The organism is Escherichia ruysiae (genome assembly GCF_031323975.1).
Taxonomy (GTDB): Bacteria; Pseudomonadota; Gammaproteobacteria; order Enterobacterales; family Enterobacteriaceae; genus Escherichia; species Escherichia ruysiae.
The window spans coordinates 1,723,558-2,646,303 of the sequence record NZ_JAVIWS010000001.1 but is presented as its reverse complement, the minus strand read 5'-3'; the positions used below and the strand labels follow the sequence as shown (position 1 = coordinate 2,646,303).

Genomic DNA, 922,746 nt, shown 5'->3' with positions numbered 1-922,746 from the left:
CGATCAGCAGGTCACATTCCTGCACCGCGAAGTTCGCCGCTTTGGTGCCGTGCATCCCCAGCATCCCCAGATAGTACGGATAATCCGCATCGACTGCGCCCAGCCCTTTCAGCGTGCAGGTGGCAGGCATTTTTGTGGCAGCGAGAAATTCATGCAGAGCAGGAACCGCCTGCGCCATACCCACGCCGCCGCCAACATACAGCATCGGTTTTTGCGCTTTTACCAGCATCTGGCGCGCTTGCTCGACTTCGGCATGTGGGAAAGTCACTTCGTTTTCAACGGTGGTGAACCAGGGTTCCAGATCGCCGCAGGCTAACTGGATATCTTTAGGGATATCGACCAGAACCGGACCGGGACGACCAGAGCTGGCGACATCAAACGCTTCGGCCATGATGCGTGGTAATTCTTCCAGCGACTGCACCAGGAAGCTGTGTTTGGTACAGGCCAACGACAATCCCAGGACATCAACCTCCTGAAATGCATCGGTGCCGATGAACGGTGCAGATACCTGACCGGTGATGGCAACTACAGGGATGGAATCTAACAGCGCGTCCGCAAGTCCGGTGATCAGGTTGGTTGCGCCAGGGCCAGAAGTGGCGATGCACACGCCCGTTTTACCGGTAGCACGGGCATAACCGATAGCCGCCATTACCGCGCCCTGTTCATGCCGGCACAGCAAGTGTTCTACGCCACCGTCATACAATGCATCGTAAACAGGCATAATTGCGCCACCCGGATAACCGAAAACGGTGTTCACACCCTGTGCCCGCAAAGCATGTACCACCCACTGTGCGCCATTCATAGTTAGTTCCCCGTCCTGAATGTTGAGAAACAGAATTTTGTGCTGTTATTCATTGCCTGCTCCTCGATTATGTTTTTAAGGTCAAAAAAAACCCCCGAACCTTTCGGTGCGGGGGTCTTAGTTCGTTAAGGCTTGATCTCTAAGCCTTTCCTCGTCCAAGTGCAGCCCCGCACGGTGGGATAATAATCACCACCACGCTAATCACGACCAGGCTAATCACTCGTAGAAGGGCTGTCATTTTGTCTTTTCTTGCATCTTGTTCGAAGGAATGCCTAAAGAGTTACCATAGATTTTGCGAATAGCACAAGATATTTTTTGGCCGCTTTTTATGACTCTCATAATAATTTCTATAAAAACCATTGTTTTTTATATAAAAATTTGTGAGTGAAAAAAATTCAATTTCCGTATAATTCTCGCGCTCTTCGAGTGGCAGTTTTTTGTGCTTTTTATTTTTGCGAGAGTGATTCCATCACTAATACAACTCAAATTACTTTGCACAAATAAACGGGAATCAGCCGCTAAATAACACAATTTCGCAGACTACAGCAGGGATCTCTTATGTTCATAATGGTGACTTAAGGAGGACTTATGTCACTGTCAATTGTTCATACTCGTGCCGCCCTGGGAGTCAATGCTCCCCGATCACTGTTGAGGTACATATCAGTAAAGGTTTGCCAGGGTTAACAATGGTGGGCTTACCAGAAACAACGGTGAAAGAAGCTCGCGATCGCGTGCGCAGCGCCATTATTAATAGCGGATATGAATATCCGGCGAAAAAAATCACCATCAACCTTGCTCCAGCCGATCTGCCAAAAGAAGGGGGACGATATGATTTACCTATCGCCATTGCGTTGCTGGCGGCCTCAGAACAGCTTACAGCCAATAAGTTAGATGAATATGAATTAGTCGGAGAACTGGCGCTTACAGGCGCTCTGCGTGGCGTTCCAGGCGCAATCTCCAGTGCAACTGAAGCCATTAAGTCGGGCAGAAAAATTATCGTCTCGAAAGACAACGAAGATGAAGTGGGGTTAATTAACGGTGAAGGATGCCTGATAGCCGATCATCTGCAGGCTGTCTGTGCATTTCTGGAAGGTAAACACGCTCTCGAACGCCCGAAACCAACTGATGTAGTATCCCGTGCATTACAACATGATCTCAGTGATGTTGTCGGTCAGGAGCAAGGAAAGCGAGGACTGGAAATTACTGCTGCTGGCGGACACAACCTTTTATTGATTGGACCGCCGGGAACAGGCAAAACGATGCTCGCCAGCCGTATTAATGGCCTGTTGCCAGATTTAAGCAATGAAGAAGCACTGGAGAGTGCCGCAATATTAAGCCTGGTAAATGCCGAATCAGTGCAAAAACAATGGCGGCAGCGCCCGTTCCGCTCACCGCACCACAGTGCGTCGTTAACTGCGATGGTGGGCGGTGGCGCAATTCCCGGGCCTGGTGAAATTTCGCTGGCGCATAACGGCGTACTTTTTCTTGATGAACTACCTGAATTTGAACGGCGTACACTGGATGCCTTGCGGGAACCCATAGAGTCAGGGCAAATCCATCTTTCACGCACACGAGCAAAAATAACCTATCCAGCCCGTTTCCAGCTTGTTGCGGCGATGAATCCCAGCCCAACAGGACATTATCAAGGAACCATAACCGCTGCACGCCGGAACAAACGCTGCGTTATCTCAACCGACTCTCCGGTCCCTTTCTTGACCGCTTTGACCTCTCACTGGAGATCCCGCTACCGCCACCCGGTATTTTGAGCAAAGCGGTCATTCAGGGGGAAAGCAGCGCCACCGTTAAACAACGCGTAATGGCCGCCAGAGAGCGCCAATTTAAGCGGCAGAATAAACTGAATGCCTGGCTGGATAGTCCGGAAATACGACAATTTTGCAAGCTTGAGAACGAGGACGCACAGTGGCTGGAAGAAACGCTGATCCATCTGGGATTATCTATTCGTGCCTGGCAGCGGTTACTGAAAGTATCAAGAACCATAGCTGATATTGATCAGTCTGACGTCATCACACGTCAGCATTTACAAGAGGCCGTAAGTTATCGGGCTATCGACCGTTTGCTCATCCATTTGCAAAAGCTGCTGACGTAAAAAAAGGGCATTTCGCCCTTTTTATTAATCGTCGGAATCGGTGTAGTCTTCAGCACCTTCGACCTGCGGTTTACCGCCGGAAAGAGTGTGAAAACGTTTTGGACGCTTGATACGCGTCATATACTTGGACCACACGCGTTCTGCTTCTGTCACTGGCTCACGTTCGCCACGGCATACTGCTACGAAGAGTTTCTCTTCCTCGGTAACCGGCTCGCGTTTGCCGAGATCCAGCTCATTGAAGGCATAACCATGACGTTCAAGCAGTTGTGCCTCTTTGATGGTGAAATCACCATGACGAGAGAATCCACGTGGATAATGTTTATTGTCGAAATATCGATTAGTCGTCGTAAAGCTTTCCGCCATCCTGCACGCTCCTAATTCTTTGACCGAGCTAGTTATGGCGCGGAGTATTAGTTACGCTTGACAGAGTGTAAAACAAAACATTTAAATCATAACGACAAATAATTTTGCGGAGAGCACTGTGGATACGGAATTGTTAAAAACTTTCCTGGAAGTTAGCCGAACGCGTCACTTTGGCCGAGCGGCTGAATCGCTCTATCTGACCCAGTCAGCAGTGAGCTTTCGGATCAGACAACTGGAAAATCAACTGGGTGTGAATCTTTTCACTCGTCACAGAAACAATATCCGTTTAACCGCTGCCGGTGAAAAGCTGTTGCCTTATGCAGAAACACTCATGAGCACCTGGCAGACCGCTCGTAAGGAGGTGGCGCATACCTCACGACATAATGAGTTTTCTATCGGTGCCAGCGCCTCGTTGTGGGAGTGTATGCTTAATCAGTGGCTGGGGCGCTTGTATCAAAATCAGGATGCCCATACAGGCTTACAGTTCGAAGCGCGAATTGCCCAGCGCCAATCTCTGGTAAAACAACTGCATGAACGCCAGCTTGATCTTCTTATTACTACTGAAGCGCCCAAAATGGATGAATTTAGTAGTCAGTTACTGGGGCATTTTACTTTAGCACTCTATACCAGTGCCTCTTCTAAGCTAAAAGGTGAGCTTAACTATCTCCGCCTGGAATGGGGGCCGGATTTTCAACAACATGAGGCTGGTTTAATCGGTGCTGATGAAGTTCCAATGCTAACAACCAGTTCTGCTGAACTGGCACAGCAACAGATTGCGATGCTTAATGGTTGCACATGGCTGCCGGTGAGTTGGGCACGTAAGAAAGGTGGGCTGCATACCGTTGTCGACAGCACAACTCTTTCTCGTCCTCTCTATGCCATATGGCTGCAAAATAGCGATAAAAATGCGTTGATTCGCGATCTATTGAAAATTAACGTGCTGGATGATGTGTATTAATCAAAATAGCCGGCAAGGATGCCGATGGAAGGATTTACTTCGAAGAGGGTTATTTCAGACAAAAAAAATCCTTAGCTTTCGCTAAGGATGATTTCTGGCAGGGGCGGAGAGACTCGAACTCCCAACACCCGGTTTTGGAGACCGGTGCTCTACCAATTGAACTACGCCCCTAATTAGGGTGGCGGAACGGACGGGACTCGAACCCGCGACCCCCTGCGTGACAGGCAGGTATTCTAACCGACTGAACTACCGCTCCACCGAATTCTTTTACAACCACCAGTTTTATGACCGGCTTACTGCTTAATTTGATGCCTGGCAGTTCCCTACTCTCGCATGGGGAGACCCCACACTACCATCGGCGCTACGGCGTTTCACTTCTGAGTTCGGCATGGGGTCAGGTGGGACCACCGCGCTACGGCCGCCAGGCAAATTCTGTTTATCAACACGTCTTATTCTGACCTGTCGATTTAATCTGTATCAGGCTGAAAATCTTCTCTCATCCGCCAAAACAGCTTCGGCGTTGTAAGGTTAAGCCTCACGGTTCATTAGTACCGGTTAGCTCAACGCATCGCTGCGCTTACACACCCGGCCTATCAACGTCGTCGTCTTCAACGTTCCTTCAGGACTCTCAAGGAGTCAGGGAGAACTCATCTCGGGGCAAGTTTCGTGCTTAGATGCTTTCAGCACTTATCTCTTCCGCATTTAGCTACCGGGCAGTGCCATTGGCATGACAACCCGAACACCAGTGATGCGTCCACTCCGGTCCTCTCGTACTAGGAGCAGCCCCCCTCAGTTCTCCAGCGCCCACGGCAGATAGGGACCGAACTGTCTCACGACGTTCTAAACCCAGCTCGCGTACCACTTTAAATGGCGAACAGCCATACCCTTGGGACCTACTTCAGCCCCAGGATGTGATGAGCCGACATCGAGGTGCCAAACACCGCCGTCGATATGAACTCTTGGGCGGTATCAGCCTGTTATCCCCGGAGTACCTTTTATCCGTTGAGCGATGGCCCTTCCATTCAGAACCACCGGATCACTATGACCTGCTTTCGCACCTGCTCGCGCCGTCACGCTCGCAGTCAAGCTGGCTTATGCCATTGCACTAACCTCCTGATGTCCGACCAGGATTAGCCAACCTTCGTGCTCCTCCGTTACTCTTTAGGAGGAGACCGCCCCAGTCAAACTACCCACCAGACACTGTCCGCAACCCGGATAACGGGTCCACGTTAGAACATCAAACATTAAAGGGTGGTATTTCAAGGTCGGCTCCACGCAGACTGGCGTCCACGCTTCAAAGCCTCCCACCTATCCTACACATCAAGGCTCAATGTTCAGTGTCAAGCTATAGTAAAGGTTCACGGGGTCTTTCCGTCTTGCCGCGGGTACACTGCATCTTCACAGCGAGTTCAATTTCACTGAGTCTCGGGTGGAGACAGCCTGGCCATCATTACGCCATTCGTGCAGGTCGGAACTTACCCGACAAGGAATTTCGCTACCTTAGGACCGTTATAGTTACGGCCGCCGTTTACCGGGGCTTCGATCAAGAGCTTCGCCTTGCGGCTGACCCCATCAATTAACCTTCCGGCACCGGGCAGGCGTCACACCGTATACGTCCACTTTCGTGTTTGCACAGTGCTGTGTTTTTAATAAACAGTTGCAGCCAGCTGGTATCTTCGACTGATTTCAGCTCCACGAGCAAGTCGCTTCACCTACATATCAGCGTGCCTTCTCCCGAAGTTACGGCACCATTTTGCCTAGTTCCTTCACCCGAGTTCTCTCAAGCGCCTTGGTATTCTCTACCTGACCACCTGTGTCGGTTTGGGGTACGATTTGATGTTACCTGATGCTTAGAGGCTTTTCCTGGAAGCAGGGCATTTGTTGCTTCAGCACCGTAGTGCCTCGTCATCACGCCTCAGCCTTGATTTTCCGGATTTGCCTGGAAAACCAGCCTACACGCTTAAACCGGGACAACCGTCGCCCGGCCAACATAGCCTTCTCCGTCCCCCCTTCGCAGTAACACCAAGTACAGGAATATTAACCTGTTTCCCATCGACTACGCCTTTCGGCCTCGCCTTAGGGGTCGACTCACCCTGCCCCGATTAACGTTGGACAGGAACCCTTGGTCTTCCGGCGAGCGGGCTTTTCACCCGCTTTATCGTTACTTATGTCAGCATTCGCACTTCTGATACCTCCAGCATGCCTCACAGCACACCTTCGCAGGCTTACAGAACGCTCCCCTACCCAACAACGCATGAGCGTCGCTGCCGCAGCTTCGGTGCATGGTTTAGCCCCGTTACATCTTCCGCGCAGGCCGACTCGACCAGTGAGCTATTACGCTTTCTTTAAATGATGGCTGCTTCTAAGCCAACATCCTGGCTGTCTGGGCCTTCCCACATCGTTTCCCACTTAACCATGACTTTGGGACCTTAGCTGGCGGTCTGGGTTGTTTCCCTCTTCACGACGGACGTTAGCACCCGCCGTGTGTCTCCCGTGATAACATTCTCCGGTATTCGCAGTTTGCATCGGGTTGGTAAGTCGGGATGACCCCCTTGCCGAAACAGTGCTCTACCCCCGGAGATGAATTCACGAGGCGCTACCTAAATAGCTTTCGGGGAGAACCAGCTATCTCCCGGTTTGATTGGCCTTTCACCCCCAGCCACAAGTCATCCGCTAATTTTTCAACATTAGTCGGTTCGGTCCTCCAGTTAGTGTTACCCAACCTTCAACCTGCCCATGGCTAGATCACCGGGTTTCGGGTCTATACCCTGCAACTTAACGCCCAGTTAAGACTCGGTTTCCCTTCGGCTCCCCTATTCGGTTAACCTTGCTACAGAATATAAGTCGCTGACCCATTATACAAAAGGTACGCAGTCACCCTGATAAATCAAGGCTCCCACTGCTTGTACGTACACGGTTTCAGGTTCTTTTTCACTCCCCTCGCCGGGGTTCTTTTCGCCTTTCCCTCACGGTACTGGTTCACTATCGGTCAGTCAGGAGTATTTAGCCTTGGAGGATGGTCCCCCCATATTCAGACAGGATACCACGTGTCCCGCCCTACTCATCGAGCTCACAGTATGTGCATTTTTGTGTACGGGGCTGTCACCCTGTATCGCGCGCCTTTCCAGACGCTTCCACTAACACACACACTGATTCAGGCTCTGGGCTGCTCCCCGTTCGCTCGCCGCTACTGGGGGAATCTCGGTTGATTTCTTTTCCTCGGGGTACTTAGATGTTTCAGTTCCCCCGGTTCGCCTCATTAACCTATGGATTCAGTTAATGATAGTGTGTCGAAACACACTGGGTTTCCCCATTCGGAAATCGCCGGTTATAACGGTTCATATCACCTTACCGACGCTTATCGCAGATTAGCACGTCCTTCATCGCCTCTGACTGCCAGGGCATCCACCGTGTACGCTTAGTCGCTTAACCTCACAACCCGAAGATGTTTCGTAAAACACCATCGTGTTGCGAAAATTTGAGAGACTCACGAACAACTTGCGTTGTTCAGTGTTTCAATTTTCAGCTTGATCCAGATTTTTAAAGAGCAAATATCTCAAACATCACCCGAAGATGAGTTTTGAGATATTAAGGCAGGTGACTTTCACTCACAAACCAGCAAGTGGCGTCCCCTAGGGGATTCGAACCCCTGTTACCGCCGTGAAAGGGCGGTGTCCTGGGCCTCTAGACGAAGGGGACGTATCAGTCTGCTTCGCAAGACGCCTTGCTTTTCACTTTCTATCAGACAATCTGTGTGAGCACTTCAAAGAACGCTTCTTTAAGGTAAGGAGGTGATCCAACCGCAGGTTCCCCTACGGTTACCTTGTTACGACTTCACCCCAGTCATGAATCACAAAGTGGTAAGCGCCCTCCCGAAGGTTAAGCTACCTACTTCTTTTGCAACCCACTCCCATGGTGTGACGGGCGGTGTGTACAAGGCCCGGGAACGTATTCACCGTGGCATTCTGATCCACGATTACTAGCGATTCCGACTTCATGGAGTCGAGTTGCAGACTCCAATCCGGACTACGACGCACTTTATGAGGTCCGCTTGCTCTCGCGAGGTCGCTTCTCTTTGTATGCGCCATTGTAGCACGTGTGTAGCCCTGGTCGTAAGGGCCATGATGACTTGACGTCATCCCCACCTTCCTCCAGTTTATCACTGGCAGTCTCCTTTGAGTTCCCGGCCGAACCGCTGGCAACAAAGGATAAGGGTTGCGCTCGTTGCGGGACTTAACCCAACATTTCACAACACGAGCTGACGACAGCCATGCAGCACCTGTCTCACAGTTCCCGAAGGCACCAATCCATCTCTGGAAAGTTCTGTGGATGTCAAGACCAGGTAAGGTTCTTCGCGTTGCATCGAATTAAACCACATGCTCCACCGCTTGTGCGGGCCCCCGTCAATTCATTTGAGTTTTAACCTTGCGGCCGTACTCCCCAGGCGGTCGACTTAACGCGTTAGCTCCGGAAGCCACGCCTCAAGGGCACAACCTCCAAGTCGACATCGTTTACGGCGTGGACTACCAGGGTATCTAATCCTGTTTGCTCCCCACGCTTTCGCACCTGAGCGTCAGTCTTCGTCCAGGGGGCCGCCTTCGCCACCGGTATTCCTCCAGATCTCTACGCATTTCACCGCTACACCTGGAATTCTACCCCCCTCTACGAGACTCAAGCCTGCCAGTATCAGATGCAGTTCCCAGGTTGAGCCCGGGGATTTCACATCTGACTTAACAGACCGCCTGCGTGCGCTTTACGCCCAGTAATTCCGATTAACGCTTGCACCCTCCGTATTACCGCGGCTGCTGGCACGGAGTTAGCCGGTGCTTCTTCTGCGGGTAACGTCAATGAGCAAAGGTATTAACTTTACTCCCTTCCTCCCCGCTGAAAGTACTTTACAACCCGAAGGCCTTCTTCATACACGCGGCATGGCTGCATCAGGCTTGCGCCCATTGTGCAATATTCCCCACTGCTGCCTCCCGTAGGAGTCTGGACCGTGTCTCAGTTCCAGTGTGGCTGGTCATCCTCTCAGACCAGCTAGGGATCGTCGCCTAGGTGAGCCGTTACCCCACCTACTAGCTAATCCCATCTGGGCACATCCGATGGCAAGAGGCCCGAAGGTCCCCCTCTTTGGTCTTGCGACGTTATGCGGTATTAGCTACCGTTTCCAGTAGTTATCCCCCTCCATCGGGCAGTTTCCCAGACATTACTCACCCGTCCGCCACTCGTCAGCAAAGAAGCAAGCTTCTTCCTGTTACCGTTCGACTTGCATGTGTTAGGCCTGCCGCCAGCGTTCAATCTGAGCCATGATCAAACTCTTCAATTTAAAAGTTTGATGCTCAAAGAATTAAACTTCGTAATGAATTACGTGTTCACTCTTGAGACTTGGTATTCATTTATCGTCTTGCGACGTTAAGAATCCGTATCTTCGAGTGCCCACACAGATTGTCTGATAAATTGTTAAAGAGCAGTGCCGCTTCGCTTTTTCTCAGCGGCGCGGGGTGTGCATAATACGCTTTCCCGCTACAGAGTCAAGCATTTTTTTGCTTTCTCTGCCAGGATTCTCAGGAGAATCCCACTGACCCGGCGGCGTGTTTGCCGTTGTTCCGTGTCAGTGGTGGCGCATTATAGGGAGTTATTCTGAGCTGACAAGAGGAAATTTAAAATAATCTTCCGAATGCGCGTTTTTTCATCAAAACACTTGCTGGTGTGCCATAAAACAAGCAATTTGCCGTTTTTGCAACCGCAATCACACTTCCTGGTGGCATACTAAGGAGGAAAAAAAGAATAAGGAAGATGAGTATGCCATTAAGCGCACAACAGTTAGCTGCACAGAAAAACCTTTCGTATGTTCTGGCCGAGAAGCTGGCGCAACGGATCTTAAAAGGTGAATACGCACCCGGCACCATTCTGCCTGGTGAAATTGAGCTGGGTGAGCAATTTGGAGTGAGCCGTACTGCGGTACGCGAAGCGGTCAAGACGTTAACGGCAAAAGGAATGGTTTTGCCACGACCACGAATTGGTACGCGTGTCATGCCGCAATCCAACTGGAATTTTCTTGATCAAGAGTTGCTCTCCTGGTGGATGACAGAAGAGAACTTTCATCAAGTTATTGATCATTTTCTGGTTATGCGTATCTGTCTGGAGCCGCAAGCCTGCTTATTGGCAGCAACGGTGGGCACCGCAGAACAGAAGGCGCATCTCAATACACTGATGGCCGAAATGGTGTCGTTAAAAGAGCATTTCCGCCGGGAGCGTTGGATTGAGGTAGATATGGCCTGGCATGAACATATTTATGAAATGAGCGCCAATCCGTTTTTGACATCTTTCGCTTCACTATTTCATTCGGTTTATCACACTTACTTTACGTCAATAACCAGCGATACAGTGATAAAACTGGATCTACACCAGGCGATTGTCGATGCAATAATCCAAAGTGATGGCGACGCTGCATTTAAAGCTTGTCAGGCGCTGCTACGCTCCCCCGGATAAGTAATATAACAAACGGATACAGTATGGCGGGTTTGCCGTGCATTGCGGCAATAGTCATCTTTATACGGACACTAAATCTCACCATCCTGAATACCACCTTATCCGCAATTGCTGCCATCATCAGTTATACGCTGACGGTGGCAATGCTTATTCCGGAGAATTATTACTGTTGCTTCAGTAGCAATATTCATGCTTCTGAAAGCAACTGATAGTAATAATTTGATTAAAAAAAGCGTAAATCTAAGCCGAGCCGCGCTCCATCAGTATCGGCGTAAGTTGTAGTCGTTGTTGCTGTAGATTTGGCTGTGCTATCCGGTGGATGAGTACATCAATCGCCAGCTCTCCCAGTTCATCTTTTGGTTGATGAATTGTAGTGAGCGGTGGCGTCATAAAGCTTGCCAGTTCGATATCGTCATAGCCAATCACCGCGATATCCTGCGGGACATATAACCCAGCCTGATATAGAGCCTGGTATACGCCAACTGCCATAGCGTCATTTCCAGTAAAGACTGCCTGGGGGCGCAGCGGATGCGATAACAATTGCTGCATCGCGTCAAACCCGCCGTTAAATTCAAAATCGCCAGTGACTTCATAACCATCAGGAACGTCAAGGCCAGCACGCTTCATTGCCGCCCGATAACCTTCCAGCCGCAAGCGCGCAGGCGTTTTATCCAACGGACCGGTAATACAGGCAATTCGGGTATAACCTTTGTCGATCAGATATTGCGTCGCTAAATCTCCGCCCAGCAACGAGTTATCCTGAATAAGATCGCTGTCGCCATCGAACGGCGCCCAGTCCATCATCACAGTAGGGATTGTTGGATAACGTTGCATTATTTCACGCGAAGGCTGGTGTGTTTCGGTGCACAGTAACAGCAAGCCATCAACGCGCTTTTGCATCAGCGTTTCCAGATTGCGATTCATTCGCTGCTCATCGCCTTCGGTATTACAAAGAACAAGGCTATAACCGCGTTCGAAGCAACTGCGTTCAACGCCACGCACCAGTTCGGAATAGAAAGGATTGGTACTGGCAGTAATCAACATGCCAATGGTTCGAGTCTGATTGAGCTTGAGGCTACGCGCCAGAGCTGATGGCGCGTAATTGAGTTCCTTAATCGCCGCTTCAACTTTGGCGGTAATCGCTTCGCTGACGAAGCGATCTTTATTGATGACGTGAGAAACGGTTGAGGTAGAAACGCCCGCCAGGCGGGCAACATCTTTCATTGTGGCCAAGCGTCACCTCTGCCTGTCTAAAAATGTTTCGATCTCTTCACGCCACGGTACTGACGGTTGTGCGCCTTTGCGCGTTACGGCAATCGCAGCGGCAGCATGAGCAAAACGAATCGCCTCAGGCAATGGTTTTTCTTCCAGCAACGCCGTGATTAACGCGCCGTTAAAAGTATCTCCGGCAGCAATGGTATCGACAGCCTGAACCCGGAATCCAGGAACGCGCTGACCTTCGCCATTCACGCTAGCCCACACGCCACGACTTCCTAAGGTAATCAGTACGGTACGGATACCTTTCTCATGCAGTACCTGCGCAGCCTTCGCCGCATCTTCATCATTTTCAACACGAATACCGGTGAGCTTTTCTGCTTCAGTTTCGTTTGGCGTAATAATGTCCACCAGCGCCAGCAATTCATCAGGTAATTCGCGAGCCGGAGCGGGGTTAAGCGCGACGATAGTCTTATTTTGATGGGCGATTTTCGCCGCCGCCATCACACTTTCGAGTGGTGATTCCAGCTGCATTAATAATGCCGACGCGTTAGCAATACGCTCACGTTGCGCTTCCACCAGCGCCGGGGAAAGGGCAGCGTTAGCCCCGGCATGAATACCAATGACGTTCTCGCCTTCACCATTAACAAAAATCAGCGCCACGCCTGTCGATTCGCCTTTGATCACGCTGACCGGCGAAATATCAATATTATCAGTGGCGAGCTGCTGGCGAACGCTCTCACCAATACTGTCATCTCCCGTGCAGGCAATAAACGCGATATTCGCGCCGCTACGCCCTGCTGCCACAGCCTGATTCGCGCCTTTACCGCCGAATGCGACTTGATAGTGGTTACCGGTTACTGTTTCGCCTGGAGTTGGAAAAGATTGAAGATTAAGAATGTGGTCAGCATTAATGCTGCCAAGAACAACGAGGCTGCCTGCGTTTTGCATATTCGGGATGTCCATAAAATGCGCCACCGTGTTAGGGTGGCGCGTGCCCTGCTTTTCTTTATATTACACGTTCATCTGTCGATGACGTATTTATGTCACCATCAGGTCATACAACCTGATTAAAACTACTGCTTAACAACCAGTTTCAGATCAACCGGATACTTAGCCTGAACTTTCTCGCCTTTCAGCACTTTATCAGCGGTTTCGACGCCTTTAGCGCCAATCTGATCGGGTAGCTGAGCGATAGTCGCTGCTAGTTTGCCATCATTCACCGCTTTTTCGCCATCCGGTGTACCGTCAAATCCGACGACCATCACATCCGATTTACCGGCAGTTTGCAGCGCGCGCAGTGCGCCCAGCGCCATTTCATCATTCTGCGCGAACACAGCCTGCACATCAGGGTGAGCGGTCAGCAGGTTCTGCATGACGTTCAAACCTTTGGTGCGATCGAAGTCTGCCGGCTGGCTGGCGAGAACGTTAAACTTGTGAGCAGCAACGGCCTGCTGGAAGCCTTCACCACGTTCACGAGCTGCGGATGTACCGGCAATGCCTTGCAGTTCGATAACTTTTGCACCTTCGCCAGCTTTCTTCGCGATGTAATCACCCGCAATTTTGCCTCCCAGTACGTTATCAGAAGCAATGTGGCTAACCACTTCACCTTTCGTTGCCTGGCGGTCAAGAGTGATAACCGGGATGTTCGCCTGGTTAGCCATCTTCACAGCATTACCCACTGCGTCGGAGTCCGTCGGGTTAATCAGCAGAATTTTGGTGCCGCGAACGGTTAAGTCCTGCACGTTTGCCAGCTCTTTCGCCGGGTTGTTCTGGGAGTCCAGCACCACCAGGTTATAGCCAAGTTTATCCGCCTCTTTCTGCGCGCCATCTTTCAGCGATACAAAGAACGGGTTGTTAAGTGTAGAAACCACCAGCGCGATGGTGTCTTTTGCCATCGCATTCGCACTGACGGTGGCGCTTAGCGCAACAGCGGAAACCAGGGTAGCCAGTTTTTTCATGTTCATATTCAAGATGTCCTGTAGTCGTTATTACTGTTTTTTGTTGTCTACCAGCACCGCCAGCAAAATCACCACCGCTTTGACGATCATCTGGTAATAAGAGGAAACACCTAACAAATTCAACCCATTATTAAGGAAGCCAAGAATTAATGCGCCGATCAACGTCCCAACAATGCGACCTTTTCCGCCCGCCAGGCTCGTACCGCCCAGAACCACCGCAGCAATAGCATCCAGCTCATAGCCAGTCCCCGCAGTAGGTTGCGCGGAGGAGAGGCGCGCCACTTCAATGATCCCGGCCAGCGATGCCAGCAGACCACAAAGAGAATAGACGATGATTTTGATTTTATTGACGTTGATACCAGAAAGGCGCGTTGCTGCTTCGTTACCACCCAGCGCGTAGATGTAACGTCCCAGACGCGTGTGATGCAGCATGTACCAGGCCGCGAGGAAAACAATCCCCATGATCCAGACTGGCGTCGGAACACCCAGCGGACGACCAATACCAAACCAGCCGAACAGATCGGCGTTCTCAGTAAATCCGGTATTCACCGGGCTACCGTTGGTGTAAACCATGGTCACGCCGCGCAGTAAAAGCATCATAACCAGCGTAGCGATGAACGCCTGGACGCGACCTTTCGCCACAATCACCCCGGTTACCGCGCCAATTGCCGCACCTAACGCGAGAGCGGCAGCGACAGCCACCAGCGCGTTGACTTCAATGCCGACAATAGATGCAGCAACTGCACCAGTCAGCGCCAACAGAGAACCGACCGACAGGTCGATGCCTGACGTCAGGATAACCAGCGTCATCCCGACCGCCATAATGGCGTTCACCGAGGTTTGCTGGAGAATATTGAACAAGTTATTGATGGTGAAAAAGTTCGGGCTTAACGTCGAGACAATCGCGATCAGCACCAGCAGAGCGATAAGCGATTTCTGTTCCATCAGCCACGCTTTCGTGAAATAACGGCGACCAGAGACAGTCTGGGTTGTCATTTTTTTACTCCTGATTCACGCGATTAAGCTTGCCCACAGCGGCAGCCATTAACACTTCCTGAGTGGCCTGCTCTCGAGTAAATTCCCCGCTGAGATGCCCTTCATGCATGACGATAATGCGATCGCTCATGCCTAATACTTCTGGCATTTCCGATGACACCAGAATGATGCTCAAACCATCGGCTTTGAACTGGTTAATCAGTTGATAGATCTCTTTTTTCGCGCCGACATCTACGCCACGGGTAGGCTCATCAAGGATCAACACTTTAGGACGCGTCATCAGGCCACGGGCAATCGCCACTTTTTGCTGATTTCCCCCGGAAAGCAGGCCTATTGCCTGTTCCATCGACGGCGTCTTGACGTTGAACAGACGGATAAAATCACTGACCGCCTGCTGCTCATCCGCATGTTTCAGGCTACCACCTGTGCGACTGAAGTAGCGTAGCGCGGTCAGTGACATGTTCTCTTTTACTGACATGCCCAACACTAAACCGTCGCGTTTACGGTCTTCAGAGATATACACAATGCCGTTTGCCAGGCCATCCTGCGGCGAACGGGTAACGACCTCATGCCCATCCAGGGTGACGTAACCGCTGGTGCGCGGCAGGGCGCCATAGAGCACTTTCATCAGTTCGGTACGACCTGCGCCCATCAAACCAGAGACGCCAAGAATTTCGCCTTTGCGTAAAGTAAAAGAGACATCGTTAACGCCGGGTCCGCAGAGATTATCGACTTTCAGTAAGACGTCCCCCGGCGCTTTGTCCAGGTGTGGATACTGATCTTCCAGCTTACGTCCCACCATCATCTCAATCAGCGAATCTTCAGTCAGTGACGCTACTTCGCGCTCGGCAATAAATTGCCCGTCACGAAAAACGGTAACGTCATCGCAAATCTCGAAGATTTCTTTCATACGGTGGGAAATATAGACAATGCCGCGCCCCTGCGATTTCAGTTCGCGGATAACGCGGAACAGGGATTCTGTTTCGGTATCGGTCAGCGCATCGGTCGGTTCATCCATAATGATGACTTTCGACTCAAAGCTCAGCACTTTGGCAATTTCCACCATCTGCTGGTCGCCAATAGAAAGATCGCCCACCAGCTTGTCGCTTTTAAACCGCAGGTTAAGTTTGGCTAAGAGTTTATCCGCTTCGGCATACATGGTTTTCCAGTCAATTTTGCCAAAGCGATTTACAAACTCACGACCGAGGAAAATGTTTTCGGCAATGGTCAACTGCGGGATCAGGTTCAGTTCCTGGTGGATAATCCCAATCCCGGCTTCCTGGGAGGATTTCGGCCCGGTAAAAGTAGTCTCTTTACCCAACCATAAAAGCGTACCAGCATCACGGGTATAGATACCGGTCAGCACTTTCATCATGGTGGATTTACCCGCACCATTTTCGCCTACCAGCGCCATCACACGACCTGGATAGACATTTAACGCGGCTCCCGAGAGAGCTTTTACGCCCGGAAACGCTTTATCGATACCTTTAAGCTGTAGTAATGCTTCCATGGCGGCCTCAGAACGTCACGCCAGCACAGAGAATGATATTCGCATACGGAGAACATTCTCCGCTGCGAATTACCGCCTGACTTTCTGCGGTTTGTTGTTTGAATTGTTCATGCGTGGTGTAACGAATTTCAATAGTGTTTCCCTGGTGTTTTTGCAGCTGCTCAAGGTGAGTGAGCAACGTTTCGTGGAGTTGCGGATTATGTTGTTTGATCTCTTCCGCGATAATGGCTGCCTCGACCTGCATTTCACTTGTGACGACGCCCAGCACCTGCATAAAAGAAGGTACACCCTGGGTTAATGCCATATCGATACGCGTTGTACTTTTGGGGATGGGTAAACCAGCATCACACACCACCAGCGTATCGGTATGTCCCAGACGGGAGATCACCGATGAAATATCAGAATTAAGAACGGTGCCTTTTTTCATTTTTTTCTCCATCAGCGAAACGTTTCGCTGACCCGCAGTTTAATCCTGACTGATTAAGGAAAACCATCACGACGTTACTGAAATGTGATCAACATCGAAACGTTTTACATCGTGAGTAACCATGAAAAAAAACGCCCCCTTATGGAGAAAGGAGGCGTCTGGCGTTAGATTTCGACCTGAGTACCCAATTCGATAACCCGGTTTGGTGGGATTTCAAACTGATCCGGCGCGCGCAGCGCATTACGTTGCAACAGCAAGTACAGCTTGCCGCGCAGACGCAAATACCACGGGCGTTTGCCAAGGATCAGTGATTCATGCGACATAAAGAAGGAGGTTTCCATCATCCGGCAACTTAATCCTTCCAGACCGCAGCGGTGGAAAACTTCTTCCACGTTTGGCGTTTCTCGCCAACCATAACTTGCCACCACCCGCCAGAACGTGGGCGACAATTGTTCAATCTGTACCCGACGGACGTTATGGACATATGGCGCGTCTTCAGTACGCAGAGTTAACAGAATAACCCGCTCATGCAACACCTTGTTATGTTTAAGGTTATGCATCAGCGCAAAGGGAATGACATTAATTGCACGCGACATATACACAGCGGTTCCGGGAACGCGAACAGGCGGTGATTTCTCCAGTGAAGCAATCATTGCTTCCAGAGAGTTACCATGTTCGTGCATCCGACGCAGCAGGCGGAAACGCTCGCTCTTCCAGGTCGTCATCACGATAAACATCACCGTGCCGAGGCTCAGAGGCAACCAGCCGCCGGAAAGCAGTTTATCGAGGTTAGCGGTAAACAGAGGGATATCGACACAAAGGAAAGCAATCAAAATCAGCGCAACAAAATACTTATTCCAGTGCCAGTTCTGACGCGCCACGGTGGTTGAAAGAATAGACGTCAGCACCATCGTTCCGGTCACCGCAATTCCATACGCCGCCGCCAGGTTGCTGGAGTGCTCAAAGCTGACAATGACAATCACGACTGCGACATAGAGCATCCAGTTCACAAACGGAATGTAGATTTGCCCTGACTCCATTTCAGAGGTGTGAATAATGCGCATCGGCGACAAGTATCCCAGACGTACCGCCTGACGCGTCAATGAGAAAACACCAGAAATAACCGCCTGCGAGGCAATCACCGTTGCCAGTGCGGCGATGATCAGTAGCGGGATCAGCGCCCAGTCCGGAGCCAACAGGAAGAACGGGTTCTTAATCGCTTCCGGGTGTTTTAACAGCAGCGCCCCCTGCCCAAAGTAGTTAAGGGTCAAAGACGGCAATACGACGGTGAACCACGCCAGGCGAATAGGGAACTTACCAAAGTGCCCCATATCGGCATACAGCGCCTCGACACCGGTAATCGACAGCACCACCGCGCCTAACGCAATAAAGGAAACGGTTTTATATTCAAGGAAGAAATGCACCGCCCACATTGGATTTAAAGCATGTAACACTTCAGGGTTGGCAATAATGCTACGTAACCCCAGCCCCGCCAGAATCAAAAACCAGGTCAGCATAATCGGCGCAAACAACTTACCGACCATGGCAGTGCCATGCTTTTGAATCATAAACAGTAAAGTGAGAACGATGATTGAGAGGGGAACTATCCAGGTATCCAGCTGAGGGGCGACGATTTCCAGACCTTCAATGGCTGACATCACCGAAATAGCGGGTGTTATGACAACTTCACCATAGAAGAAACTGCCGCCGATTAGCCCCATAATCACCAGCATTGATGTCGTTCGCGCCGACGTATTACGCCCGGCAAGCGACATCAATGTCAGTATGCCCCCTTCCCCGGCGTTATCTGCCCGCATCACGAAGGTGAGATATTTAATGGAAACCACAAAGATTAGCAGCCAGAAGATCAGCGATAAAAAGCCAAACACGGCATCGCGTTCAACGCCAAAACCAAACTGGCCGGACAAACATTCACGAAGTGTATATAACGGGCTGGTACCAATATCGCCGTAGACAACTCCAATCGCCGCGAGGGTAATCGCGGGCAACGATTGCTTATTATCAGTGCTCATAGACTAGTCTTTCGTTGAAATATGAAATGTGTGCGTAGTCCCTTGGCCCACAAAAAAGCGCACAGTATGCACGATTAACGGCAAAATCGTACTCCTAAATGCGGCCACATTAACCTGGCTCAAAGAAAAATAGCCCTCCTTTGAGACTATTTTTGCCACCAGCAAGAAACGTCTATACTCGCAGTTTACGCAGAACTTTTGACGAAAGGACGCCACTTCATTATGGCTCACCCTCATTTATTAGCGGAAAGAATTTCCCGTCTAAGCAGTTCGCTTGAAAAAGGGCTTTATGAACGTAGCCACGCCATCCGCCTGTGTTTGTTAGCGGCATTAAGTGGTGAAAGCGTATTCCTGCTTGGCCCACCAGGTATTGCTAAAAGTTTAATCGCCCGGCGCTTAAAATTCGCCTTCCAGAATGCGCGCGCGTTTGAATATCTGATGACCCGCTTCTCCACACCGGAAGAAGTTTTTGGCCCCCTTTCTATTCAGGCGTTAAAAGATGAAGGCCGCTATGAGCGTTTAACCAGCGGCTACCTGCCGGAAGCAGAAATCGTCTTTCTTGATGAGATCTGGAAAGCCGGGCCAGCGATTCTTAATACCCTACTAACCGCTATTAATGAACGCCACTTCCGCAACGGCGCACATGTTGAAAAAATCCCTATGCGCCTGCTGGTGGCGGCCTCCAACGAACTGCCAGAAGCAGACAGCAGCCTGGAAGCGTTATATGACCGTATGCTGATTCGTCTGTGGTTAGATAAAGTGCAGGATAAAACGAATTTTCGCTCCATGCTGACCAGCCAACAGGATGAAAACGACAATCCCGTTCCACCATCCTTGCAGGTCACGGATGAAGAATACGAACGCTGGCAGAAAGAGATTGGTGAAATTACGCTGCCCGATCATGTATTTGAGCTGATTTTTATGCTGCGCCAGCAACTGGATAAATTACCGGATGCGCCTTATGTCTCCGACCGTCGCTGGAAAAAAGCGATCCGCTTATTGCAGGCCAGCGCCTTTTTTAGCGGTCGCAGCGCGGTTGTCCCGATTGATCTCATCTTGCTGAAAGATTGCCTGTGGTACGACGCCCAAAGTCTGAATTTAATTCAACAACAAATTGACGTATTGATGACCAGTCATGCGTGGAAGCAACAGGAAATGCTGACGCAACTGAGTGCAATTGTGCAGCGTCGCCTGCAACTCCAGCAGCAACAAAGCGATAAAACGGCCTTTACGGTGATTCGTCAGGGTGGCATGTTCAGCCGTCGCCCACAGTATCAACTTCCTGCCGACGTTGCTGCTTCCACGCTGACCCTGTTGCTGCAAAAACCATTAAAATTGCATGATATGGAAGTTGTTCATATCGCTTTTGAGCGTAGCGCACTGGAACAGTGGCTGAATAAAGGTGGTGAAATTCGCGGCAAACTGAACGGTATCGGCTTTGCCCAGAAACTGAATCTGGAAGTTGATAGCGCCCAACATCTGGTTGTACGCGATGTGAGTTTACAAGGCAGTACGCTGGCGCTTCCCGGTTCATCGGCTGAAGGTCTGCCTGGTGAAATAAAACAACAACTGGAAGAGCTTGAAAGCGACTGGCGCAAGCAACACGCCTTATTCAGCGAACAGCAAAAATGTCTGTTTATCCATAGCGACTGGTTAGGTCGCATTGAAGCCAGCCTACAGGATGTCGGCACCCAGATTCGCCAGGCGCAACAATGCTAACACTGGATACGCTCAATGTGATGCTGGCCGTCAGCGAAGAGGGATTGATCGAAGAGATGATCATCGCTCTGTTGGCCTCACCGCAGTTGGCTGTCTTCTTTGAAAAATTCCCACGACTGAAGGCGGCAATCACTGATGATATTCCCCGCTGGCGTGAGGCGCTGCGCAGTCGGTTGAAAGATGCCCGAGTCCCGCAGGAGCTCACGGAAGAGGTCATGTGCTATCAGCAAAGCCAGCTTCTTTCCACGCCGCAATTTATTGTGCAACTACCGCAGATACTGGATTTACTGCATCGACTGAATTCCCCGTGGGCCGAACAAGCCCAGCAGTTGGTTGATGCCAATGGCACGATCACTCCGGCATTACACACGCTTTTTCTCCAGCGTTGGCGCTTAAGTCTGATAGTGCAAGCGACGACGTTAAATCAACAGTTATTAGAAGAAGAACGCGAACAACTGTTGAGTGAAGTTCAGGAACGCATGACGCTAAGTGGGCAGCTTGAACCGATTCTGGCAGAAAACAACACCGCAGCCGGTCGTCTGTGGGATATGAGCGCCGGTCAGCTTAAACGTGGCGACTATCAGTTAATTGTAAAATACGGTGAATTTCTTAACGAACAGCCGGAACTGAAGCGCCTGGCGGAACAGCTCGGGCGTTCGCGGGAAGCCAAATCGATACCACGCAACGATGCGCAGATGGAAACCTTCCGCACCATGGTGCGCGAACCGGCGACCGTTCCTGAGCAGGTTGATGGTCTGCAACAAAGCGATGATATTTTACGCCTTCTACCGCCGGAACTGGCGACGCTTGGGATAACTGAACTGGAGTATGAATTTTACCGTCGACTGGTGGAAAAGCAGTTACTCACCTATCGCCTGCACGGTGAGTCGTGGCGTGAAAAAGTTATCGAACGCCCGGTGGTACATAAAGATTACGACGAACAGCCGCGCGGACCGTTTATTGTCTGCGTGGATACTTCCGGCTCAATGGGCGGCTTTAATGAACAGTGTGCGAAAGCGTTCTGCCTGGCATTAATGCGCATTGCCCTCGCTGAAAACCGGCGCTGCTTTATTATGTTATTTTCCACCGAGATCGTCCGTTATGAGCTTTCAGGCTCACAAGGCATCGAACAAGCGATTCGCTTTTTAAGCCAGCAGTTTCGTGGCGGCACCGATCTTGCCAGCTGTTTTCGCGCCATTATGGAACGCTTGCAAAGTCGGGAATGGTTTGACGCCGATGCGGTGGTGATTTCTGATTTTATCGCCCAGCGGTTGCCTGACGACGTGACGAGTAAAGTGAAAGAGTTGCAGCGGGTACATCAGCATCGCTTTCATGCCGTGGCGATGTCGGCACACGGCAAACCCGGCATCATGCGCATTTTCGATCATATCTGGCGCTTTGATACCGGGATGCGAAGCCGCCTGCTGAGACGCTGGCGGCGATAAATTATTACAGCAGAGAAGGGACGCTCTCACGAACTGCCGCAGGCCAAACGCCACACTGAACCTGGCCGATATGCGGTAGTTGCAGCAGTAGCATGGTCAAACGAGACTGACCGATACCGCCGCCGATGGTCTGCGGCATTTCACCGCGCAGCAGCGCCTGATGCCATTCCAGTTGCAGGCGATCTTCGTCACCGGTTAGCGCCAGTTGGTGCTTCAGCGTATCGGCATCCACGCGGATCCCCATAGAAGAAAGTTCAAACGCATCTTCCAGCACCGGGTTCCACACCAGAATATCGCCGTTCAGACCCGCATGGCCCAGTTCTGACGGGGTGCTCCAGTCATCATAATCCGGTGCGCGCACGTCGTGACGATGACCATCACTCAACTTGCCGCCAATCCCGACAAGGAATACCGCGCCAAGATCTTTCGCAATCGCCCGCTCACGCCCTTTGGCATCGAGATCCGGATAACGAGACAGTAATTCCTGGCTGTGTACGAAGTGGATCTGATCCGGCAGGAACGGTGCCAGGCCAAACTCTTCGCTAACCGCAGCTTCGGTTGCTTTAATTCCCGCCCAGATCGCCTCTACGGTACTTTTCAGAGTCGAGAATTGACGCTCGCCGTCGCCCATTACGCGTTCCCAGTCCCACTGGTCTACATAGACCGAGTGCAACGGAGAAAGACGGTCTTCATCGGGGCGAAGGGCTTTCATGTGCGTGTACAGCCCTTCGCCCACGCTGAAGTCGTGTTGCCCTAACGTCTGACGTTTCCACTTCGCCAGTGAATGAACCACTTCGAACTGGGCATCAGGCAGAGCTTTCACTTTTACCTGTACCGCTTTTTCACAGCCCGACAAGTTATCCTGCGTGCCATCCCCCACACGACTAAGGATTGGCGCCTGGACTTCAATCAGCCCTAAGCGTTCTTCCAGTTGACGAGAAAAGTGAGATTTCACGAAGCTAATTTGACGTTGTTTGGCAATGTAAGCGGTTTTCATTTTTTATACTCCTGCGTCCTGTTGCGTATGATTAAGCAACAAAAACCAGTACACATGCAATAATCATTCAATAAAAAGCCTTACTCACTTTTGATTCATTAAAAAAGAAGACTAAAATAGAATGAATCATCAATATGAATAAGAAAATCCTATGGAAAATTATCTGATCGACAATCTGGACCGTGGCATCCTGGAAGCATTAATGGGCAATGCGCGCACCGCTTACGCTGAACTGGCGAAACAATTTGGCGTCAGCCCGGGGACGATTCACGTTCGTGTAGAGAAAATGAAGCAGGCGGGGATCATTACCGGTGCGCGTATCGACGTCAGCCCGAAGCAGCTTGGTTATGACGTAGGCTGCTTTATCGGCATTATATTAAAGAGCGCCAAAGACTACCCTTCCGCGCTGGCAAAGCTGGAAAGCCTTGATGAAGTTACTGAAGCCTATTACACAACCGGCCACTACAGCATCTTTATAAAAGTGATGTGCCGTTCGATCGATGCTCTCCAGCATGTACTTATCAACAAGATCCAAACAATTGATGAAATTCAGTCCACCGAAACACTGATCGTCCTGCAAAACCCGATCATGCGTACCATCAAGCCATGATCAGCTTTTTTAATCCCATACTTTTCCACAGGTAGATCCCAGCGCGTTCACAGCGTACAATACGCCACTCTTAATAAAGGTGGCGGTTTATGGCAGATATCACTCTTATCAGCGGCAGCACCCTGGGCGGTGCCGAATATGTAGCAGAACACCTGGCAGAAAAGCTGGAAGAGGCGGGTTTTACCACCGAAACGCTGCATGGTCCGTTGTTAGAAGATTTATCTGCCTCCGGGATCTGGCTGGTTATCAGTTCTACCCACGGCGCCGGAGACATTCCGGACAACCTTTCTCCTTTCTATGAAGCGTTGCTGGAACAAAAACCCGATCTTTCTGCGGTACGCTTTGGCGCAATCGGTATTGGCAGTCGTGAATACGACACTTTTTGTGGTGCGATCGATAAACTCGAGGCAGAACTCAAAAATTCCGGTGCGAAACAGATGGGCGAAACACTGAAGATCAACATCCTTGATCACGACATTCCGGAAGATCCGGCAGAAGAATGGCTGGGATCGTGGATTAATTTACTCAAATAAGTATACAGATCGTGCGATCTACTGTGGATAACTCTGTCAGGAAGCTTGGATCAACTGGTAGTTATCCAAAGAACAACTGTTGTTCAGTTTTTGAGTTGTGCATAACCCCTCATTCTGATCCCAGCTTATACGGTCCAGGATCACCGATCATTCACAGTTAATGATCCTTTCCAGGTTGTTGATCTTAAAAGTCGGATCCTTGTTATCCACAGGGCAGAGCGATCCTAATAAGAGATCACAATAGAACAGATCTCTAAATAAAAAGATCTTCTTTTTAATACCCAGGATCCCAGGTCTTTCTCAAGCAGGCAAAGTTGAGTAGAATCCACGGCCCGGGCTTCAATCCATTTTCATACCGCGTTATGCGAGGCAATCACCATGTTTTATCCGGATCCTTTTGACGTCATCATCATTGGCGGGGGTCATGCAGGCACCGAGGCCGCGATGGCTGCGGCGCGTATGGGTCAACAGACTCTGCTTTTGACACACAATATCGACACTCTGGGACAGATGAGCTGCAACCCGGCAATCGGCGGTATTGGGAAGGGACATCTGGTAAAAGAAGTGGATGCACTCGGCGGTCTGATGGCAAAAGCGATCGACCAGGCGGGTATCCAGTTTAGGATACTAAACGCCAGCAAAGGACCGGCGGTTCGTGCAACCCGAGCACAGGCGGATCGTGTGCTGTACCGTCAGGCGGTACGCACTGCACTTGAGAATCAACCAAACCTGATGATCTTCCAGCAGGCGGTTGAGGATCTTATTGTCGAAAATGATCGCGTGGTCGGTGCTGTCACCCAAATGGGGTTGAAATTCCGTGCTAAGGCTGTCGTGCTCACTGTAGGCACTTTCCTTGACGGCAAGATTCATATCGGTCTGGATAATTACAGCGGTGGTCGTGCTGGAGATCCGCCTTCCATTCCGCTTTCTCGCCGTTTGCGCGAACTTCCACTGCGCGTTGGTCGTCTGAAAACAGGGACGCCGCCGCGTATTGACGCCCGCACCATCAATTTCAGTGTGCTGGCGCAACAGCATGGCGATAACCCAATGCCGGTGTTCTCGTTTATGGGCAACGCAGCGCAGCATCCACAGCAGGTGCCGTGCTATATCACCCATACCAACGAGAAAACTCATGACGTGATCCGCAGTAACCTCGATCGTAGTCCAATGTATGCCGGAGTGATTGAAGGTGTTGGCCCACGCTACTGTCCGTCGATCGAAGACAAAGTCATGCGCTTCGCCGACAGAAATCAGCATCAGATCTTCCTTGAACCGGAAGGGCTGACGTCTAACGAAATTTATCCGAACGGCATCTCCACCAGCCTGCCGTTCGATGTGCAGATGCAAATCGTCCGCTCCATGCAGGGGATGGAAAATGCGAAGATCGTGCGTCCAGGTTATGCCATTGAGTATGACTTCTTCGATCCTCGCGACCTGAAACCGACGCTGGAGAGCAAGTTTATCCAGGGGTTGTTCTTTGCTGGTCAGATTAACGGCACTACCGGTTACGAAGAAGCTGCAGCGCAAGGTTTGCTGGCCGGTCTTAACGCCGCTCGACTGTCTGCCGACAAAGAAGGCTGGGCGCCTGCACGTTCCCAGGCTTACCTTGGCGTACTGGTCGATGACCTGTGCACTTTAGGAACCAAAGAACCGTACCGTATGTTTACCTCACGCGCAGAATATCGACTGATGCTGCGTGAAGATAACGCAGACCTGCGTCTGACTGAAATTGGTCGTGAGCTGGGGCTGGTTGATGATGAACGTTGGGCGCGCTTTAACGAGAAGCTTGAGAACATCGAGCGTGAGCGCCAGCGTCTGAAATCGACCTGGGTAACGCCGTCAGCGGACGTTGCAGCCGAAGTGAATGCTCACCTGACTGCGCCGCTTTCCCGTGAAGCCAGTGGTGAAGATCTGCTGCGTCGTCCGGAAATGACTTATGAAAAATTAACCACGCTGACGCCGTTTGCCCCTGCGTTGACAGACGAACAGGCGGCGGAACAGGTTGAGATTCAGGTTAAATACGAAGGTTATATTGCGCGCCAGCAAGATGAGATCGAAAAGCAGCTGCGTAACGAGAATACCTTGCTGCCTGCGACGCTGGATTACCGCCAGGTATCCGGTCTTTCTAACGAAGTGATCGCCAAACTCAACGATCACAAACCGGCCTCTATCGGTCAGGCTTCGCGTATTTCTGGCGTCACGCCTGCGGCTATCTCCATTCTGCTGGTATGGCTGAAAAAACAAGGTATGCTGCGTCGTAGCGCATAACGCATTAAAAATGCCTGGTAAGCACCTGCTTACCAGGCAACGCATCAAGAACAGGTAATCACCGTGCTCAACAAACTCTCCTCACTGCTGAAAGACGCAGGAATTTCGCTTACCGATCACCAGAAAAATCAGCTTATTGCCTACGTAAATATGCTGCACAAATGGAACAAGGCGTACAACCTGACTTCGGTGCGCGATCCTAATGAGATGCTGGTACGCCATATTCTGGACAGCATTGTCGTCGCACCTTATCTGCAAGGTGAACGTTTTATTGATGTCGGCACCGGCCCGGGTCTGCCCGGCATTCCTCTATCTATCGTACGCCCTGACGCCCACTTCACACTACTGGATAGCCTCGGTAAACGCGTGCGTTTCCTGCGCCAGGTTCAACATGAATTGAAACTTGAGAACATTGAGCCGGTACAGAGTAGGGTAGAGGAGTTTCCGTCAGAGCCACCGTTTGATGGTGTAATTAGCCGTGCTTTTGCCTCTCTGAACGATATGGTGAGCTGGTGTCATCATCTTCCTGGCGAGCAAGGCCGTTTCTATGCGCTGAAAGGACAAATGCCGGAAGATGAAATAGCCCTATTGCCCGCAGAATATCAGGTTGAATCAGTGGTTAAACTTCAGGTTCCTGCTCTGGATGGCGAACGCCATTTGGTTGTGATTAAAGCAAATAAAATTTAATTTTTATCAAAAAAATCATAAAAAATTTATCGGTTTGACTGTTAACAACGACCAGGTTTTTTACTGATATAACTGGTTACATTTAACGCCACGTTTACCATTTCGCATCAATGAACTAACGTGGCTTTTTTGGGTAAGCAGAAAATAAGTCATCGGTGAAAATATCAGTCTGCTAAAAATCGGCGCTAAGAACCATAATTTGCTGTTAAAATTTTATTAAGAATGTCAATGTCTGGTTTTTGTTATGTAAATGCTATTTATGAAAACAGTATCTGTTTTTAGACTGAAATATCAGAAACTTGCAATGGCATCATTTGCCAAGTAAATAAATATGCTGTGCGCGAACATGCTCGATCTGTGATCTGAAGCACGCTTTACCACCAGTGTTTACGCGTTATTTACAGTTTTTCATGATCTGGCATGGTTAGCAGAAAAGTCGCAATTGTATGCACTGGAAAAATATTTAAACATTTATTCACCTTTTGGCTACTTATTGTTTGAAATCACGGGGGCGCACCGTATAATTTGACCGCTTTTTGATGCTTGACTCTAAGCCTTAAAGAAAGTTTTATACGACACGCGGCATACCTCGAAGGGAGCAGGAGTGAAAAACGTGATGTCTGTGTCGCTCGTGAGTCGAAACGTTGCTCGGAAGCTTCTGCTCGTTCAGTTACTGGTGGTGATAGCAAGTGGATTGCTGTTCAGCCTCAAAGACCCCTTCTGGGGCGTCTCTGCATTAAGCGGAGGCCTGGCAGTCTTTCTGCCTAACGTTTTGTTTATGATATTTGCCTGGCGTCACCAGGCGCATACACCAGCGAAAGGCCGGGTGGCCTGGACATTCGCATTTGGCGAAGCTTTCAAAGTTCTGGCGATGTTGGTGTTACTGGTGGTGGCGTTGGCGGTTTTAAAGGCGGTATTCTTGCCGCTGATCGTTACGTGGGTTTTGGTGCTGGTGGTTCAGATACTGGCACCGGCTGTAATTAACAACAAAGGGTAAAAGGCATCATGGCTTCAGAAAATATGACGCCGCAGGATTACATAGGACACCACCTGAATAACCTTCAGCTGGACCTGCGTACATTCTCGCTGGTGGATCCACAAAACCCCCCAGCCACCTTCTGGACAATCAATATTGACTCCATGTTCTTCTCGGTGGTGCTGGGTCTGTTGTTCCTGCTTATGTTCCGTAGCGTCGCCAAAAAGGCGACCAGCGGCGTACCAGGTAAGTTTCAGACCGCGATTGAGCTGGTAATCGGCTTTGTTAATGGTAGCGTGAAAGACATGTACCATGGCAAAAGCAAGCTGATTGCACCGCTGGCCCTGACGATCTTCGTTTGGGTATTCCTGATGAACCTGATGGACTTACTGCCTATCGATCTGCTGCCGTATATCGCAGAACACTGGATCGGTTTGCCGGCACTGCGTGTAGTTCCGTCTGCTGACGTGAACGTGACGCTGTCGATGGCTCTGGGCGTATTTATCCTGATTCTGTTCTACAGCATCAAAATGAAAGGCATCGGCGGCTTCACGAAAGAGTTGACGCTGCAGCCGTTCAATCACTGGGCGTTCATTCCTGTCAACTTAATCCTTGAAGGGGTAAGCCTGCTGTCCAAACCAGTTTCACTCGGTTTGCGACTGTTCGGTAACATGTACGCCGGTGAGCTGATTTTCATTCTGATTGCTGGTCTGTTGCCGTGGTGGTCACAGTGGATCCTGAATGTGCCGTGGGCCATTTTCCACATCCTGATCATTACGCTGCAAGCCTTCATCTTCATGGTTCTGACGATCGTCTATCTGTCGATGGCGTCTGAAGAACATTAATTTACCAACACTACTACGTTTTAACTGAAACAAACTGGAGACTGTCATGGAAAACCTGAATATGGATCTGCTGTACATGGCTGCCGCTGTGATGATGGGTCTGGCGGCAATCGGTGCTGCGATCGGTATCGGCATCCTCGGGGGTAAATTCCTGGAAGGCGCAGCGCGTCAACCTGATCTGATTCCTCTGCTGCGTACTCAGTTCTTTATCGTTATGGGTCTGGTGGATGCTATCCCGATGATCGCTGTAGGTCTGGGTCTGTACGTGATGTTCGCTGTCGCGTAGTAAGCGTTGCTTTTATTTAAAGAGCAATATCAGAACGTTAACTAAATAGAGGCATTGTGCTGTGAATCTTAACGCAACAATCCTCGGCCAGGCCATCGCGTTTGTCCTGTTCGTTCTGTTCTGCATGAAGTACGTATGGCCGCCATTAATGGCTGCCATCGAAAAACGTCAAAAAGAAATTGCTGACGGTCTTGCTTCCGCAGAACGAGCACACAAGGACCTTGACCTTGCAAAGGCCAGCGCGACCGACCAGCTGAAAAAAGCGAAAGCGGAAGCCCAGGTAATCATCGAGCAGGCGAACAAACGCCGCTCGCAGATTCTGGACGAAGCGAAAGCTGAGGCAGAACAGGAACGTACTAAAATCGTGGCTCAGGCGCAGGCGGAAATTGAAGCCGAGCGTAAACGTGCCCGTGAAGAGCTGCGTAAGCAAGTTGCTATCCTGGCTGTTGCTGGCGCCGAGAAGATCATCGAACGTTCCGTGGATGAAGCTGCTAACAGCGACATCGTGGATAAACTTGTCGCTGAACTGTAAGGAGGGAGGGGCTGATGTCTGAATTTATTACGGTAGCTCGCCCCTACGCCAAAGCAGCTTTTGACTTTGCCGTCGAACACCAAAGTGTAGAACGCTGGCAGGACATGCTGGCGTTTGCCGCAGAGGTAACCAAAAACGAACAGATGGCAGAGCTTCTCTCTGGCGCACTGGCGCCAGAAACGCTCGCCGAGTCGTTTATCGCAGTTTGTGGTGAGCAACTGGACGAAAACGGTCAGAACCTGATTCGGGTTATGGCTGAAAATGGTCGTCTTAACGCGCTCCCGGATGTTCTGGAGCAGTTTATTCACCTGCGTGCCGTGAGTGAGGCTACCGCTGAGGTAGACGTCATTTCCGCTGCCGCACTGAGTGAACAACAGCTCGCGAAAATTTCTGCTGCGATGGAAAAACGTCTGTCACGCAAAGTTAAGCTGAATTGCAAAATCGATAAGTCTGTAATGGCAGGCGTTATCATCCGAGCGGGTGATATGGTCATTGATGGCAGCGTACGCGGTCGTCTTGAGCGCCTTGCAGACGTCTTGCAGTCTTAAGGGGACTGGAGCATGCAACTGAATTCCACCGAAATCAGCGAACTGATCAAGCAGCGCATTGCTCAGTTCAATGTTGTGAGTGAAGCTCACAACGAAGGTACTATTGTTTCTGTAAGTGACGGTGTTATCCGCATCCACGGCTTGGCCGATTGTATGCAGGGTGAAATGATCTCCCTGCCGGGTAACCGTTACGCTATCGCACTGAACCTCGAGCGCGACTCTGTAGGTGCGGTAGTTATGGGTCCGTACGCTGACCTTGCCGAAGGCATGAAAGTTAAGTGTACTGGTCGTATCCTGGAAGTTCCGGTTGGCCGTGGCCTGCTGGGTCGTGTGGTTAACACCCTGGGTGCGCCAATCGACGGTAAAGGTCCGCTGGATCACGACGGCTTCTCTGCTGTAGAAGCAATCGCTCCGGGCGTTATCGAACGTCAGTCCGTAGATCAGCCTGTACAGACTGGTTATAAAGCCGTTGACTCCATGATTCCAATCGGTCGTGGTCAGCGTGAATTGATCATCGGTGACCGTCAGACCGGTAAAACCGCATTGGCTATTGATGCCATCATCAACCAGCGCGATTCCGGTATCAAATGTATCTATGTCGCTATCGGCCAGAAAGCGTCCACCATTTCTAACGTGGTACGTAAACTGGAAGAGCACGGCGCACTGGCTAACACCATTGTTGTGGTAGCAACCGCGTCTGAATCCGCAGCACTGCAATACCTGGCACCGTATGCCGGTTGTGCAATGGGCGAATACTTCCGTGACCGTGGCGAAGATGCGCTGATCATTTACGATGACCTGTCTAAACAGGCTGTTGCTTACCGTCAGATCTCCCTGCTGCTCCGTCGTCCGCCAGGACGTGAAGCATTCCCGGGTGACGTATTCTACCTCCACTCTCGTCTGCTGGAGCGTGCTGCGCGTGTTAACGCCGAATACGTTGAAGCCTTCACCAAAGGTGAAGTGAAAGGGAAAACCGGTTCTCTGACCGCGCTGCCGATTATAGAAACTCAGGCGGGTGACGTTTCTGCGTTCGTTCCGACCAACGTAATCTCCATTACCGATGGTCAGATCTTCCTGGAAACCAACCTGTTCAACGCCGGTATTCGTCCTGCGGTTAACCCGGGTATTTCCGTATCCCGTGTTGGTGGTGCAGCACAGACCAAGATCATGAAAAAACTGTCCGGTGGTATCCGTACCGCTCTGGCACAGTATCGTGAACTGGCAGCGTTCTCTCAGTTTGCATCCGACCTTGACGATGCAACACGTAAGCAGCTTGACCACGGTCAGAAAGTGACCGAACTGCTGAAACAGAAACAGTATGCGCCGATGTCCGTAGCGCAACAGTCTCTGGTTCTGTTCGCAGCAGAACGTGGTTACCTGGCGGATGTTGAACTGTCGAAAATCGGCAGCTTCGAAGCCGCTCTGCTGGCTTACGTCGACCGTGATCACGCTCCGTTGATGCAAGAGATCAACCAGACCGGTGGCTACAACGACGAAATCGAAGGCAAGCTGAAAGGCATCCTCGATTCCTTCAAAGCAACCCAATCCTGGTAACGTCTGGCGGCTTGCCTTAGGGCAGGCCGCAAGGCATTGAGGAGAAGCTCATGGCCGGCGCAAAAGAGATACGTAGTAAGATCGCAAGCGTCCAGAACACGCAAAAGATCACTAAAGCGATGGAGATGGTCGCCGCTTCCAAAATGCGTAAATCGCAGGATCGCATGGCGGCCAGCCGTCCCTATGCAGAAACCATGCGCAAAGTGATTGGTCACCTTGCACACGGTAATCTGGAATATAAGCACCCATACCTGGAAGACCGCGACGTTAAACGCGTGGGCTACCTGGTGGTGTCGACCGACCGTGGTTTGTGCGGTGGTTTGAACATTAACCTGTTCAAAAAACTGCTGGCGGAAATGAAGACCTGGACCGACAAAGGCGTTCAATGCGACCTCGCAATGATCGGCTCGAAAGGCGTGTCGTTCTTCAACTCCGTGGGCGGCAATGTTGTTGCCCAGGTCACCGGCATGGGGGATAACCCTTCCCTGTCCGAACTGATCGGTCCGGTAAAAGTGATGTTGCAGGCCTACGACGAAGGCCGTCTGGACAAGCTTTACATTGTCAGCAACAAATTTATTAACACCATGTCTCAGGTTCCGACCATCAGCCAGCTGCTGCCGTTACCGGCATCAGATGATGATGATCTGAAACATAAATCCTGGGATTACCTGTACGAACCCGATCCGAAGGCGTTGCTGGATACCCTGCTGCGTCGTTATGTCGAATCTCAGGTTTATCAGGGCGTGGTTGAAAACCTGGCCAGCGAGCAGGCCGCCCGTATGGTGGCGATGAAAGCCGCGACCGACAATGGCGGCAGCCTGATTAAAGAGCTGCAGTTGGTATACAACAAAGCTCGTCAGGCCAGCATTACTCAGGAACTCACCGAGATCGTCTCGGGGGCCGCCGCGGTTTAAACAGGTTATTTCGTAGAGGATTTAAGATGGCTACTGGAAAGATTGTCCAGGTAATCGGCGCCGTAGTTGACGTCGAATTCCCTCAGGATGCCGTACCGCGCGTGTACGATGCTCTTGAGGTGCAAAATGGTAATGAGCGTCTGGTGCTGGAAGTTCAGCAGCAGCTCGGCGGCGGTATCGTGCGTACCATCGCAATGGGTTCCTCCGACGGTCTGCGTCGCGGTCTGGATGTAAAAGACCTCGAACACCCGATCGAAGTCCCGGTAGGTAAAGCGACTCTGGGTCGTATCATGAACGTACTGGGCGAACCAGTCGACATGAAAGGCGAGATCGGTGAAGAAGAGCGTTGGGCGATTCACCGCGCAGCACCTTCCTACGAAGAGCTGTCAAACTCTCAGGAACTGCTGGAAACCGGTATCAAAGTTATCGACCTGATGTGTCCGTTCGCTAAGGGCGGTAAAGTTGGTCTGTTCGGTGGTGCGGGTGTAGGTAAAACCGTAAACATGATGGAGCTGATTCGTAACATCGCGATCGAGCACTCCGGTTACTCTGTGTTTGCGGGCGTAGGTGAACGTACTCGTGAGGGTAACGACTTCTACCACGAAATGACCGACTCCAACGTTATCGACAAAGTATCCCTGGTGTATGGCCAGATGAACGAGCCGCCGGGAAACCGTCTGCGCGTTGCTCTGACCGGCCTGACCATGGCTGAGAAATTCCGTGACGAAGGTCGTGACGTTCTGCTGTTTGTTGACAACATCTATCGTTACACCCTGGCCGGTACGGAAGTATCCGCACTGCTGGGTCGTATGCCTTCAGCGGTAGGTTATCAGCCGACCCTGGCGGAAGAGATGGGTGTTCTGCAGGAACGTATCACCTCCACCAAAACCGGTTCTATCACCTCCGTTCAGGCGGTATACGTACCTGCGGATGACTTGACTGACCCATCCCCAGCAACCACCTTTGCTCACCTTGACGCAACCGTGGTACTGAGCCGTCAGATCGCATCTCTGGGTATCTACCCGGCCGTTGACCCGCTGGACTCCACCAGCCGTCAGCTGGATCCGCTGGTAGTTGGTCAGGAACACTACGACACCGCTCGTGGCGTTCAGTCCATCCTGCAACGTTATCAGGAACTGAAAGACATCATCGCCATCCTGGGTATGGATGAACTGTCTGAAGAAGACAAACTGGTGGTAGCGCGCGCTCGTAAGATCCAGCGTTTCCTGTCCCAGCCGTTCTTCGTGGCAGAAGTATTCACCGGTTCTCCGGGTAAATACGTCTCCCTGAAAGACACCATCCGTGGCTTTAAAGGCATCATGGAAGGCGAATACGATCACCTGCCGGAGCAGGCGTTCTACATGGTCGGTTCCATCGAAGAAGCAGTGGAAAAAGCCAAAAAACTTTAACGCCTTAATCGGAGGGTGATATGGCAATGACTTACCACCTGGACGTCGTCAGCGCAGAGCAACAAATGTTCTCTGGTCTGGTCGAGAAAATCCAGGTAACGGGTAGCGAAGGTGAACTGGGGATCTACCCTGGCCACGCACCGCTGCTCACCGCCATTAAGCCTGGTATGATTCGCATCGTGAAACAGCACGGTCACGAAGAGTTTATCTATCTGTCTGGCGGCATTCTTGAAGTGCAGCCTGGCAACGTGACCGTTCTGGCCGACACCGCAATTCGCGGCCAGGATCTCGACGAAGCGCGAGCCATGGAAGCGAAACGTAAGGCTGAAGAGCACATTAGCAGCTCTCACGGCGACGTAGATTACGCTCAGGCGTCTGCGGAACTGGCCAAAGCGATCGCGCAGCTGCGCGTTATCGAGTTGACCAAAAAAGCGATGTAACACCGGCTTGAAAAGCACAAAGCCAGTCTGGAAACAGGCTGGCTTTTTTATTGCGTGCGCTGCGCATATTTTCATCTGGATAGCAGTACAGCAGGATTTGTGCTGTGGTCATTCATGTTCCGCGATTAACTCTTCTTATATAAACCAGCGAAATTCTTTGCTTGTTTTCTCGTTTATTCATTGATCGAAATAAGAGCAAAAACATCATGCTGACGCTTAAATGAAGGTGCTATCTTACTTTTATGCAGACAAAAGGCGCGCCAATGGTCGAAAATGATGTTTTCGTCAGTGGGGATAATCCTTTATTGCGCAATTTATCCTCTGTCCATTTCACGATGAAAAAAATGTAGTTTTTTCAATGTGAAGCGGTTTAAATTCGTTCTCAAATTACAGTCAGGACGCGTATGTTGAATAATGCTATGAGCGTAGTGATCCTTGCAGCAGGCAAAGGCACTCGCATGTATTCTGATATTCCAAAAGTGCTGCATACCCTTGCCGGGAAAGCGATGGTTCAGCATGTCATTGATGCTGCGAATGAATTAGGCGCAGCACACGTTCACCTGGTTTACGGTCACGGTGGCGATCTGCTTAAACAGTCGCTGAAAGATGACAACCTGAACTGGGTGCTTCAGGCCGAGCAACTGGGCACCGGTCATGCAATGCAGCAGGCTGCACCTTTCTTTGCCGATGATGAAGACATTTTAATGCTCTACGGCGATGTGCCGCTGATCTCGGTCGAAACACTCCAGCGTCTGCGTGATGCAAAACCGCAGGGTGGGATTGGTCTGCTGACAGTGAAACTGGATGATCCAACCGGTTATGGTCGCATTACCCGTGAGAATGGCAAAGTTACCGGCATTGTTGAGCATAAAGATGCTACCGATGAGCAGCGTCAAATCCAGGAGATCAACACCGGTATTCTGATCGCCAACGGTGCAGATATGAAACGCTGGCTGGCGAAGCTGACCAATAATAATGCTCAGGGCGAGTACTACATCACCGACATTATTGCCCTGGCGTATCAGGAAGGACGTGAAATCGTCGCTGTACATCCGCAGCGTTTAAGCGAAGTCGAAGGTGTAAATAACCGTCTGCAACTCTCCCGTCTGGAGCGCGTTTATCAGTCCGAACAGGCAGAAAAATTGCTGCTGGCGGGAGTTATGCTGCGCGATCCGGCTCGTTTTGATCTGCGCGGTACGCTTACTCACGGGCGCGATGTTGAAATTGATACTAACGTTATCATCGAGGGTAATGTTACTCTCGGCAATCGCGTGAAAATTGGCACTGGTTGCGTGATTAAAAACAGCGTGATTGGCGATGATTGCGAAATCAGCCCATATACAGTCGTGGAAGATGCGAATCTGGCGGCGGCCTGTACCATTGGCCCGTTTGCCCGTCTGCGTCCTGGTGCAGAGCTGCTGGAAGGTGCGCACGTCGGTAACTTCGTTGAGATGAAAAAAGCGCGTCTGGGTAAAGGCTCGAAAGCCGGTCATCTGACTTACCTGGGCGATGCGGAAATCGGCGATAACGTTAACATCGGCGCGGGAACTATTACCTGCAACTACGACGGTGCGAATAAATTTAAAACCATTATTGGCGACGATGTATTTGTCGGTTCTGACACCCAACTTGTTGCACCGGTAACGGTTGGTAAAGGCGCAACCATTGCTGCGGGTACTACCGTAACGCGCAATGTTGGTGAAAATGCCCTGGCAATCAGCCGTGTGCCGCAGTCACAAAAAGAAGGCTGGCGTCGTCCGGTTAAGAAAAAGTAATTCTGGCTGGGTAATCCGGCCACCAGGGATGAGGAGATAACATAATCTCCCGCCCAATATGTTGTACTTATAAAAATAACCCCACTCTCTACAAGGCTCGGGGCGCCCGAAAAATCGGGTATACAGGTTGACCGACAACGATATCAATCGGAATTAAAAACTATGTGTGGAATTGTTGGCGCGATCGCGCAACGTGATGTAGCTGAAATCCTTCTTGAAGGCTTACGTCGTCTGGAATACCGTGGTTATGACTCTGCCGGTTTGGCAGTCGTCGATGCAAACGGAAATATGACCCGCTTGCGTCGTCTCGGTAAAGTACAGATGCTGGCCCAGGCAGCGGAAGAACATCCTCTGCATGGTGGCACCGGTATTGCTCACACCCGCTGGGCGACTCACGGAGAACCTTCAGAAGCGAATGCGCATCCGCATGTTTCTGAACACATTGTGGTGGTGCATAACGGCATCATCGAAAACCATGAACCGCTGCGCGAAGAGTTAAAAGCGCGTGGCTATACCTTCGTTTCTGAAACCGACACAGAAGTGATTGCTCACCTGGTGAACTGGGAACTGAAACAGGGCGGCACTCTGCGTGAGGCCGTTCTGCGCGCTATCCCTCAACTGCGTGGCGCTTACGGTACGGTTATCATGGACACCCGCAACCCGGATACTTTGCTGGCGGCTCGTTCCGGTAGCCCGCTGGTTATCGGCCTCGGTATGGGCGAAAACTTTATCGCTTCTGACCAGTTGGCACTATTGCCGGTGACCCGCCGTTTTATCTTCCTTGAAGAGGGCGATATTGCGGAAATCACTCGCCGTTCGGTAAACATCTTCGATAAATCTGGCGCGGAAGTAAAACGTCAGGATATCGAATCCAATCTGCAATATGACGCGGGCGATAAAGGTATTTACCGCCACTACATGCAGAAAGAGATCTACGAACAGCCTAACGCGATCAAAAACACTCTCGCCGGACGTATTAACCACGGTCAGGTTGATCTAAGCGAGCTGGGCCCGAATGCCGATGAACTGCTGTCGAAGGTTGAGCATATTCAGATCCTCGCCTGTGGCACTTCTTACAATTCTGGTATGGTTTCCCGCTACTGGTTTGAATCGCTGGCAGGCATTCCGTGCGACGTCGAAATCGCCTCTGAATTCCGCTATCGCAAATCAGCCGTGCGTCGTAACAGTCTGATGATCACTCTGTCGCAGTCCGGTGAAACGGCAGATACCCTGGCTGGCCTGCGTCTGTCGAAAGAGCTGGGTTACCTTGGTTCGCTGGCAATCTGTAACGTTCCTGGTTCTTCTCTGGTGCGTGAATCCGATCTGGCGCTGATGACCAATGCCGGTACTGAAATTGGCGTGGCATCTACCAAAGCCTTTACCACTCAGCTAACTGTGCTGTTGATGCTGGTGGCAAAATTGTCTCGACTGAAAGGTCTGGATGCCTCCATTGAACATGACATCGTGCATGGTCTGCAGGCGCTGCCGAGTCGTATTGAGCAGATGCTGTCTCAGGACAAACGTATTGAAGCTCTGGCAGAAGATTTCTCTGACAAACATCACGCACTGTTCCTGGGCCGTGGCGATCAGTATCCCATCGCGCTGGAAGGCGCATTGAAGCTGAAAGAGATCTCTTATATTCACGCTGAAGCCTACGCTGCGGGTGAACTGAAACACGGTCCGCTGGCGTTGATTGACGCCGATATGCCGGTTATCGTCGTCGCGCCGAATAACGAACTGTTGGAAAAACTGAAATCCAACATTGAAGAAGTTCGCGCGCGTGGCGGTCAGTTGTACGTCTTTGCCGATCAGGACGCAGGTTTTGTAAGTAGCGATAATATGCACATCATCGAGATGCCGCATGTGGAAGAAGTGATTGCCCCAATCTTCTACACCGTTCCGCTGCAACTGCTGGCGTACCATGTCGCGCTGATCAAAGGCACCGATGTTGACCAGCCGCGTAACCTGGCGAAATCGGTTACGGTTGAGTAATTCTAACCGTTAAGTAAGTAAGGGCTGCCAGCGGGTGGCCCTTTTTCATATTTATTTCTAATAAATTTTCCATTTAGATAACTAAATAAATATATTCTGAATTTTTACCAATGTCCGTTTACGAACTTGATTTACTATTATTTGAATAATATTTATATAATAAATTTATATTCTCAGATTGATTTATAGATATTAATTTAGCTAAACCTGTGTCATTGATGTAATATGTTTGCGAATCATAAATACACTTATTAATATAAGTGATGGTTCGGGTTGAAGGATATATTATATCAATGGAGTTTTTATGAAACGTAATATTATTGGTGGTGCATTCACGCTGGCATCTTTAATGCTGGCCGGACATGCACTCGCAGAGGATGGTGTTGTTCACTTTGTTGGTGAAATTGTTGACAGTAGTTGTGAAGTTACCTCCGATACAGCGGATCAAACTGTTCCTCTTGGAAAAGTCAGTAAAAATGCATTTTCAGGCGTAGGTAGCATGGCATCGCCACAGCAGTTTAGTATTAAACTGGAGAAATGCCCGGCAACGTACACTCAGGCTGCGGTTCGTTTTGATGGTACAGAAGCACCTGGCGGCGATGGCGATCTGAAAGTGGGTACTCCGACTACAGCTGCCGATCCGGGGGATTATACCGGCACCGGGGCAGCGATTGTGGCCACTGGTGTTGGTATCCGTATCTTTAACCAGGCTGACAACTCTCAGGTCAAACTTTATAACGACTCAGCTTATACCACTATCGATGGTAACGGCACTGCGGAAATGAAATTTATTGCACGCTATGTTGCAACAAATGCAGTCGTAACGGCGGGTACAGCGAACGCCGATTCACAATTTACTATCGAATATAAGAAATAATTTATCAGAGCCTTTTTATTCAGTTGGCTTTGGCCAGGGAGTTATTATGTCCAGAAAAAGTTGTTTAATCAGGCTCTTTAAAACAACCCTTTGGTACAAATTATTTATCGCGATTATGTTAAGCCTTTTTTTAGGCCAGCCAGCATTAACCTATGCAGGCGTTGTCATTGGCGGTACGCGGGTTGTTTACATAAGTAATAATGCAGATAAATCTATTTCTGTATTCAGCAAGGAAGAGAAGATCCCTTATCTCATCCAGTCATGGGTGGATCCGTTTAATAAAGATGATAAAAGTAAAGCGCCCTTTACTGTTATACCTCCTGTATCCCGACTTGAACCCGGACAAGAAAAAGTATTACGTATTCTTCACACGAAGGGAATGTCATTACCCGACGACCGTGAATCCGTCTTCTGGCTGAATATCAAAAATATTCCGCCTGCAGCAACCAATAAAGCGGCTAACTCTTTGGAAATTGCTGTTAAAACGCGTATCAAGCTGTTCTGGCGACCAGCAACTATTCGACTTATTCCTGAAGATGCAGCGCCTAAGGTTAAGTGGCGCCGTGAAGGCAAAAATCTGATTGCTGAAAATCCAAACCCGATTCATATCAGTGTGATGGATGTCATTGTTGATGGCCATGATGTGCCTCTCAACATGATCCGTCCTTTCGAAACGCTCTCTTTACCGTTGCCTGCCAATTCTGCGGGTAACCAAATGACCTGGCGATTCATAAATGATTATGGCGCGATAAGCGAACCGCTAAAAAACGCACTGTAAGCATGGCATAAGGATAGGCGTATTATGGTTACGACCAGAATAGCGGTTGGCCTGATGGCAGGGACGTGTCTGATATTCTCACATAGTCTGATGGCCCAGGTCAGCGTATTTAACCCGGCGCTACTGGAAATCGACCATCAATCCGGGGTCGACATTCGTCAGTTTAACCGGGCAAATATGATGCCTCCCGGCGTTTATAGCGTTGATATTTTTATCAACGGTAAAATGTTTGAACGTCAGGATGTGACATTTGTTCAGGATAATCCCGATGCTGATTTACACGCCTGCTTTGTCGCTATAAAAAAAACGCTGATCTCCTTTGGCGTAAAAGTTGATGCACTGAAATCGCTCAATGATGTGGATGAAACGGTCTGTATTGATCCTGAGCCACGCATTGAAGGCTCATCCTGGCAACTGGACAGCGATAAACTGCAACTGAATATCTCCATTCCCCAAATCTACATGGACGCGATGGCCTACGATTACATAAGCCCTACGCGTTGGGATGAGGGGATTAATGCGCTCACTATCAACTACGATTTTTCCGGTTCACATACCCTGCGTTCTGATTATGGTTCTCAGGAGACGAATACCAGCTATCTCAACCTGCGCAACGGACTGAATATTGGGCCGTGGCGATTACGCAATTACAGTACTTTAAACACAACCGATGGTCGTGCGGATTACAACTCTATAAGCACCTGGATACAACGTAATATTGCCGCGTTACGAAGCCAGATTATGATCGGCGATACGTGGACGGCGAGCGATATTTTCGACAGCACGCAAATCCGTGGCGCACGTCTTTATACCGATAACGATATGTTGCCTGCCAGCCAGAATGGATTTGCCCCTGTGGTGCGTGGCATTGCCAAGTCCAACGCCACGGTCATCATTCGTCAAAGTGGTTATGTGATTTACCAGTCTGCCGTTCCACTAGGTGCCTTTGAAATTACTGACCTGAACACTGCCAGTTCAGGGGGAGATTTGGACGTAACTATCAAGGAAGAAGATGGTAGCGAACAACGATTCACCCAACCTTACGCCACTTTGGCAATCCTTAAGCGTGAAGGTCAAACAGATGTCGATATCAGCGTGGGTGAATTACGCGATGAAGATGGATTTATGCCAGATGTCATCCAGGCGCAGATCCTTCATGGCCTGCCGCATGGGTTTACGTTGTATGGTGGTTTACAGGCTACCGAGAATTATGGTTCAGCAGCGTTAGGGATGGGTAAAGATCTTGGTTCTCTGGGTGCTATCTCGTTCGATGTGACTCATGCGCGTGCAAAATTTAGTCATGATGATACGGAAACCGGACAGTCCTATCGCTTTCTGTATTCGAAACGTTTTGATGATACGGACACCAGTTTGCGTCTGGTTGGCTATCGTTATTCCACTGAAGGCTACTATACCCTCAACGAATGGGCGTCACGGAGCAACAGTCCTGACGATTTCTGGCAAACCGGTAACCGCCGCAGTCGTGTGGAAGGAACGCTAACGCAGTCGCTGGGAAGAGATTACGGCAACGTATACCTGACATTAAGTCGTCAGCAGTACTGGCATACCGATGATGTCGAGCGATTAATGCAATTTGGCTACAGCAGTAGCTGGAAGCGTCTCTCGTGGAATATCTCCTGGAGTTATTCCAATACCGCTCGTCAGGGGACGAGTAATAATTATGCCAGTGATAACAGCAGTGAGCAGATCTACATGCTCTCTTTATCTGTGCCTTTATCTGGCTGGTGGGGGAATAGTTACGCCACATATTCCGTTTCACAAAATGATAATTCCGGCAGTTCACATCAAGTAGGGATAAGCGGAACAGCCCTGGAAAAAAATAATCTGTCCTGGAATTTAATGCAGTCTTATAACAGCCACGATGATGAAGTTGGCGGGAATATGTCACTGTCTTATGACGGCACCTACGGTTCGCTGAACGGCAGTTATAATTACAGCCAAAATTCCCAGCGACTCAATTACGGTATTAAGGGCGGTATTCTGGCGCACAGCGAAGGGGTAACGTTAAGTCAGGAGTTAGGTGAAACCATCGCTCTGGTTAAAGCACCAGGCGCAGCCGGGCTGGAAATTGATAATATGCGCGGTGCCGCAACGGACTGGCGTGGCTACACGGTCAAGACACAACTAAATCCATATGATGAAAACCGAGTGGCAATCAGTGATAACTATTTCTCGAAAGCAAATGTCGAGCTTGATAATACCGTCGTGACGATGATTCCGACGCGTGGCGCTGTGGTTAAAGCAGAGTTTGTTACGCATGTGGGTTACCGTGTTTTATTCAGAGTCATGAATGTAAAAGGTAAGCCAGCACCATTTGGCGCGATGGCATCAGTACAAAGCGCGTCCTCTGCAAACTCAGGGATTGTGGGGGAGCATGGCGAGCTTTATCTCTCGGGGCTTCCTGAAAAGGGACAAGTAACATTATCCTGGGGCGAAAATGCGACCACAAAATGTACCTTCGATTACACTCTCTCATTACCTGCAAGTGAAAGTGGATTAATTGAGCAAGACGTGACATGTCATTAAAAGGATTTTTATGAACAAGAATATTATACGATGGTGGTTGGCGATTCTTATTGTCTCTTTTAGTGGCACAATACTAGCTGCGCCTAAAGGTATCTGTACTCCAGATAATGGAGTTTTCCATAGTACGCTTAATTTTTCAGGCTATCTTATTACAGCGAACCAGAACAGAGTAGGTACGATATTTAACACCACGGTGAGTAATGGTGGCTCTTATCCAGGTCGCTGTCATTGTGATACGGGGCCTTTAGATCGATTCTCCTTTATTTACTACACAGCCAGAATCAATGATGCCTTAAGCTTTGCTGGTGTTCACTCAGGCTTGAATTATTATAATCTTAATCCGAATCTCGATGTGGGTATTGCAATTGATATTCTCGGAGTAGGAATGGTTAATGCACCGTTTGACTATCAGCCTAATAAGCCTTCTAACAGTTATGATTGTGGCCGTATTTCCCCCTTGAATATTTCCAGCGGTGCAAGAGCACAAATTTATTTTTATATCAAAAAAACCTTTGTGGGAAAGTTAATTATTCCTGAAACAAAGATATCTACGTTGTATGGAACCATAAGTCGTGATACGCCGGTTGATTATTCTCAACCGATGGCTGATGTTTACATTCACGGCGATATCACTGCGGCACAAACTTGCGAAATTAATAATTTACAACCGGTTTATTTTGATTTTAAAGAAATACCCGCCGCAGATTTTTCCTCTGTTACCGGGAGTGCGGTAACAACGCATAAAATCACTAAAACCGTCACTATTGAGTGTGAAAACATGGGGTTACTGAATACAGACGATATCACCACATCATTTTATGCTACTGAATCCAGTACGGATAATTCTATGGTTGTAACGTCAAACCCCAACGTGGGGGTAAAAATATACGATAAAAATAATAAGGAAATCAAAGTAAACGGAGGCGAATTGTCGACAGATATGGGCAAAACAACCGTCTATGGAGAGAAAGCTGGCAACGTCACTTTTTCTGCCGCACCTGCAAGCCTCACTGGAGCTCGCCCTGCGCCAGGAACATTTACCGCGACTGCAACCATAACAATTGAGATTGTTCGCTAACCGAACTGACAGCGGTGCTCCTCACACCGTTGTCATTTTACGCATTTTTGGCTGTATATTTTCATCCGACATGACAAAACGATGACATCGCTTTCCTTTTTTTCTTCAAATAAATTAAACACTTAAATAATAATCCTGATTTGTCATAAAACTGTCATAAACCTTACATATAACTGTCACCTGTTTGTCCTATTTTGCTTCTCGTAGCCAACAAACAATGCTTTATGAATCCTCCCAGGAGACATTATGAAAGTTATGCGTACCACCGTCGCAACTGTTGTCGCCGCGACCTTATCGATGAGTGCTTTCTCTGTATTTGCAGAAGCAAGCCTGACAGGTGCGGGTGCAACCTTCCCTGCGCCGGTGTATGCCAAATGGGCTGACACTTACCAGAAAGAAACCGGTAATAAAGTTAACTACCAGGGTATCGGTTCTTCCGGTGGCGTAAAACAGATTATCGCCAATACCGTTGATTTCGGTGCTTCAGACGCGCCGCTGTCTGACGAAAAACTGGCTCAGGAAGGTCTTTTCCAGTTCCCGACCGTGATTGGCGGCGTGGTGCTGGCGGTTAACCTGCCGGGTCTGAAATCCGGTGAACTGGTGCTGGATGGTAAAACCCTCGGCGACATCTACCTGGGCAAAATTAAAAAGTGGGATGATGAAGCCATCGCCAAACTGAATCCGGGTCTGAAACTGCCTTCACAGAACATTGCCGTAGTACGCCGCGCAGATGGCTCCGGTACTTCCTTCGTCTTCACCAGCTACCTGGCGAAAGTGAACGAAGAGTGGAAAAACAGCGTTGGTACTGGCTCTACCGTAAAATGGCCGATCGGTCTGGGCGGTAAAGGTAACGACGGTATCGCCGCGTTCGTTCAGCGTCTGCCGGGTGCGATTGGTTACGTTGAATATGCTTACGCTAAGCAGAATAACCTGGCGTACACCAAACTGATCTCCGCCGACGGTAAATCGGTCAGTCCGACCGAAGAAAACTTCGCCAATGCGGCAAAAGGCGCAGACTGGAGCAAAACCTTCGCTCAGGATCTGACCAACCAGAAAGGCGAAGATGCATGGCCGATCACCTCTACCACGTTCATACTGATCCACAAAGATCAGAAGAAACCTGAGCAGGGTGTAGAAGTGCTGAAGTTCTTCGACTGGGCATACAAAACCGGGGCTAAACAGGCTAACGACCTTGATTACGCCAGCCTGCCGGAGAGCGTTGTAGAACAGGTTCGCGCTGCGTGGAAGACCAATATTAAAGACAGTAGCGGTAAGCCGCTGTACTAATAAAACACCATGCCGGATAAGGTCTTTACGTCGTATCCGGCATTACAAAATGACTTTGTAAACGCGTTTAACTGAAGAGTAACTTATGGCTGCAACCAAGCCTGCTTTTAACCCACCGGGTAAAAAGGGCGACATAATTTTCAGCGTGCTGGTAAAACTGGCGGCGCTGATTGTGCTATTGATGTTGGGTGGCATTATTGTCTCTCTGATCATCTCCTCCTGGCCGAGCATTCAGAAATTTGGTCTGGCTTTCCTGTGGACCAAAGAGTGGGATGCACCGAACGATATTTACGGGGCGCTGGTGCCGATCTACGGTACGCTGGTGACCTCGTTTATCGCGCTGCTGATCGCCGTTCCGGTGAGTTTCGGTATCGCCCTGTTCCTGACCGAGCTTGCGCCAGGCTGGCTGAAACGCCCGCTGGGGATCGCCATTGAGCTGCTGGCAGCCATTCCAAGTATCGTTTACGGCATGTGGGGGCTGTTTATCTTCGCGCCGCTGTTTGCCGTTTACTTCCAGGAGCCAGTCGGCAATATCCTGTCGAATATCCCGATTGTCGGCGCGCTGTTCTCCGGCCCGGCATTTGGTATCGGTATCCTCGCGGCAGGCGTGATCCTCGCCATCATGATCATTCCGTACATTGCGGCGGTCATGCGCGATGTGTTCGAACAGACACCTGTGATGATGAAAGAGTCGGCCTACGGTATCGGCTGCACCACCTGGGAAGTTATCTGGCGTATCGTTCTTCCGTTCACCAAAAATGGTGTTATCGGCGGCATTATGCTGGGGCTGGGGCGCGCGCTCGGTGAAACCATGGCGGTGACCTTTATCATCGGTAACACCTACCAGCTCGACAGCGCCTCGCTGTACATGCCGGGCAACAGTATCACCTCTGCGCTGGCCAACGAATTTGCGGAAGCGGAATCTGGCCTGCACGTTGCCGCACTGATGGAACTCGGCCTGATCCTGTTTGTAATTACCTTCATCGTCCTGGCCGCATCGAAGTTTATGATTATGCGCCTGGCTAAGAATGAGGGGGCACGCTAATGGCTATGGTTGAAATGCAAACCACTGCGGCGCTGGCGGAATCCCGCCGCAAAATGCAGGCGCGTCGCCGCCTCAAAAACCGTATTGCGCTGACGCTCTCAATGGCGACGATGGCCTTCGGCCTGTTCTGGCTGATCTGGATTTTAATGTCCACCATCACTCGCGGAATCGACGGTATGTCGCTGGCGCTGTTCACCGAAATGACGCCGCCGCCCAATACGGAAGGTGGTGGTCTGGCGAACGCCCTGGCGGGTAGCGGCCTGTTAATTTTGTGGGCCACGGTATTCGGTACGCCGCTGGGTATTATGGCGGGGATTTATCTGGCGGAGTATGGCCGTAAATCCTGGCTGGCAGAAGTGATTCGCTTTATTAACGACATTCTGCTCTCTGCACCGTCGATTGTGGTTGGTCTGTTTGTTTATACCATCGTGGTGGCGCAGATGGAGCACTTCTCCGGCTGGGCGGGCGTAATTGCGCTGGCGCTGTTGCAGGTGCCCATTGTTATCCGTACCACCGAGAACATGCTGAAACTGGTGCCGGACAGCCTGCGTGAAGCGGCTTATGCGCTGGGTACGCCGAAGTGGAAGATGATCTCCGCGATTACGCTGAAAGCGTCGGTGTCCGGGATCATGACCGGTATCCTGCTGGCGATTGCCCGTATTGCCGGTGAAACCGCGCCGCTGCTGTTTACCGCGCTCTCCAACCAGTTCTGGAGCACGGACATGATGCAGCCGATCGCCAACCTGCCGGTGACGATCTTTAAGTTTGCGATGAGCCCATTTGCGGAATGGCAGCAACTGGCCTGGGCCGGGGTATTGATCATCACCCTGTGCGTCCTGCTGCTGAACATTCTGGCGCGCGTTGTTTTTGCGAAGAATAAACACGGTTGATATTGCTGACACGGTTTTCCCCTCACCCTAACCCTCTCCCCAGAGGGGCGAGGGGACCGATCGAGCGCCTTTTTGACTCTGTACACGGTTAACACTTTGTCGGATGCGGCGTGAGCGCCTTATCCGGCCTACGGTAAGCCTGATTAGCGAAGTGCATCAGGCACGATGAGGAAAAGATTGCAATGAGTATGGTTGAAACTGCCCCGAGTAAAATTCAGGTTCGTAATTTGAACTTCTACTACGGCAAATTCCATGCCCTGAAAAACATCAACCTGGATATCGCTAAAAACCAGGTTACGGCGTTTATCGGGCCGTCCGGCTGCGGTAAATCGACGCTGCTGCGTACCTTCAATAAAATGTTTGAACTGTACCCGGATCAGCGTGCGGAAGGTGAAATTCTGCTCGATGGCGACAACATTCTGACGAACACTCAGGATATCGCCCTGCTGCGTGCGAAAGTGGGCATGGTGTTCCAGAAACCGACACCGTTCCCGATGTCCATCTACGACAACATCGCTTTTGGTGTCCGTCTGTTTGAGAAGCTCTCTCGTGCCGACATGGACGAGCGCGTACAGTGGGCATTGACCAAAGCCGCATTGTGGAACGAAACCAAAGATAAATTGCACCAGAGCGGTTACTCTCTCTCTGGTGGTCAGCAACAGCGTCTGTGCATTGCGCGAGGAATCGCCATTCGCCCGGAAGTGCTGCTGCTCGACGAACCGTGTTCGGCGCTCGACCCTATCTCCACCGGGCGTATTGAAGAGCTGATCACCGAACTGAAGCAGGATTACACCGTGGTGATCGTCACCCACAACATGCAGCAGGCTGCGCGTTGTTCCGACCACACGGCATTTATGTATATGGGCGAATTGATTGAGTTCAGCAACACGGACGATCTGTTCACCAAGCCAGCGAAGAAACAAACAGAAGACTACATCACCGGTCGTTACGGTTGATTCAGGAGTGCGTTATGGACAGTCTCAATCTTAATAAACATATTTCTGGCCAGTTCAATGCCGAACTGGAAAGCATCCGCACGCAGGTGATGACCATGGGCGGTATGGTGGAGCAACAGCTTACTGATGCCATCACCGCCATGCACAACCAGGACAGCGATCTGGCGAAGCGTGTGATCGAAGGCGACAAAAACGTCAACATGATGGAAGTGGCAATCGATGAAGCCTGTGTGCGCATTATTGCTAAACGTCAGCCGACGGCGAGCGACCTGCGTCTGGTGATGGTGATAAGCAAGACCATCGCCGAACTGGAGCGTATTGGCGACGTGGCGGACAAAATCTGCCGTACTGCGCTGGAGAAATTCTCCCAGCAGCATCAGCCGTTGCTGGTAAGTCTGGAATCTCTGGGGCGTCACACAATCCAGATGCTGCATGACGTACTGGACGCGTTCGCGCGCATGGATATTGACGAAGCGGTACGAATTTATCGTGAAGATAAAAAAGTCGACCAGGAGTACGAAGGTATTGTTCGTCAGCTGATGACCTACATGATGGAAGATTCGCGCACTATTCCGAGCGTACTTACCGCGCTGTTCTGTGCGCGTTCAATCGAACGTATCGGTGACCGTTGTCAGAATATCTGTGAATATATCTTCTACTACGTGAAAGGGCAGGATTTCCGTCACGTCGGCGGCGATGAGCTGGATAAACTGCTGGCAGAGAAAGATCCGAAAGCCTCACGCTAACCGTATGCCGCATCAGGCAATCTGCGAGTACGTAATCTGACCGGTGAGATATATCACCGGTCTCTTTATTTACCGAGTAATATCCCAGCCGCGAGCCTTCCAGAGTTCCGGTAACTGTGAAAGATGGGTAAAAGTAGTGACTTTCGGATGAACGATCGGCTTATTGTGCGGGTCAGCGCAGAAGTAAAACACTTCCATACCGGCATCGATTCCTGACTGCGCACCGGCGCTGGAGTCATCAACCAGAATGCAGTTTTCAACGTTCACATTCATCGCTTTTGCCGCATGGAACATTAACGCCGGATCGGGCTTCCAGCGTTGGATGTCGTAACCGCTGAACAGTTTTTCCGGGAAATAGTGCAGCATATTGAGTTTGCCAAGCGAATGTTGCATTTTGCTGACTGGGCCGTTAGAGACGACGCACATCGGCACGTTAACGCTCGCCAGCAATTCGTTAGCACCCGCAATCACCTCCAGTTCGCTATCAAACAGACGCGCCACTTCCGCACGATAAACGTGCTCGGCATCGGCACGAACCATTTCTACACCCTGTTCTTTGCTAATGATGTCGATGATTTCGTAGAGTTTTACGCCTTTAAAACGGGTAAAAATTTCTTCCAGGTCAACGTGAATGCCAAATTCCCTGAACATCGTGACATAGGCGCGAGAGCAAATGACCTCGCTATCGACCAGCGTACCGTCACAGTCGAAAAATACCGCTTCTATCTGGGACATGTCTTTCCTTTATCGTTAGTTTAACGTTTTCGTCATGCAGATTGGCGCGACGCAATCGTTGCCGTATAAGCAAATACAATGAAAAAAAGTTATCTTCAGCCGTCCATATTGTCTCATTTTGGTATACGATAGCGACGGATTTTCCCTCCTTGTTCGGAAATAGATAATGAGTCAACAACACACAACCCAGGCTTCTGGCCAGGGGATGCTGGAACGCGTGTTTAAACTGCGCGAACATGGCACGACGGCACGAACCGAAGTGATCGCTGGTTTTACCACCTTCCTGACGATGGTTTACATCGTTTTTGTTAACCCGCAAATTCTTGGCGTCGCTGGCATGGACACAAGCGCCGTCTTCGTCACCACCTGTCTGATTGCTGCGTTCGGCAGTATTCTGATGGGGCTGTTTGCTAACCTGCCAGTCGCGCTGGCTCCCGCTATGGGTCTGAATGCGTTCTTCGCCTTTGTTGTGGTGCAGGCGATGGGCTTGCCATGGCAGGTCGGGATGGGCGCCATTTTCTGGGGCGCGATTGGTCTGCTGTTACTGACGATTTTCCGCGTTCGCTACTGGATGATTGCCAACATTCCAGTGAGTCTGCGTGTGGGGATCACCAGCGGTATCGGCCTGTTCATTGGTATGATGGGGCTGAAAAACGCAGGTGTCATTGTCGCTAACCCGGAAACGCTGGTCAGCATCGGTAACCTGACTTCTCACAGCGTGCTGCTGGGTATCCTCGGCTTCTTCATCATTGCTATTCTGGCCTCGCGCAACATTCACGCGGCGGTACTGGTTTCCATCGTGGTGACGACGCTTTTGGGCTGGATGCTGGGTGATGTGCACTACAACGGCATTGTCTCCGCGCCGCCGAGCGTGATGACGGTAGTGGGTCATGTGGATTTAGCCGGGTCATTAAACCTCGGTCTGGCAGGGGTAATTTTCTCTTTCATGCTGGTCAACCTGTTTGACTCCTCCGGTACGTTGATTGGCGTAACCGATAAAGCGGGTCTGGCGGATGAGAAAGGTAAATTCCCGCGCATGAAGCAGGCGCTGTATGTCGACAGTATCTCTTCTGTTACCGGTTCCTTTATCGGTACATCTTCCGTCACGGCGTATATTGAGTCCTCTTCTGGTGTTTCCGTTGGCGGTCGTACCGGTCTGACGGCAGTGGTTGTCGGCCTGCTATTCCTGCTGGTTATCTTTCTGTCACCGCTGGCGGGAATGGTGCCTGGCTATGCTGCTGCTGGCGCGCTGATCTACGTGGGCGTACTGATGACCTCAAGTCTTGCTCGCGTGAAATGGCAGGATCTTACTGAATCCGTTCCGGCGTTTATTACCGCCGTGATGATGCCGTTCAGCTTTTCGATTACTGAAGGTATTGCGCTGGGCTTCATTTCCTACTGCGTGATGAAAATCGGCACCGGACGTCTGCGTGATCTAAGCCCGTGCGTAATCATCGTTGCGCTGCTGTTTATCCTGAAGATCGTGTTTATCGACGCCCACTAAAATCGATAACTCGTTAAAAAACCCGCCATGAGTTACCGCTGGCGGGTTTTTTATTTAGAGTTTCACCCGCTGAATAAACTCGCCAAATGCGGTCAATTGTCCGGTCAGATGATCCAGTGTTCCTTGATCAATCACTTCTCCGGTTTGTGGATCGACTTTGTTCTGAATCACACCGCCCATAAACTCCGGTTTGTTCATTACCATCGCGTCGAGAAAAACCAGAATCTGGCGCAGGTGATACTGGCAGCGCGCGCCGCCAATCACGCCCATTGAGCTGGTCTGAATCAACACCGGTTTACCGGCCAGCGGTTGATCCGGCAGGCGAGATAGCCAGTCGATGGCATTTTTCAGTCCGCCCGGCACGGAGTAGTTATATTCCGGCGTGACGATCACCACGCCGTCAGCTTGGCGAATTTGTTCCGCCAGAGTTTCAACTGCCGCTGGAAAACCTTCTTCCTGCTGTACGTCAGCGTCATACAGAGGAATGTCGGCAATGGAAGGTAACGCATTGACTTCCATACCCGCAGGGGCAATTTTCGGCAGTGTACGTGCAACCATGCCATTAAATGAGCCTTTGCGCAGGCTCCCCAGTAACGTAACCACCTTCAATTTTTCAGACATGATGACTCCTGTGGTTGTCTATCAATTTGGCGAAAAAGACTTCACGGTAGATAGCTGGGCAAAACGCATCATCCGGCTGGTGGGGTTGTTGGCGCGACTGTGAATATCCGGCAGACTTTTCCAGCCTTGCTTACCATCTAACTCCCAGACACTGAGCTTCTCAATCGCTGGAGTGACCGCCACGGACCACACCAGCACGTCCTCTGCGTCGCATAACGCTTCTACATGATTTACATGGGCACATTTCAGGCGTCCGGCAATGGGCAGCAATTGCAGATCGCGCGGGTCGTCATTCAGTACATCGCCGGTAAGTTTTAGCACGCTTCGGCGCAAAGTAATGAGTTGCGCTCGTGCTTCATTAGGATCGTTCTGCTTACTGATCCATAACGATTCATTGCTGGAAAAAATAGGGTTATCGGGTGCATGGGGACTATGAAACCCGCGTGTTGCGCGCTGTAGCTCCATATCGAGACCACACTCACCTTCGGTTGTTAACGCTACGCCGACCATATTTCCGGCATAGGATATTGAAAATGATGGCAAATTTTTATCGAGGAAAACCGGCTTTCCTTTAGCCTGGGTGACGATCTCTGGTAATTCGCTTATGCCATACAGCATAGACATCAGTTCTGCGAGTAAACCTCTGGACGCCAGAAAACGACTTTGACGATGAGGGGGAAGATTTCGGGCTTCTTGATGACACCGGGAGGGGAGACGAACAGATATCAAATGTCCTTCCGTTAAAATCCCTCGGGCAAAGTGAGTCGCCATTTTTCGCTCCATGCTTAATGGTCCATTATGAATACAAGAGTAATCATTTGCTGGAACTATGGACAGACTAAAGTGGCGAAAAGTTCGATTCGGATAAGTTTATTACATGTTTTTTACATTTTATCGTGAAACGTGGTCGCATTTTATACGATTTTATTATGCTATCGAGGCGTAAATATTTTTAATGGTTTCCCGTAACCAGACGATCTTCGGGTTATGGCTATTCCGTTTGTGCCACAGCAGAGTAAACGGTACTTCCAGCTTTTTTTGCTGGATTTCATCAAACGGGAGAGGGAGAGCAACCAACGGCAGTTGGTGGAGCTGATTGTAGTACTGACAGTAGCGCGGTGCGGTCGCCAGTAGCAGATTGTCGGGCTGCGCCGCCATAAATAGTGCCTGCTCAAATTCTGGCAGACTCATAGCAATCGTGCGTTCTCGGCCTAGCTCCTGTAACACATTGTCCAGCGCCCAGGTGTCGCTCTGTTCCCAGCAAATGCTGATATGCGGATAACGCAGAAAGGTGTCCAGATCCCACGCTTCACGTAGTGCCGGATGATCTTTGCGTAGCCAGACGCAGGGCACATCACTAAACAGCACTTCATAATCAATGGATAACGGCAACGAACTTAGTAGCTCCCGCGAACGGGGATGACTTTCACGACCGGAAAAACCGATATCCACTTCGCCACGGGTAATCGCATCCAGCGAATCGTAATCCCAGTTGCGTAATTTAATAGTCGCCTGCGGGTAACGCTGGTAGATCTGTTTCGATAACGCGTTAAACATGATCATCATCAGCGGTGACTCCGCCGCTAACTCAAACTTAAGGCCGCGCGGCGTTTCGTGATGCGGTTTATCCAGCAGCAGATTGCTCATTTGCATCCATTCCGCCAGATTTTGTTCCATGCTGACCATCAGCGGCGTGGGCGTCAGACCCAGCGGTGAGTTCACAAAGAGCGGATCATCAAACCATGCCCGAAGTTTTGCTAATGACTTGCTCACCGCCGAAGGCGTGACGTTCATCCGTTTCGCCGCTTTGGTTACGCTGCGCTCCTGCATCAGCAATTGCAGACAGAGCAGCAAATTGAGATCAAGCGTGGTGATGGATTTCTTCATGAGCGGCAACCGGGCGTCCAGGCGCGACGAACATAATCAGCAACAGGCTCACTATGCTACAGGCAATCAGAATCCCGATCAGCATATTCCATGCGCCGATACCAACCACCGCCGCCAGCCAAATCCACAGTGACGAACCGCAAACTTGCGCAATACCTAAGGTCGAGCTGGCTACGCCCGCGCGTAATGAAAACGGCCCTAACGCCTGACTCATTGCCACGCCGAAGCCTACCGAAAAACCGGCGCAAATCAGCGTGATGCCAAACAGAGAAATCACGTGGGAAGGTGAAATGGCAAGGGTGATACCCGCCGCCAGGAATAACACCTGCGAGGTGATCATCAGCGTTCGCGGCTTAAAAATTCCCAATGCAAACGGCGTGGAGAACGATACGGTCATACTGACGCCTGCGGTCAGCGCCATAATGGTGGCGTATTCACCGCGCTCAAAACCCATGATTTCCATCATCAATACAGGCGACGTATTCACGAAGGTGAGGATCACCGAAACGCTGAGGGTGGTGATAACAACACGGCTGAGGAAAAAACGGTTAAGCAGCGATTCAGTATCTTCTCGTGGTTTGTCCGAAGCGGCAGGCGCGGCAGGGCGCGTTTCTTTTAAAATAAATAAAGACAACATCAGTACTGCGAACCCCATCATCGCCATTACCCAGAACAGGCTCTGCCACGGGAATTTAAGCATAATCAGATGCCCAAGTACCGGTGCTAACACCGGAATGATGCAGGTAATGCCGTTGAGTAACGACAGCACTTTTGCCCGACGTCGATCGTCCAGCGTGTCGCGCAAAATGGCGAACGCCACCACGTAACAACAGCCCGCGCCAAGTCCCTGTAGCAATCGCCCTGCAAGAAATAACGTGCTGGTATCAGCCAGTGAACAGAACACTGAGGCGATAATAAATAGCGTCGCGCCGGGGATGGCGACCGGCTTTCTCCCTGAACGATCGGCCACTTTACCGGCAAATAACATCGCTACCGCCATTCCCGCCAGATAAACGGAAAACGCAATATGTAACTGCGCTTCGCTGGCATTGAGGTCGGCGGCGATGCGCGGTAAACCAACGAGGTACATATCAATCCCTGCGGGATAAAGTAAAACCAGGGCAAAACTACAAATTAAGAAACGGGACATGAGCTAAAGCGTCCTGACGGAAAGGTGACGCAAAGCATACGTGGTGACGGAGAATCAGGCGAGTTGCCATTTGGACAAAAGAGATTTCCTGACAGGCAAGAAGCCAGCAAAATAGCTGGCTTCTTGAAGGGATCAGCCAAATTTAGGTAACACGTTAAAGACGTTACCGAACCAGCATAAAATCACAGTTATACCAAAGAGGATAACAATCGCCGGAATGAGATTGCCGCCCCAAACCGTGAACATCTGGTTGGGAAACTTCTTGCGGGCTTTGATTGCCAGTACCGCAGGGATAATGACCGCCCAGATGGTGGCGCACAGCCCGGCACCGCCGATCCCGTAAATAAAGCCATTCGGGAAGACCAGATACAACAATGCGGGTGGCAGGAAGGTTAACAGCACGGTTTTGAAGCGCCCGCCGTGGGAGTTATCAATCTTAAACAGATCCGCCAGATAATCGAACAGTCCCAGCGTGACGCCAAAGAACGAACTGGCGACAGCTAAGTTGGAGAACACCAGCAGGCAAAACTCGATAATGCCATGTTGTTTGGTGCCGAGGAACGATTTCACCAGTGAATCGACGTTGCCGCCGGAGGAGATAATCGCTTTAAAACTTTCACGCGGAATATTCCCCATCGTGCAATACAGCCAGAAGAGATAAATCACCAGCGCCAGCAGCGAACCGAAAACCACGCTTTTGATGAGCTTATCTTTACGTTTGCCATAGCAAATAATCAGGCTGGGAATATTGCCGTGGAAACCAAATGACGCAAGGCACACTGGCAGAGCCATAAAAATGTACGGGAAGTAAGACGTCCCCGCAGTCGTGCTGGTGGCATCACGTAGAACGGAATAATCGACCTGGAAGAAGAAAGAGCCAAACACAATGACAAAGGAGATAATCTTCAGCCCGAGGAACAATGACGTGATACGGCTGGCGGCTAACGAACTTATCCATAATACGCTGGCGACGAAAATGGCCGTGCAGATCCCGACAATGCGAGGATTGGCATGGTAGCCCAGATTCATTGATATCGTTTCGCTAATGATCGCGCCGTTAGCGGAGATATAGGCGTAAGTGAGAATATAGAGAACGAAGGCAACGGTAATGCCGCTGATAATGTTCCAGGTGTTACCGATTAAATCTTTAGTGATGGTATTAAAACTGGAGCCGACGGGATAATTTAAATTTGCTTCTAATAAAAGTAACCCAGAATGTAGCATTGAAAACCAGGCAATGATAAGGATAAAGGCACCCCAGAAAAACCAGGCACCGGCAAGATCAACAGGTAAAGCAAACATACCTCCACCGATTACTGTACCTGCTATAACCATAACACCCCAAAATGCAGAGTGTTTTTTTTCTGCTTGTTCAGTCATGATGCCACCTTTAGAGGAAGGCTATTTTTGTTATTGAGGATGTAGGGAGTGGAGTGGCTAACATCCTTATAGCCACTCTGAGTGTATTAATTAAACTTCTTTCAGTTTTGCGGTGAAGTGACGCAATACTTTCGGTTCGTAGGTAAAGGTTAACCCTTTAATATTCGCCGCGTTCTCTTTCACATGTTTGAAGGCTTCAATAATAAAGTCCATATGTGTTTGAGTATAGGTTGCGCGTGGAATGGTTAAACGCAGCAATTCTGCCGGGCACGGCAGTTGTTTACCGGTTTTCGGATCGCGGCCTAACAGGAAAGAACCAATTTCTACCGCACGGATACCGGCGACTTTATACAGCTCGCACGCCAGCGCCTGTGCCGGGAACTGATCTGCCGGAATATGCGGCAACAGTTTACCGGCATCAACGAACGCCGCGTGACCGCCCGCCTGCTGACACACAACACCAATCTCTTCCAGACCATCGACCAGATACTGCACCTGCGCAATACGATAAGCCAGCCAGTCATGATTCATGCCATCATACAGACCCACAGCCAGACGCTCCATCGCGCCACCTTCCAGACCACCATAAGTCGGGAAGCCTTCCTGCACCACGCAAAGGGTTCTGCACTCGGTATAGACATCGAAGAAGCTGTCGTCTTTCACGCACAGCAGGCCGCCCATCGGCACCATCGCATCTTTCTTGGCGGACATTGCCAGCATATCGGCATATTTGTAGGTTTCGCGGGTAATTTGCTCGATAGTCCAGTCTTTGTATTCCGCTTCACGTTGCTTGATGAAATAGGCGTTTTCAGCAAAGCGCGCGGAGTCCATCACTACAGGAATGTCATATTTCTTCGCAATGCTGTACATCGCTTTCATATTTGCCAGTGAAACCGGCTGACCACCTGCGGAGTTACTGGTGATGGTAGCAACGATATATGGCACGTTATTCGGGCCAACTTCCTCAATACCGCGTTCTAATCCTTCGAGGTCAAAGTTACCTTTAAAGTCGTAACGCACGCCCGTATCGAAGGCTTCTTTGATATAGACGTTACGCACGGTACAGCCGTTAATCTGGCTATGCCCCTGCGTGGTATCAAAGAAATAGTTAGAGAATGCCACCATTTTGCTGCGATCCAGGCCTTTTTCCTGCTCGCGTTTTTTAATCAGTACCGGAATGTAGATTTGCTCTGCGCCACGCCCCTGGTGAGTCGGAATGGTGTATTGATAACCAAAGATATTTTTCACTGACTCGGCTAATGCGTAGTAGCTGCGGCTGCCGCTGTAGGCTTCGTCGCCGCGCATCATCGCTGCCTGCATACTCTGCGTCACCGCTCCGGTGCCACTGTCGGTCAGTAAATCGATAAACACATCTTCGCTATCCAACAGGAACGGGTTCATACCGGATTTAATAATTGCTTCTTCACGATAAGCGCGAGTGGTACGTTTTACTGGCTCAATAACACGAATGCGGAACGGTTCAGGGAGGTGTTTAAAGTTTTCCATTGCATAATCCTTCATTTATTTTAATTGCAGTGATCCCTGTGAATATTACATTTGCAATATCTATTAATTCGCCAGATATATATGCAAGAGCCATCATTTACTAAAACAAGTAAATAAATGAGAGATAGCCTTTGCAAAAGGCAAAATTAAGATATAGCAAACAAATAGATCACATTGAATCTAATTCGGTTTGGTTCTGATGATGGCTACAGAAGGGCAAATTAAGGGCGGTGATCGACAATTCTGTTGTCAATATTAAACCACTTTGAGGTCACACATATATGTAAGGTATTCATAATGCACTTATCCTCGAAAGACACGACGTTACAGTATAATACTCAAGATTTTTGTCTATTCTGAAATTGTTTAAATGTGAATCGAATCACAAACGATTACGAAGCAATATTAAATGCTTTTTTAAGAAAATAAGTTACGTGAGAAGGTTAAGGTTTATAAAAAGGGTTGAGTAATAATAAGAGTGCTAACAAGAAAACAAAGCCGCATCAGGCAATCAGGATGCGGCTTTGTAGGTACGGGTTACTTACCGATACAGAAGCTGGAGAAAATCCGCCCCAGCAAATCATCAGAGGTAAATTCCCCGGTGATCTCGCTTAAGTTTTGCTGTGCCAGGCGTAGTTCTTCCGCAAGCAATTCACCCGCCCATGCACCTAACAGCTGCGCTTTGCCCTGTTGCAGATGCTCCGCCGCTTGTTCCAGCGCCTGCAGGTGACGACGACGCGCCAGGAAGCCACCTTCCATATTCGTGTCGAAACCCATGCTCTGTTTGAGATGGTTACGCAACACATCCACGCCTTCGCCAGTCCTTGCAGAGAGACGAATCAACGCGTGACCGTTCACTTCGCTCATTCCCAGCGTTTCGCCGGTAATGTCGGCTTTATTGCGCACCACGGTGATCGGCAGTTTTGCAGGCAGACGGGCGATAAACTCCGGCCAGATCTCTGCTGGATCAACGGCGTCTGTCGTCGTGCCATCAACCATAAACAGCACGCGATCGGCCTGTTCAATTTCCTGCCACGCGCGCTCGATACCAATACGTTCCACTTCGTCGCTGGCTTCTCGTAGCCCGGCGGTATCGATAATATGTAGAGGCATCCCGTCAATATGAATATGCTCACGCAGCACGTCGCGCGTGGTTCCGGCAATATCAGTCACGATTGCCGCTTCACGGCCTGCCAGCGCGTTTAACAGGCTCGATTTACCGGCATTTGGGCGCCCGGCAATCACCACCTTCATCCCTTCGCGCAGCAGACTACCCTGACGTGCTTCGGCGCGTACTGCGTCGAGGTCGGCAATCACGTCATTGAGTTGGGCTTCAATTTTGCCGTCGGAGAGGAAATCGATCTCTTCATCGGGGAAATCAATCGCCGCTTCGACGTAAATGCGCAAGTGGGTGAGGGCTTCCACCAGATGGTTGACCCGGGCGGAGAACGCGCCTTGCAGTGAGTTAAGCGCCGAACGAGCCGCCTGTTCTGAGCTGGCGTCGATAAGATCCGCAATCGCTTCGGCCTGGGCTAAATCGAGTTTATCGTTAAGAAACGCGCGTTCTGAAAACTCACCAGGGCGAGCAATCCGCAGGCCAGGAATGGTCAGAATACGTTTTAACAGCAGGTCGAGGATCACCGGACCGCCATGACCTTGCAGTTCCAGCACATCTTCACCGGTGAACGAGTTCGGGCCAGGGAACCATAGCGCAATCCCCTGATCGAGCACGCTGCCGTCGGCGTCTTTAAACGGAAGATAATCGGCGTAGCGCGGCTTAGGCAATTTACCCAGCACGGTTTCGGCAACTTCACGGGCTTTGAAGCCGGAGATGCGCAGGATGCCAACGCCGCCACGTCCAGGAGGCGTGGCCTGGGCTACGATAGTGTCATTATCGCTCATGATGTTCCTGTTGCTTTGTGTGGCGGATGCGCTGTGCTTATCCGCACTACGAAAAGAAAAAAGGCGGTCAACTGACCGCCCTTATTTTAGCGAAAACTCACCGAATCAGGATTTTTTCTTCTCGCGGCTATGCAGGCCACGTTTTTCCAGACCACGGTAAATCAGCTGCTGCTGAATAATGGTTACCAGGTTGCTGACGATATAGTACAGCACCAGACCTGACGGGAACCACAGGAAGAACACGGTGAAGATGACCGGCATAAAGGTCATGATCTTCTGCTGCATCGGGTCGGTCACGGTGGTCGGCGACATCTTCTGAATGAAGAACATCGTTACGCCCATCAGGATCGGCAGGATGTAGTACGGGTCCTGTGCAGACAGGTCGTGGATCCACAGTGCAAACGGTGCCTGACGCAGTTCAACGGAACCCATCAGCATGTAGTACAACGCCAGGAAGATTGGCATCTGGATCAGCAGCGGGAAGCAGCCGCCCAGCGGGTTAACCTTCTCAGCTTTGTACAGCGCCATCATTTCCTGGCTGATACGCTGTTTGTCATCGCCCAGACGCTCACGCATTGCCTGAATCTTCGGCTGCAGCATACGCATCTTCGCCATGGAGGTGTACTGCGCTTTGGTCAGCGGGTACATGATGCCACGAACGATAAAGGTGATGATGATAATGGAGAAGCCCCAGTTACCCACAAAGCTATGGATCCATTTCAGCAGTTTGAACAGCGGCTGAGAGATGAACCACAACCAACCGTAATCAACGGTCAGATCCAGGTGCGGAGCAACGGCCGCCATTTTGTCCTGGATTTCCGGGCCAACCCACAGGGTGCTGTTCATCGCGCCAGTCTGACCAGGCTGAACCAGTACCGGCTGAGACTTATAGCCGATAGCGGCAATGCCGTTACCCAGATTAGCGGTATAGAAGTTGTTGGTGCCGTCGTTATGCGGGATCCATGCAGTTGCGAAATACTGTTGCAGCATCGCAACCCAACCACCTTTCGAAGAGATGTTCAGGTTTTCGTTGTCAGCAATAGTATCGAACTTGTATTTCTCGTACTTCTCGTCAGGCGTGGAGTACGCCGCGCCACGGAAGGTATGCAGCGCAAAGTTGCTGCTTCCGGTATCGAGATGCGGTGGCAGAGTGATGGATTGCTTCAACTGACCAAAGGTGGAGATCTCCAGCGGTTTTTCGCCAGCGTTCTGCACGTTGTAGTTGACGTTGACAGCGTAATCACCACGTTTCAGGACAAACGTTTTGGTAAACGTGTTGCCTGCCGCGTCGGTATACGTCATCGGCACCTGCAGTTCGTTTTGGCCTTCAGCCAGCACATAAGCGTCTTTTTCGACGTTATACAGCGGACGCGGGCCGTTAGCCGGGTTATCCGGGCCATCACGACCGGTCAGACCGCTCTGTGCCTGATAAATAAACTGCGGTGAGGTTTCCAGCAGCTGGAACGGCTGGGTAGAGTTCAGTTCTTTCGGGTAAGCCGGCAGCAGGGCCTGCTCAACATCACCACCACGGGTGTTGATGGTCAGATCAAGCACGTCGGTTTTAACCGAAATCAGTTTCCCCTGGCCACTGGCCGGTACGCCCTGGTCGGCGGCGCTACCCGCTGCGGTGGTCGTTGTCTGCGTGGTCTGTTGAACCTGAGGTTGCGGGTTTTTATCCTGCTCCCAGGCTTGCCAGATCATGAAAGACACGAACAGCAAAGCGATGACTAAAAGATTGCGTTGCGAATCCATCGTTAGTGTTCTCTGGTATCAAATGGTCCGGGCGGGACGGGATCGTCACCACCAGGGTGTAAAGGGTGGCATTTTAATACGCGTTTCACCGTCAACCAACTGCCTTTTATCACTCCAAACCTGCGCAATGCCTCAATTCCGTAGCTTGAACAGGTTGGAGTGAAACGACAATGCGGCCCGAGTAGCGGACTAATCAGGCGTTGGTAGACCCGAATAAGGGCTATCAGGACCCGCGAGCCAGGCGACAGTGGCGGCGCCATAATTTTTCCAACGCTTCCGAGAGAGCACGGTTATCGAGGTCGGCAACCCCTTTTTTCGCCACCACCACGAAATCCATAGCCGGGAGTTCATGTTGGCGTAGACGGAAGCTTTCACGCGTCAGACGTTTAATCCGATTGCGTTCATGCGCTCGTCGAACGTTTTTCTTGGCGACTGTAAGACCGATACGGGGATGCCCCAGCGAATTCAGGCGGCCGAGGATGGTGATTTGCGGCGTGCCAGCCCGTTGTGGCTGCTGGAAGACGAATGTGAATTGACTGGGAGTTAACAAGCGTAACTCCCTGGGAAATGCGAGCTTAACCACTCAGGGGTTAGCTTTATTACTTAGAAACGGTCAGACGAGCACGGCCTTTAGCACGACGACGTGCCAGTACCTGACGACCATTTTTAGTAGCCATACGAGCACGGAAGCCGTGAGAACGGTTGCGCTTCAGTACAGACGGTTGAAAAGTGCGTTTCATGGCGATTTCTACCTAAACTTGAATAAATTCAATGGCTTTATTGGATATCCGTCCGAAAATCGAACGATGGACACCGAAGCCATGGGTGATTAAAGAGGCCGGATTGTAATAATTGTACACTCCGGAGTCAATTCTCTTTCCTTATTTACCGCGCTTTTCCGCACCTTTTCACAGGGAAAAAGTGCAACTGTATACCGGTGAAAACCAGCATTGCGCGCCGGGTGGAGGATTATACGGGCTACCAGGTAAAGCGCAAGGATCGCTCAGGATCTTTATTAGATCGATTAAGACTAATTTTGTTTATGGTCATTAAATTTTCCAATATGCGGCCTAAATCGTGCCCGCCTTGCGCCTGGATCGTTTACACTTAACGGGTTCTGGAAAGTCCTGTGGATAAATCGGGAAAATCTGTGAGAAACAGAAGATCTCTTGCGCAGTTTAGGCTATGATCCTCGGTCCCGATCGTTTTGCAGGATCTTGATCGGGCATATAACCGCAGACAGCGGTTCGTGCGTCACCCTCATGCAGGGTCTTTTCGACGTGCGTCAACAATCATGAATGTTTCAGCCTTAGTCATAATCGACTTTTGTTCGAGTGGAGTCCGCCGTGTCACTTTCGCTTTGGCAGCAGTGTCTTGCCCGATTGCAGGATGAGTTACCAGCCACAGAATTTAGTATGTGGATACGCCCATTGCAGGCGGAACTGAGCGATAACACGCTGGCCTTGTACGCGCCAAACCGTTTTGTCCTCGACTGGGTACGGGACAAGTACCTCAATAATATCAATGGACTGCTAACCAGTTTCTGCGGAGCGGATGCCCCACAGCTGCGTTTTGAAGTGGGCACAAAGCCCGTGACACAAACGCTGAAAGTCCCTGCCAGTAACACCGTTGCACCAGCTCAGGCCGCTCAGGTGCAACCGCAACGTGCTGCACCTGCGGCGCGCTCGGGTTGGGATAACGTTCCGGCTCCGGCAGAACCGACCTATCGTTCCAACGTTAACGTTAAACATACATTTGATAACTTCGTCGAAGGTAAATCTAACCAACTGGCGCGCGCGGCGGCTCGCCAGGTGGCAGACAACCCTGGCGGCGCCTATAACCCGCTGTTCCTTTATGGCGGCACGGGGCTGGGGAAAACTCACCTGCTCCATGCGGTGGGCAATGGCATTATGGCGCGCAAGCCCAATGCCAAAGTGGTTTATATGCACTCCGAACGTTTTGTGCAGGACATGGTAAAAGCTCTGCAAAACAACGCGATTGAAGAGTTTAAACGCTACTACCGTTCCGTAGATGCGCTGCTGATCGACGATATTCAGTTTTTTGCTAATAAAGAACGATCCCAGGAAGAGTTTTTCCACACCTTCAACGCCCTGCTTGAAGGTAATCAGCAGATCATTCTCACCTCGGATCGCTATCCGAAAGAGATCAACGGCGTTGAAGATCGTTTGAAATCCCGCTTTGGCTGGGGACTGACTGTGGCGATCGAACCGCCAGAGCTGGAAACCCGCGTGGCGATCCTGATGAAAAAGGCCGACGAAAACGACATTCGTTTGCCGGGCGAAGTGGCGTTCTTTATCGCCAAGCGTCTACGATCTAACGTGCGTGAGCTGGAAGGGGCACTGAACCGCGTCATTGCTAACGCTAACTTTACCGGACGGGCGATCACCATCGACTTCGTGCGTGAGGCGCTGCGCGATTTGCTGGCATTGCAGGAAAAACTGGTCACCATCGACAATATTCAAAAGACGGTGGCGGAGTACTACAAGATCAAAGTCGCGGATCTCCTTTCCAAGCGTCGATCTCGCTCGGTGGCGCGTCCGCGCCAGATGGCGATGGCGCTGGCGAAAGAGCTGACTAACCACAGTCTGCCAGAGATCGGCGATGCGTTTGGTGGTCGTGACCACACGACGGTGCTTCATGCTTGCCGTAAGATCGAGCAGTTGCGTGAAGAAAGCCATGATATCAAAGAAGATTTTTCAAATTTAATCAGAACATTGTCATCTTAATCCTATGAAATTTACCGTAGAACGTGAGCATTTATTAAAACCGCTACAACAGGTGAGCGGTCCGTTAGGTGGTCGTCCTACGCTACCGATTCTCGGTAATCTGCTGTTACAGGTTGCTGACGGTACGTTGTCGCTGACCGGTACTGATCTCGAGATGGAAATGGTGGCACGTGTTGCGCTGATTCAGCCGCACGAACCAGGGGCGACGACCGTTCCGGCGCGCAAATTCTTTGATATCTGCCGTGGTCTGCCTGAAGGCGCGGAAATTGCCGTGCAACTGGAAGGTGAGCGGATGCTGGTGCGCTCCGGGCGTAGCCGTTTTTCGCTGTCTACCCTACCAGCGGCGGATTTCCCGAACCTCGATGACTGGCAGAGCGAAGTCGAATTTACCCTGCCGCAGGCGACGATGAAGCGTCTGATTGAAGCGACCCAGTTTTCAATGGCGCATCAGGACGTTCGCTATTATTTAAACGGTATGTTGTTCGAAACCGAAGGCGAAGAACTGCGTACCGTGGCGACCGACGGTCACCGTCTGGCGGTCTGCTCAATGCCGATTGGTCAGTCTTTGCCAAGCCATTCGGTGATTGTGCCGCGTAAAGGCGTGATTGAACTAATGCGTATGCTCGACGGTGGCGACAATCCGCTGCGCGTGCAGATTGGCAGCAACAACATTCGCGCCCACGTTGGCGACTTTATCTTCACCTCCAAACTGGTGGACGGTCGCTTCCCTGATTACCGTCGAGTTCTGCCGAAGAACCCGGATAAACATCTGGAAGCTGGCTGTGATCTGCTCAAACAGGCGTTTGCTCGTGCGGCGATTCTCTCTAACGAGAAATTCCGTGGTGTGCGCCTGTATGTCAGTGAAAACCAGTTGAAAATTACCGCCAACAACCCGGAACAGGAAGAAGCGGAAGAGATCCTCGACGTCACCTATAGCGGTGCAGAAATGGAAATCGGCTTCAACGTTAGCTATGTGCTGGATGTTCTGAACGCGCTGAAATGCGAAAACGTGCGTATGATGCTGACCGATTCGGTTTCCAGCGTGCAGATTGAAGATGCCGCATCACAGTCGGCTGCCTATGTTGTCATGCCAATGAGACTGTAATGTCCCTCACCCGCTTGTTGATCCGCGATTTCCGCAATATCGAAAACGCGGATCTCGCTTTATCTCCTGGCTTTAACTTTCTGGTGGGTGCCAACGGCAGTGGCAAAACCAGCGTGCTGGAAGCCATCTATACGCTCGGTCACGGTCGGGCGTTTCGTAGTTTGCAGATTGGTCGCGTCATTCGCCATGAGCAGGAGGCGTTTATTCTCCACGGGCGATTACAGGGCGAAGAGCGTGAGACGGCAATTGGCTTAACCAAAGATAAACAGGGCGACAGCAAAGTCCGCATTGACGGTACTGACGGGCATAAAGTCGCGGAGCTGGCGCATCTGATGCCGATGCAACTGATAACGCCAGAAGGGTTTACTTTACTCAACGGCGGCCCGAAATACAGAAGAGCATTCCTCGACTGGGGATGCTTTCACAACGAACCTGGATTTTTCACCGCCTGGAGCAATCTCAAGCGTTTGCTCAAGCAGCGCAATGCGGCGCTGCGCCAGGTGACTCGTTACGAGCAGCTACGCCCGTGGGATAAAGAACTGATCCCGCTGGCGGAGCAAATCAGCACCTGGCGCGCCCAGTACAGCGCCGGTATCGCCGCCGATATGGCCGATACCTGTAAGCAATTTCTCCCGGAGTTTTCTCTGACTTTCTCTTTTCAGCGTGGCTGGGAGAAAGAGACAGAATACGCTGAGGTGCTGGAACGTAATTTTGAACGCGATCGCCAGCTAACCTACACCGCGCACGGCCCGCACAAAGCGGACTTACGCATTCGCGCCGACGGTGCGCCGGTGGAAGATACCTTATCGCGTGGGCAGCTAAAGCTGCTGATGTGCGCCTTACGTCTGGCGCAAGGAGAGTTCCTCACCCGTGAAAGCGGGCAGCGGTGTCTCTACCTGATAGATGATTTTGCCTCTGAGCTTGATGATGAGCGTCGCGGACTGCTTGCCAGTCGCTTAAAAGCGACGCAATCACAGGTCTTTGTCAGTGCGATAAGTGCTGAACACGTTATAGACATGTCGGACGAAAATTCGAAGATGTTTACCGTGGAAAAGGGTAAAATAACGGATTAACCCAAGTATAAATGAGCGAGAAACGTTGATGTCGAATTCTTATGACTCCTCCAGTATCAAAGTCCTGAAAGGGCTGGATGCGGTGCGTAAGCGCCCTGGTATGTATATCGGCGACACGGATGACGGCACCGGTCTGCACCACATGGTATTCGAGGTGGTAGATAACGCTATCGACGAAGCGCTCGCGGGTCACTGTAAAGAAATTATCGTCACCATTCACGCCGATAACTCTGTCTCTGTACAGGATGATGGGCGCGGCATTCCGACCGGTATTCACCCGGAAGAGGGCGTATCGGCGGCGGAAGTGATCATGACCGTCCTGCACGCGGGCGGTAAATTTGACGATAACTCCTATAAAGTGTCCGGCGGTCTGCACGGCGTTGGTGTTTCGGTAGTAAACGCCCTGTCGCAAAAACTGGAGCTGGTTATCCAGCGTGAAGGTAAAATTCACCGTCAGATCTACGAGCACGGCGTACCGCAGGCACCGCTGGCGGTTACCGGCGATACTGATAAAACCGGCACTATGGTTCGTTTCTGGCCAAGCCTCGAAACGTTCACCAATGTGACCGAGTTTGAATATGAAATTCTGGCGAAACGTCTGCGTGAGTTGTCGTTCCTCAACTCCGGCGTTTCCATTCGCCTGAAAGACAAACGTGATGGTAAAGAAGACCACTTCCACTATGAAGGCGGTATCAAGGCATTCGTTGAATATCTGAACAAGAACAAAACGCCAATCCACCCGAATATCTTCTACTTCTCCACCGAAAAAGACGGTATCGGTGTCGAAGTGGCATTGCAGTGGAACGATGGCTTCCAGGAAAACATCTACTGCTTTACTAACAACATTCCGCAGCGTGACGGCGGTACTCACCTGGCAGGCTTCCGTGCGGCGATGACCCGTACCCTGAACGCCTACATGGACAAAGAAGGCTACAGCAAAAAAGCCAAAGTCAGCGCCACCGGTGACGATGCGCGTGAAGGCCTGATTGCGGTCGTTTCCGTGAAAGTGCCGGATCCGAAATTTTCCTCCCAGACCAAAGACAAACTGGTTTCTTCTGAGGTGAAATCGGCGGTAGAACAGCAGATGAACGAACTGCTGGCAGAATACCTGCTGGAAAACCCAACCGACGCGAAAATCGTGGTCGGCAAAATCATTGATGCCGCTCGTGCGCGTGAAGCTGCGCGTCGCGCCCGTGAAATGACCCGTCGTAAAGGCGCGCTGGACTTAGCTGGCCTGCCGGGCAAACTGGCGGACTGTCAGGAGCGCGACCCGGCGCTTTCCGAACTGTACCTTGTGGAAGGGGACTCTGCGGGCGGCTCTGCGAAGCAGGGGCGTAACCGCAAGAACCAGGCGATTCTGCCGCTGAAGGGTAAAATCCTCAACGTTGAGAAAGCCCGTTTCGATAAGATGCTTGCTTCCCAGGAAGTGGCGACGCTTATCACCGCACTTGGTTGTGGTATTGGTCGTGACGAATACAATCCGGACAAACTGCGTTATCACAGCATCATTATCATGACCGATGCGGACGTCGACGGCTCGCACATTCGTACATTGCTGTTGACCTTCTTCTATCGTCAGATGCCGGAAATCATCGAACGCGGTCATGTCTACATTGCTCAGCCGCCGCTGTACAAAGTGAAAAAAGGCAAGCAGGAGCAGTACATTAAAGACGATGAAGCGATGGATCAGTACCAAATTTCTATCGCTCTGGATGGTGCATCTTTGCATACCAACGCCAGTGCACCAGCTTTAGCTGGTGAAGCGTTAGAAAAACTGGTGTCGGAGTACAATGCGGCGCAGAAAATGATCGTTCGCATGGAACGTCGCTATCCGAAAGCAATGCTGAAAGAGCTTATCTATCAGCCGACGCTGACGGAAGCCGACCTCTCTGATGAGCAGACTGTTACCCGCTGGGTGAACGCGCTGGTCAGCGAACTGAACGACAAAGAACAGCACGGCAGCCAGTGGAAGTTTGATGTCCACACCAATGCCGAGAAAAACCTGTTCGAGCCGATTGTTCGCGTGCGTACCCACGGCGTGGATACTGACTATCCGCTGGATCACGAGTTTATCACCGGCGGCGAATATCGTCGTATCTGCACGCTGGGCGAGAAACTGCGCGGTCTGCTGGAAGATGATGCGTTTATCGAACGTGGCGAGCGTCGTCAGCCGGTAGCCAGCTTCGAGCAGGCGCTGGACTGGCTGGTGAAAGAGTCCCGTCGCGGCCTCTCCATCCAGCGTTATAAAGGTCTGGGCGAGATGAACCCGGAACAGTTGTGGGAAACTACAATGGATCCGGAAAGCCGCCGTATGCTGCGCGTTACCGTTAAAGATGCGATTGCCGCCGACCAATTGTTCACCACGCTGATGGGCGACGCCGTAGAACCGCGCCGTGCGTTTATCGAAGAAAACGCCCTGAAAGCGGCGAATATCGATATTTAAAATGCGAGCGTGCCTGATGCGCTACGCTTATCAAGCCTACGAAACTTCTGCAATATATTGAATTTGCAATGTTTTGTGGGCCGGGTAAGGCGTTCATGCCGCATCCGGCAAGAAGCTATAAGTAATAAAAGGGCGGAGATGATCTCCGCTCTTTTTATTTCTGCAATCCGCAATTATCATCCCGCAGAACTATACTTTTTGAGTCAACACGTAACGCTTTACAGGTGAATATCATGGGGCTTTTTGATGAAGTTGTCGGTGCCTTTCTGAAAGGCGATGCGGGAAAATATCAGGCGATTTTAAGTTGGGTTGAGGAGCAGGGGGGCATCCAGGTGCTGCTGGAAAAACTGCAAAGTGGCGGTTTAGGTGCCATTCTCTCAACCTGGTTGAGTAATCAACAGGGCAATCAGCCGGTGAGCGGCGAGCAACTGGAGTCGGCGCTCGGCACAAACGCGGTGTCCGATCTCGGGCAAAAACTCGGCGTAGATACCCGTGCTGCTTCCAGCTTACTGGCGGAACAATTGCCGAAGATTATTGATGCTCTTTCACCGCAGGGTGAAGTGTCACCACAAGCCAATAACGATCTGCTTTCCGCAGGCATGGAGTTGCTGAAAGGGAAACTCTTCCGCTAAGCAAAAGGGGAGCACGCAACACGCGTTGCATCCCCCTTTTCCCTCGGGTGTTGTACTGATTTTTGAGCGGAATCGCGTTAGCATGAGTCAGGAACCAATCTACCTGGGGAACTCATGGCTATCAAACTCATTGCTATCGATATGGATGGCACCCTTCTGCTGCCCGATCACACCATTTCACCCGCCGTTAAAAATGCGATTGCCGCAGCTCGCGCCCGTGGCGTGAATGTCGTACTGACGACGGGGCGCCCTTATGCAGGCGTTCACAACTACCTGAAAGAACTGCATATGGAACAGCCGGGCGACTACTGCATTACTTACAATGGCGCGCTGGTGCAGAAAGCCGCTGATGGTAGCACCGTGGCGCAAACAGCCCTGAGCTATGATGACTACCGTTTCCTGGAAAAACTCTCTCGTGAAGTCGGTTCCCATTTCCACGCGCTGGATCGCACCACGCTGTACACCGCCAACCGTGACATCAGCTATTACACGGTGCACGAATCATTTGTTGCCACCATTCCGCTGGTGTTCTGCGAGGCGGAGAAAATGAACCCTGACACCCAGTTCCTGAAAGTGATGATGATTGATGAACCCGCCATCCTCGACCAGGCCATCGCGCGCATTCCGCAGGAAGTAAAAGAGAAATACACCGTGCTGAAAAGTGCGCCGTACTTCCTCGAAATCCTCGATAAACGCGTCAATAAAGGCACTGGCGTGAAATCGCTGGCGGAAGTGCTTGGCATTAAACCGGAAGAAATTATGGCGATTGGCGATCAGGAAAACGACATCGCAATGATTGAATATGCAGGCGTCGGTGTGGCGATGGATAACGCTATACCTTCGGTGAAAGAAGTGGCGAACTTTGTCACCAAATCCAACCTTGAAGATGGCGTGGCGTTTGCAATCGAAAAGTATGTGCTGAATTAATCTGTGGGCGGGCAAACAGCATGAATACGTTTGCCCGCTTACTGATTATTGGTTTACTGCATATACAACCAGAAATTGCAGCGGTGCAGTAATGATGTCCAGCGTAACAGTCACTGGCAGTAATGCTGCGGAAACACCATCCGGAATGCCTCTGGGTGAATAGTATTCATAAAATCGCACTTTAAATGGATGGTAGAACGCCATCACCTTTGAGTAATCCATGTTTTTATTTTTCTCATGGATTGTGCCTTTTAGGTTTTCCAGTGACCTGGTACAGTGTTGAACACCACAGGCAAAATCATAATGCGTTGCCAGTGCCTTTTCTTCTTCGTTATTCCAGTAGTAGTAAAGCGATATTGTGCCGGTAAATTTCTTTTTCCCCGCATTTAAAACAAATCTTGCGTCATCAGCAACCTGAATATTGTGCCGGTTAAGTGCTGGATCATTGAGCATCTTAACGATGTCATCGGTACCATCAGTGATAAGGTAATCCAGCGATTCCCCTACAAAAACATAGCCTTTTGTTCCATTACTATCCTTTGCCTGCGATAGCCCCGTGATGGTGTCTGACTGCGATTGATACTTTCCTGAAGTACCTTTTGCGGTATGGGAAACCAGGGCATACGAGATACAGCCCGAAAGCATCAGCGCCAGTGGGAATAAACCGGCAGCCTTAAAAAATCCCTTAAAATTCAAATTCATGATTAATCCTTTAAACAAGATCGCTAAGCCGTTGAAAGCATACTCTTCTTTCCCTCCTGTTTAGCGCCTGATCTCCCTTTTCAGATTTCTGCCCGATATAAGACCTTTTCTTATGAGGTGTTTTTTTGTGGACTAATATCTGTTGCAAGGCTATGGCTTCGCCCCGGCACTGGTTTATATCTCCGCCGTCGCGTTGATTGGCGCGCTCTCTTACATCCTGCTGGTGGGCGATGTGAAGCGCGTTGGATAATCTTTCAACTGTGGAATATGCGCCACACCACTGCGCATAATCCACTTTCTTAAGGCAGGTGCAGTCAAGCATCGGCTTTTTACTATCTTGCCGTAGAGTTTTAAACGCAATTTGCGGGTGGCGCGCCAGTAAGCGGCATTGAGCTTCTCTGGCTGCTTCAGTAACACAGAACGCAGTATTTCCGCACTGTCCAGCGCATAGCTAATCCCTTCCAGAGAACTGGCGCTGATAAATCCCGCCGCTTCACCAATCAGAAAGGCGTTGTCCTTACCGCAGACAAAATCCTGCCAGCGTGAGGGAAACAGCACCGTGCATTTTTCACTTTTCACCGCTTTGCCAAACTGGAACTGAAAGGCGTTCATTTTCTCTTTCAGCGCCGCGAAACGCGCCTGACCGTCTTTCATCGGATAGGCACCGCCAAAGATAAAATAACCGTCTTTGCTGATACTCCATGAATAACAGTCCGTTATCGCATTATCAAAGATGCAGGAGTAGAACGGCACCGGATGCTTCTCTGCGAACCACTGCTGGATAGCGACATATTTACGAATCTGATGATCCGGATAAAGATGTCGCCGCACCATCGAGTTTGCGCCATCGGCACCCACCAGATAACGGGCGGTAATATGCTGCTCCCAGCCGTCTGCACGAAAAATGACATGCCATTTATCATCCTCACGCCAGATTTTTCGACACAGGCTGTCGTGGTAAACCTCAACGCTGGCGGGGATCAGCGACTTCATCCACAAGTCGAAGGCATGGCGATTAATATTGATATAGCTCCGCTGGTAGTTACGCGTGAGCGATGCGGCGACGTCGACGGTTTTGACGCTGAAAATCTGCGGATTGGCGATTACATCGACAGGAAGCGTCAGTCCATCGCGAATAAAAGAACGCTGCGCGTCCGGTGCCAGCAGACCACCACAAGGCTTGCTGAAACCTTCAGTACCGTACTGGTGCTTTTTATCCAGCGCGATCACCTGCATTTTGCCTGCTAACTGCCGCGCCAACGCCGACCCCGCCGGGCCGAGGCCAATAATCGCCACGTCGAAATGTTCCATCTTTTTACTCACATTCATCACGATGGCAAAAGACTATTGTCTGAAAGTGAAGTCCTTGTGAAGTATGATGGCGGGAAACGTTTTGTATCAGGATCACGCCATGAAACAACTCACCAACGCTTCACGAAATCACCTGCTCACCAATACCAATACCTGGACACCCGACAGCCAGTGGCTGGTGTTTGATGTGCGTCCTTCTGGCGCGTCGTTTACCGGCGAGACCATTGAGCGCGTGAATATCCATACCGGCGAGGTCGAGGTTATCTACCGGGCGTCACAGGGCGCACACGTCGGCGTGGTGACCGTTCATCCGAAGTCAGAGAAATATGTCTTCATCCACGGCCCTGAAAATCCTGATGAAACATGGCATTACGATTTCCATCACCGCCGTGGCGTGATTGTTGAAAGTGGAAAGGTGAGTAATCTCGATGCAATGGATATTACCGTTCCGTACACCCCAGGGGCGCTACGTGGCGGCAGCCATGTGCATGTTTTTAGCCCGAACGGTGAAATGGTGAGTTTTACCTATAACGACCATGTAATGCATGAACTCGATTCGGCGCTGGATTTGCGAAACGTCGGGGTTGCCGTACCGTTTGGCCCGGTCAACGTACAAAAGCAGCATCCGCGTGAATACAGCGGTAGCCACTGGTGCGTGCTGGTGAGTAAAACTACGCCCGCGCCGCAGCCTGGCAGTGATGAAATCAATCGCGCTTATGAAGAGGGATGGGTAGGAAATCACGCGCTGGCATTTATTGGCGACACGCTTTCGCCAAAGGGCGAGAAAGTTCCAGAGCTGTTTATTGTTGAGTTGCCGCAAGACGAAAACGGCTGGAAAGCAGCAGGTGATGCGCCGTTAAGCGGAACTGAATCGACCCTGCCCGCGCCGCCGCGTGGCGTCGTGCAGCGACGTTTAACCTTTACACACCATCGGGCTTATCCGGGGTTAGTCAACGTCCCGCGCCACTGGGTGCGCTGTAATCCACAGGGTACGCAAATCGCGTTTTTAATGCGTGATGATAACGGCATTGTGCAACTGTGGCTTATCTCGCCACAGGGAGGCGAGCCGCGCCAGTTAACCCATAACAAAACGGATATCCAGTCTGCATTTAACTGGCATCCATCAGGAGAGTGGCTGGGAGTTGTGCTGGATAACCGCATTGCCTGCGTACATGCGCAAAGCGGTGAAGTTGAGTATTTAACTGATAATCACGCCAACCCACCTTCGGCAGACGCCGTGGTCTTCTCGCCGGACGGTAAATGGCTGGCGTGGATGGAAGCAGGTCAGCTGTGGATCACCGAAACGGGTCGCTAGTCAGTTCGCTGGCATTCTGGCTGGTGGAATAACGGCATTGATGGCTTGCGCGTCGGCTTCGCTTTTTTCCACGCGCGAGCGCACCGAACTGTCTTTGCGGAACGCATCCCACGGCAGCAAAAGTGTGTCCATGACTGCGGTAAATGGCATATCGAGAATCGCCAGCGATTTGGTTCCCCAGTTTGTTGTGTCATCGCCAATCATGGTGACACTGGCGCGGGTGCCGGGATACGTTCCCTCCTTACCTCCGGTATGGGACATTACGCTGGAGCATCCTCCGAGTAATGTCATTCCGCTGCATATCATGGACGCTAACAACACATTTCTTATCATAATAAATTCATCTGTTAATCGTGGGTGTTGGCATGATGTGTTATAGCGATCCCTTGCCGAAAATAACATCATCATCATGTCGCACTGTGGCGGCTATCGCACTTTAACGTTTCGTGCTGTCCTCCAGTCTATGCAATAGACCACAAACTGCAAAAAAAAGTCCGTTGGAAAGGCTTGAAAAGTGCATATCCAGACCCATTTTTATACCGTAGCTGATGAGAACGCGCCTGATGGGTGTTCTGGCTACCCGACCTGTCCATTGTGGAAGGTCTTATATTCTCGCTGATTTCAGGAGCTATTGATTATGCGTAACTTTGATTTATCCCCGCTTTACCGTTCTGCTATTGGATTTGACCGTTTGTTTAACCACTTAGAAAACAACCAGAGCCAGAGTAATGGTGGCTACCCTCCGTATAACGTTGAGCTGGTAGACGAAAACCATTACCGCATTGCTATCGCTGTCGCGGGGTTTGCTGAGAGTGAACTGGAAATTACCGCCCAGGACAATCTGTTGGTGGTGAAAGGTGCCCATGCTGACGAACAAAAAGAGCGCACCTATCTGTACCAGGGCATCGCAGAACGCAACTTCGAACGCAAATTCCAGTTAGCTGAGAACATTCATGTTCGTGGCGCTAACCTGGTGAATGGTTTGCTGTATATCGATCTTGAACGCGTGATTCCGGAAGCGAAAAAACCGCGCCGTATCGAAATCAACTAATTCTCTAAGGCCGCCAGGCGCGGCCTGACATTTCCATGCTCGCCGTCAGGGAGCATATGCGAATCTTCGGATTTGCAGGTACTTACTCGCTTCTTAGAAGGAGAAATGACTATGCGTAACTTCGATTTATCCCCACTGATGCGTCAATGGATCGGTTTTGACAAACTGGCTAACGCATTGCAAAACGCCGGTGAAAGCCAGAGCTTCCCGCCGTACAACATTGAGAAAAGCGACGATAACCACTACCGCATTACCCTGGCGTTGGCTGGTTTCCGTCAGGAAGATTTAGAGATTCAACTGGAAGGTACGCGCCTGAGCGTAAAAGGCACGCCTGAGCAGCCAAAAGAAGAGAAAAAATGGTTGCATCAAGGGCTTATGAATCAGCCATTTAGTCTGAGCTTTACGCTGGCTGAAAATATGGAAGTCTCTGGCGCAACCTTCGTTAATGGTTTGCTGCATATTGATTTAATTCGTAATGAGCCTGAACCCATCGCTGCGCAGCGTATCGCTATCAGCGAACGTCCCGCGTTAAATAGCTAATTAGCTATTCTTTTTGCCCCGCCAGCCTGGTGGGGCTTTTTTTATCAACCATCTTCAACTCTGTATTAATTTTCGTCAGGTTAAGATGTTCCGGCACTCTCTTTCCCGTGATAATGTGCGCCATAAGGCAAATCTGCTTCACCGATTCAGCCATAATCCCTGGTAATTAAAATGTTATTTCAAGAGAAATGGACGATGAGTGATATAGCATTAACAGTCAGTATTCTGGCTTTGGTGGCGGTCGTCGGTTTGTTTATCGGCAACGTCAAGTTTCGCGGCATAGGATTAGGCATTGGCGGCGTGCTGTTTGGTGGGATCATCGTCGGCCATTTCGTTTCTCAGGCTGGGATGACATTAAGTAGCGATATGCTGCATGTTATCCAGGAATTTGGCCTGATCCTGTTTGTTTATACCATCGGGATTCAGGTGGGGCCGGGCTTCTTTGCCTCATTGCGCGTCTCCGGGTTACGCCTCAACTTGTTTGCTGTTCTGATAGTCATTATCGGCGGTCTGGTTACCGCAATCTTGCATAAACTTTTCGATATTCCACTGCCTGTGGTGCTGGGGATTTTCTCTGGCGCGGTCACCAATACGCCAGCATTGGGGGCAGGTCAGCAAATCTTACGCGACCTCGGCACACCGATGGAGATGGTCGATCAGATGGGGATGAGTTACGCGATGGCGTATCCATTCGGCATTTGTGGGATTTTGTTCACCATGTGGATGCTGCGGGTTATTTTCCGCGTCAATGTTGAGACTGAGGCCCAGCAGCACGAGTCCACGCGAACCAACGGCGGTGCGCTAATCAGGACGATTAACATCCGTGTTGAAAACCCTAATTTGCATAATTTAGCCATTAAAGATGTGCCAATTCTTAATGGCGATAAAGTTATCTGCTCACGATTGAAACGAGAAGAAACCCTAAAAGTACCTTCGCCAGATACCATTATCCAACTTGGCGATTTGCTGCATCTGGTGGGACAGCCTGCGGATTTGCATAATGCACAGTTGGTGATTGGTCAGGAGGTGGATACTTCGCTATCAACGAAAGGCACCGATTTGCGCGTCGAACGCGTGGTGGTCACCAATGAAAATGTGCTCGGTAAACGTATTCGCGACCTGCACTTTAAAGAACGCTATGACGTTGTTATCTCGCGCCTGAACCGTGCCGGGGTTGAACTGGTCGCCAGTGGCGATATTAGCCTGCAATTTGGCGATATCCTCAACCTGGTGGGGCGGCCTTCTGCTATTGATGCCGTTGCCAATGTATTAGGTAATGCGCAGCAAAAACTGCAACAGGTTCAGATGTTACCGGTGTTTATTGGTATCGGTCTTGGCGTGTTGTTAGGCTCCATTCCCGTGTTTGTGCCTGGATTCCCGGCGGCATTGAAGCTGGGGCTGGCGGGGGGGCCGCTGATTATGGCGCTGATCCTTGGGCGTATTGGCAGTATCGGCAAGCTGTACTGGTTTATGCCACCAAGCGCCAACCTCGCGCTGCGGGAGCTGGGGATCGTACTGTTCCTCTCGGTAGTGGGTCTGAAATCCGGTGGGAATTTTGTCGATACCCTGGTCAATGGCGAAGGACTAAGCTGGATTGGTTATGGTGCCCTGATCACCGCTGTTCCGCTGATTACAGTCGGCATTCTGGCGCGGATGTTAGCCAAAATGAATTATCTCTCGATGTGCGGGATGTTGGCTGGCTCTATGACCGATCCTCCGGCGCTGGCGTTTGCCAATAATCTTCATCCTACCAGCGGTGCGGCGGCGCTCTCTTACGCCACGGTCTATCCGTTAGTCATGTTCCTGCGTATTATCACCCCCCAATTACTGGCGGTGCTCTTCTGGAGTATCGGTTAACTCTTTTCCGGGTGGAGTCGCCGTAAATGGCACTCCACCTGGTATTTCTGAACATCATCGAGTCATTTACACTCTCACCATTTTGGTTGTGACTGGTTTGTATTCTTCAGTACGGCTGACGGTGCATAACCAAATTTATGCTTAAAGGCTTTGCTAAAATGAAAGGAGTCGAAGAAGTTGAGTGTATCAGCGACTTCGCCAACCGAGTTCCCTTCTTGCTTTAAGAGTGAGAGCGCCAGATCCAGACGCGCATCAAGGTAATATTCTTTCGGTGTCTTACCGGTGTAACGTAAAAACAGGCGACGCAACCAGGTCTCGCTACAGGGGATGGTGGCGGCCATATCGGCAACACTCCAGCGTTGTTGCAGGCTGGCATGTAAAGTGGCAATTAATTTTTCAATTTGCCGCCGTTGCGGATCTTTTTTGCCGTCCGCGTACATAAGACAAATCCACTGATAAATAATTTTCGTCAGAAAAGCGACCGCCAGATTATTTTTTATTGTTTCTGGTGAAGTAATTAACTCAGCAACTTCGGTGAGTTCCTGATTATAAAATTCGCCATTATAAATAATGCTCTGCTGGCCGACGGGAATATCCATCATGCTGGTGGGGGTAAATTCCATCCAGTACTGTTCCCAGACTAAACCTTCACAGTGATAAGAGTGAATATCCATCGGCTTTAAAAATATAATACAGTTGCCATGCAGTGTTATTTGCTCACCATTCTTTAAAAGAATTTTTCCACATCCTTGCACGGTATACACCGCCACCCAGGAGTTGGCGATAAGCGGTTTCTTCTTGTCTCGCGGCCAGATTACGCGGTAATGCTCATCGGCATAGGTGTGCCAGAGTGAGATTAGAGAAATTCCGCTGGAGATCACATTTTCGTTAATCAATAAGGGAATATTGTATGGAGTATCGTTTTTTACATCCGAACTTTGCAATTTTCCATTCATTTTAATATCCCTCCGGCGAATTATGCTCACAACCTGAACTTAACAGAAAACAATCCGTTCAGGGATATGACGTTTGTATTTTAAGAATCTGACTGCCTGACCCGACGCATTTTACCTCTCCCTATATTCATGCGTCCGGGACATAAACATAAATAAGGGCTATGAGATGAATTCGTTACAAATCTTGAGTTTTGTCGGTTTTACGCTGCTGGTGGCGGTTATCACCTGGTGGAAAGTTCGTAAAACGGATACCGGATCGCAACAAGGCTATTTTCTTGCAGGGCGATCGCTAAAAGCACCGGTTATTGCCGCTTCGTTAATGTTAACCAACCTTTCCACGGAACAACTGGTCGGCCTTTCCGGGCAAGCCTACAAAAGCGGCATGTCGGTGATGGGTTGGGAAGTCACTTCTGCGGTGACGCTGCTCTTCCTCGCGCTGATCTTTTTGCCACGCTACCTGAAGCGCGGCATTGCTACCATCCCCGATTTCCTTGAGGAGCGTTATGATAAAACTACGCGCATTATCATCGACTTCTGTTTCCTCATTGCCACCGGCGTCTGCTTTCTGCCGATTGTTCTCTACTCCGGCGCGTTGGCGCTCAACAGCCTGTTTCACGTGGGTGAATCGCTACAACTTTCCGATGGCGCGGCTATCTGGTTACTGGTGATTTTGCTCGGTCTGGCGGGGATTCTGTATGCGGTGATTGGTGGGCTGCGCGCAATGGCGGTGGCGGACTCCATCAACGGTATTGGGCTGGTTATCGGCGGTTTGATGGTGCCAGTATTCGGCCTGATCGCGATGGGTAAGGGCAGCTTTTTGCAAGGTATTGAACAACTCACCACCGTTCACGCCGAGAAATTAAACTCAGTAGGCGGCCCGACCGATCCTTTGCCGATAGGTGCCGCATTTACCGGTTTGATTCTGGTAAATACCTTTTACTGGTGTACTAATCAGGGCATCGTGCAACGCACGCTGGCGTCAAAAAGCCTGGCGGAAGGGCAAAAGGGGGCGCTGTTAACGGCGGTGCTGAAAATGCTCGACCCGCTGGTACTGGTGCTGCCAGGGTTGATTGCGTTTCATCTGTATCAGGATCTACCGAAAGCCGACATGGCCTACCCGACGCTGGTCAATAACGTTCTGCCAGTGCCACTGGTGGGTTTCTTCGGCGCGGTGTTATTTGGTGCGGTGATCAGTACCTTCAACGGCTTTCTGAATAGCGCCAGTACGTTATTCAGTATGGGTATTTACCGGCGCATCATTAACCAGAATGCCGAGCCGCAGCAGCTGGTCACCGTCGGGCGCAAATTTGGTTTCTTTATCGCCATCGTTTCGGTGCTGGTCGCGCCGTGGATCGCCAACGCGCCGCAGGGGCTGTATAGCTGGATGAAACAGCTCAACGGTATTTACAACGTGCCGCTGGTTACCATCATCATTATGGGCTTTTTCTTCCCGCGCATTCCGGCGCTGGCGGCAAAAGTGGCGATGGGGATTGGCATAATCAGCTACATCACCATCAACTATCTGGTGAAGTTCGACTTCCATTTCCTCTATGTGCTGGCCTGTACGTTCTGTATCAACGTGGTGGTGATGTTGGTGATCGGTTTCATTAAACCTCGCGCTACGCCATTTACTTTCAAAGATGCATTCGCAGTGGACATGAAGCCGTGGAAAAACGTCAAGATCGCCTCATTTGGCATCCTGTTCGCGATGATTGGCGTCTATGCCGGGCTGGCTGAATTCGGCGGCTACGGTACGCGCTGGTTAGCGATGATCAGTTATTTCATTGCCGCCGTAGTGATTGTCTACCTGATTTTTGACAGCTGGCGGCATCGTCACGACCCAGCCGTAACCTTTACTCCCGACGCGAAGGATAGCCTATGAAACGCCCCAATTTTCTGTTCATCATGACCGATACCCAGGCCACCAATATGGTCGGTTGCTATAGTGGTAAGCCGCTGAATACGAAAAATATTGATAGCCTGGCGGCGGAGGGGATTCGCTTTAACTCCGCCTACACCTGTTCGCCGGTTTGTACACCTGCGCGCGCCGGACTGTTTACTGGCATCTACGCTAACCAGTCCGGGCCGTGGACCAACAACGTCGCGCCGGGCAAAAACATCTCCACCATGGGGCGCTACTTTAAGGATGCTGGCTATCACACTTGTTATATCGGCAAATGGCATCTCGACGGTCATGATTATTTCGGCACTGGCGAATGTCCGCCGGAGTGGGACGCTGATTACTGGTTCGATGGGGCGAACTACCTTAGCGAACTGACGGAAAAAGAGATCAGCCTGTGGCGCAATGGCCTAAACAGCGTTGAGGATTTACAGGCGAACCATATCGACGAAACCTTCACCTGGGCGCACCGCATCAGCAATCGGGCGGTAGATTTTCTGCAACAGCCCGCGCGCGCCGAGGAACCTTTCCTGATGGTGGTTTCGTATGACGAGCCGCATCACCCGTTCACCTGTCCGGTGGAGTATTTAGAGAAATACGCTGATTTTTACTACGAACTTGGCGAGAAATCACAGGATGACCTGGCGAACAAACCGGAACATCACCGCTTATGGTCGCAGGCGATGCCCTCGCCAGTCGGTGATGACGGGCTTTATCACCATCCGCTCTATTTTGCCTGCAATGACTTTGTTGATGACCAAATCGGACGAGTCATCAATGCCTTAACGCCAGAACAACGTGAAAATACGTGGGTCATTTATACCTCCGATCACGGTGAAATGATGGGCGCACATAAGCTCATTAGCAAAGGTGCGGCGATGTATGACGACATTACTCGCATCCCGCTGATTATCCGCTCGCCACAAGGAGAGTCGCGACAGGTTGATATGCCAGTCAGCCATATTGATTTACTACCGACAATGATGGCGCTGGCGGATATTGAAAAACCTGACATATTGCCAGGGGAAAATATCCTCACAGCGAAAGAGCCACGCGGCGTGATGGTGGAATTTAACCGCTACGAGATTGAGCATGACAGCTTTGGCGGCTTTATTCCGGTGCGTTGCTGGGTGACGGATGACTTTAAACTGGTGCTCAACCTCTTCACCAGTGATGAACTTTACGATCGCCGTAATGACCCAAATGAAATGCATAACCTGATCGACGATATTCGTTTTGCCGACGTTCGCAGCAAAATGCATGACGCCTTATTGGGTTACATGGACAAAATTCGCGATCCGTTCCGCAGTTACCAATGGAGCCTCCGTCCGTGGCGCAAAGATGCGCAACCGCGCTGGATGGGGGCGTTCCGCCCTCGCCCACAGGATGGTTATTCTCCAGTGGTACGCGACTATGACACCGGTTTACCGACGCAAGGGGTGAAAGTCGAGGATAAAAAACAGAAGTTCTGACGATGATGCCCGCTGGCGGAAACCTGGCGGGCAATATTCAGGCTGCTTAAACCAGTGAACTGCCAGTCAGGAAAGAAAAAATCAGGAATATCAGTAGAAGGCTGCACACGATGCCGATACCAAAAAGCAAGGTATGGAAAGCCAGCGTCCCGCCGCCAAATACCAGAGCGCCGCGAATGCTCCAGCGATTTTCCTTACGCATACCGCCAACAAATGCGCAAAGTAGCGCAGCAATGGCCAGTGCGATACCGCCTTGATCGAGGATTTTATCGACATCAGGCGTTTCTTTTTTTTCCACGGTGGTAATTTTTTCGCCTTTTATTCCGGCGAGAAGACCTCTTTTAATTTCAGCCGTTTTGTCCGCCACGATGCTTTCAAGCGTTGGCGGTGGCGCGGAAAAAGAGCCGAATGAAAAGTGGATAATCCCCATCATTAAGGCGATGGCACCGAACAGCATGCCCAATGAACTGATTTTATTTTGCGCTATGATACCCATCTGACCTCCTTGTAGCGGATGGCAAAGCATATCAAGAAAACATCAACCGAAATTCCTAAAAAGAGACGGATAAAACATCGCTATTGTGAAATTGCAAAGGAGCAACAATGAAAATTTCCCGCCTCGGAGAAGCGCCTGATTACCGCTTTTCGTTGGCTAATGAACGTACTTTTCTGGCGTGGATCCGTACTGCACTAGGATTTCTGGCAGCAGGTGTGGGGCTGGATCAACTTGCGCCAGACTTCGCCACGCCCGTCATTCGCGAGCTGCTGGCGTTATTGCTATGCTTATTCTCTGGCGGACTGGCAATGTATGGCTACCTGCGCTGGTTACGCAATGAAAAAGCGATGCGTCTGAAAGAAGATTTACCCTACACAAACAGCTTATTAATCATCAGCTTAATATTGATGATCGTGGCGGTGGTCGTTATGGGACTGGTGTTGTATGCCGGATAGCCGCAAAGCCAGACGGATTGCCGACCCAGGCCTTCAGCCGGAACGCACATCGCTGGCATGGTTTCGTACCATGCTGGGCTACGGTGCGTTGATGGCGCTGGCAATCAAACATAACTGGCACCAGTCAGGCATATTGTTCTGGATTTCTATTGGCATCCTCGCCCTTGTGGCACTAATCCTCTGGCGCTATACACGAAATCGTAATTTAATGGATGTGGCTAATAGCGATTTTTCCCAAATTTGCGTAATCCGTGACAAATTTATGATCTCCCTCGCGGTGTTATCTCTCGCAATACTGTTTGCTGTTACGCATATACACCAACTTATCGTATTAATTGAGAGAATCACATGACAGGAAGTCAGGTTATAGATGCTAAAGAGGACAGGCATAAACTGGTTGTAGAGTATAAAGATGCATTACAACCAGGTGATTTTTATAAGAATTTAAAACAGAGGGGCATCCGCGCCGTGCAACTCATTCCCCATATAGAATTTAATGACCGAGGCGAGCTGACGGCAGCGTCGGTGACAACCGAGTTATGGGGACAATTTTTAATCGCCCTGTTCGAGTGTTGGGTGCGGACAGATATCAGTCGTATATCAATCGAGCTTTTTGATGTCACGCTGCAAAAATGGTGCGGGAACGAAAGCCAACAACCACAGAGGGGGTGTCAGGAGTGTGACTGGTATCTCCTTTGCCCTCATGCCGGGGATGGTCAGCCGGATAAGGTACTTTGTGCTGGCTATCAGGCTTTTTATTCCCACTCCGCGCCACACATGCGGGTAATGCGCGACTTGATAAAGCAGCATCGTTCTCCTGTGGAGCTGATGACGATGCTGTGGTGACGTAAGTTAAACGGGCTGTCCCTGCTGCGACATCCGCGTCGCCAGCGGCAGCCAGCACAGCACAATTAACATTCCCATTAAGGTCATCAATAGCCCCAGGCTTCCCTGGCCGGTTTGCGGCAGCATCGCGGAGAGCGACGCCAGCACGCCGGAACCAATGTTTTGCAGACCGCCGACCAGTGCGCCAGCCGTGCCCGCCAGGAAGGGGAAAGGCTCCATCGCGCCGCTAGTTGCCAGCGGAAACAGCATCCCGGCACCGAAAAAGAACAATGCTGCGGGAACGAGCAGTGTCCAGACACTCATTACGCCAAACCAGCTGGGGATCCACATCATCAGTCCTGCCAGCAGGCAACAGATAACGGACTGCCACATTAACGAAGAGAACCGTTTATTCGGGCGTCCGGCAAACCATGCACCGAAAAATGCCGCCGGAATTGGCAGAATAAACAAAATACTGACCGTCATACTGCTCAGCCCTAATACTGCGCCCATCAGCACCCCAGAACAGGCTTCGAAAGCGGCAATCCCTGCCAGACCGCCAATCAGCATCAGTAAATAGCAGTTAAAACCACCATTTCCAAAGAGCGTTTTATAGCTGGTGAGCAGACGCGTACGCGGTGCATCGACAGGGCGCGTTTCTGGCATCCAGCGTGCCATACTGAAGGTCACACCAGCACAAAGCACCAGTAAAAACAGGTAACAGGCTCGCCAGTTCCACATGGTATCCAGTAGACCGCCAATGAGTGGTGCGAGCAAAGGGCTGACGAGAATACCCATATTTAACATGCTATTAGCGTGGCGTAGCTGTGTCCGTTCATACAAATCACGCGGCAATGTACGCGCCATCACACCACCGACACCGGTTCCCATCCCTTGCATTGCGCTGGCAGTAATCAATACCGTCAGGCTGGAGGTGGTGACCGCAACCAGCGTTGCTAACATAAAAATGGACATTCCGATGAGGATCACCGGGCGGCGACCTACCCTGTCGGAAATTGGGCCATAAAATAGTTGTGAGACACCGTAGGTCAGCAGATAAGCGCCCATTACGCTCTGCACCGCCCCTTCACGGACGTTGAGATCGCGCGCCATATCGGCAATAGCAGGAATATAAATAGTTTGCGCCATCTGACCGACGGCCACGAGTAATACCAACATCAATAATAAATTGACGTTTCTATGCCTTTTCATTATCACAGACGCTTATAAAAATATATTTAGAATAAGTTACTACGCATTCGAATAAATGCGGGAGAGAAATCTATCACATTGATAAATGTTAGCCAGATATATATGAGGAATAGTAATAAGAAAAACGGCAGAATATATAAACAAAAGCGGCAATAAATGTTGCCGGAATAGGGATAAAACCTTAACGCCACATCCGCCAGCATCGCATCCGACACCCATTTGCAAGCAGAATATAAAAGGGGAGCGGTTTCCCGCTCCCCTTTAGTGCGGCTTGAATCTGAATTACTTAAGATATTTCAGAACAGCATCAAGCAGTTGCAGTGCTGCAACAATGAGTTTGAGGATAAGAATGGCGATATCCACCAGGCTCATACGCGTCTCCTGTGGTTCAGGAGCACTACCAGCCGACGTACCTTTCCGCTGCCTGTTGCCAGCTGTTGTGCACGCGGTCTCTCAAGGAGAAACGTTGTGCTGTTGACATAACACAGTGTGCTCACGCGGGGTTAAGGCGCTGACGGCACCACCCGTTTCAGCCAGGACTTAGTGCGCCGGGTAACGATGCGGCCCCGCATAACACATTGCGTACAGTGATATTATAGAAGAGCACTGTATAAATAAACAGTAATTTTTGGACAAATTGCAAACTGTGATCGATACTCGACTATGCGTTAAAAAAGTCAAAATTCGTGCCGAAATTGCGTGTTCTATGCGGAACACGTATACTTTCAGTGTTGACATAATACAGTGTGCTTTGCGGTTACCAGCCGCGAGCGGCTGACGAAACCTCGCTCCGGCGGGGTTTTTTATTACCTGCGATTCAGTACAAAACGTGATCAATCCCTCAATTTTCCTTTGATGAAAAATTTTCCATTGTCTCCCCTGTAAACCTGTGCTTGTATAAATATTGTTAAACACAAAACCAACAAGGTCCCCAATGACTATTTCCATGCTCAACGCAAAACTACTACCAACTGCGCCATCCGCCGCAGTGGTCGTCGTGCGTGTGGTGGTGGTCGTCGGCAATGCGCCGTAGGGACTGGAACAACACACGATTCCAAAACCCCGCCGGCGCAAACCGGGCGGGGTTTTTCGTTTAAGCGCCCCCGGAAAGTCGGCTCAGAAGAAAAGGACTGGAGTATGGCAAGTTCGGGCATAATATCGACACGCAAGCGTTTTACTGGCGCAGAATTTATCGTTCATTTTCTGGAACAGCAGGGCATTAATATTGTGACGGGGATACCTGGCGGCTCGATTCTCCCTGTCTATGACGCCTTAAGCCAAAGCACGCAAATCCGCCATATTCTGGCTCGTCACGAACAAGGCGCGGGATTTATCGCCCAGGGGATGGCGCGTACCGACGGCAAACCCGCAGTTTGCATGGCCTGTAGTGGGCCGGGGGCGACTAATCTGGTGACTGCCATTGCCGATGCGCGGCTGGACTCTATCCCGCTGATTTGCATCACCGGTCAGGTTCCTGCCTCAATGATTGGCACCGACGCTTTCCAGGAAGTCGATACCTACGGCATCTCTATCCCCATCACCAAACATAACTATCTGGTCAGACATATCGAAGAACTCCCGCAGGTCATGAGCGATGCCTTCCGCATTGCGCAATCAGGCCGTCCTGGCCCGGTGTGGATAGACATTCCTAAGGATGTGCAAACAGCGGTTTTTGAGATTGAAGAACAACCTGTTATGGCAGAAAAAGCCGCCGCCCCCACCTTTAGCGAAGAAAGCGTTCGTGACGCTGCGGCAATGATTAACGCCGCCAAACGCCCGGTGCTTTATCTGGGGGGCGGTGTCATTAACGCGCCTGCACGGGTGCGTGAACTGGCAGAGAAAGCCCAGTTGCCCACCACCATGACCTTAATGGCGCTGGGCATGTTGCCGAAAGCGCATCCACTGTCGCTGGGTATGCTGGGGATGCACGGTGTGCGCAGCACCAACTATATCTTGCAGGAGGCGGATCTGTTGATTGTTCTCGGAGCACGTTTTGATGACCGGGCGATTGGCAAAACGGAGGAGTTCTGTCCGAACGCCAAAATCATCCATGTGGATATTGACCGCGCAGAGCTGGGTAAAGTGAAGCAACCGCATGTGGCGATACAGGCGGATGTCGATGACGTGCTGGCGCAACTGATCCCGCAGGTGGAAGCCCAGCCGCGAGCAGAGTGGCATCAACTGGTGGCTGATTTACAGCGCGAATACCCGTGTCCAATTCCAAAAGCGTGCGATCCGTTAACACATTACGGCCTGATTAATGCCGTTGCCGCCTGCGTGGATGACAACGCGATTATTACCACTGATGTTGGTCAGCATCAGATGTGGACGGCGCAGGCCTATCCGCTCAATCGCCCACGTCAGTGGCTGACCTCCGGTGGGCTGGGTACGATGGGCTTCGGCCTGCCTGCGGCGATTGGCGCGGCGCTGGCGAACCCCGATCGCAAAGTGTTGTGTTTTTCCGGTGACGGCAGTCTGATGATGAATATTCAGGAGATGGCCACCGCCAGCGAAAACCAGCTTGATGTCAAAATCATTCTGATGAACAACGAAGCTCTGGGGCTGGTGCATCAGCAACAAAGTCTGTTCTACAAGCAGGGTGTTTTTGCTGCCACTTATCCGGGCAAAATCAACTTTATGCAGATTGCCGCCGGATTCGGCCTCGAAACGTGTGATTTGAATAACGAAGCCGATCCGCAGGCCGCATTGCAGGAAATGATTAATCGCCCTGGTCCGGCACTGATCCATGTACGGATTGATGCGGAAGAAAAAGTTTACCCGATGGTGCCGCCAGGTGCGGCGAATACTGAAATGGTGGGGGAATAAACCATGCAAAATACAACTCATGACAACGTGATTCTGGAACTCACCGTTCGCAACCATCCTGGTGTAATGACCCACGTTTGTGGGCTTTTTGCCCGCCGCGCCTTTAACGTTGAGGGCATTCTCTGTCTGCCTGTTCAGGACAGCGACAAAAGCCATATCTGGCTACTGGTGAATGATGATCAGCGGCTGGAGCAGATGATAAGCCAGATAGACAAACTGGAAGATGTGGTAAAAGTGCAGCGTAATCAGTCCGACCCGACCATGTTTAACAAGATTGCTGTGTTCTTTCAGTAACCGCTCAAGGCTTGAACAGCGGCGCGCTTATCGTTAAGGTAAGCGCGTTTTTTTTACCCGCCAGGACAAGACCATGATAACCGTTGCCCTTATAGACGATCACCTTATCGTCCGCTCCGGCTTTGCGCAGTTGCTGGGGCTGGAACCTGATTTGCAGGTAGTTGCCGAGTTTGGTTCGGGGCGCGAGGCGCTGGCCGGGTTGCCAGGGCGCGGTGTGCAGGTGTGTATTTGCGACATCTCTATGCCGGATATTTCCGGTCTGGAGCTGCTAAGCCAACTACCGAAAGGCATGGCGACAATTATGCTCTCCGTTCACGACAGTCCGGCGCTGGTTGAACAGGCGCTCAATGCGGGGGCACGCGGCTTTCTCTCCAAACGCTGTAGCCCGGACGAACTGATTGCTGCGGTGCATACCGTTGCCACGGGCGGCTGTTATCTGACGCCAGATATCGCCATTAAACTGGCATCCGGTCGTCAGGATCCGCTGACCAAACGCGAACGTCAGGTAGCGGAAAAGCTGGCGCAAGGGATGGCGGTGAAAGAGATTGCCGCCGAACTGGGCTTGTCGCCGAAAACTGTGCACGTACATCGCGCTAATCTGATGGACAAACTGGGCGTCAGTAACGATGTTGAACTGGCTCGCCGCATGTTTGATGGCTGGTGATGAAGACATTTTTCTCCCGCTTAAATACTGTAATTTCCTGCTTTTTTATCTTCTCTGCCGCATGGTTTTGCCTGTGGAGTATTAGCCTGCATCTGGTTGAACGACCGGATCTGGCGGTATTGCTGTTTCCGTTTGGTCTGCGACTGGGGCTGATGTTGCAATGCCCGCGCGGATACTGGCCCGTGTTGCTGGGCGCGGAATGGCTGCTGATTTACTGGCTGACGCAGGCTGTCGGGTTAACGCATTTTCCGTTATTGATGATTGGTAGTTTATTGACGTTACTGCCCGTGGCGTTGATTTCCCGCTTTCGCCATCAGCGCGACTGGCGCACATTGTTGTTACAGGGGGCTGCGTTAACGGCGGCAGCGTTGTTACAGTCGCTGCCCTGGCTTTGGCACGGGTATGGTAACGAATCGTGGAACGCGCTGTTATTAACCTTAACAGGTGGTCTGACGCTGGCTCCTGTTTGCCTTGTGTTCTGGCACTACCTGGCTAATAACACCTGGCTGCCGCTAGGGCCGTCGCTGGTTTCTCAGCCGATAAACTGGCGCGGGCGGCATCTGATTTGGTACTTGCTGCTGTTTGTTATCAGCCTCTGGCTGCAATTGGGACTGCCGAACGAACTGTCGCGTTTTACGCCATTCTGCCTGGCGCTGCCGATTATCGCTCTGGCCTGGCACTATGGTTGGCAAGGGGCGCTGATTGCGACGTTGATGAATGCCATTGCACTGATTGCCAGCCAGACATGGCGCGATCATCCGGTAGATTTATTGCTCTCGCTTTTGGTGCAAAGTCTGACAGGGCTGTTACTGGGCGCAGGCATCCAGCGGTTGCGTGAACTTAACCAGTCGCTGCAAAAGGAGCTGGCACGCAATCAGCATCTTGCCGAACGTTTGCTGGAAACCGAAGAGAGCGTGCGCCGCGATGTGGCGCGTGAACTGCACGACGATATCGGTCAGACCATCACCGCCATTCGTACTCAGGCGGGCATTGTTCAGCGGCTGGCGGCAGATAACGCCAGCGTGAAGCAGAGCGGGCAGTTAATCGAACAACTGTCGCTGGGCGTTTACGACGCGGTGCGCCGCTTATTAGGACGGTTACGTCCGCGCCAGTTGGATGATCTCACCCTGGAGCAGGCTATCCGTTCATTGATGCGAGAAATGGAGCTGGAAGGTCGCGGCATTGTCAGTCATCTTGAATGGCGGATAGATGAATCAGCATTAAGTGAAAACCAGCGTGTGACGCTGTTTCGTGTCTGCCAGGAAGGGCTGAACAACATTGTGAAACATGCCGATGCCAGTGCGGTCACGCTGCAAGGCTGGCAGCAGGATGAGCGATTAATGCTGGTGATTGACGACGATGGTAGCGGTTTGCCGCCAGATTCAGGGCAACACGGTTTTGGTCTCACCGGAATGCGCGAGCGCGTAACGGCGTTGGGTGGCACCTTGACCATATCCTGTCTGCACGGCACGCGCGTCAGTGTCTCTCTACCCCAACGTTATGTGTAAGGCTTGATGATGTTGCAGTTCCTGAAAGCACCTGCCGACGCGCCGCTAATAAGCGATAAACGTGAAATTGATGCCCGCTATCGTTACTGGCGTCGGCATATTTTGCTGACAATCTGGTTGGGCTATGCGCTGTTTTATTTCACGCGTAAGAGTTTTAACGCCGCTATGCCAGAAATCCTTGCCACCGGTGTGCTAAGTCGTAGCGATATCGGCCTGTTAGCAACCCTGTTTTACATCACCTACGGCTTGTCGAAGTTTGTTTCCGGCATTGTCAGCGACCGCTCAAATGCGCGTTATTTTATGGGGATGGGGCTTATTGCGACTGGCATCATCAACATTCTGTTTGGATTTTCCACTTCGCTATGGGCGTTTGCCGTGCTCTGGGTGTTGAACGCTTTTTTCCAGGGCTGGGGTTCGCCGGTTTGTGCGCGGCTGTTAACCGCCTGGTATTCACGTACCGAGCGCGGCGGTTGGTGGGCGTTATGGAACACGGCGCATAACGTTGGCGGCGCGTTGATCCCTATTGTGATGGCGGCAGTTGCGCTGCATTACAGCTGGCGTATCGGGATGATGGTTGCCGGTTGTATGGCGATAGTCGTGGGGATTTTTCTTTGCTGGCGACTGCGCGATCGCCCGCAGGCATTAGGTTTACCGGCGGTCGGCGAATGGCGACACGACGCGCTGGAGGTCGCCCAGCAGCAGGAAGGCGCAGGGCTGACGCGTAAAGAGATCCTCACCAAATATGTGTTGCTGAATCCGTATATCTGGTTGCTTTCGTTCTGCTACGTGCTGGTCTACGTGGTTCGCGCAGCGATCAACGACTGGGGCAACTTGTACATGTCCGAGACGCTGGGCGTCGATCTGGTCACGGCGAATACAGCGGTGACGATGTTTGAACTGGGCGGATTTATCGGTGCGCTGGTTGCCGGTTGGGGTTCGGACAAACTGTTTAACGGCAACCGTGGGCCGATGAATTTGATTTTCGCCGCCGGGATTTTGCTATCAGTCGGCTCGCTGTGGCTAATGCCGTTTGCCAGCTACGTGATGCAGGCGACTTGCTTCTTCACCATTGGTTTTTTTGTTTTTGGCCCACAGATGTTAATCGGTATGGCAGCAGCAGAGTGTTCCCACAAAGAAGCGGCAGGGGCGGCGACGGGGTTTGTCGGCTTGTTTGCTTACCTGGGGGCGTCGCTTGCTGGTTGGCCGCTGGCGAAAGTGCTCGATACCTGGCACTGGAGCGGTTTTTTTGTGGTTATCTCCATTGCCGCCGGGATCTCGGCCTTGCTATTACTGCCCTTTTTGAATGCTCAGGCACCGCGCGAAGCGTGATACATCTCACCTTTTTACCTCATATCCGGCAAAACTAAGAAATTTTCCAGGTTTTGCCTGGACACTATCTCAGGCCTGATTGGCTGCTGATTTTTACAATGCCATCATTCATTAATTCTTTCCCCAATTAATTCAAGTTGCAGGAATACATGCAGCTAAAGCACCTGCGGCTTGAAGAATGATGGGAAATCAGGAGTAACCCATGCTGGCTTTCCTCAACCAGGTTCGCAAGCCGACTCTGGATCTTCCGCTCGAAGTGCGGCGCAAAATGTGGTTCAAACCGTTCATGCAATCCTACTTGGTGGTCTTTATTGGCTACCTGACGATGTATCTGATTCGCAAGAACTTTAACATTGCGCAGAACGACATGATCTCCACTTACGGGTTGAGCATGACGCAGTTGGGGATGATCGGCCTGGGCTTCTCCATCACTTATGGCGTGGGTAAAACGCTGGTCTCCTACTACGCCGACGGCAAAAACACCAAACAGTTCCTGCCTTTCATGCTGATCCTCTCTGCCATTTGTATGCTGGGCTTCAGCGCCAGTATGGGCAGCGGCTCGGTTAGCCTGTTCCTGATGATTGCGTTTTACGCCTTAAGCGGCTTTTTCCAGAGTACTGGCGGCTCATGCAGTTATTCCACCATCACCAAATGGACGCCGCGTCGTAAGCGCGGGACGTTTCTCGGTTTCTGGAACATTTCCCACAACCTCGGCGGTGCGGGCGCGGCGGGTGTGGCGCTGTTCGGCGCAAATTACCTGTTCGACGGTCATGTGATCGGCATGTTTATTTTCCCGTCGATTATCGCGCTGATTGTCGGTTTTATCGGCCTGCGTTACGGCAGTGACTCCCCTGAAGCGTATGGCCTCGGTAAAGCCGAAGAACTGTTTGGTGAAGAGATCAGCGAAGAGGACAAAGAGACGGAATCCACGGATATGACCAAGTGGCAGATCTTTGTTGAGTATGTGCTGAAAAACAAAGTGATCTGGCTGCTGTGCTTCGCCAACATCTTCCTGTACGTGGTGCGTATTGGTATCGACCAGTGGTCAACCGTATACGCGTTCCAGGAACTGAAACTCTCTAAAGCGGTGGCGATTCAGGGCTTTACGCTGTTTGAAGCAGGCGCACTGGTCGGTACTCTGCTGTGGGGCTGGCTCTCTGACCTGGCGAACGGTCGCCGTGGCCTGGTAGCCTGCATCGCGCTGGCGCTGATTATCGCGACACTCGGTGTGTATCAGCACGCCAGCAATCAATATATCTACCTGGCTTCTCTCTTTGCATTAGGTTTCCTGGTATTTGGTCCGCAACTGTTGATTGGCGTGGCGGCTGTTGGCTTTGTACCGAAAAAAGCGATCGGCGCTGCCGACGGGATTAAAGGCACCTTCGCCTACCTGATTGGTGACAGCTTTGCCAAGTTAGGTCTGGGGATGATTGCCGATGGTACTCCGGTATTCGGCCTCACCGGCTGGGCTGGAACCTTCGCCGCGCTGGATATCGCCGCAATTGGCTGTATCTGTCTGATGGCGATAGTCGCGGTGATGGAAGAACGCAAAATCCGCCGCGAGAAAAAAATTCAGCAGTTGACAGTGGCATAAACGTAACTGGTGACTTTTGCCCGGCATGACGCCGGGCATTTTTTTATTCCGCAATTTCCAGCGTAGTGAAGGCAAACTTCTCGCCATCAAACAACCCCTGGCTGGTCAGTTTCAACGCGGGGATCACTGGCAGGGAAAGAAACGCCATCTGAATAAACGGTTCATCCGGTAACGAACCACATTTGCGGGCGGCAACTTTCAGGGCGTCAATTTGCTCCGCCAGCGACTGCGCCGTGTCGGTGCTCATCAGGCCGGCAATGGGCAACGGTAGATGGCTCTGCACCTGACCGTCACGCACCACACACAGCCCGCCGCCATCCTGAATCACCTGATTTACCGCCAGCGCCATCTCTTCCGTACTACGACCGATCACCACAATGTTATGGCTGTCATGGCTAACCGTCGCAGCCAGTGCACCTTCATTCAGACCAAAGCCCCCAAGCAAACCACAGGCCGGAGCCAGTCGTTGCCCGTAACGCTCAAGCACGGCAATAAAGCACACATCATCGCGATCAAAACCATTTTCACTATAGACGCTGGAGCGGGAGTGCGTAATCAGCTCATTATGGATAACGTCAATGACCCGATAGCGTTTTCCGGGCGTAAATTGTAGGGCAAAGTCGCTGGCGGAAACCGGCTGGCGAGCAATAGTATTGCCATACGGTGGGGCGGATTGCGCCAGTCTCGCCGACTCTTGTGCTTGCAAGGTTTGCGCGTCAATCGGTTCGCCTTTCACCAGTACCTGCTGCACCGTGACCTTACGCGCATCACTTAACAGGACGATATCGGCCTGCTTGCCGGGCGCCAGTAAACCGAGATGATTAAGACCAAAATGGCGCGCTGTTGACCAACTGGCGACGCGATATGCCACATGCAGCGGCACATTGTGCTGTTCGATCAGGCGGCGAATTAAGGCATCGATATGCCCTTCATGGGCGATTTCCCACGGGTTACGGTCATCGGTACAGAGCATACATTGCGGGCTATTAAATTCGTTGATTAACGGAGCCAGCGCGTTGAGGTTGCGGGCAGCGGATCCTTCGCGGATCATCAACGACATGCCGAGTTGTAATTTCCGACGGCCTTCTTCCAGCAAATAGCTCTCATGGCAGTTTTCAATACCGGCAGCAATATAGGCGTTAAGTTCTTTACCGCCTAAACCGGGGCAGTGACCGTCCAGCGTCAGATGGCGAAACGCGTCCAGTTTATCGAGCAGCGCATCCTGCCCGCTAATTACGCCAGGGTAGTCCATCATTTCCGCGAGGCCGGTAACCTGCGGGTGATCTCGCCAGGCGAGCATCTGTTCGAGAGTAAAACTGGCGCCGTTTACATCGCAGCCTTCCAGTGCGGGTACGCAAGAGCTGACTTGCAAATACTGATTCTGCTTTGCCTGTTCTGCGCAGCGAGCAAACCAGGCGAATCCGGATTCGCCCATGACATTGACGATTTCATGGGGATCGCAAATAACAGTTGTCAGGCCGCGTGGTAGGGTGGCGGTTTCAAAGGTGACTGGCGTCATCATGCTGGATTCAATATGCAGGTGAGCATCAATAAATCCTGGTACTGCCGTTGCGCCGTTAGCATCAATTCGGTGCAAAGCCGGAGCGTTGACGTATTCTGCGCCAACACCAGCAATGTAACGCCCTTTAATCACAATCGGGCCGGAAATTTCTCCGCCATTGATCAGATCCAAAATAGAGACATTATCAATAATATAATCGGCAACGGCTTCGCCACGGGATACGGCTAACAATTCCTGGTATTCGCTCCGACTAATGTAATGAAATTTATGGCTAATAGAATTATTCATGTTTTTCTCATTTTGATTTTATCAAATTGATTATTATTTATCATAAAGAAACGTCGCGAGATTATTAAAGAATATCCATTAATGTGCAATTGAAATGTGATAATTATCACTGAACCAGTGTTGTCATTTGTTTTACAAAAGCAAGGATTTAAATTTCCTTCAATGGACAAAAAAATGAATAATGACAATACCGATTACGTGAGTAATGAATCAGGGACGCTTTCGCGATTATTTAAACTTCCTCAACATGGAACCACCGTCCGCACAGAATTGATTGCGGGGATGACTACTTTTTTAACCATGGTGTACATCGTTTTTGTTAACCCGCAAATCCTTGGCGCGGCACAAATGGACCCGAAAGTGGTATTTGTCACCACCTGTTTAATTGCCGGTATTGGCAGTATTGCGATGGGGATATTTGCTAACTTACCCGTGGCGCTGGCACCGGCAATGGGGCTGAACGCCTTCTTCGCGTTCGTGGTCGTGGGGGCGATGGGGATCTCCTGGCAGACCGGGATGGGAGCCATATTCTGGGGCGCAATCGGACTGTTTTTGCTCACGCTCTTTCGTATCCGTTACTGGATGATTTCCAACATTCCATTAAGTTTACGTATTGGTATCACCAGTGGTATCGGGTTATTTATTGCCTTGATGGGATTAAAAAATACCGGTGTTATTGTCGCCAATAAAGATACGCTGGTTATGATTGGCGATTTAAGTTCTCACGGCGTGTTGTTAGGTATTTTAGGTTTTTTTATTATAACCGTGTTGTCATCACGTAATTTTCATGCGGCGGTGTTGGTTTCTATTGTTGTTACTTCCTGCTGTGGATTATTTTTCGGTGATGTTCATTTTAGCGGTATCTATTCCATTCCACCCGATATTAGCGGTGTCATTGGTGAAGTCGATTTGAGCGGCGCGTTGTCGCTTGAACTTGCCGGTATCATTTTCTCCTTTATGCTGATCAACCTATTTGATTCATCAGGAACATTAATTGGGGTAACTGATAAAGCTGGCTTAATAGATAGTAACGGTAAATTCCCCAATATGAATAAGGCGCTGTATGTCGATAGCGTCAGTTCGGTGGCGGGTGCGTTTATCGGCACCTCGTCTGTTACCGCCTATATTGAAAGTACTTCTGGTGTGGCGGTCGGTGGCCGCACGGGGCTGACTGCGGTTGTGGTCGGCGTTATGTTCCTGTTGGTTATGTTCTTCTCACCGCTGGTGGCAATGGTTCCACCCTATGCGACTGCCGGGGCGCTCATCTTCGTGGGCGTGTTAATGACCTCAAGTCTGGCGCGCGTTAACTGGGATGATTTTACCGAATCGGTGCCCGCATTTATTACTACGGTGATGATGCCCTTTACTTTCTCGATCACTGAAGGTATCGCGCTGGGCTTTATGTCGTACTGCATTATGAAAGTTTGTACCGGACGATGGCGCGATCTGAACCTGTGTGTGGTGGTTGTAGCGGCGCTGTTTGCGCTGAAAATCATCCTGGTGGATTAGTATCTGATAAGTGTTTCCAGATATCATGAGGGCCGGTTACGCAGGAGAACTCATGATCTGGATAATGCTCGCTACGATGGCGGTGGTGTTTGTGATTGGTTTTCGGGTGCTGACATCCGGAGCCAGAAAGGCGATTCGCCGTCTCAGCGATCGGCTGAATATTGATGTCGTACCCATCGAATCGATGGTCGATCAGATGGGAAAGTCAGCGGGTGACGAATTTTTACGTTATCTGCATCGCCCGGATGAGTCGCACCTGCAAAATGCTGCGCAGGTGTTGCTCATCTGGCAAATTGTCATTGTCGATGGTAGCGAACAGAACCTGTTGCAATGGCATCGAATTTTACAAAAAGCCCGCCTCGCAGCTCCCATTACCGACGCTCAGGTCAGGCTGGCGCTGGGTTTTCTGCGCGAAACAGAACCTGAAATGCAGGAGATTAACGCTTTCCAGATGCGCTATAACGCGTTCTTTCAGCCTGCCGAGGGCGTTCACTGGCTGCATTAAAACCGCTTCGTCTTATCAGCCTACAGACCGCGCCTGACCTGTAGGGGGGATAAGGCGTTCATGCCGCATTCGGTAATCTTTGCCCTGTTCCGTTTCGATCTTAACTCCAGCTCAAGCAACACCGTAAAAGTTGCAGAAACGTTAAATACGTCACACATTTCAATGCTAGACTGACCGGCTTTTCCCCTGAAACATGCCACGGGTAACACCATGAGTGAACATATCGAAGAAAACTGTGGCGCGGATGCCATCACCCGACCGAACTGGTCAGCCGTTTTCTCGGTGGCGTTTTGCGTCGCCTGCCTGATTATCGTTGAGTTTTTACCTGTCAGTTTGCTGACGCCGATGGCGCAGGATTTAGGCATTTCGGAAGGGCTTGCCGGGCAATCGGTGACCGTGACCGCCTTTGTGGCGATGTTTGCCAGTTTGTTTATTACCCAGACAATTCAGGCCACCGACCGCCGCTACGTTGTTATTTTGTTCGCCGTTTTGCTGACGCTCTCTTGCTTACTGGTTTCCTTTGCCAGCTCGTTCAGAATGTTATTAATCGGTCGAGCCTGTCTGGGGCTGGCGCTGGGCGGATTCTGGGCGATGTCAGCGTCACTGACCATGCGTCTGGTGCCGCCTCGTACGGTGCCGAAGGCGCTGTCGGTGATCTTCGGCGCGGTTTCTATTGCGCTGGTGATTGCCGCGCCGTTAGGCAGCTTTTTAGGCGAGCTTATCGGCTGGCGCAATGTCTTTAATGCGGCAGCGGTGATGGGCGTGCTGTGTATTATCTGGATTATCAAATCATTGCCTTCGCTGCCTGGCGAACCGTCACATCAGAAGCAAAATACCTTCCGTATGTTGCAGCGTCCGGGGGTGATGGCCGGGATGATCGCTATCTTTATGTCCTTTGCGGGGCAATTCGCTTTCTTCACCTATATTCGACCGGTATATATGAATCTGGCGGGATTCGGCGTAGATGGCTTAACGCTGGTGCTGTTGAGTTTTGGTATCGCCAGTTTTGTCGGTACGTCGCTTTCGTCGATCATTCTTAAACGTTCAGTAAAACTGGCCTTAGCGGGAGCACCGTTAGTGCTTGCTCTTAGTGCACTGGTACTGACGTTGTGGGGAAGCGATAAAATTATTGCTACCGGTGTGGCGATTATCTGGGGGCTGACCTTTGCTTTAATTCCCGTGGGCTGGTCAACGTGGATCACCCGCTCATTAGCCGATCAGGCAGAAAAGGCGGGATCTATTCAGGTGGCTGTTATTCAGCTTGCCAATACCTGCGGCGCGGCAATTGGTGGTTATGCACTGGATAACATTGGTCTGACTTCGCCGTTAATATTGTCCGGCACGTTGATGTTGCTTACCGCGCTGTTGGTTACTGCAAAAGTGAAAATGAAGAAATCCTGATATCAGGTTAAAGAAGTGTTGGTCAGTGGCTGTTGCCGCTCTTACATATCCGGGCATTCTACCCTGCCCAACGCTTCCCAGTAGTTACTCTGATTATTACGCTCCATCGCCACGATGGCTTCGCGTATGTGTTGTTTATTGCTTTCATCAGACAACATTAACTTTTCCCACGCTTCATCTGATAACGATGCCTGCGGGGTACAAATTTTTCGCAAATCCTGTAATACCGTATTTTTCTCTTTCGCCGATTGTAACGAGCTAAAAGGCGACTCGGCATACACCATACCCGGCATCGCGAAAACAGCGAAAATAAGAAGCAGCGTCGTTGGTTTCATGAGTTCTACCTTTTTACAAATGGCATCGAATGAAGCATAAGTGTAGTTTGTTTTCATCGCTCTAATCATGCTGTACGAAACGCGTTTTAGTATTCAGTAAGAAGTGCCAGACCTTATATTCCTCTTTTATTCCTTTTTCTTCTTATCGATAGCATTTCGTTTTTTAACCGCAGCGACCTTACCGCTATAGTCAGGTCATCATTAATAAAAGGATAAAAAATGAAACTGACAACACATCATCTACGAACAGGAGCAGCGTTATTACTGGCAGGAATACTACTGGCAGGCTGCGACCAGCAAAGCAGCGATACCAAACACATCAAAGTTGGCGTCATAAACGGTGCCGAACAAGATGTGGCGGAAGTCGCAAAAAAAGTGGCTAAAGAGAAGTATGGCCTTGAGGTTGAACTGATTGGATTTAGCGGTTCATTGCTGCCGAACGATGCAACAAATCATGGTGAACTGGATGCCAATGTATTCCAGCATCGTCCTTTCCTTGAACAGGATAATCAGGCGCACGGTTATAAACTGGTGGCGGTGGGAAATACCTTTGTATTCCCCATGGCGGGATATTCGAAAAAAATTAAAACGGTCGATCAGCTAAAAGATGGGGCGACAGTGGCGATTCCGAATGATCCGACCAACCTTGGGCGGGCGTTGTTACTTTTGCAAAAAGAGAAACTGATTACGTTGAAAGAAGGGAAAGGTTTACTGCCAACGGCATTGGATATTACCGATAACCCGCGTCATTTGCAGATAATGGAACTGGAGGGGGCACAGTTGCCGCGTGTACTGGACGACCCGAAAGTGGATGTGGCGATTATCAGCACGACTTATATTCAGCAAACCGGGCTTTCCCCGGTGCATGACAGCGTATTTATTGAAGATAAAAATTCGCCGTATGTGAACATTCTGGTGGCGCGGGAAGATAACAAGGATGCAGAAAACGTGAAGGAATTTTTGCAATCTTATCAATCACCAGAAGTTGCTAAAGCGGCAGAAACTATCTTTAACGGTGGCGCGGTGCCGGGCTGGTAATTATCAACCGCGCCGCGCCAGACGATCACATTTTTCTGGCGCGGCGGCGGGAATCCATTGAAATCAAAATCACCGATGACAGAATCAGCAGCGTTCCCAGCCAGTCAGGTAATGTGAAAGTGATCCCCAGCAACAGCAAAGAGAGCAGCGCGCTACTTAATGGCTCTGCACAGCTCAAAATGCTGGCTTTTGGCCCGCCAATTAACTGTGCGCCTTTCAGATACAGACTAAAGGTTAGCGAAGTTCCAATTACCACCAGATAGAAAAATGCCAGAATCAGGCTGCCATTAACCACGAAATTTGTTCCTTGTCCGGCATAAAAGGGCAACAGGATCAGACCTCCAATGAGCATACTCCAGCCGACCACTGGCAACGTGCCGTAACGGGAAATGAGCGTTGAGGGGTATGTCGTATAGAATGCGGCAGCAAATGCCGAGGCGATACCCCAGAATAACGCAGCAGGAGAGATCGATAATGACGTCGGATTACCGTGCGTCACCAATAAAAACGTACCAATCAGCGATGTCAGAATGGCGCAAAAAACCAGGATGCCGGGGCGTGATTTACGTACCAGTGAGAACCATGCCACGATAATCGTTGGTGATAAAAATTGCAGCACCGTTGCTGTAGCGGCATTGGATTTTTCAATTGTCAGTAAGAAAGTAAGCTGGACGGTCAGTGCGCCAACAACGGAAAAAATCAGCAGGCTGATGGCATCTTTATGATTTTTAATGATTGAGAAGACTTTATCGCCGTGGACAAAGGAGAGCGTTAGCAGAATAAAACCGGCAAATATCAGTCGCGTCATAGTCAGAAACTGCGATGACATCTGGCTTTGCTCCATGATGTATTGTGCGCAGACACCTGAACTTCCCCACAATACGGCGGCAATTAGAACGTTCAGCATCCCCTTTCTGGTGGAACCCATTTTTCCCCTCTACATACGGTTTTGTCATTTATGTATGCAGGCATGATAGCAAAAATGGCAAGGATGGCTCTGTTCATATAAGGCATATTTATGTTGCCTTTCAGCAATAGTTACGTATCTTGAGCAATAACAGGCAGACCATTGATACGTCTGACATTATTATCGCCAGCCAGAAGCAGTCTGAAAATAAAATCGACCGTGAGGCTTTTATATTATCCTCGTCGGAATCATAAATATTTTTCTCATAAGTATCCTTCATAGTTTGCGTCGGTCGTTATTCAAAAGCATTGAAATCTCTTATCACGTCGCAACGAAATATTTTGGCATTAGCGTACTGATAAATGGTCAGGGGGATTTGATGAGGTCGAGCATTATTTTTATCTTTATGAAACGCGTGAAATGCTTATTAAACCGTCATGTTATGGCGTTATCATTTTTTTCTGACTGCGTGCTACTGTTCGCTTTTTAAACGCGAAGAATGCTATGCAAATCCATAAAGTGATCAAACCCGAGTTTGTGAAGAAGTTTTCCTGTGTCGGACCTGACTGCCTGATTTCCTGTTGTCAGGGATGGCAAATAGATATCGACAAGAAAACTCATCATGATTACCTCAACGCACACCATCCGGAAATTTCCAGGCTGGCGAAAGAGAATTTGATGCTGGTGCGAAAAGGTAAACAAAGATATTCGAGAATTAAGCTGGACGCGCAGGGGCAGTGTCCGTTTCTCGACGAAAATAAACTCTGCCTGGTTCATCGCGAGCTGGGAGGCAACGCGCTTTCAGTTACCTGTTCTACTTATCCACGTTGTAAAAAGCACTACGCGGATACAACTCGTTATTCGATGACGCTTTCATGTCCGGAAGTAGCCCGGCTGGTATTGTTCGATGCCGACAGCATGTTAGTGCATGAACAAGATGAGCTGCTGGCGAAGGCGAAAAACAATATCATCGCCCGGCAGCAGCCGGTTAATCAGATCCAACAGATTGTGCATCTCTTTGCCTGGCACCTTCTACAGGCGCCATCGTTGAACGTTGAAGAGAACCTGATGGCGCTGGCACAGTTTATGGTTTACTTGCAACGCATTGAGTTCGATCTGCATCGCCATTTTGCGCAGGCCGAACAGTATCATCAGGAACTATTAAGCGAGCTGGCGGCAGGTATAAGTTTGATTCATCGCTCAACGTCAACGGAGTCGGTTGGATTGAAGGTGCGCGCGCTGTCGGCATTGGGTTCACTTATCGCGAATGAAGGCGCCAGGGATAACATTATCGCTGGGGTGCATCGGAAGATGGCAGTGTATTTAAACATTACAGCCAGCACGGATAAGCAGGATCTGGTCGATAAGTTTGCAGTTCTGGATAAGCAATGGCAGCAGCTTTGCCAGGATTCTATCCTCAGCGCCCCGCATGTATTGCGCAATTTACTGACCTACAAAATTTACCACTGTCATTTTCCGGATGCTGATTTCTCAACGATCATGCGCCAGGTTTACCGTTTAATCCTCGATTATTTCTATATTAAGCATTTGTTGAGTGTGACATCGCTGGAAGTAACACCAGATGAGGCAACGGTGTTGAAGATTGTGGCGAGCCTTGCCGAGAAAACTTTGCATTCGCCAATTATCAATGAGCGGATGGATAAAGCGATTGACATGATCAATGCCGGGGACGATCTCTCCTGTCTGCTGTTGATTTGTTAAATTCGCCTGCCGGAGACTGGGTTAAGTCTTTGTCTGACATGTCGCCGCCATTGCAATAAATGTTAAGAACGAACTCGGTTAAGCCGAATGAATCATGAACAGAAGAAAATGTCTGGTTTTAATCGTATTACAAGGGATTGGTGAACATCAGTAGAGGCATTTTGGCGGAAGATCACAGGAGTCGAACCTGCCCGGGACCGCTGGCGGCCCCAACTGGATTTGAAGTCCAGCCGCCTCACCGGAGACGACGATCTTCCGCGCCTCGATTGCTACATGGAGGCGGGGCGCATTATAGCTAGTTCCTCGCCTTATCACATCCCCCATCACACTTTTTTCCGTATCGTTTCGTCTTGCCATGATTCCTTTCACAGAAACCTTCAGCAAATCCATAAGTTACATTTTGGCGCTACCGCGATCACAGAAAACAAGAAACGTAAGTTGATAACAAAAAATAGCAATATCCGCACTCTTAAGGATGGTTTACTTTCGGGCTGTCTGGCTGGCGCCTTCTTCACTTGTCATGCATGCGGTAACTAAAATTTCAGAACGAAAGGAACGGATTATGAAAATCAGCGATGGAAACTGGCTTATTCAACCTGGTCTTAATTTGATTCACCCCATCCAGGTTTTTGATGTTGAGCACCGGGGAAAGGAGATGGTGGTTTATGCCGCGCCGCGTGATGTGCGGGAGCGTACCTGGCAGTTGGATACGCCGCTGTTTACGCTGCGCTTTTTTTCACCTCAGGAAGGTGTGGTTGGCGTGCGGATTGAGCATTTTCAAGGGGCGCTGGATAGCGGTCCGCATTACCCGATTAATGTGTTGCATGACGTTCCGGTGGAGATGCAAAACACGAGTGAATATGCCGAGCTGAAGAGCGGTAATTTGAGTGTTCGCGTTACCAAAGGGGAATTCTGGTCGCTTGATTTTCTGCGCAATGGTGTGCGTATTACCGGTAGCCAGTTGAAAAATAACGGCTATATACAGGATACCAACACCAACCGTAGCTACATGTTTGAGCGGTTGGATCTCGGAGTCGGTGAAACGGTATACGGTCTGGGGGAACGCTTCACTGCGCTGGTGCGTAACGGTCAGACGGTGGAAACCTGGAACCGTGATGGCGGAACCAGCACCGAACAGGCGTACAAAAACATCCCGTTCTATATCACCAACCGTGGCTACGGTGTGCTGGTTAATCATCCGCAGTGCGTCTCGTTTGAAGTGGGATCGGAGAAAGTCTCCAAAGTACAGTTCAGCGTTGAGGGTGAATATCTCGAATACTTTGTTATCGATGGCCCGACGCCGAAAGCGGTGCTCGATCGTTATACCCGTTTTACCGGGCGTCCGGCGTTGCCGCCAGCATGGTCCTTTGGTTTGTGGTTAACGACTTCATTTACCACTAATTATGATGAAGCAACGGTAAACAGCTTTATCGACGGCATGGCGGAACGGAATCTGCCGCTACATGTTTTCCACTTCGACTGTTTCTGGATGAAAGCTTTCCAGTGGTGCGATTTTGAGTGGGATCCGGTAACTTTCCCTGACCCGGAAGGGATGATCCGCCGCCTGAAAGCGAAAGGGCTGAAAATCTGCGTCTGGATTAACCCCTATATAGGGCAAAAATCCCCGGTATTTAAAGAGTTGCAAGAGAAAGGATATTTACTCAAACGCCCGGACGGCTCGTTATGGCAATGGGATAAATGGCAGCCAGGTCTGGCGATTTATGACTTTACCAACCCAGATGCCTGCAAATGGTACGCCGATAAACTGAAAGGCCTGGTAGCGATGGGCGTCGATTGCTTTAAGACCGACTTTGGCGAACGTATTCCAACAGACGTTCAGTGGTTTGACGGTTCCGATCCGCAGAAAATGCATAACCATTATGCATACATCTACAACGAACTGGTGTGGAACGTGCTCAAGGAAACCGTCGGCGAGGAAGAAGCCGTCTTGTTTGCCCGCTCGGCCTCCGTCGGTGCGCAGAAATTCCCGGTACACTGGGGTGGCGACTGTTACGCTAACTACGAATCAATGGCGGAAAGCCTGCGCGGTGGTTTGTCTATTGGCCTTTCTGGTTTTGGTTTCTGGAGCCACGATATCGGTGGCTTTGAGAACACCGCTCCGGCGCACGTTTACAAACGCTGGTGCGCATTTGGTTTGCTCTCCAGCCATAGCCGTTTACATGGCAGCAAATCTTATCGTGTGCCGTGGGCTTATGATGATGAATCCTGCGATGTCGTGCGCCATTTCACTCAGCTTAAATGCCGTATGATGCCGTATCTGTACCGCGAAGCCGCTCGTGCTAACGCGCTGGGTACGCCGATGATGCGCGCAATGGTGATGGAGTTCCCGGACGATCCGGCCTGTGATTATCTTGACCGTCAATACATGTTGGGCGACAGCGTGATGGTTGCGCCAGTGTTCTCTGAAGTGGGCGATGTACAGTTTTATCTGCCAGAAGGTCGCTGGACGCATCTGTGGCATAACGATGAAACAGAAGGCAGCCGTTGGCATAAACAGCAGCATGATTTTCTTAGTTTGCCGGTTTACGTGCGTGACAACACCTTACTGGCGCTGGGGAACAATGACCAACGCCCCGACTACGCGTGGCATGAAGGCACGGCTTTCCAGCTTTTTAATCTGCAAGACGGGCATGAAGCTGTCTGTGAAGTGCCCGCCGCCGATGGTTCGGTGATCTTCACCCTGAAAGCGGCGCGTACTGGCAATACGATTACCGTGACAGGCGCGGGCGAGGCGAAGAACTGGACACTGTGCTTGCGTAATATTGCGAAAGTAAATGGTTTGCAAGGCGGTTCACAGGCTGAAAGTGACTTGGGCGTGGTGGTGACGCCTCAAGGGAATGCGCTGACAATTACGTTGTAATTTATTGAAGGAATGCCGGATACGGCTATGTCGTGCCCGGCGAGATTGATTTTTACTGCACTGGCTCCGTTGACGTGACTTCGCCACTGGAAACTACGCCAGCATTCATGGTTTGGGTTACCTGCTGCTTTTCAGCGTTCACAGCATGGAGTTGTCCGTTAACCGTGGGTTTTAGCGGTACATTGGTCTGGATATCGCCGCTGGCGGTGAGCTGAATATTGCCATCGCCCGTAATAGGTAACTCTGGCCATCCCCACTGTTGCAAAATGTTCATCGGCACACCGCGTCCGTTCAGGCTGATATGGGTCTGGCGCTGCGGCGTTTGTGAGACACTGGCAGTGGCTTCAAGAATGCCTTTCTCGGTAAACGCGCTAAGTTCGCTGATATTCACCGTGCTGCTATTGGCGGTTAGCGCCAGCGACGGACGACGAACGTCGACACGATTGAACGTTGCGGCGGCGGCATTCAGGTTCGCCGTGCCACCCCACACCCCCCACTTATGCTCGGCAACCAGCGTCAGATTCGCGCCATAACCATCCAGCGCGGTGAGCTGCCACGGAAAGTCAGGGTCGATATCAATGATCAGGTTGCGGCTGGCGCTAAATCTCTTCAGTTGCAGAGTGTTTAACCAGGCGGGAGTTTGCTGCATCCACAACTGTTGCCAGTTTTTCGGCAAGGTAAATTCCAGCCCGACAATCGCTGCGTCGTCGAGGAGCAGCGTTTTTCCATCGCGTTGCCAGTTCCCTGACGTTCGTACCATTCCGCCTTCCCAACGGCTGGTAAACTGGCGAAGCGCGACGCCCTGTGGGGAAAACTCCGCGTTCATAATGGGGTCAAATAAATGCAGCGAACCATAAATAAACTCGCTGGCGTTCATTGACAGCTTGCCTTCCTGCGTCTGCCAGTCATCTTTAATGAAGGTCATGTTGCGCAAGCTGAGATCGAGGTCGGTCACCGCCCAGTCCGGACCTTGCAGGCGAGCGTCGATCACTTCAAGGCGGCCAATCTGCAACGACGGGACAGAGCGCAAAGGTGCAAAGAAATCGGTCAGAGATTTTTCGCTTTGCAGACGGATATCGGCCAGGCGCAGATTTTCTACCTGCCAGCTACCATCGGCATTACGCTGCGCATTACCAGTTAATGAACCACGGGCGATATCGGCGCCCAGATTCGTAAGCGTGACGCGATCGTTATCAATAGTGCCTTCAATCAGTACATTGGTAGCAGCAACATCGTTGAGCGACAGAGAGCCGGCACTGAACTGAATTTGAGCCTTCGTGCCCAGGACTTTACCGGCTTCCGGCGACCACGGAACGACGCCGCCATTTACTCGCTGTGCGCTGAGATTCCACTCGCTATTGGGACTGTTAAACGCCATATCACGCAGTTGCAGACGATCCGCTTTGAACGGTAACGGCGCGGTCTGGTCGGTGAGATTCAACGTCCCGTTTTCCAGCAGGATAGTATCGACATGGCGTGGTTCGCTCAGTTGCCGACTACTTAGCGCAATATCGACACTTTTCGCCACCAGAGTGGCGGGTTGACCATCGCGACCGAATGTGACGTTCTCCAGCACGATATGAGATGGTGCGGAAAACCGGTGATCCATCGCTCCGAAGGTCAAATGATAGTCGCTATTCCTGGAAATCCATGCGCTGATATGCTCTGCTCCCCAGCGGGTTTGCAGCAGGAAATAGAGGCCAGCGATCGCCACGAATAGCGCGATGAAAATGTAGAGAAGCAGCTTCCCAATAAATTTCATGGTCTTCCATCCCGTGAAATGCACATAAGGGAGTTATGCACGATTTACGCGCATTCCTCAAGGCGGGAATGGAGAAAGCGAGTGGCTACGGCGGTAAAGAATTTTACCGCCGTGAGTGGATTACTGTTTTTCTGGCGGGAAAATCAGGTTCAGCACAATGGCAGTGATACCGCCAGCGGCGATCCCGGAGGAGAGCAGGTTTTTCAGCCAGTCAGGGGCAAACTGCAAAATCAGCGGCTGCTGAGAAACGCCCAGACCGACCGCCAGCGACAGCGCGATAATCAGAATGGCCCGACGATTCAGCGGTTCACGAGAAACGATACGCACACCTGATGCGGCGATAGTACCAAACATCACCAGCGTAGCGCCGCCAAGTACCGGCTCCGGAATATGCTGCACAAAACCGCTCACAGCCGGGAACAGGCCGAGCACAATCAGCATCAGTGCGACGACAAAACCGACATAACGGCTGGCAACACCGGTCAACTGGATCACACCGTTGTTCTGCCCGAAGCAGGAGTTCGGGAAGGTGTTAAACACCGCCGATACAAACGAGTTCAGGCCGTTTGCCAGCACGCCGCCTTTCAGGCGTTTCATGTACAGCGGACCAGAAACCGGTTGTTCGGAAACGTCGGAGGTGGCGGTGATATCGCCAATAGTTTCCAGCGAGGTGATCATAAAGACCAGCATCAGCGGCAACAGCAAACTCCATTCAATACCAAGCCCGTAATAGAGCGGTGTTGGCACCATAATCAGTTCTTGCGTCATCGGCTCGTTGCTTTCTGGCAACATGCCCATAAACCACGCCAGCGCATATCCGGCTGCCATCGCAATCACCAGCGAGGCCACGCGTAAGTAAGGGTTACGTTGACGGTTAAGCAGAATGATTAAAGCTAAGACCACGCCCGCCAGCAGCAAATTTTTCGGCGCGCCAAAGGTGTTATCGTTCATGGCCGCATAACCGCCGCCAATGGACGTTAACCCAACCTGTATTAGCGACAGGCCGATAATCATTACAACGACGCCAGAAACCAGAGGCGTAATAATGCGGCGCGCCAGATGTAAAACGCGGGAGATTACCATTTCGGTGCAACTTGCCAGCATCAGTGTGCCGAAGAGCGCCGCCATCATGGTAGGAACATCGGCGCCACCGGTCTTCAGTGCCGTTCCGCCCATAATTAGCGGAGCAACGAAGTTAAAGCTGGTGCCCTGAATAGACAATAACCCGGAACCAACCGGCCCCCAGGCTTTAATCTGAATAATCGACGCCACACCGGAAGCAAACAGCGACATACTAATAATGTGTTGCGTGTCCTGTGCTGGTAAACCCAGCGCCTGGCAAATTAACAGTGCTGGCGTGATTACCGCGACAAACATCGCCAGCAGATGCTGACAGGCGGCAAACAGAGTTTGAGCAAGCGGCGGACGATCTTCAAGACGATAAATCAGTTCGCTGTTTTGAGTCTGCGCAACCGGTTGCGCATTTTCTGACTCTAGGGTGGAAACAGACATCGAAAACAATCCCGTGGTGGCAAAGCGGGCATTTTAGCTGACCGAAAGGTAAAAGCAAACGTTTGCCATGCATTCTTCTAAATATTTAAATGCGATAAATGCACTTTTTTATATAACTTTTGGTTGTTTTCTGCTTAAAATCCATGCCATTTTTTTATTTTCAGCTGAGAATTCGAACCGGGATAGCATGACTCGATACTCGTCATATTTCGCCCTAATGCACATGCGCGATGAAGTATGACGAGTGTGAAAGAGTGGTGCGGACACAAAGGAGTAACTATGTTTCATCTCGATACTTTAGCAACGCTTGTTGCAGCAACCCTGACGTTGCTGCTCGGGCGCAAGTTGGTCCATTCCGTCTCCTTTCTGAAGAAATACACCATACCTGAACCGGTTGCCGGAGGGTTGCTGGTGGCACTGGCGCTGCTGGTGCTGAAAAAAAGTATGGGCTGGGAAGTCAATTTTGATATGTCCCTGCGCGATCCGTTGATGCTGGCATTCTTCGCAACCATTGGTCTGAATGCCAATATTGCCAGCCTGCGTGCCGGTGGGCGTGTGGTGGGGATTTTCCTCATCGTGGTTGTTGGCTTACTGGTGATGCAAAATGCCATCGGCATTGGGATGGCTAGCCTGTTAGGGCTTGATCCGCTGATGGGGCTGCTGGCCGGTTCTATTACGCTTTCCGGCGGCCACGGTACAGGTGCTGCGTGGAGTAAATTGTTCATTGAACGTTATGGCTTCACCAACGCGACGGAAGTGGCGATGGCCTGTGCAACGTTTGGTCTGGTGCTGGGCGGCTTGATTGGGGGGCCGGTGGCGCGGTATCTGGTGAAGCACTCCACCACGCCAAACGGTATTCCGGATGACCAGGAAGTCCCCACCGCATTTGAAAAGCCGGACGTGGGGCGCATGATCACTTCGCTGGTACTGATTGAAACCATCGCGCTGATTGCTATCTGTCTGACGGTGGGGAAAATTGTTGCGCAACTTTTGGCTGGCACAGCTTTTGAATTGCCGACCTTCGTTTGCGTGCTGTTTGTGGGCGTGATTCTGAGTAACGGTCTGTCAATGATGGGCTTTTACCGCGTCTTTGAGCGTGCGGTATCGGTGTTGGGTAACGTAAGTCTGTCGTTGTTCCTGGCGATGGCGTTGATGGGGCTGAAACTTTGGGAGCTGGCTTCGCTGGCGCTGCCGATGCTGGCGATTCTGGTCGCACAGACCATCTTCATGGCGTTGTACGCCATCTTTGTCACCTGGCGCATGATGGGCAAAAACTACGATGCGGCGGTGCTGGCTGCGGGTCACTGTGGTTTTGGCCTTGGTGCAACGCCCACGGCAATTGCCAACATGCAGGCGATTACCGAACGCTTTGGCCCGTCGCACATGGCCTTCCTGGTGGTGCCGATGGTCGGTGCGTTCTTTATCGATATCGTTAACGCGCTGGTGATTAAGCTGTATTTGATGTTGCCGATTTTTGCGGGGTAACCGATGAAGCGGCGGTATAAGTGCCGCCGCAACAAAGACAAATGCCTGATACGCTTCGCTTATCTGGCCTACGTAATAATTCTCAATTTATTGATTTTGTGAGTTTTTTGTAGGCCGGATAAGGCGTTCACGCCGCATCCGGCAGGAAGGTAGATCAATCTAAACGGCAGTCTTCTCTCCGCCGTCTTTATGCGTTCGAGTAGCGTTCCGTCTCCGGCATCCAGCGTTCTATCAGGGCTTTTGCCTGTTGTGGGTAACGTTCATGAATATGCCGTGCCAGGCGCTGAACTTCCGGGATCATGGCCTGATCGCGCAGTAAATCTGCCACTTTAAATTCGGCATTACCCGTCTGACGCGTACCTAACAGTTCGCCAGGACCGCGAATCTCTAAATCTTTCTGTGCAATCACAAATCCGTCGCTGCTGTCACGCAGCACTTGCAGGCGAATTTGCGCCGTTTTGGAGAGTGGCGTTTTGTAGAGCAGCACGCAGTGAGAAGCCACCGCGCCACGTCCCACGCGCCCGCGAAGCTGGTGTAACTGCGCCAGACCCAGACGCTCCGGGTTTTCGATAATCATCAGACTGGCGTTAGGCACATCAACACCGACTTCAATAACGGTAGTGGCAACCAGCAGGTGTAGCTCACCTTGTTTAAACGACGCCATCACCGCCTGTTTCTCGGCAGGTTTCATCCGCCCGTGTACCAGGCCAACGTTCAGTTCCGGCAACGCCAGTTTCAACTCTTCCCAGGTAGCTTCCGCCGCCTGCGCTTCCAGTAATTCCGACTCTTCAATCAACGTACAAACCCAGTACGCCTGACGACCTTCAGTCATGCAGGCGTGACGCACGCGGTCAATGATGTCGTTACGACGCGTATCCGGGATTGCCACTGTCGTCACCGGGGTACGCCCTGGCGGCAGTTCATCAATGACCGAGGTATCGAGATCGGCATAGGCGGTCATTGCCAGCGTGCGGGGGATTGGCGTGGCGGTCATGATTAACTGATGCGGATGGAACCCTTGCTGCTGGCCTTTCTCCCATAACGCCAGGCGTTGATGCACACCAAAACGATGCTGTTCGTCGATAATCACCAGCGCCAGACCGTTAAATTGCACCTGTTCCTGGAAGATGGCGTGCGTACCAACAATCATCTGCACCTGACCGCTGGCGATGGCTTCTTGCTGAGCCAGTCGTGCTTTACCTTTCTGTTTACCGGCGAGCCAGCCCACTTCGATACCGAGCGGCTCAAACCAGTTGCGAAAGTTATTGGCGTGCTGTTCGGCGAGCAACTCGGTTGGTGCCATCAGCGCCACCTGTTTCCCGTGAGCAATTGCACGCAGCGCGGCAAGGGCAGCAACCAGCGTTTTACCGGAACCTACATCGCCTTGCACCAGACGCATCATCGGAACATCGAGCGCCATATCGCGCTCGATTTCCGCCACCACACGTGCCTGAGCACCCGTTGGTTTGAACGGTAAGGTGGCAAGGAGTTTATTTTTCAGCGAGTCATTGGCGCTAAGCGGTTGGGCATGAAAACGTTGTGCTCCAGCGCGTAACGCCAACATACTGAGGTTGTGCGCCAGCAGTTCTTCCAGAATCAGACGACGTTGTGCCGGATGCTGCCCGCTTTCCAGATCGCTAAGTTGCAGCGTCGGTGGCGGGCGATGCAGAGTTCTCAAGGCTTCCGGCAGCGTCATCATCCCCTGTGACAGTTCCGGCGGCAACAGTTCTTCAATAGCGCAGGTATCCAGCAGATCCAGCGCCTGGTCGGTTAATTTACGTAGCGTTGCCTGTTTAACGCCTTCAGTCGTTGGGTAAACCGGCGTGAGCGTTTCCTGTAGCTCCGGAGTACTGAGATCACCCTGTACGCGATATTCCGGATGGATCATCTCCGCGCCATATTTGCCGCGCTTTGCTTCGCCGTAGGCCAGCACACGTCGTCCCGTCGCCAGGCTATTTTTCATCGCCGCGCTGAAGTTGAAAAAGCGCATGGTGAGAATGCCGGAACCGTCGCTAATCTGGCAGGTCATCATCCGTCGACCGCCGAAGGAGATATTACAGTTCAGCACTTCGCCTTCAACCGTGGCATAAACGCCGGGTAGCAGCTCGCCAATGGGATAAAGATGGGTGCGATCTTCGTAGCGCAGGGGAAGGTGTAAGAGTAAATCCTGCACGGTATGCAGGTTGATTTTCGCCAGCTTGTTACTTTGTGCCGCGCCAACGCCCGTTAGGGAACTGAGCGGGACAGCATCTAACAGGCGACCTTTCATCGCACTTACCCTGCAGCCTGCATGGTGGCCCACCAGTCGGCATCAGCTTCGATCTCGCCTTGCTGATTGACGTGGGGGTAAGGCAGGCCTTTGCGTTTTGCGACTTTCGCCAGCACCGGATAGCCGCCTTCAAACAACAGGCGTTGTTGTTCTGATTCCGGTAACATGCTGTTTTCACGAAGGTACATGCCTGCGTTTTGCCGCTGACGTTGGGCTTCGTAAAGAATGAGTGCCGATGCGACGGAAACGTTCAGCGACTGTACCATGCCGATCATCGGGATAATGATGTCCTGATCCGCCAGTGCTAACGCTTCCTGCGTGATGCCCGTTTTCTCCTGACCCATCAAAATACAGGTCGGGCGGGTGTAATCAATTTCGCGAAAATCGACGGCGTTATCAGAAAGATGGGTTGCCAGAATCTGCATTCCCTGGCCTTTCAGATGGGCGACGGCATCGCCAATGGTGCGGTGCGTTTTCACCTGTACCCAACTGTTGCTGCCAGCCGCAGCCGAAGCCATAGTGCGCATCCGGCTGCCAGGCCAGACGGCATGAACTTCATGTACGCCAACGGCATCTGCGGTACGAATAATCGCAGAAACGTTATGGGGTTTGTGAACCTGTTCCATGCAGACGGTCAGGTCAGGCTGCCGCCTGGCGAGCATTTCACAGATGCGTGCATAACGTGTTGGGTTCATAAAACATTAATTTCTGTTTCGGGTGACTTTAATCACGTCTGGCATCACACGGATTTTGCGCATGATATTTGCCAGATGTACGCGATCCCGGGCGGTCAGGCGAATAAAGGCACTATAGACGCGACCATCTTTCTCTTCCGTATTCAAACTTTGAATATTGGAATTGGTTGTGTTGATCGCCGCAGTCAGGTTTGCCAGCGCACCCTGATGGTTGAACATTTCCACCTTGATTTCAGTAATGAACTCCTGCGCCGTTTCTTTATCCCATTCTACAGCCATAAACTTCTCTGGCTCTTTCTGGTAGCCACGGATGTTACGGCAGGACTCATGGTGGATCACCAGACCTTTACCGGGGCTAACGTGGGCGATGATCGGGTCGCCGGGAATAGGGCGGCAGCATTTCGCAAAAGTGATCAACACGCCATCAGCGCCTTTAATCGGCAGATGCCCGTGGCTTTGGGTTGCTGGTGGAATGGAACCGTCTCCCTGCTGGAGATTCTTCGCTACCACTACGCTCATTGCATTGCCAAGACCGATTTCTGCCAGCAAATCGTCAAGTGTCGCCAGTTTCATGCGATCCAGTTCGCGCTGAATATTTTCCTGCGGGATTTCATTCAGCTTACGGCTGCCACCCAACGCGTGGTTGAGCAGGCGACGCCCCAGGCTAACGGAATCATCACGCTTGAGGTTTTTCAGCAACTGGCGGATTTTGGCGCGTGCTTTCGAGCTGACGACAAAGTTCAGCCAGGCGGCATTCGGGCGAGCGCCCGGCGCGGTAATGATTTCAACGGTTTGTCCGCTGGAGAGTGGCTGCGACAGCGGGTAAGGCTGGCGATCAACTCGCGCACCCACGCAGGCATGACCGATATCGGTATGCACCGCGTACGCGAAATCGACAGGCGTGGCACCGGCAGGCAGTTCGACAATGCGCCCTTCCGGTGTGAAAACGTAAATCTCATCCGGGAAGAGATCGGATTTAACGCTCTCGATAAATTCAAATGAGCTACCGGCGCTCTGTTGAAGCTCCAGCAGGCTCTGCATCCAACGCTGGGCGCGGATTTGCGCAGTGGTGCTGGTCTCGCCGTGCTCTTTATAAGCCCAGTGTGCGGCAACACCCATCTCCGCCATTTGATCCATATCTTCGGTACGGATCTGGACTTCAACCGGCACGCCGTGGGGGCCAATCATCGAGGTGTGCAAAGACTGATAGCCGTTCGCTTTTGGAATGGCGATATAGTCTTTCACGCGACCTGGACGCGGCTTATACAGGCTGTGCATCTGGCCGAGCACGCGATAACAGGTATCGGAATCATTGACGATCACGCGGAAGGCGTAGATATCCATGATTGAGTGAAAACGCTGCTCTTTGAGCACCATTTTGCAGTAAATCGAATAAAGATGTTTCTCGCGACCACTGACGCGGCACGGTATTCCTGCTTCCTGCAAGCGTCCTTCGATTTCTGAGAGGATTTTTTGGATCATCTCTTTACGGTTACCGCGCGCGGCTTTCACCACTTCTTTAATCACGCGGTAACGGTTGGGATACAGCGCCTCAAAACCCAACTCTTCGAGTTCGGTTTTAATGTGGTGGATACCTAAACGGTGTGCCAGCGGGCTGTATATTTCGAGAGTTTCACGGGCGATTCGGCGACGTTTGTCCGGGCGAAGTGAGCCCAGCGTGCGCATGTTGTGGGTACGGTCTGCGAGTTTGATGAGGATGACGCGGATATCCTGCACCATCGCCATAATCATCTTGCGAAAGTTTTCGGCTTGCGCCTCTTTCTTATCGCGGAACTTGAGTTTATCAAGTTTCGACACCCCCTCTACCAGCTCGGCGACGCTTTTGCCAAAAAGCTGTTCCATGTCCTGGTAGGTGGCGGGAGTATCTTCAATCACGTCATGAAGTAGCGCCGCCATTAGCGTTTCATAGTCGAGTTTCATCTCGGCCAGAATGCAGGCAACCGCTACCGGGTGCGTGATATAGGGTTCACCGCTTGAACGTGTTTGCCCCTCGTGAGCATCACGTGCAACGAGATACGCCTGCCGCAGACGCTTAATTTGGTCTTCTGGCAGGTAGTTTTGAATCAGTTGATTCAGGCTTTCAAACAGATACAAGGGCGACCCGCTTTGTGATTAACGACGACCTTCAGCAATAGCGGTAACGGCTTGAATTTCAGCGGCTTCCTGCTCTTGCTGTTCCTGGCGTTCGCGAACGTCGAGGATCTGGTTGTTGATCAGACCTTCTTCGATTTCGCGCAGCGCGATTACTGTGGTTTTATCGTTTTCTTCCGGTACTAGCGGATCCTTTCCGCCTACCTGCATCTGACGAGCGCGACGCGCGGCGACCAGTACCAGGTCAAAACGGTTACCAATTTTCTCTACAGCGTCCTGAACAGTTACGCGTGCCATACTTAAAAAGCTCCACAGGTGAAGAAATGACTGGGCATGATACTGAAAGAAGGTTCAGTCTGCCAACAATTTGCTGATTAAAGCGTCATGACGTTGCTTTTGGCGACTCATGCGCAAGCGTTCGGCGCGAATAATGGTCTTCAGATCACCCAGTGCGGTGTCAAAATCATCATTCACAATCAAATAATCATATTCGGCGTAATGGCTCATTTCTGCAACTGCTTGCGCCATACGCTTTGCAATGACCTCTTCGCTGTCCTGACCGCGACCGCGTAGACGGCGATCCAGCTCGATTTTGGACGGCGGTAAAATAAAGATACTACGCGCATGTGGCATCTTCTGGCGAATTTGTTGCGCGCCCTGCCAGTCGATATCCAGAAAAACATCTACGCCACTTGCCAGTACTTGCTCAATGGCTTCGCGCGAAGTGCCATAGTAATTACCGAACACTTCCGCGTGCTCAAGGAATGCATCTCTGCTAATCATCTCTTTAAATTCATCATGATTAACAAAGAAGTAATGCTCACCGTGTACTTCACCTGGACGCGGTGCGCGCGTGGTGTGTGAAACAGAAACCTGGGTGTCATACAACGGTTGGGTTTTTAATAAAGCCTGAATCAGGCTGGATTTACCCGCGCCACTGGGGGCAGAAACAATATAAAGCGTGCCTTGAGCCATGAGTATCTTTCGTATGTGATTAGCGAAATAAAGCCTACATACGAGCTTATTATACACGGCGCGGTCACGTGACGTAGCCCTCGCTCATACTTTTTGCGCAAAGTTGTTGCGTTTTGCGTAGCTGTTTCCGCAATTCCCTGTCATTTACTGCAATCAGAACGATTCTCTGGAAGCGTTCTCGCACACTTCGTTTTTGCCACTCGGATTTACATTCACCACGTTGTATACCTGCCCGCCTGGCTACAGCGGAGGTGATGATGAAAGTATGGATAGCGGTATTAATGGGGATTTTGTGCTGGCAATCATCGGCGCAGGCGGTCTGCCCAGCCTGGTCGCCCGCCAGAGCGCATGAAGAAATTTCCCGCCTGCAACAACAAATAAAACAGTGGGACGATGATTACTGGAGAGTAGGAAAAAGTGATGTGGAAGACAGTGTTTACGATCAGATAAGTGCCCGTCTTACGCAGTGGCAACGTTGTTTTGGTGAAGAGACGCATCGTGACGCCATGATGCCGCTTTTAAACGGCACGGTTATCCATCCGGTTGCGCATACGGGCGTACGTAAAATGGCGGATAAAAATGCGTTAAGGCTGTGGATGCGTGAACGCAGCGATCTTTGGGTGCAACCAAAAGTTGATGGTGTTGCGGTAACTCTGGTCTACCGTGAGGGAAAACTGATTAAAGCGATCAGTCGTGGTAATGGCCTGAAGGGCGAAGACTGGACGCAGAAAGTTCGCTCGATTCCTTCTGTACCACAATCCGTCAGCGGACCTTTAGCCAACAGTACGCTGCAGGGCGAAATATTTCTCCAGCGTGAGGGGCATATCCAACAACAAATGGGGGGAATGAATGCGCGCTCGAAAGTCGCGGGCATGATGATGCGGCAGAACAATACTGACGCGCTAAATTCACTTGGCGTGTTTATCTGGGCGTGGCCGGATGGACCGCAGTTAATGACCGAGCGATTGCAACAGCTTGCAACCGCAGGGTTTAGTCTGACGCAGATGTACACTCGCGCAGTCAAAAATGCTGATGAGATTGAGCGGATACGTAATGAGTGGTGGAAAACAGCGTTACCCTTTGTTACCGATGGTGTCGTTGTACGAGCGGCGAAAGAACCCGAATCCATCCATTGGCTACCGGGTCAGGCGAATTGGTTGGTGGCGTGGAAATATCAACCCGTGGCACAGGTTGCCGAAGTGAATGCGATTCAGTTTGCGGTGGGTAAGAGCGGCAAAATATCGGTGGTGGCGTCACTCGCGCCTGTCATGCTGGATGATAAAAAAGTTCAGCGGGTGAATATTGGTTCCGTCAGGCGCTGGCAGGAATGGGATATTGCGCCTGGCGATCAAATCCTCGTTAGTCTTGCCGGTCAGGGTATTCCACGCATTGACGATGTGGTCTGGCGCGGAACGGAACGTACTAAACCAATGCCGCCAGAAAACCGCTTTAATTCGTTGACCTGCTACTTTGCTTCTGATGTTTGTCAGGAGCAATTCATTTCACGGCTAGTCTGGCTGGGGTCAAAACAGGTTTTGGGGCTGGACGGCATTGGTGAAGCTGGCTGGCGTGCGCTGCATCAGACTCATCACCTTGAGCATATCTTTTCCTGGCTTCAGTTAACGCCAGAGCAATTGCAGAACACGCCGGGGATAGCGAAAAGCAAAAGCGAGCAGTTATGGCATCAGTTTAATCTGGCACGTAAGCAGCCTTTTACCCGCTGGGTGATGGCAATGGGAATACCCTTAACCCAGGCGGCGCTTAACGCCTGCGATTCCAGCACCTGGGAGCAAGTTTTGCAGAGAAGCGAACAGCATTGGCGGCAACTGCCAGAGACAGGACCTCGTCGTGCCAGCCAGGTTATTGAATGGAAAGATAATGGGCAAATCAAGATGCTGGGCAACTGGCTGGCTGCCCAGCAGGTCACAGGTTTTGTGCCTTAGTGACCTTCGTGGCTGTAGTAAAAGACGGGTAAACCCAGCTTAAGACGCAGCGCCAGCAAGCGAGCGAAAAAGCCAAACACCAGAGTGGAAATAATCACCACATCATGGTTAGAGACGTAGTGTTGCAACGCGATATAGAGTACGGCGGAGGCAAATGAAACCCCAGCATACAGCTCTTTCTGAAAGACCAGCGGGATGCGTTTACAGAACATGTCTCGCAAAACGCCGCCAAACACGCCGGTCGTCACCGCTGCGACAACGGCAATGATCGGACCGTGCCCCATATCCAGCGCGACTTGTGCACCAATAATAGAAAAAACTACCAGCCCGAGCGCATCAAGCACCAGAAAGACTTTGCGCAGATAAGGCATCACCGGGGCAACAATAGTGGTCAGTACGGCGGCTGTGGCAACAATAATCACATATTCCGGATGCTTGACCCAACCGAGCGGATAGTGGCCTAAAAGAATATCCCGCACTGAGCCACCACCGATTGCGGTGGCGGTCGCAATGATAATTACGCCAAATGTATCCATTCGGCGTCGCCCAGCCGCCAGCGCCCCCGTCATGGCTTCGGCGGTAATACCAACCAAATACAAAATGTGTAACAGCATGGTTCTCTCCCTAAAAATCTGTCTGGCAGGGTAGCGATTTGTGTGCATCGTCACGATTGAGATTTTTTAAGGTGAGTTTGGATTGATAATTTATAGTTATGTGAAATTGGTGCTTTCTGCAAATCTAATGCATTTTTCTGATGTTGTGTTAAGAAAAATGCATTAGAAAAAGTATGGGATTTTTGACGTTTTTTAGGTAGATGTATGTAGAGCCGCTGAAATTAACAACGGCCTACAATGCTGTGTCGCTTACTCAATATTCTGGATCTGTTCGCGCATCTGCTCAATCAACACCTTCAACTCAATCGCGGAGTTCGTCACTTCGGCATTGATAGATTTCGAAGCAAGAGTGTTCGACTCGCGGTTGAACTCTTGCATCATAAAGTCCAGACGACGACCAACGGCTTCTTTTTTCTTGAGAATGTTGTAGGTCTCTTTGACATGCGCTTCGAGGCGATCCAGTTCTTCGGCAACATCAATTCGTTGCGCCAGCAGCACCAGCTCTTGCTCCAGACGATTGTTCTCCAGCTGAACCTGAGCATCTTCCAGCTTCGCGACCAGACGTTCACGCTGCCATTGCAGAATTTCCGGCATATGGGCGCGCACTTTAGCTACTTCGGCGGTGACGCCTTCCAGACGCTGCTCGATCAACGCTTTCAGCGCCTGACCTTCGGTTTCGCGCGCGACGATAAAGTCGTCCAGCGTACCATCAAGAGCAGCAAGAATTTCAGCGGCAATAGCGTCGAGATCCTGTTCCTGGGCTGCCATTACGCCCGGCCAGCGCAGAATATCAACCGGGTTTATTTCCCCTTCGTCGCTCTGCATTTTTACCCAGTTCGCAGCAGTTACCAGCTGTTTAGCCAGTTTTTCGTTGAGAATCAGTTCTCCTTGTGCGCTGACATCTGGCTCATAGCGCAGGGTACACTCCACTTTACCGCGCGTCAGGCGAGAACGAATACGCTCACGAACGACAGGTTCCAGGCTACGGAACTGCTCCGGCAGACGAAAGTAAGTTTCCAGATAACGCTGGTTTACCGAGCGCATTTCCCAGGTTGCGCTCCCCCATTCACCCTTGATTTCACGCCGGGCGTAGGCGGTCATACTGCGGATCATAGACGTTCCTGTTTATAAAAGGAGAGGTGGAAGGATTATAGCCATCGATGCCTTGTCAGGATAGGAATAACCGCCGGAAGTCCGTATAATGCGCAGCCACATTTGTTTCAAGCCGGAGATTTCAATATGCGTCCAGCAGGCCGTAGCAATAATCAGGTGCGTCCCGTTACCCTGACTCGTAACTATACAAAACATGCAGAAGGCTCGGTGCTGGTCGAATTTGGCGATACCAAAGTGTTGTGTACCGCCTCTATTGAAGAAGGTGTGCCGCGCTTCCTGAAAGGACAGGGACAAGGCTGGATCACCGCAGAATACGGTATGCTGCCGCGCTCTACCCACACTCGTAACGCTCGTGAAGCGGCGAAAGGTAAGCAGGGCGGACGCACGATGGAAATCCAGCGTCTGATTGCCCGTGCATTGCGTGCGGCGGTTGATTTGAAAGCGTTGGGTGAGTTCACCATTACGCTGGATTGCGACGTACTTCAGGCCGATGGCGGCACGCGCACTGCTTCAATCACTGGTGCCTGCGTGGCGCTGGCAGATGCACTGAATAAGCTGGTTGAGAATGGCAAACTGAAAACCAATCCGATGAAAGGCATGGTGGCAGCGGTTTCGGTGGGTATCGTTAACGGCGAAGCGATTTGCGATCTGGAATACGTCGAAGACTCTGCCGCAGAAACGGATATGAACGTAGTGATGACCGAAGATGGGCGCATCATTGAGGTTCAGGGTACGGCGGAAGGCGAGCCGTTCACTCACGAAGAACTCCTCACCTTGTTGGCGTTGGCCCGAGGGGGAATCGAATCCATTGTAGCGACGCAGAAAGCGGCGCTGGCAAACTGATTTTTAAGGCGACTGATGAGTCGCCTTTTTTTTGTCTGTAGAAAAGTAAGATGAGGAGCGAAGGCATGAAACCATATCAGCGCCAGTTTATTGAATTTGCGCTTGGCAAACAGGTATTAAAGTTTGGCGAGTTTACGCTGAAATCCGGGCGCAAAAGCCCCTATTTCTTCAACGCCGGGCTGTTTAATACCGGGCGCGATCTGGCACTGTTAGGCCGTTTTTACGCTGAAGCGTTGGTGGATTCTGGTATTGAGTTCGATCTGCTGTTTGGCCCGGCTTACAAAGGGATTCCGATTGCCACCACTACCGCTGTGGCGCTGGCGGAGCATCATGACCTTGACCTGCCATACTGCTTTAACCGCAAAGAAGCAAAAGACCACGGTGAGGGCGGCAATCTGGTCGGTAGCGCGTTACAAGGGCGCGTAATGCTGGTGGATGATGTGATCACCGCCGGGACGGCGATTCGCGAATCGATGGAAATTATTCAGGCCAATGGCGCTACGCTTGCTGGCGTGTTGATTTCGCTCGATCGTCAGGAACGTGGTCGCGGTGAAATTTCCGCGATTCAGGAAGTTGAGCGTGATTACAACTGCAAAGTGATTTCTATCATCACTCTGAAAGACCTGATTGCTTACCTCGAAGAGAAGCCGGAAATGGCGGAGCATCTGGCGGCGGTTAAGGCTTATCGCGAAGAGTACGGGGTTTGATAAGAAACGCCGGATGGTAAGTCATCCGGCGTTATATTACTGCAACTGCGCGGCAATCAGCGGCCAGCGGGCGTCAAAGTCATCCGTCGGGCGATATTTAAACTCGCTACGAACAAAACGAGACAGCATACCTTCGCAAAACGCCAGAAGTTGGCTTGCCAGCAACGTTTCATCGGTGGTGTAACCTTCACCCTCACGCATTCTCTTTTCACGCAATACCTGACGCAGCTGCGCTTCGATACGCTCGAACAGTTGGTTGATGCGCCCTTGCAGGCGATCCTGTTCGAACATTAGCGCATGACCAGTGAGGATGCGGGTCAGGCCTGGATTACGTTCGCCGAAACCGAGAAGCAGCAACACAATCAGGCGCAGGCGCGCAGTAGTGTCCTTTTCATCTTTCAGAATCAGGTTAATACGAGTAATCAGGCTATCTTCGATAAACTCAATCAGGCTATCGAACATGCGGGTTTTACTGGGGAAGTGGCGATACAGAGCCGCTTCGGAAACGCCGACAGAGGCGGCCAGTTTCGCCGTCGTGATACGCTGGCTTCCATCGCTGGATTCTAACATCAACGCCAGAGACTGAAGTATTTCTTCGCGACGGTTCCTTTTCGCAGTTTGTTTTTCTGCCATGTTACAAAATACCCCTGAAAATAAGCACTTGCCAGGCGGCACCCACGCTATGACCGCAAACGAAATGTTTGCGGCGATGTTATGACGTTATTTGGATGCGTATGCGTTACTGACGACCAGAGTGACCAAAACCGCCTTCACCCCGGTCGGTGGCGTCAAAATCTTCCACCAGATTAAAATCGGCCTGTACCACCGGAACAAAAATCATCTGCGCGATACGTTCGCCAGGTTGAATGGTGAAACTGTCCTGACCACGGTTCCACACGGAGATCATCAGCTGACCCTGATAGTCGGAATCGATCAATCCTACCAGGTTACCAAGCACAATACCGTGCTTATGTCCCAACCCGGAGCGCGGCAGCATCATCGCCGCCAGTGAAGGGTCGGCAATATGAATCGCCAGTCCGGTCGGCACTAGTGTAGTGTCGCCCGGTGCCAGTTCTACGGCGTCGTCGAGACAGGCGCGCAGGTCAAGTCCGGCAGAACCAGAAGTGGCATAAGTCGGGAGTGGAAATTCCTTCCCAACGCGCGGGTCCAGAATCTTAACGTCGATTTTCTTCATCATAACGGGTCACAATCTCGTCGAGTAATAATTGGCCAAGGAGCTCTTTTCGCTCAAGCGGTAAGATTTTATCGCCATCCTGCCAGAAAAGGTGTAATGCGTTTTTGTCGCTATTAAATCCCTGATTTTTTCTGGAAACATCGTTAGCGCAGATCAGATCAAGGTTTTTGCGGATACGTTTTTGCCGGGCGTATTCTTCCACATTATTTGTTTCGGCGGCAAATCCAACAACATAAGGCCTATGGTCTTTTAATGCGGCAACACCGGCGACGATATCGGGGTTTTTAACCATTTTTATTGTTAATTCATCACCCGGTGTGGCCTGCTTTTTGATTTTTTCGCTGGCAACGGTGGCTGCACGGTAATCCGCGACGGCGGCACAACCGATAAAGATATTTTGCTGTTGCACGGATGCCTTCACGGCGGCTTCCATCTCCAGTGCGGTTACCACATCAACACGTTTAACAAACGGTGGCGTCGGTAGTGAAACCGGGCCAGAAATCAGCGTGACGTTCGCGCCACGACGTGCAGCGGCTGCGGCAATGGCGAATCCCATCTTGCCGGAGCTGTGATTAGAGATATAACGCACCGGATCGAGCGGTTCACGTGTCGGACCTGCGGTAATCATAATGTTCAGATGTTTCAAGTCGTTGACGGGCGAAAAATGGGCGACCGCCATATCAACAATGGTTAACGGATCGAGCATTCGCCCAGGGCCGACATCACCACAGGCCTGGCTGCCGCTATCGGGCCCCCAGATCAGCAAACCGCGCGAGGCAAGCACCTCTAAATTATGCTGGGTGGCAGCAGCACGATACATCTGTTGGTTCATCGCTGGCAGCACGGCAACAGGCGCAGGAGTCGCAAGGCAAATCGTCGATACCAAATCATTCGCCATACCGGCAGCAACGCGGGCAATCAAATCCGCCGTGGCTGGGGCAAGAATCACTAAATCAGCCCATTTACCCAGCTCAATGTGGCCCATTGCCGCTTCGGCTGCCGGATCCAGCAGACTGTCGGAAACGGGATAACCAGAAACCGCCTGCAAACTAAGTGGAGTGATAAAGGCTTTTGCCGCTTCGGTCATTACCACACGGACGTCGGCCCCGCGATCGCGCAAACGACGCACCAGTTCAGGGGTTTTATAGGCAGCAATACCGCCGCTGACGCCGAGAACGATTTTTTTACCGGCCAGACTCATGATGATTTTTCCTGTTGGGTGACACCAGAAGTTGGCGATTTTATCACAATACTTTTGTTGTCGTGCTTTCACCTGAGAATCACTTTGCGAGGCGCTTTCCAGGATTGAAAACTGGCCGTCGATTTAACGGAACGGCTATGACAGGATGCGAGCATCACAAAGGAGGTGAAGGTGAAAAACAATGCACAGCTGTTGATGCCGCGCGAAAAAATGCTGAAGTTTGGCATTGGTGCGTTAACGGATGTCGAGCTGCTGGCGTTATTTCTGCGTACAGGAACGCGCGGTAAAGATGTGTTAACCCTGGCAAAAGAGATGCTGGAGAATTTCGGCTCTCTTTACGGCTTGTTAACCTCTGAATATGAACAATTTAGTGGGGTTCATGGAATTGGCGTGGCGAAATTTGCCCAGTTAAAGGGGATTGCCGAACTGGCGCGGCGTTACTACAACGTGCGGATGCGTGAAGAAAGCCCGTTACTCAGCCCGGAGATGACGAGGGAATTTTTACAAAGCCAGCTCACGGGCGAAGAGCGGGAGATCTTTATGGTGATCTTTCTCGACTCACAACACCGGGTTATAACGCATAGCCGTCTTTTTTCCGGCACGCTAAACCATGTTGAAGTCCATCCTCGGGAAATTATCCGCGAAGCGATAAAAATAAACGCCTCGGCGCTGATCCTTGCGCATAATCACCCTTCGGGTTGTGCTGAACCCAGTAAAGCGGATAAACTCATCACCGAACGGATAATAAAAAGTTGTCAGTTCATGGAATTACGCGTGCTCGACCATATCGTGATTGGGCGTGGAGAATATGTTTCTTTTGCCGAACGCGGCTGGATTTAACCCGCTATGCGCGATCCTTCGGGATCTTTGTCTGTTCGGGACTTGAGCACATCGCCGAGTCAGCGTATACTACGCCACCTTTGAGAATCTCGGGTTTGGCATTTGGGCCTGGCAATCGAGAGTTCACATAGAACTGCGATGACCGGGCTGTAAAGCCTGACGAGGCGCCAATACCCCATACGAAGCTCGAGCTAATTTGATTTTTGGAGAATAGACATGTCCCGAGTCTGCCAAGTTACTGGCAAGCGTCCGGTGACCGGTAACAACCGTTCCCACGCACTGAACGCGACTAAACGCCGTTTCCTGCCGAACCTGCACTCTCACCGTTTCTGGGTTGAGAGCGAGAAGCGTTTTGTCACCCTGCGCGTATCTGCTAAAGGTATGCGTGTAATCGATAAAAAAGGCATCGATACAGTTCTGGCTGAACTGCGTGCCCGTGGCGAAAAGTACTAAGTACTTAGAGGAAATAAATCATGGCTAAAGGTATTCGTGAGAAAATCAAGCTGGTTTCTTCTGCTGGTACTGGTCACTTCTATACCACTACGAAGAACAAACGTACTAAGCCGGAAAAACTGGAACTGAAAAAATTCGATCCAGTTGTTCGCCAGCACGTGATCTACAAAGAAGCGAAAATTAAATAATTCTCGCTTTAATGTAACGAAAAACCTCGCTCCGGCGGGGTTTTTTGTTATCTGTTTGCCCCCATATTGACTGCATCTGTTCATTCCTGGAGATGCTATGCCTGAATTACCCGAAGTTGAAACCAGCCGTCGCGGCATAGAACCGCATCTCGTTGGTGCAACCATTCTTCATGCGGTGGTGCGCAATGGACGCTTGCGCTGGCCGGTTTCGGAAGAAATCTACCGTTTAAGCGACCAACCAGTGCTTAGCGTGCAGCGCCGGGCTAAATATCTGCTGCTGGAGTTGCCAGAGGGCTGGATTATCATTCATCTGGGTATGTCTGGCAGCCTGCGCATCCTTCCAGAAGAACTTCCCCCTGAAAAGCATGACCATGTTGATTTGGTGATGAGCAACGGCAAAGTGCTGCGCTATACCGATCCGCGCCGCTTTGGCGCCTGGCTGTGGGCCAAAGAACTGGAAGGGCACAATGTGCTGGCCCATCTTGGGCCGGAGCCGCTTAGCGACGATTTCAATGGCGAATACCTACATCAGAAGTGCGCGAAGAAAAAAACGGCGATTAAACCCTGGCTGATGGATAACAAGCTGGTGGTGGGTGTGGGAAATATCTACGCCAGCGAATCACTGTTTGCTGCGGGGATCCATCCTGATCGGCTGGCATCGTCTCTGTCGCTGGCTGAGTGTGAATTGTTGGCGCGAGTGATTAAGGCAGTGCTACTCCGTTCTATTGAACAGGGCGGCACGACGCTGAAAGATTTTCTACAAAGTGACGGTAAACCGGGTTATTTCGCTCAGGAATTGCAGGTTTACGGGCGTAAAGGCGAGCCGTGTCGGGTGTGCGGTACGCCGATCGTGGCGACTAAACATGCGCAGCGGGCGACGTTTTATTGCAGGCGGTGCCAGAAGTAATTCATGCGCGCCGGATGGCATACCATCCGGCATAAACGCTACGCTAACTTCGCCATCAGCGCCTGATGGACATTCTCCGGCAGGAAATGGGTGACATCACCCTGATGGCGAGCCACCTCTTTGACCAGCGATGAAGAGATAAACGACCACTCTTTTGAAGGCATCAAAAAGACACTTTCCAGTTCCGGCATTAAGTGGCGATTCATATGCGCCAGCTGCATTTCATATTCAAAATCCGCCACCGCACGCAGACCACGAATCAGCACCGTAGCGTGTTGATTACGCGCGAAGTTTGCCATCAAATCACTAAACCCGACCACTTCCACGTTTCCCAGATGCGCGGTTGCCTGCTGTGCCAGTACCACGCGCTCTTCCAGGGTAAACATCGGTTTTTTACTGGGGCTGGCGGCAATCGCCAGAATAACGTGATCGAACATCTGCGTGGCGCGCGTCACGATATCGATATGACCATTGGTAATGGGATCGAAAGTACCCGGATAAATCGCCCGTTTTTGCATAACAACCTCAATGCGTTTTCGGTGGCAGGTAAGGTTCCAGCAGTTGAAGCAGACGCTGCAGCGCGCCCTGGTTTTGATACAGCACTTCAACGGCATGACGACCATAAAAACTACGGTAATCGGCGTCGGTGAGTAAAGAGGATATCTCTTTTGCCAGCGACGCGGCATCAGTGACGGTAATCAGCCCGCTTGCCTGCTCCAGCCGTGCGCAAATGTCTTTAAAGTTAAAGGTATGCGGCCCCATCAGTACCGGAATAGCGTGTGCAGCAGCCTCCAGTGGGTTATGCCCACCTCGTTCAACCAGTGAACCGCCAACAAACGCGAGATCGGCAATGCCGTATAGCAACATCAGCTCGCCCATCGTATCGCCAACTACCACTTGTGTACTGGCGGAAGGGATTTCTCCGGAAGAGCGTGTGATATAGCTTAGTCCAGCCTGGCGGACCAGGTTAATCGCATCCGGGAAGCGTTCCGGATGACGTGGAACAAGAATGAGCAATAAATTAGGGAACTGCTTTAACAGCGCCTGATGCGCGGCAATTACCACGCTCTCTTCACCATCATGAGTACTGGTGGCAATCCATACCGGGCGATGTGGCGCCCACTGGCGGCGCAGCGTCACTGCTTTAGCAGCCAGTTGTGGTGTTACAGAAATATCGAATTTCAGGCTACCGGTAACGGTCACCTGATTATTTTTTGCGCCCAGCGCCACAAAACGTGCACCATCTTCTTCATTTTGGGCGGCAATCAGCGTAATACGACGCAGTAAGCGACGAACGAATTTGCCCAGTTTGGCGTAACCTGCCGCAGAGCGCGCAGAAAGTCGCGCGTTGGCGATGACCAGCGGAATTTTACGTTTATGTAGCGCCGCAATCAGGTTTGGCCACAACTCGGTTTCCATAATCAACACCAGTTTAGGGTCTACTTTATTAAGGAAACGGTTGAGCGCATCGGGCAGATCGTAAGGCAGATAAACGTGTTGAACATCCTTCCCAAACGCTGATTGTACGCGCTCCGAACCGGTTGGCGTCATGGTTGTAACGGTAATCGGCAAATCAGGGTAGCGATGACGCAGCGCGCGCACCAACGGGATCGCCGCCAGAGTTTCACCGACGGAGACGGAGTGCAGCATAATGCCGCCTGGTTTCAGCGGATGGCGGTAAAAACCGTAACGTTCACCCCAGCGTTTTCGATAGGCCGGAGCCTTACGTCCGCGCACCCAGAGCCGTATCCAGATCAACGGCTGAATAAGGTAGAGAAGGGCGGTGTAAAGCAATTCGAGCATAATAAATAGCTGACTTATGGATGTGCTGGGGATTCTATGTATTTAGCTGGGGCTTTACCATTACTTTTCCCGTTTTTGACTTAAATAGCTTCTGTTTGGTCTGAACTACCACGACATCTCCAGTTTTTTTGTATTTTTATGCGATTCATTGAAGCCCGAACCAATTTGCAACTCTATATAGGCATCGTCCGTACCAGAATTATCTGCATGTGGTTTTTTATCTGCATGATTTTTATGATTAAAAACCATTTTGTGTATAAAAAACATTCGGGTCGGATTGCTGCGAAAGAAATGATACACTAGCACGCCAAAGTAAGTGCGTTATCAGTATTCAGGTAGCTGTTGAGCCTGGGGCGGTAGCGTGCTTTTTTCTGCTTAACTTAACCAGACAATCATACAAAAGAGTCGCTAGTGGAAAAGCCATTTCGAAATATCCTGGTCATAAAGATGCGATATCACGGAGATATGTTATTAACTACTCCTGTCATCAGTACGCTCAAGCAGAATTATCCCGATGCAAAAATCGATATGCTGCTTTATCAGGATACAATTCCTATTTTGTCTGAAAACCCGGAAATTAATACGCTCTATGGCATAAGCAATAAAGGTGCGGGAACATTCGATAAAATTAAAAATGTGCTTTCGTTGATAAAAACTCTGCGTGCGAATAATTATGACCTGGTCATTAATCTTACGGATCAATGGATGGTAGCACTGCTGGTGCGTTGTTTACCGGCACGTATGAAAATATCGCAACTTTATGGTCATCGGCAGCATAGTATTTGGAAAAAAAGCTTTACACACTTAGCGCCAATACACGGTACACATATTGTTGAGCGTAATTTATCGGTCCTTGAGCCATTAGGTATTACCGATTTCTACACCGACACAACAATGAGTTACGCCGATGATTGCTGGAAGAAAATGCGGCAGGAATTAGATGCTCTGGGCGTGAAAGATCATTATGTCGTCATCCAACCGACAGCTCGTCAGATATTTAAGTGCTGGGATAATGATAAGTTTTCTATGGTTATCGATGCTTTGCAACGGCGTGGTTATCAGGTTGTGCTGACCTGTGGGCCTTCGGCAGATGATCTCGCCTGTGTAGATGAAATAGCACAAGGCTGCCAAACAAAACCTATCACTGGCCTTGCAGGTAAAACACGGTTTCCTGAACTGGGTGCGTTAATTGATCATGCCGTACTCTTTATTGGTGTGGATTCTGCGCCAGGGCATATTGCGGCGGCGGTGAAGACGCCAGTTATTAGCCTATTTGGGGCCACTGATCATGTATTCTGGCGTCCATGGACCGATAATATTATTCAGTTCTGGGCGGGTAATTATCAACAAATGCCCACCCGGCACGAACTTGACCGCAACAAAAAATATCTTTCTGTTATTCCAGCGGAAGATGTCATTGCCGCTACGGAAAAGCTGTTGCCAGAAGATGCTCCTTCAGCTAACAGGAATGCATAATTATGATCGTGGCGTTTTGTTTATATAAATATTTTCCATTTGGTGGTCTACAGCGTGACTTTATGCGTATTGCGTTAACAGTTGCCGCACGGGGCCACCATGTTCGGGTATATACACAGTCGTGGGAAGGCGATTGTCCGGAAGCATTTGAGCTTATTCGCGTACCGGTTAAATCCCATACTAACCATGGACGTAATACAGAATATTATGCCTGGGTACAAAATCATCTCAAAGCGCATCCTGCTGATCGTGTCGTTGGGTTTAATAAGATGCCTGGGCTGGATGTCTATTTTGCCGCCGATGTCTGTTATGCCGAGAAAGTGGCGCAAGAAAAGGGATTTTTCTATCGTTTAACATCACGCTATCGCCATTATGCTGCGTTTGAGCGAGCGACTTTCGAACATGGTAAATCGACGAAACTCATGATGCTGACCGATAAGCAAATCGCCGATTTCCAGAAGCATTACCAGACTGAACCAGAACGTTTTCAAATTCTTCCCCCCGGCATCTATCCGGACAGGAAATACAGCGAGCAAATCCCAAACAGTCGTGAAATATATCGTCAGAAAAATGGCATAACCGAACAACAAAACTTATTGCTACAGGTTGGGTCAGATTTCGGTCGTAAAGGTGTGGATCGCTCAATTAAGGCTTTGGCATCGTTACCAGAATCATTACGCCACAATACGCTTTTGTTTGTCGTTGGTCAGGATAAACCACGCAAATTTGAAGTGCTGGCAGAAAAACTTGGGGTACGTAGCAACGTGCATTTCTTTTCCGGGAGGAATGACGTGTCTGAATTAATGGCTGCGGCAGATCTCTTACTGCATCCCGCTTACCAGGAAGCTGCCGGTATTGTTCTCCTTGAGGCGATCACCGCTGGATTACCTGTTTTGACAACCGCAGTATGTGGATACGCGCATTATATTGCAGATGCTAATTGTGGAGCGGTTATCGCGGAACCATTCCGTCAGGAAGAATTAAATGCGATCTTACGCAAAGCATTAACACAGTATTCGCTACGAATGGCCTGGGCGGAGAATGCTCGCCATTATGCAGATACTCAGGATTTATACAGCCTGCCAGAGAAAGCCGCAGATATTATTACAGGTGGTTTAGATGGTTGAATTAAAAGAGCCGCTTGCCACACTTTGGCGTGGTAAAGATGCTTTTACAGAAGTTAAAAAACTGAATGGCGAAGTCTTTCGCGAACTAGAGACACGTCGAACATTACGCTTTGAATTGGCTGGGAAAAGCTATTTCCTTAAATGGCACAAAGGTACGACCTTAAAAGAAATTATAAAAAACCTGCTCTCATTGCGTATGCCCGTTTTAGGCGCAGACAGAGAGTGGCACGCTATTCATCGACTGCATGATGTCGGTGTTGATACGATGCACGGTATAGGGTTTGGTGAAAAAGGGTTAAATCCATTAACCCGTACATCATTTATTATTACCGAAGATCTTACTCCTACGATTAGCCTTGAAGATTATTGTGCAGATTGGACAGTTAATCCGCCTGATATATGTGTTAAGCGTATGCTGATTACACGAGTGGCAACTATGGTGCGTAAAATGCACGCAGCAGGAATAAATCATCGTGATTGTTATATCTGCCACTTTTTGCTTCATTTACCGTTCACTGGCCGGGAAGATGAATTAAAAATTTCGGTAATAGACCTGCATCGCGCGCAGATACGGGAAAAAGTCCCACGTCGTTGGCGGGATAAAGATTTGATTGGTCTATATTTTTCATCGATGAATATTGGCCTGACGCAGAGAGATATATGGCGATTTATGAAGGTTTATTTTGGGATGCCTTTACGCGAAGTTTTATTACAGGAAGTTAACTTAATTAAAAAAACAGAAGTTAAGGCACGAAAAATAAAAGAAAGAACAATAAGGAAAAAGCTTTAAATATTCATTGATTATAATAAGGGTTTAAAAATTGTTAAATCTTAAAAGCTTCGTGGCTAAGAAACAAGATTTATTTCGACACGAAATATCGAATGTTAAACATTTGCATATAGCGTTATGCTTTGACAGTGGTTTCATAATGCCGGCGGGCGTTGCATTATATTCAATTATTTCAAACAATAGTAATATTAATCTTCATTTTCATCTTCTTGTTTCAGGAATAAGCGAAAGCGAATGTTCAGTATTTTCAGAGCTAGAGGGACCAAATACGTCAATATCAATATATCATGTGACAGATAAATTTGATATTAATCCTGATACCCTGGTTCTGGGAATTCCTTTATCAACATGTTTGCGTTTTTTAATTCCAGAAGTTGTTGATGATAAAATAACAAACATACTTTACCTTGATTGTGATATTATATGTAATGGATCTTTATATGATCTCGTTGATTACGATTTAAAAGATTATATGGCATGCGTCATCTCTGACTCTCCAGATATGCAAGATCGTGTGAAAAAGTTAGACTATGGTATTGATTTTATAAATTATTTTAATGCCGGCGTTATGCTTATTAATATCAGTGCGTGGAAAAAAGAAAATATAACACAAAAGGCGCTGGAGATGATCAACAATGGGAAGGTATATAGGTACGCAGATCAGGATGTGTTAAATATTTTGCTTAATGGACGCTTATATTACATCGATAAAAAATATAATAATAAAACAACATTATCAGTAATATGTGATGAAGAACAAAAAAACTTACCCAACACAATCATAATGCATTATGTCACTCAAAATAAGCCATGGTATAAAATATTTAGAGCCAAAAACTTTGATCGTTACTTTTATAATTCACCGTGGAAATATTATAAAAGGATGTTAGCACCATCATCAAGTGACATTAGATTAAAGGCTAAAGTATATTGGGCCGAAGGGAAGTATAGCAAAGCCATTTCTTACTATTACCATTATCTTCGCGCTAAATTATTAGGTGTGAAAATTTAGATGGAAAATTAATATAATTATGAAAATAGCGTTTATCGGCGAAGCTGTTTCAGGGTTTGGTGGTATGGAAACAGTCATTCGAGATGTTATTACCACCTTCAGACAACAACATATCCAAAGTGAAATGTTTTTCTTTTGCCGTAATGACAAAATGGATAAGGGATGGCTGGAAGGTATTAAGTACTCGTGTTCATTTTCCAACATTCGCTTAGGTTTTTTACGTCGCGCGAAGCATATTCATGCTTTAAGCAAATGGCTTCAGAATTATCAGCCAGATGTTGTTATTTGTATTGATGTGATCTCATGTTTGTATGCGGAAAAAGCGCGTAAAAAATCTGGAGTTGATGTACCTGTATTTTCATGGCCGCATTTTTCTTTAGATCATAAAAAACATGCTGAATATATCACCTGTGCCGACTATCATTTAGCAATCAGCTCCGGTATTAAACAACAAATGATTAACCGGGGTGTACCAGAATCGACGATAAACGTTATTTTTAACCCTGTCGAAGCGAAAGATTCAGTCATTCCAGCACCCGAAGAAGGCGAAACGGCAATCTTCATTTATGTCGGACGCATGAAATTCGAAGGTCAGAAACGAGTAAAAGATCTTCTTGATGGCTTATCACAAGTGCAAGGTGACTGGAAACTTCATGTATTGGGTGATGGTTCCGATTTCGAAAAATGCCAGGCTTATGGTAGAGAGTTAAATATTGATGATCGAATTGTCTGGTATGGTTGGCAACAACATCCCTGGGAATTAGTTGAGCAGGATATTAAAAAAGTGAGTGCGTTATTACTCACGTCATCTTTTGAAGGTTTCCCGATGACTCTGCTTGAAGCCTTATCGTGGGGGATTCCTTGTATCAGTGCAGATTGTGTCTCCGGGCCTGCTGACATCATCCAGCCTGATGTTAATGGTCATTTATATCAACCGGGTGATATGACCAGTTTTGTTTCTCTTCTCAATAAATACATAGCCGGTGAAATTCTCATCGAACATGAAAAAATTCCTGCGTCGATCGATAAATTTTACCAGCAGAAATATTATGACAGATTACACAAGATAATTATTTCTGTTATTTCCCGGAGGAAATGATGCAGCAGGTTTTTTTCCAGGAGACTGAGTTTCTCAATTCAGTTATTGATTACAATTATAAAGTAGAAACAGAAAGTCTTTGTCTGGATATTGCTTATGGAACTGACAAGAATTTTCTTTTTGGTTGCGGAATTTCGATTGCTTCAATATTAAAATATAATGAAGGAAATCGCTTATGTTTCCATATTTTCACAGACTATTTTTGTGAAGATGAGCGAAAATATTTTGATTCTCTGGCTCAGCAATACAAAACCAGGATTAAGGTATATTTAATTAATGGCGATCGGCTCCGTTCATTGCCAAGTACCAAGAACTGGACTCATGCAATCTATTTTCGCTTTATTATTGCAGATTACTTTATTAATAAAACACCTAAAGTTCTATATCTGGATGCAGATATCATTTGTCAGGGAACTATAGAACCACTTATTAATTTTACGTTTCCTGATCATACAGTCGCAATGGTTGTTACCGAAGGACAAAATGACTGGTGGGAAAAACGTGCACATTCGTTAGGTGTTGTGGGGATTGCTAAAGGTTATTTTAACTCTGGTTTTTTATTGATCAATACTCACCAATGGGCAGTTGAGCAGGTTTCTGCACGAGCCATTGGAATGTTAAATGATCCGGAGATAGTAAAAAAAATAACACATCCTGATCAGGATGTATTAAATATGCTACTGGCAGATAAACTTATTTTTGCTGATATAAAATACAATACCCAGTTTAGCTTAAATTACCAACTCAAAGAAAGTTTTAAAAATCCAGTAACCAGCGATACTATTTTTATCCATTATATTGGTCCGACCAAGCCCTGGCATGATTGGGCCTGGGATTATCCTGTATCACAAGCCTTTATGGAGGCAAAAAATGCTTCGCCATGGAAGAATACGGCGTTGCTGAAACCAAACAATAGCAATCAATTAAGGTATAGCGCAAAACATATGCTGAGAAAGCATAGATATATAAAAGGATTTAGCAATTATCTTTTGTATTTTATTGAAAAGATAAAGCATTAAACTGGGAATCTATAAAGTAATGATATAAGGGTAGCCTTGTGGACTCATTTCCTGCCATAGAGATAGATAAAGTTAAAGCCTGGGATTTTAGGCTAACTAATAAAAATACTTCTGAATGTTTAAATGTTGCCTATGGTGTCGATGCTAATTATCTTGATGGTGTAGGTATTTCTATCACATCAATTGTCCTAAATAATCGACATATTAATCTTGATTTTTATATTATTGCTGATATTTATAATGATGATTTTTTTCAAAAGGTCGAAAAACTTGCAAGGCAATACCAATTAAGAATCACGCTTTATAGAATTAATACTGATAAGCTTCAGTGCTTGCCTTGTACACAGGTCTGGTCAAGAGCAATGTACTTTCGTTTGTTTGCGTTTCAATTATTGGGTCTGACGCTTGATCGTTTACTTTATCTTGATGCGGATGTTGTTTGTAAGGGTGATATTAGCCAATTACTTCATCTGGATTTAAACGGAGCGGTGGCTGCTGTTGTTAAAGATGTTGAGCCAATGCAGGAAAAGGCGGTATCCAGGTTGTCTGATCCTGAACTAAGGGGGCGCTACTTTAATTCAGGAGTGGTTTATTTAGACTTAAAAAAATGGGCTAATGCAAAACTAACAGAAAAAGCGTTATCTATTCTTATGAGTAAAGATAATGTTTATAAATATCCCGATCAAGATGTTATGAATGTTTTATTGAAAGGGATGACAATATTTTTGCCTCGTGAATTCAATACTATTTATACCATTAAAAGCGAATTAAAAGATAAAACACATCAGAACTATAAAAAGTTGATTACAGAAAACACGCTTCTCATCCATTATACAGGGGCAACTAAACCGTGGCATAAATGGGCAATTTATCCATCTGTAAAATACTTTAAAATAGCGTTAGATAACTCGCCATGGAAAAATGATTCCCCCAGAGATGCAAAATCAGTTATCGAATTTAAGAAAAGATATAAGCATTTGTTAGTTCAGCATCATTACGTAACTGGCATTATAGCAGGGGTTCGTTATCTTTACCGAAAATATTACAGTAAATAACTTTTAATTGGCTTATCATGATTCAGAAAAATAAGGTTAAAGATTTTGTTGTTTTTACTGATGACAACAATTCAAAGTACCTCAATGTATTAAATGACTTTTTGTCTTATAATATTAAGATCATCAAAGTGTTTCGTTCTATTGATGATACAAAAGTCATGCTTATTGACACCGATTACGGTAAGTTGGTGCTTAAGGTCTTTTCTCCCAAAATTAAACGCAACGAGCGTTTTTTTAAATCTCTATTAAAAGGAGATTATTACGAACGCCTTTTTGAACAAACCCAAAAAGTGCGAAATGAAGGATTACATACTCTCAATGATTTTTATTTATTAGCAGAGCGAAAAACTTTACGATTTGTCCATACATATATCATGCTGATCGAGTATATTGATGGTGTAGAGTTATGTGATATACCCAATATTGATAACGAGTTAAAAAATAAAATTCAGCAATCAATTCATTCTTTGCATCAACATGGTATGGTCTCTGGTGATCCTCATCGTGGTAACTTCATTATTAAAAATGGTGAAGTTCGAATTATTGATCTCTCTGGGAAACGTGCTTCAGCGCAACGGAAAGCGAAAGACCGTATAGATTTAGAGCGTCATTACGGTATTAAAAATGAGATTAAGGATCTAGGTTATTATCTTTTAGTTTATCGTAAAAAAATGCGCAATATTATGCGGCGTTTGAAAGGAAAACCAGCACGCTAAAGCAGAAATATCCCACCATTACGCGTCTTCGTTAGGCATTTTTATACGGAGTTATTTATTTCACAGGTTTATCATGAAGAATATTCGATACATTGACAAAATGGATGTTGAAAACCTGATTAAAAGTAAAACATCTGATGATGTTATTATTTTTCTATCTGGTCCCACATCGCAAAAGACGCCTTTGTCGGTATTACGGGCAAAGGATATTATTGCTGTCAATGGTTCTGCGCAATATCTGTTAAGTCATAATATTGTTCCCTTTATTTATGTACTTACAGATGTTCGTTTTTTACATCAGCGTCGTGATGATTTTTATAATTTTAACCAGAGAAGTCGTTATACCATCGTAAACGTTGACGTTTATGAACACGCCTCCGAAGAAGATAAACTTTATATCCGCCAGAACTGTCTTATATTACGGTCTTTTTATCGCCGGGAAAAAGGTGGTTTTATAAAGAAGATTAAATTTAATATTTTGAGCCAAATTCACAAAGAACTGCTGATCTCTGTACCGTTGTCTAAAAAAGGTCGTCTGGTTGGATTTTGCAAGGACATTAGTCTTGGTTATTGCTCATGCCATACTATTGCCTTTGCTGCAATCCAAATAGCATATTCACTGAAGTATGCGCGGGTCATTTGTTCCGGCCTGGATTTAACGGGTAGTTGTTCGCGTTTCTATGACGAAGATAAGAATCCTATGCCTTCGGAGTTGAGTAGAGATTTATTCAAAATCTTACCGTTTTTCCGCTTTATGCGTGACAATGTTGAAGATATTAACATATATAATTTATCTGATGATACAGCGATTCAATATGATATTATTCCATTTATGAAAGCATCAGAAATTGAAGAGTCTTATAGTTTGGAAAAATAAGCTAATATCTTTTATACTTTTACGTTATTTTATAAAAATATTGGGGTTGTTTAATAATGATTAAAAAAATAATATTTACCGTCACGCCAATATTTTCTATACCGCCAAAAGGAGCTGCAGCGGTTGAAACGTGGATTTATCAGGTAGCAAAAAGGCTTTCGATTCCAGCAACTATCGCCTGTATTCGAAATGATGGTTACCCGACCTATACAAAAGTAAATGATAATTGTGATATTCATTACATTAGTTTTAGTCGAGTCTATAAACGACTTTTCCAAAAGTGGACTCGACTTGATCCTATGCCGTATTCTCAGCGTATTTTAAATACCCAACCTAAAAATGCTGATCTGAAAGAGTCTGTTATTGTTATCCACAATAGCATGAAGCTGTATAAACAGATTCGTGACAGAAGTCCTCAAGCGCAGCTAGTTATGCATTTTCATAATGCTTTCGAGCCAGGTCAGTTAGACAAAAATGCTAAGATAATTGTTCCTAGCCAGTTTCTATTCGATTTCTATTCGGAAAAAATGCCTGATGCAAATATTGCTATTGTGCCTAATGGTTTTTGTTCTGAATCGTACAGACAAAATAATACTGAAGATTTGAGGCAGAAGCTGAACATTGATGCGAATGATACTGTGCTATTATTTGCAGGAAGGATATCGCCAGATAAAGGTTGCCTGATGCTTATGGAGGCTTTTAATCGGCTTAATAAGACACAAGATAACCTCAAACTGGTGATCGTCGGTGATCCTTTTGCCAGTAAAAAAGGTGAAAAAGCTGAATATCAGAAAAAAGTTCTGGATGCAGCGAAAACTATTGGTGCAACATGCATTATGGTGGGTGGACAGTCACCAGAGCAGATGCATAACTATTACCGTTTAGCAGATTTAGTTGTTGTGCCTTCTCAGGTAGAAGAGGCTTTTTGTATGGTAGCTGTTGAAGCGATGGCGGCAGGTAAACCTGTACTTGCCAGTCAAAAAGGTGGAATTAGTGAGTTTGTTCTGGAAGGAATTACAGGCTATCACCTTGCAGAGCCTATGACATCTGAAAGCATTCTCGCGGATATTAAGCGAGTTTTAGCTGATGCTGACAGAGGACAAATTGCTGAAAATGCCCAGAATTTTGTTTTCTCAAAATATAGCTGGGAACATGTAACTCAGTGCTTTGAAGCACAAATGCAAGACTGGTTTGGTTAAACAATTATTTGATTTTAAGAGCCTGCCTGAACTTAATGTCAGGCAGGCTTTTTTTTATTTATTCCGCATTGCTAACAGTAAACCAACAATCAAGCCAATTGGTTTAAGATCAACTTCCTCGAAGTTTCCGCGAATAATATAAAAACCAACAAGAGTTAAAAATAGTAGTAATTGACTATTATAAGGCGTAGCCACAACTTTTTTAAATGTTGCATTAGCTGTTTCTTTGATAATAGAGCCATACAGATAAAGTAAAGCGAGTAGTCCAGCTAAACCTGCTGCAAACCAAATTGACAAAATAATGTTATGTGGCCCAATAGATTGCTTGCTTATCCAAGATGGAAAATCTACGACGCGTTTATTATAAATACTATGGTAAATATCATCTCCGTAGCCATATCCCTTGAGCGGATTTTCCATTATTAATGTCCAGGCCGTACCCTGAGTGCCATTGGTGTAGCGATTAGAACTGTCAGTTTGTTGAAGTTTATAAATAAGTCTGTCTTTGTTGGCATTATCAACTTTATAGGTAAATACGCAAGCTGCCGCGACGGTAATAATTATGGAGGCCAGCATCAGTAATTTCCACTGACGATTTAAGATTAACCACAGTAGAGTAACAATGAATACAGCCAGCCACGCACCACGGGAGAGCGTTCCTAAAAGCAGAAACAAGAAAATTGCACTAAAAATTATAAAACCTATTTTATAAGATGTTTTCTTGATAAGCCAAAGGTTTAATAATGCAGGAAACAGAAACACCATTGAGTCGGAAATACTACGGTGTTCATAGGTCGTAAATGGCATTATCCCTTTATTATAATCTTGAATATAAAGAATAATTTCAACAAAGCAGCGCAACCCAAGTCCGGTAACTAATGAGTATAGTATAATTTTACCGATGCTTTCATTATCTTCATCTTTTAATAATGCGGGTATAAGTAAACTATATGCCAAAAATCCTTTAAGTACCGTGTTACTGAATTCTTTAAAACTTATTTTCAGGTCAGGTGATATGAATGTGGCATATAAAAGAATGAGCGACAGTGCTATGACACTATAAAAAAGATTATTTTTATAGAGTGCTTTAAATGTTCCTGGAGCACGAGAAATTTGATAGATTACCGTGATGATCATTAATACTGATATGATATGCTTATAGCGGGTAATACCATCAAGGAAAAAGGTTGCAATAAAGAGAAATACCAACGCTTTATTCCAGTATGGTTTCCAGTTCTCTTTATTACGCAGCACCAGCGAGGCTGTTAACATTGCTTATCCACCATCTTAAATAATATATAATGTGTTAATCAGGAATTGATTTTTTTTAATACTGTCTCTGCAGTCAGATGAGCGAGATCTTTATCTGGCGCCCTACAAACCACCTGATTCTTCCCATACCCGCCAATTAATCCCGGATCGGTCGATCCATATACAGTGATATTAGGTTTATCCAGAGCCGCAGTTAAATGGCTTAATCCCGTATCCACCGAAACCACGAATTTCGCCCCAGCCAGCACGCTGGCAACACCTTCCAGACTCATCTTCGGCAATACGTCGACATAATCAAATCCTTCCGCCAGCCTTTTCGCCCGCGCTTCTTCATGTGGTGCGCCCCAGGGAAGTTTAATGCGAATCCCTGAATCTGCCAGTAAGCCAATTAATTCTCGCCAGTGTTCTTCCGGCCAGTGTTTATCATCACGGGTCGTCGCATGAAGAAATACGGCGTATTCGCCTGCATCCGCCGGCGGGTTAGCCAGGAAATGCTGCGCAATGGCATAGTCGCCCTGAGTCTGTGGTTTGCTGTAACCCAGGCTTTTGGCGAACAGCTCACGGGTGCGCTCTACGGCGTGCTGCTGTTTGGCAATATGATGTTTGCGATTGTAAAACAGGCTTGCCAGTGGTTCGCGAGCGGTTTGCCAGTCCATTCCATGCTTAATGCCATGCGCCAGACGCGTCACCAGTGCTGCGCTTTTTACCAGCCCTTGCGCATCAATAATCGCATCATAGTTTTCTGCCTGTAGCGTTTCACGAAACGCTTTCCGCTCCGCTTTAATAGGGGCAGAAAACCACGCTTTACGCCAGCGGCGTATCGCTACCGGAATAACCCGTTCAACGGCGGCGTGCCAGGAAGGGATCTGCGCAAAACCTTCTTCCACCACCCAATCAAACGTTATTCCAGGGATTGCCTGCTGCGCATCGGTTAGCGCGGGCAGCGTATGGAGGACATCGCCCATCGACGATGTTTTGACGATAAGAACCCGCATCCGTCAGGCTTCCTCTTGTAACAACAGTGCGTTGAGTTCTTCCAGTACGCGCTGGGGAGTAATGTCGATCAGACTCTGGTGATACCCTTCTGCGGCATCGCCTTTACGCACTTTGTGGTAGCCAGTAATCAGACGAATGACTCGCGCTTTATGAGAAAGCGGCGGCGTAAAGTCCGGGCTGCTTGGCCCATACAGTGCGACCAGCGGACGATTCAGTGCCGCTGCGACGTGCATCAGACCAGAATCGTTGGTGACAATGGCTTTACAGGCCGCAATCAGAATAACGGCTTGATCAAGCTGCGTTTCTCCCGCCAGATTACGACACCATGCCTGCTGCTCAGTATTCAGTGCGGCGAGTATCTCATTGCCCGCCTCATGATCTTTCGCCGAACCAAACAGAACCACCTGATAACCTTCATCAATTAGCTGCTTTGCCAGCTCTGCGTAGTGGTAGTGCGGCCAGCGTTTTGCTGGGCCAAACTCCGCTCCTGGGCAAAAGCCAATCATCGGACGTTCTGATGAGAGGGAAAATTGGTTACAGGTATACGATTTTTCACCTTCGCTCACCTGCAATTGCGGCCATAACAACGGTTTTGGTAGATCTTGTGCGGTACGCATTACGCCTTTGTCATAGGCCAGCGCGACATAGCGTTCCACCATTAGCGGCCAGTCTTCTTTATCAAGCACGCGCACATCGTTGAGCAAACCGTAGCGCATTTCACCACGCCAGCCGGTGCGATGAGGAATTCCCGCGAAGAAAGGCACTAATGCGGATTTAAAGGAGTTGGGTAAGACGTAGGCGCGGTCGTAACGTTTATCGCGCAGGCTATGTCCCAGCTTGCGGCGTTCGCCGATTTCCAGCGAACCGTGACCGAGAGGCATAGGGATAGCTTCGTTAACTTCCGGCATCCGCGATAATAACGGACGGCACCATGCCGGTGCCATCACGTCGATTATCGCCTGGGGATAGCGCGCCTGGAGCGTGCGATAGAGACTTTGCGACATCATCATGTCGCCAACCCAAGACGGGCCTATCACCAAAATCTTCATAGTTACGCGTCGCGATTCAGCCAGGCCATATATTCCGTTACACCTTCAGCAACGGTTTTGAACGGTTTGTCGTAACCCGCCGCGCGCAGATTAGTCAGATCCGCCTGAGTAAACGCTTGATAGCGGCCTTTCAGTTTATCCGGGAACGGAATGTATTCGATCTGACCCTTCTTGTGATAAGCCAGTGTTGCATCTGCTACTGCCTGGAAGGATTCAGCACGACCAGTGCCGAGGTTGAAGATGCCGGAAACGCCATTTTCCAGGAACCACAGATTCACATCTGCCACGTCGCCCACGTAGACGAAGTCGCGTTTGAAGTTCTCGCTACCTTCGAACAGCTTCGGTGATTCACCGTTGTTAAGTTGAGTGTTGAGATGGAAAGCGACGCTCGCCATGCTGCCTTTATGACCTTCACGCGGCCCATAAACGTTGAAATAACGGAAGCCAACAATCTGCGAGTTCGCTTCTGGCAGAATCTGACGAACATATTCATCAAACAGGAATTTTGAGTAACCGTAGACGTTAAGTGGTTTTTCGTATTCGCGGGATTCAATAAAGTCGGAGGTGCGTCCGCCATAGGTCGCTGCGGAAGATGCATACAGGAACGGAATTTCGCGCTCCAGGCAGTAGTGCAGCAGCTCTTTGGAGTATTGATAGTTGTTATCCATCATATACTTGCCATCCCACTCGGTGGTGGATGAGCACGCGCCTTCGTGGAAAATCGCTTCGACATCGCCGAACTCTTCGCCAGCCATAATCTGGATCAGGAAGTCTTCCTTATCCATATAGTCCGCGATATTCAGATCCACCAGGTTCACAAACTTGGTGCCGTCTTTCAGGTTGTCCACCACCAGAATATCGGTGATGCCTTTATCATTCAGGGCCTTAACGATGTTGCTGCCGATAAAGCCCGCGCCGCCGGTAACGATGATCATAACTGTAACCTTCGAATTATGGAGTCAGAGACAATCTCAGACACGAATACTTCTATCATATCACTACACGACGTTGGCTTCAGCCATTCGCCGAAAGTGAGAGTAATGGGCGTTATTTATTCTAAATTTTGCAGAAGTGTTAACGCGTCATCTCGTCGCGACCTATAAGTTTGGGTAATATGTGCTGGAATTTGCCCTGTCTGGAGAATCGCAATGCGTGGAGAATTTTATCAGCAGTTAACCAACGACCTGGAAACCGCACGGGCGGAAGGGTTGTTTAAAGAAGAGCGCATTATCACGTCTGCGCAGCAAGCAGACATCACTGTGGCTGATGGAAGCCACGTCATCAACTTTTGTGCCAACAACTATCTTGGGCTGGCGAACCATCCAGAGCTGATTGCGGCGGCAAAAGCGGGAATGGATTCTCATGGTTTCGGCATGGCTTCAGTACGTTTTATCTGCGGCACTCAGGATAGCCATAAAGAGCTTGAGCAGAAACTGGCGGCATTCCTGGGTATGGAAGATGCGATTCTCTACTCTTCCTGTTTTGATGCCAACGGCGGCCTGTTTGAAACGCTGCTGGGCGCGGAAGACGCCATTATCTCCGACGCACTGAACCACGCGTCTATTATTGATGGTGTGCGTCTGTGCAAAGCCAAACGTTATCGCTATGCCAACAACAATATGCAGGAGCTGGAAGCGCGTTTAAAAGAAGCGCGTGAAGCCGGAGCGCGACATGTGCTGATTGCCACCGACGGCGTGTTCTCGATGGACGGCGTGATTGCCAACCTGAAAGGCGTTTGCGATTTGGCAGATATTTACGATGCGCTGGTGATGGTGGATGACTCCCACGCGGTTGGTTTTGTCGGTGAAAACGGTCGTGGTTCCCATGAATACTGCGATGTGATGGGTCGTGTCGATATTATCACCGGCACGCTGGGTAAAGCCTTAGGCGGTGCTTCTGGTGGTTACACTGCTGCGCGCAAAGAAGTGGTTGAGTGGCTGCGCCAGCGTTCTCGTCCGTACCTGTTCTCCAACTCGCTGGCACCAGCGATTGTCGCCGCTTCCATTAAAGTGCTGGAGATGGTCGAAGCGGGCAGCGAACTGCGTGACCGCCTGTGGGCTAACGCGCGTCAGTTCCGTGAGCAAATGTCGGCGGCGGGCTTTACCCTGGCGGGTGCCGATCACGCTATTATTCCGGTCATGCTTGGCGATGCGGTAGTGGCGCAGAAATTTGCCCGCGAGCTGCAAAAAGAGGGTATTTACGTCACCGGGTTCTTCTATCCGGTCGTACCGAAAGGTCAGGCGCGTATTCGTACCCAGATGTCTGCGGCGCATACTCCTGAGCAAATTACGCGTGCGGTAGAAGCGTTCACGCGTATTGGTAAACAACTGGGCGTAATTGCCTGAGTGAGGATGTGAGATGAAAGCGTTATCCAAACTGAAAGCGGAAGAGGGCATCTGGATGACTGACGTTCCTGTACCGGAACTCGGGCATAACGATCTGCTGATTAAAATCCGTAAAACAGCCATCTGCGGGACTGACGTTCACATCTATAACTGGGATGAGTGGTCGCAAAAAACCATCCCGGTGCCGATGGTCGTGGGCCATGAGTATGTTGGTGAAGTGGTGGGCATTGGTCAGGAAGTGAAAGGCTTCCAGATTGGCGATCGCGTGTCTGGCGAAGGTCATATCACCTGCGGTCATTGCCGTAACTGCCGTGGTGGTCGTACCCATCTGTGCCGCAACACGATCGGCGTCGGCGTTAACCGTCCGGGCTGCTTCGCCGAATATCTGGTGATTCCGGCGTTCAACGCCTTCAAAATCCCCGACAATATCTCCGACGACTTAGCCGCAATTTTCGATCCGTTCGGAAATGCTGTACACACGGCACTGTCGTTTGATTTAGTGGGCGAAGATGTTCTGGTTTCTGGTGCAGGCCCGATTGGTATTATGGCGGCGGCAGTGGCGAAACATGTCGGCGCGCGTAATGTGGTTATCACCGACGTTAATGAATATCGTCTCGAACTGGCGCGCAAAATGGGTATTACGCGTGCAGTTAACGTCGCGAAAGAAAATCTCAATGACGTGATGGCGGAGCTAGGCATGACCGAAGGTTTTGATGTCGGTCTGGAAATGTCCGGTGCGCCGCCAGCGTTTCGTACCATGCTCGACACCATGAACCACGGTGGCCGTATTGCGATGCTAGGTATTCCACCTTCTGACATGTCGATCGACTGGACAAAAGTGATCTTTAAAGGCTTGTTCATTAAAGGCATTTACGGTCGTGAGATGTTTGAAACCTGGTACAAGATGGCGGCGCTGATTCAGTCTGGCCTCGATCTCTCGCCAATCATTACCCATCGTTTCTCCATCGATGATTTCCAGAAGGGCTTCGACGCTATGCGTTCAGGCCAGTCCGGGAAAGTTATCCTGAGCTGGGATTAACACGAATAAGGGCTGGTATTCCAGCCCTTTTATCTGAGGATAATCTGTTAAATATGTAAAATCCTGTCAGTGTAATAAAAATATCGTAATTGCGCTGATCTCTTATATAGCTGTTCTCATTATCTCTCTAGCCTGAAGTGACTCTCTCACCTGTAAAAATAATATCTCACAGGCTTAATGGTTTCTTAATACAAAGTCTGTACAACGTTAGGGTAACTTCAGAGGCCGTCGGTAATTTATGATGAACAGCACCAATAAACTTAGTGTTATTATCCCGTTATATAATGCGGGTGATGATTTCCGCACTTGTATGGAATCTTTAATTGCGCAAACCTGGACTGCTCTGGAAATCATTATTATTAACGATGGTTCAACGGATAATTCTGTTGAAATAGCAAAGCATTACGCAGAAAACTTTCCTCACGTTCGTTTGTTGCATCAGGCGAATGCTGGAGCATCGGTGGCGCGTAATCGCGGGATCGAGGCAGCGACGGGCAAATATGTTGCTTTTGTCGATGCTGATGATGAAGTCTATCCCACCATGTACGAAACGCTGATGACAATGGCGTTAGAGGACGATCTCGATGTGGCGCAGTGCAATGCTGACTGGTGTTTTCGTGAAACGGGGGAAACCTGGCAATCCATCCCCACCGATCGCCTTCGCTCAACCGGCGTATTAACCGGCCCGGACTGGCTGCGGATGGGACTTTCTTCTCGCCGCTGGACTCACGTTGTCTGGATGGGGGTTTATCGCAGAGACGTTATTGTAAAAAATAACATTAAATTTATTGCTGGATTACATCATCAGGATATTGTCTGGACAACAGAATTTATGTTTAACGCGCTGCGTGCGCGATATACCGAACAATCGTTATATAAATATTATCTGCATAATACGTCAGTGAGTCGGTTGAATCGACAAGGAAATAAAAATCTTAATTATCAACGGCACTATATTAAAATTACCCGCCTGCTGGAGAAATTAAATAGAAATTATGCCGACAAAATTATGATTTATCCGGAATTTCATCAACAAATAACTTACGAAGCATTGCGCGTTTGCCATGCGGTGCGCAAAGAACCGGATATTATTACCCGCCAGCGGATGATTGCCGAGATATTTACTTCCGGCATGTATAAGCGTCTGATTACTAATGTCCGCAGCGTAAAGGTGGGTTATCAGGCATTACTGTGGTCTTTCCGCTTATGGCAATGGCGCGACAAAACACGGTCGCACCATCGCATTACGCGCAGCGCCTTTAATTTGCGCTAGCGTTAAACTTCGCCGCTTCGGGCTGTTTGCCCCAGCCCTGCCACTGATGCTGGAAGTAAACGATCAGCGTGCTCTGGCTGATGCTTTCGCTTAATACTTCAAAGAAGCGATTAGCATAAACCGGTTCCAGCGGTTTCTTCGGTTTACACAGCTTCACTCCACGGAACGGATTACGCGGTGCGTCGGGCACAGTGTTCTTCGGCGGTGTAGACGTATCGACCTGCGGTTCATTCAGCAAGCTGCTGGCTTTCACCAGCGTAATGTCTGGCGGCAGGTTATAAACCATCTGTTGCAATACGCGAACTGTTGAAGGGTGAGGATGACCAATGGCGATGGTTGAACCGTTGCGACGCGCCAGGTCAATTGCGCGATTGAACTGCATACGGATGTCCGCTTCGTTCTGGGAATCATCGAGAAACACTTTCCGTTTGATGACTTTTACGCCAGTACCTTGTGCGGCGCGCATCGCCTGGGTATTACCGATAGTCACACTGTCGAGGAAATAAAGATTGTAACGCGCCAGCGCCTGCATCACTTTCTGCATACCAAAAAGGTTAGAGGTCATCTTGCTGCCCATGTGGTTGTTGATCCCCACGGCATAGGGCACGTTATTGACCGCACTGCGAATAATGCGCTCAATCTCGTCGCTGCTCATCTCCGGGCGCAGCGTATTTTTCTCCAGCGGCTGCTTACTCAACGGTGCCATCGGTAGATGAATCAATACTTCGTGACCGCTGTTATGCGCTTTGGTTGCCATCTCTCTGGCGTGTGGCGAGTCAGGTAACACGGCGACAGAGATAGCGGAGGGCATCGCCAGCACCTGGTTTTCGTTGTGCGGGCGATAACCAAAATCATCAATGACGATGGCAAGTTTGCCAGCAAATACAGGGGAGGAGAGAGCCAACAGAGCGGCAAATGCAAGAACGTTACGACGAAATGGAAACAAAACTTATCTTCCCAACCACGGTTGTGGATTGACCGCCTGACCCTGGCGGCGAATTTCGAAATAGAGTGAGGGCCGACCCTGACCGCCACTGCTGCCCACCAGTGCAATTGGCTGACCCGCGCGAACCTGCGAACCAACGCTCACCAGTGCGCTCTGATTATAGCCATAAAGGCTCATGTCGCCTTTACCGTGCTCAACCACCACCACCAGACCGTAGCCTTGCAGCCAGTCAGCCAGAATCACCCGACCATCGGCAATCGCTTTAACTTCAGTACCTTCAGAGGCACCAATAACCATCCCTTTCCAGCGCAGTTCGCCCTGTAGCTGTTCGCCATAGCGATGCAGCGTCGGCCCGCGAACCGGCCAGAATGCCTGACCACGCGGCGCACCCAGACCACCGGTTCGGGACATCAGCGATTTTTCGCTTTCGGTAGGTTTGTAGGTGGTGCCTTTGCGCGTCGCTTCTTTTTGCCTGTCGCGAACAGCCTGAGCCTCACGCGCTTCTCGTTCAGCACGCGCTTTTGCTGCCGCTTCTGCACGAGCAATGCTATTGCGCAGACGAGATTCGTTAGCGCGCAGTTCACTTAGCTGCTGCTGACCTTGTTGAATGGAAGATTCCAGCCCTGCCAGCGTCTTCTTACGCTCGTTCAGCGCCTGGGTCAGCTTCGCCTGCTGGGCGCGTTGTTCGTATAACAGCGTTTGTTGCTCGCTCTGTTTCTCTTCCAGTTCGGCGCGCTGCATGGCGACTTCTGCACGTGTTTGCTTCAGTTCGGCGATGGTTTCTTGTCGCGCCTGGTTGAGATAGCCGAAATAAGCCTGTAAACGCTGACCGCGCTGGCTTTCTTCACCGCTGAGAATGAGCTGTATACCCGTATGCTCACCCTGGCGAAATGCGGCGTCCAGTTGCGCGGCGAGACTGCGTTCCTGAGCCGCTTTTTGCTGTTCCAGTTTGGCAATCGAGGCGTTCATCTCATCAATCTGTTTATTCAGTTGATTGAGCGTATTTTGCGTTTCGCGCAGTTTACGAGTGGCTTCGGAGATCGCCTCTTCCTGCTTTTTCAATTGTGCCAGCAGGCTTGAGCGTTGTTGCTGTTGTTGGCGTACCGCACGCTCTTTGGCAGCGATATCAGCCTGAATAGACTTGAGTTGGTCGCGGTCATCCGCGTGGGCAGAAAAAGTGCACAACAATACGCCAGCGCAAAGAACGCTGGCGTAAATGATGGGCCTGACTGCAAACCTGCGCGGTTTCGTGGCCCGTGTCATGGTATTAATCGCCTTTCCCCTCATGGGGAGGGATTATTCCACGATGAACAGCGGCTTACCAGTCATCTCTTGCGGGATTTCCATACCCATTAAAGAGAGCATGGTCGGCGCGATGTCAGAAAGTTTGCCGCCTTCAACCGCTTTCACGTTCTTATCGCCAACATAAATCAGCGGAACTGGCAGGTTGGTATGCGCCGTGTGAGCCTGACCCGTAGCCGGATCGCGCATCTGTTCAGCGTTACCGTGGTCAGCGGTGATCAGCAGTTGTCCACCCACAGACTCAACAGCTTTGGTCACTTCTGCCACGCAGTGATCCAGTGCTTCAACTGCTTTAACTGCTGCTTCCATCACCCCGGTGTGACCTACCATGTCGCCGTTCGGATAGTTACAGATAATGGTGTCGTATTTGCCGCTCTTGATGGCAGCAACCAGTTTTTCGGTCAGCTCTGCGGAGCTCATTTCCGGCTGCAGATCGTAGGTAGCCACTTTCGGCGAGTTGATCAGAATGCGATCTTCGCCTTTGAACGACTCTTCTACGCCACCGTTGAAGAAGAAAGTGACGTGGGCATATTTTTCGGTTTCGGAAATACGCAGCTGAGTTTTATCGTTTTTCGCCATCCACTCGCCGAAGGTGTTAACCAGAGAGGCTGGTGGGTAAGCAACGGCAGTTTTGATGTCAGCGGCGTATTCGGTCAGCATCACGAAATCGATGTTAACCACTTTCTTACGCGCGAAGCCGTCGAAATCAGAGTTCACGAATGCACGAGTGATTTCACGTGCGCGGTCAGCGCGGAAGTTCATGAAAATCAGCGCATCGCCGTCTTCCATCGCTGCATCTGGCTGGCCTTCAGCACGGATAACGGTCGCTTTCACAAACTCGTCGTTTTCGTCGCGAGCATAAGCGGCCTGCAAACCAGCAACGGCGGTATCAGCCTGGAACTCACCTTGCGCCAGAGTCAGCAGGTCATAAGCTTTTTCAACGCGATCCCAACGGTTATCGCGATCCATCGCGTAGTAACGACCAATGATGGACGCTACGCGGCCTTTACCCAGCGCGGCAAATTTCTCTTCAAATTTTTTCAGCGAAGATTCAGCACTGCGCGGCGGGGTGTCGCGACCGTCAAGGAATGCGTGCAGGTAGATTTTCTCTGCGCCACGTTCAGCCGCCAGCTCTACCATCGCCATGATGTGATCTTCGTGGCTGTGTACGCCGCCTGCGGAGAGCAGACCCATAATGTGTACCGCTTTGCCCGCGTTTTTCGCTTTATCTACCGCACCAGTCAGCACCGGGTTAGCGAAGAAAGCGCGATCTTTGATTTCAACGTCCAGACGAGTCAGGTCCTGATACACGATGCGGCCGGCACCCAGGTTAACGTGGCCTACTTCGGAGTTACCCATCTGACGGTCAGGCAGACCGACTTCCAGACCGGAAGCGTCGATCAGGGTATGCGGACGATTGGCCCACAGTGCATCCATTACCGGGGTTTTAGCACTAAAAATGGCGTTATCCTGTTGTTCTTCACGATAGCCATAGCCATCCAGAATCACCAGTACCATAGGTTTTTTAGAAACCGACATTGCGACAACCTCATACTCAAGAGTCAAAATTTGCGTAATTTTACTACAGCTGAATCGATAAAATAGCCTCTGAAGATCAAAATATACGACCGCTCGCGGCAAGCCGATGCCAGATTTGCGATTTTTTTTCGTAGCGTGCCGCAAAATTGCATTCCGGTGCACGCGCTGGCTGTATTTGCCGCAACGCGCAGGTATACTCCTTCCCTGGTTTTTAATCACTACGTCGGGAGTTATTACCCCCCATGCAAGAAATTATGCAATTTGTTGGCCGTCATCCCATACTGAGTATCGCTTGGATCGCGTTACTGGTGGCGGTTCTTGTTACTACGTTTAAGAGCCTGACCTCAAAAGTGAAGGTAATTACTCGTGGTGAAGCTACGCGTCTGATCAACAAAGAAGACGCAGTGGTTGTGGATTTACGCCAGCGTGATGACTTCCGTAAAGGCCATATCGCAGGTTCTATCAATTTGTTGCCGAGCGAAATCAAAGCCAACAATGTTGGTGAACTTGAGAAGCACAAAGACAAACCGGTTATCGTGGTAGACGGTTCTGGTATGCAGTGCCAGGAGCCTGCAAACGCGCTGACGAAAGCGGGTTTTGCGCAAGTATTCGTGCTGAAAGAAGGCGTCGCTGGCTGGGCTGGCGAAAACTTGCCTCTGGTGCGCGGCAAATAATTTACCTGCCATCTTTCATGCCGCAGGCAGTTAGCTGCAATTAGACCCCCAGCGACTTATTGATATAAGCTTCTGGGGACACTCCATTTTGCAGCTGCCCTGCAATATGAAATTTCAGGGTAAAAAAACAGGAGCTAAGTTATGGCCAATGTTGAAATCTATACCAAAGAAACCTGCCCGTATTGCCATCGTGCAAAAGCACTGCTGAGCAGCAAGGGCGTAAGTTTCCAGGAGCTACCGATTGATGGCAACGCCGCTAAGCGTGAAGAGATGATCAAACGCAGTGGTCGCACCACGGTTCCGCAAATTTTTATTGACGCACAGCACATTGGCGGCTGTGACGACTTGTATGCATTGGATGCACGTGGTGGACTGGATCCCCTGCTGAAATAACGTATTAACGTTGGCATTACACTGCGCAGTATTTAAGGACAACACTTAAGGGTTTTCTACACATGTCAGAACAAAACAACACCGAAATGACCTTCCAGATCCAGCGTATTTATACCAAGGATATTTCTTTCGAAGCGCCGAACGCGCCGCACGTTTTCCAGAAAGATTGGCAGCCAGAAGTTAAACTTGATCTGGATACGGCATCTTCTCAACTGGCAGATGACGTTTACGAAGTGGTACTGCGTGTTACCGTAACGGCATCCCTGGGCGAAGAAACCGCGTTCCTGTGCGAAGTTCAGCAGGGCGGTATTTTCTCCATCGCGGGTATCGAAGGCACCCAGATGGCACATTGCCTGGGCGCATACTGCCCGAACATTCTGTTCCCGTATGCTCGTGAATGCATCACCAGCATGGTATCTCGCGGTACGTTCCCGCAACTGAACCTTGCGCCGGTTAACTTCGATGCGCTGTTCATGAACTATTTGCAGCAGCAGGCTGGCGAAGGTACTGAAGAACATCAGGATGCCTGATGAACCAACGTAATGCTTCAATGACTGTGATCGGTGCCGGCTCGTACGGCACCGCTCTTGCCATCACCCTGGCAAGAAATGGCCACGAGGTTGTCCTCTGGGGCCATGACCCTGAACATATCGCGACGCTTGAACGCGACCGCTGTAACGCCGCGTTTCTCCCCGATGTGCCTTTTCCCGATACGCTTCACCTTGAAAGCGATCTCGCCACCGCACTGGCAGCCAGCCGTAATATTCTCGTCGTCGTACCCAGCCATGTCTTTGGTGAAGTGCTGCGCCAGATTAAACCGCTGCTGCGCCCTGATGCGCGTCTGGTGTGGGCGACAAAAGGACTGGAAGCGGAAACAGGGCGTCTGTTACAGGACGTAGCGCGCGAGGCGTTAGGCGATCAAATTCCACTGGCGGTTATCTCTGGCCCGACTTTTGCGAAAGAACTGGCGGCGGGTTTACCAACGGCCATTTCGCTGGCCTCTACCGATCAAACCTTTGCTGATGACCTCCAGCAACTGCTGCACTGCGGCAAAAGTTTCCGCGTTTACAGCAACCCGGATTTCATTGGCGTGCAGCTTGGCGGCGCGGTGAAAAACGTCATTGCGATCGGTGCCGGCATGTCCGACGGTATCGGTTTCGGGGCGAATGCGCGAACGGCGCTGATCACCCGTGGTCTGGCTGAAATGTCGCGTCTGGGCACGGCGCTGGGCGCCGATCCTGCCACCTTTATGGGCATGGCAGGTCTGGGCGATCTGGTACTTACCTGCACCGACAACCAGTCGCGGAACCGCCGTTTTGGCATGATGCTCGGTCAGGGCATGGATGTACAAAGCGCGCAAGAGAAGATTGGTCAGGTGGTGGAAGGCTACCGCAATACGAAAGAAGTCCGCGAACTGGCGCACCGCTTCGGCGTTGAAATGCCAATAACCGAGGAAATTTATCAAGTATTATATTGCGGAAAAAACGCGCGCGAGGCAGCATTGACGTTATTAGGTCGTGCACGCAAGGACGAGCGAAGCAGCCACTAAACCCAGGGAACCTTTGTTACCGCTATGACCCGGCTCGCGCAGAACGAGCCGGTCATTATCTCATCGTGTGGAGTAAGCAATGTCGTGTGAAGAACTGGAAATTGTCTGGAACAATATTAAAGCGGAAGCCAGAACGCTGGCGGACTGTGAGCCAATGCTGGCCAGTTTTTACCACGCAACGCTACTCAAGCACGAGAATCTTGGCAGTGCACTGAGCTATATGCTGGCGAACAAGCTGTCATCGCCGATTATGCCTGCTATTGCTATTCGTGAAGTCGTTGAAGAAGCCTACGCCGCCGACCCTGAAATGATCGCTTCTGCGGCCTGCGATATTCAGGCGGTGCGCACCCGCGACCCGGCAGTTGATAAATACTCAACCCCCTTGTTATACCTGAAAGGTTTTCATGCCTTGCAGGCGTATCGCATCGGTCACTGGCTGTGGAATCAGGGGCGTCGCGCACTGGCTATTTTCCTGCAAAATCAGGTGTCTGTGACTTTTCAGGTGGATATTCACCCGGCGGCAAAAATTGGTCGCGGTATCATGCTCGACCACGCGACAGGCATCGTCGTTGGTGAAACAGCGGTGATTGAAAACGATGTGTCGATTCTGCAATCCGTCACCCTTGGCGGTACGGGCAAAACCAGCGGCGACCGTCACCCAAAAATTCGTGAAGGCGTGATGATTGGCGCGGGCGCGAAAATTCTCGGCAATATTGAAGTTGGGCGCGGCGCGAAGATTGGCGCGGGTTCTGTCGTGCTGCAACCAGTGCCGCCGCATACCACCGCTGCTGGCGTTCCGGCGCGTATCGTCGGTAAACCAGACAGCGATAAACCGTCAATGGATATGGATCAGCATTTCAACGGCATTCACCATACGTTTGAGTATGGGGATGGGATCTGACGTCCTGTGCTCGTGCCGGATGCGATGCTAACCGCATCTTATCCGGCCTGGCGTAACTAATCTCTCAACACCGCTCCCGGATATCCCAACTGCCGCCAGGCTTCATACACCACGACCGACACTGCATTGGACAGGTTCATGCTGCGGCTGTCCGGCACCATCGGAATCCGAATTTTTTGTTCAGCGGGCAGGACATCAAGAATGCTTGCTGGCAGGCCGCGTGTTTCCGGGCCGAACATCAGATAGTCGCCATCCTGATAGCTTACGGCGCTATGGGCGGGTGTGCCTTTAGTGGTGAGGGCAAACAGACGCTGGGGATTTTCTGCTCTAAGGAACGCGCTATAGTCATGATGACGCGTAACGGCAGTAAACTCGTGATAGTCCAGCCCCGCGCGGCGCAGGCGCTTATCGTCCCAGGCAAATCCCATCGGTTCGATGATATGCAGACGAAAGCCGGTATTAGCGCAAAGACGGATGATGTTGCCAGTGTTTGGCGGAATTTCTGGTTCGTAAAGTACGATGTTTAGCATACTGCCCCCTTAGTGCGGGGGCAGGATAGCAGAAAATCGGGGATTAGTGCGGCCTTTTCCCCTCACCCCGGCCCTCTCCCCGGAGGGGCGAGGGAGAAAAAAAGAGTGCGGTGTCGTTTCAGAGTGAGGGGAGACAATGTAGTGTCGAGCAGGTAAGGTCTTTTCTCCTCACCTTAAAGAAGCCTGGAGGAAAATAGGGCGAGGAATTGTTTTTAGCCTGAGGGAGTACAGACAGCGTCGATCGGTTCCCTCTCCCCGGAGGGGCGAGGGAGAAAAGGTGAGGGAGACAATGTAGTGTCGGGCAGGTAAGGTCTTTTCTCCTCACCTTAAAGAAGCCAGGAGGAAAATAGGGCGAGGAATTGTTTTCAGCCTGAGGGAGTACAGACAGCGCCGATCGGTTCCCTCTCCCCGGAGGGGCGAGGGAGAAAAGGTGAGGGAGACAATGTAGTGTCGGGCAGGTAAGGTCTTTTCTCCTCACCTTAAAGAAGCCAGGAGGAAAATAGGGCGAGGAATTGTTTTCAGCCTGAGGGAGTACAGACAGCGCCGATCGGTTCCCTCTCCCTGAGGGAGAGGGTTAGGGTGAGGGGGCGCAAACGACTATGCTGCATTCCCTTTCGCCATCGGAGCCAGTGCCGCAGGCAACTCTTTACCCAGCCCCTGAACCAGCGAATCTTCCGTAATCTCACTGATGGATTTCGCGCCAGTCAGCGTCATCGCCACTTTCATCTCTTTCTCGATCAGATTCAGCAAGTTCGCCACGCCCGCCTGACCCGCTGTTGCCAGCGCATACAGGAACGCACGACCCAGCAGTACGGTATCGGCACCGAGCGCGATCATACGCACGACATCAAGTCCGTTACGAATCCCGCTATCTGCCAGAATGGCGATATCACCTTTCACCGCATCCGCGATAGCAGGCAGCGCACGAGCGGAAGAGAGTACACCGTCCAGCTGGCGGCCACCGTGGTTAGAAACCACAATCCCATCAGCACCAAAACGTACTGCATCACGCGCATCTTCCGGGTCGAGGATCCCTTTGATCACCATCGGGCCATCCCAGAAATCGCGGATCCACTCAAGGTCTTTCCATGAGATGGACGGATCGAAGTTATTCCCCAGCCAGCCGATGTAATCTTCCAGTCCGGTCGGTTTACCGAGATAGGCCGAAATATTACCTAAATCATGCGGACGACCGTTCAGGCCGACATCCCATGCCCATTGCGGATGCGTCACCGCCTGCAAGTAGCGGCGCATTGCAGCGTTCGGGCCGCTCATACCAGAATGTGCATCACGATAACGCGCACCCGGCGTCGGCATATCCACAGTGAAAACCAGTGTCGAACAGCCCGCCGCTTTTGCCCGTTCCAGTGCGTTACGCATAAAGCCGCGATCGCGCAGCACATAAAGCTGGAACCACATCGGACGTTTGATAGCTGGAGCGACTTCTTCAATCGGGCAAACTGAAACCGTTGAGAGAGTAAACGGAATGCCGTGAGCATCAGCCGCTTTGGCTGCCTGAACTTCGCCGCGACGCGCATACATGCCGCACAAACCCACCGGAGCCAGCGCCACTGGCATCGACAGCTTTTCATTAAACAGCGTCGTTTCCAGGCTTAAGTCGGACATGTTTTTCAGAATGCGTTGGCGCAGCGCCACTTCTGACAAATCCTCCACGTTGCGGCGCAGCGTGTATTCAGAATATGCACCACCATCCATATAGTGGAACAGGAACGGCGGCAAAATGCGTTGCGCTGCGGCGCGATAATCGCTGGCTGCGGAAATAATCATGCGTTTTTCTCCCTCGAATGCTCATTATGCTCACCGGGCAGGCGGGTAATGCGTGCACGGCGAGCCTGATCTTCATCGAATCGTTTCATGGTGGTGTGGACAAAGCTGAGGTGCGACATCATTGCTTTACGCGCACCGTCGGCATCACCGGCAAAAATGGCGTTAATGACCGCCTGATGCTGTTCAGTCAGTTGCGAAAAAACGGGCGGCACCAGATACATCCGCTGACGACTTTGCATCACTGAAGATTGCAGGACATCAAAGAAACCGCGCATGGTTTGCAGCAGCACGATGTTATGTGAGGCTTCGGCAATTGCCAGGTGAAAACGAACGTCCGCTTGCGAGGCGAGATCCGGGTCTTCACTCAGCGTCGCTTCAAAGCAGAGCTGTATCTTTTCTTTATCGGCTTGTGTGGCACGCATTGCTGCGTGCCAGGCGGTGCTGGCCTCAATGGCGTAGCGGGCTTCCAGAATATCGAAGCTGTAATCCGGATCATCGGCCATTAGCGTTTTCAGCGGCTGGACGATGTTTTGCTCCGACCACGCGTCATGGCGCCAGCGGATAAACGTCCCGCCACCGCGACGACTAAGCAGCACACCTTCACTGACCAGTTTTGCCAGCGCCTCGCGCAGGGAATTGCGCGACACGCCGAGCTGCATCGCCAGTTGGCGTTCAGCGGGCAACTTCATGCCCGGTTCCAGATTTTGTTCATCAATCAGCGCCCGCACACGGGAAGCTACCTCGTCTGACAGGCGTCTGGGTATAACCATCATTACGGAATCATCCACGTTAAGACGTAGGCCTGAAGCGTGGTAATCACGCCCACCATACAGGTGAAGATCAGGCTGTGTTTGACAGTAAAGCGGAACAGATCTGACTCTTTGCCCACGAGTCCTACCGCCGCACAGGCAATGGCGATGGACTGCGGGGAGATCATCTTGCCGGTGACGCCGCCGGTGGTGTTGGCAGCAACCAGCAACAGATCAGAGACGCCAATTTGTTGTGCTGCGGTGGCTTGCAGCGCGGCAAACAGGGCGTTAGATGACGTATCCGATCCGGTCAGGAATACCCCCAGCCAGCCGAGGAACGGCGAGAAGAAGGTGAATGCATGACCGGTGTGTGCCAGTGCCAGCGCCAGCGTTGACGACAGCCCTGAATAGTTCGAGATAAAGGCGAACGCCAGCACCATGCCGATGGAGTAGATGGGGAGCGCCAGTTCTTTCAGTGTGCTGCCGAAGGTGCTGATGGCGTCAGAGGGTTTCATCTTCAGCCAGACGATAGAGAGCAGCGCAGCAAACAGAATGGCAGTACCGGTGGCAGAGAACCAGTCAAACTTAAATACGGCGGCATAGGCAGTGGCTTCGCTGACAACTGGCGGCATACGGGCAACCAGTTTGTCGAGATACGGCACCGGAATGTTGATCACCCACTCATACAGCACACCACCCGAAGCGAACAAGGCTTTAAACGGCGGAATACTCCACAGCGTTACGGTGGCGGTCAGGAACAGGAACGGTGTCCAGGCACGTAACACCTGACCTGCGGTGTAACCGGTGTGAGCCAGCGTCATATCAACCTGGGATGCACCCAGATCGCCGAAGCGGAAGACGCGCACCGGCTGCCAACGTTTGAGGAACAGTGTCAGGCAGAGCAGCGATACCAGCGAAGAGATAATGTCCGGCAGTTCCGGCCCAATAAAGTTAGAGCTAAGGTACTGTGCGATGGCAAACGAGCCGCCCGCAACCACGACCGCAGGCCAGGTTTCTTTGATACCGCGCCAGCCGTCCATAATCGCCATGATCCAGAACAGCACGATAATGGTCATAAACGGTAGCTGACGTCCCACCATCTGGCCAATCTCAAAGCTGTCGATGCCTGTCACCTGTCCGGCAACCAGAATCGGAATGCCCATCGCGCCAAATGCCACCGGCGCGGTGTTAACAATCAGGCACAACCCGGCGGCGTACAGCGGTTTAAAGCCCAGCCCGACCAGCAATGCGGCGGTAATTGCTACCGGTGCGCCAAAGCCTGCGGCACCTTCGAGAAATGCGCCGAAACAGAAACCGACGATCAGCATTTGCAGGCGCTGGTCAGGGGTTATTGAAAGAATAGATGAGCGGATGATGTCAAACTGTCCGGTTTTCACCGAGATCTTATAGACGAACACCGCTGCAATAATGATCCACGCGATGGGCCACAAACCGTAGAAGAAGCCATAAACCACTGAGGCCAGCGCATTGGCGACCGGCATTTTGTAGAACAATAGCGCGACGGTCAGAGCGATAACGACTGTCCATGTGGCGGCGACATAGCCTTTTAGTTTGAGCTTAATAAGCGCAAAGAAAAAAAACAGGATGGGAAGCGATGCTATCAGGCTGGAAAGCCAGATATTCCCGGCGGGATCGTAGTTTTGTTGCCAGAGATTCATTGCAGGTCTCCTGGAGGCCACGCACATCGTGTAATGAGTCTGTTGCTCATCTGCTTGTCACACGTTGTGTAAAAGTGGCACTGCCAATTTTGTTGTGTAGGGATAATGACAATGAATGGTTAACTAAATGTTATGCATTGGCAACGTTAATGTGAGTTTTAATTGGGGAACTGTGAACCAGAGGTCAGATAAGCGAAGAATTGGTAGGGCCAATTATTGTGGGGGAGAAAAATTTGCTGCGGAGCTGGCTTGTGCCCCTCACCCTAACCCTCTCCCCGGAGGGGCGAGGGGACTGATTGTGCTCGGTGTTAGATGGAGCGCGTCCTTCAGCAATGCAAGAAAACCATTATGCACGGTATCAAATGCAGCACGTTTTTCCCCCTCGCCCCTTTGGTGAGAGGGTCGGGGTGAGAGGGTCAGCGCGCACGAGACCCCACACCAGCCCGGCGATGCAAGAAAACCATTATGCACGGTATCAGATGCAGCACGTTTTCCCCCTCGCCCCTTTGGGGAGAGGGTCGGGGTGAGGGGGGCAGCGCGCACGAGACCCCACACCAGCCCGGAGATGCAAGAAAACCATTATGCACGGTATCAGATGCAGCACGTTTTCCCCCTCGCCCCTTTGGGGAGAGGGTCGGGGTGAGGGGGGCAGCGCGCACGATGCCCCACACCAGCCCGGCAATGCAAGAAAACCATTATGCACGGTATCAGATGCAGCACGTTTTTCCCCCTCGCCCCTTTGGGGAGAGGGTCGGGGTGAGAGGGGCAGCGCGCACGAGACCCCACACCAGCCCGGCGATGCAAGAAAACCATTATGCACGGTATCAGATGCAGCACGTTTTTCCCCTCGCCCCTTTGGGGAGAGGGTCGGGGTGAGAGGGGCAGCGCGCACGAGACCCCACACCAGCGCGGCAATGCAAGAAAACCATTATGCACGGTATCAGATGCAACACGTTTTTCCCCCTCGCCCCTTTGGGGAGAGGGTCGGGGTGAGGGGGGCAGCGCGCACGAGACCCCACACCAGCCCGGCGATGCAAGAAAACCATTATGCACGGTATCAGATGCAGCACGTTTTTCTCCCTCGCCCCTTTGGGGAGAGCTCCGGGGTGAGGGGGCAGCGCGCACGAGACCCCACATCAGCCCGGCAATGCAAGAAAACCATTATGCACGGTATCAGATGCAGCACGTTTTTCCCCCTCGCCCCTTTGGGGAGAGGGTCGGGGTGAGAGGGGCAGCGCGCATGTAGCCTCAAGCTAATGTCAAAAAGCCGAAGTCACAATTTGTGCAATTTTCAAACAAAAAAAGGGCAACCCTCCTCAGAGAATTGCCCTTAGTCACACTAACTTAATGGGTCATTACCACTGAATACCGGCACCAAGTGCGGCGGAGTATTCACCCTGGCTATTGGTACTACCTTGTAATTTGTAGACCCAACGACCGTTGGCGCTCACCATCGACACACCTAAAGCAACAGCCGATTCACCGTTGTATGTACCGCCACCAATGGAGGCCATGCTGGCACCTGGCGTGTAAGCCTGCGGCAGACCGGTCATCGCCATTGCAGAAGCGATACCACCGCTCAACTTGCTTTCGGTTTTGGACAGTTTGTTATCCATCTCAACCATGCGCTGATCGGTGTATTGCTTCGTTTCCTGCACGCTTTGCTTCAACTGCGCGTAGTTCACCGCGTCGTTGTTGTTAACGCCAGCGGAAACGTTGCTGATGCGAGTCGTTCCGCCATTACCACCGCCGAGAGTGATGTTGCTGTAATCAACAGAACCGTCAGCTTTGGTGTCATAGCGCACGCCGCCTGCTTCGGAAGACTTCAACTGCGCAACGTTAACCGCGTCAGTAGCATTTTTACCAGCGGCAACGTTGGTGATACGGCGTTGGTTAGTGGAAGAACCTACGGAGATCGTATTTTCTTCGTTTGCCACAGAGCCAGTACCCAGCGCAACGCTGTTATCAGCGGCAGCAATAGAGCCAGAGCCAATCGCAACACTGTCTTTACCCTGCGCGTTAGCATCTACGCCATCGGTGTTGGTCTTGAAGTACTTGGTGCTACCGGTGCTTACGATATCGCCAATACCGTTTTCGATATTGGTGACGCGGGTATCCAGATTCGTTACCTGAGTATTCAGGTTAGTAATGCTCTGGGTGTTCTGGGAAACCTGTGCGTCCGTCACTTTCAACTGACCAACGTTAACGGCATCGGTATCTGCCGAACCCGCCGCGACATTAGTGATCTGACGTTGACCGTCTTCACTGCCGACAGAGAACTCACCGACAGAGTTCTGCGGCGCGTCCATGTTGTAGGCGGTGTAGCCAGTCTGAGCGCCGCGAGTGGTCTGAGAACCATTACCCATTGCAATACTGTTTGCATGGTTGGCGCGTGCGTTAGAACCGATAGCAATACCGTTGATGGCATCTGGCAGAACCAGAGTGTTCAGGCCGATACCAATACCCGCGTCAGCATTAACGATAGTTTTCGCGCCCATCGCCAGCGAGTCAGTACCTACCGCCAGTGAATCTTCTTCCGTTGAGTTGGCATGGTAGTACTTGGTCGGCGTAGTGGCGACAGCACCAATGGCGTTTTGCAACTGGCGTACAGTCACGGCGTCATGGGATTCAGTACCATCAGCAACGTTGATGATCTGACGGTACTTACCATCATCGCCAATCGACAATGCGCCAAGCAGTTCGCCGTCAGTGGTGTCGTAACCAATCACAACGCCTTCTTCGGTTACGCTGGTGTTACGAGAACCTTTAACAATCACACGGCTGGAGACGGATTCGCTACCCAGCGCGATACCAGTATCAACGCTGCTGCTGCTATTCTGACCAATTGCGACACTGCTTTCGCCGGAAGCGACAGCGTTATAACCCACCGCTGTAGCGCCAGTACCTGATGCGCTCGCATCAATAAAGGTTAAGCCGGTGTCATTAGTACGCGCATAGTTCAGACCCGCACCGTTCTCTTCGATGTAGTCTATGCTGGTATTACCGGCAATCTGGTTGATGATCTCATTTTGCTGATTGATCAACGTGTTGGTGGCGAACAACTGTGAACCATTAATTGCATCAGTACTGGTTTCAGAAATATCACCATTAGCAACATTAGTGATTACGCTGGCTTTGCCATCGCGGCTGGCGCTGAACGCACCATTTTCACCGGCGGTTGCGTCCCAGAGCAGCGCATCATCCAGGGTTGAGTCGATCGCGTCCAGAGCATCACCGACGTTATTGTAATCGGTATCAGCAATGGAGTACGTCGGCGCACTGATGCTACCGTCAGCATTTACTGCGGCGCCACCGCCCAGGGCATCAACAACAGAGTTGCTCACACCGTAGAGTTGCCCACCATTGATAGCATCGGTGCTGGTTTCAGAAATAGTACCGTTTGCGACATTGGTAATTTTGCTGGCATTGCCACCGTGGCCGGCGCTGAATGCACTTGCCGTTTCATCCCACAGCAGAGCGTCGCCCAGTGAAGTGCTAAAGGAGGTGTTAATCGCCGCCAGCGCATCACCTACGTTATCGTAGCTGTTGCTACCGATGGTGTAGGACGGGCCAGTAAATACACCGTTTTCATCAACCGAGGCGTTACCGCCAAAATAGTCTGCCAGTGAATCACTTAAGCTAAAGAGTTGCCCACCGTTAACAGCGTCGGTACTGGTAGACGAGATTGTTCCAGCGGTGACGTTAGTTATTTTGCTGGTGGTTTCGGTGCCGTGTGCAGCGGTGAATGCGCTTGCGGCGTCATCCCATTTCAGCGCATCTTCACCGAGGTTGTTCACCGTATCAGTCAGATTGGTGATGTTGGTGGTGTTAGTAGCGATGTTAGTGGTGTTGGTTGCCACATTGTCGTTAGTGGTTTTTAACTGAGAACCGTTAATGGCATCGGTACTGGTCTCCGTCAGCTCACCCGCCGTAACGTTAGTGATTTTGCTGGTGGCTTCGGTGCCGTGTGCGGCGGTGAATGCACCTGAGGCGTCATCCCATGCCAGCGCGTCGGCACCAAGGTTAGTCACTGTATCAGTCAGGTTGGTGATACTGGTGGTGTTGGCGGCAACATCATTCGTCAGGTTAGTGATGTTGGTGGTGTTGTTAGCAACTTCGCCGGTCAGGTTGCTGATATTGGTGGTGTTGGTTGCCACGTTATCGTTAGTGGTTTTCAACTGAGAACCGTTAACGGCATCGGTACTGGTCTCCGTCAGTTCACCCGCCGTAACGTTAGTGATTTTGCTGGTGGCTTCAGTGCCGTGTGCGGCAGTGAATACGCCAGCGGCGTCATCCCATTTCAGCGCATCTTCACCGAGGCTATTCACCGTATCAGTCAGGTTAGTGATATTGGTGGTGTTGTTAGCAACATCGCCAGTCAGGTTGGTGATATTAGTGGTGTTGGTTGCCACGTTATCGTTAGTGGTTTTCAACTGAGAACCGTTAACCGCATCGGTACTGGTCTCCGTCAGCTCACCCGCCGTAACGTTAGTGATTTTGCTGGTGGCTTCAGTGCCGTGTGCGGCAGTGAATACGCCAGCGGTGTCATCCCATTTCAGCGCATCTTCACCAAGGTTAGTCACCGTATCAGTCAGGTTAGTGATATTGGTGGTGTTGGCGGCAACGTCATTCGTCAGGTTAGTGATGTTAGTGGTGTTGTTAGCAACATCGCCAGTCAGGTTGCTGATATTAGTGGTGTTGGTTGCCACATTGTCGTTAGTGGTTTTTAACTGCGAGCCGTTAACCGCATCGGTACTGGATGCGTTCAGCTCACCCGCCGTAACGTTGGTGATTTTGCTGGTGGCATCGGAACCGTGTTTTGCACTGTAGACTTTTTTAACTGAGTCCCATTGTAATGTATTATCATCAATACCCTTTAACGCGTCGCCAACATTAGTAAAGGAGCCACTTTGCAGTTTGTAGTTAGGAGCATTAACAATCCCGGCAGTGCTCACTGAGGCGCCGCCGCCCAGACGGTCTGCGACTGACTTACTGATATCATAAAGCTGTGAACCATTGATAGCATCAGTACTGGTACTGCTAATATCGCCTTTTGCCATATGGACAATTTTACGCTGCAGCGTATCGTTACCCACTGAAACAGTATTATCTTCCACGGCAGTAGACTCTGTACCCAGAGCAACGGAGTTAACACCAGTTACGTTGGACAGGCTACCAATCGCAAGACTTTTTTCACTACCAGCATAGCTTTCTTGTCCAAGCGCAATACTGTTTTCGCTGCTTGACTGACTGTTATTACCCAACGCAATAGAATTTACACCATCTGCCTTTCCTGCCTGACCGAAAGCCATTGCTCCAGCTTTGGCTGCATTGGCACCATATCCGAGCGCAACGGTATTGTCCGCGTTAGCTATGCTGTTTGAACCCAATGCCAGGCTATATAAACCATTTGCCTGAGCGTCGGCACCCATTGCAATGGAACCTGTGCTATTGCCCAAGGCGTTTCTACCTAATGCCAGGCTATCGTCACCAGTGGCCTTACTGTCTACCCCTAGTGCTACCGATTTTTCTCCTAATGATGACGCTCTGTTACCTAACGCAACACTACCTTTATTTTGGGCTCCGGAACCTTGACCTATTGCCACTGCACTCTCACCGCTAGCACTGGAGCCAACCGCTAATGCAACTGTATAGTCGCCAATGGCACTAGCGCCACTGCCGATAGCAACCCCCCTGCTCCCTGTGGCTTTCGATAGCTGCCCCATTGATACTGAACTTTGTCCAGTAGCATTACTGTTATAACCCACTGCAGTAGCCCCAGCAGCAGAGATTGCATTTACCCCAATAGAAATACTTGCTGTGCTACCGCCTACAGAGGAAGCTTTCGCACCTTTACCAATAGCAATCCATGCATCAGTAAGTTCGGTGCCATCAGAATATGTACCACCATCAAGACTGACAGAAGCACCTGCCCCAAACGACGACATCATCCCACCTGCAACCAGCGCAGAAATTAACAGCTTGCTGCGCCCGCTCTTTTTCCCACGGCTTTTTGCCGTTTCGCTGGCGACGCTGTAACTTCCCGTCGCAGGGTTCCAGATAACTTTAAAAATTTTGTTCATTGTTGTTGCTCTCTATTCCTTGATATAAGTGCAATGACTGCATTTATTTTTTGCTTTTTTTCTGCCGGTTATCAGCAGGTGGAAGGTTGTCGAAGTTGATATTCTGCATATTAATAGCCAACTTCAGGTATTTCAGGTTATTGGGAGACACCCCTTTTAACGTTAAGTTAATGTCTTGCCATTGCCCTGGTAATAATTTCAGCGTGGAGTTCATGGTGGTACTAAATAGTAGCTGTTGCCATTTGGCATATTCTTTTAGATCACCCGGTCTTTCACCGCCCCAGGTGGCATGAAAACCAATATTTGATACGGGAATACTTAATAAATTGGCCAATGACATATGAATAACACTGCCATTTTCTATTGCTTCAACAGATAACACCCTGCCGGCAATACCTACCGAACCGTTATTTAAAATGAAATATTTTGTTTGATCGGGGTTAAATTCAGTAAAGACAAATGTATCTTGCTGATGCTTAATCTCTTTCACTACCTGAGCCAGCAGCTTTGTACTGTTTATTAGACTAATGCTTTGTTTTTCAATGGTGTTTGTCTTTTTGGTTTCTTGTTCTAGTCGTTTTTCGAGTTGATCAATTCTGGCCTTTTGTTCTTCTTGTTGTTTTGTGAGTTCATCAACGACTTTGTTTTTTTCGACATAGTCACAACCTGACAGCATCAGTATTGTCGAAGCCGCCAGGACGCTTATCAATAATTTATTCACTTTCATATAAAGTTATCCTTACATATCATCCCTGATACCAACGCGGTCTAAGGGATGTGTCCATTTGTGGTTGATGCTTTTGCGATTTATACGGCTGGCTTTATGAATGTTGCGAATATATTTGTTATGAAAATTATTTATTAAGTTTTAAAATTGTTTAATTGTGTTAGGGAGGCGGATTTTAATGAGGAGGGTTATCAGATGTCAAACACTGCATTTAAAGCAGAAAAATAGCTTTCATTTAATATTCACACAATAAATGTTTTGGGTGAGTTTTTAGAATGTAGATGGAAAAAATAACGGCAAAAGTTTTATTTTATGAATGATATCTTCCATTTTTAGGCGTCGAACCAAACCTTTTACTGAATGCATTTTCAGATTTAGTGCCATTGGTAAAAAGTAGACTCTACGAGGAAACAGAGGAAAAAGAGGAGGATATTTGTTGCATCCCGCATTTAGAAACGCGGGATGTGAGGGAGATATACAGGTAAGAGGGTTAAAACGCTGTCTTTGAGAACCCGGTCATCTCTTGCAGACCCATTTCACGACCCAGTGCGGTCATCGGATGCACTACGACTAACCCACGGACACTCTTCTTCAGCTTACCCATATCGGCTTGTTCTTTTTTGGTAATCGCACGCTGGAACGGCATCTTCATCAGCTTTTGTGCTTCTTTGCTGAGTTTCTGGCTATGAACTTCACGCAGGCGGGCAATTTCAGCTTCCAGCGTAGCTTTCTCTTTTTCCAGTTCGGCATATTTGTCTGCGGCTTCAACCAGCGACAGATCGGCCTGCTGGTGACGGATGGCGTCCAGACGATCGCTGAGACGTTTGATTTCGTTTTTTTCGACTTCTTTCATGTGATGACTTCTGATAAAGATAAATTTATAGCCCCTAGTATGCGCGACCAGGTGCTTTGTTCACAACTGATGGCATTGTAATAGTTTTGTCGGGTAACAAATCTTGTGTTCAAAAATCATATAATATATTGATTAATAAACAATATAATCAGAAGGTGAGGGCAAGCGTTGTGGATTTCGCACGTTTTCCTTAATGTCATTTTTATCGGGATCTAAACTAAAATCGGCGGTCGCGCTTTCCCGGCGCGGGGTAATACGGAGATATTATTATGGGCAAATTAGGTGAAAACGTTCCGCTTCTTATTGATAAAGCCGTAGATTTCATGGCATCAAGCCAGGCGTTCCGGGAGTATCTGAATAAACTTCCCCCCCGTAACGCGATTCCATCCGGTATACCTGAGGAAAGCGTGCCGTTATATCTACAACGTCTGGAATATTATCGCCGACTTTATCGGCCGAATCCGGTAGAGGAGAAGTAAGCGAAAGTACTTACTTTTGAAAGGCTTTTTTTAAGCTGATTTTGGAAATCAGCTCTGTCAGTGAAAGGACCATTGTTGATCGCACAGCCTGTTGGTAACGCTGAACTTGCATCGCATACAAACTGGAGTCTATTGGTTCAAACTGTGGCGGCGGTGGTAGTGCCGCCACGCAATGCAGTTCGCCAAATGGCCCAAGAATTTCATCATCGGTAAATGCGTACTCGTTGCCGTCGTGGTTCAGCTCTTCCCGCAGTGCCATCAACAGTTCCGCATCTTCGTATTCATGGCGACTAATTACGCCAAGCCCATAAATCAGCTTTAAGCGCACGGACAGGTCGCCCAGCGGACCATCGCCGTCGAGTAACGGTTCTACAGCATACTTCACCGCGTAATCGTCTTTGCGGAATACCTGAAGCACCAAAAGATTCACCGCCTCGGTCAGGAGATCGACGGCGGTAATCAGAAAGCTTCGCACGGTTTTGCCAGCATTCAGACGCTCAAGCACACGGTTTTCAAAGGCCTGGGTTTGTTCCATTGTTGCCTGCATATCTGACAATCTGTTATTCGGGCGCAGGGAGTCCTGCGCCTGGTTCATCATTATTGCATTGCGTTATAAGCGGTTACTGCCTCGGTGACAACCTCGCTGTTGGCATCAAGCCCGGAAATGTGCGCCAGCGCAGCCTGCGGGCCTTTGTCGGCAATCAGCGCCGCCAGTTCTTGTGCCTGAGGATCATCTTCACTGCAAAAGTGCATTGCAGCGGCAATACCTTCAATCAGATTTTTGTGCGGCAAGCTATATTCCAGCGTACCCAGCAGCGGCTTGATCAGACGGTCGCCAGCACTCAGTTTACGCAGTGGCTGACGGCCTACGCGCTCAACATCATCTTTCAGATACGGGTTTTCAAAACGACCGAGGATTTTCTGGATGTACGCCGCGTGCTTGTCCGCGTCAAAGCCGTAACGCTTAATCAGTACCGCGCCGCTTTCTTCCATCGCCCCTTTTACCACCGCACGGATTTTCTCGTCGAGAATCGCGTCACGAATGGTCTGATGACCCGCCAGTTTTCCAAGGTACGCGGTTATAGCATGGCCTGTGTTCAGGGTGAAGAGCTTACGTTCGACAAACGCCATCAGGTTGTCGGTTAACTCCATACCAGGAATGTTTGGCAGCGTGCCTTTGAACTGAGTTTTATCGACAATCCATTCGCTGAAGGTTTCTACAGTGACTTCCAGCGGATCGTTCGTTGCAGACGCTGAAGGCGGTACGATACGGTCAACGGCGGAATCAACAAAGCCAACGTGTTCTTCTACCCACGCTTTGGCGTCTTCCGGCAGGGCGTTCATCACATGGCCTTTCAGTTGCGTTGTGCCGCGTACCATGTTTTCACAGGCGATAATGTTCAGCGGGGAGTCATTACCTTGCTCTTTACGTTTTACCAGCCCTTTGGCGATTGCCGGAGCAATGCGTTCCAGCACGACCGGGCCAACTGCGGTGGTGACTAAATCAACCTGGGCGATTAAATCCACCACATCGTCGCCAATGCTGCTGACGGCATTTACGCCGGAAACGGTATCCACCTGCTCGGTTTCGCCGACAACGTGAACCTGATAGCTATGACGGGCATTCAGGGCATCAAGTACCACCTGATTGACATCGGCAAACGTCAGTTGGATACCCGCGTCTGCCAGCAGTTTACCGATAAAGCCACGACCGATATTACCTGCGCCAAAATGTAATGCTTTCATAGTATTAACCTTCATCAATGTTTTTACCCAAGAGGGCTGGGGTGAGGCTTTTCCCTCACCCAAACCCTCTCCATGTGGAGAGGGGCAGCGCCGGATGCGGCGTAAACGCCTTATCCGGCCTACAAGAACGTGCAAATTTAACAAACTGCGCTTTGTTTTGTAGGCCTGATAAGCAAAGCGCATCAGGCAATCAGCCCCACCGTCTCCATGAGGAGAGGGTGGGCCTGGATTACTTACGACCTGCCAGCAGTTCCAGCACTTCATCCACGCTGGTGGTGTGTGCCAGACGCTCGATGACGGACTCATCATCCAGCGCGTTGGTCAGGCTGGTGATAACCTGAATGTGCTCGTTATTACGGGCAGCAATACCAATCACCAGGCGGGCAATGTCATCTTCTTCTTCACCGAAGCGCACACCTTCCGGATACTGACAGAACACGACACCCGTTTTCAGTACGCGATCTTTCGCTTCAACCGTACCGTGCGGCACTGCGATAGACTCACCCAGATAAGTCGGGGTCAGTTTTTCACGATCCAGCATCGCCTGTACGTATTCCGGCTCAACATAGCCGCCTTTCACCAGTTGTTCGCCGGCAAAGCGAATCGCTTCTTCTTTGGTGGCTGCTTTGCGACCGAGGAAGATGTTCTCCGCACCGAGCTTAAACAGGTTGGCGTTAGAATCGTCAAAGCTGTCTTTCAGGCTGTCTTTCACTTTCACTTCGTTTTCAGTATGACGCTGGGCAGCAACCAGACGTTCGGTCAGGCTGGTGTACAGGCCGCTGTCGAGGAAGTTAGTCAGCGAAATATGCTGTGCCTGCGGCACCTGGCGCATAGCGCGTTCAGTCAGGTCACGGTGAGTGATGACCAGATCTACATCCGGCGGCAGGTTGTTGATCGCGCTGTTAGTGACCGAAATCTGCGACAGACCTGCATCCTGAATTTTCTTACGCAGCACGCCTGCGCCCATCGCACTGGAACCCATACCGGCGTCACAGGCAACGATGATTTTACGCACGTGGCTCAGGTCGTTAGTCACATCGCCCGCAGACAGCGGAGACGCACCTTTAGACTCAGCTTTCATGTCCTGCATACGACGAGTTGCTGCTTCAATATCGTCTTCTTCTTTCACTTTGCTGGTTTTCAGCAAAATAGCAGAGACAACGAAGGAGACCGCCATCGCCGCACACACACCCGCGATGTTAGCGAAGTAAGCACCTTTTGGCGTCATCGCCAGTACCGCGAGGATAGAACCCGGAGATGCCGGAGAAACCAGACCACCGCCCAGGATAGTCAGCGTGAACACGCCAGTCATACCGCCGAGGATAACGGCCAGAATCAGACGCGGATTCATCAGTACATACGGGAAGTAGATTTCGTGGATACCACCCAGGAAGTGGATGATTGCCGCACCGCCCGCAGACTGTTTCGCACTACCACGACCAAAGAACATGTACGCCAGCAGCACGCCCATACCCGGACCCGGGTTCGCTTCAATCAGGAAGAAGATGGATTTACCCAGTTCATGGGACTGCTGAATACCCAGCGGCGAGAAGATACCGTGGTTAATGGCGTTGTTGAGGAACAGGATTTTCGCCGGTTCAACAAAGATAGACGCCAGCGGCAGCATGTCATGGACAACCATGAAGTTAACGCCCGCAGCCAGCATTTTAGACAGGGCTTCAACAATCGGGCCAATGCCGAGGAAGGCCAGAATGGCGAGGATCATCCCGATGATGCCAGCGGAGAAGTTATTCACCAGCATCTCAAAACCGGATTTGATTTTACCGTCTACCCAGCGGTCGAAGTGCTTAATGCACCAGCCGCCCAGCGGACCTGCAATCATAGAACCGAGGAACATCGGCATGTCTGCGCCGACGATAACGCCCATGGTGGTGATGGCACCGACTACGCCGCCACGTTCGCCGCCTACCAGCTTACCACCGGTATAACCGATCAGCAGCGGCAGGAGATAAGTGATCATCGGCCCGACCAGCTTCGCCAGCGTTTCGTTCGGTAACCACCCTGTTGGAATAAATAACGCGGTGATGATACCCCACGCGATAAACGCGCCGATATTTGGCATCACCATGTTGCTGAGGAAACGACCAAAGCTTTGCACTTTGATCTTAATATCGGATGACATAAAAACACCCCTTCTTATGTTTGCTGTCGCGCAGGCTGGAAGCCCGAGGTTTTTTGTTAATGTGGCGGCAGAGGTAGCCGGACCTTGTAGATATTGCGAAATCTGGCACTGAATCGGTTAACTGTCCAGTCGGCGGCCTTTTGTGTGATATCAGTCACATAAATATAGGGGGTAGAGAGGTAATTGACGTGACGTTCATCACAAAATGACTGTGTAAAAAAACAACAAGACGGCGATTTTCGCTAAAAATGGCATTCAAATGTGAGTAATGTCACAATTTTATTTTGATGGTTTGTTGAGTCTTTGTGATCTGAATCACAAGATATTTTCTTCGGTAATTCACCTGATGTGATCTGCAACATGTTCTGACTTTGCCTTAAGACAGTTTTGTAACTGAGCAACTCATCGCCTTTTAAAATTATCCTTCGGTGTGATGGCGAGATTGGCAAACGCAGATTAATGTCAAAGTATCAGCCTGACTCCCTTCCGGCTGCCAGCCAAAAAACAACACTGATAAGCGTGAATCCGAGGCAGATATGTTTCTAAACTACTTCGCGTTGGGAGTGCTGATCTTCGTCTTTCTGGTGATTTTTTATGGAATCATCGCGATACATGACATCCCCTATCTTATTGCCAAAAAGCGCAACCATCCCCACGCCGACGCTATTCATACGGCGGGTTGGGTAAGTCTGTTTACCCTGCATGTAATCTGGCCGTTTCTGTGGATCTGGGCAACGCTTTACCAGCCAGAGCGCGGCTGGGGAATGCAGTCACATGTTGCGTCGCAGGAGAAAGCGACTGACCCGGAAATCGCCGCGCTTTCTGACCGTATTTCCCGGCTGGAGCACCAACTTGCAGCTGAAAAAAAGAGTGACTATTCCACGTTCCCGGAGATCTGATTATGGATCTGTTAATTGTTTTAACTTACGTGGCGCTGGCATGGGCAGTATTTAAAATCTTCCGCATTCCGGTGAATCAGTGGACGCTGGCGACGGCGGCGCTGGGTGGCGTATTTCTGGTGAGTGGTTTGATTTTATTGATGAACTACAACCATCCTTACACTTTTACCGCGCAAAAGGCAGTGATAGCTATCCCCATCACGCCACAGGTGACGGGGATCGTGACTGAAGTCACCGACAAAAATAATCAGCTTATTCAAAAGGGCGAAGTGCTTTTTAAGCTCGACCCGGTACGTTATCAGGCGCGAGTAGACAGACTCCAGGCTGATTTGATGACGGCGACGCATAATATCAAAACGCTGCGCGCGCAGCTCACTGAAGCGCAGGCCAACACCACTCAGGTTTCAGCGGAGCGCGACCGACTGTTTAAAAATTATCAACGTTATCTGAAAGGCAGCCAGGCGACGGTCAATCCGTTCTCAGAACGTGACATCGACGACGCGCGGCAGAATTTCCTCGCGCAGGATGCGCTGGTGAAAGGTTCGGTGGCGGAGCAGGCGCAGATCCAGAGCCAGCTCGACAGCATGGTCAACGGTGAGCAATCACAGATTGTCAGCTTAAGAGCGCAACTTACTGAAGCAAAATATAACCTTGAGCAAACCATTATTCGCGCACCAAGCAACGGCTACGTTACTCAGGTACTGATCCGCCCAGGCACTTACGCGGCAGCTTTACCGCTGCGTCCGGTAATGGTCTTCATCCCTGAGCAAAAACGGCAAATCGTCGCCCAGTTCCGGCAAAATTCACTGTTACGTCTGAAACCAGGCGATGATGCGGAAGTGGTGTTTAACGCGCTGCCTGGGCAGGTATTCCACGGCAAACTGACCAGTATTTTGCCGGTGGTGCCTGGCGGTTCGTATCAGGCGCAGGGGGTGCTGCAATCGTTAACGGTCGTGCCCGGAACGGATGGTGTGCTGGGAACCATTGAACTCGACCCTAACGCTGATATCGATGCCTTACCCGACGGCATCTACGCCCAGGTAGCAGTTTATTCCGACCATTTCAGCCATGTTTCGGTGATGCGGAAGGTGCTGCTGAGAATGACCAGTTGGATGCATTATCTTTATTTGGATCATTGAGACTTATGTCACCTGTGTTTTGCGCGAGCCTGAGCCATACTGATATTTTTCCTCGCACAAAGGACATGGCATGAAACTTATCGGTAGCTACACCAGCCCGTTTGTACGCAAACTTTCTATTCTGTTGTTAGAAAAGGGCATAACTTTCGAATTTATTAATGAACTGCCCTATAACGCGGACAACGGCGTGGCGCAATTTAACCCGTTAGGGAAAGTGCCGGTGCTGGTGACCGAAGAGGGCGAATGTTGGTTTGATTCGCCGATCATTGCCGAATATATTGAATTAATGAATGTCGCTCCGGCGATGTTGCCGCGCGATCCGCTGGAGTCGTTGCGAGTGCGTAAAATTGAGGCGCTGGCAGATGGCATTATGGATGCCGGGCTGGTATCGGTGCGCGAACAGGCGCGTCCGGCGGCGCAGCAGTCTGAAGATGAATTGTTACGCCAGCGGGAGAAAATCAACCGCAGTCTGGATGTGCTGGAAGGATATCTGGTCGATGGCACGCTCAAAACCGATACGGTCAATCTGGCGACTATTGCCATTGCCTGTGCCGTCGGATATCTCAATTTCCGCCGCGTTGCGCCGGGCTGGTGTGTTGACCGCCCACACTTAGTCAAACTGGTCGAAAACTTGTTTAGCCGCGAAAGTTTTGCCCGCACCGAACCACCAAAGGCTTGATGCGCGATATGTCCTCCTGACCCATCTCACGTTACAATCCGTGGTTATGTTAAACGCCCTTCTCCGTGTGAGAGGGCCTTGATCAGCCAGGTTTCCTATGACAACCGAAACGCGTTCCCTCTATAGTCAACTTCCGGCTATTGATCGCTTATTGCGCGATAGCTCCTTCCTTTCTTTGCGTGATACTTATGGTCACACCCGCGTGGTGGAATTGCTGCGTCAGATGCTTGACGAAGCGCGAGAAGTGATTCGTGACAGCCAGACGCTGCCCGCGTGGTGTGAGAACTGGGCGCAAGAAGTCGATGCCCGGTTGACGAAAGAAGCGCAGAGCGCGCTGCGTCCGGTGATCAACCTGACGGGAACCGTACTGCATACCAACCTTGGGCGAGCTTTACAGGCGGAAGCAGCGGTGGAAGCCGTTGCGCAGGCTATGCGTTCGCCGGTGACGCTGGAGTACGATCTGGACGACGCCGGACGCGGGCATCGCGATCGCGCGCTGGCGCAGCTACTGTGCCGCATTACCGGCGCGGAAGATGCCTGTATCGTCAATAACAATGCGGCGGCGGTGCTGCTGATGTTGGCAGCCACTGCCAGCGGTAAAGAGGTGGTGGTGTCTCGTGGCGAACTGGTGGAGATCGGCGGCGCGTTTCGTATCCCTGACGTCATGCGTCAGGCTGGCTGTACCCTGCACGAAGTGGGGACGACCAACCGCACGCATGCCAGTGATTATCGTCAGGCGGTGAATGAAAATACCGCACTGTTGATGAAAGTACATACCAGTAACTACAGCATTCAGGGGTTCACCAAAGCGATAGACGAAGCGGAACTGGTGGCGCTCGGCAAAGAGCTGGATATTCCCGTAGTGACTGATTTAGGCAGTGGTTCGTTGGTCGATCTTAGCCAGTACGGTTTGCCGAAAGAGCCGATGCCGCAGGAGTTGATTGCGGCGGGCGTCAGCCTGGTGAGCTTCTCCGGCGACAAGCTGTTAGGCGGGCCGCAGGCAGGGATCATCGTTGGTAAGAAAGAGATGATTTCCCGCCTGCAAAGCCATCCGCTGAAACGTGCATTACGCGCGGATAAAATGACCCTCGCGGCGCTGGAAGCGACGCTGCGTCTTTATTTGCACCCCGAAGCACTGAGCGAAAAATTACCGACCCTGCGTCTGCTTACTCGCAGTGCAGAGGTTATTCAAATCCAGGCGCAACGTTTACAGGCTCCCCTTGCCGCACATTACGGCGCGGAGTTTGCGGTACAGGTTATGCCGTGTCTTTCGCAGATTGGCAGTGGTTCGCTGCCGGTTGATCGCCTGCCTAGCGCGGCATTAACGTTTACACCCCATGACGGACGTGGCAGCCACCTTGAGGCATTAGCCGCCCGCTGGCGTGAATTGCCGGTGCCGGTGATTGGTCGTATTTATGACGGACGATTGTGGCTGGATTTACGCTGCCTTGAAGATGAGCAACGGTTTATGGAGATGTTGTTGAAATGATTATTGCGACTGCCGGACACGTTGACCACGGCAAAACAACCTTATTGCAGGCGATTACTGGCGTAAATGCCGACCGTCTGCCGGAAGAAAAAAAACGCGGTATGACCATCGATCTCGGCTATGCCTACTGGCCGCAGCCAGATGGGCGCGTGCCTGGTTTTATCGACGTTCCCGGTCATGAAAAGTTTCTTTCCAATATGTTGGCGGGCGTCGGGGGTATCGATCACGCGCTGCTGGTGGTGGCTTGCGATGACGGTGTGATGGCGCAGACCCGTGAGCATCTGGCGATTTTGCAGCTTACCGGTAACCCGATGCTGACAGTGGCGCTGACTAAAGCCGATCGCGTGGACGAAGCGCGTGTTGATGAGGTTGAACGTCAGGTAAAGGAGGTGCTGCGGGAATACGGTTTTGCTGAGGCAAAACTGTTTGTCACCGCAGCAACCGAAGGTCGGGGAATTGATGCCCTGCGCGAACATCTGCTTCAGTTGCCTGAACGTGAACACGCCAGCCAACATAGTTTCCGCCTCGCGATCGACCGCGCATTTACTGTAAAAGGTGCCGGGCTGGTCGTCACCGGTACGGCGTTAAGCGGGGAAGTGAAGGTAGGCGATTCACTATGGCTGACTGGTGTAAATAAATCGATGCGTGTACGTGCGCTGCATGCGCAAAACCAGCCAACAGAAACCGCCCATGCCGGGCAGCGTATCGCACTTAACATCGCGGGTGATGCGGAAAAAGAGCAGATTAACCGTGGCGACTGGCTGCTTGCCGATGTGCCGCCAGAGCCGTTCACACGGGTGATTGTCGAGCTTCAAACTCATACACCGCTGACCCAGTGGCAGCCGCTGCATATTCACCACGCCGCCAGCCATGTTACGGGACGCGTTTCGCTGCTGGAAGATAACCTTGCCGAGCTGGTGTTCGACACGCCGCTGTGGCTGGCGGATAACGATCGCATAGTGCTGCGCGATATCTCGGCTCGCAACACGCTGGCGGGGGCGCGCGTGGTGATGCTCAACCCGCCACGTCGCGGTAAGCGTAAGCCGGAATATCTGCAATGGCTGGCGTCTCTTGCACGCACACAAAGCGATGCCGACGCACTGACGGTTCATCTGGAACGCGGAGCGGTGAATCTTGCCGATTTCGCCTGGGCGAGACAGCTCAACGGCGAAGGGATGCGCGAACTGCTGCAACAGCCTGGCTATATTCAGGCTGGTTATAGCTTGTTGAATGCGCCGGTTGCCGCCCGCTGGCAGCGGAAAATCCTCGACACATTAGCGGCTTATCATGAGCAGCATCGCGACGAACCAGGTCCGGGGCGCGAGCGCCTGCGGCGTATGGCGTTGCCGATGGAAGATGAAGCTCTGGTACTGTTGTTGATTGAAAAGATGCGCGAAAGCGGCGATATCCACAGCCACCACGGCTGGCTGCATCTGCCGGATCACAAAGCGGGCTTCAGCGAAGAGCAGCAGGCCATCTGGCAAAAAGCAGAGCCGCTGTTTGGTGACGAGCCGTGGTGGGTGCGTGACCTGGCAAAAGAGACGGGAACCGACGAGCAGGCAATGCGCTTGACGCTACGCCAGGCGGCACAGCAGGGGATAATTACGGCGATCGTCAAAGATCGTTATTACCGTAATGATCGGATTGTTGAATTTGCCAATATGATCCGCGATCTCGATCAGGAATGTGGCTCAACCTGCGCGGCGGATTTCCGCGATCGCTTAGGTGTAGGCCGAAAGCTGGCAATTCAGATTCTGGAATATTTTGACCGCATTGGCTTTACGCGGCGTCGTGGAAATGATCATTTATTGCGCGATGCATTATTATTTCCCGAAAAATAAGGAAATGATTAATTCATAATAAATATGAATTAATACAAAATTCTTATTAATATTAAGGAAGCACGTTATTTGATGAATGTAACGTGCTTTTTATTAAAAATATTTTAATAAACGGTAATGTCGATCATATTTCCGAATGAAAATACTTTGTAATCTGCCAGCCCTTTTTACTCTTCCAGGAGTGTTTTATGGCAGCTTCAACCTTTTTTATTCCTTCAGTGAATGTCATCGGCGCTGATTCATTGAATGATGCAATGAATATGATGGCAGACTATGGCTTTACCCGTACATTAATTGTTACTGACAATATGTTAACGAAATTAGGTATGGCGGGCGATGTGCAAAAAGCACTGGAAGAACGCAATATTTTTAGCGTTATTTATGATGGCACCCAGCCTAACCCAACTACGGAAAACGTCGCCGCAGGCCTCAAACTGCTGAAAGAAAATAATTGCGATAGCGTGATTTCCTTAGGTGGTGGTTCTCCGCACGATTGTGCGAAAGGCATTGCGTTGGTGGCAGCCAACGGCGGTGATATTCGCGATTACGAAGGCGTTGACCGCTCTGCAAAACCGCAGTTGCCGATGATCGCCATCAACACCACGGCGGGTACTGCGTCTGAAATGACCCGTTTCTGCATTATTACTGACGAAGCACGCCATATCAAAATGGCGATTGTGGATAAACACGTGACTCCGCTGCTTTCTGTCAATGACTCCTCTCTGATGATCGGTATGCCGAAGTCACTGACCGCCGCAACGGGTATGGATGCCTTAACACACGCTATCGAAGCGTATGTGTCTATTGCCGCAACGCCGATCACTGACGCTTGCGCACTGAAAGCCGTGACCATGATTGCCGAAAACCTGCCGTTAGCCGTAGAAGATGGCAGCAATGCGAAAGCGCGTGAAGCGATGGCTTATGCCCAGTTCCTCGCCGGTATGGCGTTCAACAATGCGTCTTTGGGTTATGTTCATGCGATGGCGCACCAGTTAGGCGGTTTCTACAATCTGCCGCACGGTGTATGTAACGCCGTTCTGCTGCCGCACGTTCAGGTATTCAACAGCAAAGTAGCCGCCGCACGTCTGCGTGACTGCGCTGCTGCAATGGGTGTGAACGTGACAGGTAAAAACGACGCGGAAGGTGCAGAAGCCTGCATTAACGCTATCCGCGAACTGGCGAAGAAAGTCGATATTCCGGCAGGTCTGCGCGATCTGAACGTGAAAGAAGAAGATTTCGCGGTACTGGCGACCAATGCTCTGAAAGATGCCTGCGGATTTACTAACCCGATTCAGGCAACTCACGAAGAAATTGTGGCGATTTATCGCGCTGCGATGTAATCATCATTCCCACAACGGCTGGCAAATTGTCAGCCGCTTTTTTAACTATCTCTGTAATCCTTGCCCGTAAATTCGTGATTGCTGTCGTAAAGCTATCACCCGCTGGCGAAGATTTCGCCAGTCACGTCTACCCTTGTTATACCTCACACCGCAAGGAGACTACCATGACCAACAATCCCCCTTCAGCACAGATTAAGCCCGGCGAGTATGGTTTCCCCCTCAAGTTAAAAGCTCGCTATGACAACTTTATCGGCGGCGAATGGGTAGCACCCGCCGACGGCGAGTATTACCAGAACCTGACGCCGGTGACCGGGCAGCTACTGTGCGAAGTGGCGTCTTCGGGCAAACGCGACATCGATCTGGCGCTGGATGCCGCGCATAAAGTGAAAGACAAATGGGCGCATACCTCGGTGCAGGATCGCGCGGCGATTCTGTTTAAGATTGCGGATCGAATGGAACAAAACCTCGAACTGTTAGCGACGGCAGAAACCTGGGATAACGGCAAGCCCATCCGCGAAACCAGTGCTGCCGATGTGCCGCTGGCGATTGACCATTTCCGCTATTTCGCCTCGTGTATTCGGGCGCAGGAAGGTGGGATCAGTGAAGTCGATAGCGAAACTGTGGCTTATCACTTCCACGAACCGTTGGGCGTGGTGGGGCAGATTATCCCGTGGAACTTCCCGTTGCTGATGGCGAGCTGGAAAATGGCTCCCGCGCTGGCGGCGGGCAACTGCGTGGTGCTAAAACCCGCACGACTTACCCCGCTTTCAGTGTTGCTTTTGATGGAGATCGTCGGTGATTTACTGCCGCCAGGCGTGGTGAACGTGGTCAACGGTGCGGGCGGCGAAATCGGTGAATATCTGGCGACCTCAAAACGTATCGCCAAAGTGGCGTTTACCGGCTCAACGGAAGTCGGTCAGCAGATTATGCAGTACGCCACGCAGAACATTATTCCGGTGACGCTGGAGTTGGGCGGTAAGTCGCCAAATATCTTCTTTGCCGATGTGATGGATGAAGAAGATGCTTTCTTCGATAAGGCGCTGGAGGGCTTTGCATTGTTCGCCTTCAACCAGGGCGAAGTTTGCACCTGTCCAAGCCGTGCTTTAGTGCAGGAGTCTATCTACGAACGCTTTATGGAACGCGCCATCCGCCGTGTTGAAAGTATTCGTAGCGGTAACCCGCTCGACAGCGTGACGCAAATGGGCGCACAGGTTTCTCACGGGCAACTGGAAACCATCCTCAATTACATTGATATCGGTAAAAAAGAGGGGGCGGATGTGCTTACCGGCGGGCGGCGCAAGCTGCTGGAAGGCGAACTGAAAGACGGCTACTACCTCGAACCGACGATTCTGTTTGGTCAGAACAATATGCGTGTGTTCCAGGAAGAGATATTTGGCCCGGTGCTGGCGGTGACCACCTTCAAAACGATGGAAGAGGCGCTGGAGCTGGCGAATGACACGCAATATGGCCTGGGCGCGGGCGTCTGGAGCCGCAACGGTAATCTGGCCTATAAGATGGGGCGTGGCATTCAGGCAGGGCGCGTGTGGACTAACTGTTATCACGCTTACCCGGCACATGCGGCGTTTGGTGGTTACAAACAGTCGGGCATCGGACGCGAAACCCATAAGATGATGCTGGAGCATTATCAGCAAACCAAGTGTCTGCTGGTGAGCTACTCGGATAAACCGTTGGGGCTGTTCTGATATAAGAAGCTGGTCGCATTGGGTATTCATTGCCTGATGCGACGCTTACGCGTCTTATCAGGCCTACATGGCTCATGCAATATATTGAATTTGCATGATTTTGTAGACCGGATAAGGTGTTCACGCCGCATCCGGCATAAGCAAAGCGCACGTTATCACTATCTGCGACGCTTACGCGTCTTATCGGTTCAAATGTTTACGTCTCCTGGGGCTGAGCATTCACTGAACTAAATTAAGAGCATCTTTTCTACAAATTACTGCACACCGTGATTCTTCTTACGAATATTCATATTAGCCCCCTTTAAACTTATTTTCGTTGATTGTAATGAGAGTGATAAGCGGCGATATACCGTGAAGCTGTGACAATGTAAGGAAGAGAGAAAGGCACATTTTGCGGAGCAGGACACATATTGGTGGGTAAAATAAATGTCGCAAATAAAAAACCATTTTTTAATGATTTGATGAATGTTTAAATATCTAAAGTGTTTCTGTACAACGCTATTTATTTTTATTGTTTATGAATTAGCAGAAATCATATCTAATATTTTTTATGATATTTAGTTAAAAACGACACTATTGTTATATTCCTCACGTTCCAGGAAATCAGTAGATTTACTCGTCTTTTGTGGCGGGATACTATTCGCTGGCTTGCTGATGTTGCATTAAAATCGAAAGTGCACATCCTATTAAAACAAATTTTTATATTTTTCGATATACGCACGCCTTTTGGAAAGCGTAGGGTATCCTTTATTTCAGGGAACGTAAATAATGAAAAAATCGACGTTATCTTTAGCCATCGGTTTATTATTGGCATGTAGTACCGGTATGGCAAAAACACAGCATTTAACGCTGGAACAACGCATGGCATTGCTGGAGGAGCGGCTGGAAGCGGCGGAAATGCGGGCAACAAAAGCTGAAAGCCAGGTAAAACAGCTTCAGACACAACAGGCAGCCGAAATTCGCGAAATTAAAGCCGCGCAGGGTAATACGCCAGTAAATGGTCAGGCTGCTGCGGAATCTGCAAAGAAAAACGCGTCATCTCCTAATCTTTTGCTTTCAGGTTATGGCGATTTGAAAATCTACGGCGACGTAGAATTTAATATGGACGCGGAAAGCAATCATGGCCTGCTGGCAATGACCAACGCCGATATGAATAGCGATCCTACCAATGAACAGTGGAATCTCAATGGCCGTATTCTGTTAGGCTTTGACGGTATGCGAAAGCTGGATAACGGTTATTTTGCCGGATTCTCCGCACAGCCGCTGGGGGATATGCACGGTTCAGTGAATATCGATGACGCCGTATTCTTCTTTGGCAAAGAAAATGACTGGAGAGTCAAAGTAGGGCGCTTTGAAGCCTACGATATGTTCCCGCTAAATCAGGATACCTTTGTTGAGCATTCAGGTAATACTGCGAACGATCTTTATGACGATGGCAGCGGTTATATCTATATGATGAAAGAGGGGCGCGGGCGTTCTAACGCTGGCGGTAATTTCCTTGTCAGCAAACAACTCGATAACTGGTATTTTGAATTAAACACGTTACTGGAAGACGGAACATCTTTATATAACGATGGCAATTATCATGGCCGCGATATGGAGCAGCAGAAAAATGTCGCTTACCTGCGCCCGGTAATTGCCTGGTCGCCGACGGATGAATTAACCGTTTCCGCAGCGATGGAAGCGAACGTGGTGAATAATGCTTACGGTTATACCGATAGTAAGGGTAATTTTGTCGACCAGTCCGATCGTACCGGCTATGGCATGAGCATGACCTGGAACGGCCTGAAAACCGATCCGGAAAATGGTATCGTGGTTAATCTTAATACCGCCTATTTAGATGCCAATAATGAGAAAGATTTCACTGCCGGGATCAACGCGCTGTGGAAACGTTTCGAGCTGGGTTATATCTACGCGCACAATAAGATTGATGAATTTAGTGGCGTAGTTTGTGATAACGACTGCTGGATTGATGATGAAGGGACGTACACCATTCACACCATTCATGCGTCTTATCAGTTCGCTAACGTGATGGATATGGAGAACTTTAATATTTACCTTGGTACTTATTACTCCATTCTGGATAGCGACGGCGATAAGAAACACGGCGACGATACTGATGACCGTTACGGCGCACGCGTTCGCTTTAAATACTTCTTCTGATGAAGGCGCGGTGCTGGATATTTTCCGGCACCGCAACTCATTAAGGCAGATAAAAGACTTCTTGCAGCTCGCTGCTGACCGGGCTGTTATCCGGATTAGCGGGCATCACCTCGGTCATATGTTTCCACCATCGTTGGCAAACATCCGTATTGGCAACCGCATTCCAGCGTTCTTCAGATTCAATTTCTACCGTGGCAAAAAGTAAATTACGTGCTTCGTCGAGGTAGATGGCGTAATGGTGCGCGCCGTGTGACTTCAACACCGCTTCCAGTTCCGGCCAGATCGGGTTATGCCGACGCTGATACTCTTCGTGAGCGTCCGGGTTGACTTGCATAACAAACGCTTTGCGGATCATAACGCCTCCAGATAAAGCTCACGCACGTCGTCGCGGCTGGCGGTACGCGGATTACATGGTGCGCATGGGTCGGCCAGGGCTTTATCTAACCAGCCTTCGATATCCTCTTTGCTGATGCCAAGCTGACTAAATCCCGCAGGTATGCCCACGCGATGGCTCAAGACTCGAATGGCATTAATTGCTTCCAGACTTGCCGCTTCATCACTCATCCCGCGCGTATCGACACCCATCGCCTGGGCGATACGGGCAAAGCGTGCGATGGCATTCGGGCGGTTAAAGTTTTCGATTACTGGCAACAAGATGGCATTACACACCCCGTGTGGCAGGTTGTGGGTAGCTCCGGGCTGATGCGCCAGTGCGTGAACCAGCCCCAGTCCCGCGCTGTTAAAAGCCATTCCCGCCAGATATTGCCCGAATGCCATTTGTTCACGGGCTTCCAGATTATGACCATCTTCTACCGCTTTCGGCAGCCACAGAGAAATCAGGCGGATAGCTTCCAGCGCGTTGGCGTCGGTTAATGGATGTGCACCAACAGAAACATAGGCTTCAACTGCGTGAGTCAGTGCATCCATACCGGTGGCAGCGGTAACGGAGGCAGGGATCTCCAGCATTACACTGGCATCATCCACCGCAATATCTGGAATAATATTCGGATCGATGATGACTTCTTTCACTTGCCGGGCAGTGTCGATGATCACCGCATTGCTGGTCATCTCAGCGGCGGTTCCGGCAGTCGTATTGATCGCCACCAGCGGTACGCCGGGGTTTGTCACTTTACCAACACCAGAGTACGCCGTAGAAGGTGCGGGATTAGCGGTAAGGATTTTTACGGCTTTTGCGGTATCAATCGGGCTACCGCCACCGAAAGCAATAATGTAGTCACATGCGGCGTCCTGAAATGCAGCGTAGCCTTTTTGCACCAGTTCTTCGGTGGGGTTTGGAAAGACCTCATCGAATAGGTGGTAAGACATTTGGTGTTGATCCAGCGCGGTGAACAGACTGTCCAGCAATCCCAATTTAACCAGTTGCCCATCGGTAACGATCAGTGCTTTTCCCCATTGCTTATTCGCAACCAGGTTTACCATATCGCCAATTGCCCCAGCGCCATGCAGGCTGATTTTCGGTAATGCCAACATAAAACTCATGATTATTCTCCTTAAGATCAAATCCTTCTGTCCGGCGGCATAACCCGCGCCGCCAGATGCGAAACGGGGTGTTAAAGCGCCAGTGCGCTTGCCAGCGGGGTGACGCCGAAACGCTTGCCGAGGGCTATCAACTCTTCACGGCTGATGGTCTTTTTCATGCCGCCCATCGAATACACTTTCACCAACACTTCCGCCGATTTTTCTGCGGTATCGATCAGGCCAAACGCTTCGTCCAGCGTCGGACCGCTGCCGAAGACGCCATGGAAAGGCCAGAGAACCAGTGAGTGTTTTTGCATTTTCTGCGCGGTAGCCTGGCCAATTTCGTCCGTGCCGGGCACCATCCACGGCAAAATGCCAACGCCATCCGGGAATACCACCAGGCACTCGGTGCTGCCTTCCCACAGTTGGCGAGTGAAGACCGCCGTGTCGTTTTCCAGTACATAGGTGAGGGCAATCAGGTTGGTGGCATGGCAGTGCATGATCACCCGATCTTTACCGTTGGTGGCTTTAATGCGTTCGCAATGGGAGAGGAAGTGCGCCGGAAGTTCAGAGGTTGGGACGGCTTCGTTGGTTAGCCCCCAGAGAATATGGTAGCCCGCGCCGTCGCTGTCGATTTTTACGACGCCTAAATTGGCGGCTGGATCGAGCTGGACGTTACGAAAGAATTTGCCGGAGCCGGTGACGATAAACGGTGTATTTGCCAGTAAAGGCATTGGCTGACTGAGCGGAATATATCGCGGTTGTGGGTGAAAATTGTCGTGATATGGCGCGATATCAGCGTCATCCAGGCGCAGCGTCAGGTTGCCGCCGTTGCGTTCGTCCCAGCCTTTCAGCCAGGCGTCGGTGGTGGCTTTGATCATTCCCTGGACAAACCAGGACTGGGTAATGTTTTGCATGTTCTGTGTTCCTGTAAATTCGGTTGCCTTGTTGATACATGGTGCGGCTTGTTCCCCTCACCCTAACCCTCTCCCCAAAGGGGCGAGGGGACTGTCCGGCGCAGTGTTTAGCTCCGTTGCCGGAGGGTGCTGCGGTTTTCTCCCTCGCCCTTTCAGGGAGAGGGGACGGTGCAGTGTTTAACTCCGTTGCCGGAGGGTGCTGCGGTTTTCTCCCTCGCCCTTTCAGGGAGAGGGGACGGTGCAGTGTTTAACTCCGTTGCCGGAGGGTGCTGCGGTTTTCTCCCTCGCCCTTTCAGGGAGAGGGGACGGCGCAGTGTTTAGCTCCGTTGCCGGAGGGTGCTGTGGTTTTCTCCCTCGCCTTTTCAGGGAGAGGGGACGGTGCAGTGTTTAACTCCGTTGCCGGAGGGTGCTGCGGTTTTCTCCCTCGCCCTTTCAGGGAGAGGGGACGGTGCAGTGTTTAACTCCGTTGCCGGAGGGTGCTGCGGTTTTCTCCCTCACCCTTTCAGGGAGAGGGTCGGGGTGAGGGTGACAGCCCGCACGGTCATTCGACCCGTAGGCCGGATAAGGCGCTCGCGCCGCATCCGGCGGTGTTTACCCGCGCTGACGCAAAATTGCGTTCTCATAAGCCCGCACGCTTTCCAGCCATTCGCTACCCGCTGGCGTATCGTGACGCTGGCAATACATTTCCCACACCGCCTGCCACGGCAACGATTTCTGTTCTTCCAGCAGCGCCAGTCGCGCGGTGTAATCGCCCGCTGCTTCCAGCTTGCGTAGTTCGGCTGTCGGTTCTAACAACGCACGCAGCAGGGCTTTTTTCATATTGCGCGTGCCAATAACCCACGCGGCAATGCGGTTGATAGAGGCATCAAAGAAGTCGAGGCCAATGTGTACACGGTCGAACAGATCGTGACGAACAATCTCACTGGCAATCGCCTGGGTTTCATCATCCAGCAGCACTACGTGATCGCTGTCCCAGCGAACCGGACGGCTGACGTGCAGCAGCAACTGCGGCACATACAGCATGGCGGCGGAAATCTTGTCGGAAATCACTTCCGTCGGGTGGAAGTGCCCGGCGTCCAGGCACAGCGCCGTCTGGCGGCTGGTGGCATACCCCATGTAAAACTCATTGGAGCCAACCGTGTAGCTCTCTGCGCCAATACCAAACAATTTGCTCTCAACGGCGTCGATATGGTGCGCAGGGTTCAGCTTTTCGCTGATCACTTCATCCAGTGCTGCCAGCAAACGCTGGCGCGGGGCGAGACGGTCAACGGTGATATCTTTCATGCCATCCGGGATCCAGATGTTCATCACCGATGGCGTGCCAAGTTGCTCGCCAAAATAGGCCGAAACGCGACGGCTTGCTTTGCAGTGGTCAATCCAGAACTGGCGAATGCGGTCGTCGGGATGCGAGAGCGTAAAGCCATCGGCGCTTAGCGGATGCGAAAAACAGGAGGGGTTAAAGTCCAGACCGAGGTGATTGGCTTTCGCCCATTCAACCCAGTTTTTGAAATGCTCTGGTTTGATTTTATCGCGCGAGACTGGCGTGTCTGATTCCAGATAGATAGCATGTAAATTAAGCCGTTTCGGCCCCGGAATCAGCCGCATAGCCTGTTCCAGATCGGCTCGTAGCTCGCTGGCATTACGCGCTTTACCCGGATAATTACCTGTGGCCTGAATCCCACCAGTCAGCGAACCTTCCGGGTTTTCAAAACCAGAAACATCATCGCCCTGCCAGCAGTGCATTGAAACGGGTAAGCGATCAAGTTGGCGCAGCGCCTCCTCGACATCAATCCCTACCGCCGCGAAACGCTGTTTCGCCAGTTCCCAAGCCTGTTCCAGTTGAGTGGTCATGCGCAAAGCTCCTTTGTCTGTCGTGTAGAGTGAATCCGCGCCACATAGTGGGCAATTTCACTGTCAGGATTAGGGGTAAAGGTGGTCAGATTCGCGGTGGCGCTCACGACCTGACGGAAATCATCCACATTGTTGAGTTCATCCAGCGTCATTAACTGGATGCCGATATTGCCGAGCGTCGAGGCTTCAACTGGTCCGGCGATCACCTGAATACCGCAGGCATCGGCACACAACTGGTTGAGCAGTGTGTTCTGGCTGCCGCCGCCGACAATATGCAGTTGAGAGAAGTCTTCACCGCGTAGCTGCGCCAGTTCGTGCAGTACGTCGGCATACAGCAGCGCCAGACTGTCGAAAATACAGCGCGCCAGTTCAGCATCACTTTCCGGGATCGGTTGCGCCGTTTCCCGACACGCTGCCTGAATTTCGCTGCACATCTCGTCAGGATTAATAAAGCGATCGTCATTGGGATTGATGATGAAGCGACAGGCCGGGAGTGCCTGTGTCGCGGCGATAAGCGTTGGGAGATCGTTGATTTTCCGCTCCTGAAGCACCCGCTGAAGCAGCCATAAGCCCATAATATTTTTCAGCACCCGATAGCGACCTTCCGCCCCGCCTTCATTGGTGATGTTGGCTGCGAGCGCCGCATCATCGGTGAATGGCGTCTGGCTTTCGAAGCCCATCAATGACCAGGTGCCAGAAGAGAGATAAGCGGCGCGTGAACCGTTTAATGGCGAGGCGATAACCGCGCTGGCGGTATCATGGCTGGCAACGGCAACCACCGGAATTTCATTACCCTGCGGGCAAATCCAGTGACCAATGACATTGCCCGGATGCGTCGGGCGACCAAACCAGGCTTTGTTGGCTCCGCTCCACGCCAGCAGGGACTCGTCCCAGTCGTCGCTATTGATATTGACCAGTTGCGTGGTTGTGGCGTTGGTGTACTCCCAGTTCATCTTGCCGGTCAGGCGATAACTGAAGTAATCCGGCATCAGCAGAGCGTGAGCGATTTGTGGAATAAGTTCAGGTTGTTGCGCCGTCAGCGCACGCAACTGATAGATCGTATTGAAGGGCAGAAACTGGATGCCGCTACGCTGATAAATATCGCGTTTGCCGAGTTGCTGCTGTGCCAATGTCATCAGCCCGTGAGTGCGGCTATCACGATAGGCAATCGGTAAACCGACGCGCTGACCGTGTTGATCCAGCAGCACATAGTCCACGCCCCAGGTATCAATACCGATGCTATCGATACGAATCCCTTCCTCGCACACCTTGTTTAACCCAAAGCGAATGGCGTTTTCCAGACTATCGACATCCCAGGTGGCATAACCGCTCTGGTAATACAGCCCATTGGTAAAACGATGGATTTCACGCAGCGTCAGGCTGCGACATTCACGGTGGTAACGCGCCAGCATTACGCGCCCACTGGATGCGCCGAGATCAACAGCGACGCAGTAGCGAAAGGTCATAATGAGATCCTTCTAGGTTTCATTACGCCCAGTCTAAGAAGCGCCCGACTTCGCTACCTTCTCGTTACTGACAGGAAAATACACCACTGGCAACCAGGGAAAGATGAACGTGATGGCGTTCACAATTTTCAGAATTGTGGTGGTGTGATGTTTGCCGCATTTTCTGAAAAATCACGCTTTATCTTGAAAAATAGACATTTTTTACGTGTTTTGCTGTCGAAAATTTAAGGTAAGAACCAAATCGCTTGATTACTATTCCGCCATGTTGACGGCATCAGGAGGCTTATATGGACGTATTACATTGCGTGGATTTTTTTCCGTCTGGTAACGTGTCTGTGGCAATAGAACCCCGGCTTCCACAGGTGGATTTTCCTGAACATCACCATGATTTCCATGAGATTGTGATTGTCGAACACGGCACGGGTATCCACATTTTCAATGGGCAGCCTTATACCATCTCCGGTGGAACAATCTGTTTCGTGCGCGATCATGATCGGCATTTATACGAACATACGGACAATCTGTATTTGACCAATGTGCTGTATCGCTCACCGGATAGATTTCAGTTTCTCGCCGGGCTGCATCAGCTTCTGCCGCAAGAACAAGACGGGCAATATCCGTCCCATTGGCGCGTGAGCCACAGCATATTGCAGCAGGTACGGCAACTGGTTTCGCAACTGGAACAGCAGGAAAGAACGAATGATTTACCCTCGAAAGCCAGCGGTGAGATTTTGTTTATGCAATTACTGCTCTTGCTGCGTAAAAACAGTTTGCAGGAGAGCATGGAAAGTCGCGAATCGCGTCTGAACTTGTTGTTGGCCTGGCTGGAAGAGCATTTTGCCGACGAGGTGAATTGGGAAATGATGGCGGATCAATTTTCTTTGTCACTACGTACATTGCATCGTCAGTTAAAACAGCAAACTGGTTTGACGCCCCAGCGTTACCTTAACCGTTTACGGTTGGTGAAAGCGCGTCATCTGTTACGCCACAGCGAGGCCAGCGTTACTGACATCGCCTATCGCTGCGGATTCAGCGACAGTAACCACTTTTCGACGCTTTTTCGCCGAGAGTTTAACTGGTCACCGCGTGATATTCGTCAGGGACGGGATGGCTTTCTGCAATAACGCGAATCTTCTCAACGTATTTCCACGCCAGTTTATGAATAATCAAACACGTCTTCTGGCTGAGGTGGCACGGTGGCTCATCAGTTTGTCCTTCGTAAAAAAGATTTTTTTGCCAGCGAACAGCAGGCGGTCGCTGTGGCTGATCGTTATCCGCAGGATGTCTTTGCCGAGCATACACATGATTTTTGTGAACTGGTGATCGTCTGGCGCGGTAACGGTTTGCACGTGCTCAACGATCGTCCTCATCGTATTACTCGTGGCGATCTCTTTTATATCCACGCAGACGATAAACACTCCTACGCTTCCGTTAACGATCTGGTTTTGCAGAACATTATTTATTGCCCGGAGCGGCTGACGCTTAATCTCGACTGGCAGGGGGCGATTCCAGGGTTTAACGCCAGCGCAGGACAACCACACTGGCGTTTAGGCAGTGCGGGCATGGCGCTGGTGCGGCAGGTTATCGGGCAGCTTGAGCACGAAAGCAATCAGCCCGCGCCGTTTGCCAACGAAATGGCGGAGTTACTGTTCGGGCAGTTGGTGATGCTTTTGAAACGTCATCGCTACACCAGTGATTCGTTACCGCCAACATCCAGCGAAACGTTGCTGGATAAGCTGATTACCCGACTGGCGGCCAGCCTGAAAAGTCCTTTTGTGCTGGATAAATTTTGTGATGAGGCGGCGTGCAGTGAACGCGTCTTGCGCCAGCAATTTCGCCAGCAGACCGGGATGACCATCAATCAATATCTGCGGCAGGTCAGAGTGTGCCATGCGCAATATCTTCTCCAGCATAGCCGCCTGTTAATCAGTGATATTTCGACAGAATGTGGCTTTGAAGACAGTAACTACTTTTCGGTGGTGTTTACCCGGGAAACTGGGATGACGCCCAGCCAGTGGCGTCATCGCAACTCCCAGAAAGATTAACTTGCCATGCCCATGCCGACGATGTTGGCGGCGACAATAATCACCACACAACCGAGGCTCAATACGGTAACCGGACGGCGTCCCGCATTGTTCCACTCTTTCAGCACCAGCCCGACGATACCGCCGCACAATACGTAGAAACTCATATGCAGCATCCAACTGATGTAGTCATACTGCGCCGGAATGCGGGCGTGTCCCCAGGCATAGAAAAAGAATTGCAGATACCACATCAAACCCCCCAGTGCCGAGAGCAATACGTTGTGGATGATCAGCGGTTTTGCCAGCGAGAAGTCGGCTTTTAGCGACAAATCTTTCACTTTTGCCAGACGAATAAAACAGAAACCGAGGTTGATGATCGCGCCGCCACCCATGATGACAACATAGCTTGGCAGAGCGACATACAGTGGATCAACACCCAGCGCGGCAGCCGCTTCATGCATCGGTTTTGCGGCGTTCATCGCAAAAGACATCCCGGCAGAGAAAATGCCGCACATTACCGCCAGCACCAGCCCTTTTTTCAGGTTGAACTCTTCGGCTTTAATGCCCATTTTGCGCTCTTTCAACTGCCCGGCGCGAGTCACAATCCCCACGCCAATCAACGCCACCAGTACGCCGAGCAACGTCATGCGCCCACCGTCGGTGTTAATCAGCACATCGAAATTGCCGTTGATAATTGGCGTCATCAGCGTACCGACGATCAACGTAATGCCAATGGCGATACCTATCCCCATCGACATGCCGAGATAACGCATGGTCAGACCGTAGTTGATATTACCAATCCCCCACATAGCGCCGAACAGAAAAACAGGCAGCAGGGTAGAGAGACTGAACGAGCTGTAATATGCCCAGAAATCAGGTAGTAGCATGGCGCTGATGGCCCACGGCAGAATAATCCACGAAACAATCCCACCGACAGACCACATGGTTTCCCATGACCACTTTTTTACTTTTTTGAACGGAGCGTAAAAACAGGCTGCACTGGCCGCGCCGATCAAATGCCAAAATATCCCCATCGTAATCGCGTTACTCATCTTCTTATCCTCATCATTTTTCGTCGCGTCACATCTCCGACGAGATGAGTGTAAAAATCGTGCTGTCGATTAACCTTTCGCCTGTTGCCGCCGTTGTCGATTTACTGGCAATCACGGCATTAAGTGGGTGATTTGGTTCACATCTCGGACATTTCCCTGCAAAACCATTCCCCTATGAAAAGTACGGCATTGATAATCATTTTCAATATCATTTAATTAACTATAATGAACCAACTGCTTACGCGGCATTAACAATCGGCCGCCCGACAATACTGGAGATGAATATGAGCTATACCCTGCCATCCCTGCCGTATGCTTACGATGCCCTGGAACCGCACTTCGATAAGCAGACCATGGAAATCCACCACACCAAGCACCATCAGACTTACGTCAACAACGCCAATGCGGCGCTGGAAAGCCTGCCAGAATTCGCCAACCTGCCGGTTGAAGAGCTGATCACCAAACTGGATCAGCTGCCAGCAGACAAAAAAACCGTGCTGCGCAACAACGCTGGTGGTCACGCCAACCACAGCCTGTTCTGGAAAGGCCTGAAAAAAGGCACGACTTTGCAGGGCGACCTGAAAGCGGCTATCGAACGTGATTTCGGTTCCGTTGATAACTTCAAAGCAGAATTTGAGAAAGCGGCAGCTTCCCGCTTTGGTTCCGGCTGGGCATGGCTGGTGCTTAAAGGCGATAAACTGGCGGTGGTTTCTACTGCTAATCAGGACTCCCCGCTGATGGGCGAAGCCATTTCTGGCGCTTCCGGCTTCCCTGTTCTGGGTCTGGATGTGTGGGAACACGCTTACTACCTGAAATTCCAGAACCGCCGTCCGGACTACATCAAAGAGTTCTGGAACGTGGTGAACTGGGACGAAGCTGCGGCACGTTTCGCGGCGAAAAAATAATCGCATATTGCCTACTGCAATGAGGCGTTTACGCCGTTTTTCAGCATAAAAAACAAACCATCGCACATAGCGGTGGTTTTTTTGTGATCAATTTCAAAATAAAAACAATGATCCTATAAAAATAAAACAACGTTTCAATTGATGTGGTTTTGATCACTTTTATTGCTCTGTTGAATGTCTATCTTCATTTCCATCAACACTGATGCATCGTGAAGGACTTATGCATCAGCCTATAAAAATATGCCGATAGGTGATGAAAATGCAGATAAAACACACGATAGAGAAAATCCCAGGAGGGATGATGCTCGTCCCGCTGTTCCTTGGCGCACTGTGTCACACTTTCTCGCCAGGGGCGGGAAAATACTTTGGTTCATTCACAAATGGAATGATTACCGGCACGGTGCCGATTCTGGCGGTGTGGTTTTTCTGCATGGGGGCATCGATAAAATTAAGTGCGACGGGAACGGTATTGCGTAAATCCGGTACGCTGGTGGTAACTAAAATTGCCGTGGCGTGGGTGGTTGCGGCAATTGCTTCACGCATTATTCCTGAACATGGTGTTGAAGTTGGATTCTTTGCCGGACTTTCAACGCTGGCGCTGGTGGCGGCGATGGATATGACCAACGGCGGACTTTACGCTTCGATCATGCAGCAGTATGGCACTAAAGAAGAGGCCGGGGCGTTTGTATTAATGTCGCTGGAATCCGGGCCGCTTATGACGATGATTATTCTGGGGACTGCCGGGATTGCATCGTTTGAACCGCATGTTTTCGTCGGTGCGGTATTACCGTTCCTCGTCGGCTTTGCGTTAGGGAACCTTGACCCTGAGCTGCGAGAATTTTTCAGCAAAGCCGTACAGACGCTGATCCCGTTCTTTGCCTTTGCGCTGGGCAATACCATTGATTTAACCGTGATTGCTCAGACCGGTTTGCTGGGGATCTTGCTGGGTGTGGCGGTGATCGTCGTGACCGGTATTCCGTTGATTATTGCCGATAAATTGATTGGCGGTGGCGATGGTACAGCCGGAATCGCGGCTTCCAGTTCTGCCGGTGCTGCGGTGGCGACGCCGGTACTGATTGCTGAAATGATCCCCGCCTTTAAACCAATGGCGCCAGCGGCAACTTCGCTGGTGGCGACGTCAGTGATTGTGACCTCGATTCTGGTGCCGATTCTGACTTCTGTCTGGTCGCGCAAAGTTAAAGCCAGAGCGGCGAAAATCGAAATATTGGGTACGGTGAAGTAATCTCCATCCATATAAATCAAGAGGCCGGATGATTTGTAGTCATCCGGCCTTTTGCGTTATCTGACAAAGACTTCATCAATCGTTCGACATTCACTTTCTCTTAACTCACCACCCGCATTGCGTGATACGCCAGTGCAATAGCCAAACTTACGCGATACCACTGTCTTGATGGTGGTGACAAAATCCTCACCAATGGCGTAGATGGACATATAAGTGCCAATCTGTTGCTGAATCTCTTGTAAAGCCGCCAGGTCGCCGCGTTTGAAGGCTTCACGGGCTTCGACAAACAGCTCCGGCATAACGTTGTTCAGGCCGGATATTATTCCCGCGCCGCCTGCCAGCAGATTAGGAATGTAATACTCGTCATAGCCCGAAAGCACTGCAAAATCAGAACGAACTGCCTGGGTTGCCTGAATCATGCTGCGGGTGTGTGACTGGCAATCGACGGTATCTTTAATTCCGGCAAAGTCAGGAAATTCACTCGCCAGCGTGGCGACCAGGTCAGGGGTTAAATCACAACCGGTTCTTGCCGGGAAGTTATATGCGAACCATTTGCCCTGTAATTCGCGACCCAGATGGCGGAAATAGCTTAATAATTGTTTTGCCGTCTGGCCGTAGTAGTAAGGCGGGAGGATCATCACTGCATCATAGCCTGTGCGATACGCCTCTTGCGCCATCATCAGCACATCGTGTGTGCAGGTGGAAGAAACGTTAGCGACCATTTTTAATGTGCTCATGGAACGCGCTTCGCGGATAAGTATGAGTCTCTCTTCGAGAGTGAAAGAGGCAAATTCACCAATGCTGCCCATCAGCAATATCACATCAATATTGGCTTCTGTTAGCCGCTGCAGATGCTTCTTCAGTCCGTTAAGATCCACATTACCGTCTTTATCCATTGGCGTAATGGAAGGACACCAGACGCCAGAAAACTGTGTTTGCTCGGTCACGTTGTACACTCCTGATAATGAAATGGCGTTTCAAATTCATCTCATTGATAACATTTCTAAGACGTCGTCATGTGAACCGTGCTCTCATTTTGCGCGCCTGACGTAAAATAAATATGGTCTAATGGGGAAATTTCTCGGTGGAGAGGGAACAGATGCGATATCCGGTTGATGTATACACAGGCAAAATACAGGCTTATCCCGAAAGCAAACCCAGCGCGATTGCGAAAATCCAGGTCGATGGCGAGTTGATGTTGACAGAGCTGGGTCTGGAAGGTGACGAGCAGGCAGAGAAAATAGTTCACGGTGGGCCGGACAGGGCGCTGTGTCACTATCCTCGTGAGCATTATCTCTACTGGGCGCGGGAATTTCCTGAACAGGCAGATTTGTTTGTTGCGCCTGCGTTTGGTGAAAACCTCTCAACCGACGGCCTGACGGAAAGCAATGTTTATATTGGCGATATTTTCCGCTGGGGTGAGGCATTAATTCAGGTCACCCAACCGCGCTCCCCGTGTTACAAACTCAATTACCATTTTGACATCAGCGATATGGCGCAGTTGATGCAAAACGCCGGTAAAGTTGGCTGGCTGTATAGCGTGATTGCGCCGGGGTTGGTATCTGCGGATGCTCCGCTGGAGCTGGTTTCTCGCGTCAGCGATGTCACCGTGCAGGAGGCAATAGCTATCGCATGGCATATGCCGTTTGATGACGAGCAGTATCACCGTTTACTCTCCGCTGCCGGGCTGTCGAAAAGCTGGACGCGGACGATGCAGAAGCGCCGACTTAGCGGCAAGATTGAAGATAATTCGCGGCGTTTGTGGGGGAAATAACCCCCGAAGAGTAGACCTGATAAGACGCGATCAGCGTCGCATCAGGCATCCTGCTCAAACGCCGGATGCGGCGTAAACGCCTATCCGGCCTGCGCGGAGTTTAACTCCGCTTATACAGCGGCAGCCAAATTACCAGCCGTAAACCGCCCAGCGGGCTGTCTTCAGCTTTAACCCAACCACGGTGCTGCTGAATGGCGGTTTCGACAATCGCCAGCCCCAGACCTGTACCGCCAGATTCACGATCGCGTGCTTCATCAGTGCGATAGAACGGACGGAAAATCTGTTCGCGATCTTCCGGGCTGACGCCAGGACCATCGTCGTCCACCGTAATGGTGATACCGTCTTTATCTACCGCAAAGCCCACTTCAATCTTCGTATGGGAATAACGCAGGGCATTACGAACAATGTTTTCCAGCGCACTTTCCAGGGCGTTCGGGTTTCCGTACAGCGGCCACGGCCCAGGCGGGAAGTTAACGGTAAACGACTTGCCCATCTGCTCCGCTTCGAACGCTGCGTTATCCAGCACTTCGCTCCATAACTGATTGGCTTTGATTGTCTCGCTCACCAGCGCGTTTTTCTGCTGATTACGTGACATCACCAACAGGTCGTTGATCATGCTGTCCAGACGTTGCGCTTCGGTTTCAATACGCTCCAGTTCCTTACTTTCACCACTACGACGGCGCAGTAACGCCGTACCCAGTTGCAGACGCGTCAGCGGCGTGCGCAGCTCGTGAGAAATATCAGAAAGCAGGCGCTGCTGGGAGGTCATCATGCGCTCCAGCGCGGTGACCATCTGGTTAAAACTGGCACCTGCGGCAAGAAATTCCTGTGGCCCCGCTTCCAGTTCCGGATGCTGGCGTAAGTTTCCCTGGGCGACTTCATCGGCAGCGTTTTTCAGCTTACGCGCTGGTTTTGCCAGACTCCAGGCTAACCACAACAGCAGCGGCGTACTGACCAACATGGTGACAATCAGCAGTAATAGCGGACGGTCAAACAGTAAGTTAATGAAATCGGATTGAGAACTGCTGGCTGGACGAATCAGATACAGTTGGTAATTATCTTCGCCATCACGCACAGAGAACGGGCCGACCAGTTCCACGCGACCATACTTTTTCTTCTGCGGGTGATCGGCGTTATCGGCCTGGCCAATAAAGTTGCGAATGATCTGCATTTCGCTGCGTTCTGCGCCAATCACGCGGCCTTCGGTTGTCACCAGTAACAAACGCTGCCCCGGTGGTGCCCACTTATCAATGGCACGGAACAGACGGCGCCACCACATTAAATCGTTGGGTGGATCGTTCGCCAGTTCCGCTTCGACATGCTGCTCAATCATCAGCCCCTGACGCTGTTCGCTATCCAGAAGCTCGGTCATCTGGCGTGAATCGAGCTTGGGTAACATCAAAACCAACATCAACACCAGCGCCAGCGTCAGCCAGAAGATGGCGAAGATGCGCGCGGTTAAGCTGCCTATCATGAAGCAGAAACCATCAGATAGCCGCGACCACGCAAGGTTTTAAACCACGGGTGACCATCTTTACGATCCGGCAGTTTACGACGCAGGTTGGAAATGTGCATATCGATAGCGCGGTCGAAAGGCGTCAGGCGTTTGCCCAGCACTTCCTGGCTTAAATGTTCACGAGAAACTACCTGACCCAGATGCTGTGCCAGCAAATAGAGTAGGGTAAATTCAGTACCGGTTAACTCCAGCGTTTGCCCATCGAAGCTGGCTTCCTGACGGCCTGGATTCAGCACTAAGGCATCAACTTCAAGCGTCGGTGAACCGTTGTCGTTGTTTTGCTGTTGCTCGCTCCAGTGGGAACGGCGCAGGATCGCGCGAATACGAGCCACCAGCTCACGGTCGTTAAACGGTTTCGGGAGATAGTCATCAGCGCCTAACTCAAGGCCGAGGACGCGATCAAGTTCACTGCCGCGTGCCGTTAACATAATGACAGGCGTCTGGTGTGTCTGGCGAAGTGCCTTCAATGTGTCGATACCATTTTTCTTCGGCATCATGACATCAAGCAAAAGTAAATCAATGCTGTCGTCCAGAAGATCAAGCGCCTGCTCCCCATCGTGGGCAACAATTACGTTGAAGCCTTCCATCTCGAGCAGCTCCTTTAACAGGGAAGTCAGCTCTCGGTCATCATCAACTAACAGGATTTTATTCATTGTTTAAATACCTCCGAGGCAGAAATTACGTCATCAGACGTCGCTAATCCATGACTTTACGTTGTTTTACACCCCCTGACGCATGTTTGCAGCCTGAATCGTAAACTCTCTATCGTTGAATCGCGACAGAAAGATTTTGGGAGCAAATGATGCGCATAGTTACCGCTGCCGTCATGGCCTCAACGCTGGCAGTCAGTTCATTAAGCCACGCTGCTGAAGTCGGTTCAGGCGATAACTGGCATCCGGGCGAAGAACTTGCGCAGCGCAGTACGCAGAGCCATATGTTCGACGGCATAAGTTTAACCGAACATCAGCGTCAGCAGATGCGAGATCTTATGCAACAGGCCCGGCACGAACAGCCTCCTGTTAATGTTAGCGAAGTGGAGACAATGCATCGCCTTGTCACCGCAGAAAATTTTGATGAAAACGCTGTGCGCGCTCAGGCAGAAAAAATGGCGAAAGAACAGATCGCTCGCCAGGTTGAGATGGCTAAAGTCCGCAACCAAATGTATCACCTGTTAACGCCAGAGCAGCAAGCGGTTTTAAACGAGAAACATCAACAACGAATGGAGCAGTTGCGCGACGTGACGCAATGGCAAAAAAGTTCATCGTTGAAGCTATTGAGTAGTAGCAACTCACGTTCCCAGTAGTAAACCCTGTTTTCCTTGCCATAGACACCATCCCTGTCTTCCCCCACATGATGTGGGGGTTTTTTTTATCTTCAATTTGCCTGTTGCTTGATGCATTGCAGATGATTTGCTTCCGTTATACTACCGTCAGTTGATAGCGGGAGTATTTATGAATCAATCTTATGGACGGCTGGTCAGCCGGGCGGCGATTGCTGCGACGGCGATGGCTTCGCTGCTATTGCTGATTAAAATTTTTGCATGGTGGTATACCGGTTCGGTGAGTATTCTTGCCGCGCTGGTGGATTCGTTGGTGGATATTGGCGCGTCGTTGACGAATTTACTGGTGGTGCGTTACTCGCTGCAACCTGCCGACGACAATCACTCGTTTGGTCACGGTAAAGCCGAGTCCCTCGCGGCGCTGGCGCAAAGTATGTTTATCTCCGGTTCGGCGCTGTTCCTGTTTTTGACTGGTATTCAGCATTTGGTTTCTCCGACGCCGATGACAGACCCCGGCGTCGGGGTTCTCGTGACTATTGTGGCGCTGATTTGTACGATTATCCTTGTTTCGTTTCAGCGTTGGGTCGTGCGCAGGACACAGAGCCAGGCAGTGCGGGCAGATATGCTACATTATCAGTCCGATGTTATGATGAACGGTGCGATTCTGCTGGCGCTGGGGTTGTCCTGGTATGGCTGGCATCGTGCTGATGCCCTGTTTGCATTGGGAATCGGCATCTATATTTTATATAGCGCGTTACGCATGGGGTATGAGGCGGTACAGTCATTACTGGATCGCGCGCTGCCCGATGAGGAACGGCAAGAAATTATTGATATCGTGACTTCCTGGCCGGGAGTTAGCGGCGCTCACGATCTTCGCACGCGGCAGTCAGGGCCGACCCGCTTTATTCAGATTCATTTGGAAATGGAAGACTCTCTGCCTTTGGTTCAGGCGCATATGGTGGCGGATCAGGTAGAGCAGGCTATTTTACGGCGTTTTCCGGGATCGGATGTGATTATTCATCAGGACCCTTGTTCCGTCGTACCCAGGGAGGGTAAACGGTCTATGCTTTCATAATCAGTATAAAAGAGAGCCAGACCCGCATTTTGTGTATAAAATACCGCCATTTGGCCTGACCTGAATCAATTCAGCAGGAAGTGATTGTTATACTATTTGCACATTCGTTGGATCACTTCGATGTGCAAGAAGACTTCCGGCAACAGATTTCATTTTGCATTCCAAAGTTCAGAGGTAGTCATGATTAAGAAAATCGGTGTGTTGACAAGCGGCGGTGATGCGCCAGGCATGAACGCCGCAATTCGCGGGGTTGTTCGTTCTGCGCTGACAGAAGGTCTGGAAGTAATGGGCATTTATGACGGCTATCTGGGTCTGTATGAAGACCGTATGGTACAGCTAGACCGTTACAGCGTGTCTGATATGATCAACCGTGGCGGTACGTTCCTCGGTTCTGCGCGCTTCCCGGAATTCCGCGACGAGAACATCCGCGCCGTGGCTATCGAAAACCTGAAAAAACGTGGTATCGATGCGCTGGTGGTTATCGGCGGTGACGGTTCCTACATGGGTGCAATGCGTCTGACCGAAATGGGCTTCCCGTGCATCGGCCTGCCGGGCACCATCGACAACGACATCAAAGGTACTGACTACACTATCGGTTTCTTCACTGCTCTGAGCACCGTTGTGGAAGCCATCGACCGTCTGCGTGACACCTCTTCTTCTCACCAGCGTATTTCTGTGGTGGAAGTGATGGGGCGTTACTGTGGCGATCTGACGCTGGCTGCGGCCATTGCCGGTGGTTGTGAATTTGTGGTGGTTCCGGAAGTTGAATTCAGCCGCGATGACCTGGTTAATGAAATCAAAGCGGGTATCGCGAAAGGTAAAAAACACGCAATTGTGGCGATTACCGAACATATGTGTGATGTTGACGAACTGGCGCATTTCATCGAGAAAGAAACCGGTCGTGAAACCCGCGCAACTGTGCTGGGTCACATCCAGCGTGGTGGTTCTCCGGTGCCTTACGACCGTATTCTGGCTTCCCGTATGGGCGCTTACGCTATTGAACTGCTACTGGCTGGTTACGGCGGTCGCTGCGTAGGTATTCAGAACGAACAACTGGTTCACCATGACATCATCGACGCTATCGAAAACATGAAGCGTCCGTTCAAAGGTGACTGGCTGGACTGCGCGAAAAAACTGTATTAATGATTTCGGGCAGATTTCTTTCGCCTGAAACCGATGACAGAAGCAAAAATGCCTGATGCGCTTCGCTTATCAGGCCTACATGAATTGTGCAATCTATTGAGTTTGCAAGCTTTTGTAGGCCGGATAAGGCGTTCACGCCGCATCCGGCATGAACAAAGCGAACTTTGTCAGCAATATGAGGCGGATTTCTTCCGCCTTTTTAACTCCCCAATATATACCCACAAGTTATAGCCAATCTTTTTTTATTCTTTAATGTTTGGTTCACCTTCTGGCACGCTTTGCTTATCACAACACAACATAAGAGAGCCGGGCGATGAACAAGTGGGGCGTAGGATTAACATTTTTGCTGGCAGCGACCAGCGTGATGGCAAAGGATATTCAGTTACTTAACGTTTCGTATGATCCAACGCGCGAGTTATACGAACAATACAACAAAGCCTTCAGTGCCCACTGGAAACAGCAAACCGGCGATAACGTGGTGATTCGTCAGTCGCACGGTGGTTCAGGGAAACAGGCAACATCGGTAATCAACGGGATAGAAGCTGACGTTGTTACGCTGGCGCTGGCTTACGACGTAGATGCGATTGCTGAACGTGGTCGAATTGATAAAGAGTGGATCAAACGTCTGCCGGATAACTCCGCGCCGTATACCTCCACCATTGTCTTCCTGGTTCGTAAGGGCAATCCGAAGCAAATCCATGACTGGAACGACCTGGTTAAACCGGGTGTTTCGGTGATCACGCCTAACCCGAAAAGCTCTGGCGGTGCACGCTGGAACTACCTGGCGGCGTGGGGATATGCCCTGCACCACAACAATAACGATCAGGCAAAGGCGCAGGATTTTGTGCAGTCATTGTATAAAAACGTGGAAGTGCTGGACTCCGGTGCGCGTGGTTCAACAAATACTTTCGTCGAGCGCGGGATTGGTGACGTGCTGATCGCCTGGGAAAACGAAGCACTGCTGGCAACGAATGAACTGGGGAAAGATAAGTTCGAAATCGTCACGCCGAGTGAGTCTATTCTCGCGGAGCCGACGGTATCGGTTGTCGATAAAGTGGTGGAGAAAAAAGGCACCAAAGAGGTGGCAGAAGCCTATCTGAAATATCTCTACTCGCCAGAAGGTCAGGAGATTGCAGCCAAAAACTATTACCGTCCGCGCGATCCTGACGTGGCGAAAAAGTATGAAAATGCTTTTCCGAAGCTGAAGTTATTCACCATTGATGAAGAGTTCGGCGGCTGGACGAAAGCGCAAAAAGAGCATTTCTCTAACGGCGGTACGTTTGACCAAATCAGCAAACGTTAATTTTGTTGACGATAACCAGACCCGGTGGCATCTCGCGACCGGGTTTTTTATTTGTCGCGATTTTGCGTTACCCTTGCATCTCTTTGAGGTACAGGGAAAAAACGATGAAAAAAACGGTTATTCTCATTTTGGTGATGATAGTTATCGCCGTTGCTGCGGGTATCGGCTACTGGAAATTTACCGGTGATTCGGATGTGTTACGTAAGATTGTCCTTGAGCAATGTTTGCCCAACCAGCAGCAAAACCAAAATCCTTCGCCATGTGTGGAAGTCAAACCCGATGCCGGATATGTGGTTTTAAAAGACATTAACGGACCACTGCAATATCTGTTGATGCCAACGTATCGTATTAACGGCACTGAAAGTCCTTTGCTGACCGATCCTGCAACGCCGAACTTCTTTTGGCTGGCCTGGCAGGCGCGTGATTTTATGAGTAAAAAATATGGTCAGCCGGTTCCCGATCGCGCGGTCTCGTTGGCGATTAACTCCCGAACGGGACGCACGCAAAACCATTTTCATATTCATATCTCTTGCATCCGTCCTGATGTGCGCGAACAACTGGATAATAACCTGGCGAACATCAGCAGCCGCTGGTTGCCGCTGCCGGGCGGATTACAAGGGCATGAATATCTGGCGCGCCGGGTAACGGAAAGCGAACTGGTGCAACGTAGTCCGTTTATGATGCTGGCGGAAGAAGTGCCAGGAGCGCGGGAACATATGGGAAGTTACGGGCTGGCGATGGTACGGCAGAGTGACAACTCGTTTGTATTACTGGCGACACAGCGTAATCTGCTGACGCTGAATCGTGCTTCAGCCGAGGAGATTCAGGATCATCAGTGTGAGATTTTGCGTTAAGGCAAGCAGTTAAGAAAAGTTAAGTGCCGGATGTGAAATCCGGCACCTGTCAGACTTAAGCCTGTTTAGCCGCTTCTGCAGCTTTAACGATCACTGCGAAGGCGTCAGCTTTCAGAGAAGCACCGCCAACCAGCGCGCCGTCGATGTCCGGCTGAGCGAATAGTTCAGCAGCGTTAGACGCGTTTACAGAACCGCCGTACTGGATGATCACTTGTTCAGCGATGTTAGCGTCAACTTTAGCGATGTGATCGCGGATGAATTTGTGAACAGCCTGCGCCTGCGCCGGAGTTGCAGATTTGCCAGTACCGATTGCCCATACTGGTTCGTAAGCGATAACTGCGCCTTCGAATGCTGCCGCACCCTGAGTTTTCAGCACTGCGTCGATCTGACGTGCGCAAACTTCTTCAGTTTTGCCCGCTTCGTTCTCAGCTTCAGTTTCGCCGATGCACAGAACCGGAGTCAGACCCTGCTCTTTCAGCACAGCGAATTTTTTCGCGATCAGTTCGTCAGACTCTTTGTGGTAAGTACGACGTTCAGAGTGACCGATGATGATGTACTGTGCGCCGATGTCTTTCAGCATAGCAGCAGAGGTTTCACCGGTGAATGCGCCGGACAGGTTCAGATCCACGTTCTGCGCACCCAGCATGATGTGGCTGCCTTCAGCTTCACGCTTCGCCATATCGATGTACATTTCCGGTGGTGCGATTGCAACCGCACAGCCAGCAACACCTGCCAGCTCTTTACGCAGGTTAGAAACCAGCTCGTGAACCATGTGGCGGCTGCCGTTCAGTTTCCAGTTACCCATCACTAAAGGATGTCGCATTTTAATTCTCCACGCTTATAAGCGAATAAAGGAAGATGGCCGCCCCGCAGGGCAGCAGGTCTGTGAAACAGTATAGAGATTCATCGGCGCAAAGGCTTTGCTTTTTGTCATTTATTCAACCCTTCCAGCGTTTCAGATAGCGCCAGCTTAATCGGTTCAACAGCGAAGGTCAGCCCCTTTTCGCCGTTGTCCGCGACAACATAGCGCAACGCGCCTTCTGTCTCAGTGTAGTAACGTTTGTTTTTCCCCGCCGTAAGGAGTGACTGCAGCTTTTTCTGACTTTGTGTTTTGGTCATCAGCGGGGTGAGTGTGCGGATCATTGCTGCCATGTATTCCTGGGCTTTCGCTTTAGCGGCTTTTTGCTCTGGCCCCTGGATTGGCAGCCAGGTAATTTGAATGCTTTTGATTTTTAAGGTGCCGCGCTCAAGCGCCGTGGAAGCATACAAGTTCTCGTTAATTTTACTGGCGGCGCGAGTCAGGTTGGCTTTGTCGGGGCTGCTGTCGATGGCACGAAATTCGTTCAGTGGCAGATTGGGGTTCTGGCTGTTAAAGTCTTCTCGAAACTGGCTGATGGAGAGATCGAAAGTGGGGGCGCCAGCCAGCAGGTAGGGCGCTGTCGTTGCCGTGCCAGGCGATTGTGCGTGCACCGTTGCACTAACGGATAACACGGTAGATAAGAGAAAAAACACTGAACACCCTGACTTCATCGGCAGTACCTTTTGTTATGACTGGGTTCGATTAAAACGATATCTGTCGCCCTTGTCAAAAGGGTAGAATCCTGGAAAAGACAACCATCAAGGAACTTACATGACCATACAGCAATGGTTATTCTCATTTAAAGGGCGTATTGGACGCCGCGATTTCTGGATTTGGATTGGCCTCTGGATCGTTGGCATGTTGGTGCTTTTCTCACTGGCGGCTAAAAAATTACTCGATATCCAGACCGCCGCGTTTTGCCTTGTGTGCCTGTTATGGCCGACAGCGGCAGTGACGGTGAAACGACTGCACGATCGTGGGCGTTCTGGCGCATGGGCATTTCTGATGATTGTAGCGTGGATGCTTCTGGCGGGTAACTGGGCGATTTTACCGGGCGTGTGGCAATGGGCGGTGGGGCGGTTTATTCCGACGTTGATTCTGGTGATGATGCTTATCGATCTTGGCGCATTTGTCGGCACCCAGGGCGCAAATAAATTTGGTAAAGATACCCTGGACGTAAAGTATAAGTCTGAGAATAAATCAAGCCATTAATCCGCAATATATCTCTTATTGCTATTTTTATCCGGGATCGTTATTTCCATATTGCAAATGACGATACCCGGAAAATCTCCCTCATTTCCTTACCTTAATCAATATCAAAAAAAATGGTAATCCATAAGATCATTACTTGTTTGTTCTTCCCTTAACGGCGCATTATTCTTAAGTGGCAATCGACAGAGAGGCGAATATACAGAGGTGCCCTATGAAAGATGTCGTAGATAAATGCAGTACTAAAGGATGTGCGATTGATATCGGTACGGTGATTGATAACGACAACTGTACAAGCAAACTTTCGCGCTTTTTTGCTACCCGCGAAGAAGCAGAGTCCTTTATGACCAAACTGAAAGAGCTTGCAGCCACTGCATCCTCTGCGGATGAAGGCGCCAGCGTGGCCTATAAGATTAAAGATCTGGAGGGGCAAGTCGAGCTTGATGCAGCTTTCACCTTCTCATGCCAGGCCGAGATGATTATTTTTGAGTTATCACTGCGTTCACTTGGTTAATGGAGTTAAACATGGCTTATAAACACATTGGCGTGGCAATTTCCGGGAATGAAGAAGATGCCCTACTGGTGAACAAAGCCCTGGATCTCGCCAGACATAATGACGCTCATCTGACGTTAATTCATATTGATGATGGCTTAAGTGAGTTGTATCCGGGTATCTACTTCCCCGCAACAGAAGATATTCTTCAACTATTGAAAGATAAGTCAGATAACAAACTGTATAAGCTGACGAAAAATATTCAGTGGCCGAAAACGAAACTGCGCATTGAGCGCGGAGAAATGCCGGAAACACTGCTGGAAATTATGCAAAAAGAGCAGTGTGACCTCCTTGTTTGTGGTCACCACCACTCGTTTATCAACCGTTTGATGCCGGCATATCGCGGGATGATCAATAAGTTGAGTGCGGATCTCTTGATCGTGCCATTTATCGACAAGTAACCGCTTACCAGTAATGCTCCGCTGTCATGTGACCCGGTCGGCGACGTAAATGTTTCGTCATCTGCCGGGTCTCTTTCAGTAACTGTTGCGTATCGCGCACCATCTGTGGATTGCCGCACAGCATCACATGGCTGGTTTCTTTATTCATCGGCAGGCCAACCGCGCTTTCCAGTTCACCACTTTCAATTAACGCCGGTATCCGCCCGGTGAGCGATCCCGCTGCCGTTTCCCGACTGACCACCGTCTGAATGCGCAGTTTGCCTTCGTAGCGTTTTTCCAGTTCCTGCATCAGTGGCAAATAGCTTAAGTCGGAGGCATAACGCGCGGCGTGAACCAGTACCAAATTTTTGAAGCGATCTAAATCTTTGCCTAATTGCAGAATCGATAAATAAGGGCCAATCGCTGTACCGGTTGCCAGCATCCATAGCGTTTCGCAATCTGGTACTTCATCCAGAACAAAAAAGCCAGCCGCTTCGCTAACCACCTGCACTTCGTCACCCGGTTTTAGCGCCGCCAGTCGCGGGCTTAATTTGCCATCAGGGACGGTGACCAGATAAAACTCCAGGTCGGGATTGTCGGGAGAATTAACGTAAGAGTAGGCGCGCTGGACGCGTTCGCCGTCAATTTCAAGGCCAAGTTTGGTGAATTGTCCGGCGGTAAATGGAAGTACCGGAGCGTGAACGGTGAGACTAAACAGGGCGTCGGTCCAGTTCTGCACTTTAGTGACTTTGCCTGTTACCCAATCAGCCATGTTTCTCTCCTGTTTTGATTGACTTGCCTTATCTTCGTTCTCCGGACAAAAAAATTCCAGTCCCGAAGGACTGGAAGGCTCAATCGATCAAATGACTCAGAGAATATGCACCTGCATTTCCGGGTCTTTGCGATCCAGATAGTGAATCGACTGAATGCGGCGAATGGTGCGTGACTTACCACGAATCAGCAGCGTTTCGGTTGTCGCGATATTGCCTTTGCGGCTAATCCCTTCCAGCAGATCGCCTTTGGTGATACCGGTGGCAGAGAAGATGACGTTATCGCTACGCGCCATATCGCCCAGACGCAGTACTTTACCGGCTTCAATGCCCATTGCTTTGCAGCGCGCCAGCTCCTGCTCGCCAATGCGACGATTCTCTTCGTTGTCGCCTTTGACGTCATGACGTGCCAGCAGACGGCCATTCATGTCGCCATCCAATGCGCGGATCACCGCCGCAGAAACCACACCTTCTGGCGCACCGCCAATGCCGTACAGCACGTCAACTTCGCTGTCTGGCATACAGGTGAGAATCGAGGCTGCGACATCGCCATCAGGAATGGCAAATACGCGCACGCCGAGTTGCTGCATTTCTGCGATAACCGCGTCGTGGCGCGGTTTCGCCAGAATAGTGACCGTCAGTTCGCTTAACGGTTTACCGAGTGCCGCCGCAACATTGCGCAGGTTATCCGCCAGCGGCAGATTCAGGTCGATGACGCCTTTGGCACCAGGTCCGACGATCAACTTCTCCATATACATATCCGGCGCATTGAGGAAGCAGCCCTTATCGCCCACAGCCAGCACCGCCAGCGCGTTAGCCTGACCCATCGCCGTCATGCGCGTGCCTTCAATCGGATCAACAGCAATATCCACCGCATCACCGCGACCAGTACCGACTTTTTCACCAATATAGAGCATCGGTGCTTCGTCGATTTCGCCTTCACCAATGACGATGGTGCCGTCAATGTTGACCTGGTTGAGCATAATACGCATGGCGTTTACCGCCGCGCCGTCAGCGGTGTTTTTATCGCCGCGTCCTAACCATTTGTAGCCAGCCAGCGCCGCAGATTCGGTGACGCGGGAAAATTCGATGGCAAGTTCTCGTCTCATAGCAAACTCTAAGCAGTAAGGAATGGCGCGAAGTGTAGCACAGGGGAAGGGAGGGATTATTGATGTGTGCGGGGTTGCCCCCGCACGGTTTCAGAGTCTGCATGATGCCGGATGCGGCGTGAACGCCTTATCCCGCCTACACAAAATGGCATCGGCTCGTAGGCCTGATAAGACGCGTAAGCGTCGCATCAGGCGATCAGCATCAGGCAATCGTTCAGATGCCTGGCATCACTCCTCGTGTTCTTCCCACGCCATCGCGCGTTTAACCGCTTTTTTCCAGCCTGCGTAACGGTAATTACGCTCGGTGGTTTCGATGCCAGGGCGGAACTCGCGTTCAATCACCGCTTTCTCTTGCAGCTCGTCAAGGTTCTGCCAGAAGCCAACCGCCAGACCAGCAAGATAGGCTGCACCCAATGCGGTCACTTCGCGCACTTCCGGACGCTCAACGCGCGTGCCGAGGATGTCAGACTGGAACTGCATCAGGAAATTGTTCGCCACCGCGCCGCCATCCACGCGCAGTGCGTGCAGACGAATGCCGGAGTCGGCCTGCATTGCTTCCAGTACGTCACGCGTCTGATAAGCAATAGACTCCAGCGTCGCGCGGATGATGTGGTTAGCATTCACCCCTCGAGTCAGACCGAAAATCGCCCCGCGCGCATACGGATCCCAGTACGGCGCGCCCAGGCCGGTAAAGGCCGGAACGACATATACGCCGTTGGTATTTTGCACTTTGGTGGCAAAGTATTCGGAATCGTCGGCGTCGCTAATCAGTTTCATTTCATCGCGCAGCCACTGAATGGACGCGCCCGCCATAAATACCGCGCCTTCCAGCGCATAATTCACTTCGCCAGTCGGGCCACAGGCGATGGTGGTCAGCAGGCCATTTTCTGATGTCACCGCTTTCTCACCGGTATTCATCAGCATAAAGCAGCCTGTACCATAGGTATTCTTCGCCATCCCTTCTTTAACGCACAACTGACCGAATAGCGCCGCCTGCTGATCACCCGCGATCCCGGCGATCGGAATACGCGTGCCGCCTTTACCGCCGATGTTGGTCTGACCGTACACTTCCGAAGAGCGACGCACTTCAGGCAGCATCTCGCGCGGGATATCCAGTGCGTCGAGCATTTTGTCGTCCCAGTCCAGAGTATGGATGTTGAACAACATGGTGCGAGACGCGTTGGTGTAATCGGTCACGTGAACGCGACCTTGAGTCATTTTCCAGATTAGCCAGGTATCAACCGTACCAAACAGCAGTTCACCACGACGCGCACGCTCGCGGGAGCCTTCCACATGGTCGAGGATCCACTTCACTTTGGTGCCAGAGAAGTACGGGTCAATGACCAGACCGGTGTTATTACGAATGTACTCTTCCATGCCATCGCGCTTGAGATGCTCGCAGATCTCAGCGGTACGACGGCACTGCCAGACAATGGCGTTATAGATAGGCTTGCCGGTTTCTTTTTCCCAGACGATAGTGGTTTCTCGCTGGTTAGTAATCCCAATAGCTGCAATTTGATCGGAACTGATATCGGCTTTCGCCAGCACTTCTACCAGCGTAGAGCTTTGGGTGGCCCAGATTTCCATTGGGTCGTGTTCTACCCAGCCTGGTTTTGGGTAGATTTGCTCAAATTCGCGCTGTGACACGCTAATGATGTTGGCATCGTGATCCATCACGACTGCGCGGGAGCTGGTGGTGCCCTGGTCGAGCGCAACGATATATTTTTTTTCAGTCATGTTTAATTGTCCCGTAGTCACATTACAGTGAAGCTTTTTGTTCTGAAGGAGTTGTGATCTCCTTTTCTTCCACAACACAGATATCGCAAGGCAAATGGCGGCCAATCAGTTTGCGGTAGGCAAATGCACCTACAATCGCGCCAACGATAGGGCCAAAAAGCGGCACAAGGAAGTAAGGAATGTCTCTGCCGCCGGTAAAGGCGACCTTGCCCCAGCCCGCCAGCCAGGCAAAGACTTTCGGACCGAAGTCACGTGCTGGGTTCATGGCAAAGCCCGTCAATGGACCCATAGATGCGCCGATGACCGCAATCAGTAGACCAATCAACAACGGTGCCAATGGCCCACGCGGTACACCGTTACCATCGTCCGTGAGCGCCAGGATCAGCCCCATCAGAATAGCGGTAATCACCATTTCAACTGCGAAAGCCTGCACAAAATTGATATGAGGGTTAGGGTAAGTAGAGAATGTGCCCGCCAGATCAACACTTTCGACGCTGCCGCGAACAATATGATGGGTCTGTTCGAAGTCGAGGAATAAATTGTAGTAAAGCCCGTAAACTAATGCCGCAGCGCAGAAAGCACCGGCAACTTGTGAAATGATAAAAGGAATAACTTTTCGCTTGTCGAAACAGGCAAACAGCCACAACGCAATAGTGACAGCGGGATTAAGATGCGCGCCGGAAACCCCTGCGGTCAGGTAGATGGCCATTGCCACCCCTAGTCCCCAAATGACACTGATTTCCCACTGACCAAAAGACGCACCAGCGACTTTAAGTGCTGCAACGCAACCCACACCGAAAAAAATCAACAACCCGGTCCCTAGGAATTCGGCAATGCACTGGCCTTTCAAGGTTGATGTTTGACTCATAATCGGATCCTGAAGAGTTAATGTTTGTTGTAAGCGTGAAAGTCACTGACGTTCACGATGCTTGTAGGCATCCTGTGAATTTATCGTTAACGAGCAAAAACGAGAAATATCGAAATCAAAATGTGTGTGCCGCGTCATAAAATGAGCGTTATCGCGCCATTTGTTTCACATCTTCTTACATGATGCACGTTTGTTAAATCATTCTTGCAACAAATTTTTTAACATTTTCGATTCACGTGGGTTATGTCACCAGGAGAAGGATGAAAAGTGTGGCAAACCGGAATCTGCAAGGCGTGCTGCTGGACAGAGATGGCGCGGCTTCATACAATCGGAGCTAACGAAAACGTGCACGTATTTATTAAGGCGTCACCGATAATCGGGACGAGGATATATATCCATCAACGCCTTGCAATTCAGGAGAGGTATGACAATGTCATTAGAAGTGTTTGAGAAACTGGAAGCAAAAGTACAGCAGGCGATTGATACCATCACTTTGTTGCAGATGGAAATCGAAGAGCTGAAAGAAAAGAACAACTCACTGTCGCAGGAAGTTCAAAATGCCCAGCATCAGCGCGAAGAGCTGGAGCGTGAGAACAACCATCTGAAAGAACAGCAGAACGGCTGGCAGGAACGTCTGCAGGCCCTGCTGGGTCGCATGGAAGAGGTCTGATTACGCTTCATCTTTCGCGTAATTGATTTACTGTGTAGGCAACAGGTAACGCAGAAAAAAGGCACCTTGCGGTGCCTTTTTTATCACTCGATATCCAGCGGATCTTCAGAAAGAATAATCCCGGTATTGTCGGCATAGAGATGGTCGCCGGAGAAGAAGGTGACGCCGCCAAAGTTGACGCGGACATCGCTTTCGCCAATGCCTTCGCCAACAGCACCGACCGGAATTGCGGCCATCGCCTGGATGCCAATATCCAGCTCTTCCAGGTCATCTACCTGACGCACCGCGCCGTAAATGACCAGGCCTTCCCATTCATTTTGTACTGCCAGACGCGCCAGTTCAGCATCGACCAGTGCGCGACGAACAGAACCACCGCCATCGACGACAAGAACACGACCACGACCATTCTGTTCGAGCAGATCATACAGCAACCCGTTGTCCTCGAAACATTTTACCGTGATGATTTGTCCGCCAAACGACGCCCGTCCACCAAAGTTGGAGAACAGCGGTTCCACGACGTTGACATCTTCTTGATAGATGTCACAAAGCTCGGAAGTATCGTATTTCATAGGCTTAACATTCAGTTGCTGCGAGAATTTTCAGTATATCGCGCTATGTGGGTTGTTGGCAAAATCATCAATTGTTAATTGATATTTGTCAGTTATGCTGCCCACTGGCTTAGGAATATCCCTAAAACAAACAGCAAGTTAGTCAGTAATGCGCCCTTGACAGTGCGTTCCAGCATTGGTCGCATCGCTACCGGATCCATTTCACGCATCACATAACGAGCCTGTTTCACCAGTAACGGCGTTGCCAGCAGGAACAACCAGCCCCACAGGCTGTGCAGCGAAAAGAGATTAAACAGCGCCAGGCACACCAGTGAGCCGATCAGCAGGCAGGCATGGTAACGACGCGCGTTTACTGCACCTAAGCGCACCACCAGTGTATTTTTGCCATTCTCGCGGTCGCTATTGATATCACGCAGGTTATTAATATTCAGAACCGCTGTTGCCAGCAGGCCACAGGCGGTCGCCGGAAGGATCAATGCCGGAATCAACGTATGCGCCTGCAAATACCAGCTCCCCATCACGCTCAACCAGCCAAAGAAAACCAGTACGGAAATATCACCCAGACCGATATAACCATAAGGGCGATTGCCCACGGTGTAGGTGATTGCGGCGATGATCGACAACCCGCCCAGAATCAGGAAGCCGACAAAATCGGCCAGCGTATGGCACGCCACTGCGACCAGCGCCAGTCCGGAGAGACAGATGAGCACGACGGTAATGATGAGCGCCCGTTTCATCTCTTGCTGGGTAATAACCCCTTTTTGCATACCACGTAGTGGTCCGATACGGTCAGGTTTGTCGCTGCCTTTGACGGCATCGCCGTAATCATTGGCGAGGTTAGAAAGGATCTGTAATAGCCCGGCGGTAATCAGTGCCAGCAGGGCGACCAGCGGATCGAAGTGACCTTGCCACCATGCCAGCGCCGTCCCGACGATAATTGCAGCAAAGGCGAGGGGGAGGGTTTTAGGTCGTAAACTTTCCAGCCACGCTGAGTTCGGCTAATTTGTTGTTCAGTCATAATACGCGCCAATAAAAATGGGGCCTTTCAGCCCCATCAAACAATGATGAAAATGATTGAACGCGATTATAGGATAAAACGGCTCAGATCTTCATCTGCCACCAACGCATCCAGATGTTTGCTCACATAATCTGCGTCAATGGTGATAGTTTGACCGCTTAAATCGCTGGCGTCGTAGGAAATCTCTTCCATTAAACGCTCCAGAACGGTATGTAAACGGCGTGCACCGATGTTTTCGGTAGATTCGTTCACCTGCCATGCCGCTTCCGCGATACGCTTAATACCGGAATCCGTAAATTCGATATTCACGCCTTCGGTCGCCATCAGTGCTTTGTACTGCACGGTGATAGAGGCATTCGGTTCGGTCAGAATGCGCTCGAAGTCGCTGGTGGTCAGCGCCTGGAGTTCGACGCGGATCGGCAGACGACCTTGCAGTTCCGGGATCAGGTCAGACGGTTTCGCTACCTGGAATGCGCCAGAAGCGATAAACAGAATGTGGTCAGTTTTGACCATCCCGTGTTTGGTAGAAACGGTGCAACCTTCTACCAGCGGCAGCAGGTCACGCTGAACGCCTTCACGAGAAACATCCGGACCGGAAGACTCGCCGCGCTTACAGATTTTGTCGATTTCGTCGATAAACACGATCCCGTGCTGCTCAACGGCGTCGATAGCGTCTTGCTTCAGTTCTTCCGGATTCACCAGTTTCGCCGCTTCTTCTTCAATCAGCAGCTTCATGGCGTCTTTGATTTTCAGCTTACGCGCTTTTTGTTTCTGACCGCCCAGGTTCTGGAACATGGATTGCAGCTGGCTGGTCATCTCTTCCATTCCCGGAGGAGCCATAATTTCAACGCCCATCGGTGCTGCGGCAAGATCGATCTCGATTTCTTTGTCATCGAGCTGGCCTTCACGCAGTTTTTTGCGGAATGCCTGACGGGCAGCGGACGGCTCCTGCTGCTGTTCGGTCTGTCCCCAGTTGTTTTTGGCCGGTGGGATCAGCACGTCGAGAATACGTTCTTCTGCCAGTTCTTCAGCGCGATAACGGTTTTTCTCGATAGCTTGTACGCGCACCATTTTCACGGCGGCATCGGTCAGGTCGCGGATAATAGAATCGACTTCTTTACCCACATAACCGACTTCGGTGAATTTGGTCGCTTCAACTTTGATGAACGGCGCATTCGCCAGCTTAGCCAGACGACGGGCGATTTCAGTTTTACCGACACCGGTCGGGCCGATCATCAGGATATTTTTCGGGGTCACTTCATGGCGCAGCTCTTCGTTGAGCTGCATGCGACGCCAGCGGTTACGCAGAGCAATCGCCACGGAACGCTTGGCGTTGTCCTGGCCGATGATGTGCTTATCCAGTTCGCTGACGATTTCGCGTGGGGTCATTTCAGACATGGGAGATCCTTACGCTTTGTAGCTTAATTCTTCGATGGTGTGGAAATGGTTGGTATAGATGCAAATGTCGCCTGCAATATCCAACGCCTTTTCAGCAATTTCACGGGCGCTAAGTTCAGTGTTTTCTAACAGCGCGCGCGCCGCAGCCTGGGCGTAAGGGCCGCCGGAGCCGATAGCAATAAGATCGTTTTCTGGCTGCACCACGTCACCGTTACCGGTGATGATAAGCGATGCAGTTTCATCCGCGACTGCCAGCAGTGCTTCAAGTTTGCGCAACATGCGATCGGTACGCCAGTCTTTTGCCAGTTCAACGGCCGCTTTAACCAGATGGCCCTGATGCATTTCCAGCTTACGTTCAAACAGTTCGAACAGCGTAAAAGCATCCGCAGTACCGCCCGCAAAGCCCGCGATGACTTTGTCGTTGTACAGACGGCGGACCTTTTTCACGTTGCCTTTCATTACGGTATTGCCCAATGTGGCCTGACCATCACCAGCGATGACCACATGGCCGTTACGGCGTACGCTTACTATAGTTGTCACGAGCTGACCCCTTGGTTACGAATACAGAGTACAAACCCCGTACAAAAGTACGGGGCATAATGCAATTATAGATGGGGGGGATTTTGAGGGTTTCAACCCCCGGCGGCGAGCCGAATGCAGTTTGTATGACCCGCCATCTTCAACCGATTGAGGGTGCTGTCTGCGTTCTCTTTGCCTTTCACCGGGCCAATGACCACACGATTCCAGCCATTGTTGGTGGTAATTTTCGAGTCAAAGCCTTCGAACGCCAGTTGAGCACGTACTGTCTCTGCCTGTTCTGCCCCTCTGAACGAACCGCACTGTACCATCCAGCGGCGTTCATCTTTTTTCTCCGCCGTCGGTTTTGGCGCGTCAGCTGCACGAGCAACTGGCGCAGCTTGCTGCGGCTTCGACTGCGCGCTAGTGTGCGCAGGGGTTTGCAGCAGATCCTGGTACGGCTGCTGAGTAGAAGCCGGTTTTGACTGGCGCGGTTGCGACTGAACCGGCGCGGCTTGCGACGTACGCGTCTGTTGCTGCCAGCTTTGTTCGGTTGTACGTGACTGCTGAGCCAGGCGTTGCTGTTCCGCTAACTGCTGCGCCTGACGCTGGCGTTGTAGCGTTTGCTGGCGCTGTTCTGGCGTTTGCTCATTCCACGGAACTTCAACTAACTGCGTTGGCTGCTGGCGCATATCGGCCTGCATTTGTTCAAGAAGCTGGCGCTGTTCTGGTGTCAGTTGCTCCGGCGTTTTTACTTCACCACCGGCAGAAGGTTCTGTTGGCGCACGCACACCCGGCTGGCGACTTTCCAGCTCTTTAATGTAGCGCCAGCGTTCTTCCGGTTTCGGAGGTAGTCCGTTTCCGGTCACTTTCTGGCTTTGCAGCGTCTCGGACTCTTCTTTCTTGTGATGCGTAATGAAGTACAGACCACCGATAAAGGTCACAAGAACGGCGGCAGCAATAGCGACCATTGCGGGAGAAACCGCAGGCAGATTTCGTTGCTTTTTCCGTGAGGTACTCTTTTTTCGCCGCGAAGGTGCCGGTTGGCTGCGGCGTACATAATCTCGTTGTGCCACTATCGTTTCGCTGTATTTATTCGTTCGTCAGCCCGCCATGTTACTTAAGCGGCGGGCCTTTGACCAGTCACGGAAGCCTTAAAGGTTTACTTTAAGTCAATGTGCGTGTCGATCCCCGGATAATAAGCTCGCAGTCCATTAAACGTGAGCCACTGCCGACCGTTTGCCCCTGCATTTGGTCAAGCAATAGCAACATTGCCTCGCGACCAATTTCATAGCGCGGCTGTGCGATGGTTGTCAGTGGCGGATCACAAAATTGCGTCAGGTCGATGTTATCAAAACCGATTATGGAAAGGTCATCAGGAACTTTCAGCCCCTGACGTTTTGCCTGCGAAAGTGCGCCAAGTGCCATCACATCGCTATGACAGAAAACAGCAGTTGGCGGTTGCGGAAGGTCGAGCAACTGCTGCATGGCTTTGCTTCCGGCGTCGAAGGTGAAGTCGCCACGGGCGATGTATTGTGGATCAACCATAATTCCGCAGCGACGCAGAGCCTGAACGTAGCCTTGCAGGCGATAGTGACACAGCGGCATTTCTTCCGGCCCAGCAATACAGCCGATCAATTTATGCCCCTGTTCATACAGGTAATTTACCGCATCAAATGCAGCGGTCAGGTTGTCGATATGAACTGTAGGCAGTTCCAGCTCCGGTGCAAATTCGTTCGCCATCACCATCGGCGGCAGATTACGCTGTTCCTCAATGCTGGCATCAAACGGCAGCCTTGAACCGAGCAGCAACATGCCATCAATTTGCTTAGTGATTATCAAATCGATAAAGGTTTTTTCCTGCTGGTTTTGATGTGCACAGTCGCCAATCAGTACCAGATACCCATGACTTGCTGCCGTAATTTCGATTCCGCGAATAATTTCGCTAAAGAAGGGATCACAGATATCCGGGACAATCACCAGAATGGTGCGGGACTCATTACGCTTGACGTTACGCCCCATCGGCTGCGGTAAATAACCCACATCCCGGGCGGCTTTTTCAACCCGGTTACGAGTCGCCAGGGAGACCTTATCTGGATTCATTAACGCTCGGGAGACGGTTGCCGTAGAGACTTTTGCTTTCAGGGCGACGTCTTTCATGGTTGCGGCAGTTTCCTGCTTCTTCGCTTTCACTCTCACTCCTCGCCTGGCACGTCAGGCGTACTACATCCGTGTTTACTTCACATCGGCAACATTTTTAGCAGATAGCGCGTGAAAACGGTTACAGAATTTTCATGAAAAGTGTGATGAATATTTAATTTTTCGATCCGCCTCGCATCATTAGCGGTTTAACCCTCAATAGGATCGACATCCAGCACCCATTTCACTTTCCGTGAATCCGGTATTGTATTAATAAGCGCCAGCGTACCGTTAATGATGTGCTGTAAGCGCACGCGGGAAGGATGTTGCAGCAGGATCTGCCAGCGCCAGCGACCGCCACGTTTGGGTGCCAGTGCTGGAACCGGGCCGAGAACCCACAGTTTCTCATCCGCCAGCGGACTGGAGAGGATGAGATTTCGCAACTGTTGCAGGAACAGCGACGCGTGCTGATTGTTATGATCTTCGGCGCGCACAATCACGTGGCTGGTCCACGGTGGTAGCTGCATCATACGCCGCTCGGCCAGCGCCTGTTCTGCAAAGGCGTCATAGCCTTTATAGAGCAATGTTTGCAAGAGAGGATGTTCCGGATGATGCGTTTGCAGCACCACTTCGCCCTGTTTACCGGCACGCCCCGCACGACCAGCGACCTGGGTGTAAAGCTGGGCGAAACGTTCTGCGGATCGAAAATCGGCAGAAAACAGCGCACCGTCCACGTCCAGTAATGCCACAAGTGTGACATCCGGAAAGTGGTGACCTTTCGCCAGCATTTGCGTGCCAATCAAAATCCGCGCGCCGCCGCGATGTACTTCCGCCAGTTGTTGTTCCAGCGCACCTTTGCGGCTGGTAGTGTCACGATCAATACGTGAAATGGGTACACCAGGGAACATCGGGGCAAGCGTCTGCTCAAGCTGCTCGGTGCCCAGGCCCACCGGCACAAGATGCGTGGAGCCGCAGGAAGGGCACTGGCGCGGCACTGGGCGCTGGCTGTCGCAGTGATGACAGCGCAGATGCTGCTGCGCCTGATGCAATGTGTAGTAGTGATCGCAGCGCGGGCATTCGGCTATCCAGCCACAGTCGTGGCACAGCAGCGCAGGCGCAAAACCCCGGCGGTTAAGAAAGAGGATAACCTGGTTGTCGGCCTGTAAATGCTGGCGCATACGGCTGATCAACGCCGGAGCCAGCCCCGCCTGCACCTTCTGACCTTTTAAATCCAGCACGTGTTGAATTGCCGGACGCGCATTACCCGCCCGACGCGTCAGGCGCAGCAGACGGTATTTTTTCTGCTGCACGTTGCATAACGTTTCAAGTGCCGGCGTTGCCGAACCGAGAATAATTGGGATTTGCTCACTGTGCGCGCGATACACCGCCAGGTCGCGGGCATGGTAGCGCCAGCCTTCCTGTTGCTTGTAGGAGCTGTCGTGCTCTTCATCGATAACAATCACACCGAGATTTTTAAACGGTGTAAACAGCGCGGAGCGGGTGCCAATCACAATCGCCGCCTCGCCATTTTTCGCTTTTAGCCACGCCGAAAGGCGTTCGCTGTCGTTCAGGCCAGAATGCAGAACTTCCACGGGGGCATTAAAGCGTTCACGAAAACGGGCGATAGTTTGCGGTGTCAGGCCGATTTCCGGCACCATTACCAGCGCCTGTTTGCCCTGGGCGAGCACGTTTTCCAGCACGCTGAGATAAACTTCCGTTTTACCGGAGCCGGTGACGCCCGCCAGCAGCCAGGCGGAAAAGGTATCTGCCGCGCTATGGATGGCGCCAACGGCGGTGGCTTGTTCAGTATTCAGTCGCAACCGCTCGCCAGAAACGGCGTAGTTCGTTCGCCAGTCACTAAACTCTGGTGTTTCACTTGCTAAATCACACAGACCTTTTTTGCGCAGTGCCTGTAGCGCGGCATCATTAAATTCGAGAGTGGCAACCTGGTCGCGCCAGATTTTCCCTTGTCGCAATGCCGCCAGTGCCTGTTGTTGCTTTGGCGAACGTTTCAGGCTGTTGATATCTACCGCCTGACCGTGCTCGGTGGCAAACCAGTACCACATGGGCGCGTTCGCTGCAGGTCGCCCCTGGCGCAGTAAAATCGGCAAGGCATGAAACAACACATCGCCAATTGGATGATGATAATAATCCGCCGCCCATAGCAGTAATCGCCAGACGGAGTGAGTAAATACCGGCTCAACGTCCAGCACTTCAACTACCGCTTTTAGCTCGTTGAGCGGCAGCTCGCTGACATCGCTAACGGACACCACAATCCCGATGCGCTCCTGCTGTTTACCAAACGGCACGCGCACGCGACACCCGGCTTTAACCGTCATGCCTTCAGGCAGCAGATAGTCAAAGGTTCGGGGAAGCGGAACGGGCAAGGCAACGTGAGCAACGGGCATAGCATCATCCTGACTTGAAATTCGGTGGAACAGTATACACATTGCCGTAGAGGAGTGCGGATCAGTTTGCATACGCTGGTTAATTTCTGTATGATTCGGCGCCTTTGATACGAAATGATCGTATTGAAACTATACTTTAAACATCGCGTGGTGTCTGGCGTTAGGGCTGGAAGAGCGACGCGGCCTTAAACCGAGGTTTTCCCATGAAAAAAGATATTCACCCGAAATACGAAGAAATTACTGCTAGCTGCTCTTGCGGTAACGTAATGAAAATCCGCTCCACCGTTGGTCATGACCTGAACCTCGACGTGTGCAGCAAGTGCCACCCGTTCTTCACTGGCAAACAGCGTGATGTTGCTACCGGTGGCCGTGTTGACCGCTTCAACAAGCGTTTCAGCATCCCGGGCAGCAAATAAGACCGGATTTCCGAAAAAAGCGCCGCACGGCGCTTTTTTTGTGCCTGAAAACCTACATTATCAACATAACTCATTGAGTTTGTGTCTTTTTATCTTTCTTCTCATAGCGAAAATCCATTTTATCAATACCGTATTTTTTCATGCGCAAATACAGCTTTTTCCTGGGTATCTGAAAGTAATCGGCAACGTCGTTGATACGACCCTGATGGAAGTTGAGAGCATCAATAATTATTTGTCTTTCATAAGATTCTACGAGTTCATCCAGCGGGGCTGGATCCGTCTCCATCATCTGCAAACTGACCGAATCGTCCAGCATTAAAACGCCGACTGCCACCAGTTCTGCCGCATTCACCAATTCAATAATATTACCAGGCCAGGTACGCGCCATCAGTCGCTTATAAAAAGCTTTTCCCAGCAGTGGCTGCTGGCGATTTAATCGTTTACAGGTGAGGGTCAGATAATGGTGAAAAATAGGTTCAATATCCCCCGGACGCTGGCAGAGTGGTGGGCATTCAATGTGGGTGAGTGAAAAAAGAAAATACAATGCAGGAATAATTTTTTGTGCGGCAGCCAGTTCAGCCAGAGGGCTTTGATTAACAACAATCAGACGAAATGACCGATCCTGGGGTCTTTCCTGGTACTGGATCAAGGCGCGCTGATTTTCTGGCGTTAAATGCTCAAGTTCTTTTAATAACAGCGTGCCACCTTCTGCTTCTTTCACCCATTCTTCCAACGGCTGCTGGCTATTGGCGCTGAGTGTGCGTTCAATTAAAGGTCTTTCCTTGCGAGAACTAAATTGATGAAGATAGTGGGCGGCTAATGTTCTTCCTGTGCCAGGTTCGCCGTAAAAGCAGACGGGAAGATCGGTTTCTGCCAGCGTTTCAAGCTGTTGACGTGTCTGGCGAATCCAACCACTGTTACCGATTAAGTGCCGATTAAACTGAGCGTGTCGCCATTTTTTTTGTTCCAGATAAGCTTCACGTTCAGCCAGTGCTTTTTCGATAAGTGAGAGAAATTGTTCTGGATTGATCGGCTTTTGCAGGAAATCCCACGCTCCCTTTTTTACTGCTTCAACGGCCATGGGGACATCGCCATGCCCGGTGATCATCAGAATGGGAAGATGAGGGTCGATAAGCATTATTTTTTCCAGCAGCGTGATGCCTGAAATATCCGGCATACAAACGTCGCACACCACGATGCCTTCCCACGTATTTTGCAGTAATTGTAGAGCCTCAGAAGGGTTGCTACAGGTACATACGACATAACCCTCTTGCTGTAAGAGAGTGCTGTAGGCTAGCAGAACATCATTGTCGTCATCAATTAACAGAATTGTTGGGGTAGTGTCTGTCATGCTTAAAGTTTCCTGAAACGTAGAATAACCAGCGCATGGCGGTCGAGAGTTGACGCGATATATAACTCTCCCTGGCACTGGCGCATAATAGAATGGCTAATCGAAAGGCCAATACCCAAACCTACAGCTTTGTCCGTGGTAAAAGGCGTTAATAGTCGATCAGCCAGATGCACTGGCCAGCCTTTTCCATTATCAGCAATATATAGCGTTACAGTGGAGGCTTCTTCTTCAAAGCTGATGGTTATTGTGGGTGATTGCTCCAGACTGGCTTCCAGGGCATTCGTAAACAAATTAACTAAAACTTGTTGAATCAAGACATCATCACCATAAACGGCAGGGAAATTATCAGGGTAGTGAAGAGAGGCCTTCTGTGATCGATGTTTCAACGCCAGAAGTTCCCAGGACGAATAAATTACCTGCTGTAAATTGATTGCACCGCCAGCCAGTTCACTATCTCGACGGCGGGCGAAGTTGCGCAATCTTTTAACGATGTTATCCATACGCTCGACTAACGATCGCATAGTAACAATATAATTTTTCACCAAACCAACGTCTTGTTGTTCCAGCGCGCGGTTGGCGCTGAAAAGATACATAGATAAGGCATTAAGTGGTTGATTAATTTCATGTGCCAGTGTTGTCATTGTCTGCCCAACCACGGCCAGTTTTGCAGTTTGGATCAATTCACTTTGCGTTGTACGAAGGTTTTTTTCTGTCGCGATACGCTCGCATATTTCCTGTCCCAGTTGACGTTGCTGTTGATTAATTTTCTCAATGGTCTGGCGGAGCAGGTTGGCAATTCTCCCAAGTTCATCGTTACCGGAGACAGGGATATCAGCATCGAGTTCACCATTGCTTAACTTGACAACGGCATCATTCAGTAACCGAAATCGGCGGATCATTCTGGGACGAATGTAGAGGTAATTTACCAGAATAACGAACAGTAAGGCGGTAACCATAGCTGCCAAAATCAATAGCCCGCTGATTTGCATTATTTTTTCCAATCGTAGATTGAATGTTTGTAATTGTTGATGGCTATTACCTAATTGCGTTTCTAATTGAGCACGTATTTGCGTAAATACACGCTCTTTATCCCCGATAGTACTCATGAGAGTTTGTTGAGCTTGTTGCCAGGCAGCCAGGGTTCCGGGTAGATAATTTTGCTGAGTACCCAGTTCCCACAAGGAATAAACTGTCTGGTGTAATGTGATGGTACTGGAATAAGAAGATAACGACCGCACATTTTCGTCAATGCTGTGTTTCAAAAAATTCAAATACTGAATATGTTGTTTCAACGCGTCTATATCTCTGCTATGCGTGTTAAGCATCTCCTTTAGCGTACTGACGATTTGGGTTTCTATATGTGAAAGTTCGAAAACGAGCTGCAATTCTTTTTGAATAGTTTGCTGAGCATTTTGCAAACTCTGTTTTTCGGGTAGATCTTTTCGTTGGCTGAGTTGATTTAGCAACGACGATTGTTGCCAACTTAAATCCTGGGTAAGTGAGTTGAGTTCATTATTAAAGTCATCATGCAGCCAGTTAACTCTTGAGGATATAACGTCGAGTTTTCCTTTTTCCTGATTGTTGTTGTTCAATGCGTTATCGAGCTTGTTAAGCAGTCTGTCACTACTGGCGACCTGTTGGTTAAGCGCACGTTGATGTACTGAATCAAGATGAGGATTAATGGCCTTAATTTTTTGTAGCCGTTGTTCAATTTGCTCCCTCACCTGAAGACGACTAGCGGTATTGGTTGTCTGTTGTAGCTCATTAAATTCGTTTACCAATGCGGTGAGGTTTTCTTCAAAAAGAAATGAAGCCTGAATCCTCGGGAAATAATCATCAAGCGCGTAGCGAACCTGAGAATTTTGTTCATACCAGGAATAGAGGCTGACTACGCTAACGAATAGCGTAAGAATGGCGCTAAAAACAAAGGCGAGCCGTAAGCTCGTCCCTATAGTATGTAGTTGTTTCACTTTAACGACTCAAGTTGTGTGTTCACCAATTGCTGCTGATGCAGGAAAAACTGCTGCCATGCCATGAGCTGAGCTTCACGAAAGCCTGATTGCAGTTCGAATTGCTGCAGGTACATGGCATTAACGGACTGCTCCGGGGTAACAGGAACTGCTGTTAATAATGCACGCACATCTGGCAATTTACGCTTAAGCCGATGTTCTGCGGCATATAATGATTTCCAGCTGTTTTGAAGTTCGGTAAGGCGAACAGTAATCGCATTATCAAATAACAATTGCACAAGCTTTTGGCGCTGCATAATCAACGGATAATCAAGGGAAGGAGAGGCAAATAATCGCAATTGTTGATCCGCGAGTGGAGTACCGGAGGGTAGCGGATATACCGGATACTTTCCTGAATCAGAATCGCTCAATGCCTGTTGTCCTTCCTGGCTCAACAAAAAATTAATAAAACGCCCCGCCTCCTGTGGGTGTTTACTGCCGTTTGCGATGGCAATAAACATTGGCGCTGCGCGAGAGTTGGGGAAATAACTGAAACGTAAAGTTGAATTATTAAGCAGTACGTTAGCGTAATTGTCGATGACTGGACCTGCGTCACCCAGCCCTGTACTGATCTTATTTGCTACGCCAAAGCTGCGAGATGAAATGGTAGCGAGATTACCGCCTATTTTCAGTAGCGTACCCCAACCATTACTCCATCCTTGTTGTTGCAGGAGATCTTCAATCATCAGATGTGTGGTATCTGAACGTGAAGGGCTGCTCATTAATAGTGTTCCTTGATAACGTGACCTGCTCAATTCCTTCCATGAAGTAGGCACTGGCTCATTTTTATCTTCCAGATGCGCCACATTGATCAGGATGCCATAGCCCGATACCGCAACCGCAACGGTGGTTGAACGAATAGATTCGGGGACTAACTTTCTGCTTGTTTCGATTTGATTATTAAAAGGCTGGAGCAGATTTTTACTTTGCAACCGCTGTAGCAACATGGGGGATGAACTCAGTACCAGATCAATATTTTCACCCAATGGATTTTCTAGCAGGCGCTCAATGGATGCACTGGTTCGGTTAAGCGTTCGGATTTTGGTTGCCAGTGGTTGTTTTTGCCATTGACTAATAATGTGTTCCGTCGCTTCCGAAGAAAGCGTTGTTGCAATCACCAGCTCTTGCGCTGAGGTGACATTGACGCATAAAACCCAACAGATTAATGCTCGTTGTATAATACGAATCATGTCAAAAATCCTATTAACGAGAGAAAAACTCTTACGCTGTAATTCATATCATTATCCGTTAGCTAATATACATAATGACTGTAAGACGCTGGTGTCAGTATCGGAAATTTCATTAATTCAGATGTAACGAGCGTCACTATATCCGGAAGCGGTTATCAAAAAAAGATCAATATTGCACATCTGAACATGTGTATCTTGCGGAAATAGCGATTGTTACAGCTATTTCCGGTAATTAATTTCGATATTCGTGCTATCGGATTCAGGCCCTGACCGGATTCTATAGTTTCTTTGCACCAGCCTTCAGAAGCCGGAACAATGGCTTTAACTTGAGCGCAAATGTGCTTATCACGAAGGATACCATGAAAATCCTTAATCCCTGCTGGTTGTTGAACGGTGATGAAAATTTTCATGTTGCGTAGCATGATCTTCCAACAGGGTAAAATCGAGTCTCTTCAATGATCACGTATATGGATGCAAAATATGTGACTGACCTCAAAAACTGAAAAAATTAATAAAAGTCATTATTTTTTTATTGGGGCTGTTGTAACCCGTTAATGCTGAAATAATGGCTTTGTTCTATTTTGAGATATAAAAATGGGAAAGAAATGGAACATGATATTTGTATTTTTGAGTCAGTTTTGACTCATATGCCCTGTATTGTAACTTAAACTCACTTGCTTCACTATCTTTAAAACCAATGAAGCAAGGGCTTTTGCAATACTCTTCAGAGAGTAGCAACTGGCATTGCTGTTTTAAATAACTCTATGAACTGGAAGGTGATATATGCTTTCTCTATTGAAACCTAAAGTGGCAACACATAAGGTTCCTGAAAGTGAAATAAAGAATACGTATAATCGTTATCGTATGCAGGCGCTATTTAGCGTATTTATCGGTTATCTTTCGTATTATATTGTCAGGAATAACTTTGTTCTTTCCACACCTTATTTAAAGCAAGATCTTAATCTGTCTGCGACTCAAATAGGTCTACTTAGCAGTTGTATGCTGATCGCCTACGGTATTAGTAAAGGGGTAATGAGTAGTCTGGCAGATAAAGCGAATCCTAAAGTCTATATGGCTGTGGGTTTGGTTCTTTGTGCTCTCGTTAACGTGGCGCTTGGATTTAGTTTTGCTTTCTGGATGTTTGCGGGACTTGTTGTTTTAAACGGTCTCTTTCAAGGGATGGGGGTTGGTCCTTCGTTTATTACAATAGCCAACTGGTTCCCTCGTAAAGAACGAGGCATCGTCGGTGCGGTCTGGAATATTTCACACAATGTCGGGGGCGGTATTGTTGCTCCGATTGTTGGTGGTGCATTTGCTGTGCTGGGGACTGAACACTGGAAAATAGCAACATATGTTGTTCCAGCGATTGTATCTGTTGTCATTGCTATAGTGGTACTGATGTCAGGTAAAGGTTCGCCCGTAAGTGAAGGTTTGCCGCCATTAAGCGAAATCGTCCCGGACGACGTCAGCATTAAAGCAAAAGATGATCGTGCGCCGGAAGATATGACGGCCTGGCAAATTTTTTGTACCTATGTGCTAAAAAACAAGAACGCATGGTTCGTCTCTTTCGTTGATGTTTTTGTCTATATGGTGCGTTTCGGAATTATCAGTTGGTTGCCTATTTACCTGTTAAGTGTGAAACATTTTACGAAGACTGAAATGAGCACGGCATTTTTAATCTTCGAATGGGCGGCGATTCCAACTACATTATTTGCTGGTTGGTTGAGTGATAAATTATTTCGTGGTCGCCGTATGCCACCCGCTATTATCAGTATGGTATTAATTTTCTTCTGCCTGCTGGGCTACTGGAAAAGTGACTCTCTGCTCTCTATTACCATTTTTGCTGCTTGCGTAGGCTGCCTTATCTATGTACCGCAGTTCCTGGCTTCTGTTCAGACAATGGAAATTGTCCCCAGTTTTGCCGTGGGTTCCGCAGTCGGTTTGCGTGGTTTTATGAGCTATATTCTTGGCGCAACGCTTGGAACAAGTCTGTTTGGTGTTATGGTCGATCAGGTTGGTTGGGATGGCGGTTTTTATCTTCTGCTTGCTGGTGTTATCTGCTGCATTATTTTCTGTACGTTAACGCACTTTGGCGCGATCGCCATGGAACGACAGCGTCAAAATGACGTTGCTGAGTTTTCGCAAGAGCTTCAGAGCAGCAAAAGTTAGATTTGGGGGGGGCCAATTATGATGCGATTGGCCCATTACCATGAAAACAGCGGCCATTCTTTAGCAACGGTAGTGAGTTGCGGCGCATCGAAAACGGCTTGCGGTGAGACTACTGTTTCTTCAAGTGGGATATTTTTGCCGTAGCGTTCTTTGAGCTTTGCCTGAACTAGCGGGTTACTCAGATCGAACTCTTTTAGTTTTTGCTGCTCACCCACGCGTATTCCCAGCGCGTTCTGATAAACCTTCCACACCACTTCCGAACAGTACTGGCGATCGTCGCTCCACGAGAAGCTGAAATCGTATGGTTTGCCGAGATAACGTTTTGCCGTTTGCGCCAATTTTTGTTGCTGTTCGGCGCTGAGTCCGCCTTCAACGCGGCGAACAACGTATTTGCCATTTTCACCGTGGGCGATCCACTGTTTGAGCGGGGTGTATTTCACCGGGCCGACCGCTTCAAAGACGTAGGGCTTTTTGTTACGCATCACCAACATACCGGTGTGGCTGTAATCGGAATGGGTTGCCAGTTGGATTGCTTTACTTTGCGATGAGCGAGAAATTTGAAAGATGATGTCGCCGGTTTGCGGTTGCCAGGCAAGGGCAGGCACAGAAACCAGCAGGCCGGGGAGCAGTAGCCTGTATTTCATAGTTAAACGTCCATGTATAAAAAGCGGTGGGTTAGAGCAGAACCGCTGACAACGTGCTCGTTGTTTATGCCGGATGCGGCGTGAACGCCTTATCCGGCCTGCAAGTTCGTGCAAATTCAATAAATTGCAATATGACGTAGGCCTGATAAGCGTAGCGCATCAGGCGATTCCACTCTCCGCGCCGCTCTTTTCCGCTTTAGTATTCCCACGTCTCCGGGTTAATCCCCATCTCACGCATGATCTCTTTTGCCGCTTCCGGGATTTCGTCGCTGCGCTCTTTACGCAGATCGGCATCATCCGGCAGAGGTTGCCCGGTAAAGGCATGCAGAAACGCTTCGCACAGCAGCTCGCTGTTAGTAGCGTGACGCAGGTTGTTCACCTGACGACGCGTGCGTTCATCGGTGAGGATTTTTAACACCTTAAGAGGAATGGAAACCGTAATCTTTTTGACTTGTTCACTCTTCTTACCGTGCTCAGCGTATGGGCTGATATATTCGCCGCTCCATTCAGCCATGAGATACTTAATCCTCTTCGTCAATAAATTGAGACCAGACCGCACAGTTTATAAGGGTACTGGTCATAAACCCGCATAGTTTACCGCACAGGCGCTACCGTGACATCGTGTAATGCGCCTGCCAGCGTGATAATGCATATAATTTTAACGGCAATTTCGGATTTGCTCAATCTATACGCAAAGAAGTTTAGATGTCCAGATGTATTGACGTCCATTAACACAATGTTTACTCTGGTGCCTGACATTTCACCAACAAAGCCCAGGAAACTTCATCACATGACGCGTAAACAGGCCACTATTGCAGTGCGTAGCGGGTTAAATGACGACGAACAGTATGGTTGCGTTGTCCCGCCTATCCATCTTTCCAGCACCTATAACTTTACCGGATTTAACGAACCACGCGCGCATGATTACTCGCGTCGCGGCAACCCAACGCGCGATGTGGTCCAGCGGGCGCTGGCAGAACTGGAAGGCGGTGCAGGTGCGGTGCTAACCAATACCGGCATGTCAGCTATTCACCTGGCCACGACTGTCTTTTTGAAACCCGGCGATCTGCTGGTTGCGCCGCACGACTGCTACGGCGGCAGCTATCGCCTGTTCGACAGCCTGGCGAAACGCGGTTGCTATCGCGTGTTGTTTGTTGATCAGGGCGATGAGCAGGCATTACGGGCGGCACTGGCAGAAAAACCTAAACTGGTGCTGGTAGAAAGCCCAAGTAATCCATTGTTACGCGTCGTGGATATTGCGAAAATCTGCCATCTGGCAAGGGAAGTCGGGGCGGTGAGCGTGGTGGATAACACCTTCTTAAGCCCGGCATTACAAAATCCACTGGCATTAGGTGCCGATCTGGTGTTGCATTCATGTACGAAATATCTGAACGGTCACTCAGACGTGGTGGCGGGCGTGGTGATTGCTAAAGATCCAGATGTTGTCACCGAACTGGCCTGGTGGGCAAACAATATTGGCGTAACGGGCGGCGCGTTTGACAGCTATCTGCTGCTGCGCGGTCTGCGTACTCTGGTGCCGCGTATGGAGCTGGCTCAGCGTAACGCGCAGGCGATTGTGAAATATCTGCAAACCCAGCCGTTGGTGAAAAAACTTTATCACCCATCGCTGCCGGAAAATCAGGGGCATGAAATTGCCGTGCGCCAGCAAAAAGGCTTTGGCGCAATGTTGAGTTTTGAGCTGGATGGCGATGAGCAAACGCTGCGTCGTTTCTTGGGCGGGCTGTCGTTGTTTACGCTGGCGGAATCGTTAGGGGGAGTGGAAAGTTTAATCTCTCACGCCGCAACCATGACACATGCAGGCATGGCGCCAGAAGCGCGTGCTGCCGCCGGGATCTCCGAGACGCTGTTGCGTATCTCCACCGGTATAGAAGATGGCGAAGATTTAATTGCCGACCTGGAAAATGGCTTCCGGGCTGCAAACAAGGGGTAAAAATGAGTGTGATTGCGCAGGCAGGGGCGAAAGGTCGTCAACTGCATAAATTTGGTGGCAGTAGTCTGGCTGATGTGAAGTGTTATTTGCGTGTCGCGGGCATTATGGCGGAGTACTCTCAGCCCGACGATATGATGGTGGTTTCCGCCGCCGGTAGCACCACTAACCAGTTGATTAACTGGTTGAAACTAAGCCAGACCGATCGTCTCTCTGCGCATCAGGTTCAACAAACGCTACGTCGTTATCAATGCGATCTGATTAGCGGCCTGTTACCCGCTGAAGAAGCTGATAGCCTTATTAGCGCCTTTGTCAGCGATCTTGAACGCCTGGCGGCGTTGCTCGACAGCGGTATTAACGACGCGGTGTATGCGGAAGTGGTGGGTCACGGTGAAGTGTGGTCGGCGCGCCTGATGTCTGCGGTGCTTAACCAACAAGGACTGCCTGCGGCCTGGCTTGATGCCCGCGAGTTTTTACGTGCTGAACGCGCCGCACAACCGCAGGTTGATGAAGGCCTTTCGTACCCGTTGCTGCAACAACTGCTGGTGCAGCATCCGGGCAAACGTCTGGTAGTGACCGGGTTTATCAGCCGTAACAACGCCGGTGAAACGGTGCTGCTGGGGCGTAACGGTTCTGACTATTCCGCTACCCAAATCGGTGCGCTGGCGGGTGTTTCTCGCGTAACCATCTGGAGCGACGTCGCCGGGGTATACAGCGCCGACCCGCGTAAAGTGAAAGATGCCTGCCTGCTGCCGTTGCTGCGTCTTGATGAGGCCAGCGAGCTGGCTCGTCTGGCGGCACCTGTCCTCCACGCCCGTACTTTACAGCCAGTTTCTGGCAGCGAAATTGACCTGCAACTGCGCTGTAGCTACACGCCGGATCAAGGCTCTACACGCATTGAACGCGTGCTGGCTTCCGGTACAGGAGCGCGTATTGTCACCAGCCATGATGATGTTTGTTTGATTGAGTTTCAGGTGCCCGCCAGCCAGGACTTCAAACTGGCGCATAAAGAAATCGACCAGATCCTGAAACGCGCGCAGGTGCGCCCACTGGCGGTTGGCGTACATAACGATCGCCAGTTGCTGCAATTTTGCTACACCTCTGAAGTGGCTGACAGCGCCCTGAAAATCCTCGACGAAGCGGGATTACCTGGCGAACTGCGTCTGCGTCAGGGGCTGGCGCTGGTGGCGATGGTCGGGGCGGGCGTCACCCGTAACCCGCTGCATTGCCACCGCTTCTGGCAGCAACTGAAAGGCCAGCCGGTCGAATTTACCTGGCAGTCGGATGACGGTATCAGCCTGGTGGCAGTACTGCGTACCGGCCCGACCGAAAGCCTGATCCAGGGGTTGCATCAGTCCGTATTTCGCGCGGAAAAACGCATTGGCCTGGTTCTGTTCGGCAAGGGCAATATCGGTTCCCGCTGGCTGGAACTGTTTGCCCGTGAGCAGAGCACGCTTTCGGCGCGTACCGGCTTTGAATTTGTGCTGGCAGGCGTAGTGGACAGTCGCCGCAGTCTGTTGAGCTATGACGGGCTGGACGCCAGCCGCGCGTTAGCGTTCTTCAATGATGAAGCCGTCGAGCAGGATGAAGAGTCGCTGTTCCTGTGGATGCGCGCCCATCCGTATGATGATTTAGTGGTGCTGGACGTTACCGCCAGCCAGCAGCTTGCCGATCAATATCTTGATTTCGCCAGCCACGGTTTCCACGTCATCAGTGCCAACAAACTGGCGGGAGCCAGCGACAGCAATAAATATCGCCAGATCCACGACGCCTTCGAAAAAACCGGGCGTCACTGGCTGTACAACGCTACCGTCGGCGCAGGCTTGCCGATCAACCATACCGTGCGCGATCTGATCGACAGCGGCGATACTATTTTGTCGATCAGCGGGATCTTCTCCGGCACGCTCTCCTGGCTGTTCCTGCAATTCGACGGTAGCGTGCCGTTTACCGAGCTGGTGGATCAGGCATGGCAGCAAGGGTTAACTGAACCTGACCCGCGTGATGACCTTTCCGGCAAAGACGTGATGCGCAAGCTGGTGATTCTGGCGCGTGAAGCAGGTTACAACATCGAACCGGATCAGGTGCGTGTGGAGTCGCTGGTGCCTGCTCATTGCGAAGGCGGCAGCATCGACCATTTCTTTGAAAATGGCGATGAGCTGAACGAGCAGATGGTACAACGGCTGGAAGCTGCCCGCGAAATGGGGCTGGTGCTACGCTACGTGGCGCGTTTCGATGCCAACGGCAAAGCGCGTGTTGGTGTGGAAGCGGTGCGGGAAGATCACCCGCTGGCATCACTGCTGCCATGCGATAACGTCTTCGCCATCGAAAGCCGCTGGTATCGCGATAACCCGCTGGTGATCCGTGGACCAGGCGCAGGGCGCGATGTCACCGCTGGGGCGATTCAGTCGGATATTAATCGTCTGGCGCAGTTGTTGTAAGTTCAGGAGCCCAATTAGGCATGATGCACATGCTTGTTGGGCTTATGGCCTTTAACACAATTTACCTAATTATCATTGAGTTGTAAGCCGGATAAGGTGTTCACACTGCATCCGGCAAGAAACAATAAATCCGTCTGCCAGGTTTCTTGTAATTCCCATCCTGAATCTTTTTCATCTTCCCTGATTTTTCCTCACCATCATTGGTCATTTTTCGGTTGACGCCCCTCGGCTTTTCCTTCATCTTTACATCTGGACGTCTAAATGGATAGATGTTCACAACACAACATATAACTACAAGCGATTGATGAGGTAAGGTATGAGCTTTTTTCACGCCAGCCAGCGGGATGCCCTGAATCAGAGCCTGGCAGAAGTCCAGGGGCAGATTAACGTTTCTTTCGAGTTTTTCCCGCCGCGTACCAGTGAAATGGAGCAGACCCTGTGGAACTCCATTGATCGCCTTAGCAGCCTGAAACCGAAGTTTGTGTCGGTGACCTATGGCGCGAACTCCGGCGAGCGCGACCGTACACACAGCATCATTAAAGGCATTAAAGATCGCACCGGTCTGGAAGCTGCGCCGCATCTCACCTGCATTGATGCGACGCCTGACGAGCTGCGGACCATCGCCCGCGACTACTGGAATAACGGCATTCGCCATATTGTGGCGCTGCGTGGCGACCTGCCGCCGGGAAGCGGTAAGCCGGAAATGTATGCCTCTGACCTGGTGACGCTGTTAAAAGAAGTGGCGGATTTCGATATCTCCGTGGCGGCGTATCCGGAAGTTCACCCGGAGGCGAAAAGTGCCCAGGCCGATTTGCTTAACCTGAGACGTAAAGTCGATGCCGGCGCCAACCGTGCGATTACTCAATTCTTCTTCGATGTCGAAAGCTACCTGCGTTTTCGCGATCGCTGCGTCTCGGCGGGTATCGATGTGGAAATTATTCCGGGCATTTTGCCGGTCTCTAACTTTAAGCAGGCGAAGAAATTTGCCGACATGACCAACGTGCGTATTCCGGCGTGGATGGCGCAAATGTTTGACGGTCTGGATGACGATGCCGAAACCCGCAAGCTGGTGGGTGCGAATATCGCCATGGACATGGTGAAGATTTTAAGCCGGGAAGGAGTGAAAGATTTCCACTTCTATACGCTTAACCGCGCTGAAATGAGTTACGCGATTTGCCATACGCTGGGTGTTCGACCTGGTTTATAAGCATTGTGTCTTTTGTGAAAATCACACAGTGATTACAAATTTTAAACAGAGCACAAAATGCTGCCTCTAAATGAGGGTGGGAAAATAAGGTAGTCAGCCTTGTTTTCTCCCTTCTCCCTTGAAGGATGTGAAGCTAAAACACTTTTTTATAAAGTATTTGTCCTAAATCGGACATAATCAAAAAGGCTTAATTACGATCAATTTGATCTACATCTCTTTAACCAACAATATGTAAGATCTCAACTATCGCATCCGTGGATTAATTCAATTATAACTTCTCTCTAACGCTGTGTATCGTAACGGTAACACTGTAGAGGGGAGCACATTGATGAGCACGTCAGACGATATCCATAACACGACAGCCACTGGCAAATGCCCGTTCCATCAGGGCGGTCATGACCAGAGCGCAGGTGGGGGTACAACCACTCGCGACTGGTGGCCAAATCAACTCCGTGTTGACCTGTTAAACCAACATTCTAATCGTTCTAACCCGCTGGGTGAGGACTTTGACTACCGCAAAGAATTCAGCAAATTAGATTACTACGGCCTGAAAAAAGATCTGAAAGCCCTGCTGACAGAATCTCAGCCGTGGTGGCCAGCCGACTGGGGCAGCTATGCGGGCTTATTTATTCGTATGGCCTGGCACGGCGCGGGGACTTACCGTTCCATCGACGGACGCGGCGGCGCAGGTCGTGGTCAGCAACGTTTTGCACCGCTGAACTCCTGGCCGGATAACGTAAGCCTTGATAAAGCGCGTCGCCTGTTGTGGCCAATCAAACAGAAATATGGTCAGAAAATCTCCTGGGCAGATCTGTTTATCCTCGCGGGTAACGTGGCGCTGGAAAACTCCGGCTTCCGTACCTTCGGGTTTGGTGCCGGTCGTGAAGACGTCTGGGAACCGGATCTCGACGTTAACTGGGGTGATGAAAAAGCCTGGCTGACCCACCGTCATCCAGAAGCACTGGCGAAAGCACCACTGGGTGCAACCGAGATGGGGCTGATTTACGTTAACCCGGAAGGCCCGGATCACAGCGGCGAACCGCTTTCTGCGGCAGCAGCTATCCGTGCGACCTTCGGCAACATGGGCATGAACGACGAAGAAACCGTGGCGCTGATTGCGGGTGGTCATACGCTGGGTAAAACCCACGGTGCCGGTCCGACATCTAACGTTGGCCCTGACCCGGAAGCTGCACCGATTGAAGAACAAGGTTTAGGCTGGGCGAGCACTTACGGCAGCGGCGTTGGCGCAGATGCCATCACCTCTGGTCTGGAAGTGGTCTGGACGCAGACACCGACCCAGTGGAGCAACTATTTCTTCGAAAACCTGTTCAAATATGAGTGGGTACAGACCCGCAGCCCGGCTGGCGCAATCCAGTTCGAAGCGGTAGACGCACCGGAAATTATCCCGGATCCGTTTGATCCGTCGAAGAAACGTAAGCCGACGATGCTGGTGACCGACCTGACGCTGCGTTTTGATCCAGAGTTTGAGAAGATCTCTCGTCGCTTCCTCAACGATCCGCAGGCGTTCAACGAAGCCTTTGCCCGTGCCTGGTTCAAACTGACGCACAGGGATATGGGGCCGAAATCTCGCTACATCGGGCCGGAAGTACCGAAAGAAGATCTGATCTGGCAAGATCCGCTGCCGCAGCCGATCTACAACCCGACCGAACAAGACATTATCAGTCTGAAATTTGCGATTGCGGATTCTGGTCTGTCTGTCAGTGAGCTGGTATCGGTGGCCTGGGCGTCTGCTTCTACTTTCCGTGGTGGCGACAAACGCGGTGGCGCCAACGGTGCGCGTCTGGCATTAGCACCGCAGCGCGACTGGGATGTGAACGCCGCAGCCGTTCGTGCTCTGCCAGTTCTGGAGAAAATCCAGAAAGAGTCTGGCAAAGCCTCGCTGGCGGATATCATCGTGCTGGCAGGTGTGGTTGGCGTAGAGAAAGCCGCAAGCGCCGCAGGGTTGAGCATTCATGTACCATTTGCGCCGGGTCGTGTCGATGCGCGTCAGGATCAGACTGACATCGAGATGTTCGAGCTGCTGGAGCCGATTGCTGACGGCTTCCGTAACTATCGCGCCCGTCTGGATGTTTCCACCACCGAGTCGCTGCTGATTGATAAAGCACAGCAACTGACGCTGACCGCGCCGGAAATGACCGCGCTGGTGGGCGGGATGCGTGTACTGGGTGCCAACTTCGATGGCAGTAAAAACGGCGTCTTCACTGACCGCGTGGGCGTATTGAGCAATGACTTCTTCGTGAACTTGCTGGATATGCGTTACGAGTGGAAAGCGACCGACGAATCGAAAGAGCTTTTCGAAGGCCGTGACCGTGAAACCGGCGAAGTGAAATACACGGCCAGCCGTGCGGATCTGGTGTTTGGTTCTAACTCTGTCCTGCGCGCGGTGGCGGAAGTTTACGCCAGCAGCGATGCCCACGAGAAGTTTGTTAAAGACTTCGTGGCAGCATGGGTGAAAGTCATGAACCTCGACCGTTTCGACCTGCTGTAATCTGACCTCCTTCAGCGACTGCCTTTCAGGCAGTCGCTGAAGTTTCTTTACCGGCGTATAGTGTCGCTAACAAAACTACTACACGCTGGATCTCTCATGCCTACTACGGGAAAGAGCAACCCACTGGCAATCAGTGGCCTGGTTGTGCTCACACTTATCTGGAGTTATAGCTGGATTTTCATGAAGCAAGTCACCAGCTACATCGGTGCCTTCGACTTCACCGCCTTACGCTGCATTTTCGGCGCTCTCGTTTTATTCATCGTCCTTTTATTACGTGGTCGCGGAATGCGCCCGACGCCGTTTAAATACACCTTAGCCATTGCCCTGTTACAAACCTGTGGGATGGTTGGCTTGGCGCAGTGGGCGCTGGTCAGCGGCGGAGCGGGGAAAGTGGCGATCCTGAGTTATACCATGCCGTTCTGGGTGGTGATTTTTGCGGCGTTGTTTCTTGGTGAACGACTGCGACGCGGGCAATATTTCGCGATTCTGATTGCTGCCGTTGGTTTATTGCTGGTGTTGCAGCCGTGGCAACTCGATTTCTCCTCGATGAAAAGTGCCATGCTGGCAATCCTCTCCGGTGTTAGTTGGGGGGCGAGCGCGATTGTTGCTAAACGCCTTTATGCCCGCCATCCGCGCGTGGATTTATTGTCGTTAACATCCTGGCAGATGCTTTATGCGGCGCTGGTGATGAGTGCGGTCGCGTTACTGGTGCCACAACGTGAAATTGACTGGCAACCCACCGTGTTCTGGGCGCTGGCCTACAGTGCGATTCTGGCGACGGCGCTGGCCTGGAGCTTATGGTTGTTCGTGCTGAAAAACTTACCCGCCAGTATTGCCAGCTTAAGTACTCTGGCAGTTCCCGTTTGCGGGGTACTGTTTTCGTGGTGGCTGCTCGGTGAGAATCCCGGCGCGGTTGAAGGTAGCGGTATTGTGCTGATTGTGCTGGCACTGGCGCTGGTGAGCCGTAAGAAAAAAGAAGCCGTCAGCGTAAAAAGGATCTGAAGCGTATCTTCATGGGTGCTATCGCTTATTTCGTAAAATAGCGGTAGTGCCCGACAATCCGCCAGCTAAACAGCACATCTTCCTCCTGTGCGCCTGCGCCAATGTTATGTATCACCAGCGGCGTACCGTCGCGGGCGAAGCCATCTGACACCACCCCAATATGCGCCAGCCCGTTATCTAATCGCCAGGAGACAATATCGCCCGCTTGATAGTCACTGGGGTTCTTGCTGGTGGGACGTGTTTTATCGTGGCGGGTAAACCAGGTTTCCAGATTAGGCACCCGACGGTGATCGATGTTGCTGTCCGGGCGCTTTAACTGCCACTTTTGTGGATAATCGGCAAAATACTTCGCCATATCTTCGTGAACCAGTTTCTGCAAATCGACCTTCTGGCTGCGCAATGCACGGATCACCACATCGGAACATACACCGCGTTCTTGCGGGACATCACCGCCAGGATAGGTAAGCTGCATATACGCCGGATCGTAAAATAGCGTGCTGCCGATTTGCTGTCTGGCACCGTCTGCGATGGCAAGGTTGGTGTTGGTCTGGATTTGTACCACGGTTGGTGGAACGGTGGGAGATTTTAAGGAGTGGCTGGTAAATCCCGTCAGAAGACTGACCAACGCGAGTGAAGCTTTCATCTGTTTCGTCCGTGAAAATAATCGTCGCAGATTCGACCTTCCGGGCGTTTGAATGTTCTGTGGGGAAAATGTCCAGAAGCGGATAAAAAAACTCCGAACAATGCGGAATTTCAGATGGGTGACAAAGTAAAAAAGTGTCCGGACGGTTCCCTCACATCTTTGGGGAGAGGGCGAGGGGGAAAACCGTGCCCTCAGTGACGAATGAGCCAGTTTGGCAGCAATTTCCAACACCCGGACAACGCAGGTGTTTCAGACGGGCGACAATGTATAAAACGTGCCCGGACGGTCCCCTCGCCCCTTTGGGGAGAGGGTTAGGGTGAGGGGAACAAACCAGCTCCGGCGCGACCCCGGCAAGGGGGAATACCGTGCCCACTTTGCCTGCAATCTCAAACTCCCGGACAAGCCGGGAGTTTGGCATAGGTTATTCCCACTCTTGCAGGAAACGCTGTCCGTACTGGTCGGCTACCAGCAGTGCGGCGTAAACCTGATCTGGCGTTGCGCCGCCTGGCATGTTGTGAATAGTTTCACCTTCTGCACAAGATGCTTCTGCGACAATCCGCATTTTCGCCGGAATATCTTCTTTAATATCCAGTTGCGCCAGGGTAATTGGCAGACCAACGGCATGACACAGCGCCGCTACGGTTTCGATTTCCTCAACCGGTGCGTTTTCCAGCACCAGTTGTGTCAGCGTACCGAACGCCACTTTTTCACCGTGATAATAGTGATGCGCGTCCGGGATAGCGGTCAGGCCGTTATGCACCGCGTGTGCCGCAGCCAGACCACCGCTTTCAAAGCCTACACCGCTCAAATAGGTATTCGCTTCAATCACGCGCTCCAGCGCCGGAGTTACCACATGCTGTTCGGCAGCAAGCATCGCTTTTTCGCCTTCTTCCAGCAGGGTGTTGTAGCACAGTTCAGCCAGCGCCAGCGCGGCCTGGGTGCACTTGCCGCCCGCCATCGTGGTCGCGCCACTGCGAGAGCAGGCACGTGCTTCAAACCAGGTTGCCAGCGCATCGCCGATACCCGCCGCTAACAGACGTGCAGGTGCGCCAGCAACGATTTTTGTATCCACAATGACGCGTTCCGGGTTGTTCGGCAGCAGCAGATAGCGGTCAAACTCACCATCATCGGTGTAGATAACAGACAGTGCGCTACACGGTGCGTCGGTAGAGGCTATGGTCGGTGCGATTGCTACCGGAACGCCCATAAAGTGCGCCAGTGCTTTGGCGGTATCGAGAGTTTTGCCACCACCGATACCGAGAATTGCGCCACACTGAGCTGTTTCCGCAATGCCGCGCAGACGGTCGATCTCATTTTGCGAACATTCACCGCCAAACGGCGCAATTTCTACTACCAGTCCAGCATCTTTAAAGCTTTTCTCGACAGTGGATTGAGCAAAGCCTAAAACAAATTTGTCACCCACCACTAACCAGCGTTCCGCCAGTGGCTTCAGGTATTCGCCCAGACGATTAATGACATCTGCGCCCTGGATGTATTTACCCGGTGATTGAATAATGCGGTCCATAATTGCTCCTTTAGAGATGAGTAGTGCCAAATGCGGCGTTCCAGTCGTGTTCGAACTTCTCTATTGCTGACTCTACCGCAGGCGTGTTGAGCATTTGTTGCGCTACATCTAAGGGCAGGGTGATGGATTCACATCCTGCCAGCAAACAATCCAGCGCCTGACGCGGTGTTTTAAAGCTGGCAGCCAGCACCATGCTTTCTGGCGCGTGCATTTCCAGCAATGCTTGCAACTCCTGAACCGTGCGAATACCGTCACCGCCCTGGGCGTCTACGCGGTTAACATACGGAGCAACATATTTGGCGCCTGCCAGCGCGGCTAATAACCCTTGTGCGGCGCTATATACAGCGGTGCCAAGCGTAGTAATACCTTCTTTTTTCAGTATTTTAATTGCTGCCAGACCTTCGGCGGTTACCGGGATTTTCACCACGATGCCCGGAATGGCGTCGCGCAGACGCTTCGCTTCTTCCACCATACCCTGCGCGTCACGGCTCATGGTCTGAGCAAACAGAATGCCCTCATCACCAATCGCTTTTTGCAGACGCGGCAGCACTTCCCAGATGGACTCCTTGCTGGCAGCGATAATGCTCGGGTTAGTTGTCACCCCGGCAATCGGGAATATGCGTGCCAGACGTTCGACTTCTGCGACGTTAGCGGTGTCCAGATACAGTTCCATGATGTTTCCTTTTACAGTTCCAGTTCATGTTGCAGCAGGCTGGCGATAGCGTCGGCAGAGGCGGCGTTAACCAGCGCGTTACGGAATTCTTCGTGCATGATGCGACGAGCGAGGCGCGAGAAAATGCGCATATGCTGATCGCCCGCAGCGTGTTTGTTCAGCGTTAACATAATGATGAATTGCGCTTCATCATCGCCCCAGCGCACCGGCGCTTGCAGACGCGCCACGCTGATGGTGGATTGCTCAATATGTTCTGATTTGCTGTGTGGAATGGCAAAACTAAAGCCCAGACCGGTAGAGAAAACGGCCTCGCGCGCCCACAAGTCGGCTTCCAGTTTACGCGGATAGCGGCAGCGCCCTGCCAGCAGCAGGTTATCGGTCATGCTTTTGAGCACTTCTTCTTTGCTGCGCCAGTCGCTTTCCAGCGTGATGCACTCAGCGGTGACCAGCGGTGCGTCCTGTTGTGTCATGCGGAATTGTGCCAGCAGGTGTTCCACTTCCAGCGAAGTACGGCAGGCCATTGCCTGGTTGAGCAACTGGCGGCACTCACGGCTATCAAGTTGCGCCATTCGCGCTTTCGCCGCCGGAATTGACGGTGCGCTCATGCTGAGTTCATCCAGCCCTAAACCGACCAGCAACGGCAGCACTGAACCTTTCGCTCCCAGTTCACCGCACAGACCAATCCATTTCCCCTGGCGATGCACCGCCTGCACGGCGTAATCGAGCGCCCGCAAGAAGGCCGGATTCAGGCTGTTGTAGTGACGAGTAACCTTAGCGTTATCGCGATCCACTGCCAGCAGATATTGCGTCAGGTCATTACTACCAATACTAAAGAAATCAATCTCTTCGCAGCATTGATCGATGATGAACATCACCGACGGCACTTCCAGCATAATGCCGAGCTGGATCTTCTCATCAAACGGAATGTGTTCGTTACGTAGTTGCTGTTTGGCTTCTGCCAGTTTTTCTTTCACCCATAAGATCTCTTCCATTGAGGAGATCATCGGGATCATGATTTTCAGGCTGCCGTGAGCGGAGGCGCGCAGGATCGAGCGTAGTTGTGTGGTAAATAACGACGCGTATTCTTCATAAATACGCACGGCGCGATAACCGAGGAACGGGTTAGCTTCTGCGGGAATGTTCAGATAATCAACGGGTTTGTCACCGCCAATGTCCATGGTACGCACAATAATGCTGCGCCCGTTGGCGGACTCCAGCGCCTGACAAAAAATGTTGTACAGCTCGCTTTCGCCCGGTGCGCTGGTGCGATCCATATAGAGCATTTCAGTGCGGAACAGGCCAACACCTTCCGCACCATTGCCAAATGCGGCCTGCGCTTCCACGGAGTGGGCGATGTTAGCGGCAATTTCAATGCGGATACCGTCAGCGGTGCGGGCTTGCTGGGTCAGCCAGACACGTTGCTGTTCACGCAGTGCGTCCTGTACGCGGGCTTCTTGTTGATAATAACGCGCTACCGCGTCTGTCGGTTCGACCACAATCGCCCCGGCGTTGCCGTCTATATAAATCGTTTGCTGCTGCCACGGAGTAAGCGTGTCGATATCCACGCCAACCAGTGTCGGAATGTTGAACGAACGGGCAAGAATTACCGTATGTGACGTGGTGCCGCCGCTTTTAAGTAACAAACCTTTGAGGTGATTTTTATCCAGTTCGAGGAACTGGCTGGGGGTCAGTTCATCAGCCATACAAATGGCGGGCTGCGTCAGTTTGCCCGGTGCTGGAAAGCGTTGTTCACCGTAAATTTGCTGGAGTAACTGGAAGCAGACATCGCGCACATCCAGCGCACGTTCTTGCAGATAGCTGCTGCTGGAGCGGGAGAACTCTTCGCAAAAGTGATTCGCACTGGCAACAATCGCTTCGGCGCAGCTTAATCCCTCGCTGACGCCTGCCAGTAAGTGGTGACGCAAAGATGTATCGCTCGCTAATGAACGGTGCGCTTCCAGAATCGCGCTGGTGGCGCCGTCGCTATCCAGCAGACGAAACTCAATATTTTTCAGTACCAGTGTCAGGCCGTTTTCCAGTGCGGATTGCTCGGCGTCAACGTCTTTGGCTGCGGGAAGATTACCCAGCGCGTTAAGATCTAAAGAAGAGATCGGCGTCAGAATGCCACCTGCGCTACCGCTGCATACGGTGCGGGCGCGGATAATTCTCGGATTCAGGTTGGTCAGTGAAACCGGCAACGGCTCCAGTTCGTCAGATTTAACTTCCGCCAGCGGCGCGTCGCAGTGGGGAAATTCATCGCGCAGCCATTGGCTTAAACGCTGGTGCGCTTCCTGTTCGTCGGCTCCGGAAATCAGTAACTGGCAGTTATCGCCCACCAGCGTGTCGGTGCCAATCAGCGCCAGTGCGCTTTTGGCGTTGCCTTTGCGATCGGTGCGCAGGTTATGCCACTCAATTTGTGATGAAAAAGTATTACACAGCGTTTCAACGTGGCTTGCCGGACGTGCATGTACGCCGTTAGGTAGCTCACAAATAAATTCTACAATCAGGGCCATTGCCTTTCTCCCGGTACGGTTTTCTGTTTACAGGATAAGAGCGCACGGCAACGGCCTGCCATGTGACAAATCTGCCAAAAGCTGGACAAATGTAATGTAACCGCCAATTTGCGACGCGTCTCACAAGACGCGCTACTCCGGCATGATTCCGAGTTAACGCAAGTTATGAGGCGGATCGCATTTTTGTACTGACATTACAAAAGTCCAGTAAATGGCCTTTTTATCCACTGTTTGACCTGCTTGCGATTGCCTATTGTTTCTCCCATCAAAAAATATGGACATAGGCTTGGGTAAGCCTGGGAGCGACTTATGAATGAGTTGGTACAGATCCTGAAAAACACTCGTCAGCACTTAATGACGGGCGTTTCACACATGATTCCCTTCGTGGTATCGGGCGGTATTTTGCTGGCGGTTTCCGTCATGTTGTATGGCAAAGGCGCAGTGCCGGATGCCGTAGCCGATCCGAATCTGAAAAAACTGTTTGATATCGGCGTTGCGGGTTTGACGCTGATGGTGCCTTTCCTCGCCGCTTACATTGGTTACTCCATTGCAGAGCGTTCTGCGCTGGCTCCGTGCGCTATCGGTGCCTGGGTCGGCGACAGCTTTGGTGCGGGTTTCTTTGGTGCGCTGATCGCCGGGATTATCGGCGGCATCGTGGTGCATTACCTGAAGAAAATTCCGGTGCATAAAGTTCTGCGTTCTGTCATGCCCATCTTCATTATCCCAATCGTCGGCACACTGATTACCGCTGGCGTCATGATGTGGGGGCTGGGCGAGCCGGTGGGTGCGTTGACTAACAGCCTGACCCAGTGGCTTCAGGGAATGCAGCAGGGCAGCATTGTTATGCTGGCGGTGATCATGGGATTGATGCTGGCGTTCGATATGGGCGGCCCGGTTAACAAAGTGGCTTATGCATTCATGCTGATTTGCGTTGCTCAGGGGGTTTATACCGTGGTGGCCATTGCCGCTGTGGGTATTTGTATCCCGCCGCTGGGTATGGGGCTGGCGACGTTGATTGGTCGTAAAAATTTCTCCGCTGAAGAGCGCGAAACGGGTAAAGCGGCGCTGGTGATGGGGTGTGTTGGCGTCACTGAAGGGGCGATTCCTTTCGCCGCCGCCGATCCGTTACGTGTGATCCCTTCCATCATGGTCGGTTCTGTTTGTGGCACGGTGACCGCAGCAATGGTCGGTGCGCAGTGCTATGCAGGCTGGGGTGGTCTGATTGTGCTGCCGGTGGTTGAAGGTAAGTTGGGTTATATCGCAGCAGTGGCTGTCGGGGCGGTTGTGACGGCAGTCTGCGTGAACGTGCTGAAAAGTCTGGCGCGTAAAAATGGGTCTTCGGCTGATGAGAAGGAAGATGACCTGGATCTGGATTTTGAAATTAATTAATTGAGGAACGAGCCATGACGAAAATTATTGCAGTAACCGCATGTCCTTCAGGTGTTGCCCATACCTATATGGCAGCAGAGGCGCTGGAAAGTGCCGCGAAAGCGAAAGGCTGGGAAGTGAAAGTAGAAACCCAGGGGTCAATTGGTCTGGAAAATGAACTGACAGCGGAAGACGTGGCGAGCGCCGATATGGTGATTCTGACCAAAGATATCGGCATCAAATTTGAAGAGCGTTTTGCTGGCAAGACTATCGTGCGCGTCAACATCAGCGACGCGGTAAAACGCGCTGAAGCCATCATGAACAAAATCGAAGCCCATCTGGCACAGACTGCTTAAGTTTTTAGCCCGCCTGAAACGGCGGGCTTGTTTTTTCCCTACAGGAGTTCCTCATGACGAATCGTATCTCTCGCCTTAAAACTGCGCTGTTTGCCAATACCCGTGAAATCTCGCTGGAGCGGGCGCTGCTTTATACCGCCAGCCATAAGCAAACCGAAGGCGAACCTGTGATTATTCGTCGGGCAAAAGCCACGGCGTATATCCTGGAACACGTTGAAATTTCGATTCGTGATGAAGAACTGATTGCCGGTAACCGCACCGTAAAACCTCGCGCCGGGATTATGTCACCGGAAATGGATCCTTACTGGTTGCTGAAAGAGCTGGAGCAATTCCCGACGCGACCGCAGGATCGCTTTGCTATCAGTGAAGAAGATAAACGTATCTACCGCGAAGAGTTGTTCCCGTACTGGGAAAAACGTTCGATGAAAGATTTCATCAACGGGCAGATGACGGATGAAGTAAAAGCCGCAACCAGCACGCAGATTTTCAGCATCAACCAGACGGATAAAGGTCAGGGGCATATCATTATTGATTATCCGCGCCTGCTGAATCACGGGCTGGGTGAGCTGGTGGCGCAGATGCAGCAACATTGTCAGCAACAGCCGGATAATCACTTTTATCAGGCCGCGCTGTTACTGCTGGAAGCTTCACAAAAACACATTTTGCGTTACGCCGAACTGGCGGAAACGATGGCGGCAAACTGCACCGATGCCCAGCGTCGCGAAGAATTGCTGACTATTGCGGAGATCTCCCGCCATAACGCGCAACATAAGCCGCAGACGTTCTGGCAGGCGTGCCAGTTGTTCTGGTACATGAACATCATTCTGCAATACGAATCCAACGCCAGTTCGCTGTCGTTAGGGCGCTTCGACCAGTATATGTTGCCGTTCTATCAGACATCATTAACCCAGGGCGAAGACCCGGCGTTCCTGAAAGAACTGCTCGAATCTTTATGGGTGAAGTGCAACGACATCGTGCTGTTACGCTCCACCAGCAGCGCGCGCTATTTCGCAGGTTTCCCGACCGGCTATACCGCGCTGCTCGGCGGTTTAACGGAAAACGGACGTAGTGCGGTGAACGTGCTTTCGTTCCTCTGCCTCGACGCCTATCAAAGCGTGCAATTACCGCAACCGAACCTGGGCGTGCGCACTAACGCCTTGATCGACACGCCGTTCCTGATGAAAACCGCAGAAACCATTCGCCTCGGCACCGGTATTCCGCAAATCTTTAACGATGAAGTGGTGGTGCCAGCGTTCCTCAACCGTGGCGTTTCGCTGGAAGATGCGCGCGACTATTCAGTGGTCGGTTGCGTGGAGTTGTCTATTCCTGGCAGAACTTACGGCTTGCACGACATCGCGATGTTTAACCTGCTGAAAGTGATGGAAATTTGTCTGCATGAAAATGAAGGCAATGCTGCGCTGACTTATGAAGGTTTACTGGAACAGATCCGCGCCAAGATTAGCCACTACATCACCCTAATGGTTGAAGGCAGCAATATTTGTGATATCGGCCATCGCGACTGGGCGCCAGTGCCGCTGCTTTCGTCGTTTATCAGCGATTGTCTGGAAAAAGGCCGCGATATTACCGATGGCGGCGCGCGTTATAACTTCTCCGGCGTACAGGGGATCGGTATTGCCAACCTGAGCGATTCTCTCCATGCGTTGAAAGGGATGGTTTTTGATCAACAGCGTTTAAGTTTTGACGAATTGTTGTCGGTATTAAAAGCCAACTTCGCAACGCCCGAAGGCGAAAAAGTTCGCGCTCGCTTAATTAACCGCTTTGAGAAATACGGCAACGATATCGACGAGGTGGATAACATTAGCGCCGAACTGCTGCGCCACTACTGCAAAGAAGTGGAAAAATACCAGAACCCGCGCGGTGGCTACTTCACGCCGGGGTCGTATACCGTTTCTGCTCACGTCCCGTTGGGATCGGTGGTTGGCGCGACGCCAGACGGTCGTTTTGCCGGGGAGCAACTGGCAGACGGTGGCTTGTCGCCAATGCTGGGCCAGGACGCACAAGGACCAACGGCGGTACTGAAATCAGTCAGTAAGCTCGATAACACGCTGCTGTCTAACGGTACATTGCTGAACGTGAAATTCACTCCGGCGACCCTCGAAGGTGAAGCGGGATTACGTAAACTGGCCGATTTCTTACGCGCATTTACCCAGCTTAAGTTGCAGCATATTCAGTTTAACGTGGTGAATGCCGACACGTTGCGGGAAGCGCAAAAGCGCCCACAAGATTATGCCGGGCTGGTGGTGCGCGTTGCCGGATATAGCGCCTTCTTTGTCGAATTGTCGAAGGAGATCCAGGATGACATCATCCGCCGGACAGCGCATCAGCTGTAACGTTGTGGAAACGCGCCGCGATGACGTGGCGCGCATTTTCAACATTCAGCGTTATTCGCTGAATGACGGTGAAGGCATCCGCACGGTGGTCTTTTTTAAAGGCTGCCCACATCTTTGCCCGTGGTGTGCTAATCCGGAGTCGATCTCCGGCAAAATCCAGACGGTACGCAGAGAGGCGAAATGTCTGCACTGCGCGAAATGTTTACGTGATGCGGATGAATGCCCCTCCGGGGCGTTTGAACGGATTGGTCGCGATATCAGCCTTGACGCGCTGGAGCGGGAAGTGATGAAAGATGACATTTTCTTTCGCACGTCCGGCGGCGGCGTCACGCTTTCTGGCGGCGAAGTGTTAATGCAGGCGGAATTTGCGACCCGTTTTTTACAGCGACTTCGGCTTTGGGGCGTCTCATGTGCCATCGAAACTGCCGGAGACGCGCCAGCCAGCAAGCTGTTACCATTGGCGAAATTGTGCGATGAAGTGTTGTTCGATTTAAAAATTATGGACGCGACTCAGGCGTGGGATGTGGTGAAGATGAACCTGCCACGCGTGCTGGAGAATCTGCGTTTGCTGGTAAGCGAAGGTGTCAACGTGATCCCGCGTTTACCGCTGATCCCTGGTTTCACACTCAGCCGGGAGAATATGCAGCAGGCGCTGGACGTGCTGATCCCGCTGAATATCAGGCAAATCCACCTGTTGCCGTTTCATCAGTACGGTGAACCGAAATACCGCCTGCTGGGGAAAACATGGTCGATGAAAGAGGTTTCTGCGCCCTCGTCAGCCGATGTGGCAACGATGCGCGAAATGGCAGAACGAGCCGGATTTGAGGTTACCGTGGGGGGGTAAAATGGCATACCTGGTGGCAGTAACCGCCTGCGTCAGCGGCGTGGCGCATACTTATATGGCGGCAGAACGGCTGGAAAAATTATGCCAGTTAGAGAAGTGGGGCGTCAGCATTGAAACCCAGGGGGCGCTGGGAACGGAGAATCGTTTAGCGGACGAGGATATCCGTCGGGCGGATGTTGCGCTGTTGATTACGGATATCGAGCTTGCTGGTGCCGAGCGATTTGAGCATTGCCGCTATGTGCAATGCAGCATCTACGCATTCCTGCGTGAGCCGCAGCGGGTAATGAGCGCGGTGCGCAAAGTGCTTTCTGCGCCGCAGCAAACCCATCTTATTCTGGAGTAGTCGGTTTTTCTGTCAGTTGGCTGTGGTATTGCCGACGATATTCTGACGGCGAGCGTTCGGTGTTTTTACGAAACAGGCGGCAGAAGTAGTTGCTGTCGACAAAGCCGCAGGCGTGCGCCACTTCTTTTACCTTCAGGTCATAGCCTTTCAACAACGTTTTTGCATGTTCCAGCCGTGTATGATTCAGGTATTCGTTAAAGCCCGTCGCACCCGTTTTTTGAAACAGGTGGGAGAGGTAATTGGGCGAAATATAGAATGCTTGCGCGACAGATTCACGGGTTAGCGCGGAGGCATAGCGTTCATCGATATAATCGCGAATCGCTTCAAATAGTGCCTGGCTGCGTGAGGCGGTCTGGATTTGACTGCCGAGCAAGTCGCGGCAGTGGCTAAGCAGGCTGGCGACGATAAGCCTTGCCGTTTGCTGCTCCTGTGGCTGCATTTGCATTTCATTGAGTGTTTGCAGCAAGAATGAACCAATGCGCGGGCCGCGTCGGGCGACGTGCTGCTTTGCCAGATTTTGGTATTGCTTGCCATCCCATTGTACGACGCTGAAGCCGAGTTGCTGTTTGCCAAACAGCACGCTAAAGGTGGTAGCGGGTGTTTGCCATTGCGGGAAGTTCCAGCCGCCAGCAGGGACGTACAGTACATCGCCGGGAACTAACGTTGCGCCAGCGCCGGTATCAACAAACTCGCCTTCCAGCACAATTTCCAGCCGTGGAAAATCGACCTGATATGCAAGATCGGGCGCCGGGCCGTTGCTACTGGCAAAGTAAATCTGGCGCAGGGACAGCGGGCCGTTGATCAGGCGGGAGAGCAGATAGCTGACGTCGTGATACATGTTATTCCCTTAGGTATGTAGATGGGAAAACAGTAACTGGCATTATGAAAAAAGGCCACCTGAAAAGTGTGGCCTGATGAGAGTTCGATGTAAACATTGCGGCAGTATCGCATCCGGCAAATAGCGCCAGACGCGATACAAAGGTCATTTACTGATTACCCACCTGATCGCCATACGGCAGAGTGTCGTAATCGATCAGCGCGTTTTTCTTGTACGGGTTGCCAATCCAGCGGGTGGTTTCTTTGAACTGCGGGTTCACCACCGAACGGGTTGGATCGTAACCGTCGTAAGATAAGCCCGCCAAATCCGACCAGGTGTGGATCAGTTCCGCCAGGCTGTATTTACGATCAACATCCTGTGAGAAATCACGCGGATGAGTCGCTTGCCATTTTTCCGACGTCCACAGCAGGAACGGAATGGTGTACATATGACGCGTCGGGTTGTCTTCGTTACGCCCCTGAGTTTTGTGCGGCGGCGTGTCGTAAACCTCTTCACCGTGGTCAGAGAAGTAAACCAGGAAACCGTTCGGGTCTGCTGCTTTAAAGTCTTTAATCAGGCTGGCAACCACATGATCGTTATACAAGTTAGCGTTGTCATAATCGTTATATGACTCCAGTTCTTCTGCGCTTAATCCCGGCGGAACATGATCGGTATTGCCATCAAACTTGCCCTGATTTTCCGGGTAGCGGTATTTGTATTTGATATGCGTACCCAGCAGATGAACGATGATCAGTTTCTTCGGCGCAGGGTCATTCAGCACTTCCTGGAACGGCTTCAGCACGTTGGTGTCGTATTCACGCGCACTCTGCGTACGTTGCTGGTTCATGTAGTACTGCTTGTCGGTCTGGCGCGAAAATACCGTCAGCATGGTATTGCGGGCGGTCATCGTCTGCTGGTTGGTGATCCAGAAGGTTTTATACCCCGCCTGTTTCATCATGTTCATCAGCGACGGTTGCGTCAGATACAGGTCAGGGTTCTTTTCGTTGGCAAAAGTCAGCGCCTGTTGCAGGATTTCAATGGTGTACGGACGAGACGTAACCACGTTATTAAATACGGTCAGATTCGGATCGGTTTTATGCAGCGCATCCAGTTCTGGCGTGGTTTCACGCGGATAACCATACAGACTCATACGTCCACGCTGGGTTGACTCGCCAATCACCAGTACCAGGGTGCGTGGTTCGTTGCCCGATTCATCTTTGAAATTAGCCAGCGGCGGTAATGCATTATTTTCATTCAGCAGCTTCGTCAGCGAGTTAAGTTGCTGGCGATACTGATAATAACCAGTCAGGAATTGCCACGGGGCGGCAGGCTCCATGCGCGATGCCAGGTTATTCAACGTTTTCTCAAACGGCTTGTTTTTGATAAACGTATTCATGGCGATCGGATGCAGAATCAAACCGTAAAGCAGGGCAAAAGAGACGATATAACGCCACGGCTTCGGAATATAGACCGGGCGCAGGCGTGTCCACAGCAGAACTGCCACCGCCGTATAGGCCAGCGCGATAAGCACAATCTTCAGGCTGAAATACTGGCTTAAATACTCGCTGGCTTCGTTGGTGTTGGTTTCAAACATCACAAACAGAACGCTCTGCGAGAACTCCTGACCGTAGATGACGTAGTAGCACAGCGCCGCCAGAGAGGCCGCCCACAGCACCACGCCGATCACTGCGGCAATAATTTTAATCCGCTTCGGAAAGAGGAATACCGGGATCAACCACAGCGAACTGAACAGCAGTGAGTCGCGAATGCCGTTGGTGCCGCTGTAGCCGCTGATGTAAATAATGGCCTGTAACAGGGTAGAGAAAAACCAAAAGTAGAGCAGTGCCCAACCCAGGGCTTTCCAGCTAAAAAGGGGTTTAGTCTGGACTTCAGTGGAATGCATAGTAAGAACCCGTTTTGGATAATAGCGCCGAATGTAAGGACAAAACCTTAAGGATATCTGAAGGGATATCCAGAATCTGGGTGAAATGCAGACAGAAATATATTGAAAACGAAGGTGTTAGAACAGAAGTATTTCAGAAAACCCTCGCGCTATTGCACGAGGGTTGATAGAGGATGGGGGTTAGCCGGTATTACGCATACCTGCTGCAATTCCGGCAATAGTGACCATCAACGCTTGTTCGACGCGGGGATCCGGCTCCTGGCCTTCTTTTTCTGCCTGGCGGGAGCGGTGCAGCAACTCTGCCTGCAGTACGTTCAGCGGGTCAGTGTATATATTTCGTAGCTGAATAGACTCGGCAATCCACGGTAGATCGGCCATCAGATGGGAATCGTTGGCAATTGCCAGCACCACTTTGATGTCTTCTTCTTGCAGATTGCGTAACTCTTTACCTAACGGCCACAGCTCTTTGTCGACCAGGCGTTGGTCATAGTATTCCGCCAGCCACAGGTCTGCTTTGGCGAAGACCATTTCCAGCATTCCCAGACGCGTTGAGAAGAACGGCCAGTCGCGGCACATGGCTTCCAGTTCGCTCTGTTTGCCATCTTCCACCACTTTTTGCAGCGCAGTACCCGCGCCCAGCCAGGCTGGGAGCATCAGGCGGTTTTGTGTCCAGGCAAAAATCCACGGAATTGCGCGCAGTGATTCGACGCCGCCGGTCGGGCGACGTTTCGCCGGACGTGAACCTAACGGCAGTTTGCCCAGTTCCTGTTCCGGCGTGGCGGAGCGGAAGTATGGAACAAAGTCTTTGTTTTCACGCACATAACCACGGTAGAGATCGCAGGAGATGACCGAAAGTTCATCCATAATGTGACGCCAGCTCTCTTTCGGCTCAGGCGGTGGCAGCAGGTTGGCTTCCAGAATCGCCCCGGTGTACAGCGACAGGCTGCTGACCGTGATTTCTGGCAGACCGTACTTAAAGCGGATCATCTCGCCCTGTTCGGTCACGCGCAGGCCGCCTTTCAGGCTTCCTGGCGGTTGCGATAGCAGCGCCGCATGAGCCGGTGCGCCGCCGCGACCAATAGAACCACCGCGACCGTGGAACAGCGTCAGTTCAATACCCGCTTTTTCGCAGGTTTTGATTAACGCATCCTGTGCCTGATATTGCGCCCAGGAAGCTGCCATCACTCCCGCATCTTTTGCTGAGTCGGAATAGCCAATCATCACCATCTGTTTGCCCTGAATCAGGCCGCGATACCAGTCGATATTCAGCAGCTGGGTCATGACATCGTTGGCGTTGTTCAGGTCATCGAGAGTTTCAAACAGCGGTGCGACTGGCATCGCAAATCCAATACCTGCTTCTTTCAACAGCAGGTGAACGGCCAGTACGTCGGACGGCGTTTTCGCCATCGAGATCACGTAGGCGGCAATCGAACCTTGCGGTGCTTCGGCAATCACCTGACAGGTATCAAGCACTTCGCGCGTTTCGGCGCTTGGTTGCCAGTTGCGTGGCAGAAGCGGACGTTTGGAGTTCAGTTCGCGGATCAGGAACGCCTGTTTGTCGGCCTCTGACCAGCTTTCGTAGTCGCCGATGCCGAGATAGCGGGTCAGTTCACCCAGTGCTTCGGTATGACGGGTGCTCTCCTGACGGATATCAATACGCACCAGCGGTACGCCGAAACATTTCACGCGGCGCAGAGTGTCGAGCAGATCGCCGTTGGCGATAATGCCCATACCACACGCCTGAAGGGACTGGTAGCAAGCGTAGAGCGGCTCCCACAGTTCTTCGTTCTGCGTCAGCAGACCTTCCGGCTTCGGCAGTTCTTCGCCTTTCAGACGCGCTTCCAGCCAGGCCTGTGTTGCCATCAGGCGGGAACGCAGGTTTTTCATCAGATAGCGATACGGTTCTGCGGCACCTTCTTCGCCGACCAGCGCCAGCAGTTCAGGGGTTGCTTCAACCATCGACAGTTCAGAAACCAGAACCTGAATATCTTTCAGGAACAGGTCGGTTGCTTTCCAACGGCTGAGCAGCAGGACGTGGCGGGTGATATCGGCAGTGACGTTCGGGTTGCCGTCGCGGTCGCCGCCCATCCACGAGGTAAAACGCACCGGAACAAATTCGACGGGCAGTTTGTAGCCGAGATTCTCTTCCAGTTGTTCGTTCAGTTCGCGCAGGTAATTCGGTACGCCTTGCCACAGGCTGTTTTCTACTACGGCAAAGCCCCATTTGGCTTCATCTATCGGGCTTGGGCGCAGCTTACGGATTTCATCGGTATGCCATGACTGGGCGATCAACTGGCGCAGGCGGCGCATCAGTTGGTTGTGTTCGTAGTCGGCGATATCTTTGTTGTCGAGCTGTTTTAAGCACGCGTTCACTTCCACCATTTTGTGGATCAGTGTACGACGAGTAATTTCGGTTGGGTGCGCAGTGAGTACCAGTTCCAGCGACAGTGATTCCACCGCTTTTTTGATGGTGTCTTCGCTCAGTTCCGGCTGGTTTTTCAGTTTACGCAGGGTGCGGGCGATCACTTCCGGGTTGCTGGCAGCCTCGCCTTTCGGCGAAATGCTGTGGTATTGCTCGGCGGTGTTTGCCAGGTTCAGGAACTGACTAAACGCACGCGCAACGGGCAGCAGCTCGTCGTTCGACAAATTTTGTAAGGTGGTGAGCAACTCCTGGCGGTTAGCATCATTGCCAGCGCGTGAAGATTTGGACAACTTACGGATAGTTTCTACGCGTTCAAGAATGTGTTCTCCCAACGCATCCTTGATGGTTTCTCCCAGCACTTTGCCGAGCATACTGACATTACTACGCAATGCGGAATATTGTTCGTTCATATAACCCCAGACACCCCATCTTATTGTTTGAAGCCCGGTATCCTTCACGTCGCATTGGCGCGAATATGCTCGGGCTTTGCTTTTCGTCGTCTTTTATAAAGCCACGTAAAAGCGGTGACGTCAAATGCTGCGAAATCGCTTCAGCAAACGAATAACTAGCAGGAATTTACGCCATTAAATTCACGATGATTTAAATAAGCGTAACTTATGGAAATGTTAAAAAATCACCATACATAACACCAAAGGTGTAGGTCGGATAAGATGCGCAAGCATCGCATCCGACATTATTGCGGCACTGGAGTTTGGTAACAGTCTCGGATGCGGCGCAAGCGCCTTATCCGGCCTACGGTTGGGCACCGTTTGAGTCACTGTAGGTCGGATAAGATGCGCAAGCATCGCATCCGACATTATTGCGGCGCTGGAGTTTGGTAACAGTCTCGGATGCGTCGCGAGCGCCTTATCCTGCCTACGTTTTAATGCCAGCAGAAATGGTGAATGACCTGGGTGATCAGTTCGCGGGTGGGTTTAATAAACCGCGTCTCCAGATATTCATCAGGCTGATGAGCCTGATTAATTGAGCCTGGACCCAACACTAGCGTCGGGCATAACGTCTGAATAAACGGCGCTTCGGTACAGTAGTTCACCACTTCGGTCTTTGCTCCGAGCAATTTCTCAACCACTTCAACCAGTTGATGATTTGGCGGGCATTCATAGCCAGGGATCGGCGGATGCAGCTCGTCGACCGTCAGACGACCCGGCCAGCGTTCGCTCACCGGAGCCAATGCATCGTTGAGCAAACCATTAAGTTCATTGAGCGTCATGCCAGGCAACGGACGAATATCCATATGCAACTCGCAGCAAGCGCAAATACGGTTAGAGGCGTCACCACCGTGAATATGCCCAAGGTTGAGCGTGGGATATGGCACGGTAAACGCTTCGTAGTGATAACGCTCTTTCAGGTTATCGCGCAATTGTAAAATATGACCGATGGCGTCGTGCATCAGTTCGATAGCGTTAACTCCGCGCGACGGATCGCTGGAATGCCCCGACTGACCCAGAATGCGAATGGCATTGGAGATGTGGCCTTTATGCGCGCGTACCGGTTGTAGCGACGTCGGTTCGCCAATGATGGCGCAATCCGGGCGCAGGGCGGTAGTTTCGGCAAAATAACGCGCTCCGGCCATACTGGTTTCTTCATCGGCAGTCGCCAGAATGTAGAGCGGTTTTGCCAGCTTCGTGACGTCGACGTCGCGTAGCGCATCGAGGATAAACGCAAAGAAGCCTTTCATGTCGGCGGTGCCTAAGCCGTAAAGCTTGCCGTCATGCTCCGTCAGCGTAAACGGATCGCGCGTCCAGCGACCGTCATCAAACGGCACCGTATCGGTATGACCCGCCAGCAGCAAGCCGCCAGCACCCTGTCCGCAACTGGCCAGCATATTAAATTTGTTGCGAGTTCCTGGCACAGGCTGCACTTCCACATTGAAGCCTAAATCTTTAAACCAGCCCGCCAGCAGAGTGATTAAATCTGCATTGCTTTGATCGAGTGCCTCTTCCGTGGCGCTTATTGAAGGTGTGGCAATCAGAGCACGGTAAATCTCGATAAATGGCGGTAATTTGTTTTTCATTGTTGACACACCTCTGGTCATGATAGTATCAATATTCATGCAGTAATTGTGAATAAAAATACACTAACGTTGAGCGTAATAAAACCCACCAGCCGTAAGGTGAATGTTTTACGTTTAACCTGGCAACCAGACATAAGAAGGTGAATAGCCCCGATGTTGAATACGCTGATTGTGGGTGCCAGCGGCTACGCTGGCGCAGAGCTAGTGACCTATGTAAATCGCCATCCGCATATGAACATAACCGCTTTGACTGTTTCAGCGCAAAGCAATGATGCGGGAAAGTTAATCTCCGATTTGCATCCGCAGCTAAAAGGCATCGTTGATCTGCCGTTGCAGCCGATGTCGGATATCAGCGAGTTTAGCCCAGGGGTGGACGTGGTGTTTCTCGCTACTGCCCATGACGTTAGCCACGATTTAGCACCGCAATTTCTTGAAGCGGGCTGCGTGGTGTTTGACCTTTCCGGCGCGTTTCGTGTTAACGACGCTGCCTTCTATGAAAAATATTACGGCTTTACCCATCAATACCCGGAACTGCTGGAACAGGCCGCTTATGGTCTGGCGGAGTGGTGCGGCAATAAATTAAAAGAAGCGAACTTAATTGCGGTGCCGGGATGTTATCCGACGGCGGCACAACTGGCGCTGAAACCGTTGATTGATGCCGATCTTCTCGACCTCAGTCAGTGGCCGGTGATTAACGCCACCAGCGGTGTGAGCGGAGCGGGACGTAAGGCAGCGATTTCAAACAGCTTTTGTGAAGTTAGCCTGCAACCGTATGGTGTCTTTACCCATCGCCATCAGCCGGAGATCGCCACGCATCTCGGTGCTGACGTTATCTTCACCCCGCATCTGGGCAATTTCCCGCGCGGCATTCTCGAAACCATTACCTGCCGCCTGAAACCGGGTGTGACCCAGGCGCAAGTCGCGCAAGCGTTACAGCGGGCGTATGCGCATAAACCGCTGGTACGGCTATATGACAAAGGCGTTCCGGCACTGAAAAATGTCGTCGGGCTGCCGTTCTGTGATATCGGGTTTGCCGTTCAGGGCGAGCATCTGATTATTGTGGCGACTGAAGACAATTTATTGAAAGGTGCGGCGGCACAAGCGGTACAGTGCGCCAATATTCGTTTCGGTTATGCGGAAACGCAGTCTCTTATTTAAGGGTGCAATGATGAATCCATTAATTATCAAACTGGGTGGCGTACTGCTGGATAGTGAAGAGGCGCTGGAACGTCTGTTTAGCGCACTGGTGAATTATCGTGAGTCACATCAGCGTCCGCTGGTGATTGTCCACGGCGGCGGCTGCGTGGTGGATGAGCTGATGAAAGGGCTGAATCTGCCGGTGAAAAAGAAAAATGGCCTGCGGGTAACGCCTGCGGATCAGATAGACATTATCACCGGAGCACTGGCGGGAACGGCAAATAAAACCCTGCTGGCATGGGCGAAGAAACATCAGATTGCGGCCGTAGGTTTGTTTCTCGGTGACGGCGACAGCGTCAAAGTGACCCAGCTTGATGAAGAGTTAGGCCATGTTGGACTGGCGCAGCCAGGTTCGCCTAAGCTTATCAATACGTTGCTGGAAAACGGTTATCTGCCGGTGGTCAGCTCCATTGGCGTAACGAACGAAGGACAACTGATGAACGTCAATGCCGACCAGGCGGCAACGGCGCTGGCGGCAACGCTGGGCGCGGATCTGATTTTGCTCTCCGACGTCAGTGGCATTCTCGACGGCAAAGGGCAACGCATTGCCGAAATGACCGCCGCGAAAGCAGAACAACTGATTGAGCAGGGCATTATTACTGACGGCATGATAGTGAAAGTGAACGCGGCGCTGGATGCTGCGCGCACGCTGGGCCGTCCGGTAGATATCGCCTCCTGGCGTCATGCGGAACAACTTCCGGCACTGTTTAACGGTATGCCGATGGGTACGCGGATTTTAGCTTAAGTTTTGTTAGCCGGAGGCGCAGCTTTCCGGCATTGAATTTCAAAATAAGGAAACAGAGTTATGGCACTTTGGGGCGGGCGTTTTACCCAGGCAGCAGATCAACGGTTCAAACAATTCAACGACTCACTGCGTTTTGATTACCGTCTGGCGGAGCAGGATATTGTTGGCTCTGTGGCCTGGTCCAAAGCCCTGGTAACGGTCGGTGTGCTGACCGCAGAAGAACAGGCGCAACTGGAAGAGGCGCTGAACGTGCTGCTGGAAGATGTTCGCGCCAGGCCACAACAAATCCTTGAAAGCGACGCCGAAGATATCCATAGCTGGGTGGAAGGCAAACTGATCGACAAAGTGGGTCAGTTAGGCAAAAAACTGCACACCGGGCGTAGCCGTAATGATCAGGTAGCGACTGACCTGAAACTGTGGTGCAAAGATACCGTTAGCGAGTTGCTGACGGCTAACCGGCAGCTGCAATCGGCGCTGGTGGAAACCGCACAAAACAATCAGGACGCGGTAATGCCAGGTTACACTCACCTGCAACGCGCCCAGCCGGTGACGTTCGCTCACTGGTGTCTGGCGTATGTTGAGATGCTGGCGCGCGATGAAAGCCGTTTGCAGGATGCGCTTAAGCGTCTGGATGTCAGCCCGCTAGGCTGTGGCGCGCTGGCGGGAACAGCCTATGAAATCGACCGTGAACAGTTAGCAGGCTGGCTGGGCTTTGCTTCGGCGACCCGTAACAGTCTCGACAGCGTTTCTGACCGCGACCACGTGCTGGAACTGCTTTCTGCTGCCGCTATCGGCATGGTGCATCTGTCGCGTTTTGCCGAAGATCTGATTTTCTTTAACACCGGCGAAGCGGGGTTTGTGGAGCTTTCTGACCGCGTGACTTCCGGTTCATCATTAATGCCGCAGAAGAAAAACCCGGATGCGCTGGAGCTGATTCGCGGTAAATGCGGTCGAGTGCAGGGCGCGTTAACCGGCATGATGATGACGCTGAAAGGTTTGCCGCTGGCTTACAACAAAGATATGCAGGAAGACAAAGAAGGTTTGTTCGACGCGCTCGATACCTGGCTGGACTGCCTGCATATGGCGGCGCTGGTGCTGGACGGCATTCAGGTGAAACGCCCACGTTGCCAGGAAGCAGCGCAGCAGGGTTATGCGAATGCTACTGAACTGGCGGATTATCTGGTGGCGAAGGGCGTACCGTTCCGCGAGGCGCACCATATCGTGGGTGAAGCGGTGGTGGAAGCCATTCGTCAGGGTAAACCGCTGGAAGATCTGCCGCTGACCGAGTTGCAGAAATTCAGCCAGGTGATTGGCGAAGATGTCTATCCGATTCTGTCGCTGCAATCGTGCCTCGACAAGCGTGCGGCAAAAGGCGGTGTCTCACCGCAACAGGTGGCGCAGGCGATTGCTTTTGCAAGGGCGCGTTTGGGGTAACCTTGTTATTTTGCTCCCCTGAGAATGGGGAGTTTGCCTGATGTGCTTTGTTTATCATGTCTACGTAGTGTTGTACTTGTAGGCATGATAAGACGCGACAGCGTCGCATCAGGCAGTATTCTGTTGACCTTAAATTTAACGCCCAACCAGAACCATTATTTGTCACATGCCTTTTTATTCTTGCTTTACTCTCCCTATAAAAATCATTTTTAAATACACCAGGCGATACACAGTTTAATTAATTGAATATAATTAATTTCTATTGTTGTGTTTATTTTTAAGATTGATGGTGTTTATTATGTGATTATTTAACGCGTTGTTTTAACGATGATGATTAATAGTGTAGGTCAAATTTGAGGATATTTTTGTTCTCCGCCGGAAATTTTTGTTTTTAATGTGATCACGGTTGAATAATCACTCTTTCTCTCTTGTATGGTAGTAGGTGCGTAATTAAGTTTGAAGCGTCTATTTACAACACTGGAGATTGCAATAATGAAAATTATTGCTGCGGACGTTTTTGTTACTTGCCCCGGGCGTAATTTCGTTACGCTTAAAATAACCACTGAAAGCGGACTTTGTGGATTAGGAGATGCCACGTTAAATGGCCGCGAATTGTCGGTCGCTTCTTATCTGAAAGATCATCTTTGCCCACAATTAATCGGCCGCGATGCCAGCCGTATCGAAGATATCTGGCAATTCTTTTATAAAGGCGCTTACTGGCGGCGTGGTCCCGTCACGATGTCGGCCATTTCTGCCATTGATATGGCGTTGTGGGATATCAAAGCTAAAGCAGCCAATATGCCGCTGTATCAACTGCTTGGCGGTGCTTCTCGTGAGGGCGTGATGGTTTATTGCCATACCACCGGGCGCACGATTGATGAAGTTCTTGAGGATTATGCAAAGCACCAGCAGATGGGCTTTAAGGCGATTCGTGTGCAGTGCGGTGTGCCTGGGATGCAAACCACCTATGGCCTGGCGAAGGGCAAAGGGCTTGCGTATGAACCGGCAACCAAAGGCCAGTGGCCGGAAGAGCAGTTGTGGTCTTCAGAAAAGTATCTCGACTTTACGCCGAAGTTATTTGAGGCGGTGCGCAATAAGTTCGGTTTTAACGAACATCTGTTGCATGACATGCACCATCGCCTGACCCCCATCGAAGCGGCGCGCTTTGGAAAGAGCATTGAAGATTACCGCCTGTTCTGGATGGAAGATCCAACGCCTGCCGAGAATCAGGAATGTTTCCGTTTGATTCGCCAGCATACCGTGACGCCAATTGCGGTCGGAGAAGTGTTTAACAGTATCTGGGATTGCAAGCAGTTAATCGAAGAGCAGTTAATTGACTATATTCGCACCACGATAACCCATGCAGGCGGCATTACCGGGATGCGGCGGATTGCCGATTTTGCATCACTTTATCAGGTACGTACCGGTTCGCACGGTCCTTCTGATTTATCGCCCATTTGCCATGCGGCGGCGCTGCATTTTGACCTCTGGGTGCCAAACTTCGGAGTTCAGGAGTACATGGGCTATTCCGAACAAATGCTGGAAGTCTTCCCGCATAGCAGGCGCTTCGAGGAGGGGTATATGCATCCGGGCGATGAACCGGGGCTGGGTATTTCTTTCGATGAGAAACTGGCGGCGAAATATCCGTATGACCCGGCGTATCTCCCCGTCGCACGACTGGAAGATGGCACATTGTGGAACTGGTAATAACGGTTCGTTTAATTATTTTCTGAATAGTCATCAAATCGATTAATTCCGCTCAAGGAGCTAAAAATGGACGTTGATGTGTCAACCAGTGTTGCGGGTAATAAATCGCAACGGATTCGTCGTATTCAGACAGTGACGCTGGTTTTATTATTTATGGCGGGGATCGTTAATTTCCTCGACCGTTCGTCACTGAGTGTGGCAGGCGAAGCGATTCGTGGCGAGTTAGGATTATCGGCGACAGAGTTTGGTGTTTTGCTTTCTGCATTTTCTCTGTCTTATGGTTTTTCACAACTTCCTTCCGGTATTTTGTTAGATCGTTTTGGTCCACGAATAGTATTAGGCGCAGGTTTGATATTCTGGTCATTAATGCAGGCATTAACAGGAATGGTTAATTCTTTTAGCCACTTTATTTTAATGCGTATTGGTCTGGGTATTGGCGAAGCGCCATTTATGCCAGCGGGGGTGAAATCTATTACCGACTGGTATGCACAAAAAGAACGCGGCACGGCGCTGGGAATTTTTAACTCATCTACCGTTATCGGTCAGGCCATCGCGCCTCCTGCTCTTGTATTGATGCAGTTGGCATGGGGCTGGCGGGCGATGTTCGTTATCATCGGCGTAGCGGGGATTCTGGTTGGGATTTGCTGGTACGTGTGGTATCGCAACCGGGCGCAGTTTGTCCTGACCGACGAAGAACGGACGTATCTCTCTGCGCCGGTTAAACCGCGTCCACAGCTGCAATTTAGCGAGTGGCTGGCGCTGTTTAAGCACCGGACAACCTGGGGGATGATTTTAGGTTTCTCTGGGGTTAACTATACCGGTTGGCTCTACATCGCGTGGTTACCCGGTTATTTGCAGGCCGAGCAAGGTTTCAGTCTGGCGAAAACGGGCTGGGTGGCGGCGATTCCTTTCCTCGCGGCGGCGGTCGGGATGTGGGTTAACGGTATTGTTGTCGATCGACTGGCGAAAAAAGGCTACGACCTGGCGAAGACGCGTAAAACGGCTATTGTCTGCGGTTTGATGATGTCGGCATTAGGAACGTTGCTGGTCGTGCAATCTTCCTCGCCTGCGCAAGCGGTGGCGTTTATCTCAATGGCGCTGTTCTGCGTGCATTTTGCGGGAACATCTGCATGGGGACTGGTTCAGGTGATGGTGTCAGAAACAAAAGTGGCTTCCATCGCCGGGATTCAAAACTTTGGTAGTTTTGTCTTTGCTTCCTTTGCTCCGATCGTAACCGGCTGGGTGGTGGATACCACGCACTCGTTTAATCTGGCGCTGGTTATCGCGGCCTGTGTGACCTTCACTGGTGCGCTGTGTTACTTCTTTATCGTCAAAGATCGCATTGAGTAAGTATTGCAGCCTGGCCCTCCGCTGGAGGGTCGGAAGAAATAAAAAAAAGCGGATCCTGGAGATCCGCAAAAGTTCACGTTGGCTTTAGTTATTCGAGTTGAGAAACTCTCGAAACGGGCAGTGACTTCAAGGGTTAAAGAGGTGCCGCTCCGTTTCTGTGAGCAATTATCAGTCAGAATGCTTGATAGGGATAATCGTTCGTTGCTATGCTACCTATCGCCATGAACTATCGTGGCGATGGAGGATGGATAATGAATATTCGTGATCTTGAGTACCTGGTGGCACTAGCCGAACACCGCCATTTTCGGCGTGCGGCAGATTCCTGCCACGTTAGCCAGCCGACGCTTAGCGGGCAAATTCGTAAGCTGGAAGATGAGCTGGGCGTGATGCTGCTGGAGCGAACCAGCCGTAAAGTGTTATTCACCCAGGCGGGAATGCTGCTGGTGGATCAGGCGCGTACCGTGCTGCGTGAGGTGAAAGTCCTTAAAGAGATGGCAAGCCAGCAGGGCGAGACCATGTCCGGGCCGCTGCACATTGGTTTGATTCCCACGGTCGGGCCTTACCTGCTACCGCATATTATCCCGATGCTGCACCAGACCTTTCCAAAGCTGGAAATGTATCTGCATGAAGCGCAGACCCACCAGTTACTGGCGCAACTGGACAGTGGCAAGCTCGACTGCGTGATCCTCGCGCTGGTGAAAGAAAGCGAAGCATTCATTGAAGTGCCGTTGTTTGACGAACCAATGTTGCTGGCTATCTACGAAGATCATCCGTGGGCGAACCGCGAATGCGTACCGATGGCCGATCTGGCAGGGGAAAAACTGCTGATGCTGGAAGATGGTCACTGTCTGCGCGATCAGGCGATGGGCTTCTGCTTTGAAGCCGGGGCGGATGAAGATACACATTTCCGCGCCACCAGTCTGGAGACGCTGCGCAACATGGTGGCGGCAGGTAGCGGGATCACTTTACTGCCTGCGCTGGCTGTACCGCCAGAGCGCAAACGCGATGGCGTTGTTTATCTGCCGTGCATTAAGCCGGAACCACGCCGCACTATTGGCCTGGTATATCGTCCTGGCTCACCGCTGCGTAGTCGTTATGAACAACTGGCAGAGGCCATCCGCGCACGAATGGATGGCCATTTCGATAAAGCGTTAAAACAGGCGGTTTAAGCCGTTTAGTGCCGCTACCCGATAGGCTTCCGCCATGGTCGGGTAGTTAAAGGTGGTGTTAACGAAGTACTCAATGGTGTTGCCGCCACCTTTCTGTTCCATAATCGCCTGCCCGATATGAATAATTTCGGCAGCGCGCTCGCCAAAGCAATGAATCCCAAGAATCTCTTTTGTTTCCCGATGGAATAAGATTTTCAGCGTACCCACGTTCATGCCAACGATTTGCGCTCGCGCCAGATGTTTGAACTGGGCGCGACCCACTTCATACGGCACTTTCATCGCGGTCAGTTGCTGTTCGGTTTTACCGACTGAGCTGATTTCCGGGATGGTGTAGATGCCGGTAGGGATATCTTCAATCAGATGCGCGGTGGCTTCACCTTTCACCAGCGCCTGTGCGGCGATGCGCCCCTGGTCATAGGCCGCCGACGCTAGGCTCGGATAACCAATCACGTCGCCCACGGCATAAACATGCGGCTGTGCGGTTTGATACATGCTATTGACCTTAAGCTGGCCACGACTGTCAGTTTCCAGACCAATATTATGCAGCGCCAGCGAATCGGTATTACCGGTGCGGCCGTTGGCATAGAGCAGGCAGTCGGCTTTTAGTTTCTTGCCTGATTTCAGGTGCATGATTACACCGTCGTCACAACCTTCAATCTTCTCGTATTCTTCGTTGTGACGAATTACCACACCGCTGTTCCAGAAGTGGTACGAGAGAGAATCTGACATCTCTTGATCAAGAAACGCCAACAAACGATCGCGGGTGTTGATCAGATCCACTTTCACATCCATTCCACGGAAGATCGATGCGTATTCGCAGCCGATCACTCCGGCACCGTAGATAAGCACGTGGCGTGGTTCGTGATGCATGCTAAGAATTGAGTCGCTGTCGTAAATGCGCGGATGGGTAAAATCAACGTCCGCCGGATGATATGGACGAGAGCCGCAGGCAATAACAAATTTTTCTGCGGTCAGCGTTTCGACCGTGCCGTCCGGGCAATCAAGCGCCAGCGTGTGCTCGTCAACAAAGCGAGCGTTCCCCTGCAATATTTCGCAGTGATTACGTTCGTAAAATCCCTGACGCATACGTGTTTGTTGATTAATCACATTATCGGCATGGTTAAGGATATCGGCAAAAGAAGAGCGGAGCAGTCGCGAATGGTCGCTGTAAAGTGGGTTTTGATTGAATTCTATAATGCGGCTGACGGCGTGACGGAGAGCTTTCGACGGGATGGTGCCCCAGTGGGTGCAACCGCCGCCAACATTTTGATAACGCTCGATAACTGCGACGCGCGCACCTTGCTTAACCAGACCCATTGCAGCGCCTTCGCCGCCGGGGCCGGAACCTATTACTATGGCATCGTAATCGTAGGAATGTGGCATGGTAGGGCTTACCTGTTCTTATACATAAAAGCAACAGAATGGTAACATTTTATCGCGGGTAAGCCAATTGATCCCCGTCATTTATCTGGCTATATCGTGAGCGGCCTTTGCTTTGTCTTCCTCCTTCTTATTTTATTTATTCACTATTAATCGCTTTTTCTTGTGACTGGCAGTTTTATCTTGATGAAGTGTGCTTTTTTGTTATTGTCTTTGTGAAATTTTCTTATAAAACAAATATATAAATATTTTATATTGATGGGGTATTTGTATTTATACCATCAATAAAATCCGTCAATTAGCCTGTTTATCTATAAATAAGGGAATAGCAGATGATCGAACACTATATTCGTGGGTTTGAGGAAGAACTGCGCGAGATTCGCCATCAGATCCATGAAAACCCGGAGCTGGGGTTACAGGAGTTTCAAACCAGTGCGTTGGTAGCAGAAAAGCTGCGCCAGTGGGGCTATGAGGTAGAGCAAGGGCTGGCGACGACCGGCGTGGTTGCCACCTTAAAAGTGGGCGACGGAGAGAAAAGTATTGGTTTGCGGGCGGATATGGATGCGTTACCGATTTATGAAAATAGCGGCAAACCCTGGTCCAGCAAACAACCTGGTTTGATGCACGCCTGTGGGCATGACGGGCATACCACAATATTGCTGGGTGCCGCGCGCTATCTTGCCGAAACCCGCCGCTTTAACGGCACGTTGCGTCTCATCTTCCAGCCAGCTGAAGAGATGATCAACGGCGGTGAGATTATGGTTAAAGAAGGTCTTTTTGACCGTTTCCCCTGCGATGTGATTTTCGGTATGCACAATATGCCGGGTCTGCCGGTTGGCAAGTTTTACTTTCAGCCAGGGGCGCTGATGGCGTCAATGGATCAGTTCCACATTACGGTTCGTGGCTGTGGTGGACATGGTGCGATTCCCCACAAAGCCATCGACCCGGTGCTGGTCGCGGCACATATCACCACCGCATTACAAAGTATTGTGTCGCGCAATGTCGATCCGCTGGAAGCGGCGGTCATTACCGTCGGCAGCATTGTTGCGGGTGAGGCCGCTAACGTCATTCCAGATAGTGCCGAGATGAAAATCAGCGTCCGCTCGCTTAGCCGTGAAACCCGGCAACTTCTTCTGACCCGTATTCCTGCTCTGGCACAAGCCCAGGCCGTCAGCTTTGGCGCTACGGCTGATGTGACGCATGTTAACGGCACTCCGGTATTAGTGAATGATGAGGCGATGGCGAGATTTGCCTGCCAGGTGGCCTGCGAAACGTTTGGTGAAGACAGGGCGGAGTTTGGCATCAAGCCTCTGATGGGCAGTGAAGACTTCTCTTTCATGCTGGAGGCCCAGCCAAAAGGCGCTTTCCTGTTGTTCGGTAATGGTGATGTCGGGGAAGGTTCCTGCATGGTGCATAACCCCGGGTACGACTTCAACGATGCAAGTCTGGTGCCGGCAAGTAGCTACTGGGGCGCGCTGGTAGAAGCCTGGTTGCAATAAATAAAACAACACACAACAACACTTTCTGGCAAGGAATATGGAATGACGGCGATCGTAAATGAATCGGTGGGCGTAAAGAAAAAGCCCAGCGGTAAGCGGGTGATTTTTGCCTCGGCGTTTGGCAATGCGCTCGAATTTTTTGATTTTGGCGTTTACAACTTTTTTGTGGTCTATATCAGTACACTTTTCTTTCCTCCCAGTGCCGATCATAACGTCGCGCTGTTACTGGCATTTGCAACGTTTGGCGTGAGTTTTTTTATGCGCCCGCTCGGTGGGATTATCGTTGGCGCCTGGGCCGATCGTTTCGGACGCAAACCCGCGATGGTGTTCACCATTGCCCTGATGAGCCTTGGTACACTGATGATCGGCATCGCGCCGACCTATGCGACGGCGGGCTATTGGGGAACGGCAACGCTGGTGCTGGCGCGTCTGATCCAGGGCGTTGCGGCAGGTGGTGAAGTCGGCGCCTCAATGTCTTTGCTGGTTGAGTCTGCGCCGGCAAATCGTCGCGGCTTTTACAGCAGTTGGTCGCTGGCGACCCAGGGGCTGGCAACGACCTTTGGTGGCATCGTCGCTTTAGGGTTGAGTGCATGGCTGCCGTTTGCCACAGGTTCAGAGACCGTAATGGCGGAATGGGGCTGGCGAGTGCCGTTTTTTATTGGTGTGCTGTTAGCACCCATCGGTTGCTGGCTGCGCCTGAGTCTGGAAAATGATGCGCCTGAAGTGGCGAATAAGAAGAGTGCTGCTGCCAGCGAAAGTACGTTTTCCCTGCTTTTGCAACATAAAGCGACTCTCGCTAACGGTGTTTTACTCGCGATTGGCAGTACGGTAGCAACCTATATCTCCCTCTTTTACTACGGCACCTGGGCGGCGAAGTATCTGGCGATGCCTCAACATTATTCTCATGCAGCGATGTTACTGGCTGGCGTTATTACTTTTGTGGGGGCGCTGCTGGTGGGGATGCTGTGTGATTCGGTCGGGCGTAAAAAGCTGATTTTAATCTCCCGTGTGATGGTGCTTCTCTGTAGCTGGCCTTCGTTCTGGCTGTTGGTGAATTACCCAAGCCCTGGCATGTTGCTGACGGTGGTTTTCGTGATGGTCAGCTTTACTACGCTTGGCGGTGTGCCGGTAATGTTGTTGATTTCCGAACTATTGCCGAAACGGATCCGGGCATTGGGCTTCGCGCTGGTTTATAGCATTGGTGTGGCAATTTTTGGTGGTTTTGCACAATATTTCGCCACGCAATCTATCGTGTTACTGGAGAGTCTGACGGCTCCGGCGTGGTATCTGGGCGGCGGCACGTTGCTGTCGATGCTGGCGTTGTTGTTTGTGAAAGAACCAGCCAAAGAGCTGCAGTAAATGTGTTTTATTGCGTTACCGTTCATTCACAACACTGGAGCAATCCAGTATGTTCATTCTCTGGTATAGTGCCAGCAGTACTTTTGGCAAGGATTCAGACATTGTGATGGGCGTAAGAGCGCAACAAAAAGAAAAAACCCGCCGTTCGCTGGTGGAAGCCGCATTTAGCCAATTAAGTGCTGAACGCAGCTTCGCCAGCCTGAGTTTGCGTGAAGTGGCGCGAGAAGCGGGCATTGCTCCCACCTCTTTTTACCGGCATTTCCGCGACGTAGACGAACTTGGTCTGACCATGGTTGATGAGAGCGGTTTGATGCTGCGCCAACTCATGCGCCAGGCGCGTCAGCGTATTGCCAAAGGCGGGAGTGTGATCCGTACCTCGGTCTCCACATTTATGGAGTTCATCGGTAATAATCCGAACGCCTTCCGGTTATTATTGCGGGAACGCTCCGGCACTTCCGCTGCGTTTCGTGCCGCCGTTGCGCGTGAAATTCAGCACTTCATTGCGGAACTTGCGGACTATCTGGAACTCGAAAACCACATGCCTCGTGCGTTTACTGAAGCGCAAGCCGAAGCAATGGTGACGATTGTCTTCAGTGCGGGTGCCGAGGCGTTGGATGTTGGCGTTGAACAACGTCGGCAATTAGAAGAGCGACTGGTACTGCAACTGCGAATGATTTCGAAAGGGGCTTATTACTGGTATCGCCGTGAACAAGAGAAAACCGCAACTATTCCGGGAAATGTGAAGGACGAGTAATGAAACAAGCAAATCAAGATAGAGGTACGCTGCTGCTGGCGTTGGTTGCTGGCTTATCGATCAATGGTACTTTTGCGGCGCTGTTTAGTTCCATTGTGCCATTTTCTGTATTCCCGATTATTTCCCTGGTGCTGACGGTTTACTGCCTGCATCAACGTTATCTTAATCGCACCATGCCGGTAGGCTTGCCGGGGCTGGCTGCCGCCTGTTTTATTCTCGGCGTTCTGCTGTACAGCACGGTGGTTCGTGCGGAATATCCGGATATCGGTTCTAACTTCTTCCCGGCAGTGCTGTCCGTCATTATGGTGTTCTGGATTGGCGCGAAGATGCGTAACCGTAAGCAGGAAGTTGCTGAGTAATCAGTAACATGCCGGATGCTGGCGCATCCGGCATGGGTTTTACTTCGCCGTCAGTAACACGCCGCACTCCATATGGTGCGTGTAGGGGAACTGATCAAACAGAGCCAGACGTTCAACTTTGTGCGTCTGGTTTAATGTTTCCAGATTCTTGCATAACGTTTCCGGGTTGCAGGAGATGTACAAAATACGCGGATACGCCTGCACCATTTTCTCGGTTTCACTGTCCAGACCGCTGCGCGGCGGATCGACAAAAATGGTTTCGCACTGATAACTCTTTAAATCGATCCCTTGCAGGCGGTTAAACTCGCGCACACCATTCATCGCTTGGGTAAACTCTTCCGCCGCCATACGAATAATTTGTACGTTATCAATATGGTTAGCAGCAATATTGTATTGCGCGGCAGCGACCGATGGCTTAGCGATTTCGGTAGCTAATACTCGATCAAAATTGCGCGCCAGAGCTAATGAAAAATTACCGTTGCCGCAGTACAGCTCCAGTAAATCACCTTTTGAACCTTTGGTTACATCCAGCGCCCATTCCAGCATCTGAATATTCATCGCCGCGTTCGGCTGAGTGAAGCTGTTCTCCACCTGACGGTAGATCATCTCTTTCCCTGCAACCGGCAGACGTTCGTCGATGTAATCTTGATCCAACTCGATTTTGGTTTTCGTTGCCCGACCAATCAGATGCACATTCAGATTCTGCGCTCGCAGTGCATCGCGCAGGGCTTCTGCCTGCTGGCGCCACTCGTCATCCAGCTTTTTATGGTACAGCAGGGAAACCACCGCCTGATTGCTCAGCGTGGTGAGGTAATCAATCTGGAACAACTTGTGGCGCAGAACGGGATTATTGCGCACACCCGCAATCATCGCGCCCATCAACTGGTTGATAAGTTCACTGGCGGCGGGGAAGCTATCCACGCGGATGCGGCTTTTGGTTTGTTGATCGAAAATGATGTGATACAGGTCATCGCCATCGTGCCAGATGCGGAACTCTGCACGCATCCGGTAATGACTGACCGGCGAGCGAAACACTTCCGGAACCAGGTCAGAAAACGGCGCCATCATACTTTGCAAACGTACCACTTTTTCGGCTAACTGCGCTTCATACTGTTCTGTTGGAAGGTGTTCGGGGGTCATGATGTATCCTGAAAATGAAATGTACGCGGCGATTGTAGGGATTGCTCATCAGATGTCCAGATCTTGATAGATTCCTATTTGTGAGCTACGTCTGGACAGCAACTTGTTACAACCTGTAGCATCCACTCGCCGGTCCTGTGAGTTAATAGGGAATCCAGTGCGAATCTGGAGCTGACGCGCAGCGGTAAGGAAAGGTGCGATGATTGCGTAATGCGGACACTGCCATCCGGTGGGAAGTCATCATCTCTTTGTATCCTCAGATACCCCTCCAAGCCCGAAGACCTGCCGGCTAACGTCGCATCTGGTTCTCATCATCGCGTAATATTGGTGAAACCTGCGGCATCCTTCTTCTATTGTGGATGCTTTACAATGATTAAAAAAGCTTCGCTGCTGACGGCGTGTTCCGTCACAGCCTTTTCCGCTTGGGCACAGGATACCAGCCCGGATACTCTCGTCGTTACTGCTAACCGTTTTGAACAGCCGCGCAGCACTGTGCTTGCACCAACCACCGTTGTGACGCGTCAGGATATCGACCGCTGGCAGTCGACCTCGGTCAATGATGTGCTGCGCCGTCTCCCTGGTGTGGATATCACCCAAAACGGCGGTTCAGGTCAGCTCTCATCTATTTTTATTCGCGGTACAAATGCCAGTCATGTGTTGGTGTTAATTGATGGTGTGCGCCTGAATCTGGCGGGGGTGAGTGGTTCTGCTGACCTTAGTCAGTTCCCTATTGCGCTTGTCCAGCGTGTTGAATATATCCGTGGGCCGCGTTCCGCCGTATATGGTTCCGATGCAATAGGCGGGGTGGTGAATATCATCACGACGCGCGATGAACCCGGAACGGAAATTTCAGCAGGGTGGGGAAGCCATAGTTATCAGAACTATGATGTCTCTACGCAGCAACAACTGGGGGATAAGACACGAGTAACGTTGTTGGGCGATTATGCCCATACTCATGGTTATGATGTTGTCGCTTATGGCAATACCGGAACGCAAGCGCAGCCAGATAACGATGGTTTCTTAAGTAAAACGCTTTATGGCGCGCTGGAGCATAACTTTACTGATGCCTGGAGCGGCTTTGTGCGCGGCTATGGCTATGATAACCGTACCAATTATGACGCGTATTATTCTCCCGGCTCGCCGCTGCTCGATACTCGCAAACTCTATAGCCAAAGTTGGGATGCCGGGCTGCGCTATAACGGCGAACTGATTAAATCACAACTCATTACCAGCTATAGCCATAGCAAAGATTACAACTACGATCCCCATTATGGTCGTTATGATTCGTCCGCAACGCTTGATGAGATGAAGCAATACACCGTTCAGTGGGCAAACAATGTCATCGTTGGTCACGGTAGTATTGGTGCGGGTGTCGACTGGCAGAAACAGACTACGACGCCGGGTACAGGTTATGTTGAGGATGGATATGATCAACGTAATACCGGCATCTATCTGACCGGGCTGCAACAAGTCGGCGATTTTACCTTTGAAGGCGCAGCACGCAGCGACGATAACTCACAGTTTGGTCGTCATGGAACCTGGCAAACCAGCGTCGGTTGGGAATTCATCGAAGGTTATCGGTTTATCGCTTCTTATGGTACGTCGTACAAGGCACCTAATCTTGGGCAACTCTATGGCTTCTACGGTAATCCGGATCTGAACCCTGAGAAAAGCAAACAGTGGGAAGGGGCGTTTGAAGGCTTAACTGCTGGAGTGAACTGGCGTATTTCCGGATACCGTAACGATGTTAGTGACTTGATCGATTACGATGATCACACCCTCAAATACTACAACGAAGGGAAAGCGCGGATTAAGGGCGTCGAGGCGACCGCCAATTTTGATACCGGACCGCTGACGCATACGGTGAGTTATGATTATGTCGATGCGCGTAACGCGATTACCGACACGCCGTTGCTACGTCGCGCTAAACAGCAGGTGAAATATCAGCTCGACTGGCAACTGTATGACTTCGACTGGGGTATTACTTATCAGTATTTAGGCACTCGCTATGATAAGGATTACTCATCTTATCCTTATCAAACCGTTAAAATGGGCGGTGTGAGCTTGTGGGATCTTGCGGTTGCGTATCCGGTCACCTCTCATCTGACTGTTCGTGGTAAAATAGCCAACTTGTTCGACAAAGATTACGAGACAGTCTATGGCTACCAAACTGCAGGACGGGAATACACCTTGTCTGGCAGCTACACCTTCTGAACCACGTCCCACCGTGCTGGTGTTTGACTCCGGCGTCGGTGGGCTGTCGGTCTATGACGAGATCCGGCGTCTCTTACCGGATCTCCATTACATTTATGCTTTCGATAATGTCGCTTTCCCGTATGGCGAAAAAAGCGAAGCGTTTATTGTTGAGCGAGTGGTGGAAATTGTCACTGCGGTGCAAGAGCATTATCCCCTTGCGCTGGCTGTGGTGGCCTGCAACACCGCCAGCACCGTTTCGCTTCCTGCTTTGCGCGAAAAGTTCGCTTTCCCGGTTGTCGGCGTCGTGCCGGCGATTAAACCCGCAGCGCGTCTGACCGCTAATGGCATTGTTGGATTGCTGGCAACTCGCGGAACAGTTAAACGTTCTTATACCCATGAACTGATTGCGCGTTTCGCCAATGAATGTCAGATAGAAATGCTCGGATCGGCAGAGATGGTTGAGCTGGCTGAAGCGAAACTGCATGGCGACGAAGTTTCTCTGGATGCGCTAAAGCGTATCTTGCGTCCGTGGTTAAGAATGAAAGAGCCACCAGATACTGTTGTTCTGGGGTGTACTCATTTCCCTCTATTACGAGAAGAACTGTTACAGGTGCTACCAGAGGGAACACGGCTGGTAGATTCTGGCGCAGCAATTGCCCGCCGAACGGCCTGGTTGTTAGAACATGAAGCCCCGGATGCAAAATCTGCCGATGCGAATGTTGCCTTTTGTATGGCAATGACGCCGGAAGCAGAACAATTATTGCCCGTTTTACAGCGTTACGGTTTCAAAACGCTCGAAAAACTGGCAGTTTCAGGCTGATTTGGTTGAATGTTGCGCATTCGGAAAATTATTTTAAATTTCCTCTTGTCAGCTCAGAATAACTCCCTATAATGCGCCACCACTGACACGGAACAACGGCAAACACGCCGCCGGGTCAGCGGGGTTCTCCTGAGAATCTCAACAGAGAAAAGCAAAAAATGCTTGACTCTGTAGCGGGAAAGTGTATTATGCACACCCCGCGCCGCTGAGAAAAAGCGAAGCGGCACTGCTCTTTAACAATTTATCAGACAATCTGTGTGGGCACTCGAAGATACGGATTCTTAACGTCGCAAGACGATAAATGAATACCAAGTCTCAAGAGTGAACACGTAATTCATTACGAAGTTTAATTCTTTGAGCATCAAACTTTTAAATTGAAGAGTTTGATCATGGCTCAGATTGAACGCTGGCGGCAGGCCTAACACATGCAAGTCGAACGGTAACAGGAAGAAGCTTGCTTCTTTGCTGACGAGTGGCGGACGGGTGAGTAATGTCTGGGAAACTGCCCGATGGAGGGGGATAACTACTGGAAACGGTAGCTAATACCGCATAACGTCGCAAGACCAAAGAGGGGGACCTTCGGGCCTCTTGCCATCGGATGTGCCCAGATGGGATTAGCTAGTAGGTGGGGTAACGGCTCACCTAGGCGACGATCCCTAGCTGGTCTGAGAGGATGACCAGCCACACTGGAACTGAGACACGGTCCAGACTCCTACGGGAGGCAGCAGTGGGGAATATTGCACAATGGGCGCAAGCCTGATGCAGCCATGCCGCGTGTATGAAGAAGGCCTTCGGGTTGTAAAGTACTTTCAGCGGGGAGGAAGGGAGTAAAGTTAATACCTTTGCTCATTGACGTTACCCGCAGAAGAAGCACCGGCTAACTCCGTGCCAGCAGCCGCGGTAATACGGAGGGTGCAAGCGTTAATCGGAATTACTGGGCGTAAAGCGCACGCAGGCGGTCTGTTAAGTCAGATGTGAAATCCCCGGGCTCAACCTGGGAACTGCATCTGATACTGGCAGGCTTGAGTCTCGTAGAGGGGGGTAGAATTCCAGGTGTAGCGGTGAAATGCGTAGAGATCTGGAGGAATACCGGTGGCGAAGGCGGCCCCCTGGACGAAGACTGACGCTCAGGTGCGAAAGCGTGGGGAGCAAACAGGATTAGATACCCTGGTAGTCCACGCCGTAAACGATGTCGACTTGGAGGTTGTGCCCTTGAGGCGTGGCTTCCGGAGCTAACGCGTTAAGTCGACCGCCTGGGGAGTACGGCCGCAAGGTTAAAACTCAAATGAATTGACGGGGGCCCGCACAAGCGGTGGAGCATGTGGTTTAATTCGATGCAACGCGAAGAACCTTACCTGGTCTTGACATCCACAGAACTTTCCAGAGATGGATTGGTGCCTTCGGGAACTGTGAGACAGGTGCTGCATGGCTGTCGTCAGCTCGTGTTGTGAAATGTTGGGTTAAGTCCCGCAACGAGCGCAACCCTTATCCTTTGTTGCCAGCGGTCCGGCCGGGAACTCAAAGGAGACTGCCAGTGATAAACTGGAGGAAGGTGGGGATGACGTCAAGTCATCATGGCCCTTACGACCAGGGCTACACACGTGCTACAATGGCGCATACAAAGAGAAGCGACCTCGCGAGAGCAAGCGGACCTCATAAAGTGCGTCGTAGTCCGGATTGGAGTCTGCAACTCGACTCCATGAAGTCGGAATCGCTAGTAATCGTGGATCAGAATGCCACGGTGAATACGTTCCCGGGCCTTGTACACACCGCCCGTCACACCATGGGAGTGGGTTGCAAAAGAAGTAGGTAGCTTAACCTTCGGGAGGGCGCTTACCACTTTGTGATTCATGACTGGGGTGAAGTCGTAACAAGGTAACCGTAGGGGAACCTGCGGTTGGATCACCTCCTTACCTTAAAGAAGCGTTCTTTGAAGTGCTCACACAGATTGTCTGATAGAAAGTGAAAAGCAAGGCGTCTTGCGAAGCAGACTGATACGTCCCCTTCGTCTAGAGGCCCAGGACACCGCCCTTTCACGGCGGTAACAGGGGTTCGAATCCCCTAGGGGACGCCACTTGCTGGTTTGTGAGTGAAAGTCACCTGCCTTAATATCTCAAAACTCATCTTCGGGTGATGTTTGAGATATTTGCTCTTTAAAAATCTGGATCAAGCTGAAAATTGAAACACTGAATAGTCGAAAGATTATTCGTGAGTCTCTCAAATTTTCGCAACACGATGATGAATCGAAAGAAACATCTTCGGGTTGTGAGGTTAAGCGACTAAGCGTACACGGTGGATGCCCTGGCAGTCAGAGGCGATGAAGGACGTGCTAATCTGCGATAAGCGTCGGTAAGGTGATATGAACCGTTATAACCGGCGATTTCCGAATGGGGAAACCCAGTGTGATTCGTCACACTATCATTAACTGAATCCATAGGTTAATGAGGCGAACCGGGGGAACTGAAACATCTAAGTACCCCGAGGAAAAGAAATCAACCGAGATTCCCCCAGTAGCGGCGAGCGAACGGGGAGCAGCCCAGAGCCTGAATCAGTGTGTGTGTTAGTGGAAGCGTCTGGAAAGGCGCGCGATACAGGGTGACAGCCCCGTACACAAAAATGCACATACTGTGAGCTCGATGAGTAGGGCGGGACACGTGGTATCCTGTCTGAATATGGGGGGACCATCCTCCAAGGCTAAATACTCCTGACTGACCGATAGTGAACCAGTACCGTGAGGGAAAGGCGAAAAGAACCCCGGCGAGGGGAGTGAAAAAGAACCTGAAACCGTGTACGTACAAGCAGTGGGAGCCTTGATTTATCAGGGTGACTGCGTACCTTTTGTATAATGGGTCAGCGACTTATATTCTGTAGCAAGGTTAACCGAATAGGGGAGCCGAAGGGAAACCGAGTCTTAACTGGGCGTTAAGTTGCAGGGTATAGACCCGAAACCCGGTGATCTAGCCATGGGCAGGTTGAAGGTTGGGTAACACTAACTGGAGGACCGAACCGACTAATGTTGAAAAATTAGCGGATGACTTGTGGCTGGGGGTGAAAGGCCAATCAAACCGGGAGATAGCTGGTTCTCCCCGAAAGCTATTTAGGTAGCGCCTCGTGAATTCATCTCCGGGGGTAGAGCACTGTTTCGGCAAGGGGGTCATCCCGACTTACCAACCCGATGCAAACTGCGAATACCGGAGAATGTTATCACGGGAGACACACGGCGGGTGCTAACGTCCGTCGTGAAGAGGGAAACAACCCAGACCGCCAGCTAAGGTCCCAAAGTCATGGTTAAGTGGGAAACGATGTGGGAAGGCCCAGACAGCCAGGATGTTGGCTTAGAAGCAGCCATCATTTAAAGAAAGCGTAATAGCTCACTGGTCGAGTCGGCCTGCGCGGAAGATGTAACGGGGCTAAACCATGCACCGAAGCTGCGGCAGCGACACTATGTGTTGTTGGGTAGGGGAGCGTTCTGTAAGCCTGCGAAGGTGGCCTGTGAGGGTTGCTGGAGGTATCAGAAGTGCGAATGCTGACATAAGTAACGATAAAGCGGGTGAAAAGCCCGCTCGCCGGAAGACCAAGGGTTCCTGTCCAACGTTAATCGGGGCAGGGTGAGTCGACCCCTAAGGCGAGGCCGAAAGGCGTAGTCGATGGGAAACAGGTTAATATTCCTGTACTTGGTGTTACTGCGAAGGGGGGACGGAGAAGGCTATGTTGGCCGGGCGACGGTTGTCCCGGTTTAAGCGTGTAGGCTGGTTTTCCAGGCAAATCCGGAAAATCAAGGCTGAGGCGTGATGACGAGGCACTACGGTGCTGAAGCAACAAATGCCCTGCTTCCAGGAAAAGCCTCTAAGCATCAGGTAACATCAAATCGTACCCCAAACCGACACAGGTGGTCAGGTAGAGAATACCAAGGCGCTTGAGAGAACTCGGGTGAAGGAACTAGGCAAAATGGTGCCGTAACTTCGGGAGAAGGCACGCTGATATGTAGGTGAAGCGACTTGCTCGTGGAGCTGAAATCAGTCGAAGATACCAGCTGGCTGCAACTGTTTATTAAAAACACAGCACTGTGCAAACACGAAAGTGGACGTATACGGTGTGACGCCTGCCCGGTGCCGGAAGGTTAATTGATGGGGTCAGCCGCAAGGCGAAGCTCTTGATCGAAGCCCCGGTAAACGGCGGCCGTAACTATAACGGTCCTAAGGTAGCGAAATTCCTTGTCGGGTAAGTTCCGACCTGCACGAATGGCGTAATGATGGCCAGGCTGTCTCCACCCGAGACTCAGTGAAATTGAACTCGCTGTGAAGATGCAGTGTACCCGCGGCAAGACGGAAAGACCCCGTGAACCTTTACTATAGCTTGACACTGAACATTGAGCCTTGATGTGTAGGATAGGTGGGAGGCTTTGAAGCGTGGACGCCAGTCTGCGTGGAGCCGACCTTGAAATACCACCCTTTAATGTTTGATGTTCTAACGTAGACCCGTTATCCGGGTTGCGGACAGTGTCTGGTGGGTAGTTTGACTGGGGCGGTCTCCTCCTAAAGAGTAACGGAGGAGCACGAAGGTTGGCTAATCCTGGTCGGACATCAGGAGGTTAGTGCAATGGCATAAGCCAGCTTGACTGCGAGCGTGACGGCGCGAGCAGGTGCGAAAGCAGGTCATAGTGATCCGGTGGTTCTGAATGGAAGGGCCATCGCTCAACGGATAAAAGGTACTCCGGGGATAACAGGCTGATACCGCCCAAGAGTTCATATCGACGGCGGTGTTTGGCACCTCGATGTCGGCTCATCACATCCTGGGGCTGAAGTAGGTCCCAAGGGTATGGCTGTTCGCCATTTAAAGTGGTACGCGAGCTGGGTTTAGAACGTCGTGAGACAGTTCGGTCCCTATCTGCCGTGGGCGCTGGAGAACTGAGGGGGGCTGCTCCTAGTACGAGAGGACCGGAGTGGACGCATCACTGGTGTTCGGGTTGTCATGCCAATGGCACTGCCCGGTAGCTAAATGCGGAAGAGATAAGTGCTGAAAGCATCTAAGCACGAAACTTGCCCCGAGATGAGTTCTCCCTGACTCCTTGAGAGTCCTGAAGGAACGTTGAAGACGACGACGTTGATAGGCCGGGTGTGTAAGCGCAGCGATGCGTTGAGCTAACCGGTACTAATGAACCGTGAGGCTTAACCTTACAACGCCGAAGCTGTTTTGGCGGATTGAGAGAAAGATTTTCAGCCTGATACAGATTAAATCGACAGGTCAGAACAGGACGTGTTGATGAAACAGAATTTGCCTGGCGGCCGTAGCGCGGTGGTCCCACCTGACCCCATGCCGAACTCAGAAGTGAAACGCCGTAGCGCCGATGGTAGTGTGGGGTCTCCCCATGCGAGAGTAGGGAACTGCCAGGCATCAAATAAAACGAAAGGCTCAGTCGGAAGACTGGGCCTTTTGTTTTATCTGTTGTTTGTCGGTGAACACTCTCCTGAGCAGGACAAATCCGCCGGGAGCGGATTTGAACGTTGCGAAGCAACGGCCCGGAGGGTGGCGGGCAGGACGCCCGCCATAAACTGCCAGGCATCAGATAAAGCAGAAGGCCATCCGCAAGGATGGCCTTTTTGCGTTTCTACAAACTCTTCCTGTCATCATATCTACAAGCCATCCCCCCGCAGATACGGTAAACTAGCCTCGTTTTTGCATCAGGAAAGCAGCTATGAACCACTCCTTAAAACCCTGGAACACATTTGGCATTGATCATAATGCTCAGCACATTGTATGTGCCGAAGACGAACAACAACTACTCAATGCCTGGCAGCATGCAACCGCAGAAGGACAACCCGTTCTTATTCTGGGTGAAGGAAGTAATGTACTTTTTCTGGAAGACTATCGCGGCACGGTGATCATCAACCGGATCAAAGGTGTCGAAATTCATGATGAACCTGATGCGTGGTATTTACATGTAGGAGCCGGAGAAAACTGGCATCGCCTGGTAAAATACACTTTGCAGGAAGGTATGCCTGGTCTGGAAAATCTGGCATTAATTCCTGGTTGTGTCGGCTCATCACCTATCCAGAATATTGGTGCTTATGGCGTAGAATTACAGCGCGTTTGCGATTATGTTGACTGCGTTGAGCTAACGACAGGCAAGCAAGTGCGCTTAACTGCCAAAGAGTGCCGTTTTGGCTATCGCGACAGTATTTTTAAGCATGAATATCAGGACCGCTTCGCCATTGTTGCTGTAGGTCTGCGTCTGCCAAAAGAGTGGCAACCTGTACTGACTTACGGTGACTTAACTCGTCTGGAGCCTTCAACAGTAACGCCACAGCAAGTATTTGATGCGGTGTGCCATATGAGAACTACAAAGCTGCCCGATCCAAAAGTGAACGGCAATGCTGGTAGTTTCTTCAAAAATCCTGTTGTATCTGTGGAAACGGCTAACGCGTTGTTGGCACAATTTCCAACGGCACCGAATTACCCTCAGGCGGATGGTTCAGTAAAACTGGCTGCTGGCTGGCTCATCGATCAGTGTCAGCTAAAAGGGACGCAAATGGGTGGGGCTGCGGTACACCGTCAACAGGCGTTAGTTCTCGTCAATGAAGGCAATGCAAAAAGCGAAGATGTCGTGCAACTGGCACATCATGTAAGACAGAAAGTTGGTGAAAAATTTAATGTCTGGCTTGAGCCCGAAGTTCGCTTTATTGGTGCATCAGGTGAAGTTAGCGCAGTGGAGACGATTTCATGAAGGATAATACCGTTCCACTGAAATTAATCACGCTGTTAGCGAATGGCGAATTTCACTCTGGCGAGCAGCTGGGTGAAACGTTAGGAATGAGCCGGGCGGCCATTAATAAACACATTCAAACACTGCGTGACTGGGGCGTTGATGTCTTTACCGTTCCGGGTAAAGGATACAGCCTGCCTGAGCCCATTCAGTTACTTAATGCTGAACAGATATTGAGTCAGCTGGATGGCGGTAGTGTAGCCGTGCTGCCAGTAATTGACTCCACTAATCAGTACCTTCTTGATCGTATCGAAGAGCTTAAATCGGGCGATGCCTGCGTCGCAGAATATCAGCAGGCAGGCCGTGGTCGCCGTGGTCGGAAATGGTTTTCGCCTTTTGGCGCAAACTTATATTTGTCGATGTTCTGGCGTCTGGAACAAGGCCCGGCTGCGGCAATTGGTTTAAGTCTGGTTATCGGTATCGTGATGGCGGAAGTATTACGCAAGCTGGGTGCAGATAAAGTTCGCGTTAAATGGCCTAATGACCTCTATCTACAGGATCGCAAGCTGGCAGGCATTCTTGTGGAGCTGACTGGCAAAACCGGCGATGCAGCGCAAATCGTCATTGGCGCCGGGATCAACATGGCAATGCGTCGTGTTGAAGAGAGTGTCGTTAACCAGGGATGGATCACATTGCAGGAAGCAGGGATCAATCTTGATCGTAATACGTTGGCGGCCATGCTAATACGTGAATTACGCGCGGCGCTGGAACTCTTCGAGCAAGAAGGATTGGCACCTTATCTTTCGCGTTGGGAAAAGCTGGATAATTTTATTAATCGTCCAGTGAAACTTATCATTGGTGATAAAGAAATATTTGGTATTTCACGCGGAATAGACAAACAGGGCGCTTTATTGCTTGAGCAGGACGGAATAATAAAACCCTGGATGGGTGGTGAAATATCCCTACGTAGCGCAGAATAATAAATAAGGGGAGCATTAGCTCCCCTTTAAATTATTTGCGTAATCTGACTTCTTCTACCGCATGATTAGCACTTTTCGTCAGGATTAAACTGGCTCGCTCGCGAGTAGGTAGAATATTTTGCTTTAAGTTCAGCCAGTTGATCTCTTTCCACAACGTCATGGCAGTCTTAATAGCTTCTTCTTTAGTTAATTTCGCGTAGTTATGGAAATAGGAATCCGGGTCTGTAAAAGCCCCTTCGCGGAATTTCAGAAAACGGTTGATATACCACGTCTGAAGTAAGTCTTCCGGTGCATCAACATATATCGAAAAATCGACGAAATCAGAAACAAATACATGATGTGGGTCGTGCGGATAATCCATCCCACTCTGTAAGACATTTAACCCTTCAAGGATTAAAATATCAGGCTGAACAACGGTTTTATCACCATTTGGGATTACATCATAAATAAGATGCGAGTAAACCGGTGCCGTAACGTTTGGTACACCCGATTTGAGATCGGAAACAAACTTCACCAGACGATGCATATCATACGATTCCGGGAAGCCTTTCTTTTTCATCAACCCGCGTTCTTTAAGCACTTTGTTGGGATGAAGAAAACCATCGGTAGTGATCAGTTCAACACGACGATGTTCCGGCCAACGGCTTAATAGTGCCTGTAATACACGGGCGGTTGTACTTTTTCCTACAGCTACACTGCCTGCGATGCTGATAATGTAAGGAATGCGTTGTCCGTTAGTGCCAAGAAACTGTTCCAGAACTGCCTGACGGCGCAGATTCGAGCTTATATAGAAGTTCAGCAAACGCGACAAAGGCAAATAGATCTCGGCAACTTCTTCTAACGAGAGATCTTCATTTATACCTTTGAGACGGGCGATCTCATCTTCCGATAACGTCATCGGTACGGAATCACGCAGAGCTGCCCACTGGTTGCGGTCAAACTGTAGGTAAGGCGTCATTAACGTTTGCTCTTTTATACTCATAAGCATGTTTCTGACGGTCATAGCTCTATCGGCAAAGCGATATTTGCCATGGCGCGTCACAGTTCTGTTGAATGGGTTAATGGGCAGGAGGGTAACACCAGATGGGGAGGAATAATAAGAAAAAATCGCTTCCGGGAAGCTATCGGTGAAAAGCAATGTGACAGATATTCCATCTGATAAAAAGAATGGTGTTTTAACTGGCGCATATTGTTAAGCAGAACAATGCTGAAAAAATGTGCTAATCTGCTCATTGTTCGACTGTTTCTTCATCGGGTTGTTTAAAATATGACCAACAAAACAAATTATGCAATTTTTTAGTTGCATGAGCTCGCATGTCTCCATAGAATGCGCGCTACTTGATGCCGACTTAGCTCAGTAGGTAGAGCAACTGACTTGTAATCAGTAGGTCACCAGTTCGATTCCGGTAGTCGGCACCATCAAGTCCGGTGGGGTTCCCGAGCGGCCAAAGGGAGCAGACTGTAAATCTGCCGTCACAGACTTCGAAGGTTCGAATCCTTCCCCCACCACCAATTTCGGCCACGCGATGGCGTAGCCCGAGACGATAAGTTCGCTTACCGGCTCGAATAAAGAGAGCTTCTCTCGATATTCAGTGCAGAATGAAAATCAGGTAGCCGAGTTCCAGGATGCGGGCATCGTATAATGGCTATTACCTCAGCCTTCCAAGCTGATGATGCGGGTTCGATTCCCGCTGCCCGCTCCAAGATGTGCTGATATAGCTCAGTTGGTAGAGCGCACCCTTGGTAAGGGTGAGGTCGGCAGTTCGAATCTGCCTATCAGCACCACTTCTTTTCTCCTCCCTGTTTTTTCCTTCTGTTTATTGCATTCAACAAGTCGGGCATGTTGCCTGGTTGATGTGGTGATATCACCGATTTATCCGTGTCTTAGAGGGACAATCGATGTCTAAAGAAAAGTTTGAACGTACAAAACCGCACGTTAACGTCGGTACTATCGGCCACGTTGACCATGGTAAAACAACGCTGACCGCTGCAATCACTACCGTACTGGCTAAAACCTACGGCGGTGCTGCTCGCGCATTCGACCAGATCGATAACGCGCCAGAAGAAAAAGCTCGTGGTATCACCATCAACACTTCTCACGTTGAATACGACACCCCGACCCGTCACTACGCACACGTAGACTGCCCGGGGCACGCCGACTATGTTAAAAACATGATCACCGGTGCTGCGCAGATGGACGGCGCGATCCTGGTTGTTGCTGCGACTGACGGCCCGATGCCGCAGACTCGTGAGCACATCCTGCTGGGTCGTCAGGTAGGCGTTCCGTACATCATCGTGTTCCTGAACAAATGCGACATGGTTGATGACGAAGAGCTGCTGGAACTGGTTGAAATGGAAGTTCGTGAACTTCTGTCTCAGTACGACTTCCCGGGCGACGACACTCCGATCGTTCGTGGTTCTGCTCTGAAAGCGCTGGAAGGCGACGCAGAGTGGGAAGCGAAAATCCTGGAACTGGCTGGCTTCCTGGATTCTTACATTCCGGAACCAGAGCGTGCGATTGACAAGCCGTTCCTGCTGCCGATCGAAGACGTATTCTCCATCTCCGGTCGTGGTACTGTTGTTACCGGTCGTGTAGAACGCGGTATCATCAAAGTTGGTGAAGAAGTTGAAATCGTTGGTATCAAAGAGACTCAGAAGTCTACCTGTACTGGCGTTGAAATGTTCCGCAAACTGCTGGACGAAGGCCGTGCTGGTGAGAACGTAGGTGTTCTGCTGCGTGGTATCAAACGTGAAGAAATCGAACGTGGTCAGGTACTGGCTAAGCCGGGCACCATCAAGCCGCATACCAAGTTCGAATCTGAAGTGTACATTCTGTCCAAAGATGAAGGCGGCCGTCATACTCCGTTCTTCAAAGGCTACCGTCCGCAGTTCTACTTCCGTACTACTGACGTGACTGGTACTATCGAACTGCCGGAAGGCGTAGAGATGGTAATGCCGGGCGACAACATCAAAATGGTTGTTACCCTGATCCACCCGATCGCGATGGACGATGGTCTGCGTTTCGCAATCCGTGAAGGCGGCCGTACCGTTGGCGCGGGCGTTGTAGCTAAAGTTCTGAGCTAATTGCCGATAACATTTGACGCAATGCGCAATAAAAGGGCATCATTTGATGCCCTTTTTGCACGCTTTCGTACCAGAACCTGGCTCATCAGTGATTTTCTTTGTCATAATCATTGCTGAGACAGGCTCTGTTGAGGGCGTATAATCCGAAAAGCGAATACGCGTTTCGATTTGGTTTGCCTCGCTATCGCGGGGTGAAAATGTTTGTAGAATACTTCTGACAGGTTGGTTTATGAGTGCGAATACCGAAGCTCAAGGAAGCGGGCGCGGCCTGGAAGCGATGAAGTGGGTCGTTGTGGTGGCATTGCTCCTGGTGGCAATCGTCGGCAACTACCTTTATCGCGACATTATGCTGCCGCTGCGTGCGCTGGCCGTAGTAATTCTGATTGCTGCAGCGGGTGGTGTCGCGCTGTTAACGACAAAAGGTAAAGCAACCGTTGCTTTTGCCCGTGAAGCGCGTACCGAAGTCCGTAAGGTCATTTGGCCGACTCGCCAGGAAACATTGCACACCACGCTGATTGTGGCTGCGGTTACCGCAGTAATGTCACTGATCCTGTGGGGACTGGATGGTATTCTGGTTCGCCTGGTATCCTTTATCACTGGCCTGAGGTTCTGAGATGTCTGAAGCTCCTAAAAAGCGCTGGTACGTCGTTCAGGCGTTTTCCGGTTTTGAAGGCCGCGTAGCAACGTCGCTGCGTGAGCATATCAAATTACACAACATGGAAGAGTTGTTTGGCGAAGTCATGGTTCCGACTGAAGAAGTCGTTGAGATCCGTGGCGGTCAGCGTCGCAAAAGCGAACGCAAATTCTTCCCTGGCTACGTCCTCGTTCAGATGGTGATGAACGACGCGAGCTGGCACCTGGTGCGCAGCGTACCGCGTGTGATGGGCTTCATCGGCGGTACTTCCGATCGTCCTGCGCCAATCAGCGATAAAGAAGTTGATGCGATTATGAACCGCCTGCAGCAGGTTGGTGATAAGCCGCGTCCGAAAACGCTGTTTGAACCGGGTGAAATGGTTCGTGTTAATGATGGTCCGTTCGCTGACTTCAACGGCGTCGTTGAAGAGGTGGATTACGAGAAGTCTCGTCTGAAAGTCTCTGTTTCTATCTTCGGTCGTGCGACCCCGGTAGAGCTGGACTTCAGCCAGGTTGAAAAAGCCTAACCCAGCGATCAAAAAAGCGGCGATTTAATCGTTGCACAAGGCGTGAGATTGGAATACAATTTCGCGCCTTTTGTTTTTATGGGCCTTGCCCGTAAAACGATTTTTTATATCACGGGGAGCCTCTCAGAGGCGTTATTACCCAACTTGAGGAATTTATAATGGCTAAGAAAGTACAAGCCTATGTCAAGCTGCAGGTTGCAGCTGGTATGGCTAACCCGAGTCCGCCAGTAGGTCCGGCTCTGGGTCAGCAGGGCGTAAACATCATGGAATTCTGCAAAGCGTTCAACGCAAAAACTGATTCCATCGAAAAAGGTCTGCCGATTCCGGTAGTTATCACCGTTTACGCTGACCGTTCTTTCACTTTCGTTACCAAGACTCCGCCGGCAGCAGTTCTGCTGAAAAAAGCGGCTGGTATCAAGTCTGGTTCCGGTAAGCCGAACAAAGACAAAGTGGGTAAAATTTCCCGCGCTCAGCTGCAGGAAATCGCGCAGACCAAAGCTGCCGACATGACTGGTGCCGACATTGAAGCGATGACTCGCTCCATCGAAGGTACTGCACGTTCCATGGGCCTGGTAGTGGAGGACTAAGAAATGGCTAAACTGACCAAGCGCATGCGTGTTATCCGCGAGAAAGTTGATGCGACCAAACAGTACGACATCAACGAAGCTATCGCTCTGCTGAAAGAGCTGGCGACTGCTAAATTCGTAGAAAGCGTGGACGTTGCTGTTAACCTCGGCATCGACGCTCGTAAATCTGACCAGAACGTACGTGGTGCAACTGTACTGCCGCACGGTACTGGCCGTTCCGTTCGCGTAGCCGTATTTACCCAGGGCGCAAACGCTGAAGCTGCTAAAGCTGCAGGCGCTGAACTGGTAGGTATGGAAGATCTGGCTGACCAGATCAAGAAAGGCGAAATGAACTTTGACGTTGTTATTGCTTCTCCGGATGCAATGCGCGTTGTTGGCCAGCTGGGCCAGGTTCTGGGTCCGCGCGGCCTGATGCCGAACCCGAAAGTGGGTACTGTAACCCCGAACGTTGCTGAAGCGGTTAAAAACGCTAAAGCTGGCCAGGTTCGTTACCGTAACGACAAAAACGGCATCATCCACACCACCATTGGTAAAGTGGACTTTGACGCTGACAAACTGAAAGAAAACCTGGAAGCTCTGCTGGTTGCGCTGAAAAAAGCAAAACCGACTCAGGCGAAAGGTGTGTACATCAAGAAAGTTAGCATCTCCACCACCATGGGTGCAGGTGTTGCAGTTGACCAGGCTGGCCTGAGCGCTTCTGCAAACTAATACCTTTACGTGGGCGGTGATTTTGTCTACAATCTTACCCCCCACGTATAATGCTTAATGCAGACGTATATCCGAGATATTCGGGTTGTGGCAAGGCGGCAACTGAGTGAGTCGCCAGGAGCATAGCTACTATGTGACTGGTGCGAACGAAGGAAGCCAACGCCGCCACAAGCTGAATAGCGACGGATAGAAAAGATTTGTTCGTTGGAGCCTGGCCTATCCAGGCCTCCGTCGAAGACCGCAGGAGTTTCGTAAGAAACTTAATCCCCTGCGTAGACGGTGACAGAACGCTAAGATTATTCTTTTATATTCTGGCTTGTTTCTGCTCACCGTAATTAAGACGCTCTCTCCATTTGGAGGAGTGAAGTGAGTTCCAGAGATTTTCTCTGGCAAACATCCAGGAGCAAAGCTAATGGCTTTAAATCTTCAAGACAAACAAGCGATTGTTGCTGAAGTCAGCGAAGTAGCCAAAGGCGCGCTGTCTGCAGTGGTTGCGGATTCCCGTGGCGTAACTGTAGATAAAATGACTGAACTGCGTAAAGCAGGTCGCGAAGCTGGCGTATACATGCGTGTTGTTCGTAACACCCTGCTGCGCCGTGCTGTTGAAGGTACTCCGTTCGAGTGCCTGAAAGACGCGTTTGTTGGTCCGACCCTGATTGCATACTCTATGGAACACCCGGGCGCTGCAGCTCGTCTGTTCAAAGAGTTCGCGAAAGCGAATGCAAAATTTGAGGTCAAAGCCGCTGCCTTTGAAGGTGAGCTGATCCCGGCGTCTCAGATCGACCGCCTGGCAACTCTGCCGACCTACGAAGAAGCAATTGCACGCCTGATGGCAACCATGAAAGAAGCTTCGGCTGGCAAACTGGTTCGTACTCTGGCTGCTGTACGCGATGCGAAAGAAGCTGCTTAATCGCAGTTATCTTTTTAACGCATTCGCTTACGTATAAACTTATTCTGATATTCAGGAACAATTTAAATGTCTATCACTAAAGATCAAATCATTGAAGCAGTTGCAGCTATGTCTGTAATGGACGTTGTAGAACTGATCTCTGCAATGGAAGAAAAATTCGGTGTTTCCGCTGCTGCTGCTGTAGCTGTAGCTGCTGGCCCGGTTGAAGCTGCTGAAGAAAAAACTGAATTCGACGTAATTCTGAAAGCTGCTGGCGCTAACAAAGTTGCTGTTATCAAAGCAGTACGTGGCGCAACTGGCCTGGGTCTGAAAGAAGCTAAAGACCTGGTAGAATCTGCTCCAGCTGCTCTGAAAGAAGGCGTGAGCAAAGATGACGCTGAAGCACTGAAAAAAGCTCTGGAAGAAGCTGGCGCTGAAGTTGAAGTTAAATAAGCCAACCCTTCCGGTTGCAGCCTGAGAAATCAGGCTGATGGCTGGTGACTTTTTAGTCACCAGCCTTTTTGCGCTGTAAGGCGCCAGTAGCGTTTCACACTGTTTGACTACTGCTGTGCCTTTCAATGCTTGTTTCTATCGACGACTTAATATACTGCGACAGAACTCCCGTTCTGTGTAAATCGCAATGAAATGGTTTAAGCGTGATAGCAACAGGCATTGCGGAAAGTATCCATTTTCCGGTCAACAAAATAGTGTTGCACAAACTGTCCGCTCAGTGGACAGATGGGTCGACTTGTCAGCGAGCTGAGGAACCCTATGGTTTACTCCTATACCGAGAAAAAACGTATTCGTAAGGATTTTGGTAAACGTCCACAAGTTCTGGATGTACCTTATCTCCTTTCTATCCAGCTTGACTCGTTTCAGAAATTTATCGAGCAAGATCCTGAAGGGCAGTATGGTCTGGAAGCTGCTTTCCGTTCCGTATTCCCGATTCAGAGCTACAGCGGTAATTCCGAGCTGCAATACGTCAGCTACCGCCTTGGCGAACCGGTGTTTGACGTCCAGGAATGTCAAATCCGTGGCGTGACCTATTCCGCACCGCTGCGCGTTAAACTGCGTCTGGTGATCTATGAGCGCGAAGCGCCGGAAGGCACCGTAAAAGACATTAAAGAACAAGAAGTCTACATGGGCGAAATTCCGCTCATGACGGACAACGGTACCTTTGTTATCAACGGTACTGAGCGTGTTATCGTTTCTCAGCTGCACCGTAGTCCGGGCGTCTTCTTTGACTCCGACAAAGGTAAAACCCACTCTTCGGGTAAAGTACTGTATAACGCGCGTATCATTCCTTACCGTGGTTCCTGGCTGGACTTCGAATTCGATCCGAAGGACAACCTGTTCGTACGTATCGACCGTCGCCGTAAACTGCCTGCGACCATCATTCTGCGTGCACTGAACTACACCACTGAACAGATCCTCGACCTGTTCTTTGAAAAAGTTATCTTTGAAATCCGTGATAACAAGCTGCAGATGGAACTGGTGCCGGAACGCCTGCGTGGTGAAACTGCATCTTTTGACATCGAAGCTAACGGTAAAGTGTACGTAGAAAAAGGCCGCCGTATTACTGCGCGCCACATTCGCCAACTGGAAAAAGACGACGTCAAACTGATTGAAGTTCCGGTTGAGTACATCGCAGGTAAAGTGGTCGCTAAAGACTATATTGATGAGTCTACCGGCGAGCTGATCTGCGCAGCGAACATGGAACTGAGCCTGGATCTGTTGGCTAAGCTGAGCCAGTCTGGTCACAAGCGTATCGAAACGCTGTTTACTAACGATCTGGATCACGGCCCATATATCTCTGAAACCTTACGTGTCGACCCAACTAACGACCGTCTGAGCGCACTGGTAGAAATCTACCGCATGATGCGTCCTGGCGAGCCGCCGACTCGTGAAGCTGCTGAAAGCCTGTTCGAGAACCTGTTCTTCTCTGAAGACCGCTATGATCTGTCTGCGGTTGGTCGTATGAAGTTCAACCGTTCTCTGCTGCGCGAAGAAATCGAAGGTTCCGGTATCCTGAGCAAAGACGACATCATTGATGTTATGAAAAAGCTCATCGATATCCGTAACGGTAAAGGCGAAGTCGATGATATCGACCACCTCGGCAACCGTCGTATCCGTTCCGTTGGCGAAATGGCGGAAAACCAGTTCCGTGTTGGCCTGGTACGTGTAGAGCGTGCGGTGAAAGAGCGTCTGTCTCTGGGCGATCTGGATACCCTGATGCCTCAGGACATGATCAACGCCAAGCCGATTTCCGCAGCAGTAAAAGAGTTCTTCGGTTCCAGCCAGCTGTCTCAGTTTATGGACCAGAACAACCCGCTGTCTGAGATTACGCACAAACGTCGTATCTCTGCACTCGGTCCAGGCGGTCTGACCCGTGAACGTGCAGGCTTCGAAGTTCGAGACGTACACCCGACTCACTACGGTCGCGTATGTCCAATCGAAACCCCTGAAGGTCCGAACATCGGTCTGATCAACTCCCTGTCCGTGTACGCACAGACTAACGAATACGGCTTCCTTGAGACTCCGTATCGTAAAGTGACCGACGGTGTTGTAACTGACGAAATTCACTACCTGTCTGCTATCGAAGAAGGTAACTACGTTATCGCCCAGGCGAACTCCAACCTGGATGAAGAAGGCCACTTCGTAGAAGACCTGGTAACTTGCCGTAGTAAAGGCGAATCCAGCTTGTTCAGCCGCGACCAGGTTGACTACATGGACGTATCCACCCAGCAGGTGGTATCCGTCGGTGCGTCCCTGATCCCGTTCCTTGAACACGATGACGCCAACCGTGCATTGATGGGTGCGAACATGCAACGTCAGGCCGTTCCGACTCTGCGTGCTGATAAGCCGCTGGTTGGTACGGGTATGGAACGTGCTGTTGCCGTTGACTCCGGTGTAACTGCGGTTGCTAAACGTGGCGGTGTCGTTCAGTACGTGGATGCTTCCCGTATCGTTATCAAAGTTAACGAAGACGAGATGTATCCGGGCGAAGCTGGTATCGATATCTACAACCTGACCAAATACACCCGTTCGAACCAGAACACCTGTATCAACCAGATGCCGTGTGTTTCTCTGGGTGAACCGGTAGAACGTGGCGACGTGCTGGCAGATGGTCCGTCCACCGACCTCGGTGAACTGGCGCTCGGTCAGAACATGCGCGTGGCGTTCATGCCGTGGAATGGTTACAACTTCGAAGACTCCATCCTCGTATCCGAGCGTGTTGTTCAGGAAGACCGTTTCACCACTATTCACATCCAGGAACTGGCGTGTGTGTCCCGTGACACCAAGCTGGGGCCGGAAGAGATCACCGCTGACATCCCGAACGTGGGTGAAGCTGCGCTCTCCAAACTGGATGAATCCGGTATCGTTTACATTGGTGCGGAAGTAACCGGTGGCGACATTCTGGTTGGTAAGGTAACGCCGAAAGGTGAAACTCAGCTGACCCCAGAAGAAAAACTGCTGCGTGCGATCTTCGGTGAGAAAGCGTCTGACGTTAAAGACTCTTCTCTGCGCGTACCAAACGGTGTATCCGGTACGGTTATCGACGTTCAGGTCTTTACTCGCGATGGCGTAGAAAAAGACAAACGTGCGCTGGAAATCGAAGAAATGCAGCTCAAACAGGCGAAGAAAGACCTGTCTGAAGAACTGCAGATCCTCGAAGCGGGTCTGTTCAGCCGTATCCGTGCTGTGCTGGTAGCCGGTGGCGTTGAAGCTGAGAAGCTCGACAAACTGCCGCGCGATCGCTGGCTGGAGCTGGGCCTGACCGACGAAGAGAAACAAAATCAGCTGGAACAGCTGGCTGAGCAGTATGACGAACTGAAACACGAGTTCGAGAAGAAACTCGAAGCGAAACGCCGCAAAATCACCCAGGGCGACGATCTGGCACCGGGCGTGCTGAAGATTGTTAAGGTATATCTGGCGGTTAAACGCCGTATCCAGCCTGGTGACAAGATGGCAGGTCGTCACGGTAACAAGGGTGTAATTTCTAAGATCAACCCGATCGAAGATATGCCTTACGATGAAAACGGTACGCCGGTAGACATCGTACTGAACCCGCTGGGCGTACCGTCTCGTATGAACATCGGTCAGATTCTGGAAACCCACCTGGGTATGGCTGCGAAAGGTATCGGCGACAAGATCAACGCCATGCTGAAACAGCAGCAAGAAGTCGCGAAACTGCGCGAGTTCATCCAGCGTGCGTACGATCTGGGCGCTGACGTTCGTCAGAAAGTTGACCTGAGTACCTTCAGCGATGAAGAAGTTATGCGTCTGGCTGAAAACCTGCGCAAAGGTATGCCGATCGCAACGCCGGTGTTCGACGGTGCGAAAGAAGCAGAAATTAAAGAGCTGCTGAAACTTGGCGACCTGCCGACTTCTGGTCAGATCCGCCTGTACGACGGCCGCACTGGTGAACAGTTCGAACGTCCGGTAACCGTAGGTTACATGTACATGCTGAAACTGAACCACCTGGTCGACGATAAGATGCACGCGCGTTCCACTGGTTCTTACAGTCTGGTTACTCAGCAGCCGCTGGGTGGTAAGGCACAGTTCGGTGGTCAGCGTTTCGGGGAGATGGAAGTGTGGGCGCTGGAAGCATACGGCGCGGCATACACTCTGCAGGAAATGCTCACCGTTAAGTCTGATGACGTGAACGGTCGTACCAAGATGTATAAGAACATCGTGGACGGCAACCATCAGATGGAGCCGGGCATGCCAGAATCCTTCAACGTATTGTTGAAAGAGATTCGTTCGCTGGGTATTAACATCGAACTGGAAGACGAGTAATTCTCGCTCAAACAGGTCACTGCTGTCGGGGTAAAACCCGGCAGCGGATTGTGCTAACTCCGACGGGAGCAAATCCGTGAAAGATTTATTAAAGTTTCTGAAAGCGCAGACTAAAACCGAAGAGTTTGATGCGATCAAAATTGCTCTGGCATCGCCAGACATGATCCGTTCATGGTCTTTCGGTGAAGTTAAAAAGCCGGAAACCATCAACTACCGTACGTTCAAACCTGAGCGTGACGGCCTTTTCTGCGCCCGTATCTTTGGGCCGGTAAAAGACTACGAGTGCCTGTGCGGTAAGTACAAGCGCCTGAAACACCGTGGCGTTATCTGTGAGAAGTGCGGCGTTGAAGTGACCCAGACCAAAGTACGCCGTGAGCGTATGGGCCACATCGAGCTGGCTTCTCCGACTGCGCACATCTGGTTCCTGAAATCTCTGCCGTCCCGTATCGGCCTGCTGCTCGATATGCCGCTGCGCGATATCGAACGCGTGCTGTACTTCGAATCCTATGTGGTAATCGAAGGCGGTATGACCAACCTGGAACGCCAGCAGATCCTGACTGAAGAGCAGTATCTGGACGCGCTGGAAGAGTTCGGTGACGAATTCGACGCGAAAATGGGTGCGGAAGCAATCCAGGCTCTGCTGAAGAGCATGGATCTGGAGCAAGAGTGCGAACAGCTGCGTGAAGAGCTGAACGAAACCAACTCCGAAACCAAGCGCAAGAAGCTGACCAAGCGTATCAAACTGCTGGAAGCGTTCGTTCAGTCTGGTAACAAGCCAGAGTGGATGATCCTGACCGTTCTGCCGGTACTGCCGCCAGATCTGCGTCCGCTGGTTCCGCTGGATGGTGGTCGTTTCGCGACTTCTGACCTGAACGATCTGTATCGTCGCGTCATTAACCGTAACAACCGTCTGAAACGCCTGCTGGATCTGGCTGCGCCGGATATCATCGTACGCAACGAAAAACGTATGCTGCAGGAAGCGGTAGACGCCCTGCTGGATAACGGTCGTCGCGGTCGTGCGATCACCGGTTCTAACAAGCGTCCTCTGAAATCTTTGGCCGACATGATCAAAGGTAAACAGGGTCGTTTCCGTCAGAACCTGCTCGGTAAGCGTGTTGACTACTCCGGTCGTTCTGTAATCACCGTAGGTCCATACCTGCGTCTGCATCAGTGCGGTCTGCCGAAGAAAATGGCGCTGGAGCTGTTCAAACCGTTCATCTACGGCAAGCTGGAACTGCGTGGTCTTGCTACCACCATTAAAGCTGCTAAGAAAATGGTTGAGCGCGAAGAAGCGGTCGTTTGGGATATCCTGGACGAAGTTATCCGCGAACACCCGGTACTGCTGAACCGTGCACCGACTCTGCACCGTCTGGGTATCCAGGCATTTGAACCGGTACTGATCGAAGGTAAAGCTATCCAGCTGCACCCGCTGGTTTGTGCGGCATATAACGCCGACTTCGATGGTGACCAGATGGCTGTTCACGTACCGCTGACGCTGGAAGCCCAGCTGGAAGCGCGTGCGCTGATGATGTCTACCAACAACATCCTGTCCCCGGCGAACGGCGAACCAATCATCGTTCCGTCTCAGGACGTTGTACTGGGTCTGTACTACATGACCCGTGACTGTGTTAACGCCAAAGGCGAAGGCATGGTGCTGACTGGCCCGAAAGAAGCTGAGCGTATTTATCGCGCTGGCTTGGCCTCTCTGCATGCGCGCGTTAAAGTGCGTATCACTGAATACGAAAAAGATGCTAACGGTGAATTAGTAGCGAAAACCAGCCTGAAGGACACGACCGTTGGCCGTGCCATTCTGTGGATGATTGTACCGAAAGGTCTGCCTTACTCCATCGTCAACCAGGCGCTGGGTAAAAAAGCAATCTCCAAAATGCTGAACACCTGCTACCGCATTCTCGGCCTGAAACCGACCGTTATTTTTGCGGACCAGATCATGTACACCGGCTTTGCATATGCAGCGCGTTCCGGTGCATCGGTTGGTATCGATGACATGGTCATCCCGGAGAAGAAACACGAAATCATCTCCGAGGCAGAAGCAGAAGTTGCTGAAATTCAGGAGCAGTTCCAGTCTGGTCTGGTAACTGCGGGCGAACGCTACAACAAAGTTATCGATATCTGGGCTGCGGCGAACGATCGTGTATCCAAAGCGATGATGGATAACCTGCAAACTGAAACCGTTATTAACCGTGACGGTCAGGAAGAGAAGCAGGTATCTTTCAACAGCATCTACATGATGGCCGACTCCGGTGCGCGTGGTTCTGCGGCACAGATTCGTCAGCTTGCTGGTATGCGTGGTCTGATGGCGAAGCCGGATGGCTCCATCATCGAAACGCCAATCACCGCGAACTTCCGTGAAGGCCTGAACGTACTCCAGTACTTCATCTCCACCCACGGTGCTCGTAAAGGTCTGGCGGATACCGCACTGAAAACTGCGAACTCCGGTTACCTGACTCGTCGTCTGGTTGACGTGGCGCAGGACCTGGTGGTTACTGAAGACGATTGTGGTACTCATGAAGGTATCATGATGACTCCGGTTATCGAGGGTGGCGATGTTAAAGAGCCGCTGCGCGATCGCGTACTGGGTCGTGTAACTGCAGAAGACGTTCTGAAGCCGGGTACTGCCGATATCCTCGTTCCGCGCAACACGCTGCTGCATGAACAGTGGTGTGACCTGCTGGAAGAGAACTCTGTCGACGCGGTTAAAGTACGTTCTGTTGTATCCTGTGACACCGACTTTGGTGTATGTGCGCACTGCTACGGTCGTGACCTGGCACGTGGCCACATCATCAACAAAGGTGAAGCAATCGGTGTTATCGCGGCACAGTCCATCGGTGAACCGGGTACACAGCTGACCATGCGTACGTTCCACATCGGTGGTGCGGCATCTCGTGCGGCTGCTGAATCCAGCATCCAGGTGAAAAACAAAGGTAGCATCAAGCTCAGCAACGTGAAGTCGGTTGTGAACTCCAGCGGTAAACTGGTTATCACTTCCCGTAACACCGAACTGAAACTGATCGACGAATTTGGTCGTACCAAAGAAAGCTACAAAGTGCCTTACGGTGCGGTACTGGCGAAAGGTGATGGCGAACAGGTTGCAGGCGGCGAAACCGTTGCAAACTGGGACCCGCACACCATGCCGGTTATCACTGAAGTAAGCGGTTTTGTTCGCTTCACCGATATGATTGACGGTCAGACCATTACTCGTCAGACCGACGAATTGACCGGTCTGTCTTCGCTGGTAGTTCTGGATTCCGCAGAACGTACCGCAGGTGGTAAAGATCTGCGTCCGGCACTGAAAATCGTTGATGCTCAGGGTAACGACGTTCTGATCCCTGGTACTGATATGCCTGCGCAGTACTTCCTGCCGGGTAAAGCGATTGTTCAGCTGGAAGATGGCGTACAGATCAGCTCTGGTGACACCCTGGCGCGTATTCCGCAGGAATCTGGCGGTACTAAGGACATCACCGGTGGTCTGCCGCGCGTTGCGGATCTGTTCGAAGCACGTCGTCCGAAAGAGCCGGCAATCCTGGCTGAAATCAGCGGTGTCGTTTCCTTCGGTAAAGAAACCAAAGGTAAACGTCGTCTGGTTATCACTCCGGTAGACGGCAGCGAACCTTACGAAGAGATGATTCCGAAATGGCGTCAGCTCAACGTGTTCGAAGGTGAACGTGTAGAACGTGGTGACGTCATTTCCGATGGTCCGGAAGCGCCGCACGACATTCTGCGTCTGCGTGGTGTTCATGCTGTGACTCGTTACATCGTTAACGAAGTACAGGACGTATACCGTCTGCAGGGCGTTAAGATTAACGATAAACACATCGAAGTTATCGTTCGTCAGATGCTGCGTAAAGCCACCATCGTTAACGCGGGTAGCTCCGACTTCCTGGAAGGCGAACAGGTTGAATACTCTCGCGTCAAGATCGCAAACCGCGAACTGGAAGCGAACGGCAAAGTGGGTGCAACTTATGCCCGCGATCTGCTGGGTATCACCAAAGCGTCTCTGGCAACCGAGTCGTTCATCTCTGCGGCATCGTTCCAGGAGACCACTCGCGTACTGACCGAAGCAGCTGTTGCGGGCAAACGCGATGAACTGCGCGGTCTGAAAGAGAACGTTATCGTGGGTCGTCTGATCCCGGCAGGTACGGGTTATGCGTATCACCAGGATCGTATGCGCCGCCGTGCTGCGGGTGAAGCTCCGGCTGCACCGCAGGTGACTGCAGAAGACGCGTCTGCCAGCCTGGCAGAACTGCTGAACGCAGGTCTGGGCGGTTCTGATAACGAGTAATCGTTAATCCGCAAATAATGTAAAAACCCGCTTCGGCGGGTTTTTTTATGGGGGTTATTCAGAGGGCAAAGCCTTCACGGGAAATATTAAGAAAGGCAGGGCGAAACGAGGAAGAAGCTTTTCGCCCTGGACAACATTCCTGCTGACGGTACTACCATAAAAAAACGCAACGCTTTCAACAACCTTCCGTTTTTCATCTTCCGTAGCAGCTCGGAATAAATTTACGTTCTTACATTCTGTCTCATGGCCTTTGCGAGGCGCGTCCCAGATAGTTGTCCCAGTCTTTCCATACCGGCTGCAAACCCTGAGCGATTAATGCGGCAGCAACCGTTTCAGGTCGGCGATCGTCGTGCGGTGAGAACTGTTCCAGCTCGGGGTGATTGTCGGCATAGCCACCTGGCTGCGTTTTCGAGAAGGCGCTGACGTTATTAATTGCCAGCGGAATAACGCGATCGCGAAACCACGGTGATTCCCGCGTGGAGAGTGAGAGTTCAATCTCCGGCGCAAGCAGACGGAAGGCGCAGATGGTTTGCACTAACTGGCGTTCATCCATAATCGACGCAGGCTCAATGCCGCCAGTACACGGACGCAGGCGCGGGAAGGAGACTGAATAACGACTTTGCCAGTAATGCTGTTGCAGCCACAGTAAATGCTCGGCAACCATATAGCAGTCAACGCGCCAGCTGTCAGAAAGGCCGATTAGCGCGCCGAGGCCTATCTTATCAATCCCCGCGCGACCCAGCCGATCCGGCGTTTCCAGTCGCCAGAAAAAGTCCTGTTTTTTACCTTTCAGATGATGGCGGGCATATGTCGCCTCGTGATACGTCTCCTGATAAACCATTACCCCATCGAGACCAAGTTGCTTTAACTCGGCGTATTCCGCTTCCGCCAGCGGCTGTACTTCCATCTGTAGTGAAGAGAACTGTTCACGCAGGGCAGGGAGATGACGACGAAAGTAATCCATTCCCACTTTTGCCTGATGTTCACCAGTGACCAGCAACAGATGCTCAAAGCCCATTTCCCGAATAGCGGCGCTTTCTCTGGCGATATCTGCTTCATCCAGCGTTTTGCGCTTGATGCGATTGCTCATGGAAAATCCACAGTACGTGCAGTCGTTAGCGCAAAGATTGGAAAGATAAAGCGGGACGTAGAAGCTGACGACGTTGCCAAATCGCTGACGAGTCAGACGCTGCGCCCGTTGAGCCAGTGGTTCCAGGTATTCACTGGCGGCTGGCGATAACAGCGCCATCATGTCGTCGCGGGTAAGTGGCGCTGTACTCAGCGCCCGCTCTACGTCAGCAGCCGTTTTGCTGTTGATACGCAGGCGGATGTCGTCCCAGTCCAGTTGCCGCCAGCGGTCGCTGAAGGTTTTCATGCCGATGCCTCCAGAAATCCGGTCAGTGGGCTGGTGGCATGAGCAAAATGACTGCGGCTGCCAGGTCCGGCCTGACGTGCCAGCAGGCCCGCTTCTACCGCCAGGCGAAATGCCTTCGCCATGGTGACGGGATCGTCCGCGACGGCAATTGCCGTATTCACTAACACCGCATCGGCGCCCATTTCCAGCGCCTGCGCGGCATGGCTTGGAACGCCGATGCCAGCATCAACGACTACCGGAACCGTGGCCTGCTGGATAATAATCTCCAGCATGGCGCGGGTTTCTAGCCCCTGATTAGAACCAATCGGTGCACCGAGCGGCATCACCGCTGCACAGCCCACTTCTTCCAGACGTTTGCACAACACCGGATCGGCACCGCAGTAAGGCAGCACGACAAATCCCTGTTGTACCAGCGTTTCGGCGGCTTTCAGGGTTTCGATGGGATCGGGCAACAACCAGCGGGCGTCAGGGTGAATCTCCAGCTTCAGCCAGTGTGTTCCTAACGCTTCACGTGCCAGATGGGCAGCGAAAATGGCTTCTTCCGCCGTTTTCGCCCCAGAAGTATTCGGTAGCAGTGTCACACCCGCCGCGATAAGCGGGGCGAGGATAGCGTCATTGTGTTGGCGCAAGTCGACGCGTTTCATTGCCAGCGTCACCACCTGGCTGCCGGAAGCGCGGATCGCCTCCACCATCAGTTGTGAAGAAGCGAATTTCCCGGTGCCGGTAAACAGATGTGAATCAAACGTTTTGTCCGCAATACGTAACATCTCAACCCCCTGCAATAACCTGAAAAAGCAGGATCTGGTCGCCATCCTGCACGATATGTTGTGCCCATTGCTCACGCGGGACGATTTGCTGATTAATCGCCAGAGCCGCGCCCGCTTGTCGTTGGTCGAGTTGCTCCAGCAGCTCGTGAACAGTTTGTCCGGTGGCACACTGCATCGGTTGATCGTTAAACAGAATCTGCATTGCGCCCTCCGCATACCAGACATCCGTTGGCGCGGCGCAACAACAGGCTGCGCCACTGGCTGGATTTACCGTCGAACAGTCGCAGTTCTCCTGTAGGCGTCTCTATACCGCTCAATAACTTAATCGCTTCCAGTGCCTGCAATGTCCCCATGACCCCGACCACCGGGCCAACCACGCCTGCCGTGCGGCAGTTGCGTTCTGGCTCCTGGTTATCTGGCCACAGGCAGCGGTAACACCCCTGCTCCCAGGGCGGCGTCAGTACCATCAACTGACCGCCAAATCCGACCGCGCTGGCGGTGATAAGTGGGGTGTTCAGTGCCACGCAGGCGGCATTAATCTCCTGGCGAGTCGCCATATTGTCGGTACAGTCGAGCACCACATCGGCTTGTGCAACCGTATCTTTTAACGCCTCACCCGTTAACCGTTGTTGTAGTGCTGTCAGTTGAATATCGGGATTCAACTGTGTCAGTCGCTGATGGCTGACCTGCGATTTCGGGCGATCGATATCTTCAGTGGTAAAGAGGATTTGTCGTTGCAGATTGCTTAAATGCACATCGTCGTCATCTGCCAGTACCAGCGTCCCGACGCCAGCGCCCGCCAGGTATAGCGCAGCAGGTGTACCCAGCCCGCCAAGACCGATAATCAGCACCTGGCTGTCGAGCAGTTTTTGCTGCCCGTCAAGAGCGATATCGTCGAGCAGGATTTGGCGGCTATAACGCATAAAATCACGGTCATTCATTGCCAACTCCTGCAATTTCCAGCAACTGTGCCGTTGCCAAATGCCAGTCTGCCGCCTGGGTAATGGCACTGACGATGGCGATACTGCCGACACCCGTCGCCATCACCGCAGGCGCGCGCGCCAGACTGATACCGCCAATCGCCACGGTGGGATAATCCACCAGACGCTCAATGTGCCGTGTCAACTGCTCTAGCCCCTGCGGTGCAGAAGGCATCTGTTTGGTTTGTGTCGGAAACACATGTCCCAGCGCGATATAAGAAGGTCGTGCTGCCAGCGCAACGTCGATTTCCATATCGTCATGGGTCGAAACGCCAAGCCGCAGACCAGCCGCGCGGATGGCGCTGAGATCGGTAGATTGCAAATCTTCCTGCCCCAGATGGACGCCATACGCCTGATGCTTGATCGCCAGCCGCCAGTAATCATTAATAAACAGCCGCGCGTTATAGCGGCGACCCAGCTCAATTGCCGCTACTACATCGGCTTCCACCTCTTCATCGCGCTGATCTTTGATGCGTAGCTGGAGGGTTCGCACGCCAGCGTCCAGCAGACGTTCGATCCACTGTACGCTGTCCACCACCGGGTACAGCCCTAAACGAAAAGGTACAGGAGGAAAATCAGGCTGATACATCACGCTTCCTCCTTACGCAGATAGATTTCTCCGCCTCTGGCGCGGAAATTCTCCGACATATCCGCCATTCCCACTTCAATGGTTTGCGCGGCGGCGTAATCACGTACTTCCTGGCTGATTTTCATCGAGCAGAATTTCGGCCCACACATGGAGCAAAAATGGGCGACTTTACCGGACTCTTGCGGCAGGGTTTCATCGTGGTAAGCGCGAGCGGTAAATGGGTCGAGAGCCAGATTAAACTGGTCTTCCCAACGAAATTCGAAGCGGGCTTTCGACATGGCGTTATCGCGAATTTGCGCGCCCGGATGCCCTTTTGCCAGGTCGGCTGCGTGGGCGGCAATCTTATAGGTGATAAGCCCTTGCTTAACGTCTTCTTTATTGGGCAGACCCAGGTGCTCTTTCGGCGTTACGTAACAGAGCATCGCGCAGCCAAACCAGCCGATCATCGCCGCGCCAATCCCCGATGTGAAGTGGTCATAGCCTGGTGCAATATCGGTGGTCAGCGGCCCGAGGGTATAGAACGGCGCTTCATGGCAGTGCTCTAACTCCTCGGTCATATTACGGCGGATCATCTGCATCGGCACATGCCCGGGGCCTTCAATCATCACCTGTACGTCATATTCCCAGGCGATTTTGGTCAGTTCGCCCAGCGTATGCAGCTCGGCAAACTGCGCTTCATCGTTGGCGTCCTGAATCGAACCGGGGCGCAGGCCGTCGCCCAGCGACAGCGAAACGTCATAAGCAGCGCAGATTTCACAAATTTCGCGGAAATGTTGATAAAGGAAATTTTCCTGATGATGGGAGAGGCACCATTTCGCCATAATCGAACCGCCGCGCGAGACGATACCGGTCAGGCGTTTCGCGGTCATCGGCACATAGCGCAGGAGAACGCCTGCATGAATCGTGAAATAATCCACGCCCTGTTCGGCCTGTTCCAGCAGCGTGTCGCGGAACGCTTCCCAGGTAAGATCTTCAGCGATCCCATTAACCTTCTCCAGTGCCTGGTAGATCGGCACAGTACCGATTGGCACCGGGCTGTTACGCAAAATCCATTCGCGGGTTTCGTGAATATAGCGACCGGTGGAAAGATCCATCACCGTATCCGCTCCCCAGCGCGTAGACCACACCAGCTTTTCCACTTCTTCTTCGATGGAAGAGGTGACCGCCGAGTTGCCGATATTGGCGTTAACTTTTACCAGGAAGTTGCGACCAATAATCATCGGCTCTGATTCAGGATGGTTGATGTTGGCGGGGATAATGGCGCGTCCGGCAGCGACTTCATCACGGACAAATTCCGCAGTGATATTTTCCGGCAGACGTGCGCCAAAGCTCATTCCCGGATGCTGGTGGCGCAAAACTTCGCTGCGGATGCGCTCGCGTCCCATATTCTCGCGAATGGCGATGAATTCCATCTCCGGTGTGATGATGCCTTGACGGGCGTAGTGCAATTGTGTGACGCGGTGGCCTGCTTTGGCGCGTTTTGGCGTTAATACGCCGCTAAAACGCAGCTCTTCGAGGCCATCATCTGCCAGCCGCGCTTTAGTGTAATCGGAACTGCGCACGGTAAGTTCTTCGCTATCGCCGCGTGCGTCGATCCACGGCTGACGCAGTTTTGCCAGCCCTTGCTGAACGTTAATGGCGATTTGCGGATCGCCATATGGGCCGGAGGTGTCATAAACCGGAATCGCTTCGTTTTCTTCGTACTGCGGCTGTTCTTTGCTGCCGCCGATTAGCGTCGGGCTAAGCTGGATCTCACGCATCGGCACGCGCACGCCGGGTTGTGTGCCAGTGATATAAATGCGTTTTGAGTTGGGAAAGGCGGTGCCTTCCAGGGTGTCGATAAAATGTTGCGCCCGGGCGCGTTGTTCGCGGCGGGTCAGTTTTATTGCAGACATAGCTCATTCCAAAAGTTAAGGACGTGGCTTGTCAGACGACGGATGAAGCAAGAGACGATCGCTGCAAAGGCGATACGGTAGCAGATTAACTCTTGTTCCCTTCGCAGGTATTAGCCTGATCAGGTTCCGCGGATCCCGAATGAACGGTCTCAGCCAGTTAAGGCACTCCGACAAGAAATTAGCCCCGAAAACGGGGCGTTGAATGTAAATTACGCGTTAACAGCGCAGAACTCAAGCAAGATGTTTGACGCGGGCGGCGTCAAGCACCAGCAGAATCAGCTTATCTTCCAGCACAAAGCGCGCTTCCAGCGCCTCGCCGATATCAGATAAAACTTGTTGAAATTCAAGGTAATTATCATGATCGATGGCGGTTTCCAGGCTGGAATCGTAGTAATCCATAATCTGTTGGGTATTGGCTTCGAGTTGCGGCCAAATCTTCGCGGCATGAGCGAGCTGCCCGTTGCCTTCCAGCTTATGAAGAATGCGCTCATAAATGCTGAAATGTCCGGCAGACAAGTAATCGACCAGACTCTGGCAAAAATCATCAAGGGCTTTTTCGTTTAGCCTCATGTACGATTCTTTGCCAGGCTTAATGCCAACCAGATTGTAGTAAGCCACGAGCAGATGCTTACGTACATGTAGCCAGCGATCAACCAGTTTGTTACTTCCTCTGACGTGCTCCGTCAGGTTATCGAGCTGGTTAAGCATGATTGACTCCGCAAGTTTGTATTCAAAAACTGCTCAGTGAGAAATGTAAAAACCATGTTAAACATGCCAGTGATGCAAAGGTAGTGCAAGAGCTATGGATCGTATAATTGAAAAATTAGATCACGGCTGGTGGGTCGTCAGTCATGAGCAAAAATTATGGTTGCCGAAGGGAGAATTGCCATATGGCGAAGCGGCAAATTTCGAGCTTGTGGGTCAGCGCGCACTACAAATCGGCGAATGGCAGGGAGAACCTGTTTGGCTAGTTCAACAGCAGCGTCGCCATGATATGGGCTCGGTGCGCCAGGTCATTGATCTGGACGTCGGGCTATTTCAACTAGCCGGACGCGGCGTGCAACTGGCGGAGTTTTACCGCTCGCATAAATACTGCGGGTATTGCGGGCATGAAATGTATCCGAGCAAAACAGAATGGGCGATGCTGTGCAGCCACTGCCGTGAGCGTTACTACCCGCAAATCGCCCCCTGCATTATTGTTGCCATCCGTCGTGATGATTCGATTCTGCTCGCTCAGCATACCCGCCATCGTAACGGTGTCCATACGGTACTTGCCGGATTCGTCGAAGTGGGCGAAACCCTCGAACAGGCGGTCGCGCGGGAAGTAATGGAAGAGAGTGGCATCAAAGTCAAAAACCTGCGTTACGTGACTTCTCAGCCGTGGCCATTTCCTCAGTCATTAATGACTGCGTTTATGGCGGACTATAAGAGCGGCGACATCGTGATTGATCCAAAAGAACTGCTGGAGGCGAACTGGTATCGTTACGACGATTTACCCTTACTGCCACCTCCTGGCACCGTGGCGCGCCGCCTGATAGAAGATACGGTGGCGATGTGTCGGGCAGAGTATGAGTGATGATACACTGACCGCCTGACGCACTAAGGAACAGCCAAAATGACCGAACTTAAAAACGATCGTTATCTGCGGGCGCTGCTGCGCCAGCCCGTTGATGTCACTCCAGTATGGATGATGCGCCAGGCGGGTCGCTATCTACCAGAATATAAAGCCACGCGTGCTCAGGCGGGCGATTTTATGTCGCTTTGCAAAAACGCCGAACTGGCGTGCGAAGTGACTTTGCAGCCGCTGCGTCGCTATCCGTTGGACGCGGCGATCCTCTTTTCCGATATCCTCACCGTTCCGGACGCGATGGGATTAGGGCTCTATTTTGAAGCCGGAGAAGGTCCTCGTTTTACCTCGCCAGTCACCTGCAAAGCTGACGTTGATAAACTGCCAATTCCGGATCCGGAAGATGAACTGGGTTACGTGATGAACGCGGTGCGTACCATTCGCCGCGAACTGAAAGGCGAAGTGCCGCTGATTGGTTTTTCCGGCAGTCCGTGGACGCTGGCGACCTACATGGTGGAAGGCGGCAGCAGCAAAGCCTTCACCGTGATCAAAAAAATGATGTATGCCGATCCGCAGGCGTTACACGCGTTACTCGATAAACTGGCGAAAAGCGTCACCCTGTATCTGAATGCGCAGATTAAAGCCGGTGCCCAGGCGGTGATGATTTTCGACACCTGGGGCGGCGTGCTTACCGGGCGCGATTATCAACAGTTCTCGCTCTATTACATGCATAAAATTGTTGATGGTTTATTGCGTGAAAACGACGGTCGCCGCGTGCCCGTCACGCTGTTTACCAAAGGTGGCGGACAGTGGCTGGAAGCCATGGCAGAAACCGGTTGCGATGCGCTGGGACTGGACTGGACAACCGACATCGCCGATGCGCGCCGCCGCGTGGGCAATAAAGTCGCATTGCAGGGCAATATGGACCCGTCGATGCTGTACGCGCCACCAGCCCGAATTGAAGAAGAAGTAGCGACTATACTTGCAGGTTTCGGTCACGGCGAAGGTCATGTCTTTAACCTTGGTCACGGCATTCACCAGGATGTGCCGCCAGAACATGCTGGCGTGTTTGTGGAGGCAGTGCATCGGTTATCTGAACAATATCACCGCTAAGGAGTAATTATGGATCTCGCGTCATTACGCGCTCAACAAATCGAACTGGCTTCTTCTGTGATCCGCGAGGATCGACTCGATAAAGATCCACCGGATCTGATCGCCGGAGCCGATGTCGGGTTTGAACAGGGTGGAGAAGTGACGCGAGCGGCGATGGTGCTGCTGAAATATCCCACTCTTGAGTTGGTGGAGTATAAAGTGGCACGCATTGCTACCACCATGCCTTACATCCCGGGGTTTCTCTCCTTCCGTGAATATCCTGCCCTGCTGGCAGCGTGGGAGATGCTGTCACAAAAGCCGGATTTAGTGTTTGTTGATGGTCATGGGATCTCGCATCCGCGCCGCCTGGGCGTTGCCAGCCATTTTGGCTTGTTAGTGGACGTACCGACCATTGGCGTGGCGAAAAAACGACTATGCGGTAAATTCGAACCGCTCTCCAGCGAACCGGGCGCGCTGGCGCCGCTGATGGATAAAGGTGAGCAGCTGGCTTGGGTCTGGCGCAGCAAAGCACGCTGCAACCCACTGTTTATCGCTACGGGTCATCGGGTCAGCGTGGATAGCGCGCTGGCGTGGGTACAACGCTGCATGAAAGGCTATCGTCTGCCAGAGCCAACGCGCTGGGCGGATGCCGTGGCCTCGGAACGTCTGGCATTTGTGCGCTATACAGCAAATCAGCCCTAATTCAGGTAAACTGCGGATAATTTCCGTATTTGAGAACTCAACATGTTACAAAACCCGATTCATCTGCGTCTGGAGCGCCTGGAAAGCTGGCAGCACGTCACTTTCATGGCTTGCTTATGCGAACGCATGTACCCCAATTACGCCATGTTTTGCCAGCAAACCGGTTTTGGCGATGGGCAAATTTACCGCCGTATTCTCGATCTCATTTGGGAAACACTGACCGTCAAAGACGCAAAAGTGAATTTCGACAGCCAACTGGAGAAATTTGAGGAAGCGATTCCTTCTGCGGACGATTTCGATCTGTACGGCGTTTATCCGGCAATTGATGCCTGCGTGGCGTTAAGTGAACTGGTTCATTCGCGTTTGAGTGGCGAAACGCTCGAACACGCGGTGGAAGTGAGTAAGACCTCCATCACTACCGTTGCGATGCTGGAAATGACTCAGGCTGGTCGCGAAATGAGCGATGAAGAGCTGAAAGAAAACCCAGCCGTTGAGCAAGAATGGGACATTCAGTGGGAAATATTCCGACTTTTAGCCGAGTGTGAAGAACGCGACATCGAGCTGATAAAAGGCCTTAGGGCAGACCTGCGTGAGGCGGGTGAGAGCAATATTGGTATAATTTTTCAGCAATAAGACCAGAAAACGTGAATTAACGCCTGATTTGTCGTACCTGGAGTCTTCCCTTTCGCCCCCCGTCTGGTCTACATTTGGGGGGCGAAAAAAAGTGGCTATCGGTGCGTGTATGCAGGAGAGTGCTATTCTGGCATTTCCGTCGCACTCGATGCTTAGCAAGCGATAAACACATTGTAAGGATAACTTATGAACAAGACTCAACTGATTGATGTAATTGCAGAGAAAGCAGAACTGTCCAAAACCCAGGCTAAAGCTGCTCTGGAGTCCACTCTGGCTGCAATTACTGAGTCTCTGAAAGAAGGCGATGCTGTACAACTGGTTGGTTTCGGAACCTTCAAAGTGAACCACCGCGCTGAGCGTACTGGCCGCAACCCGCAGACCGGTAAAGAAATCAAAATCGCCGCAGCTAACGTACCGGCATTTGTTTCTGGCAAGGCACTGAAAGACGCAGTTAAGTAAGATTGCGTGGCAGTGAACAGTTTTAACGAAGGGGTGGTTTCACCCCTTTTGTCTTTCTGGCGTCACTCATTGATGCTGGCAGGTGTACTGTTTCTCACTGCCTGTAGCCACAACTCTTCACTTCCTCCCTTTACTGCCAGTGGTTTTGCTGAAGACCAGGGCGCGGTACGTATCTGGCGAAAAGACAGCGGTGACAATGTGCATTTGCTTGCTGTGTTCAGCCCGTGGCGCAATGGCGATACCACGACGCGAGAGTATCGCTGGCAGGGCGATAATCTCACACTTATCAATATCAACGTCTACAGTAAACCGCCGGTGAACATTCGCGCGCGTTTTGACGATCGCGGCGACCTGAGCTTTATGCAACGTGAATCCGACGGGGAAAAGCAGCAGCTTTCTAACGACCAAATCGATTTATACCGTTATCGCGCTGACCAAATCCGCCAGATTAGCGATGCTTTACGCCAGGGGAGAGTGGTGCTGCGTCAGGGACGCTGGCATGAGATGGAACAGACCGTAACCACCTGCGAAGGGCAAACCATTAAACCTGATTTAGATTCGCAGGCGATAGCGCATATCGAGCGCCGCCAGAGCAGCTCTTCTGTTGATGTCAGCGTGGCATGGCTGGAAGCGCCCGAAGGTTCGCAATTACTGTTAGTGGCAAACTCTGATTTCTGTCGCTGGCAACCCAACGAGAAAACGTTCTGATTTACCAGTGACCCATACCCATATGACCGCCACCACCGCAGCCGCCGTAACCCATGCCCATTCCTGCACCGCGCGGAATACCCGCTTCAGCCATCGCGATATCCCGTTTTACCCGTAACTCATCTAACGACTGACGCAAAGTCTCCATCTCTTTGGCGACCGCATTAATTTTGCTGCTATCCGGTGGGTTAGCGGCTAACAGAGCGTTGTATTCATAACGCTTCGTCACCAGTTGCTGTTGCAGCGCGCTGCTTTGAGCATAAAAGTCATTATGGATTTTCTGCCACGCCGTCTGTTGTTCGCTGGTCAAAGGCGCGGAATTTTGCTGCCACATACCGTGTCCGCCGTGGGCAAATGCAGATGTTGATCCCATCGCCATTGCTGAAAGCGCCATCATCACCAGGGCAATTTTCGTGTTCCGTTTCATGGTTAATCCTCCAGTGGTTGTCTTACTTTGGGTATTGCATCTTCCGTGCCAACGACGAAACGCTGACGTGACGGGAAATCTGGCATGATAAGCGAGTAAAAATGACTCGCCTGATGTGGGTAGCGAGTCATTTTTACTCATTGAAACATAAGCGTTTGTGTTACAGCGCAGGGTAAACGCTGATCAAAGATGGCATGATTTCTGCTGTCAAAAAGGGATGAACAGGCAAAAAAGAAGAAGATGCGTTTTATGCAACGTTCTAAAGACTCCTTAGCCAAATGGTTAAGCGCCATCCTGCCCGTGGCCATTGTTGGGCTGGTGGGGCTGTTTGCGGTGACAGTGATTCGCGATTATGGGCGCGAGACTGCCGCCGCCAGACAAACGCTTCTGGAAAAAGGCAGTGTACTTATCCGTGCTCTCGAATCCGGCTCGCGCGTCGGCATGGGGATGCGCATGCATCATGCGCAGCAGCAGGCCTTACTGGAAGAAATGGCCGGACAGCCTGGAGTACGTTGGTTTGCGGTCACGGATGAACAAGGAATAATCGTGATGCATAGCAACTCCGGCATGGTGGGAAAACAGCTTTATTCCCCGCAGGAAATGCAGCAGTTACATCCGGGAGATGAAGAAGCGTGGCGGCGGATCGATAGCGCAGACGGCGAGCCTGTTCTGGAAATTTATCGCCAGTTTCAACCGATGTTTGCTGCTGGAATGCACCGGATGCGCCATATGCAGCAGTATGCCGCGACACCACAAGCAATTTTTATCGCTTTCGATGCCAGTAACATTGTGAGTGCTGAAGATCGTGAGCAGAGAAACACCCTTATTATCCTCTTCGCCCTGGCGACGGTGCTACTGGCAAGCGTGTTGTCATTCTTCTGGTATCGCCGGTATCTGCGCTCGCGCCAGCTGTTGCAGGATGAAATGAAGCGCAAAGAGAAGCTGGTGGCGCTGGGGCATCTGGCGGCAGGTGTTGCCCATGAAATTCGCAATCCGCTTTCCTCAATTAAAGGGCTGGCGAAATATTTTGCCGAACGAGCACCAGAGGGTGGGGAAGCGCATCAACTGGCGCAGGTGATGGCGAAAGAGGCCGACCGTTTAAACCGCGTGGTCAGCGAGTTACTGGAACTGGTTAAGCCAACGCATCTGGCTTTGCAGGCGGTGGATCTCAACACCCTGATTAACCACTCATTACAGTTGGTAAGCCAGGATGCAAACAGCCGGGAAATTCAGTTGCGCTTTACCGCCAACGACACATTGCCGCAAATTCAGGCCGATCCGGATCGGCTGACCCAGGTTCTGTTGAATCTCTATCTCAATGCTATTCAGGCGATTGGTCAGCATGGGGTGATTAGCGTGGCGGCCAGCGAAAGCGGCACGGGCGTGAAAATCAGCGTTACCGACAACGGTAAGGGAATTGCGGCGGATCAGCTTGAAGCCATCTTCACTCCGTACTTCACCACCAAAGCCGAAGGCACCGGACTGGGGTTGGCGGTCGTGCATAATATTGTTGAACAACACGGTGGTACAATTCAGGTCGCAAGCCAGGAGGGGAAAGGCGCAACGTTCACTCTATGGCTTCCGGTCAATATTACGCGTAAGGACCCACAAGGATGACGCACGATAATATCGATATTCTGGTGGTGGATGATGACATTAGCCACTGCACCATCTTGCAGGCATTGCTGCGCGGTTGGGGCTATAACGTCGCGCTGGCGAACAGCGGGCAACAGGCGCTGGCACAGGTGCGGGAACAGGTTTTTGATCTTGTGCTTTGCGATGTGCGAATGGCGGAGATGGACGGCATCGCCACGTTGAAAGAGATCAAAGCGTTAAATCCGGCGATTCCGGTACTGATTATGACCGCTTACTCCAGCGTCGAGACGGCGGTAGAAGCACTGAAGACCGGGGCACTGGATTATCTCATTAAGCCGCTGGATTTCGATAACTTGCAGGCGACGCTGGAAAAGGCGCTCGCGCATACGCAGATTCTCGCTTCTGAAACGCCTGCGGTGTCTGCCAGCCAGTTTGGTATGGTCGGTAAAAGCCCGGCGATGCAACACCTGCTCAGTGAAATCGCCCTCGTCGCGCCATCGGAAGCCACGGTGCTGATCCACGGCGATTCCGGCACCGGTAAAGAGCTGGTCGCCAGGGCGATTCACGCCAGTAGCGCACGTAGCGAAAAACCGCTGGTAACGCTCAACTGCGCGGCACTCAACGAATCCTTACTGGAATCTGAATTGTTCGGTCACGAAAAAGGGGCGTTTACCGGCGCCGACAAACGGCGGGAAGGGCGCTTTGTTGAGGCAGACGGCGGCACGTTGTTTCTCGATGAAATTGGCGATATCTCGCCGATGATGCAGGTTCGTCTGCTGCGTGCGATTCAGGAGCGTGAAGTTCAGCGTGTCGGCAGCAACCAGACTATTTCGGTTGATGTTCGGCTGATTGCCGCGACCCATCGCGATCTTGCCGCTGAGGTAAAGGCCGGGCGTTTTCGCCAGGATCTCTACTATCGCCTGAACGTGGTGGCAATTGAAGTGCCGTCGCTGCGGCGACGGCGGGAAGATATTCCCCTGCTAGCTAACCATTTTCTTCAGCGATTTGCCGAACGCAATCGCAAGGCGGTAAAAGGCTTTACGCCCCAGGCGATGGATCTGCTGATTCACTACGACTGGCCGGGAAATATTCGCGAACTGGAAAACGCGGTAGAACGAGCGGTGGTGCTGCTGACCGGGGAATATATTTCCGAACGCGAGCTGCCGCTGGCGATTGCCAGTACGCCGATTCCGTTGGCGCAAAGTCAGGATATTCAGCCGCTGGTGGAAGTGGAAAAAGAAGTGATTCTGGCGGCACTGGAGAAAACGGGCGGCAACAAAACCGAAGCCGCCCGTCAGTTAGGGATCACGCGCAAAACGCTATTGGCAAAACTGTCGCGTTAGTTCTGCTCGCGTTCGATAGCGCGCCAGCCGATATCTTTCCGGCAGAAGCAGTCATCCCAGTGGATATCAGTCATTAAGTCATAGGCGCGTTTCTGCGCTTCTGCCACGGTATGACCCAGCGCGGTGACGCACAGTACGCGCCCGCCGCTGGTCACCACCTGCTCGTCATCTGCCAGTTTTGTGCCCGCGTGGAACACTTTGCCGCCTTCGACTTCTTCCAGGGGCAGGCCGTGGATCACATCGCCAGTGCGATAATCGCCCGGATATCCACCCGCAGCCATCACCACGCCGAGAGAAGCGCGTTCATCCCACTCGGATGTTTTCTCGTCCAGCTTGCCTTCACAGGCGGCCAGGCAGAGTTCAACCAGATCGGACTTCATGCGCAGCATAATCGGCTGGGTTTCTGGATCGCCAAAGCGGCAGTTAAATTCGATAACCTTTGGATTGCCCTGTTTGTCGATCATCAAACCTGCATAGAGAAAACCGGTGTAGGTGTTTCCTTCCGCCGCCATGCCTTTCACGGTTGGCCAGATGATACGTTCCATCGTGCGCTGATGAACTTCATCGGTTACTACCGGCGCTGGAGAGTAAGCGCCCATTCCGCCGGTGTTCGGCCCGGTATCTTTATCGCCTACGCGTTTGTGATCCTGGCTGGTGGCCATCGGCAGCACATGCTCGCCGTCCACCATCACGATAAAGCTCGCTTCTTCGCCGTCGAGGAACTCTTCGATAACAATGCGATGACCCGCGTCGCCAAAGGCGTTGCCCGCCAGCATATCGTGAACAGCCGCTTCGGCTTCTTCCAGCGTCATCGCGACGATAACGCCTTTCCCGGCAGCCAGACCGTCAGCTTTAATGACGATTGGCGCGCCTTTCTCACGCAGATACGCCAGCGCAGGTTCTACCTCGGTGAAGTTCTGGTATTCCGCCGTAGGGATCTTATGGCGAGCCAGGAAATCCTTGGTAAACGCTTTCGACCCTTCCAGTTGCGCGGCACCTGCCGTCGGGCCGAAGATCTTCAGCCCAGCGGCGCGGAAGGTATCGACCACGCCTTTCACCAGCGGCGCTTCCGGGCCGACGATGGTCAGATCTACCTTTTCGTTTTGCGCGAAATCCAGCAGTGCCGGGATATCGGTCACGCCGATAGCGACGTTTTGCAGCGCAGGTTCCAGTGCCGTTCCCGCATTACCTGGTGCGACAAATACTCTCTCAACCAGCGGTGATTGCGCCGCTTTCCAGGCCAGCGCGTGTTCGCGCCCGCCGTTACCAATCACTAATACTTTCATCTATTGCTCCATTAATGGCGGAAGTGGCGCATGTCGGTGAAGAGCATCGCAATACCGTGTTCATCGGCAGCGGCAATCACTTCGTCATCACGGATAGAACCGCCGGGCTGGATTACGCAGGTCACGCCCGCAGCGGCGGCGGCATCAATACCGTCGCGGAACGGGAAGAATGCATCAGAAGCCATAGAGGAACCTTTCACTTCCAGGCCTTCATCGGCAGCTTTAATGCCGGCGATTTTTGCGGAGTACACGCGGCTCATCTGGCCTGCGCCAATCCCGATGGTCATATTGTTTTTGGCATAAACGATGGCATTGGATTTCACAAACTTCGCCACTTTCCAGCAGAACAGCGCATCACGCAGTTCCTGCTCGGTCGGCTGACGTTTGGTGACGACGCGCAGTTCTTCTGCACCGACCATGCCCAGATCGCGATCCTGAACCAGCAGACCGCCGTTCACGCGTTTGAAATCAAGACCCGGAATACGTTCGCCCCACTGACCACAGGTCAGGACGCGAACGTTCTGTTTGGCGGCGGTGATTTTCAGGGCTTCTTCGCTGGCGGACGGCGCAATAATCACTTCGACAAACTGACGAGAAATGATGGCCTGTGCTGTTTCAGCATCCAGCTCGCGGTTAAAGGCAATGATGCCGCCGAATGCGGAGGTCGGGTCGGTTTTGTACGCGCGATCGTAAGCATCAAGAATGGAATTGCCGATAGCCACGCCGCAAGGGTTGGCGTGCTTCACAATGACACATGCCGGCTCGGCGAACTCTTTCACGCACTCCAGCGCCGCATCAGTATCGGCGATGTTGTTATAAGAGAGGGCTTTACCCTGAACCTGGGTTGCGGTGGCAACGGAGGCTTCTTTCACATTCTCTTCTATATAGAAGGCAGCCTGCTGGTGGCTGTTCTCGCCGTAACGCATATCCTGCTTCTTAATGAAGTTCAGGTTCAAAGTGCGCGGGAAGCGACCGGCAGCTTCTTTGCTTTCACCGTGGTAAGCCGGAACCATGCTGCCGAAGTAGTTGGCAATCATGCTGTCGTAGGCGGCGGTGTGTTCGAAGGCTTTGATTGCGAGGTCGAAACGGGTTGCAAGCAGAAGCGAACCTTCGTTGGCATCCATCTCTTTAATAATGGCGTCGTAGTCGCTGCTCTTCACCACGATTGCGACATCTTTATGGTTCTTCGCTGCGGAGCGCACCATCGTTGGGCCGCCGATATCGATGTTCTCAACCGCATCTTCCAGCGAGCAGCCTTCACGAGCCACGGTCTGGGCGAACGGATACAGGTTAACAACCACCATATCGATAGGCTGGATCTGATGTTCTTCCATAATGGCATCGTCCTGGCCGCGACGGCCCAGAATGCCACCATGTACTTTCGGATGCAGAGTCTTCACACGTCCATCCATCATCTCCGGGAAACCGGTGTAATCGGAAACTTCGGTCACCGGCAGACCCTTTTCTGCTAACAGTCGGGCAGTGCCTCCTGTAGATAGCAGTTCCACACCGCGTGCGGAAAGTGCCTGAGCGAATTCGACGATACCGGCTTTGTCAGAAACACTGAGCAGAGCGCGGCGGACTGGACGACGTTGTTGCATGGTAAATCCCCTGGATTTGACTATTACAGAGAGCGTTAGCTGAATTTTTCGCGAAAAACTCAGCTAACGCCCCTAACGGGGCATCTTTATTTTTCGCCCGCATTGTAACGAAAACGTTTGCGCAACGCTCGCGAATTTTTTTGTTTCGATGGTGAGCAGCATTTCGATTGTGGTTAGCAGGTCAGGAATACAGAAATAACGCTTATGATTGTGGATAACTCTGTGCGTAAAAAGGTATAAATAGGGGTTTTGCTGGGGAATGCAGCAGTCAGTCATTTTTTTGCAATTTTTCTATTGCGGCCTCAGGAGAACTCCCTATAATGCGCCTCCATCGACACGGCGGATGTGAATCACTTCACACAAATAGCCGGTTCGGTTGAAGAGATAAAATCCTGAAATTCAGGGTTGACTCTGAAAGAGGAAAGCGTAATATACGCCACCTCGCGACAGTGAGCTGAAAGCCGCGTCGCAACTGCTCTTTAACAATTTATCAGACAATCTGTGTGGGCACTCGAAGATACGGATTCTTAACGTCGCAAGACGATAAATGAATACCAAGTCTCAAGAGTGAACACGTAATTCATTACGAAGTTTAATTCTTTGAGCATCAAACTTTTAAATTGAAGAGTTTGATCATGGCTCAGATTGAACGCTGGCGGCAGGCCTAACACATGCAAGTCGAACGGTAACAGGAAGAAGCTTGCTTCTTTGCTGACGAGTGGCGGACGGGTGAGTAATGTCTGGGAAACTGCCTGATGGAGGGGGATAACTACTGGAAACGGTAGCTAATACCGCATAACGTCGCAAGACCAAAGAGGGGGACCTTCGGGCCTCTTGCCATCGGATGTGCCCAGATGGGATTAGCTAGTAGGTGGGGTAACGGCTCACCTAGGCGACGATCCCTAGCTGGTCTGAGAGGATGACCAGCCACACTGGAACTGAGACACGGTCCAGACTCCTACGGGAGGCAGCAGTGGGGAATATTGCACAATGGGCGCAAGCCTGATGCAGCCATGCCGCGTGTATGAAGAAGGCCTTCGGGTTGTAAAGTACTTTCAGCGGGGAGGAAGGGAGTAAAGTTAATACCTTTGCTCATTGACGTTACCCGCAGAAGAAGCACCGGCTAACTCCGTGCCAGCAGCCGCGGTAATACGGAGGGTGCAAGCGTTAATCGGAATTACTGGGCGTAAAGCGCACGCAGGCGGTCTGTTAAGTCAGATGTGAAATCCCCGGGCTCAACCTGGGAACTGCATCTGATACTGGCAGGCTTGAGTCTCGTAGAGGGGGGTAGAATTCCAGGTGTAGCGGTGAAATGCGTAGAGATCTGGAGGAATACCGGTGGCGAAGGCGGCCCCCTGGACGAAGACTGACGCTCAGGTGCGAAAGCGTGGGGAGCAAACAGGATTAGATACCCTGGTAGTCCACGCCGTAAACGATGTCGACTTGGAGGTTGTGCCCTTGAGGCGTGGCTTCCGGAGCTAACGCGTTAAGTCGACCGCCTGGGGAGTACGGCCGCAAGGTTAAAACTCAAATGAATTGACGGGGGCCCGCACAAGCGGTGGAGCATGTGGTTTAATTCGATGCAACGCGAAGAACCTTACCTGGTCTTGACATCCACAGAACTTTCCAGAGATGGATTGGTGCCTTCGGGAACTGTGAGACAGGTGCTGCATGGCTGTCGTCAGCTCGTGTTGTGAAATGTTGGGTTAAGTCCCGCAACGAGCGCAACCCTTATCCTTTGTTGCCAGCGGTCCGGCCGGGAACTCAAAGGAGACTGCCAGTGATAAACTGGAGGAAGGTGGGGATGACGTCAAGTCATCATGGCCCTTACGACCAGGGCTACACACGTGCTACAATGGCGCATACAAAGAGAAGCGACCTCGCGAGAGCAAGCGGACCTCATAAAGTGCGTCGTAGTCCGGATTGGAGTCTGCAACTCGACTCCATGAAGTCGGAATCGCTAGTAATCGTGGATCAGAATGCCACGGTGAATACGTTCCCGGGCCTTGTACACACCGCCCGTCACACCATGGGAGTGGGTTGCAAAAGAAGTAGGTAGCTTAACCTTCGGGAGGGCGCTTACCACTTTGTGATTCATGACTGGGGTGAAGTCGTAACAAGGTAACCGTAGGGGAACCTGCGGTTGGATCACCTCCTTACCTTAAAGAAGCGTTCTTTGAAGTGCTCACACAGATTGTCTGATAGAAAGTGAAAAGCAAGGCGTCTTGCGAAGCAGACTGATACGTCCCCTTCGTCTAGAGGCCCAGGACACCGCCCTTTCACGGCGGTAACAGGGGTTCGAATCCCCTAGGGGACGCCACTTGCTGGTTTGTGAGTGAAAGTCACCTGCCTTAATATCTCAAAACTCATCTTCGGGTGATGTTTGAGATATTTGCTCTTTAAAAATCTGGATCAAGCTGAAAATTGAAACACTGAATAGTCGAAAGATTATTCGTGAGTCTCTCAAATTTTCGCAACACGATGATGAATCGAAAGAAACATCTTCGGGTTGTGAGGTTAAGCGACTAAGCGTACACGGTGGATGCCCTGGCAGTCAGAGGCGATGAAGGACGTGCTAATCTGCGATAAGCGTCGGTAAGGTGATATGAACCGTTATAACCGGCGATTTCCGAATGGGGAAACCCAGTGTGATTCGTCACACTATCATTAACTGAATCCATAGGTTAATGAGGCGAACCGGGGGAACTGAAACATCTAAGTACCCCGAGGAAAAGAAATCAACCGAGATTCCCCCAGTAGCGGCGAGCGAACGGGGAGCAGCCCAGAGCCTGAATCAGTGTGTGTGTTAGTGGAAGCGTCTGGAAAGGCGCGCGATACAGGGTGACAGCCCCGTACACAAAAATGCACATACTGTGAGCTCGATGAGTAGGGCGGGACACGTGGTATCCTGTCTGAATATGGGGGGACCATCCTCCAAGGCTAAATACTCCTGACTGACCGATAGTGAACCAGTACCGTGAGGGAAAGGCGAAAAGAACCCCGGCGAGGGGAGTGAAAAAGAACCTGAAACCGTGTACGTACAAGCAGTGGGAGCCTTGATTTATCAGGGTGACTGCGTACCTTTTGTATAATGGGTCAGCGACTTATATTCTGTAGCAAGGTTAACCGAATAGGGGAGCCGAAGGGAAACCGAGTCTTAACTGGGCGTTAAGTTGCAGGGTATAGACCCGAAACCCGGTGATCTAGCCATGGGCAGGTTGAAGGTTGGGTAACACTAACTGGAGGACCGAACCGACTAATGTTGAAAAATTAGCGGATGACTTGTGGCTGGGGGTGAAAGGCCAATCAAACCGGGAGATAGCTGGTTCTCCCCGAAAGCTATTTAGGTAGCGCCTCGTGAATTCATCTCCGGGGGTAGAGCACTGTTTCGGCAAGGGGGTCATCCCGACTTACCAACCCGATGCAAACTGCGAATACCGGAGAATGTTATCACGGGAGACACACGGCGGGTGCTAACGTCCGTCGTGAAGAGGGAAACAACCCAGACCGCCAGCTAAGGTCCCAAAGTCATGGTTAAGTGGGAAACGATGTGGGAAGGCCCAGACAGCCAGGATGTTGGCTTAGAAGCAGCCATCATTTAAAGAAAGCGTAATAGCTCACTGGTCGAGTCGGCCTGCGCGGAAGATGTAACGGGGCTAAACCATGCACCGAAGCTGCGGCAGCGACACTATGTGTTGTTGGGTAGGGGAGCGTTCTGTAAGCCTGCGAAGGTGGCCTGTGAGGGTTGCTGGAGGTATCAGAAGTGCGAATGCTGACATAAGTAACGATAAAGCGGGTGAAAAGCCCGCTCGCCGGAAGACCAAGGGTTCCTGTCCAACGTTAATCGGGGCAGGGTGAGTCGACCCCTAAGGCGAGGCCGAAAGGCGTAGTCGATGGGAAACAGGTTAATATTCCTGTACTTGGTGTTACTGCGAAGGGGGGACGGAGAAGGCTATGTTGGCCGGGCGACGGTTGTCCCGGTTTAAGCGTGTAGGCTGGTTTTCCAGGCAAATCCGGAAAATCAAGGCTGAGGCGTGATGACGAGGCACTACGGTGCTGAAGCAACAAATGCCCTGCTTCCAGGAAAAGCCTCTAAGCATCAGGTAACATCAAATCGTACCCCAAACCGACACAGGTGGTCAGGTAGAGAATACCAAGGCGCTTGAGAGAACTCGGGTGAAGGAACTAGGCAAAATGGTGCCGTAACTTCGGGAGAAGGCACGCTGATATGTAGGTGAAGCGACTTGCTCGTGGAGCTGAAATCAGTCGAAGATACCAGCTGGCTGCAACTGTTTATTAAAAACACAGCACTGTGCAAACACGAAAGTGGACGTATACGGTGTGACGCCTGCCCGGTGCCGGAAGGTTAATTGATGGGGTCAGCCGCAAGGCGAAGCTCTTGATCGAAGCCCCGGTAAACGGCGGCCGTAACTATAACGGTCCTAAGGTAGCGAAATTCCTTGTCGGGTAAGTTCCGACCTGCACGAATGGCGTAATGATGGCCAGGCTGTCTCCACCCGAGACTCAGTGAAATTGAACTCGCTGTGAAGATGCAGTGTACCCGCGGCAAGACGGAAAGACCCCGTGAACCTTTACTATAGCTTGACACTGAACATTGAGCCTTGATGTGTAGGATAGGTGGGAGGCTTTGAAGCGTGGACGCCAGTCTGCGTGGAGCCGACCTTGAAATACCACCCTTTAATGTTTGATGTTCTAACGTAGACCCGTTATCCGGGTTGCGGACAGTGTCTGGTGGGTAGTTTGACTGGGGCGGTCTCCTCCTAAAGAGTAACGGAGGAGCACGAAGGTTGGCTAATCCTGGTCGGACATCAGGAGGTTAGTGCAATGGCATAAGCCAGCTTGACTGCGAGCGTGACGGCGCGAGCAGGTGCGAAAGCAGGTCATAGTGATCCGGTGGTTCTGAATGGAAGGGCCATCGCTCAACGGATAAAAGGTACTCCGGGGATAACAGGCTGATACCGCCCAAGAGTTCATATCGACGGCGGTGTTTGGCACCTCGATGTCGGCTCATCACATCCTGGGGCTGAAGTAGGTCCCAAGGGTATGGCTGTTCGCCATTTAAAGTGGTACGCGAGCTGGGTTTAGAACGTCGTGAGACAGTTCGGTCCCTATCTGCCGTGGGCGCTGGAGAACTGAGGGGGGCTGCTCCTAGTACGAGAGGACCGGAGTGGACGCATCACTGGTGTTCGGGTTGTCATGCCAATGGCACTGCCCGGTAGCTAAATGCGGAAGAGATAAGTGCTGAAAGCATCTAAGCACGAAACTTGCCCCGAGATGAGTTCTCCCTGACTCCTTGAGAGTCCTGAAGGAACGTTGAAGACGACGACGTTGATAGGCCGGGTGTGTAAGCGCAGCGATGCGTTGAGCTAACCGGTACTAATGAACCGTGAGGCTTAACCTTACAACGCCGAAGCTGTTTTGGCGGATTGAGAGAAAGATTTTCAGCCTGATACAGATTAAATCGACATGTCGGAACAGGACGTGTTGATAAACAGAATTTGCCTGGCGGCCGTAGCGCGGTGGTCCCACCTGACCCCATGCCGAACTCAGAAGTGAAACGCCGTAGCGCCGATGGTAGTGTGGGGTCTCCCCATGCGAGAGTAGGGAACTGCCAGGCATCAAATAAAACAAAAGGCTCAGTCGGAAGACTGGGCCTTTTGTTTTATCTGTTGTTTGTCGGTGAACGCTCTCCTGAGCAGGACAAATCCGCCGGGAGCGGATTTGAACGTTGCGAAGCAACGGCCCGGAGGGTGGCGGGCAGGACGCCCGCCATAAACTGCCAGGCATCAGATAAAGCGAAAGGCCATCCGTAAGGATGGCCTTTTTGCGCTGGTGCAGAAAAATGCCGGATGCGACGCTGGTGCGTCTGATCCGTCCTACTCAGGGTTACGGTAGGGGGCAACAGTGCATTATTCCTCCACATACGCCAGATTCAGCAACGGATACGGTTTCCCCAGATCGTCGACTTCCGAACGTCCTGTAACCTTAAACCCCATCTTCTTATAGAACCCAACCGCCTGCGTATTTTGCTCATTAACGTTGGTTGTCAGTTCTGGTGCCCTTGAGAGCGCATGTTTCACCAGCATTCGACCCACGCCAGCGCCACGCACATCAGGATCGATAAACAGCGCATCCATATGCTGTCCGCTTAGCAACATAAACCCAACCGGCCGATCCCGCTCATTAACCGCGACCCACAATGGCGCTTCCGGCAGAAACGAACGTACCAGTTCTTCCAGTTCAGCCCGATACTCTGCTGATAAAAAATCATGGGTGGCATCGACAGAACGACACCAAATTGCAACCAGCTCTTCCCCTTCCTCATGCCGTGAGCGGCGAATACTAATAACCATTTTCTCTCCTTTTATTGGTGCTTATATCCTAACGCAATCTTTTCCTTGAAACTTTCTCACCTTCGACATGCAGGCTCGACATTGACAAATTTTCTGGTTATCTTCAGCTATCTGGATGTCTAAACGTATAAGTGTATGTAAAGAGGTAATCAGGTTATGCCGATTCGTGTGCCGGACGAGCTGCCCGCCGTCAATTTCTTGCGTGAAGAAAATGTCTTTGTGATGACAACTTCTCGCGCGTCTGGTCAGGAAATTCGTCCGCTAAAGGTGCTTATCCTTAACCTGATGCCGAAGAAGATCGAAACTGAAAATCAGTTTTTACGCCTGCTTTCAAACTCACCTTTGCAGGTCGATATTCAGCTGTTGCGCATCGATTCCCGTGAATCGCGCAACACGCCCGCAGAGCATCTGAATAATTTTTACTGCAACTTTGAAGATATTCAGGAACAGAACTTTGATGGTCTGATTGTAACTGGCGCGCCACTGGGTCTGGTGGAGTTTTATGACGTCGCTTACTGGCCGCAGATCAAACAGGTGCTGGAGTGGTCGAAAGATCACGTCACCTCAACGCTGTTTGTCTGTTGGGCGGTACAGGCCGCGCTCAATATCCTCTACGGCATTCCTAAGCAAACCCGCACCGACAAACTCTCTGGCGTTTACGAGCATCATATTCTCCATCCCCATGCGCTTCTGACGCGTGGCTTTGATGATTCATTTCTGGCGCCACATTCGCGTTATGCAGACTTTCCGGCAGCGTTGATTCGTGATTACACCGATCTGGAAATTCTGGCGGAGACAGAAGAAGGGGACGCATATCTGTTTGCCAGCAAAGATAAGCGCATTGCCTTTGTAACGGGGCATCCGGAATACGATGCGCAAACGCTGGCACAGGAATATTTCCGCGATGTGGAAGCCGGGCTAAATCCGGATGTTCCGTATAACTATTTCCCGCACAACGACCCGCAAAACAAACCGCGAGCGAGCTGGCGTAGCCACGGCAATTTGCTGTTTACCAACTGGCTCAACTATTACGTTTACCAGATCACGCCATACGATCTACGCCATATGAATCCTACGCTGGATTAATCTTCTGCTGAGCTCGATCGTTAAGCGATTCAGCACCTTACCTCAGGCACCTTCGGGTGCCTTTTTTATTTCCGAAACACACCGCAACAGGTGAATAAATTTTATTCTTATTGTTATCAGTAAGTTAAATGCAATTTAAATTAAAAATGGAAATTGTTTTTGATTTTGCATTTTAAATGAGTAGTCTTAGTTGTGCTGAACGAAAAGCGCACAACGATCCTTCGTTCACAGTGGGGAAGTTTTCGGATCCATGACGAGGAGCTGCACGATGACTGAACAGGCAACAACAACCGATGAACTGGCTTTCACAAGGCCGTATGGCGAGCAGGAGAAGCAAATCCTTACTGCCGAAGCGGTAGAATTTCTGACTGAGCTGGTGACGCATTTTACGCCACAACGCAATAAACTTCTGGCAGCGCGCATTCAGCAGCAGCAGGAAATTGATAACGGAACGTTGCCTGATTTTATTTCGGAAACAGCTTCCATTCGTGATGGCGGTTGGAAAATTCGCGGGATTCCTGCGGACTTAGAAGATCGCCGCGTAGAGATTACCGGACCCGTTGAGCGCAAGATGGTGATCAACGCGCTGAACGCCAATGTGAAAGTCTTTATGGCCGATTTCGAGGATTCACTGGCTCCGGACTGGAACAAAGTGATCGACGGGCAAATTAACCTGCGTGATGCGGTTAACGGCACCATCAGTTACACCAACGAATCCGGCAAAATTTATCAACTCAAACCCAATCCGGCTGTTTTGATTTGTCGGGTACGCGGTCTGCACTTGCCGGAAAAACATGTCACCTGGCGCGGCGAAGCGATCCCAGGCAGCCTGTTTGATTTTGCCCTCTATTTCTTCCACAACTACCAGGCGCTATTAGCAAAAGGCAGCGGTCCCTATTTCTATCTGCCGAAAACCCAGTCCTGGCAGGAAGCGGCCTGGTGGAGCGAAGTCTTTAGCTATGCCGAAGATCGCTTTAATCTGCCGCGCGGCACTATCAAGGCGACGTTGCTGATCGAAACGCTGCCTGCCGTGTTCCAGATGGACGAAATTCTCTATGCGTTGCGCGACCATATTGTGGGTCTGAATTGCGGTCGCTGGGATTACATCTTCAGCTATATCAAAACGTTGAAAAACTATTCCGATCGTGTCCTGCCAGACAGACAGGCTGTGACGATGGATAAACCGTTCCTTAATGCCTACTCACGCCTGTTAATCAAAACCTGCCATAAACGCGGCGCATTTGCGATGGGCGGCATGGCGGCGTTTATTCCGAGCAAAGATGAAGAGCGCAATAACCAGGTGCTCAACAAAGTGAAAGCGGATAAATCGCTGGAAGCGAATAACGGTCACGATGGCACATGGATCGCCCATCCAGGCCTTGCTGATACCGCAATGGCGGTTTTCAACGACATCCTCGGCTCCCGCAAAAATCAGCTTGAGGTGATGCGCGAAAAAGACGCGCCGATTACTGCCGATCAACTGCTGGCACCTTGTGACGGTGAACGCACCGAAGAAGGTATGCGCGCCAATATTCGCGTAGCTGTCCAGTACATTGAGGCATGGATCTCCGGCAACGGTTGTGTGCCGATTTATGGCCTGATGGAAGATGCGGCGACGGCTGAAATCTCCCGTACTTCCATCTGGCAGTGGATCCATCATCAAAAAACCTTGAGTAATGGCAAACCGGTGACCAAAGCCCTGTTCCGCCAGATGCTGGGGGAAGAGATGAAGGTCATTGCCAGCGAACTGGGCGAAGAGCGTTTCTCCCAGGGGCGTTTTGACGACGCCGCACGCCTGATGGAACAGATCACCACTTCTGATGAGTTAATTGATTTCCTGACCCTGCCAGGCTACCGCCTGTTAGCGTAAACCACCACATAACTATGGAGCATCTGCACATGAAAACCCGTACACAACAAATTGAAGAATTACAGAAAGAGTGGACTCAACCGCGTTGGGAAGGCATTACCCGTCCGTACAGCGCGGAAGATGTGGTGAAATTACGCGGTTCGGTCAATCCGGAATGTACGCTGGCGCAACTGGGTGCGGCGAAAATGTGGCGTCTGCTGCACGGCGAGTCGAAAAAAGGCTACATCAACAGCCTCGGTGCACTGACTGGCGGTCAGGCGCTGCAACAGGCGAAAGCGGGTATCGAAGCGGTTTACCTGTCTGGCTGGCAGGTAGCGGCGGACGCTAACCTGGCGGCCAGCATGTATCCGGACCAGTCGCTCTACCCGGCAAACTCGGTGCCTGCAGTGGTGGAGCGGATCAACAACACCTTCCGTCGTGCGGATCAGATCCAGTGGTCTGCTGGCATTGAGCCGGGCGATCCGCGCTATGTCGATTACTTCCTGCCGATCGTTGCCGATGCGGAAGCCGGTTTTGGCGGTGTACTTAATGCCTTTGAACTGATGAAAGCGATGATTGAAGCCGGTGCAGCGGCAGTTCACTTCGAAGATCAGCTGGCATCAGTGAAGAAATGCGGTCACATGGGCGGCAAAGTTTTGGTGCCAACTCAGGAAGCTATTCAGAAACTGGTCGCGGCGCGTCTGGCTGCTGACGTGACGGGCGTTCCAACCCTACTGGTTGCTCGTACCGATGCCGATGCGGCGGATCTGATTACCTCCGATTGCGACCCGTATGACAGCGAATTTATTACCGGCGAGCGTACCAGTGAAGGCTTCTTCCGTACTCATGCGGGCATTGAGCAAGCGATCAGCCGTGGCCTGGCGTATGCGCCATATGCTGACCTGGTATGGTGTGAAACCTCCACGCCAGACCTGGAATTGGCGCGTCGCTTTGCGGAAGCTATCCACGCGAAATATCCGGGCAAACTGCTGGCTTATAACTGCTCGCCGTCGTTCAACTGGCAGAAAAACCTCGACGACAAAACTATCGCCAGCTTCCAGCAGCAGCTGTCGGATATGGGCTACAAGTTCCAGTTCATCACCCTGGCGGGGATCCACAGCATGTGGTTTAACATGTTCGACCTGGCAAACGCCTATGCACAGGGCGAGGGTATGAAGCATTATGTTGAGAAAGTGCAACAGCCAGAATTTGCTGCTGCAAAAGATGGCTATACCTTCGTTTCTCACCAGCAAGAAGTGGGCACAGGCTACTTCGATAAAGTGACGACCATTATTCAGGGCGGCACGTCGTCAGTTACCGCGCTGACCGGCTCCACCGAAGAATCGCAGTTCTAATAACCAACGCCCCTTTCCGTAAGGCGAGGGGCGAATTAAGGAGAGGCGATGCCGCGTGGCCTGGAATTACTGATTGCACAAACCATTTTGCAAGGTTTCGACGCCCAGTATGGTCGATTCCTCGAAGTGACTTCCGGGGCGCAGCAGCGTTTCGAACAAGCCGACTGGCACGCTGTCCAGCAGGCGATGAAAAACCGTATCCATCTTTATGATCATCACGTTGGTCTGGTGGTGGAGCAATTGCGCTGTATCACCAACGGGCAAAGCACGGACGCGGCATTTTTACTACACGTCAAAGAGCATTACACCCGGCTGTTGCCGGATTACCCGCGCTTCGAGATTGCGGAGAGCTTTTTTAACTCCGTGTACTGTCGGTTATTTGACCACCGCTCGCTTACTCCCGAGCGGCTTTTTATCTTTAGCTCCCAGCCAGAGCGCCGCTTTCGTACCATTCCACGCCCACTGGCGAAAGATTTCTACCCCGATCACGGCTGGGAATCTTTGCTGATGCGCGTTATCAGCGACCTGCCGTTGCGTCTGCGCTGGCAAAATAAAAGCCGTGACATTCATTACATCATTCGCCATCTGACGGAAACGCTGGGGACAGACAACCTCGCCGAAAGCCATCTACAGGTGGCGAACGAACTGTTTTATCGCAATAAAGCCGCCTGGCTGGTGGGCAAACTGATCACGCCTTCCGGCACGTTGCCATTTTTGCTGCCGATCCACCAGACGGACGACGGCGAGTTGTTTATTGATACCTGCCTGACGACGACCGCCGAAGCGAGCATCGTCTTTGGCTTCGCGCGATCCTATTTTATGGTTTACGCGCCGCTGCCTGCTGCGCTGGTCGAATGGTTACGGGAAATTCTGCCGGGAAAAACCACCGCAGAACTGTATATGGCTATCGGCTGCCAGAAACACGCCAAAACCGAAAGTTACCGCGAATATCTCGTTTATCTACAGGGCTGTAATGAACAGTTTATTGAAGCGCCGGGCATTCGTGGAATGGTGATGCTGGTGTTCACGCTACCGGGTTTTGATCGGGTATTCAAAGTGATCAAAGATAAATTCGCGCCGCAGAAAGAGATGTCTGCTGCTCATGTCCGCGCCTGCTATCAACTGGTTAAGGAACACGATCGTGTTGGCCGAATGGCGGATACCCAGGAATTTGAAAACTTTGTACTAGAGAAGCGGCATATTTCCCCGGCATTAATGGAATTACTGCTCCAGGAAGCGCCGGAAAAAATCACCGATCTTGGAGAACAAATTGTGATTCGCCATCTCTATATCGAACGGCGGATGGTGCCGCTCAATATCTGGCTTGAGCAAGTTGAAGGGCAGCAACTGCGCGACGCTATTGAAGAGTATGGCAACGCCATTCGCCAGCTTGCCGCCGCCAATATCTTCCCAGGCGACATGCTATTTAAAAACTTTGGCGTCACTCGTCACGGTCGCGTGGTGTTTTATGATTACGACGAAATTTGCTACATGACGGAAGTTAATTTCCGTGACATCCCGCCGCCGCGCTACCCGGAAGACGAACTCGCCAGCGAACCGTGGTACAGCGTCTCGCCAGGCGATGTTTTCCCGGAAGAGTTCCGTCACTGGTTATGTGCCGATCCGCGCATTGGCTCGCTGTTTGAAGATATGCACGCTGACTTGTTCCGCGCCGATTATTGGCGCGCCTTACAAAAACGTATCCGTGAGGGGCATGTAGAAGATGTCTATGCTTATCGGCGCAGGCAGCGGTTTAGCGTGCGGTTTGTATAAATCGGAGGCGAAAAGTTACCGCATTCCACCATATGCCAGTGTCACTTCCTTCGCCGCTTTAATCACCATCGCGCCGAACTCGGTTACGCGGTCATCGGTAATACGTGAAATCGGCCCGGAAATCGAAATTGCGGCAAACGGTTCGCGGTGCTCATCGAAAATACACGCCGCGAGACAACGCAGTCCCAGCGCATGTTCCTCATCATCAAACGAATAACCTCGTTTGCGCGTTTGCGCGAGATCTTCTTTTAAATGCACAGGAGAAACCAGCGTTGCGTGGGTATAGGCATGTAAACCTTTGCGATGCAGCAGCTTCGTCACCTGGTCTTCGCTCAGTTGGGCTAAAAAGGCTTTACCGGCACCGGAAGCGTGCATCGGTAATTTACCGCCGATAGGGGCGGACATACGCATCAGATGCGTACACTGTACCTGGTCGATAATAATCGCTTCGTGATCGCTTTGATCGAGCACCGCCATATTGACCGTTTCGCCAGACTCTTCCATCAGATTACGCAGAATAGGATGGACAATGGCTAACAAATTACGGCTCTGGAGAAAGCTGCTGCCGACCATAAAAGCATGTGCGCCTATCGCCCAGTGACCCAGTTCGCCAACCTGACGGACAAAGCCTTGTTGCTGCATGGTTGTGAGCAATCGATGGGTAGTAGAGTTGGGTAATCCGGCTTGTTGCGCCAGTTCGGTTAACGCCACGCTGCCATTGGATTCGGCAATCCACTCCAGTAATTTCAGCCCACGCGTTAAAGACTGAACCTGTCCAGTCGCAGGTGTGGTGGCAACGGCGGGTTTTCTGCCGCGTTTTGCGGGAATGGGTGCGACCATGACAGCCTCCTTTTTCTGTATCGTGGAAATCATTTTCATTTTTATTGTTGGCTAATGCAATAGTTACTGAACTGATCCGATGAGTTAATGTTGAACAAATCTCATGTTGTGTGGTGGTCGCTTTTACCGCAGATGCGTTTATGCCAGTATGGTTTGTTGAATTTTTATTAAATCTGGGTTGAGCGTGTCGGGAGCAAGTGTGAGCAGCAAAGTGGAACAACTGCGTGCGCAGTTAAATGAACGTATTCTGGTGCTGGACGGCGGTATGGGCACCATGATCCAGAGCTATCGATTGAACGAAGCCGATTTTCGTGGTGAACGCTTTGCCGACTGGCCATGCGATCTCAAAGGCAACAACGACCTGCTGGTGCTCAGTAAACCGGACGTGATCGCCGCTATCCACAACGCTTACTTTGAAGCAGGCGCGGATATCATCGAAACCAACACCTTCAACTCCACGACCATTGCGATGGCGGATTACCAGATGGAATCCCTGTCGGCAGAGATCAACTTTGCAGCGGCGAAACTGGCGCGTGCCTGTGCCGACGAGTGGAGCGCCCGCACGCCGGATAAACCGCGCTATGTTGCCGGCGTTCTCGGCCCAACCAACCGCACAGCATCTATTTCTCCGGACGTAAACGATCCGGCATTCCGTAACATCTCTTTTGATCAGCTGGTGGCAGCCTATCGCGAATCCACCAAAGCACTGGTGGAAGGCGGTGTAGACCTGATTCTGATTGAAACCGTCTTCGACACCCTCAACGCCAAAGCGGCGGTATTTGCGGTGAAAACGGAGTTTGAAGCCCTGGGCGTTGAACTGCCGATTATGATCTCCGGCACCATTACCGACGCCTCCGGGCGCACGCTCTCCGGGCAAACCACTGAAGCGTTTTACAACTCTCTGCGCCATGCCGAAGCCCTGACTTTCGGCCTCAACTGTGCACTGGGGCCAGACGAACTGCGCCAGTACGTTCAGGAGCTGTCGCGTATAGCAGAATGTTACGTCACTGCGCACCCGAACGCCGGGCTGCCTAACGCCTTTGGTGAATACGATCTCGACGCTGACACGATGGCAAAGCAGATTCGCGAATGGGCGGAAGCGGGCTTCCTGAATATCGTCGGCGGTTGCTGCGGCACTACTCCTCAACATATTGCGGCGATGAGCCGTGCAGTAGAAGGATTAGCGCCGCGCAAATTGCCGGAGATCCCCGTAGCCTGCCGTTTATCAGGCCTGGAGCCGCTGAACATTGGCGACGATAGCCTGTTTGTGAACGTGGGTGAACGCACCAACGTCACCGGTTCCGCTAAGTTCAAACGCCTGATCAAAGAAGAGAAATACAGCGAGGCGCTGGACGTGGCGCGTCAGCAGGTGGAAAACGGTGCGCAGATTATCGATATCAATATGGATGAAGGGATGCTCGACGCCGAAGCGGCGATGGTGCGTTTTCTCAATCTGATTGCCGGTGAACCGGATATCGCTCGCGTGCCGATTATGATCGACTCCTCAAAATGGGAGGTCATTGAAAAAGGTCTGAAGTGTATTCAGGGCAAAGGCATTGTTAACTCAATCTCAATGAAAGAGGGCGTTGACGCCTTTATCCATCACGCGAAACTGTTGCGTCGTTACGGTGCCGCAGTGGTGGTGATGGCCTTTGACGAACAGGGACAGGCCGATACCCGCGCGCGGAAAATAGAGATTTGCCGTCGGGCGTACAAAATCCTCACCGAAGAGGTTGGCTTTCCGCCGGAAGATATCATCTTTGACCCGAACATCTTCGCGGTCGCAACTGGCATTGAAGAGCATAACAACTACGCGCAGGATTTTATCGGCGCGTGTGAAGACATCAAACGCGAACTGCCGCACGCGCTGATTTCCGGCGGCGTTTCCAACGTTTCCTTCTCGTTCCGTGGTAACGATCCGGTACGCGAAGCTATTCACGCAGTGTTTCTCTACTACGCCATCCGTAACGGTATGGATATGGGGATCGTCAACGCTGGGCAACTGGCAATTTACGACGATCTACCCGCCGAGCTGCGCGACGCGGTGGAGGATGTGATCCTCAACCGACGCGACGATGGCACTGAGCGTTTACTGGAGCTTGCCGAGAAATATCGCGGCAGCAAAACCGACGACACCGCTAACGCCCAGCAGGCGGAGTGGCGCTCGTGGGAAGTGAATAAACGTCTGGAATACTCGCTGGTAAAAGGCATTACCGAGTTTATCGAGCAGGATACCGAAGAAGCCCGCCAGCAGGCTACGCGCCCGATTGAAGTGATTGAGGGCCCGTTGATGGACGGCATGAACGTGGTCGGCGATCTGTTCGGCGAAGGAAAAATGTTCCTGCCACAGGTGGTCAAATCGGCGCGCGTAATGAAGCAGGCGGTGGCGTATCTCGAACCGTTTATCGAAGCCAGCAAAGAGCAGGGCAAAACCAACGGCAAGATGGTGATCGCCACCGTGAAGGGCGACGTCCACGATATCGGTAAAAATATCGTTGGCGTGGTGCTGCAATGTAATAACTACGAAATTGTCGATCTCGGCGTGATGGTGCCTGCGGAAAAAATCCTCCGCACCGCCAAAGAAGTGAATGCCGATCTGATTGGTCTTTCCGGGCTTATCACGCCGTCTCTGGACGAAATGGTCAACGTGGCGAAAGAGATGGAGCGTCAGGGCTTTACTATTCCGCTATTGATTGGCGGTGCGACGACCTCAAAAGCGCACACGGCGGTGAAAATCGAGCAGAACTACAGCGGCCCGACGGTGTATGTGCAGAACGCTTCACGCACCGTTGGCGTCGTGGCGGCGCTGCTTTCCGATACTCAGCGTGATGACTTTGTCGCTCGTACCCGCAAAGAGTACGAAACCGTGCGTATTCAGCACGGGCGCAAGAAACCGCGCACGCCACCAGTCACGCTGGAAGCGGCGCGTGATAACGATTTCGCTTTTGACTGGCAGGCTTACACGCCGCCGGTGGCACACCGTCTCGGCGTGCAGGAAGTCGAAGCCAGCATCGAAACGCTGCGTAATTACATCGACTGGACGCCGTTCTTTATGACCTGGTCGCTGGCCGGGAAGTATCCGCGCATTCTGGAAGATGAAGTGGTAGGCGTTGAGGCGAAACGCCTGTTTAAAGACGCCAATGACATGCTGGATAAATTAAGCGCCGAAAAAACGCTGAATCCACGCGGCGTGGTTGGTCTGTTCCCGGCAAACCGTGTGGGCGACGACATTGAAATCTACCGCGACGAAACACGCACCCATGTGATCAACGTCAGCCACCATCTACGCCAACAGACGGAAAAAACTGGCTTCGCCAACTACTGCCTTGCGGATTTCGTGGCACCAAAGATTTCTGGTAAAGCGGATTACATTGGCGCATTTGCCGTGACTGGCGGGCTGGAAGAGGACACGTTGGCAGAAGCGTTCGAAGCGCAGCACGATGATTACAACAAAATCATGGTGAAAGCCCTTGCCGACCGTCTGGCTGAAGCCTTTGCGGAGTATCTCCATGAGCGGGTACGTAAAGTTTACTGGGGTTATGCGCCGAACGAGAGCCTCAGCAATGAAGAGCTGATCCGCGAAAACTATCAGGGAATCCGCCCGGCACCAGGCTACCCAGCCTGCCCGGAACACACGGAAAAAGCCACCATCTGGGAGCTGCTGGAAGTGGAAAAACACACCGGCATGAAACTCACGGAATCTTTCGCGATGTGGCCTGGTGCTTCGGTTTCGGGTTGGTATTTCAGCCACCCGGACAGCAAGTATTACGCCGTGGCGCAAATTCAGCGCGACCAGGTGGAAGACTATGCCCGCCGTAAAGGCATGAGCGTTGCTGATGTTGAACGCTGGCTGGCGCCGAATCTGGGGTATGACGCGGACTGATTCACAAATCTGTCACTTTTCCTTACAACAAACAGGGCGCTCAATGAGTGCCCTGTCTCTTTATTAATATGAAACACTTATACTGGTCTTATATCGAACCGGAAAAGCTCAGCTCGCCCCCTTCGGTATCTGTTTCAGGAGCATATAACGATAAGGAGAACCTGAACTCGTGTTAACACTGCTTCACCTGCTTTCTGCCGTCGCCCTGCTGGTCTGGGGGACACATATTGTTCGTACCGGCGTAATGCGCGTCTTCGGTGCGCGCCTGCGTACCGTCCTCAGCCGGAGCGTCGAAAAGAAGCCGCTCGCCTTTTGCGCGGGGATAGGCGTTACCGCACTGGTACAGAGCAGTAATGCCACCACCATGCTGGTGACGTCGTTTGTCGCTCAGGATCTGGTTGCCCTTGCACCCGCGTTGGTCATTGTGCTGGGGGCAGATGTCGGGACGGCGCTAATGGCGCGTATTCTTACCTTCGATTTATCCTGGCTGTCACCGTTACTTATTTTTATCGGCGTGATTTTTTTCCTCGGACGCAAACAGTCGCGCGCCGGGCAACTGGGGCGCGTCGGTATCGGTCTTGGGCTGATTTTGCTGGCACTGGAGTTGATTGTGCAGGCAGTAACACCGATCACCCAGGCTAACGGCGTTCAGGTGATCTTTGCCTCGCTGACTGGCGATATTTTACTGGATGCGCTGATTGGCGCGATGTTCGCCATTATCAGTTACTCCAGTCTTGCCGCCGTACTGCTGACCGCCACCCTGACCGCCGCAGGCATTATCTCCTTCCCGGTGGCGCTCTGCCTGGTCATCGGCGCTAACCTCGGCTCCGGCCTGCTGGCGATGCTCAACAACAGTGCCGCCAATGCCGCTGCACGTCGCGTGGCGCTGGGTAGCCTGCTGTTTAAGCTGGTGGGAAGCCTGATTATCCTGCCGTTTGTCCATGTTCTGGCTGAATCCATGGATAAACTGCCTTTGCCAAAAGCGGAACTGGTTATCTATTTCCACGTCTTCTACAACCTTGTGCGCTGTCTGGTAATGCTGCCATTTGTTGACCCGATGGCGCGGTTTTGCAAAACGATTATTCGCGATGAACCCGAACTGGACGCCCATCTGAAACCGAAACATCTGGACGTTAGCGCGCTGGATACGCCAACGCTCGCCCTGGCCAATGCGGCGCGCGAAACATTGCGCATCGGTGACGCAATGGAACAGATGATGGAAGGGCTGAATAAAGTGATGCACGGCGCGCCTCGTGAAGAGAAAGAGCTGCGTAAGTTGGCGGATGATATCAACGTGTTGTATACCGCGATTAAACTTTACCTGGCGCGGATGCCAAAAGAGGAACTGGCGGAGGAAGAGTCTCGTCGCTGGGCGGAAATCATTGAAATGGCGCTCAATCTGGAACAGGCTTCCGATATTGTCGAGCGTATGGGCAGCGAAATTGCTGACAAATCGCTGGCAGCGCGGCGGGCATTTTCGATTGATGGGTTGAAGGAACTGGATGCGCTCTATGAGCAATTGCTCAGCAATTTAAAGCTGGCTATGTCGGTTTTCTTCTCTGGCGATGTCACCAGCGCCCGTCGTTTACGCCGCAGTAAGCATCGTTTTCGCATTCTTAATCGCCGTTATTCCCACGCTCACGTCGATCGCTTGCATCAGCAAAACGTGCAGAGTATTGAAACCAGTTCGTTACATTTAGGCTTGCTGGGAGATATGCAGCGTCTGAACTCGCTGTTTTGTTCGGTGGCTTACAGCGTGCTGGAACAGCCAGATGAAGATGAGGGGCGGGACGAGTATTAATACAGGAACCCTGTAGGCCTGATAAGACGCGTCAAGCGTCGCATCAGGCATTGTGTACAAGATGCCGGATAATGCATCCGGCAATTTACTTAAAAACGGTGCCCGGCTTCCAGCGGTACTGCTTCCTCACCCGCTTTAAACACATAGGTGGTATTCGGGCCGCCCAGCGTAGCGTGACCTTTACTCACCGTGATCCAGTTACCTTCCGGCAGACCAATAATCGTCAACTCTGGCGCAACCACCAGCAGTTCGCGAATACGCTGCTCGCGTGTTTCACCTTTGTGGCCTTCCGGCAGCGCGTTGGTGAAGTGCGGGTTGATTTGCAGCGGGAACAGATTTAGCGCATCGAAACCTTGCGGATCGACAATCGGCATATCGTTGGTGGTGCGGATAGTTGGGCAAGCGAGGTTAGCGCCTGCGCTCCAGCCAATATATAGCGCGCCGCGTTTCACCACGTCAACAATTGGTGCCAGCAGACCGCGCACACGACATTCCTTCAGTAACTGGAAAGTGTTGCCACCGCCGACAATCACGATTTCCGCATTTTCAATCGCGGCAACAGGATCGGCAACACTATGAATACCGGTGACAGAAACACCCAGCGGAGCGAGAACCGCAGCCGTTTTGGTGGTGTAATCATCCCAGGTTTGCGTTACGCCAGCGAAAGGAATAAACACCGCTGAACGGCGACCCTGCAACTGTTCAGCAATCAGCGGCAGCGCATGTTCCAGCCAGGCTTTTCCCGACAGCGTCGAGTTACTCAATAAAAGCAGTTCCATTACTTCTCCGGTTAGTAAGAAATCACGGGAGCCATGCTACCACCGCGAATTTCACCACTTACTGACATGGCTCACGATGTCGTGTATTGCTTCTGGAAAGCGCCTCGCAAGTTTGAATGATCAGGCGTGACAGGTATTCGCGACAGAGGTATTTTTCGACAAATTTCTAAGGGAACTGGAGGAAAAATGCTCGCTAATTACGCTACTTTTAGACAGAGTATGCGCATCATGATGGAGGGAATTATGCGCACAATGTCGAAGGTTAAAAAATCTGTCAATGTTTCGCTGCCACCAGAGATTTTGGAAGAGGCACGTAAACTCAAACTCAATCTCTCGGCGGTATTAACCGAAGCGTTACTGGAAAAAATACGTCAGAATCACAGAGAAACCTGGTTGCGAGAAAACAAAGAATCCGTCGACGCAGTTAATCAGTGGGTGGATGAGAACGGTTCATTTAGCGATTACCAAAGGTCATTCTAATGGAGCAATATTGTGCTTATGAAAACCTGGGGAGTGGGCGGCATGTTTATCCTTATCTCATCAATCTCCAACATCCTGTCGCCAATGTATTAAAGCATGCCATTGTTGCTCCGGCGATCCGACTTGATCAGCTACCTGGCGGTAAACCGCCGGTAAAAGTTTGTCCGGTGGTTTCAATTGCTGGCCTGGACCACATGGTGATGACTCATATGATGACAGGAATACCGCTAAAAGAGTTGGGAGAACGTATAGCTGATCTTAGTCAACAGCGAATCGTACTGCGTGATGCTATCGATTTTCTATTAAACGGCTATTAATGCTGGCACGTAACTTATCGTATCCCGCATAAATCCTGTTTTTCAGGAGGAGGAGGTACGGTATATTCCGCGTTTTACAGGAGAATTTATGCTGCCCGACTCATCAGTCCGTTTAAATAAATACATCAGCGAAAGCGGAATTTGCTCACGCCGCGAAGCGGATCGCTATATCGAGCAAGGCAATGTGTTCCTTAATGGCAAGCGTGCCACCATTGGCGATCAGGTGAAACCCGGTGACGTTGTAAAAGTAAACGGTCAACTGATTGAGCCACGGGAAGCCGAAGATTTAGTGCTTATCGCCCTGAATAAACCTGTTGGCATTGTCAGCACCACCGAAGATGGCGAGCGAGATAACATTGTCGATTTCGTTAATCACAGTAAACGCGTCTTCCCGATTGGTCGCCTGGATAAAGACTCTCAGGGATTGATTTTCCTCACCAATCACGGCGATCTGGTGAATAAGATCCTCCGTGCGGGTAATGACCATGAGAAAGAGTATCTGGTGACGGTGGATAAACCGATTACCGATGAATTTATTCGTGGCATGGGCGCAGGTGTGCCGATTCTTGGAACGGTGACCAAAAAATGCAAAGTCAAAAAAGAAGCGCCATTTGTCTTTCGCATTACCCTGGTGCAGGGGCTGAACCGACAGATTCGTCGCATGTGCGAGCACTTTGGCTACGAAGTGAAGAAGTTGGAACGCACACGCATCATGAACGTCAGCTTAAGCGGCATTCCACTGGGCGAGTGGCGCGATTTAACTGACGATGAACTCATCGATCTTTTTAAGCTCATCGAAAATTCCTCTTCCGAGGCAAAACCCAAAGCGAAGGCCAAACCGAAAACGGCGGGTATCAAGCGCCCGGTGGTGAAGATGGAAAAAACGGCGGAAAAAGGGAGTCGCCCGGCATCAAACGGTAAGCGTTTCACCTCGCCGGGGCGGAAGAAAAAAGGGCGTTAATCAGCGTCTGCCGCGCGTCGATGTATTTGCCGACCAACTGAATGACGCTTCAGGGTCCGGTTTGTAAGCCTGCTTTTTCTTCAACTGGCGGGCTTTTTTCGCCTCAGCCTCACGCTCAACCATCAGCTTATCAATGTACTCTTTTTTAATGCTGTTGGTTTCGGCATTGGTCAACACACGACCATGCGCAATACGCGCCCGATCCAGTAGCGTCTTTAATTCGCGCTGTTCACGCTCGGTCATCTCTTTTTGTGTAATACGGGGGAGTGCCATGATGGTGCCCTCTGTTAATCGGATAGTTCAGTGTACGGGAATTTATTTGCAAGCAGAACTGATAAGATTCATTTGCCTTCTCTTTATTTTTATCTGCTTAGATAATTGGCGATAAATACAGATAAAAATTTAACTAAAATAAATAACCGTTAACTTATCAAATTTGATTAATTCTTTTTTATTCAATGCATTAAAGTTGTGATTTTACTTCTGGCCTGTTTCTCGCATTAACGCTATCGCATTGATAATATCTCTGTTTTCAGTGGTCTGGTACGGGGTAGTTAATATCAAAGGATGAGTCACATGCCATTAAATGGAGTCAGTGCTGCGATGCGCGAACGGGTATCGCAGCAGTTAAAAGAAATTGAACGGCGCTATGGCGTGAAAGTGCTGTACGCCTGCGAATCGGGGAGTCGCGGTTGGGGATTTGCCTCACCCGACAGTGACTATGATGTGCGTTTTTTGTATGCCCATCCGCTGGAATGGTATCTGCGGGTGGAGTCACCGCGCGATGTTATCGAACTGCCCATCGACGATGAGCTGGATGTTTCAGGTTGGGAGTGGCGTAAGGCGCTGGGATTATTGAAAGGCGCGAACCCGACGCTGATTGAATGGCTGGATTCACCGGTGGTCTATCAGCAAGACGAAGAAACGATAACGGCGCTAAAGGCGATGGTGCCGAAGTGGTTTTCTCCGCTACGTGCGCGCTGGCATTATTATTCGATGGCGCGGAAAAACTTTCGCAGTTATTTGCAGGGCGACGAAGTTCGACTGAAAAAATACTTTTACGTGCTGCGTCCATTGCTGGCTGTACGCTGGGTTGAAGCGGGTAAAGGTGTACCGCCAATGCGCTTTGCCGAGCTACTGGCGGGAAGCGAACTTGATGCGGCGTTACGCGCAGAAATAGACGAATTGCTGGAACGTAAACAGCGCGCGGGAGAAGCGGTGTATGATTCGCGCCGTCCTTTGTTGCATGAGTTTATTCGTGCGGAACTGGCGCGCGGGGAAATTCCTCCGATGTTACCGGATAGCAGGGACGGAGATGTCAGGGAACTGGATGGGTTGTTATATCAAACGGTAATGGGGAAATAAATACGACCCGGGGCACTTCATCCGGGCCGCACTGTTTTTACTCAAACAAATTACTATGCAATGTCTGCACCACCTGTTCCGCATCAGCACCCGGCACCAGGAAGCACAGGTTATTGCTGGAAGCGCCGTAGCAAATCATGCGGATGTTGAACGGTTCCAGCACGCCAAATACTTCTTTGCCGACGCCGCAGGCTTTTGACAGGTCATTACCAATCAGCGCCACCAGTGCCAGGCCTTCTTCCACTTCCACGCGGCACAGCGCCGAAAGCTCCATCAGCAGTGATTGCGTCAACAATGTATCGCCAGTGGAAGTTGAACCAGTCGTATCAAGAGTTAATGCCACGCTCACTTCGGACGTAGTAATTAAATCCACCGAAATATTATGCCGCGCGAGGATACCGAAAACTTCCGCGAGGAAGCCACGGGAATGCAGCATATTCAGGCTGTGCAGGGTTAATAGCGTTTGTTTACGGCGCAGAGCCAGTGCACGGAACAGCGGTGGATTTTCGGTTTTATTACACACCAACGTACCGCCTGCACGTGGGTCTTTGCTGGAACCGACAAACACCGGAATATCGCTGCGCACTGCGGGCAGCAACGTCGCTGGATGCAGCACTTTCGCGCCAAAGGTCGCCATTTCAGCGGCCTCTTCAAAAGCGATTTTATCAATGCGTTTTGCTGCCGGCACCACGCGCGGATCGGTCGTGTAGATGCCAGGGACGTCAGTCCAGATATCAACGCGAGATGCGTGTAAGGCTTCCGCCAACAAGGCTGCCGTATAATCGCTGCCGCCACGTCCAAGTGTTGTTGTACGCCCTTTACTTTCGCTACCAATAAAGCCCTGGGTAATGACTAAACCTTCACTGAGCCGTGGAGTCAGATGCAACGCAGACAGTTCCGCGAGTGCAACAACATCTGGCTCCGCGCGACCAAACCGGTCGTTGGTGCGCATCACTTTACGCACATCAAACCACTGCGCCTGGACATCGCGTTCGCGCAGGATTTCAACAAATAGTAGAGTAGACATCAGTTCGCCGTGGCTAACCAGTTCATCCGTCAGAGCCGGAGATGTTGCCAGCGCCGCCGCTTCGGCCAGAACGGTAATGTTCTCCAACAAACGTTCAATCTCTTCACGGATGACGTTCGGGTAACGCAGGCGCTCCAGAATGGCGAACTGAATATTGCGAATAGCATCGAGTTTTTCGAAACGCTCAACCGGTTCCAGACCTTCAGCCAGTGCAACAAGTAGGTTAGTAATCCCCGCAGAAGCAGAAAGCACAACTAAACGAACATTCTCATCAGAAAGCACAATGTCGGCGCTGCGGTTCATGGCGTCGAAATCAGCCACGCTAGTACCACCAAATTTGGAGACAACAATATCGGGCATAACAACCTCGTGTCAGGGAATGAAAGAAGCGACCTTGGCACAAAGGCAAAATAGAAACCGGTGCAGGCGCAGACCGTATTTATAAATAAAAGGTGTAGGGGAGTGTGTCAACGCCGGGATTATGCGGATTATTCATGCAGCGGGCGTGGTCAGAAATTGTGCTTATAACGTCTATACTTTTTATCCTCTTCAGTAGTTAGCTGAGCTAACGGCACTAAAACCATCACATTTTTCTGTGACTGGCGCTACAATCTTCCACAGTCACAATTCTCAATATCAGAAGAGTATTGCTAATGAAAAACATCAATCCAACGCAGACCGCTGCCTGGCAGGCACTACAGAAACACTTCGATGAAATGAAAGACGTTACGATCGCCGATCTTTTTGCTAAAGATGGCGATCGTTTTTCTAAGTTCTCCGCAACCTTCGACGATCAGATGCTGGTGGATTACTCCAAAAACCGCATCACCGAAGAAACTCTGGCGAAATTGCAGGATCTGGCGAAAGAGTGCGATCTGGCTGGCGCGATTAAGTCGATGTTCTCTGGCGAGAAGATTAACCGCACCGAAAACCGTGCCGTGCTGCACGTGGCGCTGCGTAATCGTAGTAATACGCCGATTCTGGTTGATGGCAAAGACGTAATGCCGGAAGTCAACGCGGTGCTGGAGAAGATGAAAACCTTCTCGCAAGCGATTATTTCCGGTGAGTGGAAGGGTTATACCGGCAAAGCAATCACCGACGTGGTGAACATCGGTATCGGCGGTTCTGACCTCGGCCCGTACATGGTGACCGAAGCACTGCGTCCGTACAAAAATCACCTGAATATGCACTTCGTTTCTAACGTTGACGGAACTCACATCGCAGAAGTGCTGAAAAAAGTGAACCCTGAAACCACGCTGTTCCTGGTGGCGTCTAAAACCTTCACCACTCAGGAAACCATGACCAACGCCCATAGCGCGCGTGACTGGTTCCTGAAAGCGGCCGGTGATGAGAAGCACGTTGCGAAACACTTTGCGGCGCTCTCCACCAATGCGAAAGCCGTTGGCGAGTTTGGTATTGATACCGCCAACATGTTCGAGTTCTGGGACTGGGTCGGCGGCCGTTACTCTTTGTGGTCAGCGATTGGTCTGTCGATTGTTCTCTCCATCGGCTTTGATAACTTCGTTGAACTGCTTTCCGGCGCACACGCGATGGACAAGCATTTCTCCACCACGCCAGCCGAGAAAAACCTGCCTGTATTGCTGGCGCTGATCGGCATCTGGTACAACAATTTCTTTGGCGCGGAAACTGAAGCGATTCTGCCGTATGACCAGTATATGCACCGTTTCGCGGCGTACTTCCAGCAGGGCAATATGGAATCCAACGGCAAATACGTTGACCGTAACGGTAACGTAGTGGATTACCAGACTGGCCCGATTATCTGGGGTGAGCCGGGTACAAACGGGCAACATGCGTTTTACCAGCTGATCCACCAGGGAACCAAAATGGTGCCGTGCGATTTCATCGCGCCGGCTATCACCCATAACCCGCTCTCTGATCACCACCAGAAACTGCTGTCTAACTTCTTCGCTCAGACCGAAGCTCTGGCCTTTGGTAAATCCCGCGAAGTGGTAGAGCAGGAATATCGCGATCAGGGTAAAGATCCGGCGACGCTCGACTATGTAGTGCCGTTTAAAGTGTTCGAAGGTAACCGTCCGACCAACTCCATCCTGCTGCGCGAAATCACCCCGTTCAGCCTGGGGGCGTTGATTGCGCTGTATGAGCACAAAATCTTTACTCAAGGCGTGATCCTGAACATCTTCACCTTTGACCAGTGGGGCGTGGAGCTGGGTAAACAGCTGGCTAACCGTATTCTGCCGGAGCTGAAAGATGACAAAGAAATCAGCAGCCACGATAGCTCGACCAATGGTCTGATTAACCGCTATAAGGCGTGGCGCGGTTAATCATCGTGCATGTCTGATGCCGCTACGTAGGCCGGATAAGGCGTTTATGCCGCATCCGGCAACCGGTGCCTGATGCGACGCGGTCGCGTCTTATCAGGCCTACAGGTTGATGCCGATATGTACATCGTATTCGGCAATTAATACATAGCACGATTGATTAAATAACCTTAATAACAATGCCGACTATAAGTCGGCATTGTTCTATCAGATAAATCCTCTTGTCTGTGATTTAACGAAAATCATACCGTGAGGTTAATCCTAAAATAGATTTTTAGTCTGTAATTATTTCGGAAAATACGCAGGTCAATCGCTTTTGTGTTTATTTTAACCTCATGATTAACATAATCATTTATATATAATAAAAAATATATAATTGATATTTATTCCAATTATCCTAAAACCCCACCACTAATTCCTCGCGCCGTAATTCACATGCTTTAGTTGTGTATACTCGATCCCGCCCGAAATGTTTTTGGGTAAATCTCCATTCATTCAATGAAGGGAAATTGTTATGAGAAAAGTTCTGTATGGCATTTTAGCCATATCTGCGCTTGCGGCGACTTCTGCGTGGGCTGCACCTGTACAGGTGGGCGAAGCGGCAGGGTCGGCAGCAACGTCGGTTTCGGCGGGCAGTTCCTCCGCGACCAGCGTCAGCACCGTAAGCTCGGCGGTGGGTGTCGCACTCGCGGCAACCGGTGGCGGTGATGGTTCTAATACCGGAACCACCACAACCACGACCACCAGTACCCAGTAATAACGTATGTATCCCCAAAATAATTCGAGTTGCAGGAAGGCGACAAGCGAGTGAGTCCCCGGGAGCATAGATAACTATGTGACCGGGGTGAACGAGTGCGGTCACCGCATCTGCAGCTTGAAGTATGACGGGGATTAACCATAACCACACTCCGGTGTGGTTATTCTGCCCCTCTGGAGAAGAGTCGTGAAGCGACCTGCACTCATTCTTATCTGCCTGCTATTACAGGCCTGTTCAGCCACGACTAAAGAGCTGGGCAATTCACTGTGGGACAGTCTGTTCGGCACGCCAGGCGTACAGCTGACGGACGATGATATTCAAAATATGCCCTACGCCAGCCAGTACATGCAGCTTAATGGCGGGCCGCAGTTATTTGTGGTGCTGGCCTTCGCTGAAGACGGACAACAAAAATGGGTCACTCAGGATCAGGCCACTCTCGTCACACAACATGGTCGTCTGGTGAAGACTTTGCTTGGCGGCGACAACCTGATTGAAGTAAATAACCTTGCCGCCGACCCGCTGATTAAACCCGCACAAATTGTTGATGGCGCAACCTGGACGCGCACGATGGGCTGGACCGAGTACCAGCAGGTACGCTACGCCACCGCACGCTCAGTCTTCAAATGGGATGGCACCGATACCGTCAACGTCGGCAGCGATGAAACTCCGGTTCGCGTGCTGGACGAAGAAGTCTCCACCGACCAGGCGCGCTGGCATAACCGCTATTGGATCGACAGCGAAGGACAAATTCGCCAGTCGGAACAGTATCTCGGCGCGGATTATTTCCCGGTGAAAACCACTCTCATCAAGGCAGCAACACAATGATTAAACAAACTATTGTCGCGTTGATTTTGAGCGTGGGAGCGTCATCGGTCTTTGCGGCGGGCACCGTCAAGGTGTTCAGCAATGGCAGCAGTGAGGCCAAAACGCTGACGGGCGCAGAGCATTTAATCGATCTGGTGGGGCAACCGCGACTGGCGAATAGCTGGTGGCCCGGTGCGGTGATCAGCGAAGAGCTGGCAACGGCAGCAGCATTGCGGCAGCAGCAGGCGTTGCTGACACGGCTGGCAGATTCCAGCGCCGAGGATGCCGCCGCGATTAACGCCTTACGTCAGCAAATTCAGGCGTTGAAGGTGACGGGCAGGCAAAAAATCAATCTTGATCCCGATATCGTCCGCGTTGCGGAACGTGGCAACCCGCCGTTGCAGGGCAACTACACGCTGTGGGTGGGTTCCGCTCCGTCAACGGTCACGCTGTTCGGGCTTATCAGTCGTCCTGGCAATCAGCCATTCACCCCAGGTCGCGACGTAGCGAGCTATCTCTCCGGGCAGAGCCTGCTTAGCGGTGCAGATCGCAGCTATGCGTGGGTGGTTTACCCGGACGGGCGAACGCAAAAAGCGCCGGTGGCTTACTGGAACAAGCGTCACGTAGAGCCGATGCCCGGCAGCATTATTTATGTTGGCCTGGCGGACTCCGTCTGGAGTAAGACGCCTGATGCCCTGAACGCCGACATTCTTCAGACTCTGACGCAGCGGATACCGCAATAATGAAAAAAAGACATCTGCTTAGCTTACTGGCGCTGGGCATTAGCACGGCCTGCTATGGCGAAACGTATCCAGCGCCCATCGGGCCGTCGCAATCGGATTTCGGCGGCGTCGGTCTGTTACAAACGCCCACCGCGCGCATGGCGCGGGAAGGGGAATTAAGTTTGAACTATCGTGATAACGATCAGTACCGTTATTACTCTGCTTCAGTGCAACTCTTCCCGTGGCTGGAAACAACGCTGCGCTACACCGATGTGCGCACCCGGCAGTACAGCAGCGTCGAAGCGTTCTCTGGCGATCAAACGTATAAAGATAAAGCCTTCGATCTCAAACTGCGTTTGTGGGAAGAGAGTTACTGGCTGCCGCAAGTGGCGGTTGGTGCGCGGGATATCGGCGGTACGGGGCTGTTTGATGCGGAATATCTTGTTGCCAGCAAAGCCTGGGGGCCGTTCGATTTTACGCTCGGCCTGGGCTGGGGATATCTGGGCACCAGCGGTAATGTGAAAAATCCGCTCTGTTCAGCCAGTGATAAATATTGCTATCGCGATAACAGCTACAAACAGGCAGGATCTATCGACGGCAGCCAGATGTTCCACGGCCCGGCCTCACTGTTTGGCGGTGTGGAATACCAGACTCCCTGGCAGCCGCTGCGCCTGAAACTGGAGTATGAAGGCAATAATTATCAGCAGGATTTTGCCGGGAAGCTGGAGCAAAAAAGTAAGTTTAACGTCGGGGTGATTTATCGCGTTACCGATTGGGCCGACGTTAACCTTAGCTATGAACGCGGTAACACCTTTATGTTTGGCGTTACGTTGCGCACCAACTTTAACGATCTACGTCCTTCGTACAACGATAACGCCCGACCGCAATATCAACCGCAGCCACAGGATGCCATTTTGCAGCATTCGGTGGTGGCGAATCAGCTAACACTGTTGAAATATAACGCCGGACTGGCCGATCCGCAGATCCAGGCGAAAGGCGATACGCTGTATGTTACCGGCGAGCAGGTGAAATATCGTGATTCGCGTGAAGGGATCATTCGCGCTAATCGGATCGTGATGAACGATCTGCCGGATGGGATCAAAACGATCCGTATCACGGAAAACCGCCTTAACATGCCGCAGGTGACGACGGAAACCGATGTCGCCAGCCTGAAAAATCATCTCGTCGGCGAGCCGCTTGGGCATGAAACGAAGCTGGCGCAAAAACGCGTCGAGCCGGTGGTTCCGCAGTCCACCGAGCAGGGCTGGTATATCGACAAATCGCGCTTTGATTTCCATATCGATCCGGTGCTGAACCAGTCGGTTGGTGGCCCGGAAAACTTTTACATGTACCAACTGGGCGTGATGGGAACGGCGGATTTGTGGCTGACGGATCACCTGCTCACCACCGGTAGTCTGTTTGCTAACCTTGCCAACAACTACGACAAGTTTAACTACACTAATCCACCGCAGGACTCGCACTTACCGCGCGTTCGTACCCACGTGCGTGAGTATGTGCAGAACGATGTCTATGTGAATAACCTGCAAGCCAACTACTTCCAGCATCTGGGCAACGGCTTCTACGGTCAGGTCTACGGAGGTTATCTCGAAACCATGTTTGGCGGTGCGGGGGCGGAAGTGTTGTATCGCCCGCTGGACAGCAACTGGGCGTTTGGTCTGGATGCCAACTACGTTAAACAGCGTGACTGGCGTAGCGCGAAAGATATGATGAAGTTCACTGATTACAGCGTGAAAACCGGTCATTTGACCGCGTACTGGACGCCATCTTTCGCCCAGGATGTGTTAGTGAAAGCCAGCGTCGGGCAGTATCTGGCAGGGGATAAAGGTGGCACGCTGGAGATCGCCAAACGCTTTGATAGCGGCGTGGTGGTGGGTGGCTATGCCACGATCACGAATGTTTCGAAAGAAGAGTACGGAGAAGGGGACTTCACCAAAGGCGTGTATGTCTCTGTGCCGTTGGATCTCTTCTCGTCTGGCCCGACACGCAGCCGTGCGGCAATTGGCTGGACGCCGCTGACGCGTGACGGTGGTCAGCAACTTGGGCGTAAGTTCCAGTTGTATGACATGACCAGCGACCGAAGCGTGAATTTCCGCTAAGCCGTGGGAAAGGTGCCAGTTTTCGCAATCACTGGCACCCTCATTCTTAATGGCCTGTCGAGCCATCAGGGACGCAGTTCACCCCCGGTTTGCGATCTGGTGTGTAAAGGCGAAAACATTCTGTCTTCCTGTCCGTCGATATCGGTTGCAGGTCTGATTGCCTGAGCGACTGAGCCATCATTGGGCTGGAGACATTGCTTTGCGGAAGGTCGGCTTTATCAGCAGTACCGAGCGGACCGGCAAAAGCAGGAAGAACAGAGACTGATAACAACAAAGCAGCAAAATAAGGCTTCATTTTTACCACCTTTATCAGGTTACGTTTCATTTGTTCCAGAGGAACATTGTCGATTTTTCGCGCTTTGCTGGTGGCCGGGAATCACCTGAATGGGTGATTTTTTGAGGCTGTGTGTCTTGCCGGATGCGCCGCCAGACGCGGCTTATCCGGCCTACGGGTAGGACGGATAAGGCGTTCACGCCGCATCCGGCGCTGGCGGGAGGCACCATCTAACACCAGGTTGAACAAAACATACACAAAAAATATAGATCCCCGTCACATTTTTGCGTTATACAGGAAGCTCGCCACTGAGTTGGAGGGCTGTTATGACGTCGTTATCTCGTCCGCGCGTGGAGTTTATCTCCACCATTTTGCAGACCGTTCTCAATCTTGGCCTGCTGTGCCTCGGCCTGATTCTGGTCGTATTCCTCGGCAAAGAAACGGTGCATCTGGCTGATGTGCTGTTCGCGCCAGAACAAACCAGCAAATATGAGCTGGTGGAAGGGCTGGTGGTTTACTTTCTCTATTTCGAATTTATCGCCCTGATTGTGAAGTATTTTCAATCCGGCTTTCACTTTCCCTTACGTTACTTTGTCTATATCGGGATCACCGCCATTGTGCGCTTGATCATCGTCGATCATAAATCGCCACTGGATGTGTTGATCTACTCGGCAGCGATCCTGCTACTGGTGATCACCCTATGGCTATGTAATTCGAAACGGCTGAAGCGGGAGTAAAAAAAGGCGCTCCAGGGAGCGCCGAATAACAGTCACAAGTTGGGATAACGTAAGTTGAGGGTGCAGCGGCATAACATTGGCAGAACAACATCTTTAACCTTTCACACCACCTGCCGTCAGGCCATTGACCAGCCAGCGTTGAGCTAGCAAGAAGACGATGGTGATCGGTAATGCAGACATCACGGCAGCGGCGGCAAAATCGCCCCACAGGTAGTTTTGCGGGTTGAGGTATTGCTGCATCCCCACGGCCAGGGTGTAGCTGTTCACGTCACGCAGTAACAACGACGCGACCGGAACTTCAGTAATGGCAGCGATAAACGACAGGATGAACACTACCGCCAGAATCGGTACTGACAGCGGCAGCAGTACGAGGCGGAAGGCTTGCCACGGTGTCGCACCGTCCAGCGCCGCCGCTTCTTCCAGCGAACTGTCGATGGTTTCGAAATAACCTTTAATCGTCCAGACGTGCAGCGCAATCCCGCCCAGGTAAGCAAAGATAACGCCGCCGTGGGTATTCAGACCGATAAACGGAATGTACTCACCCAGACGGTCAAACAACGCATACAACGCCACCAGTGAGAGTACCGCCGGGAACATCTGGAAAATCAGCATTCCTTTCAGCAGCGTCGCTTTGCCTGGAAAGCGCATACGGGCAAAAGCGTAGGCGCAGGTGGTGGAGAGCGCCACGATACCAATCGCGGAAATCCCGGCGACCTTTACTGAGTTCCACAGCCACAGCAATACCGGGAACGGCGGTGGCGTAATGCGACCATCGGCCTGTTCAACGCTAAAGCCTAACGCCAGTTTCCAGTGATCCCACGAGATTTGCTCCGGGATCAGGCTGCCGGTCGCGAAGTTCCCCTGACGCAGCGAGATGGCGACGACCATCAGCAGCGGGAACATAATCGCCGCGATAAAAAGTAGCAGTAGCAGGTGAGTAATAAACAAACGTGCTTTTTGCGATTTCGGTTGGACCATTGCCATTTTTGTTATCTCCCTTAATCAAACTTCATTCGCGTGGCTTTCAGGTTCACTATCGCCAGCGCACCCACCAGCAGGAAAATCAGCGTGGCAATCGCTGCCGCCAGACCGAAGTCCTGACCCCCGCCGCCTTCAAAAGCGATACGGTAGGTGTAGTTAACGAGCAGGTCGGTATAACCGGCTGGCGTGGTGGTGCCAAGACGATCCGGGCCACCGTTGGTCAACAGTTGAATCAGCACGAAGTTGTTAAAGTTAAAGGCGAAGCTGGCGATCATCAGCGGTGTCAGCGGCTTGATCAGCAGCGGCAGCGTGATTTTAAAGAAGTTCTGGAATGGACTTGCGCCATCCATCGCTGAGGCTTCATACAGGTCGTCAGGAATCGCTTTCAGCAAGCCCATGCAGAGGATCATCATGTACGGATAACCCAGCCACGTGTTGACGATAATCAGCATCGTCCGTGCGGTGGTCGGATCGCTAAACCAGGCGGGCTTCACGCCAAACAGCGCGCTCAACATCATGTTGATTTCACCGAAGCTCTGGTTAAACAACCCTTTGAAAATCAAGATTGAAATAAACGATGGCACCGCGTAGGGCAGAATCAGCAGGACGCGATAGACCGCTTTGCCGCGCAACGCTTCCCATTGCACCAGACAGGCCAGCACCATGCCGACTGCAACCGTTAAAAAGACAGTGATCAGTGAGAACATCACGGTCCAGACGAAAATCGCGAGGAACGGTTTCTGAATGCCTTCGTCGGTGAAGACGCGGGTAAAGTTTTTCCAGCCGGTAGTCACGGTGTAACCGGGGCTGAGTTTGTCGTCGCCCCAGTTGCCATCGGCGGTGATGGACTGGTAAAAGCCGGTCTGGTCATTCGGACGATATTTTACGCCACTCTGGTTATTGGTCAGCGTACCGTCATCGCCCAGTGTGTAGAGCGGTTGTGTGCCAGAGAACTGGCGCAGGGAGCTCATCATCACTTTGTTGTCATCCGGGAGGATGGCGGTAATGTTGCTCAGCGCCTGACGATTTTGGGTAATCACGCGCAGATTTGCGCGCTCGCCCTCAGGCTGTGTGGCACTTTCTTTCAGTTGCAGCTTTTGCTCGCCGCCAAATTTAAAGGCATCGGAGAGATAATGCTTACCGGTTTCGCCATCGGTGAGCGCCAGTTGCCACTCATCACCTGCCGGATAAAGCCCGAAGTTATAGGTTTTGCCCGCTTGCCAGGAACGATCTAACAGAACTTCCTGGGCGCGTTCAAAAGTTAGCTGGTTAGTGCTGCTGTAGTTGGTAAAAGCAATGGCGATGGTGCAGACCAGAGGGAAGAGCACGAACAGCCCCATTCCTGCCATTCCCGGATAAACATAGCGCCAGGCGTAGGCTTTCCGGTTGGCGAAAATATACAGTCCCGCAGAACTTAAAATCAGCGTGGTAATGGCGAACAGGTACTCCCCTTGTGCGTACATTAAAACAACAAGGTAACCCACCAGCAGGCCAAGCAGACCTAACACTGACCATTTCAGCGCGTCGCTTTGCCACCAATGTTTCTTTTTAATGACATCCATGGGGTTCTTCCTCATTCCTGGACGGATAAATGATTACACCGCATCCGGCAACAACCGCCTGATGCGGCGCTGGCGCGCCTTATCAGGCTTACGTACAGTTCGTTTTTCCAGGTCGGATGAAGCATTTACGCCGCTCCGACAATAACCGCCTGATGCGACGCTGACGCGTCTTATCAGGCCTACATATGCTTCGGTTTCGTAGGCCGGATAAGGCGTTCACGCCGCATCCGGCATTTCACAGCATTACTTGGTGATACGACCCTGCGCATCTTTCAGCGCGGCATCAACAGTTTGACGACCGCTGGCGGCGTTGATCACTGCGGTACGCACGGCATACCAGAAGGCCGACATCTGCGGGATATTCGGCATGATTTCACCGTTCTTGGCGTTATCCATGGTGGCCGCAATGCGTTGATCTTTCGCCAGCTGATCCTGGTAAGACTTCAGCGCCACGGCGCCCAGCGGTTTATCTTTATTTACCGCTTCCAGCCCTTCGTCAGTCAACAGGTAGTTTTCGAGGAACTCTTTTGCCAGTTCTTTGTTCGGGCTGGCAGCGTTGATGCCTGCACTCAGAACGCCAACGAACGGTTTGGAAGGTTGTCCCTTGAAGGTCGGCAGCAGCGTCACACCGTAGTTCACTTTGCTGGTATCGATGTTGGACCATGCCCACGGACCGTTGATGGTCATCGCCGTTTCACCTTTGTTAAAGGCCGCCTCTGCGATGGAGTAATCAGTATCCGCATTCATGTGTTTGTTTTTAACCAGATCAACCAGGAAGGTCAGACCCGCTTTCGCGCCGGCGTTATCCACACCAACGTCTTTCACATTGTATTTGTCATTTTCATACTTGAACGCATAACCACCGTCGGCAGCAATCAGCGGCCAGGTGAAGTACGGTTCTTGCAGGTTGAACATCAGCGCGCTCTTACCTTTCGCTTTCAGTTCTTTATCCAGTGCCGGGATTTCTTCCCAGGTTTTTGGCGGATTCGGCAGCAGGTCTTTGTTATAAATTAGCGATAACGCTTCAACGGCAATCGGATAAGCAATCAGTTTGCCGTTATAACGTACAGCATCCCAGGTAAACGGATACAGCTTGTCCTGTAACGCTTTGTCTGGGGAGATTTCAGCCAACAGGCCAGATTGGGCATAGCCGCCAAAGCGGTCGTGCGCCCAGAAAATAATGTCCGGACCATCGCCAGTGGCCGCAACCTGGGGGAATTTCTCTTCCAGCTTATCTGGATGCTCAACGGTGACTTTAATTCCGGTATCTTTCTCGAATTTCTTACCCACTTCTGCGAGGCCGTTGTAGCCTTTATCGCCGTTGATCCAGATTACCAGTTTACCTTCTTCGATTTTGGCGAGAGCCGAGGCGGAAAACATCATCGTCGTCAAAACAGATAATGCGAGGATGCGTGCACCTGTTTTTATTTTCATAATCTCTGGTCCTTGTTGGTGAAGTGCTTGTGAAAACGCCTGAACGGACTCTAGTTTCTTTATACGGCAACCTCTTTCCATCCTCCTTGCCCCTACGCCCCACCTTCGTTTTATGTGATCTGCATCGCAGAAACGGCAGTATTGCGGTAAGGCGCACACAAAATTGCCATGTTTTTTGCAAGCAATATCACGAATTTCCTTACTTTCCCTCGGATTAGTATGCAGACCCCACCTTCTCATCCTCCCGCCTCCTCCCCCATAAAAAAGCCAGGGGGTGGAGGATTTAAGCCATCTTCCGATGACGCATAGTCACTGCATCATGAATGTTGCTGTCGATGACAGGTTGTAACGAAGGGAGAAGGGCATGGCGAGCGTACAGCTGCAAAATGTAACGAAGGCCTGGGGGGATGTGGTGGTATCGAAAGATATCAATCTCGACATCCACGAAGGTGAGTTCGTGGTGTTTGTCGGACCGTCTGGCTGCGGTAAATCCACTTTACTGCGCATGATTGCCGGTCTTGAGACGATCACCAGCGGCGACCTGTTCATCGGTGATAAACGAATGAACGATACCCCGCCAGCAGAACGCGGCGTCGGCATGGTGTTCCAGTCCTATGCGCTCTATCCCCACCTGTCTGTGGCAGAAAATATGTCTTTTGGCCTGAAATTAGCAGGCGCAAAGAAAGAGGTCATCAACCAGCGTGTTAACCAGGTGGCGGAAGTGCTGCAACTGGCGCACTTGCTGGATCGCAAACCGAAGGCGCTCTCCGGCGGACAACGTCAACGTGTGGCGATTGGTCGTACGCTGGTGGCCGAGCCAAGCGTGTTTTTACTCGATGAACCACTTTCCAACCTTGATGCCGCGCTACGTGTACAGATGCGTATCGAAATTTCCCGTCTGCATAAACGCCTGGGGCGCACGATGATTTACGTCACCCACGACCAGGTCGAAGCGATGACGTTGGCCGACAAAATCGTGGTGCTGGACGCCGGTCGCGTGGCGCAGGTCGGGAAGCCGCTTGAGTTGTATCACTATCCGGCCGACCGCTTTGTCGCCGGTTTTATCGGTTCACCGAAAATGAATTTCCTGCCGGTAAAAGTGACCGCCGTTGCAATCGATCAAGTCCAGGTTGAGCTGCCGATGCCAAACCTCCAGCAGGTCTGGCTGCCGGTTGAAAGCCACAACGTTCAGGTCGGCGCCAACATGTCGCTGGGCATTCGCCCGGAACATTTACTGCCAAGCGATATCGCCGACGTCATCCTTGAGGGGGAAGTTCAGGTGGTCGAGCAGCTCGGCAACGAAACGCAAATTCATATCCAGATCCCTTCCATTCGTCAAAACCTGGTGTACCGCCAGTCTGACGTGGTGTTGGTAGAAGAAGGTGCCACATTCGCTATCGGCCTGCCGCCAGAGCGTTGCCATCTGTTCCGTGAGGATGGCACTGCATGTCGTCGACTGCATCAGGAGCCGGGCGTTTAAGCACCCCTAAAAAAGACACAAAGCCTGTGACAGGCGATGTGAAAAAAGAAAAGCAATGACTCAGGAGATAGAATGATGATTACTCTGCGCAAACTTCCTCTGGCGGTTGCCGTCGCAGCAGGCGTAATGTCTGCTCAGGCAATGGCTGTGGATTTCCACGGTTACGCTCGTTCCGGGATCGGCTGGACAGGGAGCGGCGGTGAACAACAGTGTTTCCAGACCACTGGCGCTCAAAGTAAATACCGTCTTGGCAACGAATGTGAAACTTATGCTGAATTAAAATTGGGTCAGGAAGTGTGGAAAGAGGGCGATAAGAGCTTCTATTTCGACACTAACGTTGCCTATTCCGTAGCACAACAGAATGACTGGGAAGCCACCGATCCGGCCTTCCGTGAAGCGAACGTGCAGGGGAAAAACCTGATTGAATGGCTGCCAGGCGCCACTATTTGGGCCGGTAAGCGTTTCTATCAGCGTCATGACGTTCATATGATCGACTTCTACTACTGGGATATTTCTGGTCCTGGTGCCGGTCTGGAAAACATCGACGTTGGCTTCGGTAAACTTTCTCTGGCAGCAACGCGTTCTTCTGAAGCGGGCGGTTCGTCTTCTTTCGCCAGCAACAATATCTATGACTATACCAACGAGACTGCGAACGACGTCTTCGACGTGCGTTTAGCGCAGATGGAAATCAACCCGGGCGGCACCCTGGAACTGGGTGTTGACTACGGTCGCGCTAACCTGCGTGATAACTATCGTCTGGTTGATGGCGCATCGAAAGATGGCTGGATGTTCACTGCCGAGCATACCCAGAGCATCCTGAAAGGCTTCAACAAGTTTGTTGTTCAGTACGCAACAGACTCGATGACCTCGCAGGGTAAAGGTCTGTCGCAGGGTTCTGGCGTTGCGTTTGATAACGAAAAATTTGCCTACAATATTAACAATAACGGTCACCTGCTGCGTATCCTCGATCACGGTGCGATCTCCATGGGCGACAACTGGGACATGATGTACGTGGGTATGTACCAGGATATCAACTGGGATAACGACAACGGCACCAAATGGTGGACCGTCGGTATTCGTCCAATGTACAAGTGGACGCCTATCATGAGTACCTTGCTGGAAGTGGGCTACGACAACGTCGAATCCCAGCGCACTGGCGACAAGAACAATCAGTACAAAATCACCCTCGCACAACAATGGCAGGCTGGCGACAGCATCTGGTCACGCCCGGCTATTCGTGTCTTCGCAACCTACGCCAAGTGGGATGAGAAATGGGGTTATGACTACAACGGTAGCTCCTCTTCCAACCCGAACTACGGCAAAGCTGTTCCGGCGAATTTCGAAGGCGGTAGCTTCGGTCGCGGTGATAGCGATGAGTGGACATTCGGTGCCCAGATGGAAATCTGGTGGTAATAGCAATATGTAGGCCGGATAAGGTGCTTGTACCGCATCCGGCAATCAACGCCTGATGCGACGCTGCCGCGTCTTATCAGGTCTACAACTGCTGCCGAATGTAGGCCGGATAAGGCGTTCACGCCGCATCCGGCATAAAACAGGTTGTCATTATTTATAAGGGGCGTAAGCCCCTCTGATTATCGGGTTAAGCGCGCTATTGCCTGGCTACCGCTGAACTCCAGATTTTGAGGTGAAAACAATGAAAATGAATAAAAGTCTCATCGCCCTCTGTTTATCAGCAGGGTTGCTGGCAAGCGCGCCTGGAATCAGCCTTGCCGATGTTAACTACGTACCGCAAAACACCAGCGATGCGCCAGCCATTCCATCTGCCGCGCTGCAACAATTAACCTGGACACCAGTCGATCAATCTAAAACCCAGACCACCCGGTTAGCTACTGGCGGTCAACAACTGAACGTCCCTGGCATCAGCGGTTCGGTTGCCGCATACAGCGTCCCGGCAAACATTGGCGAGCTGACACTGACGCTGACCAGTGAAGTGAACAAACAAACCAGCGTATTTGCGCCGAACGTGCTGATTCTTGATCAGAACATGACACCATCGGCCTTCTTCCCCAGCAGTTATTTCACCTACCAGGAACCTGGCGTGATGAGTGCAGATCGTCTGGAAGGCGTTATGCGACTGACACCTGCATTAGGGCAGCAGAAACTTTATGTGCTGGTCTTTACCACTGAAAAAGATCTCCAGCAGACGACACAACTGCTCGATCCGGCAAAAGCCTATGCCAAAGGTGTTGGTAACTCGGTGCCGGATATTCCAGACCCGGTTGCCCGTCATACCACCGATGGTCTGCTGAAACTGAAAGTGAAAACCAACTCCAGCTCCAGCGTGTTGGTGGGGCCGTTGTTTGGTTCTTCCGCTCCAGCTCCGGTTACGGTAGGCAACACTGCAGCACCGGCGACCTACACGGCACCGGCCGCAGCTGCACCTGCTCCGGCACCGGCGAAGAAAAGTGAACCTATGCTCAACGACACGGAAAGTTATTTTAATACCGCGATTAAAAACGCTGTCGCGAAAGGTGATGTTGATAAGGCGTTAAAACTGCTTGATGAAGCTGAACGCCTGGGCTCGACATCTGCCCGTTCCACCTTTATCAGCAGTGTAAAAGGCAAGGGGTAATTACGCCCCACAGTGCTGATTTTGCAACAACTGGTGCGTCTTCGGGCGCACCTTTTTTTCTCTCTCTCCTGTGATTGTTGCGTTATTGTTGCGTATTAGATCACTTAATATGCTTTACATCTCCCGTTAACGCTTTTCTGCGATACAATGCCTTTACGTTATGTAACGGAGAGTTCGGCATGTCACACCCCGCGTTAACGCAACTGCGTGCGCTGCGCTATTTTGCAGAGATCCCTGCGCTGGAACCGCAACTGCTCGACTGGTTGTTGCTGGAAGATTCCATGACCAAACGTTTTGAACAGCAGGGAAAAACGGTGAGCGTGACGATGATCCGCGAAGGGTTTGTCGAGCAGAATGAAATCCCCGAAGAATTACCGCTGCTGCCGAAAGAATCCCGTTACTGGTTACGTGAGATTTTGTTATGTGCAGATGGAGAACCGTGGCTTGCCGGTCGCACTGTCGTTCCTGTGTCAACGCTAAGCGGCCCCGAGCTGGCGTTACAAAATTTGGGTAAAACGCCGTTAGGACGCTATCTGTTTACATCATCGACATTAACCCGTGACTTTATTGAGATAGGCAGTGATGCCGGACTTTGGGGGCGACGTTCCCGCCTGCGATTAAGTGGTAAGCCGCTGCTGCTGACCGAACTGTTTTTACCGGCATCACCGTTGTACTAAGAGGAAAAAAATATGGAGTGGAGTCTGACGCAAAATAAGCTGCTGGCGTTTCACCGCTTAATGCGTACGGATAAGCCAATTGGTGCGTTACTGCTGCTCTGGCCAACTTTATGGGCGCTATGGGTGGCGACACCCGGTGTTCCCCAACTCTGGATCCTGGCGGTGTTTGTCGCTGGCGTCTGGCTGATGCGTGCCGCCGGTTGTGTAGTGAATGACTATGCTGATCGTAAGTTTGATGGTCATGTTAAGCGCACGGCAAACCGACCGCTTCCCAGTGGCGCGGTGACGGAGAAAGAGGCGCGAACGCTATTTGTGGTGCTGGTGCTGATTTCGTTCTTACTGGTATTGACGCTGAACACGATGACCATTCTGTTGTCGATTGCCGGACTGGCGTTGGCGTGGGTGTACCCGTTTATGAAGCGGTATACCCATTTACCGCAAGTGGTGCTGGGTGCGGCGTTTGGTTGGTCGATTCCAATGGCTTTTGCCGCTGTGAGTGAATCGGTGCCGTTAAGCTGCTGGTTAATGTTCCTCGCCAATATTCTGTGGGCGGTGGCTTACGACACGCAGTATGCGATGGTTGACCGTGATGACGACGTGAAGATTGGCATTAAGTCCACCGCGATCCTGTTTGGACAATACGATAAGTTGATTATCGGCATTTTGCAGATTGGCGTGCTGGTGCTGATGGCGATTATCGGCGAGTTAAATGGCTTAGGCTGGGGATATTACTGGTCAATACTGATCGCGGGCGCACTGTTTGTTTATCAACAAAAACTGATTGCCAACCGCGAGCGTGAAGCCTGTTTTAAAGCGTTTATGAATAATAACTATGTTGGCCTGGTACTGTTTTTAGGGCTGGCAATGAGTTACTGGCATTTCTGATGATGTAAAAAAGCCGGATGATCATGGTCATCCGGCTTTTTTTCTGTGAAATGCTGCCTGATGCGCTGCGCTTATCAGGCCTACATAACACATCGCAATTTATTGAATTTGCAGGTCATAGTAGGCCGGGTAAGGCGTTTGCGCCGCATCCGGCAACGCTCATCAGTTACCCTTCGCCCTGCGTCGCACTCTCAATCGTTAAGCGTACATCGGACGTAATCAACTCCGCCAGCAACTGATAAACCTTCATCGTTTCTGCCGGTTCGGCGTCGCCGCTGTCGCTGATATATCCTTCATCACGCAGCGTCAGCACCAGAGAACTGAACACCGCTTTGTCGAAGAACTCCGGTGCGTTGATGCCGTGCAGCACGGAAAGACGTTGTGCCACAGTGCGGCTCTCTTTCTCCAGCGTACCGCGATTGATCGACGGGTTGGCGCTCAACAGCCAGAAGGTAATCGCATAACGTTGCAGCGTTTCACGCGCGCCTGCGGCAAGCAACTGAAGCGTGCGGGAGTGCGCCGGATTGATATGTAACTCATCATCTTGCAGCGTAATCAGCCCCTGGCGTTGCATCTCATTCGCCAGCGCATCAATAACACCCGGCAACTCGTCACGCTCCCAGCGCAGGAACAGCTCCGCTTTTAGCATTGGGTAAAGCACATTGACGTGCTCCATCAACACTTCGCGGGAGATGTGCCGATGCTGCGTCACAATTGCTGCCATCAGCGAAGGCAGAACCAACATATGCGCAATGTTGTTGCGATAGTAGGTCATCAGCACCGCTTGCTCACGCGGCAGGATAATAATGTCGCCGATGGTGTCTTTCTCAACTTCAAACTTGTTCATTTGCAGCGCGTGATCAATCAGCTCACCGGCGCTGGCTGAAGGAACGGTAGAGTCCGTGGAGTAAGGCACGTTGCGCATCAAATCGAGATAACAATTCAGCTGCTCAGTCAATTGCTCGCGAGTGAGTGAACGCTGACGTGACGCCAGCAGCGCAGTACAGCACAGGTTCATGGCGTTAGCCGCGCCTGCGTTGTTAATGCGCACCATCAGATCGGCAGCAATGTTATTGACTGTCGGCGTTAACCAGGCCGGGCGTACAGCTTCGATAGGATCAATAGATTCACGCCAGTCTGGTACGTGCTGATTGAGATAGGTCATCAACGGCATCGGTTCACCGAAGTTGACATAGCCCTGACCGAGATTACGCAGTTTGCTTAAACCGCGCAGCATCTGCGGCAGGCTCTCTTTCTCTTTCGTCGCGCCGCGCAGTTCTTTGGCGTAAGTACCCACTTCCATGACGTGCTCATAACCGATGTAGATCGGAATCAACGTAATCGGACGCGTACCGCCACGCAGCATCGCCTGAATGGTCATCGACAGTGTGCCGGTTTTCGGATCAAGCAAACGTCCTGTACGCGAACGACCGCCTTCCACAAAGTACTCAACGGAATAACCACGGCTGAACAGTTCGCCGAGATATTCACGGAAAACGGTGGAGTAGAGTTTATTGCCTTTAAAAGTACGGCGAATAAAGAACGCCCCCAGACGGCGGAAAATCGGCCCGGCAGGCCAGAAGTTCAGGTTGATCCCGGCGGCGATATGCGGCGGCACCAGCCCCTGGTGATACAGCACGTAAGAGAGCAGCAGGTAGTCCATGTGGCTACGGTGGCATGGCACATACACCAGCTCATGACCGTCGTGAGCCAGCTGGCGAACGCGTTCGGCATTATGGACGTTGATTCCCTGATAGAGCCGGTTCCAGGTGAAGCCCAGAATACGGTCAGTCAGGCGGATCATCTCGTAAGAGAAGTTCGCCGCAATCTCTTCCATCAGCGCAATAGCGTTCTGCTGCGCTTTTTCATGGGAGATCTTTTTGCTGCGCGCTTCATCTTCTACCGCTTTGGCAATTGCACGCGAGGCGAGCAGCTTATTAAACAAATCCTGACGAGCAGGCAAGCGTGGACCCACGGCAGCCAGACGCTGACGGGCAAAGTGCATACGCGCCACGCGCGCCAGTTTTTGGGCGATAGTTTTATCTGTGCCGTGTTCATCAGCCATGCGGCGTAGCGAAACTGACGGCGAGAAACGCACAAAGCTATCGCGACCAAGCCACAGTACGGCGAAAAATTTCTGCACGCCGTTGAGCATACGTAGTGGCGGGTTTACTTCGCCTTTTTCACGTCCTGGCGCACGACCAAACATCACCGATACCGGCACCATCTGCACATCCAGATTTGGGTTGCTACGGTGCAGATCGAGATAGTCGTGGAACAGCTTAATAGACTCTTCTTTCGGCGTGTAATAGGTGAAAACACGCGGCCCGCCATGAATAAACACATAGCGCGGCAGTAGCGTGCCGTCTACCTCCAGCGGCTCTAATGGATCAGGCAGATCATGCGCCAGGCACTGGGCGCGCAACGTCAGCAAATCCGCTTTTGAGTTGTACGGTAAAACGTACATAATTGGACGAGAGGTATCGAGCCCCAATTCCGGGGCAGGATCTGCCGGAATAGACTTGCTTTTTACCAGGATGCTTAATGGTAAATTCAGTAATTTGTAGTAAATTCGTGGCCAGCCGGACATAAACGATGTAAAGCCTCTGGTTAATAATGCAAATGCGCGGGAAGGATAGCAGAAAGTCATGGGAAATTCTGTGGTATCCGCTCATGTTTCGCGCGGCGCTACGCTACCGGAATCATCGGATTCAACGGTACACTGATATTGACGCTCATAATGTAAAAAGGTTCTTTCAATGGCCAATAATACCACTGGATTCACTCGAATTATCAAAGCCGCTGGCTATTCCTGGAAAGGTTTACGCGCTGCATGGATCAACGAAGCGGCATTCCGTCAGGAAGGCGTGGCGGTATTGTTGGCGGTGGTCATCGCTTGCTGGCTGGATGTGGACGCGATAACCCGCGTACTGCTTATTAGCTCCGTCATGTTGGTGATGATTGTGGAAATTCTCAATAGCGCCATCGAAGCGGTGGTTGATCGTATTGGCTCTGAATACCACGAGCTTTCCGGGCGGGCGAAAGATATGGGGTCCGCAGCGGTGCTGATCGCGATTATCGTCGCTGTGGCAACCTGGGTCATTCTGTTATGGTCGCATTTTGGATAACCCTTCCAGAATTCGATAAATCTCTGGTTTATTGTGTAGTTTATGGTTCCAAAATCGCCTTTTGCTGTATATACTCACAGCATAACTGTATATACACCCAGGGGGCGGAATGAAAGCGTTAACGGCCAGGCAACAAGAGGTGTTTGATCTCATTCGTGATCACATCAGCCAGACAGGTATGCCGCCGACGCGTGCGGAAATCGCGCAGCGTTTGGGGTTCCGTTCCCCAAACGCGGCTGAAGAACATCTGAAAGCGTTGGCACGCAAAGGCGTAATTGAAATTGTTTCCGGCGCATCGCGTGGGATTCGTTTGTTGCAGGAAGAGGAAGAAGGGTTGCCATTGGTAGGTCGTGTGGCTGCCGGTGAACCGCTTCTGGCGCAGCAGCATATTGAAGGTCATTATCAGGTCGATCCTTCCTTGTTCAAGCCGAATGCCGATTTCCTGCTGCGCGTCAGCGGAATGTCGATGAAAGATATCGGCATTATGGATGGCGACTTGCTGGCAGTGCATAAAACTCAGGATGTACGTAATGGTCAGGTCGTTGTCGCACGTATTGATGACGAAGTTACCGTTAAGCGTCTGAAAAAACAGGGCAATAAAGTCGAATTATTGCCAGAAAACAGCGAGTTTAAACCGATTGTCGTTGACCTTCGTCAGCAGAGCTTCACCATTGAAGGGCTGGCGGTTGGGGTTATTCGCAACGGCGACTGGCTGTAACAGATCTCTGATACCGCGATGCCGCCTGGCGTCGCGGTTTGTTTTTCATCTCTCTTCATCAGGCTTGTCTGCATGGCATTCCTCACTTCATCTGATAAAGCTCTCTGGCATCTCGCCTTACCTATGATTTTCTCCAATATCACCGTTCCGTTGCTGGGGCTGATTGATACGGCGGTAATTGGTCATCTTGATAGTCCGGTTTATCTGGGCGGCGTGGCGGTTGGCGCAACGGCGACCAGCTTTCTCTTTATGCTGTTGCTGTTTTTGCGCATGAGCACTACCGGGCTTACTGCGCAGGCGTATGGTGCCAAAAATCCTCAGGCATTAGCGCGTGCGCTGGTGCAGCCGTTGCTACTGGCGCTGGGGGCTGGCGCGTTGATTGCTCTGTTGCGTACACCGATTATCGATCTGGCGCTGCATATTGTTGGTGGCAGTGAAGCCGTGCTGGAACAGGCGCGGCGCTTTCTTGAAATTCGGTGGCTAAGTGCACCGGCGTCGCTGGCAAACCTGGTATTACTTGGCTGGTTGCTCGGCGTGCAATATGCCCGTGCGCCGGTTGTCCTGTTAGTGGTGGGTAATATTCTCAACATTGTGCTGGATGTCTGGCTGGTGATGGGGCTGCATATGAACGTGCAGGGCGCGGCGCTGGCAACGGTCATCGCAGAATATGCGACGTTGCTGATTGGTCTGCTAATGGTGCGTAAAATCCTCAAACTACGCGGTATTTCCGGCGAAATGCTGAAAACAGCCTGGCGAGGAAACGTCCGTCGCTTGCTGGCGCTTAACCGCGACATCATGCTGCGCTCCCTGTTATTGCAACTCTGTTTTGGTGCAATAACGGTACTTGGCGCGCGACTGGGAAGTGACATTATCGCCGTTAACGCGGTTCTGATGACGCTACTCACCTTTACCGCCTATGCGCTGGATGGTTTTGCCTACGCGGTTGAAGCTCATTCAGGTCAGGCATACGGTGCGCGCGACGGGAGCCAGTTACTGGATGTCTGGCGCGCAGCGTGTCGCCAGTCGGGGATCGTGGCGTTGCTGTTTTCTGTGATTTATTTGCTGGCAGGGGAACACATTATTGCGTTGCTGACGTCATTAACCCAGATTCAGCAGCTGGCCGATCGCTATCTTATCTGGCAGGTCATTTTACCGCTGGTTGGTGTCTGGTGTTATCTGCTGGACGGCATGTTTATAGGTGCAACGCGCGCCGCCGAAATGCGAAACAGTATGGCGGTGGCAGCAGCAGGATTTGCGCTGACGCTCCTCACGTTGCCGTGGTTGGGTAATCATGGTTTGTGGCTGGCGTTAACCGTCTTTCTGGCGCTGCGCGGGCTTTCTCTGGCGGCTATCTGGCGTCGTCACTGGCGCAACGGAACATGGTTTGCCGGAGCGTGACGGTTAAATATTCTGAATAAATAATCCTAAGCCAAATTCCTGACTACACTTAATCCCATGTTCAGAAGAAAAGCGAGCGTACTCTCATTCACCACCTAACGATGAGGACTTGAATATGAATAAAGACGAAGTCGGCGGTAACTGGAAACAGTTCAAAGGTAAAGTGAAAGAGCAATGGGGCAAACTGACCGATGATGATATGACGGTCATTGAAGGTAAACGTGATCAGTTAGTGGGTAAAATCCAGGAACGCTACGGTTACCAGAAAGATCAGGCAGAGAAAGAGGTCGTGGACTGGGAAACCCGCAATGAATACCGCTGGTAATTAATCCCTCCTGCCCGACGTGTACAAGGATGTACGCCCTCTTAACGCGGTTTCTTTTTCACCTGAATAGAGTGGTCATGATGGCACTGTTCAGGATGACGACACGCTTCCACTTCTACACATGCTGAACATAATCCATGCGCTTCAATCACATTATGCCGCAGGGCAAAACCCATTTTTGCCGCCAGCGTATGCATGATGTCTTCCACACCTTCCGCACACTCTTCTTTCACTGCGCCGCAGCGATCGCAAATAAACATAGCTGAAGTATGCGTTGGTTGATCGAACAGGTGACAGAGCACATAGCTGTTGGTGGACTCAACTTTATGCACAAACCCTTGCTCAAGCAGAAAATCGAGTGCGCGATAAACCGTTGGCGGCTTGGCCTGCGGCTCTGCTTCACGCAGTAAATCAAGCAGATCGTAGGCGCTGATGGCTCCTTCCTGCAGACTCATCAGGCGCAACACTTCAAGGCGCTGCGGGGTCAGGCGCACATTACGCTGTGCACAGAGTTTTTCAGCTTGCGCTAATAACTCCTGCGTTGTGGTCTTTTCCATTGGGCACCTCAAAGTGGGGTTAAGAATGTCCTTACTTTACCATAGTTCTCACTTAAACGCCGAGAACAGGGCGTCATAGCTGTCACATTGCCTGATCGCATATTCGTTATGCTATAGTAGCGCCCCCAATTCACCAGGTGCTTAAAAAAACGCCATGTCAGCAGAATCACAAACCGCTTATTCCGCATACCGTTTCTCCATTGCCCCGATGCTCGACTGGACGGACAGACATTGCCGTTATTTCCTGCGTCTGCTCTCCCGCAATACACTTCTCTATACCGAAATGGTGACCACGGGGGCAATTATTCACGGTAAAGGTGATTACCTGGCGTACAGTGAAGAAGAGCATCCGGTGGCGTTGCAACTGGGTGGAAGCGATCCAGCGGCACTGGCGCAGTGTGCGAAGCTGGCAGAAGCGCGCGGATACGATGAAATCAACCTGAATGTCGGCTGCCCGTCTGACCGGGTACAGAACGGCATGTTTGGCGCGTGCCTGATGGGTAATGCGCAACTGGTAGCCGACTGCGTTAAAGCGATGCGCGATGTGGTGTCGATTCCAGTCACGGTGAAAACGCGTATTGGTATTGACGACCAGGACAGCTATGAATTTCTTTGTGATTTCATCAACACCGTTTCCGGTAAAGGCGAGTGTGAGATGTTTATCATCCACGCGCGTAAAGCCTGGCTTTCTGGTTTAAGCCCGAAAGAAAACCGCGAAATCCCGCCGCTCGATTACCCGCGCGTCTATCAACTGAAGCGTGATTTTCCGCATCTGACGATGTCGATTAACGGTGGCATCAAGTCGCTGGAAGAGGCTAAAGCACATTTGCAACATATGGATGGCGTGATGGTCGGACGTGAGGCGTACCAGAATCCGGGGATTCTGGCGGCGGTGGATCGAGAGATCTTTGGTTCCTCTGATACTGATGCCGATCCGGTGGCGGTAGTCCGCGCCATGTATCCGTACATTGAGCGTGAGCTTAGCCAGGGGACGTATCTCGGCCATATTACCCGGCATATGCTGGGTCTGTTCCAGGGTATTCCTGGTGCGCGGCAGTGGCGTCGTTATTTAAGTGAAAATGCCCATAAAGCGGGTGCTGACATTAACGTGCTGGAACATGCGCTCAAACTGGTGGCGGATAAGCGTTAATTTTTCACCACAAAGTAGTCAAATTCACTATGCCCTGCGCACCGTCGCGGGGCATATTTTTTGATAAATCATAATGTTAGGTTTTGGCATGATTCTTGTAATGGCTGCAAGAGATTTCATATTTGGGAGTACATCATGCTGGAACTACTTTTTGTGATTGGCTTTTTTGTCATGTTGATGGTCACCGGCGTTTCGTTGCTGGGCATTATCGCCGCGCTGGTTGTGGCGACGGCCATTATGTTCCTCGGCGGTATGCTGGCATTGATGATTAAGTTGCTGCCGTGGTTACTGCTGGCGATTGCGGTGGTGTGGGTTATTAAGGCGATTAAAGCACCAAAAGTGCCGAAATATCAGCGTTATGACCGCTGGCGTTACTAAGGGATTGTGCGGATGATCACAACCTAAGGTTTTATCCTTAGAACAAAATAGGAATTGATTATCAAATCTGTCACTATTGCGTCTCTAACAGATTCATCGTGCTGTACCCTACATACAGCCGAACTATAAAAGAAAGGGCTTCCCAGGTGGAAGCCCAATTTCTTTATGGGATCAGTAAGCTGGAACCCTGCGTCGCCCGGCTTTCCAGAATCTCATGCGCTCGCCGCGCATCCTTCAGCGGATATTTCTGTTGCTCTGCGACATCGACCTTAATCACGCCGCTGGCGATCAAAGAAAACAGTTCATTACTGGCTTCGGTTAACTCATCCCGCGTGGTGATATAGCCTTGCAGGGAAGGGCGTGTCACATACAGCGAGCCTTTCTGATTGAGAATGCCTAAGTTCACACCCGTCACCGCGCCTGATGAGTTACCAAAACTGACCATTAAACCGCGACGTTGCAGACAATCCAGCGACCGTTCCCAGGTATCTTTGCCTACGGAATCGTACACCACGCGCACTTTCTTGCCGTCGGTGATCTCTTTTAATCGCTCGACCAGATTTTCGTCGCGATAGTTAATTACCTGCCATGCACCCGCTTTTAATGCACTTTGCGCTTTTTGCGCGCTGCCCACAGTGCCAATAAGTTTTGCTCCTAAGGCTTTTGCCCACTGGCAGGCAATTAAGCCCACGCCGCCAGCAGCCGCATGGAACAGGAACTGTTCGTCAGGTTTGATTTCATACGTTTTGCGCAGCAGATAATAAACCGTTAAGCCTTTCAGGAACGACGCGGCAGCTTGCTCAAAAGAGATCGCCGCTGGCAGAATTGCCGCTTTATCGGCATTGACGTTATGCACAGAACTGTAAGCCCCTAACGTTGACTGCGCATAAACCACACGATCGCCCGCTTTAATATGTTTCACGCCGCTGCCGACTTTGCTCACAATGCCAGCCGCTTCGGTGCCTAATCCGCTGGGTAGCGATGGCGGTGGATAAAGGCCGCTGCGGATATAAGTGTCGATGAAATTGATGCCAATGGCTTTATTTTCGACCTGGATTTCATTCTCTGCCGGATCGGCAGGAGTAAATTCCACGGTTTGAAGTACTTCCGGGCCACCGTGCTTGTGAAATTCAATTCGTGTTGCCATGTGTCCTCCAGAACGTATCGTCAGGGTCTGCTTCATATGGTAAAGTTTCGACCCATTCTTTATCTCGGTAACTCCATTCACTATGGCAGGAAATAAACCCTTCAACAAACAGCAGGCTGAACCCCGCGATCGCGATCCACAAGTTGCCGGGCTGAAAGTGCCTCCGCACTCGATCGAAGCGGAGCAGTCGGTGTTGGGCGGTTTAATGCTGGATAACGAACGCTGGGACGATGTGGCCGAGCGAGTGGTGGCAGATGATTTCTACACCCGTCCGCACCGTCATATCTTTACCGAAATGGCGCGTTTGCAGGAAAGCGGTAGCCCAATTGACCTGATCACCCTTGCCGAATCACTGGAGCGCCAGGGGCAACTTGACAGCGTTGGTGGTTTTGCTTATTTGGCGGAACTGTCAAAAAATACGCCAAGTGCAGCGAACATCAGTGCCTATGCCGACATCGTGCGCGAACGTGCCGTTGTCCGTGAGATGATCTCAGTTGCGAATGAGATTGCCGAAGCCGGTTTTGATCCGCAAGGGCGCACCAGTGAAGACTTGCTCGACCTTGCTGAATCTCGCGTCTTTAAAATTGCCGAAAGTCGTGCCAATAAAGACGAAGGGCCGAAGAATATCGCCGATGTGCTCGACGCCACGGTGGCGCGTATTGAGCAACTGTTCCAGCAACCGCACGATGGTGTAACCGGTGTTAATACCGGCTATGACGATCTCAACAAAAAAACCGCTGGCTTGCAGCCGTCGGATTTGATCATCGTCGCCGCGCGTCCGTCGATGGGTAAAACGACATTTGCGATGAACCTCGTCGAAAACGCGGCGATGTTGCAGGATAAACCAGTACTTATCTTCTCGCTGGAGATGCCATCGGAACAGATTATGATGCGTTCTCTGGCGTCGTTGTCGCGCGTTGACCAGACCAAAATTCGTACCGGGCAACTGGATGATGAAGACTGGGCGCGTATTTCCGGCACGATGGGCATTTTGCTGGAAAAACGAAATATCTACATTGATGACTCCTCCGGCCTGACGCCAACGGAAGTGCGCTCCCGCGCGCGCCGTATTGCCCGTGAACACGGCGGCATCGGACTCATCATGATCGACTACCTGCAATTGATGCGCGTACCGGCGCTTTCAGACAACCGTACGCTGGAAATTGCAGAAATCTCCCGCTCGCTAAAAGCCCTGGCGAAAGAACTGAATGTGCCGGTGGTGGCGCTGTCTCAGTTGAACCGTTCTCTGGAACAACGTGCTGACAAACGCCCGGTCAACTCCGACCTGCGTGAATCCGGTTCCATCGAGCAGGATGCGGACTTGATCATGTTTATCTATCGTGATGAGGTTTATCACGAAAACAGTGATTTAAAAGGCATCGCAGAAATTATTATCGGTAAACAACGTAACGGCCCAATCGGGACGGTACGCCTGACCTTTAACGGTCAATGGTCGCGTTTCGACAACTACGCGGGGCCACAGTACGACGACGAATAATAATTATTTTATGAATTAGGTAATTAAAGCAAACACTTATCAAGGAACACAAATGCAAGCGGCAACTGTTGTGATTAACCGCCGCGCTCTGCGACACAACCTGCAACGTCTGCGTGAACTGGCACCTGCCAGTAAACTGGTTGCGGTGGTGAAAGCGAACGCCTACGGTCACGGTCTGATTGAGACCGCGCGAACGCTCCCCGATGCCGACGCCTTTGGCGTTGCCCGTCTCGAAGAAGCCCTGCGGCTTAGGGCGGGGGGCATCACGCAACCTATTTTGTTACTGGAAGGCTTTTTTGAAGCAGACGATCTGCCGACGATCTCCGCTGAACATCTGCATACTGCCGTGCATAACGAAGAACAGCTTGCTGCGCTGGAAGAGGCCAATCTGGAGGAGCCAGTTACCGTCTGGATGAAACTCGACACCGGTATGCACCGGCTGGGCGTGTTACCGGAACAAGCTGAAGCGTTTTATCAACGACTTACGCAATGTAAAAACGTCCGTCAGCCGGTGAATATTGTCAGCCACTTTGCTCGTGCTGATGAGCCAAAATGCGGCGCGACTGAGAAACAACTCGATATCTTCAATACCTTTTGCGAAGGCAGACCCGGCAAGCGTTCAATCGCCGCATCGGGCGGAATTTTGTTATGGCCGCAGTCGCATTTTGATTGGGTGCGCCCGGGCATCATTCTTTATGGCGTGTCACCGCTGGAAGATGGTTCCACCGGTGCCGATTTCGGTTGCCAGCCAGTGATGTCACTGACCTCCAGCCTGATTGCCGTGCGTGAGCATAAAGCAGGTGAACCGGTAGGCTATGGCGGCACCTGGATTAGCGAGCGCGATACCCGCCTTGGCGTGGTGGCGATGGGCTATGGCGATGGCTACCCGCGCGCCGCGCCGTCCGGTACACCAGTGCTGGTGAACGGCCGCGAAGTGCCGATTGTGGGGCGAGTCGCGATGGATATGATCTGCGTAGATTTAGGCCCGCAGGCGCAGGATAAAGCCGGGGATCAGGTCATTTTATGGGGCGAAGGTCTGCCCGTAGAGCGTATCGCAGAAATGACGAAAGTGAGTGCTTACGAACTTATCACGCGCCTGACATCAAGGGTCGCGATGAAATACGTGGATTAATCGTTCTGCAATAGTTGATTGTCTGTGCCGGATGCGGTGTGAAAGCCTTATCCGGCCTGCAAATTTATGTAAATTCAATAAATTGATACACTCTTGTCGTTCGTACCTCTGAAGGTTTTGCGTTTTTTATCAGCTTCGCTGCGTTATTAATTGCTGCTCATTGCTAAACATCCTCTCGATCTTCCCCATCTTCCGGTTTATTGTGTTTTAACCACCTGCCCGTAAACCTGGAGAACCATCGCGTGTTTCAAAAAGTTGACGCCTACGCTGGCGACCCGATTCTTTCGCTTATGGAGCGTTTTAAAGAAGACCCTCGCAGCGACAAAGTGAATTTGAGTATCGGTCTGTACTACAACGAAGACGGGATTATTCCACAATTAAAAGCCGTCGAAGAAGCGGAAGCGCGCCTGAATGCGCAGCCTCATGGCGCTTCACTTTATCTACCGATGGAAGGGCTTAACAGCTATCGCCATGCTATTGCGCCACTGCTGTTTGGCGCTAATCATCCGGTGTTACAACAACAGCGCGTGGCGACTATTCAAACGCTTGGCGGTTCAGGGGCATTGAAAGTGGGGGCTGACTTCCTGAAACGCTACTTCCCGGAATCAGGTGTGTGGGTCAGCGATCCCACCTGGGAAAATCACGTAGCAATATTTGCCGGGGCTGGATTCGAAGTGAGCACTTACCCCTGGTATGATGAAGTGACCAACGGTGTGCGTTTTGACGATCTGTTGGCGACGCTAAAAACATTGCCTGCCCGCAGTATTGTGCTGCTGCATCCGTGCTGTCATAACCCAACGGGCGCCGATCTCACCAACGACCAATGGGACGCAGTCATTGAAATTCTCAAAGCACGCGAGCTTATCCCATTTCTCGATATCGCTTATCAAGGATTTGGTGCCGGTATGGAAGAGGATGCCTACGCCATTCGCGCCATTGCCAGCGCCGGATTACCTGCTCTGGTAAGCAATTCATTCTCGAAAATTTTCTCCCTGTACGGCGAACGTGTCGGCGGTCTTTCGGTGGTGTGTGAAGATGCCGAAGCCGCAGGCCGTGTGCTGGGGCAACTGAAAGCTACTGTGCGCCGTATTTACTCCAGCCCGCCGAATTTTGGTGCACAGGTAGTGGCAACGGTGCTGAATGATGAGGCGTTGAAAGCCAGTTGGTTGGCAGAAGTAGAAGAAATGCGAACCCGTATTCTGGCAATGCGTCAGCAACTGGTGCGGGTGTTGAGCACTGAGATGCCGGAGCGCAATTTTGATTACCTGCTTAAGCAACGCGGCATGTTCAGCTATACCGGTTTAAGCGCCGCTCAGGTCGATCGCCTGCGCGAGGAATTTGGCGTTTACCTGATCGCCAGCGGTCGTATGTGTGTTGCCGGGCTTAACTCTGCGAACGTGCAGCGCGTTGCAAAGGCGTTTGCTGCAGTGATGTAAGGTTAACCAGCAGGCGGTTGAAAAGCCGCCTGCTCTACTATAAATAAGGGGGGCTATGTATTATCCAGGTAAATAGTACGAAGGAGATGAAGACTTATTTCTTATAAACGTGAATAAAATAGGCGTTTCATTTCCGAACATTTTTATACTATGGAAATATATTAAGTTATTAAATAGTTACAAACACGGACTGGTCTCATGTGATCCTTCTCCCTTTCTTCACAAAAGCCGCAGATAATCCTTCCTTTCCCTCGCTGCTGGCGTTATGGTCAGATGGCTTTTCCAACACACTTCATAATAAAAAGTTTCAACTTACTGACTATTTAGGGAAAAATATGCGCAAGATCACACAGGCATTGAGTGCCGTTTGCTTATTGTTCGCTCTAAACAGTTCTGCTGTTGCGTTAGCCTCTTCACCTTCACCGCTTAATCCCGGCACTAACGTTGCCAGACTCGCTGAACAGGCACCTGTCCATTGGGTATCGGTCGCACAAATTGAAAATAGCCTTGCCGGGCGCCCACCGATGGCGGTTGGGTTTGATATCGATGATACCGTTTTGTTTTCCAGCCCCGGATTCTGGCGCGGCAAGAAAATATTCTCGCCAGAAAGCGAAGATTATCTAAAAAACCCAGCATTCTGGGAAAAGATGAACAATGGTTGGGATGAATTCAGCATTCCAAAAGAGGTCGCACGTCAGCTAATTGATATACATGTCCGCCGTGGCGATACCATCTTTTTTGTGACTGGTCGTAGCCCAACGAAAACAGAAACGGTTTCGAAAACATTAGCCGACGATTTCCACATTCCGGCAAGCAGTATGAATCCGGTAATCTTTGCGGGTGATAAACCAGGACAAAACACGAAAACGCAGTGGTTGCAGGATAAAAATATCCGAATGTTTTATGGTGATTCCGATAATGATATGACTGCCGCGCGTGATGTCGGCATTCGTGGTATCCGTATTCTGCGTGCCTCCAACTCTACCTACAAACCCTTGCCACAAGCGGGTGCTTTTGGCGAAGAGGTGATCGTTAATTCAGAATACTGATAGTGCGGGAGAGTGTGTCACTCTCCCGAATGCTGTTTTTTTAATCACACCTTTATCCTTTCGCTGTCTTGCTGCAAACTGATTAAGAGAGTTTTATCAAGGAGCAGCACATGTGGTATCAAAAGACGCTCACGCTTAGCGCCAAATCTCGCGGGTTTCATCTGGTAACGGATGAAATTCTGAATCAACTGGCAGATATGCCGCGTGTTAATGTCGGTTTACTGCACCTGTTGCTGCAACACACTTCCGCCTCTCTGACACTTAATGAGAATTGCGACCCCACGGTACGCCAGGACATGGAGCGTTTTTTCCTCCGCACTGTTCCCGATAACGGAAACTATGAGCATGATTATGAAGGGGCAGATGATATGCCTTCTCATATCAAATCCTCAATGCTGGGAGTATCGCTTGTTTTGCCAGTGCATAAAGGACGTATTCAGACCGGCACCTGGCAGGGTATCTGGCTGGGGGAACATCGTGTCCACGGCGGATCGCGTCGCATCATCGCGACACTACAAGGGGAGTAAAAAATGACCATATCGGAGTTGCTACAATATTGCATGGCAAAACCTGGCGCTGAACAGAGCGTTCACAGCGACTGGAAAGCGACGCAAATCAAAGTGGAAGATGTGCTGTTTGCGATGGTGAAAGAAGTGGAAAATCGCCCGGCGGTTTCGCTGAAAACCAGCCCGGAACTGGCGGATCTTCTGCGTCAGCAGCACAGCGATGTACGTCCCAGCCGACATCTGAATAAAGCGCACTGGAGTACCGTATATCTCGACGGATCGTTGCCGGATTCGCAAATCTATTATCTGGTCGATGCGTCGTATCAGCAGGCGGTGAATTTGCTGCCGGAAGAAAAACGCAAATTGCTGGTACAACTCTGAAAGGAAAAGACCGTTCAGAAAGCGGCCTGATATTGCTGAAAAACTGGTTTAAAAGTCAAAAGCGGCACGGTTTTCCCCCTCTCCCCGGAGGGGCGAGGGGACTGTCCGAGCACATTTTTAGACTTTGTCATCAGTCTGAGGCCGCTCAGAAAGCGGCCTTTGTGATTACAGCATTGGTTTGAGGAAGCGCGCTGTATGCGAAGCTTCGCATTCCGCGACGGTTTCTGGCGTACCGGAGACGAGGATCTCGCCGCCGCCGCTGCCGCCTTCCGGGCCAAGATCGACAATCCAGTCGGCGGTTTTAATCACGTCCAGATTGTGCTCAATCACCACAATGGTGTTGCCCTGATCGCGCAGTTTATGCAGTACGTCGAGCAGTTGCTGAATATCGGCAAAGTGCAGACCGGTGGTCGGCTCATCGAGAATATACAGCGTCTGCCCGGTGCCGCGTTTTGATAGCTCACGCGCCAGCTTCACGCGCTGGGCTTCACCACCGGAAAGCGTGGTGGCGGACTGCCCGAGGCGGATGTACGTCAGGCCAACGTCCATCAACGTTTGCAGCTTACGCGCCAGCGCCGGTACGGCATCAAAGAACTCTCGCGCCTCTTCGATGGTCATATCCAGCACTTCGTGGATGGTTTTGCCTTTGTACTTTATCTCCAGCGTTTCGCGGTTATAGCGTTTACCTTTGCACTGATCGCACGGTACGTAAATATCCGGCAGGAAGTGCATTTCAACTTTGATCACGCCATCGCCCTGACAGGCTTCGCAGCGTCCGCCACGGACGTTAAAGCTGAACCGTCCTGGCGTATAACCGCGCGCGCGGGATTCCGGTACGCCCGCAAACAATTCGCGCACAGGCGTAAACACGCCGGTATAGGTTGCCGGGTTGGAACGCGGAGTACGACCAATTGGGCTTTGGTCGATATCGATGACTTTATCGAAATGCTCCAGCCCCTGAATATCACGGTAGGGTGCCGGTTCGGCGATAGTCGCGCCGTTCAACTGGCGTTGGGCAATCGGGAACAGGGTATCGTTAATCAGCGTCGATTTACCGGAACCTGAAACCCCTGTAATGCAGGTAAACAGGCCTACTGGCAACGTTAGCGTCACATCTTTCAGGTTGTTGCCGCGTGCGCCTGTCAGTTTCAGCACTTTTTCCGGATTCGCAGGGACGCGTTTCTTCGGCACTTCAATCTTGCGTTTACCGCTCATGTACTGCCCGGTCAACGACTCTGGCACTGCCATAATCGCTTCCAGCGATCCTTCCGCGACCACTTCACCACCGTGAACACCTGCGCCCGGACCGATGTCGATAACGTGGTCAGCCGCGCGAATCGCGTCTTCATCGTGTTCCACCACAATCACGGTATTACCAAGATCGCGCAGATGGATAAGCGTACCCAGCAAACGTTCGTTATCGCGCTGGTGCAGGCCGATAGACGGCTCATCCAGCACATACATAACGCCAACCAGCCCTGCGCCAATCTGGCTCGCCAGACGGATACGCTGGGCTTCGCCGCCGGAAAGTGTCTCTGCCGAGCGGGAAAGTGTCAGGTAATTCAGCCCAACGTTAACGAGGAATTTCAGCCGGTCACCAATCTCTTTGAGGATTTTTTCCGCAATCTTCGCGCGTTGTCCGGCGAGTTTGAGATTGTTGAAGAACTCCATCGCATGACCGATGCTCATGTCAGAGATTGCAGGCAGCGGCGTATTCTCGACATAAACATGGCGCGCTTCACGGCGCAAACGCGTCCCTTCACAACTGGCGCACGGACGATTGCTGATAAACTTAGCTAACTCTTCACGTACCGCGCTGGATTCCGTCTCTTTATAACGGCGCTCCATATTGTGCAGCACGCCTTCGAACGGATGGCGGCGGATGGAGGTATCGCCGCGATCGTTCATGTATTTAAATTCGATATTTTCTTTGCCAGAACCGTACAGCACCACTTTATGCACGTTTGCGCTCAGACTGCCCCACGGCGCTTCGACGTCAAACTTATAGTGATCTGCCAGTGATTTCAGCATCTGGAAATAATAGAAGTTGCGGCGATCCCAGCCACGGATCGCCCCGCCAGCCAGCGACAGTTCCGGGTTCTGGATCACGCGATCGGGATCGAAATATTGCTGTACGCCGAGGCCGTCACAGGTCGGGCAGGCGCCCGCCGGGTTGTTAAACGAGAACAGGCGTGGTTCCAGTTCACGCATACTGTAGCCGCAAATCGGGCAGGCGAAGTTCGCGGAGAACAGCAGTTCTTCCGCTTTGGGATCGTCCATATCCGCAACAACCGCCGTACCGCCGGAAAGCTCCAGTGCGGTTTCAAACGATTCCGCCAGACGCTGGGTAAGATCGTCACGCACCTTGAAGCGATCGATAACCACTTCAATGGTGTGTTTCTTTTGCAGTTCCAGTTTCGGCGGATCGGAAAGATCGCAGACTTCGCCATCAATACGCGCGCGGATATAACCCTGACTCGCCAGATTCTCCAGCGTTTTAGTGTGTTCGCCTTTGCGCTCTTTGATGATTGGCGCGAGTAGCATCAGACGTTTGCCTTCCGGCTGCGAAAGCACGTTATCCACCATCTGGCTGACAGTTTGCGCCGCCAGCGGAACGTCGTGGTCCGGGCAGCGCGGCTCGCCGACGCGAGCGTACAGCAGACGCAAATAGTCGTGGATTTCAGTGATGGTCCCCACTGTGGAACGCGGGTTATGAGACGTCGATTTCTGTTCAATTGAGATGGCGGGAGAAAGCCCCTCAATATGATCGACATCCGGTTTTTCCATCAGTGACAGAAACTGCCGCGCGTAGGCGGAAAGGGATTCAACGTAACGACGCTGCCCTTCGGCATATAAGGTGTCGAAAGCGAGCGAGGATTTGCCAGAACCCGAAAGCCCGGTGACGACAATCAGTTTGTCGCGGGGGATAACGAGGTTGATATTCTTGAGATTATGGGTGCGGGCGCCCCGAACTTCGATCTTATCCATTCACCTTTCCCGGATTAAACACTTTTTTGCCCGGCGGCATGGCGCTACCGGCGATCACAAACGGTTAATTATGACACAAATCGACCTGAATGAATATACAGTATTGGAATGCAAAACCCGGAGTGCTGTGTAACAATGTCGGGCCATGTTTGTTTACCGGAACCGAGGTCACATCGTGGTAAAACCGCTATTGGTAATGCTACAATCGCGCGTTTACACTTATTAGAACGTTTTTTTCAGGAGACACGACATGGCCAGCAGAGGCGTAAATAAGGTTATTCTCGTTGGTAATCTGGGCCAGGACCCGGAAGTACGCTATATGCCGAATGGTGGCGCAGTTGCCAACATTACGCTGGCTACTTCCGAATCCTGGCGTGATAAAGCGACCGGCGAGATGAAAGAGCAGACTGAATGGCACCGTGTTGTGCTGTTCGGCAAACTGGCGGAAGTTGCCAGCGAATATCTGCGTAAAGGTTCTCAGGTTTATATCGAAGGTCAGCTGCGTACCCGCAAATGGACTGACCAATCCGGCCAGGATCGCTACACCACAGAAGTCGTGGTGAACGTTGGCGGCACCATGCAGATGCTGGGTGGTCGCCAGGGCGGCGGCGCACCGGCAGGCGGTAACGTCGGTGGCGGTCAGCCGCAGGGCGGTTGGGGGCAGCCTCAGCAGCCGCAGGGTGGCAATCAGTTCAGCGGCGGTGCGCAGTCTCGCCCGCAGCAGTCCGCTCCGGCAGCGCCGTCTAACGAGCCGCCGATGGATTTCGATGACGACATTCCGTTCTGATTTGTCATTAAAACAATAGGTTATATTGTTTTAATGTGGGTGATTGAAGCATCCGCCAGCCATAAAAAAGAAGCCTCCGTTATGGAGGCTTCTACATATCAGGTCAAAATCATCGGCCACTGTGGTGGAGTTTGACCCATCCCTTCCACCATCACCGACTCAATGTTGTGCCAGATGGCAGTAATATCGGTCATTGTGATGCCAAGCAACCCCATTGCGAACCAACAGGCGGAAACCACGCCCAGACCGCTACTGATCACTGCCAGCCCGACATAATCAGAGCGCCGGAAACGGATGTTGAGCGTGCTGGCCAGAAACATCAATATGGCGCTAAGAAGCTGCCAGCGAAGGAGAACCACGCCAGTGGTGAGGGTAGCCATCAAACATTTCCTCTGAAAATTACCAAGCCCTGGATAGCACGGTATTACTCACGGGGGGCGTGATACACTCTGGCTATCGCGGGACTTTCAGAACATAAAATGAAACACTTAGTTTGTTTCATAAATTTTTGTGAACTATATCACAATTGCTCGTTTGTTAGCCAGATTATGCTGCTACTTTTATTGCTGCACTAATTATGTGGTTTTTCAGTGAAATCGAGACAATGCATAATAAAGAAATATTTTAACTTCCTGCCTGACCTGCATTTTTTCAGCAAAGCCCTTTTGATATCAGCGAGTTATTTTTATTTAAACAAAGATTATGAAGGTATCAATTTCAAATCAGGCAAAAGTGCTATTTATACCGTAAGATTTATCTAACGTCGTCGGTAGCCAGGGTTTTAACCTTGCAATGACCAGGTATAACCAGGCAGGGAATTGATAGAAATGAGTCATAGTGTGCGACACAAATTGCTGGCGTTGCCGGGTATTATCTTTGTAGTCCTCCTTCCCATCATTCTGTCGCTATGGATCGCCTTTCTTTGGGCTAAAGCGGAAGCGAATAATCAACTTCGTGCTTTTGCCCAGTTGGCACTGGAGAAATCCGAGCTGGTCATTCGCCAGGCAGATTTAGCAAGCGACGATGCGGAACGCTATCAGGGACAAATTTGTACTCCCACTCATCAACAACAAATGTTGAATATTATCCGTGGTTATCTTTATATCAACGAATTGATCTATGCCCACGATAACCTTTTTTTATGCTCAACATTAATGGCTCCCGTTAACGGCTATACGATATCGCCAGCGAACTATAAGCGTGAACCTAATGTCTCAATCTATTATTATCGCGACACTCCTTTTTTTGCCGGTTATAAAATGACCTATATGCAACGAGGAAACTATGTCGCGGTAATTAACCCTTTATTCTGGAGCGAGGTGATGTCTGACGATCCAACGCTGCAATGGGGGGTATATGATACGGTGACGAAAACCTTTTTCTCTTTAAGTAAACAAGCCTCAGCAGAAAAATTCTCACCATTGATTCATCAAAGGGAAATAACCGTACAGCAGAACGGTTATTTATATGCGATAGTCCATTCAACAAAACGTCCCATTGCTGCTATCGTTGCAACCTCCAATCAGCGTATTTTGTCACACTTTTATAATCACCTTGTATTTGCCTTACCGGCAGGCATTATGGGCAGCCTGGTGCTTCTTTTACTCTGGCTGCGTATAAACCAGAAGTACCAGTCACCTAAGCGTAAATTGCAACGTGCCCTCGAAAAACGGCAGCTTTGTCTCTATTACCAACCGATTATTGATATTAAAACGAATAAATGTATTGGTGCTGAGGCATTGCTACGCTGGCCGGGGAATCAGGGACAGGTAATGACGCCAGCAGAGTTTATTCCGCTGGCGGAACAAGAGGGTCTAATTGCGCAGGTGACAGATTATGTCATTAACATGGTGTTTGACGATCTCGGTTCCTGGCTGGCAAAACACCCTGAATTATCTACTTCAATTAATTTGTCTGCCTCCGATTTTCATACTTCAAGGGTGATTGCCTTAACTAATCAAAAAATAGAACAATTCACCGTGCGTCCGCAGCAAATTAAATTTGAAGTCACTGAACATGCATTTTTAGATGTCGCCAAAATGACACCGATTATTCTGGCTTTCCGTCAGGCTGGTTACGAAGTGGCGATCGATGACTTTGGTATTGGCTACTCCAACCTGCATAACCTTAACTCATTGAATATTGATATCCTGAAAATCGATAAATCGTTTGTTGAGACGTTGACCACGCATAAAACCAGCCATTTGATTGCAGAACATATCATCGAACTGGCACACAGTCTGGGTCTAAAAACGATTGCAGAAGGGGTGGAAACGGAGGATCAGGTCAACTGGCTGCGCAAACGCGGCGTGCGCTATTGTCAGGGCTGGTACTTTGCAAAGGCGATGCCGCCGCAGGTTTTTATGGCATGGGCAGAGCAATTACCCGCGCATGACGCCATGCGCGGGCAGTAACCCTAGATCCGGTGGCGGTAATCGCTGGGAGTGCGATCAAATTGCCGACGGAAAACGCGGGAAAAGGTCTGCTGTGAAACGTAACCCAGATCCATCGCGATATCAAAAATAGGGCGCTCGGTGGTGCGCAGTTCAACGGCAGCCAGTAGCAGTCGGCGTTGACGAATGTAATCGCCAAGCGTCTGATGCGTCACAGTGCGGAACATTCGTTGTAAATACCACTTTGAATAACCTGATTTTTTCGCCACCACATCAATGTTCAGCGGCTGGTCGATATGCTCGTCAATCCATGCGATAAGATCCTGAATAATTTTCTGATGGGACATAAATCTGCCTCTTTTCAGTGTTCAGTTCGTTAATTCATCTGTTGGGGAGTATAATTCCTCAAGTTAACTTGAGGTAAAGCGATTTATGGAAAAGAAATTACCCCGCATTAAAGCCTTGCTTACTCCAGGCGAAGTGGCGAAACGTAGCGGCGTGGCGGTATCGGCGCTGCACTTCTATGAAAGCAAAGGATTGATTACCAGTATCCGCAATAGCGGTAATCAGCGGCGATATAAGCGTGATGTGTTGCGATACGTCGCAATTATCAAAATTGCTCAACGCATCGGCATTCCGCTGGCGACCATTGGTGAAGCGTTTGGTGTGTTGCCCGAAGGGCATACGTTAAGTGCGAAAGAGTGGAAACAGCTATCTTCGCAATGGCGAGAAGAACTGGATCGGCGCATTCATACCTTAGTCGCGCTGCGTGATGAACTGGACGGTTGTATTGGCTGCGGCTGCCTTTCGCGTAGCGACTGCCCGTTGCGTAACCCGGGCGACCGCTTAGGGGAAGAAGGCACCGGCGCACGCTTGCTGGAAGATGAACAAAACTAAAGCGCCACAAGGGCGCTTTAGTTTGTTTTCCGGTCTTTGTCTTTCACTCTATCCCGCTGGTACACGGGAGGGTTTCCCCCGACGTCAACACACCTCATTCGAGCACGTGGTGGAGGTTCCGGTTAGTGTTGATACTTTAATTGTATGTCACCGCTGTTTCTTCGCCAGTGCAAAGTGATCCTTTTTAACCGCAATATTTTTGCCATCTTGCGTGATTTTTTACCGTAAACCTTCGCCACAAGTTGCCTACAAATGCCGTAATTTTGCGCATCCACGATAACGTTTGCGCATCAATTGCCTGGTTTTTCATCGTCAACACAAGAAAAGGGAAAAAAGCAGCAAACTTCGGTTGAAAAAGCCGCTATGATCGCCGGATAATCGTTTGCTTTTTTTTACCACCCGTTTTGTATGCGCGGAGCTAAACGTTTGCTTTTTTGCGATGCCCCAGATTGTCGCAAACCTGAAGCAGGAAGAATAACGTTTCGCTGGCAGGGGATTGTCCGCCACGCATCTTGACGAAAAATAAACTCTCAGGGGATGTTTTCTTATGTCTACGCCATCAGCGCGTACCGGCGGTTCACTCGACGCCTGGTTTAAAATTTCACAACGTGGAAGCACCGTCCGTCAGGAAGTGGTTGCCGGGTTAACAACGTTTCTGGCGATGGTCTACTCGGTTATCGTCGTTCCAGGTATGTTGGGTAAAGCGGGCTTCCCGCCAGCGGCAGTTTTTGTTGCAACTTGTCTGGTTGCCGGGATTGGTTCTATCGCGATGGGGTTATGGGCCAATCTGCCGTTGGCTATCGGCTGCGCCATCTCTCTGACGGCGTTTACCGCATTCAGCCTGGTGCTGGGGCAACATATTAGCGTACCTGTCGCGCTGGGTGCCGTGTTCCTGATGGGCGTTCTGTTTACGGTAATTTCTGCCACGGGTATCCGTAGCTGGATTTTGCGCAACTTACCGCACGGCGTGGCGCACGGCACGGGGATTGGTATCGGCCTGTTCTTGCTGCTGATTGCCGCTAATGGTGTCGGTCTGGTGATTAAAAACCCGCTCGACGGTCTGCCCGTTGCGCTGGGTGATTTCGCGACCTTCCCGGTGATTATGTCACTGGTAGGTCTGGCGGTGATCATCGGCCTGGAAAAACTGAAAGTCCCTGGTGGCATTCTGCTGACCATTATCGGTATCTCAATTGTCGGTTTGATCTTCGATCCTAACGTCCATTTCTCTGGCGTTTTCGCCATGCCTTCATTGAGCGATGAGAACGGTAATTCGCTAATTGGTAGCCTGGATATTATGGGGGCGCTGAACCCTGTGGTTCTGCCGAGCGTACTGGCGCTGGTGATGACTGCTGTTTTCGATGCTACCGGAACCATTCGTGCGGTAGCCGGTCAGGCGAACCTGCTGGATAAAGACGGGCAGATTATCGACGGCGGTAAAGCACTGACCACCGACTCCCTGAGCAGCGTTTTCTCTGGCCTGGTCGGTGCGGCTCCGGCTGCGGTATACATTGAGTCTGCGGCGGGTACAGCGGCGGGCGGTAAAACCGGTCTGACGGCAATCACGGTTGGCGTGCTGTTCCTGCTGATTCTGTTCCTCTCTCCGCTCTCTTACCTCGTTCCGGGTTACGCAACAGCTCCGGCGCTGATGTACGTTGGCCTGTTGATGTTGAGCAACGTGGCGAAAATCGACTTTGCTGATTTCGTCGATGCAATGGCGGGTCTGGTAACAGCAGTATTCATCGTGCTGACCTGTAACATCGTAACTGGCATCATGATCGGCTTCGCGACCCTGGTGATTGGTCGTCTGGTTTCTGGCGAATGGCGTAAGCTGAACATCGGTACGGTCGTTATCGCCGTGGCGCTGGTCACCTTCTATGCTGGAGGCTGGGCTATCTAAGCTTTAATAAGATTCTGAAAACGGGTGGCAATGGCTGCCCGTTTTTATTTTCTCCGTACATTGTGTGAGCTTTTGCGATATTCTGAAAAACTGAGAGTCCGGGCATAACGCCTTTCTCAAATCATAAAAAACATTGCAAACAGGGAACGCATGGAAATCTTCTTCACCATACTGATAATGACCCTCGTGGTCTCGCTGTCCGGGGTGGTCACTCGTGTCATGCCCTTTCAGATCCCGCTTCCGCTTATGCAAATCGCCATCGGTGCGCTACTGGCGTGGCCGACGTTTGGTTTGCATGTGGAGTTTGATCCTGAACTCTTTTTAGTCTTGTTTATCCCGCCGTTGCTGTTTGCTGATGGCTGGAAAACACCAACCCGCGAATTTCTCGAACATGGTCGGGAAATATTCGGCCTCGCGCTGGCGCTGGTGGTGGTCACTGTGGTCGGCATTGGCTTCCTTATTTACTGGGTGGTGCCGGGTATCCCGCTGATACCCGCCTTTGCGCTGGCGGCGGTGCTCTCTCCGACCGATGCCGTGGCGCTCTCCGGGATTGTTGGCGAAGGGCGCATCCCGAAAAAAATCATGGGTATTTTGCAGGGCGAAGCGTTGATGAATGACGCCTCCGGCCTGGTGTCGCTGAAGTTTGCCGTGGCAGTTGCGATGGGGACGATGATCTTCACCGTTGGCGGCGCGACGGTTGAATTTATGAAAGTGGCCATTGGCGGTATTCTCGCCGGTTTTGCGGTGAGCTGGCTGTATGGTCGCTCGTTGCGTTTCCTCAGCCGCTGGGGCGGCGATGAACCCGCGACGCAGATCGTATTGCTGTTCCTGCTGCCGTTTGCTTCTTATCTGATTGCCGAACATATTGGCGTTTCCGGCATCCTTGCAGCAGTTGCCGCCGGGATGACCATCACCCGTTCCGGCGTGATGCGCCGTGCGCCGCTGGCGATGCGACTGCGCGCGAACAGCACCTGGGCGATGCTGGAATTTGTCTTTAACGGCATGGTGTTCTTGCTGTTGGGTCTGCAACTACCGGGTATTCTGGAAACGTCGCTGGTTGCGGCGGAAATTGACCCTAACGTCGAAATCTGGATGCTGTTTACTGACATCATCTTGATTTATGCGGCGCTAATGCTGGTGCGTTTTGGCTGGCTGTGGACGATGAAAAAGTTCAGCAACCGGTTCCTGAAGAAGAAGCCGATGGAGTTTGGTTCGTGGACGACACGAGAAATCCTTATCGCTTCTTTCGCCGGGGTGCGCGGGGCAATTACTCTTGCTGGTGTGCTCTCTATTCCTCTGCTGTTGCCGGATGGAAATGTCTTCCCGGCGCGTTATGAGCTGGTGTTCCTGGCGGCTGGTGTCATTCTCTTTTCGCTGTTTGTCGGCGTAGTGATGCTGCCTGTTCTGCTACAACACATTGAAGTCGCAGACCATTCACAACAGTTGAAAGAGGAGCGAATCGCGCGCGCGGCAACCGCTGAAGTGGCAATTGTGGCGATCCAGAAAATGGAGGAGCGTCTGGCGGCGGATACCGAAGAGAATATCGACAACCAGTTGCTCACTGAAGTCAGCTCTCGCGTCATTGGTAATCTGCGCCGTCGCGCCGATGGACGTAATGACGTTGAAAGTTCGGTTCAGGAAGAGAACCTGGAGCGTCGCTTCCGTCTGGCGGCGCTGCGTTCTGAACGCGCTGAACTCTACCACCTGCGCGCCACGCGGGAGATCAGCAACGAAACGCTGCAAAAATTACTGCACGATCTCGATTTGCTGGAAGCGTTGTTGATTGAGGAAAATCAATAATCTGCAGGGTTGGCGGGCTTGCCCGCCAACCCGTCTTACTCTGGCGTTAACCAGTATCCTTCACAACAGGTCAGCCACGCCTGGGCACAGTGGGAAAGGTAAACGCCCTCACGCCAAATCATTCCTAATTTCCAGCGTAATTCGCTTTCCAGCGGCAGCCATTTTAAGGTGTTTTTATCTAATCGCTGGCAAATGGGTTCCGGCAAAATGGCTATTCCGACACCGGACTGAACCATCGCGGCGAGAAAATCCCATTGTCCGCTGCGAACCGCAATCCTCGGCTTAACGCCATGTTCATCGAATAACGCCATCAATTGCTTACTTAAGGCAAAATCTTCGTTATAGATAAGAAGAGGATGTTCCGCCAGTGTCTCTGGTGAGACGGCATCACGCTCAAGCCATTTACCTGAACGCGGCACCAGAACACAAAGCGGATGACTAAACAGCGATAACGTTGTCAGGCCACTTTCTTCTACTGGCAGGGCGGTCAGTGCCATATCCAGTTCGCCGTTCATTACCGCTTGTTGTACCGTCAGACCACCAAACTCCGAAATCTTCAGTTCCACGCCGGGGTAACGCTGGCGGAACAAGCCAATCGGCCCGGCCATTAACATCCCAACCATCGGCGGGATCCCCAACCGTAAAACGCCGGTTTTAAGCTGATTGATATCGCTAAGCTCAGCTTCCAGTTGCCGAAACTCAGCCAATATAGCCAGCCCGCGCTCAAATACGACGCGACCAGTATCAGTGAGAAGCAGCCGACGACCATCGCGGATCAACAATATACAGTTCAGCTCATCTTCGAGATTCTTCAGCATCTTGCTGATGGTGGGCTGGGTCACAAACAACTTCTCCGCTGCGCGGGTGAAGCTTTGCTGGCGCACGACTTCGACAAAATAACGCAGCGTTCTGATATCCATAACTATTCCCTTTGACTATACCTGCAATGATTTTAATTCATTTCAGTAGCGGCATGAGGCTCTCTATACTTAACGTTCTGTTTTATTTTCAGGATATCCCCTCATGTCCGTGGCGCTTCGCCGCATTACCCCTGCCGTTGTGCAATCTCTTCAGGTATTTGTGCAGGTTGTGCTGTATGCAGGTTTATTTATTTTTGCGCAATATCTCGTCTCCTGGCTGCATTTGCCGCTGCCTGCCAACCTGGTGGGGATGATCCTGATGCTGGCGCTGATTGTTTGCCGCATTATTCCTCTGCAATGGGTACGTGCCGGGGCGCGCTGGTTACTGGCTGAAATGCTGCTGTTTTTTGTTCCTGCCGTGGTGGCGGTGGTGAACTATGCACAACTATTGCTGGTGGATGGTTGGCGTATTTTTGCAGTGATCGCGTTGAGCACGGTGATGGTATTGGGCACGACCGCCTGGGTAGTGGAAAAAGTCTATCGCTATGAAATGCGCAGATTAAACCGTGACTAATTTTCAGTTAAGTGTGCTTTGTCTGGCGATAACCCTGGTTATCTATTTTCTTAACAAACGCCTTTATCGCCGCTTTCGTAAACTGCCGTTGATGCCTCTGGTGCTGACGCCTGCGCTACTGGTTATGCTGCTGGTTTTTGGCAATATTTCCTGGCAAAACTATATTGGCGAAGCGCACTGGCTACTATGGTTATTAGGCCCGGCAACCATCGCCTTTGCGGTGCCGGTGTATGACAATCGGGCGATCATTAAACGTCACTGGATGTCGCTGACGGCGGGCGTACTGACGGCAACGGTGGTGGCAGTGACCAGCTCGGTGTGGCTGGCACGATTATTTACCCTGTCGGATGAGATCCAGCGTAGCCTGGCGGTGCGTTCGGTCACTACACCATTTGCTCTGGCAGCGAGCCAGTCGCTCGGCGGACAGCCTGATCTGGTGGCGTTGTTTGTGGTGGTCACCGGCGTGTTTGGCATGGCGATTGGCGACGTGCTGTTTTTACGTCTCTCGATTCGCGAAGGGATGGCGAAAGGTGCCGGATTTGGCGCGGCGTCTCATGGCGCCGGGACCGCGCGATCGTATGAATTGGGTCAACAAGAGGGCGTGGTTGCCAGTCTGGTCATGATGCTTTCTGGCGTATTAATGGTACTGGTTTCGCCGCTGGTGGCCTGGATGATGTTCTGAAGAAATTCCCCGGTCAGGCGACCGGGGAAGGGTAGAGATTAATGTGCGCGGCCTTGCTCAACGCCAAAGCCGGTCTGGGAACGGATAAACTGCGCACGGAACAGTTCACGCTCACGCGCCCCTTCCGCTGAATTATCGGTTGCCGAGAAGAACCAGATGCCGAGGAATGCCACGGTGATCGAGAACAGCGCCGGGTATTCATACGGGAAGATGGCTTTTTCGTGACCAAGGATCTGTACCCAAATAGTCGGGCCGAGGATCATCAGCACTACAGCGGTAATCAGCCCCAGCCAACCCCCCAGCATCGCACCACGCGTGGTCAGTTTCGACCAGTACATAGAAAGCAGAATGATTGGGAAGTTACAGCTCGCCGCGATGGCAAACGCCAGACCCACCATGAAGGCGATGTTCTGATTTTCAAACAGGACACCGAGGATAATGGCAATCACGCCCAAAATCAGGACGGTGATTTTCGATACCCGCAGCTCTTCACGTTCGGTCGCGCCTTTTTTGAAGACGTTGGCGTAAAGGTCATGCGAAACCGCCGATGCACCTGCCAGCGTCAGACCGGCAACCACCGCGAGGATGGTGGCGAAAGCAACCGCTGAAATAAAGCCGAGGAACAAGTTACCGCCTACCGCATTGGCCAGGTGAACCGCCGCCATGTTGTTACCGCCAATCAGCGCCCCTGCCGCGTCTTTATAGGCCGGATTCGCACCGACCAGCATGATCGCGCCAAAACCGATAATAAAGGTCAGGATATAGAAGTAGCCCATAAATCCGGTGGCGTAGAACACGCTCTTACGCGCTTCACGGGCATCGCTGACCGTAAAGAAGCGCATCAGAATATGCGGTAAACCAGCCGTACCAAACATCAGCCCCAGCCCCAGCGACAGCGCAGATATTGGATCTTTCACCAGCCCGCCCGGCTTCATGATGTCGACACCTTTCGGGTGCACCGCCATCGCTTCGCTGAACAGATTGTTGAAGCTAAAGCCAACATGTTTCATCACCATAAAGGCCATAAAGCTGGCACCGAACAGCAACAGTACGGCTTTGATAATCTGTACCCAGGTGGTCGCCAGCATTCCGCCGAACAGGACGTACATCATCATCAGTACGCCGACCAGAACCACCGCAATGTGATAGTTAAGGCCAAACAACAGTTCGATCAGTTTACCTGCGCCTACCATCTGGGCGATAAGGTAAAGCGCCACGACCACCAGAGAACCACAGGCCGAAAGAATACGAATCGGCCCTTGTTTCAGACGGTACGAGGCCACATCCGCAAAGGTATAGCGACCGAGGTTACGCAGACGTTCGGCAATCAGGAACAGAATAATTGGCCAGCCCACCAGGAAGCCCAGCGAGTAAATTAAGCCGTCATAGCCGGAGGTAAACACCAGCGCGGAGATGCCCAAAAATGAGGCGGCAGACATATAGTCACCCGCAATCGCCAGCCCGTTCTGGAAACCGGTGATATTGCCGCCTGCGGTGTAGTAGTCATTACGAGAACGTACACGTTTTGACGCCCAGTAGGTAATACCGAGCGTAAACACGACGAAAATCAGGAACATAATAATCGCCTGCCAGTTCGTCGGCTGGCGCTCTACGGCCCCGCTAATAGCATCCGCCGCGTTAGCTGCGAAAGGGAGTGTGGCGGCAAGCGCCGTCAGAACTCTTTTCATGATGCTTGTACCTCATGCAGGACTTCATTATTAAGACGGTCAAATTCGCCGTTCGCCCGCCAGATGTAGATACCAGTGAGAACAAAGGAGATCACAATCACTCCAACACCGACTGGAATCCCGCGTGTGACGCTGGTGTTCGGGTTCAGCGGAGTGCCCAGCCAGCCGGGCGCGAAGGCGATCAGTAAAATAAAGCCGATATAAACTGCCAGCATAATAATCGACAGGATGGTGGCAAACCGTTGCCGTTTTTCGACTAACTCCCTGAAATGCGCATTGTCTTCTATCCGCTGATAAATAGTGCCATTCATCACAGATTCTCCAGAGGTAATGTAGGGATTGTTTTAATTCCCGCTCCCTTATGGGAGAAGGTTATCGCTCAGGTAACCCTTGCCGAATGTAGGCCGGATAAGGCGTTATACGCCGCATCCGGCAATCAATGCCTGATGCGACGCTGTCGCGTCTTATCAGGCCTACAAACCGTTACCGACTCGCATCCGGCAATTGTGGGTTACGATGGCATTGCGATAGCCTGCTTCTCTTCAAGCAGCTTCTCGACTACGCCAGGATCGGCAAGCGTCGAGGTATCGCCCAGGTTGCTGGTATCGCCCGCCGCAATTTTGCGCAGAATACGGCGCATAATTTTGCCGGAGCGGGTTTTAGGCAGGGAGTCGGTCCAGTGCAGCACGTCTGGCGTTGCCAGCGGGCCAATCTCTTTACGCACCCAGTTGCGGACTTCTGCGTACAGTTCTGGTGACGGTTCCTCCCCGTGATTAAGCGTGACGTAGGCGTAGATCGCCTGACCTTTAATATTGTGCGGAATACCGACGACAGCGGCTTCGGCTATCTTCGGATGCGCCACCAGCGCCGACTCAATCTCCGCTGTCCCCAGACGGTGACCGGAGACGTTCAACACGTCGTCCACGCGCCCGGTGATCCAGTAATAGCCATCTTCGTCACGACGCGCGCCATCGCCACTGAAATACATATTTTTGAAGGTGGAAAAGTAGGTCTGTTCAAAACGCTCGTGATCGCCAAACAGCGTGCGCGCCTGACCCGGCCAGGAGTCGGTGATCACCAGGCTGCCTTCGGTAGCGCCTTCCAGCGGGTTACCTTCGTTATCGACCAGCGCCGGTTGCACGCCGAAGAACGGACGTGTTGCCGAACCGGCTTTCAGCTCGGTAGCGCCAGGTAGTGGGGTAATCATGAAACCGCCGGTTTCGGTCTGCCACCAGGTATCGACCACCGGACATTTCTCGTTGCCGATCTTCTTCCAGTACCACTCCCACGCTTCTGGGTTAATTGGCTCGCCCACAGAACCAAGAATGCGTAGCGACGAACGATCGGTGCCTTCAATCGCTTTATCGCCTTCCGCCATCAGTGCGCGAATCGCCGTGGGTGCGGTATAGAGAATATTGACCTGATGCTTATCCACCACCTGTGCCATACGGGCAGGCGTCGGCCAGTTCGGTACGCCTTCAAACATCAGCGTGGTTGCCCCGCAGGCCAGCGGACCATACAGCAAGTAACTGTGTCCGGTAACCCAGCCCACATCGGCGGTGCACCAGTAGATATCGCCCGGATGATAATCAAAGACATATTTAAAGGTCAGCGCCGCGTATACCAGATAACCGCCGGTAGTGTGCAGCACGCCTTTCGGCTTACCGGTAGAACCGGAGGTGTAGAGAATAAACAACGGATCTTCGGCGTTTACTTCTTCCGGCTGGTGCTGATCGCTCGTTTGCTCAACCAGGTCGTGCCACCACAGGTCGCGCCCTTCCTGCCAGTCGATTTTCCCGCCAGTACGCTTCAGTACAACCACATGTTCAATGCTGGTGACGTTCGGATTTTTCAGCGCGTCATCGACGTTTTTCTTCAGCGGAATGCTGCGTCCAGCGCGTACACCTTCGTCGGAAGTGATCACCAATCGTGAGTTGGAATCGATAATACGTCCGGCAACGGCTTCCGGCGAGAAGCCGCCGAAAATCACCGAATGCACCGCACCAATGCGGGCGCAGGCCAACATCGCGACTGCGGCTTCCGGCACCATCGGCATATAAATCGCCACCACATCACCTTTTTTAATGCCCAGCTCAAGCAGGGTATTGGCGAAGCGGCAGACGTCGCGGTGCAGCTCTTTATAGCTGATATGTTTGCTCTGGCTGGCGTCATCGCCTTCCCAGATGATAGCAGTGCGATCGCCGTTTTCTTGCAGATGGCGGTCGAGGCAGTTGGCCGCCAGATTTAGCGTGCCGTCCTCGTACCATTTAATGGACACATTACCCGGGGCAAAGGAGGTGTTTTTCACCTTCTGGTAGGGTTTGATCCAGTCGAGAATTTTTCCCTGTTCGCCCCAGAAGGTATCTGGTGCGTTAATAGATTGTTGATACATCGCCTCGTACTGCTGAGGGTTTATCAGGCAACGGTCTGCGATGTTGGCAGGAATGGTGTGTTTGTGAATTTGACTCATGCTTTTGTTCTCCTTGTAGGATGTTAATAATATGTGGCATAAGCGTTAAATGTAGGGGTATTGGCAGTTTTGTTTAGTATTTGGGCGACAGATCACGCAAAAGTAGAATTGTGCAAATAAACGGCAGGGTAATTTTTGAAGGACACCAACAAAAGTTGATTAATTCTTTGAGGAACATGCAGTTATGCATGCTGTTGAAAAAGAGGAAGATACCGACTAACTCTAAAGTGGTATTTTACATGCACTTACAATTGATTAAAGACAACATTCTGAGTGTGGTTATTTGTTACACATAGGGGCGAGCAATGTCATAACAGTGTATGTGCGGTTACTGTTATGAAAAAACAATAAAAACTGCCATTTCCTCAATGGCAAAATTTGGATGAAGCCCCTATGACAAGGATAAAAATAAACGCACGCCGTATCTTCAGCTTATTGATTCCTTTTTTCTTTTTCACTTCTGTTCACGCTGAACAAACGGCCGCTCCCGCGAAACCTGTAACTGTGGAAGCGAAGAATGAAACCTTTGCCCCGCAGCACCCCGATCAATATCTCTCCTGGAAAGCCACCTCGGAACAATCAGAGCGTGTTGACGCACTGGCGGAAGATCCACGTCTGGTGATCCTGTGGGCGGGGTATCCCTTCTCACGCGATTACAACAAGCCGCGTGGACATGCCTTTGCTGTGACCGATGTACGTGAAACGTTGCGTACCGGTGCGCCGAAAAACGCTGAAGATGGTCCGCTACCGATGGCATGCTGGAGTTGTAAAAGCCCGGATGTGGCGCGTCTGATCCAGAAAGACGGTGAAGATGGCTACTTCCACGGTAAATGGGCGCGCGGCGGCCCGGAAATCGTCAACAATTTAGGTTGTGCCGATTGCCATAACACTGCCTCACCAGAGTTCGCCAAAGGCAAGCCGGAGTTAACCCTTTCCCGTCCGTATGCGGCTCGCGCGATGGACGCCATTGGTAAACCTTTTGAGAAAGCCGGACGTTTCGACCAGCAATCGATGGTTTGCGGTCAGTGCCATGTGGAGTATTACTTCGACGGCAAAAACAAAGCCGTTAAATTCCCGTGGGATGACGGCATGAAAGTCGAAAACATGGAGCAGTATTACGACAAAATTGCCTTCTCTGACTGGACTAACTCCCTGTCGAAAACGCCAATGCTGAAAGCGCAGCACCCGGAATATGAAACCTGGAGTGCGGGCATTCACGGTAAAAACAACGTGACCTGTATCGACTGCCATATGCCAAAAGTGCAGAACGCCGAAGGCAAACTCTACACCGACCATAAAATTGGCAATCCGTTTGATAACTTCGCCCAGACTTGTGCGAACTGCCATACCCAGGACAAAGCCACGCTGCAAAAAGTGGTCGCGGAGCGTAAACAGTCGATTAACGACCTGAAAATCAAGGTCGAAGATCAACTGGTTCACGCCCACTTCGAAGCGAAAGCGGCGCTGGATGCTGGCGCGACGGAAGCCGAAATGAAGCCGATTCAGGACGATATCCGTCATGCTCAGTGGCGTTGGGATCTGGCGATCGCTTCCCACGGCATTCATATGCACGCGCCGGAAGAAGGTCTGCGGATGCTTGGCACGGCGATGGATAAAGCGGCGGATGCGCGTACCAAACTGGCGCGTTTGCTGGCGACCAAAGGCATCACCCATGAAATCCAGATCCCGGATATCTCGACCAAAGAGAAAGCCCAGCAGGCCATTGGCCTGAACATGGAACAAATCAAGGCCGAGAAGCAGGACTTCATCAAAACGGTGATCCCACAGTGGGAAGAGCAGGCACGTAAAAACGGTCTGTTAAGCCAATAACCCCCGTTCCGCCTCGCAAGGGGCGGAAAACACAATGGAGTGAATATGAGCGTATTACGTTCGTTATTAACTGCCGGGGTGCTGGCGTCGGGCCTGTTGTGGAGCCTGAACGGAATTACCGCTACCCCTGCGGCGCAGGCATCTGGTGATCGCTACGAAGTTACCCAGCAGCGTAACCCGGATGCCGCCTGTCTGGACTGTCATAAGCCAGACACCGAAGGTATGCATGGCAAACATGCTTCCGTTATCAACCCGAATAATAAATTGCCGGTTACCTGCACCAACTGTCACGGCCAGCCGTCACCGCAACACCGCGAAGGGGTGAAAGATGTGATGCGCTTTAACGAGCCGATGTACAACGTTGGTGAGCAGAACAGTGTTTGTATGTCCTGCCATCTGCCGGAACAGTTGCAAAAAGCGTTCTGGCCGCACGATGTCCACGTGACTAAAGTGGCGTGCGCCAGCTGCCATTCCCTGCATCCACAGCAAGATACGATGCAGACGTTAAGTGACAAAGGACGGATTAAGATTTGCGTCGATTGCCACAGCGATCAGCGCACCAATCCGAACTTTAACCCGGCGTCTGTTCCGTTGCTTAAGGAGCAGCCATGACCTGGTCACGTCGCCAGTTTCTCACCGGCGTCGGCGTGCTGGCAGCCGTCAGCGGCACCGCAGGACGCGTGGTGGCGAAAACGTTGAATATCAATGGCGTGCGTTACGGCATGGTGCATGACGAGTCGTTATGCATCGGCTGTACCGCCTGTATGGATGCTTGTCGGGAAGTAAACAAGGTGCCGGAAGGTGTCTCGCGCCTGACGATTATTCGTAGCGAGCCACTGGGCGAATTTCCTGATGTGAAATATCGCTTCTTCCGTAAGTCTTGCCAGCACTGCGACCATGCGCCTTGCGTTGACGTCTGCCCGACCGGCGCCTCTTTTCGCGATGCCGCCAGCGGGATTGTCGATGTTAATCCGGATCTCTGCGTCGGTTGTCAGTACTGCATCGCCGCCTGTCCGTACCGCGTGCGCTTTATCCATCCGGTCACGAAGACGGCGGACAAATGCGATTTCTGCCGTAAGACCAATTTACAGGCCGGTAAGCTACCCGCGTGCGTTGAAGCTTGCCCGACGAAAGCACTGACGTTTGGCAATCTGGACGATCCTAACAGTGAGATTTCGCAACTGCTGCGCCAGAAGCCCTCTTACCGCTACAAGCTGGCGCTGGGAACCAAACCGAAGCTGTACCGCGTACCGTTTAAATACGGGGAGGTGAGTCAATGACGCAGGCTTCCGCATTTCATTTTGAATCACTGGTGTGGGACTGGCCGATTGCCATCTATCTGTTTTTGGTGGGGATTTCTGCCGGGCTGGTGACGCTGGCGGTGTTGCTGCGTCGCTTCTACCCGCAGGCGGGCGGCGCAGACAGTACGTTGCTGCGTACCACGCTGATTGTCGGGCCTGGCGCGGTGATCCTCGGTCTGTTGATCCTCGTCTTCCACCTGACGAGACCGTGGACCTTCTGGAAGCTGATGTTCCACTACAGTTTTACCTCGGTGATGTCGATGGGGGTAATGCTGTTTCAGCTCTACATGGTGGTGCTGGTGCTGTGGCTGGCGAAAATCTTTGAACACGATTTGCTTGCCCTGCAACAACGCTGGTTGCCGAAGCTGGGGATCGTGCAAAAGGTTCTGAACCTGCTGTCACCCGTTCATCGCGGACTGGAAACGCTGATGCTGGTGCTGGCGGTGCTGCTGGGGGCTTATACAGGCTTTCTGCTGTCGGCGCTGAAATCGTATCCGTTCCTCAATAACCCGATCCTGCCGGTGCTGTTCCTCTTCTCCGGCATCTCGTCCGGTGCGGCGGTGGCGCTGATCGCCATGGCGATACGCCAGCGCAGTAATCCGCATTCCACGGAAGCGCACTTTGTTCACCGTATGGAAATCCCTGTGGTATGGGGTGAAATCTTCCTGCTGGTGGCGTTTTTCGTCGGCCTGGCGCTGGGCGATGACGGTAAAGCTCGTGCGCTGGTGGCGGCGTTGGGCGGTGGTTTCTGGACGTGGTGGTTCTGGCTTGGTGTCGCCGGGCTGGGGCTGATTGTGCCAATGTTGCTCAAACCGTGGGTGAATCGCAGTTCCGGCATTTCTGCCGTGCTGGCGGCGTGTGGAGCCAGCCTGGTCGGTGTGTTGATGCTGCGTTTTTTCATTCTCTACGCCGGACAGTTGACGGTGGCGTAAACCAGAAAAGAGGTGGTTTCTGGACGTATTCCTTCCTGAAGTCGGTTTTCTGGCGTTGTTGTTAAGTCTTGGGGTCAATGTGTTGACCCCGTTGACGACCTTCGCGGGAGTGCGGTTGCGCTGGCCTGCCATGATGCGACTCACCAGCATCGGCATTCTGGCGCAGTTCGCGCTCCTGCTGCTCGCCTTTGGCGTACTGACGTATTGTTTTCTCATCAGCGATTTCTCGGTCATTTATGTCGCCCAACATAGCTATAGCCTGCTGTCGTGGGAACTCAAACTGGCGGCGGTGTGGGGCGGTCATGAAGGTTCGCTGCTGCTTTGGGTGCTGCTGCTTTCCGCCTGGAGCGCGCTGTTTGCCTGGCATTATCGGCAGCAAACCGATCCGTTATTTCCGCTGACGTTAGCCGTTTTATCTCTCATGCTCGCCGCGCTGCTACTGTTTGTAGTGCTGTGGTCCGATCCCTTTGTACGGATATTTCCGCCAGCAATCGAAGGCCGCGATCTCAATCCGATGCTGCAACATCCCGGTCTTATCTTCCATCCGCCGCTGCTCTATCTCGGCTATGGTGGTTTGATGGTGGCGGCGAGTGTGGCGCTGGCGAGTCTACTGCGCGGCGAGTTTGATGCGTCTAGCGCCCGAATTTGCTGGCGCTGGGCACTACCTGGCTGGAGTGCATTAACAGCGGGGATCATCCTCGGTTCCTGGTGGGCCTATTGCGAACTCGGCTGGGGCGGCTGGTGGTTCTGGGATCCGGTGGAAAACGCCTCTTTATTACCCTGGCTTTCTGCCACTGCGCTGCTGCACAGTTTATCCCTGACACGCCAGCGGGGGATTTTCCGCCACTGGTCGCTGTTGCTGGCGATAGTTACTCTGATGCTGTCGCTGCTGGGCACGTTGATTGTCCGTTCCGGCATTCTGGTTTCGGTTCATGCGTTCGCGCTGGATAACGTCCGCGCCGTGCCGTTGTTCAGCCTGTTTGCACTGATTAGCCTTGCGTCTTTGGCTCTGTATGGCTGGCGAGCGCGGGACGGTGGCCCGGCGGTGCGTTTTTCGGGGTTATCGCGGGAAATGTTAATCCTCGCTACGCTGTTGCTGTTTTGCGCAGTGCTACTGATCGTGCTGGTGGGAACGCTTTATCCGATGATTTACGGCCTGCTGGGCTGGGGACGCCTCTCCGTTGGCGCGCCGTATTTTAACCGCGCGACGTTACCGTTTGGTCTGTTGATGCTGGTGGTGATTGTGCTGGCGACGTTTGTCTCTGGCAAACGCGCGCAGCTTCCGGCGCTGGTAGCTCATGCGGGCGTGCTGTTATTTGCCGCCGGGATCGTGGTCTCCAGCGTCAGCCGTCAGGAGATCAGCCTGAATTTACAGCCGGGTCAGCAGGTGACGCTGGCAGGATACACCTTCCGTTTTGAGCGCCTCGATCTACAAGCCAAAGGTAATTACACCAGCGAAAAAGCGATAGTGGCGTTATTTGACCATCAGCAACGCATTGGTGAACTGACACCGGAGCGGCGTTTTTACGAAGCACGTCGTCAGCAAATGATGGAGCCGTCAATTCGCTGGAACGGCATCCATGACTGGTATGCGGTCATGGGTGAAAAAACCGGAGCGGATCGTTACGCTTTTCGTTTGTATGTACAAAGCGGTGTGCGCTGGATCTGGGGGGGAGGATTGTTGATGATTGCGGGCGCATTGTTAAGCGGATGGCGGGGGAGGAAGCGCGATGAATAAAGGACTTCTCACTTTGCTGCTGCTGTTCGCCTGTTTTGCGCGCGCTCAGGTCGTAGACACCTGGCAATTCGCCAGTCCGCAACAACAGGAACAGGCGTTAAGTATTGCCAGTCAGTTACGCTGTCCGCAGTGCCAAAATCAGAACTTACTGGAATCCAACGCGCCGGTGGCGGTCAGTATGCGTCATCAGGTTTACAGCATGGTGGCGGAGGGGAAGAACGAAGTCGAAATCATTGGCTGGATGACCGAACGCTACGGAGATTTTGTTCGCTATAACCCACCGTTAACGGGTCAGACGCTGGTGTTGTGGGCGCTGCCTGTGGTGTTGTTACTGCTGATGGCACTGATCCTCTGGCGAGTGAGGGCGAAGCGATGAAACAGCCCAAAATACCGGTGAAAATGCTGACAATACTCACGATTTTGATGCTATTTCTCTGTGTCGGCAGTTATCTGTTAAGCCCAAAATGGCAGGCGGTACGTGCGGAGTATCAGCGTCAGCGCGATCCGCTACATCAGTTTGCCAGCCAGCAAACCCCGGAAGCGCAGCTTCAGGTATTGCAGGATAAAATCCGCGCTAATCCACAAAACAGCGAACAATGGGCGTTACTGGGCGAGTATTACCTGTGGCAAAACGATTACAGTAATTCGCTGCTGGCATACCGTCAGGCGTTGCAACTACGTGGTGAGAACGCTGAACTGTATGCGGCGCTGGCGACGGTGCTTTATTACCAGGCCAGCCAGCATATGACCGCCCAGACTCGCGCAATGATCGACAAAGCCCTCGCGCTGGACGAAAACGAAATTACCGCCCTGATGCTGCTGGCTTCCGATGCTTTTATGCAGGCGAATTACGCGCAGGCCATCGAACTATGGCAAAAAGTGATGGATCTCAATTCACCCAGGGTCAACCGGACACAGTTGGTCGAGTCGATTAATATGGCGAAACTGTTGCAGCGGAGATCGGATTAATCATCTGGTGATGAAGATTATGTCATTGAGCTGCATAAAAAATAATCGAATGAATACATGTAAAAAATAATCACCATTAACGATTATTGCAGATTAAACAAATAAAAATCTTTCTATAACAAATGGTTATTCATATAACCTGTCATAAACTCGCGTTATTATGCATTAATGCAGCGAAAAGCTCTGTTGTTAAAGGGTTGCGCAACATACCGCGCAAATGATACTGATCATAAGCGTTAAAAAAATCTACAAACCAACGCAACACAATTCATGCCCTGGCAGTATGTCACGTTCTCGCGTTTCTGAACGGGGAACGGTGCTCCATTGAGGAAGTCATTCATATGAAAAATATAAAATTCAGCCTGGCCTGGCAGATTCTGTTTGCTATGGTGCTGGGCATTCTCCTGGGAAGCTACCTGCACTACCATAGCGACAGTCGCGAATGGCTGGTCGTCAATTTGCTCTCTCCGGCGGGTGATATCTTCATCCACCTGATCAAAATGATTGTTGTGCCGATTGTGATCTCCACGCTGGTGGTAGGTATCGCGGGTGTTGGTGATGCCAAACAGCTTGGGCGTATTGGCGCGAAAACCATTATCTACTTTGAAGTGATCACCACCGTCGCCATCATTCTGGGGATCACTCTGGCAAACGTCTTCCAGCCCGGTGCCGGGGTGGATATGTCGCAGCTGGCGACCGTCGATATCTCGAAATATCAGAGCACTACGGAAGCGGTACAAAGCAGTTCCCACGGCATTATGGGCACGATTTTGTCGCTGGTGCCGACGAACATTGTGGCGTCGATGGCGAAAGGCGAAATGCTGCCGATCATCTTCTTCTCGGTGCTGTTTGGTCTGGGGCTTTCCTCCCTGCCCGCGACGCATCGTGAACCGCTGGTGACCGTGTTCCGCTCCATCTCTGAAACCATGTTTAAAGTGACTCACATGGTGATGCGTTATGCACCGGTGGGTGTGTTTGCGCTGATTGCGGTGACGGTGGCTAACTTTGGTTTCTCTTCTCTGTGGCCACTGGCGAAACTGGTGCTGCTGGTGCATTTCGCCATTCTGTTCTTCGCGCTGGTAGTGCTGGGAATTGTGGCGCGCCTGTGCGGGTTAAGCGTCTGGATCCTGATTCGTATTCTGAAAGATGAGCTGATTCTGGCGTACTCCACTGCCAGCTCTGAAAGCGTACTGCCGCGAATTATTGAGAAGATGGAAGCCTACGGAGCACCGGCGTCGATCACCAGCTTCGTGGTGCCGACCGGTTACTCCTTTAACCTCGATGGTTCGACGCTGTATCAAAGTATTGCCGCTATCTTTATCGCGCAGTTGTATGGAATTGACCTGTCTATCTGGCAGGAAATCATTCTGGTGCTGACGCTGATGGTGACCTCGAAAGGGATTGCTGGCGTGCCTGGCGTGTCGTTTGTGGTGCTGCTGGCAACGCTGGGTAGTGTCGGTATTCCGCTGGAAGGTCTGGCGTTTATTGCCGGTGTTGACCGTATCCTCGACATGGCGCGTACCGCGCTGAACGTGGTGGGTAATGCGCTGGCTGTGCTGGTGATTGCCAAGTGGGAACACAAATTTGACCGCAAAAAGGCGATGGCTTATGAGCGTGAAGTGCTGGGCAAATTTGATAAAACTGCGGATCAATAATTGAAGATTGCCGGGGATATCCCCCGGCAATGTGTGGATGCCTGATGCGACGCTTGCCGCGTCTTATCAGGCCTATCTTAACCGTTGGTTAATTTTTCAAACTCTTCACACCCGGTATCAAACCCTTCCATACAGCTCAGGTTCAACCAGTGCAGCGCCTTTTGTTTGTTCTTCTCGATAAAACCCTCTTCACCGTTTAAGAACATCATCCCCGCCCAGTACTCGGAATAACCGGTACGGGAAATCGCGGAGCTGCGTTTGAAATACCAGGTTGCTTTGTCGTCGTCAGCCGTGATGCCTACGCCGTTGGCGTAAATCAAGCCAAGCAGCATCTGGGCATCAACGGCGGTATCATTCTCTAAATCTTCCGAGGCGTTTTCTAACAGAGAAATCGCCTTCGGATAATCTGGTTTACCCGCCTGGCTATTAACCAGAATATGCGCCAGCGTCACTTCACCTTCTTTACTGCCCGCCTGTGCTGCTTTCTCGGCGAGCACTTTTGCTTGTGGATAGTCCAGACTGACCGGATTGGTGATTTTGATCTGCGCTAACAGCGCGCAGGCATCGGCATCACCGCTGTCAGCGGCTTTCTGTGCCCAATATTCGGCTTTGCTCAAATCGCCGGAGCTAAACCAGCTGTCGGCAAGAAAATATTGTGCGCGTCGATCCCCGGCCTCTGCTGCCTTTAAATACTGGCTGCCAGGCTCGGAGTCGTTCGCGTGGGCAAAGAATGTCAAAAACAACATCAATGCGATAATTTTTTTCATTTTGATAATACGATTGGGTAGGGAGTAACCAGTATAAAGAGTTCGAATGGATAAAAAAACAGCCTCCGAAAGGAGGCTGTAAGAGGGACTGATTTACGCCAGCGCCGCTTCGCGCAGGCGAGTTTTCAACTTGTTGTACTCGTCAATCACGTACTGCTCGGCGGCGCGCTGATCGGCGATCGGCTCGACGCGCACGGCGCAGTATTTGTACTCCGGCGTTTTCGTAATCGGGCTTAAGTTCTCGGTAACCAGCTCGTTACAGGCACCAATCCACCACTGGTAAGTCATGTAAATCGCCCCTTTGTTCGGACGATCGCTGACCTGCGCACGGGTGATAATTTTGCCTTTACGCGAGTGCACCCAAACCAATGCCTCGTCTTCAATACCCAGACGTTTGGCGTCTTCGGTATTAATTTGCGCGTAGCCAGGTTCATCAGCCAGCGCCGCCAGCGCCGCACAGTTACCAGTCATCGAACGACAAGAGTAGTGACCGACTTCACGCACCGTTGACAGCACCATCGGGTACTCATCGGTGAGCTTGTCGATTGGCGCTACCCAGTCGCAGGTGAAGAACTGCGCCAGACCGTTCGGGGTATCAAACTTCTCTTTAAACAGATAAGAAGTCCCCTGATCGGCATCTGAAGTATCGCGGCAAGGCCACTGAATGAAGCCCAGTTCGCCCATTTTCTCGTAAGTCGCACCGTAGAAATCCGGGCACAGATGACGCAACTCATCCCAGATCTCCTGGGTGTTGTTGTAGTGCATCGGATAACCCATACGGGTGGCGATTTCACTGATGATTTGCCAGTCCGTTTTCAGATCCCACTTCGGTTCAACCGCCTTGAAGAAACGCTGGAAGCCACGGTCAGCCGCAGTGTAGACACCTTCATGCTCGCCCCACGAGGTTGACGGTAAAATAACATCCGCCGCCGACGCGGTTTTGGTCATAAAGATATCCTGGACGATGACCAGTTCCAGATCTTCAAAGGCTTTACGTACTGCCGACAGTTCCGCGTCCGTTTGTAGCGGATCTTCGCCCATAATGTACGCCGCACGGACTTCGCCATGCGCCGCACGGTGCGGCAGTTCGCTGATGCGATAACCGGTATGGGCCGGCAGGCTTTCCACGCCCCAGGCTTTGGCGAATTTCTCGCGGTTAGCCGGATCTTTCACGTACTGATAGCCCGGATACGTATCCGGCAGCGCGCCCATATCGCAGGCACCCTGCACGTTGTTCTGACCACGAACCGGGTTAACGCCCGCATGTGGCTTACCGAGGTTACCGGTCAGCATCGCGAGGCTGGTCAGAGAACGCACGGTTTCCACGCCCTGATAGAACTGGGTAACACCCATGCCCCACAGAATGGATGCGCTTTCGGCCTGGGCATACATCCGCGCCGCCTGACGAATCTCACTGGCGCTGACGCCGGTGATATCTTCAACCGACTCCGGCGTGTAGCCTTCAACGATTTTACGATACTCTTCAAAGCCTTCTGTGCGAGAAGCGACGAACGCTTTGTCGTACAGATTTTCTTCAATAATGACATGGCCCATCGCATTCAACAGCGCGATGTTCGAGCCGTTTTTCAGGGCGATGTGCATGTCAGCAATGCGCGCGGTTTCAATTTTGCGCGGATCGCAGACGATAATTTTCGCCCCGTTACGTTTAGCGTTAATTACGTGATTCGCCACGATTGGGTGGGAATCTGCCGGGTTGTACCCGAAAACGAACACTAAATCGGTATTATCAATTTCGTTAATGGCATTGCTCATTGCGCCGTTACCGACCGATTGGTGCAGACCTGCAACCGATGGGCCGTGTCAGACGCGAGCGCAGCAGTCAACGTTATTAGTACCAATAACGGCGCGCGCAAATTTTTGCATTACATAGTTGGTTTCGTTACCCGTACCACGCGAGGAGCCGGTCGTCTGGATGGCATCCGGACCGTACTTCTCTTTGATGGCGCTCAGGCGCTCGGCAACGTAATTCAGTGCCTCATCCCAGGAAACAGGTTCGAGTTTGCCGCCACGCTGGCGACGGATCATGGGGGTTTTCAGGCGCGGGGTCAGGATCTGGGTATCGTTAATGAAATCCCAGCCATAATAACCCTTCAGACACAGAGTACCCTGGTTGGTTTTCCCCTGCGCTGCCTCCGCCCGGACGATTTTGCCGTTATCGACGACCAGGTTGATTTTGCAACCTGATGCGCAATATGGGCAAACCGTGACGACTTTTTTCATCGGTCTCGCTCCAGTTAATCAAATCACGCATACGCGCTCTCGACTACAGTATGCATCTTTTATGCCACATTTTATTTGGGGACATTCCTTGATATTACGGGCACTATTTATTCAAAACTCTGACGAAAAACAGGCTGTCGTCAGTTTTGACGTGACGAAACGAAATACCGCGTGACAGCCATCACGCGGCAGACATTTTATTTTTTCTCGATGCCGGGAGCCGCCTGATATCCGCCGCCCAGCGATTTCATCAACTGAATGCTTTGGATCACGCGGCGGCTATCCAGCATCAGTAATGACATCTCTTCGGCAAGCACCGGCAATTCGGCTTCGGTTGCCTGTAAGCGGCTGGTTAAACCGCGCTTGTAGGCGGCGTCGGCGGCGCGCTGGGTGAAGCGGGTCGCTTCTACGCGTTCTGCCTGCATCTTCCGCTCGTCATTCAGCGTTTGCAGACGCGTGCCATTGACTGCAACGTCGCGCACTGCGTTCAGCACGGACTGGTTGTAACGTTCAATCATCATGTTGCTGGCGGCACGAGTGCCTTCGAGATTGGCATTCAACCGTCCACCGTCAAACAGCGGCAATTTCAGGCCTGGAATGAAGTTGAACTGGCGACTGCTTTTTTTGAATAAGGTATCCAGGTGGATGGCATCAAGGCCGAAAAACGCTTTGATATCAAAGCTTGGGTAGAACAGCGCCCGCGCGGAATCCACCTGATTTAATGACGCCTGAACATACCAGCGCATGGCTTGCAGATTCGGACGTCTGGCGAGCAACTCATAAGAGAGTGTCGCCGGAATGCCGGTCTGTACCTGTGGTAACGCCACTGGTTTGATCTCCGGCATATCGCTGGCGCCCGCGCCAGTCAATGCGCGCAGAGATTCTCGTGTTTCAGTGATTTGCCCTTTGACGGCAGCAATTTGTTTATCGACCGCCAGAATCTGCGCCCGCGCGCCGTGGAACGGTACTTGCGCTTCCAGGCCGTGCGCCACTTTGCTCTGATGCGCTTTCACCGCGTAATCAATCACGCTGCGGGTTTGCTCTAACAGATCGAGCATCTGGTAGCTGGCCTGCATACTGTAATAAAGCTGCGCTACGCCTGTAGTGAGCGACAGTTCCACTGCCGCAGTTTCTGCCAGCGCGGCGTTATGCGCGCCAATGGCGGCGGCAACCGCTGAGCGATGTACGCCCCATAAATCGAGATCCAGTCCAGCAAATAAACCTACGGTGGCTTCGGTGTAGTACGGACCATCCATTCCCAGTGCGGGCGCATCCATCGCATAAGGGCTTAAAAAGCCGTTGGCAGAGACGCGCTGGCGGTTGAGCATCCCTAACGCCGCCACCTGCAATTGTGAACCAGCATCTAACAAATCTGCCTGCGACTGCGCTTTTTCTTCCCGCAATTTCGCTTCGGCGAGGGTGTGAGAACCGCTTAACGTCCGTTGGATCAGCGCATCCAGTTGTGGATCATTAAACTGTCTCCACCACTGCGCTTGCGGCCAGCCGGAACTGGCAAGATGAATATCATCGGCAAGTTTGATCTGCTCTGGTTTAAGCTGTTGATGAGGGGCTGAATCCTTACGCACTAACGCACAGCCGGAAATCAGCGTCGTGCTGCCGAGAATGCTGCACAACAACAAGCGTGAAAGTTGACGATTGATCATTGAGTGGCTCCTTGTACCTGTTCCGTGGCGGGCGTTAATGCCGGGGCTGTCCAGTCTGGCAAGCGGGCGATGAGCTGACAGACGTGTTGCTCCTGTTTTAATAAGGTGGGCAGGATGGCCTGCGAGGCGGGTATCTCTTCAAGCGTTATTTGAGGAGAACGGCTGAGCGCGGTTGCCAGACCGGCAGCGTATTTCTCCAGTGCGTCGGCAAAGTGGCTGGCTCTGTCCGGCTGGAGCGCGTGATCCAGCGCCTGAGCCGAGTTCCAGGTGGCATCCCAGGCGTGAAGAATGTCGCGTCCCTGACGAATAACTGTTTGCGAGCGTTCAATCAGTAAGGCGCGTTCATCGCCGTCCAGTTGACGTTCAAGCGCCACGCGTTGGCACATTTCTTCACAGGCATTAAACGCCGCATGTAGACCTATACGAATTTGCAGATAAGTGCGCAGAGCCGTGACTTCCTGCTGGCGCGGAATACGCATCAGTTTGCTTAACATACCCAGCGCGCCAGCCAGTTTTTGCGGCAGTGCGTGCGCTTCGCTTTCAGGCCAGACAAAGGTGTAAATCACCGCCGATACCGCCGTACCGATAAGAATGCCGATGGCACGATCGCGTATTTCCACCAGGTCGTAAACCGGACCAAAGACGTTTTCGAGCGTGGCGAGAGCAAAGGTCACCACCATCTGCGTGCCGATATAAGAAGAACGCTCAGAGCTGGTGGCGAACCACGCGCCCACCAGGAAAATCGGTGCCAGTACGAGCAGCAATTCGACAATGTTGTCCAGCCATGGCATGACCAGTAGCGTAAACAGCAACGCCAGAATTGCACCACAAAAAGCTCCGCCAAAACGTAGCGCCATCTTCTGGTACGAAGAACCGATATTGGGGTTAGCGACGATCACGCAGGTCAGCATACAGGTGTGAATGCCTTCCCAGTCCACGCCGCTGTAGAAGGTGTAACAGATCAAACAGGCCAGCAGCGTTTTTACCGCGTAACGCATATAGTCCGGATTAGTAAAGGCATCGGCGACCATTGACGGCGGTTTGGCGGCGGGCGTTGGCGGCGTGTGCGGGTCCATCTGACCAAGCTGTAACAGTGTCTGGCAAATATTCTCCAGGTTACATTCCCGTGCCGCCATCGCTTCATCTTCACTAAGCCGCCAGTCGCTTTGCCAGCACTGCCCTTTGGCAATAGCATGTTGCAGCTTGTTGATTTCAATGGCTAATTTTTGCCGAAACTCAATGATCGCCTGCGAATCAGCAAAAGAGGTGGGATCGTAGCGATTCAGCGTCGAGTAAATGTAGGTTACCGTTGCCACGCAGCTTTGCCACCATGCATTATGGGTTCGCCAGTCGGCGTCGTCCGCGAGGCAAAAGACATTCAGTTTTTGCAGCGCCAGCGCCTCTCTTTCAATCCGCGTTTCGGGTAGCGGCGCAAGGCTTTCTGTCAGGTGACGTACCGCGTCATCAAGCCGATCATTAAGCGCCTGATGCATCTGCGTAATAGCGCGGCTGGGAAACCACAGCACGCCGATTAACGTCATCAGCAAGGTTGGATAGAGGCCGACAACGATACACCACAGCGTTAAGCGCACGACCACTTCCGGGTAGTCGAGCATGGCGGGGAAGGTTTGCCCGTAAATGGCGACAATGGCGACGGCGAAAAAGACCAGTCCCAGCCGATGGGTGCGCATCAAAAACATGCAGCCCATCAGGACAGGACCTGCGATGATCAATCTGATCAACGGTTCGCCGTATGACCATTTGTAGATCAAAAACAGGCTGCCGATCTCCAGCACCGTGGCAACCACAAACAAGATCGCCACAAATTTGGTGTAAAACGCGTTCGACTGAATACCGTAAAACAGCACCGCTAGTGATAACGCCACGAAGGGGATCTCGAAGGTCATTGAGATCAGAATCACCAGCAGGCAGCCTACCCAGAGCTGCACGGTCTGCGGCACACGACCAGGTCGCCGCTCGCTTAACTCTTCATGAAAGAACGCCAGCAGCCTGACCACCGGTAATGGCAGGGAGTTGAGCGCGCTCATTATTGCGGCTCAAGATTAGCGACTGCCGACGCGCCAATACGGAACATTTCCGGGTCAGGTTTATCGACCATGATTTTGACCGGAAAACGCTGGGCAACGCGAACCCAGTTAATAGAGCGAGACACTTTCGGCAGGCCGCCCAGCACCAGACCGCCGTCATCCGGCAGCACGCCGTAGCCAATGGAATCCACTTTACCCTCGAAGGTTTTGCCGCTGTCGCTCATCAGGCGAATCGTCGCAGGCGTACCGGCATGAATATTTTTCAGATCGGTTTCGCGGAAGTTGGCGATAACGTACCAGTGACGAGTGTCGATTAGCGTGAAAATAGGGCGCATGGCAGAAGCAAATTGCCCAACCGAGGTTTTGAGGGAAATGACCCGACCATCAAACGGCGCGCGGACGGTTGCCATTTCCAGATGCAGTTTGGTTAGCGCGATATCCGCTTCCACCGCCGCACGTTGGGCGACCAGCGCATCGACGCCGCTGACGCCGCTGGCGGCTGACTGCGCCTGCAACAATACGGCATTAAGATCGGCCTCGGCAGCGCGCTGTGCGGTTCTCGCACGGTCAACGTCTTCAGCAGAAACAAAACCTTCCTTCAGCAGCGGCTCGGTGCGGCGTAATGTATCTGTGGCCTGTTTCGCGGCGGCACGGGCTTTTTCTACCGTGGCATTAACCGAGTCGGCACCAAACTGTTGCGCGTCAACGCTACGCTGGGTGAGCATAATTTGCTTATCCAGCGCCGCGAGGGAGGCTTCGGCTTTCGCCAGATTGGCTTCGTACGGGCGCGGGTCGATGCGGAACAGTAAATCGCCCTGTTTCACCGCCTGGTTGTCGGTGACCGCCAGTTCTACAATGCGACCGCTGACTTCCGGCACCAGATCAATGGTATCTGCTGACGCGTAAGCGTCATTAGTTGATGGCGCACTGTCTACGCGCCAGATAACGAAAACGAGGGCAACAAGCGCCAGCGCAACGACCAGCAGGGCAGGGATCTTACTGCGAGGAGCTTTTTTCGGCGTACTTTCCATGAGCGCATCTCAAATAGATTAGAAAAATGCCAGCCAGAACAGCATGGCGTAGAGAGCAAAAAGGGCGGTATAAATAATTCCGACAAATGCCAGATTGATATTTGCCCTCTGAATAATTCGCCTCGTGATGAGTGTCACAATAAGGCTGGCAATAGCGCAGAAAAACCAGCTGGGATAATAAGCGCCAATCACCGGGATCGCCGGAGATAATGAGCATCCCGAAACCATGATGACGGGAATTATCCAGGCTGCTTTTTTGAATTGCATCACCATGCGAGAGAGAACTGTTGGCATAATAAATACATCCTGTCTGCTGCGAACAATATCTGTAGTGAATATCAATATCCATTGAAGGCGTCAGTATGGCTATTTTCTTGATGAATAAAAATAGCTTTATTCAGCCACCGCATTCATAACTTATATATATTGTGTATTAATTTTCTGTATGTATTTTTAATATAAATACTTTCGGGGGCTTGAATGCCCCCGAAAATGAGTGGAATTAATTCGGGGTTACAATATTCACCCACAAATCGAAATTATCCAGACAAGCAATAATTTCTTCCAGTTTCGCACCATTGCCAATAATTTTGGCTTTCTTCGCTTTTACCAGATCCGCCATTTTTGCCTGTCCGGTCAGCACGGCGTGCAGATCTTCACGGCTAATGTAGAAGGACGCATTGGCTTGCGGTTGCAGCGTTTTACGGTAGTTAAGCACGCTATCGTTCAGGGTCAGGTTGAGGTTATCGCCGTTACTCATATTGAAGTTCAGGCTGATGTTCTTCCCGGCGGCTTTTTCGCTATCGAGGCGAACAGCCATAAAGTCGAACAGCATTTCGACCGACATCCCGCGAATGGTATCCGGGGAACCGGTGGTGCCGTGGCTGAACTTATGTACCCCTTCGCGCAGCTCTTTCGCGCCAGTCAGGTAGAAACCGCGCCAGGTGGCGGATTCCGCCTGATAACCAAGCTGTTCAAAGTTATTGGCTTGCAGATTCTTCGCCACCTGGTCGCCCGGATTGGCGGCAATCACCTGTTTCAGTAACTCTGCCGACCAGCGATAATCTCCCTGCTTGTTTGCTTCTTGCGCCAGGCTGATGACGCGTGCGGAACCGCCCAACGCCTGTACATAACGTTTACCCATCTCCACCTGACCATACGGATGCAGGTTTGCCGGGTTACCGTCGTAATAGCCGAGGTAGAAGTTATATACCGCACGGGCGTTGTGGCTGACAGAACCGTAATAGCCACGGCTGGCCCAGTTATTGGCAAGCGCAGGTGGCAGCTTAATCATGTCGCCGATTTCATTCATGGTGTAGCCCTGGTTTGCCAGGTGCAGGGTCTGGTCGTGAATGTACTTGATAGTATCGCGATATTTACCAATATAATCATTGATATGCTTATTGCCCCATACCGGCCAGGTGTGCGGCATAAACAGGACTTCCGCTTCGTTACCCCACATATCCAGCGTTTCGTTCAGGTACTCGGTCCATTTGCTGGTATCGCGGGTTTTCGCGCCGCGCAGAGTGTAGAAGTTGTGCAGGGTATGAGTGGCGTTCTCGGCGGTACACAGGGCTTTCAGTGCCGGAATATAGAAGTGCATTTCCGCTGGCGCTTCGCTGCCAGGGGTCATCAGGAAGTCAAACTCCAGACCGTCGATAATCATCTTCTCGCCAGTTCTGACGATTGTTTTGGTTGGCGCAATAATGCTTGGGTCACCGGTTGCCAGCGTCACGCCAAGGCCATTACCCACGTTGCCTTGCGCGTTGTGCGGCAGTAACAGACCGTAAGAGTAGAGCGCACGGCGGCTCATGATGTTACCCGCCAGCACGTTTTCACTGATGGCTTCGTCCATAAATCCAGCAGGGGCAATCACCTGCACTTTGCCCGATTTAACATCGGCTTCAGAGATAATACCTTTCACGCCACCATAGTGGTCAGTGTGGCTGTGGGTGTAGATAACCGCAACAATCGGTTTTTGCGGACGATGCTGGAAGTAAAGGTCAAGGGCGGCTTTTGCGGCAGGCGGCGTTACCAGCGGGTCGATAACAATAATGCCTTTCTCGCCTTCCACGAACGTAATGTTGGAGATGTCCTGGCCGCGCACCTGATACATTTTATCGGTGACTTTGAACAGGCCAGAAATACCGTTGATCTGTGACTGACGCCACAGGCTGGGGTTTACCGTTTCCGGCGCAGCGGCATTAATATCAAATTTGTAATCGTCCGCGCGGTAGTAAACTTTGCCGTTCGCATCACGCAGAATACCTTCATCGAGCAGCGGGGCGATAAATCCGCGCTGGGCGTCGTCAAAATCCTGACGATCGCTAAACGGTAATGATTTGGCGTAATTCTGATTTACCTGTTGCGTATATTGGGAGGTGGCTTTCGCTTCCTCTTTCGCGTAAGCGGTATTTACCATCATGCCGCTGGCGGCGGTTAACGCAATAACAATCCTGCTCAAACGGAATAACCGAGAGTTATTCATATAAATCTCCATTTATCATTTGTGTCGTAAATATGTAATCCATGCAAAATACGTCATTTAAAGCTGGCGATATCATAATTGGGAAATTGCGACTTTAATAAGTGGAAGTGTGAGCGGAACGAGCCATTTTATTAGGCATTTGTGCTGAAGGTGAAAAAGTACGGCATATCTATTAACAATATCAATAATGTGACATGAATTATATTTTTATTATATATATTGCTTTCCTCTTTCACTTCGCCAGGAAGTACGCACAATGATTAATCAGGTGAATAATGCGGAGTGTAACCATGAAACCCGTGGTGCTGGTGGTGGATGATGACGCGGCTATCTGTGCACTGTTGCAGGACGTGTTAAGCGAACATGTCTTTACGGTTTCAGTCTGCCATACCGGACAGGCGGCAATATCGTGTATTGAAGGCGATCCTGATATTGCACTGGTGGTGCTGGATATGATGTTGCCTGATACCAACGGCCTGATGGTATTACAACAACTACAGAAAATGCGTCCTGCATTGCCGGTGGTGATGCTGACCGGTCTGGGCAGTGAGTCTGATGTGGTGGTCGGGCTGGAAATGGGCGCGGATGATTACATCTGCAAGCCATTTACCCCACGGGTAGTGGTCGCGCGACTAAAAGCGGTGTTACGGCGCGTTGGCGTGCTGGCGGTCAATGAGGAGAAAAATGCCGGGCTGTCATTTAATGGCTGGTATCTCGATACCACACGCTGCCAGCTACACAATCCGCGACAGCAACTTGTTGAGCTGACTCAGGGCGAATATTGCTTGTTGCTGGCTCTGGCACAAAACGCCCGTCGGGTATTGAGCCGTGAGCAGTTGCTGGAGTTTACCCATAGTGACAGCATAGAGGTGTTTGATCGCACCATCGACGTATTAATCATGCGACTACGACGCAAAATCGAACTGAACCCGCATCAGCCAATGTTGATTAAAACTCTGCGCGGTCTGGGTTACGTCTTCGCTGCCGACGTGCATTAATCCGACATTTCTGTTTGCAGCTCTTCCAGTGTTTTTGCCCCGTCGATGGCGTTGGCGCATAACAGGCTCGCGCGTGCGCAGGCATGTGCCAGTTTGATGCTCTCGGTAAGCGTCCAGCGTTCGTGGCAGCCATACAAAAATCCGGCACAAAACGCATCACCCGCGCCGACGCTACCGATAATCTCGCGCGGTTCTAATTTCCGTGAGGGTATCCACATGCCGCCCTGTTCCGGCGTCTCTCCCCATGCGCCTTCCGCGCAGTGAATCACCACGCGCTGGCGCACGCCCGCATCTAACAGTTCGCGCGCGGCGGCGGCAATATGCGCGATATGTGGCTCGCCGTTAGGCAAACGAATCTCCAGCCCGCTAAATTCCCCAGCCTCCAGTTCGTTAATCACCAGATAATCCAGATGACGCAACGCGGGCAATACCAGCGGCTGATAGCGCGGATCGCCCTTGCGGGAAACCAGATCGAGACAGGTTTCATAGCCAGCGTCATGCATCTGCGCCAGCAGGCGGGCGCTTCGAGTGCCATAAACATCGTCTGGCATATCCAGGCTTTCGAGCAACAGCAGATAACCGAGATGGAAGATTTTCATGCTGCTATCAAGCTGGTCGAACGCCGGAAGATCCAGCAGCCGGTTAGCGCCCGGTGAATGGAAAAATGTGCGCTGTCCGCTGGGATCGGTCATCACCTGCGACATCGACGTCGGCGCAAAAGTGGTGCGCTGCACATGCTGGCGGTTGACGTGATATTGCTCCAGCATCGCCATAATGTAATCGCCATCGCTGTCCTGACCGATTAGCCCGACCGCCTGCAAAGGCAGCCCGGCGCGCATTTTCGCCAGCGTCAGCAGGACGTTAAGCGGTGCGCCACCGGTAGAGCGTTCGCTGTGGGTGATCTCCGCCAGCCAGCCGCGCTCCGGCCACTGGATAATCTGGTGGACGTGATCAACCAGCATATTTCCTGCTGCGATAATACCTTTACGTTCCATCATGCCAGCTCCTGGATTAGCTAATGCGCTACCGCCGGGCAGCGTCGCCGCCCGGCTTCGGACTTATTTCACCGTCCAGCCTTTGTAATTGCCGACGTTGTCTTTGTCGATCATCGTCACCGGGATCAGCACCGGCTCTTTCGGCGCGGGTTTGCCCTGCAAAATGTCATAACCGATCTCGACGGCTTTCGCCGCCATCACCTGTGGGTCTTGTGCGGGAGTCGCGACAAACAATGAGTTCTCACGCTTCAGCGCCTCTTCGGCGTCCGGGCTACCATCCACGCCAACAATAAAGAACTCGTTACGTTGTGCCTGTTTTGCTGCCAGATCGGCGCCGATCGCGGTGGGATCGTTAATCGCAAACACGCCGTCGATCTTCGGATTCGCCGCCAGCAGCCCGGTCATCACCTCCAGTCCGCCTTCACGACTGCCTTTGGCGTTCTGGTTGTCAGAGAGCACCTTGATGTCAGGATGGCGTTTAAATTCGGTCTGGCAGCCTTCGACGCGGTTCTGCACGGCGGACACCGGCGGGCCGTTGATGATCACCACGTTGCCTTTGCCTTTCAGGCGATCGGTGATGTATTTACAGGCCATTTCGCCCGCCTGGGTGTTATCGGAAGTAATGGTGGCGTCGGCACCTTCTGCCGCTACGTCAACCGCCACCACCACGATCCCGGCGTCTTTCGCCCGTTTCACCGCCGGGCCGATCCCTTTTGAATCGGCAGCGTTAAGGATGATCATATCGACGTTAGCGGCGATAAAGTTGTCAATTTGCGACACCTGCTGGCCTAGATCGTAGCCGCTGGAAACCAGCGTCACTTTGACGTTATCGCCTGCCAGTTTACGCGCTTCCAGCTCCGCGCCTTTGGTTATCTGTACGAAGAACGGGTTCGCCAGGTCGCCTACCGTTACGCCTATCGATTTCAGTTCTTTCGCCTGGGCGAACGGTGCCGCAGCCAGCAGCGCGCCTGCACAGAGCGCGGTCACTAAGGGCTTCAATCTCATACTGTATTCCTCATGTGTAGGGTATTGTTGTTATGCGCTTTGATGATGTCGGGTACGGTATTTGTCGATCAGCACCGCAATGATGATCACCGCCCCTTTGATCACCAACTGCCAGAAGTAAGAGACGCCCATTAAGGTCATGCCGTTGTTGAGCGTGGCGATAATCAGCGCGCCGACCAGCGTGCCGGTGATGGTGCCGATCCCGCCAACAAAACTGGTGCCGCCGAGGATCACCGCCGCAATGGCGTCCAGTTCGTAACCCATGCCTAAGTTGCCGTTGGCGCTGTATAGCCGCGAGGCGCTCATAATCCCGCCCAGCCCTGAAAGCAGGCCGCTCATGCCATAAACAAACAGCAGCACCAGCCAGACCTTAATGCCGGTAAGACGCGCCGCCTGCATATTGCCGCCGACGGCGTAGATATGAACGCCAAGTGTGGTGCGGCGCAGAATAAACCAGCACACCACGATCACCGCCAGCGCAATCACCACCAGCCACGGGACCGGCCCGAGATAGTTATTACCTATCCACTCGAAATTAATGTTGGAGTTGATGACCGTGGTGCCGTCTGCCAGCAGATACGCCGCCCCGCGTAGCGCCGTATAGGTGCCGAGCGTGACGATAAATGGCGGCAATCCGGCAAAGGCCACCAGTGCGCCGTTGAACAACCCCAGCAGCAGGCCGAGCATCAGCGCCGCTGGAATCGACAGCATGGCGAACTCCGGGCTAAGGGAGACGACCATCGCCGCCACCGCCGTGGTGCCGAGAATTGAACCTACAGAAAGATCGATCCCGCCGGTCAAAATGATGAAGGTCATTCCTGCCGCCAGCACAATGTTGATCGACGCCTGGCGGGTAATATTCAGCAGGTTACTTTCGGTAAAAAAGTTCGGCGCGATAAAGCCAAAAACCGCCACGATCAGGATCAGAATCGGCAAAATGCCGACCGTTTGCATCAGATCGCTCATTAACATTTTTTTGGCAGAGGTCTTTGCAGATGTCGTCATGAGCGCACCGCCTGGGAATGGGCGTCGTTGACGCCGGTCGCTAAGGTCATAATGTTTTCCTGGGTGATGTTGTTGCCGTTTAACTCACCGGCAATGCTGCCTTCGCGCATTACATAAACGCGATCGCTCATCCCGACTATCTCCGGCAGTTCGCTGGAGATCATCAGGATCGCCACGCCCTTGCGCGCCATCTCGTTCATGATCCGGTAGATCTCGCTTTTTGCGCCGACATCCACGCCGCGCGTGGGTTCATCGAGCAGTAAAATGCGTGGGTCAATCGCCACCCAGCGGGAGATCAACAGTTTTTGCTGATTACCGCCCGAAAGCCCACCTGCTCGCACCTGGGCATGAGGCACGCGGATGTTGAGCAACTTAATGGCGTCATCGGAAATGGTTTGTGCTTTTTTGCGATTGAGCATCCCCCAGCTGGCATCGCGCTCCAGGGTTGCCATGGTGATGTTTTCGGCTGCCGCCATTTCAAGGAACAATCCCTGTTCTTTGCGGTTTTCGGTGAGAAAACCAATGCCAAGATCGATGGCTTCGCGCGGGGAGTGGATCACCACCGGTTCGCCATCGACTTCAATCATTCCGCCTGTCGCTTTCCGCACGCCGAAAATTAACTGCGCCAGTTCGGAACGTCCGGCGCCCACCAGCCCGGCGAGGCCGACAATTTCGCCGGAACGCACCAGCAGGCTACTCGGCTGGACTTTGCCGCCGTCGGTCAGGTGGTGAACGTTCAGGCGGGCTTTGCCGAGCGGGATATCGCGCTCTTTATTGAACAGATCGCTCAGCGGCCTGCCGACCATCATCCGCACCAGTTCCCCGGCGTTGAGATTGTCGCGGGTCAGGCTGCCAACGTATTGCCCGTCACGCAGCACGCTGACGCGATCGGAAAGCTCATACACTTCTGCCATGCGGTGGCTGATGTAGATAATCGCCATCCCTTCATCGCGCAGTCGCATAATCAGTTCAAACAGGCGGTGAGTTTCGCGGGAGGAGAGGGCGGCGGTAGGTTCGTCCATCACCAGAATGCGGCTGTTGCGATGCAACGCGCGGGCGATTTCGACCTGCTGTTGCTCGGCGATGGTCAGCGTCATGACTTTATCGCTGGCGTTAAACTGCGCGCCGAGGCGGTCGATCACTTTTTGCGCCTGCACCAGCATCTCTTTACGCTGCACCAGCCCGCCGTGGGAAAGCTCGCTGCCGAGGAAAATATTTTCTGCCACCGTCAGATTCGGTGCCAGCTGCATCTCCTGATAAATCAGCGTAATACCGGCGCTTAAGGCATCTTTCGGTGTGCGAATGTGAAAGGGCTTGCCGTCTATCAGGATCTCGCCGCTGGTGGCGGTATACGCCCCCGCCAGCACCTTCATCAGCGTGCTTTTTCCGGCGCCGTTTTCCCCCATCAGGGCATGGATCTCGCCAGGGTAAACCGTCAAATCCACCCCTTTGAGCGCGTAAAATTTGCCGAAGGCTTTGGCAATATTGCGCATCTCCAGAACTGGCGTGCTGTTCATGGCGGACTCCTGCGAGGTTGTCGATATCAGCACTCCATCACAGGAAAGTAAATGCAAAATGTCAGAAGCCGTTCATATTTGTCATATTGCGATTTTTCTTTACGGAGCGTGATATGGCGCACCCCGGACGTCACTTTTTTGCCAGCGCGCGCGGGCGGTTGCTGCTTTTAAATTTGCTTGTGGTGGCGGTGACGCTGATGGTCAGCGGCGTGGCGGTAATGGGCTTTCGTCATGCCAGCCAGATGCAGGAGCAGGTGCAGCAGCAAACGGTGGATGATATGACCGGCAGCCTGAATCTGGCGCGCGACACCGCAAACGTGGCGACAGCGGCGGTGCGATTATCACAGGTGGTGGGGGCGCTGGAATATAAAGGTGAAGCCGAGCGATTGCAGGAGACACAGCGGGCATTAAAAAGCTCGCTTGCACAACTGGCGAACGCGCCTTTAGCACAGCAGGACGCCGGGCTGGTGGCGCGAATCATCCAGCGCAGTAATGAACTGCAAACCAGCGTCGGCGGAATGCTGGAGCGGGGGCAAAGGCGGCACCTGGAACGTAACGCGCTGTTAAGTTCGCTATATCAAAACTTAAGTTATCTGCGGCATCTGCAAAAAGTCACTTACGCGGAAGATGATCTTTTGCTTAACGAGATGAACCGGCTGATCGTTGCCGCCATTGCCACTCCAGCACCGCAGGCGATTATTCATCAACTGGTTGAAGTGATGTCTGCGCTGCCGACTCATAGTGATACGCCGTTAGTAAATACGCTACTTACTGATTTCAATGATGAACTACGTAAACTCGCGCCGCTTTCGGCGTCACTGGAGCAAAGCGATCTGGCGATTAGCTGGTATATGTTTCACATCAAAGCTCTGGTGGCGATCCTTAACAGCGATATAAACCATTATGCCGAACAGGTGGCGATGCTTTCCGGTCAGCGGGTAGCACAAAGTTACCAGGATCTGCGCTCCGGCGAGAGGGTGATCATGATTTTTGCCCTGTTAGCGGTGGTGATCACCGCATTTGCAGGTTGGTACATCTATCGCAATCTCGGCTCAAACCTGACGGCGATTTCCCGCGCCATGAGCCGTCTGGCGCACGGTGAAGCAGACGTCAGCTTTCCGGCGTTACAGCGGCGCGATGAGTTAGGTGAACTGGCACGCGCCTTTAACGTCTTCGCCCGTAATACCGCATCGCTTGAGCGGACGTCACGGCTGCTGAAAGAGAAAACCACGCAGATGGAGATTGCTCAAACCGAGCGGCAGGGGCTGGAAGAGGCGCTGTTGCATAGCCAGAAACTAAAAGCGGTCGGGCAACTGACGGGGGGACTGGCGCATGATTTTAATAATCTGTTGGCGGTGATTATTGGCAGCCTGGAGCTGGTGAACACAGACTCGCCCGACGCGCCGCGAATACAGCGAGCGCAGCAAGCCGCCGAACGTGGCGCGCTACTAACCCAGCGACTGTTGGCGTTTTCCCGCAAGCAGTCCTTACATCCACAAGCCATTGAACTGAAAACATTACTGGAAGAGTTAAGCGAATTGATGCGCCACTCCTTACCGGCAACGCTGACGCTGGAGATTGAAGCGCAGTCTCCGGCGTGGCCTGCGTGGATTGACGTCAGCCAACTGGAAAACGCCATCATCAACCTGGTGATGAACGCTCGTGATGCGATGGAAGGGCTGACGGGAACCCTCAAAATCCGCACCTGGAACCAGCGTGTCACCCGTAGCGGTGGGCAGCGTCAGGACATGGTGGCTCTGGAGGTTATCGATCATGGCTGTGGAATGTCGCAGGAGGTGAAAAGCCAGGTATTCGAGCCGTTCTTTACCACCAAACAGACGGGCAGTGGCAGCGGGCTGGGCTTGTCGATGGTCTATGGTTTCGTGCGTCAGTCCGGCGGGAGGGTGGAAATCGAAAGCGCGCCGGGGCAGGGAACGACAGTCAGACTACAGCTTCCCCGTGCGTTGTTGGCGGCGAAAAATGTATCGTCAGCGGTGGTAGAACAGACAGCCGTCAGCAGCGATAAGCTGGTGTTGGTGCTGGAAGATGAAGCTGCAGTACGCCAGACAATCTGCGAACAGTTGCACCTGCTGGGCTATTTGACGCTGGAAGCCAGCAGCGGCGAACAGGCGCTGGATCTGCTGGCGGCATCAGTGGAAATCGATATTTTTATCAGCGACTTAATGCTCCCAGGCGGTATGAGCGGCGCAGAAGTGGTCAATGCAGCACGCAAACGCTACCCACACCTGACGCTGCTGCTCATCAGCGGTCAGGATTTACGCCCCAGCTATAACCCCGCGTTGCCAGAAGTGGCGCTGCTGCGCAAACCTTTTACCCGCGTGCAACTGGCGCAGGCATTGGGGCAAATTGAGGGATGATTTTCAGAATTTATCAAGAGGCCTGGAGCAAACGTGCTGCTATTGTGAGCAATTCTGCTCTGAATGGGATATAAAAGGAATTATGTCAGTACTGACAAGAGGCGATTCACATATGATCGTGATGCCAACCACCTATAGCCCAATGACGGTTGCTCGTTCTTTTCGCGTGGTGGAAGAGATCGAGCTTTCCGGGCGTCTGTTACAGGTGATTTATGACAGCCAGACGCCAAGAGCGGCCATCATTGAAGCGGACATTGAAGTTTTTGCAGGCGTGCCACGTCATCGGGTACTCGCCGCTCTCGACCTGCAGCGTAAAAAAGAGTTCGGCAGCGATATTATTGCCGTTGAACGCTGGTGGGAAGACTCGGATCTGGTACAAGTGGAAGGTATCTGCGTCTCCCCAGGTGAACGCGATAAAGGTCTGGCAACGCGACTGTATGAAGCGTTAATCCTGCAATGCGGAATCACACTCATCAGCGATTTTGATCAGTATGATGGCGGGAAGATGCTCCGGCAGAAGATCGCGCGCGAGTCCGATCAGATTTCGGTGTTTATATTAGACACTGAACAAGAGACATTTTGGCCTTACGATGGCACGAAAGTGATCTACGATGGTGGCTGCATTCCGGAAGAACGTATCTGGAGTATTTCTCCGGATCAAAAATGTCATAGCATTGTGCTGGTGGCGGAAAATAAACGGCGAGCTATCCAGCTAATGGAAGAGTCTGCGCCTTACCGTATTTGAGATTACTCCGCTACTCCGGTTATTCACACTCAACTAACGTTAAGCCAGTCCATCACAGAGACTGTCTTATGAAACCTTACTCCACGCTCTTTCTTTTCACCCTGCTCACGCTGACCACCGTTCCGGCTCAGGCCGATATTATCGACGACACGATTGGTAATATTCAGCAGGCGATTAACGACGCTTATAACCCTGACCGTGGGCGTGACTATGAAGATTCGCGCGACGACGGCTGGCAGCGTCAAGTGAGCGACGATCGTCGCAGACAATATGACGACCGCCGCCGCCAGTTTGAAGATCGCCGCAGGCAGCTGGACGACCGCCAGCGCCAGCTTGATCAGGAGCGTCGGCAGCTGGAAGATGAAGAGCGGAGAATGGAAGATGAGTATGGGCGGTGATGTTGGGTATGGGGCAGGCATCGCCCCTCCCCCTAATTCTCCCCATCAGCTATTAAGGCCCGGCTATTGTGTTGACTGCTGCTTAACGACATTAATCATCCACGGCACTCCAAATTTATCGGTAACTTTGCCGAAGCCATGTGCCCAGAAGGTTTCCTGCCAGTCCATTTCGATTTTTCCGTTGGCGGCAAGGTTGTCAAACCAACGTTTCCCTTCCTCGACCTGTTGCGAATCGAGCACCAACGTAAATCCGGAGTAGTTGGCTTTTCCTGACGGTATGGCATCGCTCATCATGATGTCGCTTCCGGCAATGCGCACGTTAGCATGGGCGATGGCAGTATCGGGAAATTGCATCCCTGAAGGACAACCTTCGGAGCTTTCCTGCGCGGGTTTCGGCATTTCCCCAAAGCTGATTTTATAGAGCAGTTCCGCATCTAACGTGCGTTGGTAATAGGCTATGGCGTCGGCACAGTTACCGGCAAAAGAGATATAGGGGCTTAACGGCATGATGGTGACCTCAGTTAAGAGAAGTCAGTTAAGTGTAGTTTGAATTTTGTACAGATGAAGAGTAGGCCTGATAAGACGCGCAAGCGTCGCATCAGGCATTGGCACCGTTGCCGGATGCGGCGTAAACGCCTTATTCCGGCCTACGGATGGCGCGGGAATTTGTAGGCCTGATAAGACGCGTAAGCGTCGCATCAGGCATTTGGCACCGTTGCCGGATGTATCGCACCCGGCATTCGAAATCAATTCTTTTTCACAAACTCAGATTTCAGTTTCATCGGACCAAAACCGTCGATTTTGCAATCGATGTTATGGTCGCCTTCAACCAGGCGGATGTTTTTCACTTTGGTGCCGATTTTCAGCATCGAAGAGCTACCTTTCACCTTCAGATCTTTAATGATGGTAACGCTGTCGCCGTCAGCCAGCAGGTTGCCGTTAGCATCTTTAACGATCAGCTCGTCGCTTTCCTGCGCAGGTTCAGCGTCGTTCCATTCGTAGGCGCATTCCGGGCAGATGTACATGCCGTTATCTTCGTAGGTGTATTCGGAGTTGCATTTCGGGCAGTGTGGTAATGACATGTGGATTTCCTCAAAAGTCAGCAGGGCAAAAGCGCCAAAAAACGGCAGATTGCCGAAAAAGGCCGCAATTATACACAAAATCCCTGCGTTTGTCGGGGGTACTGCTGATTTTAGTCGACGATCGTTTTCATTTGAAAGACAACGCAAAAAGAAAATAATCTTTTTGCCTCTGTTTATTATTTAAGTTAAGGTTAACTCTCTTCTTGTTCTTTTTTTAATTAAATTGTTATTTTATCTTTCTGACTTTTAACTTGTCGGAAGAGATTTATTCATCCGAATAAAAACAACATATTAAATATAAAAATTATTTCCTGCAGTAATTATAAAAGCCGACAACAGAACGAAAAAACGATCTGGCTAAATAAAAATAATGAAATTTGCTTTAAGGAAGAATTTTCCATGTACACACAGACAATATATGAGTTAAGTCAGGAGGCTGAACGTCTGTTACAGCTTTCCAGACAACAGTTGCAGTTACTGGAAAAAATGCCGCTCTCTGTGCCCGGAGAAGATGCACCACCACTGGCTTTACCCTGGAGTCAGCCTAATATCGCCGAGCGTCACGCAATGCTGAATAATGAGCTGCGAAAAATTTCCCGTCTGGAAATGGTGCTGGCGATTATTGGCACCATGAAAGCAGGGAAATCAACCACCATTAACGCTATTGTTGGCACTGAAGTTCTGCCTAATCGCAATCGCCCTATGACTGCGCTGCCGACGCTTATTCGCCATACGCCGGGGCAAAAAGAACCGGTGCTGCATTTTTCACATGTCGCACCAATCGACAGTTTAATCCAACAATTACAACAACGCCTGCGCGATTGCGATATTGAGCATCTGACCGAACTGCTGGAAATAGATAAAGATATGCGTGCGCTTATGCAGCGGATCGAAAATGGCGTTGCTTTTGAAAAATATTATCTTGGTGCCCAGCCAATTTTTCATTGCCTGAAAAGTTTGAATGATTTGGTGCGTCTGGCGAAGGCGCTGGACGTCGATTTTCCTTTTTCTGCTTACGCCGCCATTGAGCATATTCCAGTAATTGAAGTGGAGTTTGTCCATCTGGCAGGGCTGGAGAGTTATCCCGGGCAGTTGACGCTGCTGGATACCCCCGGACCGAATGAAGCCGGACAACCGCATCTGCAAAAAATGCTTAACGAGCAACTGGCGCACGCCTCCGCAGTGCTGGCGGTGCTGGACTATACGCAACTGAAGTCAATCTCCGATGAAGAAGTGCGTGAGGCGGTTTTAGCGGTGGGGAAATCAGTACCGCTGTATGTGCTCGTCAATAAGTTCGATCAGCAGGATCGTAACAGTGACGATGCTGAACAGGTGCGGGCGCTGATTTCCGGGACGTTGATGAAAGGTTGTGTTACGCCAGGGCAGATATTTCCGGTATCGTCGATGTGGGGCTATCTGGCAAATCGGGCACGTCATGAGTTAGCTAACAATGGTAAGTTGCCAGCACCGGAGCAACAACGCTGGGTGGAGGATTTTGCCCATGCCGCGCTTGGCAGGCGCTGGTGCAATGCCGATCTGGCAGATATCGACCATATTCGCCATGCTGCCGATCAACTGTGGGAAGATTCGCTGTTCGCCCAACCGGTTCAGGCATTACTCCATGCCGCCTACGCCAACGCGTCGTTATATGCACTGCGATCTGCCTCGCATAAGTTGTTGAATTATGCCCAACAAGCGCGGGAATACCTTGATTTTCGCGCACACGGGCTGAACGTCGTTTGCGAGCAATTGCGGCAAAATATCCTCCAGGTTGAAGAAAATATGCAGCTATTGCAGCTTAATCAGGTGCAGGTGAGTGGCGAGATTAAACATGAAATCGAGGTGGCTCTGGCATCAGCCAACGACTTTCTGCGTCAGCAGCAAGACGAGGTGAATACCCAGTTAGCAGTGCTGTTTCAACATGATTCGTGGCCGTTAAGCGAGATTCGTACCCGCTGCGAGACGCTGTTACAGGCGGCACAGACCAAAATCAGCCGTGACTTTACGCTGCGTTTTGCTGAACTGGAATCAACCCTTTGCCGGGTGTTAAGCGATGTTATTCACCCCATCGAGCAACGGGTAAAAACAGAATTGAATGAGTCCGGGTTTCGCCCCGGCTTTCATTTTCCTGCTTTTCACGGCGCAGTCCCACACTTCAATACTCGCCAGCTGTTCAGTGATGCAATATCCCACCAGGAAGCAATGGATGAGCAGAGCAGCCGTTTTGGCATTGTGCGTGAGACGTTCTCGCGCTGGCTGAATCAGCCTGACTGGGGACGGGGTGGTGAGAAATCACCGCCAGAGGCCGTTGATTACAGTGCGCTACAACGAACGTTAACCGAAGAAGTAGACCTTTATTGCCAACAAATGGCTAAAGCTTTGGCGGTTCAGGTCGATGATTCTGTCACGGCAGGCATGAACACTTTTTTCGCTGATTTCGCGTTATGTTTGACGGAATTACAGGCGCGTTTACGCGATAGTCTGGCTCTGCGTCAACAAAATGAATCCGTGGTCAGGATGATGCAGCAGCAATTGCAACAGACCGTGATGATTCATGGCTGGATTTATACGGACTCTCAGTTGTTACGCGATGATATTCAAACTCTTTTCATGGCAGAACAGTATTGACAAAGACGTTACTGGACGGCTCTGGTCGCGTACTGGAGTCAGTTTATCCCCGCTTTTTGGTGGATCTGGCGCAGGGCGATGATGCCCGCTATCCACAAACCCATCAGCAGCAGCTTCGTGAACGACTGATGCAGGAGATCCTTGCTCGCGCACAGCTTCAGACGTGGGCGAATGCCGGAATGTTAAATGCGCCACTTAGCCTGCGCCTGACATTGGTGGAAAAACTGGCGGCGATGCTTGATCCCGGTCATCTGGCGCTGACGCAGATCGCGCAACATTTGGCACTATTGCAAAAAATGGATCACCGTTCGTACTCTGCTTTCCCGGAACTTCCCCAGCAAATCGCCGCGTTGTATGAGTGGTTTTCTGCCCGCTGTCGCTGGAAGGAAAAAGCGTTAATGCAACGAGGGTTACTGGTTCAGGCAGGTGAGCAGAGTGAGCAAATTTTTACCCGCTGGCGTGCTGGTGCGTATAACGCCTGGTCGCTACCGGGACGTTGTTTTATTGCTCTGGAGGAGCTGCGCTGGGGAGCGTTTGGTGATGCCTGTCGTCTGGGTAATCCACAAGCAGCGGCGTCGTTGCTTGACGATTTGCGCGTGAAAGCGACGCAATATCTGGCAGATAGTATCAATGCGGCACCGACCACTCGCCATTATTACCATCAGTGGTTTTCCCCTCCTGGAGCCCCGACAGGCGGGGATCATGCAGACTTTTTAAGTTGGCTTGGCAAGTGGTCGGATGCCGATAAGCAGCCTGTTTGCTGGTCAGTAACCCAACGCTGGCAAACCGTCGCGTTGGGGATGCCACGGCTCTGTTCAGCACAGCGTCTGGCGGGGGCAATGGTCGAAGAAATCTTCTCTGTAAATTGACTGTAAATAATCAGTTACATCAATGAGTGCTCAACGAAATCCATATGTGAAGTTGATCACAAATTTAAACGCTGGTAGGGTAAAAAGGTCATTAACTGCCCAATTCAGGCGTCAACAGGTTTGATTGTACAATCCTTAATCGGATCGTGTAAGCAAACCAGCTACGCTTGTTACAGAGATTGCACCCTGCAATTCCCGCTCCCCTTTTGCGGGCGCCGCGTCTATTTGCCTGACGCGTGCGGAAATGGGCTTACTCTGCGAGGAAAGCTATGCTGAAAAGGAAAAAAGTAAAACCGATAACCCTTCGTGATGTCACCATTATTGATGACGGTAAACTGCGAAAAGCCATTACTGCAGCATCGCTGGGTAATGCAATGGAATGGTTCGATTTTGGTGTTTATGGTTTTGTTGCTTACGCATTAGGTAAAGTATTTTTCCCGGGGGCTGACCCCAGCGTGCAGATGGTTGCTGCACTTGCCACCTTCTCCGTTCCCTTTCTGATTCGACCGCTTGGCGGACTCTTCTTCGGTATGTTGGGCGATAAATATGGTCGCCAGAAGATCCTCGCTATCACTATTGTGATTATGTCGATCAGTACGTTCTGTATCGGTTTAATACCGTCCTACGCCTCTATTGGTATTTGGGCGCCGATTTTGCTGTTGATCTGTAAGATGGCACAAGGTTTCTCGGTCGGCGGTGAATATACCGGAGCGTCGATATTTGTTGCGGAATACTCACCTGACCGTAAACGTGGCTTTATGGGCAGCTGGCTGGACTTCGGTTCTATTGCCGGGTTTGTGCTGGGTGCGGGCGTGGTGGTGTTGATTTCGACCATCGTCGGTGAAGAGAACTTCCTTGACTGGGGCTGGCGTATTCCGTTCTTTATCGCGCTGCCGCTGGGAATTATTGGGCTTTATCTTCGTCATGCTTTAGAAGAGACGCCAGCGTTCCAGCAACATGTTGAGAAACTGGAACAGGGTGACCGCGAAGGTTTGCAGGATGGCCCGAAAGTCTCGTTTAAAGAGATTGCCACCAAACACTGGCGCAGTCTGTTGACATGTATTGGTCTGGTGATCGCCACCAACGTGACTTACTACATGTTGCTGACTTATATGCCGAGTTATTTGTCGCATAACCTGCATTACTCCGAAGACCACGGGGTGCTGATTATTATCGCGATTATGATCGGTATGCTGTTTGTTCAGCCGGTGATGGGCTTGCTGAGTGACCGTTTTGGCCGTCGTCCGTTTGTGATCCTCGGCAGTGTTGCGTTGTTTGCGCTGGCGATCCCGGCGTTTATCCTGATTAACAGCAATATTATCGGCCTGATTTTCGCCGGGTTGCTGATGCTGGCGGTGATCCTTAACTGCTTTACGGGTGTTATGGCCTCTACCTTGCCAGCGATGTTCCCGACACATATCCGTTACAGTGCGCTGGCGGCGGCATTTAATATTTCGGTGTTGGTTGCCGGTCTGACGCCAACGCTGGCGGCCTGGCTGGTGGAAAGCTCGCATAATCTGATGATGCCTGCCTATTACCTGATGGTAGTGGCGGTGATTGGTTTAATCACCGGCGTGACCATGAAAGAGACGGCGAATCGTCCACTGAAAGGTGCGACGCCTGCGGCGTCAGATTTGCAGGAAGCGAAGGAAATTCTCGTCGAGCATTACGATAATATTGAGCAGAAAATCGAGGATATTGACCAGGAAATTGCCGATTTGCAGGCGAAACGTACCCGCCTGGTGCAGCAACATCCGCGAATTGATGAGTAAGCTGAAACGGATTGCCTGATGCGACACTCTCTTATCAGGCCAACAATCGAACTCTTAAGGTTCACTTAATCTCTGACGCGCATACTCTCCTCCAGGACAACGGAGGAGAGTGCAATGAAAAACCGTGTTTATGAAAGTTTAACGACTGTGTTTAGCGTGCTGGTAGTCAGCAGCTTTCTCTATATCTGGTTTGCCACGTATTGATCTTTCTTCAGCCGTACCCAGGCGCGCGTACCGGAAGCCTCTTCCCGGTTTTGCAGGAAAAACTGCCCGTGATGCAACTGTGTGATGCGGCTGACAATACTTAATCCCAGACCAATCCCGCCATAACGGCTGTCCATTCGTACAAACGCTTTGCTCAACTCTCCGCATTTACTCTCATCAATGCCAGGCCCTTCATCTTCAACCGCCATTACCGCACCGCCATCTTCTTGCAGCTGAATCATAATGTTGCTGCCTGCTGGACTATAGCGATGGGCGTTTTCTACCAGGTTACGCAATAACATCCGCAGCAGGGTCGCGTCGCCCTGAACAGTGATGTCAGCGGCGCTCTCTGGTAACAGCAAAGTTTGTTGACGCTGGTCGAGCATGGTGCTGAGTTCGTCATAGGAGGGCAGGATCACATCTTCCAGCAGTTTTACATGCTGATAATTACCGGAAGAAAATGACTGTCCGGCGCGCGCCAGTTGCAACAACTGGGAGACGCTCTCCATCATCTGATCAAGCCGTGCGACTAACGGCGCTACATCAATGTGATGCGTTTTCGCCAGCAGTTCCAGATGCAAACGCACCCCCGCCAGTGGCGTTCGCAGTTCGTGCGCGACGTCAGCGGTAAACAACCTTTCGTTATCCAGCGTGCTGGTCAGGCGACTGACCAGATCGTTCAACGCCGAAACCACCGCTTCGATTTCGAGGGTGGCACTGTGAATGGCTATGGGCGTTAAGTTGTCAGCGGTGCGCGCTTCCAGCTCTTTTTGCAGCTCCGCCAGCGGGCGGGTGATGCGAAGCACCGCCTGATAGCAGATAAATAGCGTCAGGCTGACCATAAAGACGCCGGGGACAATCAGGCTGGCGACCGCTTCGCGGATCTCACGCATGATGTGGCGATCGTTGTTGCGATTGTCACGTAGCGCCTGCTCAAAGAGCTGAATTTGCTCGGTACTTTCATGCCATAGCCAGAAGACGCTAATCAGCTCAAAAACCAGCAGAATAGCGCCGATGGTCAATATCAGCCGTTGACGCAGCGACATTGGTCGGCGCAGAAAACGCATCAGATTCAATTAGTTTTCCTCATTCGCGACCAGCATATAGCCAAAGCCGCGCACGGTGCGGATACGTGTTTTGCCCACTTTGTCGCGCAGGTTGTGGATATGCACTTCCAGGGTGTTGGTCGAGGGTTCGTTATCCCAGTTATAGATATCGTTGTAGAGAATTTCCCGATGCACCGGGCTGCCTGCTTTGAGCATCAGCCGCGATAGCAGAGCATATTCTTTGGGCGTCAGAATCAATTCTTCGCCGCCCATCCATACCTGACGGCGCCCCATATTCAGCGTCAGATTGCCAACAATCAACTCGCTTTCGCCCTGATTATTATGGCGTCGCAGCAGGGCGCGGATGCGGGCGTGTAACTCTTCCAGCGCAAAAGGTTTTACCAGATAGTCATCGGCACCGACATCCAGCCCGGCGATTTTGTCGGTCAGGGTGTCGCGAGCGGTGAGGATCAGTACCGGCAGGGTGTATTTTTTCTGCCGGATACGGGCGAGAAAATGCAGCCCATCTTCGTCGGGTAAACCTAAATCCAACACCACCAGGCTGTAGTGCCCGGCTTCCAGGCTTTGTTCCGCCATCCGCGCGGTCGTGACGCCATCGCACGCGTAGCCTTCGGTTTGTGCCGCCAGAATCAGCCCCTGCAATAACAGCGTATCGTCTTCAACAATCAGTATTTTCATTCAGTCACTCTCCTGCAAGTTTGCAGAATATCATCCGCAGCCTGGTAATACTTCGTCTCGACGCCGGTTAATCCCAACAGGGTTGAGAATAAATTGTCCTGTGAATAGTGCTGTGTTTGTGCCTGTTTTTGCAGGCAGCTCTGGTCAATCTGATACCGCTTTTGATAATCCTCCGACAACCACAGCAGCATCGGTACTTGTTTTTGGCTATCAGGCGCGATGGCATAAGGCAGGCCGTGTAGATAGATGCCATTTTCACCTAACGATTCACCGTGGTCAGAAAGATAAACCAGGCTGGTGGTAAATTTATCCTGATGTTCTTTCAGCAGATTAATTGCTTTATCAACAATATAGTCGACGTAGAGCAACGTATTATCGTAAGTGTTCACCAGTTGTTCTTTGGAACAGGTCTGGATCTCGTTGGTGTCGCAGGTGGGGGTAAATTTCCTGAACTGCGGCGGATAGCGGTTGTAATAGGTCGGGCCGTGGCTACCGATGGTGTGTAAGACAATCACGCCATCACCTTGCAGGTTATTGATGTACTCTTCCAGCCCGTGGAACAGCACCTCGTCATAGCATTCGCCGTTGATGCACTGGCCGGGCAGGTTCAGCGCGGTGACATTCTGGTGTGGTACGCGGTCGCAGACACCTTTGCAGCCACCGTCGTTGTCATTCCACAACACATTAATGCCCGCTCGCTGAATGATATCCAGCACGCCTTCCTGGTGCTGTGCCAGCTCTTCTTTGTAATGCTCACGCGGCATATCCGAGAACATGCATGGCACAGAGACAGCCGTTGCCGTGCCGCAAGACGCGGTATTGGGGAAATAGACCACATTATCTTTCGCCAGCCGTGGATTAGTTTCACGCGAGTAGCCATTGAGTGAGAAATTCTCTGCCCGCGAGGTTTCGCCGACGATCAAGATGGTCAGATTTTTACGTTTCTCGTTTTGCATTAACGGGTTGCGGTGTGCATCCTCGCCAATGCGAACCAGCGGCAGATTTGCCAGTCGCTGGTGGGAATACCATGACCAACTGGCAACAATGCTGTTGGAGGGGCTTAAGGATTTCACCAGCTCTTTGTTGTTACGAAACAGCGAGGCGTAGTCTTTATAAAACAACGCGGCGACCAGCAGAATCAGCAGCACAGAAATCAGAATATTGGCTCCACGGAAAAGAACGCTACGCAGGCGTGAGGCTGCGGGTTTGATTTTTACCCAGCAGGCAATCAGTGCAGCAAGAACCCCACTTAACCCTAGCGTTAATAACATCTGCGGTGTCATTAACGCGTAGCTTTCCGCAGGTGTGGTATCCATGATATTGGCAATCATCGAACGGTCGATGACGATGCCATAAGTCATTATGAAATATTGCGCAGACGCGCCGACAAGAATAAACAGGCAGGCCAGTGGACGATTAAGCCATAAGAAAGAGCCTAGCGTCAGGACAATATTAATCACGCTGAACGCGACGACCGGCATCGACAAGAAAACCAGCACGTTATGCATTGAATCCAGCGGTAGCGCCTGTAAAACCTGTTTAAAAAAGGCAATGTTCAGGCAGATAGCAATATAAAAAGAGGCCAGCAATAGCCAGGCGAGTAAATTCAAAGAGGGTCTTTTTAGAAGGCGCTTCAACATCACGGTGTTTCCATCGAACAAAGTGCGCATATGCTCGCAAAGCAAAGTTAAGCCAACCTTAAGTTCTTAAGGTTGGCTTTTATGTTTGCTGGATTAAGGGGGCTTAATCTTTGCTTATTGGTGCATCTAAAGGATAGGGGTTTTTATGCAGCCGGTTGTAGTTCAGTGTGTACATTGCGGTGATTACCATCAGCGTGACAAATGACCACATGACCTCTTGTGCACCAGAACCGACTACCGCCCAGATGCAGTAAAGGAAGGCGATAGTGGTGATGGCCAGATACGCCGGACGCGCTTTACCAAAGTGACCGTGGCCTAAAAGCAGTAAAGCGGCACAGGTATAAAGATAAGGCACCAGGGTAAAGATTACCGATACGGAAGAGACCAGACCGAACTCTTTGGTTGCGTTTGGCGAAATGCTGCTGAACTGGAAGATAGTCATCAGGATACCGACGATAATCAACCCGGCTACCGGTGTGCCTGCTTTGTTGACGCGGGCAAAAATCGGTGGGAACAGACCGTCATCGGCAGCGGCTTTCGCCGTTTGCCCGGCCAGTAGTGTCCAGCCACCCAGCGAACCTAAGCAACCAGCCGCCGCACAGAAGGAGACAATGGCTCCTGCGGTATCACCCAGCGCCATCCGTGCAGCATCACCGAAAGGTGAGGCGGAAACGCGCAGTGCGGCGTTGGGGATCATCCCCATAATCGCGGTGGTCGAGAGCACATAGCAAACGGCGGCAATCAATACCCCGCCAATGGTGGCGATAGGGACGTTGCGTTTCGGGTTTTTCACCACACCCGCTGCAACAGACGCACTTTCCACCCCGATAAATGACCACAGCGTAACGTTTAAGGTGCTTTGAATCGCGCCGAAGGTGCCCAGGCCGCTGACGTTCCATGCCGCCATATAGGTTTCTCCGTGGAACCAGAACCAGCCGAATACGGCAATCCCGACGATTGGAATCAGCGCCAGCACGGTAGCGACGGCCTGCACGCGGGTGATCATTTTCGGACCGACGATATTAAGCAGAACGAAGATCCACAGCACCACCACGCAGGTGATGGTTAATACCCACGGATCTTTGAGGAGCGGGAAGAAATAGCTCAAATAGCCGACGCCAATGACCACCATGGCGATATTGCCGATCCAGCAGGCCAGCCAGTAGAGAACGTTGGTTTGATATCCGAGAAAAGGACCAAAACAGCGGCGCGCGTAGGCATATGAACCGCCAGGGCTGGGATCGAGGAACGACATTTTGGCGTAGACCATCGATAAAGCCAAAGCACCGATAATCGTCACCAACCAACCATATATAGCAATACCGCCAGTCGAGGCCAGGTTTGCAGGTAACAGAAAGACACCTGACCCCATAATATTCCCCGACACCATCAGAGTGACGGGGATTAAGCCCACTTTGTGAGCATCAGCATCCGAAGACATAATTAAACTCCTGCGAAGGCGAGCTTCGTGACAATAAATTACGTCATATCATACGCCTGCATTCGCGCATTGAATTATCGTCAGTCGGGTTATCGCTGATGCCGTTATTAATATATCTCTTTGTAAAGGTTATAAATCAGGCGACAGAACGTTCTCTGTGTTGGCTAACATAATGGAGTGGCGTCATGCCATAGAAGTCTTTAAATACAGAAATAAAGTAAGACGTGCTGTTGTAGCCACAGGACTGTGACACCTGTGAGATATTTTTTCCATCCATCATTAATTCATTTACAGCATAACGCATCCGGCAGGTGGTTATTATTTGGCTATAACTGGTGTTTTCGCTTTTCAGCTTTTTCTTTAACAAACTTGGGCTAAGACATAAACAACTGGCTACCATACTAAGATTCCAGTCTTTATGGATATCGCTTTCAATGATTTGATAAACGCTGTCGCTAACACAATTACGTAACATATACATAAGTAGAGAAAGGAATTTTTTACTGTCGAGAAAGCGAGAGAGCACAGTGAATAATAATGCACGTGTTCGTTCTTTTTCCGACTCTGTTTCAGCAGGCTCTGTGCTATGTTGCGCTGCAACGCGAAACACCTCTGGTGTAAGGCATGGCAGGGAAATAATCGGTGTGGCGCTACGTTGCCAGACCGGTATTTTCGAGAGATCTTTATTCAGAAAACGGAGATAATCTTTGATGATGTCGAGGCTAATATAAGCAATCAAAGTGTTATTCAGAGAGGAGGCGTCGATAATATTATTTTCACAACTTAATAACGCCATATGGTTAGCTTTTAAACTTATAGGCTCTTTCCCATTCACTCTTAGCCAGACATCTTTTTCAGTTAATAAAACTATACAAGGTTGGTTGCTGCAAATCCTCATACATGTACTCCTGAAATGCAAAGAAAAATAGTGGATCTCGCCAACATAGAGAGATACCGGGAACGGGTTATATAATTGTATGACGAATCAAAACATGCATAAAAATAACGTGTTTTACTAATATTACAAATTTTTATAGTAATTTCTCATGTACAAAAAATTTTACAGAGTAAATAAGGGTAAATAATAAACAAAAAAAAGCGCGGGGTGGGACCGCGCAAAAAGCATGACATTTTTGTTTGCAGCAATTTTTATGAAAACGTTGCCATACTCAAAAGGCCTCAGGCCAGGCGGCGTAATGTTATTAAAACAATTACGCCTTCAGCGGAATAGTGGTTACGCTTTCACACACATTACGTGGTAAATACCGTCAATAATTTCAGTACCTTCAGTTTCGTGTTCAAATCCAGGGAAATGATGATCCCAGGATTGCAGCGAGCGTAAATAACTTACCTGCGGACTGTTTTTATCGCCGAAGTTTTCACCAGACAGCAGCATCGGGATTCCTGGCGGATAAGGGATAACTGAGTTCGCCGCAATGCGTCCTGGCAGATTTTCAATGGATACCAGCTCAACGTTGTTGTCGACAATCGCGTTGTACGCTTCACGCGGAGTGATTTCCGCCACCGGCAGGCCGGAATAGGCTTCGTTCAACCGTGCTCCTGGGTTGTTTTCTTTCAGCCAGGCAAACATTTTGTCACCCAGATCGTGAATCCCCATGTTCGCGTAAGTGTCAGGATATTGTTCAACAAGTTCCGGCATCACCTGCGCCAGTGGTGTGTTGGCGTCGTAGTGGCGTTTGAAGGAACAGAGGGTGTTAACCAGAGTTCCCCATTTCCCTCGGGTCACGCCCATTGAGAACAGGAACATAATCTGGAAATCGGTGGTGCGAGTTGGCACGATGCCGTGGTGGCCAAGCCATGCGGTAACCAGTGCGGCAGGTACGCCTGTCTCTTCCAGTTCACCGTCTTCACCCATCCCCGGTGCGAGGATGCTGACTTTAATCGGGTCGAGCATACTCCAGTTGTCCGGGATATCTTTAAAGCCGTGCCAGCTTTCGCCCGGATGCATTACCCAGCAGTCCTGAACGGTGGTCAGCAGTTTGCGCGGCGCGTCAGCAAAGTCATAGGTTTTGCCGGTTTCCGGATCGGTAACCATTTCTTTATTCCACGGTTTAAAGAACCAGCTACCTTCGTCAGTAAACTCTTTATACAACCGTGCCATTGCCTGGCGGAAATCGACCGCTTCGTCGATCACTTCCTGAGTCAGTGACAGACCGCTGTTGCCGTCCATCATTGATACAGCCACATCGTTTGATGCGCAGATGGCATACAGCGGGGAAGTAGTGGCATGCATCATGTATGCCTGATTAAAGCGGGAGAAGTTAATCGCGCCCCGGCCTTCACGTACATGAATATAAGACGCCTGCGACAGCGCATTCAGCAGTTTATGTGTGGAGTGGGTAGCGAAAACGGTTGGGCCATTGTGATCGCCCGGTTCACCGCGCATTGCATAGTGATCGGCATAGATTGGGTTAAACCGTGCGTAGCCATACCAGGCTTCGTCGAAGTGCAGACGGTCAGAGGTTTTTTCCAGCAGATCCTGCGCGTCTTTGGCGTTATAGCACACGCCGTCGTAGGTGCAGTTGGTCACCACGCAGTAAGAGGGTTTTTGCCCGACTTTGTCTTTAGTCAGCGGGCTTTCGCTGATTTTCTTCTGCAAGGTTTCAGGCTGCATTTCCTGCGGGTAGATTGGCCCGATAATGCCGTAGCGGTTGCGGCTTGGCACCATGTATACCGGTTTCGCGCCAGTCAGCATTAAGCCTTGTTCAATGGATTTGTGGCAGTTACGGTCAACAACGACCACGTCGTTATCCGTCATGCAGGCTTGCATGATGGTGCGGTTAGAACCTGAAGTGCCAACAACGACTGACCAGGAGCGATCGGCACCAAATACGCGCGCGGCATATTTTTCACTTTCGCCAAATGCGCCAGTATGGTCGAGCAAAGAACCGAGAGAAGTTCGTTCAATACCCATATCGGTGCGGAACAGGTTTTCACCATAATAGTCATGGTAGAAACGTCCGGCTGGCGTTTTAGTGAACCCCACACCGCCCTGGTGACCCGGCGCGGCCCAGGAATACTCATGGATGTCGCTATATTTCATCAGCGCGCTGAACAGTGGCGGTAACAACTGTTGACGGTAGCGGGTCATCGCGGCGATGGCGCGCCCGGCAATAAAATCGGCAGTATCTTCCAGAATCCAGGCGAATTCATCGACAAGCTCCAGCAGGTCGCGATCCAGCGCGGCGATTGATTTTTCCCGATCGCCTAACAGGAATACCGGCACGTTTTGCTGGCGTTCATGAAGTTTACCGATCAATTCTCTGACGTTTTGATGTTCGTCCGGATGCTCCATTTGATAACTGAACATCAGACAATCAATGGCTTCATTTGAAGAGAGAATGGCAAAACCATCATCAAATGAGGTTGATTTAATGACGGTAACATTTTGTTGACTCAAGGCATTCGCCAGACGCTCAACGGCGCTACCGACCCAGGTGTCCTGATGTAGAAACTCGCTTTCAACAATTAATACTTTCATCATTGTTTACCCGGTTGTGAAGGAATCTTCGTTGCGGGCAAGTATCTTCCGGGCATTTCAGGCTGTAAAGCGATTGAAAAATAAACGTTTTTAATTTTTTATTATTATAAACAGAAACTTATATTAATTTTTCAATTAATTTTCAATGTTTATTATCGACAGCTAAATTATTTTTTTGGCTGATACTGATATCGTTTTTAACCGGGAAGCGTCTGGCGGCGTTGTTGGCTAAGTTTGCGGTATTGTTGCGGCGACATGCCGACATATTTGGCGAAAGTACTGTAAAAACGACTGCTCGAACGAAAACCTGCCGTCAGGGCAATATCGAGAATACTTTTATCGGTATCGCTGAGTAACGCGCGAACGTGGTTGATGCGCATTGCGGTAATGTACTGTTTCATCGTCAACTGCATGACTCGCTGAAATATCCCCATCGCATAGTTGGCGTTTAGTTTGACGTGCTCAGCCACGTCGTTGATGGTCAGCGCCTGGTCATAGTTTTCTGCAATAAAGCCCAGCATCTGGCTGACGTAAAATTGCGCATGACGCGAGACGCTGTTTTTGTGCGTGCGCGAGGTTTTATTGACCAAAATCGGTTCCCAGCCGGAGAGGCTAAATCGCTTGAGCATCAGGCCAATTTCATCAATGGCGAGCTGGCGGATTTGCTCATTCGGGCTGTTCAATTCCTGCTGCCAGCGGCGCACTTCAAAGGGGCTAAGTTGCTGTGTCGCCAGCGATTTAATCACCATGCCGTGAGTGACGTGGTTTATAAGGTCTTTATCCAGAGGCCAGGAGAGAAACAGATGCATCGGCAGATTAAAAATCGCCATGCTCTGACAAGTTCCGGTATCGGTTAGTTGGTGCGGCGTACAGGCCCAGAACAGCGTGATATGCCCTTGATTGATATTCACTTGTTCATTGTTGATCAGGTATCCCACATCGCCATCGAAAGGCACATTCACTTCAACCTGACCATGCCAGTGGCTGGTGGTCATGACATGCGGCGCACGAAATTCAATCTCCATTCGCTGATATTCCGAGTACAGCGACAGCGGGCTGCGGGTCTGCTTTTCATCACTGCTGCACATAAACGTGTCTGTGTTCATGGATGGATCTCTTTCCTGGATTATCAGAATTATGGCATGAGTAGCTGAGGATGACTGCGAATGACGACACAAAACATAAAGAGAGAGGATTTTATAAGGGCTAATTACTCTGTTTTTCAGTCAATTTAGTCCCAAAAACTCATATTTACTGCTAAGTAACCCTGGATCTGAGCTTTTGGGAATGCTCAACGGGGAAGCCGGAGGTTTTCTGCGACATCGCCTGCCATGATGAAATCATTCAAGCAAGCCTGGAGACCTGAATGATGTCTGCACCCAAAATTACTTTTATCGGCGCTGGTTCGACAATTTTCGTAAAAAATATTCTTGGTGATGTGTTTCATCGCGAGGCGCTGAAAACGGCGCATATTGCCCTGATGGACATTGATCCAACTCGCCTGGAAGAGTCGCACATTGTGGTGCGTAAGCTGATGGATTCAGCAGGAGCCAGCGGCAAAATTACCTGCCACACGCAACAGAAAGAAGCCTTACAGGATGCTGATTTTGTCGTGGTGGCATTTCAGATTGGTGGTTATGAACCTTGCACGGTGACTGATTTCGAGGTCTGTAAGCGCCACGGTCTGGAACAAACCATTGCCGATACGTTGGGGCCGGGCGGCATTATGCGCGCACTGCGTACCATTCCGCACCTGTGGCAAATTTGCGAGGACATGACGGAAGTCTGCCCCGATGCCACCATGCTCAACTACGTTAACCCGATGGCGATGAATACCTGGGCGATGTATGCCCGCTATCCGCATATCAAACAGGTAGGGTTGTGCCATTCGGTGCAGGGAACGGCGGAAGAGCTGGCGCGCGATCTCAATATTGATCCCGCCACGCTGCGTTATCGTTGCGCGGGTATCAACCATATGGCGTTTTACCTGGAGCTGGAGCGCAAAACCACCGACGGCAGTTACGTGAATCTCTACCCGGAACTGCTGGCGGCTTATGACGCAGGTCAGGCACCGAAGCCGAATATTCATGGGAATCCTCGCTGCCAGAACATTGTGCGCTATGAAATGTTCAAAAAGCTGGGCTACTTCGTCACGGAGTCGTCAGAACATTTTGCCGAATATACGCCGTGGTTTATTAAGCCAGGCCGTGAGGATTTGATTGAGCGTTATAAAGTACCGCTGGATGAGTACCCGAAACGCTGCGTCGAGCAGCTGGCGAACTGGCACAAAGAGCTGGAGGAGTATAAGAATGCCTCCCGGATTGATATTAAACCATCACGGGAATATGCCAGCACAATCATGAACGCTATCTGGACCGGAGAGCCGAGCGTGATTTATGGCAACGTCCGTAACGATGGCTTGATTGATAACCTGCCGCAAGGATGTTGCGTGGAAGTGGCCTGTCTGGTTGACGCTAATGGCATTCAGCCGACCAAAGTCGGTACGCTACCTTCGCATCTGGCAGCCCTGATGCAAACCAATATCAACGTACAGACGCTGCTCACCGAAGCCATTCTCACCGAAAACCGTGACCGTGTTTACCACGCTGCGATGATGGATCCGCACACCGCTGCCGTGCTGGGCATTGACGAAATATATGCCCTTGTTGACGATCTGATTGCCGCCCACGGCGACTGGCTGCCAGGCTGGTTGCACCGTTAAGGGGTAATCGCGTCCGGCGCTTTGGTGATTAAGCCATAGCGCCGTAACTGGCGGCAATGAGAGCGAGCGAGCAATATCACCGTAGTTAATGCGCCCAGCAGCGCGCAGAACATATCGGATTGCGTGTCCCACTGGTCGCCCTGGGTGCCAAGAAAATCATCCGCTCCCTGACCCATCGCCAGTGCCGCCCACCACTCGATCAACTCATACATGGCGCTTATCGCCAGTGCCACGCAGCAGACCAGAAACGCGACCATTTTACGTCCGCGCACGTACATCCCACGCACGAGGATTTCTCGTGCTACCAGTGCAGGCACCAGTCCCTGGAAAAAATGCCCCAGCTTGTCATACGGATTACGGCTCAATCCCAGTCATTCCTGCACGTCAAAACCGATGGGGACTTTCGCGTAGGTGTACTGACCGCCGACCATCAGGATGATGGCGTGAAAGAAAATCAGTGCATAAAGCAGTGGCGTTAACGGATAACGTCTGGCGGTGGTAAGCAGCAACGGTACGACAATAATTACCGGCGTCACTTCCATCAACCAGGTGAGTTTGTCATGGGCCGAAATTCCGGTGTACATCAGGATTAACGTCAGCGCCAGTGCGCCAGTGTTAAGAACTAACGGCTTGAGTGTGCGGGTCATGGTGAGTTCGCAAGTCAGGGAAAATACTGACTATTCACCAGCAAGCGTGAAATTACAATCGCAAAAGAGGTGGCCCAGGGGGATCACCTGGCAGTATGCCGCCAGGCGCTGGGCCAAAGAAGTTACTTAGTGCAGTTCGCGCACTGTTTGTTGACGATTTGCTGGAAGAAGTCGTTGCCTTTGTCATCGACCAGGATAAACGCCGGGAAATCTTCTACTTCGATTTTCCAGATAGCTTCCATACCCAGTTCCGGATAAGCGACACATTCCAGATGCTTAATGCTCTGCTGTGCCAGCACTGCCGCCGGGCCGCCAATGCTGCCGAGGTAGAAGCCGCCGTGTTTATGACACGCGTCGGTGACTTGCTGACTGCGGTTACCTTTCGCCAGCATGATCATGCTGCCGCCGTGGGATTGCAGCAGATCCACGTAAGAGTCCATACGGCCTGCGGTGGTTGGGCCTAAAGAACCCGATGGATAACCGGCTGGCGTTTTTGCCGGACCTGCGTAGTAGATCGGATGATCTTTGATGTACTGCGGCAGCTCTTTACCGGCGTCGATCAATTCTTTCAGCTTGGCGTGCGCAATATCACGACCAACGATAATGGTGCCGGTGAGTGACAGACGAGTAGAGACCGGATACTGCGAAAGCTGGGCGAGGATCTCTTTCATCGGACGGTTGAGATCGACTTTCACCGCGTCGCCTTCACCAGCCTGACGTAACTCTTCAGGAATGTACTGGCCTGGGTTGTGTTCCAGTTTTTCGATCCAGATGCCTTCGCGGTTAATTTTTGCTTTGATGTTACGGTCAGCGGAGCAGGAGACGCCCATACCCACCGGGCAGGATGCGCCGTGACGAGGCAGGCGAATCACGCGGATGTCGTGAGCGAAGTATTTACCACCAAACTGTGCGCCGAGGCCGAGTTTCTGAGCCTCGATCAGGAGTTCTTGTTCTAACTGGACATCGCGGAAAGCCTGACCGTGTTCGTTCCCTTCAGTCGGCAGCTCATCGTAATAGTGAGCACTTGCCAACTTGACGGTTTTCAGGTTGGTTTCCGCAGACGTGCCGCCAATCACAAACGCGATATGGTACGGCGGGCAGGCTGCGGTGCCGAGAGTACGCATTTTCTCAACGAGGAAGTTTTTCAGTTTACCCGGAGTCAGCAGGGCTTTGGTTTCCTGATAGAGATACGTTTTGTTGGCAGAACCGCCGCCTTTGGCGACGCAGAGGAATTTGTACTCGTCGCCATCCACTGCGTACAGGTCGATTTGCGCAGGCAGGTTAGTGCCGGTGTTGACCTCTTTGTACATGTCCAGCGGTGCGTTTTGTGAATAGCGCAGGTTATCTTCGATATAAGTGTTATAGACACCTTTTGATAAGGCTTCTTCATCACCGCCGCCGGTCCACACTCGCTGACCTTTTTTACCGACGATGATGGCGGTGCCGGTATCCTGGCAGGTCGGCAATACACCTTTGGCTGCGATTTCGGAGTTTCTCAAGAATTGCAGCGCCACATACTTATCGTTTTCACTGGCTTCAGGGTCGTGAAGAATAGAAGCAACCTGTTGCTGGTGTGCCGGGCGGAGCATGAAAGAAGCGTCATGGAAGGCTTGCTGCGCCAGCAAGGTCAGGGCTTCAGGTTCCACTTTCAGGATGGTTTCGCCGTTAAATTCGGCAACACTAACGTAATCGGATGTGAGCAGATAGTACTCGGTATTGTCTTTCCCCATCGGGAAAGGCGCCTGATAAATAAACTCTTTATTTGACATAGCTTCCAGCCTGTAACTCTGTATTTGTTATACGAAAATGGCGTGCCGCACAGCGACGGGCAGCACGCAGAGTGCAATTACAAGAACCCGTACATCGCAGCGAAGATCCAGCCGAAGACGCACGATACGCTCACACCAATCAACCCTGGCAAAATAAAGCTGTGGTTGATGACGAAGCGGCCGATGTGGGTGGTTCCGGAACGGTCAAACTGAATCGCTGCCAGATCGCTCGGATAGGTCGGCAGGATGTAATAACCATAGCAAGCCGGTGCTGAAGCCACGATGTATGCCGGGTCAACGCCAATCGCCAGTGCAACCGGAACAATTGCTGCCAGTGCAGCGGCCTGGGAGTTAACAAACTTGGAGACCAGCAACAGAACAATGGCATAAGCCCACGGATACTCTTTCACCATTTCGCCCAGTACGCTCTGAATTTCAGACATATGCGCACCGAACATGGTTTCGGCCATCCACGCGATACCGTATACCGCCACGATGGCAATCATACCGGAACGGAAGACTTCATTTTTTGAGATGGACGCGGGATTGGTTTTGGTCAGGATAATAATCAACGCCCCGGTCAGCAGCATAAACATCTGGATAACCAGTACCATCGACAGCGGCTTGCCGCCAAAAGACGGACGCAGGTCTGAATCAGCACCAAGAAGTGCGACCACCGCGATTGCCCCGAGGAAGATCCACATTGCCAGCCAGTTGCTTTTCGGTAGTTTTTTATCCAGCAGCGTGGCGGTGTCACCGTAAACGTACTCACGGTTTTCCGGTACGGAGATGAATTTCTGGAACTCTTCGTCTTTGTCCAGATCTTTACCACGGAACCAACTGAAAATACCGATCGCCAGGATACCTAACAAGGTAGAGGGGATGGTAATCGCAAGCAGGTCGAGGAACTCAAGGTGACGACCATCAAAGGTTACGTTCCCCAGCATTGCGACCAGCGATACTACGGCAACCGACACCGGACTGGCGATAATCCCCATCTGCGCGCCGATAGAGCTCGCCGCCATTGGGCGTTCCGGACGGATGTTGTTCTTAATCGCAACGTCGTAGATGATCGGCAGGATGGTGTAAACCACGTGACCCGTACCGCAAAGAATGGTCAGCGTACAGGTGACAAACGGCGCGACGATGGAAACATATTTCGGATTGCGACGCAGCAGTTTTTCGGCAATTTGCAGCATAACATCCAGACCGCCAGAGGCTTGCAAGGTCGCCGATGCTGCCACCACCGCAATGATGACCAGCATGACATCAACCGGTGGTTTACCCGGCTGAAGATGGAAGACGAAGACCAGAATGACCAGGCCGATACCGCCTAATAAACCCAGCGCGATACCGCCCTTTCTGGCACCATAAAACAGACATATCAGTATTATGATAAGTTGGATGGTAAATAACATGTGTAAACCCTCGCGATAATCCCATTTAAATTCTTGCCAAATAGATCACAGCCACATTCTGTTTTGGATGAACTGTTATCAGAGACTGACTAAATATCCGTTTGGTCGTTGCTGGCTCGAGCAAATACTTCACAGTGAATATTGGCTGATTCAGGCAGTAGTAAATTTATGCACTGTGATAAGTGTTTTTTTCAGAGAAAAATACTCTCTGGCGATGGGGTTATAGTTTGTGTTTCGCAGATGTTAATGGTCTGTTTTTACGCTATCTTGTTGATATTTATTGGTCTATTTTTTGTTCTACAGACGGATGTCATCAACTTTATAGATTATTCTGATCTACCTATTTATGGGTAAAAATACACATAATACGGGTGACATAATAGTTAATTAACTTTTGTTAGCGTTTTGAAATTAAAAACTCTATTTATCCGAATTGATATTAATTCGCAGGGGATGAAGAGGGATAATTATATTTGATCTGGCACAAGTTTTACTGATGGCTGATGTAACTTGTGCCAGTGCTGGTTTGCATTACTGCAATAATTGTTACTTCCAGATAACTAATAATGCGTTATTGGCAATATTGCTTCAGTAATGAGTAATGCTCTGCCTGAATACGGTAGCGATAAACCGGACGACCGGTGACGCCATAATGGATACTGGTAACTAAGATGTGACAATTCACTAGCCAGATCAGATATTTGCGGCAGGAAACGCGAGAGATGTTAACCTCGTTGGCCAGCTCGTCGGTTGAAAATTCATAGTCCTGGTGAGCGTCAATCCACTGGCACAGCGTGCGTAAAGTCTGCGGCGTTAAGCCTTTTGGCAGACGGCGGGTATCCTGTTCGTTAGATGAATTGCCATGAATTAGCTGATCCAGCTCGGCCTGGTCATAGTATTGATGTTTCTCCAGCGCCATTTTCTTTTGTCGCCAGCCGATGAGCGCCTCTTCAAAACGTGATGCCTGGAACGGTTTGATTAGATAATCAACGACGCCATAATGCAGAGAATCCTTAATGGTTGCGGCATCAGCAGCTGAGGAGATGACAATCACATCGCTTTTGCATCGAGCGTTGTGCAGGACAGGCAGTAAATCGAGCCCGTTTTCTTTTTGCATATAGATATCGAGCAAGATCAGGTCGATAGGTGTTTCGTTGTTGAAGATAATCTCTTTGGCTTTCTCCAGTGTCGAGGCTGTTCCGCAGCATTGAAAACCAGGGATCTGCGCCACGTATCGGCGATTCAACTCCGCTACCATTGCGTCGTCATCGATAATTAATACATTGATCATTTGCTCGACCTCTCCCCATCCCAGGGTAACTGGACAAAAAATTGTGTGAAAACCCCGGGTTCCGATTCCACGGCAATGCTGCCGCCGAGATTTTCAACCTGTTGTTTGACAAGTGCCAGACCGACGCCTCGTTCACTTCCTTTTGTCGAGACACCTTTTTCAAAAATGTGATCGATTTTGTCGGGGGAAATTCCCGGACCATCATCGTTAATTTCACAGTGCAGCCATCCGTGACGGTAGTGCAACGTAACGCTGATTTCACCACCGGGTTCTTGCCCTAATGCCTCCAGCGCGTTTTCTATCAGATTTCCCAACGCGGTAATTAGCGTTGCGACTTGATCTTCACTACCGCTGTCTGGCAACTGGCTCTCACTATTTAAAATCAGCGTATGGCCTAAATCGGTCGCGCGGTTAATTTTGCTGATTAAAAAACCAGCGATAACCGGAGATTTGATTTTACCCAGCAAAGAGCCAATCTCTTCCTGATAGTTGTTGGCTGTTTTTAGAATGTAATCTTCCAACTGCTTATAACTCTTCAGATGTAATAATCCGAGAATCACGTGTAATTTGTTCATAAATTCGTGGGAGCGTTCACGAAGTGCGTCGGCATAGTTGACCAGCCCATCCAACCGTTGCATTAGCTTACGAACTTCCGTTTTGTCCCTGAAGGTAGAGATGGCTCCGATGATAACGCCATTGCTGCGTATGGGTACGGTGTTGATGAGTAATAGCCGATCTTTGACGGTAACCTCTTCATCTCGTCGCGGCGTGCCGTCACGTAATACTTCCGAGACATCCACCACCTGCGACCATGCCTGACTCAGTGTCGATAGCTTTTCGTCATCCTGGGATTTGTGATAATTAAGCAGTTCTTGCGCAGCATCATTGATGAGTGTGACCTCGCCGTGCGCGTCTACGGCAACGACACCTTCCTTGATTGATTGCAGCATTGCCTGGCGTTGCTCAAACAGAGTTGAGATTTCGTAAGGCTCCAGGCCGAACAGGATGCGCTTAAGTACTTTGACTAAAATCCATGTACCCAGCCCGCCAACCAGCACACCGAATAAAATTGACCAGATAATGCTCCAGCGACTGTCATTGATCTGCTGCGTTACGCGGCTTAACTCCAGGCCAATCGCCACCACGCCGATCTGCTTATGATTTTCGTCGTAGATAGGGGTAAATACGCGTAAAGCCTGCGCCAGAAAACCGCGATTAATAGCGACATTTTCCTCGCCGTTGAGCGCCTTCAGGATGTCGTCCCCTTTAAAGAGCTGACCAATGCGTTGGGTTTCAGGGTGCGAGTAGCGAAGACTTTGCATATTGGTAACGACAATAAACAGCAGATCGTTGCGTTTGCGTACAGCTTCGGCGATGTCCTGGATACCGCTCTCCTGCGGTTTTTTCTGCAAGCCCTGGCGAATTTCTGGCGAGTCGGCAAGGGTACGCGCCACGGCCAGCGCCTTGTTAGCCAGCCCGTCACGCGTCATGTCGCTGATTTGCGAGAAGTAAACCAGATGCACTACCAGCAGCACCGAGAACAGCACTGCGCTGACCATTAAGATCACCGTGGTACTGAGTTTCATCGGACGTTTGCGTAACATGCGGCAGGGCAGTGAATGTCTCATCAGCTTCCTTGTATGACAAATTTCCTAAGCATTATCTCTGATGCTGCGGGTAATTCAAAGGGAGTAAGGGGATTGGCCATCCGGGGAAGCGGATTTGGTAACTGAAACTTCCGGTGTCGTCTGGCGATTCGAGAGCTATGCTTATAGCGAAAACCATACTTATGAGGGAGGGAAGGTCATGGATCAGGAACTACTGGACGTTGGTTATCGCTGCTATACCGGCGAAAAGGTCGATGTCTATTTCAACACCGCAATATGTCAGCATTCCGGTAATTGTGTGCGCGGTAATAGCAAACTGTTTAATCTCAAACGTAAGCCGTGGATTATGCCGGATGAAGTAGACGTCGCCACCGTAATAAAAGTGATTGATACGTGCCCCAGCGGCGCGCTGAAATACCGTCATAAATAAGTGAGGGGAAAAATGGAAATACGTGAGGGCCATAATAAATTTTACATCAATGATGCGCAGGGAAATCAAATAGCTGAAATTGTCTTTGTGCCGACCGGAGAGAATTTAGCGATTATTGAACATACCGATGTTGATGAAAGCCTGAAAGGGCAGGGGATTGGTAAACAACTGGTGGCGAAAGTCGTGGAAAAAATGCGCCAGGAGAAACGGAAAATTATCCCGCTGTGCCCGTTTGCAAAACACGAATTTGATAAAACGCGTGAGTATGATGATATTCGCAGTTGAACAGATGATTTGTATCCGCCGTAAGTAATACAAATCTGTAACAATGTTGTTAATATGTTGTATGAAAATAACCCCGCACATGCGGGGTTATTAATCTAAGAACTATAGACTATTGGCATTGTAAAGTTAATTCATTGAATTTAGCTGTTTTATTTTTCAATTTGTAATTTACTTTACACTTTTGAGAAGGCTCCTCACCCCATTGTGCAATAAGAGTATCCTCTTCAGGTAACCCTGACATATACACCTGTCCTTGATCAGCAACAATACTGCTGTTAATGCTGTTTTCAGAATCTAATGTCACTACACTACCAAACGGTACTGGCTCGCCATTCTTCTGTATTAAGGTAATGATTGCTTTATTACCGACATTGACTTTAAACGGGGCGGAAACTAAAGCTCCTCGAGCAGGGATGACAGTAACATCTGTATTTAGCAGCTCGACATTATCCTTAACACTATTTACATCAAGCGAAATTTGATTTCGGTTATAGGGATTTAAATATGGGACAACGGCATATCCACGCGAGTCCGTATAAATACCTGAACCGTTCAATACTCTTACGCTGGCGGCATCACGAGCCTGAACCAGAGCACTGGCACTGTCCAGACTTAATGGCTGAGATAAGGTTAATCCATGTGGATGCAACGTAACACCACCGCTAATTCCGTATGTCCATTGACTGGACTCTTTTTGCCAGGCATAACCGCCGTTCATTTGTGCATAAGGTCCACGATAGTTAAGGTTAATGTTACCTGACTCTCCTCGGTTTTGATTCTGCCAGCCTTGCGCCACGGCATAGCTAAACTCACCATCCTGTGAGGAGCCGTTTAATCCAACCTGCTGTTGCACCTGACCATTATTCGTAATGGTATTCGTTGTTAAGAACAGGTTATTTCCATTCAGCAATGAGTTGAGCGGTACCGAAACAGATAAAAACAGCGATTTATCTGCCTCGTGGTAATACGGGCTTTTATTATATCCGAGCGATAGCATTGCCGAGATATAGCGGAATGGCAGCGAGTAACTCGCAGATAAGTTATATCCATCAGCGGTATCCCAGTACTGATCTTTACTTGCTGAGAGGTAGAGTTGTCCCCAGTCCTGAAGATCTTGATTTATCGTTGTTGATATACGTGAACGTTGATGATAACTGTTTATATTTTTCTCATCAACGAATCCATTCTGAATTTGTTGTAACTCATCAAAATCGTAGTAGCCGCGTGTGGCATAACGATAGCCGGTAATATTCAATGTCGTATTTGTCTCACCAAAACCACGCGAATACATAAAACGGTAAGACTGTCCTTGCTGTTTTCCTAAAGACTTATAATTCTGCGAAAATTGTGAGCGAGCATGAGTGACATCCAGGGAGAACGCTCCAAAAAAATCGGAATATTTACCCAAGCCAAGCAGAACTGCTGCATAATTATCTGCTTTGATGGCACCACCATAAAATGTATATTCATCAGGCAATCCGATAGCTGCTGAAGACTGAACAAACTGAGGATCAGACACACTATTATTCAAAGTAGAACTTGAGCGATATTTCCCAAATGCCAGGTTATAGCGTAAGCGTCCCTGACGTTGAAGAACCGGTAAAACAGCTGTCGCCTGAGTAAAATGGCGAATACTGCCATCTGCCTCACGAATTTCCACCTCCAGGTCACCGGTGAATATTTGGTTAAAATCGCGTAATTCAAACGGTCCAGGTGGGACGTTTTTTTGATAAATGACAACACCGTTTTGCTTGACGGATACCTGCGCTTGAGAATAAGCAATGCCACGGACAACAGGGCTATACTGACTGAGCTCTGGTGCAATCATGCCATCATCAGATGAAAACTGTGCACCTTCAAAAGGAAAACTGTCAAATATCGCACCATCCGTTGAGGTCTGGCCTACGATAAATTGCCCTCCTTGAAGAAAAGAATAATCATGCTGTAGATAAACACTAACGGGTTGCCAGTGGCTCTCTTTATTATATGAGTTTGTTGACCAGTTACCGTTATGACGAAGGCGCCATCCACCAAGGTTCAGAGAACTGTCCAGAGATAAAAACTGACTACGACTACCGTAGCCATTATTATTTTGCTTAATTCCATTAAATAGATAGTTAACCATTAGTGCTGGCATACCTTCATCCCAGAGATGGGGTGGAGTACTTAACCAATCCTGAGGTTTGAGGTAGCTTTGTGGTATATTCAATATTAGCTTTTGGTTATTCGTATCAAAATTTTCTGAGGCCCCTCGAATAAGCTGAAGAATATTTTGTTGAGTTGGGGGGGTTATTGATGTAGAGAGCTTACCAATATCAACGCCCCAGCGATCCAGTTGTTGAGGTGTCAGTCTGGCGTTCAGCTTATTGTCCTGCGCGAAAAAATCTATCTTAATCTGACGGTCAACTAATTCCCCATTCATAACCACATCAACAGTATATTCCCCTGGAGCTGCACCACTTGCGCTTGCAAAATAATTGAGATCGATATTTTTGGCATTATCACCATCAGATAATTGCAAAAAATCGGGGTTAAATGAGAACCTATGACTATTGTCAGGTGAGGGAGATACGGCAGCGCAACTGAATACCGGACATATGATGGTGACCCTTAACAATAATAAGGATTTTTTTAATGAACCTTTCAAATTGTCCCCCGATAAAGATGATTAAATAAATGTTAAAGCGTAATGTTTTGAATCGGCGTTTCTCCGCCATAATCATTGATCGTAGAATAGCTAATTGCTTTAGCGTTTTTTTCTGGAATAATTAATGTTGAAAATGGTGAAACCATAAAATCATTAATAGATGTAATACTTTTTCCATTAATCTTTACATCATTCATGGTAATATAATATGGCGTTGGGTTTTTAACATGAACTTGATTTTCTGATTTTAAAAATATCAAAGCCTTATAAGCATCATCGACTTTTTTAGGTACATTCAAATTATGCGGTCGATAGATAAGTTTAATACGATTATTTATTGCAAACTGTAACCCCGGATCTCTTTTTTCTTGTGTGTCATTATTATAATGAGAGGGTATGGCTAAAACATTAATTCTAAATACAGACTCTCTATCTTCTGGTAGAATATCATTAATTTTATTTATACGTAATTGAAAACTTTCTGACGGATTAATTCTATATAAAGGAGGTGTGATTATAAAGTTTTTAACTTTTTCGTCACTATTATAAGCTGAAACCCATGATCTTAAAAGCCATGTTTTTTCTTCAGAATTATTGTTTATTTTCAAGGATGCGTTAGCTTCTTTTGAATCAAAGACTACGCGAGTTGCCGCCAGATTTATGCCATTTGATTGGCTAAATGAAAGGTTTGAAAATAATAATGAAATGAAAATTATTAGTCTTTTGAACTTCATAGTAATCTCTCCAACGGCATGGCTATAAGTATAGCCATGCCAAATGTTATTTATGCATAAGTAGCAGTAAACACGTAGTTAACGTTATAAGTGCCATAACTAATAGCGTTAGCATTAGTTCCAACCTTATAAGTACTTACGGTTACAGGAATAGAATAGCTCTCATTGTTCACAGTAATATTTTGAAAAGCTGTATCATCTTTATTTACCTTTATATATTTTTCAGCTCCATCTTTTTCTAAGCCAACGACTAAACCATATTGTCCTTGCTCGCTGCCATTTACAACTGGGAATGTAATATAGCCATTACCACTTACTGTGTTTGCTGTCGTTACTTTAATAGTAACGGACTGACCATTACATCCTGAAAAGGTAATATTCCCTGCATTTTGAGAACCAATAACGCTGTTCTGAGCTTTCGCTGAAAAATCTGCTTTTGAAAAAGTAGGCAGTGTGACAGAGGTTGGGAAAGATACAGTACATGCTGATTCAGCAGCTGCGCCGGTGACAGCTAAAGTACCGGTGCCAATTTGAGTACCTGATGCAGGTGCCGCTGCAATAGCGGAAACAGAACCACTCGCTATTAATGAAATGGCGATAGCTAATAAGCTTTTTTTCATTATCATTACCTCAATTTAAAATCTGATAAAAAATTTACCGATGAATGAATTATAAATAGCAAACAGCAAATTTATTCCTCATTTTGCATAAGATGCATAGGAGAAACGCTTATGTTTGCTATGGACGCAGTTTAATTGATTTTTTGTTTTGAGCAATGTTGGCCTAATTATTTTAAATTTTAACTAGCTTTTCTTGCGGTGCCTAAAATAAAAACTAAAGGTAAGGAAATAATTGCCAAAGTGATTTTTTTGATATTTGTTTTGTATTTGTCGCGTTTTGTTGGTAATAATGCTATCGATTTTTTATGTTTAATTATCAGTTTGTATTCATTGGCTGTCTTTTTAAAGTTTAATTCTCTGTTGAGAATACAATGCGTTAATTTTATGGCAATATAAGATATAAAAATGACTCAGACATAGCGAATGCAAATCAATTTGGTTAAATAGTGTGTTTTAACCTCTTTCCGTGAGTCTGAAAATGAATAAGGTTTACTCATTAAAGAAAAATGCTAAGAAACAAGTTGTTGCCGTAGCTGAGATCTTTAGTAGATCTAAGAAGGGGAGTGTGGGGAAAGTAATACCTTGTATTTCTAATAATATCGTATGGTTAATAGGAACTATAGTTTCATTTCCAATATACGCTTCCGTCGTTGGGACCTCACTTCCCTACCAAACGTATCGTGATTTTGCTGAGAATAAGGGAGAGTTCCGTCCCGGCGCGGAAAATGTTCCTCTATACGATAAAAATGGCAATCCCGTCACGACGCTGAATAAGGCGCCCATGATTGACTTCAGCTCTAATGACTCGACTGGGGTTGCAACATTGGTTTCGCCACAATATGTCGTCAGCGTTAAGCACAATGTTGGTTATCAATATGTGAAATTTGGCTATGCGGATGATTCCTCGTATACCCTTGTTGACAGAAATAACCACTGGAGAGATTTCCACACTCCCCGCCTCAACAAAATTGTTACTGAGGTTACACCGCTAGATATAACCAATGCGGGCACTGCTAATGGAACCTATCAAAATGCTGACCGTTTCCCTGTGTTCTATCGTGTTGGGACGGGGACTCAATATGTAAAAGATACCAACGGAAAAATTTCCTATTTAATGGGGGCGTACTCGTATAAAACAGGTGGAATAGTAAATAAGCCGTTTATATCTGACTGGAGTTTTGTCACGAATACTACTAATACTCCGCTCTCAACCTACGGTACTCCCGGTGACAGCGGTTCTCCTCTTTTTGCCTGGGATGCAGACCAAAATAAATGGGTTTTGTTAGCCGTTCTCAATTCATATGCAGGGGTCAATGGCAATACTAACTGGTACACAATAATTCCTGCCGGTGATGTAAAAAATACGATGAAACAAGATGCCGATGCACCGGTAAATACAAAACAAGATGAGGGGGATATTCATTGGTCATATGACGAAAAAACGGGGCTTGGTTCATTAACCCAGGGAAGCTCATCATGGGCAATGCATGGGAATTTGGGCGCAACATGGCCTGCTTCGCTTAATAGCGGTAAAGATCTAACTTTTCAGGGCGGTGGTACTGTAGTGTTAGAAAATACCATTAATCAGGGGGCTGGCACACTTACTTTTGATGATGATTATATTGTCAAGCCCGTTGATACTCAGACATGGAAAGGTGGCGGAATTATTGTTAATGGTGAGCATCTTGTCGACTGGCAGATTAATGGGGTTACTGGTGATAGTTTGCATAAACTGGGTACGGGGACGCTAAAAATTAGCGGTACTGGTGTAAACCCAGGAAGTTTAAGTGTGGGAGACGGAACCGTAATATTAGCACAGCGTGCTGATGATAACGGACTGAGCCAGGCGTTCAGTTCTGTCAGTATTGTAAGTGGGCGTCCTACTCTGGTGCTAAGCGACGACAAACAAATTAATCCAGATAATATCAAATGGGGCTATCATGGCGGCAAGCTCGACATTAATGGAAACGGTTTGACTTTTCATAAACTTAACGGGGCTGATGATGGAGCTATACTGACTAACAGTGGCTCCATGGCTAATGTTAATCTGGATTTCAACAGCCCAGATACAACAGCCACGATTGCTAATATCTGGCACGGCCATTTCACCGGCAATCTAAATATCAATAATGAGGTTACAGCAGGAACACAGAATGATTTCGTTATTGATGGTGGAGTGGATACTCAGGGGAGTATAACTCAGCAAAATGGTCGGCTATTTATGCAAGGACATCCGGTTGTTCACGCCGTCAGCAGTCAGGACGTAGCAAATAAGTTAAAGGCACTGGGTGACAATTCTGTACTGACCCAACCGGTGTCATTTACTCAGAACGATTGGGAAAATCGACAGTTCAGTATGGCTGAGCTTAACTTACAAAATGCTGAATTTAACCTTGCAAGAAACGCCAGCCTTAATACCAGAATTAATGCAGATCATTCTACCGTTACATTAGGTAGTGAGGATCTTTACATTGATCTTAATGACGGAAAGGGCGTGGCAACCAAACCAACATTGGGTAAGTCAAAGGCAACCGCTGAAGATGATCAGAGTCGTTTCAATGGACATGTACAGTTGAAACAAGGATCGGCACTAACTATTAATGAACATTTTGTCGGTGGTATTGATAGTACAGATAGTGCGACGACGATAACCTCTAAAGATACCACACTTAATCAGCTCAGCCGTTTCACCCAATCTTCTTTGTCATTAGGTGAAGGGGCAAAATTGACCGCTACAGCCGGATTGCTTTCTGACGGGACAGTAAGCAGTAATGCGGGTTCGAGCCTTTCCTTACTATCAGACCAGCCAGGAACGATGTATTCCGCCCAAAGCTGGGAGCTTAGCGGACAAAACACGAGCTTAAATGTTGGCGCGGGTGGGATCATCACTGGAGATATCAATGCCAATGATGCGGCCAGCATTAGCTTTGGCACGACTGATATTAACCAATCCACAAATTACTATGGAAATATCAGCGCGCCGTTGGCAAGTGTAACAATGAAGGACACTGCCTGGCTGGCAAATGAGCAGTCGGTGGTTAAGTCGCTCACTTTGAATGGTTCAACACTGAGTTTTAATCGTCTCGGGCAGGGGGGACTGACGGCAGATACGCTGGAGGCCACTAACAGTTCGTTCATTATTAATGCCGATGGTAAAGCAGCAGATACGGTGACGGTAAACCAGACGTTGACAGGGGCGAATAACACACTAGTTGTTATTCCTACGACGAATTCAGTAAAACAGGCCGGTTACCCTGTGTCATTGGTTACTGCCCCGAAAAATACACAAAGCGATATATTTACACTTAACCCGGTTTCAATAAATTCGGGGTTCCATAGTTTCACACCGCAACTTGATGTGTTGGAGACCGACGTTAATAAGCAATGGCGTCTGGAGGGATTTTACATACAGCCTGATAAAGCCGCTTTGCGGACAGGCAAGAGTTTTATGGATCTCGGTTATAAAAACTTTATTACAGAAATTAATAATCTGAATGATCGTATGGGTGACTTACGCCATACCCATGGTGAAACAGGAGCCTGGGCTAGACTTAACAGTGGTTCGGGCTCAGCTACTGATGGATTTACCGGAAGTCATACGCACTTGCAAATTGGGGCAGACAGGAAACATATAATTGAAGGCGGAGAGTTATTTACTGGGGTCACGGCGACATTTACAAACAGTAATAACCGGGGAAGTGGATGGTCAGGAAGAACCAAATCAACGGGTATTGGTGTGTACGCTTCAGCTATGTTTGACTCTGGACTCTATGTAGATACTATCGGGAAATATGTGCGTCATGACAATCATTACTCATCAAGTGCGTTAGGAATGCCAGAACAAGATTATGGCTCGCACTCCTGGTATTTGGGCGCTGAGGCCGGTTGGCGTTTTACCTTACCTGACGAAACATATATACAGCCGCAAACAGAGTTGATCTACGGTACTGTATCTGAGAATCAGTTTTCCTGGCAATTCAATGGAGCTGAGATCAATATGCAACGTAAGCGGATGCAACCGTTAATTGGTCGCACAGGCATTGAATTTGGCAAAACATTCAGGGGCAAAGACTGGGAAATTACAGCATTGACTGGGATTAATTATCAGTACGATTTATTTAAGCCTACTGTGACAGCATTCAAGGATCTGGCAGGTGATACATATATTAATAATGGTAAAGATAGCAGAGTGGTATTCAATGTCGGGTTAAATACTAAAATCAAAGAAAACACCAGGATAAGTCTGAATATGGAGCGATCTGAGTTTGGTTCTTACAATATTGATAAGTTAATTAATGCTAATATTCGTTATACATTCTGAATCGTAGAGTAGATAAAAAAGAAAACCTGAACATATTGTTCAGGTTTTCTTATTGATTGATTACTATAGACAGTCAAATATACTTATCTGCCTGACATTCAGCAGTGTAAAATTTTATCTTATGTTGCTATTTTTTAGAATGGCCTTTTTCTTTACTTTAGCTTATAGTTGAATTCAGTTCAGGTATCTAATGTTTTTATATATGCTATGACCGTTGCTCTAATAATGGTTACAAAAGACATTTATTTAAAAAATGGTATCTTATATTTTGCAAGCCAGGATGAAGGGTATAAATGTTTTGAATTCAGTGGGCGTGCCTCTGTATATGAGGCCGTTCAGCAATATAGTCATGTTTATATAGTCTGCGATAATAATAATTATTTTTTATACAGTCTTCTTTTTTCTGGGGGGCCTGTTAAGTGCATATGTGCTGATAATGTAACTATACACTATGGAAATCGGTTATCAATTGATTATACATATCCACCAGAACAAATCTTGTGCTCTCTTAATGATATTGAACGAGAGATTCTGTACCTCTACTTTATTAAAAGGAGGAAAATAAAAGAAATTTCAAAGATCACATGTTTAAGCGTAAGTAAGGTCTATTATAGAATAAGAATGATAAAGATTAAGTTTGGTGCTGAGACGACACGGAAGCTCCCAGTTTTGTTTAGATGTTACCTGTAACATCAAATGATTTGATTTCTGTCTTTTCATATTTTTTCATAATGTAATTATTATCAAAGTTAATAAATTCTATCATCATAGAGACTAATTATTTAGAGTCTCTAAAGTTAGTCGCTATGTCGATGAGAAACTTTTTACTGAGAGGTATTCATCTTTGCGTTATTTTCGAGTTTACAGAGAGGATACCCCATGACATTATATTCTTACAAAGCATGGGGGTGACTGTATGAATAGTCAAAATGCTTTAAGTAATATGAGGCTTGCTGTTAGAGGAGATATACCCGGTAACTCTACATTAGTTCTTAAAAAGATTAGGTTTTACAATTGTGCTATTATTTATCTTCGCAATGCCCAATTACTGGTTAAAACGATAGATGGGGGAATTATTAATATTCCACCTGAATCAATATGTTATATCGAGAAAAATACAGTCATTGATGTTACACTTAACGTGTTAGGTAAAGGTATGCCTTATGATATCTTTCATATAGATAACAATATGTTAAGTTGTATCTGCAAAGTCATGGAACCATTGTTACTGAATCCACATAAAGTCGGCCCTATGCGAAGTAGAATTTTTAATTGCATGGCGGATAAGACAGATACAGAGATATTTAAAATGATAACAGAAGCAAATGTTCCTCATCATAGACTAATTTATAATATTACTTATTTGTTATCTAAAGTTGATGATATTGAATCCTTGGTTTGCTCATTATCTGTTTCCACAGACTCTACTTTCACAGAAAAATTAAAGTTAATAATAGAATCTGATCTTTCAAAATCATGGCGGCTAGTTGATTTGGCAAATATTTTACATATGTCGGAAGTCTCAATTAGGAAAAAACTTGAAAAAGAAAATAATAATTTTAACAATTTGGTTCTGGATATTAGAATGCAACATGCAGCAAGACTGATAACTACGTCTGAAAAACATATTAATAGTATATCTGACGAGGTCGGATATGTTAGTACATCATATTTTATCCGTAATTTTAAAAGTTATTTTGGTATAACACCAAAACAGTTCTCCTTGAAAGTGAAAAGGAAGTCATAATTAATATTGCATATATAATAGCGACAGAAGCAGTTCTTACTGATTCAATAAATTTCCTGTGAGGTGAAAACGGTATGCATTTTTAATAAATTTTACCCGTCCAGGACGAGTTCCTTTTCTTTATCTTAAGAATAATGTTATTTTTTAACCAAAAATGATGCTGTTGCGCAGGGAATAGTCGGGGGATATCCCATAGCACTGAACGTTCATTCCCCCAAAATGAGAAGTTGAACATGTCTCCATAGCGATTAGTGTTCCGGACTCGAATCGTTGAACGATATCCTGCAATTTGGAGCATGAGATGTTTCTATTCTATACAACAGAATCATCATTAATCCAGACGCAGACCTGAAAAACAGGCTTGGCAATATAACAATCCTGATCGTGTTCATGTGATATTACTCCCGGATTAATGCAGTCAGTAAAAGCATGGCACTGACTGCATTAAGAAGGGACGTCCATCATATCACGAAACAAAAGCTCCCACCGACATCGCCACTGAAGTCCTGCACCGTATCGGTGAACTTGTAACTATCCAGTATAATCATTCTATACACATTTATTGGCTTGAGGAGTCAACTACTTCTTAATTTTGGAGAGAAGAGTGTCAGGTGATACGTTAATTCGCCATTATCTACATATATAGCGGTTTACTTAAATAATAGCGAATTATTTACCCATGGGCTCAATTAATCTTCGAATATAAAAACATCCACAAGCTAAAACTATTATTGTTTTTCGAAAAAAATAAAAGAATATGATAAAATAATATTAGTGTGCGAAATAAATGAAGAATTGCGCCTCGCAATGATATAAAATAAAAAACAATAAATACAAAAACACTTAAACGCCATATGGGGTTGTTTATTACTTGCTTTTATTTTTGTAGCTTTGTCCTTCATTATGTAATGTGGATATGGAGTTGCTATTATTTTTCTAAATAATCTTAGATGGCGCAATGTGATTTAATTATTGCAATGTAAATATGCTAATTGCACTACTATAAAATCTGTATTGTGGATGTGCTTTTTACAGGCGTGGGCTGAATTTTTATTTTTTTACTGCAATTAATAAAGGTAACTGGAAGCTTTTTATTAATAAAGGCATAGTTCTATTTGTTGGTATTATGTTATAAACGTTATGGAGTCTTACCCGTGAACAGAATATATTCACTTAAGTATTGTCACCTTACTCAAGGGCTTATAGCTGTATCAGAATTAGCATCCCGAGTATCCTCTAAAACTGGTCGAAAACTTCTCGCTACATTTATAGTTTCCTCCTTGTCTTATGGTGCTGCTGAACATGCCTATGCAGCACAGATGGATACCCGAAATTTCTGGATCCGTGATTATCTCGATTTGGCACAGAATAAAGGTGTATTTCAGCCTGGAGCATATGGGGTAAAAACGCCATTAAAAAATGGTGGTGAATTCAGTTTTCCTGAAGTAACGATCCCTGATTTTTCTCCAGTATCCGCTAAAGGTGCAACAACTGCTATTGGTAATGCCTACAGTGTTACCGCAAGCCATAATGGCACTATTCACCATGCCGTTAAAACTCAGACATGGGGACAGTCAGACTATCATTATGTTGATCGGGTGACCAAAGGTGACTTTGCGGTCCAGCGTCTGGATAAGTTTGTTGTTGAAACAGCTGGTGCAACAGAGCATGCTGATTTCAACTTATCAGCAGCAGAAGCATTAGAGCGTTATGGTATTGAGTTCAATGGAAAGAAACAGATAATCGGTTTTCGGGTTGGAGCCGGAGCAACCGGTGTTACATCTTATGGGGTGGGACAGGCATATAATCCATTATTACGCAGTGCTTCTATGTTTCAGTTAAACTGGAACAATATGTTAGCCACGAATAATACAGGCGGATTTTATAATGAAGTGACAGGAGGAGACAGCGGTTCCGGATTTTATCTTTATGATAATCAGAGGAAAAAATGGGTCATTCTTGGAACAACATATGGTAAAGCATTCTCTAGTAAGGATACCTGGGCCTTTTTTGCCCGATATGATCAGAACACTGTCGATACCCTGAAAAATATTTTTACTCAGGAGGTGAACCTCAATGGTCAGAAAATGACCGGCAATAATAAAAATATTACTGTTAACGGTAACACAACCGCTATTGAGCTGACCAAGAATAATAAAAATAAAGATTTGAAATTTCATGGTGGTGGGAATATTGAACTCACCGATAACCTGAACTCAGGAACCGGAGGAATGATTTTTGATGAGGGGCAACATTATTCGGTCACCGGGAAAGATAAAACCTATAAAGGGGCGGGTATTGATATCGGAAAAGGGACGGTTGTTGACTGGTCGGTTAAAGGAGTGGCAAACGATAACCTGCACAAAACAGGAGCCGGGACACTGAATGTCAATGTGGCCCAGGGGAATAACCTGAAAACGGGTGACGGTACCGTTTTTCTTAATGCAGAAAAAGCGTTTAATGCTATCTATGTTGCCAGCGGTCGCGGAACGGTCAAACTGGGGCAGGTTGATGCGCTGGATAAAAACAGTGATTACAGAGGCATTTATTTTACCAGTCGGGGGGGGACACTGGATTTAAACGGGTTCGGCCAGTCGTTTAAAAAGATAGCGGCAACGGATGTTGGTACAGTAATCACCAATACATCAGATAAAAAAGCGACTCTTTCCTTACAAAACGCCGCGCGTTATATCTATCACGGCAACATCACGGGAAATACGGATATCGAACATGCCGGAACACAAAAAAATGCCGACAGCAGCCTGATTATTGACGGGAACATTGATACACACAATGCTATCACTGTGCGAAACTCCCAGCTAAGACTACAGGGACATGCCACAACACATGCTATTTTCCGTGAAGGTCCCCGGTTCTGCTATGTCCCCGGAGTTCTTTGTGACAAAGATTATGTTGCTGATTTTGCCAGACTGGAAAGTGAGGCAAATAAGAAAAATAACAGTGAGTATAAAACAAATAACCAGGTGTCCTCTTTTGAGCAGCCCGACTGGGAAAACAGACATTTTCGTTTTAAGACGCTGAATCTGGATAATGCTGAGTTCACAACTGCACGAAACTCAATAGTTGAAGGCGATATCGTTGCGTCAGATTCATCGCTGAAACTCGGAGGCGATGTTCCGGTATTTATTGATAAGTATGATGGAATCAATATTACAGGTAATGGTTTTGGCTTCCGCCAGGATGTCCGTGAAGGACGCTCAGCAGACGACGGCAGTAGCAGTTACACAGGCAATATCACGCTTAACAATAACTCCACGCTGGATATTAACAGCCGTTTCACCGGCGGGATTGAAGCCCATGACAGTAAGGTAAATGTCACCTCACCGGATGCCATGCTGCAGAACAGTGGTGTTTTCGTGAACTCCACCCTCTCTGTTCGGGACGGCGGTCATCTGACGGCACAGAAAGGGCTCTACAGTAATGGCCGGGTTCAGATTGGGAAGAACGGTACGCTTTCCCTGAGCGGCACGCCGGAGAATGGCGCTGATAATACCTGGATGCCTGTTCTGACATACATGACAGAAGGCTATGATTTAACCGGCGATAACGCCGCGCTGGACATCAGCCAGCAGGCGCATGTTTCCGGGGATGTTCATGCAACCAGTTCATCCACAATTCGTATTGGCTCTGAAAACCCTGGTTCAGTTTCCTCTTCTGTCTCCCCTGTTCTGGCTGCCGGGTTGTTCAGCGGATATAACGCGGCGTACTACGGCGCCATCACCGGCGGTAAAGGAAACGTCAGGATGAACAGTGGTCTGTGGCAGCTGACCGGAGACTCCGACATCAACAGTCTGACGACCCGCAACAGCCGGGTACAGTCTGAAGAAAACGGTGCCTTCCGTACCCTGACGGTTAAGACACTTGATGCCACGGGCAGTGATTTTGTCCTGCGCACTGACCTGAAAGACGCCGATAAAATCAGCGTGACGGAAAAAGCCAGCGGTTCAGACAACACCCTGAATGTCAGCTTTATGAAGAACCCGACCCCGGGGCAGTCCCTGAACATCCCGCTGGTCAGCGCGCCGGCCGGAACATCAGAGGATATCTTTAAGGCCGGCACCCGGGTGACAGGTTTTAGTCGTGTGACGCCGACGCTGCATGTTGACACCACTGGCGGCAGTACGAAGTGGGTTCTGGATGGTTTCAGGACGGAAGCCGATAAAGCGGCTGCAGCGAAGGCGGACAGTTTCATGAATGCCGGCTACAAAAACTTTATGACGGAAGTTAACAACCTGAACAAACGTATGGGTGAGCTGCGTGACACGAACGGTGATGCCGGTGCCTGGGCCCGTATCATGAACGGCGCCGGTTCAGCCGATGGCGGGTACAGCGATAATTACACCCACGTTCAGGTCGGCTTTGACAAAAAACATGCGCTGGACGGTGTCGACCTGTTCACCGGTATCACAATGACCTATACCGACAGCAGTGCAGACAGTGATGCGTTCAGTGGGAAGACAAAATCCGTGGGGGGCGGTCTGTATGCTTCAGCACTGTTTAACTCCGGTGCCTATATCGATTTGATTGGTAAATATATTCACCATGACAATGACTACACAGGCAACTTTGCCGGTCTGGGTACGAAGCACTACGGAACCCACTCCTGGTATGCCGGAGCGGAAACGGGTTACCGTTATCACCTGACGGAAGACACTTTTATTGAGCCTCAGGCCGAACTGGTTTACGGCGCAGTGTCCGGGAAAACATTCCGCTGGAAAGACGGTGAGATGGACCTGAGTATGAAGAACAAGGATTTCAGCCCGTTGATTGGCAGAACAGGGGTTGAGCTGGGTAAAACATTCAGTGGTAAGGACTGGAGTGTGACAGCCCGTGCCGGAACCAGCTGGCAGTTTGACCTGCTGAATAATGGCGAGACGGTTCTTCGTGATGCCTCCGGGGAGAAACGGATTAAAGGAGAGAAGGACAGCAGGATGTTGTTCAATGTCGGTATGAACGCACAGATAAAGGACAACATGCGCTTTGGTCTGGAGTTTGAGAAATCCGCCTTTGGTAAATACAACGTGGATAACGCGATAAACGCGAATTTCCGCTATATGTTCTGACAGGAAGAGGCCCCTGAAAAGGGGCCTGTAGTGATGTTACTCCCGGATTAATGCAGTTAGTAAATGTATGGCACTGACCACCTTGGGAAGGGGGGCCATCACATCACTACAAATTCCGGCAATTGCGTACATGGCAACGGCAAGTTATTTAATCTCAAACGTAAGCCGTGGATCATGCTGGATGAAGTAGACGTCGCTACCGTCGTGAATGTTATTGATACGTGCCCGAGCGGCGCGCTGAAATACCGTCTTAAATAAGCGAGGGGAAAATGGAAATATGTGAGGGTCATAATAAATTTCACATCAATGATGCGCAGGGAAATCAAATAGCTGAAATTGTCTTTGTGCCGACCGGAGAGAATTTAGCGATTATCGAACATACCGATGTTGATGAAAGCCTGAAAGGGCAGGGGATTGATAAACAGCTGGTAGCGAAAGTCGTGGAAAAAATGCGCCAGGAAAATTATCCCACTGTGCCCGTTTGTGAAACACGAATTTGATAAAACGCGTGCGTATGATGATATTCGCAGCTGATGGGGCGAAGGCAGGAAGGACGTATTCCCAAAAGCAAAAACCCGCCTTGTAGGCGGGTTCTCAGGAATTAAATTAGTAGTGCCAGCTTGAATTAAAGATCATTGTGAAAACAACGAAGTCATTTTAATAACAAAAGATTACATTTACACATTCGACCTCGAATGTATCACCGGGCACTACCACTAACAATGTGTTTCGGTATTAGTATTTATTGAGATATCTAATCGAAATTTGCACATTTAAGAGGTTCAATATCTGCCTGTAAACTTGCATTCAGCAGGTTATGTAAATGCTGCCCTATCCGTTGGGCCAGTAAGACAGGTACAGCGTTGCCGATCTGCCTCATTGCTTCTCCCCATGCTCCTGTCACCTGGAAGTCTTTAGGGAATGTTTGCAGGAGTTTTCCTTCATAAACTGTGAAGTAACGGACGCTATCATTTTCATATCTAATCATATTTTCGCCACCAGGGACTCCATGAGCCCCAGCTTTTAATGTTTTCGATGGCTGGTCAATGTAGCTACCAGTGTGGCCTGGATAGGTACGGGCGCCATCTTTAAAAATATGATCTTCAATTTCATGGGGCTCATAGGGTTGAGGAACGTTTTTGAGAGCATCACGAACGGTAACCCAGCGTTTCTCTGATGGTGGAAACACTCCAAAACGTTTTTTCAATCTCTCTGTAAGAGGTTCATCTTTTAGAGGACTAATGTTATGTTCCTTCCAGTACTCCCCTGTAACGTACTGTTCCCACAGTAATCGCTCCTGGCTGTGCGTAGGCGCAGGGAAGGTCCACTTTTTGTTTAAGTCGGACCTGATCCCGACAATTATCACTCGCTCCCTAACCTGTGGAACACCATAGTCTGCCGCATTCACTAACTTAAAGGACACATCATAAGTGGTGCCTTGATGCGTACCTTTGCTAGCTTTACGTAACTCGTTAAGATGTAATTGCCAGTCCTGGGCATCACACAAAGATAACGTTGGGTATGTTAAACGAAGGATGATGTATTCGAAGTAATCAGCAAATGATTTTCGAAGTAAGCCCTTCACGTTTTCGAAGATGAAAGCCTTAGGATGTAAAGCTTCGATCGCCTTAATCGCGTAGGGGAACATATCTCGAGTGTCATCATGGGCTTTATGCTTGCCCCCTAAGGAAAAAGGTTGGCAAGGCGGTCCGCCAGCCACGACATCGATATTCTTAAGAGATGTGAAATCGTAATTTTTAATATCTCCTTGAAATACTTTCTCTTTGTCAAAATTTAGACGAAGTGAGTTGCAAGCATGTTTGTTGAGCTCAACAAACCCTTGATGCTCGAATCCTGCCAGTTCTAAACCTTTCGCTAAACCGCCAGTACCTGAGAATATTTCTAAGGATTTCATTTTGTTACTTTAATTCCAAAAAGTATTGCTTAATTCGATTTTCTACAGAGGCTGGTTCTGAATGCCTGCCAGTACATTTTTCTGCCCATTCCCTGCCTGGGTGAATCACATCCCAATCAGATTTGGCTTGGGCGAATCTACCAGCACCAGGAGTATGATTCCCAAAACCATCCACTACGGTGTTCCATAAGGGTTTGTGAATTTTAATCAGTGCTGCTTCGACTGTGCTGATCATGTCAGAGCCAGTAGCTTCAAAAATGATAAAGCGACATGAAAAATCTTCTAACTTCAAGTTCTCTGCTTTCGCTATATTTCTACTATGCTCTCTGATCCTATTAGATAGTTCTGAGCCAGCCCGAGTGGCGCTATCACTGATTCTGGACTGACGCCATCCTGCTGGTACAGCCTTACCTACATAAATAGGAAGGTTGTATGCAAGTCGGTTTATTCGTGAAAATTCATCGTATAAAGGGTTATGACCTGTGTAGTATAGCGCGTAAACACCGGCTCCCTGAAATCCTTGAGGCGGTGGTAATGAATGTACAGGTGTCCCATTAAAAAAACGTACGGCATCTTTTAGAAGCTCTAAAAATGCATCGTTTCTATATACATGCTCAGATCTATCAAACTGTTTACTAATCATCGTAATGGAGTCCGTCAACATTCCTTGTGCTACATAATAACCAACTGAAATTTATTATATTTATTTGTGATGGGTAACGAGTTAGAACAAGGCCAAAAGTGATGCGAGTATGCCATAGTCTTTTTGGTAGGGGCAAGTTGGTAGGAGGCTGCTGCCCCATGCTTGTACATCGTTTTGCAAGAATCCTCACTGCTGCTAACCCCTAGCATTTTGAGCGTGAATTTTTTATCCGCCGTGTAGCGTAGCGGCGCAGTAAATTTGTGCTCTTGATTAAAGATAATATTCTCAACCCAGCACAGATGACTTAGTGAACAACCAAATAAAACATATCTTTTCCCCCCCAGGTTCAGGCTGGAATATGTTGATGAGGGCTACTCATATCGAAGTGGTGTCTTCCTGCGTTACGGGCCTTTTACCCTGGCGTTCTGGCTGATCGCATTGATTTCAGCCTGCGCGGAAGGGCGTTTGTGTTTAGTTTGTTCAGTGGCTTTCATCGCAATGGAATGTTTTAGTGCGCCTTTGTCGATAGGAAGAAGTCGATCCTGAGGAACTTTTTCGGATGTGTCAGATGCCATTCCGGTATTTGATAGGCTTTATAATAATGCCTATTTTGTACCACCGGGGAGGAGGAAATTTAAAAAGGGTAACTGCTTATAAACCAAAACGTGTTGGCTCAAAAAACAAAACCCCCGCCGGAGCGAGGGTTATAAATTTTGGTGCCCGGACTCGGAATCGAACCAAGGACACGGGGATTTTCAATCCCCTGCTCTACCGACTGAGCTATCCGGGCAACGGGGCGCATTAAACCGTAATATGCACATCTCGTCAACCTAATTTCAGTAAAAGCGATTCAACTGCTTAAGATTGCGGCAAATCGCTTCTTTTCTGTGTTTCTGTCATCAGGTCAGTGCGCCACCCTGGCGGCAGCGGGCGAAGCGCAGAATATCTTCCGCCAGCCGGTGTGCGGTATCGACATCCGCCTGGCTACGATTCACCAGCATTCGGCTTAAACAGCCTTCCAGCACCAGTTCCATCTGCTTTGCCACCATCGCAGGATCGTCAACTTCCAGCGTGGTTAATAGTTCGTGGGTGAAATCGTAGGCCGCGCTTTTTTGCTGATCGGCCAGTTGATGAATAGGGTGGTCAGGATCAGGATAAAACGTACAGGCAGCGATAAACAGACAGCCCGGATAGCGGTTGTTTTTAACGCACTCTGATAACGCCTGATAACGCGCCAGCAGCTTTTGTTCGGCGGTTAGCGTTTCGTCCAGCATCAACTGACGACGCCAGACATCTATCTGTTGGCTAAGATAGCGCAGCGCGTCGTAGAGGATTGCCTCTTTGTCCGGCCAGAATCGCCTTAGCTCATCCAGCGGATAATCCACACGTTCAGCAACCATCTCCAGCGTGGTGTTGGCAATCCCTTGTAATTCTAATAATTTCAGGGCTTCTCCCAGTACATCTTCACGTTGCACGCTATTTTCCTCCGTCTTTCCCACTGCAAGTGTCGTTCACGGTTGGCGATCGCGCAAATGTGCGCTGAAGGTTTCAGCATCCATAAAGCCCGTGACGCGTGCTTGTGGATGCTCCTGGCCTTGTCCGTCAAAAAAGAGAATTGTCGGTAGGCCAAGGACATTAAGATGCTTTAACAGCGCCACATCTTGTGCGTCGTTAGCAGTGACGTTGGCCTGAAGTAAGACCGTGTCTGCTAACGCTTTTTGCACCTGCGGGTCGCTGAAGGTGTATTTCTCAAACTCTTTACAGGCGACGCACCAGTCGGCATAAAGATCTAACATCACCGGTTTGCCTTTGGCTTCAACGAGCGCCTGATTTAACTCATCTACCGTTTTGATTTGTGTAAAGTTGAGATGCGTCTGAGTTTGCGCGGTATGCGTCGCACCAAATGCCCAATCCTGAAGTGGGCGCACGCTAACCAATGCCGCTGCAAGCAGGATTATTTGCACCACGCGCATCCAGCCGCGTTTGGCCTGTAGGCTGGTGATAAAGGCCCAGCTAAAGAATGCGACGCCAAGCGCCGACCACAAGCGTAATCCCCATATATCGCCAATCACTCGCTCAAGCAGGAAGACCGGCAGTGCGAGGATCACAAAACCAAACGCGGTTTTGACCTGTTCCATCCACGGACCGCTTTTCGGCAGCAGACGGTTGCCAAAGACGGTAATTAACATCAGCGGTAGACCCATGCCCAGCGCATAGAGATAAAGTGTGCCGCCGCCCAGCCACATGTTTCCGCTTTGGGCGATATATAGCAGAATCGCGCTAAGCGGCGCGGTGGTGCATGGTGAGCAGATCAAACCGGCAATCGCCCCCATAACAAACACACCGCCGGGCGAGCCACCCTGTTGGCGATTGCTCATCAGCGTGAGGCGCGTTTGCAGTGAAGAGGGGAGTTGCAGGGTAAACAAGCCAAACATCGACATCGCCAGCAAGGTAAAGACGATGGCGAGGCCAATAAGCACGTAAGGATGCTGTAGCGCCGCCTGGAACTGTAACCCTGCGGCGGCAACCACCAGACCCAGCGCCGTGTAGGTCAGCGCCATCCCTTGCACATAAATAAAGGTCAGCAACAATGCTCTGGTGGTGGAGAGCCGCTGTTTACCGCCCATCACGATGCCGGAAATCAGTGGGTACATCGGCAGTACGCAGGGGGTGAAGGCGATGCCGATACCGATCAACAATGCCCAGAGCGCAGAAAAGGGCAATTGCGCGGCGGGCTGCTCTTGCTGCGGGACAGACATCGGCTGTGGCGCTGCGTTGTTGGCAACCACTTCGCTTAACGGTACGGTTTTGGTTTCTGGCGGATAGCAGAAACCAGCGTCAGCGCAGCCCTGGTAAGTGACAGTTAATGTCGCGCCAGCCGTAGCCTGGTTGATGGTTACAGGAAGCGTCAGTCGCTTGCGATAAATCTCGCTTTTGCCGTAAAACTCATCGTCATGCCAGACGCCAGGCGGTAACTGCACGTCGGCAATTTTCGCGTGTTCAGGCGTGATGCGGATCTGTTTACGGTAAAGGTAATAACCGTCTTTGATCTGCCAGGTCAGATTAAGATCATGTTGGTTTTGCTGAAAATCAAAAGCAAAAGCCTGATCAGCCGGGACAAATTGTGAGCGTCCTGGCGTGTCGAATAATCCGGCAAAAACGGAAGTGCTGCAAAGTAGCAGGATCAGCGTAAAGATGCGTTGAGCCATGAGAGGTAATCTGTGTCTCCGTGTATAACAGGTAAAACCAGAAGCTCCGGGGTTTGATACGGATGATGAGACTTCAGGCATTCCAGCAGAGCTTGCTGGTGAGCGTTGTCGGTTTTTAAGATCATCTGTACTTCATATTCCTGTTCCAGCTTACCTTCCCAGTAATAGAGTGAGGTTGCGCCAGGGATCAGGGTTGCACAGGCCGCCAGTTTTTCTGCCAGCACTTTGGCGGCTAAATCCTGGGCTGTCGCTTCATCCGGTGCGGTACACAGCACCACGACAGACGCGGTATTCGAACTTTTATCATCAAGCATAAACACCTCGCAAGAACAGATGGAACCGCAAGAGAGAGGTCACTATACAACGGACGAGGGAATGATGTTAGTCGGCGGGAAAGAAAGCGGGGCGTGAACGCCCCGCGATTTGTCATTACAGCATGAAGCTACCAAGCACGAAGCCGAAGCAAACGGCCAGGGCAACACCCAGAGTACCTGGGATGAAGAACGGATGGTTGAAGACGAATTTACCGATACGGGTTGTACCCGTGTCATCCATCTGTACCGCAGCAACCAGCGTCGGGTAGGTCGGCAGAATGAACAGACCAGACACCGCAGCAAAAGAAGCAACTGCGGTCAGCGGAGAAACGTTCAGCGCCAGAGCCATCGGCATCAGTGCTTTTGCGGTTGCAGCCTGAGAGTACAGCAGAGCAGAAGCAAAGAAGAAGATGACAGCCAGCAGCCACGGATGACCCTGAATCACTTCACCAGCGGTATCTTTGATCCAGTCGATGTTGTTGGAAACGAAAGTATCGCCCAGCCATGCAACGCCCAGGATACAAATACAGGCGCTCATACCTGCTTTGAAGGTGCTGGAGTTGAGGATGTTGTCGGTATCAACTTTACAGATAACGGTAGTCAGGGTTGCAACGCTGAGCATGATGATCAGGATTGCGTTAGTGGTGTTCATCAGCGGTTTCTCAACCAGGCCCATGCTCGGGCTGTTGATGATTGCATAGATAACCACGCCAACTACGCCCAGCAGGAACAGCCAGACGGAAGTTTTTGCACCGGATTTGATTTCAATCTGCTTTTCACCGCGCAGTTCAACCAGACCTTCTTCCAGACGCTTGCGATAAATCGGATCGTCAGACAGTTTGGAGTTGAACAGCATAGTGACCAGGAAGGACATCACCAGAACCGCCAGCAGGGTGGACGGGATGACCACAGAGAGCAGATGAAGGTAGCTGATGCCATGACCTTCCATTACGGAAGACATGTAAACGACTGCCGCTGAGATTGGCGATGCGGTGATCGCAATCTGCGCGGAAACCACCGCAGTAGACAGCGGACGGCAAGGTTTAACGCCTTGTTCCTTCGCAACTTCAGCGATAACTGGCAGCGTTGCCAGAGAGATGTTGCCAGTACCCGCAAAAATTGTCAGGAAATAAGTCACGATCGGAGCGAGGATCGTGATGTATTTCGGGTTACGGCGCAGCAGCTTTTCTGTCTGATGAACCAGATAGTCCAGACCGCCAGCAACCTGCATGGCAGAAATAGCGGCGATAACCGCCATGATAATGGAAATGACATCGAACGGGATGTTACCAGGTTTGACGCCAATAGCGGCAAGAACCAGCACCCCCAATCCGCCTGCAAAACCAATACCTATTCCCCCCAGTCTGGCGCCCAAGAAGATCGCCAGCAAAACTATGATGAGTTCTACAACTAGCATATTAGCCTTCCTTGTTTTTTAACAAGTTGATATTAGATTGTTATTTTTAAGTTACTACTCACAAGAAAAAAGGCACGTCGTCTGACGTGCCTTTTTTATTTGTACTACCCTGTACGATTACTGTTCGCTTTCATCAGTATAGCGTTTTGCTTTGTAAGCCGGGTGCATCAGATTCTGTACGGAGAAAATATCGTCTAGTTCCGCTTCAGTCAACAGACCGCGTTCCAGAACGACTTCACGTACACTCTTACCGGTTTCGGCACAGATTTTACCCACGATGTCACCGTTGTGGTGGCCGATGAACGGGTTCAGGTAAGTGACGATACCGATAGAGTTGTAAACGTAACCTTCGCACACTTCTTTGTTAGCAGTGATGCCGTTAACGCATTTTTCCAGCAGGTTGTAGCAAGCGTTGGTCAGAATATGAACTGATTCAAACATGGCCTGGCCAATGACCGGCTCCATAACGTTCAGCTGCAGCTGACCTGCTTCTGCTGCCATGGTAACAGTGGTGTCGTTACCGATGACTTTGAAGCATACCTGGTTAACCACTTCCGGAACAACCGGGTTTACTTTAGCTGGCATGATGGAAGAGCCCGCCTGCAGTTCCGGCAGGTTGATCTCGTTCAGGCCGGCACGTGGGCCAGAAGAGAGCAAGCGCAGGTCGTTACAGATTTTGGACATCTTCACAGCCAGGCGTTTCAGCGCACCGTGAACCATAACGTAAGCGCCGCAGTCAGAGGTCGCTTCGATCAGGTCTTCAGCCGGAACGCATGGGAAGCCAGTGACTTCAGCCAGTTTTTTCACTGCCAGCGGAGAGTACTCTTTCGGCGTGTTCAGGCCTGTACCGATTGCCGTTGCGCCGAGGTTAACTTCCAGCAGCAGTTCAGCGGTACGTTGGATGTTTTTCACTTCTTCTTTCAGCAGAATGCTGAAAGCGCGGAATTCCTGACCAAGGGTCATCGGTACTGCGTCCTGCAGCTGGGTACGACCCATTTTCAGGATGTCCTGGAATTCGACAGCTTTACGTTCAAAGCCTTCGCGCAGTTGGTTAATCGCATCTACCAGTTTAATCAGGGAAGAGTAAACCGCGATACGGAAACCGGTCGGGTAGGCGTCGTTAGTGGACTGACATTTGTTAACATGGTCGTTCGGGTTCAGGTACTGATATTCACCTTTCTGATGACCCATCAGTTCCAGACCGATATTGGCCAGCACTTCGTTGGTGTTCATGTTTACGGAAGTACCTGCGCCGCCCTGGTAGACGTCTACCGGGAACTGATCCATGCATTTTCCGTTATTCAGGACTTCATCACATGCGGCAATGATTGCATTCGCTACACTTTTAGGAATGGTTTGCAGCTCTTTGTTTGCCATAGCTGCGGCTTTTTTAACCATTACCATACCGCGAACAAATTCAGGAATATCGCTGATTTTGCTGTTGCTGATATAGAAGTTTTCAATCGCTCTCAGAGTGTGAACACCATAGTAGGCATCAGCTGGAACTTCCCTGGTACCCAACAGATCTTCTTCGATACGAATGTTGTTTGACATGTGAACCTTCTTTTTCAAGCTGCCAATGATTTGCTTTAAACACACAGAATATATGTGGTTTCGAATGTTTTTCGACCGACGATTATCCCCTGCATCGGACGAATACCCAGGATCATATGCTGCTTGAGGATTTCTACCGTAATCTGGATCACTTTAAGTGTCGGTTTTTACCCCTTAATTATTAATTTGTGAAATAGATCACCGCTTTGGGATTACTACCAAAAATAGTTGCGCAAACATCTTGAAATTTTGCTAATGACCACAATATAAGCTGAACGCGATTCGCAACCCATTAAGGTAGCCGGGTTTAACCGGCTGCTATTACAGGAGAAACCTTTGCGCTGGTTACCTTTTATTGCCATTTTCCTTTATGTCTATATTGAGATTTCAATTTTTATTCAGGTTGCCCATGTCCTGGGGGTATTGCTGACCCTCGTACTGGTTATATTCACGTCGGTTATCGGTATGTCACTGGTACGTAATCAGGGCTTTAAGAATTTTGTGCTGATGCAACAAAAAATGGCGGCGGGTGAAAACCCTGCGGCGGAGATGATTAAAAGTGTTTCGCTGATCATTGCCGGTTTGCTGCTTTTATTACCGGGCTTTTTCACCGATTTCCTCGGTCTTCTTCTTTTATTACCGCCGGTGCAAAAGCATCTGACAGTGAAGCTGATGCCGCATTTGCGTTTCTCCCGGATGCCGGGCGGCGGTTTTAGCGCCGGAACCGGTGGCGGTAATACTTTTGATGGTGAGTATCAGCGAAAAGATGATGACCGCGACCGCCTTGATCATAAAGACGATCGCCAGGATTAATGTCAAAACGCCGGATTATGTGGTTATGCCATTTTCCGGCGTTTTTCGTTTTGGCAGAAACAGCCATAACCCCGCCAGCATGATTAGCGCATAGAGACTTTTCCAGCCGACCATTGCCAATAACAGAACGCATAACAGCCCGCCAGTCACCGCCAGTACGCGATAACGTCCTTGTAATAATTTACAGCCTGCCAACATGCACAATAGGTAAATCATAATAAAGATGCCGTTGGCATAAATAATGAGTGCGTCCAGATTGATCTCTAAAGCATGAATCACCAACGTACTCACCACGCAACAGCCGAGCACGGCATTGAGGGCATTATTCGGGATATGGCGAGAAGAGAGGCGTGCCAGGTAGTGGTCAGGATTATGTTGCGCCTGCGACCAGACCAGGCGGGCGAAGCTCTGTATATAAATGTTGAGGCTGGCAAAGCAGGCCAGATAGCCAATTACGCAGGCAATCCATAACGCTCCTACACCGAACAACTGCACTACAATTTTGGGAAGCGATGCTGCCGCCGCCATTTGTTCACCATAGGCGTCGAAGTGTAAGACGACTACCGTACAGCCCCAGTAGACTAATCCTGCCAGCAGCAGACCAATCATCAAAGCACGAGGAAAATCACGCTCTGGATTTTTAAATTCCGAGGCAAGATGGGCAAATGCCTCCAGACCGACAAAGCACCAGAACATCACCGATAACGCAGCAAATAACCCGGTAAGTTCGATATCACCTGGCGCAGGGAAGGGGATGTTCGCAGGTTTGATATCGCCCGCCCACCAGATGGCGACAATCAGTGCGACGATAAGCCCGGCAATGACCGTTTGTAGATTAGCACTGGAACTGGCACCGCGAGTACCGATATACCACACCAGCGCCAGCGTACCGAGTTCTGCCAACAACAGTTGCCAGCTATGCCAGCCAAACATCGCCTGGCCGAATCCGGCGGCAATTTGTAGCGCGGCGGGCAAACCTACGGGAATGACTGATAAAAACAGCCAGCCGGTGACTCTCTCAAGCCGCGAGCCGAACGCCATACCGACGAAGTGCGCAACACCGCCCGCGCTGGGATAGTGGCGACCCAGAATCGCAAACACAATTGCAATCGGGAACACTAAGATAATCAAAACAGGCCACGCCCAGAGGCTGTTATTGCCCGCTACCAGTGCAGCTAACGCAGGAACGGCAAACACGCCAGTGCCTAATAATGACGTCGATAGCAGGCCGATACCCTGGGCCAGCCCCAATTCTTGTTTGAGTCCACTCATGGGTTGATGTCCGATTGCGCCCAAATATTGGGCAACTGCGCAGGATTTCGATGGTAGCACAATCAGATTCGCTTATGACGGCGATGTCGAAATTGCGATGAAACGTGAGGTGAATCAGGATTTTTACCCGATTTTGTGCTGATCAGAATTTTTTTTCTTTTTCCCCCTTGAAGGGGCGAAGCCTCATCCCCATTTCTCTGGTCACCAGCCGGGAAACCACGTAAGCTCCGGCGTCACCCATAACAGATACGGACTTTCTCAAAGGAGAGTTATCAATGAATATTCGTCCATTGCATGATCGCGTGATCGTCAAGCGTAAAGAAGTTGAAACTAAATCTGCTGGCGGCATCGTTCTGACCGGCTCTGCAGCGGCTAAATCTACCCGTGGCGAAGTGCTGGCTGTCGGCAATGGCCGTATCCTTGAAAATGGCGAAGTGAAGCCGCTGGACGTGAAAGTTGGCGACATCGTTATTTTCAACGATGGCTACGGTGTGAAATCTGAGAAGATCGACAATGAAGAAGTGTTGATCATGTCCGAAAGCGACATTCTGGCAATTGTTGAAGCGTAATCCGCGCACGACACTGAACATACGAATTTAAGGAATAAAGATAATGGCAGCTAAAGACGTAAAATTCGGTAACGACGCTCGTGTGAAAATGCTGCGCGGCGTAAACGTACTGGCAGATGCAGTGAAAGTTACCCTCGGTCCGAAAGGCCGTAACGTAGTTCTGGATAAATCTTTCGGTGCACCGACCATCACCAAAGATGGTGTTTCCGTTGCTCGTGAAATCGAACTGGAAGACAAGTTCGAAAACATGGGTGCGCAGATGGTGAAAGAAGTTGCCTCCAAAGCGAACGACGCTGCAGGCGACGGCACCACCACCGCAACCGTACTGGCTCAGGCTATCATCACTGAAGGTCTGAAAGCTGTTGCTGCGGGCATGAACCCGATGGATCTGAAACGTGGTATCGACAAAGCCGTTACCGCTGCAGTTGAAGAACTGAAAACGCTGTCCGTACCGTGCTCTGACTCTAAAGCTATTGCTCAGGTTGGTACTATCTCCGCTAACTCCGACGAAACTGTAGGTAAACTGATCGCTGAAGCGATGGACAAAGTCGGTAAAGAAGGCGTTATCACCGTTGAAGATGGTACTGGTCTGCAGGACGAACTGGACGTGGTTGAAGGTATGCAGTTCGACCGTGGCTACCTGTCTCCTTACTTCATCAACAAGCCGGAAACTGGCGCAGTAGAACTGGAAAGCCCGTTCATCCTGCTGGCTGACAAGAAAATCTCCAACATCCGCGAAATGCTGCCAGTTCTGGAAGCTGTTGCAAAAGCAGGCAAACCGCTGCTGATCATCGCTGAAGATGTTGAAGGTGAAGCACTGGCAACTCTGGTTGTTAACACCATGCGCGGCATCGTGAAAGTCGCTGCGGTTAAAGCACCGGGCTTCGGCGATCGTCGTAAAGCAATGCTGCAGGATATCGCAACCCTGACCGGCGGTACTGTAATCTCTGAAGAGATCGGTATGGAGCTGGAAAAAGCGACCCTGGAAGACCTGGGTCAGGCTAAACGTGTTGTTATTAACAAAGACACCACCACCATCATTGATGGCGTGGGTGAAGAAGCTGCAATCCAGGGCCGTGTTGCTCAGATCCGTCAGCAGATTGAAGAAGCAACTTCTGATTACGACCGTGAAAAACTGCAGGAGCGCGTAGCGAAACTGGCAGGCGGCGTTGCAGTTATCAAAGTAGGTGCTGCTACCGAAGTTGAAATGAAAGAGAAAAAAGCACGCGTTGAAGACGCCCTGCACGCGACCCGTGCTGCGGTAGAAGAAGGTGTGGTTGCTGGTGGCGGCGTTGCGCTGATCCGCGTAGCGTCTAAACTGGCTGACCTGCGTGGTCAGAACGAAGACCAGAACGTGGGTATCAAAGTTGCACTGCGTGCAATGGAAGCTCCGCTGCGTCAGATCGTCCTGAACTGCGGTGAAGAACCGTCTGTTGTTGCTAACACCGTTAAAGGTGGCGACGGCAACTACGGTTACAACGCAGCAACCGAAGAATACGGCAACATGATCGACATGGGTATCCTGGATCCAACCAAAGTTACCCGTTCTGCTCTGCAGTACGCAGCTTCTGTGGCTGGCCTGATGATCACCACCGAGTGCATGGTTACCGACCTGCCGAAAAACGATGCAGCTGACTTAGGCGCTGCTGGCGGTATGGGCGGTATGGGTGGCATGGGCGGCATGATGTAATTGCCCTGCACCTTGCAGAAATAAAGAAACCCTCAGGCAGAAATGTCTGGGGGTTTTTCTTTTGGTCATCTTTCTAGTATAAGATTCAGACACGGACGACACGAGTTGCGTCCAGCTCATTGATTATGGGGAATAACATGCACGTAAAATACTTAGCAGGGATTGTCGGTGCCGCGCTACTGATGGCGGGTTGTAGCTCCAGTAACGAATTGAGTGCTGCCGGTCAGAGTGTGCGCATTGTTGACGAGCAACCAGGTGCAGAGTGCCAACTGATTGGTACTGCGACAGGTAAGCAAAGTAACTGGCTTTCCGGGCAACACGGTGAAGAAGGCGGTTCTATGCGCGGCGCAGCAAACGATCTGCGCAACCAGGCGGCTGCAATGGGCGGTAACGTGATTTATGGCATCAGCAGCCCGTCGCAGGGAATGTTGTCCAGTTTTGTCCCGACGGATAGCCAGATTATCGGTCAGGTTTATAAGTGCCCGAACTGATGTGATCCAGAGGCTGGATGACAAACGTGTAATTGCCTGATGCGCTTCGCTTATCAGGCCTACATCGGGCATTGCAACTGATTGAATGCTCGAGAATTTGTAGGCCAGATAAGGCGTTTACGCCGCATCCGGCATGATCAACGATCACGTTATCAGTAATTTCAGGCTGGAGGGCTCCAGCCTCGCATTCAAAAAGATGAGATTATTTCGCCTGTGGCGCGGCCTTGCTGATGGACTGAACTCGTAAGTGATGTATTGCGCGTAAGCATTGATCCTGAGTCAGTGGTTGGGCGTTATTTGCTGCTACTGTACGAACGTAGACCTGAGATGGCACACCCGCGAGTTTTTTCAGCCGTGGGCTGAAATCAAGCATCCGGCGTGTGATAGCCTCAATTTCTTTACCCGCTGTCGCTTCACGCGTTTTCACCACCGCGCCGCTAAATTGTTCTTTACCACTTTCATCTTTAAAGCGATAAAGCACCGCCAGATAATGGCTAAACAGATTATGTTTCCATTCCGGCTGAGAATAGGTGTCATATTCCAGATTGCCATTGTCCTGGCAGTCGACGTCATATAACGGCAGGAAATCTAATAGCGATGTAATACGCAATGCCAGTTCACGCATTTTAGCATTATTAATTGCATGAATGATTGCTCGCGCCAGCATTTCAATCTGCAACTCATTGACAATTAATTCACATTTGCTGCCATCATGCAGAGTTAATGTGAATGTGAGATTTTCGCCCTGGTTATCGGTAAGTTCCAGAGTGTTAACCCGGCGATTAATATCGGCATTTTTAAGCTCATCAACCAGAATTTCTGGGATATTCTCTGCCATTTTCTTCATGACTTTATCGCGAGCCTGCTCATACTGAATACGTGTATCAGCATCCAGTTTATGCTTTTGATGCAGACGACTTTCCAGCGCAATCAGCAGGTCGCGCAGTTCCATGACAGACATAAAGAATAACGACTCTTTATTGCGAGGCTCTTTAATTTTCAGTGCCAGTGCAATGAAATTATTACTTTTGCGAATAACACCGGTATTAACACCCTTGATGCTTATGGCCATGTAGGTTCTCCCTAACCATTTCTCAATAAAATAATTAATTTTAATTTATAAGCCAGATAAATGAGCTTGGTAGTAATAGTTGTTAAAATAACATAAATAGCCGTGCTCACTCTATATAAACAGAAAAGAAAGGTTAATTATTGGTGTTAGTTATATAAAGAGTAACAACAGCAATGCATATGAATAATTAAAGGTTATGCAACGTGCAAAGATTAAAATTCCCAGTTTAATGACAGGTTGCTGTACTTGCGTTTGTTGCTCTTGCCGGATGCGGCGTAAACGCCTTATCCGGCCTACAGTTCATTGAGTTTCAATGCACGATGTAGGCCTGACAAGCGAAGCGCATCAGGCAATTTTCTGTTTAACTTCCCTGTTAATCAGTTACTGCTGGCGTAGCTGGAGATCCAGAGGCGTTTTGCTGGGTTCACCGCCAATTTCTCGCGCCAGTTTCGGCACCAGATATCCCGACACCAGTGTCAGCAACTCACGCATAATCTGCCGTGCTTCATCATCACTCACCATAAAATGCGCTGCGCCCTGCACTTTATCGAGCACATGCAGGTAATAGGGCATCACGCCCGCATCGAACAAGGCATTACTCAGGTTTGCCAGCGTTTGCGCGTTGTCATTCACGCCACGTAACAGAACGCTCTGGTTCAGCAAAGTAACGCCCACGCGGCGCAACTTAGCCATTGCCTGACGGAATGTTTCATCTACTTCATTGGCATGGTTGATGTGATTCACCAGCAAGATTTGCAACGTAGAACGGGCAAAGCGTTCAGCCAGCGACTCTGTGATGCGCGCCGGGATCACAATCGGCAGACGGCTGTGAATCCGCAGACGTTTGATATGCGGGATCGCCTCCAGTTGCGTCAGCAGCCAGTCCAGCTCGTGATCTTTCGCCATCAGCGGATCGCCGCCGGAGAAAATAATCTCGTCCAGTTCCGGATGCGCCGCAACATACTCAAGCGCCGCCTGCCAGTTACGCTTGTTGCCCTGATTTTCGGCATACGGGAAGTGGCGACGGAAACAGTAGCGACAATTTACCGCGCAGCCGCCTTTAACCAACAGTAGCGCCCGGTTGTGATATTTATGCAACAAACCAGGCACTACGCTGTGCTGTTCTTCCAGCGGATCGGTGGAGAATCCGGGCGCGACGACAAACTCATCTTGCGAGGTAAGTACCTGACGCAAAAGTGGATCGTCAGGATTGCCTTTCTCCATGCGATCGATAAATGAGCGGGGCACGCGCAGTGCAAACAGCTTTTTGGCGCTGCGTCCGGCCAACAGTTTTTCGTCCGCGTCTATATTCAAAAGACGCAGAAGTTCATCAGGATCGGTCACAACATCGGCAAGTTGCGTTAACCAATCTTCTCTGGATGGGGTATTTAGGGTTACAATATGCGCCATTTTGTGGCTTAGCTACCAATTAACAAATTTCAGAGGGCCTTATGGCAACGTACTATAGCAACGATTTTCGTGCTGGTCTTAAAATCATGTTAGACGGCGAACCTTACGCGGTTGAAGCGAGTGAATTCGTAAAACCGGGTAAAGGCCAGGCATTTGCTCGCGTTAAACTGCGTCGTCTGCTGACTGGTACTCGCGTAGAAAAAACTTTCAAATCTACTGATTCCGCTGAAGGCGCTGATGTTGTCGATATGAACCTGACTTACCTGTACAACGACGGTGAGTTCTGGCACTTCATGAACAACGAAACCTTCGAGCAGCTGTCTGCTGATGCGAAAGCAATTGGCGACAACGCTAAATGGCTGCTGGATCAGGCTGAGTGCATTGTAACTCTGTGGAATGGTCAGCCGATCTCCGTTACTCCGCCGAACTTCGTTGAACTGGAAATCGTTGATACCGATCCGGGTCTGAAAGGCGATACCGCAGGTACTGGCGGCAAACCGGCTACCCTGTCTACTGGCGCTGTGGTTAAAGTTCCGCTGTTCGTACAGATCGGCGAAGTCATCAAAGTGGATACCCGCTCTGGTGAATACGTCTCTCGCGTGAAGTAATGCGGTTGTGGTGCGGCCTGTTGGCTGCACCATCACTTATTCAGGTCAGAGATGATGAAACGCCTTATCGTTCTTGTTTTGCTTGCCAGCACGCTGCTTACGGGCTGTAACACCGCTCGGGGTTTCGGCGAAGACATCAAACATCTTGGTAATTCCATCTCCCGCGCTGCCAGCTAATTTATTCTTCACTTCCGAAAAATCATCAGATTTCCGTCATTTTTGGTGATGTTGTCTATTATTAATTTGCTATAGGCAAACACAAATAACATTACCTAAAAGGAAGACGTTATGGTTAAGAAGACAATTGCAGCGATCTTTTCTGTTCTGGTGCTTTCAACTGTATTAACCGCCTGCAATACCACGCGCGGCGTTGGTGAAGACATTTCTGATGGCGGTAACGCGATTTCTGGCGCAGCGACGAAAGCGCAGCAATAAGCAATAACGGTACGGCAGATTTGTCGTGCCGTTTGTTTTTCTCGGCGGTAATCACTGTCGTAACCGTTGAAATTTCCTCTTAAATCGGCAAAATACCTCCTTCACCATCAGCTTTGCAGGACGACCTGCAAACGCTTCTTTTCACCGGGGACGGCCCCAAATCTCCGGAGCCTGATATGTCCTGGATAATCTTAGTTATTGCTGGTCTGCTGGAAGTGGTATGGGCGGTTGGCCTGAAATATACGCACGGCTTTAGTCGCCTGACACCAAGCGTTATTACCGTGACGGCGATGGTTGTTAGTATGGCGCTACTTGCCTGGGCGATGAAATCGTTACCAGTAGGGACGGCTTATGCCGTGTGGACGGGAATTGGCGCAGTCGGGGCGGCGATTACCGGCATTGTACTGCTCGGTGAGTCCGCTAACCCGATGCGCCTGGCGAGTCTGGCGTTAATCGTACTGGGGATTATTGGTCTGAAACTTAGCACCCATTAACTGCTGGGCTGCTGTACCCAAATAAACTTACTGACATCAAACCCTTCCCGGGTCGCGACTGCCAGCATCTCCTGTTTAACTTCGTCAGAAATGGTTGGGGTGCGGGAGAGTATCCACAGGTAATCGCGATCCGGGCCACAAACCAGCGCATGGCGGTACTCCCGATCTAGCGCAATGACGTTATAGCCGCCATAGAAAGGGCCAAAGAACGACACTTTCAGCGCGGCGCGATGCGGGTCTCCCGTAAAGTACGCTTTTCCTTCGCTTTGCTGCCACATCTCTCTGTCCGGATTATAACCCTTGTTGATGACATTCAGGCCGCCGTCATCCCGCAGGCTATACGTCGCAGTCACTTTCTCCAGCCCGCGTTCAAAACGGTGATCAAAACGGGCAATCTCATACCACGTACCCAAATAGCGTTTGGTATCGAAATTATTTACCACAGTAACGCCACGAGGCGGTGTGGGAGAACTACAGGCAACGACCAGAAATGCCGCTGTCGCTGCGGCAACGAGAGGGAGCAGGCGCATAAATGTTTCCTTACTGGTTTTTTTCTAAGTGTAGATGACAGAAAGGAAATGCGGATAAAAGGTCCGAAAATTCGGACCATCTGCGTTGTTATTGCAAAGCGTTGAGAATCTGCCAGGCGGCAGCGACTCTCGCTGGATTGGGATAGTTTTTGTTAGCCAGCATCACAATCCCCAGCTCTTTCTCTGGAATAAATGCGATGTAGCTACCAAATCCGCCGGTCGCGCCTGTTTTATGTACCCATGATGCTCGTACCGCAGGGGCGGGGGGCGTAATCGCTTTTACTGGTCGTGCTGCCAGCGCAATTTTACTGTCGCTGCCATTAATGATGCTGTCTGGATCTACCGGCCAGTCGAGTATTTCCCAGCCCAGACCTTGATACATGTCGCCAGTTTGCCAGTAGCGTGACTGCGCCAGCTGGATACCTTGCTGAAGTGTTTTGTCGTTGATATCACGGGGATTCATATTGCTCTGCGCCCAGCGAGCCATATCTTCAATGGTTGATTTCACACCGTAAGCTTCAGCATCTAACGCCCCTGGCGAAACATGCACGGCCTTGCCTTCGCGATATCCCCAGGCGTAATTTTTTTCTTCTGCGGGCGGCACATTAATCCACGTATGGGTGAGTTTGAGTGGTTGAAAAACACGAGTTTGCATCGCCTGTTCAAAGCTCAAACCGGATGGTTTCACTGCCAGCGCGCCGAACAAACCGATGCTGGAGTTAGCATACAGACGCTGTGTTCCTGGTGCCCAGGTGGGTTGCCAGTTTTGATAGAAACGTAGCAAGTCGCCTGAGGACTTCACTTCATCGGGCACCTGTAACGGCAGCCCGCCAGCGGTGTAGGTTGCAAGATGTAATAGCGTGATTCCGTTCCACTGTTTAGCAGTAAGTTCAGGCCAGTATTTTGTCGCGGGATCGCTTAGGTTGATTTCCCCTCGTGCAATAGCGTCGCCACCGAGCACACCCGTAAATGTTTTGCTGACCGAACCTAACTCAAACAACGTTTGCTGTGTGACGGGCTGCTTTTTTGCTACGTCCGCATAGCCCCAGGTAAAGTAATAAGGTTTACCCTGATAAATCACCGCCACCGCCATGCCAGGGATTTTGTGTTGCTCTATAAGCGGAGTCATTGTGCGATGCACAATATCGTTGAGCTGTTGGGGGGCGGAGAGTGCGGAGCAAGAAGCGGTAATTAATAAGGCGCAGAGCGTCGTTTTGAACATAGGGTCTGGTTTCCATACAAAACGGCCCGCCATAGGCGGGCCGGATTTACATTGGTGATGCGTTAGATTGTAACGATACCAATCAGCGTGACAACTGTCAGGATAGCAGCCAGACCGTAGAAAACCCATTTGCCCGCAGGCACGTGGATTTTCAGATCGTGCATCGCGTGATGCATACGGTGTAAACCACACCACAGCGGCAGGACGATCATCAGGAACAGGAATACGCGACCAATGAAGCTCTGTGCAAACGCCAGAATGCGCTCATAGCTCAGTGCATCGCCCGGAAACAGGCCCAGTGGTAGCAGAATGCCAACCAGCAGGATCATCACCGGCGCAATGATGGCGCTCCACATACCACCGGCCCCGAAGAGGCCCCAGAATACCGGTTCGTCAGAACGCTTTGGATTTGGATTAATCATCTCAGGCTCCTTACCAGTACAGGGCAACAAACAGGATTACGATGGTGGCAACCACAGTTACCGCCCAGAGACTTTTGATAATTGGCTCTGGTCCCATTTTTTCGTCTTTTACAATGATATTGGCCGCTTTCGGTGCCAGCTCAAACCAGGTTTTGGTGTGCAGCAGGGCTGCCGCCAGAGTAATCAGGTTGATGATCACGATAACCGGGTTTTGTAAAAAGTCGACGAATCCCGCCCAGGCTTCCGGGCCATTTTTCAGGGCAAACAGCCCGAAAATCAGTTCAATGCTGAACCACACAGCCGGAACCGCCGTGCCTTCGCGCAGCATGTAAAAGCGATAAAACGGCAACTTCTTCCACCAGGTGGACGTCATTGGCCGTACATACGGTTTACGTTTAGTCGTCATGTTGCACTCCTTAGCGTGGTTTCAGGGTCGCGATAAGAAAGTCTTTCGAACTTTCTACTTTGCCCTGCTGAATGGCCGCAGCCGGATCGACGTGTTTCGGGCAGACTTCGGAGCAGTAGCCCACGAAAGTACAGCTCCATACGCCGTTCTGGCTGTTTAACTGCGCCATACGCTCCTTCTTACCGTGGTCGCGGCTATCTTCGTTATAACGATGCGCCAGCGTAATGGCAGCCGGACCAATGAACTCTGGGTTCAGGCCAAACTGCGGGCACGCGGCGTAGCACAGACCACAGTTGATGCAACCGGAGAACTGGTGATATTTCGCCATCTGCGCCGGGGTCTGGATGTTAGTACCCTGATCCGCAGTGCGGGAGTTGCCGATGATGTACGGTTTGATCGCTTCCAGACTTTCGATGAAGTGGGTCATATCGACGACCAGATCGCGTTCGATCGGGAAGTTAGCTAACGCTTCAACCTTCATACCGTCGGTGTAGTCACGCAGGAAGGTTTTACATGCCAGTTTCGGTACGTTGTTAACCATCATGCCGCAGGAACCACAAATCGCCATACGGCAGGACCAGCGGTAGCTCAGGTCTGGTGCCAGGTTGTCTTTGATGTAGCCCAGCGCATCCAGTAATGAGGTGGTTGCGTCATAAGGCACTTCGTAGAATGCGCTATGCGGTGCGGTATCGACTTCCGGGTTATAGCGCACCACCTCGATTTTCAGGTTCTTCATCTCAGCCATTCGCCTTCTCCTTCTTATTGGCTGCTTCCGCCTTATCGGCTGCATCCGCTTCGCCACCGTAAACGCGTTTAGCTGGCGGCAGCGTAGTAATCTTCACGTCGCTGTACTCCAGGCGGGTAGTGCCATCAGCATCGCGGAAGGCGAGGGTGTGTTTGAGGAAGTTGACGTCGTCACGCTCGGTGCAACCTTCGTCCAGACGCTGGTGTGCGCCGCGAGATTCTTTACGTGCCATTGCGGAGTGCGCCATACATTCAGCAACGTTCAGACCGTGACCCAGTTCAATGGTGTAGAGCAGGTCGGTGTTGAACACGCTGGAGGTATCGGTGATGCGCACGCGCTTGAAGCGTTCCTGCAGCTCCGCCAGTTTGTCGATGGTTTTCTGCATCAGTTCCGGTGTACGGTAGATACCGCAACCTTCTTCCATGGACTGACCCATTTCGTCGCGGATCTTCGCCCAGTTTTCGCCGCCATCCTGGTTAACCAGATCTTTCAGACGCTGCTCAACGCCAGCAACCTGGGCATTGATTGCCGCATCGTTGCCATTACCGGCGGTAGATGCGCGTTCCATAGCTTGCTCACCCGCCAGACGACCGAAGACCACCAGTTCTGCCAGCGAGTTGGAACCCAGACGGTTTGCACCGTGCAGACCAACAGAAGAACATTCGCCAACGGCAAACAGACCTTTAATACGGGTTTCGCAGTTCTGATCGGTTTCGATACCGCCCATGGTGTAGTGCGCGGTCGGACGTACCGGAATCGGTTCTTTAACCGGATCGACGCCAACGTACGCTTTCGCCAGTTCACAGATGAACGGCAGACGTTCGTGCAGTTTTTTCTCGCCCAGATGACGCAGGTCGAGATAAACCACATCGCCACGTGGCGTGGAAATGGTGTTACCTTTACGCCATTCGTGCCAGAAGGCCTGAGAAACTTTGTCGCGCGGACCCAGTTCCATATATTTGTTTTTCGGCTCGCCCAGCGGCGTTTCCGGGCCCATACCGTAGTCTTGCAGATAACGGTAGCCGTTTTTATTGACCAGAATACCGCCTTCACCACGGCAACCTTCGGTCATCAGGATACCGGAACCTGGCAGGCCGGTCGGGTGATATTGAACGAATTCCATATCACGCAGCGGAACGCCATGGCTCAGCGCCATACCCATACCGTCACCAGTTACGATACCGCCATTGGTGTTGTAGCGATATACACGACCCGCACCGCCGGTTGCCATGACTACCGCATTAGCGCGGATCTGTACCAACGTACCTTCCATCATGTTCATGGCTACCAGGCCGCGAACATGACCATCATCGACCAGAATATCCAGCACGAAGTGTTCGTCAAAACGCTGGATCTGCGGGAATTGCAGAGAGGTCTGGAACAGCGTGTGCAGCATATGGAAGCCGGTCTTATCGGCGGCGAACCAGGTACGCTCGATTTTCATGCCGCCGAAGCGACGTACGTTGACGCTACCATCCGGGCGACGGCTCCATGGGCATCCCCACAGTTCCAGTTGGGTCATTTCGGTTGGGCAGTGGTGGACGAAATAATCCACGACATCCTGCTCACACAACCAGTCGCCACCCGCTACTGTATCGTGAAAGTGATATTCGAAGCTGTCATGATCCTGCGCGACAGCGGCGGAGCCCCCTTCAGCGGCAACGGTATGGCTGCGCATCGGGTATACTTTTGAGATTAGTGCGATTTTTGCATTTGGATTTGCCTGCGCGGCAGCAATTGCAGCACGTAATCCCGCGCCACCGGCACCTACAATGGCAAGATCGGCTTGAAAGGTTTGCACGACATTCCTCCAGATTGTTTTTATCCCGCAGCACCGTACTTCAGGGTAAGTATCTGAAAGTTACGGCCTGCGAACGCTATTCCACTGCTCCTTTATAGGTACAACAGTATAGTCTGATGGATAAGTCTGAAATTTGACGAGATCGATTTTTTTAGCGTGCCAGGGGGCTAAATTATCACTGAAGATGATTAATTTAATTACTAAACCATCATATTGCGGTTTTTTTAGTCGCCGTCCACCGTTGATTGATTCCTGCGTAAAATTTGTCTCGCCGCCGCGTTGCGAGTAGACTTCGTGCCCTTGTTAAAAACTGGAGATTTTACTATGAGCGAAACGGCATCCTGGCAGCCGAGCGCGTCTATTCCTAACTTATTAAAACGTGCGGCGATTATGGCGGAGATCCGTCGTTTCTTTGCCGATCGTGGAGTGCTGGAGGTGGAGACGCCTTGTATGAGCCAGGCAACGGTAACCGATATTCATCTGGTCCCGTTTGAGACACGTTTCGTTGGCCCCGGGCATTCGCAGGGGATGAATCTCTGGTTAATGACCAGTCCGGAATACCACATGAAACGCCTGTTGGTGGCCGGTTGTGGTCCGGTATTCCAGCTGTGCCGCAGCTTCCGTAATGAAGAGATGGGGCGTTATCACAACCCTGAGTTTACTATGCTGGAGTGGTATCGACCGCACTATGATATGTACCGGTTGATGAACGAGGTGGACGATCTTCTGCAACAGGTGCTGGACTGCCCGGCAGCAGAAAGCCTCTCTTATCAGCAAGCCTTCTTGCGTTATCTGGAAATTGATCCGCTCTCTGCTGATAAAACGCAGTTGCGGGAAGTGGCGGCAAAGCTGGATCTCAGCAACGTTGCAGGTACCGAAGAAGATCGCGACACGCTGCTGCAACTGTTGTTTACCTTTGGCGTGGAACCGAACATTGGTAAAGAGAAACCAACTTTTGTGTACCATTTTCCAGCCACTCAGGCATCACTGGCACAAATCAGTACCGAGGATCATCGGGTCGCAGAACGCTTCGAGGTCTACTACAAAGGTATTGAGCTGGCGAATGGTTTCCATGAATTGACGGATGCCCGTGAACAGCAACAACGCTTTGAACAGGATAACCGTAAACGTGCGGCACGTGGTTTACCGCAGCATCCGATAGACCATAACCTGATCGAAGCTCTTGAAGTTGGTATGCCCGACTGTTCCGGCGTGGCGTTAGGCGTTGACCGCCTGGTGATGTTGGCACTGGGCGCGGAGACACTGGCAGAAGTGATCGCCTTTAGTGTTGACCGGGCATAATTCTGAAAAATTGGCTAAAATCCAACACAGAATGGCGTAGCTGGCGCCATTCTGTAGCATATGTTTTCATTTTTCCGCTAAAGCGCACAATTTAAGACTGGATGTTTGCTATCATCCAGGTATCAATTCTGTTTTAGTTTTATTGTTGCCCACCAATCGGTGGGTAGTGCAGTTAGTTGGCGCGTTTAATATGCGCGCTGAAATGAAGGATGATTTCATGCCTCACACGATAAAAAAGATGAGTCTAATTGGACTCATACTGATGATCTTTACTTCAGTATTCGGTTTTGCGAATAGCCCTTCGGCTTATTATTTAATGGGATATAGTGCGATTCCGTGGTATATATTTTCTGCATTATTATTCTTTATTCCATTCGCCTTAATGATGGCTGAAATGGGGGCTGCCTATCGCAAAGAAGAGGGCGGTATCTATTCCTGGATGAATAATAGCGTTGGACCACGTTTTGCTTTCATCGGCACATTTATGTGGTTTTCCTCTTATATCATTTGGATGGTGAGTACCTCCGCTAAAGTCTGGGTGCCGTTTTCTACTTTCCTCTATGGTAGCGATATGACCCAGCACTGGCGCATTGCTGGGCTTGAGCCTACGCAGGTGGTTGGGCTGCTGGCTGTAGCATGGATGATTCTGGTTACCGTCGTTGCCTCGAAAGGGATTAATAAAATTGCCCGTATTACTGCGGTGGGCGGTATTGCAGTAATGTGTCTTAATTTAGTATTGCTGTTAGTAAGCATTACTATTTTGTTATTAAATGGTGGGCATTTCGCGCAGGATATTAATTTCCTGGCATCACCGAATCCGGGATATCAGTCCGGTCTGGCGATGTTATCTTTTGTCGTATTTGCCATTTTTGCTTATGGCGGAATTGAGGCTGTAGGTGGGCTGGTAGATAAAACGGAAAACCCAGAAAAGAACTTTGCTAAAGGTATTGTTTTTGCCGCTATTGTTATTTCAATCGGTTATTCGTTAGCAATATTCTTATGGGGCGTCAGCACTAACTGGCAGCAGGTATTAAGTAATGGTTCTGTTAACCTTGGTAATATTACTTATGTGCTGATGAAGAGCCTGGGGATGTCTCTGGGTAATGCACTGCATTTATCACCTGAAGCGTCATTGTCGCTGGGCGTATGGTTTGCGCGTATTACCGGACTTTCCATGTTCCTCGCCTATACCGGTGCGTTCTTTACGCTTTGCTACTCACCACTGAAAGCGATTATTCAAGGGACGCCGAAAGCCTTGTGGCCGGAGCCGATGACGCGCCTGAACGCCATGGGGATGCCATCCATTGCTATGTGGATGCAGTGTGGGTTGGTTACAGTCTTCATCCTGCTGGTTTCCTTTGGCGGTGGCACCGCATCGGCGTTCTTTAACAAGCTGACGCTGATGGCGAACGTTTCCATGACCATTCCATATCTGTTCCTCGCGCTGGCTTTCCCGTTCTTTAAAGCGCGTCAGGATCTCGACAGACCGTTTGTGATTTTCAAAACGCATATGTCGGCAATGATCGCAACTGTGGTTGTTGTACTGGTGGTGACATTTGCGAACGTCTTCACCATCATTCAGCCTGTAGTTGAAGCCGGAGACTGGGACAGCACATTGTGGATGATTGGCGGGCCTGTCTTCTTCTCGCTGTTAGCGATGGCGATTTACCAGAACTATTGCAGCCGCATGGCGAATCAGCCTCAGTTAACTTTAGATTGATTATCTGCAATAACAACTCATCGCCAGTCCGGCGATGAGTTGTCAGGAAGAAATGCGTTATGGATGATACTCTCCGGAGCCGGAGATAACTGAAGATGAAGTTAAGCTGCTAAATTAGCCACGTTGGCGTCATTTGGCAGCTTCACACATTACAAACTTCCCGCCTGGCGACGTCTACCCGCAGAAGTTAATGTCCTTCCCGTTTGTTTACCGTTCAGACTTTCCAGACGCATCTGGAAAGGCGGGAATGGCATATCGATACCGTGGGCGTGGAAGCCTGCCAGAATCAGCTGGTGGATCTCATGGCGTAGCGGCATACGGTGACCCATCTCAGCGGCGTAAATACGCAGCTCGAAAATCTGAATCCCCTGTTGCAGATCCACCAGGAAGACTTCCGGTGCCGGATTGTCGATCACCAGCGAGCAGCGACGTGCTGCGGTGAGCAGGATCTCCGTCACTTCTTCACTGTTGGCATCGGCAGGAGCCGGAATCGTCAACACCACGCGTGTGACTGAGTCAGAGAGCGACCAGTTGATAAACTGCTCGGTAATAAATGCCTTGTTCGGCACGATAATCTCTTTACGGTCCCAGTCGCTGATGGTGGTGGCGCGGGTGTTAATTTTCGTCACGCTACCAGTGAGATCGCGAATCGTCACCGTATCGCCAATGCGAATCGGTTTTTCGAACAGGATAATCAGGCCAGAGATAAAGTTGGCGAAAATCTCCTGCAAACCAAAACCGAGACCAACACCGAGCGCAGCGACCAGCCACTGCAATTTCGACCACTCAATACCAATCATCGAGAAGCCGACCAGCCCGCCAATCAGCATCAGCAGATATTTGGTGATGGTGGTGATGGCGTAGCCCGTACCCGGCGTTAAATCGAGGTGCTGCAAAATTGCCAGCTCCAGCAGCGCGGGCAGGTTGCGCACAAGCTGCGTGGTGATAATAAATACCAGAATGGCAATCAGCACCGCACCGAGGGTAATCGGTTCCAGACTTTCCACGCCCTGCACTGTTGATGTGACATCCCATAGCGAAATATTTTCGAGGAAGCCAAAAGCAGAATGGATTTCTGACCACAGCACGATGACCGAAAGCAGGGCGATCAGCATCAGGATTGAACGCACCAACCGCAAGGATTGCGCGCTGATAGCATCGAGATCGACTTCGCTTTCATCGACTTCAATTGCCCCTTCCGGGCTACTGTGATGATGCGCTTCTTCTTCTCCACGCGCACGTTGCGCTAACATCTCTGCCCGTCGATGCTTCGCCCGGTCAAACGCCAGCCTGCGGCGCTGGATCAGCATCCAGCGGCGGATAACGTGATAAACCACCAGCAACAGGAACCAGATGGCGACCGACGTTTCCAGCCTTGCCAGCAGAGCTTGCGCCGTTGCCAGATAACCCACCGCAGCGGCGAGAATAGCGACCAGCGGCGCGCCAATCATCATGTTCCACAACATATGGTTGGCAATATTGTCACCGCTACCTTCTTTGTTGAGATACAGCGGGATACCGGCTTTTTTCAGGCTGAGTGTGACTACCGCCAATGCACCGCAAATGAGGATAAAGCAAAGACGGCCCAGCGAACCGGAAAACTCGCGGTCGTCGAGATTATCGAACATCATCAGCGCCATAATCAGCGGCACAATAAGCCCGATGCTCATCAGATAGTAGCGCATCCCACGGGAAACCCGTTCGCGCGGCCAGCCAAAATGAGCGATAAACAAGCCGTTCGGGCGGGCAAAGGTGGCGCAAATCATCACTACCCACAGCAATGGCACGGTGGCCGTAACGCCATCGCCAATCGCCACCGCCAGCGGATAAGGCCACGCCTCGCGCAGCCCGTAGCCGAGCGTCATCCACAGCACTGGCAGCGGTGACGCGACGAGAATCGACCAGAAAAGAGTGCGTAACGTCAGCCAGAAGTGATCCTGAGTCACTTTGCCGACTTTCGCCGCCGAACGTTCAAGAAAACGGGTGAAATAGCGGCGCGAGTAAATACTGCAACCGACCAGAATCAACGCGCCAAACAGTGGCAAAATCGTCTCTTTGCTGGTCAGCATCATCATGGTGGCTTTACCCAACTGACTGAAGGTGTCCAGCGAGATCAGACGGCGTAGATCCTGGGCGATTTCCAGCGGCCAGGCGATGGTCATCGGGCGCACATCAGAAGTCCAGAACAGATAGCGGTGCGTCGCTTCATTGACCTCTTTCAGTGCATCTTCCAGTTGTCCGTTGGAGACTTTCAGCTTGGTCAGTTCAAGCAGTAGCGTGTCGCCACCCTGGAGTAAGGAGTTCAGTAACTCACGCTGAGTGCGTAGCTGTGCTTCCAGAATACGGTTTTGCTCGGCGGTCAGCGGCTGACCGTCGGCCTGATGGATTTGCCGTAGCAGCGGCTGTTTATTGAGGAGATCCTCATAACGTAACCGTTGCACGCGCAACTGCGCCATTTCAGTATCCAGTTGCTGCGGTTTGGGCATTTCCGGCAGTCGTGCCACTTGTGCCCGCAGTGCTTCGCCGAGCAGGTTTGACGAACCCAGCCATTGTGATTGTTCGCGTAGCGTATTCAGCGCCTGCCGAACCTGCAACGTCTGGCTGGTAGCCTGACGTTGCTGTGAAGCGACGAGATCCATCCGCTGCGCCTGCTGATTCAACGCCGCCGACAGCTCGCGGTTAATTTTGAATTGAGCGACGATATCTTTCGGCAAATCGGCACTGCTTTCTGCCAGTAATTCGGTGCTTTCCAGCGCCCGTTCCGCTTCCAGTTGGCGTTGGCTATTCAACTGGTTACGCAATGCCTGCAAATACGCATCCAGTTGTTGACTCTCTTTTTCTGCCAGTGCGAACGCAGACGCGCCAGTTCCTGACGATTATTGGCAGAAAGTTGCGCCAGTTCGAGTTCATCGACCAATGACTTCAAACGCGCGGAGTCGGCCTGCAACGCGAAATTTTGCGCCTGATTAAGCGGACTATTTCCCGTAAGTGTCCCGAGACGACGCTCGATTTCATTCAACTGGCGGCGGGCGTCGGTTTGCTGTTGCGGTAGTTGATTTAGTGAATCCGCAATCTCGCGGGCGCGCTCCTGTTCTTGCTGAGCCTGACGGCTTTTATCCAGCAATTGACTACTGACCTGGAGAATTTCCTGATTCAGCGCGTCGGTAGACATCCCCGGCGACACACTGCGCGGCTCATCACGCATGTTGTTCAACTGTGCGCGCAGAGTAGCGGAGAGTTTCGGGTAATTATCGATAACTTGCTGATATTGCTTGATGCGCTCAAGGGAGCTTTTTTGCTCCTCAAGCGCATTTAAGGCGGACTGGAGCGCCTCTACGACTTCTGGCTGCGCGGGCTTCGCCGCTTTTGCCTGCTCCAGTTCTTGTGAGATTTGTTTACTATCGGGGGCCGTCGCGGCGTACGCCCCCCAACTGAGGCACCAGGCCATCAGAAAAGTGATAATCAGGCGCACGTCAGCGTTTCCTTTGATGGATTAGACCTGGTCTTTTTTGTCGTCAACCAATGGGCTGGCGTCGTGTTCTGCCTCGATCTCTTCAGCAGGAAGCGGGGCTGGTTCAGCTTCTGGCGTAACAAAGGTTTCGGTAGATACTGCCAGCGGCTGACCAATTTTCGTGACAGACAGGCTTGCCAGTTGCTCAACCAGATTCACTTTACCTGGCGCAAACAAGTTGATAACGGTAGAGCCGAGTTTAAAGCGACCCATTTCCTGGCCTTTCAGCAGTGCCACCGAACCGTCGTTTTCCCCGGCAGGCCAGGTCCAGCGTTTGATGATGCCTTCGCGCGGCGGCGTAATGGTGCCAGCCCAGACAGTTTCAATGCTGCCAACAATCGTCGCCCCGACCAGAATCTGCGCCATCGGGCCAAATTCGGTATCGAACAGGCAGATTACGCGTTCGTTACGGGCAAACAGATTTGGCACGTTCTGGGCAGTGAGATGGTTAACGGAGAAGAGATCGCCCGGCACGTAGATCATCTCACGCAGGATACCGTTGCATGGCATATGTACGCGGTGATAGTCACGCGGGGAGAGGTAAGTGGTCACAAACGTACCATTACGGAAGAGATCCGCCATCAGGTAGTTACCCGCCAGCAGGGCTTCGAGGCTGTAGTTGTGGCCTTTCGCTTGCAAGATTTTATCTTCTTCGATTTTACCTAACTGGCTAATAACGCCATCGGCAGGCATGACCAGGACATTGGGATCGGTATCGATTGGGCGCACATCGTCACGCAACGGACGGACAAAAAATTCGTTAAAGGTGCGGTAACTGGCGGTGTCCGGTTTCTGCGCCTCTTTCATGTCGACCTTGTAGTATTTAACGAACAGATCGATAACCAGTTTTGTCAGCCATCCTGCCCGCTTGCTTGCGCCCCAACCCGCCAGGCGAGTAAGCCATAGTTTTGGCAGAATGTACTGTAGCGAAAGTTTAAATGAATTTAACAAGGTAGCCTCCAGGCCATTGTTTTGTCGTTCCTGATCCGGCGTTCATGCCGGATCCTGAAAAAAAGGGGACGATTCTAACGACGGTTAGCTTAATTGTCAGTCATCCGTATCAGAAAAGTTTTTACGCGTTTTTACCTGCGCCATGCTTTCCAGAATACGGTGATAGTTTTCGAAACGAGTTTCCGCGATTTTCCCCTCATCAACCGCTTCACGGATTGCGCAGCCCGGATCGGTATCGTGTTTGCAATCGCGATATTTACACAGGCCTAAGTAATCATGAAATTCGACAAAGCCTTGAGTGATTTGTTCCGGCGCCAGGTGCCAGAGGCCGAATTCACGCACGCCAGGGGAATCAATCACATCGCCTCCGTGCGGGAAGTGATACAGCCGGGCAGCAGTGGTGGTGTGCTGGCCGAGACCGGAGTTGTCTGAGACATCGTTGGTCAGGATCTCTTTTTGCAGACCCAGCAGCGCGTTAAGCAGACTCGATTTGCCGACGCCGGACTGTCCGGCAAAAATGCTGATGCGCCCGGTCAACGCCTCTTCCAGCGGTTTCAGCCCATCCTGAGTATGACTGGAAACCATCAATACGCGATAACCGATATTGCGGTAGATATCCATCTGTTCGTTGACGAATGCCATGCCTTCGTCGTCCAGCAGATCTATCTTGTTGAGCACAATAATCGGCTCAATCTGCAAGGTTTCGCAGGCCACCAGGTAACGGTCGATAATATTGAGCGACAGCTCCGGCAAAATGGCGGAGACAATAACAATCTGGTCGATGTTGGCGGCAATAGGTTTCACGCCGTCGTAAAAATCCGGGCGCGTCAACACTGAGGTGCGCTCATGTACTGCTTCCACGATCCCTTTGACATTTACGCCTTCCGCCGCCGGTTTACCCGGACGCCAGACCACGCGATCGCCGGTCACCAGCGAACGGATAGTACGGCGAATATTGCAGCGGTGAACTTCGCCGTCTGCGGATTCCACATCAGCGTGCATACCAAAACGGCTGATGACGATACCTTCATCAGGCTCGCCAAACAGATTGTCGTCGTAGTCGGGCTTCTCCTTAGACGTTTTAAGACGACGCTGGTGATTGGCGTTCACACGGCGCTGTTGGCCTTTGGAGAGTTTATTTTTACTCAATCGTACTGACTCCTGGTCGCCCCTGATGGGCAAAACATCTATGATACACGCAATTGTGGATCAATATAGTCACTGTGAATGGGTGGAAAAATAGCATGAGTGCCAATGAAAACAACCTGATTTGGATCGATCTTGAGATGACCGGTCTGGATCCCGAGCGCGATCGCATTATTGAGATTGCCACGCTGGTGACCGATGCCAACCTGAATATTCTGGCGGAAGGGCCGACCATTGCAGTACACCAGTCTGATGAACAACTGGCGTTGATGGATGACTGGAATGTCCGTACCCATACCGCCAGTGGGCTGGTGGAGCGCGTGAAGGCGAGCACAATGGGCGATCGCGAAGCAGAACTGGCGACGCTCGAGTTCTTAAAAGAGTGGGTGCCTGCGGGGAAATCGCCAATTTGTGGTAACAGCATCGGTCAGGATCGTCGCTTCCTGTTTAAATATATGCCGGAACTGGAAGCCTACTTCCACTACCGTTATCTCGATGTCAGCACCCTGAAAGAGCTGGCGCGCCGCTGGAAGCCGGAAATTCTTGATGGTTTTACCAAGCAGGGGACGCATCAGGCGATGGATGATATCCGTGAATCGGTGGCGGAGCTGGCTTACTACCGCGAGCATTTTATCAAGCTGTAAAACTTTGCCTGGTCACGTAACCGCCGGAATCCACTTGCGGCGGCGTGGGTTTGGCGCTAAATTGAACGTCTTGCTGATAATTTCAGCACTTGAGTTAAAAACTCAAAAAAAATTTTTTAGGGGGGTTGCAGAGGGAAAGATTTCTCGTATAATGCGCCTCCCGTAACGACGCAGAAATGCGAAAATTACGAAAGCAAAATTAAGTAGTACGCGGGAATAGCTCAGTTGGTAGAGCACGACCTTGCCAAGGTCGGGGTCGCGAGTTCGAGTCTCGTTTCCCGCTCCAAAATTTGAAAGTGTTGTAAAGCACAGACCACCCAAGCGGGAATAGCTCAGTTGGTAGAGCACGACCTTGCCAAGGTCGGGGTCGCGAGTTCGAGTCTCGTTTCCCGCTCCAAAATTTGAAAGTGCTGTAAAGCACAGACCACCCAAGCGGGAATAGCTCAGTTGGTAGAGCACGACCTTGCCAAGGTCGGGGTCGCGAGTTCGAGTCTCGTTTCCCGCTCCAAATTCTCCTCTCAATAAACTATCCACAGCGACGCAATGCGTTATTGCTGGTTTTTGTTGTCTCTGACAAACTCTTGTAAACAGAGTTATCCACAGGTTCAGGCTGTAATCTTAATTTCAGAAAAACTTCGCACGGTGAATAGTAAATTATTAACGTGTTGATATTTAAATTGAAAATTAAGGTTTCGATTTGTCGTATTGATCGCTTGACGATTTTTTCCGGCTTGAATTGCAATGCGTTTTTATTTTTATTCACAAGCTGTGGATGAATCAGGCGTCGCGTGGTAAGCCCTTTTCAATCACCCGAACAAGACGCTGTTTTTTCGGTAGTTGAACCTCAACCACGCAGGCATTTCGTCGCTCGATTTGCTGCGTAATCGCCCACGCTATGTGTTCATCAAGAAGTGGATGCTCACCTTTACGACTTTCCAACGCCGTCAGAATCGCTTCATCCCAGGGCGCATTGCCTAATGCCACGGCGATATTACGCAGCCAGCGCAGGTGGCCTATACGGCGAATCGCCGAACCTTCCGTTATTTTTAAAAACTTCTCTTCGCTCCAGGCGAATAACTCAATGAGTTCCGGTGCGTGTAGTGGCTTGCGCGGGTTGAAATCATCTTCAGTTGTCAGTTGCGAATAGCGATTCCACGGGCAGATAAGCTGACAGTCATCGCAGCCGTAAATACGGTTTCCCATTAATGGGCGTAACTCTTTCGGGATTGCCCCTTCCAGTTCGATGGTGAGATAAGAGATACAGCGGCGAGCATCAACGGTATATGGCTCGACAATGGCGCCGGTCGGGCAAATCGTCATACAGGCCACGCATTTACCGCATCCTTCCTCGACTGGTTGATCTACCGGTAACGGAATATCAACCAGCAGTTCGCCTAAAAAGAAGAACGAGCCGGCTTCGCGATTGAGGATAAGTGAGTGCTTACCTGTCCAGCCAAGTCCCGCTTTTTCAGCCAGCGGGCGCTCAAGAACAGGCGCAGAATCGACAAACGGTCTAAAATTCAGCGAAACACAATGTTGCTGAATCATCTCGCCCAGCTTTTTGAGTCGGTTGCGCAGAAGTTTGTGGTAGTCACGACCCAGCGCATAACGGCTAACATAGCCGAGTTTGGGATTTTTCAGCGTGCTGGCAAATGCGGCGTTGGCAGGCAGGTAGTTCATCCGCACGCTGATCACGCGCAGCGTACCGGGCAATAACTCGTGGGGGCGGGCGCGCAGCATACCGTGACGCGCCATCCAGTCCATTTCGCCGTGGTATTGTTTGTCCAGCCATGCTTGCAGTTTTGGCTCGGACTCGCTGAGATCGGTATCGGTAATACCCACCTGCTGAAAGCCCAGTTCCAGCCCCCACTGTTTAATTTTTTGCGCTAACTGATTGAGATCGAGGGGCTCTGACATGACGGACCATACAATGAAGAAAAACCCCGTAAGTATACCACACACCGTCTGGCACGCCGACGATATCCGACGTGGCGAACGCGAAGCGGCAGATGCGCTGGGGCTAACGCTTTATGAACTGATGCTTCGTGCGGGTGAAGCCGCGTTTCAGGTGTGTCGTACCGCTTATCCTGACGCCCGCCACTGGCTGGTGCTGTGCGGTCATGGCAATAATGGCGGCGATGGCTACGTGGTCGCGCGGTTGGCAAAAGCGGTCGGTATTGAGGTTACGTTACTGGCCCAGGAGAGCGACAAACCGTTACCGGAAGAGGCTGCGCTGGCACGCGAAGCATGGTTAAACGCGGGAGGCGAGATCCATGCCTCGAATATTGTCTGGCCTGCGCCGGTGGATTTGATCGTTGATGCGCTGCTCGGCACAGGATTGCAGCAAGCACCCCGCGAATCTGTTAGCCAATTAATCGACCATGCTAATTCCCATCCGGCGCCGATTGTGGCGGTTGATATCCCTTCCGGCCTGCTGGCAGAAACCGGCGCCACGCCAGGCGCGGTGATCAACGCCGCTCACACCATCACCTTTATTGCCCTTAAACCTGGTTTGTTAACCGGCAAAGCACGGGATGTTACCGGGCAACTGCATTTTGACTCGCTGGGACTGGACAGTTGGCTGGCAGGTCAGGAGACGAAAATTCAGCGGTTTTCGGCAGAACAACTTTCTCACTGGCTGAAACCGCGTCGCCCGACTTCGCATAAAGGCGATCACGGGCGGCTGGTGATTATCGGTGGCGATCACGGCACGGCGGGGGCTATTCGTATGACGGGGGAAGCGGCGCTGCGTGCTGGCGCTGGTCTAGTCCGAGTACTGACCCGCAGTGAAAACATTGCGCCGCTGCTGACCGCACGACCGGAATTGATGGTGTACGAGTTGACGGAGAAATCTTTAACTGAAAGCCTGGAATGGGCCGATGTGGTGGTGATTGGCCCTGGTCTGGGCCAGCAAGAGTGGGGGAAAAAAGCCCTACAAAAAGTTGAGAGTTTTCGCAAACCGATGTTGTGGGATGCTGATGCATTGAACCTGCTGGCAATCAATCCCGATAAGCGTCACAATCGCGTGATCACGCCGCATCCTGGCGAGGCCGCACGGTTGTTGGGCTGTTCCGTTGCAGAAATTGAAAGTGACCGCTTACATTGCGCCCAACGTCTGGTACAACGTTATGGCGGCGTAGCGGTGCTGAAAGGTGCCGGAACCGTGGTCGCCGCCCATCCTGACGCTTTAGGCATTATTGATGCCGGAAATGCAGGGATGGCCAGCGGCGGCATGGGTGATGTGCTCTCTGGTATTATTGGCGCATTGCTTGGGCAAAAACTGTCGCCGTATGATGCAGCCTGTGCTGGCTGTATCGCACACGGCGCGGCGGCTGACGTGCTGGCGGCGCGTTTTGGTACGCGCGGGATGCTGGCAACCGATCTCTTTTCCACGCTACAGCGTATTGTTAACCCGGAAGTGACTGATAAAAACCATGATGAATCGAGTAATTCCGCTCCCTGATGAGCAGGCAACATTAGACCTGGGCGAGCGGGTAGCGAAAGCTTGCGATGGCGCAACCGTAATCTATCTGTATGGCGATTTAGGCGCAGGTAAAACCACCTTTAGCCGGGGCTTTTTACAGGCTCTGGGTCATCAGGGTAATGTCAAAAGCCCCACTTATACGCTGGTCGAACCCTATACGCTCGACAATTTAATGGTTTATCACTTTGATTTGTACCGCCTTGCCGATCCCGAGGAGCTGGAGTTTATGGGGATCCGCGATTATTTTGCCAACGATGCCATCTGCCTGGTGGAGTGGCCACAACAAGGTACAGGTGTTCTTCCTGACCCGGATGTCGAAATACACATTGATTATCAGGCACAAGGCCGTGAGGCGCGCGTGAGTGCGGTCTCCTCTGCGGGTGAATTGTTGCTGGCGCGTTTAGCCGGTTAACCTTTGAAGGTGGCGGGATGATGTATCGCATCAGAAATTGGTTGGTAGCGACGTTGGTGCTGCTGTGCGCGCAGGCTGGCGCCGCGACGCTCTCTGATATTCAGGTTTCTAATGGCAATCAACAGGCGCGGATAACGTTAAGTTTTATTGGCGATCCTGACTATGCATTTAGCCATCAAAGCAAACGCACCGTGGCGCTCGATATCAAACAAACGGGCGTGATTCAGGGGCTGCCGTTGTTGTTCAGCGGTAATAATCTGGTGAAGGCGATTCGCTCTGGAACGCCAAAAGATGCGCAAACGCTGCGGCTGGTGGTCGATCTCACCGAAAACGGTAAAACCGAAGCGGTGAAGCGGCAGAATGGCAGCAATTACACCGTCGTCTTTACGATTAATGCCGATGCGCCACCACCGCCTCCGCCGCCGCCCGTGGTTGCTAAACGTGTTGAAACGCCTGCGGTTGTCGCACCGCGCGTCAGCGAACCGGCGCGTAATCCGTTTAAAACCGAGAGCAACCGGGCTACGGGTGTCATCAGTAGCAATACGGTGACGCGTCCGGCAGCGCGCGCGACGGCTAACACTGGCGAAAAAATTGTCATCGCCATTGATGCCGGACACGGTGGTCAGGATCCTGGCGCTATCGGCCCTGGCGGTACGCGGGAGAAAAATGTCACCATCGCCATCGCGCGTAAATTGCGTACTTTGCTCAATGATGATCCGATGTTTAAGGGCGTTTTAACCCGTGACGGGGATTACTTTATCTCGGTGATGGGGCGCAGCGATGTGGCACGTAAGCAAAACGCCAATTTCCTTGTGTCGATTCACGCTGATGCCGCACCGAACCGCAGTGCTACCGGCGCTTCCGTGTGGGTGCTCTCTAACCGTCGCGCAAACAGTGAAATGGCAAGCTGGCTGGAACAGCACGAGAAACAGTCGGAGCTGCTGGGCGGGGCAGGCGATGTGCTGGCGAACAGTCAGTCTGACCCGTATTTAAGCCAGGCGGTGCTGGATTTACAGTTCGGTCATTCCCAGCGGGTAGGGTATGATGTGGCGACCAGTATGATCAGTCAGTTGCAACGCATTGGCGAAATACATAAACGTCGACCAGAACACGCCAGCCTTGGCGTTCTGCGTTCGCCGGATATCCCGTCAGTACTGGTCGAAACCGGTTTTATCAGCAACAACAGCGAAGAACGTTTGCTGGCGAGCGACGATTACCAACAACAGCTGGCAGAAGCCATTTACAAAGGCCTGCGCAATTACTTCCTTGCGCATCCGATGCAATCTGCGCCGCAGGGCGCAACGGCACAAACTGCCAGTACGGTGACGACACCAGATCGCACGCTGCCAAACTAAGGATAATTGATGCCAATTCAGGTCTTACCGCCACAACTGGCGAACCAGATTGCCGCAGGTGAGGTGGTCGAGCGACCTGCGTCGGTAGTCAAAGAACTGGTAGAAAACAGCCTCGATGCGGGTGCGACGCGCATCGATATTGATATCGAACGCGGTGGGGCGAAACTTATCCGCATTCGTGATAACGGCTGCGGTATCAAAAAAGATGAGCTGGCGCTGGCGCTGGCTCGTCATGCTACCAGTAAAATTGCCTCTCTGGACGATCTCGAAGCTATTATCAGCCTGGGTTTTCGCGGTGAGGCGCTGGCGAGTATCAGTTCGGTTTCCCGCCTGACGCTCACTTCGCGCACTGCGGAACAGCAGGAAGCCTGGCAGGCTTATGCCGAAGGGCGTGATATGGACGTGACGGTTAAACCAGCGGCGCATCCGGTGGGAACAACGCTGGAGGTGCTGGATCTGTTCTACAACACTCCGGCGCGGCGCAAATTCCTGCGCACCGAGAAAACCGAATTTAACCATATCGATGAAATCATCCGCCGCATTGCGCTGGCGCGTTTCGACGTCACTATCAACTTGTCGCATAACGGCAAAATTGTGCGCCAGTACCGCGCAGTGCCGGAAGGCGGGCAAAAAGAACGCCGTTTAGGGGCGATTTGTGGCACCGCTTTTCTCGAACATGCGCTGGCGATTGAATGGCAGCACGGCGATCTCACGCTGCGCGGCTGGGTGGCTGATCCGAATCACACCACGCCTGCACTGGCGGAAATTCAGTATTGCTACGTGAATGGGCGCATGATGCGCGATCGCCTGATCAATCATGCGATCCGCCAGGCCTGCGAAGACAAACTGGGCGCCGATCAGCAACCTGCGTTTGTGCTGTATCTGGAGATCGACCCGCATCAGGTGGACGTCAACGTGCACCCCGCCAAACACGAGGTGCGTTTCCATCAGTCGCGTCTGGTGCATGACTTTATCTATCAGGGCGTGCTGAGCGTGCTACAGCAGCAACTGGAAACGCCGCTACCGCTGGACGATGACCCCCAACCTGCACCGCGTGCCATTCCGGAAAACCGCGTGGCGGCGGGGCGCAATCACTTTGCAGAACCGGCAGTTCGTGAGCCGATAGCTCCACGCTACACTCCTGCGCCAGCATCAGGCAGTCGCCAGTCTGCTCCCTGGCCGAACGCGCAACCGGGCTACCAGAAACAGCAAGGCGAAGTGTATCGCCAGCTTTTGCAAACGCCTGCGCCGATGCTCAAACCAAAAGCGCCAGAACCGCAGGAACTTACGCTGGCATCGAATGGTCAAAGCTTTGGTCGGGTGTTGACTATCGTCAATTCCGACTGTGCGCTGCTGGAGCGTGACGGCAACATTTCACTTTTAGCCCTGGCGGTAGCGGAACGTTGGTTGCGTCAGATGCAACTGACGCCGGGTGAGGCGCCGGTTTGTGCCCAGCCGTTGCTTATTCCGTTGCGGCTAAAAGTCTCTGGCGAAGAAAAATCGGCATTAGAAAAAGCGCAGTCCGCTCTGGCGGAGTTAGGCATTGAATTTCAGTCTGATGCGCAGCATGTGACCATCAGAGCCGTGCCTTTACCCTTACGCCAACAAAATTTACAAATCTTGATTCCTGAACTGATAGGCTACCTGGCGAAGCAGTCCGTATTCGAACCTGGCAATATTGCGCAGTGGATTGCACGAAATCTGATGAGCGAACATGCACAGTGGTCAATGGCTCAGGCCATTACCCTGCTGGCGGATGTAGAACGGTTATGTCCGCAGCTTGTGAAAACGCCGCCGGGTGGTCTGTTACAATCTGTTGATTTACATCCGGCGATAAAAGCCCTGAAAGATGAGTGATATCAGTAAGGCGAGCCTGCCTAAGGCAATTTTTTTGATGGGGCCGACGGCCTCCGGTAAAACGGCGTTAGCCATTGAGCTGCGTAAAATTTTACCAGTAGAGTTGATAAGCGTTGATTCTGCCCTTATTTACAAAGGGATGGATATCGGGACGGCGAAGCCGAACGCTGAAGAGTTACTCGCCGCGCCGCACCGATTGCTGGATATTCGCGATCCGTCGCAGGCTTATTCGGCTGCTGATTTTCGTCGCGATGCGCTGGCGGAAATGGCCGATATCACGGCGGCGGGGCGAATCCCGCTGTTAGTGGGCGGTACGATGTTGTATTTCAAGGCGTTACTGGAGGGATTGTCGCCGCTACCGTCGGCGAACCCCGAAGTACGAGCCAGAATTGAGCAACAAGCGGCAGAGCAAGGTTGGGAGTCATTGCATCGTCAACTTCAGGAGATAGATCCTGTTGCGGCAGCAAGGATTCATCCAAATGATCCACAAAGGCTTTCCCGGGCACTGGAAGTTTTTTTCATTTCGGGTAAAACTTTAACGGAACTGACGCAAACGTCAGGAGACGCTCTACCGTATCAGGTGCATCAGTTCGCCATCGCCCCGGCGAGCCGTGAACTGCTCCATCAACGAATTGAGCAGCGTTTTCATCAGATGTTGGCTTCAGGTTTTGAAGCAGAAGTCCGGGCGCTTTTTGCCCGAGGAGATTTGCATACGGATTTGCCTTCCATTCGTTGCGTGGGTTATCGCCAGATGTGGTTTTACCTTGAAGGCGAAATCTCATACGATGAAATGGTTTATCGAGGTGTTTGCGCCACGAGACAGTTGGCGAAGCGGCAGATAACCTGGCTGCGTGGTTGGGAAGGGGTTCACTGGCTTGACAGTGAAAAACCAGAACAGGCGCGTGACGAAGTATTACAGGTTGTTGGTGCTATCGCAGGCTGAATGTGTACAATTGAGACGTATCGTGCGCAATTTTTTCAGAATCGAAAGGTTCAAAGTACAAATAAGCATATAAGGAAAAGAGAGAATGGCTAAGGGGCAATCTTTACAAGATCCGTTCCTGAACGCACTGCGTCGGGAACGTGTTCCAGTTTCTATTTATTTGGTGAATGGTATTAAGCTGCAAGGACAAATCGAGTCTTTTGATCAGTTCGTGATCCTGTTGAAAAACACGGTCAGCCAGATGGTTTATAAGCACGCGATTTCTACTGTTGTCCCGTCTCGCCCGGTTTCTCATCACAGTAACAACGCCGGTGGCGGTACTAGCAGTAACTACCATCATGGTAGCAGCGCGCAGAATACTTCCGCGCAACAGGACAGCGAAGAAACCGAATAAGGTTTCGGGCTGTTTTTTTTACACGGGGAGCCAGCGATCCTGCGTTCCCCGCTGATCTATTTAGAGGGTTTTACGCTTGTTTGACCGTTATGATGCTGGTGAGCAGGCGGTGCTGGTACACATCTATTTTACGCAAGACAAAGATATGGAAGACCTCCAGGAGTTTGAATCTCTGGTTTCTTCCGCCGGTGTCGAAGCATTGCAGGTGATTACCGGTAGCCGTAAAGCGCCGCACCCAAAGTATTTTGTAGGTGAAGGTAAAGCAGTTGAAATTGCGGAAGCTGTCAAAGCGACGGGTGCTTCGGTCGTTCTTTTTGACCATGCCCTGAGCCCAGCGCAAGAGCGTAACCTGGAGCGTTTGTGCGAGTGTCGTGTCATCGATCGCACCGGCCTTATTTTAGATATTTTCGCCCAACGTGCGCGTACCCATGAGGGTAAGTTGCAGGTTGAGCTGGCGCAGCTGCGCCATCTGGCTACGCGCCTGGTGCGTGGCTGGACCCACCTTGAAAGACAGAAAGGCGGGATCGGTTTGCGTGGTCCGGGTGAAACCCAGCTCGAAACCGACCGTCGTTTGTTGCGTAATCGCATCGTGCAGATACAGTCGCGCCTGGAAAGAGTTGAAAAGCAGCGTGAGCAGGGGCGGCAATCGCGTATCAAAGCCGACGTTCCTACTGTTTCGCTGGTGGGATATACCAACGCCGGTAAATCTACCCTTTTCAATCGCATCACCGAAGCGCGGGTCTACGCGGCAGACCAGTTGTTTGCCACCCTCGATCCGACGTTGCGGCGTATTGACGTCGCGGATGTCGGTGAAACCGTGCTGGCAGATACCGTAGGGTTTATTCGCCACTTGCCGCACGATCTGGTGGCGGCGTTTAAAGCCACGTTACAAGAGACGCGGCAAGCCACATTGCTGCTGCACGTCATTGATGCGGCAGATGTGCGTGTACAAGAAAACATCGAAGCGGTGAATACGGTTCTTGAAGAGATTGATGCTCACGAGATCCCAACCCTGCTGGTGATGAATAAGATCGATATGCTGGAAGATTTCGAACCGCGTATTGATCGGGACGAAGAGAACAAACCGATCCGTGTCTGGCTTTCTGCGCAGACCGGAGCGGGGATACCACAGCTTTTTCAGGCTTTGACGGAGCGGCTTTCCGGTGAGGTGGCGCAGCATACATTGCGTCTGCCGCCGCAGGAAGGGCGTCTGAGAAGTCGTTTTTATCAGCTTCAGGCAATAGAAAAAGAGTGGATGGAGGAGGACGGCAGCGTAAGTCTGCAAGTTCGTATGCCGATTGTTGACTGGCGTCGCCTCTGTAAACAAGAACCGGCGTTGATCGATTACCTGATCTAACCGGCAAAGCGTCTGAAGCGTGGAGTCATATCCTCTGGCGTCGAAAGACAACAGGGATCACCGCATAACAAATATGGAGCACAAACATGGCGTGGAATCAGCCCGGTAATAACGGACAAGACCGCGACCCGTGGGGAAGCAGCAAACCTGGCGGCAACTCTGAGGGAAATGGAAACAAAGGCGGTCGCGATCAAGGGCCACCTGATTTAGATGATATCTTCCGCAAACTGAGCAAAAAGCTCGGTGGTCTGGGCGGCGGTAAAGGCACTGGATCTGGCGGTGGCAGTTCATCGCAAGGCCCGCGCCCGCAGCTTGGCGGTCGTGTCGTTACCATCGCAGCGGCAGCGATTGTCATTATCTGGGCGGCCAGTGGTTTCTACACCATTAAAGAAGCCGAACGCGGCGTGGTAACACGCTTTGGTAAATTCAGCCATCTGGTTGAACCTGGTCTGAACTGGAAACCGACGTTTATCGACGAAGTTAAACCGGTGAACGTGGAAGCCGTGCGTGAACTGGCTGCTTCCGGCGTGATGCTGACGTCTGACGAAAACGTGGTGCGCGTTGAGATGAACGTGCAGTACCGCGTCACCAATCCGGAAAAATACCTGTATAGCGTAACCAGCCCGGATGACAGTCTGCGCCAGGCTACCGACAGCGCCCTGCGTGGGGTTATCGGTAAATACACCATGGACCGCATTTTGACGGAAGGTCGTACCGTGATTCGTAGCGATACTCAGCGCGAACTGGAAGAGACGATTCGTCCGTATGACATGGGTATCACTCTGCTGGACGTCAACTTCCAGGCTGCTCGTCCGCCGGAAGAAGTAAAAGCAGCGTTTGACGATGCGATTGCCGCACGTGAAAACGAACAGCAATACATTCGTGAAGCAGAAGCGTATACCAACGAAGTTCAGCCGCGTGCGAACGGTCAGGCGCAACGTATCCTCGAAGAGGCGCGTGCGTACAAGGCTCAGACTATCCTGGAAGCCCAGGGTGAAGTCGCGCGCTTTGCTAAACTTCTGCCGGAATATAAAGCTGCGCCGGAAATTACTCGCGAGCGTCTGTATATCGAGACGATGGAAAAAGTGTTGGGCAACACCCGCAAAGTGCTGGTTAACGATAAAGGTGGCAACCTGATGGTTCTGCCGTTAGACCAGATGCTTAAAGGGGGTAACGCGCCAGCGGCGAAGAGCGACAACGGCGCCAGCAATCTGCTGCGTCTGCCGCCAGCCTCTTCCTCCACGACCAGTGGGGCAAGCAACACGTCGTCCACCAGTCAGGGCGATATTATGGACCAACGCCGCGCCAACGCGCAGCGTAACGACTACCAGCGTCAGGGGGAATAACGATGCGTAAGTCAGTTATCGCGATTATCATCATCGTGCTGGTAGTGCTTTACATGTCTGTCTTTGTCGTCAAAGAAGGTGAGCGCGGTATTACGCTGCGTTTTGGTAAGGTACTGCGTGACGATGACAACAAACCTCTGGTTTATGAGCCGGGTCTGCATTTCAAGATACCGTTCATTGAAACGGTGAAAATGCTCGATGCGCGTATTCAGACCATGGACAACCAGGCCGACCGCTTTGTGACCAAAGAGAAGAAAGACCTGATCGTCGACTCTTACATCAAATGGCGCATCAGCGATTTCAGCCGTTACTACCTGGCAACGGGTGGTGGCGACATTTCGCAAGCGGAAGTGCTATTGAAACGTAAGTTCTCTGACCGTCTGCGTTCTGAAATTGGTCGCCTGGACGTGAAAGACATCGTCACCGACTCCCGTGGTCGTCTGACTCTGGAAGTGCGTGACGCGCTGAACTCCGGTTCTGCGGGTACTGAAGATGAAGTCACTACCCCAGCAGCGGATAACGCCATTGCCGAAGCGGCAGAGCGTGTAACGGCTGAGACGAAGGGCAAAGTTCCGGTCATCAACCCGAACAGTATGGCGGCGCTGGGTATTGAAGTTGTCGATGTGCGTATTAAGCAGATCAACCTGCCGACCGAAGTGTCTGAGGCGATCTACAACCGTATGCGCGCCGAGCGTGAAGCGGTAGCGCGTCGCCATCGTTCACAAGGTCAGGAAGAAGCGGAAAAATTGCGCGCAACTGCCGACTATGAAGTGACCAGAACGCTGGCAGAAGCAGAGCGTCAGGGTCGCATCATGCGCGGTGAAGGTGACGCAGAAGCTGCCAAACTGTTTGCTGATGCATTCAGCAAAGATCCGGACTTCTATGCATTCATCCGTAGCCTGCGTGCTTATGAGAACAGCTTCTCTGGCAATCAGGACGTGATGGTCATGAGCCCGGACAGCGATTTCTTCCGCTACATGAAGACGCCGACTTCCGCAACGCGTTAATATAACGACTGCGGTACAGGTCAATAAAGCCACCGCATCCTCAGGGATGTCGGTGGTTTTCTTTTTCTATAAGGACAATGAATGAATTCGACAATCTGGCTGGCGCTTGCTCTGGTTTTGGTGCTGGAAGGTTTAGGACCGATGCTTTACCCGCAGGCGTGGAAGAAGATGATCTCTGCGATGACCAATTTACCCGATAATATTTTACGTCGTTTTGGTGGTGGACTTGTGGTTGCGGGCGTTGTGGTCTACTACATGTTGAGGAAAACGATTGGCTGAACAAAAAATAGACTGATTAAGGTCATTTTTGGATGCAAAAAGTGCTGTAACTCTGAAAAAGCGATGGTAGAATCCATTTTTAAGCAAACGGTGATTTTGAAAAATGGGTAACAACGTCGTCGTACTGGGCACCCAATGGGGTGACGAAGGTAAAGGTAAGATCGTCGATCTTCTGACTGAACGGGCTAAATATGTTGTACGCTACCAGGGCGGTCACAACGCAGGCCATACTCTCGTAATCAACGGTGAAAAAACCGTTCTCCATCTTATTCCATCAGGTATTCTCCGCGAGAATGTAACCAGCATCATCGGTAACGGTGTTGTGCTGTCTCCGGCCGCGCTGATGAAAGAGATGAAAGAACTGGAAGACCGTGGCATCCCCGTTCGTGAGCGTCTGCTGCTGTCTGAAGCATGTCCGCTGATCCTTGATTATCACGTTGCGCTGGATAACGCGCGTGAGAAAGCGCGTGGCGCGAAAGCGATCGGCACCACCGGTCGTGGTATCGGGCCTGCTTATGAAGATAAAGTAGCACGTCGCGGTCTGCGTGTTGGCGACCTTTTCGACAAAGAAACCTTCGCTGAAAAACTGAAAGAAGTGATGGAATATCACAACTTCCAGTTGGTTAACTACTACAAAGTTGAAGCGGTTGATTACCAGAAAGTTCTGGATGATACGATGGCTGTTGCCGACATCCTGACTTCTATGGTGGTTGACGTTTCTGACCTGCTCGACCAGGCGCGTCAGCGTGGCGATTTCGTCATGTTCGAAGGTGCGCAGGGTACGCTGCTGGATATCGACCACGGTACTTATCCGTACGTAACTTCTTCCAACACCACTGCTGGTGGCGTGGCGACCGGTTCCGGCCTGGGCCCGCGTTATGTTGATTACGTTCTGGGTATCCTCAAAGCTTACTCCACTCGTGTAGGTGCAGGTCCGTTCCCGACCGAACTGTTTGATGAAACTGGCGAGTTCCTCTGCAAGCAGGGTAACGAATTCGGCGCAACTACGGGTCGTCGTCGTCGTACCGGCTGGCTGGACACCGTTGCCGTTCGTCGTGCGGTACAACTGAACTCCCTGTCTGGCTTCTGCCTGACTAAACTGGACGTTCTGGATGGCCTGAAAGAGGTGAAACTCTGCGTGGCTTACCGTATGCCGGATGGTCGTGAAGTGACTACCACTCCGCTGGCAGCTGACGACTGGAAAGGTGTAGAGCCGATTTACGAAACCATGCCGGGCTGGTCTGAATCCACCTTTGGCGTGAAAGATCGTAGCGGCCTGCCGCAGGCGGCGCTGAACTACATCAAGCGCATTGAAGAGCTGACCGGTGTGCCGATCGATATCATCTCTACCGGTCCGGATCGTACTGAAACCATGATTCTGCGCGACCCGTTCGACGCGTAATCCTGGTATGCCCGGCAGATATTTTGCCTGCCGGGCTAACAGTGTGATACATTGCTGTGTCGGGTAAGCCATTATGCTATCCGACACAGTGTTAAATCCTCGCTTTTTTCCTTCCCCAAACTGAAATAAATTAGCGACACAGCTTGTGGCTGGTTTATCATCAATGTAAATGTATTTTTTCCCGATTTCCCTTTTGAGGTTGATGTGCAGTTAACGAGTTTCACTGATTACGGATTACGTGCGCTGATCTACATGGCGTCATTGCCAGAAGGGCGGATGACCAGTATTTCTGAAGTGACTGACGTCTACGGCGTCTCCCGTAATCATATGGTCAAAATAATCAATCAACTTAGTCGTGCCGGCTACGTGACTGCTGTTCGTGGAAAAAATGGCGGCATTCGCCTGGGTAAACCGGCGAGTGCGATACGTATTGGTGATGTGGTGCGCGAGCTGGAACCCTTATCGCTGGTGAATTGCAGCAGTGAGTTTTGCCACATTACACCTGCCTGTCGGTTGAAACAGGCACTTTCTAAGGCCGTGCAAAGTTTTCTTACGGAACTGGATAACTACACGCTTGCCGATTTGGTTGAAGAGAATCAACCGCTTTATAAATTATTGCTGGTGGAGTGACGAAAATCTTCATCAGAGATGACAACGGAGGAACCGAGATGTCACAAGATCCTTTCCAGGAACGCGAAGCTGAAAAATACGCGAATCCCATCCCTAGCCGGGAATTTATCCTCGAACATTTAACCAAACGTGAAAAACCGGCCAGCCGTGATGAGCTGGCTGTAGAACTGCACATTGAAGGCGAAGAGCAGCTTGAAGGCCTGCGTCGCCGCCTGCGCGCGATGGAGCGCGACGGTCAACTGGTCTTCACTCGCCGTCAGTGCTATGCGCTGCCGGAACGCCTCGATCTGGTGAAAGGTACCGTTATTGGTCACCGTGATGGCTACGGCTTTCTGCGGGTTGAAGGACGTAAAGATGATTTGTATCTCTCCAGCGAGCAGATGAAAACCTGCATTCATGGCGATCAGGTGCTGGCGCAGCCGCTGGGCGCTGACCGTAAAGGCCGCCGTGAAGCGCGTATTGTCCGTGTACTGGTGCCAAAAACCAGCCAGATTGTTGGTCGCTACTTTACCGAAGCGGGCGTCGGCTTTGTGGTTCCTGACGACAGCCGTTTGAGCTTCGATATCTTAATCCCGCCAGATCAGATCATGGGCGCGCGGATGGGCTTTGTGGTGGTGGTCGAACTGACCCAACGCCCGACTCGTCGTACCAAAGCGGTGGGTAAAATCGTCGAGGTGCTTGGCGATAATATGGGCACCGGCATGGCGGTTGATATCGCTCTGCGCACCCATGAAATCCCGTACATCTGGCCACAGGCTGTTGAGCAACAGGTTGCCGGACTGAAAGAAGAAGTGCCGGAAGAAGCAAAAGCAGGCCGTGTCGATCTGCGCGATTTACCGCTGGTCACCATTGATGGCGAAGACGCCCGCGACTTTGACGATGCAGTTTACTGCGAGAAAAAACGCGGCGGCGGCTGGCGTTTATGGGTCGCAATTGCCGATGTCAGCTACTATGTGCGTCCGCCAACGCCGCTGGACAGAGAAGCGCGTAACCGTGGTACGTCGGTGTACTTCCCGTCGCAGGTTATCCCGATGCTGCCGGAAGTGCTCTCTAACGGCCTGTGTTCGCTCAACCCACAGGTAGACCGCCTGTGTATGGTGTGCGAGATGACGATTTCGTCGAAAGGCCGCCTGACTGGCTACAAATTCTACGAAGCGGTGATGAGCTCTCACGCGCGTCTGACCTACACCAAAGTCTGGCATATTCTGCAGGGCGATCAGGATCTGCGCGAGCAGTACGCCCCGCTGGTTAAGCATCTCGAAGAGTTGCATAACCTCTATAAAGTGCTGGATAAAGCTCGTGAAGAACGCGGCGGGATCTCGTTTGAGAGCGAAGAAGCGAAGTTCATTTTCAACGCTGAACGCCGTATTGAACGTATCGAACAGACTCAGCGTAACGACGCGCACAAATTAATTGAAGAGTGTATGATTTTGGCGAATATCTCGGCGGCGCGTTTCGTTGAGAAAGCCAAAGAACCCGCACTGTTCCGTATACACGACAAGCCGAGCACTGAGGCGATTACCTCTTTCCGCTCTGTACTGGCAGAGCTGGGGCTGGAACTGCCGGGCGGTAACAAGCCAGAACCGCGCGACTACGCGGAACTGCTGGAGTCGGTTGCCGATCGTCCTGACGCAGAAATGCTGCAAACCATGCTGCTGCGTTCAATGAAACAGGCGATTTATGATCCGGAAAACCGTGGTCACTTCGGCCTGGCATTGCAGTCCTATGCGCACTTTACTTCGCCGATTCGTCGTTATCCTGACCTGACGCTGCACCGCGCCATTAAGTATCTGCTGGCGAAAGAGCAGGGGCATCAGGGCAACACCACTGAAACTGGCGGCTACCATTATTCGATGGAAGAGATGCTGCAACTGGGTCAGCACTGTTCGATGGCGGAACGTCGTGCCGACGAAGCAACGCGCGATGTGGCTGACTGGCTGAAGTGTGACTTCATGCTCGATCAGGTTGGTAACGTATTTAAAGGAGTAATTTCCAGCGTCACAGGCTTCGGTTTCTTTGTTCGTCTGGATGACTTATTCATCGATGGTCTGGTTCACGTCTCTTCGCTGGACAACGACTACTATCGCTTTGATCAAGTCGGACAACGCCTGATGGGCGAATCCAGCGGCCAGACTTATCGCCTGGGCGACCGCGTGGAAGTTCGCGTCGAAGCGGTTAATATGGACGAGCGCAAAATCGACTTTAGCCTGATCTCCAGCGAACGTGCACCGCGCAACGTCGGTAAAACGGCGCGCGAGAAAGCCAAAAAAGGCGATGCAGGCAAAAAAGGCGGTAAGCGTCGTCAGGTCGGCAAAAAGGTAAACTTTGAGCCAGACAGCGCCTTCCGTGGTGAGAAAAAAGCGAAGCCGAAAGCGGCGAAGAAAGACGCGAAAAAAGCGAAGAAGCCATCGGCTAAAACGCAGAAAATAGCCGCTGCAACCAAAGCGAAGCGTGCGGCGAAGAAAAAAGTGGCAGAGTGATCATAACCCTCTTCAAACAGAAGAGGGTTAGTATTATGACCAACGCAAAAATTCACTCGGACAGTCCCCTCGCCCCTTTGGGGAGAGGGTTAGGGTGAGGGGAACAGGCCAGCACTGGCGCGTATAATTGCCCTCACCTGGGCCCATTCGCCTTCCAGGGGGAGAAAACCGTGCCCACGTTAACGAGTGAACTTGTTTGTCAGCAATCTCGCTCTCTTCAAAAAGAAGAGGGTGAATTATCCGTAGGCCAGATAAGCGTAGCGCATCAGGCAAAACGTAAACAACGAGTACATTAATGAGCGAAATGATTTACGGCATCCACGCAGTGCAGGCCCTGCTGGAGCGCGCCCCTGAACGTTTTCAGGAAGTCTTTATTTTAAAAGGCCGTGAAGATAAACGTCTGTTGCCGCTGATTCACGCCCTTGAGTCCCAGGGCGTGGTTATCCAGCTGGCAAACCGCCAATATCTCGACGAGAAAAGCGACGGTGCCGTGCATCAGGGCATTATCGCCCGTGTGAAGCCAGGACGGCAGTATCAGGAAAACGATCTGCCAGATCTGATTGCTTCGCTCGATCAGCCGTTCCTGTTGATCCTCGACGGCGTAACCGATCCGCATAACCTTGGTGCGTGCCTGCGTAGCGCGGATGCCGCTGGCGTTCATGCAGTGATTGTGCCGAAAGATCGCTCCGCTCAACTCAACGCCACGGCGAAAAAAGTGGCCTGTGGTGCGGCAGAAAGCGTTCCGCTGATTCGGGTGACTAACCTGGCGCGCACTATGCGTATGTTGCAGGAAGAGAATATCTGGATCGTCGGTACGGCAGGTGAAGCGGATCATACGCTTTATCAGAGCAAAATGACCGGGTGCCTGGCGCTGGTGATGGGCGCGGAAGGTGAAGGTATGCGTCGCCTGACCCGTGAACATTGCGATGAACTGATTAGTATTCCGATGGCAGGTAGCGTTTCTTCCCTGAACGTTTCGGTTGCGACCGGAATTTGCTTATTTGAAGCAGTTCGCCAGCGTAGCTAATTTCTCTGAATTATAAAAAACCATCCATATTTGGATGGTTTTTTTTATCTATAGCTGGTAAGATAATTACGCTCTATGAATATTCATTTTATTAATAATTAAATTTAATCTATATGGAATAATATATGACATGGAATCCGTTGGTGCTGGCGACGGCGCTGCAAACTGTACCTGAACAAAATATTGATGTAACAAATAGCGAGAACGCATTAATTATTAAAATGAATGATTATGGCGATTTGCAAATCAATATTCTTTTTACTTCCCGCCAAATGATTATCGAAACCTTTATTTGTCCGGTAAGTAGTATCAGCAATCCAGATGAATTTAATACCTTCTTATTAAGAAATCAGAAGATGATGCCGTTGTCATCGGTAGGAATCTCCAGCGTGCAACAGGAAGAGTATTACATTGTTTTCGGGGCGTTATCGCTTAAATCTTCCCTTGACGACATCCTGCTGGAGATAACCACGCTGGTGGATAACGCATTGGATCTGGCTGAAATTACTGAAGAATATTCACACTAATTACAAGGATTCGTATTTATGGGGATTTTAAAAAGTTTATTTACGCTGGGTAAATCATTTATCGCGCAGGCGGAAGAGTCCATTGAAGAAACCCAGGGTGTGCGGATGCTGGAACAACATATTCGCGACGCTAAAGCTGAACTGGATAAAGCCGGGAAATCTCGCGTCGATCTGCTGGCACGAGTGAAATTAAGCAACGACAAACTGAAAGACTTACGTGCACGTAAAGCGGGTCTGGAAGCCCGTGCGCTGGAAGCGTTAAGTAAGAACGTTAATCCATCGTTGATTAATGAAGTTGCTGAAGAAATCGCGCGTCTTGAGAATCTTATTACCGCTGAAGAACAAGTATTGTCGAATCTGGAAGTTTCCCGCGATGGCGTGGAAAAAGCGGTTGCGGCGACGGCACAGCGTATCGCTCAGTTTGAGCAGCAAATGGAAGTTGTTAAGGCCACTGAAGCTATGCAACGTGCGCAGCAGGCTGTGACGACATCTACAGTTGGCGCGTCTTCCAGCGTTTCGACAGCGGCAGAATCCTTAAAACGCCTGCAAACGCGTCAGGCCGAACGTCAGGCTCGTCTGGATGCTGCCGCACAGCTGGAGAAAGTCGCAGACGGTCGCGACCTCGATGAAAAGCTGGCGGAAGCCGGAATTGGCGGCACCAATAAAAGCAGTGCCCAGGATGTGCTGGCAAGACTGCAACGCCAACAGGGTGAGTAATTTTTTTGCCAGCCTCACTGCAAGGCAGGCAACTATTTTAAGGATAAAATATGTCTGGTTTTTTCCAGCGCCTGTTTGGCAAGGATGATAAGCCTGCTATTAATCGTGGTCCGCTGGGACTCCACCTCAATAGTGGCTTTACGCTCGACACGTTAGCGTTTCGTTTGCTGGAAGAGGCATTGCTGATCGAGTTACCGGGTGAAGAATATACCGTGGCTGCCGTCAGCCGCATCGATCTGGGCGGCGGTAGTCAGATTTTTCGCTATTACACTTCCGGCGATGAATTTCTGCAAATCAACACCACCGGCGGCGAAGATATTGATGACATTGATGATATCAAGCTCTTTGTCTATGAAGAGAGCTACGGTATCAGCAAAGAAAGCCACTGGCGCGAGGCGATCAACGCCAAAGCGATGGGGGCGATGACCTTAAACTGGCAGGAAAAATGCTGGCAGCGATTTTTTAACAGTGAAGAACCGGGAAATATTGAACCCGTTTACATGCTGGAAAAAGTAGAAAATCAAAACCATGCCAAATGGGAAGTGCATAATTTTACCATGGGCTACCAACGGCAGGTGACCGAAGATACCTGTGAATATTTGCTGTTAAATGGTGAGGAATCTTTTAACGACCTCGGTGAACCGGAGTGGTTATTTTCTCGCGCGCTGGGTGTCGATATCCCACTGACATCACTTCATATTATTGGTTAATTACAGGGACGTTTACAATGCATATACTGGATTCACTCCTCGCTTTTAGCGCCTATTTTTTTATCGGTGTAGCTATGGTGATTATCTTTCTTTTTATCTATTCCAAAATTACTCCGCATAATGAATGGCAGTTGATCAAGAATAATAACACTGCGGCGTCGCTGGCGTTCAGCGGCACGTTGTTGGGTTACGTTATTCCATTATCCAGTGCGGCAATCAATGCGGTGAGTATTCCAGATTATTTTGCCTGGGGCGGAATCGCACTAGTAATTCAGTTACTCGTTTTTGCTGGCGTCAGACTTTATATGCCGGCATTAAGCGATAAAATTATTAATCACAACACTGCGGCAGGAATGTTTATGGGAACCGCCGCGCTGGCTGGCGGTATTTTTAACGCAGCTTGTATGACATGGTAATGGACGATCATGGCCAGAAAACGCAAATCAAGAAATAACAGTAAAATTGGTCACGGAGCGATCAGTCGCATTGGTAGACCGAATAATCCTTTTGAACCGCGTCGCAATCGCTACGCACAAAAATACTTAACGTTGGCGCTAATGGGCGGTGCCGCTTTTTTCGTATTGAAAGGTTGTGCCGATAGCGGCGATGTCGATAACGACGGCGACGGAACGTTTTACTCGACTGTGCAGGATTGTATTGATGACGGTAATAATTCAGATATCTGTGCGCATGGCTGGAACAACGCCAAAGCGGCGTTTTATGCCGATGTTCCGAAGAATATGACTCAGCAGAATTGTCAGTCTAAGTATGAAAATTGTTACTACGACAACGTTGAACAGAGTTGGATCCCGGTAATATCTGGATTTTTATTAAGCCGGGTTATTCGTAAAGATCGCGATGAGCAGTTTGTTTATAACAGCGGCGGTTCCTCTTTTGCTTCGCGCCCCGTCTGGCGCAACACTTCCGGTGATTACTCCTGGCGCTCCGGTTCTGGCAAAAAAGAGTCTTACTCCTCGGGCAGCTTTACCACCAGAAAAGCCTCAACGGTTTCGCGCGGCGGCTATGGTCGCTCCTCCAGCGCCCGTGGGCATTGGGGAGGCTAATCATGCTGAGACATAACGTCCCTGTGCGGCAGGATCTTGACCAGATCGCCGCCGACAACGGTTTCGACTTTCATATCATCGATAATGAGATCTATTGGGATGAGAGTCGAGCCTATCGCTTTACTCTGCGCCAGATTGAAGAGCAGATCGAAAAACCAACCGCAGAGTTACATCAGATGTGCCTTGAGGTGGTGGATCGTGCGGTTAAAGATGAACAGATCCTGACGCAACTGGCGATCCCGCCGTTGTACTGGGATGTGATTGCTGAAAGCTGGCGGGCGCGCGATCCTTCGCTGTATGGTCGGATGGATTTTGCCTGGTGTGGTAATGCGCCGGTGAAGCTGCTTGAGTACAACGCCGATACGCCGACTTCGTTGTATGAGTCGGCATATTTCCAGTGGCTATGGCTGGAGGATGCGCGGCGCAGCGGCGTTATTCCACGTGACGCCGATCAGTACAATGCCATTCAGGAACGCCTCATCTCGCGCTTTAGTGAACTTTACAGTCGGGAGCCGTTTTATTTTTGCTGCTGTCAGGACACCGATGAAGACAGGAGTACCGTGCTGTACTTGCAGGACTGCGCCCAGCAGGCAGGGCAGGAGTCGCGGTTTATCTACATTGAAGATCTTGGCCTGGGCGTCGGCGGCGTGCTGACCGATCTTGATGATAACGTCATCCAGCGTGCATTTAAGCTGTATCCGCTGGAGTGGATGATGCGTGACGATAACGGTCCTCTGCTGCGCAAGCGCCGTGAGCAATGGGTGGAGCCGCTATGGAAAAGCATATTGAGCAATAAAGGGTTAATGCCGTTGCTTTGGCGCTTCTTCCCTGGTCATCCTAACCTTCTTGCATCCTGGTTTGAGGGCGAAAAACCGCAGATTGCCGCTGGCGAAAGCTATGTGCGTAAACCGATCTACTCGCGCGAAGGCGGCAACGTCACCATTTTCAACGGTCAGAATGATGTCGTTGACCATGCTGATGGTGATTACGCCGATGAACCGATGATCTACCAGGCATTTCAACCGCTGCCGCGTTTTGGCGATAGCTACACGCTGATTGGTAGCTGGATTGTCGATGATGAAGCGTGCGGAATGGGTATTCGCGAAGATAACACGCTGATCACTAAAGACACTTCGCGTTTTGTTCCGCATTACATTGCGGGTTAAGAATGTTTTAGCAATCTCTTTCTGTCAGGAATCCGTGGCAGTGACCATACTAATGGTGACTGCCATTGATGGAGGGAGACACAGTGCACTGGCAAACTCACACCGTTTTCAATCAACCTATACCATTAAATAACAGCAACTTATACCTGTCTGATGGCGCGCTCTGTGAAGCGGTAACGCGTGAAGGTGCTGGCTGGGATAGCGATTTTCTTGCCAGTATTGGTCAGCAGTTAGGAACGGCTGAATCCCTTGAACTGGGGCGGCTGGCAAATGTGAATCCGCCTGAATTGTTGCGCTATGACGCGCAGGGGCGCCGTCTGGACGATGTGCGTTTTCATCCTGCATGGCACCTGCTGATGCAGGCGCTATGTACTAATCGGGTACACAATCTGGCCTGGGAAGAAGACGCTCGCTCCGGCGCATTTGTGGCGCGGGCGGCGCGTTTCATGTTACATGCGCAGGTTGAGGCTGGGTCGTTATGCCCGATAACGATGACCTTTGCCGCCACGCCATTGTTGTTACAGATGCTACCCGCGCCGTTTCAGGACTGGACCACGCCACTGTTGAGCGATCGCTACGATTCCCACTTATTGCCAGGCGGGCAAAAACGCGGTTTGTTGATTGGCATGGGCATGACGGAAAAGCAGGGCGGCTCTGATGTTATGAGCAATACCACACGGGCAGAGCGTCTGGAAGATGGCTCTTATCGGCTGGTGGGGCATAAATGGTTTTTCTCGGTGCCGCAAAGCGATGCGCATCTGGTGCTGGCGCAGACCACGGGCGGTCTGTCCTGCTTTTTTGTGCCGCGATTTTTGCCTGACGGGCAACGCAATGCGATTCGCCTCGAGCGGCTGAAAGATAAGCTGGGTAATCGCTCTAACGCCAGTTGCGAAGTGGAGTTTCAGGACGCCATTGGCTGGTTGTTGGGGCAGGAAGGAGAAGGTATTCGCCTGATCCTGAAAATGGGCGGGATGACGCGTTTTGATTGCGCCCTGGGTAGCCATGCCATGATGCGCCGTGCATTCTCGCTGGCGATTTATCATGCACATCAACGCCATGTTTTTGGTAATCCATTGATCCAACAGCCTCTGATGCGTCATGTCTTAAGTCGTATGGCGCTTCAGCTTGAAGGGCAAACGGCATTGCTGTTTCGTCTGGCGCGGGCGTGGGATCGACGCGCCGATGCCAAAGAAGCCCTGTGGGCGCGCTTATTCACCCCAACGGCGAAGTTTGTGATTTGCAAAAGTGGTATTCCGTTTGTGGCTGAAGCGATGGAAGTGCTGGGCGGAATTGGCTATTGCGAGGAGAGCGAGCTGCCGCGTCTTTATCGGGAGATGCCGGTAAACAGTATTTGGGAAGGTTCTGGCAACATCATGTGTCTGGATGTGCTGCGCGTTCTCAATAAGCAGGCGGGCGTATACGACTTACTGTCGGAAGCGTTTATGGAAGTGAAAGGGCAAGATCGTTATTTTGATCGTGCGGTTCGTCGATTACAGCAGCAACTGCGCAAACCTACTGAAGAGCTTGGGCGAGAGATCACTCATCAGCTATTCCTGCTGGGTTGCGGCGCACAAATGTTGAAATATGCTTCACCGCCAATGGCACAGGCGTGGTGTCAGATAATGTTAGATACGCGCGGTGGCGTGCGGGTGTCAGAGCAGATCCAGAATGATTTATTACTGCGGGCGACGGGAGGCGTGTTTTTGTAAGCGAGTACGCCTGATACGACGCTGGCGCGTCTTATCTTAGGATCTGTAGGCCGGATAAGGCGCAGGCGCCGCATCCGGCATTGTTTATTCGATGTTGATGACATTCATGCATACAGTATCGCCTGTACGCGCCAGTTATCGGGCTGCTGGTCTTCGTACATGGTAATAATGCGATACCATGATGCCCCCTGTTCATCGGCCTTTAACGCCACGATACGTTCCACGTCCTGCGGATCCCCTGAAATATTGTTAACCGAGATCTGACCTATTTCATTCAGGCCCGTCACGCAGTCAGCACTGGCGAATTCTGCAGACTGTGCCGTGGCGCTCGCAGGATAAGTCACTAATTGTAGCGAGGGTGAGGCAAGTAATTGTTTCATCGTCAGCTCCATTTTTCGTTTCCCCACATGATGCAGGGCATTCCATCGCGGTAATAAACGCCCGAGCTTCCAGCCGGTAATTTATTGTGCACAGGTAAACGCATAGGGACGCAAAGCAATGTAAAGCTGGCTATGTAAGTTGTCTGATTTATTTACGGTATATACTCGTCATACTTCAAGTTGCATGTGCTGCGCCTGCGTTCACTCACCCCAGTCACTTACTTATGTAAGCTCCTGGGGATTCACTCGCTTGTCGTCTTCCTGCAACTCGAATTATTTAGAGTATAAAATGGCTTGTGAATACCACTGTCCTGTCACGATGGTTTCATCCACCATGACGACAACGTAATAATCAGCTTTTGCAGCGACAGCTTTCGCTCTGATTTCTGCTAATGCGTCATCCGGAGAGCCCCGAACCATCGTGCTTACGCTACCTATTCGCTGCAACCCCTGGGTTTGGTCGCGGCGAATCTCTTGCGGATGATCCGTTACTGGCGGCGCTGGCTGTGGCGTACCTTGCAGTGCGCTACAGGCGCTTAACATCAACACCAATAATAAACTGGCAAACCGGGAAATAACGCTATTACGTTTCCTGCTAACCATAGTGTAGTGCCTTATTAATTTAACTTTGGGGGAATGTTCCCGAATTGTTACCTGGTACGCGATTTTCGAATGAAAACTTAGCGAAAGCGTAATCCACATCTCAACATTATGAACTAATACTGCCAGCAGAAACTTGTGCTAAGGATTTGTTCATGTCATACCAGACCCAAAGGAGAAATAGATGATTGAATTAGAATCGCGCGTGCTGGCAGATATTCCCGTTCTTCACGCTTATCCCACAGGGCAAAAAGAAACACCGTTACCATGCGTGATTTTTTATCACGGTTTTACTTCATCCAGCCTGGTGTATAGCTATTTTGCCGTCGCGTTGGCACAGGCTGGTTTGCGGGTGATTATGCCGGATGCGCCCGATCACGGTAGCCGTTTTAGTGGCGACGCACCGCGACGGTTAAATCAATTCTGGCAAATCTTGCTACAAAGTATGCAGGAATTCACTACCTTACGTGCGGCAATAGCCGAAGAAAAATGGCTGCTTGATGAACGCCTGGCGGTTGGTGGCGCATCGATGGGCGCGATGACGGCGCTGGGGATTGCCGCTCGCCACCCCACGGTGAAATGTACCGCCAGCATGATGGGATCGGGCTATTTCTCATCGCTTGCCCGTTCTCTGTTTCCGCCGCTAATACCCGAAACCGCAGCACAGCAGAATGAATTTAATAACATTATCGCGCCACTGTTGGAGTGGGAAGCAACAAACCACCTGGAACAACTCGGGGACAGGCCGCTCCTGCTGTGGCATGGCCTTGACGACGACGTCGTGCCTGCCGACGAATCACTACGTTTGCAGCAGGCATTAAAAGAAACGGGACGGGATAAACAGTTAACCTGTTCATGGCAGCCAGGCGTGCGCCACCGTATTACACCTGAGGCGTTAGATACCGCCGTGACATTTTTCCGGCAGCATCTTTAAACACGCAGAATGCTGACCCCTTGCGCTTCCAGTTGTTGCAGGATTTCCGGGTTAGCATTTTTGCCGGTGATCAGCATATCGATTTGATCGGCACGGCTAAAAAGCATTCCCGCGCGTTCGCCAATCTTACTGCTATCAACCAGTACCACCAGTTTCCCTACCACGCTCAGCATCTTCTGCTCTGCCATTGCTGTCAGCATATCGGTTTTATATAACCCTTCTGCGGTCAGCCCTTTGCCACTGGTAAACATCCAGTGCCCGGCATAGAGACTATTTTCGCTGCCCTGTGGACTTAAGGTGATGGACTGACTTTTGTTATATTGCCCGCCCATGATGATCACGCTTTCATGTTCCTGATCGATCAGGTAATTCGCCAGAGGTAGGTAATTAGTGATGATTTGCACCGGCTTGCCACACATTTCCCGTCCGAGCAGGAACGCGGTGGAACCGCAGTTAATGACCACGCTTTCGCCTGGGTTGACCAGTTGTGAGGCCGCTTTGGCGATACGTACCTTTTCATCGTGATTTTGCGCCTGATGCAGATTCATCGGCGTCCAGCGCGGTCGCTGCTGGGTAATCGCTTCTGCGCCATTGCGCACTTTTTTCAGTTTGCCGCTTTCGTCGAGTTTATTGATATCGCGTCGCGCGGTAGCAGGGGAAATTCCCAGACGCTCAACGACTTTCTCAACAGTCACAAAGCCCAGTTGTGCGAGCATTTCCAGGAGAATTTGATGTCTTTGTGCTTCAGTCATGAGCTATTCCGATAAAATTTGATTTTTTTAGATGATATTTGAAATAGCCAGAAAATACTACGCCGGATAGCGCGAACATCTTTACGCTATCCGGTATAAGCGACAGATTACAGGAACGATTTGAACGGCAGATCCGGTTCAATGGTGAAGCAATCGTCAAAACCGCGCGGATAATGGTACTCGAAATTGTCTTTATCCAGCGGCCATGTGAACTTGCCGCCAACCTGCCAGATAAACGGCTTGAAGCCATATTTCAGACGATCTTTTTTCATCTCCCACAGCACGCGGATCTCTTGCGGATCGGCCTGGAAGTTTGACCAGATATCGTGGTGGAACGGGATAACCACTTTCGCATTAAGGGCTTCACCCATACGCAGCATATCGGCACTGGTCATTTTGTCGGTAATACCGCGTGGGTTCTCACCGTACGAGCCTAACGCCACATCGATCTGATGCTCGTTACCATGTTTCGCATAGTAGTTAGAGTAGTGGGAATCGCCACTGTGATACAGGGAGCCGCCAGGCGTTTTGAACAGGTAGTTCACCGCGCGATCGTCCATGCCGTCCGGCAGTACGCCAGCCGCTTTTTGATCCGCAGGCAGAGTGATCAGTGCAGTACGGTCGAAAGCGTCAAGCGCATGAATTTCAATGTCTTTCACTTTTACTACATCGCCCGGTTTGACCACGATGCAACGTTCTTTCGGCACGCCCCAGCCAATCCATAAATCCACGCAGGTTTTCGGCCCGATAAACGGTACGTCATCAGCGCAGTTCTGCATCACGGCGGCTGCCACGTTCACGTCGATATGATCGTTGTGATCGTGAGTCGCCAGCACCGCGTCGATCTGGCGAATCGCAAACGGATCAAGAACAAACGGCGTGGTACGCAGGTTTGGTTGCAGTTTTTTCACGCCCGCCATGCGCTGCATCTGGTGACCCTGTTTCATCAGCGGGTTGCCGTGACTTTGTTTGCCAGTACCGCACCAGAAATCGACGCAAACGTTGGTGCCACCTTCTGATTTCAACCAGATCCCGGTACAGCCGAGCCACCACATCGCGAATGTGCCTGGTGCGACCTGCTCCTGTTCAATTTCTTCATTCAGCCAGCTACCCCACTCCGGGAAAGTACTCAGGATCCAGGATTCACGGGTGATACTTTTCACTTTACTCATCGCCATTTACCTTCATGATGGTTCAATTTGAATCAATAATTGATTGGTTTTGATTAATCCTGACACTATTTTTTCAGGAAGGCAATGACCATTTTTTGACTTTCGGCCTGGTGAGTTGTTGTGAATTTTGGCTGTGGAAAGATTTAATGGAATGTGTAAACAAATTAACCGAATGAATTTAAATGATTAATTGTTTCTTTATGTGAATCACATACTTTCGTTGTGGAATTATTTGCGTGCCGCGTCACATTTAATCATAAATAATCTTGTTGTGATTACTTTTGAAAATTAGAGTGAGTGCACAACATTCCGGGTGTGTGGAATACCCGGTTACCTCTTCTTCAGGAGATCGTTATGGAGATCCTCTACAACATCTTTACCGTGTTTTTTAACCAGGTCATGACCAATGCCCCGTTACTGCTGGGTATTGTGACCTGTTTGGGCTACATCCTACTGCGCAAAAGTGTCAGCGTGATTATTAAAGGCACGATTAAAACCATAATTGGTTTCATGTTGTTGCAGGCAGGGTCCGGCATCCTGACCAGCACCTTCAAACCGGTGGTGGCGAAAATGTCGGAAGTTTATGGCATTAACGGTGCGATTTCAGATACCTATGCCTCAATGATGGCCACTATCGAGCGTATGGGCGATGCCTATAGCTGGGTGGGGTACGCGGTGCTGTTGGCTCTGGCGTTGAACATCTGTTACGTGCTGCTGCGTCGTATTACCGGCATTCGCACCATCATGCTGACCGGCCACATTATGTTCCAGCAGGCCGGGCTGATTGCCGTTACGTTGTTTATTTTCGGCTACTCCATGTGGACGACCATTATCTGCACTGCGATTCTGGTTTCGCTCTATTGGGGCATCACCTCCAACATGATGTACAAGCCGACTCAGGAAGTGACGGACGGCTGCGGTTTCTCCATTGGTCACCAGCAGCAGTTTGCATCATGGATTGCTTATAAAGTCGCGCCGTTCCTGGGCAAAAAAGAGGAGAGCGTTGAAGACCTCAAATTGCCGGGCTGGTTGAACATTTTCCACGATAACATCGTCTCCACGGCGATTGTGATGACCATCTTCTTTGGCGCCATTCTGCTCTCCTTCGGTATCGACACCGTACAGGCGATGGCAGGCAAAGTGCACTGGACGGTCTACATCCTGCAAACCGGTTTCTCCTTTGCGGTAGCGATTTTCATCATCACTCAGGGCGTGCGCATGTTTGTGGCGGAACTCTCTGAAGCATTTAACGGTATCTCCCAGCGACTGATCCCTGGTGCGGTTCTGGCGATTGACTGTGCGGCTATCTATAGCTTCGCGCCGAACGCCGTGGTCTGGGGCTTTATGTGGGGCACCATCGGTCAGTTGATTGCGGTTGGCATCCTGGTCGCCTGTGGCTCTTCGATCCTGATTATTCCTGGCTTTATCCCAATGTTCTTCTCCAACGCCACCATCGGCGTGTTCGCTAACCACTTCGGTGGCTGGCGCGCGGCGCTGAAGATTTGTCTGGTGATGGGGATGATTGAAATCTTCGGCTGTGTCTGGGCGGTGAAACTCACCGGTATGAGCGCCTGGATGGGGATGGCGGACTGGTCGATTCTGGCGCCGCCAATGATGCAGGGCTTCTTCTCCATCGGTATCGCCTTTATGGCCGTCATCATCGTCATTGCACTGGCTTATATGTTCTTCGCTGGCCGCGCACTGCGCGCAGAAGAAGATGCAGAAAAACAACTGGCAGAACAGTCTGCTTAATAAGGAGTTTTGATTATGACCGTACGTATTCTGGCTGTGTGTGGCAACGGACAAGGCAGTTCCATGATCATGAAGATGAAAGTGGATCAGTTTTTAACCCAGTCGAACATCGACCACACGGTAAATAGCTGCGCGGTTGGCGAATACAAAAGCGAGTTGAGCGGTGCGGATATCATCATCGCATCCACACATATCGCGGGTGAAATCACCGTGACTGGCAACAAATATGTCGTCGGTGTGCGCAACATGCTCTCTCCTGCCGACTTTGGCCCGAAACTGCTGGAAGTGATCAAAGAGCATTTCCCGCAGGACGTGAAGTAAGGGCGCGCTATGAAATTACGTGATTCGCTGGCGGAAAATAAATCCATCCGTCTACAGGCTGAGGCTGAAACCTGGCAGGAAGCGGTAAAAATTGGTGTTGATCTGCTGGTGGCGGCGGACATTGTCGAGCCGCGTTACTACCAGGCGATTCTGGATGCGGTTGAACAGCACGGCCCGTACTTTGTGCTCGCGCCAGGCCTGGCAATGCCGCACGGACGCCCGGAAGAGGGCGTCAAAAAAACCGGCTTTGCACTGGTGACGCTGAAAAAGCCACTGGAGTTCAACCACGAAGATAACGACCCGGTAGATATCCTCATCACGATGGCGGCGGTCGATGCCAACACTCACCAGGAAGTGGGCATCATGCAAATCGTCAACCTGTTTGAAGATGAAGAGAATTTCGACCGTTTACGTGCCTGCCGTACCGAGCAGGAAGTACTGGATTTAATTGACCGCACCAACGCGGCTGCTTAAGAAGGAATTGAAGATGTCATTACCCATGTTGCAAGTCGCGCTGGACAACCAGACTATGGATAGCGCCTACGAAACCACTCGCCTGATTGCTGAAGAAGTCGACATTATCGAAGTGGGCACCATTCTTTGCGTAGGCGAAGGCGTGCGTGCGGTTCGCGATCTGAAAGCACTCTACCCGCATAAAATTGTGCTGGCAGACGCCAAAATTGCCGATGCGGGCAAAATTCTTTCTCGTATGTGTTTTGAAGCCACCGCTGACTGGGTGACCGTGATTTGCTGTGCGGATATCAATACCGCCAAAGGCGCGCTGGACGTGGCAAAAGAGTTTAACGGTGACGTACAGATCGAACTGACCGGTTACTGGACCTGGGAACAGGCGCAGCAGTGGCGCGATGCAGGCATTCAGCAAGTAGTATATCACCGCAGCCGTGACGCGCAGGCCGCAGGCGTGGCGTGGGGCGAAGCGGACATTACCGCGATCAAACGTCTTTCCGATATGGGCTTCAAAGTGACCGTCACCGGTGGCCTGGCGCTGGAAGATCTGCCGCTGTTCAAAGGTATTCCGATTCATGTGTTTATCGCAGGTCGCAGCATCCGTGACGCTGCGTCTCCGGTTGAAGCCGCGCGTCAGTTCAAACGTTCCATCGCCGAACTGTGGGGCTAAGGAGCGGATATGTTGTCCAAACAAATCCCGCTTGGCATCTATGAAAAAGCACTCCCCGCCGGGGAGTGCTGGCTGGAACGGCTGCAACTGGCAAAAACGTTAGGCTTCGATTTTGTCGAGATGTCGGTGGATGAAACGGACGATCGCCTGTCGCGCCTCGACTGGAGCCGCGAGCAGCGTCTGGCGCTGGTGAATGCGATTGTTGAAACCGGCGTGCGCGTGCCGTCTATGTGCCTTTCTGCCCACCGTCGTTTCCCGTTGGGCAGTGAAGATGACGCGGTGCGGGCGCAGGGGCTGGAAATTATGCGCAAAGCTATCCAGTTCGCGCAGGACGTCGGCATTCGCGTGATCCAACTGGCGGGCTATGACGTTTACTACCAGGAAGCCAATAACGAAACGCGTCGTCGTTTCCGTGACGGCCTGAAAGAGAGCGTTGAGATGGCGAGTCGCGCGCAGGTGACGCTGGCGATGGAGATCATGGATTACCCACTGATGAACTCCATCAGCAAGGCGCTGGGCTACGCGCACTATCTCAACAACCCGTGGTTCCAGCTCTACCCGGATATCGGCAACCTGTCGGCGTGGGACAACGACGTGCAGATGGAATTGCAGGCTGGAATCGGGCATATCGTCGCGGTGCATGTGAAAGACACCAAACCGGGCGTCTTCAAAAACGTACCGTTTGGCGAAGGCGTTGTGGATTTCGAACGTTGCTTCGAAACGCTCAAACAGAGTGGCTATTGCGGGCCGTACCTGATTGAGATGTGGAGCGAAACGGCGGAGGACCCGGCGGCGGAAGTGGCAAAAGCGCGTGATTGGGTGAAAGCGCGCATGGCCAAAGCAGGCATGGTGGAGGCGGCATAATGCAAAAGCTGAAACAGCAGGTGTTTGAAGCCAACATGGATCTGCCGCGTTACGGGCTGGTGACCTTTACCTGGGGCAACGTCAGCGCCATTGACCGCGAACGCGGGCTGGTGGTGATCAAGCCCAGCGGCGTCGCCTACGAAACCATGAAAGCAGACGATATGGTGGTGGTTGATATGAGCGGTGAAGTGGTAGACGGGCGGTATCGTCCCTCTTCAGACACCGCGACGCATCTCGAACTCTACCGCCGTTACCCGTTGCTTGGCGGCATCGTGCATACCCACTCCACTCATGCCACCGCATGGGCGCAGGCGGGGCTGGCTATCCCTGCGTTAGGCACCACGCACGCCGATTACTTCTTTGGCGACATCCCGTGTACGCGTGGATTAAGCGAAGAAGAAGTGCAGGGCGAGTATGAACTGAACACCGGCAAAGTGATTATCGAAACGCTGGGCGATGCCGAGCCGCTGCATACGCCGGGAATTGTGGTGTATCAGCACGGGCCATTTGCCTGGGGGAAAGATGCTCACGATGCGGTGCATAACGCGGTGGTGATGGAAGAAGTGGCAAAAATGGCGTGGATTGCGCGCGGCATTAACCCACAACTGAATCACATCGACAGTTATCTCATGAACAAACACTTCATGCGTAAGCACGGGCCCAACGCCTATTACGGGCAGAAGTAATCAGTGCGCCCCGGAATTATTACCTCCTGAGGGATGTAATTGGTCTGATTCCGGGGCCTCTTCAGTTAAAAAATCGTATAAACAACAGGTGTTTTTATGACTATCAGTGGATTGTTTGTCAGAACTGATCCGCAACGTCGCCGGTATGGCGTGGCGTTACTGGTGGGGGTTCTTTCAGGAATTATTTCGGCATTTGTTAAATGGGGAGCAGAAGTTCCGTTGCCGCCACGCACATTTTCCGGTGGTCGTGATGAATTTAATCCGCCGTATATCTTTTTACGGGATTATTTAGGCATCGATCCAACACAAACGGTGTATACATTCTCGGAACATATCATTAACCCGGTAATGGTAACGCATATCATCTTCTCACTGGTTTTTGCGATAGGCTATTGTGTTGTCGCGGAAATTTTCCCGAAAGTGAAATTATGGCAGGGGGTATTAGCAGGGCTTATTGTGACAGTAGCAGTTCACGGTATTTTTTGCCCGGCGCTGAATTTAACGCCGCCGCTCAGTCAACTGCCTTTTGACGAATATGCCTCTGAAATTCTTGGGCATATTTTCTGGTTCTGGGTAATAGAAATAATGCGCCGCGACTTACGTAATCGCATTACCCATGAGCCGGACCCGGAAGTCGTTATTCGTTGAATGTCCGCGTAAAAAAGCCCCCTGCGAAGGGGGCAAAGCAAACTATGGCAATGTTTCGTTGGTTATACCTGGTGCTAGCGATAAATATCCGCGCTGGCGTGCATGTTGCCGTTACTCCCCGGTTCCCGCATCAGAATCACGTGGTAGTACGTTGCGCCCTGCGCATCGGTCTCTTCATTTAATGCCTGACGTGCTTCACTCTCAGTGGCGAAATTATGATTGATATAAATCACGCCTAAGCTTTGCACATCGTCCATATTTCTGGCCTGGTGGTTATTAATTTCAATAGCTGCCCATGTATTTGCACTTAGCAAAAGCACAGCCAGAAGGGCTAAAACACGACTGAACATAGATACCTCCTCGACGGCTGTCTTTGTACGCGCTCCTCTGTGATGATCTTCTGATTTAATTTTAATCAATGATAAAGAAGTTGATGGTGACCATTTCTGATGCAGTTGTTCAAAAAAATACCGTAATGGAATGTGATGAACTTCAAATCAGCGGGTTAGTACGATTTGGTGAAAGATGAGATTTATTTGTCGGCTGGCCTTGAGTTTAACGGAGCATACCAGTACTATAACGCGTCATTTTTCAGCCGACCTTTAACACGTTCCTTGCCTCCCCGGGATTCGGCTGACCCAGACAGGAGGCTGAATAATCCGTAAGGAGCAATTCGATGCGTCATTACGAAATCGTTTTTATGGTCCATCCTGACCAGAGCGAACAGGTTCCGGGCATGATCGAGCGCTACACTGCTGCCATCACTGGTGCAGAAGGCAAGATCCACCGTCTGGAAGACTGGGGTCGCCGTCAGCTGGCTTACCCGATCAACAAACTGCACAAAGCACACTACGTTCTGATGAACGTTGAAGCTCCGCAGGAAGTGATCGATGAGCTGGAAACTACCTTCCGCTTCAACGATGCCGTTATCCGCAGCATGGTTATGCGTACCAAGCACGCTGTTACCGAAGCATCTCCGATGGTTAAAGCGAAAGACGAGCGCCGTGAGCGTCGCGATGATTTCGCAAACGAAACCGCTGATGATGCTGAAGCTGGGGATTCTGAAGAGTAATTTCTGATGACCAACCGTCTGGTGTTGTCCGGCACCGTGTGCAGGACTCCCCTTCGAAAGGTCAGTCCATCAGGAATTCCTCACTGCCAGTTCGTGCTTGAGCATCGTTCTGTGCAGGAGGAAGCCGGTTTTCACCGGCAGGCGTGGTGCCAAATGCCCGTTATTGTTAGCGGACACGAAAACCAGGCCATTACTCACAGTATAACGGTCGGCAGTCGCATAACCGTTCAGGGGTTCATTTCATGCCACAAGGCAAAGAACGGACTGAGCAAAATGGTTTTGCATGCCGAGCAGATTGAATTGATAGATTCTGGAGACTAGCCATATGGCACGTTATTTCCGTCGTCGCAAGTTCTGCCGTTTCACCGCGGAAGGCGTTCAAGAGATCGACTATAAAGATATCGCTACGCTGAAAAACTACATCACCGAAAGCGGTAAGATTGTCCCAAGCCGTATCACCGGTACCCGTGCAAAATACCAGCGTCAGCTGGCTCGCGCTATCAAACGCGCTCGCTACCTGTCCCTGCTGCCGTACACTGATCGCCATCAGTAATCGGTCACGGTCCATTAATACGACTTTGAGAGGATAAGGTAATGCAAGTTATTCTGCTTGATAAAGTAGCAAACCTGGGTAGCCTGGGTGATCAGGTAAACGTTAAAGCGGGCTATGCTCGTAACTTCCTGGTACCGCAGGGTAAAGCTGTTCCAGCTACCAAGAAAAACATTGAATTCTTCGAAGCACGTCGCGCTGAACTGGAAGCTAAACTGGCTGAAGTTCTGGCAGCTGCTAATGCTCGCGCTGAGAAAATCAATGCACTGGAAACTGTTACCATCGCGTCTAAAGCTGGCGACGAAGGTAAGCTGTTCGGTTCCATCGGTACTCGCGACATCGCTGACGCTGTAACTGCAGCTGGCGTTGAAGTGGCTAAGAGCGAAGTTCGTCTGCCGAACGGCGTTCTGCGTACCACTGGCGAACACGAAGTGAGCTTCCAGGTTCACAGCGAAGTATTCGCGAAAGTGATCGTAAACGTAGTAGCTGAATAATTCGTTATTCAACGAGACGTAAAAACGCCGACCATTGGTCGGCGTTTTGCTTTATAGCGAAAGCGTCACAACTGACAATATAACGCTCTGATATCTATTAATTAGCTTGTCGCTAACTGTACTTGCGGTTCTTCATCTTTAACTTTGATAAGCGTCCATAACGCAATAGCGCCAATAATGTCAAAGAAAGCCAGGGCAATAAAGAACGGCGCGAAGCCGATAATGTGAACGAATGCCCCGATGAACAGGTTGAAAATCAACTGACCGCTCCACGCACAGGCTCCTGCCATACCCACTGCGGTAGCGACTTCGTCTTTTTTGAACAGATCGCCACCCAGAGTTGCTGCCACAGTAGAAAGACATTGATGCGAGAACGCGCCAATACTAATCAGTAATACGGCAATGTAGGGATTTTCGACAATACTCACCAGACCAATCGTCATCATAATGACGGCTGCAATAGTGAAGGTAATTCTTCGTGAGTTAATTAAACTCACGCCGCGATCGTGGAAGAACTTCGCGACAAAACCACTGGCTAAACAGCCGAGGTCGCCCAGCAGGAAAGGCAGCCAGACGAACATGGCAATTTCTTTCAGGCTAAAATGCAGCGTTTCGACGAAGAAAATCGGCACCCAGAAGTTAATGGTTCCCCATGCCGGGTCTGCGAGAAACCGCGCGATGCCAATCCCCCAGAAATTACGTTGGCTGAGGATATGCTTGATTGACGTTTTTTCTTTCTTATCTGTTTTAAGATGCTGTTCTTGCCCTGATTCAATATAGTGGCGCTCTTCATCAGAAAGGCGTTTGGCATCTTTCGGATCTTTATAACAAAAGAACCAAAATAAAGCCGCGAGCAAAGCAAGGCTACCTGAGACAATAAACGCAAATTGCCAGCTATGAAACATAATGCACCAGGCAATCAACGGTGGTGCAAGCATCGCGCCGAGTGAGGTGCCCATATTGAAAACACCTGTCGCCACGCCACGCTCTTTTGCCGGGAACCATGTTGATGCGGTTTTTACACCCGCCGGAATGGCTGACGCTTCGCTGAAACCCATCAGGGCGCGCATAAATGCCAGACCTGACCATGTTCCGGTCAGCGCATGGCCCATTGTTGCCAGCCCCCAGACTGCGGCACATATCGCAAAACTTAACTTCAAACCCACGGTATCAATAAAGAAGCCCATTACCGGTTGCCCTAATGTATAGGCCAACTGGAATGCACTGACAATCCATGAATATTGCTCTTTGGTTATTCCAGTTGTCTCCATAATAGTTGGAGCTGCAATACCTAACGCCGTTCTGTCCAGATAATTGATTACAGTGATAAAGCATACGAGGGCAATCATATGCCACCGATAATTCTTTATTTTATTCATGTTTAAACCTTTTAATTATATTAATAAACCCTGGTTGTTGGTAATTCCGTGTAATAGTTAATAAAAATCAGGTACAGAGAACATATTAAAAATTATTATGTGTAAATCTCTCCCTTTAGGAAATCTGGCCAGTTTTTTTCAAAGTAAATACCATTAATACGCGGTAGCACACGTAACGACTTCACTTCGGTAATAAAAGAACCTTGCGAATATTGAATCGTTAATTTGTGATTTTTGTCTTCAGCGAGTTCAGAGCGAAAGCGCCATTCTTCTTTTGCGCCGCAACGAGTTTGTGGTAGACATTCGCCTTGTGGATCAATAATCATCCTCGCCCCACGACTGCCGCCGCCTGCATCAATATAATGCGTCAACTGTGTCAATACGGCGGCAGACGTCAGCGCCATATGCCGCCACATAAACAATTCGGCAACTTCGCCCACGTGTTTGATAGCCAAACCATGCCGTTGTACAAATTCATTCAATAGCAGGGCATCGCGAGTGGCGCGCCGGACTTTATCGCCATGGCAAATAAACCCAGCGTAGTCAGACATTCGTGCCTGGATTTTTTCCCTCACCGCAGACAACGGCATCCCGTTTCCATTATCGTGCGCCTGAGTGATGATCTCTCTGATTGAATTTAGTGCCGGAGATGCCAGTTGTGCGACATCATCTTCAACAGATCGCTTTTGTGTGCAGCCAATAAAACGCGCCAGACGCACGGCAAAAACTTGTCCGGCATTCAGCGCCGCGCCGCCAGGTCGGGTAACACCGTGAGTTCCGGCGACTTCTCCCACCGCAAAACAACCGGGCAGAGAAGTTTGCCCCCAGATATCAACCTCAATGCCGCCATTCATATGCTGATTGTTCATGGCAAACTGCAACGGCTGCGTGGTGAGATCGTAACCGTGCATCTTATACAGTGAGATGGACAATGGATTCATCCGTTGCAGACGTTCGATAGGCGATGGCGCCAGAGCGTCGTTATTTTCCAGATATGCGCGAACGTCGTCGTCCAGTCGATCTAATGAGAAGGGCAAATCACCAGGCACCGCTTCAGGATTTCGCTTGAAATCCATAAAAACCAGGCGGCCTGATTGCTGCTCTTGTGCCACCGCCATATCTAACAGGCTTGAGCCGAAATCCATCACTCGCGTAGCGTGGAACGGCCACTGATAGCCTTTACGGAAGATGTTTGAAGCCAGTTCCTGGGTGGTGCGATAGTAATCCGCGAGGAAGTTATACTCGTTACCCTCGGCATCCACGGAATAGATATACGGGATCACCTGCACATAGGTGCCAGACAAATTCCACGGAAACGTGCTGCGCGGCGTGCCTATACCAAACTGGCTTTCGGTCAGATTGGTTAGCGTCAGACCTTCTTCCAGCGCCAGCCCCAGCGAGCCAAAGCATTTATGCGGATAAACACTGTCGCGATAAAGCTCGCCCGGCCCGCCTGTTGCCAGTACCACATTGGGCGCAGTGACAATTGCCAGCCCCCACGGGTTATGGGCGCGGGAACCGGTTGCGAGGATAGCCCCGGCCACACGATCTTCGCCGTTTTCACCGCGTTGATGCAGCAGTTTAATCACCGTTGCACTGGTCAACAGTGGGATGGCGAGGCGCTGCACTTCTTCGAGCAATACTTTCACCATCAGACGAGAAGTGCGCGGTCCACAGGAGGTTGCGCGTCCGGCTTCGTCATGGTCGGTCTGATAACGGAGAATTGCACCATAGCGATCTTCCGGTAATTCCAGACCGAGATATTGCAGCCCGCCAAGGGTATGTAGGGAACCGACCGCTTCGACATACGCCGTGTCGTGATCCATCGCACCGCCGCTCGCCAGTGCTTCAGCAAGTTTTGCGAAGTTATCGCCGTTGCCCGCCGTTGCGGCGGTAAACAGCGTCTGTTTATCGGAACCGGAGCAGGCCGATGTTCCCATGTATAACCCGGCGGTGGCGATTAGCACATTTTGCTGGCGACGTTTCAGTTCAACCGCCGCACGTAATCCTGCCGCGCCGCTACCAACGACCAGAGCATCAACTTGCCAGAGTGGGTAATCAACACCGTCCACCGTGACAATTGACGTTGGCTCTGCTGACACAAAACCCTTCGGGAAAGTGACGTGCGTCAGCGCATCGAGGATGGCGTCATCAGTCTGGCTCATGCGTCCTCCATTGGCGTAAACAGGCTACTTTCCATCAGGCGCGGCTGGTTGATAATTGGACGGAAAGCCATGAACGGCAGAATGTCGCGGTCAATCTCCACGCCCGGCGCGATTTCAATTAATTCAACGCCTTCTGCCGTTAACTGAAACACCGCGCGTTCAGTGATATACAACACTTCCTGACCGCTGTGCTGTGCGTAGGCGGCGCTAAAAGTGATTTTTTCCACCTGAGTAACCAGTTTAGGGATTTGACCTGACTGAGCGATATGCAAGCCATCTGGCGTTACATCAATCTTGCTGCCTTTGGCGTCGAACGTGCCGCAGAACACCACCTTACGGGCGTTTTGCGCAATTTCGAGAAATCCGCCGGGGCCGATTAAATTGCCGTTCAGGTGTGAGACGTTGACGTTACCATGTTGATCCATCTCGCCCATGCCGAGGAAAGTAATGTCGATGCCGCCGCCGCTGTAGAACTCGAATTGATCCAGCGAAGGGATAATGGCGTCGGCGTTACGGGCGCAGCCGAAAAACGCGTCATCCAGCATCATACCGTTATGCACGCCTTGCTCGACGCTTAGCCATAAACTTTGGTAAGGAACGCCTTCACGCAGCGCAACCCCAGGAATACCGCCGGGGATACCAAAGCCAAAGTTGGTTGAAGCGCCTGCCACCAGCTCGCGCGCTGCCCGACGGGCAATTAAGCGACGTACCGGATGACTAACCAGTTCAATAGCGTCGTTAGAACTCAGACGGCGATGTTGACCGCTGATCGTCAGGTCGTAACCGCCAAGATAGGTTTGCGGTTGTTCGCGGTATTCAACGATGCCATCAACCAGAATCCCCGGTAATTTGACCCGGCGTGGTTCAATGGCACCGGCTTCCAGTACATCGCGCACCTGTACGAACACTTTGCCACCGCTGTTGTGTGCTGCCAGTGCCATCGAATAGCTATCCATATCAATCGCTTCTTCTTCGAGGCTGACGTTGCCACGTGGGTCGGCATAAGTGCCACGCAAAATGGCATAGTCCACTTTGAAAGGGCGATAGCGGAGTTTGGTTTCACCATCGATTTCAATCAGTTCTACCAGATCCTCGGTGGTGCAAGCGTTCGACTTTCCGCCGCCATTGCGTGGATCAACAAACGATCCCAGCCCAACGTGGGTAAAAAGCCCCGGACGTCCAGCACCGATCTCCCGTAGCAACGCCTGAATAACGCCACCAGGAAAACAATAGGCTTCAATCGCGTTATTTTTTACCAGCGCCTGCATTTTGGGCGACCAGGTAAAGTGTCCGGCAATAATGCGTTTGAGCATTTCAGCATGAGCGAAGCGGTTCGTGCCTTTGCAGTCGCGATCGCCAATGCCCAGCGAGTGGATTAATGTCAGATCGCGCGGGTGTCCGGTTTGCAGGAAACGCGCTTCAATGGCTGCCAGAATATGGTCGGCTTCCACCATGCCGCCGCCGTTACCGCTAATGGCAATGGTTGCGCCATCCTGAATTTGCGCCGCCAGTGCCTCGGCGGTTGTTATCTTACGCATACAATTTCCTTATTGATTATGGAAGCTCACGCTACTTTTTTCGGCAAATGCCTGCGTCGCCTGCTGGCAATCCTGAGTGGCGGACATTAATCCAGCCAGTAACTGGTGTGGGTATTCAGCGTGTTTATTTTCCAGTGCCAGAATCAGCTGCTTAATATGCGCCAGTGCCACCGGACCACATTTTTCCAGCTGCGCTAACTGGTTCGCCATCCAGCTTTCCACCTGTTCTTTTTCTACTACTTCATCAATTAAATTCGCCGCCTGGGCTTCATGCGCCGTCAGACGTTTACCTAGCATCAGCATCTGGCGACCGACCACCGGGCCGACCTGATTAAGCACGCGTTCAATGCCCATCCAGCCAGGCACCATGCCGAGCATGACTTCCGGGTTAGAAAATTTCGCGCAGGGGCGAGCGATTCGAATATCGCAGCACAAGGCAAGTTCAATACCGCCGCCGATGGTATGACCGTTGAGATTCGCAACCGTTAATTGCGGTAGATTGCGCAGGCGATTAAAAACGTCATTACCGCGTTTAATCCATTTTCTGCCCATATCTAATGGCGAATAGGCCGACCACGATTTAATATCACCGCCCGCACAAAAGAATTTATCGCCGGTTGCCGTTAATTCGACTAATCGTAATGTGGTGTCGTTTTCAATTTCATTTAAATAATGGTCGAGAGATTCAATCATCTCTTCGTTAATAGCATGACATTTATCTTCACGGTTCAACGTCAGACGGCAGGAAGCCGCCGCTCTGCTGAACAGAACGGGTTGGTCACTCATGATTATTCCTTAGCAATAATGCGCGATGCGATCGACGCTAATATCCAGCGTGCTGTTAATATCTTTCTGCCACCAGTACGGTGAGAATATTTCCAGTTCAATAGCGCCATTAAATCCGGCGTTTTCAACCAGTCGACGAATTGACGGAATATTTATCACGCCATCTCCCGGCATTCCCCGGTCATTGACCAGATCGGTGGTCGGCACTAACCAGTCGGAAACATGAAACGCGAGAATACGTTTTCCGGCGCGCAGGATCTGGCTGGCCAGATCCGGATCCCACCAGACATGGTAAACATCCACAGCCACGCCGAGGCCAAATTCGCCATCGGGATCGAGTTCATCACACCAGTCCAGCGCCTGGCGTAACGTGCACAGGCAAGAGCGATCGGCGGCGGTCATTGGGTGCAGCGGCTCCAGCGCAATTGGCACGCCGACATCTTTCGAATGTGGCAGCAACTGGCGAATCCCTTGTTTCACTTGTTCTCGCGCTTCATATAGATCTTTAGTGCCCGTTGGCAGACCGCCAACCACCTGCATATAACAGGCGGCGTTCAGCACCGCTGCGTCGTCCAGCGCCCGGCGGTTATCATCAATTGCCAGTTTGCGTTCCGCCAGCGTCGGCGCGGTGTAGTAGCTGCTACGGCATAAACCGGAAACGCGCATGTTATTGACGGCAAGCTGGCGGGCGATCTGCTGAAGATCTTCACCCTGCAACTCTCTGCGCCAGGGGGCGATCGCACCGATACCGCGTGCGGCACAGGCATCAATAATGGCGGGCAGCGGCACTTTATAGCCCAGCGTCGCGGTATTGATACTGAATAAATCCGGGCGTTGTAACAGATCTCTCATGGTTTAGCCTCAGAAGCGCGGCATACTTAAGCCACCGTCGATGGCGACTGCCTGACCACAGGTGTAAATCAGTTTGCCTTCCGCCATCGCGCGGACAGTGGAGGCGATATCCGCCGGATAACCCCAACGTCCCCACGGCACCAGTCCTTTGGCAATCAATTCGTCGTAATAAGCCGTTGCCGGAATAGTCATATCGGTTTTGATGAGACCAGGGCGCACTTCATAGACGCCAATTTGTTCGTTGCAAAGGCGAGCAGCAAACAGACGAGCAGCGGCAGAAACGGCGGTTTTGGCAATTGTGTATTCGCCGCGATTCATCGCCAGCATGATGGCGTTGATGGAACTGACAAAAATAATTGAGCGGTGCGGGAATTCTGTTTCTGGTTTTGGCTGTGCGAGCAGACGTTTACTGAATGCCTGTGCGAGGAAGAACGGCGCGCGGGTATTAATGGCAATGTTTTGGTCGAAGCTGTCCGGTTCGAGGTCGAGAAGGTCACCGCGCTTTTTCACTGAAATGCCCGCGTTATTGAGCAGGCAGTCCAGACGCCCCCACTGATTTTGCGCCGCGTCGAGCATCTCTTCATGCAGGGAGAGATCGCCAACATCGGCAGGGAAGCAAATCACTTCCACGCCTTCTGCCAGACATTCCTGTTGCGTGGCATGTAATTTTTCTACGCTGTCGGCATCGGGGCGATCGTTAATCAACAGATTAAATCCGCCACGGGCAAGCTCCAGCGCACACCCCTTACCAATGCCACGTGCGGCTCCAGTGATAACGGCAACAGGACGAGTGGATTTCATACAATAGCTCTCTTTTTAAATATTGTTTCCCTAAGTGACGATTAGCTTGCGGCGTGCGGCAAGAAAGATCAACCATCTGGTTGGTTGATTTGCGATAAGGATCACAGGACATTTGATAACCTGATGAAAGTACGAGTTTTTGCCCTTTTTTCTGGAGCTGAAATCAAATCAGGTTATGATAGACATCATGAAGAGGAGATGGGGAAGCGTTATGTATCTTGATACCAGCAACGTACAAAGCCTGAAGGAAAAACTATTATTATGTGCGGTTAATGAATTTGCCGAATATGGTTATGAAGGGGCCAGAGTCGATAATATTGTGAAGGCCGCAGGGTGCAGTAAACAGACGGTTTATCACCACTTTGGAAATAAAGAAAATTTATTTATCGAAGTGCTGGAATATACCTGGAACGATATTCGGCAAAAAGAAAAATCCTTGGATGTTTCAGGTCTTCCTCCACAAAAAGCAATTGAAAAAATCATCGATTTTACCTGGGATTATTACATTGCTAACCCCTGGTTTTTAAAAATTGTGCATAGTGAAAACCAGAGCAAAGGTGTGCATTATGCAAAATCACAGCGTCTTCAGGAAATTAACCACGCGCATTTGCAGTTAATGGAATCTTTGTTGGCTGAAGGGAAGAAACGTAATATTTTTAATCCAGATATCGACCCGTTGCAGGTGAATATTAATATTGCCGCGCTCGGGGGATATTATTTGATCAACCAGCATACGCTTGGCCTGGTTTATCACCTCAGTATGGTTTCACCGCAGGCGCTGGAAGCCAGACGTAAGGTCATCAAAGAGACGATCCTTAGCTGGCTTCTCGTTGACCCTTCATCTACCGCGCACGAATAAAACTGCCATCCGGCTGGCGGGTAAACAGAACCTGTTGATTATTCCCCGTATCAATGGTTAAGCCCGTCACTACGCCGCTGGCGTTCTGGCGGATTTTCACCATCTGCCCGTTTTGCAAATTACTCAGTGGCTTACCCGCGCCTTCTACCTGCGCCATCGCATAGACATCGGTGGCGGGTAGTCCGTGGTCGCGGAATAGCTGCGCCATCGTTTTACCTGGTTCGACACGATAAGAGCGCCACTGATTATCTATTCCACTATCTGGCTGGAATGGTTGCGTTTGCGAGGTTTGTGGCTGATCTTCCGGTTGGCCTTCCTGTATCGGTTCAGGGGCGACTGGAGCTACCTGATCAGGATCATTTTGTGGGGTAACTAATTGCGCCCGTAGTTGCTCTTCCGTTGGCGGTTGTGATTGTGACTGAATATCCAGCTGCGCTTCACGCGTCACTACCGGCGCGTTGGGCGTATCATCAGACGGAAGCAGAAAACCGACCACCAATACAATGGCAGCAATAATGATCCCCCGACGATGCATCGGCGGCAGCGGGTCCATGAAGCGAAAATTATCCGGCGCGTGCCAGACTTTCTCCAGGGTTGGTTTTAGTTCAAAGCGCCCGGGCATGGTTTCCTCCTGCTCCGCGTCTTGTTCCTCAATCATAGCCTATGAATAAGCTAACGCTATGATGTCCGTGGTAAACCCGCCTTTATTATATTCATACGGGATATTGCTATTGTTTCTTTTTCCCCGGGATTTGTCATCATTCCCGCGACAAAGTTTTACCCAAAGAAGTGTGGCTGATATGCTGCCCGCTACTTTATACCCGAAGAAAGGAAATACGATGACCACCCCAACTTTTGACACCATCGAAGCGCAAGCAAGCTACGGTATAGGTTTGCAGGTAGGGCAACAACTGAGTGAATCTGGCCTGCAAGGGCTGCTGCCAGAAGCACTGGTTGCAGGCATTGCCGATGCACTGGAAGGTAAACATCCGGCTGTTCCGGTTGATGTGGTGCACCGCGCGCTGCGTGAAATTCACGAACGTGCCGATGCCGTTCGTCGTCAGCGTTTCCAGGCGATGGCTGCTGAAGGTGTGAAATACCTGGAAGAAAACGCTAAAAAAGAAGGTGTGAATAGCACCGAATCTGGCCTGCAATTCCGCGTGATCAACCAGGGTGAAGGCGCAATTCCGGCACGTACCGACCGCGTTCGTGTTCATTACACCGGTAAATTGATCGACGGTACTGTATTTGACAGTTCCGTTGCCCGTGGCGAACCGGCTGAATTCCCGGTTAACGGCGTGATCCCTGGCTGGATTGAAGCACTGACTCTGATGCCGGTAGGTTCTAAATGGGAACTGACCATCCCGCAGGAACTGGCATATGGCGAGCGCGGCGCTGGCGCCTCCATCCCTCCGTTCAGCACCCTGGTGTTTGAAGTCGAACTGCTGGAAATCCTCTAAGCAGCGCATTCTGTTCCCTCGAACCAGAGGGGAGCAGGCATTCAGCAATAAACCCTTCAGTTTGCCAAACGACGCTATTTTGTGTTGAAAAGACCCCGTAAGCGTGTATTTTTGTGAGCTGTTTCGCGTTATCACCGTGATATGACACCCACTTTAAACATAAAATTAACATTAGATCTAAATCTTAGTATTCATCCCGCGTATTGTTACCTAATATCGATGAGTCCCGATACAGATTCGTCGTATCATAGACTGACTAAAGGCCGCAGAGCCTGAACAACACAGACAGGTACAGGAAGAAAAAAACATGGTAGATCAGGTAAAAGTCGTTGCCGATGATCAGGCTCCGGCTGAACAGTCGCTACGGCGCAATCTCACAAACCGACATATTCAGCTTATTGCCATTGGCGGTGCCATAGGTACAGGGTTGTTTATGGGTTCCGGTAAAACAATCAGTCTTGCCGGGCCGTCGATCATTTTCGTTTATATGATCATCGGTTTTATGCTCTTTTTCGTGATGCGGGCAATGGGGGAATTGCTGCTTTCGAATCTGGAATACAAATCTTTTAGTGACTTCGCTTCCGATTTACTGGGGCCGTGGGCGGGATATTTCACCGGCTGGACTTACTGGTTCTGCTGGGTTGTAACCGGTATGGCAGACGTGGTGGCGATCACGGCTTATGCTCAGTTCTGGTTCCCCGATCTCTCCGACTGGGTCGCCTCGCTGGCGGTGATCATTCTGTTGCTGGTTCTTAATCTCGCCACCGTGAAAATGTTTGGTGAGATGGAGTTCTGGTTTGCGATGATCAAAATCGTCGCCATCGTGTCGCTGATTGTCGTTGGTCTGATCATGGTGATGATGCACTTCCAGTCTCCGACCGGTGTGGAAGCGTCGTTCGCGCATTTGTGGAATGACGGCGGCTGGTTCCCGAAAGGCTTAAGCGGCTTCTTTGCCGGATTCCAGATTGCGGTTTTCGCTTTCGTGGGGATTGAACTGGTCGGTACAACGGCTGCGGAAACGAAAGATCCGGAGAAATCACTGCCACGCGCGATTAACTCCATTCCGATCCGCATCATTATGTTCTACGTCTTCGCGCTAATTGTAATTATGTCTGTGACGCCGTGGAGTTCTGTGGTCGCGGAGAAAAGCCCGTTTGTTGAACTGTTTGTGTTGGTAGGTTTGCCTGCTGCTGCCAGCGTAATTAACTTTGTGGTGCTGACCTCTGCGGCGTCTTCCGCTAACAGCGGCGTATTCTCTACCAGCCGTATGCTGTTTGGTCTGGCGCAGGAAGGCGTCGCGCCGAAAGCATTCGCTAAACTCTCTAAACGCGCAGTACCCGCGAAAGGGCTGACCTTCTCTTGCATCTGTCTGCTCGGCGGCGTGGTGATGTTGTACGTGAATCCAAGCGTGATTGGTGCGTTCACGATGATCACAACCGTTTCCGCGATTCTGTTTATGTTTGTCTGGACGATTATCCTTTGTTCGTACCTGGTGTACCGCAAACAACGTCCGCACCTGCATGAGAAGTCGATCTACAAGATGCCGCTCGGCAAGCTGATGTGTTGGGTATGTATGGCGTTCTTTGTATTCGTCATCGTGCTGCTGACGCTGGAAGAGGACACCCGCCAGGCGCTGCTGGTTACCCCGCTGTGGTTTATCGCGCTGGGGTTGGGCTGGTTGTTTATTGGTAAGAAGCGGGCTGCTGAACTGCGGAAATAACCGCATTATCATGCTGGATGGCGCAATGCCATCCAGCTTTTAGATCACTCACCTGCCAGCGCGCGTGGGAACAGTACATTGTTTTCCAGACTGATGTGATCCATCAGGTCATCAATCAGTTCATTAATGCCGTTATACATCGCTTTCCAGGTGGTGCAGGCTTCCGGCGGCGGTGTGACGTTATTGGTCGTGTGTTTAATCACTTCCAGCAGTTCGCCCGCTTCATCGTGCTCGCTTTCCATCACACTGATAGGCCCCATTGCCTGGCTACCCATGCCTTGTTTAATCATCGGGAAGAGGATCTGCTCTTCTTTCATCATGTGGCTGGAAAGCTCTTCATGCAGCATAGTCAGGTATTTTGTCAGCCCTTTTGGCACACTTGGTTTGTCGGCGTGAACGCGCTCGACTTTAGTAGCTTGCAGGATCAGTTCCGGCAGTTGTTCGCGGTGACGATCGTGGTAGCGCACGATGATATGGTCGATGATTTCCGCCAGCGGCGCGCTACGCCAGTCTTTCTCAATCGGTTGTTCAGCAAGCTTTGCCAGTTCGGCTTCAATGACGTCAACATCCAGCTCTTTACGTGCCGCCGCGCGCGCCAGCGTCTGCTTACCGCCGCAGCAGTAATCCATATCATATTTACGAAACAGAGCCGAAGCGCGAGGAATAGAGAGCGCCAGTTCACCTAAAGGTTGGTCGCGATAAGCCATAGCTGATACCTCATTCTTAATAAGATAAGGTGCATTTTAAATGCATCTTTAAGGCAAATGCTATAACCCTTACGTAGCAGAGGCTTATTTAACTCACAGCCAGCATGTCAACTTTCTGAGACAGATTCAGTTAAAGGTTTTTCCGGTTTTGCTCTGACTGCAATGACCACGCCAACCACTAACAGCGCGATACCGCCCAGTGTCATCAACGGCGGCATTTGCTGGCGGAGTAAAAAGGTGTACAGCAAACCTGCCAGCGTTTCGAAAACAATCAACGGCCCGAGAATCACGGTTGGTAATCGCTGGCTGGCGACGTTCCAGCAAAGTGCGCCGACCCATGAGCAAAGCACGGCTATCGCAATCATCAGACTAATAAACACCAGCGGGCGGGGGCCAAAGGGTAGGGAGAAGTCCGGCGTTTGCGTATTCAGCCAGTAACAAGCGACAACATAACCGATGAGCGAAACCGGCAGCGTGACCAGCGCCTGCGCTGTCGCCCACATCATTGGATGTTTGTCGGGATTTTCCCGCAGCCAGCGGGCGTTGCGCAGGGCATACCATGCCCAGCAGACCACGGAAACTAACGCCAGCACGATGCCAGAGGTATAACGTGCCCAGTCAAAATCGGGGAGTCCGTGGTTTAACTCAGCAATATTCACACACGCAAGGCCAATGCCAATACAAATCAGTGCCGGGGCGAGTTTCCCCCACGCGAGTTTGCCGTCGCGCTGGCTATAAAGCAGATTGGCAAAGACAGGAATCACCACCGGCAGGGTGCCGATAATCATCGTGGAAACAGGCGCGCCAGTACGTTGAATGGCACTGGCAAGGCAGAAGTAATAAATGAGGTTGCCCATCATAGTGAGCATCAGCGCAGTAAGCCAGTCGCGACGCGCCAACTGACGCAGACGCACGCGTCCCAGCCAGGCAATGGGCAGCGCAATTAACCCTAACGCCAGATAACGCCCCATCGACTGCAACATTGCCGGGTATTCCGGCACGATCAACGGCCCGACAAAAATAAGTCCCCACATCAACCCTGCTAACAGGGCGTACAGCACGCCGCTAATCATTACTGGCATCCATTGATCTGTCAGAAGAAACGTTCAGGAAGCAGACATGATTGCTCCCGGCATCCCGTCATTATCAGAGAGGATGCGGGAGGATGCCACTTTAATTAACTAGTTATTAACATTAAACAGATTGCTTACGCTTTCGGCTAACGTTGTCGTTGGGCGACCAATTAGTTTACTCAGCGTTTTGCTGTCATCAAACAGACCGCCTTTTGACGCGCCAACGTCAGAATCCGCCAGCATATCCGCCAGTCCGTCGGGCAGTCCGACGCTTTTCAGTGCAGCGGCGAAATCGGCTTCGCTCAGATTTTGATAGGTAACCTGTTTGCCGCTCTGTTTGCTTAGCTCTGCCGCTAACTGTGTCAGCGTCCAGGCGCTGTCGCCCGCCAGTTCGTAAACCTTGCCTTCGTGACCAGCTTCGCTAATCACGCGCGCGGCAGCGGCTGCATAATCTGCCCGCGTTGCTGAGGCAATGTTGCCATCGCCCGCCGCACCGATAAATACGCCGTGTTCCAGTGCTGCCGGGGCGCTGGCGAGGTAGTTTTCGGTGTACCAGCCGTTGCGCAGAAGGGTGTAAACGATGCCAGAATCAGCCAGCATTTTCTCCGTCTCGATGTGCTCATCGGCGAGGCCGAGCGGGGAGGTATCTGCATGTAGCAGGCTGGTATAAGCGATAAATTTCACGCCAGCCGTCTTTGCGGCATTAATAACATTACGATGCTGCGGGGCACGTTGACCCACTTCGCTGGAAGAGATCAGCAGTAGTTTTTCCACGCCCTGTAGCGCAGATGTCAGTGCGGCTTCATCGCCGTAGTCAGCCTGACGCACGGTAATGCCTTGTGCTGCCAGGGCCTGGGCTTTTGCCGGATTACGAACGATAGCCACTATTTGGCTGGCAGGAACGGTTTTCACCAGGGACTCAATAACATAGTGACCAAGTTGGCCGGTTGCGCCGGTAATAGCAATCATGGGATGCCTCCATCAGTTTGTCTTGTGTTTAAATACGCTAACACCTAAACTTACTTTTAGTAAGTACGCACAAAAAGGTAAGTATGAAATGAGTCAGGTTAGTCTGTCGCAACAACTGAAAGAGGGAAATCTCTTCGCTGAACAGTGCCCGTCGCGCGAGGTGCTGAAACACGTCACCAGCCGTTGGGGGGTGTTGATTCTGGTGGCGCTACGCGAAGGCACTCATCGCTTTAGCGACCTGCGCCGTAAAATGGGCGGGGTGAGTGAAAAGATGCTAGCGCAGTCGTTACAGGCGCTGGAGCAGGATGGTTTTGTTAACCGTATCTCGTATCCGGTGGTGCCGCCGCATGTGGAATATAGCCTCACGCCGCTGGGCGAGCAGGTGAGTGAAAAGGTTGCTGCGCTGGCGGACTGGATTGAGATTCATCTGCCAGAGGTGCTGGCGGTGCGGGATGAACGTGTGGCATAACTGCCGGATGCGCTGCGCTTATCCGGCCTACGGTTTATGGCTTGTAGGGAGGATAAGATACGGTAGCATCGCATCCGACAATAAGTGCCGGATGCGGTTGATGATTTGTAGGCCGAAAAAGATGTCTATTACTGACTCAAATCCACCTGATAAATCGCAAACCCGATATCATCGGTCGCGACTTTATTCATCGGATACTGCCCCTTCTCTTTAATAAACGCTGCGGCTTTATCTGACGGGGATGTTTCAAAACGGATATCCAGTTTCTTATCGCCGGGGATCGGTGCTAAACGCCAGTTGTTATCTGCCGCCGGGTGGATTTCCCCCGCACGCTTCGATTCTTCAGCAATCCACGCTGCCAGCACCGAGCGGTTCTCATCCGGAGAAGCAAAAGCAATATGGCTATCGCCGGTTCCGGCAAATTTGCCGCCATAAGCGCGATAGTTATTGGTGGCAACGAGGAACATCGCGTTCGGATCAATTGGTTTGCCGTTAAAGGTCAGGTTCTTAATCCTTTCCGCATTAGCATTAACCACCTGACATTCACCGTCATAGCGGGCTGGCTGGGTGACGTCAATCTGGTAATTCACGCCATCAATAACATCAAAGTTATAGGTGCGGAAACCGTCCCAGTTAATTAAAGACTGCGGTTGAGTGCTGTTGGGATCAATCTGGTTAAACTGTCCAGCGGAGCATTCCAGCCACTCTTTCACCTCTTTACCGCTGGCTTTTACCACAATCAGCGTATTGGGGTAGAGATAGAGATCGGCGGCGTTGCGGAAGGTTAGCTGACCTTTTTCCACTTCAACATAGCTGGCTGGGTCATTTTTGCGACCGCCAACTTTAAACGGTGCAGCAGCAGAGAGTACCGGCAGTTTTGCCAGATTCGGGTCGCCCTGAATGTAATGTTCGACATACGCTTTTTGCGCGTTGTTCACCACCTGAACGGTCGGATCGTCCTGCACCAGCGCCAGATAGCTATACATATTGTCGGCAGATTTTCCGATAGGTTTGCTGACAAACTGGCGGGTGGCATCGTGATCGGCTTTCAGCGTTTCGACCAGCTTGCTGTCTTCCGCAGCCAGTGATTTTTTGTTGGCGATGTCGTAAATCGGTCGTGCTTCCGCTTTTGCCTGCGTCACCTGCCATTTACCGCTGTCATTACTGAGTTGCAGATCGACCACACCGAGATGATCGCCCCACATGCCAGGCATCACTGCCGGAACACCATTCAGCGTGCCTTTGGCGATATCAGCCCCTTTGATATCAGCAAAATCTTTACTCGGGAAAACGGCGTGAGCATGGCCAAACATAATGGCGTCAACGCCAGGAATTTCACTGAGATAATAAACTGAGTTTTCCGCCATCACTTTATACGGGTCGGCAGACAAACCAGAGTGCGCCAGAACGACAACAACATCGGCACCTTTCTCGCGCATTTCAGGCACGTATTTGCGCACGGTTTCGGTAATATCATTCACCGTCACTTTTCCGGATAAATTAGCTTTATCCCAGCCCATGATTTGCGGCGGCACGACGCCAATATAGCCAATCTTCAGCGTCTGTTTTTTTCCGTCTTTATCGACCACTTCGGTATCTTTAATTAAATACGGTGTGAACATCGGCTGTTTGGTTTTAGTGTCGATGACGTTGGCATTCACATAGGGGAAATTCGCTCCCGCCAGCGCATTTTTCAGGTAATCCAGACCGTAGTTAAACTCGTGGTTGCCAAGCGTGCCGACGGTATAATCCAGCGTATTCAGCGCCTTATAGACCGGATGAACATCACCCGCTTTTAATCCTTTCGCCGACATGTAATCCGCCAGCGGGCTACCCTGGATCAGGTCACCGTTATCGACCAGTACGCTATTTTTCACTTCATTGCGCGCGTCATTAATCAGGCTCGCAGTGCGTACCAGTCCAAATTTTTCTGTGGATGTATCTTTGTAATAATCGAAATCCATCATGTTGCTATGCAAATCAGAGGTTTCCATTATGCGGAGATCGACTGTTGCCGCATTCACACTGGCGGCAATCAGCGTAGCAAGAAGCGTTGCACTAAACTTAACCATCTGGGCATCCTTTTATGAACGAGAAGATGAGACGTCTTTCATACGGAGCGTGAAGGATGCCATAAATAATAAATCAGGAAACGATGACGCCATCACAGTTGGCGGATTCTTTAACGATAGGGTATAAGTAAAACAACAAGTTAACACCACTGAAACAAAAGAGGTGGAGAATGTTAGAACAAGTATGTCAACTCGCACGGAATGCGGGCGATGCCATTATGCAGGTCTACGACGGGACAAAACCGATGGACGTCGTCAGCAAAGCGGATAACTCACCGGTGACGGCGGCGGACATTGCCGCGCACACCGTAATCATGGACGGTTTACGTACACTAACGCCGGATATTCCGGTTCTTTCCGAAGAAGATCCTCCCGGTTGGGAAGTCCGCCAGCACTGGCAACGTTACTGGCTGGTAGATCCGCTGGACGGCACCAAAGAGTTTATTAAACGAAATGGTGAATTTACCGTTAACATTGCGCTGATTGACAAAGGCAAACCGGTATTAGGTGTGGTGTATGCGCCGGTAATGAACGTCATGTACAGCGCGGCGGAAGGCAAAGCCTGGAAAGAAGAGTGCGGCGTGCGCAAGCAGATTCAGGTACGCGACGCCCGTCCGCCGCTGGTGGTCATTAGCCGTTCCCATGCGGATGCCGAGCTGAAAGAGTATCTGCAACAGCTTGGTGAACACCAGACGACATCTATCGGCTCTTCACTGAAATTCTGCCTGGTGGCGGAAGGTCAGGCGCAGCTCTACCCGCGTTTCGGGCCGACGAATATTTGGGATACCGCTGCCGGTCATGCCGTGGCCGCCGCCGCCGGAGCACACGTTCACGACTGGCAGGGCAAACCGCTGGATTACACTCCGCGCGAATCCTTCCTGAATCCTGGATTCCGGGTTTCTATTTATTAAGCAATTTTTGCAGCAAGTCCATGACTTGCTGCACTTCTTGCTGGGTTAACGCCCCGTCCTTCGCCCATTGCACGCGACCGTCTTTATCCAGCACTGCAATGGAAGAACTCTCTTCATCCAGTTGCCAGGCTCCGCGCGCGACGCCATTGCTGTCGACAATAAACTGCGACCACGGATAGAGTTTTTTATTGCTCTCCAGGCTGCTGCGCACAAACATACCTGAGCCGGGAATAGCGTCGTCGGTGTTGACAATGGTGGTGGTCTGGTAGCGGTCGTGCGGCAATTTCGCCGATTTAATTGCTTCAATCAGCGTCGCATTTTTCTCTTTTGCGGAGGTGCGACCGGCAATATGTTGCAGTACTCGCACTTTTCCCGCTAACTGCGCACTGTTCCAGGTTTTGTAGCTAAACTGATCTTTATCAAACACCAACTCGCCACGATCGGTAATACCAATCGGCGGTACGCGCTGACCAGTTTCGAATTTATGCGCGGAGGCCATCATCGGCAGTAGCAAGCAAGTCAGCGCGAGGATCTTGCGTAGGGTCATAGTGTTTCCTTCTTATCGTATGCAGGTGATCCGACCACTTGGGTCTGGCTTTTAATCATATGTGCTATTTATCGAATTTCCCGCAAGTGCGGTGCCAGTTTGCGGACAAGCGCACAAATCATATGAAAAATGAATGTTTATACTGAAGATTGTGGTTAGGTGAAGAGATAATTCTGAATAATTGTAACAGTGGGGTAAAAAAATTTATACACGCTGGAAACATTACCCCGATAGTCTATAGTCATTAGGCATTAAAATTTGCGCCTCATAATAGTTGGGCCGATTGTGGCACCGCAAAGGCGTAATACTCAGCAGGAGACAACAATGAAAATTTTCCAACGGTACAACCCACTTCAGGTGGCGAAGTACGTGAAGATCCTGTTCCGTGGACGGTTATACATCAAGGACGTTGGCGCTTTTGAATTTGATAAGGGTAAGATTCTTATCCCAAAAGTGAAGGATAAACTGCATTTGTCAGTGATGTCCGAAGTTAACCGTCAGGTTATGCGTCTGCAAACAGAGATGGCTTAACCAAGTGCTATGCAGTAATAAGACGGCTCCTGATTCAGGAGCCGTTGATGTTTCTGGGGTTATGCGACGCTTTCTTCTTTATCTTTGGCGTCAGGCAGTTTTGGCGAAAGGGCGGTGGCTTTACTGTCGATTCGCGTAACCAGTAGCTGGTCGATGCGGTAGTTATCAATATCCACCACTTCAAATTTGTAACCGGAGAACTTCACCGAATCAGTGCGTTTCGGGATCTTACGCAACATAAACATCATAAAGCCGCCGATGGTTTCGTAGTTGCCCGACTGCGGGAACTCGTCGATATCCAGCACGCGCATCACGTCGTCAATCGGCGTACCGCCATCGATTAGCCATGAATTCTCATCACGCGCCACAATCTGTTCTTCCAGCCCCTGACCGACCAGATCGCCCATCAACGTGGTCATCACGTCGTTGAGGGTGATGATCCCCACCACCAGTGCGTACTCGTTCATGATTACCGCAAAGTCTTCACCCGCAGCTTTAAAACTTTCCAGCGCCTCAGAGAGGGTCAGCGTATCAGGCACGATCAGCGTATTGCGAATTTGCACGCCGCTGTTCAGTGCCAGGCTTTGATTGGCCAGCACGCGGTTCAGCAGATCTTTTGAATCGACATAACCGATAATGTGATCGATATCTTCATTACAGACGAGGAATTTCGAGTGCGGATGCTCCGCCACTTTATTCTTCAGGCTTTGCTCATCTTCATGGAGATCGAACCAAATCACGTTTTCACGCGGCGTCATGGAAGACGGCACGGTACGGGATTCCAGTTCAAACACGTTTTCGATCAGTTCGTGTTCCTGTTTACGCAATACCCCAGCCAGCGCACCGGCCTCCACGACTGCGTAGATGTCATCAGATGTGATGTCATCTTTACGTACCATTGGCAATTTAAAGATACGGAAGATCATGTTCGCCAGGCCGTTGAAAAACCACACCAGAGGGGTGCAGACGAACAGGCAGAAGCGCATCGGGTTGATGATACGCAAAGCCACAGCTTCTGGCGCAATCATACCGATGCGTTTCGGGGTTAAATCCGCAAACAGAATAAACATGCCAGTCACTAACGAGAAAGAGAGAATAAAGCTCAGTTGCTCAGAGAGTTCCGCCGATATATAGCGGGAGAACAGGCTATTAAAAGCCGGAGAGAACGCCGCATCACCGACGATACCGCCGAGTATTGCCACCGCGTTCAGACCAATTTGCACCACGGTAAAGAACATGCCGGGATTTTCCTGCATATCCAGAACGCGCTGGGCGTTTATATTGCCTTCATCAGCCAGCAGTTTAAGTTTGATTTTGCGTGAGGCGGCAAGCGAGATCTCGGATATCGAGAAGAACGCACTCACAGCGATCAAGCAGAGTATGACTAAAATACTGTTTAACATATCTTATCCGACCGTTCAGGTCAGATCCTCGGAAGGGGAAGTTGATTAATTTGTGTGAAATACACATTGAAAGCCGGTTCGAAGAGAGTGAACCGACATTTTCAGTGGCTAGTATAGCGTAAGGTACTGTAAAGTCGCCAGAGGGTTAAATTTTTGCTTCATTTCGCTTTAGTTCGGCCTTTTATTGCTACGCTTCAGGCGGCAGGCAAACGCCGATCCCACCAATTCCGCAATAACCATACGGGTTTTTATGCAGATATTGCTGGTGGTCATCTTCGGCATAATAAAACGGTGTCGCGTTAGCGATTTCCGTGGTGATGTGACGATCGTCATCGGCGGCAAGCATCGCGGCCTGGAAACGTTCCAGACTGGCGCGGGCGGCAGCATCCTGTTCTGGTGTTAGCGGATAAATCGCGGAACGATACTGCGTGCCATGGTCATTGCCCTGACGCATCCCTTGTGCGGGATCGTGATTCTCCCAGAATACTTGTAACAGTTGTTCGTAGCTGATCACTGACGGATCGTAAACCACGCGTACCGCTTCGGCGTGGCCGGTATCACCAGAACACACTTCCCGATAAGTCGGGTTTGGCGTGTAGCCGCCGGTATAACCTGCGGCGGTGCTGTAAACACCGGGAAGTTGCCAGAAAAGGCGTTCCACGCCCCAGAAACAGCCCATAGCAAAAATGGCGATTTCCATTCCGTCAGGCACATTTGTCATTGAGTGACCGTTGACTGCATTCAACGTGGCTACGGGCATCGGGGTATTACGTCCAGGAAGGGCATCGGCGGGGGAAACCAGATGCTTTTTATCAAATAAACTCATGGTATCGCTCTCCCGAAATCGGTCTTTGGGGTTTAGGTTGTAACAAGAGACGTATTTGCACACAATAACTCTCGTGAATGTGTATAAAGTAAAACATAAGAAATATTTTGGATTTAGTCTGCTTTTAAATCCATATTGCTGGTTTTTTGTTAAGCCGTTTAACGGGGTTCCAGGGGCAGGAACAAAGGATATTCAGGAGAAAATGTGCGCTATATCCGACAGTTATGTTGTGTAAGCTTACTCTGCTTTGGTGGTTCTGCTATCGCCGCGAACGTCCGTCTACAGGTCGAAGGGTTATCAGGACAGCTGGAAAAAAATGTTCGTGCACAGCTTTCTACGATTGAAAGTGATGAAGTGACGCCAGACCGGCGATTTCGCGCGCGTGTCGATGATGCCATCCGCGAAGGCCTGAAGGCGCTGGGCTATTACCAGCCGACCATTGAATTTGATCTCCGACCACCGCCAAAGAAAGGGCGACAGGTTTTGATCGCCAAAGTCACGCCCGGCGTACCCATTTTGATTGGCGGCACCGATGTTGTGCTGCGCGGTGGTGCACGGACCGATAAAGACTATTTGAAGTTGCTCGATACTCGCCCGGCTATAGGCACGGTGCTGAATCAGGGTGACTACGAAAATTTCAAAAAGTCCTTAACCAGCATCGCGTTGCGCAAAGGCTATTTCGATAGTGAATTTACCAAAGCCCAGTTGGGTATTGCACTTGGCTTGCATAAAGCCTATTGGGATATTGATTACAACAGTGGCGAACGCTACCGCTTTGGGCATGTGACCTTCGAAGGCTCACAGATCCGCGATGAGTATCTGCAAAACCTTGTTCCGTTTAAAGAAGGTGATGAATACGAGTCAAAAGACCTGGCAGAGCTGAACCGCCGTCTCTCCGCCACTGGTTGGTTTAACTCGGTGGTGGTCGCACCGCAGTTTGATAAAGCGCGAGAAACAAAAGTATTGCCGCTTACCGGCGTCGTTTCGCCGCGCACGGAAAATACGATTGAAACCGGGGTAGGGTACTCAACGGACGTAGGTCCACGTGTTAAAGCGACGTGGAAAAAGCCGTGGATGAACTCTTACGGTCACAGCCTGACCACCAGCACAAGTATCTCTGCACCGGAACAGACTCTCGACTTTAGCTATAAAATGCCGCTGCTTAAGAACCCGCTGGAACAATATTATCTGGTACAGGGCGGTTTTAAGCGCACCGATCTGAACGATACGGAATCCGACTCTACAACTCTGGTGGCCTCCCGTTATTGGGATCTCTCCAGCGGCTGGCAGCGCGCCATTAACTTACGCTGGAGTCTTGACCACTTTACCCAGGGTGAAATTACCAACACCACGATGCTGTTTTATCCAGGCGTGATGATTAGCCGCACGCGTTCACGCGGCGGCCTGATGCCGACCTGGGGCGACTCGCAACGCTACTCAATCGACTATTCAAACACGGCCTGGGGCTCGGACGTCGATTTCTCTGTGTTTCAGGCGCAAAACGTCTGGATACGCACACTCTACGATCGCCATCGTTTTGTCACGCGCGGCACGTTGGGCTGGATTGAAACGGGTGACTTCGACAAAGTGCCGCCTGATCTGCGTTTCTTTGCCGGGGGTGACCGTAGCATTCGCGGCTATAAATACAAATCTATTGCGCCGAAATACGCCAATGGTGACCTGAAAGGGGCATCAAAACTGATAACCGGATCGCTGGAGTATCAGTACAACGTGACCGGAAAATGGTGGGGCGCGGTGTTTGTCGATAGCGGCGAAGCGGTAAGCGATATTCGCCGCAGTGACTTTAAAACTGGCACCGGGGTTGGCGTGCGCTGGGAATCGCCAGTCGGGCCGATCAAGCTCGATTTCGCCGTTCCGGTCGCTGACAAAGACGAGCATGGTTTACAGTTTTACATCGGTCTGGGGCCAGAATTATGAGTTTATGGAAAAAAATCAGCCTCGGCGCGGTTGTCGTCCTCTTACTGTTGCTGGGATCGGTGGCATTTCTGGTGGGCACCACCAGTGGTTTGCATCTGGTATTTAAAGCGGCAGATCGCTGGGTGCCAGGGCTGGATATCGGTAAGGTGACCGGCGGCTGGAGCGACCTTACTCTGTCTGACGTTCGTTATGAGCAGCCAGGTGTGGCGGTTAAAGCGGGTAATCTGCATCTGGCGGTTGGGCTGGAGTGCCTGTGGGACAGCAGCGTTTGTATTAATGACCTGGCGCTGAAAGACATTCAGGTCAATATAGACAGCAAAAAAATGCCCCCTTCAGAGCAGGTTGAAGAAGAGGAAGACAGCGGCCCGCTGGATCTCTCCACGCCGTATCCCATCACCCTGACGCGGGTGGCGCTGGATAACGTCAATATCAAAATTGATGACACCACGGTGTCGGTGATGGACTTCACCTCCGGTCTGAACTGGCAGGAGAAAACCCTGACCCTGAAACCGACATCGCTGAAAGGCCTGCTGATTGCCTTGCCGAAAGTGGCGGAAGTGGCGCAGGAAGAAGTCGTTGAACCGAAAATTGAAAATCCGCAGCCGGATGAAAAACCGCTCGGCGAAACGCTGAAAGATCTCTTTTCTCGCCCGGTATTGCCGGAAATGACCGACGTGCATTTGCCGCTCAACCTGAATATTGAAGAGTTTAAGGGCGAGCAATTGCGCGTGACGGGCGACACGGACATCACCGTGCGCACCATGCTGCTGAAAGTGAGCAGTATTGACGGCAATACCAAACTGGACGCGCTGGATATCGACTCTAACCAGGGGATCGTTAACGCCAGCGGTACGGCGCAGCTGTCCGGTAACTGGCCGGTGGATATCACCCTCAACAGCACACTGAACGTGGAGCCGTTGAAGGGTGAAAAAGTGAAGCTGAAAGTGGGCGGTGCGCTGCGCGAACAACTGGAGATTGGCGTTAACCTTTCTGGTCAGGTGGATATGGATCTGCGTGCTCAGACGCGGCTGGCGGAGGCTGGACTGCCGCTCAATGTCGAAGTCAACAGCAAGCAACTTTACTGGCCGTTTACCGGCGAGAAACAGTATCAGGCGGACGATCTGAAACTGAAACTCACCGGCAAAATGACCGATTACACGCTCTCTATGCGCACGGCAGTGAAGGGACAGGAGATCCCGCCAGCCACCATTACCCTCGATGCGAAAGGTAATGAACAGCAGGTGAATCTCGACAAACTCACCGTCGCGGCGCTGGAAGGGAAAACTGAGTTGAAAGCGTTGCTCGACTGGCAGCAGGCGATTAGCTGGCGTGGTGAGTTAACGCTTAACGGCATTAACACCGCGAAAGAGTTTCCGGACTGGCCGTCGAAACTCAATGGTTTAATCAAAACGCGCGGCAGCCTGTACGGCGGCACCTGGCAGATGGACGTGCCGGAGTTGAAGCTGACTGGTAACGTTAAACAGAACAAAGTGAACGTTGACGGTACGCTGAAAGGCAACAGTTATATGCAGTGGATGATCCCTGGTCTGCATCTGGAACTGGGATCTAACAGTGCCGAAGTGAAAGGTGAACTGGGAGTAAAAGATCTCAATCTTGATGCCACGATCAACGCGCCGGGTCTGGATAACGCGCTGCCAGGGCTGGGCGGTACAGCGAAAGGGTTGGTGAAGGTTCGCGGTACGGTGGACGCGCCGCAGTTGCTGGCGGATATCACCGCGCGCAGCCTGCGCTGGCAGGAACTCTCCGTGGCGCAGGTTCGCGTGGAAGGCGATATAAAATCCACCGATCAGATTGCGGGTAAACTCGATGTGCGCGTTGAGCAAATTTCGCAGCCGGATGTGAATATCAACCTCGTCACCCTGAATGCGAAAGGCAGCGAAAAGCAGCACGAGCTACAACTGCGGATTCAGGGCGAGCCGGTTTCCGGACAGCTCAATCTGGCGGGCAGTTTTGATCGCAAAGAAGAACGCTGGAAGGGAACGCTGAGTAATACCCGCTTCCAGACGCCAGTCGGCCCGTGGTCGCTGTCCCGCGATATTGCGCTGGATTACCGCAATCAGGAGCAAAAAGTCAGCATCGGGCCGCACTGCTGGGTAAACCCGAACGCGGAACTGTGCGTGCCGCAAACCATTGATGCCGGGGCTGAAGGGCGTGCGGTGGTGAATCTCAATCGTTTCGACCTGGCCATGCTGAAACCGTTTATGCCGGAAACCACTCAGGCAAGCGGCATCTTTACAGGTAAAGCAGACGTTGCCTGGGACACCACCAAAGAAGGGCTGCCGCAGGGTAGCATCACCCTTTCCGGGCGTAACGTGCAGGTGACGCAAACTGTCAACGACGCGGCGCTGCCGGTGGCGTTTCAGACACTGAATCTGACGGCGGAACTGCGCAACAACCGCGCTGAACTGGGCTGGACCATCCGCCTGACTAATAATGGTCAGTTCGATGGTCAGGTGCAGGTGACCGATCCACAAGGCCGCCGCAATCTCGGTGGCAACGTCAACATCCGCAACTTTAACCTCGCGATGGTAAACCCCATCTTTACGCGTGGGGAAAAAGCGGCGGGGATGGTGAGTGCTAATTTACGTCTGGGCGGTGATGTACAAAGCCCGCAGCTCTTTGGTCAGCTCCAGGTTACGGGTGTGGATATCGATGGCAACTTTATGCCGTTTGATATGCAGCCGAGCCAGCTTGCGGTCAACTTTAACGGTATGCGCTCGACGCTTGCGGGCACCGTGCGAACCCAGCAGGGTGACATTTACCTGAACGGGGATGCAGACTGGAGTCAGATTGAAAACTGGCGCGCGCGGGTGACGGCAAAAGGCAGTAAGGTGCGGATCACCGTACCGCCGATGGTGCGTATGGATGTGTCGCCAGATGTCGTATTCGAAGCCACACCAAGCCTGTTTACCCTTGATGGTCGCGTTGATGTACCGTGGGCGCGCATTGTGGTGCACGATCTGCCAGAAAGTGCGGTGGGCGTCTCCAGCGATGTCGTGATGCTCAACGATAACCTACAACCGGAGGAGGCGAAAACTGCGTCGATTCCGATTAACAGCAACCTGATTGTCCACGTCGGCAACAATGTGCGCATTGATGCCTTTGGCCTGAAAGCGCGGCTGACGGGCGATCTCAATGTCGTACAGGACAAACAGGGACTGGGGCTGAACGGACAGATCAACATTCCGGAAGGTCGCTTCCATGCCTATGGTCAGGATCTGATCGTTCGCAAAGGCGAGTTGCTGTTCTCTGGTCCACCGGATCAACCGTATCTTAATATCGAAGCAATTCGTAACCCGGATGCTACAGAAGACGACGTAATCGCCGGTGTTCGCGTCACCGGACTGGCGGATGAACCGAAAGCGGAGATCTTCTCTGACCCGGCGATGTCGCAACAGGCTGCGTTGTCTTACTTGTTGCGTGGACAAGGGCTGGAAAGCGATCAGAGCGACAGCGCGGCGATGACCTCGATGCTGATTGGTCTGGGGGTTGCACAAAGTGGTCAGATTGTGGGTAAAATCGGCGAGACATTTGGCGTAAGTAATTTAGCTCTCGACACCGAGGGAGTAGGCGACTCCTCCCAGGTGGTGGTCAGCGGCTATGTATTACCAGGTCTACAAGTGAAATACGGCGTGGGGATATTTGACTCTATAGCAACACTCACGTTACGTTATCGCCTGATGCCAAAGCTATATCTGGAAGCCGTGTCTGGTGTAGATCAGGCACTGGATTTGCTCTATCAGTTCGAGTTTTAGCGATGCGAATATTTGTCTACGGCAGTTTACGTCACAAACAAGGCAACAGCCACTGGATGACCAATGCCCAGTTGCTGGGCGATTTCAGTATCGATAACTATCAACTGTACAGCCTGGGCCACTATCCAGGCGCAGTTCCGGGCAACGGAACGGTACACGGTGAAGTTTATCGTATTGACAACGCCACGCTGGCCGAACTTGATGCCTTGCGCACCAGGGGCGGTGAATACGCGCGCCAGTTGATTCAGACGCCGTACGGGAGTGCATGGATGTACGTTTATCAACGACCCGTCGATGGATTAACGCTGATTGAAAGCGGCGACTGGTTAGACAGGGATAAGTCATAATATAAACACGCCACCTTCGGGTGGCGTTGTTTTTTCGAGGTATCTCGCATTCTTTTTTGTAACTTCCCCGCCTGTTTCTTTTCCTTCCGAGCCGCTTTCCATATCTGTTAACGCATAAAAAACTCTGCTGGTGTTCACAAATGCGCAGGGGTAAAACGTTTCCTGTCGCACCGTGAGTTATACTTTGTATAACCTAAGGAGGTGCGGATGCGTATAACCATAAAAAAATGGGGGAACAGTGCAGGTATGGTCATTCCCAATATTGTGATGAAAGAGCTTAACTTGCAGCCGGGGCAGAGCGTTGAGGCACAGGTGAGCAACAATCAACTGATTCTGACCCCCATCTCCAGGCGCTACTCGCTTGATGAACTGCTGATGCAGTGCGACATGAACGCCCCGGAACTTAGCGAGCAGGATGTCTGGGGTAAATCCACCCCTGCGGGTGACGAAATATGGTAAAGAAAAGTGAATTTGAACGGGGAGACATTGTGCTGGTCGGCTTTGATCCAGCAAGCGGCCATGAACAGCAAGGTGCTGGTCGGCCTGCGCTTGTGCTCTCCGTTCAAGCCTTTAATCAACTGGGAATGACGTTGGTTGCTCCCATTACTCAGGGCGGAAATTTTGCCCGTTATGCCGGATTTAGCGTTCCGTTACATTGCGAAGAAGGCGATGTGTATGGCGTAGTATTGGTGAATCAGGTACGAATGATGGATTTACGCGCCTGTCAGGCAAAACGTATTGGTCTGGCTGCGGACGAGGTGGTGGAAGACGTGTTATTACGTTTGCAGGCGGTGATAGAATAAGATGTGTTTATTTATCGCGGACATAAAAAACCCTTACTAACCGAAGCCCAGCGTTCAGGGTTATTGCGCTAGAAGAACTTATTTATTCTTTGCGCGCTCGAAGGAAGCAACGATTTCAGCTTTAGCGGCTTCGGCGTTATCCCAGCCGTCAACTTTAACCCATTTGCCTTTTTCGAGGTCTTTGTAGTGCTCGAAGAAGTGAGCGATCTGAGCCTTCAGCAGTTCCGGCAGATCGTTAACGTCTTTGATGTGATCGTATTCTTTGCTCAGCTTGCTGTGCGGAACAGCAACCAGTTTCGCATCTTCACCGGCTTCGTCGGTCATTTTCAGAACGCCAACCGGACGGCAACGGATCACAGAACCCGGCTGCAGCGGGTACGGAGTCGGAACCAGTACGTCAACCGGATCACCGTCCAGAGACAGGGTGTGGTTGATGTAACCGTAGTTGCACGGATAGAACATCGCGGTGGACATGAAGCGGTCAACGAACAGTGCGCCGCTCTCTTTGTCGATTTCGTATTTGATCGGATCTGCGTTAGCCGGGATTTCGATAACAACGTAGATGTCTTCCGGCAGATCTTTACCCGCAGGGACGTTGAGTAAGCTCATGTCTGTTTCCTTTAAAATATGTGGCAAACAAGTGCCGAGTATTATAGCCAACTCGCGCCGAATGTCTTCGCTTGTTTTCGTCCTCATATTCCTTTTTCGCCAGTTTTAAGACGGCTTGTGGAGCAGGAAAATCCATAACCGTAGCCGCATTTTTCATAGTGATATGAAAGCGATTACAAACTTGTGATTAACGTTTTATTTACTTTTTTGAAGTGTGATGTAACGCAATCCGTTACATAACGAATTGTCTATAGTTTTTTCGCGAACATCTTTTCACCAATAATAACTATCCCGACGAGGACAACCCTATGTGGAAACGCTTACTTGTAGTCTCTGCAGTCTCGGCAGCCATGTCGTCTATGGTGTTGGCCGCTCCATTAACCGTAGGATTTTCGCAGGTCGGATCAGAATCCGGCTGGCGCGCCGCAGAAACCAACGTGGCGAAAAGTGAGGCCGAAAAACGCGGTATCACGCTGAAAATTGCCGATGGTCAGCAAAAGCAGGAAAACCAGATTAAAGCGGTACGTTCCTTTGTTGCACAAGGGGTAGATGCAATCTTTATTGCTCCAGTGGTGGCGACGGGTTGGGAACCGGTATTAAAAGAGGCGAAAGATGCCGAAATTCCGGTCTTTTTGCTCGACCGTTCCATCGACGTGAAAGACAAATCTCTCTATATGACCACCGTTACTGCCGACAACATTCTGGAAGGCAAGTTGATTGGTGACTGGCTGGTGAAAGAGGTCAACGGTAAACCATGTAACGTGGTTGAGTTGCAGGGTACTGTTGGGGCAAGTGTTGCCATCGACCGTAAAAAAGGCTTTGCCGAAGCTATTAAGAATGCGCCAAACATCAAAATCATCCGCTCACAGTCCGGTGACTTCACCCGCAGTAAAGGCAAAGAAGTTATGGAGAGCTTTATCAAAGCGGAAAACAACGGCAAAAATATCTGCATGGTTTACGCCCATAACGACGACATGGTGATTGGTGCAATTCAGGCAATTAAAGAAGCGGGCCTGAAACCGGGTAAAGATATCCTCACGGGTTCCATTGACGGCGTACCGGATATCTACAAAGCGATGATTGATGGCGAAGCGAACGCCAGCGTTGAACTGACGCCGAATATGGCAGGCCCCGCTTTTGATGCGCTGGAGAAATACAAAAAAGACGGCACTATGCCTGAAAAGTTGACCCTGACCAAATCCACCCTTTACCTGCCTGATACTGCAAAAGAAGAGTTAGAGAAGAAGAAAAATATGGGGTATTGAGGGACATCAATACCTGATGCCAACTTGTACGCCGCCGGATAAGGCGTTTAGGCCGCATCCGGCAGTTGTGCAGTACCGGACTTAACACCATGCACAATCTGTCCCCTCGCCCCTTCGGGGAGAGGGTTAGGGTGAGGGGGACAAACGGCGCAGCTCTTAACATCAGGCACGATCTATTCCCAGACTTTTAGAGCGTGGCTAAGGGGGAAACCATGACGACCGACCAACACCAGGAAATCCTCCGTACCGAAGGATTAAGTAAATTTTTCCCCGGCGTCAAAGCGTTAGACAGCGTCGACTTCAGCCTACGGCGCGGTGAAATTATGGCGCTGCTCGGTGAAAACGGAGCCGGTAAATCGACGCTGATCAAAGCACTTACCGGTGTCTACCACGCCGATCGCGGTACTATCTGGTTGGATGGTCAGACTATTTCACCAAAAAACACCGCCCACGCACAACAACTTGGCATCGGCACCGTCTATCAGGAAGTCAACCTGTTACCCAACATGTCGGTAGCCGACAATCTATTCATAGGCCGCGAACCCAGGCGTTTTGGCCTGCTACGCCGTAAAGAGATGGAAAAGCGCGCTACAGAACTGATGGCATCGTATGGCTTCTCCCTCGACGTGCGTGAACCGCTCAACCGTTTTTCGGTGGCGATGCAGCAAATCGTCGCCATTTGTCGGGCTATCGATCTCTCCGCCAAAGTGCTGATCCTTGATGAACCTACCGCCAGCCTCGACACTCAGGAAGTAGAGTTGCTGTTTGGCCTGATGCGCCAGTTGCGCGATCGCGGCGTCAGCCTGATCTTTGTTACGCACTTTCTCGATCAGGTTTATCAAGTCAGCGATCGGATCACCGTCTTACGCAACGGCAACTTCGTTGGCTGTCGGGAAACCCGCGAGCTACCGCAGATCGAACTGGTCAAAATGATGCTTGGGCGCGAACTCGACACCCACGCGCTACAACGTGCTGGGCGGACATTACTTAGCGACAAACCCGTTGCCGCGTTCAAAAATTACGGTAAAAAAGGCACGATCGCACCGTTTGATCTCGAAGTACGCCCCGGCGAGATCGTCGGTCTGGCAGGATTGCTGGGATCAGGGCGTACCGAAACCGCTGAAGTTATCTTCGGTATCAAACCCGCTGACAGCGGTACTGCGCTGATCAAAGGCCAACCACAAACCCTGCGATCGCCACATCAGGCTTCGGTACTGGGCATTGGTTTTTGTCCGGAAGACAGAAAAACCGATGGCATCATTGCCGCCGCCTCGGTGCGGGAAAATATCATCCTTGCCTTACAAGCCCAGCGCGGCTGGCTACGGCCGATCTCTCGCAAAGAACAGCAAGAGATTGCCGAACGTTTTATCCGCCAGCTTGGCATTCGCACACCTTCAACTGAACAACCGATAGAGTTTCTCTCTGGTGGCAATCAGCAAAAAGTGTTGCTCTCACGCTGGCTGCTGACTCGTCCGCAATTTCTGATCCTCGACGAGCCAACGCGCGGCATTGACGTTGGCGCCCATGCTGAGATCATCCGCCTGATTGAAACGCTGTGTGCCGATGGCCTGGCGCTGCTGGTGATCTCCTCAGAACTGGAAGAGCTGGTGGGCTATGCCGATCGGGTGATCATCATGCGCGATCGCAAACAGGTGGCGGAGATCCCGCTGGCAGAGCTTTCCGTTCCGGCGATCATGAATGCCATTGCGGCGTAAGGAGAACAGTGTGATGCCTCAATCTCTCCCTGACACCGCGTCGTCGAAAAGGCGTTTTCGCTGGCCGACGGGAATGCCGCAACTGGCGGCGCTGTTGCTGGTGTTGCTGGTCGATAGTCTGGTCGCCCCACATTTCTGGCAGGTGGTACTTCAGGATGGGCGTTTGTTCGGTAGCCCCATCGACATTCTTAACCGTGCAGCACCCGTTGCGCTGTTGGCGATTGGCATGACGCTGGTGATCGCCACTGGCGGTATCGATCTTTCAGTAGGCGCGGTGATGGCTATCGCAGGAGCCACAACTGCCGCGATGACGGTGGCGGGATTCAGCCTGCCGATTGTTTTGCTAAGCGCCCTTGGCACCGGCATCCTGGCGGGATTGTGGAACGGCATTCTGGTGGCGATCCTCAAAATTCAGCCGTTTGTCGCCACTCTGATCCTGATGGTCGCCGGGCGCGGCGTGGCGCAACTGATCACCTCCGGGCAGATCGTCACGTTTAACTCGCCGGATCTCTCGTGGTTCGGCAGTGGATCGCTGCTGTTCCTGCCAACGCCAGTCATTATCGCCGTGCTGACGCTTCTCCTGTTCTGGCTGTTGGCCCGCAAAACGGCGCTGGGGATGTTTATCGAAGCCGTTGGTATCAACATTCGGGCGGCAAAAAATGCCGGAGTAAACACGCGGATCATCGTCATGCTTACCTACGTGTTGAGCGGGCTGTGTGCGGCAATCGCGGGCATTATCGTGGCGGCGGATATTCGCGGTGCCGATGCCAACAACGCCGGATTATGGCTGGAACTGGACGCTATACTCGCGGTGGTGATCGGCGGTGGATCGCTGATGGGCGGGCGTTTTAACCTGCTGCTTTCGGTAGTGGGGGCGCTGATCATTCAGGGAATGAACACCGGGATTTTACTTTCGGGCTTTCCGCCAGAGATGAACCAGGTGGTGAAAGCGGTGGTGGTGCTTTGCGTGCTGATTGTCCAGTCGCAACGCTTTATCAGTCTGATTAAAGGAGTGCGTAGCCGTGATAAAACGTAACTTGCCACTGATGATCACCATCGGCGTTTTTGTGCTGGGCTATCTCTACTGCTTGACGCAGTTTCCCGGTTTTGCTTCCACGCGAGTGATATGCAATATCCTGACCGATAACGCCTTTTTGGGGATTATTGCTGTCGGTATGACCTTTGTGATCCTCTCCGGCGGGATCGATCTTTCCGTCGGTTCGGTGATCGCTTTTACCGGCGTGTTTCTGGCAAAAGTGATTGGCGACTTTGGGATTTCACCACTATTGGCCTTCCCGCTGGTGCTGCTGATGGGGTGTGCATTCGGCGCATTTATGGGGCTTCTGATCGACGCGCTGAAGATCCCGGCATTCATTATTACCCTTGCGGGAATGTTCTTTTTGCGTGGCGTCAGCTATCTCGTTTCGGAAGAGTCGATCCCGATTAACCATCCGATTTACGACACACTCTCAAGCCTTGCGTGGAAAATTCCCGGCGGTGGGCGTTTAAGCGCGATGGGATTACTGATGCTGGCGGTCGTGGTTATCGGTATTTTCCTCGCGCATCGCACCCGCTTTGGTAATCAGGTGTATGCCATTGGCGGCAACGCGACGTCGGCAAACCTGATGGGGATTTCTACCCGCAGCACCACGATTCGCATTTATATGCTTTCCACCGGACTGGCAACGCTGGCGGGGATTGTCTTCTCGATTTACACCCAGGCCGGATACGCGCTGGCAGGCGTAGGTGTGGAACTGGACGCTATCGCGTCGGTGGTGATTGGCGGCACGTTGTTAAGTGGTGGGGTAGGGACGGTATTGGGGACGCTTTTTGGCGTGGCGATTCAGGGACTCATTCAGACTTACATAAACTTTGACGGTACGCTGAGTTCATGGTGGACGAAAATCGCCATCGGCATTTTGTTGTTTATTTTTATTGCCTTACAGCGTGGGCTAACGGTGCTGTGGGAGAATCGTCAGAGTTCACCAGTGACAAGAGTCAACATTGCGCAGCGATAAAAACGCCTCTCCGTGTGGAGAGGCGCAGGAGATTACGCGTCCGGGAACTCACGGATAAAGCGTTCGACATCTTCAACCATATGGTCATTGCCGACGAAGAACGAACGGCGCTGGTGCAGGGTTTCCGGGATGATATCCAGAATACGCTCTTTGCCATCGCTCGCTTTACCGCCCGCTTGTTCCGCCAGGAATGCCATCGGGTTGCACTCATACAGCAAACGCAGTTTGCCGTCCGGGTGGCTGGCGGTGCTTGGGTAGAGATAAATTCCACCTTTCAGCAGGTTACGGTGGAAATCCGCAACCAGTGAGCCGATATAACGTGAGGTATACGGGCGGTTGGTGGATTTATCTTCTTCCTGGCAGAATTTAATGTACTTCTTCACCCCGTTCGGAAACTTAATGTAGTTTCCTTCGTTGATGGAGTAGGTTTTGCCTTTCTCCGGGAAGCGCATCCGTTCCTGGCACAGACAGAAAACGCCGAGCGAAGGATCGTAAGTAAAGGCGTGAACACCGCATCCGGTGGTGTAAACCAGCATGGTAGAGGAGCCGTATACCACGTAACCTGCGGCAACCTGTTTGTTACCAGGCTGGAGGAAATCTTCTTCCGTTACCGGCGTACCGACAGGTGTAACGCGGCGGTAGATGGAGAAAATCGTACCGACAGAGACGTTAACATCGATGTTGGACGAGCCATCCAGTGGATCCATCAGCACAACGTATTTTGCGTGTTCACAGCCTTCAAAGACGACAATCTCATCTTCTTCTTCAGATGCAATGCCCGCAACGATATCGCGCGCTTTCAATGCGGCTTTCAGTTTTTCATTAGCGAACAGATCGAGTTTCTGCTGAACCTCGCCCTGCACGTTCTCAGCACCGCTGGCACCCAGGATATCAACCAGTCCTGCTTTGTTGATATCGCGATGGATAATCTTGGCGCCCAGTTTTATTGCCGACAGCAAAGCAGTGAGTTCACCGGTAGCATGAGAAAACTCGTGCTGCTTTTCGACAATAAATTCACCTAACGTTTTCATAAAACTTTCCCTGCAATGTTTATGGAGTAAAGCGACCGCAACAATCTTAACAAATAATCTGAATGTTGCGCTCAGGTGAATCGCGCCAGCAAATTACGGATTATCCTGAAATGCGTTTCTCACTTGCCCGACATATGCGTAAAATGAGCGGTAGATTAAAAAAGGATAATGACGTATGCGCATTCATATTTTAGGAATTTGTGGCACGTTTATGGGTGGTCTGGCGATTCTGGCACGCCAGTTAGGCCATGAAGTAACGGGTTCGGACGCCAATGTGTATCCGCCGATGAGCACCTTACTTGAGAAGCAAGGCATTGAGCTGATTCAGGGTTACGATGCCAGCCAACTCGATCCGCAGCCGGATCTGGTGATTATTGGTAATGCCATGACCCGTGGAAATCCGTGTGTGGAAGCGGTACTGGAAAAAAACATTCCGTATATGTCGGGGCCGCAGTGGTTGCACGATTTCGTGCTGCGCGACCGCTGGGTGCTGGCCGTTGCCGGTACACACGGCAAAACCACCACGGCGGGAATGGCGACCTGGATTCTGGAACAGTGCGGCTATAAACCGGGTTTTGTTATTGGCGGTGTGCCTGGAAACTTTGAGGTTTCGGCGCGTCTGGGCGAAAGCGACTTCTTTGTTATCGAAGCGGACGAGTATGACTGCGCCTTCTTCGACAAACGCTCCAAATTTGTCCATTACTGCCCGCGCACGCTGATCCTCAACAACCTTGAGTTCGATCATGCCGATATCTTTGACGACCTGAAAGCGATCCAGAAACAATTCCATCATCTGGTGCGTATTGTTCCTGGGCAGGGGCGTATTATCTGGCCGGAAAACGACATCAACCTGAAACAGACCATGGCGATGGGCTGCTGGAGCGATCAGGAACAGGTGGGCGAGCAGGGGCGCTGGCAGGCGAAAAAGCTGACCACCGATGCTTCCGAATGGGAAGTATTGCTGGACGGCGAAAAAGTGGGTGAGGTGAAATGGTCACTGGTTGGCGAACATAACATGCACAACGGCCTGATGGCGATTGCTGCGGCTCGCCATGTTGGTGTTGCGCCGGCAGATGCTGCTAATGCGCTGGGGTCGTTTATCAACGCTCGTCGTCGTCTGGAGTTACGCGGTGAAGCGAATGGCGTGACGGTGTATGACGATTTTGCCCATCATCCGACGGCGATTCTGGCAACGCTGGCGGCGCTGCGCGGTAAAGTCGGTGGTACGGCGCGTATTATTGCCGTGCTGGAACCGCGCTCAAACACCATGAAGATGGGCGTCTGCAAAGACGATTTGGCACCGTCATTAGGTCGTGCCGATGAAGTCTTCCTGCTGCAACCGGCGCATATTCCGTGGCAGGTAGCTGAAGTGGCAGAAGCCTGTATTCAGCCTGCGCACTGGAGTGGTGATGTCGATGCGTTGGCAGATATGGTGGTGAAAACCGCCCAGCCAGGCGACCATATTCTGGTGATGAGCAACGGCGGTTTTGGTGGGATTCATCAGAAACTGCTGGATGGTCTGGCGAAGAAGGCGGAAGCTGCGCAGTAATTCTGAAGCTTCAGCCTGGGGTAGCATTGCCGGATAAGGCGTTTACGCCGCATCCGGCAAACCATACTCATATCAACAACAAAACTTACCCTTCGTTCTCTGCCAGCTCGCGCAGATACTGGAAAATCTGTCGCGCGGATTTCGGCGGCTTATTCCCTTCTTTCTCTTTCTTCGCGTTGCGGATCAGAGTACGCAGTTGCTGGCGATCGGCATCGGGCCACAGATTCAATACATCAGCGATGGCATCATCACCGTGATCGATCAGACGGTCGCGCAGGTTTTCCAGTTTATGGAACAGCACCACCTGCTGGTTGTGGCGGTTTTTTAGCTTATCCAGCGCCTGACGAATAGGCTCTACATCGCGCTGGCGTAGCATTTTACCGATGAGCTGCAACTGGCGGCGGCGACCTTCCATTTTAATACGCTGGGCTAACTCGATAGCCGCACGCAGATCCGCATCTAACGGGATCTTATCCAGCGCGTTTTTCCCCAGATCAACAATTTCCGCGCCCAGGCGTTTTAGCTCCTCGGCATCACGTTTAATTTCACTTTTACTGACCCAGATAATTTCATCGTCTTCGTCTTCGATATCATCACCGGGAACGTCGTCGAGCCAGTCTTCGGGCTGCTTAGTCATGTCAGGCTCCTTAAAAAAAGAGGCTAATGTTACCAGTTAAGATGCGCACTGAAAAACGGTTCTCTGTTAGACTTCAGAGAAACTCTCTACATTATGGCACTTGCAATGAAAGTAATCTCTCAAGTTGAAGCGCAGCGCAAGATTCTGGAAGAAGCAGTTTCGACTGCGCTGGAGTTGGCCTCAGGCAAATCGGACGGTGCGGAAGTTGCCGTCAGCAAGACCACCGGCATTAGCGTAAGCACGCGCTATGGTGAAGTGGAGAATGTCGAATTCAATAGCGATGGCGCGCTGGGGATCACCGTTTATCACCAAAACCGCAAAGGTAGCGCATCATCCACCGATTTAAGCCCGCAGGCTATTGCCCGCACCGTACAGGCGGCGCTGGATATTGCCCGTTATACCTCGCCAGATCCTTACGCAGGCGTGGCAGATAAAGAGCTGCTGGCCTTTGACGCGCCGGATCTCGACTTGTTCCACCCTGCGGACGTTTCCCCGGATGAAGCCATTGAACTGGCGGCTCGTGCTGAACAGGCGGCATTGCAGGCGGACAAACGCATCACCAATACCGAAGGCGGCAGCTTTAACAGCCACTACGGCGTAAAAGTATTTGGCAACAGCCACGGCATGTTGCAGGGATACTGCTCAACGCGTCATTCACTCTCCAGCTGTGTGATTGCCGAAGAAAATGGCGATATGGAACGTGATTACGCCTACACCATTGGCCGTGCGATGAGCGATCTACAAACGCCGGAGTGGGTTGGGGCAGACTGCGCTCGCCGCACTTTATCGCGACTGTCGCCGCGTAAACTTTCCACCATGAAAGCGCCGGTGATTTTTGCCAATGAAGTCGCAACCGGATTGTTTGGTCATTTGGTTGGCGCAATTGCCGGTGGTGCTGTCTACCGTAAATCCACCTTCCTGCTCGACTCGCTGGGTAAACAAATTCTGCCGGACTGGCTGACCATTGAAGAACATCCGCATCTGCTGAAAGGGCTGGCATCTACTCCATTCGACAGCGAAGGGGTACGTACCGAGCGTCGCGATATTATTAAAGATGGCATCCTGACTCAGTGGCTGCTGACCAGCTATTCCGCGCGCAAACTGGGGCTGAAAAGTACCGGTCATGCGGGCGGCATCCACAACTGGCGTATTGCCGGGCAAGGACTCAGCTTTGAGCAGATGCTCAAAGAAATGGGCACCGGCCTGGTGGTGACGGAACTGATGGGCCAGGGCGTGAGTGCAATTACCGGTGATTATTCCCGTGGTGCAGCGGGCTTCTGGGTAGAGAATGGCGAAATCCAATATCCGGTTAGCGAAATCACCATCGCAGGTAATTTGAAAGATATGTGGCGCAATATCGTCACTGTTGGTAACGATATTGAAACACGCAGTAATATACAGTGTGGTTCTGTTCTGTTACCGGAGATGAAAATCGCCGGACAGTAAAAAACTGGCGCGACCTGCCGCGCTTAAACTAAAAAATTACACAAAATCATTCGCACTGCATCGAGACGGAAAGTGAATGAGAGCCGGGGAGCGTACTCGTAGTACGTGACTCGGGCGAATGAGCGTAGCCGTCGATGAGGTAGTGTGAAGGATGAAGTGTAAATAAAAAAGGAAGTGAGTAATGCGTAAAAGCCTGTTAGCTATTCTTGCAGTCTCCTCGTTGGTATTCAGTTCGGCGTCGTTTGCCGCTGAGCTGGAAGACAATATGGAAACCCTCAACGACAATTTAAAAGTGGTCGAAAAAGCCGATAACGCGGCGCAAGTCAAAGACGCGTTAACCAAAATGCGTGCTGCTGCGCTGGATGCGCAAAAAGCGACGCCACCGAAGCTGGAAGGCAAATCACCGGACAGCCCGGAGATGAAAGACTTCCGCCACGGTTTCGACATTCTGGTCGGTCAGATTGACGACGCGCTGAAGCTGGCTAATGAAGGTAAAGTCAAAGAAGCACAGGCCGCCGCAGAGCAACTGAAAACGACCCGCAACGCCTATCACCAGAAGTATCGTTAATTCCTTATTGGGCGGTGAAACGTTACCGCCCAACGCTTTCTTCTCCCTTCGTAAAATCACCGCAATATCTATCTTCACCACGGCATATTCCTGCGTGTCGTCCTCATTTTTGCGAGGCGTTTTCCAGAAATGAATGTAATGCATATGTAATGCTATAATGCATTACACTTTTCATAATTACCGGAGGCATAATGGCCACACTTAACGTCCGCCTGGATGACAAACTGAAAAATGAGGCTTATGCGGTGCTGGAAAAATTAAATATCACGCCTACTGAAGCAGTGCGGCTGCTGTTTCAGTACGTTGCGGAAAATGGACGAATGCCGGTAAAAACGCTCACTGTCAGTGATAGTGAAGAAGCCTTGTTACGCACTGTCAGGGAACGACTGGCCAACCCACAAGAGGCCATTAAGGTCCGACTGGATGAACTATGAGCTGGCTTTTGATCTGCGGGCGCTGAAAGAGTGGCAAAAACTGGGCGTGACAGTCCTGGAACAATTTAAAAAAAAGCTTGAGGATGTGCTGAAAAGGCCGCGCAATCCATCGGCTAAACTGCGGGATTTACCGGACTGCTACAAAATTAAGCTGCACACACAGGGATATCGCCTGGTTTATCAGGTTAACGATAAAGAGTTGCTCGTGTTGGTGATAGCTATTGGTAAGAGAGAGAACTCAGCCGTTTATGAAGACGCGACTAAACGGCTGGATGAGTGATTAACGCAAATGATGCACCACCTGATTGCTGCTGCCGCGCCAGATCAAGGAAGGGTCTTTTAAATCCTGCACAAATTTGCCGTCGACCAGCACGTTAATCAAATCAACAACCTGCATTTGCGCAGCGTTGAGTTCGTCGAGTTTATAGCCTGTCCACACCCAGATGTCTTTACCCGGACACTCGGCGCGGATGCGTTGTACCAGTTTCAGAATATCCGGCACGTTTTGCGGATGCAGCGGATCGCCGCCGGAGAGGGAAATCCCCTGGCGTTTGATGCGAGTGTCATTCAGATCGTTAATGATCTGGTCTTCCATTGCTTTGGTAAATGGCTGACCGGAATTTACCCGCCAGGTGCTTTTGTTATAGCAACCGGGGCATTCATGAACACACCCGGAGACAAACAGGGTGCAACGAGTGCCGGGGCCGTTGACGATGTCGACAGGATAGTACTGATGATAATTCATTATTTCGCCTGGCTTATCAGTCCGCGTGTAGGCTGCATCCGGTAATCAACGCCTGATGCAACGCTGTCGCGTCTTATCAGGCCTACAGCCGTTGCCAAATGTAGGCCGGATAAGGCGTTTACGCCGCATCCGGCATTTGCGTAGCGCAGAGTGAAGATCAACCGATCTGCCCATTACCCAAATGTTTAACGCGGCGCTTAACTTCTTCCTGCTTACCGGCGTTAAACGGACGCGCATCCGGGCTACCTAAATATCCGCACACGCGGCGAGTCACCGACACACGGGAGGTGTCATGGTTACCACATTTCGGGCAGGTGAAGCCTTTGCTGGTGCACTCAAACTCACCGGTAAAGCCACACTCGTAGCACTCATCAATCGGTGTATTGGTGCCGTAATACGGTACATGCTGATAGCTGTAATCCCAGACATCTTCCAGCGCCTTCAGGTTGTGCTGAATGTTTGGATACTCGCCGTAGCAAATGAAACCACCGTTAGCCAGCGGCGGGTAAGGTGCTTCAAAGTCGATCTTGTCGTACGGGTTCACCTTTTTCTCCACATCAAGGTGGAAACTGTTGGTGTAGTAACCTTTATCGGTCACGCCCGGCACCACGCCAAACTCAGCGGTATCGAGACGGCAGAAGCGGTCGCACAGGTTTTCACTTGGCGTGCTGTAAAGGCTGAAACCATAGCCAGTCTCTTCTTTCCACTGATCCACCGCCTGACGCAGACGTTCAACAATCGCAATACCTTTCGCGCGAAGCTGCTCGTTGTCATAAACATGCTCGCCGCCGAACAGCGCGTTAATGGTTTCGTGGATACCGATGTAACCCAGCGAAATAGACGCACGACCGTTTTTGAAGATTTCAGAAACATCATCGTCGGCATTCAGACGCACGCCACAAGCACCTTCCATATAGAGGATAGGAGCCACGCGCGCTTTCACGCCTTCGAGACGAGCGATACGGGTCATCAGCGCCTTACGTGCCAGCAGCAGACGTTCATCCAGCAGCTTCCAGAAGGTGGCTTCATCGCCTTTTGCTTCCAGAGCAATACGCGGCAGGTTCAGGCTGATCACGCCGAGGTTGTTACGACCATCGTGGATCTGCTCGCCGTTTTCATTTTCCCACACGCCGAGGAAGCTGCGGCAGCCCATCGGGGTTTTAAACGAACCGGTGACTTTCACTACCTGATCGTAGTTCAGGATATCCGGATACATGCGCTTGCTTGCGCACTCCAGCGCCAGCTGTTTGATGTCGTAGTTCGGATCGCCTTTTTTATGGTTCAGGCCATCGCGAATCGCAAACACCAGTTTCGGGAACACCGCAGTTTTACGGTTTTTACCGAGGCCTGCGATACGGTTACGCAGGATGGATTCCTGAATCAGGCGCGACTCCCAGCTGGTGCCCAGACCAAAGCCAAAGGTTACAAACGGTGTTTGACCGTTGGCGGTGTGCAGGGTATTTACTTCGTACTCCAGCGACTGGAAGGCGTCGTAGCACTCTTTGATGGTACGAGAGTTGGCGTAGCCTTCAGCATCCGGAATGCTCCACTCCTCCGCCGTTTTACGGTGCTTGTTGTAGCTGGCGGTGACAAACGGAGCCAGAACTTCGTCGATACGGTTAATGGTGGTGCCGCCATAAATATGGCTGGCAACCTGGGCGATAATCTGCGCAGTTACTGCGGTGGCAGTGGAGATCGACTTCGGTGGTTCGATCTCGGCGTTCCCCATCTTAAAGCCCTGAGTTAGCATACCTTTCAGGTCGATCAACATGCAGTTGAACATCGGGAAGAACGGCGAGTAATCGAGGTCGTGGTAGTGAATATCGCCACGCTCATGCGCCTGCACCACGTCACGCGGCAGCAGGTGCTGGCGTGCATAGTGTTTAGCAACAATACCGGCCAGCAGGTCGCGCTGGGTTGGAATTACCTTGCTGTCTTTGTTGGCGTTTTCATTGAGTAACGAAGAGTTGGTCTGCTCGACCAGGCCACGGATCTCCTGGTTCAGGCGACCGCGTTTTTCACGTTCGATGTCGCGATCGTGACGGTACTCGATGTAAGCACGAGCCAGTTGTTTGTACGGGCCTGACATCAGCTGGTTTTCAACTGCGGTCTGGATTTCGTTGATATCGACCTGGTTGCGGCCTTGCATTTGCTCGCTGACGACAGCGGCAACAGTGGCACAATAATCTGCATCATCGACTTCCGCTGCTTTAGCTGCACGCAGAATGGCTTCTTTGATGCGCTCTGATTTAAACGGCACTTTGCAGCCGTCTCGTTTCATCACATGCGGTGTCATGATCGCTCCATATTTTTAAGAACAGGTTATACACAGAAAGTTGGGAAGTGCGCCCCGCTTTATTTAGCTCTTTTTACGGGGAGTTACTGCAATCCCAATCCGCTTTATCCACAATTTTGTCGGCTTTGTTGGCGTGTGTCTTGGTGCAAGTATAGTCGACGGATACAACATATTGGGTTGAGAGGCATTTTAAAGTCTATATATAGTGCTTTGCATTAAGGATGTTTAAGGTTTTTTTGATTTAGCTCAAAGTAAAAAGCAGAGTGTACGGATGACGGGCGCTACAGCGATGTGTAAATTTTTTAATAATTTTCTGTTCAAAAAACCAACAAAAACAATGCGCTGACAGATAAGGCCCCGGAAATACTCGCTTTACCGGGGCCTGGAGAAGAATTATCTCTGCAACCACCAGACAGCCTCAAATGGCCGCAATGTCATGGCTCCCGGTTGAGAGGAGGCTTCTTCATAGTTATGCATTAACAGTTGCCAGTCGCCGCTGATTTGCGTTGGTTGCCAGGGCTGTACGTCACGGCTAAGGTTGGCAATCACCAATAAAGTTTGCCCCAGCCATTCGCGGCGATAGCACCACAATACAGGACTGTTTGGCAGGAGATCCTGGTAATTGCCCCATGTCAGAATGGGTTCTTGTTTACGCAACGTGATTAACTTCTGGTAGGTGTAAAACACCGAAGATTCATCGGCCAGCGCAGATTCTACGTTGATTTCGCGATAGTTATCACACAGACCAATCCACGGCTTGCCGGTAGTAAACCCTGCGTTATCGCCGTTGCTCCATTGCATTGGCGTGCGGCTGTTGTCACGGGATTTACTGGCGAGGATTGCCAATAGCTCTTCGGCGTCACGCCCATCGTTGCGCAGCTCGGCAAACATATTGAGGCTCTCCACGTCGCGATAGTCAGTAATGCGCGTGAAATGTGGGTTGGTCATACCAATCTCTTCGCCCTGGTAGATATACGGCGTTCCCTGCATACCATGCAGCACCATCGCCAGCATTTTTGCCGCAGGCACGCGGTATTCACCTTCATCACCAAAGCGAGAAACAATGCGCGGCTGATCGTGGTTACACCAGAACAAAGCATTCCACGCAACGTTGTGCATTCCCTGTTGCCAGTGGCGGAACAATGTTTTTAACGCCACAAAGTCAGGTTTAGCCAGCGTCCATTTTTCACCGCCGGGATAATCGACCTTCAGGTGATGAAAATTAAAGGTCATCGACAATTCACTGCCTGTCAGTGCCGCGTATCGCTGACAATGTTCAAGGCTGGTGGAGGACATTTCACCCACAGTCATTAATCCGCGTGGCGTAAAGACATCGCGGTTCATTTCGTGCAAAAACTCGTGTGCTCGTGGTCCGTCGGTGTAGAAGCGACGCCCGTCGCCATCCAGATCGTTGGGGAAGTTCTGGTCTTTGGAAATCAGATTCACCACATCCAGGCGCAGCCCGTCTACCCCGCGATCGGCCCAGAACTCACAGACTTTTTTCAGTTCTGTGCGTACTGCTGGGTTTTCCCAGTTGAGATCGGCCTGTTCTGGTGCAAACAGATGCAAGTAATACTGTTCGCTTTCTGCGTGCCAGCGCCAGGCATTGCCACCGAATTTAGAACGCCAGTTATTTGGTGGTATTCCTGGTTCGCCGTCACGCCAGATATAAAACTGACGATAAGGACTTTCTTTGTTCTGCGCCTCGCGAAACCAGGCGTGTTGGGTAGAAGTATGGTTAAACACCATATCAAGGATAATGCGAATACCGCGCGATTTCGCCTGCGCCACCAGTTCATCAAAGTCGTCCAGCGTACCGTAGGTGGGATCAATCGCCGTATAGTTCGCTACGTCGTATCCGTTATCGATCTGTGGGGAGACATAAAAAGGTGTCAACCAGATAGCATTAACGCCCAGTTTTTGTAGATAGTCGAGGCGTAGGGTGACTCCTCGCAGATCGCCGGTGCCGCTGCCCGTGGTGTCCTGAAAACTCTTTGGATAAATCTGGTAGATAACGCCGTTTTGCCACCAGTGGGGAAGATTAGTCATTACGTCATTCCTGCAAATGCGAGGGGGCGCAAGTGCGCCCCGAAGAAAATTAAACAATGTTCAGCGTGCCCAGGCGGTGTTTTCGCTGGTAGATAAACGAGGTGAGCACAATCGGGATGATGATGGCGATAGCCATTGCCAGCGCAAATACCTGCCAGTAGCTCGGCTGAATGGAGAGAATACCAGGCAGACCACCGACGCCGATGCCATTCGCCATAACGCCGTTCAGGCCGCAGAGCAATCCCGCCAGACCGGAACCAATCATCGCGCACAGCATCGGGAAGCGATATTTCAGGTTGATGCCGTACATTGCCGGCTCAGTAACCCCAAGATAAGCGGAGATCGCCGCTGGAACCGAAATTTCCCGCTCGTTCTGTTTACGGCTGGCGATAATAATTCCTACCACTGCCGACGCCTGAGCAATATTCGAAAGGGCAATCAGCGGCCAGACTGGCGTACCGCCCATGCTTTGAATCATCTGCATATCAATGGCAAGCGTGGTCTGGTGTACGCCGGTAATGACCAGCGGCGCATAGAGGAAGCCAAACAATGCCGCGCCAATAGGGGCAAAGCTGCCAGTCATCAGGTGACGTACCGCAAAGGCAACGCCATCGCCAATCATGCGACCAAACGGACCAATCAGCGCATGGGCGAGGAACACCGCGAGGATCAGCGAGCAGACCGGTACAACCACCAGATAGAGATAATCCGGCACGATGCGCTTAAGGCGAGTTTCAATAAAGCCCAGCGCCAGCCCGGCTAACAGCGCCGGGATCACCTGCGCCTGATAGCCTACTTTCGCAATACTGAACATGCCAAAGTCCCACACTTCCGGCACCTGCTGCCCGAGTAGATAGGCGTTCATCAGTTGTGGAGAAACCAGCGTTACGCCAAGCACGATACCGAGGATCGGCGTGCCGCCCATCTTTTTCACCGCCGACCAGCAAATCCCGACCGGCAGATAGAAGAAGATCGCCTCACCGATCAACCACAGAAAATCGTAGATCGTTTGCAGGGAAGGGTACATTTGCGCCAGCGTCTGACCGTTGCTCATGGGCAGATCGCCGATCACATTACGAAAACCGAGGATCAAACCGCCGCTAATCAGCGCGGGCAGTAACGGGAAGAAGATCTCTGCGAAATGGGAGATCAACTGCTCATGCCATTTCATATTCTGCCTGGCGGCTTTTTTCACCTGCTCTTTATCGACCTGCGCCTGTCCGGTCGTTGCTAATAACGCTTTGTAGTAATCGCCAACGTTGGTGCCAATCACCACCTGAAATTGCCCGGCATTGGTGAAACAACCTTTCACCATGGGGAGTTGTTCAATTTCTTTCGGTCTGGCATTGGCCGGTTGGTTGAGGACAAAGCGCAGGCGAGTAATACAGTGGCTCACCGTCGCAATATTGCCGCGCCCACCGACCAGTTCAATCAACCGATCGATATCCGTTTGGTTCACTTTGCTCATCATAAAGCCCCATGGCAGATGACATTTTTGGTTGGCTGCAGAATATATTGCGCGGAAAAATTTAAAAACGGGAACGTTCCCGAAACACGGCAAAGATCACAATTTATCGTTCAGGAAACGATCAGGACAGGGTGGCGGGGATGATGATTTGTTGCGGTTCGCTGTGCCCGGTTATCTGTTTGATTAACTGGCAGGCCGCCTGGCGTCCGGCTTCTGCGTAGCCTGGGTCAACGGTGACGATCTCCGGATGGAGGAACTTCATCAACGGTGTATTACCAACGCTCGCCAGCTGTAAGGTATCGATGCGTTGCTCTTGCAGGTATTTACTTGCGCCAAGTGCCAGCGTGTCAGTTGCGCACAGCAACGCGGTGGTTTCAGGGGTAATGACTTTTGCCACGTTCTCATAACCTTGCTTCATGGCGAGGCCAGGCAGAGCGGCGACGGGATGCAGTTTATGCGCTTTGCAGAACGCAAGGTAGGCTTCATGACGTCGCTTACCGGTCGTCACGTCACTGTGCGGCACGCCGAGATAACTGATATTGCGATGCCCCTGGTCATACAGCCGTTGCATCAGGATTTTGATCGCCCCTTCGTCGTCATAACAGACTGAAGCAAAGCCCTTTGCGTCGCGTGCCAGCAGCACCAGCGATGACTGCCAGTGGGCTAACATCTCTTCGGTTATACCGGTAAAACCAAACAGCACTACGCCGTCGATATTACGACGTTTCAAAACGCCCAGATGTTCGGCAACTAATTGTGGTGAAAACTGGCTTTCCATCATGATGGGGTCGTAACCCTGTTCATAGAACGCCGGCAGCATGGTCTGAACCGCGAGATTTTCTGACAGCGAATCCAGACGTGTCACGATGATGGCGACCACTTTATCGCTTTGCCCACGCATGGCGCGCGCAGAGCGGGAAGGGGAAAATCCATGCTGATTCATCACTGCTTCAACACGTTCACGTGTGCGCTGGCTCACGCCGCTTTCGTTATTCAGCACCCGGGAAACAGTGGATTTTCCCACGCCGCTCAAGCGCGCGATGTCTTTGATGGTCAGCCGATTTTGCATCCTGTTATCCCGTAACGTGTTGTTTAATTATTAGAGACTAACTTTACCCGCGCATTCAGCAATGGGCAAAGTCTGGTTTATCGTTGGTTTAGTTGCCGACAGGTATTATATCGGCATAAATGCTACGAATATTATTGTATTCGCGGCGCTATTTATTCACTTACCGGAGGTTATATGGAACCTGATCCCACGCCTCTCCCTCGACGGAGATTAAAACTTTTCCGGTAAGCCCGTCTTTTCACGGCGTTACCGGATGCGTAAGGCCGTGACGTTTTAACGTCCCTGCTCATATTTATTACCTTCAGGTAAGGCTTCGCCACGCCTGAAGATATTTCTGCACTGTTCCAGACAGTGCGGAGGGACACCCTATGTTTAAAGAAATTTTTACCCGGCTCACTCGCCATTTACCTTCCCGTCTGATCCGTCGCGATCCGCTACCGGGTGCGCAGCAGACAGCGAATGCACCAATCCCGCCTTCCTTAAGCGCGCATTGCCTGAAAATGGCGGTGATGCCCGAAGAAGAATTATGGAACACGTTCGACACCCACCCGGAAGGGTTGAATCAGGCGGAAGTGGAAGTTGCCCGTGAAAAACATGGCGAAAATAAATTACCTGCGCAACAACCATCGCCGTGGTGGGTACATTTGTGGGTCTGCTATCGCAACCCCTTTAATATTTTGCTCACGCTCCTTGGCGGCATTTCTTACGCCACGGAAGATTTATTTGCCGCAGGCGTTATCGCGTTAATGGTGGCTATTTCCACGCTGCTGAACTTTATTCAGGAAGCGCGTTCCACCAAAGCGGCAGATGCCCTGAAAGCGATGGTCAGCAATACCGCGACGGTGCTGCGCGTTATTAACAGCAAAGGCGAAAATGGCTGGCTGGAGATCCCGATCGACCAGCTGGTGCCCGGCGATATTATTAAACTGGCGGCGGGGGATATGATCCCGGCAGATTTGCGTATCTTGCAGGCGCGGGATCTGTTCGTCGCTCAGGCGTCGTTAACCGGTGAGTCTCTGCCCGTAGAAAAAGCTGCAACCACTCGCCAGCCGGAGCACAGCAATCCGCTGGAGTGTGACACCCTGTGTTTTATGGGCACCACCGTGGTGAGCGGCACGGCACAAGCAATGGTGATTGCCACAGGTGCCAACACCTGGTTTGGTCAACTGGCGGGGCGTGTTAGTGAGCAGGAAAGCGAGCCGAATGCCTTTCAGCAAGGGATCAGCCGCGTCAGTATGCTGCTGATTCGCTTTATGCTGGTGATGGCACCGGTGGTGCTGTTGATCAACGGTTACACCAAAGGCGACTGGTGGGAAGCGGCGCTGTTTGCGCTTTCGGTAGCGGTGGGTTTAACGCCGGAAATGTTGCCGATGATTGTCACCTCAACGCTGGCGCGTGGCGCAGTAAAGCTGTCGAAACAGAAGGTGATCGTCAAACATCTGGATGCCATTCAGAACTTTGGCGCTATGGATATTCTGTGTACCGATAAAACCGGCACCCTGACGCAGGATAAAATTGTGCTGGAGAATCATACCGATATCTCCGGTAAAACCAGCGAACGCGTGCTGCATAGCGCGTGGTTGAACAGTCATTACCAGACCGGGCTTAAAAACCTGCTTGATACAGCGGTGCTCGAAGGTACGGATGAAGAGTCGGCGCGTTCGCTGGCCAGCCGTTGGCAGAAAATTGATGAGATTCCGTTTGATTTTGAGCGTCGCCGGATGTCGGTGGTAGTGGCAGAAAATACCGAACATCATCAGCTGGTGTGCAAAGGCGCATTGCAGGAGATCCTTAATGTGTGTTCACAGGTGCGCCACAATGACGAGATTGTGCCGCTCGATGACACCATGCTGCGTAAGATTAAGCGGGTTACTGATACGCTGAATCGTCAGGGGCTGCGCGTGGTTGCGGTGGCGACGAAATATCTGCCCGCGCGTGAAGGAGATTACCAGCGGGCGGATGAATCCGACCTGATCCTCGAAGGATATATCGCTTTTCTTGATCCGCCAAAAGAGACAACCGCTCCGGCGCTGCGGGCATTAAAAGCGAGTGGAATTACCGTGAAAATCCTCACTGGTGACAGTGAATTAGTGGCGGCGAAAGTGTGCCATGAAGTGGGGCTGGACGCGGGAGAGGTGGTCATTGGTAGTGATATTGAAACGCTATCTGATGACGAACTGGCAAATCTCGCACAGCGCACCACGCTGTTTGCTCGCCTGACGCCGATGCATAAGGAACGCATCGTAACGTTGCTAAAGCGCGAAGGGCATGTGGTTGGCTTTATGGGCGATGGTATTAATGATGCGCCCGCCTTACGCGCTGCGGATATCGGCATTTCTGTGGACGGCGCGGTAGATATTGCCCGTGAAGCGGCTGATATCATCCTGCTGGAAAAAAGCCTGATGGTGCTGGAAGAGGGGGTTATTGAAGGGCGCCGGACTTTCTCTAACATGCTGAAATACATCAAAATGACGGCGAGTTCTAACTTCGGTAATGTGTTCAGCGTGCTGGTGGCGAGTGCTTTCTTGCCCTTTCTGCCGATGCTGCCGTTACACTTACTGATCCAGAACCTGCTGTACGATGTGTCACAGGTGGCGATCCCGTTTGATAACGTTGATGACGAGCAAATTCAAAAGCCGCAGCGTTGGAATCCGGCGGATCTGGGGCGTTTTATGATCTTCTTCGGACCGATCAGTTCGATCTTCGATATTCTGACGTTTTGCCTGATGTGGTGGGTATTCCATGCCAACACGCCGGAAACGCAAACACTGTTCCAGTCGGGCTGGTTCGTGGTGGGATTACTGTCTCAAACGCTGATTGTGCATATGATCCGTACCCGTCGTGTACCGTTTATTCAGAGTCGTGCATCGTGGCCGTTAATGATCATGACCGTAATCGTGATGATTGTCGGGATCGCGTTGCCGTTTTCGCCGCTGGCCAGTTATCTGCAATTGCAGGCGCTACCGTTAAGTTACTTCCCGTGGCTGATTGCGATTCTGGCAGGATATATGACGTTAACGCAGTTGGTGAAAGGGTTCTATAGCCGTCGTTATGGTTGGCAGTAAAGAATAAGCTGGGCATGGTGGCCCGGATTCAGATTGCAGATAAAGTGAGCTTTGTTCATGCCGGATGCAGCGTAAACGCCTTATCCAGCCTACAAATTCAATAAATTGCAGGAATCACCCAGGCCTGATAAGCGTAGCGCATCAGGCGATTTTGCTTTTGTCATCAGACTTAATCCGGGCACGATAGCCCGGATTTCCATCAAGATTAGCGACGAACAGCGATCGCTTCGATCTCAATCTTCACGTCTTTCGGCAGACGGGCAACTTCAACGCAAGAACGTGCCGGGAAGGTGGCGTTGTGTTCGGTGAAGAAGGCTTCGTAAGTGGCATTTACGGTTGCGAAGTCGTTCAGATCTTTCACAAACACGGTGGTTTTAACGATGTCGCCCACTTTCAGGCCAGCCGCTTCCACGATCGCTTTCACGTTATCCAAAGACTGACGCGCTTGTGCCGCGACGTCTGCCGGTACTTCGCCAGTTTTCGGGTTTACCGGGATCTGACCAGAGGTGATGATCATACTGCCCAGATCAACGCCCTGAACATAAGGTCCGATAGCTGCCGGTGCATTTTCCGTAGCGATAGTTTTACTCATGATTTCTCCTTTATTACAGCGGTAAAAAGTCTGGCTCATTATAGGGAGCCAGACTTTTATTACCAACCGCAATTAATTGGCCAGTACCACATTATGGGAAAACTCTTTTTCGCAGTATTTGCATTTGAGCGCGATGTCATTGGCGCGTTTTCGCACTGCAAAGCTGGAAGAAACCGGTTCGGCATGGCTGATACAGTTGCTGTTCGGGCAGACCAGCACATTGTCGATGCGCTCCGGCAGGCTGGGGCGTGATTTACCAACCACTTCATAATTGTCGATACGATTTACCGTGGCTTGCGGTGCGTACAGCGCCAGTTGGTCTACCTGATCTTCACTCAAAAAGGTATTTTCGATCTTGATCAGATCCTTGCGCCCCATCTCGCCAGAAGGCAGGTTCAGACCGATGGTGATACGCTGATCCGTTTCGGTCAGCTTGAACAGACTCAACAGCTTAAAACCGATCTGGGCGGGGATATGGTCAATTACCGTGCCGCGTTTAATAGCTTCAACCTGCAATTTATTATCGTGTGTCATCTCTATGTCCCCTTACAGTACCAGATCGCGATTCAGAACCAGTGCCAGTAACGCCTGGCGAGCGAAAATCCCATTGCCTGCTTGCTGGAAGTACCAGGCGTGCGGCGTTTTATCGACATCCGTCGCAATTTCATCAATACGCGGCAGCGGATGCAGCACTTTCATATTGGCTTTGGCGTTGTGAAGATCGCTGGCGCGCAGGACAAACTGCGCTTTTACGTTGGCGTATTCGGACGGGTCCAGGCGCTCTTTTTGCACGCGGGTCATATACAAAATGTCCACTTCCGCCATCACTTCTTCAATGGAACTATGCAGGCTCCAGGCGATACCTTTTTCATCAAGCATGTCCAGAATGTACTGCGGCATTGCCAGCGCATCCGGGGCGATGAAGTAGAAACGGTTGCCGTCGAATTTCGCCAGCGCCTGGGTCAGGGAGTGAACGGTGCGACCATATTTCAGGTCGCCGACCATTGCGACACGAAGATTGTCCAGACGTCCCTGGGTTTCCTGAATGGTGAACAGATCCAGCAAGGTTTGCGTCGGATGTTGGTTGGAACCATCACCGGCGTTCAGCACCGGCACATTGCCGGAAAACTCGGTTGCCAGGCGCGCCGCACCTTCCTGCGGATGGCGCATCACAATTGCATCGACGTAAGTGCTGATAACCGAGATGGTATCAGCCAGCGTTTCACCTTTTTTTCCCAGTGAGGTGTTTGCGCTGTCAGAGAATCCCACCACACTAGCGCCCAGGCGGTGCATCGAGGTTTCGAAAGAGAGGCGGGTGCGGGTTGATGCTTCGAAGAAGCAACTGGCAATCACTTTATGTTTCAACAACTCTGGTTGCGGGTTTGCTTTCAGTTTCGCCGCTGTCGCCAGCACCAGATTAAGGTCATCGCGACTAAGGTCATTTATGGAAATGATGTGTTTTTGATATAGCGGATTAGCCATGTTTATCTCCTGACGCCTGGGCAAAAAAAAGCCCCTCGATTGAGGGGCTGGGAATGGGTGATCAACGGGAAGAAAAACGGCAGGCCAGCGTCTTTTTTCAGACGCGGTAAGACAAAATGTCGAACACACTGAACCATACATCCTCCCGGCAAATTGTCCGGCATTATACTCAGCCAGAAAGTGGGATCAAGCGATTAATGCAAGAAACTTCCAAGGTAAACGATTGTTGTGAATTTATATGCTTAAAATTTGAATTTATAACGAAATGAATTTAGGGGGGGGGGAATGTGGGGGGAAAATATGCGCTGGCGCAATCAGGCGGCAAAAAATGCTGGTATGGCAGTAAGGAATTACGTATAACAAGAGAAATGAAACGATGTTTTAATTGAGGGAATGAAAAAAATGATCATCGGAAATATTCATAATCTCCAGCAATGGTTGCCGGAAGAATTACGTCAGGCGATTGATTATATTAAAGCGCACGTTACGGCAGAAACGCCAAAAGGTAAGCACGACATCGAAGGCAACCGTCTGTTTTATCTTATCTCTGAAGATATGACCGAGCCGTATGAAGCACGCCGCGCCGAGTACCATGCCCGCTATCTCGATATTCAGATTGTGCTAAAAGGGCAGGAAGGCATGACCTTCAGCACACAACCTGCGGGCACGCCGGATACCGATTGGTTAGCCGATAAAGACATCGCCTTTTTGCCAGAAGGTGTTGAGGAGAAAACAGTTATCCTCAATGAAGGCGACTTTGTCGTGTTCTATCCGGGTGAAGTACACAAGCCACTGTGCGCAGTGGGCGAGCCAGCCCAGGTTCGCAAAGCGGTTGTGAAAATGCTGATGGCGTAAGTGGATTATGCCGGAGGCGACGTTACGCCGCCTCCGGTACTGGCGTTATTGGGCGAGCGTCGCAACCATTACCGCTTTGATGGTATGCATGCGGTTTTCCGCCTGATCAAAAACAATACTGGCGGCAGATTCAAAGACCTCATCCGTCACTTCCATCCCACCGTGCAGGCCAAACTTTTCTGCCATCTTTTTACCTAGCGTCGTTTGGTCGTCATGAAACGCGGGCAGGCAGTGCAGGAATTTGACGTCTGGATTACCGGTTAACTGCATCATTTTGCTATTCACCTGATAATCACGCAGTAATGCAATACGTTCTGCCCATTTCTCTTTCGCTTCCCCCATCGACACCCACACATCGGTGTAAATAAAGTCGGCACCTTTAACGCCTGCTGCGATATCTTCTGTCAGCGTTATATTCCCGCCATTTTGCTGTGCCAGGGCGCGGCATTCCGTAACCAGCGAAGCTTCCGGCCAGCACGCTTGTGGCGCTACCAGGCGTAAATCCAGACCGGTCAACGCCGCAGCTTCCAGCATTGAGTTACCCATGTTGTTGCGTGCATCTCCGGCATAAACCAGCGTCATCTCATTGAACGCTTTACCTGGTAAATGCTCCTGCATGGTCAGCAAATCCGCCAGAAGCTGTGTAGGATGAAACTCATTAGTCAGGCCGTTCCATACCGGCACACCTGCATATTCCGCCAGCGTTTCGACAATCTCCTGACCATAGCCGCGATACTGAATACCGTCATACATGCGACCAAGCACGCGGGCGGTATCTTTAATCGACTCTTTATGGCCAATCTGGCTGCCGCTGGGGCCGAGATAAGTGACGCGAGCACCCTGGTCATATGCGGCAACTTCGAAAGAGCATCGGGTACGGGTCGAGTCTTTTTCGAAGATGAGCGCGATATTTTTACCTGTGAGTCTGGCTTCTTCTTTGCCGTTTTTCTTATCGGCTTTCAGCTTCGCAGCTAACTGCAGCAGGCTGTTGAGTTCAGCTGGCGTGAAATCGAGTAATTTCAGGAAATGTTTATGATAAAACCCGGACATAGATCCCTCCTGTGGCTAACGCCGTAATGAATTAAAATTCAATTTATATGGATGATTATTCATTTGCAAGCCTAAAACATAAATCTTTGTCACAAAGGTGGAGGCAATGTCAGTGGTGTGTGACAATAAGAGTATCGGCAGGACATTAAGAGGAATGAGCCATGGCAAACCCGGAACAACTGGAAGAACAGCGTGAAGAAACGCGTTTGATTATTGAAGAATTACTGGAAGATGGCAGCGATCCGGACGCGCTGTACACCATCGAACATCACCTTTCCGCAGACGATCTGGAAACCCTGGAAAAAGCAGCGGTTGAAGCGTTTAAACTCGGTTACGAAGTGACCGATCCGGAAGAGTTGGAAGTGGAAGATGGCGATATCGTAATTTGCTGTGACATCCTCAGCGAATGCGCGTTGAATGCCGATCTTATCGACGCCCAGGTTGAGCAATTGATGAACCTGGCAGAGAAGTTCGACGTTGAATACGACGGTTGGGGCACTTACTTTGAAGATCCTAACGGCGAAGATGGCGACGATGAAGATTATGTCGACGAAGATGATGACGGTGTTCGTCACTAATTAATTGATTAAAATGCCCGCTAGTACACACTAGCGGGCATTTTTTTAGAGTTTACGCAGCATCCGCACTTCACAATCGACATGGCCCGTGCAACCAAGTGCGTAATCGATATGTTGAAAACCTAAATGTTCATACAAACCAATCGCTTCTTTTAAAAAAGCGGTCGTTTCCAGATAGCAGCGTTTGAAGCCCATTTCTCGCGCCTGCTCCATCGCCATTAAGGCCAGTTTTTTCGCCAGTCCTTTACCGCGAATAGCAGGAAGAAAATACATCTTTTGCAGTTCGCAAATGTCCGATTCACTACCTGCTAATGGCGCAATCCCGCCGCCACCCACCACTTCGCCATTGTATTCAACTACCCAATACGCATGACTGGGCTGACTATACACTTGATACAATTCGTCGAGATTGGGATCGGCGACAGTGTAGCCTTTATCAGCGGTAAGACCGTATTCTGCGGATACCTGGCGGATGACGCTGGCGATGGCGGGATTATCGGCGGCAGTAAGTTTGCGCAAACGGAGCGCGGGAGAAGTGACAACATTCATAGCATAGCTCAATTTCAAATGTATGATTTATAGCTCACTTTAATACCACCCTCGCTTATGCGGTGCAAGAAGAAGATAAATCAGAAAATATTAAGCATATATCTCTTTGAGAAAGCGTATTCTAGGCGTACCAGTATTAATTTACTGGGATTATTATCTATATGAATGGAATTTATTTTAGGGATATGATTCATGAATGGTGTAAACGTCGGGAAAGATAATTCTCGTCACGCGTTTGTTTTTACAGGCAAAGGTGGTGAGTATTTTCTTATTTGTCTTGTGAATTTTTTACTGACAATTATTACTCTGGGAATATATGGGCCGTGGGCATTGGTGAAATGCCGTCGTTATATTTATCAACATGTGACACTCAATGGGCAACCATTTAGTTATAAGGGAACTGGTGGTGCCATTTTCGTTAGCATGTTCCTTATTATTGTCGTTTATCTTCTCAGTATTTCTTGTTTTTCAGGCCAGCACTTTGTTCTTGGTTTTCTCCTGTTTGCTCTCTTGAGCTGCGGTATTCCTTGCATGGCAGTGAAGAGTCTACAATATCAGGCGAACATGACCTCACTGAATGGCATTCGCTTTGGCTTTAACTGCTCGATGCTCCGTGCATGGTGGGTTATGTTAGGTCTGCCTGTTTTGTTGGCGTTAGCGTTTTGGTTCGCACTGTATCTTATTGCGCAATTGACGACATCGATAGGAGGATTATTCTTTAACTTAGTCGCGTTAAGTTTGCTTTCTGCCATCGGGCTGGGTGTCGTCAATGGTATAACCTACAGTAAATGGATGCCATTGCTGGGTAACAATGCAACTTTTGGCATTCATAAGTTTTCTGTTCAGGTAAACGTAAAAGAATGCATTAAAGGTTGTATGCTCGCAATATTAACCATGGTTCCTTTCATCATTGTGATTGGTATTATGATTGCGCCAGTATTTCAGCAGGTAATGATGATGACCATGTTGGGTAGGTCTGATGCTGGTGGTGAGCTTGTATTGCAATATTACCCACAGATTATGGCTTCTTATTTCCTTTATTTTGTTGCGATTTTTGTTTTTGCCAGTTATCTCTATGTCACGTTACGTAGTTTGTTTCTGAATAACCTGACACTGGCAAATGGAACAATTCGTTTTCATTCGTCCGTTACCACGTTCGGTGTGCTTTTACGCATGTTTGCGGTATTAATGGGTTCTTCAATTACCTGTGGACTGGCTTATCCTTGGCTGAAAATGTGGATGATTAGCTGGATTGCCAATAATACCCATGTGCAGGGTGACCTTGATTCACTGGCGTTAGCGAATGATGAAAAACCGCAGGATAGCGGTCCGTTAATGTGGATATCTCGCGGTATTATGCCGTATGTTCCGTTTATCTAAATAAAAAGGCCGGAGCATTCTCCGGCCTTCGTTATCACTGTGCGTATTACAGCGCGGCAATAACCGCCTGTTGTTCAATCAGCTTCGCTTTCGCTTCCGCATAACCTTCCAGCTTCTCACGTTCTTTCGCGATGACCGCTTCCGGTGCACGTGCGACAAAGCCTTCGTTCGCCAGCTTGTTCTCGATACGGCTGATTTCACCTTCGATCTTCGCCACTTCTTTTGCCAGACGCGCCAGCTCATCTTCTTTGTTGATGAGTCCAGCCATCGGGATCAGCAGCTCAGCGCCGTCGACGATCTTAGTAACGGAAACCGGACCTTTGTCATCGGCAGGCAGCACGGTGATGCTTTCCAGACGTGCCAGCGTTTGCAGGAAGCCACGGTTTTCATTTACGCGACGTTCTGCATCCGCGCTGCAACCACGCAGCAGCAGCTCCAGCGGTTTGCCCGGCGCGATGTTCATTTCTGCACGGATGTTACGTACCGCAACGATCGCCTGTTTCAGCCACTCGGTGTCGGCCAGCGCCGCTTCATCAACCTGAGATGCATCGTACTGCGGGAACGGCTGCAGCATGATGGTGTCAGCGGTGATGCCGCAAAGCACTTTCACACGCTGCCAGATAGTTTCGGTGATGAACGGAATGATCGGATGCGCGAGGCGCAGCAGACCTTCCAGTACCGTAACCAGCGTGTGGCGAGTACCGCGCAATTCGGCCTCAGTTCCACCGTTCATTACCGGCTTGGTCAGCTCCAGATACCAGTCACAGAACTGGTTCCAGGTGAATTCATACAGAATGCCTGCGGCGATATCGAAGCGGAAACTATCCAGTGCTTCGCGGTACGCTTTGATGGTTTGGTTGAACTCCGCCAGAATCCAGCGATCCGCCAGCGACAGCGTCATTTCGCCACCGTTGAAGCCGCAATCCTGACCTTCTGTGTTCATCAGCACAAAGCGGCTGGCGTTCCACAGTTTGTTACAGAAGTTACGGTAACCTTCCAGACGCTTCATATCCCAGTTGATGTCACGACCGGTAGAAGCCAGCGCCGCCAGGGTGAAGCGCAGCGCGTCAGTACCGTGCGGCTCAATGCCGTTCGGGAACTGCTTCTCGGTGCGCTTACGGATTTTGTCCGCCAGCTGCGGCTGCATCATATTACCGGTACGTTTTTCCAGCAGTTCTGGCAGCGAAATACCGTCGACCATATCCAGCGGGTCAATCACGTTACCCTTGGATTTAGACATCTTCTGGCCTTCGTCGTCACGAATCAGACCGGTCATGTAAACAGTGTGGAACGGCACCTGCGGTTTGCCATTTTCATCTTTGATGAAGTGCATGGTCATCATGATCATGCGGGCAATCCAGAAGAAGATGATGTCGAAGCCAGAAACCATCACGCTGGTCGGGTGGAACTGACGCAGGGCGTCGGTGTTTTCCGGCCAGCCGAGCGTAGAGAAAGTCCACAGCGCGGAAGAGAACCAGGTGTCGAGAACGTCTTCGTCCTGACGCAGCGCGACGTCCGCACCGAGGTTATTTTCTTTACGCACTTCGTCTTCGTTGCGGCCAACATAAACGTTACCCGCTTCGTCATACCATGCCGGGATACGGTGACCCCACCACAGTTGACGAGAGATACACCAGTCCTGAATATCGCGCATCCAGGAGAAGTACATGTTTTCGTACTGCTTCGGTACGAACTGAATATCGCCGTTCTCAACCGCTTCAACCGCCGGTTTCGCCAGTACATCGGCACGCACGTACCACTGGTCAGTCAGCATCGGTTCGATAACCACGCCACCACGGTCGCCGTAAGGAACGGTCAGATCGTGCGGTTTAATTTCTTCCAGCAGGCCGAGCGCGTCAACCGCAGCAACGACTGCTTTACGCGCAGCAAAACGCTCGAGTTTCTGGAACTCTGCCGGGATTTCGCTGGAATAAACGTCGGATTCGTTGCCTTTGGTATCGAACACCTGGGCGCTTTCACGGATATCACCGTCAAAGGTCAGGATGTTGATCATCGGCAGGGCGTGACGTTTACCCACTTCATAGTCGTTAAAGTCGTGCGCCGGAGTGATCTTCACGCAGCCGGTGCCTTTTTCCATGTCGGCGTGTTCGTCACCAACGATCGGAATACGACGGTTAACCAGCGGCAGAATGACAAATTTGCCAATCAGATCTTTGTAACGCGGATCTTCCGGGTTAACAGCCACGCCGGTGTCGCCCAGCAGGGTTTCCGGGCGGGTAGTCGCAACGACCAGATAATCTTTGCCATCAGCAGTTTTCGCGCCGTCAGCCAGCGGATAGCGGATATGCCACATCGAACCTTTCGATTCGCGGTTTTCCACTTCCAGGTCAGAGATAGCGGTGCGCAGTTTCGGATCCCAGTTTACCAGGCGCTTACCACGGTAAATCAGATCTTCTTTATACAGACGAACGAAAACTTCTTTCACCGCATTGGACAGGCCTTCGTCCATGGTGAAGCGTTCACGCTCCCAGTCGACGGAGTTGCCGAGACGGCGCATCTGACGGGTAATCGTACCGCCGGATTCCGCTTTCCATTCCCAAATTTTGTCGATGAAAGCTTCGCGGCCGTAGTCGTGACGGGTTTTACCTTCTTCTGCGGCAATCTTGCGCTCAACGACCATCTGGGTAGCGATCCCGGCGTGGTCAGTACCGACCTGCCACAGGGTATTTTTACCCTGCATACGCTGATAGCGGATCATGGTATCCATGATGGTTTGCTGGAAGGCGTGACCCATATGCAAACTGCCGGTGACGTTCGGCGGCGGGATCATGATGCAGAAACTTTCCTGGCTTTCATCGCCATTAGGCTTAAAGTAGCCCTGCTTTTCCCAGTGCTCGTAAAGCGGCTGTTCGATATCTTGTGGGTTATATGTCTTTTCCATTATTTCCAGGTTGCCGTATTCAGGTTGAAACCAGCCACGCGGTAGGCTTTATAGCGTTCGCGCGCCAGTTGTTTCAGAGAATCTTCATAAGGAACGAAGTCTACCACTTCTGTGAAAGCGGTGGCAAAATCTGCAAAGCTTGTTCGCAGACTAATCAATATATCGCGCGGGCTGCTGCTACGTTTTTGCGGCCAGGCGATCTCCACCGGCGCGCCGCCGCGCGGTCCTTCTCCCGCTAAATTGTGCGGAACAAAACTTTCTGCCGGACGCGCCCACAGGGCTTCATCCAGCCGGTAAGCCTGTTTTTCATCTTCACAGGCGATGAGCACGCGCTTACCGCTGCGCCAACGTTCTGCGGCAATTTCACACACCAGTTGCTCAACGGCGCTTAAGCCATCGACGGTGGTGTCATTGTCCAGAAGGTAGAACGTTGCGTTTTTCATATATGGGGCTTCTTGTGGTGGATTTAAATATTGCTGCATTCCTCACCCTGAAAGATGAGCAATGAATTTCTATTGCGCTCGATCGGTTCCCTCTCCCTTAGGGAGAGGGTTAGGGTGAGGGTAAAACGCAAACTTACTCTTCGCCGTTAAATCCGGCGCGGTTCAGCAGGAACTGTGCCAGCAACGCTACCGGACGACCGGTTGCGCCTTTTGCTTTACCAGAACGCCAGGCGGTTCCCGCGATATCCAGGTGCGCCCAGTTGTACTTACGGGTAAAGCGCGACAGGAAGCAACCTGCGGTAATCGCCCCGCCAGGACGTCCGCCAATGTTCGCCATATCGGCAAAATTGGATTCCAGTTGTTCCTGGTACTCGTCACCCAGCGGTAAACGCCATGCGCGGTCGCCAGACTGCTCAGACGCGGCAATCAGCTCATGGGCCAGCGGATTATGGTTCGCCATCAGGCCGGTGATGTGATGACCCAGCGCGATCACGCAGGCACCGGTCAGCGTCGCCACATCAATTACCGCTTCCGGCTCAAAACGTTCAACATAAGTTAATACATCGCACAGCACCAGACGGCCTTCGGCGTCGGTGTTCAGCACTTCTACGGTTTGACCGGACATAGTGGTTAACACATCGCCCGGACGATAGGCACGACCGCCAGGCATGTTTTCGCAGCCTGCCAGTACGCCGATAACGTTAATCGGCAGTTGCAGCTCTGCAACCATGCGCATCACGCCGTAAACCGCCGCCGCGCCGCACATATCGTACTTCATCTCATCCATGCCTTCTGAAGGCTTGATGGATATACCGCCGGAGTCGAAGGTTAAACCTTTACCCACCAGCACAATCGGGCGCGCATCTTCCGACGCGTTGCCTTTGTACTCAATCACCGACATCAGCGATTCGTTTTGCGAACCCTGCCCCACCGCCAGATAGGAGTGCATCCCCAGCTCTTTCATTTGCTGTTCGCCGATAACGCGGGTGATGACATTCTTGCTGTAGCTGTCAGCTAACTGGCGCGCTTGTGAAGCGAGGTAAGCGGCGTTACAGATATTCGGCGGCATATTGCCGAGATCTTTCGCGGCTTTGATCCCGGCCGCAATCGCCAGACCGTGCTGGATCGCGCGCTCACCGCTGGTCAGCTCACGGCGGGTCGGCACGTTGAACACCATTTTACGCAGCGGACGACGCGGCTCGCTCTTATTCGTTTTAAGCTGGTCAAAGCTGTAGAGCGTCTCTTTTGCTGTCTCGACCGCCTGACGCACTTTCCAGTAGTTGTTACGGCCTTTAACGTGCAGTTCAGTCAGGAAACAGACCGCTTCCATTGAGCCAGTATCATTCAGTGTATTAATGGTTTTCTGAATAACCTGCTTGTACTGACGCTCATCCAGCTCACGTTCTTTGCCGCAACCAATAAGGAGAATTCGCTCGGAAAGTACATTCGGAACATGGTGCAGCAACAATGTCTGCCCCGGTTTTCCTTCCAGTTCGCCCCGACGTAGCAGGGCGCTGATGTACCCATCGCTGATTTTATCGAGCTGTTCTGCAATCGGAGAAAGGCGACGTGGTTCGAAGACGCCCACGACGATGCAGGCACTCCGCTGTTTCTCCGGGCTACCGCTTTTTACACTAAACTCCATGCACTACGCTCCTGAATCTTAAAGACAACGGCGGTGGCTACAGATAGAATTGCAAGCTTTCGTAACTCATGTCCGCTGTTGCGATGACTTCGTGTTAATCTTAACGTTATTACGGCATTGGCACGTCAGAACAAAATCTGAGAGGTGAATCCGTTGAGTATAATTATCTTAGCGACGATTTCGACGACTCAAGAGAATAAATGACGTTTAAGCCATGAAACAAGCTAAAATCCTGCAAAAGACGAGTTTTTACGGGCGTATTTAAAGTGATAATCATAAGATATCTGGTGCGGGAGACGCTCAAAAGCCAGCTGGCGATACTCTTCATCTTGCTTTTGATCTTCTTCTGTCAAAAGTTAGTGAGGATCCTCGGCGCAGCGGTTGACGGCGATATTCCGGCGAACCTGGTGCTCTCCCTTCTCGGGTTGGGCGTGCCGGAAATGGCGCAGCTTATCCTGCCATTAAGCCTGTTCCTCGGGCTGCTGATGACGTTGGGTAAACTGTATACCGAAAGTGAAATTACGGTAATGCATGCCTGCGGCCTGAGCAAAGCGGTTCTGGTGAAAGCGGCAATGGTTCTCGCGGTGTTCACGGCGATTGTCGCGGCGGTTAACGTCATGTGGGCGGGGCCGTGGTCATCGCGTCATCAGGATGAGGTGCTGGCAGAAGCGAAAGCTAACCCAGGCATGGCGGCGCTGGCGCAAGGGCAATTCCAGCAAGCGACCAATGGCAGCTCGGTGCTGTTCATCGAAAGCGTTGACGGCAGCGACTTCAAAGATGTGTTCCTCGCGCAAATCCGACCAAAAGGTAATGCACGTCCTTCCGTGGTAGTGGCCGATTCCGGACATTTAACTCAGTTGCGGGATGGCTCTCAGGTGGTGACTCTCAATCAGGGAACGCGTTTCGAAGGCACTGCACTGTTACGTGATTTCCGCATTACTGACTTCCAGGATTATCAGGCGATCATTGGTCACCAGGCGGTGGCGCTCGACCCGAACGATACCGACCAGATGGACATGCGTACATTGTGGAACACCGACACCGATCGCGCCCGTGCGGAGCTAAACTGGCGTATCACGCTGGTATTCACCGTGTTTATGATGGCGTTGATGGTCGTACCGCTGAGTGTGGTTAACCCGCGTCAGGGGCGTGTACTGTCGATGCTGCCTGCCATGCTGCTGTATCTGCTTTTCTTCCTGATCCAGACCTCCCTGAAATCGAACGGCGGCAAAGGTAAGCTGGATCCGACGCTGTGGATGTGGACCGTTAACCTGATTTATCTGGCTTTGGCGATTGTTCTCAACCTTTGGGATACGGTGCCGGTTCGCCGCCTGCGCGCCAGTTTTTCGCGTAAAGGAGCGGTGTGATGCAACCTTTTGGCGTACTTGACCGCTATATCGGTAAAACTATTTTCACCACCATCATGATGACGCTGTTCATGCTGGTGTCGCTCTCCGGCATTATCAAATTTGTCGATCAGCTGAAAAAAGCCGGGCAGGGGAGTTACGACGCGTTAGGCGCAGGAATGTATACCCTGCTGAGCGTGCCGAAAGATGTGCAAATCTTCTTCCCGATGGCGGCTCTGCTGGGTGCGTTGCTTGGTCTTGGGATGTTGGCGCAGCGCAGCGAACTGGTGGTGATGCAGGCTTCTGGTTTTACCCGTATGCAGGTAGCGTTGTCGGTAATGAAAACCGCCATTCCGCTGGTATTGCTGACGATGGCGATCGGAGAATGGGTCGCGCCGCAGGGCGAGCAGATGGCACGTAACTACCGTGCGCAGGCGATGTACGGCGGCTCGTTGCTCTCTACCCAGCAAGGCTTATGGGCAAAAGATGGCAACAACTTTGTTTACATTGAGCGGGTTAAAGGTGACGAAGAGTTAGGGGGTATTAGTATTTATGCCTTTAACGAAAATCGTCGTCTGCAATCTGTGCGCTATGCCGCTTCCGCGAAGTTTGATCCTGAACATAAAGTCTGGCGTCTGTCGCAGGTTGATGAATCTGACCTGACCAATCCAAAACAAATCACCGGTTCTCAGACCGTGAGCGGCACCTGGAAAACCAACCTCACGCCAGACAAACTGGGCGTGGTGGCGCTGGATCCGGATGCACTCTCCATCAGCGGTTTGCACAACTATGTGAAGTATCTGAAGTCGAGCGGTCAGGACGCCGGACGTTATCAGCTCAACATGTGGAGCAAAATCTTCCAGCCGCTATCCGTGGCGGTGATGATGCTGATGGCACTGTCGTTCATCTTCGGTCCACTGCGTAGCGTGCCGATGGGCGTGCGCGTGGTTACCGGTATCAGCTTCGGTTTTGTGTTCTATGTACTGGATCAGATCTTCGGCCCGCTGACGTTGGTTTACGGCATCCCGCCGATCATCGGCGCACTGTTGCCAAGTGCAAGTTTCTTCTTAATCAGCCTGTGGCTGTTAATGAGAAAATCGTAACCAGATGAGTGAAGAAAGGGAGCGAAAGCTCCCTTTTACATTGTTGGCAAAGTGCGCTTTGTTCATGTCGGATGCGGCGTGAATGCCTTGTTCGGCCTACAAAATCATGCAAATTCAATATATTGCAGTGGCGTAGGCCTGATAAGACGCGATAGTGTCGCATCAGGCAAAGACAAATCGCACCAGACTTACCTTTTTCTCCCCCCAAGCAAGCTCCCCAGCACACCGCGTATAATCTGGTTCGTGACCTGGCGGGCGGCACTTTTCGCCATAGTCTGTACTACGCCATCTTTCTTTCCGCCACGCGGTCCGGTAGTGCCAAACAAAATGTCCTTTAACCCACCGAGAATACCGTCATCCACAGCCATCTCTTTTCCTTTGGCTGGTGGATTATTTTGCTGTTCGGTACTGGTTTGCACACCTTTTTGCAGCATCTCATAGGCAGATTCCCGATCCACGTCATCTTCATACTTGCCATACACCGGGGAGTGATTAATCAGGCCGTTACGCTCATCTTCTGTCACCGGTCCCATCCGTGAACAAGGTGCAATCACCATTGCACGCTCCACCACAGAAGGACTACCTTTCGCATCAAGAAATGAGATCAACGCTTCGCCGGTTCCCAGCTCCTGGATCGCCTTTTCTGTATCAAACGCTGGATTGGGTCGCATGGTTTGCGCTGCCGTCTTCACCGCTTTCTGGTCTTTCGGCGTAAAGGCGCGCAGAGCGTGTTGAACGCGATTCCCCAACTGCCCGAGTACGTTGTCGGGTATATCCGAAGGGTTTTGCGAGACAAACCAGACGCCCACGCCTTTCGAGCGGATAAGCCGTATGACCTGCTCAATTTTATCCAGCAGCACTTGCGGTGCATCGTTAAACAGCAGATGCGCCTCATCGAAGAAAAAGACGAGTTTCGGTTTATCCAGATCCCCTGCTTCCGGCAGTTGCTCATACAATTCAGAAAGCATCCACAGCAGACTGGCAGCGTACAGTTTTGGCATCTGGTAGAGCTTTTCGGCGCTAAGTATATTGATGACGCCTTTACCGTTAGCATCAGTACGCATCCAGTCTTTGATATCCAGCATCGGTTCACCAAAGAAATGCGTCGCTCCTTGCTGCTCCAGCGACAGTAATCCGCGTTGGATTGCACCAACAGATGCGCTACTGATATTGCCATACTGATTCTGGAATGATTTGGCGTTATCTCCGATGTACTGGGTAATGGCCCGAAGATCTTTAAAGTCGAGCAACAACAGTCCCTGATCGTCAGCAATGCGGAAGATGATATCCAGCACGCCAGTTTGCACGTCGTTAAGATTTAACAGTCGTGCAAGCAACAGCGGCCCCAGATCGGAGACCGTTGCCCTTACTGGATGGCCTTTCTCACCAAAAATATCCCACACCACCGCTGGATTCGAATGCGGTTGCCAGTCGTTGACACCGATACTTTTTAACCGAGCGAGCAGTTTTTCCGAGGTCGTACCTTCCTGTGCAACCCCGGTCAAATCGCCTTTCACATCGGCCATAAACACAGGTACACCGATTTCTGACAGTGATTCCGCTAGTTTTTGCAGCGTGACAGTTTTACCCGTCCCCGTTGCGCCAGTAATCAGCCCGTGACGGTTAGCCATAGCGGGTAATAAAAACAGTTCCGTGTCCGACGTGCGTGCAATTAAAAGTGGTTCGCTCATGAGATTTCCTCCAGTTCCCTGCCTGGAGTATAGGCACGGTTGAAAAGTTTTCACCACTAAATTCAGCCGATTGCGAGATGTCTTAAAGGCCGGGCAGAATCGACCTGGTAAAGGGATCAGAAGACAGCTTTCAGAACCACGCGGTAGCGCGCCTTACCGTCACGTACATGCTGGATGGCATCGTTAATTTTCGACATCGGGAACCGTTCGGTTGTTGGTGCGACTTTGCTGCGGGAAGTGTAGAGCATGGTCGGGTGGGGTTCCTGGAGTGTGATAGAGGTTACACATCGTGGAAGACAATGCTGAAATTTTCAGCACTTAGCGAGGCAGGCGTAAGCTGGCGCTTGCATGGTGACGCGTGACAGGTATAATCCACAACGTTTTCCGCATACCTCTTCAGTGCCGAAGTGGCGAAATCGGTAGACGCAGTTGATTCAAAATCAACCGTAGAAATACGTGCCGGTTCGAGTCCGGCCTTCGGCACCATTAGCTCTTCCAAGACCATCCGAGAAAGTCCAATTATTCCTTAAAAATCAATGATTGCAGCGATTTTTACGTCCTGAGTTGTCCGAGGTTGTCCGTTGAAATCCGGATGTCATTGGGGGCATAATTGGGGGCATCTTAACTTCGATTAGAAATGTGCCCCCAAATGAAGCTCAGCGCCAGACAGGTCGAGACCGCAAAACCAAAAGATAAAACCTACAAAATGGCCGATGGCGGCGGTTTGTACCTTGAGGTTTCGGCCAAAGGATCAAAATATTGGCGTATGAAATACAGACGCCCCTCTGACAAAAAAGAGGATCGCCTCGCTTTTGGTGTTTGGCCTACTGTGACGCTTGCTCAGGCAAGAGCAAAGCGCGATGAAGCCAAAAAGCTATTAGTGCAGGGCATTGATCCAAAAGCCGAACAGAAAGAGGCTCAGGCCGAGAACTCGGGGGCATATACTTTCGAAACCATTGCTCGTGAATGGCATGCCAGCAACAAGCGCTGGAGTGAAGACCATCGATCTCGCGTTCTTCGATATCTTGAGCTTTATATCTTCCCTCATATTGGTTCGTCCGATATTCGTCTACTCAAAACCAGCCACCTGTTAGCCCCAATTAAAAAAGTTGACGCTAGTGGAAAACACGACGTCGCTCAGCGCCTGCAACAGCGTGTAACGGCCATTATGCGTTATGCTGTACAGAACGATTACATTGACTCGAATCCGGCCAGTGATATGGCTGGTGCGCTATCTACAACCAAAGTGCGACATTACCCTGCGTTACCTTCCTGCCGGTTACCTGAGTTTCTTGCACGTCTCGCTGCATATCGTGGTCGTGTAATGACACGGATCGCAGTCGAGCTTTCCTTACTGACTTTTGTGCGTTCCAGTGAGTTACGTTTCGCGCGTTGGAATGAGTTCGACTTCGATAAAGCCCTTTGGCGCGTACCTGCAAAGCGGGAGGAAATTAAGGGGGTGCGTTACTCGTATCGTGGTATGAAGATGAAAGAGGAGCATATTGTTCCGCTTAGTCGTCAGGCGATGAATTTGTTAGGCCAGTTGAAGCAGATTAGTGGTGATAAGAAACTGCTTTTCCCGGGCGATCATGACGCAACTAAGGTTATGAGTGAAAACACAGTAAACAACGCATTACGGGCGATGGGATATGACACTAAAACCGAAGTTTGTGGGCATGGATTTAGAACGATGGCGCGTGGTGCACTGGGGGAGTCGGGGCTATGGAGCGATGATGCGATAGAGCGTCAGTTAAGCCATACAGAACGAAATAATGTACGCGCGGCTTATATCCATACTTCTGAGCATTTGGACGAACGTCGATTGATGGTACAGTGGTGGGCTGATTATTTGGAAGAGAATAAACTAAGAATGATAACACCATTTGATTACGGGAAAATATCTAATATAAAGTGAGTTTATAAAAATCAACTTTTGAAGCGGGGGGATTCCCCCCCCAAACTTTTATAAAAATTAAACATCTTCTCGACGTTTAGAGTTTGCGCGATATAGCGTTCTGGTTATATGGGATGTGAAATAGTCCTCATCTAAAAAATGCAATAATCTTTTTACATCTTTTCTTATTTGCGGCATTTTTATTTTTTCTAATTCACCGATTTTTTCAGTTTCTAGAACAACACCAATTTCAGCCGCTGATATTCTTAACTCAGTCACAGAGTAGTCCTCAAGTATTCTTGATTTATTAATCAAGGAAACTTTCTTTCTAATAACAGAGTCAGCAATTGTTGTTAAATCAAAACCCGGAGCTACTGAAAATTTTTCATGAGAAGAAAAACTTGTTAATTCTTCATTAGTGGCTTCTCTGAAATAAGCATCTACATCAAATATCCTGCGGAGCATATGGAAGCTTTTAAACTTTAATTCTGTACCTGCAAGAATAGCTGTTAGCTTATTGTCGATGACTATACCATGCTCAGTAGACTGGCAAAAGGTATTGCTTGCCTGAAATGGTTTTTGGAAAATTGTTCTTCTGTTATCAATAACTTGCCTTTTATCGAAGCTTTGGATTAAGGCAGTTGCAGGTTTTCCATCCTCTTCAGGATAGCCTGAAAACAGAGCGATTATATTGAAGACTGATATTTCTTCCGGCTCCCATGGAGGGATAGTTGTGGGATTATTAATAGCATCTAATACAGCGATAACATCATCAAAGTCAGGAATGACAAAAAACTCATCTCCACTAGTGATGTAGCCACCTGAAAATTCTACGCCTTCTGTATAGCGTTCTTCAAAAAAAGTTTTTTGTTCATTGAATAGCTGTGTGATTACATTTTGAGTCGGCCTGTCAGTAACAATTTTTACAATGCGTGTGCCAACTGTATTATCTGTTATTGCAAACAATTCCATATTTATTCCTATATTGCTATATATGTGTAATCAGTAAGCTTAATCAAATTAACACGATTGCCTGATGCTTTTAACAGTGGCTTTTTCGATAATATAACAAAGCTTACGCCTGTATCGTCTTCGGCTTCATAATATTTATATCCCCAAAATGATAATAATGGGTTGAAACTGTAGGAACCTGAAAAACTGATGTAAAAAAATAAACTCACAGCAAAGAAAGAAGCAATCCTAATATCCATAAATGCATCTGGACCACTGATTAAGGGAAATAAATAGGTTAAGAAATAATTTGTTATCTCTTTATCTGCTGGAGAAGCGGTAGTTAATTTTTTACTGGTTACAGAATTATATTTAATTGCGTATTTAACAATCAAAACACACAGTAAAAGTATAATTGCACACAATGATAAGTAAGCAATCATAAATTTATAGTGTTTTGATATACATGAAAGAAAAGCTAAGGTAAAAAATACCGGAGCAACTGAGCTGGCAGTAAGAAGATATTTGGCAAGCTTATTTAACATATTATCCTCCTTATCTGCCCTAGTATCTGTATATAAAAACAGTATAACATCAATTTAAGCATCAAAGAAGATAATAAAAATCAATTAAATCATAATGATGCCTGCGTTTTTAAAGTGTGGGCTTTTGGAGGCGGGTAATGTACGCGCGTATTCCCTGGAGATTCCATTTAAAAGGCTACGTATGTAGCCTCATGTATTTAAGAGTACTGGCCCCAATCTCTGGCAATAAACCAGTTTGGCGTCCAGCTAACAAACTCTTGCGGATGAAAGTTTTGAGGGATTACAACTAGAGATACAATCGCTTCAGGTTGCAAACTGAGAACATGACTTTTTTTATCGCTTTCGTAATCCCAAAAATGGAATCTGTCACTTTTATCATGAGCTCTACGACTAGGACCGAAGTCCATAGGCGCAGTTAATCTTGTGATTGTCGCGTTATCTTCTTTTGAATAAAAAGTTAGCTGAATTTTTAAACAACTATGAATGGCATCAATGAATTTATCGCGCATACGTTCTCCTTTGTAGTTACTAAATTAATATCCTCTATTGATAGATTATTGTGTGTGATCATTGCGGCATTTAATAAAACGTAATGAGTTCATTGTATTTTATTTATGTTATCAGCCTTGCGCGCAGTGCTTTCCCCGCCTCGCCCGCCCGCTTTGTGGGATGGTTTTAATGCAGTTGCGCTGACACGCTCAGGCCACGCCGGGCGTGGCGCGATCTGCAGAAAATGAGGCAGGAAAACGCATGCAAAGCCATGCACCTTATCGATGCATGGCTTTTTCCAGTAAAAACGGGCGGATTTTCGGGGAATTTTACACAGACTGACGTGATGCCAGTTGCGCACTTTTACGCGAAAAAATCATGTTCTGCGCAGGGGTGAATTTTTCACGGCTGTCATCCACCGAAGCCGCGTCAGGCCTGAATCCGATGGTCGTAAAAATGTCGCTATCCTGTGCGGAATAATTAATTTTTTCCCCCTTCGCAAGCCAGGAAAGAAGGGCTTCACGCAGGGCATCTGTGGCACGCTGTATGGCACAGTTTCGGGCAATGGCCGTCAGCTCACTGTAGCCCATCAGCTCCGGTGCCAGTGCCGCCGCCAGTGCTGTGCCGTGCTGCTGCATAAAATCATTCAGCCGGTCGCGGATGCTGATGTGCTGAACGGCTTCATGCGAACGAATATAACGACCGGCGGTCTGATTCACCTGCCATTTTCTGACTTCGATAATATTGCGTAATTCGTCAAGGCGACTGACGTTTCTGCCTTCTCCTGACAGAAGCCGCAGATATTCCTGTTCGGCCGCTGCCAGCTCATTTTTGCGTTGCAGCCATGCTGCTTTGTTATTCTGGCAGACCTCAAAAGCCTGCTGTAATGACATTGTGGTCACACCCCGTCTCCTGATTAATGGTTGAATGGTGAGCTGTAACAGCCTTTAACTTTTCGGACAACAGCCGGTGCTGTGCTTGCCGGTGCTGGTTTTTCCTCCGTGACCGGAGAACGAATCACGGCACAAATTGACTCATGCGTTTTAAATGTCGCCGAACAGTAAATATTCTGGCACTGCAGATAACTTTCTTTGACATTGTCACTCACATACCGGCTGGTGCGGGTATGCGCTGAATGACGACAGAAAGGGCAGCGCATCATGACAGCAGTCCTCTGGCCTTAAGCACTGCTCCCTGCTGGTCTATTTTGTCCTGCCACACCTTGCGCTGTGCCGGTGTGCCTGCCACCTCATAATCCATGTGCGGGAGTGTTGCCGCTGACAGTCCGGTCAGCCGGAGAACCGGCTCGCCGGTGAGGCTGATTTGCATCTGTTTTATTTTCTGTTCCAGCGATGATTTCACCTGCTGCATGACAGCTTTATCGGGTGCGACGTAGCCCTGATGGCCGGTGGTGTTGGCGAGCGGATTTTCCTGTACCAGGATACTCAGATGCATTGCCCGGACAAGCGCCTCACAGGTTTCATTCAGGGCGTGTTCCAGCTCATGCTCTGCATACAGACTCAGAAGGTGATGATGTGCCTTCCGGTAGGCGGTGGCCGTGCTGTCACACGCCCCTTTCAGGCGTTCACGTTCGAAATTCAGCACCACGGCCAGATTGTCATATTCCTGTACCAGCTCCCGGCGTGCCACGCGCTCAATGTGGCGCTGTTTCAGCTCGTCGCTCAGGACACCACCGGCTGCACGAAAGGCCGTGCGCCAGTCGTCAGCGTCGTTTCCGTCGGTCTGCGCCAGCGCATTTTTTTCCTGCTCTGCCCGTTCAATGGCCGTGATGGTCTCATCCATCAGGCGGGCGTTCTCAAGGTGGGCGGCTCTGGCCTTTTCCAGTTGTGCCAGTGCGGGTTGCAGATATTCAGGGATAGTGTGGTCAGACATTTTCCGGCTCCTCGTCACTTCAGGTTAAGAAAATTGTGACGTACACCGGACAACAACACGACGTATTGCAGATGTGTCAGCCCTGACACAGGAGACTCATCCTCACACCGGCAAGCCAGGAAAAGGTCGCAGGAAAAACCGGCTTACTGTTTGTTTTTTTATATTTTACTGTTCACCTCTGTTCACCTTAATAAAAAAGATAAGTAATACAGTAAGTTAAAGGGTGAACAATCGCAGTAATGACTGTTCACCGTCTGTTCACCACTGTTCACCCGCTCATGGACTTTTTGTGCTGTTTACTACTGTTTGTTTTTATTAATTCGCCGGGAATGAATAAGAAGAAACGATTTGTATTTCACTATAAAAATTACAAATTGCTTTAAGTGGCTTTAAATGACTTTAAGTGGAAATGAACAAAAAACACACAACCATTGTAAGGCTGCCGGAACAAATCCCCCCTGTTGCGTCTGCCAAAAATATTCACAAAATAAAGCGCTACCCGAAGCCGGACGGACTTATCCGGTGCTGTATGGACATTAACGAGGTAGCCCGATGCAAGCTGTTTTTTCTTCCCCGTCTCCCGCCCCTGTGACGCCACTGATGCCGCTGCCGGACATCACGCAGGAGCGTTTTTTACGTCTGCCGGAAGTGATGCACCTGTGCGGCCTGTCACGCTCGACCATCTATGAACTCATCCGTAAGGGGGAATTTCCGCCGCAGGTGAGTCTTGGTGGTAAAAATGTGGCCTGGCTGCACTCTGAAGTCACTGCATGGATGGCCGGGCGCATCGCCGGACGCAAACGGGGGTACGACGCATGATGATGCCTGTTCTGCAAAAACTCCCTTTTTCTGGCTTGCCTTTTTCCGGCATTTGCGGATATAGTTTTTCCGCTGCCGCAAAATCGGCAGCCGGGCGTGAGAACCCGAGTATGTTATCGGCGACATATGACGCGCCATGCGTCTTTTTTTGTGTCGCAATCAACGCCACAGAGCACCAGATTATGGTGTGGCGTGTGGTTTGCCGTGCAGGTATGATCCTGTTCGCAATCGCATGTTATGCCTCTGAGTCAATGGTAGCTCAGGCGGGGCAGCCTCCGGGCTGGCCGGTTTCCGATAACGCCGGTATTCTCACCCCCGTCTGGGCTATCGCCATCGAGCGTGAGAACTCCGGCGATAGCGTCATTTACGCTGTTATCGGAGGTTGCCTTATGGCTACAACCCTTACCCCTTCACACCCTGAATTTGTCTTTGTGTTTGCGGCTGTCCGTCGCGCAGACCGTCATCCCCGTATCTGCATGCTTCGCACCGTCGCCGGTGATGAACGCAGCGCCCGCCGTTCCCTTGTCCGTGACTATGTGCTCTCCCTTGCTGCCCGTCTGCCGGTGGTGGAGGTGTCCCGTGCGTAATAAAAAAGCCCCTCAGACCGTCTCAGCGCGTCATGACGCCCGTGAACACCTCAGCATTGAGGCTTACCATAAGCTCAACCGCGCCAGCGCCGTATCCCAGTTTGTTGGGGGTGATTTGATTCACCGTGAACTCTCCGGCCTGCATCAGCTCTACATTCCGCATATTTTCAGCTACCTGAATGAAGATATTGATTTTGTGCTGAATGAGCTGAAAGCCAAAGGCCTGTGCCGCGATTTTCTCGCCCAGCAGAAAGACCGGGGAGACAGGACGCATGTTTGATTTTCCCCAGCCCGGTGAGATTTACCGTTCTGCCGGTTTTCCCGATGTGGCCGTGGTCGGCATTCTGGAAGACGGTATTCCGTGGGAAATGCCGTACCGCTGCCCGGACATTGTCTGGAATCCGTACCGCCGTAAATTCAGCATCCTTGTGCGTATCCTCGCTGACGGGCGCACCACAGACATCCCGCTGGGGCGTTTTCTGCGGGAATTTACCTGTGACCGTCCTGACCTGTTCAGACGCAGCCCCGTAAACCGGCATGCGGTACTGAAAGAAATGGCCGGAGACCCGGAATTACAGAAATGGCGGGAAAAATATCTGGATATTTACCCGCAGGACCCTGTTCCGGTGAGCCGGGCGGCACCGGTGGCGCGGGAATGGCGGGAAATTCCCCGCACAGAGCCTGACCCGGAAATCACCCCGGATAACAGTTACCGCAATTATCTGTAATTAAAAAACGACCCCCGAAAAATTAAATGTGCGTATTCGCGCAGGGATACGCACGTCTTCAGGAGACGCAGATATGCCTTATCAGTTAATGCAACCGGCACGGAATGCAGTCATCTGTCACAGGGAGGAAAACAAATGAAAACACCCTTACCGCCCGTCTTACGCGCTGCCCTTTACCGTCGCGCTGTCGCCTGTGCCTGGCTGACCGTGTGCGAACGTCAGCACCGCTACCCGCATCTCACCCTTGAGTCACTGGAGGCGGCCATCGCCGCTGAGCTGGAAGGCTTTTATCTGCGCCAGCACGGTGAGGAAAAAGGGCGTCAGATAGCCTGTGCCCTGCTGGAAGATTTAATGGAATCCGGCCCCCTGAAGGCCGCGCCGTCGCTGTCCTTTCTCGGGCTGGTTGTGATGGATGAACTCTGTGCCCGTCACATAAAAGCGCCGGTACTGCACTGAAGGAGAACAACACCATGAAAATGAACGTAACCGCCACCGTCAGCCATGCGCTCGGCCACTGGCCGCGTATTCTCCCGGCGCTGGGGATTCAGGTGCTGAAGAACCGTCATCAGCCCTGTCCGGTCTGTGGCGGGAGTGACCGTTTCCGTTTTGATGACAGGGAGGGGCGCGGCACCTGGTACTGCAATCAGTGTGGTGCCGGTGACGGCCTGAAACTGGTTGAAAAGGTGTTTGGTGTTTCCCCGTCCGATGCGGCCGCAAAGGTGGCTGCCGTGACCGGCAGCCTGCCCCCGGCTGACCCGGCAGTGACGGCTGCCGCCGGTGCTGAAACAGACGCTGCCCGGAAGAACGCCGCCGCACTGGCACAAACCCTGATGGCGAAAACCCGTCCCGGAACCGGTAACGCCTACCTGACCCGCAAGGGCTTTCCCGGCCGGGAATGCCGGATGCTGACCGGCACACACAGAGCCGGTGGCGTGAGCTGGCGCGCCGGTGACCTTGTGGTGCCACTGTATGACGACAGCGGCGAACTGGTTAACCTTCAGTTAATCAGTGCTGACGGCCATAAGCGCACCCTGAAAGGCGGACAGGTCAGGGGCACCTGTCACACCCTTGAAGGACAGAATCAGGCCGGAAAACGTCTGTGGATAGCGGAGGGATACGCGACCGCACTTACCGTGCATCACCTGACCGGTGAAACGGTGATGGTGGCGCTTTCTTCCGTGAACCTCCTTTCTCTGGCCAGCCTTGCCCGGCAGAAGCATCCGGCCTGTCAGATTGTCCTTGCCGCAGACCGTGACCTCAGCGGTGACGGCCAGAAAAAAGCCGCCGCAGCCGCAGATGCGTGTGAAGGTGTTGTTGCCCTGCCGCCGGTCTTCGGTGACTGGAATGATGCCTTCACGCAGTACGGCGGGGAAGCCACCCGTAAGGCCATTTATGATGCCATCCGGCCACCGGCTGAAAGCCCGTTCGACACCATGAGCGAAGCGGAGTTTTCCGCCATGAGTACCAGCGAAAAGGCCATGCGTATCTATGAGCATTACGGCGAGGCGCTCGCGGTCGATGCCAACGGCCAGCTTCTGTCCCGCTATGAAAATGGTGTCTGGAAGGTGCTGCCGCCACAGGACTTTGCCCGGGATGTGGCCGGGCTGTTTCAGCGGCTGCGTGCGCCGTTCTCCTCCGGGAAGGTGGCCTCCGTGGTGGACACCCTGAAGCTGATTATTCCGCAGCAGGAAGCCCCCTCCCGCCGCCTGATTGGCTTTCGTAACGGCGTGCTCGACACGCAGAACGGCACGTTCCACCCGCACAGTCCGTCACACTGGATGCGTACCCTGTGTGATGTGGATTTCACCCCGCCGGTGGACGGTGAAACGCTGGAAACCCACGCCCCCGCGTTCTGGCGCTGGCTTGACCGTGCCGCCGGTGGCCGTGCGGAAAAACGCGACGTGATTCTGGCCGCACTGTTTATGGTGCTGGCAAACCGCTACGACTGGCAGCTCTTTCTGGAGGTGACCGGTCCCGGCGGCAGCGGCAAAAGTATCATGGCCGAAATAGCCACCCTGCTGGCCGGGGAGGATAACGCCACGTCGGCCACCATCGAGACGCTGGAATCCCCGCGTGAACGTGCCGCGTTAACTGGCTTCTCACTGATACGCCTGCCGGACCAGGAAAAATGGAGCGGCGACGGAGCCGGACTCAAGGCCATCACCGGCGGCGATGCGGTGTCCGTTGACCCGAAATACCGGGATGCGTACTCCACGCACATCCCGGCGGTGATTCTGGCCGTGAACAATAACCCGATGCGCTTCACCGACCGCAGCGGCGGCGTGTCACGCCGGCGGGTGATTATTCACTTCCCGGAACAGATAGCCCCGCAGGAGCGCGACCCGCAGCTTAAGGACAAAATCACCCGCGAGCTGGCGGTCATCGTGCGTCACCTGATGCAGAAATTCAGCGACCCGATGCTCGCCCGGTCACTGCTTCAGTCCCAGCAGAACTCAGACGAGGCGCTGAACATCAAACGGGATGCCGACCCGACGTTTGATTTTATCGGCTATCTGGAAACCCTGCCGCAGACCAGCGGCATGTATATGGGGAACGCCAGTATCATCCCGCGTAATTACCGTAAATACCTCTATCACGCCTATCTGGCCTACATGGAGGCAAACGGCTACCGGAATGTACTCAGTCTGAAAATGTTCGGGCTGGGGCTGCCGGTGATGCTGAAGGAATACGGACTGAATTACGAGAAGCGCCATACCAAACAGGGGATACAGACCAACCTGACGCTGAAAGAGGAAAGCTACGGCGACTGGCTGCCAAAATGTGACGACCCTGCAACAACCTGACCCTCATGACTCATCTGACCGGCATCTGCCGGTCTTTTTTTATCCCGACATCCCCCGAAGGTGAACAATCCACTGTTCACCCTTCACCGTATATTCACCCGTTATCACACTGAAATTAAAAGAGAAAAACGAAAGGTGAACAGTGTGAACAATCAAATCAAAAAAAAACTTTTTTCTCCCTGCGTGATTTTCAGTGCAGGGGACTAATCGCCGGTATGAGTCACACCGGCAGAATGCCGGAGGTGAAGAATCGAATGTTCACCCTTCACCCATTATTCACCACCTATCACTATGAAATAAAAGGAGAAAACAGAAAGGTGAACAGTGTGAACAGTTCTTTCGAAAAAAAATTTTTTATGTGGATAAAAGATGCACTGGTTTGGATCCGAGCTACGGATCCAAACTTACTGATTAAAAATGATTTAACTTTCCGATTTATTGATGGGCTGAAAATAGATTGGTCAGAAAAACAGTGGGGGCACAAAAGGGGGCATATTTCATTGTTGTGTTTTATTATTTGTTTTTTATCATTAACTTATTTTGATGTTTGAGTCCGGCCTTCGCACCATACCGTATGCAATAACATGTTTTTCAACGAGTTGTGGTGAAAACCCTGTCTATTGCTACTAATCTTTTCCCGTAATCTATTACCTTGGACTGCCGCTATGGTTGATGATGGTAATGGGAGATCTTAACTGTAACGGCCTCTAGTTGTACTGCTCGAACAGGTATTAAAAACTCGAAGCTGATGACGATACCACGTCTATAAATCCTTCCAAAGCAGACTAACTAAGCATTCAAGCCCGATGTGCTGTCTTCCTGTATCTGATTTTGAGATCTGAATGGCGGCGTAAACAAGTCTATGGTGGTGTGTATCTGTAAACGATATGCAGGCTCTGCCAGCATTTCAGCCATGCCCCTGCAAAGGTACACAGTTATCCTGATAATGTTCCGGAGTTATCGGGGGAGGCTTTGGGTGTTTTGCCCTGACACTCATTACGCAGTTGTTTGACCCACCTTGTAATCGTGGAAAGGCCGACATCCATAGCTTTGAAGGTATCTGCCACTGTGTAGTTCTGGTCAACAACCAGTTGAGTGGATTCGCGTTTGGATTCTGGACTAAAACTTCTTCTTTTCATTGGTGCACCTGTGTTGTTATGAGGTGGGCTTATCACTTCTGTTCAGGTGGCCAAATTCAGTAAACCACGACATAAGTTGTGAGAGAGTAAAACTTTTGCTGTAACTTTCAAAGTCAGAAAATTATACTACATCCAAACACTTAATGGATGTCGGGAGAATACAATGTCAAAAGAGACGTCTTTTGTTAAGAATGCTGAGGAACTTGCAAAGCAAAAAATGGATGCTATTAACCCTGAACTTTCTTCAAAATTTAAATTTTTAATAAAATTCCTGTCTCAGTTTCCTGAAGCTTGCTCTAAACCTCGTTCAAAAAAAATGCAGAATAAAGTTGGTCAAGAGGAACATATTGAATATTTAGCTCGTAGTTTTCATGAGAGTCGATTGCCAAGAAAACCCACGCCACCTACAACGGTTCCTGATGAGGTGGTTAGCATAGTTCTTAATATAAGTTTTAATATACAGCCTGAAAATCTTGAGAGAATAAAAGAAGAACATAGATTGTCGATGGCTGCTGAGAATATTGTAGGTGATTTGCTTGAAAGGTATCTTGCTGAAAAACTAGAACCTTCTGGATGGATATGGTGTTCAGGCACAAGTGTTAAAGCAGTTGATTTTATTCACTATGATGAAAAAAACAATGAATGGAACCTGCTCCAAGTTAAAAATAGAGATAATACCGAAAACTCATCGAGTAGTAAGATTAGAGATAATACAACAATAAAAAAATGGTTTAGAACTTACTCACAGCGTGATGCTACTAATTGGGAAAATTTTCCAGATGAAGTATCATCTAAGAATTTAAATGAAGAAGACTTCAGAGCTTTTGTTAAAAATTATTTGGTAAAAATAATATAAAGAGGAGGAAAACACTTCATTTTTATCATAATAATTATTCTGGAATAAATCTAACGCATCCAACATAGAGTAAGAATAAAAGGGTAGGCCATGAAACCTACCCTGTAGAGACTGTGATTAAAATTGTGTAATTGCCTGATTTTGATATGTTCACTCCAGTAACGGAGACAGGCAATTATGGACGAAAAGAAACTCAAAGCCCTTGTGGCTGAACTGGCTAAAGGCCTTAAAACCGAAGCAGATCTCAATGCTTTTTCCCGCATGTTGACGAAGCGTACCGTCGAAACGGCGCTCAATGCGGAGCTGACTGACCACCTCGGGTATGAGAAAAATGTGCCCAAAACAGGCTCAAACACCCGCAATGGCTACTCGTCAAAACGGTGTTATGCGATGACGGCGAGATCGAACTGAACACGTCGCGTGACCGTGAAAACACCTTCGAACCGCAGTTGATTAAGAAGCACCAGACGCGCATTACGCAGATGGACAGCCAGATTTTATCCCTCTACGCCAAAGATATGACTACCCGCGAAATTGTCGCCACCTTCAAAGAGATGTACGACGCAGATGTGTCACCCACGCTGATATGTAAAGTCACTGATGCGGTCAAAGAGCAGGTTGCAGAATGGCAAAATCGACCTCTGGATGCACTGTATCCCATTGTTTACCTTGACTGTATCGTGGTGAAAGTTCGTCAAGGTGGCACCGTAATTAACAAAGCGGTGTTCCTTGCACTCGGTATTAATACTGGAGGCCAGAAAGAGTTGCTGGGCATGTGGCTGGCCGAGAACGAAGGGGCGAAGTTCTGGCTGGGTATGCTGACAGAGCTTAAGAATCGGGGGCTTCAGGATATCCTTATTGCCTGCGTGGACGGTCTGAAAGGCTTCCCGGATGCGATAAACAGCGTGTATCCGCAGACGCACATCCAGTTGTGCATCATTCATATGGTGCGCAACAGCCTGAAATACGTATCGTGGAAGGACTACAAAGCCGTCACCGGCGGGTTAAAAACGGTGTATCAGGCGCCAACAGAAGAGGCGGCGCTAGTGGCACTGGAGCAGTTCTCGGATGTCTGGGACGATAAATACCCGCAAATCAGCAAAAGCTGGCGTGCGCACTGGGAAAATCTCAACACGTTCTTCGGCTATTCGCCCGATATCCGCAAGGCCATCTACACCACGAACGCTATCGAATCGCTGAACAGCGTGATCCGTGCGGCCATTAAGAAGCGTAAAGTGTTCCCGACTGACGACTCGCTGCGGAAGGTCATTTCTCTGGCGATCAAGGATGCATCAAAAAAATGGAATATGCCAATCCAGAGCTGGCGGCTGGCGATGAGTCGCTTTATTATCGAGTTCGGTGACCGCCTGAGCGATCACCTTTAATATGGCAGCAATTACACAGAATTATTTACAGGGTCTATCTTTTATTTATCTTATCTAAAAGATGTACCACAGATTTGCCAACAGCAAATGACAGATTAACAGGAACAGCGTTTCCTATTTGCTTATATTTCGCTGACATTGGGCCTTCAAATACCCATTCATCGGGGAAGGTCTGTATTCTTGCATACTCACGCACAGTTAATGGTCTTGTTTCTTCTGGGTGGCAACGCTCTGTTTGTTTCTGTGCTGGGGCGCATGTTAATGTTAGGCTTGGTTCATCCCATGACAAGCGACGAGCCATACCAGTTTTGCCCCCACCTAAGTAAAAACTCTTGAGCATGTATTCTTTTTGAATATCTTCAGGAAGATCTCTCCAGTAGCCACCGGGAGGAACCATACTTAGGATCTCTGCTTTTCTTTTGGGATATTTTTGTCCTTCAGATTCTGGCACGTCGCTATCGTACAGCTCTCCCTTTTTTAATGCATCTTTAAGGGTTAATATTTTATTGTAAGAAGAAGGCCACTCATAATCGATGCCATCAGCAAGATCATTTCTTACAGCTACAATGATCAAACGCTCGCGTTTTTGCGGTACTTTGTAGAAAATAGCCTTAAGCACTCTTGGCTCAAATAAAGTGTAGCCCAAGTCTGTGATAATATTTTTTATTGTTTCTAAAGTTCGTCCATCATCATGATTTAGCAACCCTCGAACATTCTCTGCTAAAAGAACTTTCGGATTGATTTCTTTAGCGGCTCGGGCGAATTCAAAGAAAAGGGTGCCCCGTGTATCTTCAAAACCAAGTTTTTTGCCTGCATAAGAGAATGCCTGGCAAGGAAAGCCACCAGCCAGCACATCAACGGTATTCCTATAAGGGGTGAAGTCTACTTGGCTCACATCACCTTCAACCACATTCCATTCAGGCCTATTTTTTCGTAACGTCTTACAAGCATGGGAGTCAATTTCATTTAGTAAAACAGATTTTAAACCGGCTTTTTCTAAACCTAAAGCCATCCCCCCTGCGCCAGCAAATAACTCTAATACAGTATAAACATTATTGCTTATTTTAGTCTCATCAGGCCACTGGCTTTTAAATAAAAACTGAGCTTGTTCAAAATTTTTAAGTTGCTCTTTTTTATAAAATCGATAGTTGTTTTCGTCATTTCTTTGAGAAACTAATTTTCCAGCAGTATCCCAACGCCTTAAAGTTTCTTTTGAAACGCCCAAAATGTCTGCAACTTCTGAAAGTGAAAACTCTTCCTTTAACATATTTAGTAACCATGCCAACATTAGTCATGGTTACTACTGTATGGGTTTACATGTGCTTTGTCAAACATTGATCATGGTTATCAGCCGTAAGCGAGCCCAAAATACTTAATAAAACTATCTTTATCAGGGATGGAAAAACCTTGCTGCCCAAGACGTTCGCTCAAAATATACTCAATTGCGTGAGGGAGAGCACTATGGAGTTCTTGCAGAGCATCTGGTCTGCCAGTGACAAGCTCATAGAAACTCGCACCATCAATGATTCGAATGTTAGGGTTCGAAGGACACAGAGTACCACTACCTTTATTGGAAGGGGTAAAGGGGCTGTTATATCTGATAGGTTTACGAGGGATTATATTAACAAAGTACGCACAGTAATCCTTAAATCGGCTATGTTTCGGTGATACCAACTCATCTAAGCCTTTATATTTATCTGCTAAATCCCCGCCAGTAACCGTTGAGTATTTATTTTTCACCTCAGCGATGATTCTTCTTTCTTCGTTGAGAAGATCAACGATGCCACCAATCCCCATATCCCTCCATCCTTCAACATGGCCGAGAATTTTTTGGTGAAACGTACCAACATGATTTTGAATGGTTTTCTGCTGTTGTCGTGCAAGTTCGGAGTTTCGCCACTCTTCATGGGATGAGAACCCCGGAGCTTCAAAAAGTGCACCAAAAGGGTCAATCACATTGCTGGTAAAAGTCTTCTCAGCGGCGTCTTTTTTCTTTTTAGCTTTCGTTAATAAGGTTTCAACTTCGTTAAAAAGATCTTCATCACTGATATATTCAAGTAATGACATAGTTGTCTCTCCATCATTCTTTATAATTCAATAAGTTTTTCGCGTAATAACCTTTGGGGACTATTGCGGTTGCGGCTAATTACACGACAGCTCTCAAAAACGACACTGGAGCAAGTTTTCTAATCATAACGATTACAGACATAGATGAAAACGATCAATAAGCACTTAAAGGGCGTATGTTTGTTGTGGCGGGATTTGAATGGCTTGTGCTGAGGATTCGAGCAATATGTTACAGTGATAGAGGATTTTAACACCTAAATTTTAAGATAAATAATTAATTCTATATATCGCGATACACCAATAGTCGTTACCACCTTCATCTTATCATCAAGAAAGACATAGACCTTCGTCTGCTCTCCCGGTGTGAAGACGTTATAGCTAACCTTACTGCTTTTTGTTCCGAGAGCATGACTGCGCTGAGGATTGTCTGAAGTGGTTTATCATGATAGCGATGGTGTGCCAGATCCCATCTCTGCGCTTAGTTCTGGATGGTTTGGGGTTGTAAGTAGATCCGTTTTAGTTCCCCACCAAATAATGGTGCTGTCGATATTCCTCTGGTGTCATATTGTTCAGTGATTCATGTGGGCGTTCACAGTTATATTCTGATAACCATTTCTCCGTGATTTCCCGTACTTCATTCAGCGTTCTGCATCGGCTTATCCACTAGATAAACTCCAGTGTTACTGCATGTTTCTCTGCTCATCCCCATGAGCAGATATTTGATGACGAGTTATTTATCCTTCCCTATGACCCGAAGGGCAGCAGGCATATCATTTTCCATTGACTGGTTCGGGTGGATAAGATGAATGACATCGTGTCAAAGCACTCTCTGACGGCGTTGCCAGTAAAATGAGATGTGATGTTTTTATAAGCGGTGAGGAAAAGAGTTTTTCAAAGGCTATGAACTCCGCAATGTTGACATCTACTTCGCTGCTCACTGGCACACATTGTTAATGCAAATCATGACATCTTTGCTTATTTGACTGTCAGAAAAGATTTTACAGAGGAAATCCAGATAACCCCGCCCTTGATGGGCAGGGTTAACGTCGAATTACTGGCCTTTGTTTTCCAGATTCTCAACCTGCGGTACGCCGGAAGCGGCAGAAGATGAGAGCAGACCCGTTTTGGCATAACCGAAAAGTTTCTCGCGAGTATCGGTGATATCCAGGTTACGCATGGTCAGTTGACCGATACGATCATCTGGCGAGAACACCGAGTCACCTTTTTCCATCGTCAGACGTTCTGGTTTGTAAGTCAGGTTGTCAGAGACGGTATTGAGGATGGAGTAATCATTCCCGCGACGCAGCTCCAGAGTAACTTCACCTGTAATCTGGCTGGCAACCCAGCGTTGCAGAGAGTCACGTAGCATCAATGCCTGGGAATCGAACCAACGTCCCTGGTACAGCAAACGGCCTAACTGACGACCATGCGCGTGATACTGCTCGATGGTGTCTTCATTGTGAATACCGGTCAGTAGACGTTCATAAGCGATATGCAGCAGCGCCATCCCCGGAGCTTCGTAGATGCCACGGCTTTTCGCTTCGATGATACGGTTTTCGATTTGGTCGCTCATGCCCAGGCCGTGACGACCGCCGATGCGGTTGGCTTCCAGCATCATTTCCACATCATCGCTAAAGGTTTTGCCGTTCAGCGCCACCGGATGACCCTGTTCAAAACGTACCGTGACTTCTTCTGCCGGGATCTTCACACTCTCATCCCAGAATTTCACGCCCATAATCGGGTTGACGATTTTGACGCTGGAATTGAGATATTCCAGATCTTTCGCTTCGTGCGTCGCACCAAGCATGTTGGAGTCGGTGGAGTAGGCTTTCTCGACCGACATTTTGTAGTCGAAACCGCAGGCAATCATAAATTCAGACATTTCATGACGACCGCCTAACTCATCAATAAAGTCAGTATCAAGCCACGGTTTGTAAATTTGCAGTTCTGCGTTGGTCAACAGGCCGTAACGATAGAAACGTTCGATATCGTTTCCTTTATAGGTGCTGCCATCACCCCAGATGTTAACGCCATCTTCTTTCATCGCAGCAACCAGCATGGTGCCAGTCACGGCACGGCCCAGCGGCGTGGTGTTGAAATAGGTCAGGCCGCCAGTGGTGTTATGGAAAGCACCACACTGAATAGCAGCAATGCCTTCGGCCACCAGTTGTTTGCGGCAGTCGATTAGACGAGCGTTCTCCGCGCCGTATTCCATGGCACGACGAGGGATCGCATCATAATCCTCTTCGTCTGGCTGACCCAAGTTTGCAGTATATGCATAAGGAACAGCTCCCTTTTGTCGCATCCACAGCAGTGCGGCACTGGTGTCCAGACCGCCAGAAAAAGCGATGCCAATACGTTGACCTACCGGGAGATGCTTGAGAATCGTCGTCATAAAATAACACCCTGCTTGATTAACTGATGATGAGCCTGGATTTCCGCTCTAACTGAATTTTTATGCAAAATAAATGAGTTTTCATTTAATCATCTTTTATCGGAGACCGGAAGAGTTTAGTGCGTTTTTTGTAAAATAATGCGCTTAAAAGAAGTAAGGTGAGGTAGAAATTATTCAATCAATGAAAGTGAACAGGATATCCATTCACGTGAGTAGCAATAAATGTTGACAAAATGTGGCGTAGATCACTATAATGACCGCAGATTTTACGTCCCGTCTCGGTACACCAAATCCCAGCAGTATTTGCATTTTTTACTCAAAACGAGTAGAATTTGCCACGTTTCAGGCGCGGGGTGGAGCAGCCTGGTAGCTCGTCGGGCTCATAACCCGAAGGTCGTCGGTTCAAATCCGGCCCCCGCAACCACTTTCCCTTAGAGTTCTTTTTCAAATATACTGTGAAGACTTCGGCCTTCGTAGTGGGATTTGAAAAAATCCTTCTGGAAAGTGCTCCAGACCGCATTTGCGGTTATAGGGTTCAGTTATATAAAGCCCCGATTTATCGGGGTTTTTTGTTATCTGACTACAGAATAACTGGGCTTTAGGCCCTTTTTTTATGTCTTGGGGGTGGGCTTGTCCACATTAGAGCAAAAATTAACAGAGATGATTACTGCGCCAGTTGAGGCCCTGGGTTTTGAACTGGTTGGCATCGAGTTTATTCGCGGTCGCACATCCACACTGCGCATCTATATTGATAGTGAAGATGGCATCAATGTTGATGATTGTGCTGATGTGAGCCACCAGGTAAGTGCCGTGTTGGATGTTGAAGATCCCATCACCGTTGCTTATAACCTGGAAGTCTCCTCACCGGGTCTCGATCGCCCACTGTTCACGGCTGAACACTACGCCCGTTTCGTCGGAGAAGAGGTGACTCTGGTTCTCCGCATGGCGGTACAAAACCGTCGTAAATGGCAGGGCGTTATCAAAGCGGTAGACGGTGAAATGATCACAGTTACCGTCGAAGGTAAAGATGAAGTGTTCGCGCTGAGTAATATCCAGAAGGCGAACCTGGTTCCCCACTTTTAATAGTCTGGATGAGGTGAAAACCCCGCGATGAACAAAGAAATTTTGGCTGTAGTTGAAGCCGTCTCCAATGAAAAGGCGCTGCCTCGCGAGAAAATTTTCGAAGCGTTGGAAAGCGCGTTGGCTACAGCAACCAAGAAAAAATATGAACAAGAGATCGACGTTCGCGTACAGATCGATCGCAAAAGTGGTGATTTTGACACCTTCCGTCGCTGGCTGATTGTTGATGAAGTCACACAGCCGACCAAAGAAATCACCCTTGAAGCTGCGCGTTTTGAAGATGAAAGCCTGAACCTGGGCGATTACGTTGAAGATCAGATTGAGTCTGTCACCTTTGACCGCATTACGACCCAGACGGCAAAACAGGTTATCGTGCAAAAAGTTCGTGAAGCCGAACGCGCGATGGTTGTTGATCAGTTCCGTGAACACGAAGGTGAAATCATCACCGGCGTGGTGAAAAAAGTAAACCGCGATAACATCTCTCTGGATCTGGGTAACAATGCTGAAGCTGTCATCCTGCGTGAAGACATGCTGCCGCGTGAAAACTTCCGCCCTGGCGACCGCGTTCGTGGCGTGCTTTATTCCGTTCGCCCGGAAGCGCGTGGCGCGCAGCTTTTCGTCACCCGTTCCAAACCGGAAATGCTGATCGAACTGTTCCGCATTGAAGTGCCGGAAATCGGCGAAGAAGTGATTGAAATTAAAGCTGCCGCTCGCGATCCTGGCTCTCGTGCGAAAATCGCGGTGAAAACCAACGATAAACGTATCGATCCAGTAGGTGCTTGTGTCGGTATGCGTGGTGCCCGTGTTCAGGCAGTTTCCACCGAGCTTGGCGGCGAGCGTATCGATATCGTCCTGTGGGATGATAACCCGGCGCAGTTCGTTATTAATGCAATGGCACCGGCAGACGTTGCTTCTATCGTGGTGGATGAAGATAAACACACCATGGATATCGCCGTTGAAGCTGGTAATCTGGCGCAAGCAATTGGCCGTAACGGTCAGAACGTGCGTCTGGCTTCGCAGCTGAGTGGTTGGGAACTCAACGTAATGACCGTTGACGACCTGCAGGCTAAACATCAGGCGGAAGCACACGCAGCGATCGATACCTTCACCCGTTATCTCGACATTGACGAAGACTTTGCCACTGTCCTGGTAGAAGAAGGCTTCTCGACGCTGGAAGAACTGGCCTATGTGCCGATGAAAGAGCTGTTGGAAATTGAAGGCCTTGATGAGCCGACTGTTGAAGCACTGCGCGAGCGTGCTAAAAATGCACTGGCCACCATTGCACAGGCCCAGGAAGAAAGCCTCGGTGATAACAAACCGGCTGACGATCTGCTGAACCTTGAAGGGATGGATCGTGATTTGGCATTCAAACTGGCCGCCCGTGGCGTTTGTACGCTGGAAGATCTCGCCGAACAGGGCATTGATGATCTGGCTGATATCGAAGGGTTGACCGACGAAAAAGCCGGAGCACTGATTATGGCTGCCCGTAATATTTGCTGGTTCGGTGACGAAGCGTAATAAACTGTAGCAGGAAGGAACAGCATGACAGATGTAACGATTAAAACGCTGGCCGCAGAGCGACAGACCTCCGTGGAACGCCTGGTACAGCAATTTGCTGATGCAGGTATCCGGAAGTCTGCTGACGACTCTGTGACTGCACAAGAGAAACAGACTTTAATTGACCACCTGAATCAGAAAAATTCAGGGCCGGACAAATTAACGCTGCAACGTAAAACACGTAGCACCCTTAACATTCCTGGTACCGGTGGAAAAAGCAAATCGGTACAAATCGAAGTCCGCAAGAAACGCACCTTTGTGAAACGCGATCCGCAAGAGGCTGAACGCCTTGCAGCGGAAGAGCAAGCGCAGCGTGAAGCGGAAGAGCAAGCCCGTCGTGAGGCAGAAGAATTGGCCAAACGCGAGGCGCAACAAAAAGCTGAACGTGAGGCCGCAGAACAAGCTAAACGTGAAGCCGCTGAACAAGCGAAACGTGAAGCTGCGGAAAAAGACAAAGTGAGCAATCAACAAGACGATATGACTAAAAACGCCCAGGCTGAAAAAGCCCGCCGTGAGCAGGAAGCTGCAGAGCTCAAGCGTAAAGCTGAAGAAGAAGCGCGTCGTAAACTCGAAGAAGAAGCACGTCGCGTTGCTGAAGAAGCACGTCGTATGGCGGAAGAAAACAAATGGACTGATAGCGCGGAACCGACCGAAGATTCCAGCGATTATCACGTTACAACCTCTCAACATGCTCGCCAGGCAGAAGACGAAAGCGATCGTGAAGTCGAAGGCGGCCGTGGCCGTGGTCGTAACGCGAAAGCAGCGCGTCCGAAAAAAGGCAACAAACACTCTGAATCTAAGGCCGATCGCGAAGAAGCGCGCGCAGCAGTACGTGGCGGTAAAGGCGGAAAACGTAAAGGTTCTTCACTGCAGCAGGGCTTCCAGAAGCCAGCTCAGGCCGTTAACCGTGACGTGGTGATCGGCGAAACCATCACCGTTGGCGAACTGGCGAACAAGATGGCGGTTAAAGGCTCTCAGGTCATCAAAGCGATGATGAAACTGGGCGCAATGGCAACCATCAACCAGGTCATCGACCAGGAAACCGCACAGCTGGTTGCCGAAGAGATGGGTCACAAAGTTATCCTGCGTCGTGAAAACGAACTGGAAGAAGCGGTAATGAGCGACCGTGATACTGGCGCTGCGGCTGAACCGCGCGCGCCGGTCGTGACCATCATGGGTCACGTTGACCACGGTAAAACCTCCCTGCTGGACTACATTCGTTCAACGAAAGTGGCCTCTGGCGAAGCAGGTGGCATTACCCAGCACATCGGTGCATACCACGTTGAAACTGAAAACGGCATGATCACCTTCCTGGACACCCCGGGGCACGCCGCGTTTACTTCAATGCGTGCACGTGGTGCGCAGGCAACGGATATCGTAGTTCTGGTTGTCGCTGCAGATGACGGCGTAATGCCGCAGACCATTGAAGCAATCCAGCACGCGAAAGCGGCGGGTGTGCCGGTTGTGGTTGCTGTGAACAAAATCGATAAGCCAGAAGCCGATCCGGATCGCGTTAAGAACGAACTGTCCCAGTACGGCATTCTGCCGGAAGAGTGGGGCGGTGAAAGCCAGTTCGTACACGTATCTGCAAAAGCAGGTACAGGTATCGACGAACTGCTGGATGCGATCCTGCTGCAGGCTGAAGTTCTGGAACTGAAAGCCGTGCGTAACGGGATGGCGAGCGGTGCGGTCATCGAATCCTTCCTCGATAAAGGTCGTGGTCCGGTTGCAACTGTACTGGTACGTGAAGGTACTCTGCACAAGGGCGACATCGTTCTGTGTGGCTTCGAATACGGTCGTGTTCGTGCAATGCGTAACGAACTCGGTCAGGAAGTGCTGGAAGCAGGCCCGTCCATTCCGGTGGAAATCCTTGGCCTGTCCGGTGTTCCGGCTGCGGGTGACGAAGTTACCGTTGTTCGTGACGAGAAGAAAGCTCGTGAAGTTGCACTGTACCGTCAGGGCAAATTCCGTGAAGTTAAACTGGCGCGTCAGCAGAAATCTAAACTCGAGAACATGTTCGCCAACATGACCGAAGGCGAAGTTCATGAAGTGAACATCGTACTGAAGGCTGACGTTCAGGGTTCTGTGGAAGCGATTTCCGATTCCTTGCTGAAACTGTCTACTGACGAAGTTAAAGTGAAGATCATCGGTTCTGGCGTAGGTGGTATCACCGAAACCGACGCGACCCTGGCGGCTGCATCCAACGCGATTCTGGTTGGCTTCAACGTTCGTGCTGATGCCTCTGCGCGTAAAGTGATTGAAGCGGAAAGCCTGGATCTGCGTTACTACTCCGTCATCTATAACCTGATCGATGAAGTTAAAGCGGCGATGAGCGGTATGCTGTCTCCGGAACTGAAACAGCAGATCATCGGTCTGGCAGAAGTGCGTGACGTGTTCAAATCACCGAAATTCGGCGCCATCGCAGGCTGTATGGTTACCGAAGGTGTGGTTAAACGTCACAACCCGATCCGCGTTCTGCGCGACAACGTGGTTATCTACGAAGGCGAGCTGGAGTCCCTGCGCCGCTTCAAAGATGACGTTAACGAAGTCCGTAACGGTATGGAATGTGGTATCGGCGTTAAGAACTACAACGACGTCCGCACTGGCGATGTGATCGAAGTATTCGAAATCATCGAGATCCAACGTACCATCGCTTAAGGTTTTTAGGGTTCCATGCGGGATAAGGCGTTTACGCCGCATCCGGCATGGATTGCCTGATGCGACGCTGGCGCGTCTTCTCAGGCCTATGTGAACAGCCCTTCCACCTGAAATTAATTTTAAAAAGGGGCTTATGGCCCCTTTTTTGTCAGGAGAATTTATTATGGCGAAAGAATTTGGTCGCCCGCAGCGCGTAGCGCAGGAAATGCAAAAAGAGATCGCTCTCATCCTGCAACGCGAAATTAAAGATCCTCGTCTGGGCATGATGACCACCGTTTCCGGTGTCGAAATGTCTCGTGACCTGGCGTATGCGAAAGTATATGTGACGTTCCTTAACGACAAAGATGAAGACGCGGTTAAAGCAGGCATCAAAGCGTTGCAGGAAGCCTCTGGTTTCATCCGCAGCCTGCTGGGCAAAGCGATGCGCCTGCGTATCGTGCCGGAACTGACCTTCTTCTACGACAACTCATTGGTTGAAGGGATGCGTATGTCAAACCTGGTGACCAGCGTGGTCAAACATGACGAAGAACGTCGTGTTAACCCGGACGACAGCAAGGAGGACTAATGAGTCGTCCTCGTCGTCGCGGTCGCGACATTAACGGCGTTTTGTTGCTGGATAAACCGCAGGGTATGTCCAGCAACGATGCGCTGCAAAAAGTGAAACGCATTTATAACGCCAACCGTGCCGGACACACCGGCGCGCTGGATCCGCTGGCAACCGGCATGTTACCGATTTGCCTTGGGGAAGCGACGAAGTTTTCCCAGTATCTGCTGGACTCCGACAAACGTTATCGGGTGATTGCGCGTCTTGGGCAGCGTACCGATACTTCCGACGCTGACGGACAAATCGTTGAGGAGCGTCCGGTAACCTTTAGTGCAGAGCAACTGGCGGCAGCACTGGATACGTTCCGTGGCGATATCGAACAGATCCCTTCGATGTATTCGGCGCTGAAATATCAGGGCAAAAAACTGTATGAGTACGCGCGTCAGGGCATTGAAGTCCCACGCGAAGCGCGTCCGATTACCGTTTATGAACTGCTGTTTATTCGTCATGAAGGCAATGAGCTGGAACTGGAAATTCATTGCTCAAAAGGCACCTATATCCGCACCATCATTGACGACCTGGGTGAAAAACTCGGCTGTGGCGCGCATGTTATTTACCTGCGCCGTCTGGCAGTAAGTAAATATCCAGTCGAACGGATGGTGACTCTGGAACATCTGCGTGAACTGGTTGAGCAAGCTGAACAGCAAGAGATTCCGGCGGCACAATTGCTTGATCCATTATTGATGCCAATGGACAGTCCAGCTTCGGACTACCCGGTAGTGAATCTTCCGTTAACATCTTCTGTTTACTTCAAAAATGGTAACCCGGTTCGTACATCTGGTGCGCCGCTGGAAGGACTGGTTCGTGTTACAGAAGGTGAGAACGGCAAGTTTATCGGTATGGGCGAAATTGACGATGAAGGCCGTGTCGCGCCTCGTCGCCTGGTGGTTGAATACCCGGCGTAATGTTAACCGTCTTGCGATAACAGGTCGCTACGAGTAGAATACTGCCGCTTAACGTCGCGTAAATTGTTTAACACTTTGCGTAACGTACACTGGGATCGCTGAATTAGAGATCGGCGTCCTTTCATTCTATATACTTTGGAGTTTTAAAATGTCTCTAAGTACTGAAGCAACAGCTAAAATCGTTTCTGAGTTTGGTCGTGGTGAAAACGACACCGGTTCTACCGAAGTTCAGGTAGCACTGCTGACTGCACAGATCAACCACCTGCAGGGTCACTTTGCAGAGCACAAAAAAGATCACCACAGCCGTCGTGGTCTGCTGCGCATGGTTTCTCAGCGTCGTAAACTGCTCGACTACCTGAAACGTAAAGACGTAGCACGTTACACCCAGCTCATTGAGCGTCTGGGTCTGCGTCGCTAATTCTTGCGAGTTTCAGAAAAGGGGCCTGAGTGGCCCCTTTTTTCAAGCTAACGGCAGCAATTCACTGGAAACTAATGTATTGTTGCTATGAATGATCTTCCGTTGCAGAGGTTCGCGCGGCTAATGAGAGGCTTTACCCACATCAGGCTGGGTTAGGGTTGTCATTAGTCGCGAGGATGCGCAGAAGATCGGGTATTAACACCAGCGCCGTTAAGGTGCTGTCTAAGAAAGAGAAAGGATATTACATTGCTTAATCCGATCGTTCGTAAATTCCAGTACGGTCAACACACCGTAACTCTGGAAACTGGCATGATGGCGCGTCAAGCCACTGCCGCTGTTATGGTTAGCATGGATGACACTGCGGTATTCGTTACCGTTGTTGGTCAGAAAAAAGCCAAACCAGGTCAGGATTTCTTCCCACTGACCGTTAACTATCAGGAGCGTACCTACGCTGCTGGTCGTATCCCGGGTAGCTTCTTCCGTCGTGAAGGCCGCCCAAGCGAAGGCGAAACCCTGATCGCGCGTCTGATTGACCGCCCGATTCGCCCGCTGTTCCCGGAAGGCTTCGTCAACGAAGTTCAGGTTATCGCCACCGTGGTTTCTGTTAACCCGCAGGTTAACCCGGATATCGTCGCGATGATTGGTGCTTCTGCAGCACTGTCTCTGTCTGGTATTCCGTTCAATGGTCCGATTGGTGCTGCCCGTGTGGGTTACATCAATGATCAGTACGTATTGAACCCGACCCAGGACGAGCTGAAAGAGAGCAAACTGGATCTGGTTGTTGCGGGTACTGAAGCCGCTGTACTGATGGTTGAATCTGAAGCTGAACTGCTGAGCGAAGACCAGATGCTGGGCGCAGTGGTGTTCGGTCATGAACAACAGCAGGTTGTTATTCAGAACATCAATGAACTGGTGAAAGAAGCCGGTAAACCGCGTTGGGACTGGCAGCCGGAGCCGGTAAACGAAGAGCTGAACGCACGCGTTGCTGCACTGGCTGAAGCTCGTCTGAGCGATGCTTACCGCATCACCGACAAACAAGAGCGTTATGCACAGGTTGACGTGATCAAATCTGAAACCATCGCGACGCTGCTTGCTGAAGACGAAACCCTGGACGAAAACGAACTGGGTGAAATTCTGCACGCTATCGAGAAAAATGTTGTTCGTAGCCGCGTACTGGCAGGCGAACCGCGTATCGACGGTCGTGAAAAAGATATGATCCGTGGTCTGGATGTCCGTACTGGCGTGCTGCCGCGTACTCACGGTTCTGCGCTGTTCACCCGTGGTGAAACTCAGGCGCTGGTTACCGCAACGCTGGGTACTGCACGTGACGCGCAGGTTCTTGATGAACTGATGGGCGAGCGTACCGATACCTTCCTGTTCCACTACAACTTCCCTCCGTACTCCGTAGGCGAAACTGGCATGGTCGGTTCTCCGAAGCGTCGTGAAATTGGTCACGGTCGTCTGGCGAAGCGTGGCGTGCTGGCTGTAATGCCGGATATGGACAAATTCCCGTACACCGTACGTGTTGTGTCTGAAATCACCGAATCCAACGGTTCCTCTTCTATGGCTTCCGTGTGCGGCGCTTCTCTGGCGCTGATGGACGCAGGTGTGCCGATCAAAGCCGCCGTTGCGGGTATCGCAATGGGTCTGGTGAAAGAAGGCGACAACTACGTTGTACTGTCTGACATTCTGGGTGACGAAGACCATCTGGGCGATATGGACTTCAAAGTTGCGGGTTCCCGCGACGGTATCTCTGCATTGCAGATGGATATCAAAATTGAAGGTATCACCAAAGAGATCATGCAGGTTGCGCTGAACCAGGCTAAAGGTGCGCGTCTGCATATCCTGGGCGTAATGGAACAGGCGATCAACGCGCCACGTGGCGATATCTCTGAGTTCGCTCCGCGTATCCATACCATCAAGATCAACCCAGACAAGATCAAAGACGTTATCGGTAAAGGCGGTTCTGTTATCCGTGCCCTGACCGAAGAAACCGGCACAACCATCGAAATCGAAGATGACGGTACTGTGAAGATCGCAGCGACCGACGGCGAGAAAGCGAAACATGCTATTCGTCGTATCGAAGAGATCACTGCAGAAATCGAAGTGGGCCGCGTCTACAATGGTAAAGTGACCCGTATCGTTGACTTTGGCGCCTTTGTTGCCATCGGTGGCGGTAAAGAAGGTCTGGTACACATCTCTCAGATCGCTGACAAACGCGTTGAGAAAGTGACCGATTACCTGCAGATGGGTCAGGAAGTGCCGGTGAAAGTTCTGGAAGTTGATCGCCAGGGCCGTATCCGTCTGAGCATTAAAGAAGCGACTGAGCAGTCTCAACCTGCTGCAGCACCGGAAGCTCCGGCTGCTGAACAGGGCGAGTAAGGTTGCCATTTGCCCTCCGCTGCGGCGGGGGGCTTTTAACCGGGCAGGACGCCTTGTTAGCAACCGGGAACAGGACGTTCATTCAACCGTGGTCTTCGGGAGTGGGAAATGAAGCCTTTTTTGCGCTGGTGTTTCGTTGCGACAGCACTTACGCTTGCAGGATGCAGTAATACTTCCTGGCGTAAAAGTGAAGTCCTCGCAGTGCCATTGCAACCGACTTTACAGCAGGAAGTGATTCTGGCACGTATGGAACAGATCCTTGCCAGTCGGGCTTTAACCGATGACGAGCGCGCACAGCTTTTATATGAGCGCGGAGTGTTGTATGATAGTCTCGGTCTGAGGGCATTAGCGCGTAACGATTTTTCGCAGGCGCTGGCAATCCGACCGGATATGCCTGAAGTATTCAATTACTTAGGCATATATTTAACGCAGGCAGGCAATTTTGATGCTGCCTATGAAGCGTTTGATTCTGTACTTGAGCTTGATCCAACTTACAACTACGCGCACTTGAATCGCGGGATCGCATTATATTACGGCGGTCGTGACAAGTTAGCGCAAGATGATCTGCTGGCGTTTTATCAAGACGATCCCAATGATCCTTTCCGTAGTCTGTGGCTTTATCTCGCCGAGCAGAAGCTCGATGAGAAGCAGGCTAAAGAAGTGTTGAAACGGCACTTCGAAAAATCGGACAAGGAGCAGTGGGGATGGAACATTGTCGAGTTCTACCTGGGCAACATTAGCGAACAAACGTTAATGGAAAGGCTCAAGGCGGACGCAACGGATAACACCTCGCTCGCTGAGCATCTCAGTGAAACCAACTTCTATTTAGGTAAGTACTACCTAAGTCTGGGGGATTTGGACAGCGCCACGGCACTGTTCAAACTGGCGGTTGCCAACAACGTTCATAACTTTGTTGAGCACCGATACGCATTGTTGGAATTATCGCTCCTGGGCCAGGACCAAGATGACCTGGCAGAATCGGACCAGCAATAGCTGACGTACACATCAGCCCGTAATCTTATTTGATTGCCATCACCTTAACGGGTGAGGGCGTTGTTGTTCGTTAATACACCTACTTTGAGCCGGTTCACACTTTTCAATGAAAATTGCTGATCAATTTCATGATGAGTTATGTAGACTGGCCGCCATTAATTTTGAGGCACACGTACTACATGGCTGAATTCGAAACCACTTTTGCAGATCTGGGCCTGAAGGCTCCTATCCTTGAAGCCCTTAACGATCTGGGTTACGAAAAACCATCTCCAATTCAGGCAGAGTGTATTCCACATCTGCTGAATGGCCGCGACGTTCTGGGTATGGCCCAGACGGGGAGCGGAAAAACTGCAGCATTCTCTTTACCTCTGTTGCAGAATCTTGATCCTGAGCTGAAAGCACCACAGATTCTGGTGCTGGCACCGACCCGCGAACTGGCGGTACAGGTTGCTGAGGCAATGACGGATTTCTCTAAACACATGCGCGGCGTAAACGTGGTTGCCCTGTACGGCGGCCAGCGTTATGACGTGCAATTACGCGCCCTGCGTCAGGGGCCGCAGATCGTTGTCGGTACTCCGGGCCGTCTGCTGGACCACCTGAAACGTGGCACTCTGGATCTCTCTAAACTGAGCGGTCTGGTTCTGGATGAAGCTGACGAAATGCTGCGCATGGGCTTCATTGAAGACGTTGAAACCATTATGGCGCAGATCCCGGAAGGTCATCAGACCGCTCTGTTCTCCGCCACTATGCCGGAAGCGATTCGTCGCATTACCCGCCGCTTTATGAAAGAGCCGCAGGAAGTGCGTATTCAGTCCAGCGTGACTACCCGTCCTGACATCAGCCAGAGCTACTGGACTGTCTGGGGTATGCGTAAAAACGAAGCACTGGTACGTTTCCTGGAAGCGGAAGATTTTGATGCGGCGATTATCTTCGTTCGTACCAAAAATGCGACTCTGGAAGTGGCTGAAGCCCTTGAGCGTAACGGCTACAACAGCGCCGCGCTGAACGGTGACATGAACCAGGCGCTGCGTGAGCAGACTCTGGAACGCCTGAAAGATGGTCGTCTGGATATCCTGATTGCGACCGACGTTGCGGCTCGTGGCCTGGACGTTGAGCGTATCAGCCTGGTGGTTAACTACGATATCCCGATGGATTCTGAGTCTTACGTTCACCGTATCGGTCGTACCGGTCGTGCGGGTCGTGCTGGCCGCGCGCTGCTGTTCGTTGAGAACCGCGAGCGTCGTCTGCTGCGCAACATTGAACGTACTATGAAGCTGACCATTCCAGAAGTAGAACTGCCGAACGCAGAACTGCTGGGCAAACGCCGTCTGGAAAAATTTGCCGCTAAAGTACAGCAGCAGCTGGAAAGCAGCGATCTGGATCAATACCGTGCACTGCTGAGCAAAATTCAGCCGACTGCAGAAGGTGAAGAACTGGATCTCGAAACTCTGGCAGCCGCACTGCTGAAAATGGCACAGGGTGAACGTACTCTGATTGTTCCGCCAGATGCGCCGATGCGTCCGAAACGTGAATTCCGTGACCGTGACGACCGTGGTCCGCGCGATCGTAACGACCGTGGCCCGCGTGGCGACCGTGAAGATCGTCCGCGTCGTGAACGTCGTGATGTTGGCGACATGCAGCTGTACCGCATTGAAGTGGGCCGCGATGATGGTGTTGAAGTTCGTCATATCGTTGGCGCAATTGCTAACGAAGGCGACATCAGCAGCCGTTACATCGGTAACATCAAGCTGTTTGCTTCTCACTCCACCATCGAACTGCCGAAAGGTATGCCGGGTGAAGTACTGCAACACTTTACGCGTACTCGCATTCTCAACAAACCGATGAACATGCAGTTGCTGGGCGATGCACAGCCGCATACTGGCGGAGAGCGTCGTGGCGGTGGTCGTGGTTTCAGTGGCGAACGTCGTGAAGGCGGTCGTAACTTCAGCGGTGAACGCCGTGAAGGTGGTCGTGGTGATGGTCGTCGTTTTAGCGGCGAACGTCGTGAAGGCCGCGCACCGCGTCGTGATGACTCTACCGGTCGTCGTCGTTTCGGTGGTGATGCGTAATCATCGCTGAACAGCGAAAACAATCTGTAAAATAATATATACAGCCCCGATTTTAACAATCGGGGCTTTTTTTCTGTCTTTTGTACTCGCGTACTGGTACAGTGCAACACATAACAACGCAGTCGCACTATTTTTCACTGGAGAGAAGCCCTTATGGCAACACTAACCACCACCCAAACGTCACCGTCGCTGCTTGGCGGCGTGGTGATTATCGGCGGCACCATTATTGGCGCAGGAATGTTTTCTCTGCCTGTGGTCATGTCCGGTGCGTGGTTCTTCTGGTCAATGGCGGTGCTAATCTTCACCTGGTTTTGTATGCTGCATTCCGGTTTGATGATTCTGGAAGCTAACCTCAATTATCGAATCGGTTCGAGCTTTGACACCATCACCAAAGATTTGCTGGGCAAAGGCTGGAACGTGGTCAACGGCATTTCCATTGCCTTTGTGCTCTATATCCTGACTTACGCTTATATTTCTGCCAGCGGTTCGATTCTGCATCACACCTTCGCAGAGATGTCGCTAAATGTGCCTGCACGGGCGGCGGGATTTGGTTTTGCACTGTTGGTGGCGTTCGTGGTGTGGTTGAGCACTAAAGCTGTCAGCCGCATGACGGCGATTGTGCTGGGGGCGAAAGTCATTACGTTTTTCCTCACTTTCGGCAGCCTGCTGGGGCATGTACAGCCTGCGACATTGTTCAACGTCGCCGAAAGCAATGCGTCTTATGCACCGTATCTGTTGATGACCCTGCCGTTCTGCCTGGCGTCGTTTGGTTATCACGGTAACGTGCCGAGCCTGATGAAATATTACGGTAAAGATCCGAAAACCATCGTCAAATGCCTGGTGTATGGTACGCTGATGGCGCTGGCGCTGTATACCATCTGGTTGCTGGCGACGATGGGCAACATCCCACGTCCGGAGTTTATCGGCATCGCAGAGAAGGGCGGCAATATAGATGTGCTGGTACAGGCATTAAGTGGCGTGCTGAACAGCCGTAGTCTGGATCTGCTGCTGGTGGTGTTCTCTAACTTTGCGGTAGCGAGTTCATTCCTCGGCGTAACGCTTGGTCTGTTCGATTATCTGGCAGATCTGTTTGGTTTCGACGACTCGGCTCTGGGTCGCTTTAAAACGGCTCTGTTGACCTTTGCACCGCCTGTTGTGGGTGGCCTGCTGTTCCCGAACGGATTCCTGTATGCCATTGGTTATGCTGGCTTAGCGGCTACCATCTGGGCGGCAATTGTTCCGGCGCTGCTGGCTCGCGCATCGCGTAAACGCTTCGGTAGCCCGAAATTCCGCGTCTGGGGCGGCAAGCCGATGATTGTCCTGATTCTGGTGTTTGGCATTGGCAACGCTCTGATCCATATTTTATCGAGCTTTAATTTGCTGCCGGTGTATCAGTAAGGGTGAGGTCTGATGCCCTCACCCTAACCCTCTCCCACAGGGAGAGGGGACTGCCCGGCGCGGAAAATGCACTTACCCCAACAACTCCTCCTTCACATCCATCGCCAGCTCAAACGAATGCAGGCGCGCCTGGTGGTCGAAAATCTGCCCGTTAACCATAATCTCATCGGCGTCGGTTTCGCGCAGGATCGACTGCAAGCCATGACGCACTTTCGCTTTATCACCTACCAACGACATACTCAGCGCCTGCTGCACGCCATACTGCTCGGACGGCGACCAGAACTGATCCATATTCTGAATCGGCGGCGGCAGTTGCCCGGTTTCGCCACGGCGCAGCTTCACAAAGGCTTGCTGCATTGAGGTAAACAGAAATTCGGCATCGCGGTTGCTGTCGGCGGCGATAATATTGATGCACACCATCGCGTATGGTTTCTCCAGCCGTGCCGACGGTTTGAAGTTGCTGCGATAAAGATGCAACGCCTGGAACAGCATATCCGGCGCGAAGTGTGAGGCAAACGCAAACGGCAGACCAAGCTGCGCCGCCAGTTGTGCGCTGTAGAGGCTGGAACCTAACAACCACACGGGAATTTTCTCACCATAGCCCGGCACCGGACGCACATGCGGGTTTGGATCGCGGGCGTCAAACCAGTCCACCAGCTCTGCAACATCACGGGGGAAATTATCAATATCGCCGCTCATATGGCGACGCAGTGCCATCATTGTCCGTTGATCGCTGCCCGGAGCACGACCCAGCCCCAAATCGATTCGCCCCGGATAGAGCGTATTGAGCGTGCCAAACTGTTCGGCAATCACCAACGGTGAGTGGTTAGGTAACATCACGCCGCCGGAACCCAGATGCAGCGTGGTGGTGTTCGCCGCCAGATAGCCAATTAACACCGATGTGGCAGCACTGGCAATGCCGGTCATATTGTGGTGTTCCGCCAGCCAGTAGCGATGATAGCCGCGCTTTTCAGCCAGACGGGCGAGATCGAGAGAGTGGGAGAACGCTTCCCGCGCTGAAGAACCTTCGGGGATGGGAGCCAGATCGAGTAGCGAAAAAGGAATAGTTTTATCAGTCATAACAGCTCACTTTGTTACCGATTAATCTTTAATACTGCATTAAAGAGTAGTTAAAGTTGTTAACAAAGTGAGCTATTTACTTACGCTTGCAGCTCCAGCCCAGCCAGCCGTCGCCAGTAGCCGTTACAATCGCTGTTTGCCGTCAATGGCAGTGGAGCAGCGCCATTTTCATTGGCGCGGAAGGCGTCGAGCATAGCGAAAGTGTCAGCACCCTGCGGCGACAGACGAACCACATCAACCAGCCCCTGCATGGATGCCAGCTCGTTACCGAGGTTGTAAACATAGCCGCTCATGGTCTGAATGCCGTTGAGCACAAACACTTGCTGATTCTCTTGCGACAGCACGTTGCGCCCGTTCGGATACTTAATGCAGCAGGTTTCGCACTCATCTTTCGGGCGGTCTTCCGAACGCGCGGTAAAGCAGCGGGCAGAGTACGCCAGAGGCAGATGACCGTAGCTCAGGACTTCCACTTCAAACTGGTTGCGAATGCCCAGCTCATCGCACTGATTGAGCAGATTCACCAGCCAGTCGCGGGAAAGCTCCACCGGCATACACCAGCGCATCATGCCCTGTTTGAGCAATATTTTCAGCGTCACCGCGTTGTAGCAGTTTAGCGCGTGCCCGGCGACGAACGGCAGTTTACGTTCAGCGCACATATTCACCACGCCGAGATCGCTGGCTTCAATCAGGAACTCACCATTCTCAACATAGCGTTTCAGTTCGCCCAGTTCGGAGGATGCCTGCATCAGCGCCAGCGTGGAGAGCACAATCTGCTTGCCACTCCCGGCGAGCGATTTTGCCATCTCCAGCCAGTCGCCAACTTTGGTTGCCCGACGCTTGCTGCACACGGCTTCACCGAGATAAATCACATCGGCGCTGCTGGTGGCGGCCTGCTGATAAAATTCTTCCAGCGTCTCTTTTGGCCAGTACCACAGCACCGGCCCTAAGGAATATTTCATTGCTTTTCTCACTGCCATTTACGGTGATACGCGCCAAGGGTGGTTTGCGTGCCTTCGGACATCGACCCGAGCGTCTCCATCCACGCGCTTTGCGGTACGAAGTTTTGTGGATCGGCTTTACAACGGTCGATAGCCTGACGCCAGACTTTCGCCACCTGGCTGACATACGCCGGGCTACGCTGGCGGCCTTCAATTTTCACCGAAGCAATATTTGCCGCCATTAACTCTGGCAGTAGTTCCAGGGTATTGAGGCTGGTTGGTTCTTCCAGCGCGTGATAGCGTTCGCCGTCCACCAGATAACGCCCTTTACACAGCGTTGGATAACCCGCGTTTTCGCCGTCCTGATAACGGTCGATCAGCACTTCGTTAAGACGGGATTCCAGCCCCTGCGGCGTTTGTTGCCAGCGCACGAAGCGAGCCGGAGAACATGCACCGACGGTGTTGGGCGATTCACCCGTCAGATATGACGACAGATAGCAACGGCCTTCCGACATAATGCACAGGCTGCCGAAAGCGAACACTTCCAGTGGTACAGGGGTAACCCGTGCCAGTTGTTTCACCTGATGAATCGACAACACGCGCGGCAGCACCACGCGGGCAACGTCAAAATGGCGATGATAAAAGTTGATCGCCTCTTCATTGGTCGCTGAAGCCTGCACCGATACGTGACGCTCAATATGTGGATAACGCTCGGCGGCGTACTCCAGCATGGCGAGGTCGGCGAGGATCAGCGCGTCGGCACCCAGCTGCGCCGCCATATCCACGGCGCGCTGCCAACGGGCGTAACCGTCCGGATGCGCAAAAGTGTTAATCGCGATGTGAAGTTTGCGGCGATGTTGATGGACAAAACTCACCGCTTCCTGCAATTTTTTCTCGGTAAAGTTAAGGCCGGCGAAGTGGCGGGCATTGGTATCATCTTTTAGCCCGATATAAACAGCATCTGCGCCGTTTTCGATGGCCGCCTTAAGCGCCGGGAGATTTCCGGCAGGGCAGAGCAGCTCCATAATTTTTCCTGAAGGTTGCGCTATCAAAGCGCAAAAATGTTAACGAACTGGGATTTTAGTTAACCTTGCTGCGACAATTTTTGATTTAAGGCAGTTAAAGTTGTATTGGTGGTAGCAGCAATTTCATATGGAATTGTTGATTTATACCGCTATGTTATTTTCCTGATATGGCAAAATAGGACGATTGTTGAAACAGGGAGTAAAACTCGTGTTGGATAAACTGCGTTCCCGTATTGTGCATTTGGGGCCATCTCTGTTGAGTGTACCGGTAAAACTGACGCCATTTGCGCTAAAACGCCAGGTTCTTGAGCAGGTCTTAAGCTGGCAATTCCGTCAGGCGCTGGACGACGGCGAGCTTGAGTTTCTTGAAGGCCGCTGGTTAAGTATTCATGTGCGTGATATTGACCTGCAATGGTTTACCTCGGTGGTGAATGGCAAACTGGTTGTCAGCCAGAACGCGCAAGCTGATGTGAGTTTTAGTGCCGACGCCAGCGATCTGCTGATGATTGCGGCGCGTAAACAAGATCCGGACACGCTCTTCTTCCAGCGTCGACTGGTGATTGAAGGTGATACGGAGCTGGGGCTGTATGTGAAAAACCTGATGGACGCCATTGAACTGGAGCAAATGCCGAAAGCCTTACGCATGATGCTGCTGCAACTGGCGGATTTTGTTGAGGCGGGAATGAAAACCACGCCTGAAACCAAACAGACATCGGTAGGTGAACCATGCTAATTCGAGTAGAAATTCCCATTGATGCGCCGGGTATTGATGCCCTGCTGCGTCGTTCATTCGAAAGCGATGCGGAAGCGAAGCTGGTTCACGATCTGCGTGAAGATGGCTTTCTGACGCTGGGGCTGGTGGCGACAGATGACGAAGGTCAGGTCATTGGCTATGTGGCATTTAGTCCGGTTGATGTGCAGGGAGAAGATCTGCAATGGGTCGGCATGGCACCGCTGGCGGTTGATGAAAAATACCGTGGGCAGGGGCTGGCACGCCAACTGGTTTATGAAGGACTCGATTCGCTTAATGAGTTCGGCTATGCCGCAGTGGTGACGCTGGGCGATCCGGCGCTGTACAGTCGTTTCGGCTTTGAGCTGGCTGCACATCACGATCTGCGTTGCCGCTGGCCGGGCACTGAAAGCGCCTTCCAGGTACATCGTTTAGCGGATGACGCGCTGAATGGCGTAACTGGTCTGGTTGAATACCACGATCATTTCAATCGCTTTTAATCTCCGGGGTTTGCAGACTGCTTAACAGCTCTGCAAACCCTGCGCCTTCCGCTACCAGACGCTCTTTCTGCCGTTTGGTTAGTTGCTTAACGCGATATTCCGCCCGTAGCGCCAGCGAACGGTCGCCAACTGGTGCGGAAAACGCCAGCGTCAGTTCACCTTTCCCACGCAGTGCTTTCGCCCCTTTACCGCTCTGGTGCTGCTGATAGCGACGTTCGACATCCGTGGTAATCCCGGTATAAAGCTTATTATCGGCGGTACGAATCAAATAGAGATACCAGGGTGTCATCGTTTGCGTCACATGTTAAGGTCAGGCCAACAGTATAAAAGAGAACAGCAATGGAAACACTCACCGCCATCAGCCGTTGGCTGGCAAAACAACATGTTGTCACCTGGTGTGTGCAGCAGGAAGGGGAACTGTGGTGCGCCAATGCCTTTTATCTTTTTGATGCACAGAAAGTCGCCTTCTACATTTTGACGGAAGAAAAAACGCGTCACGCGCAGATGAGCGGATCGCAGGCGGCTGTTGCCGGAACGGTAAACGGTCAGCCGAAAACAGTAGCGTTAATTCGTGGCGTGCAATTTAAAGGTGAGATCCGCAAACTGGAAGGTGAGGAAAGCGACCTTGCGCGTCAGGCGTACAATCGCCGCTTTCCGGTTGCCAGAATGCTGTCGGCACCGGTTTGGGAAATCCGGCTCGATGAAATCAAATTCACCGACAACACGCTGGGCTTTGGTAAAAAAATAATTTGGTTACGTGACTCAGGCACCGAGCAGGCGTAACGCCTCGCGGTTAAACGCTGGCAGATCGTCCGGCGTCCGGCTGGTAACCAGCTGATCTTTATCGACCACCACTTCCTGATCGTAAAATTCCGCGCCCGCGTTTTTAACATCAATAATAATCGGTTTAACGGCGGTCAGCTTACGACCGCGAATCACATCGGCGCTAATCAGCAGTTGCGGGCCGTGGCAGATAGCGAAGACCGGTTTACCGCTATTCACAAAATCTCGCGTGAAGGTGACAAAACGATTATCACCACGCAGATAATCCGGTGAATGACCACCAGGAAGCAGCAGGGCATCAAACTCTGCTGGCGTCACTTCATCGATGGATTTATCGATAGTCACGCTGGCTTCCCCTTTTTTTCCTTTCACCGTTTTACCCGCTTGCTTTTCAATGGTGACAACTTCGTGTCCGGCTTTACGAAATGCATCTGCGGGTGAAGTAAATTCTGAATCCTCAAATTCATCAGTGATTAAAACTGCAATCTTTTTACTCATGCTTCCTCCGCGTTGTTGCATTGAATGAGGCGAATTTCCCACAATCGGGGATAATTACCACGTAGACTATTAAGCCTGGTGCATGTACCGGGGAGTGCAAGGCGGACAATTCTGTAAAGGAGCGAAGATGAGTCAGGTACTGATTACAGGCGCAACGGGGCTGGTGGGCGGTCACCTGCTGCGGATGTTGATTAACGAACCGAAAGTAAACGCCATTGCTGCGCCGACGAGACGCCCGTTGGGCGATATGCCAGGCGTGTTTAATCCCCATGATCCACAACTGACCGACGCGCTGGCGCAGGTCACCGATCCGATAGATATTGTGTTTTGTTGTCTTGGCACCACGCGGCGGGAGGCGGGTAGCAAAGAAGCGTTTATTCATGCCGATTACACGCTGGTCGTGGACACCGCGTTAACCGGACGGCGGCTGGGTGCACAGCATATGCTGGTGGTTAGTGCCATGGGCGCAAACGCGCATTCGCCCTTTTTCTATAACCGCGTCAAAGGGGAGATGGAAGAAGCGTTAATTGCCCAAAACTGGCCGAAATTGACCATTGCTCGCCCGTCGATGTTGCTGGGCGATCGTAGCAAACAGCGGATGAACGAAACGCTTTTTGCGCCGCTGTTTCGTTTGCTGCCTGGCAACTGGAAATCCATTGATGCACGGGATGTGGCGCGGGTCATGCTGGCAGAAGCCATGCGGCCTGAACATGAAGGGGTGACTATTTTAAGCTCTTCAGAACTACGCAAAAGAGCTGAATAATTATTCCCAAGGATTGATAGTGAGCGTAATATTCACGCGCTCAATTATCATAACTTATTCCTGGGGAATGCTATGACTGGTCAGTCTTCATCTCAGGCGGCAACGCCCATTCAGTGGTGGAAACCCGCGCTTTTCTTTCTCGTTGTCATTGCCGGACTTTGGTATGTGAAATGGCAACCCTACTACGGCAAAGCGTTTACCGCCGCCGAAACCCACAGCATCGGTAAATCAATACTCGCACAGGCGGATGCCAATCCGTGGCAGGCGGCGTGGGATTACGCGATGATCTATTTCCTTGCGGTATGGAAAGCGGCGGTGCTGGGGGTGATGCTTGGGTCGTTGATTCAGGTGCTGATTCCACGTGACTGGCTGCTGCGCACGCTGGGGCAATCGCGCTTTCGCGGAACTTTGCTGGGAACGCTGTTTTCGCTTCCGGGTATGATGTGTACCTGCTGTGCGGCTCCGGTCGCGGCGGGGATGCGTCGCCAGCAAGTGTCGATGGGCGGTGCGCTGGCATTCTGGATGGGGAATCCGTTGTTAAACCCGGCGACGCTGGTGTTTATGGGGTTTGTTCTCGGCTGGGGCTTTGTGGCGATTCGTCTGGTTGCGGGGCTGGTGATGGTGTTGTTGATTGCGACACTGGTGCAAAAATGGGTGCGTGAGACACCGCAAACGCAGGCACCGGTCGAAATTGACATGCCGGAAGCGCAGGGCGGATTTTTTAGCCGCTGGGGCAGGGCGCTGTGGACGCTGTTCTGGAGTACGATCCCGGTTTATATCCTTGCAGTACTGGCGTTGGGTGCCGCTCGCGTCTGGTTATTCCCCCATGCCGATGGCGCTGTTGATAACAGCCTGATGTGGGTAGTGGCGATGGCGGTAGCAGGATGCTTGTTTGTCATTCCCACGGCGGCAGAAATTCCGATTGTGCAAACGATGATGCTGGCAGGTATGGGAACCGCTCCGGCGCTGGCATTGTTGATGACGCTCCCGGCGGTGAGTTTGCCGTCACTGATTATGTTGCGTAAAGCGTTTCCGGCGAAAGCCTTATGGCTGACCGGGGCGATGGTGGCGGTGTCTGGTGTGATTGTCGGCGGGCTGGCGCTGTTGGCCTAAGATGTTGGATGCTCCTGAATACAGCACTGGACGGTCCCCTCTCCCCTTTGGGGAGAGGGTTAGGGTGAGGGGAACAGGTCGGCTAAGGTGTGAATATTTACTTCAACGACCGATCAATGGCTTATTTAATAAACGTAAACGCCGTGGTCACCCGCTTCACGCCGCTTACCCGGCTGGCAATATCTGCCGCCGCTTTCGCTTCACGTTCAGTCACCAGCCCCATCAGGAACACTTCGCCGTTTTCGGTGGTCACTTTCACGTTAGACGATTTCACCAGGTCGCTGGTTAACAGTTGCGAACGCACTTTGGTGGTGATCCACGTATCGTTAGACGCTTCGCCCAGACCAATCGGCTGCCCCTGACGAATCTCGTTATACACTTCGTTGGCACCGTCTACGCCCATAGCAATCTGTTTGGCGCGAGCCGAAAGTTCAGCATTTGGAGACTGCCCAACCAGCAGCACTTTGCCCTGATAGGCCGTTACATTAATGCGTGCTTCTTTCTTAATCTGTTCGTCTTTTGACAATGCGCTGTTCACGCGCACTTCCAGAGTACCATCGTCCACCTGGGTGCCGACACTGCGGGGATCGGTCGCCGCTTTAGTACCCACAGCGGCAGTACCTACTACGGCAGCGGCAACACAACCTTGCAACAGCAGCGCGGAAATAAGGACTGCGATTGGCGATAATGCCTTCATGTATTCTCCTTAATCATCCTGGTGAGGGAAAAGCGTGTTATCGATCAGATCGCACAGGCAATTTACCGTCAGCATATGCATTTCCTGAATGCGAGCACTACGATGCGAAGGAATGCGGATCTCCACGTCCTGTGGCCCTAACAAACCGGCAAGTTCGCCGCCGTCATAGCCGGTCAATGCCACAATGGTCATATCACGTGTCACGGCGGCTTCAACTGCTTTTACGATATCGCGGCTGTTGCCACGGGTAGAAATGGCTAATAACACATCTCCCGCATGTCCCAGCGCCCGCACCTGTTTTGCATACACTTCATCATGTAAGCGATCGTTGGCAATCGCCGTTAAGACAACATTATCAGTATTTAGTGCAATGGCAGGTAGGCTGGGTCGTTCCGTTTCGAAACGGTTGATCATGCTGGCAGCAAAATGCTGTGCATTGGCAGCGGAAGTTCCATTACCACAACAGAGGATTTTGTTGCCATTGAGCAGAGACTGAACCAGCGTCATGGCTGCACGGGAGATGGCATCCGGAAGCGCCTCTGCCGCTGCAATTTGAGTTTGAATGCTTTCAGTGAAGCAAGCTTTGATTCTTTCTTGCACGCTAATCCTTAAACCTTAATTATGAGTGGTCATTAAAGGCGTCCTTAATCCACTCAACCTCATTCCCGGTGAAGGCTACCACATCGAACCGGCAATCCACAGTATCAAAACTCCCATTATGACGCGCGAGCCACAAGCGGGCAGTCTGTAATAATTTGTGTTGTTTGCTGCGGGTCACACTGGCTGCCGCGCCGCCATAAAGTGCAGAACGGCGGTAACGCACCTCGACAAAAACGGTGGTCTGGCCTTCATGCATTATCAGATCAATCTCGCCGCCACGCTCGTTCACGTTAGCGGCGACGAAGCGCAGTCCTTTGCCTTCCAGCCAGCGACGCGCTTGTGCTTCCCACGCATCGCCGGTCTGTTTAGTGGTTAACTGGCGGGGACTACCTGACCTTGTTGGTACTGTAGCCATGATAACTTCCTGTTAATCACGCAATCCGGGTTAGCCGTCAGACTTCCGGTATTACCGTTGATTTCAAAACCCTGAACCTGGCGCATTTGCGAGAAATGATTCGCCAGTGACCAGGCATCGACGCCCATCGCATACATGCGCGCCAACGAATAATCATTATTTACCGCACTGAGCGCCTGCTGCATTAACGGCAGATTACCGCCTGCCAGCATCGGGATTTCGCTGTACTGCAAGCCTTCCATCTCCAGTCGGAAATCCGGGCCAGCAGAGCCTCCTGCGCTGCGGGAGCTGGCGTACAACGTTGCACCGCTGTGACTGCCGTTACGCATGGCGATCATCGGTTTGATGAAGGCGATTTCGGCTGGCGTTGCCACAATGTACACCGCATCGACACGACCGCCATTATCGATGAACTGGTCTCCGGTCGGCGTGGTTTGCAGGGTTGGATTGTTGGTCGTCATGCCGGAGTCGGTTGTCGCTCTGGGTGTAATCGGGCTACCTGTTAAAGCGATACCTGAACGGCCGTTAACACCCGCGTGTAATTCGCTGGTGGAACCAAATTTTTGTTGCAAAACGGTGCCGCCGCCGAGTTTCTGCCACTCTTGCGCAAACGCATTGGCTACGCGATCGCCCAATGAACTGCGTGGGATCAGTACCAGCGGTGCTTGTTTACCCTGATCACGAATATGACGCGCTGCATCGCGCGCTTCATCTTCTGGCGATAGCGCGAAGTAACAGATATTGGCGCGGTTTTCGATATTTTCCGGCTGATTGAGTGCCAGCACGTTCAGCGGGGTGTTGCTCTTGAGCAACTCCTCAACGTTATTTTTTAGCAGTGGACCGACTACAATACTCGCGCCATCCTGCTGAACCTGGTTGAGGATCTGGCTAAGTGGTTGTGATGAGGTATCGTAGATTTTCAGTTCTGCGGATGGATTCGCCGGAGAGCTTACCGCTGCGGTGCTTGCCGGAGGGGCGCTTACAGGCACCGGCTGTGCGGCGGTTTCTTCACCTGTCAGATCGCTAACAGACGCTTGTGCCGGGCTGGCAACGCCGTCTACGGTTTGCGGCTGGGGTTGTTCTGCTACGTTAGCGGCAGGCGCGGCTGCTACCTGAGCCGCTACTGGCTGAGTGCCGATATTTTTCGCCGCTTCAAAGCCTTGCTGAATAGTGCGGCCAAACACTGCGGCCTGACCATTCAACGGCAACAGCAGGGCGATTTTGTTGGTTGACGCAGGTTTAAACGCTTTTACATTTACCAACTGCGTTGGCAGCATTTTCGCGCCCGGATTGTTCGGGTAACGTTTCTGCCAGTCGGCGATCCCGGCTTTCATCATGTCGGGGTCATTGCGGTTATCAAACCAGATGCGTTGCAGATCCAGCCAGCCTTGTAGGATGTTTTCGTCGGCGTTGATCACCAGCGTATTTGCCTGCTGCTGGGTCATGGAAGAGAGCGCCTGCCAGGTGGCATCGATATTCTGCTGTTTTTCTTGCGCACCGAGTAACGGTTCCTGAGCAATTAATGCGCGCAATAAATCAATGGAAGGACGTCCCTGACTGGCATCGATTTTTGCCTGCCAGTAACGCGCCTGCTGGTTCTGCTCTAAATCTGCCGGAGTAATTTTAGCCAGCAAGGTCTGCGCGCCAGCAAAATCTTTTTGTGTCAGCTTAATCTCTACCGCCAGCAGAGATTTTTCGCGACGCTGGATATCGTTCAGTTCTTGCGGCAGCTGGTTAAACAGTTCAACCGCCTGCCCGGTTTTACCTTCTTTCACCAGTGCACGAATGGCGAGTAATTGCCAGTTGATCCTGGTATCATCAGAGCTTTGCTGCATCTGCTGAAGATAAAAGGCAGAATCGGCCTGCGCCGTGCCCTGCATATAGGCAGTGGACTGATCGGGTGTATGGGTGCCACAACCGGCGAAAATCAGGGCTGCCAGAACAACAGGCAGACAACGCGCGGCTTTCAAACGAGAAAATGTTGAGGGTACCATAATGTATCCAGTGATATTTTTTTTACGCAATTCTCAATATTAAATCGGCAATACGGACGACACAATGAAACAACACCAATCGGCGGATAATTCTCAAGGTCAGCTCTACATTGTACCGACGCCAATCGGCAATCTGGCGGATATCACCCAGCGTGCGCTGGAGGTATTACAGGCCGTTGATCTGATTGCCGCCGAGGATACGCGTCATACCGGTTTGCTGCTGCAACATTTTGGGATAAACGCCCGACTGTTCGCCCTGCACGACCATAACGAACAACAGAAAGCCGAAACGCTGCTGGCGAAGCTGCAAGAGGGACAAAACATTGCGCTGGTTTCTGATGCCGGAACGCCGCTGATTAACGACCCTGGCTACCATCTGGTACGTACCTGCCGTGAAGCGGGGATTCGCGTGGTGCCGCTACCGGGACCGTGTGCTGCTATTACTGCATTAAGCGCCGCTGGTTTACCATCCGATCGCTTTTGTTATGAAGGCTTTCTGCCCGCCAAATCGAAAGGTCGCCGTGATGCGCTAAAAGCGATTGAAGCGGAACCGCGCACGCTGATTTTTTATGAATCGACCCACCGTCTGTTAGATAGCCTGGAAGATATCGTCGCGGTGCTGGGGGAGTCCCGCTACGTGGTGCTGGCGCGAGAACTGACCAAAACCTGGGAAACCATTCACGGCGCGCCCGTTGGCGAGCTGCTGGCGTGGGTCAAAGAAGATGAAAACCGTCGCAAAGGCGAAATGGTGCTGATTGTCGAAGGACATAAAGCGCAGGAAGAAGACTTACCCGCCGATGCACTGCGCACGCTGGCGCTGCTACAGGCAGAACTGCCGCTGAAAAAAGCGGCGGCGCTGGCAGCAGAAATTCACGGCGTGAAGAAAAACGCGCTGTATAAGTATGCGCTGGAGCAGCAAGGGGAGTGATTACAGGCATTGCAGCAGGAACAGAGCTGCGATGCCTGTACTTGGTGAGTTAACGGCGACACATCTCATCAATTACGCATGTGAAATAGTTATGCAGCCATAAAAACGAAGCCGGGATCGTGGTGGAGACTTTAGCCGTGAGAAAACGTTCTGTCGCATCCTGCTTTCCTTCGCCAGTCACCAGTAATAAAACTTCGCGGGCATTGAGAATATCCTTCAAGCCTAAGGTGATCCCGCGAGTCACGGGACGACCAGCGGTTTTTAACATCTCATGTTGCTGGGTTTTCGCGTCAAGTTGGCTGATATGGCAGGCCGGTTGCAGGCTTTCTCCCGGTTCGTTCAGCCCAAGATGACCGTTTTTCCCTAGTCCGAGAACGCACAAATCGAGACCGCCTTTGCGCGCAATCAGATTCGTTACCCGCTCGCACTCTGTCTCGTTTATCTCTTCGGAGCGAAAGCTGATGAGCTGGTCTTCACGTAACCCCAGCGGCTGCACGATATGCTGCTGAAGGAAAGTTTCGCAGGTGCCGGGCACGGTTAATGGCAGATCCACCCATTCGTCGAGCTTCACGAAGGTCAGTTGGCTGACATCAACGTGCTGCTGGTGGATTTTTTCTACCAGATAATGATACGTCAGTAATGGCGTCGCTCCGGTCGCCAGGCAAATCACGGCATTTGGTTTGCTACGGATCACGTCCAATAAATATTCGCTGGCGCGTTCACTTAACACCGTATAGTTTTCAACTTGCTGTAAGGTTTGCATGAGGAGAAATTCCTTGTGTAGAGAGGCACCACCAGGTGTGATACGGAGACCGATGACAAACGCCAAATTGCCTGATGCGCTACGCTTATCAGTCCTACATTGTTTCTGCAATATATTGAATTTGCATGATTTTGTAGGCCGGATAAGGCGTTCACGCCGCATCCGGCATGGACAAAGCGCACTTTGTCAACAATCTGAGGCTGCGTCAGACGCAGTGCCTCGTTCCATTTACAAAATGCCGAATGCGGAACAAACAATTGAGAGCACAAACGTCACGCCGATTAACAGCACCGGATGCGCTTTTTTCACCCGCAGGAAGTAATACATCAGCAGGGTATAGGCCATCGGTAAAATATTCGGGAAGACTTTATCGAAGAAATCCTGTTGCAGTGCGACGCTGTGGCTACTGTCGATAGCAAACGACGTCACCACGTTAATATGCACATACGAAGCGATCAGTCCGCCGATTACCGTGATCCCGAGGATGGTTGCCGAACGGGCGATCATCTGCGAGTTCTCTCGCACTTTATCGATCGCCTTCACGCCGACCGAATAACCGACGTGGGTCCAGCCGACGCGCAGGAAAAAGATAAGCAGGTAAACGGCGAAGAATAGAATCGGCCCCAACAGGTTTCCCTGGCTGGCGAATGATGAGCAAATCCCCGCCATAATCGGCAACAAGGTAAACCAGAAAATCGCATCGCCAATCCCGGCGATTGGGCCAAACAGCGCCACTTTCAGACCTTTAATGGTGTCGCGGTTTTCCCCTTTCTCTTCCATCGAAATTAATAACCCCATCAGGAATCCGACCAGATTTGGGTGGGTATTAATAAATTCGAGGTTATCTTTCATTGCCGCGCTTAAGCCCGGTTTGTCGTCCTTATAAATCTTTTTCAGGATCGGCAACATTGCCCAGGTAAAACCGCCTGCCTGCATCCTTTCGTAGTTAAAGCTCGCTTGCAGCAGCGACGAACGAAAGCCCAGGCGGGTGATATCTTTTTTACTGATTTCAGATCCCATTGCTGTAGTCCTCTTCTTCATTTTTACTGGCAACGGGCTGCGGTTGCGCTTGCTGCCGGGATTTCGCATTGAAAAACTCATACACCGCAAAGCCTGCGCCCAGTACGGCAACCGGCAACAGGTTGCTGACCTGGATGTAGCAAACAAACAGGAAACCGGCGATCAGGTAAGGAATATATTGCGCTTTGAACATCACGCGCAGCAGCAGGCCAAAACCAACGGCAGGCAGAATGCCGCCAGCCACTTCAAAGCCGTGGGTCAACCAGGCGGGCATTGCTTTTACCAGCGCCTGCATCGCACCCTGCGCCAGGTAAGTACAGAGGAAAGCAATCACCGCATACGAAAAGGCAACAATCAGCATCGTTGTCCAGTTAAGTCGGGAAAACGCTGCTGTATCCGCCTCTTTCGCGCATTTATCGGCTTTGGTCATAAATAATGAGAAAGCGGAATAGAAGAACAGAATGACGTATTGCATTAACAAACTAAACGGCAGGCCAAGACCAATTGCCGTTTTGGCATCGACGCCCGTAGACCACGCAATGACGGTGGTCATCAGACCCGCCATAATTGGGTTGGGCGGCTGAACACCCCCGGCAGGGGTTAATCCGGCGAAAGCCAGCTCTGTCAAGCCACCGGTAATTAAGCCAGTCTGAATATCACCGAGAATAGCACCTGTAAGGGTACAAACGATTATCGGGCGGAATAAAAATAAGGCTTCCAGCCAAAAATCAATCCCCAGAACGAAAACTAATGCCGCCAGGGATAATCCCTGAAGTAGGGTTATTTCATGCATTTTTATTACCTCAAACCAGTATTAAGGCGATGTTAGATTTAGTCAGGGATTTGTTCTTTTTGATCGCCCGGGACGTCCTGAATAAAAACATTCACGCCGCGTTGTTTAATAAAGCGTAAGTCCGTGAGATCCTGATCATCGACATAAACTTTACTACTTATTTGCTTTTTCCCTTCCGAGAAATGCATATTGCCGACGTTGACATCTTTCAGCTCAATGCCACCTTCTACTAATTTACGTACCGTTTTCGGCGTACGGCAAATCAGAAAAATCTTCTGATGTGGTGCAGCTTTGCCGATGACATTAATGGTTTTTTCGACAGTAAAGAAACGGATACCAAAGCCGTAGGTTTCCGCAGTAATACCCATCAGTTTCTGTTGGATATCATCGTTAGCGACAACATCATCCACGACCACCAGCAGATTCGCACCGATGGTGGATGTCCAGGTCACGCCAACCTGGCCATGAACCAGACGGTTATCGATACGGGTTAAGAGAATATTTGGACTGCTCATTGTATAATCCTCACCATAAATTTGAATAATATAATCTTTTTAAATATATTATTGTTGCGATATTGTACTGATGTATTTATTAAGGTTTACTCATTTCCTTTGCCATTAAGGCACTACCCGATATTAGTCGAGCAGTACTTATTAATAAATCGTATAAATTTAATGGTTATGCTGAAATTCGATTCGCCGAACCACAGACATTAATTTTATTCCTGACAACGTCTTTCATTGCATCCATGCCGACGCGCATATAATAGCGAGGATCATTACCCTGCGGGTTTTCCGCAAACCAGGCTTTAACCGCGCCGGCGAAGGCAATTTTCAATTCCGTGGCGACATTAACTTTCGTCACACCCAGTTTAATAGTCCAGCGAACAAATTCATCCGGGACATCGCTGGCGCCATGCAGTACCAGAGGGATGTCTACCATTTCACGAATTTCCGCCAGCCGCTGAAAATCAATTTTCGGTATTTTCCTGTACAGGCCATGCGCCGTACCAATCGCCACAGCCAGGCTGTCGACGCCAGTCAGTTCGACAAAACGTCTGGCTTCTTGTGGGTCGGTGAGGAACGCGCTTTCGGCGTCAACACTTATATCATCTTCCACGCCTCCCAGACGACCCAGTTCCGCTTCCACGCTGCAATCCTGCGAGTGGCAGAAGTCGACGACCGATTTCACCAGTTTTACGTTTTCAGCAAACGGGAAGTGACTGCCATCGATCATCGCGCTGCGCACGCCAGCGTGGACTTTACGGCGAATATCATCGAGCGATTCGTGGTGGTCGAGATGCAGCACAAGCGGCATGTTGTAGGTTGTGGAATAGGCGCTACACAGGGCGTAGATCTCTTCCAGCGCGATATGTTTAAAAGTCCCTGGCGTCCCGGCGAGGATCACCGGCGATCGCATTTCACTGCACACTTCGAGGATCGCCTGGATCGTCTCGGCGTTATGGATGTTAAACGCAGGCACCGCGTAGCCATTGGCCTGGGCGTCTTGTAACAGATATTTGGTGGAGATAATGCTCATAATGCGATCCTCTTATTCCTGCCACGGATGAATAATTACGCCTTGCACCACGCGGTTTACGGTGCCACTGGCTGATGGGGAATCCGGCGTATTGCCCATATGCAGCGACTGCATCAGTGCAAACGTCTGGGCGTACATCAGGAAGCAAAATGCCTGCTCAACGTCGATAAAGTGACGGGATGGCGGCAGGATGATATGCGGGCCGGCGGCAACAATGTCGTTGCTTTCAGCGGCGATGGCGATCACGCGCATTGCCTGGTTGTCGCGGCGGAGTTCTGCCAGCAGATCAAGATCATACTGACGGGTGTAGGGGTGGCTGGAGACAAACACCACGACCAGCGTTTCATCATCGACCAGCGATTTCGGGCCATGACGGAATCCGGTCGGGGAATCATAAAAAGCCGCCAGTTTACCCGCCGTCAGTTCCAGCACTTTCAGCGCCGACTCACGTGCCGCGCCCTGTAAGCCACCGCTGCCGAGATAAACGATCCGTTTCCACGGCGCGTAACCAAACACGCCTTCGCTGAAATCGCCGAGCGAGGTCAGGATCGCCTGGCAACGATCCGCCACGTCGCGGAAGGTCTGGCTGTTGATTGTCTCAGGCGCGAAAACCGCGAGGCAGCTGGCCATCATGGTGGTAATACTGCTGGTCATCGCAAAGCCGCGATCGTGCGTTTCTGCGGGCATCAGCAGGGCAAACGCGTTATCGCTGTTGAGCGCGTTTTGATAGAGATCGCCCGCTTCATTGCAGGTGATCGGCAGGTGATAGCACTCCGGTACAAATTGATTTGCCAGTTCCACGGCGGCGACGCTTTCCGGGCTATTGCCGGATCGACCGAAGGAGATCAGCAGCAGCGGATGCGCTGGATTCAGGTAGTCCATCGGATTGGTAACCAGATCGGTGGTCGGTACGGCGCTGAAGTTTTTGCCGGTATGGCTGGCGAGCCACGGCGCGATGATGTCACCGATAAATGCCGAGGTTCCGGCACCGGTCAGGATTACCCGCAGGTTCTCTTTGCGCAGTAACGGTTCAAGAAAGTTATTGAGCGCGGAACGTAGCGCGTCAATGTTGGCGAGCGAACGAAGCCACGCGCGAGGCTGATGGCGGATCTCTTCTTCAGTCCATGTACCGGTGGTGGCAGGGGGGTAATTTTCTGGCATAACTCAATCCTTAGTCTGATGAACTTGACGTCGGGCGTTATAGCTTTCGCTTGCCTTTCGTTTCATTTCACTTGGTGATATCTTTCGTTGATTAAAATTTATAGAAAAGAAACTGAAAGTTCAATGAAGAGAAAGGAAATAAAACGAAATTTGTGATCGTTGAAAGAAAAGACAAGGGAAGATAAAGGGATTGTTTGATGGGGGGATATTTGCACCGATTGCCGGATGCGGCGTAAACGCTTTATCCAGCCTGGCTGTCACCAACCGTAGGTCGGATAAGACGCGTCAGCGTCGCATCCGACACCGGTGCAAAAGTCAAAACAAAAGAAAAAAGGCCTTGTGAGGGAAGTGAAAGCCAGATAAAGAAACGAAAGTGTAAAACGCCACTCACAGTCTTTTACCAATAGCGGCGGGGCGCTTACCTCATATTCCTTCCTCGACCGGACATTCTTTATGGCAGCGGCCTAACTCGTCCACCAGACTGGTCAGCCCACGGTGTCCGCACTCCAGCGCCTGCACACGGAATTCTTCTCCGCTTAACCCTTCGCGCTCCAGCACCATTTCCAGTAATAGTTGCAAATTGGTGCCGGTGATCACTTCACAGCCCGGTTTTTGCATCGCCAGCGTTGAAGCTACGCGAAACGGTGTGCCGCCCAGCAAATCCGTCAGAAAAACAATGCCGTCTTCACAATCCAGTTGGGCGATGGCTTCTTCAAGCTGCGATGTAAGCAGCGCGGTGCTTGAGGTTTCCGGAAAATCAATGGCGATAAACTGTGATTGCTCACCGAGGATTTGCTTCATTGCTTTTTCCATGCCGCTGGCAAATCCACCATGCCCTGTCAAAATAATACTTAACATCTAATACCTCATTGTATTTAAAGGAAATGACAGAATTTACCGACGATGCCGAGAACCACAGTGATTGCAATCAGGCGCAGCGGACTCCAGCCGCGACGTACCAGCCAGAACATGGTCAGGGTATAGACCAGCGGTAAGAAGGCAGGCATCAGTTTGTCGATAACGTCAGTCTGTAGCTTAACCACTGCGTCGCCTGCCGTGATTTCCAGCGTGGTGCTTAATCGGACATAGGTTGCTACCAGCGCGCCGATCACCGTCATCCCGACGATAGACGCCGCATGACCGACTTTTTTGGTATTCGCTTTAATTAGCGGGATCGCCGCCACGCCCATTCGATAAGCGTAATGCGCAAGACCAAAACGCAGACCGAGATGCACCACGTTGAATAACACGATAAATACCACGGCGCCGAGAATAGAGCCTTGCAACGCCAGACTGGCACCAATCCCGCCGCAAATTGGCAGCAGCGTCAGCCAGAACATCGCGTCGCCAATCCCGCCGAGCGGTGCACCGACAGCAATTTTGGTGCTCTGAATACTGTTAACGTCCTGCTTAGAACGCTCCATCGCAAGGATAATGCCGATCACAAACGTCACCAGAAACGGGTGAGTATTGAAAAAGCCCATATGGCCTTTCATGGCGCGCGCCAGGTCGCGTTTATTGGTATGGATCTTTTTCAGTGCAGGCAGCAGACCGTACAACCAGCCGGAAGCCTGCATACGTTCGTAGTTGAAAGAAGCCTGTAACAGCATGGAACGCCATGCGACGCGATTGATATCTTTTTTCGTTAACTCCGCGCCAATGCTTTGATCTTCATATACGTTTTCATTGACGCCAGTCAGCAGTGCTTCTTCGTTTTCACTGACGTTCGGCAGGGTCGTTTGATTAGATGCCATCTTCAAATTCCTCTTTCTGTGCCGCAGGTTGAATCGGTTCAGGAGATTTACGCAGCAGGTCGATCAGCGCCATCGCCAGCGCGGCAGCAGCAATAGCCAGCACCGGTAACTTGAGCCAGGCGGCGGCAACAAAGCCCAGGATGAAGTAGGGGATGTAGACGTTTTTCATCATGATTTTCAGCAGCACGGCAAAACCGATTGCTGGCATGATGCCGCCTGCGACACCGAGGCCGTCGATTAAGCGTTGCGGCAGGACATCAATGATGGTTTTGGCATGTTCCGCACCGAAGTAAATCGGCAGGAAAGCGCAGAGAAAATAGAAGATGCCGAGCGCCAGCAGCGCCAGATAGTTCACGCGCTCAATGCCGCGTGTATCGGCATTTTCCGCCATCCTGTCGCAGCGGGACATCACGCCAGACATCACCGAGAACAGGAAGGTAATCCCCATCTGTACCGCGACGGCGAAAGGCACGGCGACGCCGACCGCGACATCGGGTTTCACACCGGTGGTAATGGCAAATGCCGTACCGACGATAGTACCAATAATTACGTTAGGCGGCTGTGCGCCTGCCAGCGGAGCCAGCCCCATCCATACCAGTTCCAGCGTACCGCCGGTTAAAATACCGGTATGTAGATCGCCAAGTGCCAGCCCAACCAACGGTCCAAGAACCACCGGGCGATGTATATGGGTTAAGCCGTTAAACATATCCAGGCCAGCGATAAAGGCGAGAATGCCCAACACGAACGCCTGCAACAGACTGATTTCCATAATGAATCCCTCAAAGTAATTTAAAGAGCTCCACAGCAGGTTCTGTCGGGACGCCCTGAACGAAGCATTCCACTCTGGCGGTTTTCAGATCGTTAAACGCCGCGATATCACCCGCATCTACAGAAACCGTTTTGGTGATTTGCTGCTTGCCATTGGTGTAATGCATATTGCCAACGTTAATGCGACTCACCGGGACACCACCTTTTACCAGCGTCAGGAAATCGGCTGGTGTTTTGCAAACCAGCAGGATTTTCTGCCGGTCAGCGGCGCGATGGATATTGTCGATCACTTTTTGCAACGACCAGAAACGCACGGCGATCCCTTCTGCCAGTACCATTTCCATCAGGTTTTGTTGTACCGGATCTTCAGCAACCTCATCATTGGCTACCAGAACCAGATTTGCCCCCGCAAATCCGACCCACTGAACGCCGACCTGACCGTGAATCAAGCGTTCATCAATCCGGCTTAAAACAATATTTGGCATAGCGTGTTCCTCTTGTTTTGGTTATTGGCCTCCACAGGCTGTGTGGTACTGCGCCAGGATGTCCTGAATATGGTTGATAATGAGCGCCCTCGGCGTTGGTTGTAGCTCGCCGGAGCGAACTTTGACGTATTGCAGCGGCAGATACTGGCTGATGAGCGGCAGCGGAATTGGGGCATCCGCCAGGTTACGAATCAGATGGGCGAAAGCGTTATCAATCTGGCTGTCCGGCCAGTAGTAGCGCACGCGATCTGAGTAGCTGTAACCGCGTGCCAGACGACGTGCGTTGCCGTCACCGTGGTAGTGGCTTTGCCAGTATTCCGGGCGATCGAGCATCACGTTTTCCAGTATCTGACGCAGACCGGAACAGGCTTTCGCTGGCACCAGCTCTTCTTCAATCGCCGCCAGAGAAAACAGGGCTTCACGCAGGGCGAAGGTCAGCGCCGGGCCAACTTTCAGAATGGCAAAGTGGTCGATTACCAACTGGCGCAGCGATTGCGGCGTTTGATAATCGGTAGAGTGAGCTTCGAAAATCAGCGTTTCATAGTGTTCAACCATCTGGCTTAAGGCGGTCGCTTTGGCTGGCTGATAATCAATAACGTTGGTGTGATCGAATTCGACGCCGGGTTGTACTACCAGGGCAATGATGCGTGGCCAGATGGCATTCAGACCCTGCTTTTCAAAAGCGTGACGATGAGCTTCCAGCGTGGCGCGGGCGGCATCCGGCGTGGTGACCGCCAGTTCGCTTAAGGTTTCATGAGCGCCGCCAGGCACGGGCACTTCAGTACCAATGACATACACCAGATCGGCTTCGCCAAAGTGATCGCGGCAGGTTTCTTCCGCGACTTTTGCCAGACGGGCAGCGCGTTCAGCCACGATGTCATCGGTTAAGGGAACCGGATCGCCCTGACAGGACATGCTGCAATCAAGGTGTATTTTTTTGAACCCTGCCGCGACGTAGCTTTTAATCAAATCATCGGCATTGGCCATCGCCTGAGCGGCAGGCAGATTCTGCCAGCGGTTTGGCCCCAGATGGTCACCGCCGAGAATCAACGCGTCTTGCGGGAAATTCAGCGAGTCGGCAAGCTGGCAAACAAAGCCGCGAAAATCGGCGGGCGTCATTCCGGTATATCCGCCGAACTGATCCACCTGATTGGAGGTTGCTTCAATCAGTAACGGCGTTTGGTTTGCGAAGGCGTAGTGGATGGCGGCTTCCAGTACCAGCGGATGCGCGGAGCAAACGGCATAAATCCCATTTGTTTTGCCCTCTTTGTGCTGTCTCACCATTTCTATCAGATATTTCACTTTCCTCTCCAGGCCAGATAACTGCCATTGCTGATCTTTCGTTTTGTTTCAGTTGATACTGCGTCATGGTGAGGTAAAAATAAAACGAAAGGTAATTGTTTTCTGATCTGATTCACAAAAGAAACATAATGAAAGCTTCTGAAACAGGAGTCGCTTGCGTCAACGGGCAAGGTGGGCTTGCATTTGCTTAATAGAACGGTATTAATAATAAAAACGAAATGAAACGAAAGCTTTACGAAAGGATTTTCTATGAGTAATACCGACGCATCAGGTGAGAAACGAGTGACTGGCACCAGCGAACGACGAGAGCAGATCATTCAGCGCCTGCGTCAGCAAGGGAGTGTGCAGGTTAACGATCTGTCAGCATTATTTGGCGTTTCTACCGTGACGATCCGCAATGATCTGGCGTTTCTGGAAAAACAGGGGATCGCCGTGCGTGCGTATGGTGGCGCGTTGATCTGCGATGGCACGACGCTGTCAGTCGAGCCTTCGGTAGAAGATAAAAGCGCGCTGAACACGGCGATGAAACGCAGCGTTGCGAAAGCTGCCGTTGAGTTGATTAAGCCAGGTCATCGGGTGATCCTCGACTCCGGGACCACCACCTTTGAGATTGCCCGTCTGATGCGCAAGCACACCGACGTAATTGCGATGACCAACGGTATGAACGTGGCTAATGCGTTGCTGGAAGCTGAAGGGGTGGAACTGCTGATGACCGGAGGGCATCTGCGCCGCCAGTCGCAATCTTTTTACGGCGATCAGGCTGAACAATCGCTGCAAAATTACCACTTCGATATGCTGTTTCTCGGCGTAGACGCTATCGATCTGGAGCGCGGCATCAGCACGCACAATGAAGATGAAGCTCGTTTAAACCGCCGGATGTGCGAAGTTGCGGAACGGATCATCGTGGTCACCGATTCCAGTAAGTTCAACCGCTCCAGTTTACATAAGATCATCGATACTCAGCGGATCGATATGATCATTGTCGATGAAGGCATTCCTGCGGATAGTCTGGAAGGACTGCGAAAGGCTGGGGTTGAGGTGATTCTGGTCGGGGAGTGAGAAATGGTGCCCGCTGGTCAAAACGGATGCGTTCGGCGGGCATTGTGAACACCATCAATGGGTTTCTTCAGTCTCTCTGGTGAGGGTTTCCCAGTCGGCAGGAGGATGTCCTCTTTTTAACATTTTGCTGAATACGGTATAGGCATCTGTTTTTTTACCGTAGGTGCGCAGCGTGTTTTCATCGTTCATCCATCCCAGAATGATGACTTTCTCTTTTTCGCTGTAACGAAAGAAGAGACGATAACGACCAGCGCCAAATTTTACCCGTGACCAGTCTTTATTTTTCCCTGAGCCTAACGACTTGCCATGACGGAATGCCGGTGATGATGGATTGACCGTGATATGCTCCTCAATAACTTTATGTACTACCGCCAATAACTTTGTGGCGGCTTTTTTCTGATAATTTTCAGGATCTTTCCCCTTTAATGTCTCAACTTCGGCAACTAAAGCGTCGTAGGTTTCCTGAAAGCAGGGATGAGCATATAGCGCCCAACCATTAACCCTTTGTGGAAAATCCATTATTCGTCGTCGCCAATCTCATCATCAATGTTGACGTCCATGCCAGCGACAAGTCTCTTTCCTTGTTGAATTTCGAATGGACGAGTTTTTTGCGGGTTGTTCTGGATATCTGCATCCAGAAAACGCAAAAATGCATTCATAGTATGATCCTCCTGTTCATCTCCCACACGGCACATAAATACTTGCCCACCAGGCAGGATTTCGTAATGAATGCTGTCCAGGCCTGGCTTCAGTTTTAAGGCCTCACGCACTGGCGCGGGGATAGTCGTTTGTCCGCGTATCGTGACCTTTGATTCAGTGGTCAGTACAGCGTTAGAGCGAGCATTAGCGGGCATTGTTCACTGTCCTTTTACAGCCTTTTTTCTGCTCAAATTATAATCTTCAACTAAGGTAATGCAAATGCATTATTAATGAATGACGGGACTTGAAACAATAAAAACATGGCACTAAGGCCATGTTTTGCGAGGCGCGTTCCAAAAGAAATCAGGTCACCGGCGCCGGGTTAAACACCGCCAGTTGGTTATGCAGTCCCCATTGATCCGAGAAGGTTTTCTTCTTCCCGCTGGCGACATCGAGAATAAAGTGGAACAGCTTCCAGCCCACCTCTTCAATGGTCTCTTCGCCGGTGGCGATAGTGCCCGCATTAATATCCATCAAATCAAACCAGCGGTTCGCCAGTTCGGTGCGGGTCGCCATTTTAATGACCGGCACCGCCATCAGACCGTACGGTGTGCCGCGACCGGTCGTAAATACTTGCACGGTAATCCCTGAAGCCACCTGTTGGGTGCCGCAGACGAAATCGCTGGCTGGCGTCGCGGCGTAAATTAATCCGCGTTTGGTCGGACGCTGACCGGGTGACAGCACTTCTACAATCGCGCTTTTACCCGATTTAGCAATGGAGCCGAGCGCCTTTTCCACCACGTTTGCCAGACCGCCTTTTTTGTTACCCGGCGAAGGGTTGGCGCTGCGGTCGGTTTTCCCCATATTGAGATAGTTGTCGTACCACTCCATCTCTTCCAGCAGGCGCTTGCCAACCTCTTCGTTAACAGCGCGCGGCGTCAGCAGATGAATGGCGTCACGCACTTCCGTGACTTCTGAGAACATCACCGTTGCGCCGCAGCGCACCAGTAAATCAGATGCATAACCCACTGCCGGGTTTGCCGTTACACCAGAAAACGCATCGCTGCCGCCGCACTGCATACCGACAACCAGTTCTGAAGCTGGACAGGTTTCTCGCTGCCGTTGATTTAATTTGTGCAGATGGCGCTCGGCAACTTGCAAAATATCCTCGACCATTGACTGAAAACCGACATGTTTTTCATCCTGCAAGCTGACAATACTGGCACTTTCCACTGGAATAGCCGGTACATCATCCGTGCCGATCAGCAGGCGCTCAGGTTGCAATTTCTCGCAACCCAGACCAATCACCATCACCTCACCGCCAAAGTTTGGGTTAAGCGAAATGTTGTGAATAGTACGAATAGGCACCACCGCCGCCGGAGCGTTAATCGCCACGCCACAACCGTACAGATGATTCAGCCCCACCACGCCATCGACGTTCGGGTATTTCGGCAGCAGATCGCGTTCAATGATTTTCACCACGTAATCCACCACGCCCGCCACACAGTGGACGCTGGTGGTGATGCCGAGCAGGTTTTTGGTTCCCACGCTGCCATCGGCATTGCGATAGCCTTCAAAGGTATAACCTTCAAGCGCCGGTAAGGGTTCCGGCACTTTAGTTGCCAGTGGCAGCGTGTGTAATGGCGGCGCTTCCGGCAGTACTACCATTGATTCGTCGATCCAACTTCCGCGTGGGATCGCGCGCACGGCGTAACCAATCACTTCGCCATAACGAATAATTTCACCATTAGCCGGAATGTCCAGCAATGCGACTTTATGCCCCTGGGGAATATGTTCAATTAATTCCAGCCCATCCGGAAAACGCGTTCCTGCTTTCAGGCCATTATCATTAACAATAATTGCCACATTATCTGTGTTGTGAACTTTTATATAAAACGCAGTCGGCGTTTCTTGTCTGATTTCGATGTTGGCCATTATCCCGTTTTCTCCGGTCGCTGGTAATAATAAATTTATGTTGATTGATTCTGATGACAGAAATAATTTTATCTGCGAGATGGAATAAGAGTGTCAGGAGATGAAAAGTCAGTATGTGATCAACATCACTAATTATCGTGATAGCAGGGCAACCGGGGCAGGCAAAGCGTAAATATGTGCATTGGCACGCAGCGTGATAGGCATATGCTCAAAATAATATTTATATCAGACAAACATAATGAGCATTTGCACAATGCCTATTGTTTCTGTGCTGATTATACTCATTGTCGAAAACGGATTTATTATTGTGCAGTGGCCAATATTCGTTAATAGAATATTTAATAAATAGCACTGACCTTTTTGCTATCGACTGAATATAAACATGATTAGTGGGATTGATGAATAAGGAACGCATGTGCCTTTTTAATCTTACTGCCTATTTTTATTGTCATCGAAGAGATTGCCCTCTTTCAATACTGCACCAGGAAGCCTGATTGGCGACATTAAACGTATGGAATTGCAGAAATAAGCAAAGGTATAAGCGATGAATAACGATATTTTCCCAAATAAGTTCAAAGCCGCGTTGGCAGCGAAACAGGTACAGATTGGCTGCTGGTCAGCACTTTCTAACCCAATTAGCACGGAAGTTCTTGGTTTAGCTGGCTTTGACTGGCTGGTGCTGGATGGCGAACATGCGCCAAACGATATCTCCACGTTCATTCCTCAGTTGATGGCTCTGAAGGGGAGCGTCAGCGCGCCAGTGGTGCGTGTACCGACCAACGAACCGGTGATCATCAAGCGTCTGCTGGATATCGGTTTTTATAACTTCCTGATCCCCTTTGTGGAAACGAAAGAAGAAGCGGTGCAGGCGGTGGCATCTACCCGTTATCCACCAGAAGGTATTCGCGGCGTCTCCGTTTCTCACCGCGCCAATATGTTTGGCACCGTGGCGGATTACTTCGCTCAGTCGAATAAGAACATCACCATTCTGGTGCAAATTGAAAGCCAGCAAGGCGTTGATAACGTTGATGCTATCACCGCAACCGAAGGCGTGGACGGTATCTTCGTTGGCCCCAGCGATCTGGCAGCGGCATTAGGTCATCTCGGCAATGCGTCGCATCCGGATGTGCAAAAAGCGATTCAACATATTTTTAATCGCGCCAGAGCCAACGGCAAACCCTGCGGCATACTCGCCCCTGTCGAAGCCGATGCGCGTCGTTATCTGGAATGGGGCGCTACGTTTGTGGCCGTCGGCAGCGATCTCGGCGTATTCCGTTCCGCCACGCAGAAACTGGCAGATACCTTTAAAAAATAACCACCACCGCAACAAGAGAGATGATTGATATGACTATGAAAGTTGGTTTTATTGGCCTGGGTATTATGGGTAAACCAATGAGTAAAAACCTCCTGAAAGCAGGTTACTCGCTGGTGGTTGCTGACCGTAACCCTGAAGCCATTGCTGAAGTGATTGCCGCAGGCGCAGAAACAGCGTCTACGGCTAAAACTATCGCTGAACAGTGCGACGTCATCATAACCATGCTGCCAAACTCCCCTCATGTGAAAGAGGTGGCGCTGGGTGAAAATGGCATCATTGAAGGCGCGAAGCCAGGTACGGTATTGATCGATATGAGTTCAATCGCTCCGCTGGCAAGCCGTGAAATCAGCGAAGCACTGAAAGCGAAAGGTATTGATATGCTGGACGCCCCGGTGAGCGGCGGTGAACCGAAAGCCATCGACGGTACGCTGTCAGTGATGGTGGGCGGCGACAAGGCTATTTTCGACAAATACTATGATTTGATGAAAGCGATGGCGGGTTCCGTGGTGCATACCGGGGAAATCGGTGCAGGTAACGTCACCAAACTGGCAAACCAGGTCATTGTGGCGCTGAATATTGCCGCGATGTCAGAAGCGTTAACGCTGGCAACCAAGGCGGGCGTTAACCCGGATCTGGTTTATCAGGCAATTCGCGGTGGACTGGCGGGCAGTACCGTTCTTGACGCCAAAGCGCCTATGGTCATGGACAGAAACTTCAAGCCAGGCTTCCGTATTGATCTGCATATTAAGGATCTGGCAAATGCGCTGGATACCTCCCACGGCGTTGGTGCGCAATTGCCGCTAACTGCTGCGGTTATGGAGATGATGCAGGCACTACGTGCCGATGGTTTGGGAACGGCGGATCATAGCGCCCTGGCGTGCTACTACGAAAAACTGGCGAAAGTCGAAGTTACTCGTTAATGACGTCGCGCCCGGATGGCGTATTGCAATCCGGGCCTGGAATCCAGGCCGAATAAGAGAAACGCCCTCCGGCGTCATGTGGTAACAGGCACAGGTATGAAAATCGTAATCGCCCCAGACTCTTATAAAGAAAGTTTATCTGCCAGCGAGGTTGCGCAGGCGATAGAAAAAGGATTTCGGGAAATTTTTCCTGATGCACAGTACGTTTCTGTTCCGGTTGCTGATGGCGGCGAAGGAACGGTGGAAGCGATGATTGCAGCTACCCAGGGTTCCGAACGTCACGCCTGGGTTACAGGGCCACTGGGCGAGAAGGTGAATGCCAGTTGGGGGATCTCTGGCGATGGTAAAACCGCGTTTATTGAAATGGCGGCGGCCAGTGGGCTGGCGTTAGTACCGTCGGAAAAGCGTGATCCGTTGGTGACGACTTCTCGCGGCACGGGAGAGTTAATTTTGCAGGCGCTGGAGAGTGGCGCGACCAGTATTATTATTGGCATCGGCGGCAGTGCCACCAACGACGGCGGTGCGGGGATGATGCAGGCGCTGGGGGCGAAGTTAAGCGATGTCAACGGTAATGAAATCGGTTTTGGCGGCGGCAGTCTTAATACCCTGAATGATATTGATATCTCCGGCCTCGATCCGCGTTTAAAAGATTGCGCTATTCGCGTCGCCTGCGATGTCACTAATCCACTGGTGGGCGATAACGGTGCTTCGCGTATTTTTGGCCCGCAAAAAGGGGCTAATGAAGCCACGATTATCGAGCTGGACAAGAATCTCTCTCACTATGCTGATGTCATCAAAAAATTGCTGCATGTTGATGTGAAAAACGTTCCTGGTGCAGGGGCGGCAGGCGGCATGGGGGCGGCGCTAATGGCGTTTCTTGGCGCAGAGCTAAAGAGCGGCATTGAGATTGTGACGACGGCGCTCAATCTGGAAGAACATATTCATGATTGCTCGTTGGTGATCACCGGAGAAGGCCGCATTGATAGCCAGAGCGTTCACGGTAAAGTGCCGATTGGCGTAGCGAACGTCGCGAAGAAATACAATAAACCGGTAATTGGTATTGCGGGTAGTCTGACGAAGGATGTCGGCGTTGTGCATCAGCATGGCATCGATGCTGTATTCAGCGTGTTGAACAGTATTGTTACGCTGGATGAAGCTTTCAGAGGGGCTTATGACAATATTTACCGTGCTTCACGCAATATCGCCGCGACGCTGGCGATTGGAATGCGTAACGCGGGGTGACAAGGGCGCGCAAACCCTCTATACTTCGCGCCGAAGCTGACCAGACAGTCGCCGCTTCGTCGTCGTCCTCTTCGGGGGAGACGGGCGGAGGGGAGGAAAGTCCGGGCTCCATAGGGCAGGGTGCCAGGTAACGCCTGGGGGGGAAACCCACGACCAGTGCAACAGAGAGCAAACCGCCGATGGCTCACGCAAGTGGGATCAGGTAAGGGTGAAAGGGTGCGGTAAGAGCGCACCGCGCGGCTGGTAACAGTCCGTGGCACGGTAAACTCCACCCGGAGCAAGGCCAAATAGGGGTTCATAAGGTACGGCCCGTACTGAACCCGGGTAGGCTGCTTGAGCCAGTGAGCGATTGCTGGCCTAGATGAATGACTGTCCACGACAGAACCCGGCTTATCGGTCAGTTTCACCTCTTCAACAGAAACCCGCCAGTGCAAAACTGGCGGGTTTTTGCTTTTGGAGCGGGCGGTAAGATGAATGACTGTCCACGACGCTATACCCAAAAGAAAGCGGCTTATCGGTCAGTTTCACCTCTTCAACAGAAACCCGCCAGTGCAAAACTGGCGGGTTTTTGCTTTTGAAGCAGGCAGTAAGATGAATGACTGTCCACGACGCTATACCCAAAAGAAAGCGGCTTATCGGTCAGTTTCACCTGTTTTAACGAAAACCCGGCAGTGCAAACTGGCGGGTTTTTGCTTTTGGAGCGAGCGGTAAGATGAATGACTGTCCACGACGCTATACCCAAAAGGAAGCCCAATATAAACACTCTTTTTAGTCACCCCGTGCTCTCTTCTGATAACTTACTTCGAATGGCAATTATTAGTTTTGTGATCCTCAACACAAAATACTGTTCCGCAACCGGAATGCGAGAATAAATCATGGAAAACGATTGCATTCACAAAATGACGTTCTGCAAAAGAGACAATGAATGACGTTAATCAATTGTTCGAGATGATCAATATCTGTATTCGAGATTTTAAAATATTGATAAAATAAATGTTCTATCTCCAACAAATAGCGCAAAAAAATGTGATGTACCGCATTATTTATCTGTGGAAATGATTTATTTATAATAAAATTTGATAACTTGCTAATTAAATTTAACTTAAAAGTCGTCTGCGAAATACACGATAATTGCTTGAAATATCGTCTAAGAGCATTTTTTAATAACAAAAATTAAGTGTGTCGTTATCGCCATAAAATATGGTTATCCCCCCTTGTTTTTTTGATAAAAGTCAGCCTTTGTGTTGATTTTATTTATCTAACTCATTGATATTAAATGATTGTATGCCTTTAAGGATATACCTGGAAAACTAATGAAAGTTAATTTGTGAGTGGTCGCACATATCCTATTCATTGCATTTTGATACACTTCATACCGTCAATGAGGTAATTAACGCGGGTTGTTATGAGCACTATTCTTCTTCCTAAAACGCAACACCTGGTAGTCTTTCAGGAAGTCATTAGAAGTGGCTCTATTGGCTCGGCTGCAAAAGAATTAGGGTTAACTCAACCAGCGGTCAGTAAAATCATTAACGATATCGAAGATTATTTTGGCGTGGAATTAGTGGTGCGGAAAAATACCGGCGTAACGCTGACGCCAGCTGGTCAATTGTTGCTCTCACGCTCCGAATCCATTACCCGCGAAATGAAAAATATGGTTAATGAGATTAGCGGTATGTCCTCTGATGCAGTCGTGGAGGTTTCATTTGGTTTTCCATCGCTGATCGGCTTTACCTTTATGTCCGGGATGATCAACAAATTCAAAGAGGTGTTCCCGAAAGCGCAGGTCTCAATGTATGAAGCGCAATTGTCCTCGTTCTTACCGGCTATCCGCGACGGGCGTCTGGATTTTGCGATAGGTACGTTAAGTGCAGAAATGAAGCTTCAGGATTTGCATGTCGAGCCGCTGTTCGAGTCAGAGTTCGTACTGGTTGCCAGTAAGTCCCGAACATCCACCGGCACCACCACGCTGGAGTCTTTGAAAAACGAACAGTGGGTGTTGCCGCAAACGAATATGGGATACTACAGCGAACTACTCACCACGTTACAAAGAAATGGCATCAGTATTGAAAACATTGTTAAAACCGACTCAGTCGTGACAATTTATAATCTTGTTCTCAATGCTGATTTCTTAACCGTGATTCCCTGCGATATGACTTCACCTTTTGGTTCTAATCAATTTATTACCATTCCGGTTGAGGAAACATTACCGGTAGCGCAATATGCCGCAGTATGGTCGAAAAATTATCGTATTAAAAAAGCAGCATCGGTTTTGGTGGAATTAGCCAAAGAATATTCATCTTATAATGGGTGTAGACGAAAGCAATTAATAGAATCTTGTTAGTTATTTGTTTTTTTATTTAAACATAAATAATCCACCTGCCTTTTTGCAGGTGCTGGTTACGGTTACCTACATATTTAATTCAGGCTAAGAGGTTTTATAATGCATATTACATACGATCTGCCGGTTGCTATTGATGACATTATTGAAGCAAAACAACGTCTGGCTGGGCGAATTTATAAAACAGGCATGCCTCGATCTAACTATTTTAGCGAACGTTGCAAAGGTGAAATATTCCTTAAGTTTGAAAACATGCAGCGTACCGGGTCATTTAAAATTCGTGGCGCATTTAATAAATTAAGCTCCTTAACTGATGCTGAGAGACGTAAAGGTGTCGTGGCCTGTTCAGCAGGGAACCACGCGCAAGGGGTTTCGCTCTCCTGTGCGATGTTGGGGATTGATGGTAAAGTTGTAATGCCGAAAGGCGCGCCAAAATCAAAAGTTGCGGCAACGTGTGACTACTCTGCTGAAGTGGTACTGCACGGCGATAACTTCAACGACACCATCGCCAAAGTGAGCGAAATTGTCGAAACGGAAGGTCGCATCTTTATTCCACCTTATGATGATCCGAAAGTGATTGCCGGTCAGGGAACCATTGGGCTGGAAATTATGGAAGATCTTTATGATGTCGATAACGTCATTGTGCCAATTGGCGGTGGCGGTTTAATTGCCGGTATTGCGGTGGCAATTAAATCTATTAACCCGACCATTCGTGTTATTGGTGTGCAGTCAGAAAACGTTCACGGCATGGCGGCTTCTTTCCACTCCGGAGAAATAACCACGCACCGAACTACCGGCACCCTGGCGGATGGTTGTGATGTCGCCCGCCCGGGTAATTTAACTTACGAAATCGTTCGTGAATTAGTCGATGACATCGTGCTGGTTAGTGAAGACGAAATCAGAAACAGTATGATTGCCTTAATTCAGCGTAATAAAGTCGTTACCGAAGGTGCAGGCGCTTTGGCATGTGCTGCATTATTAAGCGGTAAATTAGACCAATATATTCAAAACAGAAAAACCGTCAGTATTATTTCTGGCGGTAATATCGATCTTTCTCGCGTCTCTCAAATCACCGGTTTCGTTGACGCTTAATTAATTCGTTGAGGATAGGATATGAGTACTTCAGATAGCATTGTATCCAGCCAGACAAAACAATCGTCCTGGCGTAAATCAGATACCACATGGACGTTAGGCTTGTTTGGTACGGCAATCGGCGCCGGGGTGCTGTTCTTCCCTATCCGCGCAGGTTTTGGCGGACTGATCCCGATTCTTCTGATGTTGGTATTGGCATACCCGATTGCGTTTTATTGCCACCGGGCGCTGGCGCGTCTGTGTCTCTCTGGCTCTAACCCTTCCGGCAACATTACGGAAACGGTAGAAGAGCATTTTGGTAAAACCGGCGGTGTGGTCATCACGTTCCTGTATTTCTTCGCGATTTGCCCACTGTTGTGGATTTATGGCGTTACCATTACCAACACCTTTATGACCTTCTGGGAAAACCAGCTCGGTTTTGCGCCGCTGAATCGTGGCTTCGTGGCGCTGTTCCTGCTGCTGCTGATGGCGTTCGTCATTTGGTTTGGTAAAGATCTGATGGTTAAAGTGATGAGCTACCTGGTATGGCCTTTTATCGCCAGCCTGGTGCTGATTTCTCTGTCGCTGATCCCTTACTGGAACTCTGCGGTTATCGATCAAGTTGACCTTGGTGCGCTGTCGTTAACAGGTCATGACGGTATCCTGATCACCGTCTGGCTGGGGATTTCCATCATGGTTTTCTCCTTTAACTTCTCACCAATCGTCTCTTCTTTCGTCGTTTCTAAGCGTGAAGAGTATGAGAAAGACTTTGGTCGCGACTTCACTGAGCAGAAATGTTCACAAATCATCTCTCGCGCCAGTATGCTGATGGTTGCAGTGGTCATGTTCTTTGCCTTCAGCTGCCTGTTTACGCTGTCTCCGGCGAACATGGCGGAAGCAAAAGCGCAGAATATTCCGGTGCTTTCTTACCTGGCTAACCACTTTGCATCCATGACCGGCACCAAAACGACGTTCGCTATTATTCTGGAATATGCGGCGTCCATCATCGCGCTGGTTGCTATCTTCAAATCTTTCTTCGGTCACTATCTGGGGACGCTGGAAGGTCTGAACGGTCTGATTCTGAAGTTCGGTTATAAAGGCGACAAAACCAAAGTGTCGCTGGGTAAACTGAATACTCTCAGCATGATCTTCATCATGGGTTCAACCTGGGTTGTTGCCTACGCCAACCCGAACATCCTGGATCTGATTGAAGCCATGGGCGCACCGATTATCGCATCCCTGCTGTGCCTGTTGCCGATGTACGCCATCCGTAAGGCGCCGTCTCTGGCGAAATACCGTGGTCGTCTGGATAACGTGTTTGTTACCGTGATTGGTCTGCTGACCATCCTGAACATCGTATACAAACTGTTTTAATCCGTAACTCAGGATGAGAAAAGAGATGAATGAATTTCCGGTTGTTTTGGTTATTAACTGTGGTTCGTCTTCGATTAAGTTTTCCGTGCTCGATACCTGTGACTGTGAAGTATTAATGTCAGGTATTGCCGATGGTATTAACTCGGAAAATGCATTCTTATCCGTAAATGGGGGAGAGCCAGCACCGCTGGCTCACCACAGCTACGAAGGTGCATTGAAGGCAATCGCATTTGAACTGGAAAAACGGAATTTAAATGACAGTGTGGCCTTAATTGGCCACCGCATCGCCCACGGCGGCAGTATTTTTACCGAGTCCGCTATTATTACCGATGAGGTCATTGATAATATCCGCCGCGTTTCTCCACTGGCGCCGCTGCATAATTACGCCAATTTAAGTGGCATTGAATCGGCGCAGCAATTATTTCCTGGCGTAACTCAGGTGGCGGTATTTGATACCAGTTTCCACCAGACTATGGCTCCGGATGCTTATTTATACGGCCTGCCGTGGAAATATTATGAAGAGTTAGGTGTGCGCCGTTATGGTTTCCACGGAACCTCGCACCGCTATGTTTCCCAGCGCGCCCATTCGCTGCTGGACCTGGCGGAAGATGACTCCGGGCTGGTTGTGGCGCATCTTGGCAATGGCGCGTCAATCTGCGCGGTTCGTAACGGTCAGAGCGTAGATACTTCAATGGGAATGACGCCGCTGGAAGGCTTGATGATGGGGACGCGCAGTGGTGATGTCGACTTCGGCGCGATGTCCTGGGTTGCCAGTCAAACCAATCAGAGCCTGGGCGATCTGGAACGCATAGTGAATAAAGAGTCGGGATTATTAGGTATTTCCGGTCTTTCTTCCGACCTGCGCGTACTGGAAAAAGCCTGGCATGAAGGACACGAGCGCGCACAACTGGCAATTAAAACTTTTGTTCATCGAATTGCCCGTCATATTGCCGGACACGCTGCCTCATTACATCGTCTGGATGGCATTATATTTACCGGCGGAATAGGCGAAAACTCAAGTTTAATTCGTCGTCTGGTCATGGAACATTTAGCCGTATTAGGCGTTGAGATTGATGTGGAAATGAATAATCAATCTAATTCCTACGGTGAACGTATTATTTCCAGTGAAAATGCGCGCGTAATTTGCGCCGTTATTCCGACTAATGAAGAAAAAATGATTGCCTTAGATGCAATTCATTTAGGCAAAGTTAACGCTCCCGCAGAATTTGCATAATTTAGTTGAAGTCTTGTAGAGAGATTATTTTTCATGAAGGTAGATATTGATACCAGCGATAAGCTGTACGCCGACGCATGGTTTGGCTTTAAAGGTACGGACTGGAAAAACGAAATTAATGTCCGCGATTTTATTCAACACAATTATACGCCTTATGAAGGTGATGAATCTTTCCTTGCTGAAGCAACGCCAGCGACCACGGCATTGTGGGAAAAAGTAATGGAAGGCATTCGTATCGAAAATGCGACCCACGCGCCGGTTGATTTCGATACTAATATTGCCACTACCATTACCGCCCATGATGCTGGTTATATTAATCAGCCGCTGGAAAAAATTGTTGGTCTGCAAACCGATGCGCCGTTAAAGCGCGCGCTGCATCCGTTTGGCGGCATTAATATGATTAAAAGTTCATTCCACGCATATGGCCGTGAAATGGACAGCGAATTTGAGTACATCTTTACCGATCTGCGTAAAACCCATAATCAGGGCGTATTTGATGTTTACTCACCTGATATGCTGCGCTGCCGTAAATCTGGCGTACTGACCGGTTTGCCGGACGGTTATGGTCGTGGTCGTATCATCGGAGACTATCGCCGCGTGGCGCTGTACGGCATCAGTTATCTGGTACGTGAACGCGAACTGCAATTTGCCGATCTCCAGTCTCGTCTGGAAAAAGGTGAGGATCTTGAAGCCACCATCCGTCTGCGTGAAGAGCTGGCAGAACATCGTCATGCGCTGTTGCAGATTCAGGAAATGGCGGCGAAATACGGCTTCGACATCTCCCGTCCGGCGCAGAATGCGCAGGAAGCGGTGCAGTGGCTCTACTTCGCTTACCTGGCGGCGGTGAAATCGCAAAACGGCGGCGCAATGTCTCTGGGTCGTACCGCATCGTTCCTCGATATCTACATCGAGCGCGATTTTAAAGCCGGTGTGCTTAATGAGCAGCAGGCGCAGGAACTGATCGACCACTTCATCATGAAGATCCGCATGGTGCGCTTCCTGCGTACACCGGAATTTGATTCGTTGTTCTCCGGCGATCCCATCTGGGCGACGGAAGTGATCGGCGGGATGGGGCTGGATGGCCGCACTCTGGTGACTAAAAACTCCTTCCGCTATCTGCATACCCTACACACCATGGGACCAGCGCCGGAACCAAACCTGACTATTCTGTGGTCGGAAGCATTGCCGATTGCCTTCAAAAAATATGCGGCGCAAGTATCTATCGTCACCTCTTCTTTGCAGTATGAAAACGACGATCTGATGCGTACTGACTTCAACAGCGACGATTACGCGATTGCCTGCTGCGTCAGCCCAATGGTGATTGGTAAGCAGATGCAGTTCTTCGGCGCACGCGCTAACCTGGCGAAAACACTGCTGTACGCAATCAACGGCGGGGTGGACGAGAAGCTGAAGATTCAGGTCGGCCCGAAAACGGCACCATTGATGGACGACGTGCTGGATTACAACAAAGTCATGGACAGCCTCGACCATTTCATGGACTGGCTGGCGGTGCAGTACATCAGCGCGCTGAACATCATCCACTACATGCACGACAAGTACAGCTATGAAGCCTCGCTGATGGCGCTGCACGATCGTGATGTCTATCGCACCATGGCTTGCGGCATCGCGGGTCTGTCGGTGGCGACGGATTCACTTTCCGCTATTAAATATGCCCGTGTGAAACCCATCCGTGACGAAAACGGTCTGGCGGTGGACTTTGAAATCGACGGCGAATATCCACAGTACGGCAACAACGACGAGCGTGTAGACAGTATTGCTTGTGACCTGGTTGAACGCTTTATGAAGAAAATTAAAGCACTGCCAACCTATCGTAACGCCGTGCCGACCCAGTCGATCCTGACTATCACTTCTAACGTGGTGTACGGACAGAAAACCGGTAACACACCGGACGGTCGCCGCGCGGGTACGCCGTTTGCGCCGGGCGCTAACCCGATGCACGGTCGTGACCGCAAAGGCGCGGTAGCCTCGCTGACTTCCGTGGCGAAACTGCCGTTCACTTACGCCAAAGACGGTATTTCGTACACCTTCTCGATCGTCCCGGCGGCGCTGGGTAAAGAAGATCCGGTACGCAAAACCAACCTTGTTGGTCTGCTGGATGGATATTTCCATCACGAAGCGGACATCGAAGGCGGTCAACATCTCAACGTTAACGTTATGAATCGGGAAATGTTGTTGGATGCCATTGAGCACCCGGAAAAATACCCGAACCTGACAATCCGTGTCTCTGGCTACGCTGTGCGCTTTAACGCGCTGACTCGCGAACAGCAACAGGATGTGATTTCACGTACCTTTACCCAGGCGCTCTGACGCCGGAGGATGTATGAAAAAGATTATCGAAACGCAACGTGCCCCTGGCGCAATCGGCCCTTATGTTCAGGGCGTTGATTTAGGCAGCATGGTCTTCACCTCCGGACAAATTCCGGTTTGCCCGCAGACTGGCGAGATCCCGGCTGATGTGAAAGATCAGGCGCGTTTAAGCCTTGAAAACGTCAAAGCGATCGTGGTTGCTGCTGGCCTCACCGTGGGCGATATCATCAAGATGACGGTATTCATCACCGATCTGAACGACTTTGCCACCATCAATGAAGTCTATAAGCAGTTCTTCGATGAGCATCAGGCGACTTACCCGACCCGTAGCTGCGTGCAGGTCGCGCGTTTGCCGAAAGATGTGAAGCTGGAAATTGAAGCTATCGCAGTACGTAGCGTGTAAAGCCCGGAGCGGGGCGATTGCAGAGTCGTCCCGCCCTCTTCACAGAATGGCAATCCGAGAGTGTGGTTATGATTAGTGCATTCGATATTTTCAAAATTGGTATTGGCCCCTCCAGTTCGCATACCGTGGGGCCAATGAATGCTGGAAAAAGTTTTATCGACCGACTGGTGAGTAGTGGCTTATTAACTGCAACAAGTCATATTGTGGTCGATCTTTACGGGTCGTTGTCACTGACGGGCAAAGGCCATGCCACGGATATCGCCATCATTATGGGACTGGCAGGAAACAGCCCGCAGGATGTTGTTATTGATGAGATCCCTGCATTTATTGAACTTGTGACGCGCAGTGGGCGACTGCCGGTGGCTTCTGGTGCGCATATTGTTGATTTTCCTGTAGCAAAGAACATTATCTTCCATCCCGAAATGTTGTCTCGTCATGAGAACGGGATGCGGATTACTGCCTGGAACGGGCAGGAAGAGCTATTAAGCAAAACCTATTACTCTGTCGGCGGCGGGTTTATCGTTGAAGAAGAACACTTCGGCCTGTCGCACGATGTCGAAACACCCGTACCTTATGACTTCCACTCGGCAGGCGAACTGCTGAAAATGTGTGATTACAACGGCCTGTCTATTTCTGGCCTGATGATGCATAACGAGCTGGCGCTGCGCAGCAAAGCGGAAATTGATGCAGGGTTTGCTCGTATCTGGCAGGTGATGCACGACGGTATTGAACGCGGCATGAATACCGAAGGCGTATTGCCTGGCCCGCTCAATGTCCCACGCCGGGCGGTGGCGCTGCGCCGTTTGCTGGTCTCTAGTGACAATATCTCTAACGATCCAATGAACGTCATCGACTGGATCAATATGTTTGCTCTGGCGGTCAGCGAAGAAAACGCCGCTGGCGGACGTGTAGTGACAGCACCAACTAACGGCGCTTGCGGTATTATTCCGGCAGTGCTGGCCTATTACGATAAATTCCGCCGTCCGCTCAATGAGCGATCCATCGCCCGTTTTCTACTGGCGGCTGGCGCTATTGGCGCGCTGTATAAAATGAATGCCTCCATCTCTGGTGCGGAAGTGGGGTGTCAGGGCGAAATTGGCGTGGCCTGTTCTATGGCGGCGGCAGGGTTAACCGAACTGCTGGGCGGCAGCCCGGCGCAGGTATGCAATGCGGCGGAAATCGCTATGGAGCATAACCTTGGGCTGACCTGCGATCCGGTTGCCGGACAAGTGCAAATTCCGTGTATTGAACGTAACGCTATCAACGCTGTGAAAGCGGTAAACGCCGCGCGGATGGCAATGCGGCGTACCTCTGCACCGCGTGTTTCGCTCGATAAAGTGATCGAGACGATGTATGAAACCGGCAAAGATATGAACGATAAATACCGCGAAACTTCACGCGGAGGACTGGCGATAAAAGTGGTCTGCGGCTGATATTTCATCCGCATTTATCTTTGGGTGCACAAAATGTGCACCCTTTTTTATTGTGATCTGCCGCAAATAGAGAATAATTGTTTCTTTTCTATTTATTTGATAGAAAATTATTATCCATAACTGCTATTTCAAAGTCTTGATTGTGAAGATTTTCTCTAACCTCACGCGTATCATTTCTTCATTCTAATAACTCGCCTGCAAAAAAACGTAGACCGCGTATCGCCTTGATGCGGCTCGAAAAAAATAAAAAGCCCTACAAAATATTGAGCGAGAAATTATGGAAATTGCAACGAATAAAGGCGTTATTGCAGACGCTTCGACCCCGGCGGGTCGTGCTGGAATGAGTGAAAGTGAATGGCGTGAAGCAATCAAATTCGACAGTACCGACACCGGCTGGGTGATTATGAGTATCGGGATGGCGATTGGCGCGGGGATTGTTTTTCTCCCGGTACAGGTCGGTTTGATGGGATTGTGGGTATTTTTGCTCTCATCAGTGATTGGTTACCCGGCAATGTATCTGTTTCAGCGGTTGTTTATTAATACGCTGGCAGAATCACCGGAGTGTAAAGATTACCCCAGCGTCATCAGCGGTTATTTAGGTAAAAACTGGGGCATCCTGTTAGGTGCACTCTATTTCGTGATGTTGGTGATCTGGATGTTCGTCTATTCCACCGCCATCACCAACGATAGCGCCTCCTATTTACATACTTTTGGCGTGACGGAAAGCGTGCTATCAGACAATCCGTTTTATGGACTGGTACTGATTTGCATTCTGGTAGCCATCTCCTCACGCGGCGAGAAACTGTTATTCAAGATTTCGACTGGCATGGTTCTGACCAAGCTACTGGTGGTCGCGGCGCTGGGCGTGTCGATGGTGGGAATGTGGCATCTGTATAACGTGGGTTCGCTGCCGCCGCTGGGGCTACTGGTGAAAAACGCCATTATTACGCTGCCGTTTACCCTGACGTCGATTCTGTTTATCCAGACATTAAGCCCGATGGTGATTTCCTATCGCTCGCGGGAAAAATCGATTGAAGTAGCGCGGCATAAAGCGTTGCGGGCAATGAACATCGCGTTCGGCATTCTGTTTGTTACCGTCTTTTTCTACGCCGTGTCGTTCACGCTGGCGATGGGACATGACGAAGCGGTAAAAGCCTACGAGCAGAATATTTCCGCGCTGGCGATTGCCGCACAGTTTATTAGCGGTGACGGTGCAGCGTGGGTAAAAGTGGTTAGTGTCATTCTCAATATCTTTGCCGTAATGACCGCGTTTTTTGGCGTCTATTTAGGCTTCCGTGAAGCAACGCAAGGGATCGTAATGAACATCCTGCGCCGCAAGATACCGGCCGAGAAGATTAACGAAACTCTCGTTCAGCGCGGCATCATGATTTTCGCCATTTTACTGGCCTGGAGCGCCATCGTACTGAACGCGCCGGTGTTGAGCTTCACCTCTATCTGTAGCCCGATATTCGGCATGGTAGGGTGCCTGATCCCGGCGTGGCTGGTTTACAAAGTACCGGCATTGCACAAATACAAAGGGATGTCTCTGTACCTGATTATCGTCACCGGTTTGTTGCTTTGCGTTTCTCCGTTCCTGGCATTTTCTTGATTTACCTGAAATTTTAAGGTTTTTATTATGTTTGATTCGACTTTAAATCCGTTATGGCAGCGTTACATCCTCGCCGTTCAGGAGGAAGTAAAACCGGCGCTGGGATGTACTGAACCTATTTCACTGGCGCTGGCAGCGGCGGTTGCTGCGGCAGAACTGGAAGGTCCGGTTGAACGTGTAGAAGCCTGGGTTTCGCCAAATCTGATGAAGAACGGTCTGGGCGTTACTGTTCCCGGCACGGGAATGGTGGGACTGCCGATTGCGGCGGCGCTGGGAGCGTTAGGTGGAAATGCCAAAGCCGGGCTGGAAGTGCTGAAAGACGCAACTGCGCAGGCGATTGCCGATGCCAAAGCATTGCTGGCGGCGGGGAAAGTCTCGGTTAAGATCCAGGAACCTTGCGACGAGATCCTCTTCTCACGCGCCAAAGTCTGGAACGGCGAGAAGTGGGCGTGTGTCACCATCGTCGGTGGACATACCAACATTGTGCATATTGAGACGCACAATGGCGTGGTATTTGCCCAGCAGGCATGTGTGACAGAGGGGGAGCAAGAGTCGCCGCTGGCGGTGCTCTCCAGAACGACGCTCGCCGAGATCCTGAAGTTCGTCAATGAAGTCCCGTTTGAGGCGATCCGCTTTATTCTCGATTCTGCGAAGTTAAACTGTGCATTATCGCAGGAAGGTTTGAGTGGCAACTGGGGGCTGCATATTGGCGCAACGCTGGAAAAACAGTGTGCGCGCGGTTTGTTGGCGAAGGATCTTTCCTCGTCGATTGTGATTCGTACCAGCGCGGCATCTGATGCGCGTATGGGCGGCGCAACGCTTCCGGCGATGAGTAACTCCGGTTCTGGTAACCAGGGGATCACCGCGACAATGCCCGTAGTGGTGGTCGCGGAACACTTCGGGGCGGATGATGAACGGCTGGCGCGTGCGCTGATGCTTTCGCATTTGAGCGCGATTTACATCCATAACCAGTTGCCGCGTTTATCCGCGCTGTGCGCGGCGACGACGGCAGCAATGGGGGCTGCCGCTGGGATGGCGTGGCTGGTGGATGGGCGTTATGAAACGATCTCTATGGCTATCAGCAGTATGATCGGCGATGTCAGCGGCATGATTTGCGATGGTGCGTCGAACAGTTGTGCGATGAAGGTTTCGACCAGTGCTTCGGCAGCGTGGAAAGCGGTGTTAATGGCGCTGGATGATACCGCCGTGACCGGCAATGAAGGGATTGTGGCGCATGATGTTGAGCAGTCGATTGCCAATCTGTGTGCGCTGGCAAGCCATTCGATGCAGCAAACGGATCGGCAGATTATCGAGATTATGGCGAGCAAGGCCAGATAAGCGGCTGGCCTTGGGTATCGTGCCTGAAGCCGGATGCGATGCTGGCGCATCTTATCCGGCCTACGGGTTGCGCAATTTATTGATGTTGTTGGGTTTTGTGCCTGAAGCCGGATGCGATGCTGGCGCATCTTATCCGGCCTACGGGTTGCGCAATTTATTGATGCTGTTGGGTTTTGTACCTGAAGCCGGATGCGATGCTGGCGCATCTTATCCGGCCTACGGGTTGCGCAATTTATTGATGTTGTTGGGTTTTGTGCCGGATGCGATGCTGGCGCATCTTATCCGGCCTACGAGTGGTGCAATTTATTGATGTTGCTGGGTTTTGTAGGCCGGATAAGGCGTTTACGCCGCATCCGGCAACCTGTCTTTATGCGGCGGCTTCATCCTCGGCTAACCGCGTTTCGGCATCAGCTACTATCGCTTCCAGCTCGCTCAACATCTCTTCATAGCCAAAGTTTTTAGTTGCGCGAGTCGTTTCTTTCGCCACAACGGGCTTCACTGACTGGCGTTTCTTCGCCGATTTTTTACTCATCATCTTCTCCCTGTAAAAACAACTAGACAGGTAAATCTATCAGTAAAGCGCGCAGCGGGGAATCAGCAACCAGCGTAATGTTAGCCTCGTCACGAATAAATGCACCATCACCGCAGGTCAGTGCCGCTTTCTCTTCATGATGCGTAATTGCATGAAATTGGCCGTGAATCGATTGTAAATAGGCGCGCGGGCCGTGAAGTTGAAAGTTCGCACTTTCGCCCTTAGCGAGCACAATATGATGCAACCACACTTGCTGGCGCAGTTGCAGGCTACCCTCTGTGCCATCGGGCGAGGCGATTAATTGCTGCTTGCCCATATTAAGCGCCAGTTTTTGAATCAGCGGATTCTCTCGCTGCGGGCAGGCATCCAGCCAAAGCTGCATCCGCGTTAACGGTTTGTCTTTGCTAATGTTATGTTCGCTATAACTCACGCCCGGCTGAGTAGAAAGCAATAAGGCTTCACCGGCGCTGGCCTGAACATGATTGCCTTCACTGTCGCGGTATTCTGCTTCTCCATCCAGAATCACATTCAAAATATCGACTTTTGGATAGGTTCGTGGCTGAAAGGCGGCTCCTGGAGCCAGCACTTCCTGATTGAGCACGCGCAGGGAGGCGTAGCCTAACAATTTAGGGTCGAAGTAGTGTCCAAAGGAAAAAGTATACCGGGCCTGTAACCATCCGTAGTCTGCTTGTCCACACTGCCTGGCAGTTCGGGTAGTAATCATAATTATTGACCTCTCTTTACTTCCTTTTATGGTAAGGGGCTGGACGCTACATTGTTAGCCAGATATTCTGCCCGGTATGTTCAAATTTCCTGAATGAGAACGACATGGCCAAAGAAAGGGCATTAACGCTGGAAGCACTGCGTGTTATGGACGCGATCGATCGCCGTGGCAGTTTTGCGGCAGCAGCAGATGAGCTGGGACGCGTGCCTTCTGCGCTTAGCTACACCATGCAAAAACTGGAAGAAGAGCTGGATGTGGTACTGTTTGACCGCTCTGGCCATCGCACCAAATTCACCAATGTCGGGCGTATGTTGCTGGAGCGAGGACGCGTTCTGCTGGAAGCGGCAGATAAACTGACTACTGATGCGGAAGCCCTCGCGCGCGGTTGGGAAACGCATCTCACCATTGTGACCGAGGCGCTGGTGCCGACGGCTGCCTTTTTCCCTTTGATCGACAAACTGGCGGTGAAAGCTAACACCCAACTGGCAATCATCACCGAAGTGCTGGCGGGGGCGTGGGAACGGCTTGAGCAGGGGCGGGCGGATATTGTTATCGCGCCGGATATGCATTTTCGTTCCTCGTCGGAGATCAACTCGCGCAAGCTCTATACCTTAATGAACGTCTACGTTGCCGCGCCGGATCACCCGATTCACCAGGAGCCGGAACCGCTTTCTGAGGTGACGCGCGTGAAATATCGCGGAATTGCGGTAGCGGATACCGCTCGTGAGCGTCCGGTATTGACGGTGCAGTTGCTGGACAAACAGCCGCGCTTAACGGTCAGTACCATTGAAGATAAACGCCAGGCGTTACTGGCGGGGCTGGGTGTCGCAACTATGCCGTATCCGATGGTGGAAAAAGATATTGCTGAAGGACGGCTACGTGTCGTTAGCCCGGAATCGACCAGCGAGATCGATATTATTATGGCCTGGCGTCGAGACAGTATGGGAGAAGCAAAATCCTGGTGTTTGCGGGAAATTCCAAAGTTGTTCGCCGGAAAATAAACGATTAAGCACCTTTCACAAGGTGCTTAATTATTATTCCTGTTCCAGTTTCGGGTCTGGCCCAAAGCGGTTTTCACCCGGTGTACCCGCCTGGCAGTTAAAGACGATGATAATCAGCCAGCCGATAAACGGGATTAAGAACAGCAGTACCCACCACGCCGAGCGGTCGGTGTCGTGCAGGCGGCGGAACTGAACTGCCCACCACGGTAAAAACACCAGAATGCCATAGATTGTCGTCAGGATGCCTTCGCCACCGGCGCGTTGCCAGCCTAACATTTTATCCAGTAGTCCCAGCACGAACGTAAAGATGATGTTGACCAGAATAAACATCCAGTACTCTTTGCGCCGCGCACGACCCCGAAATCCGACATAATTTTTTAGTACTTTCAGATACCAGTCCATTTTTGCCTCAATTTTGCTCAATCACTTGTTTTTAAAGCAGCAAATTAAGAATAGACATGAATGAAATGGCAGTAAATATCACCACGGTGAATTAATGAGGTGCAATGAACGGAACTTCAGACTGATGGCAAGCGCAAAATCGCCAGATGCGCTACGCTTATCTGGCCTGTGAGTTCTCTGCAATATATTGAATGTAAAATATTTTTAGGTCAAATAGGCCGTTCAAGCCGCATCCGACATGAACAACACGCACTTAGCCAACAATCAGAGGCACCACGAAGGGTGCCTTTGTCTAGCCGAAGCGAACGTCCCGCCCGTGCGGTTCATCAAGATCCTGCCACGGACCAATGGAAATAATCCCCGTAGGGTTGATGGTCTTATGGCTGCGGAAGTAGTGATTACGGATGTGATCAAAATTGACAGTTTCGGCAATTCCCGGCATCTGGTAGATATCGCGCAGGAAGCCATACAGATTCAGGTAATCGCTGATGCGGTGCTTATCACATTTGAAGTGGGTGACATACACCGGATCAAAACGCACCAGCGTGGTCCACAGGCGAATATCAGCTTCGGTTAACTGGTTACCGGTCAGATAGCGATGCTGACCTAAGATCTGCTCCAGTCGCGCCAGCGATTCAAACACTTTCACCACCGCCTCGTCGTAGGCTTCCTGGCTGGTAGCAAAACCGGCTTTATACACGCCATTGTTGACGGTGTCGTAAATCCAGCCGTTAAGTTCGTCAATTTTAGTTTGCAGCGCAGGAGGATAATAATCTCCCGCTTTCGCGCCCAGTGCATCAAACGCGGTATTGAACATGCGGATGATTTCCGCCGATTCGTTGCTGACAATGGTGTGGTTCTTTTTGTCCCATAGCACGGGAACAGTGACACGTCCGCTATAGTGTGGATCGGCGTGGAGATAAAGCTGATACAGAAACTCATGTTGATAGAGCGTATCACCGGTTGCTCCCGGAAAACTGTCATCAAAGGTCCAGCCATTTTCCAGCATCAGCGGATTCACCACGGAAACGGAGATAAACGGTTCCAGACCTTTGAGTTTACGCATAATCAGCGTGCGGTGCGCCCACGGGCAGGCGAGTGAAACATAGAGATGGTAGCGATCTTTTTCTGCGGCAAAACCGCCTTTGCCGGTAGGTCCTGGTGCGCCGTCAGCGGTGAGCCAGTTACGAAATGCGGAAGCTGAACGTTGAAATTTACCGCCGGTGGATTTGGTGTCGTACCAGGTGTCATGCCAGACGCCGTCAATCAGTTGACCCATTTTTCTCTCCTCCAATAGCAAAAACGAGGAGTGTTTCTCCTCGTTTCAGATTGCTGGCAAAGTGCACATTTTTGATTGTCGGATGCGATGCTTACGCATCTTATCCGACCAACAAATATCGTTAAGTATAGTCTCTGCTTACCACTTTTTATTCAGCAGGCGGTCGATGCTGAATGCGCCCGGCCCCGTAATTGCCAGCAGCAGGAATCCGCCAGAAATGGTCAGGTTTTTCATAAACATCAGCGAGTTCATGCCCTCTGCAAAATTGCTGTGAAATAAAAACGCAGTCAGCAGTGTAAAGCCAGCGGTAAACAGCGCCGTGGTACGAGTCAGGAAACCAAACAGAATTGCCAGACCACCGCCAAACTCAAGCAAAATCACCAGCGGCAGCATAAAGCCGGGGACGCCCATTGCTTCCATATATTGTTGCGTACCCGCGTAGCCTGTAATTTTTCCCCAGCCTGCCGTAATAAACAGAATCGGCATTAAAATACGCGCTACCAGTACACCAATATCTTCTAATTTTTTCATCTTACTCTCCACTGCGCCGCTCAGGCTGCTGATTGTTTTTTTGTGCATTGACGCGGTATTAGCGTCGTTGCTGTCGATGGAGAGAAGCATAAACGTAGTGAATGGTGATTGTTAGCAAGGAAAACTGTCAAATTTTTTCAAAAATTTTGAGGGATAAGGCCGGAATGGCTCCGGCCAGAAAGACGTTAACCGCGCAGCTGTTGCTGTTTGAGGGTGGTTTTAACCAGACGCCAGGCACTCCATACGCCAAAACCGCGCCTGGCCCAGCGAACCAGCATATTCGGATGGCGAATTGTCCAGATAGCCATCACGCTACTGCCAACCAGCGCCCAGGAGCGCAGACTCAACAGTATATTCCAGCGACGATCGTAAGCGCCTGTTGCTTCCAGCCAGTCTCGACGACTGGCGGAAAGATCCAGCCGTTGTTGCTGGATCTGGCTAAGTAGTTGTGCCTTGCGGCGTTCACGTTCGACTTTACCGCTCACGGGACTCCTCCTCGAGCAGTTGCCGATCGTTCGCCAGTTCATGGCGCGTGTGGCGCAACAGTGTCGATTTCCGTGACTTGCGTAACGTCCAGATACCGCCAATCAGTGCCAGTAGCAGCAACACCACGGTGGTGGCAATCATCGCATTCAGGCGATATTGCGGATCAACCGCCCAGATAATCAGCACCATCAGGCTCATAAGACCAAATGCAGCGAAAAGCATCGTCAGGCCCAGCATCAGTAACAGTTGAAAGAGATTGGCTTTTTCCTCTTCCAGCTCCACCACCGCCAGCCGCAGACGTGTCTCCACCATTTCGACCATGATGGTGACTATTCGCTGCCCGATGCCCAGAACGCTTTTACCGGGCCCTTGCGCGTGATGAGTGTCCGCCATAATTAACGACGCGACAGCAGAACGCCGAGCACTACACCGATTGCAGCGCCAATGCCCACACCCGTCCACGGATTTTCACGCACGTACTCATCGGCACGCGCCGCCGCTTCACGAGTCTGTTTGGCAATTGCCTCGCCAGTTTCACCCAGGCGATAGCGGCTCTGTTTTAGCGCCTGCTCTGCTTTACTACGAATCTTACTCAACTCTTCTTTCGACTTATCTCCTGAGGCGCTTAGTACTTCTTCCAGCGTATCAGACAGGGATTTCAACTCTGCACGCAAATGTTCCGTAGTGTGTTCTTTCGACATAGTTTTCTCCAGGTGAGTAAGTAATGACTATTGTGAATTAGTAGTCGCGCGCTTCCAGCTTTTTCAGCTCTTCCTGCGCTTCTGCCAGTTTCCGTTCGCGTTTGGCAATCTTGTCCGCATCGCCTTTTTGCTTCGCCTCGGCTAAATCTTGCTTGCGTTCCGCCACCTCATCTTTCTGCTTAGCGATTTTTTTCTGATGATCGGCGCGAAGCTGGCTATCTGAACAGTTGGCCCGGACTTCACTCAGGGCTTTATTCAGACCGTCAATACGATTCTGGTTTTGGTGTTTTTCGGCATAGCTGATCTCCTTAAGGATATTTTGCTCCTTTTCCTGACACAGGGTAGTGGCATAACTACCGGCACTAAGAGCAAAAAGAGAAACAGCTAAAGCAATGCGGTATTTCATTCTTGAACCTTCCATTGTGACTCGAACCTATTACAAAGGAACGATTGTCCAGACAACGAAGCGGTAGTGTTAACCACCGCCTCATTAATCATAGACAGTAACGGTGAAATCACCAAAGTGAGTGATATGTTTCGGATAACAGGAAGTTATCCGAAGCGATGAGAATTATCCCGCAGCCGGGTCAGCCACTGCATGGCCTGACTGTTATCGTCCTGCTGCGCAATGATGTAGCCATGGGGCAATGTTCTGTCGAGGACTGCTTTTGCGGCGGCACTCTGGTCGCTGGAGTCAAACGTAATTAACAGAGTGTCGTTCTTGGGGGTAATGCTTTTGAAAGGAATGCCGTGAGCGTCAAGGTGATGCCAGATGGAAAAACCGTCTGGCATTGTCATGCCTTGATGAACGGCACGGATCGCCAGCGTTGAATCTTGCTGACGAACCGCAGACCAGGCCAGCAACAGCGTGCCGACCAGCAATAAAGCAGCGCCGAACCAGACTAGCTGGCGAAGCGACATGCGAGGTATTTGCATCCTTTACCCCCGATTTCCATATTTCTTTTTCCATAACACGACCAGAGAACCTGCCAGGCCAAATACCAGCAGTACCACCGGGAGCAGCATCAGGCATGACATTAGCTGATCCTCGTACTTCAAAAATACCGGCGTTTTGCCGAGCATGTAACCCAGGGTTGTCAGGATCAACACCCACAACAAACCGCTCATCCAGTTGAAGAACTGAAAGCGTGCGTTATTCAGCCCTGATAACCCGGCAATGGTCGGCAGCAGTGTTCTGACAAACGCAATAAAGCGACCAATTAATAGCGCCGACAAACCGTGTTTGTGAAAAAGATGGTGTGCGCGTTGGTGATAGTGCGCGGGTAAATGGGAAAGCCAGTTTTGCACAGTGCGGGTATTGCCCAGCCATCGCCCCTGTATGTAACTGACCCAGCAGCCAAGGCTGGCGGCTACGGTCAATAGCAAAATCGTTTGTGGATAACCCATCGCGCCTTTAGCAATCAATACGCCGACCAACACCAGTAAGCTGTCGCCCGGTAAAAAGGCTGCCGGAAGCAAGCCGTTTTCAAGGAACAAAATTACAAACAAGACAAAATACAACATGCCAATCATCGACGGATTGGCCAGCGTTTCAAAATCCTGCGCCCACAGGGCCTGCAGTAATTGGGTCAAAAGTTCCATTCATTATTCCTGGTGAATCGGTTAACGCCACGCCGGTTTTAAATGATGCACTCCCGCCAGATTATTGCTGTTTTTGTATGGATTGCGGGTCGGAGCACCAACACGGCCTGAACTATTCCCTGTTAAAACGTGAGATAAGAAAACATTTAATAGCATAAATTCAAATTGAATCTAATTGTAACAAAGGTCAACGTTGTTCGTTATCAAAATTACATGTCCGTGGAGTCTGATTTTGCTGATTGCAGGGGAGGGTGGCGAGAGGATTTACACAGGCTGACACTTTATACTTTTTGCTTACTGACAAAGCGTACAGGCGCGTTGTAGCGCCTGCCCGATGGGAATTTCATTTGCTGCCGCTGGCGGCCGTATCCAGATGCACAACCGGGTTTTCTGCGAACAGGTAACGGTCGGCGTTGAACTCGAAATCGTCGCTGGTTTCGTTAAATAACATTATCTTGGTGTTTTCCAGATGCTGCCACATTGCCAGCTTAGCGGCATGGGGATCTTTGCGAATTAACGCCTTAAGGATCTGATCGTGGTCATCACACCAGTTATCGACGGTACGGGAATCAATGTGTTCGTGGAGTTTTTTCCAGTACGGGTTATGGCTACGCTGGGTCCACATCTTCTCAACGATGGCTGCCAGGGCTGAGTTCTGCGTCGCCAGGGCAACCTGAATATGGAACTGCAAATCCCACTCGGAATCGCGGAAGCATTGTTCGCCGCGAGCCTGCTCCTGGATGGCCATCAATTTCATGATGTCCTGCTTGGTCACCTGGGTTGCGGCAAACTCGGCAATATTGCTCTCGATAAGCTGGCGAGCCTGTAGCAGTTCAAACGGGCCGTAATTGGCAAATTCCATATTATCGTCAGCCGCCTGCTGATGGCGCGGCTGGTTGGAAACCACGTGAATACCTGAACCTTTACGCACCTCCACATAGCCTTCAACTTCCAGCATGATGATGGCTTCACGAACGACCGTTCGGCTGACGTTTTTTTCATCGGCAATAAAACGTTCGGCGGGCAGTTTATCACCCACCAGATAGACGCCCTGCTCAATGCGCTCTTTCAGGTCAGCAGCAAGTTGTTGGTACAAACGGCGTGGTTCAGAGATTTCCATATGCGTCTCCCGGAATGGAATGCGGACAAAGTTATCATACCACTTTATTTATGGGTATGCCATTGTTCATATATAAATATGGTGATTGAAATAATGTATTTAATTAGCATTGTGAATATTTATAAATTCCTAAAAATTAAGCGTCGATATTGTGAAAATTACTATGTTTCAGTAACTTAATTTTTCGCTTTTTAAATTAATATTAACTAAAAATGCTTTTTTATATTGACTTACAATAAATCTACATTTCTAATGCACTAACTTTTTTGAAACAATTTTGTAAGATCAATTCTATATGGTGGCGAAAATTAAACTCTTATCACGGCTTACGCCGCTTTTATTCGTGTTCGCTCCTTTTTTTGCACAGTCAAATATGACTGTTTATCCTATGGCTGTTTCTATTAATAGTCAGGGTGAAGGCAACGTTCGTGTAATATCTAAAAGTAATGAAGTTCAGTATATCAAGGCGACAGTATTCCGTATCGATAATCCATCGACGCCTCAGGAAAATGAAGTTGAGATTAAATCCGGTGATGCAAATCATCTGGTCGTTATGCCACCCAAATTCGCCTTACCAGCCGGTAGCAGCAAAACCGTGCGCTTTGTCGCAATGGAACCAGAGCAAAAAGAGAAAAATTACCGCGTTAAATTTGAAGCAGTTCCCAGTATTGATGACGTTGCCACAGATAAAAAAGATCTCTCTATGCAGTTAACAGTTAACTTGATTTGGGGGATTGTTGTTAGTGTTCCACCCCAACAACCTATTGCTAAGTTAGAAGTAAATCCTGCCAAAAAATTATTTAATGCAGGGAATCAACGTTTAAAACTTTTAACGATCGCTTATTGCAAAAATAATAGCAAAGATAATTGTAAGATGCAGACCGTAAATAAAAATATCTTCCCTGGTCAGGAAATAAATCTTGAAAGCATATCTGGCCACGACAAGATCGTTGTCAAATATAATAACTGGATCACTAAGGATAATGGCGAGTTTGAGCTGGCGATCCATTAATTATCATTGTCATAAACGAAGGAATAGTAATGAAAAAGGCATTTGCAAAATCTCTTCTGGTAGCAGCGTTATTCTCTGTAGCAGGCTCCGCGTTAGCAGTACAAAAAGATATTACTGTAACAGCTAACGTTGATGCCGCTCTGGATATGACGCAAACCGATAACAGCGCACTGCCGAAAGCAGTTGAAATGCAATATCTGCCGGGTCAGGGTCTGCAATCTTATCAGTTGATGACTAAAATTTGGTCTAACGATGTGACTAAAGACATTAAAATGCAGTTGGTTTCCCCTGCGCAACTGGTTCATAACCTGGACGGCAGCAAAACTGTTCCGCTGACTGTGACCTGGGGTGGTACTGAAATCAAGTCCGATGCCGCTACCACTTTTGAAGCAACCAAAATTTTTGCTTCCGATGCTTTAACCAACGGTTCTTTGGCTAAAAACCTGATGTTTGCTCAGACTACCAAAGGTGTACTGGAAACCGGTATTTACCGTGGTGTGGTAAGCATCTATCTGTCCCAGGATATCTAATCCGGATAACAGAATTAATACGTAATAAAGGGGGGCTTGTCCTCCCTTATTTTAACTATTTTAGTCGTTATTATGGATTTCAGGGTTGCCATGGATAAAAAATTACTGGCTCTTTTGATCCTGGCGAGTCTCAGCCCGGCAAAGGCAGCATTAACTAAAATTCCCGCTGGGTTTGAGGTTATTGCACAGGGACAGCAGGAGTATATTGAAGTCTATTATGCCGGGAAAAGTCTCGGTAAATATTATGCAATGGTTAATCTTGATGCGGTAACATTTCTGGATTCAGCAAGTTTATATAATAAGCTGGAGCTGGATACCAAAGACCAAAAAATCACTCAAGCCGTAAAAGCGAGACTGGCACAACCACTGGCGCGTCATGGTGAACTGGCTTGTGGTTTTGCGCAGACCGATTCAGGATGTGGCTTTCTCAATACCGATTCTGTTGACATTATTTTTAATGATGAAGAGAGTTCCGCCACCCTCTTTCTGAATCCCCAATGGAGTTCCTCGTTAAATTCAAAATCGCTATATTTAAATCCAGACAGAAACGCGATTAATGCATTTATTCATCAGCAGGATATTAACGTGCTGGTGCAGGATGATTACCAATCGTTCTCCATTCAGGGCAATGGTGCGCTGGGTGTCACAGAGAATAGTTATATTGGCGGGCACTGGAATTTCAATGGCTATGAGGCAGAAGATGTCAGCGATAATAATGCTGATGTCAGCGATCTCTATTATCGTTATGATTTTTTACGTCGTTATTATGTGCAGGCGGGGCGAATGGACAACCGCACGCTATTTAATGCACAAGGCGGGAATTTTACTTTTAACTTTCTGCCACTCGGTGCAATCGATGGAATGCGTATCGGGTCAACACTCAGTTATTTAAACCAGGCGCAGAGTCAGCAAGGAACGCCAGTAATGGTCCTGCTTTCGCGCAATTCTCGTGTTGACGCTTATCGTAATGAACAACTTCTGGGATCGTTTTATCTCAATAGTGGTTCGCAATTTATTGATACTGGTTCCTTTCCGCCAGGCAGCTACAGCGTGGCGTTAAAAGTTTATGAGAACAACCAACTCACCCGCACTGAACTTGTCCCTTTTACCAAAACAGGGGGGCTGACGGACGGAAATGCGCAGTGGTTCTTACAGGCCGGTAAAACCACCTCCCAGGCTGCCGATGACGAAAGTTCAGCTTATCAACTGGGTTTTCGCCTGCCGTTACATCCACAATATGAGTTCTACGCAGGGCTGGCGAATGCCGATGATGTGAATGCTTTCGAGTTAGGTAATAACTGGACGGCGGATTTAGGCGGGGTGGGGAATCTTGCCATAGGTGCCAGTCTGTTCCGCAATGACGATGGCGGCAAAGGTGATATGCAGCAGGTTAACTGGAGTAATTCGGGATGGCCGACGCTGGGCTTTTATCGTACCAACTCCGACGGAGATGCTTGTACAACCGACAGCAGAGATAGCTACAACGCCTTAAGCTGTTATGAAAGCATATCCGCTACGATTTCACAGAATCTTATCGGCTGGAACATGATGCTGGGTTATACCCGCACGCAAAATAACACCGACGACAGCTTACGCTGGGACAAACAGCAGAGTTTTGAAAATAACTATCTTCGCCAGACTTCTGCGCAAAGTATTTCTGAAACCGTACAGCTTAGCGCGTCTCGCGCTTTTGTAATGCGTGACTGGATTTTGAGCACTTCTGTCGGGGTTTTCCATCGTAACGACAACGGCGGAGATAACGACGACAACGGATTGTACTTATCGTTTTCGTTATCTGATACACCAACGATGGACAGCAATAATAACAGTCACTCAACCAATGTTTCGACTGACTATCGCTATAGCGATCAGGATGGCGACCAAACTTCATGGCAGTTATCGCATACCTTTTATAACGATTCATTCAGCCATAAAGAACTTGGCGTAACCGTCGGTGGCCTGAACACCGATACCATAAACAGTGCGGTTAATGGTCGTTGGGAAGGGCAGTACGGTAATCTCAACGGCACCGTATCAGACAGTTACGATCGCAAGAACCATGATCATCTTTCTGCCTTTACAGGGTCTTACAGTTCCACACTGGCGGTGAGTCGTTACGGAATTAATCTGGGAGCCAGTGGAACAGATGATCTGCTCGGCGCTGTATTAGTCGATGTAAAAGGATTTACTGAACAGGATGAAGAGAGCCAGGATCTGCAATTCGAAGCTCGGGTTGCGGGCAGCAGAACTCTGCAACTTGGTCAAAGTGACAGTGTGTTGTTCCCCTATGCTGGATTCCAGTCGGGCTTTGTTGACGTCAGGGACAGCAACCAGGGCAACCAGCAGGGAACAACCAATATTATCAATGGCGCGGGAAACCGGGAATTAATGTTGCTGCCCGGTAAGTTACGTTATCGCGAAGTCACTGCCAGCTTTAACTACAACTATATTGGTCGCTTGTTATTGCCAGCATCAGTAGAGAAATTCCCGCTGATTGGTCTGAACAGCACCATGTTATTGGTGGCTGAAGATGGCGGATTTACGCTGGAAATTAGCGGCAATGATAAAGAATTGTATCTGCTTTCCGGACACGAATTCCTTAAATGTCCGCTGACTGTTGTGAAGAAACGCGCCAGCATTCGTTACAGCGGCGATGTGACTTGTAGCGTCGTGAGTTATTCGCAATTGCCAGAGTCGATTCAGGTTCAGGCGCAGTTAAAACAGCCTAAATTACGTGAGAGCGTACAAACGGCGCAAAGGGAGGTTGCACCATGAGAAAGCGATTGATTGCCATACTATTTTGCTTTTTGGGCTCGGTTGCAGGTGTTCAGGCATCGCCCAACGTTACGGCTGAAATTACTTATGATTTGGCAGTCGGCAGGGCAGATTATTACATCTGGAACAAGGAAGAACCCCCTGCTATAAACTACGACACCGCATGGTCAAGTTATCAGTGCAATTTTCCTGATCGACAGCAGATTTGTACACCATCTGGTAATTATTCAAACGTGAAAATTTATATGACAGAAAAGCGCAGTGGTATGCGTTGGCCAGTTAACCTTAAAGGATATACGAATTTTGTGGTCCGCAATCCCGGAGGGGACTGTGATGGCTGGTCGGCGCAATTCCCTTTAGATAGTACAACTACTCGTCGATGTATAGCTAATAGCGGTGCTTATAATGCCAATGTAAAACTGTTAACGCTCTATCTTGAGCAAGCAGAAATGAAAAAATTACCGATTGGTGGCGTCTGGGAAGGTTCCGTTAAAATGCATTTTACCTACCCTGGAGCAGATTATTTTGCGGATATCACGCTTAATACGCTCGATCCCAACCATATCGATATCTTCTTTCCGGAGTTTGCCCACGCCACGCCACGGGTACAGTTGGATCTACACCCGACGGGGAGCGTCAATGGCAGTAACTATGCTCAGGATCTGACCACGCTGGATATGTGCCTGTACGATGGTTTTAACGGCAACGCCATCAGTTATGAAATCCAGCTTAAAGATGAAGGTCGCCCGGCTGCCGGGCGAAGAGATGGCGACTTCTCGATTTATCGTCAGGGAGGAACATCGACAGATGCCTCAGAACGTATTGATTACCGCGTAAAAATGTATAACCCGGAAACGGGCGGGCAAATTGACGTGCGCAATAATGAAAATATGGTCTGGAACAGTATTAACCTGAAGCGCGTTCGTCCGGTTGTACTGCCTGGTATTCGTTACGCTGTTATGTGTGTGCCGACGCCATTAACCCTGGCGGTAGAGAAGTTCAGCGTGATGGATAAGCAGGCCGGGTACTACATGGGTAAACTGTCGGTGGTCTTTACTCCGTCCTTGCCAACTATCAATTAACCCTCCAGGCCGGACAAACGTTCTATATAAACAACGAAGCCGCCTGAACAGGCGGCTTCGACATTAAAACTCACGCTAAGCGTTAATGTTGCGGGGCGGGATCGTTATGTGTTTCCTGCGCCACCTCAATCGCCGGTTTGTTCTGCAATACCGTCCAGATAACCAGCGCGCCTAACAGGTCGAACACTGCCAGCACTGCGAACAGCGGGCTGAAGCCGATGGTGTCAGCCAGAGCACCAACAACCAAGGCAAACAGCGTACTTGCCAGCCATGCGGACATCCCGGTCAGACCGTTTGCCGTTGCCACTTCGTTACGACCGAACACGTCAGAAGAGAGCGTAATCAGTGCGCCAGACAGTGCCTGGTGAGCAAAACCACCGATACACAGCAGCATAATCGCCACATATGGATTGGTGAACAGACCGATCATACCTGGGCCAATCATCAGCACCGCACCCAGCGTGACTACCATCTTACGGGAGACGATCAGGTTCACGCCAAACCAACGCTGGAACAGCGGCGGCAGGTAACCACCGAGGATACAACCGAGGTCAGCAAACAGCATCGGCATCCAGGCGAACATCGCGATCTCTTTCAGGTTAAAGCCGTAAACTTTAAACATGAACAGTGGGATCCACGCGTTGAAAGTCCCCCACGCCGGTTCAGCCAGGAAACGCGGCAGCGCGATACCCCAGAACTGACGGTTACGCAGAATCTGACCAACGGACATTTTCTTCGCCGTGCCAACCTGGTGCTGGGCTTCCTGACCGTTAATAATGTATTCGCGTTCTTCATCAGTCAGATGTTTCTGGTCGCGCGGGTGTTTATAGAAAATCAGCCATGCCATCGCCCAGATAAAGCTCAGCGCACCGGAGATGATAAATGCCATCTGCCAGCTGTGCATCACAATTGCCCATACCACCAGCGGCGGTGCAATCATCGCACCAATTGAAGAACCAACGTTAAAGTAACCTACTGCGATGGAACGCTCTTTCGCCGGGAACCATTCGGAACTGGCTTTCAGACCCGCTGGGATCATTGCTGCTTCAGCAGCACCTACCGCACCACGAGCAATCGCCAGGCCGCCCCAGCTACCTGCCAGCGCGGTAGCGCCACAGAACACAGCCCACAACACGGCAAACATCGCGTAACCGATTTTTGTACCCAGAACATCCAGTACATAACCCGCTACCGGTTGCATGACCGTATAAGCAGCAGAATAAGCTGCGATGATGTAGGAATACTGTTGGGTGGAGATGTTTAACTCTTCCATCAGAGTTGGCGCAGCTGCCGCCACAGTGTTACGCGTCAGGTAACCGAGCACGGTGCCGAGCGTCACCAGTGCGATCATATACCAACGTAACCCTTTAATTTTACGCATGTAAAACCTCATCGTTTTGTTATATCCGCAGTAATCGCGGCCATCATCCCGCCAGAGGCTGAAGATGTTACTTACGACCGGGTAACCGAAAAAAAACCGGCACGCCCCGAACGTTGCCATGAAAGTTTCGTGCTAATTCGGCTTCCGTACCGGTCAATCCAATCCATCCAGAGAATGAATCGGCAATTTGCATTCCGTCGACTTATGATTTGCGACGGCAAAAAGATAACTTGTCATACAACTTTAAAAGGTGAGAGCCATCACAAATGTGCGAATATTTGTAGGGACATTACACGATGATAGCGAGGCCAGTAACGGCGCGGCTTGCAGCGATATTTACCACTTTGAGAGTAATTTTTTTAACTACGTTTATTGATCTAACTCACGAAAATATCTTCTGGCTCTGGAAATTGGTGTGATAACTTTGTCAGCATCGCACCATAAGCAAGCTAGCTCACTCGTTAAGAGGAAGACGATAATGACTCCGTTTATGACTGAAGATTTCCTGTTAGATACTGAATTTGCCCGCCGTCTGTATCACGACTACGCAAAAGACCAGCCGATTTTCGACTACCACTGCCATTTGCCGCCGCAGCAGATTGCAGAAGACTATCGCTTTAAGAATTTGTATGACATCTGGCTGAAAGGCGATCACTACAAATGGCGTGCAATGCGCACCAATGGTGTAGCTGAACGCCTGTGTACCGGTGATGCCTCTGACCGTGAAAAGTTTGACGCCTGGGCGGCGACCGTTCCGCACACTATCGGCAACCCGTTATACCACTGGACGCACCTCGAACTGCGTCGTCCATTCGGTATCACGGGCAAACTGCTGTCTCCGTCGACTGCCGATGAAATCTGGAACGAATGTAACGAACTGCTGGCGCAGGATAACTTCTCCGCGCGCGGCATCATGCAGCAGATGAACGTGAAAATGGTCGGCACCACCGATGACCCGATCGATTCTCTGGAGCATCACGCAGAGATCGCCAAAGACGGCTCTTTCACCATTAAAGTGCTTCCGAGCTGGCGTCCGGATAAAGCCTTCAACATCGAACAGGCGACCTTTAACGACTATATGGCGAAGCTGGGTGAAGTTTCTGATACCGACATTCGCCGCTTTGCAGACCTGCAAACCGCCCTGACCAAACGTCTGGATCACTTCGCCGCTCACGGCTGTAAAGTGTCTGACCACGCGCTGGATGTGGTGATGTTTGCTGAAGCGAACGAAGCGGAACTGGACAGCATTCTGGCACGCCGCCTGGCAGGCGAAACCCTGAGTGAGCACGAAGTGGCACAGTTTAAAACTGCGGTGCTGGTGTTCCTTGGTGCCGAATACGCACGTCGCGGTTGGGTGCAGCAGTACCACATCGGCGCTCTGCGTAATAACAACCTGCGTCAGTTCAAACTGCTGGGGCCGGATGTTGGTTTTGACTCCATCAACGACCGTCCGATGGCGGAAGAGCTGTCTAAACTGCTGAGCAAACAGAACGAAGAAAACCTGCTACCGAAAACCATTCTCTACTGCCTGAACCCGCGCGATAACGAAGTGCTGGGCACCATGATCGGTAACTTCCAGGGCGAAGGTATGCCGGGCAAAATGCAGTTCGGTTCCGGCTGGTGGTTTAACGACCAGAAAGACGGTATGGAACGTCAGATGACCCAACTGGCGCAGCTCGGTCTGCTGAGCCGCTTTGTCGGTATGCTGACTGACAGCCGTAGCTTCCTGTCATACACCCGTCACGAATACTTCCGCCGCATTCTGTGCCAGATGATCGGTCGCTGGGTGGAAGCGGGCGAAGCACCGGCGGACATCAACCTGCTGGGCGAGATGGTGAAAAACATTTGCTTTAACAATGCGCGTGACTATTTCGCCATTGAACTGAACTAAGGTCTGGGGTTGATATGCAATACATCAAGATCCATGCACTGGATAACGTCGCGGTTGCTTTAGCAGATTTGGCGGAAGGCACAGAAGTCAGTGTCGATAACCAAACCGTTACGCTGCGCCAGGATGTCGCTCGAGGACATAAATTTGCGTTAACGGATATCGCAAAAGGGGCCAACGTTATTAAATACGGCCTGCCGATTGGTTATGCACTGGCGGATATTGCGGCGGGGGAACACGTTCACGCCCACAATACGCGCACGAATCTGAGCGATCTGGATCAGTATCGCTATCAACCTGATTTTCACGATCTGCCAGCACAAGCGGCAGATCGTGAAGTGCAGATCTATCGTCGCGCTAACGGCGATGTCGGGGTGCGTAACGAGCTGTGGATCCTGCCAACCGTGGGCTGTGTCAACGGCATCGCGCGGCAGATCCAGAACCGTTTCCTGAAAGAGACCAACAACGCTGAAGGTACTGACGGCGTGTTCCTCTTCAGCCACACCTACGGCTGCTCACAACTGGGTGACGATCACATCAATACCCGCACTATGCTGCAAAACATGGTGCGCCACCCGAACGCAGGTGCGGTGCTGGTGATTGGTCTGGGCTGTGAAAACAATCAGGTCGATGTCTTCCGTGAAACGCTGGGGGACATCGATCCTGAACGCGTTCATTTCATGATCTGCCAGCAGCAGGACGATGAAATCGAAGCCGGGATCGAGCATTTGCATCAGCTGTATAACGTGATGCGCAACGATAAACGCGAGCCAGGCAAACTCAGCGAACTGAAGTTTGGTCTGGAGTGCGGTGGTTCTGATGGTCTTTCTGGTATTACCGCTAACCCGATGCTGGGGCGTTTTTCTGACTACGTGATTGCTAACGGCGGTACTACCGTACTGACCGAAGTGCCGGAGATGTTTGGCGCAGAGCAGTTGCTGATGGATCATTGCCGCGACGAAGCAACGTTTGAAAAACTGGTCACCATGGTCAACGACTTCAAACAGTACTTTATTGCTCATGACCAGCCCATTTACGAAAACCCATCACCGGGGAACAAAGCGGGCGGTATCACCACGCTGGAAGACAAATCACTTGGATGTACCCAGAAAGCGGGTTCCAGTGTCGTGGTTGACGTGCTGCGTTACGGCGAGCGTCTGAAAACGCCGGGGCTGAACTTGTTAAGTGCGCCGGGTAACGATGCCGTAGCGACCAGTGCCCTGGCGGGCGCCGGCTGTCACATGGTGCTGTTCAGTACCGGTCGAGGTACGCCGTATGGTGGTTTTGTGCCGACGGTGAAAATTGCCACCAACAGTGAACTGGCGGCGAAGAAAAAACACTGGATCGACTTTGACGCGGGTCAGTTGATTCACGGAAAAGCGATGCCGCAGTTGCTGGAAGAATTTATCGATACCATCGTTGAGTTTGCCAACGGTAAGCAAACTTGCAACGAGCGTAACGACTTCCGCGAACTGGCGATCTTCAAAAGCGGCGTAACGCTATAAAGTCGAAATGAGTTGTTAATAAAAAACGGCGTTTCATAATGTGAAGCGCCGTTTGCTTTTCCATACCTGTTAAGGATTTATCATGACCGCGTATTGGCTGGCCCAGGGCGTGGGTGTCATCGCCTTTCTGATTGGTATCACTACATTTTTTAACCGTGACGAACGTCGCTTCAAAAAGCAGCTTTCGGTCTATAGCGCCGTTATTGGCGTGCATTTTTTCCTCCTGGGCACTTATCCTGCCGGTGCCAGTGCCATCCTTAATGCTATTCGTACGTTGATTACCTTACGCACGCGCAGCTTATGGGTAATGGCGATATTTATTGTGCTGACTGGCGGAATCGGCCTGGCGAAGTTCCATCATCCTGTTGAACTATTGCCGGTTATTGGCACGATTGTCAGTACCTGGGCGCTGTTCCGCTGTAAAGGGCTGACCATGCGCTGCGTAATGTGGTTTTCAACGTGTTGCTGGGTGATTCACAACTTCTGGGCGGGGTCGATTGGCGGCACGATGATTGAGGGCAGTTTTCTGCTAATGAATGGCCTGAATATCATTCGTTTCTGGCGGATGCAGAAAAGGGGAATTGATCCATTTAAAGTAGAGAAAACCCCTTCCGCCGTTGACGAAAGGGGTTAAACATTAATTACGCAGGGCGCTATTTGCCAGACGCTCGTCTTCTGCCTGGCAAACAGCCGCAGTGAACAGCACGTCAGTTGAAGAGTTCAGTGCGGTTTCGCAAGAGTCCTGCAACACGCCGATGATAAAGCCGACGGCAACCACCTGCATGGCGATATCGTTCGAAATACCGAACATATTACAGGCCAGTGGGATCAGCAGCAGAGAACCCCCCGCCACGCCGGAGGCGCCACAGGCACATAGGGAAGCAACCACGCTCAGCAGCAGCGCCGTAGGCAGATCGACCGGAATACCCAGCGTATTAACCGCAGCAAGCGTCAACACCGTAATGGTGATTGCTGCGCCCGCCATATTGATGGTGGCTCCCAGCGGAATAGAAACGGAATAGGTATCGCGATCCAGATTCAGCTTTTCGCACAGCGCCATATTCACCGGAATGTTCGCCGCAGAGCTGCGGGTGAAGAAGGCATACACGCCGCTTTCGCGCAGGCACAGCAGCACCAGCGGGAACGGGTTACGACGAATTTTCCACCACACCAGCAGTGGGTTAACCACCAGCGCCACCAGCAACATACAGCCAACCAGCACGACCAGCAGTTGCGCGTAGCCCCACAGTGTGGAGAAACCGGTAGTTGCCAGGGTAGAAGAAACCAGACCAAAAATACCGATTGGTGCGAAGCGAATCACCAGTTTCACCATAAAGGTGACGGCATTCGACATATCATTGACCAGGTTTTTGGTGGTTTCGTTACCGTGACGCAGCGCGAAACCGAGGCCAATAGCCCACACCAGAATCCCGATGTAATTACCTTTCAACAGCGCGTCGATGGGGTTGGAAACCATGCTCATTACCAGTCCGCGCATCACTTCCACAATACCTGACGGCGGCGAAATATCGCCTGCGCTACTGGATAAATGCAGGGTAGAAGGGAAGGCGAAGCTGAAAACGACTGCGGCCAGTGCGGCGGAGAAAGTACCCAGCAGATAGAGGAACAGAATAGGGCGGATATTGGTTTTCTGCCCGTGTTGGTGGTTAGCGATGGAAGCCATCACCAACATCAGCACCAGGATGGGTGCTACGGCTTTCAGGGCGCCAACAAATAAAGTGCCTAACAGACCAACAGCTTCAGCCGCCGGTTTTGAGATCCATGCCAGAATAATCCCCAGAACAAGGCCGACCAGGATTTGTTTTACCAGGCTGCCATGAGCCAGACGCCGGAATAGCCCCGGTGAATGTTGCGTAGTCATTTTTCGATCCTTTCATTGTGTTGTCGTACATCCCTGGTACGTTCTTTCGACGCATCTTTCAGGATGTAACAAAGTGTTTGCAAGGTCGAGTATAAGGAAAGTTACAGCTTCGGGAAGCGAAAAATGCTGGATTTTAAAGGGAGGTCATGTTTTGCAACTTAATGGTTACATTTGTTTGACATAAAAATAAAGCCCAACGTGCGGCTTCCAGACTGATGACAACGTCAAAAAAGTACCCGGTCAGTCCCCTCGCCCCTTTTGGGGAGAGGGTTAGGGTGAGGGGAACAGGCCAGCATTGGTGCGAAAAATTACCCTCACCCCGACCCTCTCCCTGGAAGGGAGAGGGAGAAAACGGTGCTCATGTTGATGACAGGGTACACAGCTCAGGCAGATTAAAAATCATTCTACCCGCTGCTTATCATGCCGATAATTCACCCAGGCGTTGATAATAAACGTCATCACCAGAATGCCAAACACCACGCCCAGCGAGACGGCGATCGGAATATGGTAGAAGTCGACAATCAGCATCTTGATACCGATAAACACCAGAATCACCGCCAGACCATATTTGAGCATCGAGAAACGTTCTGCTACGCCTGCCAGCAGGAAATACATCGCACGCAGGCCGAGGATCGCAAACAGGTTTGAGGTCAGCACAATAAACGGATCGGTGGTAACAGCGAAGATAGCCGGAATGCTATCCACGGCGAAAATCACATCGCTCAATTCCACCAGAATCAGCACCAGCATCAGCGGTGTGGCGTACAACAAGCCATTCTTACGCACAAAGAAATGCTCGTTGTCGATGGTGTCGGTCATGCGCAAATGACCGCGCAGCCAGCGCACCAGCGGCTTGTCGCCGATTCCTGATTCATCTTCATGAGCCAGCGCCATCTTCACGCCGGTAAACAGCAGGAATGCACCGAAGATATACAGGATCCAGTCGAACTGCGAAATCAGCCAGCTACCGGTGAAGATCATGACGGTACGCAGAACAATCGCCCCGAGCACGCCATACACCAGCACGCGGCGCTGTAATGCCGCCGGAACAGAGAAATAGCTGAACAACATTAACCAGACGAAGACGTTATCGACCGCCAGCGATTTCTCAATCAGATAACCCGTGAGGAAGGCCAGCGCCTGCGGGTCAGCGACTTCGCGCCCCTGTGTCTGCACCAGATACCACCAGAAAGCGGCGTTAAACAGTAACGACAGCGTCACCCAGACCAGCGACCAGGCCGCAGCCTGTTTCATGGTCATGGCATGTGCCCCACGACGCCCCTGCAACAACAGGTCGATAGCCAGCATAATGGCGACAACAACAGCGAATCCGCCCCATAGCAACGGCGTGCCGACAGTATTCATAGAAGTTCCTTACACATAAAAAAAACGGCCAACGTCGGAAGACGTCAGCCGCTGCTTTTTATGCATAGACCTCGCCTTCCGGCAAGGTCTCACTTACAACAAAAAAGGAATACGTCTGCGTATTCCTTTCGGGTTGCCCGGTGACCGGATGTGGTTTTTCACACATCGTAATGACGATCGACCGGCAATGAAGTTACTCCCCTTTGCAGGTAACAAAGTATGACAGACCATTCAGCCAGTCAATGGTCTGTTACATACCTTTTACACTGTTTTACTTTGGCAATTATAGTTTTACGCTATCTGCCGGAAAAATCACCCCAGTCTGGCGGCGGATCTCGGTCAGCAGTTTGGCAGTGATGCGACTGACCGCCAGCCCTGGATGATCCACCAGATGCTCATCCACCAGGGTAGCGAACAGCTCTGCTTCGTAGAGCATGGTATTAATATGCTGCGGTTGGGTGAGATCCTGCATCTGGCTGCCGCGTGGCACAAAGCAGACTTTCTGGCATTCAGAAAGTTTTTCAATCACCAGCGATCCCGCTTCGCCTTGAATCTCGCTTGCCAGCACAGAATCGCTCACTTTTGAATGCTGCAAGGTGACGCTGAAATCACCGTAATCCATCACCACCACGCCGTGGGCATCTACACCACTTGCCAGCAAACTGGCGGTTGCCTGCACGCTTTTCGGTTCACCAAATAACGCCACCGCCGACGCCAGGCAGTAAAAGCCGATATCCATGATTGAACCGTTAGAGAACGCCGGATTAAAGGTGTTGGGATTCTCACCATCCAGGTAACGCTGATACCGCGAGGAATACTGGCAGTAGTTGAAAAAGACTTTACGCAATTTGCCGACTTTCGGCAGCACCTGGCGTAACAGATGAAAGTTCGGCAGGCTGGCGGTTTTAAATGCCTCAAACAGCACCACCTGATTTTCTCGTGCGCAGGCAATGGCGGCATCCACTTCCGCCAGATTCGACGCCAGCGGCTTCTCGCAAATCACATGAATTTTATGGCTAAGGAAAAGTTGTGTCTGGGAAAAGTGCAGGGCATTCGGGCTGGCAATATACACCGCGTCAATGGCATCGCTTTCCGCCATCGCTTCCAGCGATGTAAACAGATGCTCGACAGAAAAATCATTGGCGAAGTGCTGAGCCTGTTCAAGGCTGCGGGAATAAACGGCGGTTAACTTGTATTTACCGCTCTCATGGGCGGCCTCGACGAACTGACGAGTGATCCAGTTCGTGCCAATCACAGCGAAACGTATCATAACGCGTGGATACTCCATAAAGGGATTCTGTCGTCAATGTAGCACGCCTTTTTCATCTTCGACGTGCGCAGATACGCATTATTCTTTCGCCGGACAGCCATGCTCACTAAACGGCCCAATCATGACCGATGGCCCGAGATATTTCGGCTGGCGATGGAGGATTTTCGCGTCAATCAACGCACTGACACGAGCGAGTTTCTCCCGCAGTTGAGTATAAAAGCCGTGCTTCATATTGAGGTCTGGCGCGTTAAACCCGATAGCGTCGATACCGTACTGTTTTGCCAGCCAGATGGCGCGTTGGTTATGAAATTCTTGCGAAATAATGGTGATATGGTTTTCCCCAAACACCTTTTTGGCACGCACTACCGAATCCAGCGTTGAGAATCCGGCATAGTCGCAGAAGATCACTTTCGCCGGTACGCCTTTAGCGATCAAGGCCTGCTGCATGCCTGATGCTTCATCGTAATTTTTACGTCCGTTATCGCCACTTACCAGCAGCCATTTCACTTTTCCGGCATGGTACAACGCTGCTGCGGTATCAATGCGTCGGGTAAAGTAGCGATTACCCGGTCTCGCCCCCAGCAATAAACCCACGTTACGCGCCGGAACGGCGTTGATATCGCTCCAGGTCAGCTGCTTGCTGGCGGTGACCATTGCGCGATCGGCGATAAAAATGGTCGCTCCTGCCACAAGCAACAATAAACAGGCAATTTTAAGAGTCCGGCGAGAAAAACAAACGCGGCGAAGAAGGCGAGCAAATGCGCGCAGCATGGTCGTTATCCTTAACGAAAAGAGGGGGCGTCGATTTTAGGCGTTAATGGTTGAAAATATAACGTCTGGCATCATTTTCAGATTTTGTCCTGCTCAAGCGACAACTGCGTTAGCCACAGCCGGGTGTCAAACTCAAGCTGGTGGTACTGCGGTTCCATATGGCAACACAATTGATAGAACGCTTTGTTGTGCTCTTTCTCTTTCAGATGCGCCAGTTCATGGACGACGATCATACGTAAAAACGGTTCCGGCGCGTTGCGAAACACGGTAGCGACGCGGATCTCTGCTTTCGCTTTCAGCTTGCCGCCCTGCACACGAGAAACAGCGGTATGTAACCCGAGCGCGTTTTTTAGCACATGGATCTTGTTGTCATACATCACTTTATTGATCGGCGGGGCATTGCGCAGAAACTGATTTTTCAGATCCTGGGTATATTGCCAGAGGGCTTTATCGGTGGCGTAGTCGTGCGTTCCCGGATAGCGTTTTGCCAGCACATCGCCCAGACGTTGTTCATTAATCAGCGTGCGCACCTGGGAAAGTAGCTGCTCGGGATAACCCTGAAGATAAGTAAGATTGCTCATAACCGCCCACGAAAAAGAGAAAAAGGGTATACTCACGCACCCTTTTCAGGGGCAACGTCGAAATTTTATCATTCAGGAGGGCCGATGAGCCACTTAGACAACGGTTTCCGTTCACTGACACTACAACGTTTTCCGGCGACGGATGACGTTAACCCGCTACAGGCGTGGGAAGCGGCGGATGAATATCTGCTGCAACAGTTGGACGACACAGAAATCTGCGGCCCGGTGTTGATCCTGAATGATGCTTTTGGCGCATTAAGCTGTGCGCTGGCAGAACATAAGCCGTACAGCATTGGCGACTCGTATATCAGCGAACTGGCAACGCGCGAGAATTTACGTCTCAACGGGATTGATGAGTCGAGTGTGAAGTTTCTCGACAGCACTGCCGACTACCCGCAACAGCCGGGTGTGGTGCTGATCAAAGTACCGAAAACACTGGCATTGCTGGAACAGCAACTGCGTGCGCTGCGCAAAGTGGTCACGTCGGATACGCGTATTATTGCCGGTGCCAAAGCCCGTGACATTCACACTTCCACGCTGGAACTGTTCGAAAAAGTGCTCGGCCCGACCACCACCACGCTGGCATGGAAAAAAGCGCGCCTGATTAATTGCACTTTCAACGAGCCGACGCTGGCCGATGCGCCGCAGACCGTTAGCTGGAAGCTGGAAGGTACTGACTGGACTATCCACAATCACGCGAATGTCTTCTCCCGCACCGGGCTGGATATTGGCGCGCGCTTCTTTATGCAGCATCTGCCGGAGAACCTCGAAGGTGAGATTGTCGATCTCGGCTGTGGTAACGGCGTTATTGGCCTGACATTGCTCGATAAAAACCCGCAGGCGAAAGTGGTGTTTGTCGATGAATCACCGATGGCGGTTGCTTCCAGCCGTTTGAATGTAGAAACCAACATGCCAGAGGCGTTGGATCGCTGCGAGTTTATGATCAACAACGCGCTCTCCGGCGTGGAGCCTTTCCGCTTTAATGCTGTGCTCTGCAACCCGCCGTTTCATCAGCAACATGCGCTGACCGATAACGTCGCCTGGGAGATGTTCCACCACGCCCGCCGCTGCCTGAAAATCAACGGTGAGCTGTATATCGTTGCCAACCGCCATCTGGATTACTTCCATAAACTGAAGAAAATTTTCGGCAACTGCACCACTATTGCTACGAATAATAAATTTGTGGTGCTGAAAGCGGTGAAGCTGGGGCGTCGTCGGTAAGATTGGCAACTACCTGCCGGATGCGGCGCATCCGGCAATGCTGCTCATTTCTGGAATCTCGCTTCCATAAAACAAAAAATCCCTGTCACCGCCCCCTGCATTCTCTTGTTTGGCATTTCTCAACGTTTATTCTTCCGTCATACAGATAAATTCATTCGTTGCCAATCTGTCAACGAATGTTATCATATTGCCAATTTGTCAACGGACATGATGAAGAATGCACCTGATCACTCAAAAAGCACTGAAAGATGCTGCGGAAAAATACCCGCAACACAAAACGGAGCTGGTGGCTTTGGGGAACACGATTGCTAAGGGATATTTCAAAAAACCTGAGTCATTAAAAGCAGTGTTCCCATCTCTGGATAACTTCAAATATCTGGATAAGCATTATGTTTTCAATGTCGGGGGCAATGAATTACGTGTTGTCGCAATGGTCTTTTTTGAATCGCAAAAGTGCTACATACGCGAAGTTATGACGCACAAAGAATACGATTTCTTTACCGCCATTCATCGTACTAAGGGGAAAAAATGATTGCGATTGCCGACATCTTGCAGGCGGGAGAAAAGCTAACTGCTGTGGCACCTTTTCTGGCGGGTATCCAGAACGAAGAACAATACGCCCAGGCGCTGGAACTGGTCGATCATCTGCTGCTTAACGATCCTGAAAATCCCTTGCTGGATCTGGTGTGTGCCAAAATAACCGCGTGGGAAGAATCAGCGCCCGAATTTGCTGAATTTAATGCCATGGCTCAAGCCATGCCAGGTGGTGTTGCTGTGATTCGTACCCTGATGGATCAATACGGTTTAACCCTTTCCGATCTGCCGGAAATTGGTAGCAAGTCGATGGTGTCACGCGTTTTGAACGGGAAGAGGAAATTAACGCTGGAACACGCTAAAAAACTGGCAGCGCGATTCGGTATTTCTCCCGCCTTGTTTATTGATTAATGCAACTGCCGGATGCGGCATGAACGCAGCATCCGGCACGTCAAATAACGATTTAAATCTCCAGTGCAAGCCGTGTTCCCTGGGCAATCGCTCGGCGTGCGTCCAGCTCCATAGCCACGTCGCAGCCGCCAATCAAATGCACGGTTTTCCCGCTATCAATCAGCGGTTGCGCCAGCGCGCGGTTTGGCTCTTGCCCTGCGCAGATCACCACATTGTCCACGGCTAATACCTGTGTTTCGCCGTTGATCACCACATGCAGCCCGTCATCGTCGATCTTCTGATAACTTACGCCTGGGATCATTTTCACTCCGCGCGAGAGTAGGGTAGTGCGATGGATCCAGCCGGTGGTTTTGCCTAACCCCTGTCCCGGTTTGCTGGCTTTGCGCTGGAGCATCACAATCTGCCGTGGGCTACGAGGGATCTGCATTCCCTGCGGGCTTAAGCCACCAGCCTGTTGTAGGCTGCTGTCGATCCCCCACTCATTACAGAACCCGGCGATATTCTGGCTGGTGGATTCGCCCGGCTGACTCAAATACATCGCCGTGTCAAAGCCAATCCCACCACAACCGATGATGGCAACTTTGTCGCCCACCGGCGCTTTGTCGCGCAGTACATCGAGATAACTCAATACATTCGGATGATCGATCCCGTCGATAGGCGGAATGCGCGGTACGATCCCGCTAGCGAGGATCGTTGCATCGAACGACTGTAACTGATCCGCCGTCACGGTGTGATTGAGTTTCAGCGTCACGCCTGTTACTTCGATCATCCGCCGGTAGTAACGCAGCGTTTCGTAAAACTCCTCTTTGCCGGGGATCTGTTTGGCGATATTAAACTGACCGCCGATCTCACTGTGCGCATCAAACAACGTTACCTGATGACCACGCGCCGCCGCGTTAATGGCAAACGCCAGCCCCGCCGGACCGGCACCGACCACCGCCAGATTTTTTTTCTGCACGGCAGGAAGGATCGGCATTTTGGTTTCGTGGCAGGCGCGAGGATTCACCAGGCACGAGGTGACTTTGCCAACGAAGATCTGATCGAGACAGGCCTGATTGCAGCCAATGCAGGTGTTGATCTCATCGGCTCGCCCTGATTGCGCTTTTGACAGCAGCTCCGCATCAGCGAGAAACGGTCGCGCCATCGACACCATGTCCGCATCACCGCGCGAGAGAATGTCGTCGGCAACCTGCGGATCGTTAATCCGGTTGGTGGTCACCAGCGGCAGCGAGACGTGGCCTTTCAGTTGGCGCGTGACCCAGCTAAAGGCACCGCGCGGCACGGGCGTGGCGATGGTCGGAATACGCGCTTCATGCCAGCCAATGCCAGTATTAATAATGGTTGCGCCAGCCGCTTCAATGGCCTGCGCCAGATCTACCGTTTCGGCAAAAGTACCGCCGCCTTCGACCAGGTCGAGCATCGACAGGCGGTAGATAATAATGAAGTCGTTGCCGACGCGTTCGCGCACCGCACGCACTACTTCTACGGCAAACCGCATCCGGTTGTGGTAATCGCCGCCCCACTGGTCACTACGCTGATTGGTGCGCAGCGTCAGAAATTCGTTGATCAAATACCCTTCGGAACCCATCACTTCGACGCCATCGTATCCGGCCTCCCGCGCCAGTTGCGCGCAGCGGGCGAAATTGTCGATCAGCTGCAGGATCTCTTCATGGCTTAACTCATGGGGAACGAAACGGTTGATGGGAGCCTGCAATGCGGACGGGGCGACCAGATGCGGCTGGTAGCTGTAGCGCCCGGTATGCAAAATTTGCAGGGCGATTTTGCCGCCTTCCTGATGCACCGCTTCAGTAATGGTGCGATGGTGCGGGATCTGGCTGACGTCATTGAGCATTGCGCCGCCTTCCATCCCTACACCTGTGAAATCTGGCGCAATGCCGCCGCTGACAATCAGCGCCACGCCGTGACGGGCGCGTTCAGCATAAAACGCCGCCAGCCGTTCAGCGCCGTCCGGGTATTCTTCCAGCCCGGTGTGCATTGAGCCCATTAACACGCGGTTTTTTAACGTGGTGAAGCCTAAATCAAGCGGGGCGAACAGCGACGGGTAGCTCATAAAATTGTCCAGTATGTAAAATAATTGTTATGTGGTCGGATGAGTTCTAATTTAGCCGTCGCCGGGGAAAAGGGAAAAGGGGAATGCGGGGTTTGTGATGGGATTCAAAAAGAATACGCCCGGGGGTAATGCCGGATGCGACGCTTGCTGCGTTTTATCCGACCTGGGGGAACGTACATGTAGGGCGGATAAGGCGTTTACGCCGCATCCGCCAGCCGTTGAAAATTACTGCTTACGGAAAAAATCGTTATACAACATATACAAATGCGCGGCACTCCAGGAGAAATTGGGTGCCCCTTGCTGCGCGCCGGTCAGCGGATTGTAATTCTCCTGAATCGGACCATCGGCGGTTAATCCTTTGGCGTGCTGGAAGAACGCATCCGCCAGTTTCAGGGCATCATCGCGATAACCGTAACGTTCCATCCCTTTCAGACCAAACCAGAACTGATCCACCCATACGCGCCCACGCCAGTAGATATCCGCGCCAAAGGCCGGGTTGGTTAACGCTGCCGTTCCCAGCGGGACAAAGGTGTTGAACTCTTTAGTGTCCAGCATCACCTTCACCACCGCGTCGGCATTGGCCTGCGTTGCCGCACCGTTAAACAGCGGCGACCAGCCTTCCGGCCCTTTACCGCGCTCGACTATCGGTTTGCCCGCGCAGCCGTTCGCCAGCGGTTTATCTTCAATGCGCACGTCATAGTAGAACTGTGTAGTCGGGTCGAACATACAGGTGTTGATGTAGTCCGCGAGCTGCTGTGCCAACTGACGATAGCGTTTGGCCTCTTCCGGCTTTCCGAGGATGGTTGCCATCTCCGCCAGATAATGGTTATCGCTGTACATATAGCTGGCCTGATCCACCGACTCCTGCAATAGCGAGTAGCCCAGCAACGTTCCGTCCTGACTGCGGTTTTCGGCGAATTTCACCGTCCAGTCGCTACGTTTGCCGCCGTTAGCGACATATTTATCCAGCTGTTCTTTGTCGATAAACCCAAAGACGGCGGCGTCATCACGCCCCGATTCCCACGACGCAGCGACCTGTGCCGGAATTTCCAGACTGTCATACTGGCCTTTCTCCACCACGCGGGCGTAGTTGTTCAGGCCAGACTGCGTCTCTTCTTTGTCGCCTTTTTTCACCGTAAACAGCATCTCACCGCTCTCGGTGTTGTGGGCTTTATCGCGGGTCGCGCCATATTCCGGCACGCCGTTGCCGTTATGATCGCGGTTACGTAACCACCAGTCGTGATAGGCCACCAGTTTCGGGTACATCTCTGTCAGCCAGGCTTTATCCTGGGTGACGTTATACACTTCCATCACCGACCAGGCGGCAAGGCTGGGTTTGGTGTTACGTTCGTTCCAGTTGCCGCCATCACCGCCACGCTCGGGGCTAAGGTTCCACGCAATCAGGTCGGGGACAAAGCCCACATCCTGCGGACGCACGCTATCGCCAGGCTGGATCTGCCAGGAGAAGACCGCGCGGATATTCTCTTTGGCGATGTCCGGATTGAAATGCGCCATCGCAAACGCCTGCTTCCAGGTATCCCACGGCCAGGTCTGATTGCCGGAGAACCAGCGCCCGGTTACCGACGGCGTAACGGTGTTATATTTCACCGCACCGCCAGGCGAGCGCCAGTTACCGTTAAGCGTTTCGATTGCTTTCACCGCGACGCGCGTCTGTTCCGGCGTCGCATCCGGGTTGGTTAACCCTTTCTTCAGATACTCTTCCCAGCGTTGCTGCGAGGCGGTGAGATAAAACGCCGGACGTGCCAGAATATCGCGGATTTGCATCTGCTCTTTGCTAACTTCCTGGGCGGTCAGCAGATGGGAATAGGTGGTATATAGCGTCGTTGAACCGTTGATATGTGCCTTACTGGTAAAGCGATTACCGTTGATTTCAGTCTGCACCGGCAGGGATTTATGTACCTGATATTCCGATTCGCCGGAGGTCAGCAGATCCCAGGTGGCGCGCACTTTGCCAAAGGTGACTTTCAGGCCATCACGGGTGGCGCTGATTTTGCGTTGATAGTCAGGATATTCGCCAGCAATGGTTTTATCGGAAAGCGGTTTCCCTTCTTTTGCTTCCAGTTTTTCCAGCAGCTCGCCATCCCACACCAGATCCAGCGGTTTATCGCTGGTGATTTTGGTTTCCAGTAGTGACGTGCGCGGCGTGGCGAAGCGCAGAGTCATTTCGACCTGCACTTCTTTTGCTGTCAGTTTTTGCACCAGCGCGCCGGGGATACTGTATGCCTCCAGCGTGAAGTTGACTTTCTTGCCGTCCTGCCAGACGGTCAGGCGGTCGAAATTGCTGGCCATAAAGTTGATGTACTCTTCCGTCAGCAGCGCAACGCCCGGAAAACCGCCCATGGTGTTCGGGCCGTCTGGCAACAGATGACCATGCCAGGCTCCGAGATCGAAAAACGGATTAAAACGCTGGTGATCGTCGTAATCGTAATCCTTCATGTACTGCGGCGCGCCAGTACGGTTAATCACGTTTTTATAATTGTCGGCGTTAGCGGCATGGGCGGAAAAGCTCATCAGCAGAGCACAGGCTACTGGCGTTAAAATAGTTTTGATTTTCATGAAATTACAGTCCTTATTACCAGTAAAAATATTGCATCAGGAAGAGTTGGTCGCTGGGATCGTGAGAGGCATTTTTCATGTAGAAGCGGCTATCAAAAGCCGTTGCAAAACGTCCGCCGCCGTATTCGTACCAGATACCAAACTGCATGAAAGAGGTGGTTTCATCGTCAGCGTGGTCAGGGCGATGTTTAGCGTAGGTGTAAGCGGTGGAGAGATAAACGCCCTTTAACGCTTCATACATGGCGCTCACCATCATCCCACTTTCGCTTCCCGGTACGTCCAGCCCGTCGGCGCGTCCGGTATGGTGCCAGGCGCGAGCGGCAAAGTTAGGGGTAAGCAGACCCGTGAGATAGAGTTGTCCTGTACCGTCGGTAATTTCCAGACCGTTCATCCAGGTGACGCCTTCGGCAAGGTCATACTGGATGTAACCGTTCATCATTGCCGGATAGGTGTATTTGTCGTCGTAGCGATCGTATTTGCCAAAATGCAGCCAGGCTTTGCTTTCGTCATGATGTCCGGCAGGTGTGGCGGTGACGCTATAGCGGAAGTTGCCGGTTAAGTTCTGCACCTTCAGCGCGGTCATAATGTCGCGGGTATTGGGAATGACGTAGCCCAGATCGGGGGTGAAGTCGCCCCACCATTGCAGGTCATCCAGCGAGGAATCCTGGCGCAGACTGAGCATGATTTCGGTGCCATCGTTGGTACGATAACCGCCATAAAAACGGTTAATCCCACCTTCAAAACCGCCCCAGCTATGGTCAGGCACCCAGGCATTGCCGTCGTGGTCGGCCTGCACGGTCCAACCTTCGCCGTAAATCAGGCCGAACCAGGAGCCGTACTTCATCTCCAGGCCACCTTCAATATAAGTGCCGTCGCTGTATTTATGTTTATTCTCGCCCTCTAAATCCATATACCCACCAACCCCTAATTCACCATAAAAACGAAATGAAGGAGAAGACGTCGAGGTAATGGCGGGTGTTTTTGTGTCGTCATGTTCTGCCGGACGTGCTTCATCAGCGGCCGCAGAAAAGGCGTAGCAAAACGGCAGAACAAGTAATGCTCTGCATGGTGCAGTAATTAATTTCATTGTGTTAATCCATGAGCTAAAGAAAAAGTACAGCCTTTTATCGTTGTAATTATAAAAATATAAAGGCAGAAACTATTTTCCCTCTCCCCATCCAGAAAGAGGGAAAATGCCTGCTCATTTTTTATTATTCTGCTTAATCAACATTGCTGGCTGGCGTCGCTTCAATATGGCGCTCTTCAGCCGTTAATCCCTTTATATATTTACTGTATTTCCACCACGCAAAGCCGAGGAAGATAACAATACCGCCGACGTTATAAAAAATGATGGTCAGAATATTCGCGCCAGTCGGGAATGTCGAAGCGACAAACCCTACGGCAAATATCGCAATCAGCATTGAAACAACGATAATACCGGTGCGGCGGGAACCCATACGGAAATCACGTGGCAGGTGATCTAATTTGGCGCGTAAATTCAGGTAAGCCAGCATGATGAATAACGGCGGAAGCATGGACGCTGCGGCAGTCATATTAATAATAGTATTCATCAGATCCTGCACAGTATTGGAACCGAGCATCGGGATAATCATCAGCGGGATGACGATCAGGAACTGGATCCACGCTGCACGCGCCGGAACGCCGTTTTCGTTCAGTTCAACGGTTTTCTTACCAAAGATGCCTTCCGGGATTTCGGAGAAGAAAATTTTCACCGGCGTTGCGGTCCACATCAGCAGGGAACCGAACATCGCAGTAAAGGAAACAAGGCCAACAAAGCGATTCATCAACGCTTCCGGCAGACCAAAATACGCCGCCATGCCGTGGAATACCTGCACCGATCCGCCGGTAAATTTCAACTCTTTGCTGCTGACGAAGACGTTAATCAGCACCGAGGAGACGGAATACAGTACGCCAATGAAAATCCCGGCGAGGATGATCACTTTAACGAACGATTTCGAACCGCCTTTGACGTCGTTAACGTACACCGCGACGGACTCCGCGCCGCCTGCGGCCATAAAGATCCAGGTGGTAACGCCGAGGAACGCCCAGTTGAAGTTCGGGATCATCGCGTCAACGGTGATCGGATCGGCAGGCTGTACGCCGCCAACCAGCGCCGTACCTGCCAGTAAAATGTAGGAGAGCGTTAACAGCAGCATCAGCGTTGAAGTGACGGAGGTAATTGGCCCCAGCATTTTCGCCCCGTTGGTAGAAACCCAGGTGGAGAAGGCGAACAGCACCATACTGATAATGGTGGTGGCAACTGGCGTCATAATATATTCGTAGCCGAGGAAGGCATATGAAGCGTAAGCAATAACGCGCGGCAACAGCGAGGTGAAAAAGAACAGGTTTACGAACCAGTAGGTATAGGCAGTAATAAATGCCCAACGTCCGCCCAGCGAACTTTTTACCCACGCGTAGACACCGGCTTCCGAGTTTTTATTTAACGAGACAAATTCTGCGATGATCAGACAGAAGGGAATAAAATAAAAAATCGTTGCGAGGAAAAACATCGGCGCCGAGGCCAGTCCAAGCTCAATATTATTATTGATAACGTTGTTAAAGCTGTAAACGGCGGCAAAAGTCAGCGAGAGCAAGCCGAATTTGCCGATTGTATTACGTTTGGTATCAGACATAACACATCTCCGAAAATGAGTAGGGTAGCGGTGGCGGCAAACTCCTTTTGCCGCCGTAGTTGTTATTTGTTATGGAAATAACCATCTTCGATGGTGACTTTGAGAACCACTTTTTTGACCGCGTTATTGCAGATAAACCGATACGCTTCATGGATATCGCAAATAACGATTTGCCCTTCGTGAACCTCGACGGTTTCTCCGCAGCCTTTTAAATATTCACGGTCAGTTTCATCGCGATAATATTCCACTACCTGTAATGTCTCTTTCGGCGCATATTCAATCTTTTGCTGCCCTTGCAGGTAGTAATGCACTTCAAAATAACGACGATGCCCGGTAAATAACGCATCGGTCGCGGAGTCATTTTCCACACGGTAGGTCAATGAGTCACCGATGGAGTGGGCGACGCCAGGCTGAATGTTGTCGATATTTTCAATCGCTTCAACGCAGCGTTGCCACTTCTTGCCAGAGGCGTAAATCTGGCGGAATTGTTCTAAGTTATCGATGATCCTCATTGCTTATTCTCGCTGTGCAAATTCGTGGAAAAGAACCCTGCGCCGAACTCATACGACGCCAGGCTTTGCGCGGTAGCTTCTCCGCCAGAAACCGGCAGCAACGTAAAGCCGTAGCTGAAGTCACGGAACCAGACGCGCCAGGAGTCCAGCACCTCGCTGCCCCAGGAGTTGGAGCCAAGGCCGAGCAGCTGGTGGTCAAGATTCAGGGTGATGTCATCACTGCGCTGAAGTTCGTTGCAGTGTTGCGCGGCGTGGATGTTCTCCTGGGTGTAGTGCCAGGCGCTGAAGTTAATTGGGCGCTGCGGAACCACCAGCAGACCGTTGCCGTGGCGGTTAGTCAGTGCCGCCCAGCGGACATGCTGACGGTTGCCGTTGTTCTGCGGGAAGGGATAGTTCTCGAACATGGCATCGACGGTGCTGCGCCAGATATCGATGATGTTAGCCTGCTGGCTGTCGGCGTAGTTTTCGCCCGGTCCACGACCGTAATACGCCACCTGATCGTATTCGCCGTTAATCCCCATGGTGAAACCGATGCACGGAATGATGTGCGGATAGTCGCCGTAACGCTCGCCGGAAAGCGCCACGTTAACCTGGCCATCGGCAGCGATGCGCCAGATGTAGGTGCAGCGCATCCCGAAGTCAAACACCGGTGGGGCAATAACCGTGCGGCTGATGATCAACACTTCACCATCGCTCTGTTCTACGGCAAAGTCGCGCAGATGTTCCTGCATGATCTGCAAATGATTCGGCTGCCACAGCCCTTCGTACTCCTGCTTGTGGTTGTCGATCATTGGCTTGAAGAAGTTGATCTTTGGCTCGCGAGTCAGCATCGATTCGCCATTCACCTGCCAGGATGTCGGTTTGCCACTCATTTTTGAGAAGGTGATCGCGAAGTTGTAGCCGCGAACGGTGTAGCTCAAACGATCGTCTTCCAGCGTCAGCGGACGCGCATTATTTGGTGTGAAAGGCACTGGCTGCGCGGTGTTTTCCTTCAGCGGGAACTGATAAGTGGCGATAGAATGCCCGGCTTCGCTGTAGCGGGTGCGGGAATCTTTGGTCACCGTAATGTTGAGGAACGCTTCGCGGGCGTCCAGCTGCGGCAGCGTGATCTGCAAGGGGGCTTCGCTGTTCGGCGCAACGTCGCGCAGTTTAATCTGCTGTGTCGCGAGCGTTTCACCTTCGGCGCGCACCTCTGCGTGCAGGGTGTAGTCATCAAGCGTGGTAAACCACAGTTTATTTTCGACTTTCAACTCGCCGCGAGTCAGATCCAGCGCGTGGATTTTTACCGGCGCGATAACCTGTTTGTACTCTTTCAGGCCCGGTCCCGGCGTCTGATCGGAATAGATCAAACCATCAAGACAGAAGTTATAGTTGTTGGGATAGTCGCCGTAGTCGCCGCCGAATTTATACCAGACATTGCCGTTGTCATCCTGCGCCTGGATCCCGTGGTCGCACCATTCCCAGACATAATGTCCCTGAATGCAATCGTGCTTATAGAAGACGTTCTGGTATTCCGTTAGCCCGCCCGGTCCGTTCCCCATCGCATGAGCGTATTCGCAGATGATACGCGGCTTCGGATGCGGATATTCACCAAACTCATTCATCAGCGGCACGCGGGTGTACATGGTGGAAATAATATCGACCACTTCAGCATCGCGATCTTCTTCGTAGTGCACCAGACGCGTGTCATCGAGCGCCTTCGCCGCGTGGTACATCGCGCGGATATTACAGCCATAGCCGGACTCGTTGCCCAGCGACCAGATGATGATCGACGGATGGTTTTTCTGCGCGTGAATATGGCGAACGATGCGCTCGACGTAGACCTTTTCCCACTGCGGATCGTCAGTAATGCGGCTGATATCGCCGACGTTAGCAAAGCCGTGCGATTCGACGTCGGTTTCCGCCATCACAAACAGGCCATAGATATCACACAGTTCGTAGAAACGCGGATCGTTCGGGTAGTGAGCGGTACGCACGGAGTTGATGTTGTGCTGCTTCATCAACTGGAGATCTTTCTCGACGCGATCCATCCCAACGGCGCGGCCTTTGCGATGATCGTTATCGTGACGGTTGACGCCGTGCAGCATCACATAACGGTTATTGATCCAGAACAGACCGTCGCGCACTTTGATATCACGGAAGCCGACGCGTTGCGGCACCACTTCCAGAATGTTGCCGTCGGCGTCTTTCAGCGTCATGACCAGATGGTAAAGATAAGGAGATTCTGCCGACCATTGCTGCGGCTGTTCGACAGTAAAAGCAAAGCTGGCGCTGGTCAGTTTTTCAATTGCCAGATGAGGAATGGCGCTGCTGTGCACCACGCGTTCGCCGTCGAACAGGGTATATTCCAGCGTCGTTACGACAGGGGAGGCGGCGAGGTTTTCCAGCACCACTTCGCAGGAGAGCGTGGCATCGCAATAGGCTTCGTCAAAGTCGGTGCGCACGGTGAAATCGTTAATATGCGTTAGTTGTTTACCGATCAGATAAACATCGCGGAAGATCCCCGCCGACCACCACATATCCTGGTCTTCCACGTAGGTGGAGTCCGCCCACTGCATGACGCGCACACACAACAGGTTATCGCCGGTTTTAACCATCGCGCTGATGTCAAACTCTGCGGTCAGGCGACTGCCCTTGCTGAAACCCACATACTGACCGTTAACGTAGACTTCAAAATAGGTTTCGACGCCGTCAAATTTAATCAGCGTCTGCTTGCCCTGCCAGCCGTCGCTGAGGGTGAAAATACGTTGATAGGCACCGGTTGGGTTATCGCTGGGGACAAAAGGCACATCGATGGGGAACGGAAAACCTTCGTCGGTATATTGCAGTTTGCCGTGGCCTTCCATTTGCCACATGGCGGGGACGGTAATGTCCCCCCAGTCAGCCATTAACTCGGAAGTGAAGGCTTCTGGCACTTGCAGCGGATGATCAAAGAAATGGAAATTCCACTGACCGCTTAAGGGCAGAAACAGGCTGCTGGTTTCGCGGGCAAAGGTGCGTGCCTGCGCAACAGAATCATATGAAAAAAAGTACGCACGCGGCGCAAGTCGGTTTTCGTGGGTGAGTTGAATGTTTTCCCAGCGATTCATAGGGCCTCCCGGTAGAGAGAAATCGGAACCATTCATGGTGATGGTAGTTTGTGTAATTGCTGGGGAGTTTAGTAAAATTTTTACTAAAAAGTAGCAGGTAAATGCATTTACTTTAACTGGATCACGAAAATAAACGGCAGCACTGTCCGGCAAAAACGATTGCCGGACAGTGTGTAAGGGGATTTAGCGGGTGGTGCCGCGCAGTTTTAATTTGCTGGGAACAAACACTAACAGCGGCAGCGCGCGACCATCGCGAGCCTTTTCATACAACAGGTTAACGCCCTGGCTTCCCATCATTTCGGAATGGATGCGCACGGTTGAGAGCGGCGGAAAGGTAAATCGCGCGGTGGGGATGTCGTTCACGCTGATAAGCGAAATATCCTGTGGGATGTTCAGGCCACGTTCATGAATTGCCCGCAGTACGCCGATAGCAATGGAATCAGAAGCGACAAACAACGCCTTCGGATAGTCTTCCCGCGCCAGCATTTGCTTTGCCAGTTCATAGCCCGACGAACTGGAAAAACCGCCGCGCCAGATGTCCTCTTCGCGTACTACTTGTTTCAGTCGGCCATATTCCACAAAGGCGACTTCACGAATATCCGCCTTGCCAGGCTCATCTTCGCCGCCAATAAAACCAATACGATTAACGCCCTGATCGATGTAGAAGTCGATGATTTCTTTACTGATGCGTGCCAGATCGATATCCACCGCATCGTAACCGCTGCCGGGTTCGTGAAAGTCGATAAAACAGATATTGTCGGTCAATGCGCTGGCGGCGGCGCGCAGGGCAGGCGTGGGTTTACCGACAATCAAAATACCGGTGACGTTTTTAATGCCCGGTAATCCGCTGTGCTCATAACAGTTGGTCAGTTCGATCGCCAGCTTTTCGCACTGGGTTTCAATGCCGTGGCGGATCGCCAGATAATAAGGATCGTTGATCTCCAGCTCCTGTTGGTAGCTGTAGATAGCCAGAATATGGTGTTGGTTGACTGCGCCTGTCTGTAGTTTACGGGCGCTACTGGTCTTGTACTCCAGCTTTTCGGCGATCTCGAGAATGCGATGTTTCGTCTCTTCTTTCACATTCAACGTCGGATCGTCATTTAAGACCCTGGATACTGTCGCCAGGGATACGCCAGCTTCGATTGCGATGTCTTTTAGTGTTGCCATGTTTACCTTTTTTACTTTCCCTGATGTGCGTCTCCATTGTAGAGGAAGTGCTTATCGGGTCACCTGTTTTCAGTAAATAAAGCGCGTTTCTTTGACGCTGTAACGGTAACACAGCGGCTTACGAATGTGATCACGCCTGCATTCTCCATTTTTAGCCTACAGGATTGAGAAAAACTTTTGCTATAGTTTAGTAAAATTTTACTTGAGGGGGGGAAACAATGGAAACCGTTGCTTACGCTGATTTTGCGCGACTGGAAATGCGCGTCGGGAAAATTGTGGAAGTGAAACGCCATGAAAACGCCGACAAGCTGTACATTGTACAGGTTGATGTGGGGGAAAAAACGCTGCAAACCGTGACCAGCCTGGTGCCGTACTACAGCGAAGAAGAGCTGATGGGGAAAACGGTGGTGGTGTTGTGCAATCTGCAAAAAGCGAAAATGCGCGGTGAAACGTCGGAATGCATGCTGTTGTGTGCGGAAACCGATGACGGCAGTGAAAGCGTACTGTTAACGCCGGAACGGATGATGCCTGCGGGCGTGCGAATCGTATAAAGAGATCGGATGGCGACGTTGCATCGCCATCCGAATTGATATTACGCTTCTTCGACACTTACTCGCATGGCCGCCAGCGCCTTACGCGCCGCTTTGATCACCAGTTCACACTGTTCAATGGTCAGCGTCAGTGGCGGTTCAATGCGGATCGTTTTGGCGTTGTTGAGCGTGCCGGCGACCAGCACACGCTGGCGGAACATCTCGCTGGCAAAGTTGTAGCCGATTTCGTTATCAACAAACTCAATCGCCATCAACATCCCTTTACCTCGCGCTTCCTGCACCAGATCGGGATATTCCCGCGCCAGTTGGCGGAAACCGTCCAGCAACATATCGCCTTTTTGTTCAGCCTGAGCCGGTAAGTTCTGCTCCAGCAACACATAGATGGTCGCCAGCGCCGCCGCACAGGCCAGCGGGTTGCCGCCAAAGGTGGTGGTATGCAGGAATGGGTTGTCGAACAGGACTGAGAACACCTCTTCAGTGGCGATGGTTGCGCCAATCGGCATCACGCCGCCGCCGAGGGCTTTTGCCAGACACAGAATGTCCGGCTGAACGTTCTCATGCTCACAGGCAAACATCTTGCCCGTGCGCCCCATACCCGTTTGTACTTCATCGAGGATCATCAGTGCGCCGAACTCATCGCACAGCTTACGCACGGCGGTGAGATAGCCCGGCGGCGGCAGAATGACGCCACCTTCGCCCTGAATCGGCTCAAGGATCACCGCAGCCACATCATCACCGGTTTTTTTGCACTCGCTAAGGGCCGTGCGCATGGCTTCGATATTGCCAAATGGTACATGACGGAAGCCCGGTAGCAGCGGCATAAACGGTTTGCGGAAGGTCGATTTTGCCGTGGCTGACAGTGCGCCAAGCGATTTACCGTGGAACGCGCCGCTGGTGGCAATAAAAGTAAACTTGCCGCGCGGTGACTGATAAGCCTTCGCCAGCTTCAGCGCCGCTTCAACGGACTCAGTGCCGCTATTACAGAAGAAGCTGTATTTCAGTTTACCGGGCGTTAGCGCGGCAAGGGTTTTCGCCAGCATCGCCCGTAATGGGTCTAGCAACTCCTGGCTGTGCAGCGGCTGTTTCGCAAGTTGATTCTGTACGGCGGAAACCACAACTGGATTACGGTGCCCCACGTTGAAAATGCCAAAACCTCCCAGGCAGTCGATAAACTCCTGTCCTTGGGTGTCGACAAGCGTATTTAAACCTCCCGCTTGCCACTCTACGGCTCCGTAATCCCCGCCGGCGGTAACAGATTTGCGATACTCTAAAAACCCCGGATTGACATGCTCTTTGAAGTATTCAATCACCTCGCGGTTAAGTGCTTTCATCTCCTCATGATCCAGCGTTCGCTTTTCAATGAGATTCAGGGCGTGGGCGCTGCACGCTAAAGCCGATGCGCTCGAAGGTAACCTGTTCAAAATATGCTCCGGAGTCTCGCGTATCACATGATACCGATTTAAGTATTGCAGGGATTGCGCCACTCCGGCTGCGATCGCGAAAATCGGGATAAACATAAATGCGGTTATCATTCATGCAATATTTAATGCTATTTGTTAACACTTGCCGTTATTTTGCACGATTTTTATCGGGCGCACCTCCTGCTATCCAGGAGGAAATGCACTATGTCAGGGCAATAATTGCCTGATTGTTGGGCAATATAATAAACGTGCCGGGATAGTACCCAAGTGAAAGTATTTTAAATCAAGGAATTAGGTTTTGTGCTTTAATCGAAAATTGCGATCTAAATCAAATTAAACCACTAAAGATAACCTCACCGGAGCCGACATAACTTCTGACAAGAAGTTAACAACAATATAACCTGCACAGGACGCGATTATGTCTTCTCATCCGTATGTCACCCAGCAAAATATCCCGCTGGCTGACGATACCACTCTGATGTCTACTACCAATCTACAAAGCTATATCACACATGCTAATGACACTTTTGTGCAGGTTAGCGGCTATACCTTGCAAGAGTTACAGGGACAGCCGCATAACATGGTGCGCCATCCGGATATGCCGAAAGCGGCCTTTGCTGATATGTGGTACACCCTGAAGCAGGGGGAACCCTGGAGTGGTATTGTGAAAAATCGGCACAAAAATGGCGATCATTATTGGGTGCGGGCGAATGTGGTGCCGATGGTGCGTGAGGGCAAAATCAGTGGTTATATGTCGATTCGTACACGGGCGACGGATGACGAGATCGCAGCGGTAGAGCCGCTGTACAAGGCGCTGAATGCCGGACGTACAAATAAGCGTATTCATAAAGGTCTGGTGGTGCGTAAAGGCTGGCTGGGAAAACAGCCTTCATTGCCGCTTCGCTGGCGGGCGCGTGGAGTGATGGCGCTGATGTTTATCGTGCTGGCGGCAATGCTCTGGTTTGTTGCTGCCCCGGTGGTGACGTATTTCCTCTGTGCGCTAGTGATGTTGTTGGCAAGTGCCTGTTTTGAATGGCAGATTGTACGCCCGATAGAAAATGTTGCCCGTCAGGCACTGAAGGTGGCGACCGGAGAACGTAATAGTGTTGAGCATTTGAATCGCAGCGATGAGCTGGGGCTGACATTACGCGCGGTAGGGCAACTTGGCCTGATGTGCCGTTGGCTAATTAATGATGTCTCAAGCCAGGTGTCCAGTGTCAGAAACGGCAGCGAGACGCTGGCGAAAGGCACTGATGAACTGAACGAACATACCCAGCAGACAGTTGATAACGTTCAGCAAACGGTGGCGACCATGAACCAGATGGCGGCGTCGGTGAAACAGAACTCTGCTACGGCGTCGGCTGCCGATAAACTTTCTATCACTGCCAGTAATGCAGCAGTGCAGGGCGGGGAAGCGATGACCACGGTGATCAAAACGATGGACGATATCGCCGACAGTACCCAGCGCATTGGCACCATAACTTCGCTGATTAACGATATTGCGTTTCAGACCAATATCCTCGCCCTGAATGCGGCGGTGGAAGCGGCGCGCGCCGGAGAACAAGGCAAAGGTTTCGCGGTGGTGGCTGGGGAGGTACGTCATTTAGCCAGCCGTAGCGCCAATGCTGCCAACGATATTCGCAAGCTAATTGATGCCAGTGCAGATAAGGTGCAATCCGGTTCGCAACAGGTACACGCCGCCGGGCGGACGATGGACGATATTGTGGTGCAGGTAAAAAACGTCACCCAGTTAATTGCTCAGATTAGCCATTCAACGCTGGAACAGGCTGATGGGCTTTCCAGCCTGACCCGTGCGGTAGATGAGCTTAACCTGATCACCCAGAAAAACGCCGAGCTAGTGGAGGAGAGCGCGCAGGTGTCGGCGATGGTAAAACACCGCGCCAGCCGACTGGAAGACGCGGTGACGGTGCTGCATTAATCGGTATGCCGCATCCGGCAGTTGGAGCACAATGCCTGATGCGATGCTGGCGCATCTTATCAGTTTTACGAACGGGTGTAGGCCGGATAAGGCGTTCACGCCGCATCCGGCGGTTGGTACACAATGCCTGATGCGATGCTGACGCATCTTATCAGTCCTGTGGACGGGTGTAGGCGGATAAGGTGTTTACGCCGCATCCGGCAATCGGTGATTAATCCAGTTGCGTAATATCAAAAGCGGCGCGGTCGATCACCGCAATGATCTTTTTTATCTGCGCGTCGGTAATATCGCTCTGGTTGACACGTAGGTCCAGCACCGCTTTAAAATTATCCAGCGCCCGCTTCATTTGCGGGTTCTGGCGCAGCGCCGCACCAACGCAACGCGCTTTGATGCGTTCCTCAATCATCTCCACTTGTTCGCGGTTTTCTTCCAGCCACTGCGCGCCCTGTTCGGTCAGCGCAATCTGTTTTTTGCCGCCTTCCTCTTCGCGGATGGTAATTAGCGACTGCTCCTGGAGAAAATCCAGCGTCGGGTAGATGACGCCCGGGCTTGGGGTGTAATTCCCCTGGGTCAGATTCTCAATCGCTTTAATCAACTCATAACCGTGGCTGTCATCGCGCGAGAGAATATCCAGAATCACCAGGCGCAATTCACCGTGACCAAAGAAACGCTGCCGACGACCGCCGCCGCGACCGTGGCGACCACCGCAGCATTGACCGTGTTCATGCTGGTGACCGTGCCCGCAGTGCTCGTGTTCTGACTTCTCACCTTTACAGCAGCCTTCATGGCGTGGCTGGCCTTCATGTTTACAACACCCTTCGTGATGATGGCTCATATCAGCCTCCTTTTGCTTAATTAGATATATCTAATTTATATCTGATATGAGCATTACTGCAAGTACAAAAATGATTTTTAAACTCAGATGTACTCAACATGTAGGCCGGATAAGGCGTTCACGCCGCATCCGGCAGCCTTGCTACGGTGCTGAATGACTTCACATACTTCAGATATATCAGTTCTACAAATTGCTTGCATTTATCATGATTAACAATCATTATCATTTGCGAATTTTATTTAGATATATCTGATTACCATCACGAAGGCGATAACAATGAATAACTCTCCCCGCTACCCACAGCGCGTTCGCAATGATCTGCGCTTCCGTGAACTGACCGTGTTACGCGTTGAGCGCATCAGCGCCAGTTTTCAGCGCATTGTCCTCGGCGGCGAGGCGTTGGACGGTTTTACGTCGCGCGGCTTTGACGATCACAGCAAACTCTTCTTTCCTCAACCTGACGCTCACTTTGTACCGCCAACGGTAACAGAAGAGGGTATCGTCTGGCCGGAAGGGCCACGCCCGCCGTCGCGCGACTATACGCCACTGTATGATGAGCAGCGCCATGAACTGGCGATCGATTTTTTTATTCATGACGGCGGTGTCGCCAGCGGCTGGGCGATGCAGGCGCAACCGGGCGATAAACTCACAGTAGCCGGACCGCGTGGTTCGCTGGTGGTGCCGGAAGATTACGCGTATCAGCTGTATGTCTGTGATGAATCCGGAATGCCCGCACTGCGCCGCCGCCTGGAAACGTTGAGCAAACTTGCCGTTAAACCGCAAGTTACCGCGCTGGTCAGCGTGCGGGATAACGCCTGTCAGGATTATCTCGCGCACCTTGACGGTTTTAACATCGAGTGGCTGGCGCATGATGAGCAGGCGGTGGACGCGCGTCTGGCGCAGCTGGAAATTCCTGCCGATGATTATTTCATCTGGATAACCGGCGAAGGTAAGGTGGTTAAGAATTTAAGCCGCCGCTTTGAAGCGGAACAATATGACCCACAGCGGGTACGCGCAGCGGCTTACTGGCACGCAAAGATTGATATATGAAAAAAGGCTGACGATTTCTCGTCAGCCTTTGCGGTATCTGGTGGCCCCTGCTGGACTTGAACCAGCGACCAAGCGATTATGAGTCGCCTGCTCTAACCACTGAGCTAAGGGGCCATGGTAGCGGATTATAAAGTAACTCCGTGCCGCGATCCAGCCATTAGCGTGCGGCTGCTGTTTTTATAAACAACGTGTTTTCAATTCGTTATACTTCCTGCGGGTTGTGTTGTTCAGGAGTTAATATGGTTGACGATATTCTTGCGCCAGGATTGCGTGTGGTGTTTTGTGGCATCAATCCGGGCCTTTCTTCCGCAGAGTCTGGCTTTCCGTTTGCCCATCCGGCAAATCGCTTCTGGAAGGTGATTTATCAGGCCGGATTTACCGACCGTCAGTTGAAGCCACAGGAAGCGCAGCATCTGCTGGATTATCGTTGCGGTGTTACCAAACTGGTAGATCGTCCAACGGTGCAAGCCAATGAAGTTTCAAAGCAGGAGTTGCACGCAGGCGGGCGCAAGCTGATTGAAAAAATTGAAGATTATCAGCCGCAAGCGTTGGCGATTCTGGGCAAACAAGCATATGAACAGGGATTCAGCCAGCGCGGTGCACAATGGGGGAAACAAACGCTCACCATTGGTTCGACGCAGATTTGGGTGTTGCCGAATCCCAGCGGTTTAAGTCGCGTTTCACTGGAGAAACTGGTTGAGGCGTATCGGGAACTGGATCAGGCGCTGGTCGTGCGTGGGCGATAAAAACGCCACCGAAAAGGTGGCGTTTGTGCAGAGGGATAAGTGCCGGATGCGGCGTAAACGCCTATCCGGCTTACCGATTAATCGTCCAGGAAGCTACGCAGTACTTCAGAACGGCTTGGGTGACGCAGTTTACGCAGCGCCTTCGCTTCGATCTGACGGATACGTTCACGGGTAACGTCGAACTGTTTACCCACTTCTTCCAGCGTGTGGTCGGTGTTCATATCGATACCGAAACGCATACGCAGAACTTTTGCTTCACGCGCGGTCAGGCCAGCCAGTACGTCGTGCGTTGCCGCACGCAGGCTCTCGGTGGTCGCAGAATCCAGCGGCAGTTCGAGGGTGGTATCCTCGATGAAATCCCCCAGATGCGAATCTTCATCATCACCGATCGGCGTTTCCATGGAGATTGGCTCTTTGGCGATCTTCAGCACTTTGCGGATTTTGTCTTCCGGCATCAGCATACGTTCAGCCAGTTCTTCCGGCGTTGGTTCACGACCCATTTCTTGCAGCATCTGGCGAGAAATACGGTTGAGCTTGTTGATAGTCTCAATCATATGCACCGGAATACGGATGGTGCGCGCCTGATCTGCGATAGAGCGGGTGATCGCCTGACGGATCCACCAGGTTGCGTAGGTGGAGAACTTGTAACCACGACGGTATTCGAATTTATCAACCGCTTTCATCAGACCGATGTTGCCTTCCTGAATCAGATCGAGGAACTGCAAGCCACGGTTGGTGTATTTCTTAGCGATAGAAATAACCAGACGTAAGTTCGCTTCAACCATCTCTTTCTTCGCACGGCGGGCTTTCGCTTCACCGATGGACATGCGACGGTTAATGTCTTTAACCTGCTCAATGGTCAGGCCGGTTTCTTCTTCAATCTGCTGCAGTTTCTGCAGGGCGCGATGCACTTCTTCAGAGACATCGTGCAGTTTTTCCGACCACGGCTTGTTCATCGCAATTGCCGCGTTGAACCAGGTATCGCTGGTTTCGTTGCCGGTAAACAGGGTGATGAAGTTTTTCTTCGGCATTTTGCACTGCTCAACGCAGAGCTTCATGATCAGACGCTCTTGTGTACGAACGCGATCCATCATGACGCGCATACTGTTGACCAGGTAGTCAAACTGCTTCGGCACCAGGCGGAACTGTTTGAATACTTCAGACAGTTTCAGGATCTCTTCCTGAGCGGCAGCGTGGCTGCGGCCTTTCGCTTTAATGGTGTCACGCGTTACAACGTACTGAGCGCGCAGTTCAGCAAATTTTTCGCGAGCCAGCTCCGGGTCGATGCTGTTGTCATCGTCGGCACTGTCGTCGTCGGCATCTTCTTCGTCTTCATCTTCGTCATCGTCCAGATCTTCCTGGGAAAGCTCAGAACCGACGTGAGTGGCGGTTGGTGCCAGATCTTCTTCTGCGTTCGGGTCAACAAAGCCAGTGATCAGATCTGACAGACGCGCTTCTTCTGCTTCAACACGATCATACTGTTCCAGCAGATAGGTGATCGCTTCCGGATATTCAGCAACGGAGCATTGAACCTGGTTGATCCCGTCTTCGATGCGTTTAGCGATGTCAATTTCGCCTTCGCGGGTCAACAGTTCAACGGTGCCCATTTCACGCATGTACATGCGTACCGGGTCAGTCGTGCGCCCGATTTCAGATTCCACGCTGGAAAGCACCTGCGCGGCGGCTTCGGCAGCATCTTCGTCTGCTGTGTTTTCAGCCAGCATCAGGTCATCGGCATCCGGCGCTTCTTCCATCACCTGAATGCCCATGTCATTGATCATTTGGATGATGTCTTCGATCTGATCGGAATCGACGATATCTTCCGGCAGATGGTCATTGACCTCGGCATAGGTCAGATAGCCTTGCTCCTTACCACGGGTGACAAGAAGTTTCAGCTGTGACTGCGGGTTTTGCTCCATAAGACGGTATCCACACTTATTTCATGAGGTTGGTGTTGGGCGATTGACCGGATATCATTCAGACGTTAATACTGAAATCCAACGGTTATTTACCGCCAACGATAATTACGAGGGCGTACTTATATCATTGCCGCTGCCTCTCAGTGCGGCTGTCGGGGGCTTCCCGATCGCTATTCGGCACTTAAGCCGTTAAATCACTTTTTCGCCAGTTCCTGGTTTAATGTCCAGAGTTCCAGGCGTTCTTCATTACTTAAACCATGGGTGCGCTCACGAGCGATTAACTCTTCCTGGCGCAGTTCAAGCAACGAATCAAACATATGGTTGAGTGAGTCGGTGAAGGTTTGCTCAGCAATATTCTTATCTGCTATATCGTCCCACATCGACAGTTTTTCAAGGGTGGCAGCATTATTTGTACCACGATAGTGCTCTAAAAGTTGCCCGGTGGTCAGACCTGGCTGAGAGAGACAAGTGTTGACCAGTTCTCTGAATAAGCCAAGTCCAGGAAGCTTATTTTGATCCAGATTCTCAAGCGGCGGGACTAACGTCGCTAATTCTGGATTTTGCACCAGCAACCCTATAAGTATACGCATGGTCGTGCGTTTTAGCTGCGGAACAGGACGAGAAACGCCGTTCTCTGCTGCTTTCGGCATTAATCGTTCAAGCTGGCTGTCATCAAGTATGCCTAACTTGTTGCCTAATTCCTGACGAAGATAGATGCGCAGCGTTTCTCCTGGCACCTGAGAAATCAGTGGCAGCGCCAGCGTACTTAAACGTGCGCGCCCGTCAGGGGTACTCAGGTCAACCTGCGGCATCAGGCTGTTAAACAGAAACGCGGAGAGCGGCATTGCCTGCTCCATTCGCGCTTCAAACGCCTCTTTACCCTCTTTGCGCACCAGTGTGTCTGGGTCTTCGCCATCGGGTAAAAACATAAAGCGTAACTGACGGCCGTCTGTCATATAAGGCAGCGCAGTTTCCAGCGCCCGCCAGGCGGCATCGCGACCTGCACGGTCGCCGTCATAACAGCAAATGACATTGTTGGTCGCGCGGAACAATAACTGAATGTGATCGGCAGTGGTTGACGTACCCAGCGATGCAACGGCGTAATTAATACCGTATTGCGCCAGAGCCACCACGTCCATATAGCCTTCGACCACCAACAGACGCTGGGGTTCAGCGTTATCCTGCTGCGCTTCATAAAGACCGTAAAGCTGGCGGCCTTTATGAAAAATATCAGTTTCCGGCGAGTTCAGGTATTTTGGGGTATCGTTGCCCAGCACGCGCCCGCCAAAACCAATCACCCGACTGCGCTTATCGCGAATAGGGAACATCACCCGCTCGCGGAAACGATCGTAACTGCGACCCTGATCGTTGGTGACCAACATGCCCGCATCAATCAATGACTGGCGATTTTCTGGATTGCCGCCAAACCGTTTCAGGACGTTGTCCCAGCCGGGGGGCGCAAAACCAATCGCAAAGCGGGCGATGACCTCGTGGCTTAATCCGCGTTTTTCCAGATACTGGCGCGCAGATGTGGCAACAGGTTGTTGTAAAGATTGTTGGTAAAACGTATTCAGACCGTCCATCAACTGATAAAGCGTTTGCCGTTGATGGCGCTCTATCTGGCTGGGGCCGCTGCCTGCTTCAAATGGCACTTCAAGATTGTGCATTGCTGCCAACTCTTCGACCGTTTCGACGAACTCAAGCTTGTCGTAGTTCATCAGAAAGTCGATCGCGTTGCCGTGCGCGCCACATCCAAAGCAGTGGTAAAACTGTTTCTCACCGTTGACGGTGAATGACGGGGTTTTCTCGTTGTGGAATGGACAACACGCGTGAAAATTCTTGCCCTGCTTTTTCAGCTTCACACGGGCATCGATCAGATCGACGATGTCAGTGCGTGCCAGCAGATCATTAATGAATACGCGTGGGATTCGTCCAGCCATAGGCCCCGATTTTTAGCAATTCATAAACGAAAATAAGCCGCGCATTCCTTTCGGAAGCACGGCCTTACAACTACAACTCGGTCTGATCGGAGAGCAACGCTCTCAGGGAATTAGTACAGACGAGTACGGCGTGCGTTTTCGCGAGCCAGTTTCTTCGCGTGACGTTTCACTGCAGAAGCTTTAGCGCGCTTACGTTCGGTAGTCGGTTTTTCATAGAACTCACGACGACGAACTTCCGCCAGAACACCTGCTTTTTCGCAGGAACGCTTGAAGCGACGCAGAGCTACGTCGAACGGCTCGTTTTCACGTACTTTAATTACCGGCATGTGCCTCTCACCTTTGATTAATTCGGTTTGCCGCTGGCATCAACGCCAGCTTATTTCAAAATGGTGCGGAATTTTACTGCAATTGCTGCTGCTTTGTAAAGCACCGCGACCTCTTTTGAAAGGGACTTTTATAAGGGTGAGGAGTATACACGAGGCTTTCTCCAGGGGCGAACAAAGTTTTACATCAACCCGCATTGGTCCTACACTGCGCGGTAATAAAGCGAGGTAAAACAAGTCATGCGTGTACTGGGTATTGAAACTTCCTGCGATGAAACCGGCATCGCCATTTACGACGATGAAAAAGGTTTGTTAGCCAACCAATTGTATAGTCAGGTGAAATTACACGCTGACTACGGCGGCGTGGTGCCTGAGCTGGCCTCCCGCGATCACGTGCGTAAAACCGTACCGTTGATCCAGGCGGCGCTGAAAGAGTCTGGTTTGACGGCAAAAGATATTGATGCCGTGGCCTATACCGCAGGCCCAGGATTAGTCGGCGCGCTGCTGGTTGGTGCGACCGTGGGACGTTCTCTGGCGTTTGCCTGGAACGTTCCGGCGATTCCGGTGCACCATATGGAAGGGCATCTGTTAGCACCGATGCTGGAAGATAACCCGCCGGAATTTCCGTTTGTCGCATTGCTGGTTTCCGGCGGTCATACGCAGTTAATCAGCGTTACCGGCATTGGTCAGTATGAGCTGCTCGGCGAGTCCATTGATGATGCCGCTGGTGAAGCGTTTGATAAAACCGCGAAGCTGCTGGGGCTGGATTATCCAGGCGGGCCGCTGCTGTCGAAAATGGCGGCTCAGGGTACTGCCGGGCGCTTTGTCTTCCCGCGTCCGATGACCGACCGTCCGGGGCTGGATTTCAGCTTTTCTGGTCTGAAAACCTTCGCCGCGAACACGATTCGTGATAACGGCACCGACGACCAGACGCGTGCTGATATCGCCCGCGCTTTTGAAGATGCGGTGGTCGATACGCTGATGATTAAGTGTAAGCGTGCGCTGGATCAGACGGGCTTTAAGCGACTGGTAATGGCAGGCGGCGTGAGTGCTAACCGCACGCTGCGGGCGAAACTGGCGGAAATGATGAAAAAGCGTCGCGGCGAAGTGTTCTACGCGCGTCCGGAATTTTGTACTGATAACGGCGCGATGATCGCCTATGCCGGAATGGTGCGGTTTAAAGCAGGCGCGACGGCGGATCTCGGCGTTAGCGTGCGTCCGCGCTGGCCGCTGGCGGAGTTACCGGCTGCGTAAAACTCTCGGGTGCCGGAGAGCAATTTCCGGCACCGTCCTCACTTAAAGCAACACCACGGGCATCCACAGTAAGCCGGTAATCACCAGCAACACGAGGAATATCAGCCCAAAAATCGCCCCCAGTCGCCAGTAATCCACCGTTGGCAGATAACCACTACCGTAGTAAATCGGACTGGGTCCGGTGGCGTATGGTGTAAGAATGCTCCCCAGACCAATTGCCGCGCCAACCATCAGGCAGAACACCGGCAGCGGGATTTCCGGCATCGCCAGCGCAGCGGCAATCATCATCGGCGCGAGAGCGGAGGTATACGCCGTGGCGCTGGCAAAAAAGTAGCGCAGCAGATAAAACACCACAATCAACGCCATCATCACCATCGTCGGCGAATAACCACTTAAGCTGCCTGCTAACAGTTTGCCAAACCAGCTAATAAAACCGGTGTTGTTGAGTCCGGTGGCGAGGGTGATTAGCGAGGCCAGCCAGAAGAAAACGTTCCACGCTGCTTTATTACTGACAATATCGTCCCAGCTGATAATACGCAGAAGCAGCATCAGTGCCACCACGCTGTAACCGACCATCGCAGCATCGATATAATCACCGCCGAAAATCCACAGCACCAGCGCGCCCACCATCAGCCCCAGCATCCGTTTTTCACGCGAACAGAGTGGCCCCATCGCTTGCAGTTCCGTCTCTGCCCAGCGCGGCACCTGATCACCAGACTTCAGTACCGGTGGGTATAGCACGTAAGCCAGCCAGGGAACCAGCAGAACCAGTAAAATGCTGAGCGGCAACATCCCGAGGAACCAGTCGCCCCAACTCAGCGTGGCGTGAGATGCGCTTTTCATCAGTCCAATTAGCAGTAAGTTAGGTGCCATCGCCGTCAGGAAAATGGCGCTGGTCACACAATCGGCAACAATCCCCATCCACATGATGTAGGAGCCAATGCTGCGCGAACTGCTGTCGTTCGGCTGTGATTGATAGAGCGGCGGCAGGTTACGGATGATGGGATAGATAATCCCCGCACCGCGCGCTGAGTTGGAAGGTGTTACAGGTGCAAGGACTAACTCGGAGAACATCACCGCATAGCCGAGAAACAGCGTGCGATGCCCCATCTTTTTCACCAGAATCAGCGCAATGCGACGTCCAAGTCCGGTTTTTTCATAGCCAGTGCCAAACATAAAGGCGGCGAAAATCAGCCAGATAACCGAATTAGAAAAACCGGAAACGGCCCACGAGAGGGATTTTGCAGTGAATTTAAAGCCTGGCTGAGCGAGCTGCTCCGGGCTGAACAGCAGCCAGGGAGAGAGTATGGCGATGATGGATATACCCACCATCGCCACCACGGCACCCGGCACCGGTTCGAGGATCAGCCCAACGATCACGCCGGTAAAAACAGCAAAGTAGTGCCAGGTATGACTCTCCAGCCCCGCAGGAACCGGAAGTAGAGCAATAATGGCGATGACCGCCAGCGGTGCGAGATATCGCCACCATTCAGTGGAAGGTTTCATCGTGTTATGCCTGCGAAAAAGGAGAGGGGGCGAACCTCTCCGTGAGGGTTATTTGATGTAGTGGACGTGCTCGCAGATCTCTTCCACGATGGGATCGCGGCGTTCGGCGAACAGCTTTTTGTTTTCGGCTATCAGGTTGTTGCCGTGGGTATCAATAGAGACAATCAGCGGCCCAAACTCTTTAACCCGGCAGACCCACAACGACTCCGGCATTCCGAGTTCTGTCCAGTGCACCTCTTCAATCTCTTCCACCTGGGTTGCCGCCAGTACTGCGCAGCCTGCCGGGAAAATCACATGCAGCGCCTTGAATTTCTGGCAACCTTCTTCAGTCAGCGGCCCCATTCCGCCTTTGCCGACCACCAGTTTCACGCCGGTCTGTTCGATAAATTCACGTTCAAAACTTTCCATCCGCATACTGGTTGTTGGGCCGACGGATACCATCTCCCATTTGTCGCCATTTTTGCGCACGATGGGGCCAGCGTGGAAAATCGCTTTGCCGTTGAGATCGTAAGGGATCGGACGTTTCAGTTCGATCAGGCGGCGGTGACAAACGTCGCGGCAAGTCACCAGCGTACCGGTCAGGTAGATCACATCGCCGACGCGAATATCTTGCAGATCTTCAGCTTTGATCGGGGTTGTCAGGATCTTTTTCATAACGCGCTCCGGGTGTGAGAAAGGTTTTCAAAGGAGAGATCGGCATGAACCAGCAGCGTACCGCGACGATGCGCCCAGCAGCCGGTAGAGACAGCGACGCCGATGGTAGACGGATGGCGAGCGGCAGATTCGATATGCACGCCCATCACTGAACTGTTGCCAGTCAGCCCTTGTGGACCTATCCCCAGACGGTTGAGTCCTTCCTCCAGGCGTAGCTCCAGCTCTGCCGCTTTCGGATTGGGATGGCGGCTGCCAATCGGGCGCAAAATGGCTTTACGTGAGAGCACGGCGGCGGTTTCCACCGAGGTGGCGATGCCTACACCTACCAGTACCGGTGGACAGGCGTTTACGGCGAGGGTGGAGATATTTTCGAAGACGAATTTCACTACGCCTTCGTAGCCTTCTGACGGCATTAATACTTTCGAGCGGCCAGGTAGCGTGCAGCCGCCGCCAGCCATGTAAACTTCGATTTCCGCGTCGTCACCGTCGGGGACGATATCCCAGGTAACCCACGGTACGCCGCTACCGGTATTTTTGCCGGTGTTCACTTCGTCAAAAATTTCCACCGCGTTGTGGCGCAGTGGCGCTTTGACGGTCGCCTCTTCCACGGCTTGCTTAAGAATGCTTTGCAGTTCGCCAAGCAGCGGGAAACGGGAACCGACCTTAACAAAAAACATGATTTCGCCGGTGTCCTGACAGGCCGGGCGATTCAGGTCGATCGCTTTTTGCATGTTATCGAACATCGTGTGGTAGATGATTTTCCCCATCGACGACGTTTCGGCGTCCCGAAGCTGTTTTAGTTTATCCACTACGTCATCAGGCATTCGGGTAGAAATCATGGCGGTAAAGTTAGCGACAATATCCGTCAACTTATTCACTGCCTGTTGTTTATTACATTCGCTCATCATGGCAACTCCAGTTTTTCTATTTGTCTGGAAAAATTCACCACCACAAACTACCACTAAAAATGTGGTTTTATATTTCTTGCCGCCGTGAAAATGTAATTAACAGTTCGTGAATCAACACGAAAATAAGAATGAATATTGCGCCAGAGCAGGGAATGGAAATGTTTTGCGAAATACACTGAGCCAGTCAAAATTGCGGATAGTTAACGATGCTGAATAGCTGGCCTTTAGCCAAAGACTTGCAGGTACTGGTAGAAATCGTCCATAGCGGCAGTTTTAGTGCCGCAGCGGCGACGCTTGGGCAGACGCCCGCATTTGTCACCAAACGAATCCAAATCCTTGAAAACACGCTGGCAACGACGCTACTTAACCGCTCCGCTCGCGGCGTGGCACTGACTGAAAGTGGCCAACGTTGTTACGAACATGCGCTGGAAATCCTCACCCAATATCAGCGACTGGTCGATGACGTCACGCAAATCAAAACGCGCCCGGAGGGGATGATTCGTATTGGCTGTAGTTTTGGTTTTGGGCGCAGTTATATTGCACCAGCCATTACCGAACTGATGCGCAATTACCCTGAGTTACAGGTGCATTTTGAATTGTTCGATCGGCAAATTGATTTAGTGCAGGATAATATTGATCTGGATATTCGTATTAATGATGAAATCCCTGATTATTATATTGCGCATCTTTTGACAAAAAATAAAAGAATATTATGCGCAGCACCTGAGTATCTGCAAAAATATTCCCAGCCACAATCCTTACAGGAATTAAGTCGTCATGACTGTCTGGTGACCAAAGAGCGCGATATGACCCACGGAATATGGGAGTTGGGGAACGGTCAGGAGAAAAAATCGGTGAAGGTAAGCGGGCATCTTTCCTCCAACAGCGGTGAGATAGTGCTGCAATGGGCACTGGAAGGTAAAGGGATTATGCTGCGTTCCGAATGGGATGTGCTGCCGTTTCTGGAGAGTGGCAAACTGGTGCGAGTATTGCCGGAATATGCACAAAGCGCCAATATCTGGGCTGTCTATCGGGAGCCACTCTATCGCAGTATGAAGTTGCGCGTCTGCGTAGAGTTTCTGGCGGCGTGGTGCCAGCAACGGCTGGGCAAGCCCGCCGAAGGCTATCAGGTTTTGTAAACCTGCCAGAAATCACTGCGGATCTTTTTCGCGCTTTCTTTTAAATTTCGTCCAGATTTTTGTCTCCTGGCGACGCCACAGACGCTGGATGTTGTCATGATGACGCAGCAGGATCAGGCAAGAGAGCATAGAAACCGGAAAGGTGAATTGTGGCTTAAACCACCAGACATAAAACGGAGCAATCAGTGCGCTGACAATCGCTCCCAGCGACGAATAACCGCTGAGTAAAATGGTTAACAGCCAGGTTCCCGCCATCACACCCGTTAAATCCCAGCCAATTGGTGCGATTGCGCCAAAAGCGGTGGCAACGCCTTTTCCCCCTTTAAAACCGAAGAAAACCGGCCAGATGTGTCCAAGACAGGCGGCGATGGCAATTAAGCCTAGCCAGAAGGGGCTGACACCTAATTCATACGCGCCCCAGACGGGTAACATTCCTTTCAGAACGTCGAAAATCAGCACTGCTACGGCTGCTCCCTTGCCACCGATACGTAACACATTGGTGGCGCCGGGATTGCCGGAGCCGCTGGTTCGCGGATCGGGCAGCCCACACAAGCGGCAAACCAGAATGGCACTGGAAATGGAGCCGCAGAGGTACGCGATGAGGATCATTCCAGGCGCGATTGCACTCATAAGCTGTTCCGTTTTGAAAATTCGTGTTCAACGATGAATCTGTGGATAATACGCACATTTCGCCGGAAGTGGTATCCGGTTAGCCAAAAAGCAGGCAGGACGTGATGGATATTGTATTTATAGAGCAACTTTCGGTAATCACCACTATTGGTGTTTACGACTGGGAACAGACCATCGAACAGAAGTTGGTGTTCGATATCGAAATGGCGTGGGATAACCGTAAAGCGGCGAAAAGCGATGATGTGGCGGATTGTCTCAGCTACGCTGACATTGCCGAAACGGTGGTCAGCCACGTCGAGGGCGCGCGTTTTGCACTGGTGGAACGCGTGGCGGAAGAGGTGGCGGAGCTGCTGTTGACTCGCTTTAACTCGCCGTGGGTGCGTATCAAACTCAGCAAGCCAGGCGCAGTGGCGCGTGCGGCGAATGTTGGCGTCATCATTGAGCGTGGCAATAATCTGAAAGAAAATAATTAATTTTACAGCTGTTAAACCAAACGGTTATAACCTGGTCATACTGCAGTAGTTCGGACAAGCGGTACATTTTTATAATTTAGGGGTTTATTGATGAGCGATATGCACTCGCTGCTGATAGCGGCAATATTGGGTGTGGTCGAAGGATTGACAGAATTTCTGCCGGTATCCAGCACGGGCCATATGATTATTGTCGGTCATTTGTTGGGATTTGAGGGCGACACGGCGAAAACCTTTGAAGTCGTGATCCAGTTAGGATCAATTCTGGCGGTAGTAGTGATGTTCTGGCGGCGTCTGTTTGGCCTGATTGGCATTCACTTTGGGCGTCCGTTGCAGCACGAAGGAGAAAGCAAAGGTCGGTTAACGCTGATCCACATTTTGCTGGGGATGATCCCGGCGGTGGTACTGGGGCTATTGTTCCACGATACGATTAAGTCGTTGTTTAACCCGATAAATGTGATGTATGCGCTGGTTGTTGGCGGTCTGTTGCTGATTGCCGCTGAATGCCTGAAGCCGAAAGAGCCGCGTGCGCCGGGTCTGGATGATATGACGTATCGTCAGGCGTTTATGATTGGCTGTTTCCAGTGTCTGGCGCTGTGGCCGGGTTTCTCCCGTTCCGGGGCGACCATTTCAGGTGGGATGCTGATGGGGGTGAGCCGTTACGCTGCTTCCGAGTTCTCGTTCCTGCTGGCGGTGCCTATGATGATGGGCGCAACGGCGCTCGATCTCTACAAAAGCTGGGGCTTCCTGACAACCGGCGATATCCCGATGTTTGCCGTTGGGTTTATCACCGCTTTTGTGGTGGCGCTGATAGCGATTAAAACCTTCCTGCAATTGATTAAGCGCATTTCGTTTATCCCGTTCGCCATTTATCGCTTTATTGTGGCGGCTGCGGTGTACGTTGTGTTCTTTTGATTGAGAAAAGGTTCGGGAGCAGGCCTGGTTTTCTCCCTCGCTCTGTAGGGAGAAGGCCGGGGTGAGGGTGATTGTTCGCACCGGTGCTGGTCTGTTCCCCTCACCCTAACCCTCTCCCCGAAGGGGCGAGGGGACGGTTCGTGCTAACGTTTAGTTTTATACTCATTCAGGCTTTGGGCAACGTTGTTCCTTCCAGCTGGCTACCGCCGCAATCCTCCGTCGGGTCAGCTCCTCGCGAATCTCCACACCTTTAAATCCCGCTTCAACGACGGCTTTTGTTGGTACTGACTGTGCCACTTCCCAGGCCTCGTGCAACCAGCGGCCTTGCGGGTAGTCCGCCGATTCAAAACCGGTTCTGCCGCGCACGTCAGCCTCGCTGGTCAGCGCCAGTTGCTCGACACGCTGCGGTTTACGCCAGGCGTCAATGGAATCAAATAATTTGACGATGGTTTTTGGGTTCAGCATTGGGAAGGTGTGGATGAGATCGTGAAACTCCGCCACCAGTTTAGCTAAGTCGCGGATTTCATTAGGCACGCGCAGACGCTGACACAGTTGCTCCACTAACTTCACGCCAGCCGGACCGTGACCGTGATGACGCGGCCAAAGCTCTGGGGGCGTCAGTCCTTTACCGAGATCGTGGCATAAAGTTGCGAAACGGACATCGACCTGCGGACTCAGCATCGCCGCCATTGAGAGCGTCATTAAGGTGTGAATACCGGTATCGATTTCCGGGTGCCATTTCGCCGGAGCGGGGACACCAAACAACGCGTCGATCTCCGGGAATAAAACGCGTAGTGCGCCGCAATCACGCAATACCTGGAAGAAAACTTGCGGATTGCGTGTGGTGAGGGCGCTTTCCGTCTCTTTCCATACCCGTTCAGGTGTCAGGTGTTCCAGTTCACCCGCGTGGGTCATCTCGCGCATCAGCGCCAGAGTTTCATCGGCAATACGAAAACCAAGGTGGGCATAACGCGCAGCAAAACGCGCCACGCGCAGTACGCGTAACGGATCTTCGCCAAAAGCGGGGGAAACATGGCGCAACAGACGATTTTGCAGATCGCCCAGACCGTTGTACGGGTCGATAATCTCGCCGTTATCGTCCTGGGCCAGCGCATTAATGGTCAGATCGCGACGCTTAAGATCATCTTCCAGCGTGACATCCGGTGCGGCATAGCAGGTAAAACCGGTGTAACCGGAACCGGATTTCCGTTCGGTACGTGCCAGCGCATACTCTTCATGCGTTTGCGGATGCAGAAAAACAGGAAAATCGCGGCCTACCTGCTGGTAGCCCGCGTCGAGCATCTCCTGTGGCGTACTGCCGACCACCACCCAATCTCTGTCTTTGACCGGTAGCCCTAACAATGCATCCCGAACAGCACCACCGACCAGATAAATCTTCACGCCATCATCCCTTCGTCAAATACACAATTCCTAATAATAAGACAGTGCAACGAAGAAGGCGATTTAGTTCATCCAGCGATCTTTACGTTTGCGCGTTGGGATCAGGTGCGGCAGTACCAGACCGAGCAGCAAGCCAAGTCCCAGCACGCCGCCACCATACATAAACCACTGCATGATGATGGTGCGCTGTTTGTCATCCAGCTGAACGCTGGCGGCATCGACTTTTTTCTGCGCGACAATCAGTTCGTTTTTCAGCTTCTGATTTTCTTCTTTTAACCCGTTGATCACACTGTCGCTCTGCGCCACTTTTTGCTGCATTTCTGCGGTGCGCTGATTCCAGGTGTTATCGATATTGGTGAGCTTATCGGTCAAAGTTCTGACCTGATTTTCCAGATCTGGCACGCGGGAGCGCAGGCTTGGCTCAGTACTCAGTTGTTTCAACGGGATCCAGGCGGTACGGCCGGAGCTGTCTTTCACCTGGGCATAATTGGTGTTGGCGTCAGTTTGTAATAATGTCACTTCTTCACCGGCGTTCACGGTGCCCACGAGGCGATAATGATCTCCCGGACCACTGCGAACCCAGGTATTCAGTTCGTCAGAAACATAGCGTTTTTCTTCCGCGTGAGAGACGGCAGTGGCGCTAAGCGCGAGTAAAGTTAGTGCGATCAGGCGTAATTTTGGCATCAGGCTGTCGTTATTGTCATGGAAAGTGGAACGATAGTAGTGGCATCAGTGTTGCTGCGCAAAGCATTCGGTATCAATCAGAATCCTCTGTGTCAGCTTTTGCCACTGTCTCAAACTTTTACGCCCGTCAAAATGCTCGTTGCATGGCAATTTGGCGCAAAATACTATCTACTGACAAAAAAGATCGCATTTAGTTCGCCGTTCATCGTCACTTATGTGACATAACCGATAAGTAAAGGCCATGGCTCAGGAAATCGAATTAAAGTTTATTGTTAATCACAGTGCCGTTGAGGCGTTGCGTGACCATCTCAATACGCTGGGCGGCGAGCATCATGATCCCGTGCAGTTACTGAACATTTACTACGAAACGCCGGATAACTGGCTGCGTGGGCACGACATGGGGCTGCGTATTCGTGGCGAAAACGGTCGCTATGAGATGACCATGAAAGTTGCCGGACGGGTAACGGGCGGATTGCACCAGCGCCCGGAATATAACGTGGCGTTGAGTGAACCGACGCTCGATCTGGCGCAGTTACCGACGGAAGTCTGGCCAAACGGTGAGTTACCTGCCGATCTCGCGTCCTGCGTGCAGCCGCTGTTCAGCACCGATTTTTATCGCGAAAAATGGCTGGTGGAGGTCGATGGCAGCCAGATTGAAATCGCTCTCGATCAGGGCGAGGTGAAAGCCGGTGAATTTGCTGAACCTATCTGTGAGCTGGAACTGGAGCTGCTTAGCGGTGAAACGCGCGCGGTGCTGAAACTGGCGAACCAACTGGTATCGCAAACCGGATTACGCCAGGGCAGCCTGAGTAAAGCAGCGCGTGGCTATCATCTGGCGCAGGGCAATCCCACGCGTGAAATCAAACCCACCACCATTCTGCATGTTGCGGCAAAAGCCGATGTGGAACAGGGGCTGGAAGCGGCGCTCGAGCTGGCGTTAGCGCAATGGCAGTATCATGAAGAGCTGTGGGTGCGCGGCAACGATGCGGCGAAAGAACAGGTGCTGGCAGCCATCGGTCTTGTTCGCCATACGCTGATGCTGTTCGGTGGTATTGTGCCAAGAAAAGCGAGCACTCACTTACGTGACCTGCTGACCCAATGCGAGGCGACCATTGCTTCTGCGGTTTCTGCCGTGACGGCGGTCTACTCTACCGAAACGGCAATGGCGAAGCTGGCGTTGACCGAATGGCTGGTCAGCAAAGCCTGGCAGCCGTTTTTAGATGCCAAAGCGCAGGGCAAAATGAGCGACTCCTTTAAACGCTTTGCCGATATCCATCTTTCCCGCCATGCCGCTGAACTGAAAAGCGTTTTTTGCCAACCGTTGGGCGATCGCTACCGTGACCAGTTACCACGTCTGACGCGTGACATTGACTCAATACTGTTGCTGGCGGGTTACTACGATCCTCTCGTTGCGCAAGCCTGGCTGGAGAACTGGCAGGGACTGCGTCACGCCATTGCGACCGGGCAACGCATTGAAATTGAACATTTCCGCAATGAGGCAAACAATCAGGAACCGTTCTGGTTGCACAGCGGAAAACGTTAATCAGGCAAGGATAAAATCGCTTATGAAGCCGCTCTCTTCACCGTTACAGCAGTACTGGCAGACCGTTGTTGAGCGGCTGCCAGCGCCTTTAGCCGAGGAATCACTTAGCACACAGGCGAAGTCAGTACTTACTTTTAGTGATTTTGTGCAGGACAGCGTAATTGCGCATCCAGAGTGGCTAACGGAACTGGAAAGCCAGCCGCCGCAGGCCGACGAATGGCAGCATTACGCTGCATGGTTGCAGAAGGCGCTCAGTGATGTAAGCGATGAAGTCAGTTTAATGCGCGAGCTGCGGCTATTCCGGCGGCGCATTATGGTGCGCATCGCCTGGGCGCAAACTCTGGCGCTGGTGACTGAAGAGAGCATTTTGCAGCAGCTCAGCCATCTGGCGGAGACGCTGATTGTCACGGCGCGTGACTGGCTATATGAAGCCTGCTGCCGCGAGTGGGGAACGCCGTGCAATACGCAGGGCGAAGCGCAACCGATGCTGATTTTAGGCATGGGTAAGCTGGGCGGTGGGGAACTGAATTTCTCCTCAGATATCGATCTGATTTTTGCCTGGCCGGAACATGGCTGTACGCAGGGCGGACGCCGCGAACTGGATAACGCTCAGTTCTTTACCCGCATGGGCCAGCGGCTGATTAAAGTGTTGGATCAACCGACGCAAGATGGTTTTGTCTATCGCGTGGATATGCGTCTGCGTCCGTTTGGCGAAAGCGGCCCGCTGGTGTTAAGTTTTGCGGCGCTGGAAGATTATTACCAGGAGCAGGGTCGCGACTGGGAGCGTTATGCGATGGTCAAGGCGCGGATTATGGGCGATAGCGATGGCGTCTATGCTAACGAATTGCGTGCGATGCTGCGTCCGTTTGTTTTCCGCCGTTACATCGATTTCAGCGTCATCCAGTCGCTGCGCAACATGAAAGGGATGATTGCCCGTGAAGTGCGTCGACGCGGTTTGACCGACAACATCAAACTTGGCGCGGGCGGTATTCGCGAAATTGAATTTATCGTCCAGGTGTTCCAGCTCATTCGCGGCGGACGTGAACCGTCGCTGCAATCGCGCTCTTTACTGCCGACACTCAGCGCCATTGCCGTACTGCATCTGCTTTCTGAAAATGACGCCGAACAATTGCGAATGGCATATCTGTTCCTGCGGCGTCTGGAAAACCTGCTGCAAAGCATTAACGACGAACAAACCCAGACGCTTCCCGCTGATGAGCTTAACCGTGCGCGGCTGGCGTGGGCGATGGACTTCGCTGACTGGTCGCAATTGACCGGGGCGTTGACCGGACATATGACCAATGTGCGCCGGGTATTTAATGAACTGATTGGCGACGATGAAAGCGAAACTCAGGAAGAGTCGCTGTCGGAACAGTGGCGTGAGCTGTGGCAGGATGCGTTGCAGGAAGATGACACTACGCCAGTGCTGGCGCATCTTAGCGAAGATGATCGCAAAAAGGTGCTGACGCTGATTGCTGATTTCCGCAAAGAGCTGGATAAGCGCACAATCGGGCCGAGAGGACGTCAGGTGCTCGACCATCTGATGCCATATCTGCTAAGTGATGTCTGTGCGCGTGAAGACGCTGCTGTCACGCTGTCGCGCATTACCGCCTTGTTGGTGGGGATTGTTACTCGCACCACTTATCTTGAGTTGCTTAGTGAATTTCCGGCGGCACTTAAGCATTTGATTTCTCTGTGTGCCGCATCGCCGATGATTGCCAGCCAACTGGCGCGTTATCCATTATTGCTGGATGAACTGCTCGATCCAAATACCCTCTACCAACCGACGGCGACCGATGCCTACCGTGATGAGTTGCGCCAGTATTTGCTGCGCGTGCCGGAAGATGACGAAGAACAACAGCTTGAGGCGCTACGCCAGTTTAAACAGGCGCAACTGTTACGCATTGCGGCAGCGGATATCGCCGGTACGCTACCGGTGATGAAAGTGAGCGATCACTTAACCTGGCTGGCGGAAGCCATGATAGATGCTGTCGTTCAGCAGGCGTGGGTTCAAATGGTCGCCCGCTACGGTAAACCGAATCACCTGAACGAACGCGAAGGTCGTGGTTTTGCGGTGGTCGGCTACGGTAAGCTGGGTGGCTGGGAGTTAGGTTACAGTTCCGATCTTGACCTTATCTTCCTCCATGATTGCCCGATGGATGTGATGACCGACGGCGAGCGGGAAATCGACGGGCGGCAATTTTATCTGCGTCTGGCGCAACGCATTATGCATCTGTTCAGTACGCGTACTTCTTCCGGCATTTTGTACGAAGTGGATGCGCGGCTGCGTCCGTCCGGGGCGGCGGGAATGCTCGTGACATCCGCTGAAGCGTTTGCCGATTATCAGAAAAGCGAGGCCTGGACGTGGGAACATCAGGCACTGGTTCGTGCGCGTGTGGTATATGGCGATCCACAGCTCACTGCGCACTTTGACGCGGTGCGTCGGGAAATTATGATGCTGCCGCGTGAAAGTAAAACTCTGCAAACGGAAGTACGGGAAATGCGTGAGAAAATGCGCGCTCATCTCGGCAATAAACATCGCGATCGCTTTGATATCAAAGCCGATGAAGGCGGAATTACCGATATCGAATTTATTACTCAATATCTGGTGTTGCGCTACGCTCATGAAAAACCGAAGTTAACGCGTTGGTCAGACAACGTGCGCATTCTGGAACTGCTGGCGCAAAACGACATTATGGAAGAGCAGGAAGCGATGGCGCTGACCCGTGCTTACACGACGCTGCGCGATGAACTTCATCATCTGGCGTTACAGGAATTACCGGGTCATGTGCCGGATGAGTGCTTCACCGCAGAGCGTGAACTGGTGCGGGCAAGCTGGCAGAAGTGGCTGGTGGAGGAATGAAGTGTGATATTATCGCGCGCAAATTTTGAATCTCTCAGGAGACAGGAATGAAAGTAACGCTGCCAGAGTTTGAACGTGCAGGAGTGATGGTGGTTGGTGATGTGATGCTGGATCGTTACTGGTACGGTCCCACCAGCCGTATCTCGCCGGAAGCGCCGGTGCCCGTGGTTAAAGTTAATACCATTGAAGAACGTCCGGGCGGCGCAGCCAACGTGGCGATGAACATCGCTTCTCTTGGTGCTAACGCTCGCCTGGTCGGGTTGACCGGTATTGATGATGCGGCGCGTGCGCTGAGTAAATCACTGGCGGACGTCAACGTAAAATGCGACTTCGTTTCTGTGCCAACGCATCCGACCATCACCAAACTGCGGGTGCTTTCCCGTAACCAACAGTTGATCCGCCTGGATTTCGAAGAAGGTTTCGAAGGTGTTGATCCGCAGCCGCTGCATGAGCGGATTAATCAGGCGCTAAGTTCGATTGGCGCGCTGGTGCTTTCTGACTACGCCAAAGGTGCGCTGGCAAGCGTGCAGCAGATGATCCAACTGGCGCGTAAGGCGGGCGTTCCGGTGCTGATTGATCCAAAAGGCACCGATTTTGAACGTTACCGTGGCGCTACGCTGCTGACGCCAAATCTCTCAGAATTTGAAGCCGTTGTCGGTAAATGTAAGACCGAAGAAGAGATTGTTGAACGTGGCATGAAACTGATTGCCGATTACGAACTTTCTGCGCTGCTGGTGACCCGTTCAGAGCAGGGTATGTCGCTGCTGCAACCGGGTAAAGCGCCGCTGCATATGCCAACCCAGGCGCAGGAAGTGTATGACGTTACCGGTGCGGGTGACACGGTAATTGGCGTACTGGCGGCAACGCTGGCGGCGGGTAATTCGCTGGAAGAAGCTTGCTTCTTTGCCAATGCGGCGGCGGGCGTAGTGGTCGGCAAACTGGGGACATCCACGGTTTCTCCCATTGAGCTGGAAAACGCGGTGCGTGGACGTGCGGACACCGGCTTTGGCGTGATGACCGAAGAGGAACTGAAGCTGGCTGTAGCGGCGGCGCGTAAACGCGGCGAAAAAGTGGTGATGACCAACGGCGTCTTCGACATTCTCCATGCCGGGCATGTCTCCTATCTGGCAAACGCCCGCAAACTGGGTGACCGCCTGATTGTCGCAGTGAACAGCGATGCTTCCACCAAACGACTGAAAGGGGATTCTCGTCCGGTTAACCCGCTCGAACAGCGTATGATTGTGCTGGGCGCACTGGAAGCTGTCGACTGGGTGGTGTCGTTTGAAGAAGACACGCCGCAGCGCCTGATCGCCGGCATCTTGCCAGATCTGCTGGTGAAAGGCGGCGACTATAAACCGGAAGAGATCGCCGGGAGTGAAGAAGTCTGGGCCAACGGCGGTGAAGTGCTGGTGCTCAACTTTGAAGACGGTTGCTCGACGACCAATATCATCAAGAAGATCCAACAGGATAAAAAAGGCTAACCGGAAAGCGGTTCACAGATCTCGTTTCGTACCTGGCAGGCCTATTGACGCTGTTGTTTTTTCAACCTAGAGTAAAGGAACAAGGGTAAGGGAGGATTTCTCCCCCCTCTGATGAGTTGTTAGTAAGTCGGGAAACTTAACAGTAACAACACAACCAGTATGATGACGAACTTCATCATAACCCTTTCCTTCTGTAAGGCTCCTTCCTCGGGAGGGGCTTTCCCGTTTCAGCCCCTTACAGACTCCCCGATTGTTGATGAGCGGCAGACCCCGCGCAATGCTTTTTCTGATGCAGTTTTACCTTCCCCGAGTCGACTCGCAAAACGCTGTAACAAGCTGATCATTTGCACTTTTTAGCGGAACGCAGATATAAAAAATCCCCGGCTTTTTGAGCCAGGGATGTGGATATAAGAAGATTTACTCTACGTTATCTGCGATGGGTATCGATGGAGTCAATGGTGAAGTCAATGCCGCCAGCGAACCGCCTGAAACGCCGATTTCATTGAGGAGAGAGTCAATAAGCGGTGCCTGTGTGCGGTAAGAAAGGGCGGCTGATAACGCCTGTTCTGCCAGATTACCCCCACCAACGCAGCCTGATGTCGCATCACCCGTAGCGCCTCCACGATTCAGTCCATCCACCTGAATTATTTTAATACCGTCGATAGACTTCATCGGTTCTACGGATTTCTCGATTACTGCAGGAAGAGACTGCAACAGCGCCAGCTTGAACTTAAGACTGGTTTGTTCGTCAGAAAGTACGTTGATAGCGTCGTTCAATGCACGTTGTGCTTCCGCTTCCGCCAGGCCTTTTTTACGTGTTGCCTCAGCTAACTCTACGATTGCTGCCGCCTGCATCTCTGCGGCTTCTTTTTCAGCTTTCGCGCGGACGGTCAGTTCGACCGCTTTGGTTTCCGCGTCTTGTGCTGCGGCAATCAGAGCAACCTGCTTGGCACGATCGGCTTCGGCGGTCTGACGGGTTGTTTCCACGTTTTGCTGGGCGCTTACCGCTTCTGCAAGTGCGAGGTTGGCACGCGCTTCCGCTTGTGACTGCTGTTCCGATTTGGCCGCAATAGCGATCGATTTCGTCTGGTTGGCGATTTCGGTGACCTGCTGCTGTTCGATTTCTTTAATGCGAACTTCGCGTTCGGCCTCAACTTTTCTTGAGCGCACGGCCTGTTCGCGGTCGATTTCTGTTTCCTGAATTTGCCGTTCAGCCAGAATACGCGTCTGCTCTGCTTCACGACGACGTTCAGCTTCAAAAGCCGCAATTTTCGCATTCTGCTCTGCGGTGCGGGTTTTAACCTGCTGCTCCTGCTCAAGTGTCATAAACGCTTCTTGCTGTTCAATTTCCAGCTTCCGCGACAGCGCATCACGGTTTTTCTCACGTACTGCGACTTCCACATCCTGTTCAACTTCGTTACGCTCGCGGCGACGGCGTTCTGTTTCCTGCGTCAGCTTGGTTAAACCTTCGGCGTCAAAGGCGTTGTTCGGATTAAAATGTTCTTTAGAGGTCTGGTTAAAGTTGGTAAGTGACACGCTTTCCAGTTCCAGACCGTTTTTCGACAAGTCTTCTGCAACGGTATTTTGCACCCCCTGAACGAAGTTTTCGCGTGTATCCTGTAACTCATGCATGGTCATTTGTGCTGCGGTGGCACGCAGAGCATCGACGAATTTATCTTCGACCAGCATCCGTAAATCTTCCGGCGATAAGGTTCGTTGCCCTAACGTCTGAGCGGCGGTGGCGATGCCTTCTACCGACGGTTTTACCCGCACGAAGAAAGCGACCACGACATCGACACGCATACGATCTTTCGTAATTAAACTATCAATCGTCGAGCGACTGACTTCCAGTTTCAATGTATTCATATTGATAGGGATTATTTCATGGAAGATCGGCATAACAATTGCGCCGCCACTCATAACCACTTTTTGTCCGCCTAATCCGGTACGGACAAATGCCTGCTCGGCAGATGCCCGACGATAAAGTCGCGCGAAAATAATACCAATAATAAATAGAACGCATACGGCAACAATCGCCATAAACATCCAGGAAGGCACTAAATTAACAATATCATCCATTACTAAATTTCCTTTTAATTAAATGTTTATAATATATTTGGCCAGGGGTTTTTTTCAGCTAAATACCGCGTTGAAGAAAGCCGGCAAATAATTAACACCTTGTCACCTTTATTAAAAAAATCACCTTCTTCAGGTTCCAGTAATAAATAGTGTGTTTGACCGAATTGATCGGTGAGTTTTCCTTCACAGGGGTGACCTGAAGTTGCCTGATGACCGGTAATTAATGCCATGCAGCCAATATATTCTTCTTCGGTAATAGCAGAGCTATGGTCACGTGGAACCCAGGGGGCAATTATCTTGCCGGTATAATGCACCATGATAATGGTGAGCAGTAAACTGACTGGAACAACGAACAGATTCGAGAGTGGGGCTTGCCAGAGCAAGATGCAGGTGTGCTGTAGCAAAACGCCAAGCAGTCCAAAGAAACCGGCTAACAGGCAGAGGACGACGAGGGCTGGCAGCCTTCCGATATTGAGATAATGAAACGCTTGACTAATATTACCTGTGGTTATGGAATCGTAATGATCAAGATGTGCATCAAGAGCGCCAGAGAGCATATGGCCACAGATAATGGCAATAATTTCCAACAGACCGATTAATAGTACAAAGGAAATAGCGAAAAGATAAGGTGCGTTATAGTCGGCAAATAAAATCATCAGTCACTCCATCGTCCATTCAGTGACGCATTGTTTATTATGGTATGGTTTCCTTGCTTACATTTGCCCTGACTAATAATAACATATGTTAGTGAGTTCTTAAAAGGAGAAGTCCTTTAATGTTATTTTTTATTTTTAGAAAAAGTGTGATCCTAAACAATATATTTACGCACGTTATGTTTAAAGGCACTACACTGATTAGGGAATACTGAAATCAGAAAAAGCATATAGCCTTAAAAGGTATGCGATAACCGGAGGATGTGCTTATGGATCATAGTCTTAATTCTTTAAATAATTTCGATTTCCTGGCGCGTAGTTTTGCCAGAATGCATTCTGAAGGCCGCCCGGTCGATATTCTGGCCGTCACCGGTAATATGGATGAAGAACATCGGACCTGGTTTTGCGCCCGCTATGCTTGGTATTGCCAGCGGATGACACAGTCAAAAGAACTGGAATTAGAACATTGATATTACGGGCCATTTGGCCCGTTTTTGTGTTGCTTTATTCTGCTTTATCAACGGGTGGGATAGCTGGAGGAGACTGAACTTCTGCTACCGGGTTATTGCGCGCTTCCAATTCACTGATGCGCTGTTCCAGTAACGCCAGTTTCTCACGGGTCCGTAACAGAACCTGCGTCTGAACGTCGAATTCTTCACGGCTCACAAGATCGAGACGCGTCAGCTGCGCCTGGAGGGTTTGGCGGATTTTTTTCTCCACATCTTCCCCGAACTCCCTGATTCCTTTAGGCATTGATTCGTGAACCTGGCGAGCGATTTGCTCAATTTTTTTCGGGTCAATCATTGTAGTTTCCCTGTACTGATAGGTGTTAAGTGCCATTGTAGTGCGATAAGGGTAAGGCATAAACCAGAATTATGTGAACCTATGCGTTGCCGCCGCTAATCATTAGCGTTATAGTGAATCCGCTTATTCTCAGGGCGGGGCGAAATTCCCCACCGGCGGTAAATCAACGTATGAACATTGCTTATGAACATAGTTGAAAGCCCGCGAGCGCTTTGGGTGCAAACTCAAAGGACAGCAGATCCGGTGTAATTCCGGGGCCGACGGTTAAAGTCCGGATGGGAGAGAGTAACGATTCTGTCGGGCATGGACCCGCTCACGTTATTTTGGCTATAAGCCGCCACTCCTAAGACTGCCCTGATTCTGGTAACCATAATTTTAGTGAGGTTTTTTTACCATGAATCAGACGCTACTTTCCTCTTTTGGTACGCCTTTCGAACGTGTTGAAAATGCACTGGCTGCGCTGCGTGAAGGACGCGGTGTAATGGTGCTTGATGATGAAGACCGTGAAAACGAAGGCGATATGATCTTCCCGGCAGAAACGATGACCGTTGAGCAGATGGCGCTGACCATTCGCCACGGTAGCGGTATTGTTTGCCTGTGTATCACCGAAGATCGTCGTAAACAGCTTGATCTGCCGATGATGGTGGAAAATAACACCAGTGCCTATGGCACCGGTTTTACCGTGACCATTGAAGCTGCTGAAGGTGTGACTACCGGTGTTTCTGCCGCTGATCGTATTACAACCGTTCGTGCTGCTATTGCCGATGGCGCGAAACCGTCAGATCTGAATCGTCCGGGCCACGTTTTCCCACTTCGCGCGCAGGCAGGTGGTGTACTGACTCGCGGTGGTCATACTGAAGCGACTATTGATCTGATGACGCTGGCAGGCTTTAAACCGGCAGGTGTACTGTGTGAGTTGACGAATGATGATGGCACCATGGCGCGTGCGCCAGAGTGCATCGAGTTTGCGAATAAACACAATATGGCACTGGTTACCATCGAAGATCTGGTGTCATACCGTCAGGCACATGAGCGTAAAGCCAGCTGAAAATCGCTGCTTAATTTACCGCGTTAATCAAGAAACCGAAGTTGTTGCTGGCTTCGGTTTTTATTTTGCCTTCATTATGCAAGATGTTAATTCCGCTTCTCTTTCTATGAGAAAATTTCATTAATATCAGGCAACCTTTTTCATTATGATCAAAATCATATAATTGTTTCGTTATTATGCGACCATATGAATATATCCGAAAAAGGATATGTGAAATTTATGCGCCAAATGTTTAGTAATGTTAAATGTTAAGGGTAAAAAGGATGTTTATCGCCTGGTACTGGATTGTATTGATTGCGCTGGCTGTGGTGGGTTATTTCCTGCATCTGAAACGTTATTGTCGGGCGTTCCGCCAGGACAGAGACGCACTGCTGGAAGCGCGGAACAAATACTTAAACAGTGCGAGAGAAGAGGCAGCAGAAAAGCTGGAATAGGGCTTTTGTGATGTTTGCAGATGTTGTCCATGCGCCGGACAACATCTGAAGCCGTTTTTAACCAATTCCTGCCGTTTGTAGCAGTACTAAACTGAACCCCATCACTGACATTCCACATAGAACGCCATAGCTGGGGTTATTATTGGGATCAATTTCTTTAGCCAATGGCATTAATTCATCAACGGAAAGTGCGACCATAATACCTGCAACCGCCGCCATGATTGCTGCCATTACCACTGGAGAAATCATGCTACCGAGGATTAACCACGCCAGAACACCACCGAGAATCTCTGCCAGTCCAGAAATCCCTGCCCACAGAATTGCGGTGCGTTTAGACCCCGTTGCCGCGTAAACCGGGCCTGCAACCGCCAGACCTTCAGGAATATTATGCAACGCCACTGCCAGAGCGATACCAAAGCCCAGCTCCAGGTTACTGCTTGCTGTGACAAAGGTGGCAATCCCTTCCGGGAAGTTATGCAGGCTGATACCCAGAGTGAGCAGAATAGCAGTGCGCTTGATTGATTTTGGTAGCGGCTGCACTGATTTTTGCATTAAATCCTGCGGGTGAGCATGTGGCAACATGCGGTCCAGGCCAAAATAGCCCAGCAAACCAACGATAAACATACCGTAGCCCAGCACAGGCGACATCCCTTCGGCGGCTAATGCGGCAGGAAGCATCTCCATTAATGAGATGAGCAACATAATCCCCGCCGCAAATCCCAGCGAAAACGCCAGCAGTCGGTTTGAGGGTTTTTGCCCAAGAACGCCGAGAAACGCGCCAATAAACGTGGCTGCCCCCGCCAGTATGGTCAGAATGAGAGGTACTGACATCGACAACTCCTTATAATTCTTCAACTTCAGGTGGAGCTTCAAAATAACTGATGATGATCATCATGGTTATCTGGGTTCTTCGCCCACCGAACAAGCGTATTGTGAGGATATCAAAATGACACCTTCAATTAAGGATATCATCATGTCTTCAACGCGTATGCCAGCATTGTTTTTAGGTCACGGTAGCCCGATGAACGTGCTGGAAGATAATTTATATACCCAGGCCTGGCAGCGGCTAGGCGAGACATTGCCGCGCCCGAAAGCGATAGTCGCTATTTCTGCGCACTGGTTTACCCGTGGCACGGGAGTAACAGCAATGGAAACGCCACCGACAATTCATGACTTTGGCGGCTTTCCTCAGGCGTTATACGAAACGCATTATCCGGCTCCGGGTTCACCTGCTTTGGCACAGCGACTGGTCGAATTGCTGGCGCCAGTACCTGTTACCCTGGATAAAGAAGCCTGGGGTTTTGACCACGGTTCCTGGGGCGTGCTGATTAAGATGTATCCTGACGCTGACATCCCGCTGGTGCAGTTGAGTATCGATAGTACTAAACCCGCCGCCTGGCATTTCGAAATGGGACGTAAGCTGGCGGCGCTGCGCGATGAAGGGATAATGTTAGTTGCCAGTGGCAACGTGGTGCATAACCTGCGCACGGTGAAGTGGCATGGCGATAGTTCACCGTACCCGTGGGCGATGTCGTTCAATGAGTATGTGAAAGCGAATCTGACGTGGCAAGGGGTGGTTGAAGAGCATCCACTAGTGAACTACCTCGACCATGAAGGTGGGGCGTTATCGAATCCAACACCGGAACACTTTCTGCCACTGTTGTATGTGTTAGGTGCGTGGGATGGTCAGGAGCCGGTGACTGTTCCGGTTGATGGTATAGAGATGGGCAGTTTAAGCATGTTGTCGGTGCAGGTAGGTTAAAAGATGAGAAGAACCGAAGCCACATTGCTGGCTTCGGTTCTCGTTACCTTACTTTTGCAGCAGCTTGAGTCCCCATGCGCCGCTCATCACTAGCAGCAGTAATAAACAGAGACCAAAAGCCAACATACAGGCCTGTGCCATGTTCATAAAGTGCCACGGCGGTAGTAGATACCAGCCTTCAGATTGCTGATACATCTCTACAAACCACTGCTGCATACTGCTCAGTGTGACGCCATCGGGAACGATTGGCGCGTCATAGCCACAATCTCCGGTCGGTTTGAACCAGTTTGGTGCCCACTGTGCAAGCGGCAGGTTAAAGGGGAAAGTGGGATCGGTAGAGCAACCCTGTACGCCAAACAGTGAATCGGGCTCCGGGTTATGCACCGCATGGTGGATATCGTTCAGTTTGAGTGAAAACTTCAGCCCCATAATGCTGCCGTAAAATGCCATCACGCAGCCAATCAACTTAAGGACGATATTCTTCGGGTTGATCGCCGCAACCAATCCTCCAATAACCATTACAAACATGGCGTAGCGAATGTAAACGCATTGTTCGCATGGTGCCATGTAGAGATAGATTTGGAAGAACGAGTGCGCGAGGATAATCAGCGCGCCCATCGCAGCGGCCATTAACAACCACAAAAAGCGTTGTTCCTGCCATTTGACCAGCGTGTTCACCGGTGATGTGCGTAGGTCTTTCCACATTCCCTTAATACCCATAGCCTGTTTCCCTGTTATTTGCTTGCTAACTCGCGGATAAGGTCTGCCATCGCATCAATGGATTTAATACTCTTGGTGTAGATCAAGTACTTACCATTAACGACATAGGCCGGAACCCCCTGGATTTTGGCGACTTCATAAGAGGCTTTCCATTTTTCCAGTGTTTCTTGTACCGCTGGCTCTTTCAGTGCTGCTTCAAAATCCGCCTGGCTCATACCTGCGGCATCCAGACCAGTTTTGATAAAGGCAGCGGGATCTTTGCCGTCAGACCAGCGTTCTTTTTTGTCGTGATATGCCGCGTAGTAGGCAAACTTGGCCTTCTTAAACTGAGAGTTAGCATCAAATAAGGAAATGCCTGCGGCTTTATCTTTATTTATCAAGACCGCAAAGACTTCGCTTGCTTGTTTGCCGTATTCACCTTTGGTTTCCAGATGAAAAGGCGTGAAAGCAACGACATCTTTCACTTTTTCAGAGACAGGGCCAGTCACTGCTTTGTCATACTTGTAGCAGAACGGGCAGGCATAGCTGAACACTTTAATCAGCGTTTTATCGGCGTTCGGAATCGGTTTTTCCAGAACCATATAATCCGTGCCTTCGGTGAATGCAGATGCGGTAAATGAAACCGCCAGAGCTGCGGTCAGCAGTACACTTTTAAACAGTGATGAGATCCCTAATTTCGACATTTTTTATTCCCTTCTTAATTATTTAAACATCTGCTGTGGACGGACTAACAGCGCACGATAGTGAGTCTGGTTGGGTTTATCAGACAGCACGTCGATTTCCACTTTCACTTCTTTGGTTTTGTAATCTATTTCGTTCAACTTACCGACGGTTGGCTGCCCGACATCGAACAAATGAATAGAACCACCGAAGCCAAACATGGTGTTGCGGTCGGCTTGATATTCAATGATAGAGGTGATTGGGCTATAGAAATCGTAGCCACGTTCTTTACCGTATTCCCAAACTTGCTGAACGGTGCCTTTCTTCTCATCAATCTTATATTCCACAAAGCGGGAATATTTCATGGTTGGTAAGGCAGGTTGTTCCAGATGGCGACCGTCGCCATTATCAAAGATAGTGAGCGTACCTTTACTGGAAATCCAGGCGGTATGCTGGGTGTAGGTAAAGTCGAAGTCTGAGTTTTCACACAGACCGTTTTCGTTACACGTAATAGGTTTACCGTTAGCATCAACTGGTTTCAGCAGCTTGCTAGCCAGTGGTTTTTCCCAGCCTTTCGATGGCGCAAGGATCCATTTCACTTGCTTATCACGACCAATCTTCACTACGCCCTGATGACGAGAGGAGAGAATAATTGAGTCATCTTTTGCGTCATAAGCGATGGAATTAACGTGCGCCCAGTTACGGCCTGGCCCTACACCCAGAGCGTCGCCAAACGGTGTATCTGGTTCCAGTTTTGCCTGTTGTCCTGCATGGGCAAGGTCAACGTTAACGCAAACTGCACCTGCATCCAGCGCGCCGAGCAGTGCATCGCGTTTCGGATCGAGGATCTTCGTCAGATCCCATACATCGACAACGCGACCAGATTTATCGACTTCGAGGATATGGTCACGAATGGTGGTGACGTGTACGCCGTCATCGCGACGATAGTTACTCTTACCTACGCGCAACAGTACCGTGCCATTTGGCGTCTCAATGGATTCATGAGTGGCGTCAGCGAATCCGCGCGGCAGTTTATGATCTTCCAGCACCTGACCCATCATGTCGAACTCGTACCAGTGCTGACCCTGTACTGCGGTAAAGGTGCCGCGTGGCGTTTCGCGGATGCCCATCAGATAACCACGCTTGTTGATATCGCGGTCACGACCATCGTAGAAGGTGTCTTGATCCAGCCACCAGCGGTATTCACCTTCGGTATCGACGATAAAGGTGAATGGCGCGATATCAAAAGGCAGTGCGCCGGTTGCCGGACCCGCATCGAGGATCCCGGCATTTTTATCTTTCTCACCATGCCAGTGGAGGTCGGAACCTTGCGCAGTAAAGGTATGGGTATTAACCAGATAGAGGCGGTCTTCAAAACCTGGCGCGACTTTAACAACTTTGGTTTGCTGTAGGTCGGAGATGGAGCGGTTATCCATGTAATTATTGACGATGGCGGAAGTCTGCACCACGTAATCATCTTTCATGGCCTTACCGTTTTCTTTCCACTCAACGGTTACTTTGTTAGCAAATTTCTGGTAAAGACCAAAAATCGGTACACCATCGTAAGTTTTTAGTGACTCCTGACCCACGTGATAGCTGATTTCAACGCCTTTTTCGCCTTTCCCGTGGACGGTAACTTTGACGTCAGAAATGGCATGGCTATCTAAATCAACCACAGCAGTCAGAGGAGCATTACCGTAGGGATCAACGATGACTGCGCCGAGTTGCCCGGCAGGTGGTGCAGGTTTAAAACCTGCTGCCATCACCCCTGATGCTGACAAACCCAGAGTTATCGCCACAGCTCCGGCTACCAGAGTTTTTCTATATTTATCAAACATGGATATATCTCCTTATATAACGCAAATATATAATAATGATGAATATCGACTGTTGAGATGGTACTAATAAATTCATTTGACGAATGAAAGTGTATTTCTAATAGTTGTTATAAATGCTTTTTTACTTGATTTAGATTTTTGTATTTCTCTGTAACAAATATTTTCTTTTAGTCGATACTAGGGGGGCAATATATCAATAACAATATTCAATATTGTGTAGTGTGATCCCAGCGACATTGTTTTTTAATTATTAAATCTATTCTTGGTGCAATAAAAGTTATAAATAAACATATAAAACAACAAGTTACTATGTGGTTTTATTAGTTAATTTAATTACAATATCGCTTACATATGACGATCTAATATTAAATTAGGAATTAATGTTAAATAAAGGTGATAGATGTAGTTGATTATATATAGGTGGGAGTGATGATTTGCGGATTATAATAAATTGCCCCAGTAAACGGGGCAATTTTGAACAGTATTATTCAACAAAAATATGCGGATAAAACCGTGACATGTCCTGGGTGATTAATGCTCGGTCTTCACGAATCCCAATTCCGGCAGGTTGATCGTTCACCAGCCAACTTCCAATCAGCATATAACTGTCGCCAAATTTCGGTAGTGGATGGAATTGCTGAACAATCATCCCTTCTTCGCCATACGGACCTTCCGCTGCTTCAATGGTTTTACCGTTCTCAATGATCGACACGTTTGCGCCTTCACGGGAGAAGATCGGTTTAACCACATATTTTTCCATTTGCGGATGATCATCTTCCGCAAAATAAGCGGGCAGCAGGTTCGGGTGATTCGGGAACATCTCCCACAGCAGCGGCAGAAGCGCCTTGTTGGAGATAATGCTCTTCCACGCCGGTTCCAGCCAACGCACGCCAGCATCTTCAAGTTTAGTGGAGAACATTTCGCGCAGCATAAATTCCCACGGATACAGTTTGAACAGGTTAGCGATGACCTGATCCTGCAAATCTGTGAACTGACCTTTTTCGCCTAAACCGATATCGTCGATGTACAGAAACTCGGTGGCGATTTCAGCTTCGGTCGCGCAGTCCTGCAAATACTGAATGGTGCCACGATCTTCCACTGTGTCGCGACAGCAGGTGAGATGCAGCAACTGAAAGCCGTACTGCTCACGCAACTCGACAAAACGGTCAATGAGCTTTTCTTGCAGACTGTTAAACTGGTCGCTGCCTTCCGGCAGGTTGCCCGCGTTAAGCTGATCTTCCAACCAGATCCACTGAAAGAACGCCGCCTCGTATAGTGACGTTGGCGTATCGGCGTTATTTTCCAGAAGTTTAGGTTCGCCAGTGCCATCCCACGCCAGATCAAGACGCGAATAAAGCGACGGCTGGTGCGTCAGCCATGACTGACGCACAAAACTCCAGGTGTGTTTTGGAATGCGGAATTTGGTCATCAGCTCGTCGCTGGCGATCACTTTTTCCACCACCTTCAGGCACATCTGGTGTAGTTCAGCGGTGACCTCTTCCAGCTTTTCAACCTGGGCGAGGGTCAATTTGTAGTAAGCATCTTCACACCAGTACGGCTCACCGTACATGGTATGGAAATTGAAACCGTACTCGTGAGCTTTCTCGCGCCAGTCCGGGCGCTCGGTAATACTGACTCTTTCCATCGGTATCAGCCGCCCATTGAACGAGAGGAAGTGCCGGTTGCGCTACGCTGCATGGTGCTTTGTTTGGCAACAGATTCACCAAAGCCGCCACGGGTAACGGTGGTGGTGGTGGCTGGTTTCGGCGCCATGGCTGTTTTCGGTACGGTCATGGTGCGGCCTGGCTGGGCTGCGCCATAGTTTTTACCGGTGGCATCAGTGTATTTGCCGTAAGCCGGGCTGGCCGGGTTTTTCGAAGAGAACAGCGGTTGTTGCGCAAAGCCCGCGCCGCCGCCCATCAGACGTCCCATCATGTAACCGGCCATCAGCGGCATCCAGAAGCTACCGCTGGATTGCTGAGCCTGCGCCTGGTTTTCTGGCGCCATGCCAGCCTGAGCAGGTGCCTGCTGGCATTGACCTTCGCCAAATTCAGCAACACAGTCTTCACGGGTGGCGTATTTCGGCGCAGTACGTTCCGCTTCTTTCAGCGCATTATTGTACGCAGTGGTGCATTCTGCACTTTTGCCTGGGTTTGCCGCTGAACAATCATCAGCATTTTGATACAGAGACACTGTTTCATCACTCTTTTCACAGCCTGCCAGCATAAAAACAGTGGCAACCGCGAGAGCAACAGGTGTCAGATGGCGTGCGCTCCAGTTTTTGCGGAACGATGCGTGGCGTATGGATTTTGTCCGTTTCATTTTTGTCTTCCGGGACCAGTGGTAAATACCCATCAGAATAGAGGATGGCTGGTCGAAATTGAAGCGAGAAGGGGGAAGAATGCGGCAGATAACCCGTATCTTTACGTTGCCTTACGTTCAGACGGGGCCGAAGCCCCGTCGTCGTCATCAGTTACGGAAAGGGTTATGACCGTTACTGGTGGTAGTGCGTGCGGATGTTTGCTGAACGACGGGTGCCGGGCTATCAGGCGCATAGCCATCAGCAATAGCATTCTGTTCTGGCGTTGGCGGCGCAACGTTTTCCGGATTAGTAGAAACCGGTTTGCTCAGCGCATTGTTTAGTGCCAGCAGATCCTGCTCGTTCAACGTACCCAGAGCTGATTTAATATTCAACTGGTTAATCAGGTAGTTATAACGCGCATTTGCCAGTTCTTGTTTGGCGTTGTACAGCGTAGTGGTGGCGTCCAACACATCAACAATGGTACGCGTACCGACCGAGTAGCCCGCTTCCATCGCGTCTAATGAGCTTTGGGCGGAAACAACGGCTTGTTTGTAAGCGTTAATGCTACTGATAGATGCATTAATGTTGTTGAAAGAGGAACGCACGGTTTGCACGACGCTACGGTGTGCGCTTTCCAGTTGTTCGCTGGCACCGACAAAGTTGTACTGTGCCTGTTTCACCTGCGAGTTAACCATTCCGCCCTGATAAATCGGCAGCGAGAAGCTCAGACCCACTTTGTTCTGACCCATATTGCTGTCGTCATACTGGGCACTGTTCGCTCCACGGGTTTTCGAACCGCTATAAGAGGTGTCAGAAATCCCGGTAGAAGCCGTTAAATCCAGCGTCGGTAAGTGACCATCCTGCGCCTGGCGAATTTGCTCGCGCGCCAGATCCTGGCTCAAACGTGCCTGTAACAGCGACAGGTTGCGTTTTTCTGCTTCTTTCAGCAGCGCGTTAACCGGCTGTGGTTTGTCGGTTTTGAAGTTTTCGACATTCAGGGCCGCCAGTTCCGGATAGTAATTACCGGTGATCTGACGCAGTTGTTCAACGGCATTGTCGAGGTTGTTACGTGCGGTCACTTCGTTCGCCAGCACGGTATCGTACTGTGCGCGGGCGTTCTGCACGTCAGTGATCGCCACCAGACCCACGTTAAAACGTTGGGTGGTTTGATCTAACTGACGGTAGATCGCTTCTTTTTGCGCCTGGGTATAGGAAAGCACGTCAATAGCATTCAACACGTTGAAATAAGCGGTCGCAGTGTTGAGGATCAAGGTTTGTTGATCGGTCTGATAGGTGACGTCCTGAATACCGGCAGCCTTTTCCTGCAAGGTCAGCGCCCGCCATTTCGACATATCGAAAATGGACTGAGTCAACTGCAGGGATGCACTGGTTGCGTTAGAGTTGATGCCGTTCGCGTCGCGGTAGCCGTTGCTATAGGTGTAATCTGCACCTAAACCTAGCTGTGGCAGTAATGGACTGCGCGCTTCATTAATTTTTTCAAAGGCAGCATCACGATCGGCGGCAGACTTACGCAATTCCGGGTTACTAAGGCGTGCTTGCTGATAAACTTGCATCAGGTTCTCGGCCTGGCTCAACGTACTGAACCCAGAAAGGCTCAGGCCGATAAGAATGGGGAGCAATTTCTTCATTTGCATTCCTTGTGGTGAAGCAGTATTTAGCGCTGATCAAACTGTAAAATTATTGCGGATTCTAGCAGAAGCCGCTACCGCAAAAGGTTGGCGTTACGTGCCATAGGGCATTAATGTGCCTCAATTTAACACATGACTGCTCAAACGGCAGTCAAACGTCGCTGAAATTCACATTTTATTCACTATTAGTGCCAGGACATTAACCATGCTTAAGCCAGACAACCTGCCCGTTTCATTTGGCAAAAACGATGTAGAAATTATTGCACGAGAAACACTTTATCGCGGCTTTTTTTCATTAGATCTTTATAGGTTTCGTCATCGTCTATTCAACGGGCAAATGAGTCATGAAGTCCGCAGAGAAATTTTTGAGCGCGGTCACGCCGCAGTCTTGCTACCCTTTGACCCAGTGCGTGATGAAGTCGTGTTGATTGAGCAGATACGGATTGCCGCGTATGACACCAGCGAAACGCCCTGGCTACTGGAAATGGTTGCCGGGATGATTGAAGAGGGGGAAAGTGTGGAAGATGTCGCCCGACGCGAAGCGATTGAAGAGGCGGGGCTGATAGTCAAACGAACCAAACCGGTGTTAAGTTTCCTGGCAAGCCCAGGCGGCACCAGTGAGCGTTCGTCAATTATGGTGGGCGAAGTGGACGCCACGACCGCAAGCGGTATTCACGGTCTGGCTGATGAAAACGAAGATATTCGCGTTCATGTGGTAAGCCGGGAACAGGCCTACCAGTGGGTAGAAGAGGGGAAAATCGACAACGCAGCGTCAGTCATCGCTTTGCAATGGCTGCAACTGCATCATCAAGCGTTAAAAAATGAGTGGGCATAAATGAAGCGTTACACACCTGACTTTCCTGAAATGATGCGCCTGTGCGAGATGAACTTTTCACAATTGCGCCGTTTGTTACCGCGCAATGATGCACCCGGCGAAACTATAAGCTATCAGGTGGCAAACGCACATTATCGGCTAACGATAGTGGAATCGACCCGATACACTACCCTGGTGACAATAGAACAGACTGCGCCTGCGATCAGTTACTGGAGCCTTCCGTCAATGACGGTGCGTCTGTATCATGACGCGATGGTGGCTGAAGTGTGTTCAAGCCAGCAGATTTTTCGCTTCAAAGCGCGGTATGATTATCCTAATAAAAAGTTGCATCAACGCGACGAAAAGCATCAAATTAATCAGTTTTTAGCGGATTGGTTGCGATACTGTTTAGCACATGGAGCGATGGCGATTCCGGTTTATTAGCGTCGTGAAACCTAAGGACACCATTTGGAAAGCCTGTTAACCCTTCCTCTGGCTGGTGAGGCCAGAGTCAGGATTTTACAAATTACCGACACTCACCTGTTTGCACAAAAGCACGAAGCCCTGTTGGGGGTAAACACCTGGGAGAGCTACCAGGCTGTGCTGGAGGCGATTCGTCCACACCAGCACGAATTCGACCTGATTGTCGCGACAGGTGATTTAGCGCAGGATCAAACTGCTGCGGCCTATCTGCACTTTGCGGAAGGCATCGCAAGCTTTCGTGCGCCCTGCGTCTGGCTGCCGGGAAACCATGATTTCCAGCCCGCGATGTACAGCGCGTTACAGGATGCGGGTATCTCCCCGGCGAAGCGGGTGTTTATTGGTGAGCAATGGCAAATCCTGTTGCTGGATAGCCAGGTGTTTGGCGTACCGCACGGCGAATTGAGCGAGTTTCAGCTTGATTGGCTGGAGCGTAAGCTGTCTGATGCGCCAGAGCGCCATACGTTGCTGCTACTGCACCATCATCCGCTGCCTGCAGGCTGTAGCTGGCTCGACCAACACAGTCTGCGTAACGCAGGTGAACTGGATAATGTGCTGGCGAAGTTTCCGCACGTCAAATATCTGCTGTGTGGTCATATTCATCAGGAACTCGATCTCGACTGGAACGGGCGCCGCCTGATGGCAACGCCGTCGACCTGTGTACAATTTAAACCACACTGTTCCAACTTCACGCTGGACACCATTGCTCCCGGCTGGCGTACGCTGGAGTTACATGCTGATGGCACGCTGACTACCGAAGTGCACCGCCTTGCGGACACGCGTTTCCAACCTGATACCGCTTCAGAAGGTTACTGATGTCTACGCTTCTTTATTTACACGGTTTCAACAGCTCGCCGCGTTCTGCAAAAGCGAGCTTGTTGAAAAACTGGCTGGCGGAACATCACCCTGACGTTGAGATGATTATTCCGCAGTTGCCGCCGTATCCTTCCGATGCGGCAGAACTGCTGGAATCCATTGTCCTGGAACATGGCGGCGATTCGCTGGGTATCGTCGGTTCATCACTGGGGGGTTACTACGCCACCTGGTTGTCGCAATGTTTTATGCTGCCCGCAGTGGTGGTAAACCCGGCGGTGCGCCCGTTTGAATTGCTAACAGACTATCTCGGTCAGAACGAGAACCCCTACACCGGGCAGCAATATGTGCTAGAGTCACGCCATATTTACGATCTCAAAGTCATGCAGATTGACCCGCTGGAAGCGCCGGATCTTATCTGGCTGCTGCAACAGACGGGAGATGAAGTGCTGGATTACCGCCAGGCGGTGGCGTACTACGCTTCCTGCCGCCAGACTGTAATAGAAGGCGGCAACCACGCATTCACGGGCTTCGAAGATTATTTCAACCCGATCGTCGATTTTCTTGGTCTGCACCATCTCTGACGATCAACTCGAATTGCTAACTTAAACCATGACGCAAACTTATAACGCTGATGCCATTGAGGTACTCACCGGGCTTGAGCCGGTTCGCCGCCGTCCGGGGATGTATACCGATACCACTCGCCCTAACCATTTGGGGCAAGAAGTTATTGATAACAGTGTCGATGAAGCACTGGCGGGTCACGCAAAACGCGTGGATGTAATTTTACATGCTGACCAGTCGTTAGAAGTGATTGACGATGGGCGCGGGATGCCGGTGGATATTCACCCGGAAGAGGGTGTACCGGCGGTTGAACTGATTCTTTGCCGTCTGCACGCAGGCGGTAAATTCTCTAACAAAAATTACCAGTTCTCTGGCGGCCTGCATGGCGTGGGGATTTCGGTGGTTAACGCCTTGTCGAAGCGCGTAGAAGTCAACGTGCGCCGCGATGGCCAGATTTATAACATCGCGTTTGAAAATGGCGAAAAGGTACAGGATTTGCAGGTCGTCGGCACTTGCGGTAAACGCAATACCGGCACCAGCGTGCACTTCTGGCCGGATGAAACCTTCTTTGACAGCCCGCGCTTTTCTGTTTCCCGGCTTACACATGTACTGAAAGCCAAAGCAGTACTGTGCCCCGGCGTTGAGATCACCTTTAAAGATGAGATCAACAACACTGAGCAACGCTGGTGTTATCAGGACGGTCTGAACGATTACCTGGCGGAAGCGGTAAACGGTTTACCGACACTGCCGGAAAAACCGTTTATCGGTAATTTCGCTGGCGATACTGAAGCGGTTGACTGGGCGCTACTGTGGCTACCGGAAGGCGGTGAACTGCTGACCGAAAGCTACGTCAACCTGATCCCAACGATGCAGGGCGGTACGCACGTTAACGGTCTGCGTCAGGGCTTGCTGGATGCGATGCGTGAGTTTTGCGAATACCGCAACATTCTGCCGCGCGGCGTGAAACTGTCGGCGGAAGATATCTGGGATCGCTGCGCATATGTGTTGTCAGTAAAAATGCAGGATCCGCAGTTTGCCGGGCAGACCAAAGAGCGTCTCTCTTCGCGTCAATGTGCGGCATTCGTTTCTGGCGTGGTTAAAGATGCCTTCACCCTGTGGCTGAACCAGAACGTCCAGGCGGCGGAACTACTTGCTGAGATGGCGATTTCCAGCGCCCAGCGTCGTATGCGTGCCGCCAAAAAAGTGGTACGTAAAAAGCTGACCAGCGGCCCGGCGCTGCCTGGCAAACTGGCTGACTGCACCGCGCAGGATCTTAACCGTACCGAACTGTTCCTCGTGGAAGGGGACTCTGCAGGCGGATCTGCCAAGCAGGCGCGCGATCGTGAATATCAGGCGATCATGCCGTTGAAAGGTAAGATCCTTAACACCTGGGAAGTCTCTTCCGATGAAGTACTGGCCTCGCAGGAAGTGCACGATATTTCGGTTGCGATCGGTATTGATCCTGACAGCGATGATCTTAGCCAGCTACGTTACGGCAAGATCTGTATCCTCGCGGATGCGGACTCCGATGGCCTGCACATTGCCACGCTGCTCTGCGCGCTGTTTGTAAAACACTTTCGCACGCTAGTGAAACATGGTCACGTTTACGTTGCTCTGCCACCGCTCTACCGTATTGATCTGGGTAAAGAGGTCTATTACGCGCTGACAGAAGAAGAGAAAGAGGGCGTACTTGAGCAATTAAAACGCAAGAAAGGCAAGCCGAACGTCCAGCGTTTTAAAGGTCTCGGGGAAATGAACCCGATGCAATTGCGCGAAACCACGCTTGATCCGAATACTCGCCGTCTGGTGCAGTTGACTATTGATGATGAAGACGATCAGCGTACTGACGCGATGATGGATATGCTGCTGGCGAAGAAACGCTCGGAAGACCGTCGTAACTGGTTGCAAGAGAAAGGCGACATGGCGGAGATTGAGGTCTGATAATCCTCCCGTCAGGAGAATAAAACATAGCCCGGTATACAATCGTATACCGGGCTTTTTTATCAAAACTCCATTTTCACCGTGAATTGCACTTCACGAGGATCGCCAATCTGGTTGCCCAGATTATTTGTGGCGATGGAAGAGGTGTAATACGTTTTATCAAACAGGTTTTTGACGTTTAATTGCAGAGTGACCGGATACTGCAATTTCATTTTGTATGCGGCGAAGGCATCGGCAACGAAATAGCCTGGCAGATAATAGTCAGCCCCATTGGTTGCCGAACGACGGCTTACGCCATGTCCGCCACCGCCAAACGTCAGTGTGTTATTGCCTGGCATGTTGTGAATGTCATAGGTCAGGAATAGCGAACCGGTATGACGAGGAACATTCGGCAATGGTTTTCCTGCATAATCAGGATCATCCAGAACCTTAGCATCGGTATAGCCGTAGCTGGCAATTATATTAATATTTTCAGTTAATGCTCCCGCAAGGTCGACCTCTACCCCTCTTGAACGAACGCGGCCTGCCGTTTTGGCGATGGTTTCGTCACCAATACTTTCGGTATACAAGACGTTACGTTTATGGATATCAAACAGCGCAATATCTGCGGTTATACCATCGAACAGCTCGAATTTTGCCCCGACTTCGTAAGCATTAGATGATTCCGGTGGAAGATCGCCAATGTAGCTGGCAATTGACGATTGCGGCATAAATGTTTGCGAATAATTAGCAAATAAGGATACCGATGGCGTCAGTTTGTAGACCAACCCCAGTTTGGGAGTCCATTGTTCATCGCGACTGTCAGTATTGACATTAAAAGGGCGGCCTTTACCCGCATACTGTGTGTAATACTGATAGCGGATCCCGGCGACGGCAATCCAGTTATCGGTCAGATAGAGTGCGTCCTGTGCGTACGCTGAGTAGCTCTCCTGTTTGATCGTCTGATCGCTGTCCGACGCCGAGACCGTTGTGCATTTGCTGGTATTGCCATAAACAGGATTATAAATATTGAAATCTTTAGCGTTTTTACAGCGAATCATATCTGTGCGCAGAAGATCATAATATTCATATGACACCCCACTCAAAATTTCATTATAGAATCCAGCAATATCAACATTCCCTTGCAGATCCGCACGAGTAGAATGCATACGCTGGGTAGATCCCTGAGTTGCATCAACACGCCGTGTCAGTGTTCCTGTCGTTGCATCATACGCGGTAACGCGAGCTTGATTATCGCTGTATTTATCCTGGCTGTAGCTGTAATCAAAGCGCGCTGTCCACTGGCTATTGAGATGATATTCTGCGTTGAGTTGCGCCAGATCGGACTGACCATCTGTAATATTAAACGGTTCGTCGAAACGTATTTTTCGATCAACGTTTACGGGCTGTTTCGTCGTAAGGTCGAAAATCGTTCCACGATCGAACGGCGTTTTATAATCCCGATGGGAATAGAGCATGGTTACTGTTGCATTATCACCAAACCAGGTGAGTGATGGGGCAATAAATGTACTGCGCTCTTTACCGAAATTCCGCCAGTAATCTTCATCCTGCACTTCCCCCGTCAGGCGGTATGCCAGCTGAGTGCCTTCAATGGGGCCTGTGATATCAAGTTGCCCGGTGCCACCACCGAAACTGGAGGACGTGGCTGAGACAGAACCATGGAATGTTTTTTCCGGGCGCTTTGTCACGACGTTAATCAGTCCGCCAGGATCGAGAATGCCATACAGCGTGGAGGCCGGGCCTTTTAGCACTTCCACACGTTCTGTTGCGGCGTTGAAGCTGCGAGGAAGTACGGTTCGCAGACCGTTGGTCATGATCGAGCCATCCCGGTTTGCGCCAAACCCACGGCGTACAAAAGCATCCTGAGTCCCGCCTAATGTATTGGTCTGTACCACGTTACTGACGTTATAAAGCGCCTCATCCAGCGTCGTCGCATTCTGATTTTCCAGTACTTGATCGCTAACCGTATTGACCACCTGCGGAATATCCAGCATTGGCATATCGGTTAATGTCGCCGTGGAGGTGCTCAGAGGTTGATAACCATCGGTAGCCTCAGTTGCGGTATTTGCATCCGCTGTAACAGTGATTGTTTCGCCATCTTTGGTCGTTACAGTGTCGGTTGCATGAATCATCGGTGCCGCAAAGAACAGTGAAAAGAGCGCCCGACCTTTGACTCCTGAGAATGAAGGTGTGAACTTAGCCATTTAGTCTGTTATCCCAAAAACTCGCGGATTGTCGCGAGTGAAAATTGTTTCTTGTTGCTCACTAAGCACTATCCGTTTGTTATTTCGCCATCGGATATGTAATTGAGAATCATTCAATCATGTGGTGATGTAGTAGTAAATGATAAATAACAAAAAATTGCCACATGTGTTTTTATGAGAGATTAATGCAATTTAGTTGTGATTAAATTATTAATATATAATGGTTTTATTTTTATCATTAAAAATATTTAACCTGTTATTTACCTTGTTTTTGTGTGGCTTTTAACTTCTTGACTACTACATTTTGTGGCGTCAAACTCTCAAAGGAGAATGAGTTTTATTTTTGTTTGTCTTTGATTAAGTTGGCGTACACGTGGCACATAACGCAAAAGGGCAGGGGCTGATCCTCGACAATGTTTCTGCCGGGTATCACAAGAAAATCATTGTTGATGGTGTTTCTTTCTCCGTTCCCACAGAAAAAATGACCGTTCTGGTTGGGGCAAACGGTTGTGGAAAGTCGACGTTGCTCAGCACCATTGCACGTATCTTGCAACCCATGGGCGGCTCGATATTGCTGGATGGTAAAGCGATTCACGAGCAACCAACGAAAGAGTTATCCCGCAGACTTGGGATCTTGCCGCAGTCGCCATTATTGCCAGAGGGCTTAACCGTTTATGAACTGGTGTCGCGTGGGCGCTTTCCCTGGCAAAATTTCATACGTCAATGGAGCGACGCCGACGAACAGGCGGTAGAAGAGGCACTAAAATTAACCGGTACGCAGGAGTTTGCACATTTACCGGTTGAAAAACTCTCTGGTGGGCAGCGCCAGCGATGCTGGATTGCGATGGTGTTGGCGCAAAAGACGCCTTATATCCTGCTGGATGAACCCACAACCTGGCTTGATTTACGTTATCAGGTTGAAATTCTTGAATTATTACATGATTTGACGCGTCATCACGGGCGTACAGTCGTTGTGGTGTTGCATGATCTGAATTTTGCCGTGAATTATGGTGATACGTTGATATTTTTACGCCAGGGAAAAGTGGTGCGTGTATTGAATGAGGGGGAGCATTGCACGCCTGAGCTGGTAAAAGCTGTCTTTGACGTTGATGTTCACGCATCAATAAATCCTCTGACGGGGAAACCGTTATTCATGCCGTTTCGTGGTGTAGAAAAAGTATGATGCGCGCGGGGCTGGTTACTGTATTTTTCCTCGCCTTACTGCTGGTGGGATGCGTGGTATATCCAGGGATTGGTGCCCGATTTATTGCACCACAAACGGTGTTGCAGGCATTTCTTCATTTTGAACCGCAAAACTTCGATCACAACGTAATTGTAAGACTCCGTTTGCCGCGTTTAGCGGCAGCATTGCTTATCGGTGCTTCTCTTGGCGTTGCTGGTGCTTTATTGCAGGCTGTCATTCGTAACCCATTGGGGGAGCCACATATTTTAGGCTTAAATGCCGGAGCCGCTCTTGCTGTCGTTGCTGCCAGTGCGCTTGGGCTGGCCTTTCCGGTTGGACGCCCACTGCTGGCATCTACGGGCGGCGCGTTATTGTTCCTGTTGATATTGCTGCTTTCCTCCGCAGGGCGTTCAGGGTTAACGCCAATGAAAGTTACTTTATGCGGCGTGGCGCTATCGGCGTTCGTGTCCTCAATAACGGCTGCAATCCTGATTCTTGACGAACAAACACTGCTGGAGATGCGGACATGGCTAGCAGGTGATTTAGCGGGGCAGGATTGGGCGACGCTGGGTACGTCCGCCTGGTTTTCTCTGGGGGGGGTTGTGTTAGCCATTTACCTTGCGCCCTCTCTTAACATGTTGGCACTGGGTGATCGCATGGCGCAGGGGCTGGGCGTCTCGGTACTCCGCACGCGAACATTCACTCTGCTTGCGATCGCGTTACTCTGTGGCGCAGCCGTATCGATTGCTGGCCCCATTGGTTTTGTCGGTCTGCTAGTACCGCAGATTGTCAGGCGTCTGGTATCAGCGGATCTGCGCGTTCTGCTCCCTCTTTCAGCTTGTGTCGGCGCGCTTTTGTTATTACTGGCAGATATTATTGCCCGGACGCTTTTCACGCCCCATGAGTTAGCGACCGGTGTCATGACGGCGTTAGTTGGTGCGCCCGTTTTTGTCATTATGGCGACGAGGATGTTCAAATGAGTCGGATAATGAACGTCGGACTACGCCCACTACGTGTTGGTAAGTTTTCGACACTGGTGCGCCCTAAAAACCTGGTGTTGCTTAGTGGGCTGTCTCTGTTTGCGGTTGGAATACTGATATTCGGTTTGATGCATGGCACTTTCTCCGTCCCGGCATCGGAAGTCGGGCGAGCGTTGTTTGCTCCAGAAAACGTAAGCACAGACGCACGTTATATTGTGCAGGATATCCGCTTGCCAAGAGTCATCATGGCATTGCTATGCGGGGCCATGTTAGGTATGGCAGGAGCCGCAATGCAATCCATTGCGCGTAACGGCCTTGCCGATCCCGGTTTAATCGGCGTTAAAGAAGGATGTAGCGTGGCTGTGCTGTGGCTGATTTTCCAGTTTCCAATGCTGGGAATGTTCTGGCGTCCAGTGGCTGGTCTTGCTGGTGGCTTGTTGGTAGCTTTAATCGTGATTTTTTGCGCGCGCGATATTTCTCGCCCGCGATTTGTTCTGATAGGCATTGGCGTGTCCTGGTTTTTCGCCGCCGGGATCGGTGTATTTATGACCACAGCAGATGTTCGTGATGTACAAACTGCATTGATGTGGTTATCGGGAAGCCTTCATGCAGCCAACTGGATGTTAGTCGGTATTTCAGCCTGTTGGATGGTGCCAGCCGCTCTTTTATTGCTGTTCACCGCCCGGACTGCGGATATCGCTCTGCTTGGTCATCAGATTGCAACCGGGTTAGGTGTGAATAGTTCCCGTCTGGCGTTATTGCGTGTAGCCGCACCAATAATCCTGACAGCTGTCTGCGTTTCATGTGTTGGTAACATCGGTTTTGTCGGATTGATAGCACCGCATATATCACGTTTTATTCTGCGTGGCGGGCAGACGACATTACTGCTGGGGAGCGCAGTATCGGGGGCGTTATTAGTTATCCTGGCGGATAGCATTGGTCGTTTGGCTTTTTTGCCTTTGCAACTGCCAGCCGGAATCATTATTTCACTGATTGGTGGACCATTCTTTTTACTACTGCTCTGGCAACGCAGGAACAGTTTTTAACGGGAGTTATATGCGTTTATTTTTTTCTCTGCTGATACTGTTGTCATTTTTTGCCCGTGCAACAGAACCGGTTCAGGTCTTTACTGATGATTTAGGGCGCAAAGTCACTGTTCCTGCACATCCAAAGAGAATTGTCTCTTTACACGACCTTGATATCACTATTCCTCTGATTGAGCTCGGTGTACCTCCTGTCGCCAGCCACGGGCGAACACGGCCTGATGGTAGCCATTTCATTCGATCAGGCGCGTTACTGACAGGCGTCGACTTCGATAATTCATCGATAGCCTTTATTGGAACTGCTGATATTGATATTGAAGCGATTGTGGCGGCAAAGCCTGATCTGATCATCACAGAACCGACCCGTAATACGCCCATTGAACAACTGGAAAAAATTGCGCCCACGGTGAGCATTGATCATCTCAAGGGGGGCGCGCCAGAAATCTACCGCAAGCTGGCAGAACTTACAGGAACGCAGGCGCGGCTGGCGATACTTGAACGCCGCTATCAGGCACAAATCAATGCGCTGAAGGCGACGCTGGACAGCCAAAAAATAACGGTATCGGTGATTCAGGCAAATCAGGGAAAAATTAATGTGATGCATAGCTATCATTCGCTGGGGCGTGTATTACGCGATGCTGGTTTTCGCTTTCCGCCGCTGATTGAGAGCATTCCTGAAGGTGGGCGAATGGATGTGAGCGCGGAGCGTTTGCCTGAACTGGATGCCGATTTTGTTTTTGCAACCTGGCGTGGTGACACCGGTGGTAAACCTCAGGATGAGCTGGCAGCAATGGAAAAAGTCATGCCGGGATGGTGTCAATTTCTGACGGCCTGTCGTTCCGGGCGCTATGTGCTGATTTCTCGTGAAGAGGCGATTTCTAACTCCTTTGCATCTCTGGGGCTGATAGCCGCGCAGATACAATCACAAATTGCAGGGCGACCTCTACCGGAGGCCAAATGATTCAGAAAGACAAAACACGAGTTGATATTTTTGGTGAGCGTTTTCGTACTCGCGCGAGTCAGTTAACGCCTGGGTTAAGAGCCGTCGCCAGCTACATTAATGAACATCGTGAAGTGGTACTCGAGCAAACGGCGATGGAAATTGCGACCACATTGAACACTTCTGATGCCACAGTGATTCGGGCTATACAGGCCCTGGGGTTTGCGGGGCTACGAGATCTGAAACGCACTCTGGAACAGTGGCTTGGTCCTGCTCTTAGTTCCAGCGAAAAGATGTCTACGACGGTGAGTAACTTGACGAGTGATGTTAACACCGCAATCGATTTTGTTCTTGAAGGGCATTTGTATACCTGTAATGTCCTGTCAGAGCCTGAAAACCGCCATGCGCTTGCACAAGCGGTAGCCATGCTGGTGCAGGCGCGGCAAGTTGTTATTTTTGGCATTGGCGCTTCGGGTATTCTGGCGGACTATACTGCACGGTTATTCAATCGCATTGGCTTACCCGCCACGGCGCTAAACCGTACTGGTATTGGCCTTGCCGAGCAACTGATCGCGCTTCAGCGTGGTGATGTATTGATCATGATGGCGCAAAAATCCGCACACCGGGAAGGACTGACAACGCTGCGTGAAGCAAGACGGCTGGGGATCCCTGTTATTTTGCTGACAAACGCTCTGGATTCGCGTTTTAGCAAAGACGCCAGTATCGTGATTCATGTTCCGCGCGGCGATGAAAAGGGGAAAACGCCGCTACATGGTACGGTATTGTTGTGCCTGGAAATGATTGTCTGGTCGGTGGCTTCCGCAGTGCCGCAGCGTGCGGTTAAAACCATTAAGCGAATTAACGATTTCCATCGGGGTTTGAAAACGGGAAGAAAGAATGGCTGACCGGGTGCAGCCATTTCAGATGCCTGATGATAATTATCCCGGTAAGACTGACATTTTGTCAGGGGGGGCTAGTTGATCGGACACAATTTATGTCGATCAGGAAATATACTGGCCAGTGAACCAGAGAGCATCTTCCAGTCGGTACTCATTATATCTGTTTGTGCGAGTGTAATGACTGCCCCTTGTTGCTTAATTAAATCGCTTTCTATTTTTGTATAATGAATAACGGTAAAATCCGTGGAGAACCATTTTTCCGTAGAAAACATTTTCGTCATCGCATTAATGTTTGCTTGTCCGTCATCGACAAACACAATCGCGTCATATTTGTTCTCCATTTTATCCAGCATAAAGTCGAGAATTACGCCTTTATCTTGTCCGGAAGAAAAAAATATCCCCTGGCTGTACAACCATGAGCGTTTAAGTTTTCCTTTTTCAAAGGGTGGCAAAGCATCCTCTTTTTTCCTGAGTGCGGAAGAAGAAAAATCAATGCCGTTTCGCTTTAGTTCACGTAATGTTGGAAAGAGTGTATCTGGCGCCCTGGATGTCAGAGCAAAGGCGGTATGTTTCTGTTGCCATTGTTTTAACATCGCCGGTAACTGTGACTCGGTAAGCTGCATAGGGCTAAGTTCATAAAGCATACTGATTGCATTTTCATACAGGCAAGGAACTTTTTGTGAGCTATCTGGTTTTAACGGTAGTTTGCCGGTTTGCCATTGATACCAGATATCACCGCCAATACGTGTGCCACTCGTTAATAACGTATTATCAATATCAAAAACTAATAATATCTTATTGGGAGGATAGAGAGTTTCCTTTTCTGTTATGATTTTATTGACTGTACTATATTCGCTAGTGACTATATTTTTTACCTGTGCACAAGATAAAGCAGGTAGGGCAGAGAGCATCATCCAGAGGGTGATTTTAAATTTATTATTCATTTTTTTATTCCAGATTAGAAAGTATAGGTCAGACCCCAGCGCCAACGGATTTGGCGATTGCTTGATGTTTTATCCACACCTTTATAATCCGCAACACTCATATAAGGTATCCATGATCCCATTTTATACCCCACTTTAAATGATGCAGTGTAGTTTGTATGACCATCATTCCAGGTTAAATAACCATTATTGTAATAGACCAGGTTTAACTGATATTGGAAGTTGGTGTTTTGTGGTCGATAATCGATCCACACATCGTAACGGCGGTTATTACGATCATCATTGCCATAACCTTTAGATTTATCGGTGGCTTTATCCATGTCATAACGAAAACGACCCGAAACCTTCCACTCTTTGCTGAAATCATAACCAGCAGAAAGACCATATTCGTAAGTTGACCAATATTGTGTGGTATCAAGCCAGAACATGGGTTCTAACCAGAACTTTTTGTCATCCAGCGGCTTAAAGCGGTAAACGACAGATAATCCTGTTCCGTTATTGCCAAATTGTGAGGGGTCCCACTTATCTTTATCACCTTCATCGGTGTTATAGCGTAATTCCCCCATCAGGCCGATACCGTTGCTAAAAAACGTACCAAATTCGACACGGTCCGCGTGAGTGCGAGTATCATCGAGATACTCATGGCGATAATCAATAAATCCATGCGGTTGTTCTGCATAGGTGAGCGTAGGCGAAAAGCCAGATAACGTTATTATTCCTACGAGTGATAATTTAAGATAAGAGTTCATAATATTCCCTTTCAGAATAAAATATATTTTTGGTGGCTGAATACACCATCTGATAATTCCAGGTGTCAGAATTTTTATATCTGTGGTTTGATTCTAAATTTTAAGTTTGTTTTCCTTATCGATGAATAAATAGAATTTTGTCTGTTGATGAGGCTGGAAATTGTTATCTGATACAAATATTAATGATGTATGCCCATCAATTTCAGGACCGAATGTTACCCCTTCAATACAATCCGCTGATGAAGTGTAATCGGCAAAATCGATCAACAATTTTTTACTGACGGGTTGTAACGTGGATTTATTGGGCCAGTCTTGTAGACTGTCAATATTCTTGATATCGCTCGCGGTATTTAAATCCACCATATAAACTCTGACGGAGTAATCCCAGTCATTGAACCCAGCACTGACGTTCCTGCCGGAACGTTCGATGACCAATAATTGGTGATCATTCAACGCCAGGATCTCGGATACGCCATTATCATTAATACCGAATTCACTCACTTGCGGAACAGGATCAGTAATATAGAGATATTCATGCAATTGCGTTGAAGGTTGACCGTCTGCATCCATAGAAAATTGCAGTAAGCGTGATGTGCCTGAATTTATTGGGCTTGCAATAGGTCCATCCTGCTTAAGACTACTTTCAACGGCGATAAAAAGTGATTTACCATCAGGTGTAAGCGTCAGGCCCTCCCAGGCATTGCCGCTGCGGATACCACTGGTACTCTCTTTGCCAGAGCTAATATTAAAGCGAGCAGGAAATAAAGACGTAAACTCCTTCTCCATTACGCCATCAAGAGTGCTCAGACGCAGTGGTGCACCTAATTCCGAACTCCAGATTAACGATTCACCATTGTGTGTCAGTGCCAGACCTTCGGCATCCACCATATTGATCATGAAAGGCTGCTGCTTTGCGTCAAGCAGTGGACGTTGGTTGAGAAAATTTACTTGCTCAATGCCCCTGGATGACACCTGCATTTTTAGCGTATAAAGGCTGGCATCTCCCTCCTTATTATTGTTTCTGCTATCGTTAATAGCGTAGAAAATATTCTTTTGGGGATCAAATGTAATGGCAGAAATCCCCGCAATGGTGACATTGTTCTGTTTTTCTCCCGTAGGGAAGTTAAACTCGCCGGCATAATGAAGAAAACTGTTTGCCTGCGCTGTTGCGCATAACAGCGGTAATGCCAGAAAAATAGCGGCATGTTTTATTTTCATGATGTTTACCTGTGTGTGTATATCTATTTTTAGTCGTGTTGTAAAAGAAAAAGATTAACCTCCGATGGCGTCGCCAGATGGCCTCTGGCACCTAACGCGGTAATATTTATTGCGGCTGTAGCAGAGGCAAATTTCAGAGCTTCAATTAAAGACATGTTTTTTATTAAGCTATAAATAAAGGCACCATTAAAAGTATCTCCAGCGCCTGTGGTATCAAGAACGGGGATTGTATAACTACCGATTTGCACTTGCTCATTGCCTTTGACCGCAATCACTCCCCGAGCATCCAGCGTTACCACGATAGCATCAAGTTGATAATCTTCTTGTATATCATGCAGAAGAGTGCAATCTGGCTCTGCTGCATATCCACGAATAAAGCCGTCATAATTAAAAATCGCAATATCTGCAAGCTGTAAAATACTGGCAAGGCGCTCAGGTGTTGCAACGATATGGGGTTCAATATCAACGACGACTTTTGTCGTCTGGCTATGGGCATATTGGGCCAGCATACGAAATTTCTCTATATTGGCTGGCATCGAATAAAAATAATGACTTTGAGCAATAGCCTGTAGGGCTTTTTCTTCATCCCATTCATGATCGCTGCCAGGTGAGTAAACCAACGTTTTTTCACCTGATTCGTCAATAAAAATAATCGCGGTATTGGCAATTAAATCCGGGATTACCTGAATGAAATCACAATTCACATGATGTTTTTTAAATCCGTCAAGAATGATCGAGGCCGAATGATCATTGCCTATACATGAGACCGAAACAACATCGAGACCCAATTGTCCCATCGCACAGGCACTGTTGGCGACGGTGCCGCCAGCTTGTTCGCCCAGGCGTGCCCCGATCACTTTACCGCCACGTGTGGGGAGTGACGGGATAGATAAAAACATATCTATATTTCCACTACCTAAAGCGGCGACATCAAATTTCTTCATAGCCTTATTTCTCCATATGGCTAACGCGTTTTCCGCCTGCGTTGACATAATCAGAACTTAAATGCCAACACATTTCATATAACCACTGCATGACCAGAAATAAATTGGTGGACTCACTGGCGTCAGGTATAAAACTGATTAATTCTGCTGTTGCTCCCTGTTCAATGATTGCTTTTTGGGTTGCAAGGTAAAATGGGTACTCGCAGGATGTGGCTGGTATTAAAAAATAATGCTGACTGGCATCAACTTGATATAAGCGTAATGAATGATAGAATTCTTCCACAGGAAGGGCTGTCGCACGAATCTGTGGGCCACAGGAAAGTAAATTACTGCCCGATAATGCCAGTCCCCAACTTAAGCCGCTACCCAGAAACGTCATCTCTTTTTGCTGATAAAGACGGCGCTTCTTTTGCTGCCAGTGCCGATTAATCTGTCTAAATTTCCCTTCCAAATCTTCTTCAATTTGCAGTGGTGTTATGTCTGGACATAATTTTTGCACTAAGCGCAGGAGGGCATAAAGTGTGACACTACTACTTTGTGTTGGAATACCCTGCTTATTCGCCCATGTGTAGAGCACATTTTCTGTTATTGCGCAAAATGGCGTTCCTGGGCAATTCGTCACACCCAGTACTTGCGCGTTTGAGTATACAGCGTGGTGGAAGGCGTCAACGGCCAATGAGGGTCTGCCACTCGCGCTGAGAATAATGATCAGCGTTTCTTCCTGATAACGGGTTAAATCAGTCTGAAGAAAATCCCACGTTTGCAATGCGGAACAAGACAGATGTGTATATTTTCCCAGCCATGCGGCGACACACAGTGCTACCGTCCAGGAGTCGCCCGATCCCACTATATAGACGCGTTTGACAGCATACTCATCGAGCTGAATAGTAGAAAAACATTCACCCCAGATAATTGCCAAATGACGTAACGCTGCCGCCGTTGTGTCTATTTCCTCACGAGTTTTCGCTAATGGCATAATAGGAGTACGGGCTGACATGTTCATTATTTCTCCTGTGCCTGTAATGCAAGCAATGTCAGGCCAGACGCGGTCGCTTCAAGGTCGAAATCTTTATTATTTACGGCACGGAAAAAGGCATATTTGTCTTTAGGGAGAGCATCAAAACCGCGCCATGCTCCTGCAATTGCGCCTGCCATCGTGGCGATGCTATCGGTGTCGTTGCCGATATTGGCGCAAGCATAAATGGTTTCCCAGGGTTCTCCTTTGCAATACAGCAGAAGGCCGATTGCCGCAGGAATTGACTCGTGAGCTGCGACAGAGTTACCTACCAGACCTTCCATTTCTCGCAGGCAAGACTCCAGATCATTAGCACGTCTGGCGATGTCCGCTGCAAGCTGGATTCGCATGGCAATAGACGGTCCTGCCACACACCGAGCATGTTGTTTTGCCAGATGTTCGCCGTAATTAGCTCCCCAGATTGCGGCGTCCAGTAATGATGTAAGAGAGGCTTGCGGCAACATGGCTTGGGAGGCTGCCGCTGCGATAGCGCATGCGCTGGCAATCGCAATATTAGTGTCATGCGAAGGTAGACAGGTTAATAATGCCAGATTGCATGCTTTTTCTTTATTGCCTGGCCAGATTAATCCTGCTGGGGCGACACGCATCCCGGCACCATTCGTTGTACCGATATTGGGAGCCTGGCGAGAAGATGTTCCAATGCGCCCAATGGTGTTTGTTGGCCTACCTTCTTTGAGTGCTTTGACGATTTGTTCTGTCGTGGGGCCTTTGTAATTTGCGTAGGGCTGCATATCAGCCCAACGCAGGAGGCAAGCCAACCAATCCTTATTGGTGAAGTTATCAAAACCAGCCTGGATTAATCCCTCTGAAAATACATACATTTGACTGGAATCATCGGTAATCAGTCCAGCAACACCTTTCAATGAGCCAGCGAAAGTATCGGCGGGAGGAGATACAAAATCGTTTAAAAAACCACCCCATTGCTCTTTTATCTCATCAATGCTGTAGAGTTCAGTCGCCGCGCCTAAAGCATCGCCCATTCCTGCGCAGGCTAACGAACCTAAAATTTTGTTATAAATAACGTTTTTTTCAATTTTGTTCACAATATTCTCTCTATTACACACTAAAACTATCTTTTGTAATTCGTGCCTTGTAGGAGTAGCGGCTTGCGGGATAAACCATCTCAACGTACTCCATCGGTTTGCGTTCTACGGATAGCGTGACGCGGGTACAACTCAATACGACATCTTCGGCCGTCAGCTCCAGCAATGTCCGTTCCAGGGGGGAAGGAAGCCGGGCGGAGATAATTTCAGTTGCCTCTAAAGGTTTAATGGCGAGTTTTTCTTCCAGTAAAATATAGAGCGAACCTGTCGCCAGCAGCTCATCCTGGGTTATTTCTTGTCCGTCATTTAATGCAAGCCATGATGTTTGAATACCCAGTGGTGTACTTCCCATATAACGAATGCGTTTAATGTAAAATACGGTATGAACATGAATATCCAGTTCGAGATTTTTTCTGATGACATCACTGACGGGAATCAACCCCATCTCAAGAATATTCTGTGCAGGTATACCGCCACGAGCTTTAATATCATCAGTAAAGCTGTGTAATAAATGATTTTCCCTACTGCGAGCAGGTAATACAAATGTCCCTTGCCCGTGGACACTATGCAGATAGCCGCGTTGTTTCAGGCTTTCTATTGCCTTGCGAATCGTTGTTCTGCTGCTTAAATAATATTCTGAAAGTTCTCTTTCTGTTGGTATAGCTTTGCCTTCTTTCCATTCACCGTTATCAATCTTTTTCTTTATTTCATCAAAGATTTCACGATGTTTTAACTGACCTTTACTGGCTTTATAAATTCTTATCATGACAAAGCCTCATTTCATGTGGTTGATACCAACTCTACATTCTTTAGCTTTTATTACGCATGATGCTTGTTCACTATCTGTGACATAAAACAGAAAAAACCACATTTATAATTAAAAATCATGATGTTAAATGAGATTGGTTTTTGTGTGATGTTGTTCAATAATGATTTAATGGTTTGTTGTGGTATCTACCAATGCATTTATCCTCACTCACAGAAATCATGTGCTGAAATTTTTAACACATTTGTTTTTAATATGAATTTAAATAATTAATGAGTACTGTGTATGAAACTTACGATAAATGAAAAGATAGGTTTTGGCGCGGGTGATATGGCTATCGCAATAGTAATGATGTCTTTGGCTATGATCATTACTTATTTTTACACGGATATATTTGGTCTGAAACCGGTAGATTTAGGTATTCTGTTATTTTCTGTGCGTATTCTTGATGCGGTTATCGATCCTGTTGTAGGGACGCTGACAGACAGAACAATAACGCGTTGGGGAAAATATCGGCCATGGTTGCTTTTTATGTCGATACCCTTTGGAATCAGCATTTGGTTGATGTTCATTACGCCTGATGTTGGTTATTCGATGAAACTTTTGTGGGCCTGGGCGACCTATATTTTACTCACCTTGACATATACATTCATCGCAATTCCTTATGTTTCGTTAATTAGCGTGATCACGGATGATCCACAAGAGCGATTGAGTGCCAACGGTTTTCGTTTTGTCATGACAAAAATCGCGATGTTTGCAGTAACTATTATTGTTCCTTTATCTGCAATGTATCTTGGTAAGAATAATGTACAACTGGGTTATCAAATTGCAATGGGAGCAATGGGAATTCTGGCAACGTGTTTATGTCTTTATTGTTTTTTTAGTGTAAAAGAACGTATCCACCATCCAAGACCTGCTCTTGGGATGAGCGCGCAGTTTCGGTTATTAGTCAAAAATGATCAGTGGCTAATTCTTGGTGTTGCCATCGCGGTCATTATGTTCGGTGGGATTATTCGTAACTCTGTAGCTGCATATTATGCAAAATATTATCTGAATGGTGGGGATGCTTTAATTTCACCCTTTTTAACCTCAGGCGTGATTGCTTCTGTTATGGCGATGGTAACTTGCACGTGGCTTACTCGTTTCTATGACAAAATAAAAATGTTTCGTTATACCCAATTACTGGCGTTCGTGGTGGGTGGCGCGATGTATTTTGTGCAACCAGATTCTATAGTGTTAGCCTTTACATTTTATATTGTGGTGACCTTCCTGACGGATATCCAGCTTCCCGTCTATTGGGCATCTATTGCTGAATCGGTGGATTACGGCGAAATGAAAACGGGGCAACGTGTTTCCGGGCTGGCATTTGGCGGGATTCTCTTTTTTCAAAAATTCGGTATGGGGTTGGCGGGAGGCTTTATAGGTATTGCTTTATCCTGTATGGGCTACCAACCAGGCATTGAGCAAACACCGAAGGCGCTGTGGGGGATCTGCTTATTAATGACGATAGTTCCAGCGGTGCTCAACCTGATAACTGGACTTATCATGCGCTTTTATCTGATTAATAATGAATATTACGAACAGATTAAAGCGCGTTTAGAGACGGCGGAAGTATGAAACTAAAAGTCGGTAGCAATACTGACCTTAACTTGTTGACAAAGCGCGCGTTGTTCATGCCGGATGCGGCGTGAACACCTTATCCGGCCTGCAGAATCGTGCAAATTCAATATATTGCAATCCTCTGCCAGGCCCGATAAGCGTAGTGCATCAGGCAATCTTACGTTTGCCATCAGTCTCAGGCCGATAAAAATTACCAGCCTCTTTTCAGGAACATCAAAGCCCCGGCTGCAGAATACGAATATTCATCTCCAGCACGTCGCCTTTTACGGCTTCACTATATGCTTTCATGTGCGGGGTTTGCAGATGCGCTTCAAGATGGGCAATGCTTTCCCACTGCTCAATCATCACGATAGAGTCCGGCGCCATAGACTGGAAACTCACGCCAGCAGCGCAATCCACCATCGGCGCATAGCCGTGGCAACCTTCTTCCTTCAGTACGATTGGAACGATTTTAGCAAACTGATCCAATACTGCCTGACGGTGATGTTGGCCAGGACGAGTACGGATTTCAGCGATTACTGTAAGCATGGTTAACTCCTTCTAAAGCCAGAGCTCTAGTTAACCAAAAATTTCCACAAGATGCTTGCGATATTCTTCAGTATAGCGGGGAACATCAGGCATTTTTATCACGTCATTAGCGATAAATGTCGGCAGCGGTTCCATACCGAGGAATTGGTTTGCTTTATGGAACGGCAGATACACGCCGTCAACGCCGACGCCGTGGAAGAACTGATCTTTTTCGGTGAAGGCTTCCATTGGTGCGTTCCAGGTCAGAGAGAGCATATATTTTTTGCCCTGTACCAGGCCGCCAGAGCCGTATTTTTTCGACGGATCTTTGCGGGTACGACCATCGCTGGCATACAGCGTACCGTGACCTTCGGTGAACACATCATCAATGTATTTTTTCACCGTCCACGGCGCGCCCATCCACCAGCCAGGCATCTGCCAGATAACCACATCAGCCCAGAGAAAGTTTTGTACTTCGGCTTTGACATCGTAGTCGCTGTCGGCGCGAACGATACGGACATCATGCCCGAGGTCGCGGAGCGTGCCATCCGCGACTTCGGTCAGGGTGTCGTTCAGTTGACCATTGGAGTGGGCGAATTTCTTCGCGCCGTTGATAATCAGGATATTGCTCATTTTTTATCCTCAAGGTGAGAAGTTTGTCGACTATAGTACGTCACAGAGCGGTACGGTGAAATTAGCAAAATGTGCAAAGTCTTTTGCGAATTTTGCAACAATATCACCACTACCAGCTCACCTTCGCCTCAAATCCACCTTGTTCCGCATTCCCAAACACAACATTCATGCCATGCAATTTGGCGATCCGCTGGACAATCGACAGCCCAAGCCCACTGCCGGTGGCGGTTTGTCCTGGTGGGCGATAGAAACGTTCGCCAATTCGCGCCAGTGCCTCTGGCGTTACACCGGGACCGTTATCCCTTACGATGAAATTATCGGCATTCAGCGTGACGTCCACCACGCTGCCCTGTGGACTGTAGCGCACGGCGTTATCCAGCAGATTTCGTACCAGCAAACTTAGCAATAGCGGTTGTCCGGTGCGTTTGATGCCCTGTGTATTGAGCGTCAGCCGCAAGTCAATTTTCGCCTGTTGCGCCGTGTGGTAAATATCCATTACCGACGATTGCAGGAGATCTTCAAGTGGGATCTCCGCGACGTCCTGAAGGTTATCCAGCGAGTCGAGCCGCGATAGTGTGAGCAGTTGATCAACAAGGCGGGTGGCGCGATCGATCCCGGAATGTAACTGTATCAGTGCTTTTTTCCGTGCCTGCGGATCGTCGTCGGAAAGCTGTGCGACTTCGGTTTGTACTTTCAGCGCCGTTAACGGGCTACGCAGTTCGTGAGCGGCATCGGAGGTAAAGCGTCGTTCACGAACCATCATCGCATGTGTACGGTCGAAAAGTTGATTCAGAGACTCAACCAGCGGACGCACTTCGTTGGGTACACCGTCAGCGTTGAGCGGTTTTTCCGAGTCAGGATCGCGCATACGTAGCGCCAGCGCCAGTTTGTTTAGTGGCGAGAGTTCACGGCCCAGTAGTACCATCATGATGATCAACATGATAGGCAGCGCGATAAGCCAGGGAATGAGCTGTCCAGTGACAATCGCCAGTGCCATGTCTTCACGGTATTCCCACTCCTGGCCAACAACGATGCGATATTTACCATCATGTGACGTCATCCAGACAAAACGCCAGGGATCGTCTTCACCTACCAGTTGCCCATTAGCAAAACCTTCCCGTTGATAGCTGTAGGGAATATCTTCTCCATTATCGCCATCGTTAAGAACCATGTTGCCGTCGTGAGTAAAGACTGCAAAGGTCAGCGCATCATCATCTACGTGACCGTGTTTTAATTTATTCGGTGTTTGCGCCATACGATCTGCCGCATTGATTTCGTTAAGATCGAGCGTACTTAACCGTTTGGCAAACAGCATCAACTGGGTATCGAATAACTCATCGACATTATCCATTGTTTGTTTCCAGGCGACAAAGCTGGAGACAAGCCAGGTCACCGAGGCCAGAATCAAAAAGATCAGCGTCAGTCTGACTCGCAGACTAAGGCGTTGGGTAAATTTCATTTCTCACCTAATGTGTAGCCAATACCGTGAACGGTGCGAATAAAGTCGCTGCTGAGCTTACGTCGCAGATGATGCACATGCACTTCGATGGCATTGCTGGTGACCTCTTCGTCCCAGGTGTACAGTTTTTCTTCAATCAATTTGCGCGGCAGTACCCGACCAGCGTTACGCATCAGTAATTCCAGCAGGGCAAATTCTTTTGGCTTCAGCGTTAAGGGTTCGCCAGCCTGAGTGGCAATACGTTTGCCGGGGTCGAGCATTACGTTACCGTGATGTAACTCATTGCTGGCTTGCCCGTTGCTTCGACGCATCAGTGCTTCCAGCCTGGCAGCGACTTCTATTAAGGCAAAAGGTTTACACAGATAATCGTCGGCGCCCAGACGCAAACCTTCTACGCGTTCCGCCAGGGCGTCGCGCGCGGTCAGGATCAGTACCGGTTCACGCTGACCTTTATCCCGCCATTCGCGCAAAATATCGCGACCATCCATTCCTGGTAAGGTTAGATCAAGGATTACTGCGTCATAAGGTGCGCTATAAAGCGCCTCTTTTCCCTGACGACCTTCCGTAAACCAGTCAACACTAAAGCCCATCTTACTAAGACCTGTTTTGATGCCGTCGCCAATCAGCATGTCATCTTCTATCAGTAAAATTCGCATCTTTTCATCCCTGCGATAGCTGTATTCGTTGCCAGTAAACCGTGTTGTAACGTGCTCTGTACAGTACTAAATTTTCTTTTTTTTTCTTAAGAAGTTGTTAAGGAGTATCTTGTTTAATGCTCGAAAACAGACATTAAAGGGAGTAACAAACATGAAAAAATTAGCAGCAGTAATTGCAGTAATGGCTCTGTGTAGCGCACCAGTTATGGCAGCAGAGCAGGGTGGTTTTTCTGGCCCATCGGCAACACAAAGTCAGACCGGAGGATTCCAGGGGCCGAACGGCAGTGTAACTAACGTAGAAAACGCAAAATCCCTGCGTGATGATACCTGGGTAACCCTGCGCGGCAATATCGTTGAACGCATCTCTGACGATCTCTACGTGTTCAAAGATGCCAGCGGTACTATCAATGTCGATATCGACCACAAACGCTGGAACGGTGTGACGGTGACTCCGAAAGATACGGTTGAGATTCAGGGGGAGGTTGATAAAGACTGGAACTCTGTTGAGATCGACGTTAAACAGATTCGTAAAGTGAATCCGTAATTGTTACCGCTCCCGGGACGCGTTCCCGGGAATAATTTCGCAGGGAGGCAAAATGACAAACCTGACACTGGACGTGAACATCATCAATTTCCCTTCAACCCGCGTGGCTTTGTTGCCGCATCGCTGTAGCCCTGAGTTGCTCAACTATAGCGTGGCGAAATTTATCATGTGGCGCAAAGAGACGGGGCTTTCTCCTGTTAACCAAAGCCAGACATTTGGCGTCGCCTGGGATGATCCTACAAGCACCGCGCCGGAAGCGTTTCGCTTTGATATCTGCGGCAGCGTTAGCGAAGCGATTCCGGAGAATCGTTATGGCGTGAGTAATAGTGAGCTTGGTGGAGGACGTTATGCCGTGGCTCGTCACGTTGGCGAACTGGACGATATTTCGCGCACGGTATGGGGCATCATTCGTCAGTGGCTGCCTGAAAGCGGCGAGAAAATACGTAAAGCGCCGATACTGTTTCACTACACTAATCTGGCTGAAGGGATGTCAGAGCAGCGGCTGGAAACGGATGTCTATGTGCCGTTGGCGTGATGGGGGAATCTTTACCGGAGTGTGAGCCAAATCACTCGCGATAAGTTTGAGCTAACAATGTCACAGGCGTATTGTTGTCGGGCTTATAATTTCTTCGGTAAGGAATACCATGTATACGCGAAATTTATTATGGCTGGTCAGCCTGGTAAGTGCGGCTCCTCTCTATGCTGCTGACATTCCCGCCAACACACCGCTCGCCCCACAGCAAGTCTTTCGTTACAACAATCATAGCGACCCCGGTACGCTCGACCCGCAAAAGGTTGAGGAGAATACTGCTGCGCAGATTGTGCTGGATCTGTTTGAAGGTCTGGTATGGATAGACAGTGAAGGCAAAGTGCAACCCGCTCAGGCCGAATCATGGGAGGTGGCAGATAGCGGCAAACGCTATGTTTTCCATTTACGTCACGGCTTACAGTGGTCTGATGGTCAGCCCTTAACGGCACAGGATTTTGTCCTCGGCTGGCAGCGCGCGGTTGACCCCAAAACGGCAAGCCCTTTTGCCGGCTATCTGGCGCAGGCGCATATTAAAAATGCAGCGGCTATTGTGACAGGCAAAGCGGATGTTGCATCGCTGGGTGTGAAGGCTACCGATGACCGCACTCTTGAAGTCACGCTTGAGCAGCCCGTTCCCTGGTTCACGACCATGCTCGCCTGGCCGACGTTGTTTCCGGTTCCGCATCATGTGATTGCGAAGTATGGCGATAGCTGGAGTAAGCCAGAACATATGGTTTACAACGGTGCTTTTGTGCTTGATAAATGGGTAGTTAACGAAAAGATTACAGCCCGAAAAAATCCGGAATACCGCGATGCCGAGCATACTGTCTTACAGCAGGTTGAGTATCTGGCGCTGGATAATTCGGTCACCGGTTATAACCGCTATCGCGCGGGAGAGGTTGATCTCACCTGGGTTCCGGCGCAGCAAATTCCTGTAATCGAAAAATCACTGCCTGGCGAGCTGCGGATAATCCCTCGCCTGAACAGCGAATATTACAACTTCAACACCCGGAAACCGCCGTTTGATGATGTCCGTGTGCGGCGGGCATTGTATCTTACGGTTGACAGGCCGCTAATCGCGCAAAAGATACTTGGGCTACGAACGCCAGCAACAACATTGACGCCGACAGAGGTAGAAGGGTTTCGTGCGCCAACGTTTGAGGAACTGCAAAAGCCAATGGGTGAGCGCGTTGCGATGGCAAAAGCCTTGCTGAAACAGGCGGGATACGACGCCTCTCATCCGCTACGCTTTGAACTGTTCTACAACAAGTACGATCTGCATGAAAAAACGGCGATAGCCTTGTCTTCCGAATGGAAAAAATGGCTTGGCGCACAGGTGACGCTGCGCACGATGGAGTGGAAAACGTATCTCGATGCCCGGCGTAGTGGTGATTTCATGTTGTCGCGGCAGTCGTGGGATGCGACGTATAACGATGCTTCCAGCTTCCTGAACACGCTCAAAAGCGATAGTGAAGAAAATGTCGGTCACTGGAAAAATGCAAAGTATGACGCGTTACTAAACCAGGCCGCTCAGACCACTGACGCGACAAAGCGTAATGCGCTGTATCAGCAGGCAGAAGAGATCATCAACCAGCAGGCACCGCTCATCCCCATCTACTATCAACCGCTAATCAAACTGCTTAAACCCTACGTTGGCGGTTTCCCGCTGCATAATCCCCAGGATTATGTCTACAGCAAAGAGTTGTATATCAAGGCACATTGATGCCTTTATCGCCGTCGGAGCACGTCCGGCGGCACTATTCACACTGATCTCCTGTGACTCGACGCGACAGATAATGTAGTATCTCCGGCAATATTGCCCCTTTGAAGGCTGGCGAATAAGTTGAGGAATCAGAATTAATGAGCGATATGGCAGAGCGCCTTGCGCTACATGAATTTACGGAAAACGCCTACTTAAACTACTCCATGTACGTCATCATGGATCGTGCGTTGCCGTTTATTGGTGATGGTCTGAAACCTGTTCAGCGCCGCATTGTGTATGCGATGTCAGAACTGGGTCTGAATGCTGCCGCCAAATTTAAAAAATCGGCCCGTACTGTGGGTGACGTACTGGGTAAATACCATCCGCACGGTGACAGCGCCTGCTATGAAGCGATGGTACTAATGGCTCAGCCGTTTTCTTACCGTTATCCGCTGGTTGATGGGCAGGGAAACTGGGGGGCGCCGGACGATCCGAAATCGTTCGCGGCAATGCGTTATACCGAATCCCGCCTGTCGAAATATTCTGAGCTGTTACTGAGTGAGCTGGGGCAAGGGACGGCGGACTGGGTGCCAAACTTCGACGGCACGTTGCAGGAGCCGAAAATGCTGCCTGCCCGCCTGCCGAATATTTTGCTTAACGGCACCACCGGTATTGCTGTCGGGATGGCGACGGACATTCCGCCACATAACCTGCGTGAAGTCGCACAGGCGGCAATCGCGTTAATCGACCAGCCGAAAACCACGCTCGACCAGTTGCTGGATATCGTGCAGGGCCCAGACTACCCGACTGAAGCGGAAATCATCACCTCCCGCGCCGAAATCCGTAAAATTTACGAGAACGGTCGTGGTTCTGTGCGTATGCGCGCGGTGTGGAAGAAAGAAGATGGCGCGGTAGTGATCAGCGCCTTACCGCATCAGGTTTCTGGCGCTCGCGTACTGGAGCAAATTGCTGCGCAAATGCGCAACAAAAAGCTGCCGATGGTTGACGATCTGCGCGATGAATCTGACCACGAGAATCCGACACGTCTGGTGATTGTGCCGCGTTCTAATCGTGTGGATATGGATCAGGTGATGAATCATCTGTTTGCCACGACCGATCTGGAAAAGAGCTATCGTATTAACCTCAATATGATTGGTCTGGATGGGCGTCCGGCGGTGAAAAACCTGCTGGAAATCCTCTCCGAATGGCTGGTGTTCCGTCGCGATACCGTGCGCCGCCGTCTCAATTATCGTCTGGAGAAAGTCCTCAAGCGCCTGCATATTCTTGAAGGTTTGCTGGTGGCGTTTCTCAATATCGACGAAGTGATTGAGATCATTCGTAATGAAGATGAACCGAAACCGGCACTGATGTCGCGTTTTGGCATTACGGAAACCCAGGCGGAAGCGATCCTCGAACTGAAACTGCGTCATCTCGCCAAACTGGAAGAGATGAAGATTCGCGGTGAGCAGAACGAACTGGAAAAAGAGCGTGACCAGTTGCAGAGCATTCTGGCTTCCGAGCGCAAGATGAATAACCTGCTGAAGAAAGAGCTACAGGCCGACGCACAGGCCTACGGCGACGATCGCCGTTCGCCGTTGCAGGAACGTGAAGAAGCGAAAGCGATGAGCGAGCACGACATGCTGCCGTCTGAACCCGTTACCATTGTGCTGTCACAGATGGGCTGGGTACGCAGCGCCAAAGGCCATGACATCGACGCACCAGGCCTGAACTATAAAGCGGGCGATAGCTTCAAAGCGGCGGTGAAAGGCAAGAGCAACCAACCGGTGGTATTTGTTGATTCTACCGGCCGTAGCTACGCCATCGACCCGATTACGCTGCCGTCGGCGCGTGGTCAGGGCGAACCACTCACCGGTAAACTGACGTTACCGCCAGGTGCCACAGTTGATCACATGCTAATGGAAAGCGACGATAAGAAACTGTTGATGGCTTCCGATGCTGGCTACGGATTCGTCTGCACCTTTAACGATCTTGTTGCCCGTAACCGTGCTGGTAAAGCGTTGATTACCTTACCTGAAAATGCGCATGTTATGCCGCCAGTAGTGATTGAAGATGCTTCTGATATGCTACTGGCTATCACCCTGGCAGGACGCATGTTGATGTTCCCGGTAAGCGAGCTTCCGCAACTGTCGAAGGGTAAAGGCAACAAGATCATCAACATCCCGTCGGCAGAAGCCGCGCGAGGCGAGGATGGTCTGGCACACCTGTATGTACTGCCGCCGCAGAGCACTCTGACTATTCATGTCGGGAAACGCAAAATTAAACTGCGCCCGGAAGAGTTGCTGAAAGTGACTGGTGAGCGTGGTCGCCGTGGCACCTTGATGCGCGGTTTACAGCGTATCGACCGTGTCGAGATTGACTCCCCTCACCGCGCCAGCAGCGGCGATAGCGAAGAGTAATATGCCGGAGGGGGGCTTTCTCCCGTTTGCAAGGAATGCCGGATGAAACGTTAAGTCGTCATCCGGCAGCGTATTCAACCCCCGGAAACGATAAAAATTCCCTTGAAACCGTTGTTTATTCATGCGTTGCGATTAACAATACGCTTTTCCAGAGAGCGGCTTTTAACAATGCCCTAACCTGATTTCAGGTGACGTACAATGCCAGTCTCTCAGATCTTCAGAGGGTGTTATGCTATATATCTTTCGTCTTATTATTACCGTTATTTACAGCATCTTAGTCTGTGTTTTCGGCTCCATTTACTGCCTTTTCAGCCCGCGAAATCCAAAGCATGTAGCCACCTTCGGGCATATGTTTGGGCGCCTTGCGCCGCTATATGGGCTGAAAGTTGAGTGCCGCAAACCTGCTGATGCTGAAAGCTATGGTAATGCTATCTATATTGCTAACCACCAGAACAACTATGACATGGTGACAGCATCGAACATCGTGCAGCCACCGACGGTCACAGTGGGTAAAAAGAGTTTGCTGTGGATCCCCTTCTTTGGGCAGTTGTACTGGTTAACCGGCAACTTATTGATCGACAGAAACAACCGTACTAAGGCGCATGGCACCATCGCGGAAGTCGTGAACCACTTCAAAAAACGCCGTATTTCCATCTGGATGTTCCCGGAAGGAACGCGTAGCCGTGGTCGCGGCCTGCTGCCGTTTAAAACAGGGGCATTCCATGCGGCAATTGCGGCAGGCGTCCCGATTATTCCCGTGTGTGTTTCCACGACTTCGAATAAGATTAATCTTAATCGACTGAATAATGGTTTAGTGATCGTAGAAATGCTGCCGCCGATTGACGTCAGTCAATATGGTAAAGATCAGGTTCGCGAGCTGGCTGCTCATTGTCGTTCGATAATGGAACAAAAAATCGCCGAGCTCGATAAAGAAGTCGCAGAGCGCGAAGCCGCCGGAAAAGTTTAAGTCGGCAATCTGTTTTTTGCGGGGATGTTTTCCTGCACGGTATTACTTTAGCCAGTTTTACATGGAGCAAATATGTCACTCAGTCGGCGTCAGTTCATTCAGGCATCGGGGATTGCACTGTGTGCAGGTGCTGTCCCCCTGAAGGCAAGCGCAGCCGGTCAACAGCAACCACTGCCCGTTCCGCCGCTGCTTGAATCTCGCCGTGGGCAACCGTTATTTATGACAGTACAGCGCGCGCACTGGTCATTTACGCCAGGAACGCGCGCGTCGGTTTGGGGTATCAATGGTCGCTACCTTGGGCCGACTATCCGCGTCTGGAAGGGCGACGATGTTAAGCTGATTTACAGCAACCGACTGACAGAAAACGTCTCAATGACAGTGGCTGGATTACAAGTGCCAGGCCCTCTGATGGGGGGGCCGGCACGCATGATGTCGCCAAACGCTGACTGGGCGCCTGTGCTGCCAATTCGCCAGAATGCTGCGACTTTGTGGTATCACGCCAATACCCCCAACCGCACGGCGCAGCAGGTCTATAACGGCCTTGCCGGGATGTGGCTGGTGGAAGATGAAGTCAGCAAGTCGCTGCCCATTCCTAACCATTATGGTGTGGATGATTTTCCGGTCATTATCCAGGATAAACGGCTGGATAACTTTGGTACGCCAGAATACAACGAACCGGGAAGCGGCGGCTTTGTTGGCGATACGCTGCTGGTCAACGGTGTACAAAGCCCGTACGTTGAAGTTTCGCGCGGTTGGGTGCGCCTGCGTCTGCTGAACGCATCGAACTCCCGTCGCTATCAACTGCAGATGAGCGATGGTCGTCCGTTGCACGTGATTTCTGGCGATCAGGGATTCCTGCCTGCTCCTGTATCGGTGAAGCAGCTTTCGCTGGCACCGGGCGAACGCCGTGAAATACTGGTGGATATGAGCAACGGTGATGAAGTGTCGATCACCTGTGGCGAAGCGGCGAGCATTGTTGATCGTATTCGCGGTTTCTTTGAGCCGTCCAGCATTCTGGTTTCTACGCTGGTGCTAACGCTGCGCCCGACCGGCCTTCTGCCGCTGGTGACTGACAGCCTGCCGATGCGCCTGCTGCCGACTGAAATAATGGCTGGTTCGCCGATTCGCAGCCGTGATATTAGCCTGGGCGATGATCCCGGCATCAACGGGCAGTTATGGGACGTTAACCGCATTGACGTTGCTGCCCAGCAGGGAACGTGGGAACGCTGGACGGTACGCGCGGATGAACCGCAATCATTCCATATTGAAGGTGTGATGTTCCAGATCCGTAACGTTAACGGCGCAATGCCATTCCCGGAAGACAGAGGCTGGAAAGATACCGTCTGGGTTGATGGACAAGTGGAACTGCTTGTTTATTACGGCCAGCCTTCCTGGGCGCATTTCCCGTTTTACTTTGGTAGCCAGACACTGGAAATGGCGGATCGCGGCTCTATTGGGCAGTTGCTGGTCAATCCAGTACCGTAATCTTCATACTCGCCCTGGGAGGGCGAGTATGGAATACCTTTCGATTTCTCTTTCGTTCCGGCTTATAATCCCCGGCCTTTGATTATTTTTTTATCATTTCTGGAAGCAAAATGAGCTCTATCTCCCTGATCCAACCGGATCGCGACCTGTTCTCCTGGCCGCAGTACTGGGCCGCCTGTTTTGGACCGGCACCGTTTTTGCCGATGTCTCGTGAAGAGATGGATCAACTTGGCTGGGATAGCTGCGACATCATTTTGGTTACTGGCGACGCGTATGTCGATCACCCAAGCTTTGGGATGGCGATTTGCGGTCGTATGCTGGAAGCGCAGGGCTTTCGTGTCGGGATCATCGCCCAACCGGACTGGAGCAGCAAAGACGACTTTATGCGTCTGGGTAAACCGAATCTGTTTTTCGGCGTGACCGCAGGCAATATGGACTCGATGATCAACCGCTATACCGCCGATCGCCGTTTACGTCATGACGATGCCTACACGCCGGATAACGTCGCGGGTAAGCGACCGGATCGCGCCACACTGGTTTATACCCAGCGTTGTAAAGAGGCGTGGAAAGATGTGCCGGTGATCCTCGGTGGTATTGAAGCCAGCCTGCGCCGTACCGCTCATTATGATTACTGGTCTGATACCGTGCGCCGTTCCGTGTTGGTGGATTCCAAAGCAGACATGCTGATGTTCGGTAACGGTGAGCGTCCGCTGGTGGAAGTGGCACACCGTCTGGCGATGGGCGAGCCGATTAGCGAAATCCGCGATGTACGTAATACCGCGATTATCGTGAAAGAGGCGCTGCCTGGCTGGAGCGGCGTGGATTCTACTCGCCTTGATACACCGGGGAAAATCGACCCGATTCCGCATCCGTATGGCGAAGATTTGCCGTGTGCGGATAACAAACCGGTGGCTCCGAAAAAACAAGAAGCCAAAGCCGTAACCGTGCAGCCGCCACGTCCGAAGCCGTGGGAAAAAACCTACGTTTTGTTACCTTCTTTCGAGAAAGTGAAGGGCGATAAAGTGCTGTACGCTCATGCTTCGCGTATTTTGCACCACGAAACCAACCCAGGCTGCGCTCGCGCATTGATGCAAAAACATGGCGACCGCTATGTGTGGATCAACCCGCCTGCTATTCCGCTTTCTACCGAAGAGATGGACAGCGTCTTTGCGCTGCCGTACAAGCGCGTGCCGCATCCGGCTTACGGTAATGCCCGTATTCCTGCTTACGAAATGATCCGTTTCTCAGTCAATATTATGCGTGGCTGCTTTGGCGGCTGTTCTTTCTGTTCTATTACCGAGCATGAAGGGCGCATTATTCAGAGCCGTTCGGAAGATTCGATCATCAATGAGATTGAAGCGATCCGCGACACCGTTCCTGGCTTTACGGGCGTGATTTCCGATCTCGGCGGGCCAACTGCCAACATGTATATGTTGCGCTGCAAATCGCCACGCGCCGAGCAAACCTGCCGTCGTTTATCGTGCGTTTACCCGGATATTTGTCCGCATATGGACACTAACCACGAACCGACGATCAATCTCTATCGCCGCGCGCGCGATCTGAAAGGCATTAAAAAGATCCTGATTGCCTCCGGCGTGCGTTATGACATCGCCGTGGAAGATCCGCGCTATATCAAAGAGCTGGCAACCCATCACGTTGGTGGTTATCTGAAGATTGCCCCGGAACATACCGAAGAAGGGCCGTTGTCGAAGATGATGAAGCCGGGCATGGGCAGCTATGACCGCTTTAAAGAGCTGTTCGACACCTACTCGAAACAGGCAGGTAAAGAGCAGTATCTGATCCCATATTTCATCTCCGCGCACCCCGGTACACGCGATGAAGATATGGTGAATCTGGCGCTGTGGCTGAAGAAACATCGCTTCCGTCTCGACCAGGTACAGAACTTCTACCCGTCGCCGTTGGCTAACTCAACCACCATGTATTACACCGGCAAAAATCCGCTGGCGAAGATTGGTTATAAGAGCGAAGACGTTTTCGTGCCGAAGGGTGACAAACAGCGTCGTCTGCATAAAGCGTTGTTGCGTTACCACGATCCGGCAAACTGGCCGTTAATCCGCCAGGCGCTGGAAGCGATGGGTAAAAAGCATCTGATTGGCAGCCGTCGCGATTGCTTAGTGCCTGCGCCAACCATTGAAGAGATGCGCGAAGCTCGCCGTCAGAACCGTAATACCCGTCCGGCGTTGACCAAACATACGCCGATGGCGACCCAGCGCCAGACGCCTGCCGGAGCAAAGAAAGCGCCGTCTGCGCAACCTCGCCCGATGAATGCCGGTGCGAAGAAACGTCCTAAAGCGGCGACTGGACGTTAAAAAAACATCCCCGGTAACTGAATGCTACCGGGGATATTTTTATCACTCCGTATACATACGCAAGCAGCGCAGGCAATCAAAATAGTCCTGCGCATCAAGGCGTGTATTGGCTCTGTTAGCTTCGGATTTGGCGGCGTAAATTTGCGGGCGTAATGCTTTTATATCCTGCTCTAGCCGGGCGATTTTGGCATTTAATGTTTGTACATTACCTGCCAGTTGATTGACCTTTTGCTCATTGACGCAACCACTTAATAAGCCGGTTACCAGAACAACAGCTCCCACGGTGAAAATCGTTTTCATATCGTGCTCCCTTTTATTTATTGTTCCGACTAATTTTTATTTTATTCAGTTCATTGCGTTAATCTGGCGGCGGTTTTCGTTTCAATCTGTTTAAGCAAGCTACCGCTGCCTGGACGGATAAAATCGGCAATTTCCCACTTTCCTTCGCGCCGATGTAAAACTAAATCCTGCTCTTCACTGTTACCATTGTTCAGCGCAATACGAACATGAATACGGGCGGAATCGGCGGTTTTTTCCTGGACACGAATTTCATCAACACGAGCAAATAGCGACTCTTCACCAAAACAAATCGGGTTGTCGTAAATAAATTGCCGTTCTATTTGCATCTCTTGATCGAAATTGCCGTTTTTATTGAAGGTGGTTTTATAAAATTCATTGACTGCCTGGCGATAGGTGTCGGAAACAACCCATGTCCAGGGCCAACTATAATCGGCAATATGTTTAAACAGTTCAGCGACAAAGGCTTCAGGCTCTTCTTTTTGTAATGAAGCCAGTGTTGCCAGGATTTTTTCATTCTCGCTATTAACTGCCTGCCAGACGCTACCATGGTTGCTGATGACATCATCAATGACCCAACGACCATTTTCTGCCACCATTTTCAGCGTTTGCGTGGTCTTTTCTTTATCGTCGTCAAAGGTACGGAAACGCACAACGGCATCTGCATGATCGGTATCCGTTTGAGTAACCACTACGCTTTCTAACACCAGATCGCCAAAATCCTGACAATCACAAATCGGATCATAATCCAGCCAGCCAATATTGCCCGGCAGCGTGAGATTATCATTCAGGGTAAGTGCCTTTTGTATGCGTGCAGACGTTATCGCCTGCTCTCCTGTCTCACCAAAATAAGGCGCGCTGGCATCAGATTTATAGTTTTGATAAATCTGGCGAACTGTCTGTTCTACAGTCAGCGAGGATGATTGGGCTTGAGTAGTGAAGCTTGCAAAAAACGCCAAAAACAGAAGTATTATTTTCATCTGTTTTTGACCTCACCGTCGTGTTTATCCATATTGTAGATGCTTTGTTGATTAAAGAGCTCCCAGCTCTGCATGATGATGTCCTTAAATTTGGCATTTCTGAGCAGGGGAGAGTAACAACGGGCGGGAGGTGAGGGGAATAAATGATTTCTGAAAAGTCCGGTAGCGGAACATTACCGCTACCGGGAGAATTTGCCCGTTAGCCGCCGAACTGGTCGGGATCGGGACCGAGACGTTTACCCTGATCGAGTTTTGCGATTTCACCAAGTTCGTCTTTGTCGAGACGGAAATCCCAGACATCAAAGTTTTCGGCAATGCGTGAAGGCGTGACCGATTTCGGGATCACCACCAGACCGTTATCCAGATGCCAGCGGATAACAATTTGTGCCGGTGTTTTGCCGTATTTATCCGCCAGGTCGCGAATGACTTTCTGATCGAAAACGCCTTTCCCACCTTGCGCTAATGGACTCCAGGATTCGGTCTGGATTTTGTGCGTGGCATTCCAGGCATGAAGCTGGCGTTGCTGCATCAGCGGGTGAAGTTCGATTTGATTAATAACAGGCGTCACGCCAGTTTCGTCGATCAGACGTTGCAGGTGGTGGATCTGGAAGTTACAGACGCCAATGCTTTTGATTAATCCCTCTTTTTGCAGCTCGATCATTCCTTTCCACGCCTCGACATAGTGATCGATAGCGGGAACGGGCCAGTGCATTAAGTAAAGGTCTATATAATCAAGCTGGAGTTTTTTCAGGCTGTCGAGCAGTGCTTCGCGGGGGTGTTTGTGGTCGTCGTTCCACAGCTTGGTTGTAATGAACAACTCTTCTCTGGCAAGTGCGGCATTTTTCAGCGCCTTGCCGACACCTTCTTCGTTTTTATAGGCAGCAGCGGTATCAATTGAGCGATAACCCACTTCCAGGGCTTTTTGAATAGCGGTGATAACTTCCTCATTACTTGCTTGCCAGACGCCCAGTCCCAGCTGGGGCATGACATTGCCATCCTGTAGCTTAATAACGGTTGGATTAGCCATACGTTCCTCCTTTTATATGAACTCACCGGAGCCTGCTCCGGTGAGTTGGTGTGAACTTAAGTCTGGACGAAATACCCAAAAACGAAAGTTTGAGGAGGAAAAAGCTTAACGAGCAGCTTCGTAAATGCGGCGGCTGACATCCAGCGTAATGTCATGATTTTCGCCCAGTTGGGTCATGCCGTGTTCTTCCAGTTTCTTCAGCAATGCCGGGATGGAGCTGCCGTCCAGACCGTAGTCGGACAGGCGGGTCGGCACGCCCAATTGCTCGAAGAAGTTGCGGGTAGCGGCAATTGCGGCGTCAATACGCTCATCGTCGGAACCTTCAGTGATGTTCCAGACGCGTTCAGCATATTGCAGCAGTTTCGCGCGCTTGGTGTCGCGTTTTTCATTCCACAGAGCAGGCAGGACAATAGCCAGCGTTTGCGCGTGATCCAGACCGTGCATCGCAGTCAGTTCGTGTCCCAGCATATGTGTTGCCCAGTCCTGCGGTACGCCGGCGCCGATCAAACCGTTCAATGCCTGAGTCGCTGCCCACATGACGTTGGCGCGCACATCGTAGTTTTCTGGCTCTTTCAGGGCTTTCGGACCATCTTCGAGAAGCGTCAGCAAAATGCCTTCTGCGAAGCGATCCTGAATTTTTGCATCAACCGGTTTGGTAACATACTGTTCCACGGTGTGTACAAAGGCATCCACTACGCCATTAGCCACCTGGCGCGGCGGCAGGGTGTAGGTATAAACCGGATCGAGCACGGCAAATACGGGTTGAACGTGGGCAGAGTGGAACGCCTGCTTGTCGCCGGTGGTTTTACGGGAGATAACCGCACCTGCGTTGGATTCTGAACCGGTCGCTGGCAGCGTCAGCACACAGCCCATCGGGATGGCGCTTTTAATCTCTTTACCGCCCGTTTGCAGAATGTGCCACGGATCGATGTTCTCAGGATAATTTGCCGCTGCGGCGATAAATTTGGTGCCGTCCAGTACGGAACCGCCGCCAACCGCCAGCAGGAAAGTCACTTTCTGTTCGCGAACCAGTTTCACGGCGTTCATCAGCGTTTCATAAGCCGGGTTTGGTTCAATACCGCCAAACTCCAGCACGTCCATACCTTTCAGCGCATCCAGAACCTGATCGAGAACGCCTGTTTTTTTCACGCTGCCGCCGCCGTAGGTAATCAATACGCGAGCATCGTGAGGAATTTGTTCGCGTAAACCAGCGATAGCGCCTTTACCAAACAGAATACGGGTTGGGGTGTGCAGATTAAAGTTGTTCATTACGTGCTCCCTTTGCTGGGCCAATATGAGGGCAGAGATCGGTCTGCCTGATGTTTTTCATTGTGGTCGCCAGCGTCGCTGCTCTCAATGCTCATTTCTGCCAATGTCTTGCCTATTTCTCCAGAGCACTGGAGAAATAGTACAAAATTGCGCACAATCAAATTGACGCATTATTCTTAAGAAATTACGCGATATGAAACGTGAAGAGATTTGCCGCCTGCTGACGGACAAAATTAATAATCTGAAAAATAAAGAAAATAGTTTGTCTGAATTGCTGCCCGATGTGCGCTTATTGTATGGCGAGAACCCCGGCGCACGTACGCCGGTGATGTATGAGCCTGGCATCATAATTCTCTTTTCCGGGCATAAAATCGGCTATATCAATGAGCGCGTGTTTCGTTATGATGCCAATGAATATCTGCTGCTGACGGTGCCGTTACCGTTTGAGTGCGAAACCTATGCCACGCCGGAAGTGCCATTAGCGGGTTTACGTCTCAATGTTGATATTTTGCAGTTACAGGAACTGTTGATGGACATTGGTGAGGATGAGCATTTCCAGCCGTCGATGGCTGCCAGTGGTATAAACTCCGCTACGTTGTCAGAAGAGATTTTATGCGCGGCGGAGCGGTTACTGGATGTGATGGAGCGACCGCTGGATGCGCGCATTCTCGGTAAACAGATCATTCGCGAAATTCTTTACTACGTGCTGACCGGACCTTGCGGCGGTGCGTTACTGGCGCTGGTCAGTCGGCAGACTCATTTCAGCCTGATTAGCCGCGTGTTGAAACGGATTGAGAATAAATACACTGAAAACCTGAGCGTCGAGCAACTGGCGGCAGAAGCCAACATGAGCGTTTCGGCGTTCCACCATAATTTTAAGTCTGTCACCAGCACCTCGCCGTTGCAGTATTTGAAGAACTACCGACTGCATAAGGCACGGATGATGATAATCCATGATGGCATGAAGGCCAGCGCGGCGGCGATGCGCGTCGGCTACGAAAGTGCGTCGCAATTTAGCCGTGAGTTTAAACGCTACTTCGGTGTGACGCCGGGGGAAGATGCGGCAAGAATGCGGGCGATGCAAGGGAGTTAAATGTGTTCCCGGACAAGTCGCCGGGAACGGAGAAAAACGTCAGGCGTTACCGTATTTCTTTTTAATCACCACAAACAGCGTGCCTAACAGGCCTGCGGTTAACAGGGCAATCGGCAGGATCATCAGGAACGTCATCACCTGATCTTCATGGCGCTTAACGAACGGGATCATGCTTAAGGCATAACCAAAACTGGTCACCACGCTGACCCATAGCAATCCACTTAACCAGTTGAAAAACTGGAAGCGGCGGTTTGGCAACCCGGAAATCCCCGCCATGGTTGGTAGCAGCGTGCGGACAAATGCAAGAAAACGTCCAGCCAGCAAAGCCAGCAAACCGTGGCGGTCAAACATACAGGTGGCGCGCTGATGATATTTGGCCGGAAGCTGTGCCAGCCAGCCTTTCACCGTTTTGGTATTACCTAGCCAACGCCCCTGAATATAACTTAACCAGCAGCCCAGGCTGGCTGCGGCAGTCAGAATCACGATTGTTGGCAGAAAATCCATCACCCCCTGGGCAATCAGTGCGCCAGCCAGTATCAACAAGCTGTCGCCTGGCAAAAATGAAGCGGGCAGCAGACCGTTTTCTAAAAACAGCGTGGCAAACATGACAAAGTAAACAACGCTAACAATATGAGGATCCGCCAGCGCGGCAAAGTCGTGTTGCCAGAGCGCAGCGATAATGTCTTGAATAACAGCCATGGACTTTCCTGTGGAACAGCGTTTAAGCCTTTATTTGCCTATTGTACTCCTGAATTGTCCGGGACGCCTTGATCCCGGACGCAACAATTTAAGACTATTCACAATTAAATGTCTGCAAAATTGTCCAAATTTGGCAATGTTACACAATTCGGGTAAATCCCGCGTTCAGATCGGCAATCAGATCGTCGACGTTTTCCAGACCAATATGCAGGCGAATCAATGTGCCGCTGAAATCAATCTTTCCTTGTGGGCGGATGGCGGCGATATGTTCCGGCTGATTCGCGAGGATCAACGATTCATAACCGCCCCACGAGTAGGCCATGCTAAATAAACTGAAGTTATCCAGATAGTTCGCCAGTTCTTCATCGTTGAGTTTTTTCTTAAGCACAAAGGAAAATAGCCCGCTGCTGCCTGTAAAGTCTCGTTTCCAGAATTCGTGACCTTTACTTTCCGGCAGAGCAGGGTGGTTAACTCGCGCTACTTGCGGATGTTCTGCCAGCCATTCAGCCACTTTCAGACTGCTTTCATGATGTTGACGCAAACGCACACCTAATGTGCGCAGGCCACGGCTGGTCATATAAGCAGTATCGGCATCGACCATTTGTCCCATCAGATAAGCGTTCTCCCGTAGTTGCTCCCAGCAACGGGCATTGCATACTGCGGTGCCGATCATGGCATCCGAGTGACCTATCAGATACTTGGTTCCCGCCTGAATCGAAATATCAATACCAAAATCAAGAGCTTGAAAAAGCACCCCGGCAGCCCAGGTGTTATCGATCATAATGATGGCGTCTGGCACGACACTGCGCACGGCAGCAACAATCGCCGGAACGTCGTGGACTTCCATAGTGATGGAGCCTGGCGATTCCAGAAAGACGATTTTAGTGTTTGGCTGCAGATGTTTAACGATATCCGCGCCAATCAGCGGATCAAACCACGATGTCGTTACGCCCAGTTTGCTGAGGATTTTGCTACAGAAATCCTGACTCGGTTCATAGGCGGTATTGGTCATCAATACATGATCGCCCTGTTCGACAAAAGCAAGAATGGAATTGGCAACGGCGGCCGCACCGCAAGGAAACAGTGCACAGCCGGCGCCACCTTCCAGTTCGCACATTGCTTCTTGTAACGAGAAGTGGGTTAACGTTCCGCGCCGTCCATAGAACAATTCGCCGTTGGCGCGATTACGCGTCGCATGTTTTTTCGCTTCAACGCTATCAAAAACCAGCGAAGAGGCGCGCTGAATCACGCTATTCACCGCGCCGAGAGTGTATTTTTTGCTGCGTCCTGCATTCACCAGTTGAGTATCAAGCTTTTTGTCCGCCATGTCGGGATTCCTGTTTTTATACGTCTGGATGTCTAAACTAGCATGAATAACAGCGAGCGCATCCTGAAGAATTGGCATAAAGAAGAAAATTTTCGCAAATGGCGTTCTGGTGGCTTTTTTACTGCGTAAACGCAAAGAAAAGAAAGCAAAGGTACGGCAGTATGCAAATAGTAATGAGAACGACTATCAATTCGACGTCGTTTTGATATTATTATGCGCAGATTTTGTGACTTGCGTCCTGGAGATACACAGTGGGTAATAATTTAATGCAGACGGACCTTTCCGTCTGGGGTATGTATCAGCACGCCGATATTGTCGTTAAGTGCGTGATGATTGGGCTTATTTTGGCCTCCGTTGTCACTTGGGCAATCTTCTTCAGTAAGAGCGTAGAGTTCTTCAATCAGAAGCGCCGTCTTAAGCGCGAGCAGCAACTGCTGGCTGAAGCGCGTTCCCTAAACCAGGCCAACGATATCGCCGCTGATTTTGGTAGCAAAAGCTTAAGCCTGCATTTGCTCAATGAAGCGCAGAACGAGCTGGAACTGTCAGAAGGCAGCGACGATAACGAAGGTATTAAAGAGCGTACCAGCTTCCGCCTGGAGCGTCGGGTCGCCGCTGTGGGGCGTCAAATGGGACGCGGTAACGGCTATCTGGCAACCATTGGCGCGATTTCGCCGTTTGTGGGGCTGTTTGGTACGGTCTGGGGCATCATGAACAGTTTTATCGGTATTGCGCAAACGCAGACCACCAACCTGGCGGTGGTTGCGCCGGGTATCGCAGAAGCATTGTTGGCAACAGCAATCGGTCTGGTGGCAGCGATTCCGGCGGTCGTTATCTATAACGTATTCGCGCGCCAGATTGGCGGCTTTAAAGCGATGCTGGGTGATGTTGCAGCGCAGGTATTGTTGCTGCAAAGTCGTGACCTGGATCTGGAAGCCAGCGCCGCTGCGCATCCGGTTCGTGTCGCACAGAAATTACGTGCAGGGTAATGCGCTATGGCAATGCATCTTAACGAAAACCTCGACGATAACGGCGAAATGCATGATATCAACGTGACGCCGTTTATCGACGTGATGTTGGTTTTGCTGATTATCTTTATGGTGGCGGCACCGTTAGCGACGGTAGATGTGAAGGTGAACTTGCCTGCTTCTACCAGCACGCCGCAGCCGCGCCCGGAAAAACCGGTTTATCTGTCGGTGAAGGCGGACAACTCGATGTTTATCGGTAACGATCCGGTCACCGATGAAACGATGGTTACGGCGCTGAATGCGTTAACCGAAGGTAAGAAAGATACCACCATCTTCTTCCGTGCGGATAAAACCGTTGATTACGAGACGTTGATGAAGGTCATGGATACGCTGCATCAGGCGGGTTATCTGAAGATAGGTCTGGTCGGCGAAGAAACTGCCAAAGCGAAGTAAAGCAGAATTGCCTGATGCGCTACGCTTATCAGGCCTACAAAATCTATCGCAACGTATTGAATTTTCATGACATGTAGGCCGGATAAGGCGTTCACGCCGCATCCGGCATTAGGTGCTCAATGCCTGATGCGACGCTGGCGCGTCTTATCAGACCTACAAAATCTATCGCAATATATTGAATTTGCATGAGTTTGTCGGCCGAATAAGGCGTTCACGCCGCACCCGGCAAGCGTTAAAAGTACGATGATGCCCGGTTGCTTCACACAACCGGGCATTTTTTTAGCCTAAATGTTCGCCGCCGCATACGCCGTGCACTTCTGCGGTGACGTAGCTCGACTCCTGACTTGCCAGATAAACATAAACAGGAGCCAGTTCCGCCGGTTGCCCCGCACGCTTCATCGGCGTTTTCTGACCAAACTGCGGGATCTTATCCTGCGTCTGTCCGCCGGAAATTTGCAGCGCCGTCCAGATAGGGCCAGGTGCGACAATGTTCACCCGAATACCTTTCTCCGCGACCTGTTTTGCCAGACCACGGCTGTAGTTCAGAATCGCCGCCTTCGTTGCCGCGTAATCCAGTAAATGCGGGCTTGGCTGGTACGCCTGGATTGACGAAGTGGTGATGATACTGGCACCTTTTGGCAGCAGGGGAATCGCTTCCTGGGTTAACCAGAACAGCGCGAAAACGTTAATGGCAAAGGTCTTTTGAAACTGTTCGCTGGTGAGGTCTGCAATATCAGGAATGGCAACCTGTTTCCCGGCGACCAGCGCCATAATATCCAGCCCGCCTAACGCCTTATGCGCGTCGTGAACCAGCGAACGGGCAAATTTCTCATCGCTTAAATCGCCCGGCAGCAGAACGACTTTGCGTCCGCATTCTTCAATAATCTTTTTCACATCCTGGGCGTCTTCTTCTTCCGCCGGAAGATAACTGATCGCCACGTCAGCGCCTTCACGCGCGTAAGCGATGGCGGCAGCACGACCGATACCAGAATCGCCCCCTGTCACCAGTGCTTTACGATCTTTCAGGCGACCGCTACCAACATAAGTTTTCTCGCCACAATCCGGCACCGGCGTCATCTTCGCCTGGATGCCTGGCGTCGGTTGTTTCTGTTTGGGATATTCACCAGTGTAATACTGCGTGGTCGGGTCTTTTAAATGAGACATCGCTTTTCTCCCTTCAGGTTCAACGTCCTTTAAGGGTAGACGCTCTCGATGCGTTAATCAGGGAACCAGGAAGATCCCTAAACCTCAGAATTATGCGACAAAGGTTTAACGTATATGTTGATTTGCTGTTGCGCGCTGTTTACTCAATTGCGATATACTGTTGCCCGTTTTAACTACACGACAGGAATGTATGGAACGTTTTCTTGAAAATGCAATGTATGCTTCTCGCTGGCTGCTTGCCCCCGTGTACTTTGGCCTTTCGCTGGCGTTAGTTGCCCTGGCGCTGAAGTTCTTCCAGGAGATTATTCACGTACTACCGAATATCTTCTCGATGGCGGAATCTGATTTGATCCTCGTGTTGCTGTCGCTGGTGGATATGACACTGGTTGGCGGTTTGCTGGTGATGGTGATGTTTTCCGGTTATGAGAATTTCGTCTCACAACTGGATATCTCCGAGAACAAAGAGAAGCTGAACTGGCTGGGGAAAATGGACGCAACGTCGCTGAAAAACAAAGTAGCAGCGTCGATTGTGGCAATCTCTTCCATTCACTTACTGCGCGTCTTTATGGATGCGAAAAACGTGCCTGATAACAAACTGATGTGGTACGTCATTATCCATCTGACATTTGTGCTCTCTGCATTTGTGATGGGCTATCTTGACCGACTGACTCGTCATAATCACTGATCTGATTCGGGCGCGGTTCTCGCGCCCGTTATCAATACGTCATTTATCGGACGACGCCTGCCACAGATTCAGCTCGCCATCGGCGATATGCTGGTCAATCTGCACTAACTCCTCGGTGCTAAACGTCAGATTATTCAGCGCCTGCACGTTCTCCTCCAGTTGCTCCGCACGGCTGGCACCAATCAATACCGACGTCACTCGCTCATCTTTCAGCAACCAGCTTAACGCCATTTGCGCCATTGATTGTCCACGCTGCTGTGCCATTTCATTCAATAAGCGCAGGCTGTTGAGGTTGGCTTCGGTGAGCATTTTCGGCGTCAGACCACGAACTTTATGACCTTCGCGATGCATCCGTGAATCCTCCGGAATACCGTTGAGATATTTTCCGGTCAGCAATCCCTGAGCCAGAGGAGTAAAGGCAATGCAGCCCACGCCGTTATTTTGCAGGGTATCCAGCAGGCCGCTTTTATCTACCCAGCGGTTCAGTAAATTGTACGAAGGTTGATGAATTAACAGCGGAATTTTCCACTCGCGCAGTAACTCGACCATTTTTTGTGTCCGCTCTGGCGAGTAAGAGGAGATCCCGACATAAAGCGCCTTACCGCTTTGCACAGCATGAGCCAGCGCAGAGGCGGTTTCTTCCATCGGCGTATTTTCATCGACGCGATGAGAGTAAAAAATATCGACATATTCCAGACCCATACGCTTCAGGCTTTGGTCGAGGCTGGCGAGCAGGTATTTACGTGAACCGCCAGAGCCGTAAGGGCCGGGCCACATATCGTAGCCAGCCTTGGTTGAGATAATCAGTTCATCGCGATAAGCGGCAAAATCCTCGCGCAGCAGGCGACCAAAGTTCTCTTCTGCGCTTCCTGGAGGTGGCCCATAGTTATTGGCTAAATCAAAGTGCGTAATGCCTAAATCAAACGCTTTACGCAGGATCGCACGCTGTGATTCCAGCGCGTTAACGTGACCGAAATTGTGCCATAAACCGAGCGATAACGCGGGCAGGCGTAAACCGCTTTTTCCGCAATAGCGGTATTGCATCTGCCCGTAACGTTCGGGATTTGCTAACCAGACCATGACCTCTCCTTTCAACCGTTCAATTTCGAAACAATGTTTCTAGTTTAGCGATTCGCCAGCGTGTATCCCGTAGTGTGGCTCACAGAGTGACGAAAAACTGGGCAAAAACACGTGCTTATGCTTTGCTTAAAAAAACACCAGTTGAGGAGTGCAACGATGCCGCGTTTAACCGCCAAAGATTTCCCACAAGAGTTGCTGGATTACTACGACTATTACGCTCATGGGAAAATCTCGAAACGTGAGTTCCTCAACCTTGCGGCGAAGTATGCGGTGGGCGGGATGACGGCATTAGCGTTGTTTGATTTGCTCAAGCCAAATTATGCGCTGGCGACTCAGGTAGAGTTTACCGACCCGGAAATTGTTGCTGAGTACATCACGTATCCTTCGCCAAATGGTCACGGCGAGGTACGGGGTTATCTGGTGAAGCCCGCGAAGATGAGCGGCAAAACGCCAGCCGTGGTGGTGGTGCATGAGAATCGTGGACTGAATCCGTATATCGAAGATGTGGCACGGCGAGTGGCGAAGGCAGGGTACATCGCCCTGGCGCCAGACGGTTTAAGCTCCGTGGGTGGATATCCGGGGAACGATGATAAAGGTCGTGAGCTGCAACAGCAGGTCGATCCGACTAAGTTGATGAATGATTTCTTTGCCGCAATTGAGTTTATGCAACGCTATCAGCAAGCCACGGGCAAAGTGGGTATTACTGGATTTTGCTATGGCGGTGGTGTCTCAAACGCGGCTGCGGTGGCATATCCGGAACTGGCCTGCGCGGTGCCGTTTTATGGTCGCCAGGCACCCACCGCTGATGTGGCGAAAATCGACGCACCTTTACTGCTTCACTACGCTGAACTGGACACCCGAATCAACGAAGGCTGGCCTGCTTATGAGGCGGCGTTGAAAGCGAATAATAAGGTCTATGAGGCGTATATTTATCCGGGGGTTAATCACGGATTCCATAATGATTCCACGCCCCGTTATGACAAATCTGCCGCCGATCTTGCCTGGCAAAGGACGCTGAAATGGTTCGACAAATATCTCTCCTGATGGGTTTATCTCTTTCTGGATAACATTCTTAACATGCTGAAAAAAATAGCGTGCGCAAAAGTCGTTCTTTGCCTAAAATATCGCTATATAGGTTCATATATAACGTTTAAGGGCAAAACGATGAATAACCATTTTGGTAAAGGCTTAATGGCGGGATTAAAAGCAACACATGCCGACAGTGCGGTTAATGTGACTAAATTCTGTGCTGATTATAAGCGTGGATTTGTATTAGGCTACTCGCACCGGATGTATAAAAAGACCGGTGACCGCCAGCTCAGTGCTTGGGAAGCGGGTATTCTGACGCGCCGTTATGGACTGGATAAAGAGATGGTAATGGATTTCTTTCGTGAGAATAATTCCTGTTCTACATTACGATTTTTTATGGCTGGTTATCGCCTCGAAAATTGATCAAACATACGTATTATCTTGCTTTAATTAATTACACTAATGCTTCTTCCCTTCGTTTTAGCGCCCCGCCGCAGTATCATGACAATGATAACCATAATAAATGTGTGGTAAATGGCGCATCGATCGCATTATTGATTTTGCGGTTGAGGCAAAATATATGCCAGGTCTTCGCAACGGAATAACTATAAATGACTGGAGATAACACCCTCATCCATTCTCACGGCATTAATCGTCGTGATTTCATGAAGCTTTGTGCAGCATTAGCCGCCACCATGGGGCTGAGTAGCAAAGCCGCCGCAGAGATGGCCGAATCGGTCACTAACCCGCAGCGCCCGCCGGTTATCTGGATTGGCGCGCAGGAATGCACCGGTTGTACGGAATCTCTGCTTCGTGCAACGCATCCAACGGTAGAAAACCTCGTGCTGGAGACCATCTCTCTGGAGTATCACGAAGTCCTTTCCGCCGCATTCGGCCATCAGGTTGAAGAGAACAAACATAACGCGCTTGAGAAGTATAAAGGGCAGTATGTGTTGGTTGTGGATGGTTCCATCCCATTAAAAGATAACGGTATTTACTGCATGGTTGCCGGTGAGCCGATTGTGGATCACATCCGCAAAGCGGCAGAAGGCGCAGCAGCCATTATTGCTATCGGTTCTTGCTCCGCGTGGGGCGGTGTCGCCGCAGCTGGGGTTAACCCCACCGGCGCGGTCAGCCTGCAAGAAGTTCTGCCGGGCAAAACCGTTATCAACATTCCAGGCTGTCCGCCGAACCCGCACAACTTCCTTGCGACCGTTGCGCACATCATCACTTACGGCAAACCGCCGAAACTGGATGACAAAAATCGTCCGACCTTCGCCTATGGCCGTCTGATTCACGAACACTGCGAACGTCGCCCGCACTTCGATGCTGGTCGTTTTGCCAAAGAGTTCGGTGATGAAGGCCACCGCGAAGGCTGGTGCCTGTACCACCTTGGCTGTAAAGGCCCTGAAACTTACGGCAACTGCTCAACGCTGCAATTCTGCGACGTTGGCGGCGTGTGGCCGGTGGCGATTGGTCACCCGTGCTATGGCTGTAACGAAGAAGGTATCGGCTTCCATAAAGGCATCCATCAGCTTGCCAACGTCGAAAATCAGACGCCACGCTCACAAAAACCGGACGTGAATGCTAAAGAAGGCGGCAACGTCTCTGCGGGCGCTATCGGTTTGCTTGGCGGCGTGGTTGGGCTGGTTGCCGGTGTCAGCGTGATGGCGGTGCGTGAACTGGGTCGTCAGCAAAAGAAAGATAACGCTGACTCACGGGGAGAATAAACCGTGAACAGACGTAATTTTATTAAAGCAGCCTCCTGCGGGGCATTGCTGACGGGCGCGTTGCCGTCGGTCAGCCATGCGGCTGCTGAAAACCGCCCGCCAATTCCGGGATCGCTGGGTATGTTGTATGACTCGACCTTGTGCGTAGGCTGCCAGGCTTGCGTCACCAAGTGTCAGGATATCAACTTCCCTGAACGTAACCCACAAGGGGAACAGACCTGGTCGAACAACGACAAACTGTCGCCATACACCAATAACATCATTCAGGTGTGGACCAGCGGCACGGGGGTCAACAAAGACCAGGAAGAGAACGGCTACGCGTACATTAAGAAACAGTGTATGCATTGCGTCGATCCGAACTGTGTCTCTGTGTGCCCGGTCTCCGCGCTGAAAAAAGATCCGAAAACCGGCATTGTCCATTACGACAAAGACGTGTGCACCGGCTGCCGTTACTGCATGGTTGCCTGCCCGTACAACGTGCCGAAGTACGACTACAACAACCCGTTTGGTGCGCTGCATAAGTGCGAGCTGTGCAACCAGAAAGGTGTGGAACGTCTCGATAAAGGCGGTCTGCCTGGCTGCGTAGAAGTGTGCCCGGCGGGCGCGGTGATTTTTGGTACTCGTGAAGAGCTGATGGCTGAGGCGAAAAAACGTCTGGCACTGAAGCCAGGCAGCGAATACCACTATCCGCGTCAGACGCTGAAATCTGGCGACACTTACCTGCACATGGTGCCGAAATATTATCCGCATCTGTACGGCGAGAAAGAGGGCGGCGGTACTCAGGTTCTGGTACTGACGGGTGTTCCTTATGAAAATCTCGACCTACCGAAGCTGGACGATCTTTCTACCGGTGCGCGTTCCGAAAATATTCAACACACCCTGTATAAAGGCATGATGCTACCACTGGCTGTGCTGGCGGGCTTAACCGTGCTGGTTCGTCGCAACACCAAAAACGACCATCACGACGGAGGAGACGATCATGAGTCATGATCCACAACCGCTGGGCGGCAAAATCATCAGTAAACCGGTCATGATTTTTGGACCGTTAATCGTCATCTGTATGCTCCTGATTGTGAAACGTCTGGTGTTCGGTCTGGGCTCTGTCTCCGACCTGAACGGCGGCTTCCCGTGGGGCGTGTGGATCGCGTTTGACCTGCTGATCGGCACCGGCTTTGCCTGTGGCGGCTGGGCGCTGGCGTGGGCGGTATACGTCTTTAACCGTGGGCAATACCATCCGCTGGTGCGTCCGGCGCTGTTGGCGAGTCTGTTTGGTTACTCACTGGGTGGCTTGTCGATCACTATCGACGTGGGTCGCTACTGGAACCTGCCGTACTTCTACATTCCGGGTCACTTCAACGTGAACTCGGTACTGTTCGAGACGGCGGTCTGTATGACTATCTACATCGGCGTGATGGCACTGGAGTTTGCTCCGGCACTGTTTGAACGTCTGGGCTGGAAGGTGTCGCTCAAACGTCTGAACAAGGTGATGTTCTTCATCATCGCGCTTGGTGCGCTGCTGCCGACCATGCACCAGTCTTCAATGGGGTCGCTGATGATCTCGGCGGGCTACAAGGTGCATCCGCTGTGGCAGAGCTATGAAATGTTGCCGCTGTTCTCGCTGCTGACGGCGTTCATCATGGGCTTCTCGATTGTCATCTTTGAAGGTTCGCTGGTGCAGGCGGGTCTGCGCGGCAATGGTCCGGATGAGAAGAGCCTGTTCGTCAAGCTGACCAACACCATCAGTGTGTTGCTGGCGATTTTCATCGTGCTGCGCTTTGGTGAGCTAATCTATCGTGACAAGCTGTCCTTAGCGTTTGCCGGTGACTTCTACTCCGTGATGTTCTGGATTGAAGTCCTGCTGATGCTCTTCCCGCTGGTCGTTCTGCGTGTGGCGAAGCTGCGCAATGATTCCCGTATGCTGTTCCTGTCAGCACTGAGCGCGCTGTTAGGTTGTGCAACCTGGCGTCTGACCTATTCGCTGGTGGCATTTAACCCAGGCGGCGGTTACGCCTACTTCCCGACCTGGGAAGAACTGTTGATTTCTATTGGTTTTGTGGCTATTGAGATTTGCGCTTACATCGTACTCATTCGTCTACTGCCGATACTTCCTCCTTTAAAACAAAACGATCATAATCGTCATGAGGCGAGCAAAGCATGAGCCAGAGAATTACTATTGATCCGGTAACCCGTATTGAAGGGCATTTACGCATCGATTGCGAAATCGAAAATGGCGTCGTTTCGAAAGCATGGGCTTCCGGAACCATGTGGCGCGGCATGGAAGAGATCGTGAAAAACCGCGATCCGCGCGATGCATGGATGATTGTGCAACGTATCTGTGGCGTATGTACTACCACTCACGCGCTGTCTTCCGTTCGTGCGGCAGAGAGTGCGCTGAATATCGACGTTCCGGTTAACGCGCAATACATCCGTAACATCATTCTGGCTGCGCACACCACGCATGACCATATCGTTCATTTCTATCAGCTTTCGGCGCTGGACTGGGTGGACATCACTTCTGCACTGCAAGCTGACCCAACCAAAGCCTCCGAAATGCTGAAAGGCGTTTCGACCTGGCATCTGAACAGTCCGGAAGAGTTCACCAAAGTTCAGAACAAGATCAAAGAGCTGGTTGCCAGCGGTCAGTTGGGTATTTTCGCCAACGGCTACTGGGGTCACCCGGCGATGAAACTGCCGCCGGAAGTGAACCTGATTGCGGTAGCTCACTACCTGCAGGCGCTGGAGTGCCAGCGTGACGCTAACCGCGTCGTGGCTCTGCTGGGCGGTAAAACGCCGCACATTCAGAACCTGGCGGTAGGTGGGGTCGCTAACCCAATCAACCTCGACGGTCTGGGCGTGCTGAACCTTGAGCGCCTGATGTACATCAAGTCTTTCATCGACAAGCTGAGCGACTTTGTTGAGCAGGTTTACAAGGTTGATACCGCAGTTATCGCCGCGTTCTACCCTGAATGGCTGACGCGCGGTAAAGGTGCAGTGAACTACCTGAGTGTGCCGGAATTCCCGACCGACAGCAAAAATGGCAGCTTCCTGTTCCCGGGCGGCTACATTGAGAATGCGGATCTGTCCTCGTATCGTCCGATCACTTCCCATTCCGATGAATACCTGATCAAAGGGATTCAGGAAAGCGCGAAGCACTCCTGGTATAAAGACGAAGCACCGCAGGCACCGTGGGAAGGCACAACCATTCCTGCTTATGATGGCTGGTCTGACGACGGTAAATACTCGTGGGTGAAATCACCGACTTTCTACGGCAAAACGGTAGAAGTGGGTCCGCTGGCGAACATGCTGGTGAAACTGGCGGCAGGACGCGAGTCTACCCAGAACAAACTGAATGAAATCGTTGCAATTTATCAGAAACTGACTGGCAACACGCTGGAAGTGGCGCAACTGCACTCCACGCTGGGGCGTATTATTGGTCGTACTGTTCACTGCTGCGAATTGCAGGATATCCTGCAAAATCAATACAGTGCACTGATCACCAATATCGGCAAAGGCGACCACACCACGTTCGTGAAGCCGAACATTCCGGCAACGGGTGAGTTCAAAGGCGTTGGCTTCCTTGAAGCACCGCGCGGTATGCTCTCTCACTGGATGGTGATCAAAGACGGTATCATCAGCAACTATCAGGCAGTTGTTCCGTCAACCTGGAACTCTGGCCCGCGTAACTTCAATGATGACGTCGGCCCTTACGAACAGTCGCTGGTAGGCACGCCGGTTGCTGATCCGAATAAACCGCTGGAAGTGGTGCGTACCATTCACTCCTTCGACCCGTGCATGGCCTGCGCGGTACACGTAGTGGATGCCGACGGCAACGAAGTGGTTTCAGTGAAGGTTCTGTAATGCGTATTTTAGTCTTAGGGGTCGGCAATATTTTGCTGACCGATGAAGCCATCGGTGTGCGGATTGTCGAAGCGTTAGAGCAACGATACATTCTGCCGGATTATGTTGAAATCCTCGATGGCGGCACGGCGGGAATGGAGCTGCTTGGCGACATGGCAAATCGCGATCATCTGATCATTGCGGATGCCGTTGTGTCGAAAAAGAACGAGCCGGGAACGATGATGATCCTGCGGGATGAAGAAGTTCCGGCGTTGTTTACTAACAAAATCTCTCCGCATCAGCTTGGCCTGGCCGACGTATTGTCGGCCCTGCGCTTCACCGGCGAGTTTCCGAAAAAGCTGACGCTGGTCGGCGTGATCCCGGAATCACTGGAGCCGCACATCGGCTTGACGCCGACGGTAGAAGCGATGATTGAACCTGCGCTTGAGCAGGTTCTGGCTGCGTTGCGCGAATCAGGCGTGGAAGCTATCCCACGGGAGGCTGCTCATGACTGAAGAGATAGCAGGTTTCCAGACCTCCCCTAAGGCGCAAGTACAGGCAGCGTTTGAAGAAATTGCCCGGCGTTCGATGCACGATCTTTCTTTTCTGCATCCTTCAATGCCGGTGTATGTTTCCGACTTTACGCTGTTCGAAGGTCAGTGGACGGGGTGTGTGATCACCCCGTGGATGCTGAGTGCAGTTATCTTCCCCGGCCCGGATCAACTCTGGCCGCTGCGCAAAGTGAGTGAAAAAATCGGTCTGCAACTGCCGTATGGCACTATGACCTTTACCGTTGGTGAACTGGACGGTGTTTCGCAATACCTCTCCTGCTCGCTGATGTCGCCGCTTTCGCACAGCATGTCGATTGAAGAGGGTCAACGCCTGACGGATGACTGTGCGCGAATGATCCTTTCGCTGCCGGTCACCAATCCGGATGTACCACACGCAGGGCGTCGCGCCCTGCTGTTTGGTCGCAGGAGTGGCGAAAATGCATGAGTTGTCGCTTTGCCAGAGCGCCGTTGAGATTATCCAACGGCAGGCGGAGCAGCACGATGTTAAGCGCGTCACCGCCGTGTGGCTGGAAATTGGCGCGCTCTCCTGCGTTGAGGAGAGCGCCGTCCGTTTTAGTTTTGAAATTGTCTGCCAGGGAACGGTGGCGCAAGGGTGCGATTTACATATCGTCTATAAACCCGCCCAGGCCTGGTGTTGGGATTGCAGCCAGGTAGTGGAGATTCATCAGCACGATGCGCAGTGCCCGCTCTGTCATGGCGAGCGGTTGCGTGTCGATACCGGCGATTCGCTGATCGTCAAAAGTATTGAAGTTGAATAAGACTGCGGACAATGCCTGAAAAGCGCACGGACGGTTCCCTCGCCCCTCCGGGGAGAGGGGTAAGGTGAGGGGAAACACCCAAAGGTTTTTTTCGCGTTTGTCTGCAATCGAAATAACCGGAGTTAACAATGTGTATTGGCGTTCCAGGCCAGGTGCTGGCTGTCGGTGAAGATATTCACCAGCTTGCGCAGGTTGAAGTATGTGGTATCAAGCGCGACGTGAATATCGCGCTGATTTGCGAAGGTAACCCTGCCGATCTGCTGGGCCAGTGGGTACTGGTGCACGTCGGATTTGCCATGAGTATCATCGACGAAGACGAAGCCAAAGCCACATTAGACGCACTGCGCCAAATGGATTACGACATTACCAGCGCGTGAAAATTAGCTTTCGTAGGCCTGATAAGACGCGGCAGCGTCGCATCAGGCATTGTGCTCGATTGCCGGATGCGGCGTAAACGCCTTATCCGGTCTACATCGGCCTTTATGGCTTGCTGCGACGAACACCAACCCTTACCCCTGACGCTTATCTTCCGTATTCGTCTCAAAATCACTGGCGTCATGGCGCTCATGCAACTGCTCGTTCAGCGGTCCGTTGGTGCGGTTAACAATACGCCCACGCTTCACCGCCGGACGTTCGCCCACTTCTTTCGCCCAGCGTTGCACGTGCTTATAACTGCCCGCATCAAGAAACTCTGCGGCATCATATACGCCGCCTAACACCACGTTGCCAAACCACGGCCAGATTGCCATATCAGCAATGGTGTACTCATCGCCCGCAACAAACTTATGCTGCGCCAGTTGCTTATCAAGCACGTCGAGCAGGCGCTTGGCTTCCATGGTAAAGCGGTTGATGGCGTACTCAATTTTCACCGGCGCGTAATGGTAAAAGTGACCAAAACCACCGCCGAGGAACGGCGCAGCGCCCTGTAACCAGAACAACCAGTTCAGTGTTTCCGTCCGTTTTGCCAAATCCTGCGGCAAGAAGTAGCCAAATTTCTCTGCCAGATAAAGCAGGATCGAACCAGACTCAAACACGCGGATTGGCGGATTATGCGTATGATCGCGCAGCGCGGGGATCTTCGAGTTCGGATTCACTTCCACAAAGCCGCTGGAGAATTGATCGCCATCGCCAATGCGAATCAGCCAGGCGTCGTACTCTGCACCAGTAACGCCCAGCGCCAGCAGCTCCTCAAGCATAATCGTTACTTTCTGACCGTTTGGCGTGCCCAGAGAATAGAGCTGTAACGGGTGCTTGCCAACCGGCAGCGTTTTTTCATGCGTCGGGCCAGAAACCGGGCGATTGATATTGGCGAATGCGCCGCCAGCAGATTTATCCCACGTCCAGACTTTCGCGGGCTGATAAGTATTGTCTGTCATACTGAATTGCCTTCTGAGTGGTAGTGTTGAAGCAGTGTAGCAGTTCGATTGCTATACAGATTGTGAATTTTTTAACCCTTTGCGCCAGCCGCTGCGTTGAGGTGTATGATAAGTCAGACCTCTGTCCGGTTAATGTCGCTGAGCAGGTAATCAGAGCACAACAATTACGCCAACTGCTTAGGTTGTATTGTTAAAGGTAAAGTGATGAGCAAAGGAACGACCAGCCAGGATGCCCCGTTCGGGACATTATTGGGCTACGCCCCAGGTGGTGTAGCAATCTACTCTTCAGATTACAGTTCTCTCGATCCGCAGGAATACGAAGATGACGCCGTATTCCGTAGCTATATCGACGACGAATATATGGGCCACAAATGGCAATGCGTTGAATTTGCTCGCCGTTTTCTCTTTCTGAATTACGGTGTGGTCTTCACAGACGTGGGTATGGCGTGGGAGATTTTCTCGCTGCGCTTTCTGCGTGAAGTGGTTAACGACAACATCCTGCCGTTGCAGGCATTTCCTAACGGTTCGCCGCGTGCGCCAGTCGCGGGTGCGCTTCTTATCTGGGATAAAGGCGGAGAATTTAAAGACACCGGCCATGTCGCCATCATTACCCAATTGCATGGCAACAAAGTTCGCATTGCTGAACAAAACGTGATTCATTCCCCGTTGCCGCAAGGGCAGCAGTGGACACGCGAACTGGAGATGGTGGTCGAAAACGGCTGCTATACCCTCAAAGACACGTTTGATGACACCACCATTCTGGGCTGGATGATCCAGACGGAAGATACTGAATACAGCTTACCGCAGCCGGAAATTGCAGGCGAGCTGCTGAAAATCAGCGGAGCGCGCCTGGAAAACAAAGGCCAGTTTGACGGTAAATGGCTGGATGAAAAAGATCCGCTGCAAAACGCCTATGTGCAGGCCAACGGTCAGGTGATCAATCAGGATCCATATCATTATTACACCATTACCGAGAGTGCCGAGCAGGAGTTGATTAAAGCTACCAACGAGCTGCACCTGATGTATCTTCACGCTACCGATAAGGTGCTGAAAGATGACAACCTGCTGGCATTGTTCGATATTCCAAAAATCCTCTGGCCGCGTTTGCGCCTCTCCTGGCAGCGTCGCCGGCACCATATGATCACTGGTCGCATGGATTTCTGTATGGATGAGCGTGGCCTGAAGGTCTACGAATACAATGCCGATTCCGCCTCTTGTCATACTGAAGCGGGCTTGATCCTCGAACGTTGGACGGAGCAAGGCTATAAAGGCAACGGCTTCAATCCGGCGGAAGGGCTGATTAACGAACTGGCAGGCGCATGGAAACACAGTCGTGCACGTCCATTTGTCCATATCATGCAGGACAAAGATATCGAGGAGAACTATCACGCGCAGTTTATGGAGCAGGCGCTGCAACAGGCGGGCTTTGAAACGCGTATCTTGCGCGGGCTGGATGAACTGGGCTGGGATGCTGCCGGGCAACTGATTGATGGGGAAGGGCGACTGGTTAACTGCGTATGGAAAACCTGGGCGTGGGAAACCGCGTTTGATCAGATTCGTGAAGTCAGCGACCGTGAGTTTGCTGCGGTGCCGATTCGTACCGGGCATCCGCAAAATGAAGTACGTCTAATCGACGTATTGCTGCGCCCGGAAGTGCTGGTCTTTGAGCCGCTGTGGACGGTGATCCCCGGCAACAAAGCGATTCTGCCGATCCTCTGGTCGCTGTTCCCGCACCATCGCTATCTGCTGGATACTGATTTCACTGTTAATGATGAACTGGTGAAAACCGGTTATGCCGTGAAGCCGATTGCCGGTCGCTGTGGCAGCAATATTGACCTCGTCAGCCATCATGAAGAGGTGCTTGATCAGACCAGCGGTAAATTTGCCGAGCAGAAAAACATCTATCAACAGTTGTGGTGCTTGCCGAAAGTGGACGGTAAATACATCCAGGTATGTACCTTCACCGTTGGCGGCAACTATGGCGGGACTTGCTTGCGCGGCGATGAATCACTGGTCATCAAAAAAGAGAGTGATATTGAACCGTTAATTGTGGTGAAAGAGTAATACATGTTGTAGCAACCTCGTACTGATTATAAAGAGTAATCAGTACGGGGATTAATCAAAATATTTAATGTTTATATATTTTATTATTTATTCATTTCACGCATGAATATATGGACTGACGAAATGTCTGTGTATTAATTATATCTAATAATTTTGAATGAATGCTTATTGTCTGATACACAAGAAATAACACTCTTTTTATCGTTAAAAATGATATTTCACTTTGCCCGCGCCGTGAAAGTCACTGATAATGCCTCCGTTCGTAAATTCAAAATGGCGTAATCTAATATATGCTAAATTTATTTGTTGGCCTTGATATATATACGGGGCTTTTGTTATTACTTGCTCTGGCATTTGTGTTGTTCTACGAAGCAATCAATGGTTTTCATGACACGGCAAATGCGGTGGCAACCGTTATTTATACCCGAGCCATGCAACCACAACTTGCTGTGGTGATGGCGGCATTTTTTAACTTTTTTGGCGTATTGCTTGGCGGACTTAGCGTCGCCTATGCCATCGTCCATATGTTGCCAACCGATTTGCTGCTGAATATGGGGTCAACCCACGGTCTGGCGATGGTCTTTTCCATGCTGCTGGCGGCGATTATCTGGAATCTGGGAACGTGGTTTTTTGGTTTACCGGCCTCCAGTTCGCATACTTTAATTGGCGCGATTATCGGCATCGGTTTAACTAATGCGATGTTAACCGGCTCATCGGTGATGGACGCGTTAAATCTGCGTGAAGTGACCAAGATTTTCTCCTCACTGATTGTCTCCCCAATTGTGGGGCTGGTGATTGCGGGAGGACTGATTTTCCTGCTGCGTCGCTTCTGGAGCGGCACGAAAAAGCGTGACCGTATTCACCGCATTCCTGAAGATCGCAAAAAGAAAAAAGGCAAACGTAAACCGCCATTCTGGACGCGTATTGCACTGATTGTTTCCGCTGCGGGCGTGGCGTTTTCGCATGGTGCGAACGATGGACAAAAAGGGATCGGTCTGGTGATGCTGGTGCTGGTGGGAATTGCGCCCGCCGGGTTTGTCGTCAATATGAACGCCTCCGGCTATGAAATTACCCGTACCCGCGATGCTGTCACTAACTTTGAACATTATCTGCAACAGCATCCTGAATTGCCGCAGAAATTGATTACGATGGAACCCCCGCTGCCTGCGACTCAGACGGATGGCACACAAGTGACGGAGTTTCACTGTCATCCGGCAAATACCTTTGATGCCATCGCGCGCGTTAAAACGATGTTGCCGGGTAATATGGAAAGCTATGAGCCGTTAAACGTGACTCAGCGCAGTCAGCTGCGCCGCATTATGCTTTGCATCTCTGATACTTCCGCTAAGCTGGCGAAACTGCCAGGCGTCAGTAAAGAAGACCAGAACCTGCTGAAAAAACTGCGCAGCGATATGTTAAGTACCATTGAATACGCTCCGGTGTGGATCATTATGGCGGTGGCACTGGCGCTGGGTATTGGCACCATGATTGGCTGGCGTCGTGTGGCGATGACCATCGGTGAGAAGATTGGTAAGCGTGGCATGACGTATGCGCAAGGCATGGCGGCGCAGATGACGGCGGCGGTATCTATTGGCCTTGCCAGTTATATTGGGATGCCAGTTTCCACAACACACGTACTTTCTTCGGCGGTAGCAGGGACGATGGTCGTGGATGGTGGAGGCTTACAGCGTAAAACGGTAACCAGCATCCTGATGGCGTGGGTGTTTACCTTACCGGCGGCGATTTTTCTGTCTGGTAGTTTGTACTGGATAGCATTGCAGTTAATTTAACCTTCCTGAAAATGCCCGGTACTGGCGATCGGGCATTTTCATCTCTGATTAGTGATAACCCCGTGCTGTCATAAAATCCGTAATTGCTTTTTCTGCGTCAACCAGTACCTGTTCCAGCGGCTGGTTGGCATCGATATCAACCAGTTGTGCACCGCCAAAGGTTAACTGTGGCGTTATGGCAATCTTCCTTGCCAGCGATTCCCGTTTATGGTCGGGTTTACGCGCGCAGGCAACTTCAAGGTCAACATTGAGTTTGATAACCAAATCAGGCTTATGACTTGCCATCCAGTGAAACGCTTTACGTTCCTGGCTTGCCAGCCATGAGACAAAACGACCGCCTTTAACGTTAGGTGGAAACACCGTACCATCGTAAGCGCCAGGAATTTGGTTCTGCGGAAAACGGTCGGTTAAAACAATTAACCCGCGACGACGACAGGCGAGCATATGACGAAAGCGCAGTAAGCGACGGGCAACAAACGCCGTAATTACCAGCGCCGGAACCGGCCCCGGTAATTTTTTTGCCGTTTTCACTTCATTTTTTTCAATGGTTTTATGCAGGGATTTTCCCATCAACGGTAGTTTTGTCACCGCGCGTCCGACATTCCCTGCCTGTTTTCCAAGATGAACTCTTTCGGCGGCACCATATTTTTCGACAACGGTAATAAGATGTTCACACACCGTTGACTTGCCTGAACCATCGCTACCAATAACGGCAATTAATGGAGGGGTTATTGACTGCATGAATATATCCTTAAATTTAAATATCCACCCAAAATATTTATTTGATTAATATGTTTTTATGAAAGTGTAATTCAGGTCAATACCACAATTAACCATTGTCACAATAAGATTGAGCAGATATTCTGAGCACGGACCACGTAATATTCAATACATTATTTGCTGCCGGGTTTTTCGTGAATCAACGTAATATGTCAATAATTAATTCCACGCCAGTGCGTGTTATTGCCATTGTGGGGTGTGATGGTTCAGGTAAATCGACTCTCACAGCAAGTCTGGTGAATGAACTGGCAACAAAAATGCCAACAGAACACATTTATCTCGGGCAGTCTTCCGGGAGAATTGGCGAATGGATATCACAGCTCCCCATTATTGGTGCACCTTTTGGGGGTTATCTGCGGGGTAAAGCGGCACATGTGCATGAAAAGCCGTCAACGCCGCCTGGCAATATTACCGCACTGGTTATTTATTTGCTTTCCTGCTGGCGAGCCTACAAGTTTCGCAAAATGTTGCGTAAAAGCCAGCAGGGCTATCTGTTGATTACCGACCGTTACCCACAGGTCGAAGTGCCAGGTTTTCGCTTTGATGGTCCGCAACTGGCAAAAACCTCTGGCGGTAACGGCTGGATAAAAATGTTAAGGCAACGCGAGCTGAAACTATACCAGTGGATGGCATCTTATTTGCCTGTGTTATTGATTCGTCTTGCTATTGATGAACAGACGGCATTTTCCCGCAAACCCGATCATCAACTGGCGGCGTTACAGGAAAAAATCGCCGTTACGCCACAACTGACGTTCAATGGCGCAAAGATACTGGAACTGGACGGGCGACAACCTGCTGATGAAATCCTGCAAGCCTCATTATGCGCGATTCACGCCGCACTTTCCTGATCACCAAAATGGATAGGGGATGATTTACGAATGGATGCACTACAAACACAAACTGTTAATAGTACAACCGCACCGCAGACCAACTATATTCCGGGGCTGATTGCGGTGGTTGGGTGCGATGGCACCGGTAAATCTACGCTGACCACCGATCTGGTTAAATCGCTGCAACAACACTGGCAAACTGAGCGGCGCTATCTGGGGCTGCTATCCGGCGAAGACGGCGACAAAATTAAACGCTTGCCGCTCGTTGGCGTCTGGCTGGAACGGCGTCTGGCGGCCAAATCCTCGAAAACCCAAAGCATGAAAACCAAATCTCCGGCGCTATGGGCGGCGTTGATTATGTATTGCTTCTCGCTGCGAAGAATGACGAATCTGCGCAAGGTTCAGCGGCTGGCGCAAAGTGGCGTTCTGGTGGTCAGCGATCGCTTTCCGCAGGCTGAAATTTCCGGTTTTTATTATGACGGACCGGGGATTGGCGTCGAACGTGCCAGCGGCAAAATCAACATGTTTCTGGCACAGCGCGAGCGGCGCTTATATCAACAAATGGCGCAATATCGTCCTGAATTAATTATTCGTCTGGGCATTGATATTGATACCGCCATCTCCCGCAAGCCAGATCACGACTATGCCGAGTTGCAGGACAAAATCGGCGTCATGTCGAAGATTGGCTATAACGGCACAAAAATTCTTGAGATTGATTCCAGAGCGCCCTACCGCGACGTGCTGGAACAGGCGCAGAAAGCGGTTTCTCTGGTTGCCATCGTTTCTGACCGCCGAAGTTTAACTTAAGGCTGGTGGCTATTTTTCATTATCAACGATAAGGTCTGGCTGAATTGGCGGGTTTTAACATCAAACATTGGTTTGCAGATGGAGCCTTTCGCACCATTATTCGCAATAGCGCCTGGTTAGGCTCCAGCAATGTCGTGAGCGCCTTGCTGGGTTTACTGGCGCTCTCGTGCGCTGGTAAAGGGATGACGCCAGCGATGTTTGGCGTACTGGTGATTGTGCAATCGTATGCCAAGTCGATCAGCGATTTTATTAAGTTTCAGACATGGCAGTTGGTAGTGCAGTACGGAACGCCAGCCTTAACCAACAATAATCCCCAACAATTTCGCAATGTCGTCTCGTTTTCCTTTTCGCTGGATATCGTCAGCGGCGCGGTGGCGATTGTCGGCGGCATTGCCTTACTGCCATTTCTTTCTCACTCATTAGGTCTGGATGACCAAAGTTTTTGGCTGGCGGCGCTCTATTGCACGCTCATTCCTTCAATGGCTTCCTCCACGCCGACCGGCATTCTGCGTGCGGTAGATCGCTTCGATTTGATTGCTGTACAGCAGGCGACGAAGCCTTTTCTGCGCGCAGCGGGGAGCGTAATCGCCTGGTATTTTGACTTTGGTTTTGCGGGGTTTGTTATAGCCTGGTACGCCTCGAATCTGGTTGGCGGCACCATGTACTGGTGGTTTGCTGCGCGCGAATTGCGCCGCAGAAATATCCATAACGCGTTTAAATTGAATCTGTTCGAGTCTGCCCGACACATCAAAGGGGCGTGGAGTTTTGTCTGGTCAACCAACATTGCCCACTCCATCTGGTCGGCGCGTAACTCGTGCAGCACAGTGCTGGTGGGGATTGTGTTGGGGCCAGCCGCAGCCGGGTTATTTAAAATTGCCATGACATTCTTCGACGCAGCCGGGACGCCGGCGGGTTTGCTGGGTAAAAGTTTTTATCCAGAAGTAATGCGCTTAGATCCGCGCACTACCAGACCGTGGTTGTTAGGCGTGAAGTCAGGGTTACTGGCTGGCGGAATCGGTGTTCTGGTGGCGCTCGCGGTGCTAATCGTCGGCAAACCGCTCATTTCGCTGGTATTTGGCGTCAAATATCTCGAAGCATATGACCTGATCCAGGTGATGCTTGGCGCGATTGTTATTTCGATGCTGGGCTTCCCGCAGGAGTCATTGCTATTGATGGCGGGTAAACAGCGAGCCTTCCTCGTGGCGCAAACCATCGCTTCAATCGGCTACATCGTTTTGCTGTTCATGTTTTGTCATCTGTTTGGCGTGCTGGGAGCAGCGTTTGCTTATTTCGGCGGTCAATGTCTGGACGTGGCGCTCTCACTAATTCCGACCTTAAAGGCGTTCTTTCAGCGCCATTCATTGCTTTATAACGCAGCCGGAGAGAAATCCTGATGATGAGAAAATATTTCCCGCTTGAGGCGAGCGAGCGTTTATTTGTTGCGATTGAGGAAGATGATGTTGTTGACGCGCAGGTCAGTTTGCCGCCGACAATCGCCCTGGGTTGTACCGCCGAAATCATCCATGATAATTACGCGTTATGCCTGCAATTCTGGCTAAATGGCGTTGATCATAAGGAGTTGCTGCGTTTAATCCATAAACAAGCCAAAGGCGAGGGACTTACGGCTGACGAGCGCAAACAATTTAAATACATGCGAGCGCGCTATAAGCATTTACGTTTTGCTCAACGGTTGTATTTAAAGAAGCATCAGGCCGGATTTTTATTCGACAAAACGACGGTATGTCTGGGCCATTTTCAGGATGGTTTTCGTAACGGTAAGAAAAATATCGTGTCGTATTACGGTAACCTGTTACGGATTTATTTAAGCTCTCCGGTCTGGTCGTTAGTGAACTGGTCATTACGCCATAGCCAGTTAGAAAGCGTGAATGGTTTTATTGCCTATCGGCAAAAGCAAATGCATATCCTGAAAGAGATTATTGCCAAACCGCGACTAACCGGCAGGGAATTTCATGATGTGCGAAAAATCATCAGTCAGCAGGTTTCTTATTACGACACCCTAAGATCGCTTGATCCTGAAAATAAAGAGGCGTTACAGATTTCCCGCTTCCTCGCTGCCATTAATGGTCTGATGGGGGATAAGCACGACGACATGGTGGCGGATGATATGGAAAACCGCCGGTCATATGACGCACCGGTGGCGCTGGATAGCGATATTCGCCAGCGTTTAGAGCTGCTTATCTCGCGTTTTCCGCTATATCCGGAGCAATAATGCCATCTCGTCGGATTGTCGCTCTGATTATCGCACTCTTAGCACCAGGCACGGCGGCGCATAATTTCATCAATGGGAAGCAGGTTACGCCTGTTTATATCCAGGAAGGCGGCGAGCTACTGCTTGATAACGACGAAATTTACTACCAAAAGTGGAACAGTACGCAACTGAAGGGAAAAGTCCGCATTATCCAGTATATCGCCGGGCGCAAGTCGGCAAAGAAAAAGAACTCACTGTTAATCAAAGCAGTAGAAGTGGCGAACTTTCCGCAGGATCGTTTTCAGCCCACCACCATTGTGAATACCGATGATGCTATCTTTGGTACAGGCTATTTTGTGAGCGGTAAAATCGAGAAAAATAAACGCCGCTATCCATGGGCGCAATTCGTTATTGACGGCAATGGTCTGGGACGCGTTGCCTGGCTATTACCGGAGCAGAGTTCAACCATTCTGGTATTGAATAAAGCCGGGCAAATTCAGTGGGCAAAGGACGGCAGCCTGACGCCGGAAGAGGTAGATCATGTTATTGCGCTGGCGCAGAAGCTGATCAATGAATAAAAAACTCAAAGGATTGAGGGCGTTAGTGAGATGAAGCTGGTTGAACATTACATCATGCGCGGTACGCGCCGTCTGGTGCTGATTATCGTCGGTTTTCTGATCTTTATTTTCGCCAGCTATTCCGCCCAGCGTTATCTGACCGAAGCGGCAAATGGCACTTTAGCTCTCAACGTTGTGCTGGATATCGTTTTCTACAAGGTGCTGATTGCACTGGAGATGTTGTTACCGGTTGGCCTGTATGTGTCGGTTGGCGTGACGCTTGGGCAGATGTATACCGACTCAGAAATTACCGCAATTTCTGCGGCGGGAGGCAGCCCGGCGCGTTTGTATAAAGCTGTTCTTTACCTTGCAATACCGTTAAGTATTTTTGTCACCGTTTTGTCGATGTATGGTCGGCCGTGGGCTTATGCGCAGATTTATCAACTGGAGCAACAGTCGCAGTCGGAGTTGGATGTCCGCCAGCTACGGGCAAAGAAATTTAATACTAACGATAATGGGCGGATGATCCTCTCGCAGACGGTTGATCAAGACAATAATCGCCTGACTGACGCGCTGATATACACTTCTACAGCCAATCGAACCCGCATTTTTCGTGCCCGCTCCGTTGATGTTATCGATCCCTCTCCGGACAAACCGACCGTCATGTTGCATAACGGCACAGCCTATCTTCTCGATCATCAGGGCAATGACGACAACGAACAGATCTACCGCAATCTACAATTATATCTGAATCCGCTGGATCAAAGCCCTAACGTCAAACGCAAAGCGAAGTCGGTCACGGAGCTGGCGCATTCTGTCTTTCCTGCCGATCATGCCGAATTGCAATGGCGACAAAGCCGTGGCGTGACTGCGTTGTTAATGGCATTGATGGCTATCTCTTTAAGTCGGGTAAAACCACGGCAGGGGCGATTTTCTACCTTATTGCCTTTAACGTTACTGTTTATTGCCATTTTTTATGGCGGAGATGTTTGCCGCACTCTGGTGGCAAACGGTGCAATTCCTGTTATCCCTGGTTTGTGGTTAGTGCCTGGACTGATGTTGACTGGTTTGTTAGTGCTGGTCGCACGCGACTTCTCTTTGCTGCAGAAATTTTCCCGATGAATGTCTTCAGTCGCTATTTAATCCGTCACCTGTTTCTCGGTTTTGCCGCTGCCGCAGGGCTACTGCTACCGCTTTTTACCACCTTCAACCTGATTAACGAGCTGGATGATGTCAGCCCTGGCGGTTATCGCTGGACTCAGGCGGTGCTGGTGGTGGTGATGACCCTGCCGCGCACACTGGTCGATCTTGCGCCGTTTATCGCGTTATTAGGGGGGATTGTCGGTCTCGGGCAGTTATCGAAAAACAGTGAACTTACCGCCATTCGCAGCACGGGATTTTCCATTTTCCGTATCGCGCTGGTGGCGCTGGTCGCCGGAATGCTGTGGACAGTCTCGTTAGGCGCGATTGATGAGTGGGTAGCGTCGCCATTGCAGCAACAGGCGATGCAAATCAAATCGACCTCCACCGCGTTAGGGGTAGACGATGACATCACCGGCAACATGTTGTGGGCCAGACGTGACAATGAATTTGTGACGGTGAAATCGCTGAATGAACAGGGCCAGCCGGTAGGTGTGGAGATATTTCATTACCGCGACGATCTGTCACTCGAATCTTACATTTACGCGCGCAGCGCCACCATCGAAGACGATAAAACATGGCTCCTGCACGGTGTGAATCATAAAAAATGGCTTAACGGCAAAGAAACGCTGGAAACATTAGATAATCTGCCGTGGCAATCGGCATTCACCAGTATGAATCTCGAAGAGTTATCGATGCCGGGTAATAGCTTTTCTGTCCGCCAGCTCAACCATTACATCCATTATTTGCAGGCAACCGGGCAACCGAGCAGTGAATATCGTCTGGCACTGTGGGAAAAGCTGGGACACCCCATCTTAACTCTGTCGATGATTTTACTGGCTGTGCCGTTTACCTTTAGCGCCCCGCGCTCACCGGGGATGGGCAGCCGTCTTGCTGTGGGCGTCATCGTTGGCTTGCTTACCTGGATTAGCTATCAAATCATAGTCAACCTGGGATTGTTATTTGCGTTGAGCGCCCCCGTTACTGCGCTAGGTTTACCAATCGCATTTGTGCTGGTGGCGTTGAGCCTGGTGTATTGGTATGACAGTCAACACTAAACCCGCCGTGGCGTAATACCACGACGGGTTAACATTACTGTTTCAGCGTGGCGAACGCCTGAATGATGGCATCAATTTGTTCGCGACTGTGCGCAGCATTTACGCTACAGCGCAGCAGCGTAATGCCTGCCGGCGCGGCAGGTGGCAGGATAAGATTCACATATACGCCCAGCGAAATAAGCTCGCGCCAGATGCGCAGCCCTTCCTCTTTCGAACCGATTATCACTGGCACTACCGGGCTAATATGCGAGCTTAGCTCGTAACCCAATTTTTGCAGACCGTCATACAGATGGTTGGCGTTATCCATCAATTTTTGCCGCAACTCTGGTTGTGTGGCAATGGTTCTTAACGACGAGCGCACGGTCGCAATGCAGGACGGAGAAGGAGAGGCGGTAAAAATATACGGGCGGCTGCCGTAGCGCAGCACTTCCATCGCTTCCGAACCGACAGCAAAACCGCCGATAGAGGCCAGACTCTTACTGAAGGTGCCAACGATAATATCAACATCGTCCTCAACGCCAACGGCCTCAACCAGCCCGCGCCCCGTTGCGCCTAACACGCCAAACGAATGAGCTTCATCGACAATCAAATAACCGCCGAGACGACGTTTGATATCAACAATTTCCGCCAGCGGTGCAACGTCGCCGAGCATACTGTAGATGCCCTCAACGATGATAATCGCCTCTTTCGCCCGTTCGCCGAGGCGAATCATGCGACGTTCCAGATCGTTGGCGTCGTTATGGCGAAAACGAATAATTTCCGCGCCGCCGAGAGAGCAGGCATCATAAATACTGGCGTGGCTGTCGGCATCCAGCAACACTACGGCGTTATGGTCGGCAAGTGCGCTGATGACGCCTAAATTGGCGGTATAACCGGTTGAAAAAACAATAGCAGTAGGGCGATTGAAAAACTCGGCAATCTCTTTTTCTAACGCCAGATGTGGCGCATAGCTGCCATTAGCCATACGAGAACCGGTGGTGCCGGTGCCTTGTGCCGCTAACGCTGCCTGACCTTCGGCGATGGCCTCGTTATTGAAGGTTAAACCGAGATAATTATTGGTTCCGGCCAGGATCACTTTTTTATTGCCGATACGCCCTTCGGTGGCGGAATAGACTTCATCAATACAGGTGCCAAACGGTGTTAAACCGTTATCACTAAATTGCAGTCGCTCGCCAGCAAGACGCGCATATTTATCGTATAGCCCCATTATTTATTCTCCAGCCATGGAAGTAGTGTTTCCATTAATTGCGCAGGGGTTTTGACATCCAGCAGAATATTAATAGGAATGGAAATATCGAATCTGTCTTCCAGCATCATTAAGAGATCCATCACCTTGATCGACTCCAGGCCAAGATCGTTGACGAGATCGCTGTCGGGCTTAATTTCCACACCGTTTTCGACCAAATCCTGTAAACAGGAAAGGATGTAATCCATTACTATTTCACGATTTACCATAGAAACGTTAACACACCTTTAAACAAGACAATCAAAATAGCCCGTTGCGTAATGCGTGTTCCAGGCTAATCCCGGGAAACCAGTTAATATCTTCAGAAATACGGTTATTACTTGCCGACCAGTCGGCATGGGTTAATTCACGAATTTTTGAGCGCGTCAGCATTGGCTCTTTACCAGACAGACGACTTAATGTTGTGCTGATATCCGCAAGGCAGGTGAGCAACGGTAGAGGAATGCCGACCATCCGCACGGAACCGCGACGGGCAACGGCGGCGAGCTGTTGTACGCGTTGCCAGTCATAGCCGCCGGGGACGCCATCGCATAACTCATACGTTTGCGTTGGTACAGTTTCGGCGCTTAACCACTGGCCTACAGCTTGCGCGAAATCGGTAACGTGCAGGAAAGAGAGTTGTGTATCTGGCGCACCAAGTCGTGGCAGCAGGCCGCGCAGCATCCAGTCAAACAGCGGTTTTAGCTCTTTATCGCCGGGGCCATAGACTGCTGTCGGACGAAAAATTCCCAGCATTATTTCGTCAGCCATTGCGATAAGCCGTTGTTCGGCGACGTGTTTGGATTTTGCATACCAGGAGAGTTCAGGATGGCGCGCCGCCAGCGAAGAGATAAACAGAAAACGTTGGCAAAAGCCGCTCTCTTTTGCCGCTTGCATCAGGCGCAGGCTGCCGTCAACGTTACAGCGGGTAAAAATCTCTTCTTTGTGTCCGCGCACTTGCCCGGCGCAATGGACCACCGCGCTGGCTCCGGCAACCAGCTCGCTAAGCGAATGCGTGTCTTCCAGCGAACCACGCACCCAGATGAGGTTATCGCTGACGTGAGCGCGGGCAGTACGCGTCAACGCGCGAACATGAAAGCCGCGAACGAGCAGGTTATCGATAATATATTTACCAATAAACCCGGTAGCACCCGTCACCGCGACTGTTTGGCTCATACGAGAGATTCCTGCACTGGGGGATTAGCGGCGACGGCCTTCTGATAACGTTTTTTCGCTTCCGCGCGGGCGGGTTTGCCGGAAGACGTGCGGGGAATACTGTGGGGCGGTAACAGATCGATAGCCGCTGTCACGCCAAACTCGCTTTGTATCCGCGCCGCCAGCGAGTGGATAAGCTGCCTGCGACGTTCTTCGTCACTAATCCGACACTGGATCTGCAAAATGATTTTTTCCTGGGCGGTAACAAACGCAATGGCATCGCCAGAGTGGATTTCCGGCTCCTGCTCCGCCAGGTACTCAATATCCTGCGGCCAGATATTGCGGCCACGAATAATAATCAGATCTTTAATGCGCCCGGTGACATACAAATAACCGTTCAGCAGATAGCCGAGGTCGCCGGTATCTAACCAGCCCGTCGCGGCAATCTCGTCTTGCGAAACCTGGTCGCCAAAGTAACCGCTCATCAGGCTGGGGCCGGAGATGCAAATATGGCCTACCACACGTTCCGCAACCGGCATACCTGATTCATTGCGGATTTCAATGCCATGTTCCGGCAATGCTTTACCGCAGTTGACGAAAGTCGATACGGCGCGTGTTTCAGCACCCGGCGTAACAGCTTTACCCTGATATTCGAGGATGTCGCGATCCACTTCGTTAACTACAACGCCGGAGGTTTCGTCAGAAAAACTGACGGCAAGCGCGTTCTCTGCCAGCCCGTAGCATGGCATGAAAGTTTTATCGTCAAAGTTAGCCTGACGGAAACATTCAGCAAATTGATGGAGTTGCTCTGCGGAGATTGGCTCAGCGCCAATACCGGCGACGCGCCAGCAGGAGAGATCCAGTTCAGCGAGATCTTTTTCATTCACACGGCGCTGGCACAGTTCATAGCCAAACGGTGGCGCAACGGAAACGGTGCCGCGATTTTTGCTGATCAATTTAAGCCATTGCAGCGGGCGCATGGCGAAATCCTGAGTGCGCAAGTAATCCACTGAAAGCTGCGTGGCGACGGGGGTCAGGAGAAAGCCGACCAGTCCCATATCATGGTAGAAAGGCAGCCAGGAGACGCAGCGGTCGCCAGGGCGTAATTTAATGCCATCGTGGCTGATAGCACGTAGATTGGCCATCACTTCGCGATGAGTAATGATGACGCCACGAGGAAAACGGGTGCTGCCGGAGGTGTACTGGAGGTAGGCGATATCGTCTGGAACGGGATGCTGGAGCGTAACGTCGGCTTCCGGCAAGGATTTAAACCAGGCATGGCTTAACACATGCAACTCAGGGTTGTCATGCGTCGCGGCATTGACTAACGGTAACCACTCATCGCCGGTGATAATCGCGGCAGGCTGACAGCTTGCCAGTAAGCCCTGCAATTTGGCGCTCCAGGAATCTCGCTGACCGACCCCCATCGGAATCGCCAACGGGACGGCGACTAACCCGGCATACTGGCAGGCAAAAAATGCTTCGACAAACCCGCTACTGGTTTCGGCAATCAGCGCCACGCGATCGCCTTTTTTCAGGTTCAGCGATAACAACCGCTTTGCGCCTGCTTCGGCATGTGCTTTTAAATTGTGATATTCCAGTTCATCTTCAAGCTGGCAACGTCTGTCATAAAAGTTCATTCCGGCGCGGCCCAGAGCGGCATAATCCAAAGCATCAACCAGCGTTGGAAAATCGGCATAGCGCATAGGCAGGGAATACGTAAAAATTTTATTAGACATATACACCACGAGAAAATTGGATATCAAAAATAAAATGACAATAATGCGGTGGATTATATATGCATAAAAGATAAATGAGATAGTATTTTCACGGGTGCGATATTGAACATTGATTTAAATAATGATTTTAACTTTTTTGTTTTTATTGTGAATAATATTTGATTTGTGAATATATTAAGCAAATGGCCTGTCTGGCCGCATTAAGCACTAAATATTAATATTTTTCAGATAATGTAGGTGATGGTTTTATCGCAATAATTAAAAGCAGTATTTTATATTCATCGGATGGATTATTTAGATGCCGAACATCTCGGTTATTGTCCGTATTCCCTCCGTTAATTATTTGTTAGCCATTGAGGTAGGGAATGCGAGCCGCTGATGATTAAAATTGAAAAAGTAATAAATAAACATGACCTTAAGGCATTTATCGCTTTTCCGTCATCACTTTATCCCGATGATCCAAACTGGATCCCTCCTTTATTCATTGAACGCAGCGAGCATTTGTCAGAGAAGAATCCGGGGACGAAGCATATTATCTGGCAGGCGTGGGTGGCAAAAAAAGCGGGGCAGATAGTCGGGCGCATTACCGCGCAAATCGATACCTTGCACCGTGAGCGTTACGGTGAAGATACTGGTCATTTCGGTATGATTGATGCCATTGATGATCCGCAGGTTTTTGCCGCTTTATTTGGCGCAGCGGAAGCGTGGTTGAAGTCACAAGGCGCGCGCAACATCAGCGGACCTTTCAGCCTGAATATCAATCAGGAAAGCGGATTACTGATTGAAGGTTTTGACACACCGCCATGCGCGATGATGCCGCACGGTAAACCGTGGTATGCCGCGCATATTGAACAATTGGGTTATCGCAAAGGCATTGATCTACTGGCGTGGTGGATGCAGCGAACCGATCTCACGTTCTCTCCGGCGCTAAAAAAACTGATGGAGCAGGTACGCAAGAAGGTGACCATTCGCTGCATCAATCGCCGGAGGTTTGCCGAAGAAATGCAGATCCTGCGTGAGATTTTCAACTCTGGATGGCAGCACAACTGGGGATTTGTGCCGTTTACCGAACGCGAATTTGCGACCATGGGCGATCAGCTTAAATACCTGGTGCCGGACGATATGATCTACATCGCTGAGATAGATTCTGCACCCTGTGCGTTTATTGTCGGCTTACCGAACATCAACGAGGCGATTGCCGATCTGAATGGATCGCTCTTTCCCTTCGGCTGGGCAAAATTGCTGTGGCGCTTAAAAGTCAGCGGTGTGCGAACTGCGCGAGTACCGCTGATGGGCGTGCGGGACGAGTATCAGTTCAGCCGCATCGGCCCGGTGATTGCGTTGTTATTGATTGAAGCCTTACGCGATCCGTTTGCCCGCCGGAAGATCGATGCGCTGGAGATGTCATGGATCCTCGAAACCAATACAGGCATGAATAACATGCTGGAACGCATTGGGGCGGAGCCGTATAAACGTTACCGATTGTATGAAAAGCACATTTAATACCAGCTCCCATTAAGCGCAGGGGCGATCCCCTCGCCCCTCGAGGAGAGGGTTAGGGTGAGGAGGAAAACTCGGCTCACATTCACCCCGGATTCATCTCCAGCGGCACCGCCGAGCGAATCAAGTGGTGGCCTTCCAGCTCGATATCGTGGAGATTCTTTTTTACGGTCATCACGTGATCGCGGGCGGCGCGCTGGGCGACATGCGGCAACCGTTGTAAAACCGCGTTATAGATCCGCGCATGTTGGCGATCGATCTGTTTCTTCTGCTGTGGTCGATGATAGAGATTATTCACGCTGGCAAACACCGAATTAAACATCAGGTCGGTCAATGATTGCAGAGTAAATACCAGCACCTGATTGTGGGAAGCCTGACAAATCGCCCGATGAAAAGCGTGATCCAACTGCGCATGTTCGATCAGCGAAATCTCTTTGTTGTTCTCACTGGCGGCGAGCATTTTTTCATAACAGCGGGTTATCAAGACAAAATCAGCCTGGGTTCCCAGCGTTGCCGCCAGCCTGGCTGATTCACCTTCCAGCAGTGCGCGAACGTCGAGCAGATCGTACAGCGTTCGCGGCTGCGTACTGAACAGATGGATTAGCGGGCTGGTGTCCTGCACCCGCTCAAGTCGAGCCACACGGGAATCACGCCCCTGCGCCGTTTCAATAATCCCGCGCCCGCGCAGCACAGTCAGCCCTTCGCGCAGTGCGGAGCGTGAGAAGCCGAGCTTTTCACACAGTCGGCGCTCTGAAGGAAGCGGCTGCCCAACCTTCAACACGCCGTCGATAATCAACCGTTCGATACTCTCTGCAACTACTTCGCAAATAGGGCGACGCTCATCTTTCATTCCCGGACCTCGTGCACAGGTAGGACCAATTTTTCTGTTCTTAATTCGCAAAACACGCACATCACGTAAGTGATTATGTTACATCAATTTAACATTAAGTTAACCAATGCAAGGTCACAGAGCTGGAAAAAAAATGGTCTGACCGGTAGCTAAAGAGATAGACGAAAACAAAAAGCCCGCTTAATAACTGTTCACAGAAGCAGCGCGCAAAAATCAGCTGCCACACAACACAACAAAGCGAAGCCTACTCATGAGCATCTTGTACGAAGAGCGTCTTGATGGCGCTTTACCCGATGTCGACCGCACATCGGTACTGATGGCACTGCGTGAGCATGCCCCTGGACTGGAGATCCTGCATACCGATGAGGAGATCATTCCTTACGAGTGTGACGGGTTGAGCGCGTATCGCACGCGTCCATTACTGGTTGTTCTGCCTAAGCAAATGGAACAGGTGACAGCGATTCTGGCTGTCTGCCACCGCCTGCGTGTACCGGTGGTGACCCGTGGTGCAGGCACCGGGCTTTCTGGTGGCGCGCTGCCGCTGGAAAAAGGTGTGTTGTTGGTGATGGCGCGCTTTAAAGAAATCCTCGACATTAACCCCGTTGGTCGCCGCGCGCGCGTGCAGCCGGGCGTGCGTAACCTGGCGATCTCCCAGGCCGTTGCGCCGCATAATCTCTATTACGCGCCGGATCCTTCCTCACAAATCGCCTGTTCAATTGGCGGCAATGTGGCGGAAAATGCCGGTGGCGTCCACTGCCTGAAATATGGTCTGACCGTACATAACCTGCTGAAAATTGAAGTGCAAACGCTGGACGGCGAGGCGCTGACGCTGGGATCGGACGCGCTGGATTCGCCTGGTTTTGACCTGCTGGCGCTGTTCACCGGATCGGAAGGTATGCTCGGCGTGACCACCGAAGTGACGGTAAAACTGCTGCCGAAGCCGCCCGTGGCGCGGGTTCTGTTAGCCAGCTTTGACTCGGTAGAAAAAGCCGGACTCGCCGTCGGTGACATCATCGCCAATGGCATTATCCCCGGCGGGCTGGAGATGATGGATAACCTGTCGATCCGCGCAGCGGAAGATTTTATTCATGCTGGTTATCCCGTTGATGCCGAAGCGATTTTGTTGTGCGAGCTGGACGGCGTGGAGTCTGACGTTCAGGAAGACTGCGAGCGGGTTAACGACATCTTACTGAAAGCGGGCGCGACTGACGTCCGTCTGGCACAGGACGAAGCGGAGCGCGTGCGTTTCTGGGCCGGACGCAAAAACGCCTTCCCGGCGGTGGGGCGTATCTCGCCGGATTACTACTGTATGGACGGCACCATCCCGCGTCGCGCCCTGCCTGGCGTACTGGAAGGCATTGCCCGTTTATCGCAGCAATATGATTTACGCGTTGCCAACGTCTTTCACGCGGGAGACGGCAACATGCACCCGTTAATCCTTTTCGATGCCAACGAACCCGGTGAATTTGCCCGCGCGGAAGAGCTGGGCGGGAAGATCCTCGAACTCTGCGTTGAAGTGGGCGGCAGCATCAGTGGGGAACATGGCATTGGGCGCGAAAAAATCAATCAAATGTGCGCCCAGTTCAACAGCGATGAAATCACGACCTTCCATGCGGTCAAGGCGGCGTTTGACCCCGATGGTTTGCTGAACCCTGGGAAAAACATTCCCACGCTACACCGCTGTGCTGAATTTGGTGCCATGCATGTGCATCACGGTCATTTACCTTTTCCTGAACTGGAGCGTTTCTGATGCTACGCGAGTGTGATTACAGCCAGGCGCTGCTGGAGCAGGTGAATCAGGCGATTAGCGATAAAACGCCGCTGGTGATTCAGGGCAGCAATAGCAAAGCCTTTTTAGGTCGTCCTGTCACCGGGCAAACACTGGATGTGCGTTGTCATCGCGGCATTGTTAATTACGACCCGACCGAACTGGTGATCACCGCTCGCGCCGGAACGCCGCTGGTGGCGATTGAAGCGGCGCTGGAAAGTGCGGGGCAAATGCTCCCCTGCGAGCCGCCGCATTATGGTGAAGAAGCCACCTGGGGCGGGATGGTCGCCTGCGGACTGGCGGGGCCGCGTCGCCCGTGGAGCGGTTCCGTACGCGATTTTGTCCTCGGTACGCGCATCATTACCGGCACTGGAAAACATCTGCGCTTTGGCGGCGAAGTGATGAAAAACGTCGCCGGATACGATCTCTCGCGGTTAATGGCCGGAAGCTACGGTTGTCTTGGCGTACTCACTGAAATCTCAATGAAAGTGTTGCCGCGACCGCGCGCTACCTTGAGCCTGCGGCGGGAAATCAGCCTACAAGAAGCCATGAGTGAAATCGCCCAGTGGCAACTCCAGCCACTTCCCATTAGCGGCTTATGTTATTTCGACAACGCCTTGTGGCTCCGCCTTGAAGGCGGTGAAGGATCGGTAAAAGCAGCGCGTGAACTGCTGGGTGGCGAAGAGGTCGCTGGTCAGTTCTGGCAGCAATTGCGCGAACAACAATTGCCGTTCTTCTCATTACCGGGCACTTTATGGCGCATTTCCTTACCCACCGATGCGCCGATGATGGATTTACCCGGCGAGCAACTGATCGACTGGGGCGGCGCGTTACGCTGGCTGAAATCGACAGCCGATGACAATCAAATCCACCGCATCGCCCGCAACGCTGGCGGTCATGCGACTCGCTTTAGTGCCGGAGATGGCGGCTTTGCTCCGCTACCGGCTCCTTTATTCCGCTATCACCAGCAACTTAAAAAGCAGCTCGACCCTTGCGGCGTGTTTAACCCCGGTCGCATGTACGCGGAACTATGAGGAGCAGGCTATGCAAACCCGATTAACCGAAGAGATGCGTCAGAACGCGCGCGCGCTGGAAGCCGACAGCATCCTGCGCGCCTGTGTTCACTGCGGATTTTGTACTGCAACCTGCCCAACCTATCAGCTTCTGGGGGATGAACTGGACGGGCCGCGCGGGCGCATCTATCTGATTAAACAGGTGCTGGAAGGCAACGAAGTTACGCTTAAAACGCAGGAGCATCTCGATCGCTGTCTCACTTGCCGCAATTGTGAAACCACCTGTCCTTCTGGTGTGCGCTATCACAATTTACTGGATATCGGGCGTGATATTGTCGAGCAGAAAGTGAAACGCCCACTGCCGGAGCGAATGCTGCGCGAAGGATTGCGCCAGGTAGTGCCGCGTCCGGCGGTCTTTCGCGCATTGACGCAGGTAGGGCTGGTGCTGCGACCGTTTTTGCCGGAACAGGTCAGAGCAAAACTGCCTGCCGAAACGGTGAAAGCTAAACCGCGTCCGCCGCTGCGCCATAAGCGTCGGGTTTTAATGCTGGAAGGCTGCGCCCAGCCTACGCTTTCGCCCAACACCAACGCGGCAACTGCGCGAGTGCTGGATCGTCTGGGGATCAGCGTCATGCCAGCTAACGAAGCAGGCTGTTGTGGCGCGGTGGACTATCATCTTAATGCGCAGGAGAAAGGGCTGGCGCGGGCGCGCAATAATATTGATGCCTGGTGGCCGGCGATTGAAGCAGGTGCCGAGGCAATTTTGCAAACTGCCAGCGGCTGCGGTGCGTTCGTCAAAGAGTATGGGCAGATGCTGAAAAACGATGCGCTGTATGCCGATAAAGCACGTCAGGTCAGTGAACTGGCGGTCGATTTAGTCGAACTGTTGCGCGAGGAACCGCTGGAAAAACTGGCGATTCGCGGCGATAAAAAACTGGCCTTCCACTGCCCGTGTACCCTGCAACATGCGCAAAAGCTGAACGGCGAAGTAGAAAAAGTGTTACTGCGGCTGGGATTTACCTTAACCGACGTTCCCGACAGCCATCTGTGCTGCGGGTCGGCGGGAACATATGCGTTAACGCATCCCGATCTGGCGCGCCAGCTGCGGGATAACAAAATGAATGCGCTGGAAAGCGGCAAACCGGAAATGATCGTCACCGCCAACATTGGTTGCCAGACGCATCTGGCGAGCGCCGGTCGTACCTCTGTGCGCCACTGGATTGAAATTGTAGAACAAGCCCTTGAAAAGGAATAACAAAATGAAAACTAAAGTCATTCTTAGCCAGCAAATGGCGAGTGCAATCATTGCCGCAGGTCAGGAAGAGGCGCAGAAAAATAACTGGTCTGTTTCCATTGCTGTTGCCGATGACGGCGGTCATCTGCTGGCGTTAAGTCGCATGGATGATTGCGCGCCGATTGCGGCTTACATCTCCCAGGAGAAAGCGCGTACCGCCGCGCTGGGGCGTCGTGAAACTAAGGGCTATGAAGAGATGGTGAACAACGGACGTACCGCGTTCGTGACTGCGCCGTTACTGACGTCGCTGGAAGGCGGCGTACCGGTTGTTGTGGATGGGCAAATTATTGGTGCCGTGGGCGTTTCTGGTTTAACCGGAGCACAGGATGCGCAGGTCGCGAAAGCGGCAGCAGCGGTGTTGGCGAAATAAGCGAAAACGAGGAGATAAATAATGAGTGAAACCATAACCCAGGGCCGTTTACGCATTGACGCCAATTTTAAACGTTTTGTGGATGAAGAAGTTTTGCCGGGCGTGGAACTGGATGCTGCCGCGTTCTGGCGCAATGTTGATGAGATTGTTCACGATCTGGCACCAGAAAATCGTCAGTTGCTGGCAGAACGCGATCGCATTCAGGCGGCGCTTGATGAGTGGCATCGCAGCAATCCGGGGCCGGTAAAAGATAAAGCGGCCTATAAATCTTTCCTGCGTGAACTGGGCTACCTGGTGCCGCAACCGGAGCACGTGACGGTGGAAACCACGGGCATCGACAGCGAAATCACCAGCCAGGCGGGGCCGCAACTGGTGGTTCCGGCAATGAATGCCCGCTACGCGCTGAACGCGGCGAACGCTCGCTGGGGCTCACTGTACGATGCGTTATACGGCAGCGACATCATCCCGCAGGAAGGGGCGATGGTCAGCGGCTACGATCCACAGCGCGGTGAGCAGGTTATCGCCTGGGTTCGACGTTTCCTCGATGAATCACTACCGCTGGAAAACGGCAGCTATCAGGATGTGGTGGCGTTTAAGGTGGTCGATAAACAATTACGCATCCAGTTGAAAAATGGTAAAGAAACCACGTTACGTACTCCAGCACAGTTTGTCGGTTACCGTGGCGATGCCGCTGCGCCGACCTGCATTTTGCTGAAAAATAACGGCCTGCATATCGAGCTGCAAATCGATGCCAACGGGCGGATTGGTAAAGACGATCCGGCGCACATCAACGATGTTATCGTCGAAGCTGCCATCAGTACCATTCTCGACTGCGAAGATTCGGTCGCGGCGGTTGATGCGGAAGATAAAATCCTGCTGTACCGCAACCTGCTGGGCCTGATGCAGGGCACTCTGCAAGAGAAAATGGAGAAAAACGGTCGGCAAATCGTGCGTAAACTGAATGACGATCGTCAGTACACCGCCGCCGATGGCTCTGAAATTTCTCTGCACGGACGCTCGTTGCTGTTTATCCGCAACGTGGGTCATTTGATGACTATTCCTGTGATTTGGGACAGCGAAGGCAATGAAATCCCGGAAGGCATTCTTGATGGCGTCATGACTGGCGCGATTGCCCTCTACGATTTAAAAGTGCAGAAAAACTCGCGTACCGGCAGCGTCTATATTGTGAAACCGAAAATGCACGGTCCGCAGGAAGTGGCGTTCGCCAACAAACTGTTTACCCGCATTGAGACAATGCTCGGTATGGCACCGAATACCCTGAAAATGGGCATTATGGATGAAGAACGCCGAACCTCGCTGAACTTGCGTAGCTGTATCGCTCAGGCACGCAACCGCGTGGCGTTCATCAACACCGGCTTCCTCGACCGTACCGGTGATGAGATGCATTCGGTGATGGAAGCTGGCCCGATGTTGCGTAAAAACCAGATGAAATCGACACCGTGGATCAAAGCCTACGAGCGCAATAACGTGCTGTCTGGTCTGTTCTGTGGGCTGCGCGGTAAAGCGCAAATCGGTAAAGGCATGTGGGCAATGCCGGACCTGATGGCAGACATGTACAGCCAGAAGGGCGACCAGCTGCGTGCCGGGGCAAACACGGCCTGGGTTCCGTCGCCAACCGCCGCTACACTCCATGCGCTGCACTACCACCAAACCAACGTACAGAGCGTGCAAGCCAACATTGCCCAGACCGAGTTCAATGCTGAATTTGAACCTCTGCTGGACGATCTGCTGACTATTCCGGTAGCTGAAAACGCGAACTGGTCGGCGCAAGAGATCCAACAAGAGCTGGATAACAACGTGCAGGGGATTCTGGGGTACGTGGTGCGTTGGGTGGAGCAGGGGATTGGTTGTTCAAAAGTGCCGGATATTCACAACGTGGCGCTGATGGAAGACCGCGCAACGCTGCGCATCTCCAGCCAGCATATCGCCAACTGGTTACGTCACGGTATTCTGACCAAAGAACAGGTGCAGGCGTCGCTGGAGAACATGGCGAAAGTGGTGGATCAGCAAAATGCTGGCGATCCGGCGTATCGTCCGATGGTGGGGAATTTCGCTAACTCGTGTGCATTTAAAGCCGCCAGCGATTTAATCTTCCTCGGTGTGAAACAGCCAAACGGTTATACCGAACCGTTATTACATGCCTGGCGTTTACGCGAAAAAGAAAGTCATTAATAGCAATAGCAAAAGCCCCGGCAAGTTTTATTGTCGGGGCTATTATAGTTACTGCGGTAGTACATTTACCCCGGAAATAACCGGAGCGATTATCAGGGTTTAACAATATTAAATACCCGTAGCGCATCACTAGCGGGATTAAAACAACAATATGGACATCTTAACGATACTCTGCGCCTGCGTGCGCGGAACAGAAACCCTTACCCGATATACTTGTTATGCCAGAGGTAGCAATTGCGTTAGCAGCGTGCTGTTGCTGTAAAGTATAACCCCTATATTTTACAGTTCGGTCCTCTTTTGCTTATTACAACCTTAAGTATATCAAGCATATAAAGATAATAAGAGACTGAACAATATGGTTACCTGGACCCAAATGTATATGCCGATGGGAGGACTGGGGCTATCCGCTCTGGTCGCCTTGATCCCGATAATATTCTTCTTCGTTGCACTCGCGGTATTACGTCTGAAAGGACATGTCGCCGGAGCAATAACCCTTATATTATCTATCCTGATTGCGATATTCGCCTTTAAAATGCCGATTGATATGGCATTTGCTGCTGCAGGCTATGGCTTTATTTATGGATTATGGCCAATTGCGTGGATTATTGTCGCAGCGGTATTCCTCTATAAATTAACCGTTGCCAGCGGTCAGTTCGATATTATCCGCAGCTCGGTTATCTCCATCACCGACGATCAGCGTTTGCAGGTGTTACTGATTGGTTTCTCCTTTGGCGCTCTGCTGGAAGGGGCGGCTGGCTTTGGTGCGCCGGTGGCGATTACCGGTGCGCTGCTGGTGGGCCTGGGCTTCAAACCGTTATATGCGGCGGGGCTGTGCCTGATTGCCAACACTGCGCCGGTGGCGTTTGGTGCGTTGGGTGTGCCAATTCTGGTCGCCGGTCAGGTAACGGGAATCGATCCGTTTGATATTGGTGCAATGGCGGGACGTCAGTTGCCGTTCCTGTCAGTTCTTGTGCCGTTCTGGCTGGTGGCGATGATGGACGGCTGGAAAGGGGTGAAAGAGACGTGGCCAGCGGCGCTGGTTGCGGGTGGTAGCTTTGCGGTTACTCAGTTCTTTACTTCTAACTATATTGGCCCGGAACTGCCGGATATTACTTCGGCGCTGGTGAGTATCGTCTCACTCTCTTTATTCCTTAAAGTATGGCGGCCGAAAAATACCGAAACGGCAATCAGCATGGGGCAATCCGCAGGTGCGATGGTGGTGAATAAACCGTCTTCTGGCGGTCCCGTGCCTTCAGAATATAGTCTGGGGCAAATCATTCGCGCCTGGTCACCGTTTTTAATCTTAACGGTGCTGGTCACCATCTGGACGATGAAGCCATTTAAAGCGTTATTTGCTCCGGGCGGTGCGTTTTATTCGCTGGTGATTAATTTCCAGATCCCTCATTTGCATCAGCAGGTACTGAAAGCGGCGCCCATTGTCGCCCAGCCGACACCGATGGATGCGGTTTTTAAATTCGACCCGCTGTCCGCTGGCGGCACCGCTATTTTTATTGCGGCGATTATCTCTATCTTCATTCTCGGCGTGGGGATCAAGAAAGGCATTGGCGTCTTTGCCGAAACGCTAATTAGCCTGAAGTGGCCGATATTGTCGATTGGCATGGTGCTGGCATTTGCCTTCGTGACCAACTATTCCGGTATGTCCACCACGCTGGCGCTGGTACTGGCGGGCACTGGCGTAATGTTCCCGTTCTTTTCGCCATTCCTCGGCTGGCTGGGGGTATTCCTTACCGGCTCGGACACTTCCTCTAACGCCCTGTTTGGTTCACTGCAATCGACCACGGCGCAGCAAATCAACGTCTCTGACACTCTGCTGGTGGCAGCAAACACCAGCGGCGGCGTAACTGGCAAGATGATCTCCCCACAATCTATCGCCGTGGCCTGCGCCGCGACGGGCATGGTGGGTCGAGAATCTGAACTGTTCCGCTACACCGTGAAGCACAGTCTGATTTTTGCCAGCGTTATCGGCATTATCACGCTGTTGCAGGCGTATGTGTTTACCGGAATGTTAGTCTCGTAAGTCAACAAAGCCGGATGATCGTCAATATCATCCGGCTTCATTCTTTGCTGGTTACATTATTCTGTCTTATTAATTAAAAAATCATTTCCCGATTTATTATCTATGCAGCAATAATGTTTTGTATTCAGATAACCCGCTAAATAATTAAGTGCGTGAGAATATCTATTTTTTTGTCCCGCAAAACAAGTCTGTATTAATTATGTTCGCTTGATGAGTAAACACCGTGCTATCTGTTGCTTTTGCAATCGCAATCGTTAAAACTATCAACAGCTTGAGATAGTCACATTGTGAATAATTGTTACTTTTTTGTTTGTTAAATCTTTTGATAAATACCCCGACTGGCATCGTATAGGGGATATTCTTATAAATTTCACCTGTTTTGTTATCAATAATGCAGTTTTCTTAAGAATGGAGGAAATTATTAGAGAAGATAAAGCATAAAACTATTTCCCCAGTTACGAATCTTTTAACTTTATTTTGTCACTTGCGTTATTAATGAATAAGAAATTTAAATATAAGAAATCGCTTTTAGCGGCTATTTTGAGCGCAACCCTGTTAGCCGGTTGTGATGGCGGTGGTTCAGGATCGTCCTCCGATACTCCGCCTGTAGATTCTGGAACAGGGTCTTTGCCGGAAGTGAAACCTGATCCAACACCAAACCCGGAGCCGACGCCGGAGCCTGAACCTACTCCGGAGCCGACACCTGATCCAGAGCCAACGCCAGAACCGGAGCCAGAACCTGTTCCTACGAAAACGGGTTATCTGACCCTGGGCGGAAGCCAGCGGGTAATCGGTGCTAAATGTAATGGTGAATCCAGCGACGGCTTTACCTTTACGCCAGGCGACAAAGTCACCTGTGTGGCAGGGAACAACACGACAATTGCTACCTTCGACACTCAGTCAGAAGCTGCGCGTAGCCTGCGTGCGGTTGAAAAAGTGTCGTTTAGCCTTGAGGACGCGCAAGAACTGGCGGAGTCCGACGATAAGAAAAGCAATGCGCTCTCGCTGGTAACCTCCATGAACAGTTGTCCGGCGGATACAGAACAGGTTTGCCTGACCTTCTCCTCGGTGATGGAGAGTAAACGCTTCGATTCGCTGTATAAGCAAATCGATCTGGCACCGGAAGCGTTCAAAAAGCTGGTCAATGAAGAGGTGGAAAACAATGCCGCGACCGATAAGGCGCCATCCACTCATACTTCACCGGTAGTGCCCGTCACGACGCCGGGAACAAAACCGGATCTGAACGCTTCCTTCGTGTCGGCTAACGCGGAACAGTTTTATCAGTATCAACCTACGGAAATCATTCTTTCTGAAGGTCGCCTGGTCGACAGCATGGGCAATGGTGTGGTTGGCGTAAATTACTACACCAGCTCAGGCCGTGGCGTAACTGGCGAAAACGGCAAATTCAACTTCAGCTGGGGTGAAACCATCTCCTTTGGTATCGACACCTTTGAACTGGGTTCAGTACGCGGCAATAAGTCGACTATTGCACTGACGGAACTGGGCGATGAAGTTCGCGGGGCAAATATCGATCAACTTATTCATCGTTACTCCCAGGCCGGAAAAAATGATGAGCGTGAAGTGCCGGATGTAGTGCGCCAGGTCTTTGCCGAGTATCCCAACGTGATCAACGAGATTATCAATCTCTCGTTATCCAATGGCGAGACGTTGAGCGAAGGCGATCAAACCTTTGAGCGGAAGAACGAATTTCTTGAGCAACTTAAATCCGGGCAGGCTAAAGAGATTGATACGGCGATTTGTGACTCCCTTGGGGGCTGCAACTCTCAACGTTGGTTCTCGTTGACTGCTCGCAATGTTAACGAAGGTCAGATTCAGGGCGTTATCAACAAGCTGTGGGGTGTGGATAAAGATTACAAATCAGTGACGAAATTCCACGTTTTCCATGACTCTACCAACTTCTATGGTAGCACCGGTAATGCGCGCGGTCAGGCGGTGGTGAATATCTCCAACGCGGCATTCCCGATTCTGATGGCGCGTAATGATAAAAACTACTGGCTGGCGTTTGGCGAAAAACGCGCCTGGGATAAAAACGAGCTGGCGTACATTACGGAAGCGCCTTCCATTGTGCGACCGGAGAACGTGACACGCGAAACTGCCACCTTCAACCTGCCGTTTATCTCGCTGGGGCAAGTTGGTGAGGGCAAACTGATGGTTATCGGTAACCCGCACTACAACAGCATCCTGCGTTGCCCGAACGGTTACAGCTGGGAAGGCGGTGTTGATAAAAACGGTCAGTGTATGCGTAACGGTGATTCAAATGATATGAAGCACTTTATGCAGAACGTGTTGCGCTATCTGTCTAACAATAGCTGGACTCCAGATGCGAAAACCAGCATGACCGTGGGCACCAACCTGGATACCGTCTATTTCAAACGTCATGGTCAGGTTACAGGAAACAGTGCTGAGTTCGGCTTCCATCCGGATTTTGCGGGTATCACCGTTGAGCATTTAAGTAGCTATAGCGATCTCGATCCGCAAAAAGTGCCGCTGCTGATCCTCAACGGCTTTGAGTATGTGACTCAGGTGGGTAACGATCCCTATGCAATCCCGCTGCGTGCAGATACCAGCAAACCGAAGCTGACTCAGCAGGATGTGACGGATCTGATCGCCTATCTGAACAAAGGCGGATCGGTGCTGATCATGGAAAACGTGATGAGCAATCTTAAGGAAGAGAGTGCGTCCGGCTTTGTGCGTCTGCTTGATGCCGCAGGCCTGTCAATGGCACTGAACAAGTCGGTGGTGAATAACGATCCTCAAGGGTATCCGGATCGCGTTCGTCAGCAGCGCGAAAAAGGTATCTGGGTATATGAACGTTATCCGTTTGTCGACGGTAAACCGCCGTATACCATCGATGAAACAACGAAAGAAGTTATCTGGAAATACCAGCAAGAAAACAAGCCTGATGACAAGCCGAAACTGGAAGTGGCCAGCTGGCTGGAAGATGTCGATGGCAAACAGGTCAAGCGTTATGCCTTTATCGATGAGGCGGAGCATGAAACAAACGAGTCCCTGGAGGCGGCAAAGGCAAAAATCCTTAAGGCATTTCCTGGATTAGAGGTGTGTAAGGATCCTGACTACCACTACGAGGTCAACTGTCTGGAATATCGTCCTGGCACGAACGTTCCGGTAACCGGGGGCATGTATGTTCCGCGCTATACGCAACTGAATCTCAGCGCCGACACCGCGAAAGCGATGCTACAGGCGGCAGATTTGGGGACTAACATTCAGCGCCTGTATCAGCACGAGCTTTACTTCCGTACCAATGGTCGCAAAGGTGAGCGTCTGAGCAGCGTCGATCTGGAACGTCTGTACCAGAACATGTCGGTCTGGCTGTGGAATGAAATTGAATACAGCTATGACAGCAGCAAGGATGACGAGCTGGGCTTTAAAACGTTCACCGAGTTCCTGAACTGCTACGCCAACAATGCTTACACCAAAGGCACGCAGTGCTCCGCAGAGCTGAAACAATCGCTTGTCGATAACAAGATGATCTACGGAGATAATACTGCCAAAGCGGGCATGATGAACCCGAGCTATCCGCTCAACTATATGGAAAAACCGCTGACTCGCCTGATGCTGGGGCGTTCCTGGTGGGATCTGAACATCAAAGTTGATGTCGAGAAGTATCCGGGAGCAGTATCGGCTGAAGGTGAGAATGTTACTGAAACCATCAGCCTGTACTCGAATCCGACCAAATGGTTTGCGGGTAACATGCAGTCTACTGGTCTGTGGGCTCCGGCTCAGAAAGAGGTCACCATTAAGTCCAATGCGAACGTTCCTGTGACTGTCACCGTGGCGCTGGCTGACGACCTGACCGGGCGTGAGAAGCATGAAGTCGCGCTGAACCGTCCGCCAAGAGTGACTAAAACCTATGATCTGAAAGCCAATGGTGAGGTGAAGTTTACGGTTCCTTACGGTGGTCTGATTTATATCAAGGGCGATAGCAAGGAGAATAATAAATCTGCCAGCTTCACCTTTACCGGTGTGGTAAAAGCGCCGTTCTATAAAGACGGTAAATGGAAAAACGATCTGAAATCCCCTGCGCCGTTGGGCGAGCTGGAGTCAGACGCTTTCGTTTATACCACGCCGAAGAAGAACCTTGAGGCCAGCAATTTCACTGGTGGTGTAGCAGAATTCGCTAAAGATCTGGATACCTTTGCCAGCTCGATGAATGACTTCTACGGTCGTGATGAAACGAGCGGTAAGCACCGGATGTTTACCTATAAAGCATTGACGGGGCATAAACATCGTTTCGCCAACGATGTGCAGATCTCCATTGGTGATGCGCACTCTGGTTATCCGGTGATGAACAGCAGCTTCTCGACGAACAGCACCACGCTGCCGACGACGCCGCTGAACGACTGGTTGATCTGGCATGAAGTGGGGCACAACGCCGCAGAAACGCCGCTGACTGTACCGGGCGCAACTGAAGTAGCGAACAACGTGCTGGCGCTGTACATGCAGGATCGCTATCTCGGCAAGATGAACCGTGTCGCTGACGATATTACCGTTGCGCCGGAATATCTGAACGAGAGCAACGGTCAGGCATGGGCGCGCGGCGGTGCGGGTGACCGTCTGCTGATGTACGCACAGTTGAAGGAATGGGCAGAGAAAAACTTTGATATCACGAAGTGGTATCCAGAGGGGCAACTGCCAGCGTTCTACAGCGATCGTGAAGGGATGAAAGGCTGGAACCTGTTCCAGTTGATGCACCGTAAAGCGCGCGGCGATGATGTTGGTAAAACTAAGTTTGGCGAAAAAAATTACTGTGCCGAATCCAACGGTAACGCTGCGGACACGCTGATGCTGTGTGCCTCCTGGGTCGCACAGGCGGATCTTTCGGAGTTCTTTAAGAAATGGAATCCGGGCGCGAATGCTTACCAGCTTCCGGGGGCGAGCGAGATGAGCTTCGAGGGTGGCGTGAGCCAGTCGGCTTACAACACGCTCGCGGCGCTTGGTCTGCCGAAACCGCAGCAAGGGCCGGAAACCATTAACAAGGTTACCGAGCATAAGATGTCTGCCGAGTAAGCCTGTATGCCGGATAAGGCGTTTACGCCGCATCCGGCATGATATAAGGCGCATCGGGTTAACACATATGCCCGATGTGCCAACTTATCGGAGCTACAGGAAAAGCCGCGATTACTTGCGTTGGCAGACTCCTGTAAGCCGGATAAGGCGTTTTACGCCGCATCCGGCAAATTACAACAAACAACCTTTAACCATGCATTTTGATGTTTTTCAGCAATATCCAGCGGTGATGCCCATTCTGGCAACCGTTGGAGGATTAATCATCGGCAGTTTTTTGAATGTGGTGATTTGGCGTTACCCCATCATGCTTCGCCAACAAATGGCGGAGTTTCACGGTGAAACGCCGAGTGCGCAGTCAAAAATAAGCCTGGCGCTGCCACGTTCGCACTGTCCGCATTGCCAGCAGACCATCCGCGTTCGTGACAATATTCCGCTGTTCTCCTGGCTGATGCTCAAAGGGCGCTGCCGCGACTGTCAGGCGAAAATCAGCAAGCGTTATCCGCTGGTGGAGTTATTGACGGCACTCGCTTTTTTGCTGGCGAGTCTGGTCTGGCCGGAAAGTGGATGGGGGCTGGCGGTGATGATATTATCCGCCTGGCTGATTGCCGCGAGCATCATCGACCTCGATCACCAATGGCTGCCCGATGTTTTTACTCAGGGCGTATTGTGGACCGGGCTGATTGCGGCATGGGCGCAGCAGAGTCCGCTCACGCTACAAGACGCAGTTACCGGCGTCCTGGGGGGATTTATCACTTTTTACTCCCTGCGCTGGATAGCCGGAATAGTTCTGCGTAAAGAAGCATTAGGCATGGGCGATGTATTATTGTTCGCCGCTTTAGGTAGTTGGGTGGGGCCGTTATCACTGCCCAATGTTGCTTTAATCGCCTCATGCTGCGGCCTGATATATGCCGTTATTACAAAAAGAGGATCAACCACACTGCCTTTTGGACCGTGTTTAAGTCTGGGCGGTATAGCAACACTTTATCTACAGGCATTGTTTTAATGATAACCACGTCATTATCAAAGTGACATTTTTACTCTTATTAATAACCTTAGAGATTATTTACTATGTCGATAAAACAGATGCCAGGGAGGGTATTAATATCGCTATTGTTGAGCGTTACAGGATTATTAAGTGGCTGCGCCAGCCATAATGAAAACGCCAGTTTACTGGCGAAAAAACAGGCGCAAAATATCAGTCAAAACCTGCCAATTAAATCTGCGGGATATACCTTAGTGCTGGCGCAAAGTAGCGGTGCGACGGTAAAAATGACCATTATCAGCGAAGCGGGTACACAAACAACGCAGACGCCTGACGCCTTTTTAACCAGCTATCAACGACAAATGTGCGCTGACCCGACGGTGAAATTAATGATCACTGAGGGAATTAATTACAGCATAACGATTAATGATACACGTACAGGTAACCAGTATCAGAGAAAACTGGATCGTACCACCTGTGGAATAGTCAAAGCATAACGTCGGGTATATAAATTGGCGCGGGTTGTTTTTCGTGACGCACGAATTTATCTCATTCAATGGCTGACTAAAATTCGTCACACTCTTAGCCAGAGACAATCTCTTAATACAGACAAAGAGCATCTGCGAAAAATTGTACGCGCGATGTTCTGGCTGATGCTGCTTATTATTTCTGCAAAAATGGCGTATTCACTCTGGCGCTATATCTCCTTTTCTGCGGAATATACATCGCCTTCTCCATCGGCGAATAAACCGGCACGTGCGGATGCAAAAACGTTTGAGCAAAAAGACGTGCAATTAATCAGCCAGCAAAACTGGTTTGGCAAATATCAGCCCGTCGCCGCGCCGGTAAAACAACCCGAACCTGTGCCTGTGGCAGAAACGCGTCTTAACGTGGTGCTGCGCGGGATCGCCTTTGGTGCCAGACCCGGCGCGGTTATTGAAGAAGGCGGCAAACAGCAGGTCTATTTACAGGGGGAACGGCTTGGCTCTCACAACGCGGTGATTGAGGAAATCAATCGCGACCATGTGATGCTGCGCTATCAGGGAAAAATGGAGCGCCTGAGTCTGGCAGAAGAGGAGCGTTCCACCGTAGCCGTGACCAACAAAAAAGCCGTCAGTGACGAAGTAAAGCAAGCTGTTGCCGAACCTACTGCCAGTGCGCCAGTTGAGATCCCGGTTGCCGTGCGTCAGGCGCTGGCGAAAGATCCGCAGAAAATTTTTAACTATATCCAGCTTACGCCCGTGCGTAAGGAGGGGATTGTCGGTTATGCAGTGAAACCGGGGGTAGATCGTTCTCTGTTCGATGCCAGCGGTTTCAAGGACGGCGATATCGCCATTGCGCTAAATCAGCAGGATTTTACTGATCCGCGAGCAATGATTGCTCTGATGCGGCAGTTACCTTCAATGGATTCCATTCAACTTACGGTTTTACGCAAGGGTGCGCGCTACGATATTTCCATCGCGCTGCGCTAACCGCATTTAATCCAGGAGAATCATTCATCGTGTTTTGGCGTGATATTACGTTGTCGGTCTGGCGTAAGAAGACAACTGGCCTCAAAACAAAAAAGCGTTTACTGCCGCTGGTGCTGGCAGCGGCATTATGTAGTTCACCGGTCTGGGCGGAAGAAGCCACCTTCACCGCCAATTTTAAAGATACCGACCTGAAATCGTTCATCGAAACCGTCGGCGCTAACCTTAATAAAACCATCATTATGGGGCCGGGCGTGCAGGGGAAAGTGAGTATTCGTACCATGACCCCGCTCAATGAACGCCAGTATTACCAGCTATTCCTTAACCTGCTGGAAGCACAGGGGTATGCCGTCGTACCGATGGAAAACGACGTGCTGAAGGTGGTGAAATCCAGTGCCGCGAAAGTCGAGCCGCTGCCGCTGGTCGGTGAAGGTAGCGACAACTACGCGGGTGATGAAATGGTCACTAAAGTGGTGCCGGTACGCAATGTGTCGGTACGCGAGCTGGCACCGATTCTGCGCCAGATGATCGACAGCGCAGGCTCAGGCAATGTTGTTAATTACGATCCCTCCAACGTGATTATGCTTACCGGACGTGCCTCGGTCGTGGAACGGCTGACGGAAGTGATCCAGCGCGTGGATCATGCGGGAAACCGCACCGAAGAGGTGATCCCGCTGGATAACGCCTCGGCTTCGGAAATTGCTCGCGTGCTGGAAAGCCTGACTAAAAACAGCGGCGAGAACCAGCCAGCGACGCTGAAATCACAGATTGTCGCCGATGAACGCACCAACAGCGTGATTGTCAGTGGTGACCCTGCCACGCGGGACAAAATGCGCCGCCTGATCCGTCGTCTGGACTCAGAAATGGAGCGCAGCGGCAACAGCCAGGTGTTCTATCTCAAATACAGCAAAGCCGAAGATCTGGTCGATGTTCTGAAACAGGTCAGCGGCACACTCACCGCCGCCAAAGAAGAGGCGGAAGGCACGGTCGGTAGCGGGCGTGAGGTTGTCTCCATCGCAGCCAGCAAACACAGTAATGCCCTGATTGTTACCGCGCCGCAGGACATCATGCAGTCGCTGCAAAGCGTGATTGAACAACTGGATATTCGCCGTGCTCAGGTGCATGTCGAGGCGTTGATCGTGGAAGTTGCCGAAGGCAGCAATATCAACTTCGGCGTGCAGTGGGCGTCGAAAGATGCCGGATTAATGCAGTTTGCTAACGGTACGCAGATCCCTATTGGCACGCTGGGGGCGGCGATTTCTCAGGCAAAACCGCAGAAAGGCTCCACGGTGATCAGCGAAAACGGTGCCACCACCATTAACCCGGATACCAACGGCGATCTCTCCACGCTCGCCCAGCTACTTTCCGGCTTTAGCGGTACGGCGGTTGGCGTGGTGAAAGGCGACTGGATGGCGCTGGTACAGGCGGTTAAAAACGACTCCAGCTCGAACGTCCTTTCCACGCCGAGCATCACCACGCTGGACAACCAGGAAGCCTTCTTCATGGTGGGCCAGGACGTTCCGGTATTAACTGGATCTACCGTTGGCTCCAATAACAGCAATCCTTTCAACACGGTAGAAAGGAAAAAAGTCGGCATCATGCTGAAAGTCACGCCGCAGATTAACGAAGGTAACGCGGTACAGATGGTGATTGAGCAGGAAGTCTCGAAGGTGGAAGGGCAGACCAGCCTCGACGTCGTGTTTGGTGAGCGCAAACTGAAGACCACCGTGCTGGCTAACGACGGTGAGCTGATCGTGCTTGGCGGTCTGATGGATGACCAGGCGGGAGAAAGTGTGGCGAAAGTGCCGTTGCTGGGCGATATCCCGTTGATTGGTAACCTGTTTAAATCGACGGCAGATAAAAAAGAAAAACGTAACCTGATGGTGTTTATCCGCCCGACGATTCTGCGTGACGGTATGGCGGCAGACGGCGTGTCGCAGCGCAAATATAACTATATGCGTGCCGAGCAGATCTATCGCGATGAGCAAGGCTTAAGCCTGATGCCGCACACCGCGCAGCCGGTACTGCCAGCGCAAAACCAGGCCTTACCGCCGGAAGTACGCGCATTCCTTAATGCCGGGAGAACGCGTTAATGGTGCCTGTAGCACAGGAAAACATCGCTAACACCGTGCGTCTGCCCTACAGTTTCAGCCGTCGGTTTAGCCTGGTGGCATGGTGCGAATCGTCGCTGGAGATCCTCCACGTCCACCCGTTGTCGCTCTCTGTTTTGCAGGAGCTGCAACGGGGGCTGAACGCGCCCTTTACGCTGCGGCAAATCGACGAAGCCGAATTTGAACAGCGACTGAATGCGGTCTGGCAGCGGGACTCTTCCGAGGCTCGCCAGCTGATGGAAGATCTCGGTTCTGCTGAGGACTTTTTTACCCTCGCAGAAGAGCTGCCGGAAACGGAAGATCTGCTGGAAAGTGACGACGATGCGCCGATCATCAAACTGATCAACGCCATGCTGGCAGAGGCGATTAAAGAAGGCGCTTCGGATATCCACATCGAGACGTTTGAAAAGAGTCTGGTGATCCGTTTTCGCGTTGACGGCACATTACATGAAATGCTGCGACCGGGGCGCAAACTGGCCTCGTTGCTGGTATCGCGTATCAAGGTGATGGCGCGGCTGGATATTGCCGAAAAACGCGTACCGCAGGATGGACGTATTGCGCTGCTGCTGGGCGGTCGGGCGATTGACGTGCGTGTCTCCACCATGCCTTCCGCCTGGGGCGAGCGCGTGGTACTGCGACTGCTGGACAAAAACCAGGCTCGCCTGACGCTGGAACGTCTGGGTTTAAGTCATGAACTGACCGCGCAATTGCGCCAGCTACTGCACAAACCGCACGGTATTTTTCTGGTGACGGGGCCGACGGGTTCCGGCAAAAGCACTACGCTGTACGCCGGATTGCAGGAGTTGAACAACCACTCGCGCAACATTCTCACGGTTGAAGACCCCATCGAATACATGATTGAAGGGATCGGTCAGACGCAGGTCAACACCCGCGTCGGGATGACCTTCGCCCGTGGCCTGCGCGCGATTTTGCGTCAGGATCCGGATGTGGTGATGGTGGGTGAAATCCGCGATACCGAAACCGCAGAAATCGCCGTCCAGGCGTCATTGACCGGACACTTGGTACTGTCAACCCTGCATACCAACACGGCGGTGGGGGCGATCACACGTTTGCAGGATATGGGCGTGGAGCCTTTCCTGCTCTCTTCCAGTCTGACGGGCGTGATGGCGCAGCGACTGGTTCGCACGCTGTGCCCCGACTGCCGCCAGCCCGCGCCTGCCACTGACGAAGAAAAACGCCTGTTGGGGATTACCGATGCGCGTACCGTCACTCTGTACCATCCGCAGGGCTGTCCCGCCTGTAATCACAAAGGTTTTCGCGGGCGTACTGCCATCCATGAGTTGATCGTGGTGGACGCCACATTGCGTGATTTGATCCACCGTCAGGCCGGGGAACTGGAGCTGGAACGTTATGTCCGGCAACACTCTGCGGGTATCCGCAGCAACGGCATTGAGAAAGTGCTCGCCGGAGAAACCTCTCTCGATGAAGTGCTGCGGGTAACCATGGAGGCGTAATGGCACTGTTTTACTATCAGGCGCTGGAGCGTAATGGTCGCAAAACCAAAGGCATGATTGAGGCGGATTCCGCGCGTCATGCCCGCCAGTTGTTGCGCGGTAAAGAGCTTATCCCCGTGCACATTGAAGCCCGGCTGAATGCTTCGTCAGGGGGAATGTTGCAGCGTCGGCGACACGCACATCGTCGCGTGGCGGCGGCAGATCTGGCGCTGTTCACTCGTCAACTGGCAACGCTGGTGCAGGCAGCAATGCCGCTGGAAACCTGCTTACAGGCTGTCAGTGAGCAAAGTGAAAAACTGCATGTAAAAAGCCTCGGTATGGCGCTACGCAGCCGGATTCAGGAAGGTTATACCCTGTCGGACAGCCTGCGCGAACATCCCCGCGTCTTTGATTCTCTGTTTTGTTCGATGGTGGCTGCCGGAGAAAAATCCGGGCATCTCGATGTGGTGCTCAATCGCCTGGCGGATTACACCGAACAGCGGCAGCGCCTGAAATCACGCCTGCTGCAGGCCATGCTCTATCCGCTGGTACTGCTGGTGGTGGCAACGGGCGTGGTCACTATTTTGCTGACGGCAGTGGTGCCGAAAATCATCGAACAGTTTGATCATCTCGGACACGCGCTGCCTGCCTCCACCCGAATGCTCATCGCCATGAGCGACACGTTACAGACCAGCGGCGTTTACTGGCTGGTAGGTTTGCTGGGGCTTCTGGTGCTGGGGCAACGGTTACTCAAAAATCCTGCCATGCGCCTGCGCTGGGATAAAACCTTGCTGCGTTTGCCCGTGACTGGGCGTGTTGCGCGCGGGCTGAATACAGCGCGTTTTTCCCGCACGTTAAGCATCCTCACCGCCAGCAGTGTTCCGCTACTGGAAGGCATTCAGACCGCTGCCGCCGTGTCGGCAAATCGTTATGTCGAGCAACAACTGCTGCTGGCGGCAGATCGCGTTCGCGAAGGAAGCAGTCTGCGCGCCGCGCTGGCGGAGCTTCGCCTGTTCCCGCCGATGATGTTGTACATGATCGCCTCCGGTGAACAGAGCGGCGAGCTGGAAACCATGCTTGAACAGGCCGCAGTCAACCAGGAGCGGGAGTTTGATACCCAGGTGGGGCTGGCGTTGGGGCTGTTTGAGCCTGCTCTGGTGGTGATGATGGCGGGCGTGGTGCTGTTTATCGTCATCGCCATCCTCGAGCCGATGCTGCAACTGAACAATATGGTTGGAATGTAATTTACGGAGTTATCACATGAATTCATTATCCCGCACACAAAAACCACGGGCAGGTTTTACCCTGCTGGAAGTGATGGTGGTGATTGTTATTCTTGGCGTTCTGGCAAGCCTGGTGGTGCCTAACCTGCTGGGCAACAAAGAAAAAGCGGACAGGCAAAAAGCCATCAGCGATATCGTGGCACTGGAAAACGCGCTGGATATGTACCGACTGGATAACGGGCGTTATCCGACCACCGAGCAGGGGCTTGAGGCGCTGATCCAGCAACCGGCCAATATGGCGGATTCCCGCAACTACCGTCCAGGTGGATACATTAAACGACTGCCAAAAGATCCGTGGGGCAATGATTATCAGTATCTCAGCCCCGGTGAAAAAGGGATGTTTGATGTTTACACCTTAGGGGCGGATGGTCAGGAAAACGGGGAAGGCGCTGGCGCAGATATCGGTAACTGGAATTTGCAGGAGTTTCAGTAATCAGTGCCTGGACGCGGATTCACTCTTCTGGAAATCATGCTGGTGATTTTCCTTATCGGCCTTGCCAGTGTGGGCGTGGTACAGACTTTTGCGACCGATTCTGAATCGCCTGCGAAAAAAGCGGCGCAGGATTTTCTGACTCGCTTTGCGCAGTTTAAGGACAGGGCAGTGATCGAAGGGAAAACACTCGGTGTGTTAATCGACCCGCCAGGCTATCAGTTTATGCAGCGTCGTCAGGGGCAGTGGTTGCCCGTTTCTGCGACCCGGTTATCGGCACAGGTTACGGTGTCGAAACAGGTGCAGATGCTGTTACAACCCGGAAGTGATATCTGGCAGAAAGAGTATGCGCTGGAGCTGCAACGTCGTCGCCTGACGCTGCATGATATTGAACTGGAACTGCAAAAAGAGGCGAAAAAGAAGACTCCGCAGATCCGCTTCTCGCCTTTTGAACCCGCCACGCCGTTTACGCTGCGCTTCTACTCGGCGGCGCAAAACGCATGTTGGGCGGTAAAGCTGGCGCACGATGGCGCGTTATCCCTCAATCAATGTGATGAGAGGATGCCATGAAGCGCGGATTTACGTTGCTGGAAGTGATGCTCGCGCTGGCGATTTTTGCGCTAGCTGCCACGGCGGTACTACAGATTGCCAGCGGTGCGCTGAGTAATCAGCAGGTTCTTGAGGAGAAAACGGTAGCGGGCTGGGTAGCTGAAAACCAGACCGCACTGCTCTACCTGATGACCCGCGAACAACGGGCGGTCAGGCATCAGGGCGAGAGCGATATGGCAGGAAGCCGCTGGTACTGGCGAACTACACCGCTGAATACCGGTAACGCGCTGCTCCAGGCGGTGGATATTGAAGTCAGCCGTCATGAAGACTTTTCGTCGGTGATCCAGTCACGACGCGCCTGGTTTAGCGCCGTGGGAGGCCAACAGTGAGAAGGACTCGCGCTGGTTTCACATTACTGGAAATGCTGGTGGCAATCGCCATTTTTGCCTCGCTGGCACTGATGGCGCAGCAGGTGACAAACGGCGTCACGCGCGTGAATAGCGCCGTCGCCGAACACGATCAAAAACTAAACCTCATGCAGCAAACGATGAGTTTTCTGACCCACGATCTGACACAAATGATGCCACGCCCGGTAAGAGGCGAGCAGGGGCAGCGGGAACCGGCGTTACTGGCTGGCGCTGGCGTGCTGGCGTCTGAGAGTGAAGGGATACGCTTTGTGCGTGGTGGTGTGGTTAATCCGTTGATGCGCCTGCCGCGCAGTAATCTGCTTACCGTCGGTTACCGCATTCATGACGGTTATCTTGAACGATTGTCCTGGCCGCTGACCGATGCAGCAGGCAGCGTGAAGCCAACAACGCAAAAATTAATCCCGGCAGATTCGCTCCGTTTGCAATTCTACGACGGCACGCGCTGGCAGGAGAGTTGGTCGTCAGTGCAGGCGATCCCTGTGGCGGTGCGCATGACCCTGCATTCGCCACAATGGGGCGAGATTGAACGCATCTGGTTGTTACGCGGGCCGCAATTATCATGATCACCTCACCACCAAAACGCGGAATGGCACTGGTCGTGGTGCTGATATTGCTGGCGGTCATAATGCTGGTAACCATCACGCTTTCCGGGCGGATGCAGCAACAACTTGGGCGAACGCGCAGCCAGCAGGAGTACCAGCAGGCGCTGTGGTACAGCGCCAGTGCTGAAAGCCTGGCGCTGAGCGCGCTCAGTCTGAGCCTAAAAAATGAACAACGCGTGCATCTGGCACAGCCGTGGGCTTCCGGCCCTCGTTTCTTCCCTCTGCCGCAGGGGCAAATTGCCGTCACCCTGCGCGACGCACAGGCCTGCTTTAACCTGAATGCCCTCGCTCAGCCGACGACGGCATCGCGTCCGCTCGCGGTACAACAGTTGATTGCCCTGATCTCGCGCCTGGATGTGCCAGCTTATCGAGCTGAACTGATAGCCGAAAGCCTGTGGGAGTTTATTGACGAGGATCGCAGCGTGCAGACGCGGCTGGGGCGTGAAGACAGCGAGTATCTCGCCCGCTCGGTGCCGTTCTATGCCGCTAATCAACCGCTGGCTGATATTAGCGAGATGCGCGTGGTGCAGGGAATGGACGCCGGACTTTATCAAAAACTGAAACCGCTGGTTTGTGCGCTGCCGATGACCCGCCAGCAAATCAACATCAACACATTAGACGTCACGCAAAGCGTGATTCTTGAGGCGCTGTTTGACCCGTGGTTAAGCCCTGTTCAGGCGCGGGCGTTATTACAACAACGTCCGGCGAAGGGGTGGGAAGATGTCGATCAGTTTCTTGCGCAGCCGCTACTTGCTGACGTCGATGAGCGTACTAAAAAACAGCTAAAAACCGTCCTGAGCGTGGACAGCAATTACTTCTGGCTGCGTTCGGATATCACCGTGAATGAGATTGAACTGACGATGAACTCGTTAATTGTCCGCATGGGGCCACAACACTTTTCGGTTCTCTGGCATCAGACAGGAGAAAGTGAGTGAGTTCCATCCTTGAGATTTTTTTCCCGCTTTGCGCCTCCGATACCGTCCGTTGGCAGCGCCGTACACCCGACGTGGAGCACGGTATCTGGCCTGACGTTGCTGACGAACGTCTCCAACAATGGCTGCAAACTGATGCGATTCGGCTCTACATTCCCGGCGAATGGAGCAGCGTCTGGCAGGTTGAACTGCCTGATGTCGCCCGTAAGCAGATACCGACTATTCTGCCCGCCTTACTGGAAGAAGAGCTGAACCAGGATATCGATGAACTGCATTTCGCCCCGTTGAAAATCGACCAGCAACTGGCAACCGTGGCAGTGATTCACCAACAGCATATGCGCAACATTGCGCAGTGGTTGCAGGAAAACGGCATCACCCGCGCTACCGTCGCGCCGGACTGGATGTCCATTCCTTGTGGCTATATGGCTGGCGATGCGCAACGAGTTATCTGCCGCATCAATGAGTGCCGGGGATGGAGCGCCGGGCGGGCGCTGGCTCCGGTCATGTTACGCGCACAGCTCAATGAGCAGGATTTACCGCTTTCGTTGACCGTGGTCGGTATTGCGCCGGAAGAGCTATCTACATGGGCTGATGCGGACGCAGAACGCCTGACAATCACGGCACTACCAGCCATTACCACATTCGGAGAACCAGAAGGGAACTTGCTAAGCGGCCAGTGGCAGCCTCGCGTCAGCTACCGAAAACAGTGGGCGCGCTGGCGGGTGATGATTCTGCCGATATTGCTGATTCTGGTTGCGCTGGTAGTGGAACGGGGCGTGACGTTATGGAGCGTCAGCGAACAGGTGGCGCAAAGCCGCACCCAGGCGGAGAAACAGTTCTTAACGCTATTCCCGGAGCAGAAGCGGATTGTGAATTTACGCTCTCAGGTGACGATGGCGCTGAAAAAATATCGCCCACAGGCCGACGATACCCGGCTGCTCGCAGAATTGTCAGCGATCGCCAGTACCCTGAAATCAGCGTCACTTACCGACATCGAAATGCGTGGTTTCACCTTTGATCAAAAACGCCAGACGTTCCACCTTCAGTTGCGGGCAGCAAACTTTGCCAGTTTCGACAAACTGCGTAGCGCACTGGCAACTGATTATGTTGTGCAACAGGACGCGTTACAGAAAGAGGGTGATGCGGTTTCCGGCGGCGTAACGTTGCGGAGGAAATATCATGTTACGCGATAAATTTATTCACTATTTTCAGCAATGGCGTGAACGCCAGTTAAGCCGTGGCGAACACTGGCTGGCTCAACATCTCGCGGGGCGTTCGCCGCGCGAAAAGGGCATGTTACTGGCTGCGGCGGTGTTTCTGTTTAGCGCCGGATATTACGTCCTCATCTGGCAACCTTTGAGCGAACGGATTGAGCAACAGGAGACGATGTTGCAGCAGCTGGTGGCGATGAATACCCGACTGAAGAGCGCCGCGCCGGATATTATCGCAGCGCGAAAATCCGCCACAACAACGCCTGCGCAGGTATCGCGGGTCATTAGTGACAGTGCTTCGGCGCATTCAGTGGTCATTAAGCGGATAGCTGAGCGCGGGGAGAATATTCAGGTCTGGATAGATCCTGTGGTGTTTAATGACCTGCTGAACTGGTTAAACGCGCTGGATGAAAAGTATGCGCTGCGGGTGACACAAATTGATGTCAGCGCAGGTGAGAAGCCAGGGATGGTGAATGTGCAGCGACTGGAGTTGATAAGAGGATAAGTGTTCCAGTAAATTCCCTGTGAAATTCAGCCCGAAAGGTGAGTGTATAATCTTCTTATCCACTCACCGAATTGAATATTTTTGCAATAATAAATATCCCATTCCTCTCATCACTGAATGTTCTGCAAAACAACAGATACGAGTTCTCTCCTGAAACAGCCCAGCGTCCTATAAATATGCTTAAGTGTGGCAATACATCATGACCATTAATAGATGTAATGAATCATTGGGTGGCAATTGATAGGTCAAAACATATAGGATAATTCTTGTGTGATCTGTATTTTGTGTAGCCTGGAAATTACTAAAATTCCTGGAGACAATCAGAAAGGAAATTTTAAGTAAGTAAAATAATTTCCACAGAAACTATCCGTCGATTTGAAACAATGTCTGCTCAGGTATATCTACTGAGGGATAGTGCTGGCTGTAACACTGGTTAAAATAAACGCGCTAAATAATCAAGACATATATTTTAATCGACAACAATAATTGCTGCCGGAATTATTCCTGCGACTTAAATAACATTGTTTAAATGTGATGAATATCACAAATATGACCGCAAAGAGGGGACTGAAGATATAAATAAGAAGTACATGAGTGAATTTTAAATAGGGAAATAGTTTCTCGGTAAACAATTGATTGGTAATAAATTCGTGCGTTCTGGTGTGAAACAGATTGCAGGTGTTGCTACGCATAAAATTTATAGGTGGTGTTATAATCCAGTAGTTAACAGTAAAAGCAAAAATAATTTCTTGCGAAATTAAAAGCTCATTTTGAATAAGTGTGTTCCGGAGTAATCCAGAATGCATGGTGCTTTACATCTTTTTTACCCATACAGGCTAAGCAAAAAGAGTTACGCATAATTTCCTGAGAAATTAACTCTACATTCTAAAACGGCCAGTTTTCTGAAATTACCAGAAGACCGAATACATTCATGCCTGAAGAATGGATTAGAAAAAATGAGACGGAAATAGATCAATTTATCCCTGCGGAAATAATTTCTGCTGAAATTGTTTGCGGTTATTAAAAAGTCAAACCGTCTGAACGTATTTTATCCAATTACAAACAAGTATTACCTCCAGTGTATTGGTAGCTGTTAAGCCAAGGGCGGTAGCGTACCTGAAGAGATTAGGATCACATCATCAAATGGCAAGAAGTGGATTTGAAGTCCAGAAAGTCACCGTAGAGGCATTATTTCTACGAGAAATACGAACACGTTTTGGTAAGTTTCGTCTGGGGTATTTGTGGGCGATTCTCGAACCCTCTGCGCATTTGCTGATACTGTTGGGCATTTTTGGTTACATTATGCACCGCACGATGCCAGATATCTCGTTCCCGGTGTTCTTACTTAATGGCCTGATTCCCTTTTTTATCTTTAGCAGTATCAGCAAACGTTCTGTCGGCGCTATTGAAGCGAACCAGGGGCTGTTTAATTATCGTCCAGTAAAACCCATCGATACGATCATTGCACGTGCACTGCTTGAGACACTGATTTACGTTGCTGTTTATATTCTGCTTATGCTCATTGTCAGGATGGCAGGCGAATATTTCGAGATAACAAATTTTTTACAACTTGTGGCTACCTGGAGTCTGCTGATCATACTTTCATGCAGCATTGGCTTAATATTCATGGTCGTTGGTAAAACCTTCCCCGAAATGCAAAAGGTTCTACCGATACTTCTTAAGCCTCTTTATTTCATCTCCTGCATCATGTTCCCTCTGCACTCAATTCCTAAGCAATATTGGTCTTATCTTCTCTGGAACCCGTTAGTACATGTGGTGGAGCTAAGCCGCGAGGCCGTCATGCCTGGCTATATAAGCGAAGGTGTGAGTCTGAACTACCTGGCAATGTTCACATTGATAACCCTGTTCATTGGTCTGGCGTTATACCGAACTCGTGAGGAGGCAATGCTGACATCATGATTAAGATTGAGAATTTGACGAAGTCATATCGCACGCCAACGGGGCGACACTATGTGTTTAAGGATTTAAACATCGAAATCCCTTCAGGAAAAAGCGTTGCCTTTATTGGTCGCAACGGCGCAGGTAAATCAACGTTGCTGAGAATGATTGGCGGCATCGACCGCCCCGATAGCGGAAAGATCATCACCAATAAAACGATATCATGGCCAGTCGGCCTCGCCGGTGGATTCCAGGGAAGTTTAACCGGACGCGAAAACGTAAAATTTGTTGCGCGGTTATACGCGAAGCAAGAAGAACTGAAAGAGAAAATAGAGTTTGTTGAAGAATTTGCCGAACTTGGTAAGTACTTTGATATGCCGATCAAAACTTACTCATCTGGTATGCGATCGCGTTTAGGCTTTGGTTTAAGCATGGCCTTTAAGTTTGATTATTATATCGTCGATGAAGTAACCGCAGTCGGTGATGCCAGGTTTAAAGAGAAGTGCGCTCATTTATTTAAAGAAAGGCATAAAGAGTCTAGCTTTTTAATGGTTTCACATAGTTTGAATTCATTGAAAGAGTTTTGTGATGTGGCGATTGTTTTTAAAAACGATAATAGGGTTAGTTTTCATGAGAATGTTCAGGAGGGGGTAGAAAAATATCGAGCAGAACAAAGCCGCAAATAGCATTTATTTATATAAATCTGAAATAATTTTATACTCTCTATTTATAACAAATAATCAATATCGAATGTGTGACGTTGATATTTTGAGTTTAATTTGTGTATATGATGTAAAATAATGGTATTCATTGATACCATGCCGGAGCTGATTGATGAAACGTATATATGTAACTTCTGACTTCCTTATGACTAGCGGAGATGAGCAGGATAATAATATTCGCTGGGTATATGACTTTATAAGTCGACCTATAGAAATAGCGACATCTTTTGATGCGAAATGTTTTTCAACTAAAAAATGGAATGTTTTAAATTTTGACAGAAAACATTTTTTTGCATTATCAAACATAGAATATGTTGAGGATAAACAGTTCTATTATGATGAGAAGGATATAAAATCAGCATCCATTAAATACATTAAAAGTATAATAAGTAATGATATTATCCTTATAGGATATGAATTATCAGAGCAAACAAGAAAAATTCTCGATAAAATAAAAGTAACATATATTGACATTTGGTTGCATCCAATAAGATATATGGATGATGTATTGTTTGGTTTAAAGTCAAACAATGAAGAAATAAATAACAAACTTTACACTTTCAATATACCAAGTGAGACGTATTATTTATATGCAGATCGTTTAAAAGTTCAAAACTATCGAGGTTATAGGAAAAATAAATCTTTTTTAAAAGATAATTCTGCATTGTTTGTGGGCCAAACACTAAACGATAAAGCAGTTTTCCATAATGGAAAAATGCTAAATTTACTTGATTTCAAAAATGTTTTTGAAAAAGTAGTTAAGAAATACAATCATGTTTATTATAGCCGGCATCCATTTGTTAAAGATGGAGATGAAGAAATAATAAACTATTTGAAAAAATTTAAAAACGTCACTCTTAATGATGACCCAACTTATCATCTCTTGGCGTCCAAAGAAATTGAATATGTTTTTTCCATTTCCTCATCTGTTGTTCATGAAGCAAAATACTTTGGCAAGGATGTGGAATTTTTATACAAACCAGTTATAACAATCGGAGATCATAAGAAAGATTATACGTCGGTGATGCACGAAATTTTCTATGGGCATTTTTGGGCTTCAATATTGTCCCCATTAATAAATGTTAATAATGTTCCGGTTGTCAGCTATTTTTCAGGAAAAGACAAAACTCGAGATGCCTTATCCTTTTATTGGGGGTATAGGAATATAGATAAAGTGGAAAGTGTAAAGCAAACAGTTTCGACGCTTTGGAATAAAACTCGAGAAATTAATGCACCAAAGAACCCGCAGCCAAAAAACAAAAAAAGTAAATCTGGGTTGTTTGATAGAATAAAAGAAAAAAAAGTAATATCTTTTGATATTTTCGATACTCTGATTACCAGGAAGTTTTATTCCCCAAGAGATTTGTTTAATCTGGTTGAAAATGAATACAATAAAAATAATGAGTCAAATTTAAAAGAATTTAAACAATTTCGTATTCTTGCTGAAAACAGAGCATTAGAAAAAGCCATTAAAAATGGAAAACAAGAATGTACACTTGATGAAATATATAATTGCCTTAAGGAAATTCTTTTTCTAACAGATAAAGAATGTTCTTGCTTAAAAAAAATTGAGATAGAGCAAGAAATAAAAAATATCATTCCTCGCAGAAGGGGAGTTGATATATTTGAATATGCAAAAAAATTAGACAAAAAAATAGTATTAACTTCAGATATGTACTTGAAATCTGATGTAATAGAAGTAATCTTACAGAAGAATAAAATAACAGGCTACGATAAAATATATTTATCTTCTGAAATAGGATTAAAGAAAAAAACAGGGGATTTATTTAAGTATGTAATAAATGATAATGGAGTAAGCAATAATGAAGTATTACATATTGGAGATAATATAGAAGGAGATGTTCGAGTACCAAGTGGCATGGGGATTAATACCTATCATATACCAAGGGCTATTGATATTGCGAAATTTTATACCCCAGAGATGAAAAACTGGGTTGATACAGTTTCCTTAAATAAAACACCATTACTTGATGCTGTGGTAACAACGATATCAAATCGTTATTACGATAATGAAAGCCAAGAGAAATCATCGCCTTACGGTGCTGATAAATTTAAATTTGGATATCAAGCCTTTGGTCCTGTTATTATTGGGTTCACATCATGGATAAAAAAAATAGCAATAGAAAATAACATCAAGAAATTATATTTTCTATCGCGTGATACCAAGGTGGCATATGATTGTTTCAATATCCTTTATCCAGATATAAATATAGAATCACATTATATTTACTCATCACGTCGTTCTGTAAGTATTCCATTATTTAAGTCAAAAAAAGATTTATTAGTGGAAGTATATAAAACAATATATTCAACAACCATATCTGCATGGCTAGAAAATCGTTTTGGTATAACTAAAGATCAATATTCTGTTGAAGTATTACAAAAATATAGTCTAAAGGATTACGATCATCCTATTGGCGGTAAGTTCAGTAAGGACAAACTTTCTCAATTAGTTTGTGAGCTTTCTGATATAATTTTGGAAAATGCTAAGCAAGAAAGAATAAACTTAATTGATTATCTATCTTCCCACGGCATGGACACTAATGAAAATATTGCGGTAGTTGATATCGGTTATGCTGCATCAATGCAATCTGCATATCAAAAAATACTTAATAAAGAAAATATTCATGGTATATATTATGCAACATTTAATAGTGCATTGAAAAATGTTTCAGATAGTTCTCTCTTGCATGGGTATAGTGTGCATCTTGAAAATCCGTCATCTCCAAAATATGGAATATGTAGCCATAGATTCTTCTATGAAACAATTTTTTGTGATGCAGACAATAGTTTTATTAAACCTATTAAAACTAATAATGGATTTGAAATCGTTAAAAGTAAATTTGATGATTCCACAAGACAAACCGTTGTAAAAGAAATACATTCTGGTGTTTTAGCTTTGGCGCACGATCTCGCAGAAAATTATTCAAGCAGTGTGTTAAATGGATATATTGATCCTAGTTTAGGAAGTTTTCTTTTCGATTCATTCTTAAAAACACCGAATGAAAATGATGCGGAAATGTTTAAGGGGGTTCTATTTGAAGATGCAACAGGTCCTAACATTCGTCGATATCTATTTGTCCCAGATGAATATAAAAATGATAAAAAAACCATTGATAATATGATTTGGAAAGAAGCTGCAGGTCTATTTATAAATTCAACGCCGTCTCAAAATGTTCAAATAAAACCTGAACCCCCAGTTAAGAATATAAATAATACAATAAGTACTAAACAAAATAAAAATGATAAGGTAAAAGCCAAACCAATTGAATGCAAGCAAAATAGAGTTGCTGTAATTGAACGAGTAATATTCGAATTGTTTTTAAAAGGTAAGAAAAAAAATAAATATCTCAGGGATCGGAGTATGTTTTTCAAAGACTCTAATAATAAGTTTATTTCGCATTATTATAAAATAATAGGAAGTAAGTTCTAACGTATTTTAAAAAGCGCCTTGTCCATAACATTATGTAAGTTTTATTCCTAATAAGGCGCATATTAATTTGCTATAGTATTAAATATAAATGTTAAGTTTATTATATGTATTTATATCTCCATTCATATTTGTTTAATGATTATAACTATTTACCGTTACAAATATATAATGTAACTTGTTTGTGATTCTCTTGTTTTTTAATTAAAGGTATATTAAAGATGACGATAATTGACATATCAGGAAAGACAATCGCGCAAAGAGCGGAAATATTTAAACCTATTGGTCTTAAATTAGACCACACAGGAGTACCAAAAGGTTTATCATTAACCTTCTCTCCCCCCATTCATCTTGTAAAAACAGAAATTCGAGGAAATATCAGTGTTGGAGCCTATTCTTTTATGCGTGGAGGAAGGCTTTGTGCTGATATTGGAAATTATTGTAGTATAGCACCGGATGTATCCATTGGAGATGGGGAGCATCCCGTCAACTGGTTAAGTACACATCCTTTTCAATATGGTCGCTCTGCTTTTAATGATTGGCTTAATGCTGAAGGTTTTAACAACACTAAGAGGCTTCCGCTTAGCATTTCAAAACGAGCTCCAATAATAGGAAATGACGTTTGGATAGGTACTCGAGTCGTTATTCTGCGCGGTGTTAAGATCGGTGATGGTGCAATTGTTGCTGCGGGTGCTGTCGTTACAAAAGACGTTCCTCCATTTGCTATTGTTGGAGGTGTTCCTGCAAAAATTTTACGTTATAGATTTGACCAAAAAGTAATTGAAAAAATTCAATTGTCACAATGGTGGAAATATGACATTAAATATCTAAAAGACATAAATTTCCAAGAGCCAGAGGCGGCAGCAGAGCAAATGTTAGAAAAAATCTCTTTAGGTATAAAAATGATTCCTGAAAATAAATATAGATTAGAATATGATAGGCTTATTATGCAGAAATAAAATTTTCTGTATGTCTATTATTATCGTCGTTAATTATCATCTTGCAGATGGTAATGCTGCCAACTTACTGATTTAGTGTATGATGGTGTTTTTGAGGTGCTCCAGTGGCTTCTGTTTCTATCAGCTGTCCCTCCTGTTCAGCTACTGACGGGGTGGTGCGTAACGGCAAAAGCACCGCCGGACATCAGCGCTATCTCTGCTCTCACTGCCGTAAAACATGGCAACTGCAGTTCACTTACACCGCTTCTCAACCCGGTACGCACCAGAAAATCATTGATATGGCCATGAATGGCGTTGGATGCCGGGCAACCGCCCGCATTATGGGCGTTGGCCTCAACACGATTTTACGTCACTTAAAAAACTCAGGCCGCAGTCGGTAACCTCGCGCATACAGCCGGGCAGTGACGTCATCGTCTGCGCGGAAATGGACGAACAGTGGGGCTATGTCGGGGCTAAATCGCGCCAGCGCTGGCTGTTTTACGCGTATGACAGGCTCCGGAAGACGGTTGTTGCGCACGTATTCGGTGAACGCACTATGGCGACGCTGGGGCGTCTTATGAGCCTGCTGTCACCCTTTGACGTGGTGATATGGATGACGGATGGCTGGCCGCTGTATGAATGCCGCCTGAAGGGAAAGCTGCACGTAATCAGCAAGCGATATACGCAGCGAATTGAGCGGCATAACCTGAATCTGAGGCAGCACCTGGCACGGCTGGGACGGAAGTCGCTGTCGTTTTCAAAATCGGTGGAGCTGCATGACAAAGTCATCGGGCATTATCTGAACATAAAACACTATCAATAAGTTAGAGTCATTACCCTGACTTTTTTATATGCAATAATAATATTTCAATTATATTGAAAAAACTCTATGAATAGCACTTATGTTCCCCATGCCGACTTATGTTCAGAACCCCATAATAAACCCCATTAACCTGCGTCTTCACCAATAAATACCACCGAAACTTCTTAAACAGTTTCATATCCGGTTTAAAATCGGCCTGCCAGAACTGGTGCAAATGCCCTTGATACGTCAAGCCCTTGATATCGTACAGGGCATTGCCCATCACTTTAAGTGGTTTGTTATGAATCAGCGCAGAGATCCCCGCCGTACTGTTAATCGTCACCACCGCTTTTGCGTGGCGTAATAATTCCGGCATCGGGAGATCGTGCACGTATATGACTCGCTCACCTAAGCCATATTCCTTACTCAACCGTTTAATTAATGGTCGATAGAGTCTGTGACCACGATCCATCGGATGATGTTTGATCACCAAATAACTTTCTTTCGGCGCTTTACGCGAAAATGAGTACATGACTTCATTAATATAGTCACGCACATCGTTATAATTGCTGTGGTTACGAATCTGGCTATCGTTATATACCTGCAAAACGGCAAGATAATAACGCTGATCCAGCTCGTTCATTAACCTCGGTAATACCTTACGCTGTGTTACCTTGTAAAGTTGCTTGCGCCAGTACGCACGAACCCAGCAACGAGCCTCATACCAGGGAGAAAACGATTTGTGGTGGCGGTAGCGAGGAAACTCATGACGGTAATGCCAGCCCATCAGGTAATACCACATCGCATGGCCTATACGTTTCATCGTTGAAGGTGTTAAGTTCTCAACATGCGGCGCAGGCATATCTGGTAACTTACGATAAAAATCCGGATCGCGCGGTAGCGATGAATATGCGTTCACTCCGCCTTCTTCAACGGTTATAAATTGCGGGCGTAAATATCCTTCTTCAAATGCCAGAAAACGGATACCTTTCGACTTTGCCCAGCGTTTTGCTTCTTTATGCAATGGGCGGCAGTCGCCAAAGCAGAGGATAGTGTCAAAGTCATATTGCCGGTGGAGATCTCGCAACCATGCGGGAAACTCTTTCGGTGTCTGGTAGTAAGCCAGATAATGTCGATGGCGGCAGTAAAAACGATCCCCGCCGTTGAATACAACATTCACAGCGTTACGGCCTAATGACTCTAGCCACTCGGCGACATCACTGAAAAAGGGTCCCATTGGCCCCTGCAATAGCAGATATTTTTTACCGGATAATAAAACGGTTAGTGCATTACCTTGCATAAATAATTTGTGTAATAGTCAACTGTGAAATTGTTTAGCCAAATCTGACCTTGCAGAACATAATTAATTTGCGGTAATAGCGTATTACTCGCCCCGCTTTTTTTCTGGTAATAAACATCGGCTTGCGCGGAGTCTGGATCAAATATTCCGCCGCCTCTTCAACCGTAATAGGTTGTAGCCGTGTTGGGTGGATATAGGTTGGATAAACAATTAGCGCCTGATATAGCAGATCCGCTAACGTTAATTTTCGCTCGCGACGCGGGCAGCGATGTTCATCAACGGTTAAACCCCAACCGGCATAGAAGGGCAGGCCGTAACAATGTACGCGCTTGCCATGTAATAACGCTTCAAACCCCGACAGCGACGTCATGGTATGCACTTCATCTGCGCGTTGGATGCATTGAATAATATCTGCGTCCAGTGCCTGATAATCAGCAAGTTCAGCAATCTGTTCTGCCGGAATATCGCCCTTGCGATTCCCCACCAGTACATCCGGGTGCGGTTTATAAATAATGTAGGCGTGCGGATTACGCTCGCGTACTGTGCGTAATAACTCAAGGTTGCTCTTAATCGAGGCAGTGCCTGTTTTAATAGAGGCATCGTCCTCTACCTGACCCGGCACCAGGATAACTTTTTTATCTTTGGCTTCGGCTGGTAGAGAGAAATCGGCTCCCAGGTTGTACTTGCTCAGTTTGCTTTCAACCAGTCGCTGGCGTAATTTTTCAGCTCGTATCTTCTGCGCCAGCGTTAGCTGGCTATGATTCAGCAGCACTTCCAGATCGCTGGGGCGCGTGGCGTCATAGTAAATACCGCGTTTATCCAGCACCAGCGATAACGGCGGCAGCAGGTCAGAGCCAAGTCCGGATGAACGCAGAAAACCATCTTCCATTCGCCATAATGGCAGTGATTTTCGCTGCGCTTCGGCTCGCCATTGCTGTTCCCCCTTTACACCCCATACCACGCAGGCGCTCGCCGCAGTACAGCGACGTGAAAAACTCAGTCGGTTTGTTGGCGTTCGCAAGAAAGGTTTCAGGATCGCCGACTTCCACAGCGTTAAGCCTGGCGCCCATAAATAGCCATTACGCTGTTGCTGATGGTTGCGCTGTAATTGCAGCCATTGCAGCACGGTAAACAGATCGCTTGCGGCCCCCGTTAGCGGGTCGATATAGCGACAGTAACGCAGGTATGCTGCGGCAAAAAGTTCTTCCAGCGTGGCAGAACCGCGTCGGGCAGATAACAACGGCGACTGCGGATGGCGATCGTCCGTTAAGCCCCAGCCTGCATACCAGGGCTGGCCGAAGCATGTCACTGGTTTTCCTGCCAGCAAGGCTTCAAAGCCGTATTGGGAGGTCACGACGTAAACCCGGGAAACGTGTCGCAACAGCGACTGCGGGCTGACATTCTCGGCAATCAAACGTACTCGTTGCGTGGCGCGCAGATCGGCGAAATAACCTGTTTTCTTTCCTTCCAGTACATCCGGATGCACCTTCACCCAAATTTCGGCTTGAGGATTTTCCGCCATCGCGGCTTCCAGCATGGCTGCAAACTCATTCTGACTCGCATTACCATACGTCACTGACATATCATTAAATGTCTGATCGACAACCAGAACGATGTCTGAATGTTCTGACTTATCAGCCACAAACGCAGGCGCCAGGTTATATTTCGACAAATCTTCGGTCACGATGGTGTGCATCGCTTCTCTGGCCTGATCTGCCAATGCCGCATTTCCGGCTTTATCCTGTACCAGTTTCTCCAGCGCCGAAGGCTTGCTGGCATCGTAGTAAATGCCGCAATCATCCACCACCAGAGAAAGCGGCGGCGCACCATTGACGCCAAGATCCAGCGAGCGCACAAATCCATCTTCCAGACGGATGACCGGTTTTCCCGCTGCTTTGGCGATGGTGACTGGTTTCGCCGCGCTGGGGCGATGTCCCCACACGGCGATAGCATCAACTTCTTGCGGAACAGGGCGCAGCAGAGAAAGTTTCTGGCACGGTTGCGCCAGAAATTTCTCCAGATTTGGAATACGCCAGATGCCGGACGAGAAAATGCCAATCATGCGTTTTCAGCCAGTTCCTGTGCCATCAGGGCGCGCACTTTTTCAAGACATGCAGGGGTGTCAACGCCCGGACCGGTTGCGGCAACCTCAAACGTGCGAATGTTGATTCCCGCGTTCATTAACCGTAGCTGCTCCAGTGATTCCGCCTGCTCCGGCATGGACTCCGGTAACTGACTGTAGTTTTGCAGCACATCGCGACGATAAGCGTAAATACCAACGTGTTTCAGGTAGCGCGCTTTTTCAGCATTGCGCGGATAGGGAATCGGCGAACGGCTGAAATAAAGTGCATCGTGGCGGGTATTCACCACCACTTTTACCGTGCTGGGTTCAGTCGCTTCTTCGGCAGATATCGCGTGGCATAGCGTTGCCACCGGCAACTCGGGATCGTCACGCATTCCTTGCAGCAGCGTTTCTACATCCTGCGGACGAATCATGGGTTCGTCGCCCTGCAGGTTAATGTAGATATCTGCCTCGACTTTATGCATCACTTCGACCAGCCGATCGGTGCCGGATTCATGATCGGTACGCGTCATAATGGCTTTCCCGCCAAACGCCTGTACGGCCTGTTCAACACGCGGGTCGTCAGTTGCCACCCAAACTTCTGCGACGCCCGCCACCTGTAACGCACGCTCGTAGACATGCTGGATCATCGGTTTGCCAACAATATCAAGTAGCGGCTTACCCGGCAGGCGCGATGAGCCATAACGAGCCGGAATGACAATAACTGCTTTGCTCATTTCAACTCCTTACAATGACAGAATTACTTTTGCACCCACCGCCAGCTGATAGAGGATGGTGGAAATACCACGGGTAACTTCAATGTTTTTCGATTCATACTTCGGCAGAACCATAATCTCATCGCCCGGTTTGAGTGAATCCACATCTTCCGCGTTGACGGCTGCACCGTTCTGACGAATGACGATAATTCTGGCGTTACCCGATTTCTGCGTCAGGCCACCACATTTCTCGATGTAATCCTCGGTGGTCATCCCCTTCTGCCAGCTCACCGCGTTCGGGAACAGCACCTCGCCATGAACCATAACCAGCGATGTTTTCTCCGGAATATTGATGACGTCGCCATCTTCCAGCAGAACAGAGTCAATATTGGATTCGTTGAGGATCACTTCACCTTTCGGAACCACGGTGCGCGCTTTCGCCACAAAGCGGCTGATCAGTTGCGCTTCCTGCATTCGCAGGCTGGCTTCTTCTTTGGTGGAGGACTGGGCAGAAAGTGACGCTTCCTCCAGCTTTTGCAGCGAGAGATTCAGCATCTCTTTCTGACGCTGAGCCACTGATGGGCGATAAAGCTGAACCGCATTCATCTGCGACATGCTGTTCGGGCGGACTTTTTCCAGAACCGCACGCATGGTTGAACCATAAGGCAGCACCATGGCGTGTTCACCGGAGTGCGCGCCTTCAACCCGCACCTGAATGGTGCCGGCATAGCGGTCAGTGCTCACAATTAAGGTATCGCCGTTCTGCAACATACGGCCTGGCGCAGAACTGATCGGATAGTATTCGCTACGTTTTTGCAGCCCCTGTTTACGCATAATCGTAATGTGCGTCGCACCAGGTTTAGGGCGCGCCCAGCTCAATGCTTCCGTTACGGGAATGCTGCTTTCACGGAACTCAAAGTCGTAGCTGTTAAAGACATCGCCCTGAACGCTGAACGTATGTTGACGAGGCCCAACGATGATAGTGTCACCATCGGCGAACTGTGAAAGCCCCAGCTTACCGTTCAGCAGGAAGTCGTACAGGTTGACGTTGGAGCGCACGCGGTTGCCGCGCTTGACCACAATATCAACGTAGCTCCCACGCTCTGGATCAACGCCGCCAGCCTTGATCAGATAATTGAGTAACGAATCGGACGTCACGCCGCCGTACAGACCAGGATTACGCACAAATCCGGTCACGTACACTTTTACTGGCTGCGCCTGTAATAAGGAGGCGTAGACGTTGACGTTGGACTGGTACACTTCCTTCACTTTGGATGTAACCAGAGTGTTCAACTGACTATTGCTAACCCCGGCAACTTTCACTGGACCAACGTTTGGCAGAAAAATATTGCCTTTGGGATCAATCTGTAAGGCACCATCAAAGGTGAACGCACCCCATAAACGAACCTGAATGCTATCGCCCGGATTCAGAATATAGTCAGGGTTGAATCCCACTGTCGCACCGCTATCCGCGCTGGTGCCGTTGAAAAGTTGAGCACCAAACATACGGCTCATCACCACCGGCGGCGCTGGCGGTGGGGTATTGTCGAAGCCGCTCATGTTTTGCGTATCCGACTTCTGTCCGCTCAGAATACCGGGGAGTGGCGCTGCTCCTGTCAGGTTTGGGTCAGCGTTAATATCAATGGCCGCGCTGGCCTGCGCCGCGTGACAGGCGGCAATCAGTAAAATTGATTTAAATAATTTCATCACAAACTCATTCAGCGACAGCGTTAATCTCGGTGATCTTCAATAACAGCCAGCAACAGTTTCAGGGTACCGAACAGCAGGCAGCACACCAGTAACCAACAGGCGATCAAATAAGGGATGTTTGGAAAAGACGATTCCTGCGGCAACTGTGGCGAACTGATAACCGACAGCACCTTGAGCTTACGAGCCGCTTCTACACGGGTCTTTTCAATGGAGGTCAGGGTCAGTTTGTACAGCTCGCTGTTGAACTCTACTTTTGATTTGATTTCTTCAAAATCCACTGCCATGCGGTTTAATTTGTCACCTTGTGGCGCCGTGATTTTGCTTTTTTCTTCGTCGATTTGTGCCTGCAATGACTGAATCGCATTACGCGCACTCACCACTTGTGGTGCATCTTCACGCAGATATGTCAGCAAGTTACGCAGATCCGCTTCCATCTGGATCTTCTGACCCATCAGCGTATTGACTAATGTGCTCGCCGCCTCCGCCTGGGCTTGTGGATCCAGGACGTTGTTGCTGTCCTGATAAGAGAGCAGTTCTGCTTTGCTGGCATCCAGACGCTGGCGCGCTTTTTCCATCTCGCTTTCTGCAAAGGCAAGCTGATCGCGCGCAATGCGATGCGACATCTCATTGATAAAGCGTTCTGACTCTTTCAACACGGTCTGGTTAAATTTAAGCGCAAACTCCGGGCTAAAGCCCTGCGTCTGAATATTCAGCAATCCGGTCTTATCGTCATACGAAACGTTGATACGATCCTTGTAGTACTTGAGGAAGCCTTCTGCGGTTTCATCCTTGCTAAGATGATTAAGAAAATCGAGCCCGCTGTGGCTAAACGCTTCACGAAAATTCAGTTGCTTATCCAGCGCCGCCAGCATATCCGGCGAGTTGATGTACTCTTTCAGATACAGCGCATCTTCTGCGGAACTGGGGTTAGAGGCGCCCAGAAGCAGACCAAAATTCAGGCTGCCGCTGTTTAAATCATCTGAGCGTTTAATGGCGACTTTCGACTCGCTCATATAGCGAGGCTGGCTGAAGATGGCCAGATAGATCAGCAGCACCGCCATCGGTGCCAGAATGATGATTTTCGCCAGGTGTTTTTGGATATCTGCCAGTGAGATGGCAGACAGACGAGCACGCATCCAGGATACGGCAGACTTCACTTTTATCAACATGTAACGATTATCAAAGTTTCAGTGGGGCGCAAACTCAATGAGAGACTAAACTCTCGCACCCCGTTGCTTAATTAGTCGAAAATGCGCACAAGGCCAGTGACTTTATTTGCCTTGTTGGTCACCAATAACGTTGAGACGCGGTGCTTTTGCATTTTTTCTTCCGCTTCAATGATCATGGTGTCTTCCGGTAGCGTCAGCGGTTCACGCGTCATCATCTGAGCCGCCGTGGCGGACGTCAGAGAATCCTCTTTTTCCATAAAGCGACGCAGGTCACCGTCGGTGATAATGCCCGCCAGTCCGCCTTCTGCGTCTTCTACCATCACCATTCCCTGGCATCCGCTGGTGATACGTTGAATCACGGTTTTAAATGACGCATCCAGCTGCACCGCAGGAACATCATGCTGCATGACATCCGCAACGCGGGTCAGCAGGCGACGGCCTAATGAGCCACCCGGGTGATAACGTGCAAAATCATTTGGCATAAATTTGCGCTGATGGATCATGGCAATAGCCAGCGCATCGCCGATCGCCATGGTCAGCGTGGTGGACGTTGTTGGTGCAAGATTATTCGGGCAGGTTTCATTCGCCATATGGAGTTCCAGCACAGCATCAGCATTTTTCGCCAGCGTGGAATTTCCATTATTGGTAATGGCGATAATTCGGTTGCCGAAATTTTTCAGTGAAGGAACCAGCTTGAGGATTTCATCCGTTTCACCGCTGGCGGAAATAAGGATCAGGAGATCGTAGGGCGTAATCATACCCAGATCGCCATGGAATGCTTCTGCCGGATGAATAAAGAAACTCGGTGTACCGGTAGAGGCCAGCGTCGCTGACATTTTACGACCGACATGCCCCGATTTACCCATTCCCGAAAGAATAACGTGCCCTTTACAGTTCATTATCAAATTAAGGACACGCTGGTACTGCCCGGAATCAAGTTGTTTAGACAAGTTTTGTAATGCTGCGCCTTGTTCTGCCAGGGTCTGGCGAACAGAGGTAATTAAATATGGATCGATAGTACTGCTCTGGTCATCAGGTAAATGTCTTTCAGACATATCAGCTCCTTTGCACGGAAATAATGCCACAGTCACAACAAACCCGAACCCACAATAAATTATTGATATTAAATCAATGGGTTATAACGAAATATTTTTATGAATATAAAACCATGGTCAGCCCATGCGCTTATGCAGGGCTTATCACCTTCTTATTAAGTCGCAATGTCTCATGGGAGTGCGAAGATGCTGCAATATTACAGGCGAGAAGGGGGAACCAAATTTTGCCCACCTATTTAACACACCCCTACATTATGAACAAGGAATTTAGGATTTTTATCATTTATTAAAATGTTTCGCGCTTAACTATTAACCCAAAAAACAATTTAGCAATTGATTGTTTTTTTGTAAAAAAAGAACGTATGGCACTGTTATCAATGAATAAAACACGTCAGCAATGGCGATGATGTTTTGTGATTAACTATTTAAACTGGACATAATAAACAGATTGACAATTTCCCTGTAAAGCAGAAGAAAATAATAAAATTTTAGCGGTGACTATTAAATGACATGATAGTTATAGGGTTGATTATTTCTGATGATGGATGCGGAATTAAACCAGGCAGGATTGAATTTTGGCTATATCTATTTTTCAGGAGATTATTATTAAATAAAAAATAACGATAGTGATTATTATTGGTTGGGCTGGAGCCACATATGCCAGCGAGTACGTCCGTCCTGGGCCTTCTTTCACTTCAGAGAAAGAGCCGATGGAAGAACAATCATCAGGCTCTTTTTGCGTTACACGCGCCGGTAAGGAGGTGCCTTGTATGAAGGCGTCTCCGACAACCACCAGTTCACTCCAGACTCAGAGTGGTTTATTAATCGCGTCATAAAGATGGTTCAACGTTTTCAGGCGCTGCTTGTATGCTTTCGTCAGGCAGGTTGTATCGCCACCACACTGGCGACGTTCAGCCAGCCATAGTACCTGTGAGTCATGCAGTTCCCCGGCGGCTCCCATCGCGTAAAGCCCATGAAGAAACTGATACTTAACACTCATCTCCACATCCAAATCGTTCAGGCTATGTGATGAGCAAATTGCTTTTTCATCCGCACTGCGGGACTGGCGGCAGTCAAAACTGGCTGCCGTGGCGGAGAAAGCAGGGAGAGTGATGATGAGAAACGCGGTAAGAATATTTTTCACTGGCCGATCTCCCCGGAGCGAATAACGGGCCCCGGAGCCATGGTCAGGGTTTTATTTCTCAACAACCTGAAAGCCATCGCCTCTCCGGTTTTCACTGACAGTTCACAGGCGAAGTGAAAGGTCGTCCAGTTAATCCCCCTACGGTACTGACCATTACCTGTCAGCAGTGCAGGTGAGATCAGACGCTGCATATTATGTTTTCCCTGATCGAAAATAACCTTATCTACGTCGGTATACCGCTTCTGTAGTTCTTTCAGTGCGAGTGGTCGGCAAATAAATTCGGCCACACGTTGAGCTTCTGTCCAGTTGGTATAGACAAAATTACGGTCATCTTTCCCTTTTACCTCGTGATTAATGACGTTATTCAGGTGTTCTACCTGGGCAGGGTTCAATGTGACGTTCGCTGCAAATGCAAATCCGGTATACATACAGGATATTGCGGTAATTATAACCAAACGTTTAAAACTCATAAATACTCCGTTACGCATAAGTTTCTACATTTACTGTGCAATGACAATGTAAGATCCAGGAATAATTAACATGCTGCGCTGCATCAATTTTTTATGGTTAATAAGGTCATTCGGGTGTAGGCCTGAATATGCTGTAATGCAAATTTCAGCTTGCCTAAAATAAAATCTCTTTTCCAATATTGAGACCTGTGGATACGGGTATGACCTGATTGTCGGACAAGAATTTAATGTCAGTACACGGCGAATACTTATGAATTACTTAGGCAACATGGGCATAACTATCAGATAACAGTATCTGTGGCATAGGTGCGGGTAAGTCAGTGTTTTACACTATGTATAACCTGTCTATTAACAGATACTGTGGTAAATAAAAAACAAAATAACATAATAAAAATATAATTAAGAATATTTATAAAGACGTTTTTAATCAATTGATATGGCTGCGATTATTTTTATTGTCAGGCAATTTTCCCATTATTTTTTATTCTCAATATGTTGATCTGCATTGCTTTTTTGATTTCCATATTGCCTTAGCATCGAGTTAATGAAGTATTGTGATTAATTTGACTTTAATTGAATTACGAGAGGGAACTATGAGTGACAGCTTCCAGCGGGAGATACCGAAGGCCCGTATTAATCTGAAATTAGATCTGCACACTGGGGGAGCAAGTAAGAAAACAGAATTACCCCTGAAGTTACTGGTTGCGGGTGATTTTAGTAATGGTCAGGAATCCGCGCCATTATCTGAACGTAAAAAAGTTAATCTTAACAAAAATAATTTTGATGCAGTCCTTTCTGAATATTCCCCAAAAGTAAATCTTATCGTTAATAACACACTTGCTGATGACGGTAGTGAAGACAGCATCAGGTTGACATTCCAGAGCATAAAGGATTTCTCCCCGGAACAGGTCTCCCGACAAATACCACAGCTAAAAGCCATGCTTTCCATGCGTAATTTACTTCGTGATTTAAAAGCGAACCTTCTGGATAACCAGACTTTCCGTAAAGAACTGGAAAACATTTTGCTGGACCCGGCATTAAGTGCAGAACTCAGAGCAGAACTTTCCGCTCTGGCACCTAAACAGCCGTAACGGTCATGACGATTTAACGGATTAATAAGGAAAATGTTGATGTCTGTAAAAAATGAGAATGCCGCTGGTGGCGAGAGTGTGGTGCTTGAACATCCTGCTGCCGCTGGAGTTTATGCTTCCCTGTTTGAAAAAATTAATCTCAACCCGGTCTCTGAGCTGAGTTCTCTGGATATCTGGCAGGACGCACAGGCGATGTCGGATGCCACTGCGGATGAACGTTTAACGGCCGGGATGCAGGTGTTCCTGGAGTGTCTGACAAAATCGGGATCGAAAGTCGAAAAGCTCGACAAAAATCTGATTGACCACCATATCGCTGAACTGGATTACCAGATCAGCCGTCAGCTTGATGCCGTTATGCATCATGAGGACTTTCAGGCGGTAGAAAGTCTGTGGCGCGGCGTGAAATCGCTGGTCGATAAAACAGATTTCCGCCAGAACGTGAAAATTGAACTGCTGGATATATCTAAAGAAGACCTGCGTCAGGACTTTGAAGATAGCCCGGAAATTATCCAGAGTGGTTTGTACAAACATACCTACATTGATGAGTATGACACGCCGGGTGGCGAGCCAATTGCCGCGCTGATTTCCGCTTATGAGTTTGATGCATCTGCGCAGGATGTGGCGCTGATGCGTAATTTATCGAAAGTGTCCGCAGCGGCTCATATGCCATTTATCGGTTCTGCAGGTCCGAAATTTTTCCTGAAAGAGTCAATGGAAGACGTTGCGGCCATCAAAGATATCGGTAACTACTTTGACCGCGCCGAGTACATTAAATGGAAAAGTTTCAGGGATACGGACGATTCCCGTTATCTGGGGCTGGTTATGCCACGCGTGCTGGGTCGCCTGCCGTATGGCCCGGACACTGTACCGGTGCGTAGTTTTAATTATGTTGAAGAGGTGAAAGGCCCGGATCACGATAAATACCTGTGGACCAATGCCACCTTTGCTTTTGCAGCCAACATGGTGAAAAGCTTCATCAATAACGGTTGGTGTGTACAAATCCGTGGTCCACAGGCGGGTGGTGCGGTGCAGGATCTGCCAATTCACCTGTATGATCTTGGCACCGGCAACCAGGTAAAAATCCCCTCAGAGGTGATGATCCCGGAAACCCGTGAGTTCGAGTTCGCGAATCTTGGTTTCATTCCCCTGTCGTACTACAAAAATCGCGATTATGCGTGTTTCTTCTCGGCGAACTCCACGCAAAAACCCGCTCTCTACGATACTGCGGATGCTACTGCCAACAGCCGCATCAATGCGCGTCTGCCTTACATCTTCCTGCTGTCGCGCATCGCTCATTACCTGAAGCTGATTCAACGTGAAAACATTGGCACCACCAAGGATCGCCGGTTGCTGGAACTGGAGCTTAACACCTGGGTTCGTGGTCTTGTGACTGAAATGACCGACCCGGGTGATGAGTTGCAGGCATCTCACCCGCTGCGTGATGCGAAAGTTGTGGTGGAAGACATTGATGATAATCCGGGCTTCTTCCGCGTGAAACTCTACGCCGTACCGCACTTTCAGGTGGAAGGGATGGACATCAATCTCTCACTGGTTTCCCAGATGCCGAAAGCCAAGTCGTAAGGCGAGGGGAAATCAGGGATGAAAATTTTTCGCCCACTTTGGGAGGATGGGGCCGCGCTGGCCCCACAACAGTTCCAGCAGCAGGCTCGCTGGGACGAACATATTGCCGACACTGTTGCAGGAATGGGAATTTCCCATCCCTGGGGCGTGGTGAATGCTGAATTCGATACCGCAGCCCTTGTATTGTCACGCCTGAATGCTACCCGTCTGGTGGTACGTTTTCAGGACGGCACGATGGTTGATACTGACCTGGCGGATAATCTTCCACCGGTCTGTGATTTATCCGTCGCAAACGATTCTGAGGTTGTTGAAGTCGTTGTGGCGCTGCCTTTGCTGAGTGCCAGTGGTGGCAATCTGGATAATGGTCAGGACAGTGAGCGCCCGCGTCGCTGGAAATCTGAACGCGTAGTGGTTCAGGAGCTTGCCGGGCATGAAAGTGGTGAACTGGCCATTTTGCGTAATGCCGTCACGCTTCGTTTATCTACGCAGGAAAATACCGCTTACCTGACTTGTCCGGTGGCTCGTCTGGCACGTAATGCGCAGGGACAGTGGAATCGTGATCCGCCTTTTATCCCGCCGATGCTCTCGATTGCGGCAAGCCCTTTGCTTGTGGCTGAACTGAGCGATCTGTTGGTTCGTCTGCAGGCACGACGTAAGCGTCTGATGGCGATGCGTCGCGAAAGCAACGAGCGTCTGGCCGATTTTGCGGTGGCTGATGTTTCTCTGTTCTGGCTACTCAATGCCCTGAATAGCGCCGAGCCCGTGCTGACCGAACTGATGCAGACTCCGGGACGCCACCCGGAGTTGCTCTACCGTGAATTGACCCGCCTGGCAGGCAGCCTGCTGACGTTTTCACTGGAGCACGATGCCAGTGATATTCCTGTTTATCAGCATGATACGCCTGAACGAGTGTTCCCGCCGTTGCTGGCTCTGCTCGATAAATTGCTGGAAGCCAGTCTGCCCTCCCGGGTTATCAGTATTCAACTGGATCATGCCGATCAGTTCTGGAAAGGATCGCTGCATGATGCCCGCTTGCGTGAAGGGGCTGATTTCTATCTTTCCGTTCGCTCCTCCATGCCGAATCACGAGCTGCAAGTGAAATTCCCGCAGCTTTGTAAGGCGGGCAGTCTCAATGACGTCTCAGATGTCGTGAACGTGGCGCTGAGTGGCATGGTTATAAAACCACTCAGCCATGTGCCTGCGGCGATCCCTCTGCGCCTTGAAAACCAGTTCTTCTCTCTGGATCTGAGTACCGATGCGGCGCGGGCGATGCTGGAGGCGGGTAGCTGTACCTTTTACACCCCGTGCTCACTGGGGGAGGTGAAACTTGAACTGTTTGCGGTGTTACGCGCATGAATAATTCCAGTCTCAGCCAGATTGAACAGATTTTCTATCCAGGCTGGTTGATGGCCAGCCAGCTACGCGGCGGGCAAGAAGTTCGGGACGGGGACGGGCTTTATCGCCGGGCCTGTCGTCTGGTTCAGGAAGCGCGCAAATCGCTTTCGGATGCGGGCTACAGTGATAGCAGCCAGGAGCACATGGTATACGCGCTGTGCGCCTTGCTGGATGAAAGCGTTCTCAATCGGGGCACTTCTGACGATGGTTATCTGGCCTGGCGCCGTGATCCGTTGCAGGCGCATTTCTTCGGTACTTTGAACGCAGGTGAGGTGTTATGGGAGCGTATCCGCAACCTGTTGAAAGAGTCCGCACCGGACATGGCCGTGCTGACCTGTATGTACCGTACTTTACAACTGGGATTTGTCGGACAGTACCGGGCGCAGAATGACGAACGTCGTGAAGACGTGGTGCGTGCGCTGGGGGAACGAGTGCCCGCTTTTACGCTTGCTCAGGATGCGCCGATTGTCGCCAGGGTATCCAGTCTGCGCAGCGGTCGCCGACTGTACTGGCTTTCCTGGATTATCGGGGCGGCAGTACTGGCTGCGCTGTGGTACTTCTTCTCTTCCTCCCTCACCGAACTGGTGAGTCAGACGGTCAGGCCGGGGTAAAGGATGCGTGATGTTTACCGGAGTCTGTTAACCGTCCTGGCGGGCGTACTGGCACTGTGGCTTATCCTGGGATTCTGGTCACCGTCGGTCGGGAGCCGTGTGGCATTCAGCCTGCTAATTATTTTGGTCTGTGGGGGAATGCTCTGGCGTCAGTATCGGACATCACTGATACGGGCACCGGCGCTCAGGGATATTGTGGGTGAGTCTCTGCCACCGGAAGATTTTCAGGGTGCAGTCATTCTGGTGTGTGGCGATAACAGCGCATTATTTGCTGCGGGGACACGGCATCGTGAAACCCGTCAGGGCTGGTATCTGTGGGTAAAAGATGCAGAGCAGTTGCCATTGTTGGCTCAACACCTGAGTCAGATTCGTCCGGCTCTGGTGTCACAGATCTCGATATTGTTGGCGATCTTACCCGAACGCCACACCTCGGATGCGGAGTTAACCCAGAGTCTGCGTGGCTGGCAGCGTGCTGTTGCGCAATGCCATATCTCACTTGGTCAACTCCCGCCGCAGTGGATCGTTATCTGGCTGTCACCGCCAGTCGCTTGTGTTGAAGCTGAGCCGGTCTGGTTTACTACTGTCAGCCAACGGGCAGGACTCCAGGTATATCAACCCGGTCAGGGGAATTTGTCACTGACCGACTGTGCTCAAGAAACAACTTCGGGTGAGTGGCTGTCCCGCCTGAGCCAGGTGCTATGGCTGGACAGTGGACTTGCCTGGCTGAATACCGCAGTTAACAGTCTGCTGTCGGAGCGTCAGGGAGAACTGCCAGCTCTGAAGCCCTGTATACAAGGGCTGTGCATGGCTCCCGTGAGCGGTCTCGCCGGCAATCTCTGGCAACAACACATTGCCTCTGTTACTGCGCTGCCGCCTGATACGTTGGAGAGCGGTGAGCTTTTGCCGTTGCCTGAACTACTGCTGTCGGCGCTGCCGCGTCGTCGTGGCGTCAGTCGTCGGATGGTGTTCTGGCGCTATGCCGGGCTGCTGGGGGGCATTTTTCTTGCACTGGCGATGCTGGCGTCCTGGGTTAACAATCAGCGTCTGATCCGCAATGTCGGCGACCATCTTGCCTTATACCACCGTCTCTCCGACGCCCCTCTCACGCCTAAACTCCAGGCACAGCAGCGTCTGCGCGCTGATGGCGCACTGCTGGAAGACTGGCAGCGGCGCGGTGAACCTCTGCGTTATCGCCTCGGGTTGTATCAGGGGGGGCGTCTGATACCTGCTGTTGAAGCCGCCGTGAATGACTTGCCGCTACCACCATCACTATCACCGTCACCGCAGACGGTTATCAAAAAAATCGTACAGGAGCCGAAGACTATCCGCCTTGACAGCATGTCGCTGTTCGATTCCGGCAAATCGGCGCTGAAAGCCGGGTCCACCAAAATGCTGGTTAATTCGCTGGTGGGCGTCAAGGCAAGGCCTGGCTGGCTGATTGTGGTCGCCGGTCACACAGATAACACCGGCAACGCACAACGAAATCAGACGCTTTCTCAGAAACGTGCCGAAGCGGTGCGCGACTGGATGCATGACACCGGTGACGTGCCGGAAAGCTGTTTTGCGGTGCAGGGCTATGGTGCAAGTCGCCCGCTCGCAACCAATGACACCCCGGAAGGCCGTGCGCTAAACCGCCGTGTCGAAATCAGTCTGGTATCACAGGCTAATGCCTGTCAGATACCGGGTCACACCCTGGCGTCATCGCAGGATGATGGCGCATCACAACATAATAGAGAGTAATTCCATGGCAATTCCTGTTTATCTTTGGCTGAAGGACGATGGCGGCGCGGACATCAAAGGGTCTGTGGACGTTCAGGATCGTGAAGGCAGCATCGAAGTGGTGGCTCAGGAACACAACCTGTACATCCCGACCGATAACAACACAGGCAAGCTGACCGGCACCCGAATCCACACTCCGTTCCTGTTTACCAAGGAAATCGATTCCTCCAGCCCATATCTGTACAAGGCGGTGACCACCGGACAGACCCTCAAGTCTGCAGAATTCAAGTGGTACAAAATTAACGATGCGGGTCAGGAGGTCGAGTACTTCAACACCAAACTTGAGAACGTGAAAGTGGTGAAGGTGAACCCTGTAATGCACGACATCAAAGATCCTTCTTTCGAGAAGCACAACCACCTTGAGCAGATCGAACTGCGCTACGAAAAAATCACCTGGACCTACAAAGACGGCAACATCATTCATTCCGATTCATGGAACGAACGCGCGACCGCGTAAGTCACGAGCGGACAGAGTTTCTCTGTCCGCTTTTTCGTTTTTGCTGAACGTCTGAAGTCAACGGGCTTTCAGCAAAGAACCCACAATCTGCCAGCCTGACCGTATGCGCTTTGGTCTCCTTCCTGGGAAACAGCGAGGGGCGGTAGCGTGTCCAGGAACCGACAAAGAGAGAAATTCATGGAAAATCCAGCCATCCTGCTGCGACGTTTGAACCCTTACTGTGCCCGTGCGATGGAAGGGGCGGCTTCGCTCTGCCAGACCCGTGCGCATACGGAAATTCTGCCGGAGCACTGGCTGCTGAAATTGCTGGAGCAGGGCGAGGGCGATCTCACTGTGCTGGCTCGTCGCTACGAGTGGGACATGGACAGCCTCTGGCAGGATTTGCTTGGCTGGCTCGACAAACAACCGCGCTCAGTGCGCCGTCGTCCGCAGCTTTCAGAAAACATCCAGACGCTGATGCAAGAAGCCTGGCTGATTGCCTCACTGGCGGGTGAGGCACAGATCCGAAGTCATCACCTGATGATGGCACTGGTTGATAAGCAGAACCTGGTGCGTTGCGATGGTCTGTGGCCATTATTGACCCTGGGTCTGAGTCAGTTGGAACGCCTGCGTCCGTTACTGGATGCTCAGTCAGACGAGCGTCCTGAAGTGCAACAGGAAGCGGAGCTGGCGTTTGTTGGAAGTCCCGTTGTCGCGGAGATAAAAGAGGGAGAACTCAGTCCGGCACTGCAAAACGTGTTGGATAAGTTTACCCTCGACGTCACTGCCAAAGCCCGCGAAGGCAAAATCGATCCAGTATTTGGGCGTGATACTGAAATCCGCCAGATGGTGGATATTCTTTCTCGCCGCCGAAAAAATAACCCGATTCTGGTCGGTGAGCCGGGTGTCGGTAAAACGGCACTGGTAGAAGGGCTGGCGCTCAGAATCGCTGAAGGCAATGTGCCGGAGTCGCTCAAACCTGTCGTGCTACGCACTCTTGATCTCGGTCTGCTGCAGGCAGGAGCGGGTGTGAAGGGGGAATTTGAACAGCGTCTGAAAAACGTGATTGATGCAGTGCAGCAGTCACCAGTACCAGTTTTGCTGTTTATCGATGAAGCGCACACTATCATTGGCGCGGGTAACCAGGCTGGTGGTGCGGATGCCGCCAACCTGTTGAAACCGGCACTGGCGCGTGGTGAATTACGAACCATCGCCGCTACAACCTGGTCTGAATACAAACAATTTTTCGAACGCGATGCCGCACTTGAGCGCCGCTTTCAGATGGTGAAAGTGGACGAGCCCGACGATGACACCGCCTGCCTGATGCTGCGTGGCCTGAAATCTCGCTACGCCGGACACCATAATGTGCATATCACCGACGATGCGGTTCGCGCTGCCGTTACGCTTTCCCGACGTTATCTCACAGGCCGCCAGCTACCGGACAAAGCCGTTGACCTGCTCGACACCGCAAGCGCCCGTGTGCGCATGAGTCTCGACACCGTGCCTGAACAACTGACCCGTATCCGTTCCCGGATCACCGCTCTTGAAATGGAGAGGCAGGCACTACAGGAAGACATGGCTGTCGGTAGTCAAAACTACGGTGAACGCCTGACGGCAATAGAACAGGAAAAGAACACCTTCAGCGTTGAACTCAACGAACTGGAAACCCGGTACGGTCAGGAGCTGAAACTTACCGAACAACTGCTGGAAAGCCGCCAGGACATTTCCCGTCAGAGTAAAACGTACTCCCTGCAACAGGAGTTGAACGGTATGCAGCACAACAACCCGTTACTTTCAGTCGATGTGGATGTGCGTACCGTTGCTACCGTGATTGCTGACTGGACGGGCGTCCCGCTGTCGTCGCTGATGAAAGACGAGCAGATCGAACTGCTGACGCTGGAAAACGAAATCGGCAAACGCGTAGTCGGGCAGAATGTGGCGCTTGAAGCCATCTCCCGGCGCCTGCGTGCCGCGAAAACAGGCCTCACATCTGAGAATGGCCCACAGGGTGTGTTCCTGCTGGTTGGCCCAAGTGGTGTAGGGAAAACCGAAACGGCGCTGGCGCTGGCTGACGTCATGTACGGCGGTGAAAAATCACTGATTACCATCAACCTGTCCGAGTATCAGGAGCCGCACACCGTCTCCCAACTGAAAGGCTCTCCTCCGGGCTACGTCGGCTACGGGCAGGGGGGCATCCTCACCGAAGCGGTGCGCAAGCGCCCGTACAGCGTGGTGCTGCTCGATGAAGTCGAAAAAGCGCATCGTGACGTGATGAATCTGTTCTATCAGGTTTTTGATCGGGGCTTTATGCGCGATGGCGAAGGCCGTGAAATCGATTTTCGCAATACGGTCATTCTGATGACCTCAAACCTTGGCAGTGACTATGTGATGCAGTTGCTTGATGAACAGCCTGATGCCAGTGAAGGCGACCTGCACGAACTGCTGCGCCCGATCCTGCGCGAACACTTCCAGCCTGCGCTGCTTGCCCGCTTCCAGACAGTGATTTATCGACCGCTAACGGAAGCGGCGATGCGTGCCATCGTGGCAATGAAACTCTTGCAGGTCAGCACGCGCTTGCATCGTCACTATGGCCTGACCACATATGTTAATGAGGGTCTGTATGACGCTTTGACCAGTGCCTGCCTGCTACCGGACACCGGAGCGCGCAATATCGACAACCTGCTCAACCAGCAAATTTTGCCGGTACTGAGTCAGCAATTGCTGGTTCATATGGCGGCGAAACAAAAGCCGATTTCGCTGACGCTGGGCTGGAATGATGATGAAGGGATTGGACTGGAGTTTAAACCTGGCTAAAGGAGCTAAGTGATTATCCGATGGAACAGTAGGCACGGATTATTGCTGATAATTTTGTACTGCAAAAATTTGGGTATTTTGAAATGAGACTGTTGTTATTAAAGGTCATTATTAGTGCCGTTGGGCTGGAGCCATAATCACTCTTTTTCTTACCGGCTGAATCCCTTATTTAATCCCGCAACCTGCCCGCCGGTAACAGCGTCATGGACAACGGGTTATCTCATGGAGTCAATATTATGAGTCTGACAGATACGCTGAATAACGCCCTGTCTGCATTAACTGAAGGCGGGCTGAACCGCTACCGTCTGGATATTCCGTCCTGTACCGCATCGCCGGATGTGGAGTCCTTCAGGGGTGAGGAGTGCATGAGCGGGCTGTATCAGTACACCGTTCTGTTTACCAGCAGAGACCTGAACATCAGTGCATCGCAGTTACTGAGTAAACCGGCGACGCTGACCATGGGAACCGGGCCACTGACGGGGCTGAGCGGGCAGAAAGTGGTGCACGGGGTGGTGACAGATTTCAGTCGTGTCAGCGGTTCACGTGACCAGGCGACGTACCGGATAATTATTGAGCCGTTTCTGTCCCTGCTGGGCAGGCAGTACCGCACCCACCGTTTTTTCGTCAATAAATCTGTACCGGAAGTGGTCACCGTCGTCCTGCAGGAGCATGGTCTTAAAGGCTGGGAGTATGAGTTCACTCTTAAAGCCGGTTATCCGAAGCGTGAGCAGATAAACCAGTACCGGGAAAGTGACCTGGCGTTTATTGAGCGCCTGCTGGCTGAAGTGGGGATATTTTATTTTTTCACCCTGCAGCCGGACACCCTGACGGAAGTGGTGCACTTTGCCGACAGGCAGAGCGCCTGGACCTTCGGTAAAACGCTGGCGCTCAGCAGTCCGTCGGGGATGAGTGACAATGGCGCGGATTCGGTGTGGGGGATTAACGTCCGGCATCATGTGGTGGCGCGTTCGGTGACGGCGGATGATTACAATCACCGTGAAGCGCAGAACATCCTGACGTCGGTGCCGGCGGACATGACCCGTGGCGACGGGGAAGGGAACACCTACGGTGATGTGTACCATTACCTGCCGCGTCATCTTGAACGGGGCGACAAAATCACCCCGGCGGCGGAAACCGGCAATTTCTGGGCGCGGCTTGAGCATGAACGCTTTCTGTCCGGGCAGACAATGGTCAGCGGCAGCAGTAATGATGCCCGGCTTTCCCCGGCTCAGGTGCTGACCATCAGTGAACGGGCTGTTCCGCCGACCCTGCCGTCAGAAACGGACAACGGTATTGTGATTATCCGCACGGTTTACAGTGCGAGCCGTAAGGATGCCCTGACCGTGACGTGGGAAGGGATGCCGTATTACGAAAACCGCTGCTGGCGCCCGGCGGCTAAAAAACGGCCGGTGGTGAGCGGGACAATGACGGCGCGGGTGACCAGCGCCAGGGACAACGATATCCACGCGTGGCAGGATGCGTCGGGGATGTACCGGGTGAAGTTCGATGCCGACCGTGACGACAAAGGTCAGGGCATGGAAAGTATGCCGGTGCGCTTTGCCAGACCGTACGGCGGGGATAAATACGGTTTTCACTTCCCGCTGATACAGGGGACGGAGGTTGCCATCGCGTTCCATGAAGGCGACCCGGACCGGCCGTATATCGCCCATGCGCTGCACGACTCGCGCCACGCAGACCCCGTCACCGAAGCCAACAACACGCGCAATGTAATCCGCACAGCCGGCCTGAACAAACTGCGGATGGAGGACAGGTGCGGTGAGGAGCATATCAAGCTCAGTACGGAGTACGGGGGAAAGACGCAGCTGAATCTGGGGCATAACGTGGATGCCTCCCGTGAACTGCGCGGGGAAGGGGCAGAGCTGCGCACGGACAGGCATATATCCATTCGTGGTGGGGCAGGGGTATTTATCACCGCCGATAAACAGGCATTTGCCGGCGACAGGATGCTGTCAATGCAGGAGGCAATTGCCCAGCTGGAAAATGCCCTGAGTATTGCCCGGAGTCTGTCAGATGCGGCAGAAACAGCGCAGGCGTATCCGGCGGATATCCGGAGTCAGAAAATGCTGACGGATGCCCTGACGGACCTGGCACAGCCGGGGATGGTCCTGAATGCACCGCAAGGCATCAGCATCAGCAGTCCGGAAAGTGTGCGCGTTTCCTCGGGCAGTGCCAGCGTGGGGATAATGTCCCGACAGAATACGGATATCAGTGCACTGAAACGTTTTACGGTGGCAGCGGGTGAAGCCATCAGTATGCTGGCCTGTAAGACGGGGATGAAACTGTTCGCCGCGAAGGGAAAGGTTGAAATCCAGGCGCAGGATGATGCGCTGGAAGCGGCAGCGAAAAAAGATGTGACCGTGACCAGTACAGAGGGAGGGGTTGAAATCACCGCCGCGAAAGATGTCGTGCTGAAAAATCTGGACGGGTCGTTCATTCAGTTGCAGGGTAAAAATATTATTCTGGGCTGTGAAGGTAATATTCTGTGGAAATGTGTTAATGCTCAGAAAATGGGGAGCGTAAGCATGAGTAGTGTTATGCCTCAGTTTCCATCTGGATATAGTGGAAAGTTTAAAGCCTCTTCTGATTCTGGGGCACCTGTAGCAGCTGCAGCGTATTTGCTCACATTGAGTAATGGCCAAAAATTATTTGGTAGAACAGACGAGAATGGTGAAACAGTCCCGGTTTATTCATCAAATCCGAATGAGTCCTTTGAATTTGAAATGATCCAAAGTGATTATTGGTACGATAGTGAGAATATTGTAGACAGAATTCATTGTTCAACATTTTCAGATATGTCATTCCATGACGTTGGTTGTCAGTGCATTGATTGTGAGGGAAATAAAAATGAGTAACGTTAATTATAAGTTCAGATTCTTATTATTGATTTGGTTGATCCCGTTTAGTTGTTTTGCTGGTGATGAATGGAGTAACAAAACAGCTCAAATGCAGTGTGGCCCTGCTCTGATAACGGTCAGTGCTCAGTGCCAGGCAGAACCTATCTTTACAGATGACAACAGATGCAAAAATTATCAACTGGAAATAAAAAATGGTAGGGATAATAAAGTGTTTCATTTGCCATACATTCCAGATGACCAGAAAAAGCTCCTGGAGAAACAGGGCTATACTTTTAACAATGTAGTTGAGCCTGGTGATTGGGCTCCATTTACAATGAGCTGCTATGACAATGAAAGCATCGTTATCGGATATCAGCTTGGTTTGACCGAAGAAGAGACTGTAAATGGCTCATTGTTGTCCTATGTCGACGCGCCATTTTTTGATCTTACAGGGCGGTTTATTACAGGCCGAAAACTTTCTGAGCTCAGAAAGCGAGAACTTACAGGGCAAAACGACTTTACATATTTAGATTTTATTAGCAATCCCTGAGGTGTAATATGTCTGATTTATATGCGTATTTAAACACCAGAAAAGGAAAAGCATATTTGGATAGTCAGATTAAAGAAAACTCTTTAATATTACGCTACCCATATATTGAAACATCGCGAAAACTAAGAGGGAATAGTCGTATAACAGGTGATGCTGATAAAGAAGTCCAGGATGCTATTATAGATATGATAATTACTATAGCTGTTCGCTATAGATTAAATTATAAAGAGATATCATATATATTATTAACGGCTAAAGTTGAATGTGGATTTAACCCGGATGCGGCAGCAGGGACCACGAGTGCTGCTGGTCTGGCACAAGGAACGCATGATTTTTTAAAGGACTTGTCAAAACACTCTATAGACATTCTCGGTTTTCAGCTCGTTATTAAAGATACAGATGTCTTTGATGCTGAGAAGGGGTGTTATGCACTAATTTATTCTTTTTTATTTAACAAGTCTAAGGTGATGAAGTACTACACATCAGATCAAAGTGAATACTGGGAATGGCTTTATTTGCTACATCATGATGGTGCTCATAAATTAGATCAATATAATGCGGGTATCGGAAAGAAAAGTAAAGATGGGCAGAAATGGGCTATTTATATAATGGACCATTTATCAGTTGTTGAAGGATTACTTAAAGATAGTGAGGTCAATACTAAATTTAAGTTGTCAACTGTGGGTAATACACCTTTTAAAAATAAACATTATATTGCTGCAATTTCTCCATTTCCCTGTTCAATATGCCCAAACTTAGTGTCAGACGATGAGAAGTCTCTTGTTTTTATAAAAGGGGTAACTGATGCGGATGGAATGACTGAGTCCGTGAATGCTATAGCAGGTTCAGAAATTGTGTTCACTATCCTTTCAGATAATTATAAACAATTAGCTAAAGTGGCTGGCGTTAAAAATACAAATGAAACGCCTGAAGTTCAAACGTATCTCGTTAAAAAAGGTGACACCTTATCTGCAATAGCAAAGTATTGTGGCGTGTCAGTGGAGAAACTGGCAAGGATTAATAAAATTCATAACGTGAACATGTTAAGAGTCGGAGTGAAACTAAAAATTCCAGATGGTGACCATAATCATGGTTATATTAGCAGATATATTACAGAGCAGACCAAAAAAGAGATTATGAGAAGTGTTGGGATAGAGAATGCCAATGTTAAAGCGGCAATTGAATATTCGAGAAGCCATATAGTATTACCAAAGGGAAGCAAGTCAGCAGACTCTGAAAAGAAAAGTAATATAATTCATATTAAAACAACGTCAACGGACAAGTCTGTTGTCAGTAGGATTAAACATGCTCCAGAGAAGCATCAGACTTCTTCTGGAGGGGGAGCAAAAAAAATATCTGTTATTAATGATTTTGAACCAGTGGTTAAATTTGATCCAAATATGGAGGAAAGTTTAAAGAAATTAGTTTCTAAGTATTCTATTGATATTATAAAAGGAATAATGAGGTCTGCAGGGGTACATTATATTACGATTACAAGTACATTACGCACTGTTGAAAAACAGGTGAATGCTATGTATGACAATATGCACGATAAAGGTATAAAATCACAGCTTGATTATTATCGTCAACCTGGGAAGGACGTCATTCAGGCCGGAGTAAATGCAGGTGGGATAGATGTTGCCAAAAAAGACCAAGTTAAGAATGCGATGATCGATAAAGTTAAATCTTTACAAAATAATGGTCATTTTGTTTCAAGGCACTGTGTATCTCTTGAGTTTTATGCACGGCACAATGTATTTGATATAAGTAAAAAATCACTACTAGAAAGTTTACAGCGTGCTTTTGATAAAGCACTTGAAAAATATGTTAAAGATAACCCAAATAAAATGAAATACATAAGTCCATTCAAATATCATGGTGAACCAGCATTCCATGTGGAGATTATACAATGAAAGCATTTTTAGTGATTTTTCTGTTTCTTGTGCCTTTTTGTTCGAGTGCAAATGATCTTTCTTTAGCTCCCGGTGTGTACCATCTTGAATGGGCATATGGTCCCAATGACAATTATAAAATTGTACCAGGTGCTGTAGGGGATGTTCATAAAATTGATGGGGCTTTTTACTTAAAAAATATAACTAATTTTCAGTCTAATGATGCAGTTTATATAGTAATAGGTAATGATTCCAGTATTGTTTTTTATGAGCACGACGAAACTGAAGGCGGGCCAACTATTGGATGGGCAAATATCCATGCAAATAAAAAAATGTTAATAATTAATAATCCAACCATAAAAGATTTTTATGATACTACTTTTGGTGATAGTGCTTTAACCATAAAATATAAAGTAGGTGTTAAATTTTCTGGAGCTAAATTTAAAAATACTATTGAGATTGTCCCTGTAGAAATGCTAAAAAATGATGCCTTCAAGGTCGATTGTAATGAATATTTCAAATTAAACAAAGGTTATGGCAGTGGAGATGAAAGAAATGATCCCGCGCGTATCTATAGCGGTAGTGTTTTATTAAATTATAACGGGTTGTGTAATTACATAGTAAATAAGCACAACAAGATTGAACTTTTAAATGGGTGGATGCTTTTTAAACGAATTGGTTGATTTGTATTTCATGTGATTATACATCTGTCATTTTATCGGAGGTTGTTTTATGTTGAGGCTAATGTGCTTTTTGGCACTGTTTATTCCTGTTGCTGCATTCAGTAATGCCATCAAAATAAAAGATGGTCTGTATTATGGTTACTGGGTTTATAAAGATAGAGGAGTGTTAAAAGAGTACGGGGTATTGGCTGATAACCCAAAAAAAGAAAATGGTGAGTATATTTTGACTCCAACTCCTAAGTATACTGCCGATGATGAGGTTTATATGCAAGTTAAAGGTAGTAAATCTGTGGTTTATTATTATCATGCGAATGCTGTTTCTGACTTTAATACAATTGGGTGGGCTGATGTTAAAATTAATTCAAATAACATCTCTATCGGAAAAAATACTATCAGGATGGTAACGGAAGATACAAAAGATCGTGTTGTTGTTGGGGATAAGTTCTCAGGAAAAATAGTGAGATTGGAACGTGATGAAATAGTTCCTTTTAAAGTGATTAATGACGACATTTTTGAAGTTGATTGTAATCAATATTTAAAGGCTAATGGTTATCGGGAGAATGGTATCCCTTCTTATGATGAGCCAGACCCACAAGGGCAGGAGGGGATCGAGGTTGCTTATACAGCTACAGTTTTTGTACATGACGAGCTCGGTATATGTGCTACATTTCTCGATGATGATGTTGTCCAGGAAATTAAAAAGGGATGGATTCAGTTTCGTCGGCTTAATTAATTTCTGTGCGGTATTGGGTGATAATTATATTGCTTATCGTAAAATGCTTATTTCTTGTAGGTGAAAATCCTCCCCCGATTGTTCATTTTTGTGTTGTATTACATGAAGATATGGTGACGAAAATCATAGCAAAGTTATAGCCGGAGCTATTGTTGATAATCCGGTGTTTGAGTGGGATATGGAAAAACAGAAGGCATCTATCATATATATTTACCCTCTTGATAAATGGCCAGATCGTTGCGTAATAAATTTACGACTGTTTTTGTTATAGCCTCTGTATTTAATTAAATTTTTTAAGGGGATGCCATGAATTCTATTGCTCGTATTATTAATGGCCTGACATCTGTGTTGGGAATACTACTTGGTTTACTTTGCTTTGCTCTCAGCGGAATAGCTTCTTCTTTCTTTCCTGGGATGGCTGGTTTTGCGGCATTGGTCGCCGCACTACCGGTTGTTATCGTTTTTATTTCCGTGGTTGGGTTATATGGTGTAATTAAAAATAACATCAAGGTGCAAATTGCTTTCGATGTATGTTTACTGCCTGCATGGCACGTGGGCACTCTGATTGGTGCAATTTCTATGCTGTTATTCTTTATCGGAAATAAAAATGCACTCAAGATACTCAGATTAAGGCGAGCTGATCATGTCTAAAGGTGTTGTGTTACTTGGCGATAAAACCACGCATGGTGGTGCAGTGATCTCAGTTTCTTCAACCATGATTGTTAACGGTAAAAATGTTGCACTTATTGGGGACAAAATCAGCTGTCCGATAATAGGGCATGGTATTAACGCCATTATTGAAGGATCGCCTGAATGGTCTTCCGATGGCAAAGCCATTGTTGTCGATGGCTGCCATTGTGTATGTGGCTGCCAGGTTCTCTCCAGTGCCCCGGATTGTGTAACAGGATAAGTAATGAGCTGGGAACGTCAGAAATCAACGGTATCACCCATGCCGGAAGAACCTCCACTGCTCTTATGGCTGGTTATTGGTATTGTGGCTCTCATCACAGGTGTGCTGCTTTTTGTTTTGCACGTGAATGGGCTGGTTGGCCCTCTGCAGCAATTTAATCTTTGGTGTGTGGCTGCCTGCCCTCTGGTGGTCTGGGTTATGTTCATCTGTCTGCGGGGATGGCGATACAATAGCCTGTGTGAAAAGCACCAGTTTGAAAGGGATGAAGCCGAATATGCCCAACAACAGTGGACTGCATGGGCCGGAAGAAATATTGCTGTGTTACACAGCACCGTTATATTTCCTGATGCACTCACGTCACGCCTTTTCATGCAAGCTCCTGCTGAGCTGGAGCAGCACACCTTTCAGGCGCGTCGTCTATCTCTGCCTGAGGGGAGCGATCTATTTTCTGTCTTTCTCACAGGCGTAAACCATGCGCTGGTGCGGGTTCCGATTGATTTGCCATTTAGCGTGACGCTCCTGACAGATTCATCTGAAGACGAGGATGCCCTGAGGGCTGCGTTTGCGAGTGCATGGCAGCAATATATTGTTCCCCCTCGCCCCACTTCTGTACTGCACATCCTGCATTCAAAGTCTTTTCTTTGGCTGGTTGAGCGCCTGCAGTCTCCGACGGCTGATATTGACCTGATTCTGGTTCAGCAGGCTGAGGGACAGGATAAGTACAGCGATGTTCTGGCCTCGTTGCTGCTGACCTCCGACGATGTTGCGACCAAATACCAGCTTCATCATGGTGCTTGCCTTCTGCGACCCATGTCGCTGGACATTGTGAAAGCAAAAGATGAGCTGGATATCTTTTTTTCTACGCAGACTCAGGCCTGTGCTACCAAAAGTATCGTGGGTGATAAGGCTGTATGGGGGGCTTTGTTTGCCACTTTACTGGACTGCGCAAAAGCATATGGCGATATCTGGAAAGTCGAGCAGACACACTGGCTGGAAAAGTATGCCGGAATCTGCGGACCATTTTCGTCGTGGGTTATGGCTGCTGTGGTCAGCGATATCGTAAATATGCAGCATGTTGATAGCCTGATGCTTTCCTCTGAGGGAGAGCAAAGTTTTATTAATACAGTGACAACAGGGAACCAGATGAAATGAATAGTTCATTTTGGCGTGGGAACTGGGGGAAATTGGGCGCAACCGTGTTCTGGGGGGCTGGAATCGCCTGGCTCATCTGGCATTTTGGGGATGATGTGGGGTTGCATAACACAGGAATGAAATGTCTGGCCTTAGCTGGCGCGATAATTATCCTGATGTTTGTCCTCCATGGTAAAACTGCTGGGCTGCTTGTTCACCAGAGCTGGGCTCGCATCCGGGCAATGTGTAGCAATAAGTTGCCAAAAGGCGAGTCTCGACTTGTTCAATCAGCACCCCACAATGTCACCGTCGACACCATCCGTCTCGCCATGCGTAATCTCTACGGTCGTCGCTGGGGACGTAAAACCCGCATCCTGTTGATAACCGGTACACCCTCAGATGTTGAGCTGCTGACCCCTAAACTGACCGCTCAATTCTGGCAAGAAGATCGTGGCACTCTGCTTTTGTGGGGCGGTGATCTCAATACGCCAGCCGACAATATCTGGTTGACTGCTCTACGCAAACTGCGCCGCCGCCCGGTGGATGGTCTGGTGTGGGTCACCTCGGCTTTCGACCAGCTGTCTGTTCCTGGTCTGGAACAGCCGTTGCCCGTGCCTTCTGAAAGCGCAATGGACTCTCTTTCTCATGCCATAAGCAGCCGCATGGAGGCGCTGGGCTGGAAGATTCCCCTGTATATCTGGTCATTGCATCCGCGAGCGGGTAAGCCTGAAGGACGTGTTGTGCAGGCTGCTGGCTGCCAACTGCCCGCCGGGTGTTGTACCGAAGGGTTAGCTAAACAATTGGCTATCCTGACGCCGGAACTGACTTTACAGGGGCTACAACAGACCTGCGGTGAGGTGAAACATAACTTTTTGCTGAGGCTTGCCGACCAGCTTATCCGTAAACCGGAGAGCGTGACCGCACCGCTGTCGGCGATGCTTAATCCATACCGTCCGCTGCCCCTGGCTGGGCTGGTGTTCAGTCAACCCTCTGCCAGCGGTGAACGTGCCGTGCCGCATCAATGGGGAATGGACAAATGCTGGGATGCTCTGCCTGAATCTGTTCGGATGCTTCCTGCCGCACTGCGTCCCGTCAGGCCGGGCATTCCATGGCAGAAGGTTATAGCGTCTGTTATTGCCCTGGTGATGGTGGGTTGGGGAAGCTGGATGGGCGTCTCCTGGAGGACTAATCGTGGTCAGATTAATACTGCAAATACCCAGGCAGCGATGGCTTCCCGACAAAACCAGCCACTGGAGCAACGCTTGTACGCACTGTTTGAACTGCAAAAAACGTTGGCTCGTCTGCAGTATCGCTCTGAGCATGGTGTGCCCTGGTATGAAAAGGCGGGATTAAGTCAGAACAATGCGTTGCTGACGGCACTCTGGCCTCGTTATCAGGAAATCGCACTGCCGCTGTTGCGGGATGCGGCTGCAGATCACCTACAAAAGCAGGTCAGCGCCTTTAATGCGCTGCCACCAGGTAGCCCGCTGCGGGAGCAAAGGGCAAAAAGCACCTGGGAACAGCTTAAGCTCTACCTGATGCTGGCGCGTCCTGAACATATGGACGCCGCCTGGTTCAGATCTGCTTTGCTGAACAACTGGCCGAAACGTCACGGTGTGAAAGACGGTGTCTGGCAAGGAATGGCTCCATCATTGTTGTCGTTCTATGCTGCGCAGTTGGTCACGCATCCTGAGTGGAAGATCCATGCTGATGAAAGCATGGTCAGCCAGGCTCGCTCGCTGTTGGTTCGGTTGATGGGGGTGCGTAACAGTGAGTCGAGCCTCTATCAGAAGATGCTTTCGCAGGTGGCGCACTTGTATGTCGATATGCGCCTGGAGGATATGACCGGTGATACCGATGCTGCCCGCCTGTTCAGTACTACCGAAATTGTGCCGGGGATGTTCACCCGTCAGGCATGGGAGCAGACGGTACAGCCTGCCATCGAGAAAGTAGTGAAGGCGCGGCGGGACGAGCTCGATTGGGTACTCACGGACAGTAAGCGTCAGGCGAATAAATCGGACGAGACCTCCCCTGAGGCGCTGAAAAATCGCCTGACGGATCGCTATTTCGCAGACTTTGGCGGAGCCTGGCTGGAGTTCCTTAATAGCCTGAGCTGGAACCAGGCCGCTACGCTGTCGGACTCCATTGACCAGTTGACCCTGATGGCTGACGTGCGTCAGTCACCTCTGGTGGCGTTGATGAACACCCTGAACGTGCAGGGGCGCACCGGGCAGACCGGTGAAGCAATTTCAGATTCATTGGTGAAATCAGCCAAAAATCTGCTGGGCGATGCCAACAAGGATGCTATTGACCAGAGCGTAGGTGTACATGGACCGCTGGATGCAACATTCGGCCCGGTGCTGGAGTTGATGGACAAGAGCCGCACGGGGGCACAGGAGCAGAGTCTGCAGTCGTACCTGACTCGTGTGACGCAGGTGCGCCTGCGCCTGCAACAGGTGACTAATGCCGCCGATCCGCAGGCGATGACCCAAACAATTGCTCAGACGGTATTCCAGGGCAAAGCTGTAGATCTAACCGATACTCGTGACTACGGTAGCCTGATTGCCGCCGGGCTTGGTCAGGAGTGGAGTGGCTTTGGGCGCGCGGTGTTTGTAAATCCGATGGAGCAGGCCTGGCAGTTGGTTCTGACCCCTGCGGCGGACAGTCTTAATGCCCAGTGGCAGCAAGCGGTGGTTGCCGAGTGGAACTCCGCCTTTGGCGGGAGTTATCCGTTCAACAACGCAAGCAGCGATGTATCTTTGCCGCTGCTTGCCAAATACCTCAATGTCGATTCCGGTCGTATTTCGCAGTTTTTGCAGACACGCCTGAAAGGCGTACTGCACAAGAATGGGAATAATTGGGTGCCGGACAGTATCAATTCGCAAGGGCTGGCTTTTAACCCGGCGTTTCTCAACGCTATCAACACATTGAGCTATATCTCGGATGTTGCCTTTACCGAAGGTAATGCCGGGATGAAGTTCGAACTGCGCCCTGGCACTTCTGATGGCGTGATGCAAACCGACATGATTATCGACAGCCAAAAACTGACCTATGTGAATCAGATGCCGGCGTGGAGGAGCTTCACCTGGCCTGCGGACACAGAAGCGCCTGGCGTGAGCCTGAGCTGGATAAGTACCCAGGCTGGCACCCGTCAGTATGCGGATATTCCCGGAACGTGGGGCTGGATACGCCTGCTTGATAAGGCTGAGATCAGTGCTTATCCAGGCGTCGGCAGTAGCTACACACTGAGCTGGAAAGCTCAGGATGGACGCCTGCTCAATTATACCTTGCGTTCCGAGGCGGGAGAGGGGCCGCTGGCACTGTTGAAACTGCGTAACTTTCGTCTGCCGGGAACCATCTTCAACACGGTCAGAGTGGCAGCGTCAAACCAGCTTGCCAGCGCGACCAGTAATGCAGAGGCGGTTGACTGATGAGTACGCTGGATACTTTATTTAGAGCTTGCCAGACAGAGCAGGCGATACTGCTAGGCGCTACTGGTGAGCGTGTGGTGCAGTGGAACAACTGGTTGCTGCCGTTATCAGGGACATCATCTGTAGGGGAAGACCCGGGGTATGACGATGACTTCCAGCAAATGCGCGAGGAGGTCAATAAACTCTCCGGGGCAGATACCGAACTCATTTGCCGACTGGCGGAGAAGTTGCTCACCACCACCGCCAAAGATATCCGTGTGGCGACGTATTACTGCTGGGCCAGGCTGCATCGTGAAGGCGAGCAGGGGCTGGCAGAAGGTCTTGAGCTGCTGGCCGGTCTGATAGACCGCTTCGGCACGCAGCTGCATCCGCAGCGTGACCGCAGCCGTAAGGCAGCACTGGAGTGGCTGGCTGGCTCACGTATGACTGATTCCCTTTCACTGTATCCGGAAGTGGTCAGGGAAGATGCGTTGCGTACCACCGGTGCGCTGCTTCTGATAGCTCAGCTAACCGAAAACGAATCGGATGAAACCCGTCCTGAACTGAATGCGCTGTATGGCGCACTGGAAAACCGCCTGCAGAAAGCGGGTGGCGTGGATGCGGTTGTACCACAGAACGCCAGCGGCACCGAGATACCGTCCACGGCGAGCCACAGCGATGCTCCGGCTATCGGGCGGATCACTTCCGGCCAGGATTTGCTGGCGCAGGCACGCACACTCAGTGAATACCTGCGAGAACAGCCCGACGGTTGGTTGTCAGCGCACCATCTGATGAAAAGTCTGCGTCACGACACCCTGCGGGCTATTCCGGCTCCGGATGCGCAGGGACGCACACGTATCGAGCCTCCCAGGGCTGACCAGCGAGCACTGCTCAAGCGCCTTTACCTGCAACAAAACTGGGCGGAAATGCTGGAAACGGCAGACAGCACTTTTTCCCGTGGTGCTAATCATTTGTGGCTGGATCTGCAGTGGTATATCCATCAGGCACTGACGAAGTCCGGTAAAGACACTCTGGCCGCCATCATTGCCGCTGACCTGAAAGGGCTGCTGAAGCGGTTATCCGGGCTGGAGACGCTGGCGTTCAGTGACGGAACGCCGTTTGCCGATGAAGTAACGCTGAACTGGCTCCAACAGAGTGTGCTGGATACGACGGGGGGATGGAGCAATGACACATCATCTGCCCCGCTAATAGCCAGTAATGATGACATTCTGGCGCTGGAACCTGAAGCCGTGGCACTGGCTGATAATGAAGGCCCGGAGGCTGCATTGGGATGGTTACAGACCCAGCCCGGCATAACGACAGTTCGCCAGAAGTGGCTGTTGCGCCTGTTGATGGGGCGCATTGCTGAACAGTACGGTAAAAATGATCTGGCGGTGCACCTGTTTGCTGAGTTGGGTGAGCGTGCCAGAGAAGTGGTTCTTAGCGACTGGGAACCTGAACTGTTGTTTGAAGTTCAGGCTCGCCATCTGAAACTCCTGCGGCTGAAAGCCGGTCGAAGTGAGGCAGACAAGGTTCGGCTCGGACCAGTCATGGAAAAATTGCTCGGCGGGCTGATTCAGCTCGATCCGGCGCGAGCCGCAGTGTTGTGTAGTTAGAGAATGTTATTAACTGGATAAAAATTTATTTATCAGGAGGATGAATCGGAATGGCTCATAAAAAAGAAGGAACATTACGGAGGTTAAATTTGGGTGAAATTTCACTGACTAGCGCAATATTTATGTCAATCACTCCATATAACAAAATATGAGTTCATTGCAGTAGTTGTCTTCCCTTTAATTTACAGAGCGAATAAAAATCTCTGGCTTATACATCTTTTATTGATATCTGTTTATTCATCCTTACGGGTTGTCCTGGTTCTGGAGATGGAATCATGCCAGAAGAGGAGGTTAAGGTTAGTTCATCTGATGGAATTGTCTGTTTTTGTGCTCTCAATACTGAAGGTTATCGATGGTCAGATATCGCTATTTATCCCAGAAATATGTCTGGCGGTCGGCGGAAATATATATTTTGAGCTGGCTTTAAGATATTGGGTGGGGAATATGTTCAGAAAAATATCTGCCGGATTTGAAATGTTAAATGAGAAGATAAAACCCATTTTTCTCACTCCCCTCAAAGTGGTGAGAGAGCTTTCCCTTTTAGGGAAGAGAACATTCTTTTCTATATATTGAGCCATTCTTTTATGAAAGATCTAACACTACGCTATTTTGATGCGGAAATGCGCTACCTTCGTGAGGCGGCGAAAGAGTTCGCACAAACTCATCCTGATCGGGCTGCGATGTTGGACATGGATAAAGCCGGTACACCGGACCCGTATGTCGAACGTCTGTTTGAAGGCTTTGCCTTTTCGATGGGGCGGCTGCGTGAAAAAATTGACGACGACCTGCCAGAGCTTACTGAAGGGCTGGTCAGTATGCTCTGGCCACACTATCTGCGCACTATTCCTTCACTTTCAGTCGTGGCACTCACCCCGGCGCTACACGCCATGAAAATGGCGGAAGTAGTGCCTGCAGGTCTTGAAGTGTATTCCCGACCAGTAGGACCGAAGAACACCGTTTGTCGTTACCGTACCACGCAGGATGTGATGCTCAATCCCCTCAGTGTTTCAGGCATCACTATGACCACCGAACCTGACGGTCGCTCGCTGCTACGGATACGCTTTGCCTGCAGCAGTCAGGCGGACTGGTCGAATGCTGATCTTAGTTGCCTGAGCCTGTATCTTGGGGCTGATGCTCCGGTCAGTAGCCAATTGCACCTGATGCTAACGAAACGCCAGGCGGCGTTGTATATGCGCCTGCCCGGTCAGACTGATCGTATCCGCCTTGACGGGTATTTCTCGCCGGGCGGGTTTGCCGAAGAAGACCGTCTGTGGCCGAAAGGCGATAGTGCTTTCAGCGGCTATCAGTTGCTGCTGGAATACTTTACCTTCCGGGATAAGTTTATGTTCGTCCATCTCAACGGCCTGGAGGGGATCACACCTCCTGCCGGGGCGGAGTATTTCGACATTGAAGTGGTGCTCAGTACACCGTGGCCGCCTGATCTGCCAGTCACCGATGATGCCATTCGCCTCCACTGCGTACCGGTGATTAACCTGTTTACCCTGGAGGCTGATCCGCTCATCATCACCGGACTTGAAAGTGAATATCTGCTGCGTCCTAAACGGCTGCAGGACGGGCATACCGAGATTTATGCTGTGGATTCGGTTACCGGTTCAAACCGAACCAATGACGCAGAGTATGTTCCGTTCAGCAGCTTCCGCCACAAAGGGGGGATGATGCGTCGCCATGCGCCTCCGCGCTATTACCATACGCGCGTTAAGCGCAGCGTGACCGGACTGTATGACACCTGGTTAATTCTTGGGGGGCATCAGTGGGAAGATGATCGACTTGTCGAGCGTGAAGTTGTGTCGCTGCAAATCACCGGCACGAACGGTCAACTGCCGCGCCGGGCGCTGCAGAGTACACTGCTTGACCGCTGTGAGCAGGTCGTGGATACGCAGCTTTCAGTGCGCAACCTCTGCAAGCCAACGCTGCCGGTTTACCCGCCCGCTGAAGACCGTTTCCACTGGCGAGTACTGAGCCACCTGGGATCAGGGTTCCTCAACATGATGAGTACCGCTGAAGTGCTGCGTGGAACGCTTGCGCTGTACAACTGGCAAGATGATGAACTGAACATCCGGCGTCTGGAGGCGATTCAGCATGTGGCTCATCATCGTCTGCAGCGGTTCGAACAGGGCTTCCTGTTACGAGGGCTGGATATTGAAGTGATGCTCGACAACAACGGGTTTACGGGCGAGGGCGATATTCATTTGTTTGGTGAGATGCTTAACCGTTTCTTTGCGCTCTATGCCGATATGAACCAATTTAACCAGCTTACCCTCATTATCCAGCCAGAAGGAAAATGCATCCGGTGGAAAGAGAACCACAGCCCGCGCCTGCCCGGTTAATTGCACAGTGGGGTGACCGGCTGTCGTATATGAATTTTTACCGCTTCTGCCAGTTGCTGGAGCAAAGCCAACCGGATCAACCGGTCACCGGTAGTACCTGGCAGGTACGACATGAACAGGTGCGCTTTCGCCCGCATCCGGGGATGGGGTTTCCGGCCTCTGAAATCAAAGGTGTGGAATTACCTGAGTATCCGCACTTACCCCCAACGGTACGCATCACATTTATGGGGCTTTACGGCGTGGAATCTCCATTGCCGACGCACTATATCGATGACATCACCCAACGCCGCGAAGGGTACGAAGCCACCAGCGATTTCCTCGATATCTTCAACCATCGGCTGATTGCCCAATACTACCGCATCTGGCGTAAATACTCGTACCCGGCCACTTTTAAAGAAGGCGGTAAGGACAAAATATCGCAGTATCTGCTGGGGTTGGCTGGGCTTGGGATTGACGGCTGCACCGACAGTATCGCCGCTCCCGCCTCACGCTTTCTGGCGCTGCTGCCGGTGATGTTGCTGCCGGGGCGTACTGCGGAAGGTATGGCCTCTCTGGTGCGTTTGTTGGCACCCAATACACAGGCGAAAATCTGGCATCACGACAAACACCGGGTGCCACTGAAAAAAACGCTGACCATGAGCGTGAGTAATCCCTCCACTCTGATAAATCGCCCAGTGATGGGCAACTATGCCACTGACGTTAACAGCCGGGTGTTGATGCGCCTTACCACGACGGACCCGGCTGAAGTGCAGGGCTGGTTACCCGGTAGTGAGCTTCATACAGATTTAATGGCTCTGCTGCATGTCTATCTTGGCTCACGCCTTGATGTCCGCCTGCAGTTGTGTGTCGACCGTAGCCTGCTACCGGATGCCACAATGAACAGCAAGCCTAAAGTCGGTGCAGTGCAATTAGGGCGTACAGCCGTAATGCGTCCACTGAGTGTGGCGGACACTGCTACATACAGTAAAACAATAACCATCAATCTTGGCCGCTATGAGCGGGTACAGGAAAATATTCACCGCAGGGAGACCGATGAAGATGGCGATTATCGCTGGTAAATTTCCCCTGGTTGCGCTGACTACGGGCATCACACTGATGCTGGCTGGGTGTGGCCTGACCCAGAGCATTACGGACGGCACTGTCGCCGTGACAAAATCGATTTTTTATAAACAGGTGAAAACCCTGCATCTGGATATTCGGGCACGCGAGGCGCTGAACCTCAATGCCAGTGAAGTGGCGCTGTCCATAGTGGTGCGCATTTACCAGCTCAAGGATCGCAAAACCTTCGACAGCACGGATTACCCTTCGCTGTTTAAGTCTGACAGTCAGGCTATTAAGGCTGATCTGGTGGCGGAGAAAGATATCCGCCTGCAGCCGGGTGGGGCAGTGATGGTTGATATGCCGATGGAGGAAAGTGCGCAGTATGTGGCGGTGGCGGGCATGTTTATGTCGCCGGATCAGGTGAGTAACAGCTGGCGGGTGGTGTTAAGCCGCGACGATCTTGACCCGGATAAAGCCAGAATCATTGAAGCAGGAAGCAACCAACTGACTCTGAAGGTGCTGAAAGATGAATGACACTCCCCATCCGTCATTGTATGAGATCCTGTTTGGGAATTTTACCGGAGGGCTGGATCTGCATCAGGTTAGCGAGCAGAACCAGACGATCCTCTCAGTGCTGGACAATATGCAGCGCATTCTTAACTGTCGTGCCGGTACGCTGGCGCATTTACCTGACTACGGTCTGCCGGATATGACCAAAATCCTTCAGGGAATGCCGGGTATGGCGCATGAACTTATGGGGGCATTATCTGCTGTACTGCTCAAATATGAGCCACGCCTGCAAAAAATAACCGTTGTTTTGCTGGAACAAGAGATTCCCGGTGAGCTGTGCTATGCCATTGATGCTGAACTTAAAGGTATTGGCCTGGTGCGTTATAGCACCGAATTTGTACCCGAAGGTCGGGTTCTGTTGAGGCATTTGAAGCAACAACAGTATCTCGACACGACAACCCGTATGTAATGTTTCTTCCTTAATTCGGCAACGCTCTGAATATGCCGCAGAAACGATAGTCTTCTATAACCGCAAGCACGTCAGATGGACAACAGGTCATGAATGACATTACCCCACGTAAAATCAAAACCGGCGGTGACCCGCGCACGCTACCGGATTATGCTGCCCTGCGCGATGAACTGAATAAGCTTACACATCCGGCGCGTCCGGATGTGAACTGGCATTATGTCGAGAAACTTTGTCTTTCACTGTTTGATCAAAATGGTGTAGAGCTGCAGACGGCAGCCTGGTATACGCTGGCTCGTACGCAACTGGCTGGATTATTCGGTCTCAATGAAGGTCTGGCAATACTGGAGGCTCTGATAAGTCATGAGTGGGGGGGGCTCTGGCCGCAGCCTGTTCACGTTCGAATGGAGATCCTGAGTAATCTGAGTCAGCGTTTGCAGCAACGTATACGCTCGCTGCCGCTGATATACAGCGACCTTGGTCAGTTGTATCGGGCAGAACAACTGCTTACCCGTCTGGGGGAAGTATTACAGCGTCTGGAGCTTAGGCATCTCAGCCAACTGGATACTTTGCGTGCCCTGATACACAACAACGCTGTCAGCCTGGAAAGCAGCGATGGTACAACCAGCACAGGGACGACAATTCAGTCTGGTATCGTGTCGCCTGCCACAGTAATAAATAGAACCGATATATCAATAGGTTCCCATGCTGAAAGCCTGTTTGAAGATCCCCGAAGGCCAGGCGGTACGGTGAAGTGGGTGTATGTTACACAACCGAACGTAGAGGTGCTCCCGGCAATACCCGCGCCAGTAAAAAGGTGGAAATCTTTTGTTGCTGGGATGTGTTCCATGCTGATGATAAGTGCAGCAATGGTATGGGGCTGGCAATATTTTCACCGGTCGGATCCATTACAAGCCCAGCTTACTGCCTCTTTAACTCCATTACCCGCAATACTCACGCCTGAACAACTGGATATATTGCGGCAGCAATCTCCCTTGCCACAAACTTTAATAACGCAAACACAGCAGCAGCTTGCACTTCTGGACAAGCTACCACCGGACTGGCTCATTACCCGAGGATGGCAGCTTGTCGAACAAGCCCGGGCGATTTGGCCGGAGCAGGCAAAACCTCTGATGCAACAGTGGCAGCAACAACTTAATGTTGCCGCATTGCCGACAGGAAACCTGAATGGCTGGCATCAGGGAATGATGACGCTACAGAAACTGAGTGAACGACTGAACGGACTGGATGAGCATAAAGGGAAATATATGACGGTCAGTGAACTGAAATCTGTGGTGTATTCCGCTATGCAGCTATTTAACCAATCCATACCGGCTGAAGAACAACTGCGGATACTGGCACAATCGCCGGTAGGGCAGCCACTCCCTCCTGCCGCAGGGGCTCAGGCAGAGATGCGCCTGAAACAACTTATCGCCAAGTATGCCGATATTAAACAGAATGCTTCGAAGTTAAAAGGTGTGAATGGTTATGAATGACTCAGCTTGTTATCGAAATGTCTGCTGCGGAGATTGCTGCACAATCAGGGAGAGTGCCAGAGAGTGCCCCGTATTTTTGCTTTTAAACCAGAATAATGAGCTCGCACGTTTTAAAGTGCAGTCGGTTCGATAATTTAGTTCGATTCCTTTTAAATATATCGTAATGACATCTGCGTTACACGTGTTGTATACTTAATATCCACAGAAACACAAGAGGACAACACCATGCCAGCCGCAAACAGTATGGCGATGAAACGCGAAACCCTGAATCTGCGCATCAGAGCCGCCGAGCGCGATCTTATCGATCGGGCGGCGAAAGCCAGAGGAAAAAACCGCACTGACTTTGTGCTGGAGGCCGCCCGCGCTGCCGCCGAGGAAGCGTTGATCGAACAGCGCATCATTATGGCCGATCCGCAGGCTTATCAGGAATTTCTGGCTCGTTTGGATCAAGCTCCAGCGCCTAATGCAGCACTGCGTAAAACCATGCAAACACCTGCGCCGTGGGAACAGAATAAATGATCTCCGCCCCTGAGCCTCTCCACGCCGTGCATGTGTTGACTTCATTTTGCTGCGGCGTGGATTCTATGGATAACTGGCTGAAACAGCGGGCGATGAAAAATCAGGTTACTGGTGCATCGCGTACCTTTGTTTGCTGTGACAACAATTCTAAGGTACTGGCATATTACTCGCTGGCGTCCAGCGCTGTGACGACAAATACAGCTCCCGGTCGCTTTCGCCGCAATATGCCTGAGCCGATCCCTGTTGTAGTGTTGGGTCGTCTGGCGGTGGATCAGTCTCTACATGGGCAAGGCGTAGGTCGGGCGCTGATGCGGGATGCAGGACTACGGGTAATCCAGGTGGCGGAGACCATCGGCATTCGCGGGATGCTGGTTCACGCTCTGTCGTATGAAGCCCGGGAATTTTACTTGCGGGTGGGGTTTGAGCCGTCGCCGGTGGATCCGATGATGCTGATGGTGACGTTAGGGGATTTAGTTCATGCCTGATTAGTAATATCTGGAGCTAATAAGATGGTCGTTTCATGCCTAAAATTATCAATGATATTGTTGTCCGGCATGTCCGCTGTCTGAAGCCATAAGTTATCTTTAGTGGGTAATGTGAAATAAAATAAGAGCCAGACACAACTGTAAATAGACCCTTTTTAGTTCCAGGCATTTTTGAACTGCCGGCCAAATAATGGTGTTGTCGAGATTCCTCCTGCATCATATTGTTCAGTGATTCATGCGGGCGTTTACCGTTATATTCTGACAACCATTTTTCCGTGATTTTCCGCACTTCATTCCGTGTTCTGAACAGATAAAAATCGGACGGTATGTCCGTTTATAACGCTCAATGAAAGCGTTCTGTGTCGGCTTATCCAGCTGAATAAACTCCAGTTTTACTGCATGTTTCTCTGTCCATTCAGCCATTGTGATTCCACAAATATCCCTCTCGCCGCAGAAAAGTGTCGGAAAACTGTATCGTGGATATCGCTCTTCCATCGCCTGCAAGACGACAATAACGGGTTCGTCACGCGTGGTATCCGGACGATAATGATAAACCGTTCTGCTCAGGTTCAGACTCCAGCAGGCCTGACGAATACTGAGTCTGAACGACGTTATCAGATGAGTGAGCAGCTCACGCTTAAAGGCTGGTTTTAAAGTTTGTTTCGATAACGTCTTTCAGGCTCGGTTCTTCAGGTTCTGGTCGGCAATCATCTGTTTGAGACGGTGGTTTCCGGGCGCTGTTGGGTATGATTAATGTCATTGTGTGCAGGAAATTGCTGAGCCATGTCAGCATCACATCAACGCTGGAATCCATTGATGAAAGTGTTGATAGTCTGCGGGATATACTGGAAACAGAGTTGATGTAGTGGCCTGATGAATATGGCGTTGACACAATTTGATATTCGCAACGAAGAACTGTAAATATTACGGACGAAAAAAAACAGACTTGCGTCAACAAGTCTGTTCTTCAAGAGATTTTCTTTCAACTACGGTAACAACGTTACATCGTGTTTTTACTGGCTCGCCTTCGTGTCCGTCAGGATTGCATCTTGCAAATCTGACCAACCGGCTTTGAATAGTGGTGCCCGGACTCGGAATCGAACCAAGGACACGGGGATTTTCAATCCCCTGCTCTACCGACTGAGCTATCCGGGCAACGGGGCGCATTAAACCTGATTCGCCTCGTCTCGTCAATCAAATTTCTTCAATTTACGGCAGACTGCACAATCTATCATCACTTTGCCGCTATTACACACATTTCAGGCAAACCAGGCGGTCCAGGCGGCGGAAAGAGGCATTGCCAGAAGCAGTGCTGGAAGCATGTTGACTACCGGGAACATTTTAATGCCACAGATGCGCAAACCGGTCGCCAGAAGCAATAAACCGCCTACGGCGCTAAAGTCCGCCATCATCGCCGGTGTCGTTAGCGGTAATATCAGCGCGGCTCCCCAGGCCAGTGTTAACTGGATGATGAGCAATGGAATGCTAATCACTGATACCGCAATCCCCAGAGAGCAGGCGAAGATCATCGCCGTAAAGAAATCAAGAAATGACTTGGCGATTAAAATACTCGGATCGCCGGTCATTCCTTCATTCATCGCGCCGAAGATCCCTGTACCGCTGGCACAAAACAGGACGATAATCGCAACAAAATTTTGAATAAATGATTCATGCGCTGGCTTCTTGTGCGAGTGGCGAAACAGATTTTGCGCTCTGGCAACCGCTGTATTGACTCCTTTCTCCAGCAAACACATTTCGCCGATTAGAGCGCCAAGTAGCGTTGCTAAAACCATCGCCGGAAGGTTGGCGCATTTCACCACCAGTAAAATACCAATCCCCAACGATGCCAGACCAAAAATCGATGTCATTGAGACGCGGATACGTTCCGGTAAACGTTGGCTAAGCAGTGCGCCGAGAATGCCACCCAGTAATACTGCACTCGCGTTGATAAAAGGGCCGATGACCACAAGAGTTCCTGTTAACTGTATTGTTTGATTTTTTTATTATGAACTTTTTGCCCCGTTTATAGCTTGCCTGGACGCAAAGTCCTGGCTTGCACGCTTTAGCGAAAGGTGCCATGATTGCGCGAATTTTCTCCTCTCTGTACGGAGTTTGCCTGATGCATGCCACCTCCTTACATTCTCTCGCTCCTCGCCGTTTTGCGCGAAAATATTCCCTTTCCATGTTACTGCTCATGCGGTGAAGTTAACGCACGCTCACTGCAGGACAACAGTAAAATCAGAGCGTTTCTGCTTTTACTGATGTCTGGCGGTCGGAGCTGGTGACCAGTTTGACCCCCATCTCATGGGGCAAGGTTTTTCACCTTGTCCGATATTCTTACCTCCCCGAAACGGGTTTGCGTTTATGAAATCAATGAGTATTGCCGCCAGTAATGAACTGGTTTCCCGACTTTCTACCCATCGTCGCGTGGTGGCGCTGGAAGATACTGATTTTACGGACGTCGCGGCAGTCGTCATTACCGCTGCGGATAGTCGTAGTGGCATTCTTGCGTTACTTAAGCGAACCGGTTTTCATCTGCCGGTATTTTTGTATTCTGACAATGCTGTTGAAGTGCCTGCGGGCGTTACGGCGATTATCAACGGTAACGAGCAGCAGTGGCTGGTGCTGGAGTCTGCTGCTTGCCAGTATGAAGAGAATTTGCTGCCACCGTTTTATGACACGCTGACGCAGTACGTTGAGATGGGCAATAGCACCTTTGCTTGCCCTGGACATCAGCATGGCGCGTTCTTTAAGAAGCATCCAGCTGGACGCCATTTTTACGATTTCTTTGGTGAGAACGTCTTTCGCGCCGATATGTGTAATGCTGACGTAAAATTGGGCGATCTGCTTATTCATGAAGGATCGGCGAAGGATGCGCAGAAATTCGCAGCCAAAGTCTTTCATGCCGATAAAACCTATTTTGTCCTGAACGGCACATCGGCAGCGAATAAAGTGGTGACGAATGCGCTGTTAACGCGTGGCGATCTGGTGCTCTTCGACCGTAACAACCATAAGTCGAATCATCACGGCGCGCTGATTCAGGCGGGGGCGACGCCGGTCTATCTGGAAGCTTCACGTAACCCGTTCGGTTTTATCGGCGGTATTGATGCGCACTGTTTTAATGAAGAGTATCTGCGCCAGCAAATTCGCGACGTTGCGCCAGAAAAAGCCGAGCAATCGCGCCCGTTTCGCCTGGCGATCATTCAGTTAGGGACCTATGACGGCACTGTCTACAACGCCCGTCAGGTGATCGATACCATTGGGCATCTGTGCGATTACATTCTGTTTGATTCCGCATGGGTTGGTTATGAACAGTTTATCCCGATGATGGCGGATAGCTCGCCGCTGCTGTTAGAACTTAACGAAAACGATCCGGGGATCTTTGTTACCCAGTCGGTGCATAAACAGCAGGCGGGATTCTCGCAGACGTCGCAGATCCATAAAAAAGATAACCATATTCGCGGGCAGGCGCGTTTTTGCCCACATAAGCGGTTGAATAATGCCTTTATGCTCCATGCTTCCACCAGTCCGTTCTATCCGCTATTTGCCGCGCTGGACGTCAATGCCAAAATCCATGAAGGGGAGAGTGGGCGTCGGCTATGGGCTGAGTGCGTTGAGTTGGGGATTGAAGCGCGCAAGGCGATTCTTGCGCGCTGTAAGCTGTTCCGTCCGTTTATTCCGCCCGTTGTCGATGGCAAATTGTGGCAGGATTATCCGACGTCAGTGTTGGCCAGTGACCGCCGTTTCTTCAGCTTTGAGCCAGGAGCAAAGTGGCACGGCTTTGAGGGATATGCCGCAGACCAGTATTTTGTTGATCCGTGCAAGCTGTTACTGACCACGCCGGGAATCAATGCCGAAACCGGTGAATATAGCGATTTTGGCGTACCGGCGACGATTCTGGCGCATTATCTGCGTGAGAACGGCATTGTGCCGGAAAAATGCGATCTCAACTCCATTCTGTTCTTATTAACGCCGGCTGAAAGTCACGAGAAGCTGGCGCAACTGGTGTCGATGCTGGCGCAGTTTGAACAGCATATTGAGGATGATTCGCCGCTGGCTGAGGTGCTACCGAGTGTTTATAACAAATATCCGGTACGCTACCGCGACTACACTTTGCGCCAGTTGTGTCAGGAGATGCACGATTTGTATGTCAGCTTCGACGTCAAAGACCTGCAAAAAGCGATGTTCCGCCAGCAGAGTTTCCCGTCAGTGGTGATGAATCCGCAGGATGCGCATAGCGCCTATATTCGCGGTGAAGTGGAATTGGTGCGGATTCGTGATGCCGAAGGGCGAATTGCGGCAGAAGGGGCGTTGCCTTATCCACCTGGCGTGCTTTGCGTGGTGCCGGGGGAAGTCTGGGGTGGAGCGGTTCAGCGTTATTTCCTTGCGCTGGAAGAGGGCGTGAATTTGCTGCCGGGGTTTTCGCCGGAGCTACAAGGTGTCTATAGCGAAACCGATGCGGATGGCATGAAACGGTTGTACGGTTATGTGTTGAAGTGAGAATAAAAAACGGGTCACCTTCTGGCGACCCGTTTCTCTTTGCGTAATTAGTGGCTAACAGTCTGTGTGCCCGCAGGGACACGAACGTGTTTGTATTTAAACATCGCCATGAACGCGAAGGCCAGAACCACAGAGTAACCTGCGAAAATCAGCCATACGGTCTGCCAGTCGGTAATGCCGTTTTGGGTGTACATCTCAACCACTTTACCGCTCACAATACCGCCGAGGATACAGCCGAAGCCGTTGGTCATCATCAGGAACATCCCCTGCGCACTGGCACGAATTGCCGGGCTGACTTCTTTTTCGACAAACACTGAACCAGAGATGTTGAAGAAGTCGAATGCGCAGCCGTAGACAATCATTGACAGCACCAGCAGTACAGTACCGAACGGAGTCGGGTCGCCATAAGCAAACAGCGCAAAACGCAGGATCCACGCCACAATACTGATCATCATTACGTTCTTAATACCGTAGCGGCTTAAGAAGAACGGGATGGTCAGAATGAACAGAGTTTCCGAGATCTGCGAAATCGACATGATGATCGACGCATGTTGCACGATGAAGCTGCTGGCAAACATCGGATCTTTGTCGAAGCTGTGCAGGAAAGTATTACCGAACATGTTGGTAATCTGCAGTTCCGCACCCAGCAACATCGAGAAGATGAAGAAAATCGCCATACGCTTGTTTTTAAACAGCGCGAATGCATCAAGCCCCAGCAAAGTCGTCCAGCTCTGATTCGCTTGCTGTTTAGCAACCGGAATATGCGGCAGCGTAAAGGTAAATAGCACCAGAACGGCGGAGAGAGCTGCGCCAATATACAGCTGCATGTGGCTTAATTCGAAGCCAGACAGGCTCACCACCCACATCGCCATAATAAAGCCGATGGTGCCCCAGATACGGATTGGCGGGAAATCCGTCACAATATCCAGCCCGGCATTTTGCAGGCGATAGTAGGAGATTGTGTTGATTAACCCAAGCGTTGGCATATAAGCAAACGAGTTAATCAATATCACAAGGAACATCGCCTCCGGCGTGGTGACTTGCGCCGCCATGAAGAGCGTGATCGCGCCGATAGTGTGACAAATGGCGTAAACCCATTTCGCACTTAACCATTTGTCGGCCACAATCCCCAGCAACGCAGGCATAAAGACAGCGGCGATACCCAGTGAACTATAAACTGCGCCGATAGAAGCACCGTCGAACTTCAGGGTAACAAACATATAGGAGCCGAGGGTCGTCAGCCAACTTCCCCACAGGCAGAACTGCAGAAAAGAGAGAATTTTCAGCTGCAGCTTAAGATTCATGTTAATTTCCTCACATCATGATGCGGATGAGTGTTTCAAAAAGCACATTTGACCGTGCAAGATGATGCGATTCTATCAACTTCACTGACTGTTTTTTTGTTACCCGTGGCAAATAATTGCAAATAATATCGTTTTGCAAAACATAATTGTGATGTGGATAACACTTTTGCCCCAGGACATCGTCAAGGGGCGATAAGTGCAATTATCGGCGACGGTAAGATTTTTGCGCCGTGTTCACTTTATAAAGATAGCGGCGAGATTCCGCAGAAGGATGGCGGGTCGTTAGCGTCTGATAAACATCGCCCGGGGTCATGGTATTAATAATATTAGCAGCTTGAATCTTATCGTTAGAGAAAACGCGTAACACGCTGCCTGCACCACCGTTATAAGCGGTGATGACGGCATAACGCCGCGACGTTGGGTTATCAATGCCGCCAAGATAAACATTGTTCAGCATCGCCAGATATGCAGTGCCGGTATCAATATTGCTGGCAGGATCAAACAAGAAACTGCGGCTCGGCGTGCCGGATTTCCCCTGCGAGCGGAACACATCTTTCCCGGCAGTATGTTGTACCACCTGCATTAATCCCAGCGCATCGGAACGGCTGACCGCATACGGGTTAAAGGAAGATTCGGTCTGCATAATCGCCAGAATCAGCGACTCATCAACGCCATATTTCCGTGACGCCTGGCGGACCATGCCGAGATATTTGTGCGCACGTTTATCAAGGTGGTTCGGCACCATGTTAATGGTGACGCTGTAGATGATACGCAGCCCGTTGCTGCGGCTTTTCAGACGGTTTTTCAGCAGATAATCCGCGAAGTTGCTTGCGCGACCTTCCCAGCGAATCGGCTGCCCGGTGTTGTCCACCACCTGACCGTAAAGAAAAGGTTCTTTCGAAATCGTAATATCATCAACGTCGGAATAGAGATCGACCGAACTCGGATCATCCCCCATCAGTAACGTTTTGATAATTGCCCGACGCAGATGTGCGGCAGGTTCTGTCCCGGCGATGGTTTCGATAGTGATCGTACCGTCATCAAAGTTGATGTGGCTGCGGGTCTGGTATTGATCGGTGTATTTCACGTAGTCCTTAGGACCGGCGATCACCACCTCTTTGAATCCCCAGATGTTCTCAATATTGTGGGCAAATTGCCCCATCAGAATATCAAAACCGTTGGTATCTTTGACCCAGGCTTCATTATAGGTATCGCCTTTTTTGGTCGTCGAACAGGAGATGAGCAACGGCGCAATCAAAGCCAGCGCGAGATATTTTTTCATCATTCCGGGTGCGTGTTGTGTTTGTTTTTATGCAAGTTGCCGGAGGCGTACTCCGGCTCTGTTTTTATTTTTTATCTTCCGGCGTATAGCCCTCGATATGCACCTCTTTACCCTCGAACAGGAAGTTGACCATCTCCTGCTCCAGCAGCTTGCGGTGCTCGGCATTCATCATGTTGAGTTTCTTTTCGTTAATCAGCATGGTTTGTTTGTGCTGCCACTGCGCCCAGGCTTCTTTGGAAATCTCGTTGTAGATGCGTTTTCCCAGTTCGCCGGGGTATAGCTGAAAATCCTGACCTTCTGCTTCACGCTGCAGGAAAGTACAAAAAATCGTTCTGCTCATAAATCATCCTCTTTATCGACTCACGCGCTAAACCGGCGCGCCAGTGCGTAACTGCTGTAACAAACGCTCCACGGGAGCCGCCAGACCAACTGACGGCGGTTGCGCTAAGTTATACCAGAGCGCATTGCCTTCATCCATGCAACCGGTGAATGACGACACGGGAAGCCACATAGGCACAATATCTAAATGGAAATGGCTGAAGGTATGCCGAAACGCGGTGAGTTGCGTCAGGTTATCAGTAGCAATCTGCCGTTGCGCCAGCCACTGCCGCAAACTTTCTTCGTCGGCAAACTGCGGGAAACAGTATAAACCGCCCCACAATCCGCTCGGCGGACGCTGCGCCAGAAATACTTCATCTTCGTGCTGTAACAGCAAAAAGTAGCCGGTGCGCTCCGGTAATGTCTGTTTCGGTTTTTTGCCCGGATAAAGCGACCAGCTATTGTTGGCGGCGGCAATACACCCGTTTTGTAGCGGGCAGAGCGAACACTTCGGCTTCGAGCGCGTACAAATCATCGCGCCTAAATCCATCATCGCCTGATTAAACCGCTCCACGCCGACGGCGGGCGTAACCTGCTCGCTTAAACTCCACAGTTTATTTTCGACCTCTTTTTTCCCTGGCCAGCCGCTTACAGCATAGCAGCGAGCCAGCACGCGTTTGACGTTACCGTCGAGAATCGGAAAGTGCTTACCCAGAGAAAGCGAGAGTATTGCGCCTGCGGTGGAGCGTCCGACGCCCGGCAGCGCGGCGACTTCCTCAAAGGTTTCCGGGAATTTACCGTCGTGTAAGGTGGCAACTTGCTGTGCCGCTTTATGCAGATTGCGCGCGCGGGCGTAATAGCCAAGCCCGGTCCACAAGTGGAGAACTTCGTCCAGCGGCGCGTTGGCGAGATCGGTCACCGTCGGGAAGCGCGACATAAAGCGTTCAAAATAGGGGATAACGGTCGCAACCTGGGTTTGTTGCAACATCACTTCTGAGAGCCATACTTTGTAGGGCGTCTTGTCAATTTGCCAGGGCAGAGTTTTTCGCCCGTATTTATCGTACCAGTCCAGAACCAGGGCTGAAAATTGCGACGCTTGCATGGTCACCGAATTCATTGTTGTTGGGGGCAAGATTGCAGCACAGCGACGGCAGGGTGTAAACCGGAACTTTCCGCAGCCACGGCCTTATCATGCTTGCATCCGGCAACTAACTTTGGATAATGCCCGTTTTCAGAACACTTTCACAAGCGACTAAATCTTTATGAAAAACGACGTCATCTCACCGGAATTTGATGAAAACGGCCGCCCATTGCGCCGTATCCGTAGTTTTGTGCGCCGCCAGGGGCGACTGACCAAAGGCCAGGAACATGCGCTGGAAAACTACTGGCCGGTGATGGGCGTTGAGTTCAGCGAAGATATGCTGGATTTCCCTGCGCTTTTTGGCCGTGAAGCGCCAGTGACGCTTGAGATTGGTTTCGGCATGGGCGCTTCGCTGGTGGCAATGGCTAAAGAGCGCCCGGAGCAGGACTTCCTCGGCATTGAAGTGCATTCGCCGGGCGTTGGCGCTTGTCTGGCTTCCGCGCATGAAGAAGGGTTAGATAACCTGCGTGTGATGTGCCATGACGCAGTCGAAGTGCTGCATAAAATGATTCCTGACAATTCATTGAGCATGGTTCAGCTCTTTTTCCCTGACCCGTGGCACAAAGCGCGCCATAATAAACGCCGTATCGTTCAGGTGCCGTTTGCTGAGCTGGTAAAAAGCAAACTGAAACTGGGGGGCGTATTCCATATGGCGACTGACTGGGAACCTTATGCGGAACATATGCTTGAAGTGATGTCTTCCATTGACGGTTATAAAAACCTGTCAGAGAGCAACGATTACGTACCGCGCCCGGCATCACGTCCGGTGACGAAATTTGAACAACGTGGTCATCGTCTTGGTCACGGAGTATGGGACTTAATGTTCGAGAGGGTGAAATAATGGCAAAGAACCGTAGCCGTCGTCTGCGTAAAAAAATGCACATCGACGAATTCCAGGAATTAGGATTTTCGGTGGCATGGCGATTCCCGGAAGGTACATCGGAAGAACAAATTGATAAAACCGTTGATGACTTTATTAACGAGGTTATCGAACCGAACAAACTGGCCTTTGACGGCAGCGGCTATCTGGCCTGGGAAGGTCTGATCTGTATGCAGGAAATCGGCAAATGCACTGAAGAACATCAGGCGATTGTGCGTAAGTGGCTGGAAGAGCGCAAACTGGATGAGGTACGCACCAGCGAACTTTTCGACGTTTGGTGGGACTAAGAAAACATACGGGCGATGACAAATGCAAAACTGCCTGATGCGCTACGCTTATCAGGTCTACAAAGATGCACGATCGAGTAGGCCGGATAAGGCGTTTACGCCGCATCCGGCATGGACAACGCGCACTTTGTTATCAATCTGGGCCAGCAAATGCTGGCCTGATTTGTTCTTGAGGGAAGATTATGATGCGCAAAATGCTGCTGGCGGCAGCACTTTCAGTGACGGCAATGACCGCTCACGCCGACTACCAGTGCAGCGTCACGCCGCGTGACGATGTGATTGTCAGCCCGCAAACCGTGCAGGTGAAGGGCGAAAACGGCAATCTGGTGATCACGCCAGACGGCAACGTGATGTATAACGGTAAGCAATATTCCCTGAATGCCGCCCAGCGCGAGCAGGCGAAGGATTATCAGGCTGAACTACGTAGCACCCTGCCGTGGATTGATGAAGGCGCGAAAAGCCGCGTCGAGAAAGCTCGCGTCGCGCTGGATAAAATTATCGTTCAGGAGATGGGCGAAAGCAGCAAAATGCGCAGCCGTCTGACCAAACTGGATGCGCAATTAAAAGAGCAGATGAACCGCATTATCGAAACGCGCAGTGATGGCCTGACGTTCCACTATAAAGCTATCGATCAGGTTCGCGCCGAAGGCCAGCAGTTAGTGAATCAGGCAATGGGCGGTATTTTGCAGGACAGCATTAATGAAATGGGCGCGAAAGCGGTGCTGAAAAGCGGCGGTAACCCATTACAGAACGTGCTGGGAAGCCTGGGGGGGCTGCAATCCTCAATCCAAACCGAATGGAAAAAGCAGGAAAAAGATTTCCAGCAGTTTGGCAAAGATGTCTGTAGCCGTGTCGTGAAACTGGAAGACAGCCGCAAAGCCCTGGTCGGGAATTTGAAATAATCCTCTATTCTAAGACGGCATAATACTTTTTTATGCCGTTTAATTCTTCGTTTTGTTACCTGCCTCTAACTTTATAGATCTCCAAAATTCATTCACGTTGTAAATTGTTTAACGTCAAATTTCCCATACAAAGCTAAGGGATAATACGTAGCGTTCACGTAACTGGAGGAATGAAATGGAGTTTTTCAAAAAGACGGCACTTGCCGCACTGGTTATGGGTTTTAGTAGTGCAGCATTAGCATTACCGAATATCACCATTTTAGCGACCGGCGGGACGATTGCCGGTGGTGGTGACTCCGCAACCAAATCTAACTACACAGCGGGTAAAGTTGGCGTAGAAAATCTGGTCAATGCGGTGCCGCAACTGAAGGACATTGCGAACGTTAAAGGCGAGCAGGTAGTTAACATTGGCTCCCAGGACATGAATGATAATGTCTGGCTGACGCTGGCGAAAAAAATTAACACCGACTGCGATAAAACCGACGGCTTCGTTATTACCCACGGTACTGACACGATGGAAGAAACCGCTTACTTCCTCGACCTGACGGTGAAATGTGACAAGCCTGTAGTGATGGTAGGCGCAATGCGCCCGTCCACTTCCATGAGCGCAGACGGCCCATTTAATCTGTATAACGCGGTAGTGACCGCAGCCGATAAAGCCTCCGCCAACCGTGGTGTGCTGGTGGTGATGAACGACACCGTGCTTGATGGCCGTGATGTCACCAAAACTAATACCACCGATGTAGCGACCTTCAAATCTGTTAACTACGGTCCGTTGGGTTACATTCACAACGGTAAGATTGACTACCAGCGTACTCCGGCACGTAAGCACACCAGCGACACGCCGTTCGATGTCTCTAAGCTGAATGAACTGCCGAAAGTCGGCATCGTTTATAACTACGCCAACGCATCCGATCTTCCGGTAAAAGCACTGGTAGATGCAGGCTACGACGGTATCGTTAGCGCCGGTGTGGGTAACGGCAATCTGTATAAAACCGTGTTCGACACCCTGGCGACCGCTGCGAAAAACGGCACTGCGGTAGTGCGTTCTTCCCGCGTACCGACGGGCGCAACCACTCAGGATGCCGAAGTGGATGATGCAAAATACGGTTTCGTCGCCTCTGGCACGCTGAACCCGCAAAAAGCGCGCGTTCTGCTGCAACTGGCGCTGACGCAAACTAAAGATCCACAGCAGATCCAACAGATTTTCAATCAGTACTAATCGCCTCGCCCCGGTATCGTGCCGGGGCTTTTTCACTTCAGACTCACGTCCATTGCCAATTGTTATTACCCTGATGATAATCACTGGAATAAATTATTCCTCGCGAGGGTTTTCTGGTGAAAAAGCAATGGATTGTAGGCACGGCGCTGTTTGTGTTGATGTCTGGTAATGGCTGGGCCGATGGCGAACCGCCAACTGAAAATGTCTTAAAAGATCAATTCAACAAGCAGTATCACGGTATTCTCAAGCTTGATGCCATCAGTTTAAAAAACCTTGATGCGAAAGGTAATCAGGCCACCTGGTCAGCGGAAGGCGATGTTTCTTCCAGTGATGATCTCTATACCTGGGTTGGTCAACTGGCAGACTACCAACTGCTGGAACAGACCTGGACGAAAGATAAGTCCGTAAAATTTTCGGCGATGTTAACCAGTAAAGGAACACCTGCGTCTGGCTGGACGGTGAACTTTTACTCTTTTCAGGCGGCAGCCAGCGATCGTGGGCGGGTGGTCGACGATATCAAAACGAATAATAAGTATCTGATCGTGAATAGCGAAGATTTCAATTATCGCTTTAGTCAGCTTGAGTCAGCGTTGAATACCCAGAAGAACTCGATTCCTGCGCTGGAAAAGGAAGTGAAAGAGCTTGATAAGCAAATGGCGGCGGCGCAGAAAGCAGCGGATGCATATTGGGGAAAAGATGCAAACGGCAAGCAAATGACCCGCGAAGACGCCTTCAAAAAAATTCACCAACAGCGTGATGAGTTTAATAAACAGAATGATAGCGAGGCGTTCGCGGTTAAATATGACAAAGAGGTTTATCAACCGGCGATTGCGGCATGTCATAAACAGAGTGAAGAGTGTTATGAAGTGCCGATTCAGCAGAAACGGGATTTCGATATCAACGAACAGCGGCGACAGACTTTTCTGCAATCACAAAAACTTAGCCGTAAATTGCAGGATGACTGGATAACGCTCGAGAAAGGGCAATATCCGTTAACGATGAAAGTTTCAGAAATAAACAGTAAAAAAGTCGCGATATTAATGAAGATTGACGATATCAATCAGGCGAGCGATCGCTGGAAAAAAGATACCGAACAATTACGACGTAATGGGGTGATTAAGTAATTATTGCGATGACGTATGACCTGTAGCCGGATGCTGCGTTCACGCCGCATCCGGCTACAAGTTTACTCCGCCAGAAAAAGCTCCAGCAGCGAATTTAAAAACAACTTCCCATGTTCCGTTATCTGCCAGTAATCTGCACACTCAGTGAGATAACCCTGAGCGATAGCCTCGTCTAACTGTTGGCGAATCACCTCTTCAGAAAGACCTGTGTACTGGCTAAACTCCACGCGCGGTGCGGCTTCCAGCAAACGGAAGCGATTCATAAAGAACTCGAATGGCTTATCTGCGGTTTCAACATCGCGCTGGCTTTCCAGATACCTTCCCTGCATAAAACCACGCGGATGACGCGTTTTGGTGGTACGCAGAATGCGCCCATCAGGGAAGGTCACTTTGCCGTGCGCGCCGCAGCCAATACCGATGTAGTCACCAAATCGCCAGTAGTTAAGATTGTGCTGGCACTGATAACCCGGTTTGGCGTAAGCGGATGTTTCATACTGCTGATAGCCCGCTGCGGTTAATAACTGATGCCCCTGTTCGAATATATCCCACAACGCATCGTCGTCCGGCAGCACCGGTGGTCGCGAACCAAACAGCGTATTGGGTTCGATGGTCAGTTGATACCAGGAAAGATGCGGCGGATTCAGTTCAATGGCCTGGCGTAGATCGCCAAGCGCCTCTTCCAGCGATTGATCCGGCAGCCCATGCATTAAATCAAGGTTAAAGCTACGCAGCCCCAGCTCGCTTGCCAGTTTTGCAGCACGCTTCGCTTCTTGCGGGCCATGAATACGTCCCAGCCGTTTCAGCTTTTCTTCGCTAAAACTCTGTACCCCAATAGAGATACGATTTACACCGGCACGCTGATAATCAACAAAGCGATCGGCTTCTACCGTACCGGGGTTCGCTTCCATGGTAATTTCTGCATCCGCTGCCAGCGGCAAACGCGCACGCACGCCGTCCAGCAGCGTTTGCATCGCCGAGCCGGAAAGCAGGCTCGGCGTACCACCGCCAATAAAGATTGTCTTTACTTCACGGTTCTGTGCGTAAACGACATCGTTGTCCAGATCGCTAAGCAGATGCTGAACATAATCGTCGTGCGGCACTTCCCCTTTCAACGCGTGAGAGTTGAAATCGCAGTACGGGCATTTCTGCACGCACCACGGGATGTGAATGTAAAGACTCAGCGGCGGTAATTTAACCATTACGTAAAGCGTCCAGCAGCAGTTTCAATGCCTGACCACGATGGGAAATGGCGCTCTTTTCTTCGCGGGTCAGTTCGGCAGCGGTTTTGCCTTCGGAAGGCACGAAGAAAATTGGATCATAACCAAAGCCGCCAGTACCGGAAGGTTCACGGGTAATCACGCCCGGCCAGCTGCCGTGACATACCAGCGGAGTGGGATCTTCCGCGTGACGCAGATACACCAGCACACAGTGGAAGCGAGCCTGACGTTGGTCGTCCGGTACGTCTTTCAGTGTTTCCAGCAGTTTTTGCAGATTCTTTTGATCGGTCGCGTCTTCACCGGAATAACGCGCGGAGTAAATCCCTGGCGCGCCACCCAGCGCATCTACCGCCAGACCGGAGTCGTCGGCAATCGCCGGTAAACCGGTCGCTTTTGCCGCGTGGCGCGCTTTCAGAATCGCGTTTTCGATAAAGGTCAGGCCGGTTTCTTCGGCGGAATCAACGCCAAGCTCCGTTTGAGCCACGATATCAAGACCGAAGTCGCTAAGCAGCGACGCCAGCTCACGCACTTTACCGGCATTGCCGGTTGCGAGGACAACTTTTTGCATAGGATACCTAATTAATTAACGCCGCGATTTCTGGCGGGATTTGTTGCGGATTAATGATTTTAATTTGTTTGTGGCGGCCAAGTTCGCCTTTTTCTATCACCACCTGGCTTTTGGCTACCCGGAATTGCTTACCGAGAAATTTCACCAGATGGCTGTTGGCCTGGCCGTCAACCGGCGGCGCGGTAATGGCGACTTTTACCTCGTCGCCATGTAAACCGACAATAGAATCACGGCTGGCTTTTGGCTGAATATAAAGCCGCAAAACCAGACCGTCATCGTTAACTGTTACGGCACTCATAACGCCATCCACAGCCCCGGCAGCAGCATGTTTCCTGTCGCCTGTAATACTTCTGCGACACCCATATTGATGACATACAGCAGCAGAACGAGGATCATCGGCGAGAAATCAATCCCACCCATTGCCGGCAGCAGGCGGCGAATTGGACGCAGCAGCGGATCGGCAAGCTGAATCAGCACGTATTCAATCGGGCTACGACCCTGGCTTACCCAGCTCATAATCGCCATCACCAGCAGGACCCAGAAAATCAGCAGGCCGATGGTTTTCAGCAGAATCAGTAAACCAGCAATCCAGATGATTGGCAGGAAGGTCACCACTTTAAACAGCACAATGGCTTTGATGAAACTGAGAATATAGGCAACCAGCAGCGAGGCGCTGTCAATGGGTCCCATTGCCGGAATAACGCGGCGCAGTGGCCCGATAATTGGCTGTGTCACTTTCACCACAAACTGTGAGAAAGGGTTATAAAAATCACAATGAGCCCACTGCATCCAGATGCGTAATAACAGCACCATGGTATACAGCTCAATGACCGTTGAAAGCAGGAAAGTCAACGTATTCATGGCGTTCCTTTAATTCCTTATTTTTTAGAGTAATCACGCGCACCAAAGATGGCTGTGCCGATGCGAACCATTGTGCTACCTGCCGCAATGGCGGCTTCCATATCGTCCGACATCCCCAGAGAGAGCGTATCGACATGCGGGTAGCGCGTTTTCAGTCCGGCAAATGCTACAGCCATTTGGCGTGCAACTTCAAACTGCCTTACATATTCTGACTCAGGCGCCGGGATAGCCATCAGCCCGCGCAGGCGTAGACGCGGTAGTTCAGCGACCGCCGCTGCCAGTTCGTCCAGTTCTGCCAGTTGAATCCCGGACTTACTGTTTTCATCACTAATATTAATTTGAATCAGTACGTTAAGAGGGGGGAGTTCTGCCGGTCGCTGGTCGTTCAGGCGGGTAGCGATACGCAAACGGTCGATGGTATGACACCAGTCGAAATGCTCTGCCACCAGGCGACTTTTGTTGGACTGTAGCGGACCAATAAAATGCCATTCTAATCCTGTTACGCCCAGCTCCTGAAAGTGGCGAATTTTATCTACCCCTTCCTGAACGTAGTTTTCACCAAATTGACGCTGCCCGGCATCAATGGCTTCTGCGATGGCGCTCGCAGGTTTTGTTTTACTGACTGCAAGCAGCGTAATTTCTTCTGGAGAACGGCCGCAACGCGTTGCAGCCGCTGAGATTTTGTCCCGGACCTGTGCCAGGTTATGCGCAATATCGTTCATTTTCCGAGGATCTTAGTATGAATATGGAAGAAATTGTGGCCCTTAGTGTAAAGCATAACGTCTCGGATCTACACCTGTGCAGCGCCTGGCCCGCACGATGGCGCATTCGCGGCAGAATGGAAGCTGCACCGTTTGACGCACCGGACGTGGAAGAGCTACTGCGGGAGTGGCTGGATGACGAGCAGAGGGCGATATTGCTTGAAAATGGTCAGCTTGATTTTGCCGTATCGCTGGCGGAAAACCAGCGGTTGCGCGGCAGTGCGTTCGCGCAACGGCAAGGTATTTCTCTGGCATTACGGTTGTTACCTTCGCACTGTCCACGGCTCGAACAGCTTGGCGCACCACCGGTATTGCCGGAATTGCTTAAGAGCGAGAATGGCCTGATTCTGGTGACGGGAGCGACGGGGAGCGGCAAATCTACCACGCTGGCGGCGATGGTTGGCTATCTCAATCAACATGTCGATGCGCATATTCTGACGCTGGAAGATCCTGTTGAATATCTCTATGCCAGCCAGCGATGTTTGATCCAGCAGCGAGAAATCGGTTTGCACTGTATGACGTTCGCATCGGGATTGCGTGCTGCATTGCGGGAAGATCCCGATGTGATATTGCTCGGAGAGCTGCGTGACAGCGAGACAATACGTCTGGCGCTGACGGCGGCAGAAACTGGACATCTGGTGCTGGCGACCTTACATACGCGCGGTGCGGCGCAGGCCGTTGAGCGGCTGGTGGATTCATTTCCGGCGCAGGAAAAAGATCCCGTGCGTAATCAACTGGCGGGGAGTTTACGGGCGGTGTTGTCACAAAAGCTGGAAGTGGATAAGCAGGAAGGGCGCGTGGCGCTGTTTGAATTACTGATTAACACACCCGCAGTGGGGAATTTGATTCGCGAAGGGAAAACCCACCAGTTGCCACATGTTATTCAAACCGGGCAGCAGGTGGGGATGATAACGTTTCAGCAGAGTTATCAGCAGCGGGTGGGGGAAGGGCGTTTGTGAGGCGAAATTGGTTGATTTGCTTCGTAAATATGCCTGATTCGCTACGCTTATCAGGCATACAAACGCAGCATCCGGCAATAAACGTCTGATGCGACGCTAACGCGTCTTATCAGACCTACAGCCGCTGCCATATGTAGGCTGAATAAGGCGTTTACGCCGCATCCGGCAAGATGACGGTAATGACAATTCGCCAGGCTTATAAATCGCCTTAATAACCCTGCTCGAAATAACTTTCGAGAATAATAACTGCAGAGGCAGAGTCGACTTTGCCTTTGTTGAGCGCCCGATAGCCGCCCTGTTCAAACAGACCGGAACGTGCCTCCACGGTGCTAAGACGCTCGTCATGTAGCTTTACTTCAACACCGAAACGACCATGAATACGGTTGGCGAATTTACGCGCCCTGGCGGTTAATGGCTGTTCAGTGCCGTCCATATTCAGCGGCAAACCGACGATGATTTCGTCCGGCTGCCACTCTTTCAGTAAACGTTCAATAAGGTTCCAGTCCGGCGTACCGTCCTGCGCTTTAATTGCAGGCAAAGGGCGAGCGGTGCCGGTAATGCGTTGACCTACCGCCACGCCAATGCTTTTAGTGCCGAAATCGAAGGCGAGTAAGGTTCCGCTCATCAGGCGTGCCCCGCCACACCAGGCATAGTGAGAATATCAACACCAATCAGTCTTGCCGCATCGCGCCAGCGGTCGGCAATCGGCGTTTTGAACAGAATATTCAGATCTGCCGGGGCGGTTAGCCAGGCGTTGTCGAGAATCTCTTGTTCCAGCTGGCCTTTATCCCAGGAGGCGTAACCCAACGCCACCAATACGTCAGACGGTTGTTTATCGGTGCCGAGCGTTTCAAGTACATCGCGGGAGGTGGTCATCACCGTGTTGTCTGAAATGCGAATACTGGAAGCAAAATTTGATGGTGGAGTATGCAAAATAAACCCGCGATCTTCAGCTAGCGGGCCACCGAGCATAACCGGTTTGTCCAGACGGATTGATTCATCACGCGGCTCCGGCGTGATCTTCAGCTTTTCCAGAATCCCTTCAATTTTGAGATTTTCCAGTGGCTTATTAATGATAATCCCCATTGCGCCATTGGTATTATGTTCGCAAATGTAGACCACGGAACGACGGAAAATCGGATCCTGGAGAGCAGGCATGGCAATAAGAAAGTGATGCTGTAAATTCATTGTCAGAGGTTCTGTTTCCTGGTTCAAAAAAGCAACAGCGCCCAGTATGCGTGGAAAGAAGGGCGCTGTCACTCAGAGTCTCAACGAGATCCCTCTCGTTAAACTGGGTTATTGCTGCTGTAAACGTGCTTCTATGGCATCCATTAACATTCCGGTGATCGAGACCGGAAACTCTGCTTCAATCTCACGAATACAGGTTGGACTGGTGACGTTAATTTCAGTCAGACGGTCGCCGATAATATCCAGGCCAACAAAAATCAGCCCTTTTTCTTTCAGCGTCGGCCCAACCTGGCGGGCGATTTTCCAGTCACTTTCAGTTAGCGGACGAGGTTCGCCACGACCACCGGCAGCCAGATTGCCACGGGTTTCGCCACCCTGCGGAATACGTGCCAGACAGTACGGCACCGGCTCGCCATCGACGACCAGCACGCGCTTGTCGCCATCTTTAATGGCAGGCAGATAATTCTGCGCCATGCAGTAGCGCGTGCCGTGTTCAGTCAGGGTTTCGGCTATTACGCCGAGGTTCGGATCGCCTTCTTTCACCCGGAAAATAGACGCACCGCCCATACCGTCCAGCGGCTTAAGGATGATGTCGGTGTGTTTTTCCCAGAACGCTTTTAACTGTGCTTTATTGCGCGTGACCAGCGTTTCTGGTGTTAAGTCAGAGAACCAGGCGGTAAACAGTTTTTCGTTACAGTCGCGCAGGCTCTGCGGCTTGTTAACGATCAGCGTACCTTTCTCTTCGGCACGTTCCAGAATGTAAGTGGCGTAGATAAACTCGGTATCAAACGGCGGATCTTTACGCATCAGGATCACGTCGAGATCGGCCAGTGGCAGATCTTGCTCCCCCGTAAACTCGTACCATTTATCGTAGTTTTGTTCAACGCTCAGAGTACGCGTATGAGCACGGGCTTCACCGTTAATCAAATAGAGATCGGCCATCTCCATATAGTGAAGTTCGTAACCACGACGTTGTGCTTCCAGCAACATAGCGAAGCTGGAATCTTTCTTGATGTTGATGTTTGCGATGGGGTCCATCACGATGCCGAGCTTGATCATTATTCTTCTCCGTTAGCCCAAATCGCCAAATCGTACTTGTAGCGCGGTAATGGCGGTGAGCGCAGTTGTCTCTGTACGCAAAACGCGAGGTCCCAACAGGATATCAGTAAATTGATAGCGGGCAGTCATGGCAATTTCATCTGCCGATAAACCGCCTTCCGGGCCAATCAGCAGGCGGACGCGTTCAACCGGTAACGGCAACGTATTGATGCTGTTACTGGCGCGTGGGTGAAGATTCAGTTTCAGCCCTTCATCCTGCTCTGCACACCAGGCTTCCAGATCCATCGCTGGACGGATTTCCGGCACCCGGTTACGACCACACTGCTCACAGGCAGCAATTGCAATCTTCTGCCACTGCTGGAGCTTCTTGTTCAGACGTTCGCTATCCAGTTTAACGCCGCAGCGTTCAGAAAAAAGTGGCGTAATGAGACTTACTCCAAGTTCGATCGATTTCTGGATAGTAAATTCCATTTTTTCACCGCGCGACATCACCTGACCGAGATGAATATGCAACGGGGATTCACGATCGTCGAGCTGACCTTCCAGCACTTTTACTTCGACACTTTTTTTGCTGGCGCTGGTAATTTCTGCGTCAAAGACCTGGTTGCTGCCGTCAAACAATTGTAACGCCTGTCCAGGTCCCATACGCAGCACACGTCCGATATGGTTGGCGGCATCTTCGCAAAGCGCGATGTGAGAGTTGCTGATAAGTGGTTCTGGATGATAAATGCGGGGGATACGCATGGTTAAAAATCCGCGTCGTCTCCCCACGCGGTTGTCCGCGTGGGGTAGGGGTTAACAAAAAGAATCCCGCTAGTGTAGGTTAGCTCTTTCGCGCCTGGCAAGCGCGTTGCACATACGGGTTATGATTGCCTTGAATCTTTGCAATACGTTCGTCGCGCTCACACTCCCAGTCGGTCACCGGATACATCTTGTTCCAGGCGTTAAAAAGCTGCGTTTGTTGGCGTGAGAGTGTCAGGTTGTACTGGTCACGCATGTAGAAATAAGTTCGTGCAATGATGCCTCGCGTATGAGCGGGTGGTTCAGCCACTTTTTCTTTGAAATCCACCTTCATGGCACACTGCCCGTACTGCCCTTCGCCGCCGTTCCACTGACTATACATAAAATTGCCGCGATCGCCGTTCACTTCGCCTATTGCGGGCTGAAGGTTATGCATATCGCTTTCCATTTTGCGATAAACCGGATCTTTGGCGCAGTTTTTACGTCCACCGTCTTGCCAGCACTGACGCTGGTGACCGAACTGCCAGGCAGGAACCACATGTTCCCACTCTACGCGGCTGGCGCGGTTTTCATTTTTGCGCACCTGGTATCCGCACGACTCCAGATCCACGATGCCTTTTTTACCCTGCCAGTTGATTTTACATCCGCAGTAAAATGTTCCCGGCACATCAGCGTAGACTTTTACCGCTGCTGTTTTCGCCTGGGAAAAACTATTGATGCCTTCGGCCAATGCAGGGCCGGAAAATGCTGCGCTCAGTACCACCGCAGCCACAGACAAATTACGGTACATCACTTACTCCGTGTTAAAACGAGCGAGCAACGTAGCGAAAGTTGTTTTGGTATGCAATCAGCCAGATCAGTAAAATTCCTGATAGTTCTACTGGTTATTGGGCAACCAGTTGTTCACCGCAGTGAACGCAGCGATAGACGGCCTCTCCACGCACCACGCGGTTATGGCGGCGCACGGTAAGCTGATGCTCCTGGCATTTACAGCGGTAAGGGAAGGTGTTGCGGCGCACGGATTGTAGCTCAAACTGATGCGTGCGGCGGGCGGGAACGCCCAGCACGCTTTCCATCATCCACTTCCATTCTTTGCCGTGCGGCGCCACACGACCGAAGTGTTTCCAGACCAACAGATGCGCCAGTTCGTGCGGCACCACTTCTTCTATAAAAGCCTCGCTGTTTTCCATCAGCAGCACCGGATTGAGGCGAATTTCATAGCTGTCCAGCCATGCTGTTCCGGCGGATGTACCACGCTGGGTGTACGAAATTTTTGGCTCCGGGTAATTACGCCCCAGCTTCAGGTTGGCCTGGGCGAGTTTTTCCCGCAGGCGAAGCATAACGGCCTGTTGGATGGCGATAGGGAGACGGGAAGTTTTCATAGCGGCTGAGGATAAAGCGAAGAAAAGATGACTGCAAGAGGCGGCTTCCTCCGCGACGGGAGGAAGCCTGAGGAGATTAATCGTGAGCGCCGATTTCGCGCAGTTTTCGACCTTTCATCAGATTACGTTCAATATGTTCCAGCGAAACGTGTTTGGTTTCCGGCACCAGCCACAGCGTCAGCAGGATAAACAGCACGTTCAGAGCCGCATACACCCAGAAGGTGTTGGCGTTGCCCAGCGTGTTGAGCATGGTCAGGAACGTTGCGCCGACGATCATGTTGGCAATCCAGTTGGTGGCGGTGGAGCAGGTGATGCCAAAATCGCGGCCTTTCAGCGGCTGAATTTCGGAGCACAGTACCCAAATCAGCGGACCGGCGCTCATCGCAAAACCGACAATAAACATCAGCAACATGGCGATAGCGAAATACTGCGCCGACGGTGAGTGAATACCGATATGCATCATTGTACCCAGCACGCCCATGCCCGCAGCCATGACGAGGAAACCCAGCGTCAGCGTTGGTTTACGTCCCCAGCGGTCAACAAGGCCGATAGCGATAAAGGTGGCGAGTACGTTGGTCAGGCCGACGATCACCGTCCCCCACATTTGCTCTGTGGTGTTAGTATAACCCGCCAGTTCGAAGATTTTCGGCGCGTAATACATGATGACGTTCATGCCGGTGAACTGCTGCATCACCTGCAACAGTACGCCAAGGAACACCGCGCGGCGGAAGTTACTGTTCTCTTTAAACAGCGCCCAGCCACTCTGTTTAACCTGCAAACTTTCACGGATTTCATCCAGTTCGCGTTTCGCTTCCGCGCTGGTGTCACGCAGGCGTAGCAGCACGCGTTCGGCATCAACAAAACGGCGTTTGGCGGCAAACCAACGTGGGCTGTCTGGCAGGAAGAAGACACCAATCAGCAGCAAAATTGCCGGGATGATAATCACACCCAGCATCCAGCGCCATGCGCCGGTGTAGCTGAAGGCGGTATCAGAAAGATAAGCACCGAGGATGCCGATGGTAATCATCAGCTGATACATCGAAATCATACTGCCGCGAATTTTTTCCGGTGCAATTTCAGAGAGGTAAAGCGGCGCGGTATAAGAGGCAACACCCACCGCCAGCCCCAGCAGAACGCGGGAAAGAATCAGCACTTCAACGTTCGGCGCAGCCGCAGAAAACAGCGAACCGGCAACAAACAGGATTGCGCCGATCATCAGGCTCTTTTTGCGCCCGAGTTTAAAAGAGAGCCAGCCACTGCCTACCGCACCGACTGCCGCACCAAACATCATGGAGCTTACGACCCATTCTTGCGTGTGCGAGGTTATCTGGAATTCATCTGCAATAAACGGCAATGCGCCAGCAATTACACCGATATCCAGGCCAAAGAGTAATCCCGCCAGAGCGGCAAGGAAGCAGACAAAAAACGTCATTGCCTTGTTTGACCGCCCCTGTTTTTTAGCGTCAGGCATGATGCCCTCCAATATGTTATTTTTTATTGTGAATTAAGATAGGTGAGTACGACGTAAAAAGATGTGAGGCAAATCACATTGGTGTAATCGCTTACACTAACATTCATCTTAGTTATGATTTAAGTGCATGAAAATAATTGAGTTATATCATCATAGATTAAACGCAGTTATCTGCAATTAAGACTTTACTGAAAAGAAATGTAACAGCTGTGAAAACTGAATAATATAGTGAAAATAGTATAAATATTTTGTTGGTGTGGTGGGTGTAATCGGTTTCAGTAGTGGTGATAATTTGCGGTAAAACGTGTTCAGGAAGAATGATGTTATTGTGCGGGCAGCTTTTTGCCGGATGCGGCGTGAACGCCTATCCACCTCGGTGAGGTAAAAGAAAAAGGCCAGCACGAGGCTGGCCTTTGAAAGCAGGGATAAAAGATTATTTCAGACCGGCTGCATCGCGCAGCAGTTGCGCTTTGTCGGTTTTTTCCCATGGGAAATGTTCGCGACCAAAGTGACCGTATGCCGCAGTCTCTTTGTAGATCGGGTGCAGCAGATCCAGCATCTGAATCAGACCGTATGGACGCAGGTCGAAGAACTCGCGTACCAGCAGGGTCAGCTGTTCAGAAGGCACTTTCTCAGTACCGAAAGTTTCGACCATGATGGAGGTCGGTTCTGCCACGCCGATCGCGTAGGAAACCTGAATTTCACAACGGTCGGCCAGACCTGCAGCAACGATGTTTTTCGCTACATAACGTGCCGCGTAGGCTGCGGAGCGGTCCACTTTTGATGGATCTTTACCAGAGAACGCACCGCCACCGTGGCGAGCCATGCCGCCGTAGGTATCAACGATGATTTTACGACCAGTCAGACCGCAGTCACCCATCGGGCCGCCGATAACAAAACGTCCGGTCGGGTTGATGAAGAATTTGGTTGCGGAAGTCAGCCATTCAGCGGGCAGAATCGGCTTGATGATCTCTTCCATCACCGCTTCTTGCAGGGATTTCTGGTCGATCTCTTCAGAATGCTGGGTGGAAAGCACTACAGCATCGATGCCGACGATTTTGCCGTCGTCATACTGGAAAGTCACCTGGCTTTTCGCGTCCGGGCGTAGCCACGGCAGAGTGCCGTTTTTACGCACTTCAGCCTGACGCTGTACCAAACGGTGTGCATAGGTGATTGGTGCTGGCATCAGCACGTCGGTTTCATTGGTCGCGTAGCCAAACATCAGACCCTGGTCACCCGCGCCCTGTTCCAGCGGATCGGCACGGTCAACGCCCTGGTTGATGTCAGGAGATTGTTTGCCGATGGCGCTCAGAACCGCACAGGAGTTAGCGTCAAAGCCCATGTCGGAATGCACATAGCCAATTTCACGAACGGTGTTACGGGTGATCTCTTCGATGTCTACCCAGGCGCTGGTGGTGATTTCACCGCCAACTAAGACCATGCCGGTTTTTACGTAGGTTTCGCAAGCAACGCGTGCTTTCGGATCCTGTTCGAGGATCGCATCTAAAACAGCATCAGAGATTTGGTCAGCAATTTTGTCAGGATGCCCTTCAGAGACGGACTCGGACGTAAAAAGGTGTTTTGCCATATTTAATATCACCAAAAGAGAATTTAGTTAGCTCAAACTGTTGTGTGGATTTTCTGTGGTAGCGGATCCTACCACGACTCTGCAGATTAAAAACACTGGCAGTCTGAGTGTTAATCAGTATGGATGGATTAACATCTGGACGGCTATTTTAGGTCACTTCTTCACCCAATTTCCACTTTTTTTTGAATCGTGTCTCATTCTGCTAAAAACGTAGCTGGAAATTTTTCCTGACAATGCTGGCATTCTGCGTATTTATCTTTTGCAATTTTCTGCCATTGTGGGGTATAAAACGCGGCGCGCGGCTTAAATAAAAAGCACACGACGTTTCTTTCGTGTTGCCACTTCCAGCCGGGTTGAAATCAGTGTTTTAGCTTGTTGGTTCGTCTTCGCAGGCGGCCGTGGAGGTGATACGAAATAATGAATCGTTGTCTGCTGCTTAATCTGTCGCACCGTTCTGGTGTAGATTCGTTCCCCGCATTCTGCATCTCTGCATTGCATACCTGCCGATGTTATACCCATCTCGGCGCTTCTCAGGATTCAAGAGCTGGCAACAGTTACTGAAGACTGAACAAGGGCGCTCTTGTAAAAAAACAAGAGTTTTCTCGTGGTTTCGCCGAACTGTCACACTTACGTTCGGTTATGTGTTTAATAATGTTATGAAAAAGAAACCGGTTGCGCAGTCGGAGCGTCAGCATACGCTGCTGGAAAATCCGTGTGCTTATGGGTTGTTATCGCAGTTTCAGGCTGCGATAGTGGTTAACTGTTTTACACTTAATAAAATAATTTGAGGTTCGCTATGTCTGACGACATGTCTATGAGTTTGCCTTCGTCAGCGGGCGAACACGGTGTACTACGCTCCATGCAGGAGGTTGCAATGAGCTCCCAGGAAGCCAGCAAGATGCTGCGTACTTACAATATTGCCTGGTGGGGCAATAACTACTATGACGTTAACGAGCTGGGCCACATTAGCGTGTGCCCGGACCCGGACGTCCCGGAAGCTCGCGTCGATCTCGCGCAGTTAGTGAAAACTCGTGAAGCACAGGGCCAGCGTCTGCCTGCACTGTTCTGTTTCCCACAGATCCTGCAGCACCGTTTGCGTTCTATTAACGCCGCGTTCAAACGTGCGCGGGAATCCTACGGCTATAACGGCGATTACTTCCTCGTTTATCCGATCAAAGTTAACCAGCACCGCCGCGTGATTGAGTCCCTGATTCATTCGGGCGAACCGCTGGGCCTGGAAGCCGGTTCCAAAGCGGAGTTGATGGCGGTGCTGGCACATGCTGGCATGACCCGTAGCGTCATCGTTTGCAACGGTTATAAGGACCGCGAATATATCCGCCTGGCATTAATTGGCGAGAAGATGGGCCACAAGGTCTATCTGGTCATTGAGAAGATGTCAGAAATTGCCATTGTGCTGGATGAAGCAGAACGTCTGAATGTCGTTCCTCGTCTGGGCGTGCGTGCACGTCTGGCTTCGCAGGGCTCCGGTAAATGGCAGTCCTCCGGCGGGGAAAAATCGAAGTTCGGCCTGGCTGCGACTCAGGTACTGCAACTGGTTGAAACGCTGCGTGAAGCCGGGCGTCTCGACAGTCTGCAACTGCTGCACTTCCACCTCGGTTCGCAGATGGCGAATATTCGCGATATCGCGACAGGCGTTCGTGAATCCGCGCGTTTCTATGTGGAACTGCACAAGCTGGGCGTCAATATTCAGTGCTTCGACGTCGGCGGCGGCCTGGGCGTGGATTATGAAGGCACCCGTTCGCAGTCCGACTGTTCGGTGAACTACGGCCTCAATGAATACGCTAACAACATCATCTGGGCGATTGGTGATGCGTGTGAAGAAAATGGTCTGCCGCATCCGACGGTAATCACCGAGTCGGGTCGTGCGGTGACTGCGCATCACACCGTGCTGGTGTCAAATATCATCGGCGTGGAACGTAACGAATACACAGTGCCGACCGCACCTGCAGAAGACGCACCGCGCGCCCTGCAAAGCATGTGGGAAACCTGGCAGGAAATGCACGAACCGGGGACTCGCCGTTCTCTGCGTGAGTGGCTGCATGACAGCCAGATGGATCTGCACGATATTCATATCGGATACTCTTCGGGCACTTACAATCTGCAAGAACGTGCATGGGCTGAACAGCTCTATCTGAGCATGTGCCATGAAGTGCAGAAGCAGCTGGATCCGCAAAATCGCGCTCATCGTCCGATAATCGACGAACTGCAGGAACGTATGGCGGACAAAATGTACGTCAACTTCTCGCTGTTCCAGTCAATGCCGGACGCATGGGGGATCGACCAGTTGTTCCCGGTTCTGCCGCTGGAAGGGCTGGATCAAGTGCCGGAACGTCGCGCTGTGCTGCTGGATATCACCTGTGACTCTGACGGTGCTATCGACCACTATATTGATGGTGACGGTATTGCCACGACAATGCCAATGCCGGAGTACGATCCAGAGAATCCGCCGATGCTCGGTTTCTTTATGGTCGGTGCCTATCAGGAGATCCTCGGCAACATGCACAACCTGTTCGGTGATACCGAAGCGGTTGATGTGTTCGTCTTCCCTGACGGCAGCGTAGAAGTGGAGCTGTCTGATGAAGGTGATACCGTTGCGGACATGTTGCAATATGTACAGCTCGATCCGAAAACGCTGTTAACCCAGTTCCGTGATCAAGTGAAGAAAACCGATCTGGATGCTGAGCTGCAACAACAGTTCCTGGAAGAGTTCGAGGCAGGGTTGTACGGATATACCTATCTTGAAGATGAATAATTAAGATTATTCCGCTGGCGGGTCGATTTATTTACGTAAATTGGCCCGCTTTCTTTTTATATATTCTTAAAAATAATTTGGCTGCTTTTATTATTAAATAATCCCCCTACAATCGCTGTATTAATTAAATAGAGGGAACGGTAATGAAAAAATGGAAAGTACGTAGCGCGTTGGTGGCATTAGTCGTGTTGTTGGCTGGTTGCTCAAGTAATGCGCAGTATAATAGCAGTGCATCGGGCAATGTCGGCACTGCCTGGGGTGGAGATGTGCACTCAACGGTTCAGGGCGTATCTGCTGAACGCGCCTGGCGCGATCCGGCAGAGATGATCGTTATTAATTATTCGACAAATATTCCTTCCGGCTACGACCGTGTTTATAGTATTCGTATTAACGAACTGGAATATGCTATTCGTGATGCGAATTTTAATTCTCTACCTATTACGCGAGTTTATGATTCATCAAATAATGAACCGCGATATATTGTTCATGCCAGAGTGGGGATGAATTATCAATTATATGTCCGTAACTACAGCCGGAACACCAATTACGAGATCGTTGCTACGGTTGATGGCCTGGATGTTCTGAATGGTAAACAAGGTTCGTTGAATAACAATGGCTATATTGTGAATGCCGGTGATTCGTTAGCGATTAAAGGATTCCGCAAAGATAAACATACCGAAGCGGCTTTTCAGTTCGCCAATGTTGCAGATTCCTACGCCGCCAATTCGGCGCAAGGCGATGTGCGTAATACCGGGGTGATCGGCTTTGCCGCCTTTGAATTGCAAGGCCCGGCGAAAAACGCGCTGCCGCCGTGCTCTGGACAAGCCTTTCCGGCAGACAACAATGGCTATGCGCCGCCACCGTGTCGTAAATAGCAACCTCGCTTGATGCCTCGCCCATTTAAGGCGATAATTAGCGCAAACTTGTGTTTCGCAAATCCAACCCTTCCTCGTCGGGCCTAACGACGCGGAAGGGTTTTTTTATATCGACTTTGTAATAGGAGTCCATCCATGAGCACCTTAGGGCATCAATACGATAACTCACTGGTTTCCAACGCCTTTGGTTTTTTACGCCTGCCGATGAACTTCCAGCCGTATGACAGCGATGCTGACTGGGTGATTACCGGCGTACCGTTCGATATGGCCACTTCTGGTCGTGCGGGTGGTCGTCACGGTCCGGCGGCTATCCGTCAGGTATCAACTAACCTGGCCTGGGAACACAACCGTTTCCCGTGGAATTTCGACATGCGCGAGCGCCTGAACGTCGTGGACTGCGGCGATCTGGTATATGCCTTCGGCGATGCTCGTGAGATGAGCGAGAAATTGCAGGCGCACGCAGAGAAACTGCTGGCTGCCGGTAAGCGTATGCTCTCCTTCGGTGGTGACCACTTTGTTACGCTGCCGCTGCTGCGCGCCCATGCAAAGCATTTCGGCAAAATGGCGCTGGTGCACTTTGACGCCCACACCGATACCTATGCGAACGGTTGTGAATTTGACCACGGCACGATGTTCTATACCGCGCCAAAAGAAGGTCTGATTGACCCGAATCATTCCGTGCAGATTGGTATTCGTACCGAGTTTGATAAAGACAACGGCTTTACCGTGCTGGACGCCTGCCAGGTGAACGATCGCAGCGTGGATGATGTTATCGCCCAGGTGAAACAGATTGTGGGTGATATGCCGGTTTATCTGACTTTTGATATCGACTGTCTTGATCCGGCATTCGCGCCAGGAACCGGTACGCCAGTGATTGGCGGCCTGACCTCCGATCGCGCCATTAAACTGGTACGCGGCCTGAAAGATCTCAACATTGTTGGGATGGACGTTGTGGAAGTGGCTCCGGCATACGATCAGTCGGAAATCACCGCTCTGGCAGCAGCGACGCTGGCGCTGGAGATGCTGTATATTCAGGCGGCGAAAAAGGGCGAGTAAGCGCCGGATAAGATGCGCACGGTGTAACAAATGTGCCATTAATGTCGGATGCGGCGTAAACGCCTTATCCGACCTACGTTCGGCACCCGTAGGCCGGATAAGATGCGTCAGCATCGCATCCGGCAATGCGCGCGGGGTGACAAATGTGCCATTAATGTCAGATGCGGCGTGAACGCCTTATCTGACCTACGTTCGGTACTACCGGACCTTACTTAATCCCATCCGCGCTCATACGATCGCGAATATGCTGGGCGCGTTCGGCGGATGCCGGATGGTCGTCAAACATTGAGCTTTGGCGACCTTCTTCCAGTTTCGCCAGTTTTTCAAAGCTGGTGGCGAGACCTGCCGGGCTGATGCCGCGTTGGCGCAACAAATCGTAGGAATAATCATCCGCTTCCGCTTCCTGGCGTTGAGAGAATTGCGAATTGACTAGCTTTTCGCCCAGGTCACCAAGTTGTGATTGCGATAAACTGCCGACAATCCCGCCCGCAGAGGCCGCAGCTACTCGCACGGCGTTTGTACCAAGTGCCACCTGCATCCCTTTCTTCACATGGCCTAACGCCACGTGCCCCATTTCGTGACCGATCACCGCTTCAACTTCGTTATCCGTCATCATATCCATCAGCCCGCTATAGACGCGGATACAGCCGTTGGCCATTGCAAAGGCGTTTACATCTTTCGCCATATACACTTTGTAATTCACCGGCTGACCGTTGATATTGTTGCCTAGCGCGTTGGCTATGGTGGTCAGACGCTTAGCATATTCACTATTGGCTGGCGCAATCGTCGCCTTGCTGTCCATCTCCTGACATGCCTGATCGCTCAGGGCTTTCACCTGGGCGTCACTCAAACTGTAAGCCTGAAAAGCTTCCGCTCCTGATGAGAGCAGTCCACTGGAGTCCATATTCTGGCAACCGGTCAGTACCGTTGCCACGCTCATTGCTACCAATAAGGCGCGAATTTTCATGTTTTCTCTTCCGCACAAGGTCAGGATTATTCTAAAAATGCGCCGTTTGCAGGTGAATCGACGCTCAGTCTCAGTATAAGGAAAAGCGCAGCGGACGGGCGAGCAGATTGCGCAACATGCGAGCATGATCCAGAGATTTCTGAAGCGGCAAAAGGATGTTCCATGTACATGACGCGCGGCTTGCGGTAAATTGTTGGCAAATTTTCCGGCGTAGCCCAAAACGCGCTGTCGTCAAGTCGTTAAGGGCGTGCCCTTCATCATCCGATCTGGAGTCAAAATGTCCTCACGTAAAGAGCTTGCCAATGCTATTCGTGCGCTGAGCATGGACGCAGTACAGAAAGCCAAATCCGGTCACCCGGGCGCCCCGATGGGTATGGCTGACATTGCCGAAGTCCTGTGGCGTGATTTCCTGAAACACAACCCGCAGAATCCGTCCTGGGCTGACCGTGACCGCTTTGTGCTGTCCAACGGCCACGGCTCCATGCTGATTTACAGCCTGCTGCACCTCACTGGTTACGATCTGCCGATGGAAGAACTGAAAAACTTCCGTCAGCTGCACTCCAAAACTCCGGGCCACCCGGAAGTGGGCTACACCGCAGGTGTAGAAACCACCACTGGTCCGCTGGGGCAGGGTATTGCGAACGCAGTCGGTATGGCGATTGCAGAAAAAACGCTGGCGGCGCAGTTTAACCGTCCGGGTCACGACATTGTCGACCACTACACCTACGCCTTCATGGGCGATGGCTGCATGATGGAAGGCATTTCCCACGAAGTTTGCTCTCTGGCGGGCACGCTGAAGCTGGGCAAACTGATTGCGTTCTACGATGACAACGGGATTTCTATCGATGGTCACGTTGAAGGTTGGTTCACCGACGATACCGCAATGCGTTTCGAAGCCTACGGCTGGCACGTTATTCGTGATATCGACGGTCATGACGCGGCATCTATCAAACGCGCAGTAGAAGAAGCGCGTGCAGTGACTGACAAACCGTCCCTGCTGATGTGCAAAACTATCATCGGTTTCGGTTCGCCGAACAAAGCCGGTACGCACGACTCCCACGGTGCGCCGCTGGGTGACGCTGAAATTGCCCTGACCCGCGAGCAACTGGGCTGGAAATATGCACCGTTCGAAATCCCGTCTGAAATCTATGCTCAGTGGGATGCGAAAGAAGCAGGCCAGGCGAAAGAATCCGCATGGAACGAGAAATTCGCTGCTTATGCGAAAGCTTATCCGCAGGAAGCCGCTGAATTTACCCGTCGTATGAAAGGCGAAATGCCGTCTGACTTCGACGCGAAAGCGAAAGAGTTTATCGCGAAGTTGCAGGCTAATCCGGCGAAAATCGCCAGCCGTAAAGCGTCTCAGAATGCCATCGAAGCGTTCGGTCCGCTGTTGCCGGAATTCCTCGGCGGCTCCGCTGACCTGGCTCCGTCTAACCTGACCCTGTGGTCTGGTTCTAAAGCAATCAACGAAGATGCTGCCGGTAACTACATCCACTACGGTGTTCGCGAGTTCGGTATGACCGCGATTGCTAACGGTATCTCCCTGCATGGCGGCTTCCTGCCGTACACCTCCACCTTCCTGATGTTCGTAGAATACGCACGTAATGCGGTACGTATGGCTGCGCTGATGAAACAGCGTCAGGTGATGGTTTACACCCACGACTCCATCGGTCTGGGCGAAGATGGCCCAACTCACCAGCCGGTTGAGCAGGTTGCTTCTCTGCGCGTGACCCCGAACATGTCTACATGGCGTCCGTGTGACCAGGTTGAATCCGCTGTAGCGTGGAAATACGGCGTTGAGCGTCAGGACGGCCCGACCGCCCTGATCCTCTCCCGTCAGAACCTGGCGCAGCAGGAACGTACTGAAGAGCAGCTGGCAAACATCGCGCGCGGTGGTTATGTGCTGAAAGACTGTGCCGGTCAGCCGGAACTGATCTTTATTGCTACTGGTTCTGAAGTTGAGCTGGCTGTTGCCGCTTACGAAAAACTGACTGCCGAAGGCGTGAAAGCGCGCGTGGTTTCCATGCCGTCTACCGACGCATTCGACAAGCAGGACGCTGCTTACCGTGAGTCTGTACTGCCGAAAGCGGTTACTGCACGCGTTGCAGTAGAAGCGGGTATTGCTGACTACTGGTACAAGTATGTTGGTCTGAACGGTGCTATCGTCGGCATGACCACCTTCGGTGAATCTGCACCGGCAGAGCAACTGTTTGAAGAGTTCGGCTTCACCGTTGAAAACGTGGTAGCGAAAGCAAAAGAACTGCTGTAATCGGTAAGATGCTTTGTGAGAAGGGTCGCGAAAGCAGCCCTTCATATTGTTGGCAAAGTGCGTGTTGTTCATACCGGATGCGGCGTGAACGCCTTATTCGGCCTACAAAATCATGCAAATTCAATAAATTGCAGGGACTGTGTAGGCCTGATAAGCGTAGCGCATCAGGCAGTTTAGCCTTTGCCATCAGTCTCAAGAGCCGCAAACGCGGCTCTTTTTACTTGGTCGAGATAAACGGAACGGTACTGCCGGGGTTCATGGTATCGGGTAATTTGCCATCCCAACGCTCAGCAGTGGTAAGGGCACAAGACCGGGATTGTCCCGCAGAGCTTCACCCCGCAGGCGAATAGTTTCGGCTTCAGCCGCACTTCTTACGCAATAGTCTCCGCTTTCATTCGATCTTCAATCGACTTCTCATAAGCGTCAGAAATTGAGCAAAGCAAGGAATATGCCCCCCTGATGTGAGAATAACAGTCAACCTCGAACAATTAAGAATCTATAAAGAAGGGGCTGTAAGATTTAATTTTATCTGTTTTCGGACTTTCAAGCTATAAATGGTGAACATGATCACAAACACAACAATCATAAATTTGTCTTATTTGCAATCCAACTCACAAACAGAAAGTTGACTTTATAATTGTTAATCGCAACTTATTGTTATTTATGGTTTGTTTACTTTTCCTCTTCTGGTGGTTCGCCTTTTTAGCCCAATTGCTTTCAATTTTTTGCGCGCGTATTTTATTTTCACCGACAGTCGGTACTCTAAAAATAGGGATAATTTATGCGGCTTATTGATTATTTTCCAGAATCATCAATCTCAGTGATACATGCAGCTAAAGACTGGCAGGAGGCTATTGATTTTTCGATGGCATCATTATTAACAAAAAATTATATCAACGAGAATTACATTCAGGCTATTAAAGATTCCACCATTAACAACGGATCTTATTATATTCTCGCAGCAGGCGTAGCAATGCCTCATGCGCGACCAGAATGTGGGGCGCTCAAAACCGGAATGTCTTTGACGTTACTTAAACAAGGTGTTTATTTCCCTGGGAATGACGAACCGATTAAATTACTCATCGGGCTTTCTGCTGCCGATGCCGATTCGCACATTGGCGCTATTCAGGCGTTAAGTGAATTACTGTGCGAAGAAGAAATACTTGAACAACTCTTAACAGCATCATCAGAAAAACAATTAGCGGACATTATCAGCCGCGAATAATAACTCTCTCCTCTACAGGATAATATTATGGAAAACAAGTCTGCTCGTGCAAAGGTTCAGGCTTTTGGGGGCTTTTTGACCGCTATGGTCATTCCCAATATCGGTGCTTTTATTGCCTGGGGTTTTATTACTGCATTATTTATTCCTACCGGCTGGCTGCCTAACGAACATTTCGCCAAAATTGTCGGCCCAATGATTACCTATTTATTACCGGTGATGATTGGTTCTACCGGTGGTCACCTGGTCGGCGGTAAACGCGGTGCGGTGATGGGGGGAATAGGGACGATTGGCGTAATTGTGGGTGCTGAAATCCCCATGTTCCTGGGTTCGATGATTATGGGACCGCTTGGCGGCCTGATGATTAAATATATCGATAAGGCACTGGAAAAACGCATCCCCGCTGGTTTTGAGATGGTTATCAATAACTTCTCATTAGGTATCGCCGGGATGGCTCTCTGCCTGCTAGGTTTTGAAGTTATCGGTCCAGCGGTGTTAATTGCCAATACTTTCGTCAAAGAGTGTATTGAGGCGCTGGTTCATGCGGGATATCTGCCTCTGCTGTCTGTTATCAATGAACCCGCGAAAGTGCTTTTCCTCAATAACGCGATAGATCAGGGCGTCTATTACCCGTTGGGGATGCAACAGGCTTCGGTTAACGGCAAATCCATCTTCTTTATGGTGGCGTCGAATCCGGGGCCAGGGTTGGGGTTGCTGCTGGCGTTTACCTTGTTTGGTAAAGGGATGAGTAAACGTTCTGCGCCCGGGGCGATGATTATTCACTTTCTTGGCGGCATCCACGAACTGTATTTCCCGTATGTGTTGATGAAGCCGCTGACCATTATCGCCATGATTGCGGGCGGTATGTCTGGCACCTGGATGTTTAATTTGCTGGACGGTGGTCTGGTGGCAGGCCCAAGTCCGGGGTCTATCTTTGCCTACCTGGCACTGACGCCGAAAGGTTCGTTCCTGGCGACAATCGCCGGTGTTACACTCGGTACTCTGGTGTCCTTTGCCATCACTTCCCTGATACTGAAGATGGAAAAAACGGTGGAAACGGAGAGCGAAGATGAGTTTGCTCAGTCAGCCAATGCGGTTAAAGCGATGAAACAAGAAGGTGCATTCTCGTTAAGCCGGGTTAAGCGTATTGCCTTTGTTTGCGATGCGGGGATGGGCTCCAGCGCGATGGGCGCAACCACCTTCCGTAAGCGCCTGGAAAAAGCGGGGCTGGCAATAGAAGTAAAACATTACGCGATAGAAAACGTGCCTGCGGATGCCGATATTGTGGTCACACACGCCAGTCTGGAAGGGCGCGTGAAACGTGTGACGGACAAACCACTGATATTGATTAATAACTACATTGGTGATCCAAAACTCGACACCTTATTTAATCAATTAACCGCCGAACATAAACACTGATTACAGAGATAAAAAATGAAAACCAAAGTTGCTGCTATTTATGGCAAGCGGGATGTCCGTCTGCGCGAATTTGAACTGCCAGAAATTACCGATAATGAACTGTTAGTGAGTGTAATTTCTGACAGCGTCTGTTTATCGACCTGGAAAGCGGCGTTACTCGGTAGTGAACATAAACGCGTACCCGACGATTTAGAAAATCATCCGGTCATTACCGGGCATGAATGTGCCGGGGTTATTGTCGAAGTGGGTAAAAATCTCACTGGCAAATATAAAAAAGGCCAGCGTTTTGTATTGCAACCGGCAATGGGATTACCCAGTGGATATTCAGCCGGATACAGCTACGAATATTTCGGCGGTAATGCCACCTATATGATTATTCCCGAAATCGCCATTAACCTGGGCTGTGTATTACCTTATCACGGTTCTTATTTTGCAGCGGCGTCGCTCGCGGAGCCGATGTGTTGCATAATTGGCGCTTATCATGCCAATTATCACACCACGCAATATGTTTATGAGCACCGCATGGGCGTCAAACCTGGCGGCAATATTGCGCTGCTGGCCTGTGCTGGCCCGATGGGAATTGGCGCTATCGATTACGCCATTAACGGCGGCATACAACCGTCGCGGGTAGTGGTGGTCGATATCGACGAAAAACGCCTGGCACAGGTGCAGAAGTTGCTGCCGGTAGAACTGGCGGCCAGTAAAGGCATTGAGCTGGTGTATGTGAATACCAAAGGGATGAGCGATCCAGTCCAGACGCTGCGGACGCTGACAGGAGATGCCGGGTTCGATGACGTGTTTGTCTATGCGGCGGTGTCTTCGGTCGTTGAGATGGCTGATGAGTTGCTGGCAGAAGACGGCTGCCTGAACTTCTTTGCCGGCCCGACGGATAAAAACTTCAAAGTGCCGTTTAACTTCTACAACGTCCATTACAACAGCACGCACGTCGTCGGTACATCCGGCGGTTCAACGGACGACATGAAAGAGGCGATTGCCCTTAGCGCCACGGGGCAGTTGCAACCGTCGTTTATGGTGACCCATATTGGTGGGCTGGATGCGGTGCCAGAAACCGTGCTCAATCTGCCGGATATCCCCGGCGGTAAAAAACTCATTTATAACGGCGTCACCATGCCGCTCACTGCCATTGCCGATTTTGCCGAAAAAGGCAAAACCGATCCGCTGTTTAAAGAGCTGGCGCGGCTGGTTGAGGAAACGCACGGCATCTGGAATGAACAGGCCGAGAAATATCTGCTGGCGCAATTTGGCGTTGATATCGGGGAGGCCGCGCAATGATATCCCTGGCGTGGCCATTATTTCGCGTTACGGAACAGGCAGCGTTGGCTGCCTGGCCGCAAACCGGATGTGGCGATAAAAATAAAATTGATGGCCTGGCGGTCACTGCGATGCGCCAGGCATTAAACGACGTCGCTTTTCGTGGGCGAGTGGTTATCGGCGAGGGAGAAATTGACCATGCGCCGATGCTGTGGATTGGCGAAGAGGTGGGCAAAGGCGATGGGCCAGAAGTCGATATCGCGGTTGACCCGATTGAAGGCACGCGGATGGTGGCGATGGGGCAGAGCAATGCGCTGGCGGTCATGGCCTTCGCCCCACGAGACAGCTTGCTTCACGCGCCCGATATGTATATGAAAAAACTGGTCGTTAATCGACTGGCTACCGGGGCAATCGATCTGTCTTTGCCCCTTACTGAAAACTTGCGCAACGTGGCGAAAGCGTTAGGTAAACCACTGGATCGGTTACGTATGGTTACGCTGGATAAACCGCGTCTGAGTGCCGCGATTGAGGAAGCGACGCAGCTTGGCGTGAAGGTTTTTGCCCTGCCGGATGGCGATGTCGCCGCCAGTGTACTGACCTGCTGGCAGGATAATCCTTACGACGTGATGTACACCATCGGCGGCGCGCCGGAAGGCGTTATCTCTGCCTGTGCTGTTAAAGCATTAGGCGGGGATATGCAGGCGGAATTAATCGATTTTTGCCAGGCCAAAGGTGACTACACCGAAAATCGGCAAATTGCAGAGCAGGAGCGCAAGCGGTGTAAGGAAATGGGAGTTGACGTTAACCGTGTGTACTCACTCGACGAACTGGTGAGGGGAAAAGACATCCTCTTTAGTGCCACGGGCGTCACGGGTGGAGAGCTGGTGAACGGTATACAACAGACGGCGAATGGAGTGCGGACGCAGACATTACTGATCGGCGGCGCGGACCAAACGTGTAATATAATTGATTCCCTGCATTGATGGTGATCTATCGGAAGACGAATGGCGACGCTGACAGAAGATGATGTGCTTGAGCAACTGGACGCACAGGACAATTTATATTCATTTATGAAAACTGCGCATTCTATTTTGCTCCAGGGGATACGCCAGTTTCTGCCGTCGCTATTTGTCGATAACGATGAAGAGATCGTCGAATATGCAGTGAAACCGTTACTCGCCCAAAGCGGCCCGCTTGACGATATTGATGTTGCGCTGCGTTTGATTTATGCGCTGGGGAAAATGGATAAATGGCTGTACGCCGATATCACGCATTTTTCCCAGTTCTGGCATTACCTGAACGAACAGGATGCCCCCCCAGGATTTGCCGATGACATAACCTGGGATTTTATCAGCAACGTCAATAGTATAACCCGCAATGCGACGCTCTATGATGCGTTAAAGGCGATGAAGTTCGCCGATTTCGCCGTCTGGTCAGAGGTGCGTTTTAGCGGGATGGTCAAAACGGCGCTGACGCTGGCAGTAACGACCACCTTAAAGGAATTAACGCCGTGAAAATTGAATTAACGGTGAATGGGCTGAAGGTACAGGCGCAGTACCATGATGATGAGATAAAAAATGTACATAAACCGTTGCTGCGCATGTTGGCGGCCTTACAGACGGTAAATCCACAGCGGCGTGCGGTGGTATTTCTTTGCGCTCCGCCGGGGACGGGTAAATCTACCCTAACCACCTTCTGGGAATATCTCGCGCAACAAGACCCGGAACTACCCGCTATTCAGACGCTCCCGATGGATGGTTTTCACCATTACAACATCTGGCTGGATGAGCATCAGCTTCGCTCTTATAAAGGCGCACCGCAGACGTTCGACGTGGCGAAACTGGCGGAAAATCTGCGCCGGGCAGTGGAAGGGGATTGTACGTGGCCGCAGTACGATCGACAAAAGCATGATCCCATAGAAGATGCATTACACGTTACTGCACCGATCATTATCGTAGAAGGAAATTGGCTGTTATTGGATGACGAGAAATGGCGCATGCTTGCGCAATTTTGTGATTTCTCGATCTTTATCAACGCGCCCGCAGCTGCGTTACGGGAACGGCTGGTGGGGCGCAAGCTGGCGGGAGGGTTATCGCTGGCAGACGCTGAAGCCTTTTATGAACGTACCGACGGCCCAAATGTTCGCCGGGTGCTTGAACAGAGTCTGCCCGCAAATTTGACCTTAATGATGACGGCTAGCGGCGAATATCGTCTGGCAGATTGACCTCTTTCACAGTGCCGTCTTCCAGACGGATAACACGGGAAAAATGACGCCGGGTAAATGCGGCGTCATGACTGATTGCCACGACACTCGCGCCTTGTTGGCGGCATTTTTCCAGCCAGCACTCAAACACGCCCAGCCAGTTTTCGTCAAAATCCCGACTGGGTTCATCCAGCAACAACAGTGACGGGGCGAGAGCTTCCAGACTGGCGACGGCGACCATCCGTCGCTGTGCGCTATGCAGGTCTAACGGATGCGCGCTGGCAACGTCTGCTAACTGACAACATTGCAGGGCGTATTCGGTGCGTTTTGCGATGTCTGCGGGTGAGAATTTTTGTAATTTCAGACCAAAGGCGACCTCTTCGGCGACGGTGCTATGAAACAACTGGTTTTCCGCTTCCTGAAACAGTACGCCAATTTTTGCCGCGCGCTGGCGGTTCTTAAGCGTATGTAATGCCTGTTGTTGCAATATTACTGTACCGGAAGATGGGGGAAGAAGACCCGCCATGATGCGTAACAGTGTCGATTTTCCCGCGCCGTTGTCGCCGGTCAGCGCCAGCCATTCACCTTGTTTAAGTTGCAGCGAAATGTTGCAAAGACAATCTGTTGCCGCGCCAGGCCAGCGATAAGTCACCTGATTTAACGTTAACATAATGGCTGGAGTACTCCGTCATGTAACCGCCAGGAATGCTGGCAATAGTTCAGAAAAGGTGTGGGATGACGTTCAAACAGAATAACCAGCGAACCGCATTCCATCGCCCAGTGCTGCAAACGCTGCAACAGAATTTCGCTGGCTTGTGATGTCAGGCGGCTAAAGGCTTCATCAAGAATTAATAGTTTTGGTTGCATAGCGATGGCACAGGCGATAACCACGCGTTGGGTTTCTCCACCGGAGAGTGTTGCCGGATGGCGATGACGCAACGGCTGGCACTCGGTCAGGGTCAGGGCAGCGTCAATGCGCGCCATAACCTTTGCTTCATCAAGACACAGATTTTCTGGCCCAAAGGCAACCTCTTCTTCCACGCTAAAGGTACAGCCGGAAAGCTGCAAATAGGGAGATTGCTGGACGAGTTGAATGGTAGCGGCTTGTTCGCTTAGCGAGAGTTGCCCAATGGGCGTATTGAGGAGCATTCCCGTGCCAGCGATGTCACCCGGCAGGAAGTCCGGATACCAACCCGCCATCAGTTGCGCCAGCGTGCTTTTGCCGCTGCCGTTGTCTCCAAAGATGGCGACCATCCCCGGGTTGTCATAGTGAAAGTCATAACAGAATGGAGAGTGCGTTGAGTGCGTCGGGCAATAGCGAAACTGTTCTAACGTAACCATAGCCACACTCCCGGTTCTGCCAGCATCAGCAATATCATGGTGTAACGAGCCACTTTTTGTAATTTACTGTCAGGTGGTGCCCATAGCGTAGTGCGCCGGTTATGTAAGCGAAATGCCCGCATATCCAGCGCCGCACCACGGATCGCCAGATCGTTAAGCGCATTATGGGTTAATGGTATGATTAACGCCGGCATCGCACATAAGCGTTGATACCAGCTTTCATCCAGCGGCACGCCACGCGCACGCTGTGCTTCATGAATAATCGCTAATTGCCGTTTTAACTGCTCAACGACCAGCAGCGGTCCGGCAAACAGATAAGCGACGCCCGGCGGCAGGCGAGAAGCAAACAAAGCGCGGATAAATCGTTGCACGGGGACGTACTGCATCCACAACTGCGAAGTGGAAACAATCGCCAGAATGCGCAGCCAGAGCGTAATAGCAAATGCCCAACGTTCTGGGTTGCGCGGTGTTCCGCTTATCCATTCTGTCAGCCAGCCACCGTGCACCAGCCACAGGCCGCCCCCCAGCGAAAACATCAGCCAGGCGACATATTTTGCTCGCCGCCGCGTGGCCTTTAACGCAATAAGGCAGAGAAAGGTCGCCGCGCTATAGACTGGCAAAATGGTCTGCGCGGGCAGGATTAGCGTGGTGCAGGCTGCCAGCGCCCACAGCGTTAATGAGGTAAACGGATGCATTTAGCGCACGGCAGCCATTGCCGGAAAATGACGCGTGGTGCGAATCGGCAGCTGGCGCAGTAAAAGCCAGACAATCACCGCTGTAAGAATTTTATCGACCAGGTTTGCGCCTATCACCGTAATCGCCACCGACTCCACCAGGTTTTGCCCCATAGAGTGCATCCAGGCAACGAACAAATCGGCTCCGCTACCGGTGACACCGCCGAACAGAGCAGTACGTAACGGTACAGCAACGACAGTGACCGCAAGCGTAATAATCACGCCGCTGACAACGACTTTCGGCAGGGTGCGAAACCAACCCGCTCGCGCCAGCCAACCGGCGACCAGGCCGATGACCATCGCGACGGGCGCAAATGCGGCGGCGATCGGGTCGGTCAGCAATCCCCAGAGTAAATTGGTCAGTAAGCCGGTCAGCATCCCGATCACCGGACCAAGCAGTACCGCGCTAATAAGTGTGCCGATGGAGTCGAGAAATATAGGTAATTTGACCATGCTGGCCAGTTGCCCGCCGATCATATTGATGGCGATAGAGATAACGATCAACACCAGTGCCTGACTGGAAAAGCGGCGACGCGCCATAAGAAAACCTCTCTGAAAGTAGTTATTTAACGGGGGAAATATGCAACTCGTCGTAACCAGAAAGCGCGCAAGACTGGCGGCTAAACGCCAGTTCCTCAAGGCAGCCGATCACCAGTTCAAGCGTGGTGCGCACGGTACAGCCGGGCATCATATGACCGCCAAGCATCGCGCCGTGTGGATCGGAAACGCAGAGATGAAGATGCTCACCACTCTGTTCCAGCGTGCCGTTCAGTGCGATGACTTCAAACTTACCGCTTAGAAGGGTGGTGTTTTCTTGCCCGGCATAGCGCAAAGCGACATCAGTCAGACTGCCGGTACAACCTGCAA

The 922,746-nt window shown here is 50.9% G+C and carries 821 protein-coding genes, 18 tRNA genes, 9 rRNA genes, 1 other RNA gene, 16 pseudogenes, 3 riboswitches and 1 other annotated feature (2 of these 869 cut by a window edge); of the genes and pseudogenes, 488 read left to right on the top strand and 377 right to left on the bottom strand.

The features are described 5' to 3' along the window. The 3 genes from ilvG to ilvL all read right to left on the bottom strand — a co-directional run. On the bottom strand, nt 1-802 hold the start of the coding sequence (gene ilvG, locus RGV86_RS12825) for an acetolactate synthase 2 catalytic subunit (RefSeq protein ID WP_085461493.1). The gene continues 845 nt to the left of window position 1, outside the view; only the first 802 of its 1,647 coding nucleotides appear in the window; the start codon lies at nt 800-802; its stop codon lies off the left edge, out of view. A gap of 2 nt (nt 803-804) precedes the next feature. Next, nucleotides 805-855, bottom strand: a complete 51-nt coding sequence (ilvX, locus tag RGV86_RS12820; protein ID WP_101687388.1) for a peptide IlvX — start codon at nt 853-855, stop codon at nt 805-807. Between the two features lie 86 nt (nt 856-941). Next, a complete protein-coding gene (gene ilvL, locus RGV86_RS12815) occupies nt 942-1,040 on the bottom strand; it encodes an ilv operon leader peptide (RefSeq protein ID WP_001311244.1) in 99 nt (32 codons plus the stop codon). Nucleotides 1,041-1,473: 433 nt separating this feature from the next. Here ilvL and RGV86_RS12810 point away from each other — a divergent pair. Continuing rightward, nucleotides 1,474-2,486, top strand: a pseudogene (locus RGV86_RS12810) (YifB family Mg chelatase-like AAA ATPase); the annotation flags it as partial. Nucleotides 2,487-2,564: 78 nt separating this feature from the next. Next, nucleotides 2,565-2,909, top strand: a complete 345-nt coding sequence (locus RGV86_RS22320; RefSeq protein WP_373921835.1) for a magnesium chelatase subunit ChlI family protein — start codon at nt 2,565-2,567, stop codon at nt 2,907-2,909. A 24-nt stretch (nt 2,910-2,933) separates the two neighbouring features. On the opposite strand, the gene maoP is transcribed toward RGV86_RS22320, so the two are convergent. Next, nucleotides 2,934-3,272 carry a macrodomain Ori organization protein MaoP gene (maoP, locus tag RGV86_RS12805; RefSeq protein WP_000841001.1) on the bottom strand — a complete coding sequence of 113 codons (339 nt, stop codon included), beginning with the start codon at nt 3,270-3,272 and terminating at the stop codon, nt 2,934-2,936. 118 nt (nt 3,273-3,390) lie between these two features. Between maoP and hdfR the strand changes: the two genes are divergently transcribed. Further along, complete coding sequence (gene hdfR, locus RGV86_RS12800; protein ID WP_309508369.1) at nt 3,391-4,230, top strand: HTH-type transcriptional regulator HdfR; 840 nt, start codon at nt 3,391-3,393, stop codon at nt 4,228-4,230. A gap of 95 nt (nt 4,231-4,325) precedes the next feature. On the opposite strand, the gene RGV86_RS12795 is transcribed toward hdfR, so the two are convergent. From RGV86_RS12795 to RGV86_RS12770, 6 genes are all read right to left on the bottom strand, one after another. Then, a tRNA-Trp gene (locus RGV86_RS12795) sits at nt 4,326-4,401 on the bottom strand. Nucleotides 4,402-4,409: 8 nt separating this feature from the next. Next, nucleotides 4,410-4,486, bottom strand: a tRNA-Asp gene (locus tag RGV86_RS12790). A 54-nt stretch (nt 4,487-4,540) separates the two neighbouring features. Further along, nucleotides 4,541-4,656, bottom strand: a 5S ribosomal RNA gene (gene rrf / locus RGV86_RS12785). A gap of 98 nt (nt 4,657-4,754) precedes the next feature. Continuing rightward, nucleotides 4,755-7,662: ribosomal RNA gene (locus RGV86_RS12780) — 23S ribosomal RNA — on the bottom strand. 191 nt (nt 7,663-7,853) lie between these two features. Continuing rightward, a tRNA-Glu gene (locus tag RGV86_RS12775) sits at nt 7,854-7,929 on the bottom strand. An 85-nt stretch (nt 7,930-8,014) separates the two neighbouring features. Further along, nucleotides 8,015-9,556, bottom strand: a 16S ribosomal RNA gene (locus RGV86_RS12770). 476 nt (nt 9,557-10,032) lie between these two features. Between RGV86_RS12770 and RGV86_RS12765 the strand changes: the two genes are divergently transcribed. Both RGV86_RS12765 and RGV86_RS12760 read left to right on the top strand, forming a co-directional pair. Beyond that, nucleotides 10,033-10,722: a FadR/GntR family transcriptional regulator gene (locus RGV86_RS12765; RefSeq protein WP_001131153.1), complete on the top strand. Its 690-nt coding sequence runs from the start codon at nt 10,033-10,035 to the stop codon at nt 10,720-10,722. Nucleotides 10,723-10,745: 23 nt separating this feature from the next. Then, nucleotides 10,746-10,877: pseudogene (locus RGV86_RS12760) on the top strand (hypothetical protein); the annotation flags it as partial. Between the two features lie 85 nt (nt 10,878-10,962). Here the strand turns inward: RGV86_RS12760 and rbsR are convergent. The 7 genes from rbsR to kup all read right to left on the bottom strand — a co-directional run bounded on the left by rbsR (nt 10,963) and on the right by kup (nt 18,864). After that, a complete protein-coding gene (gene rbsR / locus RGV86_RS12755) occupies nt 10,963-11,955 on the bottom strand; it encodes a ribose operon transcriptional repressor RbsR (RefSeq protein ID WP_000224480.1) in 993 nt (330 codons plus the stop codon). Between the two features lie 3 nt (nt 11,956-11,958). Continuing rightward, nucleotides 11,959-12,888 (bottom strand): ribokinase, encoded by a 930-nt coding sequence (gene rbsK / locus RGV86_RS12750; RefSeq protein WP_024165201.1) that lies wholly within the window; start codon nt 12,886-12,888, stop codon nt 11,959-11,961. Nucleotides 12,889-13,013: 125 nt separating this feature from the next. Then, nucleotides 13,014-13,904 (bottom strand): ribose ABC transporter substrate-binding protein RbsB, encoded by an 891-nt coding sequence (rbsB, locus tag RGV86_RS12745; protein ID WP_001056273.1) that lies wholly within the window; start codon nt 13,902-13,904, stop codon nt 13,014-13,016. Between the two features lie 24 nt (nt 13,905-13,928). Continuing rightward, nucleotides 13,929-14,894, bottom strand: a complete 966-nt coding sequence (gene rbsC / locus RGV86_RS12740) for a ribose ABC transporter permease (protein WP_000211858.1) — start codon at nt 14,892-14,894, stop codon at nt 13,929-13,931. A gap of 4 nt (nt 14,895-14,898) precedes the next feature. Continuing rightward, nucleotides 14,899-16,404, bottom strand: a complete 1,506-nt coding sequence (gene rbsA / locus RGV86_RS12735) for a ribose ABC transporter ATP-binding protein RbsA (RefSeq protein WP_000387777.1) — start codon at nt 16,402-16,404, stop codon at nt 14,899-14,901. A 7-nt stretch (nt 16,405-16,411) separates the two neighbouring features. Beyond that, nucleotides 16,412-16,831 carry a D-ribose pyranase gene (gene rbsD / locus RGV86_RS12730; RefSeq protein WP_024165202.1) on the bottom strand — a complete coding sequence of 140 codons (420 nt, stop codon included), beginning with the start codon at nt 16,829-16,831 and terminating at the stop codon, nt 16,412-16,414. A 164-nt stretch (nt 16,832-16,995) separates the two neighbouring features. After that, nucleotides 16,996-18,864, bottom strand: coding sequence for a low affinity potassium transporter Kup (gene kup / locus RGV86_RS12725; protein ID WP_000102310.1), 1,869 nt, complete (start codon nt 18,862-18,864; stop codon nt 16,996-16,998). 222 nt (nt 18,865-19,086) lie between these two features. Between kup and ravA the strand changes: the two genes are divergently transcribed. Both ravA and viaA read left to right on the top strand, forming a co-directional pair. After that, nucleotides 19,087-20,583, top strand: a complete 1,497-nt coding sequence (gene ravA, locus RGV86_RS12720; protein WP_085461490.1) for an ATPase RavA — start codon at nt 19,087-19,089, stop codon at nt 20,581-20,583. Continuing rightward, nucleotides 20,577-22,028, top strand: coding sequence for an ATPase RavA stimulator ViaA (gene viaA, locus RGV86_RS12715; protein ID WP_000956601.1), 1,452 nt, complete (start codon nt 20,577-20,579; stop codon nt 22,026-22,028). Before ravA ends, viaA begins: the two co-directional genes overlap by 7 nt. 4 nt (nt 22,029-22,032) lie before the next feature. On the opposite strand, the gene asnA is transcribed toward viaA, so the two are convergent. Further along, nucleotides 22,033-23,025: an aspartate--ammonia ligase gene (asnA, locus tag RGV86_RS12710; protein ID WP_000845136.1), complete on the bottom strand. Its 993-nt coding sequence runs from the start codon at nt 23,023-23,025 to the stop codon at nt 22,033-22,035. Between the two features lie 151 nt (nt 23,026-23,176). Here asnA and asnC point away from each other — a divergent pair, with 151 nt between their 5' ends. The 24 genes from asnC to phoU all read left to right on the top strand — a co-directional run bounded on the left by asnC (nt 23,177) and on the right by phoU (nt 48,598). Further along, nucleotides 23,177-23,635 carry a transcriptional regulator AsnC gene (gene asnC, locus RGV86_RS12705; protein WP_000432970.1) on the top strand — a complete coding sequence of 153 codons (459 nt, stop codon included), beginning with the start codon at nt 23,177-23,179 and terminating at the stop codon, nt 23,633-23,635. Between the two features lie 89 nt (nt 23,636-23,724). Beyond that, on the top strand, nt 23,725-24,168 hold the full coding sequence (gene mioC, locus RGV86_RS12700) for an FMN-binding protein MioC (protein WP_000763736.1): 444 nt from the start codon (nt 23,725-23,727) through the stop codon (nt 24,166-24,168). 378 nt (nt 24,169-24,546) lie between these two features. Continuing rightward, nucleotides 24,547-26,436 carry a tRNA uridine-5-carboxymethylaminomethyl(34) synthesis enzyme MnmG gene (gene mnmG / locus RGV86_RS12695; protein WP_085461489.1) on the top strand — a complete coding sequence of 630 codons (1,890 nt, stop codon included), beginning with the start codon at nt 24,547-24,549 and terminating at the stop codon, nt 26,434-26,436. Nucleotides 26,437-26,499: 63 nt separating this feature from the next. Continuing rightward, a complete protein-coding gene (gene rsmG, locus RGV86_RS12690; RefSeq protein WP_000932852.1) occupies nt 26,500-27,123 on the top strand; it encodes a 16S rRNA (guanine(527)-N(7))-methyltransferase RsmG in 624 nt (207 codons plus the stop codon). A 616-nt stretch (nt 27,124-27,739) separates the two neighbouring features. Continuing rightward, a complete protein-coding gene (gene atpI, locus RGV86_RS12685; RefSeq protein WP_000116699.1) occupies nt 27,740-28,120 on the top strand; it encodes a F0F1 ATP synthase subunit I in 381 nt (126 codons plus the stop codon). A gap of 8 nt (nt 28,121-28,128) precedes the next feature. Next, the gene (atpB, locus tag RGV86_RS12680; protein ID WP_000135622.1) at nt 28,129-28,944 is read left to right on the top strand and encodes a F0F1 ATP synthase subunit A; all 816 of its coding nucleotides are present in this window, start codon (nt 28,129-28,131) and stop codon (nt 28,942-28,944) included. Between the two features lie 46 nt (nt 28,945-28,990). Beyond that, on the top strand, nt 28,991-29,230 hold the full coding sequence (gene atpE, locus RGV86_RS12675) for a F0F1 ATP synthase subunit C (protein WP_000429386.1): 240 nt from the start codon (nt 28,991-28,993) through the stop codon (nt 29,228-29,230). A 61-nt stretch (nt 29,231-29,291) separates the two neighbouring features. Beyond that, nucleotides 29,292-29,762, top strand: a complete 471-nt coding sequence (gene atpF, locus RGV86_RS12670; RefSeq protein ID WP_001052219.1) for a F0F1 ATP synthase subunit B — start codon at nt 29,292-29,294, stop codon at nt 29,760-29,762. A gap of 14 nt (nt 29,763-29,776) precedes the next feature. After that, nucleotides 29,777-30,310, top strand: coding sequence for a F0F1 ATP synthase subunit delta (gene atpH / locus RGV86_RS12665; protein ID WP_001288587.1), 534 nt, complete (start codon nt 29,777-29,779; stop codon nt 30,308-30,310). 12 nt (nt 30,311-30,322) lie between these two features. Beyond that, complete coding sequence (atpA, locus tag RGV86_RS12660) at nt 30,323-31,864, top strand: F0F1 ATP synthase subunit alpha (protein WP_001176745.1); 1,542 nt, start codon at nt 30,323-30,325, stop codon at nt 31,862-31,864. Nucleotides 31,865-31,914: 50 nt separating this feature from the next. Then, nucleotides 31,915-32,778, top strand: coding sequence for a F0F1 ATP synthase subunit gamma (atpG, locus tag RGV86_RS12655; protein ID WP_000896498.1), 864 nt, complete (start codon nt 31,915-31,917; stop codon nt 32,776-32,778). A 26-nt stretch (nt 32,779-32,804) separates the two neighbouring features. After that, nucleotides 32,805-34,187 (top strand): F0F1 ATP synthase subunit beta, encoded by a 1,383-nt coding sequence (gene atpD, locus RGV86_RS12650; protein ID WP_000190506.1) that lies wholly within the window; start codon nt 32,805-32,807, stop codon nt 34,185-34,187. Between the two features lie 20 nt (nt 34,188-34,207). Next, on the top strand, nt 34,208-34,627 hold the full coding sequence (locus RGV86_RS12645) for a F0F1 ATP synthase subunit epsilon (RefSeq protein WP_001251965.1): 420 nt from the start codon (nt 34,208-34,210) through the stop codon (nt 34,625-34,627). A gap of 404 nt (nt 34,628-35,031) precedes the next feature. Then, nucleotides 35,032-36,402, top strand: coding sequence for a bifunctional UDP-N-acetylglucosamine diphosphorylase/glucosamine-1-phosphate N-acetyltransferase GlmU (gene glmU / locus RGV86_RS12640; RefSeq protein ID WP_000933711.1), 1,371 nt, complete (start codon nt 35,032-35,034; stop codon nt 36,400-36,402). A 162-nt stretch (nt 36,403-36,564) separates the two neighbouring features. Beyond that, complete coding sequence (gene glmS / locus RGV86_RS12635; protein WP_000334114.1) at nt 36,565-38,394, top strand: glutamine--fructose-6-phosphate transaminase (isomerizing); 1,830 nt, start codon at nt 36,565-36,567, stop codon at nt 38,392-38,394. 304 nt (nt 38,395-38,698) lie between these two features. Next, nucleotides 38,699-39,271, top strand: coding sequence for a long polar fimbria major subunit LpfA-O113 (gene lpfA-O113, locus RGV86_RS12630; RefSeq protein WP_000827800.1), 573 nt, complete (start codon nt 38,699-38,701; stop codon nt 39,269-39,271). A gap of 46 nt (nt 39,272-39,317) precedes the next feature. Beyond that, a complete protein-coding gene (gene lpfB-O113, locus RGV86_RS12625) occupies nt 39,318-40,049 on the top strand; it encodes a long polar fimbrial chaperone LpfB-O113 (RefSeq protein ID WP_000088108.1) in 732 nt (243 codons plus the stop codon). Between the two features lie 24 nt (nt 40,050-40,073). Further along, nucleotides 40,074-42,596, top strand: a complete 2,523-nt coding sequence (gene lpfC-O113 / locus RGV86_RS12620; RefSeq protein ID WP_000258932.1) for a long polar fimbrial usher protein LpfC-O113 — start codon at nt 40,074-40,076, stop codon at nt 42,594-42,596. A gap of 10 nt (nt 42,597-42,606) precedes the next feature. Continuing rightward, a complete protein-coding gene (locus RGV86_RS12615; protein ID WP_001038771.1) occupies nt 42,607-43,674 on the top strand; it encodes a fimbrial protein in 1,068 nt (355 codons plus the stop codon). Nucleotides 43,675-43,920: 246 nt separating this feature from the next. Beyond that, nucleotides 43,921-44,961, top strand: a complete 1,041-nt coding sequence (gene pstS, locus RGV86_RS12610) for a phosphate ABC transporter substrate-binding protein PstS (RefSeq protein WP_085461488.1) — start codon at nt 43,921-43,923, stop codon at nt 44,959-44,961. A gap of 85 nt (nt 44,962-45,046) precedes the next feature. Then, entirely contained in the window at nt 45,047-46,006 is a 960-nt protein-coding gene (pstC, locus tag RGV86_RS12605) for a phosphate ABC transporter permease PstC (RefSeq protein ID WP_000741617.1), read from the top strand. Continuing rightward, nucleotides 46,006-46,896, top strand: coding sequence for a phosphate ABC transporter permease PstA (gene pstA / locus RGV86_RS12600; protein ID WP_001251991.1), 891 nt, complete (start codon nt 46,006-46,008; stop codon nt 46,894-46,896). Before pstC ends, pstA begins: the two co-directional genes overlap by 1 nt. A 182-nt stretch (nt 46,897-47,078) precedes the next feature. Further along, nucleotides 47,079-47,852: a phosphate ABC transporter ATP-binding protein PstB gene (gene pstB / locus RGV86_RS12595; protein ID WP_000063120.1), complete on the top strand. Its 774-nt coding sequence runs from the start codon at nt 47,079-47,081 to the stop codon at nt 47,850-47,852. Between the two features lie 14 nt (nt 47,853-47,866). Beyond that, nucleotides 47,867-48,598, top strand: coding sequence for a phosphate signaling complex protein PhoU (phoU, locus tag RGV86_RS12590; protein WP_000377802.1), 732 nt, complete (start codon nt 47,867-47,869; stop codon nt 48,596-48,598). Nucleotides 48,599-48,667: 69 nt separating this feature from the next. On the opposite strand, the gene yieH is transcribed toward phoU, so the two are convergent. Then, a complete protein-coding gene (gene yieH, locus RGV86_RS12585) occupies nt 48,668-49,333 on the bottom strand; it encodes a 6-phosphogluconate phosphatase (protein ID WP_000078049.1) in 666 nt (221 codons plus the stop codon). Between the two features lie 166 nt (nt 49,334-49,499). On the opposite strand from yieH, the gene adeP reads away from it, so the two are divergent. Then, entirely contained in the window at nt 49,500-50,837 is a 1,338-nt protein-coding gene (adeP, locus tag RGV86_RS12580; protein ID WP_010347264.1) for an adenine permease AdeP, read from the top strand. Between the two features lie 54 nt (nt 50,838-50,891). Here adeP and yieF read toward each other — a convergent pair whose 3' ends face one another. The 13 genes from yieF to RGV86_RS22315 form a co-directional block, all read right to left on the bottom strand. Beyond that, nucleotides 50,892-51,458, bottom strand: a complete 567-nt coding sequence (yieF, locus tag RGV86_RS12575; protein WP_001291114.1) for a class I chromate reductase YieF — start codon at nt 51,456-51,458, stop codon at nt 50,892-50,894. A gap of 21 nt (nt 51,459-51,479) precedes the next feature. Further along, a complete protein-coding gene (locus tag RGV86_RS12570) occupies nt 51,480-52,229 on the bottom strand; it encodes a 4'-phosphopantetheinyl transferase family protein (RefSeq protein ID WP_010347267.1) in 750 nt (249 codons plus the stop codon). A 156-nt stretch (nt 52,230-52,385) separates the two neighbouring features. After that, the gene (gene yidZ, locus RGV86_RS12565) at nt 52,386-53,345 is read right to left on the bottom strand and encodes an HTH-type transcriptional regulator YidZ (protein ID WP_085461487.1); all 960 of its coding nucleotides are present in this window, start codon (nt 53,343-53,345) and stop codon (nt 52,386-52,388) included. Further along, the gene (mdtL, locus tag RGV86_RS12560) at nt 53,320-54,495 is read right to left on the bottom strand and encodes a multidrug efflux MFS transporter MdtL (protein ID WP_137598373.1); all 1,176 of its coding nucleotides are present in this window, start codon (nt 54,493-54,495) and stop codon (nt 53,320-53,322) included. The genes yidZ and mdtL overlap by 26 nt, the downstream gene beginning before the upstream one ends. Nucleotides 54,496-54,627: 132 nt before the next feature. Then, nucleotides 54,628-55,875, bottom strand: coding sequence for a low affinity tryptophan permease TnaB (gene tnaB / locus RGV86_RS12555; protein ID WP_000138823.1), 1,248 nt, complete (start codon nt 55,873-55,875; stop codon nt 54,628-54,630). Between the two features lie 90 nt (nt 55,876-55,965). Then, complete coding sequence (gene tnaA, locus RGV86_RS12550; protein WP_010347274.1) at nt 55,966-57,381, bottom strand: tryptophanase; 1,416 nt, start codon at nt 57,379-57,381, stop codon at nt 55,966-55,968. Nucleotides 57,382-57,602: 221 nt separating this feature from the next. Further along, nucleotides 57,603-57,677 carry a tryptophanase leader peptide gene (tnaC, locus tag RGV86_RS12545; RefSeq protein WP_032147965.1) on the bottom strand — a complete coding sequence of 25 codons (75 nt, stop codon included), beginning with the start codon at nt 57,675-57,677 and terminating at the stop codon, nt 57,603-57,605. A 241-nt stretch (nt 57,678-57,918) separates the two neighbouring features. Then, on the bottom strand, nt 57,919-59,283 hold the full coding sequence (mnmE, locus tag RGV86_RS12540; protein ID WP_001282346.1) for a tRNA uridine-5-carboxymethylaminomethyl(34) synthesis GTPase MnmE: 1,365 nt from the start codon (nt 59,281-59,283) through the stop codon (nt 57,919-57,921). Between the two features lie 105 nt (nt 59,284-59,388). After that, a complete protein-coding gene (gene yidC, locus RGV86_RS12535) occupies nt 59,389-61,035 on the bottom strand; it encodes a membrane protein insertase YidC (RefSeq protein WP_000378289.1) in 1,647 nt (548 codons plus the stop codon). A 2-nt stretch (nt 61,036-61,037) separates the two neighbouring features. Beyond that, nucleotides 61,038-61,295 (bottom strand): membrane protein insertion efficiency factor YidD, encoded by a 258-nt coding sequence (gene yidD / locus RGV86_RS12530; protein ID WP_001307474.1) that lies wholly within the window; start codon nt 61,293-61,295, stop codon nt 61,038-61,040. Then, the gene (gene rnpA, locus RGV86_RS12525) at nt 61,259-61,618 is read right to left on the bottom strand and encodes a ribonuclease P protein component (protein ID WP_000239730.1); all 360 of its coding nucleotides are present in this window, start codon (nt 61,616-61,618) and stop codon (nt 61,259-61,261) included. The genes yidD and rnpA overlap by 37 nt, the downstream gene beginning before the upstream one ends. A 16-nt stretch (nt 61,619-61,634) precedes the next feature. Beyond that, nucleotides 61,635-61,775, bottom strand: a complete 141-nt coding sequence (rpmH, locus tag RGV86_RS12520; RefSeq protein WP_000831330.1) for a 50S ribosomal protein L34 — start codon at nt 61,773-61,775, stop codon at nt 61,635-61,637. A 238-nt stretch (nt 61,776-62,013) separates the two neighbouring features. Further along, the gene (locus RGV86_RS22315; protein WP_123056761.1) at nt 62,014-62,085 is read right to left on the bottom strand and encodes a hypothetical protein; all 72 of its coding nucleotides are present in this window, start codon (nt 62,083-62,085) and stop codon (nt 62,014-62,016) included. 296 nt (nt 62,086-62,381) lie between these two features. On the opposite strand from RGV86_RS22315, the gene dnaA reads away from it, so the two are divergent. The 6 genes from dnaA to yidA all read left to right on the top strand — a co-directional run bounded on the left by dnaA (nt 62,382) and on the right by yidA (nt 69,962). Next, on the top strand, nt 62,382-63,782 hold the full coding sequence (gene dnaA, locus RGV86_RS12515) for a chromosomal replication initiator protein DnaA (protein ID WP_000059098.1): 1,401 nt from the start codon (nt 62,382-62,384) through the stop codon (nt 63,780-63,782). A 4-nt stretch (nt 63,783-63,786) separates the two neighbouring features. Beyond that, nucleotides 63,787-64,887: a DNA polymerase III subunit beta gene (gene dnaN, locus RGV86_RS12510; protein WP_000673456.1), complete on the top strand. Its 1,101-nt coding sequence runs from the start codon at nt 63,787-63,789 to the stop codon at nt 64,885-64,887. Continuing rightward, nucleotides 64,887-65,960: a DNA replication/repair protein RecF gene (recF, locus tag RGV86_RS12505; RefSeq protein WP_309508370.1), complete on the top strand. Its 1,074-nt coding sequence runs from the start codon at nt 64,887-64,889 to the stop codon at nt 65,958-65,960. The genes dnaN and recF overlap by 1 nt, the downstream gene beginning before the upstream one ends. Before the next feature lie 28 nt (nt 65,961-65,988). Beyond that, nucleotides 65,989-68,403: a DNA topoisomerase (ATP-hydrolyzing) subunit B gene (gene gyrB, locus RGV86_RS12500; RefSeq protein WP_000072053.1), complete on the top strand. Its 2,415-nt coding sequence runs from the start codon at nt 65,989-65,991 to the stop codon at nt 68,401-68,403. 233 nt (nt 68,404-68,636) lie between these two features. After that, entirely contained in the window at nt 68,637-69,035 is a 399-nt protein-coding gene (locus tag RGV86_RS12495) for a YidB family protein (RefSeq protein ID WP_000522198.1), read from the top strand. A 114-nt stretch (nt 69,036-69,149) separates the two neighbouring features. Then, nucleotides 69,150-69,962, top strand: coding sequence for a sugar-phosphatase (gene yidA, locus RGV86_RS12490; protein ID WP_000985555.1), 813 nt, complete (start codon nt 69,150-69,152; stop codon nt 69,960-69,962). A gap of 45 nt (nt 69,963-70,007) precedes the next feature. Here yidA and RGV86_RS12485 read toward each other — a convergent pair whose 3' ends face one another. Further along, a complete protein-coding gene (locus RGV86_RS12485) occupies nt 70,008-70,664 on the bottom strand; it encodes a YidX family protein (RefSeq protein WP_085461485.1) in 657 nt (218 codons plus the stop codon). Nucleotides 70,665-70,800: 136 nt separating this feature from the next. Here RGV86_RS12485 and RGV86_RS12480 point away from each other — a divergent pair. Beyond that, nucleotides 70,801-70,914, top strand: a pseudogene (locus RGV86_RS12480) (hypothetical protein); the annotation flags it as partial. Here the strand turns inward: RGV86_RS12480 and cbrA are convergent. After that, on the bottom strand, nt 70,875-71,975 hold the full coding sequence (gene cbrA, locus RGV86_RS12475; RefSeq protein ID WP_085461491.1) for a colicin M resistance lipid reductase CbrA: 1,101 nt from the start codon (nt 71,973-71,975) through the stop codon (nt 70,875-70,877). The pseudogene RGV86_RS12480 and the gene cbrA sit on opposite strands and share 40 nt — an antisense overlap. A 100-nt stretch (nt 71,976-72,075) precedes the next feature. Here cbrA and RGV86_RS12470 point away from each other — a divergent pair, with 100 nt between their 5' ends. After that, the gene (locus RGV86_RS12470; protein WP_212741839.1) at nt 72,076-73,290 is read left to right on the top strand and encodes a YidR family protein; all 1,215 of its coding nucleotides are present in this window, start codon (nt 72,076-72,078) and stop codon (nt 73,288-73,290) included. Here the strand turns inward: RGV86_RS12470 and RGV86_RS12465 are convergent, their stop codons facing one another. Beyond that, the gene (locus RGV86_RS12465) at nt 73,291-73,623 is read right to left on the bottom strand and encodes a YceK/YidQ family lipoprotein (protein ID WP_064732606.1); all 333 of its coding nucleotides are present in this window, start codon (nt 73,621-73,623) and stop codon (nt 73,291-73,293) included. A gap of 238 nt (nt 73,624-73,861) precedes the next feature. Next, nucleotides 73,862-73,934: a sequence feature (ROSE (Repression Of Heat Shock gene Expression) occurs in the 5'-region of heat shock genes and acts as an RNA thermometer to modulate expression.), on the top strand. Between RGV86_RS12465 and ibpA the strand changes: the two genes are divergently transcribed. Continuing rightward, the gene (ibpA, locus tag RGV86_RS12460; RefSeq protein WP_001243437.1) at nt 73,928-74,341 is read left to right on the top strand and encodes a small heat shock chaperone IbpA; all 414 of its coding nucleotides are present in this window, start codon (nt 73,928-73,930) and stop codon (nt 74,339-74,341) included. Its footprint overlaps the feature before it by 7 nt. Before the next feature lie 111 nt (nt 74,342-74,452). Beyond that, nucleotides 74,453-74,881, top strand: coding sequence for a small heat shock chaperone IbpB (gene ibpB, locus RGV86_RS12455; protein ID WP_001243431.1), 429 nt, complete (start codon nt 74,453-74,455; stop codon nt 74,879-74,881). Between the two features lie 4 nt (nt 74,882-74,885). Here the strand turns inward: ibpB and RGV86_RS12450 are convergent, their stop codons facing one another. After that, nucleotides 74,886-75,035, bottom strand: a complete 150-nt coding sequence (locus RGV86_RS12450) for a hypothetical protein (protein ID WP_024165178.1) — start codon at nt 75,033-75,035, stop codon at nt 74,886-74,888. A gap of 41 nt (nt 75,036-75,076) precedes the next feature. Between RGV86_RS12450 and RGV86_RS12445 the strand changes: the two genes are divergently transcribed. Beyond that, nucleotides 75,077-76,738, top strand: coding sequence for a putative transporter (locus tag RGV86_RS12445; RefSeq protein ID WP_024165177.1), 1,662 nt, complete (start codon nt 75,077-75,079; stop codon nt 76,736-76,738). A 74-nt stretch (nt 76,739-76,812) separates the two neighbouring features. Here RGV86_RS12445 and RGV86_RS12440 read toward each other — a convergent pair whose 3' ends face one another. Then, nucleotides 76,813-77,694, bottom strand: a complete 882-nt coding sequence (locus RGV86_RS12440; protein WP_024212588.1) for a helix-turn-helix transcriptional regulator — start codon at nt 77,692-77,694, stop codon at nt 76,813-76,815. 166 nt (nt 77,695-77,860) lie between these two features. Here RGV86_RS12440 and RGV86_RS12435 point away from each other — a divergent pair, with 166 nt between their 5' ends. Both RGV86_RS12435 and RGV86_RS12430 read left to right on the top strand, forming a co-directional pair. Further along, nucleotides 77,861-79,576, top strand: coding sequence for a solute:sodium symporter family transporter (locus RGV86_RS12435; RefSeq protein ID WP_085461483.1), 1,716 nt, complete (start codon nt 77,861-77,863; stop codon nt 79,574-79,576). Beyond that, nucleotides 79,573-81,066, top strand: coding sequence for a sulfatase-like hydrolase/transferase (locus RGV86_RS12430; RefSeq protein ID WP_085461482.1), 1,494 nt, complete (start codon nt 79,573-79,575; stop codon nt 81,064-81,066). Before RGV86_RS12435 ends, RGV86_RS12430 begins: the two co-directional genes overlap by 4 nt. Before the next feature lie 46 nt (nt 81,067-81,112). Here RGV86_RS12430 and yidI read toward each other — a convergent pair whose 3' ends face one another. Beyond that, nucleotides 81,113-81,562: a protein YidI gene (gene yidI / locus RGV86_RS12425; RefSeq protein ID WP_085461481.1), complete on the bottom strand. Its 450-nt coding sequence runs from the start codon at nt 81,560-81,562 to the stop codon at nt 81,113-81,115. Between the two features lie 107 nt (nt 81,563-81,669). Here yidI and RGV86_RS12420 point away from each other — a divergent pair, with 107 nt between their 5' ends. Genes RGV86_RS12420 through RGV86_RS12410 form a run of 3 tightly spaced genes read left to right on the top strand, consistent with a single transcriptional unit; the run spans nt 81,670 to nt 82,863 of the window. After that, nucleotides 81,670-82,017: a YidH family protein gene (locus RGV86_RS12420; protein ID WP_085461480.1), complete on the top strand. Its 348-nt coding sequence runs from the start codon at nt 81,670-81,672 to the stop codon at nt 82,015-82,017. Further along, entirely contained in the window at nt 82,007-82,369 is a 363-nt protein-coding gene (locus tag RGV86_RS12415; protein WP_001113440.1) for a DUF202 domain-containing protein, read from the top strand. Before RGV86_RS12420 ends, RGV86_RS12415 begins: the two co-directional genes overlap by 11 nt. Then, nucleotides 82,366-82,863, top strand: coding sequence for a radical SAM protein (locus RGV86_RS12410; protein WP_032226862.1), 498 nt, complete (start codon nt 82,366-82,368; stop codon nt 82,861-82,863). Before RGV86_RS12415 ends, RGV86_RS12410 begins: the two co-directional genes overlap by 4 nt. Before the next feature lie 6 nt (nt 82,864-82,869). Here RGV86_RS12410 and emrD read toward each other — a convergent pair whose 3' ends face one another. Then, nucleotides 82,870-84,054 (bottom strand): multidrug efflux MFS transporter EmrD, encoded by a 1,185-nt coding sequence (emrD, locus tag RGV86_RS12405; RefSeq protein WP_024212485.1) that lies wholly within the window; start codon nt 84,052-84,054, stop codon nt 82,870-82,872. Nucleotides 84,055-84,336: 282 nt separating this feature from the next. After that, nucleotides 84,337-84,426: a type I toxin-antitoxin system toxin TisB gene (tisB, locus tag RGV86_RS12400; protein WP_000060506.1), complete on the bottom strand. Its 90-nt coding sequence runs from the start codon at nt 84,424-84,426 to the stop codon at nt 84,337-84,339. A gap of 562 nt (nt 84,427-84,988) precedes the next feature. Between tisB and ivbL the strand changes: the two genes are divergently transcribed. From ivbL to uhpT, 7 genes are all read left to right on the top strand, one after another. Next, entirely contained in the window at nt 84,989-85,087 is a 99-nt protein-coding gene (ivbL, locus tag RGV86_RS12395; protein WP_016159932.1) for an ilvB operon leader peptide IvbL, read from the top strand. A 104-nt stretch (nt 85,088-85,191) separates the two neighbouring features. After that, nucleotides 85,192-86,880 carry an acetolactate synthase large subunit gene (gene ilvB / locus RGV86_RS12390; RefSeq protein ID WP_085461479.1) on the top strand — a complete coding sequence of 563 codons (1,689 nt, stop codon included), beginning with the start codon at nt 85,192-85,194 and terminating at the stop codon, nt 86,878-86,880. 3 nt (nt 86,881-86,883) lie between these two features. Next, nucleotides 86,884-87,174 carry an acetolactate synthase small subunit gene (ilvN, locus tag RGV86_RS12385; protein WP_001181709.1) on the top strand — a complete coding sequence of 97 codons (291 nt, stop codon included), beginning with the start codon at nt 86,884-86,886 and terminating at the stop codon, nt 87,172-87,174. A gap of 73 nt (nt 87,175-87,247) precedes the next feature. Further along, nucleotides 87,248-87,838: a response regulator transcription factor UhpA gene (gene uhpA, locus RGV86_RS12380; protein WP_000633666.1), complete on the top strand. Its 591-nt coding sequence runs from the start codon at nt 87,248-87,250 to the stop codon at nt 87,836-87,838. After that, nucleotides 87,838-89,346 (top strand): signal transduction histidine-protein kinase/phosphatase UhpB, encoded by a 1,509-nt coding sequence (gene uhpB, locus RGV86_RS12375; protein WP_010350494.1) that lies wholly within the window; start codon nt 87,838-87,840, stop codon nt 89,344-89,346. The genes uhpA and uhpB overlap by 1 nt, the downstream gene beginning before the upstream one ends. 9 nt (nt 89,347-89,355) lie before the next feature. Beyond that, the gene (gene uhpC, locus RGV86_RS12370) at nt 89,356-90,675 is read left to right on the top strand and encodes an MFS transporter family glucose-6-phosphate receptor UhpC (protein ID WP_010350496.1); all 1,320 of its coding nucleotides are present in this window, start codon (nt 89,356-89,358) and stop codon (nt 90,673-90,675) included. A 202-nt stretch (nt 90,676-90,877) separates the two neighbouring features. Further along, nucleotides 90,878-92,269 carry a hexose-6-phosphate:phosphate antiporter UhpT gene (gene uhpT, locus RGV86_RS12365; protein ID WP_000879190.1) on the top strand — a complete coding sequence of 464 codons (1,392 nt, stop codon included), beginning with the start codon at nt 90,878-90,880 and terminating at the stop codon, nt 92,267-92,269. Nucleotides 92,270-92,312: 43 nt separating this feature from the next. Here the strand turns inward: uhpT and adeD are convergent, their stop codons facing one another. After that, entirely contained in the window at nt 92,313-94,079 is a 1,767-nt protein-coding gene (gene adeD, locus RGV86_RS12360; protein WP_001065765.1) for an adenine deaminase, read from the bottom strand. A gap of 174 nt (nt 94,080-94,253) precedes the next feature. On the opposite strand from adeD, the gene adeQ reads away from it, so the two are divergent. The 3 genes from adeQ (at nt 94,254) to nepI (ending at nt 97,494) form a co-directional block, all read left to right on the top strand. Next, on the top strand, nt 94,254-95,588 hold the full coding sequence (gene adeQ / locus RGV86_RS12355; RefSeq protein WP_016159934.1) for an adenine permease AdeQ: 1,335 nt from the start codon (nt 94,254-94,256) through the stop codon (nt 95,586-95,588). Nucleotides 95,589-95,640: 52 nt separating this feature from the next. Then, nucleotides 95,641-96,093 (top strand): DUF1198 domain-containing protein, encoded by a 453-nt coding sequence (locus tag RGV86_RS12350; RefSeq protein WP_085461478.1) that lies wholly within the window; start codon nt 95,641-95,643, stop codon nt 96,091-96,093. 210 nt (nt 96,094-96,303) lie between these two features. After that, a complete protein-coding gene (gene nepI, locus RGV86_RS12345) occupies nt 96,304-97,494 on the top strand; it encodes a purine ribonucleoside efflux pump NepI (RefSeq protein ID WP_085461476.1) in 1,191 nt (396 codons plus the stop codon). Nucleotides 97,495-97,535: 41 nt separating this feature from the next. On the opposite strand, the gene yicS is transcribed toward nepI, so the two are convergent. Continuing rightward, nucleotides 97,536-97,829 carry a protein YicS gene (yicS, locus tag RGV86_RS12340; protein ID WP_010344417.1) on the bottom strand — a complete coding sequence of 98 codons (294 nt, stop codon included), beginning with the start codon at nt 97,827-97,829 and terminating at the stop codon, nt 97,536-97,538. Between the two features lie 219 nt (nt 97,830-98,048). On the opposite strand from yicS, the gene nlpA reads away from it, so the two are divergent. Next, nucleotides 98,049-98,867, top strand: coding sequence for a lipoprotein NlpA (gene nlpA / locus RGV86_RS12335; RefSeq protein ID WP_085461475.1), 819 nt, complete (start codon nt 98,049-98,051; stop codon nt 98,865-98,867). Between the two features lie 25 nt (nt 98,868-98,892). Here the strand turns inward: nlpA and RGV86_RS12330 are convergent, their stop codons facing one another. Continuing rightward, a complete protein-coding gene (locus RGV86_RS12330) occupies nt 98,893-99,795 on the bottom strand; it encodes a carboxylate/amino acid/amine transporter (protein WP_000535939.1) in 903 nt (300 codons plus the stop codon). Between the two features lie 483 nt (nt 99,796-100,278). Between RGV86_RS12330 and fliB the strand changes: the two genes are divergently transcribed. Further along, entirely contained in the window at nt 100,279-101,496 is a 1,218-nt protein-coding gene (fliB, locus tag RGV86_RS12325) for a flagellin lysine-N-methylase (RefSeq protein WP_085461474.1), read from the top strand. Between the two features lie 162 nt (nt 101,497-101,658). Here fliB and RGV86_RS12320 read toward each other — a convergent pair. Beyond that, a tRNA-Sec gene (locus tag RGV86_RS12320) sits at nt 101,659-101,753 on the bottom strand. Between the two features lie 305 nt (nt 101,754-102,058). Here RGV86_RS12320 and yicI point away from each other — a divergent pair. Beyond that, entirely contained in the window at nt 102,059-104,377 is a 2,319-nt protein-coding gene (gene yicI / locus RGV86_RS12315; protein WP_085461473.1) for an alpha-xylosidase, read from the top strand. Nucleotides 104,378-104,429: 52 nt separating this feature from the next. On the opposite strand, the gene RGV86_RS12310 is transcribed toward yicI, so the two are convergent. Together RGV86_RS12310 and xanP are read right to left on the bottom strand one after the other, a co-directional pair. Further along, nucleotides 104,430-106,139 carry an AsmA family protein gene (locus tag RGV86_RS12310; protein WP_085461472.1) on the bottom strand — a complete coding sequence of 570 codons (1,710 nt, stop codon included), beginning with the start codon at nt 106,137-106,139 and terminating at the stop codon, nt 104,430-104,432. 120 nt (nt 106,140-106,259) lie between these two features. Further along, the gene (gene xanP / locus RGV86_RS12305) at nt 106,260-107,651 is read right to left on the bottom strand and encodes a xanthine/proton symporter XanP (RefSeq protein WP_010352595.1); all 1,392 of its coding nucleotides are present in this window, start codon (nt 107,649-107,651) and stop codon (nt 106,260-106,262) included. 279 nt (nt 107,652-107,930) lie between these two features. On the opposite strand from xanP, the gene gltS reads away from it, so the two are divergent. Then, nucleotides 107,931-109,136, top strand: a complete 1,206-nt coding sequence (gltS, locus tag RGV86_RS12300; RefSeq protein ID WP_000468835.1) for a sodium/glutamate symporter — start codon at nt 107,931-107,933, stop codon at nt 109,134-109,136. A gap of 187 nt (nt 109,137-109,323) precedes the next feature. On the opposite strand, the gene recG is transcribed toward gltS, so the two are convergent. The 5 genes from recG to gmk are packed head-to-tail and all read right to left on the bottom strand — an operon-like array spanning nt 109,324 to nt 115,187. Then, the gene (recG, locus tag RGV86_RS12295) at nt 109,324-111,405 is read right to left on the bottom strand and encodes an ATP-dependent DNA helicase RecG (protein ID WP_000678475.1); all 2,082 of its coding nucleotides are present in this window, start codon (nt 111,403-111,405) and stop codon (nt 109,324-109,326) included. Between the two features lie 5 nt (nt 111,406-111,410). Then, nucleotides 111,411-112,100: a tRNA (guanosine(18)-2'-O)-methyltransferase TrmH gene (gene trmH / locus RGV86_RS12290; protein WP_001070182.1), complete on the bottom strand. Its 690-nt coding sequence runs from the start codon at nt 112,098-112,100 to the stop codon at nt 111,411-111,413. Nucleotides 112,101-112,106: 6 nt separating this feature from the next. Next, nucleotides 112,107-114,215 (bottom strand): bifunctional GTP diphosphokinase/guanosine-3',5'-bis pyrophosphate 3'-pyrophosphohydrolase, encoded by a 2,109-nt coding sequence (gene spoT / locus RGV86_RS12285; protein ID WP_000280472.1) that lies wholly within the window; start codon nt 114,213-114,215, stop codon nt 112,107-112,109. 18 nt (nt 114,216-114,233) lie between these two features. Then, nucleotides 114,234-114,509, bottom strand: coding sequence for a DNA-directed RNA polymerase subunit omega (gene rpoZ / locus RGV86_RS12280; RefSeq protein ID WP_000135057.1), 276 nt, complete (start codon nt 114,507-114,509; stop codon nt 114,234-114,236). Between the two features lie 54 nt (nt 114,510-114,563). Then, the gene (gmk, locus tag RGV86_RS12275) at nt 114,564-115,187 is read right to left on the bottom strand and encodes a guanylate kinase (protein WP_010344504.1); all 624 of its coding nucleotides are present in this window, start codon (nt 115,185-115,187) and stop codon (nt 114,564-114,566) included. Nucleotides 115,188-115,444: 257 nt separating this feature from the next. Here gmk and ligB point away from each other — a divergent pair, with 257 nt between their 5' ends. Next, the gene (gene ligB / locus RGV86_RS12270) at nt 115,445-117,130 is read left to right on the top strand and encodes an NAD-dependent DNA ligase LigB (RefSeq protein ID WP_085461470.1); all 1,686 of its coding nucleotides are present in this window, start codon (nt 115,445-115,447) and stop codon (nt 117,128-117,130) included. On the opposite strand, the gene RGV86_RS12265 is transcribed toward ligB, so the two are convergent. Both RGV86_RS12265 and RGV86_RS12260 read right to left on the bottom strand, forming a co-directional pair. After that, nucleotides 117,127-117,744: a trimeric intracellular cation channel family protein gene (locus tag RGV86_RS12265; RefSeq protein ID WP_000924289.1), complete on the bottom strand. Its 618-nt coding sequence runs from the start codon at nt 117,742-117,744 to the stop codon at nt 117,127-117,129. The genes ligB and RGV86_RS12265 overlap by 4 nt on opposite strands. Nucleotides 117,745-117,993: 249 nt before the next feature. After that, entirely contained in the window at nt 117,994-118,857 is an 864-nt protein-coding gene (locus RGV86_RS12260) for a YicC/YloC family endoribonuclease (protein ID WP_000621334.1), read from the bottom strand. A gap of 126 nt (nt 118,858-118,983) precedes the next feature. Between RGV86_RS12260 and rph the strand changes: the two genes are divergently transcribed. Both rph and pyrE read left to right on the top strand, forming a co-directional pair. Next, nucleotides 118,984-119,700, top strand: coding sequence for a ribonuclease PH (gene rph / locus RGV86_RS12255; protein ID WP_001247086.1), 717 nt, complete (start codon nt 118,984-118,986; stop codon nt 119,698-119,700). A 65-nt stretch (nt 119,701-119,765) separates the two neighbouring features. Further along, nucleotides 119,766-120,407, top strand: a complete 642-nt coding sequence (pyrE, locus tag RGV86_RS12250; protein WP_000806155.1) for an orotate phosphoribosyltransferase — start codon at nt 119,766-119,768, stop codon at nt 120,405-120,407. Nucleotides 120,408-120,443: 36 nt separating this feature from the next. On the opposite strand, the gene slmA is transcribed toward pyrE, so the two are convergent. From slmA to coaBC, 3 genes are all read right to left on the bottom strand, one after another. Further along, nucleotides 120,444-121,040 (bottom strand): nucleoid occlusion factor SlmA, encoded by a 597-nt coding sequence (gene slmA, locus RGV86_RS12245; RefSeq protein WP_000818603.1) that lies wholly within the window; start codon nt 121,038-121,040, stop codon nt 120,444-120,446. 106 nt (nt 121,041-121,146) lie between these two features. Further along, nucleotides 121,147-121,605: a dUTP diphosphatase gene (gene dut, locus RGV86_RS12240; protein ID WP_000976068.1), complete on the bottom strand. Its 459-nt coding sequence runs from the start codon at nt 121,603-121,605 to the stop codon at nt 121,147-121,149. Further along, nucleotides 121,583-122,803, bottom strand: a complete 1,221-nt coding sequence (gene coaBC / locus RGV86_RS12235; protein WP_000050165.1) for a bifunctional phosphopantothenoylcysteine decarboxylase/phosphopantothenate--cysteine ligase CoaBC — start codon at nt 122,801-122,803, stop codon at nt 121,583-121,585. Before coaBC ends, dut begins: the two co-directional genes overlap by 23 nt. Nucleotides 122,804-122,974: 171 nt before the next feature. On the opposite strand from coaBC, the gene radC reads away from it, so the two are divergent. From radC to mutM, 4 genes are all read left to right on the top strand, one after another. Next, nucleotides 122,975-123,643, top strand: a complete 669-nt coding sequence (gene radC, locus RGV86_RS12230; RefSeq protein ID WP_010344500.1) for a RadC family protein — start codon at nt 122,975-122,977, stop codon at nt 123,641-123,643. A gap of 216 nt (nt 123,644-123,859) precedes the next feature. Next, nucleotides 123,860-124,096, top strand: a complete 237-nt coding sequence (rpmB, locus tag RGV86_RS12225; RefSeq protein ID WP_000091955.1) for a 50S ribosomal protein L28 — start codon at nt 123,860-123,862, stop codon at nt 124,094-124,096. A gap of 20 nt (nt 124,097-124,116) precedes the next feature. Next, on the top strand, nt 124,117-124,284 hold the full coding sequence (gene rpmG, locus RGV86_RS12220) for a 50S ribosomal protein L33 (RefSeq protein ID WP_001051798.1): 168 nt from the start codon (nt 124,117-124,119) through the stop codon (nt 124,282-124,284). 97 nt (nt 124,285-124,381) lie between these two features. After that, complete coding sequence (gene mutM / locus RGV86_RS12215; RefSeq protein ID WP_001114530.1) at nt 124,382-125,191, top strand: bifunctional DNA-formamidopyrimidine glycosylase/DNA-(apurinic or apyrimidinic site) lyase; 810 nt, start codon at nt 124,382-124,384, stop codon at nt 125,189-125,191. Nucleotides 125,192-125,229: 38 nt separating this feature from the next. Here mutM and coaD read toward each other — a convergent pair whose 3' ends face one another. Together coaD and waaA are read right to left on the bottom strand one after the other, a co-directional pair. After that, nucleotides 125,230-125,709 carry a pantetheine-phosphate adenylyltransferase gene (coaD, locus tag RGV86_RS12210; RefSeq protein WP_001171876.1) on the bottom strand — a complete coding sequence of 160 codons (480 nt, stop codon included), beginning with the start codon at nt 125,707-125,709 and terminating at the stop codon, nt 125,230-125,232. A 7-nt stretch (nt 125,710-125,716) separates the two neighbouring features. Then, nucleotides 125,717-126,994, bottom strand: a complete 1,278-nt coding sequence (gene waaA, locus RGV86_RS12205) for a lipid IV(A) 3-deoxy-D-manno-octulosonic acid transferase (protein ID WP_000891554.1) — start codon at nt 126,992-126,994, stop codon at nt 125,717-125,719. 411 nt (nt 126,995-127,405) lie between these two features. On the opposite strand from waaA, the gene rfaQ reads away from it, so the two are divergent. The 10 genes from rfaQ to RGV86_RS12155 all read left to right on the top strand — a co-directional run bounded on the left by rfaQ (nt 127,406) and on the right by RGV86_RS12155 (nt 137,364). Beyond that, nucleotides 127,406-128,470 carry a lipopolysaccharide core heptosyltransferase RfaQ gene (rfaQ, locus tag RGV86_RS12200; protein ID WP_071995211.1) on the top strand — a complete coding sequence of 355 codons (1,065 nt, stop codon included), beginning with the start codon at nt 127,406-127,408 and terminating at the stop codon, nt 128,468-128,470. Between the two features lie 2 nt (nt 128,471-128,472). Further along, nucleotides 128,473-129,597 carry a lipopolysaccharide glucosyltransferase I gene (rfaG, locus tag RGV86_RS12195; RefSeq protein WP_085461468.1) on the top strand — a complete coding sequence of 375 codons (1,125 nt, stop codon included), beginning with the start codon at nt 128,473-128,475 and terminating at the stop codon, nt 129,595-129,597. Beyond that, entirely contained in the window at nt 129,590-130,387 is a 798-nt protein-coding gene (rfaP, locus tag RGV86_RS12190) for a lipopolysaccharide core heptose(I) kinase RfaP (RefSeq protein WP_085461467.1), read from the top strand. The genes rfaG and rfaP overlap by 8 nt, the downstream gene beginning before the upstream one ends. A 31-nt stretch (nt 130,388-130,418) precedes the next feature. After that, nucleotides 130,419-131,399 (top strand): glycosyltransferase family 8 protein, encoded by a 981-nt coding sequence (locus RGV86_RS12185; RefSeq protein WP_032226825.1) that lies wholly within the window; start codon nt 130,419-130,421, stop codon nt 131,397-131,399. Nucleotides 131,400-131,418: 19 nt separating this feature from the next. Next, nucleotides 131,419-132,498, top strand: coding sequence for a lipopolysaccharide 1,6-galactosyltransferase (waaB, locus tag RGV86_RS12180; RefSeq protein ID WP_085461466.1), 1,080 nt, complete (start codon nt 131,419-131,421; stop codon nt 132,496-132,498). Continuing rightward, nucleotides 132,498-133,517, top strand: coding sequence for a lipopolysaccharide 3-alpha-galactosyltransferase (gene waaO / locus RGV86_RS12175; RefSeq protein ID WP_085461465.1), 1,020 nt, complete (start codon nt 132,498-132,500; stop codon nt 133,515-133,517). Before waaB ends, waaO begins: the two co-directional genes overlap by 1 nt. Before the next feature lie 38 nt (nt 133,518-133,555). Continuing rightward, the gene (rfaJ, locus tag RGV86_RS12170) at nt 133,556-134,572 is read left to right on the top strand and encodes a lipopolysaccharide 1,2-glucosyltransferase RfaJ (protein WP_085461464.1); all 1,017 of its coding nucleotides are present in this window, start codon (nt 133,556-133,558) and stop codon (nt 134,570-134,572) included. Between the two features lie 17 nt (nt 134,573-134,589). Beyond that, nucleotides 134,590-135,288 (top strand): lipopolysaccharide core heptose(II) kinase RfaY, encoded by a 699-nt coding sequence (rfaY, locus tag RGV86_RS12165; RefSeq protein ID WP_000615184.1) that lies wholly within the window; start codon nt 134,590-134,592, stop codon nt 135,286-135,288. A 73-nt stretch (nt 135,289-135,361) separates the two neighbouring features. Further along, nucleotides 135,362-136,165 carry a 3-deoxy-D-manno-oct-2-ulosonate III transferase WaaZ gene (gene waaZ / locus RGV86_RS12160; RefSeq protein WP_309508371.1) on the top strand — a complete coding sequence of 268 codons (804 nt, stop codon included), beginning with the start codon at nt 135,362-135,364 and terminating at the stop codon, nt 136,163-136,165. 56 nt (nt 136,166-136,221) lie between these two features. Further along, the gene (locus RGV86_RS12155) at nt 136,222-137,364 is read left to right on the top strand and encodes a lipopolysaccharide N-acetylglucosaminyltransferase (RefSeq protein ID WP_085461462.1); all 1,143 of its coding nucleotides are present in this window, start codon (nt 136,222-136,224) and stop codon (nt 137,362-137,364) included. 54 nt (nt 137,365-137,418) lie between these two features. On the opposite strand, the gene rfaL is transcribed toward RGV86_RS12155, so the two are convergent. Genes rfaL through rfaD form a run of 4 tightly spaced genes read right to left on the bottom strand, consistent with a single transcriptional unit; the run spans nt 137,419 to nt 141,616 of the window. Continuing rightward, nucleotides 137,419-138,636 carry an O-antigen ligase RfaL gene (rfaL, locus tag RGV86_RS12150; protein WP_085461461.1) on the bottom strand — a complete coding sequence of 406 codons (1,218 nt, stop codon included), beginning with the start codon at nt 138,634-138,636 and terminating at the stop codon, nt 137,419-137,421. Nucleotides 138,637-138,674: 38 nt separating this feature from the next. Next, nucleotides 138,675-139,631, bottom strand: coding sequence for a lipopolysaccharide heptosyltransferase RfaC (gene rfaC, locus RGV86_RS12145; RefSeq protein WP_001264626.1), 957 nt, complete (start codon nt 139,629-139,631; stop codon nt 138,675-138,677). 3 nt (nt 139,632-139,634) lie between these two features. After that, nucleotides 139,635-140,681 carry an ADP-heptose--LPS heptosyltransferase RfaF gene (gene rfaF / locus RGV86_RS12140; protein WP_000699258.1) on the bottom strand — a complete coding sequence of 349 codons (1,047 nt, stop codon included), beginning with the start codon at nt 140,679-140,681 and terminating at the stop codon, nt 139,635-139,637. Nucleotides 140,682-140,683: 2 nt separating this feature from the next. Then, on the bottom strand, nt 140,684-141,616 hold the full coding sequence (gene rfaD / locus RGV86_RS12135; protein WP_000587764.1) for an ADP-glyceromanno-heptose 6-epimerase: 933 nt from the start codon (nt 141,614-141,616) through the stop codon (nt 140,684-140,686). 213 nt (nt 141,617-141,829) lie between these two features. Between rfaD and kbl the strand changes: the two genes are divergently transcribed. The 3 genes from kbl to waaH all read left to right on the top strand — a co-directional run bounded on the left by kbl (nt 141,830) and on the right by waaH (nt 145,338). Further along, nucleotides 141,830-143,026 carry a glycine C-acetyltransferase gene (kbl, locus tag RGV86_RS12130; RefSeq protein ID WP_001213853.1) on the top strand — a complete coding sequence of 399 codons (1,197 nt, stop codon included), beginning with the start codon at nt 141,830-141,832 and terminating at the stop codon, nt 143,024-143,026. A gap of 13 nt (nt 143,027-143,039) precedes the next feature. Continuing rightward, complete coding sequence (gene tdh / locus RGV86_RS12125; RefSeq protein WP_000646026.1) at nt 143,040-144,065, top strand: L-threonine 3-dehydrogenase; 1,026 nt, start codon at nt 143,040-143,042, stop codon at nt 144,063-144,065. Nucleotides 144,066-144,303: 238 nt separating this feature from the next. Next, nucleotides 144,304-145,338: a UDP-glucuronate:LPS(HepIII) glycosyltransferase gene (gene waaH / locus RGV86_RS12120; protein WP_000982070.1), complete on the top strand. Its 1,035-nt coding sequence runs from the start codon at nt 144,304-144,306 to the stop codon at nt 145,336-145,338. On the opposite strand, the gene RGV86_RS12115 is transcribed toward waaH, so the two are convergent. From RGV86_RS12115 to gpmM, 3 genes are read right to left on the bottom strand one after another with little or no spacing between them, the layout of a single operon-like run. Further along, nucleotides 145,325-146,284, bottom strand: a complete 960-nt coding sequence (locus RGV86_RS12115; protein ID WP_000483819.1) for a divergent polysaccharide deacetylase family protein — start codon at nt 146,282-146,284, stop codon at nt 145,325-145,327. The genes waaH and RGV86_RS12115 overlap by 14 nt on opposite strands. Before the next feature lie 3 nt (nt 146,285-146,287). Beyond that, nucleotides 146,288-147,547 (bottom strand): murein hydrolase activator EnvC, encoded by a 1,260-nt coding sequence (gene envC, locus RGV86_RS12110; protein ID WP_016159958.1) that lies wholly within the window; start codon nt 147,545-147,547, stop codon nt 146,288-146,290. A gap of 33 nt (nt 147,548-147,580) precedes the next feature. Further along, nucleotides 147,581-149,125, bottom strand: coding sequence for a 2,3-bisphosphoglycerate-independent phosphoglycerate mutase (gene gpmM / locus RGV86_RS12105; protein ID WP_085461460.1), 1,545 nt, complete (start codon nt 149,123-149,125; stop codon nt 147,581-147,583). A 242-nt stretch (nt 149,126-149,367) separates the two neighbouring features. Between gpmM and RGV86_RS12100 the strand changes: the two genes are divergently transcribed. The 5 genes from RGV86_RS12100 (at nt 149,368) to cysE (ending at nt 152,642) form a co-directional block, all read left to right on the top strand. After that, a complete protein-coding gene (locus RGV86_RS12100; protein ID WP_001156181.1) occupies nt 149,368-149,799 on the top strand; it encodes a rhodanese-like domain-containing protein in 432 nt (143 codons plus the stop codon). 141 nt (nt 149,800-149,940) lie between these two features. Further along, nucleotides 149,941-150,192, top strand: a complete 252-nt coding sequence (gene grxC, locus RGV86_RS12095; RefSeq protein ID WP_000024392.1) for a glutaredoxin 3 — start codon at nt 149,941-149,943, stop codon at nt 150,190-150,192. Between the two features lie 62 nt (nt 150,193-150,254). After that, nucleotides 150,255-150,722, top strand: coding sequence for a protein-export chaperone SecB (gene secB / locus RGV86_RS12090; protein ID WP_000003377.1), 468 nt, complete (start codon nt 150,255-150,257; stop codon nt 150,720-150,722). Further along, nucleotides 150,722-151,741 (top strand): NAD(P)H-dependent glycerol-3-phosphate dehydrogenase, encoded by a 1,020-nt coding sequence (gpsA, locus tag RGV86_RS12085; protein ID WP_001076187.1) that lies wholly within the window; start codon nt 150,722-150,724, stop codon nt 151,739-151,741. Before secB ends, gpsA begins: the two co-directional genes overlap by 1 nt. Before the next feature lie 79 nt (nt 151,742-151,820). Then, nucleotides 151,821-152,642: a serine O-acetyltransferase gene (gene cysE / locus RGV86_RS12080; protein WP_001277564.1), complete on the top strand. Its 822-nt coding sequence runs from the start codon at nt 151,821-151,823 to the stop codon at nt 152,640-152,642. 56 nt (nt 152,643-152,698) lie between these two features. On the opposite strand, the gene trmL is transcribed toward cysE, so the two are convergent. The 7 genes from trmL to RGV86_RS12045 form a co-directional block, all read right to left on the bottom strand. Next, the gene (gene trmL, locus RGV86_RS12075; protein ID WP_000932360.1) at nt 152,699-153,172 is read right to left on the bottom strand and encodes a tRNA (uridine(34)/cytosine(34)/5-carboxymethylaminomethyluridine(34)-2'-O)-methyltransferase TrmL; all 474 of its coding nucleotides are present in this window, start codon (nt 153,170-153,172) and stop codon (nt 152,699-152,701) included. Nucleotides 153,173-153,769: 597 nt separating this feature from the next. Continuing rightward, on the bottom strand, nt 153,770-154,960 hold the full coding sequence (gene lldD, locus RGV86_RS12070; RefSeq protein ID WP_000586957.1) for a quinone-dependent L-lactate dehydrogenase: 1,191 nt from the start codon (nt 154,958-154,960) through the stop codon (nt 153,770-153,772). Continuing rightward, nucleotides 154,957-155,733, bottom strand: a complete 777-nt coding sequence (lldR, locus tag RGV86_RS12065; protein ID WP_032226810.1) for a transcriptional regulator LldR — start codon at nt 155,731-155,733, stop codon at nt 154,957-154,959. The genes lldD and lldR overlap by 4 nt, the downstream gene beginning before the upstream one ends. Beyond that, nucleotides 155,733-157,388 carry an L-lactate permease gene (gene lldP / locus RGV86_RS12060; protein WP_001055315.1) on the bottom strand — a complete coding sequence of 552 codons (1,656 nt, stop codon included), beginning with the start codon at nt 157,386-157,388 and terminating at the stop codon, nt 155,733-155,735. Before lldP ends, lldR begins: the two co-directional genes overlap by 1 nt. A gap of 1,355 nt (nt 157,389-158,743) precedes the next feature. Beyond that, the gene (locus tag RGV86_RS12055; RefSeq protein ID WP_137598376.1) at nt 158,744-163,471 is read right to left on the bottom strand and encodes a YadA-like family protein; all 4,728 of its coding nucleotides are present in this window, start codon (nt 163,469-163,471) and stop codon (nt 158,744-158,746) included. A 43-nt stretch (nt 163,472-163,514) separates the two neighbouring features. Beyond that, nucleotides 163,515-164,198: a SadB/YajI family lipoprotein gene (locus RGV86_RS12050; RefSeq protein WP_000867584.1), complete on the bottom strand. Its 684-nt coding sequence runs from the start codon at nt 164,196-164,198 to the stop codon at nt 163,515-163,517. Between the two features lie 490 nt (nt 164,199-164,688). Then, entirely contained in the window at nt 164,689-165,051 is a 363-nt protein-coding gene (locus RGV86_RS12045; protein ID WP_000665680.1) for a YibL family ribosome-associated protein, read from the bottom strand. A gap of 269 nt (nt 165,052-165,320) precedes the next feature. Here RGV86_RS12045 and yibT point away from each other — a divergent pair, with 269 nt between their 5' ends. Next, a complete protein-coding gene (gene yibT / locus RGV86_RS12040) occupies nt 165,321-165,530 on the top strand; it encodes a protein YibT (RefSeq protein ID WP_000517102.1) in 210 nt (69 codons plus the stop codon). A gap of 10 nt (nt 165,531-165,540) precedes the next feature. Here the strand turns inward: yibT and mtlR are convergent, their stop codons facing one another. The 3 genes from mtlR to mtlA all read right to left on the bottom strand — a co-directional run bounded on the left by mtlR (nt 165,541) and on the right by mtlA (nt 169,419). Then, nucleotides 165,541-166,128, bottom strand: coding sequence for a mannitol operon repressor MtlR (gene mtlR, locus RGV86_RS12035; RefSeq protein ID WP_000981833.1), 588 nt, complete (start codon nt 166,126-166,128; stop codon nt 165,541-165,543). After that, a complete protein-coding gene (gene mtlD / locus RGV86_RS12030; RefSeq protein WP_000645415.1) occupies nt 166,128-167,276 on the bottom strand; it encodes a mannitol-1-phosphate 5-dehydrogenase in 1,149 nt (382 codons plus the stop codon). Before mtlD ends, mtlR begins: the two co-directional genes overlap by 1 nt. A 229-nt stretch (nt 167,277-167,505) precedes the next feature. Then, nucleotides 167,506-169,419: a PTS mannitol transporter subunit IICBA gene (gene mtlA / locus RGV86_RS12025; protein ID WP_000093249.1), complete on the bottom strand. Its 1,914-nt coding sequence runs from the start codon at nt 169,417-169,419 to the stop codon at nt 167,506-167,508. 536 nt (nt 169,420-169,955) lie between these two features. On the opposite strand from mtlA, the gene RGV86_RS12020 reads away from it, so the two are divergent. From RGV86_RS12020 to RGV86_RS11985, 8 genes are all read left to right on the top strand, one after another. After that, nucleotides 169,956-170,318, top strand: a complete 363-nt coding sequence (locus tag RGV86_RS12020; protein ID WP_000479623.1) for a DUF3302 domain-containing protein — start codon at nt 169,956-169,958, stop codon at nt 170,316-170,318. 2 nt (nt 170,319-170,320) lie between these two features. Then, the gene (locus tag RGV86_RS12015; RefSeq protein WP_000364945.1) at nt 170,321-171,457 is read left to right on the top strand and encodes an HlyD family secretion protein; all 1,137 of its coding nucleotides are present in this window, start codon (nt 170,321-170,323) and stop codon (nt 171,455-171,457) included. Between the two features lie 70 nt (nt 171,458-171,527). After that, nucleotides 171,528-172,136, top strand: a complete 609-nt coding sequence (locus RGV86_RS12010) for a glutathione S-transferase (protein ID WP_000766696.1) — start codon at nt 171,528-171,530, stop codon at nt 172,134-172,136. Nucleotides 172,137-172,233: 97 nt separating this feature from the next. Then, on the top strand, nt 172,234-173,625 hold the full coding sequence (gene selA, locus RGV86_RS12005; RefSeq protein ID WP_085461455.1) for an L-seryl-tRNA(Sec) selenium transferase: 1,392 nt from the start codon (nt 172,234-172,236) through the stop codon (nt 173,623-173,625). Continuing rightward, nucleotides 173,622-175,466, top strand: coding sequence for a selenocysteine-specific translation elongation factor (gene selB / locus RGV86_RS12000; protein WP_085461454.1), 1,845 nt, complete (start codon nt 173,622-173,624; stop codon nt 175,464-175,466). Before selA ends, selB begins: the two co-directional genes overlap by 4 nt. A 188-nt stretch (nt 175,467-175,654) precedes the next feature. After that, nucleotides 175,655-176,806 (top strand): L-threonine dehydrogenase, encoded by a 1,152-nt coding sequence (yiaY, locus tag RGV86_RS11995; protein WP_000741500.1) that lies wholly within the window; start codon nt 175,655-175,657, stop codon nt 176,804-176,806. A gap of 164 nt (nt 176,807-176,970) precedes the next feature. Then, the gene (gene aldB / locus RGV86_RS11990; protein WP_000183978.1) at nt 176,971-178,509 is read left to right on the top strand and encodes an aldehyde dehydrogenase AldB; all 1,539 of its coding nucleotides are present in this window, start codon (nt 176,971-176,973) and stop codon (nt 178,507-178,509) included. A 768-nt stretch (nt 178,510-179,277) separates the two neighbouring features. Further along, nucleotides 179,278-180,672 carry a carbohydrate porin gene (locus RGV86_RS11985; RefSeq protein WP_085461453.1) on the top strand — a complete coding sequence of 465 codons (1,395 nt, stop codon included), beginning with the start codon at nt 179,278-179,280 and terminating at the stop codon, nt 180,670-180,672. Nucleotides 180,673-180,712: 40 nt separating this feature from the next. Here RGV86_RS11985 and rhaM read toward each other — a convergent pair whose 3' ends face one another. The 5 genes from rhaM to rhaB all read right to left on the bottom strand — a co-directional run bounded on the left by rhaM (nt 180,713) and on the right by rhaB (nt 186,385). Further along, complete coding sequence (rhaM, locus tag RGV86_RS11980) at nt 180,713-181,027, bottom strand: L-rhamnose mutarotase (protein ID WP_000619489.1); 315 nt, start codon at nt 181,025-181,027, stop codon at nt 180,713-180,715. Beyond that, nucleotides 181,024-182,172 carry a lactaldehyde reductase gene (gene fucO, locus RGV86_RS11975; RefSeq protein ID WP_085461452.1) on the bottom strand — a complete coding sequence of 383 codons (1,149 nt, stop codon included), beginning with the start codon at nt 182,170-182,172 and terminating at the stop codon, nt 181,024-181,026. The genes rhaM and fucO overlap by 4 nt, the downstream gene beginning before the upstream one ends. Before the next feature lie 71 nt (nt 182,173-182,243). After that, nucleotides 182,244-183,068, bottom strand: coding sequence for a rhamnulose-1-phosphate aldolase (gene rhaD / locus RGV86_RS11970; protein ID WP_085461451.1), 825 nt, complete (start codon nt 183,066-183,068; stop codon nt 182,244-182,246). A 591-nt stretch (nt 183,069-183,659) separates the two neighbouring features. Next, nucleotides 183,660-184,919: an L-rhamnose isomerase gene (gene rhaA / locus RGV86_RS11965; protein WP_000211489.1), complete on the bottom strand. Its 1,260-nt coding sequence runs from the start codon at nt 184,917-184,919 to the stop codon at nt 183,660-183,662. Then, nucleotides 184,916-186,385, bottom strand: a complete 1,470-nt coding sequence (rhaB, locus tag RGV86_RS11960) for a rhamnulokinase (RefSeq protein WP_085461450.1) — start codon at nt 186,383-186,385, stop codon at nt 184,916-184,918. Before rhaB ends, rhaA begins: the two co-directional genes overlap by 4 nt. A 287-nt stretch (nt 186,386-186,672) precedes the next feature. On the opposite strand from rhaB, the gene rhaS reads away from it, so the two are divergent. Then, nucleotides 186,673-187,509: an HTH-type transcriptional activator RhaS gene (gene rhaS / locus RGV86_RS11955; protein ID WP_000382766.1), complete on the top strand. Its 837-nt coding sequence runs from the start codon at nt 186,673-186,675 to the stop codon at nt 187,507-187,509. A 72-nt stretch (nt 187,510-187,581) separates the two neighbouring features. After that, nucleotides 187,582-188,430: an HTH-type transcriptional activator RhaR gene (gene rhaR, locus RGV86_RS11950; RefSeq protein ID WP_085461447.1), complete on the top strand. Its 849-nt coding sequence runs from the start codon at nt 187,582-187,584 to the stop codon at nt 188,428-188,430. Here the strand turns inward: rhaR and rhaT are convergent. Then, nucleotides 188,427-189,461, bottom strand: coding sequence for an L-rhamnose/proton symporter RhaT (gene rhaT / locus RGV86_RS11945; protein ID WP_000063528.1), 1,035 nt, complete (start codon nt 189,459-189,461; stop codon nt 188,427-188,429). The genes rhaR and rhaT overlap by 4 nt on opposite strands. 284 nt (nt 189,462-189,745) lie before the next feature. Here rhaT and sodA point away from each other — a divergent pair, with 284 nt between their 5' ends. Then, complete coding sequence (gene sodA, locus RGV86_RS11940) at nt 189,746-190,366, top strand: superoxide dismutase [Mn] (RefSeq protein ID WP_010345169.1); 621 nt, start codon at nt 189,746-189,748, stop codon at nt 190,364-190,366. A 259-nt stretch (nt 190,367-190,625) separates the two neighbouring features. After that, entirely contained in the window at nt 190,626-191,609 is a 984-nt protein-coding gene (gene kdgT / locus RGV86_RS11935; RefSeq protein ID WP_024191187.1) for a 2-keto-3-deoxygluconate transporter, read from the top strand. 56 nt (nt 191,610-191,665) lie between these two features. On the opposite strand, the gene RGV86_RS11930 is transcribed toward kdgT, so the two are convergent. Continuing rightward, nucleotides 191,666-192,556 (bottom strand): dihydrodipicolinate synthase family protein, encoded by an 891-nt coding sequence (locus RGV86_RS11930; protein WP_085461446.1) that lies wholly within the window; start codon nt 192,554-192,556, stop codon nt 191,666-191,668. Between the two features lie 152 nt (nt 192,557-192,708). Here RGV86_RS11930 and yiiM point away from each other — a divergent pair, with 152 nt between their 5' ends. Continuing rightward, on the top strand, nt 192,709-193,383 hold the full coding sequence (gene yiiM, locus RGV86_RS11925) for a 6-hydroxyaminopurine reductase (protein ID WP_001270282.1): 675 nt from the start codon (nt 192,709-192,711) through the stop codon (nt 193,381-193,383). Nucleotides 193,384-193,483: 100 nt separating this feature from the next. On the opposite strand, the gene cpxA is transcribed toward yiiM, so the two are convergent. Both cpxA and cpxR read right to left on the bottom strand, forming a co-directional pair. Then, complete coding sequence (gene cpxA / locus RGV86_RS11920; RefSeq protein ID WP_000580416.1) at nt 193,484-194,857, bottom strand: envelope stress sensor histidine kinase CpxA; 1,374 nt, start codon at nt 194,855-194,857, stop codon at nt 193,484-193,486. Continuing rightward, nucleotides 194,854-195,552: an envelope stress response regulator transcription factor CpxR gene (gene cpxR, locus RGV86_RS11915; RefSeq protein ID WP_001033722.1), complete on the bottom strand. Its 699-nt coding sequence runs from the start codon at nt 195,550-195,552 to the stop codon at nt 194,854-194,856. The genes cpxA and cpxR overlap by 4 nt, the downstream gene beginning before the upstream one ends. Nucleotides 195,553-195,701: 149 nt before the next feature. Between cpxR and cpxP the strand changes: the two genes are divergently transcribed. The 5 genes from cpxP to cdh all read left to right on the top strand — a co-directional run bounded on the left by cpxP (nt 195,702) and on the right by cdh (nt 200,553). Further along, nucleotides 195,702-196,202 (top strand): cell-envelope stress modulator CpxP, encoded by a 501-nt coding sequence (gene cpxP / locus RGV86_RS11910; RefSeq protein ID WP_016158830.1) that lies wholly within the window; start codon nt 195,702-195,704, stop codon nt 196,200-196,202. A gap of 148 nt (nt 196,203-196,350) precedes the next feature. Next, on the top strand, nt 196,351-197,253 hold the full coding sequence (gene fieF / locus RGV86_RS11905; protein ID WP_001076752.1) for a CDF family cation-efflux transporter FieF: 903 nt from the start codon (nt 196,351-196,353) through the stop codon (nt 197,251-197,253). Between the two features lie 180 nt (nt 197,254-197,433). Further along, nucleotides 197,434-198,396, top strand: coding sequence for a 6-phosphofructokinase (gene pfkA, locus RGV86_RS11900; protein WP_001355350.1), 963 nt, complete (start codon nt 197,434-197,436; stop codon nt 198,394-198,396). A gap of 313 nt (nt 198,397-198,709) precedes the next feature. Next, on the top strand, nt 198,710-199,699 hold the full coding sequence (gene sbp, locus RGV86_RS11895) for a sulfate/thiosulfate ABC transporter substrate-binding protein Sbp (RefSeq protein WP_001045694.1): 990 nt from the start codon (nt 198,710-198,712) through the stop codon (nt 199,697-199,699). 104 nt (nt 199,700-199,803) lie between these two features. Continuing rightward, nucleotides 199,804-200,553 (top strand): CDP-diacylglycerol diphosphatase, encoded by a 750-nt coding sequence (gene cdh / locus RGV86_RS11890; protein ID WP_024212511.1) that lies wholly within the window; start codon nt 199,804-199,806, stop codon nt 200,551-200,553. A 55-nt stretch (nt 200,554-200,608) separates the two neighbouring features. Here cdh and tpiA read toward each other — a convergent pair whose 3' ends face one another. Both tpiA and RGV86_RS11880 read right to left on the bottom strand, forming a co-directional pair. Beyond that, entirely contained in the window at nt 200,609-201,376 is a 768-nt protein-coding gene (gene tpiA / locus RGV86_RS11885; protein WP_001216325.1) for a triose-phosphate isomerase, read from the bottom strand. Nucleotides 201,377-201,483: 107 nt separating this feature from the next. Further along, on the bottom strand, nt 201,484-202,083 hold the full coding sequence (locus RGV86_RS11880; RefSeq protein ID WP_000834910.1) for a YiiQ family protein: 600 nt from the start codon (nt 202,081-202,083) through the stop codon (nt 201,484-201,486). A gap of 100 nt (nt 202,084-202,183) precedes the next feature. Between RGV86_RS11880 and RGV86_RS11875 the strand changes: the two genes are divergently transcribed. From RGV86_RS11875 to uspD, 3 genes are all read left to right on the top strand, one after another. Next, complete coding sequence (locus RGV86_RS11875) at nt 202,184-202,624, top strand: DUF805 domain-containing protein (RefSeq protein WP_000155269.1); 441 nt, start codon at nt 202,184-202,186, stop codon at nt 202,622-202,624. 211 nt (nt 202,625-202,835) lie between these two features. Further along, nucleotides 202,836-203,135, top strand: coding sequence for a DUF406 domain-containing protein (locus RGV86_RS11870; RefSeq protein WP_000655995.1), 300 nt, complete (start codon nt 202,836-202,838; stop codon nt 203,133-203,135). A gap of 11 nt (nt 203,136-203,146) precedes the next feature. Then, nucleotides 203,147-203,575 (top strand): universal stress protein UspD, encoded by a 429-nt coding sequence (uspD, locus tag RGV86_RS11865; protein ID WP_000323549.1) that lies wholly within the window; start codon nt 203,147-203,149, stop codon nt 203,573-203,575. 4 nt (nt 203,576-203,579) lie between these two features. Here the strand turns inward: uspD and fpr are convergent, their stop codons facing one another. The 4 genes from fpr to glpF all read right to left on the bottom strand — a co-directional run bounded on the left by fpr (nt 203,580) and on the right by glpF (nt 208,038). After that, nucleotides 203,580-204,326, bottom strand: coding sequence for a ferredoxin--NADP(+) reductase (gene fpr, locus RGV86_RS11860; RefSeq protein WP_085461445.1), 747 nt, complete (start codon nt 204,324-204,326; stop codon nt 203,580-203,582). A gap of 96 nt (nt 204,327-204,422) precedes the next feature. Beyond that, complete coding sequence (gene glpX, locus RGV86_RS11855) at nt 204,423-205,433, bottom strand: class II fructose-bisphosphatase (RefSeq protein WP_001250655.1); 1,011 nt, start codon at nt 205,431-205,433, stop codon at nt 204,423-204,425. Nucleotides 205,434-205,661: 228 nt separating this feature from the next. Then, complete coding sequence (gene glpK, locus RGV86_RS11850) at nt 205,662-207,170, bottom strand: glycerol kinase GlpK (protein ID WP_000136801.1); 1,509 nt, start codon at nt 207,168-207,170, stop codon at nt 205,662-205,664. A 22-nt stretch (nt 207,171-207,192) separates the two neighbouring features. Beyond that, nucleotides 207,193-208,038 carry a glycerol uptake facilitator protein GlpF gene (gene glpF, locus RGV86_RS11845; protein WP_000084260.1) on the bottom strand — a complete coding sequence of 282 codons (846 nt, stop codon included), beginning with the start codon at nt 208,036-208,038 and terminating at the stop codon, nt 207,193-207,195. Nucleotides 208,039-208,462: 424 nt separating this feature from the next. Between glpF and zapB the strand changes: the two genes are divergently transcribed. Next, nucleotides 208,463-208,708 carry a septal ring assembly protein ZapB gene (gene zapB, locus RGV86_RS11840; RefSeq protein WP_001296623.1) on the top strand — a complete coding sequence of 82 codons (246 nt, stop codon included), beginning with the start codon at nt 208,463-208,465 and terminating at the stop codon, nt 208,706-208,708. A gap of 83 nt (nt 208,709-208,791) precedes the next feature. Here zapB and rraA read toward each other — a convergent pair whose 3' ends face one another. The 7 genes and pseudogenes from rraA to priA all read right to left on the bottom strand — a co-directional run bounded on the left by rraA (nt 208,792) and on the right by priA (nt 216,756). Then, nucleotides 208,792-209,277 carry a ribonuclease E activity regulator RraA gene (gene rraA / locus RGV86_RS11835; protein WP_000872912.1) on the bottom strand — a complete coding sequence of 162 codons (486 nt, stop codon included), beginning with the start codon at nt 209,275-209,277 and terminating at the stop codon, nt 208,792-208,794. Between the two features lie 92 nt (nt 209,278-209,369). Then, nucleotides 209,370-210,295 (bottom strand): annotated as a pseudogene (menA, locus tag RGV86_RS11830) (1,4-dihydroxy-2-naphthoate polyprenyltransferase). A 66-nt stretch (nt 210,296-210,361) separates the two neighbouring features. Further along, a complete protein-coding gene (gene hslU, locus RGV86_RS11825; RefSeq protein ID WP_001293348.1) occupies nt 210,362-211,693 on the bottom strand; it encodes an ATP-dependent protease ATPase subunit HslU in 1,332 nt (443 codons plus the stop codon). A gap of 9 nt (nt 211,694-211,702) precedes the next feature. Continuing rightward, nucleotides 211,703-212,233, bottom strand: coding sequence for an ATP-dependent protease subunit HslV (gene hslV / locus RGV86_RS11820; RefSeq protein WP_000208242.1), 531 nt, complete (start codon nt 212,231-212,233; stop codon nt 211,703-211,705). Nucleotides 212,234-212,325: 92 nt separating this feature from the next. Next, complete coding sequence (gene ftsN, locus RGV86_RS11815; protein ID WP_085461444.1) at nt 212,326-213,285, bottom strand: cell division protein FtsN; 960 nt, start codon at nt 213,283-213,285, stop codon at nt 212,326-212,328. Between the two features lie 91 nt (nt 213,286-213,376). Next, nucleotides 213,377-214,402, bottom strand: a complete 1,026-nt coding sequence (gene cytR, locus RGV86_RS11810; RefSeq protein ID WP_000644884.1) for a DNA-binding transcriptional regulator CytR — start codon at nt 214,400-214,402, stop codon at nt 213,377-213,379. A gap of 155 nt (nt 214,403-214,557) precedes the next feature. Further along, a complete protein-coding gene (gene priA, locus RGV86_RS11805) occupies nt 214,558-216,756 on the bottom strand; it encodes a primosomal protein N' (RefSeq protein WP_137598377.1) in 2,199 nt (732 codons plus the stop codon). A gap of 203 nt (nt 216,757-216,959) precedes the next feature. On the opposite strand from priA, the gene rpmE reads away from it, so the two are divergent. Continuing rightward, nucleotides 216,960-217,172, top strand: a complete 213-nt coding sequence (gene rpmE / locus RGV86_RS11800) for a 50S ribosomal protein L31 (protein ID WP_000710770.1) — start codon at nt 216,960-216,962, stop codon at nt 217,170-217,172. Nucleotides 217,173-217,242: 70 nt separating this feature from the next. Here rpmE and pgtA read toward each other — a convergent pair whose 3' ends face one another. The 3 genes from pgtA to RGV86_RS11785 are packed head-to-tail and all read right to left on the bottom strand — an operon-like array spanning nt 217,243 to nt 221,722. Continuing rightward, on the bottom strand, nt 217,243-218,523 hold the full coding sequence (gene pgtA / locus RGV86_RS11795) for a two-component system response regulator PgtA (protein ID WP_000132856.1): 1,281 nt from the start codon (nt 218,521-218,523) through the stop codon (nt 217,243-217,245). 2 nt (nt 218,524-218,525) lie between these two features. Next, entirely contained in the window at nt 218,526-220,493 is a 1,968-nt protein-coding gene (locus RGV86_RS11790; protein ID WP_000811380.1) for an ATP-binding protein, read from the bottom strand. Beyond that, nucleotides 220,490-221,722, bottom strand: a complete 1,233-nt coding sequence (locus RGV86_RS11785) for an ABC transporter substrate-binding protein (RefSeq protein WP_000619303.1) — start codon at nt 221,720-221,722, stop codon at nt 220,490-220,492. The genes RGV86_RS11790 and RGV86_RS11785 overlap by 4 nt, the downstream gene beginning before the upstream one ends. A 783-nt stretch (nt 221,723-222,505) precedes the next feature. Between RGV86_RS11785 and pgtP the strand changes: the two genes are divergently transcribed. Further along, nucleotides 222,506-223,891, top strand: a complete 1,386-nt coding sequence (gene pgtP / locus RGV86_RS11780; RefSeq protein WP_024212600.1) for a phosphoglycerate transporter PgtP — start codon at nt 222,506-222,508, stop codon at nt 223,889-223,891. Between the two features lie 35 nt (nt 223,892-223,926). Here pgtP and RGV86_RS11775 read toward each other — a convergent pair whose 3' ends face one another. Beyond that, a complete protein-coding gene (locus tag RGV86_RS11775; protein ID WP_000877404.1) occupies nt 223,927-224,535 on the bottom strand; it encodes a YiiX family permuted papain-like enzyme in 609 nt (202 codons plus the stop codon). Nucleotides 224,536-224,731: 196 nt separating this feature from the next. Next, nucleotides 224,732-225,049 (bottom strand): met regulon transcriptional regulator MetJ, encoded by a 318-nt coding sequence (gene metJ / locus RGV86_RS11770; protein ID WP_000852812.1) that lies wholly within the window; start codon nt 225,047-225,049, stop codon nt 224,732-224,734. A gap of 276 nt (nt 225,050-225,325) precedes the next feature. On the opposite strand from metJ, the gene metB reads away from it, so the two are divergent. From metB to yijE, 5 genes are all read left to right on the top strand, one after another. Beyond that, a complete protein-coding gene (metB, locus tag RGV86_RS11765) occupies nt 225,326-226,486 on the top strand; it encodes a cystathionine gamma-synthase (protein ID WP_309508372.1) in 1,161 nt (386 codons plus the stop codon). 2 nt (nt 226,487-226,488) lie between these two features. Further along, nucleotides 226,489-228,921 (top strand): bifunctional aspartate kinase/homoserine dehydrogenase II, encoded by a 2,433-nt coding sequence (gene metL, locus RGV86_RS11760; RefSeq protein WP_000110772.1) that lies wholly within the window; start codon nt 226,489-226,491, stop codon nt 228,919-228,921. Nucleotides 228,922-229,237: 316 nt separating this feature from the next. Next, nucleotides 229,238-230,128, top strand: coding sequence for a methylenetetrahydrofolate reductase (gene metF / locus RGV86_RS11755; protein WP_000007526.1), 891 nt, complete (start codon nt 229,238-229,240; stop codon nt 230,126-230,128). Between the two features lie 328 nt (nt 230,129-230,456). Continuing rightward, nucleotides 230,457-232,637, top strand: a complete 2,181-nt coding sequence (gene katG / locus RGV86_RS11750) for a catalase/peroxidase HPI (protein ID WP_024212599.1) — start codon at nt 230,457-230,459, stop codon at nt 232,635-232,637. Nucleotides 232,638-232,733: 96 nt separating this feature from the next. After that, nucleotides 232,734-233,639, top strand: a complete 906-nt coding sequence (gene yijE, locus RGV86_RS11745) for a cystine transporter YijE (protein ID WP_085461440.1) — start codon at nt 232,734-232,736, stop codon at nt 233,637-233,639. Nucleotides 233,640-233,664: 25 nt separating this feature from the next. Here yijE and RGV86_RS11740 read toward each other — a convergent pair whose 3' ends face one another. The 4 genes from RGV86_RS11740 to ptsP form a co-directional block, all read right to left on the bottom strand. Beyond that, entirely contained in the window at nt 233,665-234,282 is a 618-nt protein-coding gene (locus RGV86_RS11740; protein WP_085461439.1) for a DUF1287 domain-containing protein, read from the bottom strand. A 421-nt stretch (nt 234,283-234,703) separates the two neighbouring features. After that, the gene (gene gldA / locus RGV86_RS11735; RefSeq protein WP_000373988.1) at nt 234,704-235,807 is read right to left on the bottom strand and encodes a bifunctional L-1,2-propanediol dehydrogenase/glycerol dehydrogenase; all 1,104 of its coding nucleotides are present in this window, start codon (nt 235,805-235,807) and stop codon (nt 234,704-234,706) included. A gap of 10 nt (nt 235,808-235,817) precedes the next feature. After that, the gene (fsa, locus tag RGV86_RS11730; RefSeq protein WP_000424833.1) at nt 235,818-236,480 is read right to left on the bottom strand and encodes a fructose-6-phosphate aldolase; all 663 of its coding nucleotides are present in this window, start codon (nt 236,478-236,480) and stop codon (nt 235,818-235,820) included. A gap of 11 nt (nt 236,481-236,491) precedes the next feature. Then, nucleotides 236,492-238,993, bottom strand: coding sequence for a phosphoenolpyruvate--protein phosphotransferase (gene ptsP / locus RGV86_RS11725; RefSeq protein WP_137598378.1), 2,502 nt, complete (start codon nt 238,991-238,993; stop codon nt 236,492-236,494). A 309-nt stretch (nt 238,994-239,302) separates the two neighbouring features. Here ptsP and RGV86_RS11720 point away from each other — a divergent pair, with 309 nt between their 5' ends. Genes RGV86_RS11720 through RGV86_RS11700 form a run of 5 tightly spaced genes read left to right on the top strand, consistent with a single transcriptional unit; the run spans nt 239,303 to nt 244,255 of the window. Next, entirely contained in the window at nt 239,303-240,382 is a 1,080-nt protein-coding gene (locus RGV86_RS11720) for a PTS fructose transporter subunit EIIC (RefSeq protein ID WP_085461437.1), read from the top strand. A gap of 14 nt (nt 240,383-240,396) precedes the next feature. Further along, nucleotides 240,397-240,717, top strand: coding sequence for a PTS fructose-like transporter subunit IIB (locus RGV86_RS11715; RefSeq protein ID WP_000161267.1), 321 nt, complete (start codon nt 240,397-240,399; stop codon nt 240,715-240,717). A 53-nt stretch (nt 240,718-240,770) separates the two neighbouring features. After that, nucleotides 240,771-243,068, top strand: coding sequence for a formate C-acetyltransferase (locus RGV86_RS11710; RefSeq protein WP_000184792.1), 2,298 nt, complete (start codon nt 240,771-240,773; stop codon nt 243,066-243,068). After that, nucleotides 243,034-243,912: a [formate-C-acetyltransferase]-activating enzyme gene (locus tag RGV86_RS11705; protein ID WP_000204110.1), complete on the top strand. Its 879-nt coding sequence runs from the start codon at nt 243,034-243,036 to the stop codon at nt 243,910-243,912. The genes RGV86_RS11710 and RGV86_RS11705 overlap by 35 nt, the downstream gene beginning before the upstream one ends. A 1-nt stretch (nt 243,913) precedes the next feature. Further along, nucleotides 243,914-244,255, top strand: a complete 342-nt coding sequence (locus RGV86_RS11700) for a PTS fructose-like transporter subunit IIB (protein ID WP_000323849.1) — start codon at nt 243,914-243,916, stop codon at nt 244,253-244,255. Here the strand turns inward: RGV86_RS11700 and RGV86_RS11695 are convergent. The 4 genes from RGV86_RS11695 to argE all read right to left on the bottom strand — a co-directional run bounded on the left by RGV86_RS11695 (nt 244,242) and on the right by argE (nt 251,432). Further along, nucleotides 244,242-245,093, bottom strand: coding sequence for an AraC family transcriptional regulator (locus tag RGV86_RS11695; protein ID WP_000274614.1), 852 nt, complete (start codon nt 245,091-245,093; stop codon nt 244,242-244,244). The genes RGV86_RS11700 and RGV86_RS11695 overlap by 14 nt on opposite strands. A gap of 148 nt (nt 245,094-245,241) precedes the next feature. Beyond that, nucleotides 245,242-246,975, bottom strand: a complete 1,734-nt coding sequence (locus RGV86_RS11690) for a phosphoethanolamine transferase CptA (protein ID WP_000556328.1) — start codon at nt 246,973-246,975, stop codon at nt 245,242-245,244. 180 nt (nt 246,976-247,155) lie between these two features. Beyond that, entirely contained in the window at nt 247,156-249,807 is a 2,652-nt protein-coding gene (ppc, locus tag RGV86_RS11685; RefSeq protein ID WP_001005563.1) for a phosphoenolpyruvate carboxylase, read from the bottom strand. 473 nt (nt 249,808-250,280) lie between these two features. Beyond that, complete coding sequence (gene argE, locus RGV86_RS11680) at nt 250,281-251,432, bottom strand: acetylornithine deacetylase (protein WP_085461436.1); 1,152 nt, start codon at nt 251,430-251,432, stop codon at nt 250,281-250,283. Between the two features lie 153 nt (nt 251,433-251,585). Between argE and argC the strand changes: the two genes are divergently transcribed. From argC to oxyR, 6 genes are all read left to right on the top strand, one after another. Then, entirely contained in the window at nt 251,586-252,590 is a 1,005-nt protein-coding gene (gene argC, locus RGV86_RS11675) for an N-acetyl-gamma-glutamyl-phosphate reductase (RefSeq protein WP_085461435.1), read from the top strand. A gap of 7 nt (nt 252,591-252,597) precedes the next feature. After that, nucleotides 252,598-253,374, top strand: coding sequence for an acetylglutamate kinase (gene argB, locus RGV86_RS11670; RefSeq protein WP_077629745.1), 777 nt, complete (start codon nt 252,598-252,600; stop codon nt 253,372-253,374). 60 nt (nt 253,375-253,434) lie between these two features. Then, nucleotides 253,435-254,808: an argininosuccinate lyase gene (gene argH, locus RGV86_RS11665; protein ID WP_001230092.1), complete on the top strand. Its 1,374-nt coding sequence runs from the start codon at nt 253,435-253,437 to the stop codon at nt 254,806-254,808. A gap of 492 nt (nt 254,809-255,300) precedes the next feature. After that, complete coding sequence (manD, locus tag RGV86_RS11660) at nt 255,301-256,515, top strand: D-mannonate dehydratase ManD (protein WP_309508373.1); 1,215 nt, start codon at nt 255,301-255,303, stop codon at nt 256,513-256,515. A gap of 66 nt (nt 256,516-256,581) precedes the next feature. Continuing rightward, nucleotides 256,582-257,865: an MFS transporter gene (locus RGV86_RS11655; RefSeq protein WP_085461433.1), complete on the top strand. Its 1,284-nt coding sequence runs from the start codon at nt 256,582-256,584 to the stop codon at nt 257,863-257,865. A 251-nt stretch (nt 257,866-258,116) separates the two neighbouring features. Continuing rightward, nucleotides 258,117-259,034 carry a DNA-binding transcriptional regulator OxyR gene (gene oxyR, locus RGV86_RS11650; protein ID WP_001025936.1) on the top strand — a complete coding sequence of 306 codons (918 nt, stop codon included), beginning with the start codon at nt 258,117-258,119 and terminating at the stop codon, nt 259,032-259,034. Here the strand turns inward: oxyR and sthA are convergent. Further along, nucleotides 259,017-260,417 (bottom strand): Si-specific NAD(P)(+) transhydrogenase, encoded by a 1,401-nt coding sequence (sthA, locus tag RGV86_RS11645; protein ID WP_001120821.1) that lies wholly within the window; start codon nt 260,415-260,417, stop codon nt 259,017-259,019. The genes oxyR and sthA overlap by 18 nt on opposite strands. A gap of 329 nt (nt 260,418-260,746) precedes the next feature. Between sthA and RGV86_RS11640 the strand changes: the two genes are divergently transcribed. From RGV86_RS11640 to RGV86_RS11625, 4 genes are all read left to right on the top strand, one after another. Then, a complete protein-coding gene (locus RGV86_RS11640; RefSeq protein ID WP_000569581.1) occupies nt 260,747-261,913 on the top strand; it encodes a M20 aminoacylase family protein in 1,167 nt (388 codons plus the stop codon). 42 nt (nt 261,914-261,955) lie between these two features. Beyond that, the gene (locus RGV86_RS11635; RefSeq protein WP_000125449.1) at nt 261,956-263,272 is read left to right on the top strand and encodes a citrate-proton symporter; all 1,317 of its coding nucleotides are present in this window, start codon (nt 261,956-261,958) and stop codon (nt 263,270-263,272) included. Between the two features lie 103 nt (nt 263,273-263,375). After that, nucleotides 263,376-264,026 carry an HTH-type transcriptional repressor FabR gene (gene fabR, locus RGV86_RS11630; RefSeq protein WP_123007655.1) on the top strand — a complete coding sequence of 217 codons (651 nt, stop codon included), beginning with the start codon at nt 263,376-263,378 and terminating at the stop codon, nt 264,024-264,026. After that, nucleotides 264,026-264,385, top strand: a complete 360-nt coding sequence (locus tag RGV86_RS11625) for a YijD family membrane protein (RefSeq protein WP_000806411.1) — start codon at nt 264,026-264,028, stop codon at nt 264,383-264,385. The genes fabR and RGV86_RS11625 overlap by 1 nt, the downstream gene beginning before the upstream one ends. 39 nt (nt 264,386-264,424) lie before the next feature. Here RGV86_RS11625 and trmA read toward each other — a convergent pair whose 3' ends face one another. Next, nucleotides 264,425-265,525 carry a tRNA (uridine(54)-C5)-methyltransferase TrmA gene (trmA, locus tag RGV86_RS11620; protein ID WP_085461431.1) on the bottom strand — a complete coding sequence of 367 codons (1,101 nt, stop codon included), beginning with the start codon at nt 265,523-265,525 and terminating at the stop codon, nt 264,425-264,427. Nucleotides 265,526-265,638: 113 nt separating this feature from the next. Beyond that, nucleotides 265,639-265,829, top strand: a riboswitch (cobalamin riboswitch). 65 nt (nt 265,830-265,894) lie between these two features. On the opposite strand from trmA, the gene btuB reads away from it, so the two are divergent. The 8 genes from btuB to birA all read left to right on the top strand — a co-directional run bounded on the left by btuB (nt 265,895) and on the right by birA (nt 276,224). Next, nucleotides 265,895-267,739: a TonB-dependent vitamin B12 receptor BtuB gene (btuB, locus tag RGV86_RS11615; protein ID WP_000591347.1), complete on the top strand. Its 1,845-nt coding sequence runs from the start codon at nt 265,895-265,897 to the stop codon at nt 267,737-267,739. Then, nucleotides 267,684-268,541: a glutamate racemase gene (gene murI, locus RGV86_RS11610; RefSeq protein ID WP_085461430.1), complete on the top strand. Its 858-nt coding sequence runs from the start codon at nt 267,684-267,686 to the stop codon at nt 268,539-268,541. Before btuB ends, murI begins: the two co-directional genes overlap by 56 nt. Before the next feature lie 371 nt (nt 268,542-268,912). Further along, nucleotides 268,913-270,454 (top strand): 16S ribosomal RNA (locus RGV86_RS11605). Between the two features lie 85 nt (nt 270,455-270,539). Then, a tRNA-Glu gene (locus RGV86_RS11600) sits at nt 270,540-270,615 on the top strand. Between the two features lie 195 nt (nt 270,616-270,810). Continuing rightward, nucleotides 270,811-273,717: ribosomal RNA gene (locus RGV86_RS11595) — 23S ribosomal RNA — on the top strand. A gap of 101 nt (nt 273,718-273,818) precedes the next feature. Next, a 5S ribosomal RNA gene (gene rrf / locus RGV86_RS11590) occupies nt 273,819-273,934 on the top strand. A gap of 302 nt (nt 273,935-274,236) precedes the next feature. Further along, nucleotides 274,237-275,265 (top strand): UDP-N-acetylmuramate dehydrogenase, encoded by a 1,029-nt coding sequence (gene murB / locus RGV86_RS11585; protein WP_085461512.1) that lies wholly within the window; start codon nt 274,237-274,239, stop codon nt 275,263-275,265. Then, nucleotides 275,262-276,224, top strand: a complete 963-nt coding sequence (gene birA, locus RGV86_RS11580) for a bifunctional biotin--[acetyl-CoA-carboxylase] ligase/biotin operon repressor BirA (RefSeq protein ID WP_032227097.1) — start codon at nt 275,262-275,264, stop codon at nt 276,222-276,224. The genes murB and birA overlap by 4 nt, the downstream gene beginning before the upstream one ends. 31 nt (nt 276,225-276,255) lie before the next feature. On the opposite strand, the gene coaA is transcribed toward birA, so the two are convergent. Beyond that, nucleotides 276,256-277,206, bottom strand: a complete 951-nt coding sequence (gene coaA / locus RGV86_RS11575; protein ID WP_000023078.1) for a type I pantothenate kinase — start codon at nt 277,204-277,206, stop codon at nt 276,256-276,258. 361 nt (nt 277,207-277,567) lie between these two features. On the opposite strand from coaA, the gene RGV86_RS11565 reads away from it, so the two are divergent. The 13 genes from RGV86_RS11565 to rpoC all read left to right on the top strand — a co-directional run bounded on the left by RGV86_RS11565 (nt 277,568) and on the right by rpoC (nt 291,752). Continuing rightward, nucleotides 277,568-277,643 (top strand) — tRNA-Thr (locus tag RGV86_RS11565). 8 nt (nt 277,644-277,651) lie between these two features. Continuing rightward, nucleotides 277,652-277,736, top strand: a tRNA-Tyr gene (locus RGV86_RS11560). Nucleotides 277,737-277,852: 116 nt separating this feature from the next. Beyond that, nucleotides 277,853-277,927 (top strand) — tRNA-Gly (locus RGV86_RS11555). Between the two features lie 6 nt (nt 277,928-277,933). After that, nucleotides 277,934-278,009: transfer RNA gene (locus RGV86_RS11550), tRNA-Thr, on the top strand. Between the two features lie 114 nt (nt 278,010-278,123). After that, a complete protein-coding gene (gene tuf, locus RGV86_RS11545) occupies nt 278,124-279,308 on the top strand; it encodes an elongation factor Tu (RefSeq protein WP_000031784.1) in 1,185 nt (394 codons plus the stop codon). A 229-nt stretch (nt 279,309-279,537) separates the two neighbouring features. Continuing rightward, on the top strand, nt 279,538-279,921 hold the full coding sequence (gene secE / locus RGV86_RS11540) for a preprotein translocase subunit SecE (protein ID WP_001275702.1): 384 nt from the start codon (nt 279,538-279,540) through the stop codon (nt 279,919-279,921). A 1-nt stretch (nt 279,922) separates the two neighbouring features. Continuing rightward, complete coding sequence (nusG, locus tag RGV86_RS11535) at nt 279,923-280,468, top strand: transcription termination/antitermination protein NusG (protein WP_001287521.1); 546 nt, start codon at nt 279,923-279,925, stop codon at nt 280,466-280,468. 158 nt (nt 280,469-280,626) lie between these two features. After that, complete coding sequence (gene rplK / locus RGV86_RS11530) at nt 280,627-281,055, top strand: 50S ribosomal protein L11 (protein ID WP_001085926.1); 429 nt, start codon at nt 280,627-280,629, stop codon at nt 281,053-281,055. A 3-nt stretch (nt 281,056-281,058) separates the two neighbouring features. Continuing rightward, on the top strand, nt 281,059-281,763 hold the full coding sequence (rplA, locus tag RGV86_RS11525; protein WP_001096683.1) for a 50S ribosomal protein L1: 705 nt from the start codon (nt 281,059-281,061) through the stop codon (nt 281,761-281,763). A gap of 412 nt (nt 281,764-282,175) precedes the next feature. Then, nucleotides 282,176-282,673 carry a 50S ribosomal protein L10 gene (gene rplJ / locus RGV86_RS11520; RefSeq protein ID WP_001207201.1) on the top strand — a complete coding sequence of 166 codons (498 nt, stop codon included), beginning with the start codon at nt 282,176-282,178 and terminating at the stop codon, nt 282,671-282,673. Between the two features lie 66 nt (nt 282,674-282,739). Then, the gene (rplL, locus tag RGV86_RS11515; protein ID WP_000028878.1) at nt 282,740-283,105 is read left to right on the top strand and encodes a 50S ribosomal protein L7/L12; all 366 of its coding nucleotides are present in this window, start codon (nt 282,740-282,742) and stop codon (nt 283,103-283,105) included. Nucleotides 283,106-283,423: 318 nt separating this feature from the next. Continuing rightward, nucleotides 283,424-287,452, top strand: a complete 4,029-nt coding sequence (rpoB, locus tag RGV86_RS11510; protein WP_000263098.1) for a DNA-directed RNA polymerase subunit beta — start codon at nt 283,424-283,426, stop codon at nt 287,450-287,452. Nucleotides 287,453-287,528: 76 nt separating this feature from the next. After that, nucleotides 287,529-291,752: a DNA-directed RNA polymerase subunit beta' gene (gene rpoC, locus RGV86_RS11505; RefSeq protein WP_000653937.1), complete on the top strand. Its 4,224-nt coding sequence runs from the start codon at nt 287,529-287,531 to the stop codon at nt 291,750-291,752. A gap of 241 nt (nt 291,753-291,993) precedes the next feature. Here rpoC and thiH read toward each other — a convergent pair whose 3' ends face one another. The 7 genes from thiH to RGV86_RS11470 form a co-directional block, all read right to left on the bottom strand. Beyond that, nucleotides 291,994-293,127, bottom strand: coding sequence for a 2-iminoacetate synthase ThiH (thiH, locus tag RGV86_RS11500; RefSeq protein WP_000847481.1), 1,134 nt, complete (start codon nt 293,125-293,127; stop codon nt 291,994-291,996). After that, complete coding sequence (gene thiG, locus RGV86_RS11495) at nt 293,124-293,894, bottom strand: thiazole synthase (protein ID WP_085461514.1); 771 nt, start codon at nt 293,892-293,894, stop codon at nt 293,124-293,126. The genes thiH and thiG overlap by 4 nt, the downstream gene beginning before the upstream one ends. A gap of 1 nt (nt 293,895) precedes the next feature. Then, the gene (gene thiS / locus RGV86_RS11490; protein WP_085461515.1) at nt 293,896-294,096 is read right to left on the bottom strand and encodes a sulfur carrier protein ThiS; all 201 of its coding nucleotides are present in this window, start codon (nt 294,094-294,096) and stop codon (nt 293,896-293,898) included. Next, entirely contained in the window at nt 294,080-294,835 is a 756-nt protein-coding gene (thiF, locus tag RGV86_RS11485) for a thiazole biosynthesis adenylyltransferase ThiF (RefSeq protein WP_085461516.1), read from the bottom strand. Before thiF ends, thiS begins: the two co-directional genes overlap by 17 nt. Further along, entirely contained in the window at nt 294,828-295,463 is a 636-nt protein-coding gene (gene thiE, locus RGV86_RS11480) for a thiamine phosphate synthase (protein ID WP_085461517.1), read from the bottom strand. Before thiE ends, thiF begins: the two co-directional genes overlap by 8 nt. Next, nucleotides 295,463-297,358, bottom strand: coding sequence for a phosphomethylpyrimidine synthase ThiC (gene thiC / locus RGV86_RS11475; protein ID WP_085461518.1), 1,896 nt, complete (start codon nt 297,356-297,358; stop codon nt 295,463-295,465). Before thiC ends, thiE begins: the two co-directional genes overlap by 1 nt. Before the next feature lie 79 nt (nt 297,359-297,437). After that, nucleotides 297,438-297,538, bottom strand: a riboswitch (TPP riboswitch). Between the two features lie 51 nt (nt 297,539-297,589). Then, nucleotides 297,590-298,066: an Rsd/AlgQ family anti-sigma factor gene (locus RGV86_RS11470; protein ID WP_000934290.1), complete on the bottom strand. Its 477-nt coding sequence runs from the start codon at nt 298,064-298,066 to the stop codon at nt 297,590-297,592. A gap of 94 nt (nt 298,067-298,160) precedes the next feature. Here RGV86_RS11470 and nudC point away from each other — a divergent pair, with 94 nt between their 5' ends. The 6 genes from nudC to RGV86_RS11440 all read left to right on the top strand — a co-directional run bounded on the left by nudC (nt 298,161) and on the right by RGV86_RS11440 (nt 302,519). Beyond that, nucleotides 298,161-298,934, top strand: a complete 774-nt coding sequence (gene nudC / locus RGV86_RS11465; RefSeq protein WP_085461519.1) for an NAD(+) diphosphatase — start codon at nt 298,161-298,163, stop codon at nt 298,932-298,934. Nucleotides 298,935-298,973: 39 nt separating this feature from the next. After that, nucleotides 298,974-300,038 (top strand): uroporphyrinogen decarboxylase, encoded by a 1,065-nt coding sequence (gene hemE, locus RGV86_RS11460; protein WP_000137657.1) that lies wholly within the window; start codon nt 298,974-298,976, stop codon nt 300,036-300,038. A 9-nt stretch (nt 300,039-300,047) separates the two neighbouring features. Then, nucleotides 300,048-300,719, top strand: a complete 672-nt coding sequence (gene nfi, locus RGV86_RS11455; RefSeq protein WP_085461520.1) for a deoxyribonuclease V — start codon at nt 300,048-300,050, stop codon at nt 300,717-300,719. A 42-nt stretch (nt 300,720-300,761) separates the two neighbouring features. Next, the gene (locus RGV86_RS11450; protein WP_000940106.1) at nt 300,762-301,352 is read left to right on the top strand and encodes a YjaG family protein; all 591 of its coding nucleotides are present in this window, start codon (nt 300,762-300,764) and stop codon (nt 301,350-301,352) included. Nucleotides 301,353-301,538: 186 nt separating this feature from the next. Beyond that, nucleotides 301,539-301,811, top strand: a complete 273-nt coding sequence (gene hupA, locus RGV86_RS11445) for a nucleoid-associated protein HU-alpha (RefSeq protein WP_001044513.1) — start codon at nt 301,539-301,541, stop codon at nt 301,809-301,811. Nucleotides 301,812-301,823: 12 nt separating this feature from the next. Beyond that, nucleotides 301,824-302,519, top strand: a complete 696-nt coding sequence (locus RGV86_RS11440) for a DUF1481 domain-containing protein (protein ID WP_038809070.1) — start codon at nt 301,824-301,826, stop codon at nt 302,517-302,519. A gap of 1 nt (nt 302,520) precedes the next feature. Here RGV86_RS11440 and zraP read toward each other — a convergent pair whose 3' ends face one another. Together zraP and RGV86_RS11430 are read right to left on the bottom strand one after the other, a co-directional pair. Continuing rightward, entirely contained in the window at nt 302,521-302,946 is a 426-nt protein-coding gene (gene zraP / locus RGV86_RS11435; RefSeq protein WP_010348290.1) for a zinc resistance sensor/chaperone ZraP, read from the bottom strand. 2 nt (nt 302,947-302,948) lie between these two features. Further along, entirely contained in the window at nt 302,949-303,077 is a 129-nt protein-coding gene (locus RGV86_RS11430) for a hypothetical protein (protein ID WP_071987976.1), read from the bottom strand. A gap of 109 nt (nt 303,078-303,186) precedes the next feature. On the opposite strand from RGV86_RS11430, the gene zraS reads away from it, so the two are divergent. Together zraS and zraR are read left to right on the top strand one after the other, a co-directional pair. After that, a complete protein-coding gene (gene zraS, locus RGV86_RS11425; protein ID WP_085461521.1) occupies nt 303,187-304,563 on the top strand; it encodes a two-component system sensor histidine kinase ZraS in 1,377 nt (458 codons plus the stop codon). Continuing rightward, nucleotides 304,560-305,885: a sigma-54-dependent response regulator transcription factor ZraR gene (gene zraR / locus RGV86_RS11420; protein WP_032226620.1), complete on the top strand. Its 1,326-nt coding sequence runs from the start codon at nt 304,560-304,562 to the stop codon at nt 305,883-305,885. Before zraS ends, zraR begins: the two co-directional genes overlap by 4 nt. Here zraR and purD read toward each other — a convergent pair. Next, the gene (gene purD / locus RGV86_RS11415) at nt 305,882-307,171 is read right to left on the bottom strand and encodes a phosphoribosylamine--glycine ligase (protein ID WP_032226618.1); all 1,290 of its coding nucleotides are present in this window, start codon (nt 307,169-307,171) and stop codon (nt 305,882-305,884) included. The two genes, zraR and purD, sit on opposite strands and share 4 nt — an antisense overlap. 11 nt (nt 307,172-307,182) lie before the next feature. Then, on the bottom strand, nt 307,183-308,772 hold the full coding sequence (purH, locus tag RGV86_RS11410; protein ID WP_001187545.1) for a bifunctional phosphoribosylaminoimidazolecarboxamide formyltransferase/IMP cyclohydrolase: 1,590 nt from the start codon (nt 308,770-308,772) through the stop codon (nt 307,183-307,185). A gap of 617 nt (nt 308,773-309,389) precedes the next feature. On the opposite strand from purH, the gene RGV86_RS11405 reads away from it, so the two are divergent. The 4 genes from RGV86_RS11405 to rrf (RGV86_RS11390) all read left to right on the top strand — a co-directional run bounded on the left by RGV86_RS11405 (nt 309,390) and on the right by rrf (RGV86_RS11390) (nt 314,410). Next, nucleotides 309,390-310,931, top strand: a 16S ribosomal RNA gene (locus RGV86_RS11405). A gap of 85 nt (nt 310,932-311,016) precedes the next feature. Next, nucleotides 311,017-311,092: transfer RNA gene (locus tag RGV86_RS11400), tRNA-Glu, on the top strand. Nucleotides 311,093-311,287: 195 nt separating this feature from the next. After that, a 23S ribosomal RNA gene (locus RGV86_RS11395) occupies nt 311,288-314,194 on the top strand. A gap of 100 nt (nt 314,195-314,294) precedes the next feature. After that, nucleotides 314,295-314,410 (top strand): 5S ribosomal RNA (rrf, locus tag RGV86_RS11390). A gap of 292 nt (nt 314,411-314,702) precedes the next feature. Here the strand turns inward: rrf (RGV86_RS11390) and RGV86_RS11385 are convergent. Next, a complete protein-coding gene (locus RGV86_RS11385) occupies nt 314,703-315,146 on the bottom strand; it encodes an acetyltransferase (protein ID WP_085461295.1) in 444 nt (147 codons plus the stop codon). A 156-nt stretch (nt 315,147-315,302) separates the two neighbouring features. On the opposite strand from RGV86_RS11385, the gene metA reads away from it, so the two are divergent. From metA to aceK, 4 genes are all read left to right on the top strand, one after another. Then, nucleotides 315,303-316,232 (top strand): homoserine O-acetyltransferase MetA, encoded by a 930-nt coding sequence (gene metA, locus RGV86_RS11380; protein ID WP_021551596.1) that lies wholly within the window; start codon nt 315,303-315,305, stop codon nt 316,230-316,232. Between the two features lie 268 nt (nt 316,233-316,500). Next, the gene (gene aceB, locus RGV86_RS11375) at nt 316,501-318,102 is read left to right on the top strand and encodes a malate synthase A (RefSeq protein WP_085461294.1); all 1,602 of its coding nucleotides are present in this window, start codon (nt 316,501-316,503) and stop codon (nt 318,100-318,102) included. Nucleotides 318,103-318,131: 29 nt separating this feature from the next. Then, on the top strand, nt 318,132-319,436 hold the full coding sequence (gene aceA, locus RGV86_RS11370; RefSeq protein ID WP_000857853.1) for an isocitrate lyase: 1,305 nt from the start codon (nt 318,132-318,134) through the stop codon (nt 319,434-319,436). A gap of 48 nt (nt 319,437-319,484) precedes the next feature. Next, on the top strand, nt 319,485-321,209 hold the full coding sequence (gene aceK, locus RGV86_RS11365; protein ID WP_001137207.1) for a bifunctional isocitrate dehydrogenase kinase/phosphatase: 1,725 nt from the start codon (nt 319,485-319,487) through the stop codon (nt 321,207-321,209). Nucleotides 321,210-321,224: 15 nt separating this feature from the next. Here aceK and iclR read toward each other — a convergent pair whose 3' ends face one another. Continuing rightward, nucleotides 321,225-322,049: a glyoxylate bypass operon transcriptional repressor IclR gene (gene iclR / locus RGV86_RS11360; protein ID WP_000226416.1), complete on the bottom strand. Its 825-nt coding sequence runs from the start codon at nt 322,047-322,049 to the stop codon at nt 321,225-321,227. Nucleotides 322,050-322,248: 199 nt separating this feature from the next. Between iclR and metH the strand changes: the two genes are divergently transcribed. Both metH and RGV86_RS11350 read left to right on the top strand, forming a co-directional pair. Beyond that, nucleotides 322,249-325,932 (top strand): methionine synthase, encoded by a 3,684-nt coding sequence (gene metH / locus RGV86_RS11355; RefSeq protein WP_085461293.1) that lies wholly within the window; start codon nt 322,249-322,251, stop codon nt 325,930-325,932. 169 nt (nt 325,933-326,101) lie between these two features. Beyond that, the gene (locus RGV86_RS11350; protein WP_000956836.1) at nt 326,102-327,733 is read left to right on the top strand and encodes a Na/Pi cotransporter family protein; all 1,632 of its coding nucleotides are present in this window, start codon (nt 326,102-326,104) and stop codon (nt 327,731-327,733) included. 89 nt (nt 327,734-327,822) lie between these two features. On the opposite strand, the gene pepE is transcribed toward RGV86_RS11350, so the two are convergent. Continuing rightward, complete coding sequence (pepE, locus tag RGV86_RS11345; RefSeq protein ID WP_085461292.1) at nt 327,823-328,512, bottom strand: dipeptidase PepE; 690 nt, start codon at nt 328,510-328,512, stop codon at nt 327,823-327,825. Nucleotides 328,513-328,698: 186 nt separating this feature from the next. Between pepE and RGV86_RS11340 the strand changes: the two genes are divergently transcribed. The 3 genes from RGV86_RS11340 to rluF all read left to right on the top strand — a co-directional run bounded on the left by RGV86_RS11340 (nt 328,699) and on the right by rluF (nt 330,270). Then, entirely contained in the window at nt 328,699-328,992 is a 294-nt protein-coding gene (locus tag RGV86_RS11340; RefSeq protein WP_032226504.1) for a type II toxin-antitoxin system CcdA family antitoxin, read from the top strand. Further along, nucleotides 328,992-329,309: a CcdB family protein gene (locus tag RGV86_RS11335; protein WP_000438801.1), complete on the top strand. Its 318-nt coding sequence runs from the start codon at nt 328,992-328,994 to the stop codon at nt 329,307-329,309. Before RGV86_RS11340 ends, RGV86_RS11335 begins: the two co-directional genes overlap by 1 nt. A gap of 88 nt (nt 329,310-329,397) precedes the next feature. Beyond that, entirely contained in the window at nt 329,398-330,270 is an 873-nt protein-coding gene (gene rluF / locus RGV86_RS11330; protein WP_000936363.1) for a 23S rRNA pseudouridine(2604) synthase RluF, read from the top strand. Here the strand turns inward: rluF and RGV86_RS11325 are convergent, their stop codons facing one another. Then, complete coding sequence (locus tag RGV86_RS11325; protein ID WP_001207630.1) at nt 330,271-330,543, bottom strand: YjbD family protein; 273 nt, start codon at nt 330,541-330,543, stop codon at nt 330,271-330,273. A 303-nt stretch (nt 330,544-330,846) separates the two neighbouring features. Here RGV86_RS11325 and RGV86_RS11320 point away from each other — a divergent pair, with 303 nt between their 5' ends. Next, nucleotides 330,847-331,635 carry a nucleotidyltransferase domain-containing protein gene (locus tag RGV86_RS11320; RefSeq protein WP_085461291.1) on the top strand — a complete coding sequence of 263 codons (789 nt, stop codon included), beginning with the start codon at nt 330,847-330,849 and terminating at the stop codon, nt 331,633-331,635. Nucleotides 331,636-331,672: 37 nt separating this feature from the next. Here RGV86_RS11320 and lysC read toward each other — a convergent pair whose 3' ends face one another. Beyond that, nucleotides 331,673-333,022 carry a lysine-sensitive aspartokinase 3 gene (lysC, locus tag RGV86_RS11315; RefSeq protein ID WP_001112913.1) on the bottom strand — a complete coding sequence of 450 codons (1,350 nt, stop codon included), beginning with the start codon at nt 333,020-333,022 and terminating at the stop codon, nt 331,673-331,675. A gap of 293 nt (nt 333,023-333,315) precedes the next feature. Between lysC and pgi the strand changes: the two genes are divergently transcribed. The 5 genes from pgi (at nt 333,316) to RGV86_RS11290 (ending at nt 339,362) form a co-directional block, all read left to right on the top strand. After that, a complete protein-coding gene (gene pgi, locus RGV86_RS11310; RefSeq protein WP_000789996.1) occupies nt 333,316-334,965 on the top strand; it encodes a glucose-6-phosphate isomerase in 1,650 nt (549 codons plus the stop codon). A gap of 511 nt (nt 334,966-335,476) precedes the next feature. Next, nucleotides 335,477-335,719, top strand: a complete 243-nt coding sequence (gene yjbE, locus RGV86_RS11305; RefSeq protein ID WP_001233407.1) for an exopolysaccharide production protein YjbE — start codon at nt 335,477-335,479, stop codon at nt 335,717-335,719. 186 nt (nt 335,720-335,905) lie between these two features. After that, nucleotides 335,906-336,544: a YjbF family lipoprotein gene (locus tag RGV86_RS11300; protein ID WP_085461290.1), complete on the top strand. Its 639-nt coding sequence runs from the start codon at nt 335,906-335,908 to the stop codon at nt 336,542-336,544. After that, nucleotides 336,541-337,266, top strand: a complete 726-nt coding sequence (locus RGV86_RS11295) for a capsule biosynthesis GfcC family protein (protein WP_085461289.1) — start codon at nt 336,541-336,543, stop codon at nt 337,264-337,266. Before RGV86_RS11300 ends, RGV86_RS11295 begins: the two co-directional genes overlap by 4 nt. Beyond that, entirely contained in the window at nt 337,266-339,362 is a 2,097-nt protein-coding gene (locus RGV86_RS11290) for a YjbH domain-containing protein (RefSeq protein WP_085461288.1), read from the top strand. Before RGV86_RS11295 ends, RGV86_RS11290 begins: the two co-directional genes overlap by 1 nt. A 46-nt stretch (nt 339,363-339,408) precedes the next feature. Here the strand turns inward: RGV86_RS11290 and RGV86_RS11285 are convergent, their stop codons facing one another. Next, the gene (locus RGV86_RS11285) at nt 339,409-339,687 is read right to left on the bottom strand and encodes a hypothetical protein (protein WP_010344805.1); all 279 of its coding nucleotides are present in this window, start codon (nt 339,685-339,687) and stop codon (nt 339,409-339,411) included. Between the two features lie 275 nt (nt 339,688-339,962). On the opposite strand from RGV86_RS11285, the gene psiE reads away from it, so the two are divergent. Further along, nucleotides 339,963-340,373: a phosphate-starvation-inducible protein PsiE gene (gene psiE / locus RGV86_RS11280; RefSeq protein WP_000202902.1), complete on the top strand. Its 411-nt coding sequence runs from the start codon at nt 339,963-339,965 to the stop codon at nt 340,371-340,373. Nucleotides 340,374-340,466: 93 nt separating this feature from the next. Here the strand turns inward: psiE and malG are convergent, their stop codons facing one another. The 3 genes from malG to malE all read right to left on the bottom strand — a co-directional run bounded on the left by malG (nt 340,467) and on the right by malE (nt 344,350). Continuing rightward, nucleotides 340,467-341,357, bottom strand: coding sequence for a maltose ABC transporter permease MalG (malG, locus tag RGV86_RS11275; protein ID WP_001252058.1), 891 nt, complete (start codon nt 341,355-341,357; stop codon nt 340,467-340,469). Nucleotides 341,358-341,371: 14 nt separating this feature from the next. Next, nucleotides 341,372-342,916, bottom strand: a complete 1,545-nt coding sequence (malF, locus tag RGV86_RS11270) for a maltose ABC transporter permease MalF (RefSeq protein ID WP_010344809.1) — start codon at nt 342,914-342,916, stop codon at nt 341,372-341,374. A 243-nt stretch (nt 342,917-343,159) separates the two neighbouring features. Then, nucleotides 343,160-344,350, bottom strand: a complete 1,191-nt coding sequence (gene malE / locus RGV86_RS11265; RefSeq protein ID WP_000695404.1) for a maltose/maltodextrin ABC transporter substrate-binding protein MalE — start codon at nt 344,348-344,350, stop codon at nt 343,160-343,162. A gap of 364 nt (nt 344,351-344,714) precedes the next feature. On the opposite strand from malE, the gene malK reads away from it, so the two are divergent. The 5 genes from malK (at nt 344,715) to ubiA (ending at nt 349,985) form a co-directional block, all read left to right on the top strand. Continuing rightward, nucleotides 344,715-345,830, top strand: coding sequence for a maltose/maltodextrin ABC transporter ATP-binding protein MalK (gene malK, locus RGV86_RS11260; RefSeq protein ID WP_000179160.1), 1,116 nt, complete (start codon nt 344,715-344,717; stop codon nt 345,828-345,830). A 72-nt stretch (nt 345,831-345,902) separates the two neighbouring features. Next, nucleotides 345,903-347,243, top strand: coding sequence for a maltoporin LamB (lamB, locus tag RGV86_RS11255; protein ID WP_000973648.1), 1,341 nt, complete (start codon nt 345,903-345,905; stop codon nt 347,241-347,243). A 241-nt stretch (nt 347,244-347,484) separates the two neighbouring features. Continuing rightward, nucleotides 347,485-348,423 carry a maltose operon protein MalM gene (gene malM, locus RGV86_RS11250; protein ID WP_010344810.1) on the top strand — a complete coding sequence of 313 codons (939 nt, stop codon included), beginning with the start codon at nt 347,485-347,487 and terminating at the stop codon, nt 348,421-348,423. Between the two features lie 179 nt (nt 348,424-348,602). Further along, on the top strand, nt 348,603-349,100 hold the full coding sequence (ubiC, locus tag RGV86_RS11245; RefSeq protein ID WP_000019215.1) for a chorismate lyase: 498 nt from the start codon (nt 348,603-348,605) through the stop codon (nt 349,098-349,100). A 12-nt stretch (nt 349,101-349,112) separates the two neighbouring features. Then, nucleotides 349,113-349,985, top strand: coding sequence for a 4-hydroxybenzoate octaprenyltransferase (gene ubiA, locus RGV86_RS11240; RefSeq protein WP_000455237.1), 873 nt, complete (start codon nt 349,113-349,115; stop codon nt 349,983-349,985). Between the two features lie 166 nt (nt 349,986-350,151). Here the strand turns inward: ubiA and plsB are convergent, their stop codons facing one another. Further along, a complete protein-coding gene (gene plsB, locus RGV86_RS11235) occupies nt 350,152-352,575 on the bottom strand; it encodes a glycerol-3-phosphate 1-O-acyltransferase PlsB (protein WP_016159874.1) in 2,424 nt (807 codons plus the stop codon). 169 nt (nt 352,576-352,744) lie between these two features. On the opposite strand from plsB, the gene dgkA reads away from it, so the two are divergent. The 4 genes from dgkA (at nt 352,745) to RGV86_RS11215 (ending at nt 355,554) form a co-directional block, all read left to right on the top strand. After that, on the top strand, nt 352,745-353,113 hold the full coding sequence (gene dgkA / locus RGV86_RS11230; RefSeq protein ID WP_000002906.1) for a diacylglycerol kinase: 369 nt from the start codon (nt 352,745-352,747) through the stop codon (nt 353,111-353,113). A gap of 109 nt (nt 353,114-353,222) precedes the next feature. Beyond that, nucleotides 353,223-353,831 (top strand): transcriptional repressor LexA, encoded by a 609-nt coding sequence (gene lexA, locus RGV86_RS11225; RefSeq protein WP_000646078.1) that lies wholly within the window; start codon nt 353,223-353,225, stop codon nt 353,829-353,831. Between the two features lie 72 nt (nt 353,832-353,903). Continuing rightward, nucleotides 353,904-355,229 carry an MATE family efflux transporter DinF gene (gene dinF, locus RGV86_RS11220; protein WP_137598356.1) on the top strand — a complete coding sequence of 442 codons (1,326 nt, stop codon included), beginning with the start codon at nt 353,904-353,906 and terminating at the stop codon, nt 355,227-355,229. Nucleotides 355,230-355,344: 115 nt separating this feature from the next. Next, complete coding sequence (locus RGV86_RS11215) at nt 355,345-355,554, top strand: CsbD family protein (protein WP_001030603.1); 210 nt, start codon at nt 355,345-355,347, stop codon at nt 355,552-355,554. A gap of 41 nt (nt 355,555-355,595) precedes the next feature. On the opposite strand, the gene zur is transcribed toward RGV86_RS11215, so the two are convergent. Continuing rightward, nucleotides 355,596-356,111, bottom strand: coding sequence for a zinc uptake transcriptional repressor Zur (gene zur, locus RGV86_RS11210; protein ID WP_000416266.1), 516 nt, complete (start codon nt 356,109-356,111; stop codon nt 355,596-355,598). A gap of 154 nt (nt 356,112-356,265) precedes the next feature. On the opposite strand from zur, the gene dusA reads away from it, so the two are divergent. Both dusA and pspG read left to right on the top strand, forming a co-directional pair. Beyond that, the gene (gene dusA / locus RGV86_RS11205; RefSeq protein WP_085461286.1) at nt 356,266-357,261 is read left to right on the top strand and encodes a tRNA dihydrouridine(20/20a) synthase DusA; all 996 of its coding nucleotides are present in this window, start codon (nt 356,266-356,268) and stop codon (nt 357,259-357,261) included. A gap of 135 nt (nt 357,262-357,396) precedes the next feature. Further along, the gene (gene pspG, locus RGV86_RS11200; RefSeq protein ID WP_000891404.1) at nt 357,397-357,639 is read left to right on the top strand and encodes an envelope stress response protein PspG; all 243 of its coding nucleotides are present in this window, start codon (nt 357,397-357,399) and stop codon (nt 357,637-357,639) included. Nucleotides 357,640-357,802: 163 nt separating this feature from the next. On the opposite strand, the gene RGV86_RS11195 is transcribed toward pspG, so the two are convergent. After that, the gene (locus tag RGV86_RS11195) at nt 357,803-358,786 is read right to left on the bottom strand and encodes a quinone oxidoreductase (RefSeq protein ID WP_000235546.1); all 984 of its coding nucleotides are present in this window, start codon (nt 358,784-358,786) and stop codon (nt 357,803-357,805) included. A gap of 82 nt (nt 358,787-358,868) precedes the next feature. On the opposite strand from RGV86_RS11195, the gene dnaB reads away from it, so the two are divergent. From dnaB to RGV86_RS11165, 6 genes are all read left to right on the top strand, one after another. Continuing rightward, entirely contained in the window at nt 358,869-360,284 is a 1,416-nt protein-coding gene (dnaB, locus tag RGV86_RS11190) for a replicative DNA helicase (RefSeq protein WP_000918355.1), read from the top strand. Nucleotides 360,285-360,336: 52 nt separating this feature from the next. Beyond that, nucleotides 360,337-361,416, top strand: a complete 1,080-nt coding sequence (gene alr, locus RGV86_RS11185; protein ID WP_001147290.1) for an alanine racemase — start codon at nt 360,337-360,339, stop codon at nt 361,414-361,416. A 242-nt stretch (nt 361,417-361,658) separates the two neighbouring features. Next, the gene (tyrB, locus tag RGV86_RS11180; protein WP_000486927.1) at nt 361,659-362,852 is read left to right on the top strand and encodes an aromatic amino acid transaminase; all 1,194 of its coding nucleotides are present in this window, start codon (nt 361,659-361,661) and stop codon (nt 362,850-362,852) included. A 335-nt stretch (nt 362,853-363,187) separates the two neighbouring features. Then, nucleotides 363,188-363,901 carry an acid phosphatase AphA gene (gene aphA / locus RGV86_RS11175; RefSeq protein WP_010344812.1) on the top strand — a complete coding sequence of 238 codons (714 nt, stop codon included), beginning with the start codon at nt 363,188-363,190 and terminating at the stop codon, nt 363,899-363,901. A 110-nt stretch (nt 363,902-364,011) separates the two neighbouring features. Next, nucleotides 364,012-364,428 carry a secondary thiamine-phosphate synthase enzyme YjbQ gene (locus RGV86_RS11170; protein ID WP_000270381.1) on the top strand — a complete coding sequence of 139 codons (417 nt, stop codon included), beginning with the start codon at nt 364,012-364,014 and terminating at the stop codon, nt 364,426-364,428. A gap of 3 nt (nt 364,429-364,431) precedes the next feature. After that, nucleotides 364,432-364,788 carry an MmcQ/YjbR family DNA-binding protein gene (locus RGV86_RS11165; RefSeq protein WP_000155671.1) on the top strand — a complete coding sequence of 119 codons (357 nt, stop codon included), beginning with the start codon at nt 364,432-364,434 and terminating at the stop codon, nt 364,786-364,788. Between the two features lie 165 nt (nt 364,789-364,953). Here RGV86_RS11165 and uvrA read toward each other — a convergent pair whose 3' ends face one another. Beyond that, nucleotides 364,954-367,776, bottom strand: a complete 2,823-nt coding sequence (gene uvrA, locus RGV86_RS11160; RefSeq protein ID WP_000357757.1) for an excinuclease ABC subunit UvrA — start codon at nt 367,774-367,776, stop codon at nt 364,954-364,956. A gap of 250 nt (nt 367,777-368,026) precedes the next feature. Here uvrA and ssb1 point away from each other — a divergent pair, with 250 nt between their 5' ends. After that, nucleotides 368,027-368,563: a single-stranded DNA-binding protein SSB1 gene (gene ssb1, locus RGV86_RS11155; protein ID WP_000168309.1), complete on the top strand. Its 537-nt coding sequence runs from the start codon at nt 368,027-368,029 to the stop codon at nt 368,561-368,563. Between the two features lie 98 nt (nt 368,564-368,661). On the opposite strand, the gene RGV86_RS11150 is transcribed toward ssb1, so the two are convergent. Further along, nucleotides 368,662-368,943: a YjcB family protein gene (locus RGV86_RS11150; protein ID WP_000224317.1), complete on the bottom strand. Its 282-nt coding sequence runs from the start codon at nt 368,941-368,943 to the stop codon at nt 368,662-368,664. A 447-nt stretch (nt 368,944-369,390) separates the two neighbouring features. Between RGV86_RS11150 and RGV86_RS11145 the strand changes: the two genes are divergently transcribed. After that, on the top strand, nt 369,391-370,977 hold the full coding sequence (locus tag RGV86_RS11145) for an EAL domain-containing protein (protein WP_085461285.1): 1,587 nt from the start codon (nt 369,391-369,393) through the stop codon (nt 370,975-370,977). A 2-nt stretch (nt 370,978-370,979) separates the two neighbouring features. On the opposite strand, the gene soxS is transcribed toward RGV86_RS11145, so the two are convergent. Then, the gene (gene soxS, locus RGV86_RS11140; RefSeq protein ID WP_000019357.1) at nt 370,980-371,303 is read right to left on the bottom strand and encodes a superoxide response transcriptional regulator SoxS; all 324 of its coding nucleotides are present in this window, start codon (nt 371,301-371,303) and stop codon (nt 370,980-370,982) included. Between the two features lie 85 nt (nt 371,304-371,388). Here soxS and soxR point away from each other — a divergent pair, with 85 nt between their 5' ends. From soxR to RGV86_RS11125, 3 genes are all read left to right on the top strand, one after another. Further along, nucleotides 371,389-371,853 (top strand): redox-sensitive transcriptional activator SoxR, encoded by a 465-nt coding sequence (soxR, locus tag RGV86_RS11135; protein WP_000412428.1) that lies wholly within the window; start codon nt 371,389-371,391, stop codon nt 371,851-371,853. Between the two features lie 547 nt (nt 371,854-372,400). Beyond that, nucleotides 372,401-373,750: a guanine/hypoxanthine transporter GhxP gene (ghxP, locus tag RGV86_RS11130; RefSeq protein WP_000106864.1), complete on the top strand. Its 1,350-nt coding sequence runs from the start codon at nt 372,401-372,403 to the stop codon at nt 373,748-373,750. Nucleotides 373,751-373,900: 150 nt separating this feature from the next. After that, nucleotides 373,901-375,550, top strand: a complete 1,650-nt coding sequence (locus RGV86_RS11125) for a Na+/H+ antiporter (protein ID WP_000402198.1) — start codon at nt 373,901-373,903, stop codon at nt 375,548-375,550. Between the two features lie 35 nt (nt 375,551-375,585). Here the strand turns inward: RGV86_RS11125 and RGV86_RS11120 are convergent, their stop codons facing one another. Further along, complete coding sequence (locus RGV86_RS11120; RefSeq protein ID WP_000354952.1) at nt 375,586-376,470, bottom strand: LysR family transcriptional regulator; 885 nt, start codon at nt 376,468-376,470, stop codon at nt 375,586-375,588. Nucleotides 376,471-376,573: 103 nt separating this feature from the next. Between RGV86_RS11120 and RGV86_RS11115 the strand changes: the two genes are divergently transcribed. Together RGV86_RS11115 and RGV86_RS11110 are read left to right on the top strand one after the other, a co-directional pair. After that, nucleotides 376,574-376,984, top strand: a complete 411-nt coding sequence (locus tag RGV86_RS11115) for a CidA/LrgA family protein (protein WP_000109436.1) — start codon at nt 376,574-376,576, stop codon at nt 376,982-376,984. Next, nucleotides 376,977-377,666, top strand: coding sequence for an LrgB family protein (locus RGV86_RS11110; RefSeq protein WP_000181102.1), 690 nt, complete (start codon nt 376,977-376,979; stop codon nt 377,664-377,666). Before RGV86_RS11115 ends, RGV86_RS11110 begins: the two co-directional genes overlap by 8 nt. 38 nt (nt 377,667-377,704) lie before the next feature. Here RGV86_RS11110 and actP read toward each other — a convergent pair whose 3' ends face one another. From actP to acs, 3 genes are all read right to left on the bottom strand, one after another. After that, nucleotides 377,705-379,354, bottom strand: a complete 1,650-nt coding sequence (gene actP / locus RGV86_RS11105) for a cation/acetate symporter ActP (protein ID WP_000832546.1) — start codon at nt 379,352-379,354, stop codon at nt 377,705-377,707. After that, nucleotides 379,351-379,665 (bottom strand): DUF485 domain-containing protein, encoded by a 315-nt coding sequence (locus tag RGV86_RS11100; protein ID WP_001296646.1) that lies wholly within the window; start codon nt 379,663-379,665, stop codon nt 379,351-379,353. Before RGV86_RS11100 ends, actP begins: the two co-directional genes overlap by 4 nt. A 200-nt stretch (nt 379,666-379,865) precedes the next feature. Beyond that, complete coding sequence (acs, locus tag RGV86_RS11095) at nt 379,866-381,824, bottom strand: acetate--CoA ligase (protein WP_085461284.1); 1,959 nt, start codon at nt 381,822-381,824, stop codon at nt 379,866-379,868. 393 nt (nt 381,825-382,217) lie between these two features. Between acs and nrfA the strand changes: the two genes are divergently transcribed. The 8 genes from nrfA to gltP all read left to right on the top strand — a co-directional run bounded on the left by nrfA (nt 382,218) and on the right by gltP (nt 390,249). Beyond that, nucleotides 382,218-383,654 (top strand): ammonia-forming nitrite reductase cytochrome c552 subunit, encoded by a 1,437-nt coding sequence (gene nrfA, locus RGV86_RS11090; RefSeq protein WP_000196872.1) that lies wholly within the window; start codon nt 382,218-382,220, stop codon nt 383,652-383,654. A 45-nt stretch (nt 383,655-383,699) separates the two neighbouring features. Next, on the top strand, nt 383,700-384,266 hold the full coding sequence (nrfB, locus tag RGV86_RS11085; protein ID WP_010344836.1) for a cytochrome c nitrite reductase pentaheme subunit: 567 nt from the start codon (nt 383,700-383,702) through the stop codon (nt 384,264-384,266). Further along, nucleotides 384,263-384,934 (top strand): cytochrome c nitrite reductase Fe-S protein, encoded by a 672-nt coding sequence (gene nrfC, locus RGV86_RS11080; protein ID WP_000220269.1) that lies wholly within the window; start codon nt 384,263-384,265, stop codon nt 384,932-384,934. Before nrfB ends, nrfC begins: the two co-directional genes overlap by 4 nt. Further along, complete coding sequence (nrfD, locus tag RGV86_RS11075) at nt 384,931-385,887, top strand: cytochrome c nitrite reductase subunit NrfD (protein WP_085461283.1); 957 nt, start codon at nt 384,931-384,933, stop codon at nt 385,885-385,887. Before nrfC ends, nrfD begins: the two co-directional genes overlap by 4 nt. 19 nt (nt 385,888-385,906) lie before the next feature. Next, a complete protein-coding gene (locus tag RGV86_RS11070; RefSeq protein ID WP_171000945.1) occupies nt 385,907-387,625 on the top strand; it encodes a heme lyase CcmF/NrfE family subunit in 1,719 nt (572 codons plus the stop codon). After that, entirely contained in the window at nt 387,618-388,001 is a 384-nt protein-coding gene (gene nrfF / locus RGV86_RS11065) for a heme lyase NrfEFG subunit NrfF (RefSeq protein WP_032226464.1), read from the top strand. Before RGV86_RS11070 ends, nrfF begins: the two co-directional genes overlap by 8 nt. After that, a complete protein-coding gene (nrfG, locus tag RGV86_RS11060; RefSeq protein WP_000812886.1) occupies nt 387,998-388,594 on the top strand; it encodes a heme lyase NrfEFG subunit NrfG in 597 nt (198 codons plus the stop codon). Before nrfF ends, nrfG begins: the two co-directional genes overlap by 4 nt. Before the next feature lie 341 nt (nt 388,595-388,935). Further along, nucleotides 388,936-390,249 (top strand): glutamate/aspartate:proton symporter GltP, encoded by a 1,314-nt coding sequence (gltP, locus tag RGV86_RS11055; RefSeq protein ID WP_085461281.1) that lies wholly within the window; start codon nt 388,936-388,938, stop codon nt 390,247-390,249. 77 nt (nt 390,250-390,326) lie between these two features. Here gltP and yjcO read toward each other — a convergent pair whose 3' ends face one another. The 7 genes from yjcO to yjcS all read right to left on the bottom strand — a co-directional run bounded on the left by yjcO (nt 390,327) and on the right by yjcS (nt 400,488). Next, nucleotides 390,327-391,016 carry a Sel1 family TPR-like repeat protein YjcO gene (yjcO, locus tag RGV86_RS11050; RefSeq protein ID WP_000719884.1) on the bottom strand — a complete coding sequence of 230 codons (690 nt, stop codon included), beginning with the start codon at nt 391,014-391,016 and terminating at the stop codon, nt 390,327-390,329. A 93-nt stretch (nt 391,017-391,109) separates the two neighbouring features. Further along, nucleotides 391,110-393,257 (bottom strand): formate dehydrogenase subunit alpha, encoded by a 2,148-nt coding sequence (fdhF, locus tag RGV86_RS11045; RefSeq protein ID WP_077629246.1) that lies wholly within the window; start codon nt 393,255-393,257, stop codon nt 391,110-391,112. A gap of 197 nt (nt 393,258-393,454) precedes the next feature. Next, on the bottom strand, nt 393,455-394,921 hold the full coding sequence (mdtP, locus tag RGV86_RS11040) for a multidrug efflux transporter outer membrane subunit MdtP (protein ID WP_085461280.1): 1,467 nt from the start codon (nt 394,919-394,921) through the stop codon (nt 393,455-393,457). After that, entirely contained in the window at nt 394,918-396,969 is a 2,052-nt protein-coding gene (gene mdtO / locus RGV86_RS11035) for a multidrug efflux transporter permease subunit MdtO (RefSeq protein ID WP_085461279.1), read from the bottom strand. Before mdtO ends, mdtP begins: the two co-directional genes overlap by 4 nt. Beyond that, nucleotides 396,969-398,000 carry a multidrug efflux transporter periplasmic adaptor subunit MdtN gene (gene mdtN / locus RGV86_RS11030; protein WP_085461278.1) on the bottom strand — a complete coding sequence of 344 codons (1,032 nt, stop codon included), beginning with the start codon at nt 397,998-398,000 and terminating at the stop codon, nt 396,969-396,971. Before mdtN ends, mdtO begins: the two co-directional genes overlap by 1 nt. An 18-nt stretch (nt 398,001-398,018) precedes the next feature. Further along, nucleotides 398,019-398,294: a YtcA family lipoprotein gene (locus RGV86_RS11025; RefSeq protein WP_010344852.1), complete on the bottom strand. Its 276-nt coding sequence runs from the start codon at nt 398,292-398,294 to the stop codon at nt 398,019-398,021. A gap of 208 nt (nt 398,295-398,502) precedes the next feature. Further along, on the bottom strand, nt 398,503-400,488 hold the full coding sequence (gene yjcS, locus RGV86_RS11020; RefSeq protein WP_032226458.1) for an alkyl sulfatase YjcS: 1,986 nt from the start codon (nt 400,486-400,488) through the stop codon (nt 398,503-398,505). A 290-nt stretch (nt 400,489-400,778) separates the two neighbouring features. On the opposite strand from yjcS, the gene RGV86_RS11015 reads away from it, so the two are divergent. After that, nucleotides 400,779-401,486: a response regulator transcription factor gene (locus RGV86_RS11015; protein ID WP_000805926.1), complete on the top strand. Its 708-nt coding sequence runs from the start codon at nt 400,779-400,781 to the stop codon at nt 401,484-401,486. On the opposite strand, the gene RGV86_RS11010 is transcribed toward RGV86_RS11015, so the two are convergent. Genes RGV86_RS11010 through RGV86_RS10995 form a run of 4 tightly spaced genes read right to left on the bottom strand, consistent with a single transcriptional unit; the run spans nt 401,483 to nt 406,008 of the window. Next, entirely contained in the window at nt 401,483-402,484 is a 1,002-nt protein-coding gene (locus tag RGV86_RS11010) for a carbohydrate kinase family protein (RefSeq protein ID WP_000970595.1), read from the bottom strand. The genes RGV86_RS11015 and RGV86_RS11010 overlap by 4 nt on opposite strands. A 60-nt stretch (nt 402,485-402,544) precedes the next feature. Beyond that, a complete protein-coding gene (locus RGV86_RS11005; RefSeq protein WP_032226457.1) occupies nt 402,545-403,486 on the bottom strand; it encodes an ABC transporter substrate-binding protein in 942 nt (313 codons plus the stop codon). A gap of 30 nt (nt 403,487-403,516) precedes the next feature. Then, on the bottom strand, nt 403,517-404,491 hold the full coding sequence (locus tag RGV86_RS11000) for an ABC transporter permease subunit (protein WP_000213467.1): 975 nt from the start codon (nt 404,489-404,491) through the stop codon (nt 403,517-403,519). After that, nucleotides 404,488-406,008, bottom strand: a complete 1,521-nt coding sequence (locus tag RGV86_RS10995) for a sugar ABC transporter ATP-binding protein (protein ID WP_001089396.1) — start codon at nt 406,006-406,008, stop codon at nt 404,488-404,490. The genes RGV86_RS11000 and RGV86_RS10995 overlap by 4 nt, the downstream gene beginning before the upstream one ends. 113 nt (nt 406,009-406,121) lie before the next feature. On the opposite strand from RGV86_RS10995, the gene RGV86_RS10990 reads away from it, so the two are divergent. The 3 genes from RGV86_RS10990 (at nt 406,122) to yjdP (ending at nt 409,529) form a co-directional block, all read left to right on the top strand. After that, a complete protein-coding gene (locus RGV86_RS10990) occupies nt 406,122-408,386 on the top strand; it encodes a hybrid sensor histidine kinase/response regulator (protein ID WP_085461277.1) in 2,265 nt (754 codons plus the stop codon). A gap of 112 nt (nt 408,387-408,498) precedes the next feature. Beyond that, nucleotides 408,499-409,131, top strand: a complete 633-nt coding sequence (locus RGV86_RS10985; RefSeq protein ID WP_137598362.1) for a GNAT family protein — start codon at nt 408,499-408,501, stop codon at nt 409,129-409,131. Nucleotides 409,132-409,199: 68 nt separating this feature from the next. Then, nucleotides 409,200-409,529 carry a DDRRRQL repeat protein YjdP gene (yjdP, locus tag RGV86_RS10980; RefSeq protein ID WP_000806200.1) on the top strand — a complete coding sequence of 110 codons (330 nt, stop codon included), beginning with the start codon at nt 409,200-409,202 and terminating at the stop codon, nt 409,527-409,529. A gap of 63 nt (nt 409,530-409,592) precedes the next feature. On the opposite strand, the gene yjdN is transcribed toward yjdP, so the two are convergent. Together yjdN and RGV86_RS10970 are read right to left on the bottom strand one after the other, a co-directional pair. Further along, nucleotides 409,593-410,036 carry a VOC family metalloprotein YjdN gene (gene yjdN / locus RGV86_RS10975; protein ID WP_001131294.1) on the bottom strand — a complete coding sequence of 148 codons (444 nt, stop codon included), beginning with the start codon at nt 410,034-410,036 and terminating at the stop codon, nt 409,593-409,595. A gap of 239 nt (nt 410,037-410,275) precedes the next feature. After that, complete coding sequence (locus RGV86_RS10970) at nt 410,276-410,611, bottom strand: zinc ribbon domain-containing protein YjdM (RefSeq protein WP_001300891.1); 336 nt, start codon at nt 410,609-410,611, stop codon at nt 410,276-410,278. Nucleotides 410,612-411,010: 399 nt separating this feature from the next. On the opposite strand from RGV86_RS10970, the gene crfC reads away from it, so the two are divergent. The 4 genes from crfC to pmrR all read left to right on the top strand — a co-directional run bounded on the left by crfC (nt 411,011) and on the right by pmrR (nt 416,084). Beyond that, complete coding sequence (crfC, locus tag RGV86_RS10965) at nt 411,011-413,239, top strand: clamp-binding protein CrfC (RefSeq protein WP_085461275.1); 2,229 nt, start codon at nt 411,011-411,013, stop codon at nt 413,237-413,239. Continuing rightward, nucleotides 413,236-414,108, top strand: coding sequence for a diguanylate cyclase regulator RdcB family protein (locus RGV86_RS10960; RefSeq protein ID WP_085461274.1), 873 nt, complete (start codon nt 413,236-413,238; stop codon nt 414,106-414,108). The genes crfC and RGV86_RS10960 overlap by 4 nt, the downstream gene beginning before the upstream one ends. A 269-nt stretch (nt 414,109-414,377) precedes the next feature. After that, nucleotides 414,378-415,880: a glycine betaine/L-proline transporter ProP gene (proP, locus tag RGV86_RS10955; protein WP_010353876.1), complete on the top strand. Its 1,503-nt coding sequence runs from the start codon at nt 414,378-414,380 to the stop codon at nt 415,878-415,880. 114 nt (nt 415,881-415,994) lie between these two features. Beyond that, a complete protein-coding gene (gene pmrR / locus RGV86_RS10950; RefSeq protein WP_000797657.1) occupies nt 415,995-416,084 on the top strand; it encodes an LpxT activity modulator PmrR in 90 nt (29 codons plus the stop codon). On the opposite strand, the gene pmrB is transcribed toward pmrR, so the two are convergent. From pmrB to melR, 7 genes are all read right to left on the bottom strand, one after another. After that, entirely contained in the window at nt 416,060-417,160 is a 1,101-nt protein-coding gene (gene pmrB, locus RGV86_RS10945) for a two-component system sensor histidine kinase PmrB (RefSeq protein ID WP_171000944.1), read from the bottom strand. The genes pmrR and pmrB overlap by 25 nt on opposite strands. Beyond that, on the bottom strand, nt 417,161-417,829 hold the full coding sequence (basR, locus tag RGV86_RS10940) for a two-component system response regulator BasR (RefSeq protein WP_000697918.1): 669 nt from the start codon (nt 417,827-417,829) through the stop codon (nt 417,161-417,163). It abuts the gene before it with no gap. Beyond that, on the bottom strand, nt 417,826-419,469 hold the full coding sequence (gene eptA / locus RGV86_RS10935; RefSeq protein ID WP_085461273.1) for a phosphoethanolamine transferase EptA: 1,644 nt from the start codon (nt 419,467-419,469) through the stop codon (nt 417,826-417,828). Before eptA ends, basR begins: the two co-directional genes overlap by 4 nt. A 103-nt stretch (nt 419,470-419,572) precedes the next feature. Then, a complete protein-coding gene (adiC, locus tag RGV86_RS10930; protein WP_000093133.1) occupies nt 419,573-420,910 on the bottom strand; it encodes an arginine/agmatine antiporter in 1,338 nt (445 codons plus the stop codon). A gap of 136 nt (nt 420,911-421,046) precedes the next feature. Further along, nucleotides 421,047-421,808, bottom strand: coding sequence for an AraC family transcriptional regulator (locus RGV86_RS10925; RefSeq protein ID WP_001217089.1), 762 nt, complete (start codon nt 421,806-421,808; stop codon nt 421,047-421,049). A 336-nt stretch (nt 421,809-422,144) separates the two neighbouring features. Next, nucleotides 422,145-424,412, bottom strand: coding sequence for an arginine decarboxylase (adiA, locus tag RGV86_RS10920; RefSeq protein ID WP_077629710.1), 2,268 nt, complete (start codon nt 424,410-424,412; stop codon nt 422,145-422,147). A gap of 197 nt (nt 424,413-424,609) precedes the next feature. Further along, the gene (gene melR, locus RGV86_RS10915; RefSeq protein WP_085461272.1) at nt 424,610-425,518 is read right to left on the bottom strand and encodes a transcriptional regulator MelR; all 909 of its coding nucleotides are present in this window, start codon (nt 425,516-425,518) and stop codon (nt 424,610-424,612) included. Between the two features lie 260 nt (nt 425,519-425,778). Between melR and melA the strand changes: the two genes are divergently transcribed. Continuing rightward, on the top strand, nt 425,779-427,134 hold the full coding sequence (melA, locus tag RGV86_RS10910; protein WP_085461271.1) for an alpha-galactosidase: 1,356 nt from the start codon (nt 425,779-425,781) through the stop codon (nt 427,132-427,134). On the opposite strand, the pseudogene RGV86_RS10905 reads toward melA, so the two are convergent. From RGV86_RS10905 to RGV86_RS10885, 5 genes and pseudogenes are all read right to left on the bottom strand, one after another. Next, nucleotides 427,131-427,781: pseudogene (locus RGV86_RS10905) on the bottom strand (DUF2238 domain-containing protein). The gene melA and the pseudogene RGV86_RS10905 overlap by 4 nt on opposite strands. 122 nt (nt 427,782-427,903) lie before the next feature. After that, entirely contained in the window at nt 427,904-429,550 is a 1,647-nt protein-coding gene (gene fumB, locus RGV86_RS10900; RefSeq protein WP_000066143.1) for a class I fumarate hydratase, read from the bottom strand. 77 nt (nt 429,551-429,627) lie between these two features. Beyond that, nucleotides 429,628-430,968, bottom strand: coding sequence for an anaerobic C4-dicarboxylate transporter DcuB (dcuB, locus tag RGV86_RS10895; protein WP_085461268.1), 1,341 nt, complete (start codon nt 430,966-430,968; stop codon nt 429,628-429,630). 571 nt (nt 430,969-431,539) lie between these two features. Beyond that, nucleotides 431,540-432,259, bottom strand: a complete 720-nt coding sequence (dcuR, locus tag RGV86_RS10890; protein ID WP_000611279.1) for a two-component system response regulator DcuR — start codon at nt 432,257-432,259, stop codon at nt 431,540-431,542. Beyond that, nucleotides 432,256-433,887, bottom strand: a complete 1,632-nt coding sequence (locus RGV86_RS10885; protein ID WP_085461267.1) for a sensor histidine kinase — start codon at nt 433,885-433,887, stop codon at nt 432,256-432,258. The genes dcuR and RGV86_RS10885 overlap by 4 nt, the downstream gene beginning before the upstream one ends. A gap of 178 nt (nt 433,888-434,065) precedes the next feature. Between RGV86_RS10885 and yjdI (RGV86_RS10880) the strand changes: the two genes are divergently transcribed. Together yjdI (RGV86_RS10880) and RGV86_RS10875 are read left to right on the top strand one after the other, a co-directional pair. After that, on the top strand, nt 434,066-434,296 hold the full coding sequence (yjdI, locus tag RGV86_RS10880; protein WP_000371864.1) for a 4Fe-4S mono-cluster protein YjdI: 231 nt from the start codon (nt 434,066-434,068) through the stop codon (nt 434,294-434,296). 12 nt (nt 434,297-434,308) lie between these two features. Continuing rightward, nucleotides 434,309-434,581 carry a GNAT family N-acetyltransferase gene (locus tag RGV86_RS10875; protein WP_000405640.1) on the top strand — a complete coding sequence of 91 codons (273 nt, stop codon included), beginning with the start codon at nt 434,309-434,311 and terminating at the stop codon, nt 434,579-434,581. Between the two features lie 109 nt (nt 434,582-434,690). Here RGV86_RS10875 and RGV86_RS10870 read toward each other — a convergent pair whose 3' ends face one another. Genes RGV86_RS10870 through RGV86_RS10860 form a run of 3 tightly spaced genes read right to left on the bottom strand, consistent with a single transcriptional unit; the run spans nt 434,691 to nt 438,582 of the window. Beyond that, nucleotides 434,691-437,228, bottom strand: coding sequence for a fimbria/pilus outer membrane usher protein (locus RGV86_RS10870; RefSeq protein WP_085461266.1), 2,538 nt, complete (start codon nt 437,226-437,228; stop codon nt 434,691-434,693). Nucleotides 437,229-437,260: 32 nt separating this feature from the next. Continuing rightward, the gene (locus tag RGV86_RS10865) at nt 437,261-437,962 is read right to left on the bottom strand and encodes a fimbrial biogenesis chaperone (protein WP_085461265.1); all 702 of its coding nucleotides are present in this window, start codon (nt 437,960-437,962) and stop codon (nt 437,261-437,263) included. 50 nt (nt 437,963-438,012) lie between these two features. Then, nucleotides 438,013-438,582 carry a type 1 fimbrial protein gene (locus RGV86_RS10860; protein ID WP_085461264.1) on the bottom strand — a complete coding sequence of 190 codons (570 nt, stop codon included), beginning with the start codon at nt 438,580-438,582 and terminating at the stop codon, nt 438,013-438,015. Nucleotides 438,583-439,060: 478 nt separating this feature from the next. Here RGV86_RS10860 and RGV86_RS10855 point away from each other — a divergent pair, with 478 nt between their 5' ends. The 5 genes and pseudogenes from RGV86_RS10855 to RGV86_RS10835 all read left to right on the top strand — a co-directional run bounded on the left by RGV86_RS10855 (nt 439,061) and on the right by RGV86_RS10835 (nt 450,268). Beyond that, nucleotides 439,061-442,903: a S6 family peptidase gene (locus RGV86_RS10855; RefSeq protein ID WP_085461263.1), complete on the top strand. Its 3,843-nt coding sequence runs from the start codon at nt 439,061-439,063 to the stop codon at nt 442,901-442,903. A 916-nt stretch (nt 442,904-443,819) separates the two neighbouring features. Beyond that, on the top strand, nt 443,820-444,650 hold the full coding sequence (locus RGV86_RS10850) for an AraC family transcriptional regulator (RefSeq protein ID WP_016158921.1): 831 nt from the start codon (nt 443,820-443,822) through the stop codon (nt 444,648-444,650). Nucleotides 444,651-445,804: 1,154 nt separating this feature from the next. Continuing rightward, a complete protein-coding gene (locus RGV86_RS10845; protein ID WP_085461261.1) occupies nt 445,805-449,734 on the top strand; it encodes an autotransporter outer membrane beta-barrel domain-containing protein in 3,930 nt (1,309 codons plus the stop codon). A gap of 102 nt (nt 449,735-449,836) precedes the next feature. Then, nucleotides 449,837-449,992: pseudogene (gene yjdI, locus RGV86_RS10840) on the top strand (4Fe-4S mono-cluster protein YjdI); the annotation flags it as partial. An 11-nt stretch (nt 449,993-450,003) separates the two neighbouring features. Beyond that, nucleotides 450,004-450,268, top strand: a pseudogene (locus tag RGV86_RS10835) (GNAT family N-acetyltransferase). 220 nt (nt 450,269-450,488) lie between these two features. Here RGV86_RS10835 and RGV86_RS10830 read toward each other — a convergent pair. From RGV86_RS10830 to aspA, 9 genes are all read right to left on the bottom strand, one after another. Then, entirely contained in the window at nt 450,489-451,649 is a 1,161-nt protein-coding gene (locus RGV86_RS10830) for a DNA cytosine methyltransferase (protein WP_021551513.1), read from the bottom strand. A 4-nt stretch (nt 451,650-451,653) separates the two neighbouring features. Then, nucleotides 451,654-452,292 (bottom strand): Eco29kI family restriction endonuclease, encoded by a 639-nt coding sequence (locus tag RGV86_RS10825; protein WP_085461259.1) that lies wholly within the window; start codon nt 452,290-452,292, stop codon nt 451,654-451,656. 401 nt (nt 452,293-452,693) lie between these two features. Further along, complete coding sequence (locus RGV86_RS10820) at nt 452,694-452,867, bottom strand: hypothetical protein (RefSeq protein ID WP_171000943.1); 174 nt, start codon at nt 452,865-452,867, stop codon at nt 452,694-452,696. Nucleotides 452,868-453,006: 139 nt separating this feature from the next. Continuing rightward, nucleotides 453,007-453,082: transfer RNA gene (locus tag RGV86_RS10815), tRNA-Phe, on the bottom strand. 109 nt (nt 453,083-453,191) lie between these two features. Further along, nucleotides 453,192-453,767, bottom strand: coding sequence for a transcriptional regulator (locus RGV86_RS10810; RefSeq protein ID WP_085461258.1), 576 nt, complete (start codon nt 453,765-453,767; stop codon nt 453,192-453,194). 36 nt (nt 453,768-453,803) lie between these two features. Further along, a complete protein-coding gene (gene dsbD / locus RGV86_RS10805) occupies nt 453,804-455,501 on the bottom strand; it encodes a protein-disulfide reductase DsbD (RefSeq protein ID WP_085461257.1) in 1,698 nt (565 codons plus the stop codon). Next, the gene (gene cutA, locus RGV86_RS10800) at nt 455,477-455,815 is read right to left on the bottom strand and encodes a divalent cation tolerance protein CutA (RefSeq protein ID WP_085461256.1); all 339 of its coding nucleotides are present in this window, start codon (nt 455,813-455,815) and stop codon (nt 455,477-455,479) included. The genes dsbD and cutA overlap by 25 nt, the downstream gene beginning before the upstream one ends. Nucleotides 455,816-455,930: 115 nt before the next feature. Beyond that, nucleotides 455,931-457,232 carry an anaerobic C4-dicarboxylate transporter DcuA gene (gene dcuA, locus RGV86_RS10795; protein WP_000961959.1) on the bottom strand — a complete coding sequence of 434 codons (1,302 nt, stop codon included), beginning with the start codon at nt 457,230-457,232 and terminating at the stop codon, nt 455,931-455,933. A gap of 117 nt (nt 457,233-457,349) precedes the next feature. Continuing rightward, nucleotides 457,350-458,786: an aspartate ammonia-lyase gene (gene aspA / locus RGV86_RS10790; protein WP_010344893.1), complete on the bottom strand. Its 1,437-nt coding sequence runs from the start codon at nt 458,784-458,786 to the stop codon at nt 457,350-457,352. A gap of 336 nt (nt 458,787-459,122) precedes the next feature. Between aspA and RGV86_RS10785 the strand changes: the two genes are divergently transcribed. Continuing rightward, nucleotides 459,123-459,599: an FxsA family protein gene (locus RGV86_RS10785; RefSeq protein ID WP_001267445.1), complete on the top strand. Its 477-nt coding sequence runs from the start codon at nt 459,123-459,125 to the stop codon at nt 459,597-459,599. Between the two features lie 15 nt (nt 459,600-459,614). Here RGV86_RS10785 and yjeH read toward each other — a convergent pair whose 3' ends face one another. After that, nucleotides 459,615-460,871, bottom strand: coding sequence for an L-methionine/branched-chain amino acid transporter (gene yjeH, locus RGV86_RS10780; protein WP_085461255.1), 1,257 nt, complete (start codon nt 460,869-460,871; stop codon nt 459,615-459,617). A 275-nt stretch (nt 460,872-461,146) separates the two neighbouring features. Here yjeH and RGV86_RS10775 point away from each other — a divergent pair, with 275 nt between their 5' ends. The 3 genes from RGV86_RS10775 (at nt 461,147) to RGV86_RS10765 (ending at nt 463,621) form a co-directional block, all read left to right on the top strand. After that, on the top strand, nt 461,147-461,440 hold the full coding sequence (locus RGV86_RS10775) for a co-chaperone GroES (protein ID WP_001026276.1): 294 nt from the start codon (nt 461,147-461,149) through the stop codon (nt 461,438-461,440). A gap of 43 nt (nt 461,441-461,483) precedes the next feature. Continuing rightward, nucleotides 461,484-463,130, top strand: a complete 1,647-nt coding sequence (groL, locus tag RGV86_RS10770) for a chaperonin GroEL (protein WP_000729121.1) — start codon at nt 461,484-461,486, stop codon at nt 463,128-463,130. A 137-nt stretch (nt 463,131-463,267) separates the two neighbouring features. Next, nucleotides 463,268-463,621: a DUF4156 domain-containing protein gene (locus tag RGV86_RS10765; protein WP_000558209.1), complete on the top strand. Its 354-nt coding sequence runs from the start codon at nt 463,268-463,270 to the stop codon at nt 463,619-463,621. A gap of 202 nt (nt 463,622-463,823) precedes the next feature. Here RGV86_RS10765 and RGV86_RS10760 read toward each other — a convergent pair whose 3' ends face one another. Together RGV86_RS10760 and epmB are read right to left on the bottom strand one after the other, a co-directional pair. Then, a complete protein-coding gene (locus RGV86_RS10760; protein WP_085461254.1) occupies nt 463,824-464,693 on the bottom strand; it encodes a YjeJ family protein in 870 nt (289 codons plus the stop codon). A gap of 381 nt (nt 464,694-465,074) precedes the next feature. Continuing rightward, nucleotides 465,075-466,103 carry an EF-P beta-lysylation protein EpmB gene (gene epmB / locus RGV86_RS10755; RefSeq protein WP_000940512.1) on the bottom strand — a complete coding sequence of 343 codons (1,029 nt, stop codon included), beginning with the start codon at nt 466,101-466,103 and terminating at the stop codon, nt 465,075-465,077. A 41-nt stretch (nt 466,104-466,144) separates the two neighbouring features. Here epmB and efp point away from each other — a divergent pair, with 41 nt between their 5' ends. From efp to sugE, 4 genes are all read left to right on the top strand, one after another. Continuing rightward, nucleotides 466,145-466,711 carry an elongation factor P gene (gene efp, locus RGV86_RS10750; RefSeq protein ID WP_000257278.1) on the top strand — a complete coding sequence of 189 codons (567 nt, stop codon included), beginning with the start codon at nt 466,145-466,147 and terminating at the stop codon, nt 466,709-466,711. 51 nt (nt 466,712-466,762) lie between these two features. Then, nucleotides 466,763-466,888, top strand: a complete 126-nt coding sequence (ecnA, locus tag RGV86_RS10745; RefSeq protein WP_000977757.1) for a lipoprotein antitoxin entericidin A — start codon at nt 466,763-466,765, stop codon at nt 466,886-466,888. Nucleotides 466,889-466,999: 111 nt separating this feature from the next. After that, complete coding sequence (gene ecnB / locus RGV86_RS10740; protein WP_000239596.1) at nt 467,000-467,146, top strand: lipoprotein toxin entericidin B; 147 nt, start codon at nt 467,000-467,002, stop codon at nt 467,144-467,146. A gap of 176 nt (nt 467,147-467,322) precedes the next feature. Further along, nucleotides 467,323-467,640 (top strand): quaternary ammonium compound efflux SMR transporter SugE, encoded by a 318-nt coding sequence (sugE, locus tag RGV86_RS10735; RefSeq protein WP_000118487.1) that lies wholly within the window; start codon nt 467,323-467,325, stop codon nt 467,638-467,640. On the opposite strand, the gene blc is transcribed toward sugE, so the two are convergent. The 6 genes from blc to frdA form a co-directional block, all read right to left on the bottom strand. Continuing rightward, nucleotides 467,637-468,170 carry a lipocalin Blc gene (blc, locus tag RGV86_RS10730; RefSeq protein ID WP_085461253.1) on the bottom strand — a complete coding sequence of 178 codons (534 nt, stop codon included), beginning with the start codon at nt 468,168-468,170 and terminating at the stop codon, nt 467,637-467,639. The genes sugE and blc overlap by 4 nt on opposite strands. Before the next feature lie 88 nt (nt 468,171-468,258). Beyond that, nucleotides 468,259-469,392, bottom strand: coding sequence for a BlaEC family class C beta-lactamase (locus RGV86_RS10725; RefSeq protein ID WP_085461252.1), 1,134 nt, complete (start codon nt 469,390-469,392; stop codon nt 468,259-468,261). A 62-nt stretch (nt 469,393-469,454) separates the two neighbouring features. After that, nucleotides 469,455-469,814, bottom strand: coding sequence for a fumarate reductase subunit FrdD (gene frdD / locus RGV86_RS10720; protein WP_010344911.1), 360 nt, complete (start codon nt 469,812-469,814; stop codon nt 469,455-469,457). Between the two features lie 10 nt (nt 469,815-469,824). Next, complete coding sequence (gene frdC, locus RGV86_RS10715; protein ID WP_000208757.1) at nt 469,825-470,220, bottom strand: fumarate reductase subunit FrdC; 396 nt, start codon at nt 470,218-470,220, stop codon at nt 469,825-469,827. A 10-nt stretch (nt 470,221-470,230) separates the two neighbouring features. Beyond that, nucleotides 470,231-470,965, bottom strand: coding sequence for a fumarate reductase iron-sulfur protein (gene frdB / locus RGV86_RS10710; protein WP_000829498.1), 735 nt, complete (start codon nt 470,963-470,965; stop codon nt 470,231-470,233). Further along, entirely contained in the window at nt 470,958-472,766 is a 1,809-nt protein-coding gene (gene frdA / locus RGV86_RS10705; protein ID WP_001192969.1) for a fumarate reductase (quinol) flavoprotein subunit, read from the bottom strand. The genes frdB and frdA overlap by 8 nt, the downstream gene beginning before the upstream one ends. 324 nt (nt 472,767-473,090) lie before the next feature. Between frdA and epmA the strand changes: the two genes are divergently transcribed. Together epmA and yjeM are read left to right on the top strand one after the other, a co-directional pair. Continuing rightward, nucleotides 473,091-474,068: an elongation factor P--(R)-beta-lysine ligase gene (gene epmA / locus RGV86_RS10700; RefSeq protein ID WP_085461251.1), complete on the top strand. Its 978-nt coding sequence runs from the start codon at nt 473,091-473,093 to the stop codon at nt 474,066-474,068. 217 nt (nt 474,069-474,285) lie between these two features. After that, a complete protein-coding gene (yjeM, locus tag RGV86_RS10695) occupies nt 474,286-475,788 on the top strand; it encodes a glutamate/gamma-aminobutyrate family transporter YjeM (protein ID WP_024212636.1) in 1,503 nt (500 codons plus the stop codon). Nucleotides 475,789-475,937: 149 nt separating this feature from the next. On the opposite strand, the pseudogene mscM reads toward yjeM, so the two are convergent. From mscM to rsgA, 3 genes and pseudogenes are all read right to left on the bottom strand, one after another. Then, nucleotides 475,938-479,260 (bottom strand): annotated as a pseudogene (gene mscM, locus RGV86_RS10690) (miniconductance mechanosensitive channel MscM). A gap of 21 nt (nt 479,261-479,281) precedes the next feature. Continuing rightward, nucleotides 479,282-480,250, bottom strand: a complete 969-nt coding sequence (gene asd / locus RGV86_RS10685; RefSeq protein ID WP_000934903.1) for an archaetidylserine decarboxylase — start codon at nt 480,248-480,250, stop codon at nt 479,282-479,284. A gap of 96 nt (nt 480,251-480,346) precedes the next feature. Beyond that, nucleotides 480,347-481,399, bottom strand: a complete 1,053-nt coding sequence (rsgA, locus tag RGV86_RS10680; RefSeq protein WP_000041984.1) for a small ribosomal subunit biogenesis GTPase RsgA — start codon at nt 481,397-481,399, stop codon at nt 480,347-480,349. Nucleotides 481,400-481,494: 95 nt separating this feature from the next. Between rsgA and orn the strand changes: the two genes are divergently transcribed. The 5 genes from orn to RGV86_RS10655 all read left to right on the top strand — a co-directional run bounded on the left by orn (nt 481,495) and on the right by RGV86_RS10655 (nt 482,835). Next, nucleotides 481,495-482,040: an oligoribonuclease gene (gene orn, locus RGV86_RS10675; RefSeq protein WP_001275617.1), complete on the top strand. Its 546-nt coding sequence runs from the start codon at nt 481,495-481,497 to the stop codon at nt 482,038-482,040. A gap of 210 nt (nt 482,041-482,250) precedes the next feature. Continuing rightward, nucleotides 482,251-482,326 (top strand) — tRNA-Gly (locus RGV86_RS10670). Between the two features lie 35 nt (nt 482,327-482,361). After that, nucleotides 482,362-482,437, top strand: a tRNA-Gly gene (locus tag RGV86_RS10665). A gap of 35 nt (nt 482,438-482,472) precedes the next feature. Continuing rightward, nucleotides 482,473-482,548: transfer RNA gene (locus RGV86_RS10660), tRNA-Gly, on the top strand. A gap of 233 nt (nt 482,549-482,781) precedes the next feature. Next, a complete protein-coding gene (locus RGV86_RS10655; RefSeq protein ID WP_105285681.1) occupies nt 482,782-482,835 on the top strand; it encodes a hypothetical protein in 54 nt (17 codons plus the stop codon). Here the strand turns inward: RGV86_RS10655 and queG are convergent. After that, nucleotides 482,818-483,957: a tRNA epoxyqueuosine(34) reductase QueG gene (gene queG, locus RGV86_RS10650; protein WP_085461250.1), complete on the bottom strand. Its 1,140-nt coding sequence runs from the start codon at nt 483,955-483,957 to the stop codon at nt 482,818-482,820. The two genes, RGV86_RS10655 and queG, sit on opposite strands and share 18 nt — an antisense overlap. On the opposite strand from queG, the gene nnr reads away from it, so the two are divergent. The 21 genes from nnr (at nt 483,956) to RGV86_RS10545 (ending at nt 505,906) form a co-directional block, all read left to right on the top strand. Further along, nucleotides 483,956-485,503 carry a bifunctional ADP-dependent NAD(P)H-hydrate dehydratase/NAD(P)H-hydrate epimerase gene (gene nnr / locus RGV86_RS10645; RefSeq protein WP_077629730.1) on the top strand — a complete coding sequence of 516 codons (1,548 nt, stop codon included), beginning with the start codon at nt 483,956-483,958 and terminating at the stop codon, nt 485,501-485,503. The genes queG and nnr overlap by 2 nt on opposite strands. Continuing rightward, nucleotides 485,475-485,936 (top strand): tRNA (adenosine(37)-N6)-threonylcarbamoyltransferase complex ATPase subunit type 1 TsaE, encoded by a 462-nt coding sequence (gene tsaE, locus RGV86_RS10640; RefSeq protein WP_000981977.1) that lies wholly within the window; start codon nt 485,475-485,477, stop codon nt 485,934-485,936. Before nnr ends, tsaE begins: the two co-directional genes overlap by 29 nt. Nucleotides 485,937-485,953: 17 nt before the next feature. After that, the gene (amiB, locus tag RGV86_RS10635) at nt 485,954-487,291 is read left to right on the top strand and encodes an N-acetylmuramoyl-L-alanine amidase AmiB (protein WP_000990342.1); all 1,338 of its coding nucleotides are present in this window, start codon (nt 485,954-485,956) and stop codon (nt 487,289-487,291) included. Nucleotides 487,292-487,300: 9 nt separating this feature from the next. After that, a complete protein-coding gene (mutL, locus tag RGV86_RS10630) occupies nt 487,301-489,148 on the top strand; it encodes a DNA mismatch repair endonuclease MutL (RefSeq protein WP_085461249.1) in 1,848 nt (615 codons plus the stop codon). After that, entirely contained in the window at nt 489,141-490,091 is a 951-nt protein-coding gene (miaA, locus tag RGV86_RS10625; protein ID WP_309508374.1) for a tRNA (adenosine(37)-N6)-dimethylallyltransferase MiaA, read from the top strand. The genes mutL and miaA overlap by 8 nt, the downstream gene beginning before the upstream one ends. A gap of 85 nt (nt 490,092-490,176) precedes the next feature. Continuing rightward, nucleotides 490,177-490,485 (top strand): RNA chaperone Hfq, encoded by a 309-nt coding sequence (hfq, locus tag RGV86_RS10620; RefSeq protein WP_001051883.1) that lies wholly within the window; start codon nt 490,177-490,179, stop codon nt 490,483-490,485. A gap of 76 nt (nt 490,486-490,561) precedes the next feature. Further along, complete coding sequence (gene hflX, locus RGV86_RS10615) at nt 490,562-491,842, top strand: ribosome rescue GTPase HflX (RefSeq protein ID WP_000460360.1); 1,281 nt, start codon at nt 490,562-490,564, stop codon at nt 491,840-491,842. Between the two features lie 86 nt (nt 491,843-491,928). After that, nucleotides 491,929-493,188, top strand: coding sequence for an FtsH protease activity modulator HflK (gene hflK / locus RGV86_RS10610; protein ID WP_000312488.1), 1,260 nt, complete (start codon nt 491,929-491,931; stop codon nt 493,186-493,188). Nucleotides 493,189-493,190: 2 nt separating this feature from the next. After that, the gene (gene hflC / locus RGV86_RS10605) at nt 493,191-494,195 is read left to right on the top strand and encodes a protease modulator HflC (protein ID WP_001232412.1); all 1,005 of its coding nucleotides are present in this window, start codon (nt 493,191-493,193) and stop codon (nt 494,193-494,195) included. An 81-nt stretch (nt 494,196-494,276) separates the two neighbouring features. Beyond that, nucleotides 494,277-494,474 (top strand): DUF2065 domain-containing protein, encoded by a 198-nt coding sequence (locus RGV86_RS10600; protein WP_001089300.1) that lies wholly within the window; start codon nt 494,277-494,279, stop codon nt 494,472-494,474. A gap of 103 nt (nt 494,475-494,577) precedes the next feature. After that, nucleotides 494,578-495,876, top strand: a complete 1,299-nt coding sequence (gene purA, locus RGV86_RS10595) for an adenylosuccinate synthase (protein ID WP_000527963.1) — start codon at nt 494,578-494,580, stop codon at nt 495,874-495,876. Nucleotides 495,877-496,080: 204 nt separating this feature from the next. Next, nucleotides 496,081-496,506: a nitric oxide-sensing transcriptional repressor NsrR gene (gene nsrR / locus RGV86_RS10590; protein WP_001177639.1), complete on the top strand. Its 426-nt coding sequence runs from the start codon at nt 496,081-496,083 to the stop codon at nt 496,504-496,506. Between the two features lie 38 nt (nt 496,507-496,544). Then, nucleotides 496,545-498,986: a ribonuclease R gene (gene rnr, locus RGV86_RS10585; RefSeq protein WP_000076288.1), complete on the top strand. Its 2,442-nt coding sequence runs from the start codon at nt 496,545-496,547 to the stop codon at nt 498,984-498,986. Between the two features lie 295 nt (nt 498,987-499,281). Beyond that, nucleotides 499,282-500,013: a 23S rRNA (guanosine(2251)-2'-O)-methyltransferase RlmB gene (rlmB, locus tag RGV86_RS10580; protein ID WP_074558615.1), complete on the top strand. Its 732-nt coding sequence runs from the start codon at nt 499,282-499,284 to the stop codon at nt 500,011-500,013. Nucleotides 500,014-500,138: 125 nt separating this feature from the next. Further along, entirely contained in the window at nt 500,139-500,540 is a 402-nt protein-coding gene (locus RGV86_RS10575; RefSeq protein ID WP_000220148.1) for a YjfI family protein, read from the top strand. Between the two features lie 18 nt (nt 500,541-500,558). Beyond that, nucleotides 500,559-501,257 (top strand): PspA/IM30 family protein, encoded by a 699-nt coding sequence (locus RGV86_RS10570; RefSeq protein WP_000511939.1) that lies wholly within the window; start codon nt 500,559-500,561, stop codon nt 501,255-501,257. Between the two features lie 50 nt (nt 501,258-501,307). Continuing rightward, nucleotides 501,308-501,967 carry a YjfK family protein gene (locus RGV86_RS10565; RefSeq protein WP_000012525.1) on the top strand — a complete coding sequence of 220 codons (660 nt, stop codon included), beginning with the start codon at nt 501,308-501,310 and terminating at the stop codon, nt 501,965-501,967. Nucleotides 501,968-501,984: 17 nt separating this feature from the next. Further along, entirely contained in the window at nt 501,985-502,383 is a 399-nt protein-coding gene (locus RGV86_RS10560; RefSeq protein WP_000547757.1) for a DUF350 domain-containing protein, read from the top strand. A gap of 9 nt (nt 502,384-502,392) precedes the next feature. Continuing rightward, complete coding sequence (locus tag RGV86_RS10555) at nt 502,393-503,031, top strand: DUF1190 domain-containing protein (protein ID WP_000101662.1); 639 nt, start codon at nt 502,393-502,395, stop codon at nt 503,029-503,031. A 2-nt stretch (nt 503,032-503,033) separates the two neighbouring features. Beyond that, entirely contained in the window at nt 503,034-504,197 is a 1,164-nt protein-coding gene (locus RGV86_RS10550) for a glutathionylspermidine synthase family protein (protein WP_000943936.1), read from the top strand. Nucleotides 504,198-504,280: 83 nt separating this feature from the next. Continuing rightward, nucleotides 504,281-505,906 (top strand): isovaleryl-CoA dehydrogenase, encoded by a 1,626-nt coding sequence (locus RGV86_RS10545; protein WP_024212398.1) that lies wholly within the window; start codon nt 504,281-504,283, stop codon nt 505,904-505,906. 104 nt (nt 505,907-506,010) lie between these two features. Here RGV86_RS10545 and yjfN read toward each other — a convergent pair whose 3' ends face one another. Further along, nucleotides 506,011-506,286: a DUF1471 family protease activator YjfN gene (gene yjfN / locus RGV86_RS10540; RefSeq protein WP_010348195.1), complete on the bottom strand. Its 276-nt coding sequence runs from the start codon at nt 506,284-506,286 to the stop codon at nt 506,011-506,013. Between the two features lie 273 nt (nt 506,287-506,559). Beyond that, entirely contained in the window at nt 506,560-506,889 is a 330-nt protein-coding gene (bsmA, locus tag RGV86_RS10535; protein ID WP_000254628.1) for a biofilm peroxide resistance protein BsmA, read from the bottom strand. Between the two features lie 181 nt (nt 506,890-507,070). Here bsmA and yjfP point away from each other — a divergent pair, with 181 nt between their 5' ends. Beyond that, nucleotides 507,071-507,820 (top strand): esterase, encoded by a 750-nt coding sequence (yjfP, locus tag RGV86_RS10530; protein ID WP_000571044.1) that lies wholly within the window; start codon nt 507,071-507,073, stop codon nt 507,818-507,820. Here yjfP and ulaR read toward each other — a convergent pair. Further along, nucleotides 507,817-508,572, bottom strand: a complete 756-nt coding sequence (gene ulaR / locus RGV86_RS10525) for an HTH-type transcriptional regulator UlaR (RefSeq protein WP_000133636.1) — start codon at nt 508,570-508,572, stop codon at nt 507,817-507,819. The two genes, yjfP and ulaR, sit on opposite strands and share 4 nt — an antisense overlap. A 107-nt stretch (nt 508,573-508,679) precedes the next feature. After that, on the bottom strand, nt 508,680-509,744 hold the full coding sequence (ulaG, locus tag RGV86_RS10520; RefSeq protein WP_001295191.1) for an L-ascorbate 6-phosphate lactonase: 1,065 nt from the start codon (nt 509,742-509,744) through the stop codon (nt 508,680-508,682). A gap of 354 nt (nt 509,745-510,098) precedes the next feature. On the opposite strand from ulaG, the gene ulaA reads away from it, so the two are divergent. The 7 genes from ulaA to RGV86_RS10485 all read left to right on the top strand — a co-directional run bounded on the left by ulaA (nt 510,099) and on the right by RGV86_RS10485 (nt 515,153). Next, on the top strand, nt 510,099-511,496 hold the full coding sequence (ulaA, locus tag RGV86_RS10515) for a PTS ascorbate transporter subunit IIC (RefSeq protein WP_001355100.1): 1,398 nt from the start codon (nt 510,099-510,101) through the stop codon (nt 511,494-511,496). Between the two features lie 15 nt (nt 511,497-511,511). After that, nucleotides 511,512-511,817, top strand: a complete 306-nt coding sequence (gene ulaB / locus RGV86_RS10510) for a PTS ascorbate transporter subunit IIB (RefSeq protein ID WP_000218362.1) — start codon at nt 511,512-511,514, stop codon at nt 511,815-511,817. Between the two features lie 9 nt (nt 511,818-511,826). Continuing rightward, nucleotides 511,827-512,291, top strand: a complete 465-nt coding sequence (gene ulaC, locus RGV86_RS10505) for a PTS ascorbate transporter subunit IIA (RefSeq protein WP_000776514.1) — start codon at nt 511,827-511,829, stop codon at nt 512,289-512,291. Between the two features lie 13 nt (nt 512,292-512,304). Beyond that, nucleotides 512,305-512,955 carry a 3-keto-L-gulonate-6-phosphate decarboxylase UlaD gene (ulaD, locus tag RGV86_RS10500; RefSeq protein WP_085461248.1) on the top strand — a complete coding sequence of 217 codons (651 nt, stop codon included), beginning with the start codon at nt 512,305-512,307 and terminating at the stop codon, nt 512,953-512,955. Nucleotides 512,956-512,964: 9 nt separating this feature from the next. Further along, a complete protein-coding gene (gene ulaE / locus RGV86_RS10495) occupies nt 512,965-513,819 on the top strand; it encodes an L-ribulose-5-phosphate 3-epimerase UlaE (protein ID WP_000949498.1) in 855 nt (284 codons plus the stop codon). Then, entirely contained in the window at nt 513,819-514,505 is a 687-nt protein-coding gene (gene ulaF, locus RGV86_RS10490) for an L-ribulose-5-phosphate 4-epimerase UlaF (protein ID WP_085461247.1), read from the top strand. The genes ulaE and ulaF overlap by 1 nt, the downstream gene beginning before the upstream one ends. 96 nt (nt 514,506-514,601) lie before the next feature. Beyond that, nucleotides 514,602-515,153, top strand: coding sequence for a YagU family protein (locus RGV86_RS10485; RefSeq protein WP_000155760.1), 552 nt, complete (start codon nt 514,602-514,604; stop codon nt 515,151-515,153). A 74-nt stretch (nt 515,154-515,227) separates the two neighbouring features. Here the strand turns inward: RGV86_RS10485 and yjfY are convergent, their stop codons facing one another. Then, nucleotides 515,228-515,503 (bottom strand): DUF1471 family protein YjfY, encoded by a 276-nt coding sequence (gene yjfY / locus RGV86_RS10480; RefSeq protein ID WP_000492914.1) that lies wholly within the window; start codon nt 515,501-515,503, stop codon nt 515,228-515,230. A gap of 326 nt (nt 515,504-515,829) precedes the next feature. On the opposite strand from yjfY, the gene rpsF reads away from it, so the two are divergent. From rpsF to rplI, 4 genes are read left to right on the top strand one after another with little or no spacing between them, the layout of a single operon-like run. Next, complete coding sequence (rpsF, locus tag RGV86_RS10475) at nt 515,830-516,225, top strand: 30S ribosomal protein S6 (RefSeq protein WP_001216676.1); 396 nt, start codon at nt 515,830-515,832, stop codon at nt 516,223-516,225. A gap of 6 nt (nt 516,226-516,231) precedes the next feature. Then, nucleotides 516,232-516,546: a primosomal replication protein N gene (gene priB, locus RGV86_RS10470; protein ID WP_001296681.1), complete on the top strand. Its 315-nt coding sequence runs from the start codon at nt 516,232-516,234 to the stop codon at nt 516,544-516,546. Nucleotides 516,547-516,550: 4 nt separating this feature from the next. After that, entirely contained in the window at nt 516,551-516,778 is a 228-nt protein-coding gene (rpsR, locus tag RGV86_RS10465) for a 30S ribosomal protein S18 (RefSeq protein WP_000135199.1), read from the top strand. Between the two features lie 41 nt (nt 516,779-516,819). Further along, nucleotides 516,820-517,269 (top strand): 50S ribosomal protein L9, encoded by a 450-nt coding sequence (rplI, locus tag RGV86_RS10460; RefSeq protein WP_001196062.1) that lies wholly within the window; start codon nt 516,820-516,822, stop codon nt 517,267-517,269. Nucleotides 517,270-517,370: 101 nt separating this feature from the next. On the opposite strand, the gene RGV86_RS10455 is transcribed toward rplI, so the two are convergent. The 6 genes from RGV86_RS10455 to RGV86_RS10430 form a co-directional block, all read right to left on the bottom strand. Beyond that, complete coding sequence (locus RGV86_RS10455) at nt 517,371-518,648, bottom strand: MFS transporter (RefSeq protein WP_001033619.1); 1,278 nt, start codon at nt 518,646-518,648, stop codon at nt 517,371-517,373. A 95-nt stretch (nt 518,649-518,743) separates the two neighbouring features. Then, entirely contained in the window at nt 518,744-520,813 is a 2,070-nt protein-coding gene (locus RGV86_RS10450) for an FAD-dependent oxidoreductase (protein ID WP_085461246.1), read from the bottom strand. Further along, nucleotides 520,810-522,351, bottom strand: a complete 1,542-nt coding sequence (locus tag RGV86_RS10445) for an acyl CoA:acetate/3-ketoacid CoA transferase (RefSeq protein WP_105280869.1) — start codon at nt 522,349-522,351, stop codon at nt 520,810-520,812. The genes RGV86_RS10450 and RGV86_RS10445 overlap by 4 nt, the downstream gene beginning before the upstream one ends. Before the next feature lie 9 nt (nt 522,352-522,360). Beyond that, complete coding sequence (locus RGV86_RS10440) at nt 522,361-523,137, bottom strand: enoyl-CoA hydratase/isomerase family protein (protein WP_085461244.1); 777 nt, start codon at nt 523,135-523,137, stop codon at nt 522,361-522,363. A gap of 9 nt (nt 523,138-523,146) precedes the next feature. Then, nucleotides 523,147-523,989, bottom strand: coding sequence for a sugar phosphate isomerase/epimerase family protein (locus tag RGV86_RS10435; protein ID WP_085461243.1), 843 nt, complete (start codon nt 523,987-523,989; stop codon nt 523,147-523,149). Between the two features lie 9 nt (nt 523,990-523,998). Next, entirely contained in the window at nt 523,999-524,790 is a 792-nt protein-coding gene (locus RGV86_RS10430; protein WP_032226415.1) for a 3-ketoacyl-ACP reductase, read from the bottom strand. A 211-nt stretch (nt 524,791-525,001) separates the two neighbouring features. Between RGV86_RS10430 and RGV86_RS10425 the strand changes: the two genes are divergently transcribed. Then, nucleotides 525,002-525,649 carry a TetR/AcrR family transcriptional regulator gene (locus tag RGV86_RS10425; protein WP_085461242.1) on the top strand — a complete coding sequence of 216 codons (648 nt, stop codon included), beginning with the start codon at nt 525,002-525,004 and terminating at the stop codon, nt 525,647-525,649. Here the strand turns inward: RGV86_RS10425 and ytfB are convergent. Further along, entirely contained in the window at nt 525,633-526,271 is a 639-nt protein-coding gene (gene ytfB, locus RGV86_RS10420; RefSeq protein ID WP_085461241.1) for a cell division protein YtfB, read from the bottom strand. The genes RGV86_RS10425 and ytfB overlap by 17 nt on opposite strands. 217 nt (nt 526,272-526,488) lie before the next feature. Here ytfB and bamJ point away from each other — a divergent pair, with 217 nt between their 5' ends. Together bamJ and cycA are read left to right on the top strand one after the other, a co-directional pair. Then, nucleotides 526,489-527,109, top strand: coding sequence for a BamJ family beta-barrel-assembly machinery protein (gene bamJ / locus RGV86_RS10415; RefSeq protein WP_000211237.1), 621 nt, complete (start codon nt 526,489-526,491; stop codon nt 527,107-527,109). A gap of 307 nt (nt 527,110-527,416) precedes the next feature. Further along, entirely contained in the window at nt 527,417-528,829 is a 1,413-nt protein-coding gene (cycA, locus tag RGV86_RS10410; protein WP_000228333.1) for a D-serine/D-alanine/glycine transporter, read from the top strand. Between the two features lie 44 nt (nt 528,830-528,873). Here the strand turns inward: cycA and ytfE are convergent, their stop codons facing one another. The 3 genes from ytfE to qorB form a co-directional block, all read right to left on the bottom strand. Next, nucleotides 528,874-529,536 (bottom strand): iron-sulfur cluster repair protein YtfE, encoded by a 663-nt coding sequence (gene ytfE / locus RGV86_RS10405; RefSeq protein ID WP_000331449.1) that lies wholly within the window; start codon nt 529,534-529,536, stop codon nt 528,874-528,876. 107 nt (nt 529,537-529,643) lie between these two features. Next, complete coding sequence (locus RGV86_RS10400) at nt 529,644-530,609, bottom strand: DMT family transporter (RefSeq protein ID WP_085461240.1); 966 nt, start codon at nt 530,607-530,609, stop codon at nt 529,644-529,646. A 108-nt stretch (nt 530,610-530,717) separates the two neighbouring features. Beyond that, nucleotides 530,718-531,578, bottom strand: coding sequence for an NAD(P)H:quinone oxidoreductase (qorB, locus tag RGV86_RS10395; RefSeq protein ID WP_085461239.1), 861 nt, complete (start codon nt 531,576-531,578; stop codon nt 530,718-530,720). 88 nt (nt 531,579-531,666) lie between these two features. Here qorB and RGV86_RS10390 point away from each other — a divergent pair, with 88 nt between their 5' ends. Further along, nucleotides 531,667-532,047: a winged helix-turn-helix transcriptional regulator gene (locus RGV86_RS10390; RefSeq protein WP_010348218.1), complete on the top strand. Its 381-nt coding sequence runs from the start codon at nt 531,667-531,669 to the stop codon at nt 532,045-532,047. Nucleotides 532,048-532,175: 128 nt separating this feature from the next. Here the strand turns inward: RGV86_RS10390 and cpdB are convergent, their stop codons facing one another. Beyond that, the gene (cpdB, locus tag RGV86_RS10385) at nt 532,176-534,119 is read right to left on the bottom strand and encodes a 2',3'-cyclic-nucleotide 2'-phosphodiesterase (RefSeq protein WP_085461238.1); all 1,944 of its coding nucleotides are present in this window, start codon (nt 534,117-534,119) and stop codon (nt 532,176-532,178) included. A 170-nt stretch (nt 534,120-534,289) separates the two neighbouring features. Here cpdB and cysQ point away from each other — a divergent pair, with 170 nt between their 5' ends. Then, nucleotides 534,290-535,030: a 3'(2'),5'-bisphosphate nucleotidase CysQ gene (gene cysQ / locus RGV86_RS10380; RefSeq protein ID WP_000893402.1), complete on the top strand. Its 741-nt coding sequence runs from the start codon at nt 534,290-534,292 to the stop codon at nt 535,028-535,030. Here the strand turns inward: cysQ and RGV86_RS10375 are convergent. Beyond that, nucleotides 535,020-535,577, bottom strand: coding sequence for a YtfJ family protein (locus tag RGV86_RS10375; RefSeq protein ID WP_000175265.1), 558 nt, complete (start codon nt 535,575-535,577; stop codon nt 535,020-535,022). The genes cysQ and RGV86_RS10375 overlap by 11 nt on opposite strands. A gap of 324 nt (nt 535,578-535,901) precedes the next feature. Here RGV86_RS10375 and RGV86_RS10370 point away from each other — a divergent pair, with 324 nt between their 5' ends. Next, nucleotides 535,902-536,108, top strand: coding sequence for a DUF1107 domain-containing protein (locus tag RGV86_RS10370; protein ID WP_000689228.1), 207 nt, complete (start codon nt 535,902-535,904; stop codon nt 536,106-536,108). A 59-nt stretch (nt 536,109-536,167) separates the two neighbouring features. Here the strand turns inward: RGV86_RS10370 and paeA are convergent, their stop codons facing one another. Together paeA and msrA are read right to left on the bottom strand one after the other, a co-directional pair. Beyond that, nucleotides 536,168-537,511, bottom strand: a complete 1,344-nt coding sequence (gene paeA, locus RGV86_RS10365; protein ID WP_000935031.1) for a polyamine export protein PaeA — start codon at nt 537,509-537,511, stop codon at nt 536,168-536,170. A 187-nt stretch (nt 537,512-537,698) separates the two neighbouring features. Then, on the bottom strand, nt 537,699-538,337 hold the full coding sequence (gene msrA / locus RGV86_RS10360) for a peptide-methionine (S)-S-oxide reductase MsrA (RefSeq protein ID WP_000051459.1): 639 nt from the start codon (nt 538,335-538,337) through the stop codon (nt 537,699-537,701). Nucleotides 538,338-538,541: 204 nt separating this feature from the next. On the opposite strand from msrA, the gene tamA reads away from it, so the two are divergent. The 5 genes from tamA (at nt 538,542) to RGV86_RS10335 (ending at nt 545,201) form a co-directional block, all read left to right on the top strand. Further along, nucleotides 538,542-540,275 (top strand): autotransporter assembly complex protein TamA, encoded by a 1,734-nt coding sequence (gene tamA / locus RGV86_RS10355; RefSeq protein WP_032226403.1) that lies wholly within the window; start codon nt 538,542-538,544, stop codon nt 540,273-540,275. Further along, the gene (gene tamB / locus RGV86_RS10350; RefSeq protein WP_137598349.1) at nt 540,272-544,051 is read left to right on the top strand and encodes an autotransporter assembly complex protein TamB; all 3,780 of its coding nucleotides are present in this window, start codon (nt 540,272-540,274) and stop codon (nt 544,049-544,051) included. The genes tamA and tamB overlap by 4 nt, the downstream gene beginning before the upstream one ends. Nucleotides 544,052-544,053: 2 nt before the next feature. After that, nucleotides 544,054-544,398: a gamma-glutamylcyclotransferase family protein gene (locus tag RGV86_RS10345; protein WP_001219162.1), complete on the top strand. Its 345-nt coding sequence runs from the start codon at nt 544,054-544,056 to the stop codon at nt 544,396-544,398. Nucleotides 544,399-544,605: 207 nt separating this feature from the next. Next, the gene (gene chpS / locus RGV86_RS10340; protein WP_001223205.1) at nt 544,606-544,857 is read left to right on the top strand and encodes a type II toxin-antitoxin system antitoxin ChpS; all 252 of its coding nucleotides are present in this window, start codon (nt 544,606-544,608) and stop codon (nt 544,855-544,857) included. Continuing rightward, complete coding sequence (locus tag RGV86_RS10335) at nt 544,851-545,201, top strand: type II toxin-antitoxin system ChpB family toxin (RefSeq protein ID WP_085461236.1); 351 nt, start codon at nt 544,851-544,853, stop codon at nt 545,199-545,201. Before chpS ends, RGV86_RS10335 begins: the two co-directional genes overlap by 7 nt. 78 nt (nt 545,202-545,279) lie before the next feature. Here RGV86_RS10335 and ppa read toward each other — a convergent pair whose 3' ends face one another. Further along, the gene (gene ppa / locus RGV86_RS10330; RefSeq protein ID WP_000055074.1) at nt 545,280-545,810 is read right to left on the bottom strand and encodes an inorganic diphosphatase; all 531 of its coding nucleotides are present in this window, start codon (nt 545,808-545,810) and stop codon (nt 545,280-545,282) included. A gap of 308 nt (nt 545,811-546,118) precedes the next feature. Between ppa and ytfQ the strand changes: the two genes are divergently transcribed. The 4 genes from ytfQ (at nt 546,119) to yjfF (ending at nt 550,808) form a co-directional block, all read left to right on the top strand. Then, nucleotides 546,119-547,075, top strand: a complete 957-nt coding sequence (ytfQ, locus tag RGV86_RS10325; protein WP_000265953.1) for a galactofuranose ABC transporter substrate-binding protein YtfQ — start codon at nt 546,119-546,121, stop codon at nt 547,073-547,075. A 212-nt stretch (nt 547,076-547,287) separates the two neighbouring features. Next, entirely contained in the window at nt 547,288-548,790 is a 1,503-nt protein-coding gene (ytfR, locus tag RGV86_RS10320; RefSeq protein WP_000205844.1) for a galactofuranose ABC transporter, ATP-binding protein YtfR, read from the top strand. 13 nt (nt 548,791-548,803) lie between these two features. Further along, a complete protein-coding gene (gene ytfT, locus RGV86_RS10315) occupies nt 548,804-549,826 on the top strand; it encodes a galactofuranose ABC transporter, ATP-binding protein YtfT (RefSeq protein ID WP_032226398.1) in 1,023 nt (340 codons plus the stop codon). Continuing rightward, nucleotides 549,813-550,808, top strand: coding sequence for a galactofuranose ABC transporter, permease protein YjfF (gene yjfF, locus RGV86_RS10310; protein WP_000596004.1), 996 nt, complete (start codon nt 549,813-549,815; stop codon nt 550,806-550,808). The genes ytfT and yjfF overlap by 14 nt, the downstream gene beginning before the upstream one ends. Nucleotides 550,809-550,840: 32 nt before the next feature. Here yjfF and fbp read toward each other — a convergent pair whose 3' ends face one another. Next, on the bottom strand, nt 550,841-551,839 hold the full coding sequence (fbp, locus tag RGV86_RS10305) for a class 1 fructose-bisphosphatase (RefSeq protein ID WP_000853753.1): 999 nt from the start codon (nt 551,837-551,839) through the stop codon (nt 550,841-550,843). Between the two features lie 175 nt (nt 551,840-552,014). On the opposite strand from fbp, the gene mpl reads away from it, so the two are divergent. Then, nucleotides 552,015-553,388, top strand: coding sequence for a UDP-N-acetylmuramate:L-alanyl-gamma-D-glutamyl-meso-diaminopimelate ligase (gene mpl, locus RGV86_RS10300; RefSeq protein WP_001219777.1), 1,374 nt, complete (start codon nt 552,015-552,017; stop codon nt 553,386-553,388). Between the two features lie 85 nt (nt 553,389-553,473). Here mpl and yjgA read toward each other — a convergent pair whose 3' ends face one another. Then, a complete protein-coding gene (yjgA, locus tag RGV86_RS10295; RefSeq protein ID WP_000166265.1) occupies nt 553,474-554,025 on the bottom strand; it encodes a ribosome biogenesis factor YjgA in 552 nt (183 codons plus the stop codon). Between the two features lie 93 nt (nt 554,026-554,118). On the opposite strand from yjgA, the gene pmbA reads away from it, so the two are divergent. The 4 genes from pmbA (at nt 554,119) to RGV86_RS10275 (ending at nt 556,753) form a co-directional block, all read left to right on the top strand. After that, nucleotides 554,119-555,471, top strand: a complete 1,353-nt coding sequence (pmbA, locus tag RGV86_RS10290; RefSeq protein ID WP_001162186.1) for a metalloprotease PmbA — start codon at nt 554,119-554,121, stop codon at nt 555,469-555,471. A gap of 181 nt (nt 555,472-555,652) precedes the next feature. Next, on the top strand, nt 555,653-556,039 hold the full coding sequence (gene cybC / locus RGV86_RS10285) for a cytochrome b562 (protein ID WP_001232258.1): 387 nt from the start codon (nt 555,653-555,655) through the stop codon (nt 556,037-556,039). 191 nt (nt 556,040-556,230) lie between these two features. Continuing rightward, nucleotides 556,231-556,473, top strand: coding sequence for a type II toxin-antitoxin system RelB/DinJ family antitoxin (locus tag RGV86_RS10280; RefSeq protein ID WP_000212715.1), 243 nt, complete (start codon nt 556,231-556,233; stop codon nt 556,471-556,473). Continuing rightward, complete coding sequence (locus tag RGV86_RS10275) at nt 556,463-556,753, top strand: type II toxin-antitoxin system RelE family toxin (RefSeq protein ID WP_001105429.1); 291 nt, start codon at nt 556,463-556,465, stop codon at nt 556,751-556,753. Before RGV86_RS10280 ends, RGV86_RS10275 begins: the two co-directional genes overlap by 11 nt. Here RGV86_RS10275 and nrdG read toward each other — a convergent pair whose 3' ends face one another. From nrdG to treR, 5 genes and pseudogenes are all read right to left on the bottom strand, one after another. Then, nucleotides 556,754-557,218 carry an anaerobic ribonucleoside-triphosphate reductase-activating protein gene (gene nrdG / locus RGV86_RS10270; RefSeq protein ID WP_001106233.1) on the bottom strand — a complete coding sequence of 155 codons (465 nt, stop codon included), beginning with the start codon at nt 557,216-557,218 and terminating at the stop codon, nt 556,754-556,756. It lies immediately after the preceding gene. A gap of 157 nt (nt 557,219-557,375) precedes the next feature. Then, nucleotides 557,376-559,514, bottom strand: a complete 2,139-nt coding sequence (gene nrdD / locus RGV86_RS10265) for an anaerobic ribonucleoside-triphosphate reductase (RefSeq protein WP_000187801.1) — start codon at nt 559,512-559,514, stop codon at nt 557,376-557,378. A 393-nt stretch (nt 559,515-559,907) separates the two neighbouring features. Continuing rightward, nucleotides 559,908-561,563 (bottom strand): alpha,alpha-phosphotrehalase, encoded by a 1,656-nt coding sequence (gene treC / locus RGV86_RS10260; RefSeq protein ID WP_000183360.1) that lies wholly within the window; start codon nt 561,561-561,563, stop codon nt 559,908-559,910. Between the two features lie 49 nt (nt 561,564-561,612). Continuing rightward, complete coding sequence (gene treB, locus RGV86_RS10255) at nt 561,613-563,034, bottom strand: PTS trehalose transporter subunit IIBC (RefSeq protein ID WP_021551481.1); 1,422 nt, start codon at nt 563,032-563,034, stop codon at nt 561,613-561,615. 118 nt (nt 563,035-563,152) lie between these two features. Further along, nucleotides 563,153-564,103, bottom strand: a pseudogene (gene treR / locus RGV86_RS10250) (trehalose operon repressor TreR); the annotation flags it as partial. Nucleotides 564,104-564,274: 171 nt separating this feature from the next. Here treR and mgtL point away from each other — a divergent pair. Both mgtL and mgtA read left to right on the top strand, forming a co-directional pair. Next, nucleotides 564,275-564,328, top strand: coding sequence for a mgtA regulatory leader peptide MgtL (gene mgtL / locus RGV86_RS10245; protein ID WP_001387276.1), 54 nt, complete (start codon nt 564,275-564,277; stop codon nt 564,326-564,328). 140 nt (nt 564,329-564,468) lie between these two features. After that, nucleotides 564,469-567,165 carry a magnesium-translocating P-type ATPase gene (mgtA, locus tag RGV86_RS10240; protein WP_085461233.1) on the top strand — a complete coding sequence of 899 codons (2,697 nt, stop codon included), beginning with the start codon at nt 564,469-564,471 and terminating at the stop codon, nt 567,163-567,165. A 205-nt stretch (nt 567,166-567,370) separates the two neighbouring features. On the opposite strand, the gene RGV86_RS10235 is transcribed toward mgtA, so the two are convergent. The 4 genes from RGV86_RS10235 to pyrL form a co-directional block, all read right to left on the bottom strand. After that, the gene (locus RGV86_RS10235) at nt 567,371-567,757 is read right to left on the bottom strand and encodes an enamine/imine deaminase (RefSeq protein WP_000047542.1); all 387 of its coding nucleotides are present in this window, start codon (nt 567,755-567,757) and stop codon (nt 567,371-567,373) included. A gap of 72 nt (nt 567,758-567,829) precedes the next feature. Beyond that, complete coding sequence (pyrI, locus tag RGV86_RS10230) at nt 567,830-568,291, bottom strand: aspartate carbamoyltransferase regulatory subunit (protein ID WP_000148581.1); 462 nt, start codon at nt 568,289-568,291, stop codon at nt 567,830-567,832. 12 nt (nt 568,292-568,303) lie between these two features. After that, complete coding sequence (pyrB, locus tag RGV86_RS10225; protein WP_000013052.1) at nt 568,304-569,239, bottom strand: aspartate carbamoyltransferase; 936 nt, start codon at nt 569,237-569,239, stop codon at nt 568,304-568,306. Between the two features lie 2 nt (nt 569,240-569,241). Continuing rightward, entirely contained in the window at nt 569,242-569,376 is a 135-nt protein-coding gene (pyrL, locus tag RGV86_RS10220; protein ID WP_001296693.1) for a pyr operon leader peptide, read from the bottom strand. A 265-nt stretch (nt 569,377-569,641) separates the two neighbouring features. On the opposite strand from pyrL, the gene tabA reads away from it, so the two are divergent. Then, nucleotides 569,642-570,094: a toxin-antitoxin biofilm protein TabA gene (tabA, locus tag RGV86_RS10215; RefSeq protein WP_085461308.1), complete on the top strand. Its 453-nt coding sequence runs from the start codon at nt 569,642-569,644 to the stop codon at nt 570,092-570,094. Between the two features lie 45 nt (nt 570,095-570,139). Here tabA and argF read toward each other — a convergent pair whose 3' ends face one another. After that, nucleotides 570,140-571,144 (bottom strand): ornithine carbamoyltransferase, encoded by a 1,005-nt coding sequence (gene argF, locus RGV86_RS10210; RefSeq protein ID WP_309508375.1) that lies wholly within the window; start codon nt 571,142-571,144, stop codon nt 570,140-570,142. 161 nt (nt 571,145-571,305) lie between these two features. Here argF and rraB point away from each other — a divergent pair, with 161 nt between their 5' ends. Continuing rightward, the gene (gene rraB / locus RGV86_RS10205; protein ID WP_000002947.1) at nt 571,306-571,722 is read left to right on the top strand and encodes a ribonuclease E inhibitor RraB; all 417 of its coding nucleotides are present in this window, start codon (nt 571,306-571,308) and stop codon (nt 571,720-571,722) included. Nucleotides 571,723-571,767: 45 nt separating this feature from the next. Here rraB and RGV86_RS10200 read toward each other — a convergent pair whose 3' ends face one another. Next, nucleotides 571,768-572,271: a GNAT family N-acetyltransferase gene (locus RGV86_RS10200; RefSeq protein WP_010346276.1), complete on the bottom strand. Its 504-nt coding sequence runs from the start codon at nt 572,269-572,271 to the stop codon at nt 571,768-571,770. Nucleotides 572,272-572,463: 192 nt separating this feature from the next. Here RGV86_RS10200 and RGV86_RS10195 point away from each other — a divergent pair, with 192 nt between their 5' ends. Continuing rightward, the gene (locus tag RGV86_RS10195; RefSeq protein WP_001014713.1) at nt 572,464-573,651 is read left to right on the top strand and encodes a YjgN family protein; all 1,188 of its coding nucleotides are present in this window, start codon (nt 572,464-572,466) and stop codon (nt 573,649-573,651) included. A gap of 46 nt (nt 573,652-573,697) precedes the next feature. On the opposite strand, the gene valS is transcribed toward RGV86_RS10195, so the two are convergent. The 3 genes from valS to pepA form a co-directional block, all read right to left on the bottom strand. Beyond that, entirely contained in the window at nt 573,698-576,553 is a 2,856-nt protein-coding gene (valS, locus tag RGV86_RS10190; RefSeq protein WP_000416362.1) for a valine--tRNA ligase, read from the bottom strand. Continuing rightward, nucleotides 576,553-576,996 carry a DNA polymerase III subunit chi gene (gene holC / locus RGV86_RS10185; protein ID WP_000786399.1) on the bottom strand — a complete coding sequence of 148 codons (444 nt, stop codon included), beginning with the start codon at nt 576,994-576,996 and terminating at the stop codon, nt 576,553-576,555. The genes valS and holC overlap by 1 nt, the downstream gene beginning before the upstream one ends. Before the next feature lie 133 nt (nt 576,997-577,129). Beyond that, the gene (pepA, locus tag RGV86_RS10180; RefSeq protein ID WP_000397144.1) at nt 577,130-578,641 is read right to left on the bottom strand and encodes a leucyl aminopeptidase; all 1,512 of its coding nucleotides are present in this window, start codon (nt 578,639-578,641) and stop codon (nt 577,130-577,132) included. A gap of 153 nt (nt 578,642-578,794) precedes the next feature. On the opposite strand from pepA, the gene ytgA reads away from it, so the two are divergent. The 3 genes from ytgA to lptG (RGV86_RS10165) all read left to right on the top strand — a co-directional run bounded on the left by ytgA (nt 578,795) and on the right by lptG (RGV86_RS10165) (nt 581,090). Then, nucleotides 578,795-578,845 carry a protein YtgA gene (gene ytgA, locus RGV86_RS10175; protein WP_211180521.1) on the top strand — a complete coding sequence of 17 codons (51 nt, stop codon included), beginning with the start codon at nt 578,795-578,797 and terminating at the stop codon, nt 578,843-578,845. Nucleotides 578,846-578,907: 62 nt separating this feature from the next. Then, on the top strand, nt 578,908-580,008 hold the full coding sequence (gene lptF, locus RGV86_RS10170) for an LPS export ABC transporter permease LptF (protein WP_000584137.1): 1,101 nt from the start codon (nt 578,908-578,910) through the stop codon (nt 580,006-580,008). Beyond that, nucleotides 580,008-581,090: an LPS export ABC transporter permease LptG gene (lptG, locus tag RGV86_RS10165; RefSeq protein WP_010346283.1), complete on the top strand. Its 1,083-nt coding sequence runs from the start codon at nt 580,008-580,010 to the stop codon at nt 581,088-581,090. The genes lptF (RGV86_RS10170) and lptG (RGV86_RS10165) overlap by 1 nt, the downstream gene beginning before the upstream one ends. A gap of 188 nt (nt 581,091-581,278) precedes the next feature. On the opposite strand, the gene RGV86_RS10160 is transcribed toward lptG (RGV86_RS10165), so the two are convergent. Both RGV86_RS10160 and RGV86_RS10155 read right to left on the bottom strand, forming a co-directional pair. Beyond that, the gene (locus RGV86_RS10160; protein ID WP_085461231.1) at nt 581,279-582,781 is read right to left on the bottom strand and encodes a helicase HerA-like C-terminal domain-containing protein; all 1,503 of its coding nucleotides are present in this window, start codon (nt 582,779-582,781) and stop codon (nt 581,279-581,281) included. A gap of 116 nt (nt 582,782-582,897) precedes the next feature. Further along, nucleotides 582,898-583,020 (bottom strand): annotated as a pseudogene (locus RGV86_RS10155) (alcohol dehydrogenase); the annotation flags it as partial. Between the two features lie 162 nt (nt 583,021-583,182). Between RGV86_RS10155 and RGV86_RS10150 the strand changes: the two are divergent. Together RGV86_RS10150 and RGV86_RS10145 are read left to right on the top strand one after the other, a co-directional pair. Further along, nucleotides 583,183-583,267: transfer RNA gene (locus RGV86_RS10150), tRNA-Leu, on the top strand. A gap of 163 nt (nt 583,268-583,430) precedes the next feature. Continuing rightward, nucleotides 583,431-584,696, top strand: coding sequence for a tyrosine-type recombinase/integrase (locus tag RGV86_RS10145; RefSeq protein WP_021513937.1), 1,266 nt, complete (start codon nt 583,431-583,433; stop codon nt 584,694-584,696). A 57-nt stretch (nt 584,697-584,753) separates the two neighbouring features. On the opposite strand, the gene RGV86_RS10140 is transcribed toward RGV86_RS10145, so the two are convergent. The 6 genes from RGV86_RS10140 to RGV86_RS10115 all read right to left on the bottom strand — a co-directional run bounded on the left by RGV86_RS10140 (nt 584,754) and on the right by RGV86_RS10115 (nt 588,553). Further along, complete coding sequence (locus tag RGV86_RS10140; protein ID WP_000418440.1) at nt 584,754-585,647, bottom strand: Kiwa anti-phage protein KwaB-like domain-containing protein; 894 nt, start codon at nt 585,645-585,647, stop codon at nt 584,754-584,756. A gap of 8 nt (nt 585,648-585,655) precedes the next feature. Then, nucleotides 585,656-586,171, bottom strand: coding sequence for a KwaA family protein (locus tag RGV86_RS10135; RefSeq protein WP_000932801.1), 516 nt, complete (start codon nt 586,169-586,171; stop codon nt 585,656-585,658). A 197-nt stretch (nt 586,172-586,368) separates the two neighbouring features. Then, the gene (locus RGV86_RS10130; RefSeq protein ID WP_001205027.1) at nt 586,369-586,680 is read right to left on the bottom strand and encodes a hypothetical protein; all 312 of its coding nucleotides are present in this window, start codon (nt 586,678-586,680) and stop codon (nt 586,369-586,371) included. 309 nt (nt 586,681-586,989) lie between these two features. Continuing rightward, entirely contained in the window at nt 586,990-587,553 is a 564-nt protein-coding gene (locus RGV86_RS10125; RefSeq protein WP_373427956.1) for a phage polarity suppression protein, read from the bottom strand. A 23-nt stretch (nt 587,554-587,576) separates the two neighbouring features. Further along, entirely contained in the window at nt 587,577-587,822 is a 246-nt protein-coding gene (locus RGV86_RS10120) for an ogr/Delta-like zinc finger family protein (RefSeq protein ID WP_000984201.1), read from the bottom strand. Then, nucleotides 587,819-588,553 carry a glycoprotein 3 gene (locus tag RGV86_RS10115; protein ID WP_107144825.1) on the bottom strand — a complete coding sequence of 245 codons (735 nt, stop codon included), beginning with the start codon at nt 588,551-588,553 and terminating at the stop codon, nt 587,819-587,821. Before RGV86_RS10115 ends, RGV86_RS10120 begins: the two co-directional genes overlap by 4 nt. Before the next feature lie 552 nt (nt 588,554-589,105). Between RGV86_RS10115 and RGV86_RS10110 the strand changes: the two genes are divergently transcribed. The 7 genes from RGV86_RS10110 (at nt 589,106) to RGV86_RS10080 (ending at nt 594,042) form a co-directional block, all read left to right on the top strand. Next, nucleotides 589,106-589,372: a helix-turn-helix transcriptional regulator gene (locus tag RGV86_RS10110; RefSeq protein WP_001149160.1), complete on the top strand. Its 267-nt coding sequence runs from the start codon at nt 589,106-589,108 to the stop codon at nt 589,370-589,372. After that, on the top strand, nt 589,369-589,959 hold the full coding sequence (locus tag RGV86_RS10105) for a host cell division inhibitor Icd-like protein (protein ID WP_104769375.1): 591 nt from the start codon (nt 589,369-589,371) through the stop codon (nt 589,957-589,959). Before RGV86_RS10110 ends, RGV86_RS10105 begins: the two co-directional genes overlap by 4 nt. Further along, a complete protein-coding gene (locus tag RGV86_RS10100) occupies nt 589,952-590,239 on the top strand; it encodes a derepression protein (protein WP_001244665.1) in 288 nt (95 codons plus the stop codon). Before RGV86_RS10105 ends, RGV86_RS10100 begins: the two co-directional genes overlap by 8 nt. After that, complete coding sequence (locus RGV86_RS10095) at nt 590,232-590,687, top strand: hypothetical protein (protein ID WP_000459307.1); 456 nt, start codon at nt 590,232-590,234, stop codon at nt 590,685-590,687. Before RGV86_RS10100 ends, RGV86_RS10095 begins: the two co-directional genes overlap by 8 nt. A 135-nt stretch (nt 590,688-590,822) precedes the next feature. Then, on the top strand, nt 590,823-591,143 hold the full coding sequence (locus RGV86_RS10090) for a DUF5375 domain-containing protein (RefSeq protein WP_000856729.1): 321 nt from the start codon (nt 590,823-590,825) through the stop codon (nt 591,141-591,143). 14 nt (nt 591,144-591,157) lie between these two features. Continuing rightward, nucleotides 591,158-593,491 carry a primase-helicase zinc-binding domain-containing protein gene (locus RGV86_RS10085; protein ID WP_040088962.1) on the top strand — a complete coding sequence of 778 codons (2,334 nt, stop codon included), beginning with the start codon at nt 591,158-591,160 and terminating at the stop codon, nt 593,489-593,491. A 215-nt stretch (nt 593,492-593,706) separates the two neighbouring features. Continuing rightward, nucleotides 593,707-594,042, top strand: a complete 336-nt coding sequence (locus RGV86_RS10080; RefSeq protein ID WP_077817377.1) for an integrase — start codon at nt 593,707-593,709, stop codon at nt 594,040-594,042. A 411-nt stretch (nt 594,043-594,453) separates the two neighbouring features. On the opposite strand, the pseudogene RGV86_RS10075 reads toward RGV86_RS10080, so the two are convergent. Then, a pseudogene (locus RGV86_RS10075) lies at nt 594,454-594,630 on the bottom strand (transposase); the annotation flags it as partial. Between the two features lie 163 nt (nt 594,631-594,793). Between RGV86_RS10075 and RGV86_RS10070 the strand changes: the two are divergent. Continuing rightward, complete coding sequence (locus RGV86_RS10070; protein ID WP_000032527.1) at nt 594,794-595,486, top strand: SinI family restriction endonuclease; 693 nt, start codon at nt 594,794-594,796, stop codon at nt 595,484-595,486. 177 nt (nt 595,487-595,663) lie between these two features. Next, nucleotides 595,664-596,871, top strand: a pseudogene (locus tag RGV86_RS10065) (IS256 family transposase). A 34-nt stretch (nt 596,872-596,905) separates the two neighbouring features. Here RGV86_RS10065 and dcm read toward each other — a convergent pair. From dcm to argG, 4 genes and pseudogenes are all read right to left on the bottom strand, one after another. After that, the gene (gene dcm, locus RGV86_RS10060) at nt 596,906-598,138 is read right to left on the bottom strand and encodes a DNA (cytosine-5-)-methyltransferase (RefSeq protein WP_000910483.1); all 1,233 of its coding nucleotides are present in this window, start codon (nt 598,136-598,138) and stop codon (nt 596,906-596,908) included. Nucleotides 598,139-598,218: 80 nt separating this feature from the next. Beyond that, the gene (locus tag RGV86_RS10055) at nt 598,219-598,938 is read right to left on the bottom strand and encodes an Eco47II family restriction endonuclease (RefSeq protein WP_000054478.1); all 720 of its coding nucleotides are present in this window, start codon (nt 598,936-598,938) and stop codon (nt 598,219-598,221) included. 516 nt (nt 598,939-599,454) lie between these two features. Then, a pseudogene (locus RGV86_RS10050) lies at nt 599,455-599,586 on the bottom strand (integrase core domain-containing protein); the annotation flags it as partial. Between the two features lie 403 nt (nt 599,587-599,989). Then, a complete protein-coding gene (gene argG, locus RGV86_RS10045; protein WP_000207675.1) occupies nt 599,990-601,333 on the bottom strand; it encodes an argininosuccinate synthase in 1,344 nt (447 codons plus the stop codon). A 347-nt stretch (nt 601,334-601,680) separates the two neighbouring features. Here argG and RGV86_RS10040 point away from each other — a divergent pair. From RGV86_RS10040 to mtr, 12 genes are all read left to right on the top strand, one after another. Continuing rightward, nucleotides 601,681-601,757 (top strand) — tRNA-Met (locus RGV86_RS10040). A gap of 206 nt (nt 601,758-601,963) precedes the next feature. Further along, nucleotides 601,964-602,416 (top strand): ribosome maturation factor RimP, encoded by a 453-nt coding sequence (gene rimP, locus RGV86_RS10035; protein WP_001300397.1) that lies wholly within the window; start codon nt 601,964-601,966, stop codon nt 602,414-602,416. A gap of 27 nt (nt 602,417-602,443) precedes the next feature. Then, nucleotides 602,444-603,931: a transcription termination factor NusA gene (gene nusA / locus RGV86_RS10030; RefSeq protein ID WP_001031044.1), complete on the top strand. Its 1,488-nt coding sequence runs from the start codon at nt 602,444-602,446 to the stop codon at nt 603,929-603,931. Nucleotides 603,932-603,955: 24 nt separating this feature from the next. After that, nucleotides 603,956-606,628, top strand: a complete 2,673-nt coding sequence (infB, locus tag RGV86_RS10025) for a translation initiation factor IF-2 (protein ID WP_000133059.1) — start codon at nt 603,956-603,958, stop codon at nt 606,626-606,628. 163 nt (nt 606,629-606,791) lie between these two features. Beyond that, nucleotides 606,792-607,193, top strand: a complete 402-nt coding sequence (rbfA, locus tag RGV86_RS10020) for a 30S ribosome-binding factor RbfA (protein ID WP_001040205.1) — start codon at nt 606,792-606,794, stop codon at nt 607,191-607,193. Continuing rightward, nucleotides 607,193-608,137, top strand: a complete 945-nt coding sequence (gene truB / locus RGV86_RS10015; RefSeq protein ID WP_000089704.1) for a tRNA pseudouridine(55) synthase TruB — start codon at nt 607,193-607,195, stop codon at nt 608,135-608,137. Before rbfA ends, truB begins: the two co-directional genes overlap by 1 nt. Nucleotides 608,138-608,285: 148 nt before the next feature. Next, a complete protein-coding gene (gene rpsO / locus RGV86_RS10010) occupies nt 608,286-608,555 on the top strand; it encodes a 30S ribosomal protein S15 (RefSeq protein ID WP_000059470.1) in 270 nt (89 codons plus the stop codon). Nucleotides 608,556-608,801: 246 nt separating this feature from the next. Beyond that, nucleotides 608,802-610,937 (top strand): polyribonucleotide nucleotidyltransferase, encoded by a 2,136-nt coding sequence (gene pnp / locus RGV86_RS10005; RefSeq protein WP_000933927.1) that lies wholly within the window; start codon nt 608,802-608,804, stop codon nt 610,935-610,937. Nucleotides 610,938-611,045: 108 nt separating this feature from the next. Continuing rightward, nucleotides 611,046-611,930, top strand: coding sequence for a lipoprotein NlpI (gene nlpI / locus RGV86_RS10000; RefSeq protein ID WP_085461230.1), 885 nt, complete (start codon nt 611,046-611,048; stop codon nt 611,928-611,930). A gap of 106 nt (nt 611,931-612,036) precedes the next feature. Continuing rightward, on the top strand, nt 612,037-612,117 hold the full coding sequence (gene yrbN, locus RGV86_RS09995) for a protein YrbN (RefSeq protein WP_010723222.1): 81 nt from the start codon (nt 612,037-612,039) through the stop codon (nt 612,115-612,117). Next, nucleotides 612,110-613,999 carry an ATP-dependent RNA helicase DeaD gene (gene deaD / locus RGV86_RS09990; protein ID WP_001301504.1) on the top strand — a complete coding sequence of 630 codons (1,890 nt, stop codon included), beginning with the start codon at nt 612,110-612,112 and terminating at the stop codon, nt 613,997-613,999. The genes yrbN and deaD overlap by 8 nt, the downstream gene beginning before the upstream one ends. Before the next feature lie 153 nt (nt 614,000-614,152). After that, the gene (gene mtr, locus RGV86_RS09985; RefSeq protein ID WP_085461229.1) at nt 614,153-615,397 is read left to right on the top strand and encodes a tryptophan permease; all 1,245 of its coding nucleotides are present in this window, start codon (nt 614,153-614,155) and stop codon (nt 615,395-615,397) included. 72 nt (nt 615,398-615,469) lie between these two features. Here mtr and RGV86_RS09980 read toward each other — a convergent pair whose 3' ends face one another. The 3 genes from RGV86_RS09980 to ubiU all read right to left on the bottom strand — a co-directional run bounded on the left by RGV86_RS09980 (nt 615,470) and on the right by ubiU (nt 618,440). Beyond that, on the bottom strand, nt 615,470-616,477 hold the full coding sequence (locus RGV86_RS09980) for a luciferase-like monooxygenase (protein WP_000130415.1): 1,008 nt from the start codon (nt 616,475-616,477) through the stop codon (nt 615,470-615,472). Between the two features lie 80 nt (nt 616,478-616,557). Continuing rightward, nucleotides 616,558-617,436 carry a U32 family peptidase gene (locus RGV86_RS09975; protein WP_085461306.1) on the bottom strand — a complete coding sequence of 293 codons (879 nt, stop codon included), beginning with the start codon at nt 617,434-617,436 and terminating at the stop codon, nt 616,558-616,560. A gap of 8 nt (nt 617,437-617,444) precedes the next feature. Then, nucleotides 617,445-618,440, bottom strand: a complete 996-nt coding sequence (ubiU, locus tag RGV86_RS09970) for a ubiquinone anaerobic biosynthesis protein UbiU (protein WP_000421305.1) — start codon at nt 618,438-618,440, stop codon at nt 617,445-617,447. 208 nt (nt 618,441-618,648) lie between these two features. On the opposite strand from ubiU, the gene ubiT reads away from it, so the two are divergent. Next, entirely contained in the window at nt 618,649-619,173 is a 525-nt protein-coding gene (ubiT, locus tag RGV86_RS09965) for a ubiquinone anaerobic biosynthesis accessory factor UbiT (RefSeq protein ID WP_001517154.1), read from the top strand. Next, nucleotides 619,167-619,670 carry a GNAT family N-acetyltransferase gene (locus RGV86_RS09960; protein WP_000908553.1) on the top strand — a complete coding sequence of 168 codons (504 nt, stop codon included), beginning with the start codon at nt 619,167-619,169 and terminating at the stop codon, nt 619,668-619,670. The genes ubiT and RGV86_RS09960 overlap by 7 nt, the downstream gene beginning before the upstream one ends. Here the strand turns inward: RGV86_RS09960 and yhbQ are convergent. Beyond that, on the bottom strand, nt 619,657-619,959 hold the full coding sequence (yhbQ, locus tag RGV86_RS09955; RefSeq protein WP_000189371.1) for a DNA damage response exodeoxyribonuclease YhbQ: 303 nt from the start codon (nt 619,957-619,959) through the stop codon (nt 619,657-619,659). The genes RGV86_RS09960 and yhbQ overlap by 14 nt on opposite strands. Nucleotides 619,960-620,009: 50 nt before the next feature. On the opposite strand from yhbQ, the gene RGV86_RS09950 reads away from it, so the two are divergent. Next, complete coding sequence (locus RGV86_RS09950) at nt 620,010-620,453, top strand: YhbP family protein (protein WP_000449460.1); 444 nt, start codon at nt 620,010-620,012, stop codon at nt 620,451-620,453. Here RGV86_RS09950 and yhbO read toward each other — a convergent pair. Continuing rightward, the gene (gene yhbO / locus RGV86_RS09945; RefSeq protein WP_000037602.1) at nt 620,433-620,951 is read right to left on the bottom strand and encodes a protein/nucleic acid deglycase; all 519 of its coding nucleotides are present in this window, start codon (nt 620,949-620,951) and stop codon (nt 620,433-620,435) included. The two genes, RGV86_RS09950 and yhbO, sit on opposite strands and share 21 nt — an antisense overlap. A 127-nt stretch (nt 620,952-621,078) precedes the next feature. On the opposite strand from yhbO, the gene RGV86_RS09940 reads away from it, so the two are divergent. Then, nucleotides 621,079-621,714 (top strand): NAD(P)H-binding protein, encoded by a 636-nt coding sequence (locus RGV86_RS09940; protein WP_000084526.1) that lies wholly within the window; start codon nt 621,079-621,081, stop codon nt 621,712-621,714. Nucleotides 621,715-621,786: 72 nt separating this feature from the next. Then, nucleotides 621,787-622,827: a permease gene (locus tag RGV86_RS09935; RefSeq protein WP_085461228.1), complete on the top strand. Its 1,041-nt coding sequence runs from the start codon at nt 621,787-621,789 to the stop codon at nt 622,825-622,827. A gap of 121 nt (nt 622,828-622,948) precedes the next feature. On the opposite strand, the gene dolP is transcribed toward RGV86_RS09935, so the two are convergent. From dolP to lpoA, 4 genes are read right to left on the bottom strand one after another with little or no spacing between them, the layout of a single operon-like run. Then, nucleotides 622,949-623,524 carry a division/outer membrane stress-associated lipid-binding lipoprotein gene (gene dolP, locus RGV86_RS09930; protein WP_000646033.1) on the bottom strand — a complete coding sequence of 192 codons (576 nt, stop codon included), beginning with the start codon at nt 623,522-623,524 and terminating at the stop codon, nt 622,949-622,951. Nucleotides 623,525-623,533: 9 nt separating this feature from the next. Then, nucleotides 623,534-624,124, bottom strand: coding sequence for a DnaA initiator-associating protein DiaA (diaA, locus tag RGV86_RS09925; RefSeq protein ID WP_001158034.1), 591 nt, complete (start codon nt 624,122-624,124; stop codon nt 623,534-623,536). Between the two features lie 19 nt (nt 624,125-624,143). Next, nucleotides 624,144-624,539 (bottom strand): YraN family protein, encoded by a 396-nt coding sequence (locus RGV86_RS09920; protein ID WP_000246839.1) that lies wholly within the window; start codon nt 624,537-624,539, stop codon nt 624,144-624,146. Then, nucleotides 624,497-626,533, bottom strand: coding sequence for a penicillin-binding protein activator LpoA (gene lpoA / locus RGV86_RS09915; RefSeq protein WP_085461227.1), 2,037 nt, complete (start codon nt 626,531-626,533; stop codon nt 624,497-624,499). Before lpoA ends, RGV86_RS09920 begins: the two co-directional genes overlap by 43 nt. 64 nt (nt 626,534-626,597) lie before the next feature. Here lpoA and rsmI point away from each other — a divergent pair, with 64 nt between their 5' ends. After that, the gene (gene rsmI / locus RGV86_RS09910) at nt 626,598-627,461 is read left to right on the top strand and encodes a 16S rRNA (cytidine(1402)-2'-O)-methyltransferase (protein WP_000809263.1); all 864 of its coding nucleotides are present in this window, start codon (nt 626,598-626,600) and stop codon (nt 627,459-627,461) included. A 49-nt stretch (nt 627,462-627,510) separates the two neighbouring features. Here rsmI and RGV86_RS09905 read toward each other — a convergent pair whose 3' ends face one another. From RGV86_RS09905 to kbaZ, 11 genes are all read right to left on the bottom strand, one after another. Further along, nucleotides 627,511-628,224, bottom strand: coding sequence for a galactosamine-6-phosphate isomerase (locus RGV86_RS09905; RefSeq protein ID WP_085461226.1), 714 nt, complete (start codon nt 628,222-628,224; stop codon nt 627,511-627,513). A gap of 228 nt (nt 628,225-628,452) precedes the next feature. Continuing rightward, complete coding sequence (agaD, locus tag RGV86_RS09895) at nt 628,453-629,244, bottom strand: PTS galactosamine transporter subunit IID (protein ID WP_000534348.1); 792 nt, start codon at nt 629,242-629,244, stop codon at nt 628,453-628,455. Then, entirely contained in the window at nt 629,234-630,037 is an 804-nt protein-coding gene (gene agaC, locus RGV86_RS09890) for a PTS galactosamine transporter subunit IIC (RefSeq protein WP_000544483.1), read from the bottom strand. The genes agaD and agaC overlap by 11 nt, the downstream gene beginning before the upstream one ends. A gap of 38 nt (nt 630,038-630,075) precedes the next feature. Beyond that, nucleotides 630,076-630,552 carry a PTS galactosamine transporter subunit IIB gene (gene agaB, locus RGV86_RS09885; RefSeq protein ID WP_000098035.1) on the bottom strand — a complete coding sequence of 159 codons (477 nt, stop codon included), beginning with the start codon at nt 630,550-630,552 and terminating at the stop codon, nt 630,076-630,078. 166 nt (nt 630,553-630,718) lie between these two features. Further along, nucleotides 630,719-631,579, bottom strand: coding sequence for a tagatose-bisphosphate aldolase subunit KbaY (gene kbaY, locus RGV86_RS09880; protein ID WP_000022777.1), 861 nt, complete (start codon nt 631,577-631,579; stop codon nt 630,719-630,721). A 12-nt stretch (nt 631,580-631,591) separates the two neighbouring features. After that, complete coding sequence (locus tag RGV86_RS09875; RefSeq protein ID WP_001114846.1) at nt 631,592-632,740, bottom strand: AgaS family sugar isomerase; 1,149 nt, start codon at nt 632,738-632,740, stop codon at nt 631,592-631,594. Between the two features lie 423 nt (nt 632,741-633,163). Then, a complete protein-coding gene (gene agaF / locus RGV86_RS09870) occupies nt 633,164-633,598 on the bottom strand; it encodes a PTS galactosamine/N-acetylgalactosamine transporter subunit IIA (protein WP_000948825.1) in 435 nt (144 codons plus the stop codon). A gap of 17 nt (nt 633,599-633,615) precedes the next feature. After that, entirely contained in the window at nt 633,616-634,494 is an 879-nt protein-coding gene (gene agaE / locus RGV86_RS09865) for a PTS N-acetylgalactosamine transporter subunit IID (protein WP_024212648.1), read from the bottom strand. Beyond that, nucleotides 634,484-635,263, bottom strand: a complete 780-nt coding sequence (gene agaW, locus RGV86_RS09860) for a PTS N-acetylgalactosamine transporter subunit IIC (RefSeq protein WP_309508376.1) — start codon at nt 635,261-635,263, stop codon at nt 634,484-634,486. Before agaW ends, agaE begins: the two co-directional genes overlap by 11 nt. Before the next feature lie 10 nt (nt 635,264-635,273). Next, entirely contained in the window at nt 635,274-635,747 is a 474-nt protein-coding gene (agaV, locus tag RGV86_RS09855; protein ID WP_001132990.1) for a PTS N-acetylgalactosamine transporter subunit IIB, read from the bottom strand. Between the two features lie 21 nt (nt 635,748-635,768). Continuing rightward, a complete protein-coding gene (gene kbaZ, locus RGV86_RS09850) occupies nt 635,769-637,049 on the bottom strand; it encodes a tagatose-bisphosphate aldolase subunit KbaZ (protein ID WP_032226365.1) in 1,281 nt (426 codons plus the stop codon). 249 nt (nt 637,050-637,298) lie between these two features. On the opposite strand from kbaZ, the gene agaR reads away from it, so the two are divergent. Continuing rightward, nucleotides 637,299-638,108, top strand: a complete 810-nt coding sequence (gene agaR, locus RGV86_RS09845) for an aga operon transcriptional regulator AgaR (protein WP_000072176.1) — start codon at nt 637,299-637,301, stop codon at nt 638,106-638,108. 54 nt (nt 638,109-638,162) lie between these two features. Here the strand turns inward: agaR and yhaV are convergent, their stop codons facing one another. From yhaV to garD, 3 genes are all read right to left on the bottom strand, one after another. After that, nucleotides 638,163-638,627 carry a type II toxin-antitoxin system ribonuclease toxin YhaV gene (yhaV, locus tag RGV86_RS09840; protein WP_032221941.1) on the bottom strand — a complete coding sequence of 155 codons (465 nt, stop codon included), beginning with the start codon at nt 638,625-638,627 and terminating at the stop codon, nt 638,163-638,165. Further along, complete coding sequence (prlF, locus tag RGV86_RS09835; RefSeq protein WP_016159726.1) at nt 638,627-638,962, bottom strand: type II toxin-antitoxin system antitoxin PrlF; 336 nt, start codon at nt 638,960-638,962, stop codon at nt 638,627-638,629. The genes yhaV and prlF overlap by 1 nt, the downstream gene beginning before the upstream one ends. Nucleotides 638,963-639,110: 148 nt before the next feature. After that, nucleotides 639,111-640,682: a galactarate dehydratase gene (gene garD / locus RGV86_RS09830; RefSeq protein WP_032226362.1), complete on the bottom strand. Its 1,572-nt coding sequence runs from the start codon at nt 640,680-640,682 to the stop codon at nt 639,111-639,113. 544 nt (nt 640,683-641,226) lie between these two features. Here garD and garL point away from each other — a divergent pair. The 4 genes from garL (at nt 641,227) to rnpB (ending at nt 644,568) form a co-directional block, all read left to right on the top strand. Beyond that, complete coding sequence (gene garL / locus RGV86_RS09825) at nt 641,227-641,997, top strand: 2-dehydro-3-deoxyglucarate aldolase (RefSeq protein WP_001058058.1); 771 nt, start codon at nt 641,227-641,229, stop codon at nt 641,995-641,997. Nucleotides 641,998-642,026: 29 nt separating this feature from the next. Then, nucleotides 642,027-642,917, top strand: coding sequence for a 2-hydroxy-3-oxopropionate reductase (garR, locus tag RGV86_RS09820; RefSeq protein ID WP_024165151.1), 891 nt, complete (start codon nt 642,027-642,029; stop codon nt 642,915-642,917). 96 nt (nt 642,918-643,013) lie between these two features. Next, nucleotides 643,014-644,159 carry a glycerate 2-kinase gene (gene garK / locus RGV86_RS09815; RefSeq protein WP_085461223.1) on the top strand — a complete coding sequence of 382 codons (1,146 nt, stop codon included), beginning with the start codon at nt 643,014-643,016 and terminating at the stop codon, nt 644,157-644,159. 32 nt (nt 644,160-644,191) lie between these two features. After that, nucleotides 644,192-644,568: RNase P RNA component class A (gene rnpB / locus RGV86_RS09810), an RNA gene on the top strand. 464 nt (nt 644,569-645,032) lie between these two features. Here rnpB and tdcR read toward each other — a convergent pair. Further along, nucleotides 645,033-645,251, bottom strand: a complete 219-nt coding sequence (gene tdcR / locus RGV86_RS09805) for a transcriptional activator TdcR (protein ID WP_038808901.1) — start codon at nt 645,249-645,251, stop codon at nt 645,033-645,035. 313 nt (nt 645,252-645,564) lie between these two features. On the opposite strand from tdcR, the gene tdcA reads away from it, so the two are divergent. The 10 genes from tdcA to RGV86_RS09755 all read left to right on the top strand — a co-directional run bounded on the left by tdcA (nt 645,565) and on the right by RGV86_RS09755 (nt 657,600). Next, nucleotides 645,565-646,503 (top strand): transcriptional regulator TdcA, encoded by a 939-nt coding sequence (gene tdcA / locus RGV86_RS09800; protein WP_000104199.1) that lies wholly within the window; start codon nt 645,565-645,567, stop codon nt 646,501-646,503. Between the two features lie 99 nt (nt 646,504-646,602). Continuing rightward, entirely contained in the window at nt 646,603-647,592 is a 990-nt protein-coding gene (gene tdcB, locus RGV86_RS09795) for a bifunctional threonine ammonia-lyase/L-serine ammonia-lyase TdcB (RefSeq protein ID WP_032226359.1), read from the top strand. 21 nt (nt 647,593-647,613) lie between these two features. Beyond that, entirely contained in the window at nt 647,614-648,945 is a 1,332-nt protein-coding gene (gene tdcC, locus RGV86_RS09790) for a threonine/serine transporter TdcC (protein ID WP_000107715.1), read from the top strand. A gap of 25 nt (nt 648,946-648,970) precedes the next feature. Next, nucleotides 648,971-650,179 (top strand): propionate kinase, encoded by a 1,209-nt coding sequence (gene tdcD, locus RGV86_RS09785; protein ID WP_085461222.1) that lies wholly within the window; start codon nt 648,971-648,973, stop codon nt 650,177-650,179. Between the two features lie 33 nt (nt 650,180-650,212). Next, complete coding sequence (gene tdcE, locus RGV86_RS09780) at nt 650,213-652,507, top strand: 2-ketobutyrate formate-lyase/pyruvate formate-lyase (RefSeq protein WP_000861699.1); 2,295 nt, start codon at nt 650,213-650,215, stop codon at nt 652,505-652,507. 13 nt (nt 652,508-652,520) lie between these two features. Continuing rightward, nucleotides 652,521-652,910, top strand: a complete 390-nt coding sequence (locus tag RGV86_RS09775) for an enamine/imine deaminase (protein WP_000719986.1) — start codon at nt 652,521-652,523, stop codon at nt 652,908-652,910. 68 nt (nt 652,911-652,978) lie between these two features. Next, nucleotides 652,979-654,343, top strand: coding sequence for an L-serine ammonia-lyase (gene tdcG, locus RGV86_RS09770; RefSeq protein WP_000622149.1), 1,365 nt, complete (start codon nt 652,979-652,981; stop codon nt 654,341-654,343). A gap of 277 nt (nt 654,344-654,620) precedes the next feature. After that, nucleotides 654,621-655,952 (top strand): SLC5/6 family protein, encoded by a 1,332-nt coding sequence (locus RGV86_RS09765; protein ID WP_000401618.1) that lies wholly within the window; start codon nt 654,621-654,623, stop codon nt 655,950-655,952. 27 nt (nt 655,953-655,979) lie between these two features. Further along, nucleotides 655,980-657,290 carry a cysteine desulfidase gene (gene cyuA, locus RGV86_RS09760; RefSeq protein ID WP_000460495.1) on the top strand — a complete coding sequence of 437 codons (1,311 nt, stop codon included), beginning with the start codon at nt 655,980-655,982 and terminating at the stop codon, nt 657,288-657,290. 10 nt (nt 657,291-657,300) lie between these two features. Continuing rightward, nucleotides 657,301-657,600, top strand: coding sequence for a hypothetical protein (locus RGV86_RS09755; protein ID WP_085461220.1), 300 nt, complete (start codon nt 657,301-657,303; stop codon nt 657,598-657,600). A gap of 57 nt (nt 657,601-657,657) precedes the next feature. Here RGV86_RS09755 and yhaL read toward each other — a convergent pair whose 3' ends face one another. Together yhaL and RGV86_RS09745 are read right to left on the bottom strand one after the other, a co-directional pair. Then, nucleotides 657,658-657,822: a protein YhaL gene (yhaL, locus tag RGV86_RS09750; protein WP_010346326.1), complete on the bottom strand. Its 165-nt coding sequence runs from the start codon at nt 657,820-657,822 to the stop codon at nt 657,658-657,660. A gap of 22 nt (nt 657,823-657,844) precedes the next feature. Then, nucleotides 657,845-658,546: a pirin family protein gene (locus RGV86_RS09745; protein WP_000633570.1), complete on the bottom strand. Its 702-nt coding sequence runs from the start codon at nt 658,544-658,546 to the stop codon at nt 657,845-657,847. A gap of 104 nt (nt 658,547-658,650) precedes the next feature. On the opposite strand from RGV86_RS09745, the gene yhaJ reads away from it, so the two are divergent. Continuing rightward, nucleotides 658,651-659,547 (top strand): DNA-binding transcriptional regulator YhaJ, encoded by an 897-nt coding sequence (yhaJ, locus tag RGV86_RS09740; protein ID WP_001041002.1) that lies wholly within the window; start codon nt 658,651-658,653, stop codon nt 659,545-659,547. Between the two features lie 33 nt (nt 659,548-659,580). On the opposite strand, the gene RGV86_RS09735 is transcribed toward yhaJ, so the two are convergent. The 11 genes from RGV86_RS09735 to exuR form a co-directional block, all read right to left on the bottom strand. Next, nucleotides 659,581-659,949 carry a DUF805 domain-containing protein gene (locus tag RGV86_RS09735; protein WP_000384146.1) on the bottom strand — a complete coding sequence of 123 codons (369 nt, stop codon included), beginning with the start codon at nt 659,947-659,949 and terminating at the stop codon, nt 659,581-659,583. 292 nt (nt 659,950-660,241) lie between these two features. Beyond that, on the bottom strand, nt 660,242-661,228 hold the full coding sequence (yqjG, locus tag RGV86_RS09730; RefSeq protein WP_000531183.1) for a glutathionyl-hydroquinone reductase YqjG: 987 nt from the start codon (nt 661,226-661,228) through the stop codon (nt 660,242-660,244). Between the two features lie 138 nt (nt 661,229-661,366). Further along, the gene (locus RGV86_RS09725) at nt 661,367-661,759 is read right to left on the bottom strand and encodes a DoxX family protein (RefSeq protein WP_000732221.1); all 393 of its coding nucleotides are present in this window, start codon (nt 661,757-661,759) and stop codon (nt 661,367-661,369) included. Nucleotides 661,760-661,944: 185 nt separating this feature from the next. Continuing rightward, nucleotides 661,945-662,244, bottom strand: a complete 300-nt coding sequence (locus RGV86_RS09720) for a YqjK-like family protein (RefSeq protein ID WP_000015589.1) — start codon at nt 662,242-662,244, stop codon at nt 661,945-661,947. Further along, nucleotides 662,234-662,638 (bottom strand): phage holin family protein, encoded by a 405-nt coding sequence (locus tag RGV86_RS09715; protein ID WP_000785727.1) that lies wholly within the window; start codon nt 662,636-662,638, stop codon nt 662,234-662,236. The genes RGV86_RS09720 and RGV86_RS09715 overlap by 11 nt, the downstream gene beginning before the upstream one ends. Before the next feature lie 2 nt (nt 662,639-662,640). Beyond that, a complete protein-coding gene (locus RGV86_RS09710) occupies nt 662,641-662,946 on the bottom strand; it encodes an ElaB/YgaM/YqjD family protein (protein ID WP_000031409.1) in 306 nt (101 codons plus the stop codon). Between the two features lie 37 nt (nt 662,947-662,983). After that, the gene (gene yqjC / locus RGV86_RS09705; RefSeq protein WP_010346332.1) at nt 662,984-663,352 is read right to left on the bottom strand and encodes a DUF1090 family protein YqjC; all 369 of its coding nucleotides are present in this window, start codon (nt 663,350-663,352) and stop codon (nt 662,984-662,986) included. A gap of 146 nt (nt 663,353-663,498) precedes the next feature. Further along, entirely contained in the window at nt 663,499-663,882 is a 384-nt protein-coding gene (gene mzrA / locus RGV86_RS09700) for an EnvZ/OmpR regulon moderator MzrA (protein ID WP_001166774.1), read from the bottom strand. A gap of 3 nt (nt 663,883-663,885) precedes the next feature. Beyond that, nucleotides 663,886-664,548, bottom strand: coding sequence for a DedA family general envelope maintenance protein YqjA (gene yqjA / locus RGV86_RS09695; RefSeq protein ID WP_000422149.1), 663 nt, complete (start codon nt 664,546-664,548; stop codon nt 663,886-663,888). Nucleotides 664,549-664,569: 21 nt separating this feature from the next. Beyond that, nucleotides 664,570-664,704, bottom strand: coding sequence for a hypothetical protein (locus RGV86_RS22450; protein WP_432758335.1), 135 nt, complete (start codon nt 664,702-664,704; stop codon nt 664,570-664,572). A 187-nt stretch (nt 664,705-664,891) separates the two neighbouring features. Then, the gene (gene exuR / locus RGV86_RS09690) at nt 664,892-665,668 is read right to left on the bottom strand and encodes a transcriptional regulator ExuR (RefSeq protein ID WP_000406033.1); all 777 of its coding nucleotides are present in this window, start codon (nt 665,666-665,668) and stop codon (nt 664,892-664,894) included. 295 nt (nt 665,669-665,963) lie between these two features. Here exuR and RGV86_RS09685 point away from each other — a divergent pair, with 295 nt between their 5' ends. The 4 genes from RGV86_RS09685 (at nt 665,964) to RGV86_RS09670 (ending at nt 671,067) form a co-directional block, all read left to right on the top strand. Next, nucleotides 665,964-666,680: a fimbria/pilus periplasmic chaperone gene (locus RGV86_RS09685; RefSeq protein WP_085461219.1), complete on the top strand. Its 717-nt coding sequence runs from the start codon at nt 665,964-665,966 to the stop codon at nt 666,678-666,680. A gap of 29 nt (nt 666,681-666,709) precedes the next feature. After that, entirely contained in the window at nt 666,710-667,210 is a 501-nt protein-coding gene (locus tag RGV86_RS09680) for a CS1 type fimbrial major subunit (protein ID WP_000708860.1), read from the top strand. 90 nt (nt 667,211-667,300) lie between these two features. After that, nucleotides 667,301-669,985, top strand: coding sequence for a TcfC E-set like domain-containing protein (locus RGV86_RS09675; RefSeq protein WP_085461218.1), 2,685 nt, complete (start codon nt 667,301-667,303; stop codon nt 669,983-669,985). After that, nucleotides 669,982-671,067 (top strand): CblD like pilus biogenesis initiator family protein, encoded by a 1,086-nt coding sequence (locus tag RGV86_RS09670; RefSeq protein ID WP_085461217.1) that lies wholly within the window; start codon nt 669,982-669,984, stop codon nt 671,065-671,067. Before RGV86_RS09675 ends, RGV86_RS09670 begins: the two co-directional genes overlap by 4 nt. A gap of 82 nt (nt 671,068-671,149) precedes the next feature. Here the strand turns inward: RGV86_RS09670 and exuT are convergent, their stop codons facing one another. Next, on the bottom strand, nt 671,150-672,448 hold the full coding sequence (exuT, locus tag RGV86_RS09665) for a hexuronate transporter ExuT (protein WP_024165155.1): 1,299 nt from the start codon (nt 672,446-672,448) through the stop codon (nt 671,150-671,152). A gap of 478 nt (nt 672,449-672,926) precedes the next feature. On the opposite strand from exuT, the gene uxaC reads away from it, so the two are divergent. From uxaC to RGV86_RS09650, 3 genes are all read left to right on the top strand, one after another. After that, entirely contained in the window at nt 672,927-674,339 is a 1,413-nt protein-coding gene (uxaC, locus tag RGV86_RS09660) for a glucuronate isomerase (RefSeq protein ID WP_000187442.1), read from the top strand. Between the two features lie 14 nt (nt 674,340-674,353). Further along, nucleotides 674,354-675,841, top strand: coding sequence for an altronate dehydratase (uxaA, locus tag RGV86_RS09655; RefSeq protein WP_085461216.1), 1,488 nt, complete (start codon nt 674,354-674,356; stop codon nt 675,839-675,841). An 82-nt stretch (nt 675,842-675,923) separates the two neighbouring features. Then, on the top strand, nt 675,924-676,475 hold the full coding sequence (locus RGV86_RS09650; RefSeq protein ID WP_000128138.1) for a YgjV family protein: 552 nt from the start codon (nt 675,924-675,926) through the stop codon (nt 676,473-676,475). A gap of 3 nt (nt 676,476-676,478) precedes the next feature. Here RGV86_RS09650 and sstT read toward each other — a convergent pair whose 3' ends face one another. The 5 genes from sstT to RGV86_RS09625 all read right to left on the bottom strand — a co-directional run bounded on the left by sstT (nt 676,479) and on the right by RGV86_RS09625 (nt 681,710). After that, complete coding sequence (sstT, locus tag RGV86_RS09645; protein ID WP_000211391.1) at nt 676,479-677,723, bottom strand: serine/threonine transporter SstT; 1,245 nt, start codon at nt 677,721-677,723, stop codon at nt 676,479-676,481. Nucleotides 677,724-678,122: 399 nt separating this feature from the next. Then, nucleotides 678,123-679,088: a TerC family membrane protein Alx gene (gene alx, locus RGV86_RS09640; RefSeq protein ID WP_001098822.1), complete on the bottom strand. Its 966-nt coding sequence runs from the start codon at nt 679,086-679,088 to the stop codon at nt 678,123-678,125. Nucleotides 679,089-679,371: 283 nt separating this feature from the next. Next, complete coding sequence (locus tag RGV86_RS09635) at nt 679,372-680,358, bottom strand: Gfo/Idh/MocA family protein (protein WP_085461303.1); 987 nt, start codon at nt 680,356-680,358, stop codon at nt 679,372-679,374. 78 nt (nt 680,359-680,436) lie between these two features. Then, a complete protein-coding gene (locus RGV86_RS09630; RefSeq protein ID WP_085461215.1) occupies nt 680,437-681,129 on the bottom strand; it encodes a SanA/YdcF family protein in 693 nt (230 codons plus the stop codon). 77 nt (nt 681,130-681,206) lie between these two features. Then, nucleotides 681,207-681,710: a M48 metallopeptidase family protein gene (locus RGV86_RS09625; protein ID WP_065227709.1), complete on the bottom strand. Its 504-nt coding sequence runs from the start codon at nt 681,708-681,710 to the stop codon at nt 681,207-681,209. Between the two features lie 84 nt (nt 681,711-681,794). Here RGV86_RS09625 and rlmG point away from each other — a divergent pair, with 84 nt between their 5' ends. From rlmG to higA, 3 genes are all read left to right on the top strand, one after another. Then, a complete protein-coding gene (gene rlmG / locus RGV86_RS09620) occupies nt 681,795-682,931 on the top strand; it encodes a 23S rRNA (guanine(1835)-N(2))-methyltransferase RlmG (protein ID WP_085461214.1) in 1,137 nt (378 codons plus the stop codon). A gap of 217 nt (nt 682,932-683,148) precedes the next feature. Next, a complete protein-coding gene (higB, locus tag RGV86_RS09615) occupies nt 683,149-683,463 on the top strand; it encodes a type II toxin-antitoxin system toxin HigB (protein ID WP_000550188.1) in 315 nt (104 codons plus the stop codon). Then, complete coding sequence (higA, locus tag RGV86_RS09610) at nt 683,460-683,876, top strand: type II toxin-antitoxin system antitoxin HigA (protein WP_000560254.1); 417 nt, start codon at nt 683,460-683,462, stop codon at nt 683,874-683,876. Before higB ends, higA begins: the two co-directional genes overlap by 4 nt. A gap of 52 nt (nt 683,877-683,928) precedes the next feature. Here the strand turns inward: higA and fadH are convergent, their stop codons facing one another. The 7 genes from fadH to ebgR all read right to left on the bottom strand — a co-directional run bounded on the left by fadH (nt 683,929) and on the right by ebgR (nt 695,946). Beyond that, nucleotides 683,929-685,947, bottom strand: a complete 2,019-nt coding sequence (fadH, locus tag RGV86_RS09605) for an NADPH-dependent 2,4-dienoyl-CoA reductase (protein WP_085461213.1) — start codon at nt 685,945-685,947, stop codon at nt 683,929-683,931. Between the two features lie 225 nt (nt 685,948-686,172). Next, nucleotides 686,173-688,524: an alpha-glucosidase gene (ygjK, locus tag RGV86_RS09600; RefSeq protein WP_085461212.1), complete on the bottom strand. Its 2,352-nt coding sequence runs from the start codon at nt 688,522-688,524 to the stop codon at nt 686,173-686,175. A 16-nt stretch (nt 688,525-688,540) separates the two neighbouring features. Continuing rightward, complete coding sequence (gene ygjJ, locus RGV86_RS09595) at nt 688,541-689,611, bottom strand: protein YgjJ (RefSeq protein WP_085461211.1); 1,071 nt, start codon at nt 689,609-689,611, stop codon at nt 688,541-688,543. A gap of 133 nt (nt 689,612-689,744) precedes the next feature. Beyond that, nucleotides 689,745-691,178: an amino acid permease gene (locus RGV86_RS09590; RefSeq protein WP_001285446.1), complete on the bottom strand. Its 1,434-nt coding sequence runs from the start codon at nt 691,176-691,178 to the stop codon at nt 689,745-689,747. Between the two features lie 62 nt (nt 691,179-691,240). Then, a complete protein-coding gene (locus tag RGV86_RS09585; protein ID WP_001219943.1) occupies nt 691,241-691,690 on the bottom strand; it encodes a beta-galactosidase subunit beta in 450 nt (149 codons plus the stop codon). Next, nucleotides 691,687-694,779 (bottom strand): beta-galactosidase subunit alpha, encoded by a 3,093-nt coding sequence (gene ebgA, locus RGV86_RS09580; RefSeq protein ID WP_085461210.1) that lies wholly within the window; start codon nt 694,777-694,779, stop codon nt 691,687-691,689. Before ebgA ends, RGV86_RS09585 begins: the two co-directional genes overlap by 4 nt. Nucleotides 694,780-694,962: 183 nt before the next feature. Then, nucleotides 694,963-695,946: a transcriptional regulator EbgR gene (gene ebgR, locus RGV86_RS09575; RefSeq protein ID WP_085461209.1), complete on the bottom strand. Its 984-nt coding sequence runs from the start codon at nt 695,944-695,946 to the stop codon at nt 694,963-694,965. 218 nt (nt 695,947-696,164) lie between these two features. Between ebgR and RGV86_RS09570 the strand changes: the two genes are divergently transcribed. Next, nucleotides 696,165-696,497, top strand: coding sequence for a tRNA-binding protein (locus tag RGV86_RS09570; RefSeq protein WP_000450588.1), 333 nt, complete (start codon nt 696,165-696,167; stop codon nt 696,495-696,497). A gap of 41 nt (nt 696,498-696,538) precedes the next feature. On the opposite strand, the gene ygjG is transcribed toward RGV86_RS09570, so the two are convergent. Continuing rightward, the gene (gene ygjG / locus RGV86_RS09565; protein ID WP_309508377.1) at nt 696,539-697,918 is read right to left on the bottom strand and encodes a putrescine aminotransferase; all 1,380 of its coding nucleotides are present in this window, start codon (nt 697,916-697,918) and stop codon (nt 696,539-696,541) included. A gap of 418 nt (nt 697,919-698,336) precedes the next feature. On the opposite strand from ygjG, the gene aer reads away from it, so the two are divergent. Further along, nucleotides 698,337-699,857 carry an aerotaxis sensor receptor Aer gene (gene aer / locus RGV86_RS09560; RefSeq protein ID WP_085461208.1) on the top strand — a complete coding sequence of 507 codons (1,521 nt, stop codon included), beginning with the start codon at nt 698,337-698,339 and terminating at the stop codon, nt 699,855-699,857. A gap of 211 nt (nt 699,858-700,068) precedes the next feature. Here aer and nfeR read toward each other — a convergent pair whose 3' ends face one another. Further along, nucleotides 700,069-700,692, bottom strand: coding sequence for a DNA-binding transcriptional regulator NfeR (nfeR, locus tag RGV86_RS09555; protein ID WP_000018005.1), 624 nt, complete (start codon nt 700,690-700,692; stop codon nt 700,069-700,071). Between the two features lie 276 nt (nt 700,693-700,968). Here nfeR and nfeF point away from each other — a divergent pair, with 276 nt between their 5' ends. Continuing rightward, on the top strand, nt 700,969-701,742 hold the full coding sequence (nfeF, locus tag RGV86_RS09550) for an NADPH-dependent ferric chelate reductase NfeF (RefSeq protein WP_085461207.1): 774 nt from the start codon (nt 700,969-700,971) through the stop codon (nt 701,740-701,742). A 38-nt stretch (nt 701,743-701,780) separates the two neighbouring features. Here the strand turns inward: nfeF and RGV86_RS09545 are convergent. Further along, nucleotides 701,781-701,856 (bottom strand) — tRNA-Ile (locus RGV86_RS09545). Between the two features lie 125 nt (nt 701,857-701,981). Here RGV86_RS09545 and mug point away from each other — a divergent pair. After that, nucleotides 701,982-702,488, top strand: coding sequence for a G/U mismatch-specific DNA glycosylase (gene mug / locus RGV86_RS09540; protein ID WP_000227303.1), 507 nt, complete (start codon nt 701,982-701,984; stop codon nt 702,486-702,488). Nucleotides 702,489-702,565: 77 nt separating this feature from the next. Here the strand turns inward: mug and rpoD are convergent, their stop codons facing one another. The 3 genes from rpoD to rpsU all read right to left on the bottom strand — a co-directional run bounded on the left by rpoD (nt 702,566) and on the right by rpsU (nt 706,673). Further along, nucleotides 702,566-704,407 carry an RNA polymerase sigma factor RpoD gene (gene rpoD, locus RGV86_RS09535; RefSeq protein WP_000437367.1) on the bottom strand — a complete coding sequence of 614 codons (1,842 nt, stop codon included), beginning with the start codon at nt 704,405-704,407 and terminating at the stop codon, nt 702,566-702,568. Between the two features lie 194 nt (nt 704,408-704,601). Further along, the gene (dnaG, locus tag RGV86_RS09530) at nt 704,602-706,347 is read right to left on the bottom strand and encodes a DNA primase (protein ID WP_032226322.1); all 1,746 of its coding nucleotides are present in this window, start codon (nt 706,345-706,347) and stop codon (nt 704,602-704,604) included. Between the two features lie 110 nt (nt 706,348-706,457). Beyond that, nucleotides 706,458-706,673 (bottom strand): 30S ribosomal protein S21, encoded by a 216-nt coding sequence (rpsU, locus tag RGV86_RS09525; RefSeq protein ID WP_001144069.1) that lies wholly within the window; start codon nt 706,671-706,673, stop codon nt 706,458-706,460. A 237-nt stretch (nt 706,674-706,910) separates the two neighbouring features. Between rpsU and tsaD the strand changes: the two genes are divergently transcribed. Continuing rightward, nucleotides 706,911-707,924: a tRNA (adenosine(37)-N6)-threonylcarbamoyltransferase complex transferase subunit TsaD gene (tsaD, locus tag RGV86_RS09520; RefSeq protein WP_001264365.1), complete on the top strand. Its 1,014-nt coding sequence runs from the start codon at nt 706,911-706,913 to the stop codon at nt 707,922-707,924. A 42-nt stretch (nt 707,925-707,966) separates the two neighbouring features. On the opposite strand, the gene ttdT is transcribed toward tsaD, so the two are convergent. Genes ttdT through ttdA form a run of 3 tightly spaced genes read right to left on the bottom strand, consistent with a single transcriptional unit; the run spans nt 707,967 to nt 710,992 of the window. After that, nucleotides 707,967-709,430, bottom strand: a complete 1,464-nt coding sequence (gene ttdT / locus RGV86_RS09515) for an L-tartrate/succinate antiporter (RefSeq protein ID WP_085461206.1) — start codon at nt 709,428-709,430, stop codon at nt 707,967-707,969. Between the two features lie 48 nt (nt 709,431-709,478). After that, entirely contained in the window at nt 709,479-710,084 is a 606-nt protein-coding gene (gene ttdB / locus RGV86_RS09510; protein WP_000722957.1) for a L(+)-tartrate dehydratase subunit beta, read from the bottom strand. Continuing rightward, nucleotides 710,081-710,992 carry a L(+)-tartrate dehydratase subunit alpha gene (gene ttdA, locus RGV86_RS09505; protein ID WP_000986723.1) on the bottom strand — a complete coding sequence of 304 codons (912 nt, stop codon included), beginning with the start codon at nt 710,990-710,992 and terminating at the stop codon, nt 710,081-710,083. The genes ttdB and ttdA overlap by 4 nt, the downstream gene beginning before the upstream one ends. A 206-nt stretch (nt 710,993-711,198) precedes the next feature. Between ttdA and ttdR the strand changes: the two genes are divergently transcribed. Next, a complete protein-coding gene (ttdR, locus tag RGV86_RS09500; protein ID WP_000935221.1) occupies nt 711,199-712,131 on the top strand; it encodes an L-tartrate utilization transcriptional activator TtdR in 933 nt (310 codons plus the stop codon). 12 nt (nt 712,132-712,143) lie between these two features. Here the strand turns inward: ttdR and plsY are convergent, their stop codons facing one another. Next, nucleotides 712,144-712,761 (bottom strand): glycerol-3-phosphate 1-O-acyltransferase PlsY, encoded by a 618-nt coding sequence (gene plsY, locus RGV86_RS09495; protein WP_001272794.1) that lies wholly within the window; start codon nt 712,759-712,761, stop codon nt 712,144-712,146. 104 nt (nt 712,762-712,865) lie between these two features. Between plsY and folB the strand changes: the two genes are divergently transcribed. Both folB and bacA read left to right on the top strand, forming a co-directional pair. Then, nucleotides 712,866-713,234: a bifunctional dihydroneopterin aldolase/7,8-dihydroneopterin epimerase gene (gene folB / locus RGV86_RS09490; RefSeq protein ID WP_010347879.1), complete on the top strand. Its 369-nt coding sequence runs from the start codon at nt 712,866-712,868 to the stop codon at nt 713,232-713,234. Between the two features lie 90 nt (nt 713,235-713,324). Beyond that, on the top strand, nt 713,325-714,146 hold the full coding sequence (gene bacA, locus RGV86_RS09485) for an undecaprenyl-diphosphate phosphatase (protein WP_001305111.1): 822 nt from the start codon (nt 713,325-713,327) through the stop codon (nt 714,144-714,146). A gap of 162 nt (nt 714,147-714,308) precedes the next feature. On the opposite strand, the gene cca is transcribed toward bacA, so the two are convergent. Then, complete coding sequence (cca, locus tag RGV86_RS09480; RefSeq protein ID WP_085461204.1) at nt 714,309-715,547, bottom strand: fused tRNA nucleotidyltransferase/2',3'-cyclic phosphodiesterase/2' nucleotidase/phosphatase Cca; 1,239 nt, start codon at nt 715,545-715,547, stop codon at nt 714,309-714,311. A gap of 63 nt (nt 715,548-715,610) precedes the next feature. Beyond that, nucleotides 715,611-716,231 (bottom strand): TIGR04211 family SH3 domain-containing protein, encoded by a 621-nt coding sequence (locus RGV86_RS09475; protein ID WP_001125317.1) that lies wholly within the window; start codon nt 716,229-716,231, stop codon nt 715,611-715,613. Between the two features lie 241 nt (nt 716,232-716,472). Here RGV86_RS09475 and ygiF point away from each other — a divergent pair, with 241 nt between their 5' ends. The 3 genes from ygiF to hldE are packed head-to-tail and all read left to right on the top strand — an operon-like array spanning nt 716,473 to nt 722,118. Then, the gene (gene ygiF, locus RGV86_RS09470; protein ID WP_137598343.1) at nt 716,473-717,774 is read left to right on the top strand and encodes an inorganic triphosphatase; all 1,302 of its coding nucleotides are present in this window, start codon (nt 716,473-716,475) and stop codon (nt 717,772-717,774) included. A gap of 22 nt (nt 717,775-717,796) precedes the next feature. Next, the gene (gene glnE / locus RGV86_RS09465; RefSeq protein ID WP_085461202.1) at nt 717,797-720,637 is read left to right on the top strand and encodes a bifunctional [glutamate--ammonia ligase]-adenylyl-L-tyrosine phosphorylase/[glutamate--ammonia-ligase] adenylyltransferase; all 2,841 of its coding nucleotides are present in this window, start codon (nt 717,797-717,799) and stop codon (nt 720,635-720,637) included. 47 nt (nt 720,638-720,684) lie between these two features. Further along, the gene (gene hldE / locus RGV86_RS09460) at nt 720,685-722,118 is read left to right on the top strand and encodes a bifunctional D-glycero-beta-D-manno-heptose-7-phosphate kinase/D-glycero-beta-D-manno-heptose 1-phosphate adenylyltransferase HldE (RefSeq protein ID WP_000869176.1); all 1,434 of its coding nucleotides are present in this window, start codon (nt 720,685-720,687) and stop codon (nt 722,116-722,118) included. Between the two features lie 119 nt (nt 722,119-722,237). Here hldE and ibsE read toward each other — a convergent pair whose 3' ends face one another. The 3 genes from ibsE to RGV86_RS09445 form a co-directional block, all read right to left on the bottom strand. Beyond that, nucleotides 722,238-722,297 (bottom strand): type I toxin-antitoxin system Ibs family toxin, encoded by a 60-nt coding sequence (gene ibsE / locus RGV86_RS09455; RefSeq protein WP_001387082.1) that lies wholly within the window; start codon nt 722,295-722,297, stop codon nt 722,238-722,240. 238 nt (nt 722,298-722,535) lie between these two features. Further along, a complete protein-coding gene (locus RGV86_RS09450) occupies nt 722,536-724,197 on the bottom strand; it encodes a flotillin family protein (protein WP_000341010.1) in 1,662 nt (553 codons plus the stop codon). Nucleotides 724,198-724,223: 26 nt separating this feature from the next. Further along, nucleotides 724,224-724,853, bottom strand: a complete 630-nt coding sequence (locus RGV86_RS09445) for an OB-fold-containig protein (RefSeq protein ID WP_000599919.1) — start codon at nt 724,851-724,853, stop codon at nt 724,224-724,226. A gap of 266 nt (nt 724,854-725,119) precedes the next feature. On the opposite strand from RGV86_RS09445, the gene glgS reads away from it, so the two are divergent. Then, entirely contained in the window at nt 725,120-725,320 is a 201-nt protein-coding gene (gene glgS, locus RGV86_RS09440; RefSeq protein ID WP_010348753.1) for a cell surface composition regulator GlgS, read from the top strand. A gap of 34 nt (nt 725,321-725,354) precedes the next feature. On the opposite strand, the gene ubiK is transcribed toward glgS, so the two are convergent. Further along, nucleotides 725,355-725,654, bottom strand: a complete 300-nt coding sequence (gene ubiK / locus RGV86_RS09435; protein ID WP_010347865.1) for a ubiquinone biosynthesis accessory factor UbiK — start codon at nt 725,652-725,654, stop codon at nt 725,355-725,357. A gap of 121 nt (nt 725,655-725,775) precedes the next feature. Then, nucleotides 725,776-725,945, top strand: a riboswitch (FMN riboswitch). Nucleotides 725,946-726,048: 103 nt separating this feature from the next. On the opposite strand from ubiK, the gene ribB reads away from it, so the two are divergent. After that, a complete protein-coding gene (gene ribB, locus RGV86_RS09430) occupies nt 726,049-726,702 on the top strand; it encodes a 3,4-dihydroxy-2-butanone-4-phosphate synthase (protein WP_001076999.1) in 654 nt (217 codons plus the stop codon). 263 nt (nt 726,703-726,965) lie between these two features. Continuing rightward, nucleotides 726,966-727,136: a protein YqiD gene (gene yqiD, locus RGV86_RS09425; RefSeq protein ID WP_000469260.1), complete on the top strand. Its 171-nt coding sequence runs from the start codon at nt 726,966-726,968 to the stop codon at nt 727,134-727,136. Between the two features lie 57 nt (nt 727,137-727,193). Here the strand turns inward: yqiD and zupT are convergent, their stop codons facing one another. Beyond that, nucleotides 727,194-727,967, bottom strand: coding sequence for a zinc transporter ZupT (gene zupT, locus RGV86_RS09420; protein ID WP_000115866.1), 774 nt, complete (start codon nt 727,965-727,967; stop codon nt 727,194-727,196). Nucleotides 727,968-728,109: 142 nt separating this feature from the next. On the opposite strand from zupT, the gene ygiD reads away from it, so the two are divergent. Further along, entirely contained in the window at nt 728,110-728,898 is a 789-nt protein-coding gene (gene ygiD, locus RGV86_RS09415; protein WP_085461200.1) for a 4,5-DOPA-extradiol-dioxygenase, read from the top strand. A gap of 48 nt (nt 728,899-728,946) precedes the next feature. Here the strand turns inward: ygiD and dsbI are convergent, their stop codons facing one another. The 6 genes from dsbI to tolC form a co-directional block, all read right to left on the bottom strand. Beyond that, nucleotides 728,947-729,618: a protein-disulfide oxidoreductase DsbI gene (dsbI, locus tag RGV86_RS09410; protein WP_032226305.1), complete on the bottom strand. Its 672-nt coding sequence runs from the start codon at nt 729,616-729,618 to the stop codon at nt 728,947-728,949. Nucleotides 729,619-729,632: 14 nt separating this feature from the next. Beyond that, nucleotides 729,633-730,301, bottom strand: coding sequence for a thiol:disulfide interchange protein DsbA/DsbL (locus RGV86_RS09405; protein WP_000040018.1), 669 nt, complete (start codon nt 730,299-730,301; stop codon nt 729,633-729,635). 18 nt (nt 730,302-730,319) lie between these two features. Next, nucleotides 730,320-732,116 (bottom strand): arylsulfate sulfotransferase AssT, encoded by a 1,797-nt coding sequence (gene assT, locus RGV86_RS09400; protein ID WP_000459857.1) that lies wholly within the window; start codon nt 732,114-732,116, stop codon nt 730,320-730,322. Nucleotides 732,117-732,600: 484 nt separating this feature from the next. Further along, a complete protein-coding gene (locus tag RGV86_RS09395) occupies nt 732,601-733,761 on the bottom strand; it encodes a glutathionylspermidine synthase family protein (protein ID WP_000442852.1) in 1,161 nt (386 codons plus the stop codon). 5 nt (nt 733,762-733,766) lie between these two features. Next, nucleotides 733,767-734,438: a DUF1190 family protein gene (locus tag RGV86_RS09390; RefSeq protein ID WP_000831543.1), complete on the bottom strand. Its 672-nt coding sequence runs from the start codon at nt 734,436-734,438 to the stop codon at nt 733,767-733,769. 147 nt (nt 734,439-734,585) lie between these two features. Then, nucleotides 734,586-736,067, bottom strand: coding sequence for an outer membrane channel protein TolC (gene tolC / locus RGV86_RS09385; protein WP_000735301.1), 1,482 nt, complete (start codon nt 736,065-736,067; stop codon nt 734,586-734,588). A gap of 205 nt (nt 736,068-736,272) precedes the next feature. Between tolC and nudF the strand changes: the two genes are divergently transcribed. From nudF to parE, 5 genes are read left to right on the top strand one after another with little or no spacing between them, the layout of a single operon-like run. Continuing rightward, the gene (nudF, locus tag RGV86_RS09380) at nt 736,273-736,902 is read left to right on the top strand and encodes an ADP-ribose diphosphatase (RefSeq protein ID WP_000917108.1); all 630 of its coding nucleotides are present in this window, start codon (nt 736,273-736,275) and stop codon (nt 736,900-736,902) included. Then, on the top strand, nt 736,903-737,325 hold the full coding sequence (locus tag RGV86_RS09375; protein WP_000833387.1) for a DUF1249 family protein: 423 nt from the start codon (nt 736,903-736,905) through the stop codon (nt 737,323-737,325). Nucleotides 737,326-737,349: 24 nt separating this feature from the next. Next, complete coding sequence (gene cpdA / locus RGV86_RS09370; protein WP_000444758.1) at nt 737,350-738,177, top strand: 3',5'-cyclic-AMP phosphodiesterase; 828 nt, start codon at nt 737,350-737,352, stop codon at nt 738,175-738,177. Next, nucleotides 738,177-738,758 (top strand): esterase YqiA, encoded by a 582-nt coding sequence (gene yqiA / locus RGV86_RS09365; protein WP_000105733.1) that lies wholly within the window; start codon nt 738,177-738,179, stop codon nt 738,756-738,758. The genes cpdA and yqiA overlap by 1 nt, the downstream gene beginning before the upstream one ends. A gap of 28 nt (nt 738,759-738,786) precedes the next feature. Continuing rightward, complete coding sequence (parE, locus tag RGV86_RS09360) at nt 738,787-740,679, top strand: DNA topoisomerase IV subunit B (protein WP_000195277.1); 1,893 nt, start codon at nt 738,787-738,789, stop codon at nt 740,677-740,679. A gap of 62 nt (nt 740,680-740,741) precedes the next feature. Here the strand turns inward: parE and RGV86_RS09355 are convergent, their stop codons facing one another. After that, the gene (locus RGV86_RS09355; protein ID WP_085461199.1) at nt 740,742-742,883 is read right to left on the bottom strand and encodes a TonB-dependent siderophore receptor; all 2,142 of its coding nucleotides are present in this window, start codon (nt 742,881-742,883) and stop codon (nt 740,742-740,744) included. Between the two features lie 373 nt (nt 742,884-743,256). On the opposite strand from RGV86_RS09355, the gene RGV86_RS09350 reads away from it, so the two are divergent. The 5 genes from RGV86_RS09350 to RGV86_RS09330 are packed head-to-tail and all read left to right on the top strand — an operon-like array spanning nt 743,257 to nt 747,934. Next, entirely contained in the window at nt 743,257-744,066 is an 810-nt protein-coding gene (locus RGV86_RS09350; RefSeq protein WP_000940878.1) for an ABC transporter ATP-binding protein, read from the top strand. Then, a complete protein-coding gene (locus tag RGV86_RS09345; protein WP_085461198.1) occupies nt 744,063-745,046 on the top strand; it encodes a FecCD family ABC transporter permease in 984 nt (327 codons plus the stop codon). Before RGV86_RS09350 ends, RGV86_RS09345 begins: the two co-directional genes overlap by 4 nt. An 8-nt stretch (nt 745,047-745,054) precedes the next feature. Continuing rightward, nucleotides 745,055-746,092: a FecCD family ABC transporter permease gene (locus tag RGV86_RS09340; protein ID WP_038808991.1), complete on the top strand. Its 1,038-nt coding sequence runs from the start codon at nt 745,055-745,057 to the stop codon at nt 746,090-746,092. Between the two features lie 10 nt (nt 746,093-746,102). Next, nucleotides 746,103-747,050 (top strand): iron-siderophore ABC transporter substrate-binding protein, encoded by a 948-nt coding sequence (locus RGV86_RS09335; protein ID WP_010356901.1) that lies wholly within the window; start codon nt 746,103-746,105, stop codon nt 747,048-747,050. Further along, nucleotides 747,047-747,934, top strand: a complete 888-nt coding sequence (locus tag RGV86_RS09330; protein ID WP_000614946.1) for a MurR/RpiR family transcriptional regulator — start codon at nt 747,047-747,049, stop codon at nt 747,932-747,934. Before RGV86_RS09335 ends, RGV86_RS09330 begins: the two co-directional genes overlap by 4 nt. 68 nt (nt 747,935-748,002) lie before the next feature. On the opposite strand, the gene RGV86_RS09325 is transcribed toward RGV86_RS09330, so the two are convergent. From RGV86_RS09325 to RGV86_RS09295, 7 genes are all read right to left on the bottom strand, one after another. Further along, complete coding sequence (locus RGV86_RS09325) at nt 748,003-748,872, bottom strand: DUF2608 domain-containing protein (RefSeq protein ID WP_001060175.1); 870 nt, start codon at nt 748,870-748,872, stop codon at nt 748,003-748,005. A gap of 14 nt (nt 748,873-748,886) precedes the next feature. After that, nucleotides 748,887-749,621, bottom strand: a complete 735-nt coding sequence (locus RGV86_RS09320; protein ID WP_001089848.1) for an oligogalacturonate-specific porin KdgM family protein — start codon at nt 749,619-749,621, stop codon at nt 748,887-748,889. 93 nt (nt 749,622-749,714) lie between these two features. Next, on the bottom strand, nt 749,715-750,839 hold the full coding sequence (locus RGV86_RS09315; protein WP_000693794.1) for an esterase-like activity of phytase family protein: 1,125 nt from the start codon (nt 750,837-750,839) through the stop codon (nt 749,715-749,717). Between the two features lie 29 nt (nt 750,840-750,868). Further along, on the bottom strand, nt 750,869-751,783 hold the full coding sequence (locus RGV86_RS09310) for a carbohydrate kinase family protein (RefSeq protein WP_000712980.1): 915 nt from the start codon (nt 751,781-751,783) through the stop codon (nt 750,869-750,871). A 4-nt stretch (nt 751,784-751,787) separates the two neighbouring features. Continuing rightward, nucleotides 751,788-752,786, bottom strand: coding sequence for an SIS domain-containing protein (locus RGV86_RS09305; RefSeq protein ID WP_010347835.1), 999 nt, complete (start codon nt 752,784-752,786; stop codon nt 751,788-751,790). After that, entirely contained in the window at nt 752,786-753,862 is a 1,077-nt protein-coding gene (locus RGV86_RS09300) for an ADP-ribosylglycohydrolase family protein (RefSeq protein WP_001033109.1), read from the bottom strand. Before RGV86_RS09300 ends, RGV86_RS09305 begins: the two co-directional genes overlap by 1 nt. A 13-nt stretch (nt 753,863-753,875) precedes the next feature. Continuing rightward, nucleotides 753,876-754,628 carry a GntR family transcriptional regulator gene (locus tag RGV86_RS09295; protein ID WP_000619463.1) on the bottom strand — a complete coding sequence of 251 codons (753 nt, stop codon included), beginning with the start codon at nt 754,626-754,628 and terminating at the stop codon, nt 753,876-753,878. 285 nt (nt 754,629-754,913) lie between these two features. Here RGV86_RS09295 and RGV86_RS09290 point away from each other — a divergent pair, with 285 nt between their 5' ends. Then, entirely contained in the window at nt 754,914-756,245 is a 1,332-nt protein-coding gene (locus tag RGV86_RS09290) for an MFS transporter (RefSeq protein WP_085461196.1), read from the top strand. A gap of 216 nt (nt 756,246-756,461) precedes the next feature. On the opposite strand, the gene RGV86_RS09285 is transcribed toward RGV86_RS09290, so the two are convergent. The 4 genes from RGV86_RS09285 to qseB all read right to left on the bottom strand — a co-directional run bounded on the left by RGV86_RS09285 (nt 756,462) and on the right by qseB (nt 759,503). Continuing rightward, on the bottom strand, nt 756,462-756,776 hold the full coding sequence (locus tag RGV86_RS09285) for a putative quinol monooxygenase (protein WP_000958592.1): 315 nt from the start codon (nt 756,774-756,776) through the stop codon (nt 756,462-756,464). Between the two features lie 30 nt (nt 756,777-756,806). Next, nucleotides 756,807-757,388, bottom strand: a complete 582-nt coding sequence (gene mdaB / locus RGV86_RS09280; RefSeq protein ID WP_000065430.1) for an NADPH:quinone oxidoreductase MdaB — start codon at nt 757,386-757,388, stop codon at nt 756,807-756,809. Between the two features lie 109 nt (nt 757,389-757,497). After that, on the bottom strand, nt 757,498-758,847 hold the full coding sequence (gene qseC / locus RGV86_RS09275; protein ID WP_085461195.1) for a quorum sensing histidine kinase QseC: 1,350 nt from the start codon (nt 758,845-758,847) through the stop codon (nt 757,498-757,500). Next, nucleotides 758,844-759,503, bottom strand: coding sequence for a quorum sensing response regulator transcription factor QseB (gene qseB / locus RGV86_RS09270; RefSeq protein WP_085461194.1), 660 nt, complete (start codon nt 759,501-759,503; stop codon nt 758,844-758,846). The genes qseC and qseB overlap by 4 nt, the downstream gene beginning before the upstream one ends. A gap of 151 nt (nt 759,504-759,654) precedes the next feature. On the opposite strand from qseB, the gene ygiW reads away from it, so the two are divergent. From ygiW to RGV86_RS09235, 7 genes are all read left to right on the top strand, one after another. Then, on the top strand, nt 759,655-760,047 hold the full coding sequence (gene ygiW, locus RGV86_RS09265; protein WP_010347824.1) for an OB fold stress tolerance protein YgiW: 393 nt from the start codon (nt 759,655-759,657) through the stop codon (nt 760,045-760,047). Between the two features lie 52 nt (nt 760,048-760,099). Further along, nucleotides 760,100-760,582, top strand: a complete 483-nt coding sequence (locus tag RGV86_RS09260; protein ID WP_000183516.1) for an AraC family transcriptional regulator — start codon at nt 760,100-760,102, stop codon at nt 760,580-760,582. A gap of 109 nt (nt 760,583-760,691) precedes the next feature. After that, nucleotides 760,692-762,299, top strand: coding sequence for an ABC transporter substrate-binding protein (locus tag RGV86_RS09255; protein ID WP_137598340.1), 1,608 nt, complete (start codon nt 760,692-760,694; stop codon nt 762,297-762,299). A gap of 137 nt (nt 762,300-762,436) precedes the next feature. Then, nucleotides 762,437-764,695: a DNA topoisomerase IV subunit A gene (gene parC / locus RGV86_RS09250; RefSeq protein ID WP_085461192.1), complete on the top strand. Its 2,259-nt coding sequence runs from the start codon at nt 762,437-762,439 to the stop codon at nt 764,693-764,695. A gap of 229 nt (nt 764,696-764,924) precedes the next feature. After that, a complete protein-coding gene (plsC, locus tag RGV86_RS09245) occupies nt 764,925-765,662 on the top strand; it encodes a 1-acylglycerol-3-phosphate O-acyltransferase (protein ID WP_000965725.1) in 738 nt (245 codons plus the stop codon). A gap of 72 nt (nt 765,663-765,734) precedes the next feature. Beyond that, nucleotides 765,735-767,147, top strand: a complete 1,413-nt coding sequence (gene ftsP / locus RGV86_RS09240) for a cell division protein FtsP (RefSeq protein ID WP_000059392.1) — start codon at nt 765,735-765,737, stop codon at nt 767,145-767,147. A 110-nt stretch (nt 767,148-767,257) separates the two neighbouring features. Beyond that, nucleotides 767,258-769,477, top strand: a complete 2,220-nt coding sequence (locus RGV86_RS09235; protein ID WP_000095183.1) for a YgiQ family radical SAM protein — start codon at nt 767,258-767,260, stop codon at nt 769,475-769,477. Between the two features lie 42 nt (nt 769,478-769,519). Here RGV86_RS09235 and yqhH read toward each other — a convergent pair whose 3' ends face one another. The 4 genes from yqhH to yqhD form a co-directional block, all read right to left on the bottom strand. Next, a complete protein-coding gene (yqhH, locus tag RGV86_RS09230) occupies nt 769,520-769,777 on the bottom strand; it encodes a lipoprotein YqhH (RefSeq protein ID WP_000848539.1) in 258 nt (85 codons plus the stop codon). Between the two features lie 50 nt (nt 769,778-769,827). Next, complete coding sequence (locus RGV86_RS09225) at nt 769,828-770,754, bottom strand: YqhG/Tai3 family protein (protein ID WP_000691653.1); 927 nt, start codon at nt 770,752-770,754, stop codon at nt 769,828-769,830. A gap of 199 nt (nt 770,755-770,953) precedes the next feature. Continuing rightward, nucleotides 770,954-771,781 (bottom strand): 2,5-didehydrogluconate reductase DkgA, encoded by an 828-nt coding sequence (dkgA, locus tag RGV86_RS09220; RefSeq protein ID WP_000013137.1) that lies wholly within the window; start codon nt 771,779-771,781, stop codon nt 770,954-770,956. 105 nt (nt 771,782-771,886) lie between these two features. Further along, complete coding sequence (gene yqhD, locus RGV86_RS09215; RefSeq protein ID WP_001058817.1) at nt 771,887-773,050, bottom strand: alcohol dehydrogenase; 1,164 nt, start codon at nt 773,048-773,050, stop codon at nt 771,887-771,889. A gap of 193 nt (nt 773,051-773,243) precedes the next feature. Between yqhD and yqhC the strand changes: the two genes are divergently transcribed. Beyond that, nucleotides 773,244-774,143, top strand: a complete 900-nt coding sequence (gene yqhC, locus RGV86_RS09210; protein ID WP_000817719.1) for a DNA-binding transcriptional regulator YqhC — start codon at nt 773,244-773,246, stop codon at nt 774,141-774,143. Nucleotides 774,144-774,182: 39 nt separating this feature from the next. Here yqhC and yghB read toward each other — a convergent pair whose 3' ends face one another. Then, on the bottom strand, nt 774,183-774,842 hold the full coding sequence (gene yghB, locus RGV86_RS09205) for a DedA family general envelope maintenance protein YghB (RefSeq protein ID WP_000268433.1): 660 nt from the start codon (nt 774,840-774,842) through the stop codon (nt 774,183-774,185). A 139-nt stretch (nt 774,843-774,981) separates the two neighbouring features. After that, nucleotides 774,982-776,169 (bottom strand): cystathionine beta-lyase, encoded by a 1,188-nt coding sequence (gene metC, locus RGV86_RS09200; protein WP_010347810.1) that lies wholly within the window; start codon nt 776,167-776,169, stop codon nt 774,982-774,984. Between the two features lie 251 nt (nt 776,170-776,420). Between metC and exbB the strand changes: the two genes are divergently transcribed. After that, the gene (gene exbB, locus RGV86_RS09195) at nt 776,421-777,155 is read left to right on the top strand and encodes a tol-pal system-associated acyl-CoA thioesterase (RefSeq protein WP_000527844.1); all 735 of its coding nucleotides are present in this window, start codon (nt 776,421-776,423) and stop codon (nt 777,153-777,155) included. A 6-nt stretch (nt 777,156-777,161) separates the two neighbouring features. Further along, entirely contained in the window at nt 777,162-777,587 is a 426-nt protein-coding gene (gene exbD, locus RGV86_RS09190; RefSeq protein ID WP_001240714.1) for a TonB system transport protein ExbD, read from the top strand. Nucleotides 777,588-777,866: 279 nt separating this feature from the next. On the opposite strand, the gene yghA is transcribed toward exbD, so the two are convergent. Then, the gene (gene yghA / locus RGV86_RS09185; protein ID WP_032226275.1) at nt 777,867-778,751 is read right to left on the bottom strand and encodes an NADP(+)-dependent aldehyde reductase; all 885 of its coding nucleotides are present in this window, start codon (nt 778,749-778,751) and stop codon (nt 777,867-777,869) included. A gap of 190 nt (nt 778,752-778,941) precedes the next feature. Here yghA and RGV86_RS09180 point away from each other — a divergent pair, with 190 nt between their 5' ends. Then, complete coding sequence (locus RGV86_RS09180; RefSeq protein WP_000439331.1) at nt 778,942-779,436, top strand: TIGR00645 family protein; 495 nt, start codon at nt 778,942-778,944, stop codon at nt 779,434-779,436. A gap of 39 nt (nt 779,437-779,475) precedes the next feature. On the opposite strand, the gene gpr is transcribed toward RGV86_RS09180, so the two are convergent. Next, nucleotides 779,476-780,516, bottom strand: a complete 1,041-nt coding sequence (gpr, locus tag RGV86_RS09175; RefSeq protein ID WP_085461191.1) for an L-glyceraldehyde 3-phosphate reductase — start codon at nt 780,514-780,516, stop codon at nt 779,476-779,478. 156 nt (nt 780,517-780,672) lie between these two features. On the opposite strand from gpr, the gene yghX reads away from it, so the two are divergent. The 10 genes from yghX to hybG all read left to right on the top strand — a co-directional run bounded on the left by yghX (nt 780,673) and on the right by hybG (nt 788,819). Next, nucleotides 780,673-781,560, top strand: a complete 888-nt coding sequence (gene yghX / locus RGV86_RS09170; RefSeq protein ID WP_141031281.1) for a YghX family hydrolase — start codon at nt 780,673-780,675, stop codon at nt 781,558-781,560. Nucleotides 781,561-781,680: 120 nt separating this feature from the next. Beyond that, nucleotides 781,681-781,968, top strand: coding sequence for a DUF2623 family protein YghW (gene yghW / locus RGV86_RS09165; protein WP_001059138.1), 288 nt, complete (start codon nt 781,681-781,683; stop codon nt 781,966-781,968). Between the two features lie 188 nt (nt 781,969-782,156). Further along, nucleotides 782,157-783,275, top strand: a complete 1,119-nt coding sequence (hybO, locus tag RGV86_RS09160) for a hydrogenase 2 small subunit (RefSeq protein WP_000145410.1) — start codon at nt 782,157-782,159, stop codon at nt 783,273-783,275. A gap of 3 nt (nt 783,276-783,278) precedes the next feature. After that, nucleotides 783,279-784,265: a hydrogenase 2 operon protein HybA gene (gene hybA / locus RGV86_RS09155; RefSeq protein WP_085461189.1), complete on the top strand. Its 987-nt coding sequence runs from the start codon at nt 783,279-783,281 to the stop codon at nt 784,263-784,265. Then, nucleotides 784,255-785,433 carry a Ni/Fe-hydrogenase cytochrome b subunit gene (gene hybB / locus RGV86_RS09150; protein WP_000017694.1) on the top strand — a complete coding sequence of 393 codons (1,179 nt, stop codon included), beginning with the start codon at nt 784,255-784,257 and terminating at the stop codon, nt 785,431-785,433. Before hybA ends, hybB begins: the two co-directional genes overlap by 11 nt. Continuing rightward, nucleotides 785,430-787,133 carry a hydrogenase 2 large subunit gene (gene hybC / locus RGV86_RS09145; protein WP_085461188.1) on the top strand — a complete coding sequence of 568 codons (1,704 nt, stop codon included), beginning with the start codon at nt 785,430-785,432 and terminating at the stop codon, nt 787,131-787,133. Before hybB ends, hybC begins: the two co-directional genes overlap by 4 nt. Continuing rightward, complete coding sequence (locus RGV86_RS09140) at nt 787,133-787,627, top strand: HyaD/HybD family hydrogenase maturation endopeptidase (protein ID WP_085461187.1); 495 nt, start codon at nt 787,133-787,135, stop codon at nt 787,625-787,627. The genes hybC and RGV86_RS09140 overlap by 1 nt, the downstream gene beginning before the upstream one ends. After that, nucleotides 787,620-788,108, top strand: coding sequence for a hydrogenase-2 assembly chaperone (gene hybE / locus RGV86_RS09135; protein WP_000134014.1), 489 nt, complete (start codon nt 787,620-787,622; stop codon nt 788,106-788,108). Before RGV86_RS09140 ends, hybE begins: the two co-directional genes overlap by 8 nt. Beyond that, on the top strand, nt 788,101-788,442 hold the full coding sequence (gene hypA, locus RGV86_RS09130) for a hydrogenase maturation nickel metallochaperone HypA (RefSeq protein WP_000544957.1): 342 nt from the start codon (nt 788,101-788,103) through the stop codon (nt 788,440-788,442). Before hybE ends, hypA begins: the two co-directional genes overlap by 8 nt. Before the next feature lie 128 nt (nt 788,443-788,570). After that, complete coding sequence (gene hybG, locus RGV86_RS09125; protein WP_000334896.1) at nt 788,571-788,819, top strand: hydrogenase maturation factor HybG; 249 nt, start codon at nt 788,571-788,573, stop codon at nt 788,817-788,819. Between the two features lie 132 nt (nt 788,820-788,951). Here the strand turns inward: hybG and yghU are convergent, their stop codons facing one another. Continuing rightward, entirely contained in the window at nt 788,952-789,818 is an 867-nt protein-coding gene (gene yghU / locus RGV86_RS09120; RefSeq protein WP_000131798.1) for a glutathione-dependent disulfide-bond oxidoreductase, read from the bottom strand. A 204-nt stretch (nt 789,819-790,022) separates the two neighbouring features. On the opposite strand from yghU, the gene gss reads away from it, so the two are divergent. Together gss and pitB are read left to right on the top strand one after the other, a co-directional pair. Beyond that, nucleotides 790,023-791,882, top strand: a complete 1,860-nt coding sequence (gene gss / locus RGV86_RS09115; RefSeq protein WP_010347796.1) for a bifunctional glutathionylspermidine amidase/synthase — start codon at nt 790,023-790,025, stop codon at nt 791,880-791,882. 290 nt (nt 791,883-792,172) lie between these two features. Beyond that, nucleotides 792,173-793,672 (top strand): inorganic phosphate transporter PitB, encoded by a 1,500-nt coding sequence (pitB, locus tag RGV86_RS09110; RefSeq protein WP_000933309.1) that lies wholly within the window; start codon nt 792,173-792,175, stop codon nt 793,670-793,672. A 48-nt stretch (nt 793,673-793,720) separates the two neighbouring features. On the opposite strand, the gene RGV86_RS09105 is transcribed toward pitB, so the two are convergent. Beyond that, a complete protein-coding gene (locus RGV86_RS09105) occupies nt 793,721-794,413 on the bottom strand; it encodes a dTMP kinase (protein WP_001190761.1) in 693 nt (230 codons plus the stop codon). 173 nt (nt 794,414-794,586) lie between these two features. On the opposite strand from RGV86_RS09105, the gene RGV86_RS09100 reads away from it, so the two are divergent. The 7 genes from RGV86_RS09100 to lptG (RGV86_RS09070) are packed head-to-tail and all read left to right on the top strand — an operon-like array spanning nt 794,587 to nt 801,053. Continuing rightward, nucleotides 794,587-795,300 carry a dTMP kinase gene (locus tag RGV86_RS09100; RefSeq protein ID WP_085461185.1) on the top strand — a complete coding sequence of 238 codons (714 nt, stop codon included), beginning with the start codon at nt 794,587-794,589 and terminating at the stop codon, nt 795,298-795,300. Between the two features lie 30 nt (nt 795,301-795,330). Next, nucleotides 795,331-796,089 (top strand): nucleoside/nucleotide kinase family protein, encoded by a 759-nt coding sequence (locus tag RGV86_RS09095; RefSeq protein ID WP_085461184.1) that lies wholly within the window; start codon nt 795,331-795,333, stop codon nt 796,087-796,089. Between the two features lie 44 nt (nt 796,090-796,133). Then, complete coding sequence (locus tag RGV86_RS09090; RefSeq protein WP_032226271.1) at nt 796,134-797,483, top strand: lipopolysaccharide biosynthesis protein; 1,350 nt, start codon at nt 796,134-796,136, stop codon at nt 797,481-797,483. After that, nucleotides 797,483-798,319, top strand: coding sequence for a hypothetical protein (locus RGV86_RS09085; protein ID WP_085461183.1), 837 nt, complete (start codon nt 797,483-797,485; stop codon nt 798,317-798,319). Before RGV86_RS09090 ends, RGV86_RS09085 begins: the two co-directional genes overlap by 1 nt. Continuing rightward, entirely contained in the window at nt 798,319-798,876 is a 558-nt protein-coding gene (locus RGV86_RS09080) for a YtfJ family protein (protein WP_137598336.1), read from the top strand. Before RGV86_RS09085 ends, RGV86_RS09080 begins: the two co-directional genes overlap by 1 nt. A 30-nt stretch (nt 798,877-798,906) precedes the next feature. Next, nucleotides 798,907-799,977, top strand: coding sequence for an LPS export ABC transporter permease LptF (lptF, locus tag RGV86_RS09075; protein WP_085461181.1), 1,071 nt, complete (start codon nt 798,907-798,909; stop codon nt 799,975-799,977). Further along, the gene (lptG, locus tag RGV86_RS09070; RefSeq protein WP_137598335.1) at nt 799,974-801,053 is read left to right on the top strand and encodes an LPS export ABC transporter permease LptG; all 1,080 of its coding nucleotides are present in this window, start codon (nt 799,974-799,976) and stop codon (nt 801,051-801,053) included. The genes lptF (RGV86_RS09075) and lptG (RGV86_RS09070) overlap by 4 nt, the downstream gene beginning before the upstream one ends. A 34-nt stretch (nt 801,054-801,087) precedes the next feature. Here the strand turns inward: lptG (RGV86_RS09070) and spt are convergent, their stop codons facing one another. Genes spt through RGV86_RS09050 form a run of 4 tightly spaced genes read right to left on the bottom strand, consistent with a single transcriptional unit; the run spans nt 801,088 to nt 805,172 of the window. After that, a complete protein-coding gene (gene spt, locus RGV86_RS09065) occupies nt 801,088-802,260 on the bottom strand; it encodes a serine palmitoyltransferase (RefSeq protein ID WP_000524983.1) in 1,173 nt (390 codons plus the stop codon). Beyond that, nucleotides 802,260-802,508, bottom strand: coding sequence for an acyl carrier protein (locus RGV86_RS09060; protein WP_000248097.1), 249 nt, complete (start codon nt 802,506-802,508; stop codon nt 802,260-802,262). Before RGV86_RS09060 ends, spt begins: the two co-directional genes overlap by 1 nt. Nucleotides 802,509-802,539: 31 nt before the next feature. Then, nucleotides 802,540-803,454: an NAD-dependent epimerase/dehydratase family protein gene (locus tag RGV86_RS09055; RefSeq protein ID WP_085461179.1), complete on the bottom strand. Its 915-nt coding sequence runs from the start codon at nt 803,452-803,454 to the stop codon at nt 802,540-802,542. After that, a complete protein-coding gene (locus RGV86_RS09050) occupies nt 803,451-805,172 on the bottom strand; it encodes a fatty acyl-AMP ligase (protein ID WP_213056809.1) in 1,722 nt (573 codons plus the stop codon). Before RGV86_RS09050 ends, RGV86_RS09055 begins: the two co-directional genes overlap by 4 nt. A 378-nt stretch (nt 805,173-805,550) precedes the next feature. Between RGV86_RS09050 and yghO the strand changes: the two genes are divergently transcribed. Continuing rightward, nucleotides 805,551-806,675 carry a protein YghO gene (gene yghO, locus RGV86_RS09045; RefSeq protein ID WP_085461177.1) on the top strand — a complete coding sequence of 375 codons (1,125 nt, stop codon included), beginning with the start codon at nt 805,551-805,553 and terminating at the stop codon, nt 806,673-806,675. A gap of 82 nt (nt 806,676-806,757) precedes the next feature. Here yghO and glcC read toward each other — a convergent pair whose 3' ends face one another. Next, nucleotides 806,758-807,522, bottom strand: coding sequence for a transcriptional regulator GlcC (glcC, locus tag RGV86_RS09040; RefSeq protein WP_309508378.1), 765 nt, complete (start codon nt 807,520-807,522; stop codon nt 806,758-806,760). A 250-nt stretch (nt 807,523-807,772) separates the two neighbouring features. Between glcC and glcD the strand changes: the two genes are divergently transcribed. The 25 genes from glcD (at nt 807,773) to RGV86_RS08915 (ending at nt 841,036) form a co-directional block, all read left to right on the top strand. Then, entirely contained in the window at nt 807,773-809,272 is a 1,500-nt protein-coding gene (gene glcD, locus RGV86_RS09035; protein ID WP_032226261.1) for a glycolate oxidase subunit GlcD, read from the top strand. After that, entirely contained in the window at nt 809,272-810,324 is a 1,053-nt protein-coding gene (glcE, locus tag RGV86_RS09030) for a glycolate oxidase subunit GlcE (protein ID WP_137598334.1), read from the top strand. Before glcD ends, glcE begins: the two co-directional genes overlap by 1 nt. Before the next feature lie 10 nt (nt 810,325-810,334). Then, the gene (glcF, locus tag RGV86_RS09025; protein ID WP_001194819.1) at nt 810,335-811,558 is read left to right on the top strand and encodes a glycolate oxidase subunit GlcF; all 1,224 of its coding nucleotides are present in this window, start codon (nt 810,335-810,337) and stop codon (nt 811,556-811,558) included. A gap of 4 nt (nt 811,559-811,562) precedes the next feature. After that, nucleotides 811,563-811,967: a GlcG family protein gene (locus RGV86_RS09020; protein ID WP_000853256.1), complete on the top strand. Its 405-nt coding sequence runs from the start codon at nt 811,563-811,565 to the stop codon at nt 811,965-811,967. Between the two features lie 21 nt (nt 811,968-811,988). Then, nucleotides 811,989-814,160, top strand: a complete 2,172-nt coding sequence (gene glcB, locus RGV86_RS09015; protein ID WP_137598333.1) for a malate synthase G — start codon at nt 811,989-811,991, stop codon at nt 814,158-814,160. Nucleotides 814,161-814,515: 355 nt separating this feature from the next. Next, nucleotides 814,516-816,198 (top strand): glycolate permease GlcA, encoded by a 1,683-nt coding sequence (gene glcA / locus RGV86_RS09010; protein WP_000259282.1) that lies wholly within the window; start codon nt 814,516-814,518, stop codon nt 816,196-816,198. A gap of 495 nt (nt 816,199-816,693) precedes the next feature. Beyond that, nucleotides 816,694-821,247: a lipoprotein metalloprotease SslE gene (gene sslE, locus RGV86_RS09005; RefSeq protein WP_085461174.1), complete on the top strand. Its 4,554-nt coding sequence runs from the start codon at nt 816,694-816,696 to the stop codon at nt 821,245-821,247. A 193-nt stretch (nt 821,248-821,440) separates the two neighbouring features. Continuing rightward, nucleotides 821,441-822,250: a prepilin peptidase PppA gene (gene pppA / locus RGV86_RS09000; protein ID WP_085461173.1), complete on the top strand. Its 810-nt coding sequence runs from the start codon at nt 821,441-821,443 to the stop codon at nt 822,248-822,250. A gap of 65 nt (nt 822,251-822,315) precedes the next feature. Continuing rightward, nucleotides 822,316-822,726, top strand: a complete 411-nt coding sequence (gene gspS2 / locus RGV86_RS08995; RefSeq protein ID WP_065227660.1) for a type II secretion system pilot lipoprotein GspS-beta — start codon at nt 822,316-822,318, stop codon at nt 822,724-822,726. 15 nt (nt 822,727-822,741) lie between these two features. Further along, nucleotides 822,742-823,701: a type II secretion system protein GspC gene (gene gspC, locus RGV86_RS08990; protein ID WP_085461172.1), complete on the top strand. Its 960-nt coding sequence runs from the start codon at nt 822,742-822,744 to the stop codon at nt 823,699-823,701. Nucleotides 823,702-823,730: 29 nt separating this feature from the next. Then, nucleotides 823,731-825,791, top strand: a complete 2,061-nt coding sequence (gspD, locus tag RGV86_RS08985; RefSeq protein WP_000498829.1) for a type II secretion system secretin GspD — start codon at nt 823,731-823,733, stop codon at nt 825,789-825,791. Then, nucleotides 825,791-827,284: a type II secretion system ATPase GspE gene (gspE, locus tag RGV86_RS08980; RefSeq protein WP_085461171.1), complete on the top strand. Its 1,494-nt coding sequence runs from the start codon at nt 825,791-825,793 to the stop codon at nt 827,282-827,284. Before gspD ends, gspE begins: the two co-directional genes overlap by 1 nt. Then, nucleotides 827,284-828,507 carry a type II secretion system inner membrane protein GspF gene (gene gspF, locus RGV86_RS08975; protein ID WP_085461170.1) on the top strand — a complete coding sequence of 408 codons (1,224 nt, stop codon included), beginning with the start codon at nt 827,284-827,286 and terminating at the stop codon, nt 828,505-828,507. Before gspE ends, gspF begins: the two co-directional genes overlap by 1 nt. 16 nt (nt 828,508-828,523) lie before the next feature. Then, nucleotides 828,524-828,979 (top strand): type II secretion system major pseudopilin GspG, encoded by a 456-nt coding sequence (gspG, locus tag RGV86_RS08970; RefSeq protein WP_001087292.1) that lies wholly within the window; start codon nt 828,524-828,526, stop codon nt 828,977-828,979. A 3-nt stretch (nt 828,980-828,982) separates the two neighbouring features. Next, nucleotides 828,983-829,546, top strand: a complete 564-nt coding sequence (gene gspH / locus RGV86_RS08965) for a type II secretion system minor pseudopilin GspH (protein WP_175119424.1) — start codon at nt 828,983-828,985, stop codon at nt 829,544-829,546. After that, complete coding sequence (gspI, locus tag RGV86_RS08960; RefSeq protein ID WP_000820131.1) at nt 829,543-829,914, top strand: type II secretion system minor pseudopilin GspI; 372 nt, start codon at nt 829,543-829,545, stop codon at nt 829,912-829,914. Before gspH ends, gspI begins: the two co-directional genes overlap by 4 nt. After that, on the top strand, nt 829,911-830,516 hold the full coding sequence (gene gspJ, locus RGV86_RS08955) for a type II secretion system minor pseudopilin GspJ (RefSeq protein WP_222686690.1): 606 nt from the start codon (nt 829,911-829,913) through the stop codon (nt 830,514-830,516). Before gspI ends, gspJ begins: the two co-directional genes overlap by 4 nt. After that, on the top strand, nt 830,513-831,490 hold the full coding sequence (gene gspK, locus RGV86_RS08950) for a type II secretion system minor pseudopilin GspK (protein WP_021551394.1): 978 nt from the start codon (nt 830,513-830,515) through the stop codon (nt 831,488-831,490). Before gspJ ends, gspK begins: the two co-directional genes overlap by 4 nt. After that, on the top strand, nt 831,487-832,680 hold the full coding sequence (gspL, locus tag RGV86_RS08945) for a type II secretion system protein GspL (RefSeq protein WP_175119422.1): 1,194 nt from the start codon (nt 831,487-831,489) through the stop codon (nt 832,678-832,680). Before gspK ends, gspL begins: the two co-directional genes overlap by 4 nt. Further along, nucleotides 832,667-833,203 (top strand): GspM family type II secretion system protein YghD, encoded by a 537-nt coding sequence (gene yghD, locus RGV86_RS08940; protein ID WP_105281447.1) that lies wholly within the window; start codon nt 832,667-832,669, stop codon nt 833,201-833,203. The genes gspL and yghD overlap by 14 nt, the downstream gene beginning before the upstream one ends. A 1,143-nt stretch (nt 833,204-834,346) precedes the next feature. Beyond that, nucleotides 834,347-835,123 (top strand): ABC transporter permease, encoded by a 777-nt coding sequence (locus RGV86_RS08935; RefSeq protein WP_000124281.1) that lies wholly within the window; start codon nt 834,347-834,349, stop codon nt 835,121-835,123. Then, nucleotides 835,120-835,788, top strand: a complete 669-nt coding sequence (locus RGV86_RS08930; protein WP_175119560.1) for an ABC transporter ATP-binding protein — start codon at nt 835,120-835,122, stop codon at nt 835,786-835,788. Before RGV86_RS08935 ends, RGV86_RS08930 begins: the two co-directional genes overlap by 4 nt. Before the next feature lie 148 nt (nt 835,789-835,936). Next, on the top strand, nt 835,937-839,278 hold the full coding sequence (locus RGV86_RS08925; RefSeq protein ID WP_175119559.1) for an HAD family hydrolase: 3,342 nt from the start codon (nt 835,937-835,939) through the stop codon (nt 839,276-839,278). A 218-nt stretch (nt 839,279-839,496) separates the two neighbouring features. Beyond that, the gene (locus tag RGV86_RS08920; protein WP_175119558.1) at nt 839,497-840,234 is read left to right on the top strand and encodes a CatB-related O-acetyltransferase; all 738 of its coding nucleotides are present in this window, start codon (nt 839,497-839,499) and stop codon (nt 840,232-840,234) included. A gap of 104 nt (nt 840,235-840,338) precedes the next feature. After that, a protein-coding gene (locus RGV86_RS08915) for an IS1-like element IS1A family transposase (RefSeq protein ID WP_309508380.1) occupies nt 840,339-841,036 on the top strand; the annotation gives its coding sequence in 2 pieces (ribosomal slippage) (nt 840,339-840,588 and nt 840,588-841,036; 699 coding nt in all). 64 nt (nt 841,037-841,100) lie between these two features. Here the strand turns inward: RGV86_RS08915 and RGV86_RS08910 are convergent. The 8 genes from RGV86_RS08910 to RGV86_RS08875 form a co-directional block, all read right to left on the bottom strand. After that, nucleotides 841,101-842,315: a capsule polysaccharide biogenesis protein gene (locus tag RGV86_RS08910; RefSeq protein WP_175119557.1), complete on the bottom strand. Its 1,215-nt coding sequence runs from the start codon at nt 842,313-842,315 to the stop codon at nt 841,101-841,103. 34 nt (nt 842,316-842,349) lie between these two features. Next, nucleotides 842,350-844,377 (bottom strand): capsule polysaccharide biogenesis protein, encoded by a 2,028-nt coding sequence (locus tag RGV86_RS08905; RefSeq protein ID WP_309508381.1) that lies wholly within the window; start codon nt 844,375-844,377, stop codon nt 842,350-842,352. Then, entirely contained in the window at nt 844,374-845,114 is a 741-nt protein-coding gene (gene kdsB, locus RGV86_RS08900) for a 3-deoxy-manno-octulosonate cytidylyltransferase (RefSeq protein ID WP_105289837.1), read from the bottom strand. Before kdsB ends, RGV86_RS08905 begins: the two co-directional genes overlap by 4 nt. Nucleotides 845,115-845,123: 9 nt before the next feature. Further along, the gene (locus RGV86_RS08895) at nt 845,124-846,800 is read right to left on the bottom strand and encodes a polysaccharide biosynthesis/export family protein (RefSeq protein ID WP_010348153.1); all 1,677 of its coding nucleotides are present in this window, start codon (nt 846,798-846,800) and stop codon (nt 845,124-845,126) included. A 23-nt stretch (nt 846,801-846,823) separates the two neighbouring features. After that, nucleotides 846,824-847,972: a capsule polysaccharide export inner-membrane protein kpsE gene (locus RGV86_RS08890; RefSeq protein ID WP_000905918.1), complete on the bottom strand. Its 1,149-nt coding sequence runs from the start codon at nt 847,970-847,972 to the stop codon at nt 846,824-846,826. 71 nt (nt 847,973-848,043) lie between these two features. After that, entirely contained in the window at nt 848,044-849,027 is a 984-nt protein-coding gene (locus RGV86_RS08885) for a KpsF/GutQ family sugar-phosphate isomerase (RefSeq protein WP_001298261.1), read from the bottom strand. 808 nt (nt 849,028-849,835) lie between these two features. Then, nucleotides 849,836-850,171 (bottom strand): lysozyme inhibitor LprI family protein, encoded by a 336-nt coding sequence (locus RGV86_RS08880; protein WP_000789901.1) that lies wholly within the window; start codon nt 850,169-850,171, stop codon nt 849,836-849,838. Beyond that, entirely contained in the window at nt 850,168-850,641 is a 474-nt protein-coding gene (locus tag RGV86_RS08875) for a hypothetical protein (protein WP_105289839.1), read from the bottom strand. Before RGV86_RS08875 ends, RGV86_RS08880 begins: the two co-directional genes overlap by 4 nt. 593 nt (nt 850,642-851,234) lie before the next feature. Here RGV86_RS08875 and tssB point away from each other — a divergent pair. The 25 genes from tssB (at nt 851,235) to RGV86_RS08750 (ending at nt 880,993) form a co-directional block, all read left to right on the top strand. Continuing rightward, on the top strand, nt 851,235-851,732 hold the full coding sequence (tssB, locus tag RGV86_RS08870; RefSeq protein ID WP_001283990.1) for a type VI secretion system contractile sheath small subunit: 498 nt from the start codon (nt 851,235-851,237) through the stop codon (nt 851,730-851,732). Nucleotides 851,733-851,765: 33 nt separating this feature from the next. After that, on the top strand, nt 851,766-853,313 hold the full coding sequence (gene tssC / locus RGV86_RS08865; protein WP_000930188.1) for a type VI secretion system contractile sheath large subunit: 1,548 nt from the start codon (nt 851,766-851,768) through the stop codon (nt 853,311-853,313). 18 nt (nt 853,314-853,331) lie between these two features. Next, the gene (gene tssK, locus RGV86_RS08860) at nt 853,332-854,669 is read left to right on the top strand and encodes a type VI secretion system baseplate subunit TssK (RefSeq protein ID WP_309508382.1); all 1,338 of its coding nucleotides are present in this window, start codon (nt 853,332-853,334) and stop codon (nt 854,667-854,669) included. After that, on the top strand, nt 854,666-855,319 hold the full coding sequence (tssL, locus tag RGV86_RS08855; RefSeq protein ID WP_137598331.1) for a type VI secretion system protein TssL, short form: 654 nt from the start codon (nt 854,666-854,668) through the stop codon (nt 855,317-855,319). The genes tssK and tssL overlap by 4 nt, the downstream gene beginning before the upstream one ends. Before the next feature lie 3 nt (nt 855,320-855,322). Beyond that, complete coding sequence (locus tag RGV86_RS08850) at nt 855,323-857,059, top strand: OmpA family protein (protein WP_309508383.1); 1,737 nt, start codon at nt 855,323-855,325, stop codon at nt 857,057-857,059. Between the two features lie 4 nt (nt 857,060-857,063). Then, complete coding sequence (gene hcp / locus RGV86_RS08845; protein WP_001007319.1) at nt 857,064-857,555, top strand: type VI secretion system effector Hcp; 492 nt, start codon at nt 857,064-857,066, stop codon at nt 857,553-857,555. A 177-nt stretch (nt 857,556-857,732) separates the two neighbouring features. After that, entirely contained in the window at nt 857,733-860,348 is a 2,616-nt protein-coding gene (gene tssH / locus RGV86_RS08840) for a type VI secretion system ATPase TssH (RefSeq protein ID WP_137598330.1), read from the top strand. 236 nt (nt 860,349-860,584) lie between these two features. Then, nucleotides 860,585-863,221 (top strand): type VI secretion system Vgr family protein, encoded by a 2,637-nt coding sequence (locus RGV86_RS08835; protein WP_137598329.1) that lies wholly within the window; start codon nt 860,585-860,587, stop codon nt 863,219-863,221. Then, entirely contained in the window at nt 863,214-863,753 is a 540-nt protein-coding gene (locus tag RGV86_RS08830) for a hypothetical protein (RefSeq protein WP_137598328.1), read from the top strand. The genes RGV86_RS08835 and RGV86_RS08830 overlap by 8 nt, the downstream gene beginning before the upstream one ends. Nucleotides 863,754-863,761: 8 nt before the next feature. After that, nucleotides 863,762-865,666 (top strand): LysM peptidoglycan-binding domain-containing protein, encoded by a 1,905-nt coding sequence (locus RGV86_RS08825; protein ID WP_137598327.1) that lies wholly within the window; start codon nt 863,762-863,764, stop codon nt 865,664-865,666. Further along, a complete protein-coding gene (locus RGV86_RS08820) occupies nt 865,663-866,328 on the top strand; it encodes a hypothetical protein (protein ID WP_309508384.1) in 666 nt (221 codons plus the stop codon). The genes RGV86_RS08825 and RGV86_RS08820 overlap by 4 nt, the downstream gene beginning before the upstream one ends. A gap of 61 nt (nt 866,329-866,389) precedes the next feature. Further along, nucleotides 866,390-867,061, top strand: coding sequence for a hypothetical protein (locus tag RGV86_RS08815; protein ID WP_301007927.1), 672 nt, complete (start codon nt 866,390-866,392; stop codon nt 867,059-867,061). A gap of 306 nt (nt 867,062-867,367) precedes the next feature. Continuing rightward, on the top strand, nt 867,368-867,712 hold the full coding sequence (locus RGV86_RS08810) for a hypothetical protein (RefSeq protein ID WP_137598324.1): 345 nt from the start codon (nt 867,368-867,370) through the stop codon (nt 867,710-867,712). Next, a complete protein-coding gene (locus RGV86_RS08805) occupies nt 867,705-867,971 on the top strand; it encodes a PAAR domain-containing protein (RefSeq protein ID WP_010348132.1) in 267 nt (88 codons plus the stop codon). The genes RGV86_RS08810 and RGV86_RS08805 overlap by 8 nt, the downstream gene beginning before the upstream one ends. Nucleotides 867,972-867,974: 3 nt before the next feature. Then, nucleotides 867,975-869,123, top strand: a complete 1,149-nt coding sequence (locus RGV86_RS08800) for a hypothetical protein (protein ID WP_137598323.1) — start codon at nt 867,975-867,977, stop codon at nt 869,121-869,123. After that, nucleotides 869,120-872,533 carry an ImcF-related family protein gene (locus RGV86_RS08795; RefSeq protein ID WP_137598322.1) on the top strand — a complete coding sequence of 1,138 codons (3,414 nt, stop codon included), beginning with the start codon at nt 869,120-869,122 and terminating at the stop codon, nt 872,531-872,533. The genes RGV86_RS08800 and RGV86_RS08795 overlap by 4 nt, the downstream gene beginning before the upstream one ends. Next, nucleotides 872,533-874,128 carry a type VI secretion system protein TssA gene (gene tssA, locus RGV86_RS08790; RefSeq protein ID WP_137598321.1) on the top strand — a complete coding sequence of 532 codons (1,596 nt, stop codon included), beginning with the start codon at nt 872,533-872,535 and terminating at the stop codon, nt 874,126-874,128. The genes RGV86_RS08795 and tssA overlap by 1 nt, the downstream gene beginning before the upstream one ends. 309 nt (nt 874,129-874,437) lie before the next feature. Next, nucleotides 874,438-874,701: a hypothetical protein gene (locus RGV86_RS08785; protein WP_171000941.1), complete on the top strand. Its 264-nt coding sequence runs from the start codon at nt 874,438-874,440 to the stop codon at nt 874,699-874,701. An 11-nt stretch (nt 874,702-874,712) separates the two neighbouring features. Continuing rightward, nucleotides 874,713-876,476, top strand: a complete 1,764-nt coding sequence (gene tssF, locus RGV86_RS08780) for a type VI secretion system baseplate subunit TssF (protein ID WP_137598320.1) — start codon at nt 874,713-874,715, stop codon at nt 876,474-876,476. Continuing rightward, nucleotides 876,431-877,534, top strand: a complete 1,104-nt coding sequence (gene tssG / locus RGV86_RS08775) for a type VI secretion system baseplate subunit TssG (protein ID WP_137598319.1) — start codon at nt 876,431-876,433, stop codon at nt 877,532-877,534. Before tssF ends, tssG begins: the two co-directional genes overlap by 46 nt. Next, nucleotides 877,515-878,051, top strand: coding sequence for a type VI secretion system lipoprotein TssJ (gene tssJ / locus RGV86_RS08770; protein ID WP_024165233.1), 537 nt, complete (start codon nt 877,515-877,517; stop codon nt 878,049-878,051). Before tssG ends, tssJ begins: the two co-directional genes overlap by 20 nt. Next, nucleotides 878,044-878,496, top strand: a complete 453-nt coding sequence (gene tssE / locus RGV86_RS08765) for a type VI secretion system baseplate subunit TssE (RefSeq protein ID WP_001000321.1) — start codon at nt 878,044-878,046, stop codon at nt 878,494-878,496. The genes tssJ and tssE overlap by 8 nt, the downstream gene beginning before the upstream one ends. 89 nt (nt 878,497-878,585) lie before the next feature. After that, nucleotides 878,586-879,989, top strand: a complete 1,404-nt coding sequence (locus tag RGV86_RS08760; RefSeq protein ID WP_137598318.1) for a VasL domain-containing protein — start codon at nt 878,586-878,588, stop codon at nt 879,987-879,989. Nucleotides 879,990-880,214: 225 nt separating this feature from the next. After that, complete coding sequence (locus tag RGV86_RS08755; protein WP_001110457.1) at nt 880,215-880,508, top strand: type II toxin-antitoxin system TacA family antitoxin; 294 nt, start codon at nt 880,215-880,217, stop codon at nt 880,506-880,508. Further along, nucleotides 880,505-880,993, top strand: a complete 489-nt coding sequence (locus RGV86_RS08750; RefSeq protein ID WP_085461158.1) for a GNAT family N-acetyltransferase — start codon at nt 880,505-880,507, stop codon at nt 880,991-880,993. The genes RGV86_RS08755 and RGV86_RS08750 overlap by 4 nt, the downstream gene beginning before the upstream one ends. Before the next feature lie 175 nt (nt 880,994-881,168). Here RGV86_RS08750 and RGV86_RS08745 read toward each other — a convergent pair. The 3 genes and pseudogenes from RGV86_RS08745 to RGV86_RS08735 all read right to left on the bottom strand — a co-directional run. Next, nucleotides 881,169-881,722 (bottom strand): annotated as a pseudogene (locus RGV86_RS08745) (integrase core domain-containing protein); the annotation flags it as partial. Between the two features lie 350 nt (nt 881,723-882,072). Further along, nucleotides 882,073-882,148: transfer RNA gene (locus RGV86_RS08740), tRNA-Phe, on the bottom strand. Nucleotides 882,149-882,252: 104 nt separating this feature from the next. After that, complete coding sequence (locus RGV86_RS08735; protein ID WP_000234488.1) at nt 882,253-882,960, bottom strand: DUF554 domain-containing protein; 708 nt, start codon at nt 882,958-882,960, stop codon at nt 882,253-882,255. A gap of 152 nt (nt 882,961-883,112) precedes the next feature. Here RGV86_RS08735 and RGV86_RS08730 point away from each other — a divergent pair, with 152 nt between their 5' ends. Both RGV86_RS08730 and speC read left to right on the top strand, forming a co-directional pair. Then, the gene (locus RGV86_RS08730; RefSeq protein WP_212741836.1) at nt 883,113-883,196 is read left to right on the top strand and encodes a hypothetical protein; all 84 of its coding nucleotides are present in this window, start codon (nt 883,113-883,115) and stop codon (nt 883,194-883,196) included. A 161-nt stretch (nt 883,197-883,357) separates the two neighbouring features. Further along, nucleotides 883,358-885,493: an ornithine decarboxylase gene (speC, locus tag RGV86_RS08725; protein ID WP_085461156.1), complete on the top strand. Its 2,136-nt coding sequence runs from the start codon at nt 883,358-883,360 to the stop codon at nt 885,491-885,493. 47 nt (nt 885,494-885,540) lie between these two features. Here speC and nupG read toward each other — a convergent pair whose 3' ends face one another. The 4 genes from nupG to mutY form a co-directional block, all read right to left on the bottom strand. Next, entirely contained in the window at nt 885,541-886,797 is a 1,257-nt protein-coding gene (nupG, locus tag RGV86_RS08720; protein ID WP_001049787.1) for a nucleoside permease NupG, read from the bottom strand. 202 nt (nt 886,798-886,999) lie between these two features. Then, nucleotides 887,000-888,079 carry a membrane-bound lytic murein transglycosylase MltC gene (mltC, locus tag RGV86_RS08715; RefSeq protein ID WP_000760323.1) on the bottom strand — a complete coding sequence of 360 codons (1,080 nt, stop codon included), beginning with the start codon at nt 888,077-888,079 and terminating at the stop codon, nt 887,000-887,002. A 64-nt stretch (nt 888,080-888,143) separates the two neighbouring features. Then, on the bottom strand, nt 888,144-888,419 hold the full coding sequence (locus RGV86_RS08710) for an oxidative damage protection protein (RefSeq protein WP_000091700.1): 276 nt from the start codon (nt 888,417-888,419) through the stop codon (nt 888,144-888,146). Nucleotides 888,420-888,446: 27 nt separating this feature from the next. Continuing rightward, nucleotides 888,447-889,499: an A/G-specific adenine glycosylase gene (mutY, locus tag RGV86_RS08705; RefSeq protein ID WP_085461155.1), complete on the bottom strand. Its 1,053-nt coding sequence runs from the start codon at nt 889,497-889,499 to the stop codon at nt 888,447-888,449. 160 nt (nt 889,500-889,659) lie between these two features. Here mutY and trmB point away from each other — a divergent pair, with 160 nt between their 5' ends. From trmB to RGV86_RS08680, 5 genes are all read left to right on the top strand, one after another. Beyond that, nucleotides 889,660-890,379: a tRNA (guanosine(46)-N7)-methyltransferase TrmB gene (gene trmB, locus RGV86_RS08700; protein ID WP_000786919.1), complete on the top strand. Its 720-nt coding sequence runs from the start codon at nt 889,660-889,662 to the stop codon at nt 890,377-890,379. Beyond that, a complete protein-coding gene (locus RGV86_RS08695; protein ID WP_001107564.1) occupies nt 890,379-890,705 on the top strand; it encodes a YggL family protein in 327 nt (108 codons plus the stop codon). The genes trmB and RGV86_RS08695 overlap by 1 nt, the downstream gene beginning before the upstream one ends. 182 nt (nt 890,706-890,887) lie before the next feature. Beyond that, nucleotides 890,888-891,607, top strand: coding sequence for a YggN family protein (locus RGV86_RS08690; RefSeq protein ID WP_309508385.1), 720 nt, complete (start codon nt 890,888-890,890; stop codon nt 891,605-891,607). Between the two features lie 175 nt (nt 891,608-891,782). After that, nucleotides 891,783-892,829, top strand: coding sequence for an L-asparaginase 2 (gene ansB, locus RGV86_RS08685; protein ID WP_000394144.1), 1,047 nt, complete (start codon nt 891,783-891,785; stop codon nt 892,827-892,829). Between the two features lie 116 nt (nt 892,830-892,945). Beyond that, entirely contained in the window at nt 892,946-893,953 is a 1,008-nt protein-coding gene (locus RGV86_RS08680; RefSeq protein ID WP_085461154.1) for a DUF1202 family protein, read from the top strand. Nucleotides 893,954-894,015: 62 nt separating this feature from the next. On the opposite strand, the gene hemW is transcribed toward RGV86_RS08680, so the two are convergent. Genes hemW through yggS form a run of 5 tightly spaced genes read right to left on the bottom strand, consistent with a single transcriptional unit; the run spans nt 894,016 to nt 897,321 of the window. After that, nucleotides 894,016-895,152 carry a radical SAM family heme chaperone HemW gene (gene hemW, locus RGV86_RS08675; protein WP_085461153.1) on the bottom strand — a complete coding sequence of 379 codons (1,137 nt, stop codon included), beginning with the start codon at nt 895,150-895,152 and terminating at the stop codon, nt 894,016-894,018. Next, the gene (locus RGV86_RS08670; protein WP_001174758.1) at nt 895,145-895,738 is read right to left on the bottom strand and encodes an XTP/dITP diphosphatase; all 594 of its coding nucleotides are present in this window, start codon (nt 895,736-895,738) and stop codon (nt 895,145-895,147) included. Before RGV86_RS08670 ends, hemW begins: the two co-directional genes overlap by 8 nt. A gap of 7 nt (nt 895,739-895,745) precedes the next feature. Next, nucleotides 895,746-896,036: a DUF167 family protein YggU gene (gene yggU, locus RGV86_RS08665; protein WP_001277222.1), complete on the bottom strand. Its 291-nt coding sequence runs from the start codon at nt 896,034-896,036 to the stop codon at nt 895,746-895,748. Continuing rightward, nucleotides 896,033-896,599 (bottom strand): osmotic shock tolerance protein YggT, encoded by a 567-nt coding sequence (gene yggT / locus RGV86_RS08660; protein ID WP_001094831.1) that lies wholly within the window; start codon nt 896,597-896,599, stop codon nt 896,033-896,035. Before yggT ends, yggU begins: the two co-directional genes overlap by 4 nt. A gap of 17 nt (nt 896,600-896,616) precedes the next feature. Continuing rightward, a complete protein-coding gene (gene yggS, locus RGV86_RS08655) occupies nt 896,617-897,321 on the bottom strand; it encodes a pyridoxal phosphate homeostasis protein (protein ID WP_010347747.1) in 705 nt (234 codons plus the stop codon). A 17-nt stretch (nt 897,322-897,338) separates the two neighbouring features. Between yggS and RGV86_RS08650 the strand changes: the two genes are divergently transcribed. Then, nucleotides 897,339-898,319 carry a PilT/PilU family type 4a pilus ATPase gene (locus tag RGV86_RS08650; protein WP_085461152.1) on the top strand — a complete coding sequence of 327 codons (981 nt, stop codon included), beginning with the start codon at nt 897,339-897,341 and terminating at the stop codon, nt 898,317-898,319. A gap of 208 nt (nt 898,320-898,527) precedes the next feature. Here RGV86_RS08650 and ruvX read toward each other — a convergent pair whose 3' ends face one another. From ruvX to metK, 8 genes are all read right to left on the bottom strand, one after another. Further along, nucleotides 898,528-898,944 carry a Holliday junction resolvase RuvX gene (gene ruvX, locus RGV86_RS08645; protein WP_000017111.1) on the bottom strand — a complete coding sequence of 139 codons (417 nt, stop codon included), beginning with the start codon at nt 898,942-898,944 and terminating at the stop codon, nt 898,528-898,530. Beyond that, nucleotides 898,944-899,507: a YqgE/AlgH family protein gene (locus RGV86_RS08640; RefSeq protein ID WP_010347742.1), complete on the bottom strand. Its 564-nt coding sequence runs from the start codon at nt 899,505-899,507 to the stop codon at nt 898,944-898,946. The genes ruvX and RGV86_RS08640 overlap by 1 nt, the downstream gene beginning before the upstream one ends. A gap of 108 nt (nt 899,508-899,615) precedes the next feature. Beyond that, entirely contained in the window at nt 899,616-900,566 is a 951-nt protein-coding gene (gene gshB / locus RGV86_RS08635) for a glutathione synthase (RefSeq protein WP_000593254.1), read from the bottom strand. 12 nt (nt 900,567-900,578) lie between these two features. After that, entirely contained in the window at nt 900,579-901,310 is a 732-nt protein-coding gene (gene rsmE / locus RGV86_RS08630) for a 16S rRNA (uracil(1498)-N(3))-methyltransferase (RefSeq protein WP_010350368.1), read from the bottom strand. A gap of 79 nt (nt 901,311-901,389) precedes the next feature. Continuing rightward, nucleotides 901,390-902,097 (bottom strand): deoxyribonuclease I, encoded by a 708-nt coding sequence (gene endA, locus RGV86_RS08625; protein WP_085461151.1) that lies wholly within the window; start codon nt 902,095-902,097, stop codon nt 901,390-901,392. A gap of 94 nt (nt 902,098-902,191) precedes the next feature. Further along, nucleotides 902,192-902,689 carry a SprT family zinc-dependent metalloprotease gene (locus RGV86_RS08620; protein ID WP_085461150.1) on the bottom strand — a complete coding sequence of 166 codons (498 nt, stop codon included), beginning with the start codon at nt 902,687-902,689 and terminating at the stop codon, nt 902,192-902,194. Between the two features lie 76 nt (nt 902,690-902,765). Then, a complete protein-coding gene (gene galP / locus RGV86_RS08615; RefSeq protein ID WP_001112301.1) occupies nt 902,766-904,160 on the bottom strand; it encodes a galactose/proton symporter in 1,395 nt (464 codons plus the stop codon). Nucleotides 904,161-904,593: 433 nt separating this feature from the next. Continuing rightward, on the bottom strand, nt 904,594-905,748 hold the full coding sequence (metK, locus tag RGV86_RS08610; protein WP_001062128.1) for a methionine adenosyltransferase: 1,155 nt from the start codon (nt 905,746-905,748) through the stop codon (nt 904,594-904,596). Between the two features lie 55 nt (nt 905,749-905,803). Here metK and RGV86_RS08605 point away from each other — a divergent pair. The 6 genes and pseudogenes from RGV86_RS08605 (at nt 905,804) to speB (ending at nt 910,452) form a co-directional block, all read left to right on the top strand. Then, nucleotides 905,804-906,055, top strand: a pseudogene (locus tag RGV86_RS08605) (hypothetical protein). A gap of 110 nt (nt 906,056-906,165) precedes the next feature. Next, nucleotides 906,166-906,309 carry a hypothetical protein gene (locus RGV86_RS08600; RefSeq protein WP_272941840.1) on the top strand — a complete coding sequence of 48 codons (144 nt, stop codon included), beginning with the start codon at nt 906,166-906,168 and terminating at the stop codon, nt 906,307-906,309. A 95-nt stretch (nt 906,310-906,404) separates the two neighbouring features. Then, nucleotides 906,405-906,536, top strand: a complete 132-nt coding sequence (gene yqgB, locus RGV86_RS08595) for an acid stress response protein YqgB (RefSeq protein ID WP_001338822.1) — start codon at nt 906,405-906,407, stop codon at nt 906,534-906,536. A gap of 8 nt (nt 906,537-906,544) precedes the next feature. Beyond that, complete coding sequence (gene speA, locus RGV86_RS08590; protein ID WP_010350365.1) at nt 906,545-908,521, top strand: biosynthetic arginine decarboxylase; 1,977 nt, start codon at nt 906,545-906,547, stop codon at nt 908,519-908,521. A gap of 143 nt (nt 908,522-908,664) precedes the next feature. Further along, nucleotides 908,665-909,396, top strand: a complete 732-nt coding sequence (locus tag RGV86_RS08585; protein ID WP_000758924.1) for a hypothetical protein — start codon at nt 908,665-908,667, stop codon at nt 909,394-909,396. A gap of 135 nt (nt 909,397-909,531) precedes the next feature. Then, nucleotides 909,532-910,452, top strand: coding sequence for an agmatinase (gene speB / locus RGV86_RS08580; RefSeq protein ID WP_000105566.1), 921 nt, complete (start codon nt 909,532-909,534; stop codon nt 910,450-910,452). Between the two features lie 208 nt (nt 910,453-910,660). On the opposite strand, the gene loiP is transcribed toward speB, so the two are convergent. Next, entirely contained in the window at nt 910,661-911,419 is a 759-nt protein-coding gene (gene loiP / locus RGV86_RS08575; RefSeq protein WP_010347931.1) for a metalloprotease LoiP, read from the bottom strand. Nucleotides 911,420-911,696: 277 nt separating this feature from the next. Here loiP and tkt point away from each other — a divergent pair, with 277 nt between their 5' ends. Next, the gene (gene tkt, locus RGV86_RS08570) at nt 911,697-913,688 is read left to right on the top strand and encodes a transketolase (RefSeq protein WP_000098618.1); all 1,992 of its coding nucleotides are present in this window, start codon (nt 911,697-911,699) and stop codon (nt 913,686-913,688) included. A 217-nt stretch (nt 913,689-913,905) separates the two neighbouring features. On the opposite strand, the pseudogene RGV86_RS08565 reads toward tkt, so the two are convergent. Beyond that, nucleotides 913,906-914,063 (bottom strand): annotated as a pseudogene (locus RGV86_RS08565) (prohibitin family protein); the annotation flags it as partial. Nucleotides 914,064-914,469: 406 nt separating this feature from the next. On the opposite strand from RGV86_RS08565, the gene cmtB reads away from it, so the two are divergent. Genes cmtB through RGV86_RS08535 form a run of 6 tightly spaced genes read left to right on the top strand, consistent with a single transcriptional unit; the run spans nt 914,470 to nt 919,825 of the window. After that, nucleotides 914,470-914,913 carry a PTS mannitol transporter subunit IIA gene (gene cmtB, locus RGV86_RS08560; protein WP_001236693.1) on the top strand — a complete coding sequence of 148 codons (444 nt, stop codon included), beginning with the start codon at nt 914,470-914,472 and terminating at the stop codon, nt 914,911-914,913. 27 nt (nt 914,914-914,940) lie between these two features. Then, nucleotides 914,941-916,329: a PTS mannitol transporter subunit IICB gene (gene cmtA, locus RGV86_RS08555; RefSeq protein ID WP_085461149.1), complete on the top strand. Its 1,389-nt coding sequence runs from the start codon at nt 914,941-914,943 to the stop codon at nt 916,327-916,329. Between the two features lie 15 nt (nt 916,330-916,344). After that, the gene (locus RGV86_RS08550) at nt 916,345-917,622 is read left to right on the top strand and encodes a zinc-binding dehydrogenase (protein WP_085461148.1); all 1,278 of its coding nucleotides are present in this window, start codon (nt 916,345-916,347) and stop codon (nt 917,620-917,622) included. Beyond that, nucleotides 917,619-918,584, top strand: coding sequence for a class II fructose-bisphosphatase (gene glpX, locus RGV86_RS08545; protein WP_085461147.1), 966 nt, complete (start codon nt 917,619-917,621; stop codon nt 918,582-918,584). Before RGV86_RS08550 ends, glpX (RGV86_RS08545) begins: the two co-directional genes overlap by 4 nt. Before the next feature lie 21 nt (nt 918,585-918,605). Then, nucleotides 918,606-919,115, top strand: coding sequence for a fumarase E (fumE, locus tag RGV86_RS08540; protein WP_000224161.1), 510 nt, complete (start codon nt 918,606-918,608; stop codon nt 919,113-919,115). Continuing rightward, nucleotides 919,112-919,825, top strand: coding sequence for a nucleoside/nucleotide kinase family protein (locus RGV86_RS08535; RefSeq protein WP_000687715.1), 714 nt, complete (start codon nt 919,112-919,114; stop codon nt 919,823-919,825). Before fumE ends, RGV86_RS08535 begins: the two co-directional genes overlap by 4 nt. On the opposite strand, the gene RGV86_RS08530 is transcribed toward RGV86_RS08535, so the two are convergent. The 5 genes in view from RGV86_RS08530 to RGV86_RS08510 are tightly spaced (at most 22 nt apart) and all read right to left on the bottom strand, a layout consistent with a single transcriptional unit that may run on beyond the window. Then, a complete protein-coding gene (locus tag RGV86_RS08530) occupies nt 919,797-920,474 on the bottom strand; it encodes an ABC transporter ATP-binding protein (RefSeq protein WP_309508386.1) in 678 nt (225 codons plus the stop codon). The two genes, RGV86_RS08535 and RGV86_RS08530, sit on opposite strands and share 29 nt — an antisense overlap. Continuing rightward, nucleotides 920,468-921,145 carry an ABC transporter ATP-binding protein gene (locus RGV86_RS08525; RefSeq protein WP_000256984.1) on the bottom strand — a complete coding sequence of 226 codons (678 nt, stop codon included), beginning with the start codon at nt 921,143-921,145 and terminating at the stop codon, nt 920,468-920,470. The genes RGV86_RS08530 and RGV86_RS08525 overlap by 7 nt, the downstream gene beginning before the upstream one ends. Next, complete coding sequence (locus tag RGV86_RS08520) at nt 921,133-921,840, bottom strand: energy-coupling factor transporter transmembrane component T (RefSeq protein WP_000553236.1); 708 nt, start codon at nt 921,838-921,840, stop codon at nt 921,133-921,135. The genes RGV86_RS08525 and RGV86_RS08520 overlap by 13 nt, the downstream gene beginning before the upstream one ends. Continuing rightward, nucleotides 921,841-922,419 (bottom strand): ECF transporter S component, encoded by a 579-nt coding sequence (locus tag RGV86_RS08515; RefSeq protein WP_000124032.1) that lies wholly within the window; start codon nt 922,417-922,419, stop codon nt 921,841-921,843. It lies immediately after the preceding gene. A gap of 22 nt (nt 922,420-922,441) precedes the next feature. Further along, nucleotides 922,442-922,746, bottom strand: the 3' portion of a protein-coding gene (locus RGV86_RS08510; protein WP_085461145.1) for a PPC domain-containing DNA-binding protein. It continues 127 nt past the right edge of the window; 305 of the gene's 432 nt are visible here — the last part of the coding sequence; its start codon lies off the right edge, out of view; the stop codon is at nt 922,442-922,444.

Bases quoted from the DNA above. Each gene is read 5' to 3' on its own strand.
- RGV86_RS08890 (WP_000905918.1), bottom strand. From the start codon at position 847,972: ATGTTGATAAAAGTGAAGTCTGCCGTATCCTGGATGCGTGCTCGTCTG.
- higB (WP_000550188.1), top strand. From the start codon at position 683,149: ATGCACCTGATCACTCAAAAAGCACTGAAAGATGCTGCGGAAAAATAC.
- ygiW (WP_010347824.1), top strand. From the start codon at position 759,655: ATGAAAAAATTAGCAGCAGTAATTGCAGTAATGGCTCTGTGTAGCGCA.
- fsa (WP_000424833.1), bottom strand. From the start codon at position 236,480: ATGGAACTGTATCTGGACACCGCTAACGTCGCAGAAGTCGAACGTCTG.
- yghB (WP_000268433.1), bottom strand. From the start codon at position 774,842: ATGGCTGTTATTCAAGACATTATCGCTGCGCTCTGGCAACACGACTTT.
- rplA (WP_001096683.1), top strand. From the start codon at position 281,059: ATGGCTAAACTGACCAAGCGCATGCGTGTTATCCGCGAGAAAGTTGAT.
- aceB (WP_085461294.1), top strand. From the start codon at position 316,501: ATGACTGAACAGGCAACAACAACCGATGAACTGGCTTTCACAAGGCCG.
- valS (WP_000416362.1), bottom strand. From the start codon at position 576,553: ATGGAAAAGACATATAACCCACAAGATATCGAACAGCCGCTTTACGAG.
- queG (WP_085461250.1), bottom strand. From the start codon at position 483,957: ATGTCAGAGCCCCTCGATCTCAATCAGTTAGCGCAAAAAATTAAACAG.
- RGV86_RS08830 (WP_137598328.1), top strand. From the start codon at position 863,214: ATGAGTAACGTTAATTATAAGTTCAGATTCTTATTATTGATTTGGTTG.
- spt (WP_000524983.1), bottom strand. From the start codon at position 802,260: ATGGGGCTATACGATAAATATGCGCGTCTTGCTGGCGAGCGACTGCAA.
- groL (WP_000729121.1), top strand. From the start codon at position 461,484: ATGGCAGCTAAAGACGTAAAATTCGGTAACGACGCTCGTGTGAAAATG.
- gspF (WP_085461170.1), top strand. From the start codon at position 827,284: ATGGCACTGTTTTACTATCAGGCGCTGGAGCGTAATGGTCGCAAAACC.
- RGV86_RS10095 (WP_000459307.1), top strand. From the start codon at position 590,232: ATGTTTGATTTTCCCCAGCCCGGTGAGATTTACCGTTCTGCCGGTTTT.
- RGV86_RS10825 (WP_085461259.1), bottom strand. From the start codon at position 452,292: ATGATTAGTAAACAGTTTGATAGATCTGAGCATGTATATAGAAACGAT.
- RGV86_RS08825 (WP_137598327.1), top strand. From the start codon at position 863,762: ATGTCTGATTTATATGCGTATTTAAACACCAGAAAAGGAAAAGCATAT.
- yjcO (WP_000719884.1), bottom strand. From the start codon at position 391,016: ATGAAAAAAATTATCGCATTGATGTTGTTTTTGACATTCTTTGCCCAC.
- RGV86_RS10105 (WP_104769375.1), top strand. From the start codon at position 589,369: ATGATGATGCCTGTTCTGCAAAAACTCCCTTTTTCTGGCTTGCCTTTT.
- kbaY (WP_000022777.1), bottom strand. From the start codon at position 631,579: ATGAGCATTATCTCCACCAAATATCTGTTACAAGACGCCCAGGCCAAT.
- asnC (WP_000432970.1), top strand. From the start codon at position 23,177: ATGGAAAATTATCTGATCGACAATCTGGACCGTGGCATCCTGGAAGCA.
- RGV86_RS09255 (WP_137598340.1), top strand. From the start codon at position 760,692: ATGTATACGCGAAATTTATTATGGCTGGTCAGCCTGGTAAGTGCGGCT.
- RGV86_RS09295 (WP_000619463.1), bottom strand. From the start codon at position 754,628: ATGATAAGAATTTATAAAGCCAGTAAAGGTCAGTTAAAACATCGTGAA.
- plsB (WP_016159874.1), bottom strand. From the start codon at position 352,575: ATGTCCGGCTGGCCACGAATTTACTACAAATTACTGAATTTACCATTA.
- sugE (WP_000118487.1), top strand. From the start codon at position 467,323: ATGTCCTGGATAATCTTAGTTATTGCTGGTCTGCTGGAAGTGGTATGG.
- RGV86_RS11875 (WP_000155269.1), top strand. From the start codon at position 202,184: ATGACCATACAGCAATGGTTATTCTCATTTAAAGGGCGTATTGGACGC.
- ytfB (WP_085461241.1), bottom strand. From the start codon at position 526,271: ATGCCCGGGCGCTTTGAACTAAAACCAACCCTGGAGAAAGTCTGGCAC.
- mzrA (WP_001166774.1), bottom strand. From the start codon at position 663,882: ATGCAAATACCTCGCATGTCGCTTCGCCAGCTAGTCTGGTTCGGCGCT.
- RGV86_RS11150 (WP_000224317.1), bottom strand. From the start codon at position 368,943: ATGGCTACCCTCACCACTGGCGTGGTTCTCCTTCGCTGGCAGCTTCTT.
- atpG (WP_000896498.1), top strand. From the start codon at position 31,915: ATGGCCGGCGCAAAAGAGATACGTAGTAAGATCGCAAGCGTCCAGAAC.
- RGV86_RS10200 (WP_010346276.1), bottom strand. From the start codon at position 572,271: ATGAATGTTGTCACTTCTCCCGCGCTCCGTTTGCGCAAACTTACTGCC.
- murI (WP_085461430.1), top strand. From the start codon at position 267,684: ATGGCTACCAAACTGCAGGACGGGAATACACCTTGTCTGGCAGCTACA.
- pepA (WP_000397144.1), bottom strand. From the start codon at position 578,641: ATGGAGTTTAGTGTAAAAAGCGGTAGCCCGGAGAAACAGCGGAGTGCC.
- waaA (WP_000891554.1), bottom strand. From the start codon at position 126,994: ATGCTCGAATTGCTTTACACCGCCCTTCTCTACCTTATTCAGCCGTTG.
- rpsF (WP_001216676.1), top strand. From the start codon at position 515,830: ATGCGTCATTACGAAATCGTTTTTATGGTCCATCCTGACCAGAGCGAA.
- nupG (WP_001049787.1), bottom strand. From the start codon at position 886,797: ATGAATCTTAAGCTGCAGCTGAAAATTCTCTCTTTTCTGCAGTTCTGC.
- nfeF (WP_085461207.1), top strand. From the start codon at position 700,969: ATGAATAACTCTCCCCGCTACCCACAGCGCGTTCGCAATGATCTGCGC.
- RGV86_RS09975 (WP_085461306.1), bottom strand. From the start codon at position 617,436: ATGAAATATTCCTTAGGGCCGGTGCTGTGGTACTGGCCAAAAGAGACG.
- RGV86_RS11705 (WP_000204110.1), top strand. From the start codon at position 243,034: ATGACATCATCCGCCGGACAGCGCATCAGCTGTAACGTTGTGGAAACG.
- rnr (WP_000076288.1), top strand. From the start codon at position 496,545: ATGTCACAAGATCCTTTCCAGGAACGCGAAGCTGAAAAATACGCGAAT.
- assT (WP_000459857.1), bottom strand. From the start codon at position 732,116: ATGTTTGATAAATATAGAAAAACTCTGGTAGCCGGAGCTGTGGCGATA.
- ribB (WP_001076999.1), top strand. From the start codon at position 726,049: ATGAATCAGACGCTACTTTCCTCTTTTGGTACGCCTTTCGAACGTGTT.
- yicS (WP_010344417.1), bottom strand. From the start codon at position 97,829: ATGAAACCAACGACGCTGCTTCTTATTTTCGCTGTTTTCGCGATGCCG.
- deaD (WP_001301504.1), top strand. From the start codon at position 612,110: ATGGCTGAATTCGAAACCACTTTTGCAGATCTGGGCCTGAAGGCTCCT.
- yjdP (WP_000806200.1), top strand. From the start codon at position 409,200: ATGAAACCTTACTCCACGCTCTTTCTTTTCACCCTGCTCACGCTGACC.
- waaZ (WP_309508371.1), top strand. From the start codon at position 135,362: ATGAAGAATATTCGATACATTGACAAAATGGATGTTGAAAACCTGATT.
- RGV86_RS09980 (WP_000130415.1), bottom strand. From the start codon at position 616,477: ATGACTGATAAAACTATTCCTTTTTCGCTACTCGATCTGGCTCCCATC.
- nlpA (WP_085461475.1), top strand. From the start codon at position 98,049: ATGAAACTGACAACACATCATCTACGAACAGGAGCAGCGTTATTACTG.
- RGV86_RS12470 (WP_212741839.1), top strand. From the start codon at position 72,076: ATGAAACAACTCACCAACGCTTCACGAAATCACCTGCTCACCAATACC.
- ebgR (WP_085461209.1), bottom strand. From the start codon at position 695,946: ATGGCAACACTAAAAGACATCGCAATCGAAGCTGGCGTATCCCTGGCG.
- RGV86_RS09445 (WP_000599919.1), bottom strand. From the start codon at position 724,853: ATGATTTTATTTGCCGACTATAACGCACCTTATCTTTTCGCTATTTCC.
- RGV86_RS09635 (WP_085461303.1), bottom strand. From the start codon at position 680,358: ATGATACGTTTCGCTGTGATTGGCACGAACTGGATCACTCGTCAGTTC.
- dsbD (WP_085461257.1), bottom strand. From the start codon at position 455,501: ATGGCTCAACGCATCTTTACGCTGATCCTGCTACTTTGCAGCACTTCC.
- RGV86_RS12050 (WP_000867584.1), bottom strand. From the start codon at position 164,198: ATGAAAGTGAATAAATTATTGATAAGCGTCCTGGCGGCTTCGACAATA.
- yidC (WP_000378289.1), bottom strand. From the start codon at position 61,035: ATGGATTCGCAACGCAATCTTTTAGTCATCGCTTTGCTGTTCGTGTCT.
- hflK (WP_000312488.1), top strand. From the start codon at position 491,929: ATGGCGTGGAATCAGCCCGGTAATAACGGACAAGACCGCGACCCGTGG.
- RGV86_RS11740 (WP_085461439.1), bottom strand. From the start codon at position 234,282: ATGAAAGCTTCACTCGCGTTGGTCAGTCTTCTGACGGGATTTACCAGC.
- yghA (WP_032226275.1), bottom strand. From the start codon at position 778,751: ATGTCTCATTTAAAAGACCCGACCACGCAGTATTACACTGGTGAATAT.
- RGV86_RS11880 (WP_000834910.1), bottom strand. From the start codon at position 202,083: ATGAAGTCAGGGTGTTCAGTGTTTTTTCTCTTATCTACCGTGTTATCC.
- uhpB (WP_010350494.1), top strand. From the start codon at position 87,838: ATGAAGACATTTTTCTCCCGCTTAAATACTGTAATTTCCTGCTTTTTT.
- ghxP (WP_000106864.1), top strand. From the start codon at position 372,401: ATGTCTACGCCATCAGCGCGTACCGGCGGTTCACTCGACGCCTGGTTT.
- sstT (WP_000211391.1), bottom strand. From the start codon at position 677,723: ATGACTACGCAACATTCACCGGGGCTATTCCGGCGTCTGGCTCATGGC.
- frdD (WP_010344911.1), bottom strand. From the start codon at position 469,814: ATGATTAATCCAAATCCAAAGCGTTCTGACGAACCGGTATTCTGGGGC.
- folB (WP_010347879.1), top strand. From the start codon at position 712,866: ATGGATATTGTATTTATAGAGCAACTTTCGGTAATCACCACTATTGGT.
- rfaY (WP_000615184.1), top strand. From the start codon at position 134,590: ATGATTCAGAAAAATAAGGTTAAAGATTTTGTTGTTTTTACTGATGAC.
- nrfC (WP_000220269.1), top strand. From the start codon at position 384,263: ATGACCTGGTCACGTCGCCAGTTTCTCACCGGCGTCGGCGTGCTGGCA.
- lpfB-O113 (WP_000088108.1), top strand. From the start codon at position 39,318: ATGTCCAGAAAAAGTTGTTTAATCAGGCTCTTTAAAACAACCCTTTGG.
- RGV86_RS12015 (WP_000364945.1), top strand. From the start codon at position 170,321: ATGGATCTGTTAATTGTTTTAACTTACGTGGCGCTGGCATGGGCAGTA.
- ulaB (WP_000218362.1), top strand. From the start codon at position 511,512: ATGACCGTACGTATTCTGGCTGTGTGTGGCAACGGACAAGGCAGTTCC.
- rbsD (WP_024165202.1), bottom strand. From the start codon at position 16,831: ATGAAAAAAGGCACCGTTCTTAATTCTGATATTTCATCGGTGATCTCC.
- gss (WP_010347796.1), top strand. From the start codon at position 790,023: ATGAGCAAAGGAACGACCAGCCAGGATGCCCCGTTCGGGACATTATTG.
- cmtB (WP_001236693.1), top strand. From the start codon at position 914,470: ATGCGGCTTATTGATTATTTTCCAGAATCATCAATCTCAGTGATACAT.
- lexA (WP_000646078.1), top strand. From the start codon at position 353,223: ATGAAAGCGTTAACGGCCAGGCAACAAGAGGTGTTTGATCTCATTCGT.
- RGV86_RS09260 (WP_000183516.1), top strand. From the start codon at position 760,100: ATGACAAACCTGACACTGGACGTGAACATCATCAATTTCCCTTCAACC.
- zur (WP_000416266.1), bottom strand. From the start codon at position 356,111: ATGGAAAAGACCACAACGCAGGAGTTATTAGCGCAAGCTGAAAAACTC.
- lpfC-O113 (WP_000258932.1), top strand. From the start codon at position 40,074: ATGGTTACGACCAGAATAGCGGTTGGCCTGATGGCAGGGACGTGTCTG.
- RGV86_RS09905 (WP_085461226.1), bottom strand. From the start codon at position 628,224: ATGCAAACCTTACAGCAAGTTGAAAACTATACGGTGTTAAGTGAACGC.
- gpsA (WP_001076187.1), top strand. From the start codon at position 150,722: ATGAACCAACGTAATGCTTCAATGACTGTGATCGGTGCCGGCTCGTAC.
- RGV86_RS09325 (WP_001060175.1), bottom strand. From the start codon at position 748,872: ATGAATAATAAATTTAAAATCACCCTCTGGATGATGCTCTCTGCCCTA.
- RGV86_RS11785 (WP_000619303.1), bottom strand. From the start codon at position 221,722: ATGATTCGTATTATACAACGAGCATTAATCTGTTGGGTTTTATGCGTC.
- rpmG (WP_001051798.1), top strand. From the start codon at position 124,117: ATGGCTAAAGGTATTCGTGAGAAAATCAAGCTGGTTTCTTCTGCTGGT.
- RGV86_RS09450 (WP_000341010.1), bottom strand. From the start codon at position 724,197: ATGGATGATATTGTTAATTTAGTGCCTTCCTGGATGTTTATGGCGATT.
- rpoZ (WP_000135057.1), bottom strand. From the start codon at position 114,509: ATGGCACGCGTAACTGTTCAGGACGCTGTAGAGAAAATTGGTAACCGT.
- RGV86_RS08640 (WP_010347742.1), bottom strand. From the start codon at position 899,507: ATGAATTTACAGCATCACTTTCTTATTGCCATGCCTGCTCTCCAGGAT.
- melR (WP_085461272.1), bottom strand. From the start codon at position 425,518: ATGAACACAGACACGTTTATGTGCAGCAGTGATGAAAAGCAGACCCGC.
- dcuB (WP_085461268.1), bottom strand. From the start codon at position 430,968: ATGTTATTTACCATCCAACTTATCATAATACTGATATGTCTGTTTTAT.
- btuB (WP_000591347.1), top strand. From the start codon at position 265,895: ATGATTAAAAAAGCTTCGCTGCTGACGGCGTGTTCCGTCACAGCCTTT.
- psiE (WP_000202902.1), top strand. From the start codon at position 339,963: ATGACGTCGTTATCTCGTCCGCGCGTGGAGTTTATCTCCACCATTTTG.
- orn (WP_001275617.1), top strand. From the start codon at position 481,495: ATGAGTGCCAATGAAAACAACCTGATTTGGATCGATCTTGAGATGACC.
- alx (WP_001098822.1), bottom strand. From the start codon at position 679,088: ATGAATACTGTCGGCACGCCGTTGCTATGGGGCGGATTCGCTGTTGTT.
- uhpC (WP_010350496.1), top strand. From the start codon at position 89,356: ATGTTGCAGTTCCTGAAAGCACCTGCCGACGCGCCGCTAATAAGCGAT.
- ulaF (WP_085461247.1), top strand. From the start codon at position 513,819: ATGCAAAAGCTGAAACAGCAGGTGTTTGAAGCCAACATGGATCTGCCG.
- melA (WP_085461271.1), top strand. From the start codon at position 425,779: ATGATGTCTGCACCCAAAATTACTTTTATCGGCGCTGGTTCGACAATT.
- agaV (WP_001132990.1), bottom strand. From the start codon at position 635,747: ATGCCAAATATTGTTTTAAGCCGGATTGATGAACGCTTGATTCACGGT.
- waaH (WP_000982070.1), top strand. From the start codon at position 144,304: ATGATGAACAGCACCAATAAACTTAGTGTTATTATCCCGTTATATAAT.
- yghX (WP_141031281.1), top strand. From the start codon at position 780,673: ATGCCGCGTTTAACCGCCAAAGATTTCCCACAAGAGTTGCTGGATTAC.
- argG (WP_000207675.1), bottom strand. From the start codon at position 601,333: ATGACGACGATTCTCAAGCATCTCCCGGTAGGTCAACGTATTGGCATC.
- sthA (WP_001120821.1), bottom strand. From the start codon at position 260,417: ATGCCACATTCCTACGATTACGATGCCATAGTAATAGGTTCCGGCCCC.
- RGV86_RS08670 (WP_001174758.1), bottom strand. From the start codon at position 895,738: ATGCAAAAAGTTGTCCTCGCAACCGGCAATGCCGGTAAAGTGCGTGAG.
- RGV86_RS11195 (WP_000235546.1), bottom strand. From the start codon at position 358,786: ATGGCAACACGAATTGAATTTCACAAGCACGGTGGCCCGGAAGTACTT.
- RGV86_RS09940 (WP_000084526.1), top strand. From the start codon at position 621,079: ATGAGTCAGGTACTGATTACAGGCGCAACGGGGCTGGTGGGCGGTCAC.
- yjbE (WP_001233407.1), top strand. From the start codon at position 335,477: ATGAGAAAAGTTCTGTATGGCATTTTAGCCATATCTGCGCTTGCGGCG.
- mtlR (WP_000981833.1), bottom strand. From the start codon at position 166,128: ATGATGAACCAGGCGCAGGACTCCCTGCGCCCGAATAACAGATTGTCA.
- mdtN (WP_085461278.1), bottom strand. From the start codon at position 398,000: ATGGAAAGTACGCCGAAAAAAGCTCCTCGCAGTAAGATCCCTGCCCTG.
- gmk (WP_010344504.1), bottom strand. From the start codon at position 115,187: ATGGCTCAAGGCACGCTTTATATTGTTTCTGCCCCCAGTGGCGCGGGT.
- malM (WP_010344810.1), top strand. From the start codon at position 347,485: ATGAAAATGAATAAAAGTCTCATCGCCCTCTGTTTATCAGCAGGGTTG.
- rhaS (WP_000382766.1), top strand. From the start codon at position 186,673: ATGGACGTATTACATTGCGTGGATTTTTTTCCGTCTGGTAACGTGTCT.
- yjdI (WP_000371864.1), top strand. From the start codon at position 434,066: ATGGATCAGGAACTACTGGACGTTGGTTATCGCTGCTATACCGGCGAA.
- maoP (WP_000841001.1), bottom strand. From the start codon at position 3,272: ATGGCGGAAAGCTTTACGACGACTAATCGATATTTCGACAATAAACAT.
- RGV86_RS08795 (WP_137598322.1), top strand. From the start codon at position 869,120: ATGAATAGTTCATTTTGGCGTGGGAACTGGGGGAAATTGGGCGCAACC.
- zapB (WP_001296623.1), top strand. From the start codon at position 208,463: ATGACAATGTCATTAGAAGTGTTTGAGAAACTGGAAGCAAAAGTACAG.
- RGV86_RS09745 (WP_000633570.1), bottom strand. From the start codon at position 658,546: ATGATTACTACCCGAACTGCCAGGCAGTGTGGACAAGCAGACTACGGA.
- RGV86_RS10375 (WP_000175265.1), bottom strand. From the start codon at position 535,577: ATGACCCTACGCAAGATCCTCGCGCTGACTTGCTTGCTACTGCCGATG.
- RGV86_RS08820 (WP_309508384.1), top strand. From the start codon at position 865,663: ATGAAAGCATTTTTAGTGATTTTTCTGTTTCTTGTGCCTTTTTGTTCG.
- atpE (WP_000429386.1), top strand. From the start codon at position 28,991: ATGGAAAACCTGAATATGGATCTGCTGTACATGGCTGCCGCTGTGATG.
- glpX (WP_085461147.1), top strand. From the start codon at position 917,619: ATGATATCCCTGGCGTGGCCATTATTTCGCGTTACGGAACAGGCAGCG.
- exuT (WP_024165155.1), bottom strand. From the start codon at position 672,448: ATGCGTAAAATTAAAGGGTTACGTTGGTATATGATCGCACTGGTGACG.
- amiB (WP_000990342.1), top strand. From the start codon at position 485,954: ATGATGTATCGCATCAGAAATTGGTTGGTAGCGACGTTGGTGCTGCTG.
- RGV86_RS22450 (WP_432758335.1), bottom strand. From the start codon at position 664,704: ATGCTATTAAATGTTTTCTTATCTCACGTTTTAACAGGGAATAGTTCA.
- RGV86_RS10235 (WP_000047542.1), bottom strand. From the start codon at position 567,757: ATGAGTAAAACTATCGCTACGGAAAATGCACCGGCAGCTATCGGACCT.
- RGV86_RS09050 (WP_213056809.1), bottom strand. From the start codon at position 805,172: ATGTCTAATAAAATTTTTACGTATTCCCTGCCTATGCGCTATGCCGAT.
- RGV86_RS09080 (WP_137598336.1), top strand. From the start codon at position 798,319: ATGCCATCTCGTCGGATTGTCGCTCTGATTATCGCACTCTTAGCACCA.
- RGV86_RS10140 (WP_000418440.1), bottom strand. From the start codon at position 585,647: ATGGAATTGTTTGCAATAACAGATAATACAGTTGGCACACGCATTGTA.
- RGV86_RS10160 (WP_085461231.1), bottom strand. From the start codon at position 582,781: ATGAGCGAACCACTTTTAATTGCACGCACGTCGGACACGGAACTGTTT.
- RGV86_RS10830 (WP_021551513.1), bottom strand. From the start codon at position 451,649: ATGAAATCCTTAGAAATATTCTCAGGTACTGGCGGTTTAGCGAAAGGT.
- RGV86_RS10400 (WP_085461240.1), bottom strand. From the start codon at position 530,609: ATGATTAGCGGCGTGCTGTACGCCCTGTTAGCAGGGTTGATGTGGGGA.
- epmA (WP_085461251.1), top strand. From the start codon at position 473,091: ATGAGCGAAACGGCATCCTGGCAGCCGAGCGCGTCTATTCCTAACTTA.
- RGV86_RS10990 (WP_085461277.1), top strand. From the start codon at position 406,122: ATGGCGCACCCCGGACGTCACTTTTTTGCCAGCGCGCGCGGGCGGTTG.
- exuR (WP_000406033.1), bottom strand. From the start codon at position 665,668: ATGGAAATCTCTGAACCACGCCGTTTGTACCAACAACTTGCTGCTGAC.
- RGV86_RS09330 (WP_000614946.1), top strand. From the start codon at position 747,047: ATGATTCAGAAAGACAAAACACGAGTTGATATTTTTGGTGAGCGTTTT.
- RGV86_RS08885 (WP_001298261.1), bottom strand. From the start codon at position 849,027: ATGTCTGAAAGACATTTACCTGATGACCAGAGCAGTACTATCGATCCA.
- ravA (WP_085461490.1), top strand. From the start codon at position 19,087: ATGGCTCACCCTCATTTATTAGCGGAAAGAATTTCCCGTCTAAGCAGT.
- recF (WP_309508370.1), top strand. From the start codon at position 64,887: ATGTCCCTCACCCGCTTGTTGATCCGCGATTTCCGCAATATCGAAAAC.
- soxR (WP_000412428.1), top strand. From the start codon at position 371,389: ATGGAAAAGAAATTACCCCGCATTAAAGCCTTGCTTACTCCAGGCGAA.
- acs (WP_085461284.1), bottom strand. From the start codon at position 381,824: ATGAGTCAAATTCACAAACACACCATTCCTGCCAACATCGCAGACCGT.
- nepI (WP_085461476.1), top strand. From the start codon at position 96,304: ATGAGTGAACATATCGAAGAAAACTGTGGCGCGGATGCCATCACCCGA.
- RGV86_RS10115 (WP_107144825.1), bottom strand. From the start codon at position 588,553: ATGTCTGACCACACTATCCCTGAATATCTGCAACCCGCACTGGCACAA.
- tnaB (WP_000138823.1), bottom strand. From the start codon at position 55,875: ATGACTGAACAAGCAGAAAAAAAACACTCTGCATTTTGGGGTGTTATG.
- RGV86_RS09710 (WP_000031409.1), bottom strand. From the start codon at position 662,946: ATGTCGAAAGAACACACTACGGAACATTTGCGTGCAGAGTTGAAATCC.
- ppa (WP_000055074.1), bottom strand. From the start codon at position 545,810: ATGAGCTTACTCAACGTCCCTGCGGGTAAAGATCTGCCGGAAGACATC.
- RGV86_RS09395 (WP_000442852.1), bottom strand. From the start codon at position 733,761: ATGGAAAGAGTCAGTATTACCGAGCGCCCGGACTGGCGCGAGAAAGCT.
- tnaA (WP_010347274.1), bottom strand. From the start codon at position 57,381: ATGGAAAACTTTAAACACCTCCCTGAACCGTTCCGCATTCGTGTTATT.
- ivbL (WP_016159932.1), top strand. From the start codon at position 84,989: ATGACTATTTCCATGCTCAACGCAAAACTACTACCAACTGCGCCATCC.
- galP (WP_001112301.1), bottom strand. From the start codon at position 904,160: ATGCCTGACGCTAAAAAACAGGGGCGGTCAAACAAGGCAATGACGTTT.
- rpsU (WP_001144069.1), bottom strand. From the start codon at position 706,673: ATGCCGGTAATTAAAGTACGTGAAAACGAGCCGTTCGACGTAGCTCTG.
- gspK (WP_021551394.1), top strand. From the start codon at position 830,513: ATGATCACCTCACCACCAAAACGCGGAATGGCACTGGTCGTGGTGCTG.
- RGV86_RS10390 (WP_010348218.1), top strand. From the start codon at position 531,667: ATGAGTCAGGTTAGTCTGTCGCAACAACTGAAAGAGGGAAATCTCTTC.
- RGV86_RS08520 (WP_000553236.1), bottom strand. From the start codon at position 921,840: ATGCATCCGTTTACCTCATTAACGCTGTGGGCGCTGGCAGCCTGCACC.
- miaA (WP_309508374.1), top strand. From the start codon at position 489,141: ATGAGTGATATCAGTAAGGCGAGCCTGCCTAAGGCAATTTTTTTGATG.
- gspE (WP_085461171.1), top strand. From the start codon at position 825,791: ATGGTGCCTGTAGCACAGGAAAACATCGCTAACACCGTGCGTCTGCCC.
- RGV86_RS08525 (WP_000256984.1), bottom strand. From the start codon at position 921,145: ATGGTTACGTTAGAACAGTTTCGCTATTGCCCGACGCACTCAACGCAC.
- parC (WP_085461192.1), top strand. From the start codon at position 762,437: ATGAGCGATATGGCAGAGCGCCTTGCGCTACATGAATTTACGGAAAAC.
- fpr (WP_085461445.1), bottom strand. From the start codon at position 204,326: ATGGCTGATTGGGTAACAGGCAAAGTCACTAAAGTGCAGAACTGGACC.
- adiA (WP_077629710.1), bottom strand. From the start codon at position 424,412: ATGAAAGTATTAATTGTTGAAAGCGAGTTTCTACATCAGGACACCTGG.
- yjgA (WP_000166265.1), bottom strand. From the start codon at position 554,025: ATGACTAAGCAGCCCGAAGACTGGCTCGACGACGTTCCCGGTGATGAT.
- RGV86_RS08710 (WP_000091700.1), bottom strand. From the start codon at position 888,419: ATGAGCAGAACGATTTTTTGTACTTTCCTGCAGCGTGAAGCAGAAGGT.
- mutL (WP_085461249.1), top strand. From the start codon at position 487,301: ATGCCAATTCAGGTCTTACCGCCACAACTGGCGAACCAGATTGCCGCA.
- cpxP (WP_016158830.1), top strand. From the start codon at position 195,702: ATGCGCATAGTTACCGCTGCCGTCATGGCCTCAACGCTGGCAGTCAGT.
- RGV86_RS08515 (WP_000124032.1), bottom strand. From the start codon at position 922,419: ATGGCGCGTCGCCGCTTTTCCAGTCAGGCACTGGTGTTGATCGTTATC.
- RGV86_RS08930 (WP_175119560.1), top strand. From the start codon at position 835,120: ATGATTAAGATTGAGAATTTGACGAAGTCATATCGCACGCCAACGGGG.
- RGV86_RS12615 (WP_001038771.1), top strand. From the start codon at position 42,607: ATGAACAAGAATATTATACGATGGTGGTTGGCGATTCTTATTGTCTCT.
- garL (WP_001058058.1), top strand. From the start codon at position 641,227: ATGAATAACGATATTTTCCCAAATAAGTTCAAAGCCGCGTTGGCAGCG.
- sodA (WP_010345169.1), top strand. From the start codon at position 189,746: ATGAGCTATACCCTGCCATCCCTGCCGTATGCTTACGATGCCCTGGAA.
- rpoD (WP_000437367.1), bottom strand. From the start codon at position 704,407: ATGGAGCAAAACCCGCAGTCACAGCTGAAACTTCTTGTCACCCGTGGT.
- metJ (WP_000852812.1), bottom strand. From the start codon at position 225,049: ATGGCTGAATGGAGCGGCGAATATATCAGCCCATACGCTGAGCACGGT.
- argC (WP_085461435.1), top strand. From the start codon at position 251,586: ATGTTGAATACGCTGATTGTGGGTGCCAGCGGCTACGCTGGCGCAGAG.
- RGV86_RS11320 (WP_085461291.1), top strand. From the start codon at position 330,847: ATGCCATTAAATGGAGTCAGTGCTGCGATGCGCGAACGGGTATCGCAG.
- rhaA (WP_000211489.1), bottom strand. From the start codon at position 184,919: ATGACCACTCAACTGGAACAGGCTTGGGAACTGGCGAAACAGCGTTTC.
- yhbQ (WP_000189371.1), bottom strand. From the start codon at position 619,959: ATGACACCCTGGTATCTCTATTTGATTCGTACCGCCGATAATAAGCTT.
- viaA (WP_000956601.1), top strand. From the start codon at position 20,577: ATGCTAACACTGGATACGCTCAATGTGATGCTGGCCGTCAGCGAAGAG.
- dsbI (WP_032226305.1), bottom strand. From the start codon at position 729,618: ATGGGTATTAAGGGAATGTGGAAAGACCTACGCACATCACCGGTGAAC.
- zraS (WP_085461521.1), top strand. From the start codon at position 303,187: ATGCGTTTTATGCAACGTTCTAAAGACTCCTTAGCCAAATGGTTAAGC.
- kup (WP_000102310.1), bottom strand. From the start codon at position 18,864: ATGAGCACTGATAATAAGCAATCGTTGCCCGCGATTACCCTCGCGGCG.
- ygiD (WP_085461200.1), top strand. From the start codon at position 728,110: ATGTCTTCAACGCGTATGCCAGCATTGTTTTTAGGTCACGGTAGCCCG.
- grxC (WP_000024392.1), top strand. From the start codon at position 149,941: ATGGCCAATGTTGAAATCTATACCAAAGAAACCTGCCCGTATTGCCAT.
- RGV86_RS11100 (WP_001296646.1), bottom strand. From the start codon at position 379,665: ATGAATGGCACTATTTATCAGCGGATAGAAGACAATGCGCATTTCAGG.
- pmbA (WP_001162186.1), top strand. From the start codon at position 554,119: ATGGCACTTGCAATGAAAGTAATCTCTCAAGTTGAAGCGCAGCGCAAG.
- yqgB (WP_001338822.1), top strand. From the start codon at position 906,405: ATGAAAAAGAAACCGGTTGCGCAGTCGGAGCGTCAGCATACGCTGCTG.
- phoU (WP_000377802.1), top strand. From the start codon at position 47,867: ATGGACAGTCTCAATCTTAATAAACATATTTCTGGCCAGTTCAATGCC.
- rbfA (WP_001040205.1), top strand. From the start codon at position 606,792: ATGGCGAAAGAATTTGGTCGCCCGCAGCGCGTAGCGCAGGAAATGCAA.
- yrbN (WP_010723222.1), top strand. From the start codon at position 612,037: ATGAAAATTGCTGATCAATTTCATGATGAGTTATGTAGACTGGCCGCC.
- hldE (WP_000869176.1), top strand. From the start codon at position 720,685: ATGAAAGTAACGCTGCCAGAGTTTGAACGTGCAGGAGTGATGGTGGTT.
- yjcS (WP_032226458.1), bottom strand. From the start codon at position 400,488: ATGAATAACTCTCGGTTATTCCGTTTGAGCAGGATTGTTATTGCGTTA.
- zupT (WP_000115866.1), bottom strand. From the start codon at position 727,967: ATGTCAGTACCTCTCATTCTGACCATACTGGCGGGGGCAGCCACGTTT.
- dnaG (WP_032226322.1), bottom strand. From the start codon at position 706,347: ATGGCTGGACGAATCCCACGCGTATTCATTAATGATCTGCTGGCACGC.
- gldA (WP_000373988.1), bottom strand. From the start codon at position 235,807: ATGGACCGCATTATTCAATCACCGGGTAAATACATCCAGGGCGCAGAT.
- RGV86_RS10850 (WP_016158921.1), top strand. From the start codon at position 443,820: ATGAATAGTCAAAATGCTTTAAGTAATATGAGGCTTGCTGTTAGAGGA.
- endA (WP_085461151.1), bottom strand. From the start codon at position 902,097: ATGTACCGTAATTTGTCTGTGGCTGCGGTGGTACTGAGCGCAGCATTT.
- lldP (WP_001055315.1), bottom strand. From the start codon at position 157,388: ATGAATCTCTGGCAACAAAACTACGATCCCGCCGGGAATATCTGGCTT.
- RGV86_RS10435 (WP_085461243.1), bottom strand. From the start codon at position 523,989: ATGAGAGATCTGTTACAACGCCCGGATTTATTCAGTATCAATACCGCG.
- adeP (WP_010347264.1), top strand. From the start codon at position 49,500: ATGAGTCAACAACACACAACCCAGGCTTCTGGCCAGGGGATGCTGGAA.
- slmA (WP_000818603.1), bottom strand. From the start codon at position 121,040: ATGGCAGAAAAACAAACTGCGAAAAGGAACCGTCGCGAAGAAATACTT.
- cysE (WP_001277564.1), top strand. From the start codon at position 151,821: ATGTCGTGTGAAGAACTGGAAATTGTCTGGAACAATATTAAAGCGGAA.
- RGV86_RS09630 (WP_085461215.1), bottom strand. From the start codon at position 681,129: ATGCTGCGCGCATTTGCTCGCCTTCTTCGCCGCGTTTGTTTTTCTCGC.
- RGV86_RS09105 (WP_001190761.1), bottom strand. From the start codon at position 794,413: ATGCAGTCAATAACCCCTCCATTAATTGCCGTTATTGGTAGCGATGGT.
- agaE (WP_024212648.1), bottom strand. From the start codon at position 634,494: ATGGCATCTAATCAAACGACCCTGCCGAACGTCAGTGAAAACGAAGAA.
- zraR (WP_032226620.1), top strand. From the start codon at position 304,560: ATGACGCACGATAATATCGATATTCTGGTGGTGGATGATGACATTAGC.
- dut (WP_000976068.1), bottom strand. From the start codon at position 121,605: ATGATGAAGAAAATCGACGTTAAGATTCTGGACCCGCGCGTTGGGAAG.
- pepE (WP_085461292.1), bottom strand. From the start codon at position 328,512: ATGGAACTGCTTTTATTGAGTAACTCGACGCTGTCGGGAAAAGCCTGG.
- tssB (WP_001283990.1), top strand. From the start codon at position 851,235: ATGAGTGACAGCTTCCAGCGGGAGATACCGAAGGCCCGTATTAATCTG.
- RGV86_RS08935 (WP_000124281.1), top strand. From the start codon at position 834,347: ATGGCAAGAAGTGGATTTGAAGTCCAGAAAGTCACCGTAGAGGCATTA.
- nfi (WP_085461520.1), top strand. From the start codon at position 300,048: ATGGATCTCGCGTCATTACGCGCTCAACAAATCGAACTGGCTTCTTCT.
- adeD (WP_001065765.1), bottom strand. From the start codon at position 94,079: ATGAATAATTCTATTAGCCATAAATTTCATTACATTAGTCGGAGCGAA.
- ulaR (WP_000133636.1), bottom strand. From the start codon at position 508,572: ATGACTGAAGCACAAAGACATCAAATTCTCCTGGAAATGCTCGCACAA.
- mutM (WP_001114530.1), top strand. From the start codon at position 124,382: ATGCCTGAATTACCCGAAGTTGAAACCAGCCGTCGCGGCATAGAACCG.
- qseB (WP_085461194.1), bottom strand. From the start codon at position 759,503: ATGCGAATTTTACTGATAGAAGATGACATGCTGATTGGCGACGGCATC.
- cpxR (WP_001033722.1), bottom strand. From the start codon at position 195,552: ATGAATAAAATCCTGTTAGTTGATGATGACCGAGAGCTGACTTCCCTG.
- ptsP (WP_137598378.1), bottom strand. From the start codon at position 238,993: ATGGCCCTGATTGTAGAATTTATTTGTGAGCTACCTAACGGCGTACAT.
- sbp (WP_001045694.1), top strand. From the start codon at position 198,710: ATGAACAAGTGGGGCGTAGGATTAACATTTTTGCTGGCAGCGACCAGC.
- treB (WP_021551481.1), bottom strand. From the start codon at position 563,034: ATGATGAGCAAAGTGAACCAAACGGATATCGATCGGTTGATTGAACTG.
- thiF (WP_085461516.1), bottom strand. From the start codon at position 294,835: ATGAATGACCGTGATTTTATGCGTTATAGCCGCCAAATCCTGCTCGAC.
- dinF (WP_137598356.1), top strand. From the start codon at position 353,904: ATGGCATTCCTCACTTCATCTGATAAAGCTCTCTGGCATCTCGCCTTA.
- RGV86_RS10550 (WP_000943936.1), top strand. From the start codon at position 503,034: ATGCTGAGACATAACGTCCCTGTGCGGCAGGATCTTGACCAGATCGCC.
- RGV86_RS09315 (WP_000693794.1), bottom strand. From the start codon at position 750,839: ATGAAAATAAAACATGCCGCTATTTTTCTGGCATTACCGCTGTTATGC.
- rraB (WP_000002947.1), top strand. From the start codon at position 571,306: ATGGCAAACCCGGAACAACTGGAAGAACAGCGTGAAGAAACGCGTTTG.
- yjfY (WP_000492914.1), bottom strand. From the start codon at position 515,503: ATGTTCAGTCGTGTTTTAGCCCTTCTGGCTGTGCTTTTGCTAAGTGCA.
- tsaD (WP_001264365.1), top strand. From the start codon at position 706,911: ATGCGTGTACTGGGTATTGAAACTTCCTGCGATGAAACCGGCATCGCC.
- rph (WP_001247086.1), top strand. From the start codon at position 118,984: ATGCGTCCAGCAGGCCGTAGCAATAATCAGGTGCGTCCCGTTACCCTG.
- yghD (WP_105281447.1), top strand. From the start codon at position 832,667: ATGTTACGCGATAAATTTATTCACTATTTTCAGCAATGGCGTGAACGC.
- fumB (WP_000066143.1), bottom strand. From the start codon at position 429,550: ATGTCAAATAAAGAGTTTATTTATCAGGCGCCTTTCCCGATGGGGAAA.
- cycA (WP_000228333.1), top strand. From the start codon at position 527,417: ATGGTAGATCAGGTAAAAGTCGTTGCCGATGATCAGGCTCCGGCTGAA.
- coaA (WP_000023078.1), bottom strand. From the start codon at position 277,206: ATGAGTATAAAAGAGCAAACGTTAATGACGCCTTACCTACAGTTTGAC.
- RGV86_RS08925 (WP_175119559.1), top strand. From the start codon at position 835,937: ATGAAACGTATATATGTAACTTCTGACTTCCTTATGACTAGCGGAGAT.
- RGV86_RS12010 (WP_000766696.1), top strand. From the start codon at position 171,528: ATGAAACTTATCGGTAGCTACACCAGCCCGTTTGTACGCAAACTTTCT.
- tsaE (WP_000981977.1), top strand. From the start codon at position 485,475: ATGATGAATCGAGTAATTCCGCTCCCTGATGAGCAGGCAACATTAGAC.
- RGV86_RS12020 (WP_000479623.1), top strand. From the start codon at position 169,956: ATGTTTCTAAACTACTTCGCGTTGGGAGTGCTGATCTTCGTCTTTCTG.
- yijE (WP_085461440.1), top strand. From the start codon at position 232,734: ATGCCTACTACGGGAAAGAGCAACCCACTGGCAATCAGTGGCCTGGTT.
- RGV86_RS12495 (WP_000522198.1), top strand. From the start codon at position 68,637: ATGGGGCTTTTTGATGAAGTTGTCGGTGCCTTTCTGAAAGGCGATGCG.
- nusG (WP_001287521.1), top strand. From the start codon at position 279,923: ATGTCTGAAGCTCCTAAAAAGCGCTGGTACGTCGTTCAGGCGTTTTCC.
- tdcA (WP_000104199.1), top strand. From the start codon at position 645,565: ATGAGCACTATTCTTCTTCCTAAAACGCAACACCTGGTAGTCTTTCAG.
- cybC (WP_001232258.1), top strand. From the start codon at position 555,653: ATGCGTAAAAGCCTGTTAGCTATTCTTGCAGTCTCCTCGTTGGTATTC.
- RGV86_RS09875 (WP_001114846.1), bottom strand. From the start codon at position 632,740: ATGCCAGAAAATTACCCCCCTGCCACCACCGGTACATGGACTGAAGAA.
- purD (WP_032226618.1), bottom strand. From the start codon at position 307,171: ATGAAAGTATTAGTGATTGGTAACGGCGGGCGCGAACACGCGCTGGCC.
- RGV86_RS11325 (WP_001207630.1), bottom strand. From the start codon at position 330,543: ATGGCACTCCCCCGTATTACACAAAAAGAGATGACCGAGCGTGAACAG.
- garD (WP_032226362.1), bottom strand. From the start codon at position 640,682: ATGGCCAACATCGAAATCAGACAAGAAACGCCGACTGCGTTTTATATA.
- lpoA (WP_085461227.1), bottom strand. From the start codon at position 626,533: ATGGTACCCTCAACATTTTCTCGTTTGAAAGCCGCGCGTTGTCTGCCT.
- hfq (WP_001051883.1), top strand. From the start codon at position 490,177: ATGGCTAAGGGGCAATCTTTACAAGATCCGTTCCTGAACGCACTGCGT.
- glcD (WP_032226261.1), top strand. From the start codon at position 807,773: ATGAGCATCTTGTACGAAGAGCGTCTTGATGGCGCTTTACCCGATGTC.
- RGV86_RS08550 (WP_085461148.1), top strand. From the start codon at position 916,345: ATGAAAACCAAAGTTGCTGCTATTTATGGCAAGCGGGATGTCCGTCTG.
- frdC (WP_000208757.1), bottom strand. From the start codon at position 470,220: ATGACGACTAAACGTAAACCGTATGTACGGCCAATGACGTCCACCTGG.
- dusA (WP_085461286.1), top strand. From the start codon at position 356,266: ATGTCAGCAGAATCACAAACCGCTTATTCCGCATACCGTTTCTCCATT.
- ibpB (WP_001243431.1), top strand. From the start codon at position 74,453: ATGCGTAACTTCGATTTATCCCCACTGATGCGTCAATGGATCGGTTTT.
- RGV86_RS10970 (WP_001300891.1), bottom strand. From the start codon at position 410,611: ATGTCATTACCACACTGCCCGAAATGCAACTCCGAATACACCTACGAA.
- cpdB (WP_085461238.1), bottom strand. From the start codon at position 534,119: ATGGTTAAGTTTAGTGCAACGCTTCTTGCTACGCTGATTGCCGCCAGT.
- RGV86_RS10455 (WP_001033619.1), bottom strand. From the start codon at position 518,648: ATGAATAAAATAAAGAATTATCGGTGGCATATGATTGCCCTCGTATGC.
- yjfP (WP_000571044.1), top strand. From the start codon at position 507,071: ATGATTGAATTAGAATCGCGCGTGCTGGCAGATATTCCCGTTCTTCAC.
- RGV86_RS08895 (WP_010348153.1), bottom strand. From the start codon at position 846,800: ATGAAATTATTTAAATCAATTTTACTGATTGCCGCCTGTCACGCGGCG.
- uhpT (WP_000879190.1), top strand. From the start codon at position 90,878: ATGCTGGCTTTCCTCAACCAGGTTCGCAAGCCGACTCTGGATCTTCCG.
- RGV86_RS11695 (WP_000274614.1), bottom strand. From the start codon at position 245,093: ATGTATCACGACGTCAGCTATCTGCTCTCCCGCCTGATCAACGGCCCG.
- yhaJ (WP_001041002.1), top strand. From the start codon at position 658,651: ATGGCCAAAGAAAGGGCATTAACGCTGGAAGCACTGCGTGTTATGGAC.
- RGV86_RS09735 (WP_000384146.1), bottom strand. From the start codon at position 659,949: ATGGACTGGTATCTGAAAGTACTAAAAAATTATGTCGGATTTCGGGGT.
- pyrB (WP_000013052.1), bottom strand. From the start codon at position 569,239: ATGGCTAATCCGCTATATCAAAAACACATCATTTCCATAAATGACCTT.
- birA (WP_032227097.1), top strand. From the start codon at position 275,262: ATGAAGGATAATACCGTTCCACTGAAATTAATCACGCTGTTAGCGAAT.
- hypA (WP_000544957.1), top strand. From the start codon at position 788,101: ATGCATGAGTTGTCGCTTTGCCAGAGCGCCGTTGAGATTATCCAACGG.
- RGV86_RS10280 (WP_000212715.1), top strand. From the start codon at position 556,231: ATGGCCACACTTAACGTCCGCCTGGATGACAAACTGAAAAATGAGGCT.
- mtlA (WP_000093249.1), bottom strand. From the start codon at position 169,419: ATGTCATCCGATATTAAGATCAAAGTGCAAAGCTTTGGTCGTTTCCTC.
- RGV86_RS12645 (WP_001251965.1), top strand. From the start codon at position 34,208: ATGGCAATGACTTACCACCTGGACGTCGTCAGCGCAGAGCAACAAATG.
- RGV86_RS12260 (WP_000621334.1), bottom strand. From the start codon at position 118,857: ATGATCCGCAGTATGACCGCCTACGCCCGGCGTGAAATCAAGGGTGAA.
- RGV86_RS09685 (WP_085461219.1), top strand. From the start codon at position 665,964: ATGGTGGCGAAAATTAAACTCTTATCACGGCTTACGCCGCTTTTATTC.
- ulaC (WP_000776514.1), top strand. From the start codon at position 511,827: ATGAAATTACGTGATTCGCTGGCGGAAAATAAATCCATCCGTCTACAG.
- RGV86_RS09590 (WP_001285446.1), bottom strand. From the start codon at position 691,178: ATGTCTGATACCAAACGTAATACAATCGGCAAATTCGGCTTGCTCTCG.
- ubiA (WP_000455237.1), top strand. From the start codon at position 349,113: ATGGAGTGGAGTCTGACGCAAAATAAGCTGCTGGCGTTTCACCGCTTA.
- ibpA (WP_001243437.1), top strand. From the start codon at position 73,928: ATGCGTAACTTTGATTTATCCCCGCTTTACCGTTCTGCTATTGGATTT.
- rbsC (WP_000211858.1), bottom strand. From the start codon at position 14,894: ATGACAACCCAGACTGTCTCTGGTCGCCGTTATTTCACGAAAGCGTGG.
- rhaD (WP_085461451.1), bottom strand. From the start codon at position 183,068: ATGCAAAACATTACCCAGTCCTGGTTTGTCCAGGGAATGATCAAAGCC.
- xanP (WP_010352595.1), bottom strand. From the start codon at position 107,651: ATGTCTGTTTCCACCCTAGAGTCAGAAAATGCGCAACCGGTTGCGCAG.
- kdsB (WP_105289837.1), bottom strand. From the start codon at position 845,114: ATGAGCAAAGCAGTTATTGTCATTCCGGCTCGTTATGGCTCATCGCGC.
- RGV86_RS08585 (WP_000758924.1), top strand. From the start codon at position 908,665: ATGAAAAAATGGAAAGTACGTAGCGCGTTGGTGGCATTAGTCGTGTTG.
- RGV86_RS08815 (WP_301007927.1), top strand. From the start codon at position 866,390: ATGTGCTTTTTGGCACTGTTTATTCCTGTTGCTGCATTCAGTAATGCC.
- RGV86_RS11285 (WP_010344805.1), bottom strand. From the start codon at position 339,687: ATGAAACGTAACCTGATAAAGGTGGTAAAAATGAAGCCTTATTTTGCT.
- RGV86_RS11690 (WP_000556328.1), bottom strand. From the start codon at position 246,975: ATGCATTCCACTGAAGTCCAGACTAAACCCCTTTTTAGCTGGAAAGCC.
- gshB (WP_000593254.1), bottom strand. From the start codon at position 900,566: ATGATCAAGCTCGGCATCGTGATGGACCCCATCGCAAACATCAACATC.
- RGV86_RS12450 (WP_024165178.1), bottom strand. From the start codon at position 75,035: ATGGCTGAATCGGTGAAGCAGATTTGCCTTATGGCGCACATTATCACG.
- yqiD (WP_000469260.1), top strand. From the start codon at position 726,966: ATGTTTATCGCCTGGTACTGGATTGTATTGATTGCGCTGGCTGTGGTG.
- higA (WP_000560254.1), top strand. From the start codon at position 683,460: ATGATTGCGATTGCCGACATCTTGCAGGCGGGAGAAAAGCTAACTGCT.
- RGV86_RS08805 (WP_010348132.1), top strand. From the start codon at position 867,705: ATGTCTAAAGGTGTTGTGTTACTTGGCGATAAAACCACGCATGGTGGT.
- RGV86_RS09235 (WP_000095183.1), top strand. From the start codon at position 767,258: ATGAGCTCTATCTCCCTGATCCAACCGGATCGCGACCTGTTCTCCTGG.
- tssJ (WP_024165233.1), top strand. From the start codon at position 877,515: ATGGCGATTATCGCTGGTAAATTTCCCCTGGTTGCGCTGACTACGGGC.
- cmtA (WP_085461149.1), top strand. From the start codon at position 914,941: ATGGAAAACAAGTCTGCTCGTGCAAAGGTTCAGGCTTTTGGGGGCTTT.
- RGV86_RS11340 (WP_032226504.1), top strand. From the start codon at position 328,699: ATGCTCGCTAATTACGCTACTTTTAGACAGAGTATGCGCATCATGATG.
- RGV86_RS10135 (WP_000932801.1), bottom strand. From the start codon at position 586,171: ATGTTAAATAAGCTTGCCAAATATCTTCTTACTGCCAGCTCAGTTGCT.
- RGV86_RS10130 (WP_001205027.1), bottom strand. From the start codon at position 586,680: ATGCGCGATAAATTCATTGATGCCATTCATAGTTGTTTAAAAATTCAG.
- fbp (WP_000853753.1), bottom strand. From the start codon at position 551,839: ATGAAAACGTTAGGTGAATTTATTGTCGAAAAGCAGCACGAGTTTTCT.
- pyrI (WP_000148581.1), bottom strand. From the start codon at position 568,291: ATGACACACGATAATAAATTGCAGGTTGAAGCTATTAAACGCGGCACG.
- ubiC (WP_000019215.1), top strand. From the start codon at position 348,603: ATGTCACACCCCGCGTTAACGCAACTGCGTGCGCTGCGCTATTTTGCA.
- RGV86_RS09475 (WP_001125317.1), bottom strand. From the start codon at position 716,231: ATGCCAAAATTACGCCTGATCGCACTAACTTTACTCGCGCTTAGCGCC.
- ulaE (WP_000949498.1), top strand. From the start codon at position 512,965: ATGTTGTCCAAACAAATCCCGCTTGGCATCTATGAAAAAGCACTCCCC.
- ytfR (WP_000205844.1), top strand. From the start codon at position 547,288: ATGACGACCGACCAACACCAGGAAATCCTCCGTACCGAAGGATTAAGT.
- dcuR (WP_000611279.1), bottom strand. From the start codon at position 432,259: ATGATCAATGTATTAATTATCGATGACGACGCAATGGTAGCGGAGTTG.
- atpB (WP_000135622.1), top strand. From the start codon at position 28,129: ATGGCTTCAGAAAATATGACGCCGCAGGATTACATAGGACACCACCTG.
- pfkA (WP_001355350.1), top strand. From the start codon at position 197,434: ATGATTAAGAAAATCGGTGTGTTGACAAGCGGCGGTGATGCGCCAGGC.
- trmH (WP_001070182.1), bottom strand. From the start codon at position 112,100: ATGAACCCAACACGTTATGCACGCATCTGTGAAATGCTCGCCAGGCGG.
- purH (WP_001187545.1), bottom strand. From the start codon at position 308,772: ATGCAACAACGTCGTCCAGTCCGCCGCGCTCTGCTCAGTGTTTCTGAC.
- yjdN (WP_001131294.1), bottom strand. From the start codon at position 410,036: ATGCCGTTAAGCCCCTATATCTCTTTTGCCGGTAACTGTGCCGACGCC.
- RGV86_RS11115 (WP_000109436.1), top strand. From the start codon at position 376,574: ATGTCCGTGGCGCTTCGCCGCATTACCCCTGCCGTTGTGCAATCTCTT.
- thiE (WP_085461517.1), bottom strand. From the start codon at position 295,463: ATGTATCAGCCTGATTTTCCTCCTGTACCTTTTCGTTTAGGGCTGTAC.
- glpF (WP_000084260.1), bottom strand. From the start codon at position 208,038: ATGAGTCAAACATCAACCTTGAAAGGCCAGTGCATTGCCGAATTCCTA.
- ttdR (WP_000935221.1), top strand. From the start codon at position 711,199: ATGCTGAATAGCTGGCCTTTAGCCAAAGACTTGCAGGTACTGGTAGAA.
- mpl (WP_001219777.1), top strand. From the start codon at position 552,015: ATGCGCATTCATATTTTAGGAATTTGTGGCACGTTTATGGGTGGTCTG.
- RGV86_RS10125 (WP_373427956.1), bottom strand. From the start codon at position 587,553: ATGTCATTACAGCAGGCTTTTGAGGTCTGCCAGAATAACAAAGCAGCA.
- RGV86_RS10145 (WP_021513937.1), top strand. From the start codon at position 583,431: ATGAAGCTCAGCGCCAGACAGGTCGAGACCGCAAAACCAAAAGATAAA.
- gpmM (WP_085461460.1), bottom strand. From the start codon at position 149,125: ATGTCGGTTTCTAAAAAACCTATGGTACTGGTGATTCTGGATGGCTAT.
- RGV86_RS10875 (WP_000405640.1), top strand. From the start codon at position 434,309: ATGGAAATACGTGAGGGCCATAATAAATTTTACATCAATGATGCGCAG.
- ulaD (WP_085461248.1), top strand. From the start codon at position 512,305: ATGTCATTACCCATGTTGCAAGTCGCGCTGGACAACCAGACTATGGAT.
- asnA (WP_000845136.1), bottom strand. From the start codon at position 23,025: ATGAAAACCGCTTACATTGCCAAACAACGTCAAATTAGCTTCGTGAAA.
- ttdT (WP_085461206.1), bottom strand. From the start codon at position 709,430: ATGAAACCTTCCACTGAATGGTGGCGATATCTCGCACCGCTGGCGGTC.
- RGV86_RS12465 (WP_064732606.1), bottom strand. From the start codon at position 73,623: ATGATAAGAAATGTGTTGTTAGCGTCCATGATATGCAGCGGAATGACA.
- kbl (WP_001213853.1), top strand. From the start codon at position 141,830: ATGCGTGGAGAATTTTATCAGCAGTTAACCAACGACCTGGAAACCGCA.
- RGV86_RS08530 (WP_309508386.1), bottom strand. From the start codon at position 920,474: ATGTTAACGTTAAATCAGGTGACTTATCGCTGGCCTGGCGCGGCAACA.
- RGV86_RS08850 (WP_309508383.1), top strand. From the start codon at position 855,323: ATGCGTGATGTTTACCGGAGTCTGTTAACCGTCCTGGCGGGCGTACTG.
- ulaA (WP_001355100.1), top strand. From the start codon at position 510,099: ATGGAGATCCTCTACAACATCTTTACCGTGTTTTTTAACCAGGTCATG.
- yidI (WP_085461481.1), bottom strand. From the start codon at position 81,562: ATGGGTATCATAGCGCAAAATAAAATCAGTTCATTGGGCATGCTGTTC.
- yidA (WP_000985555.1), top strand. From the start codon at position 69,150: ATGGCTATCAAACTCATTGCTATCGATATGGATGGCACCCTTCTGCTG.
- RGV86_RS10110 (WP_001149160.1), top strand. From the start codon at position 589,106: ATGCAAGCTGTTTTTTCTTCCCCGTCTCCCGCCCCTGTGACGCCACTG.
- waaB (WP_085461466.1), top strand. From the start codon at position 131,419: ATGAAAATAGCGTTTATCGGCGAAGCTGTTTCAGGGTTTGGTGGTATG.
- RGV86_RS11165 (WP_000155671.1), top strand. From the start codon at position 364,432: ATGACCATATCGGAGTTGCTACAATATTGCATGGCAAAACCTGGCGCT.
- pitB (WP_000933309.1), top strand. From the start codon at position 792,173: ATGCTAAATTTATTTGTTGGCCTTGATATATATACGGGGCTTTTGTTA.
- katG (WP_024212599.1), top strand. From the start codon at position 230,457: ATGAGCACGTCAGACGATATCCATAACACGACAGCCACTGGCAAATGC.
- speB (WP_000105566.1), top strand. From the start codon at position 909,532: ATGAGCACCTTAGGGCATCAATACGATAACTCACTGGTTTCCAACGCC.
- yqjG (WP_000531183.1), bottom strand. From the start codon at position 661,228: ATGGGTCAACTGATTGACGGCGTCTGGCATGACACCTGGTACGACACC.
- rpsR (WP_000135199.1), top strand. From the start codon at position 516,551: ATGGCACGTTATTTCCGTCGTCGCAAGTTCTGCCGTTTCACCGCGGAA.
- nrdG (WP_001106233.1), bottom strand. From the start codon at position 557,218: ATGAATTATCATCAGTACTATCCTGTCGACATCGTCAACGGCCCCGGC.
- hybG (WP_000334896.1), top strand. From the start codon at position 788,571: ATGTGTATTGGCGTTCCAGGCCAGGTGCTGGCTGTCGGTGAAGATATT.
- lptG (WP_010346283.1), top strand. From the start codon at position 580,008: ATGCAACCTTTTGGCGTACTTGACCGCTATATCGGTAAAACTATTTTC.
- yqjA (WP_000422149.1), bottom strand. From the start codon at position 664,548: ATGGAACTTTTGACCCAATTACTGCAGGCCCTGTGGGCGCAGGATTTT.
- RGV86_RS11170 (WP_000270381.1), top strand. From the start codon at position 364,012: ATGTGGTATCAAAAGACGCTCACGCTTAGCGCCAAATCTCGCGGGTTT.
- pstA (WP_001251991.1), top strand. From the start codon at position 46,006: ATGGCTATGGTTGAAATGCAAACCACTGCGGCGCTGGCGGAATCCCGC.
- RGV86_RS08920 (WP_175119558.1), top strand. From the start codon at position 839,497: ATGACGATAATTGACATATCAGGAAAGACAATCGCGCAAAGAGCGGAA.
- tssA (WP_137598321.1), top strand. From the start codon at position 872,533: ATGAGTACGCTGGATACTTTATTTAGAGCTTGCCAGACAGAGCAGGCG.
- nnr (WP_077629730.1), top strand. From the start codon at position 483,956: ATGACGGACCATACAATGAAGAAAAACCCCGTAAGTATACCACACACC.
- zraP (WP_010348290.1), bottom strand. From the start codon at position 302,946: ATGAAACGGAACACGAAAATTGCCCTGGTGATGATGGCGCTTTCAGCA.
- adiC (WP_000093133.1), bottom strand. From the start codon at position 420,910: ATGTCTTCGGATGCTGATGCTCACAAAGTGGGCTTAATCCCCGTCACT.
- glcE (WP_137598334.1), top strand. From the start codon at position 809,272: ATGCTACGCGAGTGTGATTACAGCCAGGCGCTGCTGGAGCAGGTGAAT.
- tdcD (WP_085461222.1), top strand. From the start codon at position 648,971: ATGAATGAATTTCCGGTTGTTTTGGTTATTAACTGTGGTTCGTCTTCG.
- RGV86_RS10765 (WP_000558209.1), top strand. From the start codon at position 463,268: ATGCACGTAAAATACTTAGCAGGGATTGTCGGTGCCGCGCTACTGATG.
- coaD (WP_001171876.1), bottom strand. From the start codon at position 125,709: ATGCAAAAACGGGCGATTTATCCGGGTACTTTCGATCCCATTACCAAT.
- hybO (WP_000145410.1), top strand. From the start codon at position 782,157: ATGACTGGAGATAACACCCTCATCCATTCTCACGGCATTAATCGTCGT.
- ygjJ (WP_085461211.1), bottom strand. From the start codon at position 689,611: ATGAAATTAATTACTGCACCATGCAGAGCATTACTTGTTCTGCCGTTT.
- cdh (WP_024212511.1), top strand. From the start codon at position 199,804: ATGAAAAAAACGGTTATTCTCATTTTGGTGATGATAGTTATCGCCGTT.
- rplI (WP_001196062.1), top strand. From the start codon at position 516,820: ATGCAAGTTATTCTGCTTGATAAAGTAGCAAACCTGGGTAGCCTGGGT.
- pspG (WP_000891404.1), top strand. From the start codon at position 357,397: ATGCTGGAACTACTTTTTGTGATTGGCTTTTTTGTCATGTTGATGGTC.
- rplK (WP_001085926.1), top strand. From the start codon at position 280,627: ATGGCTAAGAAAGTACAAGCCTATGTCAAGCTGCAGGTTGCAGCTGGT.
- RGV86_RS10570 (WP_000511939.1), top strand. From the start codon at position 500,559: ATGGGGATTTTAAAAAGTTTATTTACGCTGGGTAAATCATTTATCGCG.
- argE (WP_085461436.1), bottom strand. From the start codon at position 251,432: ATGAAAAACAAATTACCGCCATTTATCGAGATTTACCGTGCTCTGATT.
- RGV86_RS10565 (WP_000012525.1), top strand. From the start codon at position 501,308: ATGTCTGGTTTTTTCCAGCGCCTGTTTGGCAAGGATGATAAGCCTGCT.
- RGV86_RS11700 (WP_000323849.1), top strand. From the start codon at position 243,914: ATGGCATACCTGGTGGCAGTAACCGCCTGCGTCAGCGGCGTGGCGCAT.
- ilvN (WP_001181709.1), top strand. From the start codon at position 86,884: ATGCAAAATACAACTCATGACAACGTGATTCTGGAACTCACCGTTCGC.
- mioC (WP_000763736.1), top strand. From the start codon at position 23,725: ATGGCAGATATCACTCTTATCAGCGGCAGCACCCTGGGCGGTGCCGAA.
- fucO (WP_085461452.1), bottom strand. From the start codon at position 182,172: ATGAGTTTTATGTTGGCATTACCGAAAATCAGCCTGCATGGCGCTGGG.
- yidD (WP_001307474.1), bottom strand. From the start codon at position 61,295: ATGGCGCCGCCACTGTCGCCTGGCTCGCGGGTCCTGATAGCCCTTATT.
- lptG (WP_137598335.1), top strand. From the start codon at position 799,974: ATGAATGTCTTCAGTCGCTATTTAATCCGTCACCTGTTTCTCGGTTTT.
- secB (WP_000003377.1), top strand. From the start codon at position 150,255: ATGTCAGAACAAAACAACACCGAAATGACCTTCCAGATCCAGCGTATT.
- uxaC (WP_000187442.1), top strand. From the start codon at position 672,927: ATGACTCCGTTTATGACTGAAGATTTCCTGTTAGATACTGAATTTGCC.
- RGV86_RS11290 (WP_085461288.1), top strand. From the start codon at position 337,266: ATGAAAAAAAGACATCTGCTTAGCTTACTGGCGCTGGGCATTAGCACG.
- lamB (WP_000973648.1), top strand. From the start codon at position 345,903: ATGATGATTACTCTGCGCAAACTTCCTCTGGCGGTTGCCGTCGCAGCA.
- RGV86_RS11720 (WP_085461437.1), top strand. From the start codon at position 239,303: ATGAATGAGTTGGTACAGATCCTGAAAAACACTCGTCAGCACTTAATG.
- pmrR (WP_000797657.1), top strand. From the start codon at position 415,995: ATGAAAAACCGTGTTTATGAAAGTTTAACGACTGTGTTTAGCGTGCTG.
- ubiK (WP_010347865.1), bottom strand. From the start codon at position 725,654: ATGATTGACCCGAAAAAAATTGAGCAAATCGCTCGCCAGGTTCACGAA.
- RGV86_RS11015 (WP_000805926.1), top strand. From the start codon at position 400,779: ATGAAACCCGTGGTGCTGGTGGTGGATGATGACGCGGCTATCTGTGCA.
- loiP (WP_010347931.1), bottom strand. From the start codon at position 911,419: ATGAAAATTCGCGCCTTATTGGTAGCAATGAGCGTGGCAACGGTACTG.
- agaR (WP_000072176.1), top strand. From the start codon at position 637,299: ATGAGTAATACCGACGCATCAGGTGAGAAACGAGTGACTGGCACCAGC.
- nlpI (WP_085461230.1), top strand. From the start codon at position 611,046: ATGAAGCCTTTTTTGCGCTGGTGTTTCGTTGCGACAGCACTTACGCTT.
- RGV86_RS10085 (WP_040088962.1), top strand. From the start codon at position 591,158: ATGAAAATGAACGTAACCGCCACCGTCAGCCATGCGCTCGGCCACTGG.
- yggT (WP_001094831.1), bottom strand. From the start codon at position 896,599: ATGAATACGTTGACTTTCCTGCTTTCAACGGTCATTGAGCTGTATACC.
- pstS (WP_085461488.1), top strand. From the start codon at position 43,921: ATGAAAGTTATGCGTACCACCGTCGCAACTGTTGTCGCCGCGACCTTA.
- rhaT (WP_000063528.1), bottom strand. From the start codon at position 189,461: ATGAGTAACGCGATTACGATGGGGATATTTTGGCATTTGATCGGCGCG.
- tisB (WP_000060506.1), bottom strand. From the start codon at position 84,426: ATGAGCCTGGTGGATATCGCCATTCTTATCCTCAAACTCATTGTTGCA.
- yhaV (WP_032221941.1), bottom strand. From the start codon at position 638,627: ATGGATTTTCCACAAAGGGTTAATGGTTGGGCGCTATATGCTCATCCC.
- glcF (WP_001194819.1), top strand. From the start codon at position 810,335: ATGCAAACCCGATTAACCGAAGAGATGCGTCAGAACGCGCGCGCGCTG.
- purA (WP_000527963.1), top strand. From the start codon at position 494,578: ATGGGTAACAACGTCGTCGTACTGGGCACCCAATGGGGTGACGAAGGT.
- nrfG (WP_000812886.1), top strand. From the start codon at position 387,998: ATGAAACAGCCCAAAATACCGGTGAAAATGCTGACAATACTCACGATT.
- rpoB (WP_000263098.1), top strand. From the start codon at position 283,424: ATGGTTTACTCCTATACCGAGAAAAAACGTATTCGTAAGGATTTTGGT.
- infB (WP_000133059.1), top strand. From the start codon at position 603,956: ATGACAGATGTAACGATTAAAACGCTGGCCGCAGAGCGACAGACCTCC.
- thiG (WP_085461514.1), bottom strand. From the start codon at position 293,894: ATGTTACGTATTGCGGACAAAACGTTTGATTCACATCTGTTTACCGGC.
- blc (WP_085461253.1), bottom strand. From the start codon at position 468,170: ATGCGCCTGCTCCCTCTCGTTGCCGCAGCGACAGCGGCATTTCTGGTC.
- RGV86_RS09715 (WP_000785727.1), bottom strand. From the start codon at position 662,638: ATGGCGGACACTCATCACGCGCAAGGGCCCGGTAAAAGCGTTCTGGGC.
- RGV86_RS12155 (WP_085461462.1), top strand. From the start codon at position 136,222: ATGATTAAAAAAATAATATTTACCGTCACGCCAATATTTTCTATACCG.
- RGV86_RS10820 (WP_171000943.1), bottom strand. From the start codon at position 452,867: ATGGCATCTGACACATCCGAAAAAGTTCCTCAGGATCGACTTCTTCCT.
- metL (WP_000110772.1), top strand. From the start codon at position 226,489: ATGAGTGTGATTGCGCAGGCAGGGGCGAAAGGTCGTCAACTGCATAAA.
- rplL (WP_000028878.1), top strand. From the start codon at position 282,740: ATGTCTATCACTAAAGATCAAATCATTGAAGCAGTTGCAGCTATGTCT.
- RGV86_RS09920 (WP_000246839.1), bottom strand. From the start codon at position 624,539: ATGGCTACAGTACCAACAAGGTCAGGTAGTCCCCGCCAGTTAACCACT.
- manD (WP_309508373.1), top strand. From the start codon at position 255,301: ATGAAAATTATTGCTGCGGACGTTTTTGTTACTTGCCCCGGGCGTAAT.
- malE (WP_000695404.1), bottom strand. From the start codon at position 344,350: ATGAAAATAAAAACAGGTGCACGCATCCTCGCATTATCTGTTTTGACG.
- thiS (WP_085461515.1), bottom strand. From the start codon at position 294,096: ATGCAGATTCTGTTTAACGATCAACCGATGCAGTGTGCCACCGGACAA.
- RGV86_RS09285 (WP_000958592.1), bottom strand. From the start codon at position 756,776: ATGCTTACAGTAATCGCTGAAATCCGTACTCGTCCTGGCCAACATCAC.
- uspD (WP_000323549.1), top strand. From the start codon at position 203,147: ATGGCTTATAAACACATTGGCGTGGCAATTTCCGGGAATGAAGAAGAT.
- mdaB (WP_000065430.1), bottom strand. From the start codon at position 757,388: ATGAGCAATATCCTGATTATCAACGGCGCGAAGAAATTCGCCCACTCC.
- cpxA (WP_000580416.1), bottom strand. From the start codon at position 194,857: ATGATAGGCAGCTTAACCGCGCGCATCTTCGCCATCTTCTGGCTGACG.
- RGV86_RS08785 (WP_171000941.1), top strand. From the start codon at position 874,438: ATGGAATTGTCTGTTTTTGTGCTCTCAATACTGAAGGTTATCGATGGT.
- rraA (WP_000872912.1), bottom strand. From the start codon at position 209,277: ATGAAATACGATACTTCCGAGCTTTGTGACATCTATCAAGAAGATGTC.
- RGV86_RS12330 (WP_000535939.1), bottom strand. From the start codon at position 99,795: ATGGGTTCCACCAGAAAGGGGATGCTGAACGTTCTAATTGCCGCCGTA.
- rsmE (WP_010350368.1), bottom strand. From the start codon at position 901,310: ATGCGTATCCCCCGCATTTATCATCCAGAACCACTTATCAGCAACTCT.
- RGV86_RS10560 (WP_000547757.1), top strand. From the start codon at position 501,985: ATGCATATACTGGATTCACTCCTCGCTTTTAGCGCCTATTTTTTTATC.
- pstB (WP_000063120.1), top strand. From the start codon at position 47,079: ATGAGTATGGTTGAAACTGCCCCGAGTAAAATTCAGGTTCGTAATTTG.
- rfaF (WP_000699258.1), bottom strand. From the start codon at position 140,681: ATGAAGATTTTGGTGATAGGCCCGTCTTGGGTTGGCGACATGATGATG.
- argB (WP_077629745.1), top strand. From the start codon at position 252,598: ATGATGAATCCATTAATTATCAAACTGGGTGGCGTACTGCTGGATAGT.
- ppc (WP_001005563.1), bottom strand. From the start codon at position 249,807: ATGAACGAACAATATTCCGCATTGCGTAGTAATGTCAGTATGCTCGGC.
- RGV86_RS10600 (WP_001089300.1), top strand. From the start codon at position 494,277: ATGAATTCGACAATCTGGCTGGCGCTTGCTCTGGTTTTGGTGCTGGAA.
- mgtA (WP_085461233.1), top strand. From the start codon at position 564,469: ATGTTTAAAGAAATTTTTACCCGGCTCACTCGCCATTTACCTTCCCGT.
- RGV86_RS09625 (WP_065227709.1), bottom strand. From the start codon at position 681,710: ATGAGCAATCTTACTTATCTTCAGGGTTATCCCGAGCAGCTACTTTCC.
- yjfN (WP_010348195.1), bottom strand. From the start codon at position 506,286: ATGAAACAATTACTTGCCTCACCCTCGCTACAATTAGTGACTTATCCT.
- RGV86_RS11985 (WP_085461453.1), top strand. From the start codon at position 179,278: ATGAAAAAATCGACGTTATCTTTAGCCATCGGTTTATTATTGGCATGT.
- trmL (WP_000932360.1), bottom strand. From the start codon at position 153,172: ATGCTAAACATCGTACTTTACGAACCAGAAATTCCGCCAAACACTGGC.
- yieH (WP_000078049.1), bottom strand. From the start codon at position 49,333: ATGTCCCAGATAGAAGCGGTATTTTTCGACTGTGACGGTACGCTGGTC.
- rpmB (WP_000091955.1), top strand. From the start codon at position 123,860: ATGTCCCGAGTCTGCCAAGTTACTGGCAAGCGTCCGGTGACCGGTAAC.
- yghW (WP_001059138.1), top strand. From the start codon at position 781,681: ATGAATAACCATTTTGGTAAAGGCTTAATGGCGGGATTAAAAGCAACA.
- hybE (WP_000134014.1), top strand. From the start codon at position 787,620: ATGACTGAAGAGATAGCAGGTTTCCAGACCTCCCCTAAGGCGCAAGTA.
- yhaL (WP_010346326.1), bottom strand. From the start codon at position 657,822: ATGAGTAAAAAATCGGCGAAGAAACGCCAGTCAGTGAAGCCCGTTGTG.
- RGV86_RS09935 (WP_085461228.1), top strand. From the start codon at position 621,787: ATGACTGGTCAGTCTTCATCTCAGGCGGCAACGCCCATTCAGTGGTGG.
- glmU (WP_000933711.1), top strand. From the start codon at position 35,032: ATGTTGAATAATGCTATGAGCGTAGTGATCCTTGCAGCAGGCAAAGGC.
- mdtP (WP_085461280.1), bottom strand. From the start codon at position 394,921: ATGATCAATCGTCAACTTTCACGCTTGTTGTTGTGCAGCATTCTCGGC.
- cbrA (WP_085461491.1), bottom strand. From the start codon at position 71,975: ATGGAACATTTCGACGTGGCGATTATTGGCCTCGGCCCGGCGGGGTCG.
- mdtO (WP_085461279.1), bottom strand. From the start codon at position 396,969: ATGAGCGCGCTCAACTCCCTGCCATTACCGGTGGTCAGGCTGCTGGCG.
- RGV86_RS09670 (WP_085461217.1), top strand. From the start codon at position 669,982: ATGAGAAAGCGATTGATTGCCATACTATTTTGCTTTTTGGGCTCGGTT.
- RGV86_RS09060 (WP_000248097.1), bottom strand. From the start codon at position 802,508: ATGGTAAATCGTGAAATAGTAATGGATTACATCCTTTCCTGTTTACAG.
- glgS (WP_010348753.1), top strand. From the start codon at position 725,120: ATGGATCATAGTCTTAATTCTTTAAATAATTTCGATTTCCTGGCGCGT.
- metF (WP_000007526.1), top strand. From the start codon at position 229,238: ATGAGCTTTTTTCACGCCAGCCAGCGGGATGCCCTGAATCAGAGCCTG.
- RGV86_RS10370 (WP_000689228.1), top strand. From the start codon at position 535,902: ATGAAAATTTTCCAACGGTACAACCCACTTCAGGTGGCGAAGTACGTG.
- mtlD (WP_000645415.1), bottom strand. From the start codon at position 167,276: ATGAAAGCATTACATTTTGGCGCAGGTAATATCGGTCGTGGCTTTATC.
- nrfB (WP_010344836.1), top strand. From the start codon at position 383,700: ATGAGCGTATTACGTTCGTTATTAACTGCCGGGGTGCTGGCGTCGGGC.
- priA (WP_137598377.1), bottom strand. From the start codon at position 216,756: ATGCCCGTTGCTCACGTTGCCTTGCCCGTTCCGCTTCCCCGAACCTTT.
- RGV86_RS11025 (WP_010344852.1), bottom strand. From the start codon at position 398,294: ATGCCAACAGTTCTCTCTCGCATGGTGATGCAATTCAAAAAAGCAGCC.
- RGV86_RS10335 (WP_085461236.1), top strand. From the start codon at position 544,851: ATGGTAAAGAAAAGTGAATTTGAACGGGGAGACATTGTGCTGGTCGGC.
- atpA (WP_001176745.1), top strand. From the start codon at position 30,323: ATGCAACTGAATTCCACCGAAATCAGCGAACTGATCAAGCAGCGCATT.
- pyrL (WP_001296693.1), bottom strand. From the start codon at position 569,376: ATGGTTCAGTGTGTTCGACATTTTGTCTTACCGCGTCTGAAAAAAGAC.
- eptA (WP_085461273.1), bottom strand. From the start codon at position 419,469: ATGTTGAAGCGCCTTCTAAAAAGACCCTCTTTGAATTTACTCGCCTGG.
- gspS2 (WP_065227660.1), top strand. From the start codon at position 822,316: ATGTCGATAAAACAGATGCCAGGGAGGGTATTAATATCGCTATTGTTG.
- frdB (WP_000829498.1), bottom strand. From the start codon at position 470,965: ATGGCTGAGATGAAGAACCTGAAAATCGAGGTGGTGCGCTATAACCCG.
- argH (WP_001230092.1), top strand. From the start codon at position 253,435: ATGGCACTTTGGGGCGGGCGTTTTACCCAGGCAGCAGATCAACGGTTC.
- RGV86_RS09680 (WP_000708860.1), top strand. From the start codon at position 666,710: ATGAAAAAGGCATTTGCAAAATCTCTTCTGGTAGCAGCGTTATTCTCT.
- alr (WP_001147290.1), top strand. From the start codon at position 360,337: ATGCAAGCGGCAACTGTTGTGATTAACCGCCGCGCTCTGCGACACAAC.
- RGV86_RS09345 (WP_085461198.1), top strand. From the start codon at position 744,063: ATGATGCGCGCGGGGCTGGTTACTGTATTTTTCCTCGCCTTACTGCTG.
- tpiA (WP_001216325.1), bottom strand. From the start codon at position 201,376: ATGCGACATCCTTTAGTGATGGGTAACTGGAAACTGAACGGCAGCCGC.
- mdtL (WP_137598373.1), bottom strand. From the start codon at position 54,495: ATGTCCCGTTTCTTAATTTGTAGTTTTGCCCTGGTTTTACTTTATCCC.
- ulaG (WP_001295191.1), bottom strand. From the start codon at position 509,744: ATGAGTAAAGTGAAAAGTATCACCCGTGAATCCTGGATCCTGAGTACT.
- RGV86_RS09585 (WP_001219943.1), bottom strand. From the start codon at position 691,690: ATGAGGATCATCGATAACTTAGAACAATTCCGCCAGATTTACGCCTCT.
- aldB (WP_000183978.1), top strand. From the start codon at position 176,971: ATGACCAACAATCCCCCTTCAGCACAGATTAAGCCCGGCGAGTATGGT.
- epmB (WP_000940512.1), bottom strand. From the start codon at position 466,103: ATGGCGCATATTGTAACCCTAAATACCCCATCCAGAGAAGATTGGTTA.
- agaC (WP_000544483.1), bottom strand. From the start codon at position 630,037: ATGCATGAAATAACCCTACTTCAGGGATTATCCCTGGCGGCATTAGTT.
- agaD (WP_000534348.1), bottom strand. From the start codon at position 629,244: ATGGGATCTGAAATCAGTAAAAAAGATATCACCCGCCTGGGCTTTCGT.
- RGV86_RS11005 (WP_032226457.1), bottom strand. From the start codon at position 403,486: ATGAGATTGAAGCCCTTAGTGACCGCGCTCTGTGCAGGCGCGCTGCTG.
- agaF (WP_000948825.1), bottom strand. From the start codon at position 633,598: ATGTTAAGTATTATTTTGACAGGGCATGGTGGATTTGCCAGCGGCATG.
- ecnA (WP_000977757.1), top strand. From the start codon at position 466,763: ATGATGAAACGCCTTATCGTTCTTGTTTTGCTTGCCAGCACGCTGCTT.
- mtr (WP_085461229.1), top strand. From the start codon at position 614,153: ATGGCAACACTAACCACCACCCAAACGTCACCGTCGCTGCTTGGCGGC.
- RGV86_RS09775 (WP_000719986.1), top strand. From the start codon at position 652,521: ATGAAAAAGATTATCGAAACGCAACGTGCCCCTGGCGCAATCGGCCCT.
- yhbO (WP_000037602.1), bottom strand. From the start codon at position 620,951: ATGAGTAAAAAGATTGCAGTTTTAATCACTGATGAATTTGAGGATTCA.
- RGV86_RS08620 (WP_085461150.1), bottom strand. From the start codon at position 902,689: ATGAAAACTTCCCGTCTCCCTATCGCCATCCAACAGGCCGTTATGCTT.
- qorB (WP_085461239.1), bottom strand. From the start codon at position 531,578: ATGATTGCTATTACCGGCGCAACCGGCCAACTTGGTCACTATGTTATT.
- RGV86_RS11655 (WP_085461433.1), top strand. From the start codon at position 256,582: ATGGACGTTGATGTGTCAACCAGTGTTGCGGGTAATAAATCGCAACGG.
- RGV86_RS08600 (WP_272941840.1), top strand. From the start codon at position 906,166: ATGAATCGTTGTCTGCTGCTTAATCTGTCGCACCGTTCTGGTGTAGAT.
- ubiU (WP_000421305.1), bottom strand. From the start codon at position 618,440: ATGGAGCTGCTCTGCCCTGCCGGAAATCTCCCGGCGCTTAAGGCGGCC.
- rfaL (WP_085461461.1), bottom strand. From the start codon at position 138,636: ATGTTAACAGCCTCGCTGGTGCTGCGTAATAAAGAGAACTGGAAACCA.
- RGV86_RS08800 (WP_137598323.1), top strand. From the start codon at position 867,975: ATGAGCTGGGAACGTCAGAAATCAACGGTATCACCCATGCCGGAAGAA.
- trmB (WP_000786919.1), top strand. From the start codon at position 889,660: ATGAAAAACGACGTCATCTCACCGGAATTTGATGAAAACGGCCGCCCA.
- RGV86_RS10055 (WP_000054478.1), bottom strand. From the start codon at position 598,938: ATGTCATTACTTGAATATATCAGTGATGAAGATCTTTTTAACGAAGTT.
- hemE (WP_000137657.1), top strand. From the start codon at position 298,974: ATGACCGAACTTAAAAACGATCGTTATCTGCGGGCGCTGCTGCGCCAG.
- tssK (WP_309508382.1), top strand. From the start codon at position 853,332: ATGAAAATTTTTCGCCCACTTTGGGAGGATGGGGCCGCGCTGGCCCCA.
- waaO (WP_085461465.1), top strand. From the start codon at position 132,498: ATGCAGCAGGTTTTTTTCCAGGAGACTGAGTTTCTCAATTCAGTTATT.
- ftsP (WP_000059392.1), top strand. From the start codon at position 765,735: ATGTCACTCAGTCGGCGTCAGTTCATTCAGGCATCGGGGATTGCACTG.
- rlmG (WP_085461214.1), top strand. From the start codon at position 681,795: ATGAGCCACTTAGACAACGGTTTCCGTTCACTGACACTACAACGTTTT.
- RGV86_RS10430 (WP_032226415.1), bottom strand. From the start codon at position 524,790: ATGAAATCCACTCGTCCTGTTGCCGTTATCACTGGAGCCGCACGTGGC.
- metA (WP_021551596.1), top strand. From the start codon at position 315,303: ATGCCGATTCGTGTGCCGGACGAGCTGCCCGCCGTCAATTTCTTGCGT.
- rpsO (WP_000059470.1), top strand. From the start codon at position 608,286: ATGTCTCTAAGTACTGAAGCAACAGCTAAAATCGTTTCTGAGTTTGGT.
- tkt (WP_000098618.1), top strand. From the start codon at position 911,697: ATGTCCTCACGTAAAGAGCTTGCCAATGCTATTCGTGCGCTGAGCATG.
- nfeR (WP_000018005.1), bottom strand. From the start codon at position 700,692: ATGAGCCATCATCACGAAGGGTGTTGTAAACATGAAGGCCAGCCACGC.
- RGV86_RS08695 (WP_001107564.1), top strand. From the start codon at position 890,379: ATGGCAAAGAACCGTAGCCGTCGTCTGCGTAAAAAAATGCACATCGAC.
- mnmE (WP_001282346.1), bottom strand. From the start codon at position 59,283: ATGAGCGATAATGACACTATCGTAGCCCAGGCCACGCCTCCTGGACGT.
- hslU (WP_001293348.1), bottom strand. From the start codon at position 211,693: ATGTCTGAAATGACCCCACGCGAAATCGTCAGCGAACTGGATAAGCAC.
- RGV86_RS12410 (WP_032226862.1), top strand. From the start codon at position 82,366: ATGACAGGAAGTCAGGTTATAGATGCTAAAGAGGACAGGCATAAACTG.
- ttdA (WP_000986723.1), bottom strand. From the start codon at position 710,992: ATGATGAGCGAATGTAATAAACAACAGGCAGTGAATAAGTTGACGGAT.
- RGV86_RS11625 (WP_000806411.1), top strand. From the start codon at position 264,026: ATGAAACAAGCAAATCAAGATAGAGGTACGCTGCTGCTGGCGTTGGTT.
- bacA (WP_001305111.1), top strand. From the start codon at position 713,325: ATGAGCGATATGCACTCGCTGCTGATAGCGGCAATATTGGGTGTGGTC.
- tdh (WP_000646026.1), top strand. From the start codon at position 143,040: ATGAAAGCGTTATCCAAACTGAAAGCGGAAGAGGGCATCTGGATGACT.
- ebgA (WP_085461210.1), bottom strand. From the start codon at position 694,779: ATGAATCGCTGGGAAAACATTCAACTCACCCACGAAAACCGACTTGCG.
- cysQ (WP_000893402.1), top strand. From the start codon at position 534,290: ATGTTAGAACAAGTATGTCAACTCGCACGGAATGCGGGCGATGCCATT.
- tdcE (WP_000861699.1), top strand. From the start codon at position 650,213: ATGAAGGTAGATATTGATACCAGCGATAAGCTGTACGCCGACGCATGG.
- rfaP (WP_085461467.1), top strand. From the start codon at position 129,590: ATGGTTGAATTAAAAGAGCCGCTTGCCACACTTTGGCGTGGTAAAGAT.
- rsmI (WP_000809263.1), top strand. From the start codon at position 626,598: ATGAAACAACACCAATCGGCGGATAATTCTCAAGGTCAGCTCTACATT.
- exbD (WP_001240714.1), top strand. From the start codon at position 777,162: ATGGCAATGCATCTTAACGAAAACCTCGACGATAACGGCGAAATGCAT.
- gpr (WP_085461191.1), bottom strand. From the start codon at position 780,516: ATGGTCTGGTTAGCAAATCCCGAACGTTACGGGCAGATGCAATACCGC.
- RGV86_RS11010 (WP_000970595.1), bottom strand. From the start codon at position 402,484: ATGATGGAACGTAAAGGTATTATCGCAGCAGGAAATATGCTGGTTGAT.
- yggS (WP_010347747.1), bottom strand. From the start codon at position 897,321: ATGAACGATATTGCGCATAACCTGGCACAGGTCCGGGACAAAATCTCA.
- tamB (WP_137598349.1), top strand. From the start codon at position 540,272: ATGAGTTTATGGAAAAAAATCAGCCTCGGCGCGGTTGTCGTCCTCTTA.
- treC (WP_000183360.1), bottom strand. From the start codon at position 561,563: ATGACTAATCTTCCCCACTGGTGGCAAAACGGCGTTATCTACCAGATT.
- paeA (WP_000935031.1), bottom strand. From the start codon at position 537,511: ATGTTAAACAGTATTTTAGTCATACTCTGCTTGATCGCTGTGAGTGCG.
- RGV86_RS10070 (WP_000032527.1), top strand. From the start codon at position 594,794: ATGTCAAAAGAGACGTCTTTTGTTAAGAATGCTGAGGAACTTGCAAAG.
- kdgT (WP_024191187.1), top strand. From the start codon at position 190,626: ATGCAGATAAAACACACGATAGAGAAAATCCCAGGAGGGATGATGCTC.
- RGV86_RS11120 (WP_000354952.1), bottom strand. From the start codon at position 376,470: ATGGATATCAGAACGCTGCGTTATTTTGTCGAAGTCGTGCGCCAGCAA.
- RGV86_RS09020 (WP_000853256.1), top strand. From the start codon at position 811,563: ATGAAAACTAAAGTCATTCTTAGCCAGCAAATGGCGAGTGCAATCATT.
- gspG (WP_001087292.1), top strand. From the start codon at position 828,524: ATGAATTCATTATCCCGCACACAAAAACCACGGGCAGGTTTTACCCTG.
- malG (WP_001252058.1), bottom strand. From the start codon at position 341,357: ATGGCAATGGTCCAACCGAAATCGCAAAAAGCACGTTTGTTTATTACT.
- argF (WP_309508375.1), bottom strand. From the start codon at position 571,144: ATGTCCGGGTTTTATCATAAACATTTCCTGAAATTACTCGATTTCACG.
- soxS (WP_000019357.1), bottom strand. From the start codon at position 371,303: ATGTCCCATCAGAAAATTATTCAGGATCTTATCGCATGGATTGACGAG.
- RGV86_RS12420 (WP_085461480.1), top strand. From the start codon at position 81,670: ATGAAAATTTCCCGCCTCGGAGAAGCGCCTGATTACCGCTTTTCGTTG.
- RGV86_RS08810 (WP_137598324.1), top strand. From the start codon at position 867,368: ATGAATTCTATTGCTCGTATTATTAATGGCCTGACATCTGTGTTGGGA.
- mug (WP_000227303.1), top strand. From the start codon at position 701,982: ATGGTTGACGATATTCTTGCGCCAGGATTGCGTGTGGTGTTTTGTGGC.
- speA (WP_010350365.1), top strand. From the start codon at position 906,545: ATGTCTGACGACATGTCTATGAGTTTGCCTTCGTCAGCGGGCGAACAC.
- RGV86_RS08910 (WP_175119557.1), bottom strand. From the start codon at position 842,315: ATGCAAGGTAATGCACTAACCGTTTTATTATCCGGTAAAAAATATCTG.
- RGV86_RS09290 (WP_085461196.1), top strand. From the start codon at position 754,914: ATGAAACTTACGATAAATGAAAAGATAGGTTTTGGCGCGGGTGATATG.
- pyrE (WP_000806155.1), top strand. From the start codon at position 119,766: ATGAAACCATATCAGCGCCAGTTTATTGAATTTGCGCTTGGCAAACAG.
- RGV86_RS11430 (WP_071987976.1), bottom strand. From the start codon at position 303,077: ATGACTCGCTACCCACATCAGGCGAGTCATTTTTACTCGCTTATCATG.
- rpmE (WP_000710770.1), top strand. From the start codon at position 216,960: ATGAAAAAAGATATTCACCCGAAATACGAAGAAATTACTGCTAGCTGC.
- ecnB (WP_000239596.1), top strand. From the start codon at position 467,000: ATGGTTAAGAAGACAATTGCAGCGATCTTTTCTGTTCTGGTGCTTTCA.
- fadH (WP_085461213.1), bottom strand. From the start codon at position 685,947: ATGAGCTACCCGTCGCTGTTCGCCCCGCTTGATTTAGGCTTCACCACG.
- coaBC (WP_000050165.1), bottom strand. From the start codon at position 122,803: ATGAGTCTGGCCGGTAAAAAAATCGTTCTCGGCGTCAGCGGCGGTATT.
- hybC (WP_085461188.1), top strand. From the start codon at position 785,430: ATGAGCCAGAGAATTACTATTGATCCGGTAACCCGTATTGAAGGGCAT.
- ttdB (WP_000722957.1), bottom strand. From the start codon at position 710,084: ATGAAAAAGATCCTGACAACCCCGATCAAAGCTGAAGATCTGCAAGAT.
- lpfA-O113 (WP_000827800.1), top strand. From the start codon at position 38,699: ATGAAACGTAATATTATTGGTGGTGCATTCACGCTGGCATCTTTAATG.
- rhaB (WP_085461450.1), bottom strand. From the start codon at position 186,385: ATGACCTTTCGCTACTGCGTCGCTGTTGATCTCGGCGCATCCAGTGGG.
- yggU (WP_001277222.1), bottom strand. From the start codon at position 896,036: ATGAGTGCCGTAACAGTTAACGATGACGGTCTGGTTTTGCGGCTTTAT.
- RGV86_RS11640 (WP_000569581.1), top strand. From the start codon at position 260,747: ATGATCGAACACTATATTCGTGGGTTTGAGGAAGAACTGCGCGAGATT.
- RGV86_RS08730 (WP_212741836.1), top strand. From the start codon at position 883,113: ATGCATGCCACCTCCTTACATTCTCTCGCTCCTCGCCGTTTTGCGCGA.
- cutA (WP_085461256.1), bottom strand. From the start codon at position 455,815: ATGCTTGATGATAAAAGTTCGAATACCGCGTCTGTCGTGGTGCTGTGT.
- yjeM (WP_024212636.1), top strand. From the start codon at position 474,286: ATGCCTCACACGATAAAAAAGATGAGTCTAATTGGACTCATACTGATG.
- RGV86_RS08760 (WP_137598318.1), top strand. From the start codon at position 878,586: ATGAATGACATTACCCCACGTAAAATCAAAACCGGCGGTGACCCGCGC.
- RGV86_RS12350 (WP_085461478.1), top strand. From the start codon at position 95,641: ATGATCTGGATAATGCTCGCTACGATGGCGGTGGTGTTTGTGATTGGT.
- aer (WP_085461208.1), top strand. From the start codon at position 698,337: ATGTCTTCTCATCCGTATGTCACCCAGCAAAATATCCCGCTGGCTGAC.
- RGV86_RS09355 (WP_085461199.1), bottom strand. From the start codon at position 742,883: ATGGCTAAGTTCACACCTTCATTCTCAGGAGTCAAAGGTCGGGCGCTC.
- RGV86_RS09055 (WP_085461179.1), bottom strand. From the start codon at position 803,454: ATGAGCCAAACAGTCGCGGTGACGGGTGCTACCGGGTTTATTGGTAAA.
- tuf (WP_000031784.1), top strand. From the start codon at position 278,124: ATGTCTAAAGAAAAGTTTGAACGTACAAAACCGCACGTTAACGTCGGT.
- RGV86_RS10775 (WP_001026276.1), top strand. From the start codon at position 461,147: ATGAATATTCGTCCATTGCATGATCGCGTGATCGTCAAGCGTAAAGAA.
- dolP (WP_000646033.1), bottom strand. From the start codon at position 623,524: ATGAAGGCATTATCGCCAATCGCAGTCCTTATTTCCGCGCTGCTGTTG.
- yjeH (WP_085461255.1), bottom strand. From the start codon at position 460,871: ATGAGTGGACTCAAACAAGAATTGGGGCTGGCCCAGGGTATCGGCCTG.
- tssG (WP_137598319.1), top strand. From the start codon at position 876,431: ATGCATCCGGTGGAAAGAGAACCACAGCCCGCGCCTGCCCGGTTAATT.
- RGV86_RS09375 (WP_000833387.1), top strand. From the start codon at position 736,903: ATGAAGCGTTACACACCTGACTTTCCTGAAATGATGCGCCTGTGCGAG.
- rbsB (WP_001056273.1), bottom strand. From the start codon at position 13,904: ATGAACATGAAAAAACTGGCTACCCTGGTTTCCGCTGTTGCGCTAAGC.
- RGV86_RS12055 (WP_137598376.1), bottom strand. From the start codon at position 163,471: ATGAACAAAATTTTTAAAGTTATCTGGAACCCTGCGACGGGAAGTTAC.
- glpX (WP_001250655.1), bottom strand. From the start codon at position 205,433: ATGAGACGAGAACTTGCCATCGAATTTTCCCGCGTCACCGAATCTGCG.
- fumE (WP_000224161.1), top strand. From the start codon at position 918,606: ATGGCGACGCTGACAGAAGATGATGTGCTTGAGCAACTGGACGCACAG.
- RGV86_RS10555 (WP_000101662.1), top strand. From the start codon at position 502,393: ATGGCCAGAAAACGCAAATCAAGAAATAACAGTAAAATTGGTCACGGA.
- holC (WP_000786399.1), bottom strand. From the start codon at position 576,996: ATGAAAAACGCAACGTTCTACCTTCTGGACAATGACACCACCGTCGAT.
- sslE (WP_085461174.1), top strand. From the start codon at position 816,694: ATGAATAAGAAATTTAAATATAAGAAATCGCTTTTAGCGGCTATTTTG.
- ytfE (WP_000331449.1), bottom strand. From the start codon at position 529,536: ATGGCTTATCGCGACCAACCTTTAGGTGAACTGGCGCTCTCTATTCCT.
- plsY (WP_001272794.1), bottom strand. From the start codon at position 712,761: ATGAGTGCAATCGCGCCTGGAATGATCCTCATCGCGTACCTCTGCGGC.
- msrA (WP_000051459.1), bottom strand. From the start codon at position 538,337: ATGAGTTTATTTGATAAAAAGCATCTGGTTTCCCCCGCCGATGCCCTT.
- RGV86_RS11470 (WP_000934290.1), bottom strand. From the start codon at position 298,066: ATGCTTAACCAGCTCGATAACCTGACGGAGCACGTCAGAGGAAGTAAC.
- parE (WP_000195277.1), top strand. From the start codon at position 738,787: ATGACGCAAACTTATAACGCTGATGCCATTGAGGTACTCACCGGGCTT.
- metB (WP_309508372.1), top strand. From the start codon at position 225,326: ATGACGCGTAAACAGGCCACTATTGCAGTGCGTAGCGGGTTAAATGAC.
- aspA (WP_010344893.1), bottom strand. From the start codon at position 458,786: ATGTCAAACAACATTCGTATCGAAGAAGATCTGTTGGGTACCAGGGAA.
- rlmB (WP_074558615.1), top strand. From the start codon at position 499,282: ATGAGCGAAATGATTTACGGCATCCACGCAGTGCAGGCCCTGCTGGAG.
- RGV86_RS11715 (WP_000161267.1), top strand. From the start codon at position 240,397: ATGACGAAAATTATTGCAGTAACCGCATGTCCTTCAGGTGTTGCCCAT.
- plsC (WP_000965725.1), top strand. From the start codon at position 764,925: ATGCTATATATCTTTCGTCTTATTATTACCGTTATTTACAGCATCTTA.
- basR (WP_000697918.1), bottom strand. From the start codon at position 417,829: ATGAAAATACTGATTGTTGAAGACGATACGCTGTTATTGCAGGGGCTG.
- selA (WP_085461455.1), top strand. From the start codon at position 172,234: ATGACAACCGAAACGCGTTCCCTCTATAGTCAACTTCCGGCTATTGAT.
- uxaA (WP_085461216.1), top strand. From the start codon at position 674,354: ATGCAATACATCAAGATCCATGCACTGGATAACGTCGCGGTTGCTTTA.
- ruvX (WP_000017111.1), bottom strand. From the start codon at position 898,944: ATGAGCGGAACCTTACTCGCCTTCGATTTCGGCACTAAAAGCATTGGC.
- RGV86_RS09305 (WP_010347835.1), bottom strand. From the start codon at position 752,786: ATGAACATGTCAGCCCGTACTCCTATTATGCCATTAGCGAAAACTCGT.
- atpH (WP_001288587.1), top strand. From the start codon at position 29,777: ATGTCTGAATTTATTACGGTAGCTCGCCCCTACGCCAAAGCAGCTTTT.
- yghU (WP_000131798.1), bottom strand. From the start codon at position 789,818: ATGACAGACAATACTTATCAGCCCGCGAAAGTCTGGACGTGGGATAAA.
- nudF (WP_000917108.1), top strand. From the start codon at position 736,273: ATGCTTAAGCCAGACAACCTGCCCGTTTCATTTGGCAAAAACGATGTA.
- RGV86_RS09085 (WP_085461183.1), top strand. From the start codon at position 797,483: ATGATGAGAAAATATTTCCCGCTTGAGGCGAGCGAGCGTTTATTTGTT.
- RGV86_RS08755 (WP_001110457.1), top strand. From the start codon at position 880,215: ATGCCAGCCGCAAACAGTATGGCGATGAAACGCGAAACCCTGAATCTG.
- RGV86_RS08750 (WP_085461158.1), top strand. From the start codon at position 880,505: ATGATCTCCGCCCCTGAGCCTCTCCACGCCGTGCATGTGTTGACTTCA.
- truB (WP_000089704.1), top strand. From the start codon at position 607,193: ATGAGTCGTCCTCGTCGTCGCGGTCGCGACATTAACGGCGTTTTGTTG.
- RGV86_RS12045 (WP_000665680.1), bottom strand. From the start codon at position 165,051: ATGAAAGAAGTCGAAAAAAACGAAATCAAACGTCTCAGCGATCGTCTG.
- RGV86_RS09950 (WP_000449460.1), top strand. From the start codon at position 620,010: ATGGAAACACTCACCGCCATCAGCCGTTGGCTGGCAAAACAACATGTT.
- RGV86_RS10425 (WP_085461242.1), top strand. From the start codon at position 525,002: ATGTATCTTGATACCAGCAACGTACAAAGCCTGAAGGAAAAACTATTA.
- RGV86_RS10985 (WP_137598362.1), top strand. From the start codon at position 408,499: ATGATCGTGATGCCAACCACCTATAGCCCAATGACGGTTGCTCGTTCT.
- nrfF (WP_032226464.1), top strand. From the start codon at position 387,618: ATGAATAAAGGACTTCTCACTTTGCTGCTGCTGTTCGCCTGTTTTGCG.
- RGV86_RS09140 (WP_085461187.1), top strand. From the start codon at position 787,133: ATGCGTATTTTAGTCTTAGGGGTCGGCAATATTTTGCTGACCGATGAA.
- RGV86_RS09725 (WP_000732221.1), bottom strand. From the start codon at position 661,759: ATGAAAAAATTAGAAGATATTGGTGTACTGGTAGCGCGTATTTTAATG.
- aceA (WP_000857853.1), top strand. From the start codon at position 318,132: ATGAAAACCCGTACACAACAAATTGAAGAATTACAGAAAGAGTGGACT.
- RGV86_RS09390 (WP_000831543.1), bottom strand. From the start codon at position 734,438: ATGAAACGGACAAAATCCATACGCCACGCATCGTTCCGCAAAAACTGG.
- glcA (WP_000259282.1), top strand. From the start codon at position 814,516: ATGGTTACCTGGACCCAAATGTATATGCCGATGGGAGGACTGGGGCTA.
- trmA (WP_085461431.1), bottom strand. From the start codon at position 265,525: ATGACCCCCGAACACCTTCCAACAGAACAGTATGAAGCGCAGTTAGCC.
- ilvL (WP_001311244.1), bottom strand. From the start codon at position 1,040: ATGACAGCCCTTCTACGAGTGATTAGCCTGGTCGTGATTAGCGTGGTG.
- RGV86_RS12265 (WP_000924289.1), bottom strand. From the start codon at position 117,744: ATGCTGTTACACATTTTGTATTTGGTTGGTATTACCGCCGAAGCCATG.
- aceK (WP_001137207.1), top strand. From the start codon at position 319,485: ATGCCGCGTGGCCTGGAATTACTGATTGCACAAACCATTTTGCAAGGT.
- dcm (WP_000910483.1), bottom strand. From the start codon at position 598,138: ATGTTAAAGGAAGAGTTTTCACTTTCAGAAGTTGCAGACATTTTGGGC.
- thiC (WP_085461518.1), bottom strand. From the start codon at position 297,358: ATGTCTGCAATAAAACTGACCCGCCGCGAACAACGCGCCCGGGCGCAA.
- RGV86_RS08690 (WP_309508385.1), top strand. From the start codon at position 890,888: ATGATGCGCAAAATGCTGCTGGCGGCAGCACTTTCAGTGACGGCAATG.
- RGV86_RS08650 (WP_085461152.1), top strand. From the start codon at position 897,339: ATGAATATGGAAGAAATTGTGGCCCTTAGTGTAAAGCATAACGTCTCG.
- pgi (WP_000789996.1), top strand. From the start codon at position 333,316: ATGAAAAACATCAATCCAACGCAGACCGCTGCCTGGCAGGCACTACAG.
- hupA (WP_001044513.1), top strand. From the start codon at position 301,539: ATGAACAAGACTCAACTGATTGATGTAATTGCAGAGAAAGCAGAACTG.
- mltC (WP_000760323.1), bottom strand. From the start codon at position 888,079: ATGAAAAAATATCTCGCGCTGGCTTTGATTGCGCCGTTGCTCATCTCC.
- RGV86_RS12570 (WP_010347267.1), bottom strand. From the start codon at position 52,229: ATGGCGACTCACTTTGCCCGAGGGATTTTAACGGAAGGACATTTGATA.
- RGV86_RS10345 (WP_001219162.1), top strand. From the start codon at position 544,054: ATGCGAATATTTGTCTACGGCAGTTTACGTCACAAACAAGGCAACAGC.
- rhaM (WP_000619489.1), bottom strand. From the start codon at position 181,027: ATGATCCGCAAAGCGTTTGTTATGCAAGTCAACCCGGACGCTCACGAA.
- RGV86_RS10080 (WP_077817377.1), top strand. From the start codon at position 593,707: ATGAGTCACACCGGCAGAATGCCGGAGGTGAAGAATCGAATGTTCACC.
- RGV86_RS09405 (WP_000040018.1), bottom strand. From the start codon at position 730,301: ATGTCGAAATTAGGGATCTCATCACTGTTTAAAAGTGTACTGCTGACC.
- RGV86_RS11870 (WP_000655995.1), top strand. From the start codon at position 202,836: ATGAAAGATGTCGTAGATAAATGCAGTACTAAAGGATGTGCGATTGAT.
- yqiA (WP_000105733.1), top strand. From the start codon at position 738,177: ATGTCTACGCTTCTTTATTTACACGGTTTCAACAGCTCGCCGCGTTCT.
- rfaG (WP_085461468.1), top strand. From the start codon at position 128,473: ATGATCGTGGCGTTTTGTTTATATAAATATTTTCCATTTGGTGGTCTA.
- nrfD (WP_085461283.1), top strand. From the start codon at position 384,931: ATGACGCAGGCTTCCGCATTTCATTTTGAATCACTGGTGTGGGACTGG.
- rpmH (WP_000831330.1), bottom strand. From the start codon at position 61,775: ATGAAACGCACTTTTCAACCGTCTGTACTGAAGCGCAACCGTTCTCAC.
- RGV86_RS11295 (WP_085461289.1), top strand. From the start codon at position 336,541: ATGATTAAACAAACTATTGTCGCGTTGATTTTGAGCGTGGGAGCGTCA.
- yqhC (WP_000817719.1), top strand. From the start codon at position 773,244: ATGAAACGTGAAGAGATTTGCCGCCTGCTGACGGACAAAATTAATAAT.
- RGV86_RS09340 (WP_038808991.1), top strand. From the start codon at position 745,055: ATGAACGTCGGACTACGCCCACTACGTGTTGGTAAGTTTTCGACACTG.
- RGV86_RS08875 (WP_105289839.1), bottom strand. From the start codon at position 850,641: ATGAGTTTTAAACGTTTGGTTATAATTACCGCAATATCCTGTATGTAT.
- RGV86_RS08835 (WP_137598329.1), top strand. From the start codon at position 860,585: ATGAGTCTGACAGATACGCTGAATAACGCCCTGTCTGCATTAACTGAA.
- RGV86_RS10725 (WP_085461252.1), bottom strand. From the start codon at position 469,392: ATGTTCAAAACGACGCTCTGCGCCTTATTAATTACCGCTTCTTGCTCC.
- RGV86_RS11710 (WP_000184792.1), top strand. From the start codon at position 240,771: ATGACGAATCGTATCTCTCGCCTTAAAACTGCGCTGTTTGCCAATACC.
- gyrB (WP_000072053.1), top strand. From the start codon at position 65,989: ATGTCGAATTCTTATGACTCCTCCAGTATCAAAGTCCTGAAAGGGCTG.
- mnmG (WP_085461489.1), top strand. From the start codon at position 24,547: ATGTTTTATCCGGATCCTTTTGACGTCATCATCATTGGCGGGGGTCAT.
- tssL (WP_137598331.1), top strand. From the start codon at position 854,666: ATGAATAATTCCAGTCTCAGCCAGATTGAACAGATTTTCTATCCAGGC.
- envC (WP_016159958.1), bottom strand. From the start codon at position 147,547: ATGACACGGGCCACGAAACCGCGCAGGTTTGCAGTCAGGCCCATCATT.
- glcC (WP_309508378.1), bottom strand. From the start codon at position 807,522: ATGAAAGATGAGCGTCGCCCTATTTGCGAAGTAGTTGCAGAGAGTATC.
- RGV86_RS09095 (WP_085461184.1), top strand. From the start codon at position 795,331: ATGGATGCACTACAAACACAAACTGTTAATAGTACAACCGCACCGCAG.
- ygjK (WP_085461212.1), bottom strand. From the start codon at position 688,524: ATGAAAATCAAAACTATTTTAACGCCAGTAGCCTGTGCTCTGCTGATG.
- RGV86_RS10090 (WP_000856729.1), top strand. From the start codon at position 590,823: ATGAAAACACCCTTACCGCCCGTCTTACGCGCTGCCCTTTACCGTCGC.
- rluF (WP_000936363.1), top strand. From the start codon at position 329,398: ATGCTGCCCGACTCATCAGTCCGTTTAAATAAATACATCAGCGAAAGC.
- ligB (WP_085461470.1), top strand. From the start codon at position 115,445: ATGAAAGTATGGATAGCGGTATTAATGGGGATTTTGTGCTGGCAATCA.
- gspI (WP_000820131.1), top strand. From the start codon at position 829,543: ATGAAGCGCGGATTTACGTTGCTGGAAGTGATGCTCGCGCTGGCGATT.
- dnaB (WP_000918355.1), top strand. From the start codon at position 358,869: ATGGCAGGAAATAAACCCTTCAACAAACAGCAGGCTGAACCCCGCGAT.
- dcuA (WP_000961959.1), bottom strand. From the start codon at position 457,232: ATGCTAGTTGTAGAACTCATCATAGTTTTGCTGGCGATCTTCTTGGGC.
- thiH (WP_000847481.1), bottom strand. From the start codon at position 293,127: ATGAAAACCTTCAGCGACCGCTGGCGGCAACTGGACTGGGACGACATC.
- yghO (WP_085461177.1), top strand. From the start codon at position 805,551: ATGATTAAAATTGAAAAAGTAATAAATAAACATGACCTTAAGGCATTT.
- nudC (WP_085461519.1), top strand. From the start codon at position 298,161: ATGGATCGTATAATTGAAAAATTAGATCACGGCTGGTGGGTCGTCAGT.
- rplJ (WP_001207201.1), top strand. From the start codon at position 282,176: ATGGCTTTAAATCTTCAAGACAAACAAGCGATTGTTGCTGAAGTCAGC.
- RGV86_RS09180 (WP_000439331.1), top strand. From the start codon at position 778,942: ATGGAACGTTTTCTTGAAAATGCAATGTATGCTTCTCGCTGGCTGCTT.
- lptF (WP_085461181.1), top strand. From the start codon at position 798,907: ATGAAGCTGGTTGAACATTACATCATGCGCGGTACGCGCCGTCTGGTG.
- qseC (WP_085461195.1), bottom strand. From the start codon at position 758,847: ATGAAATTTACCCAACGCCTTAGTCTGCGAGTCAGACTGACGCTGATC.
- RGV86_RS09765 (WP_000401618.1), top strand. From the start codon at position 654,621: ATGGAAATTGCAACGAATAAAGGCGTTATTGCAGACGCTTCGACCCCG.
- yibT (WP_000517102.1), top strand. From the start codon at position 165,321: ATGGGCAAATTAGGTGAAAACGTTCCGCTTCTTATTGATAAAGCCGTA.
- RGV86_RS09320 (WP_001089848.1), bottom strand. From the start codon at position 749,621: ATGAACTCTTATCTTAAATTATCACTCGTAGGAATAATAACGTTATCT.
- dkgA (WP_000013137.1), bottom strand. From the start codon at position 771,781: ATGGCTAATCCAACCGTTATTAAGCTACAGGATGGCAATGTCATGCCC.
- glpK (WP_000136801.1), bottom strand. From the start codon at position 207,170: ATGACTGAAAAAAAATATATCGTTGCGCTCGACCAGGGCACCACCAGC.
- lldR (WP_032226810.1), bottom strand. From the start codon at position 155,733: ATGATGGTTATACCCAGACGCCTGTCAGACGAGGTAGCTTCCCGTGTG.
- garR (WP_024165151.1), top strand. From the start codon at position 642,027: ATGACTATGAAAGTTGGTTTTATTGGCCTGGGTATTATGGGTAAACCA.
- speC (WP_085461156.1), top strand. From the start codon at position 883,358: ATGAAATCAATGAGTATTGCCGCCAGTAATGAACTGGTTTCCCGACTT.
- atpI (WP_000116699.1), top strand. From the start codon at position 27,740: ATGTCTGTGTCGCTCGTGAGTCGAAACGTTGCTCGGAAGCTTCTGCTC.
- RGV86_RS10760 (WP_085461254.1), bottom strand. From the start codon at position 464,693: ATGGCCATAAGCATCAAGGGTGTTAATACCGGTGTTATTCGCAAAAGT.
- bsmA (WP_000254628.1), bottom strand. From the start codon at position 506,889: ATGGTTAGCAGGAAACGTAATAGCGTTATTTCCCGGTTTGCCAGTTTA.
- tdcC (WP_000107715.1), top strand. From the start codon at position 647,614: ATGAGTACTTCAGATAGCATTGTATCCAGCCAGACAAAACAATCGTCC.
- ssb1 (WP_000168309.1), top strand. From the start codon at position 368,027: ATGGCCAGCAGAGGCGTAAATAAGGTTATTCTCGTTGGTAATCTGGGC.
- RGV86_RS12445 (WP_024165177.1), top strand. From the start codon at position 75,077: ATGAGTGATATAGCATTAACAGTCAGTATTCTGGCTTTGGTGGCGGTC.
- RGV86_RS10855 (WP_085461263.1), top strand. From the start codon at position 439,061: ATGAATAAGGTTTACTCATTAAAGAAAAATGCTAAGAAACAAGTTGTT.
- rbsA (WP_000387777.1), bottom strand. From the start codon at position 16,404: ATGGAAGCATTACTACAGCTTAAAGGTATCGATAAAGCGTTTCCGGGC.
- yqjC (WP_010346332.1), bottom strand. From the start codon at position 663,352: ATGAAATACCGCATTGCTTTAGCTGTTTCTCTTTTTGCTCTTAGTGCC.
- RGV86_RS10450 (WP_085461246.1), bottom strand. From the start codon at position 520,813: ATGAGCCAGACTGATGACGCCATCCTCGATGCGCTGACGCACGTCACT.
- rfaD (WP_000587764.1), bottom strand. From the start codon at position 141,616: ATGATCATCGTTACCGGCGGCGCGGGCTTTATCGGCAGCAACATCGTT.
- rfaC (WP_001264626.1), bottom strand. From the start codon at position 139,631: ATGCGGGTTCTTATCGTCAAAACATCGTCGATGGGCGATGTCCTCCAT.
- fliB (WP_085461474.1), top strand. From the start codon at position 100,279: ATGCAAATCCATAAAGTGATCAAACCCGAGTTTGTGAAGAAGTTTTCC.
- RGV86_RS10860 (WP_085461264.1), bottom strand. From the start codon at position 438,582: ATGAAAAAAAGCTTATTAGCTATCGCCATTTCATTAATAGCGAGTGGT.
- RGV86_RS10995 (WP_001089396.1), bottom strand. From the start codon at position 406,008: ATGAACAGCACGCCAGTTCTGGAGATGCGCAATATTGCCAAAGCCTTC.
- RGV86_RS09310 (WP_000712980.1), bottom strand. From the start codon at position 751,783: ATGAAGAAATTTGATGTCGCCGCTTTAGGTAGTGGAAATATAGATATG.
- hcp (WP_001007319.1), top strand. From the start codon at position 857,064: ATGGCAATTCCTGTTTATCTTTGGCTGAAGGACGATGGCGGCGCGGAC.
- RGV86_RS11125 (WP_000402198.1), top strand. From the start codon at position 373,901: ATGGAAATCTTCTTCACCATACTGATAATGACCCTCGTGGTCTCGCTG.
- mutY (WP_085461155.1), bottom strand. From the start codon at position 889,499: ATGCAAGCGTCGCAATTTTCAGCCCTGGTTCTGGACTGGTACGATAAA.
- RGV86_RS09570 (WP_000450588.1), top strand. From the start codon at position 696,165: ATGGAAACCGTTGCTTACGCTGATTTTGCGCGACTGGAAATGCGCGTC.
- RGV86_RS09335 (WP_010356901.1), top strand. From the start codon at position 746,103: ATGCGTTTATTTTTTTCTCTGCTGATACTGTTGTCATTTTTTGCCCGT.
- RGV86_RS11385 (WP_085461295.1), bottom strand. From the start codon at position 315,146: ATGGTTATTAGTATTCGCCGCTCACGGCATGAGGAAGGGGAAGAGCTG.
- RGV86_RS12430 (WP_085461482.1), top strand. From the start codon at position 79,573: ATGAAACGCCCCAATTTTCTGTTCATCATGACCGATACCCAGGCCACC.
- glnE (WP_085461202.1), top strand. From the start codon at position 717,797: ATGAAGCCGCTCTCTTCACCGTTACAGCAGTACTGGCAGACCGTTGTT.
- yqhH (WP_000848539.1), bottom strand. From the start codon at position 769,777: ATGAAAACGATTTTCACCGTGGGAGCTGTTGTTCTGGTAACCGGCTTA.
- gltS (WP_000468835.1), top strand. From the start codon at position 107,931: ATGTTTCATCTCGATACTTTAGCAACGCTTGTTGCAGCAACCCTGACG.
- yiaY (WP_000741500.1), top strand. From the start codon at position 175,655: ATGGCAGCTTCAACCTTTTTTATTCCTTCAGTGAATGTCATCGGCGCT.
- garK (WP_085461223.1), top strand. From the start codon at position 643,014: ATGAAAATCGTAATCGCCCCAGACTCTTATAAAGAAAGTTTATCTGCC.
- iclR (WP_000226416.1), bottom strand. From the start codon at position 322,049: ATGGTCGCACCCATTCCCGCAAAACGCGGCAGAAAACCCGCCGTTGCC.
- nrfA (WP_000196872.1), top strand. From the start codon at position 382,218: ATGACAAGGATAAAAATAAACGCACGCCGTATCTTCAGCTTATTGATT.
- aphA (WP_010344812.1), top strand. From the start codon at position 363,188: ATGCGCAAGATCACACAGGCATTGAGTGCCGTTTGCTTATTGTTCGCT.
- pgtA (WP_000132856.1), bottom strand. From the start codon at position 218,523: ATGACAGACACTACCCCAACAATTCTGTTAATTGATGACGACAATGAT.
- RGV86_RS09960 (WP_000908553.1), top strand. From the start codon at position 619,167: ATGCTAATTCGAGTAGAAATTCCCATTGATGCGCCGGGTATTGATGCC.
- hemW (WP_085461153.1), bottom strand. From the start codon at position 895,152: ATGGTTAAATTACCGCCGCTGAGTCTTTACATTCACATCCCGTGGTGC.
- RGV86_RS10865 (WP_085461265.1), bottom strand. From the start codon at position 437,962: ATGAAGTTCAAAAGACTAATAATTTTCATTTCATTATTATTTTCAAAC.
- malK (WP_000179160.1), top strand. From the start codon at position 344,715: ATGGCGAGCGTACAGCTGCAAAATGTAACGAAGGCCTGGGGGGATGTG.
- emrD (WP_024212485.1), bottom strand. From the start codon at position 84,054: ATGAAAAGGCATAGAAACGTCAATTTATTATTGATGTTGGTATTACTC.
- tabA (WP_085461308.1), top strand. From the start codon at position 569,642: ATGATCATCGGAAATATTCATAATCTCCAGCAATGGTTGCCGGAAGAA.
- lysC (WP_001112913.1), bottom strand. From the start codon at position 333,022: ATGCCCGATATTGTTGTCTCCAAATTTGGTGGTACTAGCGTGGCTGAT.
- glmS (WP_000334114.1), top strand. From the start codon at position 36,565: ATGTGTGGAATTGTTGGCGCGATCGCGCAACGTGATGTAGCTGAAATC.
- prlF (WP_016159726.1), bottom strand. From the start codon at position 638,962: ATGCCCGCTAATGCTCGCTCTAACGCTGTACTGACCACTGAATCAAAG.
- cyuA (WP_000460495.1), top strand. From the start codon at position 655,980: ATGTTTGATTCGACTTTAAATCCGTTATGGCAGCGTTACATCCTCGCC.
- malF (WP_010344809.1), bottom strand. From the start codon at position 342,916: ATGGATGTCATTAAAAAGAAACATTGGTGGCAAAGCGACGCGCTGAAA.
- RGV86_RS12485 (WP_085461485.1), bottom strand. From the start codon at position 70,664: ATGAATTTGAATTTTAAGGGATTTTTTAAGGCTGCCGGTTTATTCCCA.
- ytfT (WP_032226398.1), top strand. From the start codon at position 548,804: ATGCCTCAATCTCTCCCTGACACCGCGTCGTCGAAAAGGCGTTTTCGC.
- pstC (WP_000741617.1), top strand. From the start codon at position 45,047: ATGGCTGCAACCAAGCCTGCTTTTAACCCACCGGGTAAAAAGGGCGAC.
- dgkA (WP_000002906.1), top strand. From the start codon at position 352,745: ATGGCCAATAATACCACTGGATTCACTCGAATTATCAAAGCCGCTGGC.
- ytfQ (WP_000265953.1), top strand. From the start codon at position 546,119: ATGTGGAAACGCTTACTTGTAGTCTCTGCAGTCTCGGCAGCCATGTCG.
- oxyR (WP_001025936.1), top strand. From the start codon at position 258,117: ATGAATATTCGTGATCTTGAGTACCTGGTGGCACTAGCCGAACACCGC.
- tssC (WP_000930188.1), top strand. From the start codon at position 851,766: ATGTTGATGTCTGTAAAAAATGAGAATGCCGCTGGTGGCGAGAGTGTG.
- fieF (WP_001076752.1), top strand. From the start codon at position 196,351: ATGAATCAATCTTATGGACGGCTGGTCAGCCGGGCGGCGATTGCTGCG.
- agaB (WP_000098035.1), bottom strand. From the start codon at position 630,552: ATGAGCAGTCCAAATATTCTCTTAACCCGTATCGATAACCGTCTGGTT.
- RGV86_RS11335 (WP_000438801.1), top strand. From the start codon at position 328,992: ATGGAGCAATATTGTGCTTATGAAAACCTGGGGAGTGGGCGGCATGTT.
- chpS (WP_001223205.1), top strand. From the start codon at position 544,606: ATGCGTATAACCATAAAAAAATGGGGGAACAGTGCAGGTATGGTCATT.
- RGV86_RS10120 (WP_000984201.1), bottom strand. From the start codon at position 587,822: ATGATGCGCTGCCCTTTCTGTCGTCATTCAGCGCATACCCGCACCAGC.
- efp (WP_000257278.1), top strand. From the start codon at position 466,145: ATGGCAACGTACTATAGCAACGATTTTCGTGCTGGTCTTAAAATCATG.
- tdcB (WP_032226359.1), top strand. From the start codon at position 646,603: ATGCATATTACATACGATCTGCCGGTTGCTATTGATGACATTATTGAA.
- RGV86_RS12435 (WP_085461483.1), top strand. From the start codon at position 77,861: ATGAATTCGTTACAAATCTTGAGTTTTGTCGGTTTTACGCTGCTGGTG.
- RGV86_RS10885 (WP_085461267.1), bottom strand. From the start codon at position 433,887: ATGAGACATTCACTGCCCTGCCGCATGTTACGCAAACGTCCGATGAAA.
- tssH (WP_137598330.1), top strand. From the start codon at position 857,733: ATGGAAAATCCAGCCATCCTGCTGCGACGTTTGAACCCTTACTGTGCC.
- RGV86_RS10275 (WP_001105429.1), top strand. From the start codon at position 556,463: ATGAACTATGAGCTGGCTTTTGATCTGCGGGCGCTGAAAGAGTGGCAA.
- rbsK (WP_024165201.1), bottom strand. From the start codon at position 12,888: ATGCAAAACGCAGGCAGCCTCGTTGTTCTTGGCAGCATTAATGCTGAC.
- murB (WP_085461512.1), top strand. From the start codon at position 274,237: ATGAACCACTCCTTAAAACCCTGGAACACATTTGGCATTGATCATAAT.
- RGV86_RS11450 (WP_000940106.1), top strand. From the start codon at position 300,762: ATGTTACAAAACCCGATTCATCTGCGTCTGGAGCGCCTGGAAAGCTGG.
- RGV86_RS11775 (WP_000877404.1), bottom strand. From the start codon at position 224,535: ATGAAATACAGGCTACTGCTCCCCGGCCTGCTGGTTTCTGTGCCTGCC.
- yidZ (WP_085461487.1), bottom strand. From the start codon at position 53,345: ATGAAGAAATCCATCACCACGCTTGATCTCAATTTGCTGCTCTGTCTG.
- tolC (WP_000735301.1), bottom strand. From the start codon at position 736,067: ATGAAGAAATTGCTCCCCATTCTTATCGGCCTGAGCCTTTCTGGGTTC.
- yicI (WP_085461473.1), top strand. From the start codon at position 102,059: ATGAAAATCAGCGATGGAAACTGGCTTATTCAACCTGGTCTTAATTTG.
- gltP (WP_085461281.1), top strand. From the start codon at position 388,936: ATGAAAAATATAAAATTCAGCCTGGCCTGGCAGATTCTGTTTGCTATG.
- RGV86_RS10440 (WP_085461244.1), bottom strand. From the start codon at position 523,137: ATGAGTGACCAACCCGTTCTGTTCAGCAGAGCGGCGGCTTCCTGCCGT.
- actP (WP_000832546.1), bottom strand. From the start codon at position 379,354: ATGAAAAGAGTTCTGACGGCGCTTGCCGCCACACTCCCTTTCGCAGCT.
- RGV86_RS09675 (WP_085461218.1), top strand. From the start codon at position 667,301: ATGGATAAAAAATTACTGGCTCTTTTGATCCTGGCGAGTCTCAGCCCG.
- uhpA (WP_000633666.1), top strand. From the start codon at position 87,248: ATGATAACCGTTGCCCTTATAGACGATCACCTTATCGTCCGCTCCGGC.
- recG (WP_000678475.1), bottom strand. From the start codon at position 111,405: ATGAAAGGTCGCCTGTTAGATGCTGTCCCGCTCAGTTCCCTAACGGGC.
- hybB (WP_000017694.1), top strand. From the start codon at position 784,255: ATGAGTCATGATCCACAACCGCTGGGCGGCAAAATCATCAGTAAACCG.
- hflC (WP_001232412.1), top strand. From the start codon at position 493,191: ATGCGTAAGTCAGTTATCGCGATTATCATCATCGTGCTGGTAGTGCTT.
- metC (WP_010347810.1), bottom strand. From the start codon at position 776,169: ATGGCGGACAAAAAGCTTGATACTCAACTGGTGAATGCAGGACGCAGC.
- adeQ (WP_016159934.1), top strand. From the start codon at position 94,254: ATGAATAATGACAATACCGATTACGTGAGTAATGAATCAGGGACGCTT.
- secE (WP_001275702.1), top strand. From the start codon at position 279,538: ATGAGTGCGAATACCGAAGCTCAAGGAAGCGGGCGCGGCCTGGAAGCG.
- pgtP (WP_024212600.1), top strand. From the start codon at position 222,506: ATGCTTTCTCTATTGAAACCTAAAGTGGCAACACATAAGGTTCCTGAA.
- uvrA (WP_000357757.1), bottom strand. From the start codon at position 367,776: ATGGATAAGATCGAAGTTCGGGGCGCCCGCACCCATAATCTCAAGAAT.
- RGV86_RS10925 (WP_001217089.1), bottom strand. From the start codon at position 421,808: ATGAGGATTTGCAGCAACCAACCTTGTATAGTTTTATTAACTGAAAAA.
- RGV86_RS12100 (WP_001156181.1), top strand. From the start codon at position 149,368: ATGCAAGAAATTATGCAATTTGTTGGCCGTCATCCCATACTGAGTATC.
- ansB (WP_000394144.1), top strand. From the start codon at position 891,783: ATGGAGTTTTTCAAAAAGACGGCACTTGCCGCACTGGTTATGGGTTTT.
- yieF (WP_001291114.1), bottom strand. From the start codon at position 51,458: ATGTCTGAAAAATTGAAGGTGGTTACGTTACTGGGGAGCCTGCGCAAA.
- proP (WP_010353876.1), top strand. From the start codon at position 414,378: ATGCTGAAAAGGAAAAAAGTAAAACCGATAACCCTTCGTGATGTCACC.
- RGV86_RS11215 (WP_001030603.1), top strand. From the start codon at position 355,345: ATGAATAAAGACGAAGTCGGCGGTAACTGGAAACAGTTCAAAGGTAAA.
- RGV86_RS12310 (WP_085461472.1), bottom strand. From the start codon at position 106,139: ATGAAATTTATTGGGAAGCTGCTTCTCTACATTTTCATCGCGCTATTC.
- RGV86_RS12415 (WP_001113440.1), top strand. From the start codon at position 82,007: ATGCCGGATAGCCGCAAAGCCAGACGGATTGCCGACCCAGGCCTTCAG.
- priB (WP_001296681.1), top strand. From the start codon at position 516,232: ATGACCAACCGTCTGGTGTTGTCCGGCACCGTGTGCAGGACTCCCCTT.
- RGV86_RS11000 (WP_000213467.1), bottom strand. From the start codon at position 404,491: ATGACGACATCTGCAAAGACCTCTGCCAAAAAAATGTTAATGAGCGAT.
- RGV86_RS12440 (WP_024212588.1), bottom strand. From the start codon at position 77,694: ATGAATGGAAAATTGCAAAGTTCGGATGTAAAAAACGATACTCCATAC.
- atpD (WP_000190506.1), top strand. From the start codon at position 32,805: ATGGCTACTGGAAAGATTGTCCAGGTAATCGGCGCCGTAGTTGACGTC.
- RGV86_RS11635 (WP_000125449.1), top strand. From the start codon at position 261,956: ATGACGGCGATCGTAAATGAATCGGTGGGCGTAAAGAAAAAGCCCAGC.
- yiiM (WP_001270282.1), top strand. From the start codon at position 192,709: ATGCGATATCCGGTTGATGTATACACAGGCAAAATACAGGCTTATCCC.
- yqhD (WP_001058817.1), bottom strand. From the start codon at position 773,050: ATGAACAACTTTAATCTGCACACCCCAACCCGTATTCTGTTTGGTAAA.
- selB (WP_085461454.1), top strand. From the start codon at position 173,622: ATGATTATTGCGACTGCCGGACACGTTGACCACGGCAAAACAACCTTA.
- nusA (WP_001031044.1), top strand. From the start codon at position 602,444: ATGAACAAAGAAATTTTGGCTGTAGTTGAAGCCGTCTCCAATGAAAAG.
- RGV86_RS09650 (WP_000128138.1), top strand. From the start codon at position 675,924: ATGACCGCGTATTGGCTGGCCCAGGGCGTGGGTGTCATCGCCTTTCTG.
- tdcG (WP_000622149.1), top strand. From the start codon at position 652,979: ATGATTAGTGCATTCGATATTTTCAAAATTGGTATTGGCCCCTCCAGT.
- ilvB (WP_085461479.1), top strand. From the start codon at position 85,192: ATGGCAAGTTCGGGCATAATATCGACACGCAAGCGTTTTACTGGCGCA.
- RGV86_RS10485 (WP_000155760.1), top strand. From the start codon at position 514,602: ATGACTATCAGTGGATTGTTTGTCAGAACTGATCCGCAACGTCGCCGG.
- tssE (WP_001000321.1), top strand. From the start codon at position 878,044: ATGAATGACACTCCCCATCCGTCATTGTATGAGATCCTGTTTGGGAAT.
- glcB (WP_137598333.1), top strand. From the start codon at position 811,989: ATGAGTGAAACCATAACCCAGGGCCGTTTACGCATTGACGCCAATTTT.
- crfC (WP_085461275.1), top strand. From the start codon at position 411,011: ATGTACACACAGACAATATATGAGTTAAGTCAGGAGGCTGAACGTCTG.
- nrdD (WP_000187801.1), bottom strand. From the start codon at position 559,514: ATGACACCGCATGTGATGAAACGAGACGGCTGCAAAGTGCCGTTTAAA.
- RGV86_RS12765 (WP_001131153.1), top strand. From the start codon at position 10,033: ATGCCATTAAGCGCACAACAGTTAGCTGCACAGAAAAACCTTTCGTAT.
- ygiF (WP_137598343.1), top strand. From the start codon at position 716,473: ATGGCTCAGGAAATCGAATTAAAGTTTATTGTTAATCACAGTGCCGTT.
- RGV86_RS09225 (WP_000691653.1), bottom strand. From the start codon at position 770,754: ATGAAAATAATACTTCTGTTTTTGGCGTTTTTTGCAAGCTTCACTACT.
- dnaN (WP_000673456.1), top strand. From the start codon at position 63,787: ATGAAATTTACCGTAGAACGTGAGCATTTATTAAAACCGCTACAACAG.
- tssF (WP_137598320.1), top strand. From the start codon at position 874,713: ATGAAAGATCTAACACTACGCTATTTTGATGCGGAAATGCGCTACCTT.
- metK (WP_001062128.1), bottom strand. From the start codon at position 905,748: ATGGCAAAACACCTTTTTACGTCCGAGTCCGTCTCTGAAGGGCATCCT.
- RGV86_RS11145 (WP_085461285.1), top strand. From the start codon at position 369,391: ATGAGTCATAGTGTGCGACACAAATTGCTGGCGTTGCCGGGTATTATC.
- RGV86_RS08905 (WP_309508381.1), bottom strand. From the start codon at position 844,377: ATGATTGGCATTTTCTCGTCCGGCATCTGGCGTATTCCAAATCTGGAG.
- bamJ (WP_000211237.1), top strand. From the start codon at position 526,489: ATGACCACCCCAACTTTTGACACCATCGAAGCGCAAGCAAGCTACGGT.
- agaW (WP_309508376.1), bottom strand. From the start codon at position 635,263: ATGGAAATCAGTCTGTTGCAGGCGTTCGTGTTGGGCATTCTCGCCTTT.
- RGV86_RS10575 (WP_000220148.1), top strand. From the start codon at position 500,139: ATGACATGGAATCCGTTGGTGCTGGCGACGGCGCTGCAAACTGTACCT.
- pppA (WP_085461173.1), top strand. From the start codon at position 821,441: ATGCATTTTGATGTTTTTCAGCAATATCCAGCGGTGATGCCCATTCTG.
- RGV86_RS10445 (WP_105280869.1), bottom strand. From the start codon at position 522,351: ATGCGTAAGATAACAACCGCCGAGGCACTGGCGGCGCAAATTCAGGAT.
- lldD (WP_000586957.1), bottom strand. From the start codon at position 154,960: ATGATTATTTCCGCAGCCAGCGATTATCGCGCCGCAGCGCAACGCATT.
- RGV86_RS10195 (WP_001014713.1), top strand. From the start codon at position 572,464: ATGAATGGTGTAAACGTCGGGAAAGATAATTCTCGTCACGCGTTTGTT.